Origin of the sequence: Nocardioides albertanoniae, assembly GCF_006716315.1 — a bacterium.
Taxonomy (GTDB): Bacteria; Actinomycetota; Actinomycetes; order Propionibacteriales; family Nocardioidaceae; genus Nocardioides; species Nocardioides albertanoniae.
In genome coordinates this window covers 3,046,654-3,954,485 of record NZ_VFOV01000001.1, presented here as the reverse complement: position 1 = coordinate 3,954,485, position 907,832 = coordinate 3,046,654, and the positions used below count along the sequence as shown (strand labels likewise).

The following is a 907,832-nucleotide window of genomic DNA, read 5'->3' as shown; positions in this document are numbered from 1 at the left end:
GAGAAGATCAAGGACCTGCTCGGCCGTGAGCTCCTCGACCAGCGGTTCAAGGGGATGAAGCAGGCGCTCGAGGGCGCCGACGACGCCGACCGCGAGGCGATCGCCGAGATGCTCCGCGACCTCAACGCCCTGCTCGACAAGCACAACCGCGGTGAAGACACCCCGGAGGACTTCGAGGAGTTCATGGCCAAGCACGGCCAGAACTTCCCGGAGAACCCGCAGAACATCGACGAGCTGCTCGACACTCTCGCGCAGCGCTCGGCGGCCGCCCAGCGGATGTTCAACTCGATGTCGGCCGAGCAGCGCCGTGAGCTCATGGAGCTCTCCGAGCAGGCCTTCGGGTCGCCGGCGCTGATGGAGCAGATGGCCCAGCTCGACGCCAACCTGCAGACGGCGCGGCCCGGCGAGGACTGGTACGGCGCCGAGGAGTTCGGCGGCGGTGAGGGGCTCGGCCTCGGCGACGGCACCGGCGTGCTGCAGGACGTCGCCGAGCTCGACCGGCTCTCCGAGCAGCTCCAGCAGTCCTACGCAGGCTCGCGGCTCGACGACATCGACCTCGACGCGCTCTCGCGCCAGCTCGGCGACGAGGCCGCCGTCGACGCACGTACGCTGCAGCAGCTCGAGCAGGCGCTGCGCGACTCCGGACAGCTCGAGCGGGGCTCCGACGGCGACCTCCGGCTGACCCCGAAGGCGATGCGCCAGCTCGGCAAGGCCCTCCTCCGCGACGTCGCCCAGCGGCTCTCCGGACGACAGGGCGAGCGCGACCTGCAGCGCGCCGGCGCTGCGGGCGACCTCTCCGGCTCCTCGCGGCCATGGGCCTTCGGCGACACGGAACCCTGGGACGTACCTCGCACGATCACGAACGCCGTCATCCGCGAGGTCGGCGAGGGGCGGAAGGGGCCCGGGGTCCGGCTGAGCGTCGACGACATCGAGGTGCAGGAGACCGAGGCGCGTACGCAGGCCGCGGTCGCGCTCCTGGTCGACACCAGCTTCTCGATGGCGATGGACGGTCGCTGGGTGCCGATGAAGCGCACCGCGCTCGCGCTGCACACCCTGATCAAGAGCCGCTTCCGCAACGACGACCTGCAGCTGATCTCGTTCGGCCGCTACGCACAGACGATGGAGATCGAGAAGCTGACCGCTCTCGACGCGATCTGGGACAAGGGCACCAACCTGCATCACGCCCTGCTGCTGGCCAACCGGCACTTTCGCAAGCACCCGGGCGCCCAGCCGGTGCTCCTGATCGTCACCGACGGCGAGCCGACCGCGCATCTGGAGCAGGGTGGCGAGGTCTGGTTCTCCTACCCGCCCCACCCGGTGACCATCGCGAAGTCGGTCGAGGAGCTGGAGAGCTCGCGCCGGCTCGGCGCGCAGACCACCTTCTTCCGTCTCGGCGACGACCCCGGTCTGGCCCGCTTCATCGACTCCATGGCCCGTCGGGTCGAAGGTCGTGTCGTCGCGCCCGAGCTCGACGATCTCGGCGCCGCGGTGGTCGGCTCCTATCTGGGTGACAGGACGGCGCGGCGTACGTCGAACAGCTACGGGGACTACCCGGACGCGTTCGGCGGCCGCGGCTGGTGGGCCGGCTGAACCCCGCCGTGGGGTTTCTCGCGGGCTGAGAAAATCGATTCCGGCTCGGGCCGGGCCGAAGGTTAAGGTGCGCCAGTGCCAGAGGTGTCCCTGAACGTACTCGCCCTGCTCGCGGTGGCGGCCCTGGCCGCAGGGTATGTCGATGCGGTGGTCGGTGGAGGCGGGCTGATCCAGCTGCCGGCGCTGATGCTCTTCCTGCCCGGCGCCGCGCCCGTGCAGGTGCTCGCGACCAACAAGCTGGCCTCGGTCTTCGGCACCTCGATCAGCGCGGCGACCTACTATCGCCGCGTCGGTCCCGACCCGAAGACGTTCATCCCGCTGATGATCCTCGCGTTCGTCGGCTCGGCGCTGGGGGCGGGGGTGGCGTCGCATCTGCCCTCGTCGGTCTTCGAACCCATCGTGCTGGTCGCGCTGGTCCTAGTGGGGGCGTGGGTCGTCTTCAAGCCGTCGCTCGGCGAGCAGACCGCTCTGAAGTTCAACGACCACCGGCACGTGATCGGCGCGATGGCGGTCGGGCTCGGGGTCGGGTTCTACGACGGCGCCCTCGGTCCCGGCACCGGGAGCTTCCTGGTCATCGGGCTCGTCGGCCTGCTCGGCTACTCGTTCCTGGAGGCGAGCGCGAAGGCGAAGATGGCCAACGTGGCCACCAACCTCGCCGCGCTGGCCGTCTTCGTCCCGCTCGGTGCGGTGATGTGGCGCACCGGCCTGGTGATGGGCGTGTGCAACCTGATCGGTGGCTACCTCGGGGCGCGCACCGCGGTGGCGAAGGGAGCCGGGTTCGTACGCGTCTTCTTCATCGTCGTGGTCGCCGGGTTCATCGTTCGCATCGGCGGCAGCGTGCTGGGAGTCTGGTGATGGCCCGGGAGGTGACATGCACTATCTGACCATCGCCCGCGACGGCGACGCCGAGATCGAGGTGAAGCGGTCGCGGTTCCTGTGCACGCTGGTGCGTGTCGCCGACGAGGCGGAGGCGCGCGCGGTCGTCGAGCGGCTGCGCAAGGAGCACTGGGACGCCCGGCACACCTGCTCCGCCTTCCGGATCGGTCGGCCGCCGCAGCCGGTCGAGCGCTCCAACGACGACGGCGAGCCGGCCGGCACCGCCGGCGCGCCGATGCTCGAGGTGCTGCGCGGCGCCGAGGTCTCCGACACGGTGGCCGTGGTGACCCGCTGGTTCGGCGGCACCCTGCTCGGCGCCGGCGGTCTGGTCAGGGCTTACTCCGACGCCGTACGCAGCGCCCTCGACGAGGTCGGCACCCTGCGTCGCGAGCTGGTCAGGGAGTATCGGATCGAGGTCGCCCACGACACCGCCGGACGCCTCGAGACCGACCTGCGCGCCAGCGGTGTGACCGTCCTGGAGACCAGCTACGGCGCTGCCGTGACGCTGCGGATCGGGGCCCCGCCGGCGGAGGAGGAACGCCTCGAGTCGCTCCTCGCCGAGCTCACCGCGGGAGCGTCTGTGCTGGTTCCCGGCGAGGACCAGTGGGTCGACTCACCCTAAGGTTTGGGAGAATAGGGGTGTGAGCGACCAGAGCGAGACGCCCGTGGCCCTTCCTGACGACTGGACGACAAAGGTCCCAGACCTCGACGATCTGCCCGCGCTGCTCAGGCTGCGGGCCGCCGACAAGACACCCTTCGAAGGCTCGGACAACGTCGATTCCGACGTGATCGCGGGCGAGGTCGCCGGCGCCGCGTCCTGGACCCGGCAGCAGCTCCTCGCGGTCGACCCCGCCGGTGACGTACGCGCCTGGGCGATCGCCCACGACCGCGCCGCCGGACGCACCCTGGTCTACCTCTACGTCGATCGCACCATCGACCAGGCGGCTGAGGTCGCGGCCGGGCTCTACGCCTGGCTCGAGGAGCAGGGGCGGGCCATGGCGGAGTTCCGCGGCATCACCGAGTCCCATCTCGACGCCAGCCCGTTCGCCGACGACACCGTGCAGCGGGAGTGGCTGGCCGACGCGCAGTTCACCAACAAGCGCACCTGGCTGCACATGAGCCGTCCGGTCGTGCCCGGCGAAGACGTGCCTGCTCTTCGCGACGGCGTCACGATCCACCCCGTCGAGACCCATGAGAACGGCCTGCCCGTCGCGGTCGACCTGCAGACGGTCCACCACACGCTGGAGGAGTCTTTCCAGGACCACTTCAACTCCTACCGGGAGAGCTTTCCGGAGTTCGTGCAGCGGCTGCGCGAGGAGCCCGGCCACCGCTGGGACCACTGGTGGTTGGCGTACGTCGACAACACCGACGGCGAGGTCGACCCCGACGGCGAGGCCCAGGTGCCGGCCGGTTCGCTGGTCGCCTCGGTGCTGCCTGCCAACGCCGCCGGCGTCGAGGGCACCTATGTCGAATACATCGGCGTCAACCGTCACGCTCGCGGCCGCGGGGTGGCCAAAGGGCTGCTGCACGCCGTCATCGGCGACGCGCTCGAGCGTGGCCGCGACCGCGTCTGCCTGGAGGTCGACGCCGACAGCCCGACCGGCGCCGATGGTCTCTACAAGTCGATGGGCTGGGTGACCGACTACATCACCGAGTCCTGGCACAAGGACGTCACGGTCTGAGGATCATGGAGCGATGTCGGGGAGCTTGAGGTCGAGGGTCGGCGCTTCGGTGCCGCCGTCGACCTCGAGCATCTTCCCGGTGACGAACCGGCCGGCGGGCGAGGTCAGGTAGACCGCCGCGGCCGCGATGTCCTCGGCCTCTCCGATGCGTCCCAGCGGCGTCTTCTGCTCGATCTCGCCGCGCATGCGGTCGTCGCCCGCGACGAACTCGAGGGCGCTGGTCATCACCGACCCGACGAAGATCCCGTTCACCCGGATCCGCGGAGCCAGGTCGGTCGCGGCCAGCCTCGTCCAGTGGGCCAGCGCCGCCTTCGCGGTGCCGTAGGCGAGATAACCGCGCCCGGCGGTACGTCCCATCATCGAGCTGATCGACACCACCGACTGCTGCCCGTCGGGGCTCTTCACCATGAACGGCACCGCCGCCCGCGTGAGCGCGTGCGCGGTGGTCACGTTGAAGTGGAAGGCCTCTTCGAGGTAGCCCTCGTCGGTGTCGAGGAACGTGTTCGGGATCGTCCCGCCCACGTTGTTCACCACGATGTCGAGCCGCCCGAACTCCTCGTACGCCTGCTCCGCGAGCCCCGCCGCGACCTCGACGTCGGCGAGGTCACCGGGCACCACCAACGCCCGCCTCCCCGCCGCCTCGACCCGCGCCGCCACCTCCCGCAGCTGCTTCTCGGTGCGCGAGGCGATCACCACGTCGGCCCCGGCCTCCGCCAGCCCCACCGCCGTAGCCGCCCCGATCCCGCGCCCCGCCCCGGTCACCACAGCCACGTGCCCGGTCAGGTCGAATCGCTCGAGAATATTCATCTGGGTCTCCAAACATGTCGAGAAGTCACTTCTGCAGGTCGAGGGGTCACGTGTGCGGGGTGAGGAGTCACTCCCGCAGGCCGAGGAGTCACTCCCGCGGGCCGAGAAGTCGTTCCTGCAGATCGAGATGTACGCAGTGACGTCTCGACCTGCATACGTGACTTCTCGGCAGCGGGGTGTCGGTCGGTCAGGGGGTGCCGGTGACGAGGCCGCGGCCGGTGATCAGGGGGAGGTCGAGGGGGGAGAGGAGGCCGGGGGAGGCGGCGACGACGGCGGGGATCGCGTTGACCAGGCGCTGGGCGGTGACGATCATCCCGGAGACGTTGTGGTCGCCGTGCTCGCCGTGGTGGCTGAAGTCGAGGGTCATCGACGGTTCGCCGGTGACCTCGACCCGGTAGCAGCCGTCGCCGGTCGCCGGCACCGGCCAGTCGGGGTCGGACGCGGCATCGGTGCGGGTCACGTGCTCGAGGGTGATCCGGGGCTCGCCGTCGACCGTCCCGGTGACGGTGAACCGCACCGACCCCTGGGTGCCCTCGGCGATGTCGACCGACACGGTCTTGGTGTCCTTCGTCGCCGGCCGGCGTTCGACATGCTCCACGAGCGGCTCGTCCAGGGTCACGCCGAGCCCGGCGGCGAGCACGCGCACGACCGGACCCCAGGCCGTGCTCAGGATGCCGGGCTCCCACAGGAACGGCTTGTCGTCCATGGAGCCGCCGAAACCGAAGAGGTCCTTCATCACGACCGGCTGGTAGTAGGTCGAATAGTCGGCGATCTCGGAGACCTTGAGGTGGTCGATCCGCTGCGACAGCGACGTGATCGCCAGCGGGAGCACATCGTTGGCGAAGCCCGGGTCGATGCCGTTGACGTGCAGCGACGCACCACCCTCGCGCCCGGCCTCGTCGATGCCCGCGATCATCTCGTCCGGCAGCGTGCCCTGCGGGTGGACGAGGATCACCGGGCCCGACGAGACCACGTTGACCCCGTCCCGGATCAGCCCGGTCAGGTCCTCGATCGACTCGAAGACCCGGTCGTCGGTCATCGCCGCGTGCACCACGCAGTCCGGGGTGAGCGCGAGCAGCTCGTCGCGGGACGTCGTCGCGGCCACTCCGAGCGTGCGCCCGAGCCCGGCCAGCTCCCCGGCGTCGATCCCGGACTTCGCCGACGTCGAGGTCCAGACCCCGACCAGCTCCAGGTCTGGATGCGCGTCGACACCCGCGATCGCATGACGTCCCACCGTCCCGGTGGACCAGACGACGACTCTGAGCGGCTTCTCCGGGGCGATCTGTGACATGCCGACACTGTAGAACGTGTTTCAGTTCTTCGAAAGTGGATCGCGCGTCTATCTCGGTTGGCTCTACGGTGACGCCCATGACCGAGCCCCTCTTCGAGGACACCCGGCTGCCGTCGGGGGCGCCCTACACCGCCGATGAGACCACGATGCTGCGAGGCTTCCTGGACTTCCACCGCGCCACCCTGCTCAAACAGGTCGAGGGCCTCGACCACGAGCAGTTGAACCGTCCCGTCCCGCCGACCACGATGACCCTCGCGGGCCTGATCAAGCATGTGGCCTCGGCCGAGGACTTCTGGTTCGGCGTACGTCTTCTCGGCCGTGACCCGGTCCCGCCCTGGGACGCGGCACCGCCCGACGATCCGGACTGGGAGTTCCGCAGCGCCGGCGGCGACGACCCCGAGGAGCTCCGTGCGATGCTCCGCGCCGCCGTCGCCCGATCCAACGAGATCGTCGACGCTGCCGCATCGCTCGACCAGGTCGCGGTCGCGAAGAGCCGCACGGGCGAGCCTGTCTCCCTGCGCTGGATCCTGGTCCACATGATCGAGGAGTACGCCCGCCACTGCGGCCACGCCGACCTGATGCGCGAGGCCATCGACGGAAAGAAGGACCTCTGATGCAGATCCGCGAGGCCACCGCTGAGGACTGGCCGCAGATCTACCCGTTCTGGTCCGAGATCGTGGCGGCGGGGGAGACCTACGCCTACCCCGAGGGCCTCTCCTCAGGTGAGGCCAGAGACCTCTGGATGTACGACCACGTGGTCGTCGCCGTGGAGGGCGACGAGATCTTGGGCAGCGCCAAGATGGGCCCCAACCGCCCCGGCCGCGGCAGCCACATCGGCACCGCCTCGTTCATGGTCTCCTCGAACGCCCGCGGCAAGGGTGTCGGCCGGGTCCTGGGCGACTACTGCGTGGCCTGGCACAAGGACAACGGCTTCCACGGCATCCAGTTCAACGCCGTCGTGGAGACCAACACCACCGCCGTACGCCTGTGGCAGTCGCTCGGCTTCGAGATCATCGGCACCGTCCCGGACGCGTTCGACTCCACGGAGCACGGCCGGGTCGGCCTCCACGTGATGTATCTCCCGCTGACCTGACCTCAGGCGGTCGCGGGGAAGGCGATGCCCGTGTTCGCGTGGCAGCGGTAGCCGTTGGGCACACGGTCCAGGTACTGCTGGTGCACGGGCTCGGCGGCGTAGAACGTCGGCACCTCGCGGATCTCGGTGGTGATCTCGCCGTACCCGCGACGGGCGATCTCGTCCCCGTAGACCTTGGTCAGCTCCTCAGCGGTCGCCTTCTGTGCGTCGGAGCCGTAGTAGAGCGCCGAGCGGTACTGCGTACCGACGTCGTTGCCCTGCCGCATCCCCTGGGTCGGGTCGTGGACCTCGAAGAACTTCTTGACGAGCTCGCCGTAGGAGACCACGGCGGGGTCGAAGACGACCCGGACGGCCTCGGTGTGGTTGGTCTGACCGCTGCAGACCTCCTCGTAGGTCGGGTTGGCGGTGGTGCCGCCCTGATACCCGACAGCGGTCGAGTAGACCCCCGGCATCTGCCAGAAGATCTCCTCGGCGCCCCAGAAACAGCCGAGACCGAAGTACGCCACCTCAGCACCCTCCGGGGCGGTCCCGTCCGAGGGGGAGGCGAGCAGAGGAGTGCCGAGGACCCGGTGCTTGGCGGGCAGCTCGAAGAGCGCCTGGTCGCGGCCGGGAAGAGTGCTCTCGGGCGAGAAGAGTCGGGTGGGTCGGCCGAACATGCGGAACCTCCAAGGGTCGGGATTGCTACCAGTCTCCAACACAGTTCGATGCACGAACGTTCCCGGATGGGCCGAGACGTGAGATCGGACGTAGGCTCGGAGCGTGAGCGAGCAGCAGCACCTCGGCAAGGCCGGTTTCGAGACCAAGGCGATCCACGCGGGCTACGAGCCCGACCCGACCACGGGTGCGGTGATCCCGCCGATCTACGCCACCACGACCTACAAGCAGGACGGCGTCGGCGGCCTGCGCAACGGCTATGAGTACAGCCGCTCCGCCAACCCGACGCGCACGGCGCTCGAGGGTGCTCTCGCGGCGGTCGAGAGCGGCGAGAGGGCCTTCGCCTTCGCCTCCGGCCTGGCCGCCGAAGACACGCTGATCCGCAGCCTGATGCGGCCCGGTGACCACATGGTCATCCCCGACGACGCCTACGGCGGCACCCACCGGCTGATCGACAAGGTCGAGAGCCAGTGGGGCATCGCGCACACGCCGGCCCAGGTGGCCGACCCCGACGCCGTCGCCGCCGCGATCCAGCCCGGCAAGACCAAGGTCATCTGGGTCGAGACCCCCACCAACCCGCTGCTCAACATCGCCGACATCGCCGCCCTGGCCACGGTCGCCCACGACGCCGGCGCGCTGCTGGTCGTCGACAACACCTTCGCCAGCCCCTACCTGCAGCAGCCGCTCACCCTCGGCGCCGACGTCGTGGTGCACTCCACGACCAAGTACGTCGGTGGTCACTCCGACGTCGTCGGCGGTGCGGTCGTCGTCAAGGACCTCGAGCTCGCCGACAAGATCGGCTACCTGCAGAACGCCGCCGGCGCGATCGCCGACCCGTTCGGTGCCTGGCTGACCCTGCGCGGCCTCAAGACCCTGGCCGTACGCATGGACCGCCACTGCGACAACGCCGAGCGCATCGCCGACTTCCTGACCTCCCACCCCCAGGTGGGCGAGGTCATCTACCCGGGGCTGGAGACCCACCCCGGCCACACGGTCGCCCAGAAGCAGATGAAGCGGTTCGGCGGGATGGTCTCCTTCCGGGTCACCGGCGGCGAGGCCCAGGCGCTCGCGGTGTGCGAGCGCACCAAGATCTTCACGCTGGGCGAGTCGCTCGGCGGTGTCGAGAGCCTCATCGAGCACCCCGGCAAGATGACCCACGCGAGCGTCGCGGGCACCGACCTCGAGGTGCCGGCCGACCTGGTGCGGCTCTCCGTCGGGATCGAGTACGCCGAGGACCTGGTCGCCGACCTCGAGCAGGCCCTTGACCAGAGCTGAGCCACCACAGAGCGCCGTCTGCGTCGACTTCGGCTCCACCTGGACCAAGGCGCTCCATGTCGACCTCGCCTCGGGCGAGGTGCTCGGCTCCGCGAGCGCCCCGACGTCGCTCGAGGAGGTGATGGAGGCCTACGACGCCTGCCTGACGAGCCTCGCCGAGACCGACCCGCGAGCGACCACGGCCGAGGTGCTCGCCTGCTCCTCGGCCGGCGGTGGCCTCCGGATCGCCGTGGTCGGCAACGAGGAGCTGGTGACCGCGGAGGCCGGGCGGCGCGTCGCGCTCTCCAGCGGCGGCAAGGTGGTCGCGGTGGTCGCGATGGCGTCGGAGGATGCCGCCGGCGACCTGCGCTCCACCCTCGCCGCCACGTCGCCGGACCTGGTGCTGCTCACCGGCGGCACCGACGGCGGCAACCACGACATCGTCCTCGGCGCCGCCCGAGCGCTGGTCGACGCCGGCTGGTCCGGGCCGGTGGTCTACGCCGGCAACCAGCACGCGCGCGACGAGGTCACCGCGGTCCTTGCCGACAACCCGCTGCGCACCTGCGACAACGTCGTGCCCAAGATCGGTGTGCTGGCGCCGCAGAGCGCGCGTGAGGCAGTGCGTGAGATGTTCCTCGAGCATGTGATCGGCGGCAAGGGGCTGAGCAGCCGATCGGAGTTCACCGAGATCGTCCGGGGCGCGACCCCCGACGTCGTGCTCCTCGGTGTCGAGACGCTCGCCGAGGTGCTCGGCGAGGACGTCGTCGTGGTCGACGTCGGCGGCGCCACCACCGACGTGCACAGCGTCGTACGCCCCGACCCCGAGGCCGAGCACGTGCGTGAGGAGGTCGTCGCGGTCACCCCGGTGACCCGCACCGTCGAGGGCGATCTCGGGATGCGTTGGTCGGCGCCTACGACCCTCGCGGCGGCCGAGCATGCCGACCCGAGCCTCGCCGAGTCGGATCTATCCGCCGACGTCGAGCACCGCCGCAACCACCCCGACTGGATCCCGGCCACCGAGCAGGACAAGGACACCGACGAGCTGCTCGCGAGGATCGCGGTCTCCACCGCTCTCCAGCGCCACGCCGGACGGTCTCGGGTCGTGCTCTCGCCGAGCGGGAAGGTCATCGAGCGCACCGGCACCGACCTGCGCCGCGTGGGCGTCGTGATCGGCTCCGGCGGCGTACTCAGGCATGGTCGTCCGGGCGTCGAGGAGCGGGTGATGCGCTGGTCGGTGAGAGGCGGCTGGCAGCTACCGGGCGAGTCCGTACGCAGCGTCGACAGCGACTACGTGCTCGCGGCCGTCGGCCTGCTCGCGCGCGCCCATCCGGCAACTGCCCGACACCTGGCCACGCACTTGACACCTTCCCGGTAGCCTCTCTCAGGTGACGGATCAGGGGGACGCTCCCGGCGGCGACGAGTCGACCGCGACAGGGAGGTTCGAGCGGATGACAGGCGCGATCAAGCGCAGCAGGGAGGAGCGCAGCGCCCAGCGGCGCGCGCAGCGCCACGCCCAGGAAGAGGCCGACGCACGCGAGTCCGCCGAGGTGGCCAAGGAGGCCGCCGCTGAGGCCCGTGAGTCGGCGGAGAGCTTCGCGCTGCGCCTGGTCAACCAGTTCGAGCGGCTGCGGGAGGAGCGCCAGGAGCAGCTGGCCGCCCCCGAGCCGGTGGCCGCACCGAAGCCGGTGAGCCGCACCGACGTGCCCTACGGCGTCGAGCTGGCCGCCCAGTGGGGCTGGCGGTTCCTGGTCATCGTGGCCGCCGGGTTCATCATCGTGCGAGCCCTCGGCATCATCAGCATCGTCGTGATCCCGCTGGTGATCGCGCTGCTGATCGCGGCTCTGGTCTCGCCGGTCGTCAACGGCCTGGCCCGGATCGGCCTCAAACGCAGCATCTCCGCGCTCTTCGTGGTGATCGGGGTGCTCGTGGTCATCATCGCCATGCTGAGCTTCGCCGGCACCCAGGTGGCCAACGGCTTCACCGACCTGGCCGGCCAGACCGTCAAGGCGCTCGACGAGATCCGCGACTGGCTGATCAACGGGCCGTTCAACGCGAGCGAGACCCAGATCGACACCTGGCTCAACACCGTGCAGACCACGGTGGAGGAGTGGGCGGCGGCCTATGCGGCCAACCCGTTCTCCCGCGTCAGCGAGGTCGGAGGGGTGGCGCTCGACGTCTTCGCTGGGCTGTTCATCGTGCTCTTCTCGACCTACTTCTTCTGCGCCGAGGGCGAGCGGATCTGGGGCTGGCTCGTGCGGCTCGCCCCGCGCGCAGCACGCAGCCGGATGGACAGCTCGGGCCGCGTCGCGTGGGTCTCCCTGACCCAGTTCACCCGAGCCACCGTCATCGTCGCCGCGGTCGACGCGGTCGGCATCATGATCATCGCCGCCGCGCTGCAGGTGCCGTTCGTGGTGGCGATCGGCGTGCTCGTCTTCCTGAGCTCCTTCGTGCCGCTGGTCGGCGCCACCGTCGCCGGTGCGGTGGCCGTGCTGGTGGCGCTGGTCTCGCAGGGCCCGCTGACGGCGCTGCTGATGCTCGGCGGCGTGATCCTCGTGCAGCAGCTCGAGGCGCACGGTCTGCAGCCGTTCCTGCTCGGCCGCTGGGTGCGGGTGCACCCGCTCGGCGTCATTCTCTCGGTGGCCACCGGCATCGTGCTCGGCGGTGTCGCCGGCGCGCTCGTGGCCGTGCCTCTCGTGGCCGCCCTCAACGCCGTGGCCAACCACCTCAACGCCGCTCCGGTGCCTGCGCCGGCCGCCGACAACCGTGCGGGGCTTCGACCCGACGGTCCGTCCACCCCACCCCCGTCGGGCCCGCCTCCGTCGAGCCCGCCCCCACCGAGCCCAGGAGCAGACGGTGCCTGAGAAGACCCTTCAGCCGACCTACGACGACATCGTCGAGGCCCGTGAGCTGCTTCGCGGCCAGATCACCGAGACCCCGGTCCAGGGGTCGCGCTGGCTCAGCGACATCGTCGGCGACACGGTCATCCTCAAGTGCGAGAACCTGCAACGTACGGGCTCCTTCAAGGCTCGAGGCGCGTTCGTACGCATCGCCCGACTCTCCGAGGAACAGCGGAAGAACGGTGTGGTGGCCGCCAGCGCGGGCAACCACGCACAGGGCGTCGCGCTGGCGGCGCGCACCCTCGGCATCCCCGCGACGGTGTTCATGCCCGAGGGCGCGCCGATCCCGAAGGAGAAGGCCACCCGTGCCTACGGCGCGGACGTGATCTTCGAGGGACAGTACGTCGACCAGTGCCTCGAAGCGGCCCTGGCCTTCGCCGAGCGCACCGGTGCGGTGATGATCCACCCCTTCGACCACAGCGACGTCGTCGCTGGTCAGGGCACGATCGGGCTCGAGATCCTCGAGCAGGCGCCCGAGGTCAAGACGGTCGTCATCCCGCTCGGCGGCGGCGGCCTGCTGGCCGGTGCGGCGCTCGCGATCAAGGAGAAGCACCCCGACGTGAAGATCATCGGTGTGCAGGCGGAGACCGCTGCCGCCTATCCCGTCTCGCTGCGGGAGGGCCGGCCGATCCGCCTCGACAAGATGCCGACGATGGCCGACGGCATCGCGGTCGGGCTGCCGGGGGAGACCAACTTCCCGATGATCCAGTCCTACGTCGACGAGATCCGCACGGTCTCCGAAGAGGCCATCTCGGGCGCGCTGCTGTCGTTGGCCGAGCGCGCCAAGCTGGTCGTCGAGCCGGCCGGCGCCGTCGGCGTGGCAGCGCTGATGGACACGCCCGAGGCCTTCGAGGGGCCCGTCGTCGTGGTGCTCTCGGGTGGCAACATCGACCCGCTGCTGCTCGGCAAGGTCATCCAGCATGGCATGACGCTGGCAGGTCGCTATCTGCCGGTCGCGGTCACGATCCCCGACGAGCCGGGCGCTCTGGCCACGCTGCTGGCGGTGGTCGGCGGCACCGGTGCCAACGTCATGGAGGTGGTGCACTCGCGCACCAACCCCGGACTGAGGCTGGCTGAGGTCGGCGTCCACCTTCAGCTCGAGACCCGTGGTCAGACCCACGCCGAGCGTGTTCTCGAGGAGCTGCGCGGCAAGGGCTACCCGGCGACCACGGCCTGATCAGCCCCCGAACTGAGCCCGGGTCTGCCCCGGGTCTGCCCCGGCGTGCCGGTGGCCGGTCCAGAGGGCGGAATAGGCAACGTTTCGGTCGCGGACTGTCCCCGGGTGTGGTTGCCTTGTTAAACTGAAAGTTCTGACAATCTCCCTCAGGACGTCAAACGGGTGAAGTATGCCCACACCGCGGGGGAGAGAAGGCGCCGGTGATCGAGATTGCCGGCGCCCCTTACTTATTCACTACCCATCAGGAGCAACCCATGACGCAGTCGACCGAGACCACCTCTGCCACGATCTGGCTGAGCAAGGGCGCGTTCGAGAAGCTGACCGCGGAGTTGGAATACCTGAAGGGCCCTCGCCGCCAGGAGGTCCTCGCCGAGATCACCGCCGCGCGCGACGAGGGCGACCTCAAGGAGAACGGCGGCTACCACGCCGCTCGTGAGGAGCAGGGCAAGCTCGAGGGTCAGATCCAGCAGCTCGAGGCGCTCCTGCAGAAGGCCGACTCGACCGTGCCCGAAGACGACAACATCGTCTCGGTCGGCAAGCTGGTCACGTTCAAGTTCGAGGGCGATGACGACGACGAGGCCGAGACCCGCCTCATCGCCTCCATCGAGATGAAGGACTACGCGGGCGGCATCGAGATCTCCTCGGCCGCGTCCCCGGTCGGCGAGGCCCTCATCGGTGCCGGCGTCGGCGACGCGGTGACCTACGAGGGGCCCCGCGGCCCGCTCAAGGTCGAGATCTTGAAGATCGAGGTCTTCACCGCCTAGCAGCGCGGGTGGCTGCGCGGTCAGTCGACCGTGCAGTCACCCCACTCGACACGCAGCGCACGGCGCTCGGTCGGGATGGTCACCGTCTGGCGACCCTCGTGGGCGGTGAACTCGAGGTGACCGACCTTCTCCTCCTTGTCGTCCTCGGCCTCGACGGAGCAGACCGGCTTCGCGTCCTTGTCGTGGAGGCGTACGACGAAGGTCACCTCGACCTCGTTCTCGCTGGTCGCCTCCCACTTCTCCAGCCCGGAGGAGACCTGGGGGTGCAGGGCCGCCCACAGCGCCCAGCCGAACCAGCCGACGATCGCGACCACGGCGACGGCCAGAGCCACGATGAGCACCCCCGGCCGCCGGCGCGGGCCACGGCCGTAGCGGCTCGCGATGCGGCGCTCCTCTGATCCAGCCTCGGAATTCACGGCTTCGGGCCCCGCTTCGGCAGATGACGGCGTGCTCACGTACGACATGGTCCCATCCCTGCTGTGACGACCGCACATCCGTCCCTCGGAGCCACCACCGGGCTACCAGCAAAGATGTCCGCGGACTGGGAGCGGGTAACCGAAACGTGAGACGGAGCGAGGATAGAATCGAACTCATGCCAGATCAGCTCCAGCAGGCGTTCCGTCTGATGCACGTGCACGCCCACCCCGACGACGAGTCGAGCAAGGGCGCAGGGATCACCGCGAAGTACGTCGCCGAGGGCGTGGACGTCCACGTCGCGACCTGCACCGGTGGTGAACGAGGAGACATCCTCAACCCGAAGATGGACCGTCCCGGGATCCTGGAGAACATCCACGAGATCCGTCGCGAGGAGATGCACCGCGCCCGCGACATCCTCGGCATCAAGCAGGACTGGCTCGGCTTCGTCGACTCCGGCTGGGTCGAGGAGTTCATGCAGGCCGACATGGCCGCCAAGGACTGGTCGCTGCTCCCCGAAGGCTGCTTCGGCCGCACCCCGCTCGAGGTGAGCACGCGTCGGCTCGTCGAGATCATCCGTGCCTTCCGGCCGCACGTGGTCACGACCTACGACGAGAACGGCGGCTACCCGCACCCCGACCACATCATGTGCCACCGGGTCTCGGTGGAGGCCTTCGCGGCCGCCGGCGACCCCGACCGGTTCCCCGACGCCGGGGAACCGTGGCAGCCGCTGAAGCTCTACTACAGCCACACCTTCAACTTCCCGCGGATGATCGCCCTGCACGAGACGCTGAAGCGCCACGGGCTCAGCTCGCCCTACGAAGAGCGCCTGGAGACCTGGAAGCGTCCGGCCGGCTGGGACGAGCGGGTCACCACGAAGGTCGAGTGCGCCGACTACTTCGGCGTACGTGACCAGGCGCTGCTCGCGCACGCGACCCAGATCGACCCCGACGGATCGTGGTTCGCGGTGCCGCGCGAGATCGAGAAGGAGGCCTGGCCGACCGAGGACTTCGAGCTGGTCACCTCCTACGTGCCGGTGCCCGAGGCCGAGCGGCGCGAGGAGACCGACCTGTTCGACGGGCTCGACGTCTCCACCGCCGACGACGAGGGCAAGGCCGCCGTCGGGCGTGAGATCAGCTACGGCCAGGTCGTCACCGCCTGAGCCGCCGCCTGGGTGTGTCTCAGGTAGGGGTGAGACAATGCCCCTATGTCCGGCCTCCCGATGACGACGCAGTCACTTCACACCTCCCAGCCCGCCCCCGAGCCCACTCCTCCGCAGGACAAGGACATCGTGGCCGGCTGGACCGCCTTCGCGATCTTCATCGCTCTCTGCGTCGCTGTCGCGCTGATCGGCTGGAGCCTGCTGCGCCAGTTCAAGAAGGTCGAGAAGGCGAAGGCCGAGGGCGTCTTCGGCGAGGAGGCCAAGGCCGAGGCGATCGCCACGCAGGCCGCCAAGGACGAGATCAAGCGGGCCAAGCGCTAGCTCGGAACCGTCAGAGCGTCGGCGCGATCGCCGGCAACAGGTCCTGGAACGTACGCCCGTTGCCGATCGCGCCGATGGCGGTCATCGCCCAGCCGTGCCCGTCGCGGCTGACCTTGGCCATGATCTCCGCGGTGTGCGGTCCTGACTGGCTCAGATCGAAGCGGGCGATCTCGGTGTGGGTGCTCTCGTCGACGAGACGGCAGAACGCGTTCTGGATCTGGGCGAAGCTCTGCCCGGTGAACGAGTTGATCGTGAAGACGATCTGAGCGACCTCGGCGGGCAGCCGGTCGAGCTGGACGACGATCGACTCGTCGTCGCCGTCACCGGCTCCGGTGCGGTTGTCGCCGGTGTGCACCACGGATCCGTCCTTCGACCTGAGCTGGCGGAACCACGCCTGGTCGATGTGGGAGCCGGCGGCGTCGTAGAGGATCGCGGAGGCGTCCATGTCGACGTCGGCGCCGCGGAGCCCGCCGAAGAAGCCGTGGCGGACCGCGTCCCACCCCAGCGCCATCCGCACGTGCGTCATGCTCTCCTCACCCGAGGTGAGCGAGACCGACTGCCCCTTGGCGAGCGAGGTGGACATCAGATCCTCCGAAGACTGGGACGACACGGGGCCGGGACGACACGGGGCTGGGACGACGCAGGGACAGAACAACCCTAGATTATCGACGCGACGACCTCGAGGGCACTGCGCTTCGAAGGTTTAGCCCTCGGTCGCCTAATCTTCCCCATGAGAACAACCGCTCTGCCTTCACGACCAAAAGGAGTCCCTCCGTGGACGTCTCTCCACTCATCTGGTGGTTGACCATCGGCCTGGCCAGTGCCGTGCTGCTCGTCGACGTACTCGTCATCGGCCGACGGCCGCACGAGCCGTCGCGTCGCGAGCTGATCGTCGCGCTGGGTCTCTACATCGGTCTGGCAGTGCTGTTCGGCATCGGTGTCTACGTGTTCTCCGGCCCGAAGTACGGCACGGAGTTCTTCGCGGGCTGGCTGACGGAGTATTCGCTCTCGGTCGACAACCTGTTCATCTTCATCATCATCATGTCGAAGTTCTCCGTGCCACGGCGCTATCAGCAGAAGGCGCTGCTCATCGGCATCATCTTGGCGCTGGTCTTCCGCGGCATCTTCATCGGTGTCGGCGCGGCCGCGATCAACAACTTCAGCTGGGTCTTCTACCTGTTCGGTGCGTTCCTCATCTACACCGCGGTCAAGCTCGCGCTCGAGGGTGGCGAGGACGAGGACGACTTCGAGGAGCCGGCCATCGTGCGGTTCCTCTCCGGGCGCATCCCGCTCACCTCGGAGTTCAACAGCGCCAAGATGTTCATCCGTGAGAACGGCAAGCGGATGGCGACCCCGATGTTCATCGTCATCTGCGCGCTGGGCACCACCGACCTGCTCTTCGCGCTCGACTCGATCCCGGCGATCTACGGCCTGACCAACGAGGCCTACCTGGTGCTGACCGCCAACATCTTCGCGCTGATGGGTCTGCGTCAGCTCTACTTCCTCATCGGCGACCTGCTCGAGCGCCTGGTCTACCTGTCCTACGGCCTGGCCATCCTGCTCGGCTTCATCGGGGTCAAGCTCGTCTTCCACGCGCTGCACGAGAACGAGCTGCCCTTCATCAACGGCGGCCACCACGTCGGGTGGGCGCCCGAGATCTCCATCGGCGTCTCGCTGAGCGTCATCATCGGCATCCTGGCGATCACCACCGTGCTGAGCCTGCTGAAGTCGCGCAGCATGTCGGAGACCGAGCGCGACGACGCCACCGGCCCCCGCAACATGTGACTACTTGATCGTGACCGTGACCTGGTCGGAGCCGTCCGGCTCCACCAGGATCCGGTGGTGGTCGGCGGTGCCGACGACCTTGCCACCGTCGACGAAGATGTCGGGCCCGTCGGGGTAGTGGAGCGGGCTGACGAAGATCTCGGTCGGCTCCTCGATGTCGGTGGCCGGCTCGTAGGTGTAGCTGAACGCGCCGGTGTCGGGGTCGAAGGAGAGGTCGACCGGGGTGCCGGCCGTGGCCTGCGGATAGGTGCGGACCAACGTACGCAGCTTGTCGGGTTTCACGGTCGAGAGGTCGGCGTCGTCGGTGAACATGCCCTGGGCGCCGTCGGCGGTCGTCGGGTCGCCCCAGTGCTTGTAGGCCCAGTGCATCCAGGAGGCGAAGCTGTCGTCGGCGGCTGCGGTGTCGATGGTGAGCAGCTCGGTGTTGTCGGTCGCGCCGAACTCGGAGAGCAGGCTGGTGCCGTTCATCTTCTCGGCCTGGTCGAGCGCTGCCTGGTTGTGGGTCGCGGCATAGCTCTTGCACTGGCCGACGCCGACCGGGATGCCCTGGGAGTCGAGGTAGCCGAAGGGGCAGTAGCTGTGCCAGGAGAAGCCGACCTGGTCCTCGCCCGCGACCGGGCCGAAGTAGGACTTCCCGGTCTGGTTGGCCAGCACCTCCGGCTCGAACCAGCCGATCCCGTCCGGGTCGGACTTCCGGATGGCCGCCAACGCCTTCTCGTACGCCGGCTGCATCTCCTTCGCATAGGTGCTCCGGCAGCCGGTCAGCGGGCAGGTGACCCACTCACGCCCCGACCACGGCTCGTTCATCAGGTCGTAGCCCATCGAGTAGGGCTGGTCGCCCCACCGCTGCGCCACCGCGCCCCACGCGGCCGCCCAGCCGTCGAGGAGGCCGCCGCGGTTGGCGAAGAAGTGGTCGTAGACCGTCGCCAGTTCGGGGGTGATGTAACCGGCGGGGAACGGCAGCTTGATCGGCGGATGCAGGTTGTAGGGCGCCGGGCGCTTCGCCGCCCAGTCGGGCACGCCCTCGCCGCCGTAGGTCTCGTGCCACATGTCCTGGTGGAAGTCGTACTGCATCCAGATGCCCTCGTCGGCGAGCAGGTCGATCACCCGCTGCCAGTCGTCGAGATAGTCCTCGTCGACCTCGCCGGGCGCCTCCGGGGTCACGCCCGCCCACAGGGTGCCGATCCGGGCGCCGTTGAAGCCGTGCTCCGCCAGCCACTCCGCGTCCTGCTCGGTGAAGCCCTCGGGGGAGTCGGGCGGCACGTACGGATCGTGCTTCCAGACGAGGTTCTGGCCGTGCACCAGCACGACGCGGCCGTGCTGGTCGACCAGCCAGCGCCCTTCTCGCGACAGCGCCGGTGTCCGGTCGTCCGGCGCGGGCTCCGTCTTCGGCTCTGTCGGTTCCGTCGCTTCGGCAGCGGCGGCCGGTAGCGAGCCACCGAGGGCGGCGAGTGTCGCCACGAGGACGAGGAGACGGCGGGTTCCCGAGCGGCGAGGCATACCCCAGAACCTATGGGCACCTCGCCGCCAGGCACAAGAACATGTTCTATTTTTGGGACCGATGTCCCGCTCGGGACGACGGCAGAACAGAACAGGTGGGTCACAGGCGGTGGTCAAACCGGTGAATAAGGGCCAACATGGGACGCGACAACGTGGACTGGCTCACGATCAGGGATGTCTCGGAGCATCCCAACCGTGTGCACCTGGGTGGGGTACGTACGGTTGAGCCAGGTCCGAGGCATAGGGGGATGGGGTCACACAGGTGAGAGACGAATCGAACGGCTGGTCAGGCAACTGGGTGGCCGAGCGTCTGGGCGTGCGTCTGCGCACCACCGAGGCGCCGAACGGCATGATGCTCACCGACATGGTCGGCCTCGCCGTACGCCGCAACCCCCGTCGCGCACAGCTTCTCGTCTCCTCCGTCCTCGGTAAGCACGTCCCCACCGATCCGCGCCTGGTGACCGAGGCCGGACACCGCCTGGGCGCGAAGGCGCGCGCAGCCGTGACGGGCAACGCCGTGGTGCTCGGCTATGCCGAGACCGCGACCGCCCTCGGCCACCTGGTCGCCGACGCGGTCGGTGCCCCGTATCTGCACTCCACCCGTCGCGTCGTCGACGGCATCGAGTCCGTCGGTGACTTCGAGGAGACCCACTCGGTGGCGAGCTCCCACCAGCTGCTGCCCTCCGACCCGGGCTTCCTCGGCCGAGCCGAGACGCTCGTGCTCGTCGACGACGAGCTCACGACCGGCAAGACGGTGCTCACCACGCTCCGCACGCTGCACAGGAAGTTCCCGCGCAAGCACTACGTCGTGGCGACGCTCATCGATCTGCGCTCGGCCGACCATCGCGCCAAGATGGAGCGATCGGTCAAGCGGCTGGGCGCGAGCCTGAGCGTCGTCTCCCTCGCCACGGGCGAGATCGACCTTCCCGACAATCTCGCCGACCACGGCAACCGGCTCATCGACACCGTGGAGAACCTGCGACAGCTGGCCGGTGTCGACCACGCCGAGCGCCCCCGCGGAGACGTCGTGCAGGTCGTGGCGACGTGGCCGCGAGCCGTGCCCGAGGGTGGCCGCCACGGCTTCTCGGTCAGCGGCTCCATCTACGAGTCGGCCGTCACGGTGACCGCGGCGGCCGTGGCCGGGCGCATCCCAGACGGCCCGGTGCACGTCCTCGGCACCGAGGAGCTGATGTACGCCCCGTTGCGGATCGCCTCCGCGCTGGCCGACCGGCGTGCGGCCGAGGGGCGTCGCCACGAGATCACCTTCTCGACCACCACGCGCTCGCCGGTGCTCGAGGTCGACGACCCGGGATACGCGATCCGCACCGCGCTCAGCTTCCCCGCCCATGACGCCCCTGCCGCGGGTGATGTCGACGGCGCCGACGGTGCCGACGACGACACTGCCGACGAGGGTGGCCGGCGGTATGCCTACAACCTGCGCGAGGGGGCGTACGCCGCGATCGTGCTCGTCGTCGACGAGCCTGCCGACACTCCGGCCCTGCACGAGAAGGGCGGGCTGGTCGACCAGCTGGCCCGGATCTCGCCGCGGGTGGTGGTCGTGACCATCCCGGCCCACAAGCCGGAGCCTCGCCACGACCAGCCGGCCCGGCAGCTGCCGGCGCCGCTGCGTGGTCCCGCCTTCAGCTCCTACGAGCGCGACGACGTCGCCTGGCTGCTCAAGGATCTCTCCGGCGCCGACCCCGAGACCGCCGCGGGGCCGCTGCCGGTCGAGGGGCAGCCCGACGAGGCCCATCAGGAGCTCTTCGCCACCGCGCTGAGCGGTTCGGCCGAGCGGGTCGCCTACGCCGTCGGCCTGGTCACCGAGCAGGTGCTCGCGCGGCGCGGGCCGGACGCGGTGCTGGTCTCGCTGGCGCGCACGGGCACCCCGATCGGTGTGCTGATGCGGCGTTGGGCCCAACGGGTGCACGGGCTCGACCTGCCCCACTACGCGCTCTCCATCGTGCCCGGTCGTGGCGTCGACGAGACCGCGCTGGCCTATCTGGCCGCTCACCACGACCCTGCCCACGTGATGTTCGTCGACGGCTGGACCGGCAAGGGCGCGATCGCCCGCGAGCTGGCCTCCTCGGTGGAGAAGGCCAACGCGACGCTGCACGCCCATCTCTCCTCGCCGTTCTCTCCGGAGCTCGCCGTGCTGGCCGACCCGGGTCGCGCGGTCTCGACCTACGGCACCCGCGACGACTTCCTGATCCCGGCGGCCTGCCTGAACGCGACGGTGGCGGGGCTGGTCTCTCAGACGATCATCGACGACGACCTGACCGGCCCCAACGACTTCCACGGCGCGATGTTCTACCCCGACCTCGCGTCGGCAGACGTGTCGAAGAAGTTCATCGACATGATCGCGGCGCGGTTCCCGATCGTGCGCACCCGGATCATGCGTGACATCGATGCCCATCTCGGCGGTGACCACACCGCCACCTGGGCCGGCTGGGACGCCGTCGAGACGCTCGCCGAGAAGTTCGGGGTCGGCGACCTCGACCACCTCAAGCCCGGAGTGGGAGCCACCACCTGGATGCTGCTGCACGGCGAGCTCTCGAAGATCCTGGTCAACCCCGCGCGCGACGCCGACGTCGCGCACGTCAAGAGGCTCGCCCAGGAGCGCGGCGTGCCGGTGGAGCGGGTCACCGACCTGCCCTACGCGTGCGTCGGGCTGGTCCGGTCAGCAGGCGTGCAGGGCGGGGCCGTCGCCGTGAGCAAGGGTGCTTGACTGAGCCGGTGACCTCACGCCCACCTCACGACCTGGTCGTCGTCGGAAGCATCAACGTCGATCTGACCGCGACCATCGAACGGCTCCCTCGAGCCGGGGAGACCGTCGCCGGTGGGCGGCTGCGCCGCGACGTCGGCGGGAAGGGCGCCAACCAGGCCGTCGCCGCGAGCCGGCTGGGCGCCCGGGTGCGGATGGTCGGAGCTGTCGGCGACGACGCTGACGGGGCCTGGGCGCTCGAGACGATCCGGGCAGCGGGGGTCGATGTCGGCGGCGTACGCAGCCTCGGCTCGGCCACCGGCACGGCCCTGATCGCGGTCGACGCGGCGGGGGAGAACCAGATCGTGGTCTGCGGCGGCGCCAACGCCGACGTGGTCGCCGACGGCGTGGAGATCAGTGGGTCGGAGGCCGTGCTGATGCAGCTCGAGCTGCCGATCGAGGTAGTCGCGGCCGTCGCCGCGAGCGCACCCGGTCTCGTGGTGGTCAACGCAGCCCCGGCCGCCGCGATCGCGCCGGAGCTGATCGAGCGGGTCGACCTGTTCATCGTCAACGAGGCCGAGCAGGCCGCGATGCCCGAGCTGCGGGCGGCCGAGCGGGTGGCGGTGACCTACGGGGCGCAGGGCGCCGCGATGTTCGTCCGCGGCGAGGAGACCGCCCGGGTGCCGGCGCCCCGCGCAGACGTGGTCAGCTCCGTGGGGGCCGGCGATGCCTTCTCGGCGGCGCTGACGCTCGCGCTGATGGCGTCGACGCCCGACGAGCAGGCGCTGCGTACGGCCTGCGCGGTCGGGGCGGCGGCGGTGGGCCACCCGAGCGCCCAGCCGCCGCTGGGCCGGTTGGAGACCTACGCCTGAGTCAGCGACTTGGCGAAGAAGTGGGTGGCGTGCGGGTTGTCGTTGTAGCGCTCGACGCGCTCGTAGCCGGCGCGCTCATACATCGAGATCGCCTCGGTGAGCACGTCGCGGGTGTCGAGGCGTACGACCTGGTGGCCCAGTCGCAGCGCCTCGGCCTCGAGGTGGCGGAGCAGCCGGGAGCCGAGGCCGGCGCCGCGCCAGCTCGGGTCGACCCACATGCGCTTGATCTCACCGGTGCCGTCGAAGTCGCGCACCGCACCGGAGGCGACCGGGGCGCCGTCGCTGGCGGCGACGAAGAAGGCTCCGTGGGGCGGGCGCAGCGAGGGGTCGTCGCCGAAGCCTTCGTCGCCGACGGTGAACCCGAAGCGGTCGCCGATCTCGGCGAAGTAGCGGCCCATCGCCTCCTGGGCGATCGGGTCGCGCGGGTCTACCGGATCGATCGTGATGGTGGCGGCCCGCACGAGCAGGTCGGCGGTGGCCAGCGCCTCGTTGAGCCGGTCGCGCTGGCGCTGGGTAAGCGGGTCGAGCAGCTGCAGCGCGCGATCCTCGGAGCGCTTGTCGAGGTCGTCGGCGGCGGCCCTGCCGTCGCCGGTCAGCTCGACCGTACGCCGCCGGCCGTCGGCCGGGTCGGACCGCATCGTGACGTAGCCGTTGCCCTCGAGCGCTCGCAGGATCCGGCTGACATAGCCGGAGTCGAGGCCGCCGAGCCGCATCCGCAGCTCCTGGACGGTGGGCGCGCCCGGTGCGCTGAGGGCGATCTCGTGGAGCATCCGGGCGTGGCCGTAGGGGAGGCCGCTGCCGAGGAAGGACTCCTCGAGGGCTCCGACGCGGCGTACGTAGCTGCGGTTGAAGGCTCGCATCACAGAGGTGTCAGCGCTCATATACCTGACTTTAGTCAGGTAATCGTCGAAACCCAAGGGAGAGCCGCGAGATGAGACCGCTGGAAAGACGACTCCCGAAAGGGCGCCGAAAACGACGAACGGCCCGTCCTCTCGGACGGGCCGTTCAATGGGGTGAACGACGGGGCTTGAACCCGCGACCCTCGCGACCACAACGCGATGCTCTACCAACTGAGCTACGCCCACCATCGGCCCGCACAGCGCATGTCCGAGCCAGCAAGAATTATAGGGGAGTCAGGCTGGATCCGTGGAATCGGGGGTGTCTGCCGGGTCGCCCAGACCGGTGATCGAGGCGCCGTGGCGAGAGGCGATCTCCTTGGCCACATCCGACTCGGGGCCGGGCATCGGCACGAAGACCGCCTCGCGGTAGTAGCGCAGCTCCTCGATCGACTCCTGGATGTCTGCCAGCGCACGGTGGTTGCCGCGCTTGGGAGGGGAGGCGAAGTAGGCCCGTGGGAACCAGCGTCGGGAGAGCTCCTTGATCGAGGAGACGTCGACGTTGCGGTAGTGCAGGAAGCCCTCGAGCTCGGGCATGTCGCGAGCGAGGAAGTTGCGGTCGGTGGCCACGGTGTTGCCGCCCAGCGGCGGGCGGGAGTCCTTGCCGCAGTGCTCCCAGATGTAGGCGAGCACCTGCTCCTCGGCCTCACGCATCGTCACGCCGTTCTCCAGTTCGACCAGGAGCCCCGACTTGATGTGCATGTTGCGTACGAAGTCGTCCATCTGCTCCAGCGCCTCGGCCGGGGGCTTGATGATGATGTCGACCCCGTCGCCGAGCACGTTGAGATCGAAGTCGGTGACCAGGGCTGCGACCTCGATGAGCGCATCGTTCTCGAGGGACAACCCGGTCATCTCGCAGTCGATCCAGACCAGACGTTCTTTCAGAGAAGCCACGCAGAGCACCATAACGCCGCTGATCCGCGGGCTCGTGACGGGCACGGCGACGATGCGATAACGGTTGCCCGGGCGTGGTTTCAGGCTGTCCTCAGGTGATGCGCCTAGGTTTGCCTGCATGAGCACGGATTCGACGGGTGGACCCTCGCGCAACGAGCGGCGTCAGGCGCGTGCCGCCAAGGCTGCCGCTGAGCTGGAGGCGATGCGCAAGAAGCGCGCCCGCCGATCGATCCTCACCGTCGCGGGGATCGTCGCCGTCATCGCGATCATCATCGCGCTGCTCGTCGTGTTCAGCCTGAACCGATCCAGCGACAGCAAGGTCGACGTCGAGGCCAGCAGCAGCGACCACGGGCTCGTCGTCGGACCCGACGACGCCAAGCACAAGGTCGTCATCTACGAAGACTTCCTCTGCCCCTACTGCGGCGACTTCGAGGCCGCCACCCGCGACGACCTCGCCGAGCTCGCCGCCGAGGGCAAGGTGCAGGTCGACTACCGCCCGTTCGTGCTCCTCAACCAGGCCGGGCCCTACTCCGAGCTCGCCACCTCCGCCTTCGCCGTCGTGCAGGAGAAGTCGGGTGACAAGGTCGCCAAGGAGTTCCACGACCTGCTCTACGAGAACCAGCCCGCAGAGACCGGTCCGTTCCCCAAGGCTCCCGAGCTCGTCGACCTCGCGGTCGAGGCCGGTGCCGAGGAGTCGGCGGTCAAGGACGGCATCACCAAGCTCGCCGGTAAGCCGTGGGCCGAGGCTGCCACCAAGGCCGCCGCCGACGACGGGGTCCAGGGCACGCCGACCGTCATCCTCGACGGCAAGCAGTTCCAGGAGGGCAACACCGTCGAGGAGTACGCCGCCAACCTGGTCAAGAAGGTCTCCTGATCCTCTGTGGTCGATCCCTGGGGATCGTCGATCGGCGATAGCGTGAGGGCATGAACGAGATCGAGCTCGTCGAACAGTTCCTGGCCGCCCTCGAGCGGGGCGACATCGAGGGCGCGCTGGCGTTGTGCGCCGACGACGTCAGCTACCGCAACGTGCCGCTCCCGCCGGCGCGCGGACAGGGCGAGGTCGGTCGTCAGCTCCGCCTGATGGACCGATACACCACCGGCTTCGAGGCGCGGATGATCAACATCGCCGCCAACGGGCCGGTCGTGATGACCGAGCGGATCGACGTGCTCCGGCGCGGCACGGTCGCCGTGGAGTTCTGGGTGTGCGGCATCTTCGAGGTGCGCGACGGCGAGATCGTGCTCTGGCGCGACTACTTCGACTGGACCACGTTCGTCGCGGCCGGGGTCAAGGGGGCCGGGCGAGCCGCGATCGGGGCGATCCAGCGGGCCGTCGGGCGCTGAGCCGTTCCTGAGACGGAGGCTGCGAGATGGCTTTACTCTCACAGACATGCCTCGTGCGTCAGCCGCCGTCCTCGCCCTCCTCCTGACCGCCACCGCCCTGGTCGCCTCGACCGGCCAGGCTCACGCCGACCCCGAGCCGCCCGGAGACCAGCCGCTGCCGGGCTACACGATCAGCAACCCACCGCTCGCGCCGATCGTCGTCGACGGCCACGAGACCTCGGTGCGCCAGGGGGTGCGCGAGCACGCTGCCTACATCCTCGAGGTGCCGGAGCACTGGAACGGCGAGCTGGTGATGTGGGCCCACGGCTACCGGGGCAACAGCTACGAGCTCTACCCCGAGACCCCGGGGTTCGAGCTGCGGCGTACGTTCCTGGAGCAGGGGTACGCCTGGGCGGCCTCGAGCTACTCGACCAACGGCTACGACGTGGGCGCCGGGGTGCGCTCGACCCAGGATCTGGCGACGTACGCCACCTCGGTGCTGCCGCACCGCGCGACCCGCACCTACGTCACCGGCGTGTCCATGGGCGGGCACGTGATCGCGCGCTCGCTGGAGCAGTATCCGGGCCTCTACGACGGCGCGCTCCCGATGTGCGGGCAGCTGGGCGACGTGGAGCTCTTCGACTACTTCCTCGACTACAACCTCGCCGCGCAGACGCTGGCCCGCCACGACGCCTATCCCTATCCCGCCGACTATCAAGACGTCGACGTGCCGCTGATCAAGGACCGGCTCGGGCTCGACGGCGCCCTCACCCCCGAGGGTGAACAGCTGCGCGCGCTGACGATCGAGCGCAGCGGCGGCCAGCGCCCCGGCGTGGAGGCGGCCTTCGAGCTCTGGAAGGACTACCTGTTCACGTTCGGTCTCGCCGACGACGGTGGCACCCTGGGCTTCAACATCGGCCGGGTCGCGAGCAACCGCGACTCCGTCTACACCCCGAACACGCCCGTCGACCTCGACGCCGAGATCGAGCGGGCCGACGCGGCCGACCCGGCCGCACGGAACAGCCGCCGGCTCAACGAGCCGTCCAGGATCGCCGGGCGTCCGACCGCGCCCGTGGTCAGCCTGCACAACCTCGGCGACATCTTCGTGCCCTACTCCCTCGAGCAGAGCTATGCCCGCAAGGCCGCCCGCCACCATCGCAGCGACCTGCTCGTGCAGCGCGGGATCCGCTCGGCCGACCATTGCGAGTTCAGCCCCGCCGAGGCCTCTGCCGCGTGGAACGACCTCGTCGACTGGGTCGAGCACGGCGACCGGCCCGCCGGCGACGACGTCCTCGACCCCGCGGCCGTCGCCGACGCCGACCACGGCTGCGCGTTCACCGACGCTGCTGCGTACGGCACCGGCACGCGAGGCCTCTACGAGCCGTGTCCGTGAGAGGCTCTCGGCACCGGAGGGACGATCCAGGTACGATCTGGTAACAGAAACAGGATCAGTTTGCGTACGCCGGTACGACTGTGATCGGCTGATCGACGGTCCACTTCCGCTCGGGCGAGTGGCACAACAGAAGATTCACCCGCCGAGATGAGGGGGCTCTGTGCCGGCTATCGAGGCGCACAACCTTTACAAATTGTTCGGTCGCAAGGCTCGCGATGGCGTCAGACGCCTCGAGGCCGGCGCCGACACCGCCGAGCTGAAGAAGGCGGGGCTGACCCCCGCGGTCGTCGATGCGTCGTTCTCCGTGGAGGAGGGCGAGATCTTCGTCGTCATGGGTCTGTCCGGATCCGGCAAGTCGACGCTGATCCGCATGATCAACGGCCTGCACCCGCCGACGTCGGGGCACGTCGAGGTCTACGGTGAGAACCTCACCGCCGCCTCCGGGAAGAGCCTGCGCCGACTGCGCCGCGAGCGCATCAGCATGGTCTTCCAGCACTTCGCGCTCTTCCCGCACCGCACCGTGCTCGACAACGCGGCGTACGGCCTGGAGACCCAGGGCGTCGGCAAGGAGGAGCGTCGACGGCGTGCCCACGATGCTCTGGAGATGTCGGGGCTGACCGGATGGGACGACCACCTGCCGAGCGAGCTGTCCGGTGGCATGCAGCAGCGCGTGGGCCTGGCCCGTGCGCTCGCCGCCGACACCGACATCCTGCTGATGGACGAGGCGTTCAGCGCGCTGGACCCGCTGATCCGCCGCGACATGCAGGATCAGCTGATCGAGCTCCAGCAGAAGCTGGGCAAGACGATCCTGTTCATCACCCACGACCTCAACGAGGCGATGCGGATCGGTGACCGGATCGCGATGATGCGCAACGGACGCATCGTGCAGATCGGCACGGCCGAGGAGATCCTCACCGACCCGGCCAACGACTACGTCGCCCAGTTCGTCGCCGACGTCGACCGCACCCGCGTGCTGACGGCGTCCTCGGTCATGGTGCCGCCCGTCGCCGTTCTCGGCGCGGAGCAGGGCCCGCGGGTCGCCCACAAGCTGATGCGCGAGCACCAGATCCCGGCGATGTTCGTCGTCGGGCGCGACCGCACCCTGAAGGGCTACGTCACCGAGAGCGACGTCGGCAACAACCTCGACAAGGCCGACCTCGCCGACCTGCTCACACCTGTCCCGGAGGCCGCCACCGTCTCGGCCGACACCACGATCTCCGACCTGTTCGGGCCGGCCGCCGAGTCACCGTCCATCGCCGTGCTCGACGACGAGCAGCGCCTGGTCGGCGTGATCCCGCGGATCACCCTGCTCTCGGCGCTCGGAGCGTACGCCGAGGTGGAGGCCAACGCCGGTTCAGGCGGCGGAGGCGGCGTGGATGGCGCGGACGGCGTAGACGGTGTAGACGGCGTAGACAAGGAGGCTGTCGATGCTTGAGATTCTCAACCCGCTGGTGGCCGTGCCGACCGTGCCGGCCGGCGAGAAGGTCGACGAGGCGTTCGACTGGCTGAAGACCAACTTCGATCTGTTCTTCGACGCCGTCGGTGACGGCATCGAGAGCTCGGTCGAGGGCATGCACGACATCCTCATGGTGCCGGACCCGCTGATCGTCACGGTGCTGCTCGGCCTGCTGGCCTGGCTGGTGCGCGACTGGAAGCTCGGGGTCGGCACGGTCATCGGGTTCGTCGCCATCCAGGCTCTCGGCGAGATGTGGGAGCCGGCGATGTGGACGCTCTCCCAGATCCTGCTCGCCGCTGTGATCGCTCTCGTGATCGGTGTGCCAGTCGGGATCGCATCCGCCCGGTCGGCCACAGCGAGCCGGGTCGTACGCCCGGTGATGGACTTCCTGCAGACGATGCCCGGCCTGGTGTGGCTGGTGCCGATGATCGGTCTGTTCGGCATCGGCAACGCGGCGGCGATCGTCGCCACGGTGATCTTCGCGATCGCGCCGTCGGTGCGGCTCACCGAGCTCGGCATCCGGCAGGTCGAGAGCGAGGTCGTGGAGGCCGGGCAGGCGTTCGGCGCCACCTCGCGCGCGATCTTGAAGAACATCCAGCTGCCGCTGGCGATGCCCACCGTGATGGCCGGCGTCAACCAGGTGATCATGCTGGCCCTGTCGATGGCGGTCATCGCCGGCATGGTCGGTGCCGACGGCCTCGGCAAGGAGGTCACCGGCGCGCTGGCCCAGGCCAACGTCGCCCAGGGCTTCGACGCCGGTTTCGCCATCGTGATCCTGGCGATCTTCCTCGACCGGCTCACCGCATCGGTCGGCTCGCGCCGACCCGGTCATGGCCGGATCAAGGAGCTGCGCGAGCGGTTCTCCCCGAAGCCGAAGCCTCACGAGAAGACGACGGCGGCCGCCTGACCCCAACAACTCAAGAACTCTCGGGACCGTGAGCACCTGTGGTGCTTCACCCCAATGGAAGGAAGTTAGATGTTTGGCACGACAACCAAGCGAATCGCCACCATGGCTGTGGCGGCCGGCCTGGGTCTGAGCCTGGCGGCTTGCGGGTCCGACAGCGGCAGCGGCGGTGACGAGGGCAAGGGCACCGTCACCCTCGGGATCATCCCGTCGTGGACCGACGGGCTGAGCACCGCTCTCCTGTGGGAGAACGTCCTCGAGGACAAGGGATACGACGTCGAGATCAAGGAGCTCAGCGAGGCCGGCCCGCTCTACGAAGGCCTGGCCGGTGGCGACATCGACGTCTACCCCTCCGCGTGGCCGCAGGTCACCCACAAGGCCTACATGGAGGACCACGGCGACGACCTCGAAGACCTCGGCTCCTACTACGACAACGCCAAGCTCACCCTGGCGGTGCCGGAGTACTCCAAGCTGAAGTCGATCGAGGACCTCATCGGCAAGTCCGGCGACTACGACGGCAAGATCGTCGGCATCGAGCAGGGCGCCGGCCTCACCGCCGCCGTGCAGGACAAGGTCATCCCCGACTACAAGCTGGACAAGGACGGCTGGGAGCTCCAGACCTCCTCGACGAACGCCATGACCACGGCGCTCGGCGACGCCGTCGACGCCAAGGAGGACATCGTCGTCACGCTGTGGCGTCCGTTCTGGGCCAACGCCCAGTTCGGCATGCGCGACCTCGAGGACCCGAAGGGCTCGCTCGGCGAGCCGGAGACCCTCAACGAGGTCGCCAACAAGGACTTCAGCGGCGAGTTCCCCGAGGTGGCCGAGATGATGGGCAAGGCCAAGCTCGACGACGAGCAGTACGGCGCCCTCGAGAAGGGTGTCGTCGACGCAGGTGACGACGAGGACGCTCAGCGCGAAGCCGTCGCGGCCTGGATCAAGGACCACCAGGACTGGGTCGACGGCCTCGGCGGCTGAACCTGACCCTGACCCGACAGCGCCCGCTCCTCCGATCGGAGGGCGGGCGCTGTCGGGTTGTCGCGGACGGTCAGCGCACGACGTCGTAGACGACCTTGATGATGCCGTTGGCGTACGTCTCCGACTCGACGACCTTCAACCGCTGCTTGTCCTTGTCGGTCTCGCTCCACATCCGCTTGCCGGCGCCCAGGACGACGGGGAAGACCAGCAGGTGGTAGCGGTCGATCAGGCCGGCGTCGGAGAGGTTGCGGGCGAGCTCGGCGCTGCCGGCGACGAGGATCGGACCGCCGTCACCCTCCTTGAGCGCCTTGACGTCGTCGAACGACCGCAGGACGGTCTGCGGGCCCCAGCCCTCGACGAGGGCGTCGTCGCCGAGGGTCGTGGAGACGACGTACTTCGGGATCTCCTTGATCGCCGCGAACTCCTCGATGCCCGGCCAGATCGGCCCGAACGCCTCATAGCTGCGCCGGCCGAACATCATCGCGCCGGCCTCCTCCATCTCGCTGCCCTTGATCGCGTAGGCATCCGGCAGGAACTCGATGTCCTGGAAGGTCCAGCCGCCGCTGCGGTGCGGCTCGGAGGCGATGCCGCCGCCGGGGGAGTCGACGACGCCGTCGATCGAGACGAAGGCGGAGTAGATGAGTGTGCGCATGGCTCGATCCTGCACGGCCCGGCCGAGGGACGCCAGTGGTTTCGGGGCTACCGTTGCCGGCGTGACTGCTCGACGACGTGCCCAGGAGTTCTGCGAGGCGTACGGCCTCTCGATGCCGATCCTTCAGGCGCCGATGGCGGGAGCGTGCCCGCCCGCGCTGGCGGCCGCGGTCGCCGGTGCCGGAGGCATGGGGGCGGCCGGGGTGGTGCTGGACGCTCCGGAGAAGATCTCGACGTGGGTGAGAGAGTTCCGGTCGCGGTCGGAGGGGCCGTTCCAGCTGAACATGTGGATCCCCGACCCGGTCGACGACGACCCCGCCAAGATCGCCGCAGCGCAGGGATTCCTGCGCGGCTTCGGTGAGCCGGGGCCGGAGCAGCCGCCCGGGCCGTCGTTCGAGGAGCAGTGCGAGGCGATGCTGGAGGCTCGGCCGCGGGTGATCTCCTCGATCATGGGACTCTTCTCGCCGGCGTACGTCGACCGCCTGCACGAGGCCGGGATCGCCTGGTTCGCGTGCGCGACGACACTGGCCGAGGCACAGGCCGCGCAGGCGGCGGGCGCCGACGCGATCGTCGCGCAGGGGCTGGAAGCAGGCGGTCACCGAGGCGTCTTCGAGCCCGACGCGGCCGAGAGTACGTCGGTGGGGCTGCTCGCGCTGCTGCCGCACATCGTCGACGGCGTCGACCTGCCGGTGGTCGCGACGGGCGGGATCGCCGACGGGCGGGGAGTCGCCGCGGCGCTGACCCTCGGGGCAAGCGCCGTGCAGGTCGGGACCGCGCTGCTGCGCTCGCCGGAGACAGGCATCGCCGAGACCTGGGCGGCGTCGCTGGAGGGTCTCGCGCCGGAGGACACGGTCACGACCCGGGCCTACTCCGGCCGCCTCGGACGCGCTGCTCCCACGGCCTATGTGCGGAGCTGGGACGCACCCGATGCGCCGACGCCCGCGCCCTATCCGCACCAGCGTCGGCTGGTCGGGCAGTGGCGCAAGGGCACGCCCGCCCCGGCCGCCGAGGTGGCCGTGGACCGCGGCAACCACTGGGCCGGCCAGGCGGCCGCGCGGGCGGCCGCCGAACCGGCGGCCGACGTCGTGACGCGGATGTGGAGCCAGGCGCAGACTCTGCTGCCGTCGCGATGAGGGCGGGTGTAGAACGGAAGACATGACTGCAACCTGGCACCAGCGCCTGCTCACCGACGGCTTCGGCCGGATCGCTGCGACCCTTCCCGGCATCGTCGACGGGCTCTCGGTCGACGACCTGCTCTGGCAGCCCTACGACAGGGCGAACTCGATCGCCTGGACGCTGTGGCACATCGCCCGGATGGAAGACGCCCAGATCGCGCCGCTCGCCGGCACCGACGAGGTCTGGACCAGCGACGGATGGGTGGAGCGGTTCGACCTGCCCTACGAGCGCGCCGCGATGGGATACGGGCAGAGCACCGAGGAGGTCGCGGCCTTCCGGCTGGAGGACCCGACGCTGCTGACGGGCTACTACCAGGCCGTGCACGAGGCCACGACGAAGCTCGTCGACGGGCTGAGCGAGGACGACCTCGGCCGCATCGTCGACGAGCACTGGAACCCGCCGGTCAGCGGCGCCGTCCGTCTCGTCAGCATCGTCGACGACGCCGCCCAGCACATCGGCCAGGCGGCGTACGTCAAGGGGTTGCTGAAGCTTCGGCCCTGATCAGAGGGCGGCGGCGATCGCGTCGGTGACCGAGGCGTCGCCGGAGACGAGCTCCCACTGCTTGCCGATGGTGGCGTCGTCGTCGAGCAGGCCGACGATCACCGCGGCCACGTCGGCGCGGGTGATCTTGCCGCGTTCCAGCTTCGGGGCCAGGCGTACCTGCCCGGTCGCCGGGTCGTCGGTCAAGGTGCCGGGGCGCAGGATCGTCCAGTCGAGGTTGCTGGCGCGCACGGCGACGTCGGCGTCGCGCTTGGCCGCGACGTAGGCCTTCCACACCTCGGGAGCGTCGTCGGGGACGGGCTCGTCGACGCTGATGGCCGAGACCTGCACGAAGCGTCGGATGCCCGCCTTCTCAGCACCTTCGACGGACTTCGTCGAGCCCTCCAGGTCGACGGTGCGCTTGCGCTCGATGTTGCCGTCGGGGCCGCCGCCGGCGGCGAAGACCACCGCGTCGCAGCCTTCGAAGGCCGCCGCGAACTCGGTGGCGTCCTGGGACTCGATGTCGAGCAGCCCGACCTCGGCGCCGAGCGACTCGAGCTCGGCGCGGTAGTTCTCGCTGCGGACGAGCGCGACGGGGGTGTGGCCCGCGCGGACGAGGAGCGGATGGAGCTCAAGGGCGACCTTGCCGTGGCCGCCGACGATGGCGATGCGCATGTTTCCACCATAGGCACAGGCGCCTACAGCCTCCTGACAATTGTCACGCTCGGGTCCGGACAATCGGATCTGACGGCGGAGGTCCTCCTGGCGGGAGTCTTGAGCCATCGCCCACGAGGGGCGGTGGGGACGGAGGAGCTCAGATGACAACCGTGTTGAACGAGACCCGGGAACGCAGTCGGGTCGCCTGGCCGCGGGTCGCCGCGGTGGCGGCCGCCGCGGCCGCTGCGGCAGCGGTCACGTGGATGCTGTGGACCCAGGTCGGGGGAGTGGACCTCGAGGCGAAGACCGGCAGCGAGTCCCAGCAGATCGGGATCGGGGCGGTGATCGTCAGCACCCTGCTGATCGCGCTCGTCGGTGGGGCTCTGCTGCGGTGGTGGCAGGGGCACGCCGAGCGCGGCGCCAGGCGCTGGACGATGCTGGCCGTCGGGATCGCGGTGGTCTCGCTGATCACCCCGACGAGCGCGCTCACCGTCGCTGCCGGGCTGGGGTTGGCGAGCCTGCACGTCGTGGTCGCTGTTGTGGTCATCGCCGGTCTGCGGCGGCGGTAGGGTCATGACCGTGTCAGCCCTGAGGTGTCACCTGCGGCGCCACGGCGTGGTGCTGGTGTGGCTGCCGGTGCTGCTGCTCTTCCCGCTGCTGAGCCTCTCGGGCGGCGTCGTCGGTGGCGTAGCCCAGGTCGTGCTGGTGGTGGCCATCGCCGCGGTCGCGGTGCTCACCGTGCTGGCGAGCGGACTCTCCGGGCCGGCCGCGCGGCCACCGGCTCGGGTGGTCGCCTCGCTGGTCGGGCTCGTCGCGCTGATCGTGCTCGGTGCGCTGCAGGGCGAGGGGTGGCAGACGGTCTGGGGTGTGCTCGCCATCATCGCGCCGGTGGCGCTGCGCGGCTGGCGCCTGGTGCTGGCCGTCGCGACTGCCACTGCGGGCGCCGCGATCGCCATCGCGGCCATCGACGGGGTCGGCGACGCCTATCTGATCAGCGTCGGCGGCGTGCTGCTCAGCGCCGTGACGACCACATCGTTCCTGCGCCTCCTCGAGGTCATCGAACAGCTGCGCCGCACCCGCGAGGAGCTCGCCCGGGTGGCGGTCGCCGAGGAGCGTGCCCGGATGTCACGCGACTTGCACGATCTGCTCGGCCACACGCTGAGCGTGATGGTCGTCAAGGCCGAGGCCGTACGCCGCCTGGCGGCTCGTGACCCCGAGGCGGCGGCCGCACATGCCTCCGACATCGAGGACGTCGGCCGCGCCGCGCTCGCCGACATGCGGATCGCGGTGGACCAGATGAAGACGCTCTCGCTGGCCGAAGAGCTCGACGGAGCCCGTCGCGCGCTCGACGCTGCCGGGATCAGCACGTCCGTGAGCGCCGGCTCGGCCGATGTCTCCGACCTAGCCGGTCAGGCGCTGGCGTGGGTGGTGCGCGAAGGCGCCACCAACGTGCTGCGTCACTCCGGGGCGGCGAGCTGCCGGTTCGAGATCACCAAGGATGCCGGGGAGCTCCGGCTGACGGTGGTCGACGACGGGATCGGTGGTCCGGTAGGAAACGAGAGGTCCGGCGGGCTCGAGGGACTGCGGCAACGGCTGCGTGCGGTCGACGGGCGTCTCGACGTACGGCCCGGGTCTGACGGGTTCCGTCTCGAGGCAACGGTGCCGGCGTCGTGATCCGCATCCTGCTCGCCGAGGACCAGGCGATGATGCGTGGCGCGCTCGCCGTGCTGCTCGGGCTCGAGGACGACATCGAGGTGGTCGCGCAGGTCGGCACCGGCACCGAGATCGTGCCGACCGCGATCGAGGTGCAGCCCGACGTCGCGCTGCTCGACATCGAGCTGCCCGGGATGAGCGGGCTCGAGGCGGCCGCGGAGCTGGCCGAGCGAGTGCCGGGGTGTCGGGTGATGATCCTGACGACGTTCTCCCGGCCCGGATATGTCCGTGAGGCGATGGCCGCGGGTGCTGCCGGCTTCCTGGTCAAGGACGGACCCGTCGAGGAGCTTGCCGACGCGATCCGCCGGGTGCTCGCCGGCGAGACTGTCCTTGATCCTGACCTGGCCGCCGCGACGCTGCGTGCCGCCCCCAACCCGCTGACCTCGCGGGAACGGGACGTGCTCGCTGCCTCCGAGGACGGCTCGAGCATCGCCGACATCGCCGGCAGGCTCTTCCTCTCGCCGAGCACCGTGCGCAACTATCTCTCCGCCGCGATCGGCAAGACCGGCACCCGTAACAAGACCGAGGCCGCCCTCGCAGCTCGCCGCAACGGATGGCTGGCTTGATCGGGTGGCTTGATCGGCGGGGCTGGCCCGTCGCCCAAGTCGGCGAAAGAACGTTCGTTCGCTAGGTCCGGGCGGACGGGCGTCCGTTTTCTCGGCTCAAGTGAACGAATTGTCTTTCGGCAGCCAGCGAGACGAGTCAGGCGAGCTGCGATGGCGGCCCGGGCCGGTCAGGCCGGCGTCAATGATCCGAGCGCGTGCACGAGGGGTGCGAGCTCGGGGATCTCGGCCGCATCGTCGAGGGCGGAGTGCAGCACCTCGTCGTGCAGGGGCCGGGCCTTCTCGAGCAGGGCGCGGCCGGCCGGGGTGAGCTCGGTGTAGATCCCGCGCCGGTCGTCCGCGCAGAGGATGCGGGTGAGCAGGCCGCGGTTCTCCAGTCGCGTCACCAGTCGGGTCGTGGCCGACGAGGAGAGTGCGGCTGCACGGGCGAGCTGCTGCATGCGCATGTGCCAACCGTCCTGGCGGCTGAGCGCATCAAGCACGGTGAACTCGACGACCGACAGCTCGTGCTCGCGCTGCAGCGCCTTCTCGAGCGCGGCCTCGATCAGGCCGTGCACGGCCGCCAGCGTGCGCCACCCCTGCGTGCGGATCTCGACGGCGTCATCAGCGATTCCCATGGGTCCTCCTTCGTGGACGCTCCCAGCATACCCGAATTGCGCCGATAGTGCGCGTGTGCAACTATAAATACGAAGCGTGTGCAACTACTGCACGCGCGGACTATCGACAGACGCAATCCGTCACGAACATCTCGACCAAGGAGTCACCCATGCGCGTCGCACTGCTAGCCCTCGCGATAGGAGGGTTCGGCATCGGCCTCACCGAGTTCGTCATCATGGGCCTGCTGCCCGAGGTCTCCGCCGACTTCGCGGTCAGCGAGACCACCGCCGGCTACCTCATCTCCGGCTATGCCCTCAGCGTCGCGGTCGGCGCGATCGGCCTGACCCTGCTGCTCACCCGAGTGCCCCGCAAGCTCGCCCTGCTCGGCCTGATGGTGCTGTTCATCCTCGGCAACCTGATCTCCGCGATCTCGCCCGACTACGCCACGATGATGACCGGCCGGATCGTCGCCGCCCTGTGCCACGGCGCCTTCTTCGGCATCGGCTCCGTCGTCGCCGCCCAGCTCGTCGCCCCCGACCGCAAGGCGAGCGCGATCGCCTTCATGTTCGGCGGCCTCACCCTGGCCAACGTCCTCGGTGTGCCGCTCGGCACCCTGCTCGGTCAGGCCGCGGGCTGGCGCTCGACCTTCTGGGCGATCACCGCCATCGGCATCATCGCGTTCATCGGCATCGCCCTCCTCGTGCCGGAGCACACCGGCCGCAGCGAGGAGGCGGCCCCGTCCGTACGCATCGAGGTGGCGGCGTTCGCGAGCCCCCAGGTGTGGCTCTCGATCGCCATGACCGTGCTCGGCTACGGCGGCATGTTCGGCGGGTTCACCTATATCGCCTTCACGCTGACCGAGGTCAGCGGCTTCTCGGCCGGCGCGGTGCCGCTGCTGCTCGTGCTCTTCGGGGTCGGCCTCTTCTTCGGCAACATCTTCGGCGGCCGAGCCGCCGACCGTGACCTGGTCAAGACCCTCACCGTGCTCCTGGTCGCGCTGACCGCGGTCCTGGCCGCCTTCGCCCTCGTCGCCACCAGCCAGGTGCTGACCGTCGTCGCGCTCGTACTGATGGGCGCCGTCGGCTTCGGCACCGTGCCGGCCCTGCAGATGCGGGTGATGGGCTACGCCGATCGTGCGCCGACGCTGGCCTCCGGAGCCAACATCGCCGCCTTCAACCTCGGCAACGCGCTCGGCGCATGGATCGGCGGCGTCACCCTTGCCGCCGGCCTGGGCTACACCTCGCCCCTGTGGGCGGGCGCCGCGGTCACCGCCGTCGGCCTCGTCGTGCTCCTGGTCGCCGTCCGCGCGCCCGGCGGCGAGCGGCGTACGTCCGTTCCCGTCCCCGCCTGAACCTCGCTCCACCACATCAGAGAGAAGGAAGCATCATGACCATTCCCACCATCACCCTCAACAACGGCGTCGAGATGCCGCAGCTCGGGTTCGGCGTCTTCCAGGTGCCGGACGACGAGACCGAGGCGGCCGTGACGGCAGCCCTCGAGGCCGGCTACCGCAGCATCGACACCGCCGCGGTCTACGGCAACGAGGCCGGCGTCGCCCGCGCGCTGAAGAGCTCGGGCATCGCCCGCGAGGAGCTCTTCGTCACCACGAAGCTGTGGAACGCCGACCACGAGCGACCGGTCGAGGCGTACGAGAAGAGCCTCGAGCTGCTCGGCCTCGACCACGTCGACCTCTACCTGATCCACTGGCCGACGCCGGCCCGTGACCTGTACGTCGGCGCCTGGCAGGGCCTCGAGGAGCTGTACGCCGCGGGCCGGACCCGCGCGATCGGCGTCTCGAACTTCCTGCCCGAGCACCTGGACCGGATCGTCGGTCTCGGCGGCACGGTGCCGGCCGTCAACCAGATCGAGCTGCACCCCGCGCTGCAGCAGCGTGCCACCGTCGCCGCGAACGACGCGCTCGAGATCGCGACCGAGGCATGGAGCCCGCTCGCCCAGGGCGCGATGCTCCAGAACCCGGCCATCACCGCGATCGCCGATCGCCTCGGTCGCACCGCCGCCCAGGTGATCCTGCGCTGGCACCTCCAACAGGGCCGGATCGTCATCCCCAAGTCGGTGACCCCGTCGCGGATCGCGCAGAACCTCGACGTGTTCGGCTTCGACCTCACCGATGCCGACCTGGCCGCGATCGACGCCCTGGAGAGCGACGGCCGCACCGGCCCGGACCCGGCAACCTTCAACGCCGCCTGACGCCGAAGGCCACGGTGAGATCGCTCGGCGATCGGCCCGGCGACGACGCACGAACCGGTCCGGGGCATGCTAGGCCCTATGCGACTTACCGAGCATGAGCTCACCGTGGCCCTGACGGGGGCGGCGAAGACGGTGCTTGCCTCCAGCAGGAGAGGGCGCAAGCGCGGCGCTGACATCGACCAGACCTGGGACGAGATGGACCGCTTCAAGCGGTTCAAGCTCCTGGACGGCATCGGCACCCAGATCTTCCCCGTGCTCACCGACCTGCCGGACACCGATGTGCCGGTCGGCGGGCGGCCGAGCTTCTCCGAGGAGGAGATCAAGGCGTCCGTCGAGCGGCAGCTCGACGACGACATCGGCCGCCTGCGCCGCGCTGTCGTGGTCAAGACCCGCGTCACGCTGGTCCAGGCCGCCCTCTCCCACGTGCCTCCGCGGGTCGAGGGCGACCTTCGGCAGGACGGCTGATCAGCGACTGACCTGGGGCCGCATCACCAGGAGGAGCGACAGGCTCGGCGCGCCGGGTCAGTCGCGCAGCAGCGCCGCGACCGCTTGGCCGACCTTGGCAGGATCCGCCTGCTCCCCGGTGATGATGTCGGTGTAGAGGAACGTCTCCACCACGCGCACCAGAAGGTAGGCCAGGTCGGGAGCCTCCATGGGGAGCTTGGCAGGGTCCAGGTGATCGTCGAGCAGCTCCTGCATCGCAGTCGTCATCCGGCCCTGGAGCGAACCTGCGCGAGTGGTCAGCACCCGCAGGGCACGCTCGGGCTCGCGGCGTAGGAAGACGCTGAAGTAGTCCGTCGAGAGCAGCGTCTCGCTGAAGCTCTCCAGCGCGCCGGCCAGCTTCGCCCCGCCAGTGCCCGGCGCCGCACGCACCGCATCGCGCAACGTCGGCTCCGCCAGCGACCACAGCACCTCGGTCAGCAGCTCGTCGCGACCGCCTACCCAGCGAAACAGGGTCGCCCGGCTCACGCCGATCTCGTCGGCCAGATCACGCATCTCGATGCGACGGCCTTCCTGGAACCAACGTCGGGCGACCTTGAACGCGGTCAGCGGTTCGGGCCGTGCCTTCGGGCCGGCCAGCTGCCGCGCCAGTGGTGTCTTGCTGATGGGCCCTCCTCCGGGCGACGTCCGCAGCGGTGTGTCCTGTTGCGATGGTGCATCAGAGTAGCAAGGCGGCTTGCAACAGAGCCCTTTGGCGAAGCGACACAGGCACAAACGAGACGATGAGACATAAATAGAAAGTGTTGCATGACTGAGTTCTATGAGGTAAACAGAGCAGTCATGCGAGTGATGTCACATTCGCACCGCCGTCGGCGACGTGGCGAAATGCCCTCGCCCAACGAAGGAGGACTCTGGTGAGTAGGAACAGACGACTGTCGCCGGCCATGTCGATCGCGTCGATCGTGTCGGTCCTGGCCATGATGGTGAGCGCGTCCGTGATGGCGAGCGGTCCGGCCGCGGCGACCGACCGGTCCGCGTCGAGCGAGAAGCAGGAGTTCGCTCCGATCGACCGGCCCGGGCCGGCGCTCTCGGTGCCGGAGGCGACCCTGGCCAAGAGCCTGGTCTGCTCCGCGAACGTGGAGCGGTCCCAGCGCGGTGTCGTGCTCTTCGTGCACGGCACGACGATGACGCCGGAGGAGAACTTCGGGTGGAACTGGCTGCGCGCCATGGCGCAGCAGGACCGGCCCTACTGCACGGTGGCGATGCCCAACCGGGCGATGTCCGACGCGCAGGTCTCGGCCGAGTACGTCGTCAGCGCCGTACGCCACATCCACCGGACGAGCGGTCACAAGGTCGACATCCTCGGCCACAGCCAGGGCGGCCTGGTGCCCCGGTTCGCCCTCCGGTTCTGGCCGGACATCCGCGCCCTGGTCGACGACTACGTCGGCTTCGGTGCCACCAACCACGGCTCCTACATGATCCACGCGCTGTGCCCGCCCGCGGTAGGGTGCTCGCCGTCGCTGTGGCAGCAGACGGCAGGCTCCGACTTCACCCGGGCGACCAACTCAGGGCAGGAGACCTTCGCGGGCATCTCCTACACGAACATCTACACCCGCACCGACGAGTTCGTACGTCCCGCGCTCGACGACTCGGGCACCAGCTCGTTGCACACCGGAGACGGCCGCATCACCAACGTCGCGATCCAGGACGTGTGCCCGCTCGATGTCGCCTCCGAGCACATCGCCGTCGGCTCCTACGACCCGACCGCCTACGCGCTGGCCATCGATGCGCTGGACCATGACGGTCCGGCAGACCCTGACCGGATCGCCGGTTCGGTCTGCACCCAGCTGCTGATGCCCGGGGTCGAGACGCTGCAGTTCGCCACCGAGTACGTGAACTCGATGACGGCCATCGCCAAGGAGCTCGTGCTGCACGACCGCACTCCCCGCGAGCCCGACCTGGCCCCGTACGTCTTCGCCGGGTGAGCTCGGGAGGACCGCTGTCGGCGCCCTCGAGGATGATCGATGGGCGCCACAGGCGCGTCGAGCGCTTCGCCGTGCCGCGAGGTTCCTACGCTCGTGCATCGACGACGATGTCGCTGTCCCTTCCTCGAGCTCGAAAAGGCTGACCCGATGACCTGGCACCCGCTCCGATCCGCTGACGACGACTTCTTCCGGACCGCCCCGGCCCGCACCTCGAAGGTGCTCGAGACCGATGTGTCGGCCGAGACGCTGTGGGCGGCGTTGTCGGCCGACGACGCCGTGGTCTCGTGGGGTCCCGGCGTGACGAAGACCCGCTGGGTCGGGCCGCGGCCCTACGGCGTCGGCACCGTGCGGGAGGTCACCGTCGGCGGCGTGGCCACCGTGCGCGAGAAGTTCTACCGGTGGGACGAGAACGAGCGGATGACCTTCGCGGTCGTCGAGTCGAGCCGCCCCGGCATCCGCCGCTTCGCGGAGGACTACGTCGTGGAGCCGACGCCGACCGGGTCGCGGCTGACCTGGACCGTCGCCGTCGAGGTCGCGAAGGGCGCCGGCCCCACGGCACCCCTCGTCCGCGGCCTGCTCTCGCTGGCGGTCGGCTCGATGGTCGGTGGGCTGGGCAAGAAGCTCGAGCGCGGCTGAGCGTCGCGCGACTGCCCGGCTGACCCGGTCATCACGGGACGACTCAGGCCCAGGGGTTGTCCCAGCGGCCGTCGGCCTGGGCAGCGCGCACCTCGGCCAGGCCGCCGGCACGCATGCGGCCCTCGGCGCTGAGCCGATCGACCTTGGCGATGTTGACCCGCGACCACTTCGAACGCGGGCGTCGGCGGGTGTAGCGCTGCAGGTAGGTCTCGTCATCGCCTCGGCGGCGTACGGCGGAGACCCAGCCGAAGCAGAGGCCGACGTCGACCAGCTCGTCCGACGACAAGGAGGCCGGGGCGATGCCCTTGCGAGTCAGCCGCAGCCACACGGCACGCGTCTCGGCTGCGGCTGACTCGAAGTAGGCCTCGACCTCGGTCACGGAGGGCCGGTCCAGCACCGGCTCGCCGTCGATGGTCTCCATCCGGCCAATCTAGCGGGCCCGGCTCACTGCGGTGCGGCGTCGGCCGAGCAGTGGTAGTCGCGCGCCGGCCGCTCGCCCGTGGTCAGGTACGTCGTCACCGCATGGTTCGCGCAGCGGTTCTTGCCGGCCGGGTAGACACCGTGGCCGCTCTGGTCGGCGGTCACCATGGTGGCCCGCTTGCCCAGCGCCTTCCGCATGTCCCGCGCGCCGGCGAGCGGCGTCGCCGGGTCGCGGAGGTTCTGCACCATCAGCACGTTGGACGGCCCTCGATCGGTGATCTGGACCTGCGGCTCGGCAGGCTCTGGCCAGTAGGCGCAAGGCGTGATGTTGGCGCCGGCCGCGCCGAACAGGGGATAACGGACCCGGTCGACGGCGACGTTGCGCTGGTAGGTCGCGACCGACTTCGGCCACTGCGCGTTGTTGCAGACCTGGTAGTAGCGGCCGGAGATGAGGTTGTCGACATCGCCCACGGCATCGCCTCCGGGCAGCGGTGGCGGCGGCTGGTTCGCGTCGACCGCCTTCCAGGTCTCGGCCAGCAGCGGCAGCTGGGTCGGGCCGTAGAGCAGAGCGAAGTTCATCAGCCGGAACGAGACCTGGTCGAAGGGGCCGTCCGGCGTCTGGATCGGCTTCTTCTCCAGCTGTTCGGCGAGGTCGAAGTATTTCGCTCGCACCTGCTTCGGGCTCTTGCCCAGGCCGTATTCGCGGTGGTTCGCCGCGGCGTACGTGGCGAAGGTCGGGAAGGTCTCCTCGACGCCCTGCGACCACAGCCGGTCGCTCGCGTAGTCCCAGCCGCCCGGACCCATGTTGCTGTCGAGCACGATCCGGTCGCTGCGCTGCGGGAACAGGGTCGTGTAGACCGCGCCCAGGTGGGTGCCCCAGGAGGCGCCGGCGTACGACAGCTTCGACTCGCCCAGCGTGGCACGGATCCGGTCCATGTCACGTGCGGTGTTGGCCGGGCTGATGTGCGGCAGCATCGCGGCGGTCTTGGAGGTCGCGCACTGCTCGGCGATCTGCTTGCTCACGGCCGCGTGCTCGGCCACGTCGGCGGCGTCGCGTGCGTGCGGCGGGATGTTGCCGGTCACCTGCTGCTCCGCGGTGAGGTCGCACGTCACCGGGGTGCTGCGGCCGATGCCACGCGGGTCGAAACCGATCACGTCGTAGCTGTCCTGGACGCTCTGCGGGAGCCCCAGCGCCACGAGCATCGCCGGATAGTTCTCGCCGGCCGAGGGGCCACCGGGGTTGGTCACCAGGATGCCGCGCCGCTTGTCGGGGTTCTTGCTCGGCAGCCGTGAGACCGCGATGTCGATGGTGCGGCCGTCGGGTCTGCTGTAGTCCAGCGGCACCTTCAACGTGCCGCACTGCATCCGCTCCGGGATCGGCACGGGCGAGATCTCGGCGGGGCACTTCTCCCACGTGATCTTGTCCAGCGGCTGGTTCTGGTGCGGGGTCTGCTTCTGGGGTGTGGCCGGAGCGGCCATCGAGGCCGCTGGGACCAGTGCGGCCGCCAGTGAGACCACGACGACGGTCAGCGGAACTACGGTGCGTTTCATCTCTTCCTCCGAGGACGATGCTGGGACGGTGTCAGTCTTCGCTGGTCAGCGGGTCGGAGCATCGGGCCGAAGAATGCTCCCGGCGGGCCGAAAGCACTATTGACTGGAGGGGAAAGTAGTGGTGGCGTCGATCACAGTGCTGCCGAGGTCGGGTGCCATGAGCCGTCTTGAGTCAGCGGAAGACGGTTGGCGGCGGGGCCGCGATCGGCAAGGATGAGCCCATGATCGACGAGCGCCCCATCAACACCTGGCTGACCGACATGGATGGCGTCCTGGTGCGCGAGGAGGAACCGATCCCGGGCGCCGCCGAGTTCCTGGCCAAGCTTGCCGAGGCCGACGTGCCGTTCCTGGTGCTGACCAACAACTCGATCTACACCCCGCGTGACCTCCGGGTGCGGCTGCTGCGGTCGGGTCTCGACGTGCCCGAGAAGTCGATCTGGACCTCGGCGCTGGCCACCGCTCAGTTCCTCGCCGACCAGCGCCCGGACGGTTCGGCGTACGTCGTGGGTGAGGCCGGTCTGACCACGGCCCTGCACGAGGTCGGCTACGTGATGACCGAGAACGACCCCGACTACGTGGTGCTCGGCGAGACCCGCACCTACTCGTTCGAGGCGATCACCCGGGCGATCCGGCTGATCGAGGGCGGCGCCCGATTCATCGCGACCAACCCCGACCCGAGCGGGCCGAGCCCGCAGGGCACGCTTCCGGCGACCGGGTCGGTGGCCGCGCTGATCAGCGCGGCCACCAAGCGCGAGCCCTACTACGTCGGCAAGCCGAACCCGCTGATGATGCGCAGCGCCCTCAACCAGCTCGAGGCCCACTCCGAGACCACGGTGATGATCGGCGACCGGATGGACACCGACATCATCAGCGGCCTCGAAGCCGGCATGCGCACCATCCTCGTCGAGACCGGTTCCACCCGTCCTGGGCAGATCGAGACCTTCCCCTTCCGGCCGACCAGCGTGGTCAGCTCGATCGCCGACGTGCTGCCGCTGCTCGAGATCTGACTCCGGCGCCCGAGCGCGTCGCCGGAGCGCTTCCTCAGCCGATCGTCACTCTTGAGAGCGCCTGCCAGGTGTCGACAACGGTGTCGGGGTTGAGCGACATCGACTCGATGCCCTGCTTCAGCAGCCACTCGGCCAGGTCAGGATGGTCGCTGGGGCCCTGGCCGCAGATGCCGACGTACTTCTCCGCCTCGTGGCAGGCCTTGATGGCGCGGTCGAGCATGAAGAGCACCGCCGGGTCGCGCTCGTCGAAGGAGCCGGCGACCAGCGAGGAGTCGCGGTCCAGGCCCAGCGTCAGCTGGGTCATGTCGTTGGAACCGATCGAGAAGCCGTCGAAGTGCTCGAGGAACTGCTCGGCCAGGATCGCGTTGGACGGGACCTCGCACATCATCACGATCTGCAGGCCGTTCTCGCCGCGCACCAGCCCGTGGTCGGCGAGCTGGGTGATCACGCCCTCGGCCTCGGCGGGCGTGCGGACGAACGGGATCATGATACGTACGTTGGTCAGACCCATCTCGTCGCGGACGTACTTCAGCGCCTCGGCCTCCATGGCGAAGCAGTCGGCGAAGTCGGGGGATCGATAGCGCGAGGCGCCGCGGTAGCCGAGCATCGGGTTCTCCTCGTGTGGCTCGTAGAGCTCACCGCCGACGAGGTTCGCGTACTCGTTGGACTTGAAGTCGCTCATCCGCACGATCACCGGCTCCGGCGCGAACGCCGCGGCCAGGGTCGAGACGCCCTCGGCGACCCGCCGTACGAAGAAGCCGCGCGGGCTCGGGTAGGCCTTGGTCGCCTCCGCGACCTGCGAGCGCAGCGGTTCGGCCAGCGAGTCGTGGCCGAGCAGAGCCTTCGGGTGGATGCCGATCTGGCGATTGATGATGAACTCGAGGCGGGCCAGGCCGACACCGGCGTTGGGCAGCTGGGCGAAGGAGAACGCCTGCTCCGGGGTGCCGAGGTTCATCATGATCTTCGTCGGGATCTCGGGCATCGCGGACAGCTCGGTCTCCTCGACGGTGAAGGCGAGCCTGCCGTCGTAGACCAGGCCGGTGTCGCCCTCGGCGCACGACACCGTGACCTCGCGACCGTCGGTGAGCGCGGCGATACGGTCGCCAGTGCCGACCACGGCGGGGATCCCGAGCTCGCGCGCGATGATGGCCGCATGGCAGGTCCGGCCGCCACGGCCGGTGACGATCGCTGCGGCGCGCTTCATGATCGGCTCCCAGTCGGGGTCCGTCATGTCGGCGACGAGCACCTCGCCCGCGTGGAACTCGTGCATCTGGTCGATCGAGGTCATCACGCGTACGGCGCCGGAGCTGATCTTCTGGCCGATCGACCGCCCTTCCAGGATGACCGTGCCGTCGTTGTCGTCCATCCGGAACCGGCGCTGGACACCGGCGACAGCGCGCGACATCACGGTCTCGGGGCGGGCCTGGAGGATGTAGAGCTCGCCGTCGATGCCGTCCTTGCCCCACTCGATGTCCATCGGGCGCCCGTAGTGGTCCTCGATGACCAGCGCGTTTCGAGCGAGGGTCTCGACCTCGGCGTCGGTCAGGCTGAGCATGCCCCGCTCGGCCGGGTCGGTGTCGACGAACTCGGTGGTGCGCCCGATCGCGGGGTCGTCGGTGTAGACCATCTTGGTCGCCTTCGAGCCGACGCCCCGCTTGAGCACCGCCGGACGGTCGGCGCGGAGCGAGGGCTTGTAGACGTAGAACTCGTCGGGGTTCACCGCGCCCTGCACGACGGCCTCGCCCAGGCCGTAGGACGAGGTGACGAACACGGCGTCGTCGAACCCCGACTCGGTGTCGATGGTGAACATGACGCCGGACGCTCCGACGTCGGAGCGCACCATCTGCTGCACTCCGGCCGAGAGGGCGACCGCGTCGTGGTCGAAGTCGTGGTGCACCCGGTAGGCGATCGCCCGGTCGTTGTAGAGGGAGGCGAAGACCTCGCGGATCGCCTGGAGCACGCCGTCGACACCGACGATGTTGAGGAAGGTCTCCTGCTGTCCCGCGAAGGACGCATCGGGAAGGTCCTCGGCGGTCGCGCTGGAGCGTACGGCGAAGGAGACGTCGTCGCGGCCGCCGGCCAGCGTCTCGTACGCAGCCCGGATGTCGGCCTCGACGTCGGTGGGGAAGGGACGGCTGGCGACGGCCTCTCGCAGGTCCCGGCCGACCCGGGCGAGCTCCTGGGTGTCGTCGGTGTCGAGGTTCTTCAGGGCGAGGGAGATCTCCTCGGCCAGGCCGGTGTCGCCGATGAAGCGCCGGAACGCGTCGGCGGTGGTGGCGAAGCCGTCCGGGACGTTGACGCCCAACGAGCCCAGGTTGCTCACCATCTCGCCCAGCGAGGAGTTCTTGCCGCCGACCTGCTCGAGGTCGCCGAGCCCCAGCTCGGCGAACGGGCGGACGTTAGGGGTGGTGCTCATGGGTGGTTCCTCGGGGTGGTCGGGTGCCGATGGTCGGGGCGGCGGGGTCAGGCGGTAGAAGGCCTCCGCGGCGGCGTCGGTCATGCCGGGGTGGCACGGGCTGAGTCGGGGGCTGTGTCGGGTGCTGTGTCGTGTACGAGCAGGTCGCGCACGAGCAGGACGTGCAGGTTGCGGGGGCCGTGCACCCCTTCGACCCGTTCGAGCTCGATGTCGCTGGTGGCCGAGGGACCACTGATCCAGGTGAGCGGACGGCCTGCTTCGACGGCGGCACGCAGCGGCGCGACCGACTCCGGTACGTCGCCGACCAGCTGGGACTCGAGCACGATGCAGACGTGCAGGTCGGGCACCAGAGAAAGGGCACGGCGGCCCTGGTCGGGTCCGTGGTCGAGGACGACGGTGCCGGTGACGGCGATCCCGACGGCGGCAGCGGTGACCACCGCGTCGAAGCGGTCCAGGTCGTCGGCGGAGAGCGCCCCGTCGTCGGTGACGACCTGGGTGCGGGTGAGCTCGGTGAACCCGTCCAGCCACTCGGCCGGCATAGCGGGCGGCACGACCACGCGGGCGGCGCCGTCGAGCGCCGCGACCACGGCGTCGGCGAGGCCCTCCGGGTCGACCCGCTCGACGACGGCGCGGTAGTCCTCGACGCGCTCGACGAAGGTATCGGCGATGTCGGGAAGCGGGGTGACGGCGCCGTAGGTGTAGTCGGGCGGGGGTCGCCGATCGGCGCCGGCCAGAGCCGCACCGATCCGCCCCAGCATCTCGTCGCGGGTGCTCATGACTGGCCTCCCTTCTCGCGCTTCCACCAGGATCTGAACGTCTCGGTCGGTGGCGTGGGCGAGTCGCGGGCATCGCTCCAGGCGGACAGCGGCCCCGGCAGACGCCCGATCGTGTCCTTCTTCTTCATCGCCCGCCCGCCGAGCTCGGTGCCCTTCTGGGCCATCTCCCAGCGGCGATGGTCGGAGAACATCCAGGCCGCGCCCTTCATGGCGATCTGCTCGCCGGACGGCATCCCGCCGCGCTGCTCGTCGACCACCCGGGTGCGGAGATGGACGAGCAGCTCGGGGATCTCGATGCCCACCGGGCAGACGTCGCCGCACGCGCCGCACAGCGACGATGCGTACGGCAGGGACTGGTCGACCTCGCTGGTGGTGCCGCGCAGCTGCGGATTGAGGATGGCGCCGATGGGGCCCGGGTAGACGGAGCCGTACGCATGGCCGCCGACGCGCTCGTAGACGGGACAGACGTTGAGGCAGGCCGAGCAACGGATGCAGCGCAACGCCTGGCGGCCGACGCTGTCGGCGAGCGCGTCGGTGCGTCCGTTGTCGAGCAGCACCACGTGCACCTGCTGCGGGCCGTCGCCGGGCGTGATGCCGGTCCAGGTGGAGGTGTAGGGGTTCATCCGCTCGCCGGTCGAGCTGCGCGGCAGCAGCTGCATGAACACCTCGAGGTCCTCGAGCCTCGGCAGCACCTTCTCGATGCCGACCACGCTGATCAGGGTCTCGGGCAGGGTCAGGCACATCCGGCCGTTGCCCTCCGACTCGACGACGACCAGGGTGCCGGTCTCGGCGACCGCGAAGTTCGCCCCGGAGACGGCGACCTTGGCGCGCAGGAACTTCTCGCGCAGGTGCACGCGCGCCGCCTCGGCCAGGTCGCGCGGGTCGGCGGAGAGGTCGCCCGGGGGTGGGGTGCCGACCTGGCCCATCTCGCTCAGGAAGATCTCGCGGATCTCGGCCCGGTTGCGGTGGATCGCCGGCACCAGGATGTGGCTGGGCTTGTCATGGCCGAGCTGGACGATCAGCTCGGCCAGATCGGTCTCCCAGGCGGCGATGCCGGTCTCCTCGAGCGCCTCGTTGAGGCCGATCTCCTGGGTCGCCATCGACTTGACCTTGACCACCTCGTCGGTGCCGGTCTCCTGCACGAGCGAGGTGATGATGCGGTTGGCCTCGTCCGCGTCGCTGGCCCAGTGCACGGTCGCACCGGCCCGGGTGAGCGACTCCTCCAGCTGCACCAGGTAGGTGTCGAGGTGGGACAGGACGTTGTCCTTGATGGCCGCGCCGGCCTGCCGCAGCTCCTCCCAGTCGTCGAGCTCCTCGACGACCCGGGCCCGCTTGTCCCGGATGGTGTGGGTCGCGTGCTGCAGGTTTCGCCGCTGCTGGGAGTTGGCCAGCGCCTCGGGGGCAGCGGCCTGGAACTTCGGCATCCCCAGGAACGTGCCGCTCATGCCGTCACCTCCGTGTCGGTCGGGGCTCTCAGGTCGTTCTCGGCCGCGAAGTCTCGTTCGGTGGAGGCGAGCACCTCGGCCAGGTGCATGACTCGTACGCCGGCTCGCTGCCGGTTCAGCAGACCACCGATGTGGGCGAGGCAGCTGTTGTCGCCCGCAACCAGAACCTCGGCCTGCGTCTCGCGCACGTGGTGCGCCTTGTCGGCTCCCATCGCGACCGAGGTGTCCGCGTTCTTCATCGCGAACGTGCCACCGAAGCCGCAGCACTCCTCGGCCGCGGGGAGGTCGACGAGGTCGATGCCGCGTACGTTCTGCAGCAGCTGGAGCGGCTTGTCGGCCACCCGCAGCATGCGCATCGAGTGGCAGGTCGGGTGGTAGGTGACGCGGTGCGGGAAGGTCGCGCCGACGTCGGTCACGCCCAGCACGTCGACGAGCAGCTCGCTCAGCTCGTAGACGTTGGCAGCGGTCGTGGTCGCACGGTCGGCGAGGTCGGTTCGGCCGCATCCGCGGGCGACCCCGGCGTGCTGGTGGCGCACGCTGCCCACGCAGGATCCGGACGGAGCGACGACCGCGTCGTAGTCGTCGAAGACATCGGCGAACCGTTCCACCAGGGGCAGCGCCTCGCGGGCGTATCCGGTGTTGGTGAACATCTGTCCGCAGCAGGTCTGCTGCAGCGGGAACTCGACGGTGACCCCGAGCCGCTCCAGGACCGTGACGACGGCCTTGGGGGTCTCGGGCCACATGGCGTCGTTGAAGCAGGTGGCGAAGAGCGCGACGCGCAGGCCGTGACCGGGCAGCGAGATCATCGGCTCACCATCCAGCTGAGCACGGTGGACTGCAGGCCGACGAGCAGGCACACGAGGAACAGCAGCCCCAGGCTCCAGCCGACGAGCCGACGGAAGATGTCGGACTCGCGACCGGCCAGGCCGACCGCCGCCGCGGCGATCGTGAGGTTCTGCGGGCTGATCATCTTGCCCACCACGCCGCCGGAGGTGTTGGCCGCGACCATCAGGTGCGGGTCGAGCCCGGCCTGCTCGGCCGCGCTCTGCTGGAGCGTCGCGAAGAGCGCGTTCGCGCTGGTGTCGGAGCCGGTCACCGCAGTCCCGAGCCAGCCCAGGATGGGGGAGAGGAAGGCGAAGGCCGCGCCGGTGCCGGCGATCCAGTGACCCATGGTCTGGGTCTGGCCCGACAGGTTCATGACGTACGCCAGGGCGAGGACGGACGCGACGGTGAGGAACGCGAAGCGCAGGGTGATGACGGTGGTGACGAGCTCGCCGAGGATGCGTCGCGCCTTCACGCCCTGCACCAGTCCGACGACGATCGCGCAGAGGAGCAGCAGGGTGCCGGGGGAGGAGAGCCACTGCCAGGTGTAGACCGTGGAGGCGGAGTCGACGGCGCCGTGCAGGCCCGGCCACTCGATCTTGCGGTCGGTGGCGGCCAGGAAGTCGGTCACCGGCGGCACCAGCTTGGCGATGCAGAAGACGGCGATCACGAGCAGGTAGGGGAACAGCGCCATGGTGATGCGGCCGGGCGTGAGCAGCGCGGCGCGCTCGGCGACCTGGGCGAGCTCCTTCTTCGTGTCGAGGACCACGCCTCCGCTCCCGCCGGTGCGGGTGCCAGTGCCGGAGTCGGTGCCGGAGTCGGTGCCGGAGTCGGGCGAACCCAGCAGCCGTTCGGCGGCCTCGGCCGAACCCTTCGGCTTCCACACGCGGAGCATGAGCACGGCGGCGGCCAGTCCGGAGAGCGAGGCGACGACGTCGGTGAGCTCGACGGAGACGAGGTTGGAGCTGACGAACTGGGCCAGGCCGAAGACGGCGCCGACGGTCAGAGCCAACGGCCAGACCTCGCGTACGCCACGGCGACCGTCGGCCACGAAGACCAGGATCAGCGGCACGAACAGGGCCAGGAACGGGGTCTGCCGGCCGACGACGGCACCGATCTCCTCGTAGGGGATGCCGGTCAGGGTGCCGGCGGTGATGATCGGGATGGCCATCGCGCCGAAGGCGACCGGCGCCGTGTTGGCCAGCAGCACGACCATCGCGGCGCGCAGCGCGGGGAAGCCGACCGCGACGAGCATGACCCCGGAGATGGCCGCCGGTGCGCCGAACCCAGCGAGCGCCTCGAGCAGACCACCGAAGCAGAAGGCGATGATGATCGCCTGGATCCGGGTGTCCTCGGAGATGAGGTGGAAGGTCGCCCGCAGATCCTCGAACTTCCCGCTCACCACGGTGAGCTGGTGCAGGAACAGCGCGCCGAGCACGATCCACATGATCGGGAAGAGCCCGAACACGCCACCTTCGGAGGCCGAGAGCAGCGCCAGGTGAGCGGGCATGTCGTACTCGAAGATCGCGACGGCCAGCGCGACGGCCACCGCCGCGAGAGCCGAGACGTGCGCCTTCCAGCGCAGCACGCCGAGCGTGATGAAGATCGTCAGGAGCGGGAGTGCCGCCACCAGAGACGACCACGCCAGGCTGTCAGCGATCGGCGCGAGATCGGGTGAGTACATCGGGACCTCCAGGGGTCTGCCACGTGTAGGCTAATCTGGCCCGACCATGCTGTGGTCTGACCATAGGTGTGGACTGTATAGTGACGGCTGTCACCTCGTCAAGAGATTGGAAGAGCCGCATGGCCGAGCAAGGCGCGACCGACACGGAACCGATCGCGGGCGGCGCGGAGGCGCCCTGGCGCCCGGTCACGCGCAGCCGCTCCCACGAGCTGGTCCTCGACCAGATCGAGGAGCAGATCCTGGCGGGGACGCTCCGCGTCGGTGACAGGCTGCCCGGCGAGCGCGATCTCGCCAGCCACCTCCAGGTCAGCAGGTCGGCCGTACGCGAGGCCATCCGCGGCCTCGAGGCGCAGGGAGTCGTGCGCTCCTCGGTCGGGTCCGGCAAGGACGCCGGCACCGTGGTCTCGGCGCTGCCGAGCGCTGCGCTGACCCGGCTGCTCCGCCTGCACGTGGCGCTGGCCAACTTCCCGATGCTCGACGTGATCGCCGCCCGCGTGATGCTGGAGCGCTCCAGCGCGACCCTCGCGGCCGAGAACGCAGGGGCCGACGAGCTGGAGCCGATCCGCGAGGCGCTGGAGGGGATGGACGAGCCGGGCGTGGGCCGGGAGCGGTTCAACGATCTCGACACGGCGTTCCACGTCGCGATCGCGGAGGCGAGCGGCAACCGGTTGGTCGCGGACATGACCATCGCGCTGCGTGACTCGATGCGTCGACCCATCCTGCGTGCCCTCGAAGTGATGGGCTCCGAGTGGGAGACGGTCGCGGAGCAGCTCCGGGCCGATCACCACGCCATCTTCGAGGCGATCGAGTCGGGCGACGGTGCGCTCGCGGCCGACCGGGTCGACCAGCACATCCGCTCGGCCCATGCCGCGCTTCCCTTCGACGCTCCCGACTGACCGCCGGGCCGCTCGGGCTGGGCGGGAATAGCCCAGCGTCGTTCGCGCGCTGGTCCTGGTGTGAACCAGGCCGGCCCCGCATGGGAGATCACCCAGGTCCACCAGCAGCGGCTGGCGGCCGGCTCCGCCGGTGACAACGTACGCAGCGCCTCCTGGATGCTGGTCGACGACGGCACCGTCGTGCTCACCGCGGCGGGCCAGTCACACCTTCTCCGCACCGGTGACGCGGCTCTGGTCGGCGGCCAGGTCCGACACCGGCTGGCGACCCACGACGGCGCTGCGGTGACGGTCGCCGATCTGCGTGCGGTCTCGGTGCCCTACCCGCTCGCCAACCCGCTGGTCGTGCGTGACTTCGCCGGCCGGCACAGCGGGGTGGCCGCGCTGGTGCGCCGCTGCCCGCTGAGCGGACCGTGCAGCCCCATGGTGCTGTTCGCGTCGGGATATGCGTTGCTGCTCGGGGCTGCGATGACGGCCTCCTGGCTCGAGGACAGCGGACGCGAGATCGGTCGGCAGGAGCCCCCGGCGCTGGACCCCGCGGTCGAGCAGGTGATGACTGCTCTGACGGCGAACCCGGGCGATGCCTGGTCGGTCGAGCGGATGGCGGGGTCCGTGCACCTCTCGCGCTCGGCGCTGGGGGAGCGGTTCCGGCGCAGCCTCGGGCAGAGCCCGAGCGAGGCGTTGCGGGAGGTGCGGATGCGGGCGGCCCGCGCCCTGCTGACCGGCGGCGACCGCCCGGTCGAGCAGGTGGCGTACGCCGTCGGCTACGGCTCGGGGGCGGCGTTCAGCCGCATCTTCACCGCTCTGCACGGCATCGGGCCGCAGGCCTGGCGAGACGGCTCAGTCGCGCGGCACCCGGATCGCGGCGAAGCCGGCCGCGCCGACGGCAGCGGACACCGCACCGACGAGGAGCACCCGCCCGACCCCGTAGCTGTCGAGGAACGCGCCTCCTAGCGCCGCTCCCGCGGTGATCGCGATCTGGAACGCGGTGACCTGGAGCGCCAGCGCCGACTCGGTGCGCTCGGGCTCGGCGCGGGTGACCCAGAGCTGCGTGGCGACGGGCACCATGTTCATCCCGAAGCCCCAGACGAGCATCGCGAGCGCCATCACGGCGGTGCTCTCGGCGAGGAGCGTCAGCATCAGCCCGGCCGCGAGGAGAAGGGCAGCCGCGGTGACCGTGACCCGCAGATGTGCGGCGAACCGCCCGGCGGCGAGATTGCCGAACAGCCCGCCGACGCCCCACAGCACCAGCATCCACATGCCGTCACCGGGCGAGGTGGTGGCGATCGCGATCCGGATGAACGGGTAGGCCACGAAGTTGCCGAGCACCACCACGACGACGAGAGCCACTCCGGCGACGAGCCGCGGGTTGCGCACGGCCCGGCGCATCATGGCGAGCCCGGCTCCGGGGTGGGCGGGCACCGACGGCAGCGCCCGTGCCACGGCGACACCGGCGAGCAGGCTCAGCACCGCGCCGCCGACGAACCCCCAGCGCCAGCCCGGGCCGTCGGCGAGCAGCGAGCCCAGCGGCACACCGACGATCGTGGCCACCGTGACCCCGAGCGCGATCGAGGTCGAGATGACGTGGTCGTGGCCAGGCGAGGCGTACGTCCCGGCGGCGAAGGCGAACGACCAGAAGCCGGCCAGCGCCGCCCCGAGCAGGAGACGGCCGGCCAGCAGCACGAGGAAGCCGGGCGCCAACGCGACCGCCAGGTTGGCCACGGCTGCCGCGACCAGCAGACCGACCAGCACCGTACGCCGGTCCGTCCGCGGCAGGAGCATGGCGATGCTGGGCGCGGTCAGCGCTCCGGCGATCGCGGTCGCCGCCACCGCGAGCCCGGCGGTGCCCTCGCTGACCCCGAGGTCGCGCGCCATGGTGGGCAGCACGCCCGCGGGCAGGAACTCGCTGGTGACCAGGATCGCGATCCCGGCGGCGAGCGCCACCACGGGGGTCGTGCGACCTGGAGGGGCGGTCGGGGCGGCAAGGGAGTCTGGCGAAGTCGTCGTCACCCTTCGATCCTCGCCGCGGCACGGCCGTCCGGGTTGATCGTCCGTCGCCCGTGCTTGACCGTATGCCGCCAGATGCCGCCAGGTTCAGGAGCCCTTGTCGCCGAACACGTCGGAGAGCGGGTCCGCCTCGAAGTAGGCGGTCTTGATCCGCAGCCACTCGCCGCCGAGGACCATGTCCTTCAAGACCCCGTCGATCTGCTCCCGTCGCTGGTCGCCGGACCGCACGACGAACGCGATCGGGGCGTCCTTGACCGGGTAGACGATCGGCTCGTCCAAGGCGATGGGTGCGCTCTTGATGATCGACTGCGCATAGGGGGCTCCGTGGAAGAGCGCGTCGGCCTCGCCTCGACCGATCAAGGTGAGCGCAGCCCCGACGTTCGGCGCCTTGACGATCTCGACGTCGTGGTACTTCTCCTCGAGGTAGGACTCCTGGATCGCGCCGTCGACGACCGCGATCCTCTTCCCGTTGATGTCACCACGGGTGTGGATGGTCGATCCGCGCGGCGTGAGGAAGGCGACGTACGTCGAGAAGTAGGGCGCGCTGAAGTCGAACTCCCGCTCGAGGTCCGAGGTCTTGGTGACCTGGGCTCCGACCATGTCGATCTTTCCCTCACGCAGGGCGGGGAAGAGCTCGTGGAGCTCCATCGCCACGAACTCGGGCTCGAGGCCCATGCCCTCGGCGACGCTGCGGGCCATGTCATGGTCGAAGCCCTTGGCCTCGCCGCCGCGCTCGTAGTAGACCGGCTCGGTGCTCTCGACCCCGATGCGGAGCGTGCCGCCGCCGGCCGCGGCGGCGTTCGTCTCGTCGGCGGCCGACGGGGCGGAGCCGGTGAAGCGTCCGCCGAGGGCGATGGCGCCGACGACGACCAGTGCGCCGACGACGAGGAGCGGCTTGCTCAGGTTCATGTGGGTCCTGTGGCTGGGGGAGGGTGGGACCAGCCCGGCTCGATCTGCACCGAGGAACGAGACGCGGTGGCTGATCCGTACCTAGATCCAACCGGGATCAGCCTCCGTGCTGGCCAACCGGACGCGAACCGACGATGAACCCTCGGGGTCGGTGGACCCACAGGCGGCACAGGACCCATCTCCTGGGACAGATCCACGCCGCCGGCTCGCGTGCGTGCGAGGCTGGGGGTGTGGCCAACCGACTCGCGTCTGCAACTTCGCCGTACCTCCTCCAGCACGCCCAGAACCCGGTCGACTGGTGGGAGTGGGGCACCGACGCGTTCGAGGAGGCTCGGCGGCGCGAGGTTCCGATCCTGCTGAGCGTCGGCTATGCCGCCTGCCACTGGTGCCACGTGATGGCCCACGAGTCGTTCGAGGACGCGGCGACCGCGGCCTACATGAACGAGCACTTCGTCAACATCAAGGTCGACCGCGAGGAGCGGCCCGACGTCGATGCTGTCTACATGGCGGCGACGACGGCGATGACCGGCTCCGGTGGGTGGCCGATGACCGTCGTGCTCGACCACGACGGCAACCCGTTCTTCGCCGGCACCTACTTCCCCGACACACCTCGTCACGGGCAGCCGGCGTTCACCCAGGTGCTGCAGGCGCTCGCGGAGGCCTGGACGCAGCGGCGATCGGAGATCGGCGACGTCGCCGACAACGTACGCCGCCATCTGGCTGCAGCTCCCACCGCGCCCGATGCTGCCGGCTCGTCGCAGGTCGACCCGGGTGCCGCGGTCGAGAAGCTCTCCGAGGAGTTCGACCCGATGGCGGGCGGGTTCGGGGGTGCGCCGAAGTTTCCGCCGTCGATGGTGCTGGAGTTCCTGCGGCGCGCCGCCCTGGCCGGATTGGAGAGCGAGCACGCGCGAAAGGCGGCGCACATGCTCGCCCGCACGGCAGCGGCGATGGCCGGCGGCGGCATGTACGACCAGGTCGGAGGCGGTTTCGCCCGCTATGCCGTCGACCGGGGCTGGGTGGTGCCCCACTTCGAGAAGATGCTCTACGACAACGCCCAGCTGATCGGTCTCTACGCCCGGTTGGACACCGGCAACGGCGACCGGATCGCCCGCGAGAGCGCCGAGTGGATGATCCGCGAGCTCGGCACCGCAGAGGGCGGTTTCGCGTCCGCGCTCGACGCCGACAGCGAGGGCGTCGAGGGGAAGTTCTACGTCTGGACCCCCGCCGAGCTGGTCGAGGTCCTCGGGGCCGAGGACGGAGCCTGGGCGGCGGAGACCTTCGAGGTGACCGAGGCCGGCACCTTCGAGGAGGGCGCCTCGACGCTGCAGCTGCGACACCGGCCCGCCGACTCCGAGCGTCTCGAGTCGGTGAAGGCACGGCTCCTGGCCGCCCGGGAGCAGCGCGTGCGGCCGGAGCGCGACGACAAGGTCGTCGCAGCATGGAACGGCCTGGCGATCAGCTCGCTGGTCGATGCCGGGCTGCTGCTCGAGGAGCGTCGCTATCTCGATGCCGCGCTCGAGGCCGGTGAGCTGCTGTGGCGGCTCCACGTCGTCTCGCCCGATCGCGACGCTCGCCTCCTCCGCGTCAGCCGCGACGGCGTGGCCGGGGCGCATGCCGGCGTGCTCGAGGACTACGGGTGCGTGGCCGGGGGATTCCTCGCGCTCGTCCAGGCGACGGGGGATCGGGTCTGGCTCGAGCGCGCGAGCGCCCTCCTCGACACCGCGCTGGCACACTTCCGCGCCGAGGACCGCGGCTTCTACGACACCGCCGACGACGCCGAGGCGCTGGTGACCAGGCCGAGGGACTCCTCCGACAACGCCAGCCCGAGCGGCACCAGCGCGATGGTGCATGCGCTCCTCACCGCCCACGCGCTCACCGGGGAGGGCCGCTTCCGCACCGCCGCCGAGGAGGCGCTCGCCGCCACGAGCGTCCTGATGACGAAGGTGCCCCGGTTCGCCGGCTGGTCGCTGGCGGCGTCGGTCACGATGAGCGACGGACCCCTCGGGATCGTGGTCGTCGGCCCGCCCGGGGCCGACCGCGACGCGTTGGCGGCCAAGGCCCGGCGCAAGCCGGGCGCGGTGGTGGTCGTCACCGACGGAGCTCGCGACGACATCCCGCTGCTGATCGGCCGCACTCCGGTCGGCGGGAGGCCGGCGGCGTACGTCTGTCGGGGTTTCGTCTGCGATCGACCCGTCACCACGCCGGAGGACCTGGCGTAGATCGCCACTCGATCCGGGGCAACTGTGTGTCGATCCCATATGTCGGCGGGCGATTGAAAGTGTAACTTCGGTCACATGTCGGTCGATCTGGTTGCGTTCCTGGAGCTGCTGGCCGGGGATGCCGCCGAGGCCGACTTCGAGGGCCCCGCGGCGGCCGCGAGAGCGGCGGGAGCCTCTGCGGAGGAGCAGGAGCGGATCGAGCACGCCAAGCGTCTCGCGCTCCAGGTCAGGGGCACCCTCGAGGGGCGCCGCCGGCGCGAGGGCGAGCTGGGCGCGCTGTTCGAGTCGGCCAACGACCTGGCGATGCTGACCAACCTGGAGGCGGTGCTCCAGGCGATCGTGACCAGGGCCAGGCAGCTGCTCAACAGCGACGTCGCCTACCTGACGCTCAACGACGAACGCCGCGGCGAATACATGCGCGTCACCGAGGGCATCCTGACCGTGGCGTTCCGGACGACCCGTATCCCGTACGGTATCGGGCTCGGCGGGCTCGTCGCGCAGACCACGAGGCCCTACTCGACCGCCGACTACATCCCCGACGAGCGGTTCCGGCACGCCCCCGACATCGACGCAGCGGTCAGCGGCGAAGGCATCCGCGCGATCATCGGCGTGCCGCTCCTGCTCGGCAGCCAGGCCATCGGCGTGCTCTTCGCCGCCAACCGCACCGTGCGGCCGTTCGGCGTCGAGGCGAGCGCGTTGCTCGTCTCCCTGGCCGCCCATGCCGCGATCGCGGTGGACAAGGCCAGGCTGCTGGAGGAGACCCGCGCCGCGGTCGCAGAGCTCGAGGTCACCACCCGCAAGCTGCAGGCCCGCAACGAGGCCGTCGAGCGTGCGGGCGACGCCCACGACCGGCTCACCCGGATCGTCGTCGGGGGTGGCGGAGTCGACGACGTCGTACGCAGCGTCGCCGAGGTGCTCGGCGCCCGGGTCGTCCTCCGTGACCTGAGCGGCGAGACCATCGCGACCAGCGCACCGGACGAGCCCGTCTCCGACTACGAGGACGCCGTGATCCGGCGGAGCCTCGACCTGAGCCGCACCGCCGGCAGCGGCGACATCTATGCCACCCCGGTCCTGGCCGGCGCCGAGCAGCTCGGCTCGATGCTCCTGGGCCCTCGCGAGGCCGAGCGCGAGACCCACGGCGACCTGGAGGAGGGCGACCAGCGGATCCTGGAGCGGGCCGCCCTGGTCACGGCGCTGCTGCTGCTCTTCCGCCGCAGCGTCGCGGAGGCGGAGGGACGGGTGCGTGGAGAGCTCCTCGACGAGCTCCTCTCGGGCTCCGCGCCCGACTCCGAGACGCTGCGTGAGCGTGGCCGCCTGCTGCAGGCCGATCTGTCCAGGTCGTATGCCGTGGTGGTCGCCGACGTGCCCGGCGACCGCGCCCGGGTCGGTCAGGCGGCGACGTTCCTCGCCGCGACCCACGACGGGTTCGCGGCCGTGCGGCAGGGGCAGGTGGTGCTGATCTTCCCCGGCTGCGAAGCACGTGCCGCCGGCGAGCTGGCCGTCGAAGGGCTCCGGCTCTCCGCCGGTGCGCCGGTGACCGTCGGCGCCGCCGGACCCGTGCCGGGTCCGCTGAGCAGCCCCGACGCGGTGGTCAAGGGCTATGACGAGGCCCGTCGCTGCCTGGCCGCGGCGGTGACGCTCGGTCGTCAGGGCCAGGTGGTCACCGCCGACGACTTGGGTTTCGTGGGGCTGCTGCTCGGAACCGACGGCGACCCGGCGGCCTACGTCAGCTCACGGCTGGGCCCCGTCGTCGACTACGACGAGGCGAAGGGATCCAAGCTGGTGGAGACGCTGCGCACCTACTTCGGAGCCGACCGCAACCTCACCCGCACGGCCGCCGCGCTGCACGTGCACGTCAACACCGTCACCCAGCGGCTCGAGCGGGTCACCCGCCTGCTGGGAAAGGGCTGGCAGGAGCCGGAGCGCCAGCTCGAGGTGCAGCTGGCGCTCCGGCTCCATCAGCTCGTCGCCTAGCCCTTCCTGCTCAGCCAGAGGTGTCGGGCGGTGCCCCAGATGCCGCGGCGGAAGAGCAGGACGACGGTCACGAACACGCCACCGGTGACGATCCCGATGCCGTCGAACCCGGACGAGGCCAGATAGTCGGCGAGCATCACGATCAGACCGGCGCCGATCACCCCGCCCCACAGCGTGCCGATGCCGCCGAGCACCGTCATCAGGACGACCTCGCCCGAGGTGGTCCAGTGCAGCTCGGGCAGCGCCACGAACCCGTGGGAGAGCGCGAAGACGCCGCCGGCCAGCCCGGAGAGACCGGCCGAGAGCACGAAGGCGACCAGCTTGTAGCGCTCCACGTCGTAGCCCAGCGCCCGCGCCCGCGGTGCGTTGTCGCGGATCGCGACCAGCACCCGCCCGAAGGGGGAGTGGACGATCCGCCAGGCGGCCCACATGCCGAGCAGGATGATCGGCAGCGCGGCGTAGTAGAAGAAGAACGCGTCGGTCTCGACCGCCTCGATCCCGAAGAACGAGCGCGGCACTCCCTGGAGCCCGTTCTCGCCGCCGGTGAGCGAGGAGGCCTGGTTGGCGATGAAGAAGAGCATCTGGGCGAAGGCCAGCGTGACCATCGCGAAGTAGATGCCCGAGCGTTTCACCGAGAGGTAGCCGATCGGCACGGCGAGGATCATCGCGAAGAGCGCCCCGCCGAGCACCGCGACGGGAAACGGCACCCCCAGGTGGATGGCGATCAGCCCGGTGACGTACGCCGACCCGCCCCAGAACGCGGCATGACCGAACGAGAGCAGCCCGCAGTAGCCCAGCAGCAGGTCGAGGGCCACCGCGAACAGCGCCCAGGCGGCGATGTCCATGGCCACGGGCGGGTAGACGAACCAGGGGAGCCCGAGGGCCACCAGCAGTCCGACGGCCAGCAGGACCAGCCGCTGCCAGGGACGCGCCCCGGCGATCGCCGCGTGCTGCTCGGTGACGCTGGCACCGGCGGTTGCGATCGAGGTCATGCCGTCGCCTCCTCTCGTCCGAAGAGCCCGGCCGGACGGGCGAGGACCACCACAGCCATCAGCACGAAGATCAGCACCTGCGCGAACGTCGGTGCGTACGCCTGGCCGAAGGCTTCCACGAGGCCGACCAGGAAGCCGCCCGTCACGGCGCCCACGATCGAGCCGAGCCCGCCGATGACGACCACCGCGAACAGGATGATGATGAAGTCGCTGCCCATCTCGGCGGTGATCGCGCGGAACGGTGCGGCCAGCACCCCGGCCAGCCCGGCCAGAGCGACCCCGAAGCCGAACACCGGGGTCACCCAGCGCCCGACGTTGATGCCGAGCGCGCCGGCGAGCTCGGGACGCTCGGTCGCGGCGCGGACGATCATGCCCACCCGCGTACGTGACATCAGCAGCCAGACGCCGAGGCAGACGAGCAGCGCGACACCGATCACGAAGAGCTGGTAGACGGGCAGCCCGATCCCGGCCACCTGGATCCTCCCGTCGAGCGCGGCCGGGCGCTCGTAGGGGAGACCGCTCACGCCGTAACGGCGCTTGACCAGGTCGACCAGCAGCAGGGTCAGCCCGAAGGTGAGCAGCAGGTTGTAGAGCGGGTCGAGCGGCAGCAGCCACCGCACCAGCAGCCGCTCGATGACCATCCCGAAGACCAGCATCAGCACCGGCACCACGAGCAGCGCCAGCCACAGGCTCATCCCGACGGTGTCGAGGAGCACCGCGGCGGCGACCGCGCCCAGCATGTAGAAGGCGCCGTGGGCGAAGTTGACCACGCCCAGCACTCCGAAGATGACCGCCAGGCCCAGCGCGGCCAGCGCGTAGAAGCTGCCGGCCGCGAGGCCCTGGACGGTGTACTGCAGAACCGCGTTCATGCTGTGCCTTTCAAGCCAGCGTCCTCAGATCTTGTACGAGGTCGGATCAGGTCACATCGAGCAGCCGGACTCGGAGGCCGGGCGGAAGGCCTCCTCGGCCGGGATGGTCTTGATGATCTCCTCGTAGTCCCAGTCCTCCTTGACGTCGTCGGGACCCTTGACCTTGGCCAGGTAGACGTCGTGGATGACCCGGTGGTCCTCGGCGCGGATCTCGCCGTTGCGGAGGAACATGTCGTCGACCTTCTTGCCCTCGAGCTCCTCGACGACCTTGTCGGCGTCATCGGTGCCGGCCGACTGCACCGCCTCGAGATACTGCATGGCGGCCGAGTAGTTGCCCGCGTGGGCGTACGTCGGCCGGTCACCGGTCTCCTCCATGTAACGGTCGGCCCAGGCGCGGGACTTGTCGTCGAAGTTCCAGTACCAGGCGTCGGTGAAGATCGTGCCCTCGAAGGCGGCGACGCCGAGCGAGTGGATGTCGGAGATGAACATCAGCCCGACGGCGAGGTCGACGCCCTTGTCCTTCAGGCCGGAGTCGTTGAACTGCTTGACCAGGTTGATCAGGTCTCCGCCGGCGTGCATGGTGCCGATGACCTGCGGCTTCGCCGCGCCCGCCTTGGTGATGTAGGTCGCGAAGTTGTCGTTGGGGAAGGGCGTGGCGACCGTGCCCGCGACCTTGCCGCCGCCGGCTTCGATGGCACCGGTGAACGACTTCACCATGTCTTGGCCGAAGGCGTAGTCGGGGTAGATCAGCTGCCAGTTCTTGTCGCCGTCCTCGGTGACGACGGTGCCGGTGCCGTTGGCCAGCATCCAGGTGTCGTAGGCGTAGTGGAAGGTGTATTTGTTGCACTGCGCGCCGGTCAGGTCGGTCGTGCCGGCGCCGATGTTCATGTAGAGCTTCTTCTTGTTCTTCGCCTGCGTCGCGACGGCGAGCGCGGCCGAGGAGGTCGGCACGTCGAGGATGATGTCGGCGCCCTCGCGGTCGTAGAGCTCCTGCGCCTTGGTGTTGGCGATGTCCGGCTCGTTCTGGTGGTCGGCCGAGGTCACCTCGATCTTGTCGACGACGGCGTCGTCGCCGTACTTCTTCTGGTAGTCGTCGATCGCCATCTGGATCGCGATCTTCGAGTTGGGGCCGGAGACGTCCTTGTAGACGCCGGAGGCGTCGTTGAGCAGCGCGAGGACGACCTTGTCGTCGGTGAAGTCGCCTCCGCCGGCGCTCGGGCCACCCGCACCGCAGCCTGCGGTGACCAGGACACCTGCCATCAACATGGAGGCGCCGGCAACTGTGCGTCGCTTGTTCATCGTGTCTCTCCTCGCGGGGGTTGGGACTGCGTTTGATCGGGTCAGATCCCGAGGTGTTCGAGCAGCTCGTCCTGACGCTCGACGAACTCGTCGTTGTCGAGGCTCTCGACCAGACGGCCCTGGGCGAGCAGGTAGTGGCGGTCGGCGACGGTGGCGGCGAAACGTACGTTCTGCTCGATCAGGAGCACGCCGATGCCCGACTCCTTGGCGGTCCGCACGATGTCGCCGATCTGCGTGACGATGACCGGCGCGAGCCCCTCAGAGGGCTCGTCGAGCAGCAGCACCCGGGCGCCGGTGCGGAGCACCCGGGCCACGGCGAGCATCTGCTGCTCACCGCCGGAGAGAGTGGTGCCACCCGCGCGGCGTCGGCTGCCGAGAGCGGGGAAGGCGTCGTAGACCTGCTCCAGGCTCCATGCGTCTTCACCGACGCGTGGCGGCAGCAGCAGATTCTCCTCGACGCTCAGGTTGGCGAAGATGCCGCGGTCGTCCTGGACCCAGCCGAGCCCGGCGCGAGCCCGTCGGTGCGCCGCCAGCGTGGTGATGTCGCGACCGTCGAGCCTGATCGAGCCCGACAGATGCTTGTGAAGCCCCATCAGGCAGCGCACGAGGGTGGTCTTGCCGGCACCGTTGCGGCCGACGAGGGTGACGACCTCGCCCGCGCCGACGCTCAGGGTGGCCTCACGCAGTGCCTGCGCCTCGCCGTACCAGGCGCTCAGGTTCTCGACCTCGAGCTTGGGTGTCTCAGGCACTGTGAGCCTCCCCGAGATAGGCGGTGATGACGCGGGCGTCGGCGCGCACCTCGTCGTAGGACCCCTCGGCGAGCACCGAGCCCTGCTGCAGGACGGTGACGCGGTCGGCCAGCTGGCCGACCACGTGCATGTTGTGGTCGACGAAGACGACCGTGCGGCCCTCGGCGATGCGGCGGACGAGCTCGATGGTGCGGTCGACGTCCTCGATGCCCATGCCGGCCGTCGGCTCGTCGAGCAGCAGCAGCTTCGGCTCGACCGCGAGCACCAGAGCGAGCTCGAGCGCGCGCTTCTGGCCGTAGGCCATCAGCCCTGTCGGTCTGTCGGCCAGGTCGCTCAGACCGACCTCGGCCAGCAGCCGGTCGACCTCCTCGCGGCGACGGCCCAGCAGCTTCGCGGAGCGCCAGAACTTCAGGCCCTGGTTGGTGAGCCCCTGCAGCGCGATCTCGACGTGCTCGCGAGGAGTCAGGTTCTCGAAGAGGCTGGTGATCTGGAAGGAGCGGGCCACCCCGTGTCGGGTGATCCTCTCGGGTGCCATCGCGGTGACGTCGTCACCGAAGACCGTGATCTGTCCGCTGGTGGGCTTCACAAAGCCGGTCAGCAGATTGAACAGGGTCGTCTTGCCGGCGCCGTTGGGGCCGACGAGCGCGTGCAGGGTGCCCTCGGCGACCTCCAGGTCCACGGAGCTGACCGCGCGGAAGCCACGGAAGTCCTTGGTGAGTCCTTCGGTCCGCAGCGCGCAGATCCGGTCTGGTGTGGTGCTCGTCACATGAGCGACGCTAGGGGAAGTGTCGCGGCGGACGCCATAGATGTTGGGGACACACTGGGCCCTGACCCTGTGTGGGTGATCGCCATGCTGGTCCCACTCGGGCAGGCGAAGATGTGTGCGTAGGACATATGGCGCAGGTCACAACGCGTCGGGATGCTGAGGGCAACGCGGGGGCCGGTCGCACCCGGCCGTTGTGCGAGTGGCCCAGTTGGCCGGCGTACGTCGGGGGCGAAGTCTCTGAGGCAAAATCCTTCAGATGTCGCGACTGAAACGTTAACCCCCCGCTCTTTCGAGCCGTCCTGGCGAGATGGTTTCCTATCCCTCATGTCCATTTGGCGAACAAAGTCCATCGAGCAGTCACTCGCCGATGCCGACCACCCCGAGTTCAAGCTCAAACGACGGTTGACCGCCGTCGACCTGACCGTCTTCGGGATCGGCGTCGTCATCGGCGCGGGAATCTTCACGCTGACCGGTCGGGTCGCGGCTGAGTTCGCCGGCCCGGGTGTTGTCTTCTCCTTCATCATCGCCGCACTCTGCTGCGGCCTGGCGGCCCTCTGCTACGCCGAGTTCGCGTCGACCGTGCCGGTCTCCGGGTCGGCCTACACCTTCTCCTACGCCACCCTCGGCGAGATGATGGCCTGGATCATCGGCTGGGACCTGATCCTGGAGATGGTCCTCGGCGCCTCGGTCGTCGCGCAGGGCTGGAGCAGCTATCTGGTGACGTTCCTCGAGGAGATCGGTCTCGGCTGGCCCGCGGGCTTCGGCCCGGACGCCAACGCCGAGTTCGGTCAGCCCAACCTGGCTGCGCTGGTCCTCGTCGTGGTGCTCATCGCCCTGATCACGATGGGCATCAAGGAGTCGCTGCGGGTCAACCTCGCGCTGGTCGCGGTCAAGCTCTTCATCGTCCTCTTCGTGATCGTCGCCGGTCTGTTCTACGTCTCCGGCTCCAACTACGACCCGTTCGTCCCCGAGCGCGCCGGCTCCGTGTCGGGCGAAGGCATCCAGCAGCCCCTGATCCAGTGGGCCATCGGCCTCGAGCCGCAGACCTTCGGCGTGCTCGGCATCATCTCGGCCGCCTCGGTGGTCTTCTTCGCCTACATCGGTTTCGACGTGGTCGCCACCACCGCCGAGGAGGCCAAGAACCCGCAGCGTGACCTGCCCCGCGGCATCATCGGGTCGCTGGTCATCTGCACGGTCCTCTACGTCGCGGTCGCGCTGGTCATCACCGGCATGGTGCCGTACGACCAGATCGACCCCGAGGCAGCTCTCGCCACCGCCTTCCGTGACGTCGGTCGGAGTGGTTTCGCCACCCTGATCTCCGCCGGTGCGGTCGCAGGTCTGACCACCGTGGTGATGACGCTGATGATCGGCGCCATCCGCGTCATCTTCGCGATGAGCCGCGACGGCCTGCTGCCGGTGAAGCTCGCCCACGTGAACAAGAAGACCGGCACGCCGATCCGGATCACCCTGATCGTCGGTGCGATGGTCGCCGTCGTCGCCACCTTCACCCCGATCGGCAAGCTCGAGGAGATGGTCAACATCGGCACGCTGACCGCCTTCGCGCTGGTCTCGATCGCGGTGCCCGTGCTGCGCAAGCGCCGCCCCGACCTGCCGCGTGCCTTCCGGGTGCCGTTCAGCCCGGTGCTGCCCATCGTGGCCGCGCTGATCTGCATCTACCTCACGCTCAACCTGAGCCTCGAGACCTGGCTGCGGTTCGTGGTGTGGATGGCGATCGGCTTCGCGATTTACTTCCTCTACGGCTACCGCAGCTCGCGGGTCGGCAAGGGTGATGACAAGGCGGCCGAGTCGCTGAGCAAGTGATCCACTCCTGGATCTCGTAGCACGACAGCGGGGCGCGCGGCCGATGGCCACGCGCCCCGCTTGCTGCTTTCTCGTGCACCCGATGCCGAGTCGGCTCGTCATGACGAGCCGACTCGACGCTGGTTCTGGTCAGGACGAGCCGACTCGACGGGCGGGGTCAGCGCAGCGAGTAGGTCGCGAGCGAGACGCCCGTGTAGTGAGCGACGAACGCCAGGATCGTGAAGGTGTGGAAGACCTCGTGGAAGCCGAAGAAGCGCGGCCACGGGTTGGGGCGCTTGAAGCCGTAGATGACGCCACCGGCGGTGTAGAGCGCGCCGCCGACGCAGATCAGCGTGAAGGTGGCGATCCCGATGCCGAGGCCGAGCGCGACAGCGCCGGTGAAGAACGAGGGGATGAAGAAGATCGCCGCCCAGCCGAGCGCGATGTAGTTGGGCACGTAGAGCCACCGCGGGGCGTCGTTCCAGAAGACCCGGAACAGCACGCCGAGGATCGCGCCGGTCCACACCACCGAGAGCAGCACGACCTGGGTGACGCCGTCGAGGAGCAGCAGGGAGAACGGCGTGTAGGAGCCCGCGATCATCACCATGATGTTGGCGTGGTCCCAGCGCTTCATGATCGTGAACCACCGCTCGTTCCACCGGCCGAGAGCGTTGACCCGGTGGTAGACCGCGGAGACCGTGAAGAGCAGCAGAGCGGCCATGGTGAACACCGCGGCGCCGACCCGGGGCGCCCCTGCGGGGGCGAGCACGATCAGGACGATGCCGGCCGCGAGCGTGAGCGGTGCGGTGGCCAGATGGATCCAGCCCCGCATCTTCGGGAGGGCCTCGTGGACGGTCGAGGAGACCGAGTCGGAGATGTTTCCGACCTTGTGGCGCATCGCATCCGTCATCTCGCTCATGACGAGCAAGGCTAACGGCTCGACCTGAAGATCCGGTGAATCACGTCCCGCTGGGTGATGTGGGTTCGGTCTCGATACTCTTCTGCCGTGGCAGACTGGAAGGAAGGCGTACGTCGGGTTCTCTACCCCGCCTACGAGGCGCGGATGCTGCGCAAGATCGACACGTCCAAGCTGCCCAAGCATGTCGGTGTGATGCTCGACGGCAACCGTCGCTGGGCCAGGGAGGTCGGTCAGTCGACCGCCCACGGCCACCGCGCCGGCGCCGCCAACATCGAGCCGCTGCTGACGTGGTGCGACGAGATCGGCATCGAGGTGGTCACCCTGTGGCTGCTCTCCACCGACAACCTCAACCGCCCGGCCGAGGAGCTGGCACCGCTCCTCGAGATCATCGCCGACGCGGTCGACTCCCTGGCAGACGTACGCCGCTGGCGACTGCACCCGGTGGGCGCTCTCGATCTGCTGCCCGGCTGGCTGGCCCAGCGGCTCCAGGCCGCAGAGGACGCGACCCGCGATGTCGACGGGATCATCGTCAACGTGGCCGTCGGATACGGCGGGCGGCGTGAGATCGCCGATGCCGTGCGCGCGCTGCTCAACGAGCACGTCGCTCGGGGCACCTCGCTGGAGGAGCTCGCCCAGATCATCGACGTCGAGCACATCGCCGACCACCTCTACACCAAGGGCCAGCCCGACCCCGACCTGGTGATCCGCACCTCGGGGGAGCAGCGCCTGGGTGGGTTCCTGCTGTGGCAGAGCGCCAAGTCGGAGTTCTACTTCTGCGAGGCCTACTGGCCCGACTTCCGGCGTACGGACTTCCTGCGTGCCCTGCGCGCCTACGCCCACCGCGAGCGTCGCCTCGGCCGGTGAACGCCGGCAGATGAATGCCGGCAGGTGAACCCCGGTCGGGACCGCTGGCCGGAACGAGTGGCCGCGTCACCAGGTGTTCACACAGAAAAATACTGCGTGTTGCCACAGTCGCCTGGCTCGGCGTCGTAGCGTTGTCCCAACGGCGGGGAACAAAAATCCCGTCGCACCTGGAGGCCCGTTACGTGAGTAGTCACGAACCGAACCTGCGTCAGGATCACATCGATCCCGACGGGTGTGAGGCAGTCGGCACCCCGACTGACGGTCCACCGTCCGGTCCATCTGATTAACGATGAAATGACCGGACTCATGGGTGTATGAGCCGGTCGCGAGAGGTGATCCGCGTGGCTGCTGACAGAACCACGACCGAGCTCGTCACCGAGGCCGACACGTCGGCCGCTCCGACACCGGCGTCGGAGGGCCCGAAATCGGGCACCGTCCCTGAGGGTGGGCCGCCTGCGGTGCGCACCTACGTCCTCGACACCAGTGTTCTGCTCTCGGACCCGAAGGCAATGACGCGCTTCGCCGAGCACGAGGTCGTGCTCCCGGTCGTCGTGATCACCGAGCTGGAGGCCAAGCGGCATCACCCGGAGCTGGGCTACTTCGCCCGCTCCGCCCTTCGTCAGCTCGACGAGCTGCGGATCACCCACGGCCGCCTGGACACGGCGGTCCCGATCGGTGAGGAGGGCGGCACGATCAGGGTCGAGCTCAACCACACCGACCCGTCCTCGCTGCCGAGCGGCTTCCGGCTCGGCGACAACGACACCCGGATCCTCGCGGTCGCCCACAACCTGAAGGGCGACGGGCTCGACGTCTCTCTGGTCTCCAAGGACCTGCCGATGCGGATCAAGGCCTCGGCGGTGGGCCTCAAGGCCGAGGACTACCGCGGTGAGCGGATCAACGACTCCGACCCGGGCTACTCGGGGATGGCCGAACTCGACGTCGCGGCCGCCGACCTCGACGAGCTCTACGACGACGGGGTGCTCGACCTCGACGCCGCTCGCGACCTGCCCTGTCACACGGGTCTCGTGCTGATGTCCGACCGCGGCTCCGCGCTGGGTCGGGTGGGCCCCGACAAGCAGGTCCACCTCGTACGCGGCGACCGCGAGGTCTTCGGCATCCACGGTCGTTCCGCGGAGCAGCGGATCGGCCTGGAGATGCTCCTCGACCCCGAGGTGGGCATCGTCTCGCTCGGCGGCCGGGCCGGCACCGGCAAGTCGGCGCTGGCGCTCTGCGCGGGGCTGGAGGCGGTCATGGAGCGCAACCAGCACACCAAGGTGGTCATCTTCCGACCGCTGTTCGCCGTCGGTGGTCAGGAGCTCGGCTACCTGCCCGGCACGGAGAACGAGAAGATGTCCCCGTGGGGCCAGGCGGTCTTCGACACGCTCTCCGCGGTGACCTCGCCGGAGGTGATCGAGGAGATCATCGAGCGCGGCATGCTCGAGGTGCTGCCGCTGACCCACATCCGCGGTCGGTCGCTGCACGACGCGTTCGTGATCGTCGACGAGGCGCAGTCGCTGGAGCGCAACGTGCTCCTGACCGTGCTCTCCCGCATCGGCGCCAACTCGAAGGTCGTGCTCACCCACGACGTCGCTCAGCGCGACAACCTCCGGGTCGGCCGTCACGACGGTGTCGTCGCGGTGATCGAGAAGCTGAAGGGTCACCCGCTCTTCTCCCACGTCACCCTGACCCGCTCCGAGAGGTCGCCGATCGCGGCGCTCGTCACGGAGATGTTGGAGAACGTGGTGCCGTGATGACGCCGTAATCCTCGTCACCCATGGTGGCCCCAGACCCGTAAGGGCTGGGGCCACTGTGATTAGTGTGACTCGTGTTACGGAAGTGATGCTCAGAACGGTCATTTCTGACCTACAAACGGTGCGTCCAGTTTGATACGGCCATGGCGAGCATGCATTGTTTGCGGGTCTGCAATGCCTCAGCCCCCGAAGAGAGCCATGTCCCAGCCTGTTCATCGTGCCCCGCGACATCGTGGTGCGCCAGCGAATCCGCTCGTGGACGTTCCGCACAAGGCTGCGCGTACGACCGCAAAGACCACCCTGCTGCTCTCCGTCCTCGCCCTCGGCGGGACGGGTGCCGCAGTAGCCGGCGGAGTCGCCTACTCCGGCCCGGCCGGCGACCAGCAGCTCAGCGCCGGCGACGCCGCCTCGGCTGACCTGCCCGAGCTGACCGACGCCCAGCGCGCCGCGATCGAGGCCGAGTCCGCCGCCCGCGGCAGCGAGAGCTCCTCGCTGTCCCGGTCCTCCGGCGACCGCCGCGAGACCGCCGACCCGGCCAAGCGGGCCGCGCTCTCGGTTGCTGGGTCCGACGCCCAGGCGATCTCGGGTGTCGAAGAGGTCGAGATCGACCTGCGCGACCCCAAGGACATCGCCAAGTCGATGCTCAGCGACTTCGGCTGGGGCCTCGACCAGTTCTCCTGCCTCGAGCCGCTGTGGGAGAAGGAGTCGGGCTGGAACACCAGCGCCGCCAACCCCTCCTCCAGCGCCTACGGCATCCCGCAGGCTCTCCCGGGCTCCAAGATGGCCTCCGCCGGCGACGACTGGGAGACCAACGCCGCCACCCAGATCAAGTGGGGCATGGGCTACATCAACGACCGCTACGGCTCCCCGTGCGGCGCCTGGGGCCACTCCCAGTCCAACGGCTGGTACTGACCGACGCCGAGTCGGCTCGTCCTGACCCGAATTCACGTCGAGTCGGCGCGTTACGACGCGCCGACTCGACGTGGTTTTCGGTCAGGACGAGCCGACTCGACAGGTTGTGGGTCAGGGGTGGGTCATCGACTCGACGTCGAGGGCCTTGTCGAGCTCCTCCTCGGTGAGGGTGCCGTTCTCGACGTAGCCCAGGGCCAGCACGGTCTCCTTGATCGTCTTGCCGTCGGCCAGGGCCTGCTTGGCGACCTTGGCGGCGGCCTCGTAGCCGATGTGCTTGTTGAGCGGGGTGACGATCGAGGGGGAGGACTCGGCGTAGGCGCGGAGGCGCTCGGGGACGGGGACGATCCCGTCGACCGTACGCTCGGCCAGGACGGTCATCGACGTCGAGAGCAGGCGGATCGACTCCAGGATGTTGCGGGCCATCACCGGCATCGCGACGTTGAGCTCGAAGGCGCCCGACGCGCCGGCGGCGGTCACCGCCGCGTCGTTGCCGATCACCTGGAACGCCACCATCAAGGTGGCCTCCGGCAGGACCGGGTTGACCTTGCCGGGCATGATCGAGGAGCCCGGCTGCAGGTCGGGCAGGTGGATCTCGGCCAGGCCGGTGGTGGGGCCCGACGACATCCAGCGCAGGTCGTTGTTGATCTTGATCAGGCCGACCGCGAGCGTCTTGAGCACGCCGGAGAGCTCGACCAGCGAGTCGCGGGTGCCCTGGGCCTCGAAGTGGTTGCGGGCCTCGGTGAACGGCTGGGCGGTGCGGTTGGACAGGTCGGCGATCACGGCCTGCGGGAACCCGGCGGGCGTGTTGATGCCGGTGCCGACCGCGGTGCCGCCGAGCGCGAGCTCGCGCACCCGCGGTAGCACCGCCTCGAGTCGTTCGGCCGCGTAGTGCACGGTCGCGGCGTAGCCCCCGAACTCCTGGCCCAGGGTCACCGGGGTGGCGTCCATGAGGTGCGTACGCCCCGACTTCACCAGCGCCGCGAACTCCTTGGCCTTCGCCTCGAGCGAGGTGGCGAGGGTGTCGATCGCGGGCAGCAGCTGCTCGGTGACGGCGACGGCGGCGGCCACGTGGATGGCGGTCGGGAAGGTGTCGTTGGAGGACTGGGAGGCGTTGACGTGGTCGTTGGGGTGCACGTCGCCGCCCGCGCGAGCCACCAGGGAGGCGATCACCTCGTTGGCGTTCATGTTCGACGACGTGCCCGACCCGGTCTGGAAGACGTCGATCGGGAAGGCGTCGTCGTGCTCGCCCTCGGAGACCGCGCCCGCGGCGGCGATGATCGCCTCGGCCTTGTCGCCGGGGAGCACGCCGAGGTCGAAGTTGGCCTTGGCGGCGGCGGCCTTCACGTGGCCGATCGCATGGATCAGGGCCGGCTCGATCGGGGTGCCCGAGATGGGGAAGTTCTCCACGGCCCGCTGGGTCTGGGCGCGCCACAGCGCGTCCTTCGGCACCCGGACCTCACCCATGGAGTCGTGCTCGATGCGAAAGCTGATGTCGTCCATGCCTGGTTCAACCTTTGACTAGTTGGTGCCATTCCTTCGGGAGACCGTGCCGGCGTAGAGCCAGTACGTCTCCGAGTGCCCTTGCAGGTCGACCGGGTAGGAGAGCGCCTCGGTCTCGTCGAAGACCTGCCCCATCACCTCCAGCAGCGCCGGAGCCTGCGCGGCAGACCACACCACCACCGTGCCACCCGGAGCCGTCGCCCGTCGCGCATCTGCGAGAGCCGGCGCCTCGTAGAGCGCGCCGTTGGCGTCGTGCACCAGATAGCCGGGGCCGTTGTCGACGTCGAGCAGCACGAGGTCGTACGCCGCGCCCTGGCTCTCCCGGAGCACGACAGCGACGTCGGCGACCTCGATGCGGACGCGCTCGTCGCTCATCAGCGCGGGGCCGTGGGGGACGCGTCCGGCGCGCATCCACTCGACCAGGAGAGGCTCGATCTCGACGACGGTGACGGTCTCGACCCGGCCGTCGCTCAGCACCGCCTCGAGGGTGAAGCCGAGGCCGAGCCCGCCGATGAGCACGTGTCGAGGGTCTGCGTGCAGGTCGAGGGCACGGGTCGCGAGCGCCTTCTCGGTCGAGGTCTCACGGGTGTCCATCACGAAGATCCCGTTGGCCCGAAGCTCCAGGTGTCCGTCGGCGCGATGCCGAAGGACCAGGTCACCGTGCGCGCTGCGTGTGCTCACGTCGTCGCTCGTCTCGGCGATGGCCGTCTCCGTCTCGTTCACCAGTTCGCTCACGACTTCATTGTGTCTGTCGCGGCCCGATGTGGGTACCGATGGGCTATGAGCGACGACAAGATCCAGTTCCCCGCCCAGCAGCAGGAGCCTCCGGGGCTCACGACCGTGATGGACCCGCAGCCCGATCACGGCGAGTCGAGCTACCAGGGCCACGGCCGTCTGGACGGGAAGGTCGCGATCATCACCGGCGGCGACTCCGGGATCGGCCGCGCCGTCGCGATCGCGTACGCCCGCGAGGGAGCCGACGTCGCCTTCACCTATCTCCCCGAGGAGGAACCGGACGCGAAGGGGACCTCGAGCCTCGTCGAGGCGGCCGGACGCACCGCGCTCACCATCCCGATCGACCTGCGCGAGCGGGAGGCGTGCGACGAGGTCGTCGAACGCACCGTGCAGGAGCTCGGTGGCCTCGACATCCTGGTCAACAACGCCGGCTACCAGTTCGCCCGCGACAAGGGCCTGACCGACATGGACGACGAACGGATCGACCGGACCTTCAAGACCAACCTGTACGCCCTGCTCTGGCTGACCCGAGCAGCCGTCCCGCACCTGCGGAAGAGCAACGGCTGCGTCGTCAACAACGCCTCCATCCAGGCGTACGAACCTTCGACCAGCCTGCTCGACTACGCCGCGACCAAGGCGGCCATCAACAACTTCACCGTCAACCTCGCTGCCGAGCTCGGGCCCGAGGGGATCCGGGTCAACGCGGTGGCGCCGGGGCCGATCTGGACCCCGCTGCAGCCGGCGACCCAGGCGGCGGAGAAGGTGGAGAGGTTCGGGGCGAACACGCCGCTGGGACGTGCCGGCCAGCCGGCCGAGGTGGCCCCGGCGTTCGTCTTCCTCGCCTCGCCGGCCGAGGCGTCCTACGTCTCCGGCACCGTGCTCGGGGTGACCGGAGGACGGCCGGTGTTCTGATGTCCGACGACGGGCTCGAGGTCGGGACCGATGGTGGCAGCCCGGGGGAGCGGCCCGAGCAGCGGATCACCCGCAACTGGAACGAGCTGCTCCAGGAGCTGCGGGTGCTGCAGACCGGCGTCCAGATCCTCACCGGATTCCTGCTGACCGTGCCGTTCTCGCCGCGGTTCCCCGACCTCGACGACCGCCAGAAGACGATCTATCTGATCGTGCTGGTGGGCTCGGTCATCACGACCTGCCTCATCATCGCGCCGGTCTCCTTCCACCGGATGCTGTTCCGTCGTCGGCAACGTCCGTGGCTGGTGAAGGCCTCCCACGCCTGCGCGCGAGCCGGTCTGGCGTGCTTCGCCCTGGTCTCGGCGCTGGTGGTGCTGCTCGTCTTCGACGTCGTCGTCTCCTTCGGGGTGGGTGTGGTCGTCGCGGTGGTCGTGCTCGTCCTCTTCATCTCGCTGTGGGTGGGTCTGCCGCTGGTGAGCGAGCGCCACAGCTCTCGCCGATCCATGTGACGGCCACCACAGGCGGAGTACGCTGGAGTGAACCGAGTCTGGTGGTCACATGTGGTCATTCTTCTGGCTGATCGTCGCAGTGCTGCTAGGAGTCGCTGAGGCGTTCACGATGACGCTGGCGTTCGCTTTCGTCGCCGGCGGGGCACTCCTTGCCGCCGGCAGCGCCGCTCTCGGCGCTCCGGTCCTGGTGCAGGCGCTGGTCTTCGCGCTCGCGGGCGGCGGCAGCGTGCTGCTGGTGCGCCCGATCGCGCGGCGTCACATGGCGCTGCCGCCGCCGGTGCGTGACGGCACCGACGCCCTGATCGGTCGCCAGGCCGTCGTCACCGCCGAGGTCAGCTTCGAGCACGGCCTGGTGCATCTCGCCGGTGAGGACTGGTCGGCCAGACCCTACGACGACGACCTGGTCATCCCGGTCGGATGCCGGGTCGACGTGCTCGAGATCGAAGGCGCCACGGCGCTCGTCCACCCACGGGACCCGCTGTCGCTGTCACCTTAGAGAGGGGACGTACGAGATGGAACTACTGCTGATTGTGCTGGTCATGGTCGCGCTCGTGGTCGGGGCGGTCGCCTCGACGGTGCGGATCGTGCCACAGGCGCGGCGTTACAACATCGAGCGGTTCGGGCGTTATCGGGTCACGCTGCAGCCAGGGCTGAACTTCGTGATCCCGCTGGTGGACCGGGTCAACACCAAGCTCGACGTGCGTGAGCAGGTCTACTCCTCCAACCCGCGCCCGGTGATCACCGAGGACAACCTGGTGGTCAACATCGACACGGTGCTCTACTACCAGATCACCGAGCCGCGGGCGGCGGCCTACGAGGTCGCCAACTATCTGCAGGCCATCGACCAGCTCACCGTCACCACGCTGCGAAACCTGATCGGCTCGATGGACCTGGAGCGCACCCTGACCTCGCGCGAGACGATCAACGCTCGGCTGCGCGAGGTGCTCGACGAGGCCACCGGGAAGTGGGGGATCAGGGTCAACCGCGTCGAGATCAAGGCGATCGACCCGCCCTCCTCGATCCAGGAGGCGATGGAGAAGCAGATGCGCGCCGAGCGTGACAAGCGCGCCGCGATCCTCCATGCCGAGGGCAAGCGGGCCTCGCTGATCCTGGAGGCGGAGGGCACCCGTCAGCAGTCGATCCTGGAAGCAGAGGGCAACCAGCAGGCTCGCGTGCTCGAGGCCGACGGTGAGGCCAAGGCGCTCGAGCGGGTCTTCCAGGCCGTCCACGCCAACGACGCCGACTCGAAGGTGCTCGCCTACAAATACCTCGAGATGCTGCCCTCGCTGGCCGCTCACGGCAACTCGTTCTGGGTCATCCCCGGCGAGCTCACCGAGGCGATGCGTACGGTCACAGGAGCGTTCGCCGACGGCGCCGGGTCGTCCTCGAAGTCTGCCGAGAACGGCGACGAGGCACCGCCCGCGCCGCCCCTTCCCGGACCGCGGGCAGCCATCGAGCAGGCTCAGGAGGAAGTCGCCAAGGCCGTCGAGGAGGCTCAGGAGGAGTCCGCCCGCGCGGACCGCATCGTCGGCTGACGTACGGCGGTAGCCTGACCGGCATGTCGCCGGGTCTCGTGGTCGTGCTGCTTGCTGTTGTGGTCGTCATCGGGGTGCTGATGAGTGTCAAGGTCGTCCCGGTGGCGAGCTGCTTGGTGGTCGAGCGCGGCGGCCGGTACCGTACGACGCTTCAGCCCGGTCTCAACACCGTCGTGCCGCTGCTCGACCGGGTCGTCGCTCGGTTCGACATGCGCGAGCAGGTGCTGTCGATGCGGGAGCCGCTGGTCTGCCGCGACCACTACCTCTGCGAGGCGGGTCTGAACGTCTACCTCGAGTTCGAGGACCCCTCGATCGCCTACCGCGTCGACAAGCCCCAGCAGCAGCTCGAGAGTGCTGTGCGTGCGGCGCTGCGAGAGCTCGCCGGCATCGTCGACCGCGACGAGCTCCTCGGCTCCGCCGGGCGCCTGACCGATGTCGCGTACGACGCCACCCGCCGCTCCCGGGAGGACTGGGGCATCCGCGTCAAACGCATAGAGCTGACCGACCTCTCTGGCCCCGACGTGAGGCCTTGACGAGTCACCGTCGGTCGTTGCGGCCACGGGCACCCTGTCAACGACTCGCGACACGCCCTCGCTCGGCGTGTCGCACGAGGATTCGGGGCTTCTTGTGGCCTCTCGGGCCGGGGTCAGGCGGCCGCGGCCCGCTGGGACAACGCCATCTCGATACACCTCAACACATACTCGGGCTGCAACATGACCTGGTCGTAGGTGAAGCGCAGCACGATCCAGCCGTCGGAGGCGAGCATCGTGTAGCGCTGACAGTCGCGGTCGTGGGTCTCCTTGTCGGCGTGGAAGCCCCAGGAGTCGGCCTCGAGGATGATGCCGTTGATCGGGTCGACGAGGTCGGGGTGCACCGTCAGTGTGCCGACGTGCACCTCGTACTGCGGGACGAACTCGAGGCCGGCCGCAGCGGTGATCGCGCGCAGGCCGGACTCGAATGCGTTGGCGGACAGTGCGTTGGCGTGAGCTGCGACCCTCTCGACCTGCTGTGTGTCACCTCCGCGCCAGGCGCGGCCAGCCGTGACGAGCTCCTCGTGGGTCACCGAGCCGTGGCGCAACGCCGAGTCGGCTACGGTCAGCGCGGCGGCGAACGGCAGGTCGCGGGCGCACAGCATGACCGTGAGCAATGGCCCGGTGGACCAGCCGTCGAGGTCCTCGCGCCGGGCGTCGTACGTCCAGAAGCGTGCCGCGCTGGTGGGTCTCTTCTGTCCGCTCGGCAAGAGGAGATGGGGCACGCTCGGGGAGGTACGGACCTCCCAGCCGTGATGGAGCGCCGCGCTGAGATGGGTGAGATGGAGGTTGTGCTCCACGGCGAGGCGGCGGCCGAGGTCGGTCACGGGGAGGGCGTAGCGGTCGCGATCGACGTGGACGATCGCCTCATTCGACACCGCGGTGCGCAGGCGTCGGCGGCTGGAGAGCGCGACGATGTCGGCAGAGCGGGCGATCCCGCCCAGCTGCTCCAGCGCCTCGACTGCGTCCATGCGGGCCAGTATGGGCGCGAGCACCGACAGTCTTCGGGCGGCGACGCCGGCTCGCGTAGCTGGCGCTCGGATGGGGGGCGTAGCTTTGCCCCGTGGACTACGACCTGGAACGAGTCGTCGATGAGGTGCGTGAGGCAGCGACCCTTTACCGGCTCTTCCCAGATGAGGGTGTAGGTCGGCCGGGCGCGTCGGTCCGCAGATAGACGTCGAGGTCTCCCGACGATGGAGGTTCCTACGCCATCCATCCGAAAGACCTCGACGTGTCCGACGCTACCCCGCCGGCCGGCCTCGGCCGCCCTGACCTGACCGCCTTCGCGTCTCATCCCAATCGACCCTGATCGGGTCTGCTGACCCCCTCGACGAGAACGCAGCGACATCACAGCCACCCAACCCCGACCGGCCGGGAAGCCGGGGCACGTCACATGGCCTGTGCTGCGGGCGTGTCGAGTGGGTCGTCCAGGGGCGACGCAGGAGCGTCGACGCGACGTGCTGAGAGGTGGTTCCAACCGGGCGCTAGGACACCGGCTACAGGCATGGCGATAGGTCAGGAACGGCGTCGCTCCCTGCGCAGGAGGGAGCGCAGAGTCTCGGCGTTCGCGTAGCCGACCCGTAGCGCGATCTCGGCGGAGGTGAGGTCCGTGGTTGCTGAGAGGTGCCGAGCTCGTTCGATGCGAAGCCGTTGGGCGAAGCCGAGCGGAGTGAGGTTGAGCGCCGCACGGACTCGTCGTTCGAGGGTGCGCCGGCTGGTGCCGAGCGACTGCGCGACGAAGGCGACGTTGAACGGTTCGTCCAGGCGGGCGCGCACGAAGCGTTCGAACTCGACGACGATCGGGTCCTCGTGCCGGAGATGTTCGTAGGCGACGAAGGCCGCCTGCGACGGACGCTCGTCGATGATGAGGAGCTTGGCGACATGTTGGGCCAGGTCGGGGCTGATCGATCGCACGAGTGAGAGCGCGAGGTCGATGTGGGCGAACGCGGCGCCGGCGGTGACGAGGTTCCCGTCCACGACGACCATGGTGTCGAGATCGAGGGCGACGGTCGGATAGCGCTTCAGGAACTCCGGCCCCAGGAACCAGCTGGTCGTCGCCCGCCGATGATGCATCCGTCCGGTCTCGGCGACGGCGAACACGCCGGTGCACGCCGCGGCGATCCGGGTGGTCGCGTCGTCGAGGCGCCCGAGCGAGGCGATGACCGAACGAGCATCTCGGCTCTGGAGGGCGTCGTTGGTAGCGGCGGCCGTGAGGGTTCCAAGCGCAGGGACGACGACCACGTCGAACTCTCCGGACTCCGACAGCGGGTGGTCAACCGACAGGGTCATCGATGCCGTCGTGGTCACTCGCCGTTTCGGTCCGAGGATGGCGAGTTCGATCGGGTCGATCCGCGGGTCGATATCGCCGCGGGCTCCGTCGGCCACCCGCACGATGTCGATGACCGACGCGACAGCCGAACCGAAGCAGCCGTCGATCGCGATCAGTCCGATACGCATGGCGCGAACAATAGCAATACTGTCGTATACGCCACTCCCCATCGGACCTCGCTCGTCATACGCTGAACTCGCCCCACGAAGAACCCCGACTTCAAGGAGAACCCCTCATGTCCACACCCGCATCACTTCCGTATGCCTTCGTCGCCAAGATCGTCGCGGCCGATGGACAGCACGACGCGCTCGCCGATCTGCTCGCCGGCGCTGTCGCACTCGCCAACGAAGAAGTGGGAACGATTGTCTGGTTCGCGGCTAGAACCCACGCCGACACCTTTTGGATCTTCGATGCATTCCCCGACGAGGCCGCTCGCGACGCCCACGCCAACGGCGCCATCGTCGCAGCCCTGATGGCCAACCAGCACCTCCTCGGCGCAGCACCCGAGATCCTGGCGGCCGACGTCCTCGCGTCCAAGCTCCCGTAGTCCGCCTACGCACGAGACGATCGCGCCCCGCCGAGCCGTCGGACCCGACCGCCTCGACACCCGCACCACGTTGACGATCCCCGACGGGCCGATCACGAGGGGGGCCAGGCAACACCCAGGCGCAAGCCTGGAGCGGCACTGGTTCACCGGTGGTCATCGAGAGAGCCAGCGCGGTTCCATGGCAGCGCAACTGTGTCAACTTGCCCTCCGTCCCGCTAGGCGCCGTGGGCGGGTCTTGGTTGCGATCCGTTGCCGTGACGGGAGACGCGTTGCGCGTCGCAGCGATGACGGGTGGTTGGCGTTCCGGGGCGTTGCGTTCGTGCGCGTCGCCCGTGCGGCATGGAACATCTCGCTGCGCACACAACGACCGCTGCGCCGACGCACCGTTGACACCTCGCACGTCCAGGTCGCGACACAACGCCACGCCGCGTTGCCGAGCGGAGCGAGGCCTATCGGCACACGGACAGGATGCCGGCCGCGAGCGCTCAGCCGGCGAGGGGTCCGTCGCAGAGGAGAGCGACGTCGGTGTCGGGCAGAGCCGTGAGGCCAGCGCATCGCGCGACCAGCAGAACCGAACCGCCCCTGCCCTGCGTTTCCGCAGGTCAGGGGCTGTTCGCCAGAGCCGCCTGTCGGAATCGAACCGACGACCTAATCACGTCGGCTTTGCGTCTATCGCTTGATGCGCCCACTGGGCGAACGAGCCGCTGACCTGCGCAAACGCCGAGAGTGGGGGGCGCCGCCATCCGGTGGTGACCGACGACGACCGACCAGTACCGACCGTTTCACCGGAGCTTGCGGCGGCGTCGAAGCCGAGCAAGCTCCATTCTTTTAGCTCACCGCGCCCTCCTCCTAGCCGGTCCCGTCGTCGTCGAAGACGTTTCAGGGGTCTTCCCAGATGACGGTGTAGGTCGGCCGGGCGCGCCGGTCCGCAGATAGACGTCGAGGTCTCCCGACGACGGAGGTTCCTACGCCATCCATCCGAAAGACCTCGACGTGTCCGACGCTACCCCGCCGGCCGGCTTCGGCCGCCCTGACCTGACCGCCTTCGCTCGACTCGACGGCCTCGGTCTGAGCGTGACCGGGCAACGACTTGAACCGGATCGTGCGGTCCTCGCGTGCCGCGTGGTGGAACCAGATCAGTGTTGCCGACGGTGCGGCAGCGAAGGCGCTGCTCGTGACACCGTGATCCGGCGGTTGGCCCACGAGCCGCTGGGCTGGCGACCGACCGTGCTGGAAGTTGTAGTGCGCCGCTACCGCTGTGCCGACTGCGGACACGTGTGGCGCCAAGACACCAGCGCCGCGGCGGAGCCACGCGCGAAGCTCTCGCGCACCGGGCTGCGGTGGGCGCTGGAAGGGATCGTGGTCGCACACCTCACCGTCGCCCGTGTCGCCGAGGGACTCGGGGTCACGTGGGACACCGCCAACAACGCGGTCCTGGCCGAAGGCAAGCGGCTGCTGATCAACGACCCCACGCGGTTCGAGGGCGTGAAGGTCATTGGCGTCGATGAGCACGTCTGGCGCCACACCAGGCGTGGCGACAAGTACGTCACCGTGATCATCGACCTCACCCCGGTCCGCGATGGCGCCGGCCCAGCAAGGCTGCTGGACATGGTCGAGGGCCGGTCGAAGGCGGCGTTCAAGACCTGGCTCGCCGACCGCGACGACGCCTTCCGTGACGCGGTCGAGGTGGTCGCGATGGACGGCTTCACCGGGTTCAAGACCGCCGCTGCAGAGGAGATCCCGGACGCGGTCACGGTGATGGATCCCTTCCACGTCGTGCGCTTGGCCGGTGACGCCCTCGACAGGTGCCGGCGCCGGGTCCAACTCGCGATCCACGGGCACCGTGGGTTCAGGGACGACCCGCTCTACAAGTCGCGGCGCACGCTGCACACCGGCGCGGACCTGCTCACCGACAAGCAGAGCGACAGGCTACGCGCGCTGTTCGTTGATGACGCTCACGTCGAGGTCGAGGCGACCTGGGGTGTCTACCAGCGCATGATCGCCGCCTATCGCCACGAGGACCGGCAACGTGGCCGCGAGCTCATGGAGAAGCTGATCACCGACCTCAGCGCCGGCGTCCCCAACGTGCTCACCGAGCTCACCACCCTGGGCCGGACCCTGAAGAAGCGAGCCGCTGACGTGCTCGCCTACTTCGAACGACCCGGCACCAGCAACGGGCCGACCGAGGTGCTCAACGGACGGCTCGAACACCTGCGCGGCTCCGCACTCGGGTTCCGCAACCTGACCAACTACATCGCCCGAAGCCTGCTCGAGACCGGCGGCTTCAGACCCCAACTTCTACACCCCCGATTGGGATGAGCCCCTTTACCTCCGCCCCAGGTTCCGTGCGCTGAGGGCCGAGGACGTATGGGAGAAGTCCCCTGGTGAGGTGGTCACCATTGCCGACCAGGAGTGCGAGAAGGCCCTCTCCGCCAGCTTGTGCGCCGCGGTTCCAGGAAGTGTCGTGATCGGGGAAGAAGCCGCTGCCGAGGACCCGGCGCTGCTCCGTCACCTGTCCGGCGAGCAGCCCGTGTGGCTGCTCGACCCGCTCGACGGCACTGGCGCCTTCGCATCTGGTTCCCAGGATTACGGAGTAATGGCCGCGTTGGTGGTCGACAGCGAGACAGTGCTTGCAGTCATCCACCAGCCCGAGCACTCCCGGACCTTCGTTGCGGAACATGGGGCCGGCGCGTACGAGACCGAATCAGGGGAACGCCTCGTGGTGCCGCGTTCTACGAGCAGCCTCGACGGCGCAGTCATGAAGCGATTCCTACCAGCCGACGTCCGCGCCGTGATTGAGCAGAATGAGCATCGGTTCGCGACCTTGGTGCCGCAGGCGACGGCCGCCAGCATCGAGTCCCCGCACTCACACGAGGCGTCGGCGACTTCATGCTGTACTGGCGCACCATGCCGTGGGATCACGCCCCCGGTGCCCTCCTGCTGAGGGAGGCGGGAGGAGTCGCGGCCCGTCTGGACGGCGCTACGTATGACCCGACAGACCGGCGTGAAGGGCTCTTGGTGGCGGGCAGCCCTGAGGCATGGCGGGCAGCGAAGTCGGCGCTCGGACTCGGATGACACTCATCGCGATGCGCAGATAACCGGGTGCCGTCGGCCGCGGTTGAGTGGCAGCATCGTGCCCATGTCGCTGCCCACTCCCACGCTGATCACGGCCAGGCTGAGACTGCGGCCGTTCCTGGACTCGGATGTGGAGGAGCTCTTCGCGCTGCAGAGCGATGCTGAGGTGTTGCGCTACTGGGACTCGCCGCCGTGGACGGAGCGGTCACGGGCGGATCGGTTCATCGCGCGGTCTCATGAGATGGCGGCGGAGGGTAGTGGGGCGCGGGTCGTGGTCGAACGGGCTAACGATGCCGCGTTTCTCGGCTGGTGCACGCTGAATTCGTGGAACCCCGACTTCCGCAGCGCCTCGTTGGGCTACTGCCTCGGGAAGGCTGCCTGGGGACAGGGTTATGCGACCGAGGCCGCGGGGGCGCTGCTGGGATGGGCGTTCGAGGCGCTTGACCTCAATCGGGTGCAGGCCGAGGCCGACACCCGCAATGCTGCATCGGGCCGGGTGCTGGAGAAGCTCGGGTTCAGGCTGGAGGGCACATTGCGCGAGGACTGCGTCGTCGACGGCGTCGTCTCCGACTCGTGGGTCTTCGGGCTGCTCAGGCGAGAGTGGCGGCCGTAGCGCCTGTGGATAACCCCTGCGACACGCCGGGTGTCAGCGTGTCGCACGGGTCGTCAGGCGTACTCGTGGCCTGTCGGTCTGTGGGATACCCGGTCGACCGGGTATCCCACATCAGCGCTCCTTCGACCGCACCCTGATCCCGGTGAGGGGGATCGTGGTGGTGCCCGAGGGGTCGGTGAAGAAGTCGTTGCCCTCGCCGTCGACGACGATGAAGGCGGGGAAGTTCTCGACCTCGATCTTCCAGACGGCCTCCATGCCGAGCTCGGGGTATTCGAGCACCTCGACCGACTTGATGCAGTCCTGTGCGAGTCGGGCGGCGGGGCCGCCGATGGAGCCGAGGTAGAAGCCGCCGTAGGTGCCGCAGGCGTCGGCGACGACCTTGGAGCGGTTGCCCTTGGCGAGCATGACCATGGAGCCGCCGGCGGCCTGGAACTGCTCGACGTAGGAGTCCATCCGGCCGGCGGTGGTCGGGCCGAAGGAGCCTGACGCCATGCCCTCAGGGGTCTTGGCGGGGCCGGCGTAGTAGACCGGGTGGTCCTTCAAATAGGACGGCATCTCCTCGCCGGCGTCGAGGCGCTCCTTGATCTTGGCGTGCGCGATGTCGCGGGCCACGACCATGGGGCCGGTCAGCGAGAGGCGGGTCTTGATCGGGTGCTGCGAAAGCGTCGCCAGGATCTCCGACATGGGCTGGTTCAGGTCGATCGAGACGACCTCGCCGGCCGCGATTTCCTCGGCCATCCCGGCATCGGGCATGTACTGTGCCGGGTCGGTCTCGAGCTGCTCGAGGAAGACGCCGTCGCGGGTGATCTTGCCGAGCGCCTGCCGGTCGGCGGAGCAGGAGACGGCGATCGCCACGGGACACGAGGCGCCGTGGCGGGGGAGCCGCACGACGCGTACGTCGTGGCAGAAGTACTTGCCGCCGAACTGAGCCCCGATCCCGAACGACTGGGTCAGCTCGAAGACCTTCTCCTCGAGCTCGGTGTCGCGGAAGCCGTGGGCCGACATCGAGCCCTCGGTCGGCAGGTTGTCGAGGTAGTGCGCCGAGGCGTACTTCGCGGTCTTCAGCGCGAACTCCGCCGAGGTGCCGCCGATGACGACGGCGAGGTGGTACGGCGGGCAGGCCGCGGTGCCGAGCGAGCGGATCTTCTCGTCGAGGTAGGTCAGGATCCGGTCGGGGTTGAGGATCGCCTTGGTCTCCTGGAACAGGAACGACTTGTTGGCGCTGCCGCCGCCCTTGGCCATGAAGAGGAACTTGTACTCCGGCCCGTTCTCGCCCTCGGTGGTCGAGTAGATCTCGACCTGTGCGGGCAGGTTGGAGCCGGTGTTCTTCTCCTCGTACGTGGTCAGTGGCGCCAGCTGGGAGTAGCGGAGGTTGAGGTTGGTGTAGGCGTCGTAGACACCGCGCGAGACGGTCTCGGCGTCGTCGGAGCCGGTCAGCACGCCCTCGGACTTCTTGCCCATCACGATCGCGGTGCCGGTGTCCTGGCACATCGGCAGGATCCCGCCGGCGGAGATGTTGACGTTCTTGAGCAGGTCGAGCGCGACGAAGCGGTCGTTGCCGGAGGCCTCGGGGTCGTCGATGATCTTGCGCAGCTGCGCCAGGTGGGCGGGGCGGAGATACTGGTTGATGTCCTTCATCGCCTCCGCGGACAGCGCGCGGATCGCCTCGGGGTCGACACGCAGGAACTTGCGCCCGTCGACCTCGATCTCCTCCACCCCCTCGGTGGTGAGCAACCGATAAGGGGTCTCGTCCTTACCGGTCGGGAGGAGGTCGGAGTACCGGAACTCAACGTCAGCCACGGAACCGAATCGTACGCCGCCCGGGATGTCACAGATGGCGCGCGTCCCTCGTCTCGGTATCGAGCGCCCCACCACAGGGGCCGGATATCAGGAGGAGAGATGACTGCGACCCGGATTGCGCCGGCCGAGATCACCGGTTTCAAGGGGATGCTGATCAAGCGGTTCGCCAAGAAGATGCTGGGCCAGGTGCCGTCCTCGGTGGGCGTCTACTGGCACAACCAGAAGGTGCTGACGGGGATGTCGACCCTCGGCTCCAAGGTGAAGAAGTGGGACGCCAGCGACGAGCAGCTGAAGTCGTTCGCGCACATGGCTGTCGCCTCGGCGGTGGGGTGCAGCTGGTGCCTCGACTTCAACTACTTCGAGGCGCACAACCAGGGGCTCGACACGGTCAAGGCCCGGGAGGTGCCGCGCTGGCGCGTCTCCGAGGTGTTCACGCCGCTGGAGCGGGACGTGATGGCATACGCCGAGGAGATGAGCCGGGCCGAGCCGGCCGTCACCGACGAGATGGTGTCCGGGCTGGTCGCGCAGCTGGGCGAGGCGGCGGTGATCGAGCTGACCGCGGTCATCGCGTTCGCCAACTTCTCCACCCGCGCCAACGTGGCTCTGGGCATCGAGTCCGACGGCTTCGCGGAGGCTTGTCAGCTCAAGCCCCTCGCGCAGGTTGGTGGCAGCCGCTAGGGTGAGTTGCGAAACCTGACCACACGGGAGTCCGCGGCAGCGGGCTGAGAGGGAGCTGGAGCCGCTCCGACCGTCGCACCTGATCCGGATCATGCCGGCGAAGGAAGTGAAAGCTTTGTTGCTCCCCCGTATTTTCGCTCTGGTCTCCGCGACCGACGACCTCACGCTCCTGCCCGCCTTCGCCGAGCTCGGGATCGATGGGTTCCAGGTGCGCGACAAGACCGCGACGACCCGTGAGCTGCTGGCGCTGACGGCGTCGGTGATCGAGCGCGTCGAGGCGTACGCCGCGTGCGTGATCGTCGACGACCGGCTCGACGTGGCGCTCGCGGCCGGTGCGGCCGGCGTCCACCTGGGTGCCTCCGACCTGCCGGTGGCCGATGCTCGGCGGATCGCCGACGCGGCCTCTCCGGGGCTGGTCGTCGGGGCGACGTGCCGCGACCGCGCTGCGGTCGAGGCGGCCGCGGCCGACGGTGCCGACTACGCCGGCTTCGGGCCGGTCTTCGCCACCTCGTCGAAGGCCGGGCTTCCCGACCCGCTGGGCGTCTCCGCGGTCAGCGACGCTGCCGGAGTGCTCCCGTTGATCGCGATCGGCGGGATCTCGGCATCGTCCGCGGCGGAGGTGCGCGCCGCCGGCGCCCACGGGGTCGCCGTGATCGGCGGGCTCTGGCGACCACCCGACCCGTTGCTGGCCGCGAAGGAGCTCGTGGAAGCGGTCGGCTGATGCGGGCGCGGATCCTCGGCGCCGGGATCGTCGGGCTCTCGGTGGCCGACGAGCTGATCCGTCGTGGGCACGACGTCGAGGTGGTCGATCCGGCCCCGGGGTCGGGGGCCTCGTACGCCGCGGCCGGCATGCTCAGCCCGGCCGGTGAGGCCTGGCACGGGGAAGAGACCCTGACCCGGCTCGGCCTGGCGTCGCTCGCGCTCTGGCCGGAGTTCGCTCGGCGGCTCGGGGTCTCCGTGCACACCCGCGGCACGCTGCTGGCCGGAGTCGACGCCGGCGACGTTCAGCAGGTCGAGAGACAGCTGGCGGTGCTCGACCTCGCCGGGGTCGCCCACGAGCGGCTGGGGCGGCGGGAGCTGCTCGCTCGGGAGCCGGGGCTCGGCCGCATCGCTGGTGGGGCGTTCCTCTCGGACGACCATTCGGTCGACCCACGTGCGGTCGTTGCCGCGCTGCTCGATCGGGTCGGTGACCGTGTCGGTCCCGAGCGCCGTCCCGTCGGTCGAGCCGTGAGCGCTGGCGAGCGTGTCGAGACCAACACAGCCGCTGAGGTGACCGTCATCGCCACGGGCGCGAATCTCCCCGGGCCGTACGCACGTCTCATCCGGCCGGTGCGCGGCGACGTCGTGCGCGTTCGGACCCAGGAGCCGGTCGAGCGGACGGTGCGTGCGTGGGTGCACGGCGAGCAGGTCTACGTGGTGCCGAGGGTCGAGAGCGACGAGATGGTCATCGGCGCCACCTCCGAGGAGCGCGACGGGCCGTTGCTGCCGAGCGTCGAAGGCGTCTGGCGGCTGCTCGACCTGGCGCGCCGGGTGGTGCCCTCGCTCGACCGGGCGAGCGTGGTCGAGGTGACCTCGCGCGACCGGCCGGGCACGGCCGACAACCTCCCGCTGGTCGGGCCGACCCATGAGCCCGGGGTCGTGCTGGCCGCAGGAGCGTTCCGCAACGGGATCCTGCTGGCGCCGCTCATCGCACAGCAGGTCGCCGACCACGTCGAGACAGGTTCGGTGGAGCCCGCGGTGGATCCGCGTCGGTTCCGGATGAAGGAGGACGGATGAAGATCACCGTGAACAGCGAGCCGATGGAGGTCAGCGGCACGGTCGCCGACCTGCTCGAGGCCAGGACCGGTGACCGGCGACCGAGCGGGATCGCGGTCGCCGTCCACGAGGAGATCGTGCCCCGCGACGACTGGGTGCGATGGCCGCTTCAGGACGGCGACGTCGTCGAGATCGTGACGGCGGTGCAGGGCGGATGACGACACCTTCGACCGGCCTCACGATCGCCGGACGCGAGCTCTCCTCCCGCCTCTTCCTCGGCACCGGCGGCCTGCCCAACCTGGCGCTGCTCCCCGCTGTCATCGAAGCGGCCGAGCCGGGGCTGGTGACGGTCTCGATGCGGCGTACGTCCTCGACGGCGACCGGAGGACTGCTCGAGAAGGTGCGTGAGTCGGGCGTCCCGATCCTGCCCAACACCGCCGGCTGCCTCTCGGCGCGCGAGGCGGTGCTGACCGCCGAGCTCGCCCGGGAGGCGCTCGAGACCGACTGGGTGAAGCTGGAGGTGATCGGTGACGAGACCTCGCTGCTGCCCGACGCCGTCGAGCTCGTCGAGGCTGCCGAGCAACTGGTGCGCAAGGGCTTCACCGTCCTTCCGTACGCCACCGACGACCCCGTCCTCGCCCGTCGCCTCGAGGACGCCGGCTGCGCGGCGGTGATGCCGCTCGGGTCGCCGATCGGGTCGGGGCTCGGGATCTTGAACCCGCACGCCATCGAGGCTCTCGTGGCCGCCGTCGACGTGCCGGTCGTGCTCGATGCCGGCGTCGGGACCGCCTCCGACGCGGCCCTGGCGCTCGAGCTCGGCTGCTCCGCGGTGCTCGCCGCGACCGCGGTGACCCGCGCCGACGCCCCTGTCCAGATGGCCCGGGCCCTCCGGCTCGCCGTCGAGGCCGGCCTTGCCGCCCGCGGCGCCGGCCGGATCCCACGCCAAGCCGTCGCCCGGGCGTCCTCGCCGATGGAAGGCCGGATCGCATGAACACCCCACGACGTCCTCGCTCCGCTCCGGGCGCCGCGGGGACCCCGAACAGCATGAACACCCCACGACGTCCTCGCTCCGCTCCGGGCGCGGACCTGACGCTGCCGCGACTGCTGGTCCTCACCGACCGATCGCAGCTGCGCCTCGGCCGTGGGCTGCTCCCGACGCTGGCCGAGTGTGCCGAGGCCGGTCTGACCCACGTCGTGCTCCGCGAGCTCGACGAGCCCGCCGAGCAGCGCGCCAGGCTGGCCGAGCTGATCGCTGCGCTCGGTCTGAACGTCATCGCTGCCCGCACACCTCTGCCTGCTGCAGTGGGTGTGCACCTTCCCGCCTCCGCGAGCTGTAACACGTCGTTCGATGGACTACTCGCCCCATCAGAACGACCGGATAGTCCGTGTAACAGCGTGTTACACCTCGGCCGCAGCTGCCACAGCTCCGCCGAGGTCGCTCGAGCGGCCGAGGAGGGGTTCGACTACGCGATGCTGAGCCCCTACGCGCTGACCGAGTCCAAGCCCGGGTACGGGCCGCCGCTGGGACCGGGCGCGTTCCGGGAGCTTCCGCTGCCGACGTACGCACTCGGTGGGATCACCCCGGACAACGCCGCCGAGGCCGTCGACGCAGGTGCCCATGGGGTTTCCGTGATGGGCGCGGTGATGCGGGCGGAGGAGCCGGGTCAGGTCGTGCGCGATCTGCTCGCCGCCCTCGCCATCCCGAAGGTGGCTCCATGAACCCGCCGGTCGCGCTCACCATCGCGGGCACCGACTCCGGGGGAGCGGCGGGCACGGCGGCGGACCTGGCCACGTTCGCCGCGCTCGGGGTGCATGGCGCCTGCGTGATCACCGCTGTGACCGCCCAGGACACGACCGACGTCAGCGACATCCATCCGATCCCGGTCGCCACCCTCGAGGCACAGCTCCACGCGGTCTTCGACGATCTCCCCGTCGCGGCGGTCAAGACCGGCATGCTCGGCAGCGCCGAGGCGGTCGAGCTGGTCGCGCGCCTGTGCGCCGGCCGCCCGCTCGTCGTCGACCCCGTCCTCGTCGCCACCTCCGGTGCGGTGCTCGGCGGCGAGGACGTACGCCGCGCCTACCTCGACCACCTCCTCCCCGTCGCCACCGTCGTCACTCCCAACCTCGACGAGGCCCGGGCGCTGCTCGGCCACGACGGCTCGCCGGAGGAGCTCGCGGTTGCCCTCGCCGGCGTTCGCGGCCCGACCAGCGGGCGCGCCGTGATCGTCACCGGCGGCGACCCGGCCGCGACCGGCGAGTGCACCGACTGGCTCGCCGAGCCGGGCAAGCCGGCCGTCCCGATCAGCCACCCCGCCGTGCCCACGAGCAACGACCACGGCACCGGCTGCACCTACAGCTCGGCCCTGGCCGCACACCTCGCCCGCGGCGCACCCCTACGAGAAGCGGCGGAGCAGGCCGCCGCGTACGTCACCCGACAGCTCGCCATCAGCCAGTCCTGGACTCTCGGCCGCGGCCGAGGACCGATCGCCCACACCATCGGAGGAACACGATGACCGTCCACCCCGCCCACACCCGCCTCGAGCTCGGCGACCTCAAGGTCCCGGTGACCCGGGTCGCGCTGACCAACGGCGAGACCTTCGACCGCTACTGCACCGAGGGCCCGGGCTCGCTCCCGGAGCAGGGCCTCCCGCCGCGCCGCGACGAGTGGATCGACGAGCGAGGCGACACCGAGACCTACGGCGGCCGGGAGGCAGATCTGCGCGACAACGGCAAGGCAGCCGTGCGCCGCGGAGCCGCCAGCGACGAGTGGCAGGGCGAGCGCCGCCGGCCACGCCGCGGCACCAACATCTCGCAGATGCACTATGCGAGGAAGGGCATCATCACCAAGGAGATGGCCTACGTCGCCGTGCGCGAGAGCTGCAGCCCCGAGCTCGTCCGCGACGAGGTGGCGGCGGGCCGCGCGATCATCCCCAACAACGTCAACCACCCCGAGTCGGAGCCGATGATCATCGGCAAGCGGTTCCTGGTGAAGATCAACGCCAACATCGGCAACTCCGCCGTGACCAGCTCGATCGCCGAGGAGGTCGACAAGCTCACCCACGCCATCACCTGGGGTGCCGACACGGTGATGGACCTGAGCACCGGCGACGACATCCACACCACCCGCGAGTGGATCCTGCGCAACAGCCCGGTCCCGATCGGCACCGTCCCGATCTATCAGGCCCTGGAGAAGGTCAACGGCGAGGCCGACAAGCTCACCTGGGAGATCTTCCGCGACACCGTCATCGAGCAGGCCGAGCAGGGCGTCGACTACATGACGATCCACGCCGGCGTACTCCTGCGCTACGTCCCGCTCACCGCCGACCGCGTCACCGGCATCGTGTCTCGAGGCGGCTCGATCATGGCCGGCTGGTGCCTCGCGCACCACGAGGAGAGCTTCCTCTACACCCACTTCGACGAGCTGTGCGAGATCTTCAAGCAGTACGACGTCGCCTTCTCCCTCGGCGACGGCCTCCGCCCGGGCTCCACCGCCGACGCCAACGACGAGGCCCAGCTCTCCGAGCTCCGCACCCTCGCCGAGCTCACCGAGCGCGCCTGGGAGCACGACGTACAGGTCATGGTCGAGGGCCCCGGCCACGTGCCGCTCAACCTGGTGAAGGAGAACGTCGACCTGCAGCAGGAGTGGTGCCACGGCGCGCCGTTCTACACGCTGGGCCCGCTCGCGACCGACATCGCGCCGGGCTACGACCACATCACCTCCGCGATCGGCGCGGCCACGATCGCGATGCACGGCACCGCGATGCTCTGCTACGTCACCCCGAAGGAGCACCTCGGCCTGCCGGACCGCGACGACGTGAAGACCGGCGTGATCACCTACAAGCTCGCCGCCCACGCCGCCGACATCGCGAAGGGCCACCCCGGTGCCCGTGACCACGACGACGCGCTGTCCAAGGCCCGCTTCGAGTTCCGCTGGCGCGACCAGTTCGCGCTCTCGCTGGATCCCGTCACCGCGGAGAGCTTCCACGACGAGACCCTGCCGGCGGAGGGCGCCAAGACCGCCCACTTCTGCTCGATGTGCGGCCCGAAGTTCTGCTCGATGAAGATCAGCCAGGACGTACGCGACCGGTTCGGCGGTCTCGACCCGGAGACCGGGATGAAGGAGAAGAGCGAGGAGTTCCTCGAGCTCGGGGCCAGCGTCTACGTGGAGGCGCAGCCCTGATCCACCGATCGGTGGATGGGGGATCAGGGATGAACCCGAGAGACGGGTTCCCCCTGCGCCGATAGCATGCGGGATCATGGGACTCCCCGAACCGCACCCCGAGCAGGAGCGCCGAGCCGACCTGCGCATCAGCGACGCCGACCGCCACGAGGTGGCCGACATCCTGCGCGAGGCCGCGGGGGAGGGGCGCCTGGAGATCGACGAGCTCGAGGAGCGGCTCGAGGAGACCTACAAGGCCAAGACGTACGCAGACCTGGAGCCGATCACGCGCGACCTCCCGGGCGCGCGGCGGGCGCCGACACTGCCGGTGGGCTCGGCGCCCGCCGGCACCCCGGGGGCTGCGGTGCCCGTGGTCTACGGCCAGGGAGACCAGGCCGGCAACGCGAGCGCGATCCTGAGCAGCGTCGAGCGCAAGGGCGTGTGGATGGTGCCCGAGCAGCTCTCGGTCAACGCGGTGCTGGGCGATGCCAACATCGATCTGCGAGAGGCGCACTACTCCGCCCGTGAGGTGGTCATCAACGCCGTCTCGTTCCTGGGTAGCGTGAAGGTCACGGTGCCGCCCAACGTGCACGTGGTCGTGGAGGCCAACGGCATCCTCGGCGAGGTCAAGGAGCCCTCGAGCAAGGTGCCGGAGGTGCTCACCGCCGACTCCCCGGTGGTGCGGATCCGCGGCACCGCGGTGCTGGGCGACGTGACCGTGAAGCGACGCGGTCCGCGCGGCCCGAAACGTACGCTGCGGCAACATCTCGGCCTCGAATGATGCTCAGGTCGCGTCGCCGCAGGGATTGGCGAGGCGAATCGCCGAGGTGACCACTAGCATTCGCCTCATGGGAACGACGCCTGAGCCTTACCGGGGCCAGACTCCTGATCCGAGCCTTCGGGTCAGCGATGCCGACCGCCACAAGGTAGCCGACATCCTGCGTGAGGCCGCCGGTGAGGGACGTCTCGAGATCGACGAGCTCGACGAGCGTCTGGACGCGACCTTCAAGGCGAAGACGTACGCCGATCTGATCCCGATCACCGTCGACCTGCCCGCGACCGGCACCCCGGTGCCGCCCGCCTCGCTGAGCAAGTCTGCCGCCGGGAGCGATCTGGCGATCTTCGCGGCCACTCCGATCGAGAGCCAGCTGTTCGTGGCGATCATGAGCGGGGTCGACCGGCGCGGGGTGTGGACGGTGCCCGCGACCGGCAACGTGATCGCCCTGATGGGCGGCGCCGAGCTCGACCTGCGCCAGGCGCAGTTCTCCGCGCAGGAGACCGTGATCTACGCCAACGCGATCATGGGAGGGGTCAACATCACCGTCGGCCCCGAGGTCCAGGTCGTGATGCAGGGTGTCGGGATCATGGGTGGCTATGTCGGTCCGCGCGGGATCGAGCCGACCGGTGGCCCGGTGCTGCGGGTCAAAGGGTTGGCGCTGATGGGTGGCGTCAACGTGTTCCGCAAGCCGTTGAAGGGTGCGAAGGGCTCGCGGCACCTGCGGGTGCGGATGCGACCGCCGCACGAGCTTCCCTGAGCAGCATCCCGGGCGACACCCGCGGGTGAACGCCGGTCCGCTCTGCGGACCGATCTTGGCGTGCCCGGAGCCGAAGCACTACTCTCGGCCGAACACGTTATTGTGTAGTTAGATAATAGACAAAGGAGTCTCGGGATGAAGTCGAAGTGGAGCCTGGTGCTGGGCGTCGCGCTCGCCGCCGTGGTGACCCTCGTCGCCGGGGTGCTGGTCGTCGGTCCGACGACCACCGCCGCAGAGTCCGCCGAGCAGGCTGCGCCCGAGGAGGCGGCCGCGCTGGCCGCCACGCCCGACAAGCGCCCCAACATCGTCTTCATCCTGATGGACGACTTCTCCCTGGAGCTGCTCCGCACGATGCCTGAGGCCACCAAGATGGCCGCCGAGGGTGCGACCTACCAGAACTCCTTCGTCATCGACTCGCTCTGCTGCCCCTCCCGGGCGGCGCTGCTGACCGGGCAGACCCCGCACCACACCAAGGTGCTCACCAACACCGAGAACGACCCCGCGCACCCGGTCGGCGGCTGGTCGGCGTTCCAGCGCTATGGCAACGTCGAGAAGCAGTTCAGCCTCGGCCTGCAGGAGGCCGGCTACACGACCGGTTTCGTGGGGAAGTACATCAACGCCTACGAGGCCACCAACGGCGCCGACGGCAAGCGGGTCCCGCCGCCCAAGGTGCCCGGCTGGGACTCGTGGAACGCGCTCCTCGGCGGCGCCTACGGCGGCTGGGGTTACCAGAGCACGTTCCTCGACGGCAACGGGGACGTGCGGCTGCGCAGCCACCCGCAGCCCCCGCGGAGCGCCTCCGCGCAGGAGAAGGATGCTGCGTACGCCACCAACGTGACGCGCGACTACGCCCTCGACTTCATGGGCAAGCACCGCGACGACAAGAATCCCTACTTCCTCGAGATCGCCGCCTACGGCCCCCACTCGCGTCTCGGTCACCACTACCCGGGTCTGAAGACGTGGTTCCCGCCGGCGTTCGCGGACCAGGCGCCTGCCGGCGACCCGACCGGGGGCAACTGCGGCCGCATCAAGTGCGCCGACCTGTCGCTGAACGACCTGGCCGGCTACGGCGACGACCGCTCCGACAACGTGCCGACCTACCTCGGTCGCGGCGGACGTACGTCGCAGGCTCCTGCCTGGCGCACCAACAAGATCTCGCTCAGCGACGAGACGGCACTCAGCCAATACCGTGACCGAGCCCGGATGGTGCAGTCGATCGACCGGATGATCACCCAGGTGCGCGAGGCCGCCGGCGACGACACCTACGTCGTGCTCTCCTCCGACAACGGGTTCCACCTCGGCCAGCACCAGCTCAACGGCGGCAAGGGCGCTCCGTACGACTCCGACACCCGGGTGCCGATGGTCGTCGTCGGGCCCGACGTGAAGCCGGGCAAGCGCGAGCAGTTCGTCAACAACATCGACCTCGCGCCGACCTTCCTCGACATCGCCGGTGCGTCGGTGCCGCGGCACGTCTCCGGCAGCTCCTTCGCCGACTCCCTGGGGCGACCGAAGGTGCCGGGCGGGCGGTATGCCTTCTTCGAGCACACCTACGCCAAGTCTCATCCCGGCGAGGTCGACCTCGACAAGGGCTCGGGCGGCACGATCGACATCATCCCGTCCTACATCGCCGTGCGTAGCGCCAAGGGGCTCCTGGTGCGCTTCGACCTCGACACGTCGTGGAAGGGCACCGACTACGCCTACGAGCTCTACCGCTACGACCGGCCCTGGGAGGATCGCAACGTCTTCGCCGAGGACCACGCGAAGCCGTATGCCCGCGACCTGATGCGCCGGCTGAACCGTTACGACGGCTGTGCCCCGGCTGTGTGCCGGGCTTTGACTCGCTGATTGCGAAACTGGGCTATGGTGTCTCCGCCGAGGAAATGTGTCCTCGGTCACTTCACAACGGATCGTCCGGCACGTACCTGCCGGTGAAGGAGACAACGGAATCATGGCAACAGTCAGTTTTGAGAAGGCGCAGCGGTGGTATGCCGGCGCCAACGAGCCCGCGGTCAAGGGCATCGACCTCGAGATCAAGGACGGCGAGTTCATGGTGCTCGTCGGTCCCTCCGGATGCGGCAAGACCACCACCCTGCGCATGCTCGCCGGGCTGGAGGAGGTCAACTCCGGCTCCATCAAGATCGGTGACCGCGACGTCACCAACGTGGCCCCCAAGGACCGCGACATCGCGATGGTCTTCCAGAACTACGCGCTCTACCCGCACATGAGCGTCGCCGAGAACATGGCGTTCTCGCTGAAGATGGCCAAGGTGCCGAAGGCGGAGCGCGACAAGCTCGTCGCCGAGGCCGCCAAGACCCTCGGTCTGACCGACTTCCTCGACCGCAAGCCGAAGGCGCTCTCCGGTGGTCAGCGCCAGCGCGTCGCGATGGGCCGCGCGATCGTCCGCCAGCCGCAGGTCTTCTGCATGGACGAGCCGCTCTCCAACCTCGACGCCAAGATGCGCGTGCAGACCCGCACCGACATCGCCAAGCTGCAGGCCGACCTCGGCATCACCACCGTCTACGTCACCCACGACCAGGTCGAGGCGATGACGATGGGCGACCGCGTCGCGGTGATGAGCAACGGCGAGCTGCAGCAGGTCGACACCCCGCTCAAGCTCTACCGCAAGCCGGTCAACCTCTTCGTCGCCGGCTTCATCGGCTCCCCGCAGATGAACCTGCTCAAGGCCACCGCCGCCGACGGCGGCGCCAAGATCGGCGACTACGTCGTGCCGATCGGTGCCACCACCAACCTGCCCAAGGAGATCACCGTCGGTGTGCGCCCGGAGAGCTTCCGGATCATCGGCAAGGGCGACGGCGGGCTGCCGGTGAAGGTGACCGTGGTGGAGGAGCTCGGCTCCGACTCCTACATCTACGGCACCAGCGACGTCGAGGGTGTCCCCTCGACCCTGATCGTGCGCGTCTCGTCCAAGGACCAGATCGCCAAGGGCGACACGATCTACGTCACCACCGACCCCGAGGACGTGCACGTCTTCGACACCGAGTCGGGTCTGCGGGTCAACGACTAGATCAATGCTGCTGGTTCATCCGGGCCAGCATCGCGTTGTAGGCATCGAGGGCCTCGTCGCTGTCGGGATCGACCGATCCCGGCTCGGCGGGGCCCTTGCCCTTCTCGGCGGCAGCGCCGCGGCTGCTCGCCTCGCTGAGCTGGTTGCTGCGTACGCCGTCGAGGAATCGGCCGGTCATCTTGGTGCGCCGCTCGGCCGAGCTGACGACGGCGATGACCAGGCCGATGGCGATCAGCATCATGCCGCCGTCGCCGCCGGCCCACATCAGGCCGCCGGCGGTCTGGATGTCCTTGACCGCTTCCGGTGCCCACTCGGGCCGGGCGGCGGAGTAGATCGGGTAGAGGTCGTGGTTGGTCTGCAGCATCACGATGCCGACGATGGTGTCGGGCACCATGCCGAGCACGAGGAGCGCGATCCGGCCGAGGTAGGGCAGGTCGGGGCGCACCTTCTCCTCGCCGATGGTGCCGGTGAGGAAGAGGAAGCCGGCCAGCACGTAGGCCGCCTGCTCGCCGACCATCAACGGGGTGCTCTGGGCCATCGAGTCCATGAACCCCGACAGGTGGGTGCCGATGATGACGAACGAGTAGAGCAGCATCCCCGTGGCCGGGTGGACCAGGATCGTGACCGGGAGCGAGCGCATCGCCCGCTCGGCGCGCGGACCGGTCTCGGCGATGACGGTGAGCGGGTGGCCGAGCACCAGGAGAGCGGGCACGATCATGATCAGCGTCAGGTGGAGCACCATGTGCATCCACGCCAGCGCCATCGCGTAGCCGTTGATCGCCGAGGCGACCACGACGTACATCAGGACCAGGCCGGTCAGGAACGACGCCACTCGCCAGCCCTTGACCGTGGTGGCCGGGCCGGCGGCGTTGCGCAGCGTGAGGTAGCCCGCGCCGAGGATGACCACGGCGAGCAGCCAACCGGGCTGGAGACTCCAGGTGGTGAAGAACTCGGACCAGCCGAGTGCGGGCAGCGAGCCGTGGTCGTGCATGGTGCTCACGGTATCTCCGCGGTGTCGCCGAAGGTTATTTCGGGCGTGCGCCGGGATCGATCAGCGGCACCAGGAGGAGCCGGGCCAGTGCGCGCAGCTGCTCGTCGTCGTCGATGTCGACGACGGTGCTCGGGGTGACCAGGAACGAGGTCGAGGTGCGCACCATCAGCTCGGCGACGAGGTCGGCGTCCACGTCGGCGGGTACGTTGCCGGCGCGCTGCTCCCGGCGCAGCTGGCCGGCGACGAACCCGGCGATGGTGGCCAGCGTGCGGCCGCCGTCGCCCACGATCGAGTGCACCAGCGAGTCGGTCTCGAGGGCCAGGAGGCCGCCGATCAGTGGGTTGCCGCGGGTCGCCCGCATGGCGCTGGCGAAGCCGATCTCGACGCGCTCGGCCGCGTCGGCGGCATCGGCGATGTCGTTCACGAACTGGTCGAAGTAGGCCCTGAACTCGCGGCGTACGACCTGCTGGACGAGGTCGTCCTTGTTGGCGAAGCGTCGATAGATCGTGATCCGGGAGACGCCGGCCCGCTTGGCGACGCCGTCCATCGTGGTGCGCTTGATGCCGACCTGTCGGAACTGCTCGGAGGCGGCGTCGAGAAGCTTCGCGGTCACGGCTTCGTCCTCGATCGGCTCTGCGACGTCGGCGAGAGCACGGGCGAACAGCGAGCCGGGCTCATCCTCCGGAGCCGTGGTGTGCACCTCGAGTCCCCCTGTTCCGTCGGCCCGCGCGAACCGCTGCCACGGATGTTACACGGGTGCCGCTCCTGTATCCCGGCGCGTCGTGGCGCGATCGGCGGTGCGGCGGACGATCTTGATGAACGCCGGCCACAGCGGCCTGGGCAGGTCGTGGCCCATGCCCTTGATCAGGGTGATCTCGGCGCCGGGCACGGCCGCCGCGGTCGCCCGGCCGCCGGAGACGTGGACCATCTTGTCGCTCAGCCCGTGGACGACGCTGAACGGGATGCCGAGCCCGCCGAGCTGCTCGGTGCGGTCGGGCTGGGTCAGGATCGCGAGCATCTGCCGTGCCACGGCGGCTGCGTCGACCCCGCGGTGCCAGGTGTCGATCGCCCGCTGGCGGATCTCGGCCGCAGGCTCGGGGAACCCTGGGGAGCCGATCTGGCGTCCGCCCTGGATCTGACGCTCGATGTAGCCCTCGAGCCCGGGCTTCTTGATGACCAACGACGGCAGCAGCGACGGGTGCTGGAATCCGACGTTGCGGCGGCCCGTTGTCGACATCGTCGAGCAGACCGACCGCACCCTGTCGGGGTGACGGATGGCGAGGGTCTGGGCGATCATCCCGCCCATCGACACGCCCCACACGTGGGCGGAGTCGATGCCGAGATGGGTCAGCAGCGCGGCCGCGTCATCGGCGAGGTCGTCGAGGACGTATGGCGAACGAGTCGGCAGCCCCACGAACGCCCGGGCCAGCCTCGCGAGCGTGATCCGCTCCTCGCTCGGGTGGGGCGAGGAGTGGCCGATGTCGCGGTTGTCGAACCGGATCACGTGGAAGCCGGCCTCGGCCAGCTGCCCGCACAGCTCGGTGTCCCACCACGTCATCGGCCCGCCCAGCCCCATGATCAGCAGCAGCGGATCCGCCTCAGGACTCCCGAAGGTCTCGTACGCCAGCTGGACCCCTCCGGGGAGGACGGCGATGGACTCGTTCGATTCGGCGGCGGTGGTCATGCGCCGATTTTACGTGACGCGGCCTGACGTCGCCGGCTGCGTGGATCTCGACCCGCCCGTCGTTCCGACTCGCGAGCTCGCCGAAACGGGGCTCGCTCGATCTCCTCGCGTTCGTCCCGCGAGCAAGCTCGCGGGACGAGGCTCCGACCTCAGAAGTGGATCGCGCTGTAGGCTTGGAGCTTGGCGAGCTGGTGCTCGGAGGTGACCTTGCGGATGGTGCCGGAGCGGCTGCGCATGACCAGGGAGTCGGTGACGACGGTGCCGTGGGGGAGATACTGCACGCCACGCATCAGGTCGCCGTCGGTGATGCCGGTGGCGACGAAGAAGCAGTCGTCGCCGGTGACGAGGTCGTCGGTGTGGAGCACGAAGTCGGGGTCGAGGTTGTGGCCGGCGTCGAGCGCGCGCTGGCGCTCCTCGTCGTCCTTGGGCCACAGGCGGCCCTGGATGGTGCCGCCCATGGCCTTCATCGCGCAGGCGGCGACGATGCCCTCGGGGGTGCCGCCGATGCCGAGCAGCAGGTCGGCGCCGCTGCCCGCGCGGGCGGCGGAGATGGCACCGGCGACGTCACCGTCGGTGATGAACTTGATGCGGGCGCCGGTCTCACGGATCTCTTCGACGAGCTTGTCGTGGCGGGGCCGGTCGAGCACGATCACGGTGACGTCGGAAGGCTTGGTGGCCTTGGCCTTGGCGACCGCTGCGATGTTCTCGGCGACCGGGAGCCGGATGTCGACCACGTCGGCGGCCTCGGGGCCGGTGATCAGCTTCTCCATGTAGAACACGGCGCTGGGGTCGTACATCGTGCCGCGCGGGGCGACCGCCATCACGGCGACCGCGTTGCTCATGCCCTTGGCGCACAGGGTGGTGCCGTCGATCGGGTCGACCGCGACGTCGCACTCCGGGCCGGTGCCGTCGCCGACCTCCTCGCCGTTGTAGAGCATGGGGGCGTTGTCCTTCTCGCCCTCGCCGATGACGACGACGCCGTTCATGGCGACCGTGGAGATCATCGTGCGCATCGCTTCGACCGCGACCCCGTCGGCGCCGTTCTTGTCGCCACGCCCCACCCAGCGGCCCGCGGCCATCGCTGCAGCCTCGGTGACCCGCACCAGCTCGAGGGCCAGGTTGCGGTCAGGAGCGGTGGGGGCGACGCTGAGCGGCTGGGTGTCGTTCATGGGGTCAATCTATCGGCCAGGGCCGGTGAGACCTCCGGGGTGTCACTGGAACGTTCCAGAGACGATCCTCACATCGATCCTCACATCGAGCCTCACATCGAACCGGAGACCAACCTCGTCGCGAACGCCGACTGCGGGTCGTCGAGCACCTGCTGGGCCGGACCCTGTTCGACGATGTGACCGGCCTCGAGCACCACCACGCGGTCGGCGAGAGCGCGCGCGTCGGCGGCATCGTGGGTGACGATGATCGCCGTCCTGTCCTCCAGCGCGTCGTGGAGGGTCTGACGCAGAGCCGGGCGTACGTCGACGTCGAGCGAGGCCATCGGCTCGTCGAGCAGGAGCAGCTCGGGCTCGGCGGCCAGAGCTCGCGCCACCGCCACCCGCTGCGCCTGGCCGCCGGAGATCTGCGACGGCTTGCGCGTCGCGAGGTCTGCCGCGCCGATCTGGTCGAGCTGCCGCGTGGCCAGCTCGTTGGCCTGCCGGCGGCGTACGCCTCGAGAGCGCGGCGCGAACGCGACGTTGGCCAGCACGGACATGTGCGGGAACAGGAGAGGGTCCTGGGCGAGCAGCGCGACCCCGCGGGCGTGCGGGGGAGTGGTGGCGAGGACGCGGTCGCCGAGGCGTACCTCTCCATCGTCGGGACGCAGGAGACCGGCGATCACGCCGAGAAGGCTCGACTTGCCGGCGCCGTTGGGTCCGGTGAGGGCGACCGTCTCACCTGCGGCCACGTCGAGGGTGACGTCGATACCGCGCTGGGCGATCACCGCCCGGAGGTGGAGCGCACTCACGCCGCCACCTCCGTCGCGCACGATCTTGTGGTTCGTGCTCTCACAGGGCCCTCCCCTGACGGGCGAAGCCGATCACGGCGACCGCGACGACCACCAGCACCAGGGAGAGCGCGACCGCGGCGTCGGGGTCGTCGACGCGGAGCAGGTAGACCTGCAGCGGCATCGTGCTGGTGACGCCGGGGAGGTTGCCCGCGAAGGTGATCGTGGCGCCGAACTCACCCAGGCAGCGGGCGAAGGCGAGCACCGAGCCGGAGAGCAGGCCCGGCCCGACCAGGGGGAGCGTGACCCGTCTGAAGACCGTGGTGGGGCGGGCGCCGAGGGTCGCCGCGACCGCCTCGTACCGGGTGCCGCTGGTGCGCAGGGCTCCCTCCAAGCTGATCACCAGGAACGGCAGTGCGACGAAGGTCTGCGCCATCACCACGGCGACAACGGTGAACGGGATCTGGATGCCGAACAGGTCGAGCGTCTGGCCCAGCAGGCCGCGGCGACCGAAGGTGTAGAGCAGCGCCAGGCCGCTGACGACCGGTGGCAGCACGAGCGGCAGCAGCACCAGGGAGCGCATCAGCCCCTGGCCCGGGAAGCTGGTGCGGGCGAGCACCGTCGAGAGAGGTACGCCGAGGAGGATGCACAACAGTGTGCTGGCGGCGGCGGTGCGCAGGCTCAGCCACAGCGCCTCGAGCGCGGACGGCGAGGTGATCAGCTCCGGGAGCTCCGCCAGGTCGACGCGCAGCACGATCGCGGCGAGCGGGACGAGGATGAACGCTGCGGCGATCGCCGCCGGGAACCACAGCCAGCGCGGCATCGCGACGGACGGACCGGCCCCCCGCTGCCGGTCCGTCCGCCTGGACGTCCCGAGAAGATCAGGGCTGGCCGAAGCCGGCATCGCTCAGCACCTTCCGGCCGGCCTCGGCCAGCGCTAGGTCGACGAACTCCTGCGCCAGATCGGCATCGTCTGAGCCGTCGAGGGTGGAGATCGGGTAGGTGTTCACGACCTGGTCGGACTCGGGGAACTCGACCCCCGTCACGGTGTCGCCGGCAGCGGTCACGTCGGTGACGTAGACGAGACCGGCGTCGGCGTCGCCCGAGCTGACCTTGGCCAGCACGTCGCTGACCGACTGCTCCTCGCTGACCGGCTCGATGTCGACGCCGGTCTTCTGTTCCATCTGCGCGGTCGCGTTGCCGCACGGCACCTCGACCGCACAGACGACGACCTTGGCTCCGGGCCCGGCCAGATCCTTGAAGCCGGTGATCTTGGCGGGGTTGCCCGGAGGGGTGGCGATCTCCAAGGTGTTGGACGCGAAGTCCTGCGGGTCGGTGGCCAGCTTGCCGAGCTTGTCCATGTTCTTGGTGTCCGCCGAGGCGAAGACGTCGGCGGGGGCGCCGTCCTCGATCTGGGCGACGAGGTCGGAGGAGCCGCCGAAGCTGGTGGTGACCTTCACCCCTGGGTGGTCCTTCTCGAACTTCTCGGCGAGCTCGGTGAAGGTGTCGGTCAGCGAGGCCGCCGCGAACACCGTCAGCTCCTTGTCGCTCTCGTCGCCACCTGCGCAGCCCGAGAGGGCGAGCGCGGCCGCGGCCGCCACGACGGCCGTGGTCCGGATGCGGGAGAGGTCGGTCCTTCTGGTCATGGACGCTCCACTACGACGTTGGTGGACTTGATGGACGCGACAGCGCTGACGCCGGGTTCGAGACCGAGCTCGTTGGCCGCCTCGGTGCTCATCAGCGAGACGATCCGGTAGGGGCCGCACACCATCTCCACCTGCGCCATCACGGTGTCGGTGGTGGTCTTGGTGACGATGCCGAGCAGACGGTTGCGCGCGCTGACGTCTCTGGCCCGGTGGGGGTTGGGGGCGTCGGCGAGCTCGGTGGCGAGCTCGGCCAGCACCGTGCCCTCGATGACCGCACGGCCGCCCTCGGTCGTCGCGGCGACTCTGCCCGCATCGACCCAGCGACGCACGGTGTCGTCGCTGACCCCGAGGAGGTCTGCGGCTTCGGCGATGCGGTAGGTGGGCACCGGAGGAGTATCGCATCTGCGGGGTGCTCCTGGGGAGAGGAATCCGCATCTGCGGAACGACCAACCTCGTGATCGAGGTCGCGGCGACCACGATTCGAGGCGAGTTCGGCCGCGTGGGACCATGGAGGACGTGAGCGACACCGATCAGCAGCCGTCCGCAGAGTCGACGAGCGAGCAGCCGGAGACCCCGGCGCGCAGCTACCCCCGCACCTTCGGTGCCCTCATCGGGTCGATGATCTTCCTGCTGGTCCTCGTGGTGCCGATCGTGCTCGTCGTGCAGTGGCGCGGCAACCTCGAGCGCGAGGTGAGCGGAGCCAACCAGACCTACAAGGCCGACTGGGCCGATGCCGTACGCAGCGCGCAGGTCGCCGACCTCGAGGTCATCTACCCGCGCGAGCTGCCCTCGGGCTGGTACGCCAACACCGAACCGACCTATCAGGGCGGCGAGGAGCCGGCGTGGACGATGTCGTTCGTGAAGGGCGAGACCTCCTACGTCGGTCTCGAGCTCTCTGTCCGCTCGGCGCAGGCGATCGCCCAGAAGAACGTCGACACCCAGGCTCGTGAGGGCGACGAGGTCAGCATCAAGACCGACGTCGCCGACACCTGGACCGAGTGGTCCGACGCCGACGGCGACACCGGCTACTCGGCCGATGTCGGCGAGCAGACGCTGATGGTCTGGGGGCCGAAGGACGGCGACGTACGCGACTACCTGACGCGGCTCACGACCGAACCGTTGAAGTAGCCGGTCAGTCCTCGATCGCGGCGTCGATCTTCTTGCGGGCGCCGTCGAGCCACTCCTGACAGAGCGTGGCCAGCTTCTCGCCACGCTCCCACAGAGCCAGCGACTCCTCGAGGGTGATGCCGCCTGCTTCGAGCTTGCGCACCACCTCGACGAGCTCTTCGCGCGCCTGCTCGTAGGAGAGCTCGCTGGTGTCGTCAGTCATCGGTGCCATCCTTGGTGGAGTCGGTCTTCTCGGTCGAGACGATGGTGGTTCTCAGGCGGCCGTCGGCCAGACGGATGCTGACCGTGGCTCCCTCGGCGGTGTCGGCCACGCTGGTGAGCACGTGGCCATCGGCGTCCTGGGCGACGGCATAGCCACGTCGCAGGGTCTCCAGGGGAGACAGGGCCCGGGCCCGGGCACGATGGTGGCCGATGTCGTCGGCGGCACGGTCGATGGCATGGCCGACCGTGCGGCGAGCACGGTCGCGCAGCGACGTCACCTCGTCGCGGCGGGCGTCGATCAGCGAGCGCGGGTCGGCCAGCACCGGTCGCGAGCGCAGCGCGTCGAGGAGGGTCTGCTCGCGATGGATCAGCGCCGTGATCCCGCCGCGGAGCCGGTCGCGCCCGGTGGCCACGATGCGCTGCTCCTCGACCACGTCGGGCACCACGAGCTTGGCGGCGTCGGTCGGCGTCGAGGCGCGTACGTCGGCAGCCAGGTCGAGCAGCGGTGAGTCGGGCTCGTGCCCGATCGCGGAGACGACCGGGGTGCGGGCGGCGTGCACCGCACGGATCAGATGCTCGTCGGAGAAGGGCAGCAGGTCTTCGACCGACCCGCCGCCGCGAGCGATGACGATGACGTCGACCTCGGGATCGCGGTCGAGCCGCTGCAGCTTCTCGACCACGTCGGCCGCGCTGCGGGTGCCCTGCATCGCGGCGTACGCCACCTCGAAGCGCACCTGCGGCCAGCGCCGCTTCGCGTTCTCGAGCACGTCGCGCTCGGCAGCGGAGTTGGCTGCGGTGACCAGGCCGACGGTGCCCGGCAGGAACGGGAGCGGTCGCTTGAGCTCGGCCGCGAAGAGCCCCTCGGCGGCCAGCAGCTGCCGCCGCTGCTCGAGGCGGGCCAGCAGCTCGCCCAGCCCGACCGGCCGGATGTCGCGGGCCTGCAGCGACAGCGTGCCGCGGTTGGCGTAGTAGGACGGCTTCGCGTGGATGATCACCGACGCCCCCTCGACCAGCGGCGGGTTGAGGCTGTCGAGCAGGAACCGGGTGCACGTCACCGGCACCGAGATGTCGGCCACCGAGTCCCGCAGGGTCAGGAACACGGTCTGCATCCCAGGCCGCCGACTCATCTGCGCGACCTGCCCCTCCACCCAGACCGAGCCGAGCCGGTCGATCCAGCCACCGATCGCGTTGGCGATCTGCCGCACCGGAGCGGGTGACTCGGGTGAGGTGTCGAGGGCCATGCCCCAACCCTAGTAGTCGCCGACCGCGTCGAGTCGGCGCATCCTGACGCACGATCATGCCGAGTCGGCTCGTCATAACGAGCCGACTCGACGCAGATTGTGGTCAGGATGAGCCGACTCGGCGATCTCAGGGATGATCTCTAGACTGGAACCCATGAGTATCGACCTCGGCACCCCACGGCTGATCTCCGACGACGAGAAGGCTGTCCTCCTCGCGGAGCCGCGCGGCTACTGCGCCGGGGTGGACCGTGCGGTGATCACGGTGGAGCAGGCGCTCGACCTCTACGGCGCGCCGGTCTACGTGCGCAAGGAGATCGTGCACAACAAGCACGTCGTCGACGACCTCCGCAACCGTGGTGCCGTCTTCGTCAACGAGCTCGACGAGGTGCCCTCGGGTGCCACCGTGGTCTTCTCCGCCCACGGCGTCTCGCCGGCCGTGCACTCCGATGCCGCCGAGCGCGAGCTCAAGACGATCGACGCGACCTGCCCGCTGGTCACCAAGGTGCATCTGGAGGCCAAGCGGTTCGCGCGCGAGGGCTTCAGCATCCTGCTGATCGGCCACGAGGGCCACGAAGAGGTCGAGGGCACGATGGGTGAGGCGCCGGAGGCGACCACCCTCGTGCAGGGGCCCGACGACGTCGCCAACGTCGAGGTGCCCGACCCCTCGAAGGTCGTCTGGCTCTCCCAGACCACCCTCTCCGTCGACGAGACGATGGAGACCGTCTCGGCTCTGCGCGTGAAGTTCCCCGAGCTGCTCGACCCGCCCAGCGACGACATCTGCTACGCCACCCAGAACCGCCAGCAGGCGGTCAAGGAGATCGGCGCCGCCAGCGACCTGGTGATCGTGGTCGGCTCCGGCAACTCCTCCAACTCGGTCCGTCTGGTCGAGGTCGCCCTCGAGGCCGGCGCCAAGGCGTCCTACCGGGTCGACGACGCCAGCGAGATCGACGAGGCATGGCTCGAGGGCGTACGCAGCGTCTCGGTCACCTCCGGTGCGAGCGTGCCCGAGAAGCTGGTCGAGGGGGTCGTCGACTTCCTCAAGAGGCACGGTTTCCCCGACGCCACGGCCCACAAGAGCGCCGAGGAGTCGCTGATCTTCGCGCTGCCCAAGGAGCTCCGCAAGGACCTCAAGGCCGCCGCGGCTCGCTAACCCTTGATCCCGGACCGGGCGATGGCGTTAGGGTCGAGACGTGGCCCGATTCCTTGACGTACACCCTGTCAATCCGCAGTCCAGGCTGATCCGCCAGGTCGTCGACGCCCTGCGCGACGACCAGCTGATCGCCTATCCGACCGACTCCGGCTACGCCCTCGGCTCCCGGATCGGCAACAAGGACGGGCGTGACCGGATCCTGAAGATCCGTGGTCTCGACGATCGTCACCACTTCACGCTGCTCTGCAAGGACTTCGCACAGCTCGGCACGATGGTGCACGTCGACAACAGCGCCTTCCGGGCGATCAAGCACGCCACCCCAGGCCCCTACACCTTCATCCTCCCGGCGACGCCGGAGGTGCCGCGCCGCCTGATGCACCCGAAGAAGAAGACGGTCGGCGTACGCATCCCGGAGCATGCCGTCGTGCAGGCCCTGCTCGACGAGCTCGGCGAGCCGCTGCTGTCCTCGACGCTGATCCTGCCGGGGGAGACCGAGCCCGAGGTCTTCGGCTGGAACGTCAAGGAGGCGCTCGACCACCAGGTCGACATCGTCATCGAGGCCGGCGAGACGTCGGCGGAGCCGACCACGGTGATCGACTGGTCCGACGGTGAGCCGGAGATCCTGCGTGAGGGGGCCGGCGACGTCTCCGGCTTCCTGGCCGTCGACTGACCGCTAGGACGCCATCGCGCGTTCGCGCTCGTCCTCGTCGACCTCTTCGCTGCGCTGGCGGAGCACTCGGCGTCGCATCACCAGGCAGCCCAGGCATGCGGCGTAGCCGATGAAGAGGCTGATCGAGTGATGCCCGAGGCCGCTGATCACGGCCTGCACGGCGCTGTCGTCACGGTCGGCGATCGAACCAGGCTGGGTCGTGGCGAGCAGGATGAAGATGCCGAGCATGATCAGCGGCGGGAGCACCCCGACCACGAAGAAGTCGCTGGGGCGCACGATGAGCGCGAGCGTCACCGCGATCGCCACGAAGGTGAGGTCGAAGAGGAGGCCGACCTGCTCGTCGATGAGCAGATCGACGAAGGTCACCGTCAAAGAGATAGCGGATCCGAGCGCGACGACATGGCGGCCGGACTCGCGTCCTTCCTCCCAGATGGTGCGCTCGCTCATTTCGGGGTCACGATCTCTCGTATGCAGCTTGTGTATCCGAGACCACGTTAGGGCCCGGCGCGTCGCCATTCTCGGCGGCGCGCCGATCATCCTCGCGCACGCTCGCGAGGCGCTCAACGGCGCGAATCTCGACCGGGCGCGGCGTCTCGAGATCGTCGTCGGTGACCGATAGCTCATTGAAACGTCGGGCCGCGACCAGGACCCGGTTGTCGAGGGAGCCGATCGCCTGGTTGTAGCGGGTGACAGCGGTGTTGAGCGAGCGGCCGATGCCGTCCAGATGGTTCGACATCGTGCCGAGCCGCTGATGGAGGTCTCGGCCGAGCCGGTGGATCTCGCGGGCCTGCTCGGCAAGCGCCTCGTGCGACCACCCGTGGGCGACGGTGCGGAGCAGCGCGATCAGGGTGGTCGGCGAGGCCAGCACGACGCGACGGTCGGCGGCGTAGTCGATCAGGCCGGGCTCGGTCTCCAGGGCCGCGGAGAGGAACGACTCGGCCGGCACGAAGAGCACCACGAACTCCGGCGACTCCTCCAGGAAGCGCCAGTAGGACTTCGAGGCGAGCTGGTCCACATGCGTACGCAGCTGGGTGGTGTGTCTGCGCAGGTGGGCGCGGTAGTCGTCGTCGTTGTCGGCGGAGGCGGCGTCGAGGTAGGCGTCGAGCGGCACCTTGGAGTCGACGACGATCTCCTTGCCACCGGAGAGGTGCACGACGAGGTCGGGCCGCAGGCGCCCGTCCTCGAGGTGGACCTGCTCGGAGAAGTCGCACTTGTCGACCAGCCCGGCCAGCTCGACCGCACGCCGCAGGTGCATCTCGCCCCACCGGCCTCTGACCTGGGGTTTGCGCAGCGCCGTCGACAGCGACCTGGTCTCGGTCTGCAGGCGCCCGACCTCGGTCTGGAACTGCCCCTGCCAGCGGGCGCGCTCTCGGTCGAGATGCTGCATCTGGTCGCTGAGCCGGTCGAGGCCCTGCATCACCTCGGCCTGGTCGACCATCCCCGCCGCGACCGAGTCGACGCTGCGCGCGCGGACCCATAGCACCCCGAGCACGGCGCCCAGGGCAAGACCGATCACGAGTCCGAGCACAAGGATCCAGATCTCCATGCCGACGATCCTCGCAGGCACCACCGACAGTTTTGCCTCCCGCCGCGAGGGCCGTGTTTCCATGGGGACATGGCCTACGACTCTGATCTGGCCGATCGGGTGCGTGATCTCGTGCCCGCCGGCACCACCGAGAAGCAGATGTTCGGCGCGCTCGCGTTCATGGTGAACGGCAACATGGCGTGCGCGGTCGGCGCCGACGACCTGCTCGTACGCACGGGCAAGACGGCCTACGAGACCGCGATCGCCGCCGGGGCCGGGCCGATGACCATGGGGACCCGCACGATGTCGGGATATGTCAACGTCTCCGCCGACCTGCTCGGCGGAGACGCGCTCGCCGACTGGGTGGGCTGGGCCGTGGCCATGGCCGAGTCACTGCCACCGAAGTAGCGCGACCACGGGCAGGTGGTCGCTGCCGGTGCGGTCCATCGGGCGTACGTCTTCGACCACCGCCCCGCGTGCGAGCACGTGGTCGATCCGGATCAGCGGGAGCGCGGCCGGGAAGGTGAACCCGAACCGGTGCCGTGGTTCGCTGACCTGCGAGGTGACCGGACGCAGCGCGCGGTCGCCGTAGGCGGTGTTGAGGTCGCCGGAGACGATCAGCACGTCTGCGTCGTCGTCGGCCAGCTTCTTCGCGAGCAGCCGGATGCTCTCGTTGCGCACGGACAGGTTCAGGCCACGCAGGCCGAGCCTCGTGGAGGGCAGGTGCACGGCATAGACGGCGACGTTCGGGCCGTCGTCGGGGCGCACCTCGACACGCAGGGCGCGTCGCCAGGAGGCGTCGACGCCGCCCGGCCGTAGGTCGAGCGGCGTCGGGTTCACCAGCGGCTCGGCCGACCAGACTCCGACGGTGCCGGAGGTCGCGTGGTGCGGCAGGGCGTCGCCGAAGGCTCGGGTGTAGTCGTCGATGCGCCGGGGGAGCACCTCGTCGAGCGTCACCACGTCGGGCGAGGCCGCGAGGATCTTCTCGACGGTGCCGTCGATGTCCTTGTTGGTGTCGCCCACGTTGTGCTGCACGACCACCAGGTCGTGGCGCGGTGTGTCGGCCTGGTGGTCGGACAGCTCCGGGCGGAACATCCAGGCCCAGACGAGGGCAGGCACCAGGAACGCGATGACGGCCGTGACCGAGCGACGCAGCAGCCCGATGAGCACGAGCAGCACCGCGACCGCCCCGAGCCACGGCAGGAATGTCTCCACGAGGCTGCCGAGGCCGTAGGCGGACGGGACCCAGGCGTGCAGCGCCATCACGGCACCGGTCGCGACCAGGAGGAACGCGCACACGGTGCCGCGGCTCCAGACGGTGTCGTGCTGTTCGGTTCGCTCACCCATGCCGCTGGACATGATCGCTCAGTCGGCGAGGTCGACGATCACCGGGGCGTGGTCGGAGGGGGCGCCGGTGCCGATCGCCGGGTTGCGCTCGTCGAGGTCGACGAAGGCGCCGGTGACCCGCTCGGCGAACGCCGGCGAGCCGAGGACGAAGTCGATGCGCAGGCCGCGGTTGCGCTCGAAACGCTGGCGGTAGTAGTCGAAGTAGGTGTAGGCGTCAGGACCGGGGACGAACGGGCGTACGACGTCCTTGAAGTCCTTCTCGATGGCGAAGTAGGCCTCGCGCTCGGGCGGGGTCAGGTGCGTCGACCTGGTGAACTGCTTGGGGTCGAAGCAGTCTTCGTCGAAGGGGCAGACGTTCCAGTCGCCGACCATCGCGGACGTCTCGCCGTGCCATGCCCCGGACGCCTTCTGGAGCGCCGCCATCCACTCCAGCTTGTAGGCGTAGTGGGGGTCGTCGGGCTTGCGTCCGTTGGGCACGTAGACGCTCATGACCCGTACGCCGCCGCACACCGCCGAGATGGCGCGGGCCTCGGCGGCGTCGTTGAAGGTGGGCATGCCCTCGAAGCCGACCTGAACATCCGCCAGCCCGACGCGCGAGGCGATCGCGACCCCGTTCCACTGGTTGTAGCCGACCGTCGCGAGCTCGTAGCCGCGGGCCTCCAGACCCATCGTCGGGATCTGGTCGGGCTTGGCCTTGGTCTCCTGCAGCGCCAGCACGTCGATCGAGTGGCGCTCGACGAATGCCTCGACTCGGTCGATGCGGGAGCGGATGGAGTTGATGTTCCAGGTGGCGATACGCACGCCCGTCACACTATCGAGAGCCCGGAGCGACTACCGTTCGAGGCGTGGGCAGAGCGACGATCGAGATGAGCGGGATCCGTCGTCTCTACGAGCAGGCCGACCTGTCCGAGGTGGTCGCGCTCGACAGCATCGACCTGAGCATCGAACCCGGCACGTTCGTGAGCGTCATCGGGCCCTCGGGCTGTGGCAAGTCGACGCTGCTGCGGCTGATCAGCGGGCAGGAGCGACCCAGCGCCGGCAGGGTCACCGTGTGCGGCCTGAGCCCGCGGGAGGCGGCCGAGGCGAAGGCGTTCGGGTTCGTGCCGCAGACGCCCGCCCTGCTGCCCTGGCTGAGCGTGCTCGGCAACGTGACCCTGCCCCACCGGGTCAACCGGCGTGGCGTCAGCAGTCGTCGTGTCAAGGGTCGCGGAGACAGGAGCAGCGGCGGCGATCGCGTACGCCCCGATCTCGAGGCGATGCTGCGCGAGGTCGGCCTGGGGGAGTCGCTCCACAAGCTTCCGGCCGAGCTCTCCGGCGGCATGAAGCAGCGGACGGCGATCGTGCGCGCCTTCGGGCTGCGCCCCGACGTACTCCTTCTCGACGAGCCCTTCGGTGCGCTCGACGAGTTCACCCGCGAGGCGCTCCAGGAGCAGCTGCTCGAGCTGTGGGAGCAGACCCGTGCGACGGTCGTCTTCGTCACCCACTCGATCTCCGAGGCCGTCAGGCTGTCCGACAAGGTGGTGGTGATGGCGCCGCGTCCGGGCCGGATCACCGAGGTCATCGACATCGACCTGCCCCGCCCGCGTCACCAGGAGGTCATCACCTCGCCGGAGTTCCACGCCTACGAGCTCGCGCTGCGCGAGAGCCTGCGCGACGCGTTCAGCCACAGCGGGGTCGTGCGGTGAGGCGGCGGGTGCTCCGCCCGGCCTACTGGCTCCCGTTCGTGCTCCTGCTGGTGGTGCTCGGGTTCGCCTGGGAGGTCGGCGCGCGGCAGATGCCCTACCTGTTCGTGCCGCTCGGCGAGATCGCGGCCGTGCTGAGCGACGACCCGGCCTACTTCGTCTCCAACACGCTCGTCACGCTGAGCGAGGCGCTGGTGGGGCTGGGGATCGGGTTCGTGGCGGCGTTCCTGCTCGCCGTCGTGGTGAGCGAGATCGGCGTGGTGCGGCGTGCGGTGATGCCGGTGGCCGTGGTGCTCTCGGTGACCCCGCTGGTGGCGATCGCGCCGCTTCTCGTGGTCGCGCTCGGCTTCGGGATGGCGCCGAAGGTGGTGCTGACCGCGCTGGTCTGCTTCTTCCCGATCCTGATCAACGTGGCCGCCGGCCTGCGTACGGTGCCGGGCCCGGTGCTGCAGGTCTATCGCACGGTGGCCGCGAGCCGGTTCGAGGTGCTGCGCCACCTGCGCGTGCCGGCATCGCTGCCCTACGTCTTCGCCTCGCTGCGGATCGTCTTCCCGCTCTCGATGATCGGGGCCGTGGTCGCCGAGCTCTCCGCCGCGGGCTCGGCCGACGGGCTCGGCAGCGTGATACAGGTGGCCAGCTCGCAGAACAGACTGGCTACGGTGTGGGCAGCGATCTTCGTCCTCGCGGCGCTCGGGTCGCTGCTGTTCTGGCTCGTGACGCTCGCCGAGCGCCGGGTCCTCCACTGGCACCAGTCTTGATTCCCAAGGAGCTCTCGATGCCTCGCCTGCGCGCGATCACTGCTGTCCTCACCTCGACGGTCCTCCTCGTCGCGCTGGCCGCCTGCGGGTCCTCGGACGAGCCCGGGGAGAAGGGCAGCGCCGCCTCGGCCGGCCGCTGCGAGAAGAACCAGGACGCCGGGAAGATCACCTACATGTCGGGCTATTACTGGCAGGCGTCCGCCTCGATCCTGGAGGTCATCGCCGCTGACCAGCTGGGCTACTTCAACGACCTGTGCCTCGACGTCGAGCTCCAGCCCGGGTCGGGCGACGTCTCCCAGAACGCCAAGCTGATCGCCGCCGGGAAGGTGCAGGTCGGGCCGCTCTCGGAGCAGGACATCATGACGTCGAACGCCAGCGGGCTCGACGTGCTCGGTGTCTCGTCCTACTCCAACGCCGGCCTCGACGTGCTGATGACCGGCACCGACATCACCGACCTCAAGGATCTCGAGGGCAAGACGCTCGGCCACAAGGGGTGGGTGCCCGTCGGTGTGCAGGCGATGCTCGCCGAGGCCGGTGTCGACATGAAGAAGGTCAAGCAGGTCAAGGTCGGCTACGACCCCGGCGTGCTGCCCCGCGGCCAGGTCGACGCGCTGGTCGGGTTCGTCTCCAACGAGCCAAACCAGCTCGAGGAGGCCGGTGAGGACGTGAAGGTCTGGGAGCCGACCGACTTCGACGTGCCGGGCTCGCTCGGCGCCCACTCGGTCAACCCGGCGTGGGCGAAGAAGCACCCCACCGCCGTGCAGGACTTCCTGCGCGCCGTCTTCAAGGCCTACCGCTACTGCGCTGCCGACGAGCACGTCGAGGAGTGCATCGACCTCCAGCACGACCGCGCCGGAGCCGAGTCCGACGAGAAGCACGAGACCGCCATCTGGCGCACCGAGGTCGAGGTCGGCGCCGACAACCCGCTGCCGGGGAAGTTCGGGTCGGTCGACCCCGACAACGTCGCCGCCCTCGCCGGGGTCGTCTCGACGTACGCCGGGCAGAAGGTCACGCCGGAGCAGGCGGCGTCGTGGTTCGACACGTCCTACGCCGACGCGGTGGTCGGCGAGGACGGCAAGGTGATCTGGCCGGCGCCCTGAGCCTGCGACCTAGTAGGAGAGCCCGTGGCCGAGCGGGTAGAGGTCGGGGATCTCGACCGGCAGCTTGCCGCTCGGGTTCACCTCGCCGTAGAGCACCTTGACCAGCGACTCCAGCTGGTGGGAGGTGTAGCCGTAGGTGTCGAGCACCGTCGCGGCCTCGGGGAACGAGGCGACGTCGTAGGGGTTGCGCATCGCGGCCACCACGACAGGGGTGTCGGTGGCGAGCAGCGCCTTGACCAGCTTGGTCTGGGCAACGGCCCCCGCGGTCGGCTCGCCGGTGGCCGCGTCGACCTGCCAGGCGTTGTTGGTCGGCACGACGACGAGGTCCTTGCCCTCGGCGGCCTGCACCGCGGCATCGATCTCGGCATCGGTGGGGGTGGTGCCCGACTCGAGCACCTGGGTGGTCGCGCCACGCTTCTGGAGACCGGCGGCGATGCCTGCGGTGGTGCCGGCACCCCAACCCGCGACCAGCACGTTCGCGGCGCCGGGCGTCAGCGGGAGCAGATCGTCGTCGTTCTTGACCAGCGTGGTGGTGCGGTCGGTGATCTCCTGGGCATCGGCCTTGTGCTGCGGGTTGTCGAAGACGGCCGGAGCGGTGGCCGGGTTGACGTAGGGATCCTTGAAGATCTCGTTGTCGAGCTTGTGCTTGATGATCCGGTAGACCGACGCGTCGAGCCGCTTGCGGGAGATGGTGCCGTCCTTGACGGCCTCGAGGACCGAGGCGTACGCGGTGTCCATCTCCGGCGGGATGAGCAGCTGGTCGGCGCCGGCGGTGAACGCCTCCACCGGAGCGACGTCGGGCGGGTAGGTCGCCGAGGCGCCCTGCATGTCGAGCGCGTCGGTCACGATCAGGCCGTCGAAGCCGAGCTCCTCGCGCAGCAGACCGGTGAGGATCGGCTCCGACATGGTCGCCGGCTCGCCGCTGGGGTCGATCGCGGGCACGGTCACATGGGCGGTCATGATCGCGTCGATGCCGGCGTCGATCGCTGCCCTGAACGGCGGCAGGTCGATCTGCTCGAGCTGCTCGCGGGTGTGGGTCACCTCGGGCAGGCCGTAATGGCTGTCGGTGCCGGTGTCGCCGTGGCCGGGGAAGTGCTTGGCGATCGAGGAGATGCCACCGTCGTCGAACCCGCCGACCTCGGCGGCGACGATGTCGGAGACCGCCGCGGAGTCGGCACCGGCCGAGCGGATCCCGATCACCGGGTTGTTCGGGTTGAGGTTGACGTCGGCCACGGGCGCGTAGTCCTGGGTGATGCCGACGGCGTCGAGCTCGGAGCCGATCACCTCGGCGGAGCGGGCGGCGTCGGCGGTCGAGCCGTCGGCTCCCAGCGCCATCTGGCCGGGCATCTGGGTCGCGCGGCTCGCGGGCCCGAAGCGGGCCACGAGCGCGCCGCCCTCCTGGTCGACGGCGATGTTGAGCGGGATCTTGGGACGCTGCTCGAGCGCGGCGTCCTGGAGGCCGTTGGAGAGGGTGGCGACCTGGGCCGGGTCGCCGATGTTGTCCGGGCCGCGGGTGGTGAAGTAGATGACCCCGCCGGGCTGGTACTTGTCGATCGCCTGCGCCGGGGTATCGACGCCGTAGAGCTTCTGGTTGCCTGCCTTCGCGGCATCGCTGACGTTGTTGGCGTCGCGCCCGTAGACCTCGATCACGAAGAGCTGGCCGACCTTCTGCTCGAGCGACATGTGTCGCATCAGCGAGGTGATCTGGCCGTGCTGGTTCGGGTTCTTGGCCACCACCGAGCCGGCCGGGCCCGCGGCCGCCTGGCTCCCGGTGAGGGGCACCGCGACCGTCGCTGCGACCGCCAGGCTCGCTGCCGCGACAGCGAGCTTCCTGCCTGTGGTGAGCGTGACTGCGACCATGACAACCTCCCCGGTGTGTCCCCACGGGTATGTGGGACGGCGATTCACTCTAGGGGTTACCCATCGGTCGCGGAAGGAAAACGCGGAACCGGTGGACAGCACGCCCCCCGCCAGGGCCACAGTGACCTCGTGCGCATCGTTGTCGGAGCCGTCGCGGCGGCCGCTCTCACTCTCACCACGCTCTCGTTCACGCCTGCGGCGCAGGCAGGAGCGGCGTACGACTGGACGCCGGTCGACGTCGACACCGAGCAGGGCTTCCGGGCGCTGGACGCGGTCGATGCCACGACCGCATGGGTCGGTGGCGACGGCGGCGGGATCTTCCGTACGACCGACGCCGGTGCCTCCTGGCAGGACGTCTCGCCGCCCGGATCCGAGGAGCTGCTCTTCCGCGACGTCGAGGCGCGCTCGGCCGAGGAGGCCGTGGTGCTCTCGATCGGCGAGGGCGAGGCGAGCCGGATCTACAAGACCGACGACGGTGGCGCGACCTGGACCGAGACGTTCCGCTCCACGGAGCCCGCGGCGTTCTACAACTGCGTCGACTTCTGGCCCGGCGGCGAGCGCGGGATCGCGATGAGCGACCCGGTCGACGGCGAGTGGCGCATCATCGCCACCGACGACGGTGGCGACAGCTGGCACGTCGCCGACACCCGCGGCCTGGAGGCGCCCGGTGAGGTCGCCTTCTCCGCCAGCGGGTCGTGCCTGGTCACCTCGGGTGCCCGCAGCGCCTGGCTCGGCGGCGGAGGCACCGCCGCCAACGTCTACGCCACCCACGACGGCGGCCGCACCTGGTCGTCGGCCGACTCCACGATCGCGCCCGGCGAGGCCGGCGGCGTCTTCGGGCTTGGCTTCCGCAACCCGGTCCAGGGGATCGCGGTCGGTGGCGACTTCGGCCTCGAGGACGACGGCGTCGACCGCGCCGCCTACTCCGCCGATGGCGGCCACACGTGGACCAACTCCACCTCTGACCTGGGCGGATTCCGTGAAGCCGTCGCCTGGGTCCGCGGCCGCACCGCGATCGCCGTCGGCCCCAACGGCAGCGACATCACCCACGACAACGGCCGCACCTGGGCACCCTTCGGTGCCGCCCAGACCCGCTTCCACGTCATCGACTGCGTGCACGGCAGCTGCTGGGCCGCGGGCGCGGGCGGGCGGGTCGGCGCCCTCTCGCGCTGAGGTTCAGCCCGCGACGAACCCCGAGACCGTACGCGGCGTGGCGGCCGCCGCCAGCGCGACGGCCGTCTCGAGCGGCACGTCCGGCACGGCGACGTACTCGTGGCCGGCGGCGGTCATCGCGGTGAGCTGGGCGAGGCCGATGCGACGGTCGAAGATCGTCTGCTTGACCCGCCAGCCGATGATGCCGTCGGTCTGCAGCGCCGTGCGCGCGGCGGTGTAGGAGCCCGAGCGCACCACCAGGTAGCGCTCGGTGAGCGCGTGTCCCAGGTGACGGTGGCGCAGCTCGGCACCGAGGAAGGTCAGGGCGAGCGAGACCACCAGCATGACGACCGGGATCCACCAGACCCAGGTGTCGCCGAAGACGCCGATCAGCACGGTCGGCACCATGGCGATGGCGGTCCAGACCGCGGTGGCGACCACCGCGCGGAACCAGTAGCGCCGTCGTGGGCGTGGACCGTGGCCGGTCAGCGGTGCCGAGAAGGCGTCCTCGCGGAGGATGTCCCTGCCGACGGCGGAGACCACGGCCTCTGGTGCCGTCGGCAGCACGGCGGGGGAGTTGTCGTCGAGCCCGGTGGTGAGCAGGTTGAGGTCGGCACCGCCCGCCAGCGCGATCAGCGGGCCGATCGTGGAGGTGGCGCCCCGCACCTTGGCCTCCTCGACGGTCGTTGCGCGGGTGCTGGTCAGTCCGAAGCTGCGTCGCAGCGTCGTGCCCTCGCGCCCCTGCTCACGCACGAGCTGCAGGTCCCACCAGCGCACGGCGTAGCCCACGCACGAGCCGACCGCCCACACCAGCACCGCGACGACCAGAGCGATGGGGATCGCGATCAGCAGCATGTGGAGGATCGAGTCGATCGGGCGCCCGTTGATCTCCCCGTCGTGGATGCGGAGGCCGATCTTCTCCCACGGGATGGCGTCGGAGAGGGCGCCGAAGAGGGCCGCGAGACCACCGAGCGCGATCGCCAGGTTCTTCAGGTTGAGCGGGGCGTACTTGATCCAGGACCAGTCGAGCTTGGCGATGACCTCGCCCTCGGGGGCGCCGGCGGTCGGGGCGACCGGGGCTTCGCCGTCGGCGGCGGGCTCGGTCGGAGCCTCTGCGGACGGGGTCGAAGCCGCCGACGGAGCGGTGGGGGTCGGCGCTGCGTGCAGCAGTTCGCGCCGCAGCCGGGCGGCGGCCTCCTTGTCGAGCGAGTCGAGGGTGATCTGGCCTTCATCGACCCCGGTGCCGACGTTGACCTTGGTGACGCCCAGCACGCGGTGGACGAGTGTGGAGCTGAGGTCGACGCTGCGCACCCGGTCGAGGCGCGCGGTCAGCGTGGTGCGGTTGAGGAGGCCGCGGCGTACCTCCAGATGGCTCGAGGTGACGCGATAGGTCGTGGTCAGCCAGGGGATCAGGCCGACGACGGCCGCGACGACGGCGATGCCGACCGCGACCGCGAGACCGATGAACACGCTGGCCTGCCCGGCACCGAACGCACCGACGGCGGCGGGGATGATCGCCTGGCGCAGCGTCGAGATCGGGCTGACGACGGCGGTCCACCCGGCCAGCCGCTGCCACTCCGTGTCGGGAGGGGCGGGAGGGCCGGGAGGGTCGGAGGGACCGGGAGCTTCGGGGATCTCGGGGAGCCCGGGTTCCTCAGTGCCGCTCACGTCGCATCCTCGGGAGTCGCGGCGGTGATCGCCACCAGCTTCGCGACCACCTCGAGCGCGAGCGCGTCGTCGAGGCACGCGATCTCCACGGTGCCTGCCGAGGAGGCCGTCGACACCGTGACCGTACGCAGCCCGAAGTGCCGCATCAGCGGCCCCTGGGTCGAGTCGACCGTCTGCACCCGGGAGAGCGGCACGATCTCGTCGACGACGGTCAGCCACCCGTGGCGTACGTGGACGGCGATGTCGCTGATCTCCCACCGGTGGATCCGGAAGCGGATCGTGGGCACGAAGGTCAGGCCCGGCACGGGGGCCAGGACGAAGAAGACGGCCGCGATCCAGAGGATCCAGGTCCAGAAACCTTCGGGGATCAGGATCGCCGCGACCACCGCGCCGACGGCGAGCGCCAGCCAGATGACGGCGCCGATCGCCTCCTCCACACGCCAGTAGGCCGGTGCTCGCTCGGAGACCTGATGGGCGGGTTCGCGAAGTCGCTGCGGAGTGTCGGGGTCGCTCACGGGCGCGAGCCTAGAGGGTGCGCGGTCTTTACCGTCGGATCTTGTGCCCGGCGATTACGGCGGCATACCAGTCGAACGACTCCCGCGGGGTGCGGACGAGGGTGTCGTAGTCGACGTGCACCAGTCCGAACCGCTGGGTGTAGCCCTCGGCCCACTCGAAGTTGTCCATCAGCGACCAGCAGCAGTAGCCGGTGACGTCGATGCCGTCGGCGACCGCGCGCTCGATCTGGCGCAGGTGGAGGTCGAGGTAGGCGATGCGGTCGCCGTCGCCGTCGCCGTCAGGGGAGGTGTTGTAGGAGGCGCCGTTCTCGGTGATGACGAACGGCGGGTGCTCCGGATAGCGCCGGTGGAGCGCGGTGAGCAGCTCGTGGAGGCCGTCGGTAACGACCGGCCAGCCGAAGTCGGTGGTCGGGTAGCCGGTGATCGGGGGCTGCTCGATCGGGTTCGCCGCGCCCTCGGGTGCGGCGGCCGCGGCGGTCGGGTTGTAGTAGTTGAGCCCGTAGAAGTCGAGCGGGGCGCTGATCGTCTCGAGGTCGCCGTCCTGGGCCGGGAACAGCGGCGCCAGGTCGTCGGGATAGCGGCCGAGCAGGATCGGGTCGGCGAACGAGTGGTTCCACAGCGTGTCCAGCAGCCCCGCGGTCGCGACGTCTTCCTCCGCCGAGGTCGCCGGCCACACCGGCATGTGGTTGGTCGCGGTGCCGATGCTGGTCGCGCCCGCGGCGCGCAGCGCCTGCACGGCCAGGCCGTGGCCGAGCAGCAGATGATGACCAGCCGGCAGCGCATCGAAGACCAGGCTCTGGCCCGGGGCGTGGATGCCGAGCGCGTGGCCGAAGACCGTCACCACGTTGGGTTCGTTGACCGGGCACCAGTGGGCGACGCGGTCGGCCAGGCGTTCGGCCACCACGGCTGCGTAGTCCCCGAACCCCTGCGCCGTCTCGCGGCCCAGCCAGCCTCCGTGAGCGTCCTGCAGCGCCTGCGGCGTGTCCCAGTGGAACAGGGTCGCCATCGGCTCGATGCCGCGCTCGAGCAGCCCGTCGACGAGCCGGTCGTAGAAGTCGAGGCCCTGCTGGTTGATCTCGCCCGCGCCGGTGGGCAGCACTCGCGACCACGAGATCGAGAAGCGGTACGCATCGAGCCCGAGCCGCGCCATGAGCGCGATGTCGTCCTCGAGCCGGTGGTAGTGGTCGCAGGCCACGGCGCCGCTGCTGTGGTCGATGATCCGGCCGAGTTCGGCGCAGAACGTGTCCCACACCGACGGCCCACGACCGTCCTCGTCGGCCGCCCCCTCGATCTGATAGGCGGCCGTGCTGGCGCCGAAGCGGAATCCTGCCGGGAGACCGGTGCCGGGAAGATCGGTGTCGGGAAGTTCGCTCACAACCCGGAGTCTGCCTGGCCCGGCGCAGATCCGTCCGCGTTTCGGGGGATGGCGGCGTACGACTCTAGGATTGTCGATCGTGGCACTCACCATCGGCATCGTGGGACTTCCCAACGCGGGCAAGTCGACCCTCTTCAACGCACTGACCAAGAATGACGTTCTCGCGGCGAACTACCCGTTCGCCACGATCGAGCCCAACGTCGGTGTCGTCGGGGTCCCCGACGAGAGGCTGCCGGAGCTGGCGAAGATCTACGGATCCCAGAAGCTGCTGCCGGCCACGGTGCAGTTCGTCGACATCGCCGGCATCGTGCGCGGCGCCTCGCAGGGCGAGGGTCTGGGCAACAAGTTCCTCTCCCACATCCGTGAGTCCGACGCGATCTGCCAGGTCACCCGCGTCTTCCGCGACGACGACGTCACTCACGTCGACGGCGAGGTCGAGCCGGCCAACGACATCTCCACCATCCAGACCGAGCTGATCCTCGCCGACCTCGAGACGGTCGAGAAGGCGATCCCGCGGCTGGAGAAGGAGTCGCGCAAGCAGCCCGACCTCAAGGCCAACCTCGCCGCCGCGCAGGAGGTCAAGGAGGCCCTCGAGGCCGGCACCCCGATCATCGCCACCACGATCGACCGGGCGCTGATCCGCGAGCTGATGCTGCTCACCGCCAAGCCCTACATCTTCGTGTTCAACTGCGACTCCGACGAGCTCGCCGACGAGGCGCTGAAGACGCAGATGCGCGAGCTGGTCGCTCCCGCCGAGGCGATCTTCCTCGACGCCAAGTTCGAGGCCGAGCTCGTCGAGCTCGACGAGGACGAGGCCCGCGAGTTCCTCGCCGACGCCGGCGTCGACGAGCCCGGCCTCGACATCCTCGCCCGCGTCGGCTTCGACACCCTCGGCCTGCAGACCTACCTGACGGCCGGCCCCAAGGAGGTCCGCGCCTGGGAGATCCCCCAGGGCGCCACCGCCCCCGAGGCCGCCGGTGTCATCCACACCGACTTCCAGAAGGGCTTCATCAAGGCCGAGATCGTCTCCTACGACGACCTCATCGCCGCCGGCTCCGTCAACAAGGCCCGCGACCTCGGCAAGGTGCGCATGGAGGGCAAGGACTACGTCATGGCCGACGGTGACGTCGTGGAGTTCCGGTTTAACGTCTAGCGTTATTGACGCTCTGCGTTATATTCTGGCCTTGTGATCAGATCCTTCGCTGACCGCGACACCGAGCGCGTATGGCGTCGCGAACCGGCGAAGCGACTTGATCCGCGAATCCACAAGACAGCGAACAGGAAGCTGCACCTGCTGGACGCTGCCACGGTGCTGGAGGCGCTGCGGGTTCCGCCCGGCAATCGCCTGGAAGCGCTCAAGGGAGACCGGTCTGGACAACACCGCATCCGCATCAACGACCAATGGCGGATCTGCTTCCGTTGGACAGGTGCTGGCGCTGAAGACGTCGAGATCGTGGACTATCACTGAGGAGGGATGATGTCTGAGAAGCTCTACCCGCCGATCCATCCGGGGGAGGTCCTGATGGAGGACTTCATCGCCGGGTTCGGCATCACGCAGAACAAGTTGGCGGTGTCGATCGGTGTGCCGCCAAGGCGGATCAACGAGATCGTCCACGGCAAGCGCGCCATCACTGCCGACACGGCGTTGCGTCTGGGGCGATACTTCGGCATCGACCCTCAGTTCTGGCTCAACCTGCAGACGCGGTACGACCTGGAGATTGCTCAGGACCGTGTCGCCGGGCAGGTCGCTGCGATCGAGCCGATCCGTCAGGCCTCGTGAGCTCGAACCGAATCGTCCGCACAGCTGAAGAGCGAGATCTGGACACCGTCGTCTCGCTACGTGCTGAGATGTTCGCTGCCATGAGCGTTCTGGCTGAGTCGAGTGAGTGGCAGCGCAACGCGCGTACGTGGTTTGCCGACAGGCTGGACGATCCGCGTTGTCGGATCGTCGTTGTGGAAGTCGCCGGTCGGGTGGTCTCGTGCGCGCTGGGCACGATCCGTGATGCGGCTCCCTCTCCGTCGGCCCCTCGTGGTAGCGACATACTGGTGAGCAACGTCAGCACCGCTCCCGACGCGCGCGGGCGCGGTCATGGACGGGCCGCGTTCGACGCCGTGATGGCGTGGGCGCAGGCCAGTGGGGTGGAGCGAGCCGAATTGCTAGCCACAGTCGACGGACGTGAAATGTACGAGCGGGCAGGGTTCAAAGAGACTGGACACCCAGCGATGCGGGCAGACCTCCGCCTGTGATGTTCCGCTTAAACGTATGATCCGGCCCCTCCCTAAGGGTTTTGCATTCCTCAGCGCTTGTCCGGGTGGGTGGCATCGGATGCGGCCAACCATCGCCTGCTCGTCTTCAAGCAGGCACGGGTCGCGGCATCAGTCGTCGGCGTGCCGGCTGGATGCGTGGGCGAGTCGGGTGACGAGATCGTCCGGGATCGGCTTTCGCGGTGGAAAGGTGATGCCGGTCTTGCTGGCCTTGAGGCCCGCGGCCGCGATCTCTTCGGCGTGCGCTGAGATCGCGGGGGCGAGAAGGTAGAGCCCGATCTGCTTGCTGAACGCGGCGTAGCTCGCGACGACGGTGTCGCCGATCCGGAACCCCGGCATCTGGTAGGCCATCATCTCCTCCGCGTCGGGTAGGGCCTCGCGCAGAAGGTCCCGGATGCGGTTGAGGACCGGACGGAACGCCTCCGGCGCCGCGGCGATGTAGGAGTCATGGTCAGCGATCGCGGTCACGTCTCCGCCTTCCTTCGGGTGTGTAGATTCTAGTTACGTCGGGTGCGGGCCTCAGCCGCGGGTTCGGAGGGGTTGTCCGTCCAGAGCATGTCCCGAGCCCTGACGATCTGCAACGTCTCTGGAGGCGATCGATGAGCATCTGGGCAGAATCCGTCAGGCGCGGCTGGGCGAATCTGGTGGGGCCCGAAGCCACTCGTGCGGATACGACGATCGCCCTGGGATCCGCGGTCATCGGAACGGTCGGGGCCGCTGTCTGGGCGAGGCGCGGAGGTGTGGGTCGAGGTTCGACCATGGTCATGGCTGCGATGGCCGCGGACCTGGTCGGAGGTGCGTATGTGAACAACACCCGCGCGTCTGTCCGATGGTACGAGCGCGCCGGCCAGGGGGAGAAGGAACACCTCACGTTCGCCGCTCTGCACGGGCATCCCTTCCTGGTGGCCTGGGCGGACCGCCGCGTCGGCGAGCGCGACGATGTGGCGACCTGGGCGTTGGCGCAGTACGGCTACATGGTGCTCTCCACTGCCATCATCCGACGTTTCCCGGCCAACAGACGAGGGCTGGGACTGGCGCTGACCGCAGGCGGTCTCGTTCTCGACCGTGCGCTCGGCCCCTCCGCCGTCGCTCCCTGGTTCGCCTGGTCCTATCACCCCAAGCTGTTGATGGGGCATGCGGCCGGCTCGCTCCGGCCGGACGCGGACATCGGTGTCACGGAGTTCAGTCGTCGAGCGGGAAACGTACGCCGGTGAGCTCCTCGGAGACGGCCCACAGTCGTTGCTGGGTCGCGATGTCGCGCGAGGCGGGGCTCGAGGTCACCAGCTCCGGATGGCCACGGACTTCGCCCGTGCCGCTGGGTCCGTAGTACTGACCGCCGAAGACGGCGGGGTCGGTGGCGGCGCGGAGGGTGGGGAGTGCGCCCATCGCGGGTGACTGGGTGAGAAGCGGCGCGAGCCAGGTGAAGGGCAGGCGCAGTGCGGCCGGCATGTTGCGCGCGAGCTCGGTGTTGGAGACGCCGGGGTGCGCGGCCGTCGCGATGGTGGTGCCGCGCGACGCGAGTCGGCGCTGGAGCTCGTAGGTGAACATCAGGTTGGCGAGCTTGGCCTGGCCGTACGCGGCGACGGGAGCGTAGGAACGCTCCCACTGCAGGTCGTCGAAGTGGATGTCGGCGCGGATGCGGTGGCCGACGCTGCTGACCGTGACGACCCGGGATCCGGGCACCGGGAGGAGCTGGTCGAGCAGCAGCCCGGTGAAGGCGAAATGGCCGAGGTGGTTGGTGCCGAACTGCATCTCGAATCCGTCGGCGGTGGTCTGCTTCGGGGTGTACATCACGCCGGCGTTGTTGATCAGGAGGTCGATCCGGGGGTGGCCGGCGCGCAGGTCTGCCGCCGCGGAGCGGATCGAGTCCAGGGAGGACAGGTCGAGCACCTGCACGCTGACGTCGCCGTCGATGCGGGCGGCCGCCTGCTTGCCCTTCTCCGCGTCGCGTACGGCCATCACCACGTGGGCTCCGTGCTCGGCGAGCATGCGGGCCGTCTCGAAGCCGAGTCCGGTGTTGGCGCCGGTCACGACCGCGACCCTGCCCTGCTGGTCGGGGATGTGTTGCTCGGTCCAGGTCTCACTCATGTCCACTCCTAAAGAACCATCGGTCTGTTACTGCTCCCAATTTAAGAGACCGATGGTCTGATGTCAAGGGACCGGCGGTCTTTAAGGTACGGTGACGGGGTGACCTTCCAACGAGCGCGAAGCGACGAGCAGCGTGAGATCCGCCGCCGGGCGATCCTGGACACGGCCGCGGCGATGCTCGACGAGATGCCTGTGGCCGAGGTCAGCCTCAACGAGCTGAGTCGCCGCGTGGGGCTGGCCAAGTCCAACGTGCTGCGCTACTTCGAGTCGCGCGAGGCGGTGCTGCTCGAGCTGCTCGATGACTTCTTGGGCGCCTGGCTCGACGAGCTGACCGCGGAGCTCGACAAAGGCATCGACCCGGCTGCGTCACCCGAGGTGCGGGCGGGTCGGCTCGCCGAGATCCTCGGCCGGTCGTTGGCCGAGCGGCGGGTGCTCTGTGATCTCGTCGGCGCCCAGGGCGGCGTGCTCGAGCACAACATCTCGGTCGAGATGGTCAAGCGCCACAAGCGCGCGGCGATGGCCAAGGTCTCCATGATGGTCGAGCTCGTACGTCGCCATCTGCCCGAGTCGGGCGACGGCGCCGAGACCTTTTGTGTGATGAGCCTGATCTCGGCGGGTGCGCTGGCGGCGTACGACCCGCCGCCACCCAGCGTCTCCGCCGCCTACGCCGACGAGCCCGATCTGCGGGCGCTCCATCTGGACCTGCCTGACACGTTGCGGACCGTCATCACCGCTGCGCTGCTCGGAGTCATGCCGCGTTAGCGGCGGGGGGCCTCACCGACCGATCTGCTCGGCGAGCAGCGCTCGGGCGTCGTGGGGCTCGCGGCCGAGCAGCTGGGTCAACGTCGAGTCGCCGTGGGTGAAGTGTCCGCTCCGGGTGGCCTGGAACATCGACAGCGTGAAGCGTGCGGCCGGTTCGGGCATGCCGGCCGCGACCTCGTCGGCCACCCATGTCTCGTCGTCGACGACGGTGCGCTCGATGTGCTGTCCGGTGAGATCTGAGGCTGCTTCGGCGAAGGCGGTCAGGCTGGTCGGCTGAGGCGGGATCAGGTCGACGGGGCCGTCGAACGTGACATCGCCGGTGAGCACTGCGGCCGCAGCCTCGGCTGCGTCGTGACGATCGACCCAGGCGAACGGTCCGTCGGCCGGCTTGGCGACCGTCCTCGTGCTCTGCCATGGGCCGAGCAGCTGCCCCAGGTCTCCGTAGAAGCCGTTGCGAAGAGCGGTCCACGGGACGCCCGAGTCGGCGAGGTGCTGCTCGGTGGCGGCGTGTATCGCCAGGGGAGGGTAGGGAGTGTCGAGGCCTGCTCCGAACGTGCTGGTGTAGAGGATCCGCTGCGCACCAGCGGTGACGGCGGCGTCGATGGCCCTCCGGTGCTGAGCGACGACGTCGGCCGAGATGTCGCTGGAGGAGACCAGGAGCACCTGTTCTGCGTCGGCGAAGGAATGCCGCAGGGCTGCCGGGTCGTCGTAGCTTCCCTGTCGCACGCGTACGCCACGGCGCGCGAGGTGGACCGCGCGAGACGGGTCGCGGACGCTGACGCCGACCTGTTCTGCCGGGATCCGCTGCAGGAGGTGCTCGACAGTGAGTCCGTTGAGGGTCCCGGTCGCTCCGGTCACGATGATCATGGGGTCCTTCCCGCCTGTGAATCCTAAATTGACCTGGTGGGTCAATTTCTTGCCGCTATCATGGTGCAAGAACTTGACCTGACTGGTCAAGTTGTCTGGCAACCGGGGGTGAGTGATGACCGACGCAGGTGCACCGTCGACGCTGCGCTCAGATGCGCGGCGCAACGTCGACCGGATCCGGGTGGCGGCAGCGGAGGTGTTCGCCGACCGTGGACTCTCCGCGCCGCTCGAGGACGTGGCTGCGGCAGCGAAGGTGAGCAAGGCGACCATCTTCAACCGGTTCGGCGGGCGCGCGGGGCTGGTCGATGCGGTCATCGACGACGTCGCCGCGAAGGAGCTGTTGGAGATCATCGGCCACGCCCGGACCATCTCGGACGCCCGCGGACGGGTCCGTGCGTACGTCGGTGCCCTGCGAGATCTCCAATACCGGTCGCCGGCGGTCAACGGTGTCCTTCTGCGGCAGGTCCCCGGCTCAGAGGCACTCATGGATCTGTGTCGCGAGGGAGAGGCCTTCCATGCCGAGCTGGTCGCGCAAGGGCGCGCCGCCGGTGTCCTCGCCGACGAGGTCACCGCCGGCGATCTTCATGCGCTGACCGTCGACGGCGCCCTCGCGCTCGAGCACGGCGGCCGGCCTCCTCGGGCCGACTACGACCGGCGAACCGGGTTCATCCTCGACGGGATCTGTCGACCTGGATGAGGTAGAACCTGAACCGTGGATTCCGCTTCGACCTCTGACCCGGTGGCCTACTTCCGACGCACGGGACCAGCGTCCTTCCGCCCGACCGAGCACGTCGGCGGCGCGTGGAGCACCGACGAGCAGCACATCGCCCCGGCGCTGGGGCTGCTGGTGCACGTGGTCGAGCAGGACCGGGACGTACGCCGCGACGACCGGCTCGCGGTCGGCCGGCTCTCCTACGACATCTGGGGCACGGTGCCGATGGAGGAGGTCGAGACCTCGGTGCGGGTGCTGCGGCCGGGGCGGACGATCGAGCTGGTCGAGGCGACGCTGACCCATGCCGGTCGCACGGTGGTGACGCTGCGAGCGTGGCTGATGCAGCGCAGCGACACCGAGGCGATCGCCGGCACCGGGAGCGCTGCGATCCCGGCTCCCGACGCGGTGCCCGCCTGGGACCCGACCACCGTGTGGCCGGGCGGCTTCATCGCCTCGGCCCAGGTGCGTCGAGACCAGGCCGAGCCCGGCCGGGCGGTCGTCTGGGCGCGCACCGACGTGGCTCTCCTCGACGACGAGCCCGTCAGCGCCCTCGCCCGCACGGCCGGCCTGCTCGACATCATCAACGGGATGACCGTGCGGGCCGACCCTCGTGAGGTCGCCTTCCCCAACCTCGACCTCACCGCCCATCTCGCACGCGAGCCCGCCGGTGGCTGGCTCGGCTTCGACGCCGCCGTCTCCTTCGGCCCGAGCGGTCTCGGGGTCACCAGCAGCGTGCTCCACGACGAGCACGGCCACCTCGGCAGCATGTCTCAGGCCCTGACGGTTCGCCAGGGCTGAGACACGCCGCCGAGCCGGCGCCGGTCATGGAGAGAACGGTCAGGCGGGCACCTTGTCGAGGAAGCCGCGTACGTCCTGGATGCGGTCGTCGGCGTCGACGACGACCACGTCGAACCCGATGACCACCGGCTCCTCGCCGGCCGGGCCGAGACCCCACTGGAAACGCGTCTGCCGGTGGTGGCTGTCGACGCTGCCCACCTGGGAGAAGACGAAGCCGGGGAACTGCGCCTGCACGGCCTGGATGGTTGCCCCGATCGCCTCGCGGCCCTCGGCGTCGGCGAGCGGGTCGACGTAGACCGGGCTCTCCGACCAGTGGCTCGCCAGCAGCTCGGTGAGGGTCGCCTCGTCGGTGGCGTTCCAGGTGTCGAGGTAGCGGGTGACGATGTCGTTCATGGTGATCTTCCTTCTCTCGGTGTGGCGTGTGGAAGAAGGTTCGCTCCCGGGAGCCGCACCGGTCGATAACCTCTGAGGTCATGGCCGCCGGGAACCCGCATGACTAGCCTCGGAGCGTGATCTCGACCATGACGTCTCCGTCGATCGGCAGCGAGCTGCGCCGCTGGCGCGAGCTGCGGGCGCTGAGCCAGCTCGCCCTCGCCACCCAGGCCGAGGTGAGCACCCGGCACGTGAGCTACGTGGAGAACGGACGCTCCCGGCCGACGCCGGAGATGATCGTGCGGCTGGCCGAGGTGATGGCGGTGCCGATGGGTGAGCAGAACCGACTCCTGCTCGCCGGCGGGTTCGCTCCTCGCTATCCCCACCGCACCACCGACGACGAGGCGCTCGCCCCGATGATGGCGGGCCTGCGCAGCCTGCTCGACGCCCATGCGCCCTACCCGGCGCTGCTCCTCGACGACCACTGGGACATCGTCGACGCCAACCGGGCCGTCGACGCGCTGCTCACCGGCTGCGACCCCAGCCTGCTCGAGCCGCCGCTCAACGTCATCCGGCTCTGCCTGCACCCGCTGGGGCTCGCCGCGAGCATCCGCAACCTGCCCGTCTGGCGCGCCCACCTGCTCCACCAGCTCGGCCGGCGCATCACCCACACCGGTGGCGACCCCGACCTGGTCGCCCTCCGCGACGAGGTGGACGCCTATCCGGTCGGTGACGCACCTACGGCCCGGCCTCAGGTCGATCCCGTCGTGCCGCTCGAGATCGAGGTGGGCGACCAGGTGCTGCGCCTGTTCAGCGTCGCCAGCCAGATCGAGAGCGCCTCCGACGTCACCCTCAACGGCCTGCATCTGGAGACCTTCGTGCCCGCCGACGACCGTACGCGGCAGGTGCTCAGTCGTTGACGAGTCGCTCGGTCCGAGTCACGACGATGACTCGGCTCCGCTCGCCAGTGCGCCGTGGTAGGCGTGGAGCATGCGGCGTACGTCGTCCAGCGGTTTCGTCGAGCGCTCGGCTCGGCTGAGGATGATGGCGCCCTCGACTGCGGCGATGGTCGAGGTGGCGAGGGTGGTCGCGGCTGACTCGGTCAGGCCGTCGGCCCGGTAGTGCTCGGCGAGCTGTCCGGACCAGGTGGCGAATGCGTCCGAGGCGAGGTCGCTGTCGGACTCTGCGGCGATCGCCACGCCGACGACCGGGCACCCGGCGCGGTAGTCGGTGTCGACCAGCATCTGCGCCCACAGGTCGATGAAGCGGTCGAGCGCGGTCGTGGGCTCGGCCGCCAGGTCGGTGATCATCCCCGAGATGAAGTCGGTCGCGAATCGGGCCGCCTCGTCGACGAGCTGCTCACGGCCGCCGGGGAAGTGGTGGTAGACCGAGCCCCTCGGCGCGCCGCTGTGTGCGAGCACGGCGTCGATGGTGACGCCCCGTGATCCGCGCTCGCGGAGCAGGGTGACGGCACTGACCAGCATCCGCTGCTTCGTGCCTCCGCGCCGCTCGCTCATCGACCCGCCTTTCGTATGGGATGTGTCATAGTACCTAGACTATGGAATCCACCATAATCCATAGTCTCGGATCATGACCCCGCCGACGACCAGTGGAGGCAGCACGATGGCGACACCCGAGAGCGAATGGCAGAAGACCGCCTGCATCCTGTGTGAGAGCAACTGCGGCCTGGAGGTGCGGCTCGACGGGCGCAGCCTGGTCAAGATCCGCGGCGACAAGGAACATCCGAGCTCCAAGGGCTACACCTGCGAGAAGCCGTTGCGCCTGGACAAGTACCAGAGCAACCCGCACCGCCTGACCAGTCCGCTGCGCCGTACGCCCCAGGGGGACTACGAGGAGATCGACTGGAACACAGCGATCTCCGAGATCGCGACCAAGCTCGGCCGCATCCGTGATGAGCACGGCGGCGACAAGATCTTCTACTACGCCGGTGGCGGGCAGGGGAACCACCTCGGAGCTGCCTACGGGCGCAGCCTGCTCCACGCGCTGGGAGGGGTCTACTACTCCAACGCGCTCGCGCAGGAGAAGGTCGGTGAGGGCTGGGTCGACTCCGAGCTCTATGGCAGTCACACGACCGGCGACTACGAGAACTCCGAGGTGGCCGTCTTCGTCGGCAAGAATCCCTGGCAGAGCCACGGGGTCGCCCACGCCCGCACGGTGCTGCGCGAGATCGCCCGCGACCCCGGGCGGGCGCTCATCGTGATCGACCCTCGCCGGTCCGAGACGGCAGAGATCGCTGACATCCACCTCCAGGTCAGGCCGGGCACGGACGCGTGGTGTCTTGCCGGCATCCTCGGCACTCTCGTCGAGGAGGACCTCGTCGACCGGCCGTGGCTGCGCGAGCACACGACCGGCACGGAGGATGTCCTCGCCGTCCTCGGTCGGGTCGACGTGGCCGACTGCAGCCGGAAGTGTGGCATCGACGAGGACCTGATCCGCATCGCGGCACGGCGGATGGCGCGAGCCACCAGCCTCGCGACGTACGAGGACATCGGTGTTCAGCATGGCCCGAACAGCACGCTGGTGTCCTACCTCAACAAGCTCCAGTGGATCCTGACCGGAAACTTCGCCAAGCCGGGCGGGGTCCACATGCACTCCTGGCTTTTCCCGATCGCTGGGTACTGGCACCACATCCCGCCGGAGCGGCCGCGCCGGCTGGCGCGCTCGCGACGTGCGGTCGGTGAGCAGGTGATGCGGCGTACGGCACCTCTGACGCGGCGGGCACTCGGTGCGGTGGCGGGATCATCGGGTCGGCGGGTGGCAGACGGGGTGGCCGGCCTCGGCCTGGACACGTTCTTCGACGCGGTCTCGGTCCCGCTGGCGCGTCACTTCGCGAACACGCTGAACATGCACAACGCACCCGAGACCACGCCGGTGACGGGGGCGCCGATCGTGGCGGGACTGATGCAGGCGACATCGATCACCGAGGAGATCCTCACCGATCACCCCGACCGGCTCCGGGCGATGTGGGTCGACGCGTCCAACCCGGTGCACTCGCTGCCCGACTCGCAGCAGATGCGCGCCGCCTTCGAGGAGCTCGAGCTCACCGTCGTCGTCGACGTCGCCATGACGGAGACGGCTCGCTGCGCCGACTACGTCCTGCCGGCGACCAGCCAGTTCGAGAAGTGGGAGGGCTCGTTGTTCACCCTGCACTTCCCGCACAACGTCTATCAGGCACGTGCGCCCCTGATGGAGCGGTTGGCCGGCACCCGGCCCGAGCCGGAGATCTACGTCGCCCTCATCGATGAGCTTGGTGTGGTCGACAAGGAGCTCGTGGACCAGCTCGCGGCCGTGGCCCGGGTCGGACGCAAGGCCTTCGCGCTGGCGTTCTTCTCCACCCTTGCCGCACGCCCCGAGCTGGCGGGACTCCTGCCGTACCTGCTGTACAAGACCCTCGGCTCCACGCTCCCGAAGGGCCAGGAGTCGCTCGCAGTGGTGTGGGGGATGGCACATCTGTGCGCGATCGGCTACCCCGACGCGGTCGCCAGGGCCGGCCACCAGGGCAGCGGGTTCGACCTCGGCGAGTCGCTGTTCGCGGCCATCCAGGAGTCTCGGCAGGGAGTCACCATCACCGACGACCGCTACGAGGACGCATGGGGCTACATCCACCACGACGACAAGCGCATCCACGCCCACATCCCGATGCTCACCGACGAGCTGACCTCCCTCCTCGGCACGGAGCCGAGCTTCACCACCCCCGAGTTCCCGCTCACCCTGTCGGCAGGTGAGCGTCGGGCGTTCACCGCCAACGTCATCATGCGCGACCCGGAGTGGCGCCGCCGCGACAAGTCGGGAGCCCTGCGCATCTCGGCCGACGACGCGCTCGACCTCGGGCTGAGCTCCGGAGATGCCGTACGAATCGTCACGGAGGCGGGCCGGGCTGCCGCCACCGTGGAGATCAGCGACACCATGCAGGCGGGCCACATCTCGCTGCCGAACGGCTTCGGGCTGGCTCACCCCGACGGCGACGGTGCCGAGCGCATGGTCGGGACACCGCCCAACGAGCTGACCGGCATCGCCCGCCGCGACAAGTTCTTCCTCACCCCGTGGCACAAGAACGTGCCGGCCCGCATCGAACCGGTGGACCCACATCCCGAGGCGATGAAGGCAGGATGAGGGCCGAGCGGCTTCCGGCCGACCTCACCACGGCCGAGGTCATGGTGAGCATCCCGAAGACGCTCCCGCACGATGCGAGCACCGCTGCCGTGCGCGAGGCGCTCGAGGACCGGCACGTGCACATGGTGCTGCTGACGCGTGCCGGTCGGCTGGTCGGTACGGTCGTGAGGGACGACGTTCCGGCCGACCGCCCCAGTCGGTCGCCGGCGTTGGGCATCGCCTCGCTCGAGGCAAGGACCGTGGCGCCGTCCGACCCGATCGGAAGGGTCCGTGACCGCATGGTTGTGGCGCGACTACGCCGACTTGCGGTGGTGGACGACGATCGTCGTCTGCTGGGCCTGCTCTGCCTCAAGCGCGATCGTTCCGGATTCTGCAGCGACCACGGTGTCCGTGCCCGCGCAGCCGAAGGACGCAACCTAGCCCTTGATCTGCCTAGCCCTTGATCTGCCGCATCGTCTGGTGTGACAGCAGCCGGTTGACCGCGGGCAGCCGCGAGATCGTGCCGACGAGCAGCGCCTCGTACGCATCGAGGTCGGCGACCTGCACACGCAGGTAGTAGTCGGGCTGGCCGAGCATGCGGCGGATCTCGGTGACCTCGGGGATGGCGACGACGGCGGTCTCGAAGTCGTCGATGGTCCTGCCGTCGTTGACGGCGATGTCGACGGCGACGACGACCTCGAGGCCGCGGCCGCTGCTCCGCGGGTCGACCTGTGCGTGATAGCCGGTGATCACCCCGTCGCGCTCGAGCCGCTGCACCCGTCGAAGGCAGGGTGCGGGGGTGAGTCCGACCCTTCGGGCCAGCTCGGTGTTGCTCAGCCGGGCGTCGTTCTCGAGCTCGGCAATGATTGCTCGGTCTAGCTCGTCGATCGAATGATCATTGCTCATAACCTCAATCTAGCAGGCATGATCGGCAACCCGATCGCGTCCAGACTTTCCTAGACTTGCCCTATGCAGGTGATGGAGTCAGCAGAAGTGGCCGGCGCGCGCGAGGACGCCCGGTCCGAGGTCGCCGCCGGGTGGCGGACGGTGGCGCCGGCGTGCGTCGCCGTGGTGCCGCTGGGGCTCGCGCTCGGGGTGCTCGTGGTGCAGTCCGGCCTCGCCTGGTGGTGGGCGCCGGTGCTCGGGGCGGTCGTGTTCGCCGGATCCATGGAGTTCCTCCTGGTCGGCCTGCTCGCCGCGACCGCTCCGCTGGCACAGATCGCCGTCAGCACGCTGCTGGTGAACTTCCGGCACGTCTTCTACGCGATCACCTTCCCGATGCACCGGGTGGGCGGCGGCTGGTGGCGGGCCTACAGCACCTTCGCCCTGACCGACGAGGCGTACGCGCTCACCGCGACGCCCGACTCGGCCGGTTGGTCGCGCGCACGGATCATCAGCATCCAGGCGTTCTTCCACGTCGCGTGGGTGCTCTGTGTGGCGATCGGCGCGGGGCTGGGCTCGCTCATCCCGCCGCAGGTCGTCGGCCTCGACTTCGCCGTCACCGCGTTGTTCGTGGTGCTGGGGATCGAGGCCTACAAGGTGCGCAGGTCGGTGCCGGTCTCGGTCGTCGCGCTCGCCTGCGCGATCGTCGCGGCGTTGATCTCGCCCGCCAACATGCTGCTGATCGCCATGGGCATGTTCGGCGTCGCGATCGTCTGCTCCTACCTCGTCTCGGTCCGGAGGTCCCGCCGTGCTTGATCCCTGGTACGTCCTGTCCGGCATCGCGGTCTCCGCGGCCGTCACCTGGGCGCTCCGCGCCGCCCCGTTCGCGATGCTGGCCCCGCTGCGCCACAGCACGCTCCTGGCGTACGTCGGTGACCGCATGCCCGTCGGGGTCATGGTCATCCTCGCGGCCTACACCGTGCACGACACCGACCTCGCCGCCCTGGCCTCCGTCGGCCCCACCGTGCTCGCGCTCGCCGTCACGATCGGCCTGCACCTGTGGCGCGGCCGGATGACGCTGAGCATCTTCGCGGGAACTGCTGTCTACGTCGCCGTCACCTCGGCGATCGGGCTCTCGGGCTAGCGTCACCGACCCGCCGCGCCGATGTTGATCCGGCCCAGCTCCTGGGTCGAGCGGGTGAGTGCGACGTAGAGCCTGTTCCAGCCGCGGGGCTCTGCGGCGATACCGTCCGGGTCGATCACGAGGGTGGCGTCCCACTCCAGGCCCTTGGACTGGGTCGCGGTGATCACGGGCACGTTCTCCAGCGCGGCGCTGAGCACGGGCACCCGGTCGGCGGCGGCGATGACGCCGACGGTGCCGCCCGACCAGCGGTCGGTCAGCTCGCGGAACGCTCGCGCTGTCTCCGTCACCAGGTGAGCCTCGTCGACGTCGAGCTCCCACGGCTCGAACCCCGAGAACCGGACGGCACGCGGTGGCTCGCTGAGGCTCCCGGCCCGCTTCAGGATCGGCGCGGTCAGTGCCATCACCTCGGCCGGGGTGCGATAGCCGATGGTCAGCGCCGCCTGGGTCCAGCGTGAGCCGAACACCGCGCCGACGGCCTGGGCCCACGTCGTGTGGTGGTGCGGGGTCTCGGCCTGGTCGATGTCGCCGACCGCGGTGATCGAGAGCTGCGGCGTACGCCGGGCCACCATGTGCCACTGCATCTCGGAGAGCTCCTGGGCCTCGTCGACGATCACGTGACCGTAGACCCAGTCGCGGCGCGCGGCTGCCCGCTCGGCGAGGAACTCCTCCTCGGGCGGGTGCACGACGGTGTCGCCGAGGAGGTCGGAGATCGCGTCGAGCAGCGCGACGTCGCCGCTCGCCCATCCTGTCTGCTGGGCCGAGACCGCCGCGCGCTCGGCAGCGCTCAGCTCGGGGGCGAACTGGCGCAGCGCCGCGTCGTCGTGCAGGAGGCGTCGCAGCTCCTCCTCGGGGTCGAGCACCGGCCAGACCCTGCCGACGGTCACGGCCACGTGCGGGTCGTCGGCGATCTTCTCGCGCAGCGCGTCGAGCTCGGCGTCGGTGAGCACGCCGTCGGCCTCGCTGCCTTCGTCGCCGCCCGCGACCTCGGGGAAGTCGACGCGCTGGTGCACGATGTCTTCGAGACCGTCGTCGACGCGGGCGAAGAGCTCCTCGCTGCGGTCGGCGATGGCCTGCACGAGTCGCTCACGCACCTGGTCGGCGAAAACGGCGCGCGCGCCGTGATAGGTGCGTCCCGAGATCGCGGCGGCGATGAGGCGACCGACGGTGGCGGCCGGGATCTCGTATCGCTCCGCCTGCCAGAAGAGCTCGATCGCAGTGGCCTCGGGCGTGAGCGAGGCGACGTAGCGGGTCAGCGCCGGTTGCCACAGCGCTCGCCCCTTGATCTCCTCGGTCGCGCGCGGATCCTCGGCGGTGACGGTGATGCCCGGCACGAGGATGTCGGGGGTGGCCGCGACGATCGCGGTCTCACCGAGGGCGGGGAGCACCTGCGCGATGTAGTCCAGGAACCTGCGCGACGGGCCGAGCGTCAAGACCCCCTGGGCCGCGAGCTGCGGGTTGGCGAAGAGCAGGTAGGCGGCACGGTGGAGCGCCACCACGGTCTTGCCCGTGCCCGGGCCGCCCTGCACCACGAGCGGTCCCTTCGCCTCGGCACGCACCACCTTGTCCTGCTCGCGCTGCAGGGTCGCGGCGGCGGTGGTCATCTGGCCCGTACGCCGCTCCCCGAGAGCCGCGAAGAGGGCGCCCTCGCCGACCAGGCCGCTCGCGTTGGCCACGTCGAGCGGCTCGTCGTCGACGCCCGTGACGGTGCTGCCCTCGACGCGGATGTGGCGGCGGTGGGCCTGTCCGAGCGGTTCGACCGGGGTGGCCAGGTAGAACGGGCGAGCGGCCTGCGCGCGCCAGTCGAGCACCAGCGGATCGTCATCGTCGGTGGCGCCGGAGACGCCGATGCGGCCGATCCTGCGGGTGGTGCCGTCGAGTGCGTCGAGGCGTCCGAAGACCAGCCCGCCCTCGGCGCGCTGCAGCTCGGTGCGGTGCCGGGCCAGACCCCGATGCCGAGCCTGCTCGACCGCATCCTGCGCCGGGGTCGAGAGCTCTGCGCCCAGAGCCCTGACGATCTCGTGCCGGCGCTCATGGGCCGCGTCGAGATGGGCCTGCTCCTCGGCGATCGCATCCTCGCGTACGGCAGCGCCGGCGTACGGCGCAGTGGTCTCTTCGGTCACCGGGTCCCCTTGAACGGCTGATCTGAACAGGCCTCTCGCTCGTCGGCGAGATGACCGGGATCGGCTCGCGGGACGGGAGAATCTTGCCAGTCAACCAGCAGTTTCGGCCGGTTCAAAGTGCGTCGGCCCGACTTGCTAACCGGCCGAAGACGTGCCCTCGCCGAGCGTGGTCAGCCATTCGACGAGGAGCTGTGTCTCGGCCTTGCCCAGGACGTCGGGGTTGGCGGCCGCGACCTCGATCGCGGCGGCGAGCGGGGTGCGCGGCTGGGCGCCGGTGCCGGTGATGGCGGCGAGGGTGCCCTCGCGCACGGCGGCCGAGAGATCGGGGTCGGCGGCTGCCATGACGATCTGTCGGAGAGTGACCCCGATGTTGGCGACGAGCACGTGGGCGGCAGCCTGCTCCGGGGTCACCGCGAGGCGTCCGTGATCGGCCGCTCGTGTCGTGAGGGAGAGGAGGATCTCGCTCGCTCGCGACTGCGCCTCGGGGGAGTGGCCGGGGCGTACCTTGCCGTACATGAGGGTGTAGAACCCCGGGTTCGCCAGGCCGAAGGCGACGTGGGCGTCCCAGCCCGCGCGGATGTCCTGGATCGGGTCGCCGGACGCCTCCATCGCGGACTTCTCGCCGAGGTAGAGGTCGAAGCCGCGTTCGACGACGGCGTCGATCAGGCCCTGCTTGGAGCCGAAGAAGTGATACAGCGTGGGCATCTTGACCCCGACCGCGTCGCAGACCGCGCGCAGCGAGAAGTCCTCGCCGGGAGCTGCCGCGATCAGGTCGGCGGCTGCATCGATCAGCCGCACCCGTGTATCGCTTGTTGCCGTCTCTGTCATAGTGCTACATTAGCCGATGTAGCAAAGATATATAGATCAGTATCATCGATATAGGAGGTCTCCATGACGGAGCACACGCTCGCGGGCAAGAACGTCCTCATCGCCGGGGGAGCGAAGAATCTGGGCGGGCTGATCGCGCGGCAGGCGGCCGAGTCGGGCGCGAACGTCGCCATCCACTTCAACTCCGAGTCGACCCGCGCCGACGCCGAGAGCACCCTTGCCGACGTCGAGGCGGCAGGAGGCAAGGCCGTCGTCCTGCAGGGCGACCTGACCGTGCCGGCCAACGTGGCCCGCCTGTTCGCCGATGCCGAGGCCGCGCTCGGCACGATCGACGTCGCCGTGAACACGGTCGGCAAGGTGCTGCGCAAGCCCATCGCCGAGACCACCGAGGACGAGTACGACTCGATGTTCGACATCAACGCGAAGGCGGCGTACTTCTTCATCCAGGAGGCCGGCAAGCACCTCGCCGACGGCGGCAAGATCATCACCATCGTCACCGCGCTGCTCGCCGCGTTCACCGATGGCTACTCGACCTACGCGGGCGGCAAGAGCCCGGTCGAGCACTTCACCCGCGCTGCGGCCAAGGAGTACGCCGCCCGCGGGATCTCCGTCACGGCCGTCGCCCCCGGGCCGATGGACACCCCGTTCTTCTACGGTCAGGAGACTCCGGAACGCGTCGAGTTCCACAAGTCGCAGGGCATGGGCGACCAGCTGACCCAGATCGAGGACATCGCCCCGATCGTACGATTCCTGGCATCGGAGGGCTGGTGGATCACCGGCCAGACGATCTTCGCCAACGGCGGCTACACCACTCGCTGAGAAACTCGCTGAGAAAGAGGAAGCAGATGACAGAGCACAAGGCAGAGCAGACGATCCCCGAGCCGGTCGCCGCCTTCGTCGAGGCCGTCAACCGCCACGACGAGGCCGCGTTCCTCGACGCGTTCACGGACGGTGGGGCCGTCGACGACTGGGGCCGTGTCTTCACCGGTCGCGAGCAGATCAAGGGATGGAGCGACAACGAGTTCATCGGCGCCCAGGGCACCCTCGCCGTCGAGGAGGTCGAGGTCGCCGGCACCAGGGTGACGGTCATCGGTGACTGGCGCTCCACCCACGCCAACGGGCGCTCGAAGTTCGTCTTCGACGTCGACGGTGACCAGCTCGCTCGGATGACCATCCGCGAAGGCTGAATCACCGCGTCGGATCGGGGCTACGGTGACCCCATGACGATGGAGAACAAGGCGAGGGAGTCTCGCCGGCGAGGCGACGGACGCAACTGGTTCGAGCGTTTCGTGGAGGCGGTCACCCATGTGGTCAGCCACGCCCCGTTCTTCTACGTGATCGTGGTCGTCCTGGTGCTGTGGGCGGCGAGCTTCCCCTTCTGGCCCTCGAGCACGAAGTGGGAGCTCGGCCTGCACACCGGCTCCTCGGTGCTCTCGCTGCTGTTGCTGGTGCTGCTCCAGAACGCCGGCCGACGCTCGGAGGAGGCCTCCCACGAGAAGCTCAACGTGATCGCCTCGGCCCTCTCCGACCTGATGGAGTCGCGGGCGCGCGACGACGAGGACCTGGCCGAGTCGGTGCGCACCCTGCGTGACGCGGTCGGGCTCGAGGAGCGGCACTGACGTGTCTGCGCTGACCTGTCTGGCACTGACGTGTCTAGCGACCCCGGCTAGTTGATGATCTCGGCGTCGTCGCCCATCGCGGCGAGCCGGTCGCGCCACCCCTGGAGGGCCTCGGGGGTCAGCCTCGTCCAGTCGAGCATCTCGGAGACTATCCGGATCGGTTCGGCGCTGCGGTAGGAGCGGGTGGGGTTGCCGGGGAACTTCTTGTCGGTGACGTTGGGGTCGTTCTCGAACTCGCCGGTCGGCTCGACGAGGTAGACCCGTGGCGCCGCGTCGCCGGCGGCTAGCTCGGCGGCGAGACCCGCGCCGTCGGGCAGTGCGGTGAAGTAGATGTGGTTCATGACCACCTCGGGCCGGTAGTTGGACCGGAACCCGGCGGTGAGGTGATCTCCGGCCCGTAGGTCGGCCTTCGTCCCGTGGTAGAACGGCCCTTCGTCGAGCAGTTCAGCCATGGACGGATCCCTCCGGTTTGCGGGTGAAGGTCAGGTGGGTGACGCCGCTGGGTGAGGATACGGCCTCGATGTCGTAGTCGTCCTCGGTGGCTTCCAGCCCGTCCCAGATGCGTACGCCGCGCCCGAGGACGATCGGCACCTGCACCAGGTGCATGAGGTCGACGAGACCGGCGGCGACGAAGTCGCGCACCACGGTGGCGCCGCCGCCGATGCGTACGTCCTGGCCCTCGGCCGCCTCGAACGCGGTCTCCAGCGCTTCGGCCGGGGGCACGTCGAGGAAGTGGAAGGTGGTGCCGCCCTCCATCTCAACCGGTGGGCGAGGTCGGTGGGTGAGGACGAACGTCGGTGAGCGGAACGGCGGGTTGGAGCCCCACCAGCCCGTCCAGTCGGGGTCGTCCTGCCATCCCGGCGGCCCGAACTTGTTCGCGCCCATGATCTCGGCGCCGATGCCCTGGCCGTGGCGTTGGGCGAGGGCGTCGTCGAGGCCCGCGGATCCCGAGGAGTCCCAGAACCGGGTGGCGAACATCCACTCGTGGAGGCGTTCGCCGGCATGGCCGAACGGGGCCTCGGCCGACTGGGGCTCGCCGGTCGCGAAGCCGTCGAGCGAGATCGAGAGATTGTGGACGCGGGCGAGGGGCATGGGTTCCTCCAGGGACCATGACGACGCCGAGGACGCCTCGGCCTCCGTTCGAGCCTACTGCTCCCGGACGGAGCCGACGACGCCATTCCCGCGCCATTCCCGATCGCCGCCCACGCGGCCTCCACGCCGCGGCCCGCACCTCGCGTTCAGTCGTGGAAACCGGCGCCCTTGACGATCCGGTCCACGGCGTTGCGCGGGCCGCGCAGAGCGATCCCGACGAGGTCGAGGTCGGCAGCGGCGACCGCGGCGACGGCGGCACGGTTGGCCTCGTCGTGGCTGGTGGTGAACAGGTCGCGGGTGTAGACGGCGAGGGAGACGTCGTCGCGGGTGGAGGCCTTGCCGCGGGCCTTGGCCAGGAGTGCTGAGTCGCCGGTCATCACCATCACCGGCTGACGCAGCATCGGCAGATACTCGGTGTCGTCGCCGTCGCGGTAGACCTCGCCGACGAGGCCGGGGGCGCTGGTCGCGATCCCGGACATCAAGAACGCGGTCACGTTGAGCTCCTGCCAGGGGGCTAGGTCGTGGTTGAGCACGACCACGACCTTCGTGTCGAAGTGCGGCCCGGTCGCGGGCTCTCCGGAGGTCATCTGTGCTGTTGTCATGCCTCGAGTCTCGGTCGGATGCCCGTGCGCCGTCTTGTACGTTTCTTGCATGGTCGATCACGTGCGTGCCTGGCACCCGGCGGTGCCCTCGCTGCGCGAGGTCTACCACGCGAGGTTCGACCACGCCTACCCGATGCACACCCACGACGACTGGGCCGTGATGCTCGTCGACGACGGCGCCGTCGCCTACGGCCTGGACCGGGGTGACCACCATGCCGTGCCGGGCGCGCTGACCCTGCTGCCGCCCGGGGATCCCGCACGACGGTCACTCCGCGATCGAGGGGAAGGGCTACCGCAAACGGGTGCTCTACCTCGAGCCGGACTGGTTGCCGGCCGATGCCCAGGGCCTCGCTGCTCGCCGCCCGACGCTGGCTCTCCCGGCTGCGCTCGTCGCTGCCAAGAGGGTGCACGGCGCGCTGCGCGAGCCGGGGGACCTGATGGCGGCCGAGCACTGGATGCTCACCGTCCGCGGCCACGTCCGCGCCCACCTGGGCCGCCCGTCACGGTCGGTGCGCGATGCTCCGCTGGCCCGACGCCTGCGGGAGCTGCTCGACGACCGCCTGACCGAGTCGTTCACGATCGCCGCGGCGGCCGCAGAGCTCGACACCCATCCGAGCCATCTGGTCCGCGTCTTCTCGCAGACCTACGGCATCGCACCGCACCGCTATCTCGTCGGCCGCCGTGTCGACCTCGCCCGTCGGCTGCTCGTCGACGGCAACCGGCCCGCCGAGGCTGCCGCTCTGGCCGGGTTCCACGACCAGGCCCACCTCACCCGTCACTTCCGCCGCATCCTCGGCGTCACGCCCGCGGCATTCGCCGCCTGAAGCACCTGCATCCGGCGCTGGACCGGCCGGCCAGGCGAGCCGCACCACTCAACGAGAAAGAAGCGTGCATGACCTCCCTCTCCGACTTCAGCGCCGCCGAGATCACCCAGCTCCTGGACGCTCCCGGAGTCGTGCAGAAGGCCATGATCGTCGCCGACGGCAGGCCCGGCACCGGCCAGTTCCTCAAGGCCGCCGCGCGGTCGGCCATGGTGTTCCGTGCTGCCCAGCAGGACGAGAACGAGCTCGTCCGTGCGCTCGCGCTCGCCCTGCGGGATCGCGGGAAGGCGGTGAGCGGCACCGACGAGCCTGGCACGGACCTCCTCCATCCCGACTCATCCGGCGAGGCCGATCGTGCGGTCGAGGCTTTCGCCGCCGCTGTCGCCGTGCTTCGGGGCCGGAGCGAGGAGAGCGATCTCGAGGCGTACGCGGCATGGGTGCAAGCGGTCGCCACTCAGGTTGCGGAGACGACGACGGTGAAGGACGGTCTTCTGCGCAGGCAGGCGCGGATCACGCCCAGCGAGCGGGAGCTGTTGGAGCGGATGGCGGGTGTGCTGGAGCGCTGAGACCCGTCGCGCAGCCCGACCGGTCAGCCTCCGAAGGCCGGGTGAAGGCTGGGTCAGGCGCTGTGGCTGGCGGTGGCCAGGGTGGCGCCGAGGCCGATCATGACCACCCCGCCGCCTGCGCCGAGGCCGTCGAGACGTTTCGGCTTGCGGGCGAACCAGGCCTTGGCGCGGCTGGCCGCGAGCACCCAGATCGAGTCGCTGGCGAAGGCCATCGCCGAGAAGATCGCGCCCAGCAGCAGGATCTGCGGGCCCGCAGCGGCCGAGGGGTCGATGAACTGGGGCAGGAAGGCGAGGTGGAAGACGATCGTCTTCGGGTTCGTCGCCCCCACGACGAGACCGGTGCGGATCGCGGCCCAGCCGCTCGCTCGCACGACCTCGCCGCCGTCGAGAGCCGCGCGGGCGTCGCCGCGGTGACGGATCGCCTGCACGCCGAGATAGACGACGTACGCAGCGCCGACGAGCTTCACGACCGTGAACGCCGTCGCCGATGCCGCCACGAGCGCGCCGAGGCCGATGGCGACCGCGACCACCTGGCCGAGCTGGCCCGTGGCGTTGCCGCCCACCGACAGCACCGCGTCACGGCGCCCGACGGTCAGCGCTCGGCCCAGGGCGAAGAGAAGGCTCGGGCCCGGCACCTGGATGAAGATGAAGGAGGCCAGCGCGAACGCGGCGAACTGGTTCAGGGACGGCACGCGTCTCATTCTCCGGCACGTCCCGTCGAGCGCCGAGCGATTTCTGGCAGGCGAGACGACGCAGCTCTAGCCCGCGTCTAGCCCGCGTCCATCTCGGCCAGGGAGGCTGCGACGTTGCGCAGCTCGGTGAGCGCGCAGGCGATCTCGGCCTGGCCGGCGGTGCCGCTGCGTACGCTCGTGCGTACGTGGCGCACCGGGCTCGCCTCGCCGCGCAACGGGATCCGCACCAGCCCGTCGGCGTGGGGGATCCGGGCGAGCCGAGGCACGAGCGCGACGCCGAAGCCGGCGGAGACCAGGGCGGCGCCGGTGTCCCACTCGACGACCTCGTGGGAGTGCTCGGGAGTGAAGCCGGCGGCGGCGCAGGCCGCGGTCACGAGCTGGTGGTAGGGGCGGTCGGGATGCTCCATGATCCAGTGCTCCTCGGCGGCGTCGGCGAGCCGCACCCGGGCGCGCGTGGCGAGCGGGCTGTCGGCAGGCACCAGCAGGTCGAGGGCGTCCTCCATCAGTCGCTCCTGCTGAAACCGCGGGTCGGAGGTCGGCGGCAGCTTGGCGGTGCTGACCACGACGGCGACGTCGACCTGGTCGGCGAGCAGCATGTCGAAGCAGACCTCGGGGTCGGCCTCGATGATCCTGATCGTGGACAGCGGGAACGAGCGACTCACCGCCACTGCGGCCGGAGGCAGGAGCGCCGAGGCGGCGGTGGAGAAGCCGGCCATCCGCAGGTAGCCGCGGGAGGTGCCCGAGGCCTGCTGCACGTCGGCGCGGATCTCCTCCCACTGGCTGAACAGGTCGTGGGTGCGCTCGAGCAGGGTGAGCGCGGCGACGGTGAGGCGTACGCCGCGACCCTCCGGAACCAGCAGGGTCGCGCCCACGTCGTGGGCGAGCGTGCGGAGCTGGTGAGAGATGGCGGAGGGGGTATAGCCGAGGTCGGCGGCAGCGGCCGAGACGGTGCCGCGCTCGGCCACCACTCGGAGCACATGGAGCCGCTGGTCGATCACTCCTAGATTGTGCAAGGAATTTGCACGGTAAGGAATACAAACGTGCGCTTTTCTTGAACAGTGCTGCGGCTCCACGCTGGTCGTGTGCCCCCCGTGTCAGATCCCCTCATGACGAGCTTCGAGCTCCGTGATCTCACCCTGCGCAACCGCGTGGTGAGCACCTCCCACGAGCCGGCCTACACCGAGGACGGCATGCCCAAGGACCGCTACCGGCTCTACCACCTGGAGAAGGCGCGCGGCGGCGTCGGCCTCACCATGATCGGTGGCTCCGCGGTCGTCTCGCCGGACAGTCCACCGGCCTTCGGCAACATGCTGCTCTACCGCGACGAGGTCGTGCCCTGGCTGCGGCGGCTGGCCGACGACGTGCACGAGGCCGGGGCCGCGGTCATGTGCCAGATCACGCATCTGGGGCGGCGTACGAGCAACTTCACCGGCGACTGGCTGCCGCTCGTCTACCCCTCGCGGCTGCGCGAGCCGCAGCACCGCTCGTTCCCGAAGATCGCCGAGTCCTGGGACGTCGACCGCATCGTGCGCCACTACGCAGAGGCGGCCGCACGCTGTCAGGCGGCGGGGCTCGACGGCATCGAGATCGAGTCCTACAGCCATCTGTTCGACGCCTGGGTCTCGCCGGCGACCAACCTGCGCTCCGACGCCTTCGGCAGCGACCCGGAGGCCCGGCTCGCGTTCCCGCTGCGCGTGCTCGCCGCCATCCGGGCCGCCGTCGGTCCTGACTTCATCGTCGGGGTGAGGATGTCGATGGACGAGGACCTGCCCTCCGGCCTGGGCCTGGACGACACCGAGCAGGTGATGCGCCGATACGTCGCCGCGGGCGTCGACTTCTGCTCCGTCATCAAGGGTGGCCTCGACACCGACGCCCGCCTGGCCGCGACAATCCCCTCGATGGGCACCCCGAGCGCCCCGTTCCTCGACTTCGTCGGGGAGGTACGCCGCCGGGTCGATGTGCCCGTGATGCACGCCGCCCGGGTCAACGACGTCGCCACCGCGCGCTATGCGGTGCGCGAGGGGCTCCTCGACCTCGTCGGGATGACCCGCCCCCAGCTCGCCGACCCGCACCTGGTCGCCAAGGTCGCGCGCGGCGACGAGGACCGGATCCGGCCCTGCGTCGGGGCGAGTTACTGCCTCGACGCGATCTACGACTCCGGGGACGCCAAGTGCATCCACAACCCCGCCACCGGCAGGGAGCAGTCGCTGCCGCACCTGACCCCGCCTGCCGCGAAGGCCCGGACCGCGGTGGTCGTCGGTGCCGGCCCGGCGGGTCTGGAGGCCGCCCGCGTTCTCGGTGAGCGCGGTCACCACGTCACCGTTCTCGAAGCCGCCGACCGGCCCGGCGGCCAGCTCCTGCTGGCCTCCTCGACCAGTCACCGCCGCGACCTGATCGGCATCGTCGACTGGCGCGTCGCCGAGGCCAAGCATGCCCGTGTCGAGTTCCGGTTCGGCACCTACGCCGACGCCGACCTCGTTCGTAGCCTCGGGCCCGACGTCGTGGTCGTTGCCACCGGCGGGGTGCCCGACCGTTCCTGCGTGCCGGTCGGCGCCGAGCTCGTCAACGACACCTGGGACGCGCTCGACGGCACGCTCAGCGTCGGCAACGGGAGCGTGCTCGTCTACGACGACAGCGGAGCCGAGCCCGCACTCGACGCGGCCGAGCAGCTGGCCACGCTGGGCGGACAGGTCGAGCTGGTCACGCCGGAGCGCACCATCGGCATCGGGGTCGGTTCGATGAACAGCCCGGCCTACCTGCGGGTCTTCGCCAGCCACGGCGTGACCATGACCGTGGCCCGCCGGCTGGCCGCCGTACGCCGGGCCGAGCCGGGGTCCGGACACCGGCTCGTCGCCACCCTGACCAGCGAGTATGCGGCCGATGCCGAGATCGAGCGACACGTCGACCATGTCGTCGTCGAGCACGGCACCACCCCCAACGACGAGCTCTACCTCGACCTCGTCCCCGGCTCGGTCAACCTCGGCGAGGTCGACCAGGCGGCACTGCTCTCCGGGGAGCAGCAGACGGTCACCCGCAACCCGGCGGGCGGCTACCAGCTGTTCCGGATCGGCGACGCCGTCGCCAGCCGGAACGTCCATGCCGCGGTCTACGACGCCTTGCGGCTGTGTCTGACCATCTGACACCAGATAGTTCTGTATCGAACGATCCCGTATCTGACTATCAGGATCCGATCCATGGGAGCGAAGATGACCGAGCAACTCCTCGGCGAACCAGCCGCCGGGCGGCGTACGAAGATCCTGTCGCATCTCGACGGCAGGACGCCCGGCCGCTCGCTGCCGGGGGCCCTCTACACCGATCCCGACGTCTTCACGAGCGAGGTCGAGCTGCTGTGGCGGCGCCGCTGGCTCTTCGTCGGCACGGTCGCCGAGGTGCCCGAGCCCGGCGACTACGTCACCTTCGACGTCGCTGGCTCCTCGGTGCTGGTGATCCGCGACGACGACGAGCAGGTGCGCGCCTTCCACAACGTCTGCCGCCACCGCGGCTCCCGGCTGGTCACGTCGGGCAACGGCAGCGTGGGCAATCTCGTGTGCGGCTACCACAGCTGGACCTACGCCACCGACGGCTCGCTGCGCTACGCCCCGCAGCTCTCACCCGAGATCGACACCACCTGCCTCGGGCTGAGACCGGTCGCGCTGCGCGAGGTCGGTGGGCTGCTCTTCTGCTCGCTGGCCGCCGAGCCCGACGGCGACATCGACCTGGTCGCCGACCAGATCAGCGGTTATCTCACCCCGCACCGGCTCGACCGGGCCAAGGTCGCCGCGCAGGTCGACCTGGTCGAGGAGGCCAACTGGAAGCTGGTGATGGAGAACAACCGCGAGTGCTATCACTGCGAGGGCGGACATCCGGAGCTGACCTGCACCTTCTTCCCGACCTGGGGCTTGCGTGAGGACCAGGTGCCCGACCGTCTTCGCCCGGACCACGACCGCTACCTCCTCGCCGAGGCCGACCTGATGCGGCGCTGCGACGAGCTCGGCATCCCGCACCGGCTGATCGAGGATCTCGTCGACCGTCCGCTCGGCTTCCGGATCCAGCGCGAGCCGCTCGACGGGGTGGGGGAGTCGTTCAGCGCCGACGGAGCGCGGCTGGTCGGCCGCCTCCTCGGTGACCTCGACGACCCGCAGCTGGGCCGTTGCACCTTCCACTCCCAGCCCAACGCGTGGGTCCATCTGCTCGCCGACCACGTGGTGACCTTCGCGGTCACCCCGATCTCACCCGACCGCACTCTGGTCCGTTCGACCTGGCTCGTGCACGAGGACGCGGTCGAAGGTGTCGACTACGACCTCGAGACCCTCACCGCGGTCTGGCGGGCCACCAACGAGCAGGACGCCACGTTCGTACGCAACACGCAGCTCGGCGTCTCCGACCCCGCCTACGTGCCCGGCCCCTACAACGACGCGGAGCGCAACGTCGACGACTTCGTGCGCTGGTACGAGTCCCAGATCCGATCAGAAGCCCAGGAGAAAGGTGGAGCCCGATGACCGAGCCATGGCCAGTCGAGGTGGTGGCGCCGCCGGCGCCGACGCTCTACGCGGTCCCGTCACCGCTGGGGGCGGGGGTCCTGCCCGAGGAGCGTCCGTTCGAGGGCGAGATGCGGTGCCGCCGGGTGCGCCGGGTGACCCACGACGTCGTCGAGGTGAGCCTGGAGCCGGTCGGCGGCGGCTCGTTCGCCTTCGCGCCGGGGCAGTATCTGACGTTGCGCGCCTCGATCGAGGGCGAGCCCGTCGAGCGCTGCTACACGATCTCCTCGCCGCCGACCCGCCCGCACCTGCTCACCATCACCGTCAAGCGGGTACCCGACGGGCCGATGTCGGGCTGGCTCCATGACCGGCTGGCCGTCGGCGACCGGCTGTGGGCGAGCGGGCCGATGGGCGGGTTCTCCGTGCGCGAGCACCCGGCATCGTCCTATCTGCTGCTCTCGGGCGGCAGCGGCATCACCCCGACCCTTTCCACGCTGCGCACCCTGACCGATCTCGCCGAGCCGCTCGACGTGGTCGTCGTGCACCACACGCGCAGCCCGGCCGACCTGATCGAGCGGGCCGAGCTCGACGCCATCGCCGGGTCTCGCGACGGAGTCAGGGTCGTCTGGGTCGTCGACGAGGCCGATGACTCCTGGACCGGTCCGCGCGGGCTGATGAGCGCCGCACAGCTCGACGACCTGGTGCCTGACCTGCACGGGCGCGAGGTCTTCTGCTGTGGCCCGGCGGGCTACATGGGAGCGGCGCGGTCGGCCTTCGACGAGCTGGGCGGCGAGCAGACGCGGTGGCACCAGGAGAGCTTCTCCATCGCCGACCTGCCTGCCGGAGAGGCATCACCCACCGCGTCGCCGGCCGCCGAGCGGGCGGCCGGGGCGGCGTACCGGGTCCGGCTGCAGCGCAGCGGCCGTGATCTCGACTGCGCGCCCGGCGAGACGGTCCTGGCTGCCGCGAAGGCCGCGGGGGTGCGGATGCCGTCATCATGTACGCAGGGGCTGTGCGGCACCTGCAAGTCGACCCTCGTCTCGGGCGAGGTCGACATGAACCATGCCGGCGGGATCCGGCCGCGCGAGATCGCCGCGGGCAAGTTCCTGCCGTGCTGCTCGACACCGCTCGGCGACCTCGTCGTCGACATCTAGTCAGAATCCAGCCCGAATCCCCGAATCCCCGAATCCAGCCCGATCGACCTGGGAGGCCCTGTGTCCGAGACCCTCACCGCCGACGCGATCGTCGTCGGCTCCGGAGTGATCGGCTCCGCGGTGGCGTATGAGCTGGCTCGTGGTGGCCGCGACGTGCTCGTGCTCGACAAAGGTGCCGGCGCTGGCTTCGGCTCGACCAGCGCCTCGAGTGCCGTCATCCGTTTCCTCTACTCCACCTACGACACGGTCGCGACGTCGTGGGAGGCGAAGTTCATGTGGGAGCGGTGGGCCGAGCATCTCGACCTCGACCCGGCCGAGGTGGCGCTGGCGCGGTTCCACCGCACCGGGGCCCTACACCTCGACGTGCCGATCGTGCCGCTCGAACCGAGCCTGGAGCGGCTGACGGCAGCCGGGGTGCCGTTCACCTACCTCGGGCCCGACGAGATCTCGGCGAGGTTTCCGCACGTCGACGTGGGCTCCTACTGGCCGAACAAGCCGATCACCGACGACGCGTTCTGGGCGGACACCTCGGCGTCGCTGGGGGCGATCTACACCCCCGACGCCGGCTACATGGACGACCCGCGGCTGGCCGCCGACAACCTCGCCGAGGCGGCTCGGCGCCGCGGCGCCCGCACCGTCTACCGCGCCGAGGTCGTCTCCGCCGACCGCGTACGCGACATCTGGCGGCTGGGTCTGGCCGACGGACGCAGCGCCGAGGCGCCGGTGGTCGTCAACGCCGCCGGACCGTGGTCGGGAGGCTTCAACCGCCTCGCCGGGGTGGGGGAGGAGTTCACGATCGGGGTGCGGCCGCTGCGTCAGGAGGTGCACCAGGTCAGCCAGCCGCCGGGCTACGGCACCGACGAGGCGCCCGGCGTCGCGGTCTTCGACATCGACCTGGGGACCTACATGCGGCCCGGCCCTGCCGGCGCGTGGGTCGTCGGCGGCACCGAGCCCGAGTGCGACCCCTTCGAGTGGCTCGACTCGCCCGACGAGGTGGACGCCCACGTCACCCGGGAGCGCTACGACGCCCAGGTCACCCGCGCCGCCCGGCGCCTGCCCGAGCTGCGGGTGCCCAACCAGCCCGCCGGGGTGGTCGGCGTCTACGACGTCGCCGACGACTGGACGCCGATCTACGACCGCACCGACGCCGACGGCTTCTACGTCGCGATGGGCACCAGCGGCAACCAGTTCAAGAACGCCCCGATCGCCGGCCGCTTCCTCGCCGCCATCGTCGCGGCCGTCGAGGACGGGCACGACCACGACACCGACCCGGTGATCTACACCGGCGAGCACAGCGGTCTGAAGATCGACCTCGGCGCCTTCTCCCGCAAGCGGCCGGTCAACGACGCCACCACGCGTACGGTGCTGGGCTAGGACTAGGGCTAGGGCTTTCGGGCTGCCTGGAGCTGCTCGACGAGGATGTCGCCGTGGCCCGCATGATGGGCGAGCTCCTGGATCATGTGGGCGTAGATGAACCGCAGCGACACCGATTGCCCGCGCCAGTCGAACTCCTCGCCCAGCTCGTGGCCGGCAGCGATCTCTCGCGAACGCTCGCAGGCGGCCACAAAGGCCGCGCGGATCGACTCGATCGTGTCGTCCGCGTCGAGCACGAAGCTCTCCTCGACGGTGTCGGGCAGCCCGATCTCGGCCCGCGACACACCTGCGACCCGCGAGTGGAACCACACCTTCTCCACGAACGTCGCGTGCCTGACCAGCCCCAACGGCGTGGTCAGCGACGGCACCAGCTTCCTCCGTGCCTCCTGGTCGTCGAGATCCTCGAGGATGCCGGTGATCTGGTCTCGCTGGATGTCGACCATGGTCTCCAGCAGCTCGCGCTCGCCGGCCTGTCCGATGCTCATGCCGGCACGCTATCCCGTCAGCCGCAGCGCTCTCGGACGTAGGCCTCGGCCCGGGCGCGATCCCAGCCGCGCGCCTCGTGGAGACCGCGCACGAGCATCGCGACGTACGCCGGGGCGGGCTGCGTGTGCGGCACCGCGTCGAAGCCGTGGGGCGCGGTGAAGGTGAGCATGGGGAGGCCGTCGCGGCGACCGACCTCGATCAATGTCTCGTAGTGTCCGGGCCCGGCCTCGTGGCGGCCGTTCTCCAGGCCGTCGATGACCAGCCGCTCGATCGGGTCACCGGGCGCGGGCAGTCGGTCCATCTCCTGGGCGGCGACGTCGGCGAACTGCTCGGCGGTGATCCGGTAGGCCCGCGCGGCCGTCCACGAGCCGGTCGCGTCGTGGTCGTAGAACGCCACCCCGCCGGTCCAGGTCGACGACTCACCGGCGAAGTAGAGCCGCCCGGGGAGGTCGACGGCGGCATCGGCTGTGGGCATCGACGGTGTGCGCGCCCCGGCGTAGGTCTGCCGGGCGCCGACCGGCTGGCCGCCGAGGAGGTAGGCGCCGAGGCGGTCGCGGCACATGTTGGATCCATAGCTGACGTACCAGACCTCGGGGCTCATCCCGGCGGACCCTACCGATGTGACGCTGGCCACCTCAACGCAACCTGACTTGGACATACGTGGGCTGGGCCATTTAGCGTCGTATGACTGTGAACCAAACTCGGAGGCTCATATCGGTTTCGGCGCTCGGCGGGGCGCTGGTGATCCTGACTGTTCTCGCGGCGGGGCCGCTGCAGGAGCTCGACACCCACGGTCACGAATACTGGGCGCGGATGCTGCCGCCGCAGGCGCAGCATATCCTGCAGAACGTGCTCGACCCGATCGCCGGCCAGACGGTCTGCCTCCCCGTGCTCGGCGTCGTGGCGGCGGTGATCGCCTACCGACGCCGCAGCTGGCGCCCGATCATCTGCGCGGCCGCCGCGGAGGCCGCCTTCTACATCGGCGTCGGCGGCTTCAAGGTGCTGCTCGCCCGCCCGGCTCCCACCGAGCGTGACGCGGAGTTCTTCGCCGGCGGCCTGCTGAAGGACGGCTGGCACGGGATCAGCTACCCGTCGGGGCACGCGGCCGAGGCCGTGCTGATCTACGGCACCGTCGTCTACCTGATCGCCCGCTACACCGGCGCCTCGCGGCTTCTGGTGCGGCTCCTCGCCGCCGGGGTCGGGGTGATCGCGCTCAACGCGGTCGCGGTCTCCTACACCCTCGGCTGGCACTGGGCCAGCGACCTCTTCGCCGGGCTGCTCACCGGTGGCCTGCTGCTGCGCCTGCTGGTCTGGTGGGACACCGACGCCATCGCCCGCGAGCGCGCCGAGCGAGAGCGCGCCGAGGAGCGGGAGCTGATCGCGATGGAGCACGAGCGCACCGACGACATCGCCGCCTGACCGTGCGGCGATCGGTCACAGGACGGCGAGCACCCCGTCGGCGTACTTCTCCAGCTTCGCCTGGCCGATCCCGCTGATCATGCCGAGCTCGTCCCTGCTGGCCGGCAGCCGGGTGGCGATCTCGCGCAGCGTGGCGTCGTGGAAGACGACGTACGCCGGCACGCCCTGCTCCTTGGAGACCTGGCCGCGCCACGCGCGCAGGCGCTCGTAGACCTCGGTGGCCTCCGGTGAGAGGTCGGCGGCGGCCGTCTTCGGCCTGCGTTCGCCCGAGCTGCGGCGAGCCTGTCGCGGCGGCTCCTTGCGGAGCATCAGCTGTTGCTCGGAGCGCAGCACCGGGCCGGCGGCGTCGGTGACGGAGAAGACGCCGTAGCGGTTGTCGACGGCCAGCATCTCGCGGGCCAGCAGCTGCCGGATGACGCTGTGCCAGTCGCCCTCGGCCACATCGGTGCCGATCCCGAAGACGGAGAGCTCGTCGTGGCGGAACTGGCGAACCTTGTCGGTCTCCTTGCCGCGCAGGATGTCGACGATCTGGCCGGCGCCGAAGCGTTGCCCGTTGCGCTCGCGGTCGAGCCGGATGACGGTGGAGAGCACCTTCTGGGCGGGCACGGTGCCGTCCCACGACTCCGGGGTGGCCAGGCAGGTGTCGCAGTTGCCGCACGGGCCGGCGCTCTCGCCGAAGTAGCGCAGCAGCTGCACCCGGCGGCAGTCGACGGTCTCGCACAGCGCCAGCATCGCGTTGAGATGCTGACCGAGCCGGTGCTTGTGGGCCCGGTCGCCCTCGGAGGTCTCGATCATCTGCCGCTGCTGGACGACGTCGGCCAGGCCGTAGGCCAGCCACGCGGTCGACGGCTGTCCGTCACGGCCGGCCCGGCCGGTCTCCTGGTAGTAGCCCTCGACCGATTTGGGCAGGTCGAGATGGGCCACGAAGCGTACGTCGGGCTTGTCGATGCCCATCCCGAAGGCGATGGTGGCGACCATGACGACGCCGTCCTCGCGCAGGAACCTCGACTGGTTCTGCGCGCGGGTGCGGGCGTCGAGACCGGCGTGGTAGGGGAGCGCGTCGACGCCCTGGCCGACGAGGGAGGCCGCGGTGCGCTCGACCGAGTTGCGGGAGAGGCAGTAGACGATCCCGGCCTCGCCGGGGTGCTCGGTGCGGATCAGGTCGAGGAGCTGCTTGGCGGGCTTGTCCTTCGGAGCGATCCGATACTGGATGTTGGGCCGGTCGAAGGAGGCCACGAAGTGGCGGGCCTCGGTGAGGTCGAGCCGCTGGGCGATCTCGCGGCGGGTCTCGGCGGTGGCGGTCGCGGTCAGCGCGATCCGCGGCACGTCGGGCCAACGCTCGTGGAGATGGGAGAGCTGCAGGTAGTCGGGCCGGAAGTCGTGGCCCCACTGTGAGACACAGTGGGCCTCGTCGATCGCGAACAGCGAGATCTTGGCCTGGTCGAGCAGCCGCGCGGTCTCCGGCACCCGCAGTCGCTCCGGGGCGAGGTAGAGGAGGTCGAGCTCGCCGGCGAGCAGCGCCTGCTCCATCTGCTGACGCTCGTGGGGCATCTGGGTGGAGTTGAGGAACCCTGCCCGTACGCCGAGGGCGGAGAGCGCGTCGACCTGGTCCTGCATCAGCGCGATCAGCGGCGAGATGACCACGCCGGTGCCGGCGCGCACCAGCGACGGGATCTGATAGCAGAGCGACTTCCCGCCACCGGTGGGCATCAGGACGAGCGCGTCGCCTCCGGTGGCCACGTGCGCGACGATCTCGGCCTGGTCGCCGCGGAACTCGTCGTAGCCGAAGACTCGGCGCAGGACATCCAGCTCCGGGGTCGGCTCGGTCAGCTCAGGGCTGCGCGCGGTCACTTCCTCACTCACGAGAACGACCCTATCGGCCACCACCGACGGTGGTGACGCCCCGACTCAGACGCCGACCTTCTCGCGCTTGACCGTCGCCTCGCTGGGCGCCTCGGCGCCGTGGGCACGCTCGAGCGCGGCACCCTCGACGTCGACGTTGGGCAGGATGCGGTCGAGCCACTTCGGCAGCCACCACGCCGAGCGGCCGAGCAGGTGCATCAGCGCCGGCATCAGCAGCATCCGCACGATGAACGCGTCGAGCAGCACGCCGAGCGCGAGCCCGAAGCCCATCGAGCGGATCATCGCCGACTCGGCGAAGATGAAGCCGCCGAAGACGGAGACCATGATCAGGCCCGCGGCGATGACCACGGAGCGGCCGGCACGCAGCCCGTGAGCGACCGCGACCCGGGCGGGGTCGCCATGGACGTACGCCTCCCGCATGCCGGAGGCCAGGAACAGCTGGTAGTCCATCGCCAGGCCGAAGAGGATCCCGACCAGCAGGATCGGCAGGAAGCTCAAGATGGGCCCGGTGCTGTCCAGCCCGATCCACTCGGCGCCGATGCCCTTCTGGAAGACCGCGACCACGACGCCGTACGTCGCCAGCAGCGAGAGCACGAAGCCGCCGGTCGCGATCAGCGGCACCAGGATCGAGCGGAAGACCAGGATCAGGATCAGCAGCGAGAGCCCGACGACGACGCCGAGGTAGGGGAGGAGCACGTCGTTGAGGCCCTGCGAGACGTCGATCGCGACAGCGGCCGCGCCGGCGACGCCGAGGTCGATCGTGCCGTTGACCGGCGGCAGGTCGCGGATCTCGCCCACCAGCTTGTTGGTCGAGACGCTGTTGGGGCCCTCCTCGGGCACCACCTGGAAGGCGGCCGTGCGACCGTCCTCGGAGACCGCCGCGGGGGCGACCGCGCGTACGTCGTCGAGCTCCGCCAGGGTCTGCGCGACGCTCAGCTGGGCCTGCTGGATGCCGCCCTCGCTGAGGCCGGCGGGCAGGTCGGCGGCGACCAGCAGCGGGCCGTTGGCGCCCGCGCCGAAGCTGTCCTCGGTGATCGTGTAGGCGGTTCTGGCCAGCGAACCCTCCGGCTCCGAACCGCCGTCGGGGAGACCGAGGCGCATGTCGAGGGCCGGGATGGCGAGGGCGAGGAGCGCGACGACCGACGCGACCACGGTGACCAGCGCGCGCCAGGTGGGCATCGGCCTGGCGCTCGCCTCGGCGGCGTCGTGCTCGGTGACCTTCGCGCGAGCGCGCTTGGAGACGATGCGGCCGCCGACGAGGCTGAGGATGGCCGGGGTCAGGGTGATGGCGACCAGCACGGCGATCGCGACGCAGGCCGCGCCGACCGACCCCATCAGGCCGAGGAACGGGATGCCCGTCATGTTGAGCGCGACCAGCGCGACGATCACGGTGGATCCGGCGAAGACCACGGCGGTGCCGGCGGTGCCGGTCGCGAGCGCGATCGACTCGGTGACGTCCGAGCCGTGCAGGAGCTGCTTGCGGTGTCGGTTGAGGATGAACAGCGAGTAGTCGATGCCGACGGCCAGGCCGAGCATCAGGCCCAGGATCGGGGTCATCGACGCCATCTGCACGACGCCGGAGAGGGAGAGCGCACCGAGCGCGCCGATACCGACACCGGTCAGGGCGGTGACCAGCGGCACGCCGGCGCCGATGATGGTGCCGAGCATGACCAGCAGGACGATCGCGGCGACGCCGACGCCCACGATCTCGCCCGGACCCATCGGGTTGGGCACCTCCTGGGAGATGTCGGAGGAGACGCCCACCTCGACGCCGTCGACCGGCGCGTCGGCGAAGTGGTCGACCGTCGCCTTCTTGGTCTCCTCCGACATGTCGAGGCGGCCAACCGAGTAGGCGACATTGACCATGGCGGCCGACCCGTCCTCGGAGACCATCCGGATGCCGTCGGAGAGCTCGAGCAGCTCGGCGCCGTTCTCGGCCTTCTTGGCGTTGGCCTCCAGGTCGGCGGCGTTCTCGTCGAGCTTGGCCTGCTGCTTGTCGAGCTTGGCCTGCTGGGCATCGATCTGGGTGGTCGGCATCCCGGCGGCCAGCGCCTGGGTGCGTGCCTTGTCGATGCCGGCCTGCGCCTTGTCGAGCTTCGCCTGGGCGGCGGAGAGCTGCTTCTGGCCGGCCTCGATCTTCGCCTGACCCTCGGTGACCTTCGTGGCCTGCGCCTCGCGCTGGGTCTCGGTCTGGAACGGGTCGGTGACCGTGGCGACGTCAGGGAGGTCCTTCGCGCTCGCGATCTGCGCGCGGATCTCCTTCTTCTGGGCTGCGCTGAGGGGGCTGCCGTCCTCGGTCTGGTAGACGATCGTGCCGGAGCCGCCCGCGAGATCGGGGAGCCCCTTCTGCAGCTCGTCGACCACATCGCTCGAGGGCAGGCCCGGGATGTCGAAGCTGGTGGTCAGCTCGCCCGACCAGGCGACGTACGCCCCGGCGGCGCCGGACAGCGCGAGCACCCAGGCAAGGATCACGAGCCAGGCGCGGCGCGCGGCCGTCTTGCCCAGTCGATACAGCAGCTCCGCCATGGCGGCATCCCTTTCGATAATTCGCAACGGTCCGTCCAGTTAATCACCCGTACGCCGCTGGACAAGGTTTCGCGGGGGAGTGATGCGTCACACCCGTGCTCCGGCGATGATGTTTAAGATGCCGTTCATGCCAGGGTCAGCAGGGGTGCGCCGTCGAGGTGCCGTACGCAGCGAGCAGGCTCGACTCTCCGTGCTCGAGGCGAGCGGGCGCCTCTTCGCGGAGAAGGGCTATGACCATCTCACCATCGAAGGCATCGCGGCCGAGGCGGGCGTCTCCAAGCAGACGATCTATCGATGGTGGTCCTCGAAGAGCGCGGTCGTCGCCGATGCGCTGATCGAAGACCTGCTGCTGCCCGACCACCCGGTCGTGCCCGACACCGGAGACATCCGCGCCGACCTGACCGCCTGGATGCAGAGCCTCCTCGACCTGGTCGCACAGCCCGGCAACGAGGGCCTCGTCCGCTCGCTGGTCGCCGCCGCCTGCGAGAACCCCGACATCGGCACCCGGCTCAACGATGCTCTCGGCATCACCGCCACCGTCTCGACCCGCATCGAGGCCGCCGTCGCCGCCGGGCAGCTGCCCGCCGACCTGCCGGTGATGGAGTTCGTGCGCGCGCTCGTCGGAGGCTTCGTGCTGCACACCCTCGAACGCGCCGACCCCGACCCTGACGTGGCCGAACGCATCGTGCGCGCGCTGCTGCACTAGGCACACGCCGTACGGCGGATCTACCCAAGAACGGGGGATGCGGATCTGCTGGGCGGCGCTACGGTGGAGACATGCCTCACGTGCCGCCACCAGTCTTCGCCGCCGTGGGCCTCGTCGCCCAGCACCTGCTCGCCGAGCGTCGGCGACCCTCGGCTGTGAGGGCGGTCGCTGCCGGCGCCGTCGCCGCCGGGTCGGCCTATGTCGCCGCCAGTGCCGTCCAGGCCTTTCGGCGCGAGCACACGACGGTCAATCCCGTCGAGCCCGAGCGGGCCACTGCGCTCGTCGTCGAGGGTCCGTTCAGATATACCCGTAATCCGATGTACGTCGGGATGGCTGGTCTTCTTGGCGCTCATGCGGTGCTGCGGGGTGGGTTGCTTCCGTTCGTGCCTGTGGTCGGGTTCGTCGCTGTGATCGATCGGCTTCAGATTCCTGCTGAGGAGCGGGCTATGTCTGCTCGGTTCGGGGCAGACTATGAGGGGTATCGGGGTTCTGTGCCGCGGTGGGTCGGTCGGGTTCGCGGTTGATCTTTTCCGGTCTGCCTGCCGGGATGTTTTTGCTGGGGTGGTGTGTGCCGCCGACCCGTTCTTGACGGTCTTCTCGATCTGGCCCGGCGTCAAGGACGGCCTGCGGCCGCCGGCTTCGCCGGCCGCTTCGCGGTCCTGGACCCCGGGCCAGATCGAGAAAAGATTTGGCTGGTTATCGGGGCGGCGGCACGGGTGTGGCCGGGAGGCGAGACCGTTGTTTCGCTGCCGCCGAAAAGGCGGTTTGACCTGCTGAAATACCTGGATCTACTCGTCGGTAAAGAGTAAAATCAGGGGTAGCCAAGGACACCTTGAGAGGAGGCCAGCGATGAGCGTCGAGAATCATGTCGACCACTGGGGAACCAGCCCTCGTGACCCGGTTGCGACTGCTCTTGCTGGTATCGAAACCGCTCTGGGGGAGTTGCTCGCGATGGACCCTGCTTATTGGCGTACGAGTCAGAAGAAGGATGTCCTCGCGCGGCTCGAGATCTTGAAGGCGCAGCAGGCTGCGCTGGAGCTGCGCGTCCTCGCCACCGCTGGCGATATCGCTGAGGAGACCGGCGACAAAGACGCCTCCGCGTGGATGCGCGCCGAACTGCTCGTCGATAAAGGATCCGCCCGCGCACAGCTCAAGCTCGCCGCCGCCGTGTCCAAGCACGAGCTGCTCGCAGCCGGCCTCGCCGACGGCGTGGTCTCCCGTGACAAAGCCCGCGTCATCACCAAAGCGTTGGATGCGATTGAGGCCGACCCCGTCGCGAGTGCGGAAGACCTACTGCTCGCCGAGAAGCTCCTCGTCGACTACGCCACCCGGCTGACCGCCAACGAACTCCGGATCGTGGGCAAGCGGATCCTCGTCGAGATCGACCCGGCCCGGTTCGAAGACGCCGAAGCCAAAGCCCTCCTCGCCGAAGAAGAACGTGCCCAACAGAAGACCGCACTGCGGATCTGGGACAACCACGACGGCACGGTTGGCTTCGACGGCGTGCTTCCGGTGGCGATGGGGATGAGGTTCAAGACCCACGTCGAGGCCTGGGCACAGCCCCGCAAGCAGCAGCTCGTCGAGAAGGGCACACCGCTCCCGCCCTGGGACGACTCATGGGACAAGGCTTCACCCGCCTGTTGGAGACCATCGACCCCGATGCCCAGCCCCGCCACGGCGGCGACGCAACCACCATCAACGTAGTCATCTCCCTCGACGCCCTCCGCAAAGAGCTCGGCACCGCAATCCTCGGCTATGACGAGACCAACGGCACCACGATCAGCGCGACCGAGGCTCGGAAGATGGCCTGCAACGCGACGATCATTCCGTGGGTGCTCGGCACTGACGGCCAAGTCCTCGATGCGGGCCGTTCGAGCAGGTTCTTCCAGCCGATTCAGCGCAAAGCGCTCCGGTTGCAGCAGAAGTGCTGCCAAGCCGAAGGTTGTGACATGCCACCCGAGTGGTGCGACGCCCACCATCTGACTCCCTGGTCGCTCGGCGGGAAGACAGATCTCAAGGACGGGGTTCTGTTGTGCCCGCATCACCATCGGGTGGCGCACGCACCCGCGTATACACATGAACGGTTACCCGACGGGACCGTTCGGTTCACCCGACGCCCCTGACCCGGGTGCACCCCTTTGTGAACGATTCACAAAGCGTCATCGTCTAGTACAGCGCCCCGCGACCGCTCCCGCCAGACAGCCTCGCCTGCCGCATCCTCAGCCCGGCACCCAACCCAAAAATGCCGTGCCAGACCCCTGCCGCCGACCCGATAAACACCCTTCCCGTACGGGTCGGCGGCAAACAACCCCACGCACCAACAGCCGGAACGAAGCGCAGCGCCCCAAGCGCCACGCGACAAGCATTGACCCTCTGAGGAAGGATGGGGACATGAGCGAGATCGAGTATGCAGACAACCCGACCAAGCACCGCTACGAGATCCTCGACGGGGAGACGGTTGCGGGGTTCGCCGTCTATCGGCTGCCTGACGACGCGCACGTGGACTTCGTGCACACCGAGGTGAGCGAGGCTTACAACGGGCAGGGGCTGGCGTCGAAGCTGGTGGCGTTCGCGTTGGCCGACGTACGGGAGAAGGACAAGCGGATCATCCCGCACTGCCCGTACGTCGCGGGGTGGCTGAAGCGGCACGGCGAGGAGTTCGCCGACATCACCGACTGGCCGGCCTGATCCCACTGAGGGGGTAGGCGCGCATCCGGGCGCATCAGTCCGGGCGCGCCGACTCCCGGGGCTCGAGGCCGAGCCTGGCCAGCGGCGTACGCGTCATGTGGGTCGAGGGCCAGGCCTGGCCTCTCGAGGAGGTGCCGCGGGAGTAGCGTCTGGCGCCGGACTGGTAGGTCACGACGAACTCGCCGTCGACCTCGGCGACGCCCTCGGCCAGGTTGGGGAGCCACTGCACTGCGCGGGGGCGGATCGTGACCCGATCCTGCACGACGAGCTTGCTGCGCTTGGCGGGCCCGCGGGAGACGCTGAAGACGTACTCCTCGTCCCGGATCACGACGCCTTGGGTGCCGACAGGGGTGCGGACACCGATCGGGGTCTTGATCTGCCAGGTGTCGTTCTTGCGGATGTACTTGTAGAGCCGGTTGTTGGCGTGCGACCCGACGTAGATCAGGTCCTTGGCGGCGGCGAGGTAGGAGCCGGCGGCGATGGCGACGAGCGAGGAGACCGTGAACACCGTCGAGAGCGGCTCGGCGTGCAGGATCTGGGCCAGCGAGTAGCGGTAGAGGCGGGGCGGGTTGCCCTCGCGGCAGACGAAGACCTCGTCGCCGATGACGGCGACGCCGCCGGCGTCGACGGGGCCTGCGACGCTGCCCTTGGGCCCGCCCAGATAGACGGCGTTGATGAGCTCGCCGGAGGGCTCGTCGATCAGTGCCAGGGCGGAGCCGAGCTTGTCGCCGTGGTAGCCCTGCAGGAGCAGCTTGGCCTCGGGGGAGAAGGCCAGGCCCTGCGGCACCCAGCCGCGATCCTCGAGCCCGGTCAGCACCGCCGTCGCGGCGATGTGCGGGATCAGCGGGCCCAGGCTGCCGCCGCTGCGGTTCAGCCAGGTCTCGGTGCGTGCGGTGCCGCGGTCGACCCACCTGTGCCTCCGCTTCGCGACCGTCTTGGGGCTGGCGCGGACGGTGACGGCGCGCTGGATCCGACGGCGTCGCCGCTTCGCACTCATTCGCTCGCTCACGACCCAAAAATCTATCGGTTCCGACCGAAAACAGACGCCGGATGTGGGCGCGAGTCCGGCAAGTGTCCACCAGGCGGAACGGGCCGATACCGGGGCCGGGATCGGGGCGAACAGCCCTGACGGCGAGGTTCCCGTCACCGGCCGTCGGTGAAGGTGGCAGGATCTGCCGACATGACTGCGGACATCCAGCGGGACATCCAGCGACAGGCCGACGTGATCGTGGTGGGAGCCGGTCTCGCCGGCATGGCAGCAGCGGCCGAGGCCGCCGACGCGGGAAAGAGCGTGCTGCTGGTCGACCAGGAGCCCGAGCAGTCGCTGGGCGGCCAGGCGTTCTGGAGCCTCGGCGGGCTCTTCTTCGTCAACAGCCCCGAGCAGCGCCGGATGGGGATCAAGGACTCGCCCGAGCTGGCGCTGCAGGACTGGATGGGTTCGGCACAGTTCGACCGCGACGAAGACCTGTGGCCGCGGCGATGGGCCGAGGCGTACCTCGACTTCGCGGCCGGTGAGAAGCGCTCCTGGCTGCACCAGATGGGCCACCGCACCTTCCCGATCGTCGGCTGGGCCGAGCGCGGCGACGGTCGCGCCGACGGCCACGGCAACTCGGTGCCGCGCTTCCACATCACCTGGGGCACCGGACCGGGCGTGGTCGAGCCGTTCGAGAAGCGGGTGCGCGCCCACGTCGACTCCGGCCGGATCACCTTCGCCTTCCGGCACCGCGTGGACCAGATCCTCGTCGAGGACGGAGCAGCCGTCGGCGTACAGGGCAAGGTGCTCGAGCCGAGCGACATCGAGCGCGGCCAGGCCTCCTCGCGCACCGTGGTCGACGACTTCGAGCTGCGCGGCCAGGCGGTGATCGTCACCTCCGGCGGCATCGGCGGCGACCACGACCTCGTGCGCAAGCACTGGCCCGAGCGCCTCGGCACCCCGCCCGCGTCGATGGTCTCCGGCGTGCCCGCGCACGTCGACGGCCGGATGCTCGCCATCACCGGTGCGACCGGCGCCAAGATCATCAACGACGACCGGATGTGGCACTACGTCGAGGGCATCCGCAACTGGGACTCGATCTGGGCCAACCACGGCATCCGGATCCTCCCGGGCCCCTCGAGCCTGTGGCTCGACGCGACCGGCAAGCGGCTGCCGGCGCCGTTCTTCCCCGGTTTCGACACCCTCGGCACGCTCAAGCACCTGCGCCAGACTGGCTACGACTACTCCTGGTTCGTGCTCACCGAGAAGATCATCAACAAGGAGTTCGCGCTCTCCGGCTCCGAGCAGAACCCCGACCTGACCGGCAAGGACATCAAGCTGCTCGCCGAGCGGGCGCGCAAGGGGCCCGGCCCGGTGAAGAGCTTCATGGAGCACGGCGAGGACTTCGTGGTCGCCGAGAACCTCACCGCGCTGGTGCACGGCATGAACGGTCTCGCCGACAAGGAGCCGACCGGTCCGCAGATCGACGAGGCCTCCCTGCGCCGTCTCATCGAGGCGCGCGACCGCGAGATCGCCAACAGCTTCACCAAGGACGCCCAGGTCACCGCGCTCTACGCCGCCCGCCACTACCGTGGCGACAAGCTGCAGCGCACCGCCAAGCCCCACCGCATCCTCGATCCCGAGGCGGGCCCGCTGATCGCGGTCAAGCTGCACATCCTCTCCCGCAAGAGCCTCGGTGGGCTGGAGACCGACCTCTCCGGCCGCTGTCTGACCTCGGCTGGCACCCCGCTGCCCGGTCTCTACGCGGCCGGCGAGGTCGCGGGCTTCGGCGGCGGCGGGATGATGGGCTACAACGCGCTCGAAGGCACCTTCCTCGGTGGCTGCCTCTTCTCGGGACGTACGGCAGGGAGGGCCGCCGCGGCCGCGATCTGACCCGGGTGGCTCAGTGGGCGCCGGAGAGGTTGAGCCCGACGACGCCGACGACGATCATCGCGAGGAACCCGGCCTTGGCGAGGCTGAGGTGGTCTCCGAGGAACATCACCCCGATGGCAGCGACCAGGGCGGTGCCGAGGCCGGACCAGATGGCGTACGCCACCGAGACCGGCATCCGCTCCACCACGAGCGCGAGCAGCCAGATGGAGAGCCCGTAGCCGGCCAGCACGGTCGCCGACCAGGGAATGTTGCGGAACCCGTCGGCGCGGGGGAGCAGGGCGGTGCTGACGACCTCGATCGCGATGGCGATGACGAGCAGGATGGCGGCGTACATCTTCGTGGTCCTTCTGGAGCGTGTGTAGCGACTGCTACACACGCCTGAATGTAGCAGTCGCTACATGTTGGGCATAATGCTTTTCATGGACCGCAAGGAGGAGCTGCTCGGGCAGGTCGTCGAGCACGTGCTGGCGCACGGACTGATCGGGCTCACCCTGCGTCCGCTGGCGGCCGCGATCGGCACCAGCGACCGCATGCTGATCTACCACTTCGACGGCCGCGACGAGCTGGTCGCCGCGGTGGTGGCGCGCACCAACGAGCTCTCGATCGCTGCGGTCGAGGCGCTCGAGCCGGCCGCGGACGTGCGCTCCGGGGTCGAGGCCCTGTGGCGTGCCTACCGCGCCGAACCGCTGCGCGGCGGCCTGCACATCTACCTGCAGGCCGCCGCGACCGGACTGATCGGGATGGAGCCCTACCGCTCGGTCGTCCGGGAGACCAACGAGCTGTGGTACGCCGCGCTGCGTGACTACGTCATCGCCTGTGGCGCCCCGCCGGAACGGGCCGGCCGGATCGTCACGCTCGTCGACTCGTCGCTGTTCGGCTTTCATCTCGACCTGGCGACCGACCGGCCGGACGAGCTCGCCCTCGGCGTGGCCGATCTCGCCGCGGCCGCGGGAGCGATCGCCGAAGGCTGGGACGGGTCAGCCTGAGACCAGCCGAAGCGTCTGCCGCGCGCGGCGCACGACGACCCGCTGACCCCACGACAGCGCCAGCGTGTCGGACTCGATGCCGTCGCCGAAGGCGACCAGGCGGTCCGACTCCACCTCGATCGTGAGGCAGTCGCGTGTCTGGTCGGCGCCTGCCAGCATCCCCTCGGTCTGGGTCGTCCTGGTCGTCGGTGAGGGCCAGGCCTCCCGCACGAACCAGCACAGCTCCGGGGCCTCGGGAGCGGGAAGCGCGAGCGTGCTGTGCCGTTCGACCCAGGCCGACCGCGCCCAACCGGTGGCACCGGTGCCGGTTGCGACGATGAGGCCCGAGGACGCCTGGACCTCCATCCGGCCGGCGACGGTGAGCCGGTAGCGAGAGGTCTGATGCGTGGCCTGGCCGACATACACCTCGTTGAGCGCCACCAGGGACTGGCCGTCGTCGGCGACGGCCTCGACCATGGTGCGCTCCCGGCAGGCACCGGTCGAACGGATCAGGTCGGCGGCAGCCGAGGAGGGGTGGCGGACGAGAACGCCGGCGTTGCGCCCCGGCTCGGGGTCGATGCCGATCACGGGCTGGCCGTCGAGATACTTCGCGACATTGGCGACCAGGCCGTCCTGGCCGACCACGACGACGATGTCTTCCGGGGCGAAGAGGAACCTGTCGAGGTCGCCTCGCTCCACCGACCCCTGCCGCCAGTCGAGCGGGATCGCCGCGCGGACCTGCGAGATCGATGCCTTCAGGGCCTCGTGCCGACCCTGCACCTCGGCCAGGTCGCGGCCCCGGGTGGAGAGGAAGAAGCCGACCTGGCCCAGGGTGCCGTGGCGGGCGACGAGCTCCTCGAGCTCGGTCGCCCGGTGGACCAGCACCACGCGTGGCGCGATGGTCATTCCGCACCTCGGGTGCCGAGCTTGGCCAGGACCGGCGCGAGCATGTCCGGCGTGAGCGCCAGGTGCTCGATCTGGGGCAGGTTCGCGGCCATCTCCTTGAGCGCGAGACCGAGCAGGACGGTCTCGGGCAGGTCGCGGTAGGCGGAGAGCGAGGCGGCCTCGGCGTCGGCCCGCGCCAGGCCGGTGGCCCGCGTGGCCTGTGCGCTCGCTTCGGCGAGCACCTGGGTGCGCTCGGCCTCGGCGGCTGTGGCGACCCGCGCCGCGGCGGCGTTCTCCTCGGCCTCGCGCCTGGCGTTGGTACCGCGCTGGGCGACGTACTCCTCCTCGCGGCGGGCCAGCTCGATCTTGTTCTGCAGCTCGTTCTCCGAGATCGCCCGCTCGCGCTGGACGGCCGTCGCCCGGCGCTCGTACGTCGCCTTGTCCGCGTCGGCCTGGACGCGCTCCCGTGTCGGGGTGAGGAGCGCCTTCTCGACCTCGGGCTCGGGGCGCAGGGCGACCACCCGCACGCCCAGGATCGCGAGTCCGGTGGCGGAGAGGCGCTCGTCCCCGGCCAGGCCGGCGGCGATGGCGTCGCGCACCGGGCCGACCCCGCCGGCGAGCACATCGGCCAGGCTCTGCGCGGCGATGAGGTCCAGGGCGTACTGCTGGGCGGTCTCCGTCAGCAACCCGGCGACCTGGTCGAGCGGGCTCCCGCGCCAGTGGCCGGTCTCCGGGTCGACGGAGAAGTCGATGCGCCCCGCGACGGCGGCCGGGTCGACGATGCGGAAGCTGACGGTCGCCTGCGTGGTCAGGTCCTGGAAGTCGGCAGTACGCGCGTGGAAGAGCAGCGGCAGCTCGCGATCGTCGACGGGCACCTCGGAGAGGACCGCGGAGAGTGGGCGGTACCAGAACGAGACACCGACGCCGCTGTGGCGAACCCGGCCGTTGCGCAGGTGCTGGACGTGGGTGGTGGTGCTTCCGCGCAGGTGGCGGACGAAGGGGTAGCGGGCGATATCGGCCATCTCGGGCTCCTTGTCGGATTATTAGCGTCATCTTGACGATAAGGCGTGGCGCGCTTGTCGTCAAGATGACGATTGGTGCAAGGTAAGTGCCATGGAGCACCTCCCAGGCCAAGTGACCAAAGTCGCCGTGACCGTCGACCTCGTCGTGCTCACCGTCCGTGACGACGCGCTCTGCGCTCTGGTCGTACGCCGCGCCGTCGAGCCCCACCGAGGCGCGTTGGCGCTGCCGGGCGGGTTCGTGCTCGACCAGGAGGACCTCGAGCAGGCCGCCGCCCGTGAGCTCGCCGAGGAGACCGGCATGCGGCCGGGCAGCGTGCACGTCGAGCAGCTGGCGACCTATGGGGCGCCCGGGCGCGACCCGCGGGGGAGGGTGGTCACCGTCGCCTATCTCGCGCTCGCCCCCGACCTACCTGTGCCCGCGGCCGGGTCGGACGCGGCCGAGGCGCAGTGGTCTCCGGTCGCCTCGCTCCTGGCCGACAACCACCCCGGCAGTGGCATCGACAGTGACATCGACAGGGATGCCGGCCTCGCCTTCGACCATGCGGAGATCCTGCGCGACGGCATCGAGCGAGCCCGCGCCAAGCTGGAGTACTCCCCGCTCGGGGCTGCCTTCTGCGCGGAGGAGTTCACCGTCGCCGAGCTGCGCCGCGTCTACGAGATCGTGTGGGGCGAGCGTCTCGACCCCCGCAACTTCCATCGCAAGGTCACCAAGACCGAGGCCTTCCTCGAGCCGACGGGCGCGACCACCACCAGGGACGGCGGCCGGCCCGCGCAGCTCTTCCGGCGGGGCTCGGCCGAGCACCTGCACCCGCCGCTGCTGCGGCGTGCTCCGTAGGCCGGGACCAGTCCTCGCCGACCAGTCGCGTAGGAATCGAGATCCACCCTGGGCGTTGCAGATGTAAGAAAATTACTGACGTGTGAGCGCTTCCTCGCTAGACTGCCGGGCTCCGCGCGGGGGGAATCCGCCGGCAGGGTCACCGGTCACCGACCGGCCTGCCACCAGATCGAAGGACTCGGCCATGAGGAAACTTCGCACCACCCTGCGCGGCGTCGCCGTCGCGGCGACAGCAGCAGCGCTCTCGGCGGGAGTCGCGGTCAGCGCGCTGCCTGCCACGGCGGCCACCGGCCCGGCCGCGGGCACGCAGGCTGCAGGCAACGAGAGCAGAGCCACCGCAACGGCATCCACCGCAGAGTCGAAAGCTGAAGAGCCGGAAGCCGCGGACCCGGACTTCGGGCCCAACGTGACGTTCATCGACGAGAGCTGGTCCGCCGACAGGATCAACGAGTTCCTCGAGACCGTGAACGACGAGGAGGAGTTCAGTCAGAAGCGCCACCAAGTCTTCTTCGAGCCCGGCACGTACGGGAGCGCGGCTGGCCAGGACGACCCGGCCAATGCCACCGGCATCGTCAACGCCCATGTCGGCTACTACGAGTCGATCGCCGGACTCGGCGCGCAGCCCGACGATGTCCACATCAACGGTGCCCTGCACGTCGAACCCGTCGTGGGCTGCCCCGACCAGCCCTGGGCCTGTGGCGATCCCGGCTCGCTGACCCGCTTCTGGCGGTCGATCTCCAACATGGGGATCAACCCGATCCAGCGCCCTGTCGGCGACGACGCGTCCCTGCCCTACCCCGCGGGCGTGACCGAGCCGCACCAGATGCGCTTCGCCGTCTCGCAGGCGGCGCCCATGCGCCGCATGGACATCCAGGGCGACCTGTCGCTCTTCGGCCGCTACGGTGAGTTCGCCTCCGGTGGATTCCTCGCCAACTCACGCGTCTCGGGCACCGTCGCGTCCGGCTCGCAGCAGCAGTGGTACACCCGCAACTCCGAGGTGGGTGCCTGGGACGGCGGCGTGTGGAACATGCTGTTCTCCGGTGTCACGGGCGCGCCCGCCACCGACTTCGGTCAGCCGGAGGGTGAGAGCGTCGGCGCGACGACGAGCGTCGGTTCCACACCGGTCAGTCGCGAGGCGCCGTTCCTGCATCGCGACGGTTCCGGCGAGCTTTCTGTGTTCGTCCCGAACGCGAAGACCGGCAGCACGGGCACCGACTGGTCCACCGCGTCGGAGGCAGGCCAGTCGATCAGCATCTCCGACTTCTACGTCGCCAAGGAGGGATCCGACGACGCGGCGTCGATCAACGCCGCGCTGGCCGATGGCAAGAACCTCATCCTGACGCCGGGCGTCTACGAGCTCGATGCACCGCTGAAGATCGACCGCGCCGACACCGTGGTGCTCGGTCTGGGCTACGCCTCGCTGACTCCGACGGCGGGCAACTCCGTCATCGAGGTGGGTGACGTCGCGGGCGTCAAGATCGCCGGCCTCACCGCCGACGCCAACGTCCCCGAGTCGGAGACGCTGATCAAGGTCGGCCCGGCCGGTGCCACGGCGTCCGACGCCGCCGACCCGACCACGCTGACCGACGTCTTCGTACGCGTGGGCGGCCCGTGGGAGGGCAAGGCCGTCACCTCCATCGAGGTGAACAGCCCCGACACGCTGCTGGACCACATCTGGGCCTGGCGCGGTGACCACGGCAACGGCATCGGCTGGGACAAGAACACCGGCGCCCATGGCGTCGTCGTGAACGGTGACCGGGTCACAGCCACCGGCCTCTTCGTGGAGCACTACCAGAAGGAGCAGACGATCTGGAACGGCGAGGACGGCCAGACGCTCTTCTACCAGAACGAGCTGCCGTACGACGTGCCGAACCAGGCCGCGTGGATGGACGGCGACCGCCTCGGCTACGCCGCCTACCGGATCGCCGACGACGTACAGAAACACTCGGCGACCGGCACCGGGACCTACTCGTTCTTCAACCAGGACCAGGACATCCGCCTGGAGTCGGGGATCCAGGCGCCGAGCACACCGGGGGTCTCGTTCCAGTCGATGACCGCCATCTTCCTCAACGGATCGGGCGGCATCAACCACGTCATCAACGACGTCGGTGATGCTGTCCAAGAAGGTACGCAGCGGGCCCAGGTGGTCAGCTACCCGTAAGGATCCGCCACCGAGTGAGCCCACCGTCGGTTGGGTCTGTCGAGAGCCTCGGCAGCCCGACCGCCGGTGCGCTCGGCCGTCGCTCAGAGGTCGGCGGCCAGGGCGAGGAGGTCGCGGTCGCGTCCGGGAGCGGCGACGAGGCACAGACCCGCAGGGAGGCCGGTGGCCGTGCGCAGCGGCACCGTGACGGCGGGAAGGCCCGCGATCCCGGCCAGGCAGGTCAGCCGCATCGTGTCGTCGCGCACCGACTCCGCGTCGGCGGCGGTCGGGGCGACCGACGAGGCGCTGGGGTAGGCGAGCACCCGGTCGCCGACGACCTCGAGGATCTCGGCGCGGGCCTCGGCCAGCACCGCGCGGGCCTCGTCGGCCTGCGCCCGGGTCACCGACCTGGCCGTCTCGAAGCGAGCTCGCACGGCCTCCCCGAGGGTGTCGAGCCGCGTCTCGAGCCAGGCGCCGTGAGCCTGCCATGCCTGATAGGCCTGCCCGGTCACGAAGGCCTCCCGCCACTCCTCGAGCGTCTGGGGTGACCAGTCGAGCGGCTCGCTCTCGGGCAGCGCCCCCTCGATCGCCGCGGCGACCTCAGGAGTAGCGAGCCCGACCAACGACGGCACCACGCGGATCTCGTCCTTCGTGGGAGTCGAGACCGCCGTCGCCGGCAGGAGCACGTCGCCGACCGCCTGCAGCAGGAACGCCGAACGGGTCATCCACCCGACGGTGTCGAACGCCTTCGCGAGCGGGAGCAGCCCCGTGCGCGGCACGGCTCCGTGCGACGTACGGATCCCGTAGAGACCCTGGTAGGCGGCCGGCACCCGGATCGAGCCGCCGGTGTCGGTGCCGAGCCCGATCGAGGCGTGGCCGAGCGCGACCGCGGTGGCCGAGCCGGCCGACGAGCCGCCCGGCACACGGCCCTGGGCCCGCGGGTTGGGCGGTGCGCCGTAGTGGGCGTTGAGCCCGGTGAGCGAGTAGGCGAACTCCTCGGTGCGCGCGATCCCGCGCACCGAGGCCCCCGCGTCGAGCAGCTGCGCGACGGCGGCGGCATGCTCCGAGGAGATCGGTGCCTGCTCCAACCAGGCCGGGCTCCCGGCGCCCACGGCGAAGCCGGCGACGGCGACGACGTCCTTGACCGCCAAGGTCTCTCCCGACAGCGCGCCGTCGGGGGTGTGCGAGGAGATCAGCGGGTCACCGACGACCCGCCAGATCCGTGAGTCGAAGGCCGGAGCCGGGGTCGAGACGTGGGCCGCGGTGATCTGCCACCCGCCGTGCTCTATCCGCACCGGGTCGCGGGCCCACAGCTGTGTCTGCAGCCCGCGGCCGCCGTGCTCGGCGTCGGTGGCGGCGAGGATCAGCGCGTGGTCGTCGTCGATGACCTGCACGTGCGTCTGCACGATCCGGCGCTGCGGTGCGCCGCCGTCGGCCTCGAGGAGGGCGGAGACCTGCTCGTGGCCCACCAGCAACCCGTCGGCGTCGCCGTGCAGCGTGGTCGGCGAGCTGGCGTACAGGGCGTCGAGCGCGGCGACGTCGTGCGACATCAGCGCGCTCTCGTAGGCGCGAAAGGCCTGCAGCAGTCCGTGCGGCACCGGCTTGAGCTGGGTCATAGGGCGAAGTCTGCCCTGTGAGCCGCGGCGGGTCGCTCAGGACACCAGCGAGAACCCCAGCAGCACGCTGATGATCAGGAGTGCGCCGGCCAGGATGAACCCGGTCGAGAAGGCCGGCAACGGCCTGCGCTCGCGCATCGCGCGCTCGACGCGAGCCCACCGCACCATGGCGAGCACCGTGCACGAGAGGGCGGTGAGCACCAGCAGGAGGATGACCCCGATGCGTACGCCGTCGGCGGAGGGCACCTGGAAGGAGTGCAGCGCGACCGCACCTGCCAGCAGTCCGAGCACGGTACGTGCCCAGGCCAGGAACGTACGCTCGTTGGCGAGCGTGAACCGCGGATCCGGCTCCGAGCCGTGCCCGTAGACCCAGCGCGGGTGCCGTGGGTCCTGCTCAGTCATGCCGCGTCCCGTGCCGTCTCCCATGCCGTCTCCTCATGACCCCATCGTCTCCCATATCGGGTAGCGATCTAGATTTCTCCCATGGGTGAGAGTGCACAGTCCGCGAGCGGGCAGGCCGAGTTCGACCGCGACATCGATGTCCGCCGGACGGATGCGACGACCTACGCGGCCGATCTCGCGCCCGGCTGGGTGGTCGGTGGCGGGGTCAACGGCGGCTACCTGCTCTCGGTGATCGCCAACGCGGTGAGTCAGCACCTGCCCAGGCACCCCGACCCGATCGTGGTCAGCGCCTTCTACACCAGCGCGAGCGTGCCCGGCGCGGCGCAGGTGCGCATCGACGTCAAGCGTGACTCCGGCTCCCTCGCGATCGTGAGCGCCGAGCTGTGGCAGGGCGACGACCTCCGGCTGACCACCACCGCGACGTACGCCGACCTCGACGGCCTCCACGCGAAGGCGAACCCGCTCGAGCGGGTCACCCTGATCGAGCCCGAGCTGCCGCCGCGCGAGGAGTGCGTGGTCACCCACAGCGCTCCCGACGAGGTCAAGAGCTTCGTGCCGATGCTCGAACGCTTCGACATGCTGGTGCCGCCCGAGCAGTTCGTCTGGGCAGGTGGGGAGGGCTCGGGCAAGGGCACGTTCTCCGCGTGGTTCCGGCTCAAGGACCGCGACGCCGACCCGATCTCGCTGCTCCAGGTGCTCGACGCGCTGCCGCCGGTGACCTACGACCTCGGCATGCCCGGCTGGGCGCCCACCCTCGAGCTCACCTGTCATGTCCGGCACAAGCCGGCGCCGGGCTGGCTCAAGGTCACCCACACCTCCCGCAACCTCTCGGGTGGCATGTTCGAGGAGGACTGCGAGGTCTGGGACTCCGAGGGCAGGCTCGTCGGCCAGGCGCGCCAGCTCGCTCGCGTGCCCCGCGCCTGAAGGCTCCCCGGCGCCCAGGCCGGCAGCGTCAGAGCGGTGCGCAGCGGTCCTTGCCGCCGTAGGCGTCCCAGTGCCATGCCTCCGGGGCGTACTGCTTGAGGCCGAAGTCCAGCGCCACCTTGTTGAGGAACCGCCACACGGCGCTGCTCGGCTGCGAGGCCCGTGTCGCGCAGGTCTTGCCGCCGGTGACGCTGGGCTCCTCGAAGTCGATCGCGATCCCGAGCTGGTGCGATGAGTGACCCGGCTGGGCGGTCAGTGTGTAGTCGCCGGCCGGGCAGCCGCCGCTGAGATCCTCGGCGCACAACGCCTTCTGCTTCTTCATCGTGCGGAACGAGCTGCCCGCGACCAGGTCGACGCCCTGCTTGGAGGCCTTCTTGACCAGCGCGGCCGCGGCCCCGGAGATGCGGGCGTTGACGACGGTCAGCCCGTCGGAGCCGTCGAGGTAGGACGGGTCGCCCTTGGTGCTCTCGGTGCCCGTGTTGGGCATGCCCTCGACCGCACAGAGGCGCACCGGGATCAGCTTGCCCTCGTCGTACCCCTCGGCCTCGCCGATGTTGTTGGTGCCGGGTGCGCAGCGCAGCGCCGTGGAGTCGGCGCGCATGTTGCCCACGGGCTTGGTCGGCGCGGCGACGTCGAGCAGGTCGTCGCTCGCACCCGCCGACGAGCGGCGCTCGGCTGCCTGGGTCATCAGGTCGGCAAGGTCGCCGGCGACACCGCCTGCCTCTGCCTCGGCCCCGCCGGTGTCGATGTCGGTGTCGGTGCCCGTGGCCGCCGGCGCGCTCTTCGGGGTGCTGTCGGGGCAGTCTGTGATGGTCTGCTCGACCGGCGACTTGGTGCCCTCGCCCAACGTGATGGCAGCGCACACGGCGGTGGTGTGGTCACGCTTGGCGTAGGTGTCCTGCCAGGTGCGGTAACCCGCCACCGTGAAGCTCTTCTGGGCCTCGTCGGCGGTGACCGTACGCAGTCCCAGGCCGTCGCTGTGGGGTGCGGGCTGATCCAGCAAGGCGCCGATGTCCTCGGCGGTCACCTCCCAGCCGACCTCGCGCATCGAGGCGACCGCGACCGAGAGGTCGCTGCCCAGGTCGCGCATGTCGTCGGTGGCCGTCTGCTTCCACTTCTGGGTCTGGTCGTAGAAGTCGTAACCCCCGTAACCGGCGACCCCGACGAGCACGAGCACCAGCAGCACCAGGAGAACCTTCGGCCACCTGCGCTTCTTCGGCGGCTCCGGCCCGAACCGGCCAGGACCGAAACCCTGGGGGTACGCCGGGGCCGGCTGCCCCGGAATCGGCTGCCCCGGAATCGGCTGCCCCGGAACCGGCTGCCACGGGTCCTGCCCGTAGGGCTGGCCCGGATAGGGCTCTGTGGGGTCGGGCTGCCGAGGATCGGACGGATAGGGCTGCTGGCCGGGGTAGTGCTGACCGGGGTGGGGCTGCCCGGGGTATGACTGGCCGGGGTAGGGCTGGCCCGGGTATGACTGGCCCGGAAGCCGGCGTCCAGGAATGGGCTGGCCTGGATACGGCTGGCGCGGGTCCTGCTGGCGTGGGTCCTGCGGATAGGGCCGCTGCTGGCTCGGATAGGGCTGCTGCGGCTGCTGATAGGGCCGCTGCGGCCCGGGATAGGGCTGCTCGCCGGGGCGGGGCTGCTGCTCCCAGCCCGGCCGCTCGGGGCGGATCGGCCGCTGGCTTGGGAGCGGACGCTCGTTGTCCCCCGGCCGGCCAGGATCGCGGGGCTGGCCGTTGTCGCGGGGCTGGCGGCGAGGGTCGCCGGGCCGCCTCGGGGGCCACTGCTGATCGCTCATGGACGCGCCTCGGAGGGGGCGTTGCCGGCGATGAGCAGGAGTCGGGGGGACACGGCGTTGCAGCGTACCCAAGATCCCCCAGCGTGGCCCATCGTTGAGACCGGTCGAGATCGGTAGGGAACAATCGCCCGGGTGAACAGCTCCATGACCGTAGTGGCCGCGGCGATCCTCAGCGCCGACGGCAAGCAGGTGTTGGCCGCGAGGCGTACGTCTCCGCCGGAGGCGGCCGGACGCTGGGAGCTTCCTGGCGGGAAGGTCGAGCACGGGGAGACCGCGGAGGCCGCGCTCGTCCGGGAGATCGGCGAGGAGCTCGGCTGCCTCGTCGAGGTGCTCGACTGGATGCGGGGAGAGTCGGCTCTCGGGTCCGCCGGCGGGCGACTCATCGCCGCGACCGCCCGGGTGACCGCCGGTGAGCCGCGGCCGCGCGAGCACGACCAGATCCTGTGGCTGGCGGCCGAGGATCTCGACTCGGTCGACTGGCTCGAGCCCGACCGTCCGTTCCTCGATCCGCTCCGTCATGTGCTCGGGGTGCCTGAGGGTGCCACCGTGCGCGGCATCTTCTTCGACGAGGGCGACGCCCGCGCTGCGGCCTCGACGCTGGAGCGCGAGGGCTGGTCCGCTCGGGTCGGCCGCGAGCGCTACCAGGGCGAGGACGACGACGAGGACCACCCGTGGTCGGTGGAGACCGACGCGCCCGAGATGGTGCTCGAGCTGCTCGTCGACGAGTACGACGGGTGGCTCGACGTCGCCGAGGAGGCGCCGGACACCTCGATCGCCCCCGAACCCGTCGAGCTGCCGGAGAATCCGAAGCGGATCAAGCGCCCCGATTTGGGCAACTCCTAGGATCGAGACCGTGACCTCCGAGAAGAGCCTGCTGCTCGTGCACGCCCACCCCGACGACGAGACGATCGGGACGGGGGCGACGATGGCGAAATATCTCGCCGAGGGAGCCCACGTCACGCTGGTGACCTGCACGGCGGGGGAGATGGGCGAGATCCTGGTGCCCGAGCTGGCCCACCTCGCCGCCGACCGCGACGACGCCCTGGGTGCGCATCGCCGCGGCGAGATCGAGGCCGCGATGGCCGCCCTGAAGGCGCCCGACGGCAGCGAGATCGACCACCGCTGGCTGGGCGGGTTCGGCACCTACCGCGACTCCGGCATGACCTGGAGCGCCGACGGCACCCACGCTCAGCCCGATCCCGACGCCCGCGAGAACGCGTTCTGGTACGCCGACCTCACCGAGGCCGCCGACCACCTCGTCACGATCATCCGGGAGGTGCGCCCGCAGGTGCTGGTCACCTATGACGAGTTCGGCAACTACGGCCACCCCGACCACATCCAGGCGCACCGGGTCGCGACGTACGCGGCCCATCTCGCCGCCGTGCCGACCTACAAGAAGGAGCTCGGGGAGGCCCACGAGGTCGACCGGATCTTCTGGACCGCGATCGCGGAGAGCTGGATCCGCGAAGGTCTGCGGGCCGCCCGTGCGGCCGGCGACGACGAGTCGCTCGGCGGGATGGACCCCGAGGGTCCGCTGCCGATGGCGACGCCCGACGTCGACATCGCCGCGGCGATCGACGGCACGTCCTACGCCGACCAGAAGGTCGCCGCGATGCGCTCCTATCCCACCCAGATGGACATGGAGCAGGGCATGTTCGCGATGACCAACAGCCTGGGCACGACGGCGTGGTCGCACGAGCACTTCCGGATCGCCAAGGGCACGGTCGACGGGCACGGTCTGACCGACCTGTTCGCGGGGCTGTGAGACCTCTCCTCGGCGTGCTGGCCACGCTCGTGCTCGGTCTCGTCGTCGGCTTCGTCGTTGGTGTCGCGGCGGTCGCCGTCCACCCGTGGTGGTGGGGCCTGCTGCTCGGCGTGGGTGCGTCGCTGGCGACGCTGGTCGCGCTCACGCGGGGGCCGATGCGGATCGCGTACGCCGCGGCCTGGGCGATCGTGGTCGCGCTGGCCGCGTCGCCGAGGCCGACGGGCGGCTACGCCGTCGCCGGCAACCTCGAGGGTTATGCGGTCATCGTCGTGGCCGTGTTGATGCTGGTCGTGGCCGCGGTGACGTCCGCGAAGCGGCCCGCACCGGCCGATCCGGGTCGCCGAGGTGCGTGACAAACGTCCCAAGATGGGCTACGGGTTCGGCCCAGGGGGGTATAGGTCTTAGGCTCTCCGGCATGTCCCATGAGCCCGAGGCCTCCAAGGCACCCGAGCCTGCGAAGCAAATTGATGCAGCAGGAAACAACGCCAGTCAAACTGGCGCTGATGATGCTGGCATCGAAACGATCATGATCCCGCAGATCGAGATCGATGCGCGTGTCGCCGAGGTCGCCGGGGCCGAGCCGGTCGCGAATGTGCCCGATGACGAGCCCGACGGCGCGACCCGGATCATGGGCCCCGGCGCTGCCGGTGCCGACGCGTCGGCCGACCTCGAGGATCCCGCCGAGGAGACGCTGCTGCGGAGCACGACGCTGCGCTCGGCGCTGCCCAAGCGCGGCGAGCTGCCGGCGGAGGACAACTTCCTGTTCGTCTCGAAGAGCCGCAACTTCGCGCCCGAGCCGGACGCGGCCGATGCCGCCGCTGACGCCGACCCCGAGGCCGCCGCCGAGGCGGACACCGAGGTCGGGCTCAACTTCCCGGTCTCGGACCCCGCTGACACCGCTGACACCGACGACGAGCCGCTCGAGGAGACGGTCGTTGGCGTGGGGCCGTTCGTCGTGCACGAGCCCGCGCAGCCCGACCAGATCCAGCCTGACCACACCCAGCCCGGCTATGCACAGACCGGCTATGCACAGACCGGCTATGCACAGACCGGCTACCCCCAACCTGGCTATGCGCAGCCCGACTACGCGCAGCCGGTCCCGGCCGAGGGCAAGCAGATCGGCAGGGGCACCAAGATTGCCGCGGCGGTCGCCGGTGGCTTCGCCATCGCGGCCTTCGGAGGGTGGGCCGCCGCGTACGCCATCGCGGGCGACAAGATCGCTGAGGGCACCAAGGTCGCCGGCGTGAGCATCGGCGGGATGACCGCTGAGGAGGCCACGCCGATCCTGGAGCAGAAGTTCGCCCCCGCGCACAGCCAGCCGATCAACGTCGTCGCCGACGGCAAGACGACCGAGGTCAACCCTGCCGATGCCGGCCTCGAGCTCGACGCCGAGGCGACGGTCGACAAGGCGGCGGCGGGCCGCAGCTGGAGCCCGGTGAAGCTGTGGAAGCACTTCGCCGGCGGCGACGAGGTCGAGCCTGTCATCAAGACCGACGACAAGCTGATCGGGGCGGTCGCGGCCAAGGTCAACAAGGGCGCCGGCACCCCGTTCAAGAACGGTGGCGTCGCCATCAAGAAGGGCAAGATCAAGACCACCGAGCCTGCTGCGGGTGAAGGCGTCAGCGACGCCACGCTCGCGACCGCGCTCAGCGACCAGCTGCTCGTCGAAGGTGACCGCAAGGCGGAGGTACGCCTCGAGGAGCTGACTCCCGACGTCGACGAGACCGACGTCAAGGAGGCGGTCGACGAGGTCGCCACGCCGGCGGTCTCCGGCCCGATCACTCTGAAGTTCGAGAAGACTCCGGTGAAACTCTCCCCGAAGGAGTTCGGCGAGGCGATCCGTTTCGATCCCAAGGACGGCAAGCTGCAGGCGTCGGTGGCGCCGAAGAAACTGAAGAAGGTGCTCAAGAAGGCGCTCTCGGACGATGCTGCCCGCCCGGTCGACGCGACCGTGAAGCTGGTCAACGGCAAGCCGAAGGTGGTGCCCGCCAAGCCCGGCGTCACCTTCAACCAGAAGGACCTGGAGGCGGTCTTCCTCGATGTCGCCACCGCGGCCAAGGACGACCGCAGCGTCGAGGTGAAGTCGAAGGTCGCCAAGCCGAAGGTCACCACCAAGGAGGCCAAGGCCTGGGGTGTGAAGGAGAAGATCTCCTCCTACACGACCAACTTCCCCTACGCCGAATACCGCAACGTCAACATCGGCCGCGCCGCCGACCTGGTCAACGGCACCGTGCTGAAGCCGGGCGACACCTTCTCCCTCAACGGCATCGTCGGCGAGCGTACGGCCGCCAACGGCTTCACCAAGGGCTGGATGATCCAGAACGGGATCTTCCGCGAGGACTACGGCGGCGGCGTCTCCCAGATGGCGACGACCACCTTCAACGCGATGTTCTTCGCCGGCCTCCAAGACGTCGAGCACAAGCCGCACTCGCTCTACATCGACCGCTACCCGATCGGCCGCGAAGCGACCGTCGCCTGGCCGTCGCTGGACCTGAAGTTCAAGAACAACACCAAGTACGGCGTGCTCATCCACTCCTGGGTGAACCCCGCCGGCTCGGCCGGCCAGGGTTCGGTCACCGTCGAGATGTGGTCCACCAAGCTCTGGGACATCAAGGCCCGCACCGGCGAGCGCTACGACTTCAAGCCCCCCGGCAAGCAGAAGATCACCGACGGCAACTGCGAGAACACCTCCGGCGCCAAGGGCTTCTCGATCAACGTGTGGCGCGACTTCTACAAGCCCGGCAGCGGTTCGAAGGTCGACTCCGAAGCCTTCAAGACCGTCTACATCCCGCAGGACGAGGTCAAGTGCACCGACGAGTCGAAGAAGAAGCCGCCCGCTGACCCGAACTGAGTTGGCCTGACTGAGTGTGTCGTCTGGCTCGGTCGTGCTTCGGGGTCGGTGGCAGGGGTCTGGCACGGCATGTTTGAGTTGGGTGCCGGGCTGAGGATGAGGGCAGGTCGAGCCCGCGCCCGGAGGCGGTTGCGAGGCGCTGTACCAGACGATGACGCTTTGTGAATTGTTCACAAGCGGGCCGCCTGATTCAGGGGCGTCGGGTGAACCGGATCGTTCCGTCGGGCAACCGTTCATGGCTGAAACCTGGGGCGTGCGCCAACCGATGGTGATGCGGACACAACAGAACCCCATCCTTCAGATCCGTCTTCCCGCCGAGTGACCACGGGGTCAGATGGTGGGCGTCGCACCACTCGGGCGGCATGTCACATCCATCGGCCTGGCAGCACTTCTGCTGCAACCGGAGTGCCTTGCGCTGGATCGGCTGGAAGAAGCGACTGGATCGACCGGCGTCGAGGACTTGGCCGTCGGCGCCGAGGACCCAGGGGATGATCGTGGCGTTGCAGGCCATCTTGCGGGCCTCGGTGGCGCTGATCGTGGTCCCGTTGGCCTCGTCGAACCCGAGGATTGCGGTGCCGAGCTCCTTGCGGAGGTCGTCGAGCGAGATGACCACGTTGATGGTGGTCGCGTCGCCCGCCGTGTCGGGGCAACGCGTCGGGCTCGATGGTCTCCAACATGCGGGCGAAGCCTTGTCCCATCAGCCGCTCCCAGGGCGGGAGCGGGCTGCCCTTCTCGACGAGCTGTTGCTTGCGGGGCTGTGCCCAGGCTTCGACCTGGGTCTTGAACCGCATCCCCAGCGCCACCGGGAGGACGCCGTCGAAGCCGATGGTGCCGTCGTGGTTGTCCCATATCCGTAGTGCGGTCTTCTGCTGGGCTCGTTCTTCCTCGGCGAGGAGGGCTTTGGCTTCGGCGTCTTCGAATCGAGCGGGGTCGATCTCGACCAGGATCCGGCGTCCGACGATGCGTAGTTCGTTGGCGGTCAGTCGGGTGGCGTAGTCGACCAGCAGCTTCTCGGCGAGCAACAGATCTTCCGCGCTCGCGACAGGGTTGGCTTCGATCGCGTCCAATGCTTTGGTGATCACCCGAGCCTTGGACGCTGAGACGACACCGTCGGCAAGGCCGGCCGCAAGCAGCTCGTGCTTGGACACGGCAGCGGCGAGCTTGATCTGCGAACGAGCCACACCTTTGTCGACGAGCAGGTCAGCCCGCATCCACGCAGACGCATCCTTGTCGCCGGTCTCCTCGGCGATGTCACCGCTCGTGGCGAGCACCCGCAGCTCGAGTGCAGCCTGCTGCGCCTTGAGGTGCTGAAGCCGTACGAGGACGTCCTTCTTCTGACTGGTCCGCCAATAAGCGGGATCCATCGCAAGCAGTTCACCGAGAGCGGTGTCGATGGCAGCGAGAGCAGCCGAGACGGGGTCGCCGGGGCTGGTTCCCCAGTGGTCGACGTGGTTCTCGACGCTCATTGCAGGCCTCCTCTCAAGGTGCCTGCCGGATACCCCTGATTTTACTCTTTACCGACGAGTAGATCCAGCTATTTCCGCAGGTCAAACCGCCTTTTCGGCGGCAGCGAAGCAACAGTTACGCCTCCCGGCCACACCCGTGCCGCCGCCCCGATAATCAGCCAAATCTTTTCTCGATCTGACCCGGAGTCCAGGACCGCGAAGCGGCCGGCGAAGCCGGCGGCCGAAGGCCGTCCTTGACGCCGGGCCAGATCGAGAAGACCCTCCAAGACAGGGTCGGCGGCACACACCAGCCCCAACAACACACCTCCGGCAGGGAGCGCCCCCTAAGGCGAAACCCGATGCACATCCCGCGGAAACAGTGAGACCTCACGAACGTTGGCAGCCCCAACCACCCGTGCGACCCACCGCTCCAACCCGAGCGCGAACCCACCGTGCGGCGGCATCCCGTGCGCGAAGGCCTGCAGATAAGCCGCGTACGCCGCAGGCGACTGACCCCGCTGGAGAAGAGCAGTCTCGTAGTCACCGAGCCGGTGCAGTCGTTGCCCACCGGTCACGAGCTCGAGACCTCGGAAGAGCAGGTCGAAGCTGTTGCTCCAGCGCTCGTCGCCGGGCTCGGGGTGGGTGTAGAACGGCCGTTTGAGCATCGGATACCCCTCGACGGCGAGGAAGTCGGAGCCATGGTGCTCCCGTGCCCAGGCCCCGAGCGCGCGCTCGTGCTCGGGCGCGAGGTCGGGCTCGTCGTCGGTCGCCCCGACCAGCCTCAGCGCCTGGCTGAAGTGGACGACCGGGATCTCCTCGGGCACCACGGGCAGCTCGAGCCCGAGGCGCTCGACCGCCCCCGCGGCGTACGTCTCGATCCCCTCGACCATCCCCGCGACGACGTCGCGAAGCACCCGGAGCACGTCGCGGTGGTCGCGGACGAAGCCGAGCTCGACGTCGAGGCTGACGTACTCCGCGAGGTGGCGCACGGTGTCGTGCGGCTCGGCGCGGAAGACGGGCCCGACCTCGTAGACCCGTTCGAAGATGCCGACGAGCTGCTGCTTGTAGAACTGCGGTGACTGGGCGAGGTAGGCGGGTCGCCCGAAGTAGTCGACCTCGAAGACGTCGGCCCCCGACTCGGTGGCCGACTCGACGATCTTGGGGGAGTGCACCTCGGTGAACCCTGCCTGGTCCAGGGTCGCGCGAAACCCTCGAAGCGACGCTGCCGCCAGCTCCCACCGCGCTCGCACGGCGCGATGGCGCCAGGTCACCGGCGCATGGTCGAGCAGTGTCGGCAGGCCGGCAGCGAGTGCCGGTCGCCACAGCTCGACCGGTGGGGTGAGCGCCGGGTCGGAGAGCGCGGTGATGACCGGCGAGGTGATCTCGACCCCGCCCGGTGCCTGTGAGCTCGCGGTCGCGACACCGACGACCTCGACGGGCGTCTCCTCCGGCGGCACCTCCTGCCCGTCGGACGGCCTGATCACCACCTGCGCCAGGCCGGAGCGGTCACGAACCACCAGAAAGGTGACGGCGGCGAGCTCACGCCGCCGGTGCACGTGCCCGCAGAGGCGGACGGCGTCGCCCGGAGTGGCGACGGAGAGGTGGGCGGCGAGCGTACGGTCTATCGGTCTCATCATTTCCTCCAGGGAGCGAGGCCCTGGAGGTGTGGGCGGGGGCTAGGTCGCGGTGCCACCACACCTTCGCTGATGTGTCATCAGCCTCTCGTCGGTACGCCGCACGCGCGGGCGCCGCCCTGCCGCTGAAGGCTCGAGGATCGTCACTCCTCGGCGGCGCCAGCATCGATGGTAGATGTCACGCGGGGCGCCGCCAACGGGTTTGCCGGCCGGGGAGCGGGCGATGGGTCTCCGAGGCCCGGAACGCGTCGATGGCCAGGGCCGCGAAGCGTCGCGCCGCGGCGACGCTGCGGGCCGACGGTGTCGCGGCCAGTCCGCGTCCGGCCAGCAGCACCAGGACGAGGTCGTCGATCACGAAGTCGCCGCGGAGGCGGCCCGCGGCCTGTGCCCGCTGGGCGAGCTCCGCGAGCTTGGCGAGGAGCTCTCTGCGGTGCTCGGCGAACGACTCGCTGCGCGGCTGCTCGGACATGAAGGCGTCGACGAAGCCCTGGTTGCCGACGTTGAGCACGCTGATCCGCTCGATGACCGAGGTGAACCCTCGCCATGGGTCCGGATCGGCGCATCCGTCCTCCACGATGCCTCCGCAGGCGCGCAGCTCGTCGGCGAAGACCGCCTCGAGGAGCACCTGCCGGGCTGGGAAGCGACGGTAGAGCGTCGCGGGACCGACACCTGCTCGGCGGGCGACCTCGCGCATCGTGACCTCGAGACCGTGCTCGGCATACAGCGATCGCGCTGCCTCCAGGATCCGGTCGCGGTTGTTGCGGGCATCGGAGCGGAGGTCGTGAGGCAACGTCTCGGTCATGTCTCTCACTTTCTGGAAGCGGACGCAGGCGTCCGTTAGCTTCGCCAGCGTACGCCAGAGACATGCGCCAGAGACGTGCGCCAGACGAGCACGAGAGAGAACGAAGATGCGAGCAGTGAAGATCGAGCGGTTCGGCGACCCGAGCGGCCTGGTGGTGGCCGAGGTCGACGAAGCACCGCCGGGCCCGGGCGAGGTGCTGGTGGCCGTAGAGGCGATCGGCGTGGGCGGGGTCGACGCCGTGATCCGGCGCGGAACGCTCTCCGGCTTCGGGTTCGAGGAGGGCCTGATCCCGGGCAGCGAGGTCGCCGGCACGGTGACCACGGTCGGGCCCGACGTGGACCCGACCTGGGTCGGGCGCCGGTTGTGGGCGTTCACCGGGACGTCGGGCGGCTACGCCGAGCAGGCCGTCGCCCGGGTCGAGGACATCACCGCCCTTCCCGACGGCCTCTCCGCGGCCGATGCCGTGACGGTCGGGAGCTCGGCGACCGTGGCGCACTTCGCGCTCGTGCATGCTCACTTCGCTCCCGGCGAGTCCGTGCTCGTACGCGGCGCCGCGGGGAGCATCGGCATCGCGGTCGTCGAGCTGGCGGCTCGCGGTGGCGCGAGCGCCGTCGCCGTGACGACCTCCTCGCCCCAGCGGGGCGAGCGCCTTCGCGAGCTCGGCGCGACGCACGTGCTCGACCGGTCCGGCCACGGCGCGCCGGACGCCCCGGAGAGCTATGACGTGGTCATCGACATCGTCGGTGGGCCGGCCACCGCCGACTTCATCGATCGCCTCGCGGCCAACGGCCGGATGGTGATCGTCGGAGTGGTCGCCGGGATGCCCCCGGCAGACTTCGGGAGCCGGCTCCTGGCCTCCTTCCAGCAGTCGCGATCCTTCGCCACGTTCAGCCTCGACACGGTGCCCGTCGCGGCCAGGAACCCTGCCCGGGCCGAGCTGCTCGCGAGCGTGGCCCGCGGCGACCTGCACGCCGTCGCCCACGACGTCCTGCCGCTCGACCAGGCAGCAGAGGCGCACCGTCAGATGGACGCCGGCACCGTGTTCGGACGGATCGTCCTGGTGCCGTGAGGCACGTGGGCGACTACCGTCCACCCATGCACCTGGACCTGGTCACGATCGTCGTGCCCGACTACGACGAGGCGGTGGTGTTCTTCCGCGACGTGCTCGGGTTCAGGGTCGTCGAGGACACCCCGGCGACCACGAACGACGGGCGTCCGAAGCGCTGGGTGGTCGTACGCCCGCCCAGCGGTGGCACCGGCTTCCTGCTCGCCCGGGCCGACGGCGCCGACCAGGCCGCCAGGGTGGGCGACCAGACCGGTGGCCGGGTGACGTTCTTCCTCCGCGTCGCCGACTTCGACGCGGCGTACGAGAGGCTCGTCAGCGCCGGCGTCGAGCTGGTCGGGCCGGTGCGCGAGGAGGCGTACGGAACCCTGCAGGTCTTCCGCGACCCGTTCGGGAACCTGTGGGATCTGCTGTCGGGGTAGCGCCGGCCGCTACGGGGTCGGTGAGGCGTAGTAGCGGCAGCGGTGGTGCTCGGCGAAACCGAGACCTTCGTAGAGCGCCAGGCCGGCGTCGTTGGTGGTCTCCACGTGCAGCCAGGCAGCGCGGGCTCCCTGCTCGGCACCCCACTCCAGCAACGTGGCAACCGCCTTCGTGGCCACGCCCTGGCGGCGGTGCGGCTCGGCGACCTCGAGGTCGTGGATCGCGAGCCAGTCGCGCTCGATCGTGCCCATGATCCGAGCGGTGTCGCCGAAGGTGAACAGTGCCTGGGAGCCGTTGATCTCGAGCTCGGCATCCTCGACGGGCGGCGGCAGCAGGCGCCGGGCCGCCGCGATCCCGGCGAGCCGGAACTCGACGGTCACGTCCTCGTGCCAGCCGCGGGAGACGAGGGCGTCCTCGACCGCCGAGCCGACCTCGACCTTGGCCCGCGGCCGCTTGTGGCGGCTGCGGTAGAACGTCTCGACGCGGTCGATAGCCTCGTCCAGCCCGACCCCCGGGTCACCGATCGCCAGGGCCGAGTTGGGCCGCCGGCGCACCGAGACCTCGTGGTCGAAGAGCGTCCATTCGCCTAACGGCTCCGAAGTCGTGCCCGGGAAGATCGCGGCGCTGAGCAGCTCGGCCTCCCGCACACCGATCCGCAGACGTACGTTGGGCCGCGGCGGCACCGGTTTGCCGGAGACGATCTCCGAGACGGGCACGCTGACCCGTTCGCCCGACTCGCGCTCGATGACCGCGGTGCCGTCCGCCCAGGCCAGGCAGGTGCCGAGGATGTCGGTGAAGGCGGGTCCGCCGGTCGGTCCGGACTCGCCGGTGACCAGGCGGCGGACGACGATCCGCTTGCCGACGACATGTGGTCCCAGAAGGTGAGCAGGCACGGGGGGATACTAGGCTGTTCCTCGAAGGGCCAGCAGTGCCCCTCTGACTTTAGTGAAACCCCGCTTGGAGGAGCCCCGAATGACGTACGTCATCGCCCAGCCCTGTGTTGACGTGAAGGACAAGGCATGCGTCGACGAATGTCCCGTCGACTGCATCTACGAGGGCAAGCGGATGCTCTACATCCACCCCGACGAGTGCGTCGACTGCGGTGCCTGCGAGCCGGTCTGCCCGCCCGAGGCGATCTTCTACGAGGACGACACCCCCGAGGAGTGGAAGGAGTACTACGACGCCAACGTCAAGTTCTTCGACGACCTCGGCTCGCCCGGTGGTGCTGCTCGCATGGGTGAGATCGACAAGGACCACCCGATCATCGCCGCGCTGCCCCCGCAGAACCAGGACTGAAAGCCGTGGCTCTGCCACGCGCGAAGGTCTCCCAGCGGCTGCCCGACTTCCCGTGGGACAAGCTGGCTCCGTTCAAGGACAAGGCGTCCGCGTACGCCGGTGGGCTGGTCGACCTCTCCGTCGGCACCCCGGTCGACCCGACCCCTGCGGTCGTGCAGAAGGCGTTGGCCGAGGCCACCGACTCGCCCGGCTATCCGACCACGATCGGCACCCCGGCGCTGCGCCAGGCCGCGATCGACTGGCTCGCGCGCAACCATGGGGTCACGGGTCTGGGGCTCGACAACGTGCTGCCGGTGATCGGCTCCAAGGAGCTGATCGGATCGCTGCCGCTGCATCTCGGCGTCGGCCAGGGTGACCTGGTCGCCTACCCGGAGCTCGCCTACCCGACCTACGAGGTCTCGGCTGCCCTCGTCGGCGCCGACACCGTCGCCACCGACTCGCTGGTGGCGCTGGGGCCGAAGGCGCCGCGCATCCTGTGGATCAACTCGCCCTCCAATCCCAGCGGCCGAGTGCTGCCGGTCGAGCACCTGCGCAAGACCGTCGAGTGGGCGCGCGAGCGCGGCACGCTGCTGATCTCCGACGAGTGCTACATCGAGTGCGCCTGGGAGGCCTCGCCGGTCTCGATCCTGCACCCCGACGTGTGTGGTGGTTCGTTCGACGGGCTTCTCGCCGTCCACTCGCTCTCGAAGCGGTCCAACCTCGCGGGCTACCGCGAGGCCTTCGTCGCCGGTGACGCCTCGGTGCTCGGCGAGCTCCTCGCGGTGCGCAAGAACCTCGGTCTGATGATGCCCGGCCCGCAGCAGGTCGCGATGATCACCGCGCTCGGCGACGACCAGCACGCCAAGGAGCAGCACGCCCGCTACGCCGCCCGTCGCACGAAGCTCAAGGCTGCCCTGGAGTCGGCTGGCTTCCGCATCGACCATTCCGAGGCCTCCCTCTACCTCTGGTCGACACGCGGCGACGAGGACTGCTGGGACACCGTCGACTGGCTCGCCGACCGCGGCATCCTCGCCGCCCCCGGTTCTTTCTACGGCCGCGCCGGCAGCAACCACGTACGCATCGCCTTCACCGCCACCGACGAGCGCATCGCCGCCGCCGTGGCCCGCCTCACCGAATAACCCTCTCGCCTAGAGGTCACTCCTGCAGGCCGAAGAGTCACGCCTGCAGGCCGAGGCGTCGGCTCTGCAGGTCGAGAGGTCACTCGCTGACTTGTCGGCCTGCGCGAGTGACTTCTCGGCCTGCAGGGGTGACTTCTCGGCCGGCTGGGGTGACTTCTCGCTGGAGTGGGTCAGTCGGCGACGTCGACGTGCACGTGGTCGCGGTGCTCGAGGATGGCCTGGTCGCCGCCGCGGTCGGGGACGTCGTAGTCGCGCCAGCCGGAGCCGGAGCGCAGCTTGGTCCAGATGCGGTCGTCGTAGATGACGGTCGCGATGTCGAGGCGGTCGGCGTTGGCGACGAGATACTGCGCCAGCGACCAGCCCTTGATGTTGTTGCGGGCGTTGATCGGGCGGAAGAAGTAGTCGATCGCGCGGCCCTCGTAGTGGGCCGAGCCCGGGATGTGGCCGGTGGTGACCCCGCCGGGCTGATAGCCGCCTTCGGGCAGCTTCCCGTAGGCCTTGCGTACGGCGCCGCGCACCGTCTCGGCCCGTTCGGTGAGTCCGGCGGGGCTGAGCTTGCCGGAAGCCTCGTCGGCTCCGCCTCGGAGCACGCAGGAGAACGCCTCGGGGGTGTTGCCGGTCAGCGCCGAGGCCAGCGCCCGCGCCTGCGGCTCGGCGTCGCGGTAGTCGCTGCGGTCGCCGTCGCTGATCTGCTGGGCCACGCCCGGCACGGACTGCCGTCGATAGTCGGAGACGCCGGAGAGCTTGTCGTAGAGGCCGGCCGCCTCGCCGGGGGATCGGTCGAGGTCGTGGTCCGCGAGCTCGACGGTCATCACGACGGATGCCGCGCGGGCGGGGAGGCCGCGGCGTACGGCCTGGGCGGCGATCGCGGAGGCGTGCTCGGCCTGGGCGGAGGAGAGGTCGTAGGTCTCGTCCGCCGAGGTCACGGTGCATGCCCTGGTGGAGCCGCCGATGCCGAGTCCGAGCAGCCGCAGCCCGGCGAAGACCAGCGCGACGGCGATCACGATGCCGAGCACGATGAGATGCTTGCGTGCGGGCCGGAGGCGTCGCTGGGCCTCTCCCGCCGCCTTGCGCAGCGCGTCACGCGCGGGGTCGGGCAGCCGCGGCCCCTGAGGGCGTCCGCTCGCGGGTGGCGCGCCCGGGGGAGGGCTGGTCGGTGGGCCCGGCGGGGTCCCCGGCTTCGCGCTCATGGCACCAATCCTCACGTATCGGGCCAAGCCATATCAGGCCAGCCACATCGGGCAGAGCCACATCAGGCCAGGGTGACGACGATCCGCTCACCGGTGACCTCGGGGGTCTCGGCCCACTTCTCTTCCTTGCCCGCCGACCAGGTGCGGCCGTCGTAGGCGATCGAGGTGGCGCCGAACTCGCTGGCCCTGGCCAGCACGTAGTGGGCCGCCGTCCAGCCGCCGCGCTTGCCGCGCTCGCCGGCGTTGACGGGGATCACGACGGTGGAGTCCTTCACCCGCGCCCGACCGACCATCGCGCCGAGCAGCTGGTTGACCTCGGTCTTGGTCGCGCGCGGCTTGCCCGCCCCCGCGGCGGGTTCGTCGATGCGGCAGGTCATCGCGGCGGGGGAGTAGCCGCTGATCGCCGAGGCGATCGCGCGGCCCTCGCCCTCGTGGTCGGCGTACGCCTCGGGGTAGGCCGAGCGCTGCACCTTCTGCGCGGCCTCGGTGATCACCATGTCTTCGTAGCCGTCGATCTTCACCAGGGCGTCGTAGAACTTGTTGGTGGAGTAGACGGGGTCCTGCACCTGCTCCTCGGTGCCCCAGCCCATCGAGGGGCGCTGCTGGAAGAGCCCGAGCGAGTCGCGGTCGCCGTGGCTGATGTTGTAGAGCTTCGACTCCTGGATCGCGGTCGCGATCGCGATCGTCGCCGCCCGCGCCGGCAGGCCACGCTTGAGCCCGAGCGCGGTGATCACGGCGGCGTTGCCCATCTGCTCGGGGTCGAACCGCGCCTCGTACTCACCGGCGATCGCCGTGCACTGCTGCAGGTCGGGCAGGATCGAGTCGAGCTTGTCCGTCGCGGCCTGCACGACCCAGTAGATACCGCCGGCGATCACGGTGAGCACCACCAAGGTGGTGACGAGCTTCTTCAAGTCAGCACTCTGCTTCGGTGCGAGCTAGTTGGCGTGGAGGGCTGCGTTGAGCTCGATGCCCTCGCTCTTCCACGGGACGACCTCGATCGCGCCGCTCACCGAGTTGCGGCGGAAGCAGACGTTGGAGGCGCCGGAGAGCTCGCCCGCCTTCTTCACGGTGCCGTCGGGGAGCGTCACCTTCGTCCCGAACGTCACGTAGCAGCCGGCCTCGACCACGGCGTCGTCGCCGAGCGAGATGCCGAGACCGGAGTTGGCGCCCAGCAGGCAGCGACGGCCGATGGAGATGACGGCCTTGCCGCCACCGGAGAGGGTGCCCATGATCGAGGCACCGCCGCCGACGTCGGAGCCGTCACCGACGACGACACCGCCGGAGATGCGGCCCTCGACCATGGAGGCGCCGAGCGTGCCGGCGTTGAAGTTCACGAAGCCCTCGTGCATCACGGTGGTGCCCTCGGCCAGGTGGGCGCCGAGGCGCACCCGGTCGGCGTCGCCGATGCGCACGCCGCTCGGCACGACGTAGTCGACCATCCGCGGGAACTTGTCGACGCCGTAGACGGTCACGTGCTCGCCCGCGGCCTTCAGGCGCGCGCGGGTGAGCTCGAAGCCCTCGACCGCACAGGGGCCGGCGCTGGTCCACACCACGTTGGTGAGCAGCCCGAAGATGCCCTCGAGGTTCTGCCCGTGGGGCTGCACGAGCCGGTGGGAGAGCAGGTGGAGACGCAGCCAGACATCCTCGGTCGTCTCCGGGGCGCTGTCGATGTCCTTGACCGCGATGAGCGTCACCTTCTTGGTGACCCGGCGCACCTCGTCGGTGCCCTCCAGAGCGGTCAGCTCGGCCGGTGCGGTCGCGTCGGCGGGCGCCTCGCCCAGCTGCGGCGCGGGAAACCACACGTCGAGGACGGTTCCGTGGTCGGGCTCGGTCTCGGCGGCGTACGTCACGAGGCCGAAGCCCCAGGCTGCATTCGTCACGCGCCGCAGTCTAATGGCCGAGCCTGGGCGGCCCATATCGGCAGTCGGTATCGGGCCGGCAGACGTGCGACCATTCAGGGGTGAGCAAGAAGAGCGCGCCCCCGATGCCCCAGCTCCTCCAGGCCGACGACGGCACCTGGACCCTGGAGGTGCCCGGCGTAGCCTCCAGCAAGGGCCACGCCGCCCCCGAGTGGGCGATGGCCAAAGGCGTAGAGGTCGTACGCCGCGCCGCCTCCGACATCGTCCGCAGATGGATCAACGGAAAACCGGTCAGCGACGCCGAGAAGCAGGTCGTGCTGCTCGTCACCCGAGGTGACTCGCAGGTCTACGCCTGGCTCGACGCCGCCTTCGCCGACGACAACCCCCGCTAGCAGCAGCGCGCCTGCGGGTTGTGCTCCTTCTCGTCGGCCCGGTGCCGTTCGAACGCACGCCGGCTCATCGGCTCGACGCCCTCGCGCTCGCACCGAGCCACGTAGTCGTCCCACTTCGCCTCCCCGGTCGCCTGGCGGAGCAGCCGCCAGGCGCCGGAGAGACGACCTGAGAGTCGATCGGCGATCACGCTCATGAGACCGGCGTCTTCTGGGAGGCCTCCCACTCGCGTACGGCTTCCTTCTCCTCCTTGGTGGCGAAGAAGTCGGCGGGTGCGACGAGCTTCGACTCCACCTTGGGCACCTCGGTGGTCGGCAGCGAGCCGCCGGCGCGCAGCGTCTTGACGACGGTGACGGCGGCGCCGGCCACGACGACGATCACGAGCACGGCGAAGGCCGCCTGCAGGATGCCGGACTGGGTGGAGTTGTAGATGATCTGGTCGACGTCGGCGGGTGTCTTGGCGAGGCCGTAGAGCTCGCCGGACGCCTTCGCCTCGCGCGCGGCCGAGGCCTGCGCGAAGTAGCCGATCGCCGGGTCACCGCTGAAGACCTTCTGCCAGGACGCTGCCATGGTGACGATCAGGTCCCAGGCGAGAGGGATGCCGGGCACCCAGGCCCACTTCAGCTTGCCGTGCTTGATCATCAGCGCGGTGGCGAGGGTGAGCGCGATGGCGGCGAGCAGCTGGTTGGCGATGCCGAAGAGCGGGAAGAGCTGGTTGATCCCGCCGAGCGGGTCGCCGACACCGATCCAGAGCATGTAGGCCCATGCCAGCACCACCAGCGCCGAGGCCGACCAGGTGGCCGGGCGCCAGGAGACGTCGGCGTAACGAGGCCAGATGTTGCCGATCGTGTCCTGCAGCATGAAGCGACCGACCCGGGTGCCGGCGTCGACGGCGGTGAGGATGAACAGCGCCTCGAACATGATCGCGAAGTGATACCAGAAAGCGGCCAGCCCGCCGCCGAACGCGTCGCTGAAGATCAACGACATCCCGAACGCCAGGGTCGGGGCCCCGCCGGTGCGGGAGATGATCGTCTCCTCCACGCTGGCTGCGGCGGCCTCGAGGTCGGCCGGGGTGAGCGAGAAGCCGAGACCGTTGACGAAGGCGGCGGCCGTCTCCGGCGTGCCCCCGGTGGCGCCGGCGGCTGCGTTCATCGAGAAGTAGATGCCCTGGTCGATCACCGAGGCGGCGATGAGGGCGGAGATCGCGACGAACGACTCCATCAGCATGCCGCCGTAGCCGATCATGCGTACGTGGGACTCCTTCGCGACCATCTTCGGGGTTGTGCCGGAGGCGATGAGGGCGTGGAATCCGGAGAGTGCGCCACAGGCGATCGTGATGAAGACGAACGGGAAGAGCTTGCCCGTGAACGCCGGGCCCTCGCCGTTGGTGGCGAACTCGGAGACCGCAGGGTTGGCCAGCACCGGAGCGGCCAGGATCATGCCGAACGCCAGCAGGACGATGACGCCGACCTTCATGAACGTCGAGAGGTAGTCACGCGGGGTGAGCAGCATCCACACCGGCAGGATCGAGGCGACGAAGCCGTAGATCGCCAGGGCGATGACCAGCGTCTCCTTCTCCAGGGTCAGCGCGTCGGCGAGCCCCATCTGGTCGACCCAGTTGCCGCCGGCGATCGCGGCCAGCAGGAGCACGACGCCGATGGCGGTCACCTCGAGCACCCGGCCGGGGCGCAGGTAGCGCAGATAGAAGCCCATGAAGAGCGCGATCGGGATGGTGAGACCGATCGAGAAGACGCCCCACGGCGACTCGGCCAGCGAGTTGACGACCACGAGGGCCAGCACGGCCAAGATGATGATCATGATCGCGAAGACGGCGATCAGCGCGGCGATGCCGGCGACCGTGCCGATCTCCTCGCGCACCATCTGGCCCAGCGACTTGCCGTCGCGGCGCATCGAGATGAAGAGCACCACCATGTCCTGCACCGCACCGGCGAAGATGACGCCGACGATGATCCAGATCGTGCCGGGCAGGTAGCCCATCTGAGCGGCCAGCACCGGACCGACCAGCGGGCCCGCGCCGGCGATCGCGGCGAAGTGGTGGCCGAAGAGCACCCGTCGGTCGGTGACGTCGTAGTCACGCCCGTTCTGCAGCCGCTCGGCCGGCGTCGCTCGGCTGTCATCGACCTCCAGCACCTTCTTGGCGATGAACTTGGAGTAGAACCGGTAGGCGATGGCGTAGGACGACAGCGCGGCGAACAGGATCCACAGCGCCGAGACGTCTTCGCCGCGGGACAGGGCGAGCACGGCCCAGCAGACCGCGCCGACGACGGCGACGACGGTCCAGATGAGGATGGACTTGAGGTTGGGGCCGGACCGTGGTCCGGAGGATGTGGGGTGGGCGGTCGACGTCGACATGGTCTCCCTCGGGTTCAGCGCGGGTAAGCGGTCGTTGTGACCGCCGTCTCAGCCTAGTCTCAGGAAACCCGGCTTCGCCGGGCGGTGGGGCTACTGTCCGGTACGCCCGTCGATGGTCTCGCGCAGCAGGTCGGCGTGGCCCGCGTGCCGGGCGTACTCCTCGACCATGTGGACCAGGATGTCGCGGACGGTGGTCTGGTCACCGCGGAGGTCGCGCATGTCGCCGAGCACCGAGTCGTCGATCGAGTCGAGCCACTCCTCGGCGCCGGCGATCTGTTCGCGCCAGCTCGCGAACGCCTCGTCGACCGACTCCTGGCTGGGCTCCACCTTGTGGAATCCGCCGGTGGGGTCGTCCTCATCGAGGCGTGGGAGCTCGAGGTTCTCCTGCAGCACCCTCTGGAACCAGCTGTGCTCGACCCGTGCCATGTGCCGGACCAACCCGAGCAGGCTCATGTCGCTCGGCGGGACGCTCTGCTTCGCCAGGTCCTCCGGGCCGAGGTCCTGGCACTTCAGCTCGAGGGTGAGCCGGTAGTGGCTCAGGTAGTCCCGGTAGGTCGCCAGCTCACCGACGGCCTGCTCGTCCTGGTGGCGTGGATCCTCGCCCTCGGGAAGCCAGATGCCGTCGTACCCGACCTGTCGCTGATCGTCGCTCATGTGGTCACCTTGATGGAGACGGCGGCCCCCCGCCAGTTATTTCAGGCGCCGAAGCTGGGCGCCCGCTTCTCCAGGAACGCGTTGATGCCCTCGCGGCCGGACGCCGAGCCGCCGAGCGCGGAGATCGACTGGGCCTCGCGGCGTAGGGCCGACTCGGGGTTGGGGTCGGCGACGCCGCGGACGAGGTGCTTGGTGCGGGCCAGCGCTTCGGGGGAGCCGGAGAGGAGGTTCGCGACGACCTCGTCGACGGCAGCCTCGAGCCCGTCGGCAGGTACGACGCGGGCGACCAGGCCGGCATCGAGCGCCTCGCTCGCCGAGAGCATGTCACCGAGCAGGGTCAGCCGGAGCACCCGATGCAGACCGAGGGTGTGCACGAGGAGGGAGCCACCGCCGTCGGGCGAGAGCCCGACCTTGGCGTAGGCGAGGCTGAACTTCGCCTTCTCCGAGGCGACGACGATGTCGGCCGCCGCGGCCAGCGGGAACCCGACACCGGCAGCGGTGCCCTGCACCGCACTGATCACGACAGCGTCGCAGCGCACCAGCTCGGTGACGATGCGGTTGACGCCCTCGGCGAGGTCGAGGAGGTACGGCTCCATGTCGTCGACGGCCGCGAACCCGGCCAGGTCACCTCCGACGGAGAAGTACTTCCCCTCCGCGGCCAGCACGATCACCCGCGCCGCGTCCGCCTTCGCCCGCAGGATCGCCTCCCGCAGCTCGTCCCCGGCCTCGGGCGAGAACACGTTGCCCCGCTCCGGGTTGGTCATCGTGATGCGCGCACAGCCGTCGGTGCACTCGTAGCGAATCAAGCTCATGCGCGCATCCTGCCAGGTGCCGCTAGGGTCGGGGCGTGGCCTCGTCGACTGCGTTCACAGTGGCTCGCGCGCCGGCGTCCGAGACCTACGCGCTGCGCGCGGAGGTGTTGCACGGTGGGGCGGCTCCGGTCGTCGCCAAGGTGGCGGGCGATGACCATCCCGATGTGGCCACCTTCGCTGCCCGCGACACCGATGGCGTCGTGATCGGGTGCGTCGGCCTCTTCCCCGAGCTCTGCCCGGACAGGCCGGGACACGCGGGGTTCGGCTGGCGCCTCAGGCGCTTGGCCACAGCTGAGTCGTGGCGCGGCCGCGGAGTCGGGACAGCCGTGCTGACCGCGGCTATCCAGCACGCGGCAGCCCAGGGGCCCGGCCTCGTCTGGTGCAACGCCACTCCGGCTGGGGTCGCGCTCATCGTCCGCGCCGGTTTTTGGCAGGTCGGCATGCCGTGGACGGACCCAGAGTTCGGGTCGAACGTCCGCTTGCTGCGTGAGGTCTGACGGCCAACGTACACAGTCGTTACGGATGTGACGGATGTGGTGCCTCAGGCGTCACATCCGTAACGACTGTGTGCATTCGGTTTGAAACTCGCAGGTCTGGGTATGACCCAGACGTGAACGACGACGAGAAGGCGGTGGCACGCGCTGCGGTGGAGGCTGCCGAGAGACTGCGCGGGGTGGTGTCGGGTCTGAGCGCGGCGCTCCTGTGGGGATGGTCTCTGAAGCACGTCCCGTCGCGCCCGGAGGTATCGATTCCGAAGACCCGCCGAGTTCGCCGCAAGCGCGCGCAAGGTGTGGTCGTCCGTCGTCTCGACATCCCGCCCTGCGATATCGAGGGGCCTGTGACGACGAAGCTCAGGACGGCGCTGGACTGCCTGCGCAGGCTGCCTTTCGACGAGGCGCTGTGCGTCGCGGACTCGGCACTACGCCTCGGGGTCGAGCGGGACGAGCTCGTCGCTGCGGCTGAACGCACTCTCGGGCCCGGCGCCGGCAACGTACGGAGAGTCGCGCACCTGGCGCACGGGGGCGCCGCGAACGCATTCGAGAGCTGTCTGCGCGTGATCGCGCTCCAGGTTGACGGGCTCGACGTCGAGCCTCAGGTTCGGATCGCCGAGCCGGACTTCCTCGGCCGTGTCGATCTGGCCGATCGACGGCTTCGGATCATCGTCGAAGCAGACTCGTTCGAGTTCCACGGAACTCGTCGGGCGTTGGTGGAGGACGCCGGGCGTTACAACCGGTTCGTCGCGGCAGGCTGGATCGTGCTGCGTTTCACCTGGGAGGACGTGATGCTGCATCCCGAGGTGGTGCGGGAGGTGCTCGAGGGTGCTGTCGCAGATCGGGTTCGCTCGATGCCCGCATGAAGTGCACACGGTCGTTACCGATGTGACTGATGTGGTGCCTCAGCTGTCACATCCGTAACCACTGTGTGCACGCTAGGGTCGGCGGCGTGACTTCGGAGCTCGCGTTCGTGATCAGTCAGGTGCCGGTCGAGGAGACCTATCCGTTGCGGGCGAAGGTGCTGCGCAACGGTGGGCCGCCGGAGGCGGCGAGGCTGGTCGGGGATGACCTCCCGGGAGTGGCGACGTACGCCGCGCGCGATGTCGAGGGCGCCGTGGTCGGGTGCGTGGGGCTGTTTCCGGAACCATGCCCTGACCTGCCGGATCACCCCGGTGAGGGGTGGCGGATCCGCGGGATGGCGACCGACGACGGCCTGCGTGGGCAGGGTGTGGGGGCGCAGGTGCTGAAGGCGGCGCTCGACCACGTCGCGGCCCATGGCGGTGGGCTGGTGTGGTGCAACGCGCGCACGACCGCGGCACGCTTCTACGCGCGGCACGGCTTCCAGGAGATCGGAGAGCGTTGGGACGACCCGGAGATCGGTCCGCACGTGCGGATGTGGCGCGAGGTCGAATCGGGTTAGCGCGGCGGGCGCTGAGCGGCGTACGATCTGCTTCACAGGCGTTCGAGCCGTCATCAGCGGCGAGCCCCGGGAAGAACCGGCCCAGCTTCGGCATGGCCCCAGTAGAACCCGGCGGGAGTGGCCCGTCACAGCCGTAACGAAGTGGCCCGAGAGGGCAAGCAGGGTGGTAACGCGGTCGAAGGATCGTCCCTGTGGTGACAACAACCCACTACCACCCAGCAGGAGATGCAGCCGATGGCCTATCCAAAGGTCACCTCAGCCGATTCGGCCCACAACGGGGGCACCGTTCCGGCCAGCCCTCGCTTCCCGAAGATCGAGACCCAGATTCTCGACTACTGGAAGAAGGACGGCACGTTCCAGGCGAGCATCGACAACCGCGACGCCGGCAAGGACGGCGAGAACGAGTTCGTCTTCTACGACGGCCCCCCGTTCGCCAACGGCCTGCCGCACTACGGCCACCTGCTGACCGGCTACGTCAAGGACATCGTGCCGCGCTACCAGACGATGCGCGGCAAGCGCGTCGAGCGGCGCTTCGGGTGGGACACCCACGGCCTGCCCGCCGAGCTCGAGGCGATGCGCCAGCTCGGCCTCAAGACCACCGACGACATCGTCGAGATGGGCATCGACAAGTTCAACGCGGCCAGCCGCGCGTCGGTGATGAGATACAGCGACGACTGGCGTGAGTACGTCACCCGTCAGGCGCGCTGGGTCGACTTCGACAACGACTACAAGACCCTCAACCCCGACTACATGGAGTCGGTGATCTGGGCGTTCAAGACGCTCCACGACAAGGGCCTGGTCTACGAGGGCTTCCGCGTGCTGCCCTACTGCTGGCAGGACGAGACCCCGCTGTCCAACCACGAGCTGCGGATGGACGACGACGTCTACAAGGACCGCCAGGACCCGGCGGTCACGGTCGGTTACGCGCTCGATGCGACCGGTGAGGACGAGGTCCTCGACGGCGCCCACATCCTGATCTGGACCACCACGCCGTGGACCCTGCCGTCCAACCTCGCTGTCATGGTCGGCTCCGACATCGACTACGTCGTCGTCGAGGGCCCGGTCCCGGGCACCGACACGACGGCGCGCTATCTGCTGGCGGAGGCTCGGCTCGAGGCGTACAAGAAGGAGCTGTACGCCGACGCCGACGAGCCCACGATCCTGGGCCGTTACAAGGGTTCCGAGCTGCTCGGCCGCACCTACACCCCGCCGTTCTCCTACTACGCCGGCCACACCAACGCGTTCCGCGTGGTCGCCGCCGACGACGCCGTCACGACCACCGACGGCACCGGGGTCGTGCACACCGCCGGTGCGTTCGGCGAGGTCGACAAGGAGGTGACCGACCGCGAGAACATCGAGGCGGTCATGCCGGTCGGCAAGGACGGCAAGTTCACCGCGCCGGTCGTCGACTACGCCGGCGTGCAGGTCTTCGACGCCAACCTGCAGATCATCGACCACCTCAAGGCGGTCACCCGCGGCGAGGCGGGCGGATCGGTGACGCCCGGCACGATCCTGCTGCGCCGCGAGTCCTACAACCACTCCTACCCGCACTGCTGGCGCTGCCGTCAGCCGCTGATCTACAAGGGTGTCTCGAGCTGGTTCGTCGAGGTCACCAAGATCAAGGACCGGATGCTCGAGCTCAATCAGCAGATCCGCTGGGTGCCCGAGCACATCCAGGACGGCCAGTTCGGCAAGTGGCTGGAGAACGCCCGCGACTGGTCGATCACCCGCAACCGCTTCTGGGGCTCGCCGGTGCCGGTGTGGAAGTCCGACGACCCGGCCTACCCGCGCCTCGACGTCTACGGGTCCTTCGCCGAGCTCGAGCGCGACTTCGGCACCCTGCCGAAGGACGCCGAGGGCAACCCCGACCTGCACCGCCCGTACGTCGACGACCTGGTCCGCCCCAACCCGGACGACCCGACGGGCAAGTCGATGATGCGGCGGGTCTCCGACGTGCTCGACGTCTGGTTCGACTCGGGCTCGATGTCCTTCGCGCAGAACCATGTCCCGTTCGAGAACGAGGAGTGGTTCCAGCACCACTTCCCGGGCGACTTCATCGTCGAGTACATCGGCCAGACCCGTGGCTGGTTCTACACGCTGCACATCCTGGCCACCGCGCTCTTCGACCGCCCCGCGTTCTCGAGCTGCATCAGCCACGGCATCGTGCTGGGCTCCGACGGGCAGAAGATGTCGAAGAGCCTGCGCAACTACCCCGACGTCAACGAGGTCTTCGACCGCGACGGCGCCGACGCGATGCGCTGGTTCCTGATGTCGAGCCCGATCCTGCGCGGCGGCAACCTGGTCGTCACCGAGCAGGGCATCCGCGACTCCGTACGCCAGGTGATGATCCCGCTGTGGAACAGCTGGTACTTCTTCCAGCTCTACGCCAACGCGGCCAACCTGGAGACCACCGGCTCGACGGCGTCCACGGACCCGCTCGACCGCTACGTCCTGGCCAAGCTGCGCGACTACGTCGCCGAGATGACCACGGCGATGGACCTCTACTACGTCGCCGAGGCGACCGAGGCCACGCAGCGGTTCATCGACGTGCTGACGAACTGGTACATCCGGCGCAGCCGCGAGCGGTTCTGGAACGAGGACAAGGCCGCCTTCGACACCCTCTACACGGTGCTCGAGACGGTCACTCGCCTGGTCGCCCCGCTGCTCCCGCTGACCACCGAGGAGATCTGGCGCGGTCTGACCGGCGGCCGCTCGGTGCACCTGACCGACTACCCGGTCGTCGAGGACCTTCCCGCCGATGACGACCTGGTCGCCCGCATGGACGCCGTCCGCGCGGTCTGCTCCTCGACCTCGGCCCTGCGTAAGGCCCGCAGGCTCCGCAACCGTCTGCCGCTCGGCGGTCTCACGGTGGTCGGCGCCGACATCGAAGGCTTCGAGGAGATCGTCGCCGACGAGGTCAACGTCAAGTCCGTCCGGCTGCTCGCGGCCGACTCGGAGGAGGCCCAGACGTTCGGCATCGAGCAGAAGCTCAGCGTCAACGCCCGTGCCGCCGGCCCGCGCCTGGGCAAGGAGGTCCAGAAGGCCATCAAGGGCTCCAAGTCCGGTGACTGGTCGGTCTCCGAGTCGGGTGAGGTCGTCGCCGGTGGGCTGGCGCTGGTCGAGGGGGAGTACACCCTGGAGACCGTCGCCGGCGCCGCCTCCGACGACATCGCGGTCACGATGCTGCCCGGCGGTTTCATCGTCCTCGACACGGTCGTCACCCCCGAGCTCGCCGCCGAGGGCCTCGCCCGCGACCTCGTCCGCGCGGTGCAGCAGGCCCGCAAGGACTCCGGCCTCAACGTCGAGGACCGCATCACCCTGTCGGTGGCCGGCTCCGCGACGGTCCGTGAGGCCGCCACCACCCACGCCGACCTCATCGCCCGCGAGACCCTCGCCGCGACGTACGACGTGGTGGACTCGCTCGAAGGCAACCCGGTCGACCTGGGCGACGGCGAGAAGGCCCAGCTCGCGGTGGCCAAGGTGGAGTAGGACCGCGGTGTGATGCCGGGAGCGATCCATGGATCACTCCCGGCATCACGCGCGCTCGGGACGGTGTCAGTCGGTGGTCGCGGTAAGCGCCCGCCGCCGCCGGATCAGTCTCGCCACGGTGTAGGCGACCGCGACGTAGAGGGTCCAGACCAGGAAGGCGTACGTCGCGTCTGTGCGGGTCGTGGAGACCGGGCCGAAGATCGTGAACTTGCTCAGGATCACCGCGCACCAGCCGACGACGACCGAGAGGATGGCCGCCACGTCCAGCCCGAGGTGATAACCGAACGGCGTATCCGGATCCGGACACCCGCGAGGCGACTGCGGCGCCGCACACGCTGCCACCGATCGCCGGGACGGCGATGGTGATCAGCGCGGCTATCGACCACACGAGAAGCGACCATCCGGTGTCCACGAGAGGCGCGATGAGGATCCTCGGAAGAATGGAATGGGCGTTCCACGTGGGCTCGTAGGGGGCAAGTAGAGCGGCCAGCGCGCCGACACCGATCGTCCAGAAGGAGCCCAATGCCGCGGCTCGCTGAGTGGGGGACATGCTCCCAGTTTGTTTCCTCGGCCTCGCGTCCGCATGAGTTCGCGTACTCATCCTGTCCGCCGGCGCTACGGTCGGATCATGAACGGACCCACCCTTCGGGAGCTCGCCGTCCAGGGGCTGTCGTCGGTCGAGCGTGGGTATGACCTGCTGGCGCCGAAGTTCGACGCCACGCCGTTCCGGACCCCGGACCAGATCCTGGCGGCGACCGCTGATGCGCTCGGGACGCATGGGCGCTTCGAGCGCGGGCTCGATCTGTGCACCGGCACCGGGGCCGGGCTCGGGTTTCTCGCCGACCTGACGACGGCGCCGCCCACCGGGGTCGACTTCAGTGCGGGGATGCTCGCACAGGCGAGGAAAGCTCATCCGGATGCCGACCTGGTGCGGGCGGATGCTCGCGCGCTGCCGTTCGATGCGGCGTACGACCTGGTGGTGAGCTTCGGCGCTCTGGGGCACTTCCTGCCGGAGGAGCGGCCGGCGCTCTTCGACGGCATCCACCGGGCGCTGCGGCCGGGCGGGGTCTTCGCGCTGCCGCTCGGTCGTGCGCCGAAGCCAACGCATCCGGCCTACTGGCTGCTCTCCGGGTTCGACCTGGTGATGCGGGCGCGCAACGCGGTGTGGCGGCCGAAGTTCGTGATGTATTACCGCACCCATCCATGGTCGGCGCTGTGCGCAGATCTGACGGCCGCCGGGTTCGTGGTCGAGACGACGCCGATGCCCGGTGTCGGCGAGCTGATCGTCGCTCGCCGGCCACCGGGCTGACGGAGTGCCGGGGCTTCAGCCGCGGCGGGGGTTCCGCTCGGCCAGCCGGGCCGCGACGGTGGGGATGATCACCGCGGCGGCGACCAGGTGGGAGACCACCAGCATGATGTTGGTGGCGTAGGAGTCCGTGACGGCGATCAGGCTCGGGATGCAGGAGATCGCGGTCAGGGTCAACGTGGTGCGCTTCCAGGTCGACCGGGGCCGCTTCGCGAAGCGGGCCAGGCAGACGGCGAGGATGACGCCGACCAGGCCGAGCTCGGCGACGGCCCAGGCGAGGCCGGTCGCGGGGATCGCGGCAGGCGCCACACCGCTGCCCGGGAAGGCGACGTCGAACGGTACGCCGGTCGCACGGGCGGCGACCTCGTAGACGCCGGTGACGACGGCGCCGACGACGACGGCCGTGACGCTGACGAGCCAGACCGGCATCCGGGCTGCAAACTGGCCGCGGTCGGTGGCGGTCGTGGCCTGGGGGTAGGTGCTGGTGCTCATGATCGTGCCTCTCGTTCCGGGGTGGTGGTCGCGGCGCGTACGGCCGCCTCTCACCTGCTCCACGATCGGGCCGACGCCGATCCGACAGAATCGGCGAAAAAGATTCTCGACCGATGTCGACGCCCGTATCTCAGCCCAGTCGCCGGAAGGCGCGCATCGAGAGCGGCACGAAGATCGCCAGCAGCACCGCGGGCCACCCCAGGGCGAGGAGCACCGAGTGGTCGGCGAGCAGCCCGGAGGTGATGCCGGTCGGGTTGCCGAAGAGCTCACGAGCGGCGGTGGCGGTCGCCGAGACCGGGTTCCAAGCGGCAAGGAAGCCGAGCCAGCCCGGCATCGTCTCGGGCGAGACGAACAGGCTCGAGCAGAACCCCAACGGCCACACGAGCACCTGCACCATCGTCAGCGCACCCTCCATCCGCAGGGTCATGCCGAGGAAGATGCCCAGCCACAGCATCGCCAGCCGTAGCCAGAGCAGGAGACCGACCGCGGCGAGGGCGGCCAGGAACGAGCCCTCGATCCGCCAGCCGATGAGCAGCCCGCCGACCATCAGCACGCCCAGCTGCACCGTCGAGTTGCCCAGATCGGCGATCGCTCGCCCCAGCGGCACCGCGACGCTGCTCATCGGCAGCGAGCGGAACCGGTTGGTGACGCCGCGCTTGGTGTCTTCGGTGACCACGGCCATGGTGCCGTCGATGCCGAACATCATCGTCAGTGCGAGCACCCCGGGCAGGAGATAGGGGAGGTAGGTGCCGCCGCCCGGCATCTCGATCGCGCCGCCGAACAGGTAGCCGAAGATCAGCAGCATCATGATCGCGAACGCGATCCCGAAGATCGGGCCCCACGGCTCGCGCTGCCAGTGCTTGAGGTCGCGGAGGGTGATCACCCAGGTCTGTGTCGCGGTCTGCCGCAGGGTCGCGGTGACTCCTTGGGTGAGATCGGTCATCGGGCGGCTCCTTCAGGGTCGAGTACGTCGTCGGGTGCCGTCACGTGGAGGAACACCTCGTCGAGGGTCGGTCGGCGCAGCAGCACGTCGTCGACCGCGATGCCGGCGGCGTCCAGGGTGCGTACGGTCTCCACGACCGCGGCACCGCCGCCGGCCGGGCCGGCCTCGACGGTCACCTCGAGCCGGTCGGGGTCGACGGCGGCCGCGGTGCCGAGCGCGCCCGCCATCCGGGTGAGGTCGTCGGGGCCGGCGGCGGTGATGATCACCCGGTCGCCACCCAGGTTGCTCTTGAGGTCGGAGGGAGTTCCCTCGGCGATCACCCGGCCGGCGCCGAGCACGGTGACCATGGCGGCCAGCTGGTCGGCCTCGTCGAGATACTGCGTGGTCAGCAGCACGGTCGTCCCGTCGGCGACCACCTGGCGCACCATCGCCCACACCTCGTGTCGAGCACGCGGGTCGAGCCCGGTGGTCGGCTCGTCGAGGAACAGGATCTGCGGACGGGTCACCAGCCCCGACGCGATGTCGAGGCGGCGTCGCATCCCGCCGGAGTAGCCCGAGACCTTCCGGTCGCCGGCCTCGGTGAGACCGAAGGCGTCGAGGAGCTCGGTGGCGCGGCGTACGGCATCGGGCTTGGAGAGCCCGTGCAGACGGCCGAACATGACCAGGTTCTCGCGGCCGTGGAGGGCCTCGTCGAGGGCGGCGCTCTGGCCGACGAGACCGATGGTGGAGCGCACCCGGGCGGGGTGGCGTACGGCGTCGTGGCCACCGACGCGCACCTCGCCGGCGTCGGGTCGGGTCAGGGTAGCGAAGACGTTGACCGCGGTGGACTTGCCGGCGCCGTTGTGGCCGAGCAGGGCGTGCACCGTGCCGGGGGCGACATCGAGATCGAGGCCGTCGAGGGCCTGGGTGTCGCGGTAGTGCTTGCGTACGCCGCGAGCGACGAGCGGGGTCATGGTCATCGGACCACCTCGATCCGGAACACGCCGCAGCGCCCCACGACCGCCTCGAAGGCCTCCGGTGAGAGGTCGGTGACGACCCCGGCGTCGAGCATGATCTTCGCGCCGTCGGCCATCCGGTCCGGCCACACCCGGAGCACCGTCAGCGCCTCCTCGTCCTCCACCTCGACCAGGTGCACCTCCTCCGTCCGCGCGCCGATCCGGAGGCTCGCGCGTCCCGCGGCCGCGCGTACGTTGCGCGCCCAGTCGGCGCCCGGGAAGCCCTCCAGCAGATAGCGCTCCTTGTTGAGGTCGAGCACGGAGAGCGGGGTGCTGCGGGGCTTGCCACTCGTGCGGCCGGGCACGGTGAGCACCGGCAGCTCCTTCATCCCGAGCCCGGTCCTCGACAGCGTCATGAAGACCTTGTTCATCGGTTTGAGCCAGCGCGGCGGCGCTGGTCTCGAGTTGTTCGGCATACCTGCTCCTTTAATTTCGTACATCGTACGAATATCCCAACGGACCGACTGTAGCCTTTGTTCCGTACGATGTACGAAATTTATTTCGAGGGAGGTTACGATGAGCGACGTGCCAGACCAGCAAGACCTCTCGGACCCGTCTCTGCGCCTGCTGTGGCGCCATCGATCCGCGGCGAAGGAAGAGCCCACGGCGAGGCGGGGCCCGAAGCAGAAGGTGAGCCTCGACGAGGTCGTCGACGCGGCGATCGCCCTCGCCGACGACCAGGGTCTGGCTGCCGTGACGATGCGCGCCACCGCCCAGCAGGTCGGGCTCGGGGCGATGACCCTCTACTCCTACGTGCCCAACCGCGACGCGCTCCTGGTGCTGATGGTCGACCAGGTGGTCGGCCGCACCGAGCTGCCGAAGCTGCCCGAGAGCCCGCGCGAGCGTCTCGCGCTGGTCGCCGAGCTCCAGGTCGCCGAGCTACGTGCTCATCCCTGGCTGCTCGACGTCCACGACGTACGCCCCTGGCTCGGCCCCAACATGAGCGACCGTTACGAGTGGCACCTGCACGCCGTCGACGGCCTCGGGCTCAGTGATCTCGAGATGGACCAGACCGTCGCCGTGCTGGTCGGGTTCGCGGCCAGCATCGCCCGCAGCGAGCACGTCAAGCGCCTCGCCGAGCGGGCCACCGGGATGACCGAATCGCAGTGGTGGGAGGCCAACTACGAGACGCTCAACGAGGTCATGGCGGGCAGCGACTATCCGCTGGCAGGCAGGGTCGGTGCCGCGGCCGGCGAGGCCTACCAGGCCGCCTCCGACCCCGCCAGCGAGCTCGACTACGGCCTGGCCCGGATCATCGACGGCGTGCTCGCCCACGCCCGCCCCTGAACCCGACGCCGAGTCGGCGCCTTGTGACCGCAAACCTCGTCGAGTCGGCTCGTTCTGACCAATATCTTCGCCGAGTCGGCTCGTCCTGACCGAGTTCCTCGCCGAGTCGGCTCGTTAGAACGAGCCGACTCGGCGCGAGGGTGGTCAGCCGGCGGTGCGGCGGGTGGGGTCGGCCAGGCGTCGGGTCAGGTGGGAGACCAGGTCGGCGGAGTCGGCGCGGGCGCCGTCGATGTAGGTCGAGCGTCGGCGACGCAGCACCGGGAGGCCGGTGACGTAGAGGCCGGCCGGTCCGGTGACGCCGCCGTCGTGGCGGATCGCGCCCTTGTGGTCGAAGACGTCGGCATCGAGGAACGAGTGGTCGGGCTTGATGCCCGTCGCCCAGACGACCGACCTGATCTCGCCGGAGGTCAGTGACGCGGAGAGCACCGGCGCCGGCACCCGGGTCGGCTCCGGCCGCTCGCCGGTGCCGCCGACGGTCTCGTCGATGGTGTTGAGCAGCCGGTTGAGCTTGAGGTCGGCGAGCGCGGCCATGTTGGTCAGCGAGCCCGAGAAGAGCGCGGTGCCCTCGCGCAGCCCGGCCAGCTTGCCGACCACGCGCACCCCGGCCTCCTGCAGGGTGTTGAGGTCGAGGGTCTCGGTGCCGCCGACGAGCTGGAAGGAGGAGAGGCGACGGGCGCGCACGACGTCCTCGACCTCGTCCCAGCGCTCGTCGAGCACTCCGGCGGCGTCGATCCAGGCGAAGATGTCACGTCCGCGGTAGCGGCGCGGCGCCCGCACGTGCTCGCCGACGGCGAGCGTGACCTGGCGGCCCGACGCCTGCAGCTCCGCCGCGATCTGTACGCCGCTGGCCGCCGCCCCGACCACCAGCACGCCGCCGGGCGGCAGCTGGGAGGGGCGCCGGTAGTCGATGGCATGCACCGAGGGCAGTCCGGGCGGCAGGTCGGCTGCGAGGGCGGGTGTCACGCCGCGTACGGAGCCGGTGGCGAGGACGACGTTCTCGGCCGACCAGGGGCCGGTCGACGTCTCGACCAGATAGCCGTCGTCGGTGGGGGAGACCCGCTCGACGCCGACGTTCTCGTGCACCGGAGCCGAGATCGTGTCGGCATAGCCGGTGACCAGCGAGGCCACCTGGGCGGCGGTGAGGAACTCGTCGTCGTCAGCCGGGCCGAGCACGGGTTCGGGGAGCCCGGGGAGCCGATTCATCCAGCCGGGGGTGAGCAGGCGGAGCGAGTCCCAGCGCTGCGTACGCCACGAGTGAGCCACCTCCCCGCGCTCGAGCATGACGTGGTCGATGCCCTCGGCGCCGAGTCGTTGGCTCACCGCCAGGCCGCTGTGCCCCGCCCCGACCACCACGACGGTCGTGCGGGGCGGGACACGCTTCGTCACGAGACCGAGACCTCGACGGCGGTCGGGTTGGTCAGGATGTCGAAGACGGCCGAGCGCTTCTGCGACTGCGCGACCAGCGCCTCGATGTCCTCGGGGGAGGCGTCGGCGTCGATCGAGTAGTTCACCCGCACGCCGGTGAACCCGTTGCGCACGTCGGCGTCGGCGCCCAGGATGCCGCGGATGTCGTGGTCGCCCTCGATCGTCGCGGTGACCGAGTTGAGCTGGATGCCGCGCTGCTGGGCGACGGCGGCGACGCCGGCGGTGAGGCAGCCGCCGAGAGCGGTCAGCACGCTCTCGACAGGCGTGGGGCCCTGGTTCTCCGCGGCGAACTGCGGCGGGTGGTCGCCCTCGGACTCGAAGGAGCGCCCGGTCTCCTGCTCCTCGCCGAGGCCGAAGAAGCCCTCGACCTTGCTCCGGGAGTGGGTGCCCTTGAGCCAGGTGTTGGTGGCGCGCCAGGTGAACTTGGCGGCCTCCGGGCTCTCCTGCAGGGCGGCGCGGGCGCCGAGGAGCGCCTCGACGTTCACGCCGTTGTCGACGGTGGTCTCGGTCATGGTGGTGGTTCCTCGTTTCGTTGGGTGGTTGGGTGATGCGTGGGGGTCAGGCCAGCGAGATGTTGACCGGGACCTCGCTGCGGAGGGTGTGACCGACGGGCGAGCTGGCGAGCACCTTGGCGTGGAGCGCCTCGATCTCCTCGCGGGGCGCCTCGGACTCGAGGGTGACCACGGCGTCGATCGCGTCGAAGCCGGCGTGGCCCTCGCCGAGGCCGAGGAAGACCGTGAGGTCGACGTCGCCCTTGAGGTCGATGCGCACGTCGTCGAGCTTTATGCCGGCGACCGAGGCGTTGGCGGCGTAGCCGACCGCGAGGCAGTTGCCCAGGGCTCCGAGCAGCTGCTCGACGGGGTTGGCGGCCGCGTCGCCGCCGCCGAGACCGGCAGGCTCGTCGGACGGGGTGGGCTCGAAGGATCGGATCTTCGCCTCCGAGGCGAAGGCGCCCTTCCAGGTCACGTGGGCGGCCCAGGTGGTGCGCGCCTTCGCGGGGTCGTCCTGGATCGCCTGCACGAGATCGCCGACGGCGGCGAGGTCGACGTCGTTGAGCTGTGTCGTTGAATCGATGCTCATGGGGACACTCCGGGGTCGAGGGGCATGTTTCTCAAGATAATAGAGTTAGTAACTCGACTAAAGGAAGCGTCTCACCGTACGGCCCGGCGCGCCGAGACGACGCCGGTGTCGAACCCGGCCAGGTGCAGGCCGCCGTGGAAGCGCGCGTGCTCGATCTTGAGGCAGCGGTTCTGCACGACGCTCAGCCCGGCGGCGCGCGCCTTGGCGGCCGCCTCCTCGTGCACCAGGCCGAGCTGGAACCACAGCACCGGGGAGCCCAGCGCGATCACCTCGTCGGTGACCGCCGGCAGGTCGCTCGCGCGCCGGAACACGTCGACGATGTCGGGCGTCTCCGGCAGGTCGGCGAAGCCGGCGTAGACCGGCTGGCCCAGCACCTCCCGTCCGGCGGCGTTGGGGTTGATGAAGTAGAGCCGGTAGTCGGTGTCCTGGGCGAGGTAGGTCGCGACGTAGTAGCTCGACCGGGCGGTGTTGGCGGAGAAGCCGACGATGGCGACCGACCTCGCGGCCCGGAGCAGGCCCTGTCGCTCGCGTGCGGTCGGCTCGTGCGGGATCTGCGGAATGGTCATCAGGCGTCCTTCGTCGATGCGGTCAGTGCCTGGTCGAGGTCGTGGAGGATGTCGCCGGCGTCCTCGATGCCGACGCTGATGCGCACCAGCCCCGGGCTGACGCCGGCCTCCTCGAGCCGCGACTCGCTGAGCTGGCGGTGGGTGGTGGAGGCCGGGTGGATCACCAGCGTCTTGGCGTCGCCGATGTTGGCCAGATGGCTGGCCAGTTCGACCGACTCGATGAACCGCTCGCCGGCGGCGCGCCCGCCGGCGACGTCGAAGGAGAAGACGCTGCCTGGGCCCTGGGGCAGATACTTCTGCGCCCGGTCGTGGTGGGGATGAGAGGGCAGTCCGGCCCAGCGTACGTGCTCGACCCGTGGGTCGGCGTCGAGCCACTCGGCGACGATCCGCGCGTTCTCGACGTGGCGCTGCACCCGCAGCGCCAGGGTCTCCACACCGAGCGCGAGCTGCCAGGCCGACTGGGGTGACAGGGTCGCGCCGACGTTGCGCAGGTGCTCGGCGCGCAGGCGGGTCAGGAAGGCGTACTCCCCGAAGTTGCCCCACCAGGAGAGGCCGCCGTAGTGCTCGACGGGCTCGTGGAAGAGCGGGAAGCGCTCGGGCGAGTACTCGAAGCGACCCGACTCGACGACCACCCCGCCGAGCGTGGTGCCGTGGCCGCCGAGGAACTTCGTGGCCGAGTGCACCACGATGTCGGCGCCCCACTCGATCGGCGTGCTCAGGTAGGGCGTCGGGATCGTCGAGTCCACCACGAGCGGCACCCCGTGCGCGTGCGCGACGTCGGCCAGCCCGGCCAGGTCGGCGATCTCGCCCGACGGGTTGGCGACGGTCTCGGCGAAGACCAGCTTGGTCTCGGGGCGGATCGCCGCTGCGTACGCCTCGGGGTCGCTGGAGGAGACGAAGGTGGTCTCCACGCCGAAGCGACGCAGCGTCACGTCGAGCTGGGTGACCGAGCCGCCGTAGAGCTGCGCTGAGGCGACCACGTGGTCGCCCGCGCCCGCCAGGGATGCGAAGGTGACGAACTCCGCGGAGAGGCCCGAGGCGGTCGCCACGGCGCCGATGCCACCCTCGAGGGAGGCGATCCGCTCCTCGAAGGCGGCGACGGTCGGGTTGCCGACGCGGGTGTAGATGTTGCCGTACTTCTGCAGTGCGAACCGTGCTGCCGCGTCTGCGGTGTCGTCGAAGACGAACGACGCCGACTGGTAGATCGGCAGCGCCCGGGCGCCCTGGGCGGCGTCGGGGATGTTGCCGGCGTGGATCGCACGGGTGTTGAAGCCGTACGCGTGGTCACTCATGGGTCTCCTTGGCGGTATCGGACAGGAAGCGTCGGACGAGGTCGAGGTAGCCCGGCGGGTCGAGCAGGAAGGAGTCGTGGCCCCAGGTGGAGGCGATCTCGTGTCGCTCGACGTCGACGCCGGCCCGGCGCAGCTCCTTCTCGATCGACTCCGAGTGAGTGGTCGTGAAGCGCCAGTCGGTGTCGAAGGAGACGAGCTGGAAGCGGGTCTCGCCGATCCGGCTCGCGAAGCCGTCGTCGGCGAAGGGGTCGAAGTAGTCGAGGAGGCGGGAGAGATAGAGGTAGGAGAGTGCGTCGAAGCGGTCGACGAACGTGCTCGCCTGGTGCTCGAGGTAGCTCTCCACCTCGAAGTCGATCCCGAACCCCGGCGTGCCGCGCCGTGCCCGGCCGAACTTCGCCTCCAGGCCGGGCTCGGAGACGTAGTTGATGTGGCCGAGCATCCGTGCCACGGCGAGCCCGTCGGCGGGCACGACGCCGTGGTCGAGGTAGCGCCCGTCGTGGAAGTCGGGGTCGCGCAGGATGGCCTGGCGGGCGACGGCCGAGAGCGCGATGTTCTGCGTGCTCAGCCGCGCGGAGGCGGCGACCAGCACCGCGCGTTCGATCTGCCCGGGCGCGTCGGCTGCCCACTGCAGCACCTGCATGCCGCCGAGCGAGCCGCCGACGGCGGCGTAGAGCCTCTCGATGCCGAGGTGGGCCAGCAGCCGGCGGTGCACGGTGACCAGGTCGGCGACCGAGATCAGCGGGAAGTCGAGGCCCCAGGCACGTCCGCTGGCGGGGTTGGTCGACGACGGCCCGGTGGTGCCACGGCAGCCGCCGAGCAGGTTGGCGCAGACCACGAAGAACCGGTCGGTGTCAACGGGGCGGCCCGGCCCGACCATCGTCGGCCACCACTGTGTCGCCTCGGCGTCGCCGGTGAGCGCGTGGGCGATGAAGACGACGTTGTCGCGCTCGGGCGCCAGCTCGCCGTAGGTGGCGTAGGAGACGTCGACCGGTGCGAGCGTGCCGCCGGCGGACAGGGGCAGCGGGTCGGCCGCGTCGAAGAGACGCATACGTCGTGCGGTCATCGACACTCCTCTAGCCATTAAGTCGAGACATTAACTACAGAATCTAGCGTGTCGAGGGAGGCCCGTGGCGGGTGTCCGGGATCCAGGCACCGCGAACTCATGTGCGGCTGGTTGACTTGGCCCTGTGACCACCAGCTCTGAGAAGCCCAGCAGGCCCCGCCTCGACCTGACCGCCGACGTCGTGACGCTGACCAGGCAGCTGATGGACATCAACTCCGTCAGCCTCGAGGAGCGGGCGATCGCCGACGCGGTGGAGCAGGAGCTGACCGCGTACGACCACCTCGTGGTCGAGCGGCGCGGCAACGCGGTCGTCGCCCGCACCGACCTCGGTCGCCGCGAGCGCGTCGTCATCGCAGGTCATCTCGACACCGTGCCGGTCAACGGCAACTTCCCGAGCCGCCTCGACGAGGCCACCGGCATCCTGCACGGCCTCGGTGCCTGCGACATGAAGTCGGGCGACGCGGTCATCCTGAAGCTCGCCGCGACCCTGGAGAAGCCGAACCGCGACGTGACGTACGTCTTCTACGATGCCGAGGAGATCGAGGCCGTCCACAACGGGCTCGGCAAGCTCGCGGCCAGCGAGCCCGACCTCCTCGCCGGCGACTTCGCGATCCTGATGGAGCCCTCCAACGCCGGCGTCGAGGCCGGCTGCCAGGGCACGCTGCGCGTCGAGGTGCGCACCACCGGCGAGCGCTCCCACAGTGCCCGCGCATGGCGCGGGGTCAACGCGATCCACAAGGCCGGCGAGGTGCTGCGCCGCCTGGAGGCGTACGAGCCGCGCAAGCCGGTCATCGACGGCCTCGAGTATCACGAGGGGCTCAACGCGGTCTTCGTCAGCGGGGGAGTGGCGGGCAACGTGATCCCCGACGAGTGCGTGGTGACGGTCAACTACCGCTTCGCGCCCGACCGCTCCGAGGAGGAGGCGCTCGACTACGTACGCGGCTTCTTCGAGGGCTACGACATCACCGTGACCGACTCGAGCCCCGGCGCGCTGCCCGGCCTCGACCGGCCGGCGGCCAAGGCGTTCGTCGATGCGGTCGGCGGCGAGGTCGGGCCGAAGTTCGGCTGGACCGATGTGGCGAGGTTCACGGTTCTCGGCATCCCCGCGGTCAACTATGGTCCAGGTGACCCGATGTTTGCCCACAAGGCCGACGAGCACGTGAGGATCTCCGAGATCACCAGCTGCGAGCAGGCCCTTCGTGATTGGTTGAGCGCATGACCCGACGCAGCGGCTCCGGCCCGCGTCCCTCCAAGGGACGTCCGGCCGGTAGCACCACCGACCAGCGCCTCCTCGACAGCTCCGGCCACGGCGACTGGGTCCACACCGACCCGTGGCGGGTCATGAAGATCCAGGCAGAGTTCGTCGAGGGGTTCAACGACCTCTCCGAGATCGGGCCTGCGATCAGCGTCTTCGGGTCGGCGCGCACGCCCCCCGACCACCCGGCCTACGCCCAGGCCGAGGCCGTCGGCCGCGGCCTCGCGGAGGCCGGGTTCGTGGTGATCACCGGCGGCGGCCCGGGCACGATGGAGGCCGCCAACAAGGGCGCCATGGAGGTCGGCGGCGAGTCGATCGGCCTCGGCATCGAGCTGCCCTTCGAGGCCCGGCTCAACGACTACGTCAGCTTCGGGCTCAACTTCCGCTACTTCTTCGTGCGCAAGATGATGTTCGTCAAGTACTCCCAGGGCTACGTCGTCATGCCCGGTGGCCTCGGCACGATGGACGAGCTCTTCGAGGCGATGACGCTCTCGCAGACCAAGAAGATCACCCAGTTCCCCATCGTCCTGATGGGCGTCGAGCACTGGCAGGGTCTGATCGACTGGATGCGCGACTCGATGCTGGCCGACGGCCGCATCAAGCAGAGCGACCTCGACATGATCACCCTCACCGACGACGTGGACGAGGCGGTCGAGCTGATGATGAAGGCGCGTGACTGAGCGATGGGCTGGATCTTCGCGGCACTGATCGTGCTGGTTCTCGGAGGAGTCGGCCTCGTCGCGGCAGGAGCCGGTGCGCCGCTGGGGGAGGACTACGGCGACCAGCCCGACGCCCTCGTGCCCCGCGATCGTGCGATCGGCGCCGCAGACCTCGCGAACGTACGTTTCTCGGTGGCGCTGCGGGGCTACCGGATGGAGGAGGTGGACGCTCTGATCGCGCGACTTCGCGAGGAGGCGGAGTGGCGTGAGACGACCGGGTCCGACGGCGCCGAGAGCGCGGGATCCGAGGTCGGGGCCGCCGGGGTCGGACCACACACGCGCGAGCCCGATTCGGGCTCGCCGGACGTCTAGGACACAATCGCTGCCGTGAGTTTCGCTGCCGTACTCGTCTACATCGTGACCATCCTGGTCGCGGTGATCGTCGCGCTCACCTACCTCAAGCCACACCTTCTGCAGTCGCAGGCGCACCCCGACCAGCTGCCACCGAAGGTCCACCTCTACGCCGGCGCGGCCGGTCTGGTGGTCTGGCTGCTCTTCCTGGTCTCGCCCCCGTCGTTCTTCCTGGGCGGCGACATCCCCGGTGTCATCGGGCTCTTCGGGATCTGGCTCGCCGCGATCGCGGGCATCTATCTGCTCGTGCGCAGGCTCAAGGAGGAGCGGTCCGGAGCCGCCGGTCCCGGCGTCGACGACGTCTACGGCTATGACGACGGGTACGGCGACGGCTATGACGACTACGCCGAGGATCCTGGCTACGGCTACGACGGCCCCGGCTACGACGGTTATGCGCCCGGCGGCAACCTCGACGACGCACCCGCCTACGCCGATCCCCAGCCGCCGGTGAGGCAGCCCGTCGCCCCGTCCGACGACCACCGGCCCGCTCGTCGGCCCGAGCCTCGACGAGCCGCGGCGAGCGTCGAGGAGACCGCGGTGATGCCCCCGCTCGAGCGTGACCCGTCGCCCATCCCGGCTCCGCCCGCGCCCGCGCCGCCGCCGGCTCCGTCGCCGCGGCAGGCCGGCGCGTCTGCCGCCGGAGCGTCGCGCGAGGGTCAGTCCGGTCGCCGTGTGGCCGGCCGTCAGGCCCCCGAACCGCCTTCCCCGGAAGCTCCTGCGTCGCGTCCGCGTCAGGAGCGACCCCGTCCGGAGCAGTCCCGTCCGGAGCAGCCGCGTCCGGAGCGGCCGTCTCGTCCGGTGCCGCCTCCGCCGGAGCGTGCCGCCCCTGTCCAGCCGGAGCCGAGCGCCCCGAGCCGTGGCCAGGACGCGCCCGACCCGTGGGGCCGCCGTCAGGAGCCGCCGCAGCGGCGCACCCGTGGCTACGACGGTCGCTACGACGACCGCCGCAACGACAGCCACGACGAGTTCGCCGACCGCCGCTACCGACGCGACAGCAGCTATCAGGACCACCCCGGCCAGCAGCCCCCGCCCGCTCCTCCGCGGGTGCCGCGTCCGGCGCCCCGATCGGCGCCCCGACCGGCAGCACAGCCCGAGCCGCCGCCCGCCCCGGCGCCCCCGCCGCCCCCGCAGGGACCCCGCCCGGAGCCGGGGCGGCGTCCGGCCGCGCAGCAGCCCCAGGCGTACGACCCGTACTCCCTGGACTCCTACGGCCCACCGCGGGAGCAGTCCCAGCCGCGGTCGCACTCCCAGCCGAGGTCGCAGTCTCGACCACGGTCGCAGTCGCAGCCGGGGGCTCACTCCCGGCCCCGTTCCGAGGTCCAGCCGGAGATGCCGGGCCCCGAGGCGGCGCCGTCGCCTCGCCGTCACCCGGACCAGGACTACTACGAGGAACAGGCCTACGCCGGCTACGAGCAGGGCTATGACGACGCCTACGCTCAGGGATACGGCTACGACCAGGCCTATGACCAGGGATACGACCAGTCGTACGACCAGGGCTACGACCAGGGTTACGACCCCGACTACGACGACCGTTACGACGACGCCTTCGACCGATCCACCGGTGGACGCAGGCACGTGGTCTCGGATCGCCGCTCGGCGCTCCTCGAGGGTTCCGGCGCCGCGATCGTGGTGCACATCACGCTCGTCATCCTCGCGATCTGGCTGACCTGGGCCTACGGAACCTCGGTCATCTGAGACCGCGAACGCAGGTCAACCCGCCGAAACTCGCACCTTGCCGTCAGGTCTGCTGACCTGATGAGGGATAATGGATGCGCACAGTGCGCTCCGAGGCCATCCGGCAGGTGAGCGTCGACACGCGAGACACGGAAGAAGGTGCCGCATGGCGGCGATGAAGCCGCGGACGGGAGACGGTCCGCTGGAGGTCACCAAGGAGGGTCGGGGCATCGTGATGCGCGTCCCGCTCGAAGGCGGTGGCCGGTTGGTCGTCGAGCTGAACGCTGACGAGGCCGCCGCGCTCGGCGAAGAGATCAAAGGGCTTGGGCTGAACGCGTAGATGACCACAACGTTGCCGTCGCAGGCACTGCCACCGCAGGTCAAGCCGTCCACGTTCGCACTGAGCTCGAAGAGCCCGACCGATCTCGCCCCCGAGATCATCGCGCTGCCGGTCATCCCAGGTGACGACGAGCTGATCATCGGCCCCGGTTCGGCCGATCTCGGCGACCGCCACGATCTCCTCGATCACCTCGAGTTCGAAGGTGCCACCGGCAGCGCCGGCGAGGTCACCTCGTACGCCGTGTCCGGCTCCGGCGCTCTGCGACAGATCCTGCTGGTGGGTGTCGGCGCGCAGCGTCGTGACGACTTCCGCCGTGCCGGCGCGGCGCTCGCGCGCGCGGTGCGCGATCGATCCGGCGTGGTGACGACGATCCCGGCTGTCGATCCCGACGTGGCGCTCGAGCCGTTCGTGGCCGGCGCGACGCTGGGTTCCTTCCTCTTCCACTGGCGCTCCGAGGGCGCCCCGTGGACGCCGGTGGAGACCATCACCCTCGCCGAGCTCGACGCCGACCGAGGCGACGATCTGGCGCGTGCCGTGGCGATCGCGCGAGCCAGCTGGCGCGCGCGGTTCTTCGCCTCGGTGCCGAGCAACCTGAAGAACCCGGCCTGGCTCGCCGACCAGGCCGCCGAGCTGGCGGAGTCGACGGGCCTGAAGCTGACCGTGTGGGACGAGCACCAGCTCGAGGCCGACGGTTTCGGCGGTCTCGTCGGTGTCGGTCAGGGGTCGGTGACGCCGCCTCGGCTGATCCGGCTCGACTACAGCCCCCGCAAGGCCGGCCGGCTGAGCTCGTTGAAGGGCGTGCCGACCGTGGTGGTGATCGGCAAGGGCATCACCTTCGACACCGGCGGGCTCAACATCAAGCCGGGCGACGGCATGGTCAACATGAAGCGCGACATGACCGGCGGTGCCGTGGTGCTCGCGGTGATGTCGGCCCTGGCCGAGATCGGCTGCCCGGTCAAGGTCGTCGGCCTCATCGCCGCCGCCGAGAACGCGATCTCCGGCTCGGCGATGCGCCCCGGCGACGTGGTGACCCACTACGGCGGGCGCACCTCCGAGGTGACCAACACCGATGCCGAGGGTCGTCTGGTGCTCGCCGACGCGATGGCGTACGCGGCCGACAAGCTCAAGCCCGCGGCCGTCGTCGACATCGCCACCCTGACCGGCGCGGTGCGGGTTGCGCTCGGGCAGACCCTGGCCGGCTACTACGCCGACGACGAGGGGCTCGCCACGCTGCTGGAGGAGGCCTCGGAGGTCTCCGGCGAGAGGCTGTGGCGGCTGCCGCTGGTCGCCGACTACGAGGAGAAGCTCGCCTCGAAGGTCGCCGACGCCGACAACGCACCCGGCGGGCCCGGCTCGATCACCGCGGCCCTGTTCCTGCACCACTTCACCGGCGGTGTGCCGTGGGCACACCTCGACGTGGGCTGCGGCGACGCCTACGCCGACGTGCACGACCTGACCCCGGGGCCCACCGGCTTCGGCGCCCGGGTGCTCCTGACCTGGCTCGCGGAGCAGGATCCGCTGGCTGGAGTCGGAGCCTAGGCCTTCCGCGCGAGCAGGAGACCGTCGCCCACGGGGAGCAGCAGTGGGATCAGGGAGTCGTTCTCGGCGACCTCCTGGTTGAGCTCCCGGATGGTGGCGGTCTCCTCGTCGCGCACCGACGGATCGGCCACGCGGTCGTGCCACAGGGCGTTGTCGAAGGCGACGACGCCGCCGGGACGGAGCAGACGCAGCGCCTCCTTCAGATAGGCCGCGTACTCGGTCTTGTCGCCGTCGACGAAGACCAGGTCGTAGTGGTTGTCGGTGAGCCGGGGGAGCACGTCGAGCGCGGCGCCGGCGATGGTGCGGGCGCGCTGCTGCAGGAAGCCGGCCTCGGTGAAGCTCTGGCGGGCCAGCCGCTGGTGCTCGGTCTCGATGTCGACCGTGGTCAGCACTCCGTCGGCACGCATGCCGCGCAGGAGCCAGAGCCCGGAGACACCGGTGCCGGTGCCGACCTCGACGACGTTCTTCGCGTCGAGGATCGCAGCGAGGAAGCGGAGCGCGGCGCCGCCACCGGGACCGATCGGCGCGACGCCGACCTCCTCGGCGCGCGCACGGGCGGCGACGATGAGGTCGTCCTCGGCAACGTAGTCGTCGGCGTAGGTCCAACTGGCACTGGAGACAGGGCTGGTCACACCGCAAAACCTAACCTGTTTAGCGCAACGGTGCGGGAACGCCTGACCCAAGCTGTGCGTTGGAAGTGCACAGGAAGCGGAAAAATAGGACCCTCACAGGCAACTCTCAGCCCTTGTGGTCCGTGGCGATCTACCGTAGGAGATGTCAGCGATCAGCCAGACACATGACAGGAGCACCATGACTGCCGAGCCCACGAGCCAGACGGGGGTTCCGTCGTGGGACGAGATCGTGGAGAAGCACTCCGACCGTGTCTACCGGCTCGCTTACCGTCTGACGGGCAACCGCCCCGACGCCGAGGATCTCACCCAAGAGGTCTTCGTGCGCGTCTTCCGCTCTCTCGACACCTACAGCCCCGGCACCTTCGAGGGCTGGCTGCACCGGATCACCACCAACCTCTTCCTCGACCAGGCCCGCCGCAAGCAGCGGATCCGCTTCGACGCCCTCTCCGACGAGCGCGCCTCGCGCTTGACGAGCAACGGCCCGACGCCGGACGTGGCCTACACCGACCAGCGTTTCGATGACGACATCGAGCGCGCGCTGGCCACGCTGCCTCCCGACTTCCGGGCCGCGGTCGTGCTCTGTGACGTGGAGGGGCTCTCCTACGAGGAGATCTCCGAGATCCTCGGTGCCAAGCTCGGCACCGTCCGAAGCCGCATCCACCGCGGCCGGGCGATGCTCCGTGACGCTCTCGCTCACCGCGCGCCGCGCGGCGGACGGTTGCGTTACTCCGGGCCCAAGGTGTTGTGGGGCGGGGTTTCATGAGCCTCTTAGGAAATCACCTCGGTGCGCGCACCAGCGCCCTTCTCGACGGACAGCTCCCCGACGCGGAGGAGGAGCGCGCCTGGACGCATGTGCACCAGTGCTGCGCGTGTCGTCGCCAGGTCGAGCGTGAGGGCTGGCTCAAGCGCCGCCTGGCGGGCCTGAGCGTCGATCCCGGCGTCTCGGCCCCCGCCGACCTGAAGGGATCGCTCAGCGGCCCTGTCATGGCGGCCTCGATGTGGCCGACCGACGACTTCGGCGATGGTGACACCGACCCACGGTCGATGCGGCGTACGTGGATGATGGTCGCCGCCGGAGGCGGGGCCGTCGGCGCCGCCGTCTTCGGGATGTTCGCCCTCTCCGCCGCTCCCGCCGACGCGCCGGGCCCCAGGAACGTTCCGGTCACCGCGGTCACACAGGTCCCGGGCGCCCCGATAGTCGCTCACGTACGCCGCTGATCGACCGTCGAGGGCCCGGAGACGAGACCCCGGCTGCACTTTGTTGGGCCGAGTGGGAAGAATGGGTGGTGTGACGCCGGAACCACGAGACGACCAGTCGAAGCCGACCTCCCGCTGGGCACCGCCCAGCGAGACCCCGGCCGAGCGGCCGTCCCCTGACGCCTTCGCCCCCGATGCGGCCGACGACGGGCCCGACACGACGGAGATCCCGCTGCCGGGCATGCCCAGTCCTGCGGCCGCTCCGGCGGCTGCCGGCCAGGCTGCGGTGCCGCCACCGCCTGCCGCTCCGCCGCCGGGCGGATCTCTTCCCGGTTTCGGGGGCCCGCCGCCCCCGCCGGGTGCCACGCTCGAGCCCCAGACCAAGCAGCGCCGACGTGTGCCCGGGCCGATCTGGGCGCTCGCGGCGGCCGTCGCGTTCCTGCTCGGAGTGCTCGGCGGCTATGCCGGCGGGGTGCTCGAAGACCAGGACGACATGTCGAGCATCGCCGGTGGCGGGCTCGAGCCGGGCTCGATCGAGACCGACGCGCCCCTCGAGGGCGAGGATGCCAGCATCGTCAAGGTCGCCTCGACGCTGCTGCCCTCGACGGTGCAGATCTTCGCCGAGTATCAGGGCGTCGAAGACGCCGCGACCGGCTCCGGCTTCGTCTTCGACAAGGTCGGTCACGTGGTGACCAACAACCACGTCGTCGCCGACGCCGCCAAGGCCAAGGGCAGCATCGAGGTGGTCGACCACAAGGGCCGCCGCCACAAGGCGAAGGTGATCGGCCGCAGCGCCGTCTACGACCTCGCGGTGCTCGACGTGCCCGCGGTCAAGGAGCTCGACCCCGCCTCGCTCGGCAACACCTCGCGGCTTCGGATCGGCGAGGGTGTCGTGGCGATCGGCTCCCCGCTGGGGCTGAGCTCGACGGTCACCTCGGGCATCATCAGCGCCCTCCAGCGTCCGGTCTCGACGGGTCAGACCGAAGACGACACCTCCTACATCAACGCCGTCCAGACCGACGCGGCGATCAACCCCGGCAACTCCGGCGGGCCGCTGGTCAACCTGGCCGGCCAGGTCATCGGGGTCAACTCGGCCATCGCGACCGCCGGCGGCGGAGAGGGTGGTGAGGGCGGCAGCATCGGTGTCGGCTTCGCGATCCCGATCGACCAGGTGAAGGTGACCGCCGCCCAGATCCTGAAGACCGGCAAGGCGACCTATCCGATCGTGGGCGCCTCGGTCGACGTCCAGGCCAAGGATCACAACGGGGCGCTGATCTCGGTCGTCGAGTCCGGCTCGCCGGCCGCTGCCGGTGGGCTCGAGGACGGCGACCGCGTCACCAAGGTCGGCGATGTCCCCGTCACCGACGGCATCGGGATGATCGTGGCCATCCGTGCTCATCAGCCGGGGGAGACGGTCGAGTTCAGCGTGGAGCGCAACGGCTCCCGGCAGGAGATCAAGATCAAGCTCGACTCGCAGACCGAGAACCTGGCCTGACCCAGGCGCACGGCGCCGCGAGCGACGACAGACGCGAAGAGCTGCCTGGGCGATGCCCGGCAGCTCTTCGCGTTGTTGTGGGGAAGGTTTAGTTGTGGGGGTTGGGGTTGCTGTGACTCAGGAAGCGTCGGGCGTGGCCGCGGGTGCGGCGCTCTCGGCCTCGACGAACGGGTGGTCGGCCACGAAGGCTTTGGTCTGCGAGTACATGTCGTCGATGAACTTCTCGAGGACGCTGGACTCAACGCGCCACTGGCCGCGACCGCCGATCTTGATTGCGGGGAGCTCTCCACGGCGGACAAGGGCATAGACCTGTGCGCTCGAAGTGTTGAGGACCTCGGCGACGTCGGCAAGAGTCAGGAAGCGGGGGGTACCAGACATAAGTATCAGTCTCTCAGACTCTGCAACCGGCAGTAAACCAGCGCGCGAACCTGTTAGTCCGCGTTAGGCAGTGGTGCGCCACTTTGTGTACGCGTGGTGGGTGAACCGTGAAGCAGCGGCCACTAGATGATTGCCGCACGGGCTGACCTGCTACGCGACGCCCGGCATCCACGCTGGCGGCGTTGCCGCCCTTCAACAGACGCCCGGTATGCCCTCAGGGCGGCGCCTTGCCAGCGCGGCGCCGAGCGCCGCTCGCGACGGCCACCCCGCGCATCAATCATCTAGACAGAAAAGAGGAGATACAAGCCGCCGACAGTGAAGCCGACCATGGTGACCAGGAGCGGCACCTGCCCGGTGATCAGATGCTGGTTGGGGAGCACCTGGAGAGCGCGGATGTGGGCCGACCAGACGCCCAGCACGTGGCCGACGATCACCGCGGTCACCTTGATCACGGCCAGCAGCGTGGCGTGGAAGGCGAAGAAGTAGGAGACCGGCATATCGGCGGTTCCGAGCCAGTCGCCTCCGTTTCCGAGCGGGTCCGAGGCGTTGCGTAGGGTCGCGAGGCCGCTCTCCCAGAAGTAGCTCAGGTAGTGGGCCACGACGTAGCCGACGACGATCGGCACGATCGATGGCGCCAGCTGCGCCGGAAGGGCGCGGCGGGGCACGTCGCCGACGCCGGTCAGCATCGTGCCGACACAGTAGAAACCGGCCACGAGCAGCGGGAACGCGATCAGCGCGATGTTGCTGATCAGGTAGGCGGTGTCGCCGGAGAGCGCCGGGTTCTGCACGAGACGCAGCCACTGCGGAGAGTCTCGGTAGGAGTCGTAGACGATGGTGCCGAAGAGCACCGAGACCACGGCCACCAGCCCGGGCGCGGGCCGCAGCGTGTCGAGGTTGCCGAGCGGCGTACGCACGACCAGGTTGCCGGCCGGGGTGCGTCCCCAGACCGAGAGTCGTGCGGTCAGCGACGAGTAGACCTCGAACGGGTCGGTGCGCTCCAGGAAGTCTTCACCGAAGAGGGCGCCGCCGATGATCATCACGGCCAGGTAGAGGGCCAGCCAGATGCGTACGGGGCCGAGGTAGTTGTTCTCCGGGTAGACCAGCTCGAGCCACGCGAAGGCGAGCAGCGCGAGCGCTGCCGGCCAGTAGCCCAGCCGCTCGGGCAGGCGAAGCATCGGCTCGCCGTCGCCGCGCAGCCACGTCAGACCGGCCACGACCGTACGGGCCGGGCTGATCGCCTTCCAGACATGCCCGAAGAGCAGCGAGAACGGCACGATGCCGACCCACAGCCACACGTAGGTCATCCCGAAGATCGGGTTGTTGGCGTTGTCGGGGCCAGCGAAGGCGACCAGCACGAAGTAGGCGAAGATCAGCAGTCCGACGATGCGCCACAGCGCGGTCCAGGCCGTGGAGTCGACGATGCGGCCGAGTCGCGGCACCGGCCAACCACGTGGGTTGCGCACCTGCGGGCCCTGGCTACCAGTGATCTGGCCGCCGTCGGTCTGGCCTGCGGCTGCGCGTCTGGTGGTGAGCACCAGCAGCCCGAAGGAGACGACGAGGGCGAGGACGGCGCCCGCGATGACGTACTCGAGCGGCAGTGGGAGGTCCTGGCGACCGCCCACTCCGTGGGTGAGGATCACTGGACTTCGAGGGTGACGATGGTCTTGCCGAGGGAGTGTGACTCGACCTCGTACTGACCGGGGACGTCGAACGTGCCCAGGCTGATCCGGGTGGTGCCGACACCGTAGGCCGCGGACTGCTCCGGGTCGGAGTGGACGTGGACCTCGCCGGCCGCGTCAGCGGTCACGTCGAGCTCGACACCGTGGCCGACGGGCACGTCGACCTTGTCGCCGCGGGGGTCGACCGAGCTGCCGGAGAAGTTGATCTCGACGACCACCGGGTCGCTCTTCTTGCTGGGTTCGGTGGCGACGTCGTTTCCGCAGGCGCTCGCGACGGACGCGATCCCGCAGATTGCTGCCACGACCGCGATGAATCGGGCCGTGAGGCGCATTTATCCCCCGTTTCATGGGTTACGTTCGGGCTGATCCTCGGACTACTCGCCTCGGACTGCCGAATTCTGCAGTGCGGGCCGAGGCTCTGCCACAATCGCACACGAACCAAAGAGGGGGCTGAGAGGCATGGTGATCGGCATGAGCGATCGGCTGGGGCCACGTGACGTCGCCTATCTGGACGGCGAGAGTCTCTCGGTGCCGCACCAGGTGGCGAGCATCGAGCTGATCGAGCCCAAGGAGGGCTTCGACTACGGCGCCTTCGCCGAGCACGTCGAGGATCGGCTGGCCTTCGTGCCCCGCTACCGCCAGCGCGTACGCATGGTGCCGGGTCGCATCGCCTACCCGGTCTGGGCCGACGACGACCGCTTCGATCTCACCTACCACGTACGCCGCTCCGCGCTGCCCCGCCCTGGCTCGATGGACCAGCTGCTCGACCTGGCCGGCCGGATCGTGTCCAGGCCTCTGGACCGGTCGCGGCCGTTGTGGGAGCTCTATGTCATCGAAGGGCTCGAGGGCGGCCGCGTCGCGCTGGTCACCAAGACCCACCAGGCGCTCGTCGACGGTGCCGAGACCGTCGACCTGGTCCAGCTGCTGCTCGACGACAAGCCCGAGGTGGGGCCGACCGTGCCCGACCTGTGGGAGCCGCAGCCGGAGTCGGGTGCTCGTCTGCTCGCCGGCGCGGTCGTCGACGCCGTCACCTCGGTCAGGGGCCTGACCGGCGCCGCGCGCAGCATGGGCGGCTTCGCGCTGGGGCGCGCCACCGGCGTGGCCAAAGACATCCAGAGCGCAGGCATCGGCGTCGCCCAGGCCCTTACCAGGCGACCGCCCGAGCGGCCCACACCGCTCAGCGGCGCGCTCTCGCAGCAGCGCCGGGTGGTCACGCTGCAGGCCGACCTCTCCGACTTCCGCCGCATCCGAGACACTCACGGCGGCACCGTCAACGACGTGATCCTGGCTGTCGTCACCGGCGGCCTGAGGTCATGGCTGATGACTCGTCAGGAGTCGCTCGCCGGCGTACGCCAGGTGCCGGCGCTGGTGCCGGTCTCGGTCATCGACGAAGAGCTCGACGCGACCCAGCTCGGGTCGGCCGTGGCCCCGCACTTCGTGGTGCTCCCGGTCGCGGAGCCGTCGCCGGTGGTGCGGCTCCATCAGGTCTCCTACTCCTTCGAGCAGCACAAGGAGACCGCCCGCACCGTCAGCGCACAGCAGCTGGCCGGGATCAGTGGCTTCGCCCCGGCGACCTTCCACGTGATCGGGTCGCGGGTGGCCGCCGAGAGCGAGCACGACTACCTGCTCTCGGTGTGCAACGTGCCCGGCCCGCAGGAGCCCCGGTATGCGGCCGGCTCCCGCCTGGTGGCCAGCTATCCGATCCATCCGCTGGCCGAGGGCCACTCGCTCGCGATCGGGGTGACCTCCTACGACGGGCAGGTCTTCTTCGCCATCACCGCCGACCGCGACCTGGTGCCCGACGCCTCGTTGGTCGGCCAGTGCCTGAGCGAGGCCATCGACGAGCTGCTCGACACCGCCTCGGGGCGCCGCTTCCGCGCACCGCGGGGGCTGCGCGTGGTCAAGAACTCCGGTGAATAGGGCAGAATCCGCCTCGTGACCCGCATCTACGTCCCCGCCACGCTGGACCTCCTCGCCGACTGGTACGCCGCGGGCGAGCTGCCCAGCGCCGCCGACGGCTACGCGGCCGCCGACGACGGCGAGGAGACGGAGTACGCCGCGCTGATGAGCGCCGCCGACGACTCGACGGCGCTCCTGGCCGGTGCCGGGCGCCGGGTCGTGGTCGTCGTCGACGCACCCGACAAGATCGCCCACCACCTGGAGACCCAGGTGGTGCCGCTCAAGCTCGTCGCCGCCGTCCACGCCGATCTCGCCGACCGGCCTGCCGGCGCCGATCCCGATGAGGACCTCGGCTGGTTCGCGACCCAGGAGATCCCGGAGCTCGTCGCTCAGCGCGAGAGGTAGGCGGCGCCGACCGCCTGCTCGAGGTCGAAGGCCTTGAGCATCATCTGCTCGATGTACTCCTCGATCTTGGTGCCCACCATCGGCACGGGCACCTTGATGTTGAGCCGCACGCTCTCGGTCGTGCGGCCGTCGGTCTCCGAGAGCGAGATGTTGCCGCGCAGGGTGGTCATGCCTCCCGGCACGGTGATGTCGACGACCGCGACCCTGTCGGAGGACCAGACCTCGTTGTGTCGCACGGCGATGTCGCCGGTGACCATGCGCTTCGCGAAAGAGGGGATGTCGACGGTCGGCTGCACCCGGTCGATCCGCACCTCGCGCGGCGCACCGCCGATGGTCACGCGGCGGCGCAGCGCGCCCTGGGCGTCGGCGACCTTCTCGCGGAAGCTGGGGTCGGCGAGCATCGCCGACACCTCGCTCACGCGGGCGTCATAGACGAGCTCGTGCTGAAGGGTCGTCGCCATTGCCGAATCCTTTGAGGCTCTCGCAGGGATGTGGTGGAAGTGAAGGGAGCGTTCAGGCGGCGAGCCAGCGTACGCCGACCTCGTGCTCCTTCTGGAGCGCCTTCTTGAAGATCGAGAGGATCAGGTCCTCCAGCTTTCCGCTGATCAGAGGCATGGTGACGGTGGCCTCCAGCGAGACCGTCTCGACGGTGCGGCCGCCGCTCTCGGTCAGGCTCGCGGTGCCGGAGAGCGATCCCGGCTTGCCCGGCAGGGTGACGGTGATGTCGCCGGAGACGAAGTCGGTGGACCAGACCTCGTCCTGGTGCACCTCGATGGTGTCGCCGACGACCTTCTTCGCGAACCCGGGCACGCCGCTGACCTCTTGCTCGTAGCGGATGCTCACCGTCGATCCGGTGATCGCGACGCTCTTCGAGAGCGCGTGCTGGGCATCGCAGACCTGCTCGCGGAACGTCGCATCGGCGAGCATCCCCGAGACGGCCGCGATCGGGGCGTCATAGGCCAGATCGATCGACAGCTTCTTCATGATTCCCCATCATGACGCCTCGTCAGGCCAGAGTCATCAGCGGAGCCGCCGAGACAACCAACACATTCCATCGGTATGCTCTATTCGGCGGGCCGGATGCGCGGTCTCGGCCTATGACACACATCGGCGATTCCTTCGGATTCAGACGCCTTTCGGCGGCCCTACCGGGATACCGTGACCGGTGTGTCAACGGAGACGCATATCCAACCTGTCCAAGCCCCGCAGAAGGTCGCACAGCACCACCTGCCGAGCACCACCTACTTCCGCCACGTAGCCCCCGAGGAGCTCACCGGCCGCAGCGAGACAGACCTCGCCGGCGCGGTCGAGTCACATCTGGCGCTGGCAGCGAGCCGCCCGCAGGGCACCGCCGCCGTCCGCATCCTCACCCCGACCACAGCCAATGACGGCTGGTCGGCCGGAGGGCGCAGCGTCGTCGAGATCGTCGTCGACGACATGCCCTACCTGGTCGACTCGGTCAAGACGGAGCTCTACCGTCGCGGACTCGACGTCCACCTCGTCGTCCACCCGGTCATCGACGTCGCCCGCGACGTGACCGGCGCGCTGGAGGAGGTGAACACAGGCGACGTACGCGAGTCGTGGATGCACATCGAGATCGACCGTCTCGCACCCGACGCCGCCAAGGAGATCGTCACCGGGCTCGAGGGCGTCCTGGAGGACGTACGCGAGGTCGTGGAGGACGAGCCGAGGCTGCACCGCCGGCTGGCCGAGATCGCCGCCGGGCTGCGCTACACCCCGCCCAACAGCGTGCCGCGCGAAGAGGCGTCCGAGGCCGCCGAGCTGCTGGCCTGGCTGGCCGAGGACCACTTCCTGCTCACCGGCTACCGCGAGTATCGCCTCGACGGCGACTACCTCCGCGGCCTGTCCGGCACCGGGCTGGGCATCCTGCGCGCCGACCCGCCGCAGGACCCGGAGCACGGCAAGATGCCGGCCAAGGTCGCCACCCACGCGCGCGAGAAGGCGATGCTCGTGCTGGCCAAGGCCAACTCCCGCTCCACCGTCGGCGAGCCCGCCTACCTCGACCACGTCGGCATCAAGATGTTCAACGCCGCCGGTGAGGTCATCGGCGAGCACCGTTTCCTCGGCCTCTTCACCACGAAGGCCGCCCGCGAGTCGGTCACCAAGATCCCGGTCGTACGCGGCAAGGTCGCCGCGGTCTTCGACCGCACCGGCTACGACAGCCGCAGCCACACCGGCAAGGCGATGCTCGACGCGATGGAGACCTACCCGCGCGAAGAGCTCTTCCACGCCTCCTCCGAGGAGCTGACCTCGCTCGCCGAGGCCGCTCTGGGGGCGATCGAGCGCCGCATCCTGCGTGTGGCCGTGCGGCCCGACACGTACGGCCGCTACGTCTCGGTGCTGGTCTCGCTGCCTCGCGACCGCTACAACACGACCGTCCGTGAGCGCTTCTCCAAGGTGCTGCTCGACGCCCTGGGCGGCACCGAGCTGGAGTTCACCGTACGCATCAGCGAGTCGACCACTGCGCGTGTGCACTTCGTGGTGCACGGCACGACCGAGTCGCTGGGCAAGGCCCTCGACACCCCCGGTCTGGTCGACAGCCTCGAGTCGCGGCTGCGTCAGGCCGCTCGCAGCTGGCGCGACGACCTGGTCAGTGCGGTCATCGCGCAGACCGGTGAAGACGGCGCCGCTCGCCTCGGGCACCTGCTCGACGCGTTCCCGGAGGCCTACAAGGAAGACTTCGACGCCGCCACCGGCGCCGTAGACCTGGCTCGCCTCGAGCTGCTCTCCCACCAGGGTGACGCGGTCGACTTCTCCTTCTACAAGGACCCCGAGAGCGCCGGCGGCTTCCGGATCAAGATCTACCGCACCGGCGGAGCGCTCTCGCTCTCGATGATGCTCCCGATCCTGTCGTCCTTCGGGGTCGAGGTCACCGACGAGCGTCCCTACGACCTCGACGGCCTCGGCTCCACCGGCGGCCAGGAGCCGTGGTTCATCTACGACTTCGGCCTCGCCTACGCCGGCACCCCGGTCGGCAGCTACCCGCAGCTGGCGGCCGCGATGCACGAGGCATGGTCGGGACGCAGCGAGGTCGACGGCCTCAACGCGCTGGTCCTGGCCGGTGGCCTCGACCACGCTCAGGTGATGCTGCTGCGTGCCTACGGTCGCTACCTGCGTCAGGCCGGCACCCCCAACTCGTTCCTCTCGATCGGCAACGCGTTGTGCGCCAACCCGGTGCTCGCGCGCCAGATCGTCGAGCTGTTCGAGACGCGTTTCGACCCCGCGGTCACCGACCGTGACGAGACGAAGCGGGCGGAGGCGATCATCGAGGCCCTCGACGACGTGGCGAGCCTCGACCACGACCGGATCCTGCGCAGCTACGTCACCCACATCCTGGCCACGATGCGCACCAACTACTACCTCGGCCAACCCTTCCTGTCACTGAAGTTCGACCCGCACCAGCTGCCCGACCTGCCGCTGCCGCGGCCGGCGCACGAGATCTTCGTCTACTCGCCCGACGTCGAGGGCGTGCACCTGCGCTTCGACGCCGTCGCGCGTGGCGGGCTGCGCTGGAGCGACCGGCGCGACGACTTCCGCACCGAGGTGCTCGGGCTGGCCAAGGCCCAGCAGGTGAAGAACACCGTGATCGTGCCGGGTGGCGCGAAGGGCGGGTTCGTCGCCAAGGGCGTGCCCGGCCCCGATGCGTACGTCACGTTCCTGCGGGGTCTGCTCGACATCACCGACAACCGGGTCGAGGGCGAGATCGTGCCGCCGGCCGACGTGGTGCGCCACGACGGCGACGACGCCTACCTGGTCGTCGCCGCCGACAAGGGCACCGCGACCTTCTCCGACCTGGCCAACTCGGTCGCGGCCGAATACGACTTCTGGCTCGGCGACGCGTTCGCCTCCGGTGGCTCGGCAGGCTATGACCACAAGGCGATGGGCATCACCTCCCGTGGCGCCTGGGTCTCGGTGCAGCACCACTTCAAGGCGCTCGGCATCGACCCTCAGGTCGACGAGATCACCGCGGTCGGGGTCGGCGACATGTCCGGTGACGTGTTCGGCAACGGCATGCTCCGCTCCGACCGCATCCGGCTCGTGGCTGCCTTCGACCACCGCCACATCTTCATCGACCCCACGCCCGACGCGGCGGTGGGTTTCCGTGAGCGCACGCGGCTCTTCGAGACGCCGCGATCCACCTGGGAGTCCTACGACACCTCGTTGATCTCCGCCGGCGGCGGTGTGTGGTCGCGACAGCTGAAGTGGGTGCCGATCAGCCCCGAGGTGCGTGAGGCGCTCGGTCTGGGCGCCGACGTCAAGCGGCTGACGCCGCAGGAGCTGATCAGCGCGATCCTGCGCGCTCCGGTCGACCTGTTCTGGAACGGCGGGATCGGCACCTACGTGAAGGCCTCGGACGAGACCCACGCGGATGCCGGCGACCACGCCAACGACGGCGTACGCGTCGACGCGGCCGACCTGCGGGTGCGGGTCGTCGGCGAGGGCGGCAACCTGGGCATCACCCAGGCGGCTCGTGTCGAGTTCGCCCGCAAGGGTGGGCTGATCAACACCGACGCGATCGACAACTCCGCCGGTGTCGACACCTCCGACCACGAGGTGAACCTCAAGATCCTCCTCGACCCGGAGGTACGCTCCGGCGCGCTCACGCTGGCCGAGCGTGACGAGCTGCTCGAGGAGATGACCGACGAGGTCGCCGCGCTGGTGCTGGCCGACAACGAGGCCCACAACGTGACCCTGACCAGGGCTGTCGCCTCCGCGCCGCAGCTGCTGGAGGCTTACGAGGCGCAGATCGCGGAGTGGGTCACCGACGGGCTGCTCGGCCGTGAGGTCGAGGGTCTGCCGTCTGCGGCAGAGGTCGCGCGTCGCCTCGAGGCGGGGGAGGGGCTCACCGCCCCCGAGCTGGCCGTGGTGCTCGCCTGGACCAAGATCGAGCGTGGTCGCGAGCTGGTCGCCGAGGGTCTTCCCGACCCGGCAACGGATCCGGAGATGATCGAGCGGCTGGTGGCCTACTTCCCGACCGCCATCCGTGAGCGGTTCCCCCAGGCGATCGCGGCGCACCCGCTGCGGCGTGAGATCTGGGCGACCTCGGTGCTCAACGAGGAGGTCAACCGTGCTTTCGGTCGCCTCGACGAGCCTTCGCGGTGACCACGGTCCCGGCGACCATGAGAGCTGCTCCGACCGCCGCGAAGGCCCACGAGGGCCCACCGGTGTCGGGCACCGAGCTCTGACGTGAGGTGTCCGCCGGCTGTCCCTGATCAGGGGCGGCCGGCGGATTCCTGTCTGTGCTCGACGTCTCCGAGACCGCAGCCCACTCCGGCCGTGGTTCAGCGGCCTGGGCAGCACTCGGGGACAGGCCGATCGCGACCGCGCCCAGCAGCAGAATCAGCGCCACGCAGGCCCTGGAGATCATGAGAGTCGATCCTCGCTTCGGTCGGCACGATCGCCGACGTCGATGAGCAAACCTTGCTGTGGGGGTGTCTTTCGACCATAACGCAGTGGCACCTCGCTTTCGCTGCTCTGCAGCGCGTGTGGGGAATCGGTCTCCGTCGTCGCCTCCGGCCGCGGCCAGAGGTCTGGGCGAGGGATCGACCGCACCGTCCGGGAGAGGGTCGGGATGAGCGCGGCCGCGGCGATCAGTGCCGTGACGATGAGGACCGCGGTGGGGCCATCAACAGTCGAGAGCAGGAGGCCGGCGAGTGCCGGTGCTACTGGGATCGAGAGCATGGAGACGAACTGAGCAGCCGATTGGACCCTGCCGACCAGTTCCGGAGGTGTGATCGCCATCCGGTATGACCCCAGTCCGGCATTGGCCGCTGGGTTGAGGAACAGACCTACGGAGGCAGCCAGCGCCATCACCGCCGGATGCGTCCAGAACGCCAGCGGGATGGACAGGGGCACGAAGCTCCAGGCGCACAAGGTGGCTAGGCGGCCGGTCGGAACGCGGTCGATCAACCAGGGCGCGGCCAGTGCGCCGAGGATCCCGCAAGCTCCGATGGTCGCCTCGGCGAGCCCGATCTGCCAAGCGGGAAAGCCGGCCTCGACGAGGCGCAGGAGTGCGAGGAAGAACAGCGCGTTGAGGGCGAGGTTGGCCGCAGGACCGAAGAAGAGCAGCGTACGTAGGACGGGCTGCCGCCAGCCGTAGCGCAGCCCTGCGACGAGGTCGGCCGCCGGTCTCCGGACCGTCTGAGCGGCGGGCGGCGCGGTCAGGTCTGCACGGACGCGCCCGAGGAGAAGCCAGCCCGCGGCGTACGCGACGGCGTTGCCGGCGAACGGCGCCCAGCGGGCCAGGCCGAGCAGTACGCCGCCGAGCGGTCCTCCGAGCAGTCCCGCGATGTGCTGGCGGGCCTGCTGCTGGGAGAGCGCTGTGGGCAGCTGATCGGCGGTGACGACTGACCTGATCGCCGAGTTCTCGGCGGGTATGAAGAGGCCGTTGAGTGCGCCGGTGAGGAGTGCGACGAGGAGGAGATGGGGGAGTGTGAGCGACCCGAGCAACCCGCCGATGGCCAGCGAGGCGTAGAGCAGTGCCCCCGATCCATGGGTGACTCGCATGACTCGCAGCCGGTTGCTGCGGTCGGCGATCACCCCGGCGGGTAGCAACATGCCCACCATCCCGATGAGGTGGACCGCCTCGGCGGTGGCCGCCCAGAACGCGGAGCGGGTCATCGCGTAGGCGACCAACGGCATCGCGAAGATGCTCACCCGCGTCCCGAGCTCGGCAACGGTGGCGCCGACCCAGAGAGCAGTGAAGTCATGGTTGCGGGCGAGCTCGCGATAGGAGGGCATACCCGCACCGTAAAGTGCGCAACATACATTGCGCAATATATATTGCGCACTGACCGGTGCGAGATCTGACTACGATGGCGCCATGGCCACGTACGACGACCCACGAATCCTGCGTGCGATCGCGCATCCGACCCGGAACCGCGTGCTGCACGAGCTGTCCGCGGGCGGTTCCTTGCGTGCGGCCGACATCGCGGAGCGCACCGGGATCCCCGCCAACCAGGCAAGCTTTCACCTGCGGCAGCTGGCGAAGTACGGCTTGGTGGAGGTCGACCCGGAGGCCGGCCGCGACAGGCGCGATCGCGTGTGGCGACTCGTCGACGACGACATCAGCATCAACCCCAGGGAGATGGTCGACCAGCCCGGAGGTGAGGCCGCCTACACGGTGTTCCAGCGCAGCTCGGTCGCCTGGGGTCATCACCTGGTGGACCAGGCCTTCACGGTCGCCACGGACCTCGACGACGAGCGAAGCAAGCGGATCGTCTCGGAGTCGTCTCTACGGCTGACCCGGGACGAGGCAGAGCAGCTGCAGCACGATCTGAACGAGGTCGTCGCGCGCCACCGAGATGCGAGCCGGGGAAAGTCCGGCGATGAGAGGGACCTGTACTCCGTCTACCAGATCATCCAGCCGATGCCAGACCTCGCCGGTGAGCTCGATCCGGTCAAGGAGGAGTTCCGGGTCAGCGGCTTCGGCCGGCCCGGCGCCGAGAAGTAGGTCACAGAGTCGCGTACTCGCGAGTCACCGAAGGAGTGGATTACCGTCCGAAACGGGCTCAACCCAGGGCGCCAGTAGGGAGATACACGAACGATGAGCACGACCGAGATCGCCGAGAAGCGCAAGCTGCGCGAAGCCAACCGAGTCGAGGGACACAACGCCAGGGCCTGGCTGCTCGTCTCTGCGATGCGTACGGAGCTCTTCGATGATGCTCAGCTGAGCCGCGCCGACCAGATCATCCTCGACATGGAGGACGCGATCGACAGCTCGCTGAAGACCAAGGCACGCGAGAACGTGACCGGGTGGCTAAACGGCGGCGGTCGGGCGTGGGTGCGCATCAACGACTGGACGACCAGCGACTGGGGCGACGACATCGCGGCGCTGGCCGGCATCGAGAACCTTGCCGGTGTGATGCTCGCGAAGACGGAGTCGCCCGACCAGGTCACCGACACGTTCCAGCGCCTCGGCGGCAAGACCCCGGTGATCCCGTTGCTCGAGTCGGCGCTGGGCATCGAGGACGCCGCGACGATCGCGCGGGCCCGGGGCGCCTATCGGCTCGCGTTCGGGTCGGGCGACTACCGGCGCGACACCGGCGCGGAGAACGATCCGCTCGCCATGTCCTACCCGCGCACCAAGCTCGTCCTCGCCTCGCGGATCGGCAACCTTCCCGGTCCGATCGACGGACCGACGGTGGGCAGCAGCCACCCGCTGCTGCGCGAGCAATCGGCCGACGGCGTCTCGATGGGCATGACCGGCAAGCTCTGCCTCGACGTCGAGCAGCCGTCGGTGATCAACGAGTCGTTCAGCCCGTCCCCGTCGGACGTCTCCTGGGCGTACGAGTTCCTCCACAAGTTCGATGAGGGCGGCCGGGTGATCCGCGACGGCAGCGACAAGCCGCGGCTGGCCCGCGCCGAGACCATCAAGCGTCGCGCCGAGCTGTTCAAGATCAAGCCCGACACGTACGGCGACCCGACCTCCGGCCCCAGCGTCTACTGACGAGGCCGAGTCGGCGCATCCTGACGTGAAACATCGCCGAGTCGGCTCGTTCTAACGAGCCGACTCGGCGGGGATCTTGGTCAGAACGAGCCGACTCGGCGCTGGAGTGGGACGGATGCGCAGGGTTCGCTCGGCTCCGTTAGCGTTGGTGTCGTGGATCTGCAGCAGCGCATCAGTGACCGGGCCGGCGAGATTCTGCTTTTCGCCGTCACGCCACCGAGGGTGACGACGGCACCCGAGAGGGTGCAGCAGATCGCCGAGGTGACGCTCGAGCGGATCAAGCCGCTCGATCTCGACGGTCTGGTCCTCTACGACATCGACGACGAGTCCGACCGCAACCCGGAGGAGCGGCCGTTCCCGTTCGTACGCACCCTCGATCCTGCTGCCTTCCTCGAGCGCAACCTCGTCGGTCTCGACGTGCCGGCGATCGTCTACCGCGCGACCGGCAAGTATGACGAGCCGGCGCTGCGCGACTGGGTCAAGACGCAGGATCCGGCCCGGGCGCTCTCGGTCTTCGTCGGCGCCTCCTCGGGCGAGAAGCGGGTCGCGACCAGCCTGCGCCGTGCCCAGGAGATCCGGCAGGAGACCAACCCCGACCTGCTCCTCGGAGCGGTCGCGATCCCGGAGCGTCACACGGCCAAGGGCGATGAGCACCTGCGCCTGATCGCGAAGCAGGAGGCCGGCTGCTCCTACTTCGTGACGCAGGTCGTCTACGACGTCAACGCTGCGAAGAACCTCGTCTCCGACTACGGCTACGAGTGTCGGGCACGCGGCATCGAGCCGGTGCCGATCATCTTCACCTTCTCGGTGTGCGGGTCGATGAAGACCCTGGAGTTCCTGCGCTGGCTCGGCGTCGACGTGCCGAACTGGATCGAGAACGAGCTGCGGCAGGCCGCCGACACCCTCGACGCCTCGCTCGAGCAGGCCGAGGCGACCGCGCTCGAGCTGATGGCGTTCTGCCGCCAGCTCGGCGTGCCGTTCGGCATCAACATCGAGTCGGTCTCGATCCGCAAGGTCGAGATCGAGGCCTCCGTACGCCTCGCCGAACGGCTCCGCGGCAAGCTGGAGCGCTGAGCGCTACAGCCCCGTACGCATCGCCCACAGCTCGGGGAACAGGATGATGTCGAGCTGCTTGCGCAGGTAGGAGACGCCGGAGGTGCCGCCGGTGCCGGGCTTGAAGCCGATGATGCGCTCGACCGTGGTCACGTGCCGGAACCGCCAGACCCGGAAAGCGGTCTCCAGGTCGGTGAGCTCCTCGCCGAGCTCGTAGAGGTCCCAGTGCTTCTCGGGGTCGCGGTAGACCTCGCCCCAGGCGGCCTCGACGGCGTCGGAGGCGGCGTACTCCTGCTTCCAGTCCCGGTCGAGATGGTCGGCCGGGATCTCGAAGCCGCGCCGGGCCAGCAGGCGCAGCGACTCGTCGTAGAGCGAGGGCCGTCCGTAGGCACCCAGCACATCCTGCTCGTGCGGCCGGCCCTCGTGCACCCGGAGCGTGTAGGCCGCCTTGTTGCCGAGCGCGAACTCGATGCAGCGGTACTGCCACGACTGGAAACCGGACCCGGTGGCCAGATAGGGGCGGAACTTGTCGTACTCGGTCGGAGTCAGCGTGGAGAGCACGTCCCAGGCGTGCACGAGCTGCTCCATGATCCGCGAGACCCGGGCCAGCCCCTTGAACGCCGGCCGCACCTCGTCGGCCGAGATCAGCCGCTGCGCCTCGGTCAGCTCGTGCAGCGCCAGCCGCATCCACAGCTCCATCGCCTGGTGCTGCACGATGAAGAGCATCTCGTGGTGATCGCCCGAGAGCGGATGCTGCGCGCCGAGCACCTCCGGCAGATGGAGATAGTCGGAGTAGTCCATCGGAAGGTCCTGCGCCCCGTCGGTCTCGCTGCTCATGTCACTGCTCCTCGGGTCGCGAAGCGCTCGGCGCGCCATTCCTCGTTGTCCATCACCGCGACCAGGTGGTCGACGGCGTCCCAGATGTCGACGTAGCGGGTGTAGAGCGGGGTCACGCCGAACCGCAGGATGTCGGGCTGTGTTGAATTCTTGGGCCCTGCTCGGAAGTCGCCGACGACACCGCGCTCGATGAGCGCCTGCACGATCGCGTACGCGCCGTCGCCGACGCTCAGCGACAGCTGGCTGCCACGCTGGGCGTCGTCCAGCGGCGACTCGATCGTGAACCCGGGCAACCGGGCGGCGACCAGGTCGGCGAAGAGCCGGGTCAGCGCGAGCGACTTCTCCCGGAGCGCCGGCAGCCCGCCGTACGCCTCGGCGGCGAGCACCGTGTCCACACCGCACTCCAGGGCCGAGATGCCGATGACGGCCGGGGTGCCGGACAGGTAGCGCGAGACCCCCTCGGCCGGACGGTAGCCCGGTGACATCTCGAACGGTGCCGCATGCCCCATCCAGCCTGACAACGGCTGCTCGAACCGGGCGACGTGGCGTGGGTTGACCCACAGGAACGCGGGCGATCCCGGACCGCCGTTGAGGAACTTGTAGCCGCAGCCGATCGCGAAGTCGGCGTCGGCGCCACCCAGGTCGACCGGCACCGCGCCGGCCGAGTGGCACAGGTCCCAGACGACGAGCGCGCCGTGCTCGTGGGCTGCCGCCGTCACCGAGGCCATCGAGTGCAGGTAGCCGGTGCGGTAGTTGACCTCGGTCAGCATCAGCACCGCGGTGCGATCCAGCAGCCCCTCGATCTCGTCCGGAGAGTCGACCAGCACCAGCTCGTAGCCACGCTCGCGGCACAGCGAGGAGGCGATGTAGAGGTCGGTCGGGAAGTTGCTGCGCTCGCTGACCACGACCGTGCGGTCGGGGGAGTCGGCAGCGGCCATCGAGAGCGCCGAGGCGAGCACCTTGTAGACGTTGAGCGAGGTCGAGTCGGCGATTACGACCTCGCCCTGACCTGCGCCGACGATCCGGGCGACCTTGTCGCCGACCCGCTGGGGCAGGCTGATCCAGGAGGCGGTGTTCCAGGATCCGATCAGCCCCTGTCCCCACTCCTGGGTGACCACCTCGGCCACCCGGCCGGCGGTGGTGCGGGGGAGCGCCCCGAGCGAGTTGCCGTCGAGGTAGATCGTGCCCTCGGGCAGGTCGAAGAGGTCCCGCAGCGGGGCCAGCGGGTCGGTCCGGTCGAGAGCGACGGCGTCGTCGCGGTTCATGCGGCACCTTCCTGGGTGGGGAGCGCCCGGAGCACGGCGCGCACGGGCGCGGCGTCGGCGGTGGTGAGCTTGAGGGGGAGCGCGATCAGCTCGTAGTCGCCCGCGGGGACGTCGTCGAGCAGCAGGTTCTCCAGGATGCGTACGTCGTGACGATGGGTCGCGAAGTGGGCCGGCAGGTCCTTGGAGGAGGACGGGTCGAGGCTGGCCGCGTCGGTGCCGACCAGGCGTACGCCGTGGGCGGCCAGGAGGTCGATCAGCGCCGGGTCGAGCGCGCAGAAGTCGTCGTCCCAGGTCGCCGGCTGGACCTCGTACGTCCGGAACAGCACGCGCGGCGGCAGGTCGGTGACGTCGACGTCGTCGACGGTGACCAGCGGACGCACCCCCGCGACGTCGATGACCCGGCACCGCCCGAGGAACGGCTCCAGCGCCATCTCGCCGGCGGGCGTGCCGTCGTCGGTGAAGTGGAGCGGAGCGTCCGCGTGCGCGCCGACGTGCGCCGACACCGAGATCTCGGCGACGTTGACCGGGCAGCCGGGTCCGATCCGGAAGGTCCACCCCACCTCGGTGGCGTGATCGCCGGGGAAGACCGGCGAGGATGCGTGAACGGGTGGTGAGATGTCCCACAGCTGCGCCATGCTCCGCAGCCTAGATGACCCCCTGAAGCGCCGAGCGAGGGAGTAACCGCGCGAAGCGCGGACTCGGCGTCAGGCGGTGAAGAACTCTGCTGAGACCGGGGCCAGCGCCGACGCCTTGACCATGTGGTTCTGCCCGTCGAGCACCACGTAGCGCCCGTCCGGGATGGCCTGGGAGATCGCCTGCTGGGCGTTGGTCATATACGTCGGGCTCTTGCTCCCGGCCACGGACAACACGCGCACCTTCACGCCCTCGTAGTAGCCCTTCGGCAGCGCCATCCCCTGCTGGAAGGGCAGCACGATCGAGACATCGTAGGGCAGCGTGTGCGCCACCGCCGACAGCTTCCGGAACACCGGCGTCAGCCGCATCACCTTGACCATCAGCCACGGCACCCCGACGGTGCGCATGAACAGGTCGACGGCCGCGGCCCGTTTGCCGCGTTTCACCAGCCGGGCGACCCGGTCGCCGAGATCGGCGTCGTTGGGGGATTGGGTGTCGTCGAGGATGAACGGCGCCTCGTAGGCCACGACCGCATCGATCGGCAGCCCGGCGCGAGCAGCCTCCAGCGCCAGGGCGGCGCCGGAGCTCTGGCCGAGCAGATACGCATGGCCGCCGGCGGCCTTGATGACCGCGCCGAGGTCGGCGACCTCCTGCTCGACCGCCTCGGTGGTGCCCGGTGTGGCGTCGGTGGCGATGGTGCTCTCGCCGCGGCCGCGACGGTCGTAGCGGTAGACGGTGAATCGGTCGGACAGCGCCGCCGCGAGGTCCTTCGAGGGGCCCATCTCGCGGTAGCACAGGGCGCCGTCGACGAGCACGAGCGCCGGACCGGTCCCGGTGACGTCGTAGGCGATGGTGGAGCCGTCGGCAGAGGTGGTGGTCGTGGTCATGTCAGTCTCCTGATCCAGAGGTGGTCGATACTGACGCGTCGGACGGGACCGCGTGGTTTCGACACGCGGTCGCACGACTTTCGAGCAACGATCGCTCGTCGGCGTTGGTGGTCAGCGAGGCCGCCTCGGCGAACGCCGCCGCGGCTTCGAGATGCCGCCCGGCGCGATGCAGCAGATCCCCGCGTACGCCGCTGGGCAGGTGTGAGCCCGCAAGAGCCCCGTCGGGGAGTGCCGCCAGGATCGCGAGACCCGCCTCGGGCCCGAACGCGCGCCCGTGGGCGACCGCCCGGTTGACCTCGATGACGGCACCGGGAGCACCGGAGGCGAGGAGGTCGTAGAGCCGGGCGATCTCGGCCCAGTCGGTCTCCTCCGCGCGCCGGGCGCGGCCGTGGCAGGCGGCGATCATCGCCTGCACCAGATAGCTCCCGCCGGGGATGCCGGAGGTGGCCAGCGCCGTCGCCCGCTCGACCGCGGCGAGGCCGCGGCGCAGCAGGAGCTGGTCCCAGCGGGTGCGGTCCTGATCCTCGAGCAGCACCGGCTTCCCCGAAGCGTCGGCCCGGGCCACCAGCCGTGACCCCTGGATCTCCAGCAGCCCCTGCAGCGCCTGCGCCTCGGGGTCGCCGGGAGCGAGCGCGGCCAGCATCCTGGCCAGCCGCATGCCCTCCAGGCACAGCTCGGGCCGGGTCCACGAGGGCCCCGCGGTGGCCGTGTAGCCCTCGTTGAAGACGAGATAGATCGTCTGCATCACCTCGCGCATGCGTGAGGCCCGCTCCGCGCCCACCGGCAGCTCGAACGACGCCCCGGCCTCGGCCAGGGTGCGCTTGGCCCGCGAGATCCGCTGGCCGACGGCCGACTCCTTGGCGAAGTAGGCCCGGGCGATCTCGGCGGTCGTCAGCCCGCCCACCAGCCGCAGCGTGAGCACCGTGCGGGAGTCGGGCGCGAGCGCCGGGTGGCAGGAGAGGAACATCAGTCGCAGCACATCGTCCTCGATGTGGTCGACCGCGGCAGCCAGGTCAGGCATCTCACCCTCCTCCAGTTCGTGGCCCAGCAGGGCGACCTTGCGGCGCAGCACCTCGTCGCGGCGGAAGCCGTCGATCGCGCGCCGCTTCGCGATCGACATCAGCCACGCGCCGGGGTTGCGGGGGATGCCCTCGCGCGGCCACTGTTCCAGGGCCGCGACGAGAGCATCCTGAGCGAGGTCCTCGGCCAGGTCGAGGTCGTGCGTCATCCGCGCCAGGCCGGCGAGGAGGCGTACGGACTCGTTGCGCCAGACCGCGAGGATCGCGTCGTCGGTGGGTGAGCTCATTCAGCCGGGGCCGGCGGACCGAACAACGGCCGCATCTCGACGGTGACGTCCTGCCCGGGCCACAGGTCGACGTGGAGCTGGACCATCCGGCGGCCGAGCTCGAGGGCCTCCTCCTCCGAGCGCACCTCGAAGAGCGAGAACCCGCCGGCCACCTCCTTGGCCTCGGCGAACGGCCCGTCGACGTGGGTCACCTCGCCGGCGTTCAGCCGGATCTCCACCGCGGGGCCGAGCCCGTCGGCGTCGAGCAGGATGCCGTCGGCGTACTGCTGCTGGATCTCGGTCTCGACCGCCTCCATCAGTGCTGCCGGCGGCGGCCCAGCGTTCGGGTCCATCTTCACGAACATCATGTAGCGCATCTGCTTCTCCTAGCGGGTCGGCGACGCGTCCGTCGCGCGTCGTCGCCTACGCGTCGAGAAGAGCCTGCCGCTTTCGACACGACCGCACCCAGAGTTTTCGGTACGTGTCGCTAGGACGCCTTCGACTTCTTGGCCTTCTTCTCCTCGGCCTCGTCCGGGCTTCCTTCGTCATCGCTGGGCTCGCCGCGCGACTTCTTCGCCGCCGCGACGGAGCGCTGCAGCGCGGCGAGCAGGTCGACGACCTCGCCGGAGGTCTTGGTGGAAGTGGGCGTGCGCTCCACCTCGCCGCCCTCGATCTTGGCCTTCACCATCGCGTCGACGGCGTCGGCGTAGTCGTCGGAGAACTCCTCGGCGTGGAAGTCGCCGGCCAGGGTCTCGACGAGCATGTTGGCCATCTTGATCTCGGAGTCCTTGATCTCGCCGGCGTCGACGTTGAAGTCGGGCACCCGGATCTCGTCGGGCCACATCATCGTCTGCAGCACGATCACGTCGCCGTTGTCGGTCTCGCGCACCCGCAGGGCGGCGACCGTGGTGCGCTGGCGCAGCGCGACGGTCACCAACGCGACCCGGTCGGCGTCGCGGAGCGCCTGGCGCAGCAGCGCGTAGGGCTTGACCCCGGTGTTCTCCGGCTCGAGGTAGTAGCTCTTCTCGAAGAGCATCGGGTCGATCTGGTCGGCCGGCACGAACTTCTCCACCGCGATCTCGCGCGAGGAGGTCGTGGGCAGGTTGGCGAAGTCGTCGTCGGTGAGCACGACCATCTCGCCGTCCTCGGTCTCGTAGCCCTTCGCGATCTCGGAGTAGGGCACCTCCTCGCCGTCGATCGAACAGATCCGCTGATAGCGGATCCGGCCGCCGTCGGCGACGTGCACCTGCCGGAAGGAGACGTCGTGCGACTCGGTCGCCGAGTAGAGCTTCACAGGCACGCTGACCAGCCCGAACGAGACAGCGCCCTTCCAGATCGCGCGCATGCCGACCCCCTCGTCAGTTGGATGAGTCCACCAAGTATCTGTCGGATCTGGTGATACCGGTACCCCATTCACCCACGTCAGAGCCGCCACGGCCAACCGCGAGATGAAGCAAGATGGGCACATGCCCCCGATGCTGCGTCCCATGCTGGCCACCCCCGGTGACCACCCGCCCCTGGGTGACGCATGGGTCCATGAGGTCAAGTGGGATGGCATCCGGCTCCTCGGCGCGTCCGAGGAAGGACGTACGCAGACCCGACTCGTCACGCGCAACGGCAACGACGCCACCCCCGCCTGGCCCGAGATCGCGACGGGCCCGGAACGCGATGTCGTCGTCGACGGTGAGGTGATCGCGCTCAACGACGCCGGGCTGCCCGACTTCCGGGTGCTGATGGACCGGATGCACAACCGCGACGCCCGCCGCGCGGCGCGGTTCGCGGAGCGGATCCCGGCGACCTACATGGTCTTCGACCTGCTCCGGCTCGACGGACGGCTGCTCGTCGAGGAGCCGTGGGCCGAGCGCCGCAAGATCCTCGAGCGGCTCGTCGAGAGCGGCGACCTGTCCAGCTGGCAGGTGCCGCAGACCTACGACGACGGCCAGATGCTGCACGCGGTGACGCGGGAGCAGGGCCTGGAGGGGATCGTGTCCAAGCGCCGCAGCAGCCGCTACCGGCCGGGGGAGCGCACCAAGGACTGGGTGAAGCTGGCCCACCGCTACCGTGCCTCGCTCGTGGTCGGCGGCTGGCGACCGGAGGTGGGCACCGAGGGAGGCACCGAGCGGCTCGGCGCCCTGCTCGTCGGACAGCCGACACCCGACGGGCTGGTCTACCGCGGGCGGGTCGGCAGCGGCATCGGCGGCAAGCGGGGCCGGCGTCTCGCCGAGCTCCTCCGCGAGACGCCGCGCAGCCCGTTCGCCGGGCCCGACGTCGACCGCGACGGGGGAGTGCCTCCGGAGGATGCCCGCGGCACCCACTGGGTCGAGCCGCTCCTCGTGGTCGAGGTCGAGACCCATGGCAGCGCCGTCGCCGCCGCGACGTACAAGGGCCGGCTGCGGCAGCCGAGCTTCATCGGCATCCGCGACGACATCGAGCCGAAGGATCTGTGATGGTCGAACGAGAAGAGGTACGCGTCGAGGTCGACGGCAGGGTCCTGACCCTGACCAACCTCAGCAAGGTCCTCTACCCGCGCACCGGCATGACCAAGGGCGAGGTGCTCAACTACTACGCCCAGGTCGCGCCGGTGCTCCTCCCGCAGCTCCAGGACCGCGCCGTGACGAGGATCCGCTGGCCGCACGGCATCGGCGACATGTCGTTCTTCGAGAAGAACGCACCCGCGGGCACCCCGAGCTGGGTCCGCACCGTCACCGTCCCGACCACCGGGTCACGTACGGCAGACCACCAAGAAGGCACGCTCACCTTCCCGATCCTCGACAGTCTCGCGGCGCTCACCTGGGCCGCCAACCTCTCCGCGCTGGAGCTGCACGTCCACCAGTGGACGGTCGACGGCGACGGCACCCCGGCAGGTGCCGACCGGATCGTGATCGACCTCGATCCCGGCGAACCGGCCGGCCTCCAGGAGTGCTGCCAGGTCGCGCTGCTGGTGCGCGACGCCCTCGGCGAGCGTGGCCTCGCCGCGACGCCGGTGCTCAGCGGGAGCAAGGGCTTGCACCTCTACGCCGCTCTGCCGGAGCCCGTCGAGCCTGAGGTCGCCACGGCGCTGGCCAAGGAGATCGCCGAGGAGCTGCAGAAGGCCAACCCGACCAAGGTGACCGCGACGATGACGAAAAGCCGCAGGTCAGGGAAGGTATTTCTCGACTGGTCACAGAATTCTGGCTCCAAGACGACGATCTGCCCCTACTCGCTGCGAGGCAAGGAGATCCCGAAGGTCGCGGCACCGATCACCTGGCAGGAGGTCGAGAGCGGAGCCGAAGATCCCCTGGGAATCGAGCAACTGGGACCTAACGATGTGATCACGCGGGTATCAGTTTCAGGGGATCCCTTCACAAGTCCTACAGGCCCCTAACTATTGTTCTCCTCATGTCTAACTCCGTGCTCGTCGTAGAAGACCAAGAGGACATCGCCGCTCCGCTGGTGCGCACGCTGCAGCGTGAGGGCTATGACGTCACCTGGGTCGACTCCGGCAAGAAGGCGTTGGAGCTGCTGGCGCCGCCCTACGAGGCCGAGCTCGTGCTGCTCGACCTCGGCCTTCCCGACATGGACGGGCTGGAGGTCTGCAAGGCCGTGCGCGACAACGGCTACGAGGGCGGCATCATGATCCTCACCGCCCGCGACGCCGAGATCGACCTGGTCGTCGGGCTCGACGCCGGGGCCGACGACTACCTGGCCAAGCCGTTCGCGCTGGCCGTGCTGCAGGCGCGGGTCCGTGCGCTGCTGCGCCGCTCGGGCCCGGTCGAGCCCGGTGACGACGACGATGCCCTGCGCATCGACGTGGCCGCCCACCGGGTCTACGCCGGTGACCGCGAGGTCGCCCTGACCGGCAAGGAGTTCGCGCTCCTGGCCGTCCTGGCCGCCTCCCGCGACAAGGTGGTCTCCCGCGACCGGCTGATGGCCGAGGTGTGGGACGAGAACTGGTACGGCTCGACCAAGACCCTCGACGTCACCGTCGGACGCCTGCGTCAGAAGCTCGAGGCAGCCGGTGTGCTGGAGAAGGTCGTCGCGGTCCGCGGCGTCGGTTTCAGGCTCGAGGCGGCGGAGTAGCCGCAGCCGAAAAGGCGTCAGAACAGGTGTCCAACGCGTGAGATGGCTCACCTGAGAGGGCGAAATCAGGCGTGAGAACGGGCTCTGCGTACGGAATCTGCCTCTGGCGATTGGATCCGGCTTTGGCGGCGTGTCACCTTTGATGAGCCGTGCACGACGCACGACCGGCTCCGGCACACGCCCAATCCTGTCCCTCCGGACGCCGGCCCCAACTACTCAACTCTTACCCTCACACCCAGCAGCACGATGGGACAGGAGCGGGGGACCCAAGTATTACGCGGCTAACTCGGACAGTCGCTTGGGGTGAAGTCATCCACGGATGACCGGGCACCTTTCAGCCCGAACCCGACAGCTCACCTCGTAGGCGTGGGAAGGAACTCACGCATGTCCAAGTCCGTATCTCGTCCTGCCCATCGGGGCGCACCACGTCCGTTCCGGACGCCCAACGTCTCGATCGCCCGGACGATCGCAGGGTCCCTCAACGGCCACGGCAAGCTCGCCGGCCGGGTCACCCTGGCCAGCGGGATCGCCGCTGGCGCCCTCGTAGCGGTGCCCGCGGCCAACGCCGCCCCGGTCACCCATGAGTCGACCGTCGCGTCGGCCACCGTCGTCGAGGCTCCGGTCATGGAGCCCACCGCCACCCCGGCTGCGATGGTGACCGACATCAAGCAGCTCGACCGCGCGGTCGACGAGCAGCAGCGCAAGGCGGAGGCGGCCCGCAAGGCCGCCGAGGCCAAGCGCCAGGCAGCCATCGCGGCCAAGAAGGCCGCGGAGGAGAAGAAGAAGGAAGAGGCCGCGGCCAAGGCGTACGCCGAGAGCCAGTCCGGCAAGATCGAGAAGGCCATCAGCGTCGCCTCGGAGCAGATCGGTGACCCCTACGTCTGGGGCGCCACCGGTCCGGACTCGTTCGACTGCTCGGGTCTGACGCAGTACGCCTACGGTGCCGCCGGCATCGAGCTGCCGCGGGTCTCGGGGGCGCAGGCAGGTTCGCTGCCGACCATCCCGAACGACCAGGTCAAGCGCGGCGACCTGATCTTCTTCGGTGACCCCGTCTACCACGTCGGCATCTTCCTGCGCTGGGAGAACGGCCAAGCGATCATGCTGCACGCCCCGAAGCCGGGCGCCCAGGTTCGCGAAGAGCCTGCGTGGGACGGCTGGTTCGCCGGCTCGGTCCACCAGGCCGCCTGATCGGCCTGACCCCTCTGGATCCGTTCGTGGGTTCCAACTGAAAATCCCCCTGGTGCTCGACCTCCGGCTCTGAGCCGGAGGTCGAGCGCATTTCCGGGAGTGCAGTCCGCGAGTGCAGTCCGGGAGCGCCGTTGTCACCGCGAATCGGGTGCGGCACCACGGGACGGGTAGCCTTGCAGTCGTGGCAGGCCCCGAATTCGACACCGAGATCAAGCAGCTCCAGGCAACGATGCAGACCATCGGCCAGGTGCTGGACCTGGACGCGATGCGCAAGGAGATCGCCGACCTCGGCGACCAGGTCGCCGCGCCCGACCTCTGGGACGACCAGGACAACGCCACCCGCGTCACCGGCCGCCTCTCCCTGCTGCAGGGTGAGCTCAACAAGTTCACCGAGCTCGACACCCGCATCGGCGACCTCGAGCTGATGGTCGAGATGGCGCAGGAGGAGGGCGACGCCGACACGCTGGCCGAGTCCGAGGCCGAGCTCGGCCGGATCAAGAAGGCCGTCGAGAGCCTGGAGATCCGCACGCTGCTCTCGGGGGAGTACGACGCCCGCGAGGCTCTGGTCACGATCCGCTCCGGCGCCGGTGGCGTCGACGCCGCCGACTTCGCCGAGATGCTGATGCGGATGTACGTCCGCTGGGCCGAGCGCAACAAGTACCCGGTCGAGGTCTTCGACACCTCCTACGCCGAGGAGGCCGGACTGAAGTCCGCCACCTTCGCGGTCCACGCTCCATACGCCTACGGCACCCTGTCCGTCGAGGCCGGCACCCACCGCCTGGTGCGGATCAGCCCCTTCGACAACCAGGGCCGCCGCCAGACCTCCTTCGCCGCCGTCGAGGTCGTGCCCGTGCTGGAGCAGACCGACGAGATCGACCTCGACGAGAACGACATCAAGGTCGACGTCTACCGCTCCTCGGGCCCCGGTGGCCAGTCGGTCAACACCACCGACTCGGCGGTGCGCCTGACCCACATCCCGACCGGCACGGTCGTGTCCTGCCAGAACGAGAAGTCGCAGCTGCAGAACAAGGCCGCCGCGATGATCGTGCTCAAGGCCAAGCTGCTCGCGCTGAAGAAGGCCGAGGAGGAGGCGCAGCTCAAGGAGCTCAAGGGCGACGTCGCCGCATCCTGGGGCGACCAGATGCGCAACTACGTGCTCAACCCCTACCAGATCGTCAAGGACCTGCGTACGACCCATGAGGTCGGCAACCCGCAGGCGGTCTTCGACGGCGACATCGACGGGTTCTTGGAGGCCGGCATCCGCTGGCGCCGGGGCGCGGAGAAGGCCGAGCAGAACTGACCTACGCCGTCGCCCGGATCTTGAAGTGAGACTGTTTCGAGATTGGGTGGTGGCGGTGCTTTGAGCCGCGCCCGCGCGGGCTCACACTGCTGAACGTGACGATTGAACTGATGCCGGTGCCCACGCGCACCAGGCTGCCGCTGCCGGGCCGAGGGGCGACGTACGTCTATGACGTGCACGGCCCTGAGCACGGAGTCCCGATGGTCCTGCTGCACGAGCTCGGGGGCACCGCGAAGCGGTGGCGGAGCGTCATACCCAGACTTGCCGCGGCTCACCGCACCTACGCCTTCGACCTGCGCGGCCACGGCGAGACGGACTGGGCCTCGGAATACTCCCTCCGGCTCATCGCCGACGACATCATCGTCGCGATGGACGAGCTCGGCATCTCCGGTGCGGTCCTCGTCGGCCACTCCGCCGGGAGCGTCGTCGCGCTGCTGGTGGCCATGCACCGGCCCGATCTGGTCGCCGGCCTGGTCATCGAGGACGGTGCGCCGCCGTCGTCCGAGCGTGATCGCAAGCGGCCCGGGCGTCTGGGCAAGCCGGTCGCCCACGACTGGGAGTGCGTCGCGGCGCTGATGGTCGAGGCCACGATCCGCGACGAGTGGATGTGGGAGCAGCTCAGCGTGCTGCCGATGCCGACCCTGGTGGTCGCGGGCGGCGGCAACAGCCATATCCCTCGGGCCGAGCTCGAGGACGTCGCCCGGCGGATCCCGATCTCCGACCTGGTCTGCTTCGACGTCGGTCACTTCGTGCACCGCAACCAGCCCGCCGAGTTCGCCGAGACCGTCTTGTCGTGGATCGCGTCGCGGGTGGGATCCCCATCCCTAAGGACCCCACCCGCTCGCCGACAGGAACTGCTCTGACTCAGTGTCCGCGGCGTCGCGCGTCGCCCGGTGAGGTGCCTACCCGACCCGAGCGACTAAGTCGATTAAAGCACTAGACTTTAAGGAAGTGCAAACGGCTCGCCGTGGCGGGCCCGCATTCGGGGCGTCGTCTCAGGCCGAGGCCGCGTCGGCAGTGACCAGGCACCAGCGGGACGCGCGCTTCTGAAGGCTCGCGGCCGACTCGCCGGCCTTGCCTGTGAGCTCGCAGGAGAGCCAGGCGTCGCCGAAGAGGCCGCGGAACATCGCCTTCGGCTGCTTCTTCGAGTCGGTGCAGGTCAGAGCGACCGACGGCTTGCCATAGGCGGGCTTCGCCGCGGCCTTGCAGCCCTTCGGCACGCTCTTGGTCATCTGAGTGGCCCAGTCCTTGGTGACCGGCGGTGCGAAGACCCAGGCGCGGGCGGAGGTGGCCGAGTCCTTCGGGCCGGTCCAGATGCACCCGTACTCCTGGGCGACGTCACTGACGTCGCCGGAGATGGTGGTCTGGTCGCCGTCGTTGTAGGCCTTCTTCTCGGACGCGGCGCCGCCGAGGGCATCGCTCACGTCTGCCTTCGCGACGCGGTCGCAGAACGCGCCACGGCGTACGTGCATGGTGGTGGTGTCAGCGGTGCTGAGGTCGCCCTTCACCTCGGTGGTCTTCGGCTTGTCGTCTTTCAGGGTGAGCACGCCGATCCCGACCGCGATCGCGGTCAGGATGACTGCACCTATCAGTATCCGGCCTACAGAACCCACCTGGTCAGAGTACAGGGGCAGGTATCTCATCGCCGAAGTCGCGAGCCGTCCGTACGGGCGTCGGGAGGGTCGATCTGGGAGTCTGCAGGTCCGGTGGAGGCCCTGCTGAGCGCCGGCGGAGGGCCGGTGGTGGTCCGGTGGCGGTCCCGGCTCGGTGGTTGACCACGGTTGCACTACCCTCGGTCCGGTGATCCGCTTCGAGAAGGTCAGCAAGGCCTATCCAGGGCAGGCACGACCTGCCCTCAACAGCCTGTCGATCGACATCCAGAAGGGGGAGTTCGTCTTCCTCGTGGGCCAGTCGGGCTCGGGAAAGTCGACGGCGCTCAAGCTGATGCTGCGCGAGCAGCGCCCGACCAGCGGTCGGGTCTACGTCGCCGGCAAGGAGATCAACCGGCTCGCCGGCTGGAAGGTGCCGCGGCTGCGTCGCCAGGTCGGCACGATCTTCCAGGACTTCCGTCTCCTCGCCAACAAGACCGTCGCCGAGAACGTCGCGTTCGCGATGCAGGTCACCGGTCACTCCAGCCGTGAGATCCGGCAGCGCGTGCCGGAGACGCTCGAGCTGGTCGGGCTCGACGGCAAGGGCGAGCGGATGCCCGACGAGCTCTCCGGTGGTGAGCAGCAGCGAGTGGCCGTCGCCCGGGCCTTCATCAACCGGCCGATGATCCTCATCGCCGACGAGCCGACCGGAAACCTCGACCCCACGAACACCGTCGGCATCATGCGTCTGCTCGACCGCATCAACCGGTCCGGCACCACCATCGTGATGGCGACCCACGACGTCACCATGGTCGACCAGATGCGTAAGCGCGTCATCGAGCTCGAGCACGGACATGTCGTCCGCGACCAGGTCCAGGGTGGCTACGGTGCCCAATTCTGAGGCAACAGTTCTGACGCCCGCGTCCTGACCTCGCCCACGACCAGGCTCTACGACTAGAAAGGGTCCTCGACCCGCCATGCAGCTGCGTTACGTTTTCACCGAGCTCCAGCAGGGGCTCCGCCGCAACCTGTCGATGCACGTCGCGGTGGCCCTGACCCTGCTCGTCTCGCTCACTCTGGCCGGCGTCGGGCTCCTGCTGCGCGAGCAGGCCCAGCTCACCGAGGAGGTCTGGGGCGACGAGCTGCAGATCACCCTCTACCTGTGCAACGGCGCCAACGACCGCAACCCGCACTGTGCCGGCGCCGTCGACGACAGCCAGAAGGAAGTCATCACCGCCGCCCTCGACGACAACAGGTATGTCGACAAGGTCGAGGAGGAGAGCCAGAAGCAGGCCTACGAGCGGCTGCAGGCTCTCGATGTCGAAGGCGTCAGTGGCCCCGACCCGGTGGTGAAGTCCAGTGACATGTGGGAGTCCTACTGGGTCACGATGACCGACCCGCACCATTCCGCCGAGATCATCGAGGCGGTGGCGGGCCTCGACGGAGTCGACCATGTCGGTGACGTCCACGAGGTCACCGGGCCCATCCTCGCGGCTGTCGACGGGCTGCAGAGTGCGGCGCTCGTCGGTGCGATCGTGCTGGTCATCGCCGCCCTGCTGCTGGTCGCCAACACCATCCGGCTGGCGGCGTTCGCCCGCCGCAGGGAGATCGGGATCATGCGCCTGGTCGGTGCCTCCACGCTCTATATCGCGCTGCCCTTCCTCCTGGAGTCGCTGGTGGTGGCGCTGGTCGGCATCGCGCTGTCCGGGGTCGCGCTGGCCTCGGTGATGTACTTCGGCGTCGAGCAGCGGCTCTCCGCCACCTCGGTGACCCAGTGGGTCGGCTGGGAGGAGTTCTTCAGCTCCTTCGCGATCGTCGCCGTGCTGGGCATCCTGCTCACCCTGGTGCCGACACTCCTGCTCACGAGGAAATACATCAAGGTCTGACGCGGATCCCCTAGCGTCTGGGCGTCTTCTCTTCCCCAGCAGACCGGAGATGCCCTGTGCGCTGCCCTCGTCTCAGCAGTCCCCGTGCGCGCCGGATCGCGGCTGCGCTGAGCTGTGTCGTGGCGGCTGCCGTGCTGCTCTCGCCCGCGCCGCCGTCCTCCGCCGACGAGAAGGACCGCCTGGAGAAGGAGAAGCGAGAGGTCCAGCAGAGCCAGAAGGCTGCCGAGGAGGACCTCGAGCACTCCAGCGCCGGTCTGCGCGAGGCATCGGCGACGTACGCCGCGGCTCAGAAGAAGCTCGACGGGGCCCGCACACGGCTCGAGCAGCTCAACACCCGCCTCGGTGAGGTGCAGGCCGCCCACACCCGGCTGGAGGCCGAGCTGAGCGAGCAGAAGGCGCTGCTCGCGCAGGCACGCGAGCAGCTCGCCGAGGGCGAGGCCGAGGTGAAGGCTCAGCGCGAGGAGATGCGCGACGAGATCCTGACCCGGTTCACCGGGGGAGACCCGCGGCTCTCCCAGGCCGCGACGCTCCTCTCCGGCGGCTCGGTAGACGACCTGATGCGCCAGCAGACGTACGCCGACGCGGCCGCCGCCGGCCAGGACGCCACCCTGCAGCGAATGGAGGCGACCGAGACGATGCTCGTCGTGCGCGAGGGCGAGGTGCAGAAGGCGACGGCGGCGATCGCGGCCAAGGAGAAGAAGGCGCGCGAGCTGGTCGCCGAGGTCGACTCGCTGCGGGACCAGGCTGCGCGCGCCCACACCGAGATGTCGGCGCTGACGCAGAAGGCGGCCCGGGCGAAGCAGTCGGCGGAGGCGGCGAAGGCGGCCGATGCCGCCGAGCTGAAGAAGCTGCAGGGCGAGGAGTCGTCGCTGCGCCAGAAGATCCGGGCGCTCGCGGCGGCCGGCGCCGACCGCAACGTCGGGTCGGTCGGCGGCCTGTTCGCGGCCCCCGTGGCAGACACCTACATCACCTCTCCCTACGGCGTACGCAAGCACCCGATCTACGGCTACGTCGCGCTGCACAACGGCACCGACTTCCACGCCCCCTGCGGTCGTCCGCTGCAGGCCGTCGGGTCGGGCCGGATCATCTCGACCGCGTTCTCGAGCGTGTGGGGCAACCGGCTCCACCTGTTCCTCGGCAACGTCAACGGCCACTCCTACACCGCCGTCTACAACCACATCTCCAGCTATGCGAAGCGCTCGGGCACCGTCGGTCGTGGGGAGACCGTCGCCTTCGCCGGCACCACCGGCTGGTCCACCGCCTGCCACCTGCACTTCACGATGCTGCGCGACGGCACGCCCGTCGACCCGATGCCTCTCATCGGCGGCTGAGGCCGGCGTCGAACGCGCGGGTCGGCTGGGTGCGATCCCCGATGTGGGTGGGCGCAGCTGTGGCGAACACTCATCAGCAACCGATCTGCGGAGGTTGTGATGGTGCGAGCGAGACTCGGGTTGGTGGCTGCGCTGGCCGCGGTGCTGGCGTCGTCGACGGCGATGGTGCCGTCGGCCGCGTACGCCGGTGAGGATCGAGACGCCCTGCAGCGGCGTCTCGACGACGTCGTTCCCGCCGGCGCGATCGGTGCGCTCGCGGAGGTGCGCACCGATCGGGGCGTCTGGCGGGGCACCAGCGGGGTCGCCGAGATCGGCACGTCACGTGAGGTGCCGGTGAGGGGCAGCTTCCGGGCCGGCAGCGTCATGAAGTCGTTCCTGGCCACCGTCGTGCTGCAGCTCGTGGGCGAAGGCAGGCTTCGGCTCGACGACTCGATCGAGCGATGGCTGCCCGGGGTGGTGCCCGGAGGCGACCGGATCACGCTGCGCCAGCTGCTCGCACACACGAGCGGCCTCTACGACGTCGTTCGGACCCTGCCCCTGCCGCCCGACCCGCGGTTCGTCGAGAACCGGTGGCACACCTGGAGCGCGACGGACCTGATCGAGCGCGGGCTCGCGCAGCCGCCGACACATGCTCCCGGGGCGGCCTTCTCCTACACCAGCACCGGTTATCTGCTGCTCGGCCAGGTGGTCGAGGAGGTGACTGGAGCGACCTACGCCGCCGAGATCGAGCGACGGATCATCGGGCCGCTCCACCTGCGGCACACCATGCTGCCCGGCACGTCGCCGTGGATCCCTCGGCCCCATCCGCACGGCTATGCGCAGGTCGAGGGCGCGGCCGAGCTCGTCGACGTCACCGAGATGAACCCGTCGCTCTTCGGGGCAGCCGGCGAGATCGTCTCCTCGGCCGGCGACCTGAACCGGTTCTTCGCCGCGCTGCTCGGTGGACGCCTGCTCCCGGCTCGCCTGCTCGCGGAGATGAAGACGCCCGGGATCCCGGGGGAGACGTACGGCCTCGGCCTGCGGTGGGAGGACACCTCCTGCGGTGTGCCCGTCTACGGCCACGACGGTGACGCCGTGGCCTACCAGACCTGGTCGTTCGTGACCGCGGACGGTCGACGCCAGGCGACGCTCGCGGTGACCCGGAGCTACGAGGGGGACGCCGACGACGCGGCAGCGGAGTTCATCGACCAGGCGTTGTGCGGCTGACCCTGTGCGGCTGACCCTGTGCGGCTGACTCTGTGCGATCGGCCCGGTGTGACGGCCCCCGTGAGGCCAGCATCGTGCCTCGCGGGGAAACGTTTCGCGCTGGTGACCTCGGGCCTGAGAGAATGGACGAATGGCGAAGGAGCAGGGGCGCAAGATGATCGCGCAGAACAAGAAGGCGCGACACGACTATCACATCGAGGACACCTACGAGGCCGGCATGGTCCTGCAGGGCACCGAGGTGAAGTCGCTGCGTGAGGGGCGCGCGTCGCTCGTCGACGGCTTCGTCGACATCGACCGCGGAGAGGCCTGGATCCACGGGATCCACATCCCCGAATACCTCAACGGCACCTGGACCAACCACTCCGCCCGCCGCAAGCGCAAGCTGCTCCTGCACCGCATCGAGATCGACAAGATCGAGCGCAAGATCTCCGAGAAGGGGCTCACCGTCGTCCCGCTCGCGCTCTACTTCCTGAACGGTCGCGCCAAGGTCGAGATCGGCGTCGCCAAGGGCAAGAAGGCGTGGGACAAGCGCAACACCATCGCCGAGCGTACGGCCCGCCGCGAGGCCGAGGCCGAGGTCGGCCGCAAGCTCAAGGGGATGAAGGGCTGACGAGCGAGGCCGAGGGTCGAGCTTGCTCGTGCCCTCGCGCCGAGCGAGGAAGTCCCGCCGCCGAAGGCGGCCGGGCTGACGACCCCGCCATGGGGCGATAACCAAGTGGGGAATGCCGCCCGGGGACTGTAGTGTTGTCCTGGTGCCGGCCCAGCCGGCATTGACAATTCAAGAGGGGCTGATCGGTTTCGACTTGGGACGTTGCTCCCAGGGGAAGCGGGTCGAGGAGCCAGCGTCATCTCGTAAACGATCGCTGGAAACCAATAACTGCCAACGCTAAGCGCAGTTCCTTCGCTCTCGCCGCCTGAGCGGTGATCGAAGCGTCTGACCGAGTATCCGTCTCCGGCTCGGATCCAGGCGTCATCTAGGAGACTCCACCTCATGCACATGCCGACGGGGCATGAGGGACATCTAGTCGGCTGAGCCTGTCGGGGACGTGTCTGCGTCGAGCCCCGAGGATGAGAGAACGCCACCCACAGACTGCACCCGGAGAAGACCTGGCACGGCGCTCGAGGACCGGGGTTCGATTCCCCGCAGCTCCACTCGATCGAGGGCGACGTGTGCTCGCAGAATGCGCGAGCCGCGTCGCTCTCGTCATTTGTCCGCGCTTCGCGCGGTGGCGGGGGCTTCGCCACCCGCACCCCTGTGGCGACGCTTCGCGTCGCGGCGGGGATATCCCCGCACCCCTTAGTTGTGCGTGGCTGGTGTGCCGCGGGAGGTGGGGCCACAAGCGGCTCCGTACGTGGGCCGACATGCCGGTGCATCGGCGTGTCGGCCCACGTTCGGCGGGGTGGTGTGGCCGGATCAGCGGTCGGGGGTGGGGACGGTGAAGGTGGGGGTTCCGGGGGTCAGGTCCTTGGCGTAGATCTGGCGGTAGGTGTCGAGGTAGGGCGCCTTCTTGCCGGCGGTGGGGGTGTCGTCGGCAGGGTCCTCGACGGCGAGGGTGAGGCGGGCATCGGTCGTGGTGATCCGGCTCCCGGTCGGAGTGTCGACCCAGGCGCCGTCGTAGATCGTGCCGATCTCGACAGCGAGGGAGTGTCCCTTCGGGAGGGTCCAGTCCGTCGACTTCAGGTCCAGGGAGAGCTTCCCGGCGGTGTCCACGAGGGAGACCTGCTCGTCGAACATCACCGAGGACCCGTCGGGTGCCACGTCGTAGAGCTTGACCATCAGGTTGCCGACCCCGTCGTTGGTCAGGTGCAGGCGCGGCGTCCCGGTGAGACGTACGTCGGCAGGGACCGGCTCCGACCAGGTGGTGTGGCTCTGCTTGCGGCCCGGCGCGCCGCTGTCGACGTAGGAGCCGTCGCGCAGTGCCACCTCGTCCGAGACGGTTCGGGCGGGCCAGGTGTCCTGCGCGCGCCAGGCGCCGTGGCTGTCCTGGACGGCGAAGCTCGGGTGGTGGGTCGTCGGCTCGGTGCCCTTGAGATGCTCGTCGTAGAACGACATCACCTCCTCGAACCAGCCCTGGCGCCCCATCTGGAGCCTGCCGTCCTGGTCGCGCTCGTTGCCGCGTACGTGATCCCACTGCCCGAGCCAGCCGCGCTCGACGCCCTCGTGGTTGTCCAGGTACTCCTGCATCGACTCGGGCTTGGTGTTCGACTCGATGAAACCCTGGGTCACGAACAGCGGGGTGTCGCTGCCCTTGGCCTGCTCGGCGAGGTCACGTTGCCGCCAGTACTTCGACTCCGGGTCGGAGCTCAGGTTGTTGTCGGTGTTGTAGGCGACGCACTCGGGGTGCTGCTGCTCGTAGGCCGCGTTCTTGCGGTAGCGCTCGGTGTCGTCGGACAGTTGCGGCAGCTGGGCGATCTGGTTGTAGGTGTTGGGCGCGAGCACCCCGCTGAGCTTCGCGACGCGGTTGGAGCGGACGAGGTCATACATGTCCCAGGCCGGCTCCTGGGCCACGACGGCCTCGAGCCCGTCCGGGCCGAGGTTGTTGCCGACGAGGCCGGTGATGGCGTCGTACGACTTGCCGTACATGCCCACCGCGCCCGTCGACCACGACTGCGACGCGGCCCAGTCGACGGCTGCCTTCACGTCGGCCTGCTCGCCCTTGCCCATGAAGTCGAGGCAGCCGGTGGAGCCGCCGAAACCGCGCAGGTCCACCTGGACGAGCGCGTAGCCGCGGTCGAAGAGCTTGCCGCCCTCGGCCAGGTCCTGGAACCGGTCGGAGGGGCCGGCCGTCTTCCAGCCCTCCTCGGCCAGTTGCCCGGAGTGGCCGAAGTAGGCGCCGACCGAGAGGATCACGGGCACCTTGGTCCCGGCGGGCAGGTCCTCCGGCAGCATCACGTCGGCGTGCAGCTCTGTCTTCGAGCCGTCTGAGGACGGGAAGTAGTGCTCCGTCCACGCGGCCCCCTCGGGCACTCGGTCGTTCTCCGCGTGGGTGATGCCGCCGTCGGCCGGGGCGCGAGCGGGCTCCGTCGCGGCGTGGGCGGCGGCGCCGGCTGCGCCGGTCAGCATGGGCGCGGCCAGCAACGCGAGGACGGATGTGGCTGCTGCGGTGATCGTGGCAGTGCGGTGAGGTTTCACTGTCTCTCCCGGTGCGAAAGATGGGTCTCGGTGGTCGTCGCGGCGTCGTACGTGGTGCCGTGCCGTATCCAGCAGATGCTGTGCCGTTACGGCACACTCAAGTGCTCGTGATGGTGACCTGAATCACATCCGCAACCTGGTTGACCATGCCGCTGCGGCATGGTTTCGAATAGGTGGGTCGCCGCGGACGCGGCCGGCCAGGCCTGGACCGGGAGGACCACGATGGCGTGGAGCACACGCGAGATCGCCGAGCTGGCGGGCACCAGCCTGCGGGCGGTTCGGCATTACCACGAGGTCGGGCTCCTCGCCGAGCCCGAGCGGCGGGCCAACGGCTACAAGCAGTACGGGGTCGCCCATCTGGTGCGTCTCCTGCGGATCAAGCGCCTGGTCGACCTCGGCTTCTCGCTCCCTCAGATCGCCGAGATGGGCGACAGTGACGGGCATCCGGAGGAGGCGCTGCGCACGCTCGACGCAGAGCTCGCGGCGACCATCGAGCGGTTGCAGCGGGCCAGGATCGAGCTCGGCTACATCCTGCAGCGGTCGGCGCCGACCGAGCTGCCGCTCGAGCTCGCGACCGCTCTGACCGACACCCCGATCTCCGAGGATGACCGCTCGTTCCTCACGGTGCTCGGTCGCGTGCTCGGGCCACGCGGGATGGAGGCGTACGCCGGCCTGGCCCGGGATCCCGTGGTCGACCCGGTCGGCCAGGAGTTCGAGGACCTGCCGGCGGAGGCCGACGAGGAGGCCCGTGCCGATCTGGCCGAACGTCTGGTGCCGTTCGTGCATGCGCTCTACCGGCAGCACCCGGGCCTCGTCACCGCCCCGGCCGACTCCCCGCAGGGCGAGCGGACCGCGTCGAGAAACGTCCAGCGGGCGCTCGCCGACATCTACAACCCGGCGCAGGTCGACGTGATGGCCCGGTTGGGCGTGCTCCTCCATGAGCGTCCGGATCCGGCTTCTTCAACGGGTGAGCCGAAAGATTTGCGGTAGCGGGGTGACATCGCCGGATGACCACGACCGCACGGGCGATAGGGTGGTGAGGCGTACGTCACATGGAGGTAAAGATGTTCGAGGAAGGACAGCTCTACTCACCCGTCACCGTGGGCGAGGATGGGCAGGTCGAGGTGCATCTGGGGGACAACCACCCCGGGTTCGCAGACCAGGACTACCGGGCTCGACGCAGCGAGATCGCTGGCGCGGCGCTCGGTTGGAAGCCGGGGGAGAGTGTGCCCCGGATCGACTACACCGAGACGGAGAACGAGATCTGGCGCACGGTCTCTCGTGAGATCGCGCCGCTGCACGCGAAGTATGCCTGCCGCAACTACCTGGCCGCGGTCGAGGCTCTGAACCTGCCGACAGACCGGGTGCCGCAGCTCGACGAGGTGAGCGCCGGGCTGAAGGCGCTGACCGGGTTCGAGTATGTGCCGGCCGCGGGCATCGTGCCGTTGGAGGAGTTCTACGGATCCCTCGCCGATCGGCAGTTCCACTCGACGCAGTATCTGCGCCACCACGCGGTGCCGCTCTACACCCCTGAGCCCGACATCATCCACGAGGTGATCGGCCACGGAAACCTGCTGGCCGACCCGCAGGTGGCCGAGGTCAAGCGCCTCGCCGGCGCCGCGGCGCGACGGGTGCAGACCCGGGAGGCGCTCCAGGCCGTCGCCGACGTCTTCTGGTTCACCATCGAGTTCGGGGTGCTCCACGAGCAGGGCGAGCTCAAGGCGTACGGTGCCGGGCTGCTGTCCTCCTACGGCGAGATCGAGGAGATGCACGAGGTGGAGGTGCGTCCGATCGACTTCGCGCAGATGGCGACGGTCGACTACGACATCACCCATTATCAGCCGGTGCTCTTCGCCGCGGAGTCGTTCAGTCACATGGTCGACGAGGTCGGCAACTTCTTCGCGACCTGCGACGACGACACGCCACAGCGTCTCGGAGCCGCCTAGCCCGACCCGGCCGCTCCCGGGCGTTAGCCTCGGGAGATGATCGACGGCTACCGAAACCGCGCGCTGGAGGCGGCGCTTGCCGCCGCCGACGTCGACGCGGTCGGTGCCGCGCTGCGTACGGGGCAGGTCGTCGTTCCCCAGCTCGACGAGGCCCGGATCCGGGTCTTTCCCGGGGATCACGGCGACCGGCCTCCGTACGAGGCGATGCTCTTCTCCTCGCAGGAGAAGTTGGATGCGTTCGTGGCGAAGGACGCTCGGCGACGATCGCAGCTGCGCGATGCCGCCGGGGTGCGTGACTTCCTCGCCGCCAACCTCGAGGAGATCGCCCACGTCACCTTCGACCCCGAGGGGCCCGCGAGGCTCCGGGTGAGCGTCACGGACGTGCTCAAGGCGCTCGGGCCCAAGCCGCACGTCGACCTGCGGCTGCCGAAGGCGCAGGAGTGGTATGTCGTGGACATGTCCGACGAGGACGTACGCGACTACCAGCTCGCCGACCTGGCCGCCAAGGTGCTTCCGAAGGTGCAGCGCACCAAGAGCGAGCAGCCCGAGTGGGCGCAGTGGATGACCACTGCCAAGGAGACAGCGGTCGAGCAAGGGGCCGCTTTCCTGGCCTACTGGCTGCAGCGGGTCGGCCGGCGCCCGGCAGGGCTTGCGGTCGCGCTCGACCGGCCCGCGCCGTTCGGCCTGGTGCGTCACCCGATGCAGACCGACATGACCACGGTGGGACAGCGCTGGGTGGCCTCGCCCGACCGGCACTACGAGTCGCGGCTGGTCTACTCCTTCCCGCGCCGCGAGCTCATCGACCTGGCCCTGCCCACCGTCGACCTGGTGGTCGCGACGCTCTCGTGGGGAGAGGAGTCGTGAGCGAACCACAGCGAGCGAACGATGTGAGCTGTGTCTTCTGCCAGGTGATCGCTGGTGAGCTCGAGGCCGAGGTGGTGCTCAGCGACGACGACTTCGTGGCCTTCCTCGATCACCGTCCGGTGCAGAAGGGCCACATCCTGATGGTGCCCCGCCAGCACCTCGAGACCCTTCTGGATCTCCCGCCCGAACTGCACGAACGCTTCGTGGCCAACTCGCAGCGTCTCGCTGCCGCCGTGGTCGACGGCCTCGACGCGCAGGGCAGCTTCGTGGCGATCAACAACGTGGTCAGCCAGTCGGTGCCGCATCTTCACCTGCACGTCGTCCCGCGTCGCCGCGGCGACGGGCTCAAGGGCTTCTTCTGGCCGCGTCACAAGTACTCCGTCGGCGAACAGCAGGAGTACGCCGACCGACTTCGCGCCGTCCTGGGCTGAGACTGCGGATGAGCCCGGGCTGAGTCCGGGCTGAGTTCACCCAGGCGTACGAAACCGGCCATCAGTCCGTCGAGGCAGCGTCGGCGGGGATCGCCACGCTCGGGATCAGTCGTCATCCACTGATCTCGGGAGTGCGCAATGTCGCTGTCGTCAGTCGCGTCGAAAATCTTCACCTCAGCTCTGGCCGGCGTGGCGCTGGCCGCAGGCACGATGATCGCCCCGGCAGCGGTCAACGCCGCCGAGGCCCATCGTTCCGTCGACATCGCGGTGACCGCTCACCGCGGGGCGAGCGCCTACGCCCCGGAGAACACCCTCGCCGCCTTCGCGCTCGGGATCAGGCAGCGCGCCGACTGGATCGAGTCGGACGTGCAGGCCACCAAGGACGGCAAGCTCGTCCTGATCCACGACACCACCCTGGCGCGTACGACCGACGTCGAGCAGCGCTTCCCCGGTCGCTCGCCGTGGAACGTCAGGGACTTCACCCTCGCCGAGATCAAGACCCTCGACGCCGGCTCCTGGTTCAGCAAGAAGTACGCCGGAGCCCGGGTGCCGACGCTCAAGGAGATGATCGTGGCCGTGGGGCTCTCCCCGTCCGGGATCAGGATGGAGCTCAAGTCTCCGGCGCTCTACCCGGGCATCGAGAAGGCGGTCGCCGCGACGTTCGACTCCCTCCCCGGCTTCGTGCGCACGGCGGTGGCGACCGGACGGATCGCGGTGCAGAGCTTCGACTTCGGCTCGATGAAGACCTACAAGAAGATTCAGCCCGAGGTGCCGGTCGGCCTGCTCGGCAAGCCTGCCTACACCGCCCTGGACGACTACACCTGGGCAGACGAGATCAACCCCACCCACAGCGCCGTCGACGCCTCCTACGTTGCCCGGGTGCACCGGCTCGGCATGCACATCCACGCCTGGACCGTCGACGACGCCGCAGCGATGCGCAGGGTGCTCGACCGTGGCGTCGACGGCGTCATCACCAACCACCCGGACGTGCTCCGCGAAGTGATAGCCGAAGGCCGGGCGTCGAAACGTCATTCCTCGTTCACCGCACCACGGGCCGGGGGTCTCCCAGAGCCGGTGTGATCGCCGCATGACCACGTTGAACCCCACTCGCATGCGTGCTCTCACGCTCACCGCCGCCGCGGCGCTCACCGCAGGGACCGTCCTGGTCTCGACCCCCGCCTCCGCGGCGTCCACCACCATGACCGCCGTCCAGGCGGCCAAGCACAAGCACGCCGAACCGGTCGTCTTCGGCCACCGTGGCGCCTCCGGCTACCGGCCCGAGCACACGCTGGCGTCCTATGAGCTGGCCATCCAGCAGGGCGCCGACTTCGTCGAGCCCGACGTCGTCTCCACCAAGGACGGTGTGCTCGTCACCCGCCACGAGAACGAGATCTCGGGCACCACCGACGTCGCCGACCGTCCTGAGTTCGCGGGCCGGAAGACGACCAAGACCATCGACGGCAAGGCGCTGACCGGCTGGTTCACCGAGGACTTCACGCTCGCCGAGCTGAAGACGCTGCGGGCCAAGGAGCGCATCCCCGGCGACCGCCCTGACAACACCGCCTACGACGGTCTCTTCGAGGTGCCGACCTTCGAGGAGGTGCTCGACCTGGTCGAGGCCAAGGAGGCCGAGACCGGACGCACGATCGGGGTCGCCCCGGAGACCAAGCACCCGACGTACTTCGACTCCATCGGCCTCTCGCTGGAGGAGCCGCTCGCGAAGAGCCTGCGGCGCCACGGCCTCGCCGGCAAGCATGCCGCCGCGGTCGTCCAGTCCTTCGAGATCAGCAACCTCAAAGATCTCAACCGGATGGTGAACACCCCACTGGTGCAGCTGATCGACTTCGGCGGCGCGCCCTACGACCAGGTGGTAGCCGGGACGGGCGTGACCAACGACGACCTGGTCACCGACAAGGGCCTGCGAAGCATCAAGAAGTACGCCGACCAGGTCGCGCCCTACAAGTACTACGTCATCCCGCGCAATGCCGACGCGACGCTGGGGGAGCCGACCGACCTCGCCGCCCGCGCCGAGCGCATCGGGCTGCCGACCGTCATCTGGACGATGCGCGCCGAGAACAAGAACCTCCCGGCCGAGTGCCGCAAGGGCACCGACCCGATCGCGATCGGTGACCTCGGCTGCGAGGTCGGCCCGTATCTCGACGCCGGTGTCGACGCGTTCTTCACCGACCAGCCCGACCTCGGCGTCGCCGCCCGCGACGCGTGGGTCGCCGCCAATCGGTAGACACCTCGCGACCTGACGTACGGCCCTCGCTACAGTCGGCGGGGGCCGTACGTCATCGTCGGCTGAGTCACAGAGCCTGAGTCACACGAAGGAGTTTGGTCATGGGTCGTTTCGACGGTCGGGTCGCAGTCATCACCGGTGCAGCACGCGGGATCGGTTTCGGGGTCGCCACGCGTTTCGCCGAGGAGGGAGCCTCCGTCGCGATCATCGACCTCGACGAGGCCGCCGCCGTCGAGGCCGCGGGCAAGCTTCCGCTGGCCGAGGGAGCCAAGTCGGTCGGCATCGGGGCCAACGTCGCCAAGGCCGAAGACACCGAGGCCGCCGTGGCGCGCATCGTCGAGGAGCTCGGCGGTCTGCACATCCTGATGAACAACGCCGGGATCACCCGCGACAACCTGCTCTTCAAGATGACCGAGGACGACTGGGACCTGGTCATGGGCGTCCACCTCAAGGGCCACTTCCTGATGTCGAAGGCAGCGCAGGCGGTCTTCGTGAAGCAGAAGTACGGCAAGATCATCAACGTCTCCTCCACCTCGGCGACCGGCAACCGCGGTCAGGCCAACTACTCCGCCGCCAAGGCCGGCGTGCAGGGCTTCACCCGCACGCTCGCGCTCGAGCTGGGTGCCTTCGGCGTCAACGTGAACGCGATCGCGCCGGGCTTCATCGCCACCGAGATGACCGACCAGACCGCGGCCCGCCTGGGCCTCGACGTCGACGAGTTCCGCAAGCTCTCGGCCGACGCCAACCCGGTCAAGCGCGTCGGTGAGCCGGCCGACATCGCGGCCGCGGCCGCCTTCCTGGCCAGCGACGAGTCGTCCTACATCACCGGCCAGACCCTGTACGTCGACGGCGGCGCGACGGTCGCCTGATCTGGATAACCCCGGGCGCGGCGTTGTTGCGTGCAACGATTACCGTCTGAGGCTCGTCTCGGAACTGTGCCTCCCAGGCACGATCCACGCACGAACCAGGCACGATGTAGATGGAGATCGATGATGCGTACGTCCCGCCCGGGGTTCTGGCTGCGAGCAGCGGCAACGCTGGCCGTCGCGGGCCTGGCCCTGACCGGCTGTGGTTCCGATGACGGCCCGACGGACTCCAAGCCGTCCCCGTCCGCACCCGCCGGGCCCGACCACGAGCCGCTGACCGGCGTCGAGCTCCCCGACGGGCAGTCGGCGGCGCGCAAGCACCCCGTCTACATCGTCAAGATCGACAACACCGCGGCCAGCGCCCCTCAGTACGGCGTGGCCAAGGCCGACATCGTCGTGCAGGAGCTGGTCGAGGGTGGCGTGACGCGGCTGGCGGTGGGCTACTACTCCCAGCTCCCGAAGGAGGCGGGTCCGGTCCGCTCGATGCGGGCCACCGACGCCGGCATCGCGGCGCCCACCGGCGCCAAGATCATGACCAGCGGTGCCGCGCCCTACACCTTCGCGCAGCTGAAGAAGCACGGTGTGACCTGGCTCGACATGTCCACCCCCTATGTCGTACGCGACAGCAGCAAGCCCCACGACGAGCTGCACAGCGTGGTCGGCAAGGTGAGCAAGGCCGCCAAGGCTGCCGAGAAGGGCGGCAAGGCCAAGCGTCCCGGCGACTTCCTGCCCTGGGGCGATGCCTCCACGAAGCTGGCCGGCGGCAAGCCCGCCAAGGCCGTCGACGTGAGGTTCTCCCCGGCGCGTACGGACAACTGGGTCTTCAAGGGCGGCAAGTACGTCCTGAAGAACAACTACATGTCCAAGAGCGGACAGTTCCGCGCCGACACGGTGGTGGTCGCGCAGACCAAGACCACCATCGCGCCCTACAAGGACCCGGGCGGCTCGATCGTCCCGGTCTCGCACTTCACCGGCCGCGGCAAGGCATGGATCCTGCGCGACGGCCAGGCCGTCGAGGCGACCTGGGTGAAGAAGGGCGAGAAGGGCGCGGTCACCTTCACCGACGCCCAGGGCAAGCCCATCGAGATCCCGCCGGGCAAGGTCTGGATGGACCTGATCCCGCAGGGCAACGGTCAGGTCGACCCCGGCAGCGTCAGCGTCAAGTAGACCGTCGAGTCGGCTCGTCCTGACACAAAAGCACGTCGAGTCGGCTCGTTAGAACGAGCCGACTCGACGTCCAATTCGGTCAGGATGAGCCGACTCGGCTCAGCGCATGTCTTCGACCTTGACGTCCTGCTGGGCCAGGGTCTGCACGCCGGCGAGGAGATAGGTGACCGCGAGCTCGACGCGTTCGGCGGCCTCCTCGGGGTCGCCGGACTCTGTCACCGACTCACCGGCGGCCGACATCGCGCCGAAGAAGAGGCGGGCGAAGGTGGCGACCATCGCATCGCTGACGCTTCGGTCGCCGGCGCGCAGCACCGCGGCGACGATGTCTTCGACGACGGTGAAGGTGGAGCGCTCCTCCTGCTCGCGGTAGCGCTGGTAGCCCAGCACGGCGGGCCCCTCCTGCACGACGATGCGGCGGTAGGTGGGCTCCTGCACGGCCTCGAGGAACGTACGCAGCCCGGCGCGGGCCTGCTCCCAGGGGTCCTTCGACTCGCGCATGGCGCCGTCGATGCTCTTGGCGGTCGCGGCCTCGACCTTCTCGAAGACGACCTCGAAGAGGGCCTGCTTGCCGCTGAAGTGGTGGTAGAGCGCGCCCTTGGTGACCTCGGCGCCGGCGACGATCGCGTCGAGCGACGTGCTGGCGTAGCCGTGCTCGGTGAAGAGCTGCTCGGCGACCTCGATGAGCGTCTTCTTGGTCGAGGCGGAGAACTGCTGCCTCCGTGACATCCCGGGCACCGACGGAAGCGGGGGGACCTTGGGGACGAGCTTGCTCACGGACGACTTTGCCACGCACCCCACTCTATCCGCGCTCGGTGTGGAGGGCATCACACCGGGCATCGAGATGTTGCGAACCGTTCAGCCCGAGGTAGTTGGCATACTGTGAGTATGGGTCGTACTCTTGGTACGTACTCACGGTATGTGAGTGTGAACCAACCTTCCGCAAGGAGCCGACAATGAGCTGGACCAGGCATCACAAGCGCGGGGAGATCCTCCGTGATGTGGTTGTCGCCGTCGACGAGCGTCGTGACGGCCTGCTGCCTATGGATCTTCCCGGTGTCGCCGAGACCTTCGCCGGCGAGCTCGACCTGCTCGCCGCCCTCCACCTGCGCTGGCACACCCGCCTCTCAGGTCGGATCGAGACCGAGCTCGCCACCCAGCCGATGAACCTCGAGGACGCCGTCGTCGACGCCTGGCACGGCGCCGCCGACGACCTTCCCGGCATCCGTGCGGTCCTCGACCGCTACCACGCGCTCCCGGTCGACGAGACGATGGCCGCCTCGTTGGCCAGGGCGCAGGCCAAGGAGCATCAGGTGCTCGCGGTCATGTCCGGCAAGGGCTCGTTCGCCGATCCGCAGTGCGTCGCGCTCGGCTCGATGATCGAGCTGCGCGCCCGGGCGGAGTACGTGCCGGCCCCCGAGATCGTCGAGCGGCGCCGCTTCGGCGGCCTCGTCGACCGGTTCCGGTCCGCGCTCGCCGTGGCCTGATCTTCACGCGGCATACCCGAGATCTCTGTTGCGGAGCTGCCGCCTCGGGTGATGCGATCATGACGTCATGACGGAGGAGAACGACGTACGCCCGGGGCGGCTGCTGGTGGCCACCCCCGAGCTTCGCGACCCCAACTTCGTCGACACCGTCGTGCTCGTCATCGAGGCCAACGACGACGGCGCGCTCGGGGTGGTGCTCAACCGCCCCTCGCCGGTGCCGGTCGCCGAGGTGCTGCATCCGTGGGCGCCATCGGTCGCCGACCCCGACGTGCTTTTCGAGGGCGGCCCGGTGGGCAAGGACGCCGCGATCGCGGTCGCCCTGCTCGTCGACTCCGACGACCCGCCGCTGGGCTTTCGGGCGGTGGTCGGCCGGCTGGGCCTGCTCGACCTCGACACGCCCGTCGAGCTCGTCGACGGCACTCTGTCGCGGCTGCGCATCTTCGCCGGCTACGCAGGGTGGGGTGCTGCCCAGCTGGAGGGCGAGGTCGAGGAGGGGTCCTGGTATGTCGTCGACGGCGAGCCGTATGACGCCTTCCTCGACGACGTCAGCACGATGTGGGGTGCGGTGCTTCGCCGCCAGCCAGGTGAGCTGGCCTTCCATGCCACGCGCCCGGCCGACCCCGAGCTCAACTGAATCGCTCGCCTCCGCTCGCACGATCACGATCGGCCCCAGGTAGCATGAGGCATATGGGCATCCTGGGATTCGGCACGAAAGAAGCCGTCAAGGAACGGGAGGACGCATCCGAGCAGGGCGTCCCCACCGAGGAGGGTGACCACGATCGTTACTCCCATTACGTGGAGAAGGACAAGCTGACCGAGGCGATGGTCATGGGCACCCCGGTGGTCGCGTTGTGCGGCAAGGTCTGGGTGCCGAGCCGCGACGGTTCGAAGTTCCCGGTCTGCCCCGACTGCAAGGAGATCTTCGGGGAGATGCCGAGCGGCGGCGATGGCGAGGGCGACGAGTGAGTGAGCGTCGGCGAACGAGCACTCAGGTCACGAGGTCGCCGCGTGCGTACTCCGGCGCTTGCGCATCGGACGAGGCGAAGTGAGTCGGGCTGACCTTCCCGGCGCGCTCACACCGGCTTGGCCCAACAAGGCTGCCTGGGGAACGGCGACCAAGCTGCGCGCCTGGCAGCAGGAGGCGCTGTCTCGCTACCTGGCCGACCAGCCTCGTGACTTCCTCGCCGTGGCCACGCCAGGCGCCGGGAAGACGACCTTCGCGCTGACCGTCGCCGCCGAGCTCCTCGGCCGCCGGCTGGTCGACCGGATCATCATCGTCGCGCCGACCGAGCACCTCAAGACCCAGTGGGCCGAGGCCGCGGCGCGTGCGGGGATCCCGATCGACCCGACCTACTCCGCCGGGCAGGGTAAGACCTCGGCCGACTACGTCGGGATCGCGGTGACGTACGCCGGGGTCGCGGTCAACCCGCTGGCGATGCGGATCCGCACCGAGCGGTTCAAGACGCTCGTCATCCTCGACGAGGTCCACCACGCCGGCGACGCGCTCTCGTGGGGTGAGGGCGTGCGGGAGGCCTTCGAGCCCGCGGCGAGGCGGCTGGCGCTGACCGGCACCCCGTTCCGCTCCGACACCAACCCGATCCCGTTCGTCACCTACGCGCCCGGCGAGGACGGCATCCCGCGCTCGGCGGCCGACTACACCTACGGCTACGCGGAGGCGCTGCGCGACCAGGTCGTGCGCCCGGTGCTGTTCATGGCCTACTCCGGCCAGATGCAGTGGCGCACCCGGGCGGGCGACGAGATCGCCGTGCACCTCGGCGAGCCGCTGACAAAGGACCTGACCTCCCAGGCGCTGCGCACCGCCCTCGACCCGGCCGGATCCTGGATCCCGTCGGTGCTCGCGGCCGCCGACAAGCGGCTGACGGAGGTGCGCCGCCACGTGCCCGACGCGGGCGGGCTCGTCATCGCCACCGACCAGGACTCGGCACGCTCCTACGCCAAGACGCTGAAGGCGATCACCGGCCAGAGCGCCACCGTGGTGCTCTCCGACGAGAAGGCCGGCTCGAAGAAGATCGCCAAGTTCTCCGAGTCCGACGACCGCTGGATGGTCGCGGTGCGGATGGTCTCCGAGGGTGTCGACGTGCCCCGGCTGGCGGTCGGCGTCTACGCGACGACCACCTCGACGCCGCTGTTCTTCGCCCAGGCGGTGGGCCGTTTCGTGCGTGCTCGCACCCGTGGTGAGTCGGCGTCGGTCTTCTTGCCGTCGGTGCCCAACCTGCTCGGCTTCGCCTCCGAGCTGGAGCTCCAGCGCGACCATGTGCTGGGCAAGAAGATCACCAGCGAGGACGACATCTTCGCCGCCGAGGACGCGCTGATGGCGGCGGCCAACGCCGAGGAGGGCGCCTCCGAGGAGGAGCTCGGCGCCTGGGAGGCCATGGGGTCCGAGGCGCGCTTCGACAGGGTGCTCTTCGACGGTGGCGAGTTCGGCCACTCCGGCGAGGTGCAGGTCGGCTCCGAGGAGGAGATGGACTTCCTCGGCATCCCCGGCCTGCTCGACACCGACCAGATGAAGACGCTGCTCCAGCAGCGGCAGAGCGACCGGGCGCGCAAGCAGAAGACGACCTCGACCTCGGCGCCGGTAGCCGCCGACGAACCTGTCGCCGCGGTCGCCGCCCACGAGCAGCTCGCGGTGCTTCGCCGCGAGCTCAACGGCCTGGTCGCCGCCTGGCACCACCGCACCAAGGCGCCCCACGGCGTCACCCACAACCGGCTCCGCAAGGAGTGCGGCGGGCCGCCCGCGGCGGTCGCCAACGCCGAGCAGCTCCGCTCGCGGATCGACACGTTGCGTGAGTGGGCCGCCCGCGGCTCGGCCTGATGACCGCTCTCGAGATCGCCGTCACCTCGGTCGAGGGAGCCCGTGCCGCGCGTGCGGGCGGAGCGACCCGGCTCGAGCTTTGCTCGGCCCTGGAGGTCGGCGGCATCACCCCGTCGCAGGGGCTTCTCGAGGCAGTGCTCGACGAGGCCGGAGGCGTCGACTCCGACGAGGGTTGGCAGGGCGTGCACGTGCTCGTCCGGCCGCGGCCGGGTGGCTTCTGCTACTCCGCCGAGGAGCAGCGTCTCTACGCCCGTGAGGTCGAGACGGTGCTCGAGGCGGGCGCCGACGGCGTGGTCGTCGGTGCGCTGACGAGCCACGGGGAGCCCGACCTCGAGCTGATCGGCCGGCTGGCCGATCAGGCGGCGGCGTACGGTGCGACGGTGACGTTCCACCGGGCCGTCGACCGCTCCGCCGACCCGGTCGCGGCGATCGGCGCCCTGGCCGGTGTGGTCGACCGGGTGCTCACCTCCGGCGGGGCGCCGACGGCGGCCGCGGGAGCGACGACGATCGCTGCGATGGTGGCGGTCGGTGGTCCGGCGGTGCTCGCCGGCGGCGGCGTGAGCGTCGATGCGATCGAGGCTCTCGTGGGCCTCGGCGTCGAGGGCATCCACCTCTCCGCCAAGCGCCGGGTGGCCGACGGGAACGGTCTGGCTCTCGGCGTCGCCGACGACGGTGGCCACTGGATCACCGATCCGGCCCTGGTCGCCGCCGCAGCCGCCGCGCTGTCCTGACGCCACGCCGCAGCGTCAGCCCGCCGACGGGTCAGATCGTGTCGGAGCCCTCGACGAGGTCACGAAGCACCGAGATGGCCGACTCCAGGTCGGCCTGGGTGCGGTGGTGGCTCTCGAGCCGCTCGGCGATGAGCCGGGAGATGCGGTCACGCACGTCGGCCAGGTCGGCCCGGCCGGCGTCGGTGAGCCCGACGAGGCTGGCTCGCGCGTCGGCGGGGTTGGGCTCCTTGCTGACCAGGCCGGAGTCGACGAGCTGGGCGATCTGGGCCGACATGGTCGGCTGCGAGCAGCCGTCGGCGCGGGCCAGGTCGGTGATGCCGAGAGGACCCGCGGTGTCGAGGATCGTGAGCACCCGGACGCTGGCCGGCAGGTCGAGCTCTCGGCGCACGAGGCGCATGAGACGCGCGGCGTGGACGACCAGGTCGCTGGCGAGGTCGAGTGTCTTCGCCGACGCGGAGCCCGATGCGGTCGCTTCGTCGGAGGGGAGCAGCTGCGGTGAGGGCATCGATGGAATCCAGTATCGGGTTGCGGCGCGGTGAGGGGGTCGAGACTATCTGAGAATGACATCGGAGCTGCACACCTGGATCGCCTTCCTGCGCGCGATCAACCTCGGAGCCAACCGCAAGTTTCCGAAGCAGGCGATCACCGCCGCGGTCGTGAGGGCCGGTGGCACCGAGGTGGAGACCTACATCAACACCGGCAACGTACGCTTCGACCACCCGGTCGGCGACCGGGCCGAGATGGAGGCCATCTTGGAGGAGGCCTTCGCGGCCGACCGGTTCTTCGAGGTGCCGACGATCTGCACCACGCCCGCCGAGCTGACGGTGATCGCCGCCGATGCCGCCGCGGTCGGTGCGGGGCACGACGGCAGACAGTTCGTGTTCCTGTGCAAGGAGCCCAGCGACTCCAGCGCCCGCGACGCGCTGGTCGCTCGGGCGGGGGATAGCGAGCGGGTCTACGTCATCGGCCGCGCGGTGCACCTGCTCACCGACAGCTTCCACGACACGAAGATCAGCAACGCCGTCGTCGAGCGCCACATCGCGACCAGCACCAACCGCAACCTCAACGTGATCCGCACCCTCGTCGACAGATGGGCCTGACCGGGCTACTGCGTCTCGATACGGTCGAGATACGTGCGGCGTACGTCGCCGTCGACGCGGGTGATGGCGGCGTCGTCGTGGACGGCGCGGCGGAGCAGCCGCATCACCGGCTCGGGAACGAGCGGGGCGCTGTTGGCGGCGAGGCCGACATAGGACGGAACGGCGATCTCGGCCGCCCGGCTATGGACCGACCTCACCACCGCGGCCGCGATGTCCTCGGGGTCGACGGTGGGGAGCACACCGAGGTCGATGCCGGAGGAGAGCTCGGTGCGTACGGCGCTCGGCAGCACGGTGGTGAGCGAGACGCCGGTGCCGTCGAGCTCGAGCCGGGTGGCGGCGCTGAGCCCGACGACGGCGTACTTGCTGGCGTTGTAGACGGCGAGGCCCTGGAGCGGGAACTTGCCGGCCAACGATGCGACGTTGACGACGTGCCCGTGGCCGCGCGCGATCATCGTCGGCAGCGCGAGCCGCATGCCGTGGATGACGCCGTGGACGTTGACCTCCATGGTCAGCCGGTCGATCCGGTCCTCCTGGTCGAGGAATGCGCCGTTGGGCATCACGCCGGCGTTGTTGACCAGGACGTCGACCGGCCTGCTGTGGGCATCCTCCGCGGCGGCGAGGAAGTCGGCGTAGGACTGCTTGTCGGTGACGTCGAGCCGGTGGCCGCTGGCCTGCTCGCCGAGGCCTGCCGCCGCCTCCTGCGCCAGCTCCTCGTCGAGGTCGCCGAGGGCGACGTACGCCCCGCGGCCGACGAACTCCTTCGCGGTGGCGAGGCCGATGCCGCGGGCGGCGCCGGTGATGGCGACGAGCGCGCCGTCGAGGGTGATCGTCGGATAGCGCGTCATGCGGAAACCTCCACGGTCTCGTCCATCGTGATCTCGAAGTCGGCGGGGTCGAAGCGGCTGATCCGGCGGACCAGCTCACCGGTGGACCACGGCCAGGAGAAGCTGTTGCGACCGTTGGCGTCGATGAAGTAGCTGTGGCAGGACGCGCCGCTGTAGGCGGTGCCGGCGAGCGCGGCCTGCACCTCCTCGACGTACGCCGCCTGGGCCTGTGGGCTCACGTCGAGCTGCGTCCAGCCCTGGGAGCGGGCGGTCGTGACGGCCTCGGTGATCATCGCCACCTGCGACTCGGCCACGGCGAAGGCCGAGCCGTGACCGGTGCCGAGGCTCGGGCCGAGCACGACGAATGCGTTGGGGAAGCCGGCGACCGAGGTGCCCTGGTAGGCCTCGGGGGAGCCGGCCCAGTGCTCGGCGAGCGTACGTCCGTCGGCTCCGCGGATGAGGTCGGCGACAGGCATGTCGAGGATGTGGAAGCCGGTGCCGAGGATGATCGCGTCGACCTCGGCGGTGCTGCCGTCGGAGCCGACCACGCTCGCGCCCTCGACCCGCTCGACGCCGGTCGCGTGCACCTCGACGTTGGGCTTCGTCAGCGACTGGAGGTAGTTGTTGGAGAAGAGGATCCGCTTGCAGCCGAGCAGGTAGTCGGGGGTCAGCTTGGCCCGCAGCTCCTGGTCGCGCACGGCGGCGCGCAGGTAGGCCTGAGCGACCTTCTGCAGCCCGTGCATCAGCGGCTTGGGGCGGTGGAAGGCCAGGCCGACGGTCTCCATCGCGGCGTACTCGACCGCGCCGAGCGCCTTCTCGAAGAAGGGCACGTTGCGCTTGACCCACTTCTCCGCGTCCGGCACCGGGTGGTCGACCTTGGGCAGCACCCAGTGGGCGGTGCGCTGGAAGAGGTGCAGGGCATCGACCTGCTGCTGGATCTGGGGCACGAACTGGACCGCCGACGCGCCGGTGCCGATCACGGCGACCCGCTTGCCGTCGAGGTCGACGTCGTGGTTCCACCGGGCCGAGTGCCAGACCTCGCCGGGGAAGTCGGCCAGACCGGGCACGTCCGGGATCTTCGGCTCGTTCCACGGTCCGGCGGCGGCCACGAGGAAGCGCGTGGTGATCTCGCCGTCGCTGGTCTCGAGCAGCCACGTCGCGGTCTCGGCGTCCCAGGCCGCGCCGAGCACCTCGATCCCGAACCGGGTGATGTCCTCGAGGCCGCGGTCGCGGGCGACGCCGTCGATGTAGTCGAGGATCTCCGGCTGGTTGCCGTAGACCCGCGACCAGTCGCTGTTGGGCGCGAACGAGAACGAGTAGAGGTTGGACGGTACGTCGCAGGCGCATCCCGGATAGGTGTTGGCCCGCCAGGTGCCACCGTACGTGTCGGCCTTCTCCAGGATGACGACGTCCTCGACGCCCGCCTCGCGCAGCTTGATCGCGGCCGCGATGCCGGAGATGCCGGCGCCGATGACGACGACCTCGTGGTTGCCGCTCATGCGGTTGCTCCTTCGATGGTCGGTCCTGTCGAGACCGCGCTCGCGACGCGTGCGGGGACGTACCGGCGGGCGGCGGCGAGGGTGGCCTCGCGGCGGCCCAGATCCATGAAGTTGGGGCCCATGGCGGCCAGCTCCTCGGCGCCCGGCTCGATCCGGATCACCCGGATCCCGGCCTCCCGCAGCTGCGCGACCTCCCGGTCGAGCACGGCGGTCATCTGGGAACGCAGCAGACGCTCGACCCGGTCGAGCCCCCGAGCGGGGACACCGCCCTCGGTGGTCATCGGCGCGACCACGACGACCTCGTCGACCGCCTGGCCGAGGAGGAGATCGGCCGAGACGGAGGAGACCGCGCCGCCGTCGACGTAGCTCCGACCGACTATCTCGACGGGCGGGAACCAGCCGGGGATCGCCCAGGACGCGGTGGCCGCCGCGCCCAGGGTCGTCGCCGGGGCGCCGTCGGACCCGAACGCGACTCGCTCGCCGGTGGCCGCGTCGGCTGCGACCAGCCAGGTCGCGGGGTGGTCGACCCAGCCGGCGGGGCCGGCCAGCGCGTCGCCGTACGCCCGCAGCCAGCCGGCGTCGCCGCGGCCGCGGGGGAGCAGCCCGGCCAGCGCGCTGTAGGGCGAGCGTCGGGAGAGGCCGGGACGAACCAGGCCGAGGGCGGGCAGCGCCGGAGCCGGCAGCGGTGGCATCTTGCCGGGGTGGGCGGTGACGTGCGCGGCCAGGACCGGGTCGGCGCCCGGCGCACCGTCGAGGGCGTCGAGCAGGTCCTGCGGCGTACGCCCCGACCCGAGGGCCGCGACGATCTCGGAGCCCGCGGAGGTGCCGACGAGGACGTCGGCGGTGCGGGCGTCCCAGTCGAGGGCCTCCTCGAGGGCGCGGAGGGCGACGGCCGTCCAGGCGAACCCGAGGGTGCCGCCACAGCCGATGGCGAGTGCACGTCGATGCGTCATGATTCGGATACTAACGGTATTTGGATACCAGCGGTAGGCCGAACTGGTAAGATCTCTGCCGTGGGCCGGATCACGCGCAAGGAGTCGCACGCACAGACGCGGGAGCGACTCGTCCAGACCGCACACCGCCTCTTCCTCTCCGACGGCTACAACGCCACCTCGCTCGACAAGGTGGCCGCCGAGGCGGGCTTCTCCAAGGGCGCGGTCTACTCGAACTTCTCGACCAAGCACGAGCTCGGCCTCGCCGTGCTCGACGTGATCCATCAGGAGCGGGCGCTGTCGCTCGCGAGCACGGTCGAGGGTGTCGACTCCGTCGAGGGCCGGATCGACGCCTTCGCGGCGTGGGCCGAGGCCAACATCGGCGACGTCGGCTGGACCGCGCTCGAGGTGGAGTTCGCGACCAGCACCCGCCGTATCCCGGGCGTGAACCAGCAGCTCGCCGCCAGGCGTCGCGAGCTCACCGCGGCCGTCGCCGGCCTGATCGAGCAGCAGGTGACCGACCTCGGTCTCACGCTGCCGTCACCGGCCGAGGATGCCGCCGTCCAGCTGCTCTCCCTCGGCATCGGGCTCGGCGTGCAGCGTGCGTTCGACCCCGACCTGCCCGTCACCAGCCTCGTCGACCTGCTGCGGTCGCTGCTGGAGCGAGCCGATGTGCCCGACCGGGGCTGAGGCGGGCGGTGCCGGCTAGTGCGCCGGCGCCCCGTTGGGCTCGGTGACGATCACCCGGTTCAGGCGGCGTACGGCGGGGCTCAACAGCGTCGCCAGCGAGATCACGATGTAGGAGATCCCAGCGATCGCGAGCAGCCTCTCGATGCCGTACGCGGCGGCCAGCGGCCCCATCGCGAGCTGCCCGACCGGGATGGCGATATAGGTGCCGAGCTGGTCGTAGGAGGCCGCCCGGGAGAGCAGGTCGGCCGGAACGTTCTCCTGCATCGAGAGCTGCCAGCCGAGGCTGAAGACCTGGATGCCTGCGCCGGAGGCTGCCGCCGCGGGCAGCAGCACCCCGAGGTCGGTGGAGAACCCGAGGGCGGCGATCGGCAGGCCGAACAGGGCCATCCCGAGCATGCCCACGAACAGCGGACGCTCGAGGCGCACCTTCATCAGGACGAGCGTCGCGGCGAGCACCCCGAGGCCCTGGAAGGTGAGGATCAGCCCCCAGCCGCCGGCGCCCAGCGACGAGCCCTCGGCCCGCTGCGGCCCGAGGGTGAGCAGCCCGCCCTCGTAGAGGGCGTTGAGCAGGGTGGCGGCGCCGACGCACAACCACAGCCAGGTCGTGGTGCGGAAGTAGTCCCAGCCCAGGCGCAGGTCGCCGACGATCGACGCCTTGCCGACGACCGTGCCCTCGAGCTTCACCGGAATCAGCAGGAGCGCGGCGATGATCCAGGTGAGCGCGTCGACGGCCAGCGCCCAGCCGGGGCCGATGCTGAGCACCAGCAGCCCGGCGGTGCCGGGTCCGGCGACGGCGACGACGGCCTTCGTCAGCGACATCAGCACGTTGGCTTCCTGCAGCATCGTGCGCGGCACGACCAGCGGGATGATGCCCTGCTGAGCGGGCAGGCCGGCCGCGGAGACGACGCCGTTGAGGGCGGCGAGTGCGATCAGGTGCCACAGCTCGGCGACGCCGGCGATGACGAGCACGGCGACCGCTGCCTGGCTCAGGCCGGAGACCAGGTTGGAGCCGAACAGGATGCGGGCTCGGCCCATCCGGTCGGCGAGCACGCCGCCGATCAGCATGAAGATGATCATCGGGATGGTGCGGGCAGCGAGCACCGCCCCGATCGCGATCGGGGCGTCACTGACCTCCATGACCGCGAAGGCCAGGGCGACCGGTGCCATGAAGTTGCCGATCAGATTGACCGAGCGGGATGCGAAGAACCACCGAAAGTGGGGTTGGCGAAGTGGGGCTGTCGCCGAGATCGGAGCCATCCGAAGAGAGTAGACGTAAAGACGCCTTCTATCTGCCGAATAGTCCCGAATCTGTCACAAGACCGTTATTCCGGCGGAGCGCATCTCCTCGACCGCCGAGGCGGTCGTCGCGGGGGCCACTCCCGCAGCCAGATCGGTGAGCAACCGGGTGTGGAAACCGGCGCCCTGAGCGTCGATCGCGGTGGCGCGTACGCAGTGGTCGGTGGCCAGCCCGCACACGTCGACCTCCTCGACGCCGCGCGCCCGGAGCCAGTCGGTCAGGGTGGTGCCGTCGGTGGCCGAGCCCTCGAAACCGGAGTAGGCCGCGGACCGCTCGCCCTTGCGGAAGATCTCGTCGAAGCTCACCGGGTCGAGGTTGGGGTGGAACGACTCGCCCTCGGTGCCGACCACACAGTGCTCGGGCCAGGAGTCGACGAAGTCGGGCGGGTTGCCGAAGTGGTCGCCCGGGTCGATGTGGTGGTCCTTGGTGGCCACGACGATGCCGTAGGTCTGCTCGGGATCCGTGCTCGCCGCCCGCTCGCGGAGCAGCTGGCCGATGTCGTAGGCCACCCGGGCGCCCCCGGTCACGGGCATGGACCCGCCCTCGCAGAAGTCGTTCTGTACGTCGACCACGATCAGTGCACGCGTCATGCTCGCCAGCCTAGACGGCCATCACTGGAAGAGCGTGGAGATCGCAGGATCGCCCTTCAGCAGCGAGTGGGCGATGACGGGAAGCTCGGCGACCGAGGCCCGGTGGCGCTCGCGAGCGGCGTCGAGGGGCTCGCGGCCGACGATCTCGCCGCCCTTGACCAGCTGGGTGAGCAGCGGGCGGTCGTTGCCGTCGCCCTGCGGGGGAGTGCCGATGCCGATCACCTCGGCGTCGGCGACATCGGCCTGGTTGCGGCGGCGCAGCGCATACTTCCGTCCGCCGATCGACGCCTTGGCCGCGCTCTTCTTGGCGACCGGCTCCAGGTCGCCGGAGGCACCCTCGCGGGCGACCAGCTTGTAGACGAAGCCGGCGGTGGGGTGCCCGGATCCGGTGACCAGCTGGGTGCCGACGCCGTAGCCGTCGACGGGGCTGGCGCCGAGGCCGGCGATGGCGTACTCGTCCAGGTCGCTGGTCACGATGATCTTGGTCTCGGTCGCGCCGAGGTCGTCGAGCTGGCGGCGTACGTCGTGGGCGAGGAGCCCGAGGTCACCGGAGTCGATCCGCACCGCGCCCAGCTCGGATCCGGCGATCTCGACGGCCTTCGTCACCGCCTCGGTGATGTCGTAGGTGTCCACCAGGAGCGTCGTGCCCTTGCCGAGAGAGGCGACCTGGGCGCGGAAGGCCTGCTCCTCGGTGTCGTGCAGCAGGGTGAACGCGTGCGCGGAGGTGCCGGTGGTGGGCACCCCGAAGAGCTCGCGGGCGGCGAGGTTGGAGGTGGCGCTGAAGCCGGCCACGTAGGCCGCCCGAGCCGCAGCGACGGCCGCTGCCTCGTGGGTGCGGCGCGAACCCATCTCGATGCACGGCCGGTCACCGGCCGCGAGCGTCATCCGCGACGCCGCGGTGGCGATGGCCGAGTCGTGGTTGTAGATCGAGAGCAGCACCGTCTCCAGCACGACTGCCTCGGCGAAGCTGGCCTCCACCACGAGCAGCGGCGACTGGGGGAAGAACGTCTCGCCCTCGGCGTAGCCCCAGACGTCGCCGGTGAAGCGATAGCCCGCCAGCCACTCCAGCGTCGGGCCGTCGACGACCCCCTCGAGCACCGCCAGCTGCTCGGGGCCGAACCGGAACGCCTCGATCGCGTCGAGCGCACGCCCGACCCCGGCCACGACGCCGTAGCGGCGCCCGCCCGCGAGTCGCCGGGGGAACAGCTCGAAGACGCCGCGACGCTCGGCGGTGCCGGCCTTCAGGGCGGCCTGGAGCATCGTCAGCTCGTAGTGATCTGTCAGGAGCGCGGTCGAGTCCGCTGTCGAGTCCACGGGTTCATCGTGGCACGGGTGGTGCAGTCGCGCGCCCGCGCGCAGCCCGTGCCGACTATGGAGTGCGCTGTCGAGCCCGCCGCGACGTACGTGGCACGATGGGACGCATGAGCGCGCCAAGTCCTGTGGAGCTCGACGAGCCGGAGGTCGATGACGTCGTCGCCCCCTCGACTCCATGGGTGACCATCGTCTGGAACGACCCGGTCAATCTGATGTCGTACGTCACCTTCGTCTTCCAGAAGTACTTCGGTTACTCGAAGAAGAAGTCGGAGAAGCTGATGATGGAGGTGCACGAGGACGGCAAGTCGGCGGTCTCCTCCGGATCGCGCGAGGAGATGGAGCGCGACGTGCAGGCGATGCACGAATACGGTCTCTGGGCGACCCTGGAGAAGCAGGACTGATGGGCGGTTTCAGCTACCACCGCCGCAGCAAGCAGGTCATCGCGACCTTCTCCGGGTTCGAGGCCGATCTGCTGCGCTCGCTGGCCTCCCAGCTCGTCGAGCTGCTGCGCAACGAGGTCGCCGCGCCGGTCGAGAGTGCCGACCCGCTCGAGGCCATGCTCGACTTCTCCGGGCCGACGACCGAGCCCGAAGACCCGGTGCTCAAGCGTCTCTTCCCCTCGGCCTACGGCGAGGACGAGGAGGCCGCCGGGGAGTTCCGCCGGTTCACCGAGGGCGGGCTGCGCGACGGCAAGGCGCGCGCCGCCTCCACGATCATCGACTCGCTGGAGGAGGCCGGGCTCCCGCCCGAGCTCGACGAGGAAGGGCTGGTCATCGACGTCGAGCTCTCGATCGGTGACGCCGAGGCCTGGATGCGCTCCTTCACCGACATCAGGCTGGCGCTGGCGACCCGCCTCGGTGTCGAGGACGACGACGAGGACTTCTGGGACTCCCTGCCCGACGACGACCCGGCCGGCCAGGTCTACGGGATCTACCAGTGGGTCGGGATCCTCCAGGAGACGATCGTCGAGGCTCTGTGGGCTGCGTCCTAGCCGAAGACCCCGAGCGCTACACTATCGACGTGGACGGTCGTGACGATGTCCGGCACGCGGGCATGTGGGTCTGCGGTGCTCGTGCCGCCTAGGCTGATCCCGTGCTGACCATCGACCAGGCGACGTACGACGCGATCATCGCCCACGCCAAGCGCGACCACCCCGACGAGGCCTGCGGGATCGTCGCAGGGCCCGAGGGCTCGGACCGTCCGGAGCGGTTCATCGAGATGGTCAACGCTGCCGGGAGCCCGACGTTCTACGAGTTCGACTCGACCGATCTGCTCCAGCTCTACAAGGAGATGGACGCGAACGACGAGGAGCCGGTGATCGTCTACCACTCCCACACCGCGACCGAGGCCTATCCCTCCCGCACCGACATCGGGCTGGCGATGGAGCCCAACGCCCACTACGTGCTGGTCAGCACCCGCGAGCACTCGAACGATGAGGGCCCGGTCGAGTTCCGGTCCTACCGCATCGTCGACGGCAACGTCACCGAGGAAGAAATCAGCATCGTCGCGACGTTGTCGTGACGCGTAACACCGACATCTAGGAGAACCCATGGCCATCGAGGTCAAGATCCCGACCATCCTCCGCACCTACACCGACGGTGAGAAGGCTGTCACCGCCGAGGGCAAGACCCTGAGCGCGCTCATCGACGACCTCGAGGCGAACCACTCCGGCATCAAGGAGCGCCTCATCGACAACGGCGACCTGCGCCGCTTCGTCAACGTCTACATCAACGACGAGGACGTACGTTTCATCGGCGGCCTCGAGGCCGAGCTGAAGGACGGCGACCAGGTGGTCGTCCTCCCAGCAGTAGCGGGTGGATGCTGAGCGCTGTGAATGCTCACCGAGGTAACTCGGTGAGCGCGCACTGACCTCGCGGAGCTCCGCGAAGGCAGTGACTGCAGACCGAGGTACCACGGTCTGCGTCGCCGGTTTCTCAGCCCAGGATGCCGCGGTCGTACGCTCGTGCGACCGCGGCAGCTCTGTCTGTGACGCCGAGCTTCTCGAAGACATGGCCCAGGTGGGTCTTGACCGTCGCCTCGCTGACGAAGAGCTTTGCGGCGATGGTGCGGTTGGTGGTCCCACGCGCGACCAGGGTGAGCACCTCGCGCTCGCGCGGGCTCAGCTGGGTCGCGGGGCCGGGTGAGCGCAGCCTCGAGGCCAGCCGGGTCGCGACGGCGGGGGAGAGCACGGTCTCTCCGGCAGCGGTCGCGCGCACGGCATCGACCAGGTCTGTTGTCGGGGCGTCCTTGAGCAGGTAGCCGGTCGCTCCCGCCTCGATCGCGGCGACCACGTCGGAGTCGGTGTCGAAGGTCGTCAGGACCAGCACGCCGGCCCGCGACTCCCGCGCCCGGAGCCGCTCGATCACCTCGACCCCGCTGGTGCCGGGCATCCGGAGATCGAGGACGAGGACGTCGGGGTCGAGCTCCTCGACGAGCGCGATGGCCTCGGTCCCGTCGCCGGCCTGGCCGACGACCTCGAAACCCTGCGCGCGGAGAACCCCGACCACCCCGTCGCGTACGACGGGGTGGTCGTCGGCGACGACGATCCTGATCGGTGGTGCGCTCATGCGGGTCCTCGGGGGAGTGCGGGGATGCTGGCGGAGACGGCGGTGCCGGAGCCGGGCGCGGACTCCAACGTCAAGGTGCCGGTCAGGCGCTGGGCGCGGTCGCGCATCACCCCCAGGCCGAAAGCGGACGAGCGGCGCGGCGAGCCGGGGTCGAAGCCGGTGCCGTCGTCGCGTACGTCGAGGATCACCTCGGACTCGTCGAAGGTGAGCGTGACCCCGGCCCGCTGCGCGTCGGCATGCTTGGCGACGTTGGCGAGGGCCTCCTGGGCGATCCGCAGCAGCGTCGCCTCCACCTCGGGGTGCAGCGCTCGCGCCTCGCCGACGACCATGAAGGATGCGTCCACGCCGTGGTCGGAGCGCCAGGTGGTGACCAACGCCGAGAGCGCGTCGGTGATGCCCGCGGTCGCCAGGTCGGTGGGGGAGAGGTCCTGCAGCGAGCGGCGTGCCTCGACGAGCGCAGTGCGGGCAAGGTCGGTGGCGCGACCCACCCGGCGGCGTACGTCGTCGGTGTCGGCGGAACCCTCGGCGGCCTGGAGCTGGGCGACGACACCGGCCAGCGACTGCGCGATGGTGTCGTGGATCTCGCGGGCCAGACGCTCGCGCTCGTCACGCACACCGCTCTCCCTCGACCGGGCGAGCAGCTGGTCCTGCAGCTCGGCGTTGTCGGCGAGCGCGCTCTCCAGGCGGGTGATCGTCTCGGCCCGCTCCTTGCTGATGGTGTCGAGGTGGACGCTGTAGCGCCCCATCAGCGTCGCCAGCCCGAAGTTCACGACGAACAGCACGGGCCACAGCGCGATCTGCCACCAGTCGTCGAAGGGCGGCGGCCCGCCGACCTGCCCGGTGGCCATGATCAGCGCGGTGGCCGCCATCGCCACCCACCGCCACCGGCCCCGGAAGGAGTCGAAGGCGTCCAGGAAACCGATCCAGGCGAAGATGCAGAACAGCGGGTGCAGCGCGGTGAGGGCGGCGACCAGGAGCGTACGTCCGGTGTAGCCGACCGGATGCGGTCGGGCGTAGACATAGGTCCAGCGCCAGACCCACACCGCGGTCGCGACCACGAGCACACCGAAGACGATCCGCGTCGTCGGGCCGACCGGGCCCATCGCGGGGAAGGTCGCGAAACAGACGACCGTGGTGAGCGCGAGCAGCACGAACGGAAGCACCTTGAGGTTGCGGTCCCACTGCTGCTCGAGCTCGGGTGCCGTCGTCATGGACACGACCCTCTCACTCCCAGCGGAAGAACCGCACCGCATTCACCAGCAGCAGCACCGCCCAGCCACCCATGATCGCCAGGTCGCTCCACTCCGGGAAGCTGCCGACGACGGCGTCGTTGAACGCGTTCGACCCCGCGCCGTACGGGCTGAAGGTCACGACCGTACGCAGCCAGCCGGAGAACGTCTCCACCGGCACGTAGACCCCTGCGGTGAACAACGCCGGGAAGAAGATGCACATGCCGATCACCTGACCGATCTTCGTGTTCGGCGTGACGGCCGCGACAAGGGCACCGAAGCCGAGGGACGTGACCAGGCACAGGGCGTACGCCACCAGATAGCCGGACATGGACGCAGGCATCGGTGAGCCGAACCCCAGGGTCGCCACCACGAACACGATCACGGTCGAGATGACGATCGCCGCGGCGTAGAGGACCAGCTGGGCAAACACGATCGACGCCGGGCCGACCGGTGTCGTCCGCAGCCGCCGCAGCACGCCCGACTCGCGGTAGGTCATCAGCGATATGGGGAAGGTCAGCAGGCCGGCCGCGATCATCGCCAGCATCACGCAGATCGGCACGTAGAGGTCGAAGACCGAACGACCGCCGAGGTCTGGTTTGGCCTCCCTGAAGCTCGGAATCAGTCCGAAGATCACCAGCAGGAGGGTGGGGAAGGCGAGGATCCAGAACAGGGACGCGCGGTCGCGGACGAAGAGCCGCCCTTCGCTGCGCAGGACGGCGGTCGTGGCGCTCATCGGGTCTTCTCCATCGTGTCGTCGGTCGTGTCCTCGGTCAGGTCCAGATAGGCGGAGTCGAGGGTGCCTGCCTCGACGCGTAGCCGACCGGGCACGACGTCCTGGTCGGCCAGGGCTCGCATCAGCGCCAGGGCCGTGCCCTCGGCGCCCTCGATCGCCACGGTGCCGTTCTCGCTGTGCGCGGAGGCGACCCCGGGCAACGTACGCAGCGCTTCGAGGTCCACCGGAGCAGACGGCACGAAGGTGGTGATGGTCGCCGCCGAGGCCCGATCGATCAGCGCTGCCGGGGTGTCGAGCGCCCGGACCCGGCCGCGGTCCACGATGGCGACCCGGTCGCAGAGGCTCTGCGCCTCCTCCATGAAGTGGGTCACCAGCAGGACCGTGACGCCGCGGTCCCGGATGTTCTCGACCATCTTCCACACCTCCCGCCGCGCTCGCGGGTCCAGCCCGGTGGTCAGCTCGTCCAGGATCACGATGCGCGGCTTCCCGACCAGAGCCAGCGCGATCGAGAGCCGCTGCTGCTGACCGCCGGAGAGCTTCTCGAACCGCTGGTCGAGGTGGTCGCCGAGACCCAGCCGCTCGGCCAGCGCCGGCCACGGCTCCGGGTCGGGGTAGAAGGCGCTCCACAGCTCGAGCGCCTCGCGGACGGTGATCTTCGGCTGCAGCTTCGACTCCTGGAGCTGCACGCCGAGCACCTTGGTCAGCGCCTCGCGGTCGCTCCACGGGTCGATGCCGTGGACCCGGATCCGGCCCTTGTCGCCGACCCGTAGGCCGGCGATCGACTCGACCGTCGTGGTCTTGCCGGCACCGTTGGGCCCGAGGATGCCGAAGATCTCACCCTCCGCGACGCTCAGGCTGATCTCCTCGACCGCCACTTTCGTGCCATACGTCTTGCGCAGGCCGTCCACGACGACGGCTGGTTCTCGCTCCTGATGCATACGCTCACCCTGCCTGGATCACGGGATATGCGGATCGGGCGATCGGGTCGTGACGGGATCAGCCGATCGGTTGATGCGAGCGGGGGAGCCGGGTGCTCGACGGGTTGCGGGGCTCTGTGATGTGTGCCACATTATGTCACGGAGTGTCACATAATCTTTCTAGTTCGGCACTCAGTGCCAACCGCCCCCGGAGGTTGCAGTGAGCTTGACCCCGTCCTCTACGCCCGCCGACGTCCGCCACGCAGCGGCGTCCCACAAGGCAGCTGTCCGGCTGCTCCCGATCCTGTGCCTGATCTACTTCATGGCATTCATCGACCGCACCAACGTCGGTCTCGCCAAGACGTCGCTCGAGGCCGATGTCGGCATCGGCGCCGCCGCGTACGGTCTCGGCGCGGGCATCTTCTTCATCAGCTACGCGCTGCTCGAGGTGCCCAGCAACCTGGTGATGCACCGGGTGGGCCCACGCGCGTGGATCACCCGGATCGCGCTCACCTGGGGTGCGCTGTGTGCCTGCATGATGTTCGTGCAGGGTCCGACGTCGTTCTACGTGGTCCGATTCCTCCTGGGAGCGGCCGAGGCCGGCCTGTTCCCGGCGCTGATGTATGTCGTGACCCTCTGGTTCGCCCAGTCGCAGCGCGCCTCGGTCGTCGGTGTCATCTACCTGGCGCCCTGCGCCGCGATGATCCTCGGCAACCCGTTCGGCGGCGCGCTGATGGAGCTCGGCGGCTCCAGGGGTCTTTTCGGCTGGCAGTGGATGTTCCTGGTCGAGGGCCTGTTGACGATCGTGGTCGCGTTCGTGGTCTGGTTCGGGCTGCCGAACCGGCCGACCGACGCCCGTTGGCTCGACAGCGACGAGGCCCGCCTCCTGAGTGAGCGCGCGGCGGTGCACAGCACGGCTGGGCACACCACTCTGCGCGGCAACATCCGGGTCGCGTTCGCGCGCCCGTTCATCATCGCCCTGGCGATCGTCTATCTCGTCAACCAGTTCTCGAGCGTGGCGATCCAGTACAACTTCCCCTCCATCGTGGAGAGCATCGACGTCGAGGGCTCGTTCATGATCGGCCTGATCAGCGGGAGCGTCGGGATCGGCGCACTGGGCGGCGTCCTGTTCATACCGTGGCTCCAGCGCCAGCTGCGCAACGAGGTCCTGGTGATCACCATCTGCTCAGCGGCCACAGCGCTCACCGCGGTGATGTATGCCCTGTCCTCGAACGAGGCGGTGCGTCTCGGGCTCATCGTGGTGGCGATGTTCTTCCTGATCGGCATCCTGCCCATCTACTGGTCTCTGGCGATGGCCCACATGTCGGGGCTGATGGCCGCGGCAGGGCTCGCCTTCATCAACACCATCGGGCTGCTCGGCGGTTTCGCCGGGCCCTACCTCTACGGCGCCGTCGAGGCCGGTGCGGGTGGTGACGCCGCGGTCTTCGTGCTGCTGGTGGGATTCTCCGTGCTCGGTGTCCTGCTCATCCCATGGCTGGCTCACACCGTGCGCCGAGAGAGCCACAGCTCGGCCGGTGACCAGTCCATGACGCCCTCTGGCCGAGGTCGCTGACATGACACGCGTCGCTGCCGGCCTCGTCCTCCTGCTCGGCCTTCTCGTCAGCGGCCCGGCCGCGGCCGACCCCTCGCCCAGGCATGGTTCGCCGGTGCTGCGGCACACGAGCCTCGGCCCGGTCCAGGGCCTCGACGAGCGGCGCGGCTCGGGCACGTACTCCTGGCTCGGGATCCCCTACGCCGCCCCGCCGGTGGACGATCTTCGCTGGCAGGCCACGCGGACGCACCGCCCGTGGAGGGAGGTCAGGCGGACCCAGGAGTACGGCCCGGGTTGTGCTCAACCGGGCCGGATGTTCAGCCCGTCACCGGACGGTCCGCACTACGACCTCGACGTACGTGACGGGCTCGGTCAGGCCGTCGGCGAGGAGGACTGCCTGACGTTGAACGTCTTCCGGCCGGCGACGAAGCAGAAAGACCTTCCGGTCATCGTCTTCGTCCACGGCGGCAGCAACGTGGTGGGCTACAGCGCCGACCCGATGTACGACGGCCGTACGCTCGCTCGTCGGGCGAACGCCGTGGTGGTGACCGTGAACTACCGGCTCGGTGTGTTCGGCTGGTTCGACCACCCTGGGCTCAAGACCGGTGACCCGCTCACCGACTCGGGCGACTTCGCGCTGCTCGACCAGATCGAGTCGCTGCGCTTCGTGCAGCGCAATGCCACCGCCTTCGGCGGCAACCCGCGAAATGTGAGCGTGATGGGGGAGTCGGCCGGCGCGGTCAACGTCTGGGCGCTGATGGTCTCCCCGCTCACCACGGGCCTCATGCACCGCGCGATCCCGCTCAGCGGCGGCCTGGTCACCACCCCGCGCGAGACGGCCCAGGCCTACGCCGCTCAGGTCGGCGCCGCGGCTGTCGAGGACTCAGGCGGCAGCGGCGAGGAGGCCGATGTGCTGCGGTCGATGCCGGCCGACGAGCTCGTCCGGGTCACGCTGCGACATCGGATCGACGCGATCCAGCAGGTCGTCGCGGACGGCACGGTCATCCCCACCGACGCCTACGGAGCGATCGCCGCGGGGCGTTACCGTGACGTGCCGATCCTGGCCGGCAACACCTTCGAGGAGGGCAAGCTCTTCGGCACTGCGATCGGTGCGCACCGACCCACCGATTACGAGCGGTTCACGATGCAGTACGAGTTCGATCCGGACGCCCCCGCGGGTCTGGGCGTCGATGACCTGATCTCCGATGCGTACCTGCCGGTCGACGGGCCCGGCGGCTGGAACGAGGCGTCCGAGGCCCTGACCCGCTCGGTCTTCCTGGGCATCATCGAGCAGTCGATGAGCACCGTCGTCGCCGCCGGCAACGACCGGGCCTTCTACTACGAGCTCGGGTGGAACGAGGAGCCTGCACCCTTCGACCAGGTCTACGGTTCGGTGCATGCCATCGACCTGCCGTTCGTGTTCGGCAACTTCGGCCGCAGCTTCTACTCCTTCGCGTTCGGCCGGGCCAACGAATCCGGACGCCTGGACCTCTCCACGAAGCTGATCGGCAGCATCTCCGCGTTCATCAGAACAGGCGACCCGGGGCACGCGCGTCTCGGGACACGGTGGGAGCAGTGGCCGAAGAGCATGGTCCTCGACGCGACGAAGCGCCGGGCCTGGACCTGTGCGGGGACGTTCGGCGGGCAGGGCGGGGCCGCTGCGGCCGACGACGCAGCGCTCGCGTGCGACGGATGAGGAGGCGTGATCTCCTACACTGAGCGTCTCGACCGACGGAGGAGAAGATGCCCGTGACGTCCCAGCGCGTGCGTGACACCAAGTACCGCATCGCCGAGACGGCAATGGGCATGTTTCTCGACCAGGGCTACGAGAACGTCACCGTGGAGGCGGTCGCCGAAGCTGCGCAGGTCTCGCGACGCACCGTCTTCCGACACTTCTCCGGCAAGGTCGAGCTCCCCTTCCCCGACCACGCCGAGCGGATCGCCTTGGTCGAGCGACGGCTACGCGAGGGCGACCCGGACAAGGATCCGGTCGAGGTGGTGATCGCGGCGACCGAGGATTCGCTGCGGGACTTCCTCACCCGGCCTGAGCTGGTGCTCCAGCGCTATCAGCTCACCCGGGTCGTCACCGAGCTGCGCAACCGCGAGGTCATCGAGCACGAGCGCTACGTCGCGCACACCCTCGCCTACCTTCGCGAACGGCTCGGTGAGGGACCTTCCTACCGGCCGATGGGGCTGGCGGCGGTGATCGACGCCATCCATCGGTCCGCTCTGGGTGACTGGGTGCGCAGCGGCGGTCGCACAGATGCCGTGGCGCAGCTCCAGACGGGGATGTCCTGGGTGCGGAGCCTGGTCGCGCGCGCCGACGACGATCGGGCGATGCTGGTCGCGGTGCTACCCGACTCCGACCTGACCCGTCGCGGCCTCGCCGCGCTGCGTGACGCCGCACGCGACGAGCTCTGACGCGCCTAGCAGGCGCACGCCCTCCGGACGGCCAGGTCTCGCCGATCGGGCGTTCGGCTCGATTGGCGGTGTTGTCACGAGTTGATGCGACGATGGACCCATGCGCTACGACAACCTGCTGGCGTCGGTCGGTGGCACTCCGCTGGTGGGCCTGCCCCGCCTCTCGCCCTCGCCCGACGTACGTCTGTGGGCCAAGCTCGAGGACCGGAACCCGACCGGCTCGATCAAGGACCGCCCGGCTCTTCGCATGGTCGAGGAGGCCGAGAAGGACGGCAGGCTCCGCCCCGGCTGCACGATCCTCGAGCCGACCTCCGGAAATACCGGGATCTCGCTGGCCATGGCGGCCAAGCTCAAGGGCTACCGGATCGTGTGCGTGATGCCGGAGAACACCTCCGAGGAGCGGCGTCAGCTGCTGCGGATGTGGGGCGCCGAGATCGTCTCCTCGCCCGCGGCCGGCGGCTCCAACGAGGCTGTCCGGGTGGCGAAGCGGATGGCCACCGAGCACCCCGACTGGGTGATGCTCTACCAGTACGGCAACGCCGCCAACGCGCTCGCCCACGAGGAGGGCACCGGCCCCGAGCTCCTCGCCGACCTCCCCTCGGTCACCCACTTCGTGGCCGGCCTCGGCACCACCGGCACGCTGATGGGCGTCGGCCGCTTCTTCCGCGGAGCCAAGCCGGACGTACGCATCGTGGCCGCCGAGCCGCGCTACGGCGAGCTCGTCTACGGGCTGCGCAACCTCGACGAGGGCTTCGTGCCCGAGCTCTACGACGCCTCGCTGATCGACGCCCGCTTCTCCGTCGGCCCCCGTGACGCCGTACGCCGCGTGCGCGAGCTCCTCGAGCTGGAGGGCATCTTCGCCGGCATCTCCACCGGTGCGATCCTGCACGCCGCGCTCGCACAGGCCGCCAAGTCGGTGCGGGCCGGCGAGACCGCCGACATCGCCTTCGTCGTCGCCGACGGTGGCTGGAAGTATCTCTCCACCGGCGCCTACGAAGGCACCATCGACCAGGCTGAGGAAGGCCTCGAGGGTCAGCTCTGGGCCTGATCGCTCTGGCCTGGTCGCGGCGGCGCCTCAGCGGCAGAAGGCGTAGACGACGAGGTCGTGGTCGTCGCCGGCGAAGACCTGGTCGAGGGCCTTGCCGGTCAGGTCGGAGCCGACGTAGCGAGGGGTGGCGCCGGAGGCGACGATGGCGTGGCCGGGCAGCCTGCCCGACATGTCGCGCGGTGCCTCCGCGCTCCAGCAGTCGTGCTGCTGGATCAACGCCGCGGGGCTCCCAGGCGCCAACGGCGTCTCGGGCTGGGCCCGGCCGGCTTCCGGGTCGGCGCCGAGCTGGAGCGCGGCGACGGCGATCGCCGCGGCGTACGTCGTCCAGATGCCGAGGGCCATCAGGCCCGTGCGTCCGGAGAGTGCGCTCACCACCAGGCAACGCCGCAGTGTGCTCCCGGGTTACGGTGCTCCTGAGCTACGGGCCAGGGTGGCCGATCGCATCGAGGTCGTGGATCCAGGCGAGGTGACGCTCGTAGGCGTCCAGCGACTTCAGCCTCTTGTTGCGGGCCTCGGCGCGTGGACCGTCGGGGAGGTGGAAGACGTCGGCGGCGGCGAGCGAGGCGATCTGCACGCGCCGTGCCCGGTCGCGACGACGCACCTCGTAGGCCCGCCGGGCGCGGCGCCAGTCGTCGTCGGCGGCGAGACAATCGGCGAGGACGATCGCGTCCTCGATCGCCTGGGCGGCGCCCTGCCCGTGATGAGGGACGGCGAGGTGGGCGGCGTCGCCGAGCAGCGTGATGCGCCCGTGGGTCCAGGTGCTCAGGGGCGGGCGGTGGAAGAGGGCCAGGCGGTCGGAGCAGGGCGCCTCGGAGATCAGCTGCACGACGGCGGGATGCCAGCCGGCGTAGGCGTGGACGTGCTCGTCGTGGTCGGCGGGCTGCACCCAGGCGTCGGGCGTCCATGGCCCAGGATGGCGCCTGACCAGCAGGAATGCGAGGTCGTCGGCGCCGACGGGGTGGTGCATCAGGTGGCCGTCGGCGCCCATCCAGACCTGCATCCGGCTGGGGTGGGGGAGCAAGGTCGCCTGTGAGCGGGGGACGATGCCGTGCCAGGCGACGCAGCCGGAGAACTGCGCGTCGTCGTAGCCGACCACCGCCTCGCGCAGCATCGAGCGGCCACCGTCGGCGCCGATGACCAGGTCTGCCTCGGTGGAGCCGCCGCCGGAGAACTCCAGCACCGCCGGGCCGCCGGCATCGGTGACCTTGACCAGGCGCTGACCGAGGTGGAGCCCGTCGTCGCCGAACGTCTCGGCCAGGAGTGTGTGCAGGTCACCGTGGTGGATGCCGTAGGCAGAAGCGCCGCACCGCGCCGCGTAGGCCTCCGCGGAGAGCGCCCGGCCGATCGAGACGCCGGTGTGGCCGTCGCGCCAGGAGAGGCCCTCGATCCTCGCCGAGGCCTCGCCCAGCCCGGGGTCGAGATGCAGCCGCTCGCTCAGGATCCTGGTCGCGTTGGCGGGCAGGACCACCGCGGCACCGCGCTCGCGCGGGTCGGTCGTGGCCTCGAAGACCTCGACCTCGATGCCCTGACGACGCAGCTCGATCGCGAGGGTGAGACCACCGATCCCGGCGCCGATGATCGTGACTCGCCGGGCGCGACGGTCCCTGCGCAAGGCGGCCCGAGCGAGCCGGGAAACTGACATCTCACGCTCCTTGGGAGGTTAGGTTCGAAACGTACCTCAGGATCGCGTTTCCTTGTGGTGGTCTCGACAAGGTCGGCCACCGATCGGTTTCCGTGCGCTGACCGCTCCGGGTCACTTCACGTCGAGCGTCTGGTCCTTGCCGATGTCGCTGGTCGGGATCGGCCCGAGCCCGAGGAGGTCGAGCGCCAGGTTGCCGAGGTCGGCGTTGCGTACGGGCTGGGTGCCGTCGTAGCCGGGCCGGCCCTTGCCCGGGTCGCGGTAGTCGTCGGAGTTGAGGTCGTAGAGGTCGGTGCCGGCGCCGGCGTCGGGGCCCCAGACGATGAACGGGATCCGGTAGTTCTCGTAGACCTTCTCGGAGTGGTTGGTGACTCCGGGCTTGAAGCCGTGGTCGGCGGTGAGGATGACGTCGAGGTTCTTCTTCAGCTCTGCGTCGGCGTCGATGACGTCGAGGAACTCGCCGACCTGCGCGTCGGACTCCTCGACGGCAGCCAGGTAGTCGGGTGACATCCCGCCCGACTCGTGCCCGGCGACGTCGGGGAGGGAGAGGTGTACGAAGGTGAGGTCGCGCTGCTCGTCGGCCAGGTCGTCGGTGGCTTGCGGGACCAGGTCGGTGTGGTCGTCGACGGCCTCGAAGGTGTCGATGTCGTCCTCCCAGGCGCGCTGCCACAGCTCGAACTTCTGCTTGGTCACGAAGACTCCGGTGCTGAGACCGGCCTCGTGGGCGGTGGTGAAGACCGACTGCTCGTCCTTGCCACCCGACTTCGCGATCGACCTGTTCGGGTCGCCGACGTTCCAGGTGACCCCGTGACCGCCGTTGTCGGTGTCGATCGGGTCGCTGGTCACCATCCCGGTGTGGTTGGGCAGGGTGATGTTCTTCTCGTAGGCCGTGCGCGCGTTGAGCGTCGAGGCGCCCTCGTCGATGAGCCGGTGGATGTTGGGCGTCTTCGCCGCCCCGAGCTTCGTCAGCGCGTCGGGGTTGAACCCGTCGATCGAGATCGCGAGCACCTTGCGGTGGGCCTGCGCAGGCTTGCGCTCCGCCCCGTCGTCACGCCCGGAGAGCGCGACGAGCGCCACGACGAGCGCGACGACCACGAAGATGCCGACGGAGACGATCGGGAAGAGGCGACGCACCGGGCCACCCTAGGTGACGGCGCTGTCAGCCAGGGCGAACGCTCAGCGAATGTCCAGTGACTGGGTGGAGTTCAGCGTGCTGCCCGGGATCGGACCCAGGCCGAGCAGGTCGAGGGCGAGGTTGCCGAGGTCGCCGTTGCGGATGGGCTGCTGGCCTGCGTACGTCGGCCGGGTCGTGCCGGGGGCACGGTAGTCGGGGTTGAGCCGATAGAGCGAGGCTCCGCGGGTGACGCCGGGGCCCCACACGACGAACGGGATGCGGTAATTGGCGTAGACGTGGGAGCCGTGGTCCTTCGCGCCGGCCTTGAACCCGTGGTCGGCGGTCAGGATGACGTACGTCGATCGCTCGAGCGTCGCGGAGGAGTCGATCGCGTGGAGCAGGCCGCCGATGCGTGCGTCGGTGCGCTTGACCGAGGCGCGGTAGGCCGGGCTCATCGAGCCGTCGTGGTGGCCGTAGTGGTCGGGCGAGCCGAGATGCACGAAGGTGAAGGCACGCTTGTGCTTCCTCAGGTCGCGGGCGGCGCTGTCGACCAGCTCGGCGTCGTGGTCGATCCGCACGCGGTCGATCGAGGGCCAGGAGCGGTCGAAGAGGCTGAACTTCGACTTCGAGGCGAACAGCGCGCTGCTGCGGCCGGTGCGCTCGACCCGGCTGAAGACCGAGGCGACGGGGTGGCCGGCGGTCTGCTGCACCGTGGTGCCGCGGCGGTCGGTGTTCCAGGTGACGCCGTGGCCGTGGGCCTTCCGGTCGATCCGGCGGCTGGTCACCATGGAGGTGTGGTTGGGCAGGGTGATGTTCTGCTCGTACTCGCTGCGAGCCTCGCGGGTCGAGGCGCCGCCGCGCATCAGGCGGTAGATGTTGGGCACGTTGCGCGGGCCGAGGTGGTCGATGGCGGTCACGCTGAGCCCGTCGACCGAGATCGCGACCACGTGCTTCGGTGTCGCGGCCTGCGCGGGGGAAGGCTGCGGGCCGGCAACCGGGAGCAAGACGCCCAGGAGGGCGACGACGGCCACCAGCACAGGCGAGCGCCGCGAAATTGTCATAACCCGAAGTTAACAGCCTCTTCGCGGACTGTTCGTGAACGTGAGATGGATCTCGGGTGGGTCTCGAGTGGCCCATGGCACTGCGAAACACGGGCCGTTGGGCCTAGCCTGACGACCGTGCCCGTCTCGTCCTTGGAATCGACCCAGCCCGACCGTGACGCCCCGATCGGGATCTTCGACTCCGGCTTCGGCGGGCTCACCGTCGCCCGCTCGGTCATCGACCAGCTCGCCCACGAGTCGATCCTCTACGTCGGTGACACCGCCCGCGCACCCTACGGCCCCCGGCCGATCGCGGAGGTGCGGGAGTATGCGCTGGAGTGCCTCGACCATCTCGTCGAGCAGGGCGTGAAGGCGCTGGTCATCGCGTGCAACTCGGCCTCGGCGGCGATGCTGCGAGACGCTCGGGAGCGGTATCGGTCGATCCCAGTGGTCGAGGTCATCCTGCCGGCGACCCGCCGCGCCGTCGCCGCCTCGCGCACCGGTCGCATCGGGGTCATCTGCACCCACGCCACCGCCGAGTCGATGGCCTACGACGACGCGTTCGCGGCGGCTCCGCACGTCGAGCTGCACACGCAGGAGTGCCCGAAGTTCGTGCCGTTCGTCGAGGCCGGCACCACCGGCGGCGACGAGCTCCTCGCCGCCGCCCACGAATATCTCGACCCGCTGACCAGCGCCGGGGTCGACACGCTGATCCTGGGGTGCACCCACTACCCGCTCCTGACTGGTGTGATCTCTTATGTGATGGGCGACAACGTGACCCTGGTCAGCAGCGCCGAGGAGTCGGCGAAGGACGTCTACCGCGTGCTCGCCGAGAACGGCCTGATGCGGGAGAGCGGCGAGCCGGCCTATACGTTCTTGACCACCGGCGACGCCAAGGAGTTCGAGGCCATCGGCGCCAGGTTTCTCGGCCCGGAGCTCGCGGCGGCCAGGCAGCTCGCCGGAGGCGCGGTCTGATGGCGGGGATGCGGCTGACCGTCATCGGCTGCTCGGGCTCCTATCCCGGGCCCGACAGCCCCGCCTCGTGCTATCTCGTCGAGGCCGACGACGAGGCCGGGCGTACGTGGCGGATCGTGCTCGACATGGGCAACGGCGCGCTCGGCGTGCTGCAGCGCTACGTCGACCCGCTCCTCATCGACGCGGTGCTGCTCTCGCACCTGCACGCCGACCACTGCGTCGACATGACCTCCTACTACGTGCTGCGCAAGTGGCACCCGACCGGCCAGCAGCCGCCCATCCCCGTCTACGGCCCCAAGGGCACCGGCCGGAGGCTCGCGAAAGCCTATGACCTGCCCAAACGGCCCGGGATGCGCGAAGAGTTCGAGTTCTCGACCTACACCGGAGCGATCCATCTCGGCCCCTTTGTGATCACGCCGACCGCCGTGGAGCACCCGGTCGACGCCTTCGGCCTGCGCATCGAGGCCAACGGCAAGGTCGTCGCCTACAGCGGTGACACCGCCGAGACCGACGCGCTGCTCGACATCGCCGCCGACGCCGACCTGTTCCTGTGCGAGGCCGCCTTCCGCGACGGCGTCGAGAACCCGCCCGGGGTGCACATCACCGGCGTCGACGCAGGGGAGTACGCCACCAAGGCCCATGTGAAGAAGCTCGTCGTCACCCACGTCCCGCCGTGGCACGACTCCGCCGACGCTCTGCGCGAGGCGCGGTCGGCGTACGACGGGCCGACCGAGCTGGCGGCCACCGGCGCGGTCTACGAGGTCTGACTGACCGGCCCCTCGGTCGACGGAGGCTAGACCAGCCCGGCGTCGTGCACGGTGATCGCGATCTGCACGCGGTTGGTGGCGCCGAGCTTGTCGAAGAGCCGGGAGACGTGGGCCTTCACGGTCGGGATCGAGAGGTAGAGCTCCTTGGCGATCTCGGCGTTGCTCAGCCCGCGCCCGACGGCGAGGGCGACCTCGTGCTCACGGTCGGTGAGCGACTCGAGGCGCTCACCGGCGGCCGCGGCCCGATCGCCGGTCGGCTCGGCGCGCAGCCGGGTGATCAGGGTGCGGGTGGCCTTGGGGGAGAGGATCGGCTCCCCGGCCGCGACCGTACGGATCGCCGCGACGATCTCGGGCGGGGGAGTGTCCTTGAGCAGGAACCCGTCGGCGCCCGCGGCGAGCGCGTCGACGACGTACTCGTCGGCACCGAAGGTGGTCAGCACGATCACCCGTGGTCGACGGGACGCCCGGGTCGGCGAAGCCTGCGGCTGGGGGTCGGCCAGCACCCGGCGGGTGGCGTCGAGCCCGTTGATGCGAGGCATCCGGATGTCCATCAGCACCACGTCGGGGGCCGTCGTACGCACCAGGCCGAGCGCTTCCTGCCCGTCGGTCGCCTCACCGACGACCTCGATGTCGGGCTGGCCGCCGAGCATCAGCCCGAGGGCTGAGCGCACCAACGGGTCGTCGTCGACGATCGCGACCTTGATCTTGACCGAGCTCTCTGGACTGCTCACTGGCCCCACGGTAGCCATGCTTCGAGGATGAAGACATCTGATTCCATGCGGTGCCCGATGTGTCCGCCCGCCAGATCGACGCGTTCGGTGAGCCCGACCAGGCCCAGTCCGGCCCCCGGAGTGTGGGAGTCGAAGCCGAGACGGTTGCGCAGCTCGACGTCGATCCCGTGCTCCTCGGAGCCGTGCAGACTGATCCGCAGCAGGGCGCCGCGGGCGTGCTTGCGGGCGTTGGTGATGCCCTCCTGCACCACGCGATAGATCGAGCGCCCGATCGCCTCCGGAGGCTCGCCGAGGACGTCGTCGGTGAAGGTGATGTTCATGCCGCCCGCACGAGCCTCGTCGACGAGCCGGCCGAGATCGGCGTACGTCGGCTGGGGCGCGGTCTCGGGATCCTCGCCGTTGCCACGCAGCACTCCGAGCACGGCCCGGAGATCCTCGAGCGCCCGGTGGGCGCCGTCTCGGATGGTGCCGACCTCGCTGCGCACCTGGTCGGCGGAGAGGTCTTCGCGGTAGGAGAGCGCGCCGGCCTGCATGGAGATGTGGGAGATGCGGTGGGCGAGCACGTCGTGCATCTCCCGGGCGATGCGCCGCCGCTCGGTCTCGCGGGCCTGGGCCATGCGCAGCGACTGCTCGGCCTCGGCGGTCTCGGCGCGCTGGCGCAGGGTGGCGATCAGCTCGCGGCGGGAGCCGATGTACATGCCCCAGGCGATCAGGGCGGCGACGACCACGGCGTTGATGCCGACGTTGAGACCCCACACCGCGAAGGTCGAGGTCGCCGGCGCCGAGGTGTCCATGACGGTGAACCAGAACATCCCGGAGGCGAAGGTGAGCAGCGCGAGCGGGATGATCTCGCGCCAGCGCCGGCGGGTCGCCAGCGAGACCAGCGCGAGCGAGGAGGCGCCGGCCGCGAGGAGGGAGAACGCGCCGGCGAGGGTGGTCAGCGCGGCGATCGTCATCGGCCACCGGCGCCGCCAGAAGACGATGACGAGGCAGACGACACCGACCGATATGTCCATCGCGAAGCGCCAGTCGGGCCAGCCGCCGTCGCTGCTGGTCATCCCCAGAGCGCTGATCCCCAGCGCGACGAGATAGCGCCAGACGTGACCCCACAGCGTCAGACGTGGCTGGTTGATCTCGCGGGCGGGTTGCTGCACGGCGTACACGTTAATGAACCGAAGCCGGATGGGCCCGATGCTGCGGTCGCGACCATCCCCATACTTTCGTCTGGTTGCAGGTCATCCGTATGTCCGATGCGGTTTCAGCACGTTGCAGGGCAGGATGTGCGACATGATCAAAGTCGAAGGACTGACGAGGGTCTACGGGACCTTCACCGCGGTCGACGACGTGTCGTTCACCGCCGAGCCGGGCAAAGTCACCGGATTCCTCGGGCCGAACGGCGCGGGCAAGTCGACCTCCATGCGCATCATGGTTGGACTGACCAACCCCACCAAGGGCCGGGCGACGATCGACGGCTCCCTCTACTCCGACCTTGCCAACCCCGGCCGTCACGTCGGCGTGCTGCTCGACGCCAGTGCTCAGCACGGCGGCCGCACCGGCCGTGAGGTGCTCACGATCGCCGCGATGACGATGGGCCTGCCCAAGTCGCGCGTCGACGAGATGCTCGAGCTGGTCTCGCTGACTCCCGCGGAGTCGAAGCGCCGGATCAAGAACTACTCGCTGGGTATGAAGCAGCGCCTCGGCATCGCGTACGCCCTCATGGGCGACCCGAAGGTGCTCATCCTCGACGAGCCTGCCAACGGTCTCGACCCGGCCGGTATCCGCTGGATGCGCGGGCTGCTCAAGGAGTACGCCGACCGTGGCGGCACCGTGCTGCTCTCCTCCCACCTGCTCCACGAGGTGGAGCAGATCGCCGACGAGCTGATCCTCATCGGCAACGGCCGCATCGTGGCCGAGGGCACCAAGGACACGATCCTCGCCAGCCAGGGCACCGCCGGCCAGTCGCTGGTCACCGCCCTCGACAACGAGGCGCTCGCCGCAGCGCTGAAGGGCAAGGGCTACAGCGTCGAGCCGATCGGCACCGGAATGCGCGTCTCCGCGGCGCCGGCCGAGGTCGGCAAGGCGGCTCTGGACGCCAACGTCGTCATCACCGATCTCCGTGATGGTGGCGCCGGGCTCGAGGACATCTTCTTGCAGCTCACCGCCGAAAACCAGCGTGAGGGTCACACCCCGACGCAGTCCGAAGGAGTCTCCGCATGAGCGCCGTATCCGTAGCGCCCTCCGCTCCGCTTCCCGCAGTGACGAAGGTGCCCTTCAGCCGCCTGGTGCTGGTCGAGTGGCGCAAGATGACCGACACCCGGGCCGGCCGGGTGATGCTGATGATCACCGGCGGCCTGATCGCCCTGGTCGCCGGCGTCATCCTGCTGATCACCGCGCTGGCAGACATGCCCGCGCTGCCCGCATCGACCTGGATGAGCGCCCTGTCGTTCCCGGTCTCGCTGCTGGTGCCGGTGCTGGCGATCATGATCGTGACCCAGGAGTGGGGCCAGCGCACCCACATGGTCACCTTCACCCTCGAGCCCAGCCGGCTCAAGGTCGTGTTCGCGAAGCTCGCGGCCGTCTTCGTCCTCGGCGTCGTGACCATGGCGATCGCGGTCGGGATCGGCGCGCTCGGCACCCTGGCCAGCGCCGGCATCGCCGGCACTGATGCCAACTGGAACGTGACCGGCACCGAGCTCGCCTGGACCCTGGCGACGCAGGTCCTCTACCTGCTCATGGGCTTCGGGTTCGCGATGCTGCTGCTCAACACCCCGGCAGCGCTGGTCATCTACTACGGCTACACGCTGATCCTGGAGGCCTCGGTCTTCAGCGCCCTCTACTTCGTCTTCGACTGGGCGCAGAACATCTTCCCGTGGATCTCCATGCAGGTCGCGATGATGCCGTTCATCGCGCCGGGTCAGATGGAGGCGGCCGGAGTCACCGTCGAGGACGGTGCGCTCGGGGTCGCCCGGTTGATCACGTCGATCGCGCTGTGGGTCGGGCTGCCGCTCGTGCTCGGCACGATGCGCGTGCTCAAGTCCGAGCTGAAGTAGTTCATCGGACTGTTCGCGACACGACACACGGGGGTGGGTGCTTCGGCACCCACCCCCGTCACCGTTGTCAGACGTGGGCACCTACCTGCGTTACGCGGCGCTGGGCGACAGCGCCACCGTTGGCCTCGGCGACCCGACTCCTGAGGGTTGGCGTGGATGGGCCCGGCTGCTCGCCGAGGCTCTGGGACAAACGTACGACGTCTCCTTCTGCAACACCGCGATCATCGGTGCGACCTCGACCGTGGTGGTCGAGCAACAGCTCGCCGACGCGGTGGCGCATCGCCCCGATGTGGCCTCGCTGATCGTCGGGGTCAACGACGTGATGCGCTCGGCCTGGGACACCGCCAGGCTGCGGGACGACCTGATGACCTGCGCGGACGCGCTCGCCGGCCAGGGTGCGCTGCTGATGACCGCGCGTTTCCACGACCACTCGGTGATGTGGCCGATGCCGGGCTGGATGGAGCGGTCGATCCAGCGGCGTACCGCCGATCTCAACACCATCTGGGACGAGGTCCATGCCACCTACGGTGGCCTGCGGCTCGACCTGGGGGCCGTTCCCGACCTGCACGAACGGCGCTTCTGGGCCGCGGACCGGCTGCACCCCTCGGAGCTCGGTCATCGGCGGATGGCCGGTGCGTTCGGGGAGCAGCTGGTGGCGTACGGCTTCTCCTTCGAGCCGCCCTCGCTGGAACCTTGCGGCGGGCTGCCGGCCAGCTGGCGGCAGGACCTGGCCTGGATGGCAGGGGAGGGCGTGCCGTGGATGGGACGGCGGGCGCGGGATCTGGGGCCGTGGGTCGTGCGCCGGGCGTGGGCGCGACCGGCTCGACCGGAGCCGGAGACGGTTGCATAGGGTGGTCTCGTGACCACACGAGCTGACGGGCGCGCCGACGACGAGCTGCGCCCCATCAAGATCACCCGCAACTGGCTGGACCACGCGGCCGGGTCCGTGCTCATCGAGTTCGGCAAGACCCGCGTGCTGTGCGCCGCCTCGGCCTCCGAGGGCGTGCCGCGCTGGCGCAAGGGCTCCGGGCTGGGCTGGGTGACGGCCGAGTACGCGATGCTTCCGGCCGCCACCCACGAGCGCTCCTCCCGCGAGTCGGTCAAGGGCAAGATCGGTGGGCGTACGCACGAGATCTCCCGCCTGGTCGGGCGCTCGCTGCGCGCCGTCATCGACTACAAGGCGCTGGGCGAGAACACGATCAACATCGACTGCGACGTGCTGCAGGCCGACGGTGGCACCCGCACCGCGGCGATCACCGGCGCCTACGTCGCGCTCGCCGACGCGGCCGCCTCCCTGGGCGTCTCCAAGGCGCTCACCGGCTCCGTCGCCGCGATCTCGGTCGGCATCATCGACGGCGCGCCGCGCCTCGACCTCCCCTACGAGGAGGACGTGCGCGCCGAGACCGACATGAACATCGTGATGACCGGCGAGGGCAAGTTCGTCGAGGTGCAGGGCACCGCGGAGGGCGCCGCCTTCGACCGATCCGAGCTCGACGGGCTGCTGGCGCTGGGTGAGAAGGGCTGCGCCGACCTCACCAAGCTCCAGCAGGCTGCGCTCGCCGGATGACGAAGGTCCACGTCGCCTCCCGCAACGCCAAGAAGCTGGGGGAGATGCTCCGCATCCTCTCGCCGCTGGTGCCGGGGGTCTCGGTCGTCGGCCTCGACGACGTCGCGCACTACGACGAGCCCGTCGAGGACGCGCCCGACTTCGAGGGCAACGCGCTGATCAAGGCGCGGGCCGGGTTCGCCGCCACCGGGCTGCCGACGGTCGCCGACGACTCGGGTCTCTGCGTCGACGCGCTCAACGGGATGCCGGGGGTGCTCTCGGCGCGCTGGGGCGGTCCGCCCAAGTCGGATGCCCGTAACAACGAGCTCCTGCTGGCGCAGCTCTCCGACGTGCCCGACGAGCGCCGCGGCGCCCACTTCGCCTGCGCGATCGCCTTCGTCTGGTCCGGCGGCGAGCTGGTCGTCGAGGGCCGCATGGACGGGCGGGTCCTCCGTGAGGTGCGCGGCGAGGGCGGCTTCGGCTACGACGTGCTCTTCGTCGCCGACGACACCGAGGACGGACGTACGTCTGCCGAGCTGTCGATCGAGGAGAAGGACGCCATCTCCCACCGCGGTCGAGCCCTGCGCGAGATCGCCCCGCAGATGGCCGAGCTGCTCGCCTGAGGCACCTGCCGTGAGCGTCCGAGAGCCGGTGGAAGTCCCTGGCTGGGACAGTCATGCCGAGATCGTCGACGAGGCTTTCATCGACAGGGCACCACGGCGACCGGAGGTGCGTGACGGCTTGGAATGGGAGTGTCGGCTGCTGCCGCTGATCGCGCCGTTGCTCCCGCTGGCCGTGCCGGTCCCGTACGAGGTCCCGGCGGATGCCGATGGCCCGTGGCGGGTTCGGCACCGGACCGTTCGGGGCTCCGCCGCGACGCCATCGGCCTTGACCAGGAGCGACGGCTTGGTCGTCGGTGACTTCCTGCGGTCGCTCCACGATGTGGATCTCGGCGCGCTGGGTCTCGAGCCGCGGGTCGACAGCGGTCTCAGCGCTACCTTGACGCGGATGGAGTCGGAGGTCGTCCCGCTGCTGCCGGCGGCCGTGCGCGAGCAAGGTGTCGGTCTGATCGCGGAGGCCAGGTGTGCGACGCCGTCCTCTCTCGCGCACGGCGATCTCGGCCCGGCTCACCTGCTGGTAGACGCAGGCCGCATCTCGGGCGTGATCGACTGGACCGACTCCTGCCTGCGGGACCCGGCGATCGACCTCGCCTGGGTACTCAACGGCACTCCGGAGACATTCCGGCGAGGCGTACGTGAGGCCTATCGGCCCAGCGATGACGACGGACGCCGGGCCCTGATCTGGCACCGTCTGGGCCCCTGGCACGAGGTGCTTCACGGTGTGGATCGGGGCGATCCCGGCTTCGTCGAGTCCGGTCTCGCCGGGGCTGTCGGTCGGCTGACGGGGTCCGACGACCGTTCGGCGAGCTGACGTCCGGCCGGTGACTGATCGGTGCTGAACCGTGCGCATCCGATGGAGCACTGTGTACACTGTGTACACGCTGTCGCGAGAAGGGAGCAGTCATGGTTGCGTCTGTGGCTTACCACAGCGCTCGCGAGGCTCGCGAGCACTTCAAGGAGATGCTCGACGCCGCGGACGGCGGCCGCCCGGCGACTGTCGCGCGCGGGGCGCGGCGAGTGGCAGCGGTGGACGCCGATCGGTTGGTCCACTTCCTGATGAGCGTACGTCCCTCGGGCGCAGTCGCAGTTGCTGAGAACGACGGGTGGTCGGTCTTCATCCCGGGCCTGCCGGTGGCTGCTGACGGCGCCACCCTCGACGAGGCGGTCGAGGAGCTGGTCGAGGCGCTTCGTGACTACGCCGAAGACTGGGCCGACAGGTTGCACGCCGCCCCCAACCACGCCGACAACTGGGGTCTGGTGCAGATCGTGGGGTTGGCCTCCGATGAGCAGCTGCGCGACTGGTTGCTGGCCTGACATGGTCGAGCGCAGGCGTCCGACGACGAGGGCCGACCATCAGACCTTCTGCCTCACCGAAGGATGGATCGAGCGCCGTCGGGCCACGGGGAAGCGCGGCACCCATCACGTCAACTACGAGTTGGCGCTGCCTGACGCGCGCGTCCTCTACACGCGTATCAGCCACCCGGTCGACCGCAGCGACTACGGGACGAGCATCTGGGGCCACATCCTCAAAGACCAGCTCGAGGTCACCGCGGAAGAGTTCTGGGCGTGCGTCGAGGACAAGACGCTTCCGTCGAGGGGGCAGATGCCCGAGCCGCGCGAGGCGATCCCGATGGGAGTGCTCCGCGTGCTCATCCAGGAGGCGCACATCCCCGAGGCCGAGGTGCGCTCGATGACCAAGGCGGAAGCGGTCCAGCGGTTGGCGGACTTCTACACGCACGGCTGAGCCGCAGGTGATCAGCCGCTCACTGGAGTGCCGCGGTCAGGCGCAGCACGTTGTCGACGTACGCAGCCAGCTTCGGTCGCGCGAGCCACTCCTCGAGCGACAGCTCACGACAGATGGCGCGGTACTGGTCCTCGACGTTGCGCATCTGAGCCACGGGGTCGCCGTCGAAGAGCATCAGCGAGATCTCGTAGTTGAGGGCGAAGGAGCGCATGTCCATGTTGCTCGAGCCGAGCACGGCGACCTCGTCGTCGATGCTGAAGTGCTTGGCGTGCAGCACCGTCGGCTTGGGGTAGAGATAGATGCGCACGCCGGCCCGGAGCAACGCCTCGTAGTAGGAGCGCTGGGCGTGGTAGACCATGAACTGGTCCTTGCCCTCGCTGACGAAGAGCTCCACCGCGACGCCGCGCCGGGCGGCGGTGGTCACGGCGTAGAGCAGCGACTCGTCGGGCACGAAGTAGGGGCTCGTGATCGAGATGCGCTCCTTGGCCGCGTAGATGAGCGAGGTGAACGCGCGCAGGTTGTTCTCGGCGTCGACGCCGGGGCCGCTGGGCACGATCTGGCCGGTGACGTCGCCGGCCGGCGGTGCGGTGACGGCGAGCTCGGAGGTCAGCAGCTCGCCGGTCTCGGTGTTCCAGTCGCTGGCGAAGACGACGTTGAGCGCTGAGACCAGCGGGCCCTCGATGCGGGCGATGAGCTCGATCCACTCCCGCCCCGCCTTGTGGTTCTTGGGCTTGTTGTAGCCGGGCTCGATGAGGTTCTGCGAGCCGGCGAACCCGACCCGGCCGTCGACCACGAGCAGCTTGCGGTGGTTGCGCAGGTCGGGGCGGCGGATCTGGCCACGCAGGAGGTCGATCGGCAGCAGCCGGCGCCAGGCGATGTCGGAGGCGTCGAGCCGCTTCACCAGCCGACGCCAGCCGGGGATGCCGCGTGAGCCCAGATGGTCGAGGAGCAGGCGCACCCGCACCCCGCGCGCCGCCGCCCGGTCGAGGGCGTCGAAGAACGGGCCGGTGACGTGGTCGTCGGCGGTGATGTAGAACTGCACGTCGACGTGGTGCTCGGCGCCGTCGACGGCCTCGGTCATCGCCTGGATCGAGGCTCCGTAGTCGGAGATGAGATCGATCCGGTTGCCCGCGACCGCCGGCAGCGACCCGAGCCGTTGGTTGAGCTCGATCGTGGTCGCGTCGACCGGGGAGATCGACTCCGGGTGAGGCGTCTTGGGCAGCGTGCTGACGTAGCGGGTCACCTCCTCGTTGAGCGCCCGCTGTCGCGCATGGCGCCGCCGGTCGAGTCGTGACTGACCGAGCAGCAGATAGCCGACGATGCCGACCCCGGGGATGAGGAAGATGGCGAGCAGCCATGCCATCGCGGTGCCAGGCCGCCGATCCTTCGGCACCACACCCAGCGCGATGACCTTGACCAACAGGTCGATGACGTAGATCGAGGTGCCCATCACGCCCGCCACGGTCATGCGACTCAGCATGCACCACGATCGACGGTGTGGGAATCTTCTGTCATGGTCCGACTCTTTCCTGCCGCCCGTCGAGCGATCGAGGCCGATCGGGCAGAGCCGCCGGTGTGGGAGGCCGACATCGCGGCCAAGCGTGACCTGGCCCGGAAGACGGCTGCGGCGGAGGCGAAGGAGGAGGTCGCGGAGGTCACCGGCATCGACGCCGACGGTGTGCTGTGCCGGCTCTACACCCCCGAGGACGTACGCGAGGGCGTGATCGTCCACCTGCACGGCGGCGGCTTCGTCTTCAACGACGTCGACGTCCACGACGCCGCCTGCCGTCGGCTCGCCAACCGCACCGGGCTGCGAGTGCTCTCCGTCGACTACCGACGGCCGCCGGAGCACTGTTATCCGGCCGCGCCCGACGACGTCGACACGGTGATCGGGTGGATGCGCGGTGACCAGCTTCTGGGCACGCTGCCGGCGTACGTCCACGGCGACAGCGCCGGCGGCAACCTCGCGCTCGTCGCGGCGCTGCGCAACCCCGGCGTCTTCGCCGCGATGGTGCTCGTCTACCCGTTCCTCGACCCGTCGATGAGCACCGCGGGCTATGCGATGGAAGACGGCTGGCGCGAGGAGGCGGTCTGGTACTGGAAGCAGTACGCAGCGACCGCTGCCGATCTCCGCGACCCGGACCTCGGACCCTATCTGGCCTCCGACGAGCAGCTTCGAGACCTGCCGCCGACGCTGGTCGTGAGCGCCGAGGGTGACATCCTCACCGCTGAGAACGAGGACTTCGCACTCCGCCTGGCCGACCTCGGGGTCGAGGTCGTCGCCTTCCGTGCGGTCGGCCAGATCCATGGCTTCTGGCGACACGGCCCCACCTTCCCCGCGGCCGAGTCGGTGATGGCGATGACCGGTGCCTTCGTGAACCAGCACGGCCCGAACCAGCACGGCCCGAACCAGCACGGCCCGAACCAGCACCGCCCCGCGGGACACCCATGACCGAGCCCTACGACGTCACCGAGACCCGGTCGGCCTACGACACGGTCTCGGTGACGTACGCCGAGATCGTCGACCCGGCGCTGACCGACACCTCGTTCGACGCCGGGGTGCTCGACACGTTCGCCGCGTACGTACGCAACGACGGTGGTGGGCTCGTGGGCGACATCGGCTGCGGTCCGGGCAGGGTCACCGCCTATCTGGCGGCGCGGGGCCTCGACGTCTTCGGGGTGGACCTCTCGACCGGGATGATCGCGCAGGCGATGGCGCGCCATCCGGAGCTCAGGTTCGAGGTCGGTGACATGGCACGTCTTCCGCTCCGCGACGGCGAGCTCGCCGGCGTGCTCGCCTGGTACTCGCTCATCCACACCCCGCCGTCGCGCCGGCCCGACGTCGTCGCCGAGCTCGCGCGGGTCACCCGCCACGGCGGCCGGTTCGTGACCGCGTTCCAGGTCGGGGACGAGCACGTACGCCACATCGGGGCCTACGGCCACGACGTGACCTTCGACGGCTACCGGCTGCCGGTCGAGGCGACCGGCGCGCTCCTGGAGGAGGCCGGTTTCGAGGTCACCGCGACCGTGGTGAGGTCTGCGGAAGGGTGGGAACGCACCCCGCAGGCTTATCTCGTCGCACGTCGACGGTGAGGCCGGTAGGTTGCGCCTCATGACGCAGCAGCCCTATCACGTGCCTGTTTTCTTCCTTCGCCAGAAGGTCACGCCCTTCGCCAACAAGTACGTCGCGCAGGCCGCCGAAGCCGACGGGTCGGAGGGGCAGGTGCTCGCTTTCGCGCAGCAGAAGCGGCTGGCGTTCAAGGAGCAGGTGACGTTCTACGCCGACGAGTCGAAGTCGCAGCCCGTCTTCGCGTTCAACGCGCGCGCGGTGATGGACCTCAACGCCGGCTACGACGTCACCGACCCGAGCGGTGCGCAGCTGGGCTTCTTCCGCAAGGACTTCGGCAAGAGCCTGCTGCGCTCGACCTTCCACGTCGAAGGCCCCGGCTACGCCGGCACCGGGCAGGAGCGCAACCAGGCCGTCGCGCTGCTGCGCCGCTTCACCGACCTCGACTTCCTGCCGATCCACTTCGACTACGTCTCCTCCGAGGGCCAGCCGCTGATCTCCATCGAGCGTCGCTTCGCGCTCCGTGACAAATACACGGTCACCGTCCACGATCCCCGCGTCGACTTCCGCGTGGCTGCCGCCGTCGCCGTGGCGATGGATGCGTTGATGCAGCGCTGAGCGCTCTCCGCCGCCGGGTAGGTAACGAACATGTGTCGATCCGGGGTGTGGATCGGGCCGTCCGACCGGCATCTGGCGAGATCGAGTCTGCGCAGGTCATGGCGGTATTAGCGGCAACGGTAGATCTTCTCCAAGGCGCATCGAGAGGCGTTCGAAGGCTGTTGTGGAGTCGGCGAGGACGTCATACGGTCACGAGGTCTTAGTTCGACGCGACGGACTCGGTCGACGCGTCTCACGCCCGATCGAAAGGTTTCAACACCATGCGACTGCGCACAAGAGGCTCGCGCGCACTCTTCGCCACGCTCGCAGCCGGGACGCTGCTCCTCTCCGGCTGTGGCGGCGGCGATGACAGTGCCGACGGAGAAGAGGACGGCAAGACGATCACGATCGCCATCGCCGGGGAGAAGCCATACTCCTACATGGAGGACGGTGAGCCGACAGGCGCCACCGTTGCGCTTCACAAGGAGATCTTCACCAAGCTCGGCTACGAGAACGTCAAGGCCGAGGTCGTGGAGTGGGACGGCCTGATCCCGGGGCTGAATGCAGGTCGCTACGACGTGGTCAGCGCCGGGATGTCGATCCTGCCGGAGCGCTGTGAGCAGGCATCGTTCGGTGACCCCGAGATCATGTACACCACCGCGTTCGCCGTGCCGAAGGGCAACCCCGGGGGTCTGAAGGACATGCAGGACGTCGCCGACTCCGACGTCCGGCTCGCCGTCATCAACGGCGCCATCGAGCAGGGCTACGCCGAGCAGCTCGGCATCGACGGCGTGACCACGGTGAACTCCGCCGAGGACGGCTACGCGGCGGTCCAGAACGGCCAGGCGGACGCCTTCGCACTGACCGGGATCTCGGTCCGCACGTGGGTCGAGGAGAACCCGGACGCCGGTCTGGAGGCGACCGACTCCTTCGAGGCGGTCGTCGATGACGTGGTCCAGGTCGGCGCTGGCGCCACCGTCTTCCGGGAGAAGGACTCCAAGCTGCGCGAGGACTACAACAAGGAGCTCGCGAAGGTCACCGGTTCCACCGATGCGTACAAGGGTGTGCTCGGCGAGTTCGGCTTCACCGACGCCGAGCGTCCGCCGGAGAACATCACCACCGACATGCTCTGCAAGGGAGAGCTGCCGACGGTGGACGAGTACGAGTCGTCGAACTGATCGAACGACGCCTTGTCTGATTTCCTTCAAGCAGTATCTGACTACAGCCCCTACCTCTGGGAAGGTGCCCAGGTCACCCTGGCCCTCTCCGGAGGTGGGGCGGTCGTCGCGCTCGTCGTATCCGTCCTCCTGGGACTGTGCGCGATCAGCCCGATCGCCGTGCTGAGAGTGGGGTCGCGGATCATCGTGGAGTTCTTCCGCGGCACCTCGCTGGTCGTCCAGCTGTTCTTCCTCTTCTATGTCTTCCCGCTCTTCGGGATCGACCTCCCCGGGATGTGGTGCGGCATCGTCGGTCTCGGCCTCAACTACGGCGCCTACGGCTCCGAGGTGGTGCGAGGCTCGCTCAACGCCGTGGCCAAGGTGCAGTGGGAGTCGACCACCGCACTCTCGATGTCGTGGTCGATGGCGGTGCGACGGGTCATCTGGCCGCAGGCCTGGGGGCTGATGCTGCCCGGTCTCAACAACCTGATGGTGATGCTGGTCAAGGGCACAGCGGTGGCGTTGTTGATCGGTCTGCACGACCTCACCTACTGGGTCGAGGTGATGCGTAAGGACGCCGATGTCGGGCTCTGGATCGCCTACGGCGTCGGCTTCCTGCTCTACTACCTGGTCGCGCTCGGCTGCTCCAGCGGTCTGCGGTTGCTCGAACGTCGCGCGCAGCGACGCCTCGGGCTCGCCCCGAGCAAGACCAGGACGACCCGTGCGACAGCAGAGGCGGTGGCCTGATGGAGTTCGATCTCGAGTTTGCGCTGGAGACCGTGGGGCCGCTGCTCATGGCGTTCCTGCAGGTGACTCTCGTGGTCACGGTGGCCGGTTCGGTCATCGCGTCCCTGCTGGGTCTGATCTGGGCGGTCGGTCAGCGGGAGCTGCCCACGCCGATCCGCCTGCCGCTCACCTGGGTGCTCGACGTGATCCGGATGACGCCGTTGCCGCTGCAGCTGCTGTTCGCGGTGGCGATCTTCATCTCGTTCGACGGGTATCGGAAGTTCCCCGACACCGACGTCGAGACCATCGGGATGATCCTCGGGGTCGCGGTCTTCGCCATCCACTACTCCACCTACATGGCGGAGTCCTACCGCGCCGGGATCGAGTCGATCCGTCCTGGTCAGTGGGAGGCGGCGACCGCGCTCTCGTTACCGCGAGCTCGGGTCTGGCGGGCGGTGATCATCCCGCAGGCGCTGCGGGCCACGCTCCCGTCGCTGGGCAACTGGGCGATCGCGATGTTCAAGGACACCCCGTTCCTGCTGGTCATCCTGGTCCCCGAGATGGTCGCGAAGGCCAAACAGCTGGGCGGGGCCTCCTATCAATACACCGAGGTCTTCACCGTTGCCGGCCTGATCTTCCTCGCGGCCAGCTATCCCACGGCCGTCCTGATGCGAAAGTTGGAGAAGAAGCTTGTCTACTGACACCACCAGCCCGGGCGCGTCCACCGCCGACCAGCCACGGATCGTGATGGAGGACGTGTCCAAGAAGTTCGGTAAGAACACCGTCCTGGACGGGCTGAACTTCAACGTGGCTCGCGGTGAGCGCGTCACCCTGATCGGTCCGAGCGGGTCGGGGAAGACCACCATCCTCCGGCTGCTGATGACCCTGGAAGACCTGACCGGCGGTTACATCTACATCGACGGCGACCCGCTGAGCTACGCCAAGCGGGGCAACCGGCGGGTGAAGCTGCCGAACAACGAGGTCACCCGGATCCGCAAGCGGGTCGGGATGGTCTTCCAGCAGTTCAACCTGTTCCCCAACATGACGGTGTGCCAGAACATCGTCGAGGCACCGGTGCACGTGCTCGGTCAGTCCAAGGAGGAGGCGCGCGCCAAGGCGGTCGACCTGCTCGACCAGGTCGGTCTGCGGGACAAGATCGACGCCCATCCGAGCAGTCTCTCGGGCGGTCAGCAGCAGCGCGTCGCGATCGCGCGCGCACTCGCGATGGAGCCGGAGATCCTGCTGCTCGACGAGGTCACCTCCGCGCTCGACCCGGAGCTGGTCGGCGACGTCCTGGAGGTGCTGCGCGAGGTGGCGACGAAGACCGACATCACGATGTTGCTGGTGACCCACGAGATGCAGTTCGCCCAGGACGTCTCGCACCGGGTCCTGATGTTCGACGAAGGTCGTGTCATCGAAGAGGCCAAGCCCGAGGTCATGTTCAACAACCCGACGCACGAGCGGACCAAGCAGTTCCTGCAGGCGGTCCTCTGACCTGACCCGACTCAGCCTGACGTGGCGTTCACATGCGGGCGGACCAGGTCGAGCAGCTGCCGATGGGTGGCCGCGTCGGCCGCGGCGATCATGCCGCGGCCTTCGTGGAGCCTGTTGCCCTCGAGGTCGGTCACGATGCAGCCGGCGGCCTGGCAGATCGCGATCGGCCCGGTGAAGTGCACGCTTCCTTCGAGGCCACCGCCCTCGGTGAGGCGGTCGTCGGTGACGTACGCCGCCCGTCGGCCGGCCGCGACCCAGGTCAGCGCCAACGTCGAGGACATCACCCGCGGGCCGAACCTCTTGCGGAGCTCGGGGTCGGCGACGAGCTGACCGCCGAGGAACGGCGGGTCGAGCGGTCCGTCGCACTGGATGTCGACGAGCATGGTGCGCGGGGTCGGGGTGAGGGCGGTGTCGCCACCACCCTTGCGGACCCAGGCGTCGGTGCCGTCGGTCCAGAAGATCTCCTCGCTGATCGGGTCAGCCGAGACAGCTGCCCGGACACCGTCGGGCGTCACCAGAGCGACGTTCACCGCGGCCAGCGGGGTCTGGGCGGCATAGTTGAGGGTCCCGCAGAGCGGGTCGACCAGCCACCGCCGCTCACTGTCGCCGCTCCGCCCGGTCTCCTCGCCCTCGAAGGCGTCCTCGGGCCGGTACGTCGCGATCGTCGCCCGGATCGCCTTCTCGGACGCGATGTCCGCCTCGGTCGCGAAGTCGGTCGGTGACTTGTCGAAGTGGCTCAGGTCGGTGCCGTACATCTCTCGTACGACCGCCGCCCCTGCGGTTGCTGCTGCGATGGCGACGGCTTCGTCGGTGAGTGCGGTTGCTTGGTGCTTCACGGGGTGAATCTAGTGGGGTGTCTTGGTCCTGGGCTGTGCTTCTTAGGGTCTGTTGTTTCGTGGGGTGTGTGCCGCCGACCCTTTCTTCACGGTCTTCTCGATCTGGCCCGGCGTCAAGGACGGCCTGCGGCCGCCGGCTTCGCCGGCCACCTTCGGTGGTCCTGGACTCCGGGCCAGATCGAGAAAAGATTTGGCTGATTATCGGGGCGGCGGCCAGAGTGTGGCCGGGAGGTGCGACTGCAGTTTCACTGCCGCAAAAAAACGGTTTGACCTGCGAAAATGGATGGATCTACTGGTCGGTAAAGAGTAAAATCAGGGGTATCCGACGGGCACCTTGAGAGGGGGTCAGCAATGAGCGTCGAGAACCACGTCGACCACTGGGGCACCAGCCCTCGTGACCCGGTTGCGACTGCTCTTGCTGGCATGGAAACCGCCCTCGGCGAGCTGCTTGCGATGGACCCTGCTTATTGGCGAACCAGCCAGAAGAAGGATGTCCTCGCGCGGCTCGAAACTCTCAAGGCGCAGCAGGCTGCGCTGGAGCTACGTGTGCTCGCCACGGCTGGTGACATCGCTGAGGAGACTGGCGACAAGGATGCGTCTGCGTGGATGCGTGCTGAGTTGCTCGTCGACAAAGGTGCGGCACGTGCACAGATGAAGCTCGCGACCTCGGTGTCCACGCACGAGCTGCTCGCTGCCGGTCTCGCTGATGGTGTGGTCACCCGTGACAAAGCCCGGGTGATCACCAACGCCCTCAACGCGATCGAAGCGAACCCTGTCGCGAGCAACGAAGTCCTGCTGCTCGCCGAGAAGCTGCTGGTCGGCTACGCCACCCGACTGACTGCCAACGAACTACGCATAGTTGGGAAGCGAATCCTGACCGAGATCGATCCGGTCCGGTTCGAAGACGCCGAAGCCAAAGCCCTCCTTGCCGAAGAAGAGCGTGCCCAGCAGAAGACCGCCCTGCGGGTCTGGGACAACCACGACGGCACCGTCGGGGACAACCACGACGGCACCGTCGGTTTCGATGGTGTCCTGCCGGTGGCGTTGGGGATGCGTTTCAAGACCCATGTCGAGGCATGGGCACAGCCGCGTAAGCAGCAGTTCGTCGAGAAGGGCACTCCGCTCCCGCCGTGGGAGCGACTCATGGGCCAAGGCTTCGCCCGTCTGTTGGAGACCATCGACCCTGATGCGTTGCCTCGCCACGGCGGCGACCCGACCACCATCAACGTAGTCATCTCGCTCGACGAGCTCCGCAAAGAACTTGGCACCGCTGTCCTCGGCTACGACGAGACCAACGGCACCACGATCAGCGCGACCGAGGCTCGGAAGATGGCCTGTAACGCGACGATCATCCCCTGGGTCCTGGGCGCCGACGGCCAAGTTCTCGACGCAGGTCGTTCGAGCAGGTTCTTCCAGCCGATCCAGCGCAAAGCGCTGCGGTTGCAGCAGAAGTGCTGCCAAGCCGATGGGTGTGACATGCCACCGGAGTGGTGCGACGCCCATCACCTGACGCCATGGTCTCTGGGCGGGAAGACGGATCTGAAAGATGGGGTTCTGTTGTGTCCGCATCATCATCGGCTGGCGCACGCACCCGGTTTCACCCATGAACGGTTGCCGGACGGAACGATCCGGTTCACTCGACGGCCCTGATCCAGTCGTTCCCCTTGTGAATGATTCACAAAGCGTCATCGTCTAGCACAGCGCCCCGCAACAGCCGCCGCGCGCGGGCTCGACCGGCCCCCGTTCCCAGCCCGGCACCCAACCCGAATGTGCCGTGCCAGACCCCTGCTGCCGACCCGATCAACAGCCAAAATTCTCGGCGGTGCCCGGTGTCAAGGAGCGCCGAAGGCGACCGGCGGAGCCGGCGGCCGTAGGCCGTCCTTTACTCCGGGTGCCGGCGTGAAACACCCTCCGCGTACGGGTCGGCGGCAAACAGCCCACGACGAAGCAGTCGATTCCAGGGCCAGTACCCCAAGCAACACCCGTCAAGACCAATCCCAGTCAAGACCAACCACCGAATCCGAGGTCGAGACGAGCATGAGAGAGGATGGCCGTATGCGCGTCCACATCGGCTGCGACCACGCCGGTCTCGAACTCAAGTCCCACCTGACCAACCGTCTGACGGAGCTCGGCTACGAGCCTGTCGATCATGGGCCTTTCGTCTATGACGCCCTCGACGACTACCCGGTCTTCTGCATCCGGGCGGCCGAGGGGGTAGCCCGTGACCGGGAGCAGGGGCTGGACAGCCTCGGGGTCGTGATCGGGGGGTCGGGCAACGGTGAGCAGATGGCGGCCAACAAGGTCACCGGCATCCGTTGCGCGCTCGCGTGGAGCGAGGAGACCGCCAAGCTCGCCCGCGACCACAACAACGCCCAGGTGGTGGCGGTCGGTGGCCGGATGCACAGCCTCGAGGACATGACGAAGTTCGTCGAGATCTTCCTCGCCGAGCCGTTCAGCGACGACGAGCGTCACGTACGCCGCATCGGCCAGCTCCACGCCTACGACGCCGACGGCGTCCGGCCGCCGCTGCCGGACTCGGCCAAGGGCCTGGGGCCGGCCGAGGACCAGGACTGAGCTCGAGATGCCTGAGGGGCACACCCTCCATCGGCTCGCGCTCGACCTGACGGGTGCTTTCGCCGGCGAGCAGGTCCGGGTGAGCAGCCCGCAGGGCAGGTTCGCCGATTCCGCCGCGCTCCTCGACGGCCAGGTCGTCATCGGTGCCGAGGCGTGGGGCAAGCAGCTCTTCGTCGAGTTCGCGGGGGAGCAGTTCGTCCACATCCACCTCGGCCTCTACGGCAAGCTCGACCTGCGGCCCTACGCGACCGAGCCGCCGCTCCCCGTGGGCCAGGTGCGGCTCCGGGTGACCGGCAGCGAGACATACGCCGACCTGCGCGGGGCCACCACCTGCAACCTGGTGACCGCGGCTCAGCGCGACGCGGTGGTCGCCAAGCTCGGGCCCGACCCGCTGCGTGACGACGCCGACCCGGGGCTCGGGTGGGCGCGGGTCGGGCGGAGCAGGACCACGATCGCGGCGCTGCTGATGGACCAGTCGGTGCTGGCCGGGGTGGGCAACGTCTACCGGGCCGAGGTGCTCTTCCGGCACCGGATCGACCCGATGCGTCCGGGCAACACGCTGCGCAGGCGGCAGTGGGACGCGATCTGGGACGACCTGGTCGAGCTGATGAAGGACGGGGTCGAGAAGAACCGCATCGACACCGTTCGCGACGAGCACACCCCCGAGGCGATGGGCCGGCCACCTCGCAAGGACGACCACGGCGGCGAGGTCTACGTCTACCGCCGTAACGGTCAGCCCTGCCTGGTGTGCGGCACGAGCGTACGCACCGTCGAGCTGCAGCAGCGCAACCTGTTCTGGTGCCCGCGGTGCCAGCGCCCTTACCGGCCCCGCGCGACGCCCGCGAAGTAGGCACCACTACTCTCCGCCTGCGAGAACGGCCACGCGGCCACCACCTCGAGACCTAGAATGAGGCCATGTCCAGCCAGGCGTTCGCGCAGCGGAAGCGGAGCAGCCCGATGCGGCGCCGACTGCGCGACCCGGAGCTGCGTGCCGTGCTCTGGCTGGGACTCCTCACCGTCGTCCTGACCGTCTTCGCGGCAGCCCAGACCAGCTGGTTGCAATGGGTGCCGGTGGCGGTTCTGACCGTGCCGCTGCTGCTCGGTGCGGTGTTCCTCGGGCCGCGTACGCTGAGCTGGTTCGTCGTGTTCGTGATGGTGATGATCGTGGTCGCTGCCAGCCGGATCACGATCTCCGACCGTGACGCGGCCTCGATCGGCGTCCACTTCCTGCTGGGCGCGATCGTGCTCTTCGTCGCGATGCGGCGCACCTATCTCGGCGTGGGTGGCCTGAGCGACGAGGTGATGTTCCTCGATCTGACGACCAAGCTCGACCAGGGCGCGATCCCCGAGATGCCGCCCGGATGGTTGGCCGACTCGGCGGTCCTGCCCGCCGGTGGCACCCGCTTCGCCGGCGACTTCGTGGTGGCCGCGCGCGTGGGCAGCCGGCTCGAGGTCGTCGTCGTCGACGTCTCCGGCAAGGGGGAGCGAGCCGGCACCCGTGCGCTCCAGCTCTCCGGTGCGTTCGGCGGTCTTCTCGGCGCGCTGCCGCCTGCCGAGTTCCTGCCCGCCGCCAACCGCTATCTGCTGCGGCAGGACTGGCAGGAGGGCTTCGCCACGGCCGTCTACCTCTCCATCGAGCTCACCACCGGCGCCTACGAGATCCGCACCGCCGGCCACCCGCCGGCGCTCGTGCGTCGTGCCGCGACCGGACGCTGGGAGGAGGCTGAGAGCAACGGCACCGTGCTGGGGCTCATCGACGACGTCGACTTCGACGCCTGCCAGGGTGTGCTGAGCGTGGGCGACATGGTGATGCTCTACACCGACGGTGTCGTGGAGGCGCCGGGCATCGATCTGGAGAACGGCATCGGCAACCTCGTCGCCACCGCCGACCACCTCGCCGTCACCGGCCGGGGCGGGGGTGCGCGACGTCTGCTCGAAGGTCTCAGCGTCAGCTCCGACGACCGCGCGCTCGTCGCGGTGGGGCGCAGATGAGCCTCGTCACACGGCCCTGAGACGAAGCCGAACCGGCCAATAGGGGAGCCGGTTATCGGTGTGAGTCACATCTATGGCAGGATTTCGCGGGTTGCACGAGGGCCTAGCCCTCGCATGCGCGGATGTAGCTCAATGGTAGAGCCTCAGTCTTCCAAACTGATTACGCGGGTTCGATTCCCGTCATCCGCTCCAAGACGCCCAGCCCGCAGATTGGGGAGGGGCCCTTGACGGGGCGTAGCGTAGTGGCTAGCGCGCCTGCTTTGGGAGCAGGAGACCGCAGGTTCGAGTCCTGTCGCCCCGACACGTCACCCGAAGTTGTACAGCCCCCTGCACGCGACATCATCTATGAACCAAACGACAGGAGACACCCTGTGAAGAGCGCCGTCGAGACGTTGAGCCCGACCCGGGCCAAGCTGACCGTCGAGGTGCCCTTCGAGGAGCTCAAGCCGAGCCTCGACGCGGCGTACAAGCAGATCGCCAAGCAGATCAATGTCCCCGGCTTCCGCCGTGGCAAGGTCCCGCCCCAGGTGATCGACAAGCAGGTCGGCCGCGGTGCGGTTCTGTCCGAGGCGGTCAACAACGCCCTCCCGCAGATGTACTTCGATGCCCTCCAGGAGAACTCGCTCGAGCCGCTCGCGCAGCCCGAGATCGAGGTCACCAAGCTCGAGGACAACGAGGCGCTGGAGTTCACCGCCGAGGTCGACGTCAAGCCCGAGATCACCCTGCCCGACTACGAGGGCCTCGAGGCGAAGGTCGACGACATCGAGCTCGCCGACACCGACGTCGAAGAGCAGATCCAGGCCATGCGTGAGCGCTTCGGCACCCTCAAGGACGTCGAGCGCCCCGCCGCCGACGGTGACTTCGTGGTCATCGACCTCAAGGCCACCAAGGACGGCGAGGACGTCGAAGGCGCCGAGGCCGTCGGCATGAGCTACCAGGTCGGCAAGGGCGGCATGCTCGACGGTCTGGACGAGGCCATCGCCGGCCTCTCCGCCGGCGACGCGACCGACTTCAAGAGCACCCTCGTGGGCGGAGAGCTGATCGGCCAGGAGGTCGACGTCAACGTCACCGTCAACCAGGTCCAGGAGCAGGAGCTCCCCGACTACGACGACGACTTCGCCCAGCTCGCCAGCGAGTTCGACACCGTCAAGGAGCTCGAGGAGGACGTACGCGCCCGCCTCGGCAACGGCAAGCGCCTCGAGCAGGCCGCTGCCGCCCGTGACGCCGTGCTCGAGTCGCTCCTGGAGAAGGTCGAGATCCCGCTGCCGGAGAGCGTCGTCGCCGACGAGCTCAACGCGCGCCGTGAGGGCATCGAGCAGCAGCTCGGCTACGCCGGTCTCACCTTCGACAAGTACCTCGAGGACGAGGGCCAGACGATCGAGGAGTTCGAGGCCGACCTCGACCGCCGCGTTCGTGACGCCGTCGCCGCTCAGATGATCCTCGACCAGATCGCCAAGGAGAAGGAGATCGGTGTCGAGCAGCAGGAGCTGACCGAGCACATGATGCGCCGTGCGCAGCAGTCCGGTCAGGACCCGCAGGAGTTCGTCAACCACATGCTCGAGCACAACCACGTGCCCGAGCTGGTCCAGGAGATCCTGCGCGGCAAGGCGCTCGCCCAGCTGGTCGAGGCCGCCACGGTCACCGACGAGTCCGGCAACCCGGTCGAGCTGAAGAACCTCCGTCCCGACGGCACCATCGGTGAGGACGAGCCGGAGGCCGACGCTGACGCCGAGGTCGCCGCCGAGGAGACCGAGAAGGCTGACGCCTGATCGACTGACGTACGCCGCCCCTGCCCGGACTCCGGGCAGGGGCGGTTTCGTCGTTGCTGGGGTCCGTTACTGGGCGTCGTAGTTGTCCGTCGGGTCGCCCGAGACCTCCAGGCGCTTGGCGGCGCAGTCGGTGCGGGAGAGACCCTGCTCGACGCACCACTCGAGCGCGGGCCCCGAGGTGTCGCTCGCGCGGGGCACCACGACGGCGTACATCCCGGCCTTCGCATACGAGCTCGGCCATTCGCCGGTGTCGAGCAGGAGCACCTCGGGGTGGGTGCTCTTGAGCTTCTGGTAGCGCGCCAGCGCGCCGTCCCAGTCGGCGTCACCGCCGTCGCCGGCTCCGACGGCGGCGAGCTGCGGGATCCAGGTGCCGATCAGCTTGCTGGCGGCCTCGGTGTCGAGGCGGGAGATGCGGAGCAGCTGGCTCTGCGGGGGCGCGTCGGCGTCGATCGAGGGTTCGTCGGTCGGCTCGCTCGTCGTCGGGGCGGGGTCCGTCGAGGGATCGGCCTCCGACTGTTTCGGCCCGATCCCGTCCTTGCCGAAGATGAACCCGAGCACCCCTGCGACGAGCACCAGCACCGCGATGGCCACCAGGATCGGGAGCGTGCGCCCTCCGGGCGCCCCGGGGTCGTGTGCCGGGGGAGCGTCGTAGAAGACGCCGCGTGGGCTGCGGGACCCGGTGGGTTCGTCGCCGACCTCGTCGACGAACAGGGGGCGCTGCTGCTCGGGGAACGGCAGGATCGAGGCGCCGCAGGAGATGCAGTAGATGGCGCCGGTCAGCAGCTCGTCGCCGCACGACGCGCAGACGGAATCCTTCTCATCGCTCATCGGGTCCTCCCTTCCGCCTACGACGGTAACCTGACGGACCGCCATCGTCACGCAACATCAGTAACAACAGCCCCACAGGCATCATACGCTCGAGTGAACGCAAACGTACGGAACATGTGTGCGGGGCGTGATCCTCGACACCGACATGCGGCACAGGTCGCACAGGTGTTCCCGTGCTCGGGCGTGACCCCCTACGCTTCCAGCGTGACCTCCAGTCCTGAGACCGTCCACGCCGTTGTCCTCAACGTCGAGGATGCCCCCGCAGGTCCTCACCCCGCGGACCCGGGCGCCACGCTCGGCGCCGGGTGGCAGCTCGACCGTGACCAGAGGATCGCCGGCCTGGTCGGCCTGGCGAAGTTCGCCTGGCGCATCACCGCCTTCGCCCGTCGCCCCTTCGCGGCCCCGCTCGCGCTGGCCACGCCGATCGTTCGCGGCGTCGTCAACGCGGAGTCGCGGCAGGCCGTCTCGATCCGCCACGAGGGCCGCACGCTCAGCCCGCGCGAGTGGGCCGCCGCGCAGCGGTCGACCGCGGCGCAGCCGCGGATCCTGGTGCTGATCCCGCCGGCCGGCAAGGACGAGGGCGTGTGGGGCAACGGGGCCCATGCCACGGGTGCGACGTACGGCGATCGGCTCGCCGAGCTGCTCGACTGGATGCCGCTGCATGTCAACGTCGCGGCCGGCAGCAAGTCGGTGCCCGCCGCGGTGGCGCTGAGCAGCCGGATCCAGGAGTGTGTCGATGCGCTCGGTGCGGAGCCGCGCATCGTGCTGGTCGGCTACGGAGCCGGCGGCCTGGTCGCCCGCAACGCGCTCGGGGTGGCCACCTCCGGCACACGGCCGTGGACGACGTACGTATCCGAGCTCATCGCCCTGGGTACGACCCCCTACGCGGTGACCTCGGCCCCGATCTCGCGTGGCGTCGGCAAGCAGATCGACGAGCACCTGGCCGGGATCGCCGTCGTCGGTTCCGACGAGGCGATGCTGCCGCCACGACCCGACGTCGACTACCTGCTCGTCACCGACAAGGCGACCTCCCGCCCCAACCGCATGGGGCGCCTCTTCGGGGAGATGCTGTGGTGGCGCCACAAGACGCCGCTGGGCTCACGGCGGGTGCGTGACCTGTTCCCGACGGCGGAGCGATTCACGCTCTCGACGACCGACACGCCGCTGTCCAACCATCCGGCGGTGCACGACGCTCTGCTGCGCTGGCTCGCCTGAGACTTTCGGGATTCGGAATACGCCGACGGCGAACAACGGCACACCAGCCGTGGAACAACCGGGTGTGGCGGCTAGTGTCGATCCTGTGAACATCGACTCCAGCGCGGCTGACGCTCACGCCGGTGCCCCAGGGCTCTCCCCGAGCCTGGGCGGCAACGGCGGTGGTCTGAGCCTTCTCGACGACAACATCTACAACCGACTGCTGCGGGAGCGCATCGTCTTCCTCGGCTCCGAGGTCCGCGACCAGAACGCCAACGCGATCTGCGCGCAGCTCCTGCTGCTCTCCGCGGAGGACCCGGACGCCGACATCTTCCTCCACATCAACTCACCCGGTGGTTCGGTGGATGCCGGCATGGCCATCTACGACACGATGAACTACATCCCCAACGACGTCGCGACCGTCGGCATGGGCCTGGCGGCCTCGATGGGGCAGTTCCTGCTCTGCGCCGGCGCGAAGGGCAAGCGCTACGCGCTGCCGCACGCGCGGATCATGATGCACCAGCCCTCCTCGGGCATGGGTGGTTCGGCCTCCGACATCAAGATCCAGGCCCAGCAGTCGCTGCACATCAAGAAGGTGCTGCTCGAGCTGATCAGCGAGCACACCGGCCAGGCCATCGACCAGGTGACCGCCGACGCCGACCGTGACCGTTGGTTCACCGCTGCCGAGGCACTCGACTACGGCCTGGTCGACCAGGTCATCAAGAGCGCGAGGGAAGCCTCCGACGAGGGCCGCCCCGCCCACAAGAAGGACTGAGGACATGAACTACTACATCCCGCAGTGGGAGGAGCGTACGTCCTACGGCGTCCGCCGGATCGACCCCTACGCCAAGCTCTTCGAAGACCGGATCATCTACCTGGGCACCCCGATCAGCGACGACGTCGCCAACGCGGTCATCGCCCAGCTGCTGTGCCTGCAGTCGATGAACCCGGACCAGGACATCTCGATCTACATCAACAGCCCCGGTGGCTCGTTCACCGCGTGCACCGCGATCTACGACACGATGCAGTTCATCAAGCCGGACGTGCAGACCGTCTGCATCGGGCAGGCTGCCTCGGCCGCCGCGATCCTGCTCGGCGCGGGCGCGCACGGCAAGCGGATGGCGCTGCCCAACAGCCGCATCCTGATCCACCAGCCCTACACCGAGGGCACCTTCGGCCAGACCTCCGACATCGAGATCCAGGCCAACGAGATCCTGCGGATGCGCGAGCTTCTCGAGAAGATGATCGCCGACCACAGCGGAAAGTCGCTGGACGAGGTCAGCCAGGACATCGAGCGTGACAAGATCCTGACCGCCGAGCAGGCGGTCGAGTACGGCCTGATCGACTCGGTGCTCGAGTCGCTGAAGACGCCGGCGCTCGTTTGACCTTCGGGCCCCGTGCCGCTCCCACGATGAGGGCGCGGCACGGGGTACCGTCACTATCTATTCGGACCTAGCAGCACAAGTCGGGGAAGGAAGGCCACTCGTGGCACGCATCGGCGACGGAGGTGACCTGCTGAAGTGCTCCTTCTGCGGGAAGAGCCAGAAGCAGGTCAAGAAGCTCATCGCGGGTCCCGGCGTCTATATCTGTGACGAGTGCATCGATCTCTGCAACGAGATCATCGAGGAGGAGCTCAACGAGGGCTCCGAGGTGGAGATCGCCGATCTCCCCAAGCCGAAGGAGATCTTCGACTTCCTCAACTCCTACGTCATCGGCCAGGAGCAGGCGAAGAAGTCGCTCGCGGTGGCGGTCTACAACCACTACAAGCGCGTCCAGGCCGGCCTGCAGCCCGGCGGCCCCCAGGGCCCCGGCAAGCACGCCAAGGAGGAGCAGGTCGAGGTCGCCAAGTCCAACATCTTGGTGATCGGCCCGACCGGCTGCGGCAAGACCTATCTGGCCCAGACGTTGGCCCGCATGCTCAACGTCCCCTTCGCCATCGCCGACGCGACGGCCCTGACCGAGGCCGGTTACGTCGGCGAGGATGTCGAGAACATCCTGCTCAAGCTGATCCAGGCCGCCGACTACGACGTCAAGAAGGCCGAGACCGGCATCATCTACATCGACGAGATCGACAAGGTGGCCCGCAAGGCGGAGAACCCCTCGATCACGCGTGATGTCTCCGGTGAGGGCGTGCAGCAGGCGCTGCTGAAGATCATCGAGGGCACCACCGCCTCGGTGCCGCCGCAGGGTGGCCGCAAGCACCCGCACCAGGAGTTCATCCAGATCGACACCACCAACATCCTCTTCGTGGTGGGTGGTGCCTTCGCCGGTCTCGAGCACATCATCGAGCAGCGGGTCGGCAAGAAGACCCTCGGCTTCACCGCCGAGGTGCGGGGCAAGGCCGAGAAGGAGGCCGAGGACCTCCTCAAGCTCGTGCGCCCCGAAGACCTCACCAAGTTCGGTCTGATCCCGGAGTTCATCGGCCGGCTGCCGCTGATCGCGAGCGTCGAGAAGCTCGACCAGGCCGCGCTGGTGCAGATCCTGACCGAGCCGCGCAACGCGTTGGTGAAGCAGTACCAGAAGCTCTTCGACCTCGACGGTGTCGAGCTCGAGTTCGGCGAGGACGCGATCACGGCGATCGCCGACAAGGCGCTCGAGCGAGGCACCGGTGCCCGCGGACTGCGGGCGATCATCGAAGAGGTCCTGCTCTTCGTGATGTACGACGTGCCGTCCCGAGCCGATGTCGGCAAGGTGGTCGTCACTCGTGGGGTCGTCGAGGACGGCGACATGCCGACCCTCGTGCCTCGGGAGAAGGAAGCAAAGAAGAAGTCGGCCTGACCCGAAGATCGCCTAGTCCGTTTGGGCTATTTTCGGCGTCCGGCAGCGTGTCGGCCGGGCCAGTCGGACAGAATGAGCATCGATGATCATCCGTACATTTCCGACTCGGCGTCCCGGTGGGGAAGTGGGCACGTGAGGTTCCAGAGGGGTCCGGTGCTGGCTTATGCCGCCGTCGTCCTCGTGGGGCTTCTCGTGCTCGTCCAGACCCTGAGCCCTGACGTCTCCTCGTTGCACAGAGTGCCGCGTACGATCGCGGGCCAGGCCGACTTCACGGTCGTGCCGCCTGCCCCGACCCCGGATGTCTCCGGGGTCGACACGATCCCCGGCACCGGCAAGGGGTCGGGCGACGGCGCGGGTGAGCGGAGTGATCAGGGCGGCGCAGGCGAAGCCGCGCAGCCGGGGCCGTCCGAGCACAAGGGCGGCGACGACACGTCCCCGAAACCGCCGGCGGCTACCCCGGAGGACCCGCCCGCGAACGATCCGACGACTCCACCGGATCCCGGTGGTGACGACGACCCGGCGCCGCCGACGCTGGTCCCGTCGGTCGGGCCGATCCCCGGCATCATGGCGCCGCTGATCTGGCCGTTCGTCTCCGTCGACGACTCCAAGCCCCTGAACGAGGCCATGCCGATGTTCCTCCAGCAGCTGATCGAGGCAGACCCTGGCGCCACGGTCGGCGAGCTTCCCGGCACCAAGGACGAGACCATCTCGGCGGGCGAAGCACCCAAGCCGCCGCAGCTGCGTCAGGGGAAGCGCGGCTTCGCACCGGAACGGGCGCCGGAGAAGAAGACCTGCGACCCCGACTCCGAGCAGACGCCGGAGAAGCGACCCGTGCCGGGCGATGACGACGACATGTCGGCCGACTCGGAGCCGAGGGACGACGACGAAGCCACGCCCGAGTGTGCCGAGGCGTGCGCTGACACGAAGGCACCGGTAGGGTCATCGCCCGCAGCCGATGGCGAGGACTCCACCGACGACGAGGCGCCCTCCGAGGAGCAGACCACGGAGAGCCCGGCGATCGAGGAGCCGAGCGACGGCAGCGATGAGGATCAGGCTTGTGCCGAGAAGTCGGCGCGCTAGATCACTCGCGACGGCGACCAGCACCACGCCAGAGTGACCGGCCGAGCGATCCCCCCGGGCGCTCGCCGGAGTGAGGGACGCAGCAGGCCCCGGACCATCTGGTCCGGGGCCTGCTCCGTTTCTGCTCTCGTGCCTCGCGGGGGCCTCGTCAGGCCTCGTCGGGCAGCTCGGCGAGCTCGGCGGTGACGCTGAGCTCGGTCGCGCTCTCGTCGACGGTGAAGAACAGGTCGCCGGTGATGTTGCCGACCCGCTTGAGGTCCGAGGCGGCGGCCTCGGCGTCCTTGATGAGCTTGGCCGGCCCGGTGACCTCGGCCTTGGCCAGCGGGTGACGCATCTTCACCTTCGCGGTCGACTTCGCCCCGCGGATGCCGGTCAGGGTTGCCGCGACGGCGTCGAGCGCCGACGGGTCGGCCGCGGCCGCGGTGCCGAGCTCGAGCTCACGCGGCCACGAGGAGGTGTGGATCGAACCGGTCTGCCACCACGACCAGACCTCCTCGGTCACGTAGGGCAGGAACGGCGCGAGCAGACGCAGCTGCACGTGCAGGGCGGTGGCCAGCGTCGCGCGAGCGGACTCGGTCGCGGTGCCGCCCTCCTCGTCGTAGGCCCGCTCCTTGACCAGCTCGAGGTAGTCGTCGCAGAACTCCCAGAAGAACTTCTCCGAGGTCTCCAGCGCGGTCGCGTAGTCGTAGGCGGCGAAGGCGTCGGTCGACTTGGTGATCGTCTCCTTGAGGCGGGCCATCAGCGAGCAGTCGACGGGCTGGGTGATCGCCACCGGGTTGAGCTTGTTGGCCCCGACGTTGCCGAGGACGAACTTGGAGGCGTTGAGGATCTTCATCGCCAGGCGGCGTCCGACCTTCATCTGGGTCTCGTCGAACGGCGAGTCCATGCCCGGGCGGGTCAGGGCCGCGCGCCAGCGGACCGCGTCGGCACCGAACTTGTCGAGGATCTCGGTCGGGACGACCACGTTGCCCTTCGACTTCGACATCTTCTTGCGGTCGGGGTCGAGGATCCAGCCGGCGATCATCGCGTGGCTCCACGGGACGGTGCCGTCCTCGAGGCTGGCGCGGACGATGCGGCCGAAGAGCCAGGTGCGGATGATCTCGTGGCTCTGGGTGCACAGGTCCATCGGGTAGACCCGGTTGAACAGGTCGGGGTCGGACTCCCAGCCGCCGGCGATCTGCGGGGTCAGCGAGGAGGTCGCCCAGGTGTCCATCACGTCGGGGTCGCCCTGGAAGCCGCCGGGCTTGCCGCGCTGGGCCTCCTCGTAACCGGCCGGGACGTCGGTGGACGGGTCGATCGGCAGCTGCTCCTCGGTGGGCAGCAGCGGCTTGTCGTAGTCGGGGTTGCCCTCCGCGTCGAGGGCGTACCAGACCGGGAAGGGGATGCCGAAGAAGCGCTGGCGGGAGATCAGCCAGTCGCCGTTGAGGCCGCCGACCCAGTTGTCGTAGCGGTGGCGCATGTGCTCGGGCAGCCAGGTCAGCTCGCGGCCGCGGCTGAGCAGCTTCTGGCGCAGGTCGGGGTTGCGACCGCCGTTGGTGATGTACCACTGGCGGCTGGCGACGATCTCGAGCGGCTTGTCGCCACGCTCGTAGAAGTTGGCCATCCGCTGGGTCTTCTTCGGCTCGCCGTCGAGGTCACCCGACTCGATGATCTTCGCGACGACCGCCTCGCGGGCGGAGTGGACGGTCTTGCCCTTGAGATCCTCGTACGCGGCGATGCCGGCCTCGCCGGTGATCCACTCCGGGGTCTCGCGGGAGAAGCGACCGTCGCGGCCGATCAGGGCACGGGCGGGCAGGTTGAGCTCGCGCCACCACTGCACGTCGGTGAGGTCACCCCAGGTGCAGCACATCGCGATGCCGGCGCCCTTGTCCATCTCGGCGGCCTCGTGGGCCAGGACGGGGATCTCGACGCCGAAGATCGGGCTGGTCACGGTGGAGCCGAACAGCTCCTTGTAACGGTCGTCGTCGGGGTGCGCGATCAGCGCGACGACGCTCGGGATCAGCTCGGGACGAGTGGTCTCGATGTGGACCGGGGTGCCGTCAGCCTTGTGGAAGGCGACGCGGTGGAAGAAGCCGGCGTAGTCCTTGGCCTCGAGCTCGGCCTGGGCGACGGCGGTCTGGAAGGTGACGTCCCACAGGGTCGGCGCCTCCTGCAGATAGGCCTCACCGCGGGACAGGTTGCGCAGGAACGCCTTCTGCGAGGCGGTCTGGGAGGCCTTGCCGATGGTCGTGTACTGCTGGTCCCAGTCGAAGGAGAGCCCCAGCGTGCGCCACAGGTCTTCGAAGACCTTCTCGTCCTCGACGACGAGCTGGTTGCACAGCTCGACGAAGTTGGGCCGGCTGATCGAGATCTGGCGCTTCGGGTCCGGCTTCTCCGGCGGGGTGAAGTCGGGGTCGTAGGGCAGGCTCGGGTCGCAGCGGACGCCGAAGTAGTTCTGCACCCGGCGCTCGGTGGGCAGGCCGTTGTCGTCCCAGCCGATCGGGTAGAAGACCGACTTGCCGTTCATCCGCTGGAAGCGGGCGATCAGGTCGGGGTGGGTGTAGGAGAAGACGTGACCGACGTGCAGGCTGCCGGAGACGGTCGGCGGCGGGGTGTCGATCGAGTAGACGTTCTCGCGGGGCTGGGTGCGGTCGAACGCGTAGGTCTTGTCGTTCTTCCACTGCTCGGCCCACTTGGCCTCCAGGCCCTCGAGGACCGGCTTGTCCGGTACGGCGACTACGCGCTGTTCAGCGGGCGTAGTCGTCTCCGGTGCGGTCTGCGTGGGCGTGGTCTCAGTCATAAGACCAAATCCTATGGGCGCACGCTGGCTGGCGCGAAACCGGTTGAGCCCGGCACAGCCGACTCGTCATGCTTCGGGCATGGTCACCGTCGAGTTCTGCACCGATCCAGCCGAGTTCCTCGCCGTCGCTGCGGACTATCTCGCCGAGGAACCGGTCGTGACCAGCGTGCTCGCCACGAACGCGGCGCGCGTGGCAGGTGGGGCGGGGCTGGGTGGGCCGTACGAGTGGTTCGCCGTCGCTCGTGAGGCCGGTCGAGTCGTGGGGGCGGCGATGCGCACGGCACCGTTCGAGCCGTACCCGCTCTACGTGTGCCCGATGCCGGAGGAGGCGGCCATCGAGCTGGCGCGGCAGCTGCACGCCCGAGGTGAGTACGCCGGTGGGGCCAACGGCGCGCTGCCCGCAGCGCGCATCGTCGCCGAGGAGACGGTCCGCCTCGCCGGCGGGCGGGTGAGCGTCGCGATGGCCTCGCGCCTGCACGAGCTCGGCACGCTCGAGATGCCGGCAGACGTGCCGGGGCGAGCTCGACCGGCGACGTACGCCGATCTCGACCTGTGCCGGCGATGGCTGAGCGACTTCGGGCGCGCGGCTCGGGACCAGTCGGAGAATCCCGACTATGCCCACGAGCACGCTGTGCCGTCCGAGGACGACGTACGCCGCAAGATCGACGAGTTCCTGCTGCTGTGGGAGGTCGACGGCGACATCGTCTCCCTGGCGGGCGCGACCCCGCCGGCGCACGGCGTCGCGCGCGTCGCCCCGGTCTACACCCCCGAGGAGCGACGCGGCCACGGCTACGGCACCGCCGTGACCGCCGAGTCCTCCCGGCTCCTGGCCGCCGACGGCACGCGGCTGTGCCTGTTCACCGACGTCGACAACCCGATCTCCAACCACGTCTACGCCAAGATCGGCTATCGCCCGGTCGTCGACATGGCCAACCACACGCTCCTCCGCGCCTGACCCAGCTCACGCCGAGTCGGCCCGTTCTGACCGACTCGACGGGTCAGTCGAGGGTGAAGCGTCGGCCGAGGTGGTGGTCGATGACGGGCCAGAGGTCGCCTTCGGACTCGGCCGACTGGGTCCAGTGCAACGACCAGCCGTGGCCGGTCGCGGTGGTGATGTCCGCGGAGCGGTGGGAGGAGCCCTGCTTGAGGTGGACGGCGCGGATCTGGTCCCAGGCCAGGAAGGTGGCGTTGGGGGAGGAGGCCAGCTCGGCGGGTGGCCTGGCGAGAGCGCGGTGGATCAGCTTCTTGCCGGAGGACCCGGCGGTCATCGAGGCCACGCCGGTCGCCAGGCGGTCGGAGCTGGAGGGCTTGAGCAGGATCAGGCCGGCGTCGGTCGCCAGCAACGTACGGACGCCGTCGCCGGACACGGGCGCCAAGGCGCCGAGGTAGCCGCCCGGCGCGCGGGTCTGCACCTCATCGGCCGGCTGGGCGGACGGATCGTCGTCGACGGCGGTGTCGAGCTGAAGCATCCACGCGCGCAGCGCCGCGGCGTAGCCGGGCGAGCCGACGGCGTCGTGGGCGAGCTCGTCTGGGTCGAGCGCCTGTCCGGTGGCGTCGACCAGACGCGCGGGGCCCGACCAGCTCAGCTCGTAGCGGGCACGGCCCTCGCTGACCAGCTCGTGGGCGATCGTGGAGGCGAGGAGACGGATGATGACGCTCTGCCTGGCCGCGACCCCTTCGCCTCCACCGTCGACGAGATCCAGGAGCGTGCCGACGTTGCCGGAGGCGATCAGGTCGAGGGCACCGCGCAGGGTCGCCGGCGCGATCTGGTTCTGCCGCATCGTGCCCAGCAGGGTCTCGGAGTTCTGCGCCGCCGACCGAGCCCCGGCGAGGGTGACGATCTCGGCCATGGGCGCGGGAGTGAGCCCGGATCCGGCGAACATCTGGTCCTCGAGAGCGAGGAACCTCTGCGAGGGGTAGCGCAGGATGTTGGTGGCGTTGCCGGAGGAGTCGGCGTGGAAGATGTCTCCGGCGGCAGACTCGGCGTGGGCCATCGCCTCCAGCCGATCGACCCGCTCGCGCAGCGGTGGATGCGAGTCGTAGGCCGAGGCGTTCGTCTCGGGCAGCTCGGCGCTGAGACGGGAGAGCTGGTCGAGGCGTCCGGGGTCGCTCATCATCCGGGTGAAGTTGTCGAAGAGGCTCGTCGGCCGCAGGCCGTAGGGGGCGCCGACCTCGACGTACTGCTCCAGATAGATGCGCCACGCCGCGTCGAGCGCCGGGAGGGTCTGCAGCGTGATCGCCGCGGTGCGCGCGCCGACGACCTTCGCGCTGAGCCGGTCGGCGTGGATCTCGTGGGAGTGCGCGAGCGGCCGGGTGAGGGCGAAGAAGATCCGGGCGTACGTGCGAAACGGCCGCTTCAGCAGCGGGTTGGTGAGCCCGGCGGCGATCTCGGCGACCGCGAGCCGACCGCGGTGGATGATCCCGCCCACGCGGGAGTGGGTGGTGCTGTGGTGACCCAGCTCGTGGGCCAGCACCGCGCGGAGCTGGTTGCGGGAGACCCCTTGGAGCAGGGGCGCGCCCAGGAACATGCGCCGGGTGCTCGACCCCAGACCGAACGGCTGGGTCTCCTCGCTGACCGCCGCGTTGACGTCCGGCACCAGGAGGATCTCGTCGGGGGCGCGGGTCGCCGTGGAGGAGGCCAGCTCGCGCACCTCCGCCCACAGGCCGGGCTGGTCCTGCTCGGTCAGGAGGAGCCCGTCGAACCTCTTCGCGGGCTCGTCGCCACCTCGGGTGAACACCCGTCGGCCGAGCAACGCCATGGCCGCCGGGACGAACACGGCGGCCAGGAGCAAGACCGCGAGCGCGGCCCGGAGCGTACGCATGGTGGAGGACCTAGTGGGGGTCGAGGGTCAGTCCGAGATCACGTGGAGGCTATCGGGTCGGGCGATCGGCTGGGAAACGGGTGCTCGCGGGTGCGGATGGGGAGTCGCTGTCGGGTCGGAACTAGACTCGGAGGTGATGAGTGAGACTCCCTCGCCGCGCCTGGCGGCCACGATCGAAGAGGTCTGGGAAGCGCTGCAGTCGCGCTGGCCCGAGACCCGGCTCGAGCCGTCCCTGGACCGGATCCGGGCGCTGCTCGAGATCCTCGGTGACCCGCAGAGCGCCTTCCGGATCATCCAGCTGACCGGCACCAACGGCAAGACGTCGACGTCGCGGATGATCGACACGCTGCTGCGGTCGCTCGACCTGCGCACCGGTCGGTTCACCTCCCCGCACGTGGAGCGGATCAACGAGCGGATCGCGGTCGACGGCGAGTCCCTGACCGACGAGGAGTTCGTGGCGGCCTTCAACGACGTCGCGCACTACCTCGGCATGGTCGACGACGACCAGCCGCACCCGCTCTCCTTCTTCGAGACGATGGTGGGGATGGCCTACGCGAAGTTCGCCGAGGCGCCGGTCGACGTCGCCGTCGTCGAGGTCGGGCTGGGCGGTGGCTGGGACGCGACCAACGTCGCCGACGCCGACGTGGCCGTGCTGACCCCGATCGCCGTCGACCATGCCAAGTATCTCGGTGAGACTCCCGTCGCGATCGCCCGTGAGAAGTCCGGGATCATCAAGCCCGGCGCGGTCGCCGTCGTCAGCGAGCAGTCCGTCGACGTCGCCGCGGTGATCGACCAGCACGCGGCCGAGGTCGGGGCGCGACTGCTGTGGGAGGGCACCGACTTCGCCGTGGTCTCACGCACGCCGGCGGTCGGCGGGCAGATCCTCACGCTGCGCGGGCTGCGGGCGACCTACGAGGACGTCTTCCTGCCGCTCTACGGCGCTCACCAGGCGCAGAACGCGGCGACGGCGCTGGCCGCCGTGGAGGCGTTCCTCGGTGAGACCGTGCTCGCCGACGAGGTGGTGCGCGACGCGTTCGCCAAGGCCGACTCGCCGGCGCGGCTGGAGATCGTGCGGGCCTCGCCGACGGTGCTGCTCGACGCCGCCCACAACCCGGCCGGCGCCGAGGCGACCGTCGAGGCGCTCGAAGACTCCTTCTCCTTCTCCGGCGTCGTCGGTGTCATCGGAGTGATGGCCGACAAGGACGCCGACGGCCTCCTCGCGGTCTTCGAGCCCCATCTCGAGCACCTCGTGGTCACCCAGAACTCCACCGAGCGCGCGCTCCCGGCGGTCGAGCTCGGGAAGGCCGCCGTCGAGCTCTACGGCGAGGACCGGGTCTCGGTCGTGCCTCGCCTGGCCGACGCCATCGACGCCGCGATCGGCCTCTCGGAGTCCTCCGGCGGCGGCTCGATCTCCGAGGGAGCGGTGCTGGTGACCGGCTCCGTGGTGACCGCAGGCGAAGCACGTACGCTGCTGGGCGGTCGTGGCGAGGCCGCCGGTGCCGCGCCGACCGCCCGGGTCGTGCCGACCACCGACCCGGAGCTGGCCGCCTACCTGGACACCGACGACCTGGACACCAGCGACCTCGGCACCGATGACCTCGGCGCTGACGACACGGAGGGCCGCACCGATGGCCAGTGAGCGGGAGAAGTCGCCGCGACGCGGCATGTGTGCCGCGATCGTGTCGATGGAGGGCCTCGCGGTCGCGCTGGCCTCGCCGGTGATGATCTCGATCGGCGGGGTGTCCGCCGGTCTGGCCGTGCCTCTCGGGCTGGGGTTCTTCGTCGCCTGCATCCTGGTCGCCGGGATGCTGCGGCGTCCGTGGGCCTACTGGCTCGGCTGGGCGCTCCAGGTCGTCGCGATCGCGATGGGCTTCCTGATCTCGATCATGTTCGTCATCGGCGTGATCTTCGCGATCCTGTGGGGCATGGGCGATCTGCTCGGTCGCAAGATCGATCGCGAGCGTGCTGCCGCCTTCGCCGAGCTCGACCGGATCATCGCGCGAGAAGAGGCAGCCGAACAGGGTGCTTCGGACGACGCGGACGCATCGGACGACGCCGTCTCCGACGACTCCGCCTCACGCCCCTGAGTGACGCGCACCGGTAGATTGGTCGCCGTGGACGAGGCAGACGAGCTGCAGATGGCGACGGACGAGAGGTCGACCGACTGGGCGATGTGTCCGGCGTGCGGAAACGCGCTGGTGCTGCGCCGGCCACGCACCCGCACGGCGCACTATGCGCACAAGGCCGGGCAGTCGTGCCGGCTCGACGGCGTGCAGCTGCGGCGTACGGGATCGGGATGGGCGGTCGGCGGGGGAGAGGATGACCCCGACGGGCTGGAGAACCTCTTCGACCTGATCGACGACGAGGCCTAGGACCTCGGTCCGAGCGCGCCGGTGACCGCGTCGAGCGCGGCGTCGAGCTCGTCGTCACTGACCCCGCCGAACCCGATCACCAGGCCGGTCAGACCGCTGCTGCGAGCGTAGCCGGAGAGCAGGTTGATCTCGAAGCCGGCCGCACGCGCCGCCTCGCGCGCCCGGACCGCGGCCGGCTCGGGCATGAGCCAGGTGGAGTACATCCCGGCGAGCGGACCGGCGAGCGTGGCGTACGGGCTCATCGCCTCGGCCACCCTCGGCGCGCGCTCGGCGTAGACACGGCGGGCGGAGCGGACGGCGCGGTCGAGCCAGCCGTCGCGGAGCAGCGTGAGGAGTGCGCGCTGCGAGGGCCAGGCGGCTCCCGAGTGAGTGATCGTGCGGCGGTGCAGGATCCGCTCGTGCAGGTCGGGTGGGGCGACCAGCCAGCCCAGGCGAAGCGTCGGGACGACCGACTTCGCCGCGGTGCCGAGATAGGTCACCCGGCTGCGGTCCAAGGTGGCCATCGCCGGCACCGGTGCGACGTCGTAGCGGAACTCGGAGTCGTAGTCGTCCTCGATCACCACGGCGTCCGCACGCCGGGCGGCATCGAGCACCCGTAGCCGGTCGGCCGCCGGCATCACCCGGCCCAGCGGGTGCTGATGCGCAGGCGTGAGGTACGCCGCGACAGCATCACCCAGGTCGGCGACCGTCTCCGCGGCGGGCAGGTCGATGACCTCGCGTCCGAAGATGCGCACCGACTCGGCCGCTGCGCGATAGCCCGGGTCCTCGACCGCGACCGGCCCGTCGCGCAGCTCGGGAAGGATCGCCCGCAGCCCGTCGGTGGTGCCGGCGGTCACGATGATCTCGTCGGGGCGGACCTCGAGGCCGCGGGTGCGCCCGAGCCTGGCCGCCAGCGCCTCGCGGAGCTCGGGCAGGCCACGCGGGTCGTCGTACCCGCGCGGGGGAGTGGTCGCCGAGACCTCCCGCCATGCCCGCCGCCATCCCGGCTCCAGCCTCGGGTCGAAGAACGGAGTGCCGGTGTCGAGGTGAGGCAGCGCCCGCCCGGGGTGCCGAGGCGTCGCCCGTGCAGGTCGAGCGGTCACCTTCTGCGGGCGCGCGCCGGTCGCGCCGGTGGTGGTGACGAAGGTGCCCGAACCGCGGCGTGCTTCGAGCCAGCCTTCCGCGCTGAGCTGGTCGTAGGCGTGCTCGGTGACCGCGCGCGAGACGCCCAGGTCGGCGGCGAGCGCGCGCGTCGACGGCAGCCGGTCACCGGTCGAGAGCGTGCCGGAGAGCACCAGCGTGCGGATCTGGCTCGCGAGCTGTGCGGGCAGCGGGTCGCCGCAGGTGCGGTCGAGGGTGACGGGGAGCATCGCAGATGTGTCCTGTTGAAAACGCTTCGAATTGGCCCGTGAGCACAGGCCACTTTGCCGTCACGATGGTGCCATGAGCACCACGACGCTGTCGCCCACCCCACGCACCCGGATCACCCGCGGGAAGAACCGAGCCGTCACCGATCGCGAGCGTCTCCACGCGTTTCTCGGCGACGCGCTCGTCGCCCACCTCGGGGTGAGCGTGGGGTCGGGCGAGGAGGCGCATCCGATCGTCCTGCCCACGGCGTACGGCTTCGATCTCGACGGCCCTGACGAGGGCGGCTCGCTCTATCTGCACGGCTCGGTCGCCGCCGGGTGGCTGGGGCGCGCGCTGGAGCGCGACGTGTGCGTCACGATCACCGAGCTCGACGGTCTGGTCGCCGCGCGCAGCGGGTTCCACCACTCGATGAACTATCGCTCCGCGCTCGTCGTCGGTCGTGCGCGCGCGGTGGAGGACGCCGACGAGCGCGAGCGCGCCCTGGCGCTCGTGGTCGACCAGATGATCCCCGGTCGCTGGGAGACGCTGCGCCCGGCCACGCGCAAGGAGCTCGCCGCCACCGCGGTGATTGCCCTCCCGCTCGTCGAAGCGTCGATGAAGGAGCGTGCCGAGGGGCCGATCGACGACCCCGAAGACGTCGGGTCGGGCGCCTGGGCCGGGGTGATCCCGATCCATCGCGTCGCCGGCGACCCGGTCACCGCCGAGGACTCGCACGCGGAGGCGCCGGAGGATGTCGTACGCCGCGCCGCCGCGCTCGCGGGACGCTCACCGAGGTAGCTCGCTCAGCAGTCGCGGTCGGCGCGCGGCCCTCCGTCACGGTATGCAGACGAAGGCTCACATCCCCAGCGGAGCTCCGCGAGGGATGTGAGCCTTTCGCTGCATACCTTGAGAGAGGAACAGACCTCAGCTGAGCCCAGCGCGCCGCAGCGCGTCGGCCATGGCGCTGTTGGCCGGGGCCGACGAGCCGCGCCCGCCGCCCTTGCCGCCCTTGGGGCCACCCTTGCCCTGGCCACCCTTGCTCTGGCCGCCCCTGCCCTGGCCACGTTGACCGCCGCCGGATCGACCATCGGGTCGGCCGCCGGGCCGTCCCGACCGGCCACCGGACTCACCCTTCGCCGGAGCGCCGGCACCCGCGGGAGCGTCGTCGGAGAGCCGGAGGGTGAGCGAGATCCGCTTGCGGGGCTCGTCGACCTCGAGCACCTTGACCCGCACGACGTCGCCGGAGCGGACCACGTCGCGAGGGTCCTCGACGAACTTGTCGGACATCGCGGAGATGTGCACGAGGCCGTCCTGGTGGACACCGATGTCGATGAAGGCGCCGAAGGCGGCCACGTTGGTCACAGTGCCCTCCAGCACCATGCCCGGACGGAGGTCGGCGATCACGTGCACGGAGTCGGAGAACGTGGCCGTGCGGAACTCGGGGCGCGGGTCGCGCCCGGGCTTCTCGAGCTCGGCGAAGATGTCGGTGACGGTCGGCAGACCGAACGTCTCGTCGACGAACTCGGCGGGCTCGAGCGACTTCAGCACGCCCGCGTTGCCGATCAGGGAGCCGATGTCGGCCGAGGCCCGCTCGAGGATCCGGTTGATGACCGGGTAGGACTCCGGGTGCACACCGGAGACGTCGAGCGGGTCGTCGCCACCCCGGATCCGCAGGAACCCGGCGGCCTGCTCGAACGCCTTCGGGCCCAGCCGCGGCACCTTGGCGAGCTCCTTGCGGGTGCGGAACGGCCCGTTGTCGTCACGGTGGGTCACGATGGCGGTGGCGAGCGACTCGGTGATGCCGGAGACCCGGCGCAGCAGCGGCGCCGAGGCGGTGTTGAGGTCGACCCCGACACCGTTCACGCAGTCTTCGACGACAGCGTCGAGCGACTTCGAGAGACCGTATTCGGGCAGGTCGTGCTGGTATTGACCGACGCCGATCGACTTCGGCTCGATCTTGACCAGCTCGGCCAGCGGGTCCTGCAGGCGACGCGCGATCGAGACGGCTCCACGCAGCGACACGTCGAGGTCGGGCAGCTCGGCGGAGGCGTAGGCGGAGGCGGAGTAGACCGAGGCGCCGGCCTCGGAGACCATCACCTTGGTCATCTTCAGGTCGGGCAGCAGCTTGAGCAGGTCGGCGGCGAGCTTGTCGGTCTCTCGCGACGCGGTGCCGTTGCCGATCGCGATCAGGTCGACCGAGTGCTTCTTGGCCAGCGTCGCCAGCGTGGCCAGCGCGCCGTCCCAGTCGCGCCGCGGCTCGTGAGGGTAGACGGTCGAGGTGTCGACGACCTTGCCGGTGGCGTCGACGACGGCCACCTTCACACCGGTGCGGATGCCGGGGTCGAGCCCCATCGTCGCCCGGGTGCCCGCCGGCGCGGCGAGCAGGAGATCGCGCAGGTTGTCGGCGAAGACCGCGATCGCGGCCTCCTCGGCAGCGGCCCGGATCCGGGTGCGCATGTCGAGCTCGAGGCGGAAGAGGATGCGCGTACGCCACGCCCACCGCACCGTCTCGCCGAGCCACTTGTCGCCCGGGCGCCCGGAGTCGACGATGCCGAAGCGCGCGGCGATCGAGCGCTCGTAGTCGGTGACGACACCCGCCTCCGGCTGCGCGCTTCGCGCGCTTACTCCCTCGCTCGGCGCGAGCGGACGAGCAAGCTCGCCGCTCGACCTCGCTTCGGTCGTCTCCTCCGCGTAGGGGGAGAGGGTGACGTCGATGACGTCCTCCTTCTCGGCCCGCAGGACGGCCATGGTGCGGTGCGAGGGGAGCGAGGCGTACGACTCGGAGAAGTCGAAGTAGTCGGAGAACTTCGCCGCGGCCGGGTCGTTCTCGCGGGCCTCGCGCACCCGGGTGACCAGGCGCCCCTGCTTCCACATCCGCTCACGGAGGGTGCCGATCAGGTCGGCGTCCTCACCGAAGCGCTCGACGAGGATCGCGCGCGCCCCGTCGAGGGCAGCCTTCGTGTCGGCCACCTGGTCGCCCAGGAACTTCTCGGCCTCCACGGCCGGCTCCAGCGACGGGTCCGCCATCAGCGCGTCGGCCAGCGGCTCGAGCCCGTTCTCGCGGGCGATCATCGCCTTCGTACGCCGCTTCGGCTTGAACGGCAGGTAGATGTCCTCCAGCCGGGCCTTCGTGTCGGCGGCGAAGATCGAGGCCTGCAGCTCGGGGGTGAGCTTGTCCTGCTTGGCGATCTCGGTGATGACCGCGGCCCGCCGCTCCTCGAGCTCGCGCAGGTAGCCGAGCCGCTCCTCCAGCGTACGCAGCTGGGCGTCGTCGAGGCCGCCGGTCACCTCCTTGCGGTAGCGAGCGATGAACGGCACCGTCGAGCCCTCGTCGAGCAGGGCGACAGCGGCGCTCACCTGAGCCGTGCGCACCTCGAGGTCTTCGGCGATGCGGGCGGGGATGGCGGCCATGGAGTCTGCGAGCGTTGGTGCTGGTGGTGTCACGGGGCGCAATCCTGCCGTACGCCACCGACAGTCAGCGACACCGCCTCGCCAGGCCCGAACGTGCCCGCGCGCCTCGGCCCAGATACGCTCGACCACATGACGCAGCGCACGTTCGTGATCCTGAAGCCCGACGCCGTCCGCCGTGGGCTGGTGGGCGAGATCCTGTCCCGCTACGAGTCCAAGGGACTGACGATCGTGTCCCTCGAGCACCGCACCATCGATGCGGCCAAGGCCGACGAGCACTACGCCGAGCACGTCGAGCAGCCGTGGTACCCGCCGCTGCGCGAGTTCGTCACCTCCGGCCCGCTCGTCGCCGCCGTCCTCGAGGGCGACGAGGCGATCGAGGTCGTCCGGGCGCTCAACGGTGCCACCGACGGTCGCAAGGCCGCGCCGGGCACCATCCGCGGTGACCTCTCGCTGTCGAACCGCGAGAACCTCGTGCACGGCTCCGACTCGCCCGAGTCGGCCGACCGCGAGATCAAGCTCTGGTTCGGCGCCTGAGCCACGTCCGCGCGGCCTGACGAATAGGGCCGCAACATCGGTGGAACACCCGCCGCCCCCTGATCCGGAGCGACGCCGCACCCCGTATCGTTGCGGTTTCGGCGAGCCTCTCCGGATTGGGGCTCTGACCTTCGTAGCCTCGTCGGCAGGCCCGCATCCTGCACCATAGATCCCCGACGCGGCGCCCCGGGAACGCGAGGACGTATGGCGAGCATCATTGGACGCGACATGGCGGTGGACCTCGGCACCGCCAACACTCTGGTCTATGTGCGCGGCAAGGGTGTCCTTGTCGACGAGCCGAGCGTTGTCGCGCTCAACAAGAACACCGGCGAGATGCTCGCCGTCGGCCATGAGGCCAAGAAGATGCTGGGCCGTACGCCCGACGACATCGTCGCGCTCCGGCCGCTGAAGGACGGCGTGATCGCCGACTTCGAGGCGACCGAGCAGATGCTGCGCTACTTCATCCAGCAGGTCCACCGCCGTCGCTACTTCGCCAAGCCCCGCATGGTCATCTGTGTGCCGTCGGGGATCACCGCGGTGGAGATCCGCGCGGTCAAGGAGGCGGGCTACCAGTCCGGCGCCCGCCAGGTGAACATCATCGAGGAGCCGATGGCGGCCGCGATCGGCGCCGGGCTGCCGGTGCACCTGCCGACCGGCAACATGGTCGTCGACATCGGCGGCGGCACCACCGAGGTCGCGGTGATCAGCCTGGGCGGCATCGTGACCAGCTCGAGCATCCGCACCGCCGGCCACAAGCTCGACAACGCGATCATGACGTGGCTGAAGAAGGAGTACGCCCTGCTCCTGGGCGAGCGCACCGCCGAGGAGGTCAAGATGACCCTCGGCTCGGTGTGGCCGCTGCCCGGCGAGCCGGAGGCCGAGATCCGGGGCCGCGACATGATCACCGGCCTGCCGCGCACGGTGACGGTCTCGGCTGCCGAGGTGCGCAAGGCCATCGAGGAGCCGCTGCACGACATCTTCGACGCCGTACGCACCACGCTCGACCAGACGCCGCCCGAGCTGGCCGGCGACATCATGGACCGCGGCATCGTGCTCACCGGTGGCGGAGCGCTCCTGCGCGGTCTCGACGAGCGGCTGCGCCACGAGACCGGCATGCCCGTCCACATCGCCGAGTCCCCGCTGACCTCCGTCGCGATGGGCGCCGGCCGCTGTGTCGAGGACTACGACGTGCTCCGCCCCGTCCTGGTGAACGAGAACAGGAGATGGTGACGTGTCGCTGCTGAGCCCACGCCCGAGCGAACGGCTGCGCAAAGGGCTGGAAGAACGCAAGGGCCCCAAACCCCGCGGCCGCATGCCCCGGGAGCGGCTCAACCGGCGCGGCAGCCTCGAGACTCGCCCGGGCAACGGCCCGAAGCGCACCTGGCTGATCGCCCTGGTGCTCGGCTGCGCCACGCTGGCGACCCTCGACCAGACCCCCGCGCTGGAGCCGGCCCGCACCGCGGTCGGCGAGGTGCTCTCGCCCCTGGAGACCGGCGCGTCGATGCTCGCCCGCCCGTTCACCGGGGTGCCGGAGTGGTTCGACACCCGTGACGACCTCCGCGACCACCTCACCAAGCTCGAGGCCGAGAACTCCACGCTGCGCCGCCAGCTCGAGGTCACCGACTACGGCCGCGGCAAGCTCGCCGAGTACGAGTCGATCACCCGCGCCGCCGGCGACCTCGGCTACGCCCTGGTGCCGGCGCGGGTCACCGCCCACGGCCCCGCCCAGACCTTCAACCGCACCGTCACGATCGATGCCGGCAGCGCTGCCGGGATCCGGTCCGACATGTCGGTGGTGACCGGTGACGGCCTCGTCGGGCGGGTGCTGCGGGTCACCAAGACCTCGGCGACCGTCCTGCTGATCGTCGACGCCGCCTCGGTCGTCGGCGGCCGGGTCGGCGGCTCCGACCACTCCGGCAGAAAGTCCGGCCAGGTCGGCATGGTCAGGGGCTCCGGCGTCGTCGCCGGCCGCTCCGACTCCGGCCAGCTCGCCCTCGACCTCGTCGACCGCACCGTGGCCCCGCTCAAGGGCGAGACGGTCGTCACGTGGGGCGACGGCCGGGCGGCTCCCTACGTCTCGGGCCTGCCGATCGGTGAGGTGACCGACACGTTCGCGAGCGTGCGCGACTCCTCGCGCACGGTGCGGATCAAGCCCTTCGTCGACTTCGGGTCGCTCGACGTCGTCGGTGTCGTGGTGCCGAGCGGCACGCAGAGCGACCGCGCCGTGATGACTCCGGAGGGGGAGCTGCGATGAGCGAGATGGAAACGGGCGTACGGGGTGCCGCCCCGGTGCTGCGCAACCTCCTGGTCGGCCTGCTGGTCGTGATCGCCGTCGTGCTCCAGCTGAGCGTGGCGCCCGCCTTCGCGATCCGCGGCATCACGCCTGACCTGGCTCTGCTGGTCGTGCTCGCGGTCGCGCTCACCCGCGGCGGCCAGGCCGCGATCGTGACAGGGTTCGCCGCCGGCGTACTCCTCGATCTGGCGCCGCCCGCCGATCACACGGCCGGTCGGTGGGCGCTCGCGCTGCTGATCGTGGGCTACGTCGCCGGACGCGTACGCGAGGGCAGCGCCGTCCACGGCCGGCAGAACCGTCCGAGCGCGATGATCGTGATGGCCACCGTGGCCGCCTGCTCCTTCATCGGGGTGAGTGTGTTCGCGGTCAGCGGCCTCATCCTCGGCGAGGCGCCGTTGACGCTGCTGCCGACCGTCGCGATCAGCGTTGGCTACGACCTGCTGCTGGCGCCGCTGCTGATCCCCGCGCTGCTGTGGCTGCTGGGCAAGGGCGATCTGTGATGGGCCGCAACCGAGTCCCGACCGCCAATGTCAGCCGGCTGCGGCTGATCGTGATCCAGGCGCTGGTCTTCTCGCTGCTGGCCACGCTCGGGGTCAGGCTGTTCTACCTGCAGGTGCGCCACGGCGATGCCTACCAGGCGGCGGCCGCCTCGCAGTCGAAGCGTGAGGTCACCCGTCAGCCGGTGCGCGGCATCATCGTCGACGCCCAGGGCCGGCCGATGGTGACCAACCGCTCGGCGTGGGTCGTCAGCCTCGACCAGGGTGTGCTCGACGGCCTCGACGAGGAGGATCGCAAGGTCCTGATCGAGCGCGTCGCGAAGGCGGTCGACGTCTCGCCGAAGAAGCAGCAGGACGCGATCAACAACTGGTCCGGCACGCGCTATCAGCCGGTGCCGATCGCCACCGACGTCTCCGAGTCGACTGCGCTGCGCATTCTCGAGCAGCCCGAGGACTTCCCCGGGGTGGTCGCCGAGAAGCAGACGCTGCGCTCCTACCCGAGACCCAACGGCATCAACGCCGCCGGCATCCTCGGCTATCTCTCCCCGATCACCGAAGACGAGGACAAGAACGCCAGAGAGCGTGGCGACGAGTCGCTCAACAACACCTCGATGGTGGGCCGTGCCGGTGTCGAGAAGGAGTACGACCAGTGGCTGCGCGGCATGCCCGGCTACGACACGGTCACTGTCGACTCGCTCGGCCGTGAGATCGGGCGCGGCGACTCGGTCGCCTCGCAACCGGGCGACACCCTGGTGACCAGCATCGACTCCAAGGTGCAGGGTCGAGCCGAGAAGCTGCTCTCGGAGTCGATCGACACCGCGCGCAACACCTTCGACAAGATCACCGGCCGCAACTACGAGGCCGACTCGGGCTCGGTGGTGGTCATGGAGGCGCAGACCGGACGCCTGGTCGCGATGGCCAGCCAGCCGACCTACGACCCGAAGGAATGGGTCGGCGGGATCAGCCAGAAGCAGCTCGACCGGCTCTACTCGGAGAAGGCCGGCTACCCGCTGCTGCCGCGGGCGACACAGGGGCAGTTCGCACCCGGCTCGACCTGGAAGCCGTTCATGACGGTCGGGGCGCTCAACAACGGCTACACCCGCGACACCCAGCTCGACTGCTCCAGCGGGCTGCAGGTCGGCAACCGCTGGTTCAAGAACTACGAGTCGAAGCCCTACGGCATGCTCACCTTCGCCGAGGCCCTCGAGCTCTCCTGCGACACCTTCTTCTACCGGATCGCGGTCAAGTACTGGCAGAAGTACGGCTCCAACCCGGCCGACGTCAACGCCAAGGATCCGCTGGTGGAGACCGCCAAGAAGTTCGGTTTCGGCAAGCGCACCGGCATCGACCTGCCGGGGGAGTCGGCCGGCCGGATCGCCGACCGGAAGTGGAAGGCGGAGTACTACGAGGCCATGAAGGGCTACTACTGCCGCATGGACGAGAAGAAGAACGCGCCGACCCAGTTCCTGCAGCTGTTCAGCCACGAGTTCTGCGTGGAGGGCAACTACTACCGCACCGGCGACGCGGTGAACTTCTCCATCGGCCAGGGCGACACGATGGTCACCCCGGTCCAGCTAGCCCGCGCCTACTCCTCGCTCGCCAACGGCGGCACCCTCTACGAGCCGCGCATCGGCAAGGCGATCGTCAGCGGCGACGGCACGGTCGTCGAGAAGATCGACCCCAAGGTCGCCGGCAAGGTGAAGATGTCGAGCAAGAGCATCGACTACGTCAACGAGGCGCTGCTCGGCACCCCGCGCTCGGGCACCCTGGCGTGGAAGTTCGGCGGCTTCCCGGTCGACGAGGTCAAGGTGCGCGGCAAGACCGGCACCGCCGAGGTCACCGGCAAGCAGACGACCGGCTGGGTCGCGACGTACAACAAGAAGTACGTCGTCATCATGACGATCTCCCAGGGCGGCACCGGCTCGGGCGCGGTCGGCGATGCCGTACGCAAGCTGTGGGAGTCGCTCTACGGCGTCGAGGAGGGTGGCGGTGAGGTGCGGCCCAAGAAGGCCGCCATCAAGGGCATCGACCCGCCGAAGAACCTGCCCGGATTCGAGTCCGACGGCTCGATCGTCCCCCCGAAGGACTGAGGTCATGAAGAACGACGTGATGTCCTTCGTACGCCGCATCGACCTGATCCTGCTGGGCGCGGTGCTCGTGCTGGTGACGATGTCGGTGCTGCTGGTCTGGTCGGCGACCGTCCACCGCGAGGCGATCACCGGCGGCGACTCCGCGGCCTACCTGCGCAAGCAGATCGTCAACGTCGTCGCGGGCCTGGTCCTCATGGGGGCGGTGGTCGCGACCAACCACCGCTGGGTCAGGCTGCTGACGCCGGTGGTCTATGCGGCCGCTGTGATCGGGCTTCTGCTGGTGCTGGTGATGGGCTCGACCGTCAACGGCTCGAAGTCGTGGGTGACGTTCGGGCCGGTGCAGGTCCAACCCTCGGAGCTTGCCAAGCTGGCCGTCGTCATCGCGATGGCCCTGGTGCTCGCCGAGCGGAGCGAAGGGCGCTGGCGGGCACGGGTCTCGCTGGGCGACGTCGTCGCGATGATCCTGGTCGCCGCCGTGCCGATCGCGCTGGTCATGGCGCAACCCGATCTCGGCACCACGCTGGTGCTCGGCGTGACGGTCTTCTGCGTGCTGGCGGCCGCCGGCACACCCCGGCGGTGGCTGGCGCTGCTGGCCCTGGTGGGGGTGGCGGGTGCCACGACCGTGGTTGCCTCGGGCGTGCTGAAGCAATACCAGATCAACCGGTTCATGGCGTTCACCGATCCCTCGCTCGACCCGCGCGGCGCCGGCTACAACGTGCAGCAGGCGCGGATCGCGATCGGTGACGGCGGCATCTTCGGGCAAGGCCTCTTCCAGGGGTCGCAGGCCCGCGCGGGCTTCGTGCCCGAGCAGCACACCGACTTCATCTTCACGGTGGTGGGGGAGGAGCTCGGCCTGGTCGGCTCGTTGCTGGTGATCGCGCTGATCGGCATCGTGCTGTGGCGCGGGCTGCGGATCGCTGCGCGCACCGACGACCTCTTCGGACGGGTCGCCGCCGCCGGCATCGTGTGCTGGCTGGGCATCCAGAGCTTCCAGAACATCGGCATGTGCCTCGGCATCATGCCGGTCACCGGGGTGCCGCTCCCGTTGATCTCCTACGGCGGCTCCTCGATGATCGCCGCGCTGCTCGCGGTGGGGCTGCTGCTCGGCATCTCCGGTCGCTCGAGCCGCACCGGTCTGGACAGGTCCGGACCACTTCTTGACCTTCGCGCACGGGACCGGCTGCAAGTTCCTGCAGTGCGAAGAGATGTCGCGTTCCATCGAAATTAAACTCGATTACGTTCCGTCGCGGTTGCCCTACAGGGCAGCTGTTACCCCTTGCAGCCCTCACCCGAGGCTGCTTGACGACGGGAGCAGCAATCGTGAACCGACCCACCCCACAACGGCGCCTTTCGGCGCTCGCCGCAGCAACCGCGACCGCAGTCGGTGCCGCAGCAGCCATCCTGGCCATGTCGCCGCCCGCCGGCGCGGCCGAGCATCCAGCACCCCTGATCGGCGCCGAGAAGTCGACGGCGATCGACGGCTCCTACATCGTGGTGATGAAGGGCAACGGAGCCAAGGCCAAGGCCGACGCGGCCGACGCCCGGGCCCTGGCCAAGAAGAAGGGCGGCTCGGTGAAGTTCGCCTACGACAAGGCGATCACCGGCTTCTCCGCCACGCTCGACGCCGACGCCCTCGACGCCCTCCGCGCTGACCCCGACGTCGACTACGTCGAGGCCAACCAGGTCGTGAAGGCCAGCGGCGACCAGGCCAACCCGACCTGGGGCATCGACCGGATCGACCAGCGCAACCTGCCGCTGAACTCCAACTACCACTACGACTACACCGGCTCGGGTGTGAAGGCCTACATCATCGACACCGGCATCCGCTCCGCCCACGCGGAGTTCGGCGGCCGGGTCATCTCGGGCTACACCGCCATCGGCTCCAGCACCGAGGACGAGAACGGCCACGGCACCCACGTCGCCGGCACCGTCGGTGGATCGACCTACGGTGTGGCCAAGAGCGTCACCCTCGTGCCGGTCCGGGTGCTCGACGCCTCCGGGTCGGGGTCGACCGCCGGTGTCATCGCGGGCGTCAACTGGGTGACCTCCAACCACACCTCCGGTCCGGCGGTCGCCAACATGTCGCTCGGCGGCGGGGTCTCCTCGACGCTCGACTCCGCGGTCTCCAACTCGATCGCCGACGGTGTCAGCTACGCCGTCGCGGCGGGCAACGACTCCGGTGCCGACGCGTGCAACGGCTCGCCCTCGAGGGTCGCCTCCGCGCTGACGGTCGGCTCGACGACCAGCACCGACGCCCGCTCGAGCTTCTCCAACATCGGCTCGTGCGTCGACCTGTTCGCCCCGGGATCGTCGATCACCTCGGCGTGGAACACCTCCAACACCGCGACCAACACGATCTCCGGTACGTCGATGGCGACTCCGCACGTCGCCGGTGTGGCTGCGCTCTACCTGCAGGCGCACCCGACGGCGTCGGCCTCCTCCGTCGCCTCGGCGATCGTCTCCAACGCCACCACCGGCGTGGTCTCCTCGCCCGGCAGCGGCTCGCCCAACCGGCTCCTCCACTCCCTGTGGAGCGGTGGCACCGACCCGACGGACCCGCCGTCCGGCAACCTGCTGGTCAACCCGGGCTTCGAGTCGGGGGCGACCGGCTGGAGCTCGTCGTCGGGCGTCATCGACGGCTCGACCAGCGCCCCGGCGCGCTCGGGCTCCTACAAGGCGTGGCTGAACGGCTACGGCACGACCCACACCGACACGCTGTCGCAGAGCGTCACGCTGCCCGCCGCGGGTAAGACGCTGTCGTTCTATCTGCGCGTGGTCACCGACGAGACCACGAGCTCGACGGCGTACGACAAGCTGACGGTGAAGGTCGGATCCACGACCCTGGCGACCTACTCCAACCTGAACGCGAGCTCGTCCTACTCGTTGAAGTCGCTCTCCCTGGGATCCTTCGCCGGCAGCACCGTCACGGTGAGCTTCACCGGCACCGAGGACTCCTCGCAGGGCACCAGCTTCTTGATCGACGACACCTCGATCGCCTGATCACCTGGCCTGAGAGGGCCGACCATCATCACCCTTCCACCGGGCCGTTCGCTACCGCGTGAACGGTCCGGTGGACCGATTGTGGCATGCAATTTCCGTTCTGTTAACGGTTGTTAACCTGTGATCTTGCACGTTGCTGCAGTGCGAAGAGTTGGGTCGTTACCGGTTCTACGTAACGTGATTACGTGGTTGCCCGAACGCTTCGGGTTGCGGCCGCAGGGAGGGCGCAGGGCGTTCAGCCGGCACCGAGACGCTCCTGCGTCGCCTGCCCACCGGCGGGTGCGGTGCTGTTGAAGTGAGGGATGCGGCCCGACCGGGCCGCACGATGACGGGAGTCAGTTCGTGAACCGAACCAAGAAGAACCGGGCCATCAAGGCACCGGCAGTCATCTCCGCCGTTGCCGTCGGTGCAGCCGCCTCGGCGATCGCATTCACCGTGCCGGCCGGCGCCGCGGACAGCCAGGCGCCGCTGCGTGGCGAGAACGCCTCGACCGCGATCGACGGGCAGTACATCGTCGTCATGAAGAAGCAGGGTGGCAGCGACGTCGCGACCACCGAGGCCAAGTCGGTCCGCAGCGACGCGCGCTCGGCCGGCGGTGACGTACGCACCGTCTTCGACAAGGCGTTCAACGGCTTCTCGGCCACGCTCGACAAGGACGCTCTCGCCGAGGTCCGCTCCAACCCGGACGTCGCCTACGTGCAGGCCAACCACCGCTACACCACCCAGGGTGACCAGGCCGACCCGACCTGGGGTCTGGACCGCGTCGACCAGGCCGAGCTGCCGCTCGACAAGAACTACCACTACGACCAGACCGGCAAGGGCGTCACCGCCTACATCATCGACACCGGCGTCGCGACCGACCACCCGGAGTTCGAGGGTCGCATCGGTGAGGGCTTCGACGCCGTCGACGGCGACACCGACCCGACCGACGGCAACGGCCACGGCACCCACGTCGCGGGCACCGTCGCGGGCACCACCTACGGTCTGGCCAAGGAGGCCACGATCGTTCCGGTCCGCGTCCTCGACGACCAGGGTTCGGGCACCACCGAGGGTGTCGTCGCCGGCATCGAGTGGGTCACCGAGAACCACACCGACGGCCCGGCCGTCGCCAACATGTCGCTCGGCGGCGGTGCCGACACCGCCCTCGACCAGGCCGTGCAGGCCTCGATCGCCGACGGCGTGACCTACGCCGTCGCGGCCGGCAACGAGAGCGCCGACGCCTGCGGTTCGTCGCCGGCTGCGGTGCCGGAGGCGATCACCGTCGGTGCCACCGACGACGCCGACGCTGCCGCCGACTTCTCCAACACCGGTGAGTGCCTCGACATCTTCGCTCCGGGCGTCGACATCACCTCGGCCTGGAACGACGGCTCGACCAACACCATCTCCGGTACGTCGATGGCGACCCCCCACGTCGCCGGTGCCGCCGCTCTCTTCCTCGAGGCGAACCCCACGGCCGACCCGGCCGCCGTCGCCGAGGGCCTGACCGGTGCCGCCACCCCCGACGTGGTCACCAACCCGGGCGAGGGTTCCCCGAACCTGCTGCTCACCAACCTGTTCTGATCCTGAGCTGACATCAGGCCGACATCAGACTGACCGTGGGGTCGCCCGGGAGGGGCGGCCCCACGGTCTATTTCATCCACGGACCGGCTTGGTCCTGCGGCGCGAGGTTTGGTGGGGGATCCCGCGGGCGGCGTAGGCTTGGATGGTTCGTTCCCGAGGTTTGAGGTGCCCATCGTGACCGTCGCCCAGAGCGACCTTGCCCCTGAGTCAGTCTTCCCCCGGCTGGAGCCGCGCCTGGCGCTGGTCTCCAAGCCGATCCAGTACGTCGGTGGCGAGCTGAACTCGACCGTCAAGGAGTGGAACGACGTCGAGGTCCGGTGGGCGCTGATGTATCCCGACGCCTACGAGGTCGGCCTGCCCAACCAGGGCGTCCAGATCCTCTACGAGGTGCTCAACGAGCGCGACTGGATCGCTGCCGAGCGCACCTACGCGGTCTGGCCGGATCTCGAGAAGATCATGCGTGAGGGCGACGAGCAGGGCCCGATCCCGCAGTTCACCGTCGACGCGCACCGTCCGGTGAAGGCGTTCGACGTCTTCGGGCTCTCGTTCTCCACCGAGCTCGGCTACACCAACATGCTCAACGCGCTGAGCCTCGCCCAGATCCCGCTGCACGCGGTCGACCGCGGCGACGACGACCCGGTGGTGCTCGCCGGCGGCCACGCCGCGTTCAACCCCGAGCCGATCGCCGACTTCCTCGACGCCGCCGTGCTCGGTGACGGCGAGGAGGTCGTGCTCAAGATCTCCGAGGTCGTGCGCGAGTGGAAACAGGACGGTCGCCCCGGTGGGCGAGACGAGCTGCTGCGCCGGCTCGCGGTCTCCGGCGCCGTCTACGTGCCGAAGTTCTACGACGTCACCTATGCCGCCGACGGCCAGATCGACGCCGTGGTGCCCAACCGCCCCGACATCCCGTGGCGGGTGCGCAAGCACACCCTGATGGATCTCGACGCCTGGCCCTACCCGCGCAACCCGCTGGTGCCGCTGGCCGAGACCGTCCACGAGCGGTTCTCCGTGGAGATCTTCCGGGGCTGCACGCGCGGCTGCCGCTTCTGCCAGGCCGGGATGATCACCCGCCCGGTGCGCGAGCGTTCGATCACCACCATCGGCGACATGGTCGAGAACGGCATCCGGAAGTCGGGTTTCGAGGAGGTCGGTCTGCTCTCGCTGAGCTCGGCCGACCACACCGAGATCGGTGACGTCGCGACCGGTCTCGCCGACCGCTACGAGGGCTCCAACGTGTCGTTGTCGCTGCCGTCGACCCGCGTCGACGCCTTCAACATCACCCTGGCCAACGAGTTCTCCCGCAACGGCCGTCGCTCCGGACTCACCTTCGCACCCGAGGGCGGCTCCGAGCGGATGCGCAAGGTGATCAACAAGATGGTCACCGAGGAAGACCTGATCCGCACCGTCGGTGCGGCCTACTCCCACGGCTGGCGCCAGGTGAAGCTCTACTTCATGTGCGGCCTGCCGACCGAGACCGACGACGACGTGCTCCAGATCGCCGAGCTCGCCAAGAAGGTCATCGCCAAGGGCCGCGAGGTCTCGGGACGCAACGACATCCGCTGCACGGTCTCGATCGGCGGCTTCGTGCCCAAGCCGCACACCCCCTTCCAGTGGGCCTCCCAGCTCGACCACGAGACCACCGACGTACGTCTGCAGAAGCTGCGCGACGTGGTGCGCTCCGACAAGAAGTTCGGTCGCGCGATCGGCTTCCGCTACCACGACGGCAAGCCCGGCATCATCGAGGGCCTGCTCTCCCGCGGCGACCGCCGCGTCGGCGCGATCATCGAGCAGGTCTGGCGCGACGGCGGTCGTTTCGACGGCTGGAGCGAGCACTTCTCCTACGACCGCTGGATCAACGCCGCCGAGACCGCCCTGGCCGGAGGCAGCGTCGACCTCGACTGGTTCACCACGCGCGAGCGCGAGTACGAGGAGATCCTGCCCTGGGACCACCTCGACTCCGGCCTCGACAAGGACTGGCTCTGGGCCGACTGGGAGGACGCCCTCGCCGTCGCCGACGGTGCGGACATCGAGGTCGAGGACTGCCGCTGGACCCCCTGCTACGACTGCGGCGTGTGCCCCGAGATGAACACCGACATCCAGATCGGCCCCACGGGTCAGAAGCTGCTGCCGCTCTCGGTCGTCTAGAGGGGCTGGTTCGCCTCCTTCACCAGCGCCTCGATGTTGTTGTCGTCGGGGTCGCTGACGAAGGCGGCGTACGCCTTGTACTCGGGCCAGAATCGCGGCCTGTGGCGTGAGGTCCCACCTGCGGTGACCGCCGCCTCGTGGAACGCATCGACCGCTGCGCGATCCGGCGCCTCGAAGGCGACGTGCAGCCCTCGGGTGACGTCCGCCTCGGAGGGCGCGGTCTCGAGGGAGATGCTCGGGGTGTCGTGGTCACGAGCCCAGTACTCCGCGATCGAGTCCGTGCGGTAGCCGGGCTCGATGTCCAGCACGCCGAGGGCGGCGGTGTAGAAGCGCTCGCTGGCCGTGAAGTCGCCGGCGAACACGCCGAGGTGGTGAACGAAGTGGCGGGGCCGTGGCATGCCTCCACCGTAGCCGCGTCTTTCCGGGGCAGCCGGGTTCCGGGTCGGTGATCACGAGGTGGCTGTAGCCGGCGGGGGGCGGGAAGCTCGTCGGGGCTCACGAACTTCCCGCCCCGACGGTGGGCCCGGCCGCGCCGTCGCGCGAATGACTGCTCCCGCGGCTAGGTTCGGCCCATGAGCGACAGACTCGACGTACGCCTGGCGGGGCCGGAAGACACGGACCTGCTCGCGGCCCTCCGGAGAGCCTGGAGCGAGGAGATCGCGAAGCACACCATCGACGACCCGGGCTTCGAGGACCGCTTCGGTGAGTGGCTGATCGAGGAGCAGCGACGGGTCTGGGTGGGCTACGTCGACGGCGAGCCCGCCGGGATGGTCAACCTGCTGGTCTTCACACGGATGCCCAAGCCTGGCAGCGCACAGTCGCGGTGGGGCTATCTGGCCAACTTCTACGTCCGGCGCGAGCACCGCAACGGCGGGCTCGGCACCGCGATGCTGGAGGCGCTGACCGGGCACGCCGACGACGAGGGCTTCGTACGCATCGTGCTGAGCCCCAGCGAGAAGTCGATCCCGTTCTATGCGCGGGCCGGGTTCCGGGAGGCGTACGACCTGATGATCCGGCCTCAGCCGACCGGGCGCACCCAGCGGCGCCAGTCGGGCTGGGGTGCGTAGCCCGAGCTCTTCCACAGCTGCTGGCCCAGGTCGTTGTCCTCCAGGACCATCGCGTCGATCCGGCCCGCGCCGAGCGCGACGAGGCGGGTCTCGGCGTGGGCGAGGAGGCGGCGGGCGAGGCCCTGGCGGCGTACGTCCGGGTGGACCGCCAACCGGTAGAGGTGGGCGCGCCAGCCGTCCCAGCCAGAGATCAGCGAGCCGACGACACGGCCCTCCGCGGTGACCGCGACCGTGCAGGCGTCAGGGTCGCGCGCGATCAGTGCCTCCACCTTCGCGGACGAGTCGCTCGGCCGCGAGTCGTTCTCCGCCGCCACCTCCCACAGCATCATCAGTGCGGGGACGTCGGCGACGGAGGCAGGCCGGAGTTCGATCACGGCCGGAAGTCTTTCACGCTCCGTCGTACCGATCTCAGCAGTCGGCTGCGCCCCGGACGGCGAAGTCGATGCTGACGGCGTGGTGGTCCGACAACCTCGTGGGGGAGACCCGGCCGTCGCCGGCGGCGAGCCAGGAGTTGGGGAGCAGGTAGTCGACGCGGCCGCCGCCGTCGTGGCTGGCGCCGAGGGAGGCGCCGGCGTCCGAGAGCGAGCCCAGCACGGCGCCCAGCACCCCGGAGCCGGCACCGGAGTTGAGGTCGCCGCCGAGGATCTTGGCGCCGTCATAGGCACCGACCTTGCTCATCACCGCCCCGATCTGGGTGCGGCGCAACGAGTCGGAGGTGTGGTCGAGGTGGGTGTTGAACACGACCAGGCGCTGCCCCGAGACGATGATGTCGGCCCGCAGCACCCCACGCTGCTCCTTGCCGCCGCGGTTGGGCAGGTGGGTGTTGCCGGAGCCGTCGATCGGGAAGCGGGACAGGATCGCGTTGCCGTAGCCGCCCCGGTCGGTGATCCAGTCGTTGGCGCCGAAGACCGACTGCATCCCCAGGTGGGAGGCGATGATCGCCGGCTGGTCGACGTTGCCCGAGCGGCGCCGGTTCTGGTCGACCTCCTGCAGGAGCACGACGTCGGCTCCCGATGCCCGGATCACGTCGGCGATGCCGCCGAGCTCGCCGGGGGAGACCTTGCCGCCCTTGATGTTGAAGGTCATCACGGTGATGTCGCGCGGGGCCGCGCACGGGTCGATCTTCGGCTTCTTCGGCACCTTGGCGATCGCGGGCGGTGCGGCCAGCTTCTTGAACTCGGGCAGCGGCCTCGGCGACCCCGACGTGGTCGGTGCGGGCTCGGCCGACGGCGACGTGGAGGCATCGGCCGAGGCCTTCTCCGCCCGGTCGAGCCGCGGCGCGAGCACGGTCAGGGCGGCGATCGCCCCGACGGTGAGGACGATCGCAAAGATCGGCAGCAGCTCCTTGAAGCGTGCCGAACGATTCCTGTCCCTGTGTCGGGTCACCGCGCGAGTCTCCCATTTTCCGTATGCAAACCGTTACATTCCGTTGGCCTGCCATTCGCTCGGGCACTCGCTCGGGCATCGCCCGGTGCGTACGCCAGATGGGTAATCGCGGCGACGACCGACATAATCGACCCCGTGCGTCAGCAGCCCGAACAGCAGGCCCCGCCGGTCCAGCGTCTCCGCATCCGTTATGCCAAGCGCGGCCGGCTCCGTTTCACCAGCCACCGTGACTTCAGCCGCGCCTTCGAGCGGGCCGTCGCGCGGGCACGGATCCCGGTCGCCTACTCCTCGGGCTTCAACCCCCACCCGCGGATCTCCTACGCCGGAGCGGCGCCGACCGGGGCGGCGAGCGAGGCCGAGTACGTCGAGCTGGCGCTGCGTGAGGTCGTCGACCCGGGTGCCACCCAGGGTGTGCTCGACGAGGTCATGCCCGAGGGCCTCGACCTGCTCGACGTCGTCGACACGGCCACCTCGCCGAAGGGCGCGCTGGCCGACCTGCTGACCGCCAGCGAGTGGATCATCGACCTCCCGGCGACCCCGGAGGACGCCGCGGCCGCGGTCGAGGCGTTCCTCGGTGCCGAGGAGGTGACCGTCTCGCGGATGACCAAGAAGGGGCTGCGCGAGTTCGACGCCCGGGCAGCGGTCGTACGCATGAGCGCCGCGCCGCGCGAGGGCGGCTCGCGTCTGCAGCTGCTGCTGCGCCACGGCACCCCGACGGTGCGCCCCGACGATGTCGTCACCGGCCTCGAGCGCGTCGGCGGACTGAAGGTCGGCCCCGAGCACGGCGGCCTGCCGCTGCTCACCCGGCTCACCCAGGGTGTCTTCGACGAGGAAACCGGCACGATCGGCGACCCGCTCCACTAGGGGATGTCTGGTGAAGACACGGCGGCCGCGAGCGGCGTTTCGGGCCGATCTGGCCAGGCGTCCGCTGCGAAGGCATCCTGGCGGCTGTCGAGCGGCGGCAACGCAGCCAGATCGGATGCGAAACGTCGCGTAGCGGGCGTGGATTCGCCAGGCATGCCCTAGTCTGCGTGCGATGAGGACCGTCACCGACCGCGAGCGCCGGGCGAGGCTGGCCCGCCGGCACGGGCTCGCCCCCGAGCACCGGTACGCCGATGTCGGCACCGCCACGCAGGCGATGACGGTCTGGCACGCGACCGAGGCCGCGACGGTCCATCTCGCGTTGCACGCACGGGTCGATGGCCTCCGGATCGACGACGTCGAGCACGCCCTCTACGAGGACAGGAGCCTGGTCAAGCACCTGGCGATGCGACGTACGCTCTTCGCCTTCCCTCGAGATCTGCTCCCCGCGGCGATGGGGAGCGCCTCTGCGAGGGTGGCGGCGCAGGAGGGCAAGAACCTCCACAAGTGGCTGACCGCGGGCGGCGTCGTCGAGGAGCAGGACGCCTGGCTGCGCGACGCCTACGCCGCGACCCTGGCGGCGCTGGCCGACGGCGTGCCGCGTACGTCGACGCAGCTGCGCGACCTGGTGCCGGCGCTCGACCTCCGCTTCCGGATGGGCTCGCCCGGCAAGAAGTGGGGCGGGGAGTTCCCGATCGGCCGCTGGGTGATCGGCACCCTCGCCGCCCAGGGGCATCTGATGCGCGCCAACAATCTCGGCCACTGGCGGCTGAACAAGCCGGCCTGGACCGTGACCGAGTCGTGGCTGGGCGACACGCCGGTGCCGCTCACCGCTGCCGAGGGCTACGCCGAGCTGGTCCGCCGGTGGCTGTGGACCTTCGGTCCGGGCACCGAGACGGACCTGGTCTGGTGGCTCGGTTCGACGAAATCGGCCGTGCGGGCAGCGCTCGCGACGATCGGCGCGGTCCAGGTCGGTCTCGAGGGCGGCGGCACCGGATGGGTGCTGCCCGACGACCCGATCGCCACCGACCCCGAGCCCGAGACGGAGCCGTGGGCGGCGCTGGTGCCTACCCTCGACCCCACGGTCATGGGTTGGAAGGAGCGCGGCTTCTATCTGGACGGCGAGGATGTCGCCTACCTCTTCGACTCCAACGGCAACGCCGGCAACACCGCCTGGTGGGACGGGCGGATCGTCGGGGCGTGGGCGCAGGACCAGGAGGGCCAGGTGCATCCGATCGTGCGCCACGACATCGGGGAGGACGGCACGCGGGCGCTGAAGGCGGAGGCCGAGCGGCTCACGCAGTGGCTCGACGGGGTCGTGATCGTCAATGTCTACAAGTCACGACAGATGAAAGAAGCGAAGCTTCCCTGAAAGTCGCCCCGCTCGGAGACCGGCCGGATATCGGTCTGTCGACAGGGTGTATGCGATACTCCGAGACGACTGCTCAAACATTCGGGTCCGTCCCGAGGTTGGAGAAGTCCGACGACGCCTCGCCGGCGTGGGTCCTCCGGGGCCGCACACCGGCACACAGGGGGTAGGTCGTCGCCAGACCGCGACGCGGGCCTAGCGAGTCGGTGAGAGTGACTCGCCCGGGAAGATCCCGGACGGCCGAGCGACCGCGGCAGGTGACGGAACCGCACTCTGTGACGCACAGCTGCGGTGGATGTCGCCGCCCTGACAAGCTTTGCGCCGCGATGCGGCCGCTACGTAGAGATAACGCTAGATACTGCGCAGCGCCCGTTTCCCGGCACCTGACGATCCGGCACCTGTGAAGGTCCTGGATGAGGAGAACGGCATGGCCGACAAGCCCCCTGTCGAGAGCACCGAGACGCCCGCGGAAGCGGCGCAGACTCCGGTGACCGCGACCCCCGCGACACCCTCGACCGACGCGGAAGCCCCCGTCGAGACCCCCGCCAAGAAGACCACGGCGAAGAAGACCACCCGCAAGCGTACGACCAAGAAGACGGCGGCCCCGGCGCCCGAGTCCGCCGCCGGCGAGAGCCCCACCACCGAGGCCGCCGCTGAGCCGGCCGAGAGCGCGGAGACCGCTCCGGCGTCCGCCAAGAAGGCGCCCGCCAAGCGAGCGGCCGCGAAGAAGACGACGGCGAAGAAGACCACCGCCAAGAAGACCACGGCGAAGAAGACCACAGCCAAGAAGGCTGCCGCTGCGGAGGCGGCTCCGGCCGAGGCTCCCGCGGAGACCCCCGCCCAGAACCCCGCGGAGACCCCGGCCGCGGCTCCCGCCCCGGCCCAGGCCCCCGCGGTCGAGGCATCCGCCGAGGCGGAGAAGGGCGAGCAGTCCGGTCCGGGCGCGCCCGCGATGCTGTTCCAGGCGCCCCCCAAGACGACCACCCGTCGCCGCACCCGCAAGACGGCGGAGCCCAAGCCCGCCGACGAGCCTGCTGCCCCGGCGCCCGCCGAGACCGACGCCGAGGCCGAGGCCGCCGAGACCGCGCCCGCCGAGGCGCCGGCCAAGGGCAAGAAGAAGCGCGACGTACGCCGGGCGGAGCCGACCGAGACCGAGACCGCCGACGCGGCCGCCGCTCAGTCCGACGAGCAGGCCGGCGCCAGCGCCAGCGACGCCGACAGCAACGAGAACGGCACCGACGAGAGCTCCTCCGACGACGGTGAAGGCGGCGGCAACGGTCGTCGTCGCCGCCGTCGCGGTGGCCGTCGTCGCCGCAAGGGCTCCAACGGTGAGTCCAACGGCGACAACGAGGGCTCGGACTCCTCCGACGACGACAGGTCCGAGGCGGAGAACAACGAGTCCGGCAAGGACGCCAAGGACTCCGACGAGCAGCAGGGCGAGGGCGGCAGCTCCTCGCGCCGTCGCCGTCGTCGTCGCCGCGCCGGCGAGGCTTCCGGCGATGGTGGCGACGACCCGGAGAACACCGTCACCAAGGTGCGCCAGAGCCGCACCGGTGAAGACCAGATCACCGCGCTGTCGGGTTCGACCCGCCTGGAGGCGAAGAAGCAGCGCCGCCGTGAGGGTCGCGAGGCCGGTCGCCGCCGCGCCCCGATCGTGAGCGAGGCCGAGTTCCTGGCCCGCCGCGAGTCGGTGGAGCGCACGATGGTGATCCGTGAGCGCGACGACCTGACCCAGATCGCCGTGCTCGAGGACAAGGTGCTCGTGGAGCACTACGTCGCCCGCGAGTCGCAGACCAGCCTGATCGGCAACGTCTACCTGGGCCGCGTACAGAACGTGCTGCCGAGCATGGAGGCCGCCTTCATCGACATCGGCAAGGGCCGCAACGCGGTCCTCTACGCCGGTGAGGTCAACTGGGCCTCGCTCGGCTGGAAGGAGGGCCAGCCCCGCAAGATCGAGTCGGTGCTGACCTCCGGTCAGAAGGTGCTCGTCCAGGTGACGAAGGACCCGATCGGTCACAAGGGCGCCCGGCTGACCTCGCAGATCTCGCTCGCCGGCCGCTTCCTGGTCTACGTGCCCGACGGCACCACCTCGGGCATCTCGCGCAAGCTGCCCGACACCGAGCGCAACCGGCTCAAGACGCTGCTGAAGGAGATCGTCCCCGACACGGCCGGCGTGATCGTACGCACCGCCGCCGAGGGCGCGGCCGAGGACGAGCTCACCCACGACGTCGAGCGCCTCAAGACGCGTTGGGAGGACATCGAGAAGAAGGCCGGCGGCAACGCTCCGCAGCTGCTCTACGGTGAGCCCGACCTGACGCTCAAGGTCGTGCGTGACCTGTTCACCGAAGACTTCGCCAAGCTGGTGATCTCGGGTGAGAAGTCGTGGGAGACCGTCAAGGACTACGTCCACTCGGTGGCTCCCGACCTCGAGGAGCGCGTCGAGAAGTACGACGGCCAGACCGATGCGTTCGCTGCCTACCGCATCGACGAGCAGATCTCGAAGGGCCTCGACCGCAAGGTCTGGCTGCCCTCGGGCGGCTCGCTGGTCATCGACCGCACCGAGGCGATGACCGTCGTCGACGTCAACACCGGCAAGTTCACCGGCTCCGGCGGCAACCTGGAGGAGACGGTCACCAAGAACAACCTCGAGGCGGCCGAGGAGATCGTGCGCCAGCTCCGGCTGCGCGACATCGGCGGCATCATCGTCGTCGACTTCATCGACATGGTCCTCGAGTCCAACCGTGACCTGGTGCTCCGTCGTCTGGTCGAGTGCCTGGGCCGCGACCGCACCCGTCACCAGGTCGCCGAGGTCACCTCGCTGGGTCTGGTGCAGATGACGCGCAAGCGGATCGGCACCGGGCTGCTCGAGGCCTTCTCCGAGAACTGCGAGGCCTGCTCGGGTCGCGGTCTCGTCATCCACGAGCACCCGGTCGAGCCCGGCAAGTCCTCCGGTGTCGCCCCCGACGAGCCGCGTTCGCGTCGCCGCGGTGGTCGCGGCGGCAAGGGCAAGGGCAAGGACGACAACGGTTCGGAGCAGCAGCAGACCGAAGCCGCCGAGGAGTCTGCGAAGACCCCGACTCCGGCTGAGTTCGCGGCCATGGCCGGGCAGAACGAGGCATCGCCCGAGGCGACGTCCGCTCCGGCGGCCGAGAAGCCGTCCGAGGACGCTTCCAGCGAGCCTGCCAAGCCCGCGGCCGAGGAGACCGCCGAGACGCCGAAGGAGACCCCGGCCGAGCCGGCTGCTCCCAAGGTCAGCTCCCGCTCGCGCTCGCGTCGGGGCAAGAAGGCGGCCGCTCCCGTCGAGGCCTCCGAGCCCGCTTCCGTCGAGCCTGCCGCGGCCGCCGAGACGGCCAAGGCGCCTGCCGCCGAGACCCCGGTGGCCGAGCCGGCCGCGCCGAAGGTCACCACCCGCACGCGTACGCGCCGCTCGGCCAACACCGGTCGCCCGGTCCTGGCAGCGGTCGTCGGTTCCACCGGCGAGACGCCGAAGGCCGAGCCGACTGCTGAGCCGACTCCTGCGCCGGCTGCTGAGGAGAAGGCCGCGCCTGCGGCCAAGAAGGCGCCGGCCGCCAAGGCGACCCAGCCCACCAAGCCCGAGCCGACGAAGCCCGAGCCCACCAAGCCCGAGCCGGCGAAGGAGGCCAAGGCCGAGCCCGCTGCGAGCGAGCCGGTCGACTCCACGCCGAAGGTCGTCACCCGGCAGCGTCGTGGCGCCCGCCGTGAGGTCGTGAGCACGGGTGAGGGCGCGGTGATGTCCGCGGCCAAGTCCGAGGCTCCGGCGCCCAGCAACAGCACCGCCCCGGCGGCGGCACCGAAGGTCGTGACCCGCACCCGAGGTGGCGTGAGCAGGGACACCGCGCAGTCCGACGAGAGCTGACCTGGCTCATGTCGCCCGGCTACCGCACCAGCGGTAGCCGGGCTTCTGCGTTGTGACCGACGCGAGCAGCGTCACGGCCTCAGCCATACGGAGGCCTACGGGTGCCGAGCTGTCGGTGTGGAGCGGCGGAGGCCGGGAGTGAGCCCTGCGGTCACCAGCAGCGAGACCGCGGCGAGGAGTCCCATGGCGTGGCCGGGCAGGAGGTAGCCGGCGACAGCGCCGCCGATACCGGCGCCCACGGCTTGGCCGATCATCATGCCTTGGCCCTGGAGCCCGAGCGCCTGGCCCTGGATGTCGTCGGTGGTGTGGGTGATGAGGCGCTCCTGCAGCGGGAGCGAGGCGGCGTACCCGACCGAGGCGAGGAACACCGCGGTCACCGCGACCGGGGCGGGCGGGGAGAGCCAGAAGACCAGGAACGGCACGGCCAGCAGGTAGCGCAGCGGGCCGATGAGGCGATCGCGCTGCGGGATCGTGAGGAAGCGGCCGGTGCCGAGGTCGCCGAGCATCATCCCGGCCGCCCCGGCGGCGAAGAGGTAGCCCGCCAGCGTGCCGTGCCCGTAGGGCACGAAGAGCGCCTCGCAACCGACGATCAGCCCGTTCGGCAGCCAGCCGGCGAGGTAGAGCGGCCGAGTGACCCGTGAGCCGAGAAGCAGCCGGTTGACCCGGCGGGTGTGGGCGACGACCCCCTCCGACGTACGTCCGGAGGCCGGTCGGTCCTTGATGCCGAACCGCATCGTGAGCAGGCTGAGCAGGTTGACCACGGCCGCGACCACGAACAGCGTCTGCGGTGAGAGCCACAGCAGCGCGATGCCACCGAGGCCGTAGCCGACGACCTGCATCCCGCCGACGGCGAGGTTCAGCGTCGAGCGGCCGAGCGCGTAGGACGAGCCGGACACGATGTCGCGCATCACGACCCATTGGGTGCCGGCGAGCATGGCGTCGACCGCGTAGGGGATCGCCAGCAGCGCGAACCGTGCCTGCCACGGCATCCCGGGCACCGCCTGCAACGCGTTGGCCACCAGTGGGCCGGTCATCTGCAGCATCAGTGCGGTGCGCGGGCGCAGAGTGTCGGAGAGGCCGAGGAAGAGCTGAGAGACGACCAGTGCGACCAGTGGTCCACCGAAAATCGAGAGCGCGCTGAGCAAGGCCGACCCGGTGGTCTCGAACATCACCGTCCCGATCGCCAGCGACGAGGCGGCCACCGAGATCATCACCAGACAGCGGTTGAGGAAGAGCACCCGGAACTCCGGGATCGCGAAGAGCTGCCCGTACGTCGTCGGTGAGGGCTGGGCGGAGGTGCTCGTCATGCCGTGAAGTCTGGGACGGTTGAGACCCCGATGGATAATGATTCGCACACACGCGAAAGGTTGGGCCGATGGGAACCTGGGTCATCCCGGCAGATCTGCTCGCCGAGAGCCGGTTCGTGGTCTCTCCGCTCCACGAGACCGTCGCCGCGCTGACGATCCTCAGCCGGGTCGACGCCAACGGCACGCCGTGGCAACGGTCGTTCCGGGCCGCCTATCTCGAGGCGTACCGCGACCTGCTGGCCTCCGACCCGATGCTGGCGGCGCTCGATGCGACGATGTGGCGACCGCGCCGCGGCGACAGGCCAGGCTGGATGGCCGACTTCCTGACCCCGCCGCCGCTCGGCGACGGCGCCACCTTCGAGGACGAGCTCGCCCAGGTGCTCGCCTGGGACGAGCCACGTATGCGCGCCGGGCTGCGCGAGCTCGCCGGCGATCTCCCGGTCGCCGTCGAGAGATCGGGGATCAACGACGCCGTGGCCACGATGCTCGGCTGGATCTGGACCGCGACCGTGCAGGCCGACTGGCCGCGCAGGAGGCGCGTGCTGGAGGCCGACATCGTCTCCCGTGCCAGCCAGCTGGCCAGCGAGGGCTGGGCAGGCGTCTTCGCCACCCTCGGCACCAAGCAGAAGAGATGGCTGGGCGACGGGATCCTGCAGGTCGACGGCTACGACCTGCCCACCCGCGACCTCTCCGACGCCCACGAGCTCTCGTTCGTGCCGGTGCACAGTGACGGCTCCTGGCTGGCCTGGGACCTGCCGCAGCGCTACGCGATCGTCTACCCCGTCTCCGGGGCGCTGGCGAGCACCGGCAGCGACAGCGCCGACCCGGCCCGGGCACTGGCCAGGCTGATCGGCGCCAACCGCGCCGGCGTGCTCACCCTCCTCGACTCGCCGCGCTCCACCACCCAGCTCGCCGCACTCACCCAGCTGCCCGTCGGCGCCGTCGGCAACCATCTGCGGGTGCTGCTCGACGCCGGTGTGGTGATGCGACGTCGCGCGGGCCGCGAGGTGCTCTACTGGCGTACGGCACTGGGCGAGGAGCTGGCGAGCTCGGAGACGTGAGGCGGCCTCACCAGGCCTCGAGCGTCTTCCGCGCACCGATCGTGTGCAGAGACGCCAGCGCCTCGGCGTACGGCTCGGTGAACTCAGGGCAGTCGACGAGGTCGCCGAAGAGGTCGGGGGAGCGGAGGAAGGCGAGCGGGTCCTCGCGCTGGGCGACCGCCCTGGCCATCACCTCGGCCCGTCGGTTGTCGACGATGTCGATCGGGGCACCCTGCTCGTCGACGCCCTCGGCGTAGCGAGCCCAGGCGGCGACGACGAGCGCCGAGCGGCGCACCGAGCCTCCCGAGGCGAGCTGCGCGGAGATGACGGGCACGAGCCACTTCGGGATCCGGTCGGAGCTCTCCGCGCACAGCCGCGCCAACGTGTCGCGGATGTGGGGGTTGGCGAAGCGGTCGATCAGCTCGCGCTGATAGCCCGGCAGATCCACGCCGGGCACCTCGGGCAGCGTCGGGGTGCCCTCCTGCGACATGTAGCCGAGCAGGAAGTCGACGAAGAGCGGGTCGGCACAGACCTCGTGCGCGTAGCGGTAGCCGGCCAGATAGCCGAGGTAGCACAACGCCTGATGGCTGGCGTTGAGCAGCCGCAGCTTCATCAGCTCGTAGGGCTCGACGTCGTCGACCATCTGCACGCCGGCGTCCTCGAAGGACGGGCGTCCCTGCGGGAAGCGGTCCTCGAGCACCCACTGGGTGAAGGGCTCGCTGACCACGGGCCAGGCGTCGTCGAAGCCGAACCGCCAGCCGACCTCCTCCCGGTCGGCATCGGTGGTCGCCGGCGTGATCCGGTCGACCATCGAGCTGGGGAAGGCCACCTCCGACTCGATCCAGGCGCCCAGCTCAGGGTCGCGCAGCCTCGCGAAGGCGACCATCATCTTGCGGGCCACCTCCCCGTTGCCGGCGATGTTGTCGCACGACATCACCGTGAACGGCGCCACTCCGGCCGCACGCCGGCGGGCCAGCGCCTCCACGACGTAGCCGAACGCGGTCGTCGGCTCGGTGCCCGCCTCCAGGTCGGCCCGGATACCGGGGTCGGAGGCGTCGAAGCCGCCGGTCGCCTGGTTGACGTGGTAGCCGCCCTCGGTGATCGTCAGCGACACGATCCGGATCTTCGGGTCGGTGAGCAGCGCGAGCACGTCGGCGGGGGAGTCGGGGGCGAAGAGGTAGTCGATGATCGAGCCGATCACCCGACCCTGCACGCTCCCGTCCGGTGAACGCTCGAGCAATGTGTAGAGATGGTCCTGGCCCGCGAGAGCGTCCCGCATGCGTACGTCCTGGGGCAGCAGCCCCACCCCGACGATGCCCCAGTCGCGCGCCCCGGCGGCCAGCAGGTCGTCGACGTAGCGTGCCTGGTGGGCCCGGTGGAAGCCACCGACCCCGAGATGCACGATCCCGGGAGTGACGGCAGATCGGTCGTAGGTGGGGACGGCCACAGCCCTCGAGAGCTCGCCGAGCCGGGCCGTCGTGAGTCGAGCCTGCGTCATTTGACCGCCCCGAGGGAGAGGCCCTGGACGAGCTTGTCCTGAGCGGCGAAGCCGGCGATGAGCACCGGCAGCGAGATCAGCGTCGCGCCCGCGGCCAGCTCGGCCAGATAGGCGTGCTCGGTCTGGATCAGCGTGTTCACGAAGACCGGACCCGTCTGCGCGGCGACCGAGGTCAGCACCTTGGCGTAGAGCTGCTCGTTCCACGCGAAGATGAAGCAGATCAGCGAGGTCGCCGCGACGCCGGGCATCGCGATCGGCGCCACGATGCGGGTCAGGATCCGCATCGTGCTGGCCCCGTCGATCGAGGCTGCCTCGATGATCGCGGGCGGCACCTCGGCCAGGAACGAACGCATCATCCAGACCGCGATCGGCAGGTTCATCGCGGTGTAGATCAGGATCAGGATGATCACGTTGTCGGGCATCTTGATGACCTGGGTCGTGAACAGGTAGAGCGGCAGGATGCCCGCCACCATCGGCAGCATCTTCGTCGACAGGAAGAAGAACATCGCGTCCGACCACCGCCGCACCGGCCGGATCGCCAGGGCGTACGCCGCGGGGATGGCCAGCGCGAGCACCAGCAACGTCGAGATCACGCTGGTGATCACCGAGTTGATCAGCGCCGGGGTGATCGGGTTGGCGGAGCTGAACAGGCCGCCGTAGTTGTCGAGGGTCAGCGGCGCGCCCCAGCTCGGCGGGTAGGTCTGCGCGTCGTGCGGTGCGTGCAGCGACGTCAGCACCATGTAGAGGATCGGTGTCACGAAGATGAGGCCGATGATCCAGGCGGCGAGCGGGATGGCGATCTTCCCCACCCGCTGGCGGTTCCAGTTGCGCTCGCTCATCAGTTCTCCTCCTCGAGCAGGGACGACACCACGCGCAGGGCGAAGGTGGCGATGATCAGTGATCCGACGACCACGACGACGCCGAGTGCGGAGGCGACCCCGTAGTCCTTGGCCGAGTAGAACGTCTCGTAGACCGCGTAGGGGATGTTGGTGGAGTTCAGGCCTCCGGTCATGCCCAGCACCGAGTCGAAGTTCTGCACGATGAAGATGGTGCCGAGCACGACCGAGAGCTCGAGATAGCGGCGTACGTGGGGCAGCGTCATGTGCACGAACGTCTGCCACCCGTTGCAGCCGTCGATGCTCGCGGCCTCCAGCACCTCCGGGTCCTGCGACTGCAGCCCGGCGAGCAGGATCAGCATCATGAACGGCGTCCATTGCCAGATCAGCTCGATCTCGATGGCGAGCTTGGGATGGTCGGTGAGGAAGGCGATGTCCTGGGCGCCGGGCACCCCGAGCTGACCGAGCACACCGTCGACCAGGCCGAACCCGGTCATCAAGATGCCGTTGCCCCAGAAGACCGCGGCCGCGATCGGCACGATCAGGAACGGCGCGATCATCATCGTGCGCACGACGCCGCGCCCGATGAAGGCGTGGTTGAGCAGCATCGCGATCCCGAGCGCGAGCAGCGCGCTGACTCCCACGACGACCACGGTCATCTCGATCGTGGTCAGCACTGCCCCGCGGTAGGCCGCCGTGGTGAAGACCGTCTTGAAGTTGTCCAGGCCGGCGAAGGACTTCTCCGGGGCGTCGGGCTGCGCGCTCCAGCTCATGAACGACATCACCAGCGTCGCCACGAACGGCAGCTGCGTGACCACGATGAGGAAGACCAGCGCGGGGAGCAGCGGCGCGCGTCGCTTCCACGACTCCCGCCCCCATTTCTTGTACGCCTCAGGCGGCCGCGACGCGGCCGGCTTCGCTGCTGCGGGGAGATCTGCGGTCACCGAGGCCATCACTGCTTCTCCTTCTGCACGTCGCCGTACTCCTGGGCGAACGACTGACATCGCTCGAGCGCGGCATCGGTGGTCTTCGAGCCGGAGATGGCGCTCGAGAGCTGCTTGGCGCACTCGGTGCCGAAGTCGGTGAAGCTCGGGACCCCGACGAACTGGATGCCGTTGTAGGGACGTTTCTGGAGGCCCGGGTTGTCGGCCTGGGCGTTCTTGATCGCGTTCATCGTCGGGGTCGCGAACGAGCCGGCGACCTCGAGGTAGTCGGGGTTCTCATACGTGGAGGCGCGCTTGCCGGCGGGCACGTTGGTGGGGCCACCGGTGTCGTGCTCGGTGTCGGCCATCACCAGCTCCTCGTACTCCTTGCTGGAGGCCCAGGTGACGAACTTCTTGGCGTCCTCCTGGTGCTGGGACGACTTCTGGATCGCCCACGCCCAGGTGTAGAGCCAGCCGGCGTTCTCGGTCTGCTCGTGCGGGGCGGCGACGTAGCCGACCTTGCCCTTGACCGGGGACTCCTCGGCCTCCATCGGGCCGGCGCCGGAGGTGGCGTCGTACCACATCGCGACCTTGCCCTGCTGCATGGCGTTGAGGCACTGGGGGAACGAGAACGTCGCGGCGCCGGCCTCACCGTGCTTGCGCACGAGGTCGACGTAGAAGTTGGCGGCCTTCTTGAACCCGCCCTTGTCGACCTGGGCGTTCCAGTCCTCGTCGAACCAGGTGCCGCCCATGGTGTTGACCACGGAGGTGATCGAGGCGAGGTTGTCGCCCCAGCCGGCCAGCCCGCGCAGGCAGATGCCGCGCATGTCCTTCTCCGCCTTGTCGATCTTCGCCGCGAAGCCAGCGACCTGCTCCCAGGTCGGGTTGGCCGGCATCTCGATGCCGTGCTTCTCGAAGAGGTCCTTGCGATACATCAGGAACGACGACTCGCCGTAGAACGGCTGGCCGTAGACCTTGCCGTTGGCCGAGAGCGCCTCGGTCATGGGCGGCAGGATGTCGTCCTGGTCGAACTCGGGGTCGTCGGCGATGCTCTCCATGTCGGAGATCCAGCCGGCCTCGGCGTAGTAGGGGATCTCGAAGTTCGACAGCGTCGCCACGTCGTAGATGCCGGACTGGTTGGCGAACTCGGTGCTCGCGGTGTCGCGCATGTCCTGCTCGACCTTGACGACGAAGTTCACCTCGATCCCGGTCTTCTCGGTGAAGTGCTCCGCGGTGAGCTCCTGGAGCTCGAGCATCTGGGGGTTGTTGACCATCAGCACCGTGATGCTGTGCTCGCCCGCGCTCGTGCCGCCCGCGCCGAGACCACCGGTCCCGCACGCCGTCAACAAGACGGTGGCCAGAGATAGTGCCGTCAGCGCTGCGGAGGTCCGTCTCCGTGCCCGCATCGATCTGCCTCCTTGCAGTGTGACTGTCGTCACGGACCACGATGGCGTAATTCGGGCCCGACCCCCTAGCCCGGTCGGTGGTGGGTCAGTGCCCGGTTCGTGCCCGGTCTCGGGCCAGCTGCCAGGCCGGTGTCAGGCCGGTGTCGGGTGCGGGCTCAGGCTCGGACGACCTTGGGCCCGAGCGCCCCGAACCGGCGGGCGTCGGTGGCCGAGAGCTCGGTGCCGGTGATGAGCAGCTCGAAGTCGCGTACGTCTGCGAAACGGCACAGGCTGGAGGCGCCGAACTTGGTGTGCGCACCGAAGAAGATCCGGCGGCGCGAGCGTTGGATCGCGGTGCGTTTCACCGCGGCGACCGACGGGTCCTGCGTGGTCAGCCCCTGCTCGCGGGAGATGCCGTTGGCGCCGATGAAGGCCAGGTCGATCACCAGGTCCTCCAGCATCCGGATCGCCCACTGGTCGACGACGCCGCGGGTGATGGTGCGCACGCGCCCGCCCAGGACGATGACGGTGAGCTGCGGGTCGGCCGCCAGGCGGGTGGCGACCGGGAGCGAGGGCGTGATGATCGTCGCCGGGCCGCCGCCGAACATCTCCTCGGCGAGGAACTGCGGCATCGTGCCCTCGTCGATGTAGATCGTCTCCGCTCCGTGCCGGTGCTGGGTCGCGGCCCGGGCGATCCGGTGCTTCTCGTCGACGTCGTGGCCCGCCCGGAACTCGAGCGAGGTCTCGAAGCTGCCGCTCTCGAGCGCGACCGCGCCGCCGTAGACCCGCTCCACCACGCCCCGGTCGGCGAGCACCTTGAGGTCGCGCCGGATCGTCTCCACGCTCACCTCGAACGCCGGCGCCAGCTCGGTGACCGCCACCCGCCCGGCGGTGCGCGCCCGCGCCAGGATCTCCTCCTGTCGGGCCTCCGCGCTGTGCGCGGTGATGCCCTCGCTCGCCGGAGATGAGGCCATGATCGGCGGCCCGGAGGTTGTCATGTGCGACATCTTGCCCGGAATCGTGCCCGATGTGCAGGGGTCGGCACCGGATCGGGCGCCCGGTGGCCGGTTCGGTGACCCGATGGTGGACAATGTCCCCACAGCGTTCGCGAGGACTGCGCCGCGGCGTTTTGCGGCTACCTGGTCGCGTACGTAGTATTGAACCTCGGCGTGCGCAGTGCGCCATTCCTGCTGGCATCCGCCCGCGCCTATCGCTTCGGGGCCGGGTGCGTCGTGCTGTGGGATACATGAGACTTTGAGTTCGGAGCATGAAGGAGACCGCGGTGTACGCGATCGTGAAGGCTGGCAGCAAGCAGCAGAAGGTCGTCGTCGGCGACGTCATCGAGATCGACCGCCTCGACGGCGAGGCCGGTGCTGCGGTCACGCTGCCCGTCGTCATGCTCGTCGACGGTGAGACCGTCACCACGAGCGGCCTCGACAAGGCTTCGGTCGCCGGCGAGATCGTGGGCGCCTCCAAGGGCCCGAAGATCATCATCCAGAAGTACAAGAACAAGACCGGTTACAAGAAGCGCCAGGGTCACCGTCAGAAGTACACCCAGGTCAAGGTCACCGCGATCAACGCCTGATTCCGGCGTCGAGACTCACTAAGGACTGAAGAGATGGCACACAAGAAGGGTGCGGCAAGCACCAAGAACGGTCGCGACTCGAACGCCCAGCGCCTCGGTGTGAAGCGCTTCGGTGGCGAGGTCGTCAACGCCGGCGAGATCATCGTCCGCCAGCGCGGCACCCACTTCCACCCGGGCACCAACGTCGGTCGCGGTGGCGACGACACCCTGTTCGCCCTCCAGCAGGGCGCGGTCGAGTTCGGCAAGCGCCGCGGCCGCCGGGTGATCAACATCGTCCCGGGCGACGCCTGAGCTACGCCTCGTCGAAGGGCCCTCTCCTGTGGGAGAGGGCCCTTCGCGTATTTCAGAGGCGCTCGGCCCGGCGAAGGATCACAGGGACGCCGAGCGCTCGGCGATCGCCTCGAAGACCTCTCGCGACATCTCCCAGCGGGTGCCGGGGCGCGGCCAGTGCACCGCGATGTCGGTGATGCCGATCTCGGCGTAGGCCCCGGCGAGATCCTCGAACGCGTCGGCCGACTCGGTCCACGGCTCGTCGGTGAAGCCGCTCATGAACAGCTTCGGCATCGCCTCGAAGTCACGCCCCTGCGCCTCGCAGGCATCGCGCAGCCGGTCGAGCCGCTCGGCGACGTACGCCTTGGGGTCATCGCCACCGGGGTTGGCGATCCAGCCGTCGCCGACCTCGGCGGTGAGCCGGATCCCGCGGGGGCCGTTGGCGGCGAGCCACAGCGGGGCGTGCGGCTGCTGCACCTGACCGGGGCTGACGCTCACCTCGCGGGTCTGCCAGTGCTCGCCGTCGATGGTGACGGGGGAGTCGCTCAAGATCGTGTCGAGCGCCCGGGTCCACTCCGCGAACCGGTCGGCCCGCTCGCGAGGTGTGAACTCTCGCCCGAGCACGTCGCCGTCGGAGGTGTGGTCGTCGCCGCCGGCGCCGACGCCGATCGTGATCCGGCCCTGGGAGATCCGGTCGAGGCTGCGGATCGCGGCGGCGGTGGGGATCGGGGTGCGGAAGTTGGGGGAGGTCACCAGCGTGCCCAGCCTGATCGAGGTGGTGCACATCGCGGCGGCGGCCAGCGAGGTGAACGCCTCCTCCCACGGGCTGTGTCCGCGCCAGGCGAGATGGTCGTAGACCCACGCCGTCTCGAACCCGAGCTCCTCGGCCTCCACCCATCGCCGGGCCATCTCCGGCCAGTCTTCGATCGGCCACATCACTGTTCCTGTGCGCATGGACACAACCTAGTGCCGACGCGGGCAGGGCGGCTCGCGGATAACAACTGTGAGGCGTGCCGTCGGTAGGGTTGGGGTATGGCTGTACCCACGTTCGTCGACCGCGTAACCCTCCACGTCGAGGCAGGTCGTGGCGGGCACGGCGTGGCGTCTGTGCACCGCGAGAAGTTCAAGCCGCTGGGCGGTCCCGACGGCGGCAACGGCGGTCCGGGCGGCACCATCATCTTGCGGGTCGACCCCGACGTGACGACGCTGATCGACTACCACCACAGCCCCAAGCGCAAGGCCTCCAACGGCGGCCAGGGGGCCGGTGACCACAAGAACGGCGTGCACGGGGAAGACCTGGTGCTGCCCGTGCCCGACGGCACCGTGGTCACGGACATGAACGGCAACGTGCTCGCCGACCTGGTCGGCCCGGGCTCCGAGCTCGTCGTGGCCGAGGGCGGCCGAGGCGGCCTCGGCAACGCGGCGCTGGCCTCCGCACGGCGCAAGGCTCCCGGCTTCGCGCTCCTCGGCGAGCCCGGCGAGGCGCGGCAGATCGGCCTCGAGCTCAAGGTCGTCGCCGACATCGGCCTGGTCGGCTTCCCGAGCGCCGGCAAGTCGTCGCTGATCGCCTCGATCTCGCGCGCCCGCCCGAAGATCGCCGACTACCCGTTCACCACCCTGGTGCCCAACCTCGGTGTCGTGAAGGGCGGCGAGACCATCTTCACCGTCGCCGACGTGCCCGGCCTGATCGAGGGCGCCAGCGAAGGTCGCGGCCTCGGTCACGAGTTCCTGCGCCACATCGAACGCTGCGCGGCGATCGTGCACGTCATCGACACCGCCAGCATCGAGCCCGGCCGCAACCCGATCGACGACCTCGACGTGATCGAGAACGAGCTCACCCGCCACGGCGGTCTCGAGGACCGCCCGCGCCTGGTCGCGCTCAACAAGGTCGATGTGCCTGACGGTCGTGAGATCGCGCAGATGACCATCGAGGAGTTCGAGAAGCGCGGCCTGAAGGTCTTCGAGATCTCCGCCGCCTCGGGCGAGGGCACCCAGCAGCTGATCTACGCGATGGCCGAGCTCGTCGCCGACTCCCGCAAGGACCTGCCGGTCGTCGAGCCCACCCGGATCGTGCTGCGCCCGGCCGGTGCCGAGGGCAAGGGCGGCTTCACGGTCAAGGTCTCCAAGCTCGGCGAATACCTCGTACGCGGGCCGCAGCCCGAACGCTGGGTGCGCCAGACCGACTTCGAGAACGAGGAGGCGGTCGGCTACCTCGCCGACCGGCTCAACCGGCTCGGCGTCGAGCTGCGCCTGGTCGAGCTCGGTGCCCAGGAGGGCGACACCGTCGTCATCGGCGACCCGGCCAACTCCGTCGTCTTCGACTTCCGGCCCTCGATCGAGACCGGCGCCGAGATGCTCGGTCGCCGCGGCGAGGACCAGCGCTTCTACGAGGAGCGCCCCTCGGCCTCGCGACGCCGCGAGATCGATGCCGGGATGGAGACCAAGGAGGAGTTCGAGGCGCGCGCCGACGTCGCCCGGCGCCTACGTGACGGCGCGGGCCCGGTGGCCTACGAGATCGGTGGCGACGACGACCCCGACTGGGCCGAGGACGACCCAGGGGCCAAGGGGTCGGAGTGAACCGTGCCCAGGTGAGCGGGGCCTCTCGGATCGTCGTCAAGGTCGGCTCCTCGTCGCTGACGACCGCCGAGGGCGGCATCGATCCTGCCCGGGTGAGCGGTCTGGTCGACGTGCTCGCCAAGACCCGGGCCGCGGGGCACGAGGTCGTGCTGGTCTCCTCGGGAGCGATCGCGGCCGGCCTCTCGCCGCTGGGGCTGGCCAGGCGTCCGCGGGCGCTGGCCAAGCAGCAGGCCGCGGCGAGCGTGGGCCAGGGCCTGCTGGTGCACCGTTATACCGGCGAGCTCGCCAGGCACGGCATCATCGCAGGTCAGGTGCTGCTCACGGTCGACGACCTGAACCGTCGCGCCCACTATCGCAATGCCGACGCGACGCTGTCGAAGCTGCTCGACCTCGGCGTGCTCCCCATCGTCAACGAGAACGACACGGTGGCCACCTCCGAGATCCGGTTCGGCGACAACGACCGGCTCGCGGCGCTGGTGGCCCACCTGGTCAAGGCCGACCTGCTGGTGCTGCTCAGCGACGTCGACGGGCTCTACGACGCGCCGCCGTCGGACCCGGGCTCGCAGCGCATCGACGAGGTCGCCTCGCTCGACGACCTCGACGGGGTGACCATCGGCAAGGCCGGCGCCGCAGGTGTCGGCACCGGCGGCATGGTGACCAAGCTCGAGGCCGCCCGGATCGCGGTCGAGGCCGGTGTGCCGGTGGTGCTGACCTCGGCTGCCCAGGCCGCCCCCGCGCTCGCGGGCGAGCCGGTCGGCACCTTGTTCCACGCGGTCGGCAAGCGACGCCCGGCCCGGTTGCTGTGGCTCCAGCACGCCACCGAGCCCGTCGGGTCGATCACCGTCGACCCCGGCGCGGTCACCGCGATCACCGATCGTGGCGCCTCGCTGCTCGCGGCCGGCATCACCGGCTCGGCCGGTCCCTTCCACGCCGGCGACCCGGTCGACGTCGTCGACCCGTCCGGCGCACCTGTCGCGCGCGGTCTGGTGAACTACGACGCCGACGAGATCCCGCGACTGGCCGGACGGTCCTCCGGCTATCTCGAGGCCAACCTGGGCGCTGCGTACGCTCGGGAGGTCATCCACCGCGACGACATGGTGGTGCTGTGAGCGAGCGAACCTCGTGAGCCGCGCACGGTGGGTGCCGCTCGCGCTGGCGTGGGGCGTGCTCGTCGTCTGTGGTGTGCCCGCGTTGGCGATCACGTTCTCCCGGGCATCGGCGAGCACCGACCTGCGGGCGGTGCGGTTGGCCGCGTTCACGCCGTTCGCCATCGCTCTCTACGCCCTGTGCCTGATCGCGATCCTCGTGCTGGTGTGGATGGCCGTCGGACGCGGACGCACCCGGTTCGCGATCTTCGCCGGCGTGGTCGCGCTGCTGCTCGTGGTGCATCTGGCCTGGCAGGCGCCGCTCTACGCCGGGTCGCGGGAGACCAGCGCCGGTGAGCCGTTGACGGTGATGACCACCAACCTCTTCGAGGGCAAGGGCGACCCGGCCGCCGTGGTCGAGGCCGTGCGCGCGCAGAAGGTCGACGTGCTGGCGGTCGAGGAGATCACCCCGGAGGCCTTCCCGAAGCTGTCGGCGGCGCTGGGCGACCAGCTGCCCTATCGCGTGGGGCAGGCCGCGCCGGGCACGCGCGGCACGATGCTCTTCGCCGACCGCCCGATCACCAAGGAACGCAAGCTCGAGACCCGGATGGGGTCGTGGGTCGCCGACGTGGGGGAGTGGCGCGTGCTCGTCGCCCACCCGGCCGCGCCGACGGTGGCCGAGTGGCCGGCCGAGCAGGAGATCATCCGCAAGGCAGCGGCCGAGGAGAAGCCGGATCTGATCCTGGGCGACCTCAACGCCTCCCTCGACCACCACACGGTCCGGCGACTGCTCGAGGCCGCGCAGGTGCACGATGCCGCGCGAGCCAGCAACGCCGGGTGGCAGCCGACCTGGCCGACCCAGGGCTTCGCGGGCATCCCGCTTCCGCCGTCGGCCGCCATCGACCACGTGCTCATCGGCGACGGGCTCGTCGCGCTCGCCACCGACACCGTCGAGGTGCCCGGCTCCGACCATCTGGCGCTGCTGGCCTACCTCGGCACCCCGGCGGACTGAGGTCGCTTAACCTGAGCGGGTGACGAACAGCTCCGACGGTCTCATCCGCACCGCGCTTCGAGGCAACGAGGAGACCGCATCCCGGTTGCGGCGTACGCAGCTCATCGGGGTGCTGCTTCTGGCCATCGCGACCCTCGCCACTCCGATGGTCCGGGTCACCGAGGACGACTCGGATGCCGACCGGCCGCTGTCCGCCTGGGCGGCGATCGGGTGGATCGGCCAGGTCCGTGACGACTCCGGGGAGATCCCCTCGGCGTTCGGCTGGCTCACGGTTGTTCTGTATCTGGCGATCCTGTTCGTGATCGTGGCCGTGATCCTGGCTGTCGTCATCGCCGTCAACCGGGCCGGCGCGGCTCGGGCCGCTGCCGGCGTGGTGGCAGGCTTCGGGGCGATCGCGACGTTGCTGTGCTGGCTGGCCCTCGTCGGCGAGACGCCCGGAGACTTCGCCGAGCTTCACCCCACCTGGGGAGTGCTGCTCCCGCTCGGGCTCGGGCTGTGGACGGCCAACATGCTGGAGACCGACGCCTGACCCCGAGGGTCGAGGTGGCCGAACCACTGCTCGGCGCCGTAGGCCGTGAACCGCTCGACCTCGACGAACCCCAGGCGCTGGGCCAGGCGCAGCGAGCGTACGTTGGCGACCCGCGTGGTGAGCACGATCGGTTCGCCCGGGAGCGTCTTCTCGATCCAGGCGATCGCCGCGCTGGCGGCCTCCGCGGCGAGGCCCTGGCCCCATGACTCCGGGAAGAGCTCGTAGCCGATCTCGACCTCGTCGCCTTCCTCGCGCACGTGGTGAGGCCAGGATCGGTCTCTGCGCTGCACCGTGACCCTTCCGATGAACCGGTGCTCGTGCTCGACCGCGAAGATGCCTGGCCTGGTGTTCGGATCCTCTGGGATCAGCTGCTCGAGCTCTTCGCGGGTGTGCTGCGGGCCGCCTAGGTAGTGCTGCACGCGCTCGTCGGAGAGGAGCTTTGCCAGGGCTGGTCTGTCTTCTGGTCTGGTCTCTCGGAGTGTTAGTCGTTCCGTCACGATCGGGGCTGGGGGCCAGGGGACGGGGCCTAGGGGTTTCATGGTTGCGGACGGTAGCTGTTGTTGTGTGGGGATGTCGGGTTCTGTGGGGATGTTGGCCGCCGGCCCTTTCCTGGAGGGTCTTCTCGATCTGGCCCGGCGTCAAGGACGGCCTGCGGCCGCCGGCTTCGCCGGCCACCTTCGGTGGTCCTGGACTCCGGGACAGATCGAGAAAAGATTTGGCTGGTTATCGGGGCGGCGGCCACGGTGTGGCCGGGAGGCGTTGCTGCTGATTCGCTGCCGCGGAAAAGGCGTGTTGACCTGCGGAAATAGGTGGATCTACTGGTCGGTAAAGAGTAAAATCAAGGGTATCCGAAGGGCGCCTTGAGAGGAGGTCAGCAATGAGCGTCGAGAACCACGTCGACCATTGGGGCACCAGCCCTCGTGACCCGGTTTCGGCTGCTCTTGTGGACATCGAAACCGCTCTCGGTGATCTGCTTGCAATGGACCCTGGCTATTGGCGTACGAGTCAGAAGAAGGACGTCCTCGCGCGGCTCGAGATCTTGAAGGCGCAGCAGGCTGCGCTCGCGCTGCGGGTGCTCGCGTCGGCTGGTGACATCGCCGAGGAGACTGGTGCGAAGGATGCGTCGGGTTGGATGCGTGCCGATCTGTTGGTCGACAAGACAGTCGGTCGGGCGCGGGTGAAGCTGGCCGGCGCGGTCGCGAAGTACGACATCGTGGCCGCCGGGCTGGCCGATGGCGTGGTGTCGCAGGACAAGGCCCGGGTGATCACCAATGCGCTCGATGCTATCGAAACCGACCCTGCTGCGAGCGCCGAAGATCTGGCGCTTGCGGAGAAGCTGTTGGTCGATCATGCGACCCGGTTGACCGCGAACGAGCTGCGGATCGTGGGCAAGCGGATCTTGGCCGAGATCGACCCGGAACGTTTCGAGGCCGCCGAGTCGAAGGCGTTGCAGCGGGAGGAAGAGCAGGCGCAGCGGCGTACGTTCTTCCGGGCTCGTGACAACGGTGACGGCACTGTCGACATCCATGCCCGTGTCTCGCGTGCGGTCGGGATGCGTCTACGCACGATGCTGGACTCGTTGGCGCAGCCGAGGAAGTGGTCGGCCGAGGACAAGGGCCGCAAAGTCTCCTACGAGCGCCTGCTGGGCCAGGCTTTCGCCCGCGTGGTCGAGACCTACGACGTGGAGAACCTGCCCCGCCATGGTGGGCACGCGACCACGGTGTTCATTACCATGAGCCTCGACCAGCTCCGCAAGGATCTCGGCGCAGCTGCCCTGGGTTTCGATGGCGATCAGATCACCGCAGCTGAGGCCCGCCGGATGGCGTGCAATGCGGACCTGGTCCCGGTGGTGTTGGGCACCGACTCGGAGATCCTCGACCTAGGTCGAACCGCCAGGTTGGCGCATCCGATCCAACACCGAGCGCTACGGCTACGGGACAAGTGTTGTCAGGCCGAAGACTGTGATGCTCCAGCGGCCTGGACCGAGGCCCATCACCTCAAACCTTGGTCCGAAGGCGGGAAGACGGACCTGGCCAACATGGTCCTGTTGTGTCCGAGCGACCACCGCCGGATCCATGACCCCAGCTATGGGCATGAGCGGCTCCCGGATGGACGGGTTCGGTTCATTCGGCGAAGCTGATGCCTACCTGGCACCCGCCCCAATCCTTGTGAACAGTTCACAAGGTCAGACCCTCTGTCACAGTCCCCGCCAACCCACACCCGCGGGCCCCACGACTTCGGCCCCGGGCTCCCAACCCCGTACCCAACCCAAGATCCCCGCGCCACACCCCTGCCGCCGCCCCGATAACCAGCCAGATCGAGAAGACCCTCCAAGAACGGGTCGGCGGCCACCGACCACCCGCGATCGAGCACCACGCAACATCTCCTGACGCCCTACCCGCCTGCTTGACTGGCCCCGTGACAGAGGCCGGAGATGCGATCACGCCGATCAGCATGCTCTGGGAGGCAGCAGACCCTCGCGAGATGCTCACCGAGAGGTTCGGCTTCGCTTCGGCGACAGAGGCGACCGGCTGGTTGGACAAGGTCCTGGCAGAGCACTGGTCGCTGAGGGTGGATGTCTGCGAGCGATTGGTGATCAGCGACGCCAACTGCTTGGCATGGGTCGTCGTCGATGGCCGGAGGATGATCGCCAAGTGGTCGATGCGCCCACAAGTGTTCGAGCGTCTGGCGGCGATCGCTCGGTTGTCGGTCTGGCTGGACGAGCGCGGGATACCTGTCTCGGCGCCGCAGCCGGCTCTCGACGGCAGCCTGCAGGTGGAGGTCGACGGGTTCTCGCTCGGACTCCAGCAGGTGATCGCGGGAGAGCTGCTGGACATCGCTGACCCGGTGCAGGTGACGGCGGCGGGCGAGACGCTGGCGCGGATGCACGCGGCGATGGCCGACTACCCGGAGCCGATCCCCAGCATCGAGCCACCGGCGCCGGGCACCCAGCTGGTCGGCAACGACTTCCGGTCGGCCAACATCATCTGGTCAGGCGAGAGGATCGCGGCGGTCCTCGATCTGGAGGAGTCGAGCTACCGGCGCCGCGTGGACGATCTCGCCCAGGCCGCCGTCCTTCTCGGGACGCGCTATCACGACTGGCGGCCGACACCGGTCGAGGTGCGCCGGGCGTTCGTTGCTGCGTACGTCTCGGTCCATCCGCTCCAGTGTGACGAGGCCGCGGCGCTCGACGAGAGGATCGCGACGTACCTGACGCGCTTCTCGTGGCCCGGCTGAGGCCGGGGAAGCCTCAGTCGCCGACGGCGTCGATGCCGCGCTGGACGATGAGTGGGTCGGGGGCGCCGACGATGGAGGGGTCCTTCTCGTCGTAGTCGTGGGTGGAGAGGAAGTAGCGCATCGCGTTGAGGCGGGCGCGCTTCTTGTCGTTGGACTTGATGGTGGTCCAGGGGGCCCAGTCGGTGTCGGAGCGGCGGAACATCTCCTCCTTGGCGGCGGTGTAGGAGTCCCACTTGTCCAGGGACTCGACGTCGATCGGGGAGAGCTTCCACTGCCGTACGGGGTCGATCTGGCGGATGATGAAGCGGGTGCGCTGCTCGGAGCGGGCGACCGAGAACCAGAACTTCGTGAGCGTGATGCCTGAGTCGACGAGCATCTGCTCCAGGAGCGGCACCTGGTGCATGAACTGCTCGTACTGGTCGTCGGAGGCGAAGCCCATCACGCGCTCGACGCCGGCGCGGTTGTACCAGGAGCGGTCGAAGAGGACCATCTCGCCGGCGGTCGGCAGGTGCTGGATGTAGCGCTGGAAGAACCACTGCTGCGACTCGCGGTCCGAGGGCTTGGAGAGCGCCACCGTCCGTGCGTAGCGGGGGTTGAGGTGCTCCATGAACCGCTTGATCGTGCCGCCCTTCCCGGCTGCGTCGCGGCCCTCGAAGATCAGCACGTGCTTGCCGCCGACCCGGTTGTTCCAGCGCTGGAACTTCAACAGCTCGACCTGGAGGAGGTACTTCTGCTCGTCGTAGACCTCGCGGGCGACCCGCTCGGAGTAGGGGTAGTTCTCGCGCCAGGTGTCGACGGCGCGGCCCGAGGGATCCAGGAGAACCGGGTCGTCGTCGTGATCCTCGCCGATCAGGTGACCTTCGGTGATCAGGTTGTCGATGTACTCACGGAATCCCTGCGACATGGCGCCAAACCTAGGGAGTCGAGATGAACGTCAGGTTGCGTCCGCCGGCCGAGGTCGACGGTTCGTGGGGTAGGCCCGATGCGCCGTATCCTTGGTAGACGATGATTCCCCGGACCGTCTATCTGGACCACGCCGCCACCACCCCCATGGCCCCGGCGGCCATCGAGGCGATGACCGCCGAGCTGGCGCAGGTCGGCAACGCGAGCTCGCTGCACGCTTCAGGTCGGCGCGCGCGCCGGGTGCTGGAGGAGTCTCGAGAACGGATCGCGGCCGCGCTCGGCTCGCGTCCCGGGGAGGTCGTGTTCACCTCGGGTGGCACCGAGGCCGACAACCTGGCGCTCAAGGGGGCCTTCTGGGCCCGCCGTGCCCAGGACCCGGCGCGCACTCGCATCCTGTCCACCGCCGTCGAGCACCACGCCGTGCTCGACCCGCTGCATTGGCTGGAGACGACCGAGGGCGCCGACATCGAGCTCGTGCCGTGCGACGCGACCGGCCGGGTCGATGCCGCTGCGATGCGGGCCGCCATCGAGCGTGACCCCGCCTCGGTTGCGCTCATCTCGGTGATGTGGGCCAACAACGAGGTCGGCACGCTGCAGCCGGTGCCCGAGATCGCCGAGATCGCCTCCGAGCACGGCATCCCCGTGCACACCGACGCGGTGCAGGCGGTCGGGGCGGTGCCGGTCGACTTCGCGGGCAGCGGCGTCGACGCGCTCTCGCTGACCGGCCACAAGCTCGGCGGCCCGGTGGGCGCCGGCGCCCTGGTGGTGCGGCGCGAGCTCGAGCTGACCGCGCTGGTCCACGGAGGTGGCCAGGAGCGAGACGTACGTAGCGGCACCCATGCCACGGCGGCGATCGCCGGGTTCGCGGCAGCGGTCGAGCTGGCGGTCAAGGAGCAGGAGGCGTACGCGAGCAGGGTGGGTGAGCTGCGCGACCGGCTGGTCGAGCAGGTGCTGGCCCGGGTGCCCGGCACACACCTCAACGGTCCGCCGCTGGCACCGCTCGGTCGTCATCGGCTGCCCAACAACGCCCAGATCGCCTTCCCCGGGTGCGAAGGCGACTCGTTGCTGATGCTCCTCGACGCTGCCGGGATCGAGTGCTCCACCGGAGCGGCATGCTCGGCCGGCGTACCTCAGGCCTCTCATGTGCTCCTCGCGATGGGGCAGACCGAGGAGGAGGCGCGCTCCTCGCTTCGCTTCTCGCTCGGTCACACCACGACCGCCGACGAGGTCGATCGGCTCGTCGCCGCCATCGGCGCGGCCGTCGAGCGCGGGCGCGCCGCAGGGTTGAACCGCTGATGGGGGCCGAGATGAGCTCCGAGATGGGGACCGCGCCGCTCAGGGTGGTGGCCGCCATGTCCGGGGGAGTGGACTCTGCTGTCGCGGCCGCGCGCGCCAAGGAGGCCGGCTACAACGTCACCGGCGTGCACCTGGCGCTCTCGCGCAACCCGGCGTCCTACCGCTCCGGCGCCCGCGGGTGCTGCACGATCGAGGACTCCAACGACGCCCGCCGCGCCGCCGACGTGATCGGCATCCCGTTCTACGTCTGGGACCTCTCCGACCGCTTCCACGAGGACGTCGTCGAGGACTTCATGTCGGAGTACGCCGAGGGGCGCACCCCCAACCCGTGCCTGCGCTGCAACGAGAAGATCAAGTTCGCCGCCGTGCTCGACCGGGCGCTCGCGCTCGGCTTCGACGCGGTCGCGACCGGTCACTACGCCACCTTGCGCGAGGGCGGCGACGGCCTCGTCGAGCTGCACCGCGCCGTCGACGACGGCAAGGACCAGTCCTACGTGCTCGGCGTGCTCGACCAGGAGCAGCTCAAGCACTCGCTGTTCCCCCTGGGTGACACGCCCAAGCCGCTGGTGCGCGAGGAGGCGGCCCGCCGCGGCCTGCTCGTCGCCGACAAGCCCGACTCCCACGACATCTGCTTCGTCGCCGACGGCGACAACGCGGGCTGGCTGCGCGAGAAGCTCGGTGACCGCGCGCCCAACGAGTCCGGACCGATCGTCGACGAGTCCGGCGAGGTGCTGGGCGAGCACCAGGGCACGTACGCCTACACGATCGGGCAGCGCAAGGGCCTCCGCATCGGCAAGCCCGCACCCGACGGCAAGCCACGGTTCGTGCTCGACATCGAGCCGGTCACCGCGACCGTGACCGTCGGCCCGCGCGAGCAACTGGCCGTCGACCGGCTCTCGGGGATCAGGCCGCGGTGGGCCGGTCGGGCGCCCGAGGGTGTCTTGGAGGGCACCGTCCAGCTGCGCGCGCACGGCACCGAGCATCGTGCGCGGGTCAGCGTCGACCCCGTCGACGGTGCGGTCGGGATCGAGCTGATCGATCCCGCCTACGGCATCGCCCCAGGTCAGGCGGCCGTCATCTACGACGGCAGTCGGGTGGTCGGCTCGGCGACGATCGCCGAGACCCGCAGGATGGTCGAGGCGTGAGGGCCACCGGCGTCGGTTCGCTGCCCGGAGAGAACTATCCGGAAGCCGTGCGGGTCGTGCTCGGTGAGCTCGCCGACCTTCCCTATCTGCCCGAGCTGCCCGCGCGAGGCGCGATCGCCAACATGACCGGTCGCGCGCTGGCCGTCCTCGACGGGCTCGACGCAGACCTGCAGCCCGCGGGCTGGCGGCTGACCGGCACCGGCGGCTCCCCGGGCGTCGACCACCGCAGAGCCCGGAGCCTGCTGGCTCAAGACCTCGATACGCTCGAGGAGCTGGCGCAGGACTCCGCGCTGGTCGCGGGCGGGGGCGCCTTCAAGGTCCAGGTCACCGGCCCATGGACCCTGGCCGCCACCGTCGAGCGCCCGCGCGGCGACAAGCTGCTTGCCGACCACGGCGCGCGTCGCGAGCTGGCCCAGGCGCTGGCCGAGGGCGTACGCACCCACATCCGCGACGTACGCCGCCGGCTCCCCGGGGCGCAGGACGTGATCGTGCAGGTCGACGAGCCGGCGCTGCCCGCCGTGCTCAACGCCCAGGTGCCGACGGCGTCCGGTTTCGGCAAGCACCGCAGCATCGATCTCCCCGAGGCCTCCCAGGGGCTCGAATGGGTGCTCGGTGCCATCGCCGACGAAGGTGCGACGCCGTGGGTGCACTCCTGCGCGCCCGGCACGCCGCTCGGCCTGCTGCGCACGGCGGGGGCCCAGGGGCTCAGCGTCGACCTGGCTCAGCTCTCGGCTGCGGACCACGACGAGCTGGCGAGCTCGCTGGAGGCGGGCGACACGGTCGCCCTCGGCGTCGTGCCCGCGCTCGCGCCCGACAGCGCTCCGACCGACAAGACGGTCACCGAGACCGTGGAGCGCTGGCTCGACATGCTCGGGCTCGATGCGTCCCACGACATCGTGCTGACCCCGGCGTGCGGACTGGCTGGTGCCGACTGGCAGTGGGCGCGGACGGTCTCGCGCATCCTCGGCGAAAGTGCCCGTCACCTGGCGTAGATTCCCCGTCATGGGACGACGGGGGATGGGCCGGCGAGCAGTCGTCGCGCTGGTGGCGGCGACTCTGCTCGCCGGTTGCGGCAGCAGGGAGGCCAAGGAGCCGGGCGACGCGGGGAGCAAGCAGAGCGCCTCGGCGCACCCTCGCCCTGACCCGGCAGACCTGAAGCCGGGCAACAAGCCGGCCACCCCCGAAGCGCTGGCTGCGGTCACGCTCGAGCACGTCGACATCGAGCCGACGAAGTTCGACGGCGGCGACCTCTACTTCGCGCAGGACGAGGTCGGCACCGTGCTCCTGTGGGGCACGGAGTACTCGTTGGATGTCAAGGCCGGAGCGGTCGACGACGACCTGCTCTCGGCCTGGTGCCACCAGGGCATGGCGGGCTGTGTCGAGGTGAAGGCCGAGGGCGGCACGGCGACGCTCGCCTGGGATCTCGCCACCAGCGACGGCACCCCGGGACAGGTGATGGTCTCCTACGAGCATGACGGCGAGGAGCGGCGGGCCGCCTACCTCGGCGAGCGCATCACGAAAGACCCTCGCCGCCTCGATCTCGACGTGAGCGTCGATGACCTGGTCGCCCTGGTCACCGACCCGCGGCTCGGCACGAAGACGACCGCCGAGATGACCAGGGCCCAGGTCAAGGGCTTTCCCGAGACCGGGTCGAACGGTGCGGGTGAGGTCGCGCTGACCGCAGCGGCGATCGCCGCGGGGCTGCACGAGACCGAGGCGTACGCCGATATCGACTCCTTCGAGAAGACCGACGCCGCAGGCTTCGGCAAGGGCGCGTTCGGCGTCACCGGCACCCGCGCCGACGGCAGCACGATCACCGCGATCCATGCCCCCGGCCTGCCCGCGGCCAAGCGGAAGTGCCCCAAGGCGCTGACCTGCTCGAAGGGCGACTCCGACGGCTATGACGGCTGGGCCGAGGGCCGTGCCGAGATGACCCGCTGCTACCCGGCCGAAGGCGAGCGCCGTGCGTTCTGTGCCGTCGTACGCCACCAGGCGCCCGCTCCGTTCCCGGGAGACGATCTCGACCCGGTGCTCGCCGGGCTCGAGTCAGCGCTGGAGACGCTGTGGCCGACCGTGTCGGCCGAGACCGCGCGTGAGGGCGAGGCGCTGATCGGCTAGTGCTGATCGGCCAGTGGTGTCGCGCCGCTGGTGCTCGGTCAGCGCCAGGGCGCGAACGCCTCGGCCCGCTGCTTCGGGGGAGCGAACGACTCCGGCGGTCGCGGCTTGTGCTGTGCCGGCTGCTGCGGCTGCGGTTGCGGCGGCTGCTGAGCCGGCTGCCGCCTGGCTGGTTGGCGCCTGGCCGACTGCCGTCCCGACTGCTGGCCCGGCTGCGGCGGCGGCTGACGCTGTGCCGGTGGCGGGGCAGGCTGACCACGGTGACTCGGCTGCGGTTGCTGCTGGGCCTGAGGCTGCGGGGGCTGGGCGTGGGTCGGTCGATAGCGGTTCTGCTGAAGCTGGTCGGGCGGAAGCTGGTCGGGCACCTGTCGGCGCGAAGGATGCTCGCCGCGCGGCTGCTGATAGGCGTAGCCGGGCTCGGCGTAGTGCGCACGACGCTGGCCGTGCCGGGGGTCGTGACGCGGGTCGTGCCAGTCGTCGGGGTCGGAGCGGCGGCGACCGGAGAGCATCGCGATGGTGCCCGCGAGGGCCGCGAGAGCGATCATCACCGCCACGATGACCCAGGTCAGCCAGCCCATCGAGCTGCTCTCGCCCGCGGAGGCGGCCGCAGGGGTCTGCTGCGTGGTGGGGACCTTGGTGCAGGCGCCGTCGGCGCACTCGCCGTCGGCGGGGGCACCGGTCACGATGAACGTGACCCCGCGGTCCACCGACCCCTGAAAGGTCAGCGTGTGCTTGCCCAGGCCGATGTCCTGGGGGAGTCGGCCGGACCAGGACGCCACCCCGTGCCCGTTGGCCTTGACGCTGGTCGAGAGCACGATGGGCGTGGAGTAGACGACGACCTTGATGTCGGTCTCGTTGGGCTCGAACCCGGACGCGGAGGCGCGGATGACGTCGCCGGCGTCGACCGAGCGCTCGGCACCGCCGAGCTCGATGCCCGTGGTCGTGGGTGGCTCCTCGGGGGCCTTCCAGGGAGACTTCTCGGTGTCGTCCGTCGACCCCTTCTCGTCCTTCTCGGCGGACCCAACGCCTGCGCCGTCCCCATCGGAACCGGTCTCACCCGTGGTGCCCCGGCCGGTCTTCCCGGACGCACCGCCCGAGCCGTCACCCGACGGGGAGCCGCCGGCCCCGTCGGCACCGCCGCCGGGCTGCTGCGGGCTCGGCGAGCTCTCGGGCTGGGTGAGCTGGTCGAAGTCGAAGGGGATCTTCGTCGTCCGGGTGTCGCCCGAGCTCAGCACGTCGCGGCCGTTCGCCCGCATCGTCATGATCTGGTAGCTGGTGTCGGGCTCGAGCTGGGCGATCTGGGCGGCGTCGAGGGTGAACCGGGAGCTCCAGTCCTCGGAGCCGCCGGGATCGTAGGCGACCGACTTGATGAAGGTGCTGCGCGTGCCCGAGCCGAGGTAGCCGCTCGGGTTGAGCGCGATCTCGAGCGTCTTGCCGCTGTAGCCGGTGCCGCGTACGTCGATGACGACTCGGTCCTTCGACTGCTCCACGAGGCTGATGTCGACCTCGGCGTCGGAGAAGACGCTGCCCAGGCCGAGCGCGTAGGCGGAGCCGGCTGGCGCCAGCAGCAGCACGAGGGTTGTCGTCAGCGTCACCACGAGCCGAGAAAGCACTGCAGACCTCACAAGGCGGTAGTCCGTGGGGGTGGCGTCGGTCCGCCTCGCCCGACGCCGGAGCAAAGTAGCCTGCTTCGACCCAGTTGGTGACCCACGTCACCCAGGTGTTGATCGGTTGCGTCGATATTGAGGGCGTCGAGTGGTGTTTGTGCTGGTCCGGACAGGAAAACGCCCGGGTGGGTATAGCGCCGGAAAATTGTCGGCGGCACCAGGCAAGATAGCCCTGTGCAAGATAGCCCTGTGAACGAAGACGTGACGGCGGCAGCCGCGGAGCACAAGACCGAGCACAAGGAGCTCGCCGAGCAGATCGAGGACGCGCGCTACCGCTACTACGTGCTCGACGACCCGGCGCTCTCCGACGCCGACTTCGACCAGAAGTGGCGGCGGATCAACGAGCTCGAGGAGCAGTTCCCCGAGCTGCGCACGCCCGACTCGCCGACCCAGAAGGTCGGTGGCACCTTCTCGACCGAGTTCACCGCCGTCGACCATCTGCGGCGCATGGAGAGCCTCGACAACGTCTTCTCCTTCGAAGAGCTCGCCGCCTGGCACGCCCGGGTCGCCAAGGACGGCGCCGGCGGGGCCGAGCTGCTCTGCGAGCTCAAGGTCGACGGGCTCGCCATCAACCTGCTCTACGAGAAGGGCCGCCTGACCCGCGCGCTGACCCGCGGCGACGGCACCACGGGGGAGGACGTCACCCCCAACGTACGCACGATCTCCTCGATCCCGCACAGGTTGAACGGCACCGAGGAGTTCCCGGTGCCAGACCTGGTCGAGGTGCGCGGCGAGGTCTTCTTGTCGATCGAGGCCTTCGACAAGCTCAACGCGTCGCTGGTCGACGCCGGCAAGTCGATGTTCGCCAACCCACGCAACTCCGCCGCCGGATCGCTGCGCCAGAAGGACCCACGGGTGACCGCGACCCGTGCGCTCGGGATGGTCTGCCACGGCATCGGGGCTCGCGAGGGTTTCGAGCCGGTCGCCCAGTCGCACGCCTACGACGCCCTGAAGGCGTGGGGCCTGCCCACCTCCAAGCGGGTCAAGGTGCTGGGGAGCCTCGCCGAGGTCGAGGAGTTCATCGGCTACTTCGGCGAGCACCGCCACGACGTCACCGAGCACGAGATCGACGGTGTCGTGATCAAGGTCGACGACATCTCGCTGCAGCGCCGCCTCGGCTCGACCAGCCGTGCGCCGCGGTGGGCGATCGCCTACAAGTATCCGCCGGAGGAGGTCAACGCCAAGCTGCTCGCGATCGACGTCGGTGTCGGCCGCACCGGCCGGGTCACGCCCTTCGGTGTCATGGAGCCCACCAAGGTCGCCGGCTCGACCGTCGAGCGAGCGACGCTGCACAACGCCCACGAGGTGAGGCGGAAGGACGTACGCCCCGGCGACACCGTGATCCTCCGCAAGGCCGGCGACGTGATCCCCGAGATCCTCGGCCCGGTGCTGCCGTTGCGTCCCGACGGGCTCGCGGAGTGGGTGATGCCCACCGAGTGCCCCGCGTGCGGCACCACGCTCGCCGAGCAGAAGGAGGGTGACAAAGACCTGCGCTGCCCCAACCACCGCGGCTGCCCCGCGCAGGTGCGCGAGCGGGTCTTCTTCGCCTCCGGGCGTGGCGCCTTCGACATCGAGGGGATGGGCTACGAGGCGGCCGACGCACTGCTGGCCGCCGAGGTGATCACCAACGAGGGCGACATCTTCGACCTCGACGAGCACAAGCTCGCCACCACGTCGTTCTTCACCCGGGCGGCCAAGAAGGCCGAGAAGGAGGCCGGGGCCGGCGAGCGGGTGCTCAACGCCAACGCCGTGGGCCTGCTCGCCAACCTGGAGGAACGCAAGCAGGTGCCGCTGTGGCGAGTGCTGGTGGCGCTCTCCATCCGCCACGTCGGCCCGAGCGCCGCTCGCGCGCTGGCCACCGAGTTCGCCACCCTCGACGCCATCTGGGCCGCCTCCCAGGAAGCGCTCGCCAACACCGAGGGCGTCGGCGGGATCATCGCCGAGGCCATCGTCGAGTGGCGCCAGGTCGACTGGCACGCCGAGATCGTCGAGAAGTGGCGGCAGGCCGGGGTCTCTCTCGCCGACGAGCGCGACGAGTCCGTCGCCCGCACCCTCGAAGGCCTGACCGTCGTCGTCACGGGCTCCCTCGACGACTTCTCCCGCGATGGTGCCAAGGAGGCGATCATCAGCCGCGGCGGCAAGGCGTCCGGCTCGGTCTCCAAGAAGACCGACTACGTCGTGGTCGGCGAGAGCGCCGGCTCCAAGGCCGCCAAGGCCGAAGAGCTCGGCCTGACGATCCTCGACGAGGCAGCGTTCAAGGTGCTGCTGGAGAGCGGTCCGGACGGACTCTGAGGCGAGCGGTCAGGACTGGTTCATCGTCCCGCTGATCGTGTCGACGCGCTTCTTCAGCGTGATCGGCGCATCGGCGCACTCCTGACCGACCTCGTCGCAGACCTCCACCTTCGTCCCGGCGACGCGGATCAGGTGCCCCTCGGGGGTCCAGCCGATCCGGTCGTCGAGCGCGACCGCGGTCTCGGTGCCCTGAGCGAGGTCGTAGATCGGTGCGGTCGCCATGTCGTAGCGGCACTCGTCGTTCTCGTCGCACGTCACGTAGGGCGTTGCCAGGGCACGGTTGCCGTCGGGGGAGAGCTTGAGCCTGACCAGGTCGGCAGGGAAGTCGGAGGAGTGGACGGTCAGGAGCACCTCGCCCGTGGCGACCTCGACGACCCGCTGAGTCGTGCCACGGGCGTCCTGAGTCACCGCCCGGCCGTCGATCACCTCGGTGGTGTAGCTGCCCGGGAGCCCCTTGGAGGTGGAGACCCGCCCGGCGCGCCAGTCGACGTCGAGGGTGCGGTCGTCGAGAGCGACGTAGGCGTGCTCGCCGTCGACGGCGACCGGCGGTGTCTTCCAGCCGGCCCAGGTGTACTTCCCGGTGATCGGGACGTCGGCGACCTTCTCGCCGGTGCCGAGGTCGACGACGCGCACCAGCCAGCCGTCACCGTCCGCGACCGTCCAGGAGACATAGGGGGAGTCGGGGGCGGTGCCGATCAGCCGGTCGCTCACGTCACCGAGGTCGAGCGGTTCGACGCCGGCCGTCGTGATCAGCGACAGGCGTGTGTTGGACTGCGTGCTGCGTGCCAGCATGCCGACCGACGTGTAGCGCAGGTCGTTCACGGAGCCGCCGTAGGTCACCACGCTCCCGTCGCCGAAGTGGACGCTGGCGCCCTCGGCGACCGCCCAGCCGCGGGGGTCGCCCACGGCGGCGGCGATGTGGGGCTCGTCGCCGCGGAGCGATCCGCTCAGGGCGTACGCCCCGAGCACGCCGGCCATCGCCACGGCTGCGGCTCCGGCCCCCCAGCGTGCTCGTCTGCGGCGGCTGATGGTGCGGGTGCGGAGGTGGAGCTCGTCGGTGGCCAGGCGAGGAACAGCCACCTCGTCGGCGGCGTCGCGGAGCAGCGTACGCAGGTCGTTGTCGGTCACTGGGTCACCTCCAGGGTGAGGGTCGGGTCGCCGAGGATCGTGCGGAGCTTGTCGAGGGCGGAGGAGGTCTGGCTCTTCACCGTGCCCTCCGAGCAGCCGAGGAGGGCCGCGGTGCGGCGTACGTCGAGGTCCTCGTAGAAGCGGAGGACCACGACGGCGCGCTGGCGCGGCGGCAGCGCGGCGACCGCGTCGAGGAGCACCGAGCGGGTGGTCGGGTCGCTCTCGTGGCCGGGGTCGGGGAGCACCTCGGTGGGGTGCTCGCGGTTCCACGACGCCTTCCGGAACCAGGTCATCGCGGTGTTGAACAGCACCTGCCGGGCGTAGGCGGGGGCGGCTTCGAGCGTGCGCACCCGGCCCCAGCTGCCGAAGGTCTTGGCCAGCGCCGTCTGGACGAGATCCTCCGCGCTGGCGTGGTCGCCGACGAGCAGGTAGGCAGTCCGATAGAGCCGCGGCCAGGCGACCTGGGCGAACTCGTCGAACTGCTGCTGGGTTGGCGGTCTCGCCATCGATCCATCCGATCTCTCGAGCCGATTGTCAGGGATGAGGACGCGGTGGGACCACCGATCGGTTGGACGAGCGGGAAACTCCGCCGAACCGGGCCCGGCCGAGGTGAGAGTTGGGGGCGCTGCCGCCTAGGATGTGCGACATGCCAGAAATCACCCGCGACGAGGTCGCGCACCTGGCCGACCTCGCCCGCATCGACCTCAGCGACGCCGAGCTCGATCACCTTGCCCCACAGCTGCAGGTGATCCTCGAGTCCGTCGCCTCGATCCAGGGGCTTGCCGGCGACGACGTGCCTGCCACCTCCCACCCGCTTCCGCTGACCAACGTCTTCCGTGAGGACGTCGTCACGCCCAGCCTGACGCCGGAGCAGGCGCTCTCCGGGGCGCCCGCCGTCGAGGAGCAGCGTTTCTCGGTGCCGCAGATCCTGGGGGACGAGCAGTGAGCGAGCTGATCCAGAAGACCGCCGCCGAGCTCTCCGAGGCTCTGGCCGCGGGGGAGACCACCTCGGTCGAGCTGACCCAGGCACACATCGACCGGATCTCCGCAGTCGACGGTGACGTGCACGCCTTCCTCCACGTCGACACCGAGGGTGCGCTCGCTCAGGCCGCCGCGTCTGACGCGCGCCGGGCCGACGGCGAGCTGCTGCATGCTCTCGACGGCGTACCGATCGCGGTCAAGGACGTGCTGACCACCACCGGCCTGCCGACCACCTGCGGCTCCAAGATGCTCGAGGGCTGGATCCCGCCCTACGACGCGACCGTGGTCACGAAGATCAAGAACGCCGGCCTGCCGATCCTCGGCAAGACCAACATGGACGAGTTCGCGATGGGCTCCTCCACCGAGCACTCGGCGTACGGCCCGACGCGCAACCCGTGGAAGCTCGACCGGATCCCCGGCGGCTCGGGTGGTGGCTCGGCGGCCGCCGTGGCCGCCTTCGAGGCGCCGCTGGCGCTCGGCACCGACACCGGCGGCTCGATCCGTCAGCCGGGTGCGGTGACCGGCACCGTCGGTGTGAAGCCGACCTACGGCTCGGTCTCGCGCTACGGCCTGGTCGCCCTGGCCAACTCGCTCGACCAGGTCGGCCCGGTGACCCGCACCGTGCTCGACTCGGCGCTGCTGCACGAGCTCATCGGCGGTCACGACCCGCTCGACTCCACCTCCACGACGACCCCGGTGACCGGGCTCGTCGACGCGGCTCGCCAGGGCGCGACCGGTGACCTCAAGGGCGTCAAGGTCGGCGTCATCAAGGAGCTTGCGGGCGAGGGCTGGGCGCCCGACGTGATGGCCAAGTTCGACGAGTCGGTCGACCTGCTCACCAAGCTGGGCGCCGAGGTCGTCGAGGTCTCCACCCCGAGCTTCGAGCACGCCATGGCGGCCTACTACCTGATCCTGCCGGCCGAGTGCTCCTCCAACCTGGCCAAGTTCGACGCGATGCGCTACGGGCTGCGGGTCACGCCCGACGGCAAGACCCCGTCCGCCGAGGCCGTCATGAAGGCCAGCCGCGACGCCGGGTTCGGTGACGAGGTCAAGCGCCGCATCATCCTCGGCACCTACGCGCTGAGCAGCGGCTACTACGACGCCTACTACGGCCAGGCGCAGAAGATCCGCACCCTGATCATCGAAGACTTCAAGAAGGCCTTCGAGCAGGTCGACGTGCTGGTCAGCCCGACCTCGCCGTCGACGGCGTTCCCGCTGGGCGCGAAGCTCGACGACCCGCTGGCGATGTACATGCAGGACCTGGCCACGATCCCCGCCAACCTGGCCGGCACGCCGGGCATCTCCGTCCCGGCCGGTGTCTCCGACGACGACGGCCTGCCCGTCGGCGTGCAGCTGCTGGCGCCCGTCCTCGAAGACGCCCGTCTCTACCGCGTCGGTGCCGCCCTGGAGGCGGCCGTCGGCTCGGTGCTCTCGATCGACAAGCTGGAGGTGGCCCGATGACCGCCGCGACCGATGCCGCGGACCTCGTCGACTTCGACGAGGTGCTGGAGCGCTACGACCCGGCCTTCGGGCTCGAGGTGCACGTCGAGCTCAACACCAACACCAAGATGTTCTGCGGCTGCCCGGCGACGTTCGGCGGCGAGCCCAACACCCAGGTCTGCCCGACCTGCCTCGGCCTGCCCGGCGCGATGCCGGTCGTGAACGCCAAGGCGGTGGAGAGCGCGATCCGGATCGGCCTCGCGCTCAACGGCTCGATCGCGGAGTGGTGCCGGTTCGCCCGGAAGAACTACTTCTACCCGGACATGCCGAAGAACTTCCAGACCAGCCAGTACGACGAGCCGATCGTCTACGACGGCTACCTCGACGTCGAGGTGGAGGGGGAGACCTTCCGGGTCGACATCGAGCGCGCCCACATGGAGGAGGACACCGGCAAGACCACCCACATCGGTGGCGCCACCGGTCGCATCCACGGGGCCGACTACTCGCTGGTCGACTACAACCGCGCCGGCATCCCGCTGATCGAGATCGTGACCCGCCCGATCACCGGCGCCGGTGCCAAGGCACCGCTCGTGGCCAGGGCGTACGTCGCCGCGCTGCGCGAGATCCTGCTGGGTCTGGGTGTCTCCGACGTACGCATGGACCAGGGTTCGATGCGCTGCGACGTCAACCTGTCGCTGTCTCCCAAGGGCTCCGACGATCTCGGCACCCGCACCGAGACGAAGAACGTCAACTCGCTGCGCTCGGTCGAGCGGGCGATGCGCTTCGAGATGTCGCGCCACGCCGGGATCCTCGACGCGGGGGAGGCGATCTTCCAGGAGACCCGCCACTTCCACGAGGACACCGGCACCACCTCGGCCGGCCGGCCGAAGTCGGACGCCGACGACTACCGCTACTTCCCCGAGCCCGACCTGGTGCCGGTCGCTCCCTCGCGCGAGTGGGTCGAGGAGCTCCGCGGCACGCTGCCCGAGCCGCCCGCCGTCAAGCGGGCTCGGCTGCAGGCCGCCTGGGGCTACTCCGACCTGGAGATGCGCGACGTGTGGGCCGCCGGCGCGATGGTGCTGATCGAGGAGACGGTCGCAGCCGGAGCCTCGGCGCAGGCCGCGCGCAAGTGGTGGATGGCCGAGCTCTCTCGATCGGCCAACGACCGCGGTGTCGAGCTCGCCGAGCTCGGTGTCACGCCTGCTCAGGTCGCCGAGGTGCAGAAGCTGGTCGACGCCAAGACGCTGACCGACAAGCTGGCGCGCCAGGTCTTCGAGGGCCTCGTCGCCGGTGAGGGCACCGTCGCCGAGATCATCGACGCCCGTGGTCTCGCCGTCGTCTCCGACGACGGCGAGCTCGGTGCGGCGGTCGACGACGCCATCGCCGCCCAGCCCGCGGTCGCCGACAAGATCCGTGGCGGCAACCAGGCCGCGGCCGGTGCGCTCATCGGCGCGGTCATGAAGGCGACCGGTGGCAAGGCCGACGCCAAGCGCGTGCGCGAGCTGATCCTGGAGAAGCTCGCCTGACGTACGCCGAGTCGGCTCGTCCTGACAACCCAACCCGCCGAGTCGGCGCGTTCTAACGCGCCGACTCGGCGATGGTTTTGGTCAGGATGAGCCGACTCGACGGTGTGTGGCACTGGCAGACTGTCCGCCGTGACCGAGCCCTTCCGTATCGCCCTGCTCATCGACGCCGACAACGCGCCCGCGGCCAAGATCGACGCGATCCTCAACGACCTGGCCGAATACGGTGAGGTGACGATCCGGAGGGCGTACGGCAACTGGACCAAGCCCGAGCTCAAGGGGTGGATCGGGGAGCTGCACGACGCCGCGATCCGGCCGATGCAGCAGTTCGACCTGACTGCGCACAAGAACGCCTCCGACATGGCGCTCGCCATCGACGCGGTCGAGCTGCTGCACGCGGCCACTCCGGATGCGTTCGCGCTGGTTTCCTCCGACTCCGACTTCACGCCGCTGGTGCACTACCTGCGGGAGAAGGGGCAGGCCGTCTACGGCTACGGCCGGGAGAAGACGCCGGCGCCGTTCAAGAGCGCCTGCACCCGGTTCACCGTGGTGGAGAAGCTCGGCGGCGACGCCGACGAGGAGACCGAGGCCGCCAACGGCGAGGGCCGCACGCGCAAGCGGTCCTCGGCGACCACCGGGCAGGCGCTCAAGGGCAACGCACGCCTGATCCAGCTGCTGCGCAACTCCATCGACGCTGCCGCCGACGACGACGGCTGGGCACTGGTCGGCACCGTCGTCTCCCGCATCCGCAACCAGTCCTCCGAGGACCCCCGCAACTACGGCTACTCCACGTGGACCAAGCTCATCAAGGCGATCGACCTCTTCGAGCTCAAGGACGAGGGCACCTCGGCGATCGCGGTCGGCGACCGTCGCAACGTCAGGAAGTGACGTACGTCCGCCTGGCCGCCGTAGGATTGGTCCGATAACTCAGAGCACCATCCACACACGCCGTGGTGGGGGAAGCCGGTCGAATCCCGGCGCTGACCCGCAACCGTAGGCCCGGGCCATCGAGATCGTCTCGATCGAGACCGCCCGAGCGAGCCGGAGCACCTGCCGCGGCCGTGTCTGACCAGTCGCTGTCGTGGAACGCAGCGGGTCGGCCCCGCGCCTCCCGCCCTTACAGCGGGAAGGAACCATGAACAAGACCATCAGGGGCGGCATCGCCGCTCTCGTCGCGCTGAGCGCGCTGTCGCTGGCCGCCTGCGGCGGCGAGGACGCAGACGGTGCCGACGGCGCAGACGAGAAGGCGTACGACACCAAGACGGCCGCGAGCGTGGCCGACTGGCTCGTCGCGCAGGCGCCCGACGGCGTGGCCCGCAACGCGCAGTACGGTACCGACGACTTCGGTCTCAGCGCCGACATCGGGATCGCGCTGGCTCAGGTCGACGGCCACGACGCCGACGTCGAGACGATCGCCAAGGCGGTCACCAAGAACCAGAAGGCCTACACCAGCCCCGGTTTCGGCACCGTCACCTCGGCCGGGTCGACCGCGAAGGCGCTGGTGCTCCAGCAGGAGGCCGACGTGGCCGACTCCGGGCTGCTCGAACAGCTCGAACAGGCCGTCTCCGAGACGGGTCGCATCGCCGACGAGCTCGACCCGAAGAACAAGAAGGCGGCCGACTACGCCAACACCATCGGGCAGTCCTACGCCGTGATGGCGCTGGGCGAGGCCGAGTCGGCCAAGGCGAAGGCCGCCGCCGACTTCCTGGGTGAGCAGCAGTGCTCCGACGGCTGGTTCCGGATCACGTTCGCACCCGACCCCGCCGCGGCCGACCAGGGCTGCGACGCCGACCCGAAGGCGGTGCCCGACGTCGACGCCACCGCGTTCGCCGTGCTCGCCCTCCAGGAGGTCGACTCCACCGAGGCCGAGAAGGCAGCCGCCGCCGGCGTACGTTGGCTGACGTCGACCCAGGCCAAGGACGGCTCGTTCAGCTCGGCCACGGGAAACGTGCCCAACTCCAACTCCACCGGCCTGGCCGGCTGGGCGTTGGCCGAGGCCGACGAGGACGCGGCCGCCGAGAAGGCGGCCACGTGGGTCGCCGAGCACGTCGTGACCTGCGGTGACGACGCCGGCGCGGTCGCGTTCGACGACGCGGCGCTGACCGACGGCAACGAGAAGGGTCTGACCAAGGAGTCCGAGGGGATGTATCGTCTCGCGGCTGCGCAGGCGCTGCCCTCCCTCGAGCAGCTGCCCAAGGGCGCGACCGAGAAGAGCTCGTGCTGAGCGTGCGTTCGCTGGTGGCCCTGGCGGTTCTCGCCGGGGCCACCGCACTCTTCTTCTCTCCGGCCCTCCCGCCGGCCGCGGCGTCGACCGCCGACGCGTGCGACGGCGTCACCGTGGTCGTCGAGCCCCGTGCGCTGGGTGGGGCTCCGGAGGTCGACTGCGTGCGGCCCGAGGAGGGCGACACCGGTGCCGACGTGTTCGAGAAAGCGGGGCATCGGCTCACGTTCGTGACCTCGATGCCCAGTGTCGTGTGCCGGGTCGACGAGCGTCCGAAGGCGGCCGGATGCGCTCAGATGCCGCCCGCAGACGCCTACTGGTCGCTGTGGGTCACCGACGAATCCGGGGCCTGGAGCTACGCCTCCAGAAATGTTACCGAAATAGCCGTGACCTCCGGGCAGGGTGTTGCGTTCACGTGGATAGACGACAATGTCGTTACCGCTCCGGCGACGGAGCTTGGGAGTGCTGTGGGGGCGCCCTCAAGCCCGTCGCCGGAGTTATCTCCGGATGACGCCGCCGAATCCGAGCCGGAATCGGAGCAGAGCTCGCCGAAGCCGCTCCCCGCCTGGGTCGCCCCGACCGGGATCCTCGCGCTGTTCGCCGCCGCCGGAGTCGTGTGGTGGCGCCGACGATGACCACCGTGATCCGCACCGCCGCCGTCGCGCGCCTGCCGCGTGACCTGCACCCCGTCGCCTGGTGGGTGTGGGCGATCGGGCTGGCGGCGTACGCTTCCTTCACGACCAACCCGCTGCTCCTCCTGCTCCTGGTGGGGGTGGTGACGGTCGTGGTCATGGCCCGCCGGGGTGAGCAGCCGTGGGCGAAGGCGTTCCGCCTCTATGTCGGCTTCGCGCTGTTCATCGTGGCGACCCGGGTGCTGTTCCGGGTGCTGCTGGGCGCGGTGCCGGGTCACGTGCTCATCGATCTGCCCGAGATCCCGCTGCCCGAGTGGGTCCTGGGGATTCGGTTGCTGGGGCCGCTCACTCGTGAAGCGCTGCTCGCCGGCCTCTACGACGGGATGCGGCTGGGCGTGATCGTCGTCTGCGTCGGCGCGGCCAACGCCCTGGCCAACCCGAAGCGGTTGCTGCGGTCGCTGCCGCCGGCGCTCTACGAGATCGGCACCGCTGTCGTGGTCGCCGTGACCGTGCTGCCGCAGCTGGCCGAGTCGGTGCAGCGGGTGCGGGCCGCGCAGCGTCTGCGGGCCGGGGCGACGTCTCGGGTGAAGCGGCTGCGCCGCTTCCTGGTGCCGGTGCTCGAAGACGCGCTGGAGCGGTCGATGGCGCTGGCCGCGGGGATGGACACCCGAGGCTACGGGCGCACCGCCGATGTCGGCGCCGGCGCACGTCGGGTCACCTCCACCCTCATGCTGGTCTCGCTCGTCGGCCTCTGCGTCGGCGTCTACGCGGTGCTCGACGGCACCACGCCGGGCTGGCTCGCGGTCACGATGCTGGTGCTCGGCGTCGGTGCTGCGGTCGGCGGGCTCAGCCTGGCCGGGCGCCGGGTCACCCGCACGGTCTACCGACCCGACCGATGGCGCTGGCCGGAGGTCGTGGTCGCCTCGAGCGGTCTGCTGGTGGTGCTCGCGGGCTGGTGGGTCGCCCGCTATCAGGTCTCGGTCGCCTTCCCCGGCGTCAGCACGGCCCCGGTCGTCTCGTTGGCCGCGATGGCCGGCGTCCTGGTCGGGATCGTCCCCGCCGTCACCGCGCCCGCCCCGGCGACGCATCCCCGGACGGCTCGAGAGGAGCTGGTCGCATGATCGAGCTGCGAGGGATCACGTTCACCCCGCCGGACTCGTCCGAGCATGTGCTCAAGGACGTCGACCTCACCATCGAGGAGGGTGAGCTGCTGGTCGTCTCCGGTCCGACCGGTTCCGGCAAGTCGACCCTGCTCGGCGTCGTCGCCGGCCTGGTGCCGCGCTTCTCCGGCGGCGAGCTCGACGGCGACCTCCTGCTCGAAGGCGTCTCGTTCATCCGTACGCCGCCGCGCGAGCGCGCCGGGACGATCGGCTATGTCGGGCAGGACCCGGTGGCCGGTTTCGTCACCGACACGGTCGAGGAGGAGCTGGCCTACGGGATGGAGCAGCTGGGCCTCCCGCCCGCGACGATGCGGCGGCGGGTGGAGGAGACGCTCGACCTGCTCGGCATCGCCGACCTGCGGCAGCGCTCTCTGCGCGAGCTCTCGGGCGGGCAGCAGCAGCGGGTCGCGATCGGCTCGGTGCTGACCACGCACCCACGCGTCGTCGTGCTCGACGAACCGACCTCCGCCCTCGACCCCACCGCCGCCGAGGACGTGCTCGCCACCATCACCCGGCTCGTGCACGACCTCGGCACCTCGGTCGTGCTCGCCGAGCACCGCCTCGAGCGGGTCGTACCTTTCGCCGACAGGATCGCTCTCCTGGTCGGCGACGGATCCCTCACCGTCGGCGAGCCCGCCGACATCTTGGAGACCTCTCCGGTCGCGCCGCCGCTCGTCGAGGTCGGCCGGGCGCTGGGCTGGTCGCCGCTGCCGCTGACGGTGCGGGATGCGAGGCGGAAGGCGAGAGGGGTGGCGCTTGCTGACCGCGTTGGTCTCGACACGCCTCCGCCTAGCGGCTCCGCCGGCTCGACCAGCGGTGTCGTCGGTCGAGCCGTGAGCGCCAGCGAGCGTGTCGAGACCAACACAGTCGCCCTGAGCGCTCGCTCTCTCACGGTCACCCGAGGACGTACGCCGGTCCTGCACGACGTCTCGATCGAGCTGCCCGCGGGGCGGGTGACGGCGCTGATGGGCCGCAACGGCTCGGGGAAGTCGACGCTGCTGTGGACGCTGCAGGGCACCCAGAAGCGCCTGGCCGGCGCGGTGAGCGTCGAGGGCCGGGACCCAGCGGCGCTCGACGCCGACGCGAGACGCGCGCTGGTCGGGCTGCTGCCTCAGACCGCCGCCGATCTGCTTTATCTGGAGACGGTCGCCGAGGAGTGCGAGGCCGGCGGGCCGCGGACCCGCGACATCCTCGACCGACTGGTGCCGGGCATTCCCGACGACCAGCATCCGCGCGACCTCTCCGAGGGTCAGCGGCTCGGGCTGGCACTGGCGCTGATCCTGAGCGCCGACCCGCCCGTGCTGCTCCTCGACGAGCCCACCCGAGGCCTCGACTATGCGGCCAAGCGGGCGCTGTGCGAGATCCTGCGTGACCTGACCGGTGCGGGCAAGGCAGTCCTGGTGGCGACCCACGACGTCGAGTTCGTCGCCGAGGCGGCCGACGACGTGGTGGTGCTCGCCGACGGCGAGGTGGTCTCCGCCGGAGACGTACGCAGTGTCACCGCCGAGTCGCCCGCGTTCGCGCCCCAGGTGAGCAAGGTCTTCGGGCCGGGATGGCTCAACGTACGCGAGGTCGTGGAGGCGGTGACGGGGGAGTGATCCGGTTCTCGCCGCGCACCGCGACCCTGCTCGCGATCATCTCCGTCGCCGGGCTGATGATGTTCGCGTGGCCGCTGCTGCTCCACGGCTACGAGCGCGTGCAGCCGCCGTTCGTCTTCCTCGCGCTGCTGCCGCTGATGCTGGTGGTGCTGCTGAGCGAGCTGTCCGCCGGTGGGATCGACACCCGGATGATCGCGCTCCTCGGCGTGCTCAGCGCGATCGAGGCCGTCCTGCGTGCGGTCTCCGCCGGCACCGGCGGGGTCGAGCTGGTCTTCTTCATGCTGATCCTGGGCGGACGGGTCTTCGGGCCCGCGTTCGGCTTCGTGCTGGGCTGCACGAGCCTGTTCGTCGCCGCGCTCGTCACCGCCGGCGTCGGACCGTGGCTGCCCTACCAGATGCTCGGCGCCGCCTGGGTGGCGATGGGGGCCGGTCTGCTGCCGCGCGCGAGCGGTCGCTGGGAGGTCGCGATGCTCGCGGCGTACGGCATCGTCGCCTCCTACGCCTACGGCCTCCTTCTCAACCTGCAGGGCTGGCCGCTGCTCACCGGAGTCACCGTGCCCGGCGCGAGCGGCAACCTCTCCTACGACCCGACGGCCGGCCTCGCCGAGAACCTCGTGACCTTCCTGCGCTACACCCTGGTCACCTCGACCAGCAGCTGGGACACCATGCGTGCGATCACCACCGCCGTCGCCGTAGCCCTCCTCGGCCCTGCCGTCCTCGCCACCCTCCGCCGCGCCGCCCGCCGCGCCCGCATCACCACCCCGACCGCCACCGAAGCGTCACCCCTGCCAGCCGAGTAGTCACCCCTGCAGGTCGAGGGGTCACTCGTGCAGGTCGAGGAGTCACTCCTGCAGCTCGAGAAGTCATGGATGACCTCTCGGCCTGCAGACCTGACTCTTCGACCTGCAGACCTGACCTCTGAGCTTGCACACCTGACGTGTCGGCCTGCAGAGGTGACCCCTCGGCCTGCAGAGGTGACCCCTCGGCCTGCAGACGTGACTTCTCGGCAGAAGCAGGGTCAGGTGCGTTGGCGTTCGGCGACGCGGTCGAGGAAGGAGAGGAGGAGCTGGTGGACGCGGGCGGGTTGCTCCATCTGGATGAAGTGGGTGCCGTCGAGCTCGACGTAGGTGGCGTTCTTGACGCCGTCGGCGACGCGGGCCATGTGGCGTGCGCCGGCGATGAGGTCGCGGTTGCCGGCGACGAGCATGACCGGCACCTTGATCCGGCGCAGCGAGACCGCGCGGCGTTGGGAGGTGCGCAGCGCGAGGTGGAAGTACCACTCCACCGGAGTGGTCAGGAACTCCGCGAGCGCGACGGCGGCGAGCTCGGGGTCGGGGACCTTGCCGATCAGACCGGCCTTCGAGAAGGCGGCGATGGCGCGCGGGCCGAGGTCGAGGCGGCTCGCCAGGGGAGTGATCAGCGAGCCGGTGCGACGGAGCACCCGGGATGCGGTGCGGGTCACGAGACCCGCCGCCGGCGCGGGCAGGCGCAGCGGGCCGAGCATCGACCTGAACGTGTCACCGGGCACCCCGGCGACGCCGAAGACGCCGGAGACGCGCTCGGGGTGGTCGGCGGCGAGCTCGAAGGCGGTGTTGACGCCGATCGACCAGCCCAGCACCACGGGGCGAGCGAGCACGAAGGCGTCCATCACCGAGAGCGCGTCCTCGGCGAAGTGCCGCGAGGTGGTCCGAGCCGGGTCGTCGGGCCGGTCGGCGCCGGTGGTGCCGCGATGCTGCCAGGAGACGACGCGTACGCCGCACGAGGTGTGCAGCAGCGCCGGCCAGTTCCAGGGGCTGGTGCCGAGGCCGTTGCACAGCAGCACGGTCGGCCCGTCGATGATGCCCTCGGGGTCGTTGGTCCACGCACGGATCACCGTGCCGTCGTCGGACAGCACGTCACGGAAGGTGACCGTCGACTCAGCGACCGCCCGGGGCAATGTCATACAGGCATTCTCTCCGATGCGAGCAGCTCGAGATAGTGCGTGACCTCCTCGCGCTCCGTACGCCGCATCAGCATCTCCTCCTCAGCGACCCTGGCGTTGTCGCGGGCGCCGGCCTGTGAGGTCACCGGCCACGCCAAGAGCATGCGGATCGGCCGCAGGATCGGGCCGACCCCTCTGCCGGCGATGCGCGCGGCGAAGAGCACGGCCACCTGGGCCATGGTGCGGGCAGGGACGATGTTGGTCGACAACGGACGGCTCCAGAGACTGGTGGGTGAGCGGGGCGAGGGGGAGACGAGCTGGGAGAGAGCTCTGCTGTGAGAAAACTCTAGTGATCCAACTGTTCGGAGTCAGTGACGTTCCGGTGTCGCTTGTGTGAAACGCCCCACGTCACCCGCACCCTCGGCCGGCGCGGCCTCAGCCCGAGACCGGATCAGCCCGGCATCAGGCCGGCGTCGACTCCGCCGGCACGTGATGGGCCGGCTTCCCGGTGGTGGTCGCGCCCGCGGAGGCGACCACGACGCAGGCGATCGCCAGCCATTGCTGGCCCGAGAGCCCCTCGTGGAGCACGACGATCGCGGCCAGCGCTCCGGCGGCGGGCTCGAGAGACATCAGGATCGCGTAGAGCGCGGGCTTGATCGAGCGCAGCGCGATGAGATCCAGGGAGTAGGGGACGACCGACGACATCAGGCCCACCATCAGCCCGACGAGCCACACGTGCGGGGCGCCGAGCCCGTCGGTGTGCGTCATCGCTGCGGGGGTCAGCGCGACGGCCGCGACCGTGGAGGCCAGGGCGAGCCCGTCGATGCCCTCCCAGCGCGCGCCCGTCGCCTTCGACAGCACGATGTAGGAGGCCCAGCAGGCCCCGGCGGCCAGCGCGAACAGCACACCCGGGATCGAGATGGGGCCGGGCTCGAGACCGAGCAGCACCACCCCGGCCGCCGCCAGCGCCACCCAGACCAGGTCGCGGGCGCGCCGCGAGCTGAGCAGCGCGATCGTCAGCGGCCCGATGAACTCGATCGTGACCGCGATCCCGATCGGGAGCCGGGCGAAGGCCTGGTAGATCGTCCAGTTCATCAGCCCGAGCGAGGCTCCGAAGGCGAGGACGACCAGCCAGTCCCGGCGCGCGAAGCCACGGACCCGCGGCCTGGTGATCGCCAGCAGGATGAGTGCCGAGAGCGAGAGCCTCAGCCACACCATCGCGGTCGGGGTGACCTCGTCGAAGAGCGACTTGGCGAAGGTCGCGCCGACCTGCACCGAGGCGATCCCGATCAGCACCAGAACGACCGGGTGGGCCACCTTCGTCCGCAGGATCGAGCTGCCGGAAGCGAAGCGTGGGACCACCCGGTCAGTCTAGTGACGGTGGGCCAGGCTCAGGAGGTGGAGTCCGTGGTGTGACGACCCTCGTGCGGCACCATCGCGTGCTCGACGTGCTCCTCCTCGTAGACCTCGGGCGGGATCGGCGTCGGCACAGTGGCGGTGATCTGCGAGCCGTCCTGACGAGTGCCGCCGTGCGGCTCCGCGTCGAGGCTGGTGCCGATCCGCGGCCCCTGGTCGGCGAGCGGCACAGAGACCGCCGAGCCCTTGGTGACCACGAAGTGCTCGCCGCGCACGCTGACCGGCACGTCGAACTCCTCGCCGGGGGTGTCCTCGACGGTGAAGTCGATCCGGCTCGCGGTCACGGTCACCTTCATCCGGGTCGAGCGCCACTGCACCCGGAAGCTCAGCGAGCCCCACTGGGTCGGCAGCCTCGGGTCGAAGGAGAGGTTGCCGTCGTAGTCGCGCATGCCGCCGAAGCCGAACGCGAGCCCGCCCCAGACCCCACCCGTCGAGGCGATGTGCATGCCGTCGACGGTGTTGCCGTGCATGTTGTGCAGGTCGACGTAGAGCGCGTCGTAGAAGTAGCGCAGCGCGGCATCCTGGTAGCCGACCTCGGCCGCCATGATCGACTGCACGACCGCCGACAGCGTCGAGTCACCGGTGGTGATCGGGTCGTAGTATTCGAAGTCGGCCCGCTTCTCGGCCGGGGTGAACCGGTTGCCCTGCTGGAAGAGGGCGAGCACGACGTCGGTCTGCTTGAGCACCTGGAACCGGTAGATCACCAGCGGGTGGTAGTGCAGCAGCAGCGGGCGTACGGCATCGGGGGTGTTGGGCAGGTCCCACACCTCGCGGTCGAGGAAGTTGTCGTCCTGCGGGTGGATGCCGAGGCCGGCGTCGTAGGGGATGTGCATCGCGGCAGCGCAGCGACCCCACTCCTCGACCTCCTCGGTCGACAGGCTCATCCGCCCCATGACCTGCTCGTACTCGCGCGGGTAGTCGGTGCGGAGCAGCTCGATCGTCTCGACCGCCTTCTCCAGGTTGTAGCGGGCCATCACGTTGGTGAACAGGTTGTTGTTGACCACCGTGGTGTATTCGTCGGGCCCGGTCACGCCGTGGATGTGGAAGGACGGCTCCCCGTTGTGGCGCCAGAAGCCCAGATCGGCCCACATCCGAGAGGTCTCGACCAGGATGTCGACGCCCTCACGGACGAGATAGGCGGTGTCGCCGGTCGCGTAGACGTACTTCATCAGCGCGAAGGCGATGTCGGCGTCGATGTGCACCTGAGCGGTGCCGGCCGCGTAGTAGGCCGAGGCCTCCTGCCCGTTGATGGTGCGCCACGCGAACAGCGCGCCCTCGGCGGCCATCTCCCGAGCTCGCTGTCGTGCTGCCGGGAGCATCACCGAGCGCGCGTGCATCACGTTGCGGGCGACCTCGGGCTGGGTGTAGCAGAGGAACGGTACGACGTAGCACTCCGTGTCCCAGAAGTAGTGCCCCTCGTAGCCGGAGCCGGTGACCCCCTTCGCCGGCACGCCGAGCCCGTCGGTGCGGGCGGTCGCCTGGGCGAGCGAGAACAGGTTGAACCGGATCGCCTGCTGCACCGCCGAGATGTCGCCGGCCGAGCTCCCGTCCGCGGGCTCCACGGGCGGCCCGACCTCGACGTCGGCGGCGGCCCAGAACTCGTCGTACCAGGTGCGCTGGTCCTGCTCGAAGTGGCTGACACCGAGGCGGTTCGCCCGATCGAGCGTACGGCCGCAGCGATCGGCCAGCTCGCGCACCGGCACGCCGCGGGAGGTGTGGTAGGCCACCGTCTTCTGCATCCGCAGGGTGCTGCCCTCGGTGGCGTCGACGCGGAAGACCGCCTTGGCCAGGTCGTCCTCGGCGCGCACGATCGTCTCGACCGGGTCGGGGGTGTCGATCTGGTGGGCGGCGCTGACGGCGATCGTCATGCCGGAGTTGGCGCACCGGTAGCCGAGCGTCATCTGCTCCTCGTCGGCGAAGGAGAGCTGGGGGAGCAGCACGCGGGAGTCGAAGGCGGAGGCCTTGCGCGGGTCCATCCCCTCACCCAGCGCCGCCGACGGCACGTGGTACTCGTCCTTGCCGTCCTGCCGGTTGAGCAGCTGGGAGGAGATCACGATCGGCGCCGAGCCGCTCAGCATCGTGATCTCCAGCGTCTGGATCGAGAGGTGGCGCTGGGTCATCGAGACCATCCGGGTCGACTCGATCGCGACCCGCTTGCCCGAGGGCGTACGCCACACCAGATGCCGCCGCAGCACGCCGGCCCGGAAGTCGAGCACCCGCTCGTACTCCTCCAGGTCGGAGGTGCCGAAGGTCAGCGGCTCGTCGTCGACGTAGATCTTCATGATCTTCGCGTCGGGGGCGTTGACGATCGTCTGGCCGGTCTTCGCGAAACCGTAGGCATTCTCCGCGTGACGGATCGGCCAGGTCTCGTGGAAGCCGTTGATGAAGGTGCCGTGGGCGTAGGTCGGGCGCCCCTCCTCGGGGGTGCCGCGCATGCCGAGATAGCCGTTGGCGACGCTGAAGATCGTCTCGGTCAGACCGACGTCCTCGGGCGAATAGCTGGTCTCGACCAGGCGCCACGGGTCGACGGGGAAACGGGCTCGGTCCAGGGGGTTCGGGCCGACGTTGGTCTTCACTGCTGTGCTCCTCGAGCAGGTAGGTCAGGGTTCTCGGGAATGAGCTCGGCGAGGTCGGAGACGACGAGGCCGGCGCCGGCGTCGGTGAGGGTGTCGTGGCCTGCGCCGCGATCCACCCCGACCACGAGGGCGAAGTCTCCTGCCTTGCCGGCGCGCACCCCGGAGACCGCGTCTTCGAGAACGACGGCTTCGCTCGGGGTGGCTCCGAGCACGCTACCTGCGTAGACAAATGTGTCCGGGGCAGGCTTGCCGGGCAGCCCCTGCTCGTCCGCGACGGCTCCCGACACGACGGTCTCGAACCTGTCCAGCAGCCCCGCCGACTTCAAAACCGTGGGCGCGTTGACCGACGACGACACCACGGCCAGACGTACGTCGAGGGTGGCGAGGTAGTCGAGGAACCGCACCGAGCCGGGGTAGGCCTCCACCCCGTCGCGCTCGAGCACCTCGTTGAAGGCGTTGTTCTTCCGGTTACCGAGACCGCAGACGGTCTCGAGGTCGGGCGAGTCCTCCGGGGTGCCCTCGGGCAGCTCGATGTCACGTGAGGCGAGGAAGTCGCGCACCCCGTCGTAGCGCGGCTTGCCGTCGACGTAGGCGAAGTAGTCCTGCTCGGTGTAGGGCTCGGCGCCTGGGGTCTTCTGTCTCAGATAGGCGTTGAACATCTCCTCCCAGGCGCGCATGTGCACCACTGCCGTCGGCGTGATCACGCCGTCGAGGTCGAAGAGGATCGCGGCGTACGTCTCCCAGGCGGGTCTGGTCATGGGGCCAGGCTAGGACCTGCACGGCCGAGGCAGAAGAACCGCGCCCGGCGGGTGGCGTGGGCGGCGAAAGTTTCTCCCGCCGCACCTTTCACCGAATTGCGCTGGCACCAGGCGGCGACCGGGTGGATGCTGGACGCATGGCTACGAAGCTGCTGGTGGGGACCCGAAAGGGTCTGTGGATAGGGCACTCTGACGACGCCCGTCAGGACTGGGACTTCACCGGTCCGCACCATGACATGGAGGAGATCTACTCCGCCATGATCGAGCCCGGCACCGGGCGCATCCTCGCCGGCTGCTCCTCGCTGTGGCTGGGCGCGCTGGTGCGCGCCTCCGCCGACGACGGGAAGAGCTGGACCGAGACATCGATGTCGTTCCCCGACGACGTCGACGCGAGCCTGGCCCGGGTCTGGCAGATCCAGCCCGGTCTTCCCGACGGCACCATCTGGGCCGGGGTCGAACCCGGTGCGATCTTCCGGTCCGGCGACGGAGGTGCCTCCTTCGACCTCGTACGCGGCCTGTGGGAGCACCCGCACCGCACCGAGTGGAACGAGGGGCTCGGCGGCCAGGCGTTCCACACGATCCTGCCGCACCCGACCGATCCGTCCTCCGTCACCGCGGCGATCTCGACCGGCGGGGTCTACCAGACCCGCGACGGCGGGGAGAGCTGGGAGGCGCGCAACAACGGCATCATCGCGGTGTTCCTGCCCGAGGGGCAGCAGTATCCCGAGTTCGGGCAGTGCGTGCACAAGGTGGCCCGCCACCCCTCGGCCCCGCAGCGGCTCTATCTGCAGAACCACGGTGGCGTCTACCGCTCCGACGACGAGGGTCTGACCTGGAAGTCGATCGCCGACGGGCTGCCGACCGACTTCGGCTTCGCCGTCGTCGTCCACCCGCAGGAGCCCGACACGATCTTCACCTTCCCGATCGGAGCCGGTGAGTCGCGCTACCCGCCGGAGGCGAAGCCGGTCGTATGGCGCTCCCGCGACGCCGGCGACCACTGGGAGCCGCTCACCGACGGCCTCCCCGACCACTTCTACGTCGGTGTCATGCGCGACGCGATGTGCGCCGACGACCACGCCGAGGCCGGCGTCTACTTCGGCGCCCGCAACGGCTCCGTCTGGGCCTCCGCCGACGCCGGCGAGACCTGGCGCGAGATCCTCCGTGACATCCCCGACGTGATGGTGGTCCGGGCCGCCAAGGTCTGAGATCCGCGCCGAGTCGGCTCGTCCTGACCAAGATCCAGGTCGAGTCGGCGCGTTCTAACGAGCCGACTCGACGGCGGAGATGGTCAGAGCGAGCCGACTCGGCGTACGAACCGGTCAGGACGAGCCGACTCGGCGGTGGTCCAGCGTGTGTCGGGGTGTTCGAGGTCGTACGTGGGCGGGCGTAACCTGAGTGGTATGCCCACTCTTCGCTCCGCAACATCGACCTCGGGCCGCAACATGGCGGGTGCCCGCGCGCTGTGGCGTGCGACCGGCATGACCGATGGCGACTTCGGCAAGCCGATCATCGCGATCGCCAACTCGTTCACGGAGTTCGTGCCCGGCCATGTCCACCTTCGTGACCTCGGCAAGATCGTCGCCGAGACGATCAAGGAGGCCGGGGGAGTGGCCAAGGAGTTCAACACGATCGCCGTCGACGACGGCATCGCGATGGGTCACGCCGGCATGCTCTACTCGCTGCCGAGCCGTGAACTGATCGCCGACGCGGTCGAATACATGGTCGAGGCGCACCGCGCCGACGCGATCGTGTGCATCTCCAACTGCGACAAGATCACCCCCGGGATGCTGCTGGCGAGCCTGCGCCTCAACATTCCGGTCGTCTTCGTCTCCGGCGGTCCGATGGAGGCCGGCAAGACCACCGCGGTCGAGGGCATCGTGCACGACAAGCTCGACCTGGTCGACGCCATGGTGCTCTCGGCCAACGACGCGGTCAGCGACGAGCTGCTCGACACGGTCGAGCGCTCGGCCTGTCCGACCTGTGGCTCCTGCAGCGGCATGTTCACCGCCAACTCGATGAACTGCCTCACCGAGGCCATCGGCCTGAGCCTGCCGGGCAACGGCTCGACGCTGGCCACCCACGCCAAGCGCCGCGCGCTCTTCGAACAGGCGGGGCGTACGGTCGTCGAACTGTGCCGCCGCTACTACGAGGAGGACGACGAGTCCGTCCTGCCGCGCAACATCGCCAACCGCAGCGCGTTCGAGAACGCGGTCGCGCTCGACGTCGCCATGGGCGGCTCGACCAACACCGTGCTGCACCTGCTCGCCGCTGCCCGTGAGGCCGAGCTCGACTTCAACGTGCACGACATGGACGAGATCTCGCGGCGGGTGCCGTGCCTGTCGAAGGTCGCTCCCAACTCGCCGAAGTTCCACATGGAAGACGTCCACCGTGCCGGCGGCATCCCGGCCCTGCTCGGCGAGCTGCGCCGCGGCGGCGCGCTCAACGAGGACGTCCACAGCGTCCACTCCGACACCGTCGAGGAATGGTTGGGCGCCTGGGACATCCGCGGAGAGAATCCCAGCCAGGAGGCGCTCGACCTCTTCCTCGCCGCGCCCGGCGGGGTGCGTACGACTGAGGCGTTCTCCACCGAGAACCTCTGGGCGAGCCTCGACACCGACGCCGCCGAAGGCTGCATCCGAGACTTCGAGCACGCCTACACCGCCGACGGCGGGCTCGCGATCCTGTCCGGCAACATCGCCCCCGACGGCTGTGTGGTGAAGACCGCCGGCGTGCCGGAGGACTGCCTGACCTTCACCGGCACCGCGATCGTCTTCGAGTCCCAGGACGCCGCCGTCGACGGCATCTTGAAGAAGAAGGTCGAGCCCGGCCATGTCGTGGTGATCCGCTACGAGGGCCCCAAGGGCGGTCCCGGCATGCAGGAGATGCTCTACCCGACCTCGTTCCTCAAGGGGCGCGGCCTGGGTCAGAAGTGCGCCCTGATCACCGACGGACGCTTCTCCGGCGGCACGAGCGGGCTCTCGATCGGCCACGTCTCCCCGGAGGCGGCCGGCGGCGGCCTGATCGCGCTGGTCGAGGACGGCGACCAGATCACCATCGACATCCCGAACCGTGCGATCTCCCTCGACGTCGACGACATCGTCCTCGACGAGCGTCGCGCCGCCCAGGAGAAGCGCGAGAAGCCCTACACGCCGATCGACCGTGACCGGAAGATCTCCGCGGCGCTGCGTGCCTACGCCTCGATGGCCACCTCGGCCTCCGACGGCGCCTACCGCAACGTGCCCGAGTAACCGGCGTATGGGGAAGGTGCACGCGCGCGTCGAGGGACGTCTGCGCGACTTCGTCGACCGCCAGGTCGTCTTCTTCGTCGCCACCGCACCGCTCGCCGAGGACGGTCACGTCAACCTGTCGCCGCGGGGCCTCCCGGGCACCTTCGGGATGCTCGACGAGCTCACCTTCGCGTGGCTCGACGGCACCGGGAGCGGCAGCGAGACGATCGCCCACCTGCGGGAGAACGGCCGCATCACGGTGATGTTCTGCGCCTTCGACGGAGCACCCGACATCGTCCGCTTCCACGGTCGGGGCCGGGTGGTGACCCGCTACGACGAGGGGTACGCCGACCTGGCCGGCCGCTTCACCGACCTGCCCGGCGCCCGGGCGGTCGTCGTCGTGGACATCGAACGGATCTCCGACTCCTGCGGCTTCTCGGTGCCGCTGATGGACTACGCCGGCGAGCGCGACCTGCTGCCTGCGTACTTCGAGCGCAAGGGGGTCGAGGGATCGGCCAACTACCGGCGTAGGAAGAACCGGACCAGCCTCGACGGTCTGCCGGCGTTCGACTTCGACCCGGCGACGGAGTAGCCCGGCTGTCGAAGATGCGCGGTCGGGTGTTCGGTTTCTACGGGATCGTGATCTCGGTCTCGATGATCGTCTTCGGCCCGCTCGCTCACCACCGCGGACGCCCAGTGGACATTGCGGTGGACGTCGCGGCGTGAGCAGCCCCCGGTGTGGTGCTGCGGCAGGCTCGGTGAGAATGATCCGCGTGAGCGACTTCAGCTATCCCGTCGGTGATCTCGTCGAGGGCTGGGAGACGAGGCCGTGGCCGGAGCCGGTGAGTCTGGAGGGGCGTTATGTGCGGGTCGCACCGCTCTCCTCGGCCCAGTACTCAGATCTCTACGCCGCGGTGTGCGGCCCGCACGACGCCGAACTGTGGACCTACCGGCCGATCCCGATGCCGACCTCGCTGCAGGATCTGTGGATGCACCTGGCCGGGCTCGTCGACGCACCTGACGTGGTGCCGTTCGCGTTCGTCCCGAAGGAGGGCGAGCGGGCCGGCAGGGCGAGCGGGGTCGCGGGCTACTGTGCGATCAACCCCGCCCACGGCCGGATCGAGGTCGGCGGGGTGCTCTTCGGGCCTGCGCTGGCGCGGACGCGGGCGGCGACCGAGGCGATCCACCTGCTGATGCGCCACGCGTTCGACACCCTCGGCTACCGCCGCTTCGAGTGGAAGCTCGACAGCCTCAACGAGCCGTCACGACGGGCCGCGGAGCGGCTCGGGTTCGGCTACGAGGGCCGGTTCCGCAACCACATGGTCGTCAAGGGCCGCAACCGCGACACCGACTGGTTCGCCGTCACCGCCGAAGACTGGCCCCGGGTGCGCGAGCGCCACGAGCGCTGGCTCGCGCCCGACAACTTCGACGACGGGCACCAGCGCAGCCCGCTCCGAGCCGGTTTCGAGGGCTGACTCAGGGGCGGCGTACGCACGATTGCGTACGCCGCCCCCGCTCGTGAGCCGATGTGCCGGCGGCCTTCGCGCAGCAGTCTGGGATGCGTACGAAGTCTCCGGAAAGGACACGAGAAATGAGCATCAACGAGACTGTGGCCACCATCGCCGTGGCCGGTGACAACTGGGGTCCGTGGCGAGACAACGGACCGTGGCACGACGGGGGAGGCCCGCCGGCGTTCTGGCCGATCTTCCCGATCCTGTGGTTCCTGGTGATCGCCGGGATCATCACCGCGATCGTCCTCTTCGGTCGCCGACGCGCCGCCGAGGGCCCGCGGCAGGCCGGCGAGGCGCGGCTGGCCGAGCGGTACGCAGCGGGCGACATCGACGAGGCCGAATACCGTGCGCGTCGCGAGGTTCTCCGCGAGAAGCCGGCGAAGCCCGGCGCACCGAAGCAGGAGTGAGGCTGCCGCTGGTCCATGGCAGGGTGGTCGTCATGGACCAGCGCATCAGCTTCATCACCCTCGCCGTCGCCGATGTGGCGGCGAGTCGGGCGTTCTATGTCGACGGCCTCGGCTGGACATCGGAGCTCGAGGCCGACGGGGTGGTCATGATCCGCGTCGGCGAGCACCTGATCCTCTCCCTGTGGGACCGCGAGGAGTTCGAGGAAGAGGTCGGCACGCTCTCCGCGGCCGGTGGTCTCGCGCCGTTCACGCTCGCCCACAACGTCGCCACCCGTGCGGAGGTCGACGACGTGCTCGCGCTCGCCCGGTCGCTCGGGCGCGATGCCCCGGCCGCCGAGGAGCGGGTCTGGGGCGGCTACACCGGCTACTTCGCCGACCCCGACGGCGTGCGCTGGGAGATCGCCTACAACCCCGACCCGATCGGGGAGACTCTGCTGCCGAAGGCCTGAGGCCGCCCAGCCCGCTCAGCTCGCGAAGCCGGGCAGGTGCTCCTCGAGGATCTCCCGGAACGGTGCCTCCGCGTCGAGCTGCGCCAGCACTCCGAGCCCGCCGAGCCAGACGCGGTGGATGAGCAGATAGGACGGCGGCAGGTTGAGCTTGAGGCCGACCGTGTAGGCGGGGTCCTTGGGGTCGTTGATCCGCCTGAACTCCTCGCGCATCCACTCCCTGGTGAACCGGAAGCGCTCCTCGAGCGCCGGCGTCACGAACGGGGCCAGGTAGTCGAGCACATGCTGAGGCTCGACCTTGATGCCCTCGCGGATGAAGCCTTCGTGGCGCAGGCCCGCGACCAGCGCGTCGGCGTCGCCGGTCGCGGCGATCCGGATCAGCCGGCCCATCGGCTCGGGAAAGCCGCGTTCGGGGAGCCGCGCGGCGAGCCCGAAGTCGAGCACCGCCATCCGGCCCTCGGGGAGCACCCGGAAGTTGCCGGGGTGCGGGTCGGCGTGGAGCATCCCGGTCAGCTCGGGCGCGGAGAACCAGAACCGGGCGAGCAGCTCGCCGTAGTGGTCGCGCTCCTCGGGGGTGCCGCCGGCGATGACCTTCGCGATCGAGCCCTCCGACTCCACCCACTCGGTGACCAGCACCGACGGCCCCACCGCCACGACGTCGGGCACCTCGATCAGGGGATGATCGGCGTACGCCGCCGCGAAGACGCGCTGGGCCTCGGCCTCCTTCGGGTAGTCGAGCTCCTCGGCCACCCGCTCCTGCAGCTCTGCGACCAGCGCCTTGATGTCCATGCCGGGCACGACGGCGTTGCCGATCGCCGCGACCCGCCCGATCTGGCGCAGGTCGGCGCGCAGCGCCTCGTCGGCGCCCGGGTACTGCACCTTCACCGCAACCTCGCGCCCGTCGGCCCACCGGCCCCGGTGCACCTGCCCGATCGAGGCCGACGCGGCCGGCTCCTCGGAGAGCTCGACCAGCCGCTCGGACCAGTCGGCCCCGAGGTCGCGGGCCAGCAGGCCGCGTACGATCCCGGTCGGCATCGGGGGAGCGGAGTCCTGCAGCCGGGTGAGCTGGTCGCGGTAGTGGGCGGCCTGCGACTCCGGCAGCGCCGCCTCCATCACCGAGAGCATCTGGCCGACCTTCATCGCGCCGCCCTTGAGCTCACCCAGGGTGCGGAACAGCTGGTCGGCCGTCCTCTGGTGGACGTCGGCCAGCACCGCCTCAGCGGGCTTGCCCCCGATCCGCTTCCCCAGTCCGAGCGCCTTCCGCCCGGCGTACCCCATCGGCAGTGCGGCCAGCTTGGCCGTCCGTGTCGCCGCTCGCCGCGGCAGACCCTTCGACGACCCGTCGCTCTGATCCATGCCGCAATTGTGCCTGTGGGCTGCAACTCGCACATCGGGAAGTAGCCTTCCGGCATGACCTCCGAGCCGACCGTCGAGACCCCGCTGGACCCGACCGCGAAAGACCCGTTCGAGTGGCTGGAAGAGGTCGAGGGCGCCGAGGCGCTGGCCTGGGTGCGGGCGCGCAACGAGGAGGCTCACGCGAGCGTCGGCGCGGATCCGGAGTTCGCCAAGATCGAGGCACGGATCCTCGAGGTGCTCGACTCCGACGACCGCATCCCGGAGGTCTCCCGGCTCGGGGAGCACTACTACAACTTCTGGCGCGACGCCGACCACGAGCGCGGCATCTGGCGGCGTACGACGCCGGAGTCCTACCGCACCGACGACCCGGTGTGGGAGACCCTGCTCGACCTCGACGCGCTCGCGGCCGAGGAGGGCGAGAACTGGGTGTGGCACGGCGCCTCAGTGCTCCGGCCGGAGCCCGGCGAGCCCTGGCGCAAGGTGCTCCTCGACCTCTCGCCGGGCGGCTCCGACGCCGATGTGACCAGGGAGTTCGACCTGGTGGAGAAGGCGTTCGTGGCACCTGAGGACGGCGGCTTCACCCGTGCCGTCGAGCAGGGCGGAGCCAAGGGCGGGCTCTCCTGGTGCGGCCCCGACGCGGTCTACGTCTTCACCGACTTCGGGCCGGGAAGCCTCACTCCGTCGGGCTATCCGCGCATCGTGAAGCTGTGGCGTCGCGGCACGCCGTTCGACGAGGCGGCGGTGGTCTACGAGGGCACCGACGACGACATGTACATCGCCGCCCGCCACCTGCACACCCCCGGCTTCGAGCGCGACCTGGTCAGCCGCTCGATCGCGTTCTACCGCTCGGAGACCTACGTCGTCACCGAGCCCGGCACTCCCGAGCAGACCCTCACCAAGCTCGACATCCCCGACTCGGCCGAGGCCGGGTTCCACCGGGAGTGGTTGGTGATCGACCTGCGTGAGGAGTGGACCCCCGAGGAGACGACGTACGCCGCCGGGTCGCTGCTGGCGATCGAGGCCGACAGCTTCCTCGCCGGTCAGCGCGACCTCACCGTGCTCTTCGAGCCCACGGCCTCCACCTCGCTCGCGGGCGCCACCTGGACCCGCAACCATCTCGTCCTCAACGTGTTCGACGACGTGAAGAACAAGCTGCACATCTTGACGCCTCCGGCCTCGGGGCGTGCGGGGTCAGGAGAAGCAGGTGGGCGCGATGGCTGGACGCGCTCCGAGTTCCCGGCGACCGACCCGGTGGCTGCGGTCGGCACCCGGGCCGTCGACGCGGTCGAGTCCGACGAGGTCTGGGTCGTCACCAGCGGCTACCTGACCCCGACGACCTACGCGACGACCACGCTGGGCGACCCGGCCACGGCCGCGGCTGCTCCCGAGGTGCTCAAGTCGGCGCCGGCGTGGTTCGAGGCCGACGGCCTCGTCGCCGACCAGCGCTTCGCGGTCTCCCTCGACGGCACCCGGGTGCCCTACTTCATCGTCGGATCCGAGGCCGCCCTCGCCGGCAGCGGCGGCCCGGCCCCGACCCTGCTCTACGGCTACGGCGGCTTCGAGATCCCGATGACACCCGGCTACTCCGCCGGTGTCGGGCGCGCCTGGCTCGAGGAGGGCGGCGTCTACGTGGTGGCCAACATCCGCGGGGGAGGCGAGTACGGCCCGGCCTGGCACCAGGCGGCCCTGAAGGAGCACCGGCACACGGCGTACGAGGACTTCGCCGCCGTCGCGCGCCATCTCGCCGAGACCGGGGTGACCGACGCCGAGCATCTCGGGGCACAGGGTGGCTCCAACGGCGGGCTGCTGACCGGCAACATGCTCACCAGCTACCCCGAGCTGTTCGGTGCTCTCGTGATCCAGGTGCCGCTGCTCGACATGTTGCGCTACTCCCACCTGCTCGCAGGGGCGTCGTGGATGGCCGAGTACGGCGACCCCGACGTGCCGGAGGAGTGGGAGTTCATCCGGACGTTCTCGCCCTACCACCTGCTCGAGGAGGCGAAGACCTACCCGCCCGTGCTGCTCACCACCTCCACCAAGGACGACCGCGTCCACCCCGGCCATGCCCGCAAGATGGCTGCGCTGCTGGCCGCGACCGGCAAGGACGTCACCTACTACGAGAACATCGAGGGAGGTCATGGCGGCGCCGCCAACAACGCCCAGGCCGCTCACCTCTCCGCCTTCGCCTGGACCTTCCTCCGTCAGCGCCTGATGGGAGCCGCTACCCCGAACGACTGACAGATACTGGGACGGTGATCTCAGATCCTGGGACGCGCGATAGGGTGAGGTGACACGGCGCGACACATGGGGTTAACGTGTGAGCATGTTGCAGAACATTCTCGTACTTATCAGGCGCGTCGCCTAGGAGCCACTGGCCCCAGACGACGCGTCTCCCTCCGTTGCCCACCGGGCCGGAGGGTTTTTTATTGCACGAGAACAGCACCTTCCAACAGTTTCGACGGAGTAGACAGTGCCGACAGGGCCGACAGGATGGCGACGGATATGAGCGAGCAGATGACAGGCGCACAGAGCCTGGTCAAGTCGCTGGAAGCAGCGGGGGTCGAGGACATCTTCGGCATTCCGGGAGGGGCGATCCTTCCGGCGTACGACCCGCTGATGGACTCGAAGATCCGCCACATTCTCGTACGCCACGAGCAGGGCGCCGGCCACGCGGCCCAGGGCTACGCGGCCGCGACCGGCAAGGTCGGCGTCTGCATGGCGACGAGCGGCCCGGGCGCGACCAACCTGGTCACCCCGCTGGCCGACGCCAACATGGACTCGGTGCCCATGGTCGCGATCACCGGGCAGGTGGCCGCCAACCTGATCGGCACCGACGGCTTCCAAGAGGCCGACATCCGCGGCATCACGATGCCGATCACCAAGCACAGCTTCCTCGTCACCGACCCCGCGGAGATCCCGCAGCGGGTCGCTGAGGCCTTCCACCTGGCCGCCTCCGGGCGCCCGGGTCCGGTCCTCGTCGACGTCACCAAGTCGGCGTTGCAGGCCACCACCACCTACCGGTGGCCGACCGAGCTCCACCTGCCGGGCTACCGCCCGGTGACCAGGCCCCACGCCAAGCAGATCCGCGAGGCGGCACGCCTGATGCTGGAGGCCAGGAAGCCGGTCCTCTACGTCGGCGGTGGCACGATCCGCTCCGGTGCCCACCGCGAGCTGATGGAGCTGGCCGTGCTGACCGGGATCCCGGTCGTGACCACGCTGATGGCCCGCGGCGCGTTCCCCGACTCGCACCCGCAGCACCTCGGTATGCCGGGCATGCACGGCACCGTCCCTGCGGTCGCCGGCCTGCAGAAGTCCGACCTGATCATCAGCCTGGGTGCCCGCTTCGACGACCGCGTCACCGGCAACCTGGACTCCTTCGCACCCAACGCCAAGGTGATCCACGCCGACATCGACCCGGCCGAGATCGGCAAGAACCGCTACGCCGACGTGCCGATCGTGGGCGACGTGCGTGAGGTGCTCACCGACCTGATCGCGGTGCTCACCGCCGAGAAGGCGGCCGGCAAGGAGGGCGACTACGAGGGCTGGATCGCCTTCATGGCCGGGATCAAGAAGTCCTACCCGCTCGGCTACGACCTGCCCACCGAGGGCCTCTCCCCGCAGTACGTCATCGAGCGGCTCGGTCACATCTCCGGCTCGGAGACGATCTTCACCGCCGGCGTCGGCCAGCACCAGATGTGGGCCGCGCAGTTCATCGGCTACGAGAACCCCAACACCTGGATCAACTCCGGTGGTCTGGGCACGATGGGCTACTCCGTGCCGGCGGCGATGGGCGCGAAGGTCGGCATGCCCGACTCCACCGTGTGGTCGATCGACGGCGACGGCTGCTTCCAGATGACCAACCAGGAGCTCGCCACCTGCGCGATCGAGGGCATCCCGATCAAGGTGGCGGTCATCAACAACGACAACCTCGGCATGGTGCGCCAGTGGCAGACGCTGTTCTACGGCGAGCGCTACTCCAACACCAACCTGCAACGGCACACGGATCGTCTCGGAACGGGCTCGCCCCGCATCCCCGACTTCCCGAAGCTGGCCGAGGCGTACGGCTGTGTCGGTCTGGCCTGTGACTCGGCCGAGGACGTCGACTCCACCATCGAGAAGGCCATGGAGATCAACGACATGCCCGTCGTCGTCGACTTCCGGGTCAACAAGGACGCCATGGTCTGGCCGATGGTCGCCGCCGGCTCCTCGAACGACGAGATCCAGTACGCGCGCGACCTCGCGCCCGAGTTCGACGAGGACGATCTGTGATGACGATCCAGCCTGTGAAGACCGGCGGCAAGCACACGCTGAGCGTGCTGGTCGAGAACAAGCCCGGTGTCCTGACGCGCGTCTCCGCGCTCTTCTCGCGCCGAGGCTTCAACATCGAGTCGCTCGCCGTGGGGCCGACCGAGCACGACGAGATCTCCCGGATGACCGTCGTGGTCAACCTCGAGGACACCCCTCTCGAGCAGGTCACCAAGCAGCTCAACAAGCTGGTCGAGGTGATCAAGATCGTCGAGCTCGAGCCCGAGGCGCGCGTGCAGCGTGCGCTGATGCTGGTCAAGATCTCCGCCACCACGGAGACCCGCAGCCAGGTGCTCGACACGATCCAGCTCTTCCGGGCCAAGGTCGTCGACGTGTCCACCGACACCGTCGTCGTGCAGCTCGCCGGCAACACCGGCAAGCTCAACGACTTCCTTCGGGTGATCGAGCCCTTCGGCATCCGAGAGCTCTCCCAGTCCGGCATGGTCGGCATGGGCCGCGGCGCCCGGTCGATCTCCGAGCGGAGCCTTCGCACCGTGGCGGTGCCCGCTCCGCCATCAGCTGTCTGAACTGATTCCATCAACCCCTACTGGTGGTCACGACAAGGTCGACCACCGACGAAAAGGAGAAGCCCCCGTGGCTGAGATTTTCTACGACGACGACGCTGACCTCTCGCTGCTCCAGGCGAAGAAGGTGGCTGTCGTCGGTTACGGCAGCCAGGGCCACGCCCACGCGCTCAACCTGCGTGACTCCGGCGTCGACGTGCGCATCGGCCTGCAGCCCGGCTCGAAGTCGACCGCCAAGGCGGAGGAGGAGGGCTTCAAGGTCCTCAGCCCGGCCGACGCCGCCGCCGAGGCCGACGTGATCGTCATCCTCGCCCCCGACCAGCACCAGCGCGGGCTCTACAACGACGAGCTCGCCAAGCACGTGACCGCCGGCAAGACCCTGGTCTTCGGCCACGGCTTCAACGTCCGCTTCGGCTACATCAAGGCGCCCGAGGGCGTCGACGTGATCCTGGTGGCCCCGAAGGCGCCGGGTCACACCGTCCGTCGCGAGTTCGTCGCCGGTCGCGGCATCCCGGACATCATCGCCGTCGAGCAGGACGCGTCCGGCTCCGCGTGGGACATCGCCAAGGCGTACGCCAAGGGCATCGGTGGCACCCGCGCCGGTGTCATCAAGACCACCTTCACCGAGGAGACCGAGACCGACCTCTTCGGTGAGCAGGCCGTGCTCTGCGGTGGCATGTCCCACCTGGTGCAGGCCGGTTTCGAGACGCTGACCGAGGCCGGCTACCAGCCGGAGATCGCCTACTTCGAGGTTCTCCACGAGCTCAAGCTCATCGTCGACCTGATGTGGGAGGGCGGCATCGCCAAGCAGCGCTGGTCGATCTCCGACACCGCTGAGTACGGCGACTACGTCTCCGGCCCCCGCATCGTCGGCCCGGAGGTCAAGGAGACGATGAAGAAGGTGCTCTCCGACATCCAGGACGGCTCCTTCGCCGAGCGCTTCATCGCCGACCAGGACAACGGCGCCGTCGAGTTCAAGAAGCTGCGCGAGGAGGAGGCCGGTCACCCGATCGAGGCCACCGGCAAGACCCTGCGCTCCCACTTCTCGTGGAGCCAGTCCGACGACGACTACACCGAGGGGAGCGCAGCGAGGTAACGAGCTCGCGAGCGCCAGCGAGCATCTGCTCGCTGACCCTGGGGATGTGCCGAGTCGGCGCGTCCTGACGAAGAATCCCGTCGAGTCGGCGCGTTCTAACGCGCCGACTCGACGGGATTTCTGGTGAGAACGCGCCGACTCGGCGGGTTATTTGACCTCGGACCTGAGGGCGAGGCGGAGGCCGATCAGGAGCGGGACGAGCAGCCAGAGGGTGGTGGCCGTGCCGAGCTGCGCCCAGGCCTCCCGGGTCATGTCGTCGTCGAAGAGCCGGGTGGAGGCCCAGTTCAGGTCGACCCAGGCGCCGTGGTCGCGCCACCAGTCGTTGACCATGACGAGCGCGTTGGAGATCGTCGGCAGGATCAGGGAGTAGACGAAGTAGCCGACGATGGCCGCCGGTGAGCTGCGGAAGAGCGTGCCGAGCATGAAACCCATCAGCATCCCGATGACCTGGGCCAGCACGGTCTGGGCCAGGATGACCGCGCTGAGGTCCCAGACCGGGTCGACCCCGGCGATGGCCGTGCCGACCAGGTTGCCGAGTGCCCCGACGCCGAGCGCGACGGCCATCGAGACGATCCCGAGGACGACCGTCAGCACGGCCTTGGCGGCGATCACCTTGCCCCGGCTGGGCACGAGGGTGAAGGTGGTCAGTGCGGTGCGCGAGCTCCACTCGCTCGAGACCGACAGCACCGAGATCATCGGCAGGACGACGGCCATCGGGATGCCGATCCCGGTGGCGAACATGCCGTAGGTGAGCGCGTCGTCGGAGGTGAAGAGGATGATCGCCGCGGTGGCGATCACGGTGAGCACGCCGATGCTCACCAACAGCCAGAACCCGGAGCGGGTGTCGAACATCTTGCGCAGCTCGACGGAGAGCACGCGGGTGAACGGGATCGGTGCGGGCGTGGTCCGCTGGCGGTGCCGGGCGGAGCCTACGGTGCCTTCGAGAGGCTCTGGTGCGATGGTCGCGGTGCTCATGCTGCCTTTCCTTCCTGGGCGTCGAGGTGGTCGCGCTGGGTCTCGGCGGTGAGCTGGAGGAACATCTCCTCCAGGCCGGAGCCGTCGGCGGCGCGGAGCTCGGTCAGCACCAGCCCGGAGTCGAAGGCGACCTGGCCGACGGTCGCGAGGTCGGCGCCCGTGCGGACGGCTCCCTCGGTGGTGAGCTCGGCGTTGTGGCCGGCCCGCTGGAGCGCCCGGCCGAGTGCGGTGGGATCACCGGTCCGGGCGTACGTCTCGCCGCTGGCCAGCAGCTCCTGCTTGGTGCCCTGCGCGACGATCCGGCCGTTGCCGATGACCACGATGTCGTCGGCGATCACCTCGATCTCGTGCAGCAGGTGGGAGGAGAGCAGCACGGTGCCGCCGTCGTCGGCGAAGCGGCGCAGCAGGTCACGCATCCAGCGGATCCCGGCAGGGTCGAGACCGTTGGCCGGCTCGTCGAGGATCAGCACCTCGGGGTCACCGATCAGGGCGGTCGCGATGCCGAGCCGCTGCCGCATCCCGAGCGAGTAGTTGCGTACGCGGCGGCCGGCCTCCTCCTCGCTCAGGCTGACCCGCTCGAGGGTCTCGGCCACGCGAGACTTCGGCAGTCCCATGGTGCGGGCGGCGAGGGTGAGGATCTCGCGTCCGGTGCGGCCGCCGTGCTGGGCGGAGGCGTCGAGGAGCACGCCGACCTCGAGGCCGGGGTTGGGGAGCTGGGAGAAGTGGCGGCCGAGCAGATGGGCGCTGCCGGAGGACGGATCGGTGAGTCCGACCAGGATGCGCATGGTGGTGGACTTGCCGGCGCCGTTGGGGCCGAGGAAGCCGGTCACCCGGCCGGGCTCGGCGTTGAAGGTCACGTTGTCGACGGCCGTGAACCTGCCGTACCTCTTGGAGAGGGCATCGATCTGGATCATGCGACGAGCCTGTTCCACAGCAGCGATCGCGCGCGTCCGGCAGACCCCTGGAAGATCCCTGGTGGGTTCCTGGCGCTTCCCCTGACCTTCCCTGAGACCGTCTCGGGGTAGATCGGTCCGTTGCGGAATGTTTCATACCGAACTAGACGTTCTCGGAGCATGCGTATTGATGTGTGGTCCGACGTCGTCTGCCCGTGGTGCTACATCGGCAAGCGGCACCTCGAAGCGGCCCTGGACGGCTTCGAGCACGGCGACGAGGTCGAGGTCGTCTACCACTCCTTCGAGCTCGACCCGACCGCGCCGCAGGTGCCGGTCGAGACCACGGTGGAGGCGCTGGCGAAGAAGTTCGGCGCTTCCGTGGAGCAGGCCCGGGAGATGATGAAGCAGGCCAACGTCCCGGCGGCTGCTGCCGGGCTCGAGTTCCGACACGACGACACCCCGCACGCGCGCACGATCGACGCCCACCGGCTGCTCCACCTCGCCAAGGCCGAGGGCAAGCAGGCCGAGCTCAAGGAGGAGCTGCTCGCCGCCTACTTCTCCCGCGGTGAGTCGATGGGTGACCACTCCGTCCTGGCGCGGTCAGCGGTGAGCGTGGGCCTCGACGAGGCGAGGGTGGGCGAGGTGCTCGCCGGGGAGGAGTTCGCCGACGACGTACAAGCCGACATCGACCAGGCCCGTGCCTACGGTGCGACCGGTGTGCCGTTCTATGTCGTCGACGCCAAGTACGGCGTCTCCGGCGCACAGCCGACCGAGCTCTTCGCCCAGCTCCTCGAGAAGGCGTACGCCGAGAGCAAGCCCGCTCTCACGATCGTCGGCGACGGCGACGCCTGCGGCCCCGACGGGTGCGCGATCTGAGCCTCGGACCGCGAAGGTGGCGAAGGTGACCGCGAGGCAAAATATGGACACCTCGTCTGTTAGGTGAGGTTTGCCTAAGTTACTCTGCCGGAATGCTTCCGACGTTCGTGATCGGCCTGCGCGAAGGCCTCGAGGCGGCGCTGATCGTGTCGATCATCGCCACCTTCCTGCGCCGCAACGGCGCGCCGCTGCGCGGGCTGTGGGTCGGTGTCGGCGCGGGCATCGGACTGAGCATCGCCGTGGGCGTCGCGCTGCGGCTGCTCGAGCAGGCTCTGCCCCAGCGCCAGCAGGAGATGCTCGAGTGCGTCATCGGCGTGATCGCCATCGTGTTCGTCACCGGGATGATCCGCTGGATGCACACCCACGCGCGCACGCTGAAGGGTGATCTCGAGCAGGCGGCGGCCGCCGCGCTGAGCGCGGGCACGATGACGGCGATGGCGGTGATGGGCTTCCTGGCCGTGCTGCGGGAGGGGTTCGAGACCTCGGTCTTCCTGCTCGCCACGATCCAGAACGCGACCAGCGCGCCGGCCGCCATCCTCGGCGCACTGCTGGGTCTGGCGATCGCGATCGGGCTCGGCTGGGGCATCTTCGCCGGCGGCCTGCGTCTCAACCTCAAGACCTTCTTCCAGGTCACCGGCGTCTTCCTGGTCTTCGTCGCGGCCGGCCTGGTGATGTTCGCGCTGCGCACCGGCCACGAGGCCGGCTGGGTCACGGTCGGCCAGGCGCACACCGTCGACCTGTCGTGGCTCATCCCCAACGGGTCGGTGCGTTCGGCGGTGATCACCGGGATCCTCGGCATCCCGGCCGACCCGCGGGTGATCGAGGTGCTCGGCTGGCTGGCCTACCTGGTGCCGATGCTCGCCATGCTGCTCCTGCCCGCCACCGCGCGTCCCGGTGCCCGCCTGGCCAGGCGGCTGCGCCTCGGCGGTGCCATCGCGGCGCTCGCCGTGGCCGCCGCGCTCTTCGCGCTCGTGCCGCTGCCCGAGGTCGAGGTGCCGGCTCGTGCGCCGCTCGCCGACGGGCGCACCGCCGAGCTGTCCGTCGACGGTCGTTCGGCGAGCCTGTCTGTCGGTGAGGACCGGATCGAGCTCGGCGACCCGACCGGCCACGCGGGCAACGCCGACACCGCCTGGCACGCGACCGGGGCCGGCGCGCTGCCGGGCAGCCTCACCGCGGCCGACCTGCTGACCTACACCGGCGACCGGGTCCCGGTCGGCCTCGACCTGACCACCGCCCCCGGCCCCTACGAGACCCGCTGGACCGACACCACCCGCGCCACGGTCCTGACCCGCGACGACGGCCTCGTCGACGTACGCTCCACCGGCCGGCTGCTGCTCACGATCGAAGGTGGCGGCCTGACCTCGCCACGCACCTTCACCGTCGACCCCGCGCTGCAGATCGACGCGGCGTACGCCTCTGGCCTCGCCGACAAGATCCGGTCGGCCGACGCGACGGCCCATGACCGGCTGCTGTGGAAGCGGTGGGTGCCGGTCGCCCTCATCCTCCTCGCCGGGCTGCTGCTGTGGCAGTCCCTGCGCAGGCCCGGCCGCGGCAACGATCCGCGCGCCCTCAACGACCCTGCCCGCGAGGTGCGGCAGGAGTCTTCAGTGAAAGGTTCAACCCATGTCGCGTAAGGCGATCTCCCTCGCAGCGCTCGCCGCGCTGTGCGTCACCGGACTGGCCGCCTGTGGCGGCGAGAACGACGACTCGAAGGCCACCAAGAAGGGCGGCGCCACCCAGGTGGCGGTGAGCATGGTCAGCGGATCCGACGGCGACGCGTGCGAGCTCGATACCGACAGCGTCGCGGCCGGCCCGGTGACCTTCACGGTCAAGAACGAGTCGGCAGCCGGTCTGACCGAGGTCGAGCTGATGGACGGCCAGAAGATCCTCGGCGAGAAGGAGAATCTCGCACCCGGCCTGGCCGAGGCGACCTTCACGCTTACCCTCGGTGGCGGCGACTACGAGATCTACTGCCCGGGCGCGACCCAGGAGCGGGTGCCGTTCAAGGTCACCGGCGAGGCCGCGGCCGAGCCCACCGGCGATGCCGCCGAGCTGCTGGCGAGCGGGTCGAAGGACTACACCACCTACGTACGCACCCAGATCGACTCCATGGTCGTCGGCGTCGAGAACCTGCAGAAGGCCGTCGACTCCGGTGACCTCGCCAAGGCGCAGCAGGCCTACGCCGACGCGCGCCCCTTCTACGAGAAGATCGAGTCCGACGTCGAGGGCTTCGTGATGGACGGCTTCGACCCGACCGACAACAAGGGCAACCTCGACTACCTGATCGACATGCGCGCCTCCAACCTCGACGAGGCGGTCGGCTGGAGCGGCTTCCACGCCGTCGAGCGCGACCTGTTCCAGGCGAAGAAGATCACCGCCCAGACCAAGAAGTACGCCGCCGACCTGGTCACCAACGTCACCAAGCTCGCCGAGGTGGGCAAGAGCCTCGAGTTCAAGCCGGAGGACCTCGCCAACGGCGCCGCCGCGCTGCTCGAGGAGGTCCAGTCGGGCAAGATCACCGGCGAGGAGGAGGCCTACAGCCACATCGACCTGGTCGACTTCGCCAACAATGTCGAGGGCGCCCAGCAGGCCTACGCCGCGCTGCGCCCGGGTCTGGAGAAGGTCGACGCGGAGCTGGTCAAGACCATCGACGCTCGCTTCACCGCGGTCACCGACGATCTCGAGGGCTACAAGGACACCAAGTCGCTGGGCGGCTACCGGCCCTACACCGCCGAGCTGAAGGCGTCGGACGGCAAGAAGCTCTCGGCGACCGTGCAGTCGCTGCAGGACGTGCTCGGCCGGCTCGCGGAGAAGGCCGCGACGGCCTGATGTCAGCAGAACCCAGAGGCTTCTCCCGGCGCCGGCTGATCGCGGGCGCCGGTGGAGGCGCGGTCGTCGGCGCCGCGGTGGGCTTCGCCGGTGGCCGGGCCGCCTCCCCGGCCCAGGCGTCGGCCTCCGACGCGCTCGATCTCTCCACGGCGTACGACTTCTACACCGGTGACCACCAGGTGGGCATCGCGACGCCGCCGCAGCGGCACCTGGTCTTCATGTCCCTCGACGTCGTCGAGGGCACCACCGCCGAGCAGCTCAAGGTGCTCTTCGCACGCTGGTCGGCGGCGATGGCGACCATGATGAAGGGCGACCCGGTCGGCTCCGTGGAGCCCTCGCGCGCCAACGGGGTGCCGCAGGACACGGGGGAGGCCTACGACCTCTCGCCGGCCTCCTTGACGCTGACGCTCGGCCTCGGCCCGACGCTCTTCGACGACCGTTTCGGGCTGGCCGGCAAGGGGCCGAGGCTGCTCGAGGAGATCCCGCGGCTGCCGGGCGACGAGCTCCAGGCGGAGCTGTGCGGAGGAGACCTGGCGCTGCAGGCGTGCGCGGACGATCCGCAGGTCGCCTACCACGCCATCCGCGGGCTGACCCGGATCGGACGCGGCCTGGTCACCACCCGGTGGACCGTGCTCGGCTTCGGGCGCGCCTCGGCAGGCAAGGGCCAGAAGACGCCGCGCAACCTGATGGGCCTCAAGGACGGCACCCGCAACATCAAGACCGACGAGGAGCTCGACGAGTTCGTCTGGGTCACCGACCCCGACGAGCCCGCCTGGATGCGCGGCGGCAGCTATCTGGTCACCCGCAAGATCAACATGGACATCGAGGTCTGGGACGGCACCACCGTCGAGACCCAGCACGCGACCATCGGCCGCGACAAGGGCGAGGGCGCGCCGCTGAGCGGCGAGAAGGAGTTCGACACCCCGGACTTCAAGGCCGTACGCCACGGCGAACCGGTCATCGACCCGACCTCGCACGTCGCGCTGGCCGCCTCGGAGAACAACGGCGGAGCCAAGATCCTGCGCCGGGGCTACAACTTCACCGACGGGCTCAACTCGCTCGGCCAGCTCGACGCGGGGCTCTTCTTCATCGCCTTCCAGAAGGATCCGGAGACGTTCGTCGACCTGCAGCGCAAGCTCGGCCGTGTCGATCTCCTCAACGAGTACATCGCCCATGTCGGCTCGGCGATCTTCGCGGTCCCGCGGGCGCCGAGGTCGGGGCATTTCCTGGCGCAGGAGCTCTTCGGCTAGGTCGGCGGGTGGGTTGCTCACCGAGGTATCTCGGTGAACATCCAGACGACCTCAGCGCTTGGTAGCGATCAGGACGCTCGTGTCGGGGGCGACCATGACCTCGACGGTGGTGAAGCGCTCGTCGGTGAGCCACGACTCGCGCAGCGTGTCGACGCGGCCGTAGATGATCGGCGGCCACATGTCGGTGGGGATGAGGTCGTCGATCACGACGATGCCGCCCTCCTCGACCAGGTCGGAGAGCTGGTCGGGGGAGACCCCGCCGGGGGTCTCGGCGTCGAGGAAGAGCAGCGCGAACGGGCCGCGGTCGCGCAGGATGCCCCAGTCGGCGGCGATGACCTCGACCTGCTCGTCGTCGGCGAAGATCTCGGCGGCCTCCTTGGCGAGGTGCTCGTCGAGCTCGGCGGAGACGATGTGTGCGGCCCCGCCGCGTACGCCGCTCCGCAGCCATGCGGTGCCGACGCCGCACCCGGTGCCGAACTCGGCCATCGTGCCGCTGCGGGTCGCGGCCAGGGTCGCCAGCAGCCGTCCGGTCTCGTTGCGGCAGAACGACACATAGCCCGCTCGACGGGAGACGTCGAAGGCGCGGGTCACGATGTCCGGCAGTTCTGTGGGTGCGCTCACAGGGACAGTCTTCCCGATAGAGGGGGCGAGTGCGCGCACGGGCGTCTCGGATGGCGGACCTTTCGTCCATTTTCGGTGACGCGGGGTCGGTTCCGGGTTACCGTCGATTCACCATGCGGAGCATTTTTCTCGTACTCGAGTGCCGCGACGGGGCCCGGCGGTAACGACCGCAGGAGAAGCCACCTCGTCGCGGTGGCTTCCGTCTCTCAAAGACCCCGGCTTCTCTCCCACACCACCTGTTTCCCTGATGTGTGAAGGAAGAAGCCATGTACGCGATGTACCCCGCCGAATACAACAAGTACGGCCGTGAATGGGGCCCGGCCAGCCACGACCCGGACAACCCGCACAGCGCCGAGAACACGATCGCCGCGGTTCAGCAGGCGCTCGACCTGCGGGACAACGGCGGCCAGCTGCCCGACGACAACTAGTCTTCGACATATGTCAACGACGACCAATCTCGCAGTCATTCCCGGCGACGGCATCGGCCCGGAGGTGACCGCTGAGGCGCTCAAGGTGCTCGAGGCCGCGGCAAACATCGAGGGCACTGCTTCTGCGGGCCTGATCAAGTTCGAGCAGACCCGCTACGACCTCGGAGCCGAGCGCTATCTCGCCACCGGCGAGGTGCTGCCGACCTCGGTGCTCGAGGAGATCAAGGGGCAGGACGCGATCCTGCTCGGCGCTGTCGGCGGCAAGCCCAACGACCCCAACCTGCCTCCCGGCATCCTCGAGCGCGGCCTGCTGCTCAAGCTCCGCTTCGAGCTCGACCACTACGTCAACCTGCGCCCCTCGCGGCTGTTCCCGGGGGCGACCTCCCCGCTGTCGCCGGCCGTGCTCGACCAGGGTGAGATCGACTTCGTCGTCGTCCGCGAAGGCACCGAGGGCCTCTACGTCGGCAACGGTGGCGCGATGCGGGTCGGCACCCCGCACGAGGTCGCCACCGAGACCTCGATGAACACCGCCTTCGGCGTGGAGCGGGTCGTCCGCGACGCCTTCGCCCGCGCTGCCGCCCGCCCGCGCAAGAAGCTGACGCTGGTCCACAAGACCAACGTGCTCGTCAACGCCGGCTCGCTGTGGTGGCGCATCACCCAGCAGGTCGCCGAGGAGTTCCCCGACGTCACCGTCGACTACCTCCACATCGACGCGGTGATGATCTTCCTCGCCACCGACCCCGCCCGCTTCGACGTGATCGTCACCGACAACATCTTCGGCGACATCATCACCGACCTCGCCGCTGCCATCACCGGCGGCATCGGCCTGGCGGCCTCGGGCAACATCAACTCCTCGCGCGAGTTCCCCTCGATGTTCGAGCCCGTGCACGGCTCGGCCCCCGACATCGCCGGTCAGCAGAAGGCAGACCCCACCGCGGCCATCCTCTCCGCGGCCCTCCTGCTCGAGCACCTCGGCCGTCCCGAGGCTGCCGCGGCCATCGACGCCGCCGTGCTCACCGACCTCTCCGAGCGCGGTTCGGCGCCTCGTACGACCTCCGAGGTCGGCGACGCGATCGCCGCGCGAGTAATCAGCTAGACGCTCAACCTTTCGAGGGCCGGGCGCAGACATTCTGCGCCCGGCCCTTCTGCGTCCTCATCACAAACCCTCCCGCATAGCACGGACCGAGCAGAACAGGACTAATCTCATGGTCATGGAGATCAGCACCACATTGTCGACCCAACCGGCCACCGACAAGCAGCTCGCGGAGGTCCTGGCGAACCCAGGCTTCGGCAACCATTTCACCGACCACATGCTCACCATCGAGTGGACGCCCGACCAGGGCTGGCACAACGGTCGCATCGAGGCGTACGCGCCGATCAGCCTGGACCCGTCGGCAGCCGTGCTGCACTACGCCCAGGAGATCTTCGAGGGGATGAAGGCCTACCGGCACGCCGACGGATCGGTCTGGGCTTTCCGGCCCGAGGCCAACGCGGCCCGGATGGCCCGTTCCAGCGAGCGGCTCGCGCTTCCCGTGCTCGAGATCGAGGACTTCGTCCAGTCGGTCTTCGACCTCGTCAAGGCAGACGAGCGCTGGGTGCCCGAGGCCTCGGAGACCGACGAGAAGAGCCTCTACCTGCGGCCCTTCATGTTCGCCTCGGAGTCGTTCCTCGGCGTGCGCCCGGCCCAGCACGTGACCTACATGGTCATCGCCTCGCCCGCCGGCGCCTACTTCAAGGGCGGCGTGAAGCCGGTGCGCATCTGGCTCACCGAGGACTACACCCGCGCCGGCCGCGGCGGCATGGGCGCGGCCAAGACCGGCGGCAACTACGCCTCCTCGCTCGTCGCCCAGGCCGAGGCCTCCGCGCAGGGCTGCGACCAGGTCGTCTTCCTCGACGCCCAGGAGGGCAAGTACGTCGAGGAGCTCGGCGGCATGAACCTCTACTTCGTCCACGCCGACGGCCGCATCGTCACCCCTGAGACCGGCACGATCCTCGAAGGCATCACCCGCGCCTCCATCATCGAGCTCGCCGGCAAGCTCGGCTACACCGTCGAGGAGCGCCGGTTCGGCATCGACGAGTGGAAGTCGGGCGTCGAGTCCGGCGAGATCACCGAGGTCTTCGCCTGCGGCACCGCCGCCGTCGTCACCCCCGTCGGCGAGCTCGTCCACGCCGGCGGCTCCATCGCCTCCGCCGGCGAGGGCGAGGTCTGGAAGACGCTGCGCAAGCAGCTCGTCGACATCCAGTTCGGCCGCGCCGAGGACACCTTCGGCTGGATGCGCAAGATCGTCTGACGCCGAGACGTCACCCTGCAGGTCGAGGAGTCACTTCTGCAGGTCGAGAGGTCGCTCCTGCACGGCGAGGAGTCAGTTGCGCAGACCGAGGTGGCACGGCTGCCTTGTCGACCTGCACAACTGACTCCTCACCCTGCGTACGTGACGTCTCGTCTTGCGGGAGTGACTCTTCGGCATGCGTACGTGACGTCTCGGCCTGCAGGGGTGACTCTTCGGCCTGCAGAAGTGACCTCTCGCCCTGCGTACGTGACCTCTCACCCTGTAGGGGTGACGTCTCGGCTGGGGTGTGGGGTGGCGGATAGGGTTCGGGGTGTGACGACTGCGCCGCGACGTTCCCGGCCGATGGCCGATCGCGACTCGATCGGCGACTATGACCTGCTCTCCGAGATCGGGCAGGGCGGGATGGGGCGGGTTCACCTCGCGAGCCATCGGGGGAGCGGCGAGCGGGTGGCGCTGAAGGTGCTGCGTACGCAGTTCGTGAGCGACGACGAAGGGCGTCGGCGCCTCGCTCGTGAGGTCTCCTCGCTGCAGCGGGTGTACAGCAGATGGGTGGCCGGGGTGGTCGGCGCCGACCCGTGGGGCGAGGTGGCGTGGTTGGCGACCCGCTATGTGCCGGGGCCGACGCTGCACGACAAGGTGCTCCGCGAGGGGCCGCTCCCCAGGTCGGTGGTCGAGCAGCTCGCCGGTGATCTCGCCGAGGGCATCGCCGACTGTCATGCGGTCGGGGTCCTGCACCGCGACATCAAGCCGGCCAACATCATCCTCGAGGGCGCCACCCCGATCCTGATCGACTTCGGGCTGGCCCGCGTCGCCGAGGATCCCAAGATCACCGTGACCGGCGTACTGATCGGCACGCCGGGATATCTGCCACCCGAGATCGCGGTGGGCGATCCGGCCACGCCCGCCTCAGACGTGCACTCGTGGGCCTCCGTGGTGACGTACGCAGCGACCGGCCGCGCGCCCTTCGGCGACGGCAACGCGATGAAGCTCATGGACCGCGCCCGCCGCGGCGACCACGACCTGGACGGGGTGCCACAGCCGCTGCGCGGGGTGCTGGCCCAGGCGCTCGCACCCGATCCGGCCGACCGCCCGACGCTGGAGGAGCTGCGCGAGTGGCTGCGTACGCCGCGGCGACCGTTCGCGCGAAAGCCGGCCGAGCGGCTCTCGCTGAGCGACCGGGCCGAGCGCGCGAAGGCGACCACCCCGCTCCTCCCGCAGCCGGCGCTGCCCGCGTCGGGCGCGGCCGCCCTGAGCCGGCATCCCGGCCTCGAGAAGCTGCGGCGAGGGGCGCTCTGGCTCGGCCTGCTCGCCTTCGCGGCCGGTGTGGTCGCCGCCTGGCCGGGCCTCGGTCTGCTCACGGTGCTCGGTGTGGCCGGGCTGATCCGCGCGGGCACGCTGGCGGCCGGTGACCTGCGCCGGTGGCGCTGGTATCGCGGTCGCAAGTGGCACGACGCGCCGCGGCTCCTCATCGGTGCGCCGTGGCGGCTGGTCCGTGCCGTCCCGAAGACGGTGCTGCTCGGGTTGTGGGGCTACGGGTTCGTGGTGGCGGCGACGCTGATCGGCTTCGCCCTGCAGCTCTCGCTGGAAGCGACGCTTGCGCTGGCCGGCCTCTCCTTCGTGATTGCGCTGTGGCGCGGGTCGGGGCGCGATCGGCTGCGCGACCCGGTCGCCAGGGTGGTCCACCGCGTCTCGGCGAGGTGGGTGCCCTGGATCCTCGGGTTCGCGGTGGTCGTGGTGCTCGCGGTCTTCCCGATGCAGACGCTCGCCGCCGAGGGCCCGCAGTTCGCCGGTGGCGACGAACCCTGGTGGGTCGAGCTCCTCGGCTGGTGAGACGACCGTCCCACGAGATGGTATTTCGTGGCAGTATCAGGGCTATGACGACTCACGTCATCATCATTCGCTAGCGCGTCGAGCACTGCTCGACGCGCCACCCTCTCGTGCCCGAGAGGGTTTTTTGTTGCCCAGAATCAGACCAGCCGGACCGAGGAACGATCATGGAATTCCACGTCTACGACACCACCCTGCGCGACGGTGCGCAGCAGGAGGGCCTCAACCTCAGCGTCGCCGACAAGCTTGCGATCGCGCGTCACCTCGACGGGCTGGGCGTCGGGTTCATCGAGGGCGGCTGGCCGGGGGCGAACCCGCGCGACACCGAGTTCTTCAAGCGAGCCGTCTCCGAGCTCGCCCTCGAGCACGCGCGACTGGCCGCCTTCGGAGCCACCCGCAGGGTCGGGGTGCGGGCAGCCGACGATCCCCAGGTGGCCGCGCTGCGTGACTCGGGCGCGAGCGTCGTCACCCTTGTCGCCAAGTCCCACGACCGCCACGTCGAGCTGGCGCTGCGCACCACGCTCGAGGAGAACCTCGCGATGATCCGCGACACCGTCTCCCACCTGCGTGAGGAGGGTCAGCAGGTCTTCCTCGACGCCGAGCACTTCTTCGACGGCTATCGGGCCAACCGCGACTACGCCCTCGAGGTGCTCAAGACCGCCTATGAAGCGGGCGCCGAGGTGATCGCGCTGTGTGACACCAACGGCGGGATGCTGCCGACCTGGGTCGCCGACGTCGTCAACGACGTGCGCGAGCAGACCCAGGGTGCGGTGGGCATCCACTGCCACAACGACACCGGGTGCGCGGTCGCCAACACGCTGGCGGCCGTCGACGCCGGCGCGATGCACGTCCAGGGCTGCATCAACGGCTACGGGGAGCGTACGGGCAACGCCGACCTCGTCTCCGTGGTCGCCAACCTGCAGCTGAAGATGGGCCGCGAGGTGCTGCCGACCGGCCTGCTGGGCGAGGCGACCCGGGTGGCCCATGCGGTCGCCGAGGTGACCAACGTGCCGCCCGCGGGCAGGCAGCCGTACGTCGGCGCCTCCGCGTTCACGCACAAGGCAGGCCTGCACGCGAGCGCGATCAAGGTGGATCCCGATCTCTACCAGCACATGGACCCGGCCGGCGTCGGCAACGACATGCGACTGCTGGTCTCCGACATGGCCGGGCGCGCCTCGATCGAGCTGAAGGGTCGCGAGCTCGGCTACGACCTCTCCGCCGATCGCGACCTGGTGACGCGCGTGACCGAGCGCGTCAAGGAGGCCGAGCAGCGCGGCTACACCTTCGAGGCTGCCGACGCCTCCTTCGAGCTGCTGCTGATCGAGGAGGTCGAGGGCGCGCGCCCGTCCTTCTTCGACGTCGAGTCCTGGCGGGTCATCTCGGAGGCTCGCGGAGACGGCTCGGCCGGTTCGAACGGCTCGGGCGCCGCAGACACCGAGGCGATCGTGAAGATCCACGCCGACGGCGTACGTCATGTCGAGACCGGCGAGGGCAACGGCCCCGTCAACGCGCTCGACCAGGCGCTGCGGGCGGCGATCACCCGAGCTTTCCCGGTCGTCGCCGACTTCGACCTGATCGACTTCAAGGTGCGGATCTTCGAGGGAGCGACGACGCGACGCGTTGACCAGGGTCACGGCACCGACGCGAAGACGCGGGTGCTGATCGAGACCTCCGACGGGTCGACGTCGTGGACCACGGTGGGGGTCGGGGCGAACGTCATCGAGGCCTCGTGGGAGGCGCTGGTCGACGGGCTGACCTTCGGGTTGCGGGCTCATGTGGGCGAGACCACACCCGCGAAAGGCCCCGAGCTGGAATGAATCGCGAGGGCCGCGCCGTTGTTCGTTCAACATTGAACTACCCCTGACCTCGAGGAGAACCCGTGTCCGAGACTCGTATCGCAGTGCTCGTCGGCAGCCTGCGCGCCGACTCCATCAACCGCAAGGTCGCCGAGAAGCTCGTGGCCCAGGCACCTGAGGGAGTCGTCCTGGAGATCGTCGACGGGCTCGCGGAGCTGCCGTTCTTCAACGAGGACCTCGAGGCCGAGCCGGGCGAGGCGGTGACCCAGCTGCGCAAGGTCATCGACGAGGCCGACCGCGTGCTCATCGTGACCCCGGAATACAACGGCACCATGCCGGCCGTCATCAACAACGCCATCGACTGGCTCTCGCGTCCCTACGCCGCCGGCGTGCTCAAGGGCAAGATCCTCTCGGTCGTCGGCGTCGCGCCCACGCCCTACGGCGCGAAGTGGTCCCACGCCGACGCCGCCCGTTCGGCCGGTATCGGCGGCGCGATCATCGTCGAGGACGCCATCGTCTCCCAGCCGGTGCACGAGATCGACGTCTTCACCGACGTCGAGGCGCAGGCCCGGTTCCGCACCGCTGTCGAGAAGCTCGCGGGCTTCGAGCCGGCGGCGGCCTGACCGCATCAGGTCGGTGATGGGCGGGTAGGTCTGCGGGGGGACCTACCCGCTCGTCATTTATCGCGTGCGCTCCGCGCCGTTCGGTCGTACGTTGCGGGCATGAGTGAAACCGTGAAGCCGGTCCAGCCGGGGGTCGACGGCGCCGAGGACCACCTCGAGCTCGCCGAGCCCGCTCTCGCGCCGGCCTATCCGGTCCTGACCGAGCGGCTGTCATTGCGCCCGGTCGACGTCGAGCGCGACCTCGACGACCTGCACGCCTATCTCTCGCGCGAGGACGTGTGCCGGTTCATCCCGCGGCAGCCGCGCGACCGGGAGCAGCTGCGGGAGGCGTACGCACCGTCGAGGCGGTTGTCGGTATTGCGCAGCGAGGGTGAGGTGCTCAACCTCGGCGTCGAGCTCGACGGGCGGCTGATCGGTGACGTCGTGCTCTTCTGGCACAGCGCCGAGCATCGCTCCGGCGAGATCGGCTACGCGATCAACCCCGACTTCCACGGGCAGGGCTACGCGACCGAGGTCGGCCGCGCCCTGCTGGGGCTGGCCTTCGACGGACTCGGGCTGCACCGGGTGACCGCCCGGGTCGACCAGCGCAACGGCCCTTCGGCGCGCGTGCTCGAGCGGCTCGGCATGCGCCAGGAGGCCGTCGAGCGTGAGGCCGAGTGGTTCAAGGGGCAGTGGACGACCCTGCTGCGCTACGCGATGCTCGAGCAGGAGTGGCGGCAGGAGTGAGGATCGGGCGCTAGCCTCGTCGTGTGGCTGAGATTCATGATCTGACCGCCCTGGAACAGGGAGAGCTGCTGCATCGGTGCGAGATCTCCCCAGGAGAGCTCGCCGAGCACTATCTCGACCGGATCTCCCGGTTCGATGACGTCGGCGCGTTCGTCACGATCGCCGAAGAGCGGATCTCGACGTGCGCGCGAGAGCTGTCGATCAAGGCGGTCGGCGCCTCGCCGCTGTGGGGAGTGCCGACGGCGATCAAGGATCTCAACCTGACTCGTGGGGTGCGTACGACTTTCGGGTCGGCGGTGTTCGCCGACTTCGTCCCCGACGTCTCCGACAACGTCGCGCTCTCGATCGAGGCCGCCGGGATGATCTCCCTGGGGAAGACCAACACCCCCGAGTTCGGCTCGCCCTGCTACACCGAGCCCGACGTCGCCCCGCCCGCCGTCACCCCCTGGGGCCGTACGCGGACCGCCGGCGGCTCCTCCGGCGGCGCTGCCGCCGCGGTCGCCGCCGGGTTGGTGCCGGTCGCGCAGGGCTCCGACGGCGGAGGCTCGATCCGCATCCCGGCCTCGTGCTGCGGCCTGGTCGGTCTCAAGCCGACCCGCGGACGCATCTCGCCCTCGCCGATGTACGGCGACGCGGCGGGGCTCGCCACGGCCGGCTCGCTGGCCCGGTCGGTGCGGGACGCGGCTGCGCTTCTCGACGTGCTCGCGGGGCGGCGTACGGGTGATCCTTTCTGGGCGCCCGCCGAGGCGGCGCCGTTCCTGGAGGCGTGCGAGCGGCCGCCGGGGCGGTTGCGCATCGCCCGGTTCATCGAGCCGCTGATCGCCGAGACGACGGTCGACGCCGAGTGCGTCGCGGCCTGGGAGGACGCCTCGCGGTTGCTGGAGTCGCTGGGTCACGAGGTCGTCGACATCCCGCGGCCGCTGCCGGTCGAGGCCGTCGCGGCCTTCGAGACGGTCTGGTCGGTCGGAACCGCGATGTCGGTGGTGAACCTCGCCCCTGACCAGCGGGCCCAGATCCGGCCGCTGACCCGCTGGCTGACCGAGCGCGGCGAGGCCGTCCGTGGCCCGGAGTTCGGGTTGGCGATCGGTGAGCTGCGCAGGTACGCCGCCGGCGCCCTGGAGGCGCTGGCGCCTTACGACGCCGTGCTCACGCCGACCCTGGCGACCCCGCCGCCACCGGTCGGCGCGATCCGCGACGACGCCGACCCCGCCGGCGACTTCCAGGCCCAGAAGGAGTTCACCCCCTGGACCTCTGCCTGGAACGTCACCGGCATGCCCGCGATCTCCCTGCCGCTCCACTGGACGCCTGCCGGCCTTCCGGTCGGCGTCATGCTCGCCGCCCGCCCCGCCGAGGAGTCCCTGCTCCTCTCCCTCTCGGCTCAGATCGAAGCCGCCGCCCCCTGGGCCGATCGTCGCCCACCCCGCTGGTAACCCTCCGAAGCCGAGAAGTCACCCCCGCAGGTCGAAAGGTCACTCCTGCAGGTCGAGAAGTCACCGAGTGACTTTTCGACCTGCAGACGGACGCTTCGACCTGCAGACGGACGCTTCGACCTGCAGACGGACGCTTCGACCTGCAGACGTGACGCTTCGACCTGCAGACGTGACGCTTCGACCTGCAGAGATGACGCCTCGGCTGGGGGTGGTCAGTCGCCGAGACCGCGGGCCTTGAGGGCGTCGCCGGTCTCGTGGGCGCGGGCGACGACGCGGATGACGAAGGGGGAGAGGTAGGCCCTGGGGGAGCGCCCGAGGCCGCGGGCGCGGGCGGCGTCGCGGGTCTCCTGGGCCAGGGTCAGAGTGCCAGGAAGCGCCTGGATAGCCATCGAGATGGTGAGGGCGATCCGCTCCGGGTCGATCCCGACGCGCTGCAGCGGTCGGAGCCAGCGGACGACGGCGTCGAGCGTCTCGGTGGTCGGCGTGGTCACGGTCAGGGTGAGCGCCAGCAGCGCGAGGGAGACGAGGTCGAGCAGCGACTCCACGGCCCGGTCGAAGGTGAACAGCCACCACTGCAGCAGGGCCACCAGCACCGCGATGACCAGCACGGCGCGCAGCGCCCGCGCCGTGGCCACCAGGTCGAGCCGGCCGACGAGCGCGAGCACGACGGCGACCGCGAGGAACCCGGCGGCGATGATCGGCCCGCGCAGCGCCACGATGGCAACGCTGAGCACTGCGAGGCCGAGCAGCTTGGCCCCCACCGGGAGCCGGTGGAGGAGGGTGTCACCGGGCCGGTAGAGCCCGACCGTCAAGCTCACCCGCCCACCGTCTTCACGTAGTGCTTCACCGCGGCCTCGGCGTCGCCGTCGTAACAGACCTGGCCGTCCTCGACGACGAGCACGCGGTCGCAGCGGCGGACGAGGTCGAGGTCGTGGGTGACCAGCACCAGCTGCTGAGGCAGCGAGAAGAGCAGGTCGCCGACCATCCGGGTGTTGCGCAGGTCGAGCAGGGTCGTCGGCTCGTCGGTGACGAGCACGTCGGGTTCGGTCGCGAGCACACCGGCCAGAGCGAGCAGCTGACGCTGGCCCCCGGAGAGCGCGTGCACGCTGACCTCGGCGCGCTCGGAGAGGCCGAAGCGGGCGAGCGTCTCGAGGGCGAGCTGCTTGCGGCGTACGCGATCCTTCACCGTACGCCGCAACGACAGCTCGACGTCTTCGACACATGTCGGCATCACCAGCTGGGCGGCGGGATCGGTGAAGGTGAACCCGACGCGCCGGCGCACGGCGGCCCCGCGCCGGGCCACGTCGAGACCGTCGACCGTGACCTGGCCTGCGCTCGGCAGCACCAGCCCGTTGATCATCCGGGCGAGGGTCGACTTGCCGGAGCCGTTGCTGCCGACGATCCCGATCCGTTGTTCGCTCAGGGTGAGGCTGGTCGGTGCCAAGATGGTGCGCTCGCCGTCGAGCTCCGGGGACTCGACCCGGACCTCGGCGGCCTCGAAGCGGATCTCAGGCACGTCGGGCGAGCATCTTCGGGAAGGCGCGGTGCACCTGGGAGGCGACGACCGCGGCGACTGCCGCCTTGATCAGGTCACCGAGCCAGTAGGGGGCGTCGAAGACGGCCGCCTCCGGCAGGCCCACGCGGAGCACGACGGCCATGCCGACGATGCCGCCGAGGTGGTTGATGACCACGCCGACCAGGCAGGCGGCGAAGACCAGGAGCGGGTTGGTGCGCCGGCGGCGCAGCACGTGCTTCACGAGGAGACCCACGGCGAGCACCATCAGCGGGAAGGTCCACAGGTAGCCGCCGGTCACGCCGATGAAGACGCCCGGTCCGGCGGCGTGGCCCGCGAAGACGGGAAGGCCGGCGACGCCCAGGAGCAGGTAGAGGATCACCGCGGCGGTGCCGCGCAGCGGTCCGAGCAGAGCGCCGGTCAGCAGGAGTGCGAATCCCTGCAGTGTCAGCGGCACGCCGGCGCCGCCCATCGGGATGGCGGCGAGGTAGGAGCAGACCGCGATCAGTGCGGCGAACGCGGCGATCAGCGCGAGGTCGGTCGTGTCGAGCCGCGACGACTTCGCCACCGGGGTCGACTCGGTGCTGGTGGGGGACTCGGTCATACTCGCTCCTGCGTACTCAGACCTGAACCTTGCTCAGGTGAACGGTGTTCAGGTTAAGGTCGGCGTACGTCTTCGTCCACTTCGTCCCACCACCTGACCCTGGGGGCACCATGCGATACCGCCGTGAGGACGTCGTGGCTCGCGCGCTGCGCGTGCTCGACGACTACGGTCTCGCCGACCTGACGATGCGCCGCCTCGGCACCGAGCTCGGCGTGCGCCCCAGCGCGCTCTACCACCACTTCGCCAACAAGCAGTCCCTGTTGGCCGCGGTGGCCGACGAGATCCTGCTCCGCGGCCGCCAGGAACGATCAGGATCCTGGGACGAACGCGTCACCAGCATCTGCACCGACCTGCACGACTCGCTGCAGGCCTATCGCGACGGCGCCGAGGTCGTCGCCACCGTGTGGGCCTTCGGTCTTGGTGCGACCCAGCCCCACGACGACCTCGTCGCGGCGCTGCGCGACGGCGGCCTCGGTGACCTGGCCCCGGTCGCTGCCCGCACCCTGCTCCACTTCGTCTACGGCCACGCCGTCGACGAGCAGACCCACCTGCAGGCGGCCGCCGCGGGCGCCATCGAGGACGACGTACGCGACACCGACGACTTCGTCACCGGCCTGGGTCTGGTCACCGCCGGCATCTCCATGGCCAAGGCCGTCCGCGAGGCCTCGGCGAACCGCTGACTCCTCGTGCGCCGGTCAGCCGGCGTCGACCTCCGCGCCGTGCAGCTCGGCGAGCATCACGGCACCGGCGAGATCCAGCTTCGTGCCCCGCAGCGAGGCGGCGCTCAGGTCGACGCGGTCCAGCCCGGCGCCGCGCAGGTCGGCGTCGCGCAGGATCGTCTCCTGAAGGGTTGCTCCCTCGAGCCGGGCGTCTCGGAGGACGGTGTCGGTGAGGTCGGCCAGCGAGAGGTCGGCGTCGCGCAGGTCGAGCCCGGAGAGGTCGAGCCGGGTGAGCTTCGCGCCGCGCAGCGAGACCCCGCGCCAGACGCCGCCGCTCACCTTCATCGGTCGCAGGGTGCAGCCCGAGAACTCGGTGCCGCTGAGCTTGCAGCCCTCGAACGTCGCGTCGAAGAAGTTCGTACGCCGGAAATCGCACCCGATGAACGCCGTGCCGTGGTGGGTCGAGGCGTTGAGGCGTCCGCCGTGGAACGTGCAGCCCTCGAAGGTCGCCGCGGAGGTCGTCGCCTCGGTGAGGTCGACATCGGAGAAGACGCAGTCGACGAACCGGGCTCCGGTGAGCTCGGCGGCGTACCAGTCTTCGTTGCGGAAGTGCTCGCCGGTCGCCTCGGCGGGTGGATTCGACATGGCGCACACCCTGCCACCCGCCACCGACAGGTCAGGAGTCGTGCTGCGTGAACCACTCGTCGAGGAGCGGCCAGGTGCTGTCGCGGGCAGCGCGGCCGGTCAGCAGGCCGAGGTGGCCGCCGGGGACGATCTCGAAGCGGAGCTCCTCGGCGCCGGTGAGGAGGCCGACCAGCGGCTTGACCGCCGCGACCGGGCCGATACCGTCGTTGGCCCCCGCGACCACCAGTGTCGGCTGCTTGACGTCGCGCAGGTGCACGGTGCGGTCGCCGAGGTTGATCCGCCCGCTGAACAGCGAGTTGGTGCGGAAGAAGTGGTGGTAGAGCTGCCCGAACGTGCGCCCCGGGTAGGCGATGATGTTGTCGGTGAACCTGTCGACCGCCTCCAGCTGAGCGAGGAACTCACGGTCGGCCAGGTTGGTCAGCTTCGCGGCCGGCTTGGTGACCATCTTGTCGACCGAAGAGATCTGGAACGCCCACCTGACCAGCGGTTTCGGTGCGCCGCCGAAGGCCTGGTAGGCGGCCGTGACCAGGCGCCCCGGAGGCAGGTTGACCAGCGGTCGCAGCGGTGCGACCAGCGGCACCTGGCGTACGTCGCAGGGGGAGCCGAGCACCGAGATCGACGCGATCGGCAGGTCGGAGGAGTCGGCGGCGGAGAGCATCGTGAAGATGCCGCCCAGCGACCAGCCGACCACGTGCACCGGGCGGCCGCCGGCATGCTCGGAGACCGAGCGGATCGCCTCCGGCACGACGTGGTCGATCCAGTGCTCGATCCCCAGGCTGCGGTCGGCGAAGTTCACCTCGCCGTACTCGACCAGATAGGTCGGCCGCCCGGTGCCCACCAGGTGCTCGACGACCGAGCAGCCGCGGCGCAGGTCGTAGCAGATCGCCGGCGCCGCCAGCGGCGTCACCAGCAGCACCGGATCGCCCTCCGGCGTCGTGCCGGCGGTGGGCCGGTAGTGGTAGAGCTCGCGACGGACGCCGTCGTCGATCAGCGTGCGCGGCATCGGCCGCAGGTCGGCGAGACCGCCGTAGAGCAGCGAGTGCGCGACGTTGCCCGCCGCGGCGCCGACCGTGGTGGCGATCGAGGCGGCAGCGGTTCGGGGGTGGGGGATGAGGGCCATTGTTGGCTTAACGTAACGCTTTCGAGGAGGTCACGGCGGGAGCCGCGTGCGCCGCGTGTGACGTCCGTTACGGCGGGTGCTCGGTCAGGTGGGGGTGAATCCCAACTTGGTATTATTTCGGTATGAGTGTTCAGATCACCGTTCGACTGCCGGATGAGCTGGCTGCGTACGTTGACGAGCTCGTGCGCGCCGGCGACGGTCCGCGAGCGGCGATCGTGTGCGAAGCCCTGAGCTTCTATCAGCAGCATCGTCGCGCCGAGGCGGATGCTCGGATCCTCGAGGAGTCAGGCGACTATGACGACTTCGACGACATGGTGAAGCACGCCGCCCTCGATGCGTGACATCCACATAGCCCACCTGGACAAGGCTCGCCCGGTCCTCGTGCTGACCCGCGAACCGGTGCGCGCCGCGATGCGGCGCGTCACGGTGGCTCCGATCACCACCACGATCAAGGGCCTCAGTACCGAGGTCGAGGTCGGCCCGGAGAACGGGCTCGAGCAGGCGTGCGTCGTCAGCTGCGACAACGTCATCACCATCGACAAGGCCGCGCTCGGCCGCCACATCGGCTACTTCTTCGACCGTCAGGAACCCGCATTGGCCAAGGCGATCGCCAACGCCTTCGCTCTCCGGTTCAGCACGCTCGAGCAGCGAGTGTGAGCAGCCGCTCGCACTCGGCGATCAGCCGCGCCCGCAGCGGGGCGGCGCGCTCGGCGAAAGTGCGCTGGGCCGCGGCGTACTCCTGCTTTCCGGCGGCGGTCTCGATGCGGATCGGGTCGAGACCGAGCTCGGCGAGGTCGTACGGCGCGGCCTGCATGTCCATCGTGCGGATGTCCCAGGCGAGCTCGAAGCAGTCGGCGATCAGGTCGGAGGAGACCAGAGGCGAGAGCCGGAAGGCGTGCTTGTAGAGATCCATGTTGCCGTGCAGGCAGCCCGGTTGCTCGAAGGAGGCCCGGTCGTCGGATCGCGGCGAGAGGGTGTTGAGCGGCTCGGCCGGGGGAGTGAAGAAGCGGTAGGCGTCGAAGTGGCTGCAGGCGATCCGGTGCGACTCGACGACGCGGTCGGTGCCGGTGGCGCCGAGCCGCAGCGGCCAGTCGGCGTGACGCACCTGCTCCGGGGTCAGCCGGTAGACCATCGCCCACTCGTGGAGGCCGAAGCAGCCGAAGTGTCCCTCTCGCGAGGCGGTGGCTCGCAGGAGCTTGAGGAGCGTCTCGAGCAGCACCCGCCGCTCGGCCAGGAATTCGTCGGTGACGGAGCCGTCGCGGTAGCCGCGGATGCCCTCGTACTCGGCCGCGTCCGCGAGCTCCACCCCGAACCCCGGGTGCCAGCGCAGCAGCTGGGCGGGCCGGTGGGAGTAGTAGGTGAACAGGAAGTCGTTGACCGGGTGCTTGACCCGGGCGCCCCGTCGGGCCAGATGGGGCTCGACGTACGGCGCGAGACGTGCGCGGTGGGCCGCCGCGCGGGCGGTCCAGTCCGATCGCGCGAGCACCTCCACCCAGTGGATCGTACGCGTGGAGGTCTCGACCACGAGCACTCGGAGCGCAACGGATAGGCTCAGCGTGTGCGTATCGCCAGATTCACCACCAAGGGTGGCGAGCCCCAGTTCGGCGTCGTCGTCGGCGACCTCGACGGCTACGGTCAGCTCAGCGAGGAAGCGACCGTGGTCGCGCTGCAGGGCGACCCGCTGTTCTCCGGGGTCAACCTCACCGACCAGGTCCACAAGTTCGACGACGTCAAGCTGCTCGCGCCGGTCATCCCGCGCAGCAAGGTGGTCGCGGTCGCCCGCAACTACGCCAAGCACGCCGCCGAGCTCGACAACGAGGTGCCGGCCGAGCCGCTCTTCTTCCTCAAGCCCAACACCGCGGTGTGCGGGCCCGACGACGCGATCCAGCGCCCCGCGGGAGTCGAGGACCTCCACTACGAGGGCGAGCTTGCGATCGTGATCGGTCGCATCTGCCGCGACGTGCCGGTGGAGAAGGTCAAGGACGTCATCTACGGGATGACCGTCGCCAACGACGTGACCGCGCGCGACGTGCAGCGCAGCACGAAGCACTTCTCCCAGGCCAAGGGCTACGACACCTTCTGCCCGCTCGGTCCCTGGATCGAGACCGACGTCGAGACGGAGCAGCTGGCCGCCGGCGTACGCATCCAGACATTCCTCAACGGTGACGTCGTGCAGGACGGGTCCACGAAGGATCTCGTGCACGACATCCCGAAGCTGATCGCCCACATCAGCAGCGTGATGACGCTGCTGCCGGGCGATGTGATCCTCACCGGCACCCCCGAAGGTGTCGGTCCCATGGAGCCCGGTGACGAGATCGAGATCTTCGTCGAGGGGCTCGGAGCTCTGACGAACAAGGTGGCACAGCGTTGACGAACAACACCCTCGAGCCCAAGGACTACCGGGTCCGGATGGCCCCGAGCCCCACGGGCTCGCCCCACGTCGGCCTGGTCCGCACCGCGCTGTTCAACTGGGCCTTCGCGCGTCACCACGGCGGCACCTTCGTCTTCCGCATCGAAGACACCGACAAGGCCCGCAACACGCAGGAGTCCTACGACGGCCTCCTCGACCTGATGCGCTGGCTCGGTCTCGACTGGGACGAGGGCGTCGAGGTCGGCGGCCCCTACGGCCCCTACCGCCAGTCGGAGCGCTCCGACGTCTACGCCGACGCCCTGGCGAAGCTGCGCGACTCCTCCTACGTCTACGAGTGCTACTGCACCGGCGAGGAGACCACCGCCCGCTACGAGGAGCGGCTGGCCGCCTACAAGGCCGCGAAGGCCGAAGGGATCAAGGGCGAGGCGCCCGCTCAGGGCTACGACAACCACTGCCGTGACCTGAGCGAGGAGCAGATCAAGGCGTACGAGGCCGAGGGCCGCACCTCGGTGCCGCGGTTCCGCATGCCCGACGGCTCGATCACCTTCGACGACCTCGTCCGCGGCGAGGTGACCTTCGAGACCAAGCACGTGCCCGACTACGCGCTGGCGCGCGCCAACGGCGACCCGCTCTACACGCTCACCGCGCCGGTGGACGACGCCACCATGAAGATCACCCACGTCTTCCGCGGCGAGGACCTGCTCTCCTCGACGCCGCGTCAGGTCGCGCTCTTCGACGCCTTCGTCGAGATCGGCCTGGCCGAGCGGGCGCCGGAGTTCGGCCACCTGCCCTATGTCATGGGCCAGGGCAACAAGAAGCTCTCCAAGCGTGACCCGGAGGCGCACGCGCTGAAGTATCGCGAGGAGGGCTACCTGCCCGAGGGGCTGCTCAACTACGTGGCGCTGCTCGGCTGGGCGATCGCGGCCGACCGCGACATCTTCACCATGGAGGAGATGGTCGAGGCCTTCGAGATCTCCGACGTGGTCAAGAACCCGGCCCGTTTCGACGTCAAGAAGGCCGAGGCGATCAACGCCTCCCACATGCGGCTGCTGCCGGTCGAGGAGATCACCCACCGGGTGATTCCCTACCTCAAGGCCGACGGCATCGTCTCCGACCCCGTCTCCGACGCCGACGCGCAGATGCTGGAGCAGGCGATGCCGCTGGTCGCCGAGCGGATCGGCAAGCTCGGCGAGGCCTCCGACATGCTGCGGTTCCTCTTCGTCACCGAGGCCGACTTCGCCCTCGACGAGGAGGATGCCGCCAAGCTGCTCGACGAGACCGGCATCGGTGTCGTCCAGGCGTCGTACGACGCGCTCTCGGGGCTGTCGACCTGGTCGACGGCCGAGATCCAGGACGCGCTGACCGCGGCCCTGATCGACGGCCTCGAGCTCAAGCCCCGTAAGGCGTACGGCCCGGTGCGGGTCGCGGTGACAGGCAAGCGGATCAGCCCGCCCCTGTTCGAGTCGATGGAGCTGCTCGGGCGGGAGCGTACGCTGGCTCGCCTGAAGGCGGTTCTCGGGAAGGCCTAGGCAGTGTCAGGACACGGAAGATGAGCACGGTCATGGAGCCGCCGTCGGGGTTGGCCTACTACCAGGTGCAGCGCGGTGGGCGCAGCGGCTGGGGGCGGCCGTTGGTCGGGCTCATCCTGATCGGGCTGTGCGTCTTCTTCGTCTCGCCGGCGGTCGTGCTGGTCGGGTTCGAGGTCTTCTTCCTGCTCACCGGTCAGGACGCGGAGACGTTGATGGCTCGCGTCTCCGAGGTGGGCACGGTGACTCCGGAGTCGCTCGCGTTCGTGCTGCTCTCGCTGGCCGGGGCGATCCCGGCCGCGATGCTGCTGTGCTGGGCGCTGCACGGGCTGCGTCCGGGGTGGCTGGCCTCGGTCGAGCGCAGGATCCGGTGGCCGTGGCTGATGCAGTGCATCGGGATCGCGGCGGTCACGATGGTGGTCACGATCATCATCGCCTCGCGGCTGCCGATCCCAGGTGGCGACGTCGGCCCGAGCACGCTCAACCCCTACACGTCCACCATGCGCGACTTCGTGCTCGTGATCGTGCTGCTCACGCCGCTGCAGGCAGCGGGGGAGGAGTACCTCTTCCGCGGTTACATCTTCCAGACCTTCGGGGCGCTGTTCGGCGGGATGCTGGGCTCGCGCACGGTCTCGGTGACGATCACCGCGCTGCTCTTCGCCTTCGCCCACGGATCCCAGGACCTGCCGCTCTTCCTCGACCGGTTCGCCTTCGGGATCATGGCGGGCATCTGTGTCATCGCCACCGGTGGTATCGAGGCGGGCATCGCGATGCACGTGCTCAACAACTTCTTCAGTCTCGGCATGGCGGTGGCTTTCGGCGACATCTCCACCGTGCTCAACACCAGCGAGGGCACCTGGTGGCGGATCCCGGTGACGCTGGTGCAGGCCGGCGTCTTCCTCGCTCTGACGGTGTGGGCTGCGCGCTCTGCCGGCCTCTCGACCACGACGAAGACCGCCGAGGTGTGAATTCGGGCGTGCCGATTTCGTACGTCGGGGCCCCGCCGGTAGTGTTCTCTCTCGGTTGAGGGAGCAATTCCGAGACCGACATCGTTCGTCTGTGACGGCCTCTGAGAGGCTAAGTCGAGCAATACGATGGGCTATGGTGTAATTGGCAACACGACTGGTTCTGGTCCAGTTATTCTAGGTTCGAGTCCTAGTAGCCCAGCGGATCCTCTACGGAGGATTTGGGAGTCACCGAAGCGCTTCGCTAAGGTTTCGCCCGCTGCAAGCCCCCGTCGTCTAGCGGCCTAGGACGTCGCCCTCTCACGGCGGTAACGCCGGTTCAAATCCGGTCGGGGGTACCACGCAGGAAGAGCCCGAGTCATCGACTCGGGCTCTTCGTCATTTCCGGCCGTGGGTCTCGGGGTGGCCGGTGTCGGCGGGGCGGTCCCGATGTGGGGGATCGGCAGGTCGTCAGGTAATGTTTCTCCTGCCTGCGGGGCCGAAAGGTCCGTGCAGGAGGTGCAAGCCCCCGTCGTCTAGCGGCCTAGGACGTCGCCCTCTCACGGCGGTAACGCCGGTTCAAATCCGGTCGGGGGTACCACGCACGGAAGGGCCCCGAGTCACTGACTCGGGGCCCTTCGTCGTTCCCTCACAGATCGAACTGCAACCAGGTGACGTCGTGCCAGGCATCGAACTTCCAGCCGATCCGTCGATACGTCCCGACCTCGGTGAAGCCGAAGGAGCGGTGGATGCCGAGGCTGGCCTCGTTGGGGATCGCGATGCCGGCCAGGGCGCGGCGGTAGCCGCGCTCGGCGAGGGCCCGGAACAGGGCCGTGTAGAGCGCGGCGCCCGCGCCTTCGCCGCGACGGTCCTGGTCGAGGTAGATCGACACGTCGCAGGCCCAGCGGTAGGCCGCGCGGGTGCGGTGCTGGGTGGCGTACGCGTAGCCGATCACCTCGGAGCCGTTCGCGGCGTCCACCTCGAGGACGAGCCAGGCGTGCTCGGCGGTCGCGGCCTCGATGCGGCGCGCCATCTCCTCGGGACTCGGCGGCTCGGTCTCGAAGGAGACCACGGTGTTCTCGACGTAGGGGGCGTAGATGCGCGCGCACGCGGCCGCGTCGTCCGCGGTGGCTGGACGGATCCTGCGGTCCGGAGTCGTTGGCACGATCTCTCCCTTGCTGGTGCACACAGTCGTTACGGACGTGACGGTTGAGGTGGATCAGGCGTCACACCCGTCACGACTGTGTGCATCCCCATCACAACACCGACGTCAACGAGCGCGCCCGGGAGAGCAGGGTGCCGTCGGTGACGAGGCCGACGACGGCCTTGATGTCGGGGGAGAGGAACCGGTCGGGCCCAGGAGCGGGGACGAGCCGGCGGATCTCCTCGACCAGCGCGGCGCCCACCGGGCCGGGGCGTTCGGGAGCGCGCATGTCGATGGCACGGGCAGCGGTGAGGATCTCGATGGCCACGACCTGCTGAGCGCCGGTGATCGCGCGGCGCAGCTTGCGGGCGGCGTTCCAGCCCATCGAGACGTGGTCCTCCTGCATCGCGCTCGTCGGGATGGAGTCGACCGACGCCGGCACGGCGAGGCGCTTGAGGTCGGAGACGATCCCGGCCTGCGTGTACTGCGCGATCATGTGCCCGGAGTCGACGCCGGGGTCGTGGGCCAGGAACGGCGGCAGGCCGTGGTTGCGAGCCTTGTCGAGGAAGCGGTCGGTGCGGCGCTCGGAGATCGAGGCGAGGTCGGCGGTGGCGATCGCCAGGAAGTCGAGCACGTAGCCGACCGGTGCACCGTGGAAGTTGCCGTTGGACTCGACCCGGCCGTCGAGGGTGACCACCGGGTTGTCGACCGCGCTGGCGAGCTCGGTCTTGGCCACCAGGGCGGCGTGGGCCATCGTGTCGCGCACCGCGCCGTGCACCTGGGGCGCGCAGCGCAGCGAGTAGGCGTCCTGCACGCGGGTGAACCCGGTGCCACGGTGGTCGGCGACGATGCCGCTCTCGGCCAGCACCGCGCGGATGTTGGCGGCCGAGACGGCCTGTCCGGCGTGCGGGCGCAGCTCCTGCAGATCCGAGGCGAAGACGGTGTCGGTGCCCTGGAGGCCCTCGATGCTGAGCGCTCCGGCGATGTCGGCGGTGGCGACCAGGTCGTCGAGATCGGCGAGCGCCATGATGAGCATCGCCAGCATCCCGTCGGTGCCGTTGATCAGCGCCAGCCCCTCCTTCTCGCGGAGGCTGACCGGGGTGATCCCGGCAGCCGCCAGCGCGTCAGCCGCCGGCACGAGCCCACCGGACGCGTCGCGTACCTCGCCCTCGCCCATCGCCGCGAGCGCGCAGTGCGCGAGCGGGGCCAGGTCGCCGGAGCAGCCGAGCGAGCCGTACTCGCCGATCACGGGGGTGATCTGGGCGTTGAGGAGCTCGGCGTAGGTCGAGGCGACCTCGGGGCGTACGCCCGTGCGGCCGGTGGCCAGGGTCGAGAGGCGCAGCAGCATGAGGCCGCGGACGACCTCCTTCTCGATCTCGGCGCCGGACGACGCGGCGTGCGAGCGCACCAGCGAGGCCTGCAGCTGGGCGCGGTGCTCGGGCGGGATCGAGGTGTTGGCCAGAGCGCCGAAACCTGTCGAGATGCCGTAGTGGGGCCGGGTGTCGTGGGCGAGATCCTCGATGAGCGCGCGGCTTGTGGCCATCGCGTTCAGAGACTCGTCGGTGAGGGTGATCTGGGCGTTGTCACGGGCGACGGCGACTACCTGGTCGAAGGTGAGTGCGCCGACCCCGACGGGAACCGTGGTGTAGGTCATGACGAGAGTGGATCACATCACGCTCAGGCGGGTGCGCACAGGCCGTTGTCGGCGGCGTCCTTGTCCTTCTCCTCGGGGCTCATCGCATCCGCCGGTACGTCGCTCGGGGCCGCCTCGGAGCCCGGGCCGGCGGACGATCCCGACCCGGTGGGGCCCGGCGCGGCCGAAGCGCTGCCGGGGTTTGCGGGCGTGGTCGGCGAGGCGGACGAGGGCGCCGGGTCGCGCGGGTCGTGGAGCGGACGGTCATCGAGCATCCGCTGCCACAGCTGGTCGGACTCGGGCAGGATCCGCAGCCGGCCCCAGTTGGGGTCGCCTGTGGGGAAGCCGGCGTTGGGCACGGTCACGAACTCGACGCCGGTCGGTTTGATCTCGCGCATCTGGGCGGCCAGCTCGGCCAGGCCGGAGACGGAGCCGATGTCGGTGCTGATCGACTTGGAGAGCTCGGCGGCGAACTTCGCCAGCCGGCGCGGGCGGGTCAACGTGTCGGCCGAGAGGACCTTGGTGGACAGGGTGGTGAGGAAGTACTGCTGGCGTCGCATCCGGCCCAGGTCGGCGTTGGGGGTCGAGGAGCGGTTGCGCACGTAGTCGAGCGCCTGCTTCCCGCGCAGGTTGTGGGTGCCGGCGGGTAGGAAGATGTTGTGCTCCTTGTCGTCGATGGCCTCCGGGATGCAGACCGTGACGCCGCCGACCGCGTCGACCATCCCGCGGAACCCGGCGAAGTCGAGGGCGATGTAGTGGTCGAAGGGCACGCCGGTCAGCAGCTCGGTCTGGCGGGCGGTGCAGATCGGGCCGCCGAGCGCGTACGCCTGGTTCCACATGACGTCCTTGGCCTCGTCGATCTTCTTGCCGTCCTCGGTGGTGCACTCGGGGCGGTCGACGATCGCGTCGCGGGGGATCGAGACGCCGTAGGCGGACTTCCGGTCGGCCGCGACGTGGAGCAGGATCGTGCTGTCGGATCCGCCGGCCCCGCTCTCGCCGTCGATCGAGCAGCCCTTGCAGTCGCGGCCGTCGGTGCCGAGGATCAAGATGTTGAGCGGTCGCCGGGGGCCGTCGTCGTTGTCGTCGGCCCCGTCGAGGAGATGCTGGATGTCACCGCTGGTGTCGAGGTTGCGGTTGAGGTGGCCGTAGAAGGCCCAGGTGGCGATCCCGGTGCCGGCCGCGAGGATCAGCATCGTCACCGCGACGGTCACCGCGACCGTGCGCGTGCCGGACCACGTCTTGCTCCTCATCGGTCCCCCTCGGTTCTCGCTCTGCTGCGGCAGCCCCCACCTGGTACTACGCTCCAGCGGGCCGAGAGGTTGCTGGTTCAGGTAACGACATTGTGAAACCATGAGGATGGCGTTGTCCGATTTCCGCGCGTAAATCACCGTCTAAAACGGCAATATTGATGACATGGACGGAACAACGAGCGTGAACGGCCTCGACCTCGAGTCGTGCTACCGCGCTGTTCGCTCACGGGACCGGCGCTTCGACGGGATCTTCTACACCGCTGTCTCCTCCACCGGCATCTACTGCAGGCCCTCCTGCCCGGCACGTACGCCGGCGCTGGTCAACGTCTCCTTCCACCGCACCGCGGCGGCCGCCCAGGCGGCTGGCTACCGGGCGTGCAAGCGCTGCCGCCCCGACGCGACGCCGGGCAGCCCCGAGTGGGATGTGGCGGCCTCGCTCGCCGGGCGCGCGATGCGGCTGATCGCCGACGGCGTCGTCGATCGTGAGGGCGTCGAAGGACTGGCCCATCGTGTCGGCTACTCGCCGCGTCATCTGACCCGGCTGCTGACCACCGAGCTGGGCGCCGGGCCGCTCGCCCTGGCGCGGGCCCGACGGGCGCAGACCGCCCGCACGCTGGTCGAGACCACCGAGCTCGGTTTCGCCGACATCGCCTTCGCGGCGGGCTTCTCGAGCGTGCGCCAGTTCAACGACACCGTCCGCGAGGTCTATGCGGCCTCGCCCACCGATCTCCGTGGCCGCCGTGGGGCCCGCCGTCACGCCGACGGCACGATCGCGCTACGCCTCGCGGTGCGTACGCCGTTCGCCGGCCGGGCGCTGCATGCCTTCCTGCGTGACCACCTGGTGCCGGGTGTCGAGGCCGCCGGGGTCGCGGAGGGGCGGCGGTGGTTCGCCCGCACGCTCGACCTTCCCAACGGGCCGGGCACGCTGCGCATCGAGCTCACCGACATCCCCGCGGGGGAGACGGGGTTCGTCCATGCCACCTTCGAGCTCGCCGACCTGCGCGACACCACCGCGGCCGTGGAGCGCGCCCGGCGTCTTCTCGACGCCGACTGCGACCCGCTCGCGGTGGCCGACGTCTTCGCCGACGACCCGGTCATCGGGCCGCTGGCCGCGGCCCTGCCGGGGCTGCGCGTGGCCGGCACCGTCGACGGGGGCGAGCTGGCACTGCGTACGATCGTGGGCCAGCAGGTCTCGGTGGCCGGCGCGCGCACCGTGCTGGCCGGGATGGTCGCCGAGCACGGACGCCCGATCGCGACCGGCATCGACGGCCTCACCCACCTCTTCCCGGCCGCGGAGACGCTCGCCGCCGCCGACCCGGCCGGCCTGCCGATGCCGCGCGCCCGGGGCCGCGCGGTCACCGGGCTCGCGTCCGCTCTTGCCGCCGGTGAGCTCCAGCTCGACCGTGGCACCGACCGCGACGTCGTGCACGAGCAGCTGATGAGTCAGCCCGGGGTCGGCCCCTGGACCGCCGACTACGTCGCCCTGCGCGCGCTCGGGCACCCCGACATCTTCTTGCCGACCGACCTCGGCATCAAACGAGCCCTCGACGTGCTGGATGCCGCTGACGCGGACCCCGCCGCGTGGCGCCCCTGGCGTTCCTACGCCCTGCTCTACCTATGGACATCACTGACTGCTGTGGAGGAACTCTGATGTGGACTCTCGTCGAATCGCCCGTGGGCCAGCTGAGGCTGGTCGCCAACGACGGCGCGATCACCGCGATCGAATTCATGCCCGCCGACTACGCCGACGGCCGCGTGCGCGGGGATCGGGCCGACGACGACCCGTTGCTCGTCGAGTGTGCCCGACAGCTGGCGGAGTACTTCGCCGGTGACCGGACCACCTTCGACCTCCCGCTGTCGCCGGCCGGCACCGCCTTCCAGGAGCGGGTCTGGGATCAGCTGCAGAAGATCGACTACGGCACCACCTGCTCCTACGGGCAGATCGCCGGCCGCCTCTCGATGACCGGTCACGGCGCCCGTGCCGTCGGGCTCGCCAACGGCAGGAACCCGATCCCGATCGTGATCCCGTGCCACCGTGTGGTGGGCGCTGACGGTTCGCTCACCGGCTACGCCGGCGGTCTGGACCGCAAGACCGCGCTGCTGGGCCTGGAGAGCGGCGCGCTGTTCTGATGGCGAGACCGATGTGGCGTACGACTGCGGTGGTGCTCCCGGCTGTCCTGGCCTGCCTCGTCGCTGTCGCCGGGTGCGGGGAGGAGTCGTCGCCACCGGTGAGCTCGGCGACGGCCGCGAGCAGGAGCGGGAGCGTCGGTGAGCTGGTCGTCGACGGCCGGCTCACCTGCGACAAGGACGTCTCGAGCGACGAGGCGAAGACGACGATCGAACGCGTCGGCGGGCTCCAGCAGCCGACCTGGTCGGTACGTTTCGCCGAGAGCACCCCGGCCGGGGTCGTCGCGCTGGTCGCGGGCGATCTCGAGGAGGCCAGGGCGCCGCTCTTCGAGGACTACGGCGTCGCTGCGATCCTCGAGTCCGCCGAGGGGCAGTCGCGTGCCGAGGACTTCGGGGCGGTGCGGGAGGCGGTGCGGCGGATCTGCGGCTGAGATGTTCACCGAGATACCTCGGTGAACATCTCCGCGTCGCTACTCCGCCGCGGCCCGCCGCAACGACTCCGAGAGTCGGTCGGCGGCGGCGAGCACGGCGGGCGCGTGCATCTTGCCGGGCTGGCGGCTGAGGCGCTCGAGGGGCCCGGAGACGGAGACGGCGGCGATGACCTTGCCGCCGGGGGAGCGTACGGGGGCAGAGACCGAGGCGACACCGGCCTCGCGCTCGCCGATCGACTGGGCCCAGCCGCGGCGACGGATGCCGGAGAGGGCGGCCGCGGAGAAGGCGGCGTTCTGCAGGCCACGGTGGAGGCGCTCGGGGTCCTCCCACGCAATCAGTATTTGGGCGGCCGACCCGGCGCGCATGGTCAGCTGTGAGCCGACCGGGATGGTGTCGCGCAGGCCGGAGGGGCGCTCGGCGGCGGCGACGCAGACGCGGAAGTCGCCCTGGCGGCGCCACAGCTGGGCGGACTCGCCGGTGATGTCGCGCAGACGCGCCAGCACGGGCCCGGCGGTCGCGAGCAGCCGGTCCTCGCCGGCGGCGGCGGAGAGCTCGGCCAGGCGGGGGCCGAGCACGAAGCGTCCCTGCATGTCACGGGCGACCAGCCGGTGGTGCTCGAGGGCGACCGCCAGCCGGTGCGCGGTCGGTCGGGCAAGGCCCGTCCCGGCCACCAGACCCGCGAGGGTCGCCGGGCCCGACTCAAGGGCTGTGAGCACAAGGGCGGCCTTGTCGAGCACGCCTACACCGCTGGAACTGTCCATATCGCAAGACTAACTTCTCAGAACCTGAGATGCAACGTTAGGCTCGTCGAAGCAGATTGGAAGTGGCGGATCTGACAGTGCTCTGAGACTGCGAGACTGAACGTCTGACTCGATGCACGAACCGCCACCGGCCACTACAGACCAACATGCCAGATGGAGAACATGTCATGGGCAGGACCTTGTCGGAGAAGGTGTGGGACGAGCATGTCGTCCGGTCGACCGCGGGAGAGCCTGATCTCCTCTACATCGACCTTCACCTCATCCATGAGGTGACCAGCCCTCAGGCCTTCGACGGCCTGCGGCTGGCCGACCGGAAGGTGCGCCGCCCCGACCTCACCATCGCCACCGAGGACCACAACGTCCCGACCCTCGACTGGGACAAGCCGATCGCCGACCCGGTCAGCCGCACGCAGGTCGAGACGCTGCGCAAGAACACCGAGGAGTTCGGCGTACGTCTCCATCCTCTCGGTGATGCCGAGCAGGGGATCGTCCACGTGGTCGGCCCGCAGCTCGGGCTGACCCAGCCGGGCATGACCATCGTCTGCGGCGACTCGCACACCTCGACGCACGGTGCGTTCGGCGCGATCGCGTTCGGGATCGGCACTTCCGAGGTCGAGCACGTGCTGGCCACCCAGACGCTGATGCAGGACAAGCCGAAGACGATGGCGGTCACGGTCAACGGTGCGCTGCCCGAGGGCGTCAGCGCCAAGGACCTGATCCTGACCCTGATCGCCAAGACCGGCACCGGCGGCGGCCAGGGCTACATCGTGGAGTATCGCGGCGAGGCGATCCGCGATCTCTCCATGGAGGCCCGGATGACCATCTGCAACATGTCGATCGAGTGGGGCGCCAAGGCCGGTCTGATCGCGCCCGACGAGACCACCTTCGACTACATCCAGGACAAGCCCGAGGCCCCGAAGGGCGCCGAGTGGGACCAGGCCGTCGCGCACTGGAAGTCGCTGGTCACCGACGACGACGCGGTCTTCGACAAGGAGATCGTCATCGACGCCGCCGAGGTCACCCCGTTCGTCACCTGGGGCACCAACCCCGGCCAGGGCGTGCCGCTGGGCGCTGCCGTGCCGAGCCCCGACGACTTCGAGGACGCCGACGCCAAGATCGCCGCCGAGAAGGCGCTGACCTACATGGGCCTCGAGGCCGGCACCCCGATGCGCGAGGTGCACATCGACACCGTCTTCCTCGGCTCCTGCACCAACGGACGCATGGAGGACCTGCGTACGGCAGCCGACATCATCGCCGGCCACAAGGTCGCCGACGGCACCCGGTTCCTGGTCGTGCCGGGCTCGGCCAAGGTGCGTCTCCAGGCCGAGGAGGAGGGACTGCACAAGGTCTTCCTCGACGCCGGTGCCGAATGGCGCGGCGCGGGCTGCTCGATGTGCCTGGGCATGAACCCCGACACCCTCGCTCCCGGCGAGCGCAGCGCCTCGACCTCCAACCGCAACTTCGAGGGACGCCAGGGCAAGGGCGGCCGCACCCACCTGGTCTCGCCCGAGGTGGCCGCCGCCACCGCCGTGCGCGGCACCCTCTCGTCCCCGACCGACATCGCTCTCGCCCGAGCCTGACCACGGAGCGCCTCCATCATGGACAAGTTCACCACTCACACCGGCGTCGGCGTGCCGCTGCGCCGCAGCAACGTCGACACCGACCAGATCATCCCCGCGGTCTACCTCAAGCGCGTGACCCGCACCGGCTTCGACGACGGTCTGTTCGCCGCCTGGCGCAACGACCCGACCTTCGTGCTCAACAACGAGGCGTACGCCGGGGCCTCCGTGCTCGTCGCCGGCCCCGACTTCGGCACCGGCTCCTCGCGTGAGCACGCCGTCTGGGCGCTGATGGACTACGGCTTCCGCGTCGTGATCTCGAGCCGGTTCGGCGACATCTTCCGCGGCAACTCCGGCAAGGCCGGCCTGGTCGCCGCCAAGGTCGACGAGAAGGTCGTCCAGCGGCTGTGGGACCACCTCGAGGACAACCCCGGCGCGACGATCACCGTCGACCTGGAGTCGCGCACCGTCCGAGCCGGTGAGGGCCCCGACGCCATCGAAGACTCCTTCGATATCGACGACTACACCCGTTGGCGCCTCCTCGAGGGCCTCGACGACGTCGGCATCACCCTCTCCCACGAGGACGACATCGCCACGTACGAAGCCACTCGTCCCTCCTTCAAGCCAGTCACCCAGCACGCCTGAGGCCGAAGAGTCACCTCTGCAGGTCGAGAAGTCACCGACGTGACGCCTCGGCCTGCAGAAGTGACTTCTCGACCTGTGGGTAGGGGTCAGGGGAGGTGGATCTGGCGGCCCTCTGCGGTGCTGGAGGAGCCGGTGATGCGGTCGCAGGAGCCGGTGTGGACCCAGCAGCGCAGATACCACGACTCGGAGCCGGCCGAGGTGTCGAGCACCAGGCTTCGGTCGGACTCGAAGCCGACGACGCGGACCTTCTCGACGGAGTCGGGCACGCGCAGGTCGATGTGCTCGGACGTGCTCATGTTGACGGCGATGCCACGCTCGGGGGCGTAGCCGGTCATGCCCGGGTCGCCGGGGTTGTGGGCGATGGCGACGATGGAGCCGTCGGGGGAGTCGGCGACCGATCCGGGCAGCGGCGCGTCCACGCCCGGCTGCGTGAGCGACCCGTCTGCCTCGATGGCGGCGAAGCGGGTCTCGGGTTCGCCGGGATTGTGCAGCAGCACGCCACGGCGCAGCGGGATCAGATCCTGGTAGCCCAGCGGCAGCGAGATCTTCTGGGTGGCGTCGCCGGGTTTCCACGCGTTGACCGGAGGCCGGCGTACGGCCAGCTCCTCGTCGCTGCCCGGGACGGCCGGCGGTGCGGGCACGATGCCGGTGCGGAAGTAGGCGCGGGTGCGGTCGGTGCCCACCAGCTGGGTGGCGACGGGTGCCCCTTCGAGGGGGAGGCGGTCGGTCTCCTCGCCGCTGGTGGTGTCCACCGCGACCAGCGCGGAGGTCTCGTCGCCGGTCTGCTGGAGCGCGTAGAGCCGGGTGCCGTCCCTGCTGAGCACGGGCTGGGTCCACAGCCCGGGAACCTGGATGGTCGGCGATCCGCGGCGGGCGATCCACACCGGCCCGGGCCGGTCGGCGCGCTCGTACATCAGCACCGTCCAGCCGGCTACGCTCATCTGGCTGCCGAAGACCTTCTGCGGCTTCGCGCCGAGCTGGAGCCGCCCGGCGGCATCGATGAACGGCAGGGTCGTGGCCGGTCCGACGGGCAGATCGGCGTAGGCCGACGGGATCGCGGGCGCGCTGTTGCGTACGGTCGGGGCCGGCGGCGCGGGGGTGGCCTCATCGGCGTCGGCGCGACCCTCGGCGAGGCGGGTCGTGTGGATGGCGAGCCAGGCCACCGACGCCACCAGCGCGAGGGCCACGCAGCCGGAGAACACGATGCCGGCGCGGCTGTGCCGCATCGTCGGGTGCGGCTCCTCGGGCGCGACGTGCGGCTGCTTCTCGTCGATGTGTACGTCGGTGATGGTCGTGCCTTCCTCGTCCGGACCGAGGATTCACGGTATCCGTGGCGAGGCGTCCCTATCAGGAGAGATCAGGTGAATTCTACGTGTTCACATGCTGTCGGTATGCCTTCTTGAATGCACCGGCATGCCTTAAGGTCCCTTGGATGGTGAGAAAACGAGTATCTGACGCGAGCAAGCAGGCCGGGAAGGTCGTCGACGCGGTGAAGGGCACGGCCGGGAAGCTCGTGCCCAAGCCTGCTGCCAAGCTGGTCTCCGACGTGGTCGCCGGCAAGGTCAAGGTGCAGGGTCGGGGTCGTCAGACCGCCAAGACCGCCAAGACCGACAAGACCGCCAAGCCTGCTGAGCCCACCAAGACTGCTGAGCCGACGAGCAAGGCGACCGCCCAGGAGAAGGCTGCTACGGAGCAGAAGGCCGCGGCTCCCAAGGCTCCCGCTGCCGAGAACGCTCCTGCCGCCGAGACCAGCGCCGCCACGTCGACCGCCTCGAAGACTGCCGCGAAGAAGGCTCCGGCCAAGAGCCCCGCGAAGAAGACGACGACCAAGAAGACTGCGGCCAAGAAGGCTCCTGCCGCGAAGGCGAACGGCAAGGCCGCCGCCGACTCCTCGACCTCCGAGGCGTCACCGGCGAAGAAGTCCGCCACGAAGAAGACCACGGCGAAGAAGGCCCCGGCCAAGAAGTCCGCCGCGAAGAAGACCACGACGACGGCGCCCGCAGCCAAGAAGACCGCAGCCAAGAAGAGCGCCACGAAGAAGACGGCCGCCACGAAGAAGACGGCCGCCACGAAGACCGCGACCGCGAAGAAGACACCGGCCCAGAAGGCGCCCGCGAAGAAGTCGACACCCGGCGGGAGCTCGACCAGCGCTCCCACGGTGGCCGGTTCGAGCGACGCCTCGACGGGATCGTCGACCGCGCCCGCCGCGCCGACGAGCACGAACCCCAGCCCGGAGAAGCCGTCGAGCGACGCCTAGCAGGCCTCAGCCGAGGCTGGCGACCCGCGTCGACGCGAGCGCGGTGCGCGGCCTGAGCCCCAATCGGCGTACGGCTTCGAGGTCTTCGAGGGTGTCCACGTCGTGTCGCAGCGAGTCGAGGGCACCCGGCAGGGCCGCCGCGCCGCCGTCGAGGTGAGCGGCGGCCGAACCCGGCCCGAACGCGGGCCGGAAACGGTCATAGGGGGCGGTGTAGAGGGTGGTGCCCCCACCCGCCGCATCCTCGACGTACGCCGCACCAGCACCCACCGAGGCCAGAGCCGCGCCGAGGTCGGCCGAGCGCAGCGCGGGCAGGTCGCCGCACAGGGCCACGGGCCGAAGGTGCGGCCACCGGCGGCGGGCCTCGAGCGAGCCCTGCACGAGGGTGCCGTTGAGGTCGCCGCTGACCCCGTCGGGGATGACGGCGGCGCCGAGCTGGGCGACCTCGGCGGCGAAGAACGAGTCGTCGGTGATGACGAGGACCGCACCGACCGCCGCGGTCGCCAGGCACGCCTCGGTGGTGTCGAGCGCGAAGGAGCGGGCGAGATCGGCCCGCTCGTGCGACGCCAGACCGACCAGCCGCGACTTGCCGCGCGCGGGCGGCTTGACTGGCAGCAGGACGACGTAACCGGGTGCAGGTGCGGGCATCAGGGTAGATCTTTACAGGTGACTCACAACGACGCGGCGAGGGCCCGGTAGCCTGCCCCCGTGGGAAAGTACCGGAAGTTCCAGGAGGGCAAGGTCGGCTGGCCGTGGACAGTGGCCGTCGGCATCGTGAAGCCAGTCCTGCTCGCCACCACCAAGCACCAGTGGGAGGGTGGCGAGAAGATCCCGGAGTCCGGGGGCGCGGTGATCGCGCTCAACCATGTCTCCGAGATCGACCCGTTCACCGCGGCCCACATCGTATGGGACTACGGACGCCGCCCGAGCTATCTGGCGAAGGCCGGCCTGTTCAAGGGGCCGCTGGGCAAGTATCTGCGTGCCGCGGGCCAGATCCCCGTCGACCGTAAGGCCGGCTCGTCCTCCTTCGACGAGGCCGTGAAGGCGGTCAACGAGGGCAGCCTCGTCGTCGTGTACGTCGAGGGCTCGATCACCAAGGATCCCGACGGCTGGCCGATGCGCGGCAAGTCCGGTGCGGCTCGGATCGCGCTCGCGACCGGCGCCCCGGTCTACCCGGTGGGACAGTGGGGCGCGCAGGAGCTGCTCCCGGCGTACTCTCTCAAGCCGCACCTGATCGGCCGCAAGACGATCCAGATGAAGGTCGGTGACCCGGTCGATCTGAAGGATCTCGAGGTCCAGGACCACACCGTCGCGGTCGTCAGCCAGGCGACGGACCGGATCATGAAGGCGATCGTCGGCCTGGTGGCCGAGATCAGGGGCGAGGAGCCGCCCAGCGAGCTCTTCGACCCGAAGAAGGCCGGCGTGAACGAGACCGGCGACCCCCGCAAGAGCAAGAAGAAGGACGGCAATTGAGCGAGCGTCAGGGCAAAGTAGCGGTTTTCGGAGCGGGCTCGTGGGGCACCGCGTTCTCGGTCATCCTCGCCGACGCCGGCAACGACGTCACGATGTGGGCGCGCCGTGAGGAGGTCGCGACAGCGATCAACGACACCCACGAGAACCCCGAGTATCACCCGGGCACCGAGCTGCCGCACAACATCAGCGCGACCCACGACATCGAGAAGGCCGCGCACGGAGCCGAGCTGGTCGTCCTGGCGGCGCCGTCGCAGACGCTGCGCAAGAACCTGACCGACTGGGCGCCGTTCCTGCCCAAGGACGTGCCGCTGGTCTCGCTGATGAAGGGCGTCGAGCTCGGCACCCTGGAGCGGATGAGCGAGGTCATCGCTCACGTCACCGGTGCCGGTCCCGAGAGGATCGCCGTGGTCAGCGGGCCCAACCTGTCCAAGGAGATCATCCGTCGTGAGCCCGCCGCCGGTGTGGTGGCGTGCGCCGACGAGGAGGTCGCGAAGACGGTCCAGGCGCGCGTGCACAGCCCGGGTTTCCGGCCCTACACCTCGACCGACGTCGTCGGGTGCGAGATCGGCGGGGCCTACAAGAACGTGGTCGCCATCTCCACCGGGATGGCCGCCGGCCTCGGCTTCGGTGACAACACCCAGGCCTCGCTGATCACCCGCGGTCTGGCGGAGACCGCCCGGCTGGCGATGCAGCTCGGCGCCAACCCGATCACCCTGATGGGTCTGGCCGGTCTCGGCGACCTGGCCGCGACCTGCTCCTCGCCGCTCTCGCGCAACCGTACGTTCGGGGAGAAGCTCGGCCAGGGCATGACCACCGCCGACATCCTCGCCTCCAGCCACCAGGTCGCCGAGGGCGCCAAGTCGTCCCACTCGCTGCGCGAGCTGGCCGCGAAGGTCGGCGTGGACGCGCCGCTGGCGCAGTACGTCGACGACGTCGTCTCCGGCGCCAAGACCGTCACCGCCATCATGGACGAGATGCTCGAGCGCCCGACCAAGGCCGAGACCGAGTAGCGCGACCGAGCAACTACCGAGCAGAACCACGAGGACGGCCCCGGAGCGAGTGCTCCGGGGCCGCCTTCGCGTTCGCGGGTCGGTTATCCGCCCGAGCCGCTGCTGCGAACGGCGTCGGCGAAGGTGCCGACCAGCTCACCCTCGCGGTCGCCGGAGAGCTCCCACCACATGCCTCCGCCGAGCCCCTTCGAGATGGCGTACGCCGCCTTCTGCTCGATCGTGGAGACGTTGTCGTAGCTCCACCACTGGTCGCCGTCGTAGCGCCAGGCGGCACCGACGTCGGCGTCGTAGTGGTCGGTGCCCCGCGTCTTGAGCTTGTCGTAGTCCTCGTTGCCCGCCTCGTAGGTTCCCGGGGCAGCGGCGGTCGCCGGGCCCCACGGGTCGGCCGAGGTCGCGCCCTGCCAGCCGCGGCCGTAGGTCGCCATGCCGAGGCCGAGCTGGGCCGGGGAGATGCCGGCGTCGAGGTAGGCGTTCACGGACTCGTCCACGCTGAACCGCTTGCCGTCGGGGCGCGGGTCGGCGGGGTCGGGGTAGAGGTTGCCCTGATGGCCGGTCATCGTCGGGTCCCAGGCACCCCAGAGGTCGTAGCCCTGGATGTTGCCGAAGTCGAGCGACTCGAAGTTGCGCGGGTCGTTCCAGCCGCCGGCGTCGATGTCCTCGGGGTTGGCGGGCAGGAAGGCGGAGAGCTCGTAGCCGTCGCCGAGCGCGTCGAGCTGGCTGCGGAACTCCGCGAGCAGGAGGCGGAAGTTCTCCTTGTCGTGCTCGGGGTCGACGTGGTTGCCGGCGTTGCCGTTGGGCGAGCCCGGCCACTCCCAATCGATGTCGAATCCGTCGAAGACGCCGGCGGCCGCGCCGTCGCCGCCGCGCCCGTCGATCACCGGCAGGTTGCCCTTGATATAGAGGTCGATGCAGGAGGAGACGAACTTCTGGCGCGACTCCGGGGTGGCCGCGGCCAGGGAGAAGTTCTTCGACCAGGTCCAGCCGCCGAGCGAGAGCAGCACCTTGAGGTCCGGGTGCTTCGCCTTGAGCTGCTTGAGCTGGTTGAAGGACCCGGCCAGCGGCTGGTCCCAGGTGTCGGCCTCTCCGGAGACGGAGTCGCCGGCTGCGTACGACATCCCGTAGTCGGCCCACGCGTCCCCGGCGCCGTCGGAGCCGTTGGGCCCCTCGCCCTGGGCCTTGTTGGCCTCGAAGCAGGTCAGCGACTCGTGGTGGATGTTGCCGAAGGCGTAGTTGAGGTGGGTGAGATCGTCGGCGACTCCGGAGGTCTCGAGCTGCTTGGCCTTGAAGGCGCGGCCGTAGACGCCCCACTGCACGAAGTAGCCGACGTTGCGGTAGCCGGCGACCGCGGTCGGATCCGCCGCGGTCGAGGTCGAAGAGGCGCTGGCGGGACCAGCGGCGCCCGTCGTGGCCAGCGTGCCGGTGAGGGCGAGCGCTGCGGCGAGCGTGCCGACGAGCGGGCCGATGAGACGGCCGGCGCTCCGGCGGGTGCGGGGCAAGGCGACATGCATGGGTGACACCTCCGAGGGGATGGCTGGATCGGGCTCGAGCAGCCTGATCGCCTTTCGATGGTGGCAGCGCATTTAATTGTAAGCAACCCTTACTAATTAAGGAATTTCAGATCGTAATTCCCGCAGTGCCGCGGCGTAGTAGGTTCGGAAGGCCGCCAATCTGGGAGTACGTCATGCTCGGACGTCGTTCTGCAGTCATCGCCTCACTGACCACCGGGGCACTCGCGCTGGCCGCTCTGGTGCCCAGCGCCGCAGCCACCGCCGACCCGGCGAACGACAGGCACGCGCCACCCCCGAAGGCGCCCACCGCGGTGGGCTACGGGGGAGCGGTGGCGAGCGTCGACGCCGAGGCGAGCCGGGTCGGTCTCGAGGTGCTGCGCAAGGGCGGCAACGCGACCGACGCCGCGGTGGCGACCGCGGCCGCGCTCGGCGTCACCGAGCCCTACTCGGCCGGTCTCGGCGGGGGCGGATTCTTCGTCCACTACTCCGCACGCACCGGCGAGGTCGAGACGATCGACGGACGCGAGAAGGCGCCCTCGGCGATGCCCCACGACGCGTTCATCGACCCGGAGACGGGAGAGGAATACCCGTTCTTCCCCGACATGGTCACCAGCGGGGCCTCGGTCGGCGTGCCTGGCACGCCTCTGACCTGGCACAACGCCTTGAAGAAGTGGGGCACGAAGAGCCTGCGACAGACCCTCGCGCCGGCCGCCAGGCTGGCCCGCCGAGGCTTCGTCGTCGACGAGACCTTCCATCAGCAGACCGTCGACAACGCCGAACGTTTCGCAGCGATCGACTCCACCGCCGAGCTGTTCCTTCCCGGAGGATCGGCGCCCGAGGTCGGCAGCAGGTTCCGCAACCCCGACGTCGCCGCCACCTACGACATGATCGGTCACCAGGGCGTGGGCGCGTTCTACCACGGTCGGCTGGCGGGAGAGATCGCCGACGCGGTGACCAGCCCGCCGAAGACAGGTGAGACCGATCTGCCGGTGCCGGCCGGGTGGGTGACCACCGACGATCTCGCCGCCTACACCGCACCCGAGCGCGAGCCGACCCGTTCGACCTACCGGGGCCTCGACGTCGTCGGGATGGCTCCGCCGTCGTCGGGTGGCACATCGGTGGGGGAGGCGCTCAACATCCTGGAGCGCTACGAGCTCGACGCGATGAGCCCGACCGAGGCCTACCACCACCTGATCGAGGCGAGCGCGATCTCCTTCGCCGACCGGGGTGCCTACGTCGGCGACGCCGACCAGGTCGACGTGCCCGTCGACGCGCTGCTCGACGACACCTTCGCCGCCGAGCGGGCCTGCGGGATCGACCCTGCGGCCGCGCAGCCCAAGCCGGTCGCGGCCGGAGACGTCGACGACTACGACGGGGTCTGCGACGGCGAGGCCGGAGCCGGTGAGACCGCTCGGGACACCGAGAACCTGGAGACCACCAACCTGACCGTCGTCGACCGGTGGGGCGACGTCGTCGAATACACGCTGACCATCGAGCAGACCGGCGGCTCCGGGATCACCGTGCCGGGCCGCGGGTTCCTCCTCAACAACGAGCTGACCGACTTCTCGACGACCTACCGCGCCGACGACCCCAACCGCATCGAGCCCAACAAGCGTCCGCGCAGCTCGATGTCGCCCACGATCGTCCTCGGCGAAGGCCCCGACGGCGAGAAGCAGCCGATCCTCGCCGTCGGATCGCCCGGCGGCTCGACGATCATCACCACGGTGCTGCAGATCCTCGTGGAGAGGCTCGCGCGCGACCGGAGCCTGCCCGAGGCGATGGCAGCGCCGCGGGTCTCCCAGCGCAACGTCGCGAAGACCGACGCCGAGCCGGCGTTCATCGATGCGTACGCCGGGCCGCTGGAGTCGCTGGGACACAGCTTCGCCTCGACCGCCGAGATCGGGGCGGCGACCGCGATCGGGATCGGCCCGGACGGGCTGCTCACCGCGACGGCCGAACCCTGGCGTCGCGGAGGTGGCTCGGCGCTGGTCGTGAGGCCCGCAGGCTAGGGCATGTCTGGCAGATCCACGCCCGCTATGCGACGTTTCGCATCCGATCTGGCTGCGTTGCTGCCGCTCGACAGCCTCCGGGATGCCTTCGCAGCGGACGCCTGGCCAGATCGGCCCGAAACGCCGCTCGCGGCCGCCGTGTCTTTGCCAGACATGCCCTAGCGCTCGAGCCGGCCGAGCGCCTGCTCGAGATCGGCCCAGAGGTCGTCGACGTCCTCGACGCCGACCGACATCCGCACCAGCCCGTCGGGCACGGTCGCCGACTCGGTCTTCCAGCGCCGACGCCTCTCGAAGGTCGACTCGACGCCTCCGAGCGAGGTGGCGTGGACCCACAGCGAGGTGGCGTGGGTGAGGAAGTCGGCCTGCTCCGCGGTGGGCAGCACGACGGCCAGCATTCCTCCGAACCCCGGGTAGCGCACCTCGGCGACGGCGGGGTGCGCGGCCAGCCGCTCGGCGAGCTCGGCGGCGTTGGCCGCCGAGCGCTCGACACGCAGGTGCAGCGTACGGATGCCTCGCAGCGCCAGCCACGCCTCGAACGGTCCGGGGATGGCGCCGAGCAGGTCGCGACGGGCCTTGAGCACGTCCCAGAGGGCGTCGTCGGAGACGACGGCCGCGCCCATGACCACGTCGGAGTGTCCCGCGATGAACTTGGTGGCCGAGTGGATGACGATGTCGGCGCCGAGGGCGAGCGGCTGCTGGAGCAGGGGAGTGGCGAAGGTGTTGTCGACCACGACCCGTGCGCCGGCCTTGTGTGCCGCGGCGATGATCGCCGGCAGGTCGGCGAGCTGCATGCCCGGGTTGGTCGGCGTCTCGATCCACACCAGCGCGACCTCGCCGTCGAGCTTCTCGAGCAGCCGGACGACCGCGTCGGTGTCGGAGAAGTCGGCCAGCCTCGCGGTGAGGCGTCCGCGCGCCTCGAGGTCGGCCAGCTGCCCGATCGTGCCCAGGTAGCTCTGCTCGGTGGCCACGACCACCGAGTCGTTGACCAGGTCGAGGAGGGTCGCGACCGCCGCCAGACCGGAGGAGAAGGAGAGCGCTCGGCCGCCCTCGAGCCTGCCCAGCGCCTCCTCGAACGCCACCCAGGAGTCGTTGGTGTAGCGCCCGTACTCCTTGTCGCCGCCGGCGACATAGGTCGAGGCCATCGTGATCGGTACGTTGAGCGGCTGGTCGGGCTCGTGGGCCGGCCGCCCGGCGTGGACGGCGATCGTGGCGGGCTTGTGATCCATGTGGCCGAGCGTAATCGGACGCTCACCCGACGCGCGGTTACGGGTCGAGGGGCGGTCCCGGATAAGGTTGCGGCCGTGTTGACGACCCTGCTGGATGGACGTGCTTTCGGTGAGAAGCACGGCAAAGGTGCTGCCACCGTCGTCGCCCTGCACGGCTGGGCGCGCAACCGCAGCGACTGGGGCTCGACCCTGGACGGCCTGGACGCGCTCGCGCTCGACCAGCCCGGCTTCGGTGCGACCCCTGCCCCCGACGAGGCCTGGAACACGAGGCAGTACGCCGAGTGGCTGGCCGAGATCCTGCGCGATCTCGACCGCCCGGTGCTCGTCGGTCACTCCTTCGGCGGCCGGGTCGCCGTGCAGCTTGCCGCCGCACATCCCGAGCTGGTCCGTGGCCTGGTGATCACCGGTCTGCCGCTCTTCCGCCCGAAGACCGGCGGCAAGCCCAAGCTCGCCTACCGGATCGGCCGCTGGGCGTACGCCAAGAAGCTCATCTCCGAGTCCAGGATGGATGGGCTGCGCGAGAAGTACGGCTCGTCGGACTACCGCAACGCCAAGGGCGTGATGCGCGAGGTGCTCGTGAAGGCCGTCAACGACGACTACACCGAGCAGCTGGAGTCCGTCGCCGCCACCGACCTGCCGGTCAAGCTGGTCTGGGGCGAGAACGACACCGCCGCCCCGTCCTGGATGCCCGACGAGGCCATGGCGATCCTGGGCGACAACGCGACCCTGGAGATCGTCCCGGGCTCCGCCCATCTGCTCGACGCCGGGCTGGTCAAGAGCCTGCGCGTCGCCATCGACGACCTGCGTACGAACTGAACCCGAGGGGCTGAACAATCATGTGGATCGTCCTGGTCGCCTCCGTGCTGACCCTGGTCTCCTACTACCGCTGGCTGCGGGTGGCTCAGCGTGAGCACTACGAGCCGACGCGGCTGTTCGCGATCGAGTGGATCTGGATCAAGGCCCGCCCGGTCGAGGCGATCCTCCTCGGCGCGGTGATCGTGGTCTGTCTGGCCGCGTTCGTGCTGCCCTACGGGGCGATCGTCGGGGCGCTGCTGTTCGTCGGCTGGCCGGTGGGCATGTCGTTCAAGGGTGCGAAGCCGCTGGTCTGGACCGACCGCGTCAAGCGTCTGGCCGCGGTGCTCTTCGTGCTGCACGCGCTCGTGACCGTGCTGATCGCGCTCCTCGCGCCGGTCGCCGCCGGGCTGCTGCCGATCCTGGCCGTGCCGCTCGCCGAGGCGGCGCTGGCGATCATGTGGCCGGTCGAGAGGTCGATGGCGAAGAAGTGGCAGGTGCAGGCCGCCGCCACCATCAAGAAGGTCGCCCCGCGGATCGTCGCGATCACCGGCTCCTACGGCAAGACCTCGACCAAGAACTACGCCACCCACCTCATGCAGGGCCGCTGGTCGACGCTCGCCTCGCCGGCCTCCTTCAACAACGCGATGGGCCTCTCCCGTGCGGTCAACGACCGTCTCCAGCCCGGCACCGACATCTTCGTGGCCGAGATGGGCACCTACGGCCCCGGCGAGATCGCGAAGCTCACCGAGATCTTCCCGCCCGAGGTCGCCGCGATCACCACGATCGGCGAGGCCCACCTGGAGCGGATGAAGTCGCGCGAGACGATCGTGAAGGCCAAGTCGGAGATCCTCCCCAACGCCTCCACCGTCGTGCTCAACATCGACGTGCCCGAGCTCGCCCTCATCGCCGAGAACCTGCGGGCCAGCAAGCGAGTCATCGCCTGCTCCGCGATCCCGGGCACCACCGCCGACGTCGTGGTCGCTGACGGTCATCTGCAGATCAACGGCGAGGCGTACGCCGTGGACCTTCCCGACGAGGTCGGGCACCCGATCAACGTGGCCATCGCCGTCGGTCTCGCGCTCGCGGTCGAGGTGCCGATCGAGACGATCACCGAGCGGCTGACGTCGATCCCCGGCACGCCCCACCGGGCAGAGGCCAACAAGACCCCCGGCGGCGTGTGGGTCGTCGACGACACCTTCAACTCCAACCCGACCGGTGCCGCGTCAGCACTGGCCAAGGCCAAGAGGCTGGCAGGGGAGTCGGGCACGGTGTGGACCATCACCCCCGGTATGGTCGAGCTGGGCACCGAGCAGGCGGCGCGCAACACCGAGTTCGCGCGGGCTGCCACGGCCTCCGACAAGATGCACCTGTGCATCGTCGGTCGCACCAACCGACAAGCGCTGCGGGCGGGGGAGCCGGCGCGAACCACCACGTTCGAGAGCCGCAAGGCGGCAGCCGACCACGCGTTGACCGCGGCCAAGGAGGGCGACGTGGTGCTGTATGAGAATGACCTCCCCGACCATTACGCGTAGCACCCAGGAGACCCACGAATGAGCGTAACCAAGGCGACGATCGTCTTCGGCGGCCCCAGCGCCGAGCACGACATCAGCATCCTCACCGGCCTGCAGGCCGAGCGGGTCCTCTCTGGTGCCGGTGTGGAGGTGACGTGCCTCTACTGGGCGCGTTCCGACAAGTGGTTCCTGGTGCCCGCCAAGCAGGAGGCGCGCGACTTCCTCGGCGGCGAGCCGAAGGGCTCCAAGCCGGTCGAGTTCCGCCTCGGCGCCGAGAAGGGCGACGGCTTCTACACGACCGGTGGCTTCGGCGGCGGCAAGCGCCTCGAGACCGGCCCGATCCTCTCCGCCTTCCACGGCGGCGCGGGCGAGGCCGGCGGCATCCAGTGGCTCTTCGAGCTCGCGGGCCTTCGGGCCACCGGCGCCACCCCGGCTTCGGCCGCGCTCGGCATGGACAAGCTCGCCTTCGGCGCGGTCATGCTCAACGCCGGCCTCCCGTCGCTGCAGCGTGAGCTGCTCTCCCGGTTCGCGGAGCCTTCCTTCACCGGCCCCTACATCGTCAAGCCGCGCTTCGGTGGCTCCTCGATCGGCATCGAGGTCGTCGACGACTACGAGACCGGTCTCGCGCTCCTCAACACCTCGCCGCACCTGCGTGCCGGCGCGGTCGTCGAGCCGTACCGCCCCGACCTCTTCGACCTCAACGCCTCGGTGCGCACCGCGCCCGAGGTCGCGGTCAGCGACGTCGAGCGCCCGCTGCGCTCCGACGAGGCGAAGATGTACGACTACTCCGCCAAGTACGTCCACACCGACGGTCTCTCCTCCTCCCCGCGCGAGTTTCCCGCGCAGGTCGAGGAGTCGGTCACCAAGCAGATCAAGGACCTTGCCGCACGCGTCGTGGAGCTCACCGGCCTGACCGGCATCCTCCGCATCGACTTCCTCTCCGACGGCAAGGGCGAGGTCTACATCAACGAGGTCAACTCGATCCCCGGCGCCCTCTCCCTCTACCTGTGGCCCGACACCCCGGCCTCCGACGTGCTCACCAGCGCGATCGAGGAGGCCGAGAAGCACGTGCCCCAGGTGACCCGCAACTTCGAGGAAGGCGTCGCCCTCAAGGCCGCCGGCGGCATCGCCGGCAAGCTCACCGGCCTGAGCTGACGCCTGCCGTCGGTCGACCGGGCTGGGATACCCGGTCGACCGGGTATCCCTGGACATGACGGGCAAAGTAACGGCCCTCAAGTCCACGAAGTGCCCGTCAAGCCGCCCCGAGCGTCTCGGAGTATGGCCATGCTCGGATTATCGCGGGCCGGTGAGTGTCCACAGCGTCACTTGGGGATCGAGTTATCCACAGCCCGCTCTGGCAGGCCCGAGATTGTCGCAGGTCTTCGTCATGCTGAGCGGCATGAATCTCGAACCAGACGACGTGCGTCTCATGCCCATCCAGTTGCGACGGGAGTTGCTCGCCTCAGGCTACGACGATGCCGCGATCCTGCGTGCTGTCCGGTCGGGAGAGTGGGTACGAGCTCGCCGCGGTGCGTACGTGAATGCGGCGCCGTTCGCGGCGCTCGACGATCGCTCGAGGCATGCGGTGCGAGCTAGAGCTGCGGCCAGGCAAGCGAAGACGGACGTGGTGGTCTCCCATACCTCCGCTATCGCCTTATTTCCCGACCCGATCCCGACGTGGGGTCTGGATCTGCGCAACGTGCATCTGACGCGGAGAGACGGAAGAAGCGGGCGGAAGGAAGCCGGCATCCAACAACATCGCGGACGCCTGATCGATGGCGACGTCATCCGTCTGGGCGATGTCGACGTCACATCGCCGGTGCGGGCACTACTCGAGGTCACTACGTTGGCAACGGTTGAGGTCGGCCTCGTCCTGGCGAGCTGTTTGCTCCATCGCAAGCTCGTGACGATGGAGCAAGTGGTCCAGCGGTATGCCGGCACGATGGATCATTGGCCGCAGACCCTGACCACCGACCTGGTCCTCCGGCTCGCTGACGGACGCATCGAGTCCGTTGGCGAAGGGAGGGTGTTGCATCTCTGCTTCGCTCAAGCGCTTCCGATGCCTTGCCTGCAGTACGAGGTTCGTGACGAATCGGGACGCGTAGTCGCGCGACTTGACTTCGCGTGGCCGGAGTACGGCGTGTGGGTCGAGTTTGACGGGCGCATCAAATATGAGGAGCTGCGACGCGAGGGCGAGTCAGCCACCGATGCGGTGCTTCGGGAGAAGCGTCGGCAGGAGATGATCGAGGACCTCACGGGCTGGCGATGCATCCGGCTGTCCTGGGCTGACCTCGCCCACCCCGAGCGGGTCGCCGCCAAGATTCGCGCCGCTTTCGCGCGGTCAGCAGCCTGAAGTAAACGGTCGACCACCGAATGGCGAGATGAACAGTGCTGCTTGACGGGCACTTCATGGACCTGGTGGGTGTTTCAGCGCCCATCATGTCCAGGGATACCCGGTCGACCGGGTATCCCAGCCGACCCGCGTCAGCGGTCGAGGGCGCGCTGGAGGAGGGCGAGGGTGACCTCGCCCATCGAGGTGCCGTCGTGCTTGGCGGCGAAGGGGAAGACGCTGGTCTCGGTGGCGCCGGGGGTGATGGCGACCTCGAGCACGACGAAGCTGCCCTCGGGGGTGACCATGAAGTCGGTGCGGGAGATGTCGCGCATGCCGAGCAGTTCGTGGGCGCGTACGGCGGTCTCGCCGAGCTTGGCGAGCAGCGAGTCGGGGAGGTCGGGGCGACCGAAGCCGACGAACTCGGCGGTGTAGCGGGCGGCGAAGTCGAACTCGTGGCCCTTGCTGAAGTCGATGGCGATCGGCGTCAGGGGCTTGGCGCCGGACTCGGTCTCGTGCACCACCACGGAGACGTCGATGCCGGAGTGGAAGCGCTCGATGAGCGCTTCGTCGCAGTAGGCGTAGGTCTTGACCAGGGCGGCCGGGAGGGCCGAGAGGCCGTCGACACCGGTGATGCCGAGCGCCGAGCCACCTCGCGACGGCTTGACGACGACGCGCTCGCCCATGCGGGAGATGACGTGCTCCATCAGCACGGGTGCGCCGACGTCGCGGAAGGTCGTGGCCGAGAGCGAGACCGAGTCGGGCACCGGGATGCCGCCGCGGCGCAGGATCTCGCGCGCGGCGGCCTTGTCGAAGGCGACCCGGCAGGAGGCGGAGTCGGTGCCGACGTAGGGGACACCGATCAGCTCGAGGAGCGTCTGGATCTCGCCGTCCTCACCGAACTGGCCGTGCAGCGCGGGCAGCGCCACGACGGCCTTGTCGCGTTCGAGGTTGTGCAGCAGGGCCCGATCGAAGTCATAGGCAGCCACCTCCACACCCAGCGCCGAAAGCTCGCGCACGAGGTTGCGGCCGGAGGCCAGCGACACGTCGCGCTCGTGGCTCAGCCCGCCGGCGATGACGGCGACGGGCCCGGGCAGAGGAGGAGTGCTCATGAGTTCGTTGTAACAGATCTCAGATGTGGACGACCGGGCAGGTCAGTGTGCGGGTGATGCCCTCGAGGTTCTGGACGCGGGCCACGACCATCTTGCCGAGCTCGTCGACGTTGCGGGCCTCGGCACGGACGATCACGTCGTACGGACCGGTGACGTCCTCGGCCAGGGTCACGCCCTGGACCTTGCCGATCTCGGTGGCGACCTCCGCGGCCTTGCCGACGTCGGTCTGAATGAGGATGTACGCCTGTACGACCATGGTGCAGCTCCTGTTCTCTGTGCCTCCCTCGGCACATTGTCCAGCCAATAACCTATCGCGTTATCTATCGCTCGACCTACACCGACCCTGGGGATAAGACGAGCGAGGCAGTGGCCGATCGACGTGCGGAGACGGCGCGATGCGTGTCCCGGTATCTCAGAGCGAGGCGGGGAAGGTTTGATGGGACCATGGCTTTTCCGAGGGACACGACGCTCGCCGACGCCGGTGAGTTCGGGCTGATCACCGAGATGACCAAGCACTTCCCCCAGGGGAAGCAGGTGCTGGTCGGCCCGGGCGACGACGCCGCGCTGCTGCGGATCACGCAGGGCCATGTCGTCGTCTCGAGCGACATGATGGTCGAGGGCCGCCACTTCCGGCGCGACTGGGCCGAGGCCTCTCACATCGGCCACCGAGCGGCCGGACAGAACCTCGCCGACATCGCGGCGATGGGCGGCATCGCACACTCGATGACCCTCGGGCTCGCCGCCCCGGCCGACCTCCCCGCCGAGTGGGCGGTCGACTTCGCCGAGGGGTTCGCCGCCGAGTGTGCGCTGGTCGGCGCCTCCGTCGTCGGTGGCGACATCACCAGCGCCGACCAGATCGTCATCTCCGTGACCGCCATCGGCGCGGTCACCCAGGCGCCGATCCTGCGCTCGGGGGCCGAACCCGGCGACGTGCTGGCTCTGTGCGGCCGGCAGGGATGGGCCGCGGCGGGCCTGGCGATCCTCAAACGAGGCTTCCGGTCACCCCGCGTGCTGGTCGACGCCTACCGACGACCACAGCCTCCGTACGCCGCCGGTCCTGAGGCCGCGAAGGCCGGTGCGTCCGCGATGATCGACGTCTCCGACGGGCTCCTCGCCGAAGCCGCCCACATCGCTGCGGCCTCGGAGGTCACCGTCGACGTGCGCACCGCTGCGCTGACCGTCCCCGAGGAGCTCAACGCGGTCGCCTCGGCCACCGGTGCCGACCCGCTCGGGTTCGTGCTGGGCGGGGGAGACGACCACGCTCTGCTGGCCGCGTTCCCGCCCGAGGTCGAGCTGCCGGAGGGGTGGACCGTCATCGGCGAGGTGCAGGAGAGCGGCGAGGCGCCGGTGACCGTCGACGGTGAGGTCTACGGCGGCGCCACGGGCTGGACGCACTTCTGAACGAGAACGACGAAGGCCGCCACCCCGAGGGGTGACGGCCTTCGTGGAAGACTCAGGTCAGCGAGCGACCTTGCCGGCCTTGATGCAGGTCGTGCAGACGTTCATGCGCTTCGGGGTGCCACCGATGACGGCACGGACGCGCTGGATGTTGGGGTCGAAGCGGCGCCTGGTCGCCTTCTTGGACCACGGCCGGTTGTTGCCGAAGCCCGGCTTCTTGTCGCAGATGTCGCAGACGGCAGCCACCGTGAACTCCTGAGTTTGAATAGATGATCGAGGTCGATTGGAAATTGCCAGCGGGCGCGCTATCGACGGCCGCCCTGCCAAGGCAACCAAACCAGCGTATCCGACGTGTCGTCGTCGCACGAAATCGTCACTCCTTACGGCGCTCGCGCCAGCGATCGAGCGGTGCGGCCAGCGCGGTCGCGAGCTTCCAGCGCTTCGATCCGCGGAGGTCGTCGATCTCGGCGCGCTGGCCGCCGAGCTGCTTGCGCTGCGCCTTCAGCCGCCGCCGCTGGTCCTCGACGACCTCACGCAGCCGGGCGACCTCCTCCTGCAGCTCGATGCCCTGCTCGACCCAGTCGGGCAGCCCAGGCATCTCGGGAAGCTCAGGGGAGAGGCCGCGACGGAGCACGACGTAGAACTCGATGTCGTTCCCGGGCACCGGCAGCAGCGTCTCGACCGACCAGTCCGTCAGCCCCAGGCGGCGCAGCTCGGCGATGATCTCGGGGAAGGAGCGGTCGGTGTAGGTCCACACGTGGGAGTCGACGTACTCACCGCGGCGCGCCCGTTCGAGCTGGCTCCGTGTGTAGCCGAGGTCATGGATGCAGGTCTCGGCCTCGCTGGGCCCGCGGTGGTGGAGTCGCTTGGGGTCGTGGCTGACCGCCGTGCGGTGGTGGTCGTAGACGGCGCGCACCGACGGAACGATGTCGCCGTCCTCGTGCGCCTGCAGGATCTGGCCGATGGTGGTGGGCGGACGGTGCGCGTCGAAGGTGTAGCGCCGGTCGGGAACCACCAGGACCAGCGCTCCGTCGGGGGCGGTGACCGCCTCGATCTGGCCCAGCCAGGCGACCAGGTCGGGCACGTGCTCGACCACGTGGCTGGCCAGCGCCCAGTCGAACGGGGCGCCGCCCGCGGCGGCCTCGTCGAGCGTACGCATCCGGGTGCCGTCCCACATCGGGAAGTCGATCTCGGGGATCGCCTCGCGGGTCACGTTGGGGTTGTCGTCGTTGGTCTCGTAGAGCCGGTCGCGGTCGTAGAGATCGAGATAGGCGACGTCGGCGGCGTCACGGGGGACGAGCGGCTTGTGCAGCGGCCCGATCTCCAGGCCGCGTCCGGCCGAGAAGTCGAAGATCTCGTTGACGCGGCTCGCGCGTGGGGTCGGGGTCGGGATCGACATGCGGGAGTCCTTCGCCATCGGGGGAGCGTCCGGGGGAGCACCACACTAGGGACGTCCGGCAGCGGATGGTGGGCACGACTCGGTCGAACCTGTTACTCGGACGTGTCTTTCCTGCAGCCTTGGGTTTGTTCACCCGTCGTTTACCCATTGCCCGGCCACGGCCTAACCTTGGGCCCGCGGCACCGGGCAGTGTGTCCGCCGTCACAGTGTTCGGGGAGTTTCGAGGAGTTGGGAGGAGGCAGTGTGACCGAGGTCAAGCTCGACCTGTTCCGTCGGTTCGCCGACCTGGCGACCGATGCGCTCGCGTCGCACCGCGAGGAGATCGATGCGCTCAACGTCTTCCCGGTGCCCGACAGCGACACCGGCACCAACCTCTACCTGACCATCGCCGCTGCCCGCGACCGGCTGCGCGAGTTCACCGGCGACGACTGGCGCGAAGGGCTGCGCGCCTTCTCCCGGGGCGCGCTGCTGGGCGCCCGCGGCAACTCGGGCGTCATCCTCGCCGAGATCATCGGCGCGCTGCTGCGCCGCCTGGCCCAGGGCCTCGACCAGGAGCGTGCCGCCGCGGTCTTCGCCGACGCGTTGCGCAATGCCGCCAACGCCGCCTATGCCGCGGTGGGTGAGCCCCAGGAAGGCACCATGCTCAGCGTGCTGAGGGCCGCCGCCGACGAGGCCGAGACGTGCGTCGAGGACGAGACAGCCCACACCCGCGACGTGATGTCGGCCGCCGCGGGCGCGGCTCGCGACGCCCTCTCGCACACCCCGGAGCAGCTGCCCGCCCTGGCCGCCGCCGGTGTGGTCGATGCCGGTGGCCGCGGCCTCTGCGTGCTGCTCGACGCCTTCGAGACCGCCCTGACCGGGCGCCGCCCGAGCCCGCAGGCGCCTGCGGCGAGCACTCCGCACATCCCGATCCCGACCGGCCTCGGCACCGGCGACGAGCACGCGCTGGAGCCGGGCGGCCCGGCGTACGAGGTCATGTATCTCCTCGACGCCGACGACGCCGCGATCCCCGATCTCCGCAAGAGCCTCCAGCCGTTGGGCGACTCGCTGGTCGTCGTCGGCGGCGAGGGCATCTGGAACGTGCACGTGCACGTCGACGACGTCGGCGCCGCGATCGAGGCCGGCATCAGCGCCGGGCATCCGCACCGGATCCACGTGACCCACTTCGCCGAGCAGATCGCCGGTCAGGCCCATCGCCACGCCAACCGCAGCGGCCGGGCGGTGATCGCGTTCGCGGCGGGTCCTGGTCTGGCCGAGCTCTTCCGTGGCGCGGGTGCGATCGTGATCGAGGGCGGCCCCTACCGGCGTCCGACGACCTCCGAGCTGCTCGAGGCGGTCACCGCGTCGGGTGCGGAGGAGGTGATCGTGCTGCCCAACGACACGCCGACGCGACAGTCTGCCGAGGCCGCCGCCCGCACCGCGGAGGACGACCTCGACATCAGCGTCGCGGTCATCCCGACCCGCACCCAGGTGCAGGGGCTGGCCGCGATCGCGGTGCACGAGCCGGGGCGGAAGTTCGACAAGGACGTGCTGGAGATGACCGCAACCGCCCGACACGCGCGGCACGGTGCGGTCACCATCTCGAACACCCGAGCGATTACGATGGCCGGGCCGTGCATGCCCGGAGACGCGCTGGGGGTGCTGGGCGGAGACTTCGTCAAGGTCGGCCAGGATCTGGAGGGATGTGCCACCTATGTGCTCGCGCGACTCATCGGCGGTGGTGGCGAGCTGGTCACGCTCGTCTCCGGGCTCGAGGACGCCAACGGTGAGCTCGCCGACGCGGTCGCGACATGGTTGGCTGCCAACCACCCGACCGTCGACGTGATGGTCTACGACGGCGGCCAGGAGCGTTACCCCCTGCTGATGTCGGTCGAGTAGATCGTGATCTAGAAGGAGAGAGAGCCGGTGGCGATCACCCTCGAGTCCCCGATCGAGGCGGTGCTGGGCACGAGCAAGCACGCCGCGAAGTTCACCAAAGGGCTCGGCCTGCGCACCGTCGGCGACCTGCTCTACCACTTCCCGCGCCGCTACCTGCGCACCGCCGACCTCAGCCAGACCCCTCAGCTGCACGAGGGCGAGATGCTCACCGTGCTTGGAGAGGTGGTCCGCAGCGCTGTGCGGCAGCACACCGACCGCCGCACCGGGCGGCCCGCCTACCGCGTCGAGACCCAGCTGCGTGCCGGTGGTGCCGACCTCCAGCTCACCTTCTTCTCGAAGTCGCAGCGGGTGGCGGAGTGGCGGAAGGGAGTGCTCGCGCCGGGCGTACGCGGCGTCTTCGTCGGCAAGGCCGGCTCCTTCCGCAACCAGTGGCAGCTCGCCAACCCGCAGATGGTGGTCTTCGGTGACCCCTCAGATGCCAGCAGCGCCGGTGAGGCCGCCGACAACGAGCTCGCTGTCGAGGCGCTGACCGAGCTCTTCCCGATCTACCCGCTCACCGCGGGCCTGCAGCACTGGGACGTGATGCGCGCGGTGCGCTTCGCCCGGCAGGTCGTCGAGGACGTCACCGACGTGATCCCCGAGCAGCTGCGCGAGACGTACGCCGTGCCGGGGCTGCGCGAGGCGCTCGACCTGATCCACGCGCCCCATGAGCCCGGCGACGTGCAGCGCGCCCAGCACCGTTTCCGGTTCGAGGAGGCGCTCGGCCTGCAGCTGGTGCTGGGTCGCCGGCGACGAGCCCTCGAGGCGCTGGCCACCACCGCCCGCACCGGCGGCACCGGCAACCTGCTCGCCGCCTTCGACGACCGGCTGCCGTTCACGCTGACCACGGGGCAGCAGGAGATCGGGGCCGAGATCGAGGCGGCGCTGGCGCGGCCCCATCCGATGAACCGACTCCTGCAGGGTGAGGTCGGCTCCGGCAAGACGCTGGTCGCGCTCCGGGCGATGCTGCGCGTCGTCGACTCAGGTGGTCAGGCCGCGCTGCTGGCGCCCACCGAGGTGCTCGCCCAGCAGCACCACCGCTCGATCACCGCCATGCTCGGCGACCTGGCGGCCAGCGGGATGAGCGGCGGCCTCTTCGCCGGCGACCAGGAGCAGACCCACGTGGAGCTGCTGACCGGGTCGATGACCAAGACCCAGCGCAAGGAGCCGCTCAGCCGCATCACGACGGGAGAGGCCGGCATCGTCATCGGCACCCACGCGCTGCTGCAGGACCAGGTGATGTTCGACGACCTCGGGCTCGTGGTCGTCGACGAGCAGCACCGGTTCGGCGTCGAGCAGCGCGCTGCCCTGACCGACAAGGCCGGCACCCCGCCACACCTGCTGGTGATGACCGCGACGCCGATCCCGCGCACGGTCGCGATGACCGTCTTCGGCGACCTGGAGGTCTCGACGCTGACCGAGCTCCCGGCGGGCCGTGCCGAGATCCAGACCAACCTGGTCTCGCTCGTCGACCATCCCGCGTGGATCAGCAGGGTGTGGGAGCGCGTCAAGGAGGAGGCGGAGAAGGGTCACCAGGTCTATGTCGTCGCCCCACGGATCAGCGGCGACGAGCCGGAGCAGGGGGAGCGCGACCAGCGCGACTTCGACGCCGACGGCAACGAGGTCGCCGCCACCAAGGTTCAGCTCTCGGCCGTCGACGAGGTCGCCGACGAGCTGACCCACGGCCCGCTGCAGGGGCTGAAGGTCGCCAAGCTCCACGGCAAGCTGCCCGCCGAGGAGAAGGAGCGCACGATGAGTGCCTTCGCCGCCGGCGACATCGACGTGCTGATCGCCACCACCGTGATCGAGGTCGGCGTCGACGTGCCCAACGCGACCACCATGGTCATCCTCGACGCCGACCGCTTCGGCGTCTCCCAGCTCCACCAGCTGCGTGGCCGGATCGGTCGAGGCGGGCTCCACGGGCTGTGCCTGCTGGTCTCCCACGCCGAGACCGGCACCCCGGCGCGCGAACGCCTCGACGCGGTCGCGCAGACCACCGACGGCTTCGAGCTCTCCCGCGTCGACCTCGACCAGCGTCGCGAGGGCGACGTGCTCGGCGCCTCCCAGTCGGGCCGCCGCTCGAGCCTGGAGAGCCTGCGCGTGCTCCGCGACGAGGAGACGATCCTGCGTGCCCGCGAAGCAGCCGAGAAGCTGTTGAGCAGCGACGCCGATCTCGAGCGCACCCCGCTCCTGGCCGAGCGTGTCGCAGAGATCGAGGAGACCACTTCCGCCGACTACCTGGAAAAGTCATAAGGTGTGCCAATGACTCGGATCATCGGAGGTGTCGCGGGAGGGCGTCGCCTGCTGGCCCCCAAAGGGGTCCGGACCCGCCCCACCACCGACCGGGTCCGCGAGGCGCTCTTCTCCGCGATCGAGTCCTCCTGCGGTTCGCTCGACGGGCTGCGGTTCCTCGATCTCTACGCAGGCACCGGTGCCGTCGGCCTCGAGGCATGGTCGCGTGGCGCCGGGGTCGTGACGATGGTCGAGTCGGATCGGCGTACGGCTGGGGTGATCCGTTCCAACGCGAAGGAGATCGGGTTTCCGCGCGCCAACGTGATGGCCGGCAGCGTGGCGAGCACCCTGGTGACTCCGCCGCCTGCTCCCTACGACCTGGTCTTTCTCGACCCGCCCTACCCGCTCTCCGACGATGCCGTCGCCGAAGACATCATGCTGCTGGTCAAGCACGGTTGGCTGGTGCCGTCGGCCCTGGTCATCGTCGAGCGGTCCGCCCGGAGCCCGGAGCCGACCTGGCCCGACGGGTTCAGCGACCAGAAGTCGAAGAAGTACGGCGAGACCACGCTGTGGTTCGCCCACGCGCCCGACTGATCAAGCCCAACCCGAGGGAGACATGGAAATGACGCGTCGTGCGGTGTGCCCGGGGTCGTTCGACCCGCCCACGCTGGGCCACCTCGACATCTTCACCCGCGCCTCGGCGATCTTCGACGAGGTCGTGGTCGCCGTCGGGGTCAACCCGTCGAAGTCGAAGCGCCTGTTCACCGCCGATGAGCGCATGGAGATGCTCACCGACCTCACGGCGCCGCTCGGCAACGTACGGGTGAAGGGCTTCACCGGCCTGGTCACCGACTTCTGCGTCGAGATCGACGCCCAGGCGATCGTGAAGGGCCTGCGGGGTGCGCCCGATCTGGAGTACGAAGCTCCGATGGCGCAGATGAACGCCCACATGACCCGCGTGGAGACCGTCTTCCTGCTCAACGACCCGCGCTGGGCCGCGGTCTCGTCCAGTCTGATCAAGGAGATGGCCACCTTCGGCGGGGATGTGTCGGCATTCCTGCCGCCGGATGTTCTCGCACGACTCACCAAGCGTTTGGCAGAACGTTCCGAGTAACGGGCACGGTTCGCCGGTATCGTCGTCAACGCTGCCCGTCATTCTTTTCTCTGGAGATCAATGTCCACCTCAGGCCGTTCCCCGCTGTCACTGGCAAAGCAGTCCTATGCCGCCTCGATGAAGGCCGTGGGCCGCGGCCTGACGCGCACCGGGCTCGCACAGGAGACCGCACCGCCGGTCGAGCAGCGCTGGCGTCACTGGACCCACTCGCTGACCAAGGTCTATGACTCCCTCGCGATGGCGAAGCTGGACGTGCCGTGGTGGACCTACGACGCGATCGCCGCCGTCGACGCCTGGCTCAGCGAGCGCGAGCGCCCGATCCGGGCCTACGAGTACGGCTCGGGTGCCTCCACCATCTGGCTCTCGCGTCGCGCCGACGAGATCCACTCCGTCGAGCACCACAAGGGGTTCGGCGAGATGATGCAGGCCGAGCTCGCCGGTGAGGAGGAGATCTCGCTGCGCGTCATCGAGCCGGTCGCCAGCGACCACCCCGTCGTCCCCTCCCACAAGGAGGGTCACGCCGCCCTCGACTTCGAGGCCTACGTCAACTCCATCGACGACGTCGACGGCGAGTTCGACCTCGTGGTGATCGACGGGCGCGCGCGTGAGGCGTGCCTGGAGAAGGCCAAGGACCGGCTCGCGCCGGGCGGCATCATCGTCTTCGACAACAGCCGGCGCAAGCGCTACGTCGACGCCATCGCCGCCTCGGGGATGAAGGAGGCCATCCACTCCGGCCTCACCCCGACCCTGCCCTACCCCGAGCGCACCTCGGTGCTCACCAAGGGCTGAGACCCACGTCATCGCGGGCGCCCGGCGTGGATGATCCACGCCGGGCGCCCGTTCTCATAGGGTCGCCGTCATGGCGTCACCTGGGAAGCTCGAGACTGATCACGCGGAGCCGGTCGGGGCCACCAGATGGGCGACCTTCGCCGGTGTCTGCGTGGTGGCGCTGGTCTGGTCGGCCTACTCGGTCGGCGCCCAGACCGGCTCGTTCCTCACCCAGGACTTCGGGGCGCAGTATCACCTCGCCAAGCTGACCGCCCACGGTGCGATCCCGCTCGTCGACTTCGAGCACGGCTGGAACGCCGGCTCGTTCTGGATCAACGCCGTGCTCTACGGCGTCGCCAGCGGCAGCCCGACGCTCTGGTACTTCCTCTGGGGCCGCCTCCTCGGTGCCGGCATCAGCGCAGTGCTCGCCGCCGCGATCGGGCTGCGGCTGCGTCTGCACCCGGCGGTGATGGTCGCCCTCGCGCTCGGGGTGCTGCTGCTGGCGACGCCGCTGCACATCAAGTACTCGATCTGCCTGCTCTGGGTCTTCGTGCTGCTGCCGACGGCCGGGTTCGACGCGCGTCCACGCCTGGCGGCAGCCGCTCGAGTGCTCCTTCCGGCCTTCGTCTTCTGGCAGTACGTCGAGCTGGCGGTGCTCCTCACCGGCGCCTCGGGTCTCTTCGAGCTCTTCGCCCGCCGCGACGCGCCGTGGCGCCGGCGGATCGTCAACTGTGCTCAGCTGGCCGGCGGATTCGTCGCCGGCCTGGCGCTCGAGGCCGCGGCGTACAAGATCTTGTGGGGGCTGTCGTTCTCCGACTTCAACCGGCAGGTGATCCTCGGCCAGACCGAGACGCACGCGGATGCGCAGTACGCCGTGTGGGACTTCCTCGGTCTGCCGACCGAGTCGGGGCGCTACTTCATCCTCGCGCTCTACCCGTTCGCGCTGCTGCTGCCGTTCGTGCCGCTGGTCTGGCAGCGGGTCTCCGACTCCACCCGGCTGATCGCGCTGTCCGGCCTGGTGCTCGTCGTCGTCCCGATCCGCCGCGTCGACAACCCGCACACCACCACCGTCTCCGCGCTCGTGCTCCTCGCCGTCGTGCTCGCGGTGGCCGAGCTCTACGAGCGTCGTAGCTCCCCGTCCGGGTCGAGACCGACATGGTCCGTCATCGCGCTCCCTCTGGCCGCGGGCGGCGCAGCCTGGGCGGCAGCGACCCTCTGGATCGGCTTCGGGATGCAGAGCATGCTCGGCGCGGTGGTGCTCGTGGCTCTGGCGGTCGCCGGAGCGAGCCTCGGTGCCGCGTTCCTACGGCGCGGCGTCGCAGCGGTCTCCGCCGGCGCGCTCGTCGTGCTCGGCGGCGTGCCCGCGGTGGCCTCGGTCGACCATCTCGACGACATGCGCCACGACGCGAAGTCGTTCCAGGTCAGCGACGCGATCGCCCGCTGGGCCGGCCCGGAGTACGACCGCTGCAACGGTGACGCGCCGCGCGAGGCCATGGTGATGCCCAACTATCTCGAGCTCTACGACTCGATGCGCCTCACCAACCCGACGCCCTACTACCTGTTCCACTACGACTTCGCGCAGTACGAGGACGTGCTCACCCCGCAGCTCGAGGACGGCTCGATCCCGGTCATCATCGAGACGATGCCGCTGCACACCCCGCAGCCCTGGCTCACCGATGCCATTCACGCCAACTACGTGCCGTGCTCCATCGTGAGGATCGAGAAGCAGGGCGTGGCGGTCACGATCTGGACCCACAAGTCGCGCGGCGAGGTCGACCGGCGCGACCTCACGATCCGCAACGGCGAGCGGATCCCCACGCCTGGTGGGTGATGTGACGTTATCGAATTCGATAACGAATCAGTGATATGATGTCGCCATGCAGACGCAGAAGCCCGACCGCGACACCCAGGAGGTCATCGACTTCCTGGGGCGTTCGGTTGCGGTCAGCGGCCTCTCCCAAGCAGCGTTCGCGCGCGCACTCGGCACCTCTGCGCCGAGGATGTCCACCTACCTGAGTGGTGCGACGCGGCCGTCGGCATGGTTCTGCGTTCGTGCGCGTCGCTTGGCCGAGGCACTTGCGGCAGCGAGCGAGCGTCGGCTGATGTCTGCCCCCGCCACTGCGGCCGAGATCAAACGCGCACTCCAGGCAGGAGAAGCAGCTTGGGCGTGGCGGATGCTGCTCCAAGGGCGCGACCACCTCCGCCTGATGCTCATCGATCCTCTCTACTCCGATCTCGATCTCACCGACTCCTGGGAGGCATTTCCGGGAACTACCGGCGACGACGGCTTCGACGCGCTGATGGCGGCGCTCGCGTTCCACGAGTTCGATGAGGCTGGGCGCCCCGCTCCCGGGTGGACACGCATCGAGCCGCTCCAGGAGGAGTGGCGGCCGCCGCACCCGTTCCTCAGCCCGGAGCGCGTCGTGGCTCGGACTCCCGACTGGCTCCGCCGATTGCATATCTATGTCCCTGAGCGAGACCTGGCCACGGCATGAGTGCTGAGCGTCGACATGTGCTCACCGGCGCAGAGATTCACGACCTGCTGTCGCTGCTCGACGAGCGCATGCGCAGCCGCGGTCTCGCGGCATCTGTCTTCGTCGTCGGCGGAGCTGCTATCGCTGCGACCGGCGTACTGGCTGAACTCGAATGCCAACATGTGGATGCCTCCCATTCCTCCAGGAGCGCTGACTGCTCCGGCTGAGCCGGGCCTTCGGGTGACGTACGCTGCGGATGATTTCCTGCTGGCGACGAAACTCATCGCACAGCGGGCGAAGGACACCGACGACATCGTCGCACTTGCTGCGAGGGTCGGACTCTGCGAGGCCGACGATCTCGAAGCTTTGATCCGACGTTTCTACGCCGACGAGGGAGCGTTGGAGTTCATCGTTGATGGCAACGATGTCGACCGAGAGATCAAGCTCGGTGCCGAAGACGCGGCACGCCTGATCAAACGCCGCGCCGGCCGGACCGAGTGATGGTGGCGCGACACGAGTCGAGCGTCGAGAGCTGGCTGGACACGCCGCGTCGTTCGGGCATGGGTCCGCTCGGGCTGACATAGGCTCACGAGCGCCCCGCCGAGCCACATGGGAGACGCCTTGCTCCACACCACCCACGAGGGTCGTGACGACGTACGTCTCCCGAGACGCCTGCTGGCCGCGATGGTGCTGGTGTCGTTCTTCGCGCTGAGCGTGAGCAGCTATGTGGCGCTGACCCGCTCGCTCCAGTATCAGGGGCGTGACGAGGGGCCCAACGCCGCGTATGCGATCGAGCTCTCCCAGGGCCGCCTGCCGACGATCAACACGCCGGTGACCACCGACGCTGCTCGCCATCCCCTCGTCGTCGCCGGGCGTACGAGGATGAGCGACGAGTCGCACCGCCACATCTGGACGGCCAACCACCCGCCGCTCTACTACGCGCTGTCGGTGCCGCTGGTCTACGCCGCCGACCAGCTCGATGCGCCGCAGCTGTTGATCGTCGGGATGCGGCTGATCAACGCCGTCGGCTCCGGGTTGTGCGTGCTCCTGGTGGGCCTGATCGCGTTCGAGCTGACCAGACGGCCGGAGGTGGCGCTGCTGGCCACCGGGATCAGTGCGTCGTGCGCGGTGCTGGTCTCCGCGGGCGGACACATCGCCAACGACGGGGTCGCGGTCGCGGCGTCGTCGCTGGCGCTGCTCGGCACGCTGCGCATCCTCGGTCGGGGGCTGACAGGTCGCCGGCTCGCGCTGGTCGCCGTCGCCGGAGTGGCGGCAGCGGGGGCCAAGGCGCCGGGGGTGCTGACCGTCGCCCTGTGCGGTGCCGCCCTCGCGGTCGCCCTCCTCGTGCAGGACCGCTCGCGTCGCGGGGTGCTGCGCGCGGTCGGAGCCGCCGCGGTGGCGACGGGTCTGCCGGCGCTCGCCACCGGTTGGTTCTACGTGCGCAACATCGTGCTCTACGGCGACCCGACCGCATCGGGTGCGCTGCTGGAGAAGTTCGCCCGCGAGCCCAACGGCACCTGGTGGCAGGTGCTGAGCGACGCGCAGATGTGGGCCGACTGGTTGCGGAGGCTGTGGACGCCGGTGCTGGGGGAGTGGTACGTCGTCTTCGTCGACCTGCTGGCCGTCGTCGCGGCGCTCGGGCTGCTGGCGCTCCTCGCTCGACGTGTGGTCGGCGGTCCCCGAGGCCCTGCCGGATCTGGGCGAGGCTGGCTGCTGCTGACCGTCCATGCGCTGGTGGTCGTCGTGAACCTGATCGGGTTCGTGGCCGGCGGAGGCAACCCCAACGATCGCTACCTGATGCCGCTGATGCCGGTGCTGGCCTCTGCTCTCGCGCTCGGGGTGGTGGCGATCCTCGATCTGGTCCCGGTCGGACCGCAGCGGCTGCGTGCTCGCTGGGCCACGGCGGCGCTGACCCTCGGCCTGGTCGTCTACGGCACCTTGCTGTTCAAGCGGTTCGCCGACTCGCCGATGTATCGCGGCCTGCTTCCGGACGCGCACACGACGCTGGCCGCGAGCGTGCTCGCCGCCGGCCTGGCCGGCGCCGTGGTCGCCGTCGTGCTCGCCGTCGTGCTCGCAGCCTGGCCGCCGGCCGAGGCTAGGACGACGTACGCCGCCCCGCGACCGCCCCGAGGCCGGCCAGCACCACATCGGCGATGAGCAGCAGCACCCGCGAGGCGAGCGCGACGGTGAGCGCCTCGGGCACGCCGATGATCGGGCCGAGGGTGAGCGCGAGCAGGGCCTCGCGGATGCCGGCGCCGGCCGGGGCGGGGATGAACGCGATCCCCGCCGCCCAGGCCAGGGCCATGCCGCCGGAGGCGGCCGCGACCTCGAGCAGCCCCACCGTGGCGTAGGACTGCATCATCACGGCCAGGTGGAGACCGAAGGCGAGCCAGGCGAGCACCGCCCAGCCGATGGCGGTGAAGAGGCCGCGCGCGGAGAGTCGTACGCCGAGGGGTTCACGCCCCAGCTTCGCGAACAGCCAGTCGAGCACGCCGGGCACGACGCGCGGGTGCAGGCAGACGGCGAGCGGCACGAGCAGGAGCAGCAGCCACCAGTAGCGCGCCAGGCCCTCCGACGACGACCAGGGGAGCAGGAGCGCACCGACGCCGATGCCGCTGGCGACCACGACGCCCATGAAGAGGATGTTGGCGCCCAGCATGGTGCGCCGCGCGACGCCCCAGCGCAGCCCGAACTGCATCTGCGCGACCACCGGCCACACCGAGCCGGGGAGGTATTTGCCGAGCTGGCTGACGTAGAAGACCGAGTGGGACTCGCGCAGCGACGGCCGGATGCCCATGCCGTGCAGCAGAGCGACCCAGATCTGGGCGATCAGCATCGTGCCGATCACGGCCAGCACTCCGGAGATCGCGAAGCGGGCGAGGCTGAGCTCCTGCACCGCGGTGGCCAGGTCGTCGCGCTGGCGCCAGACCAGGTAGGCGCCGCCGAGCACCACGACGAGCGCGAGCCCGCTCTTGAGCAGCCGCTTCTTCAGGCTGGGGGTGGCCGACGGCCCGGCCTCCACCTCGGAGACCGGGCCGGAGTCGGTGGTTGTCACAGGCTGGTCGTCCACGTCTCGCCCGGGCGAGCGGTGGCCTTCGAGGAGGCGTGCGCGGAGCCGTTGGGGGAGTGGGGCAGGTCGAACTCGGCCACCGAGGTCTGGTCGCGCAGCATCTCGGTGCCCGACTTGCCGAAGCGGGCCTTCTTGGTGTGCTCCAGGTCGTCCTCGATGAGCACCCGGTTGGTGCGGATCAGGTCGGAGATCACCCCGAGCATCGCCGACATGAAGGCCAGGTTGATCAGCACGCCGCCGAGCAGCAGCGACTGGATGTGGTTGCCGTTGTCGTCGCTGAGCCACAGCGCCAGGTAGCGGATGAACGGGATCGCGCCGAGCACGAAGAAGAAGGCGGTGAGCCAGACGAAGATCGCGTAGGGCTTGTACATCATGTAGCTGCGCACGATCGCCGCGCCGGACTTCATGATGTGCTCGGGCATCGACTTGAACAGCCGCGACTCACGCGTCTTGGCGTTGGTCTCGATCGGCACCGAGGCGATCTTCATCCGCTTGTTGCCCGCCTGGATGATCGTCTCCATGCAGTAGGAGAAGCGGGTCACGGTGTTGAGCAGCATCAGCGACTCGCGCGAGTAGGCGCGGAAGCCGCTGGCCGCGTCGGGCAGGTTGGTCTCGGCGGCCATGTTGACCACCCGCGAGCCGACCTTCTGCAGCGTCTTCTTCAGCCCCGAGAAGTGAGCGATCCGGTCGACCTGCCGGTCGCCGATGACGATGTCGGCGTCTCCGGTGACGATCGGCTGGACCAGGTCGGTGATCCGCTCCTGCGGGTACTGGTTGTCGCCGTCGGTGTTGACCACGATGTCGGCGCCCAGCTCGAGCGCGCGGACGACGCCGTCGTGGAAGCTGCGGCCCAGACCCTGGTTGCGGGAGTGGTGCACGAACTCGCGTACGCCGTGCTCCTTCGCCACCTCGACCGTGCGGTCGGTGCAGCCGTCGTCGACGATCAGGATCACGATCTCGTCGATGCCCGGGATCTGCTTCGGGATCGACTCCAGGACGGACGGAAGCGTCTCCTCCTCGTTGAGGCAAGGGACTTGAACGACCAGCTTCACAGGGGACCTCGGCACAGAGTCGGGCGGACGGACGGCAGATGGTGGGATGTCCGCGAGGGGTTCTGGCCCGCCACATTACCGCGTGGATTCGCGGGCCCCACGGCCCCTCGCCCGTGTCATCAGGCGTATGTGCTAGGGAAACCTGACGTTCAGGACGGGGCCACGCGGCGTCTTCCCGAAGCGCCGGTTCACTCGCTCGCCGCGCCCCCGCGACGACGGAACAGGCGACGCCTCCGGTTCGTCCGTCGATCCGCCCGTGCGGCCGCGCGGGAATCCGCGGCACGAGCCGCCCGACGCTCGGCCCACGCGGCCACGGTGGCCTCGGGCTCGCGCGGCATCGTGATCAGTGGCGGGCCCGCCGGTGGTTCGTAGCGCGCGCGGATCACACGGGCGTTGAACTCCTCGATCTCGCGGCGTACGGCCCGCTCGTCCGCCAGCTGATCGAGCAGCGCGTCCAGAGCGGCGTCCTCACGGCGCAGCTGGATCGACGGGGGCAGCAGCACCACCTGCTCGCGCTCGACGAGGCTCCGCAGCCACCAGTCGGGATCGTGCTGGTCGGGCAGGTCGATCGGCTGCCCGCTGCCGGGCAGGTGCTCGAGCTCCCCGCGGGCGATCGCCTTGCGCACCTGGAGGTCGGCGAGGAGGGCGACCGCGACCGCGTCGTCGATCGCGATCGCGTACGGGTCGGGGAGGGGCCGCTCGGGATCGGTCATCGGCACTCCAGCGCGGGCGGGGATTCAAGTCAGATGTATTATGTCACTTGTATGGTAACCAAGGAGGGCGAAGGTGCCGAAGCAGGTCGACCATCGAGAGCGACGAGAGACGATCGCCCATGCGCTGTGGCGGGTCGTCGAGCGGCAGGGCTGGTCGCGAGCGACCATGCGCGAGGTCTCCCGAGAGGCCGATGTCTCCCTCGGCCAGCTGCAGCACTACTTCTCCTCGCGAGCGGCGATGCTGACCTTCGCGATGGAGTTCGCCGCCGAGCAGGTGTCACATCGGGTCAACCGCGGGCTGGCCGTCCTCGACCAGCCGCCGCACCCCCGAGAGGTGTTGCGGGTGACGCTCCTGGAGATGCTCCCGCTGCGTCCCGAGGCTCGTGCCACCGACAGGATGAACGCCGCGTACGTCCTCGAGGCGCTGCACGACCCGGAGCTGCGCGAGCAGGCATGCGTCGGCCTGCGCGACGGGCGCGACCTGGTGGAGCGGCTCGTCCGCGAGGCGCAGGCTGACGGGCACATCCCCGCGGGCCGCGACCCCGCCGTTGAGACCGACCTGATCCTCGCGCTGACCGGCTTCACCCCGCTGCTGGAGCTCGGCGTGGTCGAGCCGCCCGCAGCCGTGGCGGCCATCGATCAGCACCTGGACCGGCTCTTCTCCTCCTAGCAGCCCCGCCCGGCCATGTCGTCCGCTATGTCGCTCGGCCGCGTCGCACGCGCGAGAGGACCCGTGGTGCGATCAGCAGCCCGAGCGTCACCAGCGCGCCGAGGAGCGAGACCCAGGCGCCCGTACGCAGCCCGGGGGCGTCGTAGGTCAGGGTGACGGTGTGCGCGCCGTCGGGCACCGGCACGGCGGCGAAGGCGTGGTTGCCGGGGACGATCGGGACCTCACGGCCGTCGACGGTGGCCGACCAGCCCGGGCGGGCGATCGAGTCGGCGACGACGAGGTAGCCGGAGCCGCGGGCGGTGACCTCGGCGGAGATGCTCTCGGGCTCGTCGCGGCGTACGTCGACCTGGGCGGTGGAGCCGGAGACGGCCGGGGTCGAGTCGTCGTCGAGGAGCACGGTGCCGGGGGCGACGCCGTCGCGCAGCCGCTGCACGCGGGTCGGACCGTCGGCCACGACCTCGCTGGTGCCGGCCCAGCGGATGCGGGGCAGTGCGCTCGCGCGCTCGTAGACGACGGCGCCGGCGGAGGCGTGCACGACCCGGAGCCCGTCGCCCTTCTCCGGCCGGACGGCCGAGCAGACCGCGGACCCGTCGGTGCGGCCGGCCAGTTGGACCGGCTTCCGCTTCCCGTCGACCGTGATCGTGACCGGCACCGGGCCGGAGGTGAAGCGGTGGTCGGGCACCGCGACCCGCAGCCTCTCGCCGGGCTTGAGCGGGCGGGTCACGGCGCGCTCGGAGGTGATCGTGTCGGCGCCTGTGCCGACGCTCACCCGCACCACGGCCGGCTCCTGCGTACGCGGTTTCAGCCCGTCCGGAACGGTGACCTCGACGCCGCGCAGGTTGCCTCGCGGCACCTGACAGCTCGCCTTCTCGCCCGGCTCCACGCGCAGACCCTCGCGCCGCGAGGCCGGCACCTGCGGCCGCTCGACGGCACCGATCACCTCCAGCGGCTGGGTGACCCAGTAGCGCACGGAGAGCTGGTCGAGCACGGGCTGGCGACCCGGGGTCGGGATGTTGGCGGGGAAGTCGCTGTAGGTGGGCGAGAGCTGGGCGTCGGGGTTGACCGCGGCGATCAGCGACTTCCACTCCGGCGTGGTGAACTCGTGACCGGTCGGCGTACGCAGCCGGTAGTGGTCGGCGACGGCGGAGTGCTCCCAGGACGAGGCGCCATAGCGCTCCTCGCCGAGATGCTTCTTCAGGAACTTGTGGGCGGGCGTGACCGGGTAGAAGTCGGAGCGGTCGGTGAGCGGAAGCACCTCGCGCGCGAACGTCGTGCTCTGCGCGAGCACGGCCAGCACGAGCACCAGCGGACCCAGCAGCCGCAGCCGGCCACGCAGCAGCAACGTCGTGGCGACGGCGAGGGCCGAGACCACCAGCAGCAACGCCGGCACCCGCAGCTTCGCGGCCACGTCGGGGATCGGTCGGGGTGCGTCGCTGATGAAGGCGTACGCCGCATGGAGGAAGTACGCCGCAGCCACCGCCGCCACCACGACGACGACCAGCGACATCACCTGCCGTGGACGCCAGGACCAGTCGCCCTCGGGCGCGTCCGACTCGTCTTCGGTGTGGCCGGCCTCGGTGCGATGGGCTTCGGCGTGCTCGGCACGCTGCAACAGCCGCTCCAACCCGATCCCGGCCAGGGCGGCGCAGAGGAACCCGAAGATCGAGTTCGCGCGGCCGAAGCTGTTGGAGCTGTAGCCGGGCAGCTTCTGCAGCAGGTCGAGCGGCAGCCCGCCGATCCACAGCAGCCAGACGACCGCGGCCAGCACGACCGCGAGCAGTGCGGGCGTCGCCGGGCGGCGACCGCCGGGCAGCCGGACGACCAGGGCGCACAGCACCAGCACGAGCGCGGCGACGCCGACGAAGGCGATCGACTCGATCGGGTTGTCCTCGCCCGCCCACAGACCGCTCGCGCAGGTGCCGTAGGCGTTGGGTGCGACGGTGGTCAGCACGAGGCTGGCGGGCTTGACCTCGTTGGGCACTCGCTCGTCGAGGCCCAGAGCACTCATGTTGAGCGCGAACGGGAGCACCTGGACGGCGGAGAGCGCGACCCCGAGCCCCACGCCGCCGGCGGCGATCGCGCCGGCGGTCAGCGTGCGTCGCACGTCACGCAACGCCAGCGCCCGGACGACCACATAGATCCCGCCCAGCGTCAGCGCGAACATCGTCACGGCCGGGAACCCACCGAGCAGCATCGCGGCGACGACCAGGCCGACCGCGGCCAGGTCGCGTGCCCCGCGCTCGCGCACGGCACGGTCCAGCGCCCACAGCAGCAGCGGCACCAGGCAGGCGACCTTGGTGTGGGGCCAGTTGGTCCACATCATCATGAAGCCGGAGGTGAAGAAGACCAGCCCGGCGACCAGCGCGATGCTGCGACGCACGCCGAGGCGGCCGAGGAAGAGCGTCATCCCGGCCAGCACCAGCACCAGCTCGGTCAGCTTGGCCCACGCCGGGGCCAGCCACATCGGCATCACCCAGTAGGGCCAGGAGACCGGGCTCAGGACGGCATGGTTGGGCAGCGATGCCAGCGGCGCCCCGCCGACCTCGTAGGGAGCCCAGGTCTGCCAGCTGCCGTGGCGGGCGCCCTCGACGATGTTCTCGACCCCGGGCAGGTAGTAGTCCCAGGTGTCACCGCGGCACCACAGCGTGCCGTCGGGGATCGGGCCGCTGGCGGCGTACGGCATCATCGCGTGCAGCCAGCCGGTGTCGAGCAGCATCCCGTGGCCCACCAGCGCGGGGCCGAAGGTCACCGCGACGAAGACGACGAGCAGCGCCACCACGGCGCCCGAGCGCCACCGGTCGGATGCAGTCACAACAGGGGAGGGCACAAGCCGAAACCTATGAGGATTCGCCGCCGGGCGACGGTAGCGCACGCGGAAGGTCGTCCAAGTTGTCTCTCTTGTTGTCTCTCGTGTTCCGATCCACGCCTCAGCCGCGCCTGGTCGCGACGGCGACGAGACCGGTGCCGGTGTCGGTGCGCAGCCGCTGCAGGGCCATGAACGGGCTGGTCGCGACGGCGATGGCGGCGCCCTTGACGCGACCGCTGGGCTGGAACGTACGTCCGGTCGCGCGGGTCAGCTCCTCGGGTGTGAGGTCGCCCACCTTCTCCAGCTTCTTGGCGTCGATGCGGTTGCGCACCGCCTCCAGGGCGTAGCCGAGGGGCCAGCCGTAGACGGTGATGTCGACGTCGCCCAGACCGGCCTCCTCGAGCCGGGCGGTGAGCTCGGCGGGGCTGTAGCGGCGGAAGTGGCCGGCATGCTTGTCCATCGGACCGAACCGCTCCTGGAAGGCCGGCACCGAGAGCACCAGCTGCCCGCCGGGTCGCACGTGGGTGACCCACTCGGCCAGCGCGGCCTTGTCGTCGTCGATGTGCTCGAGCACCTCGAAGGCGCAGACCATGTCGTACGTCGTGCCCGGATCCAGCTCGGAGGACATCGCGTTCAGCACGGTGCCGCCGAGGCAGGTGATGCGCTCGTAGGCCACCTCGAACGAGCCGGCGTCGGGCTCGACCCCCAGATAGTCGGCGCGCGTGGCCAGGCGAGCGCCGAACGCGCCCTGGCCGCATCCGATCTCCAGAGCCGTCGCCGGTGAGAGCCTGTCGATGATGCGGCTCACGACGTCATAGCGGAGCCAGGCGCGCGGGGCGAGCGGAGGCAGCGGGCGGTCGGCGGGCGTGAGCGGCATCTGGTTCCTGGGTTCGACGGTGCGGGACGGGATCATCAGGCGTGGGTCATCAGGGGTGGCGGATCCTCTCGATGACGGCGGAGGCGACGGCCCGCGGCGTGTAGTGCTCCATCGCGCGGGCATAGGCAGCCTGGCGCAGCAGGTGGGCCTCGTCGGGGTCCTCGGCGAGCTTGGCCAGGGCGGCGGCGAGCTCCTGCGAGCTGCCGGGTGCGACGAGCAGCGCCGCGCCCTGGAGCACGCGCCGCTGGGGTGCGGTGTCGGAGGTGACGACCACCGCGCCCGCGGCTGCGCCCTGGAACGCCTTGTTGGGCACCACCCGAAGCGCCTGCGGCACGGTGCCGAAGATGCCGAGGCTCACGTCGAACCCGGCCACGAAGTCGGGAAGATCCTCGGCCTCGACCCAGTCGACCCAGGTGACCCGCGGGTTGTCGGCCGCGAGCCGGCGGGCCTCGTCGTACTGCTGGCCCTGCCCGACCATCGTCACCTCGATGCGCTCGTCGTCGGCGAGGATGTCGAGGGCGTCGGCGATCACCGGGGCGCCGTGGGTGGGGGAGAAGAGCCCGACGAAGACAGCCTGCAACGGCGTCTCCGTGGGGCGCCGGAGCGCCTCGGCGCCGGCGTCGAACCACTCCTTGGTGGCGCCGACCGCGCACACGACCGAGCGCTCGCGTACGCCCTCGGGCAGCGACTCCTGCTGCTCGTAGGTGTCCACGATCACCACGTCGGCGCTCCGGAGGGCCATCGCATCGATCGCCTTCATCAGCCGAAGCTTCAGGCCGCCGGACCCGGCCAGCCGCCGGTTGGCAGCGACCCCGGCTGCCGAGACCATGTGGTCGAGGAAGATGGTCGATCGAGGGTGGAGCAGGCGGGCCAGATGCACGTCGAAGTGGCCCAGATAGCCGACCAGGACTGCATCGGGGCGCCCGTGGCGCCGCCTCCGCAACGTCTCCGCGGCCAGGCCGCTCCAGCAGGCGAGCAGCCGCAGCGCCAGCAGCGGGAGCCGCCACGGTTGCCGCAGGATCGCCACTCGGGCCGCGGTGTCGAGGCCGAGCGGCCGGTTGACCTCGCTGACCTCGGCGCCGCCGTCGCGTAGGCCCTCGATCAGCACCGCGACTCGCGGATGGGCGGTCACGTCATAGGTGCCGAAGGCGACGATGTGCACCCCCACAACGTTAGGGTCAGAAACAAGCAGAGTTGGAGCACACACCCCGCATCTGAGATGACGGCATCGTGAACGATGCCAGGGAGGGCCCGTGGGTCGAGGTTCGATGAGGGCTGTTCGTTGAAGACGGCGTCCCTCAAGACGGTCTACCTCAAGACAGCGGTCGTCGCGCTCGTGGTCGTCGTGGCCGCCTACGCGATCTACCGCAACCGGCACGCGCTCGCGCGCGGCTTCGCGGAGCTGCCGCTGTGGGTGCTGGCCGTCGCCTTCGCGCTCACCGTGCTCGCCCAGGGCATCGCGCTGGTGATGTGGCGAGTGGTGCTCGCCGACCTGGGCTCGCCGCTCCCGCTGGTGCCGGCCGCCCGCATCTTCTACGTCAGCCAGCTGGGCAAGTATCTGCCAGGTTCGCTGTGGACGATCGTGGGCCAGATGGAGCTCGCTCGCGTCGAGCGGGTGCCGCGGCGTACGTCGTTGACCCAGGGTGTGCTCGTGCTGGCGATCGCCGTCGGTGCCGGGGTGATGGTCTCGGTGCTGCTGATGCCGTTCCTGGGGCGCGAGACGTTCGCGCGCTACTGGTGGGCGGTGCTGCTGCTCCCGCTGATCCTGGTGGCACTGCACCCGCCGATCTTCGGCAGGGTGGTCAACACCGGCCTGAGGCTGCTGCGGCGCGCACCCCTCGAGGTGCTGCCGACCTGGCGGGGGATCGGCAAGGCGCTGGTGCTGCAGGCGCTGGTGTGGCTCGTGCTGGGTGTGCAGATCTGGGTCGTCGTGGTCGGCCTGGGCGGTGACCCGCTGCCCTCGCTGCTGGCCAGCGTCGGCGGTTATGCCCTGGGCTTCAGCCTCGGCATGGCCGCTATCGGTCTCCCTGCCGGCGCCGGGCTGCGGGAGGCGGTGCTGGTCGTCGCCCTCTCCGGTGTGCTCTCGCCGGGGCTGGCGCTCCTGGTCGCCCTGCTCGCTCGTGGGATCGCCGTGCTGGCCGACGTCGGCGTGGCGCTGGTCGCGGCGTTCTTGACCCGACGTACGGGGCAGCCTCCCGAGGCCACGAGCGCCGAGCCCGCGACCGGGCGGATGTGACGCTGTGCGGTGTCGCGTCTACGTTGGGATGACGCTTCCGCACCGCAGCAGGAGATGAACTTGCCCAACGCACGGCGGCTCTGGTTCGCCGGTCTGATCGCCAACATCCTCACCTGTGCCGGGGTCTGCGCGGGCTATGCGCTGTCGTCGCCGCTCTACGGCTCGAAGGACGAGGTGGCCCACGTCGACCACGCCTACCAGCTCTGGCACGGCACCCTGATCGCCATCGGCGACCCGATGCGGATGCCGCAGACCTGGGGCTACACGCTGCCCTTCGACTGGACCGGCCAGCACCCACCGCTCTTCTACCTGCTGCTGGCCCCCGTGGTCGGGCCGCTCACCGACGCCGGGCACCTGCTCGCCGCCGGGATGGCCGCGCGCGGCATCGGCATCATGATCACCTGCCTGGTCGTGGCAGCGGTGATGTGGGCGACGCGACAGATCGTGCCCAGCCGCCCGGAGGTCGCGGTCGTGGCCGGCCTGGTCACCGCGCTCAGTCCGGCCCTGACCAGGCTCGGCGGGGTGGTCTTCAACGACAACCTGTTCGTGCTGTGGTCGACCCTTCTGGTCGGCCAGACCGTCTGGTTGCTCCGCAACGGGCCGCGCACCCGCGGCCTGGTGCTCTTCGGGCTCTACGCCGCGGCCGCCCTCGGCACCCGGCTGCCCGGCGTCGTCGTCATCGGCGTCTGCGCGGCCGCCCTCGGCCTGGTCTGGCTCTTCACCGGCCACCGCGGGGACCGGTCCGAGCGCTGGGCCGGTCCCTGGTCCGAGCGCTGGGCCGATATCGGACGCCTCAGCGTCTCGGTCGCTCTGGCGGTCGCGGTCAACAGCTGGTTCTACATCCGCAACTTCCGTGAGACCGGCAACTGGTCGGGCATGCAGACCGACCTCGTCGGCAAGCCCGGCAGCCCGCTGCACGCCCGCGAGGTACGGCCCGTGCTCGACGTCGCCACCGACCCGGAGATCTGGCGCCAGCTCCTGATCCCGCCGGCGATGCAGGAGCACGTCACCCTCGGGGCCGTGCTCACGCTGGCTCCACTGGCGCTCGGCGTCGCGGTCGGCGTCCGCGCGCTCTCGCCGTCGCGGCGAACGCTCCTCCGCGTCGCGACCGCGCTGACGTTGCTCGCCCTGGTCGCCGTCATCGTCGCGATCCAGATCAAGTACGCCGCCGGCGGGGGTGGGGCGTACTGGCGCTATCTGGTCCCGCTCACGGTCGTGACCAGCCTGGTCACGGCGCTCGGGATCGCCGCGGTGCCGCGGCTGACGGGGCCGGTCGTCGCGGTCTGGGCGACAGCGATGTTCGTGCTGTTCGCTACGCACATCGCGCCACCGAACCCGTCCGGCGGCGACCTGCTCACCGCGCCGGTCTTCCAGGGCTCCGCCTGGGTCGCGGCCGGTGTCGCGGGGGCCGGGGGACTGGTCGCCGTGGTGGCCGTCACGATGCTGGCCCCGCCCTTTTGGTCGCAGTCGACGCGTCCCGTTAAGATCTAGTCTGATCTGTCGTGCCCTCATCCGGAAGTGAAACATGACTACCCTGGACCCGAGAGCGCCGCTCGTGCTCGACACTCGCGAGCTCGGCCGCCGCCCGGGGTCCGAGCGTCACGTTGAGCTGACGGTGCCGGCCCCGGCGGATCTTGGTATTGAAGTCCTCAGTGTCCCCGAGGGGTCGCAGGTCGAGCTCGACCTGCGCCTCGAGGCGGTCATGGAGGGTGTGCTGGTCACTGGGACGGCGATCGCCGGCCTCGAGGGCGAGTGCGTGCGGTGCCTGGAGCCGATCAAGGACGAAACCGAGGTCGACATCCAGGAGTTGTACGTCTACGACGACTCTCGTGACGGGCAGGACCCCGACGAGGACGACGAGACCAGCCGGACCGAGGGAGATCTGATCGACCTCGAGCCGGTGCTCAGGGATGCGGTGGTGCTCGCACTGCCGTTCCAGCCGATGTGCCAGGACGACTGTCCCGGACTGTGCCCCGAGTGCGGGGTGCGGCTCGCGGACGAGCCCGGGCACGACCACGGCGAGAAGGTCGACCCGCGCTGGGCGGGGCTGGCCGAGCTGAAGCAGGACCCCAACAACTAGCATTCCCCAGCAGATCAGCATCGAACAGCCGGTCGAGATCCGACCGGCCCTGGTATGAGGAGATAACAGTGGCTGTCCCGAAGCGGAAGATGTCGCGCAGCAACACCCGCCACCGCCGCTCGGCCTGGAAGGCCGTTGCGCCGACCCTGGTGACGTGCGCGAACCCCGCCTGCGACGCCAAGCACATCCCGCACCGTGCGTGCGGTGAGTGCGGTCAGTACGGCGCTCGCGCCGCACGTCGCCAGGTTCTCTGAGCTGACACGCGGTTAGTCTCCTGACCAACTACGCCGAGCTTCGCCAAGCGCTCGGGGATCCGATCCTGGACCCCGAGCTGCTTGAGCGTTCGCTCACACACCGCTCGTACGCCTACGAGAACGGTGGCCTGCCCACCAACGAGCGCCTGGAGTTCCTGGGCGACTCGGTGCTCGGCGTGGTGGTCACCGAGACCCTCTACCGCATCCACCCCGACCTGCCCGAGGGCAAGCTCGCCAAGCTGCGGGCGGCGGTCGTGAACGCCCGCGCCCTGGCCGAGGTCGGTCAGGGCATCGGCCTGGGCCAGCACATCAAGCTGGGCCGGGGCGAGGAGGCCACCGGTGGACGCGAGAAGTCATCGATCGTCTCCGACACCGTCGAAGCGGTGATCGGTGCGGTCCACCTCTCCGGTGGCATCGAGGTCTCCACGGTCCTGGTCCACCTGCTCTTCGACCCGCTCATCAAGGCGGCCTCCGACCTCGGTGCCGGGCTCGACTGGAAGACCTCGCTGCAGGAGCTCGCCGCCGAGCGTTCCCTCGGCGTGCCCGAATACGTCATCACCGACGAGGGCCCCGACCACATGAAGACCTTCACCGCGAAGGTGCGGGTCGGCGAGCAGCTCTACGGCAACGGCGTCGGCCGCTCCAAGAAGGAGGCCGAGCAGGCCGCCGCGGAGACGGCCTACGGCGAGATCCAGGCCGCCGAACCCTCGACGGCATAGTGCCTGAGCTGCCCGAGGTCGAGGTCGTACGCGCCGGCCTCGAGCGCCACGTCGTCGGCGCGCGCATCGTCTCCGTCGAGGTGCTGCACCCCAGACCCGTCCGCCGCCATCTCGCCGGCGCCTCGGCCTTCGCCGTCGAGCTCACCGACCGGGTGATCACCGGCGCCCGCCGCCGCGGCAAGTATCTCTGGCTCCCGCTCGACGGCCGTGACGCCCTGATGGCCCACCTGGGCATGAGCGGCCAGATGCTCGTCCAGCCCCCGATGTCGGCTGACGAGCGGCACCTGCGGGTCCGCCTCCGTCTCGACGGCGCCGCCGAGGGCCGCGAGCTCAGGTTCGTCGACCAGCGCATGTTCGGCGGCCTCTCGATCAGCCCCGGGGGAGCCGAGCTCCCGGCCGAGATCGCCCACATCGCTCCCGACCCGCTCGAGGCGGCCTTCGACACCGAGGCTGTCGTGGCCCGCGTGCGTCGCTCGGCCAGCGGAATCAAGCGCATCCTGCTCAACCAGAGCGTGATCAGCGGCGTCGGCAACATCTACGCCGACGAGGCCCTGTGGCGCGCCAAGCTGCACGGCGAGCGACCGGGGGAGCGCCTCAGCGCCGCCAAGGTGCGTGAGCTGCTCGGCCACGTACGTGACGTGATGACGCAGGCGCTCGCCCAGGGCGGTACCTCCTTCGACGCGCTCTACGTCAACGTGAACGGCGAGTCGGGCTACTTCGAGCGGTCGCTCGCGGCGTACGGGCGTGAGGGTGAGCCGTGCGACCGGTGCGGCACCCCGCTGCGTCGCGCCGCCTTCATGAACCGCTCGAGCTACTTCTGCCCGCGCTGCCAGCGACTGCGCTGATCGAGGCTCGGGCGCGGCGCGATGCTCGGCCGGCGACGAGCACGGCGATCCCGGCGACGGTCTCGGCGGCTGTGACGGTGTAGACCGCGACGCGCTCGGGGATGCCGTCGACGCCTGAGCCGGAGGTGGCCAGCAGGTAGAGGAACCCGGCCAAGCCGAGGACCCCGAGGGTGATCAGCGTGCGGCCGAGGCCACGTACGCGTCGGCGCAGCAGGTCGGTGCCGACGACGATCGCCGCGGTGTTGCCGGCCACGATCGCGAGCAGCGCCCCGAGCCCGTGGAGGACGATGGTGCCGTCGTCCAGGGCTGCCTGGGAGCCGGGGAAGAGGCCGACCAGGCTCATGCCGACGGCGTGGACGCCGGCCAGGACCAGGTAGGCGCGGCGCAGCCCGGTGCGGAGGACCGCATGCCAGAGCAGGGCGGCGGCGATGACGAAGATGACTCCGTGCAGCACGAACGCGGTGTTCATCACGGCGTGCAGCGGCGAGTCGATCATGCGGCCCTGCGTCTCGCCGACGTCGGGGACGCCGAGGTCGCTGATGTAGTTGAGGCTGTAGCTGTAGGTCGGGTCGCGCCATGCGGACGCGGCGATCGCCTCGCAGACCACGTACATCCCGGCGTTCAGCACCAGCAGCACCGCCCCGATCGTGAATCGGCGCTCTCGCAGGAGCGGTGTCGCGTCCTGGGTGGTGGTCATCTCGACACCTTCCGTCGTCTCGGGCTCAAGCGGCCGGAGGGGAGACGCCGGTGAGGCGCGCGGCCCGGCCCGCAGCTGAGAGGCAGTCTGCTCCTCCCGTCCTCGGGATCGTGAGTCGGGGCGCGTGGCCACAGGACGCGCTCCGATCCGTGTCCCACGATGACGGATCTACCAATGCGTGGATAGGCTCGGCCTCGTGCGAGAACGTTTCCGGTTGTCCCCAGGCGGTCGCTACCCCCACGAGCCGTGGTTCCACATCGGCTCCCTGGGGGTGACCACGACGTGGCTGGTGGTCTTCGGGAGCATCGTCGGCCTGGTGCTCTTCGCCGCGCTGGGCGGCGCGGGCGTGGCGAGCGGGCTGGCGCTGATCCAGCCCAACGTCGCCGCGCTGAAGCTGTGGACGCTGGTCACCTGGCCGTTCGCCTACCCCGAGTTCAGCATCTTCCACGTCCTGGCGATCTTCTTCTTCTGGTACTTCGGGTCCGACCTGGAGCGCAACGAGCTCGGCCGGGTGCGGTTCGCCTGGATGCTGGTGGCGTTCACCGGCGTGCTCTCGGTGCTGACCGTGCTGTTCGGCTCGGTGCTCGACCCCGGCTATCTGCTGGCCGGCCTGGGCATGCTGGAGATGATGGTGGTGCTGCTGTGGATCGCCCAGTGGCCCGACCGGATGTTCATCTTCAACATCCCGGCCTGGCTCTTCGGTGTGATCCTCGTCGGCATCCAGCTGATCCAATACCTGGGCTACCGCAGCTGGGTGATGCTGCTCGTCTTCGTCGTCGGCCTGGCGATCAACGCGTTCGTCGCGCGTCAGTTCGGCCTGCTCGACCGGTTCGCCTGGATCCCGCAGGTCGCCGGACCTCCGCAGCAGAAGGCGGCCAAGCCGGCCAAGGCCAAGAAGCGCAAGTCGTCGGGCCCGACCGTGGTCGCCGGACCGTGGGAGTCCTCGACTCCCACCGCGTCGAAGGATGACCAGCGGATGGACGAGCTGCTCGACAAGATCCACGCCGAGGGCGCCGACTCGCTGAGCGGCAAGGAGAAGAAGGAGCTCATGGCACTGCGTGAGCGCCGCCGCCGCAGCTGAGCAGTCGTGTCACCTGGGGTTGCGCGACGTTGACGCTCGCCGATAACGGTGTCACTCTTGTAGACGGCCCGGTATCGCGGGAGCTTCTAGTGATTCCAACGAAGGAAACGTATTCATGGCGAAGGCGCTGATCGGTTACATGAGCAGCGACCTGCGGACTCCCGCCCACCTCACTGCCGAGAATGCTCGGTTGCGTGCGCGTGTGCGTGAGCTCGAGGATCTCGTTCTCACTGTCAAGAACGAGAACGATGCGTTGGTCGCGGCTCACACCGCTGACATCGACACCTCGATGCAGGAGATGCAGCCCGCCTGACCTGCGGGCATCTGCAACACAACGAGCGAGAGCTTTTCTTCATCGCTGCCTCGTTCAGGGGAACCGACTCTGATGTTCAGGGTCGGTTTCGACCTTTTCGGGAGTCGTACGCGGGTGACACCGGGTGTTCACCTGCGCGTCGGGCTGCGGGCATCTGCTGTCACCCGGTCTGGCTACGCTCGCGCGGTTCGCCATCGCTGATGGCCCCTCGCGATCCCTCAGGAGCTGTTGTTGTCCCCGCTGCGTACCCGTTCGGAAACAGCAGCAGGGCCCCGCGTCGACATCCAGGCGCTGAGAGCGCTCGCGGTGTCGCTGGTCGTCGTCTACCACTTCTGGCCGGGCGGGCTCACGGGCGGCTACGTCGGTGTCGACGTCTTCTTCGTCATCTCCGGCTTCCTGATCACCACCCATCTGCTCGACCGGGTGCCGGGCGGCCTGCGCGATCTCGGTGAGTTCTGGGGCCGCCGGATCCGCCGGCTGCTGCCGGCCGCGCTCACCGTCATCGCCGCGACGCTGGCCGCCACGTGGTGGATCGCGCCGGCGACGATCTGGGACGGCACCGCCCGGCAGTCGGTCGCCTCGGCGTTCTACGTGCAGAACTGGCTCCTCGCCCGCGACTCCGTCGACTACCTGGCGGCCGATGACGCGGCGACCCCGGTGCAGCACTTCTGGTCGCTCTCGGTCGAGGAGCAGTTCTACCTCGGCTGGCCGGTGCTGATCCTCCTGGTCGGCCTCGTCGCTCGCCGCCGGGGGATGTCGCTGCGCCGTGCCGCCGCGGTGACGATGACGCTGGTCGTCGCGGCCTCGCTGGCCTGCTCGGTGCTGCTCACCGACGCCTCGTCCTACTTCGTGACCTACACCCGGGTCTGGGAGCTCGGCGCGGGAGGTCTGGTCGCGGTGGCCGCACCCGTCCTGGCGCGGCTGCCGCAGGGCGTACGCCTGGGGCTCGTGTGGCTCGGGCTCGCGCTGGTGGTCTACGCCGCGCTCGTCTTCGACGCAGCCACGCTCTTCCCCGGCTCCGCCGCGCTGGTGCCGGTCGTCGGCGCGGCGCTGATCGTCGTGGCCGACGTACGCCGCGGGCCGCTGTCACCGCTGTGGGCGATGGGCCGCCGGCCCGTGCAGACCCTCGGCGACCTGTCCTACTCGATCTACCTGTGGCACTGGCCGCTGGTCATCCTGCTGCCCTACGCCATCGGCGGCCCGGCGCCGGGCGCGGTCAAGCTGCTCGCGCTGTGCGCGGTCGTGCTGGCCGCCTGGGCGACCAAGGTCTACGTCGAGGATCCGCTGCGCGGCCGCCGGCCGCTGGGGCTCCCGCTGCGTCGCAGCTTCGTCTTCGCGCTCGCCGGGTCGCTGATCATCGGCACCTGCGGGTTCGCGCTGCATCGCGAGTCGGAGGCCCAGACACGTCAGGTCGCGGCGCCCTCGCCCGCAGAGGACCCGTGCTACGCCTCCGCGGCGCTGGCCGACGACTCGTGCTCGCCGCACGGGTCCGGCGACCTCTACCTCCCGCCGCTGGCGGCGGTGGAGGACAAGTCTTCGCTCTTCGACCGGGGCTGCGTGCTGCAGATGGACGACACCTCCCGCAAGACCTGCACCTTCGGCAGCGACGCGCCCGACGCGACCCCGGTCGCCCTCGTCGGCAACTCCCACGCCGCGATGTGGGCGCCGGCGCTGGAGAAGGTCGCCCGCGAGCGCAACTGGCGGGTCACGACCTACCTGATGTACGAGTGCTACACGGTCGACCGTCCGGTCTCGCTCCCGAAGGCCGGCGCGACGCAGGCGTGCGCCGACTGGAACAGGTATGTCATCGACCGGGTCGCCGCCGGCGAGGACCGGCTCGTGGTGGTCAGCAACCGCTACTACCGCACGATGGCGGCCGCCGACGGGCAGCAGCGAGCCAGTCTCGCCCTGGCCCGGAAGTCCTCGGCCAGGGTGCTCGAGCGCTGGTCGGGCGCCGGCAAGAACGTGCTGGTCGTCAAGGACCCGCCCACCCCGCCCACGCCCAACACGCCCGACTGCGTCGCCGCCAACCCGTCGCGTCTCGGTGCCTGCGACGGCACGGTCGCCGAGACCGCCTCACCCGACCCGATGGTCGCCGTCGCCCGCGACCTGCGACCCCAGGGCGTCACCGTGCTCGACACCGCCGCCGACTTCTGCCGCGACGGCAGGTGCTACGCGACCATCGGCGGCGTGGTCGCCTACTACGACCAGTCGCACGTGACCACCACGTATGCGAAGAGTCTCGCCGACCGGATCGATGCGGCCGCGACGACAGCAACAGGAAGTTGACAGCTCCATGACCAGGCCCGTGACCACCAGGCCCCTGACACCCCTGCCCGCCGCCTCCGAGGACGCCGCCGAGCAGGTGCTCTCCAGCACCGAGGACATCGTGGCGTACGCCGCCGGGCTGGTGCCGCCCACCGACGAGCTCGCCCTCGCCGTCGCCGACGTCGACCTGGTGCGGGTGCTGACGACCCTCGCGCCCGAGGTCACGGTGCGGCGGCTCTCGCTGCGCATCGAGCGGTGGGAGAGCCCGCACAAGCAGTGGCACGGCCGTCTCGGCCGGCTGCCGGGGCTGCTGCGTCACGAGGTGCGCTACCCCCGCAGCGGCGTCGGCACCGCCGAGATCGAGCTGGTGGTGGGCAGGCCGACGCCGCTGGCCACGGTCGCCCGGGCGATCTACCCGCTCTTCGCCGTGACGCGCGGTCTGCACGGCTACGGATATGTCGAGATCGGCTCCGACGCGCTGGCTCCCGCGGGGCTGGCGCTGCTGCCGACCCCGTCGGCGCCCGGCGTACCCGGTCTGCCGGTCGACCATCTCAACGGCGTCGGCCTGAGCCTGGCCGACTACGGCCTCGTCAGCGACCCCGAGCGGTTCGCCCAGCTCGACGCGGTCAAGGACGACCCGGCGCGCACGATCTTCCGCCACCCGCTCGCGGTCGACGCCACGACGGGCCACCTCGCCGTCGCGGGCCGCGACCAGGCACCGCTGGTCGACCTCAACGTGCACAACCCGGTCGGACGGTTCCAGGGCTGGTACGACCCCGACGGCTGGCTCGAGGCGCGCCTGGTCGACGGTGCCCTGTGCCTGGACCCGACCGCTGCCTCGGCCGAGGGCGTCGCCGGGCTCACCCATCGGCTGTCGGCGCCGTTGCCGGCGGCGAGCGTACGCAGCCTGCGCCGGATCGAGTCGGTCGACCTCTCCGGGCTGGAGGTCGCCGACGAGCAGGAGGAGCGCACGTTCTACCGCCGGCTGGCGGAGCTGGCCGCGACCGGGACGATCCTGCACTCGCTGCCTGCCTCCCTGCGGCTGGCCGAGGACGTGCTCGGCAAGAGCCTCGCCGAGCTGGTGCGCCGGCCCCACCGGCCGAGCTCGGGCCTAGCCCGCGAGCTGCGCTCGGTGCCGCAGCGCCGTGAGGCGATGGAGCGCTTCGGCGGGTTCTTCGAGCTCGCCGACCACGTCCACCAGCAGGGTCACCGGTTGCTGCCCACGGTCAGTGCGGTGCTCTCGACCATGCGGCCCGACCGGGTCGCGGCGGTGATCGAGGCGCTCGCCGCGCAGCGTTACCCGCACCTGGAGATCATCGTCGCGCTCCACGGGGCCGAGGGTGCGCTGCCGCCGCGGCTGGAGCAGGTGATCGCCGCGGCCGGCGCGGTGGTCACCGTGCACGAGAAGGAGAAGCCCTTCGGGGAGGTGCTCGCCGACGCCGCCCGGACTGCGTCGGGCGACCTGGTCGTGAAGATCGACGACGACGACGTCTACGGGCCCCAGGTGATCTCCGACCTGGTGCTCGCCCACCTCTACTCGGGTGCCGACATGGTCGGGAAGACGACCGAGTATCTCTACCTCGAGGCGCTCGACCACACCGTGCACCGCACCTTCGCGACCGAGGCCTACCACTACCAGATCGCCGGCGGAGCGATGATGCTCTCCACCGCGCTGCTCAACGAGATCGGTGGCTGGCGGCCCACGCCCAACTCGACCGACCGGTCGGTGCTCATCCGTGCCGGCAACGCCGGTGCGATCGGCTACCGCACGAACGGGCTCGGCTACGTCTACATCCGTCACGCCGACGGCCACACCTGGCGCCGCGACGACTCCAGCCTCGTCGAGGGCGCCTACGAGCAGTGGCCGCGGTTCGTCCCCGACATCGTCGAGGGCTGACCTCGACGACGCTGCTGCTCGAACCGCATCCCGAAGCCACACCCCACCGCACGTACGGCCGTCTTCGGCCAGAAGAGCAAAGGACCACACCAACGATGCCCAAGCCGTTGACCGCCAACCCCGCCCTGAGCGACGTCGTCTACAAGAACCAGTGGCGTGACGTCTTCGACGGCACCCTGCCCGAGGGCTGGGAGCCGACCCTGAAGGTCTCGGTCGTCACCGCGGCCTTCAACTCCAAGACCCTCGACCTGACCCTCGCCTCGCTCGCGGCCCAGGACTACCCCGAGCACCTCCTCGAGGTGATCGTGGTCGACGACGGCAGCGATCCTGCGGTCGAGATCGGGGCGTACGCACCGAAGAACACCCGGCTGATCCGGGTCCACGAGGAGCTGGGGGAGGGCTGGGGCCGCTCCAACGCGCTCCACATCGGGATCGAGGCCTCCGACGGCGACATCGTCTACTGGGTCGACTCCGACATGATCCTGTTCTCCGACAACGTGCGCGAGCACGCGAAGTGGGCCCACTTCATCCCCGAGGCCGCGACCATCGGCCACAAGGGGTTCGTGGAGGAGTGGGACTTCACCCCCGAGCAGGTCTTCGACGAGGTACGCAGCGACGAGATCCGCAAGCACCACGACCTCGCCACGCTGCACCGGCACTGGTCGCTGGACATCTTCGAGGAGACGGACGACCTCAACACCAGCGGCGGTCGCAACTACTCCACCCACATGGGCGCCTGCGCCACCGTGACCCGCTCGGTCTACGAGCACACCTTCGGCCAGCGGCCCGAGCTCAAGCTCGGCGACGACACCGAGATCGCCTACCAGATCTGGCAGCGCGGCGCCGTCTTCATCCCGGTGATGTCCGCGGAGACCTATCACCTCGGCCGGGCGACCGTGCAGGACAAGGGCCGCGAGGTCGCCCACTTCAACGACGTCCACTTCGCCCAGAAGATGCCGATCCCGCGCTACCGGCGTGCGGCCACCAACCGCTCCTGGGAGGTGCCCTTCGTCACCGCCGTGGTGAAGGTCGACGCCGCGACCGCGCAGGTCGCGCGTCGCTGCGTCGACATGCTGCTCAACCAGACCGAGACCGACCTCCAGATCCTGCTCGTCGGGCCCTGGTCGAGCCTGGCGAGCGGGCGCCGCCGGGTGCTCGCCGACGAGGATCTCGAGCTCCATCTGCTGCGCGAGTGGTTCCGGTGCGAGGGCCGCGTCACGATGCTCGACGACGACCCCGACGACGTCTTCCCCTCGCCCTACCGCCTCGACGTGCCGGTCACGCTGGGCCTCGGCGCGAGCGCGCTGCACGAGATCATGCGCGACGTCTACGTCAACGACCTCGGCGTGGTGAGCTACTTCGCTCCCGAGGGCGCCGACCAGTCGGCGGTGCTGACCATCCGGCCCACCCAGGCCTACAGCCGCGCGATGCGCTACGCCTCGGAGACGGTGACCCCCATCGAAGCCCTCGACGCCGTCTGGGGTGTCGAGTGGCGCTCGAGCAAGGAGCTCGGTCTCCTCGACCTCGGCACGGCCGAGCCGGTCAAGAAGGTCACCCGTGGCGAGGGCGACCTGGCGGTCACCGAGCTGCGCGACCAGCTGAAGAAGGTGCGCAGCCAGGCCGAGAACGCCAGGAAGCGTGCTCGGGCCAACCGCGAGCGCGCCGAGGCCGCGGAGGCGCGTGCCGAGGCGCTGGGCATCAAGCGACGCGTACGCAGCAAGGTGGATCGGGTCGCTCGCGGGCTCCGACGGGTATGAACGACCCGGGCGTCACCGAGGAGCAGATCCAGCGGCTCGTCGAGAGTCGGGACGGCGACGGTGTCGCGGCCGCGATCGAGACCTGGCGAGCGGCCACCGGGCGGCTCCCGGCCGACGGGCTGCTGGTCGCCGCCGACGCCGTCCAGCACGGTGCCGGCCGGCTGCTCGAGCAGCTGAGCGGCAACGATGGTGGCTTCGACCGGATCGGCTTCAACGCCGCCGTGCGCCACCTCAGCTTCTACGGGCTGGGCGACCTGGCGGCCGAGGTGGTCGACGAGGTCGAGGCGCGCGGTCTGCTGCCCGGTGACGACCTGCGGCTGGAGAACGCCAAGCTCGTCATCGCCGGCGTGCGGGAGCGGCTGGACCGCTTCGAGGAGCTGGCCGCCTCGGGCGACTACGAGCTGGTGCGGCTCCTCGAGGCGCGTGACTTCGAGCGTCGTCCGCTCCTGCAGCGGCTTCCGGCCGTCGCCGAGGCCGACCTGACCTGCTACCAGACCAGCACGAGGACGACCCGGCACCCCTCGACCTTCGAGCGCGACTTCGCCGCGCTGCCGGCGGCCCAGCGCGCCACCCTGCGTGCGGCCGGGTTCGACCGGGGCCACACCGAGACCGAGGTCGAGCGGGTCTTCCTCGCTCGCGACGTGCGGTTCTGCGTCTGTGACGAGGACCTCGCGACCGCGTTCACGGGGGAGAGCCGCACCCGTACGATCCGCGCCTCGAGGTATGCCAAGGCGAGCAGCCTCAACGTCGCTGCGCCGGTGCGGGAGCAGATCCCCGCGGCGTACGTCTTGCCGTTCGCGCACAACTACGTGAACTACTACCACCTGGTCGCCGAGGCGGCCGCCGGGCTGCGGAGCATCCACCGGGTCGCCGACGACGTGCCGATCGTCTACGTCGAGGACCGTTTCGACGTGCTCCCGTTCGTCTTCGAGCGGCTCGGGCTCGACCCGGCGCGGCTGGTCTCGGCCGCCGAGCTGGAGACGACGCAGGTGGCGTGCGGCTACTGGCCCGACCCGCCGCCCTACCTGTGGGCGCGCTGGGTCTACGACTTCTTCGCCGGGCTGGGAGCGGGCGAGGTCGACCGCCGGTGGCGCCGCGTCTACCTCTCGCGCGCCCGGTCGGTGCGCTCGTTCGCCAACGAGGCCGCGGTCGAGGAGATGATGGCCGGCCTCGGTTTCGCGATCGTCTACGCCGAGGAGCTGAGCGTCGCCGAGCAGGCCCGGGTCTTCGGTGCCGTCGACATCGTCGTCGCGCCCCACGGAGCCGGGTTGACCAACCTCGTCTTCTGCCGACCCGGCACGCGGGTCGTCGAGCTCTTTCCCGACACGTATGTGAAACCCGACTTCTATCTCAGGTCGAAGCACCTCGACGCCGACTACCGGGCCATGGTCGTCGCCGACGACACCGTGGACCTCTCGCTCCTGTCGAGGCTGGTCGGTGCTGCCGAGCGGCCGTGGGCGCCGCACTGGCTGGCTTCGTGGGCCTGAGGAGTCGAGCATTGAGGAGTCGAGCCCTGCGGCCACCGAGCGTTCATCTGGGGTTCGGCCGACCGACATCGGCGCCCATCCTGCCTGGCTACGCTCGCGCGGTTCGCCGCGCTGCGGCGTCCTGTTCCCGCGATCCTCAGGAGCCTTTCCGTTGTCCTCGATGCGTCTGTCCTCGTTGCGTCACCACCCGGTCGTCCGGTCGGCGGCCCGCCGGCTGCCCGACCCGCTCAAGGAGCAGATCAAGACCGCGGTGGCCCGCCGCCGGCGCCGTGGCCGCAAGCCGGTCATCGGGCTGGCCGGGTTCTTCGGGGCCGGCAACTACGGTGACGAGCTCTTCCTGTCGGTCTATGAGCAGTACTTCGGCGAGGAGTTCGAGCTGCGGGTGCTCGCCGACAACATGACCAAGCCCTACTACGACCGGCCGCTGCCCGAGATCGTCGACGAGGTGGACGCCATTCTCATCGGCGGCGGGGACATCCTGCAGCCGTGGCAGGCCGACCCCCGCTACTTCAACCACAAGATGCTGGCCAAGCCCGTCTTCGTGGTCGGCATCGGGGTGCCGATCTACCGCAACACCGAGATCAAGCCCCACATCATCGAGAAGCACAAGAGGTTCCTCGAGCACCCGAACGTGAAGTTCATAGGCGTGCGCGACCGGCCGACCGCCGACTGGACCCTGGCGAACATCTCCGCGGACCTGGACATCAAGGTCGCACCGGACATGGTCTGCTCGCTGGATCTTCCTGCGGCGACCAAGCCCGAGGGAGCGCCGATCCTCGGCGTGGTCACCCGCTACCGGCCCAACCTGGACGAGCCCGACGACTACTCACGCGTGGAGGAGATGGCCGGCAAGGCGATTGCGGAGGGTTGGCGCGTACGTCATCTCATCCTGGGCACCATGGACGTCGGTCGCCGGGACATGGCCAACGCCGACGATCTCGACATCCCGGGCAAGGAGGTCGTCTACACCGAGGACCTCGACGAGCTCACCCGGGCGATCGGGGAGTGCACGGCGCTCGCGAGCATGAAGTTCCATGGCTCGGTGGTGGCCACGATGTACGGGGTGCCGTCGATCGTGATGATCCCGACCAACAAGAACCGTAACTTCATGAAGCGGATCGGCCTGGACGCGAACGTCTCCGACTTCGCCGCCGCCGACCTGGCCGAGAGGTTCGCCGACCGCATCGTCCCGGACCCCGAGGCGGTCGCTGGCCTGCGTACGGCCGCGGATGCGCACCTGCGGGAGCTGCGGACCGGGGTGAAGCAGACGCTGGGGCTCTGACTCCGACTGTCGTGGGAGCCGAGGTCCCCAGATCGACAGGCCCGACGGGTTATCCTCGACCCGCTGGGGTTCCCCTGAGCAGCGACGATTAGATTTGCTGACTCACCTCAGCCACGCTGATGTGTTGCGAGCCGAGTACGACCACGTGGTCCTGAGCCGGGGGAGAAGTCGATGTACCTCAAGCGTCTGACGCTGAAGGGTTTCAAGTCCTTCGCCTCCGCGACGACCCTCGAGCTCGAACCCGGGATCACCTGCATCGTCGGCCCCAACGGATCGGGCAAGTCCAACGTCGTCGACGCGCTTGCCTGGGTCATGGGTGAGCAGGGGGCCAAGAGCCTGCGCGGCGGCAAGATGGAGGACGTCATCTTCGCCGGCACCGCCGGGCGCGCTCCGCTCGGCCGCGCGGAGGTCGCGCTGACGATCGACAACTCCGACGGTGCGCTGCCGATCGAGTACGCCGAGGTCACCATCTCGCGCACGATGTTCCGCAACGGCGGCTCGGAGTACGCCATCAATGGCAGTCCGTGCCGGCTGCTCGACGTCCAGGACCTGCTCTCGGACTCCGGCATCGGCCGCGAGATGCACGTCATCGTCGGCCAGGGCCAGCTCGACACGATCCTGCGCGCCACCCCGGAGGACCGCCGCGGCTTCATCGAGGAGGCTGCCGGCGTTCTCAAGCACCGCAAGCGCAAGGAGAAGGCGCTGCGCAAGCTCGACTCCACGCAGGTCAACCTGGACCGGCTCCAGGACCTGCTCGTCGAGATCCGCCGCCAGCTCAAGCCGCTCGGCCGCCAGGCCGAGGTCGCCCGGCAGGCGCAGACGGTGCAGATGGACGTACGCGACGCCAAGGCCCGCATCTACGCCGACGACCTGGTCACCGCGAGGACCGAGCTCGACAAGGAGCTCGCCGACGAGGGCGCGCTGCTGGCCCGTCGGGCCGAGGTCGAGGAGACCATCGCGGAGGGCCGTGAGCAGGAGGCGGTGCTCGAGGCCGCGCTGCGCGAGGATCTGCCGGCGCTGGCCGCCGCGCAGGAGACCTGGTTCGCGCTGAACTCGCTGCGCGAGCGGCTGCGCGGCACCCAGTCGCTGGCCTCCGAGCGGGTCCGCAACGCGGCCGGCTCCGAGGACCTGGAGGTGCGCCAGGGGCGTGACCCCGAGGAGCTCGAGGCCCAGGCCGAGGTGGCCCGCGAGCAGGAGGAGACCGCCGACGCCGAGGTGGAGGAGCTCCGCTACTCCCTCGAGGAGGCGGTCGAGTCTCGCAAGGAGGCGGAGGATGCCGCGGCCGAGGAGGAGCGTCGGGTCAAGGGCCTCGAGCGCGCCGCCGCCGACCGTCGAGAAGGGCTGGCCCGGTTGACCGGCCAGGTCAACGCGCTCAAGTCGCGGGCCGCTGCCGCCGACGACGAGGTCGGGCGGTTGACCTCTGCGCGCGAGGAGGCGCTGGCACGCGCCGAGCGGGCCCAGCGCGACTTCACCGCCCTGGAGACCAAGGTCGCCGGGCTGGACGCGGGAGAGGAGGGCCTCGACGCTGAGCACGAGGCCGCTGCCGCCGGGCTGGAGGACATCGAGGAGCGGCTGGGCAAGCTGCAGGCCGAGGCGTCACAGGCCGACCGGGACCGCTCGACGCTGGCGGCCCGCAAGGACGCCCTGGAGATGGGTCTGAACCGCAAGGACGGCGCCGGTGCGCTGCTCGGCTCGGACCTGCCCGGGGTGCTGGGGTCGGTCGCTGCGCTGCTCGCGGTGCGCTCGGGCTACGAGGCCGCGGTGGCTGCGGCCCTCGGGACCGCGTCGGATGCGGTCGTCGTCGAGTCCGCCGAGCGTGCGGTCGGGGCGATCGAACATCTCAAGACCGAGGACCTCGGCCGCGCCGGGCTGCTCCTGGGCGGAACGTCCGAGGAGACCGGCGGCTGGCCGTCGCTGCCTGCTGGGGCTGCGTACGCCCTGGACGTGGTGGAGTGCCAGCCGGTGCTGCGGCCCGCGGTGGCGCGGCTGCTCGACAAGGTCGCGGTGGTCGAGGACCTCGCCGCCGCCCGGTCGCTCGTCACCGACGATCCCGAGCTCACCGCGGTGACCCGCGAGGGCGATCTGATCGGCGCCCACTTCGCCGCCGGCGGTTCCTCGAGCGTACCCAGCCTGCTCGAGGTGCAGGCCGCGGTCGACGAGGCCACCGCCCAGCTCGCCGAGGCCCACGCGGTCTCCGAGCGGGCCACCTTCGAGACCTCCAGGCTGGAGGCAGAGCGGCTGGCCGCTCAGAAGCGGGTCGACGTCGCGCTGGCCAAGCTGCACGAGTCCGACGCGACGCTCGCTGCGGTGGCCGAGGAGCTCGGCCAGTTCGGCGCCCAGTCCCGTGCGGCGCGCGGCGAGGCCGAGCGGCTGCTGGCTGCCGTCGAGCAGGCTCAGGAGGCGCGCGAGAGCGCCGTCGCCGGGCTCGCCGAGCTCGAGGAGCGGCTGGCGATGGCCGAGGAGGATCCCGAGGACGAGCCCGACGTGAGCGCCCGCGACGGGCTGGCCCAGGCCGCCCGCGACGCGCGACAGCGCGAGATGGACGCGCGGTTGGCGCTGCGTACCTCCGAGGAGCGCGCCCGCGCGCTGGCAGGTCGTGCCGAAGGGCTGCTCCGGGCGGCCCGGCAGGAGCGGGAGCAGCGTGCCAAGGCCGCCGCCCGTCGTGAGCAGATGCGCCGCGAGGGCGAGGCCGCGAGAGCGGTCGGGACCGCGGTGGCGTACGCGCTGGAGCGCCTGGAGGTCTCGGTGCAGAAGGCTGCCCGGGCCCGCACCGAGATCGAGGAGTCCCGCGCCGGGCGCGAGCAGGCGCTGCGCGAGTGCCGCTCGATGCTGCGCAACCTGGGCAAGGAGCTCGAGGAGCTGGTCAACTCCGTCCATCGCGACGAGATGGCCCGCACCCAGCAGCGGATGCGCATCGAGCAGATGGAGGAGCGGATCCTCGAGGAGCTCGGCCTCGACGCCGACGCGATCGTCAAGGACTACGGCCCCGACCAGATGGTGCCGCAGCACCCCGACCAGGACGGCAACGAGGTCGAGCCGATCCCGTACGTCCGTGCCGAGCAGGCCAAGCGGCTCAAGATCGCGGAGAAGAACCTGCGCGCTCTGGGCAAGGTGAACCCGCTGGCCCTGGAGGAGTTCGCGGCGATGGAGGAGCGTCACAAGTTCCTCACCGAGCAGCTCGAAGACCTCAAGCAGACCCGCAAGGACCTCCTCGACATCGTCAAGGAGGTCGACAACCGCGTCGAGCAGGTCTTCACCGAGGCCTGGGAAGACGTACGCGTCGCCTTCGACCACGTTTTCGCCCGGCTCTTCCCGGGTGGTGAGGGCAAGCTCGTGCTCACCGACCCGGCCAACATGCTCACCACCGGCATCGAGGTCGAGGCGCGCCCGCCAGGCAAGAAGGTCAAGCGCCTCTCGCTGCTCTCCGGCGGCGAGCGGTCGCTGGTCGCGGTCGCCTTCCTGGTCTCCCTGTTCAAGGCGCGCCCCTCGCCCTTCTACATCCTCGACGAGGTCGAGGCCGCGCTCGACGACACCAACCTCGGCCGCCTCCTGGAGATCTACGAGGAGCTGCGCGAGAACTCCCAGCTGATGGTCATCACCCACCAGAAGCGCACCATGGAGGTCGGCGACGCCCTCTACGGCGTCACCATGCGCGGCGACGGCGTCACCACCGTCATCTCGCAGCGGCTGAGGGACGCTCAGCCCGCCTGATCTGGGTATACGGCGTTGACGATCTGCCGTGCCCCGTTTGCCAGGATCGAGGTGTCGTTGCTGACCACGACGTAGTCGAAACCCCGGGCCAGGGCGGCCAGACCCTGTTCGCTGGTGCCGGCCGCCGTACCGATGGAGCGACCTGCATCAGAGGCCGCCTCCAGCGCGTGGGTGATCAGGTCCTGGACCTGCGCGTCGCTGGCCGGGACGCCCATCTCCATCGACAGATCCGCCGCACCGACGAACACCGAGTCGATCCCGTCGACCGCGAGGATGCCTGCGGTGTTCTCGATACCCTGCCTGCTCTCCAGCTGTACGACGCACAATGCGCCGTTGTTGCCGAAGTCGAGGTACTCGTCTCGGGGCAGGGTTCCCCAGCGGCCGGCGCGGCTCGTCCCGCCGGAACCTCGGGTGCCCCACGGGGGAAAGCGTGTCGAGCGGACAGCCGCCTCCGCCTGGGCGACCGTGTCGACGTGAGGCACCACGACCCCGGCCGCCCCGGCGTCCAGCACTCGCTGGATCGCGCTGTGGCCGTGGTCGGGCACCCTGACGAGCGGGTCCACGGCGAGCGACCGCGCCATCGCGACATGAGTAGACACCGCGCGCAGGTCCATGGCCGTGTGCTCGAGGTCGATGACCACGAAGTCGAAGCCGGCGTGGGCCATGATCTCGACGCTCTCCGGGTCCGGAAGCTTCACCCAGGTGCCGAGCGCGTCGCCGGTCTCGCCCTTTGTCCTCAGCGACACCTCAGACCTCCTTCGTCGCGTTCGTCGGGGTGTCCGTCCAGAACACCAGCCATTTGCCGATGCGCACGACGACGGCGTGCAGCGCGATCCCGATGGCGGACAGCAGCACGATCACGGCGAACGTGGTGGCGACATCGAGGTTGAAGTTGCTCGCCTGCAGCAGGTAGCCGAGTCCTTCCGAGCTCCCGACGAACTCCGCCACCACGGCACCGGTGACGGCCATGATCGCAGCTACCTCGAGCCCGGCGAAGATATGCGGGAGGGCGGACGGCACCTGCAGGTGACGCATCACCTGGAGACGCGTTGCCCCGAAGGAGCGGAGCATCTCGACCTGTTCGTTCGCGGCCGAGCGGAAGCCCAAGATGGCGTTGATCAGGAGCGGGAAGAATGCGATGAGCGCAACGGTCAGCACCTTCGAGCTGAGACCGATCCCGAACCACACGATCAGCAGCGGAGCGAGAGCGACCTTGGGAATGGTCTGGGTCAACACGAGAAGCGGGAACAGCATCCGCTCCACCATGCGGAACTGGGTGATCAGCACCGCCGAGAGCAGCGCGGTGACGACGGCGAGTGCGAACCCGAACGCGATCTCCTTGAGGGTGACGACCGCCTGCGGGAGCATGGACCCGTCGCGGAGACCGTCAACCAGAGCTTGGGCGACCGCGGTAGGCGGCGGGACCAGGATCTCGGAGACGTCGAGGAGCTTGACCGTGATCTCCCAGACGACCAGCAGGCCCAAGAACAGCAGCCCGCTGTAGACGAACCCTGGCAGGCGCGGCCGGCGCAGGCGTGAGGGGCCGGCCGGCTGCTTCGGAGCCGAGGTCGATCCCCCGCCGTCTCGGTCGGCGGGCTTCGAAGAACTGATCACGGAGTGGTGCGGGTCGGGGTTGGCCTGTATGGGCATCGATCCTCCTGGGGTGGTGCGCGTACTAGTGGGCGCTGTGCTCGGAGTCGAGGAGCTTGCGGATCCGCATGACCACCTCGCCGAACTCGGTGGTGTTGATGTTCTCCAGGCGTCGCGGCCTGGGCAGAGGTACGGAGACCACGTCGGCCAGGCGCCCGGGCCGAGGAGTCATCACGACCACACGGTCGGCGAGCAGGACTGCCTCGGGGATGCTGTGCGTCACGAAGAGCACGGTCTTGCGGTCCTGGCCCCAGATGTCGAGCAGGTCGAGTCCCATCTGGTCGCGCGTCATGGCGTCGAGGGCCCCGAAGGGCTCGTCCATCAACAGGATCCTTGGATCGTGCATGAGCGCCCGGCCGATGCCGACCCGTTGTTGCATGCCGCCGGACAGCTCGTTGGGGTAGCGCTCGCTGAACTCCTCGAGGCCGAGCATGCCCAGCAGCGTCCGGGCCCTGTCGAGGGTGGCCGCGTCCTTCTGGCCGTGGAGGTCGGGGGACAGCAGCAGGTTCTTCAACACCGTTCGCCAGGGGAGGAGGAGCGGCTGTTGGAAGACCATGCCCAGCTGGTTGCGGTGGGTCTCCGCGCTGACGCCGAAGTCCACGTTGCCCGAGGTCTGGCGGGTGAGGCCCATGATGATCCGCAGCAGCGTGCTCTTACCGCAGCCGCTGGGGCCGACGATCGCGACGAACTCTCCTTCCCCGACGGTGAGGGACACGTCGTCGAGTGCCTGGACTGTTCCACCGCTCTTGGTCGTGTAGCGCATGGAGAGCGAGTCCAGCCGGATCGCGCACTCCTGGTCGGTGGGGGCGTGGAGCGGGGTGGGCATGGGCATTGTCCTCACGATCGTTGGCGCAGGACGTCTGCCCGGCGCTGATGGTCTACGGATGTCAGGCGACCTCGGACGGCCATGTGCCGCCCATCTCCTTGGTCAGCCGCTGGCATGTCGTCTTGACGGCCAGGGCCTGGCGGGAGTCGAGCGAGTCCGGAAGCATGCGCTCGGTCCCGATGGCAGCGACGGCGGCACACAGTCCGCGTTCGTCGAACACGGGCGCCGCGATGATGCAGATACCGCGGTGGCTGACGTCGCTGCTGATGCCGACCTCCCGCACGGTCTGGATCTGCTCGCGGACCTCGTTGCGCTGCTGCTCGGGCAGGGCGCCGGTGAGTCTTTCGGCGGCGAGCTGGTCGGGAAGGAAGGCAAGAAACACCTTGGCCTGGGACGACGTCAAGGACAGCTGTGTGCCCACCCGCACTGTGACCAAGGTGGCGTGGTTGGCATCCTCCTCGACCAGCGAGATGACCGGACCCGACGATCCCCACAGGGACAGCACGGTGCTGACCTCCACCTCTCGAGCCAGTTCCCGGAGGTAGGTGGGTGCGTGCAGCAGGATGCGTCGTTGTCCCAGCGCGAACGCGCCCAGCTGGAGCAGTGAGCGGCCCGGGCGTACGGACGCGGACTGCTCGATCCGCTCGAGCAGGCCCGATCGGATCATCGAGCTGAAGTAACGGTGCACCGTGGTGCGGTTCAGGCCGAGCAGCTCGGTCGCGTCGGCCACCGACAGCTCGGGCCGTTCGGGGGAGAACAGGCCAAGTATCTGGGCGGTCCGGGTCACGGCCTGGATGTCCTGGTCGCGGCCGCTCTTCGGGAGATCAGGCTGCTCGTTATGCATGGGCATATCCATTTCCGTGAGACACATAGTTCGTATAACGCACACACTATAACTGCCTAGTCGCGTCCCGACCGGACATTCTTCGCGGTTCGCGACGCATCGTAGCAAACGAAAGTGATGAGCGTCACGTCTTGACAGACCGTATCACGAACATGGAGTCTGCTATGCGAACACATTCAACGAGAGACTGGAGCTCACCGTGAGTGACTCGCTGGCCGTCACACGGCTGCTGAACGGATGCGTCGACCTGCACTGCCACTCCGGGCCGAACCCGTTCCCACGGCGTTTCGACCATGTCGAAGCGGCGAAGGACGCCGAGCGACTGGGCATGCGGGGGGTGCTGGTGAAGTCGCACCACCACAACACCGTGATGGATCTGCTGGCGATGACGGACCAGCTCGCGGGGAGCAGCACGCCCGTGTTCGGTGGAATCGCGCTGAACAGCCAGGTGGGTGGCATCAACCCCGGTGCGGTGGCGATGTGCCTGCGGATGGGTGGGCGCGCCGTCTGGTTCCCGACCTTCTCCTCGGGGCGCCACATCGACTGCCACCCCGAGGGCAGCGGCTTCCCGACGGCGACCGTCGAGGTGCCCTCCAGCCGGGTCGACATCCACCAGGAGAACGGCGAGCTCGTGCCCGAGGTCTTCGAGGTCCTCGACCTGATCGAGGAGTCGAACGCGATGCTCAGCGGCGGTCACATGGAGGCGGCCTCGATCAAGCAGCTGTTCACCGAGGCAGAGGCGAAGGGCATCTCCAAGATGGTGATCAACCACCCGAACTTCGTCATCGGCGCCGAGCCAGATCAGTGCCGGGAGCTTGTCGCGCTGGGGGCCTATGTCGAGCACGAGGCCGGGATGTACGACCCGGAGGGCTCCAAGAAGTGGGACCCGGCGCTGCTCCTCGACTGGATCGAGCAGATCGGTCCCGAGCGCACCGTGATCGCCTCCGACCTGGGGCAGGACGGCCGGCCGATGCCGGTCGACGCCTTCATCCGGGTGGCCACCGCGTTGCTCGACCTCGGGCTCGACGAGAAGTCGCTGCGGCAGGTGTTCTGCGACAACCCGGCCTTCCTCCTCGGTCTCGACGACTGACCATCCCCGGCAACCACCCAGCACTACGAGAGGAATTGATATGAGTGTGACCGCACCGTCGGCCCCTGCCGTCCCGGAGTACCTCGACCTTGCTCAGGGCGATCCCGACGAGACCAGCGCCGCGGGGTCTGCGACCTGGTACGTACGCGGGCAGAACTTCGCCCTCGCCTACACCACCCTGGTCGCCGGCGACGTCCTGCAGCGGACCGATCAGCCGGACGAGTACGTGCTGATCCTCCCCGGGGACGACGGGGACGTGGAGGTGCGGACGAACGAGGAGAGCGAGGTGGTCACCAGGAGGGCGGTCGTGATGATCCCGCCCGGGACCAGCTCCGTCGTCGCCCGCGCGGACTGCCACGTGGTGAGGCTGCTGACGTGCCGTTCGCAAGACGTCCTCGACCTCGCCCGCAATGCCGAGTCCTATCGCGAGGCCCACCCGTACGTCGCCCCGTTCGCGGCGTGGCCGGAACCGCCCGAGGGTTATCGGATCCGCGCCTACCGGATGGCCGACCTCGAGGTGACCCAGGACCCAACCAGACCCGGGCAGCTGCTCCGCTGCAGCACGTTCATGGTGAACGTGCTGGCTCCGCGGATCGGCCCGCGAGACCCGGACAGTCTCTCCCCGCACCACCACGACGACTTCGAGCAGTGCTCGCTCGCGGTCGAGGGAGAGTACGAGCACCACCTGAGGACTCCGTGGGGCAAGCGGCTCAGCGAGTGGCGCGAGGACGAGCACGTGGTGTGCGGCAGCCCGTCGGTTGCCGTGATCCCGCCGCCGTTGGTCCACACCAGCCAGGCGATCGGTCCGGGAAGCAACCGGTTGATCGACGTCTTCTGCCCGCCACGGGTGGACTTCTCGCTCATGCCGGGTCGGGTGCTCAACGAGACGACCTACCCGATGCCCGACCAGGGTTGATCCCGGATGCGGTTCGGTGTCGCGCTCGACCTGGGCTCCACAGCCCCGGTGCGCCCGCAGCTGGATGCCTCGGTGGCGTTGCTCGACCATGCCGAGGCGCGCGGGTTCGTGTCCGCCTGGGTGGGGGAGAGCTACCACGCGTCACCGCAGGTGTTCCATCTGCCGGCCTCGTTGATGGTGCTCGCGCACCTGGCCGCGCGGACGTCGTTGCACCTGGGCACCGCGGTCCTGTTGCTGCGCGCCTACTCCGTCGAGAGACTCGCCCAAGAGGTGGCGCTCCTCGACCAGCTGTGCGAAGGCCGGCTCACCCTGGGGCTCGGCCTCGGGGCGCCGGAGGTCTCCCAGCGCACCGGCGCCCAGCTGAGCGGCCGCGCGGGCCCGGCGTTCGACGAGGCGCTCGAGACGCTGCGGTCCACCTGGGCGACGCCGTCGGCGGCCCCGAAGGGGGTCGTGGTGCCGGAGCCGGCCCAACAGGGCGGGCCGAGAATCCTGGTCGGCGGCAAGAAAGCGGTGTCGGTGCGGCGGGCAGCAGAGCTGGCCGACGGCTTCTACGGCGCCACCAACTACACCGACGATCTGCTGCTGCGGCAGTCGGCCGCCTTCTGGTCGAAGCGCGGTGCCGGTGCAGCCGGGGAGGTCGCGACCACGCGTCTCTGCCTCGTCCACGAGGATGCCGAGCACGCCCGTACGTTGGCCCGGCGCCACTTCGCGGCCGTGGCCGACTACTACACGAGCCGTTCGGCCTGGGCGGGAGCCGACGGTCCGGCCGAGGCGGAGTTTCCGCTGGTCGGCTCGCCCGACGACATCACCCGGGCCGTCCGGTCGTACGCGGAGGCCGGTGTCACCTCGCTGCAGCTACGCGTAGCGCCGCTCGGGACACCGCCGTCCGTCGCCCACCACACCATCAGCCTCGTCGGCAGTGAAGTCCTGCCGGCCTGGCGAGACCCCGAAGCAGGAAGCAATCGATGAGCACCGATCTCAGACAAGACGTCCCGACGTACGCGCAGCTGAAGGTCCGCCGAGACGGGCTCCCGGGTTCGAGCTGGGGAGTCTTCGGGCCCGGTGACGAGATGGGCATGATCAACTTCCTCACCCCCGACCACGCGGTTGCGGCGGCCGGTCTGGTCCGCACCGGAAAGACCTTCAACCTCGACTTCCCGGTGAACAGCTTCGTGCCCGCCCCGGGCGGCACACGCCCGGCCGCCGTACACCGGATGTTCGCCAACAACCCGAACCATCGCGACGACTGGCTGGACTCCTACTATCTGCAGCAGAGCTCGCAGATCGACGGCCTGCGGCACATCCGCGATCCCGAGCACGGGTTCTACGGCGGCGTCCCCGATGCGGCCGTCGACGTCGGAAAGCCCTCGCTCGGGATCCAGAACCTCGCGGAGAAGGGGGTTGTCGGGCGAGGAGTCCTCCTGGACCTCGGACGCTACTTCGAGCGTCGGGGGACGCCGATCGACATGGCCTCGAACCAGATGTTCACGACAGAGGACCTGGAGGGTGCGGCAGCCGAGCAGGGAGTGGCGTTCCGCAGCGGTGACATCCTGATGATCCGGTACGGCTGGGCCCGCTACTACCTCGAGACGCTGACGCAGGAGGAGCGGGGCGAGTTCTCCTCGCACATCCGGCACCCCGGTCTGAAGCAGTGCGAGGAGATGGTCGCGTGGTTGTGGGACCACCAGTTCTCGATGGTGGCCTCCGACGACTCGGGCGTCGAGGCACACCCGGTGAATCCGGACTCCGGCTTCGTCGACCCCGACGAACCCGCACCCGAGCGAGGAGTGCTCCACAACGGGATGCTCCACCGGCCGCTCATCGCGATGCTCGGCCTCTCGCTGGGTGAGCTGTGGGACCTCGATGCGCTGGCGGAGGACTGTGCCCGAGACGGGGTCTACGAGTTCCTGCTCACCGCCAAGCCCCTCAACCTCGTGGGAGGAGTCGGATCACCCGCCAATGCGATAGCGGTCAAGTGACGATCCGGGGCGTCATCGAGCACGAACCATTTTTGCTGAAGGGAATCGACCGATGAGATGGAACCGATACAAGACCCTGCTGGGGCTGACTGTGGGGGTGTGCACCGCTGCGATGCTCACCGCCTGCGGCTCCAGCGCCGATGAGGAAGGCGGAGCCAACAGCCTGACCCTCGCGATCGCCTCACCGAGCTGGAACTCCGGCTACGCCACCACAGCTGTGTCGGAGGCGGAGGGCTACTTCGAGGACGAGGGCCTGGACGTCAAGGTGCAGCTGTTCCCGTCCGGTACGCAGGTGGCACAGCAGGTGGTCGGAGGTGGGGCGGACATCGGCATGATCACCGCCGAGCCCGTGGCCATCGGGCACGCGAAGAACCTGGGGCTGACCTACTTCGCCTCCTACTACCCACGCTGGATATCGACCCTGGAGGTGCCGGCCGGGTCGGACGTGGACAGCCTGGAAGACCTGCCGGGCAGCCGCATCGGCGTGACGACCGTGCAGAGCTCGGGCGGCACCTTCGCGCGCAGCGCGATGCAGCTCAACGGCATGAACCCCGACGAGGCCGAGTACGTGCCCATCGGGGTCGGTCCTCAGCAGCAGGACGCGATCGAGTCCGGCAGGGTCGACGTCCTGGCGCTCTGGGACACCCAGTACGCGATCGTCGAGAACGAGGGCGTCGACCTCACCACCCTCGAGGTCCCGCAGAGCAAGGACATCTGGGGTGGCGGCTTCGCCGTCACGAAGAAGACCTTGGAGAGCAACCCGGACGGCCTGGCGCGGTTCGGCCGCGCGATCGCCAAGGGGTTCGTCTTCTCCACGGCCAACCCGGAGGCCGCGGTGCGCGACATGTGGAAGCTGCACCCGGAGACCCGCGGCAAGGGCACGGAGGAGGAGGCGCTCGAAGAGCAGGTCAACGTGCTGAAGGTTCGGCTGGAGGGCCAGGGAGTCGAGGCAGGCCGGTGGGGCGGTATCGACAAGGAGTCCGCACAGAAGATGGTCGACTTCATGGCGTCGACCGACCTGATCCCGGAGTCCTTCCCGGCGACCGACATCTACACCACCGACCTGCTCGACAAGATCAACGACTTCTCTTTTGAGGACATCCGTGCGCAGGCGAAGAAGGGATCTTGAGATGGTCGGTTCATACGTCTATGACGCCGTCCGTACGCCGTTCGGCCGGTACGGTGGGGCGCTCGCCGGGGTGAGGACCGACGACCTGGCCGCCAGCGCGCTGGCGGGCCTGATGGCCCGGAACACTCGCCTCGACCCGTCCCGGATCGATGATGTCGTCTACGGCAACGCCAACGGAGCGGGGGAGGACAACCGCGACGTCGCTCGGATGGCGGTGCTGCTCGCCAATCTGCCGGTGAGCGTGCCTGGGACCACCGTCAACCGGCTCTGCGGTTCCAGCCTCGATGCCGCCATGCTTGCCTCCCGGGCGATCGAGACCGGCGACGCGGACGTCGTCGTCGCCGGCGGCGTCGAAGGAATGAGCCGGGCGCCGTGGGTCGTGCCGAAGCCGACACGTCCGTTTCCGGCCGGGGATGCCGCGATGGTCTCGACGGCGCTCGGATGGCGACTGGTCAACCCGCAGATGAAGGACGAGTGGGTGGTCTCCAACGGAGAGGCAAACGAGGTCCTGGCCGAGCAGTTCGGGATCACCCGGGAGCAGCAGGACACCTTCGCCGAGCGGTCCCACCGGCTGGCCGGGAAGGCCTGGGCCGACGGTTTCTACGACGATCTGGTGGTTCCCGTCGCGGGCACCGAGCTCGAGCGGGACGAGGGCGTGCGTGACGACTGCACGGTCGAGGGGCTGGCCAGGCTGCGGCCGTCGTTCCGGCCAGAGGGGACCATCACCGCCGGTAACGCATCTCCGCTCTCGGACGGCGCGTCCGCGGTGCTCCTCGGCTCCTCAGGTGCGGCGGCGACCATCGGCCGGGACCCCCTTGCCCGGATCGCGGGCCGGGGGACGGTGGGAGTGGCTCCGGCCGCCTTCGGGATCGCGCCCGTCGAGGCCGCGAACCGGGCGCTGGAACGTGCCGGCATCGGCTGGTCCGACGTCGGCGCGGTCGAGCTCAACGAGGCCTTCGCTGCTCAGTCGCTCGCCTGCATCGGATCATGGCCGGTGGACCCGGAGATCGTGAACACCCGCGGTGGTGCCGTCGCGCTCGGGCACCCGCTGGGTGCCTCCGGCGGGCGGCTGCTGGGCACCCTGGCGGCTGTGCTTCGCGAGCGAGGGGAGCGGTGGGGCGTTGCCGCGATCTGCATCGGGGTCGGGCAGGGGTTGGCAGTCGTGCTCGAGAACCCCGAGGCGGGCTGACGCGATGGTGACCATCGCCCCTGACCCGGCCAGCGCGGTCGAGGGAGTTCCGGACGGAGCCACCGTGCTGATCAGCGGCTTCGGCCCGGCTGGCCAGCCGTACGCCCTGATCGATGCGCTCATCGACGAGGTGGGCCGCACCGGGGCGGGGGACCTGGTGGTCGTCAACAACAACGCTGGGAACGGGGAGACCGGACTGGCCGCGCTGCTTGCCACCGGACGTGTCCGGAAGATCATCTGCTCGTTCCCGCGTCAGGTCGACTCCCACGTATTCGACGGGCTCTACCGCGCTCGCCGGATCGAGCTGGAGGTATCGCCTCAGGGCAACCTCGCCGAGCGTATCCGCGCCGGAGGCGCCGGGATCGGTGGTTTCTACACCCCCACCGGAGCCGGGACCGAGCTGGGCGAGGGGAAGGAGACACGGACGATCGACGGCCGGCAGCACATCTTGGAGTACCCGATCCATGCCGATGTCGCGCTGGTCCGAGCTCACCGGGCCGATCGCGGCGGGAACCTCGTCTACCGCAAGACCGGACGCAACTTCGGCCCCATCATGGCGGCCGCCGCCAAGCGTACGATCGCTGAGGTCACCGAGGTCGTACCCGTCGGGGCACTCGATCCCGAGGCTGTGGTCACTCCGGGAATCTACGTCGACAGGGTGGTCGTGACGCGATGACGTGCGAGCACGTGGACCGCGGTGCGCTCAACCGCGACGAGCTGGCCCGCAGGGTCGTCCGCGACATCCCCGACGGCGCCTACGTGAACCTCGGCATCGGGATGCCGACCGTCGTCGCCGACCACCTCGACCCTGCCAAGAGGATCGTGCTGCACACCGAGAACGGCATGCTCGGGATGGGCCCCCGCGCGCACGGCGACGATATCGATCCGGACCTCGTCAACGCGGGCAAGATCCCGGTGCTCGAGCGGCCCGGGGCATCCTATTTCGACCACGCGCAGTCCTTCGCGATGATGCGAGGCGGGCACCTCGACGTGGCGGTGCTGGGCGCGTTCCAGGTCGACGCCCGCGGCACGCTGGCCAATTGGCACACCGGCGAGCGCGACGCGATCCCTGCGGTCGGAGGCGCGATGGACCTCGCTGTCGGAGCCAGGCACGTCTTCGTGATGATGACCCTCTTCGACCGCGAAGGCAGGCCGAAGCTGGTGCCCACGTGCACGTTTCCGGTGACCGGCCTGAGCTGCGTCAGCAGGGTCTACACCGACGAGGCGATCTTCGACCTGACTTCCGGGGAGGTGGTAGTCGTCGAGACGTTCGGGTCGACGGTGGCAGAGCTCCGAGCGCGGCTCGAGGTCACGCTGCACGCGCCAGGATGACACCCGAATCGGTGGCGGCGGAGAGACGTTCCGCCACTCAGCCCCGGGCGCGGCTCAGTGGCTGTGGTGGCAGGAGCGCGTGCGGCTGGAGATCGACGCGACGTACGCCGCAGAGCGTGCAGCGCACGTAGAGGACTCGGCCCTCCGAGGTCTGATGGCTGGACTCGGTGAGCCAGCCGTGGTCGTGGGTGGCGTACGCGTGCTGTGACTGCTTGGTCGCGCTGTCGGTCATGGTCACCACCCTGGTGTAATGGTCTTATGCATCTCAACCCTTACGGTGAGTACGCCGTGCTCATGGCCGCCTCGCTCGCCGACGACTGGCCCGAGGACCGGGCCGGCATCGAGGCTCGGACGCGGGAGTTCGGGATGACGATGGACTTCGCTGCGTCTCCGGACGACCACCTGCGTACTCGTCAGGTGATCGACGAGTGGCTCCGCGTCGTCGATGCGCCGGAGCCTGGTGAACGGGCGCGGTTGCTCAACGAGCTGATGGCGCGGGCGACCGCGTATCCGAGGCTGACCGATCACGGGGGCGAAGGCTGGCACCTCCACTACCGCGACGACGCCAACGATTCGCTCCCCGACGTGCTGCGAGCGGTCATCAGTGTCGGCACGGCGCTCCACCTGACCACGCGGGGCATCCATCGCCTGGGCCGGTGTGCTGCGGGGAACGTCGAGGGAGACCCGTGCGCCGCCGTGGTCGTGGACGTCACCCGCAACGGACGGCAGCGCTACTGCTCGGTCCGCTGCGCCAACCGCGATGCGGTCCGCCGGCACCGCGCCCGGCGGGTCCGACCTGGTGGCCCTCGGACTCATTAAGATGCTGAGATGCGTCGGAGATGGCTGTGGTTGCTGAAGAACACGCTCAACCGGGTGACCACGCGGGCGGCCCGCTCCGGGCGCGGTCCGTTCTCGCTCGTGCGTCACGTCGGGCGTAAGTCGGGGAAGACCTACGAGACCCCGGTCATCCTCGCGCGGGTGCCGGAAGGTTTCATCGCCGAGCTCACCTACGGCGAAGGCGTCAACTGGTATCGCAACATCGTCGCGGCCGGAGCCTGCGAGGTGCTGGTCGACGGAGAGTGGCACCATGTCTCCGCGATCGAGCCCTGCCCGTCCGATGCCGGGCGTGAGGCGTTCGGCTACCCGGCCCGGTTCGTGCTGCAGGTGCTGCAACGGCACGAGTTCAGGCTGCTACGTACGGCCTGATCGTCTGTGCGTCTGGCAGCGGGTCAGGAGCGACTCGCTGGTCGAGCGAGCGGCGACCGGTCCGGGATCCTTCGACACGGTATGGAGTGCCGGTCGGTTCGAACGGCATTCGCTCGGGCTAGCCGCCTTCACTGGCCGTAGGTGTAGCGCAGGTCGGCGAACAGCAGCTGGTTCATCCTCTTGCGGATGTGTCCGGCCTTGCTGTCATCGGGCGAGTCGCCGGCGCTGAGGAGGACAAAGGTCAGCGCGGTCTCGCCGCCGCGATCTACGAGCTCGAGCACGACCTTGTCATCGGGGCGGCTCGGCCAAAGTGAGGACCACGTGAGGTGCGTGGGTGGGTCGGGCTCGAGCACGTCGGGCTCGACCTCATCGGGTAGGAGATCGAGCCATGCGCGAACGCCTTCGCGCTTGGGATCGGCCAGGTCCGCCCAGACGACCTGCGGCGGAGCCGGGAGTCGTCGCGTCCTTCTGCCGTACTCGATCACTCCGCAGCGGTAGGCGGTCGCCGACCATTCATCCCAACCACTTTCTGGTCACGCCGCGCCACTCCGTCAGTCGCCGTCGTCGGTCAGGGTGGTGGCGGGAAGCCAGTCGGCGCCGAGGAGCTGGGCGACGCCGGTGAGGCCGGTGGTGTCGCCTCCGACCGTGTCTGAGGCGGCAGCGATCCGTTCGACCATCACTCTGCCGACCTGCTCCTCGACGGTGCCCTCGGCGTAGGCGATGTGCCACGGCGAGAGCTGGTGGTCGCGGTGGGTGCGGCCGGTCACCTGGCGTCCCGCGATGCCTGAGAAGCGGGCCTGGTGGAAGACGCCGACCCGCGGCTCGCTGCTGGCCCGGCGACCGTCGGTGAGGGTCTCGCCGGCGTGCAGGCTGATCGAGGCGACCGTGGTGAAGACGCAGACCTTCGCCTGCCCGGTCTGGAACCGGAGCCGCTCGGCCTCTGCGTCGAACCGGTCGCGGCCGTAGATCGTGGCGACGTCGAGGCCGGAGTCACGCAGCCGGTCGGCGATCGGGTCGGCGGCGGTCGCGACGAACTCGACCGAGCATGCCACCTGCCGCTCGGCCTCGACCTGCTGGAGGATCCAGGCGACCGTGGAGTCGACGCGTATCAGCCCGGCCTTCTGCCGGAAGCGCAGCAGCGCTGCCCGCCCTTTCGCGACGTTGCGGCCACGCCGGGCGATGTCCATCTCGCGGCAGAACTCTCCCCATTCGGCTTCGTACGCCGCCCGCTCCGCCGGGGTGAGCGCCACTGGCATGCCGGAGATTGGCACCGGTCCCCAGGGTGCCGCGCGGTGCAGCATCGCGGGCGGCCGCTCGTCCTCGAGCCAGCCGCGCACCAGCTTGAGGTCGGCGGCGCGGCGCGCCGGGTCGGAGGTCCAGGTCGCGCCGTAGCGGCCGCGCTCGACCCCGACGCCGTTGCGCTCGAGCGCGGTGGCGAACGTGGCGCCGGGCTGGGTCGCCGAAGTCCACTCCTGGATCGGCTCGCCGAGGACCTGCGCGTACGCCGGGGCGAGGTAGGGCAGGTCGAGCGGCGTGTGCCCGGGCGTCGCGGTCGTCGCGATGACGAAGGGGGCCTTGTCGTGCGGGCGCCCGTGGCCCGAGATCCGCGCCCAGAGCTTCCACCGCTTCGTCGTCGTACGTCGCAGCGCGTGCGCCTCGTCGGCGATGATCACGTCCCACGCGTGATCCTTGACCTTCTCCAGGCGGTCCCAGGTGATCACGACCCATTCGAGACCGCCGTCGCCCAGTGCGGCGATCGTGCGGCACCAGTGGCCGATCGTGATCGCGGCAGGGCGGTCGGCGACGACCAGCACCCGTCGCGCACCGCGGAGGTCGCCCACCGCCGTCGCCCCGAGGACCGCGGAGATCGTCTTGCCCACCCCGGGCTCGTCGGCCAGCAGGAACTGCCGTCCGCCCGCCGCAGCACGCGCCGCGATGGCGTCAGCAGCTTCGTACTGGATCTGCCGCGGCTCGAGCGCGTCGGTCGGCTCGAGGCTCTGCGTCGGCATGTCGGGATTGAGGGTGCTCTCGATGAACCGACCGAGCGTGTACGGCCCCGGCGCGTAGGGCGCGAGGTGCGCCGGCAGAGTGCGCCCGACGTAGAGGTGGGTCTTGACTGCCGGGTGCCACGTGGCGCCGTCGACCTGGGTGCCGTAAGGGACGTCGAGCACCCACAGCCGCTCGCCCGGACCGACGGTGGGCAACGGCCGGTTCGGTTGTCGCGTGCCGCTCCGGCGCGTACGTCCGCCGCGGCGACGAGCACTGGATCGGCGAGGACTGGCCACCCCTCGACGCTATCGGGGTCTCCTCCATGTGCAGAGACGGCTCGCCCACGTCGGCGGTCGAGTCGACCCGCTGCTCACCTTCGGCGGGAATTGTTCGTGCGCGTCGTGGCTGGTGCGCTGCGGGGGTCGTCCGGCCAGGCGTGCTTGGGATAGCGCCCGCGCAGGTCAGCACGGACGCCGGGGTAGCCGTTGTCCCAGAAGGACTCCAGGTCTGCCGTGACGGCTGCCGGGCGTCGCGCGGGGGAGAGCAGATGCAGCAGGAGCGGGACCCGGCCGTCGGCGAGGGCCGGCGCTGCGGTCCAGCCGAAGACCTCTTGGATGCGCACGGCGAGCACCGGTTGTTCGGCGGAGTAGTCGATCCGTACGCTCGACCCGCTGGGCACCTGAACTCGCTCGGGAGCCAGGTCGTCGAGCCTGCCTGCCTGCGGCCACGGCAGCATCGCCCGCAGCGCGGCAGCCACGTCGACGCGACGAAGATCCTGGGCCGAGCGAACCCGCGCCAGCTGGGGCCCGAGCCACGACTGGAGGGTCTGCGTCAGTGCCGCGTCGCTCACATCGGGCCACGGGTCACCGAGCGTACGGTGCAGGAAGTCGAGGCGGTCGCGCAGTGCCGTGGTCGCCTCCGACCAGGTGAAGAGAGCGATTCCCTCGCTCGCCAGCGCCTCCCGGATCGCGTCGGCCACGGCCTGCGCGGGAGGATCGCCGAGCGGGACGGAGCGGAGCTCGATCGCGCCCAGCAGCGTACGTCGGCGAGCCAGCACCCGCCCTTCGGTCCAGGTGACCTCGTCGACCTCGGTCCACAGGGACCCGGCCACCTCCAGCGCGAGGTCCTCGGTGAGCGGGGCCGCCGATCGGATCCGGGCTTCACGCTGCCCGGACCGTCGCTCCGCGTCGCCGACCGCGAGCCACTCGATCCCGACCAAGGGCCCCGGGGCACGAGGATCGAGCGCCGCGCCCGTCCCGGACGTCATCAGGTAGCTCGAGGCACCGGAACGCTTGCGCGCGATCCGGTCCGGATGCGCCAGGGCCACCACCAGCCCCACCGCCACGTCATCGGTGAGCGCTCGGGCTGCTGAGGAACCCTGCTTCTCGACGACCTTCTCCAGGCGGGTGGCCTGGCTGCGCCACGAGCCCGCACGCTGGTTGCCGCGGAGCGACCGGAGCGCGGCGACCAGGTCACCGCCGGGAGCGCGCACGTCCTCGCTCAGCATCGCGACCACCTCTGCGGCGCGCTTGGCTCCGACGAGATCAGCCCCGTCGATGAGGGCACGCGCCAGCCTGGGGTCGGCCGGCACCCCGGCGATCAGCCGGCCTCGCGGGGTGGCTCTCCCGTCCTTGGTCATCGCCCCCAGATCCACCAACACGTCCTTGGCCGACGACAGTGCATGCGCCGGTGGCTGGTCGAGCAGCGCCAGATCGCGCACGTCGAGACTGCCCCAGCACGCCACCTCCAGGGCGAAGGCGGTCAGGTCGGCGGTGGCGATCTCGGGCTCCGGGTGAGCGGCCAGATGCGCGTGCTCCGCCTCGGACCAACACCGCAGCACGGCCCCTGGCCCCAGCCGTCCGGCCCGACCCGCCCGCTGCTCGGCCGCTGCCCGGCTGACCGTGACGGTGACCAGAGAAGCCAGTCCGCGATGGTGGTCGGTGCGCGGCTCGCGCGAGAATCCGGCATCGACCACGACACGTACCCCAGGCACGGTGAGCGACGACTCGGCGACCGCGGTCGAGACGATCACTCGTCGACGCGGGCCCTCGCTGAGCGCACGATCCTGCTCTGCGCCGGAGAGCCGTCCGTGCAGGGCGTGCACGTCTGCGTCCACGCCGGCAAGGCGGCGTACGGTCGCCTCGACCTCCGCGACACCCGGCACGAAGACCAGGACGTCACCGTCGTGCTCGACAAGCGCACGACGTACGGTCGCCGCGACGTGGTCGTGGAAGCTCGGGGTGATGCCCCGCTCGTCGGTGCGGCGTACCCCCGCAGGCGGCGGGCACCAGACCGCCTGGACCGGGTGCAGAGCACCCGGCACGCGGATCACCGGAGCGGACTCGACCCCACCGATCAGCGCGGCGGTCCGTTCGGCCTCGATGGTGGCCGACATCGCCACCAGGGAGAGGTCCTCACGCAGGTGGGCCCGGATGTCGATGAGCAGCGCCAAGGTCAGGTCGGCGTCGAGGTGGCGCTCGTGCACTTCGTCGAGCACGACCGCCCCTACGCCGACCAGCTCGGGATCATGCTGGATCCGCCGGAGCAGCAGCCCGGTCGTGACGATCTCGACACGTGTACGTCGGCTGGTGCGCCGGTCTCCGCGCACGGAGTATCCGACCGTCTCACCGACCGGCTCGCCCAGCAGGTGTGCCAGCCGCCGGGCCGCAGCACGGGCTGCGATGCGGCTGGGCTGCGTGACCACGACCCGCCCGGCGACCACCTCGGCGACCGCGGGCGGCACCAACGTCGTCTTGCCGGTGCCCGGCGGTGCATGGACCACCGCGACACCGTGGGCACGAAGCGCCTCGTCGAGAGCGGCCAAACCGGCGGTGACCGGGAGATCGGGCGGCGCGGCGAGCAGACTGCGCAGAGGGTCGGACACTCCTGCAGTGTGCCTGACGTGCCTCGGGTGGTGTCGCGTCGGCGCCGACGGCTGTCACCACGCCGGAGCAGACGAGCCCATAGTCCGACGCGTCGCCCCGGGCGTGACGATCTGGGCCTGGCGGATGTGGGCAGCGGACCTGAAGGGCCATGTGTCTCAGGCTCGTCGTGTCACAGCCGGTCGCTGTCCGCAGCGCTCCGGCCGATCGGTGCAGCATCGGCCACACGCACTTCCGTCCACGAGCGCCTCAAGTCTCGACACAGTTGGGGCGCCTCACTGGCGGCGGATTGACGCGTATCGCAGACGACATCGATGCGACCACCTGGTGCTCGTTTGGGCAATTTTGATGTCGTCACCACTCAATGCGCGCGACGGTTGGGATACTCGCCAAAGCGCCCGATCGTGGCGGAGCCTCCTGCTAGCGTCGTGCTATGTCCGGCGAGTCTGACAACGACGACGGTCCTTCCGCGGAAGGGGCGGCGGGGACAGGCGAGTTCATCTATGCCCGCCTGACCGATAAGCGCTTCGAGGCACTTCGTAGCTCTTGGTATCGGCGGGATTTGGCGCCTGGCTCTAAGGTCCGGGCTCGATACCGTGAGCGTCACTGTGGGATAAGTGGTCGCTGGATCTTGAGCGAGTCGTGACGTGAACCTTCTCGATCAGATCGATCGTCGCCTTGGAGACCCTGACTTCGCTTTCAGTCGCGACTTGTTCGAGCGGTGCGCCACAGACCTTCTAACCGAGCTCTACCCGAATCTGGTGCCGATCACCGGTGGTAGTGACGACGGTCGCGACGCCGACATCACTGACCCAGACGGGACCATCGGTGTCCTGATTACCTCGGCCCGCGACATCAAGGGCGTCCTCGAAAACCTTCGCAGCGGCTGCAGGCAGATGATCGCCAAGGAGGTGCCGAACCGACGGTTGATCCTGGCGAACCTGGCGGTGCTGAACGCGTCGAAACGAAAGCAGATACATGCCGCGGCCATGGAACTCGACTTCAAGGTCGTCGAGATCTACCCGCGGCCGTGGTTCGCGCACCGACTCCGTGGCAATCCCGAATGGCGGGTCGCTCTCCTCCAATTGCGCGGGGGCGTTTACACCCTGAGCCGTCCCCCGGGCGATGAACTAGGCCAGGACGTCGCCATGGCAACAGTGGGGTCGTGCCGAGGAAATCGAGTCGATCCGCCGACCCCAGGGGGACCTGGTCGTCAGTGGTGAGCCTGGTGTGGGCAAGACACACCTGGTTGCACAGGTAGCAGGCGCGCTATTCGTCGAAAAGCTTGCTGACCTCTCCAGGCTCGCTGATGACCTACTCGAGTCCAAGCCGACGGTGGTGGTGGTTGATGACGCGGGAGCCAGACCCGAGGTTGTAGCCGAACTTGTCACCATTCGGCGCAAGCACCAGATGAGCTTCAAGGTGGTTGCGGTGTCCTGGCCGCACGAGAAGGAACTCGTTGAGGACCATTTGCCGACCGCCGAGTCCGTGGCGGTGGGTCGGATGACTAGAACCGAGCTCGGCGAAATTCTGCGAACCATGGGTATCACCCGGGACGCCGCTCTGGGGCGCATCCTGGAACAGGCCGATGGCCGTCCGGCCTGGGCGGTGCGCCTGGGAAGCCTTCTGACGGACGGCAATCAGTGGAGCGACGTCCTGCGGGGCGAGTCCGTGCGACAGGAGGTGCGCCGATACCTGCGCAATGCACGCATCTCTGTTCACGCATACGAAACCGTTGCAACGGTGGCACTCCTTGGCGGGCTGAAGGACACCGAGTTCCGCGCCCTGGCAACCGTTCAGGGCGGGTCGGTGCAGGACGTGAACACAACGCTACGGAAGGTCGCCGAGTCTGGTCTCCTCGACGCCACTGCGGCGAAGTTCCCAGGAGCGGACAGGGTGGTGACCTATGCGGTCCAACCGGATCTGCTCGCCGCCAGCCTCGTTGCCAACGCGTACTTCTCAAACGGTGTCGCGCCTCATCCGCTGGCCGAACTTCGCGCAGCGTTCCCCGAGCGGCAGTTCGACATCGTGATGAACACGATCATCGCCGAGCTTGTAGGAGCCTCGCACCCGTCGCGGCCCACGAACGAGCAAGTGGTCGCAGCTCTGGGCACAGCGCTTCAAGACCCGCAGAAGAACATGCTCCGGTACTACTCAGCACTCGGATCGGCCGAAGCCACCTTCGTCCTGAACCTGATGCTCGAGATCCTCCGTGCTTCGGTCGCGAACCTTGAGCGCTCCGAGGTGAATGCATACGTGAAGAACGCGGCAATGCTGCGCGGAGACTTCTTCGCGGAGTTGGCCGGAAACAGCGTCCCGCGGATCGGGTACGAAGCTTCTTTGAAGCACTTTGCTGCCGGCGCGGCGCTACTTGTCGAGGCCGGTGACGACTGCGCCTCGGCTGTTGGTGAGTACTTCCAGCACGTGAGGGCATCTGACATCGGAGAGTCCGTACGGGTCGCTGAGCTCGTCAAACTTTCCGAAGCAATTGGTGCGATGCCCACGGGCACCCCCGCTGAGCGAACGGTCTTCTTCGAAGTAGCCGCACAGGGGCTCTCGCCCTCGTGGGAGGCCAACTATATGGCACCGGACAATCCGCGGTCCTTCACCCTGAAGTCGTTCCTGCTACCGGGCGGTGCGATGGCGGACGTAGCCTCGCCAATTCTCACCCGTTTGGAAACAGTCGTTGCCCATATCGACAGCACCGCTTTCGGAAAACTTGCGAAGCCGCTCGACAGCTGGGTCCACGCCGCCGCCGGGTACGCACTACCAGCAGGCATTCGAGTCGTAGACGACCAAAAGTCCGCCGCAGTCGATGTCGCGACCCGGTTCGCGAACGCGCTCGCTGACTCTGCGCTCTCCCACGGGTCCAGGCGTCGGCTGAACGGCATCTGCAAGCCGCTGAAAGTCCGGTGGCCAGAACCCGACCCGCTGTTCAACGCGCTCGCTCCTCTCGATGACCCAGACGACCTCATCGACTATGAGGAGATTGACTACCTTGCCCTCCACGAAAAGAAGGAGAACGAAGCCCGTGCCCGGGTCGTCGCAGCAATAGCCGAGTTCCTTGACCAGCCGCCTGCCGTCCTCTGCGCTCGCCTTCAGGAACTCCAACCCGAGATACGAGCCGCCGAACTTCGCGGCACCGACCAAACCAGAGGCGTGTTCCACCACTTGGCGACCCTCGACACGGATCCAGTGCCGTGGGTCGAGGCGGCACTCGGCCACGAACTCGGCTGGCACGCACTGCCGCTCATTGAGAAACTCCTGCGAACCGACACTGTTCCCGAACCCCTTCTGGCCCGCCTCCTCGGCAGCGACATCAGGGCCGGGGTCATCGGATCAGCCCTCGAACGAGGCACCGGCCGCTCGCTAAAGACCATCCTGGATGGCGTCACCGAAGCCGACTTCGACCGCCAAATCTGGACCTCGTTCGTGCGCGTGACCCCCGAAGCGCTCAAGCTGCTCAACGAGCACATTGATCGACGGGTAGCAGCGCTCGGCATAGCCTGCTGGGCCGGCTGGTTTGAGTACGTCAATCGCCGCGACACCGACGACAACGGTCGCCTCAAGGCGCAGCTGGCCGTACTCGGAGACACGTGGACGGACACCTTGATGAGTCTCGAGGTCCCGAACAAGATCGATGACCACGCACTCGAACGAGCACTGGTAGCGCTCGCTCGCGCCGCACCGGCCAAGTTCAGCGAACTGTTCATCCGCCACGTCGAGAAGGAGCGGTACCCTCTCAACGACTTCGACGAGTGGGCACCCGCCGCCCACACACTGCCCGCGGATCAGAAGACCGCGGCCTGGACACGACTCAACGAACACACTTGCAAACGAGAAGTGTTCTGGGTGATCGCCGGCAAAGACACCGACTGGACCGAAGCCCGACTGTCGGACGGATCAGTACCTAACCCCAACGAGCTGCTCGGCAAGTTCGGGTTCCAACGAACGGATCGCCCAGATATCGAAGACATCGCAGCTCTCTTCTCAGGAAATGCCGACCCGGAACACATCCTCGCCTCAATTGCAGACCCGATGACCGGCGACGAAGTCGAACTCGCCGAGCAGATGCTTGAGCAGAGCCAGAAGCTCGCAGAGTCTGATAACCCCAACGTCGCCAAGATCGGCGAGGGAGGTGTCCAGACCTGGACGGTCCGCCTCGCAGCCGCCAAGAAGGAAGCTCGAGAAGCAGAGATCCGCGGCAACTTCTGGCCTTAGAACTCGCCAGTCAATAGGCGTCCCGGATGGGACCGCTGCGGCCGCGTGGCTCGCCTTCGCGCACACAGGCTGCGTCAATCTGGGCGGTATGTCGCACGACGGCATGCGCACGTCGCCGCGGGTGGCTGGCGAGCGTCAGCCGTAGAACACCTCGACCAGGTCAGGTGGAGTGGCGGCCAGGCGGGCCGATCAGCAGATCTTCGAATGCCGATGCCTCGATGAAGTCGAGTTCGATGAGCGCGGCGGATGAGATCAGGTCGCCGATGCGTTTGGGGACGGCCTCGCTGAAGGGCTGGTCGGGCGACGCTCGCGGACGTACGGACTGGGTCGGTTTCGTAGCGCTCGCCCTCGATGGCCTCGGCCTGGATTTGAGGCGATTGTCTGGCCCTCCCATCGCTGGAACGTCGCTGATTCGGGTCTGGACAGGCGCCAAACCCGGCGTTGAGCGACCCACGGAGGTGGGTTCGATGAACCATCGGTGAACCGATGATGAAGGTGCGCAGGGGAGGCGTCCGAATGGTCAGGGTGGGGTCTTTTGCCTGCCTAGACTCCTGCGGTCACCGGCCAACCCGGGGCGTCGCCGAGACGTGGTCTCGGCGCTCGGGGGTCGTCACGGATGAGAAGTTCAAGGACCCCCGCAGATATGCCTTCGACCCTGTTGTCGTTCCCTTACTACCGGAGCAATCCGTATCTCACGATGCTGACCGTCGCGCCGCGAGCAGCGGGGTGGGACGTGGTCGAGGGTGTGCAGGGGCTGGGCGGGCTGGAGCGGCGGGCGGCGCAGCTCGGACGGGGAGATGTGCTCCACGTGCACTGGACCTCGCCGGTGACCAACGGCTGCGAGAGCGTCGAGGAGGCCTGGGCCAACGAGGCGCGGTTCGAGGACGTGCTCACCGGGGTGCGCGAGCGCGGGGGTGACGTGCTGTGGACGGTGCACAACTCGATCGCCCACGAGGCCGACTACGTCGATGTCGAGCTCGCGGTCGCGAAGGCGCTGGCGAGCAACGCCACCCGCATCCTCCAGCTCAACCCGGCCACCGTCGAGGAGACCTCGGACTATTACGCGCTGCCGGCCGACAAGGTCGTCGACCTGCCGCACTCGTCCTATCTCGGCGTCTATCCCGACGGCGGTGACGACGCCGCCTCCCGCGAGCGCATCGGGGTGCCGCAGGGGGTGCCGACGGTTGGCTTCATCGGCCAGATCCGGGCCTACAAGGGGCTCGACGTGCTCTGCCGGGCGGTCGAGATCGCGGCCGAGACAGTGCCCGACCTCACCTTCGTCGTGGCCGGCAAGGTCGTGCCCGTCTCCGACGTGGAGACGGTCGAGGCGATGCTCTCGACGCCGAACGTGGTCAAGCGGATCGGGTTCGTGGAGACAGCCGACTTCTCCGACTGGCTGCGAGCGAGCGACGTCGTCGCGCTGCCCTACCGGCGCATCCTCAACTCCGGCTCATTGCTGGCCGCAGGTACGTTCGGCCGCACCGCCCTGATCCCCGAAGACACCGCGGTCGCGCGGCAGTTCGCCGACCAGGAGTGGGTGGTGACGTACGCCCCGGAGCCTGACGAGCCGGTCGCCCTGGCCGCCGCGATCCTGGAGGCTCTCGAGGGCCAGGAGGAGCGGCACCACGCCGCGCACGAGTTCAGCAGGACGTACACGCCCTATGACATGTCGCGCGACTACCTGCGGCTGCTCGACGGGCTGGCCGACGATCCGGCGGGCGGTCTGGCGGGCGGTCTGGCGGGGGTGGCCCGATGACCGCGCCCGAGCTCTCCGTCGTCGTCCCGACCCACGACGTCGGCCTGTGGGTCGGCGAGCTGCTCTCCTCGATCCTCGAGGACCAGTCGACGCCCGCCGACCCGGTCGACCTGGAGGTCATCCTCGTCGACGACGCCTCGAGCGACGACACGTTCGAGATCGCCCAGGCGTACGCCGCCCGCGACCCGCGTCTGAAGGTCGTCCGCTCACCCGGAGAGGGCGGGGGACAGGCGCGCAACCACGGCGTCTCGCTGGCCACCGGCCGGTTCCTCGCGTTCGCCGACGGCGACGACCTCGTGCCACGTGGGGCGTACGCCGCGATGCTGCGCAAGACGCGGGAGACCGGCTCCGACATGGTGATCGGCCGGTTCTTCAAGCTCTTCAGCGACCGCGTCTGGTGGCCGGTGCGGGCGTGGCGGGCCTTCGACGAGGAGCGCACCCTGGTGCGGCTCGCCGATGCCCCGTCGGCGCTGCGCAACCGGGCCTGCTGGAACCGGGTCTTCCGGCGTGACTTCTGGGAGACCGCCGGCATCGAGTTTCCCGACGCCTCGCGCTCCAACGACATCGAGCCGATGGTGCACGCCCTGACCCGCGCGCGCTTCGACATCGTCACCGAGACCGTCTACGTCTACCGCGACCGGCCCGGGCCCGGCTCGATGACCGCGAAGTCGCACTCGCCCGCGGGCATCATCAGCTATCTCGAGCAGGAGCTGCGCTGCGCCCGCCGGATCATCGCGCTCGGCGACCCGCGGGTGCGCGCCGAGTACGCGTCGCTGATCTTCGACGCCGATGGCTGGATGGCGATCGTGCGTGCGCTGCAGGGCATGGCGGTGATCGACCCGGTCGCCCTCGAGCCCGCGCGGGTGCTGATCGCCGAGCTCGTCGAGCTCTTCGACGACGGGGTGATCGACGGCCTGGAGCGCGACAAGCGGTGGGGCTGGCGGCTCGTCGAGGCCGGCCAGTGGGCGAGCCTGGCTCGGCTGATCGGTGACGGCGTCGGCTGGGGGAGCCGCACGATCGCCGACATGCTCGAGACGCTCCAGCTGGTCGCCGACAGCGGCGTGGTGCCGCTGCGTACGCTCCAGCGGCCGGTGCTCAACGCCGTCTCCGTGCACTCGCTCGGCGATGACACGCTGGTGGGCGACGACCTCGCCGACCTCGTGCTCAAGCATCGTGGCCTCTTCACCGCGGTCGCCGAGTCGGCCGAGGAGCCGAGCTGGCGTCTCGACCGCATCATGGCCGCCCTCGAGGAGGGCCCGGAGCTGCTGCGCCGGGTCGCCTCGGGCGCCACCGACCCGGTGACGGCCGACGCGGTCTCGCTCGGCGACGGCAGCCTGCGGCTGCGGCTGGCCCACACCATGGTCGATCCCCACGAGCTGCGGGTTGTCTTCGACGGCGACCGGCGCCGCCATGCCGTCGACTGCCCGCCGCCCGACCTCGCCTCGGGGCGGATCGAGGTGGCGCTGCCGCTCTCCGCGCTCACCGGCGGGCTCTGGCGTGTCCGGTTCGAGGGCCGCGATGCCCTCGGCGAGTTCGACGCCCCGGTCATCATCGGCGAGCACGCCCTCGGCGAACGCGTCGGCGACCGCGCCCGCATCGTCGAGGTCGAGGGCCGTGCGCGCCACGGGATCGAGGTCGACCTCAACCTCGGCGAGCGCGGCGTGCGCAAGGCCCGCAGAGTCGCCGGGCGCATCGTGCGACGGGTGCGCGGGTGACGGCTCTCGCCGTCGCCGCTCCCGCCACCGAGAGCCGTCCGCCGGTGCGGGACAAGCGGCCGGAGGTCCAGGCGCTGCGTACGGCCGCGGTGCTGGGGGTCGTGCTCTTCCATCTGTGGCCGGGCGCGATCCGCGGCGGCTACGCCGGCGTCGACGTCTTCTTCGTCATCTCCGGCTTCCTGATCACCTCCCACCTCGTGCGCGAGGCGGCCAAGCCCGGCGGAGTGCGGCTGGGCGCCTTCTGGGCGCGCCGGATCCGGAGGCTGCTCCCGATGGCGCTGGTCGTGCTCGTGTGCAGTGCGGGGGCGACGTACGCCTGGGTGCCGGAGGCGCTGTGGCAGCAGTTCCTGCGGGAGACCGTCGCGGCGGCGTTCTACGTGGAGAACTGGCAGCTGTCGTGGGCCGCGGTCGACTATCTCGCCGCGGAGGACCCGCCCTCGCCGGCTCAGCACTACTGGTCGCTCTCGGTCGAGGAGCAGTTCTACATCCTCTGGCCGCTGCTGATCCTCGCGGCCACCTTCCTCACCCGGCACCGCACCGAGTTGCGGCTGCCGGCGATCAGGGCGGTCATCGTGGCCGTGCTGGTGGCCAGCTTCGCGGCGTCGGTGCAGGTCACCGCGACCGACGGAGCCGCGGCCTACTTCGTGACCCACACCCGCGCGTGGGAGTTCGCCGCCGGAGGGCTGCTGGCCGTGCTCCCGCTCTCGCGACGCCGGGCTCCGTCACGGTGGGCGCCGCTCGTCGCGGTCGCCGGCTGGGCGGGGATGCTCGGCGCGCTGATGCTCTTTCGGGAGTCGCTGCCGTTCCCCGGCTGGGTGGCCGTGCTGCCGGTGGCCGGCACCGCGCTGGTGATCTGGGCGGACGCCCCGCGCGGCCTCGGGGCGGGTGTGATCGGCAACCCCGTCGTGCAGTGGATCGGCACCGTCTCCTACTCGCTCTACCTGTGGCACTGGCCGCTCGTCGTGGTGGTGCCGTCGACCGGTCCCGTGCTCGGCACCTGGCTGCGCGAGCCGCTGATCCTGCTCGCCACGATCGGGCTCTCGGCGCTCTCCTACCGGTTCGTCGAGGCGCCCTTCCGCACCGGGCGGGCGCTGGGCACCTCGCCGCGGGCTTACCTCTTCGCGGTCGTCGCGATGGCGCTGGTCGCCGCCGTCGCCGTGCCCGGCATCGTGCACGGGCGCAGCCTGGTCGAGCAGAGCCGGGCGCAGGCCGACGCGCTGGCCTCCGGTGACGTGGAGTGCTTCGGGGCGTCGGCGCTGCTGGAGTCGTGCGACAACCCCGACCTCGACAACGTGCTGCTCCCGGCGCCGATCGCCCGCAAGGACGACACCGGCAACGCCTACCACTGCTATCTCAGCGAACGCCGTTCGTACGCCGCCGACGCGCGACCCAAGGTGTGCCATCTCGGCTCCCGCAGGCCCGATGCTCTGCGGGTCGCCCTGGTCGGCGACTCGCATGCGGCCTCCCTGATCCCGGGGCTCTCGCAGGTGGCGAAGCGCGCGGGCTGGTCGATCGACGCCATGGTCGCCAACGGCGGTGGTCTGCTCTCCGCCGAGCCCGACGACGAGCGCCGCGCCTACCGCCGGGCACTGCTGGCGCGGCTGACCGAGCAGGAGGCGTACGACGTCGCGCTGGTCACCCAGCGGCGCAACCCCGTGCTGGCGGCCGGTCAGCGCGACCCGGTCGCCGACAGGCTGGTCGAGGCCTGGCGGCCGATCCTGAAGCGGGGCACCCAGGTCGTCGCGCTCGCCGACAACCCGATGCTCACCTCCTCGGCGATGAGCTGCCTCGACGGCGCCGAGTCGCTGGCAGAGGCCTCGGGGTGCGAGATGAGTCGCCAGGAGGCGTACGCGACCTCCGATCCGCTCGCAGACGCGGTGCGCCGGGCCGGCTCGGGGGCCTCGCTGGTCGACCTCTCCGACGCCTACTGCGCGCACGAGCGCTGCCCGCTCGTGATCGGCCACGTGCTGGCCTACCGCGACGAGACCCACATCACCGCGACCTTCTCCAAGACGCTGGCGCCGCACCTGGTGCGGGCCGTCGAGGACGGCCTGCGAGACGGGCGCTCTAAGATCGGGCGCGATGAGCACTCCTGACCGCAAGATCCCCACTCGGGCCGACTACGTGCACTGGCGCACGATCACCACGCGCTGGCGCGACGACGACGCCTACGGGCATCTCAACAACGCGACCTACTACGAGTTCTTCGACACCGCGGTCAATGCCTATCTCTTCGAGGCGACGGGCGTGAACGTGCGCAAGCTGCCGCAGATCGGGATCGTCGCGGAGACCTCGTGCCGCTACCTGCGCGAGATCGGCTTTCCCGAGCCGGTCGAGGCCGGTCTGGTCGTCGACAAGGTCGGCAGCTCGTCGATCATCTACCGGATCGGGCTCTTCCAGGGGCCGGGCGACGAGGCTGCGGCCGAGGGCCGGTTCGTGCACGTCTACGTCGACAACACGGGCGAGTCGCGCTCGGTGACCCCGATGCCCGACACCATCCGTGAGGCCGTCACTGCGCTGTGGCGCAGATGACGCTGATGCTTCGCCCGAGGCCTCGCGTGGCACCACGCGGTGGCTTCCGGCTCTGTGACAATCTGACCGACGATCTGACCCACCTGCCAGTGCACGAACGAGAGCGTCTTGGGGGACCTCTGTGGACGACGAGTTGAAGCGCATCGCCCGTGGCGGACTGCGCAGAGGACGCGACCTGGCCCGCAAGGTCTACAACGACAGCCCTCTCTACGGCCGGGCCGACGACGTGCGTCTGCTCGTCGACTGCCCGCTCTTCGACCACGAGTGGTATGCCGAGCAGGTCGGTGAGCGCCTCGACCGCAAGCGGGCCGCCCGCCACTATCTCGAGCAGGACCCGGCCATGCCGTTGGCGCAGCCGAGCCCGCTCTTCGACCCGGAGTTCTTCGTCGCGCGGCTGACCCCGCGGCTGCGCAAGCAGATGGGCGACCAGGACCCGTTCCTCTACTGGCTGCGGGCCGAGCTGTGGCTGCAGCCGACCCATCCGCTCTTCGACACCGACGGCTACACCGAGCGTCGCAAGACCGAACGCTTCTACGGCGGCGCGATCGGCCACTACGTCGACCGCGGCGCCCGCAACGGGCGACGCGCCAACGACTGGATGGAGCAGGTCGACGGCAAGTTCCCCGACCTGCGCGACTGGATCCGGGCGCGCCGCGACGACTGGCTGGCCCGCCAGGGCGGTCCGCAGACGTGGCGGCCGGCCATCGAGCAGGGTTCGACCGTGCCGGTCGGGCGGGGTCGTGAGACTACCGGCACTGTCAGCGTCATCGTGGATCTCGGGTCCTCCGACGAGCTCGCCAGGCAGACGCTGGACAGCGTTGCCGCGCAGACCGGCGTACGCACCGAGGTCGTCGTCATCGACCGCGGGCTGACCCCGGAGCTCGGCAACCTTGATGAGCTTGGTGACGGGGTGCGAGTCGTCGCGGGCGACCCGGACCGCGCCGAGGTCGGCGTGGTCGCGGCGTTCGCGCAGGCGAGCGGCGACTTCGTCGCGTACGTCGCCGGGGGAGAGGTCTGGCGGCCGGGCCGTCTCGCGAGGCTGGTCGCGGCGGCCGAGGCGGGCGAGTCGCCGCTGGTCGCCGACGTGCTGGAGCGGCCGTGGCAGCCCGAGCTGCGGTTCGCCGTGGATCTTCCGCCCGCCTCGCCGGGCCCCGACGTGCCTGGTCCGCTGATGCGGGTGCTGCTCTCGCGGTTGCTGATCTCCGCGCCGCTGCTGGCCGAGGTCGGTGGGCCGCGCGGTGACATCGGCTTCGGGTGGGCCTACGACCTCGCCCTGCGTCTGACCTCGCGGGCCGAGGCGGCGCTGGTCGCCGAGGTCGGCGTCGAGCGGCTGCAGGGCATCAACCCGCGTCGTCCCCGCCACGACCGGCTCCAGCCCGACCCCTTCGACCTGGAGTCGTGGGAGGACGTCGTACGCAACCGGGCTTTCATCGACTGGGCCGAGCTGGCCTCGCGTACGCCCGACCCCGACGTGGTCTCGATCGTCATCCCGACCTATGACGACTCGATCCTCACCGTCGGTGCGGTCGAGGCGGTGGTCGAGCACGGCGCCGGCGACAAGCGGGTCGAGGTCGTGGTCTGGGACAACGGCTCCTCCGCCGGGGTCTCGGCGGTGCTCGACTCGCTGCCCCTGCGCTTCCCCGAGGTGAAGGTGGTGCACAGCCGCGTCAACCACAACTTCGCGCTCGGCAACGACTTCGCGATCCCGCACGTCACCGGCGAGACCGTCGTCTTCCTCAACAACGACACAACCGCGCTGGAAGGCTGGCTCGAGCCGCTGGTGGCGGCGCTGGCCGAGCCCGAGGTGCTCGCCGCGCAGCCGCTGCTGCTCTACCCGAGCGGGTCGGTGCAGTCGGCCGGCGTCGTCTTCCCGACCTTCGGCGGCCTGCCCTACAACATGCTCGCCGAATATCCGCGTGAGGACGCGGCCGCGCTCGAGGGCCACCGGTTCTCGGCGCTGACCGGCGCCGCGCTGGCGATGCGCTATCGCGACGTCGTCTCGCTGCAGGGCTTCGACCCGATCTTCACCAACGGCATGGAAGACGTCGACCTGTGCCACCGGCTCGCGTCGATCCGGTCCGGCTCGTTCCGCGTCGTGACCTCCGCCGAGGTCGTCCACCACGAGTCGAAGTCGAAGGGACGCTTCGCGCGTGCCCCACGCAACCGGCTGATCTACCTCGACCGCTGGAAGGGGAAGCTCGAGCCGCGTGACGACGTGGCGGCCTGGGCCGCCTGCGGCTATCAGGTCGTCGGACGAGCCGCGGCAGGAGAACCGACCGGACCTGCGAAGACGTACGCCGCGACCCGGCCGATCATCGTGCCGATGCCGCGCGCCTCGGTGCACGAAGGCGTGCCGCAGCTGCGCTGGGCGATCAAGATCTCGGCCCCCGGCGCGCCCGAGGGGGAGCGCTGGGGCGACACCCACTTCGCTCGTGCGCTGGCCCGCTCGCTGGGCCGGCTCGGGCAGTCGGCGGTCGTCGATCACCACTACGAGTGGGAGCGACCCAACGGCCAAGACGATGACGTCGTGCTCACCCTGCGCGGTCTCTCGCGCTACTTCCCCTCTCCCGACGGACGTATCAACATCGGCTGGGTGATCTCTCACCCCGACGCGGTCACCCGCGCCGAGGCCGCCGGCTTCGACCGCCTTCTGGCGGCCGGCCCGCGGTGGGCGGAGCGGATGTCGCAGCGCTGGGGGATCCGTATCGACCCGCTGCTGCAGGCCACCGACCCCGAGCAGTTCAACCCGGACCGTGCCCTGCCCGACTCCGGCCACCCCGTGCTCTTCGTCGGCACCTCCCGCGACGTCGAGCGCCCGATCATCCACGACGCCGTCGCGGCGGGTCTGCCGCTCTCCGTCTACGGCCACGGCTGGGAGCCCTACATCCCGCGCCATCACATCAAGGCCCAGCACATGCCCAACGCCCGGCTCGGCGCGGAATACCGCGCCGCCGGAGTCGTGCTCAACGACCACTGGGCCGACATGCGTGAGTACGGCTTCATCTCCAACCGTCTCTTCGACGCGGTCGCGTCGGGTGCCCGAGTCATCTCCGACGACGTCGCGGGTCTGCGCGACGTCTTCGGCGACACCGTGCAGGTCTACGAGAGCCCCGACGACCTGGTGAAGTGGTCCTCGATGCCCGACCCGTCGGTCGTCTTCGGCTCCGAGGAGCACATCCGCGCCGAGGCCGCCCGCATCCACTGCGACCACGGTTTCGACGCCCGCGCCCGGTCGCTCCTCGACATCGCCCTCGAGGAGCGCGCCAAGCGAGGCCTGTCCTAGCCGAGACGTCACTCCTGCAGGTCGAAGAGTCACCTCTGCAGGTCGAGGGGTCACCGACAGCGGGCCATACGTGCCGCGGTGCTCGCCGATCTGATCGGAGCCGTAAAGTGTCCGATGACGAGGCCGGAGCGGTGAAGGAGAAGGGTTGGGCATCGCGGGGAGCCGGCTCGAGCGGTTGGTGCGGGAGTCGGTGCGGGTCTCTCCGGCGCCGTGGAGCCATTCGCCCGCGTGGCGCGCGAGCCTGACGCTGCTCATCGGGCTGGCCACGCTGGCCGCGGTCGGACACATCGAGCTCGCGGTCTACGCCTGCTTCGGCACGTTCGCCTCCATCTTCGGCGGCCGTCAGCCGCTACGCGGCCGGTGGCGTACGCAGGCAGCGACCGGGGCGATGATGTGTGCTGCTGTCGTGGGCGGTGCGCTCGTCGCGACCTCGTCCCATCGCGGCTGGCTCGTCATCCCGGTGACCGCGCTGGTGGCGGCGCTCGGGTCGATGGCCTCGGACCGGTTCGTGCTCCGTCCGCCGGGGCCGCTGTTTCCGGTCTTCGCGGTGGCGACCTGTGCGGCGGTGCCGGTCGCTCCGCCCGGGGTCGTGGTGGCCGGAGGGGTCGCGGTGGCCGCTGCCACGATCGCGGTGCTCCTCGGCCTTCTCGAGGAGCGGCTGCTCGCCCGTGGTGCGTCGGTGAAGCCTGCTCGCGGCGAGTTCCAGCTCGACCGTACGGCGGCCGTGGTGGCTGCGGTGGTGATCGCCGGAACGGTCTCGACGGTGCTCGGCCTGAGCCACACATACTGGGCGATGGTCGCCGCCGCCGTGCCCTTCGGGGTCGACGGGCTGCTCGCCCAGACCACCCGCGGGCTGCAGCGAGTGGTCGGGACCGTCATCGGACTGGTCCTGGCGGGCCTGCTTCTCGCGGCATCGCTCCCAGCCCTGGCAACCGCCCTCGTCGTGGCGTTTCTCCAGGCCGTGACCGAGCTGCTCGTCGGCCGTCACTACGGCCTTGCTCTCATCACCATCACGCCGCTGTCGCTGCTGATGGTGCAGCTCGGTCATCCGCAGCCCATCGAGATGCTGCTGTGGTCGCGCCTGGCCGAGACCCTCCTCGGCGTCGTCGTCGGGCTCACCGCCGCTCTGGCGCTCCGCGAGTCACGCCGCCGCCGCTGACCCACCCACCCGGTCGAAGAGTCACTCCTGCAGGTCGAGACGTCACCGCGGTGACGTCTCGACCTGCAGGAGTGACTTCTCGACCTGCGTAGGTGACCTTTCGGCCTGCAGGGGTGACTTCTCGACTACTTCTCGAAGACGGCCTGATCGAGGACACGCCGCTCGTCGTCGGCGAGCACGAGGAGCTCTTCGCGGGTCAGGCCGGTGCCGGCGCCGGTGGGGGAGAGGTTGATGAAGAACTCGTGCTTGACCGTGTCGTGGAAGGAGGTCTCGCGCATCGAGATGAAGCCGAGGTCGGCGAGGTCCTGGAGCAGGAGGCGGAGGTGGTTGGGGGTGCAGACCCAGTTGTGGGTGTCGATGTAACGCTCGCCGCGCCGGGCCTCCTCGCCGCTCGCCTTCACCACGTCGAGGCCGTTGGCGAAGGTGTAGTCGCCCTTGTGGCGCGGGCCCCAGGCGGTGATGCCGCCGTGCTTGGCCGCGTTGAGGCGCTCCTCGATGACCGCGCCCATGGTGTGCACGTCGGGCGGGTTGAGCGAGGCGTCGATGACGCGCGAGATCGAGGCCCGCTCGCGGAACCGGTCGAAGCAGTAGCGGTGGTCGGGGATGACCAGCGCCAGCACGCCGTCGGGCCGCAGCAGCTTCTCGCACTCGTTGACGAAGTCGATCATCGAGGTGGTGTGCTCGATGACGTGGGAGGCGACCACGAGGTCGAAGCGCTCGGGGATCACCTCCGACCAGGGCGCACCCGGCCGGAAGACGTAGTCGACCTCCTCGATGTCGTCGGGGTCGTACTGCGAGAAGCCGGAGTAGCGCTTGACCAGGCCGTCGCGGTCGAGATAGTCGACGATGCGTACGTCATAGCCGTCGCGCTTGGGCAGGATCGCGTTGTGCGCGGGGCCGATCTCCAGGATCAGGGCGTCGGGCTCGACCCCGGCGAGCACCTGCTCGCGGCGCAGGCCGAGACGGTCCTGGCCGGGGATGGCCGGCACCGCGGTGGTGTGGTTGCGGTCGCCCTGCAGCCTGTCCACCTTCGTACGCAGCTTCTGGTTGCGTTGCTTGAGCTCGTCGATCCGGTCGTGCAGGCGGGTAGCCTCGGCGTCGGCGGCACGGACGGTCTGCAGACCCGCGGCGGCAAGGCCGCGGCGTACGGCGCCCCTGAAGGTGGGCAAGACGGACTCCTTTGCGAGAGATCAGCGTGTGCGGGGTGGGATGTAGGGCTCGGCGGCCAGCGCTGTCCGGCCGCGTTCGGCTCCGCGAGCGTGCTCGTCGTCGGGCACCGGCTTGTCGGTCTCGGGGTCGAGCACGTCGCGGAGGAGATCAGGGAACAACGACCGGCCGAGCACGATCTGGAGATGGTTGGAGAGCCACTCGTCGAGAGCGTAGTCGCCGGAGAAGGCGCCGGCAGCGAGCTCGGCGCGGGTGGGGGTGCGGGCCAGATAGGCGTCCTGCAGCGTGCCGGCGAGATAGCGCTGGTAGTCGCGCATCCCGTGGTGGCGCGGGCTCGGCTTCAGCTCGGGGTTGGCCTGATAGCCCTTGCCCGCGTTGATCACCTTGCGCTCGAGCTGGGCCCAGGAGCGCCAGGGGAGGTGGAGCACCTCCATCTCCACCGCTGCCTCGGGCTGACCGTTGCTGGGCAGGGAGACGAAGTGGTTGCCCTGGACGACCTTGATGTCGGACTCACCGCGGTGGACCGCGTTGGGCGTCGGGTGGGCGTGCAGCCCGGCGGCCTCGAGCGTCGCCTCGGGGCGGCGGTCGCGCCAGTGGAGGCGGTTGAGGCCGCCGCCCGACCAGGCGGGTGGACCGACGAGGTTCTCGACGTCGACGGTGAACGCGTTCAGCGAGAGCGGAGTCGCCTCGAGCGCCTGGCGCACGGTGAGGCCCTTGTCCTTCGGCACGAGGAACTCGTCGGCGTCGAGGTTGAGCACCCAGTCGGCGCGGAAGTGGGTGCGGGCCCGCCGTGCCATCTCGGTGACGACCTTGCCCTGCTGCTTCTGGTGCACGGGGTCGTGATGGAGCTCGACGCGCCCCGTCGCGGCATAGCGCTCGAGCACCTCGGCGGTGCCGTCGAGAGAGGCGTTGTCCGTGACGATCAGCGTGTCGACACCCTGGTCCAGGTGGTGCTCGATCATCGCGGCGACGATGTCGACCTCGTCCCGGACCATCATTGTCCCGATGATCCTCATGGCGCGAAACCCTACCGGCCGGGTGGACGTTGTCGAGATCCCGCGCCGTACGCCGCGGTGTGCCCCGGGCCACGCCGGAGCGGGCCGCGTGGCATTGCGAGGTCGTGCGCCGGGTGTGGGAAGGTGGACGTCACCGCGCGTACAACCAGAGGGGGCTGGCGGAGCAGTGCTGACCATTTTTGTCATCTTCGTGGCGATGCTGCTGATCGTCGGCGTCGCCGGGCTCGTGATCGTCTACACGGTCTTCCCGCACCGCGGGCAGAAGATGCCGTACGCCACCAAGCTCGGCGAAGCGATGGAGCGAGCCGTCGACACGGCCCCCACGCTCGGCCCCGCCACGCGTCTCCAGGAGCGCCGCGAGGACCATCTCACCGAGATGCTCGGTGACGAGGGCCGGTCAGGGACTACGGGAAAGTCTCACTAGTTTGATTGGATGAGGCCCATGGACATGGTCACCCTCATCGTCATCATCGCGGTCGCCGCAGTCGCGATCATCGGCGGCGGCATCGCCGGCCTGGTCACCACCACCAAGCGCCGCAAGGACCGTTCGCTGCCGAAGCAGGCGGGGACCGATGTCATCACCCCTCCCGACTCCACCACCACCGAGCCGGGCACCGAGCCGACCACCGAGCCGGGCGCCGAGCCGAAGACCGAGGAGCCGGCGGCCGAGCCCGAGGCTCCGGTCGTCGAGAAGCCGGAGAGCACCGCGTCGCGGCTGGTGCGGCTGCGGCAGCGCCTGGCCGGATCCAACGCGCTGGGTCGCGGCCTGCTGGGCCTGCTCTCCAGCGACCGCCTCGACGAGGACACCTGGGAGTCCATCGAGGATGTGCTGCTCACCGCCGACATCGGTGTCGCCCCGACCCAGGAGCTGGTCGAGGGGCTGCGCACCCGGCTGCGGGTCGAGGGCGCCAAGGCCGACCCGAAGGCCGCGCTGCGTGACGAGCTGATCAAGCTGGTCGACCCCGACATGGATCGCCGCCTCCAGGTCAGCGGCGCCGACGACGCTCCGGGCGTGGTGCTGATGGTCGGTGTCAACGGCACCGGCAAGACCACCACCACCGGCAAGCTCGCCCGCATCCTGGTCTCCGAGGACCGCAAGGTCGTGCTCGGCGCGGCCGACACGTTCCGCGCCGCGGCCGCCGAGCAGCTCACCACCTGGGGCGAGCGCGTCGGCGTCGAGGTCGTCCGCGGCCCGGAGGGCACCGACCCCGCCAGCGTCGCCTTCGACTCGGTCAAGCAGGGCCTTGACGGCGGCGTCGACACCGTCATCGTCGACACCGCCGGCCGGCTGCAGAACAAGGCCGGTCTGATGGACGAGCTCGGCAAGGTCAAGCGCGTCATCGAGAAGCAGACCCCGGTCACCGAGGTGCTGCTCGTGCTCGACGCCACCACCGGTCAGAACGGGCTCATCCAGGCCCGCGTCTTCAGCGAGGCCGTCGACGTCACCGGCATCGTGCTCACCAAGCTCGACGGCACCGCCAAGGGCGGCATCGTGGTCGCCGTGCAGCGCGAGCTCGGTGTGCCCGTCAAGCTCGTCGGGCTCGGCGAGGGCGCCGACGACCTGGCTCCGTTCACCCCCGAGGCCTTCGTCGACGCGCTGCTCGGCTGAGGCCGAGCCTCAGGCAGAGGCCGTCCGACCTCGTCAGAAGATCCGGCGCTTGAGCCGGCCCGCGGCCCGACGCAAGGGGTTGCGGGCCAGCTCGGCCTCCAGCCGGCGCACCTGCTCCTCGAGCGCTGCCACGCGCTTGGGCAGCCGACGTCCGGCTCGGCGCTCGGCCCTGATCAGCTCGGCGCGTTGGGTGTGCGCGTCGCGGAGACGTGGGCCCGCGGGGTCCACCGCGGGCACCAGCTCCGGAGTCTCGAGCGGGCGCTCGCCGGGCACCAGCGGCCGGGCGGCGACCTGGATCGACTCGATCATCGCGTCGGGCTGGTCGCGCACCCACTCGGCGACCGCATAGGGCAGGGATGCCTCCGGCACCCCGACGTCGGAGACCAACGGGTCGGCTACGGTGCCGCGCAGCGAGGTCGCGGTCAGGCCGGCGTCGGCGAGCAGACGCAGCAGGCCGGCGCGGTTGAAGGACTGCAGCGGCGTACGGTCGACGGGCAGAGCCTGCGTCGACCAGTGACCCTGCAGCGCCGCGAGGCGTCGCGACCCGTGGGAGGCGTTGGGGGAGGAGAGCACGATCTGGCCGCCGGGGGCCAGCAGCGCACGGGCCTCTTCGAGGAGGGCAGCCGGGTCGGCTGCGTACTCGAGGATCTCGGCGAGCACCACCACGTCGAAGCTGCCAGGGGCGAACAGGTCGGTCAGGGGAGTGGTCACCGGGTCGGCGACCACCACGTCGGCCAGCTCCTTGCGTGCGTACGCAGCGGCCTCGGCGTCGGCCTCGACGCCCGTCACCCGGCACCCCTGTGCGCTCAGTCGGCGGCCGATCTCACCGGTCCAGCAGCTGACCTCGAGCACGGCCGACGCCGTGCCGACCAGGGCCGCGACCTGCGCGGGGGCGGTGTTGTCGCCGTCGAGCGAACCGGGCGCGAACCGGCTGGAGGGACGCACCCCGCAGGTGCCGCGGGAGACATGGGTGCCGTAGGCGAGCGAGCGCCCGTCGAGACGCCGCTCGGGGGTCAGCGGCTCGACCTTGGTCAGCCGCCGGCCGCGCGCCTCCCGGGTGCCGTCGAGGTAGTCGCGTACGCCCGCGAAGACCTCGGGGTGGGCGCGCTCGCACTGCCACAGCAGCGCCTCGGCGTCGAGGGCGTACGGGTCGTCGCGCAGCGTCTCGATCTTCACGATCGGCAGCCGGCCCGCGTCGAGGACGCTGTCGGCCATCGTGATGCACGGGTTGGGCGGCTGGTTGCCGATGTTGCGCACCAGAGCCCACTCGGCGAGCTTGTTCGGCAGCAGGTGCGGGTCGGTGTCGGGGTCGAAGGTGATGTTGACCCCCATCCACGACCGTCGCGCCCGCGCCCGGCGACGCTCGTGGGCGCGGGGCACGAAGTAGGCGTCATAGTTGAGCCCGGCCTCGGCCAGACGATGGGTCAGGCCGACCTCGTAGCGCTTGATCACCTCGCCGCGGTCGTCGATCGGCTCGAAGTCGCGCCAGAACTCGACGAACGCCTCGGAGGCGACCGCGGCCGGCTCGAAGCCCACGAAGTAGCTCTGGAGGTGGTCGCCCATCTCGCCGTTGCGGGTCAGGCCCCAGAAGTCGACGCCGCGCGCGGACATCTCCTCGATGATCTGCTCGAGCGGCACGACCGGGCCGATGAAGCTGTCGTTGGCCAGCAGGACCAGGTCGAAGCGACCCAGGTCGCCGGCCGCCTCCAGACCGGCCCGGTAGGAGCCGAAGTCATAGCCGTCGTTGCCGCGCTCGACCACCGTCGCCCGTGCCTGCGCCCAGGCGCGGTCCGCCTCGGCCAGGCCGCCGGCGGAGACCACGATCACCTCGGCTGCCGCGGCGTACGCCTCGATCTGGTGGCGCACGTGCGGCCACAGCCGCCCCTCGGTGTCGAATGTCGCCAGCACTGCCAACCGAGACACGTGTTAAACCTCCGAGACGATGGGATGTCGGCCCTCACCCTATCTGTGGCGCCCCATAGGCTGGGTGCATGTCGTCGCCTCGGGTTTCGCTGATCACCGCTGTCTACAACCCGCCCGCCGATGCCTTCGAGGACACGATCGCCTCCGTCCTCGCCCAGAGCTTCGCCGACTGGGAGTGGATCTTGAGCGACGACTGCTCGCCGGAGCCCTGGGTGCTGCCGAGGCTGCGCGAGCTGGCGGCCGCAGAGCCTCGGGTGCGGATCGTGGAGCGTGCCGAGAACGGCGGCATCGTGGCCGCCTCCAGCTCGTCGCTGGCCGAGGCGACCGGCGAGCTGATCGCGCTGCTCGACCACGACGACGTGCTCCAGCCGAACGCCCTGGAGAAGATGGTCGACGCCTACGACCGGTTCGAGGATCTCGACTACGCCTACAGCGATCAAGACCTGATGACCGACACGGGCGAGCTCGTCCACCCCTACTACAAGCCCGACTGGTCGCCCGAGCGGCTGCGCCACCACAACTACTGCACCCACTTCTCGGTCTTCCGGCGCTCGATCGTCGAGGAGGTCGGTGGCTTCCGCGAGGGCTTCGACGGCTCCCAGGACCACGACCTGGTGATGCGGGTCAGCGAGCGCGCCCGCCGCATCGTGCACGTGCCCGGCGCGCTCTACCACTGGCGTCAGGTGCCGGGGTCGGCCGCAGCCGACAACCAGGCCAAGCCGTACGCCTGGGAGGCCGGCGTACGCGCCGTGCAGGCTCATCTGGACCGGCTCGGCATCCGCGCACGCGCCGAGCGCGGCGTCTCGCCGGGCCTCTACCGGGTCGAGCGCGAGCCCGACCTGGACACACCGGTCAGCGTGATCATCCCGACCATCGGCACCAGCGCGATCGTGTGGGGCCATCTGCGCGCGATGGTCGTGGAGACGGTGCGCTCCGTGGTCGCCTCCTCCCGGCACCGCAACCTCGAGTTCGTGATCGTCTACGACACCCCGACGCCGGCCCCGGTGCTCGATGCGCTGCGGGCGATCGAGGGCGCCGACATCAAGCTGGTCGAGTTCACCGAGAAGTTCAGCTTCAGCGCCAAGTGCAACGTCGGCGCCGCGCACGCCTCGGGCGACGTGCTGGTCTTCCTCAACGACGACATGGAGGCCTACTCCGAGGGGGTCATCGAGCACCTGATCGCTCCGCTGCGCGAGGCGGGCGTCGGGATGACCGGCCCCAAGCTCCTCTTCGAGGATCTCCGCATCCAGCACGCCGGGCTGGTCTACGGCAGCGGCACCATCACCCACGCCTACTACCGGTCACGCCCCGACGAGCGAGGCAACCACGGTGAGCTGCACATGAACCGGGAGACCTCGGCCCTGACCGGCGCGTGCGTGGCGATGCGGCGTGAGGTCTTCTTCGACGCCGGCGGGTTCAGCGAGCGGCTGCCGGTCAACTACAACGACGTCGACCTGTGCCTCAAGGTGCGCCGCTCCCTCGGGCTGCGGCTCGTCTGGCTGCACGAGGTCGTGCTCTTCCACTTCGAGTCCGTGAGCCGTGACAACGCCGTCCACGACTGGGAGAAGGACTTCATGAACAACCGCTGGGGCAGCTACGAGCACGTCCGCGAGGGCTACTCCAACGGCGTCCGCTGACCGACCACTGCGTCGAGTCGGCCCGTTCTGACCAGATCCATCGCCGAGTCGGCTCGTTCTAACGCGCCGACTCGACGTGATTTTTGGTCAGGACGAGCCGACTCGACGTGGATTTCGGTCAGGATGCGCCGACTCGGCGGAGGCGGCGTACGACGCGGCGACCGAAGTTGCGCACCGGGTGGCGGGTCGCGTAGGTCAGGTCGGCCTCGAGGCCGGCGACCTTGCCGCGCAGGCGCTCGATCCGCTCGCGGCGGCGCTTGTTGATCGCTCGCGACTCGCGCAGCTGCTTGGACAGCACACCGACCCGCGCCTGGGCGGAGTTGGCGGAGGCCTGCACGCCGAGGATGTGGTCGCGGGTGGCCAGCCGCGAGCGGTGCACCTCCTCGAATCGCTTCGTGTGCGCGTCGCGCAGGCGTACGTCCTCGGCCGGAGCGGCCTCGACGAGATCGGGCACTGCCGCCGAGCTCTCACCGTCGGCGAGCGGGCGGGCGGAGAGCTGGAACTGGTAGACGAGCGCGTCGGGCTGGCGGCGCACCCACTCCACGCTCGCCTCAGGAAGGTCGGCCGGGTCGATGGCGACCTCGACGTTGAGCGGGTCGGCGGTCGTGCCGCGCAGGTCCTCGATCGCGTAGCCGGCCTCGGTGAAGAGCGTGGCCAGCCCCTCGCGCGAGTAGAACTTGATGTGGGTGCGGTCGAGCAGGCCGGTCTCGGTGGTCTGCCAGCGCCCCTGGAGCAGCGCGAGCCGCACCGAGCCGTGGGTGACGTTGGGGATCGAGATGACCACCCGCCCGCCCGGCGCGAGCAGCTCGCGGGCCTGCTCGAGCGCCGCCCTCGGGTCGACGAGGTGCTCGAGCACATCGGCGAAGATCACCACGTCGAACGAGCCCGGCTCGACCAGCTCGGTCAGCGGCTTCTCGTCGAGGTCGGCGACGACGACCCGGTCGAGCACCTTCTCGGCCAGACGCGCTGCCTCGGTGTCGATCTCGATGCCGGTCACGCTGCAGCCGCGCTCGGTCAGGATGCGGCCGACCTCGCCGGTCCAGCAGCCGACGTCGAGGACCCGCGTGGCGCCGGTCTCCGGCCCCGAGGCAGCAGAGGCCAGATCGATGACCTGCACATGACTCGTGTTGGGCTGTTCGAGGTCGATCTCGACGGCGTAGTGCGACATGCGACGAGGGTAGCGACCTTTGGCGGCTTCAGGAGTGTCCGGCGCGGGGCAAATCCGGCCAGTTTTGACGCTTTGGCGACGTACGGACCAACACTCTGTTACACAGTGGAAACACGGCCTTCGGGGTGTCGAAACCTGATCGGGCGAAGGTGGCGGCGACGATGACAGGACCAACGACCTCTGGAGGCGCCATCTCGTGAAGCTCGTGACCGCAGTGATCAAACCCCACAAGTGGGAGGACGTACGCGGGGCTCTGGAAGCCTTCGGCGTGACCGGCATGACCGTCTCGGAGGTGAGCGGCTACGGCCGGCAGAAGGGCCACACCGAGGTCTACCGAGGTGCCGAGTACGACATCGCCCTGGTGCCGAAGATCCGCATCGAGATCGTGGTCGAGGACGAGGACGCCGAAGACGTCGTCGGCATCGTCGTGAAGGCCGCGCAGACAGGGCGGATCGGCGACGGGAAGGTCTGGCTCAGCCAGATCGAGTCGGTCGTCCGCGTGCGCACGGGCGCCCGCGACACCGAGGCGCTCTGAGCCGAGACCGCGCGCGCCAACTAGGCTTCGCCCCGAGTCTCGGCCCACCGATTCCCCACCGGAGGAGAGAAATGAAGCTCGTCACCGCAGTGATCAAACCCCACAAGTGGGAGGACGTCCGCGTCGCCCTCGAGGCTGTCGGCGTCACCGGCATGACCGTCTCGGAGGTGTCCGGCTACGGGCGTCAGAAGGGCCACACCGAGGTCTACCGAGGTGCTGAGTACGACGTCGCGCTGGTGCCCAAGATCCGCATCGAGATCGCTGTGCCCGACGACGAGGTCGACGCGGTCGTGAACGCCATCGAGACCTCGGCCAAGACCGAGCGCATCGGCGACGGCAAGGTCTGGGTCTCGCCGCTGGAGACGATCGTCCGGGTGCGCACCGGCGACCGCGACGACAGCGCCATCTGACCGCGCCAGCGACGTGCCGGCCGACCTGTCATCCGAGTCTCGATGAGCTGTGCCTCGCGTGAGCGCTGAGGGCCGTGCGGAGCGCACCGCCGCTGCCGATGCGCAGTGCGCCGAGGCGTACGCAGCCGCAGACGGCCCCGAGGTCGGGGTCGCGCTGGTCGCGGTCGGTGGCTACGGGCGCGGTGAGCTCGCACCGTTCTCCGACTGGGACGTCGTGCTGGTCCACGACGACGAGGTCTCCCCGGGAGCGGTGTCCGAGCAGGTCTGGTATCCGCTCTGGGACGTAGCGCCCGAGCTCGACCACTCGGTGCGCTCCTTCTCCGAGATGCTCTCCGCCTCGACCGGTGACCTGCGGGTCGCGCTGGGGCTGCTCGACATCCGGCACCTGGCCGGCGACCGCGGGCTCGTGCTGCGGCTGCGTACGACGATGCTCGCGCACTGGCGCAGGCACGCCCGCGCCCTGCTGCCCGAGCTGAGGTCGCTGAGCCTCGAGCGTCATCGCCGGGCCGGTGAGCTCGCGCACGCCTCGGTGCCCGAGGTGAAGGAGATGGCCGGGGGCCTGCGAGACGCCGTGGTGATCAAGGCGATCGTCGCCACCTGGCTCGTCGACGTCCCGGCGGTCGAGCTCGAGGCGTCTCGTCGTGCCCTCCTCGACGTGCGTGACCTCGTCCACGAGATCGCCGGGCGCGCCGGCGACCGGATCGTGCCGGAGATGTGGGACGAGCTCGCCGATCGGCTCGACCTGGCCGACGCACGCACGGCGCAGGCCCACGTACGCACCATCGGCCGCCGCCTCACCCACCTCTCCCATCTGGCCTGGCGACGGGTCGACGGAGTGCTCGACCGGCCCCCCGCGAAGGCGGCGCGCCGACCTCGGCTGACGCCGCTCGGCGGCGGGCTGGCGCTCTCCTCGGGAGAGGTCGTGCTCGTGCCCGGCGCCCGTCCGGCGCGCGACCCGCTGATGCTCCTGCGGGCCTCGGCGTCGGCCGCCGAGCACGGGGTGGCGCTGGCCCCGCCGACGGCCGCGCGCCTGGCCAAGGACACCCCGGAGCTGCCCGACCCGTGGCCGGAGGAGGCACGCCAGCTCTTCCTACGCCTGCTGGGTGCCGGTCGAGGGCTGCTGGCCGTGTGGGAGACGCTCGAGGAGACCGGCGCCATCTCGCGGATCCTGCCCGAGTGGGAGCGCATCCGGCTGCTCCCGCACGCCTCGATCATCCACCGCTACACCGTCGACCGGCACACCATCGAGACCTGCATCGAGGCGGTGCCGCTGCTGCCGCGCGTCGCTCGCCCCGACGTGCTCCTGGCGGCCGCGCTGCTCCACGACATCGGCAAGGGCTCGCTGACCGAGCACAGCGTCGCGGGGGAGCCGATCGCCCGCCGGATCGCCGCCCGGATGGGCTTCCCGGCCGAAGAGGTCGAGCTGATCGCCCAGCTGGTGCGCCGGCACCTGCTCCTCTCGACCACCGCGACGACCCGTGACCCCGACGACCCGGCGACCGTCGACCTCGTGGTCGAGACGATGGGGGAGGCGGAGGCGCTCGCGCTCCTGACCGCGCTGACCGAGGCCGATGCGCGCGCCACCAGCCCGAAGGCCTGGACCACCTGGCGCGCCCGGCTCGTCCGTGACCTCGCCGGCCGGGCCGCGAAGGTCCTCGACACCGGCATCGACGCCCAGGAGCGCACCTACGACGCGGTCGAGATCCCCGACGGCGTACGTTCCGGGGCGGCGTCGTTCCGGGCCGAGCCGCTCGCCGACGGTGCCCGGGTGTGGGCGATCGCGCCGGACCGTATCGGTCTGCTCGCCGACCTGGCCGCGACCTTCGCGATCGCCCGGCTGCCGGTGCGTGCCTGTCGCGTGTGGCAGCAGGGAGCGTTCGCGGTCAGCGTGTGGGACGTCGGTGACAGCTACGTCGACTCCGCCGTGCTCCGCACCCGCTTCTCGGCGATCACCGAGGGCCGACTCGACCCGGCCGAGCGGCTGGCGCCGAGCGCGGCCGCGTCGGCGAGGCCGCCCTCGGTCGTCGTACGTCCGGAGGCGTCGAGCACCGCCACCGTCCTCGAGGTGCGCACGATCGACCGCCCGGGCGTCGTCCACACCGTCGCGGCGGCCCTGACGAGGCTCGACATCGCCGTACGCTCCGCGCACATCTCCACGCTCGGTCCTCAGGCCGTCGACGTGTTCTACCTGCACGAGGCCCATGCCGGGGCGCTCGGCGACCAGCGGGCGGCCGAGGCGGCCCACGCGGTGCGTGCTGCTCTCGAGCGCTGACCGAGGTGACTCGGCGAGCGGTCGGGGCTGCCGAATAGCACCCCACGTACATCCGTTCGTTAGTCTTGGACCCACATCTCGTTACTGCTGAAGGACCGCTTTGTTCGCCACGCTCTCCGACCGGCTCGCCACGACGTTCAAGAACATCCGGGGCAAGGGCCGCCTCACCGATGCCGACATCGATGCCACCGCACGCGAGATCAGGATCGCGCTGCTCGAGGCCGACGTCGCCCTGCCGGTGGTGCGTGCGTTCGTCGCCAAGGTCAAGGAGCGCGCCCGCGGCGAGGAGGTCAGCCAGGCGCTGAACCCCGCCCAGCAGATCGTCAAGATCGTCAACGACGAGCTGGTCACGATCCTGGGCGGCGAGACCCGCCGGCTCCGCTACGCCAAGACCGGCCCGACCGTCATCATGCTCGCGGGTCTCCAAGGTGCCGGTAAGACCACCCTGGCCGCGAAGCTCGCGCTGTGGCTCAAGGAGCAGGGCAAGGCTCCGCTCCTGGTCGCCGCCGACCTGCAGCGGCCCAACGCGGTCAACCAGCTCCAGGTCAACGGTGAGCGGGTCAACGTCCCCGTCTATGCGCCGCAGCCCGGCAACGGCGTCGGCAACCCCGTCGAGGTCGCTCGCGACGCGGTCGAGGAGGCCAAGCGCAAGCTCCACGACGTCGTCATCGTCGACACCGCCGGCCGCCTCGGCATCGACGAGGAGCTGATGAAGCAGGCCTCCGACATCAAGGCGGCGGTCAACCCCGACGAGGTGCTCTTCGTCGTCGACGCGATGATCGGTCAGGACGCGGTCAACACCGCGCAGGCCTTCCTCGACGGCGTCGGCTACGACGGTGTCGTGCTCACCAAGCTCGACGGTGACGCCCGCGGTGGTGCGGCGCTGTCGATCGTCGAGATCACCGGCAAGCCGGTCATGTTCGCCTCCAACGGCGAGAAGATGACCGACTTCGACCTGTTCCACCCCGACCGGATGGCCGGCCGCATCCTCGACATGGGCGACATGCTCACCCTGATCGAGCAGGCCGAGAAGACCTTCGACCAGGGGCAGGCCGAGCAGGACGCGGCCAAGATCGCGAGCGGCGAGTTCACGCTCGACGACTTCCTCAAGCAGATGCAGCAGCTGCAGAAGCTCGGCTCGATGTCGAAGCTGATGGGGATGCTGCCCGGCATGGGCCAGTTCCGCGAGCAGCTCGACAACTTCGACGAGCGCGAGATCGACCGGATCAAGGCGATCATCCAGTCGATGACCCCCGCCGAGCGCGCCAACCCGAAGATCCTGGACGGCTCCCGCCGCGCCCGCATCGCGAAGGGCTCGGGCCGTCAGGTCTCCGACGTCAACCAGCTCATCCAGCGCTTCACCGAAGCCTCGAAGATGATGAAGCAGCTCGCCTCCGGTGGCGGTATGCCCGGAATGCCGGGCGCTCCCGGTGCCGGTTTCGGCAAGCGCGCCGGCGCCAAGCAGGTCGCCCAGAAGAAGAAGGGCAAGGGCGCGCGCAAGTCCGGCAACCCGGCCAAGGCCGCCCAGCAGGCCAAGGCCGACGCCGCCAAGAAGCCGGCCGCCGCCAACCCGTTCGGCACCCAGGGCGGCGAGGAGATCGACTACGAGAAGGCTGCCGCCGAGCTCAACCTGCCCTCGGACTTCTCCAAGTTCTTGAAGTGACCCGCGGCGACCGCATCGTCGTCGTCGACCACTCCCCGCATTGGGCGGGGTCGTTCGAGTCGGCGCGGTCGCTGGTGGAACCGATCCTGGAGGATCAGCTGGTGCGCGCGGTCGAGCACATCGGGAGTACGTCAGTGCCCGGCCTGCCCGCCAAGCCGATCATCGACATGCTCGCCGTGGTGACCTCCTACGAGGCGGCGGGAAGCACCCTGCCTGCGCTGAGGGATGTCGGCTGGGTCGCGGCCCCTGAGCCTGGCGACGTCGAGCAACGTAAGTGGTCGTGGTGTTCGCCGTCGGTCGCCTATCGCACCCATCACCTGCATGTGGTCGAGAAGTCCTCGGAGGCGTGGCCGACCTGGCTGGCCTTCCGCGACCACCTGCGCACGAATGCCGAAGACCGCGAGACGTACGCCGCGATCAAACGCCGGCTCTCCGCCGCCGATGACGAAGACAGGACGGCCTACCGGGCAGGGAAGTCCCCGTTCATCGCCTCGGTGCTCGACGGGATCGCGTCGGAGAGCTGACGAGTCGCCAGCCAGTTCCACGCACATGCGCGGGAGTAGCCCCTCGCAGCCGATCACGACACGCAACTTCCGCGCACAAGTGCCGAAGTTGCAGCAAGGGCCGTGCATCGGGCGACGACGCCGACACCATATTCTGGGCCGTATGGCAACGGTGATGGTCGTCGACGGCGCGAACGTCGTCGGCTCCCGCCCCGACGGCTGGTGGAAGGACCGCGCCGGCGCCGCGCGGCGGCTGCACGAGGCGCTCCTGGTGGCCGATCTCCCGCACGACAAGATCGTCCTGGTGCTGGAGGGGCAGGCCAAGGGCGGCGTACGTGCTGGCAAGGATGCCCACGTCCGCACCGTCCATGCGCCGAAGGACGGCGACGCGGCGATCGTCGACGTCGTCCGTGAGGCAGTGACGAAGGGCGACCGGGTGACGCTGGTGACCGCCGACCGGATGCTGCAGGCTCGCTGCGGCGGTGCCACCGCGCTCGGGCCGTCCTGGTTGCTCGACCAGATCTGAGCCTGACCCGGGGCATGGCCGGGTCGGACCGCAGCCAGGACCTTCGGCTATTACGCACGCGTAGCCGTTGACCTCCAATGTGATCGACGTCACGATGTGGAAGCGCTCTCACGAGTGCTCCCGCCGGCTCATCGGAGAGCTCGCGGTTCGATCTCAGGAGGCCTGTCCCGTGCGAACTCCCCACAGACGGCGCGGCGCGATCGGAGCCTCGGCATTCGCCGGGCTGCTGTGCGCCACGCTCCTCGTCGCCCCCGCGTCCAGCGCCGTGCCCGCCGATGTGCCCACCGATGTGCCCGCCGCCGACGCGCCCACGCGCGCCGATCACACGACGCCCTACAAGAACCCGCGTCTCTCGACCGAGAAGAGGGTCGACGACCTGTTGGCCCGGATGACCCTCGCCGAGAAGGTCGGACAGATGGCCCAGGCAGAGCGGGTCGACGTCGTCGACGACCCCGGCCAGATCGCCGAGCTCGGCCTCGGCAGCGTGCTCTCCGGTGGTGGCTCCGTCCCCGACGGCAACACCCCGGAGGCCTGGGCCGACACGGTCGACGCCTTCCAGGAGCAGGCTCTCTCCACCCGGCTCGGCATCCCGCTGCTCTACGGCGTCGACTCCGTCCACGGCCACAACAACCTCCACGGTGCCACCGTCTTCCCGCACAACATCGGCCTGGGTGCGACGCGCGATCCGAAGCTCGCCGAGCGGATCGGCCACATCACCGCCGAGGAGACCCGCGCCACCGGGCCGCAGTGGACCTTCGCGCCGTGCATCTGCGTCGCCCGCGAGGACAGGTGGGGGAGGACGTACGAGTCGTTCGGGGAGGACCCGAAGCTGGCCACCAAGATGTCGCAGATGATCGAGGGGTTCCAGGGCCGTCAGGGCCAGCTGGACGACCCTGACCGCGTGCTCGCGACCGCCAAGCACTTCGCCGGCGACGGCTTCACCGTCTTCGGCACCGGTGAGGGCGACTACACCGTCGACCAGGGCATCACGCAGACCTCGCGTGCCGAGTTCGAGAAGCTGGCCCTCTCGCCCTACATCGCCGCCGTCAAGAAGCACGACGTCGGCTCGGTGATGCCGTCCTTCTCCAGCGTCGACTGGACCGACGACGGCCTCGGCAACCCGGTCAAGATGCACGCCAACAAAGAGCTGGTCACCGGCTGGCTCAAGGAGAAGCGGGACTTCGACGGCCTGGTGATCTCCGACTGGCGGGCGATCCACCAGATCCCGGGGACGTACGCCGAGCAGGTGGCCGCCTCGGTCAACGCCGGCGTCGACATGTTCATGGAGCCGTTCTCCGGCGATCCCGTCGGCTATCCGCAGTTCATCGAGACGCTGACCTCGGCCGTCGAGGACGGCGCCGTCCCGACGGCACGCATCGACGACGCGGTCTCGCGCATCCTGACCGCCAAGTTCGAGCTGGGCCTGTTCGAGAAGCCGTTCACCGACCGGCGCAACATCGACGAGATCGGCAGCGAAGCGCACCGTCGCGTGGCCCGGGAGGCGGTCGCGAAGTCGCAGGTGCTGCTGAAGAACTCGCACCGTACGCTGCCGCTCTCGGGCGGGGACGACGTCTATGTCGCGGGCAGCAAGGCCGACAGCATCGGTGACCAGGCCGGCGGCTGGACGATCAGCTGGCAGGGCAACTCGACCCACCAGATCCCGGGCGACACGATCCTCGACGGAATCTCGGCCGCCGCCCGCGGCGAGGTGACCCACTCGCCCGACGCCTCCGCGCCGGTGCCGGCGGGGGCCCACGGCGTCGTCGTGGTCGGCGAGCACCCCTACGCCGAGGGGTTCGGCGACGTCGGCGGCCCGCAGTGGGGCTACGACCCGGGGGAGACCGAGCTCCGGCCGCCGCTGACCATGCAGATCAGCGAGGAGGACACCGCGGCGATCGAGACGGTCTGTGCGGCGGCAGCGACCTGCACCGTGCTCGTCGTCTCCGGACGCCCGATGATCGTCCCGCCCGACCTGCTCGGCCAGATCGACGCGCTGGTGGCCTGCTGGCTGCCAGGCAGCGAGGGCAGGGGAGTGGCCGACGTGCTCTTCGGGAAGCGAGCGTTCACCGGCAAGCTTCCGGTGACCTGGCCGCGCTCGGTCGACCAGGAGCCGATCAACGTCGGCGACGCCGACTACGACCCGCTCTACGCCTTCGGACACGGCTTGAGGACCCGCCGCTGAGCGGCGCAGACGAAGTTGGCTCGATCCGAGTTCGCGAATCCTCGATTCGTGACACCCGGATCGGGCCAACTCGGTGCATGATCTGTGCATGCAGACGCTTCGCGTAGACGTATCGGGACGCGCGCTCAGCTTCCCACCCGACAAGATCGTCAGAATAGGGCGCTCGATCGACGCCGATGTGGTGCTCGCCTCCACCTCGGTCTCTCGCGCCCATGCCGAGCTCAGACCCGATCCCGCCGGGTGGAAGCTGGTCGACGTCGGCTCCGCCGGAGGGACGTACGTCGCCGGCAGCCGTGTCACCGAGGTGCCGTTGACCGGGGCGACCCAGATCCAGCTCGGCCCGGCGGGGCCGGGCTCGACGATCACCGTCACTCTCGACGACGCGCCGTTGGCAGCGGGCGCTCCGCGCGCCCAGGCGCCCGCGCCGCCGCCTCCTCCGACGACGGCGACGGCAGCGCCCACCTCGACCCCGCCGCCGGCACCGCCTGCTCCCTCCGCTCCTGCTCCCGCGGCCGTGCCCGCGGCACCGCCGAGCAGGCCGTCGGCCCCGGCCGGGAGCCCGCCGTCCTCCTCGGACCACGAGATCTCCGAGATGACGATCGTGCCGGGGAAGGCGCGTCCCGGCGCGCCGGGCGAGCCGCCGAGCCAGCCGACCGGGCCCGACCTGCTGCTGGTCGCCGAGGGCAAGGAGCACCGCTTCCGCCACCCGGTCACGGTCACCATCGGCCGCTCCTCCGACAACTCGGTGGTGCTCGAGGATCAGGGCGTCTCGCGTCAGCACGCGCGTCTGGTGGCCAAGCCGGGCGGCTGGACCTTCGAGAACGGCTCCCAGGCCGGCTCCTTCCTCAAGGGGAAGCCGCTGGCGAGCGAGGCGATCGACGAGGAGAGCGAGATCCGGCTCGGCCACCCCGTCGCCGGTGAGATCCTCAAGGTCATCCCGATCTACTCCGCCGAGGTGGAGGTCGCCCGCGCCGCGGCGAAGCGCCGCAACAGGCTGCTGCTGTGGGGCGGGATCGGCGCGGCCGCGGCCGTGGTGGTCATCGGTCTGGTGGTCGCGATGTTCGTCGTGCCCGGCGGTGACTCGGCGGCGCAGGACACCGGACTGACCAAGGCCGAGCTCAACCGGGCCCAGCGCGCTGCCGTCTGGATCACCTATGCGCCCACCGACGACACGGTCGCGATGGGGTCGGGCTCGATCGTCACCAAGGACGGCAAGATCCTCACCAACGCCCACGTCGCCGACCCGGGGAAGGTGCCGGAGGCAGCCGCTCGCGGCGAGGTCTCGCCGGAGTATGTGAACATCCACATGACCGACCCGGCGCAGAACTACAAGGTCGGCGAGCCCGACTACGTCGGCAAGGTCATCGAGTCCGACGGCGAGATCGACAGCGCGGTCGTGCAGATCGTCGCCGACGGCAAGGGCGACCCGGTCGACCCGAGCTCGCTCGACCTGCCCACGATCACGCTCGGCGACTCGGCGTCGGTCGACCGCGGCGACTTCATCGCCACGATCGGCTTCCCGAGCCTGCCGAAGGAGAGCTTCCGCGACAAGGAGGGCGCCTTCTTCCAGCCGCCCACGGTCGCCTCGGGCAACGTGGCGACCATCCTCTCCTTCAAGGACGAGGACCGCGCCGTCTTCGACGTCACCGCCCGCATCTCCGGCGGCAACTCCGGCGGGGCGGCGGTCAACGACGACGGCGAGCTCGTCGGCGTACCCACCTCCATCGGCTGGGACGAGACCAACGTCGTCACCGGACAGGTCATCCCGCTGGCCCAGCACGTGCCCGTGCTCGAGGCCGCCGGTGTCGATGTGCCAGGTTCGAAGTGAGCCTCGTCTGGGTAACCTGCCTCACATGACTGCGCTGCACTTCTCCGGACCGGTCCTTCCCGATGGAGAGGTGCGCGACCTCTACGTCCTCGACGGCCGCATCACCTACGAGCGGCCGTCGGGGGCGGAGACCGCGGCGTCGGGCTGGATCGTGCCCGGCCTGGTCGACGCCCACTGCCATATCGGGCTGGGGCCCGACGGTGCCGTCGACCAGGAGACCGCCGAGGCCCAGGCCGTCGCCGACCGCGACGCCGGTGCGCTGCTCGTGCGTGATGCCGGCTCCGCCGCCGACACGCGGTGGGTGCAGGAGCGCGACGACCTGCCCCGGCTGATCCGCGCCGGACGCCACATCGGCCGTACGAAGCGCTACATGCGCAACTATGCCGACGAGGTCGAGCCCGACGGCCTGGCCCAGGCCGTCGAGCGGCAGGCGAAGTCGGGCGACGGGTGGGTCAAGCTGGTCGGCGACTGGATCGACCGGGCCGAAGGCGACCTGAAGCCGTCGTTCCCGGCCGAGTCGTTCGCCGAGGCGATCCGGGTCGCCCACGACCAGGGCGCCAAGGTCACCGCCCACTGCTTCGGCCACGAGGTGCTGCCCGGCCTGATCGAGGCCGGCATCGACTGCATCGAGCACGGCACCGGCCTGAGCCCCGATCTCGTCGAGGCGATGGCCGCGCAGGGCACCGCCCTGGTGCCCACCGTCGCCCAGCTGGAGATCTTCCCCGACCTCGCCGCTGCTGCCGGGCCCAAGTTCCCGACGTACGCCGCCACGATGGAGGACCTCTACGCCCGCCGTCGCGAGACGATCATGAGCGCCCACGAGGCCGGGGTGGCGCTCTACACGGGCTCTGACGGCGCCGGCGCGCAGCGTCACGGCGTCATCCACGAGGAGATCATGGCGATGCGCGACCTCGGCCTTCCCTCCGATGTCGTCCTCGGCGGCGCCTCCTGGCGCGCGCGGGAGTGGCTCGGCCACAACCCCGGCCTCGCCGAGGGCGACCCCGCCGACTTCGTCGTCTACGACGGTGACCCGCTCGCCGACCTCACCGTCATGGGGCGTCCGGTCGCGGTCGTGCTGCGGGGGAAGGTCTATGGTCGGCCCTGATCCCGGGTCCGGGCCAAGGATTTCTTGTGCCTGATCGACTCTGGCAAACTGGTGGGTGTGTCCTGTGCGCAGGGACCCTCTCACCCAGCGCAACAGTGCCCGCCGAAGCTGCCTGACGGGTGTCCCCACACCGACACGGGCTTCTTCACCCATATTCGATTCCAAAGGAATACCACCAACAGTGGCTGTCAAGATCCGCTTGAAGCGCCTGGGCAAGATCCGGGTTCCGCAGTACCGCATCGTCGTCGTCGACTCGCGCAAGAAGCGCGACGGCGCCGTCATCGAAGAGATCGGTCTCTACCGTCCCAAGGAGGAGCCGAGCTTCATCCAGGTCGACTCCGAGCGCGCCCAGTACTGGCTCGGCGTCGGCGCCCAGCCGAGCCCGGCCCTCGAGGCGATCCTCAAGGTGACCGGCGACTGGCAGAAGTTCAAGGGCCTCCCCGGCACCGAGGGCACCCTCCGGTTCGCCGAGCCCAAGCCCGACAAGCTCGAGCTCTTCAACAAGGCTCTCGCCGAGGCGCACGCGTCGGCCGGTTCCGAGGCCGTCACCAAGAAGGCCAAGAAGGACGAGAAGGCCGACAAGGCTGAGGAGCCCAAGAAGGCTGAGGAGCCCAAGGCCGACAAGGCCGAGGAGCCCAAGGCCGAGGCCGCGCCCGCCGAGGGCGAGGCTGCTGCTGAGGCCGAGGCCTGAGCAGCATGCTCTCCGAAGCTCTCGAGCACCTCGTCCGAGGAGTCGTCGACAACCCCGACGAGGTGAGCGTGCGTGACAAGCAGCTTCGTCGCGGCTCCGTTCTCGAGGTCCGGGTCCACCCCGACGACCTCGGCAAGGTGATCGGTCGCGGCGGCCGCACGGCCACCGCGTTCCGCACGGTCATCTCCGCGCTGGCCGGCAAGGGCGGCGCACGGGTCGACTTCGTCGACGTCGACGGCGGTCGCTGAGCACCAGGCTGAGTCCTACGACGGGCGTCACCCCTCCGGGGGTGGCGCCCGTCGCTCATTTCGGGGGTCGGTCGGGCTCAGTTGGGGGTAACACGTCGTTCGTAGGACTACTCGCCCTATCTGAACGACCGGATAGTCCCACGAACGACGTGTTACCCCGCCGCGCCGCCGACCGCCCTGAGGAGTTCAGCCCGGCGTACGCCACCCCATAGGCTGCCCTCGTGGACATGATCGAGGTGCTGGTCGGACGGATCGGCAAGCCGCACGGCATCCGAGGGTTCGTGACCGTCGAAGCGCGCACCGACGAGCCTGACCGGCGGTTCGCCCAGGGGTCGGTGCTGCGCACGCAGCCGCCCAAGGGATCGGCGTACGCCGCCAAGCGGCTGACGGTGGAGGGTGCCCGCTGGCACGGGCAGGTGCTCCAGGTCGCCTTCGAGGAGATCGCCGACCGCAACGAGGCCGAGGCCGCTCGAGGCACCCTGCTCTTCGCCGACGTACCGGCCGACGAGTCGCCCGACGACCCCGACGAGTTCTACGACCACCAGCTCGTGGGCCTCGCGGCCTTCGACGAGGACGGCCGCGAGCTGGGCACGGTCAAGGCGCTGGTCCACGGGGGAGCCCAGGATCTGCTCACGATCCGCACCCCGGACCGACGCGACGCGCTGGTGCCGTTCGTGAAGGCGCTGGTGCCGGTCGTCGACCTGGCGGAGAAGAAGGTCGTCATCGCCGACCGCCCCGGCCTGGTCACGCCGTTCGCCGACGACACCGAAGACGACACCGAAGAGGGCGAGCAGTGAGGCTCGACTACCTCACCATCTTCCCCGACTATCTCGCACCGCTGCGGCTGAGCCTTCCGGGCAAGGCGATCGAATCGGGCCTGCTCGAGATGCACGTCCACGACCTCCGGGCCTGGGCCCACGACAAGCACCGCACCGTCGACGACACGCCCTACGGCGGTGGCGCCGGCATGGTGATGAAACCCGAGCCGTTCGGCGAGGCCTTCGACGAGCTGGCGATCGACGGCGCCACCGTGGTCGTGACCACCCCGAGCGGCGAGCCGATGACCCAGGCGCTCGCCCGCGAGCTCTCCAGCCGCGAGCGGCTCGTCTTCCTCCTCGGTCGTTACGAGGGCATCGACCAGCGGGTGCTCGACCATGCAGCGACCCGCGCCGAGGTCCGCGAGATCTCCCTGGGCGACTACGTGCTCAACGGGGGAGAGGTCGCGGCGATGGCGATCACCGAGGCCGTCGTACGCCTGCTCCCCGGCTTCATGGGCAACGCCGAGTCGCTCGTGGAGGAGTCCCACGAGGACGGCCTGCTCGAATATCCGGGCTACACCAAGCCGTCCTCCTGGCGCGATCTCGAGGTGCCGAAGGTGCTGCTCAGCGGCGACCACAAGCGCATCGCGCAGTGGCGCCACGAGCAGGCGGTGGAGCGTACGTCCCTGCGCCGCCCCGACCTGCTCCATGCCTCCCAGGCGGCCGGGCTCGGCGAGGGCAGCGAGTGGGAGATCGTGCCCGCCGTACGCGCGGATGCCGCCGAGCTCCACACCCTTCAGCTCGCCTGCTGGGTGCAGGAGCTCAACGCCAACCCCGGCATCGAGATCCCGCCGCTGCACGAGTCGCTCGACGACACCCTGCGTGCGCTGGAGACCCATGATGTCTACGTCGTGCGCGCCGCGGGCCGGCTGGTCGGCTCCGTACGCGGCCGGCTCGACGGCGACGTGTGGGAGATCGGGCGGCTGATGTCGGCCCCCGACCTCCAGGGTCGTGGGCTCGGGCGCCGGCTGTTCGAGCACATCCAGGCCGTGGCGCCGGCGGGCGCGCGGAGCTTCCGGCTCTTCACGGGCGCCAGGAGCGAGCGCAACCTGAAGCTCTACAAGAAGGCCGGATTCCGGCTGCGCCGCGACCTGGAGGCGCCGACGGGCGCCGTGATCCTGACGAAGAACCGCGGCTCTCGCCGCTGAGAATCGGCAACCGCCAACTCTGTTACTTTTCCGTAACACCAGACATCGGTCTCTGAAACGTTGCCTGGCAACGATGCCGGGCAATACGTACGACGAGCGACGTGGCTCGCGTGGCGTCATAGCCCCGTCCCGACACCTATGAGGCACTGAATGTCTGTCGAACTTGCATGGCAACTCCTGTGCGCGGCCCTGGTCATCTTCATGACCCCCGGCCTCGCCTTCTTCTACGGCGGCCTGGTGAAGGCCAAGTCCGTCGTCTCGATGATGATGCTGAGCTTCGGCTCGATGGCCGTCGTCACGATCCTGTACGTCCTCTACGGCGGCACCGGCATCGCCGGCAACGGCACCAGCGGTGGCACGAAGCTCTTCGGCAACCCGTTCGAGGACTTCGGGATGACCGACCTCGTCACCTCCGCCGGTAGTGGCGACGCCGGAAACCTCTTCGGCGGCCACGCCTTCCTGGTGGCCTTCTGCATCATCACGGTCGCGCTGGTCTCGGGTGCCGTCGCCGACCGCGCGCGTTTTTGGCCGTGGATGATCTTCGCGGTCTTCTTCGCCACCTTCGTGGTCTTCCCGACCTTCCGCTGGATCTGGGGCGTGGACGCCGACGGCAACTTCTACGGCTGGCTCGCCAACAACGTCTACGGCCTCGGCGGCTCCCTCGACTGGGCCGGCGGCACGGTGATCCACCAGTCGGCCGGTGCGGCCGCGATGGCGCTCGCTCTCGTGCTCGGTCGCCGCAAGATCGGCTTCTCCAAGGAGGAGACGGTCGCTCACAACGTACCCCTGGTGCTGATCGGCACCGCGATCCTCTGGTTCGGCTGGTTCGGGTTCAACACCGGTGTCTTCGGTGCCGACGAGGGCCAGACCTCGCTGATCTTCCTCAACACCGTGCTGACCCCGGCCGCCGGCCTGATCGGCTGGATCGTCGTCGAGCAGCTCAAGGACGGCAAGCCCACCGCGGTCGGTGCCGCCTCCGGCATCGTGACCGGTCTGGTCGCCATCACCCCGGCCTGTGCGTTCCTCAGCCCGGTCTGGGCGCTCGTGCTCGGTCTCGTCGCCGGTGCCGTCTGCGCCCTGGCCGTCGAGCTCAAGTTCAAGCTCGGCTTCGACGACACCCTCGACGTGGTCGGCATCCACCTCGTCGCCGGTTTCATCGGCTGCATCTGGGTCGGCATCTTCGGGATGGAGTCGCTCACCGGCGGCAGCCTCTTCTTCGGTGGCAGCGCCAAGCTGCTCGGCGCTCAGGTGCTCTCCTCGCTCACCGTGATCGCCTACTCGTTCGTGATCGCCTTCGTCATCGGCCTCGTGATCGAGAAGACCATCGGCTTCCGCGCCAAGGAGGAGGACGAGGTCGCCGGCATCGACACCGTGCTCCACGAGCCGGGCTACTCCGAGCTCGGCTGATCCACGGCTGATTCACGGCGTACGGGCCGGGATGCTCACCGAGGTAGCTCGGTGAGCATCCCGGCCCGTCAGCGCGGTCCGTACGGAAGCTGCCGGGCCTGAAGCTGGATGCGGGCGCTGAGATCCTCGACCTCGGCCAGCACAGCCGGGGCGATCCAGACGGGGGAGCGGCGGGTGCGCCTGGCGCGGGTGAGGACACCGGCGCGCTCCAGAGCGTCGATCGTGGCCTCGGGATCCTCGATGCCGAGCCGCTCGGTGACGAGCCGGGCGTTGAGGATCGGCTCCTCGGTCAGGAGGTCGAGGAGCCGGTACGCAGCAGACCCCGGTCGTGGGCCGCCGGCCGCCTCGCCCCAGCTGGCCCGCACGCTCTCCAGAGTCTCGGCCGTCTTCCACGACTCGGTCGTCGCGATCGTCGTCGAGGCGGCGAGCATCGCGACGATCGTGGCCACGGAGCCTGCCCGGTAGTCGTTGAGCGCGGCGAAGTAGCGGTCGCGGTGGGAGACGAGCGCCGACGCGATCGGCACCGCCAGGTGGCGGGAGGCGCGCCGCCTGCGCAGCACCGCGTGGATGAGCGCCCGGCCGATGCGGCCGTTTCCGTCGATGAACGGGTGGATCGACTCGAACTGCGCGTGCACGATCGCGGCCTGGGCGATGGGAGAGAGATCGTCGCGGTTGGCGAAGGCGACCATGTCCTCGATGTGGCCGAGGACCGTCTCGGGCGGGGGCGGCACGTGGAGGGCGTCGCGGGGCGCGTAGTCGGAGCCACCGACCCAGTTCTGCACCGTGCGGAACCTGCCGGCGCCGGCCGCCTCGTCGGGGTCGCGCGCGAACAGGTCGCGGTGTGCCTGCAGGATCGCGTCGGAGGTGATCTTGCGGGTGGTGTCGGCCTCCCGGATCAGCCGCTCCATCGCCTGGGTCGCCGAGGCCATCGAGACCGCCGAGGCGTTCGCGCCGATCCCCAGCAGCGCCCGCCCGTAGTCGGCCAGGCTCGCCTCGACGTGCTCGATCTTGGAGGAGTCGATCGCCTCGGTGCGCAGCTGGAGGTGGTTGAGGCCGGCCATGGTGCGCCCGTGGACCAGGTCGAGATGACGCAGCGCGCCCGCGCTGGCGGTCGTCATCGCCGCCACCGGCCGCTCCAGGGGAACCTCGAGCTCGGCGATGCGGGCCGGCATCGCCACCGTGACCTCGCGCAGGAGCCGGTCGGCGCGCGGGCCACGCGGGATCCGCTGGCGGTAGGGGCGAGTCACATAGGTGTGCGGCGGCCAGCCGGCGTCGGTCACGGGGGCATCCTTGCACGGGCGCCGGGCGGCCGCGTACGTCTGCGGTCTCTGCGCGGCAACTGCACGGTTGTCGCAATTCTCGGCCATCGGTGGCGTTGTGGCAGACTTGTGAGCCGGTCCAGTCGGCCGAAGCATGCTCCGAAGAACACACCCGGAGGTGTCGCGACGGGCTCCTGCCACAGGGGGAACCGTGTGCCGCCGGCCAACGCGACTGGACCACCCGTCAAAGACTGCCCTCTGGGGCTTTGAGAATACCGCGATCGGCCTGTGGCGAGCGCGAGGAGAGAACATGAGCAACCTACTCGCTGAGATCGGCAACGCCAGCAAGCGCGACGACCTCCCGGAGTTCCGCGCCGGCGACACCGTCAAGGTCCACGTCAAGGTCGTCGAGGGCACCCGCTCGCGTGTCCAGGTCTTCACCGGTGTCGTGATCCGCGTCCACGGCTCCGGCGTCGGCCGCACCTTCACCGTCCGCAAGGTCTCCTTCGGTGTGGGCGTGGAGCGTACGTTCCCGCTGCACTCGCCGATCTTCGAGAAGATCGAGGTCGCCACCCGTGGTGACGTCCGCCGCGCGAAGCTCTACTACCTGCGCAACCTGCGCGGCAAGAAGGCCAAGATCAAGGAGCGTCGGGAGGCCTGAGAGGTCCCTGAACATAGCGAGTCGATGAGGCTCGTTGTGGTGGGAGTCTCTAGACTCACCGCGTGACTTCGAACGACCGCGACCCCTCCGTCGGCGCCAGGCCCCAGGCCAACTGGAACCGGCCCGAGATGGAGGGATCGCGGTCGTTCTTCTCATCTGAGCAGGCGCCGCGCTGGGCTCCCGAAGAGCAGGGGCGCCGTGGCGGCTCCCGTCGTGAGCAGGAGCGCAAGCCGCGCCTGTCCGCGTGGCAGGAGGGCATCGTCCTCGTCGTTCTGGCGGTGCTCGTCGCGATCGTCGTGAAGGCGTTCTTCGTCCAGGCCTTCTACATCCCCTCGGAGTCGATGGAGCCCGGCCTGCAGGGCGGGCCGACGGTCTCGACCGACGACCGGGTGCTGGTCGAGAAGCCGTCCTACTGGCTCTCCGGCACACCGAAGCGCGGTGACGTCGTGGTCTTCTCCGACCCTGGCTCCTGGCTCGGTGTCGCGGAGGGCGGCGGGCCCGACAACCTGCTCGGCAAGGGCCTCTCGGTGATCGGCCTCTACCCGGAGGGCGGCCATCTGGTGAAGCGGGTCATCGGCGTGCCCGGTGACGTCGTCGAGTGCTGCGACAAGCAGGGCCGGATGATGGTCAACGGCGTCGCGATCGACGAGCCCTACGCGCGACCCTCGCGTACCAAGTGCGGCCGTCCCAACAAGGACGGCGAGTGCTTCGGGCCGATGCCCGGATCCCGTCACTGGAAGTCGGAGCGCGTGCCCGAGGGATCGCTGTTCGTGATGGGCGACAACCGGTCCAACTCCGCCGACTCCACCGTGCACATGTGCACCGCCGAGGAGACCGACTGCGCCCTGGTGCCGTGGGTGCCGGAGGACAACGTGGTCGGCAAGGTCGTCGCGCTGGGATGGCCGCTGAACCGGGCGAAGTGGATCCACCGCCCCGACAGCTTCGAGGCGGTGCCGTCACGATGAGTGCTGCCCCCACCCTGCGGGTCGAGCGATCGATGCTGCGCGGAGGCGTCACCCACCTCGGTGCCGTCGACGAGGTGGGGCGCGGTGCGCTGTGCGGACCGGTCTCGATCGGCATCGTGGTGATCTCCGCGGACACGCGCACGGCACCCCAAGGCGTACGCGACTCGAAGTTGTTGGCGCCCGAGGTCCGCGACAGGCTGGCACCGAAGGTGCGCCGCTGGGCCGTCGACTCCGCGGTCGGGCACGCCCTGGCCTCCGAGATCGACGAGGTCGGGATCATGGCCGCGATGCGGCTGGCGGGTCAGCGAGCGCTGAGCGCCCTGAGCGTACGTCCCGATGCGCTGCTGCTCGACGGCAACCACAACTATCTGACGCCACCGGTCCAGGAGGGGCTCTTCGGCGAGGTCTCCACGATGGTCGAGGAGGTCGCGGTGCCTGCGGTGACCACGATGATCAAGGCCGACATGAAGTGCGCGGCCGTCGCGGCCGCCTCGATCCTGGCGAAGACCTCGCGCGACGCGCTGATGGTCGCGCTGCACGAGGAGTTCCCCGACTACGCCTGGGCCGACAACAAGGGCTACTCGGCTCCTGCTCACATCGCCGCGCTCGAGCGCCTCGGGCCTTCGGCCTATCACCGGCGCTCGTGGAGTCTTCCCGGCACTCCGCGGGTGTTGGCTCTAGAGTCGTAGGCATGAGCGAGCGTCAGCGAGCGACCAGCGACCTCAGGCCGCGGCCGTGTTCTTCGCCGTCCTCGACGGGGGCGGCGGCATGAGCGCGGAGGATCTCGAGAAGTACGAGACCGAGATGGAGCTGACCCTCTATCGCGAGTATCGCGACGTGGTGGGCATCTTCAAGTACGTCGTCGAGACCGACCGCCGTTTCTATCTGTGCAACCAGGTCGATGTGCGGGCACGGGCCGACTCGGGGGATGTCTACTTCGAGGTGTCGATGAATGACGTATGGGTCTGGGACATGTATCGGCCCGCTCGGTTCGCGAAGGGTGTCAAGGTGCTCACCTTCAAGGACGTCAACGTCGAGACGCTCAACCCGACCGACATCGACGAGCCGTTGGACTGATCGTCGGCTGATCCCGGGGCGATCTCGGGCCACTTGCAGTCCACAGGGCAGGTTCGATCCGGGGTTATCCCCAGGCGCCCCGAAACCGGCTCCGATTGTCGGTGCCCACGATGAGTCTGGACCTCGAAGCCGAAGGGCAGGAGGTCCATGATGAGTTCAACGGCACCAGCGCGGATCGCGCTGGGAAACTACGGCGAGTCGGTCGCCGAGCGATATCTGGTCGAGGCGGGGATGACCGTGCTCGACCGCAACTGGCGGTGCGGTCAGGGCGAGATCGACCTGATCCTGCGCGATGCCGACACGTTCGTCGTCTGCGAGGTGAAGACCCGCAGCCATGACGGGTGCGGCACGCCGCACGAAGCGGTCGACACGACCACGCTCGACCGGCTCAAGCGGCTGGCGATGGCCTGGCTCGACGAGCACGATGTGCGGGCTCCGGGCATCCGGGTCGACCTCGTCGCGGTGATGCAGTCGCCCCGCGGGGCGGCTCTGGTCGAGCACGTCAGGGGCCTGTGATGGGTTACGCGCGAGCACACGGCGTCGCGCTTCGCGGTGCGGTCGGGCATCTGATCGACGTGCAGGCCGACGTCTCACCGGGCATGGTCGGAGTGACCCTGGTCGGTCGAGCCGACAGCGTGCTGGCAGAGGGCCGCGACCGGGTGCGGATGGCGATCATCAACTCCGAGCTGGCGTGGCCCGCGACCAAGCGGATCACCGTGCTCCTCTCGCCGGCCGACCTGCCGAAAGGTGGTTCGCACTACGACCTGGGGATGGCGCTGGCCATCCTCGCGGCGTGCGGTGAGATCGAGCCGATCGGCCTGGAACGCACCGTCTTCATCGGCGAGCTGGCCCTCGACGGCGGGCTGCGCCCGACCTCGGGCGTGCTGCCGATGGTGCTCGCCGCCTCGCAGGCGGGGATCGCGCGTGTGGTCGTTCCCGAGCCACAGGTCGCCGAGGCGCGGATGGTCCCGGGGATGGAGATCCTGGGCTTCCGCTCGCTGGCCCAGGTCGTGGCGGAGCTACGTGGCGAGCCGATCCCTGACGCGCCTCGGGTCGCGACCGGCACCGGCGGCAGCCTGCTCGGCTGGCGCGGCGAACGGCGGCTCGACGACATGGACATGTCAGACCTGCGCGGCATGCCCGAGACCCGCTACGCGGTCGAGGTCGCTGCCGCCGGCGGTCACCACCTGCTCCTGAAGGGCCCCAAGGGCTGCGGGAAGACATCGATCGCGGAGCGGATCCCGACGATCCTGCCCGATCTCTCCCGCGAGGAGTCGCTCGAGGTGATGGCGGTGCAGTCGCTGGCCGGCGTACTCGATGTCGATCGCGGTCTCCTCACCCGACCGCCGTTCTCCGCACCGCACCACGATGCGTCCAAACCAGGGATCGTGGGCGGCGGCTCCGGCCGAGTCCGACCCGGCCAGGTCTCGCTCTCCCACGCCGGCGTGCTCTTCCTCGACGAGTTCCCGCTGTTCAAGAGCGACGTCATCGAGTGTCTGCGTGAGCCGCTGGAGAGCGGTGACATCACGGTCTCGCGAGGGGAGGAGTCGGTCACGCTCCCGGCGCGCGGCCTCGTCGTGCTCGCCGCCAACCCGTGCCCGTGCGGCAACTACGACGGCACGGTCACCAAGGACGGCTGCATCTGCCGATCCGCCGAGCGACAGACCTACGCCCGCAAGGTCTCCGGCCCGATCACCGACCGCATCGACATCACCCGCACCCTGCGGCCGATGGCCGAGCAGAACCACGACCCGTGGGGCTCGGAGTGCAGTGCTGACATCCGCGCGCGGGTCGCAGCGGCCAGGCGCCGCCAGCACGAGCGCTATGCCGACTTCGGCTGGCGCCTCAACGGACAGGCCAGCGGGATCGCATTGCGCGACAACTGGCGGCTGCCGCCCTCGGCCGAGGCGCTCATCGACTCGCGGATCTTCTCCGGAGCCCTGACCCGTCGCGGCGCGGTGCGGGTGCATCGCCTGGCGTGGACGGTGGCAGACCTTGCCGGAGTCGACTGGCCGGGAGTCGCCGAGACCGAGACGGCGCTCGAGCTGCGCGCTGGCGGCACGCTCCGGGTCGCCGCCGTCGAGGGGCGGCCGGCATGACCACAGCGACCACGCCCCTCTCCGTCGCCGAGCTCGAGCGCGAGCGTCTGGCCAGGATCGCGCTCACCCAGCTGGTCGAGCCCGGCACCCCGCTGATCGACAGCTGCATGGTGGGATCCACCGCGACCGATCTCTACCGACGCTTCGCCGAGGAGGACCCAGCCCTGGGAGACGACGGTCGCGACGCCAGATCTCGGCTCGCCCAGATCCATCCCGACCGCGACCTCGAACGGGCGAGCCGCGCCGGGTTCCGCTACGTCATCCCGGGCGATGAGGAATGGCCCGTCCAGGTCGACCGGCTCGCTGGGCAGGAGCATGTCCAGTACCGCACCGGCACCCCGCTCGGGCTGTGGGTGCGGGGCCCGCTCCTGCTCAGCGACCTCGACCGGTCCGTGGCCATTGTCGGATCCAGGGACGCGACCTCCTATGGCGCCGACGCCGCTGCGCGGATCGCCGCCGACCTGGCGGTCCACGACTTCGTGACCGTCTCCGGGGCAGCCGTCGGCATCGACTCCGCCGCACATCGCGGCGCACTCACCGGCCCACCGGGGAGCACCGTCGCGGTGCTCGCCGGGGGCGTCGACGTTCCCTACCCGCTGCGCAACAGCCGCCTGATCGACGCGATCGCCGAGAGCGGTGCGGTGATCTCCGAGATCGCGCCCGGGCTCCCGGTCACCCGCTACCGGTTCCTGAGCCGAAACAGGATCATCGCCGCCCTGGCCCGCGGCACGCTGGTGGTCGAGGCAGCGGCGCGGAGCGGCTCTCTGAACACCTCCAACTGGGCCTACCGGATCAACACCCCGGTGATGGCGGTGCCGGGGCAGATCGGTGCCGCCACCTCGGTCGGCACCCACGAGCTCGTACGCAGCGGTACGGGTGTCTTGGTGACCGACGGGCTCGACGTGCGCGAGCTCATCGGCGACGCAGGGGAGGCCCTGCCGACCGAGCCCCGTGGTCCCGTACGCCGCCGCGACTCGCTCACGTCGGTCGAGAAGCAGGTCCTCGACGCGGTCCCGGTGACCAAGCCGCTGCCACAGCTCGACATCGCGAGATCGGCGTGCATGCACCCGAAGACGGCGGGCACCGCGCTGACCCGGCTCGAGGCGCTCGGCCTCGCCGAGCGTTTCCCAGAAGGGTGGCAGCTGGCTCCGGGGGCGGCGCGCACCTGACCCGGGTGACCGGTGGCGCGGCTCGACGCCGTGGTGCCGCACCTGGGCTGGCCCACCACCTATCCTGACTCGGGTGAGCGCTGATCCTGAGGCAGGTGCCGAGGGCGGATCCGCGGAGGCGGAGCTGTCCGAGGCGCAGGTCGCCGTCCTCGGCGCCTATGAGCGTCACCTCGGCGTCGAGCGAGGCTTGTCGGACCACACCGTCCGCGCCTATCTCGGTGATGTCCGCAGCCTGCTCGACCACGCCGGTCGCCTGGGCCGGGCCGACCCGGCCGAGATCGACCTGCGCACCTTGCGCAGCTGGTTGGCCAAGCAGCAGACCACCGGTCGCTCACGCACCACGCTGGCTCGGCGGGCGACAGCGGCACGCGTCTTCTGCGGATGGCTGGTGCGCACCGGTCGAGCCCAGGTCGATGCGGGTGCGGCGCTCGGCTCGCCGAAGGCCCACCGAACGCTCCCTCCCGTCTTGCGCCCCGACGAGGCCGAGTCCCTCATCAAGGCGGCCATCGATGCCGCCGAGGACGGCACCGCGGTCGGCATGCGCGACATCGCAGTGCTGGAGATGCTCTACGCGACCGGCGCCCGTGTCGGCGAGCTCGTCGGTCTCGATCTCGATGACGTCGACTACGAGCGCCGAGTCGTCCGAGTGCTCGGCAAGGGACGAAAAGAGCGGATGGTGCCCTTCGGCGGCCCCGCCGTCCGCGCTCTGGACCGATGGGTCGTCCGCGGCCGACCTCAGCTGGTCACCGAGTCGTCCGGCCCGGCGCTGTTCCTCGGTGCCCGCGGCGGTCGCCTCGACCAGCGTGCGGTGCGCACCCTCGTCCACCGGCGCCTGGCAGACATACCCGGCGCCCCCGACCTCGGGCCGCACGGGCTGCGCCACAGCACCGCCACCCACCTTCTCGAAGGTGGCGCCGACCTCCGCTCGGTCCAGGAGTTGCTGGGCCACGCCAGCCTGGCGACGACCCAGATCTACACCCACGTCAGCAGCGACCGCCTCCGCAAGGCCTACCGTCAGGCCCACCCCCGCGCCTGACCGCGTCGCGACCGCGCTACCGGACAGGGTCGGCGCGCCAGAGGGGGAGGAGCCGGACCGGCTGCGGAGCATCGACCAGGAGCAGTGGATCGAGGTAGACGTCGTCGGCGTTGCGGATCCAACCCCAGTGCAGACACGCACCCGGGAAGCAGTGGGAGCCGGCAATGCCGAGCCGACCGATGGGCGCCCCTGCCGAGACCTGGTCGCCGACCCCGACGGTGGCCGCGACCGGTTCGTAGGTGGTGCGCGTGGCCCCGTGGTCGACACTCACCACCGGCTTGCCGGCGATCACGCCGGTGAACGCGACCCGCCCGGCCAAGGCGGCGCGCACCACCTGGCCCGGCCCTCCGGCGAGATCCACGCCGCGATGGCCTGCACCCCACGGCGCGTCCGGAGGGTCGAAGCGGCGCACGACCTCTGGTCGCGGGGCCAGCGGCCAGACACCTGCGGCGGCCTGATCCTCCTCGTCGACCGGGCTCGGACCCTCGTCGTGACCCGCAGCCCCACCCGGCGAGGCACCGGACGGTGCCACCTCGGCACGTGGCGTTCCGAGGGCCGGGCTCGCGGGGGCGATGAGGACGACGAGAAATAGGGCCGCGACGAGGGTGCGGGCACGGTCGAGGAGGAGGTTCGAGGTCATGACGAGGAGACAACCGTCGATCGAGGTCTCGCACAACGGGCTTCGTACGGCCTGTGGACAACTCTGACCCGAAAGGCGCCTGTGGACACCGATCGGCCCGCGGGCCAGGGATTGGCCCGAGACGCCCGGCGACGGCTAGTCTTGGACCGGCAGCCCCCTGTGGGCTGACTTCGCACGCCAGCAGACCGCGACGGTTTCTCGCTCCGAGACGCCGATCGCCCGCGGGCGCGGCCCTCAGTCCCGAGCATCTGGCTCAGGTCGGACCGCGCGCAGGCGTCAGGGCCCGTCACCACGTCGGGCGCGAAACTGAAAACCGACCGGCTCGTGCAACACCCGCCTGACCTCGAGAAACGCAAGGTCGAGCAACAACGGTGCGGCACCGGCCACCACTTAGGAGAAGAAACATCATGGCAGTCGTGACCATGCGCCAGCTCCTCGAGAGCGGCGTCCACTTCGGACACCAGACCCGTCGCTGGAACCCGAAGATGAAGCGGTTCATCCTCACCGACCGCAACGGCATCTACATCATCGACCTGCAGCAGTCGCTGGCCTACATCGACCGCAGCTACGCCTTCATCAAGGAGACCGTGGCCAAGGGCGGGACGATCATGTTCGTCGGCACCAAGAAGCAGGCCCAGGAGGCCATCGCCGAGCAGGCGACGCGCGTCGGGATGCCTTACGTCAACCAGCGCTGGCTGGGTGGCATGCTCACCAACTTCCAGACCGTGCACCAGCGGATCAACCGCCTCAAGGAGCTCGACGAGGTCAACTTCGACGACGTCGCCGGCTCGGGTCGCACGAAGAAGGAGCTCCTGCAGATGAAGCGGGAGCGCGACAAGCTCGAGAAGACCCTCGGCGGTATCCGCGAGATGGGTCGCACCCCGTCGGCCGTCTGGATCGTCGACACCAAGAAGGAGCACCTCGCCGTCGAGGAGGCTCGCAAGCTCAGGATCCCGATCGTCGGCATCCTCGACACCAACTGCGACCCCGACGAGGTCGACTTCCCGATCCCGGGCAACGACGACGCCATCCGCGCCGTCGGTCTGCTGACCCGCGTGGTCGCCGACGCCGTCGCCGAGGGCCTCATCGCCCGTTCCGGTGGCAAGTCCGAGGGCACCGAGGGCGCCACCGCCGAGGAGCCGCTGGCCGAGTGGGAGCGCGAGCTCCTGGCGACCCCGGCCGCCGAGGCGACCGAGGCGAAGACCGAGGAGACCCCGGCCGCCGACGCGAAGACCGAGGAGACCCCGGCTGCCGACGCGAAGGCCGAGGAGACCCCGGCTGCTGAGGCCACCGAGGCCAAGACCGAGGAGACCCCGGCCGCTGACGCTGCCGAGGAGACCCCGGCCGCCGAGGCGACCGAGGCGAAGACCGAGGCCTGAGGCCTCATCGTCCACCCAAGAGCCACTTAACAGTCAGAGGAAGACACACATGGCTTACACCGCTGCCGACGTCAAGAAGCTCCGTGAGTTGACCCAGGCGGGCATGATGGACTGCAAGAAGGCGCTCGACGAGTCCGACGGCGACTTCGACAAGGCCGTCGAGGTCCTTCGCGTCAAGGGCGCTGCCAAGGCCCAGGCTCGGGCCGCGGAGCGCACCACCTCGGCCGGCCTCGTCGCCGCGTCGGGCAACGCTCTGGTCAGCCTCCTCTCGGAGACCGACTTCGTTGCCAAGAACGAGGGCTTCGTCAGCGCCGCCCAGCAGATCGCGGACGCTGCCGACGCCAACAAGACCAACGACATCGAGTCGCTGAAGGCTGCCTCGCTCGGCGACAAGACCGTCGGCGAGACGGTCGAGGAGCTCGCCCGCACCATCGGCGAGAAGATCGAGCTCGGCCAGGTCGCCTACTTCGAGGGTGAGACCACGGTCTACCTGCACAAGAAGGCCTCCGACCTGCCGCCGAGCCTCGGCGTCCTGGTCTCCTACGAGGGTGACGAGGCGGCTGCGAAGCAGGCCGCTCAGCAGGCTGCTGCCCTCAAGGCGCAGTTCCTCACCTCCGACGAGGTGCCGGCCGACGTGGTCGACGCCGAGAAGGACGTGCTGACCAAGAAGACGCTCGAGGAGGGCAAGCCCGAGGCTGCCGTCGCCAAGATCGTCGAGGGTCGCATCAAGGCGTTCTTCAAGGAGATCGTCCTGCTCGACCAGGAGTCGGTCTTCGAGTCGAAGAAGTCCGTCAAGCAGGTCCTCGACGCCTCCAACACGCAGGTGAAGCAGTTCGCCCGCTTCGACGTCGGCGCCTGAACCGTCCTGACTCCGCACCTCACCGGCGCGATCAGTTAGGTTAAGCAGCAACGTACGACGAAAGGGGCCGGTCCGATGATCCAGATGGTCATCATCGGACCGGCCCTTTCGTACGCCACCCCCACGTGCAACACCCGGCAGGACGTCGTCCGAGGAAAGGCCACGGTATGACCCGCTACCAGCGCATCTTGATCAAGCTGTCCGGAGAGAACTTCGGTGGCGGTGAGGTCGGTGTCGATCCGATCGTGGTCTCCTCGATCGCCAAGGAGGTCGCCGCGGTGGCCGCCTCCGGTGTCGAGGTCGCGATCGTCGTCGGCGGTGGCAACTTCTTCCGGGGTGCCGAGCTCCAGCAGGCCGGCATGGACCGGGCCCGAGCCGACTACATGGGCATGCTCGGCACCGTCATGAACTGTCTCGCGCTGCAGGACTTCCTCGAGAAGGAGGGCGTCGACACCCGCGTGCAGACCGCGATCACGATGGGCCAGGTCGCCGAGCCCTACATCCCGCGCCGCGCCATGCGTCACCTCGACAAGGGTCGTGTGGTCATCTTCGGTGCAGGTTCGGGGATGCCGTTCTTCTCCACCGACACCGTCGCCGCCCAGCGTGCCCTCGAGGTCCACGCCGAGGTCGTCCTGATGGCCAAGAGCGGTGTCGACGGCGTCTACACCGCCGACCCGAAGAAGGACCCGACGGCGACGAAGTACGACGAGCTCACCTTCGCCGAGGCGCTGCAGAAGCAGCTCAAGATCGCCGACGCCACCGCGTTCGCCCTCTGCATGGAGAACAAGATGCCGATCGTGGTCTACGGCGCGGAGGACAAGGGCGCGGTCTACCGCATCGTCCAGGGTGAGAAGATCGGTACGCTCGTCACCGCCGGCTGAGCGGCACGAGCCCGAAGCATCCACAACCCACAACACTTACGAGCGCACAGGAGCATCTGGTGATCAACGACATCCTCAACGAGGCCGACAGCAAGATGGTGAAGTCGGTGGACTCCACGCGTGAGGACTTCGCCACCATCCGCGCCGGTCGAGCCACCCCGTCGATGTTCAACAAGATCCTGGTCGACTACTACGGCACCCCGACGCCGATCCAGCAGCTGGCGTCCTTCACCAGCCCCGAGCCGCGCATCATCAACATCGCGCCGTTCGACATCGGTGCGATGCCCAACCTCGAGAAGGCGATCCGCGACTCCGACCTCGGCGTCAACCCGTCCAACGACGGCAAGGTCCTGCGCGCCGTGTTCCCCGAGCTCACCGAGGAGCGTCGCAAGGAATACATCAAGCTCGCCAAGGAGAAGGGCGAGCAGGGCCGCGTCTCCGTGCGCCAGGTGCGCCAGAAGGCCAAGCAGAGCCTCGAGAAGCTCGAGAAGGACGGCGAGGCGAGCAAGGACGACGTCTCCGGCGCCGAGAAGCGTCTCGACAGCCTCACCAAGAAGCACACCGAGGCCATCGACGAGCTGCTCAAGTCCAAGGAAGCCGAGCTGCTCGAGGTCTGAGCCTCGAAGCCGAGCATGACTGAACCCCAAGTGAGCCGTACGCCGCCGTCTCCTTCTTCCGCAGCCTCCGAGCCGCCGAAGAAGGACTACGGCCGCGCTGGCCGCAACCTGCCCGCCGCGATCGGTTCTGCCGTCGTGCTGCTGGTCGCCATCGCGCTGAGCCTGATGTTCGTGAAGACGGCCTTCATGGTGATCGTCGTCGCCTGCGTCGTCGCCGCCGTCTGGGAGCTCCACCGCGGCCTGGTCGCCAAGGACATGGACGTCCCCGAGCAGCCGCTGATGATCGGCGGCACCGTGATGGTGCTGGTCGCCTACTTCCTCGGCTCCGACGCGCTGGTGACCGCCACCGCGGTGAGCGCCCTGGTGATCATGCTGTGGGTGCTGCGGCGCGGTGTCGACGGCTACGTACGCACGTCGGCGGCCTCCGTCCTCACCCTGCTCTACATCCCGTTCCTGGGCTCGTTCGTCGGGCTCATGCTCGGCGAGGGCGGCGGTTGGACCTCGGGCGGATTCTCCGACGACGGCGTGCTCGGCATCATCGTCTGGGTGCTGCTCACGATCATGTCCGACATCGGCGGCTACATCGCCGGTGTCCTCTTCGGCAAGCACGCGATGGCCCCGGTGATCTCCCCGAAGAAGTCGTGGGAAGGCTTCGCCGGGTCTGTGGTATTCACCGTCGCCACCGGCATCGGCCTCGTCGTCTGGCTGCTCGACGGATCCTGGTGGATCGGTGTTGCGCTCGGCGTCGTCGCCTGCGTGATGGCCGTCCTCGGCGACCTCGTCGAGTCGGTCATCAAGCGCGACCTCGGCGTCAAGGACATGAGCCAGATCATCCCCGGCCACGGCGGCCTCATGGACCGCCTCGACTCGCTCCTGGCCACCGTCGCCCCGGTCTGGCTGATCCTCCACTACGCCGTCTTCTGAGGGCGCGTCCTCTGATGCTCTTCCTCGTACGCCACGGCCGACCGGTTCAGGTCCGTGGCGTCGCCGCCGAGCACTGGGAGCTGGACCCGGCCGGCTTCGACGACGTCTGGGCGCTGCGTGACCGGCTCCCGGCCGGCGCCACGTGGTACTCCTCGCCCGAGACCAAGGCGCAGCAGACCGCCCAGCTCCTCACCGACGGCGAGGTCGGCGTGGTCGAGGGCCTGCGCGAGCACGTCCGCGGCGGCGCCTGGGTCGAGGACTTCCAGGCGACGGTCGAGCGTGCCTTCGCCGATCCGACCGTGCCTGCGTACGACGGCTGGGAACCGCTCGAGGAGTGCCGCGCCCGCGTGATGAAGGCAGCCGCCGGGATCCTGTCGGCTCACGCCGGAGAGGATGTCGTCCTGGTCGGCCACGGCACCGCCTGGACCGTCCTGGCGAGCGAGCTGACCGGCACGCTCCCCGACGTGGCCAGATGGCGGAACCTGGGTATGCCAGACGTGGTCACCGTCGCCCCGCGATAGTTCATGGCGGATCGGCCCGTTACTCCTAGGTAGAGGGGCCAATGCGCCCGGGACTAACCCGAGGCAGCAAGACTGTCGGTGGTCGCGGCCATGATCTGGGGATGGTCACGCGTCGGGAGCATTTCCGGCCGCCCGAGATCCTGGGGCGGCCGGGGCTGGTGCGTCCCGTCAGGATCGACCCGTCCGGGATGAGCGGCCCGACCCGCAAGCAGGCACGCGGACGCCTCTGGAGGCGCACCTTCAACGGGTGGTACGTCCCCAGCCACGTCGATGGGACCGACCCGCGGCAGCGGGCGCTCGAGGCGGCGAGCGTGGTGCCGACCGATGGGGCGCTGACCGGCTGGGCAGCCCTGGCCTGGTCCGGGGTCAAGTGGGTCGACGGTATCGATCGATACGGTGCCTCGATGCCGGCCACGATCGTGACTCCCGGCCACTACACCCGCGCACGCGGCGGCATCGCGATCAGCCACGAAAGGCTCCTGCCCACCGAGCGCCGGACGGATACAAGCGTGGTGTTGACAGACCCTCTGCGGTCCACCGCCTACGAGGTCAGATACGCGCCGAACCTGTTGGAAGCGGTGCGCTGGATCGACCTCGTCGCGGCTAGCGATCTCGTCTCGATCGAGGAGCTGACGGCGTACGCTGCGACCCTGACGGCCTGGACGGGCGTGGAGCATCTACGCGAGGCGCTCGCGCACGCTGATGAGAATGTCTGGTCGCCGATGGAGGTCGACCTCCGACTCACCTGGACAGTGCGTCTGAGGCTGGGACATGTCGTCACCAACAGGGCGATCTTCGACCTTGAGGGTCGCCACATCGGCACGCCCGACGTACTCGATCTGGAGCGGGGCGTCGTGGGGGAGTACGACGGAGGGGTCCACCTGGCCGGGAAACAGCGCGCGAAGGATCTCGTGCGGGAGGGGGCGTTCCGTCGCGCGGGCCTCGAATACGTCACGATGATCGCCGCCGATCGACGCGACCCGACCGACTTCAAGCGCCGGACGTTGGAAGCACGGGCCCGGGCGCTCCGGCTGCCCGCCGATGAGCGGCTGTGGACCATCGATCCGCCCCGTTGGTGGGTGCCGACCAACACGGTGCGCGACAGACGCGCTCTGACCCAGGCGCAGCGTGCCCATTTTCTCCGTCGGGTTGCGTGATCGCGCGATAGTTCAGGGCGATTCAGCCCCTTACCCACAGGTAGATGGACCGAGTCGCCCTGAACTACCCAAGTTGTCGCCCGCAGCGATTCTTTACCCGAGAACGCGCCGTTCGGGGCTACGGTTGAAACGTGACCGAGCGTCCCGCAGACCTCGAGGTGGACTCAGGTCCAGCTGTCGAGGCAGATCAGGACCCGGAGGAGAAGTCCTCGGGGTCCGGTGGTGTGTGGGCGTGGCTGCACGACTCGCACCCGACGGTGGCAGCGCTCGTCGGGTTCTACATCGGCCTCGCCTACGCGATCCTGGTGCCCGGCACCTGGGGCGCGCTGCTCGCCTGGATGCTCGGGCAGGAGCGGGCCGAGGAGCTGTTCCCGTGGGTGGCGCTGACTCTTCTGGTGCCGCTGGCGATGCTGATCCCGCGCAAGACCCGTCGTCTGGCGCAGTTCATCTGGCTCGGCATCATCTTGACGGTCGTGGTCGTCGTCGGCGTGGGCGCGCTGGTGTTCTGGATCCTGCTCAAGACGGGCTGAGCGGGAGAGCCGGATCCAGATTTAGCCGTACGCCGCACCCCGGTGGGACACTGGAGCGGTGACCGAGCCCGACTCCGCGACCGATATCGCCCCGCACAGCCCCGAGGCGGAGGCCGCCGCGATGGAGGGGCGCCGTCTGCCTCTGGTGATGGCGCCGCCCAAGGGCCGCGGCAAGCCGCCGCGCCACCTCGCCGACCTCGACCTGGCCGGCCGCCAGGACGCGGCGAAAGAGGCGGGGCTCCCGGGGTTCCGCGCCAAGCAGCTCTCGTTGCACTACTTCGAGCGGCTGGTCGACGACCCCGAGAAGATGACCGATCTTCCTGCGGGCCAGCGCCAGGAGCTCGTCAACACGTTCCTGCCCGACCTGATGACGCCGATCCGTCAGCAGGAGGCCGACAAGGGCACCACCCGCAAGACGCTGTGGAAGCTCTTCGACGGCGCGCTGGTCGAGTCGGTGCTGATGCGCTACTCCGACCGTGCCACGGTCTGCATCTCCTCCCAGGCCGGCTGCGGCATGGCCTGCCCGTTCTGCGCCACCGGCCAGGGCGGCCTCGAGCGCAACATGTCGACCGCCGAGATCGTCCACCAGGTCGTCGTCGCAGCTCGGCAGATGGCCAGCGGCGAGATCCCCGGCGGCCCCGGTCGCCTCTCCAACGTGGTCTTCATGGGCATGGGCGAGCCGATGGCCAACTACAAGGCGCTGATGGGCGCGGTCCGGCGGCTCACCTCGCCCGCGCCCGAGGGCCTGGGCCTCTCGGCCCGCCACGTCACCGTCTCCACCGTCGGCCTGGTCCCGCGGATCAAGCAGCTCACCGAGGAGGGCATCCCGGTCACCCTCGCCCTCTCGCTGCACGCCCCCGACGACGAGCTGCGCAACGAGCTGGTGCCGATCAACACTCGGTTCTCCGTCGCCGAGACCGTCGAGGCCGCCTGGAACTACGCCCGCGTCACCGGCCGCCGGGTCTCGATCGAGTACGCGATGATGCGTGGCATCAACGACCAGGCCTGGCGCGCCGACATGCTGGCCGACGTGCTCAACGGCTACGGCGACTGGGGCTGGGTGCACGTCAACCTGATCCCGCTCAACCCCACCCCGGGTTCGAAGTGGACCGCCTCCGACCCGGCCGACGAGCGCGAGTTCGTACGCCGCCTGGAGGCCAAGGGCATCTCCACGACCGTCCGCGACACCCGTGGCCGCGAGATCGACGGTGCCTGCGGCCAGCTCGCCGCCGCCGAATAACACGTCAGCCTGGAGACGGACGTCAGCCGGAGACCTCAGCAGAGCGCGAGCTTGCGGTCGGCCTCCATGTTGCCGCCGCCCTTGAAGAACACCTCGGGTGCCCAGCCCCACTTGCCGTTGTCGGCCATCGTGTAGGCGAACCAGTCGTTGTGGTAGCCGCCGTAGGCGTAGGGGTCATACTTCGTGACCCGCTTCTGGCAGACGTACCAGTCGTTGCCGGAGGCCTCGATCCAGCCGATGATCGCGGGCGGGCTGGCGTCGATGTCGTAGACCGGGATGTCGTTGGTGCCGGACATGCCCCAGTCGGGGCAGGTCTGCACGTAGCGGTCGACCCCGTCGTGCCAGTAGCGCGCCTGGCACGGCGCGTCGTCGTAGGCGCTGGCGGGCGAGCTCGACAGGGCGACCAGGCCGCCGCCGAGGGCGGCTGCGGCGCCGAGCGCGGCGAGCGCGCGTCGTAGGTGATTCATGGTGACTCCTTCGTCGCATCGGTGCCGTCCGAGAACCGGCTTGACGTCGGCGAGCCTAGGAACGAGCGCTGACGGGGATCTGTCGGCGGCCGCAGGCAGGTGACAGATTTCTGAGAGTCACGCAGCGTTTCCGCTGGTGACACGGGCCGGACTACCTGTCGGCCGGCACAGAGTTCTGGCCACGCGAGATTCACCGATCTGTTAACCAAGTCAGGGATCACGTTGCGAGACGGCGCGCACGATCATGCACATGAGCATCAGCCTCGATCGAGCCCCGCTGGTCGCCGCCAACGCAGAGCCGCTCCGCGTGCTCCTCGTCACGGAGTCGTTCCTGCCCCAGGTCAACGGCGTGACGAACTCCGTACGCCGCGTGCTGGAGCACCTCGCCGTCGACGGCCACACGGTCGAGGTCGTCGCACCCACAGGCCCGAGCGAGTACGCCGGGTTCCCGGTGACCCGCACCCGCGGAGCGACCTTCTGGGTCTACAAGGACTTCCGCGTCGGCATCGAGACGCGACGCAAGCTGCGCTCGGTGATGACCCGGTTCAGCCCCGATGTCGTCCACGTCGCCTCCCCTGCCCTGCTCGGGAGGCAGGCGGTGCACGTGGCGAAGGAGCTCGGCATCCCGAGCGTGGCGATCTACCAGACCGATCTGGTGGGCTTCTGGGACAAGTACAAGGCGGTCGGGGGACCGCAGGCCGCCGCGATGCTCACCCGCCAGGCCCACTCGGCCGCCGACCGCACCCTGGCACCGAGCTCGTCGGCGCTCACCCAGCTCGAGGGTCTCGGCGTCCAGCGCACCGGTCTGTGGCCGCGGGGCGTCGATGTCGAGCTGTTCCACCCCAGCCGCATCGACCACGACCTGCGCCGCCAGCTCGCCCCCAACGGCGAGACGATCGTCGGCTACGTCGGCCGGCTGGCGCAGGAGAAGGAGCTGCACCTGCTCGCCGCGCTGGCGCACAACCCGGCCTACAAGGTCGTGCTCGTCGGCGGTGGCCCGCAGGAGCGTGAGCTGCGTCAGCTGCTCCCGAACGCGACCTTCCTGGGCGTGCTCCAGGGCGACGAGCTCGGTGCCGCGTACGCCTCGCTCGACGTCTTCGTGCACACCGGCTCCCACGAGACCTTCTGCCAGGCGGTCCAGGAGGCGCTCGCCTCCGGGATCCCGGTGGTCGCGCCGCGCTCGGGTGGGCCGCTGGACCTGGTGGTCGAAGGCGTCACCGGCTACTTCTACGACCCGGGCAGCCGCGACGCTCTCGGCTCCCGTGTCGCGCAGCTGCACAACGACCCGCTGATGCGGCTGCGGATGGGCCGCGAGGCCCGCAAGAGCGTCGCGCACAAGTCGTGGGGCGCGGTGAACGCGGCCCTGGTCGGCCACTACCGCGACGTCATCCGGGCACGCCGGCTCCGATGACCTCGAGCACCTCGTCGGCGCTGTCGACGAGGTGCACGTGCGGCTCCATCTCGCGGCCGCGCGCGAGCGCCTGCAGCAGCGGCCACACCGGCAGCTCCTCGGTCCAGTAGCGGCGTCCGACGAGCACCATCGGAGCGACCGCGCTGGCGTCGGCGTAGTAGTTCTCGCACGCGTCCTGGAAGACCTCCTGCACGGTGCCGCCGGCGCCAGGCAGGAAGACGATGCCGCCGTCACAGACCTCCAGCAGCACCGCCTCGCGGGTGGCGTTGCGGAAGTATTTCGCGATCGCGCCGGCGAAGACGTTGGGCGGCTCGTGGCCGTAGTGCCACGTCGGGATCCCCAGCGACCGCTCCGGCTGACCCTCGAAGCCTTCGCGTACGCCGAGGGCGACCTGCGCCCACGCGCGGATCGAGGGACGGAACGTCGGCACGGTCGCCAGCTGCTCGAGCGCACTCTCGAGCACGGCGGCCGGTGCCTGCGCCAGGTAGGCACCCAGGTTGGCGGCCTCCATCGCTCCGGGGCCGCCGCCGGTGGCGACCACGTGATGGCCCGCCAGGTGCTGAGCGAGCCGGGCCGCCTGTGCGTAGGCCTCCTCGCCGCGCTGCAACGCGTGGCCGCCCATCACGCCCACGATGCGCTGACCGGCCTCACGCTGGGCGCCGACCCACTGCTCCAGCGCGGCGTCGATGGCATGGTCGTGGAGCGCGATGGCCAGCTCGTCGTCGGCATCGAGCGGCTGCTGCAACCAGGCGTACGCCCTGGCATCCAGGCTCCGCGCATAGATCGGGTCGTCGTAGAGCTCGTCGGCGGTGTAGAGGTCGGAGCGGTAGACGTCGACCGGCGCCTCGGGGATCACCGGCATCACCAGCGCGCCCTCGTCCTCGACGTAGTCGCCGTCGCCGGGTGCGAACCGGCAACCCAGGAACGTCGCTCCGGCCAGCTCCGCCTTCCGCAGGGTCGCCGACCGGGAGGTCAGGTCCACCGCCCGCAGCCGCCACCCCCGCAGGCTGCCCGCCCCCGCCGCCAGGTGCTCATCGAGCTCGTCGGCCGACTCGATATCGACATGCCGCCCACGGTGACGTTTCATACCGAGAAACCTAGCCCGTCGAGTCGGCTCGTTATAGCGCGCCGACTCGACGGGACTGTGGTCAGGACGAGCCGACTCGACGCGTCAGAAGGCGTGGGCCATCAGATCGGCGTAGACCTCCTGCTCGTCGATCTCGAGGCCACGGGCCTGGAACCACTTCGCGACGTTGGTGATGTCGCGGAGCAGGAAGTCGAAACCCATCGGGTTGCCGACGAGGTCGATGACCTGGGGGAGATCGATGATGACGAGGCGGTCGTGCTGGGCGAGGATGTTGTAGGGGGAGAGGTCACCGTGGACCAGCCCCGCCTGCACCATCGTGGCGAGCGCGTCGACGAGCCCGTCCCACCACATCTCGAGCACGTGCCGCTCGGGCCGGGTCTGGGCCAGTCGCGGAGCCGTCTCGAGCTCGCCGTCGCGACCGTCGACCGCGATCCACTCCATCAGGATCTCGGTGCCGTCGATCTGCACGGGATAGGGCACCGGGAGGCCGAGCTCCCAGCAGCGTACGAGCGCGTTCCACTCGGCGTTGGCCCACTCGGCCTTGGCGACCTCGCGGCCGAAGGTCGAGTTCTTCTTCAGCGCGCGCTCGTCACGCGAGCGCTTGACCGAGCGGCCCTCGGTGTAGCTGGCCGCCCGATGGAAGGTGCGATGGTCGGTGTCGCGGTAGCGCTTGGCCACCATCACCGCCTCGTGCTCGGGCTCGAGCGGGTCGGCGCGCACCAGCAGGAAGGCGTCGGCCTCCTTGCCGGTCTTGAGGATGCCGAGCTCGGTGTCGATGGCGCCCTGGGAGGTCACCAACCAGTCCGGCCGCGGCTCCGGGCCACGGGAGAGTGGCTCGACGGCGAGCCAGGTGGTCCAGCGTTGTCCGTCGTCCAGGTCGTCGTAGGCCTGGAAGTCGAAGACGAACTTCGAGTCGATCCCGGCCAGCGAGTCGGCGGGATCAGCGGAGATGTTCTCCTGAGTCACTTCGGGTGCTCCTGATACGAGAGATGTTGTCTGTGGGCAGGCACAGGACGAAGACAGTCATGGGTCTGCTCCTCTCGATCAGGGCGCCTCAGGACGAGTACGCCGGTCGCGGTCCATGGTGGAGGACCGCGACCGGCGTGTGCAACAGGTTTATCTGCTCAGCAGACCGAGTCGGTCGGTTTCGGGTTGGTGAGCCCGAAGAGCGGGCGCAGCGCCAGGCCGGCGAAGGTGCCGAGGATGGCGGTCAGGCCCCAGAGCCAGCCGTGCAGGCTCATCGAGGCGATGCCGGAGAAGTAGGCGCCGATGTTGCAGCCGCCGGCGATCCGGGCGCCGTAGCCCATCAGGATGCCGCCGAGCACGGCGCCCACGGCCAGCCTGAGCGGGATCCGGCGGTGCAGGAGCCAGGCGCCCGCGGCGGCGGAGGCGAGCAGCGCGCCGAGCACGATCCCGAGGTCCATGATCGAGGTCTTCTCCACGAAGATGCCTGCCTGATACTTGGCCAGGTTGGCGGGATCCTGCCAGAACGCCCAGGAGAGTACGTCGACCCCGACCGCGTCGAGGATCTTCGAGCCCCACAGGGCGAAGGCGAACGTGATCCCCCACGGGCTCCCGGAGACGTAGAGGGTCAGGGCGTTGAGCAGCGCCAGCCCGATCGCGCCGGCCCACAGCGGCCACGAACCGCGCAGCGCTCGGGCGAACCCGGTCGCGACCGGCGCCCGGCCCACCGGCGGCTTCTCCCGGCCGCGACCGACCAAGTAGGTCAGGCCGACCACGAGCGCGATGACGACCAGGGTGGCGGCCCAGCCGCCGGCGTACCCGCCGAAGGTGACCGAGAGGTCGACCGGCTGCTGGGCGGGCAGCCCGTTCCACCAGGCGAGGGTCAGCGCGCCGGGGATCGAGCCGATGATGAAGCCGCCCAGGGTCAGCAGGATCGCGCTCTGGCCGCTGCCGACCGCGAAGAGCGTGCCGGAGGCGCACGAGCCGCCGAGCTGCATCCCGACGCCGAAGAGGAACGCACCGATGAAGAGCCCGAAGCCGATCGGCGCGATCGCGCCGGCGGCCGGCACTCCCTGGTAGGTCCACTGGTTGGCCAGGATCGGGGCGAACAGGGTCACCGCGACCGCCAGCATCAGCATGTGCGCGCGCAGCGACGAGCCCTGCCGCACCGAGACCAGCTGACGCCATGCGGAGGTGAACCCGAAGCGGCTGTGGAACAGCACGAACCCGAGCGCCACGCCCAGGGCGAACAGGATCGCGGGCAGCTGACCCTTCGCGAGCAGCACGAAGGCGCCGAGACCGAGCGTGACGAGGCCCCCGATGATCACGACGATCGCCTGCGGCGGCGACCCGGGCTCCGAGGGTGGAGCCTGGTCGATCCGCAGGTCGGGGGAGAGGCCGCGGTCGGGACCGAGGCGGTCAGCGAGAGACATGGTGTGTCCTTTCGAGTGGGGTGGACCGGGCTATCCGGTGGTCGGAAGGCTGACCCGGGTGACCGTGCCCCCGGGGAACCAGGAGACGGAGGTCTCGTGGCTCCCGTGGCCAGGCTCCGCCGGCATGTACGCCGCACGCGATGCCGCGTAGAACGCCAGCTCGCCGCGCTCGCGGGCGCCACCGACGGCAGCGCGCCAGGCGACGTACGCCGACCCGGTGGGTGCCTGCTCGGGGAAGTAGTCGGCGAGCGTCTGGCTGTATCGCTGCGCGGCTTCGTCGCGGATGTCGAAGTCGAGCGGGATCATCGCGCCGTTGGTCGAGTCGACGACGCCGGGGGAGAGGAGCCAGGGCGCCAACCACACGCCGTCGGAGCGGAGCGCCTGCTTCTCCACCGGCAGCCGCAGGTTGGTGGCGAGCCGCTCGGCGGCCGGCTCCCATCCGCTGACGACCACCAGCGCGCTGCGCTCGCCGGGCTCGGCCGTCGGGCCGACGACCCGCACGCCGCCGGCCGCGGCCAGGTGTCGGACGAGCCGCTCTCCGGCCCGTGAGCGGGCCGAGGAGTCGGCGGCGAGCGCGATCTCCTTGACCCCGCGGGAGGTGAGGGTCTTGACGGTCGTGGTCAGCGCGGCTCGGTCCCGCGCACCCAGCCTCGCGGCGGGGCAGGAGGTGGGAGCCTTGCCGCCGGCCAGGATGGTCGCGGTGGAGCTCTGCAGGCACTCCGGCCCGTCAGGACCCGCCCAGAGCGGGTCGGCCGACCCCGCGGACCCGGTCTCCAGCATCACCGGGATCCGGTGCTCGGGGCCGTGCGCGACCAGGACCGTCGGGTTGCCCGTGGGTAGGTCGACGACCGCCCACAGCCCGTCGGCGCCCGGCCGCTCGGTCGGCTCGACCGGAGCCGCGCCGCCGTCGACCTCGACGCTCAGCTCGTCGTCCTCGGCCTCGTGCTCGTGCCCCTCGAGCGAGGCTGCGTCGACGCGTACGAGGTTGCGTCCCGGCAGCGCCGGGGCGACGGTGACGGTGAAGGAGAGGCCGTCGTGCTCCACCCGCTGCACCGAGGGGAAGCCCGGCCGGCGCTCGCCGCCGAGCACCTGCTGCGGGGTGGCCTCGGCGACCGACCTCGACCACCGCTCCGGGTCGCCGGCCTGCGAGCGCGGGGCGATCGTGCCTGCGTACGCGACGTAGCCGACCACCCCGAGAGCGAGCCCGACGGCGAGCACGAGCACGCCCGCCCGGCGGGACCGCATGATGCGGCCCCGCCGAGCGGAGCTGTCGCTCAGGCTCACTTGATGTCCGAGTCGGCGACGGCGAAGAGCATCGAGTGCGGCTTCGCCGGGCCCCAGTTGCCGTGCGGCCACGACGCCCGGTTGAACTCGACGCAGGTGTTGCCGGTGTTCTCGTCGCGGAACTCCTCGTCGCGGCTCAGCTTGCCGTCCTCGGTGTCGACCAGGCACAGCCGGTGGTCACCGTTGAGACCGGTGCGGGCGACGAAGTAGTTGGAGTAGGCCAACCGCTTCACGTCCGTGGTCTCGTGGTAGTAGCCGTCCTTGCCGAGCTCGAGGTTGTCCAGCGCGCCCCAGTGCGGGCCGCCGGGTGCCGCGAGGGTGTCGGCCACGGCGGGGCAGTCGCTCTCGGCGCCGCCCTCGTGGCTCTCCTCGATGGTGTCGATCCGGCAGACCGGGTTGTCGCCGGACGCGAGCAGCTTCTGGATGTCGAGCGCCAGGATGTAGGGCTTGGAGCCCGGATCATCGCTGGTGGCCGCCCGGCCCGCGACCGCGTGGTAGAGGTACTTGTCGTCCAGCGAGGTCTGCAGCCATGCCCCGTTGCTGCCGCCGCCGTACGCGTCGGTGCTCGGGTCGACCTGCTTGTTGGTGACACCGAGGTCGAAGACCTGCTGCCACTTCGGCTCGTCCACCGTGATGTCGGGGGTGTAGTAGATCGCGCCGCCCTGCATCGTCTCGGCGAACGCGCCCTTGTGACCCTTCCGGTTGGTCACGGTGACCTCCATCGCCGCCCGTGACTCCTCGTGGTGCGCCACCCGGCCCTTGCGGGGACCGTCGGGAAGGAAGGTGACCGTCTTCAGCTTCGGCTTGTCCTTCGTCGAGATGTCCCAGAAGCGTACGGTCGGACGCCGCAGGTACGACGAGAGCGGCTGCACCGGGTTGAGGATGATGTTGCGCGGTTCGTTGTAGTCACTGGTCACCAGGGTGTCGAGGTCCTCGCGCGCCTGCACGCCGTGGGGGTTCGCACATGTCGGCAGCGAGAGCAGCGGGATGCTGTCGCATCTCTGCTCGGTCTCGGCCTTGGTGGTGGCCGCCGGCGCCTCGGCGATGGTCTTCCCGTTCTCGTCGAGTCGCACCAGCTCACCCGGCGAGCCCGCGAACCCGTTGCCGACCCGCACCGAACCGTCGGTGTAGGTGCATGGCCCGGGCACGTCGGGGCCGCCCATGTAGGTGCCGTAGGCCTTGTGGTCCTTGGTCACCCAGTAGGCGTCCGGCACCGAGCCGCACAGGGTGTCGGTGGGCAGGTTGATCCCCTTGAGGGTGAGCTTCGGCAGCTGGGAGGTGTCCAGGACGTACGTCACGTCGGTGAAGAGCCCGCCGGCGAAGATGTTGTCGCCCTTGTGCCACAGGTACTGCATGTGGTGGGGCTCGTTCTCCACCAGCGGCCCGACGGTGACGGTGTTGACGACCTTGCCGTACGACTTGGCGCCCTTGGTGACGTCGATGACCGCGAAGAAGTCGGGCCCGATGAGGTTCTTCTGCCCGATCAGGTCGAGGCCGATCGACTTGGGCAGGTCGAGCAGCTCGGAGCCGGACTTGTCCAAGATGTTGTTGTCGCCGGCCCAGACGACGAGGTACTTGTGGCGCAGGCCGTCGTCCTCCACCGTGCCGCCGGAGTCGTGGCCGGCCAGGCCGAGCTTGATCAGGGCCTGGTCGACGCCGAGCTTCTGGAGCAGGTTGGGCGGCAGCAGGCTGGAGTCGACGTGGTTCTTGAGCCAGTACTCCTTGCCGTCACCGCCCTTCTCCGCGTCCTTGTTGGTCAGGATCTCGCTGCCCTTCTTCAGCTGCGTCAGCAGCTCGCCGACCCCCTTGTCGCTCTTGACAGGGGCGACGTCGTCCGCGACCGCGGACGACGGGGTCAGGCTCAGCACGCCGGCGGCGATGACAAGGGCGGCGGCTGCGGGAAGCAGCCGGCGACTGGCTCTCGATGATCGAGAGCGGGGACTTCGACGATGCAGGATCACTGCAGGTCACCTCCGAGATGAACATTGAATAAGTCTTTCCCTAGTAAAAAACTAGAGTTTCCTGAGAAAGGCAAGAGCGTTCTGAAGACTTCTCGAAGGTCGACAATGCCGACCTGGGTATCCAGGTCGGCATCGTCGGTCAGGTCGCGCGGTCCCGACCGCGCCGGATGACGGGCGGCGGGCTCAGCGCGAGATGTCCGCTTCGCGGCCGGCGAGCCGGAGCGCGAGCGAGATGTCGCCGTTGTCGACCAGCGTGCCGATGACGAGCGCGCGGACGCCGCGGAGGAGGGCGTCTGCGTCGACCAGATCGGGGGCCGCGAGGGCGTGCAGCAGGTAGCCGTGGACGAGGGCGAGCGCGGCGCCGGGGTCGGTCCGGGTCGCGCCCGCAACGGTCGCCGCGCGGTCTGCGACCTGGCGGCCCGCGGTGAGCACCTCGGCCACCACCGGGCGGAACTGCGGGTCGCGGGCGGCATGGATGAGCGCCTCGAGGAAGGCGAGCGAGTCGGTCGGCGGGGAGATCAGCGCCGCTACGAACGCCTCGGCCGTCGCGTCGGCGCTGGGGGAGGCCTGGGCGAGCTCGTCGGCGAGCGTACGCAGCCGGGCGACGTCGTCGGCCACGCCGGTGCGCAGTGCCTCGGCGGCCAGGTCGGTGATGGAGTCGAAGAAGTAGCCGACGGTGGCCAGCGGCAGCCCGGCGCGCTCGGTCACGGCCCGATGGGTGACTCCTGCCATGCCCTTCTCCGCGGCCACCTCGATCGTGGCGCGCACCAGGGCGTCGCGGCGCTGCCGGGCGCTGTCGCCGTGCCGTCGCTTCATGGGGCCGAGTGTGTCACGCCCGCCGGTGCCCACAGTCTGGAAGATCTTCTAGACTTTCCTGAGCCGATCCAGCACGCTGTGCGACATGACCGCACCGACCCGCGTACACACCTTCACCGACGACGCCCTGGCAGATCACGACGCCGTCGAGCTGGCCCGCCTCATCCGCACCGGGGAGCTGAGCGCGGCGGAGGCCGAGGCGGCGGCGGTCGCCCGGATGCGGCAGGTGGCCCCGGCGCTGCGCGCGCTGGCGTACGAGGCCTACGACGCGCCGCGACGGGCCGATGGTGACGGTGGTCTGCTGCACGGCGTGCCGACCGTGCTCAAGGACAACACCCACCTGCGGGGGATGCCGACCAACCACGGCTCGGACGCGATCCGGGCCCTCCCGGCCAAGCGGGACGGGCGCTACACCGAGCAGTTCCTCAGCGCCGGGGTGACGGTGCTGGGCAAGAGCCGGATGCCGGAGTTCGGGTTCAACGCGAGCACGGAGTTCCGCAGCGCGCCGCCGACCCCCAACCCGTGGAACACCGGGCACTCCGTCGGCGCCTCCTCGGGCGGGTCCGCTGCCCTGGTCGCCGCCGGCGCCGTGCCGATCGCGCACGCCAACGACGGCGGCGGGTCGATCCGGATCCCGGCGGCGGCCGCCGGTCTGGTCGGGCTCAAGCCCAGCCGTGGGCGGCACATCGCCGGTGACACGACCCGCACCCTGCCGATCGACATCATCAGCGAGGGCGTGGTCACGCGCACGGTCCGCGACACCGCGACCTTCCACGCCGCGCTCGAGCGGAGCTGGCGCAACCCGGCGTTGCCGCCGCTCGGTCTGGTCGAGGGGCCGGCGCGACGCCGGCTCCGGGTCGCGATGATCGTCGAGTCGGTGACCGACGCCGTCGTGGACACCCAGACGAAGGCAGCCATCGAGCGCACCGCGACGTTGCTGGAGGAGCAGGGTCACAGCGTCGAGCCGATCTCGATCCCCGTGGACGCGCGTTTCGGAGACGACTTCGTCAGATATTGGAGCATGCTCGCCTTCCTCGCCGGGAACCTCGGTCGCCTGACCATCGACCCGAGCCTCGACGCCAGCCTCCTCGACGGGCTCACCAACGGCCTGCGCCGCCGCTTCACCTCCGGCGGCTGGCGGGCGACACCGGCCGCGCTGCTCCGCCTGCGCGGGGCCACGGCGGCGTACGCCTCGGTCTTCGACCACCACGACGTGATCCTGTGCCCGGTGGTCGCCGGCGTCACCCCGCCGCTCGGCGAGCTCTCCCCGACCGTGCCCTTCGACGAGCTGATCGAGCGGCTGCTGCGCCATGTCGCGTTCACCCCGCTGCAGAACGTCAGCGGTGCCCCGGCGATCTCGCTGCCGATGGCGCTCAGCGAGGAGGGGCTGCCGATCGGGGTGCAGCTCTCCGCGGCGTACGGCGACGAGCGCACGCTCCTCGAGCTGGCCTACGCCCTCGAGGAGCAGTCGCCGTGGCCCCGGATCCAGGACCGGATCCAGGACCAGCCCACCGGGTGAGTCCTCATCCGAACCTCGATGTGCTGGAGCGGCCGGGTCCGTGACAGCATCAGGGGCCGATTCGCGTCCCTCCGCGAAGGTTGTCTCGATCCCCACATGAGGTGCACCCCACATGTCAGCCAAGCAGTGGCGGACTGATGTCCAAGGTCTCCGGGCCGTTGCCGTCGGTCTGGTCGTCGCTGCTCACGCCGGTGTCCCGTTCACCGACGGCGGCTTCGTCGGGGTCGACGTCTTCTTCGTGCTCTCCGGCTTCCTGATCACCACGCTGCTGCTGCGCGAGGCCGACAAGACCGGCACCGTCAGCATCTCGCAGTTCTACGCGCGTCGCGCCCGCCGCATCCTGCCGGCAGCGACGCTGGTGATCCTCGTCGTCCTGGCCTACGCGGTCTGGCAGCTGCCCACCACGCGGCTCACCGACGCCGCCGGCGACGGCACCTGGGCGGCGTTCTTCCTGGCCAACGTGCACTTCGCGGCCGAGGGGGTGCAGTACTTCCAGCCCAGCGAGCCCTCGCCGTTCCAGCACTACTGGTCGCTCTCGGTGGAGGAGCAGTTCTACCTGGTCTGGCCGGTGCTGGCGCTGCTGCTCCTGCCCCGGCTCGGCCGCAAGGGCTTCACGATCGTCGCCGCGTCGATCGCGGTCGCGAGCCTGGCCTGGTCGGTCTACGCCACCGGGGAGAACCCGACCTCGGCCTACTTCTCCACCCCGGCTCGTGCCTACGAGCTCGCTGCCGGCGCGCTGCTGGCCTGCTGGGGTGGGCGCCTCAAGGGCGCGGCGAGCGTCGTCGCCGGGCTCGGCGGCATTGCGGCGATCCTCGTCGCCACCCTCGCCTTCAGCGATGCCACCCCGTTCCCCGGCTGGCAGGCGCTCGTGCCCACCCTCGGCACGGTCGCGTTGCTGGCCTCCGGCGCGAACGCACCGACCGCGCGGCTCCTCTCCGCAGCTCCGCTGAGGTATGTCGGTGACATCTCCTACTCGCTCTACCTGTGGCACTGGCCGTTCGTCGTGCTCCTGCCCGACGCGCTGCACCTGGGCAACGGCGCACTGGAGATGAGCGTCGCCGTCGCTGCTGCCGTGGTCGTCTCGGCCCTGAGCCATCGCTTCGTCGAGCTGCCGTTCCAGCGCAAGCAGGTGCCGGTCTTCTCCCACGGTCTGCGCTCCCTGGTGCTGTGGCCGCTCGCCCTGGTGCTCGCCGTCGGCAGCGGCTGGATGACGACCAGCTTCGCCGCGTACGCCGAGAAGGAGCGTGCCGCGCAGGCGGAGAAGTGGTTCGAGACCAACGACGTGCCCGACGGTGCCGACGAGGGTGCCATCGACGACGACGGAGCACCCCGGGTGCAGCGCGAGCTGCGATCTGCCCTGGAGATGGCCGACAAGGGTGCTCCGATCCCGGGAGCGGTCATCGACAAGGAGCTGAGCGCCGACCGGTGGCAGAAGTCCTACGGCGACTGCTACGCCAACTACGGCGAGACCCGCAGCCCGAAGTGCGTCTTGGGCGAGGAGAGCGCGAAGAAGACGGTCGCTGTCGTGGGCGACTCCCATGCCGGCATGTGGTTGTCGGCGTTCGACGAGCTCGGCAAGGACGGCGACTTCCGGGTGGTGCCGGTGGTGAAGGTCGGCTGCGCGCCCTATCCGGTCCAGCACCGTGGCAAGAAGATGACCCAGGCCGAGTGCGACGAGTTCCGCACCTGGTCGAGCGACCGGCTCGAGCGGCTCGCCCCCGACGCCATCGTCTCCACGGCACGAGGCCAGCTGTTCATGCCCAAGGAGCACGACGGGATGGACCGCGACGAGCAGTGGTCGCAGGCCGTCCGCGACACCGTGAAGGACTACGAGGAGATCGCCCGCAAGGTCGTCGTGCTCGGCGACGTGACCTCCGTCGATCAGAACCCCGCCGACTGCCTCAGCGCTCCCGAGGCGCTCCAGCGCTCCTGCCTCAGCGACGACGAGTCCCGCGAGTCCAGCAGCAACGAGGTGACCGAGAAGGCAGTCAAGGACACCTCGGCCACCTACGTCGACACGCAGCGGTTCGTGTGCGTCGAGGACCGCTGCCCGCTGGTCGTCGGCGACCAGGTGACCTACTACGACGACTCGCACCTGACCGAGTCGTGGGTACGTCATGTCACGCCGCGACTGGAGGCGATGCTCGGACCGCTCGTCTGAGTGGAAAGTCAGCGCGTCGGGGTTTGCCATCTCGTGCAACTTTGTGGCTTAATTGTGACCAGACGTTGCAAAACGTTTCATGCACAGCCCTGGACCCGTGGGGGAGTCCGGGGCTGCTGCTATTTCAGAGCCCTGTGCTAGTTCGGGGCCCTGGGCGGCCACCGCTTGGCGCCCTCTCAGCCTCTGCTGGGAGGATGGGCGGGTGAACGATCAGCGACCACGCGACGTGGTGATCCTCGGCTCGACCGGGTCCATCGGCACCCAGGCGCTCGACCTGGTGCGGGCCAACCCGGACCGGTTCCGAGTCGTTGCCCTGACCGCGGGCGGCTCCAACAAGGAGCTGTTCGAGGCCCAGGTGGCCGAGTTCGCCCCCAAGCTGTCCGGGCTGGGGGAGGAGGCCTCGACCGAGGCCGCCGCCCAGCCGGCCGACGTGGTGCTCAACGGGATCACCGGCGCCGTCGGTCTCCGCCCGACCCTGGCCGCGCTGGAGGCGGGCAACACGCTCGCGCTGGCCAACAAGGAGTCGCTGATCATCGGCGGTCCGCTGGTCAAGCGGGTCGCGCGCGAGGGCCAGATCGTGCCGGTCGACTCCGAGCACTCCGCGATCGCGCAGTCGCTGCGCGCGGGCTCGGCGAACGAGGTGCGCAAGCTGGTGCTGACCGCGTCCGGCGGCCCGTTCCGCGGCCGCTCCCGCACCGAGCTCGCCGAGGTCACCCCCGCGCAGGCGCTCAAGCACCCCAACTTCGCGATGGGCCGGGTGATCACGACCAACTCGGCCACTCTGGTCAACAAGGGGCTCGAGGTCATCGAGGCTCACCTGCTCTTCGACGTACCCTTCGAGCGCATCGACGTCGTCGTGCACCCGCAGCAGTACATCCACTCGATGGTCGAGTTCACCGACGGTGCCGTGGTGGCCCAGCTCGGGCTGCCGACGATGCTGGTGCCGATCTCGATGGGGATGGCCTGGCCCGAGCGGGTGCCGGACGCGGAGACGCCGATCGACTGGACCAAGGCCGCCGACTGGCGCTTCGAGCCGCTCGACGACGATGCCTTTCCCGCGGTGCGGCTGGCTCGTGAGGCCGGCACCCGTGCAGGCACTCACCCGGCCGTCTACAACGCGGCCAACGAGATCTGCGTGGACGCCTTCCACGAGGGCCGGATCCCGTTCCCCGGCATCGTGGACACGATTGCGGAGGTGCTGGCAGCCCATAGCGGCGTACGCTCTGAAAGCACCCTCACCATCGAGGACGTGCTCGCCGCCGACGACTGGGCGCGCGAGGAAGCCACCCGCATCCTGGAGACCCGCCCGTGAACGAGCGTCAGCGAGTGAACCACACGCCCTTCACGCCGGCGCGTCCGTATTCTGGCGCTTGCGCTACGGAGGTGGCGGCGTGAGTGTCGTGCTCTACACGCTGGCAGTGATCGGCTTCGTGCTCGCGATCCTGATCTCGATCGGGCTCCACGAGCTGGGCCACATGATCCCGGCGAAGGCGTTCGGCGGGAAGGTGACGCAATACTTCATCGGCTTCGGGCCGACGGTGTGGTCCAAGCAGGTCGGCGAGACCGAATACGGGCTCAAGGCGATCCCGCTGGGTGGCTACGTCAAGATCGTCGGGATGCTGCCGCCCGGCGCCGAGCAGCTCGGCGAGCGCACCGAGGACGGCGCGCTGAAGGTGCGCAAGTCCAACACCGGGATGTTCACCCAGCTGATCAGCGACGCGCGCTCGGCCGAGTGGGAGCTGATCCGGCCCGAGGACGAGTCGCGGCTCTTCTACAAGATGACCTGGTGGAAGAAGGTCATCGTGATGGCCGGCGGGCCGACGGTGAACCTCGCGATCGCGTTCTTCGTGCTGTGGGGCGTCTTCGGCATCTACGGCGTCCGTGAGCCCGTCGTCAACGAAGGTCACCCGGTCGTCTCGAGCCTGCAGGAGTGCCTGCTGAGCTGGGAGGACCAGGGCCGCGAGTGCACGAAGAACGACCAGCCCACCCCGGCGCACGACGCCGGCCTGAAGCCTGGCGACGAGCTGATCTCGTTCAACGGCACCGAGCTGACCTCGTGGTCGGTCGCCCAGAAGCTGATCCGCGACAACATGGACGACGCGGCGACCATCGTCATCGAGCGTGACGGGGAGCGGAAGACGCTGCAGACCAGCACGGTCGTCCAGGAGCGGGTCAAGGACGTCAACGACACCAGCGCCGACCCGGAGACCGCGAAGGTCGGCTTCTTCGGCATGTCTCCCGAGTCCCACGTGGTGACGACGAAGGAGGGGCCGGTCTACGCCCTGCAGCAGATGGGGGAGATGGCGCAGAACGCCGTCCACTCGCTGCTGCGCCTCCCGGTCAAGGTCTGGCACGTCGCCCTGGCGATCGTCGGTGTCGAGGAGCGCTCGGCCGACAGCCCCGTCAGCATCGTCGGCGGCGGTCGTATCGCCGGCGAGATCGCCTCCCACGAGGGGCTCGACGTCGCCGAGAAGGTCTCGAGCTTCGCCTTCCTCGTCGGCGGGTTCAACCTCTTCATCGGCATCTTCAACTTCGTGCCCCTGCTCCCGCTCGACGGCGGTCACATCGCCACCGCGCTGTGGGAGGGCGTACGCCGCGCCTTCGCGAGGCTCTTCCGGCGGCCCGAGCCGGGTCATGCCGATCCCGCCAAGCTGCTGCCGGTGGCCTACGTCGTGGCCTCCGCGCTGCTGGTGATGGGTGTTGTCCTGATCGTCGCCGACCTCGTCGTCCCGCTTCATCTCCAGGCCTGACCCCCGCGTAGAATTGGCAGACATGACGTCGATCCCCACCCCGACAAGCCTCGGTATGCCGGAGGCTCCCGCCCCGGTGCTCGCCCCCCGTCGCAAGACCCGCCAGATCAAGGTCGGGGCGGTGGGCGTCGGCAGCGAGTCGCCCGTCTCGGTGCAGTCGATGACGACCACGCTCACCTCCGACGTCAACTCGACGCTGCAGCAGATCGCCGAGCTGACCGCGGCGGGCTGCGACATCGTGCGCGTGGCCTGCCCGAGCACCGACGACGCCGAGGCCCTCCCGGTGATCGCGCAGAAGTCGCAGATCCCGGTGATCGCCGACATCCACTTCCAGCCGAAGTACGTCTTCGCCGCCATCGAGGCCGGCTGCGCGGCGGTCCGGGTCAACCCGGGCAACATCCGCAAGTTCGACGACCAGGTCAAGGAGATCGCCGCCGCGGCGAAGGACCACGGCACGAGCATCCGGATCGGCGTCAACGCCGGCTCGCTCGACAAGCGCCTGCTGGAGAAGTACGGCAAGGCCACTCCCGAGGCGCTGGTCGAGTCGGCCATGTGGGAGGCGAGCCTGTTCGAGGAGCACGGCTTCCACGACTTCAAGATCTCGGTCAAGCACAACGACCCGGTCGTGATGGTGCGTGCCTACGAGCTGCTCGCCGAGTCCGGCGACTGGCCGCTCCACCTCGGTGTCACCGAGGCCGGCCCGGCCTTCCAGGGCACGATCAAGTCGTCGGTCGCCTTCGGGTCGCTGCTGTCCAAGGGCATCGGCGACACCATCAGGGTCTCCCTGAGCGCGCCGCCGGTCGAGGAGGTCAAGGTCGGGCTGCAGATCCTGGAGTCGCTCAACCTCCGTCCGCGCCGCCTCGAGATCGTCTCCTGCCCCTCGTGCGGTCGCGCGCAGGTCGACGTCTACAAGCTCGCCGACGAGGTGACCGCCGGTCTCGACGGCCTCGAGGTGCCCCTGCGGGTCGCCGTCATGGGCTGCGTGGTCAACGGACCGGGTGAGGCCCGCGAGGCCGACCTCGGTGTCGCCTCCGGCAACGGCAAGGGCCAGATCTTCGTCAAGGGCGAGGTCATCAAGACCGTCCCCGAGGCGGCCATCGTCGAGACGCTGATCGAGGAGGCGATGAAGATCGCCGAGGGCATGGATCCCGTCGAGGGCGGCGGCGCCGAGGTCTCCGTCAGCGGGTGAGATGTGGATGTTGACCGAGGTAGCTCGGTCGACATCTTGTGGCCACAGACGCAGGAAGCCCGGTCCGAGCGCGGACCGGGCTTCGTCGTTGCTCCGAGACGTCCCCCTGCGTACGCCTCGAAGATCGTGGTTCTCACCAGTTCATCAGCCGGGAGACCAGGCCGAGGAACCCCAGGTGGAGCAGGGCGCCGATCGGGTCGTTGACGACCAGGTGGGCCCAGGCCAGCGCGGCCTGACCCATCTGGGACCCGAGCGCCGTGGGGAAGCCGTCCAGACCGCCGTGGGTCCACAGGTAGACGACCACGAACCGGGCTACTGGCACGATCAGGAACAGGACGAGCGCGGCCTTGACCGGCACGATCCAGGAGAGCTGGCTGCCGCCGGACAGGCTCAGGTTGCGACTGCGCACCCAGGTGGCGCCGCTGCTGCCGCTGAAGCGGACCTTGCTGCGGCCCGACGCGGTGGCGACGACGACACCGCGCTTGCCGGAACGGACGCCGCCATGGGTGCGGACGTGGTCGCCGGGGCGAGTGTGGTCGGTCATGACAGCGCTCCTTCCGTGATCACGACGGACACGGACGAGGTGCCGGCGGCTGCCTGGCACGTAGGCGGCTCAGCGCTGAGCAGCTGGTTGAAGCCGAACACGACGAGCAGCGTGACGGCGAAGGTGGCGATGCTGAACTTGTGGTTCCTCATGGTCGTCATCTCCTTGAGCGGTAGGTCCCGAAGGTGGGTCCGACGCTGTCCCTGGTGGGGACACCTCAACGGTGGCGGAAGCCGGAGACGTCCCACCAGAGGGCGGGTGGGAGTGGAGACGAAGTAAAGACATACCTCGGAGAGATGAGACATTTCTGGGACAGAACTGGGACGCCTGCGGGATACTCGCAGCCCGCGTTCTCGAGGACCCGCCGAGGGGAAATGACCGACGTAGCTCTCTCACCGGAGCAGTTCAACGCTGAGCTGCGTGCCTGGGTCCGGCAGGTGACCGGAAAGGCCGACGGCGGCTCCGGCGTCGCCATGGCCCGAAGCACCTTCTACCGGCGTACGTCGGGGGCGAAGCTGATGCCGCTCGACGAGCTCATCCGTGTGGTCGGCGGCGCGGCGCCGCGCACCCTCGAGCCGGCCGACCGTGGCGAGTGGATCCGCAAGAACACCGACATCTGGCAGGCGAAGTGGTGGAAGGCGTACGCATGGCGCGATCAGGGCGCCGAGCCGCCGGGTCCTGTGCTGGAGGCGGTGCCGAGCGCGGCTCCGGCGTCGGCGACCAGCTCGCGGCTCACCTTCCCGCGTGCCCGGGTGACGGCGCTGAGCGGACTGGTGACCGACGGTGCCAGGATCTCGCTCCTCGCCGCGCTCGGCCGGTGGCTGGAGAATCCTGAGTCGAACCTCTTCTTCCTCACCGGTCCGTCGGGGTCGGGGAAGACGATCGAGATCAGGGACTGGACGGCCGCGCAGGAGCAGGTGCGCTACATCAGCCTCCGAGACGGCGCGGTCGACTACGGCGAGCTGGTCGGCGAGGACCGCTCGCCGATCGTCATCGACGACTTCGACCTGATCTCCTCCAGCGCCGAGGAGCACGGCGTGACGCGCCCCGACCTCAGCGAGCTGCGCTCGGCCCTGGGGCGCGGTGGCCGGTTCGTGGTGATCAGCAAGCGCAACCTGCAGACCGAGCGCGACGAGCTCGCCGAGCAGCTGCGCAGCCCGGCACGGCTGGAGGATCTCGGGGTCGAGTCCGCCGTCGTCGTTCGTGTCGAGCCGATCTCACCGGTCGACGTGCGTGCGCTGGCGACCGAGCGTGGGGGAGACGAGCGCCTGACCGACCTGGCCGCCGAGATGGAGCGCGGCGGCGGGTTCTTCCCCGCGACCCCGATGGTGCTCAAGCAGCTCTACGCCTCCCTCGAGGAGGGCGAGGTGGCGCCCCGCACCCAGTGGGACGGCTACACGGTCCACCTCAAGCACGTCTGCGGGCAGCCCTGGGACCGCAAGAGCTCGCGGCTCCCGAGCCGGGTGCGGTTCCAGACCTATCGAGACATCGCCTGGGACCTGTTCACCGGGATGGACGACCCGACGTCGCAGGAGCGCGACCTGATCCCGGTGCCGCGGGTCTCGGAGTGGCTCTTCTCCAACCTGCAGCGTGATCTCGACATCACCCGGCAACGAGACTTCCTGACCTACGAGTGGATCGCCGACCTGCTCGACCACTCCGAGATCTTCGGGGTGACCGGCCGCACCAAGGACTCGGTGGAGTCGGCGGAGTTCGTCCACGAGACCTTCTACCAGTACTTCGTCGCCGAGAGCATCCGTGACCGGCTGCGCGACGGGCACGGGATGGCGCTGGAGGGCTCCCGGTTCGCCAACATGCACATGGGGCCGTTGGTGATGACGTTCCTCAAGGCCGGGTTCAAGCCCGGCGACCTCGACGCGGTGGCCCGGCTGAGCGGCCGGGAGAGCCTGTCGTGGATGGACCGGCTGATCTGCCTCTACCTCACCGAGGAGCGCGATGATTACGGCGAGCTCCTCGACCAGGCTCCCGAGCGCTACTGGGACGAGCTGGAGTTCGTGCTGGAGGCGTTCCGCTCGCTGTTCCTGCGCAAGGCCGCGATGTTCCAGCTGATCCTGCGCGGCCGGGTCTCCGTCGACGGCTACCTCGAGATCCTGGAGCGGGAGGAGGACCCAGGCGCGGTCGCGCGCGAACGTGACGTGCTCGGCTGGGGCACCGACATCACGCAGGCACTGGTGCATCGGCTCAATCATCCGGTGCTGGCGCCGGCGATTCCCATCACTGCGTACCGGCTGGGGCAAATGGGTGATATCACTTGCCTGAGCCATCTCGAGAGGCTCACCGGTCTGCCGCCCGCCCACCAGGATGTGGTGACGGCGGCGATCCTTCGGATCAAGGAGCGCCATGAGCACCAGCACTCAACCTGAGCGGGCACCCGTGCTGGTGCTCGGCGCGACCGGCGACCTCGGCAGCGCTGTGGCACGGCGGCTACGAGCCGAGGGCACCCCGGCGATCCTGCACGCCTACAGCCGCCCCACCGAGCTGGCCTACCTGGCCGACGAGACCGGCGCGGTCGCCCGGGTCGAGGCCGACCTCACCACCGAAGACGGGCTGGGCGCGCTGAGCGATACGTTGGCGGGGTTCGAGTCTCTCTCCGGGCTGATCAACTGCTCAGGCATCAACCCCAGCCCCGACACCGTCGCCGAGATCGACCAGTCCGAGTGGCAGCTGACCCTCGACGTCAACCTGACCTCGGCGTGGCGCTCCGCCTCGCTCGCGCTGCCGAAGCTGCGGGCCGCGGGGTCGGGGGCCGTCGTGCTGATCAGCTCGGTCTTCGGCATCCGCACGCCCTCGCGGCGCGGTGCCTACGGCGTCTCCAAGCATGCTCTGACCGGGCTCGCCCAGGCCATCGCGCAGGAGGGCGAGGGGGTCATCAGGGCCAACGTCGTCGCCCCGGGGGCGATGTGGAGCGAGTCGTCTCGGCAGGTCTTCGTCAAGCACGCTCGCAAGGACGGGGTCACGGTCGACGAGTACATCTCCTACCGGGCAGCACGGATCCCCGGACACCGGTTCGTGACCGCTAGCGCCGTCGCCAAGGTCTGCGTCTTTCTCGCCTCGGACGTCTCCGGTGCCATCAACGGCCAGTGCATCGTCGCCGACGGCGGCGAATACTGACGCAGAGTCGAGCTCGAAGACTGCGATCGAAGATTCCACCCGAAGACTCGGCTCGAAGACTCGGCCAGAAATGCTGCGGATGCGCGACAGCGCTGCTTACGCTTCGCCTAGCCGGCCCCACAGGCCTCTGTCCCTCCTCCGACTGGCGACAACCGTGACCAATCTCTGGCTTGCCATCGACCATGCCGATGACGCGCTCTTCCGCACCCCCGACTCTGCCGACATCCGACCCGAGATCCTCGCTCTGGTCGCCGAATCACCCGGCTGGGGCATCGTCGTGCGCCCGGTGCAGGGGCACGGCGACGTACGCCGCGAGCTCGCGTGCGCGGGCCTGCCCGACATCGACACCGTCGGTGACCTCGTCGTGCCGGAGAGGTCCACGGATGCGGTGAAGGTCGGGTTCGACGACCACGACGGGGGCTGCGTGCCGATGGTTCACGCCATCCTGGAGCGGCTCCGGGGCTATGACCGGGTCTTCCTCGAGCCCTACTGCGCGACTCCGCGATGCCTCGACGACCTGGTCGCCCTCGCCGTCCGGTCCGGGCGCCGCGACATCGTGCTCAAGCTGAAGGTCAACGACGAGGGCCTGGCCGCGATCGAGCGTGCCGACCTCGGCACCGGCAGCTGGGTCGCCCGCTCGGACGGCATGCGCTGGGACGACTACAGCGCCCGCCTGGCGACCATCCGCGCGCTCGGAGCCGACGGTGTGATGGTCGGACGCGCGGTCTGGGGCGACACCGGCGAGGCGGGCCGCGACGTACGCCTGAAGACGATCCGCGAGCGGATGGACACCATCGAGCGCGCGTTCGCGTAGCCGGGCCTGGAGGGGTGCAGGCAACCGAACCGCGAGCCGCTCGGCGACCTGCAACCGGATTGGCTCTAGGCTCGATGACATGCTCACCACGCGCCAGGGGATCCGCCCGTTGAATGCGGGCGATCTCGGTGCGTTCCTCGACCTGACCGCCCGGGATCCGGTGGTCAACGTCTTCGCCGAATACCGCGCGCGCACCACCAATCTCGAGCCGCGCTGGCTCGGCGGTGAGATCTGGGGGCGCTGGGACGGTGGCGACCTCGTCGCGGCCTGTCACGTCGGCGCCAACCTGGTGCCCATCGAGGCCGGCGAGGACGACGCCCGCGCCTTCGGCGAGCGGGCCCGCGACCGCGTACGAACCGTGTCGACGCTCGTCGGGAAGCAGCCGGCGGTGCGGCCGTTGTGGGAGACGATCGGCGACACCTGGGGCACCCCGCGCGAGGAGCGCTGGGAGCAGCCCCATCTCGAGCAGCAGCTGCAGAGCCTCGTCGATCCGGACCCGTTCGTACGCCGCACCACCCGCGCCGATATGGAGATCCTCTACCCGGCCTGCGTGGCCATGTACACCGAGGAGGTCGGGATCTCACCCGAGACCGGCGGCGGCCGCGACCTCTACCGGGCCCGGGTGCTCCAGCTGATCTCGCGAGGATGGTCGTTCGCGCGCATCGAGGACGGCGAGGTCGTCTTCAAGGCCGAGGTCGCCTGCGCGACGCCCACCGCTGCCCAGGTGCAGGGCGTCTGGGTGCCCGAGCACCGGCGCGGAGAGGGCCTCGCCGCCCGCGGCATGGCTGCGGTGTGCGACATCATCCGCAACGACATCGCACCCCGCGTCTCCCTCTACGTCAACGACTGGAACGCTCCCGCGCGCCGCGCCTACGAGCGGGCCGGCTTCCTCGAGACGGCCCGCTTCTCCACGATCATGTTCTGAGCCTCAGTCGTAGGCCCTCCAGGCTCGCTCGCAGTCGGCGACCTCGCAGCGCACCAGCCAGATCTCATGGGTGCTGGCGGAGCTCATCAGGATGCGGGTGCTGGTCTCCCAGGCATGCGTCCGCAGCCCGTCGGGGTTGGTGTAGGTGGTCAGCAGAGTGCCGTGCAGGCTGCGACGACGCACCACGTCGGCGTGGTTCTGGTGCGCGATCGCGTTCGTGGCGAACCTGGCCCCGTCGGGCGCGAACGACGCGACCGCCTCGATGCACCCGCGCCAGAGCTGGGTGCGGGGAGCACTGATGGTGGAGACCACCGTGCAGGCGTCCGGATCGGAGGGATCCATCGTGTAGGTAGCCAGCCGGTCGGTGGCGTAGCTGCCCGCATAGGCGGCCCGGGTGGCGATCGTCTCGATCGTGCCGGTGTTCCAGTCCCACACCATGGTGCGCGGAGCGTTGAACCCGCCCACGAGCACCACGGTGCCCTTGACGTCGATCGGGTCGGGTCTCGTCGTCGCCTTGAAGGTGTGCTGGGCGACGCCGGCGCCGGTGGTGGCGCTGCGGACCTGCACCCGGATGCCGCCGCCGGCCAGAGGGATGGTGTCGAGCAGGTAGCGGCCGTCGGACGACAGTCGAGCCTTGCTCGAGTAGTGCAGGCTGGCGAGGAGCCGCTGAGGCGTGCCAGGCCGCACCCGGACGATGTCGTCGATGTTGCGGTTCGACCCGCGCAGGACGAAGCCGCTCCCCGAGCGGCCCAGGAGCTTGAACGAGTCGCCCGGGTCGCCGACGTACTCGACGGGCGTCGTCGTGCCGGTGTCCGGGTCGACGACGGAGAGCGAGTCGTCGGTGGCGCGGTCCAGGTAGGGGACCGTCGGTCGTTCGCCGACCGGGAGCGGAAGTGGGCGTACGTCGACGGTCGGAGCCGCCGCAGAAGCCGGTGTCATCAGTGAGACCGGGAGCATGAGAGCAGCAAGGATGGCCGTGGCCAGTGCCGGGATTCGGATACCTCTCATGAAGGTAAAGATGCGCCGGGCGCTGCTGAGGTTGCAACGCCAATAGCAACCGGTTCGCGGGAGCGGTCAGGCTCGCCGTACGCTGTGGCGCATGATCGCCCGTATGTCGACCCTGTTCGTGCGGACTCTGCGTGAGGATCCCGCCGAGGCCGAGGTCGCGAGCCACAAGCTGCTTGTCCGTGCCGGCTACATCCGCCGCGCCGCTCCGGGGATCTACACCTGGCTGCCGCTGGGTCTGCGCGTGCTGGCGAAGGTCGAGGGCATCGTCCGCGAGGAGATGGCCGCGATCGGCTCGCAGGAGGTCGCCTTCCCGGTGCTGCTGCCCCGCGAGCCCTACGAGATCAGCAACCGCTGGACCGAGTACGGCGAGAGCCTCTTCCGCATCAAGGACCGCAAGGACGCCGACATGCTCCTCGGGCCGACCCACGAGGAGATGTTCACGCTCCTGGTCAAGGACATGTACGGCTCCTACAAGGACCTGCCGCTCTCGCTCTACCAGATCCAGAACAAGTACCGCGACGAGGCGCGTCCTCGCGCGGGCATCCTCCGCGGCCGCGAGTTCAAGATGAAGGACTCCTACTCCTTCGACGTCGACGACGCCGGTCTCGAGGAGTCCTACCGCAAGCACCGCGACGCCTACGTACGCATCTTCGACCGTCTCGGTTTCGAGTACGTCATCGTCAAGGCGACCTCCGGCGCGATGGGCGGCTCGGCCTCGGAGGAGTTCCTGGCCGTCTCCGCGGCAGGTGAGGACACCTTCGTCCGCTCGCCCGGTGGCTACGCCGCCAACGTCGAGGCGGTCACCACGCTGGTGCCCGAGGCGCTGGCTGACGACGATGCGCCCGCCGCCCACGTCGAGGACACGCCCGGAACGCCGACGATCGAGTCGCTCATCAACCACCTCAACGAGGCCTTCGCGCGCTCGGACCGCCCCTGGACGGCGGCCGACACGCTCAAGAACGTGCTGGTGACGCTGCGCCACCCCGACGGCACCACCGAGCCCCTCGCGATCGGCCTGCCCGGCGACCGCGACGTCGACATCAAGCGCCTCGAGGGCCAGCTCGAGCCGATCGAGGTCGAGCCCATGGACGACGTCGAGCTCAAGAAGCACCCCGAGCTGGTCAAGGGCTACATCGGCCCGGAGGTGCTGGGGGAGGAGTCCGCCTCCGGCATCCGCTACCTCGTCGACCCGCGCGTGGTCACCGGCACCCGCTGGGTCACCGGCGCCAACGCCGAGGGCAAGCACGTCGTCGACCTCGTCGCGGGTCGTGACTTCACCCCCGACGGCACCATCGAGGCCGCGGAGGTGCGCGAGGGCGACGAGGCCCCCGACGGCTCCGGTCCGCTCACCCTGGCTCGTGGCATCGAGATGGGCCACGTCTTCCAGCTCGGTCGCAAGTACGCCGAGGCGCTCGGCCTGCAGGTGCTCGACGAGAACGGCAAGCTCGTCACCGTCACGATGGGCTCCTACGGCGTCGGCGTCACCCGTGCCGTGGCCGCGGTCGCCGAGGGCACCCTCGACGACATCGGCCTGGCGTGGCCCCGCAACGTCGCTCCGTACGACCTGCACCTGGTCGCCACCGGCAAGGACGCCGCGATCTTCGAGGCTGCCGAGAAGCTCGCCGGAGAGCTGGAGGCCGCCGGCATCGACGTGCTCTACGACGACCGTCCGAAGGTCTCGCCCGGCGTGAAGTTCAAGGACGCCGAGCTCATCGGTGTGCCGACGATCGTCACGGTCGGCAGGGGCCTGGCCGACGGCAACATCGAGGTCAAGGACCGTCGCAGCGGCGAGAAGAGCGAGATCGCTCTCGCCGACGCCGTCGCCCACCTCACGCAGGTCGTCAGCGGCTGAGCTCGAGCGCCGAGTCCGCGTTCTGCGGATCCGGCGCTCGAGAGTGAGGCAAGATCGTCCCCATGACGGGGGACAGGATTCTTGACCGTACGCTCGCCGGCCGCGTGATGAGTGCCGCCGAGGCGGCCCGGCAGATCGGCCCGGGGCAGACGGTGGCGATGTCGGGGCTCGTCGGAGCCGGCCGTCCCAAGGCCGTTCCGGAGGCGCTCGGCTTGTTCCGGGAGTGGCCCGACGGGGTCGACGTACGTCATTCGCGGGTCGCGCAGCATGTGACCTCCGGCTTCTACGGCGACCTCGATGTCGCGGTGGTCGAGGTGGCCGCGATCCTGCCCGACGGGCTGCTCGTGCCGGGCAGCAGCGTCGGCAACAGCCAGACCTGGCTCGAGGCCGCCGGCAAGGTGATCGTGGAGGTCAACAGCTGGCAGCCCGACGGCTTCGAGGGATTCCACGACGTGCACCACGGGGCTCGGACGGCTCCGCTGCGGGCCCCGATGCAGCTGACGACGCCGATGCAGCGCATCGGCGACCCCTACCTGCTCGTCGACCCCGACAAGGTCGCAGCCGTCGTCGAGACCGACCGACCGGACGTCGGTGCGGTGCCGAGCCCGATCGACGAGACCCATCGTGCGATCGCCGATCTCGTCGTCGACTTCCTCCGCCACGAGGTGCGCCACGACCGCCTGCACAGCGGTCTGCTGCCGCTGCACGCCGGCGTCGGAGCGGTGGCCGACGCGGTGCTCGCCGGGTTGCGCGAGGCCGAGTTCGAGCACCTGACGGCTTACACCGAGACCGTGCGCGACAGCCTTCTCGACCTGCTCGACGCCGGAAAGCTGATCGGGGTCTCGGCCACCTCCTTCGGACTCTCCGAGGCCGGCGCCCGCAGGCTCAACGACGACGTCCACCACTACAAGGGCCGCGTGCTGCTGCGCTCGCAGGAGATCGCCACCCACCCGGAGGTGATCCGACGGCTCGGTCTCATCACGATCGACTCGATGGCACAGGCCGACATCCACGGCAACGTGAACGCCCTCGGCGGCGCGACCGACTTCGCCCGCAACGCCCACCTCAACATCTTCGTCTCGGCCTCGAGCGCCGAGGCCGGCGCCCCCTCGCGCATCGTGCCGTTCGTCAGCCACGTCGACCACGCCGGTCACGACGTGCACGTGATCGTCACCGAGCAGGGCGTGGCCGATCTGCGCGGCCTCTCACCAGCCGCCCGGTCGCGGCAGATCATCGACCGTTGCGCCCATCCCGACCACCGCGACGAGCTCGCCGCTCTCGTCGCACCGCAGGCGGAGCGTCGGTAGGGTCGAGGCATGGCGATCGACGCGGTGATCTTCGACTGGGGCGGCACACTGACGAAGTGGCACGACATCGACTTCCACGAGGAGTCGCTGGCGCTCGCCCAGGCGGTCAGAGGCGCCTGCGACGGCGACCACCCGGTCAACGCGACCAAGCTCCACCAGGCCAGCGACGCGATCTGGTGCAGGAGCAGGGACCACCAGCGCAGCGCCGGCATCGGCGACCTCTTCACCGAGGCCGGCCTCGAGCACGACCCGGACCTGCTCGATGCCTACTACGCCTTCTGGGAGCCGCACACCCTCACCGACCCCGAGGTCGGCCCGCTGTGGGAGGCGCTCCGCGCCGATGGCGTACGCGTCGGGGTGCTGTCGAACACGATCTGGCCGCGGGAGTGGCACCGGGGGTTCTTCGAGCGCGACGGGGTGCTCGACCTCATCGACGGCGACGTCTACACCTCGGAGGTGCCGTGGACGAAGCCGTCCGAGCAGGCGTTCCGGGCGGCGATGGATGCGGTGAAGGTCTCGGATCCATCTCGATGTGTCTACGTGGGCGACAGGCTCTTCGATGATGTGTACGGTGCTCAGAAAGCAGGGATGCGGGCGATCCACATCCCGCACAGCAACATCCCGAGCAACCAGCTCGGCCACACCGACGGCTCGCCGGACGCGGTGGCGCAGCAGTTGAGCGACATACACCAGATGGTTCGCTCCTGGGAATGACGGCGCTAAAAGTTGCAAGTTCTTGCAATGCGCATATGCGGGTCTGGGCCATCCTGAGCGGGGATTGCATACTTCTGCAAGAGAGGTTCGGCCTTCGGGTCGCTTCTCAGGCCTCGTGTCCAGGCCCAACCTGGCCCGCGAGCCGCCCGGTCTCGGGAGACATCTCGGGAGTCTCCCGCGCCGGACGGTTCGCGGGCCATCTCGGTTTTCCGGCGCGTCATCGCCGGGTCGGTCAGGTGCCGGGGAACGCGGTCGGCTTCGCGCCGAGGTCGAGCTGCCGCGCGGCCGCCCGGCACAGCAGCTGCACGAGCAGCGTACGGTCGCGGCCGCTCGCCTTGGGCGTCAGCGAGAGATAGGTCGCGGCGGCGTCCCGCTCGATGCGCAGAGCGGCCGCCCGCACTCCCGCCGCCGACTCGATCCCGGGCGGCAGGTCGTAGACGGCCGAGGGAGCCACCGGCTCGATCCCGACGGCCACCACGTGCGCGGCCAGCGCCTCGCGGGCGTCGACATGGGCGTCGTACGCCGCTTCGAGAGCCGCCGCCAGCTCCGGCTCCCGCGAGGAGGACGTGCGCCCGCCCAGGGCGCCCAGGACGTAGATCGCGGAGTGCTCGACCGCGAGCGCGGCCTGCACGGCCTCGGTCTCGGCCGAGTCGCCCGTCTTCGCGTCGGCTCCGGTCATCTCCGGCCCCGTCACACCAGCCCCCGCCCGTGCAGCACCTGCTGCTGTGCGGCGGCGGCCGAGGCCAGGAGCGTGATCAGCTTCGGGTCGGCAGCTCGCCCGGCAGCGGCGGTCAGCGTGGCGACCAGCGCGACCTGACGATCCTGCCACCGTCGGTTCGAGCCGGCCGCGGCAACGTCCTTGGAGGGGCCCAGCGCCTCGATGTGCACCCGATGGAGCCGGACGAAGGCCTCCGGGGCGCCCTTGTCGGCGCCGAGGATCGCCGCGACCGTGCTGTCGATCACACTCTGGTCCGGGTTCACGGGCGCCGGGGGAGTGCTCGGCGGGGGTGCTTTGACAGGATCCAGCACCTTCGCGGCCGAACACGCCGAGGCGGTCAGCGGCGTGACCGCGGCAAGACCCAGGGCGGCACGCCTCGAGAGCCTCGGCAGGGCACGTGTGCTGGTCACGTACGGAACCCTAACCAGAGCCGGCCCGACCTGCCTCACAAGGCTTTCCATAGCGCCTCGCGTTGCGAGGGAGAGCGAGGCGGGAAGGTATGGTGTCCCCAACGGCGCCGAGCCGATCAGCTGTGCTGATCCCGCGCCGAAACGACCGGGCAGCGCGCTATTTGCTCGTAGGCTCATACAACAGGACCGGACAACAGGATGCAGGGAGAGATCGCGTTGAGTGCTGAGCGAAAGGACGCGATCGTGAGTGCGATCGAGGAGGCGCTCACCGACCCGCTCCAGAGCCTGGGGCTCGACGTCGAGGCGGTCGAGGTCACCCCGGCCGGCAAGCGTCGGATCCTGCGCGTCGCCGTCGACAAGGACGGTGGGATCACCCATGAGGAGGTCACCGAGGCGACCCGTGAGGTCAACCGGGTGCTCGATGACTCCGACGTGATGGGCGAGCAGCCCTACACGCTCGAGGTGACCTCTCCTGGTGTCGACCGGCCGCTGACGCTGCCGCGCCACTGGCGCCGCAACAGGTCGCGCCTGGTCAAGGTCACGCTCAACGACGGATCCGCGTTCACCGGACGGGTCAAGGAGTCCGACGACGAGAGCGCGAGCCTCGAGGTGAGCGGCAAGCGCCGTGATGTGGCGTACAAGGACGTGAAGAAGGCGCTTGTGCAGATCGAGTTCAAGCGCGTCGACGAGGGGGAGTAGGACATGGACATCGACATGAGCATCCTGAGGATGCTGGAGCGGGAGCGGGAGATCTCGCTCGATGTGCTCGTCGAGGCGATCGAGCAGGGTCTGCTCACCGCCTACCACAAGACCGAGGGCGCCCATGCCCGGGCGCGGGTCGACCTGGACCGCAAGACCGGGCACGTGCGCGTGCTCGCAGCGGAGATCGACGAGGAGGGCAACGCCGTCGGCGAGTACGACGACACGCCCGAAGGATTCGGCCGGATCGCGGCCACCACGGCCAAGCAGATCGTGCTGCAGCGGCTGCGCGACGCCGAGGACGACGTGAAGTTCGGCGAGTTCTCCGGCAAGGAGGGCGACATCCTCTCCGGCGTCATCCAGCAGGGCCGCAACCCCGACGACGTGCTCGTCGACCTGGGTCGGCTCGAGGGCGTCATCCCGCTCTCCGAGCGGGTCCCGGGTGAGGACTACGGCCACGGCACTCGCATCAAGGCCCTGGTCGTGAGCGTGCGCAAGGGCATGCGCGGCCCGCAGATCACGCTCTCGCGCTCCCACCCCAACCTGGTCAAGAAGCTCTTCTCCTTCGAAGTGCCCGAGATCGCCGACGGCACCGTGGAGATCGCCGCGATCGCTCGCGAGGCCGGCCACCGCACCAAGATCGCGGTCAGCTCGACCGTCCCCGGGGTCAACGCCAAGGGCGCCTGCATCGGCCCGATGGGCCAGAGGGTCCGTCAGGTCATGTCCGAGCTGCAGGGCGAGAAGATCGACATCGTCGACTGGTCCGAAGACCCGAAGGTGCTCGTCGCCTCGGCGCTCTCCCCGGCTCGGGTCGCCTCGGTCGAGATCATCGACGAGGCGGCGAAGTCCGCCCGTGTCGTCGTGCCCGACTACCAGCTCTCGCTGGCCATCGGCAAGGAGGGCCAGAACGCCCGCCTCGCCGCTCGCCTGACCGGCTGGCGCATCGACATCCGCTCCGATGAGGAGACCCCGGTCGCCTGAGGCTGCCCCGTGCGTGAGACCACTCTGACCGACCCCGAGGGCATCCTGGTGGAGCCCGAGGGGGCGACCACCGGCGTACTCGTGCTGTCGGGGTCCTCGGGCCGGATCGAGACGGACCGGTGCCGCATGCTCGCCTCGCACGGTGTGGCTGCGGCCTCGATCCGCTACTTCGGTGGCGCAGGCCAGGCGGCGCAGGCCTGCGAGGTCCCGGTGGAGGTCTTCGACGACACCCTCGCCGACCTGCACGCGCGGTATGAGCGGCTGGGGGTGCTCGGCACCTCGTGGGGCGCTCAGGCGGCGCTGCTGCTCGGCACCCTCCACGCCGAGATCGATGCGGTCGTGGGCATCTCCCCGTCCCATGTCGTGTGGGCGGGGCTGAGCGTCGACCGGCCGCAACGCTCGTCGTGGACCGTGCGCGGTGAGGCGATGCCGTTCGTACCCTTCGACCAGGAGAGCATCGCGGAAGCGGTCGAGGGAGCAAGCGAGCAGGGCGAGCCGCCGTCGTTCTGCGAGTCCTACGTCTCGGCCCTGGAGAAGTACGCCGACCGGGTGCCCGCCGCCACGATCGCGGCCGAACGCATCGCCGGTGAGGTGCTGCTGGTCGCCGGTGGCGACGACGCGCTGTGGCCCTCGGCGCTGATGGCAGAGCTCGTACGCCGCCGCCGAGCCGTCGCGGGCGAGGAGACCACGATCGTCTCCCATGCCGGGGCGGGCCATCGTGTCGTCCTGCCGGGGGAGACCCCTGTGGCTGCCACCGCCCACCGGGCGTGGGGCGGTTCGGAGGAGGCCGACCGAGAGCTCGGCGTACTGGCTCTGCCGGAGGTCTTGGCAGTCCTGCGGGGCCGGGTCACGGAATAGGAACGACCGGTGCCCCGGTTTAGTGCACATCACCCCGGAAGCGGTAGTGTTAAGGATCGGTGGCACGTCAAGACGAAACTATGCAGCGCGGACCCGTCCGCACCTGTATCGGTTGCCGTAAGCGAGCTGCCAAGCGCGAGTTGTTGCGGGTGACCGCCGGCTCGGACAGCAACGGCCAGCCGGCCGTCGTGCCCGATCCGACTGCCACCGCACCCGGGCGTGGGGCGCACATTCACCCGACGCGCGAGTGCTACGAACTCGCGGTGCGCCGGAAGGCGTTCACCCGGGCCCTCAAAACCCAGGGCGGGCTTTCCAGCACACCGGTTGAGGATCACCTCGATCCGCGCCAGACACCCATGACCGTCGAAGACGGTCGACTGACCAGGAATTGGAGCAAAAGCTCATGAGCACTCGATGAGTACTTCGCGATGAGCGTGTTCTACACCCACTAGTGGTCACAGGTTTTACCCGGATTTGGGTCTGTGGCCAGAAGGAGAAGCGTGGCTAAGACCCGAGTCCACGAACTCGCCAAAGAGTTCGGAGTCGAGAGCAAGTTCGTTCTCGAGAAGTTCAAAGAGATGGGTGAGTTCGTCAAGTCGGCGAGCTCGACCGTCGAGCTGCCCGCGGAGATGCGTTTCCGCAAGGAGATCGGCCCCGGCCTGAAGTCCGGCGGCAACGGTGGCTCCTCGTCCACCGGCGAGAAGCCTGCTCCCAAGCCGGCAGCACCCAAGCCCGGCCCGAAGCCTGGCCCCAAGAAGGCCGCCGAGAAGCCTGCCGAGCCCGAGGCCCCCGCGGCCAAGGCACCGGCCGCCCCGAAGCCTGCTCCCAAGCCGGCCCCGAAGCCCGCAGCCGCGCCGGAGGCCCCCGAGGCCCCCGCCGCATCGGCTCCGGCGGCTCCCAAGCCGACCCCGAAGGCTGCCCCCAAGCCGGGTGCGCCCAAGCCGGGTGCCCCGAAGCCGGGTGCTCGCCCGCAGGCCCCCGCGGCCCGCGGCGGCCAGGGTGGTCAGGGTGGCGCGGGCCGTCCCGGACCTCGTCCGGTCGGCAAGCCCGGTGCTCCGCGCCCCGGCAACAACCCGTTCTCCTCCAACCAGGGCATGGGGCGTCCGCGCCCCGGCGGCCAGGGTGGTGGCCAGGGCGGTCAGGGCGGTGCCCCGGCCGGCGGCGACCAGCGTCCCCCGCGTCCCGCGGCCTCCCGTGAGGGTGGCCAGGGTGGTCAGGGCGGCGGCCGTTCCGGTTCCGGTATGCCTCGCCCCAACCCGGCGATGATGCCGAAGTCGCCCGCTGCGTTCGGTGCCCGTCCTGGTGGCGGCCCCGGCGGCGGTCGCGGCGGTGCCCCGGGTCGTCCCGGTGGCGGTGGCCGTCCGGGTGCCGGCGGTCGTCCTGGTGGCGGCGGTGCCCCGGGTCGTCCCGGTGGTTTCGGTGGTCGTCCCGGTGGCGGTCGTCCCGGTGGTCGTGGCACCACCCAGGGTGCCTTCGGTCGCCCCGGCGGTCCCTCGCGTCGTGGACGGAAGTCGAAGCGGGCGCGTCGCCAGGAGTTCGAGGCCATGGAGGCCCCGACGATCGGTGGCATCCGCGTACGCAAGGGCAACGGCGAGACCGTGCGTCTCGCCCGTGGCGCCTCGCTGACCGACTTCGCGGAGAAGATCGGCGTCGACCCGGCTCAGCTGGTGCAGATGCTGTTCGGCCTCGGTGAGATGGTCACCGCGACCGAGTCCGTCAACGACGAGACGCTCGAGCTGCTCGGTGAGGAGCTCAACTACGTCGTCCAGGTCGTCTCCCCGGAGGACGAGGACCGCGAGCTGCTGGAGTCCTTCGACATCGAGCTCGGCGACGAGGGCGACGAGTCCGACTGGACCGTCCGACCGCCGGTCGTGACCGTCATGGGTCACGTCGACCACGGTAAGACCAAGCTGCTCGACGCCATCCGTGACGCCAACGTCATCGAGGGCGAGGCCGGTGGCATCACCCAGCACATCGGTGCCTACCAGGTCTCGACCGAGGTCGAGGGCACCGAGCGCAAGATCACCTTCATCGACACCCCGGGTCACGAGGCGTTCACCGCCATGCGTGCTCGTGGTTCGCAGTCCTCGGACCTCGCGGTCCTCGTGGTCGCGGCCGATGACGGCGTGATGCCGCAGACGATCGAGGCGCTCAACCACGCCAAGGCCGCCGGTGTCCCGATCGTGGTCGCGATCAACAAGATCGACAAGCCCGAGGCCGACCCGACCAAGATCCGTGGTCAGCTCACCGAATACGGCGTCATCCCCGAGGAGTACGGCGGCGACACCATGTTCGTCGAGATCTCGGCCAAGTCGCGGATCAACATCGAGGGCCTCCTGGAGGCCGTCGTGCTGACCGCCGACGCCTCGCTCGACCTGCAGGCCAACGCCGTCCAGGACGCTCAGGGCATCGTGATCGAGGCTCACCTCGACCGTGGCCGCGGCCCCGTCGCGACCATCCTGGTCCAGCGCGGCACGCTGCGTGTGGGTGAGTCGATCGTGGCAGGTCCGGCCCACGGCCGCGTCCGCGCGATGATCGACGAGTACGGCAACGAGATCACCGAGGCGACCCCGTCGCGTCCGGCGATGGTGCTGGGTCTGTCCGCAGTCCCGGGTGCCGGTCAGAGCTTCCTGGTCGTCGAGGACGACCGGATGGCTCGCCAGATCGCCGAGAAGCGCGAGGCTCGTGAGCGTGCCGCGCTGCAGGCCAAGCGCCGCGTACGCCGCACGCTGGAGGACTTCATGGCCTCCATGGAGAAGGGCGAGAGCCAGGAGCTCAACCTCATCCTCAAGGGCGACGTGTCCGGTTCGGTCGAGGCGCTCGAGGACGCTCTGGCGAAGGTCGACGTGGGTGGCGACGAGGTCAGCATCCGCGTCATCGACCGCGGTGTCGGTGCGATCACCGAGACCAACGTCGACCTGGCCGCTGCCTCCGACGCGATCATCATCGGCTTCAACGTCCGCCCGCAGGGCAAGGCGACGGAGCTGGCTGACCGCGAGGGTGTCGAGATCCGCTACTACTCGGTCATCTACCAGGCGATCGAGGAGATCGAGGCTGCTCTCAAGGGCATGCTCAAGCCGGAGTACGAGGAGAAGTCCCTCGGCAAGGCGGAGATCCGTGCGATCTTCCGCTCGTCGAAGGCCGGAAACATCGCCGGTTGTATGGTCACCGAGGGCCTCATCCGCCGCAACGCCAAGGTTCGCGTGCTGCGCGACGGCTCCGTGGTGGCCGACAACCTCGACCTGGCCTCGCTGCGCCGTGAGAAGGACGATGCCGCCGAGGTCCGCGAGGGCTTCGAGTGCGGTCTGGTCCTGAAGAACTTCCAGGACATCAAGGAAGGCGACTTCATCGAAGCCTTCGAGATGGTGGAGATTCCCCGGGGCTGAAGCGTTTCGCACAGCTGAACAGCCTCTGACGTTGGCCGGGTCGCAGTCGCGGCCCGGCCAACGTCTCGATCTGCTTCGATTATTTGAGAGAGTATGAACATGAGTAGCCCACGGGTTCGTCGGATCGCTGACCGGATCAAGGTCATCGTGGCGCAGATGCTGGAGCGACGGATCAAGGATCCGCGGATCGGCTTCGTCACCATCACGGATGTCCGGGTGACCGGCGACAGTCAGCAGGCGACGATCTTCTACACGGTGCTGGGGGCCGACTCCGAGGCCGAGCTCGCCGGCACCGCCGCCGCGCTCGAGTCGGCCAAGGGGCTGATCCGCTCCGAGGTCGCCAAGCAGCTCGGCACGCGCACCGCTCCGACGCTCGATTTCATCCACGACGCGCTGCCTGAGACGGCGCGCCACCTCGACGACGTGCTCGCGCGAGCGAAGGCGCAAGACGACGCGGTCGCGGCGGCTCGTGGTGAGACCTACGCGGGCGAGGCCGACCCCTACAAGAAGCCGCGCGCGGACGAGGACGACTGGGACGAGGACGACGAGGAGTGAGTGCGGCTCCTGCGAAGGCGCTCCCTGGGCTCGTCGTCGTCGACAAGCCTGCCGGGATCACCTCCCACGATGTCGTCGCGCGTGTCCGGCGCCTGGCCGGCACCCGCAAGGTCGGGCATGCGGGCACGTTGGACCCGATGGCCACCGGCGTACTCATCCTCGGGGTCGAACGTGCCACCCGGCTGCTGGGTCATCTGATGCTGACTGAGAAGTCCTACTCGGCGACGGTGCGGCTCGGGGTCTCCACGGCCACTGACGACGCCGAGGGTGAGGTCGTCGCGACCTCCTCGGCTGCCGGGATCGCCGCGGAGGACGTACGCAGCGCCTTCGCCGCGCAGGTCGGCGACATCCTCCAGGTGCCGACGGCCGTCTCTGCGATCAAGGTCGACGGCAAGCGGGCCTACCAACGTGTACGCGACGGGGAGCAGGTGGAGCTGAAGGCTCGACCGGTCACGGTCCACGAGCTCACCGTCGGCGAGATCCGTGAGGAGGGCGACGTCGTCGATGTCGACATCGACGTCCGCTGCTCTTCGGGCACCTATATCCGCGCGATCGCCCGTGATGTCGGCGAGGCTCTCGGTCTCGGCGGGCATCTGACCGCGCTGCGCCGCACGGCCGTCGGACCCTACGACCTCGACGTCGCCAGGACCCTCGACGAGCTGACCGACGACTTCGGCGTGCTGCCCCTGACCGATGCGGCTCGCGCCGCCTTCCCTGCGCTCGACCTCTCCGAGGAGCAGGCGCAAGCCGTGCGCTACGGCCGCAAGCTCGAGATCGCCCTCGACCAGATCACCGCCGTCTTCTCACCCGACGGTGAGTTCCTCGCCCTCTACGAGCCCATCAATCCCGAGCTCGCCAAGGCCACCGCCGTCTTCGTCGGCTGACCAGCCCACGCCGAGGAGTCACTCCCGCAGGTCGCGGAGTCACTCCCGCAGGTCGAGAGGTCGCTTCTGCAGGTCGAGTTGGCACGGCGGTGCCAACTCGACCTGCAGAGCTGACGCTTCGACCTGCAGAGCTGACGCTTCGACCTGCAGAGCTGACGCTTCGACCTGCAGAGCTGACGCTTCGACCTGCAGAGCTGACGCTTCGACCTGCAGAGCTGACGCTTCGACCTGCAGAGCTGACGCTTCGACCTGCAGAGCTGACGCTTCGGCCTGCAGGGGTGACTCCTCGGCGGAGGTGGGTCAGTGCAGGCGTACGGTCTCGACGAGGTCGGCTCGGATCTGGGCGTCGGTCCAGGGGAAGTCGACCCACTTCTCCTCGGAGAAGAGGCGGGTCTGGTCGCTGGACCAGGGTGAGGCGGGGTTCTCGTGCTGGCCGTAGGTCAGGATCGTGCGGGGCTCGGCGCCGTGGGGGCCGAAGGAGACGGCCTGGATGTGGGAGGAGCCGTAGGTGATCGGCCGGGCGTGGTCGAGGTTCTGCGCCGGGTTGCGGGAGGCGAGGGCGTTGGCGTTGCCGGCCAGATCGCCGTTGCCGCCGCCGAGCGGCAGCGGGGGAGCACCGCGGTCGCCGGCGACCTGATAGTCGCCCCAGGGCGAGTCGATCGGCAGACCGGTGGCTTCGACGGCGGCGATGGCGTCCTTCATCGCCTTGATGGTGCTCGGTGTCGTACGCAGGCCGCGCGGGGTGTTGAGCGGGTCGTCGGCGTCGAACGGCACCCGCCACAGCTGCAGCCCGCTCGGAGCCCGCTGCACGAACTCGGTGAAGATCGCGGTGCCGACCGAGGTCGCGTCCGAGCGGCCGTCCCAGCGGGCGAGCACGCCGCACGCCTCCTTCTCGCCGGTGAACCGGCAGACCCGGTCGAGCGCGCCGTCGGCCTTCATCACCTCCGCGGCACGCTGCCGGTTGTCGTATTCGTGACCCGCCAGCGAGTCGGGCGTCTCGACACCGTGGGCGGCGAGCTGGTCGGTGACGTAGCCCGCCACCATCTGCGTACGCATCGTCCGCTCGCATCGCTCGCAGCCGATGATCGCGGGATAGCCCTCGAGGCGCGCCTTCGGGTTGGGCAGCCAGTGGGAGTCGTTGGCGTTCATGACCCAGTCGCGACGCTGCACGTCGGGAAGATGCTCCGGCCCGAAGATGCCGGGCCGTTGCGCCGCCTCGTCGGAGCCCCAGGCGCAGGAGTGACCGGCGCGGTTGCCGTCGAGCCCGGGCAGGCCGGCGACGGTGTCGAGGAGACGCCCGACGACCGTCATGCAGCGTGAGGCGAGCTGGTCGGTGACGTGCGGCACGACCGAGTGGTCGGCGTAGAGCGCGTCGCCGTGGCGGTCGGCGGCGATCGTGTTGACCCACGGCACCCCGCCGCCCGCGTCCTGCCGTTCGAGAAGGTCGCCGGCCGAGGAGGCGCCACCCATGCCGAGGAAGGTGTCGATGGTGCGCAGGTGCTCGGCGTTGGCGTCGCGGATCGCCCAGAAGCTCTGCGGCCCCCACGCCATCAGCTGCGAGGGGGAGTCGACCACATAGCCCTCGGGCGTGCGGTAGAGGTCTTCGGTGACGGTCGAGGTGCCCGAGGCGGTCTTGACCTCGACCTCCACCTCACGCCGCTCGGCCTTCCGGACGCCGTCAGGAGTGAGATAGCGGGTGCCCGGCCCGAGGGTCGTGTATTCATAGGGCGTGAACCGGTAGGCGGTGGAGACCGTGTGGCTCCAGGCGACATCGTCGTTCCAGCCGATGTTGACCGCGGGCGAGCCGATCAGCGAGGCGCCGGCGACGTCATACTCACCGGGGATCGTCAGGTGCTGCTGGGTGAAGCGGTAGCGGCCCTGCCACGGGAAGTGCGGGTTGCCGAGCAGCATCCCGCGACCGGTCGAGCTGGACTCACCGCCGATCGCGGTCGCGTTCGACCCGAAGTCGCTCTCGGGGTCGCGGCCCAACGAGGCCAGCAGCGCCTGCTTGTCCACCTTCGCGGCGGCGGCCGGCACCTCGGCGGCCGTGGTGGGAAGCGAGGGCAGGCCCAGGGCGCCGGGGAGATCGGGCAGCCCGGGGTCGGTCAACGACGGGGGAGAGGCCTGGTTGATCTCGCTCACGAACTGACCCGCCGAGGCGATCAGGTTGGCGAGATAGACGCCGTACCAGACGTCGGTCTCGGTCGCGTCGGGCTTGATGTAGGGCGCGTCGGCGCAGGCCGGGTCGGTGATCTCGTGCGTACGCAGCCACTCGTTGACCCCCGCCGCGTAGCCGCGCACCATCTCCCGCGCCCGCGCGGACGGTCCGGCGGGGGAGTCGAGCAGCTTCTCCACGACCTGGCGGTTGTGGAGGTCACCGACGAGCACGTCGGAGTCGAGGTTGGTCGTGGTCTTGGAGACCCTGTCGTCGTAGGTCTTCTCAGCGCCGAGCCAGCGCGAGCGCTCCCCGCGGGCGCTGAGCAGAATGTCGGCCAGCGTGCAGGTCGCCTCGCCGGCGGTCGCCCAGCCGCTGCCGTAACCGAGCGATCCCCAGTCTCCGGCGGTGATGTGCGGGATCCCGTGCTCGGTGATCCGCACGGTCGCGTCGTAGGCCGGCGGACCGGGGTCCGCGACGGCGGCCGGGGCGCTGAGCACACCCCCGAGGAGCACCAGCGGGGCGAGGGACCTGGTGGCTCTGCGTACGAGGCTGTCCATGCCGTGCTAACGAGCGTGCGGTAGAACACGTTACTGCTGTGTTATCTGGCGGCCCGGATCCAGGGATCGGGAGGCCGGATGGATATTCTGGCGGGGTGTTCTGGAGAAGTCTGAGCGAGGTGCCGGCCGGTCTCGGCCGCACCTGCGTGGTGGTCGGCAACTTCGACGGCGTCCATCTCGGTCACCAGCATGTGCTGCGCCGCGGCCGAGAGGTCGCCGACGCCGACGAGCTCGCTCTGGTCGCGGTCACCTTCGATCCGCACCCGATGGCCGTGCTGCGCCCCGAGCACGCCCCTGGTGTGCTCACCACGATGCAGGAGCGGGCCGAGCTGCTGCTCGCGGCCGGCGCCGACGCCGTGCTGGCGCTGCCCTTCGACATGGAGATGGCCAACTGGTCGCCCGACGACTTCGCCCAGCGGGTGCTCGTCGACGCCCTGCACGCGCAGGCGTGCGTGGTGGGCGCCAACTTCCGCTACGGATGCAAGGCCGCCGGCGACGTCGCCGAACTGGCCGCCTACGGCCAGGCCCACGACTTCTCCGTCGAGGGCATCCCCCTCGACGGAGGGCCGCAGGTGTGGTCCTCGACCTACATCCGTACGTGCCTGGCCAGCGGCGACGTCACCGGAGCCGCCGAGGCGCTGGGCCGCCCCTACTCGGTGCGCGGGGTCGTCGTGAAGGGCGACCAGCGCGGCCGGGAGCTCGGCTTCCCGACGGCCAACGTGCCCGCCGACTCGATGACCGCGGTGCCGCCCGACGGCGTCTATGCGGGCTGGCTGACGCAGTGTGCCACCGGGGAGCGGCTGCCTGCGGCCATCTCGGTCGGCACCAACCCCACCTTCGAGGGTGTCGTCGGTCGCCGGGTCGAGTCGTACGTGCTCGACCGCGACGACCTCGAGCTCTACGGAGTGGAGGTCGAGGTGGCGTTCGTGGAGCGACTGCGCGGCATGGTCGCCTTCGAGGGCATCGAGGCGCTCGTCGACCAGATGCACGACGACGTGCGGCAGGCGCGCGAGATCTTGAGGACCGAGCAGTAACCCGGGTGGTCTGTCGGCCCGGGCCCGGGTGCGGTTGAATGGCCGGTCATGGATCCCCATTCCACCCCCACATCCGTCTACGAGGCCGAGGTCGAGGCAGACCGTCGCCCCCGCGGTGGCATCCCTGCGCTGCTCAACGCGGTCCTCGTCACCGGCGGTCTCTGGACCCTGCAGATCATGTCGGGATCGGCACCACTGTCGACCTGGGCCGAGAAGAACGCCGCCGACTCAGGCGGCTGGGCCGCCACGCTGCTCGGTGACCGGCTCGCCTACTTCGGCGACAGCCCGCTCGGCGACCTCTTCTCCGGGGAGACCGTGGTGCACACCGCGATCCTCTCCGTCACCGTCTTCTTCGCCACCTGGCTGATCACCTGGCTCGCCACCGTCGGCATCCGGCCGCGCGCCTTCTTCCCGGTGCTCCTCGGCTGCTGGCTCGCCGCCATCGTGGCCACCGGCGGCGGCCAGGTCACAGAAGGTCTCTACTCCTACTTCAGCGACGGCAGGTCCGGCTCGTTGCTGGCCTCGCTCGACGACGTGCTCGCCTCGGGCGCCGCCTACGGGCTGACGTACGGATGGGCGATCGGTCTTCTGATCGCGCTGATCTGGCTGGCGGTGCCGGGCAAGACCGTCCCGGTGCAGGAATACACGCCGATGTCGTCGCTGATCCACGGTGGGCCTGCCGACGGTCCCGGTGGTGACCCTCGCGGCTACGGTCAGCAGCTGCGCGCGAGCGGTTCCGCGCCGGTCACGCAGACGGGCATCGTGCCCGTCTCGCCTTCGGGGCGACCCGCCCAGCCTGTCCAGGTGCGCACCTTCACCGGCCCCGCCCGCAGCCAAGCCCTCGGCTCCGGGCCCGCGGGCGACACGGCGGCTTGGAAGAATTTCGTACGCGACGTGCGCGGGCAGTCCTAGCTCGGGCAGTCCTGGCCCAGCCGGTCCCGGACCGGCTCCTCGGAGGAGTCGGTCACCGGCTCGCCTCTCGGCGGAGTCGAAGGTTTTCGACGCCGCGCGGTGTAATGCTCTGGCTAGTAGTGCGCATTGCGTAGTAGTGTGCCAAGCATGGATACCACCCAGCTGCTCAAAGGGGTGCTCGACCTGACCGTTCTGGCCGTCGTGGACGGCGAGGATGCCTACGGCTACGAAATCGTCCGCAAGCTCCGCGACAATGGGCTCACGGACGTGGGAGAGGCGTCGGTCTACGGCACCCTGCGGCGGCTGTATGCCGTGGGTGCCCTGACGTCCTACGTCGTGCCGTCGGAGTCGGGTCCGCACCGCAAGTACTACGGCATCACGCCTGCCGGACAAGGCCAGCTCAAGCGACAGAGCGAGGACTGGTCCCACTTCTCCAACACCGTCACCGAGATCCTTCAAGGGGCAAACGCATGAGTGACCGCAAGCGAGCCACCCACGAGAACATCGTGCCGTCGCGTCCGTCTTCGGGCGCCCGCGCAACGGAGGTGAAGGCATGACGGCAACAGACGCAGAGGCCAACGTCGCACCCGAGGTGCGGCTCTTCCTGGCTCAGGTGCGCCGCGAGCTCGTCGATCTCGATCCCGAGGCGCTCAGCGACATCACCGACGGGCTCGAGGCCGACTTCGGCGAGCTGGTCGAGGAGCGTGGTCCGGAAGCCCTCGGCGACCCGGTCGAGTACGCCCGGGAGCTCCGCGCCGCGGCCGGCATCCCCGTGCGTACCAAGGCGCCTCGGGGCCTTGGGGCGCGGGTCGACGGGCTCCTGGACGCCGGGCATGCCCGCTTCGACACGGTGGTCGCCAGGTCCGGTGAGCTGCTGCGTACGGACCTGCGGCCTGCGGTCGCCTGGTTGCGACCGCTGTGGTGGTTCGTCCGGGCGTGGGCCGTGGCCTGGGCTGTCAACGAGCCCCTCGGGTGGACGATGGGAGATGCGCTCGGGCTGGTCACCCTCGTCGTCGCCGTTGCCGTCAGCATGTTGATCGGCATCGGCCGGATCTGGCCGGGTGGTGAGCGCGGGACGCGTGCCCGCGTCGGGCTCCTCGTCCTGAACCTGGCCGCGGTCCTCCTGCTGTTCGTCGCCTGGGCCTCCTCGGAGATCGGGGGATCGGAGTACGACCGGGGCTGGAGCGATGGCTACAGCGAGGCGGGCGGCGTGGCCACCGACGGCGCGCCGGTCGCCGAGGGGGCTGGGACCTACTCCGACGGCAGGTGGGTGACCAACATCTATCCGTACGACGCCTCGGGCAAGCCGCTCACCGGCGTCCAGCTCTTCGACCAGGACGGGAAGCCGATCGACCTGGCTGCACAGCCCGACTGCGGCTCGGCGGACACCGAGCCGCTACCGCCCACCGTGCCCAGTGAGGACGGGGCCTCCGAGGTGTGCCTGGACGAGAACACGGGCGAGCCGGTGCAGACGCGGGTCGTCTACCCGTGGGCGAACGGTGAGGCGGAGCTCTACAACGTGTTCCCGCTGCCCAGCCGTATGCAGGCCGGCACGAAGGTGGACCCGAACGCGTTCGAGACCGACAACGCTCCGGCGATCCAGGATCCGCCGCTGGAGACCGCGCCGAAGGCTTCCCTGCCGGAGGCTGAGGCGGGTTCGCCTGGTGCTTCGCCCAGCGCTTCACCCAGCGCTTCGCCAGGTGCTGCCGAGAACCCGTGAGCGCCCGGATGCAACCGAATCCGGTCTCGGAGCGTCGAACCCTGTGGCGGAAGAGTCGAGGGGGAGCGATGAAATACTGGTGGAGGTTGCGCCGGCTGGTGGCGCGGCTCGTGATCGAGGCTTGATCCGGCGGCGATTCGGGGGGTATGCGGGCTCGCTGTTAATCTTCTCGGGTTGTCGGCCCATGGGGGTCGGTGACTCATGCCGTGAAACGGCCGCGGATCAAGAGTGCCCCGGTGAACAGGCCCGGGCGCGCCGCGCAACGAACAGGCCCACGGGCCGGAAGGGAGCCTTCGCATGGCAGTAGGAACTGACGCGGAGACCAAGAAGAAGATCATCGCCGAGCACGCCACCACCGAGGGTGACACCGGCTCGCCGGAGGTGCAGATCGCGCTGCTCACGCACCGCATCTCGCACCTGACCGAGCACCTCAAGGGGCACAAGCACGACCACCACAGCCGTCGTGGTCTGCTGCTGCTCGTCGGCCAGCGCCGCCGCCTTCTCAACTACCTTCAGAAGAAGGACATCGAGCGTTACCGCTCGATCATCGAGAAGCTCGGCCTCCGTCGCTGAACTGGATCTCGACGCGTACGCAACGGGCCGTCTCCCTTCGGGGAGGCGGCCCGTTCGCATTTCTCCGCGGGCACCGACCCGCAGATAATCTAACTACAGTGAGTTACTCATGTTAATCTCGGGGGTATGACGTCCCCAGGTCTGAACCGACGCACCTTCCTGACCACCGCCGCGCTCGGCGCGGCTGCGGTCGGCACCACCCAGGCCGGCGCGTCGGTGACGTCCCGCGCCGCCGCGGGCGCTCCGGCCATCCTCAAGCCGCTGCCGGCGGAGCGGTTCATCGACTACGGCACCAACGCCGAGACCCGCTGGGACTCGGTCGACCCGCGCCGCTACCTGACGCCGCAGGCCGACCTGTTCGTGCGCAACCACACCGCCACCCCGCAGATCGACCCCGCTGCGTACGAGCTCAAGATCTTCGGCGACGGCCTGCGCGACCCCGCCGGTGCGAGCCTCTCCCTGGACGACATCAAGGCCTTCCGTCACGTCGAGACGACCTCCGTCCACGAGTGCACCGGCAACGGCCGCAGCTTCTTCACCACCCAGCAGGGTCAGGAGGTCAGCGGCACCGCGTGGACGCTCGGGGCTGTCGGGGCGGTCCGCTGGAAGGGCGTACGCCTCGAGGACGTGCTCACTGCCGTGGGCATCCGCCAGGACGCGGTCTCCGTGCAGGCCGCCGGGCTCGACGCGAGCTACGTGGACAAGGGGGTCGACCACGGCCGGGTGCGGCGCCCGTTCCCCGTCGAGAAGGCCTACGACGACGCCCTGCTGGTGTGGGGCGCCAACGGCGAGGACCTGCTGCCCGACCACGGCTACCCGCTGCGACTGCTGCTGCCCGGCTGGATCGGCATCGCGAGCATCAAGTGGCTCGGCTCGCTGGAGGTGTCCACGAGCGTGCTGACCTCGCCGTGGGACACGAAGTGGTACAACGTCGACGGCCCGCTCACGGTCAACCCGGTCCGCTCCGCGCTCGAGCTGGAGTGGGGCGCCGAGATCCCGGCCAGGGACCGGATCGTGCTGACCGGCCGCTCGTGGTCCGGCAAGGCTCCGATCACCCGCGTCGAGGTCAGCACCGACGGGGGAGCGACCTGGAAGGCCGCGATCCAGCACGCTCCGGGGCGGCCGACCGGCGGTCACGGGCTCGGCTGGGCGCAGTGGGCCCACACCTGGCGTGACCCCGAGCCGGGGGCGTACGAGATCCTCGTCCGGGCCACCGACCGTGCCGGTCGCACCCAGCCCGACGTCGCCGCCCACAACCCCGGCGGCTACTTCTTCGACGCCGTCGTACGCCACCCGGTCACCGTGGTCTGAACGCGGGTCCTAGCCGGTGGGTCGGTGTCACTCGACGAACGGCAGCATGTGTCCCTGGCAGAGCCAACATCGACGGTCCGGCGTCGCCTCGACGTCGTCGCTGGTGCGGAGATAGCAGTGCATACAGCCGAGGGCTCCGCACTGCTCGCACTCGAAACCCTGCCCCGCTCGCTCCACATCGCTGGACACCAAGAGGTAGCTGGCAGTCATCGGGCCGTCCACGCTCAATCCAGGATCGCCCATCGGGAGCACCGTGTATCCACAGTGGGCGCAGTCGGTCTGTGAGTAGACCGGCTCGGGTAGCGGCGTGCGCTCGGCGATCTCGATGAACGAGCCGTTCTGCTCCTCGAATATCCACACCAGATCTCGGCCGATGTTGCCCTCCGGGGTCTCGCCGATGAGGTAGACCCGCTCGTCACGTACGTCGCAGCCCCGCAAGACGTCGAGCGCGCTGCTCCTGGAGGGGAACTTCTCGACGACATAGGTGCCGCTGGAGTTGCTCTCCGTCCGGAGGGGCACGCGGTGGGCGTAGCCCGGAGGCCAGGAGATGCGGAACTGTTTGCGTGCGAAGGCACGAGCGCCGCTGGAGCCGGCTTGATCCCGTCGTGATCGTCTCCCGACAACGACGAGGGCCGCCAGGGCGAGGGCTACGATGATGAGCACAAGAGCGGTCGTCATGGTCAGCTCCAGGGGTTGATGGTCCGCGGGAGGACCGCAGGTGGCCCGTGTAGAGCCGTCGTACTGTCGCGGACTGCCGCGCGTGTTCTACGTTTCGGCCTGTTCGAGGCTAGGGTGGAACCGAGTGCTACGTCCACCGTGACTGCGCGCTCGACAAGAAATCACAAGGAGCGTCCCGCCCGACCGGCTCGGTCCTCGGTAGTGACTCCCAGGTCTTGTTCATTCGGTCCTGAGGGTCTCGATCGAAGACCGGCCCCGTGCGCAACGCGCGCACATGCCCGGCGCGGGGGCGCTCCGAGACCTAGACAAGGACGAATCCTTGACTGAACCAGTCATCACTGCCGTCGAGACGACCATCGACAACGGCAAGTTCGGCACCCGCACCGTGAAGTTCGAGACCGGGCTGCTCGCCCGCCAGGCCGCCGGTTCGGTGACGGCCTACCTCGACGACGAGACGATGCTGCTCTCGGCGACCACCGCCGGCAAGACCCCGAAGGACCACTTCGACTTCTTCCCGCTCACGATCGACGTCGAGGAGCGGATGTACGCCGCGGGCAAGATCCCCGGCTCCTTCTTCCGCTCCGAGGGTCGCCCGGGGGAGGACGCGATCCTCACCTGCCGCCTGATCGACCGCCCGCTGCGCCCGACCTTCAAGAAGGGTCTGCGCAACGAGGTCCAGGTCGTCATCACGGTGATGGCGCTCGACCCCGACCAGCCCTACGACGTGCTCGCGATCAACGCCGCGTCGATGTCGACCCAGCTCTCCGGCCTGCCGTTCTCCGGCCCGGTCGGCGGCGTGCGCGTCGCTCTGATCGAGGGCCAGTGGGTGGCGTTCCCGACCCACAGCCAGCTCGAGAACGCCGTCTTCGACATGGTCGTCGCCGGTCGCGTCACCGACACCGGTGACGTCGCCATCATGATGGTCGAGGCCGAGGCGACCGAGGTCGCCTGGGGTCTGGTCCAGTCCGGCACCCAGGCGCCCAACGAGGCGATCGTGGCCAGCGGTCTCGACGCCGCCAAGCCGTTCATCAAGCAGCTCGTCGAGGCTCAGGCCGAGCTGGCCAAGCAGGCCGCCAAGCCGGTCCAGGACTTCCCGATCTTCCTCGACTTCCAAGACGACGTCTACGAGGCCGTCGTCGCGGCCGCCGGTGCCGACGTCACCGACCTCTACACCGTCGGCGGCAAGCGCGAGCGCACCCTGGGCAAGCAGGAGCGTGACGAGGAGGCCGACCGCATCAAGGCCGCCCTGCTCGAGAAGGTCGGCCCGCAGTTCGAGGGCCGCGAGGGCGAGATCGGCGCGGCGTACCGTGCCCTGACCAAGCAGGCCGTGCGCGAGCAGGTCCTGCGCGACAAGGTCCGCATCGACGGTCGCGGCCTGGCCGACATCCGTCCGCTGCACGCCGAGGTCGGCGTGATCCCGCGGGTCCACGGTTCGGCTCTGTTCGAGCGCGGCGAGACCCAGATCTTGGGCGTCACCACCCTCGACATGCTCAAGATGGAGCAGCAGCTCGACACGCTCTCCCCGGAGAAGCACCGTCGCTACATGCACAAGTACGTCTTCCCGCCGTTCTCCACCGGCGAGACCGGCCGCGTGGGCTCGCCCAAGCGCCGCGAGGTCGGCCACGGCGCCCTGGCGCGCCGCGCCCTCCTGCCGGTGCTGCCCGACCGCGAGGAGTTCCCCTACGCGATCCGCCAGCTCTCCGAGGCCATGGGCTCCAACGGCTCCACCTCGATGGGCTCGGTCTGCGCCTCGACCATGTCGCTGCTGCAGGCCGGTGTCCCGCTGAAGGCTCCGGTCGCCGGCATCGCGATGGGCCTGATCTCCGGTGAGATCGACGGCGAGACGAAGTACGTCGCGATCACCGACATCCTCGGTGCCGAGGACGCCTTCGGCGACATGGACTTCAAGGTCGCCGGCACCTCGGAGTTCGTCACCGCGCTCCAGCTCGACACCAAGCTCGACGGCATCCCGGCCGAGGTCCTCGCGCAGGCCCTCAACCAGGCCAAGGACGCCCGCCTCTCGATCCTCGAGGTCATGGGCGAGGCGATCTCGGCTCCGGACGAGATGGCTCCGACCGCTCCGCGGATCATCACCGTGAAGGTCCCTGTCGACAAGATCGGCGAGGTCATCGGCCCGAAGGGCAAGGTGATCAACCAGATCCAGGAGGACACCGGCGCCCAGATCTCCATCGAGGACGACGGCACGGTGCTCATCGGCGCGACCGACGGCAACGCCGCCGAGGCCGCCCGTGCGGCGGTCAACGCGATCGCCAACCCGACCATGCCCGAGGTCGGCGAGCGCTACCTCGGCACCGTCGTGAAGACGACCAACTTCGGCGCCTTCGTCGCCCTGCTCCCGGGCAAGGACGGTCTGCTCCACATCACCAAGCTGCGCGCCCTCAACGGTGGCAAGCGTGTGGAGTCGGTCGAGGACGTCGTGGAGGTCGGCCAGAAGATCCAGGTCGAGATCGCCGAGATCGACGACCGCGGCAAGCTCTCGCTGGCCCCGGTGCTCGAGGAGGAGGCCTCCGAGGAGACCGCCACCGAGGCGCCTGTCGAGGCCGCAGACGAGGAGTGACCTTGGCGTCACGCAACACCCAGGGGACCGGTCGGCAAGAAATTGCCGGCCGGTCCTCCGGCTATGACCAGGAAGCCGGCACCACGGTCACCCTCGAGCAGACCGAGGTCAACGGCGCCGTCACCTCGCTGGTGCGTCGCACGGTCCACCCCTCCGGGCTGCGGATCGTGACCGAGCAGATGGCCGGCGTACGCTCCGCGGCGATCGGCGTCTTCATCGGTGTCGGCTCCCGCGACGAGACCGAGCCGCAGCACGGCTGCTCGCACTTCCTCGAGCACCTGCTGTTCAAGGGCACCCCGTCGCGTACGGCGCTGGAGATCTCCAACTCGATGGACCGCGTCGGCGGTGAGTTCAACGCCTACACCGCCAAGGAGTACACCTGCTTCCACGCGCGCGTGCTCGACGCCGACCTGCCGCTCGCGGTCGACGTCGTGGGCGACATGGTGACCTCCTCGCTCCTGACCGCCGACGACGTCGAGGCCGAGCGTGATGTGATCCTCGACGAGATCGCCATGCACGACGACGATCCCGACGACGTGATCCACAACCTCGTCGCCGAGCAGGCCTGGGGTGCGACCACCCCGCTCGGGCGCGGCATCGCCGGCACCGAGGCGTCGATCTCGGCGCTCGACCGTGAGTCGATCCACGGCTTCTACCGGGAGCACTACGTCGCACCACGGATGGTCGTCTCGGTGGCAGGTAACCTCGACCACGACACGGTCGTGACGATGGTGGAGAAAGCGTTCGGCGGATCCGGTTTCCTCGATGCTCGCGCCGCTCCGCGGCCACCGCGCGACGGCGAGCCGCTGGGGGTCGCTCCCGGGGAGGTCAGCACGCAGCGTCCGTTGGAGCAGGTCAACCTGATCGTGGCACGTGAGGGCCTGCGTCGCGGCGACGAGCGGCGCTTCGCCTTCGAGGTCGTCAACACCGCTGTCGGCGGCTCGACCTCGTCGCGGCTCTTCCAGGAGATCCGTGAGCACCGGGGCCTGGCCTACTCGGTCTTCTCCTACGCCTACAGCCACGCCGAGACCGGCCTCTTCGGGGTCCAGGTCGGCGCGCTGCCGTCCAAGGTCGAAGAGGTCCTCGAGGTCGTACGCTCCGAGCTGGCCGCTGTCGCCCGCGACGGCATCACCGCGGATGAGATCGAGCTCGCCAAGGGCCAGCTCCGCGGCGGCCTCGTGCTCGGCCTGGAGGACTCCGCCGCCCGGATGTCCCGCATCGGCCGCGCCGAGCTGGTCCACCGTGAGCTCTACTCGATCGACGAGGTCCTCGAGCGCATCGACGCCGTCACCGCCGAGGAGTGTCGCGAGATCGCCGCCGAGATCCTGACCCGGCCCGAGATCCTCGCTGTCGTGGGCCCCGCCTGACCAGCAGCCGAGTCGGCTCGTCCTGACCGAAACAGCAGCCGAGTCGGCGCGTTCTAACGCGCCGACTCGGCGTGTTTATCGGTCAGGACGAGCCGACTCCGCGCTTCGCGCGGGCACTCCTTCGCTCGGCGCGAGCGGACGAGCAAGCTCGCCGCTCGACCTCGCTCCAGTCGTCTCGGCGTGGGCGGGTCAGCGCTTGCCGATGATGCCGACGGCGGCGGGGACCTTGGAGTCCACGATGCTCACCCGGAATCCGCCGTCGGCGAGGGCCTTGCTGGCCTTCTCGATGATCTCGGGGACCTGCTCGCGCTGGGTCGCCTCGTAGAAGAGGTTGACCGTGCCGCCGGGGAGGACGCGCTCGTGGAGGAGCGCGATCTCGGCGGACGCGTCGCGCACCCAGAAGAGGTTGACGTTGAACGCGAAGACCTTCGTGAGCCGCTTGACCGGGACCCGCAAGGTTGCGAGGTCGATCTGGCGGACCGTGAGGCGTCCAGCCTCCAGGTATTTCGCGCAGCGTCGCTTGGTGCGATCGACGCCCGATTCCGAGCGGTCGATCGCGAACATCTTTCCGGTCTCCAGCCGGCTACAGATCAGCTCGGCACCAGCCCCTGGACCACAGCCGACTTCGAGGACGTGGTCATTCGGCTGAATGTCCATGAAGTCAACGGCCCAACGGATCCGAGCAGGGATCGTCTGCACCACCATGGGGCCAAGACTGCCAGATAGCTCTACGGTTCTGCTCACAGCCCTCGCCGGACAGTGTTCACCAGATGGTGGTAGTTCGTGCTCCGAGCGTGGTCTATAGGGTTGGCGCCATGACGAAAGTTGCTGTTCTCGGCGCGCGTGGCAAGCTCGGATCGGCGGTCTGCGAGGCCGTCGAGTCGGCGGACGACCTCGAGCTGGTCGCAAGGATCGGTCGCGGCGACGAGCTGTCGGCGATCACCGACGCCGGTGCCGAGGTGGCCGTCGACGTCACCAGCCTCGAGGCGGTCATGGACAACGCGGAGTTCTGCCTGACCCACGGCGTGCACACCGTCATCGGCACCTCGGGGTTCGGCCCCGACCGTGTCGCGCAGCTCGAGAAGTGGCTGGCGGCAGCCCCGGGCGTCGGCGCGATGGTCGTGCCCAACTTCTCGGTGGGAGCGGTGCTGATGATGCGGTTCGCCGAGCTCGCCGCCGCGCACTTCCCGTCGGTGGAGATCGTCGAGACCCACCACGAGCGGAAGGCGGACGCTCCCTCCGGCACCGCGCGCAGGACGGCGGAGCTCGTCGCGGCGGCGCGCCGCGAGGCAGGCGTCGCCGCAGCACCCGATGCCACGACCACCGCGTTGGACGGAGCTCGCGGCGCGGAGATCGACGGCATCCCCGTCCACTCGCTGCGGATGTCGGGCTCGGTGGCTCATCAGGAGGTCGTGCTCGGCGGCACCGGAGAGCTGTTGACGATCCGCCACGACTCCCTCTCCCACACCTCGTTCGCCCACGGCGCTCTCGCCGCGATCCGGGGCATCGGGTCGCGACCGGGGCTCACCGTCGGGCTCGACGAGGTGCTCGGTCTCTGACCGACGGCCGCTGACCTACGACGGGCAGAGCACCTCGCGCCCGGCGCGGTCCGACTTCGGCTCGCTCGGCGTCTGCCGGAGCATGCCGGCGTAGTCGGAGTGACGCAGCGGGCCGGAAGCGAGGTCGCCCGAGGGCAGCGGCATCTGCAGCGGCTCCTCGTCGAACTCCACCTCGACCTGGTCGACACCGGGGATGGAGGTGACGGTGAGCACGGCCTGGGCGGTGGCGAGCACGACCCTGCTGGCGGTGACCGTCTCCTCGTTGGTGATCCGCAGCCGGGCGGTGCGTCCGTCGAGCCTGTCGAGGCTCAGCCAGACCTCCGGGGGGAGCGCGGTGCCGAGCCCGGCACCGAGGTCGCTCTGCGAGGGGCCCTCGGCGAGCTGAGCGAGGATCGTGCGGGTCAGACCACCCCGGCCCTTGGTGCAGTAGCGTGCCGGCGCCCGAGGCACGAGCCGGTCGTGGGCGTCGACCCAGTAGAGCCGTGGTCCGCTGACCGTGTCGCTCGGTGGTCTGGACGGACCCGTGCTGGGGTCGTCGAGGAGGTTGTAGGGAATCTGGCTGCCTTCCACCTCCCGGGCCTGACCGCCGGTGGGTGCGCCACAGCCGCCAAGGCCCAGGACCAGAGCGAGCAGCAGCACCAGAGTGCGTACGGGAGGCGGTCTCATCGGTCGTCTCGATCCTGCGGCGATGCCAGTGCGGCGGCTGCTTTCGATGCTGGTGCCGGCTCCGGTGTCGACGCTGGCGCCGGTTCCGATGACGGAGGAGCAGGAACGTACGCCGGGAGGGAGAGCACGAAGTCGGCGCCGCCGGTGTCGGCCTGGCGACACCAGACCGAGCCGTCGTGCAGCAGGGCTGTCTGCGCGACGATGCTCAGCCCCAGGCCGCTGCCGGTGGTGGCACCGCGGGCACCGAGCCGGGCGAAGCGCTCGAAGATCCGCACCCGTTCAGCAGGAGGTACGCCCGGACCGGAGTCCTCGGCGTGGATCTCGAGGTAGCGGCCTCGCGAGATCGCCCGCAACGCGGTCAGGCCGCCGCCGTGGGTCTCCGCGTTGCGGATCAGGTTGGCCAGCGCCCGATGGAGCTGGAGCCGGTCGCCGTAGACCTCGAGCTCGGGCGCCGCCTCGGCCTCCAGCCCGGTCTTCCCGCTGTCGGCGAGCGCCTGGGCGAGCAGCTCGGCGACGCCCACGACCTCCCGCTCCGACTCCGGAGCGCCGGCGTCGAGCCTGCCCAGGGCGATGAGGTCCTCCAGTGCGTTGCGGAATCTCTCGAGCTCGGCGCCCATCAGCCGCACCGCCGTCGCCGAGCTCGGCGAGAGCTCCTTGGCCCCCTCGAGCACACCGATGCTAGTGGTGAGGGTGGCCACCGGCGTACGCAGCTCGTGGCTCACGTCGGCCGCGAACCGGGCGTCGTGGTCGAGCCTCTCGACGACGGTGTCGACCATGGTGTTGAACGAGCCGGTCAGCGTGGCGAGGTCGGGGTCGTCGGTGGCCTCGAGGCGGGTGTCGAGCTCGCCGGCCGAGATCCTGGCGGCCGCCAGCGCGACCTGGTTGAGAGGGCGGAGCACCCGCCTGGTGGCGTACCAGCCCAGCAGCCCGCCGGCGATCGTGGTCAGGGCTGCCGAGATCGCCAGCGCGTTGCCCATGGTGCGCAGCGTCTCGTCGAGCTCCTCGGCGTAGGTGACCTCGTAGTAGTCGGCTCCGACACCTCGCAGCGGGATGCCGACCACGACGGTCGGTCGGCCGCCGTTGCCGGCCCACGCCACCGCGACCGACCCCTTGGCGACCAGGTCGGCGACCTCGTCGGCGGCCGAATGGTCCTGCTCGGTGAGGTTGGAGGAGTACCACTGGCTGTCGTGGTGGACGTAGACGGTGGTGCGGCGTGGCTGGTCGATCTCGGCGAGCACGTCAGCGACGTTGACGCCTTCGGTGCGCAGCCGCTCCTTGGCCAGCGCCGCGTCGGTGAACGCCTGCCGCAGCGCGTTGCGTTCGCGCTGCTCGACCAGATAGTGACGCGTCGGCAGGTAGGTGCCGATCGCGAGGATGAGGCTGATCAGCAGGGCGCCGCCGGCGAAGGCCGTCACCACCGAGGCCCGCAGGCCGCGCCGGCGCAGTCTCATCGGGGGACCACCCGATAGCCGAGGCCGCGCACCGTGACCAGCACGCTCGCGTCGGGGTCCATCTTGATGCGCAGCCTGCTCATGTGCACGTCGACGACCCGCACGTCACCGTGGTGTCCGTCGGGCCAGACCTGGTCGAGCAGGTTGGTGCGCGACATCACCCGCCCGGCGTTGGTGACCAGGGCCAGCAGCACCTTGAACTCGGTGCTGGTCAGGTGGAGGTCCTCCTCGCCGCGGCGCAGCGTCGCGGCCGCGGGGTTGAAGACGAGGTCGTTGACCGAGTCGAGCACGATGCCCGTCGTCGTCGGGAACCCGCCCGGGTGAGGCGCCGTGGGCAGGTCGGGCCGGCGCAGCGCCGCCCGGATGCGCGCCCTGATCTCGGCCACGTCGAACGGCTTGCGCACGTAGTCGTCGGCGCCGGCCTCCAGCGCCGTGACCACGTCGCGGGCACCGTCACGCGCGCTGATCACGATGATCGGAGCGGCCGTCTGCGGGCGCACGTTGCGGATGAAGGTGAACCCGTCGATCCCGCCCAGCATCAGGTCGACGAGCATCACGTCGAACGGCTCGGCGGCGTCGAGCTCCTGCGCCTTCTCGGCGTCGTCGGCCTCCCCGACGACGAACCCCTCCTGCTCGAGGAAGAGCCGCAGCGACGTACGCAGCCCGTAGTCGTCCTCGAGGAGGAGCACTCGTTTCGACGCCTGTTGCACGCCCGAATCGTCTCACTCGATCCGGCCGGATCCACGCCGTCGCGGGCAGGCGGGCGAAACCGTCATGAAACTGCAAAGAAACTGCGAAGGGCCCTCCACACTCGTTGGGCATTGTCTGCAGTGTGCGCAGAGCCATCCCCACTCACAACACTCACCCGTCAGGGGATGGCTCTCGCACGACCAGCGGACGCAGCCGCGGCTCGGTCTACTATCCGCGCGAAGACTGCGTGGTGGTGCCGCTCTCGGACGGCACCGGCCGCGAGGCGCTCCACGACCTGCGCTGGCGCATCGACGAGATGCTCGCCGACAGCCCGCGTGCGGTCGTCGTCGAGGTCTCCGGCCTCACCCGGCTCTCCTCGGCCACGATCGCCGCCCTGCTGTGGGCCAAGCGCCGCTGCACGACGCGCGGTGTGGGCCTGCTGCTCACCGATCCCGACAACGCCCTGGCCGGTCAGCTGCACCGTGCCGGGCTCCACACGGTCTGGGACATCCAGGCCGGGGCAACCCCACCCCTGAAAGGCCCCCGAGCATGAGTCTCCACCCTGTCGCCGATGTCGCCGGCACTCCGACCGCCGAGCTGCTCACCCCGGAGGAGGCGATGGCTCAGGTGCACGCCTGGACCACGTCGAGGGTCGTCGGCAAGCACGCCGCGAGCATGCTGGAGGTGCTGGCCGCGCTCGGGGTGCACGTGGCCGGCGCCGACGCACCCGCCGAGATCCTGATCAAGCTGGCCTGGCGTACGCCGACGTGTGTCGAGCTGACCACGGCCTGGACGCTCGGCGCCTTCCTGCCGCGCCCGCCAGAGGCGTACGTCGCCGACCGGCTCAGCGACCTGGCGACCTCATGGACCTTCGCCAGGACGGCCAACGGCGCCAAGCTGGTCTGCCTGGTCGAGGACGACGCCTGAGATCAGCGTGAGCCCGGCCGGGCCGGGCCTCAGCGGTAGCTGTCGGGCAGCTTGGTGCCGATCTTGACCTGCGGCTTGGGCAGGCGCAGGGGCCGGATCTGGATGGCCCGCATGATCGCGTAGTAGGTGGTGCCCTTGAGGTCGTTGTCGGGGAAGCGGCGCTTGAGCTCCTTGCGGAGGAGGAAGCGCATCGCGACCAGGTTGACGATCACCGTGGCCATCACGACGAGGGTGAACAGCTGGGAGTACATCGCCAGCTCCATGCTGATGTAGGGCACGACCAGCGCGATGATCAGCACCGGCAGCACGATCTCGGCAAAGGTGAACCGGGAGTCGACCCAGTCGCGGATGAAGCGCCTGACCGGGCCCTTGTCGCGCGGCGGCAGGTAACGCTCGTCGCCGGTCTTCATCGCGTTGCGCATCTTGTCGCCCTGCTCGACGCGGCGCGAGCGGTTGGCGGCGTTGATCTCCTTGCGGGTGCGCGCCGGCTTGAGCCGCGCCTTGCGCGCCGCCTCGGCCTCCTTGCGTGAAGGAGTGGGCCGGTTCTTGCCCTCGGCCTTGCTGGGCGTCTCGGGCTCGATGACCTGCTGGCTGGCGGAAGACTTGCGACCGAACAACGAAGGGACCTCTTACGTATCTGCTGAGGCGGAGCCCGAAGCCCGAGGGCGCCGGCGCGGGGGCCAGGCCCGGGCGAACGACTTCGCCGGGATGCGTACAGGATATCTGTCAACTGTGAGACACGCCGCATCGAGCAACTCCAAAGGATCCTGACCGCGAGTTTTGTGGACCCGGCCTAAGGTGAGAGGCAACACTTGACCTAGGACGACATGAGTCCAGCGGCAAGCGATGACGCGGGGTCGGCCGGCGGTCGGCTGCATATGAGAGGCGTAAAGGGAACCGATGAGTGTGATGAAGCGGCTGAGCCTGGTCTTCAAGGCGAAGGCAAACAAGGCGCTCGACAAGGCCGAGGACCCACGGGAAGTGCTCGACTACAGCTACCAGAAGCAGCTTCAGATGCTGCAGCAGGTGCGCCGCGGCGTCGCGGACGTCGCGACCAGCCGCAAGCGTGTCGAGCTGCAGATCAACGGGCTCAACCAGCAGTCCGAGAAGCTCACTCAGCAGGCCCAGAAGGCCATCGAGATGAACCGCGAGGATCTCGCCCGCGAGGCACTGACCCGCAAGTCCGGTCTCACCCAGCAGGTGAACGACCTCAACACCCAGCTCGCTACGCTCCAGGGTGAGGAGGAGAAGCTCACCCTCGCCCAGCAGCGGCTGCAGGCGAAGGTGGAGTCCTTCCGCACCAAGAAGGAGACCATCAAGGCGACCTACACCGCCGCCGAGGCGCAGACCCGCATCAACGAGGCCGTCTCCGGCATCGGTGAGGAGATGGGCGACGTCGGCATGGCGATGCAGCGTGCCGAGGACAAGACCCTCGAGATGCAGGCCCGCGCGGGTGCCGTCGACGAGCTGCTCTCCTCGGGTGCTCTCGACGACCTGACCGCCGGTCCCAGCGACGACATCACTCGTCAGCTCGACGCGCTGAGCTCCACCAATGACGTCGAGGCCGAGCTGGCCGCGCTCAAGGGCCTCAGCGCCCCGCAGAAGACCCAGGCGCTGCCCGAGGCCGACTCCTCGGTCATCGACGTCCCCTCGAACGAGAAGCAGGCAGAGCAGTGATCGTTCGCATCCTGGGCGAGGGCCAGTACGACATCGACGAAGCCGGCCTCGAGAAGCTCAACGACCTCGACGCCGCCGTCGAGAGTGCCTGCAAGGGCACCGACGAAGCCGTCTTCGACTCGGCGCTCGCCGCGCTGCTCGACGGGGTGCGCGCTCTCGGCGTGCAGCACCCGGTCGACGCGATCGACTCCTCCGACCTGATCCTGCCGGGTCCTGGATCCACCCTCGCCGAGGTCTCGGAGATGCTCGGCGACGACGGTCTCATCCCCGGTTAGACAGACCCCGATGTCACGTTTCCAGGGGGACTCCGGACTGACGGTCCGGATGACCTCGGTGATGTTCCTGCTCGGCGCGCTGTTCGTCGGGCTCGTGGTGGCCCTGATGTTCGTGATGCCCCCGCAGTGGGCACCGGTCATCGCCGTCATCGGGCTCGGCGTCGCGTGGTGGCAGTGGTATTCCTCCGACAAGCTAGCCATGCGCGCCATGGGTGCGCAGGAGGTCTCCGCGCAGGACGCACCCGAGCTGCACGCGATGATCGACCGGCTGTGCACCCTGGCCGACATGCCGAAGCCGCGGGTGGGCATCGCCTACACCGACATGCCCAACGCGTTCGCCACCGGTCGCTCGCCGAAGCGGGCGGTGGTCGTGGTGACCACCGGCATCATGCAGCGTCTCAGCGCTGAAGAGCTCGAGGGCGTGATCGCCCACGAGCTCTCCCACGTCGCCCACCGTGACGTGCTGGTCATGACGGTGGCCTCCTCGGCCGGCATCATGGCCGGGATGCTCTCGCGTGGGTCTCAGTACGGTGCGTACGCCGGGGTCGGCCGTCGCGGCAACAACAACAGCAACGGCATCCCGGTGTGGCTGGTGGTGCTGCTGGTCTCCCTGGCCGTCTACGCGGTCTCGTGGCTGCTGCTGCGGATGCTGTCTCGCTACCGCGAGCTGGCCGCCGACCGTGCCGGCGCGCAGCTGACCATGAAGCCTGGCGCACTGGCCAGCGCGCTGCAGAAGATCACCGGCGAGATCTCCTCGATCCCGAGCAAGGACCTGCGCTCCTCGCAGGCGATGAACGCGTTCTTCATCGCCCCCGCGGTCAGCGGCCAGTCGCTGCGTACGCTGACCTCGACGCACCCCTCTCTGGAGCAGCGTCTGGAGCAGCTGGCCCGCATCGAGTCCGAGCTCGGCAGGCCGACACAGTAAGGTCACGGTCCGTGGGATTCTGGGACGTCATCACCGGTCGTACGCGGCCCAAGCAGGCCAACCTCGACTCGCTGTTCGCGGTGCCGACCGCCGCGATCACGATGCAGACCTCGCTCGGCCTGGTGCCGACCGGCGACGGTGCGGTCTGCTACCGGGCAGCGTCGGGGGCAGGGTTCGCAGGCACGCAGAACGATGTCGTGCAGCTGCTGGGCACCTCCGAGGGGGCGCCGCAGGTGAGCACCAACGTCGACGAGTTCGGGTTCACCTGGCTCGGCGTCGACCACGAGCCGCTCGACCCGGCCAACCCCGACATCACCGGACTGGTCACCGACCTCCATGCCGTCAACACCACGTTGGAGATGAACGGGTTCGGCCCCGGTCTGCTCTGCTCGCTGATCGCCTTCAAGGGCGCCGACGGGCGCAGCGCCGCCCTGATCTACCTCTACAAGCAGGGCACGTTCTACCCGTTCGCGCCCACCGGACCCGAGCAGCGCGACAACCTGCTCGAGATCAACATCCGCGGTGCGATCGAGAGCGACCTGCCGGTCGAGAAGGATCTCTCCCGCTGGCTCGCCGTCTGGGGTGCCCCGGGGCTGTAGGCGCGCCACAGGATCCTCACAGCGGCCACACAGCATCGACGCGCATGATGGAGCCATGACCGCTGGATCCCACGACCTCACCCGCGCCGACGGCTCGCCCCTGCGGGTGCTGGTCGTCGACGACGAGGTGAACATCGCTGAGCTGGTCGCGATGGCGCTGCGGTTCGAGGGCTGGTCGGTCACCATGGCCCACTCGGGGGTGAAGGCGGTCAGCGCGGCCAAGGAGACGACACCCGACGCGATCGTGCTCGACTGGATGCTGCCCGACTTCGACGGGCTGGAGGTGCTCCGCCGCGTACGCAGCACGGACCCGCACATTCCCGTTCTCTTCCTCACCGCGAAGGATGCCGTCGAGGACCGCGTCGCCGGGCTGACCGCGGGCGGTGACGACTACGTGATCAAGCCCTTCTCGCTCGAGGAGCTGGTCGCGCGCCTGCGCGGGCTGATGCGGCGCGCGGGCGCGACCCGGGTCGAGGAGCACTCGGTGATCCGGGTCGGCGACCTGAGCATGGACGAGGACTCGCGCGAGGTGCACCGGGCGGGGGAGGAGGTCACCCTCACCGCGACCGAGTTCGAGCTGCTCCGCTTCCTGATGCGCAACCCGCGCCGGGTGCTGTCGAAGGCGCAGATCCTCGACCGGGTCTGGTCCTACGACTTCGGTGGCCAGGCGAACGTCGTCGAGCTCTACATCTCCTATCTGCGCAAGAAGATCGACGCCGGGCGCGACCCGATGATCCACACGATGCGCGGAGCGGGCTACGTGCTGAGGGCCGTCGAGTGAGTGGATGGCTGAGGCGGCTGAGGCGGCTGGTCGCGCCGCTGATCTCGCGCCTGGTCATCACCGCGGTGGCCCTCGTGCTGGTGGTCTCGCTCCTGATCGCGACCTTCGCCACGCTCGCGCTGCGCGAGACGCTGATGGATCGTCTCGACCGCGACGTCGGGGAGATGTCGCGCCGCGTGGGCGGCCCCGGGCCCGCGCCCGCCGCGCCCGGCAACCGCATCGTCGTGCCGCCAGGAGCGGTGTGGGCGATCTTTCCCGAGACGAGCGATGCCCAGGGTGAGATCGGGAGCTTCGATCGCGAGGCCCGAGACGAGCTGGCCGACGAGGATCTCGAGGTGCTGCGAGACGTACGTGTCGACGCGCGCGTTCACGATGCCGACCTGCCCGGGCAAGGACGCTTTCGGGTCGTGGCTCAGGCGGTTGCCGTCGACCCGACGGGGGAGCGGGCCGTGCTCGTCATGGGGCTGCCGACCGACGAGGTCGAGAACACCATCGACAGCCTGGTCTTCTGGGAGGCGGCGCTGACGATCCTGGGTGTCCTCGCCGCCGCAGGGGCCGGCTATCTCGTCGTACGCCGCCAGCTGCGGCCGCTGCGAGAGGTGGCCGCGACGGCGCACACGGTGGCGGCGATGCCGTTGTCCTCGGGCGAGGTCGAGGTCGCCGAGCGGGTGCCCGCCCGGCTCACCGACGACGACACCGAGGTCGGCCAGGTCGGCGCCGCCCTCAACACGCTGCTCGACCATGTCGAGACCTCGTTGGCGCAGCGGCACCGCAACGAGCAGCAGGTGCGCCAGTTCGTCGCCGACGCCTCCCACGAGCTGCGCACCCCGCTCACCACGATCCGCGGCTACACCGAGCTGGCCCAGCAGCGTCCCGAGGCGGTGCCGACGGCGCTCGGCAAGGTGGAGGAGGAGTCGCTGCGGATGACCGCTCTGGTCGAGGATCTGCTCCTGCTCGCGCGCCTCGACCAGGGTCGCCCGCTCGCCCGTGACCCGGTCGACCTGACCCGGCTGCTCCTCGAAGCCGTCGACGACGCGCGCGTCGTCGACGCGTCTCGCACCTGGCGGCTCGAGCTCCCGCCCGGCGCTGATCCCGATGCCGCCGAGGTGATCGTGACCGGCGACGACCAGCGGCTCCACCAGGTGATCACCAACCTGCTCACCAACGAGCGCCGGCACACGCCCGCCGGCACCACCGTCACCGTCCGCGTACGCCCCGGCGGGTTCGACGTCCACGACGACGGCCCCGGGTTCCCTCCCGGCCTCGTGCCGCACGCCTTCGAACGGTTCACCCGCGCCGACGAGGCGCGCCAACGCGACGGCGGCGCCGGCCTCGGCCTGGCCCTGGTCCACGCCATCGTCACCTCCCACGGCGGCACCGTGACCCTCCGCAGCGTCCCGGGTGACGCGACCATCGCCGTACGCCTCCCCGTCTAGCGCCGAGGGGTCACTCCGGCAGGTCGAGAGGTCACTCCTGCAGGTCGAGGGGTCACTCCTGCAGGTCGAGGGGTCACTCCTGCAGGTCGAGGGGTCACTCCTGCAGGTCGAGGGGTCACTCCGGCAGGCCGAGGGGTCACTCCCGCAGGTCGAGAGGTCGCAATGACGTCTCGACCCGCAGGAGTGACGTTTCAGCCTGCAGACGTGACTCCTCGACCTGCAGGGGTGACTCCTCGGCTGGGAAGGGGTGGGTCAGGCCTTGCGTACGATCGAGGACTTGAGCTGCATCTGGCCGAAGCCGTCGACCTTGGCCTCGATGTCGTGGTCGCCGACGCCGGGGGAGAGGCGGATGCCGCGCACCTTGGTGCCGACCTTGATGGTGCCGCCGCCGGCGCCCTTGACCTTGAGGTCCTTGATGATGACGACGTCGTCACCGTCGGTGAGCACGTTGCCGTTGGAGTCCTTGATCGCGGCGGACTCGGCGGCCTCCGCCTCCTCGGACGGCGACCACTCGTGGGCGCACTCGGGGCAGACGACGAGGTCACCCATCTCGTACGTGTACTCGCTCGCGCACCGTGGGCACGGCGGGAGGGTGTCGGACACCTCAGTCCTTCTCGGTCTTGCCGGGGAGGTCGAGCATCCGCTGGAGGGCGAGCTTGGCGTAGTGCTCGGTGTCGGCGTCGACCTCGATGCGGTTGACCACCTGACCCTCGACCAGCGACTCGAGGGCCCACACGAAGTGGGGCAGGTCGATGCGGTTCATGGTCGAGCAGTAGCAGACGGTGCGGTCGAGGAAGACGATCCGCTTGTCGGGGTGAGCGGCGGCCAGCCGCTTGACCAGGTTGAGCTCGGTGCCGATCGCCCACGACGACCCGGCCGGCGCGGCCTCGATGGTCGAGATGATGAACTCGGTCGAGCCGACGAGGTCGGCCTTGAGCACGACCTCGTGCTGGCACTCGGGGTGCACCAGGATCTGTACGCCCGGGATCTCGGCGCGCAGGTCGTCGATGGTGTCGGGGGAGAAGCGCCCGTGGACCGAGCAGTGGCCCTTCCACAAGATCACCTTCGCCGCCCGCAGCTCCTCGGCGCTCAGGCCGCCGTCGGGCTTGTGCGGGTCCCAGACCACGCAGTCGTCCAGCGACATCCCGAGCTTCAGCACGGCGGTGTTGCGACCGAGGTGCTGGTCGGGGAAGAAGAGGACCTTCGCGTCCTCCTTCTGCGCGAACGCCCACTCCAGCACCGACTGGGCGTTCGAGGAGGTGCACACGACGCCGTCGTGACGCCCGCAGAAGGCCTTGATGTCGGCCGAGGAGTTCATGTAGGTCACCGGCACGACCTGCTCGGCCACGCCTGCCTCGCTGAGCGCTTCCCAGGCCTTCTCGACCTGACCGAGCCGCGCCATGTCGGCCATCGAGCACCCGGCGCCCAGATCGGGAAGGATGACCGCCTGGTCGGGGGAGGTGAGGATGTCGGCCGACTCGGCCATGAAGTGCACGCCGCAGAAGACGATGTACTCCGCGTCGGGGCGGGCCGCCGCGTCGCGTGCGAGCTTGAAGGAGTCGCCGGTCACGTCGGCGAACTCGATGACCTCGTCGCGCTGGTAGTGGTGTCCGAGCACGAACACGCGTTCGCCGAGCTTCTCCTTGGCCGCGAGGGCGCGCTTGACCAGGTCGGGGTCGGAGGCGGCCGGGAGATCGCCGGGGCACTCGACGCCACGCTCGGAGTTCAGGTCGGTGCCGCGCCCCAGGGGGAGCAGCGGAAGGTCGACAGTCGTCATGATGACGATAATACATGTTCGCCGGGTCGCCGTTCGCTAGGTTGGGGCGATGCGAGTGCTGATCGCCCCTGACAAGTTCGCCGGAACCCTCTCCGCCTCCCAGGCCGCCGCCGCGATCGCGGAGGGCTGGCGGCGTACGGCGCCCGGTGATGAGCTCTCGCTGGCGCCGATGGCCGACGGTGGCCCGGGGTTCCTCGAGCTGCTCGGTGACGTCGTCGGCGGTCAGGTCCACGACGTCGAGGTCACGGGCCCTCACGGCGAGCCGGTGACCGCGCAGATCCTGGTCGAGGCGGGCACGGCCTACATCGAGTCCGCGCAGGCCGCCGGCCTGCACCTGGCCGACAGCACCCGAGCCGAGCAGGCGACCTCGTACGGTGTGGGGCAGCTGCTCCTCGCCGCGCGCGAGACCGGCGCGACGACAGCCGTGATCGGCCTCGGCGGCTCGGGCACCAGCGACGGGGGAGCGGGCCTGCTGGCAGCGCTCGGAGCCACCGGCGACCGCCCGCTCGACGCCGGCGTCGCCGGTCTCGAAGGCATCACCGAGGTGAGGCTCCCCGAGCCGCTGGATCTCGAGATCGTCATCGCCAGCGACGTGGACAACCCGCTGACCGGGCTCTTCGGTGCGGTGAAGGTCTACGGCGCGCAGAAGGGGCTGAGCGAGGAGGCCATGCCCCGCTGGGACGGCGCCCTGCAGGACCTGGCCGCCGCCACGTCGCGGAAGACGGCCACCGAGAAGGGCGCCGGAGCGGCAGGTGGGATGGGGTTCGCCCTGCTCCTGCTCGGTGCCACGCGACGGCCTGGGTTCGACGTCGTCGCCGACCTGCTCGGCCTGACCGAGCTGGCCTCCAAGGCTGACCTGGTGATCACCGGCGAGGGCTCCTTCGACCCCCAGAGCGCCTCCGGGAAGGTGCCCGCCGGCGTGGCGAAGCTGGCCGAACAGGCGCTGCGCCCCTGCATCGTGATGGCCGGGAAGGTCAGCATGAGCGGCCGGGAGATGCGTACGCTCGGGATCGATGCCGCCTACTCCCTGATCGACAGCGTCGGCGAGGAGCGAGCCCTCGCCCAGGCGTACGAGTCCCTGGTCCAGGTGGCCGCCAGGGTCGCCAGGACCTGGTCCACCGACCACCGGGAATAACCGAGTGTGTGCGACGATTGAGCCCTAAGACACAACCCGCACCCACGCACAGGGAGCCCAGCTACATGACCGAGCAGACGACCGAACGCCGCGCCGACTCCATCAACCTGAGTGACGTTGCCGCCGCCAAGGTGAAGAGCCTCCTTGAGCAGGAGGGTCGCGACGACCTCAGCCTGCGCATCTCCGTGCAGCCCGGTGGCTGCTCCGGCCTGCGCTACCAGCTCTTCTTCGACGAGCGCACCCTCGACGGTGACGTCGTCACCGACTTCGACGGCGTCTCCGTCGTCGTCGACCGGATGAGCGTGCCCTACCTCAACGGCGCCATGATCGACTTCGTGGACTCCATCGAGAAGCAGGGGTTCACCATCGACAACCCCAACGCCACGGGCTCCTGCGCCTGCGGCGACTCCTTCCACTGATCTGAGGCGCCCGGCACGCACGCTGGCGGCGTTGCGAACGCTTCGACGACCGGCTTCGCCCTGAAGGTCGCCTTCGCGTCCGTGCCTTGCCATCGCACGCGCCGGGCACCCCAGATCCAGCAGTACGTCAGCAGCCCCTGCCGCGTAGGCAGGGGCTGCTGGTATTTCGGGTGGCCGCGAGGGGCAGGAGGTCAGGTCAAGGCAAGGTCGTCGGCGACGTGCCCGCAGGCCTCCATCATCGCGGTGTCACGTGACTGCATGCGCGTGGTCGGTGACTGTCGCATGTCGTCACGCACCCGTGGGGTGGGCAGGCGCAGTGCGCTGTCGGCGGCGGCGCAGTCGGCGCACAGCTGTGCGGGGCTGTCGAGGTCGTCGTAGGGAAGGCGCAAACTGGTCATGCAAACGACGCTAAGCACTACCAACGGGTAGCAGAAGGCCGACTCGGCGGTAATATTTCACGTGCTGTCCATCGTCGGTGCTTCACGATGCCGAAGCCCTCGCCGGTAGGGTTCGAGCCATGTCCGGTTCACTCCTGATCGCAGGATCCATCGCCACTGACCATCTGATGAGCTTCGGCGGAAAGTTCGCCGACTCGCTGGTCGCAGACCAGCTCGACAAGCTCTCGGTGAGCTTCTTGGTCAACGACCTCGAGATCCGACGCGGAGGGGTCGGCGCCAACATCTCCTTCGGCCTCGGCAACCTCGGTCTCGAGCCGGTGCTCGTCGGCGCGGTCGGCGAGGACTTCGCCGACTACCGCTCGTGGCTGGAGCGCCACGGCGTCAACTGCGACCACCTGCGCGTCTCCGAGACCCTGCACACCGCGCGGTTCGTGTGCACCACCGACACCGCCATGGCCCAGTTCGCCAGCTTCTACCCGGGCGCGATGGCCGAGGCGCGCGAGATCGAGTTCGGTCCGATCGCCGACAAGGTGGGCGAGCCGTCGTTCGTGCTGATCGCGCCCGACGACCCCGACGCGATGAAGCGCCACACCGAGGAGGCCCGCCAGCGCGGCTACACCTTCATCTCCGACCCGAGCCAGCAGCTCGCCTTCGGCGACGGCGAGCTCATCCGCGAGCTCGTCGACGGCGCCGCCTACCTGTTCACCAACGAGTACGAGTCGCACGTGCTCGAGCAGAAGACGGGCTGGTCGGCCGAGGAGGTCCTCGCGCGCGTCGGCACCCAGGTCACCACGCTCGGCAAGGACGGCGTCCGCATCCAGCGCAAGGGCGAGGACACGATCGAGCTGCCGGCCGCGAAGAACGTCGACGCTGTCGAGCCCACCGGCGTCGGCGACGCGTTCCGCGCCGGCTTCCTGGCCGCGCTGGCCTGGGACTGCGAGCTCGAGCAGGCCGCCGAGGTCGGCTGCGTCCTCGCCGCCTACTGCGTCGAGACCGTCGGCCCGCAGGAGTACTCCTTCACCGCCGAGGAGTTCGTCGCCCGGGTCCGCGAGTCCTACGGCGACACCGCCGCCGACCAGATCGCCCCGAACATCAAGAGCTGAACCCCAGGGCGCTCCCGCGCTCAGCTGAGACGGCGTATCCGGTAGACGGGTACGCCGTCTTCTGCTTCCGACTCGCCCACGAACTCCTGCCCGCGCATCCGCGCCCAGGCCGGCACGTCATGGTGGGCGGCGGCATCGTCCGCGGCCACGGCGATCTCCTCGCCGACCTCGACGTCGCCCAGGTGGCGGCCGAGCTCGATGATCGGCCGCGGGCACGCCTGGCCACGGCAGTCGAGAGTCACGTTCGCCTCGCTCACAGGCCGGCCTCGGCTCGGAGGTCCTTGACGATCCCGGGCAGTGCGTCGAGCACGCGCTCCACATCCTCTCGCGTGGTGTCGCGGGTCAGAGAAAGGCGCACATTACCGTGCGTGAGCGCTCCCATGGCAGCCAGAACACGTGAAGGTTGCCGAGTGTCCGACGTGCACGCCGATCCGCTGGCCACGCCGGCGCCCCGACGGTCGAGCGCGGTCACCAGGGCCTCCCCGTCGACGTAGAGGGCGGAGAACGTCACCAGGTGCGGGAGCCGCTCCTCGGCGGGCCCGGCCACGTCCACGTCGGGGATCTCCGCCTTCACCCGTGACCTGACGAGGTCGATCAGCTCGTGCTGGCGCGCGTTGACCGCGTCGCGCTCGGCGACCACCGCCTGCAGGGCGGCCGCTGCCGCCAGCGCGCCGGCGGTGTTGGTGAACCCCAGGTCGGTGCGCGCCCACGGGTCTCCCGGGAACGGGTTGCGCCACGGCGCCCGCTTCCGTACGACGAGCACCCCGACCCCGCCCGGACCACCCCACTTGCGCGCCGATCCCGCGATCACGTCACCGGCCGCGGCCGGGATCGGCAGGCGACCCATCGACGCGGCGGCATCGACGAAGAGGCGTACGTCTCGACCGCTCTGCCTCACCGCGGCAGCAACCTCCTCGAGCGGCTGCAGGGTGCCGACCTCGTGGTTGGCCTGCTGCACGGCGACGACGTCGACCGCGCCGGCGCCGACGACGTCGCGCACCTGCTCGAGGTCGACCCGCGCCTCGTCGTCCACGCCCAGCTCGACCACGGGGGAGCGCGGCGACCAGTGCGCGGCGTCGATGACCGCCTGGTGCTCGACGGCGGTGTGCGCGATGCCGCGTGACCCGAGCCCCAGCAGCCCGGCCTGCGCCGCGGCGGTGCCCGACGATGTGAAAAGCACCTCATCTCTGCGCACCCCCAACGCCTCCGCGACGACCTCGCGAGCGTTCTCGAGCAGCAGCCCCGCGTTACGGGCCGGCCGGTGGAGGCGTCGAGGGTCGGCATAACCCTGATCTGCCGCGGCGAGCAGCACATCCCGGGCGGCGGGATGGAGCGGCTCGGCCGATGCGGCATCGAGGTAGGTGAAGGCGTCGGTCACAGAACCCAACGGTAGCCATACGCGACATGAGCAACCCCTGAAGATGATTCAGGAGTCGCTCGCGGTAGTCTGCGGACATCTGAGTGTTCGCATGAGAGAGAGGCTCGTAGTGGGTCTGCACTTGCCAGGGGCCGGATCGAAACCGTCCCACGCCCGCGCCCGAAGTGGCGCGTTGGTGGCGACGCTGACGGCCGGCGCCCTTCTGCTGAGTGGCTGCACGGACGAGGCGTCGCGTCTCGGCTTCCCGGAGCCACGTTCCGAGCAGGGTGAGCACAACCTTGCGCTGTGGCAGGGGGCCTGGGTCGCTGTTCTTCTGACCGGCATCTTGACCTGGGGTCTGATCTTCTGGGCGATCTGGCGTTACCGCCGTCGCAACGAGTCCGACATCCCGGTCCAGACGCGTTACAACCTGCCGCTGGAGATCTTCTACACGATCGCCCCGGTCCTGATGGTGATCGTCTTCTTCGACCACACCGTCAAGGTGCAGAACGAGATGCTCGACGACGGCAACCCGACCAACGTGATCGAGGTGACCGGCCAGCAGTGGCAGTGGACCTTCAACCACGGCATCGGTGAGCCCGACCAGAGCGCCGACGAGAACCTCGTCGACGACAAGTACCCCTACGACAAGTACGGCTATGTCGTGGGCACGGGTTCGCACATCCCGACGCTGGTCCTCCCCGAGAAGACCACGACCCGGTTCAACCTGCACTCCGCAGACGTCATCCACAACTTCGGCGTGCCGGAGTTCGGGATGAAGATGGACGTCGTGCCGGGCCGGATCAACCACTACTCGATCACCACGAAGGAAGCCACGGCCACCTTCAACGCGAGCGACGACGACCTCATCGAGGGCAAGACCTTCCGTGGGGCCTGCTACGAGCTCTGCGGCGTCTACCACGCCCGGATGATCTTCAAGGTCGCGATCGTCTCCGAGAGCGACTACAAGTCCTACGTCGACGCGTTGGCTCAGAAGGGCTTCGAGGCCGAGCGCCCGTTGCTCGGCGGTGGCAAGTCCACCCGCCCGGCCGACGACGTCTCCAGCCACAAGGAGGAGGGCGAGTGACCGCCACCGCTGCGCGCCCGGTCACCGGGGGCCCCAAGCCGCTCGGCAAGCAGATCTACCAGCTGCTGACCACGACCGATCACAAGCTGATCGGCAAGATGTACCTCGTCACCTCGTTCGTCTGGTTCCTCATCGGCGGTCTGATGGCCCTGCTGATGCGTTCGGAGCTGGCGTTCCCCGGGCAGCAGGTCGTCAACGACGAGCTGTTCAACCAGCTGTTCACGATGCACGGCACGATCATGCTGCTGCTGTTCGCGACGCCGCTGTTCTTCGGCTTCTCCAACGTGATCATGCCGCTGCAGATCGGCGCCCCTGACGTCGCCTTCCCGCGGCTCAACATGTTCAGCTACTGGCTCTACCTCTTCGGCGGCATCATCGCGGCCAGCGGCTTCTTCACGCCGACCGGTGCGGCCGACTTCGGCTGGTTCGCCTACACGCCGCTCTCCAGCGCGCAGTACTCGCCGGGCGTCGGTGGCGACCTGTGGATCATGGGTCTCTACATGGCCGGTCTGGGCACGATCCTCGGTGCGGTCAACTTCATCACCACGATCATCTGCATGCGTGCGCCGGGCATGACCATGTTCCGGATGCCGATCTTCACCTGGAACACCCTGGTCACCTCGCTGCTGGTGCTGATCGCGTTCCCGATCCTCGCCGCGGCGCTGCTGATGCTCGAGTCCGACCGTCAGTTCGGCTCCCACGTCTTCGACGCCGCTCACGGCGGCCCGATCCTGTGGCAGCACCTGTTCTGGTTCTTCGGCCACCCCGAGGTCTACATCATCGCGCTGCCGTTCTTCGGCATCGTTACCGAGATCCTCCCGGTCTTCAGCCGCAAGCCGGTCTTCGGCTACGTCGGCCTCGTCGCCGCGACGCTCGGTATCGCCATCCTCTCGGTGGCCGTGTGGGCCCACCACATGTTCGTCACCGGTGCGGTCAACCTGCCGTTCTTCTCAGGTATGACATTCCTGATCGCGGTGCCGACAGGTGTGAAGTTCTTCAACTGGATCGGCACGATGTGGGGCGGTTCGATCAGTTTCGACACCCCGATGCTGTGGTCGATCGGCTTCTTGACGACCTTCCTCTTCGGTGGTCTGACCGGCATCATCCTGGCGAGCCCGCCGCTCGACTTCCAGGTCTCCGACTCCTACTTCGTGGTCGCCCACTTCCACTACGTGGTCTTCGGCACCGTCGTGTTCGCGATGTTCGCCGGCTTCTACTTCTGGTGGCCCAAGATGACCGGACGGATGCTCGACGAGCGTCTCGGCAAGGTCCACTTCTGGCTGCTGTTCGTCGGCTTCCACGCGACCTTCCTGGTCCAGCACTGGCTCGGTGTCGAGGGCATGCAGCGCCGCATCGCCGACTACCTGCCCAGCGACGGCTTCACGTTCCTCAACCAGTTCTCCACCGTGGGAGCGTTCCTGCTGAGCCTGTCGATGCTGCCGTTCTTCTACAACCTCTACGTCTCTCGCAAGGCGCCCAAGGTCGGCGTCGACGACCCGTGGGGCTGGGGCCGTTCGCTGGAGTGGGCCACCGCGTGCCCGGCGCCGCGCCACAACTTCGTCTCCATCCCGCGGATCCGTTCGGAGTCCCCGGCCTTCGACCTCCACCACCCGGAGATCGCCGCGCTGGAGCACGACGAGGACGATCTCGTCTCGACCAGCTCGAACAAGGAAGGCTGAGCCCCGATGAAGTCTGAAGCCTGGATCTTCGTGATCTGCAGTGTCTTCATGGTGCTGGTGACGCCGGCCTACTGGTTCGTCACCGCGGCCTCCGAGGAGGGCGGCGACTGGACCGGCACCTCCGCGCTGGTGATGTGCACGCTGCTGTTCTTGATGATCACCGTCTACCTCGGCTTCCACGCCGCGAAGATGGACCCGCGCCCCGAGGACAGGTCCGACGGCGAGATCGCGGAAGGCGCCGGCGAGTACGGCTTCTTCCCGCCGTTCTCCTGGTGGCCGCTGTGGGCCGCGCTCACCTTCGGTCTCGTGGTCCTCGCGGTCGCGATGGCCGCTTGGTGGCTGCTCATCATCGCCGCCGTGCTCGGCCTGCTGGCTCTGGCCGGCTGGAACTTTGAGTACTACCGAGGCGACTTCAAGCACTGAGCACAGCAGTTCAGCAGGACCCGATCCATCAAGGATCGGGTCCTGCTGCGTCCGTTGGGTATGCCCGGTAGGGTTATGGCGCTTCCGTCCGCGACCCGGGTGGACGCGCACTTCGTCAGGTCTGGAGCACCGCAACCGTGTCAACGCAGTCACCGTCCCACCACACTCGTTCCTCCGTACGCCGCGGGGCGCCGTTGACGGCCCTCGCCGTCGTCGCCGCGCTGCTGCTCAGCGCCTGCGGCGGGGGAGACCCGGGCTCGAAGGAGCCCAAGGCCGAGCCGAAGCCGGTCGTGCAGATCACGCCCAACGTCGAGGACGAGGCCAAGGGCGTCAAGATCGACAAGGTCGTCAAGGTCGACGTCGCCAAGGGGCGTATCGATGACGTGATGCTCACCGGCGCCAAGGGTGCCAAGGTGCGCGGCACGATCTCCGAGGACGGCCTGGCGTGGAGCGCCGGCGACGTGCTCGAGCCGACCGCTGCGTACACGCTCTCGGTCACCGCGACCGGCACCGACGGCAAGCAGCTGGAGACGAAGACGAGGTTCTCCACCGAGGATCTCGGTCTGGACCGTCAGGCCTACCCGTCGATCGCGCCGCTCGACGGGGAGACCGTCGGTGTCGGGATGCCGATCATCGTGACCTACGACCTCCCGGTGAAGAACAAGTCGGCCTTCGAGAAGAAGATGAAGGTCAAGACGACGCCGGAGCAGGAGGGGTCGTGGTACTGGGTCAACGACAAGGAGGCCCACTACCGCCCGCGCACCTACTGGCAGGCCAACTCCACGATCAACGTGAAGCTCAACATCAACTCCGTGCCGGCCGGTGACGGCATCTTCGGCCAGAAGAACCGCGAGATCACCTTCAAGACCGGTGACGCCCACATCTACCGCGCCAACGCGCAGACCCACCAGATGGAAGTCTTCAACAACGGCCAGAAGATCAGGACCATCCCGATCACGACCGGCAAGGAAGGGTTCATCACCCGCAGCGGCGTGAAGGTGATCATCGAGAAGTTCGAGCGCAAGACCATGAACTCCGAGACGATCGGCATCGGCGAGGGCGACCGGGAGTACTACAACATGGAGGGCGTCAAGTGGGCGATGCGCCTGACCTTCTCCGGCGAGTTCATCCACGGCGCGCCATGGTCGGTCGCGCAGCAGGGCAAGGCCAACGTCTCCCACGGCTGCACGGGGATGAGCGACGAGGATGCCAAGTTCCTCTACGACATGAGCCGCCGCGGTGACGTCGTCGAGACGGTCGGCACCGACCGCCAGATGACCTTCAGCAACGGCTGGGGTGACTGGAACACCTCCTACGACCAGTACCAGGCGGGCTCCGCGCTGGCCTGATCCAAGCAGGATCTAGACAGGCATCATCCCGCGTTTGCTTCCGTTTGCTGCAGTGCGGGCATTGTCTGGTCAGTGAGCTGCCGACTGCGTCGTATTACTGCACTGCAGTAAATGACGGCGACGAGTCGGCGGGTCCTGCTTGCGTACGGAAGCCACGTTACCTACGTTCCACCTGTCACGAAATGTCGTTGCGCGGCGTCGTGCTGACCGCCCGCGCTTGAAGGGTGGACCTGTTGTCTCGGCCGGTGCTCGTGCTCGACCTCGACGGCACGGTGTGTCTCGGGGACACGCCTGTCTTGCTGTACGCCGAGAGGGTGGCGGCCTTCGTGGACGCCCCTGAGGCGCTCCTGGAGCTCGCTGGAGCGTTTCTCGGCAACCAGCTGCCCGAGACTGCCCCGAAGGCGCTCATCGGCGCTCAGGACGGCTACGAGGCGGTCAGGATCCTCGCCGTGGCCGCAGGGGTCACCGAGGAGCAGCTGAGCACCGCGTACGTCGAGAGCAGGGCCGCGATCGGCGAGCACCCCGGCGACATCCACACTCCGGCCGGGCTGGTCGACCTCCTCGCCGGGCTCGACGCCCACCGGGTTGTCCTCACCAACTCGCCAGGCGACGGTCTGGACGCGATCCTCGAGCACATCGGCGTACGTGGCGTGATCGACGAGGTCGTGTCCGACGCGCTCAAGCCGACCCGGATGCGGGCGCACCTCGACACCTTCCTGGCGGCCGCCGGCGCGACCGACACGCCCGAGAGGCTGATGTCGGTCGGCGACATCTGGCGCAATGATCTCGCTCCCGCGCTCGAGCGTGGTTGTGTTGCAGCGTACGTTGACGTCTTCGACCGCAGGCAGGGTCCGGCGCACGTTCGTGCAGAATCTCTTGTCGACCTCTACGCAGCCATCTCGCAGTGGTCGCGTGACCCGTCGTCCTTCATCGAAGCCAACCCCCGCAAGGAGCCCGTCCGATGTTGAGAACCCCCAGGACACAGCTGCTGGCCGTCGCTGCCGCGGCGTCCCTCGCCCTCTCTCTCGCCGCCTGCGGCGGCGGTGGCAAGAGCGACGGACCCGCGGAGGACCCCGACGAGATCGTGCTCTCGCTGGTCCCCTCGGGCGACGTCGACTCGATCACGCAGAGCGCGAAGGGCCTGGAGTCCTACCTCAGCGACAAGATCGGTGTGCCCGTGCGCGCCGAGGTGACCGAGAGCTACGCCGCCGCGATCGTGGCGATGAAGGCCGACCAGGCGCAGGTCGCGATGCTCGGACCGGTCGGGATGGTGCAGGCCCAGGACCAGGCCGGAGCGGTGCCGGTTCTGCAGTCGGTGCGTTTCGGCTCGGGCACCTACCACACCCAGTGGTTCACCAACGACCCCAAGACCTACTGCGCCGACGAGGTGAAGGTGGTCGAGGGCTTCAAGTACTGCAACGGCACCGACGCCGCGAAGACCGGACCGGCCGGTGAGGCGGCGCTGGCCAAGATCAAGGCCGGCAGCTCGATCGCCTTCGTCGACCAGGGCTCGGCGTCGGGCTACTACTACCCGGCGACGCAGTGGGGCCAGGTCTCCGGCGGCGACCCGCTGGTCGACCTGGACGCTCAGTTCGCCGGCGACCACGACGCCGCGGTGCTGGCGGTCGCGCGCGGTGACTACCCGGTCGGGGTGAGCTTCGACGATGCTCGCGAGGAGGTCGCCGCCGACGAGCCGAAGGTCGCCTCCGACGTGGTCGTCTTCGCCTACTCGACCGAGATCCCCAACGACGGAATCGTCGTCTCCGGCAGCGTCTCCAAGGAGCTGCGTACGAAGATGACCGATGCGTTCACGTCGATGGCCAAGGACCCCAAGGGGCTAAAGACGCTCGAGGCCGTCTACGAGATCGAAGGCCTGGAGAAGGTCGACACGGCGGCGCTGAAGAAGGCGAAGTCCGTGGAGGAGAACTTCGGCGAATGAGCGCCTCCGACTCAGACAGGCCCCAGGACGAGCCACAGGGCGGGTCCCAGGGTGGGCACGACGTCGTCTTCGACGGGGTCTCGGTGGTCTACCCGAACGGCACCCGCGGTCTCGACCACGTCTCGCTCAACATCCCCGAGGGCGAGTTCGTGGTCGTGGTCGGACTCTCCGGCGCCGGCAAGTCGACGCTGATCCGCACGATCAACGGCCTGGTGCCGGTCTCCGCCGGCACGCTGTCGGTGGGCGGCAACGACGTCGCCTCCGCGCGCGGTCGCCGGCTGCGGCGGCTGCGTGCGGAGATCGGGATGATCTTCCAGGGGTTCAACCTGGTCACCCGGCGCTCGGTCATGGCCAACGTGCTCACCGGACGGCTGCACGCTCAGTCGATGCTGCGCTCGGCCGTCGGCCTGCACACGAAGGCCGACAAGGAGATCGCCTTCGAGGCGCTCGAGCGGGTCGGGATCGTCGAGAAGGCGTGGGTGCGCGCCTCCGAGCTCTCCGGCGGCCAGCAGCAGCGGGTGGCGATCGCTCGTGCGCTGGCCCAGGAGCCGTCGGTCGTGCTCGCCGACGAGCCGGTCGCCTCTCTCGACCCACCCACGGCCAATCTGGTGATGCGCGACCTGCAACGAATCAACCGCGATCTCGGTATCACTACCGTGGTCAACCTTCACTTCCTCGACCTTGCCCGGCGCTACGCCGACCGCATCGTCGGCATGCGCGAGGGGAAGGTCGTCTTCGACGGCACCGCAGCCGAGGCCGACGACGCCGTCTTCGAGAAGATCTACGGTCGCTCCCTGACCGCTGAGGACGTCTCCGACGACGCGCGTGTCTCGGTCGCCGCGGGCACCGACGAGGCCGCATCGGGATGAGCCAGACCACCGCCGTACGCCACCCCGAGGCGCCGCAGGGGAGCTCCGCGCGCCCGGCCAAGCCTCCGCCGAGCCCGCTGCTCGTCATCGGTCTGCTCGGCGCCGTCGTGGTCACGGTGCTGGCCGGGTGGACCATCGACTTCTCGCTCGCGCCCGTCGTCGAGCAGTGGCCGATGCTGACGATGATCCTCGAGGAGGTCGTCCACCCCGAGTGGGAGGAGATCACCGACCCGTCATCGCGGCTGTGGGTGGCTCTCAAGGAGACCGCGGCCATCGCGGTGATCGCGACCTTCGTCGGCTCCCTGATCGCCCTGGCAGTGGCGCTGCTGGGCTCCAAGGTGAGCGCGCCGCCGGCGGTCTACCGCGTCACCAAGTCGGTGATGTCGGTGATCCGGTCGCTGCCCGACATGGCCTACGCCCTGGTCTTCGTCGCCGTCGTCACCGGGCCGCTGCCCGGGATCTTGGCGCTGACCCTGTTCAACATCGGCATCGTGGCCAAGCTGACCGCGGAGAGCATCGACGCCGTCGACCCCGGGCCGTTGGAGGCCCTCGACGCGGCCGGCGCCACCGGCTGGCAGCGGGCCCGGGTGGCGATCGTGCCCGCGGTGCTGCCCAACTACGCCTCCTACGTGCTCTACGTCTTCGAGATCAACATCCGCGCCTCCGTCGTGCTGGGCGCGGTCGGGGCCGGCGGTGTCGGGCAGCTGATCATGCTCTACTTCAACCGGGCCGACTATCCGCGGCTCGCCGCCGTGGTGATCGTGATCTTCGTGGTCGTCATCGCGATCGACCTGCTCTCGCAGGTGCTGCGCAGGAGGCTCGTATGACCACCGATGCCAAGGCGCGGCCGAAGCCGCCGCCGAAGTGGCCCTACACGGTGGCCGGACTGGTGCTGATCGGCGTCGTGCTGCTCGCCGGCTGGTCGCTGGAGGATGCCAAGTGGGAGCGGCTGCCGCAGTTCCCCGGCGAGATCCTGCAGTACGCGGGGCAGATGCTCGACGGCGTACTCACCTGGCCCGGGGCTCATCCCGAGGGCCAGTCCGACCCCGACCTGACCTACGGCGACTGGTGGCTGGACTCGTTGAGCCTGATGGGGGAGTCGGTGGCGCTGGCCTGGATCGGCACCTGCGTCGGTGCGCTGTTCTCCTTCCCGCTGGCCTTCCTGGCGGCCTCCAACACCGCGCCCTGGTTCGTCCGGGTGCCGGTGCGTACGTTCTTCAACGCCATCCGCGCGGTGCCGGAGATCCTGCTGGCGGTCATCGTGATGCTGCCGCTGTTCGGGCTCAACCCGATGGCCGGCGCGATGGCCATCGGGATCCACTCGATCGGGTCGCTCGGCAAGCTGACGCTGGAGAACGTCGAGGCGGTCGATCCGCGCCCGGTCGAGGCGGTCACGGCCGCCGGGGCGTCGTGGTGGCAGCGGGTCCGCACCGCGGTGGTGCCCCAGATGCTGCCGGAGACGGTGGCGTTCTGGCTCTACCGCTTCGAGGTGAACATCAGAGCAAGCGCGATTCTCGGCGTCGTGAGCGCCGGTGGAATTGGTGCGCTTCTAAACCGTGTCCTTCGAGGGCGCGAGTGGGAATGGGGTGGAATCATGCTGGCTGTGATCATCATCGTGACGATCGTGGTCGACCAGATCTCCGCAGGTCTGCGTCACCGGATCCTGCACGGCACCGAGACTTCGATGGCGGGGGCCGCCGCATGACCAGCGCGCCCGTACTCCCGGCCATCCGAGCTGCGATGCCGCGGCTCAACCCGTCCGAGCGAGCAGTGGCCGAGGTGGTGCTGACCCGCTCGGAATGGGCGATAGAGGCCACCACCGCGGAGATCGCGGCCGAGGCCTCCGTCTCCACCGCGACCGTCGTCAGAGCCTCGCAGCGACTCGGGTTCCGGGGCTTCCCGCACCTGAAGGTGCTGCTCGCCCGCGACCTCGGCACCACCAAGACCGAGACGAACGAGGGCACCAGCCCGCTGACGGTCGTACGCGCCTTCTTCGCCGACATCGCCGACTCGGCCTCCGACATGGTCGGGCTCCTCTCCGAGGATCAGGTCAGCAACGCCGTCGAGCTGCTCGCCAACGCGCGATCGGTGCTCGTCGCCGGCACCGGCGTCTCCTCGCCGGTGGCCAAGGACATCGCCATGCGCCTGGCCTCGCAGGGGCTCAGCACGGTCGCCCCCAGCGACCACCTCGACCAGCTCATCCGGGCTCGACTGCTCCGCGCCGGCGACGTCTGCATCGTCGTCAGTGGCACCGGCGCGACGGCGCCGACCATCCAGGTAGCCCAAGCGGCGGTCGCCGCCGAGGCGTCCGTCATCGCGCTGACCTCCTTCACCGGCACCCAGCTGACCAAGCTCGCCGAGGTCGAGCTGGTCACTCCGCAGGGCGGCCGCGCCGGGTTCCGGCAGGAGCTCGACTCGATCATCCGCATCCCGCAGCTCATCCTCGGCAACGCCATCGTCGCCGCCCTGGCCGCCCGTGACCCGGAGGCTGCCGCCAACGTGCGCGCCCGGGTGCTCGAGGTCGTCGGCGGCGAGCTCGACCCGCAGGGCTGAGGCGAACCCGACGCCGAGTCGGCTCGTTATAACGAGCCGACTCGACGTGCTTTCCGGTCAGGACGAGCCGACTCGACGGGGGAGGGGCTCGGCTAGACGTACGCCGCCAGCAGCTCGGCCTCGGCGCGGAGCTCGCTCGCCTTCCCGTCGGCGCCGTGGGCCTCGAGGTCGGTCGCGGCGCCGATGCGCTCGGCCTGCTCCTCGGTGATGATCCGCCGCACGTCGTCGTCGGTGAGCTCTCGACGGGCGGCCTCGGTGGCCCCGACGCCGGTCGAGGCGCCGGCGATCGGTCCGTCGGTGCTCAGGGCGGCTTCGGCGACCGGGAGCGCCTCGGCGTTGGCGATCGCCGCCAGCGTCGAGCGCAGCACGGCTGTCGCCGTGGTGTCACGGGCCTTGCGGGCGGTGAGGAGGTCGGCACGGAGGCGGGCCTGGAGGTCGCTCATGCCAGGACCTTAGGGGGAGGCCCGACCGCGGACAACCGGGTTTCGGGCCCATGGTTCGAGGCGCCCCACAACGCACGTGGCGCCGTCCCCGTGAGGGAACGGCGCCACGTGGCGTACCAGATGTTGCTCAGCGGTTGAGCGGCTCCTCGATCGCCGAGTGACGGTGATCGTCGAAGTCGTGCCCGTCGACGGCGTGACCCTCGTAGGCAGCCAGCTCGTGAGCTTCGTGCTCGGCGTGGTGGTGCGCCTCGGTGAGCTCCTCGGTGGTGGGCTTGTCCACGTCGTGGTCGTAGTAGAACGCACGCAGCTTGGCTCGCAGCGTCGGCTTGCCGTTCTTCTTCAGCTCCGGCTCGTCGCCGCTCCGGCCGCGGTCGCGGACGGTGATGGCGTAGGCCTCGTCGACGTCGAGCGGCAGGTGCTTCTCGTGGTAGGCACCCTCGGGCGTACGGATGACCGTGCCGGTCTCGTAGCCGTGCAGCAGCTTCTCGTTGTCGTGACGCTGCAGCGAGATGCACCAACGACGCGTGATGATGAACGCCACGACCGGGCCCAGGAACACGAACGCCCGCAGGAAGTAGGTGATCTGGTTGATCGAGAGGTCGAACTTGATCGCGATGATGTCGTTGCCGCCCGCGGCCCAGAAGCCCGCGTAGAACGTCATCAGCGCGACGAACGTGGCGGTGCGGGTCGGAGCGTTGCGCGGGCGCTGGAGCAGGTGGTGCTCGCGCTTGTCACCGGTGATCCACGACTCGATGAACGGGAGCATCAGCACGACCATCCAGGCCGCCATCGGCAGCACGATGACCGGAAGGAAGATGTTCCACGACCAGGTCGAGCCCCAGAAGTGCGACTCCCAGCCCGGCATGATGCGCAGCGCGCCGTCAGGCCAGCCCATGTACCAGTCGGGCTGCGAGCCCGCGGTGACCTTGGTCGGGTCGTAGGGGCCGAACTTCCACACCGGGTTGAGCGAGAAGAACGCTCCGAGCAGGGCGGTCACACCGAAGGTGATGAAGAAGAAGCCGGTCATCTTGGAGATGTAGTTCGGCACCATCGGGTAGCCGACGACGTTCTTCTCGGTGCGGCCGGGGCCGGCCCACTGGGTGTGCTTGTGGTAGATCAGCAGGATCAGGTGGGCCCCGATCAGCGCCAGCAGCAGCGCCGGGATCAAGAGCACGTGGATCGTGAACAGGCGCGGGATGATGTCGTCACCTGGGAACTCGCCTCCGAAGAGGAAGAACGAGACGTAGGTGCCCACGATCGGGATCGCCATCATGAACCCGTCCGCGGCCCGGATGCCGGTGCCGGAGAGCAGGTCGTCAGGCAGCGAGTAGCCGGTGAAGCCCTCGAGCGTGCCGAGGAGCAGCAGCGTGGCGCCGATGACCCAGTTGATCTCACGCGGCTTGCGGTGCGCGCCGGTGAAGAAGACCCGCATCATGTGGATCATCATCGAGGCGATGAAGAGCATCGCCGACCAGTGGTGCACCTGGCGCAGCAGCAGACCGCCGCGTACGTCGAAGGAGATGTTGAGCGTCGAGGCCATCGCCTCGGACATCTCGATGCCACGCAGCGGGGCGTAGGAGCCCTGGTAGTTGATCTCGGCCATCGACGGCTTGAACCACAGGGTCAGGAAGACGCCGGTGACCAGCAGGACCACGAAGCTCCACAGCGCGATCTCACCGAGCATGAACGACCAGTGGTCGGGGAAGATCTTGCGGGAGAGGAACTTGCTCAGGCCACCGACGCCGAGGCGCTCGTCGGCCCAGTTGGCGGCTGCGCCGGCCTTGGTCGGCTTGCCCGCCGGGGCAGCGGCTTTGGTGCCGTTGCTGGCGGCAACCTTGGACGTGTCGGTGCTCACTGGCCGCCCTCCTTGTAGCCGTACTGCTCAGCGTCGGCGGCGTGGTCCTTGGACCAGTCGTCGAAGATCTCGTCGATGTCGTAGGTGTTGCGCTCCCAATAGCTGACGCCCACGGGCTCAGGGTAGTCGGAGAGGGCAACGAGGAAGCCGTCCGAGTCGACACCCAGCGGCAGCTGCGGGAGGTGGCGACCAGCCGGGCCGAAGATGACCTTGCCGTGGTCGGCGAGGTCGAAGGTCGACTGGTGGCACGGGCACAGCAGGTGGTGCGTGGTGCGCTCGTTGAGCGAGATCGGGCAACCGACGTGGGTGCAGATCTTGGAGTAGGCCACGATGCCGTTGACCGACCAGTTGCGGGTCACGTCGTTGGAGATGTCGGCCGGGTCCATCCGCAGCAGGACGGTGGCGGCCTTCGACTTGGCGATCTGCAGCGGCGCGCCGTGCAGGCTGCCGTCGAAGATGGTCGACGGCTCGGCGTTGACCAGGTCACCGATCTCCAGGTCACCGGGGCGGATCGGGGTGCCGACCACGTCGCGTACGACCCGGACGCCCGCGTCCCACACGGTGTGCTCGAGGCCGGCGCCGGCGTAGGGCTTCTGCTCGGTGATCTGGGCGTTGGTCTGGCCGAGGTCCTTGAGCATCACGACCGCGGGCAGACCCAGCAGGGCGGCCGAACCGATCATCGCGTTGCGGATGAACGGGCGGCGGGCCATGCCGGACTCGTGCAGCGCGGCCTTCAGCTCGGCGACCGCGGCCTCGCGGGTGGCGGGCGAGGAGGCGGCCGGGTGGCGCTCCTCGGTGACCTCCTGGTCGATGACGAGCTTGCGGGCCCACTGGATGACGCCGATGCCGAGGAACAGCAGGGCGAAGCCCAGGCTCGCGCCCAGCGCCAGGTTGGAGGCGCCGTAGCCGGCCCAGACGTCACCGTCGTAGCCCGGCTTGATCGCGAAGTAGGCGACGACGAACAGCACCGAGCAGATCGCGGAGAGGCCGAAGAAGAGGCTCACCTGACGCTCGGCACGCTTCTCCGCCTTGGGATCGACGTCGGTAGGACGCCAGGTGTGCTCGTGCACGCCCGGATCGGGCAGCAGCGCGTCGGTGTGCGCGTTGAGCTCTGGGTGCGAGTCGTCGTGCTTCTCGATCTCGCTGAGGTCGCTGCTCACTTGGCAGATCCCTTCTTGGTCTGGTTGGTGCGCGTGGTGTGCGCGGCGATCCATACGGCGAAGGCCACCAGGACGCCGAGCCCGACGACCCAGGCGACGATGCCCTCGGTCACCGGACCGAGCGCGCCGTTGTTGAAGCCGCCGTAGTCGGGCTGCTCCTTCATCGACTCGACGTAGGAGATGACGGCCTTCTTCTCCTCCGGGCTGATGTTGCCGTCGGAGAAGGTGTCCATCGACTGCGGACCGGTCAGCATCGCCTCGTAGATGTGCTTCGGGTCGGTCTTGAGGATGCTGGGAGCCTCACCGCCGCGCGGCATGGCGCCGCCGGAGCCGGTGAAGTTGTGGCACGCGGTGCAGTTGGTCAGGAAGATCTGGCCACCCAGGGCGACCGCCTCCTCCTTCTCCTTCTCGGAGCCGTAGGTCTCCGGGTCGTACTGCTCGGCGTCGGGAGTGGCCGGGCCGGGGCCCAGGCTGGCGACGTAGGCAGCCAACGCGTCGATCTCGTCCTGGTTGAAGCTCGGGTCCTTGACCTCGACCTGGGCGCCGGGCTGGGCCATCGGCATCCGGCCGGTGCCGACCTGGAAGTCGACGGACGCGGCGCCGACACCGATCAGCGAGGGGCCGTAGAGCTTGCCGTTCTGCGTGGTGATGCCCTCACCGTTGGAGCCGTGGCAGGTGGAGCAGTTGATCATGAAGAGCTCTTTGCCCTCGGCGACCAGCGCGGCGTTGTCCTTCTCGGTCTCGGCCTGGGAGGCGGGGGAGAAGGCGGCGTAGAGCCCGCCGGTGCTCAGCAGAGCGACCAGGAGCACAGCGGCACCGGCCAACGGGCGGCGACGCAGCCGCGACAGTCGACCGACGGAGCGGTTCAGGAGACGCACATTCAGTCCTTGGTCACTTGAGGAGGTAGATGGTCGCGAACAGGCCGATCCACACCACGTCGACGAAGTGCCAGTAGTAGGACACGACGATCGCGGAGACGGCCTGCTCGTGGGTGAATCGCTTGGCCACGTACGTCCGGCCGAGCACGAACAGGAAGGCGATCAGGCCACCGGTCACGTGCAGGCCGTGGAAGCCCGTCGTGAGGTAGAAGACGGAGCCGTAGGGGTCGTCGGGGCCGGTGATGCCACGGTTGAGGGCGATGCCCTCCTGCACCAGGGCGGCGTACTCCGTCGCCTGACCGGCGATGAAGACCGCGCCCATGAGGTAGGTGAGGATGAACCACTCACGCAGGCCCCACAGACGCACCGCGAGCAGGGAGCCCTTGCGGCCGACCTGGCCACGCTCAGCAGCGAACACACCGAACTGGCAGGTGAACGACGACAGCACGAGGATCGTCGTGTTCACCGCCGCGAACGGGATGTTGAGGCCTTCGGTGTTGGCTTCCCACACCTCCGGGCTCACCGCCCGGATGGTGAAGTAGGCCGCGAACAGCGCCGCGAAGAACATCAGCTCGCTCGAGAGCCAGATGATGGTCCCCACGCTGACCATGCTCGGACGGTCGTGATGCCCGTGCAGGCGGGCTGTTGGAAGAGTCGATACTGTCGCCACGCACGCCATTATGTCCTGCCCGATTCTCGGAGTCTTCTTGGGACCCTGTGTGTCGTCGATGAGGCTGGTGTTACAAGCATTCGACACCGCTCAGATCGGGTGTGTGACATGTGGCCGCGGACCATGGTGATGGCGCTAGCATCGTGGTGTGACCGACACCACCTCGAATCCTTTGAAGATCCTCGTCTACAGCGACGACGTCGACGTACGCAAGCAGGTGATCCTGGCTCTGGGGCGCCGTCCCCACCCGAGCCTGCCGGAGCTGGAGTACGTCGAGGTCGCCACCGAACCGGCGGTGCGAGCCCAGCTGGACGCTGGTGGCCTGGCGCTGGCGGTGCTCGACGGAGAGGCCGCCCCGGCCGGTGGGCTGGGGGTCGCGAAGGCGGTCAAGGACGAGGTGCGTGAGGCTCCGCCGATCGTGGTGCTCATCGGCCGGCCTCAGGATGCGTGGTTGGGCACGTGGTCGCGTGCGGAGGCGACGATCGCGCACCCGATCGACCCGTTCGATCTGGCCCGGACGGTGGTCGGGCTCTTGCAGCCCGTTAACGTTGGCTCATGACTTCCGCCCCGCACTCCTGGCCTGAGGTCCTCACCACGCTGGTCGCCGGGCAGTCGCTCTCCGCCCACCAAGCGGCGTGGGCGATGGGGCAGATCCTCGCCGGCGAGGCGACCACCGCGCAGATCGCCGCCTTCGCGGTCGCGCTGCGAGCCAAGGGCGAGAGCGTCGACGAGCTCGCCGGCGTCGCCGACGGGATGCTGGCCAAGGCCAACCCGATCTTCGTGCCGGGGCGCGTGCTCGACATCGTCGGCACCGGCGGCGACCGCTCCTTCTCGGTCAACATCTCCACGATGTCGGCGATCGTCGCGGCCGGAGCCGGCGCGAAGATCGTCAAGCACGGCAACCGCTCCGCCTCCTCCAAGTCCGGCTCGGCCGACGTGCTCGAGGCGCTCGGCATCCGGCTCGACCTCGAGGTCTCGCGGGTCGAGGCGGTGGCCGAGGAGGCCGGGATCACCTTCCTGTTCGCCGCGGCCTTCCACCCGGCGATGCGTCACGCCGCCGCCGCTCGCCGCGAGATCGGCATCGCCACCGTCTTCAACCTGCTCGGGCCGCTGACCAACCCGGCGCGCCCGGCCGCTTCGGCGATCGGCTGTGCCGACTCGTCCGCTGCCCCCGTGATGGCCGGCGTCTTCGCGCGCCGCGGCACCGACGCCTGGGTCTTCCGTGGCGACGACGGCCTCGACGAGCTCACCACCACCACGACGTCTCACGTGTGGATGGTCTCGCGCGGCGCTGTCACCGAGGCGACCATCGAGCCCCTCGACCACGGCATCGCCCGGGCGAGCGTCGAGGACCTGCGCGGCGACGACGCCGCCTACAACGCCGACGTCGTCCGCCGGCTCCTGGCCGGCGAGAAAGGTGCCGTACGCGACGCCGTGCTGCTCAACGCCGGAGCTGCTCTGGCGGTGCACGACGGCGGCTCCGGCTCCGTCGACGAGCGGCTCGCCGGTGGGATCGTCCGGGCTGCGGAGGCGATCGACTCCGGGGCTGCTCAGGGTGTGCTCGAGCGGTGGGTCGCGGCTACCTCTCGTTGAGGTAGAGGATCTCGGCGGCACGCGACGGGCTTTGCCCGTCAGTCCAGGCCGATGGAGAAGGCCGCTTCCAGGTCGACCTGGGAGTAGGTGCGGAAGGCGATGTGGGTCTCGGTCTCGAGCACGCCGGGCACCTTGTTGACTTTGTCGGCCACGACCGCTGCCACCTCCTCGTGGGCACTGACGCGCACCAGGGCGATCAGGTCGATCTGACCGGTGACGGAGTAGACCTCGCTGACTCCGTCGATGGCGGCCACGGCCTCGGCCACCTCGGGGATCTGGGAGACCTCGGCATTGATGAAGACGATCGCTGTGATCACGCAGGTCACGTTAGCCGATCGCTCTAGATCTTGGCTGCCCGGCGGCCGGCACCGCCGACCGGGCAGGTCCAGTCGCCCTCGACGTGGGCCAGGCGCACGCCCGGCGACTCCAGCCAGCGGAGCACGAGCTCGGTCTCCTCGGCGCTCGCAGCGGGCACCGGGCCGGGAGCGTCCAGCACCGTCTCGGCGCTGAGCTGGAGATCGGCGACGTAGGCGTGGGCGTTGGCCTCGCGGGGGATCACCCCGGCTGCGGCCAGACGACCGTGGCGGACGACGTGCACCGCCCAGCGGCCGTCGTCCTCGCGCCGGATCGCGGTGAGGTCGGAGAGGCGGGCGACGCCGGTGAGCCGCTGGGTGCGGGCGGCGGCGCGCAGGTAGGAGGTCATCCGGTCGCGATGGACGGCGGCCTCCTCGAAACGCTCCTGCCCGGCCAGGTCGTCGAGGCGCTCGGTGACAGCGGCGACCACCTCGTCGGGACGGTGTCGCAGCGCCTCGCGAACCCGGCCGACGAGGTCGGCGTACGTCTCGGTGGTGGTGCTCCGGTCGCACGGGCTCAGGCACCGGTGAAGCTCGGCGAGGACGCACGGGCTCTTCGCCGGCAGCAGCGGGAGCCGGTCGGAGCACTGTCGGATCGGGAAGGTGTCGTGCAGCGCCTGGAGCGCCTGCTCGGCGATCTTCTTCGAGCCGAACGGGCCGAGATAGTCGGCGTCGTCGTCGAGCACCTGCTTGACCAGCGACAGCCGTGGCCAGGGCTCGCGGGTGAGCTTGACGAAGTGCATCTTCTCGGGGCGCCTCGAGCGGCGGTTGTAGGGCGGCTTGTGCTCGGCGATGAGGCGCAGCTCGCGCACCCCCGCCTCGAGCGCCGTCGCACACTCGATGGCCTGCACGGTCGCGGCAAGACCGACCATCTCGCCCATCCGTGAGCGGGTCTCGGAGGCGGTGAAGTAGGTGCGCACCCTGGTGCGCAGATCCTTGGAGGTGCCGATGTAGAGCACCCGGCCCCGCTCGTCCTTGAACAGGTAGACGCCCGGGGCGTGGGGGAGGTCTTCGGCCAGATGGCGCTTCTTGCGCTGCGCGGTCGTCACCTTGGCCGAGAATGCCGCCAGGTCTTCGATGGTGAGCACACCGAGGTTGCCCAGGCGCTCCATCATGCCGTGGAGCACGTCGACGGTGGCGCGGGCGTCGTGCAGCGCGCGGTGGTCAGGGGCCGTGGGGGAGCCGAAGACCCGCGCGAGCGAGCCGAGCTTGTGGTTGGGGGTCTCGTCGCGGCTGATCACCCGGCGGGCGATCTTGACAGTGTCGAGCACCTCGAAGCGCGGCCACGGCCGCTCCTGCTGGGCAGCGAAGTGCTTGAGGAACCCGATGTCGAACGGCGCGTTGTGGGCGACCAGCACGCAGCCCTCGGCGAACTCCAGGAACGCGGGCAGGACCGACTCGATCCTGGGGGCGGAGGCGACCATCGAGTTGGTGATGCCGGTCAGCACCGCGATCGACGCGGGGATGCCGGTGTGGGGGTTGACCAGGGTCTGGAACTCGCCCAGGACCTCGCCGCCGCGCACCTTCACCGCACCGATCTCGGTGATCATCCCGCCGTTGTCGGGGCTGTTGCCGGTCGTCTCCAGGTCGACCACGCAGAAGGTGAGATCGCGCAGCGGCCTGCCCAGCTCGTCGAAGCCTCGCTGGGCCTCCCAGCCCCCGGTCGTCTGTTCACGCTGACGGCGGGCGACCGCCCGGGCGCGCATCTGTTTGCGTGCTTCGCGCACCGCCGCCGTACTGCCCATGCGAACACATTAGCGAGTGCCACCGACAGTCCTCCGCCACTAGGGTGTGGCGCACCTGACAGGGGAGGTGTGGGTCATCGCGGCGAGAAACGGCGGCAACGACGGGTCCTCGGGTGGCATCGAGGACCGTCCGTGGGCGCGCTGGTTCGCCCGCTCGGGCTCGCTGCAGGTCGAGCCGAGGGAGGCCGGTGAGCAGGCCCGGACGCTGCTGACCGAGGACGGACAGACCGCGGCGCTGCGGTTCAACGAACGAGTGCTCGACACGCTGACCGGCGATCTCGCCGGCCTGGTCGAGTACGTCACCGTGCTCGACGGTGCCCGGGCCGACGAGGTCCTCGACACCCAGAAGCTGATCGACAACGCCTTCGCGCGGGTCTCCGGCCAAGGGATCGAGCGGTTCGTGGCCTGGCTCGCGGAGCTGCGGGTGCAGGGCCATCCGGCGATCGCGGTGCAGGCGTTGCATGCGTACGGACGGCACGCCGACGTCGACCTGGCGGCAGTGACGACCTCGCTGGAGTTCACAGCTGACCGGGTGATCCTGATCGCAGCGGCCGCGCTGCACCGCTCGCCGGAGGATGCGGCGAGGCTCGCGATCGAGACCGAGCACGACGGCTCGATCGCCTACGCGGTCATCCACGACGTGCTCCGGCAGCGGACCGTCCCCGACATCGCCCGGTTCCTCCGGGCGCTGCACCTGCTCGGCGCGACCGAGCTGGTCAACGACACCGTCAAGACGTTCGCGGCGACCTCCAGCGGCCGCTCGAACCTCGACAAGGCCGTGCTGTACGTCGCGCTCAACGCCAGCCCGAGGCTGCAGGAGATCGCGCTGGACCTGCTCTGGCGCACCCTCGGCGCGATCGGTGACCGCGGCCGGGCGCCGGGTCACGTCCAGCAGCAGGACCTCGTCGCGGCGTTCTGGGAGCTGTGCCCGGGCGGCCGTGTGCTCGAGGACTGGTTCAAGGTCCGGCTCGACGGCAGCGAGAACGCCGAGGAGGCGCGCGAGCAGGTGGTGGTGCTGCTGCGTGGCAGCCGGGGACCCGGCCGCGACAGCCTCCTGGGCGCCCTGGCCGGCGACGCCACGCCGATGAACCTGAAACGCATCTGCGAGACGCTCATGGAGGAGGGCGACGAGGCCCAGGCGGCGATGATCGTCCGCGCGCTCGCCCACAGCGGCCACATCGAGCGGCTCGGCGACTTCCTCGACCGGTGGTCGTGGGCGCAGCCGTCCTCCGAGACCACCCGGAAGCTGCTCCACTGGGTCCTCACCCCGGAGGGCACGGACCGCGAACCGATGGGCTCCGCCGTCGTGGAGGGCGTCGCCGGCTATCTCGCCGACGTCCACGGCAAGCCGCTGGGCGAGGATCTTCGCCGACAGGCGGCCACGCTGGTCAGGCTCCGCCCCGCCGAGGAGATCGTGGGTCTCCTCGGGCACGTCCCGTCCCGGGTCGGCAGGCGGGGCCGCTCGGCCGTCGCGGCCGACGTCGGCTGGCGGCTGGCCGAGGACCTGCTCGTCTATCCGGCGCCCACCGAGGAGGCCTACGTCGCGTGGTACGCCGAGTGCCTCGCCGCCCTCGAGGCAGCCGGGTTCGCCGATGCCGTACGCACCTCCTGGCACCATCTGGCAGACGAGGCGATCAACCGCCGTGGTGCCGGGCCCACGATCGCCGAGGCGGCCCACCAGCTCCGTCGCAACGAGCTCACGGGCACCGCCGATCGGCTGCTGACCCGCTATCTCGACCAGGCGCAGAGCGTCACGCCCAGCGACATCGTCGGCATCACCACGCGGCTGCGGCTGCACCGCTACCCGGAGGCGAGCCGCGCGGCGGTCCTGCGGCGCTCGGTGGGCCGGTGGCAGGACCGGGCCCGGATCGACGCCGTCGTCGAGACCCTGGTCGCCGCGGGCCAGGAGGAGGAGGCCGAGTGGGTCAGCGCGGGGTCGTCGTGAGCCGGGTCTGCCGCAGATAGCGGCGGCCGGCGCCCACCAGGAGCATGAACGCCCCCGAGGCGACGATCACCACCAGGGCACGCAGGCTCCACACGCTCCAGACGGAGTCGTCGTCGATCCGGTGACGCACGGCGCTCAGCAGCGTCAGCGCGACCAGGTAGAGCGCGAGCACCACGAACGGACGGTTCGCCGGGTCGCGGGAGAACAGGCGCGCGCCGTGGTTCTTCGCGTCGTACCAGCCCAGGCCGGGGACCCGGAGATGGTGGAGCCAGGGGAGCACGAGCAGGACGAGCGATCCCCAGCCGATCACCGCGACGCCCTTCCACACCCGGTCCCACGCGGACTCGTTCACGACCAGCGCGATGACGATGAAGGCCGCGTACGCCGCGACGGGGAGGAGCTGCTGGAGACCGGTGCCGAGCAGCTCGGAGCGCACCGCCAGGACGACGCAGGTGACCGCGTAGAGGATCAGGATCGGGATCGTGTTGAGCACGGCCAACGTCTGCCAGTCGCCGCCCACCGCCACCAGGACGACCAGCGCCAGCACCAGGTTGACGAGCAGGATCAGCCAGAAGGAGTCGGTGGTGCGTCCGGGGAGACGGGACGCCCGCTGCTCGTGCAGCCCGCTGGGGACATACCTCTCCGCGCTGAGCGTGTAGACCTCGCGGCTCAGCGCATAGGTGAACACGATGCCCGAGCCGATGGGGGCGATGATCGCGGCGATCCGGACCAGCAGGACCAGCCAGTCCAGCGGCGCGCCGAGCAGCGTGGCCTCGTCGGTCAGGAGTGCGTACGAGGTGCCGTGCTCGGCGCCGGAGGCGGCCATGTGCTCGGCGTAGACCAGCTGGAGCGCGGAGTAGAGCAGGAACGAGCCGACGACCGTGCCGTACACCGCCCAGCGCACTCGTCTGGCCACGTCGCGACGGCCTCCGCGGATCTCGCCGGTCACGTCCAACGGCGCCTGGAAACCGATGTAGGCGTAGATCACGCCGCTGGTGATCAGTGCGCTCAGCACGCCGGTCGACGTCGGCCCGGGCGCCGGTCCCGAGTCGGAGAGCGGGGCGGGGGCCGCGAACGCCAGGCACGCCACGAGGACCACCGGGATGGCGATCTTGACCAGGGTCAGGGCGGCGTTCGTCCGCAGGACGAGCCGCCTGGGCAGCAGGACGAAGGCGATGATCGCGGTGGTCACCGCCACCGCCAGCACGGAGCCGATCCGGGTGAGCCCGCCCTCGCCGGCCAGCGACGGGACGATCTCGGCCAGCCGGTCGACCGCGGCCGCGGCCTGAGCGGCGGGGTTGATGGCGTACGAGATCCACAGCGACGCCGCGAGGATGATCACCACCAGGGGCCCGAAGGCGTCGTGCGGGTGGAACAGGAGCCCGCCCGTGCGCTGCGAGATGAGCCCGAACTCGACCATCACGACCGCGATGGTGAGCATGAGTACGCCGCCGGCGGCCCAGCCGAGGAAGGCGGCACCGCCCAGGCTCTCGTGGAGACCGGGCACCGCCAGCAGCCAGCCGGAGCCGACGACGCCACCCGCGGCCAGACCGACGACCTCGACCAGGCTGAGCTTGTCGCCGTCCTCCGCCGGTCGCTCGTCCCTCTCGGGCTCGGTGGGGACGCTCGCGACGGGAGGGACGGCGGTCTCCTCGGGCGCGGTCTCCTCGGTCTCCTCGGGCGCTGTCGGTGCGGCCGGCTGGGTGGCGGGTGCCGGAACCTGAGCACGCCGCATCGCCTCGAACGCGAGCGCGGTCATCAGGCCTCCGACGGCCGCGACCCAGAAGCTCGACTCGCCGAGCAGGTCACCGAAGCTCGGCGACTTGAGAGCGTTGAGCTGGACGCTGCCGTAGATGGACATCACGAATCCCGCGGCGCACAGGAGCAACCTGGCGATCGCGTTGAGTGTGTGCCGCACGTGCTGGTTCTCCCACTCCCGACGACTCGAACGTCCGGAGAACCTATCGAATCAGGTCGGTGCGGCGCAGGAAGCCGGCTGGATCAGCCCAGCAGGGGAGAGAGGGAGGAGAGCGGCACCGTGCGGGCGCCGGCGCGGCGTACGTCCTTGACGATCTCGGCGTCGTCGGTGGCCACCAGGATGACGCGGCCCGACGGCTCGGCGTCGACGAGGTCGCGGATGACGTCGTCGGCGATGACGCCCTCGGGGGAGAAGAGCACCTTGACGCCGCGAGGGGGCACCGCGGTGGGGCGTACGGAGGCCGAGTGGGCGTCGAAGACGACCGTCGTCTCGGCGCCGGTGCGGGCGACGATCGGGGCGACCCCGCGCAGCAGCCGCAGCCGCTGGGCGTCGAGCGCCGAGTCGGGCCACAGCGCCTTGGAGACGTTGTAGCCGTCGACGATCAGCCGCACCCGTGGCATCGCCAGGAACTGCTCGAGGTGAGCACTGCTGGTGACTCCGGCCCCGGCCGCGGCATCGGCGGAGGCGAGCTCGGCCTCGACGCGTTCGCCCGGGGTGCCCGTCACGGGTGGCAGCGCCAGCTCGCGGCGCAGGCCACCGGCGGCGTCGAGCAGCGTGTCGAGCAGGAAGCGGGCGCGCAGCGAGACGTCGTCACGCTCGGCCTTGGACGTACGCCGCTCGGCGGCCGCCTCGCGCTCGAGCTTGTCGATCTGGCTGCGCTGATGGCGCAGCTGACGATCGCGCGCGGCGATCTCCTCCTCGGCGCGGGCGAGCGCGTCGCGGGCCTCGGCCAGGGCGTCCTCGAGCCCCGTGCCGGCCTCGCGCGCGGACGCGCGGGCCTCGCCGAGCTTGCGTCGCAGGGTGGTGTTGTCGGCCTTGAGCTCGTCGAGGCGCGCCTTGCGGTCGGCGCGCACCTCGCGCACCTCGTCCTCGGCCGCTGCGAGCTTGCCGCGCAGCCGGGCGACCTCGGCGTCGACGGCCGGCACCGCGGCGGCCTCGAGGCGGTCCAGCGCCTCCTTGAGCGCCACCTCCCAACCGTCGGGACGCACCAGCCAGGCGACGGCAGCCGCCTCGGTCGGGTCCTCGGGCAGCACGATGTCGGTGCCGCTCTCCCCGGTCTCCTCGCTCTTCGCGGGCGCGAGGTAGGACGAGCGCAGCTGGGTGGCCACCGACGCGCGCACCTCGTCGTCGCTCCCGAGCACCGAGGCGATCATCGCGCCACCGGCCTTGGCGCGGCGGGCGGGAGCGAAGTCGGCGATCCGCTTGAGCGCGGGCGGGAGGCGTACGACATCGGGGAGCACGCCGGCAGCGAGCGCGACGATGCGCCCCCGGACGGCGTCGGGGAGCGTCGCGTACGCGGAGACCTCCATGCCTCAAGTGTAGGGACCCGGAGCGCGATCCCCGCCTTGAATACCGCCGTGCGATGGTGCTGACACGCCGGAGGCGGACGAGCGGAAGCAAAATTGTCGGTGGTCGGTGAGACCGTCACAGACATGACGACGAGAATCGACTGTGACACCTGCCTCGTGCGGGGACTGGCGTGCCACGACTGCGTGGTCACCGTGCTCCTGGGCCCGCCCCCGGAGCTGACCATCGAAGACGAGGAGCGCCGTGCGCTCGACGTCTTGGCGGGTGGCGGGCTGGTTCCGCCGCTGAGGATGGTCGAGGCGACTGGCGCGGTCCCGGTCTGCGACGACCACCCCGGTTCGGCGACCGACTCGCCCGACTCGACGATCGGCCCGGCGACCGACTCCGGGCACGGCGACGGCCTCGCCTTCGGGTAACCAGACTTGTAGCCCAACTTTTGGGCGTGGGTGGTTGGCAGTTGGGGGATCGCGTCGGTTAGTGTTCGCGAGAACCTGACATTCGTGGAAGTGGGTCAACCGGCTCACGCGGGTGTCGCGCTTAATCCCAGGCCTGCTTCGGCGGGTCGGGGAGCCGGGGAACCACACCGGTCGCACGCCACAACGGGTGCGGTCACTGGGGTGAATCCGCCGCAAGAGCGATCTGGTCGATCCAGGTCGGGGAGCGGTGGTAGGGCAGGTCGTGCCCGAACCCGTCAGCTCACCCGGTAGGCGTCAACGACTACACAAGGAGACCGTCCGCTCGTGACACGCGACCGGAAGCGACTCATTGCCGGAGCAGCCGGCATCGCCGCCATCGGAGTCGCCGGGATCATCCCCGGTGCGACCCCCGCCCAGGCAGACCCGGACATCGACGACGTTCGCAAGAAGGTCGACAAGCTCTACACGCAGGCCGAGGCTGCCAACGAGGACTACAGCAACGCCAAGCTGCGTCTGCAGGACCTCAAGGGCCAGCTCAAGGACCTCAGCGCCGACGAGAAGCGTCAGAGCAAGGACCTGGACAAGATCCGGGCCGAGCTCCGCGACTCGGTGCTGCGCCAGTTCGAGGGATCCGACGTCTCTGCCGTCGGCCAGGTGATCACCTCCAAGGACCCGCAGCAGTTCCTCGCCGGTCTCTCGACCGTCTCGTCCTACAACACGCTTCAGGCCGATCTGCTGGCTCGCTACAACACCGAGGCCAAGGCCCTCCAGGTGCGCCGTGAGGCGACCGAGGAGCGCGAGGCCGAGATGGCCAAGGTCAAGACGACCATGGAGCAGAAGAAGAGCGAGATCGACAAGAAGTACGAGGCGGCCCAGTCCGAGCTCGACGAGCTCGAGGCCGACGAGCTCGAGGAGTTCCAGTCCTCGGACACCAGCATCCCGGGCAACCTGCCGCCGCCCTCGGGCCGCGCCAAGGCTGCGGTCGACTACGCGCTCGCCCAGGTCGGTGACGCCTACGTCTACGGCGCCACCGGCACCGAGTCGTGGGACTGCTCCGGTCTCACCATGGGCGCATGGGGCCAGGCCGGCGTCTCGCTGCCGCACTCCTCCTCGGCGCAGTACAGCAGCGGGCCCCAGGTCTCGCGCGACCAGCTCGCCCCCGGCGACCTGGTCTTCTACTACAGCCCGATCAGCCACGTCGGCATGTACATCGGCAACGGCCAGATCGTGCACGCCTCCAACCCGAGCACGGGTGTGAAGGTCTCGCCGATCGACGAGATGCCCTACACGGGCGCCGTCCGCCCCGGCTGAGTTGACGCAAGACCCCGAAGAGGCCGATCGTTCGCAGATGCGAACGGTCGGCCATCTTCTATCCCGTCCCGTCGCGATCGGCACCGCGCTCGTGCTGGTGATGCTGATCGCCGGGTTCGTCGGCTGGCGGCTGACCGGGGGAGGCGAGTACGTCGCCCCGACCCCGAGCGCCGCGCCGACGGTGCGCGCCGACACCGTGGCGGGCCGAGACTCCCTGGAGGAGCTGGTCGCCGGCGTACGCGACGGGGCGAAGCCCGAGGGCAAGGGCGCGGCCGCGGTGGCGACCCGCAACGCTGACGCGATCGGCATCGAGGGCCTGAGCGCGAGGTATGTCGCCGAGTCCGGAAACGTCGACGAGGACGGCTCGTGGACGGCCGACGTCGACATGTCGTGGCGCGCCCCTGGTGACCCGACCCTGAGCGAGGAGCTGAAGGTCGGCTTCGACGGCGACGGGGAGATCACCGGCTTCTCCGCCGATGAAGGCACCCGGATGCCGCTGTGGCTCAGTGGCCCGGTCGAGGTGCGCCGCACCGGCTCCACGCTCGTGGTCGTCCAGGCCTCCGCGGAGCAGGCCGACCGCTACGCCGAGCTGGCGGCCTCGGCGGTGAAGCAGGTGCGCACAGTGATCGGCTGGGACCGACCGCGCCTGGTGCTCGAGGTGCCCGCGTCGGGGCTCGACAGCGCTCTCGGGGCCCAACCGAGCACCTACTCGTCGGTGGCCGCGGTGACGGCGACCGTCGACGGGTCCAGCACAGCGGGCTCGCCCCTGCACGTATGGGTCAACCAGGACGTCATCGGCGACCTCGACTCGCCCGGCGCCCAGGTGGTGATCACCCACGAGGCCGTGCATGCGGCCACCGCCGCACCCACCAACCCCCACCGGCCGATGTGGTTGGTCGAGGGCTACGCCGACTACGTCGCCCTGCGCGACACCACGCTGCCGCTGAGCAAGACCGCCGGCCAGATCCTCGCGCAGGTGCGTGAGGACGGCCCCCCGAAGCACCTGCCCGGCAAGGCCGAGTTCAACACCCGCTCGGAGCACTTCGGCGCCGAGTACGAGGCAGCCTGGCTGGCCTGCGTGGTGCTCGCCGAGGCTGGCGGGCAGGAGGCGCTGGTCGATCTCTACGAGCAGACGGGGCGTGGCGTACCGCTGGAGAGGGCGCTGCGGGCGAGCTTCGGGTTCGGCGTCGACGAGCTGACCGCCCGCTGGCGGACCCATCTGTCAGACTCTGCACGGTGACCGGGGCGCAGGTGAGTTCGAGGCGAGCGTCCTGGGCGGTCCTCATCGTCGGGGCGGTCGCCTTCGTGGCGCTGGCCTGGTGGTTGATCCCCTGGCATCCCTACCCTGGCGGAGTCCTCGTTCTGCCCGACGAGCGCGACGTGTTCGCGCCGCGCGAGCTGGAGCGGATGCTGGCCTTCTCCAGCACCGCTCGCTGGGTCAGCCGTGCCGGGCTCGTCGTCTCGCTGGTCGTCGCCGGGGTGCTCGGGTTCACCTCGCTCGGCCGACGTCTGGTCGCCAGGCTCCGTGGCCCCTGGCTGCTGCGCGTGGTGCTCGCGGTCGCCGGGGTCACCCTCGTCGGGTGGGTCCTCACGTTGCCGTTCTCGGTGGTCTCCCACCACCTGCGCCTGCGCTACGGGCTCTCGAGGCAGTCGTGGGGGTCGTGGGTGGGCGACTCGCTGCTGAACCAGGCGGTCGGCATCGTGATCACCTCGATCGCGCTGGTCGCGCTCTTCGGCTGCATCCGCCTGGGCCGCCGCTGGTGGCCGGTCGTCGCCGGGGGACTGGTCGCGCTCCTGGTCGTGGTCGGTTCCTTCGTCTACCCGGTGCTCATCGAGCCGCTGTTCAACGACTTCGAACCGCTGCCTCGCGGTGAGCTCCGCTCCGAGGTGATGGCGATCGCCGATCGCGAAGGGGTCGACCTCGACGACGTCCTGGTGGTCGACGCCTCGCGGCGCACCACCTCGCTCAACGCCTACGTCACCGGCTTCGGCTCGACCCGCCGGGTCGTCCTCTACGACAACCTCGTCGACTCCCAGCGCGACGCCGCCGCGCACGGCGCGGTGATCTCCGTGGTCGCCCACGAGCTCGCCCACGCCAAGCACGACGACGTGCTGGTCGGCACCGTCACCGGCGCAGCCGGTGCCGTCGCGGCGGTCGGTATGCTGGGGCTGCTGCTCTCCTACCGCCGTCAGGACGAGTACGCCACGCCCGAAGCCATCCCGATGCTCCTGGCCGTCTTCGCGCTGGCGAGCGTGCTGGCGATGCCGGTCGAGAACGGGCTGAGTCGTCAGGTCGAGACCCGCGCCGACGTCGACGCGCTCCGGGCCACCGGCGACCTGGAGTCGTTCGTGCGGCTGCAGCACGATCTCGACGTACGCTCCCTCTCCGACCCGTCACCGCAGGCCTGGTCGCAGTGGTGGTTCGGCTCCCACCCCACCAGCCTGCAGCGCATCGCGATCGCTCATCGCATCCTCGACTGACGCCGAGTCGGCTCGTCCTGACACAGAACCGCGCCGAGTCGGCTCGTTATAACGAGCCGACTCGGCGCGGTTTTCGGTCAGAACGAGCCGACTCGGCATCGTCAGACGAGAGCTACTTTGCGTAGAGCGCGTCGACCTCGTGGCTGAACTCGCGCATCACGACGTTGCGCTTGAGCTTGAGGCTGGGGGTGAGCTGGCCACCCTCCTCGGTCCACGACTCGCTCATGATCACGAACTTGCGGATCGACTCGGCCTTCGAGACGGCCTTGTTGGCGTCGTCGACGGCGCTCTGGATGGCTGCGCGCAGGTCTTCGTCGTCGACGAGGTCTTCGATGTTGGCCGACTTGCCGTTGGCCTCGGCCCAGGTGGGCAGGGCCTCGGGGTCGATGGTGACCAGGGCGCCGATGAACGGCTGGCCGTCGCCGACCACGATGCACTGGTCGACGAGCACGTGGGCTCGCAGGCGGTCCTCGAGCACGGCCGGGGCGACGTTCTTGCCGCCGGCGGTCACCAGGATCTCCTTCTTGCGGCCGGTGATCTTGACGAAGCCCTCGTCGTCGACCTCGCCGAGGTCGCCGGAGTGGAACCAGCCCTCGTCGGTCTTGGCCTCGCTGGTGGCCTTGGGGTTCTGCCAGTACTCCTTGAGCACCTGGCCGCCGCGGAAGAGCAGCTCGCCGTCGTCGGCGACGCGCACCGACGTGCCGGGCAGCGGCCGGCCGACGGTGCCGATCTTGAACGCCTCGGGCAGGTTGACGGTGAGCGCGGCGGTCGTCTCGGTGAGCCCGTAGCCCTCCAGGACGGTGACGCCGATGCCTCGGTAGAAGTGGCCGAGCCGGTCGCCGAGCGGGGCGCCGCCGGAGACGGCGTAGGAGCAGTTGCCGCCGAGCGCGGCCAGCAGCTTGCCGTAGACGAGCTTGGAGAACAGCTTGTGCTTGGCGGCCAGCAGGAACGGGGCCTTGCCGGTCTCGGTCGCCCGGGAGTATTCGATCGCGACCTCGGTCGCGGCGTCGAAGATGCGGCCCTTGCCGTCGGCGACAGCCTTCTGCGAGGCGGTGTTGTAGACCTTCTCGAAGACCCGCGGCACGGCCAGCACGAACGTCGGCTGGAAGGTGCCGAGATCGGCGACGAGGTTCTTGATGTCGGGGGTGTGGCCCAGACGGGTGCGCGACTTGATGCAGCCGATCTGGATGATCCGCGCGAAGACGTGGGCGAGCGGCAGGAACAGCAGCGTGCTGCGGCCCTCGATGCTGAACAGACCGTCGAGGGAGCCGACGACGACCTCGAGCTCGAACATGAAGTTGCCGTGGGTGAGCACGCAGCCCTTCGGGCGCCCGGTGGTGCCGGAGGTGTAGATCAGCGTCGCGGCGTCGGCCGGGGTCACCGCGCTGCGGCGGGCCTCGAGCTGCTCGTCGGTGACGTCGGTGCCGAGCTTGCCCAGCAGCTCGACGGCGTTGTCGTTGATCGACCACACGTTGTTGAGCGCGGCGCAGCCCTCACGGACCTCGCTGATGCGCTCGACATGGCCGGTGTCCTCGGCGACGACCGCGACCGCGCCCGAGTCCTGCAGGATCCACGCGATCTGCTCGGCGGAGGAGGTCTCGTAGATCGGCACGGTGGTCGCGCCGGCGAACCAGATCGCGTAGTCGACCAGCGTCCACTCATAGCGCGTCTTCGAGAGCAGCGCGACCCGGTCTCCAGCGCCGACACCGGCCGCGATCAGGCCCTTGGCGACCGCCGAGACCTCGGCGAGGAACTCGGTCGAGGTGACATCGCCCCAGGTGCCGTCGGCTCCGGGGCGGCTGAGAACGGCTACGTCGGGAGCCTCAGCGGCGTTGCGCACGACATCGTCGCTCAGACTTCCGGTGGGGGGAACGACGTATGTCGCGGGCGTGGAGAACTCGCGCACTATGGCCTCCGCATACTGATGGTAGGTGGGTACGATCCGCAGGTTACCCCCGTCACAGGCCGACCTTTGAACTGGGATGCTATCCGGTACGCTCCGGAATCACTCCTACGATGGCATCCGGGGCTGCTCCGGTGTGCCTTTCGAGAGCGCACCGTTTACTGGCGTTACCCGCACACATCTGCTCGCACGAGCCGGACCGAGTGAGGACACCACCGATGGCCGACCAGACCACCTCGACGATCGTGATCGAGGCAACACCCTCGGCAGTGATGGCGGTGATCGCCGACTTCGAGTCCTACCCGACCTGGGCGAAGGGCATGCAGCAGGTCGACGTCGTCGAGGCCGGCGCCGACGGGCGCGCCGAGCAGGTGCGGTTCGTGCTCGACGTCTCGCCGATCAAGGACGACTACACCCTCGCCTACACCTGGGACGGCGACCGCCAGGTGACCTGGTCGCTGGTGAAGGGCAACCTGCTGCGCTCGATGGACGGCGCCTACGTGCTGCGCGACCTCGACGGTCGCACCGAGGTGACCTATCGGCTGGCGCTCGACCTGAGCATCCCGCTGATCGGCATGCTCAAGCGCAAGGGCGAGAAGGTGCTGATCGACACCGCGCTGCGGGGTCTCAAGCAGAGAGTCGAAAAGTAGGCTCTTCGTGAGGATCCTTCTCTTCACCGGCAAGGGAGGCGTCGGCAAGTCGACGGTCTCGGCCGGCACCGCTGCGATGGCGGCGGCCCGCGGTCTGCGCACCCTGGTGCTCTCCACCGACGCTGCCCACTCGCTCGGCGACGCATTCGGTCTCGTCGAAGGTGTCCCGGGCGATCGCAGCGAGCGTCTTCTGGGCGCCGAGCCGGTGCAGGTCACCGAGAACCTCTACGTGCAGCATGTCGACGCCCAGCGTCGTTTCGAGCAGTCGTGGGCCGAGGTGCAGGGCTATCTGTTGACCGTGCTCGACACCATCGGGGTGGACCGGATCGCGGCCGAGGAGCTGACGATCATCCCCGGCGCCGAGGAGGTCTTCGCGCTCCTGGAGCTGCGCCGGATGGCGTCCTCGGGCGAGTGGGACGTGATCGTGGTCGACTGCGCCCCGACCGCCGAGACGCTGCGGCTGCTCGCTCTGCCGGAGGCGCTCGGCTGGTATCTCGAGCGCATCCTCCCGGTGCAGCGCAAGATGGTGAAGGCGCTCAAGCCCGTGCTGACCAAGGCCGCCGGTGTGCCCATGCCCGGCGACTCCGTCTTCGACGCGGTGGTCCGCCTCCACGGCGAGCTCGCCGAGGTGCGAGCGCTGCTCTCCGGCCCCGACGCGTCCGTACGCATCGTGCTGACCCCCGAGCGGGTGGTGCTCGCCGAGGCCCGACGCTCGTGGACGACCCTGTCTCTCTACGGCTATCGGGTCGACGGTGTCGTCGCCAACCGGATCTTCCCGGCGGGCGGCTCCGACGACTGGCGGGCAGGCTGGGTCAAGGCGCAGGACGAGGTGCTTGCCGACGTCGAGGCCTCCTTCGAGGGCCTGCCCGTGTGGCGCTCGTTCTATCGGCCCGGCGAGCCCGTCGGGGTCGAGGAGCTGCGGGAGGTGGCCGAGGCGGCGTACGCCTCCGCGCTCGGCGCGGAGCCGCTCGCCGTGCCCGACACTGCGGCGCCGTTCCGGATCGAGAGGCGCGACGAGCGTACGAGCGTGGTCCATCTCGCGCTGCCCGGGATGGCCAGATGGGTCGGCCGCGAGCAGGTGCAGCTGGGCCGCAACGGCGACGAGCTGGCGATCACCGTCGGTGCCTACCGGCGGCTGCTGACCCTGCCGGCCGCACTGTCCCGGCTCGACGTCAGCGGGGCGCGGGTCGAAGGTGGCGAGCTGCAGGTAACGTTCACACGCCGGACGACGAATACCGAGAGCGAGATGCCGTGAGCGAGCGCCAGCGAGTGAACCATCAGGTCACGCGGCCGCGTCCGTACTCTGGCGCTTGCGCTACGGGGGTGGTCGCGTGAGCGAGCGCCACGAGTGGACCGAGGAGCCGCTCGGCACCACTGCCGAGGAGCTCGCCCGGCTGATGGAGGCGATCGGCGACTGGGCCAAGGACTCCAAGGACGGGGCGGGTGCTGCCGCGGGCGGTCTCGCGCACGCGCTGACCGGGATCGCCGGGCACGCCTCCGACCTTGCGGGCAGGTTCGCCGAGGATCTCGGCGACCACGTCGACACCGGTGCACCGGAGTGCACCTACTGCCCGGTGTGCCGTACCGTTCACGTACTCCGGGAGTCCAGCCCGGAGGTCAAGGTGCATCTGGCCAGCGCGGCCGCATCGTTGATGCAGGCCGCGACCGCGGTGCTCAACGCAGCGGCCACGGGCCCCGGTGCTGGTTCTGGTGAAGGCGAGGATGCTCACGGTGATGGCGTGCGGGCTGAGGATGAGGCGGCGCAGCGTACGGAGAGGGTCGAGCGCATCGATCTCGACGGTTGGAGCTGAGTCATGACGAAGACGAAGAAGCTCTCCTGCGGCGTCGACGTCGGTGGCACGAAGATCCTGGGTGGCGTCGTCGACCACGACGGCAACATCGTCGAGGACCACCGCGTCGAGTCGCCGGCCAAGCACCCCGAAGACATCGAGGCCGCCATCGTCGAGGTGGTCCAGGAGCTCAAGTCGCGACACCCGATCGAGTGCGTCGGCATCGGCGCGGCCGGCTACATCGACAAGGCCCGCTCGACGGTGCTGTTCGCGCCCAACATCGCCTGGCGTGACGTGCCGCTCAAGGAGCGCCTGGAGAAGGTGCTCGACCTTCCGGTCGTGATCGAGAACGACGCCAACGCGGCCGCGTGGGGCGAGTTCGAGTACGGCGCGGGTGCCGAGGTCGACAACATGATGCTGGTGACCGTCGGCACGGGCGTCGGCGGCGGGTTGGTGCTCGAGGGCGAGCTCTACCGCGGTGCCTTCGGCGTCGGCGCGGAGATCGGCCACATGCGCGTGGTGCCCAACGGCCACCTGTGCGGCTGCGGCAACCGCGGCTGCTGGGAGCAGTACGCCTCGGGGTCGGCGCTGGTGCGCAACGTACGCTCCGCCGCGCGCGGCGGCTCGCTGCTGGCCCGCGAGGTGCTCGACCGCGCCGAGGGCGACCTCGACAAGATCAAAGGCCCGCTCATCACCGAGGCCGCCCGCGACGGCGATGCCTTCGCGATCGAGGCGCTGACCGACCTCGGCATCTGGCTGGGCGAGGGGATCGCGTCGATCGCGGCCGTCCTCGACCCGGCCGTGGTGGCGGTCGGCGGGGGAGTGGCCGAGGCCGACGACCTGCTGCTCGGCCCCGCCCGGCGTGCTTTCGAGGCTCAGCTGACCGGCCGTGGTCATCGCCCGAGGCTCGACATCCGCAAGGCGACGCTGGGCAACGAGGCGGGGCTGATCGGCGCCGCAGACCTGGCGCGCAAGTGACCTCGGTGAACGCGTGACCTCAGCACTCCACATCGGTGTCGACATCGGCGGCACCAAGGTGCTCGCCGCCGAGGTCACGGCGAGCGGTGAGGTGCTCCGCACCGCTCGCCGCACCACTCCGGGCCGCCGGGTCGAGCTCGAGCTGGTCGAAGACGCGCTGACCGAGGCGGTGACCGAGGTCGCCGACGGGCGCCCGGTCGCCGGGGTCGGACTTGCCGCCGCGGGGTTCGTCGACGCAGCAGGGGAGCGGGTCATGTTCGCGCCGCACCTGCCCTGGCGCGGAGAGCCCACCTTGACCCGGCTCTCCAATCGCTGGGGCACCCGGGTGGCGCTCGACAACGACGCCAACTGCGCCGCCCTGGCCGAGCTCGAGCTCGGTGCGGCTCGCGGCGTCGACTCGGGCCTGCTGATCACCCTCGGCACCGGGATCGGCGGTGCGGTGGTGCTGGGCGGCCAGGTCGTGCGCGGGCGCAACGGCATGGCCGGGGAGTTCGGCCACATGCAGGTCGTGCCCGGCGGCCTGCCGTGCGAGTGCGGTCTCACCGGATGCTGGGAGCAGTACTCCTCCGGCAACGCCCTGGTCGCCTTCGTGCGCGCCCGCATGGAGACCGAGGAGCACTCCGGTGGCGTCCTCGACGAGCTGGCCGCGGGCGACCCGGAGAAGATCACCGGCCCGGCGATCACCGCCGCGGCGATCGACGGCGACGAGCTGGCTCTGGCGGCGTACGAGTCGGTGGGGGCCTGGCTGGGCGTCGGGATGGCCGGCCTGGTGGCTGCCTTCGACCCCGAGCTGTTGGTCGTCGGCGGGGGAGTCTCCACCGCGGGAGACCTGCTGCTGGCGCCTGCTCGCACGGCGCTGGAGGAGTCGCTGGTCGGGCGTCTGCATCGCGAGGTGCCGCAGATCGTGGCGACCGCGTTCGGCGCCGAGGCAGGAGTCGTCGGCGCGGCGGTCCTCGCCCGGCGCCTGACCGAGGCGCGCTAGACCCGGGCGCCGTCGTCCCAGGGGTCGCGTGGCTCGTTCGACATCGTCACCAGCAGGTAGACGAAGCCGGCCAGGAAGGCGGCGACGAGGCCACCGATCACCCAGCTGCTGAAGCTGCGACCGCTCACCTGGGTGACCACGATCAGGGCGAGCACCGCGACAGGGGCGCCGAGCACGCCGAGCCAGGCGAGGAACCGTGCCGGGGTCGTCCTCGGCAACGGCGGCGGGGGCGGAGGCACGTAGCCCTCGTCATCGTCGCGCCACATGTCTTCGTAGGGATCCGGCTCGTCGACGGGCTCGACGATGTCGATCTTCTGCTCGAAGATGCTCGGAGCGACGGGTGTCTCGTCGAGGGAGGGGCGCTCGCCGTAGTTCTCGACGATCTCGCGCCAGGCCTCCTCCTCGGACGTCCCAGGCTCAGACGGCTGCGAAGCCTCGTCGGAGGCCCCGGCCGCGTCCTCAGGCCGCTCGTCTCGCTCACTCACGTTGCCAGCCTACCGGGATCTCATGACAGGGTGCGCGAGTAGAAGAACCTGTCGCGATATAGGCTCACGGGTCGAAGACAATGACGGAAGGCGATGGGGTGTCGACGAAGCTCTTCTACTCGTTCCTGAAGTGGGTCGCGATCGGGCCTCTGCTGCGAACGATTTTCCGCCCGTCCTGGGAAGGCGTGGAGAACGTTCCGCGCAAGGGACAGGCGATCCTGGCCAGCAACCACCTCTCCTACGCCGACTGGCTCTTCATGCCGTTGGGGATGAAGCGGATGGTGCGCTTCGTGGCCAAGGCCGAATACTTCACCGGCACCGGCCTCAAGGGTGCCCTGCAGCGCACCTTCTTCTCCGGCACCGGCAACGTGCCGATCGACCGCACCGGTGCCACCGCCGCCGAGGGCGCGCTGATCGCCGCCAAGCGGGTCCTGGGGGAGGGCGAGCTCTTCGGGATCTACCCCGAGGGCACCCGCTCCCACGACGGCAAGCTCTACCGGGGCCGCACCGGCGTGGCCCGGCTCGCCCTGGACACCGGTGCGCCGGTGATCCCGGTCGCCGTGATCGGCACCGACCTGATCGCGCCGCCGGGCAAGAAGTTCGGCAAGATCGTGCAGCCGCGGATCGTCTACGGCAAGCCGCTCGACTTCTCGCGCTACGACGGCATGGCCAACGACCGCTACATCCTGCGGGCGATCACCGACGAGATCGTCTACGAGATCCTGAAGCTGTCGGGTCAGGAGTACGTCGACATGTACGCCACCGAGGCCAAGAAGCTCGACGACGCCGCGAAGGCGTCCAAGAAGAAGTCGTCGGCGAAGGCCGCGAAGAAGAAGTCCAGGCCCTCCAAGCCCGGCCCGACCGAGGACGTAGCCTGACGATCCACTCCTCCCACCCGTTCCCGACGCCGGACGATCCGGCACGTCGGCTGCGTGGGCGTCTGGGTGGGAGGGTCTCGCTGTGGACCTCCGGGTCTGCCGGCTCCCGGGCCGGCCTCACGGTCTCCTCGCTGATGGTGGCCAACGGCGAGCCGGCCGCCGTGCTCGGGCTGCTCGACCCCGACTCGGATCTGCGCGACGAGCTCGAGGAGACCGGCGCCGCGGTGGTCTCGCTGCTCCACTGGCGCCACCGCGACCTGGCCGAGGTCTTCGGCGGCACCGCGCCCGCGCCCGGGGGCGCCTTCACGACCGGCACCTGGGACGAGACCGAGTTCGGTCCCCGGCTCACCGACGCGCCGACCTGGGCAGGGGTACGCCTGGTCTCCCTGTCCGATGTCGGCTGGTCGGTCCTGGCGACCTGTGAGATCGAGACGCTCGAGGTCGGCGACGACGAGGATCCGCTCGTCCACCGGCACGGCAGGCTGGCCAGGTAGTGACGGCGGCGGCGCTCGACGGCTATCTGCGACGGATCGGTCTCGAGGCGCGGCCGGAGGCGACGTACGAGACGCTCGTCGATCTTCACCATCGCCATCTGAGCGCGATCGCCTACGACAACCTCTCGATCATGCTCGCCACCATCGGCGCTGCGCCGAGTCCGCACCCCGTGGACCCGGCCGAGACGCTCGCGCGGGTCGCCGCGGGCGGTGAGGCCGGCTACTGCTTCCACAACAACGGGCTCTTCTCGCTGGTGCTGGAGCAGCTGGGTTTCGAGGTGGTCCGGCGCGCCGGGCAGATGCTCGAGGCGACCGGTGCCTCGGGCACCTTGGACCATCTGGCGATCGAGGTGCGCGACCTGCCGACTGCTTCGAACCCGGAGGGCCGCTGGGTCGCCGACGTCGGCTACGGCGACGGCTTCTGGGATCCGTTGCCGCTGGTCGAAGGGCACTTTCGACAGTCCGGCTTCGTCTATCGGCTGCGGCGGGTGGGGGAGTCGGGGTGGACGTTCCACCACGACCCGCACGGGTCGTTCCTCGGGAGCCTCGTGCGCGGCGAGGTGACGCAGAAAGAGGTCGAGCGCTCACATCTGCGCCTGGCCACGCCGCCGGAGGGTGACTTCACCCGCACGCTGGTCGTGCAACGGCGTGACGCGAGCGGTGCCGACACCGTCCGCTCGATCCGGCACACCCGCACAGGCGCAGGAGCCTCGGTGCGCGAGCTGCGCGACTTCGACGAGTGGCGCTCGGTGCTGGCGGGCCTGGGCATTGGCTCGGCCGGGGTCGAGGAAGGCGCCCTGCGTGAGCTCCACCGGCGGCAGTCGGCCGCCTACGACGACTGGTTGCTGACGCGCTGAGGTGTGTGGTCCTACGATGCAACGGTGGCTGAGGACCTGCTTGCTGATGCGGCCGAGCTCTACGGCCTGCCGCTGGCCGACTTCACCCCGCGGCGCGACGCGCGAGCGAAGGAGCTGAAGGGCACCCCGCTCGGGCCGGCCGTGAAGACGCTGAAGAAGCCGTCGACAGCGGCCTGGGTGGTGAACCTCCTGGTGCGCTACGAGACCGAGCAGGTCGAGCAGGTGATCTCCGTCGGCGCGCTGCTGCGCGAGGCACAGACGGGCATGGACGCCGGCCAGCTGCGCGAGCTCACCAAGCAGCGCCGTCAGCTCACCGCGGCCGTCACCACCCGGGCGCGGGGGCTGGCTCGCGAGCACGGGCTGCGCGTCACCGAGGCGGTGGCGACCCAGGTCGAGGGCACCTTCACCGCGGCCATGATCGACGCCGACGCGGCCCGGGCCGTACGCAGCGGCCTGCTGGTCTCGGCGCTCTCGGCCACCGGGGTCGACGCGGTCGACGCGGCCGCCGCGGTCGCCGTGCCGGAGGCGCTGGGCTTCGAGGTGCCCGAGGTCGTCCCGCCGCTGCCCGAACCGCTGCACGCCGTGCCCGATCTTCCCGACACGACCGCGCTCGACGAGGCGCGCGAGGCGCTCTCCGAGGCCGCCTCGGCGCTGTCCACCGCCGAGGCGAGCCGCGACGAGGCCGCGGCGGCCGCGAAGCAGGTCGAGGCACGGCTGCTCCAGGTGAGGTCGGAGATCGACGACGTACGCCGCCGACTGGCCGACCTGGAGGCGAACGCGCTCGAGGTCGACGACGATCTCACCGAGGCGGAGGAGGCTCGCGAGGCGGCGGAGTCCGCGGTGGTCGAGAGCCGCACCGCCCGCGACGATGCGGCTGCCGAGGTCGAGCGGCTCGGCGGGTAGGACCGAGGGCCGGAGCCGCGGACCGGATGATTGTGGAGTAATTCGATCTACTATTCTGATGCACGTGACCGAGACAGCGACCGACTCCGCCATCGCCGACCGCTACCGAGACCCGGCGATCGTCTCGCTGGCGGCGACCAGCCCGGTCGTCGAGCACCAGCTCAGGCACCGGTCGGTGCGCTCCTTCCTGGCTGACCCGGTCAGCGACGACCAGCTCACCGCGATCGTGGCGGCCGCGTCCTCGGCGCCGACCTCGTCGAACCTGCAGACGTGGAGCGTCGTCGCCGTGCGTGAGCCGGGCCGCAAGGAACGGTTGGCGCGGCTGGCCGGCGACCAGGCGTTCATCGAGGAGGCGCCCCTCTTCCTGCTCTGGGTCGCCGACCTGAGTCGTGCGCGAGGGTTGGCCGCTGCGGCCGGCGGCGGGGTGCGGGTGGCGGCGACCGATTATCTGGAGTCGCTCTTCCTCGGGGTCATCGACGCCTCGCTCGCCGCCCAGAACGCCATCGTCGCGGCCGAGTCGCTCGGCCTCGGCACGGTATGCGTGGGCGGTGCCCGCAACCACCCCGAGGAGATCGCCGCCGAGCTCGCCCTGCCGGACGGCGCCTTCGTGGTCTTCGGCCTCGCCGTCGGAGTGCCCGACCCCGACGAGCGGGCGGGGGTGAAGCCGCGGCTCCCACCTTCGGTGGTGCTTCATCACGAGACCTATGCGGCGCCGAGCGCCGAGGAGATCGCTGCCTACGACCAGCGGCTCAATGCCTACAACGCTGCCCACGGCCTCGGCGGCGGGTGGTCCGAACGCGTCCTCGCCCGGCTCGTCGGTCCTGCCAGCATGGCCGGCCGGCACCGGCTGCGCTCGCAGCTGCAGCGGCTCGGGTTCCCGAGCCGCTGACCGATCAGCTCCCGATGCTCTTCCGCATCCGGATCAGCGGCACGGGCGCTCCGCCCCGGTCGTCGGTGATCCGCTCCACCGGCTCGAATCCGTAGGCCCGGTAGAGCGGCTCGCCCGAGAGCGTGCCCATCAGCTCCAGGCTCGTGAAACCCTCCTCGGCCGCAGCGCGCACGCACAGGTCGAGGATCAGGCGCCCTACGCCGCGGCGGGTGAAGTCGGGGTTCGTGTACATCGCCCGGACACGCGCCGGGTCATGGGCCGGGTCCAGCTCGGCCGGTTCGCGGCCGGGGGTGTGGTCTCCGCCGTACAAGGTCGCTCGACGGCTCCAGCCGCCGCAGCCGGCGATCTCGGTGCCGTCCTCGATGACGAAGTAGGTGCCGTCCTCGATCAGCTGGGTGTCGATGCCCATCACCGTGCGGCTCGAGGCGATCTGGGCCTCGCTCAGGAATCCCTGCTGGAGCCGGCCGATCGAGGTGTTCATGATCGCGGTCAGGGCCGGGATGTCTGCTGGTGTCGCGATGCGGTGGGTGAATGGCACGGAGCGAGCCTGCCACGTCGGCCGGGGCCGATGACCGCGGTGTGTGGGACGCGGCCAAATGTGAGGTGCATCACGTCAGTTTGCTCAGATCTATTGACGCCATAAAACGATATCGATAACGTTTTCGTTCGAGTTCGCGCGAGCTCCGAGGTAGCACCACCGACCATCGCTCAAACCAGAGAAGAGGATCGATGATGACCCGAGTTCGAGTCAGACCCGTGCGTGCCCGGCTGGCCCGAAGAGCTGCCGGCCCCGTCTCCGTCGCCGCCATGCTGATCGCCGGCGGTGTCGCCGTCGTCGCCGCGGCCGGGCCGGCCCAGGCGGACGGCTCCACCCTCCAGGATGCGGCTGCCGAGTCCGGCCGCTACTTCGGCACCGCCATCGCGGCCAGCCGGATGTCGGATTCGCAGTACACCACCATCGCGAACCGTGAGTTCGACATGATCACCGCCGAGAACGAGATGAAGATGGATGCGACCGAGCCGTCGCAGAACCAGTTCAGCTTCTCCTCCGGAGACCAGATCGCCGACTGGGCCCTCCAGAACGGCAAGCGGGTGCGTGGGCACGCGCTCGCCTGGCACTCCCAGCAGCCGGGCTGGATGCAGAACATGGAAGGCAGCTCGCTGCGCAACGCGATGCTCAACCACATCGCCGGCGTCGCGGGTCACTACCAGGGCAAGATCTACGCCTGGGACGTCGTCAACGAGGCGTTCGAGGACGGCTCCTCCGGAGCCCGCCGCAACTCCAACCTGCAGCGCACCGGCAACGACTGGATCGAGGCAGCCTTCTACGCCGCTCGTGAGGCCGATCCCGACGCGAAGCTCTGCTACAACGACTACAACACCGACAACTGGCAGCACGCCAAGACGCAGGCCGTCTACAACATGGTGCGTGACTTCAAGTCCCGTGGCGTACCCATCGACTGTGTCGGCTTCCAGGCCCACTTCAACTCCGGCAACCCGGTGCCGAACAACTACCACGAGACCCTGCAGAACTTCGCCGACCTGGGTGTCGACGTACAGATCACCGAGCTCGACATCGCCGGCTCCGGCACCTCGCAGGCCGAGCAGTTCCGCGGCGTCACCCAGGCCTGCATGGCGGTGACCCGCTGCACCGGCATCACCGTGTGGGGAGTGCGTGACACCGACTCCTGGCGTGCGTCCGACACCCCGCTGCTCTTCGACGGCTACGGCAACAAGAAGCTCGCCTACGGCTACGTCCTCGACCAGCTCAACACCGCTGACGGGGGCTCGACCCTCTGATCCGCACAGAGCTCGGCCCCGGCTATGGAATCGCAGCCGGGGCCTTGCCCTGTGGTCCCAGCGCGTGAGCGTGCGGCGCGCTCAGGCCCACCCCTTCGAGCGGCCGACGGCCTCGGTCCAGGAGGCGTACGCCTCGTCGGCCGCCTCACGGCGCGACGCATCGGGTGAGAAGGTGCGATCCAGCGCCCAGGTCTCGCGGATCTGGTCGAACGAGTCCCACACGCCGGAGCCGAGACCGGCGAGGAACGCCGCCCCCAGGCCGGTGGTCTCGACGTAGCGGGGGCGGGAGACGTCGACGCCGAGCTGGTCGGCCTGCAGCTGGCAGAGCAGGTCGTTGGCCGAGGCGCCACCGTCGACGTTGAGCGAGACGATCGGCGTGGGCATGGTGGCCATCACGTCGCGCACCTCGAAGGTGATCGCCTCGAGGGTCGCGCGCACGATGTGGGCGCGCTTGGTGCCACGGGTGATGCCGATGATCGTGCCGCGCGCGTCAGGGTCCCAGTGGGGAGCGCCGAGACCGGTCAGCGCGGGCACGAACACGACCCCGGCCGAGGAATCGACGGTGCGAGCCAGCGCCTCCGTCTCGGCGGCGGAGCCGACGATCTGGAGGCCGTCGCGCAGCCACTGCACCGCGGCGCCGGTGACGAAGATCGAGCCCTCCAGGACGTAGGTCGTCTCGCCGTCGGGCGACATCCAGCCCGGCGAGGTGAGCAGCCCGGACTCCGAGCGCTGCGGCTGCGAGCCGGTGTTGGTCAGCACGAACGAGCCGGTGCCGTAGGTGCACTTGGAGTCGCCGATCTCGAACGCCGCCTGCCCGAACAGGGCCGCCTGCTGGTCGCCCGCGACACCGGTGATGGGCAGGGACAGATTGAGGAACGAGCGCGGATCGGTGACGACGCCGTCACCCCAGTTGGGGCCGATGTCGGCCAGCGCGTCGCGCGGCACCTCGAAGAGCGAGCACAGCTCGTCGGACCAGTCGTTGGTGCCGATGTCGAAGAGCAGGGTGCGCGAGGCGTTGGAGACGTCGGTGATGTGGTGCAGCCCGCGCGTCATCCGGGCGATCAGGTAGGAGTCGACGGTGCCGATCGCATAGCGGCCCGCCTCGACGTGCGCCCACGTGTGCGGCTCGTTGTCGCGGATCCAGGCCAGCTTGGTCGCGGTGAAGTAGGGGTCGAGGCGAAGCCCGGTGAGCTCTCGCACCCGGGCGTCGTGGGAGGCCATCGAGGAGCAGATCGAGGTCGTACGCCTGTCCTGCCACACGATCGCGCGCCGGGGCGATCCCAGCGTCTCCCGGTCCCACAGCACGACCGTCTCCCGCTGGTTGGTGATGCCGATGCTGACGAGGTCGTCGTTGCCGTAGCCCGCCAGGGCGGTGCGGCATGCCTCCAAGGTGGCCTGCCAGATGCCCTCGGGCACGTGCTCGACCCAGCCCGCCTGAGGGAAGTGCTGGTCGAACTCCTCATAGCCGCGGGCGGCGATCTCGCCCTTCTCGGTGACGACCAGCGCGGTCACGCCGGTCGTGCCGGCATCGATGGCGAGGATCGCGCTCACTTGGAGCCTCGCACGATGTCGAGGACGCGCTGGTCGACCCAGGACACGTCGTCGGCGACCCGCATCTCGTAGTTCTGCGTGGCCGCCCAGGTGTAGAAGTCCTTGGCGCCCTCCGCGGCCGCGAACGTCGCGAGCTCGGCCTCGATCTCCGGGCCGACCTGCACCTTCTCGGCCTCGGAGGGCGCGGTCAGGTAGAAGTCGTTGAGGTCGAGCAGCCGGGTCAGCTCGGCGACCGGGTCGGCGTGGTCGTCGATACGCAGGTCGGCGGCGATGTCGTCGTTGCCGCCGTAGCCGGCCTCGTCGCGCACCACCAGGATGGCCGCGCTCTGGCGGCCACGGCTGTCGCCGCCGGCCCTGTCGCCGGCCGCTAGCGCGGCGAGGAGCCGACGCTGCAACGGGGCGTCGGGGGAGGAGGCCAACCAAGCGGCCTCCATCTCCTCGACCACCTCGGGCCCGGTGAGGATGTTGCCCTGGATGGCGTAGCCGCCGTCGTCGGTGGACCCGGTGCGCGAACCCGCCCAGTCGAGGCAGGCCGAGCCGGTGTGGGAGGCCGCGTTGCCGTCGACGTCGACGACGCCGACCTGGCGGTGGTCGCGGCCCTCGTCCTCCTCCAGGAGGCGCTCGATCGCGACCGCGGCGGTCGCGCCCTCGTCCAGGTGGGCCAGGGCGAGGCCCTTGTAGGCCACGTTCGCCTCGGCCTGGGTGGCGATGGCGCCGACCCCTGCCACGGCCGCCGGGACGGCCGATCCGACGGCCAGGAACTTCGAGGCCACGGCCACGCCCCAGGTGGGTTCTCCGGTGACCGGATCGAGGGACTTTGCAACGATGGAGAACGTCATGCCAGCGACCCTAACCGCGATATTTCGACCGATTACGGCGTGTTGACGAATTGTCGTACACCTAACGGCGCCGGTGGGCTTTGATAGTCGGATCAGTTGATCTCTTTTCGAGCAGATGTCTCGAAATCTTTACCAGGAGAAAACATGAGCAACCTGGCGCAAGAGGAGACACCCGACCTCAAACGAGTCATGGGTCCCAAGCTCCTCCTCCTATTCATCGTCGGCGACATTCTCGGCGCGGGTGTCTACGCCGTCACCGGCCGCATCGCAGGTCAGGTGGGGGGAATCGCCTGGCTGCCGTTCCTCGTCGCCTTCGCGGTCGCCACCTTGACGGCCTACTCCTACCTCGAGCTCGTCACGAAGTACCCCCAGGCGGCTGGTGCGGCGCTCTACACGCACAAGGCCTTCGGTGTGCACTTCGTCACGTTCCTCGTGGCGTTCACCGTGGTCTGCTCGGGCATCACCAGCGCCTCGACCTCGTCGGGCATCCTCGCGTCCAACCTGTTGCTCGGATTCGACGTCAAGAGCGACGGGGCGACCTTGGTCGTCGCGCTGCTCTTCATGTGCCTGCTCGCGGCGATCAACCTGCGCGGCGTCGGCGAGAGCGTGAAGTTCAACGTCGTGCTGACCCTGGTCGAGCTCACCGCGCTGGCGATCGTCATCGCCATCGGGTTCGCCGTGATCGGCCGCGGCGACGCGGACTTCAGTCAGGTGACGGTCTTCGAGAGTGCCGATGACAAGGGCATGTTCATGGCGGTCACCGTCGCCACGGCGATCGCGTTCTTCTCGATGGTCGGCTTCGAGGACTCGGTCAACATGGTCGAGGAGACCAAGGACCCTGAGCGGATCTTCCCCAAGATCATGCTCACCGGCCTCGGGATCGCGGTCGTCCTCTACATGCTGGTCGCGGTCTCCGTCGTTGCGGTGATCCCGCCCGGCAAGGTCCTCTCGCCGACCAACGAGGACGCCGGCATCCTGATCGACGTGGTCAAGCTCGGTGCCCCCGGCCTGCCGATCGACTCGGTCTTCCCGTTCCTCACCGTCTTCGCGGTCGCCAACACCGCGCTGATCAACATGCTGATGGCGAGCCGACTGATCTACGGCATGGCGCGGCAGGGTGTGCTGCCGCCGGTGCTCGGCAAGGTGCTTCCCTCGCGGCGTACGCCGTGGGTGGCCATCGCCTTCACCACGGTCCTCGCGCTCGCGCTCATCACCTACGTCCGCCTGGGCTCGGAGAGCGCGATCGTGACCGCGCTGTCCGGCACGACCGGACTGCTGCTGCTCGCGGTGTTCGCGATCGTCAACGTCTGCTGCCTGATCCTGCGCCGCGACCCCGCCGGATCGTTCCGGGCGCCGACCTGGGTGCCCGCGCTCGGTGCTGTCTGCTGCGTCTATCTGCTCGGTCCGTGGGCGCGCCTGGAGGCCGACATGATCCAGTACCGGATCGCCGCCGGCCTCCTCGTCATCGGCATCGTCCTGTGGGGCCTGACCCGGATCTTCTTCAAGCCCGAGGGTGGCCACTTCGCAGACATCGAGCACATGGGCGACGAACCGGGCGACAAGGCGTAGCCGGTCGCGCCTGCCAGGGCCGGCGTACGTCCTCCACAGGACGTACGCCGGCCCTGCCCGTGTCTGAGATGACTTCGTAACAACCGGGTGATCCGCGTAGTCTGAGGCGCGTGAACGACGCCTTCCCCTCCCTCGAGCAGCTGCATGCCATCGGAGCCCTTCAGCAGCCGACCTATTCCGACCCGGCAGCGCTGGCCGCGGCCGTCGAGAAGCTGAGGAAGCAGCCGCCGCTCGTCTTTGCGGGAGAGTGCGACCAGCTGAAGGCGAACATCGCCGCCGCGGGCAGGGGAGAGGCCTTCATCCTGCAAGGAGGCGACTGCGCGGAGGTCTTCTCCGACGCCACCGCCGACAACACCCGCAACAAGCTGCGGGTGCTCCTCCAGATGGCGGTCGTGCTGACGTACGCCGCCTCGGTGCCGGTCGTGAAGATCGGTCGCCTCGCGGGCCAGTACGCCAAGCCACGATCCTCCGACACCGAGACCCGCGACGGTGTCACCCTGCCGGCCTACCGCGGCGACGCCGTCAACGGCTTCGAGTTCACCTCGGAGTCGCGCATCCCCGACCCGCAGCGTCTCCTCGACGTCTACCACGCCTCCTCCTCGACGCTGAACCTCGTGCGCGCCTTCACGACCGGTGGCTACGCCGACCTGCGCCAGGTGCACACCTGGAACTCCGAGTTCGTGCGCAACTCGCCCGTCGGCGCGAAGTACGAGGCGATGGGTGCCGAGATCGAGCGTGCGATCGCGTTCATGGAGGCCATCGGAGCCGACCCGGAGGAGTTCCACCGGGTCGACTTCTACTCCTCCCACGAGGCGCTGCTGATGGAGTACGAGCACGCGATGACGCGCATCGACTCCCGCACCGAGACGCCCTACAACGTCTCGGGCCACTTCGTCTGGATCGGTGAGCGCACCCGCCAGCTCGACGGTGCCCACGTGGAGTACTTCCGCCACCTCAACAACCCGATCGGCTGCAAGCTCGGCCCCACCGCGACCCCCGACGACGCGCTCGCGCTCGCCGCGAAGCTCAACCCCGACAACGAGGAGGGCCGGCTCACCTTCATCACCCGCTTCGGTGCGGGGAAGGTGCGCGACGGGCTGCCCGGGCTGGTCGAGAAGATCACCGCCGAGGGCGTCAACGTCACCTGGATCTCCGACCCGATGCACGGCAACACCTTCTCCACCTCCAACGGCTACAAGACCCGCCGCTTCGAGGACGTGCTCGACGAGGTGCAGGGCTTCTTCGACGTCCACCAGGCCCTCGGCACCATCCCCGGCGGCATCCTGGTCGAGAACACCGGCGACGACGTCACCGAGATCATCGGCGGCGGCGAGGAGCTCGACGAGGCCGGCCTCGTGCACCGCTACGAGTCCGTCGTCGACCCGCGGTTGAACCGGGTGCAGTCGCTGGAGATGGCTTTTCAGGTCGCGGAGATGCTTCGCTCGCGTTAGTCACGTGCGTCCCATGAATACCCGGTTGACCGGGTATTCATGGGCTTGACGGGCACTGAAACACCCTTCAAGTCCGAGTTTCACCGGTCGACCGGGTATTCATTCCCGAGCCCACGCCAGCTGCATGATCTCGTCGCCGTCGTGGAGGGTGCTGCGATTGTCGGTGTCGGTGAAGCCGGTGCGCTCGTAGAGACGCTGGGCGCGCCGGTTGTCGCTGCGGGTCCATACGCTGAGGCCCTCCCAGCCGCGTGACTGGAGGTCGCGGATCATCTCGGTGCCGACGTGGGAACCCCATAGCGCCGGGTCGACGAAGACCATCGAGATGTGGCCGAAGCCGGGCAGCGGGATGCCGTCGACGAGGTAGGTCTCGGCCAGCAGCATCCCGGCCGGGCGCGGCCCGTAGTGGGCCAGCAGCGCCAGCTCTGCGGTGTCCAGGTTGTCGCGAACCCTTCTGACCCGGGCATCGGTGGCGGTGCGCCGGCGCGCGGCGTTGGCCGCCCGCCAGATCTCGACGGCTTGGAGGCGCTGCTCGTCGCTGCCTATCTCGTCGACGATGATCCTGGGCAGAGCGCGACCTACAGCGTCATCAGCCAGATGCCGAGCACCAGCATCAGGATCATGAAGATGGCGCCCACCCACAGCAAGACGACCCAGGTCGAGGGATTGTCGTCGCCCTCGGAGGCCATCAACGAGGAGACGTACTGCTGCTGGGCGCCGTAGTCCTGCCCGGCGTCGTCGCCGTAGCTGAGGTCGTCGGCGTAGCCGTAGCCGCCCTGCCAGTCGTCGACACCCTCGGTCGAGTAGGCCTCCTCGGCGGTGTAGCCGGTCGCGTAGGCGGGCTCGGCGTCGTAGGCGGGCTCGGCGTAGGACGGCGCGGCCTGCGTCTCCTCGGGCGGCGCCCAGTGGTGGGCCTGGCCGTTCTTCTGCTCGTGGACGAGCATGCCCGAAGGCTGGACGAACGGCTTGTACGTCGTCTCGGCGGTCGTCTCGGCGACCAGCTCAGGCGCTGGCTCAGGCTCAGGCTCAGGCGCCGGCTCGGGCGCTGGCTCGGCCTCGGCGGTGGCATCGAAGACAGGTCCGGGTGCGGGTACCGGCTCCGGACCTGGCAGCGGCCCCGGCTCGGGCGCCGGACCTGGCTCGGGCGCTGGGCCGGGCTCCGGTGCGGGACCTGGCTCGGGCGGGACCGGCTGGGGCGCGGGGACAGGGTCCGGTGCGGGGCCGGGCTCGGGCGGGACCGGCTGGGGCGCGGGAACAGGGTCCGGTGTGGGGCCCGGCTCGGGAACCGGGTCAGGGGTCGGGTCGGGGAGGGGAGACGGCTCCGGGTCGGGGACCACGGCGCCGGCCGGCTCCGGCTGCGAGGACGGGGCCGGAGGCGGGGCGGTGGGAGGAGCGAAGGCGGATCGGACCGAGGTGGACCCGGAAGGCTCCTCCGAGCTGTCGAGCTCTTCCTCGACGTCGGACGAGGAGCGGAGCGAGGTGCGCCCGGTGGGCTCGTCGGAGTCGTCGGGCGTGCTCGCGGCCACCGACTGGGCAGGCCCGGGACGGTCGTCGTCACCGTAAGCGCTGATCCTCGGCAGGCTCAGCGAGGTCTGCTCGGCGTCGGTAGCGTCGTCCTCGACGGGTTCGGTCGCGGTCTCCTCGACCGGCTGCCGCCGAACGGTCGACCCGTTCGGCTCGTCGGTCTCGGGCGCGGCATCGTCGTTCGCAGCTGTGGACACGGGACGTGCCCCTTCCTCTACGTCGGTGGAGTCAGCCTCGGGCGCCTGGGGCTCAGGCACCGGGGCGATCTCGAGACCACAGGCCGGGCAGGTGGGCTGGCCGGAAAGCCGGCTGCCGCATTGTGCGCAGTTGGTCATGCCACCCCCATGGCGTCGAAGATCACTCCCGTGCAGCCCCAACACTAGATGACGAGGCCGAACCCAGGGCCGCTGACCGAATTTCGCGCAGCAACGGGATGTCGGGGTTCTCGGCGTCGCGCGAGCCCGGTGTCTCCAGGATGAACGGCACACCGGCGGTCGCCGGGTGGGCGAAGAGCTCCTCGAACGCCGTGGTGCCGATGTGGCCGCGACCGATCTGCTCGTGGCGGTCGAGGTTGTTGCCGCGTACGTCCTTGGAGTCGTTGGCGTGGATCAGCCGCAGCCGCCCCTCGCCGCCGATCTCGACGATCCGGTCGACACATGCCGTACCTCCGCCGGGCTCGTCGAGCGGCTCTCCGGCGGCGAAGACATGGCAGGTGTCGAGGCAGATGCCCGCCTTGGGGTGGAAGTCGACGGCACCCAGGTAGGCGGGCAGGTCCTCCACGCCGGCGCACAGCGAACGGCCCTGGCCGGCAGTCGGCTCCAGGAGCAGCCACGGGGCGTCGTCGGCCTCGACCTGGTCGAGCACGGGAAGCAGCGCCTCGCGCACCTGCTTCATCGCGGCGGCGTAGTTCTCGCTCGAGTCGCCCTCGGGCGAGACGAAGGAGCCGGTGTGGACCACGACGCCCTCGGCGCCGATCTCGGCGGCTCGCCGGAGGTTGTGCGCGACCACCGCGGCAGACTTCTCGTAGGTGGCGGGCGTCGGCGAACCGAGGTTGACCAGGTAGGGGGCGTGGATGAAGGCCCGCATCCCGCGCCGCTCGATCTCGGCGCGGAACGCCTTGTCCTCGGCCGGCTTGCCGGCCGAGAGCGCCCACCCGCGAGGGTTGCCGACGAAGATCTGCAGGGTCTCGCCGCCGACGGCGTCGGTGTTGGGGATGGCGCCGGAGGCGAGGCCCTTGCCGACCTGCACGTGCGTGCCGATCGGGTTGCGCTGCTCGGGGGTGAGCGGGGCGTTGGGGGAGTCGGGAGCAGTCACGGTCAGTTCAGCCAGATCGTGATCTCTGAGCCCGGAGGCAGCTCGCCCGAGGCGGGCTCCTGCCGGGTCACGAAGTTGAGGCCGAGGTGGAAGTCGTCGTTCTCCTCCTTGACCGTGAACCCTGCGGCCTCGAGGGTCGCCCGGGCGTCGTCCTTGCTGCTGCCGACCACGTTGGGCACCGGCACGGTGGGCGGAGCCTTGGCGACCACGAGCGTCACGGTGCCGCCCTTGGGGAGGGTGCCGGAGCTCGGGTTCTGGCTGAGCACGGTGCCCGGCTGGGCCTCCTTGCTCTCCTCCTCCTTGATCTCGACCTTCAGGCCGTCGTCCTCCAGCGACTCCTTGGCGCGATCGGCCTTGCGGCCGGTCCAGTCGACGATGTCGACCGGCGCCGGCCCCTTGCTGATCACCAGCACGATCGCCTTGCCGGGCCGCACCATGGTGCCGGGGCGCGGCTGGGAGTTGATGACGTGGCCCTCGGGGACCTTCTCGTTGAACTTCTCGACCGGATCGCCGACGGTGAGCCCGAGCTTCTGGATCACGTCTTGGGCGGCGTCGGCGACCATGCCCTTGACCTTGGGCACCGAATACTCCTCGATGCCCTTGCTCACGCTGATCTCCACCGTCGAACCGGGCAGCGCCTTCTCGCCGCGGCCGGGGTCGGAGTCGATCACCGTGCCCTTCTTGACGGTGTCGGAGAACTCGGTGTTGGCCGAGACGTCGAAGCCGGCGTCCTGCAGCTGCGTGGTCGCCTCCGCCCTGCTCAGACCGGCCACCGACGGCACCTGCTCGTAGCGGCCGTCGATGAACCACCACAGGCCGGCGGCCACGGCGGCGATCGCGACCACCACCGCTCCGATCGCGACCGGAGCCTTCCAGGCTCCGGACCTCGTGCGGCGCTGCTGCGGCTGCGAGGGGGTGGGGGCGATGCGTACGTTCTCCTCCGGCTCGGCCAGGGAGAGCCTGCCGGCGGCGGGGAGGCCCACGCCCGGAGGCGGGCCCGCCGGGCCGGCGGGACCGTTCGCCGTGGTCGCCGTGGAGCCGGCGGAGAGCGGAGGCAGCACCGCGGTCGACTCGGCGAGCGAGTCGTCGTGCGCCGAGTCGGGAGCGTCGGCCCCGGCGACGGCGGCGAGCTCCTCGGCGGCGGCTCCGGTGACCGCTCCGGCAGTGGTCGGCAGCGCCAGGTCGGCGGTGAGGTCGGGGTCGTCGAAGATGCCCGCCGACAGGGTCGCCATGACGCGGCTGACCATGCGCAGGAGCACGCCGGCGTCGGCCGGCCGCATCTCCGGGTCACGGGCGGTCGCACGAGCGACCAGGGCGTCGACGTACCTCGGCACCCCCGGCGCCGCCTTGGAGGGCGGCGGGATGTCTTCGTGCACGTGCTTGTAGGCGATGTCGACGGGGCTGGGGCCGCTGTGGGGCTTGCGGCCGGTGAGCAGCTCGTAGAGCACCACGCCCGCCGCGTAGACGTCGGTGCGCGGGCCCGACTTGGACTCGGTGACCGCCTCGGGGGCCAGGTAGGAGACCGTGCCGACCAGGGTGCCGGTGGTGGCGTCGCTGGAGTTGTTGGTCATCACGCGCGCCAGACCGAAGTCGGCGACCTTGACCCGCTGCGAGATCGAGGCGGCACCTGTGATGATGAGCACGTTCTCGGGCTTGATGTCGCGGTGCACGATGCCGATCGCGTGTGCTGCCGTCATCGCGCTCAGGATCGGCTCGATGTAGGCAAGCGCCTTCGCGGCGCCCAGCGGCGCCTGCGAGGCGATGGTGTCGCGCAGGGTGTGGCCCTCGATGTACTCCATCGCGAGGAAGGCGACGCCGTCGTCCTCGTCCTGGTCGTAGACGGCGACCACGTTGGGGTGGGAGAGCTTCGCGGCAGACCTGGCCTCGCTCACGAAGCGCTCGGCGAAGTTGCCCTCCTCGTCGAGGTCCTGATGCATGACCTTGACGGCGACGATGCGGTCCAGCCGGGTGTCATGGGCGACGTAGACCGTCGCCATGCCGCCCTTGGCGACCTTCTCGATGATCCGGTAACGCTCTCCGAGAGACTTGCCCAAAAGAGGGTCGGAAGCGGTAGCCGAGCCTCCGCCGTAGCGCCCGCTGGCGCCCTCGCGGGGGTCCGCTTCACTAGCCACGCGTTCCTCCTGTCTCCGGTTGGGGAAGTATTCCGGACCGGGCAATGGTACGGACCAGCGGGTCCTACTCACGACTTTCCGGCACACGTGCCCTGGCCGGTAATGTGATCGTTATGACTGAGCCTCGGCTGGCAGACCACGATCTGAGCGTCCTCGTGGAAGAGTGGATCGACTGGGCGACGGCTGCGTCACTGCTCGGTGTGACGGTGGGCAAGGTGCGCACCATGATCCGCGAGCACGAGCTCGCCGCGGCGGTGCCTCCCGGCATGAAGGGGCAGCACATCCCGGCCCTGTTCATCCAGGACGGGCTGCCCGTCAAGGGGCTCGGCGGCCTGCTGCACGTGCTCCACGACGGCCGCTACGAAGACCGCGAGATCATCGCCTGGCTCTTCCTCGACGACGACCTTCCCGGGCGGCCGATCGACGCGCTCCGCGAGAACCGCGGGTCGGAGGTCAAGCGTCGGGCCCAGGCCATGGCACTCTAGGGCGACCTGGAACCGACCCTCGGGAGCGCGCTGACGTGAAGATCGCCGACGTGAAGATCAGCACAGTGCTCGCCGCGGTGCTGACCGCGCTGCTGATGGCGCTGTTCGCCGGATGCGGAGCTGCCTCCGACGGCGGGGGCGGCCAGACCGGCACCGACCCCGACAGCGGGTTGGCCTGGATCGCCGAGTCCGACCTGCCGCCCGAGGGCACCGAGACGCTCGACCTGATCGATGCCGGCGGTCCGTTCCCCTACCCCGGCAAGGACGGCACGACGTTCGGCAACCGCGAGGGCATCCTGCCCGAGGAGCCGTCGGGCTACTACGAGGAATACACCGTCCCCACGCCCGGCTCCGAGGACCGGGGCGCGCGGCGTATCGTCGCTGGCGAGGGCGGAGAGTTCTACTACACCGAGGACCACTACGAGTCGTTCTCGCGGATCGACCGGGAGTGATGGCAATGAGCGAGCGTAAGCGAGCGACCACGAGCCTCGGGCCGCCACGTCCGTATGCTTGCGCTACGGAGGTGGCGGAATGAGCGGACTGGCAGGTCTCCTGGCCGGGCGGATCGAGCCCGGCGTCTACCGGTGGCACGCGGAGTCGGCGGCCGCCGACCTCACCGAGTCCGTCGCCGTCGCCGGCTGGTCGCTGGCGCAGATCCGCGAGGTCGCCGAGACCAAGGCCGACGTGCTCGGCGCCATCGGCACCGCCCTGGGCTTCCCGTCGCACTTCGGTCGCAACCTCGACGCGCTGTGGGACTCGCTGCGCGACCTCTCCGCCCCCACCGTGCTGCTGTGGGAGACGTGGGGAGCGGCTGCGTACGCAGATCGTGCGGGCTTCGACAAGATCCTCGGCGTGCTCCGTGACCGTGCCGCGGAGATCTCCGAGGACCGGCCCGCCTTCACCGTGCTGCTGCGCGGCGACGGCCCCGAGACCGATCTGGCCGAGCTGGGCTGAGCCCCGGCCGCTCCAGGTCGCCGGGTCGCGGGGTCGCTGGGTCTCCTGATCAGCCCACCCGGACGGTGCGGGTGGGATAGCCGCTGGCCCCGTCGGGCGCCGGCGGCGCCTCCTGAGCGGTCTGCGGGGTGCCGGTGCGGTCGGTCGCCCTGGCCTGGATCCGGTGCTCGCCCTCGGTCGCGTCCCAGCGGTAGGTCCACTGTCGCCAGGTGTCGATGCTGTCCTCGGTGGCCAGCGTCGCGCTCTGCCAGGGCCCGTCGTCGATGCGCACCTCCACCTTGTTCACCCCGCGGTGCTGCGCCCACGCGACGCCGGCGACGACGCGTTCGCCGGGCATCAGGTCGTCGCCGGGGAGGTCGATGCGGCACTCGGTCTTGATCGGCCCCTGTGCGGACCAACCCCGCTCGGACCAGTAGGCGCTGAAGTCGTCGAAGCGGGTGACCTCGAGCTCGGTGAGCCACTTGGTAGCCGAGACGTAGCCGTAGAGACCCGGCACGACCATGCGCACGGGGAAGCCGTGGTCGCGGGTCAGGGGTTCGCCGTTCTGGGCGATGGCGAGCAGGGCGTCGCGGCCGTCGGTGAGCGCCTCGAGCGGCGTGCCGATGGTGATGCCGTCGGCGCCGGTGGACTTGACCGCGTCGGCACCCGGATCGACGCCGGCGCGCTTGAGGACGTCGCGGATGCGTACGCCGGTCCAGGTCGCGTTGCCGATCAGGTCGCCGCCGACCTCGTTGGAGACGCAGGCGATCGTCACCCGGCGTTCGTAGAGGGGCATCGCGAGCAGGTCCTGATAGGTCAGCTCGACCGGGGTCTCGACCATGCCGTGGATCTTCAGCCGGTAGTCGGCGATGTCGACACGAGGAGTGAGCAGCGCGATGTCGATCCGGTAGAACTCGTCGACCGGGGTCAGGTAGGGGGTGATGCCGTCGACGCGGAGCGCGGCACCTTCCGGGAGGGGCACGGCGGGGGAGACGGGCGTCGGGATGCCTACCGTCGTCGTCGGGACGCGGCGGCCGGTGACGACCTTCGCGCCGATCCCGCCGGCGGCACCCACCGCGGTCACCGCCGCGGCGGCGACGAGGAACCCGCGACGGTCGAAGCCGTCGGGCGCTTCGGCTTCATCGCGGTCGGCGCCGGCCTCGCGCAGGCGCCGGGTGAGCAGGACGAGGGTGGCGATGCCGACTGCCAGGCCGATCATCAGCGCGACGATCCCCATGGCTCCGTTGCCCGCCCGGTCGGCCACGAGGGCGGCGACGTCGACCGCCCCGAGGAGCAGCAGCAGCGCCGCGCAGAGCGCGGGGCGGCGTACGGCCAGGGCGCCGGCCGCGCCGAGGAGGGCCAGCGTGACCAGGGCGACGCAGGCCAGCAGGACCGGCTTGTCGGCGGTGCCGAAGGTGGCGACCGCGGCCTCCTTGAGCCAGCGCGGAGTGAGGTCGATGACCCGGTCGCCGAGCGCGAGCAGGGGAGAGGCGCCGCGGACCAGAGCCGCGATGAGCTCGGCGATGCCGAGGCCGAGCACGCCGGCTGCGATGCCGGCGACGGGGCCGTTGTCGAGGCGTCCGAGGCGGTTGCGGGGTGTCATGGTGTGGGTTCGTGGCCGATCGTCGGTCGGATGGGCCAATCCTCCCACTCCTCGGCAACGAACCCTGGTCGAGAATGAGCTGTGTTGAATGACCTGGGCCGAAAGGGGTTGTGCGTGCGGCGAACGCTGCGGGTCGTGGACGAGTCGTCCGCGGGCCCCGACGACGTGGACCCGGCGGAGGCGATCGCCGCGGTCGCCGGAGGTGACCTGGACGCCTTCGGACGGCTCTACGACGCCCTCGCCCCGCTCGTCTTCGGCGTCGCCCGGCGAGTGGTGCGGGATCCGTCGCGGGCCGAGGAGGTGACCCAGGAGGTGTTCACCGAGGTGTGGCGGCACGCGGCTCGGTTCGATCCCGCTCGGGGGAGCGTACGCACCTGGGTGCTGACGATCGCGCACCGGCGCGCGGTCGACACGGTGCGCTCCTCCCAGGCCGCGAGAGCACGCGAGGAACACGTCGCCCAGCGCGAGCCGATGGTGGACGCCGGCCCGGAGGAGGCGGCGGTGACGGTCTCGGAGCACGAAGGCGTACGCCGCTGCCTGGAGTCCCTCACGCCGCTGCAGTCGCAGGCTGTGCGACTGGCCTACTACCAGGGCTTCACCTACCGGGAGGTCGCGGAGATGCTCGGGCGGCCGCTGCCGACGGTGAAGACGCGGATGAGAGACGGGTTGATCCGGCTGCGGGACTGTCTGACCTATGGAGAGCTCGAGAAGGAGAGTGGAGGCTCGTGATGGCGCCTGAGGTGCATGGCCTGGTCGGGGCCTATCTTCTCCACGCGGTGGAGCCGGGCGAGAGCGCTGACTTCGAGGCGCACCTCGCGCTGTGCTCGGAGTGTCGCGAGGAGGTCGACTCGCTGCGCGCGCCGACGGCGGCGATGGCCGAGAAGGTCGCCGCGACACCTCCGGCGTCGCTGCGCGACAGAGTGGTTCGGCAGGCCTCGGAGACGGCCCAGCTTCGGCCCGAGGTCGCCGGGGAACGGCACCGGCGCCGCTGGTGGCTCGCCGGCGTGGTGGCAGCGGCCGCCGCGCTGGTCATCGGTGTCGGCGTCATCGTCGGGGTCGACGTAGGCGAGGATCCTGCGGCCACGACGACCGCGGCCGAGGTGCTGGCGGCCCCGGACGCGACGATGCACAAGGAGATGACCACCGACGGCGAGCTGATGGTCGCGATGTCGCCCGAGATGCACATGGTCGCCGTCGACACCGCCCGTCTCGAGCGCCCCGCCGGGATGACCTACCAGGTCTGGTGGCACACCGAGGCCGGCATGGAGTCCGCCGGTGTGCTCGAGGAGAAGATGGCTGTCGCGGTGCCGGTGGAGGACGGCGACCTCATGGTCACCATGGAGCCGATGGGCGGCTCGGAACGACCCTCCGAGACGGTGCTCCTCCAGATGCCGGCCGAGCGTCTCTAGATAGTCCAGGGCCCGCTCAGGTCAGACGCTGCGTTGCGTCGCGGCGACGGCGAGAGCGCGAAGGGTGGTGGCGGCGCGCTGGTCGAGGAGCCCCGAGGCCCGGGCGTCGGCCAGGGCGGTGAGGCCCTGGTCGGCGAGCTCGGTGATGGTCTTCTCGACCTGCTGCTCGGCGCCGGAGGAGGCGATGATCGTACGCAGCCGGGTGACCTCGTCGTCGCGCAGCTGCTGGCCGAGGGAGCGGTCGAGGAGATCGGCGTCGGCGGCGGCCGACCCGGCGAGCGCGAGAGCGATCAGCACGGTGCGCTTGCCTTCGACGAGGTCGTCGCCGGCAGGCTTGCCGGTCACCGAGGGGTCACCGAAGACGCCGAGGAGGTCGTCGCGGAGCTGGAAGGCCTCGCCGACGGGGAGCCCGTAGCCCGAGAGCGCCTCGATCTGGGCGGGGGAGGCGCCGGCCAGCGCGGCGCCGACGTGGAGCGGGCGCTCGACGGAGTACTTCGCGGCCTTGTAGCGCACCACCTTCATCGCTGCCTCGACGTCAGCGGCCCCACGCGCCTGGACGGTGATGTCGAGGAACTGGCCGGCGACGACCTCGCTGCGGGTGTGGTCGAAGACGCCGAGAGCCGCGCTGGTCTCGGCTGCGCCGAACCCGGCCGTACGCAGCATCTCGTCGGCCCAGGTCAGCAGCAGGTCGCCGAGGAGCACCGCGGCGGCGTCGCCGTAGGCGCGCGAACGGCCCGGCCAGCCGGCGGCCGCGTGGTCGGCCTCGAAGGCACGGTGGGCTGCCGGTGCGCCGCGCCGGGTGTCGGAGTCGTCGATGACGTCGTCGTGCACGAGCGCGGAAGCCTGGAGCAGCTCGAGCGCAGCAGCGGCTCGGATGAGCGACTCCTCCTCGGCTGCCGAGCGCGAGGGCCGCACCGCGAGGAAGCCCCAGTAGCAGAAGGCGGCGCGCAGCCGCTTGCCTCCGGAGGTCGACTCGCGGGCCCGGCGCAGCAGCGGCTCGACCTCGTCGCCGAGCGGAGCGAGCCGCTCGATCTGGGTCGCGAGGAAGGTGTGCACGGCCTCCTGGACGCGACGGCGGAATTCATCGGCGTCCCATGTTTCATTCACCCTCTGAGCCTAGGCCACTCACTACGATGGCCCGATGGTGACTGGACGTGGACGATCCCTGGCAGAGCTGATCAGACATGGTGAGCGTTCGTTCTCGTTCGAGTTCTTCCCGCCGAAGGACGAGGCCGGCGAGGAGCAGCTGTGGAACGCCGTGCGTGCGCTGGAGCCCTACCGACCGACGTTCGTGAGCGTCACCTACGGAGCCGGCGGGTCCACCCGCGACAAGACCGTGGCCATCACCGGCCGGATCGCCGCCGAGACCGAGCTGCTGCCCGTCGCTCACCTGACCTGCGTGGGCCACACCCGTGACGAGGTCGCGGACATCCTGGACGCCTACGCCGCGCGTGGTGTGGCCCATGTGATGGCGCTGCGTGGCGACCCTGCCGAGGGCCCGCGTGCGGAGTGGACGCCGACAGCCGGCGGTCTCGACTACGCCGTCGACGTGGTGCGGCTGGCCAAGGAGCGCGGCGACTTCCGCATCGGCGTGGCCGCCTTCCCCGAGGGGCACCCGGGCGCCGAGTCGATCGAGGCCGACGCCGACGTGCTGGTGGCCAAGGCGCGGGCAGGTGCCGAGTTCGCCGTCACCCAGATGTTCTTCCGGGCCGAGGACTACTTCGGTCTCGTCGACCGTGTCCGTGCCCGTGGCGTCGACATCCCGATCCTGCCGGGCATCATGCCGATCCTGAACCTCGCCGCCATCCGCCGCCAGAGCGAGCTCATCGGCGCCGAGGTGCCCGAGGCGATCGTCGAGCGCATCACCGCCGCCGGCCCCGAGGCCGCCGACATCCGCGCCGAGGGCATCGCCGCCGCCGCCGAGCTGTGCCAGGAGCTCCTCGACGGCGGTGCGCCCGGCCTGCACTTCTACACGCTCAACCGCTCCAAGGCGACGCTGGAGATCTTCGCCAAGCTCAACGTGACGGTCTAGACGGCAGGCTCAGACGGGCAGGCTCAGGCGAGCGGGCTCAGGCGGGCCCGATCGTCTGTGCGACGAGAGAGGCGGAGAGCCCCGCGAAGGGCAGCCCGGAGCCCGGCGTGGCATGGGCTCCGGCGGCGTACACGCCTTCGATCGGGGTGCGGGGCCCCAGACGTTGGAAGACGGTGTCGCGCCCGGCCCACTTCACGCCGAGCGGCGACCCGTTCCAGCGGCGTACGAGCTCGGCGGCGCCCAGGTCGACACGGTGCACGACGTGCTCACGCACATCGATCTTGTGGCGCGCCAGCGCGAGCAGGACGTCCTCCATCAGCTTGCCGTAGGAGTGGATCGTCCAGGCGTGATGCCCTGCGGGCGCCTGCCCGCGGGTGCGTACGACCAGGGTCGGGTCTCCGTGGAGCACCAGCTCGTCGGGCAGGTCGACCAGGTGCTCTGGCAGCGAGTCGAGCCCGAGGTGGAAGGTCATCGGCGGGATCGCCGGCATCGTACGATCGACGAACGGCCGCAACGTCGGCAGCGCGCGCGGGTCGAAGGCGACCACCACGGCTCCGTCGTGACCGAGGTCGATCTCGCCGGCCGTGGTGCTCACAGCGACCGCCCGCCCGTCGCGCACGACGATGTCCTCCACCCGGGTCGCGGTTTCCACCGAGACCCGGCGCGTGGCCATCCGGGCGGCGAGCACCTCGGCCACGGTGCCCATCCCGCCTTCTACGCGCCACGCGCCGAAACGCTGCTCGAGGTAGGCGGTGAGCCCCGCCCAGGCAGGTACGTCGCGCAGCTGCTGCCCGGCGGTGACGAACGGGTGCGAGGCGACCAGTCGGAGGCGCTCGTCCTTGAACGTCTTGCGCAGCCGCTTGTGGAGCGTCTCGCGGGACCGGAACCGCTCGGCGACGGCCGAGGGGAGCGCCGCCGGCTCCCAGGGCACCTCGAAGTAGTGGGCGCGCAGCACCTCCCAGTCGTCGCTGAACCGAGCGACGTAGTCGGTCCATCGCTTGCCCATGCCCGCGCCGAGCTCGTCGAAGGCGGCCAGCTGGGCGCCCCGGGTGCCGCCGGGCACCGCGACCGAGGTCTTGTCGGTGAAGCGGTGCTCGCGCACCACGTCGAGCGGCACCAGCTCGAGCTCACGCTCGGCGGGCCGACCGGACTTGCGGAACAGGTCGCGCATCACGGCCGGCAGCAGGGTCGAGGTCGCGGACGCGTCCCAGGCGAACCCCTCCTCGCGCACCGGCACCAGCGCGCCGCCGAGCTCGCCCGTGGCTTCCAGCAGGGTCACCGAGTGGCCGAGCTTGGCCAGCCTCGCGGCACTGGCCAGACCGGCGTATCCGCCCCCGAGGACGACGACGGCGCTCATCGGGCGGGATAGGGCTGGGTGGAATCGTCCGAGCGTGGGCCCTCAGGACCCGGTGGGCCTCCGCGTCTGCCGCGCCGGGTCAGCTTGCGCCAGCCGCCGCGTACGGCACGGACGAGCAGGTAGACCAGCACCAGTCCGGCGACCAGCAGCACGCCGGCCACCGCGGCAGCGGCGAGGGGGTGCTCGGTCGCGAACCAGACCACGCCGAGGACGACCGCGTCCTCGACGACGCTGACCACGGAGTTGGAGACCGGCTCGGGGGAGGAGTTGACCGCCAGCCGCTCGCTCGCCTTGACCAGGTGGGACATCAGCGCCGAGGTGCCGCCCACGACGCCACCGACGGCCTCGTCGAGCGAGTCGGCCTCACCGGCGAGCAGCACCCCGATCACGGCGCCGATCGTCGGCCGGATCACGGTCGAGATCGAGTCCCAGGTGGAGTCGATGTAGGGCACCTTGTCGGCGACGAACTCGACGGCGTAGAGCAGACCCGCGCCGATCAGCACCGGCCAGGTACCGAGCACGTCGGGGATAGACTCGGCCCCCGTCGTACGCTGGACGACACCGAGCACCAGCACGACCAGGTAGGCGTTGATGCCGCTGGCCCAGCCACTGGAGAAGGTCAGCGCGAGAGATTCCATGTGAGACATCTTCGCTCACGTGGTCGTGGGCGGGCCGTACGAGATCCCGCTATTTACCTCGGTTGTGCCCCGTGCGGCAGAATTGGCCGCTGAAACGGAGCAAGGAGGCTCGCTCCGCCTGACACAGACCCAGCACCCCCATGCGCAAGGAGACCGGATGACCATGACGACACCCGACGAGAACGAAGGTGTGGTCGTGCGCGAGGACCCGGAGGACGCCATCGAGGTCGCGGCGCTCGCCGCCGAGCCCGTGCCGCGCGAGATGACCTGGGCCGTACGCCTGATCATCGGCCTGATCGCCTTCAGCGCGGTGGTCGTCCTGGTGATGGTGCTGCGCTCCGACGACCTGGTGCGTGCCTGGGCCGAGGGCAACCCCTCGGCCAAGCGCATCTTGGAGACCGAGGGTCTCGACGCGCTGATCAACCCGCCTACGGAGAACCGGGTCAGCGCTCCAGCCTTCGTCGCGCCCGCCATCACGTTGTTCGGCGTGATGGCCTCGATGCTGGGCGTGCTGACCGTCTTCCTCCGCAACGGGTTCGAGTGGGCACGCATCGTGATCACGTTCCTCGTCTTCATCGCCGCGGTCGCCAGCGTCGGCGGAATCCTGACCGGCCCGCCGGTGATCATCAGCGTGCTGACCACGATCGCGATCGTGCTCGTCGCGGCGCTGCTGGTCGTGATGTGGCTGCCGGCCAACACGCGCTACATCCACCCTCCGCACCGCATCCGCGGCTCGCACAGCGAGGCCTGAGACCGGGCCCGGGACCGGGCCTTCGACCTCGACACGCCCCGTCACCGAATCGTCCTTGTGACTGTCGGTGGCGGGGTGTAGTTTGTTCTCGTGTTCGAACAAACGTTCGAACAACCAGGCTCTGGCGGGCGTCGTCCTCGACCCCCGACGCCCGCCGGAGCCGTCCACCGCGGGGTCGACCGCTTTCGAGAAGGACGACCCGATGCATCTGCTGCCGGCCACGACGCACAACTACCTCTTCCGGGCCACCGAGTCCCTCGCGGAGGCCATCGCCGCTGACGACGTGCCGAGCAGATACGCGATGGCCCATGTCGCTGCCCTGCAGGCCGCAGCGGCGCTGATCGCAGCACGCACCGACCCGGTCGAGGCCGCGAGCCGGGCCGGCCGCCGGCGCCCGTGGAACGCCTGGGTGCGCCTGAAGAAGGTCGCGCCGGAGCTCTCGGTGTGGGCCGACTTCTTCGCCGCCGGTGCTGCCAAGCGCGCCGCCGCCGAGGCAGGCTCGATCCGAGCGGTCACCGCCGAGGAGGCCGACGACCAGGTGCGCGACGCCGACCGGTTCCTCGCCGTCGTCGAGGAGGCTCTCGGCCTGATGGCGCACACCTCTCACGTCGCCAGGCTCCGCCACGACCGCCTCGTGGGCTGATTCAGATGTTGTCCGCGCAGCGCCTACCCTTGGGCACATGGCAGTTGCTTCAAGCAGTCGTCGGGCAGGCGCCCGCGCCGTCGCGGTCTGGGACGCGCTCGACCCGATCCTGGCGGCCCCCGACGCCGGGCCTCTCGACGTGCTCGACATCGGCGGCGGCACCGGCACCTCCGCCGTACGCATCGCCGGGCTGGGGCACAACGTCACCGTCATCGACCCCAGCCCCGACGCGCTCGCGGCCCTCGACCGCCGTGCCCGCGAGGCCGGCGTCACCGTCGACGCGCGCCAAGGTGACCTGGCCGCGCTCGCCGACGTCGCCGACCCCGCAGGCGCCGACATCGTGCTCTGCCACGGCGTGCTCGAGGTCGTCCCCGACCCCGCGGAGGCACTGGCGGGGATCCGCGAGGTGCTCCGCCCCGGAGGCACCCTCAGTCTCCTCGTCTCCCAGCGCACCGCCGCCGTCCTCTCCCGTGCTATCGCCGGCCAGTTCGCCCAAGCCGTCGACCTCATCGACGACACCGCTCCTCAGGGGCGCTCGGGTCGCCGGTTCTCGCTCGACGAGGTCACCGGGCTGCTCACCACTGCCGGGTTCGAGGTCGGGGACGTTCGCGGCGTACGCGTCTTCGTCGATCATGTTCCTGGGGGGTTGCTCGATCTCGATGCTTCCTCTGGTGACGCGTTGGTCGAGCTCGAGCAGCGGGCTTCTACTCGGGCGGACTATCTGCCGTTGGCTTCGCAGGTGCATCTGCTCGGGTCGCTTCGTTCTTAGCTCGCTTCGCTTCGCAGTTGGCTCGCTTCGCTTCGCGTACGGCTCGCTTCGCTTCGCCGGCCGGCGCCGACACAGCGCAAAGGTCCCACCTCCGCTGGCGCTCCGGCGGGACATTTGCGCCGAGTCAGCGCTTGTCCGCGTCCTCGGAGGATCGGGGTGACCTCCTCCGCTGGCGCTCCGGAGGTCACCCCGATCCTCCATGTCGACATGGACGCCTTCTTTGTTTCGGTGGCTATCAGGCACCAGCCCGAGCTCTGGCAGCAGCCGGTCGTCGTCGGGGGTCATGCGAGAGGTGTGGTGACCTGTGCCAACTACCCGGCGCGGGCCTATGGCATCCATGCCGCGATGCCCGGCTCGATGGCGAGGCGTCTGTGCCCTCAGCTCGTCTCGGTGCGTCTCGACTTCGGCGAGGTCTCCGAGGTCTCCCAGCAGGTGCGTGAGATCTTTCGCCGAGCCACCCCGCTGGTGGAGGTGGTCAGCGTCGACGAGGCGTTCCTGGACGTACGCGGCGCCACCAGGCTCTTCGGCAGCCCCGAGCGGATCGCCCACCGGATCCGGCGCCAGATCGCCGACGAGCTCAAGATCACCTGCTCCGTCGGTGTCGCACCCACCCCGAGCGTGGCCAAGGTCGGCAGCCGCAAGGCGAAGCCCGACGGCGTCGTGGTCGTCCGGCCCGACGACATCCCCGGTTTCCTGCATCCGCTCGACGTCGGCGAGCTCTACGGCGTCGGGCCGAGCACGCGCAACCGGCTGCGAAAGCTCGGGTTCGAGACCGTCGGCGACATCGCCCGCACCCCGGTCCCGGCGCTCCACCAGATCCTCGGGCCCCGTCTCGGTGGTCATCTGCACCGGCTCGCCACCGGCACCGACCGGCGCGAGCTGACCGGGCGGCTCGGCCCCGATCTGCCCGAGACGACCGGAGCGAGGTCGAGCGGCGAGCTTGCTCGTCCGCTCGCGCCGAGCGAGGGAGTAACCGCGCGCAGCGCGGACCGGTCCACCGGCGCCCAGGAGACCTTCGCCCGCGATCTGAGCGACCGCGACGACATCGTGCGCGAGCTGCTGCGCCTCTCGGCCCGGGTCACTCGGCGGATGCGGCGTGCCGGCACCGTCGGACGCACGGTGGCGCTGACGGTGCGGTTCACCGACTTCACGACGATCTCCCGCTCCCGCACACTGACGGACCCGACAGACGTCACCCAGGAGGTGCATACCACCGCGGTCCGGCTCTTCGACGACCTGCAGCTGCGGGGGAGGGCCCTGCGTCTGGTCGGGGTGCGGGTGGAGCACCTGGTCGCTCGGGAAGGCACCGGTCGACAGCTGGTGATCGGCGAGCGCGAGCGCGGCTGGTCGGAGGCAGATCGTGCCGTCGACCGGGTCGCCGACCGCTTCGGGTCCAACCTCGTGCGGCGCGCGAGCCTGATCTAGGCAAGCCCTGGCCCGTCAGGGTTGACGCATCTGCCCGATCGCACGGCACAATCAGCGCAGGTCGTGCCATGTGGCAGAACGTCAGGTGGCAAGATTTTTCCGGGCTCCCTACCGCCTTCACGATGGCGAGCCTAGACTTGGGAATGCCCGACAGGACATGGGAGGTACGGTGCCACTCTCGGAAGAGGAGCTTCGTCTGCTGGAGCAGATGGAGCGCGCGCTCTCGGCGGAGGACCCGAAGTTCGCCTCCGCCCTCCGAGGCACGGCCTTGCGCCGTGCCCAACACCGACACGCGGTGATCGCGGGCTTCGTGCTCGCCGTCGGCGTGGCGTTGCTGATGGCCGGGGTGATCTCACGGATGTGGATCGTCGGAGTCGTCGGATTCCTGGTCATGCTCGGGTCGACCTCTGTGCTGCTCACCGCCTTGCGTGGGGCCGCTTCGGTCGAGGAGGACGAGGGCAGCGAGCCACCGCCTCGCAGCTCCTTCCTCGATCGGGCCAGCGAACGCTGGAAGCAGCGCCGCCGCGGCGACGACGACCTCTGAGCCGCACCACCGCCGAGTCGGCGCGTCCTGACCGGATTCAGCGTCGAGTCGGCTCGTCAGAACGAGCCGACTCGACCCTTCGGGTGCTGGCGCGCGGGTGCGGCTAGGAGGAGATCAGCTCGTGCTCGGGCCGGGCGGTCGCGGTCTCGGAGGCCGGGGCGGAGACCCGGCGGAAGACCGAGACCGGCCACAGCGTGGCCCGGCGCCGGGCACGTGGACCGGCCTGCTCGCGCAGAGCCGCGCACACCTGGCGTACGTCGTCGCCGATCGCCGTGGTGTCGCGATGCTCCGCGTAGCGTCCGCGCTCGACCGCTGCCACGATCCTCTGCAGCGCGAGCAACGGGTCTCGACCGCTGATCTCGGTGTTCAGAGCGGCGCCGGCCTCCCGAGGCGAGCGGGTGCCGGCCCATGGCAGACCCAGGTCGACGGCGGTGTCGCCGATCTCGGCCCAGCCCGCCTCGGCATCGCCCGCGAGCCGAGCCGCCCGCCTGCGCCGTCGGATCACGGCGGGTGCGGCGAGGCCGAGGAGGGCGACCAGCGCGAGCACCCCCAGGCCAGTCCAGACGGCGCCGGTGTGGGCCTCCTCGGTGGCGGGGTCGACGACCTGCGGGGTCTCGGGAGCCTCCCGCTGCGGCCGGTTGGGCGCCGGCGCGGCGCTGGCGTTGCCGCCGGGCTCCGGGGTGTCGGGGATCTCGGGGGCGCTGCCGAGCGCGCCGGAGGTGTAGTCGGGCTCGGCGGTGTCGGCCGCAGCGGGGGTCGGCTCGAACCGCACCCAGCCGATGTCCTCGAACCACAGCTCGGGCCAGGCGTGCAGGTCGCGGCCACGGAACTGCCAGGCGCCGTCTTCGTTCTGGTCGCCGCCGAGGAAGCCGAACGCGACACGGGCCGGGATGTCGAGGTCGCGCGCGAGCACGGCCATCGCTGTGGCGTACTGCTGGCAGTAGCCGACCTTGTTGGTCGTCAAGAACTCCAGCAGCGCCTCGGAGTCGGCACCGACGTCACGCTCGAGGCTGTAGGTGAACTCGCCGCTGTGCCGGAACCAGTTCTGCAGGGCGACGGCCTTGGCGAACGGGCCCTCTTCGTCGGCGGTGCGGCTGAGCGCGATCTCGTGGATCTCGTCGGGGAGCACCGGCAGGTCGGTCATCTCCGGCGGTGCGTCGACCCCGGCGTCGCCGGCGGCCAGCAGCCGCTTCTGCGGCGGCTCGACCGGCGCCGCGGTCATCCGCCACCTGGTGCCGGCGACGGTGCGGTCCCTGCCCTCGGTGGACATGAAGTCGAGGGTGTCCTCGTCGTAGCGCCACGGGCCCTCCGCGCTGACCTCGAGCGGGTGGGTGAAGACGGGGAGCCAGGTCGACTTGAAGCTGTCGCTGGCGCGCATCTGATAGGTCGTCGTCGGGCCCAGCAGCGACTCGTCGGACATCGGGGGATCGATGGTGGCCACCCCGGTCTGGTCGGAGGGCACGTCGCGGTTGCCCGGCGTCCACTCCGTGCCGGTGAACTTCGTCAGCGCGCCGATCCGCAGGTAGGACGGGGGCTCCTCGGCGTCGCCGTAGACCGGGGTCGCGGTGACCATCACCTCGTCGCTCTGCTGGCGCAGGTCGTCGTAGAGGCCGACGGTCGGGTTGATCACCCGCAGCGGCCCGTTGCCGTCGCCCGGACCGAAGCCGGGCATCGTGACGTCGGGGGTGGGCAGCCACGAGGGGGTGAGCAGCGCGATCGCGACCGCGGCGACACCGATCACCGCAGGCCCGGCCGCCGGCACCGTGGGCAGATCCTCGTCGAGACGTCGACCCCAGCGACCCAGCTGCTGGGCGCGGTCGAAGCGCAACATCACCAAGAACGCGGCCGCGGTGACGACGAAGATCGGCCACGACAGCCCGCCCCACCCGCCTGGGCCGATGATGCTGAACGGCACCGTGAAGACGCCCAGCAGCACCAGCCCCATCATCGGCGGCCGGCGCAGGGTGACGGCCAGCACGTCGGCCAGCAGCACCGCCGCGACACCACCCGGCACGAGGTAAGGGGCGATCGCGGAGCCGGACATCGGCAGGTCGAGCGGGGTGAAGCCCGCGTACGCCTGGGTCATCTCGGTCACGACCCGGGCCCGCCCGTCGCCGGTGACGGGGAACGGGTGGTGCACCACCAGCAGGCCGGTCGCGATCGTGCCCAGCAGGATCTGCAGCAGCACCACCACCGAGCCGTGCACGCGCAGCAGCCGAGCCGAGACTCCGGTGCCGACCACGAGCAGACCGGCGACGAGGATGGGCCCCAGGTAGGCGGCGCGGGCGTCGGTGAACGAGCCCCACGAGAGCAGCGCCAGCATCACGGTCACGAAGCAGGTCACCGGCACCGCCATGGTGGGCACCGCCCCGCGTACGTCGGTTGTCATCGTGCCGCCCCCATCGAGGCCGCCGCGCCGGCCGCGCCACGGGTGCCGAGCTCACGCCAGCGGGTGGCCACCGAGTCGCCGAGGCCGAGGTCGACCGCCTTCCAGCCGTGCTGGAGAAGCAGGGGTACGCCGCTGGGCCGCTGTTGCTCGGGGGCGAGGTTCACCGTGCTCCAGCTGTCGACGGCGAGCGTGAACGCCAGCGCCGACCCGGTGTGATGTCGCACCCGGCGAAGCACGCTGGCATCGTCCTGGTCGATGGCGCCGAGCACGGCGACGGTGATCCCGCCCTGGCCGTCCTCGCTCATCCAGGACGCATCGATGTGGTGGTGCTGCACCGTCTCGATCACGGCGAGCGCCTCGAGCAGCGCGGCGGCGTCGGCCTGACCCTCTCGGTCGTGCCAGGCCGCGGCGACGTCCCCACCCGAAGACACCAGCCGCACCGAGTAGCCGGCGCCGACCAGGTGCACGGCCACCGAGGCGGCGACGACGACGGCGTGCTCGAAGGAGGAGGCCGATCCCTGGCCGCGATGGACCGAGCGGCGGTTGTCGAGGAAGACGGTCGCCCGGGCCTGCCAGGGCTGCTCCTCGCGGCGCACCATCAGCTCGCCGAGGCGGGCGGAGCTGGGCCAGTGCACGCGGCGCAGCTCGTCACCGCGCCGGTATTCACGCACGGTGACGTCTTCGGCGCTGCCGCCGAGGAAGGCCCGCGGCCGGGAGTCGCCCGAGGAGGTGGCGTTGCCCGTCAGCGGGGTCGAGGGCAGCCCGACCACCTTCGGCGTCACCGTGAACGGCACGGTCGAGCTGAACGCGCGGTTGAGCTCCACCAGGCCGAACGGGTCGGCGACCGTCACCCGCATCGGGCCGATGTCGAAACGGCCGCGGATCTCGGAGCGGATCTGGTAGCCGAGCTTGTGGCGCCAGCCGAAGCCGATCCGGTCGACGACGAACCGGGGACGACCGCCGAGGGCGAAGGGCACGGTCTCCTCGAGCAGCAGGGTGCCGGTGGGGATGCGGCCCTCGTTGGCGATGGTGAGCTCGACCTTGGCGGGCTGGCCGGCCTCGGTCAGGTGGGGCTCGATGTGGCGCACGAGGGCGAGCCGGTAGCGGCCCCAGGCGGCGACGGCGGCGGTGACCAGCGGCAGCGCGATCAGCAGCATCCCGATCCGCGAGAGCGAGGCCTGGTCCATCAGCATCCCGCAGACGATCGCGGTGACCCCGGCCGCCAGGAAGGTGCGGCCCCGGACGGTCAGTCCCGACAGTGCCTCACGCATCGGCTCCCTTTCGTGTGGCCAGCTTCGACCGGGTCAGGCCTGTGGCACCGGCACGGCGGAGGTGACGGCCTCGAGGATGTCGGCCACCGAGCGGCCGTGCATCGCCGCGGACGCGCTGGGGAGCAGACGATGGGCAAGCACCGGACCGGTCAGCCTGCGCACGTCATCGGGGAGCACGAACTCGCGCCCGTTCATCGCGGCGTGCGCCTTCGCGGCCCGCAGCAGATGCAGGCTCGCACGCGGTGAGGCGCCCAGGGCCAGCTCGTTGTTGGCGCGGGTCGCCGCGGTGAGGGCCACGGTGTAGCGCCGGACGGAGTCGGCCACGTAGATCTGGTTGACGACCCCGACGAGCTTGCGGATCTCGGCCGCGTCGGCCACCGGCTCGAGGTCGTCGAGCGGGTTGGCGGCGCTGTGGCTGGCGAGCATCGCGATCTCGGAGCCGACCGGGGGATAGCCGACCGAGACGCGCGCCATGAACCTGTCGCGCTGCGCCTCGGGCAGGGCGTACGTCCCTTCCATCTCGATCGGGTTCTGGGTCGCGATCACCATGAACGGGGAGTCGAGCTGGTAGGTCACGTTGTCGACGGTGACCTGGTGCTCCTCCATGCACTCCAGCAGCGCCGACTGGGTCTTGGGGGAGGCGCGGTTGATCTCGTCGCCGACCACGATGTTGGCGAAGATGCCGCCGGGGCGGAACTCGAACTCCCGGGAGTTCTGGTTGAAGACCGAGACCCCGGTGACGTCGCTCGGGAGCAGGTCGGGGGTGAACTGGATGCGCCGCACCGAGCAGTCGATCGAGCGCGCGAGCGCCTTGGCCAGCTGGGTCTTCCCGACCCCGGGCACGTCCTCGATCAGCAGGTGCCCCTCGGCGAGCAGCACGGTGAGGGTGGAGTCGACGACGTCGGTCTTGCCCTCGATCACCTTCTCGATGCTGTCGCGAATGCGGCCCGCGACCCGCACCAATGTCTCAATCTCTGCCCCATGCACTGCGCCCGATCCTGGGGCCTCCGCCGGCGTCGTCACGTCGCGTCCTTCCGACTCAACCTGTCTATGGGGACACCGTACGGGGTACGGCCCACCGCGTCTGCGCCATTGACCTGTCTGTGACCTACCCGGGCGATATCCGCGACCTCCCCACTTTCCTCCCCACCTTCCTCCCACAACCCTCCACCCACCGTCTCGAGCGCCCATGGAGCGGCCTTCGCGACCCCTCCGGAGATCGCGGCCGTGGCGCGAAATCACGCGGTGGGGGAGCAATGTGGTTTGAAAGTGGGGGATTGTGGGGTACGGTGGGGCAAAGTGGAGGAAGGATCCACGTCGAGCAGACCGCGGGGGCGAGCACATGTTCTTCATGGGCACGTACACGCCGAAGCTCGACGAGAAGGGCAGGGTCTTCCTCCCCGCAAAGTTCCGAGATCGACTGGCTGAGGGGGTTGTCGTGACGCAAGGTCAGGAGAACTGCCTGGTGGTGTGGCCAGAAGACGTCTTCATGCAGGAGGCCCAGCGGGCCCAGCAGACTCCGCTGACCTCTCGCGACGCTCGTGACTACGCACGTGTCCTCTTCGCGGGGGCGGAGCAGACGACACCCGACAAGCAGGGCCGGATCGGCATCTCGCCGCTCCTGCGTGACTACGCCGGGATCGTCAAGGACGTCGTCGTGATCGGTGTGATGGACCGGATCGAGATCTGGGACCCGGCCAAGTGGGCGGAGTACTCCGCGGGTGCACAGGCCAAGTTCGCAGACCTCGACGAGTCGACCGACTGAGATATCCACAAAGCGACACAGCGACATATCAACACCAGCACAAGTCAACAGCGGATCCGCAGGACGAGGTCTCAGTCCCGCTCCACTCATCCAGCCATCCGGGGCACCTTCCCCGGCTCCGGACGGCGCTCGGTGGTGACGGAGCGGGCATGAGACCTGGCTCTGCGGATTCGTGACGTTGTCTACCCGCGGCTCTGTCAAAGGAGGCGGGAGAACCACACCAGATGAAACCGTGCGATGGGGGTCGAGGCGGTGACGAACCAAAAGCACGTGCCGGTGATGCTCGACCGCATCGTCGACCTGCTCGCGCCGGCGCTCGCCGACGGTGGGGTCCTTGTCGACTGCACGACCGGCCACGGTGGCCACACCGAGGCGGTCCTCGAGCAGATCCCCGGCGCACGGGTCATCGGCATCGATCGCGACACCTACGCTCTCTCGATAGCGGGGGAGCGGCTCGCGCGTTTCGGTGATCGGTGGACCGGCGTCCACGCCGTCTACGACCAGATCCTCGAGGTGGTCGCCGACCAGGGCCTCGACGAGGTCCAGGCCGTGCTCTTCGACCTCGGTGTCTCCTCTATGCAGCTCGACCAGCGCGAGCGTGGCTTCGCCTACGCCGAGGACGCACCGCTCGACATGCGGATGGACGCCACCCAGGGCCAGACGGCCGCCGACGTGCTCAACACCTACTCGGCCGCCGACCTGACCCGGATCCTGCGGGACTACGGCGAGGAGAAGTTCGCCAAGAAGATCGCCTACGCCGTGGTCGCCCGCCGCGAGAAGGTGCCGTTCACGACGAGCGCACCGCTGGTGGAGCTGCTCTACGCGGAGATCCCGGCGCCGGCCCGGCGCACTGGTGGGCATCCGGCCAAGCGCACCTTCCAGGCGCTGCGGATGGAGGTCAACGACGAGCTCGGCGCGCTGCGACAGGCCCTGCCCGACTCGTTGGAGGCGGTCGGCGTCGGTGGCCGGGTGGTGGTCGAGTCCTACCACTCCCTCGAGGACCGGCTCACCAAGCGAGCCTTCGCCGAGGTGACCAGGCTCGACGTGCCTCCCGACCTGCCGTTCGTGCCCCCGGAGGCCGAACCCGCTTTCCGCCTGCTCACCCGTGGGTCCGAGCAGGCCAACGAGGCCGAGATCGAGGAGAACCCGCGCGCCGCCTCGGTGCGGCTGCGCGCCGTGGAGCGCACCAAGCCCCGAAACAACCAAGCACAGTCGAACCCTGGAGCAAGCAGATGAGCATCGCCGCCGCGCCGCAGGCGCCAGAGCGCCGCCCCGACCAGGCGGCCGAGACAACCCAGACGCGACTCACCGCGGTCCCCGCCTCGATGCCCGCCGGGGCGATGGCGCCGCGGCTGCCTTTCGTCGTGCTCGTCTCGATGCTGCTGATCGGCGGCATCGTCGGCCTGCTCGTCTTCAACACCTCGATGCAGCAGTCGGCCTTCCAGGAGGCGCGCCTCCAGGAGCAGGCCACCACGCTCGCCGCACGTGAGCAGGCCCTCGACGGCGAGCTGAAGAAGATGGAGGACCCGCACAAGATCGCCGCCAAGGCGAAGGGGCTCGGCATGGTCGTCCCGCAGAACGCGGCCATGCTCCGGGTGCCCGAGGCGAAGGTCGAGGGCGAGTCGGCCGCGGCCGACCGCTCCGCGACGCCGCCGCTGCACCCGAAGGTCGCCAAGCCCTACAGCGTGCAGCTGGCCGAGGCGAAGACGCGCAAGGCCGCCGAGGACAAGAAGAAGGCCGAGGAGACCGCGCTCGCCAAGAAGAAGGCCGAGGAGAAGAAGGCCGAGGAGCGGAAGCGTACGTCCTCGGGCGAGGCTCGCTGAGGGCGAGTCGCTGGCTGGTCGCATCGATCCGCTAGGACACACTGGCAACACCAGTCACAGAAGACATGGGGTAGGGGAGGACCGAGATGGCCCAGCGCAACCTCCGCAGGAGGCCCGCGAAGCCGGCCCAGCGATCGGCCCGAGGTTCGGGCAAGGGATCGGCCGGCAACGAGGTCCGTCGGCGTGGTCCCGTGCACATCCGGCTCCGGGTCGGGTTCATCCTGGTCGCGATGGTGCTCTCGGTCTTCGGCGGCCGGCTCGTGCAGCTGCAGGGCATCGACCCGCACTCGTACGCCGCGATGGCGGCGGCCGAGAACGTCGTCGATGTCGTGCTGCCGGCCGAGCGCGGCGAGATCCTCGACCGTGACGGCGAGGCGCTCGCCGACTCCTCCGACGGGCTGATGGTGCTCGCCGACCCGAAGCAGACCAAGAAGGACGCGCCGGCGATCGCGGCGTTCCTGGCCAAGGAGCTCGGCGTCGACTACGCCTCGGCGCTGACCAAGCTGCGCAAGGACGGCAGCCGGTTCCAGTACATCAAGCGTCAGGTGCCCGCGACCCAGGCGACCGCCGCCGTGGAGAAGGCGGGCAAGGAGGGCTACCAGGGGCTGTGGACCAGCCGCGACCCGCTGCGCAACTACCCCAGCGGTGACGTCGCGGCCAACCTGGTCGGCTTCCTCGGCAACGACGGCCCGCTGGCCGGCCTCGAGGCCGGCTTCGACAAGCACCTGGCCGGCAAGGACGGCCACGCCGAGTACGACGCGACCAGCCCGGTCAGCGGCACCCGGATGCCGCTGGGCACCAACAACCGCGTCGACCCCGTCGACGGCCACGACCTGAGCCTCACCATCGACCGCGACCTGCAGTACTACGTGCAGCAGACGCTGATGGACGCCGTACAGAAGTCGCGTGCGGAGTCGGGGATGGCGGTCGTCATGGACACCAAGACCGGCGAGATCCTGAGCCTCGCCGACTACCCGACCTTCGACGCGCGCGACCCGGCGGCCTCGCCGAAGGCGCTGCGCGGCAGCAACGCCCTCTCCAACGTCTACGAGCCGGGCTCGGTGCAGAAGGTGCTCACCGTCGCCGGTCTGCTCGACCAGGGCCTCGTCTCGCCGAAGACGAAGCTGCGGGTTCCGGGCTCCTACAAGTCGGGCGACGCCGACATCCACGACTGGTACGAGCACGGCATCGAGAAGCTCACCCTCGCCGGTGTGATCGCGAAGTCGTCCAACATCGGCACCGTGATGGCCGCCAACAAGTACGCCGACGGCCAGCTGCGCGACTATCTCTCGGCCTTCGGCCAGGGCAAGCGCACCGGCATCGGGCTCGACACCGAGTCGGCCGGTCTGCTCGCCGCCCCCGAGGTCTGGACCGCGGCCAACGAGGACCGCATCGACTTCGGCCAGTCCATCTCGGTCAACGCGGTGCAGATGACCGCGGCGCTCAACACGATCGCCAACGGCGGCGTACGCATCGACCCGAGCCTGATCGCCGGGAAGGCCACCAACAACTCCGGCATCGAGGTCGGCACCGACACCGCCCAGCGCACGCGGGTGGTCTCCGACAAGGCCGCCTCCGAGACCGCGCAGATGATGGAGCGGGTCATCAACGACCCGGTCAACGGCACCGCGAAGCAGGCCGCCGTCCCGGGCTACCGCGTCTCCGGCAAGACCGGCACCGCACAGCGCGTCAACTCCGAGTGCAAGTGCTACGACGGCACCACCACCGTGTCCTTCGGCGGCTTCGCCCCCAGTGACGACCCGCGGTTCACCGTCTACGTCGCCATCCACAACCCCGGCAACGGCGGCGGTGGCGGCACCGTCACCGGCCCGGTCTTCTCCAAGGTCATGTCGTTCGCGCTGCGCCGCTACGGCGTCCCGCCGACCGGCACCGAGCCCTCGAAGATCCCGACCGGCTGGTGATCTCGGGCCAGGTCGACTGATCTCGACCGCAGGTCGAATGCATAACATAGGTATGTTATGTTTATCTGGTGAGCACGACACCAGCATCCGGACATGACCTGTCGCTCGCGCTCGAGAAGGTGGTGCGACTGGTGCGGGAGGTGTCGACCGCGGGCGACGTCTCGCCGACGGCGGCCGCGGTGCTGGCGGGGCTCGCCCGCACCGGTCCGCAGCGGGTGACCGAGCTGGCGCGGGTCGCCGGGGTCTCCCAGCCGGCGATGACGCAGCTGGTCAACCGGCTCACCCGGCAGGGGATGCTCGCCCGGGTCGCCGACGACGCCGACCGGCGCGCGGTGCTGGTCGAGGTCACCGACGCCGGGCGAGAGGTGCTCGCCGCCAGACGCCGTCAGCGTGCCGGCGTCCTCGACGGCGCCCTGGCGCGGGTCTCCGCAGAAGACCGTGCCGCCATCGCCGCCGCGCTGCCGGCCCTCGACCGGCTGGCCGAGGTCGTGCTCGAGTCCTGACGCGCCCGCATGCCGGCGACGCGTACGAAAGATCGTAGTGAGAAGAGGAAAGCAATGAGCTCCCACTCCGGGGCAGCTGCCGTCAGTCCGTTCAAGCAACCTCGTGCCGTGTGGGCGGTCGCGTTCGCGTGCGTGGTGTCCTTCATGGGCATCGGGCTCGTCGACCCGATCCTGCCGGTGCTCGCCGAGGAGCTGGAGGCCACGCCGGCGCAGGTGTCGCTGCTGTTCACCAGCTATCTCGTGGTGACCGCCGTGGCGATGATCGGCGTCGGCTGGGTCTCGAGCAGGATCGGCGCCAAGTGGACGCTGATCCTCGGCCTGGTGCTCATCGTCGGGTTCGCCGGGCTGGCCGGCACCGCCGGTGGCGTCGACGGCATCGTCGGCTTCCGGGCCGGCTGGGGCCTGGGCAACGCACTGTTCATCTCCACCAGCCTCGCCGTGATCGTGGCCTCGGCCAGCGGTGGGTTCTCGGGGGCGATCATCCTCTACGAGACCGCGCTCGGCCTCGGCATCGCCGTCGGCCCGCTCCTGGGCGGAGTGCTCGGCGGCATCTCCTGGCGCGGACCGTTCTTCGGGGTCTCCGCGCTCATGGCGATCGCGCTGATCGCGACCCTGTTCTTCCTCCCGCCCACACCGAAGCCGGAGAAGAAGGTCTCCCTGGTCGCTCCGTTGGCGGCGCTGCGCCACCGCGGCCTGCTGACGATGGGCATGATGGCGCTGCTCTACAACTGGGGCTTCTTCACCCTGCTCGGCTACGCGCCCTACCCGATGCAGCTGCACGACCCGCTGCAGCTCGGCTGGGTCTTCTTCGCCTGGGGCATCCTGGTCGCGATCTTCGCCGTGTGGGGCGCGCCGTGGGCACAGCGACGCTTCGGCACGGCACCGACCCTCTACGTCAACCTGCTCGGCCTCGGCATCCTGCTGACCGTCATCGGTCTGGGCGTCTCCTCGCCGCCGGTGGTGATGGGCGCGGTGATCCTGTCGGGCATCTTCGTCGGTCTCAACAACACGCTCACCACCCAGGCGGTCATGCTCGTCTCGCCGGTGGAGCGGCCGATCGCCTCCTCGGCCTACGGGTTCGTACGCTTCATCGGTGGCGGGCTGGCCCCGTTCGCCGCCGGCAAGATCGCCGAGGCCACCGACCAGTCCGTGGCCTTCTACGTCGGCGCTGCTGCCTTCCTGGTCGCGATCCCGGTGCTGGCCAGCGGTCACCAGCTGATCAAGGCCGCCGAGTCGGGGGAGGCCGCGGAGCCGGTCACGCCCACGCTGGAGCCGGTCGGCCCGGTGCGTGGCGAGGGACGCCCGGTGCTGGTCGCCGTCGGCGCCACGCCCGACGCCGACGAGGTCGTCGACCGGGCCGCCGAGATGGCTGCCGCCGAGGGCGCGCCGCTGGAGGTGGTCCACGTCCGTGAGACCGACGTGATCGAGGAGCAGGCGATCGACGCCGAGGAGCCGGAGGCGGCGGCCGCGACCGTACGCGCCCACCTCGACCGCCTCGGCGCTCGTGGCATGAGCGCGACTGGCCTGGTGCTCCACAGCGTCGGCGACCACGCGAGCGCCGGTGTGGAGCTGGCTCGGTATGCCACCGAGACCCGCGCCCGGACGATCGCGCTCGGCTCCTCGCCCCGTGGCCGCGCCGCCCAGCTCGCCGACGGCTCGATCACCTCCGCGGTGGTCGCCAACGCCAGCGTGCCGGTCGTGCTCGTCGTGCCTGGTGAGCAGCCGCGCGAGCTGAGCGCAGCGGCGCTGACACAGCTGCGCCACGCCTGACGCCACGCCTGGGATCGGCCCGGCGGGACCTGGTCCTGCCGGGCCGATAGCCTTCGGCAGGTGAGCAGTGCGTACGAGAAGACGGCGGGCCCGACGAGCCCGACCCGCCCGAAGGTGACCGAGCCGGTGACACTGAGCGACCTGGCCGCCGAGCTCGACCTGGAGCTGCGTGGCGAGGCCAGCGTCACCGGGGTGAGCTTGAGCTCCCAGCGAGTGATGCCGGGCGACCTCTACGCCGCACTCCCCGGCAGCCGGGCGCACGGCGCCACCTATGCCGCCGGCGCACTCGAGGCCGGGGCGGTGGCGGTGCTCACCGATGCTGCCGGTGCCGCCCAGCTCGAGGCTCAGCGCATCGAGGTGCCGACGCTGCTCGCCGACCAGCCGCGCAAGGTGCTCGGGGCGCTCTCGGCCCGCGTCTACGGCGACCCGTCGAGCAGGCTCCGGTTGATCGGCGTGACCGGCACCCAGGGCAAGACGACGACCACCCGCCTGGCCGAGAGCGCGCTGCTCGAGGCCGGCCACGCTGCCGGCGTCATCGGCACGGTCGGCACCCGGATCGGCGGACACGACGTGAAGACGCCGTTGACCACGCCCGAGGCACCCGATCTGCACGGGCTCTTCGCCCGCATGGTGGAGGAGGACACCGAGGCCTGCGCGATGGAGGTCTCCTCCCACGCGCTGGTGATGGGGCGCGTCGACGGAGTCGTCTTCGACGTCGCGGTCTTCCTCAACCTCGGCCGCGACCACCTCGACTTCCACGACACGGTCGAGGACTACTTCCAGGCGAAGGCCGCGCTGTTCACCCCCGAGCGGGCGCGGATGGGCATCGTCAACATCGACGACGAGCACGGGCGCCGGCTGGCCGAGGAGGCGAGCATCCCCGTCGTCACCTATGCCCTGCACGAGGAGTCCGCCGACTGGCACGTCTCGGGCATCGAGCTGCGTCCCGACGGCTCGAGCTTCGTCGTCCACGGCCCCGACGGCCTCGAGCTCCCGGCCGCCAGCCCGCTGGCCGGCGACTACAACGTGAGCAACACCCTCGCCGCGCTGGCGAGCATCCACCATGCCTACGCCGCCCCCGGTGAGCGGGCATCGACCGAGGTCGTACGCAGCGCGGCCGCCGCCCTCACCCAGGGGTCGGGTGTGCCGGGACGGCTCGAGCGGGTCGACGCCGGACAGCCGTTCACCGTCGTCGTCGACTATGCGCACAAGCCAGATGCCGTCGAGGCCGCGCTCGGCACGCTGCGGCCGCTGACCGAGTCGAAGCTGATCGCGGTGATCGGTGCCGGGGGAGACCGCGACTCCGGCAAGCGTCCGATCATGGGGGAGATCAGCGCACGCCTGGCCGACCACGTGATCGTCACCGACGACAACCCTCGCACCGAAGACCCGGCGAGCATCAGGCGCCAGGTGCTGGAGGGCACCACCGGTGCTCGCGCGATCGTCGAGGAGATCGGCGACAGGCGGGCCGCGATCGGGCGCGCGATCGAGCTGGCCGAGCCCGGCGACATCGTCGTCGTCGCCGGCAAGGGGCACGAGACCGGTCAGGAGATCGAGGGCGTCACGCATCCGTTCGACGACCGCGAGGTCGCCCGTGAGGCGATCGCGAAGCAGTGACCGAAGGCCCGAGCGACGGGCTGGCACGGCGCGGTTGCGCAGTTCGGGAGGGCCTGTGGGCCACAATGAGGCAGCAGGTGCCGACACCGTGCTCCGTACAGGTATCGCACGGGTCTCCGGCAGGCACCGACCGGCGACGAGCAGTGGCCACATGTGACGACAGGGCACAGGAAGGCGCCAGGCTGAGATGAGAGCGATCCTGCTGAGCGGGGGCATCGCGCTGTTGCTCTCGTTGGTCGGCACCCGGTTCGCGATCCTCCAGTTCACGCGGCTCGGCTATGGCCAGCCGATCCGCGAGGACGGCCCGACGACCCACTTCGTCAAGCGGGGCACTCCCACGATGGGCGGGGTCGCGATCGTGCTCTCGGTGGTCGGCGGCTTCTTCGCATCGATGCTGATCACGGGGCGCCCGCCCAGCGCGACGGCGTACCTGCTGATCTTCCTGCTCGTCGGTATGGCGCTGGTCGGCTTCGTCGACGACTTCATCAAGGTCTTCATGCAGCGCAACCTCGGGCTGCGGGGGCGCGCGAAGATCGTCGGGCAGACGGTGGTCGCGCTCGGGTTCGGCGCGGTCGCGCTGCATCCCTCGATGGCCGACGCCGAGGGCATCACCCCGGCCTCCGACCGCCTCTCGTTCATCCGCGACTTCGGGCCGCACCTGCTCGGCGGCAGCGGTGCCCTCTACTGGGCCGGCGGCGCCGCGCTGCTCGTCCTGATCTGGGTGATGGTCACCGGCACCTCCAACGCCACCAACCTGACCGACGGCCTCGACGGCCTCGTGGCCGGGTCCGCGGCGCTCGTGTTCGCGACGTACACGATCATCTCGATCTGGCAGAACAACCAGCGCTGCGGGCGCCCGGGCCTGGAGGGCGGTGCCTGCTACGAGGTGCGTGACCCGCTCGACATGGCGATCCTGGCCGCGGCGATCGCGGGTGCCTGTTTCGGGTTCCTGTGGTGGAACGCGTCGCCGGCCAAGATCATCATGGGCGACACCGGCTCGCTCGCGATCGGGTCGGTGCTGGCCGGCTTCGCGATCCTCTCGCGCACCGAGCTGCTGCTGATCATCATCGGCGGCCTCTACGTCATGGAGACCACGGCGGTGATGATGCAGGTGAGCTGGTTCAAGCTCACCCGCAAGGTGACCGGCACGCCCAAGCGCATCTTCCGGATGACCCCGATCCATCACCACTTCGAGATGCTCGGCTGGGAGCAGGTGACCGTCACGATCCGGTTCTGGATCATCACCGGCCTCTGCGTCGCCGCCGGGCTGGGCATCTTCTACGCCGAGTGGGTCGCAGGCAGCTGATACCCCCTCCGGCACGTACGGTGGTGTGACGGACCCCCAAACGGCGGGGCGCCGCGAGCGCGCGAACGGCGTAGGGAAGAATGCACGAGGCTTGCCGGGCTTCCGTGTGCGCGGCGGCCCGGGGGCGAAGGCGATCGATCACGTCGACATCGGATGTCGACACACCAAGGAAGGCACCCGGCTGACATGAGAGCGATCCTGCTGAGCGGAGCGATTGCGCTCCTGTTCTCGCTGCTCGGCACCCGATTTGCGATCGTACAGTTCACGAAGCTGGGCTACGGGCAGGAGATCCGCGAGGACGGCCCGACGACGCACCACACCAAGCGCGGCACCCCCACGATGGGCGGTGTCGCCATCGTGATCTCGGTCATCGTCGGCTACATCGCGGCCAAGCTGCTCACCGGAGACGCTCCGAGCGCGACGGCCTACCTGCTGCTCTTCCTCTTCGTCGGTATGGCCGTGGTCGGCTTCGTCGACGACTTCATCAAGGTCTTCATGCAGCGCAACCTCGGTCTGCGCAGCTGGGCCAAGCTGATCGGCCAGACGATCGTCGCGCTCACCTTCGGTGCGGTGGCGCTGCTGCCCGGGCTCGCCAACCACGCCGGGATCAGGCCGGCCTCCGACCAGCTCTCCTTCATCCGTGACTTCGGCCCGCACCTGCCGTGGATCGTGATCCTGATCCTCGTGTGGGTGATGGTCAACGGCACCTCCAACGCCACCAACCTGACCGACGGGCTCGACGGGCTGCTGGCCGCCTCGGCCGGCATCGTCTTCGCCGCCTACACGATCATCTCGATCTGGCAGAACAACCAGCGCTGCGGCCGGCCGAGCGTCGAGATCGGCACCTGCTACGAGGTGCGTGACCCGCTCGACATGGCGATCCTGGCCGCGGCGATCGCGGGTGCCTGTTTCGGGTTCCTGTGGTGGAACGCGTCGCCGGCCAAGATCTTCATGGGTGACACCGGCTCGCTCGCGCTGGGCTCGGTGCTGGCCGGTTTCGCGATCATGTCGCGCACCGAGCTGCTGCTGATCATCGTCGGCGGCCTGTTCGTGATGGAGACCGTCGCGGTGATGCTGCAGGTCAGCTGGTTCAAGGTCACCAAGGCCCGCACCGGCACCGGCAAACGGCTCTTCCGGATGGCGCCGATCCATCACCACTTCGAGATGCTCGGCTGGGAGCAGGTCACCGTGGTGATCCGGTTCTGGATCATCACCGGCCTCTGCGTCGCCGCAGGTCTGGGCATCTTCTACGCCGAATGGGTGGCGGGCATCTGATGAGCGACTCCATCAACCTCGACGATCTCGGCCGCAACGACTCCTGGGAGGGCGTGAGGGCGGTCGTGGCCGGCTTCGGCGTCTCCGGGTTCGCCGCCGCCGACAACCTCACCCACCTCGGTGCCTCCGTGATCGCTCTCGACGAGTCGCCCGGCGACGAGGAGCGTCAGGAGAAGGCCAAGCTGCTCGGCATCCTGGGGGCCGACGTACGCCTCGGCGAGGGAGCCACCCACGTGCTGCCCGACGGCGTCGACGTGCTGGTCACCTCCCCGGGGTGGCGGCCCACCGCGCCGCTGCTCGCCCAGGCGCGCGAGCGGGGCATCCCGATCTGGGGGGAGGTCGAGCTCGCCTGGCGGCTGCGCGACCCCGACAACGCCGCCCCGTGGCTGGCGGTCACGGGCACCAACGGCAAGACCACGACCGTGCAGATGCTCGACAACATCCTGCGTACGGCGGGGCTGCGGTCGGTCGCCGTCGGCAACGTCGGCCTGCCGATCGTCGAGGCCGTGATGGACCCTGACGCCTACGACGTGCTCGCCGTCGAGCTCTCCTCCTTCCAGCTCCACTACACCTCCTCGATGTCGGCCGAGGCGGCCGTCGTGCTCAACATCGCCGAGGACCACCTCGACTGGTATCCCTCGATGGACGACTACGCCGCCGACAAGGGCCGCGTCTACGAGGGCGTGCAGCGCGCCTGTGTCTACAACGTCGCCGACGAGGCCACGATGCATCTGGTCGAGGAGGCCGACGTCGTCGAGGGGGCCCGCGCGATCGGGTTCACCCTCGGCACCCCGGCCGTCGGGCAGGTCGGGGTCGTCGAAGACATCCTGGTCGACCGCGCCTTCATCGAGGAGCGTCAGACCTCCGCCGCCGAGCTGTGCCAGATCGCCGATCTTCCCTCCAGCGCTCCTCACTACGTGCAGAACGCCCTGGCCGCTGCCGCCCTCGCGCGCGCTCACGGCGTCTCCCAGGCGGCGGTGCGCGACGGGCTGAAGACGTTCCGGCCCGACGGCCACCGCATCGAGGTCGTCGCCGAGGCCGAGGGCATCACCTGGGTCGACGACTCCAAGGCCACCAACCCGCACGCCGCCCAGGCGTCGCTGCAGGCCTACGACCCGGTGGTCTGGATCGCGGGCGGGCTGGCCAAGGGCGCCCGGTTCGACGACCTGGTCGCCACGATCGACGACCGGCTTCGCGCCGTGGTGCTGATCGGTCAGGACCGCGACGTCATCGCCTCGGCCCTCGCCGCCCACGCACCCCAGGTCGACGTCGTCCAGATCGACATCGCCGACGGCCCCGCGGCCATCGCCGCCGCGGTCGAGACCGCCGCCGAACTCGCCCGGGTCGCCGACACCGTCCTGCTCGCCCCCGGCTGCGCCAGCCAGGACCAGTTCCGTGATTACAAGGCCCGCGGCGACGCCTTCGCCGAGGCCGTACGCCGCCGCCTCTGAACCAACCTCCGCCGAGAGGTCACTTCTGCAGGCCGAGACGTCACTCCTGCAGGTCGAGAGGTCACCCCGGTGACCTCTCGACCTGCAGAAGTGACTCTTCGACCTGTCTCGGCGGAGGGCGACACGCGGGCCCGGGTGCGGTGGATCGGGCGGGGCGACGCGGGAGAATGACGACGACGTACGCCATCGGAGCTTGGAGGGAGTGCTGGTGACGACCACGAGCCCCGACCGGACCGGTTCCGGATCGACGCAGGGAGCATCGACACAGGGAGCACGGTCCTACCCGAAGACGGCGCTGGGCTATCTCAAGGCGTGGTTCCATGCGCTGAGGGTGGCGCTCAACCGACCGCTGGCGGCCTACTACCTGCTGCTGACCAGCTCGGCGCTGCTGCTGACCATCGGACTGATCATGGTCCTCTCGGCCTCGAGCGTGTGGTCCTACCGGGTGATGGACAACTCCTACGCGATCGTCGGACGCCAGGTGCTGTGGGTGATGATCGGCATCCCGTGCGCGTTCATCGCCTCACGGATCCGGCCCAGGCACCTGCGTCGGATGGCGTGGCCCGGGTTCTTCGTTGCCTGCGTCCTTCTGTTCCTGACGATCTTCCTCGGTCACGACGTCAACGGGCAGCAGAACTGGATCGGTGCCGGCCCGGTCAAGATCCAGCCCTCGGAGATCGCCAAGCTGGCGATCGTGCTGTGGACAGCCCACGTCTACGCGCTCAAGGACCGTCGCCTCGACAGCCTCCACGAGGTGCTGATGCCGGTGCTGCCCGGCATCGGGGTGGCCACAGGGCTCGTCCTCGCCGGAAAGGACCTCGGCACCGCCCTGGTCTTCTTCACGATCGCGCTCGGCATGCTGTGGGTCGTCGGTGCGCCGGGAAAGCTCTTCGGGATCGCGATATCGGTCATCGGCGTCTCGGTGCTGTTCCTGATCAGCACCGACACCGAACGGCTCGCCCGGTTGACCAGCTTCGTCGACCCGTTCAAGGACTTCCACGGAGAGGGCTGGCAGCCCTCCCACGGCCTCTACGCGCTGAGCTCGGGCGGTGTCCTCGGTCAGGGCATCGGCGCCTCCCAGCAGAAGTGGGGAGACCTTCCGGAGGCCCACACCGACTACATCTTCGCGGTGCTGGGGGAGGAGCTCGGCCTGGTCGGCACGCTCCTGGTCGTCGGCCTGTTCCTGACCCTCGCCTTCGCGCTGATCAAGGTCGCCCGCCAGACCGACCGGCCGTTCGTACGCTACTTCAGCTTCGGCGTGCTGGTCTGGCTGCTCGGCCAGATGATCATCAACGTCGGCATGGTGCTCGCGCTGCTGCCGGTGATCGGCATCCCGCTGCCCCTGGTCTCCTACGGCGGCTCGGCGCTGATCCCGTCGATGGTCGCGCTGGGCGTGGTCATCGGGTTCGCTCGTCGTGAGCCTGCGGCGGCGGCAGCGCTCTCGCACCGTAAAGCCTTGGCAAAGGATCGCGCCAGGCAGGCAGCCGCTTACCGTCGTGGCCAACGCAACCGATAAGTTCTGACGCATCATGAAGGCCCTCCTCGCCGGTGGTGGCTCCGCCGGACACACATCCCCCCTGCTCGCCACCGCAGATGCCCTGCGTCGTCTCGACCCGGGCGTCGAGGTGACCTGTCTCGGCACGCCCCGCGGCCTGGAGAACCAGGTGGTTCCCGCCGCGGGATACCCGCTCGAGCTGATCCCGCCGGTGCCGATGCCGCGCCAGCTCAGCGCCGACCTGCTGAAGGTGCCGGCCAACCTGAAGGGCGCGGTCGAGGCGACCTACGAGGTGCTCGACCGGGTGCGGCCCGACGTCGTCGTCGGTTACGGCGGCTACGTCTCGATGCCCGCCTACCTCGCCGCGAAGCGGCGCCACATCCCGATCGTCGTCCACGAGGGCAACGCGATCCCCGGGCTCGCCAACAAGGCGGGCGCGCGCGTCGCCGATCGGGTCGCGGTGAGCTTCCCCGACACCAAGCTGCCGAAGGGCGAGTACGTCGGGCTGCCGATCCGCCGGATGATCTCGACGATGGACCGCTGGGCGCTGCGTGCCGAGGCACGCAGCTTCTTCGGGCTCGACCAGCACCGGCCCACGATCGTGGTCACCGGCGGGTCGCAGGGTGCCCGGCGGATCAACGAGGCGGTCTCCGGTGCCTACCGCACGCTGGCCGGCAACGGGGTCCAGGTGCTCCACGTGATCGGCCCTAAGAACGAGCTGGCCTCGCCCGGCCCCGGCTACCACGTGCTCAACTACGTCGACCGGATGGATCTCGCGCTGGCCGCGGCCGACCTGATGATCTGCCGCTCCGGCGCCAACTCGGTGATCGAGGCGAGCGCCGTGGGCGTGCCGGCGATCTACGTACCCCTGCCGATCGGCAACGGCGAGCAGTCGCTCAACGCCAAGGCCGTCGTCGACGCCGGTGGCGCGGTGCTGGTCTCCGACGCCGAGATGAGCGCCGAGTGGGTCACGGCCCACGTGGCACCCATCGTCACCGACCGCTCCCGGCTGGAGGCGATGTCGAAGGCCGCCAGCGACCTGGTGCCGCGCGACGCCGACGAGCGGCTGGCCCGGATGGTCTTCGAGGTCGTTGCAGGAGGTAAGTCATGAGGGTGCCCGTTCCTGAACACATCCTTCCGGCCGAGCAGCTGGGCCGGGTCCACTTCATCGGCATCGGGGGAGCGGGTCTCTCGGCGATCGCCCGCGTCATGCTGGCCCGCGGGATCACGGTCTCCGGCAGCGACGGCGCCGACTCCTCGATGGTCGCGGCGCTGCGCGAGGAGGGCGCGACCGTCTTCGTCGGTCACGACGCCTCCCAGGTCGAGGGGGTCGACACGCTGATCGTCTCCACGGCGATCCGCGACGACAACCCCGAGTACGTCGCGGCGGTGGAGAAGGGTCTGCGGATCTACCCGCGCTCGGCCGGTCTCGCCTCGGTGATGGAAGGCCGCCGCGTGCTCGCGGTGGCCGGCACCCACGGCAAGACCACGACCACGTCGCTGCTGACCGTCGCCCTCCAGACGGCGGGGGCCGCGCCCACCTACACCGTCGGCGGCGAGCTCGCCGCCTCCGGCACCAACGCGGCCGAAGGCTCCAGCGACCTGTTCGTCGCCGAGGCCGACGAGTCCGACGGCGCCTTCCTGGTCTACAAGCCCTACGCCGCGGTCGTCACCAACGTCGAGGCCGACCACCTCGACCAGTGGGGCACCGAGGAGGCCTACCGCGAGGGGTTCGCCCAGTTCGTGGGCCGCCTGGCTCCCGACGGCTTCCTGGTCGCGGTCATCGACGACCCCGGCGCCGCCGACCTGCGTCACGTCGCCCACTCGCTCGGCCGCCGTTTCATCGGTGTGGGCGAGTCGGAGGTCGCCGACGTGCGCGCCGTCGACGTGGTGCTCGAAGGCACCACCTCCTCCTTCACCGTCGTCGACGGGCTCGACGAGCTGGGACGCATCACGCTGAAGATCCCCGGCCGTCACTACGTCGCCGACGCGCTGGCCGCCATCACCGTGGGCCTGCGTCTGGGCCACTCCTTCGACCTGCTCAAGGCCGGCCTGGAGTCGTTCACCGGCACGCGGCGGCGGATGGAGCGCAAGGGAGAGGCCGGCGGCGTACGCGTCTACGACTCCTACGCCCACCACCCCTCCGAGATCGCCGGTGACCTCGTCTCCGGGCGCTCGGTGGCCGGCTCCGGACGCCTGATCGTGGGCTTCCAGCCACACATGGTCTCGCGCACGAGGATCTTCGGCGAGGAGATGGGCCGCGTGCTCGGCGCCGCCGACGAGGTCGTCGTGCTCGACGTCTATCTGGCTCGTGAGGACTACGACCCGGAGGTGACCGGCAAGCTGGTCGCCGACGCGGTGCCGCTGCCGCCCGGCCAGGTGGCCAGCGTCGGCGGGCTGGAGGAGGCCGCCGACGAGCTCGCCCGGCGCGCCCGTCCCGGTGACCTCGTTCTGACGCTCGGGGCAGGTACCGTGACCGAGGTGGGGCCGATGGTGCTCGCCAGGCTACGTACGGCTGCAGAGCAGTAGGCGCTGGAGGGAGCAGCATGGGGGAGAAGGGGCCAGGCGTCGAGATCGACGAGGCTCTCGAGATCGCTCGGTCGGCATCCGTGGAGCGCGAGACCGCTCCCGACTCCGAGGACGCCGCGCCCGAGACGGGTGCCGCGGCGACCTCCGAGCCGACCCCTGATCCGACCTCCGAAGACCCGACCTCCGAAGACCCGAGCTCCGAGCCCGGTCCGGCGCCGCGCACAGCGCCGAGGTCGGACCGGACCTCGGCCGAGCGCGCCCCGGTCGACGCTGCGACCCTCAAGAGCCGCAAGGCCTTCGCTCGTCGCCAGTGGCGTCGGCGCTGGCTCGCGTGGCGCTACATCATCGTCGGCACGCTGATCATCGCCCTCCTGCTCGGCGGGATCTGGGCGGTCTACTTCTCCACCTGGCTCCAGGTCAAGGGCACCGTTGCCCACGGCGACATGAAGATGACCAACGCCAAGGAGGTCGTCAAGTACGCCGGCGTGCCGATCGGGGAGCCGCTGGCCACCGCCGACCTCGGCGCCGTCCAGCTGCGTGTGCTCAACGGCCTGCCGATGGTGCGCTCGGTCAACGTCTCGCGGGAGTGGCCCGACAAGATCCGGGTCGACGTCACCGAACGTACGCCGGTCGCGGTCGTCTCCATCGGCGGCCGGCTGCGGGCCCTCGACGAGACCGGCACCGTCTTCTGGGACTACAAGAAGGCGCCGCGCGGCCTGCCCATGGTGAACACCGTCACCGGCACGAACTCCTCCGCGCTGCGCGAAGCCGCCGCCGTGGCCTCGGCTCTGCCGGCCGACCTCGCCAAGAGGGTCGACCACGTCGAGGTCACCACCGTCGACTCGATCTCCCTGGAGATGAACAACGACAAGCGTGTCGTGTGGGGGAGCAGTGCCCAGTCCGACACCAAGGCCGACGTGCTGGTCGCACTGATGAAGGCGGAGCCGAAGGTTGCCCGCTACGACGTCTCGGTGCCCGGTCAGCCCGTCACCAGCAAGAGCACCGACTGAGCGACCGCCGCTACCGGACGGCTCTGCCCGATTGCCCCTACCGGACGGCAACGGATCTGCACAACTGATCCGCATCCGCGTGTCGTGCCGAATTGAGGAGGTACGCCTGCCTACTGTTCTGAGAACGGCGAGGTTGACATAACTATAACCCTCAGGCTGAGGGTCAGGGTTGAACCGGGCCGCGACGACCAACATCGAGCGAAAGGGCGACCACCGTGGGAGCTGCACAGAACTACCTGGCGATCATCAAGGTCGTCGGCATCGGTGGCGGCGGCGTCAACGCTGTCAACCGGATGATCGAGGTCGGCCTCAAGGGGGTCGAGTTCATCGCCATCAACACCGACGCCCAGGCGCTGCTGATGAGCGACGCCGACGTCAAGCTCGACATCGGCCGTGAGCTGACCCGCGGTCTCGGTGCGGGCGCCAACCCTGGTGTGGGGGAGAGCGCCGCCGAGGACCACGCCGACGAGATCGAAGAGGTCATCAAGGGCGCCGACATGGTGTTCGTGACCGCCGGCGAGGGTGGCGGCACCGGCACCGGCGGCGCGCCGGTCGTGGCCCGCATCGCCCGCAGCCTCGGCGCGCTGACCATCGGTGTGGTGACCCGCCCGTTCGCCTTCGAGGGGCGTCGCCGCGCCAACTCCGCCGAGGAGGGGATCACCAAGCTCCGCGAGGAGGTCGACACCCTCATCGTCATCCCCAACGACCGGCTGCTCTCGATCTCCGACCGCAACGTGTCGGTGATGGATGCGTTCCGCCAGGCCGACCAGGTGCTGCTGCAGGGTGTCTCCGGCATCACCGACCTCATCACGACCCCGGGCCTGATCAACCTCGACTTCGCCGACGTGAAGTCGGTCATGTCCAACGCCGGCTCGGCGCTGATGGGCATCGGCTCCGCGCGCGGTGACAACCGCAGCGTCGAGGCAGCCGAGATGGCCGTCTCCTCGCCGCTTCTGGAGGCTTCGATCGACGGCGCCCACGGCGTGCTGCTCTCCATCGCCGGCGGCTCCGACCTCGGCCTCTTCGAGATCAACGAGGCGGCGGCGCTGGTGGCCGACGCGGTCCACGAGGAAGCCAACATCATCTTCGGTGCGACCATCGACGACGCTCTCGGTGACGAGGTGCGGGTCACCGTGATCGCCGCCGGCTTCGACGGTGGCATGCCCAAGCGTCGCGAGGGCCAGTCCGGCCTCGGCACCGTGCAGGGCCGGGCGACCACTCAGCAGAAGTCGGCCGGCAACGGGGAGAACGCCTCCGTCGCGACCGCGGTCGCCACCCGCCGTGCCGAGGAGTCCGAGGAGACGAACGAGACGCCGGCTGCGCCGCCCGCCCAGCCGGCTCCGACCACGCCTCCGCCCGCGGCGCCGCCGGCCGAGCCCGCGCCTGCGCCCGCACCCAAGAAGCCGGCTCCCAGCGTCCAGTTCAACGACGACGAGCTCGACGTCCCCGACTTCTTGAAGTAAGGGCGCGGTTTGTACAGCTTCCGAGCCTCCGCGGGCCTCGTCGACCTGGCTTTCACTGACAGGTACGGCGGGGTCAGCGCTGCGCCCTACGCCGAGCTCAACCTCGCGGTCGCCGGCTCGGACGAGGAGACGGCGAAAGCAGAGAACCACCGGCTGCTGCTGGCCGACTTCGCCGACGGCGCGCCGTACGCCGACCTCTACCAGGTCCACGGCGACGTCGTCGTCGACGCGCGGTGCGGCGCCCGCCCCGAGGCCGATGGCATCGTGACCACCGAGCGCGACCTGGTGCTCCTGGTGCGCACCGCCGACTGCGTACCGGTGCTCCTGGCCGACGAGGCTGCGGGCGTCGTCGGCGCTGCGCACGCCGGGCGGCGCGGTATGGCTGCCGGCGTCGTCCCGCAGACGGTCGCGCGGATGCGCGCGCTCGGCGCCACCTCGATCACCGCATGGATGGGCCCCTACGTGTGCGGCCGGTGCTACGAGGTGCCCGAGGCGATGCAGGCCGAGGTCGCCGATGTCGAGCCCGCCGCCAAGGCGACCACGAGCTGGGGCACCCCCAGCCTCGACGTCGGCGCCGGAGTGCTCGCGCAGCTGGCCCGCGACGACATCGACGCCGTCGACGTCAGCAGGTGTACCCGCGAGTCCGACGACCTCTACTCCTTCCGCCGAGACGGTGCCGGCATGTCGCTGGGCGCCCTGATCCGACTCCGTGCTGCCTGATGGGAGGGCCTGAGATGACCAGTCGCACCGACGAGATCGCCGCCGGGCTCGAGGAGACCCGCGAGCGGATCGCCCGCGCCGCCGAGAAGGCCGGGCGGGCCGCCGACGAGGTCCACCTGGTCGTGGTCACCAAGTTCTTTCCCGCCTCCGACGTGCGCATCCTGGCCGGCCTCGGCGTCACCGACGTCGGCGAGAACCGCCACCAGGAGGCCGAGCGCAAGGCGGCGGAGTGTGCCGACCTCGGGCTGCGCTGGCACTACATCGGCGGGCTGCAGTCCAACAAGGCGGCCGCCGTGGCGGCCTACGCCGACGTCGTCGAGTCCGTCGACCGCCGCTCGCTGCTGTCCCGGCTCAGCCGTGGTGCGGGCGAGCGCGGCCAGAGCCTCGACGTCCTGCTGCAGGTCTCGCTCGACCCGCCCGACCGAGAAGGTCGCGCGGGCGCGGATCCTGGCGACGTACGCGATCTCGCTGCCGAGGTGGTCGCGACCGACGGGCTTCGGCTGCGCGGTCTGATGGCGGTGGCGCCGCTCGGGGAGGATCCGGCCGCCGCCTTCGCGCGGTTGGCGCGGATCCGGGAGGACTTTCTCGTCGAGCATCCCGAGGCGACGGTGCTGTCGGCGGGGATGAGCGGCGACCTGGAGCAGGCGATCTCACATGGCGCGACACACGTACGTGTCGGGTCTGCGGTCCTCGGAGAGAGGCCGACGGTCAAGTAATGTCTCGGATCAGAAACACTTTGGGGAAGGTGACGATGTCATGAGCGAGCGCCAGCGAGCGACCGTAACCCTCATGCTGTCGCGTCCGTACTCTTGCGCTTGCGCTACGGAGGCGACGGCATGAGCGGTGCGATGCGCAGGTTCGGTGAATACCTTGGCCTGCTCGAGGACTCCGGGTATGACGACGACGTCTACGAGGGCGATGACGACGAGACCCGCTCGCACGAGCCGGTCAAGGCGCCGGTGCGCTCCAAGCAGTCACGTCCGGCCCCGGTGGCAGATCTGTCCGAGCGGCGACGAGCAACGGTGGTGCCTGCGGTGGCAGAGCTGTCCAAGATCATCACGCTGACCCCGACGTCCTACAACGAGGCGCGTCAGATCGGCGAGAACTACCGTGACGGTACGCCAGTGATCATGAACCTCACTGAGATGGACGATGCGGACGCAAAACGGCTCGTCGACTTTGCGGCGGGGCTGATCTTTGCTACCTATGGGAACATCGAGAGGGTCACCAACAAGGTGTTTCTTATCTCACCTGCGAACGTTTCGGTCACGGCCGAGGCCAAGCAGAGGATCGTTGAGGGCGGCTTTTTCAACCAGAGCTGAGACCCTTGACACCTGCCTGCGGGAGGGTTGGACGCAGTCCGCGTCTGGCATGTCTGTGGACAGGCGCTAGAGTTTCGACAGCATTAACCTGATGCCGCCCCCGGCGGTGCAATCCGAACGTCTGAGTCAACCGAGTAATGAATGGGTGAGGTCATGCCGCTGACGCCAGAGGACGTGAGCAACAAGCGCTTTACTCCCGTCCGGCTCCGCGAGGGCTACGACATGGGCGAGGTGGACCAGTTCCTCGACGAGGTCGAGGCCGAACTGGCACGTCTCACCCGGGAGAACGACGACCTTCGCGGGAAGTTGGCGTCTGCGCAGTCGGGTGGGGGTCCCTCCTTCCCGATGGCTCCCGAGCCGCCTGCTCCTGAGCCGATGCCGGCTCCTGAGCCGGTCTCGCACCAGATGCCGATGTACCAGGAGGCGCCGCAGACCGGGGGCATCGAGACCATCCGGGTGGAGACCGTGCCGGAGGCGTCCAACGCCGCGGCTCGTCTGCTCGAGCTGGCCACGCGCAACCACGACGCGCTCATCGACACGGCCAAGAACGACGCCGACAAGATCGTCGGTGAGGCTCGCACCAAGGCCGAGCGCCTCGAGTCCGAGTCGAAGTCGAAGGCCGACCGCATGGAGGCCGACGCACGTACGCGGGCTCAGATGCTCGACAGCGAGACCGCCGAGCGTCGTCAGCAGCTCTTCGGTGAGCTGGAGCGCGAGAAGGACAACCTGACCACCGAGGTCGACACGCTGCGCAACTTCGAGCGTGAATACCGTTCGCGCCTGAAGAGCTACTTCACGCAGCAGCTCGACGCGCTCAACAACTCGGCCGAGTCGGCTGCCCCCGTCATGGCGGCCGCGGTCAACGAGTCGGGCCCCGCGCCCAAGCGTCTGCGCTCCATCCTGGGGGAGGACGAGGGCTGACCGACCTCGCGCCGCCACAGGCGGCCGGGCTGATGCCTTCGTAGTCAGACTTCACATCGGCCGGTCCCGCATCGCGGGGCCGGCCGATGTGTGCGCTCTCGGGCGGCCGGGTCGCACGTTCTAGCAGGTGAGGTGGGTCCTGTACGTAAAATGCTTGGATTTCCCGCGCTACGGACCAATCTGCCCCCAGTTTCGGTGTGTTGGTTGAGTGGAGCCTGATCCCGGGCTACATTCCGGGCACGCTCTTCGCATCGCCTCGGCGCTGCGAAGTGATGGCAGGAGAAAGGGGACTCCATGTCTGCACCGGTGATGTGTCGCGCGAGCGCGGCCGTCGGGCGCATCCACGTGCGACCTGAGCTTTCTGGGAATACCAGCTCCTACCTCACGGCTTCCACTTCGGTGGCGTGGGCGAGCGTCTAGCCAACCTGAACCATCGGGCGGCCCGGGGGGCCGTTTCTCACACCAGAAAGCGAGTGCCGTGCCTAAGAAAGCAACCAAGACTGTCGCCTCTCCAGACCAGCTCAAGGTCAAGGCCGACGAGGAACCGTGGACCAAGGATGAGCTCGACGAGGTCATCGACGAGCTGCGGGAGATGCGGGCGCACAGCCTCGAGGTGCTCACCGCGCTCGAGACCGAGCTCTCCGGGCTGATGAAGGACTCCGGCGACGGCGCCGGCCAGGACCAGGCCGACATGGGTGCGACCAGCTTCGAGCGCGACCACGAGCTTACCGTGGTCAACAGCGAGAAGGACAAGCTCGCCCAGATCGAGCGAGTCATGGGTTACCTCGAGGAGGGCACGTACGGCATCTGTGAGTCGTGCGGGGAGCCGATCGGCAAGATGCGACTGATGGCGTTTCCGCGTGCCACACTGTGCATGACATGCAAGCAGCGCGAGGAGCGTCGCTGAGCGACGCGCACACAGGTCCTGATAGTTCGGTGCACCCTGTTCGTCGGGCAGAGTTCGCGGCCGTCGCGGTGCTTCTGCTGGTCCTCGACCAGCTCACGAAGCTCTGGGCGGTCGCGACGCTCGTTCCCGGGCAGCCGCAGGAGCTGGTCGGCTCGGTGCTGCAGCTCAACATCATCCGCAACCCGGGAGCGGCCTTCAGCACCGGCACCGGCTACACCTGGATCTTCACGACTCTCTCGATCGTGGCGACCATCGGCGTGCTCTGGTTCGCGCGCCGCGTGCGGCACCGCGGATGGGCGTACGCGCTCGGCATCCTGGTCGCCGGGATCAGCGGCAACCTCATCGACCGACTGACGCGTGAGCCGGGGTTCTACCTCGGGCACGTGGTGGACTTCGTCCAGCTGCCTAACTGGCCGATCTTCAACGTCGCCGACATGTGCATCAACGTGGCAGCCGTGCTGATCGTGATCCTCTCCTTCAAGGGAATCGGCCTCGACGGGACACGCATCTCCGACGAGGACGAGTCCGAGTCCGAGGCCGCGGGCGGCACGAAGTGAGCTTCGCGCACGCGGACCAGCGCACCCTGCTGGTGCCGGACGGTCTGGAGGGCGAGCGGGTCGACGCCGCGATGGCACGGCTGTTCGGCCTCTCCCGCACCCGCGCGGCGGAGCTGATCGCCGAGGGGCTGGTCAGCGTCGACGGCTCGGTGGTCGCCAAGAGCGACCGGGTCAGCGCCGGGTCGATGCTGGACGCCACGATCCCTTCGCTGGCCGACCCGCTGGAGATCAAGCCCGAGATCGTCGAGGGCATCAAGATCATCCACGACGACGACGCCTTCGTGGTGATCGACAAGCCTGTCGGCGTCGCCGTGCACCCGTCGCCGGGCTGGCAGGGCAAGACCGTCGTCGGCCACCTCGCCGCGGCCGGTTTCCGCATCTCCACCTCGGGGGCCAAGGAACGCGAGGGCATCGTCCAGCGTCTCGACGTCGGCACCTCGGGCGTGATGGTGATCGCCAAGTCGGAGCACGCCTACTCGGTGCTCAAGAACGCCTTCCGGCAGCGTACGGTCGACAAGACCTACCACGCGCTCGTCCAGGGTCACCCGGACCCGCTCGAGGGCACCATCGACGCCCCGATCGGGCGCAACCCGAAGTACGACTACAAGTTCGCCGTCCGCGCCGACGGACGCCACTCGGTGACCCACTACGAGACGCTCGAGGCGCACCGGTTCGCGTCGTTGCTCAAGATCCACCTCGAGACCGGGCGTACACACCAGATCCGTGTGCACATGTCGGCGCTCAAGCACCCCTGCGTCGGTGACCTGACCTACGGCGCCGACCCCACGCTCGCTCGGCGGGTGGCGGTCGAGCGCCAGTGGCTCCACGCGGTGCAGCTGGGCTTCGTGCACCCGGAGACCGGCAGCTACGTCACGTTCGAGTCGTCCTATCCCGACGACCTTCAGCACGCGCTCGATGTCGTCCGCGACTCCGACTGAGGCGATCCTCCGCCCTGCGGAGCCCGAGGACATCGCTGACATCGTCCGCACCTATGTCGAGACGCGTGCGGCCGCCGCGATGCCGGCGCCGATCTATCCGGAGAAGGACATCCGGGAGTGGCTCGCGGTGAAGGTGCTCGCGCCCCAGGCCGGTTCGGAGATGTGGGTCGCGGAGGTCGACGGCACAGTCTCGGCCTTCGCCGCCTTCACCCAGACATGGCTCGACGACCTCTTCGTGCACCCGCGCGCCCAAGGCACCGGCATCGGCACGATGCTGCTCGACCTGGTCAAGTCGCTGGCCCCCGACGGCTTCGGCCTCTGGGTCTTCGAGATGAACACCCCTGCCCGGGCCTTCTACGCCCGCCACGGCCTCCGCGAGGTCGAGCGCACCGACGGCTCCGACAACCAGGAGAAGGCCCCCGACGTACGCATGTCGTGGCCCTGACCCCACCCTGCCGAGACGTCGCTCCTGCAGGTCGAGAGGTCACTCGTGCAGGCTGAGATGGCACTGCCGTGCCGTCTCGACCTGCAGAAGTGACTACTCGGCCTGCAGGAGTGACGTCTCGGCGGCGATGAGGGCGATCTCGGCCGGGCCGACGCGGCAGCAGCCGCCGACGTACGCCGCACCGGAGCGGACCCAGGAGCGGGCTTCGCCGGGGCGGAAGCGAGTGGTGCCGGTCCAGGCGCCGTCGACGTAGATCTCGCCGGTGTTGGGGTAGACGACGGCGGGCTCGCCGGTGGCGGTGGCGAGCTGGATGGCGGCGGGGACGTCGGCGGGGTCGCAGCAGTTGACGCCGACGGCGACCACCGAGCGCACCTCGGCGGCCAGCGCGAGCGCGTCGGCGAGGGGCTGGCCGGCGCGGGTGCGGGTGCCGGCGCAGGAGTAGGAGAACCAGACCGGGAGACCGATGTCGTCGAGGAGGTCGACGAGCACCTCGGCCTCCTCGATGTCGGGGATGGTCTCCACGGCGATGACGTCGGGGTCCTCGGTCTCCAGCAGAGCCAGCCGAGGAGCATGGAAGTCGCGCAGCGTCGCGGCGGAGACGCCGTAGCGGCCGCGATACTCCGAGCCGTCGGCCAGGTAGGCGCCGTAGGGTCCGATCGAGGCGGCGACCAGGCGCCCGGGTGACTCCTCGGCGACCTCGCGCGCGATGCGTACGCTGCGGCGCAGCAGCTCGGTGGCGTACGCCTGGCTCATCCCGGCCTCCACGAAACCGGGCACGCTGGCCTGATAGCTCGAGGTGGTGGCGACGTCGGCGCCGGCGGCGAAGTAAGCCCGGTGGACGGCGGCGATCTCCTCGGGTGACTCGTCGAGCAGCCGGGCGGTCCACAGGGCGCCCGAGACGTCATGGCCGCGCTCTTCCAGGGCGTTGGAGAGGCCGCCGTCGAGGATCGTCACCACAACCCGACGATAACCCCCGGAGGGTGCGGCCTGGGTCCCAAGTCTGTCGGTGGTGGGCGGTAGTCTGTAGTCCTTCCCCCAGGTTGTCCGTGCGCACGTCGAGCGGGCCCCTGCGCCCACCGTTCCACGTACGACCTCGAGGAGGGCTCCACGCCAATGGCGGCTGGCTCCAAGGACTCATTCGTCCACCTTCACGTCCACACCGAATACTCGATGCTGGACGGAGCATCCCTCCTCGACGGGCTCTTCAGCCGCACCGCTGAGCTCGAGATGCCGGCCATCGCGATGACCGACCACGGCAACATGCACGGCGCCTACGACTTCTGGTCGCGGGCGCGCAAGGCCGACGTGAAGCCGATCATCGGCATCGAGGCCTACATCACGCCGAACACGCCGCGTGGTGAGCGCAAACGGGTCCGCTGGGGTCGCGGCGACCAGGCGCAGGAGGGCGGCGACGACGTCTCCGGTGGTGGTGCCTACACCCACATGACGATGTGGGCGGAGTCGACCGAGGGCATGCACAACCTCTTCAAGCTCTCCTCCCGCTCGAGCCTCGAGGGCTACTACTTCAAGCCGCGGATGGACAAGGAGATCCTTCAGGAGCACTCCAAGGGGGTCATCGTCTCCACCGGGTGCCCCTCGGGCGCGATCCAGACCCGGCTCCGGCTGGGTCAGTGGGAGGAGGCGCTCCAGGAGGCCGGCGAGCTGCAGGACATCTTCGGCAAGGACAACGTCTTCCTCGAGCTGATGGACCACGGGATCGACATCGAGAAGCGGGTCCGCGACGACCTGCTCAAGCTCGGCAAGACCATGGGCATCCGCCCGGTCGCCACCAACGACTCCCACTACACCAGCCCCGGCGACGCGGGCGCTCACGAGGCGCTGCTGTGCGTGCAGTCGGGCAGCCGGATGACCGAGCCGCCCTACTCCAAGGGCGGCAAGCGGTTCGCGTTCCAGGGCGACGGCTACTACATCAAGACCGCTGCCGAGATGCGCGAGCTGTGGGGGCAGCAGGACCTGATCGAGGCCTGCGACAACACGCTGCTGATCGCCGAGCGCTGCGACGTCGACTTCACCGAGTCCACCGGTGGCTACATGGCGCGAGCCGACATCCCCGCAGGTGAGACCGAGGAGTCGTGGCTGCGCAAGGAGGTCTGGCGCGGCATCGAGGCGCGTTACCCCGGCGAGAAGCTGACCGACGAGGTCAAGGAACGCACCAACTTCGAGCTCGACATCATCGCCCAGAAGGGCTACTGCGGCTACTTCCTGGTGGTCGCCGACTTCATCCAGTGGTCCAAGGACAACGGCATCCGGGTGGGCCCGGGGCGTGGTTCGGGTGCGGGTTCGATCGCCGCCTACTCGCTGCTGATCACCGACCTCGACCCGCTCGAGCACGGTCTCTTCTTCGAGCGGTTCCTCAACCCCGAGCGTCCCTCGATGCCCGACTTCGACATCGACTTCGACGACCACCGCCGCGGTGAGGTGATCAAGTACGTCACCGAGAAGTACGGCGCGGAGAAGGTCGCCCAGATCGCGACCTTCGGGCGGATCAAGGCCAAGCAGGCGATCAAGGACGCGGCCCGCATCCTCGACCACGGGTTCGCGATCGGTGACCGGATCACCAAGGCGCTGCCGGCCGACGTGATGGGCAAGGGCGTGCCGCTCACCGAGCTCTTCAACCCCGATCACAAGCGCTACGGCGAGGGCGGCGACTTCCGCAGCCTGCACGACACCGACCCAGACGTGAAGAAGATCTACGAGACCGCGATCGGTCTCGAGGGTCAGATCCGGCAGACCGGCATCCACGCCGCGGGCGTGATCATGGCCTCCGACCCGATCATCGACATCGTGCCGCTGATGGAGCCGAAGCAGGACGGCCAGATCGTCACCCAGTTCGAGTATCCGACCTGTGAGTCGCTCGGCCTGGTCAAGATGGACTTCCTGGGCCTCTCCAACCTCCACACCATCGAGGACGCACTCTCCAACATCCGCGCCAACCGTGGCATCGACCTGGTGCTGGAGGACGTGCCCTTCGACGACAAGGCGACCTATGAGCTGATGCAGCGCGGCGACACGCTCGGCGTCTTCCAGCTCGATGGTGGCGGCATGCGGTCCCTGCTGCGCTCGATGCTTCCCGACCGCTTCGCCGACATCACCGCCGTCTCCGCGCTCTACCGGCCGGGCCCGATGGGCGCCGACTCCCACAACAAGTACGCCCACCGCAAGAACGGCCGCGAGCCGATCGTGCCGATCCACCCCGAGCTCGAGGAGCCGCTCGCGGAGGTGCTGGGGGAGACGTACGGGCTGATCGTCTACCAGGAGCAGGTGATGTCGATCGCGCAGGTGCTGGCGGGCTACTCGCTGGGCCAGGCCGACATGCTCCGCCGCGCGATGGGCAAGAAGAAGAAGGCCGAGCTCGACAAGCAGTACGCCGGGTTCCAGGCCGGCATGCTCGAGCGGGGCTACTCCCAGAAGGCGATCGACACGATCTGGGAGATCCTGCTGCCGTTCTCCGACTACGCGTTCAACAAGTCGCACTCGGCGGCCTACGGCGTGGTCACCTACTGGACCGCTTACCTGAAGGCCAACTACCCGACCGAATACATGGCCGCGCTCTTGACCTCGGTCAAGAACGACAAGGACAAGATGGCCATCTATCTCAACGAGTGCCGCCGCCGGAAGATCGCGGTGCTGCCACCCGACGTCAACGAGTCCTCCCACGACTTCACCGCCGTCGGCACCGACATCCGTTTCGGCCTGACCGCGGTGCGCAACGTCGGCGCCCAGGTGGTCGACGGGATCGTCGAGGCGCGCACCTCGAAGAGCCGTTTCGAGGACTTCAACGACTTCCTCGCCAAGGTGCCCGACCGGGTCTGCAGCAAGCGGGTGATCGAGTCGCTGATCAAGGCCGGCGCCTTCGACGACATGAAGCACCTGCGCCGCTCGTTGGTCGCGATCCACGAGACCGCCGTGGACCAGTACATCGACATCAAGCGCAACGAGGCGATCGGGCAGGACTCGCTCTTCGGCGGTCTCGACGACGGCGACGGCGTCGAGTTCGGGGTCTCTGTCACGATCCCGGAGATGGACGAGTGGGACAAGATGACCCTGCTCGGCCACGAGCGCGAGATGCTCGGGCTCTACGTCTCCGACCACCCGCTGATGGGCCTCGAGCACGTGCTCGCCAACGGCACCGACTGCACGATCGGTCAGCTGATGACCGACGAGTCACGGCCGCACAACTCCACTGTCACGGTCTCGGGCCTGGTCACCAACGTCAACCGGCGGATCACGAAGAAGGGCGACGCCTGGGCGACCGTGACGCTGGAGGATCTCGAGGGCTCGGTGGAGGTGCTGCTCTTCCCGAGCTCCTACCAGCTCGCCGCCCCTCACCTGGTCGAAGACAGCATCATCAGGGTCAAGGGACAGCTCTCGCGCGACAAGGACCAGCCCGAGCTGCGTGGCCAGGAGGTCACCGTCCCCGACCTGACCGGTGGGCCGGGTGCCGCCGGTGGACCGGTGGTGATCTCGCTGCCGTCGACGAGGTGCACACCGCAGGTGATCGGCCAGCTGCGTGACGTACTGACCACCTATCCCGGTGTAGCCGAGGTCAGGCTACGGTTGATGACACGGGACGCGACCCGGGTCATGAAGCTCGACGACCGGCTGCGGGTGGCGCCGACTCCCGAGCTGTTCGCCGACCTCAAACACCTCCTCGGACCAGGATGCCTGACAATCTGATCGTGCCGCCGCCGCCCAGTCTCTACGAGACGGGGCGGCGTGCTGCCCGCCCCGACCTGTCCCGCCCGGTGCTGATCCAGGCGGCCATCGTCCTCGCCGCCTTCGTGGTCGGCGGCGTCGTGGCCGGCCTGGCCGCGGCGACACTGTGGACACCGCCGACCGGCATGGTGCTGGAGGGCAAGTGGTATCGGGGCCTCATCTCGATCGACCCGCCCGCGATCGGGCAGAACATCGACCAGGGCGTCTTCGCGGCGACCGCCTGGTTCTCGGTGTGCGCGATCGTGCTGGGCCTGCTCGTCGGCATCGCGGCTGCGATCTGGCTCAATCGCTCCGAGCTGGTCACCCTCGCGGCAGTGACTCTCGGCGGTGCGATCGGTGGCGGCCTGATGCTGCTGGTCACCTCGCTGCTCTCGCCCGAGGATCCTCACGGCCTCGCGAAGGGCGCCGCCGACGGCACCGTGATCCAAGACAGCTTCCAGCTCGCCTCGCCCTGGCTGATCCTGCTCGTTCCGGGCTCGGCGATGCTTGCCCTCATGGTGATCTTCCTGATGTGGACCCCACACCAGATCGACGACCACTGATCGCCCAAGACCTGGTCGAGTCGGCTCGTCCTGACGTGATCCGAGGTCGAGTCGGCTCGTCATGACGAGCCGACTCGACCTGGTTTTCGGTCAGGACGAGCCGACTCGGCGAGCTATCTGGCGATGGGTGCGATGGTGGCGGACGTGATCGTGGCGAGATCGGTGGGGGAGAGCTCGAGGTCGAGGCCGCGGCGGCCACCGGAGACGTAGACGGTCTCGTACGCCGTGGCTGACTGGTCGAGCACGGTCGGGTGTGAACGCTTCTGACCGATGGGGGAGATGCCGCCGGCGACGTAGCCGGTGGCTCGCTCGGCCGCGGCGACCTCGGCCATCTGTGCCTTCGAGCCGCCGAGGGCACGGGCGAGCGCCTTGAGGTCGAGCTGACCGGTGACCGGCACGATGCCGACGACCAGCTTCGAGTCGAGCGAGGCCATCAGCGTCTTGAAGACGCGACCCGGTTCGACCCCGAGGGCCTCGGCGGCCTCGAGGCCGTACGACTGCGCCCTGGGGTCGTGCTCGTAGGGATGCAGGGTGAAGTCGGCCCCGGCGCGGGTCAGCGCCACCGTCGCCGGCGTGCCCCCGCTCTGCGTGCGTTTCTTCGCCACCATCGGCTCCTAGTTGGGCGACCACTTCGTGCGGGCGACCTCGGTGGCGGGAAGCGAGGGGATCACGTTCATCGCCCTGAGCTCGGCACGGAGCAGGTCGATGGCCATGCCGAGGCGTACGCCGGCGTCGGATGCCTCCAGCAGCGCCTGACGGTCGGGCATGGGCAGGGGAGTGGTGGCCGAGATCGTCCAGGAGAGGAACTCCGGATCCTTGGGGAGGGAGCCGGTGAACGGGTCGTCACGGAACTCGAGCAGGGCCGCGCGGTAGGCGGTGAAGATCCCGCGCGCGGTGTCGACGACCGTGCTCGGCACGTCGACCTGGTCCTCGTCGAGCACCTCGACGTCGGCGACCGGGAAGTCGCCGGAGCTCTCCATGGTGTCCATCCGGATCCGGTCGACGGCGAGCACCTCCAGGTCGAAGGAGCCGTCGTCGTTGCGTTCGGCCTCGGTGATCATCAGCTTGACCCCGACGCGGTAGAGCGACTGGGCGCCGGACTCACCGACCTCGTAGCCCTCCCGGATCGCGACCGAGCCGAAGTGTCGATCCTCCTCGTCCTGCATGAGCAGGTGGTTCACCATGGCGCGGTATCGGTCCTCGAAGACCCTCAGCGGCAACGTCACGCCGGGGAAGAGGACCGCGTTGAGCGGGAACATCGGCAGCCGGTCTGTCATCAGTCCCAGACCTTAGGGCATCTGGAGCGATTCCAAGTCTCTTCGCCAGACACGCCCGAGCGTCCGGCCTTCGTCGCGAGTCGGGCTCTGGGCGTCTGCGCGCCTAGAATTGCCATCATGATTCGCCGCATCGATCTCAGGGGTGCTGACCGCAGCACCGTCGACTACCGCGCCGCCGTGCCGCGCGCTGAGTTCGACATCGAGGCGGCCACCCATGCGGTGCAGCCGATCATCGACTCCGTCCGCGACCGTGGGCAGGAGGCGATCGCCGAGCTCTCCGAGAAGTTCGACGGCGTACGCGTCGACGACATCCGCGTGCCCGCGGCCGCGCTGACGAAGGCGCTCGAGGAGCTCGACCCGGAGATCCGGGCCGGGCTGGAGGAGTCGATCAAGCGACTGCGGGCCACCTGCGAGGCCGAGCTGGAGACCGACGCGGTCACCGACCTGGCGCCGGGTGCCCGGGTGACGCACCGCAAGGTGCCGGTGGGGCGCGTGGGGCTCTATGTGCCCGGTGGTCTGGCTCCGCTGGTCTCCTCGGTGCTGATGAACGTCGTGCCGGCCCAGGTCGCCGGGGTGCGTTCGATCGCGCTCGCCTCCCCGCCCCAGAAGGAGTTCGGCGGGCTGCCGCAGCCGACGATCCTGGCCGCGTGCGCGCTGCTCGGCGTCGAGGAGGTCTACGCCGTCGGTGGTGCCCAGGCGATCGCGATGTTCGCCTACGGTGCGGGCCCGTGCGAGCGGGTCGACCTGGTCACCGGGCCGGGCAACATCTATGTCGTGACCGCGAAGCGCCTCCTCAAGGGCCTGGTCGGCATCGACTCCGAGGCGGGTCCGACCGAGATCGCGATCCTCGCCGACGACACGGCCGAGGCCGCCTATGTCGCCGCCGACCTGATCTCCCAGGCCGAGCACGACCCCCTCGCCGCCTCGGTGCTCGTCACCGACTCCGAGACCCTCGCCGCCGACGTCGAGGCCGAGCTCGACAAGCAGGTCGCCGCGACCAAGCACGTCGAGCGGATCCGTACGTCGCTGAGCGGACAGCAGTCGGGCATCGTGCTCGTCGACGACGTCGACCAGGGCGTCGACGTCGTCAACGCCTACGCCGCCGAGCACCTCGAGATCCACACCGCCGACGCGCTGACTGTGGCCGGTCGGATCCGTAACGCCGGTGCGATCTTCGTCGGGCCGTTCGCGCCGGTGTCGCTGGGTGACTACTGCGCCGGCTCCAACCACGTGCTGCCCACCGGTGGCTGTGCCTGCCACTCCTCGGGTCTCTCGGTGCGGGCCTTCACCAAGTCGGTCCACGTCGTCGACTACTCCCGCGAGGGCCTGGCCGCGGTCAAGGACCACGTGGTCACGCTCGCCGAGGCCGAGGACCTGCCGGGCCACGGCGCGGCCGTGTCGGTGAGGTTCTCGTGACCTCCACCCCACGACGTCCTCGCTCCGCTCCGGGCGCCGCGGGGACCCCGGAAAAGCTCTGGCCGCCGATCCGGGAAGAGCTCGCCGGGATCGAGCCCTACGGCGCACCGCAGCTGGATGTCCCGGTCCAGCTCAACGTCAACGAGAACCCCTACCAGCCCTCCGCGGAGACGGTCGCCGACATCGCGACGAGCGTGGGCGCAGCGGCGCGCACGCTCAACCGCTATCCCGACCGTGAGTTCGTCGACCTGCGAGACGGGCTGGCGGCGTACCTTCGCGCTGATGTGCCGAAGGCGCAGATCTCGGCCGAGCAGGTGTGGGCCGCCAACGGGTCCAACGAGGTGATGCTGCAGCTGCTGCAGGCCTTCGGTGGCCCGGGGCGCACCGCGATCAGCTTCGCGCCGACCTACTCGATGTATCCGGAGTACGCCCGCGACACCAACACCGAATGGGTCGTCGGACATCGCGAGAGCGACTTCGCGATCGACCTCGAGAAGGCCCGTGCGCTGGTCGAGGAGACCCGGCCCCACGTCGTGCTCCTGCCGAGCCCCAACAACCCCACCGGCACCGCGCTGCCGCCGGAGGAGGTCACCGCGCTGTGCGAGGCGGTAGGCGACGGCGGGATCGTCGTGGTCGACGAAGCCTACGGCGAGTTCCGGCGCACCGGCGTACCCTCGGCGCTCGAGCTGCTCGAGCGTCACCGCAACCTGGTGGTCACCCGCACGATGTCGAAGGCGTTCGCCGGCGCCGGGCTGCGGCTCGGCTACCTGGCCGCCCACCCGGCGATCTGCGACGCGATCCGCGTCGTACGCCTGCCTTACCATCTCTCCGCGGTGACCCAGGCGGCAGCGAGCGCGGCGCTTCGGCACGCGCCGGAGCTGCTGGGTTACGTGGCCTCGCTCCGTGAGGAGCGCGACTCGCTCGTCGAGTGGCTGCGCGCCGAGGGCCTCGAGGTGGCCGACTCGGACGCCAACTTCGTGCTCTTCGGGCGCTACGCCGACCGGCACGCGGTCTGGCAGGGGCTGCTCGACCGTGGTGTGCTGATCCGCGAGACCGGGCCCGAAGGCTGGCTGCGGGTCTCGGTGGGCACGCCGGGCGAGATGGACGCTTTCAAGCAAGCTTTGACCGATGTGAACGGAGCACGAGCATGACCGCACGCACCGCACGCACCGCGCGGATCGAACGGGAGACCTCGGAGTCGAAGGTCGTCGTCGAGGTGAACCTCGACGGCACCGGACGGGTCGACGTCTCGACCGGGGTCGGCTTCTACGACCACATGCTGACCGCGTTCGGGCGCCACTCGCTGGTCGACCTGACCGTGCACTCCGAGGGCGACGTGCACATCGACGCCCACCACACCGTCGAGGACACCGCGATCGTGCTCGGCCAGGCGTTGCGCGAGGCGCTGGGCGACAAGTTGGGCATCCGCCGCTACGGCGACGCGACCGTGCCGCTCGACGAGGCGCTCGTACGCTGCGTCGTCGACGTCTCGGGGCGGCCCTACTCGGTGCACACCGGTGAGCCGGAGGGCCAGGCCTATGTGCTCCTCGGCGGCTCCGGGGTGCCCTACCTCGGCTCGCTGACCCAGCACGTCTTCGACTCCATCGCCCACCACGCCCACCTGACCCTGCACGTCAACGTGCTCGCCGGCCGCGAGCCGCACCACATCGTGGAGACGCAGTTCAAGGCGTTTGCGCGAGCCTTCCGCGACGCGGTCGCCTACGACCCGCGCGAGACCGGGATCCCGTCGACGAAGGGTGCGCTGTGAACGAGCGTCAGCGAGTGAACCAACGTTTCAATACAGCGCCGCGTTCGTACTCTGGCGCTTGCGCTACGAAGGTGGCGCTGTGAACGCACCTTCGGTGGTCGTCCTCGACTACGGCTCCGGCAACCTCCGGTCCGCGGTCCGTGCCGTCGAGCGCGCCGGCGCCTCGGTCGAGCTGACCGGAGACATGGACGCCGCGATGGCGGCCGACGGGCTGCTCGTGCCCGGCGTCGGCGCCTTCGAGGCGTGCATGAAGGGCCTGCGGGCGATCCGCGGCGAGCGCATCATCGCGCGGCGGCTCTCCGGCGGGCGCCCGGTGATGGGCATCTGCGTCGGCATGCAGATCCTCTTCGAGACCGGCATCGAGCACGGTGTCGAGACCGAAGGCTGCGGCGAGTGGCCGGGGGTCGTCGAGCGGATCCAGGCGCCGATCGTGCCCCACATGGGCTGGAACACGGTCGACGTCCCGTCGGGCACCTCCCTGTTCGCGGGCGTGGAGAAGGAGCGGTTCTACTTCGTGCACTCCTACGGCGTGCGCGACTGGACCCTGGTCACCAACGACCGCACCGTCGCGCCGCTGGTCACCTGGGCGTCGCACGGCGAGGATCGCTTCGTGGCGGCCGTCGAGAACGGGCCGCTGACCGCGACCCAGTTCCACCCGGAGAAGTCCGGCGACGCCGGCGCGGCGGTGCTGCGCAACTGGGTGCAGTCGCTCAAGGCCGCCTGAGGTGGCCCAGACCGGTGCGCGCGCGAAGGCCCGCGCCGAACGCGAGCGTGCGGCTGCCGTGGCCGCCGAGCGACGAGCCGAGCAGGAAGCCAAGGTCGCCGACCGCCGGGCCCGGCGTGAGCGGCTCTTCGGGTGGACCGGGGCTCGCCGGCCCCGACCGGCGAGCGCGCTCGCGGAGCGCCGGCGGCGCAACGTACGCATCCTGGTGGTCGTGCTGCTCCTGCTCAACGCGCTGGTCTATCTGGTCACCGAGGACGTCGGCACCGTGGTCTTCGCCGCCATCGCGTCGGTGCTCGTCGCGCCGGTGGTCTACACGCTGTTGTTCCGCCGCTGAACGCGGCACGATGGCGTCGTGATCGACGACTTCGCGAAGACTCACCTGCACGACAAGTTGCGCGGCGTACGCGACGCGTTGGTGTGGAAGCTGGAAGGCCTCACCGAGGACGACGTCCGCCGCCAGATGACCCCGACCGGCACCAACCTCCTCGGGCTGGTGAAGCACAACGCCCTCTCCGACGCGCGCTACTTCGGTGAGGTCTTCGACCGTACGCCGCCGATCGATCTCCCGCCGTGGGACACCGTCGACTGGTGGGCCGCCACCCACCGGCCCACGGAGCACGAGAGCGCGCCGACATCCTCGACCTCTATCGGCTCACGTCCGCCCACCTCGACGCGACCATCGAGGCGCTCCCGATCGACGCCCCCGGCTACGTACCGTGGTGGGACGAGAAGGTGATGCTCCTCAACGTCATGGCCGCCCGCCTCTGTGACGCGACGCGTCACGCCGGCCATGCCGACATCCTGCGCGAGAGCATCGATGGCTCCGTCGGCGTCAACCGTGAGGACGCCTGAGTGCCGGAGCCGAGGGTGCACAGGTGGGAGATCCCCGAGCGGGAGTATGCCCGGCACGAGGCCCGGCGGGGCAGGCGGCATGCCTACGAGAGCCTCGACCCGACCCGGACGGCACTGCTCGCCGTCGATCTCGTGCCGTTCTTCTACGAGGCGAACGCGACCTGCTACGCGATCACCCCGAACGTACGTCTCCTCGCCGAGGCGCTCCGGGAGACCGGCGGGGTGGTCGCGTGGATCGTGCCGGGTGACCCGGGCCCGAGGGCGTGGGCACGGGAGTTCCTCGGGGAGGAGGTGGCTGAGCTGTTCCGAGGCAGTGGCGGGGCTGGGCCGGTCGCGGGTCGGCTCGGGCCGGGTCTCGAGGCGCGCGAGGGTGACATGCTCGTCGAGAAGACCGCGACCAGCGCCCTGTTTCCGGGCAGCTCGACGCTGCACGACCAACTTCGGGAGCGCGACATCGACAACGTCATCGTCACCGGCACGCTCACCGAGGTCTGCGTCGCCGGCACGGCGCGCGACGCGGCCACGCTGGGATACCGCACCGTCCTGGTCGCCGACGCCACCGCGGGTCGCGACGACGACTCCCACATCGCGACGCTGACGACGATCTACCGCACCTTCGCAGACGTACGCAGCACCGAGGACGTGCTCGAGCTCCTCGGCACGGGCGTAGTGTCATGACATGACCGCTTACGAGGTTTCGAGGTCCGCGGTGCTGCCGTGCGACCTCGAGCGGGCTCATGGGCTGCTCGACGACTTTCGCGAGTGGCCGGCCTGGTCGCCGTGGGAGGGGCTCGATCCGCACATGTCGCGCACCTACTCGGGTCCCGACTCGGGCGTCGGCGCGCGCTATGAGTGGTCGGGCAACAAGCGGGCGGGGGAGGGCACGATGGAGGTCACCGTGTCGACGCCCGAGCACATCGAGGTCGCGTTGCAGTTCCTCAAGCCGTTCAAGAGTCGCAGCGCGGTCATCTTCGACCTGACGCCCGTCGACGACGGCACCCGGCTCAGCTGGATCCAGACCGGCACCGTGAGCGGCCTGGTGGCGTTGATGGCCAAGGTCTACCCGATGGAGAAGGCGCTGGGGCCCGACATGGAGAAGGGGCTCGCCAACCTGGTGGCTCAGACCGCGCGCCCCGCGAGCTGACCGGTCGTGGCGAACGGGCCGGTGCGGCCGGTCTGAATCCGATTGCGGGCCTCGCCCGGGCGACCTACGTTGCGTGTCATGACACCTCGACGGTTCGGGATCTGCATCGACGCCAACGACCCCGCGCGGGTCGCGGAGTTCTGGGCGGCCGTGCTCGACCGGGAGACCGAGACCCGCGGCGAGGAGATCGCTCTGCTGCCACGCGCCGACGACGACGTGCGGATCCGGTTCGTGCCGACGCAGGCGCCGAAGACGCTGGAGAACCCGCATCATCTGCATCTGACGAGCAGCCGGCCGGAGGATCAGCAGCGCACCGTCGACCGGCTGCTCGGGCTCGGTGCCACCCACCTCGACGTGGGCCAGCTCCCGGAGGAGAACCACATCGTGCTCGCCGACCCCGAGGGCAACGAGCTGTGCGTGATCGAGGCGGGCAACAACTGGCTGGCGGGCACCGACTTCCTCGGCGAGGTCGCCGCGGACGGGTCGCGGGAGACCGGGGTGTTCTGGAGCGAGGCGCTCGGCTGGCCGCTGGTCTGGGACGAGGACGGCGAGACCGCGATCACGACCCCTTCGCGCAGCGCCAAGGTCGCCTGGGGCGGGCCGCCGTCGGCGCCGCGCGGTCCACGGGACCGGTTCCGCTTCGATCTGGTCGCGGCCGAGGACACCGGCCCCGTCGCCGAGATCCGTCGCCTCGTCGGTCTCGGAGCGACGCTAGTCGAGGAGACGTACGAGGACGGGCGCTGGGCGAGGCTGAAGGACCCGGACGCCTACGAGTTCGTGCTGCTGGCGCCTCGCTGAGCGTGAACCGTCTCGCACCCGGACGGCGGGTCGGCCGTGGCGGTGTACGGACCATAGGATCTTCCCCATGGGTGATTACCTCGAGCTCCTGCCGGCCGTCGATGTGAAGGGCGGGCAGGCTGTCCAGCTTGTGCAAGGCGTCGACGGGTCGGAGAAGCGGTTCGGCGACCCCGTCGAGGCTGCGCTGCGGTGGCAGGAGACCGGGGCCGAGTGGATCCATCTGGTCGACCTCGATGCCGCGTTCGGGCACGGCAACAACCGCGAGACGTTGGCCGGGATCGTCGGCAAGCTCGACCTCAAGGTCGAGATGAGCGGCGGGATCCGCGACGACGAGTCGCTCGAGGCCGCGATGGCGACGGGCTGCCGCCGCGTCAACATCGGCACCGCCGCGCTGGAGAATCCCGAGTGGACCCGCCGCGCGATCGCGACCTACGGCGACCGGGTCGCCGTCGGCCTCGACGTACGCGGCCGCACCCTCGCGGCCCGCGGCTGGACCCAGGAGGGCGGCGACCTCTACGAGACGCTCGCCCGTCTCGACTCGGAGGGCTGCGCGCGCTACGTCGTCACCGACGTCAACAAGGACGGGATGCTCCAGGGCCCCAACCTCGACCTGCTGCGCGCGGTCTGCGAGGCCACCGACCGGCCGGTCGTGGCCAGCGGGGGAGTGACCACGATCGACGACATCGAGGCGCTGATGGGCCTGGTCGAGATCGGCGTGGAGGGCGCGATCGCCGGCACGGCGCTCTACACCGGCTCCCTCGACCTCGCCGACGCGCTCGACCTGACCCTCGGCCGGCCGCGCGGAGACCAGTCATGACGTTGGCCGTACGCGTCATCCCCTGCCTCGACGTCGACGCCGGTCGGGTCGTGAAGGGGATCAACTTCAAGGAGCTGCGCGACGCCGGTGACCCGGTGGAGCTGGCCGCGACCTACGACAAGGAAGGCGCCGACGAGCTCACCTTCCTCGACATCTCCGCCTCCCACGAGGGGCGCGCGACCACGTTGGAGATCGTCACACGCACCGCGGAGCAGGTCTTCATCCCGCTCACGGTCGGTGGTGGGATCCGCAGCGTCGACGACGTCGACCGGATGCTGCGGGCCGGCGCCGACAAGATCGCGGTCAACACTGCCGCGATCGACCGTCCTGAGCTGATCGCCGAGATCGCCGACCGGTTCGGCAACCAGGTGCTCGTGCTCTCCGTCGACGCCCGCCGGGCGCCGGGCACCGACTCCGGTTTCGAGGTCACGACCCACGGCGGCCGCAAGTCGGCGGGGTTGGATGCGATCGAGTGGGCTGCGAAGGCCGTCGAGCTCGGTGCCGGGGAGATCCTGCTCAACGCGATGGACGCCGACGGCACCGAGGACGGCTTCGACATCGACCTGATCAAGGCTGTACGCAGCGAGGTGACCGTGCCGGTCATCGCCTCCGGTGGCGCCGGCAGCGCCGAGCACTTCCCGCCCGCGGTGGAGGCCGGCGCCGACGCCGTCCTGGCAGCGACCATCTTCCACTTCGGGAAGGTGCGCATCGGCGAGGCCAAGCAGGCCCTCTCCGGCGCCGGCGCGCCGGTTCGCTGACCTGAGGTAGGGCTTTTCCCGCCATGGCGGGAAGATCCGGCATGCCCGAGGGCTGCGGCCTCGCCGAATCTCGCCACGGCGGGATTCTGGCCATCCGCCATCGATAGGCCACCGCGCTATAGCACACCCGGGTCGCCGCCGGCGCTACTGCACAGCCCGCCGAGAACGCCGGTAGGCCACCGACGCACCGGGCCGCGCCGGCCCCCACCCGCGAGGGCCGGCGCGTCGGTGGTCAGCTCAGCAGCGAGCTCGGGATCTGCCCGGGGCGTACGCGCTGGGGGTGGTTGCCGACGTCGAGGTAGGCGAGCTCTTCACCGGTGCGGAAGTCGATGACCGCGACCGCGTCGGCGTCGGACAGCGATGCCCAGCAGGTGTTGCCGAGGCCTTCGGTGGTCCAGTAGGGCTTGCCGTAGTAGTGGCCCGTGGTCTCCTCGTCGAGGGTCGTGTGGTCGCCGGTCGAACGGTCGACCATCGCGACGTAGTCGTCCATCGTGCCGGCCGCGCACAGCGCCTTGCCCTCGGCGTCGATCGAGAGGCCGTGGTGGGCGGAGTCGTTGACGTAGAGCTCGCGCGGCAGCTTGGTGCGCTTCGGCAGCGGGATGACCCGGGTGACGGCGCCGGTGCGGGGCTCGTCGACGGAGCCGGTGGAGTAGCCGACCTTCCCGTCGATGTCGGCCGCCTGGGTGTCGAACTCGACGATCCCGTGCAGGAAAGACATCTGGAAGTAGATGAATCGCTCGCCGGGCGCGACCGCCATCGGACGTACGGCCGAGGAGATCGAGTCGTAGCCGGCCTCCTCGAGCTCCTTGCCCATCTCCCAGCGCTGGGAGATCTCGAAGGAGGACTCGTCGACGATCTCGAACCAGCGGTCGCCCTTGATCGCGTCGTGGACCGGGCCGATCTTGATCGGCGGCAGCAGATCGGTGCCCGGGATCGTGCCGAGCCCGAGCTGGTCGAGGTTGATCAGCGGCAGCGAGTCGAGGGAGATCTCCTTCTGGTCGCCGGGCAGGTAGACCCGGCCGATGGAGGCGTGGAAGATCTTGGAGCCGTCCTCGGAGTAGTTGTTCTCGTGCGGTGTCTCCCCGGACTCGAACGTACGCAGCCGCTCGCCGGTGCGCGGGTCATCCGCTCCACCCATCCAGTATTCGTGCACCGCGCGCGAGGTCGAGTCGGAGACCAGCAGCTTGGTGCCGTCGGGGGAGAGGCCCATGTGGTCGGTGCGATGCCCGTCCATCTGCTGCTCGACCACGACCGGGTCGGGCGAGCCCGCGAGCGCCTTCTCGATGTCGATCCAGACCACGTCGGCGAGGCTGGGCCGGGAGACCGCCAGCAGCTTGCCGTCGCTGGTCGTGAACATGTCGTCGACGAGCTGGTCGTTGCCCTCGCCGGGGCCGTAGCGCACGAGGTAGTACATCGCGAGGCGCTCGGGATCCTTGCGGATCTCGGCGAGCTCCTCCTCCTTGTCGGGCACCAGGTCGATGCCCTTGCGCAGCACCTCCAGGGAGCGGGCGTCGACGATCGACGCCGTGCCGTCCCAGTTGTTGCCGACGAGCATCACGTCGCGCATCTGGGTGCCCTCCTCCGCGTTGACCGCCGGGGCTGCCGCGGTCAGGGAGAAGACGAAGAGCATGGCGATGGTGCCTGTTGCCGCACGACGCATCGTGGGACCTCCTGGGATTTTGTTATCTGGATCTCAACGTGTCGAGGTGTGGGGAGGTTACGCCCAAGGGAGGGCGAGCGGCTCCTGATCGACCACGAGCGGGTCCACTGACCGGACCCAAATAAATTCGTCGCATCCACAGCCCTGGCCTAGGCTTTACCTCGAGATGAGCGACGAGGATTCGATACCCCAGCGGGCTACGACGACCGACGGGTTCAAGGTCCTCGGAGTGGCCATCCGGCGCGAGTGGGCGGTGTTCACGCTCTCGACGCTCGGATCGGCGTTGTTCGGTGCGCTGACGGTCGCGGACGCCTGGGTGCTGGGCTGGTCGACCGACCATGTGCTGGTGCCCGGGCTGCGCGACGGTGAGATCGGCGCGGGCTGGTTGTGGGCCGTGGTCGGGCTCTTCGTCGCCGTCGCGATCCTGCGGGCCGTCGGCGTCGTGGCGCGGCGGCTGGGTGCCGGGGTGATGCAATACCGCATGCAGGCGCACTCGCGCCGCGCCGTCACCCGGCAGTACCTCGCGCTCCCGCTCTCCTGGCACCACCGGCACCCGACCGGTCAGCTGCTCTCCAACGCCAACTCCGACGTCGAGGCGTCCTGGGCGCCGATCGCCCCGCTGCCGATGGCGGTCGGCACCCTCGCCATGATGGTGATCGCGGTCGGTCAGATGTTCTGGACCGACGTGGTGCTCGCGTCGGTGGCGATCCTCGTCTTCCCGGCGGTCGTGGTCGCCAACCTGATCTTCCAGCGGTTCTCCTCGCCGCTGATCACCCGCGCCCAGCAGCTGCGCGCGGAGCTGTCCGGCATCGCCCACGAGTCCTTCGACGGTGCGCTCGTGGTCAAGACGCTGGGGCGCGAGGCCGAGGAGACCGACCGTTTCGAGGCGAAGGCGCAGGAGCTGCGCGACGTCAACATCCGTGCCGGCCGGATCCGGGCGACGTTCGACCCGGTGCTGGCGGCGCTGCCGAGCCTCGGTGTCCTCGCCGTGCTGGCAGTGGGGGTGGGTCGCGTCTCCAGCGGTGCTGCCGCGCCGGGCGACGTCGTCCAGATCGGCTTCCTGCTCACCATCGTCGCGTTCCCGATCCGTTCCTTCGGGTGGTTGCTGGGGGAGTTCCCGCGCAGCGTCGTCGGGTTCCGGCGGGTGCAGCGGGTGCTGGACGCGACCGGCAGGCTCGTCTACGGCACCGAACGCGTGAGCCGCGAGCCCAGCGGCGCGCGGGTGACGCTCGACGGCGTCGCCTACGCCTACGCCGACGGGCCTACGCTCCTCGACGGCGTCGACTTCGAGGTCGAGCCCGGCAAGACGGTCGCGATCGTCGGTGAGACGGCATCGGGAAAGAGCACCATGACGATGCTGCTGGCGCGGCTCATCGACCCCGACAAGGGCCGGATCACCCTCGACGGCACCGACCTGCGCGACCTGGACGCGGGGGAGTGGGCCCGGGTCGCCGCGCTGGTGCCGCAGAACGCCTTCGTCTTCGACGACTCCGTGCGCGGCAACGTCACCCTCGGCGCCGACCACACCGACGACGAGGTCTGGGCAGCGCTCGCGGCCGCGCAGGCCGACGGCTTCGTCGCCGCGCTGCCCGACGGCCTCGACACCACCCTCGGTGAGCGCGGCGCCAGCCTCTCGGGCGGTCAGCGTCAACGCCTGGCGCTCGCCCGAGCTCTCGTACGCCGCCCCCGGCTGCTCGTCCTCGACGACGCGACCTCGGCGGTCGACCCGGAGGTCGAGCAGCGGATCCTTGCCGCGCTGCGGAGCGGCGCAGACGGTGGAGCGCTGCGCGACGGCGGCCGCGAGACGAGCCTCGTGGTGGTCGCCTACCGCAAGGCGACGATCGCGTTGGCCGACGAGGTGGTGCACCTCGAAGCCGGCCGGATCCGTGACCGCGGCACCCACGCCGAGCTGCTCGCCCGCGACGAGTCCTACTCCCGGCTGGTCAACGCCTACGAGACCCCGGAGGCCGCCACAGAGACGAACCCGGAGACCGTCCAGGAGGCAGCCCAGTGACCGCGACCCTCGAGCCCGAGACCCGGGTCGGCAGCGGCGAGGAGCTCGGCGCGATCGAGACCATCCGCCTGGGCATCAAGCACTCCCCGGAGCTGGTCGAAGGCATCCGCCGCACCTTCGCGCTCGCGGTGCTCGCGAGCGTCGGTCAGGTGGTCGTGCCGATCGTGGTGCAGCAGAGCCTCGACAACGGGCTCAGCGGCGAGGGCGGTCCCGACTTCGGCTATGTCCTGCGGGCCGGCCTCGTCGCAGCGGTTGCCATCGCGGTCACCGGCTGGGCGTCGTTCATGATGACCAGCCGCCTCTTCACCGCCGCCGAGCGGGGCCTGTCGACGCTGCGTACGAAAGCCTTCCGGCATGTGCACGACCTGCCGATGCTCACCCAGTCGACCGAGCACCGCGGCGCGCTGGTCTCGCGGGTGACCAGCGACGTCGACCAGGTCAGCCAGTTCATCGTGTTCGGCGGGCTGCTCTTCATCGTCAGCATCGGCCAGATGCTCATCGCCACCGTGGTGATGGTGGTCTACTCCTGGCAGCTCGCGATCCTGGTCTGGCTCTGCTTCGGTCCGCTCTTCCTGAGCCTGCGATTCTTCCAGCGCAAGCTGTCGGCGGCCTACACGCTCGCGCGCCGCCAGGTCGCCAAGATGCTCTCCGCGGTCTCCGAGCCGGTCGTCGGCGCCGCCGTCGTGAAGGCGTACGCCGTCGAGGACCGCACCCAGCAGCGGATCGACCGCGAGATCGATGCCACCAGCGCCGCGCAGACCAAGGCGCAGGCCTACACCTCGATCTTCTTCAGCCTCGGTGGTCTCTCCGGCGGCCTCGCCAACGCGGGTGTGATCGTCGGCGGCGTGCTGCTCGCCCTGGCCTACCGGGGCAGCGGTGGCGCCCTGAGCGTCGGGGAGATCCTGGCGTTCGCGTTCCTGGTCACGCTGTTCGTGGGCCCGGTGCAGATGGGCACCCAGATCCTCACCGATGCCCAGAACGCGATCGCCTCCTGGCGGCGCACGATCGGGATCCTGGAGACGCCCGCCGACCTCGTCGATCCCGGCGCCGACGGCGCGACACTGCCGCGGGGTCCGCTCTCGATCGAGTTCGACGCCGTCACCTTCGCCTATCCCGGAGGAAGCCCGGTCCTCCACGACATCTCCTTCGCGATCGCGCCCGGCAGCCGGGTCGCGGTGGTGGGGGAGACCGGCTCGGGCAAGTCGACGATCGCCAAGCTGCTCACCCGCGTGATGGACGTGACCGAGGGCCGGGTGCGTCTCGACGGCGTCGACGTGCGCGAGGTCGGCAACGCCTCGCTGCGCGCCAGCGTCGTGCTGGTGCCCCAGGAGGGGTTCCTCTTCGACTCCACGCTCGCCGACAACGTCCGCTACGGGCGGCTGGCCGCGACCGACGAGGAGATCGAGCGTGCCGCCAGCGTGCTCGGGCTCGGCGACTGGCTGGCCGGTCTCCCGGCCGGGGTCAGGACCCAGGTCGGGCAGCGCGGTGAGTCGCTCTCGGCCGGCGAGCGACAGCTCGTGGCGCTGCTGCGGGCCCAGCTCGCCGACCCCGACCTGCTGGTGCTCGACGAGGCCACCTCCGCGGTCGACCCGCGCCTGGAGATGCGGATCAACCGCGCGCTGGAGCGGCTGATGAGCGGGCGCACCTCGGTCACGATCGCCCACCGTCTCTCCACCGCCGAGGCCGCGGACGAGGTGATCGTGGTCGACGCCGGCCGGCTCGCCCAGCGTGGACCCCACGCCGACCTGGTGGCTCAGGAGGGCTCGACGTACGCCCGTCTGCACGCCTCCTGGGTCGCCCAACAGGGCAGCTGACCCTCTGCGCGATACTGGAGGGGTGACTACTGGACCCACGAGCGAGGGGCTCGACCCCGCCATCGTCGACCGGCTCAAGCGCGACCCCGACGGGCTGGTGCCCGCGATCGCACAACAGCACGACACCGGCGAGGTGCTGATGCTCGGCTACATGAACGACGAGTCGCTGGCGCGCACGCTCGCGACGGGCCGGGCGACCTACTGGTCGCGCAGCCGACAGGAATACTGGGTCAAGGGCGAGACCTCCGGGCACCGCCAGTGGGTCAAGGAGGTGCGTCTCGACTGCGACGGCGACACGATCCTGCTCAAGGTCGATCAGGAGGGCCCGGCCTGTCACACCGGCGACCGCACCTGCTTCGACGCCGGCCTGATCTCCTCGGGGCAGCTTTCGTGAAGGCCTCCTTCGGACCCACCGTGATCGCCGGTCTCGGCGGTGCGGCCCTGGCCGCCTGGGCCGGGTCCAACGACTGGGTCAAGGTGACCGCCCCCGGGCCGATGCCCGCCGACCTCAACGACTCTCCGGGCACCACCGGCCTGGCCCTGGTCGCGCTCGCCGCCTGGGGCGTCGTGCTGGTCACCCGAGGTCTGGTACGGCGCCTGGTGGCCGCCCTCGCCGGGCTGGCCGGGATCGGCGTCATCGTCACGTTCTTCGGCCATGCCGGCACCGACGCGCTGGGCCGCGCGGTCGAGTCGGAGGTCGTGTGGGGCGAGACCCAGCGCGCGACCACACCGTGGCCCTATCTCGCGCTCCTCGGTGCGGTCGTGACGATCGCGGCCGCGGTCGCCGGCGTACGGCTGGCGCCCAGGTGGCCCGAGATGGGCCGCAAGTATGACGCCCCGGCCGCGGCCGAGCCCGCGGCGAAGCCGCTCGAGGAACAGTCCACGCTGGACGTCTGGAAGTCGCTGGACGAGGGTCGCGACCCGACGACCGGCGATCAATGAATACACTGCACCCAAGCCCACGTGGATCGCTTCGGGCTTCGCTTCAGCTAAGAACTCGTAGAGGAGTCATCGAATGTCCGCCAGCCACGGCAACACCCCGGCAGCTTGGATCGCAGTCGCGGTCGGTCTCCTCGGCTTCCTGATCGGCAGCGTCGCCATGATGCTCAGCCCGATCAGCTGGACCATCTTCTGGGTCGGCGTGGCCGTCACCGTCGTCGGTGGTCTGCTCTTCATCGTGCTCGCCAAGCTCGGCTTCAACACCGAGTCTCATTGAGCCTGTGAACAGCGAGGCCCCCGGCAGATCTGCCGGGGGCCTCGCCGATTTCTGAGCCTTGGCTCAGTAGGTGGTCGTGGTGCCGTCGAAGCTCAGCACGCCGGTGGCGTACAGGATGATGTTGAGGATGAAGAGCGCGATGCTCACGATGCCGAGGATGAACCCGGCCGTGGCCATGCCTCGACCGCCCTGCGCGCCGCCGGAGCCGGCGATCTCGCCCTGGGCCATCTTGCCCAGGATGATCGCCGGGATGCCGGTGAAGATGGAGCAGCACGGAATGCTGAGGATGCCGAGGACAAGTGCCCAGATCGCCTTCTTGTTGTTACCGGCGGGCTGCCCGGGCTGCCCGGGCGCCGGCGAGCCGTACTGCGGCGGTGGCGGCGGCGGTGTTCCGTAGCTCATGTGTCTGACCTCCAAAGTCAGGCGAGTGTGGTTGAGATGGGACGAACTTAACCTTTCCTGCCCGCACTGTGGCGCCAAATCGGGCGTGTCACGGTTCGGGTGAGAGGCTTTGGGTGTGGGTGAGACCCGGAAACGAGAGGTTTGAACATGTCGGTGCTCGACACGATCATCGACGGCGTACGCCAGGACCTGGCGCAGCGCCAGGCGACGGTGTCCGAGGCGGACCTGCGGGCCAGGATCGCCGACGTCGACCCGCCTCGTGACCCGATGCCGCACCTGCGTGCGGCGGGCAGCAGCGTGATCGCCGAGGTGAAGCGGAAGAGCCCCTCCAAGGGCGCCCTGGCCGACATCCCCGACCCCGCCGAGCTGGCCAGGAGCTATGCGGCCGGGGGAGCGGCGGCGATCTCGGTTCTCACCGAGGAGCGCCGTTTCGGAGGCTCGCTCGCGGACCTGCGTACGGTGCGGGCGGCCGTCGAGACGCCGCTGCTGCGCAAAGACTTCATCGTCGAGCCCTACCAGCTCCTGGAGGCGCGCGCCGCCGGGGCCGACCTGGCGCTGCTGATCGTGGCCGCGCTCGACGACGACACGCTGCGCCGCCTCTACGACCAGGCCCGTGAGCTGGGGCTGACCGTGCTGGTCGAGACCCACGACGAGATCGAGGTCGCCCGGGCGGTCGACCTCGGCGCCGAGCTGATCGGCGTCAACGCCCGCAACCTCAAGACCCTCGAGATCGACCAGGACGTCTTCGGACGGCTCGCCCCGCTCATCCCCGAGGATCGCGTGAAGGTCGCCGAGTCGGGCATCTTCACCGCCACAGACGTCACGCGCCACGTCACCGAAGGGGCCCGGGCGGTCCTCGTCGGCGAGGCGCTGGTCAAGCACGGCGACCCGCAGGGCACGGTCGCCGAGTTCACCGGAATCCAAGGCAAGGGCCGAGAGCAGACACAGCGATGACAACTCACATCAACGAGACGACTTCCTACGACGCCGACGAGCTCGGCTGGTTCGGCGGCGAGGCCGAGGGGTTCGGCGGCCGGTTCATGCCCGAGGCCCTGATGAAGGCGCTCATCGAGCTCGACGACGCCTGGCAGAAGGCCAAGGCCGACCCGGAGTTCGTGGCCGAGTTCGACGCGATCCTGCGCGACTACGCCAACCTGCCGAGCCCGCTCTACCACGCGACCCGGCTCTCCGATCAGCTCGGCGTACGCGTCCTGCTCAAGCGTGAGGACCTCAACCACACCGGCGCCCACAAGATCCGCAACGTGCTCGGCCAGGCGCTGCTCACCAAGCGGATGGGCAAGACCCGGGTGATCGCCGAGACCGGCGCCGGCCAGCACGGTGTCGCCTCGGCGACCGCCGCGGCCTACTTCGGGCTCGACTGCACCGTCTACATGGGCAAGGTCGACACCGACCGCCAGGCCCTCAACGTGGCCCGGATGCAGTTGCTCGGTGCCGAGGTCGTCCCGGTGCCCTCGGGCAGCGGCACCCTCAAGGACGCGATCAACGAGGCGTTGCGTGACTGGGTCGCGAGCGTCGACCACACCGCCTACCTGTTCGGCACCGCGGCCGGGCCCCACCCGTTCCCGACGCTGGTCCGCGACATCGTGCGCGGCATCGGCGACGAGGCCCGGGCGCAGGCCCTTGAGCAGTTCGGCGGCCTGCCGAACGCGGTGGTCGCTGCGGTCGGCGGCGGCTCCAACGCGATCGGCCTCTTCACCGCCTTTCTCGACGACAAGGACGTCGAGATCCACGGCTTCGAGGCCGGGGGAGACGGCTTCGAGACCGGTCGTCACGCTGCCACCATCCAGGCCAACGACCCGGGTGTGCTCCACGGCGCCCGCACCTACGTGCTCCAGGACGACGACGGCCAGACCATCGAGTCCCACTCGATCTCCGCGGGTCTCGACTATCCCGGGGTCGGCCCGCAGCACGCCTGGCTGGCCAAGTCCGGTCGGGCGAGCTACACCTCGATCACCGACAAGGAGGCGATGGACGCCTTCGCGCTGCTCTCGCGCTCCGAGGGCATCATCCCTGCGATCGAGTCGGCCCACGCGATCGCCGGCGCCGTCAAGATCGCGCCCGAGATCAAGGAGCGTCACGGCGAGGACGCCACGATCCTGATCAACCTGTCCGGTCGCGGCGACAAGGACATGGGCACGGCCATTGATTACTTCGGGCTCGGCGACAGCAAGCAGGGAGAAGCACAGTGAGTACGTCGACAGCGTTCGAGAAGGCAAAGGCCGAGGACCGCGCGGCGCTGGTCGGCTACCTGCCGGCGGGCTTCCCGTCGGTCGAGGGCTCGATCGAGGCGCTGACCACGATGGTCGAGGCGGGCTGCGACATCATCGAGATCGGCCTGCCCTACTCCGACCCGGTCATGGACGGCCCCACGATCCAGGACGCCGTGCAGCAGGCGCTCGACGGCGGCGTACGCGTCGATGACGTGTTCCGCGTCGTCGAGGCCGTGGCGTCGACCGGAGTGCCGACGCTGATCATGACCAGCTGGAACCCGATCGAGCGCCGCGGTGTCGACCGGTTCGCCCAGCAGCTACAGGATGCTGGTGGCGCGGGGCTGATCACCCCCGACATCACCCCCGACTTCGCGCCCGAGTGGATCGAGGCCGCCGACGCCCGCGACCTCGACAAGGTCTTCCTGGTCGCGCCCAGCAGCACCGACGAGCGGATCGCGCTGACCACGGCCAACAGCCGCGGCTTCGTCTACGCGACCGCCGTCATGGGTGTCACCGGCGCCCGCGAGAAGTCCTCCGACCTGGCAGCCCCGCTGGTGGCCCGCACCAAGAAGCTCAGCCGGTCAGGGGCGGACCTGCCGGTCGGCGTCGGTCTCGGTGTCAGCAACGGCGCGCAGGCGGCCGAGATGGCCGCCTACGCCGACGGCGTCATCGTCGGCTCCGCCTTCGTGCGTACGCTGCTCGACAACCGCTCCGACGAGAAGGCGGCGCTCAAGGCGCTGGCGAGCCTCACCGAGGACCTGGCTGCGGGAGTTCGCGCGCGTTGACACGTCTCGTCCTGCCCCTCCTGCTCGTCCTCGTCGGCGTTCTGACCGGCTGTGGTGCCGCCGGCACCGGTCAGGCGCCGGCCTCGGCGATGACCGGTCAGGAGCACACGCCCTATCAGCTCGCCGAGACATCCCTGAGCGACACCGACGGCCGTCCCTACTCGCTGGCCACCGACGCCGACAAGCCGCTGACGCTGGTGTTCTACGGCTACACCAGCTGCCCCGACGAGTGCCCGCTGGTGATGTCGAGCCTGACCGCCGCGCTGACCCGTCTCGACGAGTCCGACCGCGACAAGGTCGACGTCGTCTTCGTGACCACCGACCCGAAGCGTGACTCGGCGAAGGTGCTCGAGGAGTACCTCGACCGCTACGACGACGACTTCATCGGCCTGACCGGCGACCTGAAGGACATCGTCACCCTGGCCGAGTCGATGCGCCTGTTCATAGGGGAGGCCGACCGGTTGCCGAGCGGGGGCTACGATCTCGGCGTCCACGACACCCACGTCTCCGCGGTCTCCGCGGGCAGGGCGAACGTCGTGTGGTCGATGAACACCTCGCCCAAGCAGTTCGCCGACGACATCCACCACCTGCTCAGCCAGAACTAGCCAGGCAGCGCCAGCCAAGAAGGGCCCCGCATGATCCTCCCGATGTCCATCCCCAGCCCCGCCGAAGGTGTGCTCTGGCTCGGCCCCGTGCCGCTGCGCGGCTATGCGTTCGCGATCATCATCGGCATCGTCGTGGCCGTCTGGGTCTCCGAGAGGCGCTGGAAGGCGCGCGGCGGCCGCGTCGGCGACATCCAGGACATCGCGCTGTGGGCGGTGCCGTTCGGGCTTGTCGGTGGCCGGATCTATCACGTCATCACCGACTGGCAGCTCTACTTCGGCGACGGCGGCACCCCGATCGAGGCGCTCTACATCTGGAAGGGCGGCCTGGGGGTGTGGGGCGCGATTGCGCTCGGCGCCGTGGGCGTGATCATCGGGGCGAAGCAGAAGGGCATCAAGCTGATGCCGCTGCTCGACACGATCGCCCCGACCTGCCTGCTGGCGATGGGCATCGGTCGCTGGGGCAACTGGTTCAACCAGGAGCTCTTCGGTGAGCCCACCGACCTGCCCTGGGGCCTGGAGATCGACCCGTCGCGCTACCCCGAGGGCCCCGGCCAGTTCCCCGCCGGCACCACGTTCCACCCGACGTTCCTCTACGAGTTCTGCTGGGACATCGTCCTCTTCTTCGTGATCGTCTACCTGCAGAAGAAGCTGCGCCTGGGTGGCGGACGCGTCGTCGCGCTCTACGTGATGGCCTACTGCCTCGGCCGCGGCCTGATCGAGACCCTGCGCATCGACAACGTGCAGCTCCACGACGTGCTCGGCCTGCGGTGGAGCGAGTGGATGTCGATCATCCTCTTCGTGCTCGCGGCCGCGTGGTGGGCCTACGCGACGCTCACAGGCCGGGGTAAGGTCGAGGAGGAGGTCTACAGCGACCCTGCCAAGGCCCCCTCCAGCGATCCTGACAGTGACGATTCCCACAGCGATGACGCTGAGGGCGACGATGCTGGCAACGGTGCCGGCGACGAGGAATCCTCGTCCAAGGCCTGATCAGGCGCAGATCTTCGACGAGATCTCGGCCCTCGCGTGACGGTGTCCATGGACGGACCCTTGATCGGAACCTCTCCGTGACCCAGTGGTAACCTAGCTGCACTCGCGCGGGCCAACGCTGTCCCCTGCAGATTGCCAGTTTCATCCCCGCAAGGGCGCGCGCACCTGTCGCAGACATCCCCACGCTCCGGAGCCGACTCGACGCAGAGTCAGAATCCGGGGCTATTGGGCTGTGTCGGTCGCAGCGCACCCGAGCCCGGACAGACGGGAGATCCCGGTGCCGTACGAGCACTCGTATCCATCCCCCCAGGGTCTGTACGACCCTCGGTTCGAGAAGGACGCCTGCGGCGTCGCCATGGTCGCAACACTGACCGGCGAGCCCAGCCACGACATCGTCAAGCAGGGCATCCGTGCCCTGGTGAATCTCGACCACCGCGGCGCCGCCGGCGCCGAGACCAACTCCGGTGACGGAGCAGGCATCCTGCTCCAGGTCCCTGACGCGTTCCTGCGCGAGGTCGTCGACTTCGACCTCCCCGCGGAGCGTGCCTACGCCGTCGGCACCGCCTTCATCCCCGGTGACCCCGAGCAGGTCGAGCGCACCGCGAAGCTGGTCGAGGAGATCGCGATCGAGGAGGACCTCGAGGTCCTCGGCTGGCGCGACGTACCGGTCAACACCGACTCTCTCGGCGCCACCGCTCTGGCGGTCAAGCCGACCTTCCGCCAGCTCTTCGTCGCCGGCGGCAAGCAGCGCGTGACGGGCCTGGCCCTGGAGCGGCTCGCCTTCTGCCTGCGCAAGCGCGCGGAGAAGGAGACCGATGTCTACTTCCCCTCGCTCTCCAGCCGCACCATCGTCTACAAGGGCATGCTCACCACGCCCCAGCTGGCCGAGGTCTTCCCCGACCTCCGCGACGAGCGCGTCGCCTCCGCGATCGCCGTCGTGCACAGCCGCTTCTCCACCAACACGTTCCCGAGCTGGCCGCTGAGCCACCCGTTCCGGTTCATCGCCCACAACGGCGAGATCAACACCGTCATGGGCAACCGCAACTGGATGAAGGCGCGCGAGGCGCTGCTCGAGTCCGACGTGATCCCGGGCGACCTCGAGCGGCTCTTCCCGATCTGCACCGAGGGCTTCTCCGACTCGGCCTCCTTCGACGAGGTGCTCGAGCTGCTCCACCTCTCGGGCCGCAGCCTGCCCCACGCCATGCTGATGATGATCCCCGAGGCGTGGGAGAAGCACGAGGAGATGGACGAGGCCCGCAAGGCCTTCTACGAGTTCCACTCCACGCTGATGGAGCCCTGGGACGGCCCGGCCTCCGTCGTCTTCACCGACGGCACCCAGATCGGTGCGGTCCTCGACCGCAACGGCCTGCGCCCCAGCCGCTACTGGGTCACCGAGGACGGCCTGGTCGTGCTCGGCTCCGAGGCCGGCGTGCTCGGTGACATCGACCCCGCCACCGTGGTCCGCAAGGGCCGCGTCCAGCCGGGCAAGATGTTCCTGGTCGACACCGCCGAGCACCGGATCATCGAGGACGACGAGATCAAGTCCGATCTCGCTGCCGAGCAGCCCTACGACGAGTGGCTCCACGCCGGCCTCGTACGCCTCGAGGACATCCCCGAGCGCGAGCACATCATCCACACCCACGCCTCGGTCACCCGGCGCCAGCAGGTCTTCGGCTACACCGAGGAGGAGCTGCGGATCCTGCTCGCCCCGATGGCCAACACCGGCGCCGAGCCGATCGGCTCGATGGGCACCGACAGCCCGATCGCGGCGCTGAGCGACAAGCCGCGGATGCTGTTCGACTACTTCGCCCAGCTCTTCGCGCAGGTCACCAACCCGCCGCTGGACGCGATCCGCGAGGAGCTCGTCACCAGCCTCAACGGCACCATCGGCGCCGAGTCCAACCTGCTCCGCCCCGGCCCGGCCTCGTGCCGGCAGATCGTGCTGCCGTTCCCCGTCGTCTCCAACGACGACCTGGCCAAGATCCGTCACATCAACCGTGACGGCGACATGCCGGGCTTCGCGGTCCACATCGTCCGCGGCCTCTACGAGGTCGACGGCGGTGCCGAGGCGCTGCAGGCGCGCCTGGACGAGATCTCCGCCGAGGTCTCCGAGGCGATCGAAGCCGGTGCACGCATCATCGTGCTCTCCGACCGCCACTCCACCCAGGAGATGGCGCCGATCCCGTCGCTGCTCCTCACCGGAGCCGTGCACCACCACCTGGTCCGCGAGCGCACCCGTTCGCAGGTCGGCCTGCTGGTCGAGGCCGGCGACGTACGCGAGGTGCACCACGTCGCGCTGCTGATCGGCTACGGCGCCTCCGCGGTCAACCCCTACCTGGCGGTCGAGTCCGTCGAGGACCTCGCCTTCGAGGGCTACTACGTGAAGGCCGATGCCGACCAGGCGATGGCCAACACGATCAAGGCGCTCGGCAAGGGCGTGCTCAAGGTGATGTCGAAGATCGGTGTCTCCACGGTCGCCTCCTACACCGGGGCGCAGATCTTCGAGGTCGTCGGCCTCTCCCAGGAGGTCGTGGACCGTTACTTCACCGGCACCACCTCCAAGCTCGGTGGCATCGGCCTCGACGTGATCGCCGAGGAGGTCGCCAAGCGGCACGCCACGGCCTACCCGCGTGATGGCGTCGCCAACGCCCACCGCGCGCTGCCCATCGGCGGCGAATACCAGTGGCGTCGTGAGGGTGAGCCCCACCTGTTCGACCCGGAGACCGTCTTCCGGCTCCAGCACGCGACCCGCAACGGCCGCTACGACGTGTTCAAGCAGTACACCGACCGCGTCAACGAGCAGTCCGAGCGACTGATGACGCTGCGCGGGCTCTTCGACATCAAGAGCGCTGCCGACCTCGGCCGGCTGCCGGTGCCGATCGAGGAGGTCGAGCCCGTCGAGGCGATCGTGAAGCGCTTCTCGACCGGCGCGATGTCGTACGGCTCGATCTCTCGTGAGGCCCACGAGACCCTCGCGGTCGCGATGAACATCCTCGGTGGCAAGTCCAACACCGGTGAGGGTGGCGAGGACCCCGAGCGCCTCTACGACCCGAAGCGGCGCTCCTCGATCAAGCAGGTGGCCTCGGGCCGCTTCGGTGTGACGAGCGAATACCTCACCAACGCCGATGACATCCAGATCAAGATGGCCCAGGGCGCCAAGCCCGGTGAGGGCGGCCAGCTGCCCGGCCACAAGGTCTACCCGTGGGTGGCCAAGACGCGTCACTCCACGCCGGGTGTGGGGCTCATCTCCCCGCCGCCTCACCACGACATCTACTCGATCGAGGATCTCGCCCAGCTGATCCACGACCTCAAGAACGCCAACCCGAGCGCTCGCGTCCACGTCAAGCTCGTGGCCGAGGTCGGGGTCGGTACGGTCGCGGCGGGTGTCTCCAAGGCGCACGCCGACGTGGTGCTGATCTCCGGTCACGACGGAGGCACCGGTGCCTCCCCGCTGACCTCGCTCAAGCACGCGGGTGGTCCCTGGGAGCTCGGCCTCGCCGAGGCGCAGCAGACGCTGCTCCTCAACGGGCTGCGCGACCGGATCGTGGTGCAGACCGACGGCCAGCTCAAGACCGGCCGCGACGTCGTCATCGCCGCCCTGCTCGGTGCCGAGGAGTTCGGTTTCGCCACCGCGCCGCTGGTCGTCTCCGGCTGCGTGATGATGCGGGTCTGCCACCTCGACACCTGCCCGGTCGGCGTCGCCACCCAGAACCCGGTGCTGCGCGAGCGGTTCACCGGCAAGGCGGAGTACGTCGTCAACTTCATGCGCTACGTCGCCGAGGAGGTCCGCGAGCACCTCGCCGATCTCGGGTTCCGCAGCATCGACGAGGCGGTCGGGCACGCCGAGGCGCTCGACGCCCGCAAGGCGATCGACCACTGGAAGGCCTCCGGCCTCGACCTGTCGCCGATCTTCACCCGGATCGACTCGCCCCAGCAGTTCGCCGACCAGGATCTGCGCAACACCAAGATCCAGGACCACGGTCTCGACAAGTCGCTCGACGTCAACGAGCTGGTGCCGCTCGCGGCCCCGGCGCTCGAGCGCGGCGAGCCCGTGCGCGCCCAGCTGCCGATCCGCAACGTCAACCGCACGGTCGGCACGATCCTCGGTCACGAGATCACCAAGCGCTACCGCGGTGAGGGGCTGCCCGAGGGCACCATCGACATCACCTTCACCGGCTCCGCGGGCCAGTCCTTCGGCGCCTTCGTCCCGCGAGGGCTGACCATGCGGCTCGAAGGTGACGCCAACGACTACGTCGGCAAGGGCCTCTCCGGCGGCCGGCTGGTCATCCGCCCGGAGCGTACGGCCGGGTTCAGGGCCGAAGAGCACATCATCGCCGGCAACACGCTGGCCTACGGCGCCACCAGCGGTCGGATCCACATCCGCGGTGGCGTGGGGGAGCGGGCCGCGGTCCGCAACTCCGGCGCCAGCATCGTCACCGAGGGTGTCGGCGACCACGGCTGTGAGTACATGACCGGTGGGCGCGTGCTCGTGCTCGGTCCGACCGGCCGCAACTTCGCGGCTGGGATGTCCGGCGGTATCGCCTGGGTCCTCGACTTCGAGGCGCAGCGGCTCAACGGTGAGCTGGGCGAGGCGACCGCCGTCGAGGAGAAGTACGCCGCCGAGCTCGAGCAGCTCGTGCGCGACCACCTCGAGGAGACCGGCTCGGCCGTCGCCGAGGCGCTCCTGGCCGACTGGCCGAACTCATTGACCCGCTTCTCGCAGGTCATGCCCAGCGACTACAAGCGCGTGCTCGAAGCTCAGGAGGAGGCCCTCGAGGAGGGTCTCGACGAGGACGAAGCAGCGCAGCGGATTATGGAGGTCCTCCATGGCTGACCCCAAGGGTTTTCTGAACAACGGCCGCGAGGTCGCCGAGAGGCGTCCCGTCGACGAGCGGGTCAAGGACTGGCACGAGGTCTACCCGGGCAAGGTCGGGCGCACCCTGCTGCCGATCATCAACACCCAGGCCTCGCGCTGCATGGACTGCGGCATCCCGTTCTGCCACCAGGGCTGCCCGCTCGGCAACATCATCCCCGAGTGGAACGACCTGGTCTGGCGCAACGACTGGGAGGGCGCCTCGGAGCGTCTGCACGCGACCAACAACTTCCCGGAGTTCACCGGTCGTCTCTGCCCCGCGCCGTGCGAGTCGGCCTGCGTGCTGGGCATCAACCAGCCTGCGGTGACGATCAAGAACATCGAGGTCTCGATCATCGACAAGGCCTGGGAGGCGGGCTACGTCAAGCCGCAGCCGCCCGAGTGGCTCTCCGGCAAGGCGGTCGCCGTGATCGGCTCCGGGCCCGCGGGCCTGGCCGCCGCTCAGCAGCTGACCCGCAGCGGCCACACCGTCGCGGTCTACGAGCGTGCCGAGAAGATCGGTGGGCTGATGCGCTACGGCATCCCTGAGTTCAAGATGGAGAAGTCGCAGGTCGACCAGCGCCTGGCGCAGATGCGACGCGAGGGCACGGTCTTCCGTCCGGGCGTCGACGCGGGCACCGACATCACCGGTGACCAGCTCCAGGACCGCTACGACGCCATCGTGCTGGCCAACGGCTCGACCGTGGGCCGCGACCTGCCGGCTCCCGGGCGCGAGCTGAAGGGCATCCATCAGGCGATGGAGTACCTGCCCCAGTCCAACCGGGCCTCGCTCGGCGAGGCCGTCGAGGACCAGATCCTGGCCGAGGGCAAGCACGTGGTGATCATCGGTGGCGGTGACACGGGTGCCGACTGCCTCGGCACCGCGATCCGTCAGGGTGCCGAGTCGATCACCCAGCTGGAGATCATGCCGCGTCCGCCGGAGGAGCGTCCCGACGCTCAGCCGTGGCCGACGTACCCGATGACCTACCGGGTCGCCTCCGCGCACGAGGAGGGCGGTGAGCGTGTCTACGCCGTCTCCACCAAGGAGTTCCTCGGCACCGAGGACGGCCGCGTACGTGCGCTGAAGCTGGTCGAGGTCGAGTTCATCGACGGCAAGATGACCGAGAAGGAGGGCACCGAGAAGGAGATCCCGGCTGACCTCGTCCTGTTGGCGATGGGCTTCACCGGTCCCGAGAAGGACGGCCTCCTGACCCAGCTCGGCGTCGACTACGACGAGCGCGGCAACGTGGCCCGTGACAGCTCCTTCGCCACCTCCGTGCCCGGCGTCTACGTCGCCGGCGACGCGGGTCGCGGACAGTCGCTGATCGTCTGGGCGATCGCCGAGGGCCGTGCCGCCGCGGCCGCGGTCGACACCTTCCTGACGGGCTCGACCAACCTGCCGGCACCGATCCTGCCCACGGACCGCCAGCTCATGGTCTGAGACCGACTGGCGCAGGCACAACGGCGTGCCGCACGACCGGCCCGGCATCTCGCTCGCGAGGTGCCGGGCCGGTTCGCGTTCGTTACCGATCCGTAGGTTCCTGGCCGCCGAGAGTTCCTGGTCGAATGACGGGATCCGGCCGTGCCGGGGGTGCTGCTTTGAACGTTCCAGAGGGTAGTCTGGGCTCCCGTGAGAAGAGCGAAGATCGTCTGCACCCTGGGTCCCGCCGTCGGCACGGAGCGCCGCATCCGAGAGCTCGTCTACGCGGGCATGGACGTGGCTCGGATGAACATGAGCCACGGATCCCACGAGGACCACTCCGGCAACTACGAGCTGGTGCGCGCGGCTGCTGCCGCGAGCGGGCACAGCGTCGGCATCTTCGCTGATCTGCAGGGACCCAAGATCCGGCTGGAGCGTTTCGGAGAGGGCTCGGCGACGCTCTCGCGCGGCCAGGCCTGGACGATCACCACGCGCGACGTCGTCGGTGACGACAAGATCTGCGGCACGACCTACAAGGGGCTTCCCGGCGATGTGAAGGTCGGCGACCCGATCCTGATCGACGACGGCAAGCTGCGTCTGCGGGTGACCGCGGTCGAGGACACCGAGGTCCACACCGAGGTGCTGGTCGGTGGGCCGGTCTCCAACAACAAGGGCATCAACCTGCCGGGTGTCGCCGTCTCGGTGCCGGCACTGTCGGAGAAGGACGAGACCGACCTGCGGTTCGCGCTCAAGCTCGGCGTCGACATGATCGCGCTCAGCTTCGTGCGCAACGCGCAGGACTACGACGACGTGCGCAAGATCATGGACGAGGAGGGGCGCGTCGTCCCGGTCATCGCCAAGATCGAGAAGCCGCAGGCGATCGACAACCTCGAGGAGGTCATCGCCGCCTTCGACATGTTCATGGTCGCCCGTGGCGACCTCGGCGTGGAGTGCCCGCTCGAGGAGGTGCCGTTCCTGCAGAAGCGGATCATCGAGCTCGCCCGGCTCAACGCCAAGCCGGTCATCGTCGCCACCCAGATGCTCGACTCGATGATCTCCAACCCCGCGCCCACCCGCGCGGAGGCCAACGACGTCGCCAACGCGGTGCTCGACGGCGCCGACGCGGTGATGCTCTCGGCGGAGACGAGCGTGGGTGACTACCCGATCCACACCGTCGAGACGATGGCGCGCATCATCGCCGCCACCGAGCGCCACGCGCTCTCCACCGACGGCTACGGCGCCGCCGAGCTCAGCCGCATCGACTGGGACCCGCACACCCGCTCCGGCGTGATCGCCAAGGCGGCCGCCGAGGTCGCCGACCGCGTGGGCGCGAAGTTCCTGGTCGCGTTCACCACCTCCGGTGACTCCGCGCGCCGCCTCTCCCGGCTGCGCACCGCGATCCCGCTGCTCGCCTTCACCCCCTTGGACTCCGTACGCAGCCAGCTCGCGCTCAGCTGGGGCACCGAGACCTTCCGCACCGACGAGGTCGAGCACACCGACGAGATGGTCCGCCAGGTCGACGAGAACCTCCTCAAGATCGGCCGCGTCGAGGAGGGCGACCTCGTCGTCATCATCGCCGGCTCGCCTCCCGGCATCCCCGGTTCCACCAACGCGCTGCGCATCCACCGCATCGGCGACGCGATCAACGAGGTCGCACCGGCCTACGAGCGCAAGAGCTAGCTCTTCGGGCCGATCAGCGCGTCGAGCGCCGCGACCGCGTCGCGGCGCGAGACGCTGATCGTCTTCCAGGAGGATTGGCGCCACGGGATCTCGACCAGATCCAACGCCCAGGTGCAGAGGTCGCGGATGTCGTCGGAGTGGTTGACGAACTGCCAGCGGGCGTACTCGTAGCGCTTCTTCTGGCCTGCGACCATCCGGGTGGCCCAGTTGTTCACGCGGCACCCGTCGGAGTGGAACAGGCCCCGCAGGAACGGGCCGGGGTGAGCGGTCACGATCTCCTGCTGCCATTCCTCCAGGACGATCCTGCGCTCGTGCTTGCGGCCGGGGCCGAGCTGGGGGAAGAGGCAGGGGAGGTGCTTCCACGAGATCGTCGTGATCACAGCTCCCGGGACCAAGCGAGTATGTGGATGACCCCCGGGTTTGACCCGAGCCATCAGGGTGATGAGGCGTTGGTTGATGTCGGGGTACTTTCGGTCGTTGACGATGTGCAGGTTGAACACGCTGCGACGGCCCTCACTGATGTGTCCGTCCCCGAGATACCAGCCAAGGATCTCGGCGTACGCCTCCGCGTCGAGCTCCGCTCCATCGCATCGTGGGCACGGCGGTGCGAGATGGGTCTGGCCGCGGACGATCCCGCGGCGTTGGTAAAGTCTTCGCCATCGGCGGATCGTCTTGACCGCAACGCCGTGCTTCGCCGCGTTGTCCGCGTCGCGCATCCCCTCGTCGGAGCAGCGCAGTGCGCTGTCGACGACAGATTGGGGGCGAACGTGTGGCATGTGGTCATCATGCTCGTGACCACCGACAGTCTTGTGGTGCCGGATGTGGGATTCGAACCCACAAGCCCTTTCGGGCAGCGGTGTTTGAGACCGCCGCGTATGCCGTTCCGCCAATCCGGCTGGATCGGTAGAAAATCTACCGGACCGTGGGCGGAATCACTGCACCGGGACCTGCGCGCGATGGCCTAGTCTGTGAGCGTGACGGAGAGCAGCCCCAACAGCACCCCCAGGTCCGAGAAGCGGCGTACGGTCGTGATCGCTGAGGACGAGGTCCTGATCCGGATGGATCTCAAGGAGATGCTGACCGAAGAGGGTTATGACGTCGTCGGTGAAGCAGGTGACGGCAAGGCCGCCATCGAGCTCACCACCGAGCACCGGCCCGACCTGGTGATCCTCGACGTGAAGATGCCGGTGCTCGATGGGATCGCGGCGGCCGAGGCGATCGCGCGTGACCGGATCGCGCCGGTCGTGATGCTCACCGCGTTCTCCCAGCGCGAGCTCGTCGACCGGGCGCGCGACGCCGGTGCGATGGCCTACCTCGTCAAGCCGTTCAACGTCAGTGACCTGGTGCCGGCGATCGAGCTGGCGGTGAGCCGTTTCCAGGAGCTCGCCCAGCTCGAGCGCGAGGTGGCCGGTCTCACCGATCGTCTCGAGACCCGCAAGGCGGTCGACCGGGCCAAGGGGATCCTCCAGGAGGGCCTGACGCTGAGCGAGCCCGACGCGTTCCGGTGGATCCAGAAGACCGCGATGGACCTGCGGCTCTCGATGCGGCAGGTCGCCGAGGGCGTCATCGAGCACGGCGTGAGCGGCCCGCAGGTCTGAGTCTTCTCCGCGTACGTTGCTGCGTGCTTGGCCGTGCACGTCGCCGCGAGGCGCTGGGTAAAGGTCAGATCACAGATAGGTTGCGGTCTGTGAAGAGCGGGTGACTCCGTGTCCTTCCTGAACAAAGTCTGCCTAGACTGCCCCGGCGGATCCGGCCGACCAGTACCCCCACCTGGTGTCAGGGTCCGCTCTTAGGACACACAGGCAGGAGTACCCACGTGCGGAAACGGCTCTACAGAGTCCTTGTCGCGCTCATCGGTGCGCTGATGGTGCTGTTGGTAGGGACCCCGGGTGCCGCACAGGCAACCGAGACCCCGCCGCCGGATGCCACCGCGATCCAGGTGACGCTTCAGGACCAGGCCAACAAGGATGCCGAAGGCAATCCGAAACCGGTCCCGGGAGTGACCCTTCAGGTCACCAAGGACGGCAAGGAGGCCGGCGAAGGCGTCACCGACGACAAGGGCGTGGCGACCATCGTCGTCGAGGAGCTCGGCGAGTACGTCGTGACTCTCGACGAGAAGACGCTTCCCTCGGGCACCGTCCTCGATGAGAACACCAAGGACGAGGCGACGGTGCAGGTCCGTTTCCAGGGTCCCAACAACCGGGCCATCTTCCCGATCGGCGTGACCGCCGGAGAGCACTCGAGCTTCGGCAAGGACCTGATGCAGAACATCCGAGCCGGCATCGTGTTCGCGCTGGTGCTGGGCCTGGCCGGTCTGGGCTTCACGCTGGTCTTCGGCACGACCGGGCTCTCCAACTTCGCCCACGGTGAGCTGATCACCTTCGGCGCGGTGATGGCCTGGACCTTCGACCAGATCTTCAAGACCGGCGGCCTGGCCGCCGTCTCGGTGATCCTGGCCGGCGTGGTCGCGGTCATCCTCGGCGGTCTCGGAGGCTACGTGCAGGACAAGGTGCTGTGGGGGCCGCTACGCCGCCGTGGCACCGGGCTGATCGCGATGATGATCGTCTCGATCGGGCTCTCGTTCTTCCTACGCTATGTCTTCCAGTACTTCTTCAGCTCCTCGACCAAGGCCTACTCGCAGTACACCCAGCAGGTGCGGGAGTCGCACTGGTACTACCTCGGCTTCGCGCTCGCCAGCCGAGAGGTGGTCATCATCCTGGTTTCGGCGGTGACGATCCTCGCGGTGTGCGTGTGGCTCTCCAAGAGCCGGCTGGGCAAGGCGATGCGCGCGGTCTCCGACAACCCGGCTCTGGCGGCCTCCTCGGGTCTGCGCGTCGACAGCGTGATCACCAGCGCCTGGGTCATCGGCGGCGCACTGACCGCGCTGTCGGGTGTCCTCTACGCGCTGCGTGCCTCGGAGATCAACACCTTCATGGGTATGCGGATCCTGCTCGTCGTGCTCGCCGCGGTCACCCTCGGCGGTCTCGGCACCGTCTGGGGCGCGCTGATCGGCTCGTTGGTGATCGGGCTCGTCTACGAGCTCGGACCGATGTTCGGCGTACCGGAGTCGATCAAGGAGGTCGGCCCGCTGCTGATCATGATCGTGATCTTGCTGGTGCGGCCCCAGGGCATCCTGGGTCGTAAAGAGCGGCTCGGGTAGGAGAGACAATGGATATTCTCGAGATTCTCCGGGCCGGGCTGCAGCAGGCTCTCGGTCCGCAGGCGATCGTCTTCGCCCTGGCCGCCATCGGCCTCAACATCCACTTCGGCTACACCGGGCTGCTCAACTTCGGTCAGGCCGGTTTCGTCGCGGCCGGTGCGTACGGCCTGGCTGTCACCGTGGTCACCTTCGAGGCGCCGTTCATCGTCGGCATCGTGATGGCGATCGTCGCCCCGATCGTGCTGGCCGTCATCCTCGGTCTGCCGACGCTGCGCCTGCGCGCCGACTACCTGGCGATCGTCACGATCGCCTCGGCCGAGGTGCTGCGCTTCGTCTTCGGCTCGGTGGAGATGAAGGACACCTTCGGTGGCTCCAACGGTCTGACCGGCTTCGCCAAGCCGTTCCAGGACGCCAACCCCTACAGCAGCGGACTCGACCTCGGTGTCGTCGCCTTCGGGCGCAACGACCTGTGGTCGCTGACCGTCGGCTGGATCCTCGTCGCGCTCAGCTGCGTGCTGGTCTGGGCGCTGATGCGCAGCCCGTGGGGTCGCGTGCTCCGCTCGATCCGTGAGGACGAGGACGCGGTCCGCTCGCTGGGCAAGAACGTGTTCGCCTACAAGATGCAGGCGCTCGCCCTCGGTGGCGTCATCGGTGGTCTGGGCGGCCTGTTCCTGGCGCTCAAGCAGGCCTCGGTGGTGCCGACCGACTACTCGACGTTGATGACCTTCTACGCCTTCGCCGCGCTGCTCCTCGGTGGCGCTGCCAGGGTGATGGGGCCGGTCATCGGCGCGATCCTGTTCTGGTTCCTGATCGCGGCTCTCGGCTCCTTCTTCAGCCAGTCGGCTGGCGCGGGCGGCTGGATCCCGACGGTGATCATGACCGACACGCAGGCCAGCCTCATCCGTTACATCATGCTCGGTCTGGCCATCATGCTGCTGATGATCTTCCGTCCCCAGGGGATCTTCGGCGACCGTAGGGAGATCGCGATCGATGGACGCTGACATGACCGACCAGACGAACACCCCGACCAGCACCCCGACCAGCAAGGACAGCAAGACCGGGCCCGCCGGCCTGGTCGGCGCGGGCACCGAGCCGGGCAGCAAGAAGCCCGACCCGATCGTGGTCGCCGACAAGATCACGCGTACGTTCGGCGGACTGACCGCGGTCGATGTCGAGCACGTCGAGATCCAGCGGGGCGCGATCACCGCGCTGATCGGCCCCAACGGTGCTGGCAAGACGACGTTCTTCAACCTGCTCACCGGCTTCGACCAGCCCAACTCCGGCACCTGGACCCTGGAGGGCAAGTCGCTCAAGGGCGTCGCGCCCTACAAGATCGCCCGGCGCGGGATGGTGCGCACCTTCCAGCTCACCAAGGTGCTGGCCAAGCTCACCGTGATCGAGAACATGCGCCTGGGCGCCACCGGACAGAAGGGTGAGCGGTTCTGGGCCGCGCCGTTCAAGTTCCTGTGGGGCAAGCAGGAGGACGCGGTCACCGAGAAGGCCGACGAACTGCTGGCCCGATTCCTGCTCGACAAGAAGCGCGAGGACTTCGCCGGGTCTCTCTCCGGTGGTCAGCGCAAGCTGCTGGAGATGGCCCGCGCGCTCATGGTCGACCCGGAGCTGGTCATGCTCGACGAGCCGATGGCCGGGGTGAACCCGGCTCTGAAGCAGTCGCTGCTCGGCCACGTGAAGTCGTTGCGCGAAGAGGGTCGCACGGTCCTCTTCGTCGAGCACGACATGGACATGGTGCGCGACATCTCCGACTGGGTCATCGTGATGGCCCAGGGAAAGATCGTCGCCGAAGGCACCCCGGCCAGCGTGATGGCCGACCAGCGGGTCATCGACGCCTATCTCGGGGCTCACCACGACACCGACCTGAGCGAGCTCGACGAAGAGACGCTCGAGGCCGAGGTTGAGGCCGAGATCGCCCAAGAGGAGGATGCGAAGTGACCACGGAGCCTGCCACCGACGCGGAGAAGTTCCGCGAGACCCACCTGAAGGAGGCCGAGGGTGCGGTGCTCCGGGCGGACGGCCTGATCGCCGGCTACCTGCCCGGTGTCAACATCCTCAACGACACCGACCTCTACTGCCAGCCCGGCGAGCTCGTCGGCATCATCGGCCCCAACGGGGCCGGCAAGTCGACGCTGCTCAAGGCGCTCTTCGGGCTGGTCAAGGTCCATGAGGGGCAGGTCAAGCTCGAGGGGGAGGACATCACCGGCAAGCGAGCCGACGAGCTGGTCACCCGCGGGATCGGCTTCGTGCCGCAGACCAACAACGTCTTCCCGAGCCTGACGATCGAGGAGAACCTCGAGATGGGCTGCTACCAGTCGCCCAAGAAGTTCTCCGAGCGGTTCGACTTCGTGACCGGGATCTTCCCGGCGCTCGGCGAGCGACGCAAGCAGCGAGCCGGCGGCCTCTCCGGAGGTGAGCGTCAGATGGTCGCGATGGGCCGGGCGCTGATGATGGAGCCGTCGGTGCTGCTGCTCGACGAGCCCTCCGCCGGCCTCTCGCCTGTGATGCAGGACGAGGTCTTCGTGCAGACCCGCAAGATCAACAAGGCCGGTGTCTCGGTCGTGATGGTCGAGCAGAACGCCCGCCGCTGCCTGCAGATCTGCGACCGTGGCTACGTGCTCGACCAGGGTCGCAACGCCTATACGGGCCGCGGTCGGGACCTCGCCGACGACCCGAAGGTGATCGAGCTCTACCTCGGCACCCTGGGCGCCAAGGACTGAGGACGTACGTCGCGACAAACGCGTGGTCCCCGGAGCGATCGCTCCGGGGACCACGCGCTTGGTGATGCCTGACCAGACGGCCGGCTAGGCGACCGTGTGAGAGCGGCGCTGGGAGCGCCGCGCAGCGAGCAGCTCGCCGACGGCGCTGGACTGCTTCGGGCCGCGCTGGCTGCGAGCGTGGTGGGGGAGCGCCCGGCCGAGCGTGGCGAGCCGGGAGCGTACGACCGCTGTCGGGGCGGCACGCATCACGGCCTGCGAGCCGAGCCCGAGCCGCGCGAGGAAGCGGTTGCCCTCACGGCCGGCCGACGACGCGGCGGCCGCGATCGTCCTGACACCGCGCTCCTCGGCGAAGGTGACCGCCGCGTCCATCAGGATCCGGCCGACGCCGCGGCGACGGAAGCCGGGGGAGACGTGGGGAGCGAAGACCTGCACGGTCGGCTCGAGGTTGAGCGGCCCGAAGGTGGTGGCGCGCATGAAGACGGCGCCGACGGCCTGACCGTCGCTGTCGGCGACCAGAAGCTGCTCGTCGGGTGAGCCCTGGGCGCGGCGGATGATCGTCTCGAGGTCGCCCAGCTGCTCGTGCTCGTCGGCCATCCTCAGCGCGTCCTGCCAGACGCCGAGCAGGAAGCGCGCGTCGGTGACGTCTGCTTCTCGCACCGTGACGGGGACCCGGCTCATCGAGTGTGTCCTCGACGAGCGCGGTGCGTACGGATCATCACAATTCCTCCACGATCGAGCAGGTTCCTGGCGGGATTCGGGCTCCCGGGGTGATCATTGGTCGACGGCGCCAATGATACGGAGCCGATCATGGCGACAACCCAGGCAATGATGCCATGGGGGAGATGTAACAGAATGGTGAAAAGACACGTCCCTCGGGTGCTTCACCTCACGTCCGTCTCTAATGTGTCACCGCAAGGTCCGACGTGAGCCGGGCCAGCCATACGAAAGAGGGACTAACGCAGTGAACTCATCATCCTCTACCTGGGTGAAGCTGACCGCAGGTGCCGGCGCCCTGGCGCTCAGCTTCTCCCTCGCCGCCTGTGGCGGCGAGACCGCGTCCGACAAGCCCGAGAAGAAGGCGGCCGCCAAGGGCGACGGCACTCTCACGGTCGGTCAGCTCCTCCCGCAGACCGGCAGCCTCGCGTTCCTGGGCCCGCCCGAGTTCGCGGGCGTGAACCTGGCCATCAAGGAGATCAACGAGGCCGGCGGTGTCCTGGGCAAGGACGTCAAGGCCGTCCCCGGTGACGAGGGCGACAGCAACTCGGGCATCGCCCCGGCTGAGGCCGACAAGCTCATCGCCGCCAAGTCCGACGTCATCATCGGCACGGCTTCCTCGGGTGTGGCGCAGACCGTGGTCGACAAGGTCATGTCGTCGGGCACCGTCCTGTTCTCGGGCGCGAACACGTCGACGTCGTTCGACGAGGGCAAGTACTCCAAGCCCGACCTCTACTTCCGCACCTCGCCCTCCGACATCCTCCAGGGTGCGGTCATGTCCAATCTGCTCCTCGAGGACAAGCGCACCAACGTCGCGATCCTGGCCCGCCAGGACGCGTACGGTGAGACGCTTGCCGAGCAGGTCAAGACCAACCTCGAGGGTGCCGGCTCCAAGGTCGCGACGACCTCCTTCTACAGCCAGGACGCGACCTCGTTCGACGCCCAGGTCAACGAGGTCGCCGGCTCCGGTGCCGACGCGGTCGTCGTGATCGGCTTCGAGGAGACCAAGAAGCTGATCCCGCAGCTGATCGCCGCGGGTGCCGGTCCCTCCAAGCTGCCGACCTACTTCGTGGACGGCAACCTCGCCGACTACACCAAGGAGTTCGGCAAGGGCGAGGTCAAGGGCGTCAAGGGCACCCTGCCCGGCGCCGAGTCCAGCGGTGACTTCAAGGCGAAGCTGAAGGAGGTCGACCCGAAGCTGAAGGACCACGCCTACTCGGCGGAGTGCTACGACGCCACGGTCATCTCGGCCCTGGCCGCGATCGCCGCGAAGAACGACTCCGGTGAGGCCATCGCGGAGAAGGTCGTCGACGTCACCACTGGCGGCAAGAAGGTCAAGACCTTCGCCGAGGGCGTCAAGGCGCTCGAGGCCGGCGAAGACATCGACTACGACGGTGTCTCCGGTCCGATCGAGCTGGGCGAGACCGGCAGCCCGACGGCCGCGTCCATCGGTATCTACCAGTACGACGACAAGGGCGCCTACGCCCCGGTCAAGTACATCGCGGGGCAGATCTGATTCGCTGCGTCAGCCACTGACAGCGCCCCGGAGCCGTTCGGCTCCGGGGCGCTGTCGCGTGACGGCAGGCGGCCCTAGGCCTTGAACACCCGGTCGCTGTCGATGAGTGAGCAGGTGATCCGCGAGGTGCAGACGCGGCGGCCACGCTCGTCGGTGATCACGACGTCGTAGGAGGCCGAGCTGCGGCCGAGGTGGATCGCGGTCGCGGTGCCGGTGACGAGACCGGAGGTCGCGGAGCGGTGGTGGGTGGCGTTGATGTCGACGCCGACGGCGAGCTTGCCCAACGTCGCCGCGTGGAGCCCGGCGCCGGTGGAGCCGAGCGTCTCGGCCAGTGCGATCGACGCACCGCCGTGGAGCAGACCGTACGGCTGGGTGTTGCCGGCGACCGGCATCGTCGCGACGACCTTCTCGGTCGAGGCCTCGATGATCTCGACGCCCATCTTGTCGTTGAGCCCGCCCTGGCCCTCGGGGAGGGCGTCGAAGAATGCCTTGATCGCAGCCTTGTCGTTCGCCGCGGTGGGCTCGTCTGTCGTCGATGCGTCGGTCATGTCTGCATCGTCCCACGTGGTCGGTGGCGCCGATGTCGGTGGTCGTGGATAGAGTCAGTGGCGTGGCTGACGTGAAGCGTGACCGACTGCTCCTGCTCGATGGACACTCGCTGGCCTACCGGGCCTTCTTCGCCCTTCCGGTGGAGAACTTCTCGACCGTCACCGGGCAGAACACCAACGCCGTATATGGCTTCACCTCGATGCTGGTCAACGTGCTGCGAGACGAGCAGCCCACGCACGTCGCGGTCGCCTTCGACCTCTCCCGGCAGACGTTCCGGCTCGAGGAATACTCCGAATACAAGGCCAAGCGCAACAAGACCCCTGACGAGTTCAAGTCGCAGCTGCCGCTGATCCAGCGGCTGCTCGACGCGCTCCACATCCGCCACGTCTCGCTCGCCGGCTACGAGGCCGACGACATCATCGCCACCTGGGTCACCCAGGGTCTCGAGGCCGGCATGGAGGTGCTGATCCTGACCGGTGACCGTGACTCGCTGCAGCTGGTCACCGAGTCCTCCACCGTGCTCTACCCGATGCGCGGTGTCTCCGACCTCGCCCGGATGACGCCGGCCGCCGTCGAGGAGAAATACGGTGTCCCGCCCGCGCGCTATCCCGAGATCGCCGCGCTGGTGGGGGAGGACTCCGACAACCTGCCCGGCATCCCGGGCGTCGGCCCGAAGACCGCCGCGAAGTGGATCAACACCTACGACGGTCTCGACAACGTGATCACCCACGCCGACCAGATCAAGGGCAAGGCCGGCGACAACCTGCGCGCCCACCTCGGCGACGTGATGCGCAACCGTCGACTCAATGCGCTGGTGCGCGATCTGGCCCTCGACGTCGCCCCGGCAGACCTCGGGCGGGTCGAGTGGGATCGTGCCGCTGCCCTGGAGCTGCTCGACGAGCTCGAGTTCCGTGGCGAGATCCGCACCCGGATCACCGACGTGCTCGCGCCGGACGACGATGCCCCGGTCGAGGAGAGCGGCTTCTCGCTGGAGGGCGAGACACTGGCTCCTGGGGCGGTCGGCGACTACCTCGCCGGGCTCGGCACGTCGCCCGTGGGGGTGCATGTGCGCGGGGCCTGGGGCTCCGGCACCGGCCGCGTGGACGGGTTCGGCTTCGCGACGCAGGAGGGTGCGGCGTACGTCGGGGTGGAGGGGTTCACCCCGGAGGACGAGACGGCGCTGGCCGAGTGGCTCGCCGACGCGGACAAGCCGAAGATCATGCACGACGCCAAGGGTCCGCAGCTGGCCCTCGAGGCGCACGGCTGGGTGCTGCGTGGCCTCGTCACCGACACCGCTCTCTCGGCCTACATCGTGGCTCCCGACCAGCGTTCCTACGACCTCGCCGACCTCACGCTGCGTTATCTCAAGCGCGAGCTCAAGCAGGAGGACGACGGCGGTCAGGACTCGCTCTTCGGCGACGAGGAGGTCGGCGGCGACGGTGTTGCCAAGACCTCGATGCTGTTCGCTCGGGCAGTGCTCGACCTCTCTGTCGAGCTCGACTCGGCGGTGGAGGCATCCGGCGGTCACCGGCTGCTCGCCGACGTCGAGCTGCCGCTGCTGCACCAGCTCGCCAAGATGGAGCAGGTCGGCATCGCCGTCGACACGGAGCATCTCGACGCGCTGGAGCGACACTTCGCCGGGCAGATGAAGCAGGCCGCCGACGATGCCTTCGCCGTGATCGGCAAGGAGATCAACCTCGGCTCGCCCAAGCAGCTGCAGGTGGTGCTCTTCGACGAGCTCGACATGCCGAAGACGAAGCGTACGAAGACGGGCTGGACCACCGACGCAGACGCGCTCCAGCAGCTCTACGTGAAGACCGAGCACCCGTTCCTGCTCGCTCTGCTGCGGCACCGCGACGTCACCCGGCTGCGGGTCACGATCGAGGGGCTGTTGAAGACCGTGCAGCCCGACGGCCGCATCCACACGACCTTCAACCAGACGATCGCCGCCACCGGACGTCTCTCCTCGACCGAGCCCAACCTGCAGAACATCCCGGTTCGCACCGAAGAGGGGCGCGGGATCCGCAAGGGGTTCGTGGTCGGTGACGGCTTCGAGTCGCTGATGACGGCCGACTACAGCCAGATCGAGATGCGGATCATGGCGCATCTCTCCGAGGACGAGCTGCTCATCGAGGCGTTCCGCTCCGGACGTGACTTCCACTCGATCACCGCCGCGCGCGTCTTCGGCGTCGACCCCGACGTCGTCTCCGTGGAGCAGCGGGCGAAGATCAAGGCGATGAACTACGGGCTCGCCTACGGGCTCTCCGCCTTCGGCCTCTCGCAGCAGCTCGCCATCGAGCCGAGCGAGGCGCGCGGGCTGATGGACGAATACTTCGAGACCTTCGGCGGCATCCGCGACTACTTGCAAGGCCTGGTCGCCGGGGCGCGGCGCTCGGGCTACACCGAGACGATCATGGGCCGTCGCCGCTACCTCCCCGACCTGCTCTCCGACAACCGGCAGCGCCGCGAGACCGCCGAGCGGATGGCCCTCAACGCCCCCATCCAGGGGTCCGCCGCCGACCTGATCAAGGTCGCCATGCTGCGTGTCCAGGCCGCCCTCGACGAAGCCGGCCTCACTTCGCGGATGCTCCTCCAGGTGCACGACGAGCTCGTCTTCGAGGTCGCCGCAGGAGAGCGCGAAGCGCTCGAGGCTCTCGTACGCGAGCAGATGGGCTCTGCCGCCGACCTCAACGTCCCCCTCGACGTCTCCGTCGGCACCGGCCCCTCCTGGCACGACGCCGCCCACTGACGCCGGGCCCGCCCCGCCGAGAAGTCACCCCTGCAGGCCGAGAGGTCCCTTCTGCGGGGTGAGAAGTCGGTCCTGCAGGCCGAGAAGTCACTCCTGCAGGTCGAGAGGTCAGTCCTGCAGGTCGAGTGGGCATCTCGATGCCCACTCGACCTGCAGACGTGACGCTTCGACCTGCAGACGTGACGCTTCGACCTGCAGACGTGACGCTTCGACCTGCAGACGTGACGCTTCGACGGGCGGTGGTCAGTGGGCGGTGGGCTGGGGCCGGTTGAGGCGCCAGAAGGTGACGGAGAGGAGCACGGCGACGAGGATCGCGTCGATGGTGAGGACGGTCCAGACCAGACCGTCGACGGTGGACTGGACGGCGCCGAGGGCGATGGCGGCGGCGACGGCGATCCAGAGCAGGTATGCCGAGAGGCGGCTGCGGCGGGCGAGCACCGAGTAGACGAGCAGCTGGAGCACGGACAGCACGGTGCCGAGGATCGCGAAGACCCACAGCAGCCCTTCGATCTCCGCGTAGTCGGGGCCGCCGATGAAGACCATCGCCAGCCACGAGAGCAGCCAGGAGCCGGCGATCGCGCAGATTCCGAGCCCGCCGACGAGCGCCAGCGACTTGAGCAGCGCGGAGCGGCGGCTGGCCTCGGCCGACATCGACGGGAACGCGATGATCACCACGAACTGGGGCAGGAACAGCACGGCCTTGGTGAGGATCAGGCCGCCGGCGTACAGGCCCGAAGCATGGTCGGAGAGCACGTTGCGTGCGATCAGGATGTCGACGTTGGAGAGCGCGAAGAAGCCCAGGAGCGCGAACGATCCGTGCAGCATCTCCACGACGACGGGTCTGATCGGCCCCGCCTTCGCAGCAGACGTACGCCGCCGCAGCACCCACCATCCGACGACTGCCGGAGCGAACTGGGCCAGCGCCACCCCGGCCATCGCGGCACCCTCGGTCGGGCGGATCCACATCGCAGCGGTGGCGACCACGACCCTGGGCACGCCGAGGGCCAGGTAGACCAGGGCCAGGCCGAGCCAGCGGCGCTCGCCCTGGAGCACCCCGGCCTGGCCGCCCATGATGGTCAGCGGCACCGCGCACACCGCAACCAGCAGCGCGGGGTAGATCGAGTCGAGCCGCAGCAACCGCCAGACCAGGGGAGAGGCGACGAGCATGACTGCACCGAGGACGATCGCCGCCCGGTAGGTCGCCCGCAGCACCGTCTGCTCGATGGCGCGCTCGTGGCCGGGCGCCTCGGTCACCCGGCGCGAGGCCGTCGCCTGCATGCCGAGCTGGATCACGCCGACGACGAGCAGCAGCGACATCATCGATGCCACCCCGCCGTACTGTCCCGGGCCCAGGATCCGGGCCGCGATGATCTGGAAGCCGTAGGTCGCGACGTTGGTGACCATGATGCACACCGCGAGGAAACCGCTGCTGCGGATGAGTGCGTTCAGCCTGCGCCGGCGGGCGCTGGTCGAGCTGACGGTCATCGTGGGCACTGGGAAAGCCTAGGGTGCGACAGGTCACATGCCGGCACCGGCATCTGTACGGCCCGCGAACTCGATCGCCACAAGTGACCCCTCGGCCTGCACAAGTGACGTTTCGACCGACGTACGTGACCTTTCGGCCTGCAGAGGTGACTTCTCGGCCTGCAGGCCTGACGCCTCGGCGAGGGCTTAGGGTTGCGGCGTGAGAGAGCGGGCGATTCCTACCCTCTGGGCGGGGGTGCTCGCGGTGCTGATGCTGGGGCCGGCGCTGGGGCCCGGGTTCGTGCTCAGCTACGACATGGTGTGGGTGCCCGACCTGGCGCTCAGCACCGACGTGCTCGGGCTCGGCACGGGGCTGCCGCGCGCGGTGCCGTCCGACGCGGTGGTCGCGGTGCTGGACGAGATCGTGCCGGGGATGGTGCTGCAGAAGATCGTCATGATCGGGTCGCTCGTGCTGGCGGGGGCGGGGGCCGCGGAGCTGGTGCGCGAGCGGTCGCTCGTCGCGCGGCTGGCGGTGGTCAGCCTGACCGTATGGAGCCCCTACGTCGCCGAGCGGCTGTGGATGGGCCACTGGCCGATGCTGCTGGCCTACGCCGCGGTGCCCTGGCTGGTGGTCGCCGGGCGCCGCGAGGCGCTGGGGGAGAGGCGAGCATGGTGGCAGCTGCCCGTGCTGCTGGTCGGCAGCCTGAGCGCGAGCGCCGGGATCGTCTCGGGAGCCGTGCTGCTGGCGACCGGACTTCGCCGGCGTCGTCGTGCGGTGGGGCTGCTGGCGATGGTGGTCGCCGTCAACGCGCCGTGGATCGTCACCGGCCTGACCCACGCGAGCGAAGCGGCGTCGGCGACGGGTTTCGACGTGTTCGCGCTGCGCGGCGACGGCCTGCCCGCTCCGCTGGCGGCGCTCACCCTCGGCGGGATCTGGAACACCTCGGTGGTGCCGGCCAGCCGTGAGGGATGGCTCGTCTGGGTGGCGCTGTCGATGCTGATCGTGCTCGTGGCCGCGGGGGCTCGCACGTGGTGGCGCGCCGATGGTCAGCGTGCCGCGATCGTCTCGTTGTGGGCCGCCGGGCTCGCTCTCGCGCTCGCCGGCTGGGCGGCGCCGACAGCGCTCGAGACCCTCTCCCGGGGCATTCCCGGCCTGGCGATGTTCCGCGACAGCAGCCGGCTGCTCCCGTTGTGCCTGCCTCTGCTCATGCTGACCGTCGCCGCGGGCATCGACACGCTGGGCCAGCACCGGGGCAAGCGTCTGCACAACACCGCACCACGCTGGGCCACCGCCGTGATCCTCGCTCTGGCCCCGATCGCAGTGCTGCCTGACGCCGCCTGGGGGCTGGCCGGCGGCATCGGCGCCGCCGACTATCCCAAGCAGTGGCAGCAGATGAGCCAGATGCTCGAGACCCAGCCCGACACCGGCGACGTCGTGGTGCTGCCGTGGTCGGCCTACCGTGCCCCGGCGTGGAACGGTGGCCGTCCGGTGCTCGACCCGATCCCTCGGCTGCTGACCCGTTCGAGCGTCGTCAACGGAGACCTGGTGATCGGCTCGACCACGATCCGTGGTGAGGACCCGCGCGCGGCGACGGCCGCCGAGGCGCTCGACGCGGCCGATCCACGCAGGCGAGCGGTTGCGCTACGACAGCTCGGGATCGCGTACGTCATCACCGACCGCACCGCGGGCCGAGCACCGACGGTCGCCGGTGAGACAGTCTCCGACGACGGCGGTCTGCTGCTGCAGCGGCTGCCCGAGAGGAGCGGCGCGATGACCGGATACTCCATCGGTCCGGTGACGCTGGCGGCCGTGGTCGGTGGCTGGCTCGCCTACCTCGCGATGGTGCTGATCGCCACCTCGTCAACAGTTCTGCTACCGATCAGTAAGGTCCTCCGGAGGGCTGCTAGGGTTCGCGGCTAGGAGAGGGAGGTCACATACCTATGGGCAACATCATTGCCATCGTCGCCAGCATTCTTGTCGGCGGCGGAGTCGCCGCAGCGACCATCGTCGGAGTCGTCACCAGCAGCACGGACAACACCGTCGAGAATCCTCCGAGCGTCTCCGAGTCGACGGTTCAGTACGGCACCAACAACTGAGCTTCGACCGAACAGAACGGAGAGTGGCCCGGCGGTTGTCCGCCGGGCCACTTCTTTGTCGGTGCGCGGATCAGTCCGCGCTGACGATGTGTCCTTGCACGGCCGAGGCGAGCACGGCGTTGAAGTTGAGCTGGCTCTGCTCCCAGGTGTGCTTGCGCGCGTGCCAGCGCGCCCCCTCGGCGAGCTCCTTGCGCCGGATCTCGTCGCCGAGCAGGTGGTCGAGCGAGGCGACGAAACCGGGCTGGTCGTCGACCAGCACCCCCGACTCGCCGTCGTCGATCGACTCGGTCGTGCCGCCGGCGTCGCGGAAGGCGACGGTGGGCGTGCCGTGCTGGGCGGCCTCGGTGACGACCAGACCCCAGCCCTCCTTCAGCGACGGCAGCGCCATCAGCCAGGAGCGCTCGTAGACGGCCTCCTTGGTCTCCTCCGAGACGTGGCCGAGCATCTCGACGAAGTCGTCGGCCCCCGCCCGGGAAATGTACGCCGCCAACTCGTCGGTCCACCAGCCGCCGCCGACGATGCTCAGCCTCAGGTCGGGGTGGGTCGCCCGCAGCGCCACCACGGCGTCGACCGCGAGCTCGACCCGCTTGTGCGGCACCAGCCGGCCGACGACGCACACCGAGGGGTGCTCGGTCTTCGCCGGCTGGTCGCTGAGCGCCGGCGCGGCTCCGTTATGCACGACCGCGACGCGAGCCGGGTCGACGCCGAGGGTCGCCAGCTCGGCGCGCGTGGCGCGCGAGACCGCGACGTACTGGTTGTGTCGGTAGAGCCGCGGCGCGAGCCGTGACTCGACCCACCAGCCGATCCGGCCCGAGAGGCCGGGGTAGACGACCGGCCACTGCTCACGGTGCACGTGGTGGACGAGCACCGTGACCGGCGCCCGGGTGCCCAGCGGGGTGAAGAACGGGAGCCCGTTCTGCACGTCGATGACGGCGTCGACGCGGCCGATCGGGCCCAACCGTCCGAGCGCCAGCAGCAGCACGCCCCACAGGTAGATGCTGAGCTTGCCGCCGCGTCGCACGTAGCGGATGCCGTCGCACTCCTCGCGCGCGGGTGCGCCGGGGTAGGCGGCGGTGAACACGGTCACCTTCGCGCCGGCGTCGACCAGCCCTGCGGTGATGTGGCGCAGGTAGAGCTCGGCTCCGCCGGCCTCGGGGTTGTCAGAATCGCGCCAGCTGAAGACCGCCACATGGCTGCCCTCCAGCTGCGCTCCGTTGATGGCGCGCAATACTCAGTGCTCCCCTGAACTCGCAGTTTCCCCGCTGCTGAGCGCTCCCTCCCCAGGGGTCACGCAGTTACTGGAGAGTAGGACAATTCGTGATCAAATGCACACCCGCTGGGGTAATCAGTTAGGGTTCCCGCCGTGCTGAACCTCCTCGACTCCCAGCGCGATGCCCAGGTCGGCGGCGGCTGGAGCGCGACGCTGCGGCGCTCCGTACGCCTCTTCAACGACTTCCGGGTCGAGCAGACCGACCCCGCTCGTTTCTACACCGCGCTGGCGGCCGACTCGGTCGGCCAGCTGGCCCATTACACCGACGGGGAGACCCTCGACGGCACCGTGCTGCTCGACGTCGGTGGCGGCCCGGGCTACTTCCGCGACGCGTTCATGAGTGCCGGCGCGACCTACCTCGCGCTCGACGCCGACGCGGGCGAGATGCAGGGCGCCGGGATCGTGGCCGAGGGCAGCATGCTCGGCGACGGCATGCGGCTGCCGGTGCGCACCGGCTCGGTCGACGCCTGCTACTCCTCCAACGTGCTCGAGCACGTGCCCTCGCCGATGGCGATGGCCGACGAGATGCTCCGCGTCACCAAGCCCGGCGGCGTCGTCTTCCTCTCCTACACCCTGTGGTGGGGCCCGTGGGGCGGTCACGAGACCAGCCCGTGGCACCTGCTCGGGGGCCGCTTCGCGCGCCGCCGCTATGCCCGCAAGCACGGCCACGAGCCCAAGAACAAGTTCGGTGAGTCGATGTACGCCGCGACCGCCTCCGCCGGGCTGCGCTGGGCGCGCGCCCAGCGCAGGGCGGGCAACGCCGAGATCCTGGCCGCGGTCCCGCGCTACCACCCTGCGTGGGCGGCGTGGCTGATGCGGGTCCCGGTGGTGAGGGAGGTGCTCTCGTGGAACCTCCTGCTCGTCATGCGCAAGACCTGAGGCCGGACCCGCCCGACCCGACCTCCCGGCTGCGGATCACGGCGTACGTCGCGATCCTGACCGCGATCACCTTCACCCAGGCCCCCGGGCGGATCGTCGCCGACACCAAGTTCGACCTGAGCGCCGACCCGTGGGCCTTCCTGACGCGTGCGCTGAGCATGTGGGACGCCCAGGGCGCCTTCGGCCAGGTGCAGAACCAGGCGATCGGCTACGTGTGGCCGATGGGGCCCTTCTACGGTCTGGGCCAGCTGGCCCAGCTGCCGGAGTGGGTGATCCAGCGGCTGTGGTGGGCGCTGTTGCTCAACCTCGCCTTCTTCGGCGTGCTCACCCTCGCCCGCGAGCTGCGCCTGGGTCGGCCCTGGGCACAGGTGGCGGGGGCTGCGGCGTACGTGCTGACGCCGCGGGTGATGACGATCCTGGGCGCCAACTCGGTCGAGCTGTGGCCGACCGCGGTCGCGCCGTGGGTGCTGCTCGCGGTCATCCGCGCCAGCGGCACGACCACCACGAAGGATCTGCTGCGCTGGTGTGCGATCGCGGCGCTCGCGGTCGCGTGCGCCGGCGGTGTCAACGCCACCGCGGTCTCCGCGGTGCTGGTGCCGGGCATCGTCTTCCTGCTGACCAGGACCGGGTGGCGTCGCTTCGCCGTGCTCGGTCTGTGGGGCGCGCTGACCGTCGTTGCCACGCTGTGGTGGACGATCCCGCTGGTTCTGCAGGGCCGCTACATCCCGCCCTTCCTCGACTACATCGAGACCGCCGCGGTGACCGCGTCGACCACCGGCCTGCTCCCGACTCTGCTCGGCACCTCCGACTGGGTCGCCTACGCCGATCCCGTCTACTACCCGGCCGGGCAGAGCCTGCACACGACTCCCTACCTGATCCTCGACGCCGCCGCTGTCGTCGCCATCGGCCTGGCCGGGCTGGCGGGCCTGGGGCGCACTCGCCGGCACCCGGAGAGCCGGTTCCTGATCGGCTGCGTCCTGGCCGGCGCCGTCCTGGTCGGCATCGGCTACACCGGCGCGCTGGCCGGCTGGGGAGCCGAGGCCCGGCAGGACCTGGTCGACGGCGCTCTGGCCGCGGTGCGCAACAGCCACAAGTACGACGCCGTGCTCCGCCTCGGGCTCGCCGCCGGTGTCGTGCTCACCGTCGAGACCATCCTCTTCCGCTCCGGCCTCGCGCGCGCCGACGCCACGAGCGCCACGGAGGCCGCCCCCGGCACCAAGGCCGCCGAGTGGCTGCGCAAGGTGTTCGTCGTCGCCGTGGTCGCCTCGCTGGCTGGCCTCGCGGTGCCGTGGGTGCGTGGCCAGGTGCCGCCGCCCGGCTCGATCGAGAACGTCCCGGGCTTCTGGACCGACGCGGCCGACTATCTCTCCGAGACCGACGACGGCGGCGTCACCCTCGTCGTGCCGGCGGCACGTTTCGGCGACTACCTGTGGGGGAGCACCCACGACGAGGTGCTGCAGCCCTACGCCCGGTCGCGGTGGGCCGTACGCGGCGTCGTGCCGCTCGCCGAGCCCGGCAACGTCGTCTGGCTCGACCGGGTCACCGAGGAGCTCGAGCGCGGCACCCCCAGCGCGAAGCTCGCGCCGATGCTGGCCAAGGCAGGCGTCACCCGGCTGCTGGTGCGCAACGACCTCCACTGGGGCACGACCGGCGCCCCGCCGCCGTCGCTGGTCCACGCCACCCTCGACCGGTCAGCGGGCCTGACCCGGACGAAGACCTTCGGGTCGGAGTTCGGCAACACCACCTACCACCGGGAGAACGGCACCCGCGTGCTCGTCGACGGTGGTCTCGCCGGCGAGTACGCCCCGATCGAGATCTACGACGTCGAGGACGCGCGCCCGGGGGCGAGTCTCATCCCGGCCCGCACGACCGTGATGGGAGACCCGGGCGAGCCGGCCAGCGGCGCCTCGGCGGTGCTGACCGCCGACGACACCCGGTCGGCCGGCTCCGCGCCCGAGGAGAAGGCCGATGTCATCCTCACCGACGGCCAGCGGCGGCGTACGACGATCTTCTCCGGGGTGCGCGCCAACAGCTCCTCGACCCGCACCGCCGAGGAGGGTGTCGACTCCGACAAGCCCGAGAGCTTCCACCGATACCTGGAGGATCAGGAGCGCTGGCAGAGCACCATGGTCTGGCGCGGCGTCGAGGCGGTGGAGGCGTCCAGCTCGGCGGCGACCGCATCGGAGGTGCCCGTCGATCGGGGCGAGGCACCGTCGGCGGCCTTCGACGGCGCCCCGAGCACCTCGTGGCGCACGGAGACCGGATGGGGCCACGCCCCGGAGGGCGCCTGGCTGCGCGTGCGGTTCGAGCACGAGACCGACCTCGGCAAGGTCACCGTCTCGATACCGAAGAACGTGGTCGGCGTCGAGCGTCTCGAGCTGGTCGCAGGCGCCCAGATGCGCAAGGTCTACGCGCCGCAGCCCGGTGAGGAGGCGACGTACGACCTGACGGGGTTCAGTGCGCGAAACCTGACCGTGACGGCCCGAGGCGCCACCGCTCACGGCCCGTGGGGGATCAGCGAGCTCGACATCGAGGGCGTCGACCCGCAGCGGCTGGTCGCGCTGCCCGAGCCGCCCGCGGACGCCGCCATCCGCAAGATCCGGCTCAGCCGCGACGCCGACCGCAACGGCTGCATCGAGGCAGCGAGCGCGCAGGGCGCGGACCAGCGCGGGGTGCTCTACTGCGAGCCGTTCCTGGCGAGCGCCGGCGACGACGGCGACGACCTCGACCGGCTGGTCACCCTCACCGGAGCAGAGGCGTTCGGCGTCGCCGGCACCGCGTCGCTGCGCCGCGACGACGCCTACGCGGCGGCGGCCGGCGCCCTCGCCGGCGTCGACATCGACGCCCCGAGCAGCGGAGACATCGCCCAGTCGGCGCTCGCGATGGCCGACGGTGACGACGGTACGTCGTGGCGGGCTCCGTCGACCGGAGAGGCAGCCGTGACCCTCCAGCTGCCCGAGCGACGACGGCTCCGGTCGCTGCAGCTCGAGGTCGGTGAGGCGGCCCCGGTCAGCATCCCGACCGAGGTCGAGATCACCGACCTGCGCCGGCCCAAGCGCACGATCACCCGCGAGGTCGACACCGACGGCGAGGTCGAGCTGCCTGACGGCTGGCGCACCGACCGGCTCCGGATCCGCATCACCGACGCCGATGCGGCCTACGACCAGCCCTCGAGCAAGGCCGACGCCACCGAGGTGCCTGTCGGCATCTCCGAGCTGCGGGTCGACGGCGAGCCGCTCGGCGACGGCAGGCTGCGCGCGTCGTGCGCCGACGGACCCAGGATCCAGGTGGGCGACCGCACGGTGCGCACCTCGCTCCGCGCCTCGCTCTCCGACCTGCTGCGTGGGGCCGCGGTGCCGCTCCAGATCTGCGGCTCCGATCCGGTCGAGCTCACGGCGGGGGAGAACACTTTGGTGGCCGACCCGGGCACCGACGACGCCCTCCGTGTCGACAGCCTCGAGCTCAGCGCCCAGACGATCGCCCCCGCGGAGCCGCCGGAGGCGGTCGAGGTCGAGCGCGACGAGCGTGACGCCGCGGTCTCGGCGAACGTGTCGGCGACGACCTACGACCGGGTGCTCGTGCTCCCGCAGAACATCAACCCCGGCGCCACCGCGACCCTCGACGGCACCCCGCTGCAGCCCCAGCGCGTCGACGGCTGGCAGCAGGGGTGGGTCGTGCCCGCCGGAGACGGGGGAGAGGTGCGCCTCGGGTTCGAGCCCGAGCACACCTACCGGCTCGGACTGCTCGCCGGTGCGGGCGGGGCGGTGCTCGTGCTGGCCCTCGCGCTGGTGACGACCTGGCGACGGCGAAGCACGGCGCCCAGGCTCGAGCTCTTCCCCGAGGCGGCGCCGTGGCGTTGGTACGACGCCGGGGTGCTCGCGGTCGTGGCCGGGCTGCTGGCCGGCTGGTGGGGCGCCCTCGCCGCCGTGGTGGCCTGGGGGCTGTCGCGTCTGACGGGCGGTGGCCCGGGCATCACCCGTCTGCTGGCCGCCGGGTCGGGCGCCGCCCTGCTCGCCGGGGCACTGGCCGTCGAGATCCTCCCGGCGGTGTGGGACCTGCCGTGGCACGCGCCGTCGTGGACGGCTCAGGCGCTCTCGCTGGCCGCGGTGGTGCTCGCCGCAGCTGCGGCCTCCGCCGGACCGCGCGAGCGAGCCGAGGAGACCGGATCGTCCCTGCGCCGGCCGCGGAACGGGCGCCAGCTGCGCAGGCGCATCACGCGGCGTTCGAAGAAGATGTAGGAGAGTGCCGCGAGCGGCACGGTGACGACCACGGTCATCCCCAGGACGGTCCAGAAGCGGTCGGCGAAGACCTCGTAGCCGAGCAGGTCCATGCCCAGCAGGAGCACGATCATGTGGATCGAGAAGATGCCGTAGGAGATCTCGCCGAGCGCGCTCGGCACCGGGCCGGCCAGCCGCCGGCGCACCGGCCCCTCGAGCTCGGGGCCGAAGACCAGCGGCACGATGACGCAGACCGCGACAGCGCCGTAGAGCACGCACCGCAGCGCCGCCTCGGCCGGCGTCGGGGCCTCGGTGAGCCCCGTCGGGCCCGTGATGGGCGTGCAGGCGGCGACGAAGAGCCCCAGCGCCAGCAGCCACCAGCCGGTCAGGTCGCGGGCGACCGCGTCGAGCCGCTCGCGCATGCCCGGATCGACCGAGCACGCCGCGAGCGCGGTGCCGGCCAGGAACCACGGCAGATACGCCGGCAGCCACTCCGCGGCGAGGGGCTGCTCGAACCAGGTGCGGGCGCCGGCGGCGAAGACCACCCCGGCGACCGAGAGCAGCAGGCAGCCGATGAGCACGCGGCGTACGTCGAGACGCGAGCGCGGCGTGAGCAGCCGCACCACCAGGGGCAGCACCAGGTAGAAGGCGACCTCGGTCGACAGGCTCCACATGTGGGCCAGGCCGTAGGCGTGGGAGTCCTCGGTGTAGATCTGGGTCAGGGTCAGGTTGGCGATCCAGCCGCCGGTGTCCACGTCCGAGTTCGCCGGCGCGAGGAGGAGGCAGACGACCACGACGACCCAGTAGAGCGGCAGGATCCGCAGGGCCCGCTTCCACAGGTAGCGGCCGGTGCTCGGGGGCGGCGCGCCCGCCGCGCTCGCCGCGAACCACGGCCGGGCGAGCAGGAACCCGGAGACCACGAAGAACAGCGCCACCCCGAGGTCGAGGTGGGCGAGCATCGCGCCGGTCCACCCGCGCGGGTAGCGGCCGGTCTGGAAGCCGACGTGGGTCAGCAGCACCATCAGCGCCCCGACCGCGCGCAACGCGTCGAGGGTGAGGAAGCGACGGTCGGCGGCGACTGCCGCCTGGTGCCGGCCGGCGCTCACCCCGTGCCTCCGGACGTCGAGATCGGGTCGCCGAAGGGCGCCGCCTTGCCGACCTCGACGCCGCCGACGCAGGGTCGTGATCCAGGGGTCAGGCTCTGGAAGCCGACGGTGTCGAAGCGGCCCTCGCCGGTGCGTACGTAGAGGCTGCGGAACCCGGGCTCGACGTCGACGTCGTAGGAGTGGTCACCGGCGGTGACCCGCATCCGGCCGGCGTCGCCGGCCACGTAGGCGACCCGGATCCACCAGCCGGCGCCGTCGACACCGCCGTCGAGGCTCACCGAGAGCGGGGTCTGGCGCACGCGCAGCGCGCACTGGTCGAGGTTGGGCGTGGGATCGACGGCGCCCACCGAGCGGCGATCGGGGTCGACTGCTGCCGGGCGGATGTGCCCCTCGTCGTCGACCATGTAGAGATGATCGGTGCTGACCTGCGGAAATGTCATTTTCTCGGAGAGCGGCCGCAGCACCCGGCTGACCTGGTTGTAGGGGTGCGAGGCGCCCCAGATCATCCATGAGGGCACCGGACCGTCGGCCATCGGGAGCGGTTCGTCGACGCCGGCAAGGTCACCTCGCACGGTGTCGACGTAGCGCCTGGTGTTGTCGTCGTCGTGCCAGCCCTCGGCGTAGGAGTAGGACGAGAAGAGCCCCAGCCCCGCAACGACAGCGGTCGCGATCGCGACCTTGCGCGGGGCATCGAGGAACGGTGACGTACGCGTCGGCGCCAGCGTCTCCACAGCGCCGCGAAGGGACAGCGTGGCCAGCGCGAGCGCCATCGCCGTGACCGCGATCGTGTCGGTCAGATAGCGGAAGGAGAGGGCGATGTCGGGGCCGACGCCACCGGCACGGATGCCGGCGATCAGCCCGATGTCGATGACGAGGATGCCGCCGACCAGCCACCAGGCGCGCAGCGCCCGCGAGCGGGTGCGACCGACCTCGTAGGTCAGCAGCGCCAGCACGGCGACGGCGAGCACGGAGACCACCGCGCCCGGCTCTGCCCAGCCCGAGGAGTTGCCCTCGAGCCACGTCCAGCGCAGCGGGCCGCCGACCGCTCCCGGGGCCCAGGAGTCGAACAGGAACCGCTGGGTGACCTGCGCGAAGCCGTCGGCGCCTGAGCTGCCCGAGGCCTTCGAGGAGCCGGCGCCCAGGACGAGGTACGCCGCCGCCGACCCGATCGAGACGACGCCGTAGAGCAGCACGCCCGGCAGGTAGCGCACCACGATCGTGCGCATCCGGGTCAGGATGTCGCCGGTCGCGAACCAGCCGAGCGCCAGCACGGCGTAGGGCCAGAACAGCAGCATCGCCTTCTCGCCGAACGCGATGGCGCTCAGGGTGATCAGCATCGTCAGCAGGGCCCAGCCGAACCGTCGCGTACGCAGGTAGTTGAGGTGGGCCCATCCGCCCCAGAAGATCGCGGCGAGGAACGGCAGCTGAGTGATCCCGGGACCCCAGGACAGGAACGCCGGGAGGCTGATCGAGCTGAACAGGAACAGAGCCAGCGGTGGCAGGATGCCCGGCCGCCGCCCGAAGGCCGAGCAGAGGAAGACCAGCGCACCCAGGTCGGCCAGCGCCTGCAGCACCATCAGCTCGATGGCCGGGTAGGCCCACTGGTAGGGGTCGAGGCCGAAGTTGTAGGCCGTCAGCGCGAACGCGCCCGGCATCAGGTGCCCTGCGAAGCCGTGGAAGATCAGGTCGGCCGAGAGCCCGTCGGACATCAGCTTGGACATGAAGTTGGCGTCGTCGAAGCGATACCACGCTCCGCTCACCGCCCAGGCGCGGAAAGCGAGCTGGGCCACGATCATGGCGAGCGCGGCTGCGACCACCTTGCCAGGCGTCGCCGACATGCCGCCGGCAACGGTGGCGGCCTCACGGGGCGGGGAGTGGGGGAGTGACACGAGGACGAAGTGTCGCACAGCGGTTTGTGACCCGTTGCACACCTCTCCCGGTATTGCTGCTACGGTCTGGCGGATCACAGGGGGGACCTTGAGCCTTGGGAGGGGCAACACATGCGAAAAGTAATTGGCTATGTCTTCTTGCTGCTCGGCGCTTTCGCGCTGGTAGCCGCCGCGGTAGCCGGGTTCTGGGCCAAGGACGCGGTGGCGAAGACTCCGCTCGACGTCGACTCGCACACGGTGCTCGAGGGCACCGCCAGCGGCGCACTGGCCAAGTCGGAGACCCCTGTCACGGTGGGCTACGTCAACAACACCAAGGCCGACCCGAAGGCCTCGGACGACGACACGGTCGTGATGATCGAGCAGGCCTGCATCGTGGTCCAGAAGGACAACCCGCCCGAGTGCCCTGACCCGAAGAAGGACGACCGCGCGGTCAACATCTCCGAGACCGCCTTCGCCCTCGACCGCAAGAACGCCGAGCCCGTCAAGGACCAGGCCGCCTACGTCGGCGAGGACCGTGCCATCGACGGCATCAGCGGCTTCGTCTCGAAGTTCCCCTTCGGCACCGACCGTCACGACTACGAGTACTGGGACGACACCCTCGGCAAGTCGGTGATCGCGACCTACGTCGACGACGTCGAGGTCCGTGGCGTGAAGACCTATAAGTTCGAGGTCTCGATCCCCGCCACCGAGGCGGCGCTGTCCAAGGGCGAGACCGACAGCCCCGACGACGACACCATGGGCACCTACGAGGCGACCCAGACGATCTTCGTCGAGCCGACCACCGGTCAGTACATCGACCAGAGCGGCACCCAGAAGATGGTCGCCGGCGAGACGACCCTGCTCGACATCGAGGTCAGCTACACCGACGAGACCGTCGCCAAGAACGCCGAGGACGCCAAGGCCAACGTCAAGAAGCTGACCCTGATCGGCTCCTGGCTGCCGGTCGGCGGCCTCGTGGCCGGCCTCGTGCTCCTGCTGGTCGGTCTGTGGCTGGTGCTGAGCGGTCGCAAGCGCAACGGCGGGTCGCACACCGCGGCCGACGACCGCACCCTGGTCGACGCCTGAGGCTGGGCCTTCCTGGCTTCTAGGCCAGGTTCGCGCCGAAGATCGCGGTCCCGGGGGTCAACAGCCCTCGGGTCCGCGACCACCCGCCCCAGATCCGCTCGTGACCCTCGGGCCACTCGGGCTCGACCAGGTCGGTGATCCGGAACCCGGCTCGGGCCAGGATCGTGACCCAGTCTCCGAGGGTGCGGTGGTGCTCGACGTAGGAGACCTCGCCGGTCTCGTCGTCGACCTCGACGTAGGGGGTGCGGTCCCAGTAGGACTGGGCGGCGATCAGCCCCTCGGCGCCAGGGTCGTCGGGGAACATCCACCGGGTCGGGTGGGTGATCGAGAAGGCGAAGCGCCCGCCGGGACGAAGCACCCGGACGGTCTCGGCGACTGCGTGTTCGATGTCGCTGACGAACTGAAGCGCCCCGAAGGAACAGAAAACCACGTCGAAGGAGTCGTCGGCGAAGGGTAGATCGGTCGCGGTGGCCTGCACGGCCGGCACGACCACGCCGGTCTGCTCGTCGAGACGACGCGAGTGCTGGAGCTGGCGACCGGAGAGGTCGAGGCCGTAGGCGCGTCCGCCCTGAGTGTTGACCCAGCGTGAGCACTGGCAGGCTCCCGAGCCGAGCTCGAGCACGTCCTTGCCGGTGACGTCCCCGAGGACGCCGAGGTCGGCCTCGGTCAGACCCTCCGGGCCCCAGACGAACCCGGCCTCGCCGAGGAACGGTCCGTGGGTGGCCTGGTACTCGTCGGCGTACCTGTCCCAGTCGGGGCCGTTGGCGCGGCGTGACTCGGCCTCGCTGACCGTACGCCGCTCGGCTCTGACGATCGGGCCGTTGCTGGATCCGGCGTCGGAGCTGAGGTCGGAGCCGGTCGGGCCGAAGGGATCGATGGGCGCCTCCGGTCGGGCGACCGGGGTGATGGCTTGGTCCACCTCTACAGGGTATGCCCCGGGGGTCCGAGCGCGGAATGGGGCGAGGTCGCGGCAGTTGGACGGGGCCACTGCGCGGAGCGTAGGCTAAGAAACTGCGTCTGAAGTCTGCCCAGGTCCCGGACCGAGCGGCCCTTGGCTTGTCACCTCAGTCGCTGGTTCACGCCGGGCGATGATGCCTGTCCCGTGGGCCGGCAGAGGTGGCCGACCGGGCATCGGACGAGCACGAAACCGACGATATCTGTCCACCCAAGGAAACCACCTCCCTTATGACGAGCACGCTCAACATTCCTCTCCCTGACTACGACGCGCCTCAGGTCGCGATCAACGACATCGGGTCGGAAGAGGACTTCCTCGCCGCGATCGACGAGACCATCAAGTACTTCAACGACGGCGACATCGTGGACGGTGTCATCGTCAAGGTCGACCGGGACGAGGTCCTGCTCGACATCGGTTACAAGACCGAAGGTGTCATCCCCTCGCGCGAGCTCTCGATCAAGCACGACGTCGACCCGTCCGAGGTCGTCGAGGTCGGCGACAAGGTCGAGGCCCTCGTCCTCCAGAAGGAGGACAAGGAAGGCCGCCTGATCCTGTCCAAGAAGCGCGCGCAGTACGAGCGCGCCTGGGGCACGATCGAGCAGGTCAAGGAGGAGGACGGCGTCGTCGAGGGCGCGGTCATCGAGGTCGTCAAGGGCGGTCTCATCCTCGACATCGGTCTTCGCGGCTTCCTCCCGGCTTCGCTGGTGGAGATGCGTCGCGTCCGCGACCTGCAGCCCTACGTCGGTCAGACCCTCGAGGCCAAGATCATCGAGCTCGACAAGAACCGCAACAACGTGGTCCTCTCGCGCCGTGCCTGGCTCGAGCAGACCCAGTCCGAGGTTCGCCACGGCTTCCTGACCCAGCTCCAGAAGGGTCAGATCCGCAAGGGTGTCGTCTCCTCGATCGTCAACTTCGGTGCGTTCGTCGACCTCGGCGGCGTCGACGGTCTCGTCCACGTCTCCGAGCTGTCCTGGAAGCACATCGACCACCCGTCCGAGGTCGTCACCGTCGGCGACGAGGTCACCGTCGAGGTGCTCGACGTCGACATGGACCGCGAGCGTGTCTCCCTGTCGCTGAAGGCGACCCAGGAAGACCCGTGGCAGCACTTCGCCCGCACCCACCAGATCGGTCAGATCGTCCCGGGTAAGGTCACCAAGCTGGTGCCGTTCGGTTCGTTCGTCCGCGTCGAGGAGGGCATCGAGGGTCTGGTGCACATCTCCGAGCTGGCCGAGCGCCACGTGGAGATCCCCGAGCAGGTCGTCCAGGTCAACGACGACGTCATGGTCAAGATCATCGACATCGACCTCGAGCGTCGCCGCATCTCGCTCTCGCTCAAGCAGGCCAACGAGACGGTCACCTCGACCGACGTCGAGGAGTTCGACCCGACCCTCTACGGCATGCCGGCCAGCTACGACGAGCAGGGCAACTACCTCTACCCCGAGGGCTTCGACCCGGAGACGGGCGAGTGGCTCGAGGGCTACGACGAGCAGCGTGTGAAGTGGGAGGAGCAGTACGCTCAGGCCCACGCTCGCTGGGAGGCCCACATCAAGCAGCAGCAGGAGGCCGCCGAGAAGGCTGCCGAGGCCGGCGAGGCCACCTCCTACTCCTCGGGCGGCTCGGACACCGAGACCGTCACCGAGGACGAGGGCGGCTCGCTCGCCTCCGACGAGGCGCTCCAGGCGCTCCGCCAGAAGCTGACCGGCGGTCAGTGAACGGCTGAAGGAGCAACCGCGCCGAGCGCGGAGCTGAAGCTCTGAAGACGGCTGAGGCCCGGTCCCACTCGTGGGGCCGGGCCTCAGCCGTTCTGTGTACGAGCTGCGGGTGGGTCAGGGGGTTCTGCCCACGCCCGGAGCGATCTCCTTGATCCAGTAGAAGTGGGCCAGCGCGTCCACGCCGGCTTCGGAGACGCCACGGAGGTGGACCGTCTCCCGGTCCGAGCCCGAGACCCTGCCGTGCTGCTGCAGCTGAAGGATGTGGAACCGCTCGGGGGCGAACCCAAGACGAACGTCGACTGCGAAGCGACCGTCCGCGTCGGGGTGGAGGCCGACACCGTCGTCCACCTTGCCGATCGTCTGGACCGACAACCACAGCTGATAGGCGAGCACGAGGGCGATGACGACCAGGAGTCGGCGTACGACCTTGATGCGCCACAGACCAGCGATCTGGTCAGCCAGCCTCCGCAACCGGCTCACCCCCGCCCAGCAGCTCCTCGATGCGGTGGGTGTAGTCGCGGAAGCGCGGGTCTTCCACGGTGTCGCGCCAGTTCCGTGGCCTGGGCAGCTCGACGTCGATGATCTCTGCCACGGTGCTGGGCCGAGAGGAGAGCACCACGACCCGGTCGGAGAGGAAGACGGCTTCGTCGATGTCATGAGTGACGAAGAAGACCGTCGGGCGACGCTTCTCGAAGATCCCGGTCAGATCCTGCTGCAGCTTGCGTCGGGTCTGGGCGTCGATGCTGGCGAACGGCTCGTCCATGAGCATGACCTCGGGCTCGTTCACGAGCACGCGGGCGACGCCGAGTCGTTGCTGCATGCCGCCGGAGAGCTCGTGCGGATACTTCCGCTCGAAGCCGCTGAGACCGACGAGCTCCAGGATGTCGGCTGCGGCCTCCTCCCGCTGAGCGCGGGCGACGCCCTTCATCCGGAGCCCGAACGTGACGTTGCCCAGCACGGTCTTCCAGGGGAACAGGGCGTGGCTCTGGAAGACCACCCCGCGGTCGGGCCCGGGCCCGTGCACGGCATTGCCGCCGACGAGCACCTCCCCGCCGGTGTGCTCGATGAACCCGGCGACGATGTTGAGCACCGTCGTCTTCCCGCATCCGCTCGGGCCGAGCACCGAGACGAACTCCCCGGCGCCGATCGAGAAGGTCACCTCACCGATGGCAGGGATCGTCTCCCCGGTGTAGCGGTCGGCGTACTCCTTGCTGAGCTTGTGGATCTCGAGCGCGTTCACCTGGCTGCCTCCATCTGACGTACGAGTCCCCACCGCTCCACGGTCGCCCGCTCGAAGGGGGCGAGGATGAGCGCGTCCAGGGCGTACCAGAGCACACCGAGCACGATCATCCCGAGGAATACCTGACTGACCTCGCCCGCACGGCGGGCGTCGAACATCATGAAGCCGATCCCGCTGGTGCCGACGATGATCTCGGCGGCGATCAACGCGCGCCATCCGTAGCCGAGGCCGGTACGGATGCCGCTGGCGACGGCCGGCAAGGAGCCGGGCACGATCACCTCGACAAAGACCCGGATGCGGCCCGCTCCGAGGCTTCGGGCCGCGTTGACGAGCTCGCGAGGCACCTGGTCGACGCCGGCGACGATGCCGAGCATCAGTGGGAAGACCACCGTGTAGACGATCACGAAGGTCACCGAGGTCAGGCTGAAGCCGAACCACACGATCAGGATCGGCAGCCAGGCGATGTCTGCGATCGCCTGGAAGAAGAGCAGGAGCGGCCAGGTGAGCCTGCGTGCCCAGGTCGAGAGCGCCACCACGAACCCGAGCGGCAGACCGATCAGGAGGCCGAATCCGATGCCGTACGCCAGCCGTTCGAGCGAGTCGCCGAGGTAGCTGGGCATCATCCCCTTGCGGACCAGGTCGGTGAAGGAGTGCCACACCTCACCGGGGCCGGCGAAGAAGGCCGTGTTGATCGATCCCGACGCGGCGATCGCCCACCAGAGCAGGAGGAACGGGACGAACGGTCCGAGCGTACGCACGGCCGGACGGGCGAGAAGAGCTGTCCCGAAGCGACGCAGCAGCGGCACATGTGTGGGCGGGCGGGTCGGTGCCGGGGGAGTCATCGTCGTCATCACGACACCGCCTTCATGCCCCAGCGCTCGACCGTACGCCGCTCCAACGGAGCCAGCAGGAGCCGGTCCATCAGCAGCCACAGGACGCCGATGATGACCATCGAGGCGATGATCACGCCGGTGTCGAACTGGCTCTGGGCGAGGAACAGGGCATATCCCAGGCCTGCGTTGGTGGCGATGATCTCGGCGGCGACCAGACCGCGCCAGCCGTACCCGAGCCCGATGCGTAGCCCCGTGACGATGCTGGGCAGGGCGCCGGGTAGCAGCACCTCCCAGACGATCCGCGGGCCGCGAGTGCCCATCGAGCGAGCGGCACGCACGGTCTGCACCGGGATCTGCTGCACCCCGAGGACCGTGTTGTAGGTGAGCGCGAAGAACATCGCGTTCCACACGATGAAGATGACCGCGCGGTCGCCGTAGCCGAGCCAGAGCGTGGCGATCGGGATCCACGCGATCCCGGCCAGGGCGACGGAGAAGCGCAGCAGCGGAGAGAAGAACGCGGAGAGGCGAGGACTCGATCCCAGGGCGATCCCGAAGGGGATCGCGGTGACGACCGCCAGGGCCGCTCCGATCAGCATGCGCTGCAGGCTGGCGCCGAGGTGGCGCGCCAGCTCACCGCTGGCTGCCATGTCGGTCACCGCGGCAACCACATCGGTGACCTGCGGGAACGTGCGCGCCGTCGTGCCGGTGACCTCGACGACGAGCCACCAGACCGCGACGAGCAGGACGAACGGGAGCACGAACCAGACCGCTTCCGAGCCGCGTCGGAGCCCAGGCTTGTGGCGTAGGTTCCCGACCGTGCGCGCGGGCGAGTCGATCGCGGTCACTGGCAGGCCTTGTCAGCGGCAGCCTGGTCGTAGGTGAAGCCTCCCTCGACCTGTGCCTGCGCCGGGATCTCGGGCAGCCCCTCGAACAGGTCAGGGCTCTCCTCCATCACCTTCAGGATCGGGGCCGGGTCGAAGTAGGGGGCGGGGTCGAAGTCCGGCCCGGCGGCGTCGCCCTGGGCCATCAGGTCGGCCACCGTGTCCAGGGCGAGGTAGTTGCACGCGCTGAAGCGGGGGTCGAGCTGTTTGATGTTGTGCTGCATCGCCTCCTGGGCGACCTTGCTCTCGGTGCCGGGCAGCCACCGCGTGGCGGCCTCCCCGGCCTGATCGGGGTTCTCGCGGATCCACTGATCCACCTCGGCGCGGGCAGCGAGATAGTCGGCGACCTCGTCCGGGTGCTCGTCGAGAAACTCTCGCGTGGTCACCTGATAGCCGACGAACGGGATATAACCACCGCCCCGCATGACCTCCTCGGCGCCGTCCACCTGGTCGGTGATGGTGATCGGCCACGGGTCCCAGACGATCGCGGCATCGATGCCGCCGGTCTCGAGGGCGACACCGAGGTCGGGTGGCGCCGTGTTGACGATCGTGACCTGCGAGGTCTTCAGGCCCGCCTTCTCCAGCAGCCCCAGGAGGTAGAGGTGGTTGATCGAGCCGACCGACACCCCGATCCGTTTCCCACGTAGGCTGTCGAGGTCGTCGGCCGAGATGCCTGCCTTCGGGGTGGCGACGACGGCCATCGTGTCGTCGATGCTGGCCTGGCTCGCCGAACCGGTGTAGTTGCCGACGAGCACCAGCTCGTCACCCTTCTGCGCGGCCGGCACGAGAGGAGTGCCGACCTGCACGAGGTCGACCTCGCCGGCCTGGAGGGCGTTGAGCGCGTCAACGCCTGTCGGGAACGGGTCGGCGACATCGACGTTGAGGCCGCGGTCCTCGAAGTAGCCGTTCTCCAGGGCGAGCGGGAGCCCGACCTGGTCGATGGCCGAGAGGTAGCCGGCCCGCAGTGATGCGCTGGCACCACCGGCTCCGGGGTCTTCGACGGTCGCGCCGCCTCCGCATCCGGTGAGGACACCGAGCGCGAGCACGGAGACGGTGGCGGAGAGGCGCATCCTGGTCGTAGAGAGCATCTGTCTTCCTTCGTGGGAGATTGGGGTGATCCGAGAAGTCACCGCAGGCCGCGCGTCTCGAGCACGGTGCTGCGATCGGGGATGGGATCGACCGCGCCAGCCCCGAGGGTGGCCAGAGCCGCGGCATGGACGGCGTACTCGGTGGCGTCACGTGGGGTCGCGCCGGCGAGCAGCTGTGCGAGGAAGGCGCCATCGAAGGTGTCGCCCGCGCCGGTGCTGTCGATGGCGTTCACACGTGGCGCGGCGAAGCGGGTGACCTCTCCTCCGTGGGCGAGGAGGGCGCCGTCGCTGCCCAGCTTCAGCACGATGATCCGCGGGCCGAGATCGACGAGCCTCGCCACCACGTCCTCGGGAGTGAGGAAGCCGGTGAGCAGCCGCCCTTCAGACAGGTTGGGCATCACCAGGTCCGCTTCCGCGACGCTCTGGCGGATGACAGCACGTGCGCGGCCGGTCTCCCACAGCGCGGGGCGGTGGTTGGGGTCGTAGGAGACCAGCGTTCCGGCGTCCTTGGCAACCTCGATCGCGCGGAAGACGGCGTCGCACGCGGAGGTGCTGATCGCCTGGCTGATCCCGGAGATGTGCAGCGCACGCGTCGTGCGGATCGCGGCCTCAGGCACCCATGCGGGCGTCATCCGCGTGGCCGGTGAGTTCGACCTGTGGTAGGTGAACGCGCTGTGCTCGGGGTCGCGGGAGATGAAGTAGATGCCGGTCGTCCCGTGCGGCTCGCGCTCGACCAGAGAGGTGCTGATCCCCTCCTCGGTCCAGAGCCGGAACAGCGAGTCTCCGAAGGCATCCTCGCCGATGCGGGTCGCGTACGCGACGTCAGCACCCGAGCGGCGGGCAGCGACAGCGACGTTGGAGGTGTCTCCGCCGTAGCCGACGCTGAAGGTGCGGGCGGAGTCGAGCGGTTCGCCGTTGATCGGGTTGAACTCGATCAACGGCTCGCCGAGGCAGATGAGGTCCGTAGCCACGTCAGACCCGGTTATAGAGCTCGAGCCCGGTCTTGAGGGACCGTGCCTCCAAGATCAGCCTGGTCTGCTCCGACTCGCGCCGTTCGATCTCCTCGGCCGACTCGAGGACCTGCTCCACCAAGGCCGCGGGGACACGCACGACACCGTCGGTGTCGGCGACGATCAGGTCGCCCGGGTGGACTTCGACGTCACCGAGGAGCACGGGCTGGTTGCTCGAGACGGAGCGGTATCGCCCCACGGTGGTGGCAGCGACCGTGCCCGCGGCATAGACCGGAAAGTCCGGGTAGTCCCGGGTGATCTCCTCGACATCACGTACGGCGGCGTCGAGGACGACACCGGCCAGCTCGTTGACCACGGATCCAGCGGCCATCAGGCCACCGAAGACGGCGACATCGGCCCCGCCTGCGGCGATGCAGAGCACGCTCCCCGCGGGAGAGGCGTCGATCGCCTCCAGCGCATGGGTCGGCGCCTCGCTGGTGTCGCTGGGCTCCTCCAGGACGGTGACGGCAGGCCCCACCACCTTCCCCGGGCGTATCTGGCCGACTCTGCCCGCGAGGTAGCCGCGGTGTCCGTGCTGCTCCACGGCATCGGCGACCGAGGCTGAGGCGATCTTCCGGAATCGGTCGATGATCTGGGGGTCGTAAGAGACGGTCACGCGGACTCCTAGGGTCTGACGGGGCGTCGTGCTCAGCCGACGCTAGTGAGCCACGTCACCGGTGAGAACAATGTCTCTCGTATGCCTCTATTCGGATGCCGGATGGACTCCTCGGCGAGGTGCGATCACCTGACGTATCTCGGGCCGCGATCGGTCGACGGGCCGGGTCCCTGCGGGAACCCGGGCCTGTGCCAGTGCGGTGAGCACCGTCCGAGCGGCAGGGGAGAGCACGACATCGGCGTTCCAGCACACCGCGACCACTCGTTCGTGCGGACCGTTCAGCTCCCTGACCCTCACTCCGGAGAGGTCGGAGATCTGGGCTGCCAGCGCGTTGGTGAGGCCGATGCCCAGGCCTGCACGAACCATCGAGACCAGCGACTGTGGCTGGTTGGTGGCTTGGACCGGATGCAGCTCGTAGCCTTCGTCGCGGAACAGCTGGTACGCCTCGAACGAGGGTGGTACGTCAGACTCCAGGCGTCCGATCGAGATGAGATCGCGGTAGGCGATGTCGGCGACCTCGAGGGCCTTCTCGTCCTCGGCCAGCGGATCGTCCTCGGGGATGACCGCGACGAGCCGTTCGCGCCACAGCGGACGGGAGCGGATCGCCCCCTGGGTCGGCCGAGGCGTGACCGGGCGTAGGCACAGGTCGACGTCGCCGCGCAGGAGCGCGTTGTCGAGCTCGAGGGTGTCGGTCTCCACCAGCGAGATCGTGATGTCTGGCTCGGACTCCGAGAGATCGCGGAGGAGCTGTGGCATGAAGGCGGCGCTGGCGCTCGGGTAGGCGCCGAAGTTGACCACGCCTCGGGCCCCGCCGCGGAAGGTCGACATCTCCGCCTCCGCCAGCTCGACGTCGCGCAGGATCGAACGGGCGTGGAGGAGGAGCACGGCGCCTGCCGGCGTGACCTCTGATGGCCGCTTCCGGCGGTCGAGGACGGGCACGCCCACCGCACGCTCGAGCGAGGCGACATGCATGCTGACCCGTGGCTGAGAACGGTGGGTGGCTTCCGCGGCCGAGCTGAACCCTCCGTTCTCGACCACCGCCAGGAACGAGACCAGCCACTCGAGTCGTACGTCGGCATTCAGCATCGCGTTCCTCCGTCGGCAGGTGGGGTGCACGCAGAGCCGTGGTCGGTGAGCGCCCCGGGGACATGCCCGCCAGCGACTCCGAGCGACTGTGACGTGCGTCATACCGACGGTAAAGGCTACGACAAATCGGGCCGTCCGCAACCGGTTCCACCTGGCGGACCGCGTTGTGCCGCTGAGCGGTTCGCCTCGGGCTCCCGGCTTGTGTCAGGCTCAGCTCCACTGGCGGTCGTGGCTGATCTTCCAGTCGTCCCACTCCTTGGTCGTCGCGAAGTACTTCTCGCCCTCGGCGAGGTGCTCCTTGACGACGTCGTCGACCAGCTCGAGGCCCAGGCCGGGAGCGTCGGAGACCTGGTAGTAGCCCTTGTCGACGAGCGGTTTGGGCAGGCCGGTGACCAGGTCCTCCCAGAAGTCCACCTCGGAGGAGTGCTGTTCGAGGGCCATGAAGTTCTCCGTCGCCGCGGCGACGTGGGCGGCTGCCATGGCACCGATCGGCGAGCCGGCGTAATGGATGAACATCGGGATGTTGTGCTCCTGGGCGAGGTCGCCGATGCGCTTGGTCTCCAAGATGCCGCCCGCCGTCGCGATGTCGGGGTGGACATAGTCGCACGTGCGACCGTCGAGCAGGGGCCGGAAGCCGTCGACCCCATAGATGTCCTCGCCCGTCATGATGGGGGTCGAGGAGGAGCTGGTGATCTGCTTGAACTCCTTGTGGTGGAACCACGGCTGGAGGTCTTCCAGGTAGGCCAGCGAGTACTCCTCGAGGCGACGGGCGAGACGGACAGCGCTGTTGACGCCGAAGTGGCCGATGTGGTCGATGCCCAACGGGATGTCCCAGCCGATCGCCTCGCGCATCGCAGCGGGGAACTTGGCGATCTCGTCCATGCCCTTGTCGGTGATCTCGATGCCGGTGAACGGGTGCTCCGTGGAGCCGTAGGAGTCGCTGGGCGGATCCAGGTCGTACTGACCCAGGTCGCCCCACGGGCCTGCGCCGGTCAGGGTGCCGGGAATCTTGCGGATCAGCTCGATGCCGACGTCCATCTTGACGAACGTGTAACCGAACTCGTCGATCTTCTTCTTCATCTGGGCGGCGTACTCGTCCGGGGTCTCCGAGCCGGCGGTGTCGGTGTAGAGGCGCACCTTGTCGCGGTACTTGCCGCCGAGCAGCTGGTAGACCGGGACCTCGAACGCCTTGCCGGTGAGGTCCCACAGGGCCATCTCGACTCCGGAGACGCCACCACCCTGCCGGCCGTGACCGCCGAACTGCTTGATGATCTTGAAGATCTTCTCGACGTTGCAAGGGTTCTCACCCAGGATGCGGCTCTTGAGCATGAGCGCATAGCGCTTGTCGGCGTCGTCTCGTACCTCCCCGTAGCCGCTGATGCCTTGGTTGGTGTCGATGCGCACGATGGGAGAGGTGAACGGCACGCCGGCGACGACCGCGATACGCATGTCGGTGATCTTCAGCTCGCTGGGCGATGAGGCACGGCGTACGTTCTGTGTCAGATGGGCGATCTGGTCGCCGATGGGCCGGTCGAGGATCTGGGCGACCGAGACGCCTGCGGTGGCGATCCCGCTGGCCCTGAGGAGTGAGCGTCGGTTGAGGGCGGGGGAGTTGTCGTAGAGGCTCATGTGTGCAGACAACTGGATCTGCGCCCGCGGAACAATCGCGCTTTCGTGATCGTCCTATTCCGCTCTCACATGCGACGGAATCCGGATCGTGGAATCGAAATCTCGAATGATGACGGGGTTCCGCTCCAGCTCCCGTGGTGCTAAGGACGCCTGCACCGACGGTGTCGTCTCCTGGTCAGAGCCACCTTTCGCTGGGCGGGTTGCTCATCGGGGCGAAGGTGGGGTCGGTCGTGTGGGACCGCGGGGCGGTCTTGGGGCGGTCCGTACGGACGGCGGCGATGGTGGTCCAGGTGGCGAGGACCAGCAGTGCGAGGAAGGCGATTGCGGTGGTCATGACAGCAATTCTTGGCTGCCAGGTAGGACCGTCACATCAGCAGAAATACCTAGGTTGCGCGGCCTCCTGCCGGCCAGCCCCTCCCTCTGAGGTGCCGACCGTCAGGAGGCCGCATCTGAGTGCCTAGCTCGACGGTGTGCCGAGCACCGCGATCTCGGAGAGATCGGTGTAGAGGCAGCCGCCGAAGTAGCCGCCCCACTTCTCCGGGTCGCACGCCTCGGCGAAGGTGAGGTCGCCCTGACCCTGCTCGGCGAGGACGTCGGTGAGCGCGTTGCCCTCGATGGTGAAGCGCACCAGCTTCACCCCGTCGGCGGCCGACTCCGGGGAGACGCTGTTGAGCTTGCCCGGTGCGTCGGTGCCGAAGTGGCCTTCCTTGACGACGCTCCAGGTGGATCCGTCGGCCGAGACCTCGATCTTGTAGTCGCCGGTGGAGGAGTCGACGTCGTCACCACAGGTGGCGCTCGGGTCGATCCGGAACTCGGTCACGTCCACGGCCTTCGGCAGCTCGACGACCACCGACTTCGGCACGAAGGTGTCGGTCGGGTTGCCCTCGTCGTCGCCCGAGGTGCTGCCCCAGCCGCTGCCCAGCGACATGTCGAACGCAGCCGCGGGGCCACAGCCGTAGCCGGAGAAGTCGGGGCCGTCGAAGGAGGCGACCGAGCTGCCGCCGGAGGTGGCGGCCCAGTCACGGTCGATCTTGTAGTCCTTGACGATCTTCTCGTCGGCCTTGATCCGGAAGTTGCTCAGCGAGGGCAGGTAGCCGGGGCCGGTGGTGACGACCTTGGGGTAGAAGCCCGGGGGAGCCTCGAGCTCGTAGTGGCCCTCGGCATCGGTCGTGGCGGCGTACGCAGCGCCGAGCCCGGCGAGCTTGACCACCGCACCGGCGGCCGGCTCGCCGCTGAGCTTGTCGGTGACGGTGCCGGTCGCGGTGCCCGTGCCCGCCTCCGGGGGCGGCGGCAGCTCGAAGCTCTCGGCGACGTCGACGTCGCCGCCGTCGATCGAGCCGGCGAAGAAGCCCATGCCGCGGTCGGCGAAGATCTCCCAGACCTTGTCGGCGTTGGCGCCGTCGTAGGCGGCCTGGTCGGCCAGCAGGATCCCGTTGCGCATGTCGAGCATCGAGGGGTCGGAGGCCGAGAGCGACATGCCGCGGGTGATCAGGGTGTCGGCCACGCTGTGGCCGAGCTCCTTGCGCAGGTCCCACAGGGCCTGCGCCCAGACCTCACCGGACGAGTGCACCTCGGCATCGCCGCCGATGGCGGCCAGGTCGCCGTAGGTGTAGCCGCCTGCCGGCGTACCTCCGGGGTTGTAGGTGTTGACGCAGGAGTCGGAGGTGGAGCCGACGGGGCAGTCGATGGCCATCGAGCGGAACGGGACCAGGTTGCCGTTGCCGTCGGTCTGGCCGCCCATGAGGTACTTGCCCTCGAGCACCTCGCCGTCGGCGTCGGTGTCCTTCTCGTGGCCCTGGGTGACGAGGTAGTCCATCGCGTAGTAGTCGGACCAGGCCTCGCCCATCGAGCCACCCTGCAGGCTGTTGAGCGTCGAGTTGCCCTCGGCGTCGATGACCAGCCGGTTGGAGAGGCCGTGGGTGTACTCGTGGTAGAGCACCGAGGCGTCGAAGGAGCCCGAGGCCGGCAGGAACCCGGCCGCCTCCTGCCACAGATACATCTGCATCGTCGGCGGGGTGCCGTCGGGCGGGGTGCTCATGTTGGCGTTGTTGGTGACGCCGTCGGCCGGCAGACCGTCGGCGGTGTCGGCGCCGTCGAGCACGTTCTGCATCACGGCGTCGCCGCCCTTGGCCTCGAAGTTGCCGGCCTTGGCGGTGAACCTGATCGCCTTGTCGTTCTTCAGGTAGTCGTGGAAGTTGCTGGCCAGGTAGAACGCGTTGGTGGCGTCGGCCGACTTGTTGGTCTCCCACGAGTTGGCCTTGGTCTCGTCCCACGTGCACACGTAGTCGGCCGAGCACAGGGCCGAGGAGTCGAACGGCACCAGCTCGAAGCCGGGTTTGCCGTCGGCGCCGGGCACCGGCGTCGTCTCGCCCGCGTTGACCAAGTTGTCGTCATTCAGGTCGGCCCAGGTCCTCACCGAGTCGCCGTCGAGGGCGGTGTCCTTCTTGGTGAGCCAGCCCTCGTCGATGAAGTCGACCAGCTTCGGGTCGCCACCGCGCTCGGCACCGGGATAGTTGTCATAGACGTACGCCTTGCCGAGGTTGTCGCGCTTCTTGGCGGCCGGTCCGGTGTGGTCGGAGACCGTGGAGCGGCGGTAGAGCGCCTTGCCGGTGGTGGCGTCGATGACGTGCTGGTAGGCCGCGTCGCGGCTCGTCCGGGTATAGGTCGACCAGCCCAGGCGCAGCCCCTCGGGCGCGAGGAACCAGACCTTCTTGGCGTAGTCGTGGTTGGTCCAGACCGTCTTGGCGGCCTTGCCGCTGCGGGTCTTCTCGACCTTCGCCTCGGCGGCCTTGCCGCGTACGTTGCCGGCTGCCTTCTTGCGGGCGTCGGCTGCGGTCACGTCGGCGCTCCTGGTGCCAGCGGCTGCCTTGGATGCCTTGGATGCCTTGTCGGCGAGGCCGGAGATCGGCGAGCCGCCGACCGAGAGCACGCGGCCGTCCTGGGTGACCTTGACCTGGAGACCGTTGCTGAAGACCGGGGTGCCGGCGGCCTCCTGGGTCCAGGAGAGGTTGTGGACGCCGATGTTGTCGACGTAGTCCTGCCGGAAGACGAGGGTGTCGAGATCGGCCTTGCTCAGGCCGAGCACATCGAGATGGCTGCGCACGAAGCCGAGGGCGATGTCGCGGGCGGCGCCGCGCTGGGGGCCGGAGAGGAAGCCGTCGAGCCTGGCCAGCTGGCGCACCGTCAGGGTGCGGGGGTCGACGTGGCTGACGCCCTGGGTGCCGAGGCGCTTGACGAAGGTGTCCTCGGCGGCCGAGGAGGTGGTGATCGCCCGGTCGGCCTTGACGCGGGCGTTGCCGTTCAGGTCGCGGGTGTCGAAGTCTTGCGGCTTGCGGTGCGGGTCTGCCTGGGCGCTGAGCTGTCCAGGGCGGTGGTCGGTGTCCTTGGGCGCTGCCTCGGCGGCGTGCGGCAGGGCGAGGAGCGCGAGCGTGAGTGCCGCGCCTCCCGTCGCGGCGACTGCTCTGGCACCGGTTGTGGCTGGTCTCATGACGTTCCCCTCCCGAGGGGCTAGCGCGGATAAACCATCTCGCAGAGTAAACGAACCAAGGGGCTGCATTGCGGCTTTCGACGGCCCGGGCGTGGCTTCGTCGACGCCTTCGCCAGGGTCTCGATGCGGACTCGAGGTGCTGGACACTAGGTTTGCGCCATGCGCGTAGGACTCACCGGCGGGATCGCCTCGGGGAAGAGCACGGTGGCCGAGACACTGGTCGGGCTCGGGGCGGTGATCATCGACTCCGACAAGATCGCCCGCGAGGTCGTCGCCGCCGGCACGCCCGGGCTGGCCGCCGTCGTGGAGGAGTTCGGCGACTCGGTGCTGACCGCGGAGGGCGAGCTCGACCGGGGCAAGGTCGGTGAGATCGTCTTCGCCGACGAGGGCGCGCGCGAGCGGCTCAACCAGATCGTCCACCCGCTCGTCGGTGCGCGTTCGGCCGAGCTCGAGGAGGCCGGCCGGGCGTCGGGCGCGCTGGTCATCAACGACATCCCGCTGCTCGTCGAGGTGGGCTACGCGCCGTTCTTCGACAAGGTGATCGTCGTCGACGTGCCGGTCGAGACGCAGGTGGAGCGGGCGATCGGCCGGGGGATGTCCGAGTCCGAGGTGCGGGCGCGCATCAAGGCGCAGGCCAGTCGTGAGGAGCGGCTCGCGGCGGCGACGTACGTCATCGACAACACCGGCACCGTGGATGAGCTGCGGCGCCGGGTGAAGGAGATCTACGACGAGCTGCGCCGCGATGTCGCCGGATCGTGAGACCGGGGCTTCTTCCTGACATACTCGCTCGGGTGAGTGGGGGCAAGCACACCGAATCCGCAGAGTCCGAGACCAAACCGCGCCGAGCCAGGCGCTGGCTCAAGCCGGTGGTCGCAGGTGCCGTGCTGGCGCTGGCGGCCGGCGCCGGAGCCGCGGCGGTGACCGTCGGCGTGCCGACCGAGGTCGAGCCCGACGAGCCTGCTGCCGTGGCCAAGCCCGACCCCAAGCGTGACACCACACCGCTGCCGTGGGGTCCGACCCGCGGAGAGCTCGCGACCGCCCGCGACCTGGTGAAGGACTGGGACGACGACCGCCTCGCCGGCCAGGTCATCGTCGGCAGGTTTCACGGCACCGACCCCGCCAAGGCCGCGAAGATGGTGCGCAAGCTCCACCTGGCCGGTGTCAGCGTGACCGGCGAGAACGTCGTCGACGAGGCACAGGTGCGCGAGACGACGGCTGCGGTCAGCAAGGCCGTCGCCTCCGACGGGCGTACGTTCCCGGCCGTGATCGGTGTCGACCAGGAGGGCGGCTCGGTCTCGCACCTGCGTGGCGTGGCCACCGAGTTCCCGGAGTTCGCGCGTGCGGGAGATGCCATCGAGGCGAAGCCGCGCCGGGGCATCCGGGTGACCACCGAGGCGGCCCGGACGACGGCGTTCGAGCTGCGTGATCTGGGCTTCACCTGGGCGTTCGCGCCGGTCGCCGACGTCACCGTCGGGGCGAGCGACCCGACGATCGGGTCCCGGTCACCGAGCGAGGACCCGCGCACCGCGGCCGCGGCGGTCTCCGCCGCCGTGGAGGGCTACAACACCGCCGGGCTCGTCTCCACCACCAAGCACTTCCCCGGTCACGGTGGCGTCGCCGGCGACACCCACATCGGGTTGCAGGAGCTCGACTACGGCATGAAGAAGCTCAAGCGCCGCGACCTGGTGCCGTTCGACGCGGCGGTGGATGCCGGGGCGCCGGCCGTCATGGTCAGCCACATCGACCTCAAGGCGATCGCGCCCGGCAAGCCGGCCAGCATGGCCAAGCCCGTCTACGACCTGCTGCGCGAGGACGTCGGCTTCTCCGGGCTCGCGGTCACCGACTCGCTCGGCATGGGCGCGGTGACGACGACCACCAAGAAGCCGTCGGTGACCGCGCTCGAGGCCGGTGCCGACCTCCTGCTGATGCCGGCCAGCTCCAAGGCGGCCCACCGCAGCATCGTCAAGGCGCTGCGGTCCGGTCGTCTCGACCACTCCCGCGTCGAGGAGGCGGCGGCCAAGGTCGTCGCCATGCAGCTGTGGCAGCAGCGGATCGCCAAGGGCGTGCCGGTGCCCGACGACGCACGTGCGCAGGCGGAGAAGGCGTCCGCGGCTCTGTCGAAGGACTGAGCGCCGATGGGCCAGGTGGTGCTTCACGTCGACCTGGACCAGTTCATCGCTGCGGTCGAGGTGCTGCGCCGCCCCGACCTCGCCGGAAAGCCGGTGATCGTCGGCGGTCGTGGGGACGCGACGGAAAGAGCGGTCGTCTCGACCGCGTCCTACGAGGCCAGGGCGCACGGGGTCGGTTCGGGGATGCCGCTGCGGATCGCGATGCGGAAGTGCCCCGACGCGGTGCTGCTGCCGGTCGACCACGCCGCCTACGACGCGGCCTCGGCCGGGGTGTTGGACACCCTGCGGTCGCTGGAGTGGGGTGGTGTGCCGGTGCTGGTCGAGGTGCTCGGCTGGGACGAAGCCTTCCTCGGGCCCGGTCCGGGGCACGGCGATCTGGGCGATCCGGCGGCATTCGCTCAGGACGTACGCGACGTGGTGCTCGAGCGCACCCGGCTGCGCTCGGGTGTCGGTGTCGGTGACAACAAGCTGCAGGCCAAGCTGGCCACCGGGTTCGCCAAGCAACGCGTCGACGGCGCCCTCGCCCGCGAAGCCGGGGCAGGAGGCCACGAGCCCGGGCCCGACGGGCAGCTGCGGGGGAGCGGCGTCTACCGGATCACCCACGAGACGTGGGCCGCCGAGATGGGACATCGGCCGACCGACGCGCTGTGGGGGATCGGCGCGAAGACCGCGAAGCGGCTCTCCGGCCTCGGCATCGAGACCGTCGCCGACCTCGGCGCCGCCGAGGCCGAGGGTCTGGCCGGCGCGATCGGCCCCACCACCGGACCGTGGCTGCGACGCATCGGCCGCGGCGTCGACACCAGCCCCGTCGACCCGTCGCCCTGGGTCGCCCGCGGGCACGGCCACGAGGAGACCTTCCAGCAGGACCTGGTCGAGTGGACCGACATCGTCGCCGCCACCCGTCGCCTGTGCGTGGCGTGCCTGGCCGACGTGATCGCGGAAGGCCGACCGGTGACTCGGGTCGAGATCAAGGTGCGGCTCAAGCCGTTCTTCACCGTCACCCGCGGCCACAAGCTCCCCGAGCCCACCCTCGATGCCTCCCGGCTCGCCGAGGAGGCGGTGGCGCTCCTCGAGCGGGTCGAGAAGGACCGCCCGATCCGCCTGATCGGCGTACGCCTCGAGATGGCCCCACCGCCCGGCGGCTACTGACTCCCGAAAGCGGGCAAAAAGAACGACCCGGCGCCCCTCGTGAGGGACGCCGAGTCGTTTCGGCCAGGATCAGGCAGCCAAGTCGGGGTCTGCGAAGCGGCGCAGCTTCTGCAGAGCCTCGCGCTCGAGCTGGCGTACGCGCTCGGCGGAGATGCCGTGCTTGACGCCGATGTCGGCGAGCTTGTGCTGGCGGCCGTCGGTGAGGCCGTAGCGGGAGCGGACGATGTCGGCGGAGCGCTCGTCGAGCTGGCCGACCAGCGCGTTGAGGCGCTCACGCGACTCGACGTCGATGATGTCGGTGTCGGGGCTGGGGGAGGACTCCTGCGCCATCAGGTCACCCAGCGAGGTGTCGCCGTCCTCGTCGATCGGGGTGTCGAGCGAGACATGGTCACGGCCCCAGGAGAGGAGGTCGATGACGCGGTCGAGATCCATGTCGAGCTCGGTGGCGATCTCTTCCGGCTCGGGGTCGCGGCCGAGCTGGCGCTCCAGGGTGCGGCGGGCGCCGCCGACCTGGTTGAGCTCTTCGACGACGTGGACCGGGAGCCGGACCACGCGAGCCTGCTGGGCGATGCCACGGGTGATCGCCTGGCGCACCCACCACGTCGCATACGTCGAGAACTTGTAGCCCTTGGTGTAGTCGAACTTCTCAACAGCCCTGATCAGGCCGGTGTTGCCTTCCTGGATCAGATCCAGCATCGGCATCTGCGCGCGGCCGTACTTGCGGGCGATCGAGACCACCAGCCGCAGGTTGGCGTTGATGAACTGCCGGGTGGCGCGGTGGCCCTCCTCGGCCATCCATTCGAGCTCGGCGCGGGTCGCCCCACCGGGTGCTTTCTTGCGGCCGACGCGGCCTTCGGCCAGGAGGTGTTCAGCCATCAGGCCAGCCTCGATCGCCTTGGACAGCTCAACCTCTTTGGCTGCGTCCAAGAGCTCGTTGCGGGCGATCTCGTCGAGATACAGACCGACGCTGTCGCGGCCTTCGATCTCGCGGGTGGCGGTGCGTGTCGCCATGGGAACCTCCTCACGGTGAGGTTTGTTGCCTCACAGTGGATTTCAACGCTTCGCCCCTCCCGGGTGTTCCCCGGTCGAGCGCTTCATCGATCCGACTTCGATCTCTTGTCCGGTTCGACGTACGCCGCGGGCGATAAGTTGCATCGTGAGGCGAATCTCAGGGGTTTCTCATGGTGTACCCCGAGAACCGTTCAGGTATGCCTACGAAGAGGTCACCTGGTCGATCATCCAGGCGAGGCTGAAGGCTCGGTCTTCCCAGGCCTTGTAGCGCCCCGAGACCCCGCCGTGCCCTGCGGCCATCTCGGTCTTGAGGAGCACGTCACCGGGGTTCTCCGCCACCGCCCGCAGCTTGGCGACCCATTTGGCCGGCTCGACGTAGAGCACCCGGGTGTCGTTGATGCTGGTCTCGGCCAGGATCGGCGGGTAGTGCTGCCGCGTCACGTTCGTGTAGGGGTCGTAGGAGGCCATGTAGTCGTAGGTCTCGCGGTCGGCCTCGGGGTTGCCCCACTCGTCATACTCCGTGACGGTCAGCGGCAGGCTCGAGTCGAGCATCGAGGTCAGCGCGTCCACGAACGGCACCGCCGCGACGACCGCCCCCACCGCGTCGGGGGCCTGGTTGGCGATCGCGCCCATGAGGAGACCACCGGCGCTGCCGCCCTCGGCGATGATCTTGTCCGGGGTCGACCAGCCCGTCTCGGCCAGGTGCTGGGCACAGGCGATGTAGTCGGAGAAGGTGTTCTGCTTCTTCAGCATCTTGCCGTCGTCATACCAGGCCCGGCCCATCTCGCCGCCGCCGCGCACGTGGGCGATCGCGAAACCGATGCCGCGGTCGAGCAGGCTCAGCCGCGCGATGGAGAAGTAGGGGTCCATGCTCATCTCGTAGGACCCGTAGGCGTAGAGCAGCACCGGGATCGGGCCGTCCTCGTGGAGACCCTTCTTCGCCACGACCGAGATCGGCACACGTACGCCGTCGGGGGCGGTCGCCCACAGCCGGTGCTCCTCGTAGTCGTCGCGGTCGTAGCCGCCGAGCACCGGGGCCTGCTTGCGCAGCGTCAGCTCGCGGCTGCGTACGTCGTAGTCGTAGATCGACGCCGGGGTGCGCATCGTGGTGTAGCCCAGCCGCACGACCGGGGTCTCGAAGGACGGGTTGGAGCCGGAGCCGATCGTGTAGAGCTCGTCGTCGAACTTCACCAGGTAGTCGTCGGAGACCCCGCTGTCGCCGAGCTCGAGGATGCGCAGCTGGGTCAGGCCCTCGCTGCGCTGGTGCACGACCAGGTGACCGGCGAAGGCGTCGATGTCCTCCAGGCGTACGCCCTCGGTGTGGGGGAGCAGGGGCTCCCAGCCGGCGCGGGAGGTCGGGGCGATCGGCGCCGTGGAGACCTCGAAGTCGGGGCCGGAGGCGTTGTGGGTGACCAGGAAGACGTCCTCACCGGCGATGACGGCGTGCTCGATGGCGTACTCCACGCCCTCCTCGCGCGGGGCGAAGACCTGCCAGCCGGCGTCGGGGTCGTCGAGGTCGAGGAAGTGGTATTCGGCGGTGATCTTCGCGGCGGTGCCGATCACCATGAACCGGTCGGACTTCGTGCGGCCGACCCCGACCCAGAACCGGTCGTCGGTCTCGTGGAAGACGAGCTCGTCCTCGTCCTGGGTGGTGCCGAGGCGGTGGCACCAGATCTTGTCGGAGCGCCAGGACTCGTCGGCGGTGGTGTAGTAGAGCGCCGCCGAGTCGCGGTCCCAGGTGGCGCCGCCGTGGACGTTGGTGAGCTCGTCAGCGAGCAGCTCGCCGGTGGTCAGATCTGTGACCCGCACGGTGTAGCGCTCGTCGCCGGTCACGTCGGTGGCGTAGGCCAGCAGAGTGGCGCTCGGGCTCACGCTGGAGCCGCCGAGGCTGAAGAAGTCGTGGCCTTCGGCGAGCGCGTCGAGGTCGAGCAGCACCTCCTCGCCGGGGAGGGCGGGCTGATCGTGGGTGACGTCGGCGGGCGTGGGCGGGGTCCAGTCGTCGGGGTCGGTGACCTTCACACGGCAGCTGGCGCCGTACTGCTTCCCCTCGAAGCTGCGCCCGTAGTACCAGTAGCCGCGCGACCTCGTCGGCACGCTCAGGTCGGTCTCCAGGGTGCGCGCCTTGATCTCCTCGAAGATCTGCGAGCGCAGATCGGCGAGATGGTCGGTCTGCTGCTCGGTGTAGTCGTTCTCGGCCTCGATATAGCCGATGACCTCGGGGTTCTCCTTCTCGCGAAGCCACTCGTAGTCGTCGACCCGGGTCAGGCCGTGGAACTGCTTGGACGAGGGCTTCTTCGGTGCGATCGGGTAGTCGGCAGGCATGACCGAAACACTATCCTCGCCGCCATCGGGTGCTTGGCGACGGGGAGGTGCCTCAGGATTCGGTCGGCCCGTCGGGATCGCTGGTCTCACCGGGTTCGCTGTACGGCTGCAGGTCGGGGTCGTCGACGGCGTACGACCTCACCGGGCCGGCCGGCGTCCGGGCCGTCTCGAAGCGCACGGTGACGACGCCGCGCCCCGAGCCCCACACCCAGCCACGGCCCATCTCGGCATGGACGACGTCCATGCCGGCAGCCCAGGTGGGGCGGCGCGCCGGCTCGGGCAGCAACACCTCGGGCTCCTCGTCGTCCTCGACCTCCTCGCTGAAGAGGTCTTCCTGGATCCAGTCGGCCAGACCGGAGACGCCGACCCCGAGCAGGCGTACGCCGCCGGCCGTCTCGCCGGCGGTGAACAGGTCTCCGAGGAGAGTCTTGGCCAGGCGGGCGATGGTGCCGGCCTGGTCGGTGGGCCCCGGCAGCGTCGCGGAGCGGTTGATCGTGGTGAAGTCGTAGAGCTTGACCTTGATCGTGATCGTGCGGCCCGAGAGCCCGCTCTTCTTCAGCCGGGCAGCGACCTCGGACGCCTGCCGGGCGACGATCTGCTCCATCAGCCTGCGGTCGGTCAGATCGGTCTCGTAGGTGCCTTCGACGCTGACCGACTTCGTCTCGCGCTCGGGCTCGACGCGCCGGTCGTCCTTGGCCCTCGCCAGGTTGTGCAGGTTGTTGCCGTGGGCCTTGCCGACGAGGCGTACGAGCTCTTCGAGGCTGATCTGCTCCAGGTCGGTGACGGTGTGGATGCCCGCACGGCGCAGGCGCTCGGTGGTGGCGGGGCCGACGCCGGGGATCACCTTGACGCTCATCGGGCGGAGCAGGTCGAGCTCGGTGCCGGGAGCGACCACGACCAGGCCGTCGGGCTTGTCGAGGTCGCTGGCGATCTTGGCGATGAACTTCGAGCTGGCCAGGCCGACGCTCGCACTCAGGCCGCCGGTGATCTCGGCGACCTGGGCGCGGATGCGGGCGGCGGTCTCGGTCACCGTCGCGACCTCGAGGTCGGGAAGGTCGGCCGCGGCGAGGTCGACGAAGGCCTCGTCGAGGGAGAGCGGCTCGACCAGCGGCGAGAGGTCGCGCAGGAGCGCGAAGACCTGCTCGCTGACCTTCTTGTAGGCATGGAACCGCGGGTAGAGGAAGGCGGCGTGGCCGCACAGCGCGCGGGCCTCGCGGGTCGACATCGCGGAGTGGACGCCGAAGGTCCTCGCCTCGTACGACGCCGTGCTCACCACCCCGCGGCCGCCGATCCCGCCCACCACCACGGGCTTGCCGCGCAGAGAGGGCTTGTCGCGCTGCTCGACGGAGGCGAAGAAGGCGTCCAGGTCGATGTGCATCACCGACGCGTGCGCTCTCATGGTGGCAACCTATCTGGCGGCGGGGACAACGTTCTCGCTCCGGGCTTTCGGCGGGCTCCCGCGCCGGTTACCGTCCCGTATCTCGTGGCCGCCCGGTCTCCACAGGCAGGGTTCGGGACGGGCTTGTCCACAGGCACCGGATATGGCGCGGAAACTGGCGGTGGGTCGCGGGGATCGTGGTCGCCATGATCACGAAACTCTCCATCACCCGTCCCGAAGACGTCCTCGCGGCGGTTCCCGTGCTGCTCGGCTTCCGGCCCGAGCGGTCGATCGTCATGATCACCTTCGGCGGCGACCACCAGGTCCACGGCAGGATCGACCTCCCGCCTCCCGGCGAGGTCGAAGGATGCCTCGACACCCTGTTCCTTCCCGCGGTCCGTCATGGCGTACGCGGCATCGTCCTGGTGCTCTATGACAGCGGCCCGCGCTTCGGGGCGAAGCTCGCCCGGCGCCTGGCCGAGCGGCTGATCGAGCACGACATCGATCTGAGCGGCTGCCTGCGCGTCGAGGACGGACGCTGGTTCGACCCGCTCGGTCTCCACGGCGGCCCGCCCGAGGGGGTCCCGTTCCAGGTCGACGACCATCCGTTCCGCGTCCAGGCGGTCTACGACGGTCATGTGGTGCGCGGATCCCGCACCGAGGTGGCGGCCTCGATCGCCCCGATCCCCGATGCTGTGCTCGAGACCGAGAAGGCGATGGAGCAGGCCTCGATGATGCGGGTCTATGAGGTCAGCCGGCTCGTCGACGAGGCGGTCGCCGGCGTCCGGCTCTCCGCGGAGCAGGTCGCCGCCCTCCTGGTCTCGCTGCGCGACCCGCAGCGGCGCGACGCCGCCTGGGGTGACATGACCCGCACGGAGGCCAAGGCTCACGTGGGCCTGTGGGCCGATGTCGTACGCCGCAGCCCGGCCGACCATGTCGCCCACCCGGCCGCGGTGCTGGCGCTCGCTGCCTGGCTCGGCGGCGACGGTGCGCTGGCGTGGTGCGCCCTCGACCGCTGCTTCGCGAGCGAGCGCCGCCACGGGCTCGGAGGTCTGGTCGCCCAGCTGCTCGACGGTGCGGTGCCCCCGACGGCGTGGGAGGAGGAGTTGACCTGGGCAGATCCGGCATGAGGTGCCGTCTACGCCACCTACGCGTTGCGATAACGCAGGCGCTTCCAGCGGCGCCATGCTCCCGAGCGTGGGTCGAGCCAGGCGTTGCGGATCACCACGACGAAGGTCAGCGGCGCCCCGATCTCGCCGAACGCCTGGCGCGCGGCTGCGAGCCAGCGGAGGTCGACGTCCTCGATCTCCAGGTCACCGCCGCGAGTCAGCCACACGATCGGGTCGGGCACGCCGGCTCGTCGCCGCATGCTGTGGATGATGTCGGTGCGCAGCCACTGGTCGGTGGGCTCGTCGTCGCGGTGCGCGTGGGCCACCTCCTTGCCGCCTGGGTCGCCGAGATGCACCAGCGGCAGGAACGAGCGCCGGTGCTCGGTGGCGGTGTGGTCGAGCACGGCTCGGCGCAGCCTTCTCTCGAGCGTCGGCGAGACAGGCTCGTGCAGCCCCTCGACGGAGGTCTCGGACAAGACGGGCGCGGAGATCATCGCCCCAGCGTGCACCGGATGCCCGAATCGTGCGACCGCCTATCCACAGGGCCTGACGATCGGATGCCGGATGAGGCAAGATGGCTACATGTCTTCGCTTCACATCACCGGCGACGATGCCGCTGACAAGCTGCTCTCGGAGGATCCGTTCGCCCTGCTCCTGGGGATGGCGCTCGACCAGCAGTATCGGATGGAGGATGCCTTCAAGGGCGGTCACAAGCTGGTGACCCGACTCGGCCACCTCGACCCCGCCAAGATCGCAGAGATGGACCCCGAGGAGTTCAAGACGATCGCCTCGACCCCGCCGGCGATCCACCGCTTCCCCGGATCGATGTCGGCGAAGGTGCAGGGCATCGCGGCCATCGTCACGGGGGAGTACGGCGGTGACGTGACTCGGCTGTGGACGGAGGCCGCCGACGGCAAGGACCTCCTCAAGCGGATCCAGGCGCTGCCCGGCTTCGGGAAGCAGAAGGCGCAGATCTTCGTCTCGCTGCTCGCCAAGCAGCTGGACGTACGCCCCGAAGGCTGGGAGAAGGCCGTTGGTGACTACTCGCTCGACGGCTACCGTTCCGTGGCCGACGTCGTCGACGTAGATTCGTTGCAGAAGGTGCGCGACTACAAGCAGCAGAAGAAGGCCGCGGCCAAAGCAGCCGGATGAGTAGGTGAGGACATGGCGACCCCGGATGGGGAATGTTCACCAGCCTCGTGTCAGAATGACTCTGCGGCTCTTGACGACCACGGGCCCTGCCGCGCCCAAACTCAGTTTTGATAAGTCTCGACCAAGTTCGACGGAGAGGTGTTCGTGTCCTCGAACGCGCGCAAGATACCCGCTGAGGTACTCGCCCACCCTGCCGTGAAGGCGCTCATCGACCAGGCCAAGCCGACCGGGCGCGTGAGCCCCGACCAGGTTCGTGAGGCCAGCGAGAACGCCGCGGTCGAGCCCAGGCACCTCAAGGCGCTGCTCGGCCACCTGAGCACCCTCGGCATCTCGGTGGATCTCGGCACGGCCGGAGCCGGCCGCGCCGCGGCGGCGACGACCTCGACCCGCAAGACCACCACGGCCAAGGCGCCTGCGAAGAAGGCGGCCGCGAAGAAGGCGGCCGCTGCCGCAGAGAAGCCTGCCAAGGCGCCTGCTGCGAAGAAGGCCGATGAGGCCCCGGCCGAGCCGAAGAAGGCCACGGAGATCGACGAGGACGGCGAAGAGATCGTCCTCGAGGACGTCGAGGTGGAGGAGATCGTGGTCGAGGACGCCGAGGAGGTCGCCGCCGCCGTCCAGATCGGCCCCGACGGCAAGAAGGTCCTTCCCGACATCTCCGACGAGCAGTTCGAGAAGGACGTCGCCGCCGACCCGACGATCAAGGAGGACGAGAAGGAGGCCTCCAAGCAGAGCTTCGTGGTCTCGACCTCTGACGACACCGACGAGCCCGAGCAGACCGTCATGGTCGCCGGTGCGACCGCCGACCCGGTCAAGGACTACCTCAAGCAGATCGGCAAGGTCCCGCTCCTCAACGCCGAGATGGAGGTCGAGCTCGCCAAGCGCATCGAGGCCGGTCTCTTCGGTGAGGAGAAGCTCGGCAAGGGTGGCAAGATCACCCCGAAGATCCTCGACGAGCTCGAGTGGATCGCCGAGGACGGCAAGCGCGCGAAGAACCACCTCCTCGAGGCCAACCTCCGTCTCGTCGTCTCGCTGGCCAAGCGCTACACCGGCCGCGGCATGCTCTTCCTCGACCTGATCCAGGAGGGCAACCTCGGTCTGATCCGTGCGGTCGAGAAGTTCGACTACACCAAGGGCTACAAGTTCTCGACGTACGCCACCTGGTGGATCCGTCAGGCGATCACCCGCGCGATGGCCGACCAGGCCCGCACCATCCGTATCCCGGTGCACATGGTCGAGGTCATCAACAAGCTGGCCCGTGTGCAGCGCCAGATGCTCCAGGACCTGGGCCGCGAGCCCACCCCGGAGGAGCTCGCCAAGGAGCTCGACATGACCCCCGAGAAGGTCATCGAGGTCCAGAAGTACGGCCGTGAGCCGATCTCGCTGCACACCCCGCTGGGTGAGGACGGCGACTCCGAGTTCGGCGACCTGATCGAGGACTCCGAGGCGATCGTCCCGGCCGACGCGGTCTCCTTCACCCTGCTCCAGGAGCAGCTGCACGCAGTGCTCGACACGCTCTCCGAGCGTGAGGCCGGCGTCGTCTCGATGCGCTTCGGCCTGACCGATGGCCAGCCGAAGACTTTAGACGAGATCGGCAAGGTCTACGGGGTCACCCGCGAGCGCATCCGGCAGATCGAGTCCAAGACGATGTCGAAGCTTCGTCACCCGTCTCGGTCGCAGGTCCTGCGCGACTACCTGGACTGACAGGCACGACGACGAACGCCCTCCCGGATCTCCGGGAGGGCGTTCGTCGTCTCAGGCCTTGCGGCGCGGCTTGCGCTGGGTCGGGCGTACGACGAGCACCGGGCACGGCGCATAGTGCTGGATGCGCTGGGCCGTGCTGCCCATCAGCACCGTCTCGCTCAGGCCCCGGCCACCGGCCGCGACCACGATGAGGCCGGCTCCGATCTGGGAGGCCGCCTTGATGATCTCGTTGGCCGGCGAGCCGCTCCGGATCTTCTTGTGCACCTTGGGCCCCCAGTCGGCGAACTCGGCGGCGACCGACGCCAGTGCCGACTCGGCAGCTTTGCGGAAGTCGAGTGACTCGAACTTCGAGGCCTTCGACGGCGCGAGGTCGTCGGAGAAACCCACGGCCGCGAGCGGCCGGACCACGGCGATCAGGGAGATGTCGCTGATCTTGTCGGGGTCGGCGAAGGACTTGAACTTGCGGGCAGCCTGGAGCGACTGCCGAGACCCGTCGGTGGTGATGATGACGTGCATGCCGGTCATGAGCTCTCTCCTCTGTGCGGTGCGTCTTCGACGACGTCGTCGCTGCCCGGGGTCGGCTCGCCTCTCTCCACGCCGTCGGGCCGGTCGCGGTGACCGAACAGGCGCTCGGCGGCGTACAGGGCCAGGCCCAGGCCGAGGAGCCCTGCGCACCACCACAGCGACGTCGGGTCGTCGACGATCACGTAGACGAGCAGGATCGCGTTGCCGAGCAGGCCGACGCAGAGCAGGACGGTGCTGGCGCGGAAGGTGTCCGGGCTCTCGTCGGACCCGCGCAGCTTGAGAGCGGAGACGATGACGAGGCCGTAGATGAACAGGGTGAACACGACCGTGACGGTGGCCAGGCGGGCGACGACGTCCATGCCGACGCCGGCCTGTGAGAGCAGCTTGCCGATCACCAGCAGGCCGATCACCACGGCAGCGGCGAAGATCAGCGACACCCAAGGGCTGCGTCGGGCGCGGTGGATCTTCGCGAAGACTCCGGGCACGACGTCTTCACGGGCCATGCCGTAGAGGATGCGCGACTCGGTGACGACGGCGACCAGCGTGGTGTTGGTGATCGCCACCATCGCGATGACCGCGAAGAGCACGGTCATGAAGCCGACCGGGAGCGGCAGGATGCCCTCCTTGACGACCTCGAGCAGCGCGGCCGGCGACTCGGCCAGCTGGTCGAGCGGCACCGTGAGCGCGGCGGTCATCGCCACGATCACGTAGATGACCCCGGCCGCGGCCATGCCGCCGACGAGAGCCCGCGGGAAGGTCTTGGCCGGGTTGACGGTCTCCTCGGCGACGTTCGCGGCATTCTCGAACCCGGTCATGGCGAAGAATGCCAGCGCGACCCCAGCCACGATCGCGAAGATCGGGTTGCCGTCGGTGGAGAAGTCGGCGAGCACCGCGAAGTCGGCGTCGCCGCGCCCGACGTGGATCGCCCCGATCACCATGATGATGACGAGCCCGGCGATCTCGACGAACGTCATCAACATGTTGATCACGACCGACTCGGTGATGCCGATGAAGTTGACCACCGCGAGCACCAGCACGAAGACGATCGCGACGAGCAACGCCGGCGGCAGCGCCCAGACCTCCGCGAAGTAGGAGGAGAACCCGGTGGCCAGCGACCCGGCGGCCGCGAAGCTGGCCGAGAGCATGCAGATGGTGACCAGGAAGGTCAGGAACGTGTTGCGGAAGGCCTTGTTGACGTAGAGCGCGGCTCCGGCGGCCTGGGGATACTTGGTGACGAGCTCGGCGTAGGCGAGCCCCGTGATGGTGGCGATGCTGACGCCGACGGCGAAGGCGAGCCAGAAGGCGCCGCCCACCGCACCGGCGACGAGGCCGATCAGCACGTAGACGCCTGAGCCGAGGACGTCGCCGAGGACGTAGAAGAAGAGCAGCCGACCGGTGATGGACCGTTTCAGGTCACCGTCGTCGGGGTGGTCGAGCTCTGGGGCTGTCGATGACACGGTGCCTCCCGAGTGGGTTGTCGATCATCCAACCCGACCCTGTCCTGGCCACCATGTCAAGCATGCATCACCGACCTGGCCTCGATGCCGTGCCGACAGCACGCCTCGAATCCATCGGGAGAGGGAGACGTACGGCCCGGGGGAGCGTCAGGTGAGGAAGAGCCCCACGACCCAGGTGATCGTGGCGAGGGTGGCGGCGATGGCGTCGATCAGGATGAACAGGCCGACCGCCTTGAGCGCGGTCCAGGTCGACGTCTTCGCGGCGACGGTGTCACCGCCGTGGCGGCGCAGCTCGGCGAGGAAGATGCCGAGCGGGAAGCCGACGAAGATGCCGACCACAGGGATCACGAAGAAGCCGACGATGGCGAGCAGCCCACCGGCGACCTGGGTGGACAGCGGCATCCCGGAGTCCTTGAGGTGCTTGCCGGGGATGGCGTACTTGGTGATCAGCCCGACGGCGATCAGGGCGGCGGAGATGCCGAAGATCACCCACCCGGTGGTCTCTCCCAGCCAGATTGCCCAGCCGAGGATCGCGGCGGCGACGAGCAGCGCCCCGCCGGGAAGGATGGGGACGATGATGCCGGCGATGCCGAAGGCAATGACCAGCGCGACGATGACTTCGACGAGGCTCACGGGGCGAACACTAGATGATGAGGCCGGCGTGACGGCCCCAGGACAGACGTAGGCCCGGACCATCGTGGTCCGGGCCTACGTGGAGTCGGTGGGCGGGTCAGCTCTTCTCGGTGAGCTTGTGCGTCTCGTCGGTGATCGTCGAAGCGATCTCCTTGAGCTTCTCGCCGTGCTCGCGGGCGTGGTGGGCGCAGAACAGCAGGTCGCCGCCGGAGCTGAGCTCCGCGCGTACGTAGGCCTGCGCTCCGCACCGGTCGCAACGGTCCGCGGAGGTGAGCGGCGAGCTGGTGGCAACGGCAGTGGTCACATCGGCCTCATTTCTGATCATGATTGCGACGGGATAACGTACGTGAGCCGTAGAAGATTCCCTAGATGGCTAGCGTCTCCTCGAGGACTCTTACCTTCGTCGCACCTCTAATCCTTGCAGTTGTCGCTCTGGTTGGGGGGCGCGGGTGGGACCTCCCCCGCGGGACATCGCTGTCCGTGGAGACATTCTTACCTGTCGACCGATCATTTCGTGCATCGAAACCCGCAAGTTCCACGTAACGGACCGATCACGACCGATGTGTTCTTCCTCATGACGCAGCGAAGGGTTGCTGATAGGGGAGCCGAACCGGTTGCCGCGTGCCTGCACAAGACCCGGGCGTGTCGCACGGTAGATTTCGTTCCAGGACCACCCCACAGCGCCCCGAGCACCACGCGCAGCAACACAGCACAGCCAGGAGCCGATCATCTCTGACAACACCTACAACGCCGCGCACCTCCTCGTCCTCGAGGGACTCGAGGCGGTGCGCAAGCGTCCAGGCATGTACATCGGGTCGACCGACACCCGAGGCCTCATGCACTGTCTGTGGGAGATCATCGACAACGGCGTCGACGAGGCGCTGGCAGGGGTCGCCGGCCACGTCGAGGTGACGATGCACCCCGACGGCTCGGTGGAGGTCTACGACGACGGTCGCGGCATTCCCACCGACAAGGAGCCGCGTACGGGCCTGCCCGGTGTCGAGGTGGTCGCGACCAAGCTGCACGCGGGTGGCAAGTTCGGCGGCGGCTCCTACAACGCCACCGGCGGTCTGCACGGTGTCGGTCTCTCGGTGGTCAACGCGCTCTCGGAGCGGATGGACATCGATGTGGACCGTTCGCCGTCCCAGCAGGGGCTCTCGTTCCGGCGCGGCGTACCCGGTGTGTTCGCGGGCGAGGGGCCGAGGGCCGAGTTCACGCCGCAGTCCGGGCTGACGCGCAAGGGCAAGCGGGTCGCCAAGGGCAAGACCGGCACCCGCATCCGGTTCTGGCCCGACCGGCAGATCTTCACCAAGGACGCCCGCTTCGAGATCGAGGGGCTCCTGGGCCGTGCTCGGCAGACGTCGTTCATCGTGCCGGGCCTCGAGCTGGTCATCCGCGACCTCTCCGGCGACGACCCCGCCGAGGAGAAGTTCCGCCACGACGGCGGCATCGCCGAGTTCGTCGACTTCCTGGCCAAGGACGAGCCGGTCAGCAGCGTGCTCCGCCTCCAGGGCTCGGACACCTTCACCGAGACTGTGCCGATGCTCGACGACTCCGGCCACATGATGGCTCAAGACGTCGAGCGTGAGCTCGGGGTCGACATCGCGGTGCGCTGGGGCAGCGGCTACGACAACGAGATCCGCTCCTTCGTCAACGTGATCGCCACCCCGAAGGGCGGCACCCACGTCAGCGGCTTCGAGAACGCGCTGACCAAGACCTTCAACGACGCCATGCGCGCGGCCAAGGTGCTCAAGGTCAACGACAAGGACATCGTCAAGGAAGACATCCTCGAGGGGCTGACCTCGGTGGTGACGGTGCGCCTGGCCGAGCCGCAGTTCGAGGGACAGACCAAGGAGATCCTCGGCACCCCGGCGGCTCGCAGCGTGGTGCGCAAGGTCGTCTCCGCAGAGATGAAGAAGTTCCTCAGCGAGTCGCGCGGCGCGCAGAAGCAGCAGGCCAAGCTGGTGATGGAGAAGGTCTACGCCGCCTCCAAGACCCGCCTCTCGCTGCGCCAGCAGAAGGAGAACCAGCGGCGCAAGAACGCGTTGGAGTCCTCCGCGCTGCCCTCGAAGCTGGCCGACTGCCGCACCACCGACGAGCGTGCCGAGCTGTTCATCGTCGAGGGTGACTCCGCGCTCGGCACCGCCAAGGTGGCCCGCAACTCCGAGTTCCAGGCGCTGCTGCCGATCCGCGGCAAGATCTTGAACGTGCAGAAGGCCTCGGTCGGCGACATGCTGAAGAACGCCGAGTGCTCCGCGATCATCCAAGTCGTCGGCACCGGCACGGGCCGTGGCTTCGACCTCGACGCGGCCCGCTACGGCAAGATCATCTTCATGGCCGACGCCGACTCCGACGGCGCCCACATCCGTACGCTGCTGGCGACCCTGTTCTTCAAGTACATGCCCGACCTGATCGCCGCCGGGAAGGTCTACACCGCCGTCCCGCCGCTGCACCGGATCGAGATCTCCAACCCGAAGAAGGGGATGGAGAAGTACATCTACACCTACTCCGACGCCGAGCTGCAGCGCCGGCTCGCCGAGCTGAAGAAGAAGAACGTCGTCTGGAAGGACCCGGTGCAGCGCTACAAGGGTTTGGGCGAGATGGACGCCGACCAGCTGGCCGAGACCACGATGGACCCGCGTCACCGCACCCTGCGCCGGCTGACCCTCGACGACGCCGACACCGCCGCGGGGGTCTTCGACCTGCTGATGGGCTCCGAGGTCGCCCCGCGCAAGGAGTTCATCGTCGCCGGCGGCGGCCAGCTCTCCGAAGACGACCTCGACTTCTAGGCGCCCGGATGGACCAGAAGGCGGCACGCGCCGCAGCGACCAAGGCCTTCAAGGCCGGCGGCATGCCGCTGCGCAAGGGTCACCACCGGCTCGGTGACCCGAAGAAGGACGAGATCGTCTGGTATGTCGACCTGCGCGCGCAGAGCGCCGGCCCGAGCTCGCCGCTGCGGTTCGAGGTCGGCTGCTGGGTCGCGGCGCTCGACCATCCCGAGCCCGAGGGCGGCCCGGTCGACTGCCCGCTCCTGCTCGACCGCTCGGTCTCGGCGACCACCCCCGCCGAGATGGGCGCGGAGGTCGGCGCGCTCGTCGCCCGGGTCACCGAGATCGACTCCGTCGCCGCGCTGCGCGCCGCGCTGAGCGCCGGCGACCTCGGCCGACCGCTGGTCGACCAGTCGCTGCGTACGTTGCTGGGGGAGTGAGTCTTCGCCGTCTCGCCGGCCGGTCGGCGGGCTATGGTGGCGCGGTGAAGATGATCGCGCTGCAAGACGAGTGGTGGCCGGACATGACCTGTTTCGGGTGCGGCCCGGCCAACTCGGACGGGCTCCGGCTGAAGAGCTACCCGCAGCTGGACGGGAGCGTGACCGCGACCTTCCAGCCGTGGCCCCAGCACGACAACGGCGGCGGATTCCTCAACGGCGGGGTCATCGCGACGCTCCTCGACTGTCACAGCGCCGCCGCCGTGCACCAGGAGGCTTTCCTGAACGGCTGGATGCCCGCCGAGGGTCAGTCGCTGGCCTATGTGACGGCAGGCATCGACGTACGCTACCGCCGGCCGGCTCCGCTGAAGGAGCCCGTCACGCTCGTCGCCTCCACCAAGGATGCCAGTGAGGACCAGATCACCGCGGTGGTCCGGCTCGAGTGGGACGGCAAGGTTCGCGCCGAGGGCGAGGCGCTGTGGAAGCGGTGGCGCCCGCGGAGCTGAACGGGAACGGCCCCCGACGTGAGTCGGGGGCCGTTTCTTGTCGGTCGAGTCAGTCCAGCAGCTCGGTCACGGTGCCGGCGGCGACGGTGCGACCGCCTTCGCGGACCGCGAAGCCGAGGCCGATGTTCATCGCGACCGGCCTCTCCAGCTCCACTCCGAGCTCGACCGTGTCGCCCGGCATCACCAGGGCGATCTCACCCAGGTCGATGCCGCCGGGCACGTCGGTCGTCCGGAAGTAGAACTGCGGCCGGTAGTCCGCGGCGAACGGCGTGTGTCGCCCGCCCTCGGCCGTGGACAGCGCGTGCAAGGTCGCCCGGAACTTCCGGTGCGGCTGCACGCTGCCCGGCAGCGTCACCACCTGGCCGCGTCGCACCTCGTCGCGCTTCACGCCACGCAGCAGCACCGCCGCGTTGTCGCCCGCCTCGGCGGACTCCAGCGACTTGCCGAACATCTCCAGACCGATCGCCGTCGTGGTGAGCGTCGGGCCGAGGCCGACCACCTCGACGCGGTCGCCGAGCTTCAGCGAACCGCGCTCCACGGCACCAGTGACCACCGTGCCGCGCCCCGAGATGGTGACGACGTTCTCGATCGGCATCAGGAACGGCTGGTCGACCTCGCGGACCGGCACCGGGACGTAGCCGTCGATCGCGTCGAGCAGGTCACCGATCGCGGCGGTCCACGTCGGGTCGCCCTCCAGCGCCTTCAGCCCGGAGACCCGCACGACCGGCACGTCGTCGCCGGGGAACCCGTAGTCGGAGAGGAGCTCACGCACCTCCAGCTCGACCAGGTCGAGCAGCTCCGGGTCTTCGACGGTGTCGGCCTTGTTGAGCGCGACCACCAGGTAGGGCACGCCGACTCGCTGCGCGAGCAGCACGTGCTCCCGCGTCTGGGGCATGGCGCCGTCCTGGGCGGAGACGACCAGGATGGCGGCGTCGACCTGAGCGGCGCCGGTGATCATGTTCTTCACGTAGTCGGCGTGCCCGGGCATGTCGACGTGCGCGTAGTGCCGGGTCGCGGTCTCGTACTCGACGTGCGAGACGTTGATCGTGATCCCGCGCTGCGCCTCCTCCGGGGCACGGTCGATGCCGTCGAAGGCGACGAACTGGTTCACGCTCGGGTCGCGCTCGGCGAGCACCTTGGTGATCGCAGCGGTCAGAGTGGTCTTGCCGTGGTCGACGTGCCCCATCGTCCCGATGTTGAGGTGCGGCTTGGTCCGCACGAACTGGCTCTTGGCCATGAGATTTCCTTGCCTGTCAGAAGATTCGGGGTGAGCCAGGACCCTCCGGCAAGCCCTCGCAGCGCTGTCACCGCGCAGAGGGGGCCGGTGCGGGCCACCCTCCTCCGCGGGTCCTGCTGAGCAGGAGGAGGGTCAGCTTCGAGCGCCGGTGCAATCGACTGACGGAGCCCACGTGGGAGCGCCCGTCAGGCCGTTGCCTGACAGGTCGATCTCGGAAACCACGCGGAACATGCTGATCACGTCAGGCATCAACATCGGACCCCGCAAAGTAATTCCTAGCGTGCCTCGAGGCGTACGACGACCGACTTCGAGGTCGGGGTGCGGCTGCCGTCGGCGTAGGAGTCGAGGGGGATGAGCACGTTGGTCTCCGGGAAGTAGGCCGCCGCGCAGCCACGAGGGGTGGCGTAGGAGACGACGCGGAACTTCTCGGCGCGGCGCTCGCCGTCGGTCCAGACCGAGACGATGTCGACCGTCTGGCCGTCGTCGATGCCGAGCTCGTCGAGGTCGTCGGGGTTGACGAAGACGACATGGCGCCCGCCGGTGACGCCACGGTAGCGGTCGTCGTAGCCGTAGACGGTGGTGTTGAACTGGTCGTGGGAGCGCAGGGTCTGCAGCAGCAGGTGGCCGGGCGGCACCGAGACCGCGCTGAGCGGGTTGGCGGTGACGCGGGCCCGGCCGGTGGCCGTGTTGAAGGTGCGCGAGTCGCGGGGGCCGTTGGGGAGGGCGAAGCCGCCGGGCGCCTTCAGCCTCGCCTCGAAGTCTTCGAAACCGGGCACCACCGCGGAGATGTGCCAGCGCACCCGGGAGTAGTCGAGCCCCATCATGGCCCAGTCGACGGCGTCCTCGGAGCCGAACAGGGCCTCGCCGAGAGCACAGAGGATGCCCACCTCGCTGCGCAGCTCCTTCGAGCCCGGCAGCAGCCGGCCACGGGAGGCGTGCACCATGCCCATCGAGTCTTCGACCGTGACGCGCTGCTCCCGGCCCCCGGTCTCGTCCCGCTCCGTGCGCCCCAGGCACGGCAGGATCAGTGCCTCGCGCCCGTGATCGAGATGGCTGCGGTTGAGCTTGGTGGAGATCTGCACGGTGAGACCGACGTTGGCCAGCGCGGCAGTGGTGACGGAGGTGTCGGGGGTCGCCGCCGCGAAGTTGCCGCCCAGGGCGAGGAAGACGTCGACGGCGCCGTCGCGCATCGCCTCGATCGCGGCGACGGTGTCAAATCCCTCCTCGCGTGGCGGCTCGAAGCCGAACTCGTCGCGGATCGCGTCGAGGAACGACGCCGGCGGCTTCTCCCAGATGCCCATCGTGCGGTCGCCCTGCACGTTGGAGTGACCGCGGATCGGCGAGGCCCCTGCGCCGGGCTTGCCGACGTTGCCGCGCAGCAGCAGGAAGGAGGCGATCTCGCGGATGGTGGCGACCGAGTTCTTGTGCTGGGTCAGCCCCATCGCCCAGCACACGATGATGCGCTCTCGACCCTCGACGAGGTCGGCGAGCTCTTCGATCTCCTGGCGCGAGATGCCGCTCAGCTGGGAGATCTCGTCCCATTCCATCGCGGCCCACGCCTCGGAGGCGACCTCGAACCCGTCGGTGTGCTCCTCCAGGAACGCGTCGTCGACGGCTCCGCGGGCGACCAGCGCCTTGTTGATCCCGGCGAAGAGCGCCAGATCGCCGTTGACGCGTACGGGCACGTGGAGGTCGGCGAGCTTGGTGCCGACGCCGCTGACGCCACGCAGCGTCTGCGGGTTGCGGAACGTGCCGAGGCCGGCCTCGGTCAGCGGGTTGACCGACACGATGGCGGCGCCGTGCTGCTTTGCGGACTCGAGCGCGGTGAGCATCCGCGGGTGGTTGGTGCCGGGGTTCTGGCCCACCACGAGGATCAGATCGGCGTGCTCGGCGATGTCGTCGTAGGTGACGGTGCCCTTGCCGATGCCGAGCACCTCGCTCAGCGCGGTGCCGCTGGACTCGTGACACATGTTGGAGCAGTCGGGCAGGTTGTTGGTGCCCAGCCGGCGCGCGAGCAGCTGGTAGACGAACGCGGCCTCGTTGGAGGCGCGACCGGAGGTGTAGAAGACCGATCGGTCGGGGTCGCTCGCGCGCATCCGGTCGGCGATGAGCTCGATCGCATCCGACCACTGGATGGGGGAGTAGTGGGTCGCGCCCGGCGCGAGATACATCGGCTCGGTCAGCCGCCCCTGCGACTCCAGCCAGTGGTCGTCGTGGGCCTTGAGCGAGGCCACCGAGTTGGCCTCGAAGAAGTCGCGGCCGACCCGCTTGCGGGTGGCCTCCCAGGCCACGGCCTTGGCGCCGTTCTCGCAGAACTCGGCGGCCTTGCGGTGGTCGGGGTCGGGCCAGGCGCACGAAGGGCAGTCGAAGCCGTCGACCTGGTTGAGCTTCAGGAGGGTCTGCAGGCTGCGCTTGGGGCCCATCTCGCGCAGCGCGTAGTCCATGGAGTGCAGCACCCCCGAGACCCCGACCGACGCGGTCGCCGGTTCGCCGACACGGAGGGCGGCTTCGGGCAGGGTCTCGGCCGGGGTCTCCGGCAGGTCTGTGGGGCGCTCGGTGCTCATCCCCCGCAGGCTACTCCGTGGCGATCGCCTTGAGTACGTCTTCGCGACCGGCGCGGATCGCGGGAAGGACCGCGGCGAGCACGCCGACGGCCACAGCGATCCCCAAGAAGGCCGCCAGCTGGCCCAGCGGCACCCAGAGACTGGAGAGATCCTCGCGCAGCGCGTCGCGCAGCAGCACCCCGAAGAGCACGCCGAGCCCGAGGCCGAGCACGGCGCCGAGCACCGCGATCGTCACCGACTCCAGGGTGATCATCCGCCGCAGCTGGCCGCGGGAGAGACCGATGGCGCGCAGCAGCCCGATCTCGCGGGTGCGCTCGATGACACTGAGCCCGAGGGTGTTCACGATGCCGATGACGGCGATGACGATGGCCAGCGCCAGCAGCCCGTAGATCATGTAGAGCAGCTGGTTGACCTGCCCCTTGATCGAGTCGGCGAACTCCTTCTTGTCCTGCACGGCGACCACCGGACGATCCTCGACCAGCTTGTCGAGGCGGTCGTGGACGGTGGCGGCGTCGGCGCCGCGGGCCAGCAGGATGCTCAGCGAGGCATCCTCGCGCGGCACCTTGGCGTCGGCCAGGTCCTCGATGCGCGCGGTGATGTCACCGGTCACCTGGGTCTTCGCGATGATCCCGCTGATCTGCGGGTGCAGCTGGCGCCCGCTGCGGAAGGTGAGGTCGATGCGGTCGCCGAGGCGCCACTCGTGCTCCTCGGCGGCCTCGTCGGTGACCAGCACCTGACCGGGTTTGACCTGCTCGCTGCCCTCGAGCACGTCGAGGTCGTAGATCTGCGGCATCTCCCGGTCGACGCCGAAGACGAACGCGGCCTCGTTGTTCTTCGGATTGCGCGGGTCGACCTTGCCGACGACCGCCTGCGCGATCTGGGAGCGCGAGACGGTGGCGACGCCCTCGACCTTCTCCATCTCGTCGCCGATCGAGGTCGGGAACGAGGTGAACGTGGGGCTCTGCACGACCATGTCGGGCTTGAACTGATCCTCGACGACATCGGAGATCGAGGCGTTCATCGAGGCCGCGAGCACCCCGATCAGCGAGACCAGAGCCAGCCCGATCATCAGCGCCGAGGCAGTGGCGCCGGTGCGCCGCGGGTCGCGCATCGCGTTCTGCCCGGCCAGCTTGCCGGTCATCCCGAAGACCAGGCCCGAGACCGTACGCAGCGCCGCCAGCACCGGGCGACCGAGGAAGGCGCTGATCCAGGCGACCGAGAGGATCGAGATCCCGGCCCCGACGCCCACCCACAGCGCGGGGCTCGTCGGCACGTCGACTCCTCCGGGCAAGCTGATATCGGGGATCCCGATCCGCGGCATGGCCGCGAGCACCAGTCCGGCGGCCAGCAGCATGACTCCCGCCGACGTACGCAGTGCCGTGGATCGCGCCGGAGGCTGCGTGTCTTCGCGCATCGCCGCCACCGGCGGCACCTTCGCCGCCCGGCGGGAGGGGAGGAGTGCCGCTGCGAGCGTGACGAGCACGCCGACGGCGTAGGAGATCCAGATGGTACGTGGGGTGAGGACGAGCACGTCGGAGGCGATCTCGAGCCCCGCCTGCCGGAAGGCGCCGGCCAGGCCGTGGGCGAGCGCCCAGCCCGCGAGGATGCCGACGGTGGCCGCGACGAGCGCCATCACCAGCGCCTCGAAGAGCACCGAGGTGGTCACCTGGCGCCGGGAGGCGCCCAGGGCGCGCAGCAGCGCCAGCTGACGCGAGCGCTGGGCGATCAGGATCGAGAAGGTGTTGACGATGATGAAAGCGCCAACGATCACGGCGATGACCGCGAAGACGATCAGGAAGACCGAGATCACGTCGAGGAAGTCACCGATCGCGTCCTCGGACTCCTCGACCACCTGGTCGCCGGTGACCGCCTCGAACCCCTTCGGGACGACCGCGCTCGCGGCTGCGGCCAGCTCCTTCTGGGTGACGCCGGGGGCGGCGCTCAGCGACACCCCGGAGTAGGTGTCCTTGCCGTCGGCGAACAGGCTCTGGGCGCCCTCGGTGCTGAAGACGAGCAGCTGGGCGCCGGCGGTGCCGCCGCCGTTGAAGGCGGCGATCCCGGTGAGGGTGACCTTGCGGCGGGTCTCGCCCCGCGGGGCGATCAGCGTGATGGTCTCGCCCACGGAGTAGCCGGCCTTCTTCGCCGTCGACCCGTCGAGCACGATCTCCTTCGGCGTCTGCGCCCAGCGGCCCCGGTCGAGGTCGAGCATCGGCTCGCCGAGGAGGTTGCGGGCACCGGAATGGTTGAACGCCAGCGTCGGGGCGCCCGAGCTGTTGACCAGCTTTCCCTCGGTGTCGAGCACGAAGAGTCCCGAGCCCTGCACCTCGCCGTCGGCGCGGGCGACCTCCGGCAGCTCCCGCAGCCTCTGGATCGTCTTCGGACCCAGCATCGCGCCGCCGCCCCCGCCGGGGCGAGCGCTCTCGGCAGCGGTGCCGCTGTTGGTCGGGCGCACCTGGGCATCTGGTGTGGAGCCGTTGATGATGCCCGAGAAGGTGCGGTCCAGGCCGTGGGAGAAGGTGAGCACACCGGCCAGGAAGGCAACCCCCAGCACGATGGCGAGCGTCGACATCAGCAGCCGCACCTTGTGCGCGGCGAGGTTGCGCAGCGTCAGCCGGAGCACGCCGCCACCCTCGTTGCGCAAGCGCCAGTGTACGGACGTGGCGGCGTGCCGATTGTTTGATTCACTCGCTGACGCTCGTTCATGCCGCCACCTCCCCGCCTCGCGGGTTCATTCGCTGAGGATCGTTCACCTCAGGCGCCCTCGCCGATCGGGGCAAGCCCCATCGCCCGCGACTGCAGGTCGGCCATGTGGGCGAGGATCTGCTCCCGGCTGGGACGGGCCAGCTCGTCGACCACGCGACCGTCGGCCAGGAAGATCACCCGGTCGCAGTAGGAGGCGGCGACGGGGTCGTGGGAGACCATCACGATGGTCTGACCCAGGTCGTCGACGCTGTGACGCAGGAAGTCGAGCACCTGCGCGGCCGAGGTGGAGTCGAGGTTGCCGGTCGGCTCGTCGGCGAAGACGATGTCGGGCTTGGAGACCAGCGCCCGGGCGCACGCGACCCGCTGCTGCTGGCCGCCGGAGAGCTCGCTCGGTTTGTGGTGGAGGCGTGGCCGCAGGTCGACGGTGTCGATGACCTGGTCGAACCACGCCGGATCCGGCTTCTTGCGGGCCAGCGAGAGCGGCAGCAGGATGTTCTCCTGCGCGGTCAGGGTCGGAACCAGGTTGAACGCCTGGAAGACGAAGCCGATGCTGTCGCGGCGCAGCGCGGTCAGCCGGCGATCGCGCAGCCTGCTCAACCGGCGACCACCCACGACGACCTCGCCGGTGCTGGGCTTGTCGAGCGCGGCCAGGCAGTGCATCAGCGTCGACTTGCCCGAGCCGGAGGGACCCATGATGGCCGTGAACTGCCCGGCGTGGAGGTCGAGGCTGACACCGTCGAGCGCGCGGACCTCGGCATCACCCCTGCCGTAGGTCTTGTGCAGGTCGATCGCCTGGGCGGCGATCTCAGGCTGTGCCTGATCTGTGACGGTCACGCGTCAACTGTTACCTACCCCTGGTTGGGGCGCATGCCTTTTCTCGGCAGGTCCTGTCCCGATCGATCTCTTCGCGAGCGGGTGCACGGGCTCAGATCTTCTGGTTGAGCAGGCCCGTGTCGACGTCGTAGATGAACCCGCCGACCTTGACGTGGTCGGGGACGAGCGGGTGCGAGCGCACCTTGGCGACATCCTCGGCCAGCGCGCGGACCTGGTCGTCGACCACGTGGAGATGGAGCCACGAGGCGTCCTGGCCGGCGGACTCGGTGAGCTTGGCGCGCAGCTCGGCCTCGGAGTTGGAGGCGACCGCGCAGCGCGTGTGCGGCACGACCAGGATGCGGTCGACGTTGAGCAGGTGCACGCCGAGCACGAGCGCCTCCATCGCGGCGACCGTCACCCGGCCACCCGGGTTGCGGAAGATCTTCGCGTCGCCGAGACCCAGCCCGAGCATGGCCAACGGCTCGATGCGCGAGTCCATGCAGGTCACGATCGCGACCCCGGCGTGGGCCACGCCGTCGAAACCGCCGTCATCGAACGTCTGGGCGTAGGTCTGGTTCGCGGCGAGGAGGTCATCGAAGTCGGGCATGAACTCAAGGTAGCCGATATGTCGACGACGGCCTCGACGTGTGTCAGATAGCGTGCGCGATGTGATCGACGCCCTACTCGAGCCCAGCGACCTGCCCCACCGTCTGCCGCGCTTCGCGGACATCGAGATCGACGACTACGGCCCGGCTATCGAGCAGGGGATGGCCGAGCAGCTCGAGGCGCTGGCGGCGATCACCTCCTCGCCCGAGGAGCCGACGTTCGAGAACACTCTCGTTGCCCTGGAGCGCTCCGGCGAGCGCCTCGATCGAGTGCTACGGGTCTTCTTCTCGCTGCTCTCCGCCGACTCCTCCGAGGCCCTGGACGAGCTCGATGCGACGTACGCTCCGCGGCTGGCCGCCCATCATGACGCGCTGCTGCTCGACGACGCGCTGTTCGCACGGGTCAGCGCGGTCTACGAGAACCGGGCCGAGCTGGAGGGGGAGGACCGTTACCTGGTCGAGCGCTACCACCACGACCTCGTGCTCGCCGGCGCTGCCCTCGGTGCGGATGACAAGGCGCGGCTGCGCGAGCTCAACCAGGAGCTCTCGACGCTGGAAGCCGCCTTCTCCCAGGCATCGCAGGCCGACTCCAACGATCTCGCCGTGGTCGTCGACACGGTCGAGGAGCTGGCCGGCCTGACGCCGGGGGAGATCTCGGCGGCGGCCGCTGCCGCCGCCGGGCGCGGCCTCGAGGGCAAGTTCCTGATCACGCTGACCCTGTTCACCGCCCACCCCTACCTGTCGGTGCTGGAGAACCGTGACCTGCGCAAGCGGCTCTTCGAGGCGCAGATCGCCCGCGGCTCGCGCGGCAACGACAACGACACCCGCGCCATCGCGCTCGACGCGCTGAGGCTGCGGGCCGAGAAGGCGCGGCTGCTGGGCTTCGACAGCTATGCCGGGCTGGTGACGGCCGGCAACACCGCCGGCACACCGAAGGCGGTGCGCGACATGCTGGAGCGGCTCGCCGCGCCGGCTGCTCGCAACGCCCGGGCCGAGCAGGCCGCCCTGGAGGCCTCTGCTGCCCCGGAGATCGGGCATGGCCCGATCCAGGCGTGGGACTGGCCCTTCTACGCCGAGAAGGTCAGGGTCTCCGCGTACGACGTCGACCTGGCCGTGCTGCGGCCATGGTTCGAGGCCGACCGGGTGCTCCACGACGGAGTGTTCTTCGCGGCCGGCAAGCTCTACGGGCTCTCCTTCGAGGAGCGCCCCGACCTGCAGGGCTACCACCCCGAGGTGCGCGTCTTCGAGGTCTCCCGCGACGGCACCCCTATCGGCCTCTTCCTGCTCGACCTCTACACGCGTGACTCGAAGAAGGGTGGCGCATGGATGAACTCCTACGTCACCGCCAACACGCTCCTGGGCGAGCCCTCGGCGATCGTGACCAACAACCTCAACGTGCCCAGGCCCGCGCCGGGGGAGCCGACGCTGCTGACGTTCGATCAGGTCACCACGCTCTTCCACGAGTTCGGCCACGCGCTCCACGGGCTGCTCGCGCGAGCCACCTACCCGCGCTTCGCGGCGACCGCCGTCTTCCGTGACTTCGTGGAGTATCCCTCCCAGGTCAACGAGATGTGGATGCTCTGGCCCGAGGTGCTCGCCAACTACGCGGTGCACCACGAGACCGGCGAGCCGATCCCGGCCGACGTGCTCGGCAAGCTCGAGGCGTCGGCCGCCTTCGGCGAGGGGTTCGCGACGTCGGAGTATCTCGGTGCCGCGCTGATCGACCTCGCCTGGCACGAGCTCGGCCCCGACGAGGTGCCGACCGCGCCCGATGCGGTGGGTGACTTCGAGGCGGCCGCGCTCTCAGCCGTCGGGCTGGACAACCCAGCAGTGCGGGCGCGCTACTACACGGCCTACTTCAAGCACATCTTCGGCGGCTACGCCTCGGCCTACTACTCCTACATCTGGTCGGAGGTGCTCGACGCCGACACCGTCGCCTGGTTCAAGGAGAACGGCGGCCTGACCAGGGAGAACGGCGAGGAGTACGTCACCCACGTGATCGGCATCGGGGGCACCCGCGACCCGCTGGAGTCCTATGCGGAGTGGCGCGGGCGCCCCGCGCCGATCGAGCCGCTGCTCGAGCGCCGCGGGCTGGTCTGAGGATCAGCTGGGGCTGGGACGGTCGCGCGGGTCTGCCGGTCCGGCCCAGCTGGACTGCGGGTCGCTGGCCGGGAAGGTCTCGATCTCGGTCTCGTCCTGGCTGTCGAACTCCGAGCCCGCCTCGTGGTGCTCGCCCTCTTCCTTCACCCGCTCCGGCGTGGGAGCGGTGATGGGGGCGGTCTCGCTGTCGTCGCCCGGCGTGCCGCTCGGGTCGTTGTTGCCTTGGGTGCCATTCGTGACCATGTCGAGCTCCCATCTGAGACCGAACCTGTGTCGGTCCTCGAGCGTTGCGGATGCGTCCCAACAACGTACCCCGGAGCGGGCGACGACTCACCCGGACCGGATGTTGCCTTGCGCACGCGCGACGCGGGAGGTGATACACCTGCGCGCCGTCGGTGGATCTGAGATGGTTCAGGAATGAGGCGTTTGGGGGCGGTTCGCGTCGCTGTGGTCAGTCCGCAGGAGATCGTCATGCGCGGGGTGACCACGATGCTTGCCGACTTCCCCGACCGGCTGGTGGTCATCTCGCTCCCGGCCGTGCGCAGCAAGGCCCCCGGCGTCGACGTGATCGTCTACGACGCCATCGGGCTGCACCTCGGCGACGGCGCCGACCTCGAGCACCTGGTGCACGAGACCGATGCCAAGATCCTGGTGCTCAACCGCGAGACCCGCCCCGACCTGCGGGCGCACGCCCACGCCCTCGGAGCCACGTCGTGGGTCTCGATGGACGTGCACGCCGGAGACCTCGTACGCAGCATCGAGCTGACCGCGCTCGGTGAGCCGGTCGGCGAGCCCGAGCCCGAGGTGGGTCCGGTCGCCGGGCTCACCACTCGCGAGCTCGAGGTGCTGGCGCTGATCACCCAGGGGCTCTCCAACAAGGAGATCGCCGCCAAGCTGCTGCTGAGCGTCAACACGCTCAAGAGCCACATCCGTCAGGCCTACCGGAAGATCGGGGTCTCCAGCCGCAGCCAGGCCGTCAGCTGGGCGATCACCCACGGTCTTGCTCCCTCCGACCAGGAATCTTCGGAGTCGGGCGCATCCGTGGGCGCCCAGATGGTTACCGCAGGAACATCGGCGGAGCGGTCTGGGTGACTTCCCACCGGCTGGCGGGAGTGACACCACGGGTGCGTCGTCGATGCCGCGGTCTCGGCACTGTCGAGGCCGCGGCCTTCTTCTCGCAGGAGTGACGACCTCTGATCCACTCCGGCGCCGCGTATCCGGGCCGATGATGGGTACCGCAACACCATGAGCACTCCAGTAGTCGTCTTCATCGTGATCGCGGCGGTCGTCGTCCTTGTCGCCCTGGCCGCCTGGAGGGGCGACGCCAGGCGCAACAAGCACGTCGCCGAGGACGAGGACCGCCTCGAACAGCCTCGAGAGGAGCAGTGACATGCCGCAGGAGAAGTGGAGCAAGAAGCGCGAACGGCAGTACGAGCACATCAAGGAGGGCGCGCTCGACCGCGGGGAGAGCGAGGACACCGCCGAGGAGATCGCCGCGCGCACCGTGAACAAGGAGCGCGCTCGCAGCGGCGAGGCAGACGAGAAGAGCCGCACCTCCACCGACGACATCTCCTCCGGACGCCGCGGCGGCCTGCGCAGCCATGAAGGACCCGGCGGCCGCACCAAGGCCCAGCTCTACGAGGAGGCCAAGACCAAGAACGTCACCGGCCGCTCGAGCATGACCAAGGCCGAGCTCGAGCGGGCTGTCGGGCGTTCCTGAGGAGCGGACCCGACCCGACGACGTACGCCGCCGGCCCTGGAGAGGGCCGGCGGCGTACGTCATGACTTCGGGGCTGTGCTCACGGATGCGCCTTCGAGGCGTACGGCGAGGTGCCGTTGATGACACCGTCGCTGCCCGGAGCCTGGGCGGTGGCGGCACGATGGCCGCCGGTGCGGTTGAGGGGCAGCTTGGCGGCTGCCGCGGGGCCCACGCGGTCGCGGGCCACGCCGACACCGGCGCCGGCCACGCCGCGGGCCTTCTCGAGGGCTTCGCGGGGGTAGCGGCCGAGGATGAACCCGGCGGCACCACCGAGGGCGAAGACGAACAGGTTGCGTTTGGTCTTCACTTCGACTCACCTGCCTGGGCGTTGCGGATCACGAGAGCGACGGCGAGCCCGATCGGGACCAGGACGGCAGCGATCGCGCCGATGCGCTTGCCCCAGGACGACTCCTGCCAGGTGCTCTGCGGTGAGGCGCCGTTCCACATCGAGCGTTGGCCGATGTCGTCGCGCTCGCCGGTGATCGTTGAGAATGCCATGTCAGATCTCCTTCGTGTCGGGGACGGCACGTGTCGACGGTACCCGCCGTCGACGGCCGCATGCACGGGTCTCAAGCGGCGTGGTCCAGGTCTCCGAGCTGGCCGCGCAGCTGGTCGATGATCCGGTCCAGGATCCGGGAGACCTGCGTCTGGGTGACGCCGATGGCTTCGCCGATCTCGGCCTGGCCACGGTCTTCGAGATAGCGCATGCGCACCACCTGCTGGTCGCGCGGGCGCAGCGTACGGATCGCCTGCTCCAACGCCAGCCGGGTCTCGCAGCCGGCCAGACCGCCGTCGGTGCCGGGCAGGGTGTCGCCGAGCGTGGCCACCGTGCCGGTGGAGCGATCATCGGCCGCGGGCAGGGGAGCGTCGAGCGAGGTCGGGGTGAAGCAGCCGCGGGCGTCGAGCGCTTCGCGCACCCGCTGCTCCGGTACGTGCGCGACCTCGGCCAGCTCGGAGACCGGCAGGCTGCCCCGCTCCGACCCGATCCGCAGCAGCGTGCTCTGCAGCTCCTGGACGGGCCGCGGCGGACGCACGGTCCAGCCGTGGTCACGGAACCACCTCTTGACCTCACCCCGGATGGTCGGCACCGCGTAGGTCAAGAAGTCGTCGGCACGGTCGGGATGGAACCCCTTCGCCGCACGCACCAGTGCGACGTACGCGACCTGCTCGAGATCAGCCTGCGCGATGCCCCGACCGGCATATCGGTGTGCGATCGAGCGGGCGACGCTGGCGTTGAGCATGATCACCTCATCGACGAGGCGATCGTGGGTCGCCCCTTGCGTCTGGGCGGCCTGATCCAAGAGTCGCGAAGTCCGATGCCGGCGCTCCGCGCGCGGTAAATTGGTCTCGAAGAGCTCGGCATCGGGCCGGGGATCGACATGTTCATCGGACTGTGCGGTCGTCATGACTCCTTTCTGCCAGAGGACCGCGCCGGTCAGCGGCCAGCCGACAGATTTCACCCTCGGGGGTGCGTCTCCCGGATGGCACATCACCCATCGGGGTGAGGGTGAGAGTCTCACCCGTCGGGTACTGAGCTCGTCTGCACAAACCACAACTACACACCGAGGTGAGATCGAATGGCATTAGTACTCTGGCTGATCGCGGCAGTCCTGGTGATCAGCGGCATCGTGTCTCTGGTCCGTGGCCAGATGCTGTGGGGGATCGTGCTGATCGTGGTCGGCCTTCTGGTCGGCCCCGGCGGCGTGAGCATCTTCGGCTAGCCCTGACGGCTCTCGGGGGCGCACCTGTGCGCCCGTAGATCCACAGCGCCCTGCGACTCGCGTCGCAGGGCGCTGTGGCGTTGCTGGGCCTGGGCGAGGCCTCAGAGTGCGGTGACGGTCTCGCTCGGGGTGAGCGCGCGGGTCTGCGCGCCGCGCAGAAGCACCACGGAGAGCAGCGCGGCGATGCCGGCGCAGACGGCTGCGCCGGCGAAGACGGTGTGCTCCTGGGCGATGGCGGCGCCGACGAGCAGGTCCTGATACTCCGCGCACATGCCGCCACCGGTGCAGACGTCGGAGAGCGAGGGCAGGTCGGCCTGGGCGGAGTAGTAGCTGCGCAGGCCGATGGTGGTCAGGGCCGAGATGCCGACCAGCATGCCGACCATGCGCGCCACGACCGTGAAGGACGTGGTCAGGCCGTGCATCGACTGCTCGGTGGTGGCCAGGATCGCGGCGTTGATCGGGGCCAGGGCGAGCCCGAAGCCGAGGCCGCCGGCGACCAGCACGACCGTCGCCGACATCGAGCGGAGCGCGTCGGCGTCCCAGCGCGCCATGAACCCGAACGCCACGGCGGCGAGCAGCATGCCGCCGCCGGCTATCACTCCCGCCGGCAGACGCCGCAGGAGGAAGCCTCCCGCGATCGCACCGACGGGCAGAGCGACCAGGAACTCCAGCAGCACCAGCGCCGCCTTCAGCTGGCTCTCGCCGTAGATCGTCGTGCGGGCGAAGAGGGGCACGTCGATCAGCGCCGCCACCAGCGCGGCGCCGACGAAGAACGAGACCAGCACCGAGCCCCAGGCGGGGGAGCGGGTGAACGCACCACGCGGCACGATCGGGTCCGGTGCACGGCGCAGGTGGACGACGAGACCCAGCAGCGCCAACCCGGCGGCGACCAGATACCAGACGCCCTGCTCGGAGAAGACCGCCACCTCGGGGTCTGCGGTCGCGAACGCCAGGATCACACCGGCCAGGGCGATCGAGAGCAGCAGCGCCCCGAGCAGATCGACCTCGGCCGCGATGCGCCGGAGCACGCTGCGTACGCCGGGCCGCAGGCCCCACGTGGCCACGAACCCGACGGTGGCCACGATCGTGATCAGGCCGAGCGGCGTCAGCCAGCGCGTCGAGCCGGCCGCGGGCACGTAGAGCGCGCCCCATGTCAGATCCTGCACGAGCGCGGTCGGCTCGATCGCCAGCAGCATGAACGCGGCGCCGGCGAGCAGCAACAGCGCCAGGGCGACCAGGTCGGGCAGCCCGCGGCCTGCCCGGCCTTCCCGGTCTGGCCGGCCGGCGCGCTCCGAGCGGCCGAGCTGCCGGATCGCCACCGCCAGCACGACGCCGACGACGAGGTTGAGGAGGAAGATCGCCCGCCAGTCGGCGAGCGCGAGGACGGTGGCGCCGATGAGCGGGCCGAGCACCGAACCGAGCTCCTGGACCGCCGAGACCAGCCCGAGCGGCACCCCACGGCGCTCCACCGGATAGAGCGCCGCGACCAGCGCCAGCGTCGCCGGCACGAGCGCCCCGCCGCCCAGCCCTTGGAAGAACCGGCCGACGACCATCGCGGCCAGGTCCCACGACAGCGCGGTCAGGAACGAGCCGAAGGCGAAGACGATCAGCCCGCCCACGAGCACCGGCAGGTGGCCGAACAGGTCGGCGAGGCGTCCGATCAGCGGCAGCACCGCGACGTAGCCCAGCAGGAAACCTGAGATCAACGGCGCGGCCCGCTGCAGCTCCTCGATCGAGAGCCCGACGCCGGCCATCATGTCGGGCAGCGCCAGCACGACGACGTAGGTGTCGGCGGCGGCGAACGCGACCGCGATCGCTCCCAGCCACAAGATGGCCTTCACGGCTTGGCGATCGCCTTCTCGACGTCGTACTCGCTCACGTCGATCGTGTAGGAGTAGGCCGCCTCGCCCTCACCGCTGAAGTGCCCCTTGATGGTGGCCTCGGTGAGCTCGTCGGAGTCGTTGACGACGTAGGTGACGTCGAACTCGCCGGCAGCGCCGGGCAGCACCTTCTTGACCGCGGTGTCGGGCAGCGTGCCGGTGTAGGTGGAGAGGATCTCCTTGTTGTCGGCGCCGCCACGCACCGACTTGCCGAGCTCGAGCCCCTGCGTCGAGGCGAGCAGCGAGGAGATGCCGCTGTCGGGCGCGATCAGCCCGGCCGGGTCGGGCACGCCGTAGTCGGCCGGGTCGAGCTTCTGGAACGAGGTCGTGAACGGCAGCTTCGCGTAGACCACGTTGTCGACCGAGACGACGTCGACCTGAGCCTCGGTGCCCATCACCGGCACCGTCAGAGTGCCTTCGAAAGCAGGCTTGCGGGTCAGCGTGCCGGAGGCCTTCTTCAGCGTCGTGACGCCCTCGGGCAGGTTGTCGGAGGCGATCGAGAAGTTGATCCCGCTCGTCTCGTCGAGGGTCTTCTGCGCCGCCGCGAGCACCTGCTTCGGCGTACGCCCCTTCGTCGGGTCCTCGTCGCCGCACGAGGTCATCACGAGGAGCGCGGCGAGCAGGGCGACGAGTGCGAATGCGAGGCGTGGCAGGTGTCGCCCCAGAGTCGTGAGCATGCGGGTCAGGATGTCACGTCGGACCAGGTTCGGGGTCGCGCGGGTGGGTTCTGATCGCCCCCACCCGCGCGGCCTCAGCCGGCGGAGGCCGGGAACAGGTTGGCGACCGGGCCCGAGACGGCGTCGATCGGCTGCTCGAGCGGCACCCCGGAGCCGTCACGGCGCGGGTCGATGTCGGGCAGGTCGATCGGGGCGCCGGAGGCGGCAGCGGCGAGCGCGGGCGCGGCCCCGACCCAGGCGAAGGCCAGGGAGTCCTCGCCCTTGAGGTAGCGATGGGCGCGTACGCCGCCGGTGGCCCGGCCCTTGGCCGGGAACTCGCTGAACGGCGTGGTCTTCACCGAGCCGGTCTCGGTGCCGGGCAGGGCGGAGGACGACCCGGCCACGGTGACCACACAGGCACCTTCGGGATGCTCGGCGGAGATCGCACCGAAGAAGACGACCCGGGAGCCGTGGGCCATCCGCACGCCCGCCACACCGCCGGCGCTGCGGCCCTGCGGACGGACGCCGTCGGCGGGGAAGTGGAGCAGCTGGGCGTCGGAGGTGACGAAGACCAGCGACTCCTCGCCGGTGCGCAGCTGGGTGGCGCCGACGACCTCGTCGCCGTCGGCGAGCTTGATGATCTCCCACTCGTCCTTGTTGAGCAGCACCTCGGGGTTGACCCGCTTGACGACACCGAGCTTGGTGCCGAGCGCGATGCCGGGGCCCTCGGTGGCCAGCGTGGTCAGCGCCAGCGCGCGCTCGTCGGACTCCAGCGAGAGCAGCGCGGACAGCGGCAGCCCACCGGACAGGTTGGGGTCACCGGCCGTCGGAGGCATCGCGGGCAGGTCGAGCACACCGAGGCGTACGAGGCGCCCGCGGGAGGTCAGCACGCCGATCTGTCCGCGCGCGGTCGCCGGCACCACCGAGGTGACGACGTCGTGGTTGGCGCGGCCGCCGCCGGAGGCCACGTGGCCCGTGAAGGCGGTCTCGTAGGGCGCCGCGTCGCTCGAGCGGGCGAGCAGCCCGGTCGAGGAGAGCAGCGCGAAGCACGGGTCGTCGGCGACCTCGAGGCTCATCGACTCCAGCGCCGGGGAGCCGGCGGAGGCGAGCAGCACGGTGCGCCGCGGGGTGCCGAACGTCTTGGCGACCTCGCCGAGCTCGTCGGAGACGACCTTGCGGAGCAGGTCGTCGTCGTTGAGGATCGAGTCGAGGTAGTCGATGGTGGCGCGCAGGTCGTCGCGCTCCTTCTCCAGCTCGATCTTGGAGAACTTCGTCAGCCGGCGCAGCGCCATGTCGAGGATGTACTCCGCCTGCGCCTGGCTCAGGTCGAAGACGGTCATCAGCCGCTCCTTGGCCTCGCCGGCGTTCTCCGAGGAGCGGATCAGCTGGATGACCTCGTCGATGTCGAGGATCGCGATCAGCAGACCGTCGACCAGGTGCAGCCGGTCGGCGGCCTTGTCGCGGCGGAACTGCGAGCGGCGCCGCACGACGTCGTAGCGGTGGCCGAGGAAGACCTCGAGCAGCTCCTTGAGGCCGAGAGTGCGCGGCTGGCCGTCGACGAGCGCGACGTTGTTGATGCCGAAGGAGTCCTCCAGCGGGGTCATCTTGTAGAGCTGCTCGAGCACCGCCTCGGGCACGAAGCCGTTCTTGATCTCGATGACCAGGCGGGTGCCGTGCTCACGGTCGGTGAGGTCCTTGAGGTCGGCGATGCCCTGGATCTTCTTCGACTGCACCAGCACCTTGACGCGCTCGATGATCTTCTCGGTGCCGATGTTGAACGGCAGCTCGGTGATCACGATGCCCTTGCGGCGCCCGAACGGCTCGATCCGCGTGGTGGCGCGGATCTTGAAGGAGCCCCGGCCCGTCTCGTACGCATCCCTGATCCCGTCGAGCCCGACGATGGTGCCGCCGGTGGGCAGGTCGGGCCCCGGGATGAACTTCATCAGGGTGTCGAGCTCGGCGCCGGGGTGCTTGATCAGGTGGCGCGCGGCGGAGACGACCTCGACCAGGTTGTGCGGGGCCATGTTGGTGGCCATGCCGACCGCGATGCCGGTGGCACCGTTGACCAGCAGGTTGGGGATCGCCGCGGGGAGCACGCTCGGCTCCATCTCCCGCGAGTCGTAGTTGGGGCGGAAGTCGACGGTGTCTTCCTTGATGTCCTCGGTCATCGCCTGCGCGGCCAGACCCATCCGGGCCTCGGTGTAACGCATCGCGGCAGCGGGGTCGTCGCCACCGGGGGAGCCGAAGTTGCCGTGCCCGTCGATCATCGGCAGCCGCATCGCCCACGGCTGCGCCATCCGCACCAGGGCGTCGTAGATCGCGCCGTCACCGTGCGGGTGCAGCTTGCCCATCACCTCACCGACGATGCGCGCACACTTCACGTGACCGCGGTCGGGGCGTACGCCCATGTCGTTCATCGTGTAGAGGATCCGGCGCTGCACGGGCTTGAGGCCGTCGCGGGCGTCGGGCAGCGCCCGCGAGTAGATGACGGAGTAGGAGTACTCCAGGAACGAGGATCGCATCTCGTCACCGATGTCGGTGTCGAGGATGTGCTCCTCGAAGTCGTCCGGGACGTCCTGCTTCGTCTTTCCGCGTGCCATAAGGCGCATTGTCTCGAATCCTTGTGCGAGTCTCACACCGGGCTCGCCGGTTGGGGCGAAGTCGGGACAGGTCGGTGCCGCGTACGGAATAGTCCTGGAGCGCCCCGACAGGAGGTACGCGGTGAGCACATCCCCCACAGAAGGCTGTCCCTTCGCGCTCGACCCGATGGTCGCCGACCGCGCCGGCGAGACCGCCCGGCTGCGCACGGAAGGGCCGGTGGTCCGGATCGAGCTGCTCGGTGTGCCGGCCTGGACGGTCAGCGATCATCAGGTCGCGCGGCGACTGCTCGTCGACCCCCGGCTGGTCAAGGACATCGACGCCTGGAGCCGGTGGACCTCGGGCGAGGTGACCCGGGAATGGCCGCTGATCAGCATGGTCGACACCGGACGGTCGATGTTCACCGTCGACGGCGCCGAGCACCGGAGGCTCCGGATCAAGACCAGCCGTGCGCTCAGCCCGCGACGGCTGGGTGCGCTGCGGCCGCTGATCGAGCGGTTCACCACCGAGCTGCTCGACGATCTCGCCGCTGCCGGAGCGGCAGGTGAGGTGGTGGACCTGAAGGAGGTGTTCGCCTACCCGCTGCCGATGCGGGTGGTCAGCGAGCTGATGGGCGTCGACCGCGCCGACCATCCGTGGCAGCTCGCGCAGTGGAGGAAGTTCTTCTCCCTCACCACTCCTCAGACCGAGCGGCTCGAGGTCATCGAGGAGATCAAGGCCCACTTCACCACGATGGTCAGGCAGCGCACCGTGCACCCCACCGATGACCTGACCAGCGCACTCATGCGCGCCGAGGAGGGCGGTGTGCCGCTGAGCGAGGAAGAGGTCGAGGGCAACCTGCGTTCCCTGGTGGCGGCGGGACACGAGACCACGGTCAGCCTGATCGTCTCGGCCGCACGCGCCCTGCTGACCCACCCCGACCAGCTCACCCGCGTCCTGAGCGGGGAGATCAGCTGGGGCCAGGTGATCGAGGAGACCCTGCGCTGGGACGGCCCGGTCAGCCACCTGCTGATGCGGTTCGCCACCGAGGACATCGCGGTGGGGGAGACGCTCATCGAGAAGGGCGAGGGCGTGGTGATCTCCTACCGCGCGATCGGCCGCGACCTCACCGTCCACGGCGAGGACGCCGACGAGTTCGACGCCGCCCGCGCGACCGCCGCCCGCAACATCTCCTTCGGCCACGGCCCCCACATCTGTCCTGGCGCCGCCCTCGCCCGCCTCGAGGCCGCCATCGCGCTGCCTGCCCTATTCGCGAGGTTTCCCGACATCAGTCTCGCCGTGCCCGACGCCGACCTGCACCATCTCCCGGTCCTCACCCAGAACGACCTGGCCGCTCTCCCGGTCCGGCTCGGCACGTAGGTCTTCCCTAGGCCGCACATCCGCGTACATTGGTGATGTAGAACAAACCGTCCAGGAGTCACCGATTCAACGCACATGGAGGTGCTTGAAGATGGCTGTCACCCAGATCGAGCTCGACGCCGAGCTGCTCGCGGAGGTCCAGCGGATCTCCGGCGCCACGACGACCCAGGAGGCGGTCGACTTCGCCATCCGCGAGCTCGTCATCCGCAACCACGAGGGCGACGCTCCCCGGCACGCGCAGAAGCTGGCGCGCACCTGGGACTACGACGGCTGGCAGGTGCTCAACAAGCGTGACCGCGCCAACGTCGTTCACCATTGACGGGCGGCTGCTGCGCGCGGGGGCTGGTGTCTCCGGCTAGATTTCTCTCGTGACCGCGCAGCAGACCCCTCCGTACCCCTCCCACTGGGAGGCTGACGTCCTGCTGCGCGACGGGCGCACGGCACACATCCGTCCGATCCGTTCGGCCGACAAGGACCTGCTGGTCGACTTCTATGACCATCGGGTCAGCGACGAGTCGAAGTACTACCGCTTCTTCTCGCCGATGCCGCACCTGTCCGCGAGGGACGTCGCGCGCTTCACCGAGGTCGACCACAAGGACCGGGTCGCGTTCATCCTGACCCTGCGGGGCCGGATGATCGCGGTCGGGCGCTACGACGTGGTGCGGCCGGGCGAGGCCGAGGTCGCCTTCCTCGTCGAGGACGACTACCAGGGCCGGGGGATCGCGCAGATCCTCCTCGAGCACCTCTCCCAGGCCGGGCGTGAGCGCGGGCTCACCAAGTTCACCGCCGACGTGCTTCCCGACAACGCGCGGATGATCCAGACCTTCCGCGACGCCGGCTACAAGGTGGCCAGCGTCTACGAGGACGGGGTCATCGCGCTGCAGTTCGGCATCGACGTGACCGACACCGCGGTCGGCCGGCTCGCCCTGCGCGAGCACGAGGCCGAGGCGGCCTCCATCAACCGGTTCTTCAACCCGCGCTCCGTCGCGGTCATCGGTGCGAGCCGCAGGCAGGAGACGATCGGGCAGGCGCTCGTACGCAACCTGGTGATCGGCGACTTCACCGGCCGGGTCTACATGGTCAACCCCAGCTCGAGCGCGGTCAGCGGCATGCCCGCCTACAAGAGCGTCCAGGACATCCCCGACGACGTCGACGTGGCGATCGTCGCGGTGCCCGCCGACGCCGTGCAGGACGTCGTGCTCGACTGCGCCGCCAAGGGCGTCCACGGGCTCGTGGTCATCTCCAGCGGTTTCGCCGAGACCGGTGAGGAGGGCCGCCAGCGGCAGCGCCGTCTGGTCAACCTGTCGCGCTCCTACGGGCTGCGCCTGATCGGGCCCAACGCGCTGGGTGTGATCAACACCGACCCGCAGGTGCGGATCAACGCCAGCCTCGCCCCGACGATGCCGCCGCGCGGTCGCGCGGGCTTCTTCTGCCAGTCGGGTGCCCTCGGCTCCGCGATCCTGGAGAAGGTCAACAACCGCGGCCTGGGTCTCTCGACCTTCGTCAGCGCCGGCAACCGCGCCGACGTCTCCGGCAACGACCTGCTCCAGTACTGGGAGGAGGACGTCTCGACCGAGGTCGTGATGATGTATCTGGAGTCGATCGGTAACCCGCGCAAGTTCTCCCGCATCGCCCGCCGCGTCTCGCTGCGCAAGCCGATCGTGGCGGTGCGTTCGGGGCGCACCACCCAGGGTGTGCCGATGGGCCACGCCGTGCGCAAGATCAGCGCCCCGCCCGCGGCGGTCGACGCGATGTTCCGCCAGGCCGGCATCGTGCAGGTCGACACCCTCGACGAGATGTTCGACGTCGCCCAGCTGCTCGCTCACCAGCCGCTCCCGCGCGGGCGACGGGTCGCCATCGTCGGCAACTCCGACGCGCTGGGCCTGCTCGCCGCCGACGCCGCTGTCTCGGTGGGGCTCCAGGTCAACAAGCAGGTGCCGCTGCCCACCGAGCCGAGCGCCGAAGACTTCGAGGACGCGCTCGACGCGGCCATCGACGACCCCGAGGTCGACGCGGTGATCTCGGTCTACATCCCGCCGCTCAACGTCTCCGGCGAGGAGATCGCCAACGTGCTCGCCGCGGTGGGGGAGCAGTCCGACAAGCCGCTGGTCACCTCGTTCCTCGGCGCCGAGGGTGTTCCCGAGCTCCTCCGCGTGCCCGACGTCGCCGGCTCCACCGCTGGCCGCGGCTCGGTGCCGTCCTACTCCTCGGTCGAGTCGGCCGTGCGCGCGCTGGCCAAGGTCGTCGAGTACGCCGTGTGGCTGCGCACCGCCGACGGTGACACGCCGTGGCTCGCCGACGAGGAGTGCGACCCGCGCACCGCGCGCAAGATCGTCACCGACGTGCTCGCCGCGCGCCCGACGGGCGGCGACCTGAGTCGCGAAGACCTCACGATGGTGCTGGCCGCCTACGGGATCAAGCTGTGGAACACCCACCGCGTCTCCACGCTCGAGGAGGCGATCTCGGCCGCCGACGACCTCGGCTGGGGTGTCGTGCTGAAGGCCACCGTCGAGAGCGTGCGCGAGCGGCCCGACCAGGCCCACGTCGTACGCAACATCGACGACGTCGAGGAGATGACCGAGGCCTGGGAGGAGATCGCCGGACGGATCCCGCCCGAGACCGGCGGCTTCGCGGTGCAGCGTACGGCGCCGCCCGGCATCCCGGTCGCGGTCCGCTCGATCGAGGACCCGCTGTTCGGGCCGGTGGTCTCCTTCGGCATCGCCGGGCCGATCACCGAGCTGCTCGCCGACCGCGCCTACCGGATCCCGCCGCTCTCCGAGCGCGACGCGGCCTCGATGGTGCGCGAGATCAAGGCGGCGCCGATGCTCTTCGGCTACCGCGGCGGAGACATGGTCGACGTCGACGAGATCGAGCGGCTCGTGCTCAAGGTCGCCCAGCTGCAGAACGACCTGCCCCAGATCTCGTCGCTCGATCTCTCCCTGGTGCTCGTCGGCCTCGAGCGCTCCGCCGTGCTGACCGCCACCGCGCGCGTGGACCTGGTCGCCGATCCGCGCTCCGACTGGTTCGTACGCCGCCTCAACCCGGCCGTCGGCGACACCCTCCCGGGCTAGTCGGCCGAGGGGCGAGCGGCCGATCAGGACAGCCGACCACCGGCGTTCTCGATCAGCTGCGTGAGCACTCGAACGGTCGTCGCGTAGTCGGCGTCGTCGATCCCCTGGTGAAGCATCGCGCGGATGGCCGGCGCGAACTGCTTGAGCCCAGCGAGGGCAGTCTCACCGGTCGGTGTGATCGAGAGGTGATCGCTCTCGTCCCGCTCCAGCCACCCCTTCTCCAGCAGCACCCGCGCTTCGGACTCGAGGTCGTCCTCCTTCCGGAGGTAGGTGCTCATCGCGTCCCGCAGCTCGGCGATCGACATGCCGCGGCCATCGGGTGAGAGGTCGTTCGGCGACAGGTTCCGGAGCAACCAGAACTGTGGCTGCGTGTATCCGCGGTCCTCCTGCTGGCTCCGGATGAAGGCGATGATGGCTTCGTACGCAACGCCTGTCACGTACCCGGCGGGCATCGATGCGCCTGTCGGCGGAGTCTGGGTGCCTGCGTCGGTGTCAGTAGTGGTCATGCGAGAGACGCTAATATCTTAAGTGAACTTGAGGTCAAGGGTTCCGCGGCCGCGTGCCTGCGGGCTGTGGGTAGGCGGCCTGTGACGGGCCGTGGAAGGATGGGGGCATGAGCACCCGCACCGATGATCTCGACCGCGCCGACGACCTGCGCGCCGAGATCGACCGCACCGGCTACTACCCCGAGGTGGTGGCCGACTGTGTCGCCTCCGCGGTCGCGGGCGAGAAGGTGGTCGCCTTCTTCCTGCACCACGAGCCGACCTTCGACCGTGACGAGGTGCGTCGCCACCTCTCCGTGCTGGTGCTGACCCCGTCGCGGCTGATCCTGGCCCACACCGACGAGCACGCGGGTGACGACCTGCTGCCCGAGCCCTACACCTCCACCTCGACCGAGGCCGTACGCATCGACTCGGTGACCTCCGTGGTGGTGACCCGGATGATCGCCAACCCGACCAGCGGCCCGAGCAAGGCCGCCGAAGCGGTCATGACGATCGGCTGGGGCGGCGTCAACCGCGTCGACCTCGAGCCGGCCGGCTGCTCCGACCCCAACTGCGACGCCGACCACGGCTACACCGGCGTGCTCACCCCCGACGACTTCTCGCTGCGTGTCTCGGCCGCCGCTGACGGCCACGACTCGGTCGGCCGCATGCTGGCCTTCGCGGAATCGCTCTCGGCACGCACCCACCGCCGGTAGGACCCGTGGCCGGTTTTCTCGCCCCCGCCTACGGGGAGCGCTCGCTGGGTGATGTCCTGCCGGCCGTGGCGGCCGCCCTGGACGTCTCCCTGGGCACCCCCGACGGCCGACCCGGTCTCGAGCTGCCCTCCGCGGCGGCGTACGTCGTGTTCCTGGTCGACGGGATGGGCACCAACCTGCTGCGCCGCTATGCCCACGCCGCCCCGTTCCTGGCTTCGCTGGCCGAGGAGCAGGCGCCGGGCACGGCCGGTGTGCCGTCGACGACGGCGACCAGCCTGACCTCCTTCGGCACCGGGCTGGCTCCGGGCGGCCACGGGCTGGTCGGCTACACCTCGCGGATCCCCGGCACCGAGCACCTGCTCAACGCGCTGCAGTGGCCCAAGGACGTCGATCCCGTCGAGTGGCAGCCCAACCAGACCGTCTTCCAGCGGCTGGGGGAGGCCGGGGTGCCGGTCACGGTGATCAACAAGCGTGCCTTCGGTGGCTCCGGGCTCACCGTGGCGGCCCATCGGGGTGCCGAGTTCGTCGGCGCCGACCGGGTGGGGGAGCGGATCGCGTCGGCGGTGGCGCTCTCGAAGGTGCCGGGGTCGCTGACCTACCTCTACGACGGCGACCTCGACTGGACCGGCCACCGCTACGGCGTCGCCTCCTCGCCCTGGCTGCAGCAGCTCTCGATGATCGATGCCGAGGCCGAGCAGCTGCGCGACGCGCTCGACCCGTCGGTGCGCCTGCTGGTGCTCGCCGACCACGGCATGGTCGACTCGCCCTACGAGGCGCGCACCGACATCGACGACTTCCCCGAGCTCGGCGACGGCGTCGCGCTGGTCGGGGGAGAGGCCCGCTTCCGCCACCTCTACTGCTCCCGCGGAGCGGTCGAAGACGTGGTCGCGACCTGGTCGGAGGTGCTCGGCGACAAGGCCGACGTGATGAGCCGGGAGTCGGCGATCCGCCGTGGCTGGTTCGGCCCGGTCACCCCGTCGGTGCTGCCGCGTCTGGGCGACGTCGTCGTCGCCTCCCACGGCGAGCATGCGGTCGTCTCCACGCACCTGTTCCACTACGAGACGACGCTGGTGGGGCTGCACGGGTCGCTGACACCCGACGAGATGCTGATCCCGCTGCTGATCTCGTGACCCCTCAGGCCATAGGATCCTCCGCGTGGCTGAGCTGACCTTCTGGACCGGGACGATGGACGCGGGCAAGTCGACCCTCGCGCTGCAGACCAACCACAACCACGCCGCGCGTGGCCGCATCGGCCGGATCTTCACCGCCCACGACCGCTCCGGCGAGGCCGTGGTCACCTCTCGCCTCGGCCTGACCCACGACGCGATCGAGGTCGCGGACGACTTCGACTTCTGGAGGTACGTCGTCGGTGCGCTGACCCACGGCGCGCGGGTCGACTACCTCATCTGTGACGAGGCGCAGTTCTACACGCCCGACCAGATCCAGGAGCTGGCCAAGATCGTCGACGAGCTGCAGATCGACGTCTTCTGCTTCGGCATCCTCACCGACTTCCGCACCCGGCTGTTCCCGGGCTCGGCTCGTCTCGTCGAGCTCGCCGACCGCACCGAGGTGCTCCAGGTGGAGGCGCTGTGCTGGTGCGGCAAGCGCGCCACCCACAACGCCCGCGTCGAAGACGGCGTCATCGTCACCGAAGGCGACCAGGTGGTCGTCGGCGACACCGACGGTGACTCCGACACAGCCCCCAGCGCCGTCTCCTACGAGGTGCTGTGCCGTCAGCACCACCGCCGCGGCCTGACCGCGGCCCGGGCGAAGTCGGTCTCGCTCTCGCCCGAGCCGCTGCCGTTCGGCTGACCTCGACCGGCGCGGTCAGCCGTTGAGCGACGGCATCTCGGTCGCGGCGTAATTGGTGCCGACGACGGCGCCCTCGGTGTCCAGCTGCACGCCGGGGCGACCGTTCTCGACGACGTACGTCGCCCGGGTGGAGACCGGCGCGCCGCGCCTGGTGACGTAGGGGAGCACCCGGTAGTCGCTGGAGAGCGTCTCGCGGGTCACCGTGACGCGCACGTAGCCGCGTTGGCCGTTGAAGAACTTCAGGTGGTCGTTGGCACGCAGCAGCGCCTCGCCGCCGGTGGTCATGTCGGCGCCGTCTCCGCCGCTGGTCACCGACGTGCCGACGAACTCGCTGCCGACGACCGCCGACTCCGGGTCGTCGTAGTCGGCGAGCAGGTTGGAGGCGTAGTTCTGGTGCCGGTCGCCGGTGACGACGACCAGATTCTCGACGCCGGCGGTGCGGGCGCCCTCCAGGAGCCGGTTGCGGTTGGCGATGTAGCCGTCCCAGGGGTCCATGTAGAGGGTCTTGGCGTCGGTGTCATCGAGGTCGGTCTCGGCCATCGGAGCCTGGTTGGCGAGAACCTGCCAGCGGGCACCCGACTGGCGCCAGCTGCGCTGCAGCCACTTCTCCTGGTGCAGCCCCATCATCGAGCGCGAGGGGTCGTAGATGTCGGGCGTGAGCTCGGGGGAGGAGGGGCGGGAGCCGTCGCCGTAGGCCTGGTCGTCGCGGTACTGCCGGGTGTCGAGCACGTTGAAGTCGACCAGGTCGCCGTAGCGCAGCTGCCGGTAGATCTGCATGTCCGGCCCCTGCGGAAGCGCGCTGGCGCGGAAGGGCAGGTGCTCGTAGTAGGCCTGGAAGCCGGCCGTACGCCGCGGCATCCACAGCTCGCCCGGGGACTGGCTCGACTCCTCCGGGGTCTCGTCGGCCCAGTTGTTCTCGATCTCGTGGTCGTCGGGGGCGACGACGAAGGCGTGCGCCGCGTGGGCGGCGATCAGGTCGGGGTCGCTCTTCCACAGCCCGTACTGCAGCCGGTAGCGCGGCAGGTCCGTCGTCTCGCCGGCGAAGTCGCTCCCGACGGGCACCCCGCGGTCGCCGCCGGTGGCGTCGATGCCGTACTCGTAGTGGTAGTCGCCGAGGTGGAGGACGACGTCGACGTCCTCCTCGGCCAGGTGCTGGTAGGCGGTGAAGAAGCCCGCGTCCCACTTTGCGCAGGAGGCGAAGGCGAAGGTCATCTCGGCCAGCTTCGAGCCGTACGCCGGAGCGGTCCGGGTGTGCCCGGTGGGGCTGACCTCGCCGGCGGCCGAGAAGCGGTACCAGTAGTCGCGGCCGGGCCGCAGGCCCCAGACCTCCGGGTGGACGGAGTGGGCCAGCGCGGCCGTGGCGGTGACGGTGCCCGCCTTGACGACCTTGCGGAAGGCCGGATCCTCGGCGACCTGCCAGCGCACCTTCACGGGCTCGGGGAACATCCCGCCCGAGCCATCGGGGGCGAGCGGCTCGGGGGCGAGCCGGGTCCAGAGCACCACGGAGTTGGGGAGCGGGTCGCCGGAGGCGACGCCCAAGGTGAACGGGTAGCCGGCGACGGAGGGTGTCCTCCGGGTGGTGACCGCGTCGGCGGGGATCGAACCGGTTCCCAGCATCACCGCTGCGGAGACGGTCGAGGCGGTGACGAACGTGCGTCGGCTCAGTGGGGTGGGCAGGAGCATCGGGGCCTCCGAGAAAGGGTGGAAGAGCTGCCTTCCACCACTTCATCGGCGGTGTGTGAACGTCACCCGACCCTTGCCCGACCGGTGACGGACATCGGCCGGTCGGGTCGCCGACGCGACACGGACCGGCCGATGGCCGGTCCGTGAACGGGAGCGCTCGGTTGAGGAACCGGGGCTATTCCTGCTTGCCGCCGCCGAACATGATCTCGTCCCAGCTCGGCACCGAGGCGCGCTTGCGGCGCGACGACGACTTCTTCGCCGGCTTCGGCTCCTCCGGGGCGGGCTCGGGCTGCTCAGGTGCAGCTGCGGCCGGCTCCGTGGTCTCGGGCCCCGCCTCGGGCTCGGCCGGGGCGGGCTGCTGCTTGCCGCTCGGAGCCTCCTCGTCGAGGAACGCCTCGAGCGGGGTGTCGACGGCGGCCGAGGCTCGCTTGGGTGCCTTGGCCGGTCTGGCCGGCTTGGCGGCAGGGGGAGGAGTGGCCGGGCCTGCCGGGGTCGCGGGAGCGGACGCCGCCGGCGGGGCAGCCGGGGCGGGCGCGCTCGGAGCCTGGGGCGCCTTCGCCCGGCGCCGACGAGCGGCCAGCAGGTCGTCGGTGACCGGCTCCGGCTCGGGGGCGGGCGCCTCGAGCCTCTCTCCGGTCAGCCAGCGGGCGTCGTCGTTGTCGAGCTCGACGTAGTTGCCGGGGGCGTCGTAGGTCAGCTCGGCGATCCCGGAGCGGTCGGCGGTCTCGAACTCGCCGGTGAGCTTCCAGCGCCCGTCGGGGCGACGGTAGGAGTCCCAGCTGACCGTCTCGGGGTCGATGTACATGCCCTGGAAGTGGGCCGTGACGGCCTGCCCCAGGGTGCGGGCGGTGCTCGGGGCCTCCTCGCCGGGCTTGCGGCGTACGGATGCCTGCTGGGCACGCTGCGCCATGTGCACGCGCTCGGCGAGGACGGGGCCGGCGAAGGCCAAGATCTTCTCGACCGTGGTGCCGGCGACAGCGGCGACCTCCTCGGCACTCTCGCCCGCGCGGATGCGGGTCTGGATGTCACGGGGCCGCAGGCTGCTGCTCGGTGTCTTGTTCACGGTTTGCTCCGATCGGCGGGTCGACACAGCCTCGAGTGCTGCACGGAGACGGTCGTCGATGTCGGCGGTGTATTCACGCTCGTCGTCGTCCACGAGGAGCATGCGTAGGCCGTCGTCACTGACCGAGATGAGCCGAAGAAGGACGGGTCCAGCCTCGTCCGGTGCCTGCTCCTCGAGCTGGTCCGGATCAAGCGGTAGTCCTTCGGCCGACATCCTCTTCTTTCTGAAAGCGGTTGTGACGACCCTACGCCACAGACATGCATCGTATGGGGTGCGTGCGCGGCGCGCCCGTGCCATTTGGGATTTATGGCACGTACGAGGCCACCATTTCCCGGTGGAACCGACGCTGACGCTCATCACCCTCGACCTGGCCGGGTGCTTCGTCTTCGCGCTCTCCGGCGGTCTGGTGGCCGTGCGCAAGGAGCTCGACATCTTCGGCGTCGTGGTGCTGGCCTGCGTGACCGGGCTCGGTGGCGGGTTCCTGCGCGACATGGCGATCGGGGCCACCCCGGTCGCCGCGCTCTCCGACTGGCGCTACCTGGTGGTGCCGATGTGCGCCGGGCTGCTGACCTTCTTCTTCCATCCCGCGCTGGGTCGTCTGGGGCCGCTGATCAACGTCTTCGACGCGCTCGGCCTGGGGCTCTTCGTCATCGCCGGCGCGCTCAAGGCGCTCGACTACGGGCTCTCGCCGCTGGCCGCCGCGATCATGGGCCTGGCCACCGGTGTCGGCGGCGGTGTGATCCGTGACGTGCTCGCCGGCCTGGTGCCGGTCATCCTGCGGCGCAGCGTCTTCTACGCCATTCCCGGCTTCGCCGGCGCTTCCGTCGTCGCCTTCGGCCTCTACTTCGAGCTGCCGCCGGATGCGGTGATGGCGGCCGCCTTCGTCATCTGCGTCGGTTGGCGCCTGCTGGCGATGTGGCGCCACTGGGAGGCGCCGCTGCCGCGCGGGTCCGCCTCGGTCTGAGGCAGACCCACGCGCAAGGGTGCTTACGTGGAAGGCGCGTACGCCGCGGGGTCAGCGGGTGGGGACGACCCAGATCGGGTTGGTGTAGAACCACAGGTCGCTCCACGGGTCGGCGTCACCGACGACGTCGATGGCTGGGCCTTCCGGGTCGATGCCGGCGCCGAGATAGCCGGCCTGGGAGCGGTGGGCGTCGGTGCCGCGCAGGCGCACGTAGAACGCCTCCTCGACCCTGCCGAGGTCATAGCGCAGCTGGAAGGTGCCGGTGCGGCCCGAGGTGTCGGTCTGCTCGATCACCTTGGTGTTGGGCGCCTTCCAGGTGTCGCGGTCGGAGACGTACGTCGGGTCGACCGCGCCCCGGATCACGTCGACCCGGTTGAGGCTGGGCAGGAACTGCGACCAGTTCGGGACGTCCTGGGCGGTGATGGTGACGGCCAGCGAGATCCTGCTGCCGCGCTTGGCCCTCAGGGTGCCGCCGAGGCTCTCCTGGTGACCGCCGGAGGCGACCACGCGTACGTCGACCGACTTCACCAGCGCGCCGTGGTCGACCCAGATGCGCCCGTCGCGCATGCCCGTCATGACGGCTCGGTAGCTGCGGTCGGCGGCGCCGACGTGGGTGCGGCTGTAGTAGCCGGGCCAGAAGTCGCCGGCGGTGTTGTTGACCGCGTCGCCGTAGACCGGGCCGGCATAGCGGCCGTGCTTGTCGAAGTAGGCCGAGTCCGACCCGTCCGGGCGGCGTGAGGTTTCACCCCAGTTGACGTGGGAGTCGGAGTTGGCGCTGATCGACCACGGCTTGCCCTCGGCGAGCAGCGAGTCCCACAGGCCGCCGACGGTCGAGGTGAACCAGTCGAAGCCGCCCCAGGAGCGGTAGGACTCGGCGGGGTAGCCGGGGAACGAGTTCGGGCCAGGCGCGTTGCCGTAGTAGCCGCGGGCGTTGCCGGCACCGTAGCCCGTCGGTAGGCCGGCGGCCTGGTGCCCGGGCGCGCCCTCCCAGCCGATCGCGATCCGCGGGTCGGCATCGCGCCACGCGCGCACCTCGTGGGGGCTGTCGATGCCGTTGCGGGCAGGGTGGTTGGCGAGGAAGAGCGCGTCCTGCACACGCCGCTTGTCGACCTGCTTGCCCAGCCACTGGATGCCCGCGACCGCGAGCGCCTCGTTCTCCGGGGAGTTGCCGCCGGCTCCCTTCACGGAGCCGTCGTAGCTGTTCTCGAACTGCTTGAGCACCTCCACCTCGTGGGCGCCGGGGGCGACGAACACGGTGCCGTGCTCGGCCGCCGGGATGTTCCACTCCAGGCCCTGGAAGATCAGGGTGTCGCTGAGGATCTTGCGAGCGGCCACGATGTCCGGGTTGACCAGGTCGACGCCGAGCCGGGCGTGGGTCGCGCCACCGTGGTCGGTGATGACGAGCCAGTCCAGGCCGTACGCCGCGCCGTGCTGGGCCTGGTCGATGACCCGGTACATGCCGTCGGAGCTGTGCTGGGTGTGGATGTGATGGTCGCCGGCGAGCCAGTGGCGGATCTTGCCTCCGCCGCCGTTGTTCTTCGCCGTGGCCGCACCTTCGGCCATCGCCGGGGTCACCCCGGTCATGCCCGCCATCCCGGCCGTCACCGCGCCGGCGACGCCGGCCGCGCGGAGCAGGTTGCGCCGGGTGACCTCGGAGGGCCGCAGGTCGTTGTCGGATGCGTCCGAGGAGGCGGCGAGGGTGATCTCGTCGACCTCGTGGGAGTGGGTGTGGCCGTGCTCATGGGCGTGCTCGTGGCCGTGCTCGTGGCCGTGGTCGTGACCATCGGTTCCGTGCGGCCCATGTGAGTGCGTGTGGTGCTCGTGTGACACGTTGTAACCTCCGTGTGAGATGGGGTTCCCGCGTGCCCGAGCAGCGGCGCCATGAGCCAAGCGCCACCGGATGGCCGGCGTACGTCGCAGGGTTGCCCTGCCGGTGAATTCTGCCGAGAAGTCACTTCTGTAGGCCGAGAGGTCACGACCGCTTGCAAGTAAGGCTAGCCTTACTTGTGTGACGACCACTGATCGACGCAGCGACGACGCCGAGACCCTCGCAGATCTTCTCGGAGGGGCCCGTGGCGCGATCGACGCGACCGTCCCGCCGGTGGCCTTCGTGCTCGCCTGGCTGGTCAGCGGTGAGCTCTGGGTGGCGACCGTGGCCTCGTTGGTGCTGGCCGCGGCCATCGCGCTGTGGCAGTGGCGCCAGGGCCGCAAGCCGCGGGCCGTGCTGCTCGGCGTGGCCGGGGTCGCGGTGGCGGCGATGATCGCGCTGCGTACCGGGCGGGCGGAGGACTTCTTCGTGGTGCAGCTCGCCGCCAACGCGGCCAGCGCGCTGGTCTGGGTCGTCAGCATCGCGTTCCGATGGCCGCTGCTCGGCGTGGTCGTCGGGCTGGTGCTGCGCCAGCGCGGCGCCTGGCGGCGCGACCCCGCACTGGCGCGTGGCTACGCGCGGGCGAGCTGGGTCTGGGTCGCTCAGTACGTCGTGAGGGTCGCCGTCTTCGGACCGCTGTGGTGGTCGGGCGACGTGGTCGCCCTTGCGGTCGCGCGGGTCGGCCTCAGCTGGCCGCTGGTCGCGCTGTGCCTGCTGGTGAGCTGGCTGGTGCTGCGCCGCTCGCTGCCGCCCGAGCACCCTGGGGTGCGTCATCCACAGAGCCAGCCTCAGGGCCAGTCTCAGGCGGCCTGACTCCCTGCGCGCAGGGCTTCGCGGAGCAGCTCGAAGAGGCGGCCGGTGGCACGTTGCCGGTCACCGTCCCGGGTCACCAGGGCCAGTCCGGCGCGCACCTCGGCATCGACGATCGGCGTGGTGACCAGGTCGGTCGAACCCTGAGCCATCGACTCGGCCAGCACGCAGACACCCAGGCCGCGTGCGGTCAGTCCGAGCAGCGTCTCGGGGTTGGACGCCGACAGGTCGACCCTCGCCTCGAGCCCGGCCCGCGCACAGGATCGCTCGAACGCGGTGCGGATGCCCGTGCCGGGCGGGATGCAGAGCACGGTCTCCTCGTGGAGGTTGCGCAGCGCTGGTCGGGCACCTGCCAGGCGATGGCCGGGCGGTGTGATCACGGCGAGCCGCTCGTCGCTGACCGTGAGGCCGGCCAGGCCCTCGAGCACCGGGCCCGAGCGGGAGATCAGGGCCAGGTCGAGCTCGCCGGCCAGCGTACGTCGCTGGAGCCGGTCCGAGGTGTCCTCGGCGAGCTCGACGGTGACGCCGGGGTGGGAGGTGTGGAAGGTCGCGACGGCGTCGAGGAAGCCGGAGATCGTGCAGCCGGCGATCACCCCGAGGCGTACGTGGCCGTGCACCAGGTCGCTCAGCTCGTCGGCGCTCTGGCGCACGTCCTCGATGGCGCGGATCGCCTCGCGGGCGCGGGGGAGGAGCCTCTCGCCGGCGTGGGTGAGCCGTACGTTGCGGGGGCCTCGCACGAGCAGCTCGTGGCCGAGCTCGCGCTCGAGCTTGGCCAGCTGGGCGCTGATGCCCGACTGGCTGACGTGGAGGTGTTGGGCCGCGGCGGTGAACGAGCCGTGGTCGACGACCGAGACGAAGTAGCGGAGCTGACCGATTTCCATCGTTCTCGATGCTAGCAACCATCAGAACTATCTGTTTGAGTGTTCGGTGCTCTGAGGTCAGGCTGTCTGTTGAGAGCCCAGACCGATCCAAGGAGACCCCATGAACGCAGCCGACCTCGCCGAGGCCTACTTCACCGCCTGGCAGGAGCGCGACTTCACCCGCCTGCGCACGCTCGTCGCCGATGACGTGACCTTCGCCGGCCCGCTCGCCGTCATCGACGGGGCTGAGGAGTGCGTCGCCGGTCTGGAGGGCATGGCGAAGGTGCTCGACCGGATCGAGGTGAGGGAGCGGCTGGCTTCGGAGTCGAGCGTGATCACCTGGTTCGACTTGCACACGACCGTTGCCGAGCCTGCGCCCACGGCCAACTGGATGCGCGTCGAAGGCGGTGTGATCAGCGAGATCCGGGTCGCCTTCGACCCGCGCGGGATCCTCGGGTCCTAGACCGTGCTGGGCGCGGGCCGCGGGGTGCGCGTCGTCTCGCGGATGACGTCGGCCACCAGGTCGGGGTCGTCGCTCATCGGCATGTGGCCGCAGCCGGGCAGCCACCGGTGCGTCGCGTGCGGCACCCGCCGCCGCGCCTCGATCGCCTGGTAGGGCAGCAGCGTGAGGTCGCGGGTGGCCCAGGCGATGGTGGTGGGTACGTCGGGGTTGATCGCACCGGGATAGCGGTAGGCGGCGCTGAAGAACGTCCGGATCGCCTTCCGGGAAGCGACCATGTTGGCGGTGTCGTCGGCTGCCGCGTCGGGGTCGAGCCGATCCGGATGGGCGGCCACCCAGGCGAACGCGAGCGTGCGCGCGATGTCGTTGTGGAGCACGGTGCCCGCCACCGGAGCCAGCGGCCTGGCCATGGCCTGGACGCCGGCGAACAGGCCACGGATGTAGAGATAGTCGGCCTTGCCCAGCCAGAATCCCGCCGGGGAGAGTGCGGTCACCGACCGCGCGTGCCCCGCGTCGGCCATCTCGAGGGCGAGCAGTCCGCCCAGGCTGTTGCCGACGACGTGCGGCTGCTCGATGCGCAGCTCGACCCGGAGCGCGTTCAGCTCATCGGTCACAGCCTCCCGCACCGTACGTCCCTTCAGGTCGAACGACGGCGACTCACCGTGACCCGGCAGGTCGACGGTGACCACGTCGAACTCGTCAGCCAGGCGCGCGACGATGGGGTCCCATGCCTGCCGGCGGTGTGCGATGCCATGGATCAGGAGCAGCGGCTCGCCGCTACCGGTGCGTTCGTAGGCGAGCATCCTGGCTCCTTCGGTCGACCCTCATGTGTCCTGCTGATGGCCGTGAGCCTACGGTCTGACGAGTCCCGAATGTGGGTCCGACGGACGGGTGCGCTAATGTTTGACCCGCAACGCGTGATTGGCGCAGCGGTAGCGCACCTCGTTCACACCGAGGGGGTCACTGGTTCGAACCCAGTATCACGCACCATCCCGAAAACCCCGTCTGACCAGGTTGTTTATGGTTCGGCGGGGTTCTTTCATGTCCTCGGGTTCCACCTCGGTGTGGCAGCCAGCCAGGTCACTGAGTCATCCACTACGAGCGCCGCCATCAGATTCGGGACGGTTCATCGGAGCATCCCGCCCAGCTCGATGGCCGTCATGGCAATGATCGCGACGGAGAGGAAGGCGGTCGCCCGGCCGCTCTGTCGTTCTGCGACATCGTCGGTCGTTCTGGACTCGATGGGGCGCCGTCGGCGCCTACTGGCTGCAAAGACCCAGAGGCTGAGTACGGAGGCGGCGGCGAGCACGACCACGCCTGCCACACCGGTCCGGTCGAAGGAGAGTCGGGCGAGCACGGCCGCGGCGGTTGCGACCGAGAGTGACGTGCGCTGCCAGGCCAGCTCGGTCCGCTCGGCGGCCGCGCCACGGTCGACCGGTGCTGACGGCGGACGGCCGAAGCCGCCAGGCCTGCTCGGAGGGTCGCCGCTCACTGGACCGCGGCGGCGACGATGAGACCGGCCAGCAGGAGCGCAATGGTGAGGAGCGCGCCGTACCCGAACGCAGGCAGCGGCCGACGGTGTCGCATTGCGCGTTCGGCACGACTCCAGCGAATCCAGGCTGCGGCTGCGCTCGCCATGCTGAGCAGGACGAGTGTCAGAGCGAGCAGGCGTTGTGCGTCGGGGTGGATGGAGAGGTCCACGGCGTCGACGGCCACCCCGGCTGCGAGCAGCGCGAGCGCCGTACGGACCCAGGCGAGGAAGGTCCGTTCGTTGGCGAAGCTGAACCGGTAGTCCGGCTCGTCCCCGGCCTCATAGACGAACGACGGCCATCGACGCCGGCTCACCTATGCTCCCCACGGCACAGCGACTGCGTCATTCCGACTCCCGTCCGCTGTGCCAGTTGCCGTGGAGTCGTTGGTAGGCCGACTCGATCACGTTGTCGGCGTCGACCGCTGCGTCGAGCAGCGGCATACCTCTCGCCGTTCGTTCGCCGACGGCCCGGTGCCAGTGCTCCAGGTTGCCGATACTCAGGTCGAGGAACGCCTGGGTCTGTGGGGTCAGCGGCGACGTCGGGGTGATGGCGTAGATGTCGCGTGCGGGCGCAGGGTCGAGCATCCGCAGCGTGGCGCCGCGACGCCGGGCCTCCATCGCTTGACGCATGGGCAGCAGCGCCGCTCCGGCGCCGGCCGCCAGCAGCGGCAGCAGGTCTCCGGACTCGCTGATGTCGACGACGATGTCCGGCTCTATCCCGTGCGTGTCCCGGATCGTAGCGAGGTATCTCTGGCCGAAGCCACGATCGACGACGAACGGTAGACCGGCGAGCATCTCGACCGGGACCGGGTCGGGGAGGTCGTCGCCCCATCCCAGCGGCAGGGCGAGCAAGATCTCGCCCTGCCCGATGTGGCGGCACTCGATGCCTTGGCGCGATATGGGGCCGACGGTGTAGGCCAGCTCGGCGGCACCCGACCGGATCAGCGTCGCGATCTCGTCTGTGTCGCCGTCGTGCTGGGTCAGGCGCAGTGCGATCTTGGGGTGCTTACGACGGAAGTCGCCGACCCAGGCGGCGAGGAAGCTCGAGGTCAGGGAGGCCGAGATCGCGAGGTCCACCCGGCCGCCCTCCAAGCCGCGGTAGCCCGCCGCCACGCTGCGGGCGTTCGCCATGTCGCGCAGCACCTGCCGCGCCGGGCCGACAAATGCTTCGCCTGCAGGGGAGAGCACGAGCCCTCTCCCGACCCTCCGGAACAGATCAATGCCGAGATCGGCCTCCAAGCGGCGAATGATCTGGGAGAGCGACGGCTGGGCGAGATAGAGCGCGGAGGCCGCGCGCGTGATCCCGCCGTGGTCGACCACCGCCAGGAAGCACTCGAGCTCGCGGAGGTTCATGCCGCGGCCGGGCAGGCCGCTCTCGCGCTCGCTCATCGGCTCGCGACCGACTCTTGGTCGGCGCCGACGGTGGGCACCTGGAGGTCTGGCCGGACCTCGACGCCTTCAAGGGTGAACGGAAGGAACGGTACGTCGAAGCTTCGGCCGTCTGTGTCTCGTCCGGTGGTCAATATTCCGCTCATGAGCACGTCGGGGGCGGCCGCCACCTCCGAGAAGCGGCGTACAGCTGCTGCGACGAGCCCGAGGCTTCCGAGCTCCGCCACGCACCGCTCCGTGGGCAGGTGCTGGAGCACGGAGCCGATCTCGCTGAGCAGCTCTCGGCGGTGTGCGACGCGGGCGGGGTTGTCGGCGAACCGTGGGTCCTGGAGCATCCATGGCTTGCCCAGGAAGTGGCACAGCCGGGTGAAGTGCTCGACGGTGTAGGCCGAAAGGACGATCTGTCCGTCCGCGGTGGTGACGAGGTCGGCTGCGGGCGCCACGGTCGCCTGCCCGTTGCCCTTACGGCGGGGCTCCTGCCCGGAGGTGTGCCATTCGCCCCACTGGGCCGACTGCATGTGGATCGCCACGTCGAGGAGCGACACGTCCGCGACCGAGCCGTGACCTGTGCGCTCCCGCCTGAACAGCGCCGCCAGGACGGCCTGGACGACCGCATAGCTTGCTCCCACATCGGCGATCGGCATGCCGACACGTTGCGGATCGCCGTCCTGCTCACCGGTGACCGACATCAGGCCGCTCTCGGCCTGCGCGGCGATGTCGAGCCCGGCCCGACGGGCAGAGGGCCCGCGGCGGCTGAAACCGGAGACCGACACATAGACCAGGCGCGGGTTCAGCCCTGTGACGACCTCGGCTCCGAGCCCGAGGCCATCCATCGCCCCGGCGCGCATGTTCTGCACCAACACGTCGGCGGAGCCGAGCAGGTCGAGAGCGATCCGACGCTGATCGTCGTCCTTGAGGTCGAGCGCAACCGACCGCTTGCCGCGGTTGTAGGCGCAGACGATGCCATCGCCGTACGCTCCGATCGACCTGGCTTGGTCGCCTGCCGGCGGCTCCACCTTGATGACGTCGGCGCCCAGGTCGGCCAATATCTGAGTCGCGGCCGGTGCAGCGATGTAGTGCCCGAACTCGACTATGCGAATGCCCTCGAGCGGTGCCTGCATGTCACTCCTCATCCTCGGTTCCTCCGGCCAGACCATCCCTCGGCCTCACGCGGGGTTGCGCTTCTCGATGAACGCGCGCGCCGCCGCCCTGGCATCGTCGCTTCGCGAGGTCTCCACCATGCGCCGGACCTCCGCGGGTAGGTAGTCGGTGAAGCTCTGAGTGGCTGCATCGAGCACATTCTGCTTCGCGTACCCCATGGCGAGCGGCGCCTGGTGAGCGAACTTGCGGGACAGGTCGTCGACCCGGGCATCGAGATCCGAGGACACCTCGGTCACCAGACCGAGCTCCGCTGCCTGCGCCGCCGTGAGCTTGACCGGGTCGAGCAGGAGCGCCCTGGCACGCATCGTGCCTACGGCTCGCGTGAGCAGCCAGGCACTTCCGAGGTCACCGGAGACGCCAGCACCGACGAATGCCGTGTTGATCATCGCCCGGGGTGCCGCGACCGTGTAGTCGGTGGCCAACGCGATGCTGAGACCTGCGCCCGCGCATGCGCCGTTGATCTTGGCGATCGTCGGCTTCGGGAAGGTCAGCAGGATCTCTGCCACCAGCGACGCCCGGCCGAGTCGTTCGAGATCGTCGTCGATCGAGATTCCGCGCAGGGTCCGACTCTCGTGGTCGCTCGCGTGTGGCGACATCGCCCGCGACAGGTCCGCACCCACGCAGAAGTCGCGGCCGGCGCCGGTGATGACCATGACCGCCGCAGCCGGGTCGGCACGTACCCGCTCCAGTGCGTCGATGAGCTCGACGAGGAGCTGCCATGAGACGGCGTTGCGGCGCTCCGGGCGGTTGAGAGTCACGGTCGCGACCCGCTCGTGCGTCTCGACGATGACGGCAGGTGGAGGGTCGGTGTCTAGGGGGTCGGTCATGCGAAGAGGTGCTCCTGTCCCAAGCCTGGGTCGGCGGGCGATCTGCTGGGCATGACCATCTTTGGGGCGCACGTTTCAGTGGTCAAAGACCAAAAAGCAGTGCCACTCATATGAAAGCGCAATGAGTCACTCATTGGTTTCCGCAATGAATCATTGTGGATACCCGTCTTGGACGTGAACTGTCGCCTGTAGTCGACTGTGGCCGTCGTCACTCGTAGCACTCCGCGCAGCCATCGTCTGCGCGGGTCGACCTGGAGGAGAGAGTCGCCCGATGAAGACACGTTCTCAGTCCACGAGCCGCTGGTGTGTCATTGCCGCCGTGGTGGTCGCTCTCGTTGCCGCGAGCGCCTGTGCTGCTCGGTCGCCGGACGGTGACGCCTATCCGCGCCGGCCGATCCAGGTGGTCGTGCCTTACCCGGCGGGCAGCGGCATCGATACCACCACCAGGGCGCTTGCCGATGTCATCAACGACAGCGGTGACCTCGGGCAAGACCTCCAGATCGTCAACCGCGACGGCGGAGGCGGCACAGTCGGCACCACCGACGTCCTCAACGCCAAGCCCGACGGCTACACGATCGGTGTCGTGCCCGACGGGCCGCTCACACTGGTCCCGCAGACCGAGAAGGTGGCCTACGACCCGACCTCAGCGACGTACATCAACGAGATCCTCACCTCGCCGATCCTGTTCGTGGTGCCGGGGGACTCGAAGCTCAAGACGCTGCAGGACCTCGTCGAGGCCGCCAAGGCCGAGCCGGGATCGGTCACGATCGCCGAGGGGCCCCTCAACTACAAGGTGCCGGCCGATCAGTTCGAGCAGCAGACCGATGTCGACCTCAAGCACGTCGAGTTCGAGGGCGACCAGGCGACGACGACCGCACTCCTCGGACGCAACGTGGATGTCGGTGTGATGCAGCTGGCGAGCGCCCTGCCGCAGCTGAAGTCGGGCAAGATCCGCGCGCTGGGGGTCACCTCTGCCGATCCGGTCGACCTGGTACCGGACGTACCCACCTTCGCGAGTCAGCGCATCGACATCGTGTGGCAGGCGTTCAACGTCGTCGTCGCCCCCGGAAAGCTCCCTGACCCGATCGAGAAGAAGCTCACCGAGACCTTCGCCGAAGCCGTTGCCAGCGACGAGTTCGCCGAGGCGGCCGAGAAGCTCGGCCTCATCGTCAGCGGGGCGACCCCGCAGGAGACCGACGAGCACCTGACGGACAAGACCAAAACAGCGGCGGGCATCCTCGGGGGCGGCGAATGACGCAGCCTCAGCGGGCGGTGCGCCATCCGGATGCCCAAGCGACGACGGCCGCGATCCTGCTGGTCGTCGGAGTCTTCTACGGCTTCCAGGCCGTGCGTGAGGGCATCGGCACCCCGAGCGACACCGGGTCAGGATTCTTCCCGCTCATCGTTGCGATCGTCCTCGTGATCGCCTCTGCGCTCCTGCTCGTCCAGGAATGGCGCGCCTGGCGGGGCGATCCCGCCGTCCAGGCCCAGAGCGCTCTCGACCAGGCCGGGGACGACGAGGGCGGCGCACCCGAGGGCGAACCGAGGACGAGATGGGCCCGGGTCGCCGGCGTCTTGCTCGCCTCCCTCGCGGTGCCGCTGTTCGCCGAGGTCGTCGGGTTCGTCGTCATGCTGTCTGCAGCCGTTGCGGTGATCGCCAAGATCGCCGGAATGCGAGGCTGGATGAGGCCTTGCGCCCTCGGCGTGGTGTTCGGCGTCGTCGCTTGGCTCGTCTTCGTCTATTGGCTGTTCGTTCCGCTGCCAGCGGGCGTACTCGGACTCGGCTGAGAGGCTGAACGTGCTTCACGATCTTGGCGCGGGTTTCGCCTCGTTCTCAGACCCCACCTACCTCTTGCTCGCTCTCGCAGGTGTTGTCCTCGGCACGCTCGTCGGCGTGCTGCCGGGCATCGGCCCGATCGGAGCGATGTCGATACTGCTCGGCGTCACCACACAGGTCGGTCCCACCGGTTCGCTCATCCTGTTCGCCGGCATCTACTTCGGGTCCACCTACGGCGGATCCACCACATCGATCCTCCTCAACATTCCCGGTGAGGCGTCCTCGGTCGTCACCGCGCTCGACGGCAACCAGATGACGAAGAAGGGCAGGTCGGGACCGGCTCTGACCATCGCCGCGGTGTCCTCGTTCGTCGCCGGCACGCTCTCCATCGTCGGTCTCATGCTCTTCGCGCCGGCGCTGAGCTCGGTCGCCGTCAAGCTCGGCCCGCCCGAGTACATGGCACTGTGTCTGGCTGGCCTGCTGCTCCTTGCGGCACTGTCGCACGGATCCACCGCTCGCGCTCTGGTGATGATCTGCCTCGGCCTCGCCGTCGGAACGGTCGGGATCGACCCGGTCGGGGGCGACCTGCGGTTCACCATGGGGTCGACCACCCTGGCCCAGGGCTTCAGCTTCACCGCGCTCGTCATGGGCGTGTTCGGTGTCACCGAGGCGCTGACCATCGTCGGCGGCAAGCGGCCGGCCCAGGCGGTGAAGGCGCCGAGACTGCGAGAGCTCCTCCCGAGCCGTGCCGAGGCTCGCCGGGCCGGGCCCGCGGCTCTGCGCGGCTCGGTGATCGGCTTCCTGCTCGGCCTCGTGCCGGGGCCCGCGGCCGTGCTCTCGACCTTCGCGTCCTACGTGACGGAGAAGCGTGTCTCCCGGCATCCGGAGCGATTCGGTCACGGGGCCGTCGAGGGCGTCGCCGGACCGGAGGCCGCCAACAACGCAGCCGCAGGAGCCGCGTTCATCCCGCTCATGGTGCTGGGCATCCCGTTCGCCCCGACCATGGCACTGGTGCTCGCCGCCCTGCTGCTCAACGGCATCGTTCCCGGCCCGACCTTCGTCGACGACCAGCCGGAGCTGTTCTGGACCGTCATCGCGGCGATGTACATCGGCAACCTGATGCTGCTGGTCCTGAACCTGCCGCTCGTCGGACTCTTCACGCGGCTGCTCTCGGTGCCTCCCCATGTGATGATGCCCTTGATCATCGGGCTGTGCACGATCGGTGTGTACGCAGATGGAAACTCCACCTTCGATGTCGTGGTGATGCTCGCCGCCGGCGTGTTCGGTTTCCTGCTGCGCTCGAGCGGCTTCAGCATGGCCGCATTCGTGCTGGCAGTCGTGCTGCAGCCGACTTTGGAGTCGTCCCTCCGACAGACGATGGCCTTCTCCGACGGGGATCCGACATATCTGCTCGGCCGACCGGTCACGATGATCATCCTCGCGCTCGTCGCGGCGGCGGTCGGCGGCATGGCCCGAACCTCCTGGGTCGCCCGCCGCCAGGCTCGCTCCCTCGTCTCGTAGCACTCGAGGCGCTCATCAACGGGCGTGCTTGGGCGGGGGCTTCGATGCCTCGCAGGAGTGCTCGGCGACGCCGGTCACGACCCGTTGAACCTTGCGGCGATGTGCTCGAGGCCATCGAGGACGAGCGGTGTCGGCGGCTCGGTGAAGTTGAACAGCTGGACCATGACCTGCCCGGTGCGTACTGCTGTGAGCTGGTCCGCGCCGGGCAGGTCGAGGAGCGCCTGTTCGATCTCGGCCTCGGTGCCGTCGGTGTGCAGCAGGACGATGATGTCCGGATCGCGGTCGAGGAGCTGCTCCATGGTGGTCTCGAAGACCCGCTGGTCGACGTCGCCGAAGACGTTGGTGTAGCCGAGCGTGGTCAGCTGTGGGTCGGCCATGCTCTGCTTCCCGTACGCGCCGACCGTGCCCTGGCCTCGGTAGGGCCAGAGCACTGCGGCTGTGCGTTCCTCCTGACGCGGGAGCCCTGCCTCGACCTGTTCGATCCGCTCGCGGAGCGTCGCTACGGCTTCGTCGGCCTGGTCCGTGTGGTCGAAGACCTTTCCGTAGAGCTGCATCTGGTCGTAGACGACGTCGTAGCCGGGACGGTCGATGCCATCTGGGCAGAAGCTCGGCTCGACGAGCACGGGGATGCCTGCAGCATCCAGCGACTCCCGGGTGATGCCTTCGGGCAGCCCGAGCACGAGGTCGGGGTCTTGGGCGATGATCTCCTCCTGGGAGATGTTGAGGTGGCCGTCCGGGGTGAGCTTCTCGGTGAGCGACGGCACCTTCTCGATGGCCGCAGCGGTCTCGGAGGAGTAGTAAGCAGTCGGGAACTGCCCTGCCCGAGAGGCCAGGCGGTCGAGCAGGTCCAGGCTGGCGAGATACTGCACCGGGGCGCTGTTGGCGATGAAGACCCGCTCCGGGGGTTTGTCGAAGGTCACCTCGACGCCACAGTTCTCGACCGTGACCGGGTAGCCGTCGGCGGTGCCGGTGGTGTCGGTCTCGGATTCGTTGCCACAGGCGCTGAGCAGCCCTGCGGTGAGGGCGGCGATGGCGATGAAGGCGGCTGGGCGCATCGATCTCTGGTGTCGAGGAGTCGGCGGGTGGATGCTCAGGCGAGTCCGACGACGACCCGGTCGTCGCCGTACTGCCATACGACCCCGACGTCGGTGAAGCCGGCTTCGCCGAGGAAGTCGAGATAGTCGCCCGCCGTGGCGCGATCGGTGATGGTGTGGTCGAGACCGCCGTCGCGCTCGGTGACCAGGCCGACCAGCTCAGGCGCTTCCTCGACCGCGTCCCACCAGCCTTGCCAGTCCTCGTTCTCCAAGACGCCAGCCCGCTCGATGCGCTGCTGGGTCAGTGCCTGGCCGAGCAGGTCGAGGCGCGAGGTGCGCTCCGGTGACTCGTAGAGGTGGTCGGCGTCGACGAAGACGCCGCCAGGGGTGAGGTTGCGGCGGCAGACGTGGATGAGGTCGCGCAGCGGTCCCCGGTCCATCCAGTGCAGCGCGGTCGAGCTCACGTACGCATCGGGTGCGCGCTCGAGGCCGAGCTCGTCGTACCACCCGGCAGAGCGCAGATCGGCGAGCACTGTGCGGATCCGGTCGTCGGGGCGGGCCGTGGCGCCGAGCCGCATCAGCAGCGGGTCGGCGTCGACCCCGACGATGCTCGCGCCCGGGATCCGGTCGAGGAGACGGTGTGCCAACGAGCCGGGTCCGATGCCGAGGTCGATCACCAGCGGGTCGTCGCGATGCACGACATCGGCCACCACGTCGACCACCACATCGAAGCGCTGCTCGCGATCGGGGATGTAGTACTCCTGCTGCCGGTCCCATCGCTCGAGCCACGTCCGAGCCTGGGCCTGGGTGAGAGTCGAGGTCGCTGCAGCGGTCATCAGGGTGCACCTTCTGGCGTGGGGTCGGAAACGGTCGCCACTCTAATGCAAAGAGTTCGCAATAGCATAGGGATCGCGGGCGACGGTGCGACCGTTGACCGTCGTGGCAGATCTGAGGGCTAGACCTACGCCGGACGCCCGCCGAACTCCCACTGGTGAACCTCGACACCGAGGAAGTGATCAGGGGAGAGCACCGCCCGCGCCGACTGTGCGTCGGTGGTCTGGAGGAGCACGGCCGCCCCGAGCGTGGTGGCGCCGTCGTCGGACAGGAGGGGTCCGCAGGCGATCAGCTCTTCGCCACGGGGGAGGTCGGGGGAGTGGGTCGCAGGCTCGGTGAACCCGAGCACGAGGTAGCGGTTGAGCTCAGGCCTGCCGCCGCTGAAGTCCCACATCGTGCGCCCGAGGGTGTTGTGCCATCGCCGCAGCGTCACGTCCCGACTGGCGCCGGCCTGGTAGCCGGGCTCCTCGTAGGCGAACGCGCGAGCTGCGGCGGCGTCAGGAAGGCTGAGGATGTGCACGCTTCCGGTCAGGGTGTCCTCGCCGGTGAAGGTCGGACCTCTGGCGATCATCGTCTCGGCGAACCGGTCCATGTAGGTCCAGTGCTCTTCGGCCATCTGGGTGCGCAGCGGTGTGGATCCCGGGCGGTCGCGGTGAAAGCAGAAGAACTCCATGGCCTGAGAGTTGCTCGGCTGCGCGCTCCGCGCAACGTGAATATCTCGGGCGTCGAGCTGGTCCGTCGAGACGGTCCGTAGGGTGGAGTCGGCCGGCACGGAAGGGGAACGACATGGTTGCCGATCGCGATCGAAACGACCGAGGACGTGCCGAGCAGGCCCGCCCGCGCGACGCCCTGGGCCGGCCGCTGCCCTATGGCTCGCCCGGTGTCGAGCCCATCTCCGAAACGCCGCTGCCGCCGGCAGAGACATTGGCCTACGCCCGCGAGCTGCTCGAGGCCGGCCGCCCGTTCGCCGCCCACGAGGCTCTCGAGGTGCGGTGGAAGTCGTGCCCGGAGGAGGAGCGCGAGCTGTGGCAGGGGCTGGCTCAGGTGTGCGTCGGCCTGACCCACCACGAGCGCGGCAACGCCGTCGGCGCCGAGCGGCTCATCGAGCGTGCTGCGCGTCGGCTCGAGGCGTACGACCGGGGGAGCGGCCCGACCTATGGCCTCGACCTCTCAGCACTCATCGCGTGTGCCCGGGAGCGGGTGCACGGCGACTGATTCGTCCGATCAACGGTCGGGGTGGTCGTCAGCACCTGCCTTGAAGTCTTTGGACTCGATGGCGAGGGACACCAGGACTCCGCCGAGCAGTGCCCAGAGCGGAGCGGAGATGTTGAGGATGGTCACGCCGCTCATGGCGATCACGAGTGCGGTGAATGCACCGGTCTGGAACGTCGCCCCGCCGAATGCGCCGCGGAAGGCCGAGATCAGCACTCCTATCATCGCCAGCCCGGCAACGGCGGCGATCAGCGTCGGGGGCAGGGCCGAAACCAGGGCGACCGCCACCCCCGCGAAGACACCGAAGAGGGCGAACAGTGCCCCGTTGACCACCGTAGCCACATAGCGGCCGTCCCTGTTCTCGCCGGCCTGCTCGGAGGAGCAGATGGCGGTCATCGGCCCGGCGATGTTGGCGTTGTGGCCACCGAAGAGCGACGCCAGGATCCCTCCGACGCCACTGATCAGCGTCATCGCGTTGACCGGAGGCGCATACTTCTCAGCCATCAGTACGCCGGTGGCCTGGGCATTCTCGGCGCCGATCACCAGCACCGCGAGCGGGATGGCCACCGCCACGATGGCGTTGACGTCGAACGTGGGCGCCACGAACTGTGGGGCTGACAACGTGAAGTCGGCCTCCGTGGAGCCGAAGGCTCCCGTGGCCAGCGAGGCGACGACACCGAACACCAATGCACCGACCACCCCGGGCACGGACCGGACGAAGCGGGTCAGCAGGAGATAGCCCACCGCCGCGGCGATCACGATGGCCGGTGTGCTGATACCTGCGTCCACCACGCCGGTGGCGAAGCGGATCAGTGCGCCGGCGATCATTGCCATCACGATCGGCACCGGTAGCCAGGTGGCCAGGCGAGGCAGCAGCCCAGTGAGACCCAGCGCGAGAACGAGCACTCCTGCGGCCAAGAAGGCGCCGACCATCTCGCTGAACTCGAAGTCTGCGAGAGCACCGACGACGAGGACCGCGCCAGGGATGCTCCATGCGCCGGTGACGGGCATCTTGTAGAGGAGTCCGAGAACCACAGAGATGAGCCCTCCGAAGACGTAGATCCCGAAGATCCACGAGGTGATGAGCTCCTCGGACAGCCCAGCTTCGCCGGCGCCGTTGATGATGATCAGGGCGGGGCCGGTGCACCCGAAGATGGCGGCTACCAGGCCGGCGCTCACCGGCGCGAGACTCACGTGGTGTCGGAGATCGCGAAGGCCTGACATGAGTCCGGGGCCCGGCTCGATCAGGGAACGATTGGTGCGGGTCTTTGGGGACGTGGGCTGGCTGGTTGGGCCAGTGGTGGGGCTGGTCATGGGGGCCACCTCGATGACAGACGGTGTACGGTCTGGAAGCGACCGTCTGATTTGGACTATCGCAACCTAGGGCTGTTCCCCGGTGCTGTCAAGGGTGGCTGTTTCGGTCCGGCTGGCTAGCTGCGTTCCTTCTCGAGCTTCTCCCAGAAGTCGAGGGCGGCGTGCTCCATGGCGAGGCCGAGCCCTAAGGGAACCATGCGATCGGCAACGTCCTCACGATCCTTGAACAGCTCCTGCATCGCGGCGTAGACCTCGACGCGCTCGCGGTGCTGTTCGATCTGCTCTCGCGCCAGCTGCAGGATGTCCTCGGCCTTGGCGAACTCGCCGAAGAAGAGCTTGAGCTCGGCGACGTCGCGCACCTGCATCTGTTCGGTCGTGGGCTCGCTGAGCCATGACTTGAGGGCGTCGAGACCTGCCGGGGTTGATGAGTAGAGCTGGCGTCGCCGGCCGACCTCCTCCTGGTGCACCTCCAGGAGGCCCAGGTCGACCAGTCGTTTCGGCTCGGAATAGAGCTGCGCGTGCGGAAAGGGCCAGAAGTAGCCGACGGAGCGATTGACTGCGCGCTTGAGGTCGTACGACGTCGACGGGCCTCGCATCGAGACCATGCCCAGCACGACGTAGGAGGTTGGGGTCAGTTTCGGCGTTGACACGGTCCGAAGCGTATCGTAGGGTCCTCAACGTCTGAAACAGACGATGCGAAATATACGATAGGAGTGGGCATGATGGATCTTGCGACGGCCCTCCGGTGGACCACCGAGAGATATCCGCATCGCCGCGCGGTCGGCGGCTCGGCGCCGATGTCGTACGCCGTGTGGAATGCGCGCACCGAGCGCTATGCCCATGCCCTGCACGAGCTCGGAGCGACAGAGGGCAGCCGCGCCATCTTCATGCTTCAAGGCGGTGAGCCGCTGGCCACCTTGCACCTGGCTGCCCAGAAGGCCCGGGTCGTGTCCCTGCCGCTCTCGACCCGCGTCAGCCCCGAGGAGCTCGCATACTGCATCGGCGACTGCGATCCCGCACTCATCGCGGTCGACGAGCACACCCACGACCTCGTCGTCGGTGCCCTCGAGATGGTCGCGGAGCCTCCGCCCCTCGTGTGGGCGGGTCATCGAGACCACGCGCCCGCTGGCATCCCCTCCATCGCGCGTGCTGCCGAGCGGGCGTCGAACACGGTCGTTCCGGTCAAGCCGGGGATCGACGACATCAGCGTCATGTTGTACACGTCCGGGACGACCGGAAAGCCCAAGGGCGTTCCACGAACACACAGCGCTGAGCACTACGCCGCTCTGGCACACCTGGTCCAGACGGGGCACGGTCCGGGGGAGGCGACCCTTGGCGTCATGCCCCTGTTTCACACGATGGGCCTCCGTACGCTGCTTGCGAGCGTGCTGTCAGCCGGGACCTGGGTTCCGCAGGCCAGGTTCGATGCTGATGAGGCGCTCGAGCTGATCCTCGCCGAGCAGGTCAGCGCGCTCTACCTCGTCCCGACGATGTACTGGACCCTGATGCAGGGTGACCGGCTCGGCGAGGCGCCGTCGGTCCGCAATCTGGCCTACGCCGGCGCCTCCATGACCCCGACGCTCGCGCGACGGCTCGTGGAGGCGGTCGAGCCCGCACGCTTCGTCAACCATTACGGCAGCACCGAGATCTACACGTTCACGGTCGGCCCCGAGAACAGCAGCAAGCCTGGCTGTGCCGGCAGAGCCGGGCTGTTCTCCAGGATCAGGCTCGTCGACCCTGACCCCGGGGCGAGCCCGGACCAGATAGTGGCCGACGGGGAGCGCGGTCAGGTGATCGCCTCCTTGGACAGCCCCGAGGCGTTCGCCGGCTATTGGAACCGGCCCGACGCCGACGCCAAGGCCATCCGCGACGGCTGGTACTTCACCAATGATCTTGCCGTCGCTGACGAGGACGGTGACCTGTGGGTCTCGGGCCGCGTCGACGACATGATCAACTCGGGGGGCGAGAACCTCTACCCCGAGGAGATCGAGCATGCCCTCGCGGGCTGCCCGGACCTGGAAGAGGTCATCGTCGCCTCGACCCCGCACGACAAGTGGGGCCAGGCAGTCACCGCGTTCATTGTCGGACGCCTCGAGGACTCGGCAGAGACAACGCTCTCGAAGGTCGAGCAGTTCGCTCGGGAGGGGTCGGGCCTGCCGTCGCTGAAGCGACCCAAGAGGTATGTCGTCGTCGACCAGATCCCCAAGTCCGCCGTGGGCAAGATCCTGCGCCGCCGCCTCACCGAGGGGGAGTTCGAGACTCTTGCCGACACCGAGGAAGGTGCTCCCGCGTGAACCGTCTCGCTCGTGTCGAGGACGCTGCGCTGCTGACTGGTCAGGGGCGCTTCCTCGATGATCTGGACCCGCTTCCGGGAACCCTCGTGGCGGCGGTGGTCCGCAGCCCCCATGCGCACGCCCGGATCCGCTCGATCAACCTCGACCAGGTCCGGCGGATGCCCGGCGTGGCTGCGGTGATCGGGCCCGAGGAGGTGCTGGCGACGCTCAAGCCGTTCCCGCTGTCGGTGAAGACGCCCCACCCCTACTACCCGACGGCTACTGACAAGACCCGCTTCGTGGGCGAGCCCGTCGTGGTCGTCGTGGCCTCCGATCGTTATCTGGCCGAGGACGCCGCGGAACTGGTGGAGGTCGAGTACGAGCCCCTTCCGGTGGTCGTACGCACCGAGGACGCCCTTCTGCCGGACGCCCCGCTGCTCCACGACGAGTCCGCCAGCAACGTCGCCACCGACCGCGAGTTCGCCTTCGGCGGAGTCGAGTCTGCCTTCGCCGACGCACCCCATGTCATCACCCGTAGATACTCCTTCCCTCGCTACTCCTCCACGCCCATGGAGTGCTACGTCGTCGTCGCCGACTGGCGCGACGGCCCGGGCGGCCCCGAGATCACCGCCCACGCCAACTTCCACGGTCCGTTCTCGATGGCGCCGGTAGTTGCCGGGGCCCTCGGCATCCCGACCTCGTCGCTACGTCTGGTGGTTCCCGCCGACATCGGCGGCAGCTTCGGGATCAAGTCAGCGGTCTACCCCTACATCGCACTGATGGCCCTGGCCAGCAAGCACGCGGGCCGGCCGGTGCGGTGGACCGAGGACCGGCTCGAGCACCTCGTCGCGAGCTCGGCCGGCTCCGACCGCGTGATGACGTTCGAGGCCGCTGTCGACGACGACGCAGTGATCAGTGCGTTGCGGGTCGACCTCGTCGACAACGTCGGCGCCTACATGAGGCCTCCGGAGCCGAGCACGCTCTACCGCTGTTTCGGCAACATCACCGGTGCGTACAAGATCGACGCCGTGGGCATCCGGGCACGCGCCGTGGTCACGAACAAGGCGCCTACCGGGCTCAACCGCGGATTCGGTGGGCAGCAGCTCTACTTCGGTCTGGAGCGGCTCATCGACGACATCGCCAGCGAGCGCGGGCTCGACCCCGCGGAGGTCCGCCGGCGCAATCTGGTCTCGGCTGACGCCTTCCCGTACGCCACCCCGAGCGGCGGAATCTACGACTCCGGGGACTACCAGCGAGCCCTCGATCTCGCTCTCGACAACGTCGGTTACCAGCGACTCCGCAAGGAGCAGGCGGTCGCCCGGGAGAACGGCGAGTGGATGGGGGTCGGCCTCGCGACTGTCGTCGATCCCTCGGCGACGAACATCGGCTACGTCGGACTGGCCACGCCCGTCCAGGACCGGACCGCCAAACGTGGCAAGTCGGGCTCGACCGAGCATGTTCGCGTCACGGTGGACCCCCAAGGAATCGTCAGCGTGCTTCTCGGGACGGTTCCCCAGGGGCAGGGGCACGCCACGGTCGCGCGTGACATCGTCGCCGAACACCTCGGTCTGCCGAGCGACCAGGTGCGCCCGCGCGTGGAGATGGACACCGCCACCACGCCGTGGACGATCAGCTCGGGAAGCTACTCCTCGAGGTTCTCCCCGCTCCTGACGAGCGCGCTGCTCGAGGCCACCGACCGCATCGCGGAGTCCATCAAGGTGGCCGCCTCCGTGCTCCTCGAGGTCGAGCCCGAGCGGCTCGAGCTCGCCGACGGGATGGTGCGGCTCATCGACGACCACGAGCGGTCGATCGCCTTCCGGCACGCCGCCGGGTTGATCCACTGGGATCCTGGTTCCCTGCCGGACGGCTTCTCGGCCCGGCTCTACGAGGAGGCGGCGTACACACCCCCGCAGTCGAAGGCGGCCTCGCGGACAGACCAGATCAACTCCAGTCTCTGCTATGGCTTCGTCGCCGACGTCGTGGTCGTGCGGATCGACCGGGAGACGCTGACGGTGAGGATCGAGGACCTCTCCACCGTTCACGACGCCGGCACGATCTTGAACGAGACGCTCCTGGAGGGCCAGGTGCACGGGGCGATCACCCAGGCACTGGGCGGCGCACTCTTCGAGGAGGTGACCTACTCCGACGCGGGACAGCCCACCGCGGGAACCTTCATGGACTATCTGTGCCCGACCTCGGCGGAGTCGGTCTTCCCGCTGACCAGCGACCACCTGGAGACACCCTCGCCCCTGACCAGGCTCGGAGCCAAGGGCTGCGGTGAGGGCAGCTCGATGAGCCTCCCGGTCGCGATCGCCAACGCCGTCGCCGACGCGCTTCGCGGCGAGGGCGTCACGGTCGACTCGCTGCCGCTGCACGGAAACGTACTGCACCAACTGCTCACCACATCGAAGGGAAACTGACATGCCACTCACCGGAGGCGAGATCCGGCTCGAGCACAGTCACGACGGGCGGGTAGCCCACCTGATCCTGGACCACGGGCGCTACAACATCATCACGATGGAGACCCGTCGGGTGATGGCGGAGCGGTTCACCGAGATCGACGCGGACGATCGTGTCCAAGTGGTGGTGATCCGCGCCGAAGGGGAGCACTTCACCTCGGGCGGCGACATCGCCGGGTTCATGGAGGTGGAACCCGTCGACCTCACCGACCTCGGGCAAGACGTCACGGCGGCGGCCCGCAGCCCCAAGCCGGTCATCGTCGCGATCGACGGCTACTGCTTCGGCGTCGGGCTCGAGCTCGCGCTGTCGGCCGACATCCGCATCGCGACGGACCGCTCTCGCTTCGCGCTGCCGGAGATGAAGCTCGGGATGATTCCGGGAAGCGGCGGAACCCAGCGTCTTGCCCGGCTCATCGGGCTCTCCCGCGCCAAGTACCACGTCCTGACGGGCGAGCGGATCACCGGACAGCAGGCGCTCGACTGGGGCCTGACGTCGCACAGCTGCGCCGACGCCGAGGAGCTGGAGAAGACCGTCGACGAGGTCGTGGGCAAGCTGCTCGGCTACTCGCCGATGGCGATGCGAACCGCGAAGGAAGTGCTCGACCGAGGTGTCGACGGCCCGCTTTACACCGGTATCGAGCTCGAGCGGAAGGCCTACTCGATGCTGAGGGCCAGTCACGACTTCGCCGAAGGGGTCGCCGCATTCGGTGAGAAGCGTCCTCCGCGCTTCGAGGGCCGGTGATCACGTGAAGGCCGCGCCGTTCGCGTACGTCCGACCCGGCACCGTCGCCGATGTGGTGGCCGAGCTGTCCCGTGACGGATCCAAGGTGATCGCCGGTGGGCAGTCGTTGGTGCCGGTGCTCGCGATGCGCCTCGGGCGGCCGACGCAGCTGATCGACATCAACGCGGTGCCGGAGCTGGGCGAGCTCTCCCGGGACGGCGGGTCTCTTCGAGTCGGTGCCGCTGTCCGTCAGAGACAGCTCCAGCGGGAGGAGATCGCTGCGGCGGTCCCGCTCGCGCGTATGGCCCTGCCATGGGTCGGCCACCGCGAGATCCGCAGCCGTGGCACCGTGTGCGGCAGCATCGCGCACGCTGACCCGTCAGCAGAGCTTCCCGCGGTGGCTGCCTGTCTGGGGGCCACGATGGTGCTGAGGACTGGCCACGGCACCCGGCAGGTGCCTGCTGCCGACTTCTTCACTGGTGCGCTCTCGACGGCGATCGAGCCGGACGAGCTCTTGTCGGAGGTGATCTTCCCGGTCGCGAAGCGGGGGGAGGGGTTCGGCTTCGGAGAGTTCGCCCGCCGGCACGGCGACTTCGCCTTGGCGGGCGTGGCTGTTCGCGTGCACACGTCGGAAGCGTCGGTGGAGGCGCGGCTGACCTGTTTCGGCGTTTCGGACGTACCCGTCACCGTGGATGTGTCGCAGCAGCTTCGCTCCGCACTCCAGAGGACCGGCTCGGATCCGTCGCGGGCGGATCTGCTATCGGCGCTTGCCGATCACACGCCGGACGTCGCTGGGGACGTCGTCGACACAGTGGGCGACAGCCACGCGAGCCCTGCCTACCGCCGCCAGTTGATCAGCGCCCTTGCCGCACGCGAGGTGAGCCGCGCCTACGTGTCAGCCAGACTCTCCGAATCCGAGGAATGCTCCCGATGAACCTGCCGCAGCCGTACGCCCGCACCGAGGCCGACCAGGCCGTCGAGGTGAATCTGACCATCAACGGCACCGAGGTCCACCTCTCGTTGCCGGCCCGCGTCACCCTGTCCGACGCTTTGCGCGACCACCTCGGACTCACCGGCACCCATGTCGGCTGCGAGCACGGGATCTGCGGCATGTGCACGGTGCTCGTCGACGGCGACGCGGCGCGAGCCTGTCTGCTGTTCGCCGCCCAACTGGATGGAGCCGAGATCACCACGGTGGAGGGACTGGGTCGCCAGGATGAGCTTCATCCTCTGCAGGAGTCGTTCGGTCGGCACCACGGACTGCAGTGCGGATTCTGCACGCCGGGCTTCCTGATGAGCTCGTACGATCTGCTGACCCATGAGCCCGGGGTGCAGCGCGATGACCTCCCCGCCGAGCTCTCCGGAGTGTTGTGCCGGTGCACGGGATACCGCAACATCATCGACGCCGTCGATGATGTTGCCCAGACTCATCGTGGAACTCTTCCCGCTCCGGGAAACTGCGGGAAGCGCGCCCTCGTCGGACGAACCGCGGCCGCCGCGACGGGCCCGGCCGCCATCTCGGCGGAGAGCACCTTCGACGAGGAGCCTGCTGAACGTCCTCAGGAGATCGACCTTCCTGCCGGCGACCCCACCATCCATATCGAAGTCACCAGCCGGCTGGATTCAAACCCGACCGAGGTGGCGCGCGTCTTCGGCGACATCCGGCTGCTGGCCCGTTGTCTGCCGGGTGCGGAACTGACCGACGAGCTCGGCGCCGACTGGTACCGCGGCCGGGCACGCATCGCCCTCGGCCCGATGCGGATGGCCTTCAACGGAATCGCGCACATCGAGGAACAGTCCGCCGACCGCATCGTCATGAAGGCGCAGGGCAAGGACGCGGGCGGCGGGGCGCTGGCCCGGATCATCATGACGGCAGCTGCAGTCGACGGCGGTGGGACCGCTCTGCAGGCAGACGCCAGCGTCTTCCTGACCGGACGTATCGCGGGTTTCGGTCGGTCGCTCGCCGGTGACGTGAGCCGCCGGATGTTCGAGGAGTTCGCCCGTGCCGTGGACCGGGCTGCCTCGGGGGAGGAGGAGCCAACCGCGGGTACGCGTCCGCCTGGTGCGATCTCCTTGCTGTTCGGCACCATCGTCGACCGGGTTCGACAGTTCCTCCGACGGCTGGCGTCTGGCGTCTGGCGTCGACACTGATCGGAGCGGTTGGCGAGGCATGCTGGGCCCGGGCTGGCCCAGGCTGGCCCAGGCGGCCAGGCTGATCTGAATCCGCGCGCGGCGTGCTGACGCCGCCCGCGTACGGCCTGGTCTTTCGCCCGACCAGGCACAAGGTCTAGGTTCTGCGGAGTCCCCCGACAAAGGAGTCTCGGTGTCTGACCTGACTTACCAAATGATCGCGCTGGTGGCCTACCTGCTCGCGATGCTCGCCATCGGCGCCTGGGCGTATCGGCGCACCACGAATCTCGACGACTACATGCTGGGTGGTCGTGACCTCGGTCCGATGGTGAGCGCGTTGAGCGCCGGCGCCTCGGACATGTCGGGGTGGCTGCTGATGGGCCTGCCTGGTGCCATCTATGCGACCGGGCTGGTGGAGGGCTGGATCGCGGTCGGCCTGACGGTCGGCGCCTGGCTCAACTGGAAGGTCGTGGCGCCGCGTCTGCGCACCTACACGGAGGTCTCGGGCAACTCGATCACCGTGCCTAGCTTCCTGGAGAACAGGCTCAAGGACGGCTCGCGCCTGCTCCGGGTCGCCTCCGGGCTGGTCATCGTCGTCTTCTTCACGTTCTACGTCTCCTCCGGCATGGTCGCCGGCGGCGTCTTCTTCGAGAGCTCCTTCAACGCGAGCTATCACACCGGCATGCTGGTGGTGGCCGCTGTCGTGGTCGCCTACACGCTCTTCGGAGGCTTCCTCGCGGTCTCCTACACCGACTTCGTGCAGGGCACGATCATGCTGCTCGCGTTGATCGCGGTGCCGGTGGTGGGCCTCTTCGTGACCGGCGGGATCGGATCGACCGCCGACAGCATCCGGGAGGTCGACCCGAACCACCTCAGCATGCTCGAAGGGGCCACCACGCTCGGTGTGCTCTCGGCGCTCGCCTGGGGGCTGGGCTACTTCGGGCAGCCGCACATCATCGTGCGGTTCATGGCACTGCGTACGGCACGTGAGGCGGTCGCGGCTCGGCGGATCGGCATCGGCTGGATGCTGCTGAGCCTCTTCGGCGCCGTCGGCACCGCCCTTGTGGGCATCGCCTACTACCGGCAGAACCCCGACGCCGAGCTCACCGACCCGGAGGCGGTCTTCATCGCGCTCGGCCAGATCATCTTCCACCCGCTTGTGGCCGGTGTGCTGCTCGCGGCGGTGCTCGCGGCCATCATGAGCACGATCTCCTCCCAGCTGCTGGTGACCTCCTCGGCGCTGGTCGAAGACCTCTACAAGGCGGTCTTCAAGACCAACGCGTCGCAGTCGCAGCTGGTGCTGTTCGGACGGCTGGCTGTGCTGGCCGTCTCGGTCATCGCCGCCGTGCTGGCGTGGCAGAAGACCGGGAGCGTGCTCGACCTCGTCGCCTACGCCTGGGCCGGCTTCGGCGGCTCCTTCGGCCCGATCATCCTGCTGTCACTGTGGTGGCGGAAGCTCACCGCGGCCGGCGCGCTGGCCGGTCTGGTCACCGGCGCGGTAACGGTCGTGGTGTGGGGCAATATCAACGCGCTGAGCTCGCAGATGTACGAGATCGTGCCGGGCTTCGCGCTCAACACCCTCGTCGCCGTCGTCGTCAGCCTGGTGACCTATCGGGCCAACCCGGCGATCGAGGCCGAGTTCGACGAGGCCGTCCGGCTGGTCGACGCCGACGACCCGCGCGAGGACGCTGCGCGCGCCTGAGCAACCCGGCGGGCGCCGTCACGCACACAGGAGCAACGCGGCGCCCGCCACCAGCTCGATCCCGAAGTAGAGCCAGATGGGATAGAGGCGTACGGCCCGGTCGAAGAGTCGTGAGACGAGCCGGCCGGCGGCCATGCCGATGAGCGCGAGGCCGACGGTCGTCACCGCGCCCGTGCGGATGTCGCCGACGTCGAGGGCCGCGAGACCGAGCACGGCGGCCATGGCGACCCCGAAGCCTCCGTAGACGGCCCGGATCTCCGAGCGGGCCTCGGGCGTGCGTGCGGTCAGGTTGAACGGCGCCGCGAGGGCGGCCGGGGCGACCAGGGCGTAGGCGCCCATGGCGAGTAAGAACACGCCGATCACGGCGATGGTCACACTGGCCACGATGGCTCCTTCGCAGACGGTTTCGATGGGTAGTCTCCATGAGATGACCTCTTTGATCGACTCTGTCGGTTCCCGGTTGCTGCGCACCCGCGCGGTCGTGCGCGCACCGATCTGGCTCTATCGCCATCGCGCCGGCAGACTCCTCGGCGAGCGCATGCTGATGCTCGAGCACATCGGCCGTCGCTCGGGCGAGCCACGGTATGTGTGCCTCGAGGTCGTCGAGCGTCCCAGCGCGAACGAGATCGTCATCGTCAGCGGCTTCGGCACCGGGGCGCAGTGGTATCAGAACCTCCTCGCCAACCCCTCCTGCCGTGTCAGCAGCGGCTACCGCACCGACGTCGCGGCTCACGCACGGTTCCTCTCGGAGGAGGAGTCGGCCGCGGCACTCGGCCGCTATCAGGCCGCGCACCCGAAAGCCTGGCAGCGCCTGCGCGGGGCGATCGAGGACGCTGTCGGTCATCGGGTCCAAGGGCTGCCGATGGTCGCGCTGGAGCTCGAGTGACCGACGTACGCCGCGACGTGGGGCCGGCTCGCCCGGCGTGAGTTCACCAGCCGTGACTCCGCGATGAGGATAGGTTGAGAGGCACTGGCGAGGCTTGATGCGTGACTCGGGAGGAGCTCAAGATGGGGCGAGCGATCGGGATCGATCTGGGCACGACGTTCTCGGCGACGGCGGTGCTGGAATCGACCGGGGAGCCGGTGATCCTGCCGAGCGCCGACGGTGACGCGACCACCCCGTCGGTGGTGCTCTTCCAAGACTTCGGCAGCGGCGACGAGCCACTGGTCGGTGCGATGGCCAAGCACCAGGCTGCGACGGCGCCGCTCGACGTCGTGCAGTTCGTCAAGCGTCATATGGGCGACCCGCACTGGCGGTTCGACTCCTCGGCGGGGGAGACCTACACCGCTGAAGAGGTCTCCGCGATCATCCTGAAACGGCTCAAGCAGGATGCCGAGCTCGCTCTCGATACCGACGTCACCGATGCGGTGATCACCGTGCCGGCCTACTTCGACGACGCCCGTCGCACCGCGACCCGGCAGGCGGGGAAGATCGCCGGACTCAACGTGCTGCGGGTGCTCAACGAGCCGACGGCCGCAGCGTTGGCCTACGGTCTGGACGAGACCCGCGACGCCACCGTGCTCGTCTACGACCTCGGTGGCGGCACCTTCGACGTGACCCTGATGCGGATCCAGGACACGACCTTCGACGTCGTCGCGACCGACGGCGATCGCAACCTCGGCGGTTTCGACTTCGACAACGCGTTGATCCAGTACGTCGCCGACGAGCTCGCCGAGCAGGGAGCGACCGGTGTGCTCGACGACATGGACGCGCTGGCGCTGCTCCGCGAGCGGGCGGAGATGGCCAAGCGCACGCTGACGACCGTGGCGTCGACGAACGTGACGGTCACCATCGGAGGCAAGCCCTACCGCGTGAAGGTGTCTCGCACAGACTTCGAGAAGGCGTGCAGATCGCTCCTCAACCGCACCCGTGAGCTGGTCGAGGACGTGCTCGACCAGGGCAGGATCGGCTGGAAGCAGGTCGACGAGGTGCTTCTCGTCGGCGGGTCGACCCGCATGCCGATGATCCGGGAGATGGTCACGAGCCTCTCGGGCAAGAAGCCGGCGACCGACATCAACCCTGACGAGGCGGTCGCGCTCGGCGCCGCGATCCAGGCCGCGATCGAGCAGTCCACACAGCCATCCGGGCAAGGCGCGGCCCCGGACGAGACGCGGCATCCCGAGCAGGCACCCGAGCAGACTTTCGGGCCGGCGCCGTTCAGCGGACGCGACGTGACCGTGCGCGATGTCACCTCTCAGGCGCTCGGGGTCATCGTGCTCGAAGACGCCGAGCACGACCGCGAGGCCAACCTCGTGGTGATCGGTCGCAACACGAAGGTCCCGGCCGAGGAGAGCCGCCAGGTGCGTACGACGTACGACAGCCAGACGCAGGTCGAGGTCCGGGTCACGCAGGGCGACGACACGGACCCGGCGTTCGTGGTCGAGATCGGCAGGTCGATGCTCTCGCTCCCGCCATACCCACAGGGGGCGCCGTTGCGCATCACCTATCACTACGACGTCGACCAGACTGTCTTCGTGGAGCTCGAGGACCTGACCGCCAACCGGTCCCTGGGCACCTTCGAGGTCGAGCGGGTCGCCAATCTGACCGCGGCGCAGGTCGAGCTGGCGGAGGCAAAGATCCGTGCCATCACGGTGAATTGAGGTTGGCACCTGCGCCGATCGAGTTCATCGTGTTCGGTGACGCAGGCGCGTATCGGCAAGTAGGTTCGAACTCAGAGTCCGGGTTGCGAAGGGTGGGGTAGACCTCGGGATGACGTTCATCGACTTCTACGCGCTGTTGGGGATCGAGCAGTCTGCCGACGAGCAGACGATCCGCGCTGCGGTCCGAAAGACCCGCGGCCGTTACCGCCAGCAAGCCGGCTCACCGAGCCTCGAGCAACGCTCGAAGGCCGAACAGATGCTCGCCCGGATCGCCGAGGCGGAAGCAGCTTTCGAGAGCTCCGGGTCGAGAAGGGCGTACGACGCCGAGCTGGCCGCTCACCAGGCGTCTGCGGCGCCGGCGGACCGCGAGAGCGAGGCGTCTGCGCCGCAGAGTCGGCAGCGCGGTGCGCAGAAGGACTGGCTCAAGGCAGCGGCCGACTACCTCGACGCCGGTGAAGCGCGCAACGCCGCTGGTGCTGCCAAGGAAGCCACCCACGCCAACCCCGGCGATCCGCGGGCATGGCAGCTGCGGGCTCGCGCGGCGCTGGCTCAGGACGACTTCCGTGACGCCGAGTTCGCGGCGACCGAGGCGATGAAGCTGATGCCCGGCGACGCGGCCGGCCCCGGACTCCGTGGCGATGTCCTCCGCGCCGAGGGGCGCCACAGCGAGGCCGAGGACGCTTACCGCGCCGCAGCCGATCTCTCCTCCGACGACCCGACGTGGGACGCGCAGGTCGCCTACACCCTGATCGACCAGAACCGACCGAAGGACGCCGTCGTCGAAGCTCGCCAGATGGTCGTCAAGCACGCCGGTGCCCAGGCTGCTCGCGACGCCCTCGCCCGGGTGCTGATCGCCGACTCGAAGGCAGCGATGAGCAACGACCAGAGCGGCGCCACCTATGTCGCTTCCAAGCGGCAGGTCGACCACATCGAGAGCCGCTTGGGTGAGATCGAGGCACTCGCTCCGTTGAGCGACTCGGTCCACCGTCACCGCGACGGGCTGCGTGCCGATCTCGTCGCTGCCAGGTCCCGCCGTTTCATGGCGCCGACGGGCAGCCTGGTGCTCTGGGTGCTCGGTTGGGTCGTCATCGGTATCTGGCTCTCGTGGCTCATCCTCTCGCTGATCTTCGGCGACACCCTCGGGATCCTGGCCGCGTTCGTGCTCAACATCGGGCTCGCCGCGGCTCTCTTCCTGCGGGTCTATCCGCAACAGTGGCAGCTGAACCGCAAGGTTCTCGGCGATGCCTGGGCAAGGACGGGGCTCTAGATGAGCGACCCGACGACGGACTCTCCCCAGAGCCGGCCGGTTGGCCCGGTGGCTCAAGCAGCCGCGTTCCTGCAGCAGAGCCACGCCCGCGTGCTCGGGGTGCTGCAGGCCGATCGTGACGCGCTCCAGCAGCGTTACGACGGCGAGCAGCAGACCCTCCGAGCCACGGCGCGACGTAACGCCGCGATCGCAGCGACGAAAGCGACCAACACGATCACGGCCGCCCACATCGCGGCTCGAGAGGCCGCGGCCGACCTGCGGGCGGCGAGCAGGGCCGGAGCACTGGCTGCGGCCGAGCACATCGAGCTCGGACTGATCGGACCCGACCGGGAGGACGCATCGGTCAACGCCGACCTCGACGTGCCCCTGGTGGTTCCGTTGCTCGGCTATGGCCACGTCACCGTGGTCGGCGACACCGCGGTGACCGACGCGTTCGCCCGCAACATCCAGGCGGAAGCGCTGCTGGGCACGACACCTGGTGACCTCGCCCTGTGGTCCTTCGACCCGCGCCTCGGCAACCCGCTGGCTCCGTTCGTCGGTCTCAACAACGTCGACCAGGGCCTCGTACGCAACACCCAGACTCCGCGTGATCTCGACGCCCTCATCGATGAGCTCACCACGACAGTCGCGCGCATCGGCGACGTGCTCCAGGGCGTGCCCGGCGATCTGATCGAGCACCGTGCGCGGCTGGGCATGTCCGTCGAGCGATTCCACCTGGTCACCCTCCACGACTACCCACACTCGGTCGCCGAGGCGCAGCACGAGCGGCTGATGCTGTTGGCCGACGTGGCACCGCGACACGGGATCTCGTTCGTCTTCCAGGTGGCGCCCGACCTGGAGCTTCCTGACTGGCTCGACCTCGAGCGGCTCCGGGGCCTGGGGGAGTCCTTCGACCTCGAAGACACCAGCGCGGGCGGCGGGGCCGGTGACCTGGTGTGGCGACGTCGCCCCGACCTGAAGCTCCTGATCCCGCAGATCAGCCCCGATCAGGCTCGCCAGGTGGCCGGCGAAGTGGCCGTCGCGGCGGAGAAGATCTCGCTCCCCGTCGTACCCTTCGCCGACATCCAGCCGGATGCCGGATGGGCCACCTCCTCGGCGGAGGGGATCACGTTCGCCGTCGGCAAGGCGGGGCCGAAGCCGGTCGAGATCACCTTCGGTGACGATCGCGAGCAGAAGCACAACGCGCTGATCACCGGCGCGGTCGGTCAGGGCAAGTCCAACCTGCTCAAGGTGATCATCTACTCCATCGCGGCTCGCTACGCTGCTGACGAGGTCGAGCTGTTCCTGCTCGACTTCAAGGAGGGTGTCACCCTCTATCCGATGGCACCCACCCCCGGGAGCCCCGAGTTCCTGCCGCATGCGCGCGTGCTGGGCATCGAGGCCGACCAGGACTTCGGCCTGGCGGTGCTGTCCCACCTCGAATCGGAGTTTGTACGCCGCGCTCGCCTGTTCAAGCCTTTCGGCGACTCCATCTCCCGTTACCGCGCGGCCAACCCGGAGGCGAGGATGCCCCGGATCGTGCTGATCGTCGACGAGTTCCACCTGCTGCTCGACGACGGTGGTGACAAGGTCGGCGCCCAGGCGGCGAAGCTGCTCGAGCAGGTCGTACGCCGTGGCCGCTCCTACGGGGTCCACGTCATCCTCGCCTCGCAGTCGATCTCCGGCATCAGCACCTTGCTCGGCTCGTCCCAGGGTGTCTTCTCCCAGTTCCCGATCCGTCTCGGCCTGAAGAACTCACCACAGGAAGCGGTCGCCACCTTCAGCCAGGGAAACGACGCGGCCGCGAGGCTCCGGTTCCGTGGTGAGGCTGTGCTCAACAAGGAGTACGGAGCGTTCGAGGCCAACCAGAGCCTCATGGTCGCCGCCGCCGACGACGACCAGCTCGCCCGGCTTCGCGACGAGCTCCATGCGCGCGCATCTCGGGCCGACGGATCAGACGGCACAGGTGTGATCGCGCCGCCGAACGTCTTCGACGGCTCTGCCGCGGGCTCGCTGCTCGAAGACATCCCGGCGCTGCGCGCGCTGCGGAAGGAGACGGCTGCGGGGCGAGCGCCGCGGATCCCGCTCGGACGCCCCCTGACCGTCGACCAGAGCCCGGTCGCGTTCACGCTGGAGGCATCGCCCGGCCGTGCGCTCGCGATCATCGGCGCCGGCACCACCGGTGACGACTTCGACGCCGCCGCGGAAAACGCTGCCATGGGTGTGCTGCAGGCGGCGGGTCTCGCGCTCGCCCTCCAGCACGCCCCTGGCACCGCCGAGTTCGTCATCCTCGACGCTCTGGTGGGGCGCGACCGCGAGCTCGGCGACCTACCCGGCTGGGTCGAGACGCTCACCGGCCTGGGCCACCAGCCCGTGGTCGTTCCTCAGCGCGAGATCATCGGCTGGTTGAGCGCGGCGGCCAAAGAGCTGCCCCAGCGATCTGCGGAGGCGCCGCCGCTGTATCTGCTGGGCTTCAACATCGACCGCGTCGGCCCCCTCGATATCAAGGAGGGCGTCGCGCCGGCCCCGGAGAAAGCCATCCAGGGGTTCTTCCGCAGTGCACCGGTCGCCGGCGTACATCCACTGTTGTGGTGGTCGAACCCGGCCACGTTCCTGGCCCACCTCGGCCTGCTTCGCAACGCGCCCTTCGACGGCACCCTGCTTCTGCAGGGCACCGAAGACATCGCCCAACGTATCCACGGTCCACTGACCCAATGGACCCCTACCGCTCACCGCGCCCTCTTCGAGGACGCCGCCACGTCGGCGGGCCTGCGCAAGATGATTCCGTACGCGCCGCTCGACGCGGATGCGCGAGACCGCCTCGTCGCGGAGGTCTCCCGTGACTGAGAATCTGTATCAGGGCTACCTCGGAGCACTCGATCGGTTGGCGGTCGCCGTATCGGATGCCCCGAGAGCACGCGGTGCCGCAGAAGCCGCCGCCCGGGATCAGGCCGAAGCCATCGACCGCCGTCATCGCGCCGACACGGAGCGGGTCGCCGAGCATCTGGCGCGCGCGAAGAGTTCCTACCGTCGAGCCGCCGGCGCCCTCGACGCCGAAGACCTGGCCGACCTCGGCATCCGCCTCCCCGCCACCGTCGCGCCGATCGCGGGCGCTGTCGGTCCGCTCGCCGAGGCCGAGCACGACCAGGACCGTGCCGTCGTCTCCCTCGCCGGTGCCATCGGAGACCACCGCGTGCGCACGGCCAACCAGGCAGAAGCCGCCCGAGACGCCGCCGACGCCCTCGAGGCCCGCCGTGCTGCTCTCGAAGCGGCTCGTAACCAGCCGCCGCCGCGTACATTGAACGCAGGTTTGATTGCTGTTGCTGCAGGGATCGTCCTGTTGCTGCTCATCGTCATCATCATTGTTGTGATGTGACTTCTTGGAAGGGGATAGATCAGTGTCAAGCATCGAAGAGGCGAAGGCTGGCCTCAGCCAGGTCGTCACCGAGTCCGAGGGCACAGCCTCGGCCCTGACCGAGTTCAAAGAGGCGTTCGACTCGATCACCCAGGGTGTTCTTGCGTCCATCGGCAACACCGCCACTGGGAAGGACCAGGAGATCGCTCAGATCTACCAGCAGGCCAAGGACGCTGTTGACGGTGCTATCTCCACGCTGATGAAGGCAGCTGATGCATCGAAGACCTTTGCCGACGGACTGTGACGGTCGGATTGTCATGCAGGACGAGTACGACGATGTCCGCCGCGAGATCGCCGAAGGCAGCAGACACGCAGAGGAGGCCGGTGGTCTCCTGGCAGAGGCAATTGGCGATCTCGAGGAATCGATCCGAGTGCTCAAAGGGACGACTTACACGACGAGTCAAGAGGCGCCGGGGCTGGCGCTCTCGAGCCTGAACGCCTGCGCAGAGTTGCTTGCGCACACGATCGGTGAACTTCAAGCTGCGGATGCAACCGCCGTTTCATGGGCCAATAGCCTCTAGGTAAGGACAAGAAAGTGACGTGGTACCTCCCCATCGGCGTCTACGAGGGAGTCAGATCCAGCAGTGAGATCGTGGACTCGACCGTGGACATTTCCTCTGAGACCGCCAGTGATCATGCGGTCCTTCGAATTGGGTCAGGGTCGCTTCCGCTTCCGACGGGGTACGCGGCGCTTCTCGAGATTCTTTCGACAGCGCCCGCAGAACTCGCACTCGCCGAATGGGTCGAGTCGTCAGGCAACGTCGACGCCGTGCGAACTCAGCTCAACGAACTGAACGAAAACGGGCTCGTGATGCAGTTTGGAAATCGTCCGTTGACGGATGATGAGCTCGCGGATATCCAGATTCGTAAGGTCGCCGAGACAGTTCCCTCCAAATCGCAGCCAGAACCTTTCAGTGCCTCGGGAGGTCCGGCTCTTTTCGAGGCTGGAGATTCGCAAGGAGTTGCATATGGTGCGACGTTGATGGCTGTGTCGTCAATGGGGAGTAGCCCGAGTTCTCTGGCCGAGATATTGCGTGCCGTCACGGAGGCGGTTCCAGAGGAAAAGAAGGCGTTTGCTGAGCAGATCTTGCAGGGGGATCTGCAACATCTCGTTAGACATCATAGGGTCGAATTGTTCGTAAAGGAGTGAAAAGCCGATGGCGGATCCGGATGCCGTCAAGCTCAGGGAGCTTCGGCGCAGGAAGCGCGATGACCTCGGCCTGGCACTTCAACTTGGAGTCAAGGCGGCACTCTCTGAGAAAGACGGCGAGAAGCTAGGTGTCACGGTGGCGAAGCCGGACGGCCCATTGTCGTTGCCAGACGAGTTGACCGTCCTCAACGCGTTCGTTGGCGGCCCCCTTCTCAAGGCGAAAGCATGGGAAGAACGCCTTCGCCAGTTGCGGTCGGACCCGGCGGGGAGAGCCGGATATGATGGAGCTGATGCTCTCGTCCGCCGCATTGGCCACCCGGTGAGCGGCCTTTCTGAGGATGCTTTGGACGGTCTGCGAGACGTTGCTTACGGACTCGAAGCTGACCGCGGTCGCGGGCCAGGATATTACGTTGGTTATGGCGCTCTTTTCGAGGCTTTGCGGGCGATACCCATCGAGTTCTGGAAGGACTCAAGGACAGCTCGAAATCGATATCGCGGCGGACTTCTCGCTGGCGTAGCCACTGCTTACGCGAATGTGCGTAGGCAACCTTTAGTGACGCGAGAGTACGTCCAGCTCAAGCAGGGCAAGGCGCGTGTCGACGTCCCTCTGCTGGGTAAGCGAGAGGGCTCGCACAGTTCACTGCTCGACGGTGTCAAGGAGAGCTCTCTTCGCGCTGCGGAGGCCGTCTCGCGCGCTGGTCTGCGTGTAGTCGGCGCAAAGAGCGAAGTTGAAGAATGGAACGGCATCGTGCAACGCGTCGGCCAAGTCGTGGGGAGTGCAGAGATGCTTGACGTCCACATAGTTGTGCAGAACGCTGAAGAAACTCTTGAGCAGCTGAACAGTCAACTGGAGGACGCGGTCGGCGACATTCGAACGTGGGTTGAGAATCTCTGATCATTTTCGGCGTCTGTGAGATTCTCGCTTGTGATGCAGATAGAGCATCAGATGCAGCATGCCGATGGCGAGGGTCGCGCCTCCGACGATGGCGAAGATGGGCCAGTACTGCATCGAGAAGATCGATCTGGCCGAGTCGATCTCGTTCGCATTGGCCCCGAAGAACCCAAACACGATGGTGAACGGGACGGCGACAAGCGACGCTAGACCGATCGAGAGTGACCAGCGCAATGTGCGGTCGTCAGACTCTTGGGCGACTCGTGAGCTCAACATCTCCTGCTCGAGATCAACCAAGGCGTGAAGCCGTTCGAGCAGGCGCTGTAGCGCAGTGCGGTTGAACTCCGTGTCGAGGGCCGTGAAGAGCGCCCGGTGGAAGCTCTCGACGCGGAGGGACGGAACGTACGGCATGATCGTCGAGACGCCATCGATGCACAGGGCGATCCGATTCTCGATGCTGGCGAGCGTTCGGTTGACGCCGTCGAGTCGGTCCCGTGTGTCGTCCGCGGCGAGTCGGTCGCCATGGTGATTGCCGATTGCCGCGATCTCTTGCATCAGGTCGCTTCGGGCCTCGAACATCACCACTGAAGCCGTGGCGCCGGTGATGGCGGACAAGAAGGCACAGTTCTCGATGTAGTCCTGCTGCCCCCAGAGGACCGAGACGAACGGCCCCAACGCCGCGCCGCGCCCGACACGACGGTTCAGCTCCGTCGGCCGGACGATGTCGCTGTACTCGGGCCGCGCGTCGAGGTCGGCCCGATAGATCAGCCGCTGGATCTCGTCCTCGGTGAGCTCGCGGTCGCCGGGATCGGAGAAGATGACGATCTGATGCGTACGCCCGCCGTCGACGCGGCGCATCGGGATCCCCGGATCGGGCAAGACCAGATCGCCGTAATACATGTCCTCGAGGGCAGCGACAAGGTCGGGGATTCCGTCGGAGGGCGTGATATCGACCAGTTGCACGTAGAAGTCTGCGCCAGCGCCAGGCGTTGCCCAGACGGATCCGACAGCCCGATCAGTGTGCACGACTTGCGCCGCGCGTTTCCACGAGACTTCGTCCCTGGAGTGCGAGGCCGCCGTGTGGCAATGCACGAAGACGTCCCGATTGCGCAGGACGTGCGGTGCGAGGCGACCGAAATCCAGGACGTCAGCGACAGGTCTGGCCGTCTTGGTCTCGGACGCCGGATCGAGCGGTTCGATCTCGGCGATGAGAACGAGTCGCACGGTCGAACGGCTGCTCCACGGAGCAACCCAGTCCTGGGTTCGTGCTGTCACATTGCCCGCCAGGGTTCGTGAGAGTTCCAATCCTTGTCCCAGGTATCAACACGGTGGATCAACTCGTCTCGCGCATGCGGGTCGTGTTCCCACAGGCCGGCCAACCACGTATTCATCGTTGCCTCCCGAACGACCGTCAATGTGTTCACAAGATCCCAATCAGCACTTTCACCGTAGGCCGCTCTGAACGCTTGCCAACGTCGGTCGTCGCGGTGAAATCGTTGGTAGGAGGCCAGAGAGGGCGCGAGGTCGAACTCGCGCGGCCCGCGACAGAGGTCGTCGAGGTCGATCAGGCGGGGTTCGTCGTGGAGGAACACCAGGTTGCCGACATGGGCGTCGCCGTGGAGAAGAACGTCTGAGGACGAAGAGGCAGCGCGCAACGTGTCTACCGCGAGATCGGCATGATCGCGCAGCGCTTTGGCGATCCGGTTCGGGATATCGGAGGGCAGGTCGGCGAATCTGCGATCGAACCGATCTGTCACGTTCACCAGCGAAAGCTCCCTGGGTGGCTGTACATCATGGAGCGTTTGCAAGACCGCTCCCAATGCCGCCGTGTCCTCGGCGTTTGCAGGTTGGCCGGCCGGCCAAGCGGTGAGCACGACCACGTCGGTCATTGCCACGCGAGAAGTCAAGGGGCCGACGAGGGGAGCGCCTGTCGCGGTGAGACGTGCGACCAGGTCGAGGTTGGCCTTGACGGCATCCGCCAGGTGCGCGTGCTGAAGGCGCAGGATGCACCGGGACTCAGGGGCTTGCAGCACGACGTTGGAACCTCGGCGAAGCAACTCGATACGGCCCACGCCGTCCGGCGCCAGTTCCGCGGCCAACTCCTGCAATGCTTCGGTGGGTACTCCGTCGTCGGCGAACGCCCATGCGACTAAGTCCAACTCGGCCCGATCCACGGTTACGAGGTTAGCGTTCGGATGCGCGAGCACGGGCCAAGCTGGACGAGAATTCCTGACCGCCGCAGCCGCTATCAGGCGGATAGGGTCGAGGGCGTGGAGATCACGGTCGTACGCGGGGACATCACTGAGCAGCAGGTCGATGCGGTGGTGAATGCCGCGAACTCGTCGTTGCTGGGCGGGGGAGGGGTGGACGGGGCGATCCACCGGCGCGGTGGGCCGGCGATCCTCGAGGAGTGCCGGCTGTTGCGGGCGGGGCATCTCGGGGGTGGGCTGCCGACGGGGCAGGCGGTCGCGACGACGGCGGGTGATCTGCCGGCGCAGTGGGTGATCCATACGGTCGGCCCGGTCTACGACGAGGGGCAGGACAACGTCGGGCTGCTGGCGTCGTGCGTACGCGAGTCGCTTCGGATCGCCGACGAGGTCGGAGCGCGGACGGTGGCGTTCCCGGCGATCTCGACGGGTGTCTATCGCTACCCGACCGAGGAGGCGGCGTACGTCTTGCTGTGGACGGCCGCGCGGGCGCAGACAGCCGTGGAGGAGGTCAGGTTCGTGCTCTTCGACGAGGAGTCGTACGCCGCGTTCGACCGGGCTCGCGGGGCCCTGGACCCGTCCGACGAGGAAGTGGAGGCCGAGCTGCGGAAGGTGTCACACGAGCAGTGGCAGGGGCTCTTCGAGATCGCCGATGCGATGACGGAGCAGGATCGCGAGGTCACCTATGGCGGCGGTGAGAAGAACGCCGACGGCGTGACCCAGTGGCCGTATCCGATATACAGCGACCGGGTGAGCAGCCTCTACCGCACGCTTCCTGGGGCGAACGTCGACTGGATCAAGTGGATGAGCGGCAACGTGCTGTGCTCCGACATCGCTCGCCTGACTGATGCTCCCGCGGCCGACGCCGCCCGGTTGGCGACGGTCTACACCCCGTGGCGAGCGGTTCAACGAAGGCGTCTTCGGCCAGGTCGTGCAGGACGGCACCATCGACGCGATCATCGCCCGGCTGCGCTCCTGGCACGAGTCCGAGCGCTGACTGCAGCGGCCGATATCCGCCGGAAGTCGCCACCGGCTCGCCCTAGCTTCGAGGCATGACCTCGCACATCGACATCGATCCGGCCATTCTCTACTTCGGCACCCCGGTCGCCCTGCTCTCCACGCTCAACGAGGACGGCACCACCAACCTCATGCCGATGTCGTCGGTCTTCTGGCTGGGGCGTACGGCTGTGCTCGGGGTCGGCGCGTCGTCGCAGACCGCGCGCAACCTGAGGGACCGGCCCGAGATCGTCATCAATCTCCCCAGCGTCGACCTCGTCGGTCAGGTCGACCGGCTCGCGCTGACCACGGGCAGTGCGCAGCTCTCGCCCGCCAAGGCTGCCCGCGGCTACGCGTTCGTCGCGGACAAGTACGCCCGTGCCGGGCTGACGCCGTACGGCTCCGAGACCGTGCTTCCGACCTCGGTCGCCGAGTGTCCCGTGCATCTGGAGGGCAGGGTGTCATCGGTGCACGATCTCGGTGCGCCGAAGCTGGTCGCGGTCGAGGTCGGGGTGACGGCGGTGCGGGTGGCTCCGGAGCTACGCCTCGACGGTCATCCCCACCGGATCGATCCCGACCGCTGGCGGCCCTTGATGATGAGCTTCCAGCACTTCTACGGTCTCGGGGATCGGGTCCACCCCTCCAGCCTGGCGAGCATCGACGAGGAGCTCTATCGGTGAACCGGTATCGAGACGGCCTCGATCTCTCCTGACCTGCAAAAATGGTCACGTTTCGATGTCAGATCGATCCCGCGGCGGCTGGGTGTGGTTGGCTAGGCAACGGTTCATTGAATATGAGACGACCGGCCGCGGAGGTGTTCTCAGGGCGTGTGGGACTTCATCAAGGAACGACACCAACAGATCCTCTATGACGGTTTTCAACACGTCTATCTCGTCGTGCTGGCCGTTGCCGTGGCCACCGTCGTCGCGATCCTGCTGGCGATGCTCGTCACCAAGATCCCGCGCCTGAGCGGCGTCGCCAACACCACCAGCGCGATCGGTCTGACCATCCCGGGCTTCGCCCTGGTCGGCCTGCTGATGCCGGCCAGCGGCATCGGGGCCACCACCGCGTTCATCTGCGTGTGCTTCTACGCCGTGCTGCCGATCCTGCGCAACGCGGTGGTCGGCCTCCAGGGAGTCTCGCCGGTGCTGATCGAGTCGGCGCGCGGCATGGGCATGGGCGAGGCCGCGGTGATGGCCCGCGTGCGCCTCCCGCTCGCCTGGCCGGTGATCCTCGCCGGCATCCGGGTCTCGTTGCAGATGTCGATGGGCATCGCGGCGATCGCGGCGTACGTGCTCGGCCCGGGTCTGGGCAGCTACATCTTCACCGGCCTGGCCCAGATCGGCGGCAAGAACGCCCTCAACTATGCCTTGGTCGGCACGCTCGGCGTCGTCGTCCTGGCGCTGCTCCTCGACCTGGTGCTCGTGCTCGTCGGGCGTTTGACAACTTCGAAGGGAATCCGAGTCTGATGACCACCACACCTGCGCATGCGGCCAGCGAGGTCAGCGGCATCGAGATCGAGCTCGAGGAGGTGCAGAAGCGCTATCCCGGGCAGAAGGCGGCCGCGGTCAACTCGTTGAGCCTGACCATCCCCGCCGGCGAGATGGTCATCTTCGTCGGCCCCTCGGGCTGCGGGAAGACCACTTCGCTGAAGATGATCAACCGTCTGATCAAGCCCACCTCAGGCACCATCAGGCTCGGGGGCGAAGACATCTCCGGGCGCAAGTCCGACGAGCTGCGCCGCCACATCGGCTACGTCATCCAGGGCGGCTCGCTCTTCCCGCACATGACGGTCGCCACCAACATCGCGATCGTGCCGAAGCTGCTCGGCTGGGACAAGGCGCGGATCACCGAGCGTGTCGACGAGCTGCTCGACCTCGTCGGTCTCGAGCCCGACCGCTATCGCGACCGCTATCCGCGCGAGCTCTCCGGCGGCCAGCAGCAGCGCGTCGGAGTGGCCCGCGGGCTCGCCGCCGACCCGCCGGTGATCTTGATGGATGAGCCGTTCGGTGCCGTCGACCCGATCACCCGTCAGCGCCTCCAGGACGAGCTGCTCGGCATCCAGCGTGAGCTGCACAAGACGATCGTCATGGTCACCCACGACATCGACGAGGCGATCAAGCTCGGCGACCGGGTGCTGATCCTCCAGGAGGGTGGGCGCATCGCGCAGTACGACACTCCCGAGAAGATCCTCGCCGCGCCCGCCAACGACTTCGTCGACGACTTCGTCGGCTCCGGGTCCGCGCTCAAGCAGCTCAGCCTCTCCCGCGTCAGCGAGGTCGAGCTGCGCAAGCCGAGCACGGCCACGGTGGGGGAGGCCAGCCGCGAGGCGATCTCCCGGGCCGAGGCCGCCGGCGACAACAGCCTGGTGATCCTCGACTCCCGGCGACGACCCGTGGCGTGGCGGTTCCTGCGCGAGGTCGCGCGCAACGACACGATCCTGGCCGGCGACCGCGAGAAGCTGGTCACTCTCGACGAGCGCGCCACCCTCAACGACGCGCTCGACGTCATGCTGGCCTCCAGCTATGGCGGCGCGATCGTCAACGACAGCCGCGACCAGTATCTCGGGGTGGCCGACTTCGAGAGCGTGACCGGCCACATGCGTACGGTCGAGAAGGCGGTTGCCCAGGAGGTGGCCGCCGAGGAGGCCGCCGCCGACACCGGTCAGGTCGGGTCATGACCACGCTCGACCCGACCGTCACCGATCCGGGGCAGTCCGTACGCCGCTCGCGGCTGCGCCTGCCGGGCGGTGAGAGCACGGCGATGCTGCTGGTGCTCCCGATCGTGGTCGGCGTGCTGTTCATCGGCTACGTGATCTGGCGGCAGACGGCCGACCTCGACTCGATCGAGGAGTCGACGCTGGCCTGGGCCGCGATCCGCGAGCAGCTCGTCACCCACGTCGCGATCACCCTCGTCGCGTCACTGATCGTGGTGATCGTCGCCGTGCCGCTCGGCATCCTGCTGACCCGTGGCAAGGCCAAGGCGATCGCCCCGGCGGCGGTCGCTGTGGCCAACGCCGGTCAGGCGGCGCCGTCGATCGGGCTGATCGTGCTGCTGGCGATCTGGCTCGGCTTCAGCTTCTGGACCGGCGTGCTCGGGCTGGTGATCTACGGCCTCCTCCCGGTGCTGCGCAACACCATCACCGGCCTGCAGGGCGTCGACCCCACGCTGGTCGAGGCCGGTCGCGGCATCGGGATGTCCGGGGCGGGCGTGCTGCTGCGCGTCGAGCTGCCGCTCGCGCTGCCGGTGATCATGGCCGGCATCCGTACCGCGCTCGTGCTCGTCGTCGGCACCGCCGCGCTGGTGACCTTCATCGGTGCGGGCGGGCTCGGTGGCGCGCTGACGTCGGGCATCACGCTCTTCCGCTTCCCGGTCATGGTCGCCGCGGCGCTGCTCATCGCGCTGCTGGCGCTGCTCATCGAATGGGTTGGCCGCGTGCTCGAGGTCGTCCTCCGACCGAAGGGGATCTGATGCGACTCAAACGAATCGGCCTTGCCGCCACCGCCGCGGTCGTCGCGATCGCGCTCTCGGGGTGCGGCATCGGGCTGGGCACCGCGGGCGGCTTCTCGAAGAGCGGCGAGCTCACCGGACCTGTCGAGGGCATCGACCTCGGCGGCGAGAGCCTCTCGGTCGGCTCGAAGAACTTCACCGAGAGCATCCTGCTCGGCAAGATGACGGTGATCATGCTCAAGTCGGCCGGTGCCGACGTCAAGGATCTGACCAACATCCCCGGCAGTGCCGCGGCCCGCGAGGCCCAGCTGGCCGGGCAGATCGATCTCACCTGGGAATACACCGGCACCGCCTGGCTGACCTACCTGGAGAACGCCAAGCCGATCCCCGACGAGCGCAAGCAGTACATCGCCACCCGCGACGCCGACCTGCGCGAGAACGATCTGGTCTGGCTGCCGCCGGCGCCGATGAACGACACCTACACGATGGCGATCACCGCGGAGAGCGAGAAGAAGTACGGCATCACGAAGCTCTCCGAGATGAGCAAGGTGCCGGCGAAGGAACGTACGTTCTGCATCGAGTCGGAGTTCACCAACCGCCCCGACGGCCTCAAGGGCATGCTCGACGCCTACGGCCTGCGGCTGGGCAGCCCCCAGGGAGTGCCGAGGAAGAACCTGCGTACGTTGCAGACCGGTGCGATCTACGACGCGACCGCCAAGGGACAGTGCACGTTCGGCGAGGTGTTCACCACCGACGGCCGGATCAAGGCTCTGGACCTGACGCCGCTGGCCGACGACCGCAGCTTCTTCCCGAAGTACAACGCCTCGCTGGTGGTGCCCGAGAAGGTGCTCGAGGAGAGCCCTGACATCGAGAAGCTGTTCGGGCCGGTCTCGGAGAAGCTCACCAACGACGTCATCGCCGAGCTCAACGCGGAGGTCGACGTCGATGGCCGAGACCCGGCCGAGGTGGCCTGGGACTGGCTGCGCGAGGAGAAGCTCGTCGACTGAGGGGTCAGCCCTGTGCTGCCGCCGCCTTGATCTCCTCGAACTGCGCGCCCATCCGGGCGGCGAGGGCCTCGGCGGCGCGCAGCGGGCGCACCATCACCTTGAAGTCGACGATCTTGCCCTCGTCGTCGTAGGTCAGGAAGTCGCAGCCGTTGAGGTCGAGCCCGTCGACCTTCGCGGTGAACTCGTAGGCATGGTGGGCGCCGTCGTGGATCTCTCGGACGTAGGTGAAGTCGTCGAACACCTTCACCACCGCGCGCAGGATCGCGGCCGTGATCGGCTTGCCGGGGTAGGGCTTGAACGCCACCGGGCTGGTGAAGACGACGTCGTCGGCGAGCATCGCCTCGACGGCGTCCATGTCCTTGGCCTCGATCGTCTCGCGGAAGGTGGTCATCTGACGGCTCCTCATGGGTTGGTTGCAGAGCAGAGCCTAGAGCGACAGGTGCGGTGGCGCGCTCGGGGTACGGGTCCGGGGCTTGGCGCCGAGAACGTGGCCCAGGGCGATGCCCACCGCGGCCGGTGCGAGCACGAGCCCGGCCACGAACGGTGTGAGCATCGACAGGTCGCTCCACAGGACGTCGAAGTCACGGCCCTCGGTCGACCAGATGCGGATCGGGAACGCGAGGCCGACCACGACGGCGACCACCGCCCACCGCACGAACACGCGCGGCAGGGTCGTCGCGTGGCTGCCGTCCCACAGACCCCACAGCCCCGCGACGACGATCAGCAGCCCGAAGTAGATCAACCCGGCGCCGATGTTGGCGTCTTCGCCGGGGAAGAGCTTGATCGCGGCGAAGGTGTAGAGGGCGGTGCCGCCGAGGACTGCCGCGAGGCGTACGAGGAGCTTCATGGGTCCAGCCTCCCCGATCCGGCCCGTGCTGGCATGAGTGCGCGTACTCATCACCAGTGGCGCGTCACTGAAGTTCCTGGGCGCTTCGCGCCGCCATGGCACGCACCTCGCCGCGTTGGCGCCCCTTGAAAGACCCCGGTATGCCTACGCGGCGCCGCCTTGCGATGCACACACCCTGGCGACGCCAACCGATCAGGAACTTCCGCGACGCACCACTAGATTGCTTCTCATGGACGAATCGTCGGGTCGGAGCGCTCTGGTGGTCGGTGCGGGGATCGGAGGGCTCACCGTGGCTGCCGCGCTGGATCGTGCCGGGTGGCGGGTGACGGTGCTCGAGCGTGCGCCGCAGCTCGGTGAGGTCGGGGCCGGCATCTCGATCTGGCCGCGGGCCTGGGCGATCCTCACCGAGCTCGGGGTCGCGGAGCACCTCGTCGACGGTGTGCGGCCGGCGATCCAGGCGGGGCTGCGCCGGCCCGACGGACGCTGGCTGGCGAAGGCCGGCGCGGCGACGACTGCGCGTGGCCCCGTGATGGTGCACCGTGCGCGGCTCCACGAGGCGTTGGTCGGATCGCTCGGCGAGGTGGAGATACGCACCGGGGTGACGGTCGACCAGGTGTGCGACGGTGGCCGTGGCGCGGTCGTCGAGACCACCGCCGGCGACAGCCTCGAGGCAGACCTGGTGGTCGCCGCCGACGGTATTCGCAGCTCGATCCGTAGCGGGGTGCGGTCACGAGACGACGTACGTTATGCGGGCTACACCGCCTATCGCGGCGTCACCGCGAAGCCGGTGCCGGGCGAGGCGTCGACCTCTGGTGGTGAGACCTGGGGAGCGGGGGTGAGGTTCGGGTACGCACCGCTGGTGGACGGACGCACCTACTGGTTCGTCTCCGCCAACCGGCCGGCGGGGGAGCGCAGCGACGACCACCACCGCGACGTGACGGCTCTCGTCGGCGACTGGCACGAGCCGATCGCTCAGCTGATCGCGGCGACACCTGCCGACGCCGTGCTCCGCAACGACATCTGCGACCTACGCCTCCCGCTGGGGCGGTTCGATCACGGACGCGTCGCGCTGCTCGGCGACGCCGCGCACGCGATGACCCCCAATCTCGGGCAGGGTGCCTGCGCGGCCGTCGAGGACGCTGCCGCGCTGGTCGCCCGGCTGGTCGACGAGCCGGAGATCGGGCGGGCGCTCACGGCGTACGACCGGGAACGACGGCCGGCGACCCAGCGGCTGGTGAGGGCGTCGCGGCTGGTCGGAACCGTGGGCCAGATCGACAACGGAGCGGTCCTCGCGGCTCGGGACGCCGGGATCACCGGAGTAGGTGCGATCGCGGGCCTGCTGGGTCGATGAGCAGCCAGGGCCTGTCGGGTCAAGACACGCCGAACAGCGAACGGCAGGCGTCGACGCCGTCGACCTCGATGCCGCTGCGGTCGTTGTGCTCCCAGCGTTCGCGGCCGAGTCGGAGCCGGTGGGAGACGAGCACCTCGCCGTCGCGTACGTCGCGGGAGATGCCGTCGGGCTCGTAGCCGAGCTTGGTGGAGACGCCGATCGAGGCGGCGTTGTCGGGGAAGGCCTCGGAGGTCGCGTAGGCGGCGCCGAGATGGTCGAAGGCGAGGGTGAGGGCGGCGAGCCGGGCCTCGGTGCCGATGCCCCTGCGGTGGTGTCGCAGCCCGAGCCACGACGCGGTGCTCACCTCGCGTCGCACGCCGAACTCGCTGGCCGAGACCCACACGACGCCCAGCGGGGAGCCGTCGGCGAACACGGTCAGACCGAGGCCCCAGTCGTCGGGCTCCCAGCCGCCGAGGCTCGACCAGGTGCCCTGCGCCACGAACCGGGCACGCTCCTGTGGTGGGCGTTCGGCCCAGGGCGTCAGGAACGGTCGCTGGCCGGGCTCGTGCACGCCGTCGGCGGCCACCTGGGCCAGGCTCCCGATCTCGGTGTCGGTGGGCAGGCGCAGCTCGAGTCGCGGGGTCCGGATCACCAGTCCGAACAGGGGCCATACGTCGGTCAAGGTCATCTCGTCATCATCGAAGGCGCCCGGACCGAGCGGCAACCGGATATCAGCGCTCGGCGGGGTGCTGCACGTAGTCGATCAGGTCGGCCGCTGTCGAGGTGTAGCGGTCGACCTCCTCGCCGCTGTCGCAGGTGCACAGCACCACCGTGACCTCACCGGCGCGCGGCCAGATCGCCTCCCAGGTCGCGCCCGCCGCCTCCCAGCGGAGCAGACGCTCGAGGTCGTCGGTCATCGGAGCGGTCACGTCAGGACCGCGGCGACGGACTCGGCCCAGATGCCGGCGGCCTCGTCGACGGCATCGGAGTCGACGACCAGGGCGGGGATGAAACGAACGACCTGGCTCCAGGCGCCGCAGGTGAGCAGGAGGAGGCCGCGTCTGGCGGCTTCCTGCTGGGCGGCGGCCGCTACGGCTGGATCGGGGTCGCCGGCCGGCGTGCGGAACTCGTTGCCGAGCATGAGGCCCAAGCCGCGTACGTCGGTGATCGCCTCGTGCTTGTCGGCGACCCGTTCCAGGGAGGAGCGGAGCTGGGCGCCACGCTCGGCGGCGTTCTTGACCAGACCTTCCTCCTCGATGACTTCGAGGGTTGCCAGGGCCGCGGCGCAGGCGACGGCGTTGGCGCCGTAGGTGCCACCCTGCGAGCCCGGCCATGCCTTCGACATCAGCCCTTCGCCGGCGGCGATGGCGGAGAGGGGGAACCCGGAGGCCAGGCCTTTGGCGGTCATGATGATGTCGGGGCGCACGTTGAAGTGGTCGTGGCCCCAGAACTCGCCGGTGCGACCGAACCCGGTCTGCACCTCGTCGATGATGAGCAGGATGCCGTGCTTGTCAGCGCGCTCACGCAGGCCGTTGAGGAAGGTCTCGTCGGCGGGGACGTAGCCACCCTCGCCGAGGACCGGTTCGACGATGAATGCCGCGGTATCGGCGGGGGCGCTCTGGGTCTGCAGGGTGTAGTCGAGCTGACGCAGCGCGAAGTCGGTCGCTTCCTCCTGCGTCCAGCCGAAGTGTGGGGCGTCAGGGAAGGGGGAGACGACCACGCCGGCCATCAGCGGACTGAACCCGGCACGGAACTTCGTGCCGGAGGTCGTCATCGAGGCGGCCGCGACCGTGCGCCCGTGGAAGCCGCCGTGGAAGACGACGATGTTGGGGCGCCCGGTCGCCTGGCGGGCCAGGCGGATCGCGGCCTCAGCGGCCTCGGAGCCCGAGTTGGCGAAGAAGAGGCTGTCGAGGCCTTGGGGGAGCACGGGGCCGAGGCGCTCGACGAGGTCGAGGAGGGGGCGGTGCTTCACCGTCGTGTACTGACCGTGGACCAGCGAGGCGATCTGACGCTGCGCGGCCTCGACCACCTTCGGATGGCTGTGGCCGGTGCTGGTGACACCGATGCCGGCGGTGAAGTCGAGATATCGGCGGTCGTCTTCGTCGAAGAGCTGGACGCCTTCGCCACGTGCAGCGACGACCGGGGTTGCTTGCTTGAGGACGGGGGAGAGGTGGGCCACCGGAAGCTCCTGTTGATTGTCGACAATCCGACCAAACACTAGAGTAGGGCAGCGTCGGGCGGCTGTCATCAGAGCGGCCGAGATGCCAACCCTGGAGGTGCGGGATGAGCAAGGACCAGACCGAGGCGCGGGTCGTCGAAGAGGTGCCCAAGGGGCTCTTCGTCGCGGGCCGGTGGATGGACGCGAGCGACGGCGGCACGTTCGACGTGCTCGACCCGTCGACCGGAGACGTGCTCTGCGCCGTCGCCGACGCCACCCCCGACGATGCGCAGCGCGCGCTGGATGCCGCGGCGGCCGCCCAGAAGGAGCTCGCCGCGACCGCGCCGAGGGTGCGCGCCGACATGCTCATGGCCGCGTACGACCTCCTGCACGAGCGGATCGACGACCTCGCGCTGCTGATGACGCTGGAGATGGGCAAGCCGCTGGCCGAGGCGAAGGGCGAGATCGCGTACGCCGCGGAGTTCTTCCGCCACTTCGCCGAGGAGGCCGTGCGGATCGACGGCGGTTACCAGACGGCCCCGGCAGGAGGAGCACGGTTCCTGGTCACCAAGCAGCCGGTCGGCCCGGCGCTGCTGATCACGCCGTGGAACTTCCCGATGGCGATGGGCACCCGCAAGATCGGGCCGGCCATCGCGGCCGGGTGCACCAGCATCATCAAGCCCGCCCAGCAGACCCCGCTGTCGATGCTGGCCCTGGGGGAGATCCTGCGAGAGGCCGGCACCTCTGAGGGGATTGTCAACATCTTGCCGACCAGTCGCCCGGGCGAGCTCACCGAGCCACTGCTGCGCTCCGGGGTGATCCGCAAGCTCTCCTTCACCGGGTCGACGGCGGTGGGGCGGAAACTTCTCGAGCAGAGCGCGGAGAAGGTGCTGCGTACGTCGATGGAGCTCGGCGGCAACGCCGGCTTCGTCGTCTTCGAGGACGCCGACATCGACGAGGCGGTCGCCGGCGCGATGGCGGCGAAGATGCGCAACACGGGGGAGGCCTGCACGGCCGCCAACCGGATCTTCGTGCAGCGCCCGGTCATCGAGGAGTTCGGCGAGCGTCTCGCGAAGGCGATGGCCGAGCTGCCGGTCGGGCGCGGGGTCGATGACGGCGTGCGCGTCGGGCCGCTCATCGACGAGACGGCCAGAGACAAGGTGCAGACCCTCGTCGACGATGCCGTGGCCGGCGGCGCGCGGGTGCTCACCGGCGGCGCAGCCATCGACGGGCCGGGATTCTTCTACGCACCGACGGTACTCACCGACGTCGCCGCCTCGGCCCGGATGGGCAGCGAGGAGATCTTCGGGCCGGTCGCTCCGCTGACCCCCTTCGACACCGAGGAGGAGGTGGTCGCGGCGGTCAACGACACCGAGTACGGCCTGGTGAACTACGTCTTCACCAACGACCTGCGCCGCGGGCTGCGCGTCGCCGAAGCGCTCGAGTCGGGCATGATCGGGCTCAACCAGGGTGTCGTCTCCAACCCCGCGGCGCCCTTCGGCGGCGTCAAAGCCTCCGGGCTCGGGCGTGAAGGCGGACCGACCGGGATCGAGGAGTTCCTCGAGACCAAGTACGTCGGGATCGCGATGTAGGCGCCGTCGGACCTGTTCGGTCGGCCCGGTTCCGTTCTGCCCTGGCTCAGCCGCCGTAGTTGGGGTCGTCGTCCTCGGCGTGGACCAGGCGCCGCAGGGCCTCGTCCATATGCTGCTCGACGCGCCTGACGGCCAGCTTCACGTCGCCCGCCTCGATGGCGTCGACGATCTGCACGTGCTCCTCGACCAGCTCGAGCGGCTGCTGGTAGGTGCCTTCCAGAGCGGTCAGGCACATCCTCGTCTCCACGATCAGGGTCTGGTGCATCCTGACCAGTCGTTGGCTGCCGGAGCACTGCACGAGCACGTCATGGAAGTTGAAGTCGGCGTCGCTCAGCGCCGCGGGATCGGAGAGCTCGAGCGACTTGCTCATCGCGTCGCAGGCGGCGCGGAGCTCGCGCAGCGCGGCGGGCACCCGCGCCTTGGTGATCATCGTCGCGGCGGCACTCTCGACAGCGCCTCGGGCCACGTAGACGTCGCTGATGTCTGCCTCGTCGAGCTCGATGACGAAGAGGCCACGGTTGGGCTCGCTGCGGAGCAGCCCCTCCTGGACCAGCCGCTGCATCGCCTCGCGGAGCGGGCCGCGACTGACGCCGAACTGGGCCGAGAGAGCGGTCTCGCTCAGCTGTGCGCCGGGTTGCAGAGAGCGCTCCATGATCGCTGTGCGCAGCTGGCGAGCGATGACCGAGGCCGTCGACTCTCTGTGCACGGGTTCGAAGCTCGATGTCGCTGTCAACGTAGTCTCCGATGGCTGCCGAGAAGAAGTTTGATTGTTGACAATCATTGCATGTGGCCTCGAGGTCGACGATCGACGGACCCCGAGACGAGAAGAGCGGGCCCGGGCGTACGTCGCACCGGGCCCGCTCGTCAGGGCATCAGGCTCAGGCCGGCTGAGTCGGGTCGTCCATCTCGGAGATCTCGGCCTCCGACTCGGGCGTGCCCGGGATCTCGGTGCCGCGGATCGACTTGCCGGCGGTCTCGACCACGAAGAACAGCGCGATCAGACCGACGACCGATGCGGCGATCATGTAGAACGCCGGCATCAGGTTGTTGTCGGTGGCGCCGATCAGGGCGTCGTTGACGTACAGCGCCGTGCCGCCGAAGAGGGCGGTCGAGATGTTGTAGCCGATCGCCATGCCGCCGTAGCGCACCTGCGAGGGGAACATCGCCGGGAAGGTCGCGCTGATGGTGGCCAGCTGGGCGACGTAGACGATGCCCAGGACCGAGAAGCCGATCACCGCCGGCCAGAAGCCCTGGCCGATCAGGAGGAACATCGGCACGGCCAGGATGATGAGGCCGATGAACGACGCGCCCCACATGGGCTTGCGGCCGATCTTGTCGGAGAGCGCGCCGGCGATGGGAATGAAGATCAGCATCGCGACCTGGCCGAAGATCACCAGCAGGTCGGCGTCGGTCGACTCGAAGCCTGCCGACTGGGTGAGGTAGGTCGGCATGTAGGTGAGCAGCGTGTAGTTGGCGATGTTCAGCGCCGCCACCAGGGCCATCAAGGTCACGATCGGCCGCCAGAACAGGCTGACCAGGTCCTTGAGCGCGGCACCCGCGCCGCCCGCGACCTGCTCCTCCTGGTCCAGCTCCTGGAAGACCGGGGTCTCCTCGAGCTTGGTGCGGATGTAGAGCCCGATCAGGCCGATCGGACCACCGATGAGGAACGGGATACGCCAGCCCCACTCGCCCATGGCCTCGGCGCCGATGATCGACTCGGTCGCGAAGACCACGCCGATCGCGGCGGTGAAACCGACGATGGTGCCGAACTCGAGGAAGCTGCCGTAGAAGCCGCGGCGGTTGTCGGGCGCGGTCTCCGCCATGTAGGTCGCGGCGCCGCCGTACTCACCACCGGTCGAGAAGCCCTGGATCACTCGCAGGATCACCAGCAGGATGACCGCCCAGAAGCCGATGTCGTGGTAGGTCGGGAGAAGACCCACGCAGAACGTCGCCGCGGCCATCATGATGATGGTCAGAGCAAGGACTCGCTGACGCCCGATACGGTCGCCGAGCGGGCCCCAGAAGATGCCGCCGAGCGGGCGGAGGATGAAGGAGATCGCGAAGACGAGAGCCGTGCCGACGAACCCGAAGTCGGGAAAGAAGTTGTCGGTGATCTCGGTGGCGACATAGGCGAAGGCGCCGTAGTCGAACCACTCGGTCGCATTGCCGACCGCAGAGCCCGTTATGGCTCTGCGGAGTTTCGATTTATCGGGTTGTGCCTCGTGTGAGGGCATGGTGGGGGTTCCTGACATTTCTTCTCACCTGCTCGGTGTGATTGATGGCTGGGGACCGCATTGACCCGCGGGTGTCGACAATATGTTTGTCAACAATTCGCGTCACGTTAGCGCTGCGCGTGCGCCCTGGCTAGGGCGATTCGGCAACCGCGCGAGATTGTGACGAGAGGTTTACGTAACGCATCGACGTTACCCGAACAGTGCCCCGAGTCCGGGCAGGGGGCGGGTGGCACCGGCGAGTCGCAGGCCTTCCCACAGGGTCACCTGGTTGGCGGTCAGCACGGGTTTGCCGAGGGCTGACTCCAAGGCATCGATGCAGGTCAGGGTATGCATCGCGGTGTCCGGGACGAGCACTGCCATGGCCGCCTCGACGTCGACCGACCGGGCCATCTCGACCACTGCGTCGGCAGGCAGGCGGCCGACGTCCGCGGCCGTGAAGATGTCGCTGGACCCGAACGAGACCACGTCGATGCCGCCGGCAGCCAAGAAGCCACGGAAGTGGGCCACGAGGTCTTCGGGGTAGGAGGCCGCGACAGCGACTCGCTCGAGGCCGAGGGCCCTGGCCGCTTCGACGAACGCGATCGACGTCGAGGACACCGGCACACCGATGCGCTCGGCGATGGCTCGGCACTGGGCCGCGGCGCCGTCAGGGCCGTAGACGAAGCTCCCCGAGGTGCAGGCCCACATCACGGCATCGGGGGAGTGGGCCGCGATCGCGTCGGCACCTTCCTCGAGGCGAGCCGTCGATCCGGTGTCGAGAAGGGCCTCGACGGTGTGCTCGTCACGGCCGATCGAGGTGTGGACCAGCGGCAGTCGGACAGCGCCGGCCAGCGTGGCCTCCAGCGTCGCGAAGTCGTCCTCTGCGGCGTAGCCCGGATAGAGCAGCCCGATGACCGGACGCTCGGTCATGACGCCTGCCCCAGGAACGTCTCGGCGGTCGGCGGGGTGCGCCCGACCAGCCGGAGGGCCGCCCACATGGTCGCCCGGTTGGCCGAGATGACCGGTTTGCCGAGCTCTGCCTCGAGGTGGCCGATGATGTCGTACGTCGCCAGGTTGGTGCACGAGATGACGACCGCCTCGGCGGAGTCGGAGTCGGCGGCCCGCACCAGCTCGAGCGTGGTCTCGTCGGGCACCTCCCAGATGTGATGACCCAGGCCGAGGTCGCCGGTGCTCGCCACCGTGATGCCCGACTCGGTCAGGAACGCGCCGAAGCGGGCGGCGAGCTCGGCGTCGTAGGGGGTGGCGACCGCGACCCGGGAGACACCGAGAGCGGAGAGGGAGTCCACGATGGCCCCGGAGGTGGTGACCGCGGGCCGGCCGCCTCCGGCGTGGCTGATCGCCGCGGTCAGCCGCCGCTCGCCGCGGCGTCCGTGGACGAAGCTACCGGAGGTGCAGGCATAGACGTAGACGTGGGGCTCGGCGGCCGACAGGTCGCGCGCGGCCCGCTCGACGACCGCCGTCTCTCCGATCTCCTCGATCATCTCGAGGGTGACCGGACCGTCGATGAAGGACGTCCGGGTGAAGAGCAGGCTGGCGTCGGCCGGGGCCCACCGCCACAGCTCGTGGTCGAGCACCATGTCATGCGGCACGACCATGGCGATGCGTACGGTCGGGGTCATCGCGCCTCGCTAGGATTGTTGACAATCTTCAATCTGAGTTCCTAGCGTAGTCTTGGATTGCTGCTGAGGTGTGACGAGCGCAGGAGGATTTTCTTGAAGACGTCCGGGCGCGCTGCGATCACCATCCTGTGCCCACCAGACGGCGCCCGCCCGGCAGGGATCGACCGGATCGAGGCGCAGGCCGACGTCACCTACACCGATGCCGACGGTCTCGCCGAAGCGCTGCGAGGTGCCGACGCGCTCCTGCTGTGGGACTTCTTCTCCGAGGCCGTGGTCGACGCCTGGCCGAGTGCCGGGTCGCTGCGCTGGATCCATGTCGCCGCCGCCGGGGTCGACAAGCTGCTCTTCCCGGAGCTGGTCGCCTCCGACGTCGTGGTCACCAACGCCCGCAGGATCTTCGACCGACCGATCGCGGAGTTCGTGCTCGGCTCCATCCTGGCCGTGGCCAAAGACATCCACCACAGCCATGACCTGCAGGCCACGAAGACCTGGCATCGCCGGGAGACACGGATGGTGCGAGGCGAGACCGCGCTCGTGGTCGGCACCGGCTCGATCGGCCGCGAGACCGCTCGGCTGCTGCGGGCGGTCGGGATGGACGTACGCGGCGCGGGCCGCACTGCCCGCAGCGACCCCGACTTCGGCGAGATCGTGGCCAGCACCGACCTGGCGGCCCACGTCGGGTGGGCCGACCACGTGGTGGTCGCGGCTCCTCTGACCGCTGATACCCGGGGTCTGATCAGCGCTGACGTGCTCGCCGCGATGAAGTCGGGCAGCCACCTGGTCAACATCGGCCGCGGCGCGATCGTCGACGAGCCGGCACTCGTCGAGGCGCTCCGAGACGGCCCCGTCGAGTGGGCGTCGCTCGATGTCTTCGAGGTCGAGCCGCTGCCCGAGCCGAGCCCGTTGTGGTCGATGCCGGGCGTGGCCGTATCCGCGCACATGTCCGGCGACTACGAGGGGTGGCGAGAGGCGCTGGCCGACCAGTTCGTGGACAACGCGCGTCGTTGGCTCGCCGCCGAGCCGCTCCTGAACGTCGTCGATAAGCAACGCGGCTTCGTCGTCTCCCAGGAGTGCGACAGCCCATGACCGGCGCACGGTCTCGGTCCGCAGAGGTGCCCGGCGCCGAGCTCAGCGCGCTGACCGCCGCCGAGCTGGTGGCCGGCTATCGCTCTGGTGCGTTCACGCCGACCACGGCGACCCGGTCGGTGCTGGATGCGATCGAGGCCAGCGACCCGGCGCTGAACGCCTTCGTCCGTGTCGACGCGGACGGAGCGTTGGCTCAGGCCGCCGCGTCCACGGAGAGGTGGCGATCGGGGAGGCCGCTGGGACCCGCCGACGGTGTACCGACCTCGATCAAAGACATCCTGTGGACCGTAGGATTGCCGACAATCCGCGGCACGTGGCTCATCGACGAGGCCGGACCGTGGCCCGAGGACGCTCCGGTCGTGGCGCGACTGCGCGAGGCCGGCGCCGTGCTGGTGGGGAAGACGAGCACGCCGGAGTTCGCCTGGAAGGGCGTGACCGACTCGATCCGCTTCGGCTCGACCGGAAACCCCTGGGACCCGAGCGTGACCTCGGGCGGCTCCAGCGGTGGTGCGGCCGCGGCGGTCGGCTCGGGCATGGGCCCGTGGGCGGTCGGGACCGACGGCGGCGGCTCGGTCCGGATCCCGGCGGCGTTCACGGGAACGATGACGATCAAGCCGACCTACGGCCTCGTCCCGCTCTATCCGGCCAGCCCCTTCGGCACGCTCTCGCACGCGGGGCCGATGACCCGGAGCGTGGCCGACGCGGCAGCGCTCCTCGACGTGATCGCCGGTCGTGACTCGCGGGACTGGTCGGCGATGCCGACCCCGGCCGTCTCCTTCCTCGACGGGTTGGAGGACGGCATCGACGGCCTCCGGATCGCCTTCTCGCCCACGCTCGGATACGGGCAGAACGATCCCGAGGTGGAGCAGCTGGTGCGCGCCGCGGCCGCCGTGCTGGCCGCGGAGGGCGCTCAGGTGGAGGAGGTCGATCCCGAGATCGCCGACCCCGTCGACGCGTTCGAGGTGCTCTGGTTCTGCGGCGCGGCGAAGGTGCTCGACTCCTATCCGCCCGGTGCGATCGAGCAGATCGACCCGCTGCTGCGTGAGGGCATCGAGACCAAGGGCCGCGGCTCTGCCGGCGACTATCTGGACGCGATGGCGGTGCGGATGGACCTCGGTCGGCAGATGGGGCGGTTCCACGAGGCGTACGACCTGCTGATCACCCCCACGATGCCGATCACCGCGTTCGAGCGCGGTCTGCAGGCACCGCAGGGCTGGCCGTCGCAGTGGTGGACGAGCTGGACCCCCTACACCTACCCGTTCAACATGACCCAGCAGCCCGCCGCCAGCGTGCCGTGCGGCACCACCACGGCGGGACTGCCCGTCGGGCTGCAGATCGTCGGCGCGCGCCACGACGACGCACGAGTCCTGCGAGCCGCCCGCACCTACGAGCGGGCCGGCGGCGAGCGGTTCGTCCGACCGGTCGACGATCCAGGAGCATCCCGATGAGCCGCTATCTCACCGTCAGCCTCGAGCGCCGCGGCGTCTCGTGCCTCGCCCGCCTGCTCGACGAGGAGGCGCCACGCACCGCCGGTGCGGTGTGGGACGCGCTGCCGCTGCGTGGCCAGGTCTTCCACGGCAAGTACGCCCGCAACGAGATCTACCACCTGGTTCCTGCCTTCGCCGCGAAGGAGCCGGGCAAGGAGAACACCACGATCACGCCGATCCCGGGCGACCTGTGCTACTTCGCGTTCTCCTCCGACGACCTCGGCAACCCGTCCTACGGCTACCCGCAGGACCGCGGCCCGGGTGAGATGACCGAGATCGTCGACCTCGCCCTCTTCTACGGCCGCAACAACCTGCTCATCAACGGCGACCAGGGCTGGGTGCCCGGCAACGTCTTCGGCACGATCGTCGACGGTCTCGAGGAGATGGCGGCCGCATGCCAGGACGTGTGGATGAACGGTGCGACCGACGAGATCCTCGCCTTCGCCCGCTCTCACGAGGACAGCGCCTAGGGGCACTCTCGGGCCGGTCGGCGAGGCGCGGGTCTATA

871 protein-coding genes, 8 tRNA genes, 1 other RNA gene, 5 pseudogenes and 4 riboswitches (1 of these 889 running past the window's edge) are annotated in these 907,832 nt (G+C 69.6%); of the genes and pseudogenes, 561 read left to right on the top strand and 324 right to left on the bottom strand.

What is annotated here, in order from left to right:
- The 4 genes from FB381_RS19050 to FB381_RS19035 form a co-directional block, all read left to right on the top strand.
- Positions 1-1,590: the 3' portion of a vWA domain-containing protein gene (locus FB381_RS19050; RefSeq protein WP_141781731.1), read on the top strand. The gene continues 426 nt to the left of window position 1, outside the view; the window shows 1,590 of its 2,016 coding nt (coding positions 427-2,016); the start codon falls outside the window, past its left edge; its stop codon occupies positions 1,588-1,590.
- Between the two features lie 84 nt (positions 1,591-1,674).
- The gene (locus FB381_RS19045) at positions 1,675-2,445 is read left to right on the top strand and encodes a TSUP family transporter (protein WP_342778428.1); all 771 of its coding nucleotides are present in this window, start codon (positions 1,675-1,677) and stop codon (positions 2,443-2,445) included.
- A 16-nt stretch (positions 2,446-2,461) separates the two neighbouring features.
- Entirely contained in the window at positions 2,462-3,088 is a 627-nt protein-coding gene (locus FB381_RS19040) for a YigZ family protein (protein ID WP_141781729.1), read from the top strand.
- 19 nt (positions 3,089-3,107) lie between these two features.
- Complete coding sequence (locus tag FB381_RS19035) at positions 3,108-4,148, top strand: GNAT family N-acetyltransferase (protein ID WP_246088198.1); 1,041 nt, start codon at positions 3,108-3,110, stop codon at positions 4,146-4,148.
- 3 nt (positions 4,149-4,151) lie between these two features.
- Here the strand turns inward: FB381_RS19035 and FB381_RS19030 are convergent, their stop codons facing one another.
- The gene (locus tag FB381_RS19030; RefSeq protein ID WP_141781727.1) at positions 4,152-4,955 is read right to left on the bottom strand and encodes an SDR family oxidoreductase; all 804 of its coding nucleotides are present in this window, start codon (positions 4,953-4,955) and stop codon (positions 4,152-4,154) included.
- A gap of 187 nt (positions 4,956-5,142) precedes the next feature.
- On the bottom strand, positions 5,143-6,246 hold the full coding sequence (locus FB381_RS19025) for an NAD(P)H-dependent amine dehydrogenase family protein (RefSeq protein ID WP_141781726.1): 1,104 nt from the start codon (positions 6,244-6,246) through the stop codon (positions 5,143-5,145).
- Between the two features lie 77 nt (positions 6,247-6,323).
- Between FB381_RS19025 and FB381_RS19020 the strand changes: the two genes are divergently transcribed.
- Together FB381_RS19020 and FB381_RS19015 are read left to right on the top strand one after the other, a co-directional pair.
- Positions 6,324-6,860: a DinB family protein gene (locus tag FB381_RS19020; protein ID WP_141781725.1), complete on the top strand. Its 537-nt coding sequence runs from the start codon at positions 6,324-6,326 to the stop codon at positions 6,858-6,860.
- Positions 6,860-7,339 (top strand): GNAT family N-acetyltransferase, encoded by a 480-nt coding sequence (locus FB381_RS19015; protein ID WP_141781724.1) that lies wholly within the window; start codon positions 6,860-6,862, stop codon positions 7,337-7,339. Before FB381_RS19020 ends, FB381_RS19015 begins: the two co-directional genes overlap by 1 nt.
- 2 nt (positions 7,340-7,341) lie before the next feature.
- On the opposite strand, the gene msrA is transcribed toward FB381_RS19015, so the two are convergent.
- A complete protein-coding gene (gene msrA / locus FB381_RS19010; protein WP_141781723.1) occupies positions 7,342-7,995 on the bottom strand; it encodes a peptide-methionine (S)-S-oxide reductase MsrA in 654 nt (217 codons plus the stop codon).
- Positions 7,996-8,098: 103 nt separating this feature from the next.
- Here msrA and FB381_RS19005 point away from each other — a divergent pair, with 103 nt between their 5' ends.
- From FB381_RS19005 to greA, 5 genes are all read left to right on the top strand, one after another.
- A complete protein-coding gene (locus FB381_RS19005; protein WP_141781722.1) occupies positions 8,099-9,268 on the top strand; it encodes a cystathionine gamma-synthase in 1,170 nt (389 codons plus the stop codon).
- A complete protein-coding gene (locus FB381_RS19000) occupies positions 9,255-10,622 on the top strand; it encodes a glutamate mutase L (protein WP_141781721.1) in 1,368 nt (455 codons plus the stop codon). Before FB381_RS19005 ends, FB381_RS19000 begins: the two co-directional genes overlap by 14 nt.
- A gap of 10 nt (positions 10,623-10,632) precedes the next feature.
- Entirely contained in the window at positions 10,633-12,108 is a 1,476-nt protein-coding gene (locus FB381_RS18995) for an AI-2E family transporter (protein ID WP_246088197.1), read from the top strand.
- Positions 12,101-13,321 carry a threonine ammonia-lyase gene (gene ilvA / locus FB381_RS18990; RefSeq protein WP_141781720.1) on the top strand — a complete coding sequence of 407 codons (1,221 nt, stop codon included), beginning with the start codon at positions 12,101-12,103 and terminating at the stop codon, positions 13,319-13,321. The genes FB381_RS18995 and ilvA overlap by 8 nt, the downstream gene beginning before the upstream one ends.
- A 254-nt stretch (positions 13,322-13,575) precedes the next feature.
- The gene (gene greA / locus FB381_RS18985) at positions 13,576-14,085 is read left to right on the top strand and encodes a transcription elongation factor GreA (protein WP_141781719.1); all 510 of its coding nucleotides are present in this window, start codon (positions 13,576-13,578) and stop codon (positions 14,083-14,085) included.
- A gap of 20 nt (positions 14,086-14,105) precedes the next feature.
- Here greA and FB381_RS18980 read toward each other — a convergent pair whose 3' ends face one another.
- Entirely contained in the window at positions 14,106-14,549 is a 444-nt protein-coding gene (locus tag FB381_RS18980; RefSeq protein WP_170225234.1) for a DUF4307 domain-containing protein, read from the bottom strand.
- Positions 14,550-14,677: 128 nt separating this feature from the next.
- Here FB381_RS18980 and mca point away from each other — a divergent pair, with 128 nt between their 5' ends.
- Positions 14,678-15,661 (top strand): mycothiol conjugate amidase Mca, encoded by a 984-nt coding sequence (gene mca / locus FB381_RS18975; RefSeq protein ID WP_141781717.1) that lies wholly within the window; start codon positions 14,678-14,680, stop codon positions 15,659-15,661.
- A gap of 45 nt (positions 15,662-15,706) precedes the next feature.
- Positions 15,707-15,982, top strand: coding sequence for a hypothetical protein (locus tag FB381_RS18970; protein ID WP_141781716.1), 276 nt, complete (start codon positions 15,707-15,709; stop codon positions 15,980-15,982).
- Between the two features lie 10 nt (positions 15,983-15,992).
- Here the strand turns inward: FB381_RS18970 and FB381_RS18965 are convergent, their stop codons facing one another.
- Positions 15,993-16,565 carry a TerD family protein gene (locus FB381_RS18965; RefSeq protein ID WP_141781715.1) on the bottom strand — a complete coding sequence of 191 codons (573 nt, stop codon included), beginning with the start codon at positions 16,563-16,565 and terminating at the stop codon, positions 15,993-15,995.
- A 191-nt stretch (positions 16,566-16,756) separates the two neighbouring features.
- Here FB381_RS18965 and FB381_RS18960 point away from each other — a divergent pair, with 191 nt between their 5' ends.
- Positions 16,757-17,767, top strand: coding sequence for a TerC family protein (locus tag FB381_RS18960; protein WP_141781714.1), 1,011 nt, complete (start codon positions 16,757-16,759; stop codon positions 17,765-17,767).
- On the opposite strand, the gene FB381_RS18955 is transcribed toward FB381_RS18960, so the two are convergent.
- Positions 17,768-19,228: a glycoside hydrolase family 5 protein gene (locus tag FB381_RS18955; protein WP_170225233.1), complete on the bottom strand. Its 1,461-nt coding sequence runs from the start codon at positions 19,226-19,228 to the stop codon at positions 17,768-17,770.
- A gap of 301 nt (positions 19,229-19,529) precedes the next feature.
- Between FB381_RS18955 and FB381_RS18950 the strand changes: the two genes are divergently transcribed.
- Together FB381_RS18950 and FB381_RS18945 are read left to right on the top strand one after the other, a co-directional pair.
- Positions 19,530-21,992 carry a phosphoribosyltransferase domain-containing protein gene (locus FB381_RS18950; protein WP_141781712.1) on the top strand — a complete coding sequence of 821 codons (2,463 nt, stop codon included), beginning with the start codon at positions 19,530-19,532 and terminating at the stop codon, positions 21,990-21,992.
- Between the two features lie 8 nt (positions 21,993-22,000).
- A complete protein-coding gene (locus tag FB381_RS18945; protein WP_141781711.1) occupies positions 22,001-22,840 on the top strand; it encodes a ribokinase in 840 nt (279 codons plus the stop codon).
- Here the strand turns inward: FB381_RS18945 and FB381_RS18940 are convergent.
- The 3 genes from FB381_RS18940 to orn form a co-directional block, all read right to left on the bottom strand.
- On the bottom strand, positions 22,831-23,721 hold the full coding sequence (locus FB381_RS18940) for a bifunctional helix-turn-helix transcriptional regulator/GNAT family N-acetyltransferase (protein WP_141781710.1): 891 nt from the start codon (positions 23,719-23,721) through the stop codon (positions 22,831-22,833). The two genes, FB381_RS18945 and FB381_RS18940, sit on opposite strands and share 10 nt — an antisense overlap.
- A gap of 128 nt (positions 23,722-23,849) precedes the next feature.
- A tRNA-His gene (locus tag FB381_RS18935) sits at positions 23,850-23,925 on the bottom strand.
- A gap of 48 nt (positions 23,926-23,973) precedes the next feature.
- Complete coding sequence (orn, locus tag FB381_RS18930) at positions 23,974-24,642, bottom strand: oligoribonuclease (RefSeq protein ID WP_211352593.1); 669 nt, start codon at positions 24,640-24,642, stop codon at positions 23,974-23,976.
- A 106-nt stretch (positions 24,643-24,748) separates the two neighbouring features.
- Here orn and FB381_RS18925 point away from each other — a divergent pair, with 106 nt between their 5' ends.
- The 6 genes from FB381_RS18925 (at position 24,749) to FB381_RS18900 (ending at position 30,681) form a co-directional block, all read left to right on the top strand.
- On the top strand, positions 24,749-25,504 hold the full coding sequence (locus FB381_RS18925; protein ID WP_141781709.1) for a DsbA family protein: 756 nt from the start codon (positions 24,749-24,751) through the stop codon (positions 25,502-25,504).
- 50 nt (positions 25,505-25,554) lie between these two features.
- Entirely contained in the window at positions 25,555-25,971 is a 417-nt protein-coding gene (locus FB381_RS18920; protein WP_141781708.1) for a limonene-1,2-epoxide hydrolase family protein, read from the top strand.
- A gap of 46 nt (positions 25,972-26,017) precedes the next feature.
- Complete coding sequence (locus FB381_RS18915; RefSeq protein WP_211352494.1) at positions 26,018-27,343, top strand: alpha/beta hydrolase family protein; 1,326 nt, start codon at positions 26,018-26,020, stop codon at positions 27,341-27,343.
- Positions 27,344-27,503: 160 nt separating this feature from the next.
- Positions 27,504-28,778, top strand: coding sequence for a quaternary amine ABC transporter ATP-binding protein (locus tag FB381_RS18910; protein ID WP_141781707.1), 1,275 nt, complete (start codon positions 27,504-27,506; stop codon positions 28,776-28,778).
- Positions 28,771-29,706: an ABC transporter permease gene (locus FB381_RS18905; protein ID WP_141781706.1), complete on the top strand. Its 936-nt coding sequence runs from the start codon at positions 28,771-28,773 to the stop codon at positions 29,704-29,706. Before FB381_RS18910 ends, FB381_RS18905 begins: the two co-directional genes overlap by 8 nt.
- A 69-nt stretch (positions 29,707-29,775) precedes the next feature.
- Positions 29,776-30,681: a glycine betaine ABC transporter substrate-binding protein gene (locus FB381_RS18900; RefSeq protein WP_141781705.1), complete on the top strand. Its 906-nt coding sequence runs from the start codon at positions 29,776-29,778 to the stop codon at positions 30,679-30,681.
- 70 nt (positions 30,682-30,751) lie between these two features.
- Here FB381_RS18900 and FB381_RS18895 read toward each other — a convergent pair whose 3' ends face one another.
- Entirely contained in the window at positions 30,752-31,333 is a 582-nt protein-coding gene (locus FB381_RS18895) for a dihydrofolate reductase family protein (protein ID WP_141781704.1), read from the bottom strand.
- Positions 31,334-31,394: 61 nt separating this feature from the next.
- Here FB381_RS18895 and FB381_RS18890 point away from each other — a divergent pair, with 61 nt between their 5' ends.
- Together FB381_RS18890 and FB381_RS18885 are read left to right on the top strand one after the other, a co-directional pair.
- Entirely contained in the window at positions 31,395-32,465 is a 1,071-nt protein-coding gene (locus FB381_RS18890) for an NAD(P)H-dependent flavin oxidoreductase (protein ID WP_141781703.1), read from the top strand.
- Positions 32,466-32,487: 22 nt separating this feature from the next.
- On the top strand, positions 32,488-33,009 hold the full coding sequence (locus FB381_RS18885) for a mycothiol transferase (RefSeq protein WP_141781702.1): 522 nt from the start codon (positions 32,488-32,490) through the stop codon (positions 33,007-33,009).
- Here FB381_RS18885 and FB381_RS18880 read toward each other — a convergent pair whose 3' ends face one another.
- Complete coding sequence (locus FB381_RS18880) at positions 33,010-33,663, bottom strand: SDR family oxidoreductase (protein WP_141781701.1); 654 nt, start codon at positions 33,661-33,663, stop codon at positions 33,010-33,012.
- Between the two features lie 143 nt (positions 33,664-33,806).
- On the opposite strand from FB381_RS18880, the gene FB381_RS18875 reads away from it, so the two are divergent.
- The 3 genes from FB381_RS18875 to FB381_RS18865 are packed head-to-tail and all read left to right on the top strand — an operon-like array spanning position 33,807 to position 35,924.
- Positions 33,807-34,214: a DUF6069 family protein gene (locus FB381_RS18875; RefSeq protein WP_141781700.1), complete on the top strand. Its 408-nt coding sequence runs from the start codon at positions 33,807-33,809 to the stop codon at positions 34,212-34,214.
- Positions 34,215-34,224: 10 nt separating this feature from the next.
- The gene (locus FB381_RS18870) at positions 34,225-35,319 is read left to right on the top strand and encodes a sensor histidine kinase (protein WP_170225232.1); all 1,095 of its coding nucleotides are present in this window, start codon (positions 34,225-34,227) and stop codon (positions 35,317-35,319) included.
- Positions 35,316-35,924, top strand: a complete 609-nt coding sequence (locus FB381_RS18865) for a response regulator transcription factor (protein WP_141781698.1) — start codon at positions 35,316-35,318, stop codon at positions 35,922-35,924. Before FB381_RS18870 ends, FB381_RS18865 begins: the two co-directional genes overlap by 4 nt.
- A 167-nt stretch (positions 35,925-36,091) precedes the next feature.
- On the opposite strand, the gene FB381_RS18860 is transcribed toward FB381_RS18865, so the two are convergent.
- Entirely contained in the window at positions 36,092-36,538 is a 447-nt protein-coding gene (locus FB381_RS18860) for a MarR family winged helix-turn-helix transcriptional regulator (protein ID WP_141781697.1), read from the bottom strand.
- 149 nt (positions 36,539-36,687) lie between these two features.
- Between FB381_RS18860 and FB381_RS18855 the strand changes: the two genes are divergently transcribed.
- The 3 genes from FB381_RS18855 to FB381_RS18845 all read left to right on the top strand — a co-directional run bounded on the left by FB381_RS18855 (position 36,688) and on the right by FB381_RS18845 (position 39,191).
- Positions 36,688-37,869 carry an MFS transporter gene (locus FB381_RS18855; RefSeq protein ID WP_342778427.1) on the top strand — a complete coding sequence of 394 codons (1,182 nt, stop codon included), beginning with the start codon at positions 36,688-36,690 and terminating at the stop codon, positions 37,867-37,869.
- Positions 37,870-37,904: 35 nt separating this feature from the next.
- The gene (locus FB381_RS18850; RefSeq protein WP_141781695.1) at positions 37,905-38,726 is read left to right on the top strand and encodes an aldo/keto reductase; all 822 of its coding nucleotides are present in this window, start codon (positions 37,905-37,907) and stop codon (positions 38,724-38,726) included.
- Positions 38,727-38,804: 78 nt separating this feature from the next.
- On the top strand, positions 38,805-39,191 hold the full coding sequence (locus tag FB381_RS18845) for a hypothetical protein (protein ID WP_141781694.1): 387 nt from the start codon (positions 38,805-38,807) through the stop codon (positions 39,189-39,191).
- Positions 39,192-39,248: 57 nt separating this feature from the next.
- Here the strand turns inward: FB381_RS18845 and FB381_RS18840 are convergent, their stop codons facing one another.
- A complete protein-coding gene (locus FB381_RS18840; protein WP_170225231.1) occupies positions 39,249-39,722 on the bottom strand; it encodes a QsdR family transcriptional regulator in 474 nt (157 codons plus the stop codon).
- Positions 39,723-40,081: 359 nt separating this feature from the next.
- On the opposite strand from FB381_RS18840, the gene FB381_RS18835 reads away from it, so the two are divergent.
- Positions 40,082-41,152 carry an esterase/lipase family protein gene (locus tag FB381_RS18835; RefSeq protein WP_211352493.1) on the top strand — a complete coding sequence of 357 codons (1,071 nt, stop codon included), beginning with the start codon at positions 40,082-40,084 and terminating at the stop codon, positions 41,150-41,152.
- A gap of 147 nt (positions 41,153-41,299) precedes the next feature.
- Positions 41,300-41,788, top strand: a complete 489-nt coding sequence (locus FB381_RS18830; RefSeq protein ID WP_170225230.1) for an SRPBCC family protein — start codon at positions 41,300-41,302, stop codon at positions 41,786-41,788.
- Between the two features lie 43 nt (positions 41,789-41,831).
- Here FB381_RS18830 and FB381_RS18825 read toward each other — a convergent pair whose 3' ends face one another.
- Both FB381_RS18825 and FB381_RS18820 read right to left on the bottom strand, forming a co-directional pair.
- A complete protein-coding gene (locus FB381_RS18825) occupies positions 41,832-42,209 on the bottom strand; it encodes a YdeI/OmpD-associated family protein (RefSeq protein ID WP_141781692.1) in 378 nt (125 codons plus the stop codon).
- 23 nt (positions 42,210-42,232) lie between these two features.
- Positions 42,233-43,759, bottom strand: coding sequence for an alpha/beta hydrolase (locus FB381_RS18820; RefSeq protein WP_141781691.1), 1,527 nt, complete (start codon positions 43,757-43,759; stop codon positions 42,233-42,235).
- A 221-nt stretch (positions 43,760-43,980) separates the two neighbouring features.
- Between FB381_RS18820 and FB381_RS18815 the strand changes: the two genes are divergently transcribed.
- Positions 43,981-44,766, top strand: a complete 786-nt coding sequence (locus tag FB381_RS18815; RefSeq protein ID WP_141781690.1) for an HAD-IIA family hydrolase — start codon at positions 43,981-43,983, stop codon at positions 44,764-44,766.
- Positions 44,767-44,800: 34 nt separating this feature from the next.
- On the opposite strand, the gene ppsA is transcribed toward FB381_RS18815, so the two are convergent.
- The 5 genes from ppsA to FB381_RS18790 all read right to left on the bottom strand — a co-directional run bounded on the left by ppsA (position 44,801) and on the right by FB381_RS18790 (position 51,909).
- On the bottom strand, positions 44,801-47,182 hold the full coding sequence (gene ppsA / locus FB381_RS18810; protein ID WP_141781689.1) for a phosphoenolpyruvate synthase: 2,382 nt from the start codon (positions 47,180-47,182) through the stop codon (positions 44,801-44,803).
- Positions 47,183-47,262: 80 nt separating this feature from the next.
- Positions 47,263-47,958 carry a LutC/YkgG family protein gene (locus FB381_RS18805; protein ID WP_141781688.1) on the bottom strand — a complete coding sequence of 232 codons (696 nt, stop codon included), beginning with the start codon at positions 47,956-47,958 and terminating at the stop codon, positions 47,263-47,265.
- Positions 47,955-49,403, bottom strand: coding sequence for a LutB/LldF family L-lactate oxidation iron-sulfur protein (locus FB381_RS18800; protein WP_211352492.1), 1,449 nt, complete (start codon positions 49,401-49,403; stop codon positions 47,955-47,957). The genes FB381_RS18805 and FB381_RS18800 overlap by 4 nt, the downstream gene beginning before the upstream one ends.
- Entirely contained in the window at positions 49,400-50,209 is an 810-nt protein-coding gene (locus FB381_RS18795) for a (Fe-S)-binding protein (RefSeq protein ID WP_141781687.1), read from the bottom strand. Before FB381_RS18795 ends, FB381_RS18800 begins: the two co-directional genes overlap by 4 nt.
- Positions 50,206-51,909 carry an L-lactate permease gene (locus FB381_RS18790; protein WP_141781686.1) on the bottom strand — a complete coding sequence of 568 codons (1,704 nt, stop codon included), beginning with the start codon at positions 51,907-51,909 and terminating at the stop codon, positions 50,206-50,208. The genes FB381_RS18795 and FB381_RS18790 overlap by 4 nt, the downstream gene beginning before the upstream one ends.
- 119 nt (positions 51,910-52,028) lie before the next feature.
- On the opposite strand from FB381_RS18790, the gene FB381_RS18785 reads away from it, so the two are divergent.
- The gene (locus FB381_RS18785; protein WP_141781685.1) at positions 52,029-52,805 is read left to right on the top strand and encodes a FadR/GntR family transcriptional regulator; all 777 of its coding nucleotides are present in this window, start codon (positions 52,029-52,031) and stop codon (positions 52,803-52,805) included.
- 60 nt (positions 52,806-52,865) lie between these two features.
- Positions 52,866-53,756, top strand: a complete 891-nt coding sequence (locus FB381_RS18780; RefSeq protein WP_141781684.1) for a helix-turn-helix domain-containing protein — start codon at positions 52,866-52,868, stop codon at positions 53,754-53,756.
- Here the strand turns inward: FB381_RS18780 and FB381_RS18775 are convergent.
- Complete coding sequence (locus FB381_RS18775) at positions 53,643-54,812, bottom strand: MFS transporter (protein WP_141781683.1); 1,170 nt, start codon at positions 54,810-54,812, stop codon at positions 53,643-53,645. The genes FB381_RS18780 and FB381_RS18775 overlap by 114 nt on opposite strands.
- An 84-nt stretch (positions 54,813-54,896) precedes the next feature.
- Positions 54,897-55,718 carry a substrate-binding periplasmic protein gene (locus tag FB381_RS18770; RefSeq protein WP_141781682.1) on the bottom strand — a complete coding sequence of 274 codons (822 nt, stop codon included), beginning with the start codon at positions 55,716-55,718 and terminating at the stop codon, positions 54,897-54,899.
- 230 nt (positions 55,719-55,948) lie between these two features.
- On the opposite strand from FB381_RS18770, the gene FB381_RS18765 reads away from it, so the two are divergent.
- Both FB381_RS18765 and FB381_RS18760 read left to right on the top strand, forming a co-directional pair.
- Positions 55,949-57,937, top strand: coding sequence for a thioredoxin domain-containing protein (locus tag FB381_RS18765; RefSeq protein ID WP_211352491.1), 1,989 nt, complete (start codon positions 55,949-55,951; stop codon positions 57,935-57,937).
- Between the two features lie 75 nt (positions 57,938-58,012).
- Complete coding sequence (locus tag FB381_RS18760; protein ID WP_141781680.1) at positions 58,013-59,911, top strand: helix-turn-helix domain-containing protein; 1,899 nt, start codon at positions 58,013-58,015, stop codon at positions 59,909-59,911.
- Here the strand turns inward: FB381_RS18760 and FB381_RS18755 are convergent.
- From FB381_RS18755 to FB381_RS18735, 5 genes are read right to left on the bottom strand one after another with little or no spacing between them, the layout of a single operon-like run.
- Positions 59,908-60,903: a branched-chain amino acid ABC transporter permease gene (locus tag FB381_RS18755; RefSeq protein WP_141781679.1), complete on the bottom strand. Its 996-nt coding sequence runs from the start codon at positions 60,901-60,903 to the stop codon at positions 59,908-59,910. The genes FB381_RS18760 and FB381_RS18755 overlap by 4 nt on opposite strands.
- The gene (locus tag FB381_RS18750; protein WP_141781678.1) at positions 60,900-61,772 is read right to left on the bottom strand and encodes a branched-chain amino acid ABC transporter permease; all 873 of its coding nucleotides are present in this window, start codon (positions 61,770-61,772) and stop codon (positions 60,900-60,902) included. Before FB381_RS18750 ends, FB381_RS18755 begins: the two co-directional genes overlap by 4 nt.
- A gap of 51 nt (positions 61,773-61,823) precedes the next feature.
- The gene (locus FB381_RS18745; RefSeq protein ID WP_141781677.1) at positions 61,824-63,071 is read right to left on the bottom strand and encodes an ABC transporter substrate-binding protein; all 1,248 of its coding nucleotides are present in this window, start codon (positions 63,069-63,071) and stop codon (positions 61,824-61,826) included.
- Positions 63,072-63,112: 41 nt separating this feature from the next.
- Positions 63,113-63,820: an ABC transporter ATP-binding protein gene (locus FB381_RS18740; RefSeq protein ID WP_211352490.1), complete on the bottom strand. Its 708-nt coding sequence runs from the start codon at positions 63,818-63,820 to the stop codon at positions 63,113-63,115.
- Positions 63,813-64,586, bottom strand: a complete 774-nt coding sequence (locus FB381_RS18735; protein WP_246088195.1) for an ABC transporter ATP-binding protein — start codon at positions 64,584-64,586, stop codon at positions 63,813-63,815. The genes FB381_RS18740 and FB381_RS18735 overlap by 8 nt, the downstream gene beginning before the upstream one ends.
- Positions 64,587-64,714: 128 nt before the next feature.
- On the opposite strand from FB381_RS18735, the gene FB381_RS18730 reads away from it, so the two are divergent.
- Together FB381_RS18730 and FB381_RS18725 are read left to right on the top strand one after the other, a co-directional pair.
- Entirely contained in the window at positions 64,715-64,855 is a 141-nt protein-coding gene (locus FB381_RS18730; protein ID WP_246088194.1) for a tannase/feruloyl esterase family alpha/beta hydrolase, read from the top strand.
- A 55-nt stretch (positions 64,856-64,910) separates the two neighbouring features.
- On the top strand, positions 64,911-66,407 hold the full coding sequence (locus FB381_RS18725; protein ID WP_141781676.1) for an amino acid permease: 1,497 nt from the start codon (positions 64,911-64,913) through the stop codon (positions 66,405-66,407).
- Positions 66,408-66,564: 157 nt separating this feature from the next.
- Here the strand turns inward: FB381_RS18725 and trhA are convergent, their stop codons facing one another.
- Positions 66,565-67,305 (bottom strand): PAQR family membrane homeostasis protein TrhA, encoded by a 741-nt coding sequence (gene trhA / locus FB381_RS18720; protein WP_246088193.1) that lies wholly within the window; start codon positions 67,303-67,305, stop codon positions 66,565-66,567.
- Positions 67,306-67,392: 87 nt separating this feature from the next.
- Here trhA and FB381_RS18715 point away from each other — a divergent pair, with 87 nt between their 5' ends.
- From FB381_RS18715 to FB381_RS18705, 3 genes are all read left to right on the top strand, one after another.
- Positions 67,393-68,169, top strand: a complete 777-nt coding sequence (locus FB381_RS18715) for an isoprenyl transferase (protein ID WP_141781675.1) — start codon at positions 67,393-67,395, stop codon at positions 68,167-68,169.
- 341 nt (positions 68,170-68,510) lie between these two features.
- Entirely contained in the window at positions 68,511-69,920 is a 1,410-nt protein-coding gene (gene phoH2 / locus FB381_RS18710) for an RNA 5'-3' helicase PhoH2 (protein WP_425465453.1), read from the top strand.
- A gap of 255 nt (positions 69,921-70,175) precedes the next feature.
- The gene (locus FB381_RS18705; protein WP_246088192.1) at positions 70,176-70,832 is read left to right on the top strand and encodes an aggregation-promoting factor C-terminal-like domain-containing protein; all 657 of its coding nucleotides are present in this window, start codon (positions 70,176-70,178) and stop codon (positions 70,830-70,832) included.
- Between the two features lie 111 nt (positions 70,833-70,943).
- On the opposite strand, the gene FB381_RS18700 is transcribed toward FB381_RS18705, so the two are convergent.
- Both FB381_RS18700 and FB381_RS18695 read right to left on the bottom strand, forming a co-directional pair.
- A complete protein-coding gene (locus FB381_RS18700; RefSeq protein WP_141781672.1) occupies positions 70,944-72,332 on the bottom strand; it encodes a class II fumarate hydratase in 1,389 nt (462 codons plus the stop codon).
- An 18-nt stretch (positions 72,333-72,350) separates the two neighbouring features.
- On the bottom strand, positions 72,351-73,067 hold the full coding sequence (locus FB381_RS18695) for a spermidine synthase (RefSeq protein WP_246088191.1): 717 nt from the start codon (positions 73,065-73,067) through the stop codon (positions 72,351-72,353).
- A gap of 45 nt (positions 73,068-73,112) precedes the next feature.
- Here FB381_RS18695 and FB381_RS18690 point away from each other — a divergent pair, with 45 nt between their 5' ends.
- The 5 genes from FB381_RS18690 to FB381_RS18670 are packed head-to-tail and all read left to right on the top strand — an operon-like array spanning position 73,113 to position 76,553.
- Positions 73,113-73,979, top strand: coding sequence for a glucose 1-dehydrogenase (locus tag FB381_RS18690; protein ID WP_141781671.1), 867 nt, complete (start codon positions 73,113-73,115; stop codon positions 73,977-73,979).
- Positions 73,979-74,485 carry a DUF6328 family protein gene (locus FB381_RS18685; protein ID WP_141781670.1) on the top strand — a complete coding sequence of 169 codons (507 nt, stop codon included), beginning with the start codon at positions 73,979-73,981 and terminating at the stop codon, positions 74,483-74,485. Before FB381_RS18690 ends, FB381_RS18685 begins: the two co-directional genes overlap by 1 nt.
- A 49-nt stretch (positions 74,486-74,534) precedes the next feature.
- Positions 74,535-74,981, top strand: coding sequence for an NfeD family protein (locus tag FB381_RS18680; RefSeq protein WP_141781669.1), 447 nt, complete (start codon positions 74,535-74,537; stop codon positions 74,979-74,981).
- Positions 74,982-74,997: 16 nt separating this feature from the next.
- Positions 74,998-76,020, top strand: coding sequence for an SPFH domain-containing protein (locus FB381_RS18675; RefSeq protein ID WP_141781668.1), 1,023 nt, complete (start codon positions 74,998-75,000; stop codon positions 76,018-76,020).
- Between the two features lie 23 nt (positions 76,021-76,043).
- On the top strand, positions 76,044-76,553 hold the full coding sequence (locus FB381_RS18670) for an SPFH domain-containing protein (RefSeq protein ID WP_141781667.1): 510 nt from the start codon (positions 76,044-76,046) through the stop codon (positions 76,551-76,553).
- A 113-nt stretch (positions 76,554-76,666) separates the two neighbouring features.
- Here the strand turns inward: FB381_RS18670 and FB381_RS18665 are convergent, their stop codons facing one another.
- Positions 76,667-77,521, bottom strand: coding sequence for an endonuclease domain-containing protein (locus FB381_RS18665; protein ID WP_141781666.1), 855 nt, complete (start codon positions 77,519-77,521; stop codon positions 76,667-76,669).
- A 544-nt stretch (positions 77,522-78,065) separates the two neighbouring features.
- Positions 78,066-79,007: a GlxA family transcriptional regulator gene (locus tag FB381_RS18660; RefSeq protein WP_141781665.1), complete on the bottom strand. Its 942-nt coding sequence runs from the start codon at positions 79,005-79,007 to the stop codon at positions 78,066-78,068.
- Positions 79,008-79,114: 107 nt separating this feature from the next.
- On the opposite strand from FB381_RS18660, the gene FB381_RS18655 reads away from it, so the two are divergent.
- From FB381_RS18655 to FB381_RS18635, 5 genes are all read left to right on the top strand, one after another.
- A complete protein-coding gene (locus FB381_RS18655; RefSeq protein ID WP_006247389.1) occupies positions 79,115-79,426 on the top strand; it encodes a putative quinol monooxygenase in 312 nt (103 codons plus the stop codon).
- A 993-nt stretch (positions 79,427-80,419) separates the two neighbouring features.
- The gene (locus FB381_RS18650) at positions 80,420-81,745 is read left to right on the top strand and encodes an ISL3-like element ISPfr2 family transposase (protein WP_141781664.1); all 1,326 of its coding nucleotides are present in this window, start codon (positions 80,420-80,422) and stop codon (positions 81,743-81,745) included.
- 31 nt (positions 81,746-81,776) lie between these two features.
- On the top strand, positions 81,777-82,370 hold the full coding sequence (locus tag FB381_RS18645) for an inositol monophosphatase family protein (RefSeq protein WP_141781663.1): 594 nt from the start codon (positions 81,777-81,779) through the stop codon (positions 82,368-82,370).
- Positions 82,316-82,501: an inositol monophosphatase family protein gene (locus FB381_RS24615; protein WP_141781662.1), complete on the top strand. Its 186-nt coding sequence runs from the start codon at positions 82,316-82,318 to the stop codon at positions 82,499-82,501. The genes FB381_RS18645 and FB381_RS24615 overlap by 55 nt, the downstream gene beginning before the upstream one ends.
- Before the next feature lie 64 nt (positions 82,502-82,565).
- A complete protein-coding gene (locus FB381_RS18635; protein ID WP_141781661.1) occupies positions 82,566-83,114 on the top strand; it encodes a GNAT family N-acetyltransferase in 549 nt (182 codons plus the stop codon).
- Between the two features lie 111 nt (positions 83,115-83,225).
- Here the strand turns inward: FB381_RS18635 and FB381_RS18630 are convergent, their stop codons facing one another.
- On the bottom strand, positions 83,226-84,914 hold the full coding sequence (locus tag FB381_RS18630; protein WP_141781660.1) for a fumarate hydratase: 1,689 nt from the start codon (positions 84,912-84,914) through the stop codon (positions 83,226-83,228).
- Positions 84,915-85,013: 99 nt separating this feature from the next.
- Between FB381_RS18630 and FB381_RS18625 the strand changes: the two genes are divergently transcribed.
- The 12 genes and pseudogenes from FB381_RS18625 to FB381_RS18570 all read left to right on the top strand — a co-directional run bounded on the left by FB381_RS18625 (position 85,014) and on the right by FB381_RS18570 (position 96,066).
- Complete coding sequence (locus tag FB381_RS18625; protein WP_141781659.1) at positions 85,014-85,592, top strand: carboxymuconolactone decarboxylase family protein; 579 nt, start codon at positions 85,014-85,016, stop codon at positions 85,590-85,592.
- Positions 85,593-85,605: 13 nt separating this feature from the next.
- Positions 85,606-85,715, top strand: a riboswitch (TPP riboswitch).
- Complete coding sequence (locus tag FB381_RS18620) at positions 85,711-86,313, top strand: thiamine phosphate synthase (RefSeq protein ID WP_211352489.1); 603 nt, start codon at positions 85,711-85,713, stop codon at positions 86,311-86,313. Its footprint overlaps the riboswitch before it by 5 nt.
- 11 nt (positions 86,314-86,324) lie before the next feature.
- Positions 86,325-87,251 (top strand): annotated as a pseudogene (locus FB381_RS18615) (FAD-dependent oxidoreductase); the annotation flags it as partial.
- A 113-nt stretch (positions 87,252-87,364) separates the two neighbouring features.
- Positions 87,365-87,565: a sulfur carrier protein ThiS gene (thiS, locus tag FB381_RS18610; RefSeq protein WP_141781657.1), complete on the top strand. Its 201-nt coding sequence runs from the start codon at positions 87,365-87,367 to the stop codon at positions 87,563-87,565.
- Positions 87,562-88,338, top strand: coding sequence for a thiazole synthase (locus FB381_RS18605; RefSeq protein ID WP_141781656.1), 777 nt, complete (start codon positions 87,562-87,564; stop codon positions 88,336-88,338). Before thiS ends, FB381_RS18605 begins: the two co-directional genes overlap by 4 nt.
- 53 nt (positions 88,339-88,391) lie before the next feature.
- Positions 88,392-89,066, top strand: a complete 675-nt coding sequence (locus tag FB381_RS18600) for a thiamine phosphate synthase (protein ID WP_141781655.1) — start codon at positions 88,392-88,394, stop codon at positions 89,064-89,066.
- A complete protein-coding gene (thiD, locus tag FB381_RS18595) occupies positions 89,063-89,860 on the top strand; it encodes a bifunctional hydroxymethylpyrimidine kinase/phosphomethylpyrimidine kinase (RefSeq protein WP_141781654.1) in 798 nt (265 codons plus the stop codon). Before FB381_RS18600 ends, thiD begins: the two co-directional genes overlap by 4 nt.
- Positions 89,857-91,527 (top strand): phosphomethylpyrimidine synthase ThiC, encoded by a 1,671-nt coding sequence (gene thiC, locus FB381_RS18590; protein ID WP_141781653.1) that lies wholly within the window; start codon positions 89,857-89,859, stop codon positions 91,525-91,527. Before thiD ends, thiC begins: the two co-directional genes overlap by 4 nt.
- 76 nt (positions 91,528-91,603) lie before the next feature.
- Positions 91,604-92,287, top strand: coding sequence for a DUF1707 SHOCT-like domain-containing protein (locus FB381_RS18585; protein ID WP_141781652.1), 684 nt, complete (start codon positions 91,604-91,606; stop codon positions 92,285-92,287).
- A 67-nt stretch (positions 92,288-92,354) separates the two neighbouring features.
- Positions 92,355-93,041, top strand: a complete 687-nt coding sequence (locus FB381_RS18580; RefSeq protein ID WP_141781651.1) for a DUF1707 SHOCT-like domain-containing protein — start codon at positions 92,355-92,357, stop codon at positions 93,039-93,041.
- Positions 93,042-93,176: 135 nt separating this feature from the next.
- Positions 93,177-94,886, top strand: a complete 1,710-nt coding sequence (locus FB381_RS18575) for a sulfatase-like hydrolase/transferase (protein WP_141781650.1) — start codon at positions 93,177-93,179, stop codon at positions 94,884-94,886.
- A 103-nt stretch (positions 94,887-94,989) separates the two neighbouring features.
- Positions 94,990-96,066 (top strand): ABC transporter ATP-binding protein, encoded by a 1,077-nt coding sequence (locus tag FB381_RS18570; protein WP_141781649.1) that lies wholly within the window; start codon positions 94,990-94,992, stop codon positions 96,064-96,066.
- Between the two features lies 1 nt (position 96,067).
- Here the strand turns inward: FB381_RS18570 and FB381_RS18565 are convergent, their stop codons facing one another.
- The 8 genes from FB381_RS18565 to FB381_RS18530 form a co-directional block, all read right to left on the bottom strand.
- The gene (locus tag FB381_RS18565; RefSeq protein ID WP_141782875.1) at positions 96,068-97,057 is read right to left on the bottom strand and encodes a cytochrome c oxidase assembly protein; all 990 of its coding nucleotides are present in this window, start codon (positions 97,055-97,057) and stop codon (positions 96,068-96,070) included.
- 34 nt (positions 97,058-97,091) lie between these two features.
- Positions 97,092-97,757 (bottom strand): TetR/AcrR family transcriptional regulator, encoded by a 666-nt coding sequence (locus tag FB381_RS18560; protein WP_141781648.1) that lies wholly within the window; start codon positions 97,755-97,757, stop codon positions 97,092-97,094.
- A 48-nt stretch (positions 97,758-97,805) separates the two neighbouring features.
- The gene (locus tag FB381_RS18555) at positions 97,806-98,741 is read right to left on the bottom strand and encodes an alpha/beta fold hydrolase (RefSeq protein WP_141781647.1); all 936 of its coding nucleotides are present in this window, start codon (positions 98,739-98,741) and stop codon (positions 97,806-97,808) included.
- A 149-nt stretch (positions 98,742-98,890) separates the two neighbouring features.
- A complete protein-coding gene (glpX, locus tag FB381_RS18550) occupies positions 98,891-99,910 on the bottom strand; it encodes a class II fructose-bisphosphatase (RefSeq protein ID WP_141781646.1) in 1,020 nt (339 codons plus the stop codon).
- Between the two features lie 92 nt (positions 99,911-100,002).
- Complete coding sequence (locus tag FB381_RS18545) at positions 100,003-100,698, bottom strand: ATP-binding cassette domain-containing protein (protein ID WP_141781645.1); 696 nt, start codon at positions 100,696-100,698, stop codon at positions 100,003-100,005.
- 40 nt (positions 100,699-100,738) lie between these two features.
- A complete protein-coding gene (locus FB381_RS18540) occupies positions 100,739-101,500 on the bottom strand; it encodes an ABC transporter permease (protein WP_141781644.1) in 762 nt (253 codons plus the stop codon).
- 58 nt (positions 101,501-101,558) lie between these two features.
- On the bottom strand, positions 101,559-102,323 hold the full coding sequence (gene modA / locus FB381_RS18535; protein WP_141781643.1) for a molybdate ABC transporter substrate-binding protein: 765 nt from the start codon (positions 102,321-102,323) through the stop codon (positions 101,559-101,561).
- Positions 102,320-102,709 carry a TOBE domain-containing protein gene (locus tag FB381_RS18530; RefSeq protein ID WP_141781642.1) on the bottom strand — a complete coding sequence of 130 codons (390 nt, stop codon included), beginning with the start codon at positions 102,707-102,709 and terminating at the stop codon, positions 102,320-102,322. Before FB381_RS18530 ends, modA begins: the two co-directional genes overlap by 4 nt.
- Positions 102,710-102,839: 130 nt before the next feature.
- Between FB381_RS18530 and FB381_RS18525 the strand changes: the two genes are divergently transcribed.
- Complete coding sequence (locus FB381_RS18525; protein WP_170225225.1) at positions 102,840-103,451, top strand: DUF4245 family protein; 612 nt, start codon at positions 102,840-102,842, stop codon at positions 103,449-103,451.
- A gap of 4 nt (positions 103,452-103,455) precedes the next feature.
- Here the strand turns inward: FB381_RS18525 and FB381_RS18520 are convergent, their stop codons facing one another.
- Complete coding sequence (locus FB381_RS18520) at positions 103,456-103,653, bottom strand: exodeoxyribonuclease VII small subunit (protein ID WP_141781640.1); 198 nt, start codon at positions 103,651-103,653, stop codon at positions 103,456-103,458.
- On the bottom strand, positions 103,646-104,893 hold the full coding sequence (gene xseA / locus FB381_RS18515; protein ID WP_141781639.1) for an exodeoxyribonuclease VII large subunit: 1,248 nt from the start codon (positions 104,891-104,893) through the stop codon (positions 103,646-103,648). Before xseA ends, FB381_RS18520 begins: the two co-directional genes overlap by 8 nt.
- Before the next feature lie 154 nt (positions 104,894-105,047).
- Here xseA and FB381_RS18510 point away from each other — a divergent pair, with 154 nt between their 5' ends.
- Together FB381_RS18510 and FB381_RS18505 are read left to right on the top strand one after the other, a co-directional pair.
- Positions 105,048-106,043, top strand: coding sequence for a 4-hydroxy-3-methylbut-2-enyl diphosphate reductase (locus FB381_RS18510; protein WP_141781638.1), 996 nt, complete (start codon positions 105,048-105,050; stop codon positions 106,041-106,043).
- 40 nt (positions 106,044-106,083) lie between these two features.
- Positions 106,084-106,713, top strand: a complete 630-nt coding sequence (locus FB381_RS18505; RefSeq protein ID WP_141781637.1) for an L-threonylcarbamoyladenylate synthase — start codon at positions 106,084-106,086, stop codon at positions 106,711-106,713.
- 3 nt (positions 106,714-106,716) lie between these two features.
- Here the strand turns inward: FB381_RS18505 and FB381_RS18500 are convergent, their stop codons facing one another.
- Both FB381_RS18500 and FB381_RS18495 read right to left on the bottom strand, forming a co-directional pair.
- Positions 106,717-107,160, bottom strand: a complete 444-nt coding sequence (locus FB381_RS18500) for a DUF6542 domain-containing protein (RefSeq protein WP_141781636.1) — start codon at positions 107,158-107,160, stop codon at positions 106,717-106,719.
- Between the two features lie 7 nt (positions 107,161-107,167).
- Entirely contained in the window at positions 107,168-108,259 is a 1,092-nt protein-coding gene (locus FB381_RS18495; RefSeq protein WP_141781635.1) for a DNA recombination protein RmuC, read from the bottom strand.
- Positions 108,260-108,328: 69 nt separating this feature from the next.
- Here FB381_RS18495 and FB381_RS18490 point away from each other — a divergent pair, with 69 nt between their 5' ends.
- Positions 108,329-108,646: a TfoX/Sxy family protein gene (locus FB381_RS18490; protein ID WP_141781634.1), complete on the top strand. Its 318-nt coding sequence runs from the start codon at positions 108,329-108,331 to the stop codon at positions 108,644-108,646.
- On the opposite strand, the gene FB381_RS18485 is transcribed toward FB381_RS18490, so the two are convergent.
- Complete coding sequence (locus FB381_RS18485) at positions 108,629-109,585, bottom strand: endonuclease/exonuclease/phosphatase family protein (RefSeq protein ID WP_170225223.1); 957 nt, start codon at positions 109,583-109,585, stop codon at positions 108,629-108,631. The two genes, FB381_RS18490 and FB381_RS18485, sit on opposite strands and share 18 nt — an antisense overlap.
- 18 nt (positions 109,586-109,603) lie before the next feature.
- A complete protein-coding gene (locus FB381_RS18480; RefSeq protein WP_141781632.1) occupies positions 109,604-110,386 on the bottom strand; it encodes an exodeoxyribonuclease III in 783 nt (260 codons plus the stop codon).
- Positions 110,387-110,430: 44 nt separating this feature from the next.
- Between FB381_RS18480 and FB381_RS18475 the strand changes: the two genes are divergently transcribed.
- From FB381_RS18475 to FB381_RS18465, 3 genes are read left to right on the top strand one after another with little or no spacing between them, the layout of a single operon-like run.
- Complete coding sequence (locus FB381_RS18475) at positions 110,431-111,270, top strand: ABC transporter ATP-binding protein (protein ID WP_211352488.1); 840 nt, start codon at positions 110,431-110,433, stop codon at positions 111,268-111,270.
- An 8-nt stretch (positions 111,271-111,278) separates the two neighbouring features.
- On the top strand, positions 111,279-112,025 hold the full coding sequence (locus tag FB381_RS18470) for an ABC transporter permease (protein WP_246088190.1): 747 nt from the start codon (positions 111,279-111,281) through the stop codon (positions 112,023-112,025).
- Positions 112,026-112,042: 17 nt separating this feature from the next.
- The gene (locus tag FB381_RS18465) at positions 112,043-113,125 is read left to right on the top strand and encodes an ABC transporter substrate-binding protein (protein WP_141781631.1); all 1,083 of its coding nucleotides are present in this window, start codon (positions 112,043-112,045) and stop codon (positions 113,123-113,125) included.
- 9 nt (positions 113,126-113,134) lie between these two features.
- Here FB381_RS18465 and FB381_RS18460 read toward each other — a convergent pair whose 3' ends face one another.
- Entirely contained in the window at positions 113,135-114,985 is a 1,851-nt protein-coding gene (locus FB381_RS18460) for a glycoside hydrolase family 3 protein (protein ID WP_141781630.1), read from the bottom strand.
- A 129-nt stretch (positions 114,986-115,114) separates the two neighbouring features.
- Here FB381_RS18460 and FB381_RS18455 point away from each other — a divergent pair, with 129 nt between their 5' ends.
- The gene (locus tag FB381_RS18455) at positions 115,115-116,158 is read left to right on the top strand and encodes a WD40/YVTN/BNR-like repeat-containing protein (RefSeq protein ID WP_141781629.1); all 1,044 of its coding nucleotides are present in this window, start codon (positions 115,115-115,117) and stop codon (positions 116,156-116,158) included.
- Between the two features lie 3 nt (positions 116,159-116,161).
- Here the strand turns inward: FB381_RS18455 and FB381_RS18450 are convergent, their stop codons facing one another.
- Genes FB381_RS18450 through FB381_RS18440 form a run of 3 tightly spaced genes read right to left on the bottom strand, consistent with a single transcriptional unit; the run spans position 116,162 to position 119,695 of the window.
- On the bottom strand, positions 116,162-117,805 hold the full coding sequence (locus tag FB381_RS18450) for a PH domain-containing protein (protein ID WP_170225222.1): 1,644 nt from the start codon (positions 117,803-117,805) through the stop codon (positions 116,162-116,164).
- Entirely contained in the window at positions 117,802-118,320 is a 519-nt protein-coding gene (locus FB381_RS18445; RefSeq protein ID WP_141781627.1) for a PH domain-containing protein, read from the bottom strand. The genes FB381_RS18450 and FB381_RS18445 overlap by 4 nt, the downstream gene beginning before the upstream one ends.
- Before the next feature lie 28 nt (positions 118,321-118,348).
- The gene (locus FB381_RS18440) at positions 118,349-119,695 is read right to left on the bottom strand and encodes a GH1 family beta-glucosidase (protein ID WP_246088189.1); all 1,347 of its coding nucleotides are present in this window, start codon (positions 119,693-119,695) and stop codon (positions 118,349-118,351) included.
- Between the two features lie 79 nt (positions 119,696-119,774).
- Here FB381_RS18440 and ychF point away from each other — a divergent pair, with 79 nt between their 5' ends.
- The 4 genes from ychF to FB381_RS18420 all read left to right on the top strand — a co-directional run bounded on the left by ychF (position 119,775) and on the right by FB381_RS18420 (position 121,942).
- Entirely contained in the window at positions 119,775-120,848 is a 1,074-nt protein-coding gene (gene ychF / locus FB381_RS18435) for a redox-regulated ATPase YchF (RefSeq protein ID WP_141781626.1), read from the top strand.
- Between the two features lie 33 nt (positions 120,849-120,881).
- Positions 120,882-121,163 (top strand): type II toxin-antitoxin system RelE/ParE family toxin, encoded by a 282-nt coding sequence (locus FB381_RS18430; RefSeq protein ID WP_141781625.1) that lies wholly within the window; start codon positions 120,882-120,884, stop codon positions 121,161-121,163.
- A gap of 6 nt (positions 121,164-121,169) precedes the next feature.
- Positions 121,170-121,475 (top strand): HigA family addiction module antitoxin, encoded by a 306-nt coding sequence (locus tag FB381_RS18425; protein WP_246088188.1) that lies wholly within the window; start codon positions 121,170-121,172, stop codon positions 121,473-121,475.
- An 80-nt stretch (positions 121,476-121,555) separates the two neighbouring features.
- The gene (locus FB381_RS18420) at positions 121,556-121,942 is read left to right on the top strand and encodes a GNAT family N-acetyltransferase (RefSeq protein WP_342778426.1); all 387 of its coding nucleotides are present in this window, start codon (positions 121,556-121,558) and stop codon (positions 121,940-121,942) included.
- Between the two features lie 129 nt (positions 121,943-122,071).
- Here FB381_RS18420 and FB381_RS18415 read toward each other — a convergent pair whose 3' ends face one another.
- Positions 122,072-122,428: an iron chaperone gene (locus tag FB381_RS18415; RefSeq protein WP_141781623.1), complete on the bottom strand. Its 357-nt coding sequence runs from the start codon at positions 122,426-122,428 to the stop codon at positions 122,072-122,074.
- Positions 122,429-122,718: 290 nt separating this feature from the next.
- Between FB381_RS18415 and FB381_RS18410 the strand changes: the two genes are divergently transcribed.
- A complete protein-coding gene (locus FB381_RS18410; RefSeq protein WP_141781622.1) occupies positions 122,719-123,174 on the top strand; it encodes a hypothetical protein in 456 nt (151 codons plus the stop codon).
- Here FB381_RS18410 and FB381_RS18405 read toward each other — a convergent pair.
- Entirely contained in the window at positions 123,143-124,048 is a 906-nt protein-coding gene (locus FB381_RS18405; protein WP_141781621.1) for an SDR family NAD(P)-dependent oxidoreductase, read from the bottom strand. The two genes, FB381_RS18410 and FB381_RS18405, sit on opposite strands and share 32 nt — an antisense overlap.
- Positions 124,049-124,147: 99 nt before the next feature.
- On the opposite strand from FB381_RS18405, the gene FB381_RS18400 reads away from it, so the two are divergent.
- Positions 124,148-124,810 carry a TetR/AcrR family transcriptional regulator gene (locus FB381_RS18400; protein WP_141781620.1) on the top strand — a complete coding sequence of 221 codons (663 nt, stop codon included), beginning with the start codon at positions 124,148-124,150 and terminating at the stop codon, positions 124,808-124,810.
- A 12-nt stretch (positions 124,811-124,822) separates the two neighbouring features.
- Here the strand turns inward: FB381_RS18400 and FB381_RS18395 are convergent, their stop codons facing one another.
- On the bottom strand, positions 124,823-125,677 hold the full coding sequence (locus FB381_RS18395; protein ID WP_141781619.1) for an NAD(P)H-binding protein: 855 nt from the start codon (positions 125,675-125,677) through the stop codon (positions 124,823-124,825).
- A gap of 115 nt (positions 125,678-125,792) precedes the next feature.
- On the opposite strand from FB381_RS18395, the gene FB381_RS18390 reads away from it, so the two are divergent.
- A complete protein-coding gene (locus FB381_RS18390; protein WP_141781618.1) occupies positions 125,793-126,374 on the top strand; it encodes a TetR/AcrR family transcriptional regulator in 582 nt (193 codons plus the stop codon).
- A gap of 15 nt (positions 126,375-126,389) precedes the next feature.
- On the top strand, positions 126,390-127,187 hold the full coding sequence (locus FB381_RS18385) for a thioesterase family protein (RefSeq protein WP_246088186.1): 798 nt from the start codon (positions 126,390-126,392) through the stop codon (positions 127,185-127,187).
- Positions 127,188-127,226: 39 nt separating this feature from the next.
- On the opposite strand, the gene FB381_RS18380 is transcribed toward FB381_RS18385, so the two are convergent.
- Entirely contained in the window at positions 127,227-127,580 is a 354-nt protein-coding gene (locus FB381_RS18380; protein WP_141781617.1) for a nuclear transport factor 2 family protein, read from the bottom strand.
- A gap of 116 nt (positions 127,581-127,696) precedes the next feature.
- Between FB381_RS18380 and FB381_RS18375 the strand changes: the two genes are divergently transcribed.
- Positions 127,697-128,479: a helix-turn-helix domain-containing protein gene (locus FB381_RS18375; RefSeq protein WP_246088185.1), complete on the top strand. Its 783-nt coding sequence runs from the start codon at positions 127,697-127,699 to the stop codon at positions 128,477-128,479.
- 18 nt (positions 128,480-128,497) lie between these two features.
- On the opposite strand, the gene FB381_RS18370 is transcribed toward FB381_RS18375, so the two are convergent.
- Positions 128,498-129,076 (bottom strand): TetR/AcrR family transcriptional regulator, encoded by a 579-nt coding sequence (locus FB381_RS18370; protein ID WP_211352487.1) that lies wholly within the window; start codon positions 129,074-129,076, stop codon positions 128,498-128,500.
- Between the two features lie 73 nt (positions 129,077-129,149).
- Between FB381_RS18370 and FB381_RS18365 the strand changes: the two genes are divergently transcribed.
- Together FB381_RS18365 and FB381_RS18360 are read left to right on the top strand one after the other, a co-directional pair.
- Positions 129,150-131,693, top strand: coding sequence for a molybdopterin-dependent oxidoreductase (locus FB381_RS18365; protein ID WP_211352486.1), 2,544 nt, complete (start codon positions 129,150-129,152; stop codon positions 131,691-131,693).
- On the top strand, positions 131,690-132,136 hold the full coding sequence (locus tag FB381_RS18360) for a CBS domain-containing protein (protein WP_141781616.1): 447 nt from the start codon (positions 131,690-131,692) through the stop codon (positions 132,134-132,136). The genes FB381_RS18365 and FB381_RS18360 overlap by 4 nt, the downstream gene beginning before the upstream one ends.
- On the opposite strand, the gene FB381_RS18355 is transcribed toward FB381_RS18360, so the two are convergent.
- Entirely contained in the window at positions 132,126-132,578 is a 453-nt protein-coding gene (locus FB381_RS18355) for an Lrp/AsnC family transcriptional regulator (protein ID WP_141781615.1), read from the bottom strand. The genes FB381_RS18360 and FB381_RS18355 overlap by 11 nt on opposite strands.
- Before the next feature lie 63 nt (positions 132,579-132,641).
- On the opposite strand from FB381_RS18355, the gene FB381_RS18350 reads away from it, so the two are divergent.
- Positions 132,642-133,370, top strand: a complete 729-nt coding sequence (locus tag FB381_RS18350; RefSeq protein ID WP_141781614.1) for an AzlC family ABC transporter permease — start codon at positions 132,642-132,644, stop codon at positions 133,368-133,370.
- The gene (locus FB381_RS18345; protein WP_141781613.1) at positions 133,363-133,698 is read left to right on the top strand and encodes a branched-chain amino acid transporter permease; all 336 of its coding nucleotides are present in this window, start codon (positions 133,363-133,365) and stop codon (positions 133,696-133,698) included. The genes FB381_RS18350 and FB381_RS18345 overlap by 8 nt, the downstream gene beginning before the upstream one ends.
- 2 nt (positions 133,699-133,700) lie before the next feature.
- On the opposite strand, the gene FB381_RS18340 is transcribed toward FB381_RS18345, so the two are convergent.
- Both FB381_RS18340 and FB381_RS18335 read right to left on the bottom strand, forming a co-directional pair.
- On the bottom strand, positions 133,701-135,818 hold the full coding sequence (locus tag FB381_RS18340) for a HelD family protein (protein ID WP_141781612.1): 2,118 nt from the start codon (positions 135,816-135,818) through the stop codon (positions 133,701-133,703).
- Between the two features lie 135 nt (positions 135,819-135,953).
- Complete coding sequence (locus FB381_RS18335; RefSeq protein ID WP_211352485.1) at positions 135,954-136,616, bottom strand: TetR/AcrR family transcriptional regulator; 663 nt, start codon at positions 136,614-136,616, stop codon at positions 135,954-135,956.
- A 93-nt stretch (positions 136,617-136,709) separates the two neighbouring features.
- On the opposite strand from FB381_RS18335, the gene FB381_RS18330 reads away from it, so the two are divergent.
- Genes FB381_RS18330 through FB381_RS18320 form a run of 3 tightly spaced genes read left to right on the top strand, consistent with a single transcriptional unit; the run spans position 136,710 to position 138,265 of the window.
- Positions 136,710-137,465: an SDR family oxidoreductase gene (locus FB381_RS18330; RefSeq protein WP_141781610.1), complete on the top strand. Its 756-nt coding sequence runs from the start codon at positions 136,710-136,712 to the stop codon at positions 137,463-137,465.
- A gap of 26 nt (positions 137,466-137,491) precedes the next feature.
- Positions 137,492-137,833 carry a nuclear transport factor 2 family protein gene (locus FB381_RS18325; RefSeq protein WP_141781609.1) on the top strand — a complete coding sequence of 114 codons (342 nt, stop codon included), beginning with the start codon at positions 137,492-137,494 and terminating at the stop codon, positions 137,831-137,833.
- A 33-nt stretch (positions 137,834-137,866) separates the two neighbouring features.
- Entirely contained in the window at positions 137,867-138,265 is a 399-nt protein-coding gene (locus FB381_RS18320; RefSeq protein WP_141781608.1) for a low affinity iron permease family protein, read from the top strand.
- 47 nt (positions 138,266-138,312) lie between these two features.
- Here FB381_RS18320 and arr read toward each other — a convergent pair whose 3' ends face one another.
- The 3 genes from arr to FB381_RS18305 form a co-directional block, all read right to left on the bottom strand.
- A complete protein-coding gene (gene arr, locus FB381_RS18315; protein WP_141781607.1) occupies positions 138,313-138,717 on the bottom strand; it encodes an NAD(+)--rifampin ADP-ribosyltransferase in 405 nt (134 codons plus the stop codon).
- Positions 138,710-139,357: a dihydrofolate reductase family protein gene (locus tag FB381_RS18310; RefSeq protein ID WP_141781606.1), complete on the bottom strand. Its 648-nt coding sequence runs from the start codon at positions 139,355-139,357 to the stop codon at positions 138,710-138,712. The genes arr and FB381_RS18310 overlap by 8 nt, the downstream gene beginning before the upstream one ends.
- 146 nt (positions 139,358-139,503) lie before the next feature.
- A complete protein-coding gene (locus tag FB381_RS18305; RefSeq protein WP_211352484.1) occupies positions 139,504-139,959 on the bottom strand; it encodes a DUF2000 domain-containing protein in 456 nt (151 codons plus the stop codon).
- Between FB381_RS18305 and FB381_RS24540 the strand changes: the two are divergent.
- The 3 genes and pseudogenes from FB381_RS24540 to FB381_RS18295 form a co-directional block, all read left to right on the top strand.
- Positions 139,958-140,155 (top strand): annotated as a pseudogene (locus FB381_RS24540) (AraC family transcriptional regulator); the annotation flags it as partial. The gene FB381_RS18305 and the pseudogene FB381_RS24540 overlap by 2 nt on opposite strands.
- Before the next feature lie 106 nt (positions 140,156-140,261).
- Positions 140,262-140,783 carry a helix-turn-helix transcriptional regulator gene (locus tag FB381_RS18300; RefSeq protein WP_246088184.1) on the top strand — a complete coding sequence of 174 codons (522 nt, stop codon included), beginning with the start codon at positions 140,262-140,264 and terminating at the stop codon, positions 140,781-140,783.
- 68 nt (positions 140,784-140,851) lie between these two features.
- The gene (locus FB381_RS18295) at positions 140,852-141,346 is read left to right on the top strand and encodes a hypothetical protein (RefSeq protein ID WP_141781605.1); all 495 of its coding nucleotides are present in this window, start codon (positions 140,852-140,854) and stop codon (positions 141,344-141,346) included.
- 53 nt (positions 141,347-141,399) lie between these two features.
- Here the strand turns inward: FB381_RS18295 and FB381_RS18290 are convergent, their stop codons facing one another.
- Together FB381_RS18290 and FB381_RS18285 are read right to left on the bottom strand one after the other, a co-directional pair.
- Positions 141,400-142,047 (bottom strand): LysE family translocator, encoded by a 648-nt coding sequence (locus tag FB381_RS18290; protein WP_246088183.1) that lies wholly within the window; start codon positions 142,045-142,047, stop codon positions 141,400-141,402.
- Positions 142,048-142,115: 68 nt separating this feature from the next.
- Entirely contained in the window at positions 142,116-143,036 is a 921-nt protein-coding gene (locus FB381_RS18285; protein ID WP_141781603.1) for a LysR family transcriptional regulator, read from the bottom strand.
- Positions 143,037-143,144: 108 nt separating this feature from the next.
- Between FB381_RS18285 and FB381_RS18280 the strand changes: the two genes are divergently transcribed.
- From FB381_RS18280 to FB381_RS18265, 4 genes are all read left to right on the top strand, one after another.
- Positions 143,145-145,178 carry an oxidoreductase gene (locus FB381_RS18280; RefSeq protein ID WP_170225221.1) on the top strand — a complete coding sequence of 678 codons (2,034 nt, stop codon included), beginning with the start codon at positions 143,145-143,147 and terminating at the stop codon, positions 145,176-145,178.
- Positions 145,179-145,244: 66 nt separating this feature from the next.
- Positions 145,245-146,537, top strand: a complete 1,293-nt coding sequence (locus tag FB381_RS18275) for an aromatic ring-hydroxylating oxygenase subunit alpha (RefSeq protein ID WP_141781601.1) — start codon at positions 145,245-145,247, stop codon at positions 146,535-146,537.
- Positions 146,534-147,670: an FAD-binding oxidoreductase gene (locus FB381_RS18270; RefSeq protein WP_141781600.1), complete on the top strand. Its 1,137-nt coding sequence runs from the start codon at positions 146,534-146,536 to the stop codon at positions 147,668-147,670. Before FB381_RS18275 ends, FB381_RS18270 begins: the two co-directional genes overlap by 4 nt.
- 60 nt (positions 147,671-147,730) lie before the next feature.
- Entirely contained in the window at positions 147,731-149,044 is a 1,314-nt protein-coding gene (locus tag FB381_RS18265) for an NAD(P)/FAD-dependent oxidoreductase (protein ID WP_141781599.1), read from the top strand.
- Positions 149,045-149,052: 8 nt separating this feature from the next.
- Here the strand turns inward: FB381_RS18265 and FB381_RS18260 are convergent, their stop codons facing one another.
- Positions 149,053-149,529, bottom strand: a complete 477-nt coding sequence (locus tag FB381_RS18260) for a DinB family protein (protein ID WP_141781598.1) — start codon at positions 149,527-149,529, stop codon at positions 149,053-149,055.
- 17 nt (positions 149,530-149,546) lie between these two features.
- Positions 149,547-150,131, bottom strand: a complete 585-nt coding sequence (locus FB381_RS18255; RefSeq protein WP_141781597.1) for a histone deacetylase — start codon at positions 150,129-150,131, stop codon at positions 149,547-149,549.
- A 140-nt stretch (positions 150,132-150,271) separates the two neighbouring features.
- Here FB381_RS18255 and FB381_RS18250 point away from each other — a divergent pair, with 140 nt between their 5' ends.
- Positions 150,272-150,949, top strand: coding sequence for a phosphatase PAP2 family protein (locus FB381_RS18250; RefSeq protein WP_211352483.1), 678 nt, complete (start codon positions 150,272-150,274; stop codon positions 150,947-150,949).
- 15 nt (positions 150,950-150,964) lie between these two features.
- Here FB381_RS18250 and recQ read toward each other — a convergent pair whose 3' ends face one another.
- Both recQ and FB381_RS18240 read right to left on the bottom strand, forming a co-directional pair.
- Entirely contained in the window at positions 150,965-152,812 is a 1,848-nt protein-coding gene (gene recQ / locus FB381_RS18245) for a DNA helicase RecQ (RefSeq protein WP_246088182.1), read from the bottom strand.
- Between the two features lie 45 nt (positions 152,813-152,857).
- A complete protein-coding gene (locus tag FB381_RS18240) occupies positions 152,858-155,338 on the bottom strand; it encodes an MMPL family transporter (protein WP_141781595.1) in 2,481 nt (826 codons plus the stop codon).
- Between the two features lie 127 nt (positions 155,339-155,465).
- Between FB381_RS18240 and FB381_RS18235 the strand changes: the two genes are divergently transcribed.
- The 5 genes from FB381_RS18235 (at position 155,466) to FB381_RS18220 (ending at position 158,732) form a co-directional block, all read left to right on the top strand.
- Positions 155,466-156,044 (top strand): TetR/AcrR family transcriptional regulator, encoded by a 579-nt coding sequence (locus FB381_RS18235; RefSeq protein ID WP_170225220.1) that lies wholly within the window; start codon positions 155,466-155,468, stop codon positions 156,042-156,044.
- A 71-nt stretch (positions 156,045-156,115) separates the two neighbouring features.
- Positions 156,116-156,568 carry a methyltransferase family protein gene (locus FB381_RS18230; protein WP_141781593.1) on the top strand — a complete coding sequence of 151 codons (453 nt, stop codon included), beginning with the start codon at positions 156,116-156,118 and terminating at the stop codon, positions 156,566-156,568.
- 325 nt (positions 156,569-156,893) lie between these two features.
- Entirely contained in the window at positions 156,894-157,748 is an 855-nt protein-coding gene (locus FB381_RS18225) for a hypothetical protein (RefSeq protein ID WP_246088181.1), read from the top strand.
- Positions 157,685-158,167 carry an HNH endonuclease signature motif containing protein gene (locus FB381_RS24315; protein WP_246088180.1) on the top strand — a complete coding sequence of 161 codons (483 nt, stop codon included), beginning with the start codon at positions 157,685-157,687 and terminating at the stop codon, positions 158,165-158,167. The genes FB381_RS18225 and FB381_RS24315 overlap by 64 nt, the downstream gene beginning before the upstream one ends.
- Positions 158,168-158,435: 268 nt before the next feature.
- Positions 158,436-158,732 carry a GNAT family N-acetyltransferase gene (locus FB381_RS18220; protein ID WP_141781592.1) on the top strand — a complete coding sequence of 99 codons (297 nt, stop codon included), beginning with the start codon at positions 158,436-158,438 and terminating at the stop codon, positions 158,730-158,732.
- Positions 158,733-158,766: 34 nt separating this feature from the next.
- On the opposite strand, the gene FB381_RS18215 is transcribed toward FB381_RS18220, so the two are convergent.
- A complete protein-coding gene (locus FB381_RS18215; RefSeq protein ID WP_141781591.1) occupies positions 158,767-159,741 on the bottom strand; it encodes a hypothetical protein in 975 nt (324 codons plus the stop codon).
- A gap of 171 nt (positions 159,742-159,912) precedes the next feature.
- On the opposite strand from FB381_RS18215, the gene FB381_RS18210 reads away from it, so the two are divergent.
- Positions 159,913-161,598 carry an FAD-binding dehydrogenase gene (locus FB381_RS18210; protein ID WP_141781590.1) on the top strand — a complete coding sequence of 562 codons (1,686 nt, stop codon included), beginning with the start codon at positions 159,913-159,915 and terminating at the stop codon, positions 161,596-161,598.
- A 10-nt stretch (positions 161,599-161,608) separates the two neighbouring features.
- On the opposite strand, the gene FB381_RS18205 is transcribed toward FB381_RS18210, so the two are convergent.
- Positions 161,609-161,932, bottom strand: coding sequence for a DMT family transporter (locus FB381_RS18205; protein ID WP_141781589.1), 324 nt, complete (start codon positions 161,930-161,932; stop codon positions 161,609-161,611).
- An 85-nt stretch (positions 161,933-162,017) separates the two neighbouring features.
- On the opposite strand from FB381_RS18205, the gene FB381_RS18200 reads away from it, so the two are divergent.
- Positions 162,018-162,584 carry a TetR/AcrR family transcriptional regulator gene (locus tag FB381_RS18200; protein WP_170225219.1) on the top strand — a complete coding sequence of 189 codons (567 nt, stop codon included), beginning with the start codon at positions 162,018-162,020 and terminating at the stop codon, positions 162,582-162,584.
- Here FB381_RS18200 and FB381_RS18195 read toward each other — a convergent pair.
- Both FB381_RS18195 and FB381_RS18190 read right to left on the bottom strand, forming a co-directional pair.
- Positions 162,576-163,469 carry an NAD(+)/NADH kinase gene (locus FB381_RS18195; protein ID WP_141781587.1) on the bottom strand — a complete coding sequence of 298 codons (894 nt, stop codon included), beginning with the start codon at positions 163,467-163,469 and terminating at the stop codon, positions 162,576-162,578. The two genes, FB381_RS18200 and FB381_RS18195, sit on opposite strands and share 9 nt — an antisense overlap.
- Positions 163,466-164,470: an SPFH domain-containing protein gene (locus tag FB381_RS18190; RefSeq protein WP_141781586.1), complete on the bottom strand. Its 1,005-nt coding sequence runs from the start codon at positions 164,468-164,470 to the stop codon at positions 163,466-163,468. The genes FB381_RS18195 and FB381_RS18190 overlap by 4 nt, the downstream gene beginning before the upstream one ends.
- A 91-nt stretch (positions 164,471-164,561) precedes the next feature.
- Between FB381_RS18190 and FB381_RS18185 the strand changes: the two genes are divergently transcribed.
- Together FB381_RS18185 and FB381_RS18180 are read left to right on the top strand one after the other, a co-directional pair.
- Positions 164,562-165,305: an NUDIX hydrolase gene (locus FB381_RS18185; protein WP_141781585.1), complete on the top strand. Its 744-nt coding sequence runs from the start codon at positions 164,562-164,564 to the stop codon at positions 165,303-165,305.
- A gap of 184 nt (positions 165,306-165,489) precedes the next feature.
- A complete protein-coding gene (locus FB381_RS18180; protein WP_141781584.1) occupies positions 165,490-167,466 on the top strand; it encodes an adenylyl cyclase in 1,977 nt (658 codons plus the stop codon).
- An 83-nt stretch (positions 167,467-167,549) separates the two neighbouring features.
- Here the strand turns inward: FB381_RS18180 and FB381_RS18175 are convergent, their stop codons facing one another.
- Positions 167,550-169,061, bottom strand: coding sequence for an AtzH-like domain-containing protein (locus FB381_RS18175; protein ID WP_141781583.1), 1,512 nt, complete (start codon positions 169,059-169,061; stop codon positions 167,550-167,552).
- Positions 169,062-169,097: 36 nt separating this feature from the next.
- The gene (locus FB381_RS18170; RefSeq protein WP_246088179.1) at positions 169,098-169,487 is read right to left on the bottom strand and encodes a YidH family protein; all 390 of its coding nucleotides are present in this window, start codon (positions 169,485-169,487) and stop codon (positions 169,098-169,100) included.
- A gap of 57 nt (positions 169,488-169,544) precedes the next feature.
- Here FB381_RS18170 and FB381_RS18165 point away from each other — a divergent pair, with 57 nt between their 5' ends.
- Positions 169,545-170,387 carry a thioesterase family protein gene (locus FB381_RS18165; RefSeq protein WP_141781582.1) on the top strand — a complete coding sequence of 281 codons (843 nt, stop codon included), beginning with the start codon at positions 169,545-169,547 and terminating at the stop codon, positions 170,385-170,387.
- A gap of 28 nt (positions 170,388-170,415) precedes the next feature.
- On the opposite strand, the gene FB381_RS18160 is transcribed toward FB381_RS18165, so the two are convergent.
- Complete coding sequence (locus FB381_RS18160; RefSeq protein WP_141781581.1) at positions 170,416-172,185, bottom strand: M15 family metallopeptidase; 1,770 nt, start codon at positions 172,183-172,185, stop codon at positions 170,416-170,418.
- Positions 172,186-172,317: 132 nt separating this feature from the next.
- On the opposite strand from FB381_RS18160, the gene FB381_RS18155 reads away from it, so the two are divergent.
- The 4 genes from FB381_RS18155 (at position 172,318) to FB381_RS18140 (ending at position 176,801) form a co-directional block, all read left to right on the top strand.
- The gene (locus FB381_RS18155; protein WP_246088178.1) at positions 172,318-173,028 is read left to right on the top strand and encodes a (deoxy)nucleoside triphosphate pyrophosphohydrolase; all 711 of its coding nucleotides are present in this window, start codon (positions 172,318-172,320) and stop codon (positions 173,026-173,028) included.
- Between the two features lie 10 nt (positions 173,029-173,038).
- A complete protein-coding gene (mshB, locus tag FB381_RS18150) occupies positions 173,039-173,950 on the top strand; it encodes an N-acetyl-1-D-myo-inositol-2-amino-2-deoxy-alpha-D-glucopyranoside deacetylase (RefSeq protein WP_141781580.1) in 912 nt (303 codons plus the stop codon).
- Positions 173,947-174,303, top strand: a complete 357-nt coding sequence (locus FB381_RS18145) for a hypothetical protein (RefSeq protein ID WP_141781579.1) — start codon at positions 173,947-173,949, stop codon at positions 174,301-174,303. Before mshB ends, FB381_RS18145 begins: the two co-directional genes overlap by 4 nt.
- Before the next feature lie 173 nt (positions 174,304-174,476).
- Entirely contained in the window at positions 174,477-176,801 is a 2,325-nt protein-coding gene (locus FB381_RS18140; protein ID WP_170225218.1) for a VanW family protein, read from the top strand.
- A 190-nt stretch (positions 176,802-176,991) separates the two neighbouring features.
- Here the strand turns inward: FB381_RS18140 and FB381_RS24535 are convergent, their stop codons facing one another.
- From FB381_RS24535 to FB381_RS18125, 4 genes are all read right to left on the bottom strand, one after another.
- Positions 176,992-177,165, bottom strand: a complete 174-nt coding sequence (locus tag FB381_RS24535; RefSeq protein ID WP_342778425.1) for an HNH endonuclease signature motif containing protein — start codon at positions 177,163-177,165, stop codon at positions 176,992-176,994.
- 1 nt (position 177,166) lies between these two features.
- Positions 177,167-178,267, bottom strand: coding sequence for a hypothetical protein (locus FB381_RS24530; RefSeq protein WP_342778424.1), 1,101 nt, complete (start codon positions 178,265-178,267; stop codon positions 177,167-177,169).
- Between the two features lie 323 nt (positions 178,268-178,590).
- The gene (gene aspS / locus FB381_RS18130) at positions 178,591-179,880 is read right to left on the bottom strand and encodes an aspartate--tRNA(Asn) ligase (RefSeq protein WP_141781577.1); all 1,290 of its coding nucleotides are present in this window, start codon (positions 179,878-179,880) and stop codon (positions 178,591-178,593) included.
- Positions 179,881-180,058: 178 nt separating this feature from the next.
- Positions 180,059-180,682: a TetR/AcrR family transcriptional regulator gene (locus tag FB381_RS18125; protein ID WP_211352482.1), complete on the bottom strand. Its 624-nt coding sequence runs from the start codon at positions 180,680-180,682 to the stop codon at positions 180,059-180,061.
- Positions 180,683-180,788: 106 nt separating this feature from the next.
- Here FB381_RS18125 and FB381_RS18120 point away from each other — a divergent pair, with 106 nt between their 5' ends.
- Both FB381_RS18120 and FB381_RS18115 read left to right on the top strand, forming a co-directional pair.
- Positions 180,789-181,751 (top strand): zinc-dependent alcohol dehydrogenase family protein, encoded by a 963-nt coding sequence (locus FB381_RS18120; protein ID WP_141781576.1) that lies wholly within the window; start codon positions 180,789-180,791, stop codon positions 181,749-181,751.
- A gap of 26 nt (positions 181,752-181,777) precedes the next feature.
- A complete protein-coding gene (locus tag FB381_RS18115) occupies positions 181,778-182,167 on the top strand; it encodes a VOC family protein (RefSeq protein ID WP_141781575.1) in 390 nt (129 codons plus the stop codon).
- A 9-nt stretch (positions 182,168-182,176) separates the two neighbouring features.
- Here the strand turns inward: FB381_RS18115 and FB381_RS18110 are convergent, their stop codons facing one another.
- A complete protein-coding gene (locus tag FB381_RS18110) occupies positions 182,177-183,058 on the bottom strand; it encodes a GNAT family N-acetyltransferase (RefSeq protein WP_141781574.1) in 882 nt (293 codons plus the stop codon).
- 79 nt (positions 183,059-183,137) lie between these two features.
- Between FB381_RS18110 and fdxA the strand changes: the two genes are divergently transcribed.
- Positions 183,138-183,461, top strand: a complete 324-nt coding sequence (fdxA, locus tag FB381_RS18105; RefSeq protein WP_141781573.1) for a ferredoxin — start codon at positions 183,138-183,140, stop codon at positions 183,459-183,461.
- A gap of 11 nt (positions 183,462-183,472) precedes the next feature.
- Positions 183,473-184,579 (top strand): succinyldiaminopimelate transaminase, encoded by a 1,107-nt coding sequence (dapC, locus tag FB381_RS18100; RefSeq protein ID WP_141782861.1) that lies wholly within the window; start codon positions 183,473-183,475, stop codon positions 184,577-184,579.
- Between the two features lie 170 nt (positions 184,580-184,749).
- Here the strand turns inward: dapC and FB381_RS18095 are convergent, their stop codons facing one another.
- From FB381_RS18095 to dapD, 3 genes are all read right to left on the bottom strand, one after another.
- Positions 184,750-185,769, bottom strand: a complete 1,020-nt coding sequence (locus tag FB381_RS18095) for a VldE C-terminal domain-containing protein (protein WP_141781572.1) — start codon at positions 185,767-185,769, stop codon at positions 184,750-184,752.
- A 62-nt stretch (positions 185,770-185,831) separates the two neighbouring features.
- Positions 185,832-186,680 carry a hypothetical protein gene (locus FB381_RS18090; protein ID WP_141781571.1) on the bottom strand — a complete coding sequence of 283 codons (849 nt, stop codon included), beginning with the start codon at positions 186,678-186,680 and terminating at the stop codon, positions 185,832-185,834.
- A gap of 24 nt (positions 186,681-186,704) precedes the next feature.
- Positions 186,705-187,649 (bottom strand): 2,3,4,5-tetrahydropyridine-2,6-dicarboxylate N-succinyltransferase, encoded by a 945-nt coding sequence (dapD, locus tag FB381_RS18085; protein ID WP_141781570.1) that lies wholly within the window; start codon positions 187,647-187,649, stop codon positions 186,705-186,707.
- A gap of 80 nt (positions 187,650-187,729) precedes the next feature.
- Between dapD and FB381_RS18080 the strand changes: the two genes are divergently transcribed.
- On the top strand, positions 187,730-188,020 hold the full coding sequence (locus tag FB381_RS18080; RefSeq protein ID WP_246088176.1) for a hypothetical protein: 291 nt from the start codon (positions 187,730-187,732) through the stop codon (positions 188,018-188,020).
- Here the strand turns inward: FB381_RS18080 and FB381_RS18075 are convergent.
- The 4 genes from FB381_RS18075 to FB381_RS18060 all read right to left on the bottom strand — a co-directional run bounded on the left by FB381_RS18075 (position 188,017) and on the right by FB381_RS18060 (position 191,857).
- Positions 188,017-188,214, bottom strand: a complete 198-nt coding sequence (locus FB381_RS18075) for a YbdD/YjiX family protein (protein WP_246088175.1) — start codon at positions 188,212-188,214, stop codon at positions 188,017-188,019. The genes FB381_RS18080 and FB381_RS18075 overlap by 4 nt on opposite strands.
- The gene (locus tag FB381_RS18070; protein ID WP_141781568.1) at positions 188,211-190,391 is read right to left on the bottom strand and encodes a carbon starvation CstA family protein; all 2,181 of its coding nucleotides are present in this window, start codon (positions 190,389-190,391) and stop codon (positions 188,211-188,213) included. Before FB381_RS18070 ends, FB381_RS18075 begins: the two co-directional genes overlap by 4 nt.
- Positions 190,392-190,481: 90 nt before the next feature.
- Positions 190,482-191,045 carry a DinB family protein gene (locus FB381_RS18065; RefSeq protein ID WP_141781567.1) on the bottom strand — a complete coding sequence of 188 codons (564 nt, stop codon included), beginning with the start codon at positions 191,043-191,045 and terminating at the stop codon, positions 190,482-190,484.
- A 41-nt stretch (positions 191,046-191,086) separates the two neighbouring features.
- Entirely contained in the window at positions 191,087-191,857 is a 771-nt protein-coding gene (locus tag FB381_RS18060) for an enoyl-CoA hydratase/isomerase family protein (protein WP_141781566.1), read from the bottom strand.
- Between the two features lie 35 nt (positions 191,858-191,892).
- Here FB381_RS18060 and FB381_RS18055 point away from each other — a divergent pair, with 35 nt between their 5' ends.
- From FB381_RS18055 to ileS, 4 genes are all read left to right on the top strand, one after another.
- A complete protein-coding gene (locus tag FB381_RS18055; protein ID WP_141781565.1) occupies positions 191,893-192,354 on the top strand; it encodes a GNAT family N-acetyltransferase in 462 nt (153 codons plus the stop codon).
- A gap of 113 nt (positions 192,355-192,467) precedes the next feature.
- Positions 192,468-193,214: a DUF559 domain-containing protein gene (locus FB381_RS18050; RefSeq protein ID WP_170225217.1), complete on the top strand. Its 747-nt coding sequence runs from the start codon at positions 192,468-192,470 to the stop codon at positions 193,212-193,214.
- Positions 193,215-193,300: 86 nt separating this feature from the next.
- Positions 193,301-193,771: a GNAT family N-acetyltransferase gene (locus FB381_RS18045; RefSeq protein WP_170225216.1), complete on the top strand. Its 471-nt coding sequence runs from the start codon at positions 193,301-193,303 to the stop codon at positions 193,769-193,771.
- Positions 193,772-194,005: 234 nt separating this feature from the next.
- Positions 194,006-197,260, top strand: a complete 3,255-nt coding sequence (gene ileS / locus FB381_RS18040; RefSeq protein ID WP_141781562.1) for an isoleucine--tRNA ligase — start codon at positions 194,006-194,008, stop codon at positions 197,258-197,260.
- A gap of 66 nt (positions 197,261-197,326) precedes the next feature.
- On the opposite strand, the gene FB381_RS18035 is transcribed toward ileS, so the two are convergent.
- Positions 197,327-197,521 (bottom strand): hypothetical protein, encoded by a 195-nt coding sequence (locus FB381_RS18035; RefSeq protein ID WP_141781561.1) that lies wholly within the window; start codon positions 197,519-197,521, stop codon positions 197,327-197,329.
- Positions 197,522-197,888: 367 nt separating this feature from the next.
- Between FB381_RS18035 and FB381_RS18030 the strand changes: the two genes are divergently transcribed.
- Positions 197,889-198,569: a class I SAM-dependent methyltransferase gene (locus tag FB381_RS18030; RefSeq protein WP_141781560.1), complete on the top strand. Its 681-nt coding sequence runs from the start codon at positions 197,889-197,891 to the stop codon at positions 198,567-198,569.
- A 15-nt stretch (positions 198,570-198,584) separates the two neighbouring features.
- Here FB381_RS18030 and FB381_RS18025 read toward each other — a convergent pair whose 3' ends face one another.
- From FB381_RS18025 to FB381_RS18010, 4 genes are all read right to left on the bottom strand, one after another.
- Entirely contained in the window at positions 198,585-199,058 is a 474-nt protein-coding gene (locus FB381_RS18025; RefSeq protein ID WP_141781559.1) for a DUF6069 family protein, read from the bottom strand.
- A gap of 130 nt (positions 199,059-199,188) precedes the next feature.
- On the bottom strand, positions 199,189-200,001 hold the full coding sequence (locus tag FB381_RS18020; protein ID WP_141781558.1) for an ABC transporter permease: 813 nt from the start codon (positions 199,999-200,001) through the stop codon (positions 199,189-199,191).
- Entirely contained in the window at positions 199,998-200,960 is a 963-nt protein-coding gene (locus FB381_RS18015) for an ATP-binding cassette domain-containing protein (RefSeq protein ID WP_342778423.1), read from the bottom strand. Before FB381_RS18015 ends, FB381_RS18020 begins: the two co-directional genes overlap by 4 nt.
- Positions 200,957-201,412, bottom strand: a complete 456-nt coding sequence (locus FB381_RS18010) for a nitroreductase/quinone reductase family protein (protein ID WP_141781557.1) — start codon at positions 201,410-201,412, stop codon at positions 200,957-200,959. Before FB381_RS18010 ends, FB381_RS18015 begins: the two co-directional genes overlap by 4 nt.
- 100 nt (positions 201,413-201,512) lie before the next feature.
- On the opposite strand from FB381_RS18010, the gene FB381_RS18005 reads away from it, so the two are divergent.
- Positions 201,513-202,283 carry a TetR/AcrR family transcriptional regulator gene (locus FB381_RS18005; RefSeq protein WP_141781556.1) on the top strand — a complete coding sequence of 257 codons (771 nt, stop codon included), beginning with the start codon at positions 201,513-201,515 and terminating at the stop codon, positions 202,281-202,283.
- Between the two features lie 144 nt (positions 202,284-202,427).
- Here the strand turns inward: FB381_RS18005 and FB381_RS18000 are convergent, their stop codons facing one another.
- The 6 genes from FB381_RS18000 to metX all read right to left on the bottom strand — a co-directional run bounded on the left by FB381_RS18000 (position 202,428) and on the right by metX (position 207,709).
- A complete protein-coding gene (locus tag FB381_RS18000) occupies positions 202,428-203,669 on the bottom strand; it encodes an NAD(P)-binding domain-containing protein (RefSeq protein WP_141781555.1) in 1,242 nt (413 codons plus the stop codon).
- Positions 203,666-204,220, bottom strand: a complete 555-nt coding sequence (locus FB381_RS17995; protein ID WP_141781554.1) for an OsmC family protein — start codon at positions 204,218-204,220, stop codon at positions 203,666-203,668. Before FB381_RS17995 ends, FB381_RS18000 begins: the two co-directional genes overlap by 4 nt.
- 46 nt (positions 204,221-204,266) lie before the next feature.
- Entirely contained in the window at positions 204,267-204,788 is a 522-nt protein-coding gene (locus FB381_RS17990) for an OsmC family protein (RefSeq protein ID WP_141781553.1), read from the bottom strand.
- Between the two features lie 71 nt (positions 204,789-204,859).
- Positions 204,860-205,354: a CoA-binding protein gene (locus FB381_RS17985; RefSeq protein ID WP_141781552.1), complete on the bottom strand. Its 495-nt coding sequence runs from the start codon at positions 205,352-205,354 to the stop codon at positions 204,860-204,862.
- A complete protein-coding gene (locus FB381_RS17980) occupies positions 205,354-206,646 on the bottom strand; it encodes an O-acetylhomoserine aminocarboxypropyltransferase/cysteine synthase family protein (RefSeq protein ID WP_141781551.1) in 1,293 nt (430 codons plus the stop codon). Before FB381_RS17980 ends, FB381_RS17985 begins: the two co-directional genes overlap by 1 nt.
- Positions 206,639-207,709: a homoserine O-acetyltransferase MetX gene (gene metX / locus FB381_RS17975; RefSeq protein ID WP_141781550.1), complete on the bottom strand. Its 1,071-nt coding sequence runs from the start codon at positions 207,707-207,709 to the stop codon at positions 206,639-206,641. Before metX ends, FB381_RS17980 begins: the two co-directional genes overlap by 8 nt.
- Before the next feature lie 202 nt (positions 207,710-207,911).
- On the opposite strand from metX, the gene dapE reads away from it, so the two are divergent.
- From dapE to FB381_RS17945, 6 genes are all read left to right on the top strand, one after another.
- A complete protein-coding gene (gene dapE / locus FB381_RS17970; RefSeq protein ID WP_425465459.1) occupies positions 207,912-208,928 on the top strand; it encodes a succinyl-diaminopimelate desuccinylase in 1,017 nt (338 codons plus the stop codon).
- A complete protein-coding gene (locus FB381_RS17965; protein WP_141781549.1) occupies positions 208,925-209,644 on the top strand; it encodes an LOG family protein in 720 nt (239 codons plus the stop codon). Before dapE ends, FB381_RS17965 begins: the two co-directional genes overlap by 4 nt.
- Positions 209,645-209,647: 3 nt before the next feature.
- On the top strand, positions 209,648-209,995 hold the full coding sequence (locus FB381_RS17960; protein WP_141781548.1) for a DivIVA domain-containing protein: 348 nt from the start codon (positions 209,648-209,650) through the stop codon (positions 209,993-209,995).
- A gap of 15 nt (positions 209,996-210,010) precedes the next feature.
- Positions 210,011-211,729 (top strand): hypothetical protein, encoded by a 1,719-nt coding sequence (locus FB381_RS17955; RefSeq protein WP_141781547.1) that lies wholly within the window; start codon positions 210,011-210,013, stop codon positions 211,727-211,729.
- A gap of 145 nt (positions 211,730-211,874) precedes the next feature.
- Positions 211,875-212,048, top strand: coding sequence for a DUF3117 domain-containing protein (locus FB381_RS17950; protein ID WP_141781546.1), 174 nt, complete (start codon positions 211,875-211,877; stop codon positions 212,046-212,048).
- On the top strand, positions 212,049-213,587 hold the full coding sequence (locus FB381_RS17945) for a leucyl aminopeptidase family protein (protein WP_141781545.1): 1,539 nt from the start codon (positions 212,049-212,051) through the stop codon (positions 213,585-213,587).
- Here the strand turns inward: FB381_RS17945 and FB381_RS17940 are convergent.
- Positions 213,584-214,219, bottom strand: coding sequence for an O-methyltransferase (locus tag FB381_RS17940; RefSeq protein WP_141781544.1), 636 nt, complete (start codon positions 214,217-214,219; stop codon positions 213,584-213,586). The two genes, FB381_RS17945 and FB381_RS17940, sit on opposite strands and share 4 nt — an antisense overlap.
- A gap of 178 nt (positions 214,220-214,397) precedes the next feature.
- Here FB381_RS17940 and sigE point away from each other — a divergent pair, with 178 nt between their 5' ends.
- The 3 genes from sigE to FB381_RS17925 all read left to right on the top strand — a co-directional run bounded on the left by sigE (position 214,398) and on the right by FB381_RS17925 (position 216,911).
- Positions 214,398-214,982, top strand: coding sequence for an RNA polymerase sigma factor SigE (gene sigE, locus FB381_RS17935; RefSeq protein WP_211352480.1), 585 nt, complete (start codon positions 214,398-214,400; stop codon positions 214,980-214,982).
- Entirely contained in the window at positions 214,979-215,437 is a 459-nt protein-coding gene (locus tag FB381_RS17930) for an anti-sigma factor (protein ID WP_141781542.1), read from the top strand. The genes sigE and FB381_RS17930 overlap by 4 nt, the downstream gene beginning before the upstream one ends.
- A 70-nt stretch (positions 215,438-215,507) precedes the next feature.
- Positions 215,508-216,911, top strand: a complete 1,404-nt coding sequence (locus FB381_RS17925; protein WP_170225215.1) for a S1C family serine protease — start codon at positions 215,508-215,510, stop codon at positions 216,909-216,911.
- A gap of 117 nt (positions 216,912-217,028) precedes the next feature.
- Here the strand turns inward: FB381_RS17925 and FB381_RS17920 are convergent, their stop codons facing one another.
- The 3 genes from FB381_RS17920 to FB381_RS17910 form a co-directional block, all read right to left on the bottom strand.
- Positions 217,029-217,289 (bottom strand): helix-turn-helix domain-containing protein, encoded by a 261-nt coding sequence (locus tag FB381_RS17920; protein WP_141781540.1) that lies wholly within the window; start codon positions 217,287-217,289, stop codon positions 217,029-217,031.
- A gap of 281 nt (positions 217,290-217,570) precedes the next feature.
- Positions 217,571-218,929, bottom strand: a complete 1,359-nt coding sequence (locus FB381_RS17915) for a hypothetical protein (protein ID WP_141781539.1) — start codon at positions 218,927-218,929, stop codon at positions 217,571-217,573.
- The gene (locus FB381_RS17910) at positions 218,926-219,300 is read right to left on the bottom strand and encodes a hypothetical protein (RefSeq protein WP_141781538.1); all 375 of its coding nucleotides are present in this window, start codon (positions 219,298-219,300) and stop codon (positions 218,926-218,928) included. The genes FB381_RS17915 and FB381_RS17910 overlap by 4 nt, the downstream gene beginning before the upstream one ends.
- A 139-nt stretch (positions 219,301-219,439) precedes the next feature.
- Between FB381_RS17910 and FB381_RS17905 the strand changes: the two genes are divergently transcribed.
- Both FB381_RS17905 and FB381_RS17900 read left to right on the top strand, forming a co-directional pair.
- On the top strand, positions 219,440-220,888 hold the full coding sequence (locus FB381_RS17905; protein WP_141781537.1) for a WS/DGAT/MGAT family O-acyltransferase: 1,449 nt from the start codon (positions 219,440-219,442) through the stop codon (positions 220,886-220,888).
- A gap of 15 nt (positions 220,889-220,903) precedes the next feature.
- Entirely contained in the window at positions 220,904-221,272 is a 369-nt protein-coding gene (locus tag FB381_RS17900) for a DUF6912 family protein (protein ID WP_141781536.1), read from the top strand.
- Here FB381_RS17900 and FB381_RS17895 read toward each other — a convergent pair.
- A complete protein-coding gene (locus FB381_RS17895; RefSeq protein WP_141781535.1) occupies positions 221,257-221,733 on the bottom strand; it encodes a DUF2505 domain-containing protein in 477 nt (158 codons plus the stop codon). The genes FB381_RS17900 and FB381_RS17895 overlap by 16 nt on opposite strands.
- 52 nt (positions 221,734-221,785) lie before the next feature.
- The gene (locus tag FB381_RS17890) at positions 221,786-222,256 is read right to left on the bottom strand and encodes a DUF2505 domain-containing protein (RefSeq protein ID WP_141781534.1); all 471 of its coding nucleotides are present in this window, start codon (positions 222,254-222,256) and stop codon (positions 221,786-221,788) included.
- Positions 222,257-222,430: 174 nt separating this feature from the next.
- On the opposite strand from FB381_RS17890, the gene FB381_RS17885 reads away from it, so the two are divergent.
- Positions 222,431-226,396, top strand: a complete 3,966-nt coding sequence (locus FB381_RS17885) for an NAD-glutamate dehydrogenase (RefSeq protein ID WP_141781533.1) — start codon at positions 222,431-222,433, stop codon at positions 226,394-226,396.
- A 261-nt stretch (positions 226,397-226,657) separates the two neighbouring features.
- Here the strand turns inward: FB381_RS17885 and FB381_RS17880 are convergent, their stop codons facing one another.
- Positions 226,658-228,034: an MFS transporter gene (locus tag FB381_RS17880; protein ID WP_141781532.1), complete on the bottom strand. Its 1,377-nt coding sequence runs from the start codon at positions 228,032-228,034 to the stop codon at positions 226,658-226,660.
- Between the two features lie 82 nt (positions 228,035-228,116).
- Here FB381_RS17880 and FB381_RS17875 point away from each other — a divergent pair, with 82 nt between their 5' ends.
- The 3 genes from FB381_RS17875 to FB381_RS17865 all read left to right on the top strand — a co-directional run bounded on the left by FB381_RS17875 (position 228,117) and on the right by FB381_RS17865 (position 230,816).
- Entirely contained in the window at positions 228,117-228,746 is a 630-nt protein-coding gene (locus tag FB381_RS17875) for an ArsR/SmtB family transcription factor (protein WP_141781531.1), read from the top strand.
- A gap of 93 nt (positions 228,747-228,839) precedes the next feature.
- Positions 228,840-229,742, top strand: a complete 903-nt coding sequence (locus FB381_RS17870; RefSeq protein ID WP_211352479.1) for an HpcH/HpaI aldolase/citrate lyase family protein — start codon at positions 228,840-228,842, stop codon at positions 229,740-229,742.
- 153 nt (positions 229,743-229,895) lie between these two features.
- Positions 229,896-230,816, top strand: a complete 921-nt coding sequence (locus FB381_RS17865) for a methylenetetrahydrofolate reductase (protein ID WP_141781530.1) — start codon at positions 229,896-229,898, stop codon at positions 230,814-230,816.
- A 3-nt stretch (positions 230,817-230,819) separates the two neighbouring features.
- Here the strand turns inward: FB381_RS17865 and FB381_RS17860 are convergent, their stop codons facing one another.
- The 7 genes from FB381_RS17860 to ku all read right to left on the bottom strand — a co-directional run bounded on the left by FB381_RS17860 (position 230,820) and on the right by ku (position 237,047).
- Positions 230,820-231,632: a tryptophan 2,3-dioxygenase gene (locus FB381_RS17860; protein WP_141781529.1), complete on the bottom strand. Its 813-nt coding sequence runs from the start codon at positions 231,630-231,632 to the stop codon at positions 230,820-230,822.
- Positions 231,629-232,897 carry a kynureninase gene (kynU, locus tag FB381_RS17855; RefSeq protein ID WP_141781528.1) on the bottom strand — a complete coding sequence of 423 codons (1,269 nt, stop codon included), beginning with the start codon at positions 232,895-232,897 and terminating at the stop codon, positions 231,629-231,631. Before kynU ends, FB381_RS17860 begins: the two co-directional genes overlap by 4 nt.
- Positions 232,894-233,532: an arylformamidase gene (kynB, locus tag FB381_RS17850; RefSeq protein ID WP_141781527.1), complete on the bottom strand. Its 639-nt coding sequence runs from the start codon at positions 233,530-233,532 to the stop codon at positions 232,894-232,896. Before kynB ends, kynU begins: the two co-directional genes overlap by 4 nt.
- 69 nt (positions 233,533-233,601) lie before the next feature.
- Positions 233,602-234,417 (bottom strand): alpha/beta fold hydrolase, encoded by an 816-nt coding sequence (locus tag FB381_RS17845; RefSeq protein WP_141781526.1) that lies wholly within the window; start codon positions 234,415-234,417, stop codon positions 233,602-233,604.
- A gap of 1 nt (position 234,418) precedes the next feature.
- A complete protein-coding gene (locus FB381_RS17840; protein WP_141781525.1) occupies positions 234,419-235,723 on the bottom strand; it encodes an RNA polymerase sigma factor in 1,305 nt (434 codons plus the stop codon).
- Positions 235,720-236,079, bottom strand: a complete 360-nt coding sequence (locus tag FB381_RS17835; RefSeq protein ID WP_141781524.1) for a YciI family protein — start codon at positions 236,077-236,079, stop codon at positions 235,720-235,722. Before FB381_RS17835 ends, FB381_RS17840 begins: the two co-directional genes overlap by 4 nt.
- A gap of 110 nt (positions 236,080-236,189) precedes the next feature.
- The gene (gene ku, locus FB381_RS17830) at positions 236,190-237,047 is read right to left on the bottom strand and encodes a non-homologous end joining protein Ku (protein ID WP_141781523.1); all 858 of its coding nucleotides are present in this window, start codon (positions 237,045-237,047) and stop codon (positions 236,190-236,192) included.
- A 121-nt stretch (positions 237,048-237,168) separates the two neighbouring features.
- Between ku and ligD (FB381_RS17825) the strand changes: the two genes are divergently transcribed.
- The 6 genes from ligD (FB381_RS17825) (at position 237,169) to FB381_RS17800 (ending at position 243,112) form a co-directional block, all read left to right on the top strand.
- Complete coding sequence (ligD, locus tag FB381_RS17825; RefSeq protein ID WP_141781522.1) at positions 237,169-238,149, top strand: non-homologous end-joining DNA ligase; 981 nt, start codon at positions 237,169-237,171, stop codon at positions 238,147-238,149.
- Positions 238,149-239,066, top strand: a complete 918-nt coding sequence (gene ligD, locus FB381_RS17820) for a non-homologous end-joining DNA ligase (RefSeq protein WP_141781521.1) — start codon at positions 238,149-238,151, stop codon at positions 239,064-239,066. Before ligD (FB381_RS17825) ends, ligD (FB381_RS17820) begins: the two co-directional genes overlap by 1 nt.
- 14 nt (positions 239,067-239,080) lie before the next feature.
- A complete protein-coding gene (locus FB381_RS17815; RefSeq protein WP_170225214.1) occupies positions 239,081-239,761 on the top strand; it encodes a response regulator transcription factor in 681 nt (226 codons plus the stop codon).
- A 216-nt stretch (positions 239,762-239,977) separates the two neighbouring features.
- Positions 239,978-240,143, top strand: a riboswitch (cyclic di-AMP (ydaO/yuaA leader).
- A gap of 2 nt (positions 240,144-240,145) precedes the next feature.
- Positions 240,146-240,949 (top strand): C40 family peptidase, encoded by an 804-nt coding sequence (locus FB381_RS17810; RefSeq protein WP_141781520.1) that lies wholly within the window; start codon positions 240,146-240,148, stop codon positions 240,947-240,949.
- 181 nt (positions 240,950-241,130) lie between these two features.
- The gene (gene prfB / locus FB381_RS17805) at positions 241,131-242,249 is read left to right on the top strand and encodes a peptide chain release factor 2 (protein ID WP_141781519.1); all 1,119 of its coding nucleotides are present in this window, start codon (positions 241,131-241,133) and stop codon (positions 242,247-242,249) included.
- A 95-nt stretch (positions 242,250-242,344) separates the two neighbouring features.
- Entirely contained in the window at positions 242,345-243,112 is a 768-nt protein-coding gene (locus FB381_RS17800; RefSeq protein WP_141781518.1) for an alpha/beta fold hydrolase, read from the top strand.
- A gap of 132 nt (positions 243,113-243,244) precedes the next feature.
- Here the strand turns inward: FB381_RS17800 and FB381_RS17795 are convergent, their stop codons facing one another.
- Positions 243,245-243,862 (bottom strand): hypothetical protein, encoded by a 618-nt coding sequence (locus FB381_RS17795; RefSeq protein WP_141781517.1) that lies wholly within the window; start codon positions 243,860-243,862, stop codon positions 243,245-243,247.
- Between the two features lie 187 nt (positions 243,863-244,049).
- Here FB381_RS17795 and ftsE point away from each other — a divergent pair, with 187 nt between their 5' ends.
- The 6 genes from ftsE to ssrA all read left to right on the top strand — a co-directional run bounded on the left by ftsE (position 244,050) and on the right by ssrA (position 249,416).
- On the top strand, positions 244,050-244,739 hold the full coding sequence (ftsE, locus tag FB381_RS17790; RefSeq protein ID WP_141781516.1) for a cell division ATP-binding protein FtsE: 690 nt from the start codon (positions 244,050-244,052) through the stop codon (positions 244,737-244,739).
- 76 nt (positions 244,740-244,815) lie between these two features.
- The gene (gene ftsX / locus FB381_RS17785) at positions 244,816-245,724 is read left to right on the top strand and encodes a permease-like cell division protein FtsX (RefSeq protein ID WP_141781515.1); all 909 of its coding nucleotides are present in this window, start codon (positions 244,816-244,818) and stop codon (positions 245,722-245,724) included.
- Positions 245,725-245,843: 119 nt separating this feature from the next.
- Complete coding sequence (locus tag FB381_RS17780; protein WP_141781514.1) at positions 245,844-247,055, top strand: M23 family metallopeptidase; 1,212 nt, start codon at positions 245,844-245,846, stop codon at positions 247,053-247,055.
- 102 nt (positions 247,056-247,157) lie between these two features.
- Entirely contained in the window at positions 247,158-248,261 is a 1,104-nt protein-coding gene (locus FB381_RS17775; protein WP_246088173.1) for a serine hydrolase domain-containing protein, read from the top strand.
- A gap of 130 nt (positions 248,262-248,391) precedes the next feature.
- Positions 248,392-248,871 (top strand): SsrA-binding protein SmpB, encoded by a 480-nt coding sequence (gene smpB / locus FB381_RS17770; RefSeq protein WP_141781513.1) that lies wholly within the window; start codon positions 248,392-248,394, stop codon positions 248,869-248,871.
- A 174-nt stretch (positions 248,872-249,045) separates the two neighbouring features.
- Positions 249,046-249,416, top strand: a transfer-messenger RNA (tmRNA) gene (ssrA, locus tag FB381_RS17765).
- 259 nt (positions 249,417-249,675) lie between these two features.
- Here ssrA and FB381_RS17760 read toward each other — a convergent pair.
- Positions 249,676-251,394, bottom strand: coding sequence for a CocE/NonD family hydrolase (locus tag FB381_RS17760; RefSeq protein ID WP_170225213.1), 1,719 nt, complete (start codon positions 251,392-251,394; stop codon positions 249,676-249,678).
- A 222-nt stretch (positions 251,395-251,616) separates the two neighbouring features.
- Here FB381_RS17760 and FB381_RS17755 point away from each other — a divergent pair, with 222 nt between their 5' ends.
- The 8 genes from FB381_RS17755 to FB381_RS17720 all read left to right on the top strand — a co-directional run bounded on the left by FB381_RS17755 (position 251,617) and on the right by FB381_RS17720 (position 258,910).
- Positions 251,617-252,384 (top strand): MerR family transcriptional regulator, encoded by a 768-nt coding sequence (locus FB381_RS17755; RefSeq protein ID WP_141781512.1) that lies wholly within the window; start codon positions 251,617-251,619, stop codon positions 252,382-252,384.
- 74 nt (positions 252,385-252,458) lie between these two features.
- Complete coding sequence (locus tag FB381_RS17750) at positions 252,459-253,340, top strand: phenylalanine 4-monooxygenase (RefSeq protein ID WP_170225212.1); 882 nt, start codon at positions 252,459-252,461, stop codon at positions 253,338-253,340.
- Between the two features lie 36 nt (positions 253,341-253,376).
- Positions 253,377-254,204 (top strand): SseB family protein, encoded by an 828-nt coding sequence (locus FB381_RS17745; RefSeq protein WP_141781510.1) that lies wholly within the window; start codon positions 253,377-253,379, stop codon positions 254,202-254,204.
- Positions 254,201-254,635 carry an HIT family protein gene (locus FB381_RS17740; RefSeq protein ID WP_246088172.1) on the top strand — a complete coding sequence of 145 codons (435 nt, stop codon included), beginning with the start codon at positions 254,201-254,203 and terminating at the stop codon, positions 254,633-254,635. The genes FB381_RS17745 and FB381_RS17740 overlap by 4 nt, the downstream gene beginning before the upstream one ends.
- 138 nt (positions 254,636-254,773) lie before the next feature.
- Positions 254,774-255,715: a glycerophosphodiester phosphodiesterase gene (locus FB381_RS17735; protein ID WP_141781509.1), complete on the top strand. Its 942-nt coding sequence runs from the start codon at positions 254,774-254,776 to the stop codon at positions 255,713-255,715.
- A 31-nt stretch (positions 255,716-255,746) separates the two neighbouring features.
- Positions 255,747-256,877 (top strand): glycerophosphodiester phosphodiesterase, encoded by a 1,131-nt coding sequence (locus FB381_RS17730; RefSeq protein WP_246088171.1) that lies wholly within the window; start codon positions 255,747-255,749, stop codon positions 256,875-256,877.
- Between the two features lie 101 nt (positions 256,878-256,978).
- On the top strand, positions 256,979-257,746 hold the full coding sequence (locus FB381_RS17725) for an SDR family NAD(P)-dependent oxidoreductase (protein ID WP_141781507.1): 768 nt from the start codon (positions 256,979-256,981) through the stop codon (positions 257,744-257,746).
- 123 nt (positions 257,747-257,869) lie between these two features.
- The gene (locus FB381_RS17720) at positions 257,870-258,910 is read left to right on the top strand and encodes a DUF3048 domain-containing protein (protein ID WP_170225211.1); all 1,041 of its coding nucleotides are present in this window, start codon (positions 257,870-257,872) and stop codon (positions 258,908-258,910) included.
- A gap of 99 nt (positions 258,911-259,009) precedes the next feature.
- Here the strand turns inward: FB381_RS17720 and FB381_RS17715 are convergent, their stop codons facing one another.
- The gene (locus tag FB381_RS17715; RefSeq protein ID WP_246088170.1) at positions 259,010-259,699 is read right to left on the bottom strand and encodes a TetR/AcrR family transcriptional regulator; all 690 of its coding nucleotides are present in this window, start codon (positions 259,697-259,699) and stop codon (positions 259,010-259,012) included.
- 164 nt (positions 259,700-259,863) lie between these two features.
- Between FB381_RS17715 and FB381_RS17710 the strand changes: the two genes are divergently transcribed.
- From FB381_RS17710 to FB381_RS17690, 5 genes are all read left to right on the top strand, one after another.
- On the top strand, positions 259,864-260,394 hold the full coding sequence (locus tag FB381_RS17710) for a hypothetical protein (RefSeq protein WP_141781505.1): 531 nt from the start codon (positions 259,864-259,866) through the stop codon (positions 260,392-260,394).
- 67 nt (positions 260,395-260,461) lie between these two features.
- Positions 260,462-261,028 carry a YqgE/AlgH family protein gene (locus FB381_RS17705; RefSeq protein ID WP_141781504.1) on the top strand — a complete coding sequence of 189 codons (567 nt, stop codon included), beginning with the start codon at positions 260,462-260,464 and terminating at the stop codon, positions 261,026-261,028.
- A 53-nt stretch (positions 261,029-261,081) separates the two neighbouring features.
- Positions 261,082-261,360: a DUF3039 domain-containing protein gene (locus tag FB381_RS17700; protein ID WP_141781503.1), complete on the top strand. Its 279-nt coding sequence runs from the start codon at positions 261,082-261,084 to the stop codon at positions 261,358-261,360.
- Between the two features lie 79 nt (positions 261,361-261,439).
- On the top strand, positions 261,440-263,227 hold the full coding sequence (locus FB381_RS17695; protein ID WP_141781502.1) for a DEAD/DEAH box helicase: 1,788 nt from the start codon (positions 261,440-261,442) through the stop codon (positions 263,225-263,227).
- A complete protein-coding gene (locus FB381_RS17690) occupies positions 263,227-263,958 on the top strand; it encodes a copper homeostasis protein CutC (RefSeq protein WP_141781501.1) in 732 nt (243 codons plus the stop codon). The genes FB381_RS17695 and FB381_RS17690 overlap by 1 nt, the downstream gene beginning before the upstream one ends.
- Before the next feature lie 31 nt (positions 263,959-263,989).
- Here the strand turns inward: FB381_RS17690 and FB381_RS17685 are convergent, their stop codons facing one another.
- Positions 263,990-264,463: a MarR family winged helix-turn-helix transcriptional regulator gene (locus FB381_RS17685; protein ID WP_170225210.1), complete on the bottom strand. Its 474-nt coding sequence runs from the start codon at positions 264,461-264,463 to the stop codon at positions 263,990-263,992.
- A gap of 55 nt (positions 264,464-264,518) precedes the next feature.
- On the opposite strand from FB381_RS17685, the gene FB381_RS17680 reads away from it, so the two are divergent.
- A complete protein-coding gene (locus FB381_RS17680) occupies positions 264,519-265,058 on the top strand; it encodes a DUF1697 domain-containing protein (protein ID WP_141781500.1) in 540 nt (179 codons plus the stop codon).
- A gap of 5 nt (positions 265,059-265,063) precedes the next feature.
- Here the strand turns inward: FB381_RS17680 and FB381_RS17675 are convergent, their stop codons facing one another.
- The 3 genes from FB381_RS17675 to FB381_RS17665 are packed head-to-tail and all read right to left on the bottom strand — an operon-like array spanning position 265,064 to position 268,334.
- Positions 265,064-265,903 (bottom strand): SDR family oxidoreductase, encoded by an 840-nt coding sequence (locus FB381_RS17675; protein WP_141781499.1) that lies wholly within the window; start codon positions 265,901-265,903, stop codon positions 265,064-265,066.
- On the bottom strand, positions 265,900-267,381 hold the full coding sequence (locus FB381_RS17670) for a flavin-containing monooxygenase (RefSeq protein ID WP_141781498.1): 1,482 nt from the start codon (positions 267,379-267,381) through the stop codon (positions 265,900-265,902). The genes FB381_RS17675 and FB381_RS17670 overlap by 4 nt, the downstream gene beginning before the upstream one ends.
- Positions 267,378-268,334 (bottom strand): patatin-like phospholipase family protein, encoded by a 957-nt coding sequence (locus tag FB381_RS17665; protein ID WP_141781497.1) that lies wholly within the window; start codon positions 268,332-268,334, stop codon positions 267,378-267,380. The genes FB381_RS17670 and FB381_RS17665 overlap by 4 nt, the downstream gene beginning before the upstream one ends.
- A gap of 60 nt (positions 268,335-268,394) precedes the next feature.
- On the opposite strand from FB381_RS17665, the gene FB381_RS17660 reads away from it, so the two are divergent.
- A complete protein-coding gene (locus FB381_RS17660) occupies positions 268,395-269,003 on the top strand; it encodes a TetR/AcrR family transcriptional regulator (protein WP_141781496.1) in 609 nt (202 codons plus the stop codon).
- Positions 269,004-269,018: 15 nt separating this feature from the next.
- On the opposite strand, the gene FB381_RS17655 is transcribed toward FB381_RS17660, so the two are convergent.
- The 3 genes from FB381_RS17655 to FB381_RS17645 are packed head-to-tail and all read right to left on the bottom strand — an operon-like array spanning position 269,019 to position 272,204.
- A complete protein-coding gene (locus FB381_RS17655; protein ID WP_141781495.1) occupies positions 269,019-270,260 on the bottom strand; it encodes an MFS transporter in 1,242 nt (413 codons plus the stop codon).
- Between the two features lie 54 nt (positions 270,261-270,314).
- Entirely contained in the window at positions 270,315-270,899 is a 585-nt protein-coding gene (locus FB381_RS17650; RefSeq protein ID WP_281285079.1) for a nicotinamidase, read from the bottom strand.
- Between the two features lie 12 nt (positions 270,900-270,911).
- Positions 270,912-272,204, bottom strand: a complete 1,293-nt coding sequence (locus FB381_RS17645; protein WP_141781493.1) for a nicotinate phosphoribosyltransferase — start codon at positions 272,202-272,204, stop codon at positions 270,912-270,914.
- 107 nt (positions 272,205-272,311) lie between these two features.
- On the opposite strand from FB381_RS17645, the gene clpS reads away from it, so the two are divergent.
- The 4 genes from clpS to FB381_RS17625 all read left to right on the top strand — a co-directional run bounded on the left by clpS (position 272,312) and on the right by FB381_RS17625 (position 274,029).
- Positions 272,312-272,605, top strand: a complete 294-nt coding sequence (gene clpS, locus FB381_RS17640; protein WP_211352478.1) for an ATP-dependent Clp protease adapter ClpS — start codon at positions 272,312-272,314, stop codon at positions 272,603-272,605.
- Positions 272,605-273,195 (top strand): DUF2017 domain-containing protein, encoded by a 591-nt coding sequence (locus FB381_RS17635; RefSeq protein WP_141781491.1) that lies wholly within the window; start codon positions 272,605-272,607, stop codon positions 273,193-273,195. The genes clpS and FB381_RS17635 overlap by 1 nt, the downstream gene beginning before the upstream one ends.
- A gap of 101 nt (positions 273,196-273,296) precedes the next feature.
- Positions 273,297-273,725, top strand: a complete 429-nt coding sequence (locus tag FB381_RS17630) for a M67 family metallopeptidase (protein ID WP_141781490.1) — start codon at positions 273,297-273,299, stop codon at positions 273,723-273,725.
- Positions 273,726-273,753: 28 nt separating this feature from the next.
- Entirely contained in the window at positions 273,754-274,029 is a 276-nt protein-coding gene (locus FB381_RS17625) for a MoaD family protein (protein WP_141781489.1), read from the top strand.
- A 109-nt stretch (positions 274,030-274,138) separates the two neighbouring features.
- Here the strand turns inward: FB381_RS17625 and FB381_RS17620 are convergent, their stop codons facing one another.
- The 4 genes from FB381_RS17620 to FB381_RS17605 are packed head-to-tail and all read right to left on the bottom strand — an operon-like array spanning position 274,139 to position 277,674.
- Entirely contained in the window at positions 274,139-274,771 is a 633-nt protein-coding gene (locus tag FB381_RS17620; protein ID WP_141781488.1) for a response regulator, read from the bottom strand.
- Positions 274,768-275,982: a sensor histidine kinase gene (locus FB381_RS17615; RefSeq protein WP_170225209.1), complete on the bottom strand. Its 1,215-nt coding sequence runs from the start codon at positions 275,980-275,982 to the stop codon at positions 274,768-274,770. Before FB381_RS17615 ends, FB381_RS17620 begins: the two co-directional genes overlap by 4 nt.
- A 13-nt stretch (positions 275,983-275,995) precedes the next feature.
- Positions 275,996-276,736, bottom strand: a complete 741-nt coding sequence (locus FB381_RS17610; protein WP_141781486.1) for an ABC transporter permease — start codon at positions 276,734-276,736, stop codon at positions 275,996-275,998.
- Positions 276,733-277,674 (bottom strand): ABC transporter ATP-binding protein, encoded by a 942-nt coding sequence (locus FB381_RS17605; RefSeq protein WP_141781485.1) that lies wholly within the window; start codon positions 277,672-277,674, stop codon positions 276,733-276,735. The genes FB381_RS17610 and FB381_RS17605 overlap by 4 nt, the downstream gene beginning before the upstream one ends.
- A gap of 205 nt (positions 277,675-277,879) precedes the next feature.
- Between FB381_RS17605 and FB381_RS17600 the strand changes: the two genes are divergently transcribed.
- From FB381_RS17600 to FB381_RS17585, 4 genes are all read left to right on the top strand, one after another.
- Positions 277,880-279,226, top strand: a complete 1,347-nt coding sequence (locus tag FB381_RS17600; RefSeq protein ID WP_211352477.1) for an MFS transporter — start codon at positions 277,880-277,882, stop codon at positions 279,224-279,226.
- Position 279,227: 1 nt separating this feature from the next.
- Positions 279,228-280,901, top strand: a complete 1,674-nt coding sequence (locus tag FB381_RS17595; protein WP_141781483.1) for a carboxylesterase/lipase family protein — start codon at positions 279,228-279,230, stop codon at positions 280,899-280,901.
- A gap of 53 nt (positions 280,902-280,954) precedes the next feature.
- The gene (locus FB381_RS17590; RefSeq protein ID WP_170225208.1) at positions 280,955-281,626 is read left to right on the top strand and encodes a TetR/AcrR family transcriptional regulator; all 672 of its coding nucleotides are present in this window, start codon (positions 280,955-280,957) and stop codon (positions 281,624-281,626) included.
- Between the two features lie 100 nt (positions 281,627-281,726).
- A complete protein-coding gene (locus tag FB381_RS17585) occupies positions 281,727-282,674 on the top strand; it encodes a PLP-dependent cysteine synthase family protein (protein ID WP_141781481.1) in 948 nt (315 codons plus the stop codon).
- A gap of 27 nt (positions 282,675-282,701) precedes the next feature.
- Here the strand turns inward: FB381_RS17585 and FB381_RS17580 are convergent, their stop codons facing one another.
- From FB381_RS17580 to FB381_RS17565, 4 genes are all read right to left on the bottom strand, one after another.
- Positions 282,702-283,046: a hypothetical protein gene (locus tag FB381_RS17580; protein ID WP_141781480.1), complete on the bottom strand. Its 345-nt coding sequence runs from the start codon at positions 283,044-283,046 to the stop codon at positions 282,702-282,704.
- Positions 283,047-283,092: 46 nt separating this feature from the next.
- On the bottom strand, positions 283,093-284,316 hold the full coding sequence (locus FB381_RS17575) for an FAD-dependent monooxygenase (protein ID WP_141781479.1): 1,224 nt from the start codon (positions 284,314-284,316) through the stop codon (positions 283,093-283,095).
- A gap of 111 nt (positions 284,317-284,427) precedes the next feature.
- Positions 284,428-285,447, bottom strand: coding sequence for an alkaline phosphatase family protein (locus FB381_RS17570; protein WP_141781478.1), 1,020 nt, complete (start codon positions 285,445-285,447; stop codon positions 284,428-284,430).
- Between the two features lie 42 nt (positions 285,448-285,489).
- Positions 285,490-286,488: an alkaline phosphatase family protein gene (locus FB381_RS17565; protein ID WP_141781477.1), complete on the bottom strand. Its 999-nt coding sequence runs from the start codon at positions 286,486-286,488 to the stop codon at positions 285,490-285,492.
- Between the two features lie 117 nt (positions 286,489-286,605).
- On the opposite strand from FB381_RS17565, the gene murI reads away from it, so the two are divergent.
- Both murI and FB381_RS17555 read left to right on the top strand, forming a co-directional pair.
- Positions 286,606-287,442: a glutamate racemase gene (gene murI / locus FB381_RS17560; protein ID WP_246088169.1), complete on the top strand. Its 837-nt coding sequence runs from the start codon at positions 286,606-286,608 to the stop codon at positions 287,440-287,442.
- An 8-nt stretch (positions 287,443-287,450) separates the two neighbouring features.
- The gene (locus FB381_RS17555) at positions 287,451-288,209 is read left to right on the top strand and encodes an MBL fold metallo-hydrolase (protein WP_170225207.1); all 759 of its coding nucleotides are present in this window, start codon (positions 287,451-287,453) and stop codon (positions 288,207-288,209) included.
- Between the two features lie 26 nt (positions 288,210-288,235).
- Here the strand turns inward: FB381_RS17555 and FB381_RS17550 are convergent, their stop codons facing one another.
- Both FB381_RS17550 and FB381_RS17545 read right to left on the bottom strand, forming a co-directional pair.
- Positions 288,236-288,958 (bottom strand): response regulator, encoded by a 723-nt coding sequence (locus FB381_RS17550; RefSeq protein WP_141781476.1) that lies wholly within the window; start codon positions 288,956-288,958, stop codon positions 288,236-288,238.
- On the bottom strand, positions 288,937-290,094 hold the full coding sequence (locus FB381_RS17545) for a sensor histidine kinase (RefSeq protein WP_246088167.1): 1,158 nt from the start codon (positions 290,092-290,094) through the stop codon (positions 288,937-288,939). The genes FB381_RS17550 and FB381_RS17545 overlap by 22 nt, the downstream gene beginning before the upstream one ends.
- A 133-nt stretch (positions 290,095-290,227) precedes the next feature.
- On the opposite strand from FB381_RS17545, the gene FB381_RS17540 reads away from it, so the two are divergent.
- From FB381_RS17540 to FB381_RS17505, 8 genes are all read left to right on the top strand, one after another.
- Positions 290,228-291,157, top strand: a complete 930-nt coding sequence (locus FB381_RS17540) for an ABC transporter ATP-binding protein (RefSeq protein ID WP_211352476.1) — start codon at positions 290,228-290,230, stop codon at positions 291,155-291,157.
- Entirely contained in the window at positions 291,154-291,990 is an 837-nt protein-coding gene (locus tag FB381_RS17535) for an ABC-2 transporter permease (RefSeq protein ID WP_141781473.1), read from the top strand. Before FB381_RS17540 ends, FB381_RS17535 begins: the two co-directional genes overlap by 4 nt.
- 73 nt (positions 291,991-292,063) lie before the next feature.
- Positions 292,064-292,840 carry an SGNH/GDSL hydrolase family protein gene (locus tag FB381_RS17530; RefSeq protein WP_141781472.1) on the top strand — a complete coding sequence of 259 codons (777 nt, stop codon included), beginning with the start codon at positions 292,064-292,066 and terminating at the stop codon, positions 292,838-292,840.
- 9 nt (positions 292,841-292,849) lie between these two features.
- The gene (gene rph, locus FB381_RS17525) at positions 292,850-293,557 is read left to right on the top strand and encodes a ribonuclease PH (protein ID WP_141781471.1); all 708 of its coding nucleotides are present in this window, start codon (positions 292,850-292,852) and stop codon (positions 293,555-293,557) included.
- The gene (locus FB381_RS17520) at positions 293,554-294,159 is read left to right on the top strand and encodes a non-canonical purine NTP pyrophosphatase (RefSeq protein ID WP_141781470.1); all 606 of its coding nucleotides are present in this window, start codon (positions 293,554-293,556) and stop codon (positions 294,157-294,159) included. The genes rph and FB381_RS17520 overlap by 4 nt, the downstream gene beginning before the upstream one ends.
- A gap of 10 nt (positions 294,160-294,169) precedes the next feature.
- Positions 294,170-294,967, top strand: a complete 798-nt coding sequence (locus FB381_RS17515) for a phosphotransferase family protein (RefSeq protein ID WP_170225206.1) — start codon at positions 294,170-294,172, stop codon at positions 294,965-294,967.
- Positions 294,968-295,071: 104 nt separating this feature from the next.
- A complete protein-coding gene (locus tag FB381_RS17510; RefSeq protein ID WP_211352475.1) occupies positions 295,072-295,470 on the top strand; it encodes a hypothetical protein in 399 nt (132 codons plus the stop codon).
- Position 295,471: 1 nt separating this feature from the next.
- Entirely contained in the window at positions 295,472-295,900 is a 429-nt protein-coding gene (locus FB381_RS17505; RefSeq protein ID WP_141781467.1) for a cytotoxic translational repressor of toxin-antitoxin stability system, read from the top strand.
- A 19-nt stretch (positions 295,901-295,919) separates the two neighbouring features.
- On the opposite strand, the gene cls is transcribed toward FB381_RS17505, so the two are convergent.
- On the bottom strand, positions 295,920-297,368 hold the full coding sequence (gene cls / locus FB381_RS17500) for a cardiolipin synthase (RefSeq protein WP_141781466.1): 1,449 nt from the start codon (positions 297,366-297,368) through the stop codon (positions 295,920-295,922).
- A 45-nt stretch (positions 297,369-297,413) separates the two neighbouring features.
- Here cls and FB381_RS17495 point away from each other — a divergent pair, with 45 nt between their 5' ends.
- The 7 genes from FB381_RS17495 to ehuA all read left to right on the top strand — a co-directional run bounded on the left by FB381_RS17495 (position 297,414) and on the right by ehuA (position 302,941).
- Positions 297,414-298,352, top strand: coding sequence for an alpha/beta hydrolase (locus FB381_RS17495; RefSeq protein ID WP_141781465.1), 939 nt, complete (start codon positions 297,414-297,416; stop codon positions 298,350-298,352).
- Positions 298,349-298,993 carry a class I SAM-dependent methyltransferase gene (locus FB381_RS17490; protein ID WP_141781464.1) on the top strand — a complete coding sequence of 215 codons (645 nt, stop codon included), beginning with the start codon at positions 298,349-298,351 and terminating at the stop codon, positions 298,991-298,993. Before FB381_RS17495 ends, FB381_RS17490 begins: the two co-directional genes overlap by 4 nt.
- Before the next feature lie 19 nt (positions 298,994-299,012).
- A complete protein-coding gene (locus FB381_RS17485) occupies positions 299,013-299,585 on the top strand; it encodes an LURP-one-related family protein (RefSeq protein WP_141781463.1) in 573 nt (190 codons plus the stop codon).
- Between the two features lie 260 nt (positions 299,586-299,845).
- Positions 299,846-300,742 carry a transporter substrate-binding domain-containing protein gene (locus FB381_RS17480; protein ID WP_141781462.1) on the top strand — a complete coding sequence of 299 codons (897 nt, stop codon included), beginning with the start codon at positions 299,846-299,848 and terminating at the stop codon, positions 300,740-300,742.
- Between the two features lie 12 nt (positions 300,743-300,754).
- Positions 300,755-301,468: an amino acid ABC transporter permease gene (locus FB381_RS17475; RefSeq protein WP_141781461.1), complete on the top strand. Its 714-nt coding sequence runs from the start codon at positions 300,755-300,757 to the stop codon at positions 301,466-301,468.
- A complete protein-coding gene (locus FB381_RS17470) occupies positions 301,468-302,148 on the top strand; it encodes an amino acid ABC transporter permease (RefSeq protein WP_141781460.1) in 681 nt (226 codons plus the stop codon). Before FB381_RS17475 ends, FB381_RS17470 begins: the two co-directional genes overlap by 1 nt.
- Positions 302,138-302,941 (top strand): ectoine/hydroxyectoine ABC transporter ATP-binding protein EhuA, encoded by an 804-nt coding sequence (gene ehuA, locus FB381_RS17465; RefSeq protein ID WP_281285052.1) that lies wholly within the window; start codon positions 302,138-302,140, stop codon positions 302,939-302,941. The genes FB381_RS17470 and ehuA overlap by 11 nt, the downstream gene beginning before the upstream one ends.
- Positions 302,942-302,952: 11 nt before the next feature.
- Here the strand turns inward: ehuA and FB381_RS17460 are convergent, their stop codons facing one another.
- Positions 302,953-303,777, bottom strand: coding sequence for an inositol monophosphatase family protein (locus tag FB381_RS17460; RefSeq protein ID WP_211352473.1), 825 nt, complete (start codon positions 303,775-303,777; stop codon positions 302,953-302,955).
- A 351-nt stretch (positions 303,778-304,128) separates the two neighbouring features.
- Between FB381_RS17460 and FB381_RS17455 the strand changes: the two genes are divergently transcribed.
- From FB381_RS17455 to tig, 7 genes are all read left to right on the top strand, one after another.
- Positions 304,129-305,427, top strand: a complete 1,299-nt coding sequence (locus tag FB381_RS17455; RefSeq protein ID WP_141781458.1) for an HNH endonuclease signature motif containing protein — start codon at positions 304,129-304,131, stop codon at positions 305,425-305,427.
- Positions 305,428-305,832: 405 nt separating this feature from the next.
- Complete coding sequence (locus FB381_RS17450; RefSeq protein ID WP_141781457.1) at positions 305,833-306,351, top strand: ribose-5-phosphate isomerase; 519 nt, start codon at positions 305,833-305,835, stop codon at positions 306,349-306,351.
- A gap of 7 nt (positions 306,352-306,358) precedes the next feature.
- Positions 306,359-307,201, top strand: a complete 843-nt coding sequence (locus tag FB381_RS17445) for an Fpg/Nei family DNA glycosylase (RefSeq protein ID WP_141781456.1) — start codon at positions 306,359-306,361, stop codon at positions 307,199-307,201.
- Positions 307,202-307,266: 65 nt separating this feature from the next.
- Positions 307,267-308,343, top strand: a complete 1,077-nt coding sequence (locus tag FB381_RS17440; RefSeq protein WP_141781455.1) for a PP2C family protein-serine/threonine phosphatase — start codon at positions 307,267-307,269, stop codon at positions 308,341-308,343.
- A gap of 118 nt (positions 308,344-308,461) precedes the next feature.
- Positions 308,462-308,535, top strand: a tRNA-Gly gene (locus tag FB381_RS17435).
- 36 nt (positions 308,536-308,571) lie between these two features.
- Positions 308,572-308,644 (top strand) — tRNA-Pro (locus FB381_RS17430).
- A 70-nt stretch (positions 308,645-308,714) separates the two neighbouring features.
- Positions 308,715-310,112, top strand: coding sequence for a trigger factor (tig, locus tag FB381_RS17425; RefSeq protein WP_170225205.1), 1,398 nt, complete (start codon positions 308,715-308,717; stop codon positions 310,110-310,112).
- A 66-nt stretch (positions 310,113-310,178) separates the two neighbouring features.
- Here the strand turns inward: tig and FB381_RS17420 are convergent, their stop codons facing one another.
- Positions 310,179-310,940 carry a hypothetical protein gene (locus FB381_RS17420; RefSeq protein ID WP_141781454.1) on the bottom strand — a complete coding sequence of 254 codons (762 nt, stop codon included), beginning with the start codon at positions 310,938-310,940 and terminating at the stop codon, positions 310,179-310,181.
- A gap of 204 nt (positions 310,941-311,144) precedes the next feature.
- Between FB381_RS17420 and FB381_RS17415 the strand changes: the two genes are divergently transcribed.
- From FB381_RS17415 to FB381_RS17395, 5 genes are all read left to right on the top strand, one after another.
- On the top strand, positions 311,145-312,155 hold the full coding sequence (locus FB381_RS17415) for a lipase family protein (protein WP_141781453.1): 1,011 nt from the start codon (positions 311,145-311,147) through the stop codon (positions 312,153-312,155).
- A 145-nt stretch (positions 312,156-312,300) separates the two neighbouring features.
- Entirely contained in the window at positions 312,301-312,909 is a 609-nt protein-coding gene (locus FB381_RS17410; RefSeq protein WP_170225347.1) for an ATP-dependent Clp protease proteolytic subunit, read from the top strand.
- A gap of 4 nt (positions 312,910-312,913) precedes the next feature.
- Positions 312,914-313,519, top strand: a complete 606-nt coding sequence (locus FB381_RS17405; protein WP_141781451.1) for an ATP-dependent Clp protease proteolytic subunit — start codon at positions 312,914-312,916, stop codon at positions 313,517-313,519.
- Between the two features lie 100 nt (positions 313,520-313,619).
- On the top strand, positions 313,620-314,912 hold the full coding sequence (gene clpX / locus FB381_RS17400; protein ID WP_141781450.1) for an ATP-dependent Clp protease ATP-binding subunit ClpX: 1,293 nt from the start codon (positions 313,620-313,622) through the stop codon (positions 314,910-314,912).
- 132 nt (positions 314,913-315,044) lie between these two features.
- Positions 315,045-315,992 carry a hypothetical protein gene (locus FB381_RS17395; RefSeq protein WP_141781449.1) on the top strand — a complete coding sequence of 316 codons (948 nt, stop codon included), beginning with the start codon at positions 315,045-315,047 and terminating at the stop codon, positions 315,990-315,992.
- 148 nt (positions 315,993-316,140) lie between these two features.
- Here FB381_RS17395 and valS read toward each other — a convergent pair whose 3' ends face one another.
- Positions 316,141-318,771: a valine--tRNA ligase gene (gene valS, locus FB381_RS17390; protein ID WP_141781448.1), complete on the bottom strand. Its 2,631-nt coding sequence runs from the start codon at positions 318,769-318,771 to the stop codon at positions 316,141-316,143.
- A gap of 79 nt (positions 318,772-318,850) precedes the next feature.
- Between valS and FB381_RS17385 the strand changes: the two genes are divergently transcribed.
- On the top strand, positions 318,851-319,726 hold the full coding sequence (locus tag FB381_RS17385; protein ID WP_141781447.1) for a GNAT family N-acetyltransferase: 876 nt from the start codon (positions 318,851-318,853) through the stop codon (positions 319,724-319,726).
- Between the two features lie 43 nt (positions 319,727-319,769).
- Here FB381_RS17385 and FB381_RS17380 read toward each other — a convergent pair whose 3' ends face one another.
- Positions 319,770-321,593 (bottom strand): M48 family metallopeptidase, encoded by a 1,824-nt coding sequence (locus FB381_RS17380; protein ID WP_141781446.1) that lies wholly within the window; start codon positions 321,591-321,593, stop codon positions 319,770-319,772.
- 136 nt (positions 321,594-321,729) lie between these two features.
- Between FB381_RS17380 and FB381_RS17375 the strand changes: the two genes are divergently transcribed.
- From FB381_RS17375 to FB381_RS17365, 3 genes are read left to right on the top strand one after another with little or no spacing between them, the layout of a single operon-like run.
- Positions 321,730-323,232 carry a bifunctional folylpolyglutamate synthase/dihydrofolate synthase gene (locus FB381_RS17375; RefSeq protein WP_141781445.1) on the top strand — a complete coding sequence of 501 codons (1,503 nt, stop codon included), beginning with the start codon at positions 321,730-321,732 and terminating at the stop codon, positions 323,230-323,232.
- A complete protein-coding gene (locus FB381_RS17370) occupies positions 323,222-323,680 on the top strand; it encodes a DUF4233 domain-containing protein (protein WP_246088166.1) in 459 nt (152 codons plus the stop codon). The genes FB381_RS17375 and FB381_RS17370 overlap by 11 nt, the downstream gene beginning before the upstream one ends.
- Positions 323,681-323,707: 27 nt before the next feature.
- On the top strand, positions 323,708-323,965 hold the full coding sequence (locus FB381_RS17365; RefSeq protein ID WP_141781444.1) for a competence protein CoiA family protein: 258 nt from the start codon (positions 323,708-323,710) through the stop codon (positions 323,963-323,965).
- Here the strand turns inward: FB381_RS17365 and pdxR are convergent.
- A complete protein-coding gene (gene pdxR, locus FB381_RS17360) occupies positions 323,962-325,314 on the bottom strand; it encodes a MocR-like pyridoxine biosynthesis transcription factor PdxR (RefSeq protein ID WP_141781443.1) in 1,353 nt (450 codons plus the stop codon). The two genes, FB381_RS17365 and pdxR, sit on opposite strands and share 4 nt — an antisense overlap.
- A 73-nt stretch (positions 325,315-325,387) precedes the next feature.
- Between pdxR and FB381_RS17355 the strand changes: the two genes are divergently transcribed.
- A complete protein-coding gene (locus tag FB381_RS17355; protein WP_141781442.1) occupies positions 325,388-326,089 on the top strand; it encodes a pyridoxamine 5'-phosphate oxidase family protein in 702 nt (233 codons plus the stop codon).
- Positions 326,090-326,215: 126 nt separating this feature from the next.
- Here the strand turns inward: FB381_RS17355 and FB381_RS17350 are convergent, their stop codons facing one another.
- Positions 326,216-328,702, bottom strand: a complete 2,487-nt coding sequence (locus FB381_RS17350; protein WP_141781441.1) for a Tex family protein — start codon at positions 328,700-328,702, stop codon at positions 326,216-326,218.
- A gap of 129 nt (positions 328,703-328,831) precedes the next feature.
- Between FB381_RS17350 and ndk the strand changes: the two genes are divergently transcribed.
- The 9 genes from ndk to FB381_RS17305 all read left to right on the top strand — a co-directional run bounded on the left by ndk (position 328,832) and on the right by FB381_RS17305 (position 340,821).
- Positions 328,832-329,236: a nucleoside-diphosphate kinase gene (gene ndk / locus FB381_RS17345; protein ID WP_141781440.1), complete on the top strand. Its 405-nt coding sequence runs from the start codon at positions 328,832-328,834 to the stop codon at positions 329,234-329,236.
- A gap of 204 nt (positions 329,237-329,440) precedes the next feature.
- The gene (mreB, locus tag FB381_RS17340; protein WP_141781439.1) at positions 329,441-330,466 is read left to right on the top strand and encodes a rod shape-determining protein; all 1,026 of its coding nucleotides are present in this window, start codon (positions 329,441-329,443) and stop codon (positions 330,464-330,466) included.
- 1 nt (position 330,467) lies between these two features.
- A complete protein-coding gene (gene mreC, locus FB381_RS17335) occupies positions 330,468-331,490 on the top strand; it encodes a rod shape-determining protein MreC (protein ID WP_141781438.1) in 1,023 nt (340 codons plus the stop codon).
- Positions 331,487-332,029 (top strand): rod shape-determining protein MreD, encoded by a 543-nt coding sequence (gene mreD / locus FB381_RS17330; RefSeq protein WP_141781437.1) that lies wholly within the window; start codon positions 331,487-331,489, stop codon positions 332,027-332,029. The genes mreC and mreD overlap by 4 nt, the downstream gene beginning before the upstream one ends.
- The gene (gene mrdA / locus FB381_RS17325) at positions 332,029-334,116 is read left to right on the top strand and encodes a penicillin-binding protein 2 (RefSeq protein ID WP_141781436.1); all 2,088 of its coding nucleotides are present in this window, start codon (positions 332,029-332,031) and stop codon (positions 334,114-334,116) included. Before mreD ends, mrdA begins: the two co-directional genes overlap by 1 nt.
- Positions 334,117-334,120: 4 nt before the next feature.
- Positions 334,121-335,344, top strand: a complete 1,224-nt coding sequence (gene rodA, locus FB381_RS17320; RefSeq protein ID WP_141781435.1) for a rod shape-determining protein RodA — start codon at positions 334,121-334,123, stop codon at positions 335,342-335,344.
- Positions 335,345-335,436: 92 nt separating this feature from the next.
- Positions 335,437-337,116, top strand: coding sequence for a S8 family peptidase (locus tag FB381_RS17315; protein ID WP_246088165.1), 1,680 nt, complete (start codon positions 335,437-335,439; stop codon positions 337,114-337,116).
- Between the two features lie 342 nt (positions 337,117-337,458).
- Positions 337,459-338,676 (top strand): S8 family peptidase, encoded by a 1,218-nt coding sequence (locus FB381_RS17310; RefSeq protein WP_170225204.1) that lies wholly within the window; start codon positions 337,459-337,461, stop codon positions 338,674-338,676.
- 174 nt (positions 338,677-338,850) lie between these two features.
- Entirely contained in the window at positions 338,851-340,821 is a 1,971-nt protein-coding gene (locus FB381_RS17305; RefSeq protein WP_141781434.1) for a TIGR03960 family B12-binding radical SAM protein, read from the top strand.
- Here FB381_RS17305 and FB381_RS17300 read toward each other — a convergent pair.
- The gene (locus FB381_RS17300) at positions 340,818-341,219 is read right to left on the bottom strand and encodes a VOC family protein (protein ID WP_141781433.1); all 402 of its coding nucleotides are present in this window, start codon (positions 341,217-341,219) and stop codon (positions 340,818-340,820) included. The genes FB381_RS17305 and FB381_RS17300 overlap by 4 nt on opposite strands.
- Before the next feature lie 174 nt (positions 341,220-341,393).
- Here FB381_RS17300 and FB381_RS17295 point away from each other — a divergent pair, with 174 nt between their 5' ends.
- Complete coding sequence (locus FB381_RS17295; protein ID WP_141781432.1) at positions 341,394-341,888, top strand: GNAT family N-acetyltransferase; 495 nt, start codon at positions 341,394-341,396, stop codon at positions 341,886-341,888.
- Here FB381_RS17295 and FB381_RS17290 read toward each other — a convergent pair.
- Positions 341,840-342,262: a GNAT family N-acetyltransferase gene (locus FB381_RS17290; RefSeq protein ID WP_141781431.1), complete on the bottom strand. Its 423-nt coding sequence runs from the start codon at positions 342,260-342,262 to the stop codon at positions 341,840-341,842. The genes FB381_RS17295 and FB381_RS17290 overlap by 49 nt on opposite strands.
- Positions 342,263-342,296: 34 nt before the next feature.
- Entirely contained in the window at positions 342,297-343,274 is a 978-nt protein-coding gene (locus tag FB381_RS17285; RefSeq protein ID WP_141781430.1) for an endonuclease/exonuclease/phosphatase family protein, read from the bottom strand.
- 135 nt (positions 343,275-343,409) lie between these two features.
- On the opposite strand from FB381_RS17285, the gene FB381_RS17280 reads away from it, so the two are divergent.
- The 3 genes from FB381_RS17280 to FB381_RS17270 all read left to right on the top strand — a co-directional run bounded on the left by FB381_RS17280 (position 343,410) and on the right by FB381_RS17270 (position 349,381).
- Positions 343,410-344,138: a TIGR03936 family radical SAM-associated protein gene (locus FB381_RS17280; protein ID WP_141781429.1), complete on the top strand. Its 729-nt coding sequence runs from the start codon at positions 343,410-343,412 to the stop codon at positions 344,136-344,138.
- Between the two features lie 172 nt (positions 344,139-344,310).
- A complete protein-coding gene (locus FB381_RS17275; RefSeq protein WP_141781428.1) occupies positions 344,311-345,507 on the top strand; it encodes a winged helix DNA-binding domain-containing protein in 1,197 nt (398 codons plus the stop codon).
- 424 nt (positions 345,508-345,931) lie between these two features.
- Complete coding sequence (locus tag FB381_RS17270; protein WP_141781427.1) at positions 345,932-349,381, top strand: Rne/Rng family ribonuclease; 3,450 nt, start codon at positions 345,932-345,934, stop codon at positions 349,379-349,381.
- 95 nt (positions 349,382-349,476) lie between these two features.
- On the opposite strand, the gene FB381_RS17265 is transcribed toward FB381_RS17270, so the two are convergent.
- On the bottom strand, positions 349,477-350,688 hold the full coding sequence (locus tag FB381_RS17265; protein WP_141781426.1) for an MFS transporter: 1,212 nt from the start codon (positions 350,686-350,688) through the stop codon (positions 349,477-349,479).
- A gap of 68 nt (positions 350,689-350,756) precedes the next feature.
- Between FB381_RS17265 and FB381_RS17260 the strand changes: the two genes are divergently transcribed.
- Complete coding sequence (locus FB381_RS17260; protein ID WP_141781425.1) at positions 350,757-351,749, top strand: helix-turn-helix domain-containing protein; 993 nt, start codon at positions 350,757-350,759, stop codon at positions 351,747-351,749.
- 7 nt (positions 351,750-351,756) lie between these two features.
- Here the strand turns inward: FB381_RS17260 and FB381_RS17255 are convergent, their stop codons facing one another.
- The 5 genes from FB381_RS17255 to FB381_RS17235 all read right to left on the bottom strand — a co-directional run bounded on the left by FB381_RS17255 (position 351,757) and on the right by FB381_RS17235 (position 357,368).
- Entirely contained in the window at positions 351,757-353,226 is a 1,470-nt protein-coding gene (locus tag FB381_RS17255; protein WP_141781424.1) for a mannitol dehydrogenase family protein, read from the bottom strand.
- A complete protein-coding gene (locus FB381_RS17250; RefSeq protein ID WP_141781423.1) occupies positions 353,223-354,065 on the bottom strand; it encodes a carbohydrate ABC transporter permease in 843 nt (280 codons plus the stop codon). The genes FB381_RS17255 and FB381_RS17250 overlap by 4 nt, the downstream gene beginning before the upstream one ends.
- Positions 354,065-355,015 carry a carbohydrate ABC transporter permease gene (locus tag FB381_RS17245; RefSeq protein ID WP_141781422.1) on the bottom strand — a complete coding sequence of 317 codons (951 nt, stop codon included), beginning with the start codon at positions 355,013-355,015 and terminating at the stop codon, positions 354,065-354,067. Before FB381_RS17245 ends, FB381_RS17250 begins: the two co-directional genes overlap by 1 nt.
- Positions 355,015-356,391, bottom strand: coding sequence for an ABC transporter substrate-binding protein (locus FB381_RS17240; protein ID WP_141781421.1), 1,377 nt, complete (start codon positions 356,389-356,391; stop codon positions 355,015-355,017). Before FB381_RS17240 ends, FB381_RS17245 begins: the two co-directional genes overlap by 1 nt.
- A 155-nt stretch (positions 356,392-356,546) precedes the next feature.
- Complete coding sequence (locus tag FB381_RS17235) at positions 356,547-357,368, bottom strand: DeoR/GlpR family DNA-binding transcription regulator (RefSeq protein WP_246088164.1); 822 nt, start codon at positions 357,366-357,368, stop codon at positions 356,547-356,549.
- A 284-nt stretch (positions 357,369-357,652) separates the two neighbouring features.
- On the opposite strand from FB381_RS17235, the gene rplU reads away from it, so the two are divergent.
- Positions 357,653-357,955 carry a 50S ribosomal protein L21 gene (gene rplU / locus FB381_RS17230; protein ID WP_141782842.1) on the top strand — a complete coding sequence of 101 codons (303 nt, stop codon included), beginning with the start codon at positions 357,653-357,655 and terminating at the stop codon, positions 357,953-357,955.
- Positions 357,956-357,988: 33 nt separating this feature from the next.
- Entirely contained in the window at positions 357,989-358,246 is a 258-nt protein-coding gene (gene rpmA / locus FB381_RS17225; RefSeq protein ID WP_141781420.1) for a 50S ribosomal protein L27, read from the top strand.
- 78 nt (positions 358,247-358,324) lie between these two features.
- Here the strand turns inward: rpmA and FB381_RS17220 are convergent, their stop codons facing one another.
- Positions 358,325-359,179: an LLM class flavin-dependent oxidoreductase gene (locus FB381_RS17220; protein ID WP_141781419.1), complete on the bottom strand. Its 855-nt coding sequence runs from the start codon at positions 359,177-359,179 to the stop codon at positions 358,325-358,327.
- Positions 359,180-359,257: 78 nt separating this feature from the next.
- Here FB381_RS17220 and obgE point away from each other — a divergent pair, with 78 nt between their 5' ends.
- From obgE to FB381_RS17200, 4 genes are read left to right on the top strand one after another with little or no spacing between them, the layout of a single operon-like run.
- Positions 359,258-360,802, top strand: coding sequence for a GTPase ObgE (gene obgE / locus FB381_RS17215; protein ID WP_141781418.1), 1,545 nt, complete (start codon positions 359,258-359,260; stop codon positions 360,800-360,802).
- An 11-nt stretch (positions 360,803-360,813) separates the two neighbouring features.
- Positions 360,814-361,911: a glutamate 5-kinase gene (gene proB, locus FB381_RS17210; protein ID WP_141781417.1), complete on the top strand. Its 1,098-nt coding sequence runs from the start codon at positions 360,814-360,816 to the stop codon at positions 361,909-361,911.
- 13 nt (positions 361,912-361,924) lie between these two features.
- On the top strand, positions 361,925-362,899 hold the full coding sequence (locus FB381_RS17205) for an endonuclease/exonuclease/phosphatase family protein (RefSeq protein WP_141781416.1): 975 nt from the start codon (positions 361,925-361,927) through the stop codon (positions 362,897-362,899).
- 19 nt (positions 362,900-362,918) lie between these two features.
- Positions 362,919-363,428, top strand: coding sequence for a hypothetical protein (locus tag FB381_RS17200; RefSeq protein WP_141781415.1), 510 nt, complete (start codon positions 362,919-362,921; stop codon positions 363,426-363,428).
- Here FB381_RS17200 and FB381_RS17195 read toward each other — a convergent pair.
- Complete coding sequence (locus FB381_RS17195) at positions 363,353-363,967, bottom strand: GNAT family N-acetyltransferase (protein WP_141781414.1); 615 nt, start codon at positions 363,965-363,967, stop codon at positions 363,353-363,355. The genes FB381_RS17200 and FB381_RS17195 overlap by 76 nt on opposite strands.
- A 338-nt stretch (positions 363,968-364,305) precedes the next feature.
- Between FB381_RS17195 and FB381_RS17190 the strand changes: the two genes are divergently transcribed.
- On the top strand, positions 364,306-365,568 hold the full coding sequence (locus FB381_RS17190) for an HNH endonuclease signature motif containing protein (RefSeq protein WP_141781413.1): 1,263 nt from the start codon (positions 364,306-364,308) through the stop codon (positions 365,566-365,568).
- Positions 365,569-365,846: 278 nt separating this feature from the next.
- A complete protein-coding gene (locus FB381_RS17185; protein ID WP_141781412.1) occupies positions 365,847-366,665 on the top strand; it encodes a phosphotransferase enzyme family protein in 819 nt (272 codons plus the stop codon).
- Between the two features lie 13 nt (positions 366,666-366,678).
- Here the strand turns inward: FB381_RS17185 and ppk2 are convergent, their stop codons facing one another.
- Positions 366,679-367,569, bottom strand: a complete 891-nt coding sequence (gene ppk2 / locus FB381_RS17180) for a polyphosphate kinase 2 (RefSeq protein ID WP_141781411.1) — start codon at positions 367,567-367,569, stop codon at positions 366,679-366,681.
- Positions 367,570-367,670: 101 nt separating this feature from the next.
- Here ppk2 and FB381_RS17175 point away from each other — a divergent pair, with 101 nt between their 5' ends.
- The 4 genes from FB381_RS17175 to FB381_RS17160 are packed head-to-tail and all read left to right on the top strand — an operon-like array spanning position 367,671 to position 372,127.
- Positions 367,671-368,864, top strand: coding sequence for a cysteine desulfurase family protein (locus FB381_RS17175; RefSeq protein ID WP_141781410.1), 1,194 nt, complete (start codon positions 367,671-367,673; stop codon positions 368,862-368,864).
- 11 nt (positions 368,865-368,875) lie between these two features.
- Entirely contained in the window at positions 368,876-370,009 is a 1,134-nt protein-coding gene (gene mnmA / locus FB381_RS17170; protein WP_246088163.1) for a tRNA 2-thiouridine(34) synthase MnmA, read from the top strand.
- Positions 370,006-371,001: a uroporphyrinogen decarboxylase/cobalamine-independent methonine synthase family protein gene (locus tag FB381_RS17165; protein ID WP_141781409.1), complete on the top strand. Its 996-nt coding sequence runs from the start codon at positions 370,006-370,008 to the stop codon at positions 370,999-371,001. The genes mnmA and FB381_RS17165 overlap by 4 nt, the downstream gene beginning before the upstream one ends.
- A gap of 10 nt (positions 371,002-371,011) precedes the next feature.
- Positions 371,012-372,127 (top strand): hypothetical protein, encoded by a 1,116-nt coding sequence (locus FB381_RS17160; protein ID WP_141781408.1) that lies wholly within the window; start codon positions 371,012-371,014, stop codon positions 372,125-372,127.
- A gap of 38 nt (positions 372,128-372,165) precedes the next feature.
- On the opposite strand, the gene FB381_RS17155 is transcribed toward FB381_RS17160, so the two are convergent.
- Complete coding sequence (locus tag FB381_RS17155; RefSeq protein ID WP_141781407.1) at positions 372,166-373,719, bottom strand: hypothetical protein; 1,554 nt, start codon at positions 373,717-373,719, stop codon at positions 372,166-372,168.
- A gap of 261 nt (positions 373,720-373,980) precedes the next feature.
- Between FB381_RS17155 and ligA the strand changes: the two genes are divergently transcribed.
- Positions 373,981-376,083 carry an NAD-dependent DNA ligase LigA gene (gene ligA, locus FB381_RS17150; RefSeq protein ID WP_211352471.1) on the top strand — a complete coding sequence of 701 codons (2,103 nt, stop codon included), beginning with the start codon at positions 373,981-373,983 and terminating at the stop codon, positions 376,081-376,083.
- A gap of 9 nt (positions 376,084-376,092) precedes the next feature.
- Here ligA and FB381_RS17145 read toward each other — a convergent pair whose 3' ends face one another.
- Together FB381_RS17145 and FB381_RS17140 are read right to left on the bottom strand one after the other, a co-directional pair.
- Positions 376,093-377,211 (bottom strand): hypothetical protein, encoded by a 1,119-nt coding sequence (locus tag FB381_RS17145; protein WP_141781405.1) that lies wholly within the window; start codon positions 377,209-377,211, stop codon positions 376,093-376,095.
- Positions 377,208-377,717 (bottom strand): SigE family RNA polymerase sigma factor, encoded by a 510-nt coding sequence (locus tag FB381_RS17140; protein WP_141781404.1) that lies wholly within the window; start codon positions 377,715-377,717, stop codon positions 377,208-377,210. The genes FB381_RS17145 and FB381_RS17140 overlap by 4 nt, the downstream gene beginning before the upstream one ends.
- A gap of 140 nt (positions 377,718-377,857) precedes the next feature.
- On the opposite strand from FB381_RS17140, the gene gatC reads away from it, so the two are divergent.
- The 9 genes from gatC (at position 377,858) to FB381_RS17095 (ending at position 387,566) form a co-directional block, all read left to right on the top strand.
- Positions 377,858-378,157 (top strand): Asp-tRNA(Asn)/Glu-tRNA(Gln) amidotransferase subunit GatC, encoded by a 300-nt coding sequence (gene gatC, locus FB381_RS17135; RefSeq protein ID WP_141781403.1) that lies wholly within the window; start codon positions 377,858-377,860, stop codon positions 378,155-378,157.
- Entirely contained in the window at positions 378,154-379,653 is a 1,500-nt protein-coding gene (gene gatA, locus FB381_RS17130) for an Asp-tRNA(Asn)/Glu-tRNA(Gln) amidotransferase subunit GatA (protein ID WP_141781402.1), read from the top strand. The genes gatC and gatA overlap by 4 nt, the downstream gene beginning before the upstream one ends.
- The gene (gene gatB / locus FB381_RS17125; RefSeq protein WP_141781401.1) at positions 379,650-381,158 is read left to right on the top strand and encodes an Asp-tRNA(Asn)/Glu-tRNA(Gln) amidotransferase subunit GatB; all 1,509 of its coding nucleotides are present in this window, start codon (positions 379,650-379,652) and stop codon (positions 381,156-381,158) included. The genes gatA and gatB overlap by 4 nt, the downstream gene beginning before the upstream one ends.
- A gap of 129 nt (positions 381,159-381,287) precedes the next feature.
- Positions 381,288-382,043: an NYN domain-containing protein gene (locus FB381_RS17120; RefSeq protein WP_141781400.1), complete on the top strand. Its 756-nt coding sequence runs from the start codon at positions 381,288-381,290 to the stop codon at positions 382,041-382,043.
- Positions 382,044-382,090: 47 nt separating this feature from the next.
- A riboswitch (cobalamin riboswitch) is annotated at positions 382,091-382,227 on the top strand.
- A gap of 63 nt (positions 382,228-382,290) precedes the next feature.
- Positions 382,291-383,379, top strand: a complete 1,089-nt coding sequence (locus FB381_RS17115; RefSeq protein WP_141781399.1) for a prenyltransferase/squalene oxidase repeat-containing protein — start codon at positions 382,291-382,293, stop codon at positions 383,377-383,379.
- Positions 383,373-384,011, top strand: coding sequence for a hypothetical protein (locus FB381_RS17110; protein WP_141781398.1), 639 nt, complete (start codon positions 383,373-383,375; stop codon positions 384,009-384,011). The genes FB381_RS17115 and FB381_RS17110 overlap by 7 nt, the downstream gene beginning before the upstream one ends.
- The gene (locus tag FB381_RS17105; protein ID WP_170225203.1) at positions 384,008-385,129 is read left to right on the top strand and encodes a CbiQ family ECF transporter T component; all 1,122 of its coding nucleotides are present in this window, start codon (positions 384,008-384,010) and stop codon (positions 385,127-385,129) included. The genes FB381_RS17110 and FB381_RS17105 overlap by 4 nt, the downstream gene beginning before the upstream one ends.
- Positions 385,126-386,766: an ABC transporter ATP-binding protein gene (locus FB381_RS17100; protein ID WP_141781396.1), complete on the top strand. Its 1,641-nt coding sequence runs from the start codon at positions 385,126-385,128 to the stop codon at positions 386,764-386,766. Before FB381_RS17105 ends, FB381_RS17100 begins: the two co-directional genes overlap by 4 nt.
- Positions 386,763-387,566, top strand: coding sequence for an ECF transporter S component family protein (locus tag FB381_RS17095; RefSeq protein WP_141782840.1), 804 nt, complete (start codon positions 386,763-386,765; stop codon positions 387,564-387,566). The genes FB381_RS17100 and FB381_RS17095 overlap by 4 nt, the downstream gene beginning before the upstream one ends.
- Before the next feature lie 218 nt (positions 387,567-387,784).
- Here the strand turns inward: FB381_RS17095 and FB381_RS17090 are convergent, their stop codons facing one another.
- The 5 genes from FB381_RS17090 to FB381_RS17070 form a co-directional block, all read right to left on the bottom strand.
- Positions 387,785-388,708, bottom strand: coding sequence for an alpha/beta fold hydrolase (locus tag FB381_RS17090; RefSeq protein WP_141781395.1), 924 nt, complete (start codon positions 388,706-388,708; stop codon positions 387,785-387,787).
- The gene (locus FB381_RS17085) at positions 388,705-388,956 is read right to left on the bottom strand and encodes a hypothetical protein (protein ID WP_141781394.1); all 252 of its coding nucleotides are present in this window, start codon (positions 388,954-388,956) and stop codon (positions 388,705-388,707) included. Before FB381_RS17085 ends, FB381_RS17090 begins: the two co-directional genes overlap by 4 nt.
- A 193-nt stretch (positions 388,957-389,149) precedes the next feature.
- A complete protein-coding gene (locus FB381_RS17080; RefSeq protein ID WP_141781393.1) occupies positions 389,150-390,049 on the bottom strand; it encodes an EamA family transporter in 900 nt (299 codons plus the stop codon).
- 29 nt (positions 390,050-390,078) lie between these two features.
- A complete protein-coding gene (locus FB381_RS17075) occupies positions 390,079-392,679 on the bottom strand; it encodes a glycoside hydrolase family 65 protein (protein WP_141781392.1) in 2,601 nt (866 codons plus the stop codon).
- Positions 392,676-393,437, bottom strand: a complete 762-nt coding sequence (locus FB381_RS17070; protein ID WP_141781391.1) for an HAD family hydrolase — start codon at positions 393,435-393,437, stop codon at positions 392,676-392,678. The genes FB381_RS17075 and FB381_RS17070 overlap by 4 nt, the downstream gene beginning before the upstream one ends.
- A gap of 137 nt (positions 393,438-393,574) precedes the next feature.
- Here FB381_RS17070 and FB381_RS17065 point away from each other — a divergent pair, with 137 nt between their 5' ends.
- The 6 genes from FB381_RS17065 to FB381_RS17040 all read left to right on the top strand — a co-directional run bounded on the left by FB381_RS17065 (position 393,575) and on the right by FB381_RS17040 (position 399,031).
- On the top strand, positions 393,575-394,642 hold the full coding sequence (locus FB381_RS17065) for a WD40/YVTN/BNR-like repeat-containing protein (RefSeq protein WP_141781390.1): 1,068 nt from the start codon (positions 393,575-393,577) through the stop codon (positions 394,640-394,642).
- A 195-nt stretch (positions 394,643-394,837) separates the two neighbouring features.
- A complete protein-coding gene (gene ilvD, locus FB381_RS17060; protein WP_141781389.1) occupies positions 394,838-396,685 on the top strand; it encodes a dihydroxy-acid dehydratase in 1,848 nt (615 codons plus the stop codon).
- A gap of 7 nt (positions 396,686-396,692) precedes the next feature.
- The gene (locus FB381_RS17055; protein WP_141781388.1) at positions 396,693-397,256 is read left to right on the top strand and encodes a pyridoxamine 5'-phosphate oxidase family protein; all 564 of its coding nucleotides are present in this window, start codon (positions 396,693-396,695) and stop codon (positions 397,254-397,256) included.
- Between the two features lie 181 nt (positions 397,257-397,437).
- Positions 397,438-398,139: a GNAT family N-acetyltransferase gene (locus FB381_RS17050; RefSeq protein ID WP_246088162.1), complete on the top strand. Its 702-nt coding sequence runs from the start codon at positions 397,438-397,440 to the stop codon at positions 398,137-398,139.
- A 116-nt stretch (positions 398,140-398,255) separates the two neighbouring features.
- On the top strand, positions 398,256-398,582 hold the full coding sequence (locus FB381_RS17045; RefSeq protein WP_141781386.1) for an SHOCT domain-containing protein: 327 nt from the start codon (positions 398,256-398,258) through the stop codon (positions 398,580-398,582).
- Positions 398,583-398,614: 32 nt separating this feature from the next.
- The gene (locus FB381_RS17040; protein ID WP_141781385.1) at positions 398,615-399,031 is read left to right on the top strand and encodes a VOC family protein; all 417 of its coding nucleotides are present in this window, start codon (positions 398,615-398,617) and stop codon (positions 399,029-399,031) included.
- A 15-nt stretch (positions 399,032-399,046) separates the two neighbouring features.
- Here FB381_RS17040 and FB381_RS17035 read toward each other — a convergent pair whose 3' ends face one another.
- Entirely contained in the window at positions 399,047-400,384 is a 1,338-nt protein-coding gene (locus FB381_RS17035; RefSeq protein WP_141781384.1) for an ABC1 kinase family protein, read from the bottom strand.
- Between the two features lie 54 nt (positions 400,385-400,438).
- Here FB381_RS17035 and FB381_RS17030 point away from each other — a divergent pair, with 54 nt between their 5' ends.
- The 4 genes from FB381_RS17030 to ilvC all read left to right on the top strand — a co-directional run bounded on the left by FB381_RS17030 (position 400,439) and on the right by ilvC (position 406,309).
- Positions 400,439-402,622 (top strand): prolyl oligopeptidase family serine peptidase, encoded by a 2,184-nt coding sequence (locus FB381_RS17030; protein WP_141781383.1) that lies wholly within the window; start codon positions 400,439-400,441, stop codon positions 402,620-402,622.
- Between the two features lie 264 nt (positions 402,623-402,886).
- On the top strand, positions 402,887-404,653 hold the full coding sequence (locus tag FB381_RS17025; protein WP_246088161.1) for an acetolactate synthase large subunit: 1,767 nt from the start codon (positions 402,887-402,889) through the stop codon (positions 404,651-404,653).
- Positions 404,653-405,216 carry an acetolactate synthase small subunit gene (ilvN, locus tag FB381_RS17020; RefSeq protein WP_141781381.1) on the top strand — a complete coding sequence of 188 codons (564 nt, stop codon included), beginning with the start codon at positions 404,653-404,655 and terminating at the stop codon, positions 405,214-405,216. Before FB381_RS17025 ends, ilvN begins: the two co-directional genes overlap by 1 nt.
- A gap of 67 nt (positions 405,217-405,283) precedes the next feature.
- Complete coding sequence (gene ilvC, locus FB381_RS17015) at positions 405,284-406,309, top strand: ketol-acid reductoisomerase (protein ID WP_141781380.1); 1,026 nt, start codon at positions 405,284-405,286, stop codon at positions 406,307-406,309.
- Positions 406,310-406,456: 147 nt separating this feature from the next.
- On the opposite strand, the gene FB381_RS17010 is transcribed toward ilvC, so the two are convergent.
- Together FB381_RS17010 and FB381_RS17005 are read right to left on the bottom strand one after the other, a co-directional pair.
- Positions 406,457-407,284, bottom strand: coding sequence for an ABC transporter permease (locus tag FB381_RS17010; RefSeq protein WP_141781379.1), 828 nt, complete (start codon positions 407,282-407,284; stop codon positions 406,457-406,459).
- On the bottom strand, positions 407,281-408,198 hold the full coding sequence (locus FB381_RS17005; protein WP_141781378.1) for an ABC transporter ATP-binding protein: 918 nt from the start codon (positions 408,196-408,198) through the stop codon (positions 407,281-407,283). Before FB381_RS17005 ends, FB381_RS17010 begins: the two co-directional genes overlap by 4 nt.
- Positions 408,199-408,357: 159 nt before the next feature.
- Between FB381_RS17005 and FB381_RS17000 the strand changes: the two genes are divergently transcribed.
- From FB381_RS17000 to efeB, 4 genes are all read left to right on the top strand, one after another.
- Positions 408,358-409,053 (top strand): DsbA family oxidoreductase, encoded by a 696-nt coding sequence (locus FB381_RS17000; protein ID WP_141781377.1) that lies wholly within the window; start codon positions 408,358-408,360, stop codon positions 409,051-409,053.
- Between the two features lie 92 nt (positions 409,054-409,145).
- Positions 409,146-410,687: an iron uptake transporter permease EfeU gene (efeU, locus tag FB381_RS16995; protein WP_141781376.1), complete on the top strand. Its 1,542-nt coding sequence runs from the start codon at positions 409,146-409,148 to the stop codon at positions 410,685-410,687.
- Entirely contained in the window at positions 410,677-411,882 is a 1,206-nt protein-coding gene (gene efeO / locus FB381_RS16990; protein ID WP_141781375.1) for an iron uptake system protein EfeO, read from the top strand. Before efeU ends, efeO begins: the two co-directional genes overlap by 11 nt.
- Positions 411,882-413,132 carry an iron uptake transporter deferrochelatase/peroxidase subunit gene (gene efeB / locus FB381_RS16985; protein WP_141781374.1) on the top strand — a complete coding sequence of 417 codons (1,251 nt, stop codon included), beginning with the start codon at positions 411,882-411,884 and terminating at the stop codon, positions 413,130-413,132. Before efeO ends, efeB begins: the two co-directional genes overlap by 1 nt.
- Before the next feature lie 51 nt (positions 413,133-413,183).
- Here efeB and FB381_RS16980 read toward each other — a convergent pair whose 3' ends face one another.
- A complete protein-coding gene (locus tag FB381_RS16980; protein WP_141781373.1) occupies positions 413,184-413,753 on the bottom strand; it encodes an O-methyltransferase in 570 nt (189 codons plus the stop codon).
- Between the two features lie 266 nt (positions 413,754-414,019).
- On the opposite strand from FB381_RS16980, the gene FB381_RS23960 reads away from it, so the two are divergent.
- The 8 genes from FB381_RS23960 (at position 414,020) to FB381_RS16945 (ending at position 422,874) form a co-directional block, all read left to right on the top strand.
- The gene (locus FB381_RS23960; RefSeq protein WP_170225201.1) at positions 414,020-414,181 is read left to right on the top strand and encodes a hypothetical protein; all 162 of its coding nucleotides are present in this window, start codon (positions 414,020-414,022) and stop codon (positions 414,179-414,181) included.
- A gap of 10 nt (positions 414,182-414,191) precedes the next feature.
- Positions 414,192-415,277 carry a 3-isopropylmalate dehydrogenase gene (locus FB381_RS16975; RefSeq protein WP_141781372.1) on the top strand — a complete coding sequence of 362 codons (1,086 nt, stop codon included), beginning with the start codon at positions 414,192-414,194 and terminating at the stop codon, positions 415,275-415,277.
- A gap of 115 nt (positions 415,278-415,392) precedes the next feature.
- Complete coding sequence (locus FB381_RS16970; RefSeq protein WP_170225200.1) at positions 415,393-416,472, top strand: branched-chain amino acid aminotransferase; 1,080 nt, start codon at positions 415,393-415,395, stop codon at positions 416,470-416,472.
- A gap of 312 nt (positions 416,473-416,784) precedes the next feature.
- A complete protein-coding gene (locus FB381_RS16965) occupies positions 416,785-418,302 on the top strand; it encodes a serine/threonine-protein kinase (protein WP_141781370.1) in 1,518 nt (505 codons plus the stop codon).
- 164 nt (positions 418,303-418,466) lie between these two features.
- Positions 418,467-420,116: a citramalate synthase gene (gene cimA, locus FB381_RS16960; protein ID WP_141781369.1), complete on the top strand. Its 1,650-nt coding sequence runs from the start codon at positions 418,467-418,469 to the stop codon at positions 420,114-420,116.
- 62 nt (positions 420,117-420,178) lie between these two features.
- Positions 420,179-420,718, top strand: coding sequence for an NADPH-dependent FMN reductase (locus FB381_RS16955; RefSeq protein WP_141781368.1), 540 nt, complete (start codon positions 420,179-420,181; stop codon positions 420,716-420,718).
- A 99-nt stretch (positions 420,719-420,817) separates the two neighbouring features.
- Positions 420,818-421,444, top strand: coding sequence for a GNAT family N-acetyltransferase (locus FB381_RS16950; protein ID WP_141781367.1), 627 nt, complete (start codon positions 420,818-420,820; stop codon positions 421,442-421,444).
- Between the two features lie 23 nt (positions 421,445-421,467).
- A complete protein-coding gene (locus tag FB381_RS16945) occupies positions 421,468-422,874 on the top strand; it encodes an amidase (RefSeq protein ID WP_141781366.1) in 1,407 nt (468 codons plus the stop codon).
- Positions 422,875-423,086: 212 nt separating this feature from the next.
- On the opposite strand, the gene FB381_RS16940 is transcribed toward FB381_RS16945, so the two are convergent.
- The 3 genes from FB381_RS16940 to FB381_RS16930 are packed head-to-tail and all read right to left on the bottom strand — an operon-like array spanning position 423,087 to position 424,991.
- Positions 423,087-423,692 (bottom strand): CbiQ family ECF transporter T component, encoded by a 606-nt coding sequence (locus tag FB381_RS16940; RefSeq protein ID WP_141781365.1) that lies wholly within the window; start codon positions 423,690-423,692, stop codon positions 423,087-423,089.
- A complete protein-coding gene (locus FB381_RS16935) occupies positions 423,689-424,390 on the bottom strand; it encodes an energy-coupling factor ABC transporter ATP-binding protein (protein WP_141781364.1) in 702 nt (233 codons plus the stop codon). The genes FB381_RS16940 and FB381_RS16935 overlap by 4 nt, the downstream gene beginning before the upstream one ends.
- On the bottom strand, positions 424,383-424,991 hold the full coding sequence (locus tag FB381_RS16930) for a biotin transporter BioY (RefSeq protein ID WP_141781363.1): 609 nt from the start codon (positions 424,989-424,991) through the stop codon (positions 424,383-424,385). The genes FB381_RS16935 and FB381_RS16930 overlap by 8 nt, the downstream gene beginning before the upstream one ends.
- A 110-nt stretch (positions 424,992-425,101) precedes the next feature.
- Between FB381_RS16930 and FB381_RS16925 the strand changes: the two genes are divergently transcribed.
- The gene (locus FB381_RS16925) at positions 425,102-425,671 is read left to right on the top strand and encodes a TetR/AcrR family transcriptional regulator C-terminal domain-containing protein (protein ID WP_141781362.1); all 570 of its coding nucleotides are present in this window, start codon (positions 425,102-425,104) and stop codon (positions 425,669-425,671) included.
- 15 nt (positions 425,672-425,686) lie between these two features.
- On the opposite strand, the gene FB381_RS16920 is transcribed toward FB381_RS16925, so the two are convergent.
- Both FB381_RS16920 and FB381_RS16915 read right to left on the bottom strand, forming a co-directional pair.
- Positions 425,687-426,295 carry a pentapeptide repeat-containing protein gene (locus FB381_RS16920; RefSeq protein WP_170225199.1) on the bottom strand — a complete coding sequence of 203 codons (609 nt, stop codon included), beginning with the start codon at positions 426,293-426,295 and terminating at the stop codon, positions 425,687-425,689.
- A 31-nt stretch (positions 426,296-426,326) separates the two neighbouring features.
- The gene (locus FB381_RS16915; protein WP_141781360.1) at positions 426,327-427,415 is read right to left on the bottom strand and encodes an alpha/beta fold hydrolase; all 1,089 of its coding nucleotides are present in this window, start codon (positions 427,413-427,415) and stop codon (positions 426,327-426,329) included.
- Positions 427,416-427,537: 122 nt separating this feature from the next.
- Between FB381_RS16915 and FB381_RS16910 the strand changes: the two genes are divergently transcribed.
- Entirely contained in the window at positions 427,538-427,756 is a 219-nt protein-coding gene (locus tag FB381_RS16910; protein ID WP_141781359.1) for a ribbon-helix-helix protein, CopG family, read from the top strand.
- Positions 427,749-428,072 carry a type II toxin-antitoxin system PemK/MazF family toxin gene (locus FB381_RS16905; protein WP_141781358.1) on the top strand — a complete coding sequence of 108 codons (324 nt, stop codon included), beginning with the start codon at positions 427,749-427,751 and terminating at the stop codon, positions 428,070-428,072. Before FB381_RS16910 ends, FB381_RS16905 begins: the two co-directional genes overlap by 8 nt.
- On the opposite strand, the gene FB381_RS16900 is transcribed toward FB381_RS16905, so the two are convergent.
- The gene (locus FB381_RS16900; RefSeq protein WP_246088160.1) at positions 428,047-428,940 is read right to left on the bottom strand and encodes a 3-methyladenine DNA glycosylase; all 894 of its coding nucleotides are present in this window, start codon (positions 428,938-428,940) and stop codon (positions 428,047-428,049) included. The two genes, FB381_RS16905 and FB381_RS16900, sit on opposite strands and share 26 nt — an antisense overlap.
- 33 nt (positions 428,941-428,973) lie before the next feature.
- Here FB381_RS16900 and FB381_RS16895 point away from each other — a divergent pair, with 33 nt between their 5' ends.
- The 6 genes from FB381_RS16895 to FB381_RS16870 all read left to right on the top strand — a co-directional run bounded on the left by FB381_RS16895 (position 428,974) and on the right by FB381_RS16870 (position 432,857).
- On the top strand, positions 428,974-429,786 hold the full coding sequence (locus tag FB381_RS16895; protein WP_141781357.1) for a fumarylacetoacetate hydrolase family protein: 813 nt from the start codon (positions 428,974-428,976) through the stop codon (positions 429,784-429,786).
- A gap of 38 nt (positions 429,787-429,824) precedes the next feature.
- Positions 429,825-431,315, top strand: coding sequence for a glutamate--tRNA ligase (gene gltX, locus FB381_RS16890; protein WP_141782838.1), 1,491 nt, complete (start codon positions 429,825-429,827; stop codon positions 431,313-431,315).
- Positions 431,316-431,335: 20 nt separating this feature from the next.
- Complete coding sequence (locus FB381_RS16885; protein ID WP_141781356.1) at positions 431,336-432,280, top strand: CPBP family intramembrane glutamic endopeptidase; 945 nt, start codon at positions 431,336-431,338, stop codon at positions 432,278-432,280.
- Positions 432,281-432,407: 127 nt separating this feature from the next.
- Positions 432,408-432,479: transfer RNA gene (locus tag FB381_RS16880), tRNA-Gln, on the top strand.
- A gap of 63 nt (positions 432,480-432,542) precedes the next feature.
- A tRNA-Glu gene (locus FB381_RS16875) sits at positions 432,543-432,618 on the top strand.
- 163 nt (positions 432,619-432,781) lie between these two features.
- A tRNA-Glu gene (locus tag FB381_RS16870) sits at positions 432,782-432,857 on the top strand.
- Positions 432,858-432,905: 48 nt separating this feature from the next.
- Here FB381_RS16870 and FB381_RS16865 read toward each other — a convergent pair.
- From FB381_RS16865 to FB381_RS16855, 3 genes are all read right to left on the bottom strand, one after another.
- A complete protein-coding gene (locus FB381_RS16865) occupies positions 432,906-433,421 on the bottom strand; it encodes an arsinothricin resistance N-acetyltransferase ArsN1 family B (RefSeq protein ID WP_141781355.1) in 516 nt (171 codons plus the stop codon).
- 91 nt (positions 433,422-433,512) lie between these two features.
- Complete coding sequence (gene hutH / locus FB381_RS16860) at positions 433,513-435,054, bottom strand: histidine ammonia-lyase (RefSeq protein WP_141781354.1); 1,542 nt, start codon at positions 435,052-435,054, stop codon at positions 433,513-433,515.
- A gap of 23 nt (positions 435,055-435,077) precedes the next feature.
- Positions 435,078-436,283, bottom strand: a complete 1,206-nt coding sequence (locus FB381_RS16855) for an LCP family protein (RefSeq protein WP_170225197.1) — start codon at positions 436,281-436,283, stop codon at positions 435,078-435,080.
- A 163-nt stretch (positions 436,284-436,446) separates the two neighbouring features.
- On the opposite strand from FB381_RS16855, the gene FB381_RS16850 reads away from it, so the two are divergent.
- From FB381_RS16850 to FB381_RS16840, 3 genes are read left to right on the top strand one after another with little or no spacing between them, the layout of a single operon-like run.
- A complete protein-coding gene (locus FB381_RS16850) occupies positions 436,447-437,934 on the top strand; it encodes an Ada metal-binding domain-containing protein (protein WP_141781352.1) in 1,488 nt (495 codons plus the stop codon).
- Complete coding sequence (locus FB381_RS16845) at positions 437,934-438,413, top strand: methylated-DNA--[protein]-cysteine S-methyltransferase (protein ID WP_141781351.1); 480 nt, start codon at positions 437,934-437,936, stop codon at positions 438,411-438,413. The genes FB381_RS16850 and FB381_RS16845 overlap by 1 nt, the downstream gene beginning before the upstream one ends.
- On the top strand, positions 438,413-438,841 hold the full coding sequence (locus FB381_RS16840) for a hypothetical protein (protein WP_141781350.1): 429 nt from the start codon (positions 438,413-438,415) through the stop codon (positions 438,839-438,841). Before FB381_RS16845 ends, FB381_RS16840 begins: the two co-directional genes overlap by 1 nt.
- A 39-nt stretch (positions 438,842-438,880) precedes the next feature.
- Here FB381_RS16840 and FB381_RS16835 read toward each other — a convergent pair whose 3' ends face one another.
- Entirely contained in the window at positions 438,881-439,603 is a 723-nt protein-coding gene (locus FB381_RS16835) for an IclR family transcriptional regulator (protein WP_141781349.1), read from the bottom strand.
- A gap of 167 nt (positions 439,604-439,770) precedes the next feature.
- Here FB381_RS16835 and leuC point away from each other — a divergent pair, with 167 nt between their 5' ends.
- Together leuC and leuD are read left to right on the top strand one after the other, a co-directional pair.
- Positions 439,771-441,183, top strand: coding sequence for a 3-isopropylmalate dehydratase large subunit (leuC, locus tag FB381_RS16830; protein WP_141781348.1), 1,413 nt, complete (start codon positions 439,771-439,773; stop codon positions 441,181-441,183).
- Between the two features lie 18 nt (positions 441,184-441,201).
- Positions 441,202-441,807, top strand: a complete 606-nt coding sequence (leuD, locus tag FB381_RS16825; RefSeq protein WP_141781347.1) for a 3-isopropylmalate dehydratase small subunit — start codon at positions 441,202-441,204, stop codon at positions 441,805-441,807.
- An 86-nt stretch (positions 441,808-441,893) separates the two neighbouring features.
- Here the strand turns inward: leuD and FB381_RS16820 are convergent, their stop codons facing one another.
- Positions 441,894-443,033 (bottom strand): hypothetical protein, encoded by a 1,140-nt coding sequence (locus FB381_RS16820; RefSeq protein WP_141781346.1) that lies wholly within the window; start codon positions 443,031-443,033, stop codon positions 441,894-441,896.
- A gap of 206 nt (positions 443,034-443,239) precedes the next feature.
- Here FB381_RS16820 and FB381_RS16815 point away from each other — a divergent pair, with 206 nt between their 5' ends.
- Positions 443,240-444,064 (top strand): hypothetical protein, encoded by an 825-nt coding sequence (locus FB381_RS16815; protein WP_211352470.1) that lies wholly within the window; start codon positions 443,240-443,242, stop codon positions 444,062-444,064.
- Between the two features lie 6 nt (positions 444,065-444,070).
- Here FB381_RS16815 and cofC read toward each other — a convergent pair whose 3' ends face one another.
- Positions 444,071-444,709: a 2-phospho-L-lactate guanylyltransferase gene (gene cofC / locus FB381_RS16810; RefSeq protein ID WP_141781345.1), complete on the bottom strand. Its 639-nt coding sequence runs from the start codon at positions 444,707-444,709 to the stop codon at positions 444,071-444,073.
- 60 nt (positions 444,710-444,769) lie between these two features.
- On the opposite strand from cofC, the gene FB381_RS16805 reads away from it, so the two are divergent.
- Both FB381_RS16805 and FB381_RS16800 read left to right on the top strand, forming a co-directional pair.
- On the top strand, positions 444,770-445,534 hold the full coding sequence (locus tag FB381_RS16805) for a lysophospholipid acyltransferase family protein (RefSeq protein WP_141781344.1): 765 nt from the start codon (positions 444,770-444,772) through the stop codon (positions 445,532-445,534).
- Entirely contained in the window at positions 445,531-446,544 is a 1,014-nt protein-coding gene (locus FB381_RS16800; protein ID WP_141781343.1) for an NAD(P)H-dependent glycerol-3-phosphate dehydrogenase, read from the top strand. The genes FB381_RS16805 and FB381_RS16800 overlap by 4 nt, the downstream gene beginning before the upstream one ends.
- A gap of 83 nt (positions 446,545-446,627) precedes the next feature.
- On the opposite strand, the gene FB381_RS16795 is transcribed toward FB381_RS16800, so the two are convergent.
- On the bottom strand, positions 446,628-448,052 hold the full coding sequence (locus FB381_RS16795; RefSeq protein ID WP_141781342.1) for a glycoside hydrolase family 18 protein: 1,425 nt from the start codon (positions 448,050-448,052) through the stop codon (positions 446,628-446,630).
- A gap of 173 nt (positions 448,053-448,225) precedes the next feature.
- On the opposite strand from FB381_RS16795, the gene ggt reads away from it, so the two are divergent.
- On the top strand, positions 448,226-450,061 hold the full coding sequence (gene ggt / locus FB381_RS16790) for a gamma-glutamyltransferase (protein WP_141781341.1): 1,836 nt from the start codon (positions 448,226-448,228) through the stop codon (positions 450,059-450,061).
- A gap of 158 nt (positions 450,062-450,219) precedes the next feature.
- On the opposite strand, the gene FB381_RS16785 is transcribed toward ggt, so the two are convergent.
- Positions 450,220-451,287: a trans-sulfuration enzyme family protein gene (locus tag FB381_RS16785; RefSeq protein ID WP_141781340.1), complete on the bottom strand. Its 1,068-nt coding sequence runs from the start codon at positions 451,285-451,287 to the stop codon at positions 450,220-450,222.
- Between the two features lie 75 nt (positions 451,288-451,362).
- Between FB381_RS16785 and FB381_RS16780 the strand changes: the two genes are divergently transcribed.
- The 4 genes from FB381_RS16780 to FB381_RS16765 all read left to right on the top strand — a co-directional run bounded on the left by FB381_RS16780 (position 451,363) and on the right by FB381_RS16765 (position 455,946).
- Complete coding sequence (locus FB381_RS16780; protein WP_170225196.1) at positions 451,363-452,103, top strand: alpha/beta fold hydrolase; 741 nt, start codon at positions 451,363-451,365, stop codon at positions 452,101-452,103.
- A 20-nt stretch (positions 452,104-452,123) separates the two neighbouring features.
- Positions 452,124-453,614, top strand: a complete 1,491-nt coding sequence (locus tag FB381_RS16775; RefSeq protein ID WP_141781339.1) for a UDP-N-acetylmuramoyl-tripeptide--D-alanyl-D-alanine ligase — start codon at positions 452,124-452,126, stop codon at positions 453,612-453,614.
- Positions 453,615-453,632: 18 nt separating this feature from the next.
- Complete coding sequence (locus FB381_RS16770) at positions 453,633-454,748, top strand: D-alanine--D-alanine ligase family protein (protein WP_141781338.1); 1,116 nt, start codon at positions 453,633-453,635, stop codon at positions 454,746-454,748.
- Positions 454,749-454,980: 232 nt separating this feature from the next.
- Positions 454,981-455,946 (top strand): type IV toxin-antitoxin system AbiEi family antitoxin domain-containing protein, encoded by a 966-nt coding sequence (locus FB381_RS16765; RefSeq protein WP_170225195.1) that lies wholly within the window; start codon positions 454,981-454,983, stop codon positions 455,944-455,946.
- Positions 455,947-456,077: 131 nt separating this feature from the next.
- Here FB381_RS16765 and FB381_RS16760 read toward each other — a convergent pair whose 3' ends face one another.
- Both FB381_RS16760 and FB381_RS16755 read right to left on the bottom strand, forming a co-directional pair.
- A complete protein-coding gene (locus FB381_RS16760) occupies positions 456,078-457,034 on the bottom strand; it encodes a D-alanine--D-alanine ligase family protein (RefSeq protein WP_141781336.1) in 957 nt (318 codons plus the stop codon).
- 19 nt (positions 457,035-457,053) lie between these two features.
- The gene (locus tag FB381_RS16755) at positions 457,054-457,290 is read right to left on the bottom strand and encodes an Lrp/AsnC ligand binding domain-containing protein (protein ID WP_141781335.1); all 237 of its coding nucleotides are present in this window, start codon (positions 457,288-457,290) and stop codon (positions 457,054-457,056) included.
- A 188-nt stretch (positions 457,291-457,478) separates the two neighbouring features.
- Between FB381_RS16755 and FB381_RS16750 the strand changes: the two genes are divergently transcribed.
- Complete coding sequence (locus tag FB381_RS16750) at positions 457,479-458,435, top strand: thiamine-phosphate kinase (RefSeq protein ID WP_141781334.1); 957 nt, start codon at positions 457,479-457,481, stop codon at positions 458,433-458,435.
- 57 nt (positions 458,436-458,492) lie between these two features.
- Here FB381_RS16750 and rpmB read toward each other — a convergent pair whose 3' ends face one another.
- Positions 458,493-458,678 (bottom strand): 50S ribosomal protein L28, encoded by a 186-nt coding sequence (gene rpmB, locus FB381_RS16745; protein WP_141781333.1) that lies wholly within the window; start codon positions 458,676-458,678, stop codon positions 458,493-458,495.
- A 127-nt stretch (positions 458,679-458,805) separates the two neighbouring features.
- On the bottom strand, positions 458,806-459,831 hold the full coding sequence (locus FB381_RS16740) for a class I SAM-dependent methyltransferase (RefSeq protein ID WP_170225194.1): 1,026 nt from the start codon (positions 459,829-459,831) through the stop codon (positions 458,806-458,808).
- Positions 459,832-460,074: 243 nt separating this feature from the next.
- Here FB381_RS16740 and FB381_RS16735 point away from each other — a divergent pair, with 243 nt between their 5' ends.
- From FB381_RS16735 to FB381_RS16690, 10 genes are all read left to right on the top strand, one after another.
- On the top strand, positions 460,075-461,709 hold the full coding sequence (locus tag FB381_RS16735) for a DAK2 domain-containing protein (RefSeq protein ID WP_141781331.1): 1,635 nt from the start codon (positions 460,075-460,077) through the stop codon (positions 461,707-461,709).
- Between the two features lie 27 nt (positions 461,710-461,736).
- The gene (locus FB381_RS16730; protein WP_141781330.1) at positions 461,737-464,001 is read left to right on the top strand and encodes an ATP-dependent DNA helicase RecG; all 2,265 of its coding nucleotides are present in this window, start codon (positions 461,737-461,739) and stop codon (positions 463,999-464,001) included.
- Positions 464,002-464,010: 9 nt separating this feature from the next.
- Positions 464,011-464,574, top strand: a complete 564-nt coding sequence (gene rsmD / locus FB381_RS16725; RefSeq protein WP_141781329.1) for a 16S rRNA (guanine(966)-N(2))-methyltransferase RsmD — start codon at positions 464,011-464,013, stop codon at positions 464,572-464,574.
- Between the two features lie 28 nt (positions 464,575-464,602).
- On the top strand, positions 464,603-465,094 hold the full coding sequence (gene coaD, locus FB381_RS16720) for a pantetheine-phosphate adenylyltransferase (protein WP_141781328.1): 492 nt from the start codon (positions 464,603-464,605) through the stop codon (positions 465,092-465,094).
- Between the two features lie 60 nt (positions 465,095-465,154).
- Positions 465,155-465,883, top strand: a complete 729-nt coding sequence (locus tag FB381_RS16715) for a class I SAM-dependent methyltransferase (protein ID WP_246088159.1) — start codon at positions 465,155-465,157, stop codon at positions 465,881-465,883.
- A gap of 70 nt (positions 465,884-465,953) precedes the next feature.
- Positions 465,954-467,693 (top strand): hypothetical protein, encoded by a 1,740-nt coding sequence (locus tag FB381_RS16710; RefSeq protein WP_141781327.1) that lies wholly within the window; start codon positions 465,954-465,956, stop codon positions 467,691-467,693.
- 46 nt (positions 467,694-467,739) lie between these two features.
- Positions 467,740-468,357 (top strand): helix-turn-helix domain-containing protein, encoded by a 618-nt coding sequence (locus FB381_RS16705; protein WP_141781326.1) that lies wholly within the window; start codon positions 467,740-467,742, stop codon positions 468,355-468,357.
- Positions 468,358-468,374: 17 nt separating this feature from the next.
- Positions 468,375-468,563: a hypothetical protein gene (locus tag FB381_RS16700; protein WP_211352469.1), complete on the top strand. Its 189-nt coding sequence runs from the start codon at positions 468,375-468,377 to the stop codon at positions 468,561-468,563.
- A 13-nt stretch (positions 468,564-468,576) separates the two neighbouring features.
- Complete coding sequence (locus FB381_RS16695) at positions 468,577-468,837, top strand: hypothetical protein (RefSeq protein ID WP_141781324.1); 261 nt, start codon at positions 468,577-468,579, stop codon at positions 468,835-468,837.
- A gap of 120 nt (positions 468,838-468,957) precedes the next feature.
- Complete coding sequence (locus tag FB381_RS16690) at positions 468,958-470,493, top strand: phospholipid carrier-dependent glycosyltransferase (protein WP_170225193.1); 1,536 nt, start codon at positions 468,958-468,960, stop codon at positions 470,491-470,493.
- Here FB381_RS16690 and FB381_RS16685 read toward each other — a convergent pair.
- The 3 genes from FB381_RS16685 to FB381_RS16675 all read right to left on the bottom strand — a co-directional run bounded on the left by FB381_RS16685 (position 470,432) and on the right by FB381_RS16675 (position 473,171).
- Positions 470,432-471,391: a lysylphosphatidylglycerol synthase domain-containing protein gene (locus tag FB381_RS16685; RefSeq protein WP_170225192.1), complete on the bottom strand. Its 960-nt coding sequence runs from the start codon at positions 471,389-471,391 to the stop codon at positions 470,432-470,434. The two genes, FB381_RS16690 and FB381_RS16685, sit on opposite strands and share 62 nt — an antisense overlap.
- Positions 471,388-472,458 carry a glycosyltransferase family 2 protein gene (locus tag FB381_RS16680; RefSeq protein ID WP_141781321.1) on the bottom strand — a complete coding sequence of 357 codons (1,071 nt, stop codon included), beginning with the start codon at positions 472,456-472,458 and terminating at the stop codon, positions 471,388-471,390. The genes FB381_RS16685 and FB381_RS16680 overlap by 4 nt, the downstream gene beginning before the upstream one ends.
- A 188-nt stretch (positions 472,459-472,646) precedes the next feature.
- Complete coding sequence (locus FB381_RS16675; RefSeq protein WP_141781320.1) at positions 472,647-473,171, bottom strand: DnaJ family domain-containing protein; 525 nt, start codon at positions 473,169-473,171, stop codon at positions 472,647-472,649.
- A gap of 73 nt (positions 473,172-473,244) precedes the next feature.
- Here FB381_RS16675 and FB381_RS16670 point away from each other — a divergent pair, with 73 nt between their 5' ends.
- Complete coding sequence (locus FB381_RS16670; RefSeq protein ID WP_141781319.1) at positions 473,245-473,841, top strand: TetR/AcrR family transcriptional regulator; 597 nt, start codon at positions 473,245-473,247, stop codon at positions 473,839-473,841.
- A 25-nt stretch (positions 473,842-473,866) separates the two neighbouring features.
- Here the strand turns inward: FB381_RS16670 and FB381_RS16665 are convergent, their stop codons facing one another.
- From FB381_RS16665 to FB381_RS16655, 3 genes are all read right to left on the bottom strand, one after another.
- Positions 473,867-476,653, bottom strand: a complete 2,787-nt coding sequence (locus FB381_RS16665; protein ID WP_141781318.1) for a YfhO family protein — start codon at positions 476,651-476,653, stop codon at positions 473,867-473,869.
- A gap of 115 nt (positions 476,654-476,768) precedes the next feature.
- Positions 476,769-477,524: a class I SAM-dependent methyltransferase gene (locus FB381_RS16660; RefSeq protein WP_141781317.1), complete on the bottom strand. Its 756-nt coding sequence runs from the start codon at positions 477,522-477,524 to the stop codon at positions 476,769-476,771.
- Between the two features lie 49 nt (positions 477,525-477,573).
- Positions 477,574-478,692 (bottom strand): glycosyltransferase, encoded by a 1,119-nt coding sequence (locus FB381_RS16655; protein WP_211352468.1) that lies wholly within the window; start codon positions 478,690-478,692, stop codon positions 477,574-477,576.
- 114 nt (positions 478,693-478,806) lie between these two features.
- Here FB381_RS16655 and FB381_RS16650 point away from each other — a divergent pair, with 114 nt between their 5' ends.
- The 6 genes from FB381_RS16650 to mutM all read left to right on the top strand — a co-directional run bounded on the left by FB381_RS16650 (position 478,807) and on the right by mutM (position 483,658).
- Complete coding sequence (locus FB381_RS16650) at positions 478,807-479,760, top strand: lysylphosphatidylglycerol synthase domain-containing protein (RefSeq protein ID WP_170225191.1); 954 nt, start codon at positions 478,807-478,809, stop codon at positions 479,758-479,760.
- Positions 479,761-479,820: 60 nt separating this feature from the next.
- Positions 479,821-481,251 carry a hypothetical protein gene (locus tag FB381_RS16645; protein WP_141781315.1) on the top strand — a complete coding sequence of 477 codons (1,431 nt, stop codon included), beginning with the start codon at positions 479,821-479,823 and terminating at the stop codon, positions 481,249-481,251.
- A gap of 34 nt (positions 481,252-481,285) precedes the next feature.
- Positions 481,286-481,840: a YceD family protein gene (locus FB381_RS16640; protein ID WP_141781314.1), complete on the top strand. Its 555-nt coding sequence runs from the start codon at positions 481,286-481,288 to the stop codon at positions 481,838-481,840.
- A gap of 68 nt (positions 481,841-481,908) precedes the next feature.
- The gene (gene rpmF / locus FB381_RS16635) at positions 481,909-482,094 is read left to right on the top strand and encodes a 50S ribosomal protein L32 (RefSeq protein ID WP_141781313.1); all 186 of its coding nucleotides are present in this window, start codon (positions 481,909-481,911) and stop codon (positions 482,092-482,094) included.
- A gap of 20 nt (positions 482,095-482,114) precedes the next feature.
- On the top strand, positions 482,115-482,813 hold the full coding sequence (gene rnc / locus FB381_RS16630; RefSeq protein WP_141781312.1) for a ribonuclease III: 699 nt from the start codon (positions 482,115-482,117) through the stop codon (positions 482,811-482,813).
- Positions 482,813-483,658, top strand: a complete 846-nt coding sequence (gene mutM / locus FB381_RS16625) for a bifunctional DNA-formamidopyrimidine glycosylase/DNA-(apurinic or apyrimidinic site) lyase (RefSeq protein WP_141781311.1) — start codon at positions 482,813-482,815, stop codon at positions 483,656-483,658. Before rnc ends, mutM begins: the two co-directional genes overlap by 1 nt.
- Here mutM and FB381_RS16620 read toward each other — a convergent pair.
- Positions 483,609-484,355, bottom strand: a complete 747-nt coding sequence (locus FB381_RS16620; protein WP_141781310.1) for a DUF998 domain-containing protein — start codon at positions 484,353-484,355, stop codon at positions 483,609-483,611. The two genes, mutM and FB381_RS16620, sit on opposite strands and share 50 nt — an antisense overlap.
- Before the next feature lie 196 nt (positions 484,356-484,551).
- Between FB381_RS16620 and FB381_RS16615 the strand changes: the two genes are divergently transcribed.
- The 8 genes from FB381_RS16615 to smc all read left to right on the top strand — a co-directional run bounded on the left by FB381_RS16615 (position 484,552) and on the right by smc (position 498,151).
- The gene (locus FB381_RS16615) at positions 484,552-485,436 is read left to right on the top strand and encodes a hypothetical protein (protein WP_141781309.1); all 885 of its coding nucleotides are present in this window, start codon (positions 484,552-484,554) and stop codon (positions 485,434-485,436) included.
- Between the two features lie 115 nt (positions 485,437-485,551).
- A complete protein-coding gene (locus FB381_RS16610) occupies positions 485,552-485,749 on the top strand; it encodes a hypothetical protein (protein WP_141781308.1) in 198 nt (65 codons plus the stop codon).
- Positions 485,750-485,980: 231 nt separating this feature from the next.
- Positions 485,981-488,038: an acyltransferase family protein gene (locus tag FB381_RS16605; protein ID WP_170225190.1), complete on the top strand. Its 2,058-nt coding sequence runs from the start codon at positions 485,981-485,983 to the stop codon at positions 488,036-488,038.
- Positions 488,039-488,057: 19 nt separating this feature from the next.
- Complete coding sequence (locus FB381_RS16600) at positions 488,058-489,914, top strand: glycosyltransferase family 2 protein (RefSeq protein WP_141781306.1); 1,857 nt, start codon at positions 488,058-488,060, stop codon at positions 489,912-489,914.
- Between the two features lie 95 nt (positions 489,915-490,009).
- Positions 490,010-491,671, top strand: coding sequence for a glycosyltransferase family 2 protein (locus FB381_RS16595; protein WP_141781305.1), 1,662 nt, complete (start codon positions 490,010-490,012; stop codon positions 491,669-491,671).
- The gene (locus tag FB381_RS16590) at positions 491,668-493,158 is read left to right on the top strand and encodes a glycosyltransferase family 61 protein (RefSeq protein WP_141781304.1); all 1,491 of its coding nucleotides are present in this window, start codon (positions 491,668-491,670) and stop codon (positions 493,156-493,158) included. The genes FB381_RS16595 and FB381_RS16590 overlap by 4 nt, the downstream gene beginning before the upstream one ends.
- Before the next feature lie 160 nt (positions 493,159-493,318).
- Positions 493,319-494,440 (top strand): polysaccharide pyruvyl transferase family protein, encoded by a 1,122-nt coding sequence (locus FB381_RS16585; RefSeq protein WP_246088325.1) that lies wholly within the window; start codon positions 493,319-493,321, stop codon positions 494,438-494,440.
- Between the two features lie 171 nt (positions 494,441-494,611).
- Positions 494,612-498,151, top strand: a complete 3,540-nt coding sequence (gene smc / locus FB381_RS16580; protein ID WP_141781302.1) for a chromosome segregation protein SMC — start codon at positions 494,612-494,614, stop codon at positions 498,149-498,151.
- Here smc and FB381_RS16575 read toward each other — a convergent pair.
- From FB381_RS16575 to FB381_RS16560, 4 genes are all read right to left on the bottom strand, one after another.
- Positions 498,139-498,897, bottom strand: a complete 759-nt coding sequence (locus tag FB381_RS16575; RefSeq protein ID WP_211352467.1) for an HpcH/HpaI aldolase family protein — start codon at positions 498,895-498,897, stop codon at positions 498,139-498,141. The two genes, smc and FB381_RS16575, sit on opposite strands and share 13 nt — an antisense overlap.
- Before the next feature lies 1 nt (position 498,898).
- Complete coding sequence (locus FB381_RS16570; RefSeq protein ID WP_141781301.1) at positions 498,899-499,801, bottom strand: ABC transporter permease; 903 nt, start codon at positions 499,799-499,801, stop codon at positions 498,899-498,901.
- Between the two features lie 25 nt (positions 499,802-499,826).
- On the bottom strand, positions 499,827-500,627 hold the full coding sequence (locus FB381_RS16565; protein ID WP_141781300.1) for an ABC transporter ATP-binding protein: 801 nt from the start codon (positions 500,625-500,627) through the stop codon (positions 499,827-499,829).
- Between the two features lie 61 nt (positions 500,628-500,688).
- Positions 500,689-501,471, bottom strand: a complete 783-nt coding sequence (locus FB381_RS16560; protein WP_170225189.1) for an IclR family transcriptional regulator — start codon at positions 501,469-501,471, stop codon at positions 500,689-500,691.
- A gap of 199 nt (positions 501,472-501,670) precedes the next feature.
- Between FB381_RS16560 and FB381_RS16555 the strand changes: the two genes are divergently transcribed.
- Genes FB381_RS16555 through FB381_RS16520 form a run of 8 tightly spaced genes read left to right on the top strand, consistent with a single transcriptional unit; the run spans position 501,671 to position 509,106 of the window.
- The gene (locus tag FB381_RS16555; protein WP_141781298.1) at positions 501,671-502,561 is read left to right on the top strand and encodes a DUF6282 family protein; all 891 of its coding nucleotides are present in this window, start codon (positions 501,671-501,673) and stop codon (positions 502,559-502,561) included.
- A 40-nt stretch (positions 502,562-502,601) separates the two neighbouring features.
- Positions 502,602-503,477, top strand: coding sequence for a cupin domain-containing protein (locus FB381_RS16550; RefSeq protein WP_211352466.1), 876 nt, complete (start codon positions 502,602-502,604; stop codon positions 503,475-503,477).
- Positions 503,478-503,483: 6 nt separating this feature from the next.
- Positions 503,484-504,446, top strand: a complete 963-nt coding sequence (locus tag FB381_RS16545) for an LLM class flavin-dependent oxidoreductase (protein WP_141781297.1) — start codon at positions 503,484-503,486, stop codon at positions 504,444-504,446.
- The gene (locus FB381_RS16540; RefSeq protein ID WP_141781296.1) at positions 504,443-505,456 is read left to right on the top strand and encodes a cyclase family protein; all 1,014 of its coding nucleotides are present in this window, start codon (positions 504,443-504,445) and stop codon (positions 505,454-505,456) included. Before FB381_RS16545 ends, FB381_RS16540 begins: the two co-directional genes overlap by 4 nt.
- A 52-nt stretch (positions 505,457-505,508) precedes the next feature.
- Positions 505,509-506,585, top strand: coding sequence for an ABC transporter substrate-binding protein (locus tag FB381_RS16535; protein ID WP_211352465.1), 1,077 nt, complete (start codon positions 505,509-505,511; stop codon positions 506,583-506,585).
- Between the two features lies 1 nt (position 506,586).
- Positions 506,587-507,774: a thiolase family protein gene (locus tag FB381_RS16530; RefSeq protein WP_141781295.1), complete on the top strand. Its 1,188-nt coding sequence runs from the start codon at positions 506,587-506,589 to the stop codon at positions 507,772-507,774.
- Positions 507,775-507,778: 4 nt separating this feature from the next.
- Positions 507,779-508,450 (top strand): 3-oxoacid CoA-transferase subunit A, encoded by a 672-nt coding sequence (locus FB381_RS16525; protein WP_141781294.1) that lies wholly within the window; start codon positions 507,779-507,781, stop codon positions 508,448-508,450.
- Complete coding sequence (locus FB381_RS16520) at positions 508,447-509,106, top strand: 3-oxoacid CoA-transferase subunit B (protein WP_141781293.1); 660 nt, start codon at positions 508,447-508,449, stop codon at positions 509,104-509,106. Before FB381_RS16525 ends, FB381_RS16520 begins: the two co-directional genes overlap by 4 nt.
- Positions 509,107-509,143: 37 nt before the next feature.
- Here FB381_RS16520 and FB381_RS16515 read toward each other — a convergent pair whose 3' ends face one another.
- Positions 509,144-509,338 carry a hypothetical protein gene (locus FB381_RS16515; protein ID WP_141781292.1) on the bottom strand — a complete coding sequence of 65 codons (195 nt, stop codon included), beginning with the start codon at positions 509,336-509,338 and terminating at the stop codon, positions 509,144-509,146.
- A gap of 26 nt (positions 509,339-509,364) precedes the next feature.
- On the opposite strand from FB381_RS16515, the gene FB381_RS16510 reads away from it, so the two are divergent.
- Complete coding sequence (locus FB381_RS16510) at positions 509,365-509,925, top strand: CGNR zinc finger domain-containing protein (protein WP_141781291.1); 561 nt, start codon at positions 509,365-509,367, stop codon at positions 509,923-509,925.
- A gap of 9 nt (positions 509,926-509,934) precedes the next feature.
- Positions 509,935-510,312: a nitroreductase family deazaflavin-dependent oxidoreductase gene (locus FB381_RS16505; protein ID WP_141781290.1), complete on the top strand. Its 378-nt coding sequence runs from the start codon at positions 509,935-509,937 to the stop codon at positions 510,310-510,312.
- A gap of 128 nt (positions 510,313-510,440) precedes the next feature.
- On the opposite strand, the gene FB381_RS24120 is transcribed toward FB381_RS16505, so the two are convergent.
- The 3 genes from FB381_RS24120 to hrpB form a co-directional block, all read right to left on the bottom strand.
- Entirely contained in the window at positions 510,441-510,593 is a 153-nt protein-coding gene (locus tag FB381_RS24120) for a hypothetical protein (protein ID WP_211352463.1), read from the bottom strand.
- A 270-nt stretch (positions 510,594-510,863) separates the two neighbouring features.
- Complete coding sequence (locus FB381_RS16495; protein WP_141781288.1) at positions 510,864-512,597, bottom strand: DEAD/DEAH box helicase; 1,734 nt, start codon at positions 512,595-512,597, stop codon at positions 510,864-510,866.
- 74 nt (positions 512,598-512,671) lie between these two features.
- Positions 512,672-515,185 (bottom strand): ATP-dependent helicase HrpB, encoded by a 2,514-nt coding sequence (gene hrpB / locus FB381_RS16490; protein WP_211352462.1) that lies wholly within the window; start codon positions 515,183-515,185, stop codon positions 512,672-512,674.
- 645 nt (positions 515,186-515,830) lie between these two features.
- On the opposite strand from hrpB, the gene FB381_RS16485 reads away from it, so the two are divergent.
- The 8 genes from FB381_RS16485 (at position 515,831) to FB381_RS16450 (ending at position 529,849) form a co-directional block, all read left to right on the top strand.
- Positions 515,831-516,406, top strand: a complete 576-nt coding sequence (locus FB381_RS16485; RefSeq protein WP_141781287.1) for a hypothetical protein — start codon at positions 515,831-515,833, stop codon at positions 516,404-516,406.
- 7 nt (positions 516,407-516,413) lie between these two features.
- Positions 516,414-519,404, top strand: coding sequence for a hypothetical protein (locus FB381_RS16480; protein ID WP_141781286.1), 2,991 nt, complete (start codon positions 516,414-516,416; stop codon positions 519,402-519,404).
- Positions 519,405-520,047: 643 nt separating this feature from the next.
- Positions 520,048-521,160 carry a glycosyltransferase gene (locus FB381_RS16475; protein ID WP_141781285.1) on the top strand — a complete coding sequence of 371 codons (1,113 nt, stop codon included), beginning with the start codon at positions 520,048-520,050 and terminating at the stop codon, positions 521,158-521,160.
- Entirely contained in the window at positions 521,157-522,875 is a 1,719-nt protein-coding gene (locus tag FB381_RS16470; RefSeq protein ID WP_141781284.1) for a glycosyltransferase family 2 protein, read from the top strand. Before FB381_RS16475 ends, FB381_RS16470 begins: the two co-directional genes overlap by 4 nt.
- Positions 522,872-524,971, top strand: coding sequence for an acyltransferase family protein (locus FB381_RS16465; RefSeq protein WP_170225188.1), 2,100 nt, complete (start codon positions 522,872-522,874; stop codon positions 524,969-524,971). Before FB381_RS16470 ends, FB381_RS16465 begins: the two co-directional genes overlap by 4 nt.
- Positions 524,958-525,407, top strand: coding sequence for an acyl-CoA thioesterase (locus FB381_RS16460; RefSeq protein WP_141781282.1), 450 nt, complete (start codon positions 524,958-524,960; stop codon positions 525,405-525,407). The genes FB381_RS16465 and FB381_RS16460 overlap by 14 nt, the downstream gene beginning before the upstream one ends.
- Before the next feature lie 121 nt (positions 525,408-525,528).
- A complete protein-coding gene (locus FB381_RS16455; protein WP_141781281.1) occupies positions 525,529-528,690 on the top strand; it encodes a glycosyltransferase in 3,162 nt (1,053 codons plus the stop codon).
- 145 nt (positions 528,691-528,835) lie between these two features.
- Positions 528,836-529,849 (top strand): FUSC family protein, encoded by a 1,014-nt coding sequence (locus FB381_RS16450; protein ID WP_141781280.1) that lies wholly within the window; start codon positions 528,836-528,838, stop codon positions 529,847-529,849.
- Between the two features lie 125 nt (positions 529,850-529,974).
- On the opposite strand, the gene FB381_RS16445 is transcribed toward FB381_RS16450, so the two are convergent.
- Positions 529,975-531,018 carry a methyltransferase domain-containing protein gene (locus tag FB381_RS16445; RefSeq protein ID WP_141781279.1) on the bottom strand — a complete coding sequence of 348 codons (1,044 nt, stop codon included), beginning with the start codon at positions 531,016-531,018 and terminating at the stop codon, positions 529,975-529,977.
- A 21-nt stretch (positions 531,019-531,039) separates the two neighbouring features.
- Positions 531,040-532,032: a glycosyltransferase family 2 protein gene (locus FB381_RS16440; RefSeq protein ID WP_246088158.1), complete on the bottom strand. Its 993-nt coding sequence runs from the start codon at positions 532,030-532,032 to the stop codon at positions 531,040-531,042.
- A gap of 166 nt (positions 532,033-532,198) precedes the next feature.
- Here FB381_RS16440 and FB381_RS16435 point away from each other — a divergent pair, with 166 nt between their 5' ends.
- Positions 532,199-532,456: a hypothetical protein gene (locus tag FB381_RS16435; protein WP_141781278.1), complete on the top strand. Its 258-nt coding sequence runs from the start codon at positions 532,199-532,201 to the stop codon at positions 532,454-532,456.
- Between the two features lie 18 nt (positions 532,457-532,474).
- On the top strand, positions 532,475-533,641 hold the full coding sequence (gene ftsY, locus FB381_RS16430) for a signal recognition particle-docking protein FtsY (RefSeq protein ID WP_141781277.1): 1,167 nt from the start codon (positions 532,475-532,477) through the stop codon (positions 533,639-533,641).
- Positions 533,642-533,674: 33 nt separating this feature from the next.
- On the opposite strand, the gene FB381_RS16425 is transcribed toward ftsY, so the two are convergent.
- Positions 533,675-535,564: a rhamnan synthesis F family protein gene (locus FB381_RS16425; RefSeq protein ID WP_141781276.1), complete on the bottom strand. Its 1,890-nt coding sequence runs from the start codon at positions 535,562-535,564 to the stop codon at positions 533,675-533,677.
- A gap of 68 nt (positions 535,565-535,632) precedes the next feature.
- Between FB381_RS16425 and FB381_RS16420 the strand changes: the two genes are divergently transcribed.
- Complete coding sequence (locus FB381_RS16420) at positions 535,633-537,201, top strand: glycosyltransferase (protein ID WP_141781275.1); 1,569 nt, start codon at positions 535,633-535,635, stop codon at positions 537,199-537,201.
- 118 nt (positions 537,202-537,319) lie between these two features.
- On the opposite strand, the gene FB381_RS16415 is transcribed toward FB381_RS16420, so the two are convergent.
- Positions 537,320-538,369, bottom strand: a complete 1,050-nt coding sequence (locus FB381_RS16415) for a class I SAM-dependent methyltransferase (protein WP_170225187.1) — start codon at positions 538,367-538,369, stop codon at positions 537,320-537,322.
- 196 nt (positions 538,370-538,565) lie between these two features.
- Here FB381_RS16415 and FB381_RS16410 point away from each other — a divergent pair, with 196 nt between their 5' ends.
- The 14 genes from FB381_RS16410 (at position 538,566) to FB381_RS16345 (ending at position 553,705) form a co-directional block, all read left to right on the top strand.
- Positions 538,566-538,904 (top strand): P-II family nitrogen regulator, encoded by a 339-nt coding sequence (locus tag FB381_RS16410; RefSeq protein WP_141781273.1) that lies wholly within the window; start codon positions 538,566-538,568, stop codon positions 538,902-538,904.
- 71 nt (positions 538,905-538,975) lie between these two features.
- On the top strand, positions 538,976-539,314 hold the full coding sequence (locus tag FB381_RS16405; RefSeq protein WP_141781272.1) for a P-II family nitrogen regulator: 339 nt from the start codon (positions 538,976-538,978) through the stop codon (positions 539,312-539,314).
- A 58-nt stretch (positions 539,315-539,372) separates the two neighbouring features.
- Positions 539,373-541,586 carry a [protein-PII] uridylyltransferase gene (locus tag FB381_RS16400; RefSeq protein ID WP_170225186.1) on the top strand — a complete coding sequence of 738 codons (2,214 nt, stop codon included), beginning with the start codon at positions 539,373-539,375 and terminating at the stop codon, positions 541,584-541,586.
- Positions 541,587-541,686: 100 nt separating this feature from the next.
- The gene (ffh, locus tag FB381_RS16395) at positions 541,687-543,249 is read left to right on the top strand and encodes a signal recognition particle protein (protein WP_141781270.1); all 1,563 of its coding nucleotides are present in this window, start codon (positions 541,687-541,689) and stop codon (positions 543,247-543,249) included.
- The gene (locus FB381_RS16390; RefSeq protein WP_141781269.1) at positions 543,246-543,773 is read left to right on the top strand and encodes a GrpB family protein; all 528 of its coding nucleotides are present in this window, start codon (positions 543,246-543,248) and stop codon (positions 543,771-543,773) included. Before ffh ends, FB381_RS16390 begins: the two co-directional genes overlap by 4 nt.
- A gap of 142 nt (positions 543,774-543,915) precedes the next feature.
- Positions 543,916-544,278 carry a hypothetical protein gene (locus FB381_RS16385; protein ID WP_141781268.1) on the top strand — a complete coding sequence of 121 codons (363 nt, stop codon included), beginning with the start codon at positions 543,916-543,918 and terminating at the stop codon, positions 544,276-544,278.
- Between the two features lie 169 nt (positions 544,279-544,447).
- Positions 544,448-546,460: a glycoside hydrolase family 3 protein gene (locus FB381_RS16380; RefSeq protein WP_246088157.1), complete on the top strand. Its 2,013-nt coding sequence runs from the start codon at positions 544,448-544,450 to the stop codon at positions 546,458-546,460.
- Between the two features lie 88 nt (positions 546,461-546,548).
- Complete coding sequence (locus tag FB381_RS16375) at positions 546,549-548,288, top strand: FHA domain-containing protein (protein WP_141781267.1); 1,740 nt, start codon at positions 546,549-546,551, stop codon at positions 548,286-548,288.
- A gap of 25 nt (positions 548,289-548,313) precedes the next feature.
- The gene (locus FB381_RS16370) at positions 548,314-549,393 is read left to right on the top strand and encodes an amidohydrolase family protein (RefSeq protein ID WP_141781266.1); all 1,080 of its coding nucleotides are present in this window, start codon (positions 548,314-548,316) and stop codon (positions 549,391-549,393) included.
- Positions 549,394-549,574: 181 nt separating this feature from the next.
- On the top strand, positions 549,575-550,084 hold the full coding sequence (gene rpsP, locus FB381_RS16365; protein WP_141781265.1) for a 30S ribosomal protein S16: 510 nt from the start codon (positions 549,575-549,577) through the stop codon (positions 550,082-550,084).
- Between the two features lie 5 nt (positions 550,085-550,089).
- Entirely contained in the window at positions 550,090-550,332 is a 243-nt protein-coding gene (locus tag FB381_RS16360) for an RNA-binding protein (protein WP_141781264.1), read from the top strand.
- A gap of 227 nt (positions 550,333-550,559) precedes the next feature.
- On the top strand, positions 550,560-551,129 hold the full coding sequence (gene rimM / locus FB381_RS16355; protein WP_141782827.1) for a ribosome maturation factor RimM: 570 nt from the start codon (positions 550,560-550,562) through the stop codon (positions 551,127-551,129).
- On the top strand, positions 551,126-552,298 hold the full coding sequence (gene trmD / locus FB381_RS16350) for a tRNA (guanosine(37)-N1)-methyltransferase TrmD (protein WP_141781263.1): 1,173 nt from the start codon (positions 551,126-551,128) through the stop codon (positions 552,296-552,298). Before rimM ends, trmD begins: the two co-directional genes overlap by 4 nt.
- Positions 552,299-552,448: 150 nt before the next feature.
- Positions 552,449-553,705 (top strand): ammonium transporter, encoded by a 1,257-nt coding sequence (locus tag FB381_RS16345; protein ID WP_141781262.1) that lies wholly within the window; start codon positions 552,449-552,451, stop codon positions 553,703-553,705.
- Positions 553,706-553,773: 68 nt separating this feature from the next.
- On the opposite strand, the gene FB381_RS16340 is transcribed toward FB381_RS16345, so the two are convergent.
- Positions 553,774-554,985: a Fic family protein gene (locus FB381_RS16340; RefSeq protein WP_141781261.1), complete on the bottom strand. Its 1,212-nt coding sequence runs from the start codon at positions 554,983-554,985 to the stop codon at positions 553,774-553,776.
- A 289-nt stretch (positions 554,986-555,274) separates the two neighbouring features.
- Between FB381_RS16340 and rplS the strand changes: the two genes are divergently transcribed.
- From rplS to FB381_RS16300, 8 genes are all read left to right on the top strand, one after another.
- Positions 555,275-555,625 carry a 50S ribosomal protein L19 gene (gene rplS / locus FB381_RS16335; RefSeq protein ID WP_141781260.1) on the top strand — a complete coding sequence of 117 codons (351 nt, stop codon included), beginning with the start codon at positions 555,275-555,277 and terminating at the stop codon, positions 555,623-555,625.
- A 62-nt stretch (positions 555,626-555,687) separates the two neighbouring features.
- Positions 555,688-556,590 (top strand): signal peptidase I, encoded by a 903-nt coding sequence (lepB, locus tag FB381_RS16330; RefSeq protein WP_141781259.1) that lies wholly within the window; start codon positions 555,688-555,690, stop codon positions 556,588-556,590.
- Positions 556,587-557,279 carry a ribonuclease HII gene (locus FB381_RS16325; protein WP_246088156.1) on the top strand — a complete coding sequence of 231 codons (693 nt, stop codon included), beginning with the start codon at positions 556,587-556,589 and terminating at the stop codon, positions 557,277-557,279. The genes lepB and FB381_RS16325 overlap by 4 nt, the downstream gene beginning before the upstream one ends.
- Before the next feature lie 79 nt (positions 557,280-557,358).
- Positions 557,359-557,667, top strand: coding sequence for a DUF2469 domain-containing protein (locus FB381_RS16320; protein ID WP_141782825.1), 309 nt, complete (start codon positions 557,359-557,361; stop codon positions 557,665-557,667).
- Positions 557,668-557,817: 150 nt separating this feature from the next.
- The gene (locus FB381_RS16315) at positions 557,818-558,183 is read left to right on the top strand and encodes a YraN family protein (RefSeq protein WP_141781258.1); all 366 of its coding nucleotides are present in this window, start codon (positions 557,818-557,820) and stop codon (positions 558,181-558,183) included.
- Entirely contained in the window at positions 558,183-559,766 is a 1,584-nt protein-coding gene (locus FB381_RS16310) for a YifB family Mg chelatase-like AAA ATPase (protein ID WP_170225185.1), read from the top strand. Before FB381_RS16315 ends, FB381_RS16310 begins: the two co-directional genes overlap by 1 nt.
- Positions 559,763-560,935: a DNA-processing protein DprA gene (locus FB381_RS16305; RefSeq protein WP_141781256.1), complete on the top strand. Its 1,173-nt coding sequence runs from the start codon at positions 559,763-559,765 to the stop codon at positions 560,933-560,935. Before FB381_RS16310 ends, FB381_RS16305 begins: the two co-directional genes overlap by 4 nt.
- 73 nt (positions 560,936-561,008) lie before the next feature.
- The gene (locus tag FB381_RS16300; RefSeq protein ID WP_246088155.1) at positions 561,009-561,971 is read left to right on the top strand and encodes a tyrosine recombinase XerC; all 963 of its coding nucleotides are present in this window, start codon (positions 561,009-561,011) and stop codon (positions 561,969-561,971) included.
- A gap of 16 nt (positions 561,972-561,987) precedes the next feature.
- Here FB381_RS16300 and FB381_RS16295 read toward each other — a convergent pair whose 3' ends face one another.
- Complete coding sequence (locus tag FB381_RS16295) at positions 561,988-562,611, bottom strand: murein hydrolase activator EnvC family protein (RefSeq protein WP_211352461.1); 624 nt, start codon at positions 562,609-562,611, stop codon at positions 561,988-561,990.
- A gap of 407 nt (positions 562,612-563,018) precedes the next feature.
- On the opposite strand from FB381_RS16295, the gene rpsB reads away from it, so the two are divergent.
- From rpsB to rlmN, 9 genes are all read left to right on the top strand, one after another.
- The gene (rpsB, locus tag FB381_RS16290) at positions 563,019-563,990 is read left to right on the top strand and encodes a 30S ribosomal protein S2 (RefSeq protein ID WP_141781255.1); all 972 of its coding nucleotides are present in this window, start codon (positions 563,019-563,021) and stop codon (positions 563,988-563,990) included.
- Between the two features lie 49 nt (positions 563,991-564,039).
- Positions 564,040-564,849, top strand: a complete 810-nt coding sequence (gene tsf, locus FB381_RS16285) for a translation elongation factor Ts (protein WP_141781254.1) — start codon at positions 564,040-564,042, stop codon at positions 564,847-564,849.
- 167 nt (positions 564,850-565,016) lie between these two features.
- Positions 565,017-565,730 carry a UMP kinase gene (gene pyrH / locus FB381_RS16280; protein WP_141781253.1) on the top strand — a complete coding sequence of 238 codons (714 nt, stop codon included), beginning with the start codon at positions 565,017-565,019 and terminating at the stop codon, positions 565,728-565,730.
- Positions 565,731-565,792: 62 nt separating this feature from the next.
- Entirely contained in the window at positions 565,793-566,347 is a 555-nt protein-coding gene (frr, locus tag FB381_RS16275; RefSeq protein ID WP_211352588.1) for a ribosome recycling factor, read from the top strand.
- A gap of 15 nt (positions 566,348-566,362) precedes the next feature.
- The gene (locus FB381_RS16270; protein ID WP_141781251.1) at positions 566,363-567,271 is read left to right on the top strand and encodes a phosphatidate cytidylyltransferase; all 909 of its coding nucleotides are present in this window, start codon (positions 566,363-566,365) and stop codon (positions 567,269-567,271) included.
- 14 nt (positions 567,272-567,285) lie between these two features.
- A complete protein-coding gene (locus tag FB381_RS16265) occupies positions 567,286-567,792 on the top strand; it encodes a histidine phosphatase family protein (RefSeq protein WP_141781250.1) in 507 nt (168 codons plus the stop codon).
- A gap of 311 nt (positions 567,793-568,103) precedes the next feature.
- Positions 568,104-568,949, top strand: a complete 846-nt coding sequence (locus FB381_RS16260) for a hypothetical protein (protein ID WP_170225184.1) — start codon at positions 568,104-568,106, stop codon at positions 568,947-568,949.
- A gap of 131 nt (positions 568,950-569,080) precedes the next feature.
- Positions 569,081-569,479: a hypothetical protein gene (locus FB381_RS16255; RefSeq protein WP_141781248.1), complete on the top strand. Its 399-nt coding sequence runs from the start codon at positions 569,081-569,083 to the stop codon at positions 569,477-569,479.
- A gap of 121 nt (positions 569,480-569,600) precedes the next feature.
- Positions 569,601-570,719, top strand: coding sequence for a dual-specificity RNA methyltransferase RlmN (rlmN, locus tag FB381_RS16250; protein ID WP_141782822.1), 1,119 nt, complete (start codon positions 569,601-569,603; stop codon positions 570,717-570,719).
- A 35-nt stretch (positions 570,720-570,754) separates the two neighbouring features.
- Here rlmN and FB381_RS16245 read toward each other — a convergent pair whose 3' ends face one another.
- Positions 570,755-571,186 (bottom strand): hypothetical protein, encoded by a 432-nt coding sequence (locus FB381_RS16245; protein WP_141781247.1) that lies wholly within the window; start codon positions 571,184-571,186, stop codon positions 570,755-570,757.
- A gap of 250 nt (positions 571,187-571,436) precedes the next feature.
- Between FB381_RS16245 and FB381_RS16240 the strand changes: the two genes are divergently transcribed.
- The gene (locus FB381_RS16240) at positions 571,437-572,597 is read left to right on the top strand and encodes a glycosyltransferase family 4 protein (protein ID WP_141781246.1); all 1,161 of its coding nucleotides are present in this window, start codon (positions 571,437-571,439) and stop codon (positions 572,595-572,597) included.
- Here FB381_RS16240 and FB381_RS16235 read toward each other — a convergent pair.
- The 6 genes from FB381_RS16235 to FB381_RS16210 form a co-directional block, all read right to left on the bottom strand.
- Positions 572,572-573,684 (bottom strand): LOG family protein, encoded by a 1,113-nt coding sequence (locus FB381_RS16235; RefSeq protein WP_141781245.1) that lies wholly within the window; start codon positions 573,682-573,684, stop codon positions 572,572-572,574. The genes FB381_RS16240 and FB381_RS16235 overlap by 26 nt on opposite strands.
- 84 nt (positions 573,685-573,768) lie before the next feature.
- Positions 573,769-574,650 carry a serine protein kinase RIO gene (locus FB381_RS16230; RefSeq protein WP_141781244.1) on the bottom strand — a complete coding sequence of 294 codons (882 nt, stop codon included), beginning with the start codon at positions 574,648-574,650 and terminating at the stop codon, positions 573,769-573,771.
- A gap of 158 nt (positions 574,651-574,808) precedes the next feature.
- On the bottom strand, positions 574,809-576,080 hold the full coding sequence (locus tag FB381_RS16225; protein ID WP_141781243.1) for a YeeE/YedE family protein: 1,272 nt from the start codon (positions 576,078-576,080) through the stop codon (positions 574,809-574,811).
- Positions 576,081-576,110: 30 nt separating this feature from the next.
- Positions 576,111-577,325, bottom strand: coding sequence for an ABC transporter substrate-binding protein (locus FB381_RS16220; RefSeq protein ID WP_141781242.1), 1,215 nt, complete (start codon positions 577,323-577,325; stop codon positions 576,111-576,113).
- 35 nt (positions 577,326-577,360) lie between these two features.
- Positions 577,361-579,232: a hypothetical protein gene (locus FB381_RS16215; protein WP_211352460.1), complete on the bottom strand. Its 1,872-nt coding sequence runs from the start codon at positions 579,230-579,232 to the stop codon at positions 577,361-577,363.
- A 276-nt stretch (positions 579,233-579,508) separates the two neighbouring features.
- Entirely contained in the window at positions 579,509-580,141 is a 633-nt protein-coding gene (locus tag FB381_RS16210; RefSeq protein WP_141781241.1) for a TetR/AcrR family transcriptional regulator, read from the bottom strand.
- Between the two features lie 85 nt (positions 580,142-580,226).
- Between FB381_RS16210 and FB381_RS16205 the strand changes: the two genes are divergently transcribed.
- The 5 genes from FB381_RS16205 (at position 580,227) to ispG (ending at position 587,760) form a co-directional block, all read left to right on the top strand.
- Entirely contained in the window at positions 580,227-581,660 is a 1,434-nt protein-coding gene (locus FB381_RS16205; RefSeq protein WP_141781240.1) for an amidase, read from the top strand.
- A 112-nt stretch (positions 581,661-581,772) separates the two neighbouring features.
- On the top strand, positions 581,773-583,821 hold the full coding sequence (locus FB381_RS16200; protein ID WP_141781239.1) for an acyltransferase family protein: 2,049 nt from the start codon (positions 581,773-581,775) through the stop codon (positions 583,819-583,821).
- Between the two features lie 202 nt (positions 583,822-584,023).
- Positions 584,024-585,133 (top strand): 1-deoxy-D-xylulose-5-phosphate reductoisomerase, encoded by a 1,110-nt coding sequence (dxr, locus tag FB381_RS16195; RefSeq protein WP_246088154.1) that lies wholly within the window; start codon positions 584,024-584,026, stop codon positions 585,131-585,133.
- A gap of 79 nt (positions 585,134-585,212) precedes the next feature.
- The gene (locus FB381_RS16190) at positions 585,213-586,571 is read left to right on the top strand and encodes a M50 family metallopeptidase (protein ID WP_141781238.1); all 1,359 of its coding nucleotides are present in this window, start codon (positions 585,213-585,215) and stop codon (positions 586,569-586,571) included.
- A gap of 22 nt (positions 586,572-586,593) precedes the next feature.
- On the top strand, positions 586,594-587,760 hold the full coding sequence (gene ispG, locus FB381_RS16185) for a flavodoxin-dependent (E)-4-hydroxy-3-methylbut-2-enyl-diphosphate synthase (RefSeq protein WP_141781237.1): 1,167 nt from the start codon (positions 586,594-586,596) through the stop codon (positions 587,758-587,760).
- 133 nt (positions 587,761-587,893) lie between these two features.
- Here the strand turns inward: ispG and FB381_RS16180 are convergent, their stop codons facing one another.
- Both FB381_RS16180 and FB381_RS23955 read right to left on the bottom strand, forming a co-directional pair.
- The gene (locus tag FB381_RS16180; RefSeq protein WP_141781236.1) at positions 587,894-588,304 is read right to left on the bottom strand and encodes a hypothetical protein; all 411 of its coding nucleotides are present in this window, start codon (positions 588,302-588,304) and stop codon (positions 587,894-587,896) included.
- A complete protein-coding gene (locus FB381_RS23955; RefSeq protein ID WP_170225183.1) occupies positions 588,301-588,456 on the bottom strand; it encodes a hypothetical protein in 156 nt (51 codons plus the stop codon). The genes FB381_RS16180 and FB381_RS23955 overlap by 4 nt, the downstream gene beginning before the upstream one ends.
- 222 nt (positions 588,457-588,678) lie before the next feature.
- Between FB381_RS23955 and FB381_RS16175 the strand changes: the two genes are divergently transcribed.
- The 4 genes from FB381_RS16175 (at position 588,679) to FB381_RS16160 (ending at position 593,175) form a co-directional block, all read left to right on the top strand.
- Positions 588,679-590,688, top strand: coding sequence for a hypothetical protein (locus tag FB381_RS16175; protein WP_141781235.1), 2,010 nt, complete (start codon positions 588,679-588,681; stop codon positions 590,686-590,688).
- Entirely contained in the window at positions 590,666-591,436 is a 771-nt protein-coding gene (locus FB381_RS16170) for an SDR family NAD(P)-dependent oxidoreductase (protein WP_141781234.1), read from the top strand. The genes FB381_RS16175 and FB381_RS16170 overlap by 23 nt, the downstream gene beginning before the upstream one ends.
- Before the next feature lie 154 nt (positions 591,437-591,590).
- Positions 591,591-592,250, top strand: coding sequence for a hypothetical protein (locus tag FB381_RS16165; RefSeq protein ID WP_141781233.1), 660 nt, complete (start codon positions 591,591-591,593; stop codon positions 592,248-592,250).
- Between the two features lie 79 nt (positions 592,251-592,329).
- Positions 592,330-593,175: a GNAT family N-acetyltransferase gene (locus tag FB381_RS16160; protein ID WP_141781232.1), complete on the top strand. Its 846-nt coding sequence runs from the start codon at positions 592,330-592,332 to the stop codon at positions 593,173-593,175.
- A gap of 3 nt (positions 593,176-593,178) precedes the next feature.
- On the opposite strand, the gene FB381_RS16155 is transcribed toward FB381_RS16160, so the two are convergent.
- Entirely contained in the window at positions 593,179-594,183 is a 1,005-nt protein-coding gene (locus FB381_RS16155) for a hypothetical protein (RefSeq protein WP_141781231.1), read from the bottom strand.
- Between the two features lie 91 nt (positions 594,184-594,274).
- Between FB381_RS16155 and FB381_RS16150 the strand changes: the two genes are divergently transcribed.
- The 3 genes from FB381_RS16150 to FB381_RS16140 all read left to right on the top strand — a co-directional run bounded on the left by FB381_RS16150 (position 594,275) and on the right by FB381_RS16140 (position 598,056).
- Entirely contained in the window at positions 594,275-596,035 is a 1,761-nt protein-coding gene (locus FB381_RS16150; protein ID WP_141781230.1) for a proline--tRNA ligase, read from the top strand.
- Positions 596,036-596,097: 62 nt separating this feature from the next.
- The gene (locus tag FB381_RS16145) at positions 596,098-597,342 is read left to right on the top strand and encodes an acetyl-CoA hydrolase/transferase C-terminal domain-containing protein (RefSeq protein ID WP_141781229.1); all 1,245 of its coding nucleotides are present in this window, start codon (positions 596,098-596,100) and stop codon (positions 597,340-597,342) included.
- A gap of 9 nt (positions 597,343-597,351) precedes the next feature.
- Positions 597,352-598,056, top strand: a complete 705-nt coding sequence (locus FB381_RS16140) for an HAD family hydrolase (protein ID WP_141781228.1) — start codon at positions 597,352-597,354, stop codon at positions 598,054-598,056.
- Positions 598,057-598,288: 232 nt separating this feature from the next.
- Here the strand turns inward: FB381_RS16140 and FB381_RS16135 are convergent, their stop codons facing one another.
- Both FB381_RS16135 and FB381_RS16130 read right to left on the bottom strand, forming a co-directional pair.
- Complete coding sequence (locus tag FB381_RS16135) at positions 598,289-598,735, bottom strand: DUF4439 domain-containing protein (protein WP_141781227.1); 447 nt, start codon at positions 598,733-598,735, stop codon at positions 598,289-598,291.
- 11 nt (positions 598,736-598,746) lie between these two features.
- Positions 598,747-599,184: a hypothetical protein gene (locus FB381_RS16130; RefSeq protein WP_141781226.1), complete on the bottom strand. Its 438-nt coding sequence runs from the start codon at positions 599,182-599,184 to the stop codon at positions 598,747-598,749.
- Between the two features lie 243 nt (positions 599,185-599,427).
- Here FB381_RS16130 and rimP point away from each other — a divergent pair, with 243 nt between their 5' ends.
- The 7 genes from rimP to truB all read left to right on the top strand — a co-directional run bounded on the left by rimP (position 599,428) and on the right by truB (position 606,547).
- Positions 599,428-599,883, top strand: a complete 456-nt coding sequence (rimP, locus tag FB381_RS16125) for a ribosome maturation factor RimP (protein ID WP_246088153.1) — start codon at positions 599,428-599,430, stop codon at positions 599,881-599,883.
- Between the two features lie 3 nt (positions 599,884-599,886).
- A complete protein-coding gene (gene nusA / locus FB381_RS16120; protein WP_141781224.1) occupies positions 599,887-600,864 on the top strand; it encodes a transcription termination factor NusA in 978 nt (325 codons plus the stop codon).
- A gap of 9 nt (positions 600,865-600,873) precedes the next feature.
- Positions 600,874-601,722 carry an acyl-CoA thioester hydrolase/BAAT C-terminal domain-containing protein gene (locus FB381_RS16115; protein WP_141781223.1) on the top strand — a complete coding sequence of 283 codons (849 nt, stop codon included), beginning with the start codon at positions 600,874-600,876 and terminating at the stop codon, positions 601,720-601,722.
- An 80-nt stretch (positions 601,723-601,802) separates the two neighbouring features.
- Positions 601,803-602,129 (top strand): YlxR family protein, encoded by a 327-nt coding sequence (locus FB381_RS16110; RefSeq protein ID WP_141781222.1) that lies wholly within the window; start codon positions 601,803-601,805, stop codon positions 602,127-602,129.
- A gap of 93 nt (positions 602,130-602,222) precedes the next feature.
- Positions 602,223-605,108 carry a translation initiation factor IF-2 gene (gene infB, locus FB381_RS16105; RefSeq protein ID WP_141781221.1) on the top strand — a complete coding sequence of 962 codons (2,886 nt, stop codon included), beginning with the start codon at positions 602,223-602,225 and terminating at the stop codon, positions 605,106-605,108.
- 93 nt (positions 605,109-605,201) lie between these two features.
- Positions 605,202-605,663, top strand: a complete 462-nt coding sequence (rbfA, locus tag FB381_RS16100; RefSeq protein ID WP_211352458.1) for a 30S ribosome-binding factor RbfA — start codon at positions 605,202-605,204, stop codon at positions 605,661-605,663.
- The gene (truB, locus tag FB381_RS16095; RefSeq protein ID WP_141781219.1) at positions 605,660-606,547 is read left to right on the top strand and encodes a tRNA pseudouridine(55) synthase TruB; all 888 of its coding nucleotides are present in this window, start codon (positions 605,660-605,662) and stop codon (positions 606,545-606,547) included. Before rbfA ends, truB begins: the two co-directional genes overlap by 4 nt.
- Positions 606,548-606,847: 300 nt before the next feature.
- On the opposite strand, the gene FB381_RS16090 is transcribed toward truB, so the two are convergent.
- On the bottom strand, positions 606,848-609,262 hold the full coding sequence (locus tag FB381_RS16090) for a penicillin acylase family protein (protein WP_141781218.1): 2,415 nt from the start codon (positions 609,260-609,262) through the stop codon (positions 606,848-606,850).
- A gap of 95 nt (positions 609,263-609,357) precedes the next feature.
- Between FB381_RS16090 and FB381_RS16085 the strand changes: the two genes are divergently transcribed.
- From FB381_RS16085 to FB381_RS16060, 6 genes are all read left to right on the top strand, one after another.
- A complete protein-coding gene (locus FB381_RS16085; RefSeq protein WP_246088152.1) occupies positions 609,358-610,296 on the top strand; it encodes a bifunctional riboflavin kinase/FAD synthetase in 939 nt (312 codons plus the stop codon).
- A 48-nt stretch (positions 610,297-610,344) separates the two neighbouring features.
- Positions 610,345-611,208, top strand: a complete 864-nt coding sequence (locus FB381_RS16080; RefSeq protein WP_141781217.1) for a hypothetical protein — start codon at positions 610,345-610,347, stop codon at positions 611,206-611,208.
- A gap of 147 nt (positions 611,209-611,355) precedes the next feature.
- Entirely contained in the window at positions 611,356-611,682 is a 327-nt protein-coding gene (locus tag FB381_RS16075; RefSeq protein WP_141781216.1) for a PadR family transcriptional regulator, read from the top strand.
- A 79-nt stretch (positions 611,683-611,761) separates the two neighbouring features.
- Complete coding sequence (locus FB381_RS16070) at positions 611,762-612,928, top strand: DUF1700 domain-containing protein (protein WP_141781215.1); 1,167 nt, start codon at positions 611,762-611,764, stop codon at positions 612,926-612,928.
- Positions 612,929-613,225: 297 nt separating this feature from the next.
- Positions 613,226-613,501 (top strand): 30S ribosomal protein S15, encoded by a 276-nt coding sequence (gene rpsO / locus FB381_RS16065; protein ID WP_141781214.1) that lies wholly within the window; start codon positions 613,226-613,228, stop codon positions 613,499-613,501.
- Positions 613,502-613,627: 126 nt separating this feature from the next.
- Positions 613,628-614,812: a molybdopterin-dependent oxidoreductase gene (locus FB381_RS16060; protein WP_141781213.1), complete on the top strand. Its 1,185-nt coding sequence runs from the start codon at positions 613,628-613,630 to the stop codon at positions 614,810-614,812.
- A 27-nt stretch (positions 614,813-614,839) separates the two neighbouring features.
- On the opposite strand, the gene FB381_RS16055 is transcribed toward FB381_RS16060, so the two are convergent.
- The gene (locus FB381_RS16055; RefSeq protein ID WP_141781212.1) at positions 614,840-615,490 is read right to left on the bottom strand and encodes a hypothetical protein; all 651 of its coding nucleotides are present in this window, start codon (positions 615,488-615,490) and stop codon (positions 614,840-614,842) included.
- A 319-nt stretch (positions 615,491-615,809) separates the two neighbouring features.
- On the opposite strand from FB381_RS16055, the gene FB381_RS16050 reads away from it, so the two are divergent.
- On the top strand, positions 615,810-618,068 hold the full coding sequence (locus FB381_RS16050) for a polyribonucleotide nucleotidyltransferase (protein WP_141781211.1): 2,259 nt from the start codon (positions 615,810-615,812) through the stop codon (positions 618,066-618,068).
- On the top strand, positions 618,065-619,435 hold the full coding sequence (locus FB381_RS16045) for a M16 family metallopeptidase (protein WP_425465452.1): 1,371 nt from the start codon (positions 618,065-618,067) through the stop codon (positions 619,433-619,435). The genes FB381_RS16050 and FB381_RS16045 overlap by 4 nt, the downstream gene beginning before the upstream one ends.
- 189 nt (positions 619,436-619,624) lie before the next feature.
- On the opposite strand, the gene FB381_RS16040 is transcribed toward FB381_RS16045, so the two are convergent.
- Positions 619,625-620,092: a class I SAM-dependent methyltransferase gene (locus tag FB381_RS16040; RefSeq protein ID WP_246088150.1), complete on the bottom strand. Its 468-nt coding sequence runs from the start codon at positions 620,090-620,092 to the stop codon at positions 619,625-619,627.
- Positions 620,093-620,250: 158 nt separating this feature from the next.
- Between FB381_RS16040 and dapB the strand changes: the two genes are divergently transcribed.
- On the top strand, positions 620,251-620,994 hold the full coding sequence (gene dapB / locus FB381_RS16035) for a 4-hydroxy-tetrahydrodipicolinate reductase (RefSeq protein ID WP_141781209.1): 744 nt from the start codon (positions 620,251-620,253) through the stop codon (positions 620,992-620,994).
- Between the two features lie 15 nt (positions 620,995-621,009).
- Here dapB and FB381_RS16030 read toward each other — a convergent pair whose 3' ends face one another.
- From FB381_RS16030 to FB381_RS16020, 3 genes are read right to left on the bottom strand one after another with little or no spacing between them, the layout of a single operon-like run.
- Entirely contained in the window at positions 621,010-621,660 is a 651-nt protein-coding gene (locus FB381_RS16030; RefSeq protein ID WP_141781208.1) for a GerMN domain-containing protein, read from the bottom strand.
- Complete coding sequence (locus FB381_RS16025; RefSeq protein ID WP_141781207.1) at positions 621,657-623,111, bottom strand: sensor histidine kinase; 1,455 nt, start codon at positions 623,109-623,111, stop codon at positions 621,657-621,659. Before FB381_RS16025 ends, FB381_RS16030 begins: the two co-directional genes overlap by 4 nt.
- A complete protein-coding gene (locus tag FB381_RS16020; protein WP_141781206.1) occupies positions 623,108-623,821 on the bottom strand; it encodes a response regulator transcription factor in 714 nt (237 codons plus the stop codon). Before FB381_RS16020 ends, FB381_RS16025 begins: the two co-directional genes overlap by 4 nt.
- A gap of 233 nt (positions 623,822-624,054) precedes the next feature.
- On the opposite strand from FB381_RS16020, the gene FB381_RS16015 reads away from it, so the two are divergent.
- Both FB381_RS16015 and FB381_RS16010 read left to right on the top strand, forming a co-directional pair.
- On the top strand, positions 624,055-624,354 hold the full coding sequence (locus tag FB381_RS16015) for an STAS domain-containing protein (protein WP_141781205.1): 300 nt from the start codon (positions 624,055-624,057) through the stop codon (positions 624,352-624,354).
- The gene (locus FB381_RS16010) at positions 624,351-624,728 is read left to right on the top strand and encodes a hypothetical protein (protein WP_141781204.1); all 378 of its coding nucleotides are present in this window, start codon (positions 624,351-624,353) and stop codon (positions 624,726-624,728) included. Before FB381_RS16015 ends, FB381_RS16010 begins: the two co-directional genes overlap by 4 nt.
- A gap of 29 nt (positions 624,729-624,757) precedes the next feature.
- On the opposite strand, the gene FB381_RS16005 is transcribed toward FB381_RS16010, so the two are convergent.
- Entirely contained in the window at positions 624,758-625,345 is a 588-nt protein-coding gene (locus tag FB381_RS16005; RefSeq protein WP_141781203.1) for a DUF3043 domain-containing protein, read from the bottom strand.
- Positions 625,346-625,628: 283 nt separating this feature from the next.
- On the opposite strand from FB381_RS16005, the gene FB381_RS16000 reads away from it, so the two are divergent.
- The 6 genes from FB381_RS16000 to FB381_RS15975 are packed head-to-tail and all read left to right on the top strand — an operon-like array spanning position 625,629 to position 630,421.
- Positions 625,629-626,405, top strand: coding sequence for a PspA/IM30 family protein (locus FB381_RS16000; RefSeq protein WP_141781202.1), 777 nt, complete (start codon positions 625,629-625,631; stop codon positions 626,403-626,405).
- Positions 626,402-626,680: a PspA-associated protein PspAA gene (gene pspAA, locus FB381_RS15995; RefSeq protein WP_141781201.1), complete on the top strand. Its 279-nt coding sequence runs from the start codon at positions 626,402-626,404 to the stop codon at positions 626,678-626,680. The genes FB381_RS16000 and pspAA overlap by 4 nt, the downstream gene beginning before the upstream one ends.
- A gap of 10 nt (positions 626,681-626,690) precedes the next feature.
- On the top strand, positions 626,691-627,605 hold the full coding sequence (htpX, locus tag FB381_RS15990) for a zinc metalloprotease HtpX (RefSeq protein WP_141781200.1): 915 nt from the start codon (positions 626,691-626,693) through the stop codon (positions 627,603-627,605).
- An 11-nt stretch (positions 627,606-627,616) separates the two neighbouring features.
- Positions 627,617-628,204: a PspA-associated protein PspAB gene (pspAB, locus tag FB381_RS15985; protein ID WP_141781199.1), complete on the top strand. Its 588-nt coding sequence runs from the start codon at positions 627,617-627,619 to the stop codon at positions 628,202-628,204.
- A 55-nt stretch (positions 628,205-628,259) separates the two neighbouring features.
- On the top strand, positions 628,260-628,985 hold the full coding sequence (locus FB381_RS15980; protein WP_141781198.1) for a response regulator transcription factor: 726 nt from the start codon (positions 628,260-628,262) through the stop codon (positions 628,983-628,985).
- Entirely contained in the window at positions 628,982-630,421 is a 1,440-nt protein-coding gene (locus FB381_RS15975; RefSeq protein WP_246088149.1) for a sensor histidine kinase, read from the top strand. Before FB381_RS15980 ends, FB381_RS15975 begins: the two co-directional genes overlap by 4 nt.
- Before the next feature lie 252 nt (positions 630,422-630,673).
- Here FB381_RS15975 and FB381_RS15970 read toward each other — a convergent pair whose 3' ends face one another.
- Complete coding sequence (locus tag FB381_RS15970) at positions 630,674-631,024, bottom strand: zinc ribbon domain-containing protein YjdM (protein WP_141781197.1); 351 nt, start codon at positions 631,022-631,024, stop codon at positions 630,674-630,676.
- A 1-nt stretch (position 631,025) separates the two neighbouring features.
- Entirely contained in the window at positions 631,026-632,198 is a 1,173-nt protein-coding gene (gene nadA, locus FB381_RS15965) for a quinolinate synthase NadA (protein ID WP_141781196.1), read from the bottom strand.
- A gap of 49 nt (positions 632,199-632,247) precedes the next feature.
- Here nadA and FB381_RS15960 point away from each other — a divergent pair, with 49 nt between their 5' ends.
- Together FB381_RS15960 and erpA are read left to right on the top strand one after the other, a co-directional pair.
- Positions 632,248-633,333 carry a glycerate kinase family protein gene (locus FB381_RS15960; RefSeq protein ID WP_141781195.1) on the top strand — a complete coding sequence of 362 codons (1,086 nt, stop codon included), beginning with the start codon at positions 632,248-632,250 and terminating at the stop codon, positions 633,331-633,333.
- Positions 633,334-633,398: 65 nt separating this feature from the next.
- A complete protein-coding gene (erpA, locus tag FB381_RS15955) occupies positions 633,399-633,752 on the top strand; it encodes an iron-sulfur cluster insertion protein ErpA (protein ID WP_008363173.1) in 354 nt (117 codons plus the stop codon).
- Between the two features lie 191 nt (positions 633,753-633,943).
- Here the strand turns inward: erpA and FB381_RS15950 are convergent, their stop codons facing one another.
- Positions 633,944-634,150 (bottom strand): hypothetical protein, encoded by a 207-nt coding sequence (locus tag FB381_RS15950; RefSeq protein WP_141781194.1) that lies wholly within the window; start codon positions 634,148-634,150, stop codon positions 633,944-633,946.
- Positions 634,151-634,269: 119 nt separating this feature from the next.
- Here FB381_RS15950 and FB381_RS15945 point away from each other — a divergent pair, with 119 nt between their 5' ends.
- The gene (locus FB381_RS15945; RefSeq protein WP_141781193.1) at positions 634,270-635,253 is read left to right on the top strand and encodes a carbohydrate kinase family protein; all 984 of its coding nucleotides are present in this window, start codon (positions 634,270-634,272) and stop codon (positions 635,251-635,253) included.
- A gap of 20 nt (positions 635,254-635,273) precedes the next feature.
- Here FB381_RS15945 and FB381_RS15940 read toward each other — a convergent pair whose 3' ends face one another.
- The gene (locus FB381_RS15940) at positions 635,274-635,510 is read right to left on the bottom strand and encodes a sulfurtransferase TusA family protein (RefSeq protein WP_141781192.1); all 237 of its coding nucleotides are present in this window, start codon (positions 635,508-635,510) and stop codon (positions 635,274-635,276) included.
- Entirely contained in the window at positions 635,507-636,631 is a 1,125-nt protein-coding gene (locus FB381_RS15935) for a cysteine desulfurase family protein (RefSeq protein ID WP_141781191.1), read from the bottom strand. Before FB381_RS15935 ends, FB381_RS15940 begins: the two co-directional genes overlap by 4 nt.
- A gap of 175 nt (positions 636,632-636,806) precedes the next feature.
- Between FB381_RS15935 and ctaC the strand changes: the two genes are divergently transcribed.
- The 10 genes from ctaC to FB381_RS15885 all read left to right on the top strand — a co-directional run bounded on the left by ctaC (position 636,807) and on the right by FB381_RS15885 (position 646,509).
- Positions 636,807-637,697 carry an aa3-type cytochrome oxidase subunit II gene (ctaC, locus tag FB381_RS15930; protein ID WP_141781190.1) on the top strand — a complete coding sequence of 297 codons (891 nt, stop codon included), beginning with the start codon at positions 636,807-636,809 and terminating at the stop codon, positions 637,695-637,697.
- Entirely contained in the window at positions 637,694-639,376 is a 1,683-nt protein-coding gene (gene ctaD, locus FB381_RS15925; protein WP_141781189.1) for an aa3-type cytochrome oxidase subunit I, read from the top strand. Before ctaC ends, ctaD begins: the two co-directional genes overlap by 4 nt.
- Positions 639,377-639,382: 6 nt before the next feature.
- Positions 639,383-639,799 carry a cytochrome c oxidase subunit 4 gene (locus FB381_RS15920; protein WP_141781188.1) on the top strand — a complete coding sequence of 139 codons (417 nt, stop codon included), beginning with the start codon at positions 639,383-639,385 and terminating at the stop codon, positions 639,797-639,799.
- A 137-nt stretch (positions 639,800-639,936) separates the two neighbouring features.
- Positions 639,937-641,148: a L,D-transpeptidase gene (locus tag FB381_RS15915; protein ID WP_246088148.1), complete on the top strand. Its 1,212-nt coding sequence runs from the start codon at positions 639,937-639,939 to the stop codon at positions 641,146-641,148.
- 245 nt (positions 641,149-641,393) lie between these two features.
- On the top strand, positions 641,394-642,116 hold the full coding sequence (locus tag FB381_RS15910) for an HAD family hydrolase (protein ID WP_141781187.1): 723 nt from the start codon (positions 641,394-641,396) through the stop codon (positions 642,114-642,116).
- Positions 642,110-643,087, top strand: a complete 978-nt coding sequence (phnD, locus tag FB381_RS15905) for a phosphate/phosphite/phosphonate ABC transporter substrate-binding protein (RefSeq protein WP_246088147.1) — start codon at positions 642,110-642,112, stop codon at positions 643,085-643,087. The genes FB381_RS15910 and phnD overlap by 7 nt, the downstream gene beginning before the upstream one ends.
- Positions 643,084-643,956, top strand: a complete 873-nt coding sequence (phnC, locus tag FB381_RS15900) for a phosphonate ABC transporter ATP-binding protein (protein ID WP_141781186.1) — start codon at positions 643,084-643,086, stop codon at positions 643,954-643,956. The genes phnD and phnC overlap by 4 nt, the downstream gene beginning before the upstream one ends.
- Complete coding sequence (gene phnE, locus FB381_RS15895; RefSeq protein ID WP_141781185.1) at positions 643,953-644,783, top strand: phosphonate ABC transporter, permease protein PhnE; 831 nt, start codon at positions 643,953-643,955, stop codon at positions 644,781-644,783. The genes phnC and phnE (FB381_RS15895) overlap by 4 nt, the downstream gene beginning before the upstream one ends.
- Positions 644,780-645,661: a phosphonate ABC transporter, permease protein PhnE gene (gene phnE, locus FB381_RS15890; protein ID WP_141781184.1), complete on the top strand. Its 882-nt coding sequence runs from the start codon at positions 644,780-644,782 to the stop codon at positions 645,659-645,661. Before phnE (FB381_RS15895) ends, phnE (FB381_RS15890) begins: the two co-directional genes overlap by 4 nt.
- A complete protein-coding gene (locus FB381_RS15885; protein ID WP_170225181.1) occupies positions 645,658-646,509 on the top strand; it encodes a MurR/RpiR family transcriptional regulator in 852 nt (283 codons plus the stop codon). The genes phnE (FB381_RS15890) and FB381_RS15885 overlap by 4 nt, the downstream gene beginning before the upstream one ends.
- Before the next feature lie 92 nt (positions 646,510-646,601).
- Here the strand turns inward: FB381_RS15885 and FB381_RS15880 are convergent, their stop codons facing one another.
- The 5 genes from FB381_RS15880 to ctaE form a co-directional block, all read right to left on the bottom strand.
- On the bottom strand, positions 646,602-646,952 hold the full coding sequence (locus FB381_RS15880; protein WP_141781182.1) for a GatB/YqeY domain-containing protein: 351 nt from the start codon (positions 646,950-646,952) through the stop codon (positions 646,602-646,604).
- Positions 646,953-647,079: 127 nt separating this feature from the next.
- The gene (gene qcrB, locus FB381_RS15875; RefSeq protein WP_141781181.1) at positions 647,080-648,807 is read right to left on the bottom strand and encodes a cytochrome bc1 complex cytochrome b subunit; all 1,728 of its coding nucleotides are present in this window, start codon (positions 648,805-648,807) and stop codon (positions 647,080-647,082) included.
- Entirely contained in the window at positions 648,804-649,967 is a 1,164-nt protein-coding gene (qcrA, locus tag FB381_RS15870) for a cytochrome bc1 complex Rieske iron-sulfur subunit (protein ID WP_141781180.1), read from the bottom strand. Before qcrA ends, qcrB begins: the two co-directional genes overlap by 4 nt.
- Positions 649,964-650,845, bottom strand: coding sequence for a cytochrome bc1 complex diheme cytochrome c subunit (qcrC, locus tag FB381_RS15865; protein ID WP_425465451.1), 882 nt, complete (start codon positions 650,843-650,845; stop codon positions 649,964-649,966). The genes qcrA and qcrC overlap by 4 nt, the downstream gene beginning before the upstream one ends.
- A 13-nt stretch (positions 650,846-650,858) precedes the next feature.
- Positions 650,859-651,524, bottom strand: coding sequence for an aa3-type cytochrome oxidase subunit III (gene ctaE, locus FB381_RS15860; RefSeq protein WP_141781179.1), 666 nt, complete (start codon positions 651,522-651,524; stop codon positions 650,859-650,861).
- A gap of 139 nt (positions 651,525-651,663) precedes the next feature.
- On the opposite strand from ctaE, the gene FB381_RS15855 reads away from it, so the two are divergent.
- Both FB381_RS15855 and trpD read left to right on the top strand, forming a co-directional pair.
- Positions 651,664-652,074 (top strand): hypothetical protein, encoded by a 411-nt coding sequence (locus tag FB381_RS15855; RefSeq protein ID WP_141781178.1) that lies wholly within the window; start codon positions 651,664-651,666, stop codon positions 652,072-652,074.
- A complete protein-coding gene (trpD, locus tag FB381_RS15850) occupies positions 652,071-653,108 on the top strand; it encodes an anthranilate phosphoribosyltransferase (RefSeq protein ID WP_141781177.1) in 1,038 nt (345 codons plus the stop codon). The genes FB381_RS15855 and trpD overlap by 4 nt, the downstream gene beginning before the upstream one ends.
- A 38-nt stretch (positions 653,109-653,146) precedes the next feature.
- Here the strand turns inward: trpD and FB381_RS15845 are convergent, their stop codons facing one another.
- Complete coding sequence (locus FB381_RS15845) at positions 653,147-653,425, bottom strand: Lrp/AsnC family transcriptional regulator (RefSeq protein ID WP_141781176.1); 279 nt, start codon at positions 653,423-653,425, stop codon at positions 653,147-653,149.
- Positions 653,426-653,448: 23 nt separating this feature from the next.
- Positions 653,449-655,167 (bottom strand): DEDD exonuclease domain-containing protein, encoded by a 1,719-nt coding sequence (locus FB381_RS15840; RefSeq protein ID WP_141782813.1) that lies wholly within the window; start codon positions 655,165-655,167, stop codon positions 653,449-653,451.
- Positions 655,168-655,252: 85 nt separating this feature from the next.
- Between FB381_RS15840 and FB381_RS15835 the strand changes: the two genes are divergently transcribed.
- On the top strand, positions 655,253-657,151 hold the full coding sequence (locus FB381_RS15835) for a hypothetical protein (RefSeq protein ID WP_141781175.1): 1,899 nt from the start codon (positions 655,253-655,255) through the stop codon (positions 657,149-657,151).
- On the opposite strand, the gene FB381_RS15830 is transcribed toward FB381_RS15835, so the two are convergent.
- The gene (locus FB381_RS15830; RefSeq protein ID WP_141781174.1) at positions 657,132-659,069 is read right to left on the bottom strand and encodes an APC family permease; all 1,938 of its coding nucleotides are present in this window, start codon (positions 659,067-659,069) and stop codon (positions 657,132-657,134) included. The two genes, FB381_RS15835 and FB381_RS15830, sit on opposite strands and share 20 nt — an antisense overlap.
- A gap of 83 nt (positions 659,070-659,152) precedes the next feature.
- Positions 659,153-660,439, bottom strand: coding sequence for an NYN domain-containing protein (locus FB381_RS15825; protein ID WP_141781173.1), 1,287 nt, complete (start codon positions 660,437-660,439; stop codon positions 659,153-659,155).
- A gap of 123 nt (positions 660,440-660,562) precedes the next feature.
- On the opposite strand from FB381_RS15825, the gene FB381_RS15820 reads away from it, so the two are divergent.
- The 4 genes from FB381_RS15820 (at position 660,563) to FB381_RS15805 (ending at position 664,645) form a co-directional block, all read left to right on the top strand.
- Positions 660,563-660,853, top strand: a complete 291-nt coding sequence (locus tag FB381_RS15820) for a hypothetical protein (protein WP_141781172.1) — start codon at positions 660,563-660,565, stop codon at positions 660,851-660,853.
- Between the two features lie 108 nt (positions 660,854-660,961).
- A riboswitch (cyclic di-AMP (ydaO/yuaA leader) is annotated at positions 660,962-661,162 on the top strand.
- A gap of 15 nt (positions 661,163-661,177) precedes the next feature.
- Complete coding sequence (locus FB381_RS15815) at positions 661,178-662,164, top strand: C40 family peptidase (protein ID WP_141781171.1); 987 nt, start codon at positions 661,178-661,180, stop codon at positions 662,162-662,164.
- Positions 662,165-662,201: 37 nt separating this feature from the next.
- A complete protein-coding gene (locus FB381_RS15810) occupies positions 662,202-663,404 on the top strand; it encodes a gluzincin family metallopeptidase (protein WP_141781170.1) in 1,203 nt (400 codons plus the stop codon).
- Positions 663,401-664,645 (top strand): M48 family metallopeptidase, encoded by a 1,245-nt coding sequence (locus FB381_RS15805; RefSeq protein WP_246088144.1) that lies wholly within the window; start codon positions 663,401-663,403, stop codon positions 664,643-664,645. The genes FB381_RS15810 and FB381_RS15805 overlap by 4 nt, the downstream gene beginning before the upstream one ends.
- A gap of 112 nt (positions 664,646-664,757) precedes the next feature.
- Here the strand turns inward: FB381_RS15805 and FB381_RS15800 are convergent, their stop codons facing one another.
- Positions 664,758-666,485: an AMP-dependent synthetase/ligase gene (locus FB381_RS15800; protein WP_425465450.1), complete on the bottom strand. Its 1,728-nt coding sequence runs from the start codon at positions 666,483-666,485 to the stop codon at positions 664,758-664,760.
- Positions 666,486-666,766: 281 nt separating this feature from the next.
- On the opposite strand from FB381_RS15800, the gene FB381_RS15795 reads away from it, so the two are divergent.
- The 5 genes from FB381_RS15795 (at position 666,767) to FB381_RS15775 (ending at position 670,948) form a co-directional block, all read left to right on the top strand.
- Positions 666,767-667,198 (top strand): SRPBCC family protein, encoded by a 432-nt coding sequence (locus FB381_RS15795; protein WP_141781168.1) that lies wholly within the window; start codon positions 666,767-666,769, stop codon positions 667,196-667,198.
- 7 nt (positions 667,199-667,205) lie between these two features.
- The gene (locus FB381_RS15790) at positions 667,206-668,453 is read left to right on the top strand and encodes an ArsA family ATPase (protein WP_141781167.1); all 1,248 of its coding nucleotides are present in this window, start codon (positions 667,206-667,208) and stop codon (positions 668,451-668,453) included.
- 76 nt (positions 668,454-668,529) lie between these two features.
- Positions 668,530-669,009: a hypothetical protein gene (locus FB381_RS15785; protein ID WP_141781166.1), complete on the top strand. Its 480-nt coding sequence runs from the start codon at positions 668,530-668,532 to the stop codon at positions 669,007-669,009.
- Positions 669,010-669,012: 3 nt separating this feature from the next.
- Positions 669,013-669,966, top strand: a complete 954-nt coding sequence (locus FB381_RS15780; protein ID WP_141781165.1) for an ROK family glucokinase — start codon at positions 669,013-669,015, stop codon at positions 669,964-669,966.
- Between the two features lie 13 nt (positions 669,967-669,979).
- Complete coding sequence (locus tag FB381_RS15775) at positions 669,980-670,948, top strand: ROK family protein (protein ID WP_141781164.1); 969 nt, start codon at positions 669,980-669,982, stop codon at positions 670,946-670,948.
- On the opposite strand, the gene FB381_RS15770 is transcribed toward FB381_RS15775, so the two are convergent.
- Positions 670,945-671,433: a hypothetical protein gene (locus FB381_RS15770; RefSeq protein WP_141781163.1), complete on the bottom strand. Its 489-nt coding sequence runs from the start codon at positions 671,431-671,433 to the stop codon at positions 670,945-670,947. The genes FB381_RS15775 and FB381_RS15770 overlap by 4 nt on opposite strands.
- 98 nt (positions 671,434-671,531) lie before the next feature.
- On the opposite strand from FB381_RS15770, the gene FB381_RS15765 reads away from it, so the two are divergent.
- The 5 genes from FB381_RS15765 (at position 671,532) to FB381_RS15745 (ending at position 675,454) form a co-directional block, all read left to right on the top strand.
- Entirely contained in the window at positions 671,532-672,311 is a 780-nt protein-coding gene (locus FB381_RS15765; RefSeq protein WP_141781162.1) for a lysophospholipid acyltransferase family protein, read from the top strand.
- Positions 672,308-672,805, top strand: a complete 498-nt coding sequence (locus FB381_RS15760; RefSeq protein ID WP_141782811.1) for a flavin reductase family protein — start codon at positions 672,308-672,310, stop codon at positions 672,803-672,805. The genes FB381_RS15765 and FB381_RS15760 overlap by 4 nt, the downstream gene beginning before the upstream one ends.
- Positions 672,805-673,662, top strand: a complete 858-nt coding sequence (locus FB381_RS15755; protein WP_141781161.1) for an arylamine N-acetyltransferase family protein — start codon at positions 672,805-672,807, stop codon at positions 673,660-673,662. Before FB381_RS15760 ends, FB381_RS15755 begins: the two co-directional genes overlap by 1 nt.
- Positions 673,663-673,686: 24 nt before the next feature.
- On the top strand, positions 673,687-674,565 hold the full coding sequence (locus FB381_RS15750) for a hypothetical protein (RefSeq protein ID WP_170225179.1): 879 nt from the start codon (positions 673,687-673,689) through the stop codon (positions 674,563-674,565).
- Between the two features lie 64 nt (positions 674,566-674,629).
- A complete protein-coding gene (locus FB381_RS15745; protein WP_211352456.1) occupies positions 674,630-675,454 on the top strand; it encodes an NADPH-dependent oxidoreductase in 825 nt (274 codons plus the stop codon).
- Between the two features lie 4 nt (positions 675,455-675,458).
- Here FB381_RS15745 and FB381_RS15740 read toward each other — a convergent pair whose 3' ends face one another.
- Positions 675,459-675,992 carry a GNAT family N-acetyltransferase gene (locus tag FB381_RS15740; protein WP_211352455.1) on the bottom strand — a complete coding sequence of 178 codons (534 nt, stop codon included), beginning with the start codon at positions 675,990-675,992 and terminating at the stop codon, positions 675,459-675,461.
- A gap of 194 nt (positions 675,993-676,186) precedes the next feature.
- On the opposite strand from FB381_RS15740, the gene FB381_RS15735 reads away from it, so the two are divergent.
- Entirely contained in the window at positions 676,187-677,254 is a 1,068-nt protein-coding gene (locus FB381_RS15735) for a glycoside hydrolase family 10 protein (RefSeq protein ID WP_246088143.1), read from the top strand.
- A gap of 81 nt (positions 677,255-677,335) precedes the next feature.
- Here FB381_RS15735 and FB381_RS15730 read toward each other — a convergent pair whose 3' ends face one another.
- Both FB381_RS15730 and FB381_RS15725 read right to left on the bottom strand, forming a co-directional pair.
- The gene (locus tag FB381_RS15730; RefSeq protein ID WP_141781158.1) at positions 677,336-678,805 is read right to left on the bottom strand and encodes an FGGY family carbohydrate kinase; all 1,470 of its coding nucleotides are present in this window, start codon (positions 678,803-678,805) and stop codon (positions 677,336-677,338) included.
- Positions 678,802-679,644, bottom strand: coding sequence for a DUF1028 domain-containing protein (locus tag FB381_RS15725; protein ID WP_141781157.1), 843 nt, complete (start codon positions 679,642-679,644; stop codon positions 678,802-678,804). Before FB381_RS15725 ends, FB381_RS15730 begins: the two co-directional genes overlap by 4 nt.
- A gap of 144 nt (positions 679,645-679,788) precedes the next feature.
- On the opposite strand from FB381_RS15725, the gene FB381_RS15720 reads away from it, so the two are divergent.
- Together FB381_RS15720 and FB381_RS15715 are read left to right on the top strand one after the other, a co-directional pair.
- Complete coding sequence (locus tag FB381_RS15720; RefSeq protein WP_141781156.1) at positions 679,789-681,213, top strand: APC family permease; 1,425 nt, start codon at positions 679,789-679,791, stop codon at positions 681,211-681,213.
- A 110-nt stretch (positions 681,214-681,323) separates the two neighbouring features.
- Positions 681,324-682,664: a class II 3-deoxy-7-phosphoheptulonate synthase gene (locus FB381_RS15715; protein WP_141781155.1), complete on the top strand. Its 1,341-nt coding sequence runs from the start codon at positions 681,324-681,326 to the stop codon at positions 682,662-682,664.
- Positions 682,665-682,763: 99 nt separating this feature from the next.
- Here FB381_RS15715 and FB381_RS15710 read toward each other — a convergent pair whose 3' ends face one another.
- From FB381_RS15710 to pknB, 4 genes are all read right to left on the bottom strand, one after another.
- On the bottom strand, positions 682,764-683,303 hold the full coding sequence (locus tag FB381_RS15710; RefSeq protein ID WP_246088142.1) for a GNAT family N-acetyltransferase: 540 nt from the start codon (positions 683,301-683,303) through the stop codon (positions 682,764-682,766).
- Entirely contained in the window at positions 683,240-684,382 is a 1,143-nt protein-coding gene (locus FB381_RS24470; protein WP_141781154.1) for a hypothetical protein, read from the bottom strand. The genes FB381_RS15710 and FB381_RS24470 overlap by 64 nt, the downstream gene beginning before the upstream one ends.
- A gap of 160 nt (positions 684,383-684,542) precedes the next feature.
- On the bottom strand, positions 684,543-685,499 hold the full coding sequence (locus FB381_RS15700) for a deoxyribonuclease IV (RefSeq protein ID WP_141781153.1): 957 nt from the start codon (positions 685,497-685,499) through the stop codon (positions 684,543-684,545).
- Between the two features lie 2 nt (positions 685,500-685,501).
- Positions 685,502-687,631 (bottom strand): Stk1 family PASTA domain-containing Ser/Thr kinase, encoded by a 2,130-nt coding sequence (gene pknB, locus FB381_RS15695; RefSeq protein WP_246088141.1) that lies wholly within the window; start codon positions 687,629-687,631, stop codon positions 685,502-685,504.
- Positions 687,632-687,744: 113 nt separating this feature from the next.
- Between pknB and FB381_RS15690 the strand changes: the two genes are divergently transcribed.
- The 3 genes from FB381_RS15690 (at position 687,745) to FB381_RS15680 (ending at position 689,070) form a co-directional block, all read left to right on the top strand.
- Complete coding sequence (locus FB381_RS15690; RefSeq protein WP_141781151.1) at positions 687,745-688,116, top strand: Rv2175c family DNA-binding protein; 372 nt, start codon at positions 687,745-687,747, stop codon at positions 688,114-688,116.
- Between the two features lie 50 nt (positions 688,117-688,166).
- Positions 688,167-688,568: a guanyl-specific ribonuclease gene (locus tag FB381_RS15685; RefSeq protein WP_211352454.1), complete on the top strand. Its 402-nt coding sequence runs from the start codon at positions 688,167-688,169 to the stop codon at positions 688,566-688,568.
- A gap of 79 nt (positions 688,569-688,647) precedes the next feature.
- A complete protein-coding gene (locus FB381_RS15680; protein WP_141781150.1) occupies positions 688,648-689,070 on the top strand; it encodes a barstar family protein in 423 nt (140 codons plus the stop codon).
- Positions 689,071-689,119: 49 nt separating this feature from the next.
- Here FB381_RS15680 and FB381_RS15675 read toward each other — a convergent pair whose 3' ends face one another.
- Complete coding sequence (locus FB381_RS15675; RefSeq protein WP_141781149.1) at positions 689,120-690,652, bottom strand: molybdopterin-dependent oxidoreductase; 1,533 nt, start codon at positions 690,650-690,652, stop codon at positions 689,120-689,122.
- A 114-nt stretch (positions 690,653-690,766) separates the two neighbouring features.
- On the opposite strand from FB381_RS15675, the gene sigK reads away from it, so the two are divergent.
- Entirely contained in the window at positions 690,767-691,381 is a 615-nt protein-coding gene (sigK, locus tag FB381_RS15670) for an ECF RNA polymerase sigma factor SigK (RefSeq protein WP_246088140.1), read from the top strand.
- Entirely contained in the window at positions 691,381-692,061 is a 681-nt protein-coding gene (locus FB381_RS15665; RefSeq protein WP_141781148.1) for an anti-sigma factor, read from the top strand. The genes sigK and FB381_RS15665 overlap by 1 nt, the downstream gene beginning before the upstream one ends.
- A gap of 21 nt (positions 692,062-692,082) precedes the next feature.
- Here FB381_RS15665 and FB381_RS15660 read toward each other — a convergent pair whose 3' ends face one another.
- Positions 692,083-693,168, bottom strand: a complete 1,086-nt coding sequence (locus tag FB381_RS15660; protein ID WP_141781147.1) for a polyprenyl synthetase family protein — start codon at positions 693,166-693,168, stop codon at positions 692,083-692,085.
- A gap of 34 nt (positions 693,169-693,202) precedes the next feature.
- On the opposite strand from FB381_RS15660, the gene metF reads away from it, so the two are divergent.
- A complete protein-coding gene (gene metF, locus FB381_RS15655; RefSeq protein ID WP_141781146.1) occupies positions 693,203-694,093 on the top strand; it encodes a methylenetetrahydrofolate reductase [NAD(P)H] in 891 nt (296 codons plus the stop codon).
- 37 nt (positions 694,094-694,130) lie between these two features.
- On the opposite strand, the gene FB381_RS15650 is transcribed toward metF, so the two are convergent.
- Together FB381_RS15650 and FB381_RS15645 are read right to left on the bottom strand one after the other, a co-directional pair.
- Positions 694,131-695,450, bottom strand: a complete 1,320-nt coding sequence (locus tag FB381_RS15650) for a phytoene desaturase family protein (RefSeq protein ID WP_141781145.1) — start codon at positions 695,448-695,450, stop codon at positions 694,131-694,133.
- Positions 695,447-696,088 (bottom strand): DUF4126 domain-containing protein, encoded by a 642-nt coding sequence (locus FB381_RS15645; RefSeq protein WP_141781144.1) that lies wholly within the window; start codon positions 696,086-696,088, stop codon positions 695,447-695,449. Before FB381_RS15645 ends, FB381_RS15650 begins: the two co-directional genes overlap by 4 nt.
- Positions 696,089-696,245: 157 nt before the next feature.
- Between FB381_RS15645 and FB381_RS15640 the strand changes: the two genes are divergently transcribed.
- The 5 genes from FB381_RS15640 (at position 696,246) to FB381_RS15620 (ending at position 700,220) form a co-directional block, all read left to right on the top strand.
- Positions 696,246-696,839 carry a hypothetical protein gene (locus tag FB381_RS15640; protein WP_141781143.1) on the top strand — a complete coding sequence of 198 codons (594 nt, stop codon included), beginning with the start codon at positions 696,246-696,248 and terminating at the stop codon, positions 696,837-696,839.
- 202 nt (positions 696,840-697,041) lie between these two features.
- Positions 697,042-697,482 (top strand): SAV_6107 family HEPN domain-containing protein, encoded by a 441-nt coding sequence (locus FB381_RS15635; RefSeq protein ID WP_141781142.1) that lies wholly within the window; start codon positions 697,042-697,044, stop codon positions 697,480-697,482.
- Positions 697,483-697,519: 37 nt separating this feature from the next.
- Positions 697,520-698,251 (top strand): methyltransferase domain-containing protein, encoded by a 732-nt coding sequence (locus FB381_RS15630; protein WP_141781141.1) that lies wholly within the window; start codon positions 697,520-697,522, stop codon positions 698,249-698,251.
- A gap of 156 nt (positions 698,252-698,407) precedes the next feature.
- Positions 698,408-699,676, top strand: coding sequence for a DNA polymerase IV (gene dinB, locus FB381_RS15625; RefSeq protein ID WP_141781140.1), 1,269 nt, complete (start codon positions 698,408-698,410; stop codon positions 699,674-699,676).
- 169 nt (positions 699,677-699,845) lie between these two features.
- The gene (locus tag FB381_RS15620; protein ID WP_141781139.1) at positions 699,846-700,220 is read left to right on the top strand and encodes a DUF3040 domain-containing protein; all 375 of its coding nucleotides are present in this window, start codon (positions 699,846-699,848) and stop codon (positions 700,218-700,220) included.
- 103 nt (positions 700,221-700,323) lie between these two features.
- Here FB381_RS15620 and FB381_RS15615 read toward each other — a convergent pair whose 3' ends face one another.
- The 3 genes from FB381_RS15615 to FB381_RS15605 are packed head-to-tail and all read right to left on the bottom strand — an operon-like array spanning position 700,324 to position 704,867.
- A complete protein-coding gene (locus tag FB381_RS15615) occupies positions 700,324-702,609 on the bottom strand; it encodes a transglutaminase TgpA family protein (RefSeq protein WP_141781138.1) in 2,286 nt (761 codons plus the stop codon).
- Entirely contained in the window at positions 702,606-703,880 is a 1,275-nt protein-coding gene (locus FB381_RS15610) for a DUF58 domain-containing protein (RefSeq protein ID WP_141781137.1), read from the bottom strand. The genes FB381_RS15615 and FB381_RS15610 overlap by 4 nt, the downstream gene beginning before the upstream one ends.
- A 33-nt stretch (positions 703,881-703,913) precedes the next feature.
- On the bottom strand, positions 703,914-704,867 hold the full coding sequence (locus FB381_RS15605; RefSeq protein ID WP_141781136.1) for an AAA family ATPase: 954 nt from the start codon (positions 704,865-704,867) through the stop codon (positions 703,914-703,916).
- Positions 704,868-705,222: 355 nt separating this feature from the next.
- Between FB381_RS15605 and mraZ the strand changes: the two genes are divergently transcribed.
- From mraZ to FB381_RS15490, 23 genes are all read left to right on the top strand, one after another.
- The gene (mraZ, locus tag FB381_RS15600; RefSeq protein WP_141781135.1) at positions 705,223-705,645 is read left to right on the top strand and encodes a division/cell wall cluster transcriptional repressor MraZ; all 423 of its coding nucleotides are present in this window, start codon (positions 705,223-705,225) and stop codon (positions 705,643-705,645) included.
- Positions 705,646-705,882: 237 nt separating this feature from the next.
- A complete protein-coding gene (gene rsmH, locus FB381_RS15595) occupies positions 705,883-706,881 on the top strand; it encodes a 16S rRNA (cytosine(1402)-N(4))-methyltransferase RsmH (protein ID WP_141781134.1) in 999 nt (332 codons plus the stop codon).
- Positions 706,878-707,468: a cell division protein FtsL gene (gene ftsL / locus FB381_RS15590; protein ID WP_141781133.1), complete on the top strand. Its 591-nt coding sequence runs from the start codon at positions 706,878-706,880 to the stop codon at positions 707,466-707,468. The genes rsmH and ftsL overlap by 4 nt, the downstream gene beginning before the upstream one ends.
- Before the next feature lie 86 nt (positions 707,469-707,554).
- The gene (locus FB381_RS15585) at positions 707,555-709,390 is read left to right on the top strand and encodes a peptidoglycan D,D-transpeptidase FtsI family protein (protein WP_141781132.1); all 1,836 of its coding nucleotides are present in this window, start codon (positions 707,555-707,557) and stop codon (positions 709,388-709,390) included.
- Positions 709,391-709,458: 68 nt separating this feature from the next.
- The gene (locus FB381_RS15580; RefSeq protein ID WP_141781131.1) at positions 709,459-709,893 is read left to right on the top strand and encodes a MarR family winged helix-turn-helix transcriptional regulator; all 435 of its coding nucleotides are present in this window, start codon (positions 709,459-709,461) and stop codon (positions 709,891-709,893) included.
- Between the two features lie 54 nt (positions 709,894-709,947).
- Entirely contained in the window at positions 709,948-711,663 is a 1,716-nt protein-coding gene (locus tag FB381_RS15575) for an MFS transporter (RefSeq protein ID WP_141781130.1), read from the top strand.
- A gap of 60 nt (positions 711,664-711,723) precedes the next feature.
- Positions 711,724-713,280 (top strand): UDP-N-acetylmuramoyl-L-alanyl-D-glutamate--2,6-diaminopimelate ligase, encoded by a 1,557-nt coding sequence (locus FB381_RS15570; protein ID WP_141781129.1) that lies wholly within the window; start codon positions 711,724-711,726, stop codon positions 713,278-713,280.
- Between the two features lie 187 nt (positions 713,281-713,467).
- Positions 713,468-714,586 (top strand): phospho-N-acetylmuramoyl-pentapeptide-transferase, encoded by a 1,119-nt coding sequence (gene mraY / locus FB381_RS15565; RefSeq protein ID WP_141781128.1) that lies wholly within the window; start codon positions 713,468-713,470, stop codon positions 714,584-714,586.
- Positions 714,587-714,772: 186 nt separating this feature from the next.
- Positions 714,773-715,861: a phospho-N-acetylmuramoyl-pentapeptide-transferase gene (mraY, locus tag FB381_RS15560; protein ID WP_141781127.1), complete on the top strand. Its 1,089-nt coding sequence runs from the start codon at positions 714,773-714,775 to the stop codon at positions 715,859-715,861.
- Entirely contained in the window at positions 715,843-717,312 is a 1,470-nt protein-coding gene (murD, locus tag FB381_RS15555; protein ID WP_141781126.1) for a UDP-N-acetylmuramoyl-L-alanine--D-glutamate ligase, read from the top strand. Before mraY (FB381_RS15560) ends, murD begins: the two co-directional genes overlap by 19 nt.
- A gap of 208 nt (positions 717,313-717,520) precedes the next feature.
- Entirely contained in the window at positions 717,521-718,828 is a 1,308-nt protein-coding gene (ftsW, locus tag FB381_RS15550; RefSeq protein WP_141781125.1) for a putative lipid II flippase FtsW, read from the top strand.
- Between the two features lie 13 nt (positions 718,829-718,841).
- Positions 718,842-719,918: an undecaprenyldiphospho-muramoylpentapeptide beta-N-acetylglucosaminyltransferase gene (gene murG / locus FB381_RS15545; RefSeq protein WP_141781124.1), complete on the top strand. Its 1,077-nt coding sequence runs from the start codon at positions 718,842-718,844 to the stop codon at positions 719,916-719,918.
- Positions 719,915-721,336, top strand: a complete 1,422-nt coding sequence (gene murC / locus FB381_RS15540) for a UDP-N-acetylmuramate--L-alanine ligase (protein WP_141781123.1) — start codon at positions 719,915-719,917, stop codon at positions 721,334-721,336. Before murG ends, murC begins: the two co-directional genes overlap by 4 nt.
- Before the next feature lie 17 nt (positions 721,337-721,353).
- Positions 721,354-722,346, top strand: coding sequence for a cell division protein FtsQ/DivIB (locus tag FB381_RS15535; RefSeq protein WP_141781122.1), 993 nt, complete (start codon positions 721,354-721,356; stop codon positions 722,344-722,346).
- 215 nt (positions 722,347-722,561) lie between these two features.
- Complete coding sequence (gene ftsZ / locus FB381_RS15530; protein ID WP_141781121.1) at positions 722,562-723,809, top strand: cell division protein FtsZ; 1,248 nt, start codon at positions 722,562-722,564, stop codon at positions 723,807-723,809.
- Between the two features lie 9 nt (positions 723,810-723,818).
- Complete coding sequence (gene pgeF, locus FB381_RS15525; RefSeq protein WP_141781120.1) at positions 723,819-724,529, top strand: peptidoglycan editing factor PgeF; 711 nt, start codon at positions 723,819-723,821, stop codon at positions 724,527-724,529.
- A gap of 14 nt (positions 724,530-724,543) precedes the next feature.
- The gene (locus FB381_RS15520; RefSeq protein ID WP_141781119.1) at positions 724,544-725,245 is read left to right on the top strand and encodes a YggS family pyridoxal phosphate-dependent enzyme; all 702 of its coding nucleotides are present in this window, start codon (positions 724,544-724,546) and stop codon (positions 725,243-725,245) included.
- Positions 725,246-725,365: 120 nt separating this feature from the next.
- The gene (locus tag FB381_RS15515; RefSeq protein ID WP_141781118.1) at positions 725,366-725,851 is read left to right on the top strand and encodes a cell division protein SepF; all 486 of its coding nucleotides are present in this window, start codon (positions 725,366-725,368) and stop codon (positions 725,849-725,851) included.
- A 153-nt stretch (positions 725,852-726,004) separates the two neighbouring features.
- The gene (locus FB381_RS15510; protein ID WP_246088138.1) at positions 726,005-726,772 is read left to right on the top strand and encodes a DivIVA domain-containing protein; all 768 of its coding nucleotides are present in this window, start codon (positions 726,005-726,007) and stop codon (positions 726,770-726,772) included.
- A 478-nt stretch (positions 726,773-727,250) separates the two neighbouring features.
- Positions 727,251-727,679 (top strand): TraR/DksA family transcriptional regulator, encoded by a 429-nt coding sequence (locus tag FB381_RS15505; protein WP_141781116.1) that lies wholly within the window; start codon positions 727,251-727,253, stop codon positions 727,677-727,679.
- Between the two features lie 29 nt (positions 727,680-727,708).
- Entirely contained in the window at positions 727,709-728,236 is a 528-nt protein-coding gene (gene lspA / locus FB381_RS15500) for a signal peptidase II (protein WP_246088137.1), read from the top strand.
- A gap of 71 nt (positions 728,237-728,307) precedes the next feature.
- Positions 728,308-729,174 carry an RluA family pseudouridine synthase gene (locus FB381_RS15495; RefSeq protein WP_246088322.1) on the top strand — a complete coding sequence of 289 codons (867 nt, stop codon included), beginning with the start codon at positions 728,308-728,310 and terminating at the stop codon, positions 729,172-729,174.
- Entirely contained in the window at positions 729,152-729,619 is a 468-nt protein-coding gene (locus FB381_RS15490) for a GNAT family N-acetyltransferase (RefSeq protein ID WP_141781113.1), read from the top strand. Before FB381_RS15495 ends, FB381_RS15490 begins: the two co-directional genes overlap by 23 nt.
- Before the next feature lie 93 nt (positions 729,620-729,712).
- Here the strand turns inward: FB381_RS15490 and mmuM are convergent, their stop codons facing one another.
- A complete protein-coding gene (gene mmuM, locus FB381_RS15485; protein ID WP_141781112.1) occupies positions 729,713-730,576 on the bottom strand; it encodes a homocysteine S-methyltransferase in 864 nt (287 codons plus the stop codon).
- 156 nt (positions 730,577-730,732) lie between these two features.
- Between mmuM and dnaE the strand changes: the two genes are divergently transcribed.
- Positions 730,733-734,317, top strand: coding sequence for a DNA polymerase III subunit alpha (gene dnaE / locus FB381_RS15480; RefSeq protein ID WP_141781111.1), 3,585 nt, complete (start codon positions 730,733-730,735; stop codon positions 734,315-734,317).
- On the top strand, positions 734,302-734,898 hold the full coding sequence (locus FB381_RS15475) for a hypothetical protein (RefSeq protein WP_141781110.1): 597 nt from the start codon (positions 734,302-734,304) through the stop codon (positions 734,896-734,898). Before dnaE ends, FB381_RS15475 begins: the two co-directional genes overlap by 16 nt.
- A gap of 113 nt (positions 734,899-735,011) precedes the next feature.
- On the opposite strand, the gene ybaK is transcribed toward FB381_RS15475, so the two are convergent.
- Together ybaK and FB381_RS15465 are read right to left on the bottom strand one after the other, a co-directional pair.
- Entirely contained in the window at positions 735,012-735,506 is a 495-nt protein-coding gene (gene ybaK / locus FB381_RS15470) for a Cys-tRNA(Pro) deacylase (RefSeq protein WP_141781109.1), read from the bottom strand.
- 6 nt (positions 735,507-735,512) lie between these two features.
- Positions 735,513-736,175: an LON peptidase substrate-binding domain-containing protein gene (locus tag FB381_RS15465; RefSeq protein ID WP_141781108.1), complete on the bottom strand. Its 663-nt coding sequence runs from the start codon at positions 736,173-736,175 to the stop codon at positions 735,513-735,515.
- A gap of 117 nt (positions 736,176-736,292) precedes the next feature.
- Here FB381_RS15465 and hisD point away from each other — a divergent pair, with 117 nt between their 5' ends.
- From hisD to hisF, 11 genes and pseudogenes are all read left to right on the top strand, one after another.
- Entirely contained in the window at positions 736,293-737,591 is a 1,299-nt protein-coding gene (gene hisD, locus FB381_RS15460) for a histidinol dehydrogenase (RefSeq protein WP_141781107.1), read from the top strand.
- Positions 737,588-738,742: a histidinol-phosphate transaminase gene (locus tag FB381_RS15455; RefSeq protein ID WP_425465449.1), complete on the top strand. Its 1,155-nt coding sequence runs from the start codon at positions 737,588-737,590 to the stop codon at positions 738,740-738,742. The genes hisD and FB381_RS15455 overlap by 4 nt, the downstream gene beginning before the upstream one ends.
- Positions 738,739-739,359, top strand: coding sequence for an imidazoleglycerol-phosphate dehydratase HisB (gene hisB / locus FB381_RS15450; RefSeq protein ID WP_141781106.1), 621 nt, complete (start codon positions 738,739-738,741; stop codon positions 739,357-739,359). Before FB381_RS15455 ends, hisB begins: the two co-directional genes overlap by 4 nt.
- Before the next feature lie 79 nt (positions 739,360-739,438).
- Positions 739,439-740,083, top strand: a complete 645-nt coding sequence (gene hisH / locus FB381_RS15445) for an imidazole glycerol phosphate synthase subunit HisH (RefSeq protein WP_141781105.1) — start codon at positions 739,439-739,441, stop codon at positions 740,081-740,083.
- Position 740,084: 1 nt separating this feature from the next.
- Positions 740,085-740,417: a hypothetical protein gene (locus FB381_RS15440; RefSeq protein WP_141781104.1), complete on the top strand. Its 333-nt coding sequence runs from the start codon at positions 740,085-740,087 to the stop codon at positions 740,415-740,417.
- An 18-nt stretch (positions 740,418-740,435) separates the two neighbouring features.
- Positions 740,436-740,935, top strand: a pseudogene (locus FB381_RS24610) (DinB family protein).
- A complete protein-coding gene (locus FB381_RS15425) occupies positions 740,936-741,613 on the top strand; it encodes a cysteine hydrolase family protein (protein WP_141781101.1) in 678 nt (225 codons plus the stop codon).
- 1 nt (position 741,614) lies between these two features.
- On the top strand, positions 741,615-742,079 hold the full coding sequence (locus FB381_RS15420; RefSeq protein WP_141781100.1) for an SRPBCC family protein: 465 nt from the start codon (positions 741,615-741,617) through the stop codon (positions 742,077-742,079).
- A 78-nt stretch (positions 742,080-742,157) separates the two neighbouring features.
- A complete protein-coding gene (locus FB381_RS15415; RefSeq protein ID WP_141781099.1) occupies positions 742,158-742,877 on the top strand; it encodes a VOC family protein in 720 nt (239 codons plus the stop codon).
- A gap of 67 nt (positions 742,878-742,944) precedes the next feature.
- A complete protein-coding gene (gene priA / locus FB381_RS15410; RefSeq protein WP_141781098.1) occupies positions 742,945-743,694 on the top strand; it encodes a bifunctional 1-(5-phosphoribosyl)-5-((5-phosphoribosylamino)methylideneamino)imidazole-4-carboxamide isomerase/phosphoribosylanthranilate isomerase PriA in 750 nt (249 codons plus the stop codon).
- On the top strand, positions 743,691-744,452 hold the full coding sequence (hisF, locus tag FB381_RS15405) for an imidazole glycerol phosphate synthase subunit HisF (protein ID WP_141781097.1): 762 nt from the start codon (positions 743,691-743,693) through the stop codon (positions 744,450-744,452). The genes priA and hisF overlap by 4 nt, the downstream gene beginning before the upstream one ends.
- Before the next feature lie 232 nt (positions 744,453-744,684).
- On the opposite strand, the gene FB381_RS15400 is transcribed toward hisF, so the two are convergent.
- The gene (locus FB381_RS15400) at positions 744,685-746,112 is read right to left on the bottom strand and encodes a YncE family protein (protein ID WP_141781096.1); all 1,428 of its coding nucleotides are present in this window, start codon (positions 746,110-746,112) and stop codon (positions 744,685-744,687) included.
- Between the two features lie 166 nt (positions 746,113-746,278).
- On the opposite strand from FB381_RS15400, the gene FB381_RS15395 reads away from it, so the two are divergent.
- From FB381_RS15395 to FB381_RS15375, 5 genes are all read left to right on the top strand, one after another.
- Positions 746,279-748,126, top strand: coding sequence for an ABC transporter ATP-binding protein (locus tag FB381_RS15395; RefSeq protein WP_141781095.1), 1,848 nt, complete (start codon positions 746,279-746,281; stop codon positions 748,124-748,126).
- Positions 748,123-749,940, top strand: coding sequence for an ABC transporter ATP-binding protein (locus tag FB381_RS15390; protein WP_141781094.1), 1,818 nt, complete (start codon positions 748,123-748,125; stop codon positions 749,938-749,940). Before FB381_RS15395 ends, FB381_RS15390 begins: the two co-directional genes overlap by 4 nt.
- A gap of 22 nt (positions 749,941-749,962) precedes the next feature.
- Positions 749,963-750,334, top strand: a complete 372-nt coding sequence (gene hisI / locus FB381_RS15385) for a phosphoribosyl-AMP cyclohydrolase (protein WP_141781093.1) — start codon at positions 749,963-749,965, stop codon at positions 750,332-750,334.
- On the top strand, positions 750,331-750,882 hold the full coding sequence (locus FB381_RS15380; RefSeq protein WP_170225178.1) for a Trp biosynthesis-associated membrane protein: 552 nt from the start codon (positions 750,331-750,333) through the stop codon (positions 750,880-750,882). The genes hisI and FB381_RS15380 overlap by 4 nt, the downstream gene beginning before the upstream one ends.
- A 73-nt stretch (positions 750,883-750,955) precedes the next feature.
- Complete coding sequence (locus tag FB381_RS15375; RefSeq protein WP_141781091.1) at positions 750,956-751,156, top strand: HGxxPAAW family protein; 201 nt, start codon at positions 750,956-750,958, stop codon at positions 751,154-751,156.
- 63 nt (positions 751,157-751,219) lie between these two features.
- On the opposite strand, the gene FB381_RS15370 is transcribed toward FB381_RS15375, so the two are convergent.
- Entirely contained in the window at positions 751,220-751,558 is a 339-nt protein-coding gene (locus FB381_RS15370) for a DUF4190 domain-containing protein (protein ID WP_141781090.1), read from the bottom strand.
- A 147-nt stretch (positions 751,559-751,705) separates the two neighbouring features.
- On the opposite strand from FB381_RS15370, the gene trpC reads away from it, so the two are divergent.
- From trpC to pyk, 8 genes are all read left to right on the top strand, one after another.
- On the top strand, positions 751,706-752,512 hold the full coding sequence (gene trpC, locus FB381_RS15365; protein ID WP_141781089.1) for an indole-3-glycerol phosphate synthase TrpC: 807 nt from the start codon (positions 751,706-751,708) through the stop codon (positions 752,510-752,512).
- A complete protein-coding gene (gene trpB, locus FB381_RS15360) occupies positions 752,509-753,768 on the top strand; it encodes a tryptophan synthase subunit beta (protein ID WP_141781088.1) in 1,260 nt (419 codons plus the stop codon). The genes trpC and trpB overlap by 4 nt, the downstream gene beginning before the upstream one ends.
- The gene (gene trpA, locus FB381_RS15355; protein WP_141781087.1) at positions 753,765-754,574 is read left to right on the top strand and encodes a tryptophan synthase subunit alpha; all 810 of its coding nucleotides are present in this window, start codon (positions 753,765-753,767) and stop codon (positions 754,572-754,574) included. The genes trpB and trpA overlap by 4 nt, the downstream gene beginning before the upstream one ends.
- Positions 754,571-755,179 (top strand): SCO family protein, encoded by a 609-nt coding sequence (locus FB381_RS15350; RefSeq protein ID WP_141781086.1) that lies wholly within the window; start codon positions 754,571-754,573, stop codon positions 755,177-755,179. Before trpA ends, FB381_RS15350 begins: the two co-directional genes overlap by 4 nt.
- 42 nt (positions 755,180-755,221) lie before the next feature.
- Entirely contained in the window at positions 755,222-756,166 is a 945-nt protein-coding gene (gene lgt, locus FB381_RS15345; protein WP_246088136.1) for a prolipoprotein diacylglyceryl transferase, read from the top strand.
- A gap of 355 nt (positions 756,167-756,521) precedes the next feature.
- A complete protein-coding gene (gene gltB, locus FB381_RS15340; protein WP_246088135.1) occupies positions 756,522-761,000 on the top strand; it encodes a glutamate synthase large subunit in 4,479 nt (1,492 codons plus the stop codon).
- Positions 760,993-762,459, top strand: coding sequence for a glutamate synthase subunit beta (locus FB381_RS15335; RefSeq protein ID WP_141781083.1), 1,467 nt, complete (start codon positions 760,993-760,995; stop codon positions 762,457-762,459). The genes gltB and FB381_RS15335 overlap by 8 nt, the downstream gene beginning before the upstream one ends.
- Before the next feature lie 189 nt (positions 762,460-762,648).
- On the top strand, positions 762,649-764,118 hold the full coding sequence (gene pyk, locus FB381_RS15330) for a pyruvate kinase (protein ID WP_141781082.1): 1,470 nt from the start codon (positions 762,649-762,651) through the stop codon (positions 764,116-764,118).
- Here pyk and FB381_RS15325 read toward each other — a convergent pair.
- Both FB381_RS15325 and FB381_RS15320 read right to left on the bottom strand, forming a co-directional pair.
- The gene (locus FB381_RS15325; RefSeq protein WP_141781081.1) at positions 764,115-764,894 is read right to left on the bottom strand and encodes a transcriptional regulator; all 780 of its coding nucleotides are present in this window, start codon (positions 764,892-764,894) and stop codon (positions 764,115-764,117) included. The genes pyk and FB381_RS15325 overlap by 4 nt on opposite strands.
- A gap of 34 nt (positions 764,895-764,928) precedes the next feature.
- Positions 764,929-765,014: transfer RNA gene (locus tag FB381_RS15320), tRNA-Leu, on the bottom strand.
- A 72-nt stretch (positions 765,015-765,086) separates the two neighbouring features.
- Between FB381_RS15320 and FB381_RS15315 the strand changes: the two genes are divergently transcribed.
- The 5 genes from FB381_RS15315 to FB381_RS15295 all read left to right on the top strand — a co-directional run bounded on the left by FB381_RS15315 (position 765,087) and on the right by FB381_RS15295 (position 770,010).
- Positions 765,087-765,716, top strand: a complete 630-nt coding sequence (locus FB381_RS15315) for an ANTAR domain-containing response regulator (protein WP_141781080.1) — start codon at positions 765,087-765,089, stop codon at positions 765,714-765,716.
- Positions 765,717-765,934: 218 nt separating this feature from the next.
- The gene (locus FB381_RS15310) at positions 765,935-767,278 is read left to right on the top strand and encodes an ABC transporter permease subunit (RefSeq protein ID WP_141781079.1); all 1,344 of its coding nucleotides are present in this window, start codon (positions 765,935-765,937) and stop codon (positions 767,276-767,278) included.
- Positions 767,279-767,286: 8 nt separating this feature from the next.
- Complete coding sequence (locus FB381_RS15305; protein WP_141781078.1) at positions 767,287-768,279, top strand: branched-chain amino acid ABC transporter permease; 993 nt, start codon at positions 767,287-767,289, stop codon at positions 768,277-768,279.
- A gap of 1 nt (position 768,280) precedes the next feature.
- Positions 768,281-769,228: an ABC transporter ATP-binding protein gene (locus FB381_RS15300; RefSeq protein ID WP_246088134.1), complete on the top strand. Its 948-nt coding sequence runs from the start codon at positions 768,281-768,283 to the stop codon at positions 769,226-769,228.
- Positions 769,225-770,010: an ABC transporter ATP-binding protein gene (locus tag FB381_RS15295; protein WP_141781076.1), complete on the top strand. Its 786-nt coding sequence runs from the start codon at positions 769,225-769,227 to the stop codon at positions 770,008-770,010. Before FB381_RS15300 ends, FB381_RS15295 begins: the two co-directional genes overlap by 4 nt.
- 84 nt (positions 770,011-770,094) lie before the next feature.
- On the opposite strand, the gene FB381_RS15290 is transcribed toward FB381_RS15295, so the two are convergent.
- Positions 770,095-770,688 (bottom strand): GNAT family N-acetyltransferase, encoded by a 594-nt coding sequence (locus tag FB381_RS15290; protein ID WP_141781075.1) that lies wholly within the window; start codon positions 770,686-770,688, stop codon positions 770,095-770,097.
- A gap of 307 nt (positions 770,689-770,995) precedes the next feature.
- On the opposite strand from FB381_RS15290, the gene FB381_RS15285 reads away from it, so the two are divergent.
- Positions 770,996-772,240, top strand: coding sequence for an ABC transporter substrate-binding protein (locus tag FB381_RS15285; protein WP_246088133.1), 1,245 nt, complete (start codon positions 770,996-770,998; stop codon positions 772,238-772,240).
- A gap of 74 nt (positions 772,241-772,314) precedes the next feature.
- Here FB381_RS15285 and FB381_RS15280 read toward each other — a convergent pair whose 3' ends face one another.
- Positions 772,315-772,788: a hotdog fold thioesterase gene (locus FB381_RS15280; RefSeq protein ID WP_141781073.1), complete on the bottom strand. Its 474-nt coding sequence runs from the start codon at positions 772,786-772,788 to the stop codon at positions 772,315-772,317.
- Between the two features lie 32 nt (positions 772,789-772,820).
- On the opposite strand from FB381_RS15280, the gene polA reads away from it, so the two are divergent.
- Entirely contained in the window at positions 772,821-775,538 is a 2,718-nt protein-coding gene (gene polA / locus FB381_RS15275; RefSeq protein WP_141781072.1) for a DNA polymerase I, read from the top strand.
- Between the two features lie 243 nt (positions 775,539-775,781).
- Here polA and FB381_RS15270 read toward each other — a convergent pair whose 3' ends face one another.
- Positions 775,782-777,023, bottom strand: coding sequence for a lipopolysaccharide biosynthesis protein (locus FB381_RS15270; RefSeq protein ID WP_141782805.1), 1,242 nt, complete (start codon positions 777,021-777,023; stop codon positions 775,782-775,784).
- Between the two features lie 199 nt (positions 777,024-777,222).
- Between FB381_RS15270 and FB381_RS23950 the strand changes: the two genes are divergently transcribed.
- Both FB381_RS23950 and FB381_RS23945 read left to right on the top strand, forming a co-directional pair.
- Complete coding sequence (locus FB381_RS23950; protein ID WP_170225177.1) at positions 777,223-778,923, top strand: MmpA family trehalose lipid delivery protein; 1,701 nt, start codon at positions 777,223-777,225, stop codon at positions 778,921-778,923.
- A gap of 20 nt (positions 778,924-778,943) precedes the next feature.
- A complete protein-coding gene (locus tag FB381_RS23945) occupies positions 778,944-779,099 on the top strand; it encodes a hypothetical protein (RefSeq protein WP_170225176.1) in 156 nt (51 codons plus the stop codon).
- A gap of 70 nt (positions 779,100-779,169) precedes the next feature.
- Here the strand turns inward: FB381_RS23945 and FB381_RS15260 are convergent, their stop codons facing one another.
- Positions 779,170-780,327 carry a glycosyltransferase family 4 protein gene (locus FB381_RS15260; RefSeq protein ID WP_246088132.1) on the bottom strand — a complete coding sequence of 386 codons (1,158 nt, stop codon included), beginning with the start codon at positions 780,325-780,327 and terminating at the stop codon, positions 779,170-779,172.
- A gap of 135 nt (positions 780,328-780,462) precedes the next feature.
- Between FB381_RS15260 and FB381_RS15255 the strand changes: the two genes are divergently transcribed.
- A complete protein-coding gene (locus tag FB381_RS15255; RefSeq protein WP_246088131.1) occupies positions 780,463-781,248 on the top strand; it encodes a class I SAM-dependent methyltransferase in 786 nt (261 codons plus the stop codon).
- Positions 781,167-784,466 (top strand): annotated as a pseudogene (locus tag FB381_RS24605) (alpha-(1->3)-arabinofuranosyltransferase domain-containing protein); the annotation flags it as partial. The gene FB381_RS15255 and the pseudogene FB381_RS24605, both read left to right, overlap by 82 nt.
- 866 nt (positions 784,467-785,332) lie before the next feature.
- Here the strand turns inward: FB381_RS24605 and FB381_RS24295 are convergent.
- Both FB381_RS24295 and FB381_RS15240 read right to left on the bottom strand, forming a co-directional pair.
- On the bottom strand, positions 785,333-786,571 hold the full coding sequence (locus tag FB381_RS24295) for an acyltransferase family protein (RefSeq protein WP_141781070.1): 1,239 nt from the start codon (positions 786,569-786,571) through the stop codon (positions 785,333-785,335).
- Positions 786,568-788,460 (bottom strand): hypothetical protein, encoded by a 1,893-nt coding sequence (locus FB381_RS15240; RefSeq protein WP_141781069.1) that lies wholly within the window; start codon positions 788,458-788,460, stop codon positions 786,568-786,570. The genes FB381_RS24295 and FB381_RS15240 overlap by 4 nt, the downstream gene beginning before the upstream one ends.
- Before the next feature lie 111 nt (positions 788,461-788,571).
- On the opposite strand from FB381_RS15240, the gene pgfA reads away from it, so the two are divergent.
- On the top strand, positions 788,572-789,525 hold the full coding sequence (gene pgfA, locus FB381_RS15235; RefSeq protein WP_141781068.1) for a cell envelope lipid trafficking protein PgfA: 954 nt from the start codon (positions 788,572-788,574) through the stop codon (positions 789,523-789,525).
- 19 nt (positions 789,526-789,544) lie between these two features.
- Here pgfA and FB381_RS15230 read toward each other — a convergent pair whose 3' ends face one another.
- Complete coding sequence (locus FB381_RS15230; protein ID WP_141781067.1) at positions 789,545-790,444, bottom strand: class I SAM-dependent methyltransferase; 900 nt, start codon at positions 790,442-790,444, stop codon at positions 789,545-789,547.
- Between the two features lie 266 nt (positions 790,445-790,710).
- Between FB381_RS15230 and rpsA the strand changes: the two genes are divergently transcribed.
- The gene (gene rpsA / locus FB381_RS15225; RefSeq protein WP_141781066.1) at positions 790,711-792,192 is read left to right on the top strand and encodes a 30S ribosomal protein S1; all 1,482 of its coding nucleotides are present in this window, start codon (positions 790,711-790,713) and stop codon (positions 792,190-792,192) included.
- A gap of 114 nt (positions 792,193-792,306) precedes the next feature.
- Here rpsA and FB381_RS15220 read toward each other — a convergent pair whose 3' ends face one another.
- From FB381_RS15220 to FB381_RS15175, 11 genes are all read right to left on the bottom strand, one after another.
- Positions 792,307-792,663, bottom strand: a complete 357-nt coding sequence (locus FB381_RS15220; protein ID WP_141781065.1) for a hypothetical protein — start codon at positions 792,661-792,663, stop codon at positions 792,307-792,309.
- Entirely contained in the window at positions 792,647-793,432 is a 786-nt protein-coding gene (locus tag FB381_RS15215) for an ABC transporter ATP-binding protein (protein WP_141781064.1), read from the bottom strand. Before FB381_RS15215 ends, FB381_RS15220 begins: the two co-directional genes overlap by 17 nt.
- Positions 793,429-794,283 (bottom strand): ABC transporter permease, encoded by an 855-nt coding sequence (locus tag FB381_RS15210; RefSeq protein WP_211352451.1) that lies wholly within the window; start codon positions 794,281-794,283, stop codon positions 793,429-793,431. Before FB381_RS15210 ends, FB381_RS15215 begins: the two co-directional genes overlap by 4 nt.
- Positions 794,283-795,110: an ABC transporter permease gene (locus FB381_RS15205; protein ID WP_211352450.1), complete on the bottom strand. Its 828-nt coding sequence runs from the start codon at positions 795,108-795,110 to the stop codon at positions 794,283-794,285. Before FB381_RS15205 ends, FB381_RS15210 begins: the two co-directional genes overlap by 1 nt.
- Positions 795,107-796,234 (bottom strand): ABC transporter substrate-binding protein, encoded by a 1,128-nt coding sequence (locus tag FB381_RS15200; protein WP_211352449.1) that lies wholly within the window; start codon positions 796,232-796,234, stop codon positions 795,107-795,109. Before FB381_RS15200 ends, FB381_RS15205 begins: the two co-directional genes overlap by 4 nt.
- A gap of 38 nt (positions 796,235-796,272) precedes the next feature.
- Positions 796,273-797,205 (bottom strand): sugar kinase, encoded by a 933-nt coding sequence (locus FB381_RS15195; protein ID WP_141781062.1) that lies wholly within the window; start codon positions 797,203-797,205, stop codon positions 796,273-796,275.
- A gap of 1 nt (position 797,206) precedes the next feature.
- Positions 797,207-797,860 (bottom strand): RraA family protein, encoded by a 654-nt coding sequence (locus FB381_RS15190; RefSeq protein ID WP_141781061.1) that lies wholly within the window; start codon positions 797,858-797,860, stop codon positions 797,207-797,209.
- A gap of 87 nt (positions 797,861-797,947) precedes the next feature.
- The gene (locus FB381_RS15185) at positions 797,948-798,946 is read right to left on the bottom strand and encodes a LysR family transcriptional regulator (protein WP_141781060.1); all 999 of its coding nucleotides are present in this window, start codon (positions 798,944-798,946) and stop codon (positions 797,948-797,950) included.
- Positions 798,947-799,156: 210 nt separating this feature from the next.
- A complete protein-coding gene (locus FB381_RS15180) occupies positions 799,157-800,575 on the bottom strand; it encodes a mandelate racemase/muconate lactonizing enzyme family protein (protein WP_141781059.1) in 1,419 nt (472 codons plus the stop codon).
- 175 nt (positions 800,576-800,750) lie between these two features.
- On the bottom strand, positions 800,751-800,909 hold the full coding sequence (locus FB381_RS23940; protein ID WP_170225174.1) for a hypothetical protein: 159 nt from the start codon (positions 800,907-800,909) through the stop codon (positions 800,751-800,753).
- A 123-nt stretch (positions 800,910-801,032) separates the two neighbouring features.
- A complete protein-coding gene (locus FB381_RS15175; RefSeq protein ID WP_170225173.1) occupies positions 801,033-804,062 on the bottom strand; it encodes a M36 family metallopeptidase in 3,030 nt (1,009 codons plus the stop codon).
- Positions 804,063-804,221: 159 nt separating this feature from the next.
- Here FB381_RS15175 and coaE point away from each other — a divergent pair, with 159 nt between their 5' ends.
- Genes coaE through FB381_RS15160 form a run of 3 tightly spaced genes read left to right on the top strand, consistent with a single transcriptional unit; the run spans position 804,222 to position 807,340 of the window.
- Complete coding sequence (gene coaE / locus FB381_RS15170; RefSeq protein WP_141781057.1) at positions 804,222-804,821, top strand: dephospho-CoA kinase; 600 nt, start codon at positions 804,222-804,224, stop codon at positions 804,819-804,821.
- 32 nt (positions 804,822-804,853) lie between these two features.
- Positions 804,854-806,191 carry a glycoside hydrolase family 3 N-terminal domain-containing protein gene (locus FB381_RS15165; protein WP_141781056.1) on the top strand — a complete coding sequence of 446 codons (1,338 nt, stop codon included), beginning with the start codon at positions 804,854-804,856 and terminating at the stop codon, positions 806,189-806,191.
- Between the two features lie 6 nt (positions 806,192-806,197).
- On the top strand, positions 806,198-807,340 hold the full coding sequence (locus FB381_RS15160; RefSeq protein ID WP_141781055.1) for a DNA polymerase IV: 1,143 nt from the start codon (positions 806,198-806,200) through the stop codon (positions 807,338-807,340).
- 69 nt (positions 807,341-807,409) lie between these two features.
- Here FB381_RS15160 and FB381_RS15155 read toward each other — a convergent pair whose 3' ends face one another.
- From FB381_RS15155 to FB381_RS15145, 3 genes are all read right to left on the bottom strand, one after another.
- Positions 807,410-808,351: a sigma-70 family RNA polymerase sigma factor gene (locus tag FB381_RS15155; protein ID WP_141781054.1), complete on the bottom strand. Its 942-nt coding sequence runs from the start codon at positions 808,349-808,351 to the stop codon at positions 807,410-807,412.
- A gap of 201 nt (positions 808,352-808,552) precedes the next feature.
- Positions 808,553-810,673, bottom strand: coding sequence for a S9 family peptidase (locus FB381_RS15150; protein WP_141781053.1), 2,121 nt, complete (start codon positions 810,671-810,673; stop codon positions 808,553-808,555).
- Positions 810,674-810,725: 52 nt separating this feature from the next.
- On the bottom strand, positions 810,726-812,072 hold the full coding sequence (locus FB381_RS15145; RefSeq protein ID WP_141781052.1) for a DNA polymerase IV: 1,347 nt from the start codon (positions 812,070-812,072) through the stop codon (positions 810,726-810,728).
- Positions 812,073-812,257: 185 nt separating this feature from the next.
- Here FB381_RS15145 and FB381_RS15140 point away from each other — a divergent pair, with 185 nt between their 5' ends.
- Positions 812,258-813,181, top strand: coding sequence for a DUF4192 domain-containing protein (locus FB381_RS15140; RefSeq protein WP_141781051.1), 924 nt, complete (start codon positions 812,258-812,260; stop codon positions 813,179-813,181).
- A 17-nt stretch (positions 813,182-813,198) separates the two neighbouring features.
- Here the strand turns inward: FB381_RS15140 and FB381_RS15135 are convergent, their stop codons facing one another.
- Positions 813,199-813,654 carry a hypothetical protein gene (locus FB381_RS15135; RefSeq protein WP_246088130.1) on the bottom strand — a complete coding sequence of 152 codons (456 nt, stop codon included), beginning with the start codon at positions 813,652-813,654 and terminating at the stop codon, positions 813,199-813,201.
- 88 nt (positions 813,655-813,742) lie between these two features.
- Between FB381_RS15135 and FB381_RS15130 the strand changes: the two genes are divergently transcribed.
- Entirely contained in the window at positions 813,743-814,312 is a 570-nt protein-coding gene (locus FB381_RS15130) for an HhH-GPD-type base excision DNA repair protein (RefSeq protein ID WP_141781050.1), read from the top strand.
- Positions 814,313-814,450: 138 nt separating this feature from the next.
- Positions 814,451-816,013: an RNA polymerase sigma factor gene (locus tag FB381_RS15125; protein ID WP_141781049.1), complete on the top strand. Its 1,563-nt coding sequence runs from the start codon at positions 814,451-814,453 to the stop codon at positions 816,011-816,013.
- 51 nt (positions 816,014-816,064) lie between these two features.
- Here the strand turns inward: FB381_RS15125 and FB381_RS15120 are convergent, their stop codons facing one another.
- The 4 genes from FB381_RS15120 to FB381_RS15105 form a co-directional block, all read right to left on the bottom strand.
- Positions 816,065-816,538, bottom strand: a complete 474-nt coding sequence (locus tag FB381_RS15120; RefSeq protein WP_211352448.1) for a universal stress protein — start codon at positions 816,536-816,538, stop codon at positions 816,065-816,067.
- Positions 816,535-817,995: an APC family permease gene (locus tag FB381_RS15115; RefSeq protein WP_141781048.1), complete on the bottom strand. Its 1,461-nt coding sequence runs from the start codon at positions 817,993-817,995 to the stop codon at positions 816,535-816,537. Before FB381_RS15115 ends, FB381_RS15120 begins: the two co-directional genes overlap by 4 nt.
- Positions 817,996-818,142: 147 nt before the next feature.
- Positions 818,143-818,628, bottom strand: coding sequence for a DUF456 domain-containing protein (locus tag FB381_RS15110; RefSeq protein ID WP_141781047.1), 486 nt, complete (start codon positions 818,626-818,628; stop codon positions 818,143-818,145).
- 97 nt (positions 818,629-818,725) lie between these two features.
- Positions 818,726-818,953, bottom strand: a complete 228-nt coding sequence (locus FB381_RS15105; RefSeq protein WP_211352447.1) for a DUF7455 domain-containing protein — start codon at positions 818,951-818,953, stop codon at positions 818,726-818,728.
- A gap of 460 nt (positions 818,954-819,413) precedes the next feature.
- Here FB381_RS15105 and FB381_RS15100 point away from each other — a divergent pair, with 460 nt between their 5' ends.
- Genes FB381_RS15100 through FB381_RS15090 form a run of 3 tightly spaced genes read left to right on the top strand, consistent with a single transcriptional unit; the run spans position 819,414 to position 822,339 of the window.
- Positions 819,414-821,417: a DNA gyrase/topoisomerase IV subunit B gene (locus FB381_RS15100; RefSeq protein ID WP_484213954.1), complete on the top strand. Its 2,004-nt coding sequence runs from the start codon at positions 819,414-819,416 to the stop codon at positions 821,415-821,417.
- Positions 821,418-821,425: 8 nt separating this feature from the next.
- Entirely contained in the window at positions 821,426-821,836 is a 411-nt protein-coding gene (locus tag FB381_RS15095; RefSeq protein ID WP_141781045.1) for a hypothetical protein, read from the top strand.
- On the top strand, positions 821,833-822,339 hold the full coding sequence (locus FB381_RS15090) for a PaaI family thioesterase (protein ID WP_246088129.1): 507 nt from the start codon (positions 821,833-821,835) through the stop codon (positions 822,337-822,339). Before FB381_RS15095 ends, FB381_RS15090 begins: the two co-directional genes overlap by 4 nt.
- A gap of 49 nt (positions 822,340-822,388) precedes the next feature.
- Here FB381_RS15090 and tuf read toward each other — a convergent pair whose 3' ends face one another.
- The 5 genes from tuf to FB381_RS15065 all read right to left on the bottom strand — a co-directional run bounded on the left by tuf (position 822,389) and on the right by FB381_RS15065 (position 830,263).
- Entirely contained in the window at positions 822,389-823,576 is a 1,188-nt protein-coding gene (tuf, locus tag FB381_RS15085; protein WP_141781044.1) for an elongation factor Tu, read from the bottom strand.
- 275 nt (positions 823,577-823,851) lie between these two features.
- A complete protein-coding gene (locus tag FB381_RS15080; RefSeq protein WP_141781043.1) occupies positions 823,852-826,140 on the bottom strand; it encodes an FdhF/YdeP family oxidoreductase in 2,289 nt (762 codons plus the stop codon).
- Between the two features lie 10 nt (positions 826,141-826,150).
- Positions 826,151-828,781: an ABC transporter permease gene (locus FB381_RS15075; protein ID WP_246088128.1), complete on the bottom strand. Its 2,631-nt coding sequence runs from the start codon at positions 828,779-828,781 to the stop codon at positions 826,151-826,153.
- Between the two features lie 110 nt (positions 828,782-828,891).
- Positions 828,892-829,677 (bottom strand): ABC transporter ATP-binding protein, encoded by a 786-nt coding sequence (locus FB381_RS15070; RefSeq protein ID WP_211352446.1) that lies wholly within the window; start codon positions 829,675-829,677, stop codon positions 828,892-828,894.
- 91 nt (positions 829,678-829,768) lie between these two features.
- Complete coding sequence (locus FB381_RS15065) at positions 829,769-830,263, bottom strand: beta-class carbonic anhydrase (protein WP_141781042.1); 495 nt, start codon at positions 830,261-830,263, stop codon at positions 829,769-829,771.
- 61 nt (positions 830,264-830,324) lie between these two features.
- Between FB381_RS15065 and FB381_RS15060 the strand changes: the two genes are divergently transcribed.
- Entirely contained in the window at positions 830,325-832,361 is a 2,037-nt protein-coding gene (locus tag FB381_RS15060) for a M3 family metallopeptidase (protein ID WP_141781041.1), read from the top strand.
- A 3-nt stretch (positions 832,362-832,364) separates the two neighbouring features.
- On the opposite strand, the gene FB381_RS15055 is transcribed toward FB381_RS15060, so the two are convergent.
- The gene (locus FB381_RS15055) at positions 832,365-832,604 is read right to left on the bottom strand and encodes a hypothetical protein (RefSeq protein WP_141781040.1); all 240 of its coding nucleotides are present in this window, start codon (positions 832,602-832,604) and stop codon (positions 832,365-832,367) included.
- A 228-nt stretch (positions 832,605-832,832) separates the two neighbouring features.
- On the opposite strand from FB381_RS15055, the gene FB381_RS15050 reads away from it, so the two are divergent.
- From FB381_RS15050 to FB381_RS15045, 3 genes are all read left to right on the top strand, one after another.
- Complete coding sequence (locus FB381_RS15050) at positions 832,833-833,453, top strand: helix-turn-helix transcriptional regulator (RefSeq protein WP_246088127.1); 621 nt, start codon at positions 832,833-832,835, stop codon at positions 833,451-833,453.
- 153 nt (positions 833,454-833,606) lie between these two features.
- Positions 833,607-833,750: a hypothetical protein gene (locus FB381_RS23935; protein WP_170225171.1), complete on the top strand. Its 144-nt coding sequence runs from the start codon at positions 833,607-833,609 to the stop codon at positions 833,748-833,750.
- 1 nt (position 833,751) lies between these two features.
- A complete protein-coding gene (locus tag FB381_RS15045; protein ID WP_141781038.1) occupies positions 833,752-834,081 on the top strand; it encodes a plasmid stabilization protein in 330 nt (109 codons plus the stop codon).
- 79 nt (positions 834,082-834,160) lie between these two features.
- Here FB381_RS15045 and FB381_RS15040 read toward each other — a convergent pair whose 3' ends face one another.
- From FB381_RS15040 to FB381_RS15030, 3 genes are all read right to left on the bottom strand, one after another.
- On the bottom strand, positions 834,161-834,427 hold the full coding sequence (locus FB381_RS15040; protein ID WP_141781037.1) for a hypothetical protein: 267 nt from the start codon (positions 834,425-834,427) through the stop codon (positions 834,161-834,163).
- The gene (locus FB381_RS15035; protein WP_141781036.1) at positions 834,424-834,618 is read right to left on the bottom strand and encodes a hypothetical protein; all 195 of its coding nucleotides are present in this window, start codon (positions 834,616-834,618) and stop codon (positions 834,424-834,426) included. Before FB381_RS15035 ends, FB381_RS15040 begins: the two co-directional genes overlap by 4 nt.
- A 71-nt stretch (positions 834,619-834,689) precedes the next feature.
- Positions 834,690-835,361, bottom strand: coding sequence for a sigma-70 family RNA polymerase sigma factor (locus FB381_RS15030; RefSeq protein ID WP_246088126.1), 672 nt, complete (start codon positions 835,359-835,361; stop codon positions 834,690-834,692).
- Between the two features lie 336 nt (positions 835,362-835,697).
- Between FB381_RS15030 and FB381_RS23930 the strand changes: the two genes are divergently transcribed.
- Positions 835,698-835,841 (top strand): GPGG-motif small membrane protein, encoded by a 144-nt coding sequence (locus FB381_RS23930; RefSeq protein ID WP_170225170.1) that lies wholly within the window; start codon positions 835,698-835,700, stop codon positions 835,839-835,841.
- Between the two features lie 101 nt (positions 835,842-835,942).
- Here the strand turns inward: FB381_RS23930 and FB381_RS15025 are convergent, their stop codons facing one another.
- The 3 genes from FB381_RS15025 to FB381_RS15015 all read right to left on the bottom strand — a co-directional run bounded on the left by FB381_RS15025 (position 835,943) and on the right by FB381_RS15015 (position 840,977).
- Positions 835,943-837,682: an MFS transporter gene (locus FB381_RS15025; RefSeq protein WP_141781034.1), complete on the bottom strand. Its 1,740-nt coding sequence runs from the start codon at positions 837,680-837,682 to the stop codon at positions 835,943-835,945.
- Positions 837,679-838,398, bottom strand: coding sequence for an LppX_LprAFG lipoprotein (locus FB381_RS15020; RefSeq protein WP_141781033.1), 720 nt, complete (start codon positions 838,396-838,398; stop codon positions 837,679-837,681). The genes FB381_RS15025 and FB381_RS15020 overlap by 4 nt, the downstream gene beginning before the upstream one ends.
- Before the next feature lie 74 nt (positions 838,399-838,472).
- Positions 838,473-840,977, bottom strand: coding sequence for a DNA gyrase/topoisomerase IV subunit A (locus tag FB381_RS15015; RefSeq protein ID WP_141781032.1), 2,505 nt, complete (start codon positions 840,975-840,977; stop codon positions 838,473-838,475).
- A gap of 121 nt (positions 840,978-841,098) precedes the next feature.
- Between FB381_RS15015 and FB381_RS15010 the strand changes: the two genes are divergently transcribed.
- From FB381_RS15010 to FB381_RS15000, 3 genes are all read left to right on the top strand, one after another.
- Complete coding sequence (locus FB381_RS15010; protein WP_211352445.1) at positions 841,099-842,334, top strand: cytochrome P450 family protein; 1,236 nt, start codon at positions 841,099-841,101, stop codon at positions 842,332-842,334.
- Positions 842,335-842,425: 91 nt separating this feature from the next.
- Positions 842,426-842,653, top strand: a complete 228-nt coding sequence (locus FB381_RS15005; RefSeq protein WP_141781031.1) for a type II toxin-antitoxin system VapB family antitoxin — start codon at positions 842,426-842,428, stop codon at positions 842,651-842,653.
- A 49-nt stretch (positions 842,654-842,702) separates the two neighbouring features.
- Positions 842,703-845,405 (top strand): bifunctional acetate--CoA ligase family protein/GNAT family N-acetyltransferase, encoded by a 2,703-nt coding sequence (locus FB381_RS15000; protein WP_141781030.1) that lies wholly within the window; start codon positions 842,703-842,705, stop codon positions 845,403-845,405.
- 23 nt (positions 845,406-845,428) lie between these two features.
- Here the strand turns inward: FB381_RS15000 and FB381_RS14995 are convergent, their stop codons facing one another.
- Positions 845,429-845,911 carry a MarR family winged helix-turn-helix transcriptional regulator gene (locus tag FB381_RS14995; protein WP_141781029.1) on the bottom strand — a complete coding sequence of 161 codons (483 nt, stop codon included), beginning with the start codon at positions 845,909-845,911 and terminating at the stop codon, positions 845,429-845,431.
- Between the two features lie 107 nt (positions 845,912-846,018).
- Between FB381_RS14995 and FB381_RS14990 the strand changes: the two genes are divergently transcribed.
- Genes FB381_RS14990 through FB381_RS14980 form a run of 3 tightly spaced genes read left to right on the top strand, consistent with a single transcriptional unit; the run spans position 846,019 to position 848,415 of the window.
- Positions 846,019-846,603: a DUF5998 family protein gene (locus FB381_RS14990; RefSeq protein ID WP_141781028.1), complete on the top strand. Its 585-nt coding sequence runs from the start codon at positions 846,019-846,021 to the stop codon at positions 846,601-846,603.
- A 5-nt stretch (positions 846,604-846,608) separates the two neighbouring features.
- A complete protein-coding gene (locus FB381_RS14985; protein WP_141781027.1) occupies positions 846,609-847,733 on the top strand; it encodes an alkaline phosphatase family protein in 1,125 nt (374 codons plus the stop codon).
- 25 nt (positions 847,734-847,758) lie between these two features.
- Positions 847,759-848,415: a thymidine kinase gene (locus FB381_RS14980; protein ID WP_141781026.1), complete on the top strand. Its 657-nt coding sequence runs from the start codon at positions 847,759-847,761 to the stop codon at positions 848,413-848,415.
- 15 nt (positions 848,416-848,430) lie between these two features.
- Here FB381_RS14980 and FB381_RS14975 read toward each other — a convergent pair whose 3' ends face one another.
- Positions 848,431-850,098: an alkaline phosphatase D family protein gene (locus FB381_RS14975; protein WP_141781025.1), complete on the bottom strand. Its 1,668-nt coding sequence runs from the start codon at positions 850,096-850,098 to the stop codon at positions 848,431-848,433.
- A 175-nt stretch (positions 850,099-850,273) separates the two neighbouring features.
- On the bottom strand, positions 850,274-851,374 hold the full coding sequence (sepH, locus tag FB381_RS14970; RefSeq protein WP_281285048.1) for a septation protein SepH: 1,101 nt from the start codon (positions 851,372-851,374) through the stop codon (positions 850,274-850,276).
- A 121-nt stretch (positions 851,375-851,495) separates the two neighbouring features.
- On the opposite strand from sepH, the gene FB381_RS14965 reads away from it, so the two are divergent.
- Complete coding sequence (locus tag FB381_RS14965; RefSeq protein WP_141781023.1) at positions 851,496-852,125, top strand: trimeric intracellular cation channel family protein; 630 nt, start codon at positions 851,496-851,498, stop codon at positions 852,123-852,125.
- A gap of 51 nt (positions 852,126-852,176) precedes the next feature.
- On the opposite strand, the gene FB381_RS14960 is transcribed toward FB381_RS14965, so the two are convergent.
- Complete coding sequence (locus FB381_RS14960; RefSeq protein WP_141781022.1) at positions 852,177-853,955, bottom strand: CehA/McbA family metallohydrolase domain-containing protein; 1,779 nt, start codon at positions 853,953-853,955, stop codon at positions 852,177-852,179.
- 178 nt (positions 853,956-854,133) lie between these two features.
- Between FB381_RS14960 and FB381_RS14955 the strand changes: the two genes are divergently transcribed.
- Positions 854,134-854,805, top strand: a complete 672-nt coding sequence (locus tag FB381_RS14955) for a DUF3159 domain-containing protein (protein ID WP_141781021.1) — start codon at positions 854,134-854,136, stop codon at positions 854,803-854,805.
- Here FB381_RS14955 and FB381_RS14950 read toward each other — a convergent pair.
- Positions 854,793-855,683, bottom strand: coding sequence for a LysR family transcriptional regulator (locus tag FB381_RS14950; RefSeq protein ID WP_141781020.1), 891 nt, complete (start codon positions 855,681-855,683; stop codon positions 854,793-854,795). The genes FB381_RS14955 and FB381_RS14950 overlap by 13 nt on opposite strands.
- A 100-nt stretch (positions 855,684-855,783) precedes the next feature.
- Between FB381_RS14950 and FB381_RS14945 the strand changes: the two genes are divergently transcribed.
- Positions 855,784-856,125, top strand: coding sequence for a nuclear transport factor 2 family protein (locus tag FB381_RS14945; RefSeq protein WP_141781019.1), 342 nt, complete (start codon positions 855,784-855,786; stop codon positions 856,123-856,125).
- Here the strand turns inward: FB381_RS14945 and FB381_RS14940 are convergent.
- On the bottom strand, positions 856,122-856,925 hold the full coding sequence (locus FB381_RS14940; protein ID WP_141781018.1) for an alpha/beta fold hydrolase: 804 nt from the start codon (positions 856,923-856,925) through the stop codon (positions 856,122-856,124). The genes FB381_RS14945 and FB381_RS14940 overlap by 4 nt on opposite strands.
- Positions 856,926-857,037: 112 nt before the next feature.
- On the opposite strand from FB381_RS14940, the gene FB381_RS14935 reads away from it, so the two are divergent.
- Positions 857,038-857,112, top strand: a tRNA-Val gene (locus FB381_RS14935).
- Between the two features lie 136 nt (positions 857,113-857,248).
- Here FB381_RS14935 and FB381_RS14930 read toward each other — a convergent pair.
- The 5 genes from FB381_RS14930 to FB381_RS14910 are packed head-to-tail and all read right to left on the bottom strand — an operon-like array spanning position 857,249 to position 861,030.
- A complete protein-coding gene (locus tag FB381_RS14930) occupies positions 857,249-857,614 on the bottom strand; it encodes a DUF202 domain-containing protein (RefSeq protein ID WP_170225168.1) in 366 nt (121 codons plus the stop codon).
- On the bottom strand, positions 857,611-857,967 hold the full coding sequence (locus FB381_RS14925) for a YidH family protein (RefSeq protein WP_141781016.1): 357 nt from the start codon (positions 857,965-857,967) through the stop codon (positions 857,611-857,613). Before FB381_RS14925 ends, FB381_RS14930 begins: the two co-directional genes overlap by 4 nt.
- A gap of 28 nt (positions 857,968-857,995) precedes the next feature.
- Entirely contained in the window at positions 857,996-859,042 is a 1,047-nt protein-coding gene (locus FB381_RS14920; protein ID WP_141781015.1) for a LysR family transcriptional regulator, read from the bottom strand.
- Positions 859,039-860,163: a CaiB/BaiF CoA transferase family protein gene (locus tag FB381_RS14915; RefSeq protein ID WP_211352444.1), complete on the bottom strand. Its 1,125-nt coding sequence runs from the start codon at positions 860,161-860,163 to the stop codon at positions 859,039-859,041. The genes FB381_RS14920 and FB381_RS14915 overlap by 4 nt, the downstream gene beginning before the upstream one ends.
- 45 nt (positions 860,164-860,208) lie before the next feature.
- Positions 860,209-861,030 (bottom strand): enoyl-CoA hydratase/isomerase family protein, encoded by an 822-nt coding sequence (locus FB381_RS14910; RefSeq protein WP_141781013.1) that lies wholly within the window; start codon positions 861,028-861,030, stop codon positions 860,209-860,211.
- A gap of 271 nt (positions 861,031-861,301) precedes the next feature.
- Between FB381_RS14910 and FB381_RS14905 the strand changes: the two genes are divergently transcribed.
- From FB381_RS14905 to FB381_RS14895, 3 genes are read left to right on the top strand one after another with little or no spacing between them, the layout of a single operon-like run.
- Positions 861,302-862,285: a tripartite tricarboxylate transporter substrate binding protein gene (locus FB381_RS14905; protein WP_141781012.1), complete on the top strand. Its 984-nt coding sequence runs from the start codon at positions 861,302-861,304 to the stop codon at positions 862,283-862,285.
- Positions 862,282-862,818 carry a tripartite tricarboxylate transporter TctB family protein gene (locus FB381_RS14900; RefSeq protein ID WP_141781011.1) on the top strand — a complete coding sequence of 179 codons (537 nt, stop codon included), beginning with the start codon at positions 862,282-862,284 and terminating at the stop codon, positions 862,816-862,818. The genes FB381_RS14905 and FB381_RS14900 overlap by 4 nt, the downstream gene beginning before the upstream one ends.
- Positions 862,819-862,828: 10 nt before the next feature.
- A complete protein-coding gene (locus FB381_RS14895; RefSeq protein ID WP_141781010.1) occupies positions 862,829-864,328 on the top strand; it encodes a tripartite tricarboxylate transporter permease in 1,500 nt (499 codons plus the stop codon).
- 74 nt (positions 864,329-864,402) lie between these two features.
- Here FB381_RS14895 and FB381_RS14890 read toward each other — a convergent pair whose 3' ends face one another.
- The 3 genes from FB381_RS14890 to FB381_RS14880 all read right to left on the bottom strand — a co-directional run bounded on the left by FB381_RS14890 (position 864,403) and on the right by FB381_RS14880 (position 866,869).
- Complete coding sequence (locus FB381_RS14890) at positions 864,403-865,383, bottom strand: ABC transporter substrate-binding protein (RefSeq protein WP_141781009.1); 981 nt, start codon at positions 865,381-865,383, stop codon at positions 864,403-864,405.
- Positions 865,384-865,418: 35 nt separating this feature from the next.
- Positions 865,419-866,198, bottom strand: a complete 780-nt coding sequence (locus FB381_RS14885) for a class I SAM-dependent methyltransferase (RefSeq protein WP_141781008.1) — start codon at positions 866,196-866,198, stop codon at positions 865,419-865,421.
- A gap of 125 nt (positions 866,199-866,323) precedes the next feature.
- Positions 866,324-866,869 carry a YciI family protein gene (locus FB381_RS14880; protein ID WP_141781007.1) on the bottom strand — a complete coding sequence of 182 codons (546 nt, stop codon included), beginning with the start codon at positions 866,867-866,869 and terminating at the stop codon, positions 866,324-866,326.
- 113 nt (positions 866,870-866,982) lie between these two features.
- Between FB381_RS14880 and FB381_RS14875 the strand changes: the two genes are divergently transcribed.
- On the top strand, positions 866,983-867,411 hold the full coding sequence (locus tag FB381_RS14875) for a DUF309 domain-containing protein (RefSeq protein WP_141781006.1): 429 nt from the start codon (positions 866,983-866,985) through the stop codon (positions 867,409-867,411).
- 9 nt (positions 867,412-867,420) lie between these two features.
- Here the strand turns inward: FB381_RS14875 and FB381_RS14870 are convergent, their stop codons facing one another.
- Complete coding sequence (locus tag FB381_RS14870) at positions 867,421-868,632, bottom strand: benzoate/H(+) symporter BenE family transporter (RefSeq protein ID WP_281285047.1); 1,212 nt, start codon at positions 868,630-868,632, stop codon at positions 867,421-867,423.
- Positions 868,633-868,838: 206 nt separating this feature from the next.
- Complete coding sequence (locus FB381_RS14865) at positions 868,839-869,372, bottom strand: PadR family transcriptional regulator (protein ID WP_211352442.1); 534 nt, start codon at positions 869,370-869,372, stop codon at positions 868,839-868,841.
- 72 nt (positions 869,373-869,444) lie between these two features.
- Between FB381_RS14865 and FB381_RS14860 the strand changes: the two genes are divergently transcribed.
- The 6 genes from FB381_RS14860 (at position 869,445) to putP (ending at position 878,007) form a co-directional block, all read left to right on the top strand.
- Positions 869,445-871,016 (top strand): AMP-binding protein, encoded by a 1,572-nt coding sequence (locus tag FB381_RS14860; RefSeq protein WP_141781004.1) that lies wholly within the window; start codon positions 869,445-869,447, stop codon positions 871,014-871,016.
- Positions 871,013-873,415, top strand: coding sequence for a xanthine dehydrogenase family protein molybdopterin-binding subunit (locus FB381_RS14855; RefSeq protein WP_141781003.1), 2,403 nt, complete (start codon positions 871,013-871,015; stop codon positions 873,413-873,415). Before FB381_RS14860 ends, FB381_RS14855 begins: the two co-directional genes overlap by 4 nt.
- A gap of 1 nt (position 873,416) precedes the next feature.
- Positions 873,417-874,196: an enoyl-CoA hydratase/isomerase family protein gene (locus tag FB381_RS14850; protein WP_141781002.1), complete on the top strand. Its 780-nt coding sequence runs from the start codon at positions 873,417-873,419 to the stop codon at positions 874,194-874,196.
- A gap of 4 nt (positions 874,197-874,200) precedes the next feature.
- Positions 874,201-875,109 carry an FAD binding domain-containing protein gene (locus tag FB381_RS14845; protein ID WP_141781001.1) on the top strand — a complete coding sequence of 303 codons (909 nt, stop codon included), beginning with the start codon at positions 874,201-874,203 and terminating at the stop codon, positions 875,107-875,109.
- Positions 875,106-876,326 (top strand): 2Fe-2S iron-sulfur cluster-binding protein, encoded by a 1,221-nt coding sequence (locus FB381_RS14840; RefSeq protein ID WP_141781000.1) that lies wholly within the window; start codon positions 875,106-875,108, stop codon positions 876,324-876,326. The genes FB381_RS14845 and FB381_RS14840 overlap by 4 nt, the downstream gene beginning before the upstream one ends.
- Positions 876,327-876,498: 172 nt before the next feature.
- A complete protein-coding gene (putP, locus tag FB381_RS14835; protein WP_141780999.1) occupies positions 876,499-878,007 on the top strand; it encodes a sodium/proline symporter PutP in 1,509 nt (502 codons plus the stop codon).
- An 18-nt stretch (positions 878,008-878,025) separates the two neighbouring features.
- Here putP and FB381_RS14830 read toward each other — a convergent pair whose 3' ends face one another.
- Complete coding sequence (locus FB381_RS14830) at positions 878,026-878,391, bottom strand: DUF4345 family protein (RefSeq protein ID WP_141780998.1); 366 nt, start codon at positions 878,389-878,391, stop codon at positions 878,026-878,028.
- Positions 878,392-878,434: 43 nt separating this feature from the next.
- Here FB381_RS14830 and FB381_RS14825 point away from each other — a divergent pair, with 43 nt between their 5' ends.
- From FB381_RS14825 to FB381_RS14785, 9 genes are all read left to right on the top strand, one after another.
- Entirely contained in the window at positions 878,435-878,893 is a 459-nt protein-coding gene (locus tag FB381_RS14825) for a nitroreductase family deazaflavin-dependent oxidoreductase (protein ID WP_141780997.1), read from the top strand.
- 101 nt (positions 878,894-878,994) lie between these two features.
- On the top strand, positions 878,995-880,608 hold the full coding sequence (locus FB381_RS14820) for an Hsp70 family protein (protein WP_246088125.1): 1,614 nt from the start codon (positions 878,995-878,997) through the stop codon (positions 880,606-880,608).
- Between the two features lie 109 nt (positions 880,609-880,717).
- Entirely contained in the window at positions 880,718-881,875 is a 1,158-nt protein-coding gene (locus FB381_RS14815; RefSeq protein WP_141780996.1) for a hypothetical protein, read from the top strand.
- A gap of 48 nt (positions 881,876-881,923) precedes the next feature.
- Positions 881,924-884,701 (top strand): FtsK/SpoIIIE domain-containing protein, encoded by a 2,778-nt coding sequence (locus FB381_RS14810; protein ID WP_141780995.1) that lies wholly within the window; start codon positions 881,924-881,926, stop codon positions 884,699-884,701.
- The gene (locus FB381_RS14805; RefSeq protein WP_141780994.1) at positions 884,661-885,230 is read left to right on the top strand and encodes a hypothetical protein; all 570 of its coding nucleotides are present in this window, start codon (positions 884,661-884,663) and stop codon (positions 885,228-885,230) included. The genes FB381_RS14810 and FB381_RS14805 overlap by 41 nt, the downstream gene beginning before the upstream one ends.
- Positions 885,231-885,252: 22 nt before the next feature.
- Positions 885,253-885,513, top strand: coding sequence for a hypothetical protein (locus FB381_RS14800; protein ID WP_141780993.1), 261 nt, complete (start codon positions 885,253-885,255; stop codon positions 885,511-885,513).
- 13 nt (positions 885,514-885,526) lie between these two features.
- Positions 885,527-885,790: a hypothetical protein gene (locus tag FB381_RS14795; protein ID WP_141780992.1), complete on the top strand. Its 264-nt coding sequence runs from the start codon at positions 885,527-885,529 to the stop codon at positions 885,788-885,790.
- Positions 885,791-885,804: 14 nt separating this feature from the next.
- Positions 885,805-886,419, top strand: a complete 615-nt coding sequence (locus tag FB381_RS14790; RefSeq protein ID WP_141780991.1) for a hypothetical protein — start codon at positions 885,805-885,807, stop codon at positions 886,417-886,419.
- Between the two features lie 7 nt (positions 886,420-886,426).
- Positions 886,427-887,314: a hypothetical protein gene (locus FB381_RS14785; protein WP_141780990.1), complete on the top strand. Its 888-nt coding sequence runs from the start codon at positions 886,427-886,429 to the stop codon at positions 887,312-887,314.
- Here FB381_RS14785 and FB381_RS14780 read toward each other — a convergent pair whose 3' ends face one another.
- Together FB381_RS14780 and FB381_RS14775 are read right to left on the bottom strand one after the other, a co-directional pair.
- Complete coding sequence (locus tag FB381_RS14780; RefSeq protein WP_141780989.1) at positions 887,315-888,535, bottom strand: magnesium transporter CorA family protein; 1,221 nt, start codon at positions 888,533-888,535, stop codon at positions 887,315-887,317.
- Between the two features lie 47 nt (positions 888,536-888,582).
- Positions 888,583-889,485, bottom strand: a complete 903-nt coding sequence (locus FB381_RS14775; RefSeq protein ID WP_141780988.1) for a phosphotransferase enzyme family protein — start codon at positions 889,483-889,485, stop codon at positions 888,583-888,585.
- Positions 889,486-889,581: 96 nt separating this feature from the next.
- Here FB381_RS14775 and FB381_RS24290 point away from each other — a divergent pair.
- The 7 genes and pseudogenes from FB381_RS24290 to FB381_RS14745 form a co-directional block, all read left to right on the top strand.
- Positions 889,582-890,085, top strand: a pseudogene (locus FB381_RS24290) (O-acetyl-ADP-ribose deacetylase); the annotation flags it as partial.
- Positions 890,086-890,109: 24 nt separating this feature from the next.
- The gene (locus tag FB381_RS24465) at positions 890,110-890,574 is read left to right on the top strand and encodes a DUF6508 domain-containing protein (protein ID WP_281285078.1); all 465 of its coding nucleotides are present in this window, start codon (positions 890,110-890,112) and stop codon (positions 890,572-890,574) included.
- Positions 890,571-891,194 carry a flavin reductase family protein gene (locus FB381_RS14765; protein WP_141780986.1) on the top strand — a complete coding sequence of 208 codons (624 nt, stop codon included), beginning with the start codon at positions 890,571-890,573 and terminating at the stop codon, positions 891,192-891,194. Before FB381_RS24465 ends, FB381_RS14765 begins: the two co-directional genes overlap by 4 nt.
- Positions 891,195-891,341: 147 nt before the next feature.
- A complete protein-coding gene (locus FB381_RS14760) occupies positions 891,342-891,983 on the top strand; it encodes an ABC transporter permease (RefSeq protein ID WP_141780985.1) in 642 nt (213 codons plus the stop codon).
- Complete coding sequence (locus FB381_RS14755) at positions 891,983-893,194, top strand: ABC transporter ATP-binding protein (RefSeq protein WP_141780984.1); 1,212 nt, start codon at positions 891,983-891,985, stop codon at positions 893,192-893,194. The genes FB381_RS14760 and FB381_RS14755 overlap by 1 nt, the downstream gene beginning before the upstream one ends.
- Positions 893,191-893,985: an ABC transporter permease gene (locus tag FB381_RS14750; protein WP_141780983.1), complete on the top strand. Its 795-nt coding sequence runs from the start codon at positions 893,191-893,193 to the stop codon at positions 893,983-893,985. The genes FB381_RS14755 and FB381_RS14750 overlap by 4 nt, the downstream gene beginning before the upstream one ends.
- Complete coding sequence (locus FB381_RS14745) at positions 893,985-894,971, top strand: glycine betaine ABC transporter substrate-binding protein (RefSeq protein WP_141780982.1); 987 nt, start codon at positions 893,985-893,987, stop codon at positions 894,969-894,971. Before FB381_RS14750 ends, FB381_RS14745 begins: the two co-directional genes overlap by 1 nt.
- Before the next feature lie 4 nt (positions 894,972-894,975).
- Here FB381_RS14745 and FB381_RS14740 read toward each other — a convergent pair whose 3' ends face one another.
- Both FB381_RS14740 and FB381_RS14735 read right to left on the bottom strand, forming a co-directional pair.
- Positions 894,976-895,362, bottom strand: a complete 387-nt coding sequence (locus tag FB381_RS14740) for a nuclear transport factor 2 family protein (protein ID WP_141780981.1) — start codon at positions 895,360-895,362, stop codon at positions 894,976-894,978.
- Between the two features lie 36 nt (positions 895,363-895,398).
- Positions 895,399-895,818: a hypothetical protein gene (locus FB381_RS14735; RefSeq protein WP_141780980.1), complete on the bottom strand. Its 420-nt coding sequence runs from the start codon at positions 895,816-895,818 to the stop codon at positions 895,399-895,401.
- 229 nt (positions 895,819-896,047) lie between these two features.
- Here FB381_RS14735 and FB381_RS14730 point away from each other — a divergent pair, with 229 nt between their 5' ends.
- Positions 896,048-897,169: an FAD-dependent monooxygenase gene (locus FB381_RS14730; protein WP_141780979.1), complete on the top strand. Its 1,122-nt coding sequence runs from the start codon at positions 896,048-896,050 to the stop codon at positions 897,167-897,169.
- Positions 897,170-897,188: 19 nt separating this feature from the next.
- On the opposite strand, the gene FB381_RS14725 is transcribed toward FB381_RS14730, so the two are convergent.
- From FB381_RS14725 to FB381_RS14715, 3 genes are read right to left on the bottom strand one after another with little or no spacing between them, the layout of a single operon-like run.
- Positions 897,189-897,836, bottom strand: a complete 648-nt coding sequence (locus FB381_RS14725) for a GNAT family N-acetyltransferase (protein WP_141780978.1) — start codon at positions 897,834-897,836, stop codon at positions 897,189-897,191.
- A gap of 43 nt (positions 897,837-897,879) precedes the next feature.
- A complete protein-coding gene (locus FB381_RS14720) occupies positions 897,880-898,077 on the bottom strand; it encodes a hypothetical protein (RefSeq protein WP_246088124.1) in 198 nt (65 codons plus the stop codon).
- Complete coding sequence (locus tag FB381_RS14715; RefSeq protein ID WP_141780977.1) at positions 898,074-899,327, bottom strand: aspartate aminotransferase family protein; 1,254 nt, start codon at positions 899,325-899,327, stop codon at positions 898,074-898,076. The genes FB381_RS14720 and FB381_RS14715 overlap by 4 nt, the downstream gene beginning before the upstream one ends.
- Before the next feature lie 104 nt (positions 899,328-899,431).
- Between FB381_RS14715 and FB381_RS14710 the strand changes: the two genes are divergently transcribed.
- The gene (locus FB381_RS14710; protein ID WP_141780976.1) at positions 899,432-900,898 is read left to right on the top strand and encodes an NAD-dependent succinate-semialdehyde dehydrogenase; all 1,467 of its coding nucleotides are present in this window, start codon (positions 899,432-899,434) and stop codon (positions 900,896-900,898) included.
- A gap of 46 nt (positions 900,899-900,944) precedes the next feature.
- Here FB381_RS14710 and FB381_RS14705 read toward each other — a convergent pair whose 3' ends face one another.
- The 4 genes from FB381_RS14705 to FB381_RS14690 form a co-directional block, all read right to left on the bottom strand.
- Positions 900,945-901,604, bottom strand: coding sequence for a GntR family transcriptional regulator (locus FB381_RS14705; protein WP_211352441.1), 660 nt, complete (start codon positions 901,602-901,604; stop codon positions 900,945-900,947).
- A gap of 172 nt (positions 901,605-901,776) precedes the next feature.
- Positions 901,777-903,132, bottom strand: coding sequence for an MFS transporter (locus FB381_RS14700; protein WP_246088123.1), 1,356 nt, complete (start codon positions 903,130-903,132; stop codon positions 901,777-901,779).
- Between the two features lie 189 nt (positions 903,133-903,321).
- Entirely contained in the window at positions 903,322-904,041 is a 720-nt protein-coding gene (locus tag FB381_RS14695; protein ID WP_141780973.1) for a maleate cis-trans isomerase family protein, read from the bottom strand.
- The gene (locus tag FB381_RS14690; RefSeq protein WP_141780972.1) at positions 904,038-904,751 is read right to left on the bottom strand and encodes a maleate cis-trans isomerase family protein; all 714 of its coding nucleotides are present in this window, start codon (positions 904,749-904,751) and stop codon (positions 904,038-904,040) included. Before FB381_RS14690 ends, FB381_RS14695 begins: the two co-directional genes overlap by 4 nt.
- A 93-nt stretch (positions 904,752-904,844) precedes the next feature.
- Between FB381_RS14690 and FB381_RS14685 the strand changes: the two genes are divergently transcribed.
- The 3 genes from FB381_RS14685 to FB381_RS14675 are packed head-to-tail and all read left to right on the top strand — an operon-like array spanning position 904,845 to position 907,794.
- A complete protein-coding gene (locus FB381_RS14685) occupies positions 904,845-905,837 on the top strand; it encodes a D-2-hydroxyacid dehydrogenase (RefSeq protein WP_141780971.1) in 993 nt (330 codons plus the stop codon).
- Positions 905,834-907,285 carry an amidase gene (locus FB381_RS14680; protein WP_141780970.1) on the top strand — a complete coding sequence of 484 codons (1,452 nt, stop codon included), beginning with the start codon at positions 905,834-905,836 and terminating at the stop codon, positions 907,283-907,285. The genes FB381_RS14685 and FB381_RS14680 overlap by 4 nt, the downstream gene beginning before the upstream one ends.
- Positions 907,282-907,794, top strand: coding sequence for a DUF3830 family protein (locus FB381_RS14675; protein WP_141780969.1), 513 nt, complete (start codon positions 907,282-907,284; stop codon positions 907,792-907,794). Before FB381_RS14680 ends, FB381_RS14675 begins: the two co-directional genes overlap by 4 nt.
- Positions 907,795-907,832 lie beyond the last annotated feature (38 nt).

What these genes read in the sequence shown, in the direction of transcription:
- FB381_RS17625 (WP_141781489.1), top strand. Translation starts at nt 273,754, where the DNA reads ATGGCCATCGAGGTCAAGATCCCGACCATCCTCCGCACCTACACCGAC.
- FB381_RS15735 (WP_246088143.1), top strand. Translation starts at nt 676,187, where the DNA reads ATGACCCGAGTTCGAGTCAGACCCGTGCGTGCCCGGCTGGCCCGAAGA.
- FB381_RS16305 (WP_141781256.1), top strand. Translation starts at nt 559,763, where the DNA reads ATGACCACAGCGACCACGCCCCTCTCCGTCGCCGAGCTCGAGCGCGAG.
- FB381_RS18520 (WP_141781640.1), bottom strand. Translation starts at nt 103,653, where the DNA reads ATGACTGACGACACCAGCGAGCTCTCCTACGAGCAGGCGCGCGAAGAG.
- clpS (WP_211352478.1), top strand. Translation starts at nt 272,312, where the DNA reads ATGAGCGCGCCAAGTCCTGTGGAGCTCGACGAGCCGGAGGTCGATGAC.
- FB381_RS18225 (WP_246088181.1), top strand. Translation starts at nt 156,894, where the DNA reads ATGAGCGTCGAGAATCATGTCGACCACTGGGGAACCAGCCCTCGTGAC.
- FB381_RS18770 (WP_141781682.1), bottom strand. Translation starts at nt 55,718, where the DNA reads ATGAACCTGAGCAAGCCGCTCCTCGTCGTCGGCGCACTGGTCGTCGTC.
- FB381_RS15005 (WP_141781031.1), top strand. Translation starts at nt 842,426, where the DNA reads ATGGCTGTCACCCAGATCGAGCTCGACGCCGAGCTGCTCGCGGAGGTC.
- FB381_RS15610 (WP_141781137.1), bottom strand. Translation starts at nt 703,880, where the DNA reads ATGCGTGAGGCACTGTCGGGACTGACCGTCCGGGGCCGCACCTTCCTG.
- FB381_RS17190 (WP_141781413.1), top strand. Translation starts at nt 364,306, where the DNA reads ATGAGCGTCGAGAACCACGTCGACCATTGGGGCACCAGCCCTCGTGAC.
- FB381_RS14950 (WP_141781020.1), bottom strand. Translation starts at nt 855,683, where the DNA reads ATGGAAATCGGTCAGCTCCGCTACTTCGTCTCGGTCGTCGACCACGGC.
- FB381_RS15150 (WP_141781053.1), bottom strand. Translation starts at nt 810,673, where the DNA reads ATGCCTGCCGACTACCCGATCGCACCGAAGAAGCCCTCGTCCAAGCAG.
- FB381_RS18670 (WP_141781667.1), top strand. Translation starts at nt 76,044, where the DNA reads ATGTCGCCGGGTCTCGTGGTCGTGCTGCTTGCTGTTGTGGTCGTCATC.
- rpsB (WP_141781255.1), top strand. Translation starts at nt 563,019, where the DNA reads ATGGCAGTCGTGACCATGCGCCAGCTCCTCGAGAGCGGCGTCCACTTC.
- FB381_RS17725 (WP_141781507.1), top strand. Translation starts at nt 256,979, where the DNA reads ATGGGTCGTTTCGACGGTCGGGTCGCAGTCATCACCGGTGCAGCACGC.
- FB381_RS16265 (WP_141781250.1), top strand. Translation starts at nt 567,286, where the DNA reads ATGCTCTTCCTCGTACGCCACGGCCGACCGGTTCAGGTCCGTGGCGTC.
- FB381_RS16135 (WP_141781227.1), bottom strand. Translation starts at nt 598,735, where the DNA reads ATGACCGGAGCCGACGCGAAGACGGGCGACTCGGCCGAGACCGAGGCC.
- FB381_RS17535 (WP_141781473.1), top strand. Translation starts at nt 291,154, where the DNA reads ATGAGCGCCGTATCCGTAGCGCCCTCCGCTCCGCTTCCCGCAGTGACG.
- FB381_RS16360 (WP_141781264.1), top strand. Translation starts at nt 550,090, where the DNA reads ATGCTCTCCGAAGCTCTCGAGCACCTCGTCCGAGGAGTCGTCGACAAC.
- FB381_RS18940 (WP_141781710.1), bottom strand. Translation starts at nt 23,721, where the DNA reads ATGAGCGCTGACACCTCTGTGATGCGAGCCTTCAACCGCAGCTACGTA.
- FB381_RS17405 (WP_141781451.1), top strand. Translation starts at nt 312,914, where the DNA reads ATGAACTACTACATCCCGCAGTGGGAGGAGCGTACGTCCTACGGCGTC.
- FB381_RS16270 (WP_141781251.1), top strand. Translation starts at nt 566,363, where the DNA reads ATGACTGAACCCCAAGTGAGCCGTACGCCGCCGTCTCCTTCTTCCGCA.
- FB381_RS15640 (WP_141781143.1), top strand. Translation starts at nt 696,246, where the DNA reads ATGACCATGACGACACCCGACGAGAACGAAGGTGTGGTCGTGCGCGAG.
- FB381_RS15575 (WP_141781130.1), top strand. Translation starts at nt 709,948, where the DNA reads ATGAGCTCCCACTCCGGGGCAGCTGCCGTCAGTCCGTTCAAGCAACCT.
- FB381_RS18005 (WP_141781556.1), top strand. Translation starts at nt 201,513, where the DNA reads ATGAGCGACGTGCCAGACCAGCAAGACCTCTCGGACCCGTCTCTGCGC.
- FB381_RS15180 (WP_141781059.1), bottom strand. Translation starts at nt 800,575, where the DNA reads ATGAGCCTCTACGACAACTCCCCCGCCCTCAACCGACGCTCACTCCTC.
- FB381_RS16175 (WP_141781235.1), top strand. Translation starts at nt 588,679, where the DNA reads ATGACCGACGTAGCTCTCTCACCGGAGCAGTTCAACGCTGAGCTGCGT.
- FB381_RS17575 (WP_141781479.1), bottom strand. Translation starts at nt 284,316, where the DNA reads ATGTCAGTTTCCCGGCTCGCTCGGGCCGCCTTGCGCAGGGACCGTCGC.
- FB381_RS15675 (WP_141781149.1), bottom strand. Translation starts at nt 690,652, where the DNA reads ATGACACCCCGCAACCGCCTCGGACGCCTCGACAACGGCCCCGTCGCC.
- thiC (WP_141781653.1), top strand. Translation starts at nt 89,857, where the DNA reads ATGACCGTCCACCCCGCCCACACCCGCCTCGAGCTCGGCGACCTCAAG.
- FB381_RS16060 (WP_141781213.1), top strand. Translation starts at nt 613,628, where the DNA reads ATGACGTCCCCAGGTCTGAACCGACGCACCTTCCTGACCACCGCCGCG.
- FB381_RS16315 (WP_141781258.1), top strand. Translation starts at nt 557,818, where the DNA reads ATGAGTTCAACGGCACCAGCGCGGATCGCGCTGGGAAACTACGGCGAG.
- FB381_RS18855 (WP_342778427.1), top strand. Translation starts at nt 36,688, where the DNA reads ATGCGCGTCGCACTGCTAGCCCTCGCGATAGGAGGGTTCGGCATCGGC.
- FB381_RS15290 (WP_141781075.1), bottom strand. Translation starts at nt 770,688, where the DNA reads ATGAGCCGGGTCCCCGTCACGGTGCGAGAAGCAGACGTCACCGACGCG.
- phnC (WP_141781186.1), top strand. Translation starts at nt 643,084, where the DNA reads ATGAGCGCCTCCGACTCAGACAGGCCCCAGGACGAGCCACAGGGCGGG.
- FB381_RS16850 (WP_141781352.1), top strand. Translation starts at nt 436,447, where the DNA reads ATGGACGGAACAACGAGCGTGAACGGCCTCGACCTCGAGTCGTGCTAC.
- FB381_RS18320 (WP_141781608.1), top strand. Translation starts at nt 137,867, where the DNA reads ATGACGATGGAGAACAAGGCGAGGGAGTCTCGCCGGCGAGGCGACGGA.
- FB381_RS17585 (WP_141781481.1), top strand. Translation starts at nt 281,727, where the DNA reads ATGCGCTACGACAACCTGCTGGCGTCGGTCGGTGGCACTCCGCTGGTG.
- FB381_RS17295 (WP_141781432.1), top strand. Translation starts at nt 341,394, where the DNA reads ATGAGCGACAGACTCGACGTACGCCTGGCGGGGCCGGAAGACACGGAC.
- dapB (WP_141781209.1), top strand. Translation starts at nt 620,251, where the DNA reads ATGACGAAAGTTGCTGTTCTCGGCGCGCGTGGCAAGCTCGGATCGGCG.
- FB381_RS18675 (WP_141781668.1), top strand. Translation starts at nt 74,998, where the DNA reads ATGGAACTACTGCTGATTGTGCTGGTCATGGTCGCGCTCGTGGTCGGG.
- FB381_RS17675 (WP_141781499.1), bottom strand. Translation starts at nt 265,903, where the DNA reads ATGACGCGCTATCCGACGATCACCCTCGACGGCGCGCTCGTCGCCATC.
- FB381_RS17945 (WP_141781545.1), top strand. Translation starts at nt 212,049, where the DNA reads ATGACCACAACGTTGCCGTCGCAGGCACTGCCACCGCAGGTCAAGCCG.
- efeB (WP_141781374.1), top strand. Translation starts at nt 411,882, where the DNA reads ATGTCAGCAGAACCCAGAGGCTTCTCCCGGCGCCGGCTGATCGCGGGC.
- FB381_RS15495 (WP_246088322.1), top strand. Translation starts at nt 728,308, where the DNA reads ATGGCACGGCTGTTCGGCCTCTCCCGCACCCGCGCGGCGGAGCTGATC.
- FB381_RS17220 (WP_141781419.1), bottom strand. Translation starts at nt 359,179, where the DNA reads ATGCGCACAGGAACAGTGATGTGGCCGATCGAAGACTGGCCGGAGATG.
- FB381_RS16370 (WP_141781266.1), top strand. Translation starts at nt 548,314, where the DNA reads ATGACTGCGCTGCACTTCTCCGGACCGGTCCTTCCCGATGGAGAGGTG.
- FB381_RS17620 (WP_141781488.1), bottom strand. Translation starts at nt 274,771, where the DNA reads ATGAGCGCACCACCGATCAGGATCGTCGTCGCCGACGACCACCCCGTC.
- FB381_RS14755 (WP_141780984.1), top strand. Translation starts at nt 891,983, where the DNA reads ATGACCACCACACCTGCGCATGCGGCCAGCGAGGTCAGCGGCATCGAG.
- FB381_RS14910 (WP_141781013.1), bottom strand. Translation starts at nt 861,030, where the DNA reads ATGACCGACCCCCTAGACACCGACCCTCCACCTGCCGTCATCGTCGAG.
- FB381_RS17730 (WP_246088171.1), top strand. Translation starts at nt 255,747, where the DNA reads ATGCGTGCTCTCACGCTCACCGCCGCCGCGGCGCTCACCGCAGGGACC.
- FB381_RS18925 (WP_141781709.1), top strand. Translation starts at nt 24,749, where the DNA reads ATGAGCACGGATTCGACGGGTGGACCCTCGCGCAACGAGCGGCGTCAG.
- FB381_RS17175 (WP_141781410.1), top strand. Translation starts at nt 367,671, where the DNA reads ATGATTCCCCGGACCGTCTATCTGGACCACGCCGCCACCACCCCCATG.
- FB381_RS18970 (WP_141781716.1), top strand. Translation starts at nt 15,707, where the DNA reads ATGTCCGGCCTCCCGATGACGACGCAGTCACTTCACACCTCCCAGCCC.
- FB381_RS17735 (WP_141781509.1), top strand. Translation starts at nt 254,774, where the DNA reads ATGTCGCTGTCGTCAGTCGCGTCGAAAATCTTCACCTCAGCTCTGGCC.
- ggt (WP_141781341.1), top strand. Translation starts at nt 448,226, where the DNA reads ATGCTCGGACGTCGTTCTGCAGTCATCGCCTCACTGACCACCGGGGCA.
- FB381_RS17105 (WP_170225203.1), top strand. Translation starts at nt 384,008, where the DNA reads ATGACCACCGTGATCCGCACCGCCGCCGTCGCGCGCCTGCCGCGTGAC.
- FB381_RS15515 (WP_141781118.1), top strand. Translation starts at nt 725,366, where the DNA reads ATGAGCGGTGCGATGCGCAGGTTCGGTGAATACCTTGGCCTGCTCGAG.
- FB381_RS18290 (WP_246088183.1), bottom strand. Translation starts at nt 142,047, where the DNA reads ATGAGACGCGTGCCGTCCCTGAACCAGTTCGCCGCGTTCGCGCTGGCC.
- FB381_RS14840 (WP_141781000.1), top strand. Translation starts at nt 875,106, where the DNA reads ATGAACCTGCCGCAGCCGTACGCCCGCACCGAGGCCGACCAGGCCGTC.
- FB381_RS16140 (WP_141781228.1), top strand. Translation starts at nt 597,352, where the DNA reads ATGGCGATCGACGCGGTGATCTTCGACTGGGGCGGCACACTGACGAAG.
- FB381_RS18660 (WP_141781665.1), bottom strand. Translation starts at nt 79,007, where the DNA reads ATGCGTATCGGACTGATCGCGATCGACGGCTGCTTCGGTTCGGCTGTC.
- FB381_RS16000 (WP_141781202.1), top strand. Translation starts at nt 625,629, where the DNA reads ATGAGTGTGATGAAGCGGCTGAGCCTGGTCTTCAAGGCGAAGGCAAAC.
- FB381_RS14795 (WP_141780992.1), top strand. Translation starts at nt 885,527, where the DNA reads ATGCAGGACGAGTACGACGATGTCCGCCGCGAGATCGCCGAAGGCAGC.
- mraY (WP_141781127.1), top strand. Translation starts at nt 714,773, where the DNA reads ATGAGAGCGATCCTGCTGAGCGGAGCGATTGCGCTCCTGTTCTCGCTG.
- FB381_RS18900 (WP_141781705.1), top strand. Translation starts at nt 29,776, where the DNA reads ATGTTTGGCACGACAACCAAGCGAATCGCCACCATGGCTGTGGCGGCC.
- FB381_RS17250 (WP_141781423.1), bottom strand. Translation starts at nt 354,065, where the DNA reads ATGAGCGAGCGCAACTGGAACCGCCAGCGGGTGGGGAAGATCGCCATC.
- FB381_RS16540 (WP_141781296.1), top strand. Translation starts at nt 504,443, where the DNA reads ATGAGCACCGATCTCAGACAAGACGTCCCGACGTACGCGCAGCTGAAG.
- pyrH (WP_141781253.1), top strand. Translation starts at nt 565,017, where the DNA reads ATGACCCGCTACCAGCGCATCTTGATCAAGCTGTCCGGAGAGAACTTC.
- FB381_RS18240 (WP_141781595.1), bottom strand. Translation starts at nt 155,338, where the DNA reads ATGGCGGAGCTGCTGTATCGACTGGGCAAGACGGCCGCGCGCCGCGCC.
- FB381_RS15490 (WP_141781113.1), top strand. Translation starts at nt 729,152, where the DNA reads ATGTCGTCCGCGACTCCGACTGAGGCGATCCTCCGCCCTGCGGAGCCC.
- FB381_RS14920 (WP_141781015.1), bottom strand. Translation starts at nt 859,042, where the DNA reads ATGAGCGAGCGCGAGAGCGGCCTGCCCGGCCGCGGCATGAACCTCCGC.
- FB381_RS16970 (WP_170225200.1), top strand. Translation starts at nt 415,393, where the DNA reads ATGGAGATCAGCACCACATTGTCGACCCAACCGGCCACCGACAAGCAG.
- FB381_RS14765 (WP_141780986.1), top strand. Translation starts at nt 890,571, where the DNA reads ATGACCTCGCACATCGACATCGATCCGGCCATTCTCTACTTCGGCACC.
- phnE (WP_141781185.1), top strand. Translation starts at nt 643,953, where the DNA reads ATGAGCCAGACCACCGCCGTACGCCACCCCGAGGCGCCGCAGGGGAGC.
- FB381_RS18120 (WP_141781576.1), top strand. Translation starts at nt 180,789, where the DNA reads ATGCGAGCAGTGAAGATCGAGCGGTTCGGCGACCCGAGCGGCCTGGTG.
- coaE (WP_141781057.1), top strand. Translation starts at nt 804,222, where the DNA reads ATGCGCGTAGGACTCACCGGCGGGATCGCCTCGGGGAAGAGCACGGTG.
- FB381_RS17260 (WP_141781425.1), top strand. Translation starts at nt 350,757, where the DNA reads ATGGGAACCTGGGTCATCCCGGCAGATCTGCTCGCCGAGAGCCGGTTC.
- FB381_RS16710 (WP_141781327.1), top strand. Translation starts at nt 465,954, where the DNA reads ATGGCGTCACCTGGGAAGCTCGAGACTGATCACGCGGAGCCGGTCGGG.
- FB381_RS16675 (WP_141781320.1), bottom strand. Translation starts at nt 473,171, where the DNA reads ATGACCGATCCCGAGCGGCCCCTCCCCGACCCGTACGCGATCGCGATC.
- valS (WP_141781448.1), bottom strand. Translation starts at nt 318,771, where the DNA reads ATGACTGAGACCACGCCCACGCAGACCGCACCGGAGACGACTACGCCC.
- FB381_RS16760 (WP_141781336.1), bottom strand. Translation starts at nt 457,034, where the DNA reads ATGAGCACTCCTCCTCTGCCCGGGCCCGTCGCCGTCATCGCCGGCGGG.
- FB381_RS17255 (WP_141781424.1), bottom strand. Translation starts at nt 353,226, where the DNA reads ATGACGCAGGCTCGACTCACGACGGCCCGGCTCGGCGAGCTCTCGAGG.
- ppsA (WP_141781689.1), bottom strand. Translation starts at nt 47,182, where the DNA reads ATGAGCACCACCCCTAACGTCCGCCCGTTCGCCGAGCTGGGGCTCGGC.
- FB381_RS17470 (WP_141781460.1), top strand. Translation starts at nt 301,468, where the DNA reads ATGGAGTTCGATCTCGAGTTTGCGCTGGAGACCGTGGGGCCGCTGCTC.
- FB381_RS17685 (WP_170225210.1), bottom strand. Translation starts at nt 264,463, where the DNA reads ATGCCCTCACCGCAGCTGCTCCCCTCCGACGAAGCGACCGCATCGGGC.
- FB381_RS15210 (WP_211352451.1), bottom strand. Translation starts at nt 794,283, where the DNA reads ATGACGACGATGACTCCCCCGGCACCGACCCGCCCGCCCACACATGTG.
- mrdA (WP_141781436.1), top strand. Translation starts at nt 332,029, where the DNA reads ATGGGCCGCAACCGAGTCCCGACCGCCAATGTCAGCCGGCTGCGGCTG.
- FB381_RS16460 (WP_141781282.1), top strand. Translation starts at nt 524,958, where the DNA reads ATGAGCACTCCTGACCGCAAGATCCCCACTCGGGCCGACTACGTGCAC.
- FB381_RS18200 (WP_170225219.1), top strand. Translation starts at nt 162,018, where the DNA reads ATGGACCGCAAGGAGGAGCTGCTCGGGCAGGTCGTCGAGCACGTGCTG.
- FB381_RS14890 (WP_141781009.1), bottom strand. Translation starts at nt 865,383, where the DNA reads ATGCGCCCAGCCGCCTTCATCGCCATCGCCGCCCTCACCGCAGGGCTG.
- FB381_RS18980 (WP_170225234.1), bottom strand. Translation starts at nt 14,549, where the DNA reads ATGTCGTACGTGAGCACGCCGTCATCTGCCGAAGCGGGGCCCGAAGCC.
- FB381_RS18020 (WP_141781558.1), bottom strand. Translation starts at nt 200,001, where the DNA reads ATGACCGATCTCACCCAAGGAGTCACCGCGACCCTGCGGCAGACCGCG.
- FB381_RS17910 (WP_141781538.1), bottom strand. Translation starts at nt 219,300, where the DNA reads ATGCGCCTCACGGCCCGATTCATCGCGGTCGTGGCAGCAATCTGCGGG.
- FB381_RS15325 (WP_141781081.1), bottom strand. Translation starts at nt 764,894, where the DNA reads ATGCCACACGTTCGCCCCCAATCTGTCGTCGACAGCGCACTGCGCTGC.
- FB381_RS16405 (WP_141781272.1), top strand. Translation starts at nt 538,976, where the DNA reads ATGAAGCTCGTCACCGCAGTGATCAAACCCCACAAGTGGGAGGACGTC.
- FB381_RS15065 (WP_141781042.1), bottom strand. Translation starts at nt 830,263, where the DNA reads ATGCCCGACTTCGATGACCTCCTCGCCGCGAACCAGACCTACGCCCAG.
- dnaE (WP_141781111.1), top strand. Translation starts at nt 730,733, where the DNA reads ATGGCGGCTGGCTCCAAGGACTCATTCGTCCACCTTCACGTCCACACC.
- FB381_RS18895 (WP_141781704.1), bottom strand. Translation starts at nt 31,333, where the DNA reads ATGCGCACACTCATCTACTCCGCCTTCGTCTCGATCGACGGCGTCGTC.
- FB381_RS18495 (WP_141781635.1), bottom strand. Translation starts at nt 108,259, where the DNA reads ATGGAGATCTGGATCCTTGTGCTCGGACTCGTGATCGGTCTTGCCCTG.
- FB381_RS18860 (WP_141781697.1), bottom strand. Translation starts at nt 36,538, where the DNA reads ATGGGAATCGCTGATGACGCCGTCGAGATCCGCACGCAGGGGTGGCGC.
- FB381_RS18165 (WP_141781582.1), top strand. Translation starts at nt 169,545, where the DNA reads ATGGGTGAGAGTGCACAGTCCGCGAGCGGGCAGGCCGAGTTCGACCGC.
- FB381_RS15615 (WP_141781138.1), bottom strand. Translation starts at nt 702,609, where the DNA reads ATGACAACCGACGTACGCGGGGCGGTGCCCACCATGGCGGTGCCGGTG.
- FB381_RS16775 (WP_141781339.1), top strand. Translation starts at nt 452,124, where the DNA reads ATGTGGATCGTCCTGGTCGCCTCCGTGCTGACCCTGGTCTCCTACTAC.
- FB381_RS18875 (WP_141781700.1), top strand. Translation starts at nt 33,807, where the DNA reads ATGACAACCGTGTTGAACGAGACCCGGGAACGCAGTCGGGTCGCCTGG.
- FB381_RS17490 (WP_141781464.1), top strand. Translation starts at nt 298,349, where the DNA reads ATGACCGAGCCCTACGACGTCACCGAGACCCGGTCGGCCTACGACACG.
- FB381_RS14745 (WP_141780982.1), top strand. Translation starts at nt 893,985, where the DNA reads ATGCGACTCAAACGAATCGGCCTTGCCGCCACCGCCGCGGTCGTCGCG.
- FB381_RS16155 (WP_141781231.1), bottom strand. Translation starts at nt 594,183, where the DNA reads ATGAGAGGTATCCGAATCCCGGCACTGGCCACGGCCATCCTTGCTGCT.
- glpX (WP_141781646.1), bottom strand. Translation starts at nt 99,910, where the DNA reads ATGAACGACACCCAGCCGCTCAGCGTCGCCCCCACCGCTCCTGACCGC.
- FB381_RS16930 (WP_141781363.1), bottom strand. Translation starts at nt 424,991, where the DNA reads ATGACCGAGTCCCCCACCAGCACCGAGTCGACCCCGGTGGCGAAGTCG.
- FB381_RS15155 (WP_141781054.1), bottom strand. Translation starts at nt 808,351, where the DNA reads ATGGCGACACGCACCGCCACCCGCGAGATCGAAGGCCGCGACAGCGTC.
- FB381_RS17375 (WP_141781445.1), top strand. Translation starts at nt 321,730, where the DNA reads ATGAGTGAGACTCCCTCGCCGCGCCTGGCGGCCACGATCGAAGAGGTC.
- FB381_RS15840 (WP_141782813.1), bottom strand. Translation starts at nt 655,167, where the DNA reads ATGCGCGCCCGGGCGGTCGCCCGCCGTCAGCGTGAACAGACGACCGGG.
- FB381_RS18730 (WP_246088194.1), top strand. Translation starts at nt 64,715, where the DNA reads ATGGCGCAGGTCACAACGCGTCGGGATGCTGAGGGCAACGCGGGGGCC.
- ftsX (WP_141781515.1), top strand. Translation starts at nt 244,816, where the DNA reads ATGCAGCTGCGTTACGTTTTCACCGAGCTCCAGCAGGGGCTCCGCCGC.
- hisF (WP_141781097.1), top strand. Translation starts at nt 743,691, where the DNA reads ATGACGTTGGCCGTACGCGTCATCCCCTGCCTCGACGTCGACGCCGGT.
- FB381_RS18380 (WP_141781617.1), bottom strand. Translation starts at nt 127,580, where the DNA reads ATGAACGACATCGTCACCCGCTACCTCGACACCTGGAACGCCACCGAC.
- FB381_RS16910 (WP_141781359.1), top strand. Translation starts at nt 427,538, where the DNA reads ATGAGTGTTCAGATCACCGTTCGACTGCCGGATGAGCTGGCTGCGTAC.
- FB381_RS18755 (WP_141781679.1), bottom strand. Translation starts at nt 60,903, where the DNA reads ATGACCTCGATCGCAACCGCCGGTGCCAGCGTCACCGAGCAGCACGCG.
- greA (WP_141781719.1), top strand. Translation starts at nt 13,576, where the DNA reads ATGACGCAGTCGACCGAGACCACCTCTGCCACGATCTGGCTGAGCAAG.
- FB381_RS18885 (WP_141781702.1), top strand. Translation starts at nt 32,488, where the DNA reads ATGACTGCAACCTGGCACCAGCGCCTGCTCACCGACGGCTTCGGCCGG.
- FB381_RS16345 (WP_141781262.1), top strand. Translation starts at nt 552,449, where the DNA reads ATGTCTGTCGAACTTGCATGGCAACTCCTGTGCGCGGCCCTGGTCATC.
- leuD (WP_141781347.1), top strand. Translation starts at nt 441,202, where the DNA reads ATGGACAAGTTCACCACTCACACCGGCGTCGGCGTGCCGCTGCGCCGC.
- FB381_RS15120 (WP_211352448.1), bottom strand. Translation starts at nt 816,538, where the DNA reads ATGACCGGCATGCACGTCATCATCACCACCGACGGGTCTCGGCAGTCG.
- mreB (WP_141781439.1), top strand. Translation starts at nt 329,441, where the DNA reads ATGGCGAGCATCATTGGACGCGACATGGCGGTGGACCTCGGCACCGCC.
- FB381_RS15395 (WP_141781095.1), top strand. Translation starts at nt 746,279, where the DNA reads ATGAGCGACGAGGATTCGATACCCCAGCGGGCTACGACGACCGACGGG.
- FB381_RS18410 (WP_141781622.1), top strand. Translation starts at nt 122,719, where the DNA reads ATGGTCATGGCTGCGATGGCCGCGGACCTGGTCGGAGGTGCGTATGTG.
- rbfA (WP_211352458.1), top strand. Translation starts at nt 605,202, where the DNA reads ATGAACATGAGTAGCCCACGGGTTCGTCGGATCGCTGACCGGATCAAG.
- FB381_RS18360 (WP_141781616.1), top strand. Translation starts at nt 131,690, where the DNA reads ATGAGGGCCGAGCGGCTTCCGGCCGACCTCACCACGGCCGAGGTCATG.
- rpsO (WP_141781214.1), top strand. Translation starts at nt 613,226, where the DNA reads ATGGCAGTAGGAACTGACGCGGAGACCAAGAAGAAGATCATCGCCGAG.
- FB381_RS15055 (WP_141781040.1), bottom strand. Translation starts at nt 832,604, where the DNA reads ATGGTCACGAATGGCACCCAAGGCAACAACGACCCGAGCGGCACGCCG.
- FB381_RS18010 (WP_141781557.1), bottom strand. Translation starts at nt 201,412, where the DNA reads ATGCCGAACAACTCGAGACCAGCGCCGCCGCGCTGGCTCAAACCGATG.
- FB381_RS16325 (WP_246088156.1), top strand. Translation starts at nt 556,587, where the DNA reads ATGAGTGCTGCCCCCACCCTGCGGGTCGAGCGATCGATGCTGCGCGGA.
- ku (WP_141781523.1), bottom strand. Translation starts at nt 237,047, where the DNA reads ATGCGCGCGATCTGGAAGGGCGCTGTCTCGTTCGGGCTGGTCAGCGTG.
- FB381_RS18235 (WP_170225220.1), top strand. Translation starts at nt 155,466, where the DNA reads ATGCCAGGGTCAGCAGGGGTGCGCCGTCGAGGTGCCGTACGCAGCGAG.
- FB381_RS17860 (WP_141781529.1), bottom strand. Translation starts at nt 231,632, where the DNA reads ATGAGCAGCGAGACCGACGGGGCGCAGGACCTTCCGATGGACTACTCC.
- FB381_RS17895 (WP_141781535.1), bottom strand. Translation starts at nt 221,733, where the DNA reads ATGGCGACGACCCTTCAGCACGAGCTCGTCTATGACGCCCGCGTGAGC.
- FB381_RS16245 (WP_141781247.1), bottom strand. Translation starts at nt 571,186, where the DNA reads ATGAATCACCTACGACGCGCGCTCGCCGCGCTCGGCGCCGCAGCCGCC.
- FB381_RS15175 (WP_170225173.1), bottom strand. Translation starts at nt 804,062, where the DNA reads ATGAGACCAGCCACAACCGGTGCCAGAGCAGTCGCCGCGACGGGAGGC.
- FB381_RS14870 (WP_281285047.1), bottom strand. Translation starts at nt 868,632, where the DNA reads ATGTCAGGCCTTCGCGATCTCCGACACCACGTGAGTCTCGCGCCGGTG.
- FB381_RS15795 (WP_141781168.1), top strand. Translation starts at nt 666,767, where the DNA reads ATGGCCGACCAGACCACCTCGACGATCGTGATCGAGGCAACACCCTCG.
- FB381_RS16515 (WP_141781292.1), bottom strand. Translation starts at nt 509,338, where the DNA reads ATGACCGACAGCGCGACCAAGCAGTCACAGCACGCGTACGCCACCCAC.
- FB381_RS19025 (WP_141781726.1), bottom strand. Translation starts at nt 6,246, where the DNA reads ATGTCACAGATCGCCCCGGAGAAGCCGCTCAGAGTCGTCGTCTGGTCC.
- FB381_RS23940 (WP_170225174.1), bottom strand. Translation starts at nt 800,909, where the DNA reads ATGACCACCGCAATCGCCTTCCTCGCACTGCTGGTCCTCGCCACCTGG.
- FB381_RS18205 (WP_141781589.1), bottom strand. Translation starts at nt 161,932, where the DNA reads ATGTACGCCGCCATCCTGCTCGTCATCGCCATCGCGATCGAGGTCGTC.
- FB381_RS16220 (WP_141781242.1), bottom strand. Translation starts at nt 577,325, where the DNA reads ATGCGGTCCCGCCGGGCGGGCGTGCTCGTGCTCGCCGTCGGGCTCGCT.
- FB381_RS17450 (WP_141781457.1), top strand. Translation starts at nt 305,833, where the DNA reads ATGCGCGTCCACATCGGCTGCGACCACGCCGGTCTCGAACTCAAGTCC.
- FB381_RS18140 (WP_170225218.1), top strand. Translation starts at nt 174,477, where the DNA reads ATGATCCCGCAGATCGAGATCGATGCGCGTGTCGCCGAGGTCGCCGGG.
- FB381_RS16590 (WP_141781304.1), top strand. Translation starts at nt 491,668, where the DNA reads ATGAACGACCCGGGCGTCACCGAGGAGCAGATCCAGCGGCTCGTCGAG.
- FB381_RS17265 (WP_141781426.1), bottom strand. Translation starts at nt 350,688, where the DNA reads ATGACGAGCACCTCCGCCCAGCCCTCACCGACGACGTACGGGCAGCTC.
- FB381_RS14675 (WP_141780969.1), top strand. Translation starts at nt 907,282, where the DNA reads ATGAGCCGCTATCTCACCGTCAGCCTCGAGCGCCGCGGCGTCTCGTGC.
- efeO (WP_141781375.1), top strand. Translation starts at nt 410,677, where the DNA reads ATGTCGCGTAAGGCGATCTCCCTCGCAGCGCTCGCCGCGCTGTGCGTC.
- tuf (WP_141781044.1), bottom strand. Translation starts at nt 823,576, where the DNA reads ATGGCCAAGAGCCAGTTCGTGCGGACCAAGCCGCACCTCAACATCGGG.
- FB381_RS16420 (WP_141781275.1), top strand. Translation starts at nt 535,633, where the DNA reads ATGTCGTCGCCTCGGGTTTCGCTGATCACCGCTGTCTACAACCCGCCC.
- ligD (WP_141781522.1), top strand. Translation starts at nt 237,169, where the DNA reads ATGCCCCCGATGCTGCGTCCCATGCTGGCCACCCCCGGTGACCACCCG.
- FB381_RS18030 (WP_141781560.1), top strand. Translation starts at nt 197,889, where the DNA reads ATGAACGGACCCACCCTTCGGGAGCTCGCCGTCCAGGGGCTGTCGTCG.
- FB381_RS18260 (WP_141781598.1), bottom strand. Translation starts at nt 149,529, where the DNA reads ATGAGCATCGGACAGGCCGGCGAGCGCGAGCTGCTGGAGACCATGGTC.
- FB381_RS18585 (WP_141781652.1), top strand. Translation starts at nt 91,604, where the DNA reads ATGGGACTCCCCGAACCGCACCCCGAGCAGGAGCGCCGAGCCGACCTG.
- FB381_RS16785 (WP_141781340.1), bottom strand. Translation starts at nt 451,287, where the DNA reads ATGGATCACAAGCCCGCCACGATCGCCGTCCACGCCGGGCGGCCGGCC.
- FB381_RS17045 (WP_141781386.1), top strand. Translation starts at nt 398,256, where the DNA reads ATGAGCATCAACGAGACTGTGGCCACCATCGCCGTGGCCGGTGACAAC.
- FB381_RS17835 (WP_141781524.1), bottom strand. Translation starts at nt 236,079, where the DNA reads ATGCGCTACATGATGTTCGTGAAGATGGACCCGAACGCTGGGCCGCCG.
- htpX (WP_141781200.1), top strand. Translation starts at nt 626,691, where the DNA reads ATGTCACGTTTCCAGGGGGACTCCGGACTGACGGTCCGGATGACCTCG.
- pgfA (WP_141781068.1), top strand. Translation starts at nt 788,572, where the DNA reads ATGCGAAAAGTAATTGGCTATGTCTTCTTGCTGCTCGGCGCTTTCGCG.
- dapE (WP_425465459.1), top strand. Translation starts at nt 207,912, where the DNA reads ATGGACATCAACTCCGTCAGCCTCGAGGAGCGGGCGATCGCCGACGCG.
- FB381_RS16310 (WP_170225185.1), top strand. Translation starts at nt 558,183, where the DNA reads ATGGGTTACGCGCGAGCACACGGCGTCGCGCTTCGCGGTGCGGTCGGG.
- FB381_RS19030 (WP_141781727.1), bottom strand. Translation starts at nt 4,955, where the DNA reads ATGAATATTCTCGAGCGATTCGACCTGACCGGGCACGTGGCTGTGGTG.
- FB381_RS16545 (WP_141781297.1), top strand. Translation starts at nt 503,484, where the DNA reads ATGCGGTTCGGTGTCGCGCTCGACCTGGGCTCCACAGCCCCGGTGCGC.
- rodA (WP_141781435.1), top strand. Translation starts at nt 334,121, where the DNA reads ATGAAGAACGACGTGATGTCCTTCGTACGCCGCATCGACCTGATCCTG.
- FB381_RS18685 (WP_141781670.1), top strand. Translation starts at nt 73,979, where the DNA reads ATGTCCGACGACGGGCTCGAGGTCGGGACCGATGGTGGCAGCCCGGGG.
- FB381_RS16705 (WP_141781326.1), top strand. Translation starts at nt 467,740, where the DNA reads ATGCAGACGCAGAAGCCCGACCGCGACACCCAGGAGGTCATCGACTTC.
- FB381_RS17445 (WP_141781456.1), top strand. Translation starts at nt 306,359, where the DNA reads ATGCCTGAGGGGCACACCCTCCATCGGCTCGCGCTCGACCTGACGGGT.
- FB381_RS17035 (WP_141781384.1), bottom strand. Translation starts at nt 400,384, where the DNA reads ATGGATCAGAGCGACGGGTCGTCGAAGGGTCTGCCGCGGCGAGCGGCG.
- FB381_RS15135 (WP_246088130.1), bottom strand. Translation starts at nt 813,654, where the DNA reads ATGATCTCCGCGCCCGTCTTGTCCGAGACCTCCGTCGAGGGGCTGCAC.
- mraZ (WP_141781135.1), top strand. Translation starts at nt 705,223, where the DNA reads ATGTTCTTCATGGGCACGTACACGCCGAAGCTCGACGAGAAGGGCAGG.
- FB381_RS18460 (WP_141781630.1), bottom strand. Translation starts at nt 114,985, where the DNA reads ATGGTCGCAGTCACGCTCACCACAGGCAGGAAGCTCGCTGTCGCGGCA.
- FB381_RS16570 (WP_141781301.1), bottom strand. Translation starts at nt 499,801, where the DNA reads ATGCCCATACAGGCCAACCCCGACCCGCACCACTCCGTGATCAGTTCT.
- FB381_RS16815 (WP_211352470.1), top strand. Translation starts at nt 443,240, where the DNA reads ATGGTGAGAAAACGAGTATCTGACGCGAGCAAGCAGGCCGGGAAGGTC.
- FB381_RS23955 (WP_170225183.1), bottom strand. Translation starts at nt 588,456, where the DNA reads ATGAGGAACCACAAGTTCAGCATCGCCACCTTCGCCGTCACGCTGCTC.
- FB381_RS17140 (WP_141781404.1), bottom strand. Translation starts at nt 377,717, where the DNA reads ATGGCGAGACCGCCAACCCAGCAGCAGTTCGACGAGTTCGCCCAGGTC.
- FB381_RS15810 (WP_141781170.1), top strand. Translation starts at nt 662,202, where the DNA reads ATGCGAACGGTCGGCCATCTTCTATCCCGTCCCGTCGCGATCGGCACC.
- sigE (WP_211352480.1), top strand. Translation starts at nt 214,398, where the DNA reads ATGACTGCCGAGCCCACGAGCCAGACGGGGGTTCCGTCGTGGGACGAG.
- FB381_RS17985 (WP_141781552.1), bottom strand. Translation starts at nt 205,354, where the DNA reads ATGACCATTCCGCAGATCCCGCACGAGCCGACCGCACGCGAGCGACAG.
- FB381_RS17990 (WP_141781553.1), bottom strand. Translation starts at nt 204,788, where the DNA reads ATGAGCATCGATTCAACGACACAGCTCAACGACGTCGACCTCGCCGCC.
- cls (WP_141781466.1), bottom strand. Translation starts at nt 297,368, where the DNA reads ATGACCGTGGCGGGCGTGATGGGCACCTCGATCTACGTCATCGACCTG.
- phnD (WP_246088147.1), top strand. Translation starts at nt 642,110, where the DNA reads ATGTTGAGAACCCCCAGGACACAGCTGCTGGCCGTCGCTGCCGCGGCG.
- FB381_RS18220 (WP_141781592.1), top strand. Translation starts at nt 158,436, where the DNA reads ATGAGCGAGATCGAGTATGCAGACAACCCGACCAAGCACCGCTACGAG.
- FB381_RS18195 (WP_141781587.1), bottom strand. Translation starts at nt 163,469, where the DNA reads ATGACCATCGCGCCACGCGTGGTGCTGGTCCACCGGGCGACCGAGCTC.
- FB381_RS16835 (WP_141781349.1), bottom strand. Translation starts at nt 439,603, where the DNA reads ATGGACAGTTCCAGCGGTGTAGGCGTGCTCGACAAGGCCGCCCTTGTG.
- FB381_RS15300 (WP_246088134.1), top strand. Translation starts at nt 768,281, where the DNA reads ATGACCGACCAGACGAACACCCCGACCAGCACCCCGACCAGCAAGGAC.
- FB381_RS14740 (WP_141780981.1), bottom strand. Translation starts at nt 895,362, where the DNA reads ATGACCACCTTCCGCGAGACGATCGAGGCCAAGGACATGGACGCCGTC.
- murD (WP_141781126.1), top strand. Translation starts at nt 715,843, where the DNA reads ATGGGTGGCGGGCATCTGATGAGCGACTCCATCAACCTCGACGATCTC.
- FB381_RS17810 (WP_141781520.1), top strand. Translation starts at nt 240,146, where the DNA reads ATGTCCAAGTCCGTATCTCGTCCTGCCCATCGGGGCGCACCACGTCCG.
- FB381_RS16620 (WP_141781310.1), bottom strand. Translation starts at nt 484,355, where the DNA reads ATGACCACCACCCAGGACGCGACACCGCTCCTGCGAGAGCGCCGATTC.
- FB381_RS18880 (WP_141781701.1), bottom strand. Translation starts at nt 33,663, where the DNA reads ATGCGCATCGCCATCGTCGGCGGCCACGGCAAGGTCGCCCTTGAGCTC.
- FB381_RS18845 (WP_141781694.1), top strand. Translation starts at nt 38,805, where the DNA reads ATGCGACTTACCGAGCATGAGCTCACCGTGGCCCTGACGGGGGCGGCG.
- FB381_RS16755 (WP_141781335.1), bottom strand. Translation starts at nt 457,290, where the DNA reads ATGGTCGTACAGGCGTACATCCTCATTCAGACCGACGTCGGCAAGGCC.
- FB381_RS18680 (WP_141781669.1), top strand. Translation starts at nt 74,535, where the DNA reads ATGTGGTCATTCTTCTGGCTGATCGTCGCAGTGCTGCTAGGAGTCGCT.
- FB381_RS17055 (WP_141781388.1), top strand. Translation starts at nt 396,693, where the DNA reads ATGGGGAAGGTGCACGCGCGCGTCGAGGGACGTCTGCGCGACTTCGTC.
- FB381_RS17605 (WP_141781485.1), bottom strand. Translation starts at nt 277,674, where the DNA reads ATGCATCAGGAGCGAGAACCAGCCGTCGTCGTGGACGGCCTGCGCAAG.
- FB381_RS17890 (WP_141781534.1), bottom strand. Translation starts at nt 222,256, where the DNA reads ATGAAGAAGCTGTCGATCGATCTGGCCTATGACGCCCCGATCGCGGCC.
- rsmD (WP_141781329.1), top strand. Translation starts at nt 464,011, where the DNA reads ATGACTCGGATCATCGGAGGTGTCGCGGGAGGGCGTCGCCTGCTGGCC.
- mreD (WP_141781437.1), top strand. Translation starts at nt 331,487, where the DNA reads ATGAGCGAGATGGAAACGGGCGTACGGGGTGCCGCCCCGGTGCTGCGC.
- metX (WP_141781550.1), bottom strand. Translation starts at nt 207,709, where the DNA reads ATGACCGCACGACGTATGCGTCTCTTCGACGCGGCCGACCCGCTGCCC.
- FB381_RS16640 (WP_141781314.1), top strand. Translation starts at nt 481,286, where the DNA reads ATGACTACCCTGGACCCGAGAGCGCCGCTCGTGCTCGACACTCGCGAG.
- arr (WP_141781607.1), bottom strand. Translation starts at nt 138,717, where the DNA reads ATGGCTGAACTGCTCGACGAAGGGCCGTTCTACCACGGGACGAAGGCC.
- FB381_RS24535 (WP_342778425.1), bottom strand. Translation starts at nt 177,165, where the DNA reads ATGCCGCCCGAGTGGTGCGACGCCCACCATCTGACCCCGTGGTCACTC.
- FB381_RS18600 (WP_141781655.1), top strand. Translation starts at nt 88,392, where the DNA reads ATGAACACCCCACGACGTCCTCGCTCCGCTCCGGGCGCGGACCTGACG.
- FB381_RS14900 (WP_141781011.1), top strand. Translation starts at nt 862,282, where the DNA reads ATGACGCAGCCTCAGCGGGCGGTGCGCCATCCGGATGCCCAAGCGACG.
- FB381_RS18115 (WP_141781575.1), top strand. Translation starts at nt 181,778, where the DNA reads ATGCACCTGGACCTGGTCACGATCGTCGTGCCCGACTACGACGAGGCG.
- FB381_RS18790 (WP_141781686.1), bottom strand. Translation starts at nt 51,909, where the DNA reads ATGTACTCACCCGATCTCGCGCCGATCGCTGACAGCCTGGCGTGGTCG.
- FB381_RS15825 (WP_141781173.1), bottom strand. Translation starts at nt 660,439, where the DNA reads ATGGAGGTCTCCGCGTACGCGACGCTCCCCGACGCCGTCCGGGGGCGC.
- FB381_RS14700 (WP_246088123.1), bottom strand. Translation starts at nt 903,132, where the DNA reads ATGCCCTCACACGAGGCACAACCCGATAAATCGAAACTCCGCAGAGCC.
- kynU (WP_141781528.1), bottom strand. Translation starts at nt 232,897, where the DNA reads ATGAACCGCGACGACGCCGTCGCTCTCGACCGGACCGACCCGCTGGCC.
- FB381_RS15415 (WP_141781099.1), top strand. Translation starts at nt 742,158, where the DNA reads ATGACACCTCGACGGTTCGGGATCTGCATCGACGCCAACGACCCCGCG.
- FB381_RS17670 (WP_141781498.1), bottom strand. Translation starts at nt 267,381, where the DNA reads ATGAGCGGCAACCACGAGGTCGTCGTCATCGGCGCCGGCATCTCCGGC.
- FB381_RS16740 (WP_170225194.1), bottom strand. Translation starts at nt 459,831, where the DNA reads ATGTCGATCCCGACCCCGACCCCACGCGCGAGCCGCGTCAACGAGATC.
- FB381_RS18210 (WP_141781590.1), top strand. Translation starts at nt 159,913, where the DNA reads ATGACTGCGGACATCCAGCGGGACATCCAGCGACAGGCCGACGTGATC.
- FB381_RS16160 (WP_141781232.1), top strand. Translation starts at nt 592,330, where the DNA reads ATGCTCACCACGCGCCAGGGGATCCGCCCGTTGAATGCGGGCGATCTC.
- ybaK (WP_141781109.1), bottom strand. Translation starts at nt 735,506, where the DNA reads ATGGTGGCGAAGAAACGCACGCAGAGCGGGGGCACGCCGGCGACGGTG.
- FB381_RS18750 (WP_141781678.1), bottom strand. Translation starts at nt 61,772, where the DNA reads ATGAACGCGGTTCTGCAGTACACCGTCCAGGGCCTCGCGGCCGGCAGC.
- FB381_RS15160 (WP_141781055.1), top strand. Translation starts at nt 806,198, where the DNA reads ATGGGCCAGGTGGTGCTTCACGTCGACCTGGACCAGTTCATCGCTGCG.
- FB381_RS17505 (WP_141781467.1), top strand. Translation starts at nt 295,472, where the DNA reads ATGGTCGAGCGCAGGCGTCCGACGACGAGGGCCGACCATCAGACCTTC.
- FB381_RS16565 (WP_141781300.1), bottom strand. Translation starts at nt 500,627, where the DNA reads ATGCCCACCCCGCTCCACGCCCCCACCGACCAGGAGTGCGCGATCCGG.
- ligD (WP_141781521.1), top strand. Translation starts at nt 238,149, where the DNA reads ATGGTCGAACGAGAAGAGGTACGCGTCGAGGTCGACGGCAGGGTCCTG.
- FB381_RS17380 (WP_141781446.1), bottom strand. Translation starts at nt 321,593, where the DNA reads ATGCGTACGCTCCGGGCCGCGCTCGCGGTCTTGCTCCTGGCCGCCGTG.
- coaD (WP_141781328.1), top strand. Translation starts at nt 464,603, where the DNA reads ATGACGCGTCGTGCGGTGTGCCCGGGGTCGTTCGACCCGCCCACGCTG.
- FB381_RS18060 (WP_141781566.1), bottom strand. Translation starts at nt 191,857, where the DNA reads ATGAGCTTGATTCGCTACGAGTGCACCGACGGCTGTGCGCGCATCACG.
- FB381_RS14730 (WP_141780979.1), top strand. Translation starts at nt 896,048, where the DNA reads ATGGACGAATCGTCGGGTCGGAGCGCTCTGGTGGTCGGTGCGGGGATC.
- FB381_RS15720 (WP_141781156.1), top strand. Translation starts at nt 679,789, where the DNA reads ATGAGCAACCTGGCGCAAGAGGAGACACCCGACCTCAAACGAGTCATG.
- FB381_RS17700 (WP_141781503.1), top strand. Translation starts at nt 261,082, where the DNA reads ATGGGCATCCTGGGATTCGGCACGAAAGAAGCCGTCAAGGAACGGGAG.
- FB381_RS15030 (WP_246088126.1), bottom strand. Translation starts at nt 835,361, where the DNA reads ATGCTCAACGCCAGCGTCGCCCGCTCGATCGCACACCGATATGCCGGT.
- FB381_RS17025 (WP_246088161.1), top strand. Translation starts at nt 402,887, where the DNA reads ATGAGCGAGCAGATGACAGGCGCACAGAGCCTGGTCAAGTCGCTGGAA.
- FB381_RS18425 (WP_246088188.1), top strand. Translation starts at nt 121,170, where the DNA reads ATGATGTCTGAGAAGCTCTACCCGCCGATCCATCCGGGGGAGGTCCTG.
- FB381_RS16885 (WP_141781356.1), top strand. Translation starts at nt 431,336, where the DNA reads ATGAGCACGGTCATGGAGCCGCCGTCGGGGTTGGCCTACTACCAGGTG.
- pdxR (WP_141781443.1), bottom strand. Translation starts at nt 325,314, where the DNA reads ATGCTCCCCGTCACCCTCGACCGCACCTGCGGCGACCCGCTGCCCGCA.
- cofC (WP_141781345.1), bottom strand. Translation starts at nt 444,709, where the DNA reads ATGCCCGCACCTGCACCCGGTTACGTCGTCCTGCTGCCAGTCAAGCCG.
- FB381_RS17655 (WP_141781495.1), bottom strand. Translation starts at nt 270,260, where the DNA reads ATGGCTCCGATCTCGGCGACAGCCCCACTTCGCCAACCCCACTTTCGG.
- FB381_RS18025 (WP_141781559.1), bottom strand. Translation starts at nt 199,058, where the DNA reads ATGAGCACCAGCACCTACCCCCAGGCCACGACCGCCACCGACCGCGGC.
- nadA (WP_141781196.1), bottom strand. Translation starts at nt 632,198, where the DNA reads ATGACGACTGTCGACCTTCCGCTGCTCCCCCTGGGGCGCGGCACCGAC.
- FB381_RS17995 (WP_141781554.1), bottom strand. Translation starts at nt 204,220, where the DNA reads ATGACCGAGACCACCGTCGACAACGGCGTGAACGTCGAGGCGCTCCTC.
- FB381_RS15020 (WP_141781033.1), bottom strand. Translation starts at nt 838,398, where the DNA reads ATGCTCACGACTCTGGGGCGACACCTGCCACGCCTCGCATTCGCACTC.
- FB381_RS18820 (WP_141781691.1), bottom strand. Translation starts at nt 43,759, where the DNA reads ATGAAACGCACCGTAGTTCCGCTGACCGTCGTCGTGGTCTCACTGGCG.
- FB381_RS16055 (WP_141781212.1), bottom strand. Translation starts at nt 615,490, where the DNA reads ATGACGACCGCTCTTGTGCTCATCATCGTAGCCCTCGCCCTGGCGGCC.
- FB381_RS18570 (WP_141781649.1), top strand. Translation starts at nt 94,990, where the DNA reads ATGGCAACAGTCAGTTTTGAGAAGGCGCAGCGGTGGTATGCCGGCGCC.
- FB381_RS16470 (WP_141781284.1), top strand. Translation starts at nt 521,157, where the DNA reads ATGACCGCGCCCGAGCTCTCCGTCGTCGTCCCGACCCACGACGTCGGC.
- FB381_RS16475 (WP_141781285.1), top strand. Translation starts at nt 520,048, where the DNA reads ATGCCTTCGACCCTGTTGTCGTTCCCTTACTACCGGAGCAATCCGTAT.
- FB381_RS18800 (WP_211352492.1), bottom strand. Translation starts at nt 49,403, where the DNA reads ATGAGCGGCACGTTCCTGGGGATGCCGAAGTTCCAGGCCGCTGCCCCC.
- FB381_RS15050 (WP_246088127.1), top strand. Translation starts at nt 832,833, where the DNA reads ATGCGCGGGGTGACCACGATGCTTGCCGACTTCCCCGACCGGCTGGTG.
- FB381_RS14990 (WP_141781028.1), top strand. Translation starts at nt 846,019, where the DNA reads ATGAGCACCCGCACCGATGATCTCGACCGCGCCGACGACCTGCGCGCC.
- FB381_RS18065 (WP_141781567.1), bottom strand. Translation starts at nt 191,045, where the DNA reads ATGAGCGACGATCAGCGACAGGTCGGGTACGACGGCATCTGGCTTCCC.
- FB381_RS15680 (WP_141781150.1), top strand. Translation starts at nt 688,648, where the DNA reads ATGAGCGGACTGGCAGGTCTCCTGGCCGGGCGGATCGAGCCCGGCGTC.
- FB381_RS15400 (WP_141781096.1), bottom strand. Translation starts at nt 746,112, where the DNA reads ATGCGTCGTGCGGCAACAGGCACCATCGCCATGCTCTTCGTCTTCTCC.
- FB381_RS17815 (WP_170225214.1), top strand. Translation starts at nt 239,081, where the DNA reads ATGTCTAACTCCGTGCTCGTCGTAGAAGACCAAGAGGACATCGCCGCT.
- FB381_RS15585 (WP_141781132.1), top strand. Translation starts at nt 707,555, where the DNA reads ATGGCCCAGCGCAACCTCCGCAGGAGGCCCGCGAAGCCGGCCCAGCGA.
- FB381_RS16520 (WP_141781293.1), top strand. Translation starts at nt 508,447, where the DNA reads ATGACGTGCGAGCACGTGGACCGCGGTGCGCTCAACCGCGACGAGCTG.
- FB381_RS17960 (WP_141781548.1), top strand. Translation starts at nt 209,648, where the DNA reads ATGGGCTGGATCTTCGCGGCACTGATCGTGCTGGTTCTCGGAGGAGTC.
- ilvN (WP_141781381.1), top strand. Translation starts at nt 404,653, where the DNA reads ATGACGATCCAGCCTGTGAAGACCGGCGGCAAGCACACGCTGAGCGTG.
- FB381_RS15960 (WP_141781195.1), top strand. Translation starts at nt 632,248, where the DNA reads ATGCGAGTGCTGATCGCCCCTGACAAGTTCGCCGGAACCCTCTCCGCC.
- FB381_RS14860 (WP_141781004.1), top strand. Translation starts at nt 869,445, where the DNA reads ATGGATCTTGCGACGGCCCTCCGGTGGACCACCGAGAGATATCCGCAT.
- leuC (WP_141781348.1), top strand. Translation starts at nt 439,771, where the DNA reads ATGGGCAGGACCTTGTCGGAGAAGGTGTGGGACGAGCATGTCGTCCGG.
- xseA (WP_141781639.1), bottom strand. Translation starts at nt 104,893, where the DNA reads ATGGCCCTCGACACCTCACCCGAGTCACCCGCTCCGGTGCGGCAGATC.
- FB381_RS18310 (WP_141781606.1), bottom strand. Translation starts at nt 139,357, where the DNA reads ATGCCCCTCGCCCGCGTCCACAATCTCTCGATCTCGCTCGACGGCTTC.
- FB381_RS18700 (WP_141781672.1), bottom strand. Translation starts at nt 72,332, where the DNA reads ATGGACGACATCAGCTTTCGCATCGAGCACGACTCCATGGGTGAGGTC.
- FB381_RS15980 (WP_141781198.1), top strand. Translation starts at nt 628,260, where the DNA reads ATGACCGCTGGATCCCACGACCTCACCCGCGCCGACGGCTCGCCCCTG.
- FB381_RS18555 (WP_141781647.1), bottom strand. Translation starts at nt 98,741, where the DNA reads ATGACCACCGCCGCCGAATCGAACGAGTCCATCGCCGTCCTCCCCGGA.
- FB381_RS18510 (WP_141781638.1), top strand. Translation starts at nt 105,048, where the DNA reads ATGAGTATCGACCTCGGCACCCCACGGCTGATCTCCGACGACGAGAAG.
- FB381_RS16415 (WP_170225187.1), bottom strand. Translation starts at nt 538,369, where the DNA reads ATGTCGCACTACGCCGTCGAGATCGACCTCGAACAGCCCAACACGAGT.
- FB381_RS16660 (WP_141781317.1), bottom strand. Translation starts at nt 477,524, where the DNA reads ATGCCGCTCACGCCCGCCGACCGCCCGCTGCCTCCGCTCGCCCCGCGC.
- FB381_RS16915 (WP_141781360.1), bottom strand. Translation starts at nt 427,415, where the DNA reads ATGGCCCTCATCCCCCACCCCCGAACCGCTGCCGCCTCGATCGCCACC.
- FB381_RS17680 (WP_141781500.1), top strand. Translation starts at nt 264,519, where the DNA reads ATGACATCGGAGCTGCACACCTGGATCGCCTTCCTGCGCGCGATCAAC.
- FB381_RS16510 (WP_141781291.1), top strand. Translation starts at nt 509,365, where the DNA reads ATGCATCTCAACCCTTACGGTGAGTACGCCGTGCTCATGGCCGCCTCG.
- FB381_RS16145 (WP_141781229.1), top strand. Translation starts at nt 596,098, where the DNA reads ATGACGGGGGACAGGATTCTTGACCGTACGCTCGCCGGCCGCGTGATG.
- FB381_RS15200 (WP_211352449.1), bottom strand. Translation starts at nt 796,234, where the DNA reads ATGCTCTCTACGACCAGGATGCGCCTCTCCGCCACCGTCTCCGTGCTC.
- cimA (WP_141781369.1), top strand. Translation starts at nt 418,467, where the DNA reads ATGGAATTCCACGTCTACGACACCACCCTGCGCGACGGTGCGCAGCAG.
- FB381_RS18175 (WP_141781583.1), bottom strand. Translation starts at nt 169,061, where the DNA reads ATGACCCAGCTCAAGCCGGTGCCGCACGGACTGCTGCAGGCCTTTCGC.
- FB381_RS16320 (WP_141782825.1), top strand. Translation starts at nt 557,359, where the DNA reads ATGAGCGCGGAGGATCTCGAGAAGTACGAGACCGAGATGGAGCTGACC.
- FB381_RS16750 (WP_141781334.1), top strand. Translation starts at nt 457,479, where the DNA reads ATGGCTTTTCCGAGGGACACGACGCTCGCCGACGCCGGTGAGTTCGGG.
- FB381_RS16210 (WP_141781241.1), bottom strand. Translation starts at nt 580,141, where the DNA reads ATGAAGCGACGGCACGGCGACAGCGCCCGGCAGCGCCGCGACGCCCTG.
- FB381_RS17350 (WP_141781441.1), bottom strand. Translation starts at nt 328,702, where the DNA reads ATGGCCGCCATCCCCGCCCGCATCGCCGAAGACCTCGAGGTGCGCACG.
- FB381_RS15035 (WP_141781036.1), bottom strand. Translation starts at nt 834,618, where the DNA reads ATGGCATTCTCAACGATCACCGGCGAGCGCGACGACATCGGCCAACGC.
- FB381_RS14915 (WP_211352444.1), bottom strand. Translation starts at nt 860,163, where the DNA reads ATGCAGGCACCGCTCGAGGGCATTCGCATAGTCGAGTTCGGGCACTAC.
- FB381_RS18390 (WP_141781618.1), top strand. Translation starts at nt 125,793, where the DNA reads ATGACCGACGCAGGTGCACCGTCGACGCTGCGCTCAGATGCGCGGCGC.
- FB381_RS18280 (WP_170225221.1), top strand. Translation starts at nt 143,145, where the DNA reads ATGACGAGCTTCGAGCTCCGTGATCTCACCCTGCGCAACCGCGTGGTG.
- FB381_RS15305 (WP_141781078.1), top strand. Translation starts at nt 767,287, where the DNA reads ATGGATATTCTCGAGATTCTCCGGGCCGGGCTGCAGCAGGCTCTCGGT.
- FB381_RS15105 (WP_211352447.1), bottom strand. Translation starts at nt 818,953, where the DNA reads ATGATCAGAAATGAGGCCGATGTGACCACTGCCGTTGCCACCAGCTCG.
- FB381_RS15475 (WP_141781110.1), top strand. Translation starts at nt 734,302, where the DNA reads ATGCCTGACAATCTGATCGTGCCGCCGCCGCCCAGTCTCTACGAGACG.
- FB381_RS14690 (WP_141780972.1), bottom strand. Translation starts at nt 904,751, where the DNA reads ATGACCCCGACCGTACGCATCGCCATGGTCGTGCCGCATGACATGGTG.
- FB381_RS18840 (WP_170225231.1), bottom strand. Translation starts at nt 39,722, where the DNA reads ATGCGTGATCTGGCCGACGAGATCGGCGTGAGCCGGGCGACCCTGTTT.
- hutH (WP_141781354.1), bottom strand. Translation starts at nt 435,054, where the DNA reads ATGACCTACACCACGGTTCCCGTCGGGGTCGGCGCACTCACCTTCGAC.
- FB381_RS18350 (WP_141781614.1), top strand. Translation starts at nt 132,642, where the DNA reads ATGCAGGTGATGGAGTCAGCAGAAGTGGCCGGCGCGCGCGAGGACGCC.
- FB381_RS17870 (WP_211352479.1), top strand. Translation starts at nt 228,840, where the DNA reads ATGAGCACGACCGAGATCGCCGAGAAGCGCAAGCTGCGCGAAGCCAAC.
- rpsA (WP_141781066.1), top strand. Translation starts at nt 790,711, where the DNA reads ATGACGAGCACGCTCAACATTCCTCTCCCTGACTACGACGCGCCTCAG.
- FB381_RS16235 (WP_141781245.1), bottom strand. Translation starts at nt 573,684, where the DNA reads ATGAAACGTCACCGTGGGCGGCATGTCGATATCGAGTCGGCCGACGAG.
- FB381_RS18305 (WP_211352484.1), bottom strand. Translation starts at nt 139,959, where the DNA reads ATGACAACAGCACAGATGACCTCCGGAGAGCCCGCGACCGGGCCGCAC.
- FB381_RS14875 (WP_141781006.1), top strand. Translation starts at nt 866,983, where the DNA reads ATGGTTGCCGATCGCGATCGAAACGACCGAGGACGTGCCGAGCAGGCC.
- FB381_RS17495 (WP_141781465.1), top strand. Translation starts at nt 297,414, where the DNA reads ATGGTCCGACTCTTTCCTGCCGCCCGTCGAGCGATCGAGGCCGATCGG.
- FB381_RS17005 (WP_141781378.1), bottom strand. Translation starts at nt 408,198, where the DNA reads ATGATCCAGATCGATGCCCTCTCCAAGAGGTACGGCAGGTTCACGGCC.
- FB381_RS16795 (WP_141781342.1), bottom strand. Translation starts at nt 448,052, where the DNA reads ATGCATGTCGCCTTGCCCCGCACCCGCCGGAGCGCCGGCCGTCTCATC.
- kynB (WP_141781527.1), bottom strand. Translation starts at nt 233,532, where the DNA reads ATGGCGCAGCTGTGGGACATCTCACCACCCGTTCACGCATCCTCGCCG.
- FB381_RS18270 (WP_141781600.1), top strand. Translation starts at nt 146,534, where the DNA reads ATGACCGAGCCATGGCCAGTCGAGGTGGTGGCGCCGCCGGCGCCGACG.
- FB381_RS16180 (WP_141781236.1), bottom strand. Translation starts at nt 588,304, where the DNA reads ATGACCGACCACACTCGCCCCGGCGACCACGTCCGCACCCATGGCGGC.
- FB381_RS17690 (WP_141781501.1), top strand. Translation starts at nt 263,227, where the DNA reads ATGACCGCTCTCGAGATCGCCGTCACCTCGGTCGAGGGAGCCCGTGCC.
- FB381_RS16855 (WP_170225197.1), bottom strand. Translation starts at nt 436,283, where the DNA reads ATGAGGAGCAAGACGTGGTCCGGCACGCGCACGGTCGCGGTGACCGTC.
- ilvD (WP_141781389.1), top strand. Translation starts at nt 394,838, where the DNA reads ATGCCCACTCTTCGCTCCGCAACATCGACCTCGGGCCGCAACATGGCG.
- FB381_RS17370 (WP_246088166.1), top strand. Translation starts at nt 323,222, where the DNA reads ATGGCCAGTGAGCGGGAGAAGTCGCCGCGACGCGGCATGTGTGCCGCG.
- FB381_RS14750 (WP_141780983.1), top strand. Translation starts at nt 893,191, where the DNA reads ATGACCACGCTCGACCCGACCGTCACCGATCCGGGGCAGTCCGTACGC.
- FB381_RS14805 (WP_141780994.1), top strand. Translation starts at nt 884,661, where the DNA reads ATGCGCGAGACCGCCTCGTCGCGGAGGTCTCCCGTGACTGAGAATCTG.
- FB381_RS17615 (WP_170225209.1), bottom strand. Translation starts at nt 275,982, where the DNA reads ATGACGACGGCACCCGAGCTCGAGCAGCAGTGGGACCGCAACCTCAAG.
- FB381_RS14850 (WP_141781002.1), top strand. Translation starts at nt 873,417, where the DNA reads ATGCCACTCACCGGAGGCGAGATCCGGCTCGAGCACAGTCACGACGGG.
- FB381_RS18665 (WP_141781666.1), bottom strand. Translation starts at nt 77,521, where the DNA reads ATGGACGCAGTCGAGGCGCTGGAGCAGCTGGGCGGGATCGCCCGCTCT.
- FB381_RS17275 (WP_141781428.1), top strand. Translation starts at nt 344,311, where the DNA reads ATGAGGACCGTCACCGACCGCGAGCGCCGGGCGAGGCTGGCCCGCCGG.
- FB381_RS15270 (WP_141782805.1), bottom strand. Translation starts at nt 777,023, where the DNA reads ATGACCGTCAGCTCGACCAGCGCCCGCCGGCGCAGGCTGAACGCACTC.
- FB381_RS18325 (WP_141781609.1), top strand. Translation starts at nt 137,492, where the DNA reads ATGACAGAGCACAAGGCAGAGCAGACGATCCCCGAGCCGGTCGCCGCC.
- FB381_RS18255 (WP_141781597.1), bottom strand. Translation starts at nt 150,131, where the DNA reads ATGAGCCCCGAGGTCTGGTACGTCAGCTATGGATCCAACATGTGCCGC.
- fdxA (WP_141781573.1), top strand. Translation starts at nt 183,138, where the DNA reads ATGACGTACGTCATCGCCCAGCCCTGTGTTGACGTGAAGGACAAGGCA.
- phnE (WP_141781184.1), top strand. Translation starts at nt 644,780, where the DNA reads ATGACCACCGATGCCAAGGCGCGGCCGAAGCCGCCGCCGAAGTGGCCC.
- FB381_RS15145 (WP_141781052.1), bottom strand. Translation starts at nt 812,072, where the DNA reads ATGAGAGCGCACGCGTCGGTGATGCACATCGACCTGGACGCCTTCTTC.
- obgE (WP_141781418.1), top strand. Translation starts at nt 359,258, where the DNA reads ATGGCTGTACCCACGTTCGTCGACCGCGTAACCCTCCACGTCGAGGCA.
- FB381_RS17010 (WP_141781379.1), bottom strand. Translation starts at nt 407,284, where the DNA reads ATGAGCACCGCGACCATCGCACCAGAGCCTCTCGAAGGCACCGTAGGC.
- FB381_RS15080 (WP_141781043.1), bottom strand. Translation starts at nt 826,140, where the DNA reads ATGAGCACCGAGCGCCCCACAGACCTGCCGGAGACCCCGGCCGAGACC.
- FB381_RS14880 (WP_141781007.1), bottom strand. Translation starts at nt 866,869, where the DNA reads ATGGAGTTCTTCTGCTTTCACCGCGACCGCCCGGGATCCACACCGCTG.
- rpmA (WP_141781420.1), top strand. Translation starts at nt 357,989, where the DNA reads ATGGCACACAAGAAGGGTGCGGCAAGCACCAAGAACGGTCGCGACTCG.
- FB381_RS16715 (WP_246088159.1), top strand. Translation starts at nt 465,155, where the DNA reads ATGTCCACCTCAGGCCGTTCCCCGCTGTCACTGGCAAAGCAGTCCTAT.
- trpB (WP_141781088.1), top strand. Translation starts at nt 752,509, where the DNA reads ATGACAACTCACATCAACGAGACGACTTCCTACGACGCCGACGAGCTC.
- FB381_RS16585 (WP_246088325.1), top strand. Translation starts at nt 493,319, where the DNA reads ATGCGTCTGTCCTCGTTGCGTCACCACCCGGTCGTCCGGTCGGCGGCC.
- FB381_RS18605 (WP_141781656.1), top strand. Translation starts at nt 87,562, where the DNA reads ATGACGACACCTTCGACCGGCCTCACGATCGCCGGACGCGAGCTCTCC.
- lgt (WP_246088136.1), top strand. Translation starts at nt 755,222, where the DNA reads ATGTCCATCCCCAGCCCCGCCGAAGGTGTGCTCTGGCTCGGCCCCGTG.
- FB381_RS15645 (WP_141781144.1), bottom strand. Translation starts at nt 696,088, where the DNA reads ATGGAATCTCTCGCGCTGACCTTCTCCAGTGGCTGGGCCAGCGGCATC.
- FB381_RS18180 (WP_141781584.1), top strand. Translation starts at nt 165,490, where the DNA reads ATGAGGAAACTTCGCACCACCCTGCGCGGCGTCGCCGTCGCGGCGACA.
- FB381_RS23960 (WP_170225201.1), top strand. Translation starts at nt 414,020, where the DNA reads ATGTACGCGATGTACCCCGCCGAATACAACAAGTACGGCCGTGAATGG.
- FB381_RS19015 (WP_141781724.1), top strand. Translation starts at nt 6,860, where the DNA reads ATGCAGATCCGCGAGGCCACCGCTGAGGACTGGCCGCAGATCTACCCG.
- FB381_RS18795 (WP_141781687.1), bottom strand. Translation starts at nt 50,209, where the DNA reads ATGATCTCGCTGCCCGGTCACGGCCTGCGCGTCGCGCTCTTCGCCACC.
- FB381_RS18920 (WP_141781708.1), top strand. Translation starts at nt 25,555, where the DNA reads ATGAACGAGATCGAGCTCGTCGAACAGTTCCTGGCCGCCCTCGAGCGG.
- FB381_RS15095 (WP_141781045.1), top strand. Translation starts at nt 821,426, where the DNA reads ATGGACCAGAAGGCGGCACGCGCCGCAGCGACCAAGGCCTTCAAGGCC.
- FB381_RS15945 (WP_141781193.1), top strand. Translation starts at nt 634,270, where the DNA reads ATGTCCGGTTCACTCCTGATCGCAGGATCCATCGCCACTGACCATCTG.
- FB381_RS14940 (WP_141781018.1), bottom strand. Translation starts at nt 856,925, where the DNA reads ATGCTCGCCTACGAACGCACCGGTAGCGGCGAGCCGCTGCTCCTGATC.
- FB381_RS15950 (WP_141781194.1), bottom strand. Translation starts at nt 634,150, where the DNA reads ATGACCAGTTTGCGCCTTCCCTACGACGACCTCGACAGCCCCGCACAG.
- ppk2 (WP_141781411.1), bottom strand. Translation starts at nt 367,569, where the DNA reads ATGTCGCAGGGATTCCGTGAGTACATCGACAACCTGATCACCGAAGGT.
- FB381_RS16090 (WP_141781218.1), bottom strand. Translation starts at nt 609,262, where the DNA reads ATGGACAGCCTCGTACGCAGAGCCACCAGGTCCCTCGCCCCGCTGGTG.
- FB381_RS17385 (WP_141781447.1), top strand. Translation starts at nt 318,851, where the DNA reads ATGGTCACCGTCGAGTTCTGCACCGATCCAGCCGAGTTCCTCGCCGTC.
- FB381_RS15820 (WP_141781172.1), top strand. Translation starts at nt 660,563, where the DNA reads ATGACGACGAGAATCGACTGTGACACCTGCCTCGTGCGGGGACTGGCG.
- FB381_RS17875 (WP_141781531.1), top strand. Translation starts at nt 228,117, where the DNA reads ATGGCCACGTACGACGACCCACGAATCCTGCGTGCGATCGCGCATCCG.
- FB381_RS16595 (WP_141781305.1), top strand. Translation starts at nt 490,010, where the DNA reads ATGCCCAAGCCGTTGACCGCCAACCCCGCCCTGAGCGACGTCGTCTAC.
- FB381_RS15635 (WP_141781142.1), top strand. Translation starts at nt 697,042, where the DNA reads ATGCATCTGCTGCCGGCCACGACGCACAACTACCTCTTCCGGGCCACC.
- FB381_RS18635 (WP_141781661.1), top strand. Translation starts at nt 82,566, where the DNA reads ATGTCGCTGCCCACTCCCACGCTGATCACGGCCAGGCTGAGACTGCGG.
- FB381_RS18655 (WP_006247389.1), top strand. Translation starts at nt 79,115, where the DNA reads ATGTCCACACCCGCATCACTTCCGTATGCCTTCGTCGCCAAGATCGTC.
- FB381_RS14680 (WP_141780970.1), top strand. Translation starts at nt 905,834, where the DNA reads ATGACCGGCGCACGGTCTCGGTCCGCAGAGGTGCCCGGCGCCGAGCTC.
- FB381_RS16150 (WP_141781230.1), top strand. Translation starts at nt 594,275, where the DNA reads ATGATCGCCCGTATGTCGACCCTGTTCGTGCGGACTCTGCGTGAGGAT.
- FB381_RS18745 (WP_141781677.1), bottom strand. Translation starts at nt 63,071, where the DNA reads ATGAACAAGCGACGCACAGTTGCCGGCGCCTCCATGTTGATGGCAGGT.
- FB381_RS15140 (WP_141781051.1), top strand. Translation starts at nt 812,258, where the DNA reads ATGATCACGAAACTCTCCATCACCCGTCCCGAAGACGTCCTCGCGGCG.
- FB381_RS15375 (WP_141781091.1), top strand. Translation starts at nt 750,956, where the DNA reads ATGTCCGCCAGCCACGGCAACACCCCGGCAGCTTGGATCGCAGTCGCG.
- FB381_RS16295 (WP_211352461.1), bottom strand. Translation starts at nt 562,611, where the DNA reads ATGACCTCGAACCTCCTCCTCGACCGTGCCCGCACCCTCGTCGCGGCC.
- FB381_RS16200 (WP_141781239.1), top strand. Translation starts at nt 581,773, where the DNA reads ATGTCAGCCAAGCAGTGGCGGACTGATGTCCAAGGTCTCCGGGCCGTT.
- FB381_RS18830 (WP_170225230.1), top strand. Translation starts at nt 41,300, where the DNA reads ATGACCTGGCACCCGCTCCGATCCGCTGACGACGACTTCTTCCGGACC.
- FB381_RS18905 (WP_141781706.1), top strand. Translation starts at nt 28,771, where the DNA reads ATGCTTGAGATTCTCAACCCGCTGGTGGCCGTGCCGACCGTGCCGGCC.
- FB381_RS16840 (WP_141781350.1), top strand. Translation starts at nt 438,413, where the DNA reads ATGGCGAGACCGATGTGGCGTACGACTGCGGTGGTGCTCCCGGCTGTC.
- FB381_RS18690 (WP_141781671.1), top strand. Translation starts at nt 73,113, where the DNA reads ATGAGCGACGACAAGATCCAGTTCCCCGCCCAGCAGCAGGAGCCTCCG.
- FB381_RS14995 (WP_141781029.1), bottom strand. Translation starts at nt 845,911, where the DNA reads ATGACCACTACTGACACCGACGCAGGCACCCAGACTCCGCCGACAGGC.
- gltB (WP_246088135.1), top strand. Translation starts at nt 756,522, where the DNA reads ATGGTCGCAACACTGACCGGCGAGCCCAGCCACGACATCGTCAAGCAG.
- murC (WP_141781123.1), top strand. Translation starts at nt 719,915, where the DNA reads ATGAGGGTGCCCGTTCCTGAACACATCCTTCCGGCCGAGCAGCTGGGC.
- FB381_RS15885 (WP_170225181.1), top strand. Translation starts at nt 645,658, where the DNA reads ATGACCAGCGCGCCCGTACTCCCGGCCATCCGAGCTGCGATGCCGCGG.
- ileS (WP_141781562.1), top strand. Translation starts at nt 194,006, where the DNA reads ATGGCCTATCCAAAGGTCACCTCAGCCGATTCGGCCCACAACGGGGGC.
- FB381_RS15880 (WP_141781182.1), bottom strand. Translation starts at nt 646,952, where the DNA reads ATGAGCGACCTCCAGGCCCGCCTCCGTGCCGACCTCCTCACCGCCCGC.
- FB381_RS16205 (WP_141781240.1), top strand. Translation starts at nt 580,227, where the DNA reads ATGACCGCACCGACCCGCGTACACACCTTCACCGACGACGCCCTGGCA.
- FB381_RS16905 (WP_141781358.1), top strand. Translation starts at nt 427,749, where the DNA reads ATGCGTGACATCCACATAGCCCACCTGGACAAGGCTCGCCCGGTCCTC.
- smpB (WP_141781513.1), top strand. Translation starts at nt 248,392, where the DNA reads ATGGCGAAGGAGCAGGGGCGCAAGATGATCGCGCAGAACAAGAAGGCG.
- FB381_RS23935 (WP_170225171.1), top strand. Translation starts at nt 833,607, where the DNA reads ATGAGCACTCCAGTAGTCGTCTTCATCGTGATCGCGGCGGTCGTCGTC.
- FB381_RS17420 (WP_141781454.1), bottom strand. Translation starts at nt 310,940, where the DNA reads ATGAGCGATGAGAAGGATTCCGTCTGCGCGTCGTGCGGCGACGAGCTG.
- FB381_RS17485 (WP_141781463.1), top strand. Translation starts at nt 299,013, where the DNA reads ATGACGCAGCAGCCCTATCACGTGCCTGTTTTCTTCCTTCGCCAGAAG.
- FB381_RS18230 (WP_141781593.1), top strand. Translation starts at nt 156,116, where the DNA reads ATGCCTCACGTGCCGCCACCAGTCTTCGCCGCCGTGGGCCTCGTCGCC.
- FB381_RS17710 (WP_141781505.1), top strand. Translation starts at nt 259,864, where the DNA reads ATGAGCTGGACCAGGCATCACAAGCGCGGGGAGATCCTCCGTGATGTG.
- FB381_RS16170 (WP_141781234.1), top strand. Translation starts at nt 590,666, where the DNA reads ATGAGCACCAGCACTCAACCTGAGCGGGCACCCGTGCTGGTGCTCGGC.
- FB381_RS18825 (WP_141781692.1), bottom strand. Translation starts at nt 42,209, where the DNA reads ATGGAGACCATCGACGGCGAGCCGGTGCTGGACCGGCCCTCCGTGACC.
- FB381_RS14815 (WP_141780996.1), top strand. Translation starts at nt 880,718, where the DNA reads ATGACGTTCATCGACTTCTACGCGCTGTTGGGGATCGAGCAGTCTGCC.
- FB381_RS17440 (WP_141781455.1), top strand. Translation starts at nt 307,267, where the DNA reads ATGTCCAGCCAGGCGTTCGCGCAGCGGAAGCGGAGCAGCCCGATGCGG.
- ctaE (WP_141781179.1), bottom strand. Translation starts at nt 651,524, where the DNA reads ATGGCGTGCGTGGCGACAGTATCGACTCTTCCAACAGCCCGCCTGCAC.
- gatB (WP_141781401.1), top strand. Translation starts at nt 379,650, where the DNA reads ATGACCGCCGCGACCGATGCCGCGGACCTCGTCGACTTCGACGAGGTG.
- FB381_RS15045 (WP_141781038.1), top strand. Translation starts at nt 833,752, where the DNA reads ATGCCGCAGGAGAAGTGGAGCAAGAAGCGCGAACGGCAGTACGAGCAC.
- FB381_RS16770 (WP_141781338.1), top strand. Translation starts at nt 453,633, where the DNA reads ATGAGCGTAACCAAGGCGACGATCGTCTTCGGCGGCCCCAGCGCCGAG.
- FB381_RS17550 (WP_141781476.1), bottom strand. Translation starts at nt 288,958, where the DNA reads ATGGCTACCGTGGGGCCAGTGAGCAGTCCAGAGAGCTCGGTCAAGATC.
- FB381_RS18275 (WP_141781601.1), top strand. Translation starts at nt 145,245, where the DNA reads ATGACCGAGCAACTCCTCGGCGAACCAGCCGCCGGGCGGCGTACGAAG.
- hisD (WP_141781107.1), top strand. Translation starts at nt 736,293, where the DNA reads ATGATTCGCCGCATCGATCTCAGGGGTGCTGACCGCAGCACCGTCGAC.
- FB381_RS17595 (WP_141781483.1), top strand. Translation starts at nt 279,228, where the DNA reads ATGACACGCGTCGCTGCCGGCCTCGTCCTCCTGCTCGGCCTTCTCGTC.
- orn (WP_211352593.1), bottom strand. Translation starts at nt 24,642, where the DNA reads ATGGTGCTCTGCGTGGCTTCTCTGAAAGAACGTCTGGTCTGGATCGAC.
- trpD (WP_141781177.1), top strand. Translation starts at nt 652,071, where the DNA reads ATGACTTCCGCCCCGCACTCCTGGCCTGAGGTCCTCACCACGCTGGTC.
- FB381_RS18015 (WP_342778423.1), bottom strand. Translation starts at nt 200,960, where the DNA reads ATGACCATGACCCCGCTCGTCGCTCGCGGCGTACGCAAGCACTACCGC.
- FB381_RS18725 (WP_141781676.1), top strand. Translation starts at nt 64,911, where the DNA reads ATGTCCATTTGGCGAACAAAGTCCATCGAGCAGTCACTCGCCGATGCC.
- FB381_RS18075 (WP_246088175.1), bottom strand. Translation starts at nt 188,214, where the DNA reads ATGAGCGTGATCGCCGATCGACTCTCAGGTCGTCTCTCCGGCGCCTGG.
- FB381_RS14975 (WP_141781025.1), bottom strand. Translation starts at nt 850,098, where the DNA reads ATGCTCCTGCCCACCCCACTGAGCCGACGCACGTTCGTCACCGCCTCG.
- FB381_RS15520 (WP_141781119.1), top strand. Translation starts at nt 724,544, where the DNA reads ATGACCAGTCGCACCGACGAGATCGCCGCCGGGCTCGAGGAGACCCGC.
- FB381_RS18485 (WP_170225223.1), bottom strand. Translation starts at nt 109,585, where the DNA reads ATGGGTGAGCGAACCGAACAGCACGACACCGTCTGGAGCCGCGGCACC.
- FB381_RS17610 (WP_141781486.1), bottom strand. Translation starts at nt 276,736, where the DNA reads ATGAGCGCCACGACCGCCGTCCTGCGCAGCGAAGGGCGGCTCTTCGTC.
- hisB (WP_141781106.1), top strand. Translation starts at nt 738,739, where the DNA reads ATGACCGCACGCACCGCACGCACCGCGCGGATCGAACGGGAGACCTCG.
- aspS (WP_141781577.1), bottom strand. Translation starts at nt 179,880, where the DNA reads ATGAGACCGATAGACCGTACGCTCGCCGCCCACCTCTCCGTCGCCACT.
- FB381_RS17880 (WP_141781532.1), bottom strand. Translation starts at nt 228,034, where the DNA reads ATGCCCTCCTATCGCGAGCTCGCCCGCAACCATGACTTCACTGCTCTC.
- FB381_RS18365 (WP_211352486.1), top strand. Translation starts at nt 129,150, where the DNA reads ATGACCCCGCCGACGACCAGTGGAGGCAGCACGATGGCGACACCCGAG.
- FB381_RS16530 (WP_141781295.1), top strand. Translation starts at nt 506,587, where the DNA reads ATGGTCGGTTCATACGTCTATGACGCCGTCCGTACGCCGTTCGGCCGG.
- FB381_RS18185 (WP_141781585.1), top strand. Translation starts at nt 164,562, where the DNA reads ATGGAGCACCTCCCAGGCCAAGTGACCAAAGTCGCCGTGACCGTCGAC.
- FB381_RS18500 (WP_141781636.1), bottom strand. Translation starts at nt 107,160, where the DNA reads ATGAGCGAGCGCACCATCTGGGAGGAAGGACGCGAGTCCGGCCGCCAT.
- FB381_RS16765 (WP_170225195.1), top strand. Translation starts at nt 454,981, where the DNA reads ATGCTGAGCGGCATGAATCTCGAACCAGACGACGTGCGTCTCATGCCC.
- FB381_RS17090 (WP_141781395.1), bottom strand. Translation starts at nt 388,708, where the DNA reads ATGACATTGCCCCGGGCGGTCGCTGAGTCGACGGTCACCTTCCGTGAC.
- FB381_RS16225 (WP_141781243.1), bottom strand. Translation starts at nt 576,080, where the DNA reads ATGTCTCTCGCTGACCGCCTCGGTCCCGACCGCGGCCTCTCCCCCGAC.
- FB381_RS17720 (WP_170225211.1), top strand. Translation starts at nt 257,870, where the DNA reads ATGCGTACGTCCCGCCCGGGGTTCTGGCTGCGAGCAGCGGCAACGCTG.
- FB381_RS16535 (WP_211352465.1), top strand. Translation starts at nt 505,509, where the DNA reads ATGAGATGGAACCGATACAAGACCCTGCTGGGGCTGACTGTGGGGGTG.
- FB381_RS16560 (WP_170225189.1), bottom strand. Translation starts at nt 501,471, where the DNA reads ATGCATAACGAGCAGCCTGATCTCCCGAAGAGCGGCCGCGACCAGGAC.
- FB381_RS15650 (WP_141781145.1), bottom strand. Translation starts at nt 695,450, where the DNA reads ATGAGCGCCGTCGTCGTCCTCGGGGGCGGATACGCCGGTCTGGCCAGT.
- trhA (WP_246088193.1), bottom strand. Translation starts at nt 67,305, where the DNA reads ATGAGCGAGATGACGGATGCGATGCGCCACAAGGTCGGAAACATCTCC.
- FB381_RS18760 (WP_141781680.1), top strand. Translation starts at nt 58,013, where the DNA reads ATGTCGGTCGATCTGGTTGCGTTCCTGGAGCTGCTGGCCGGGGATGCC.
- FB381_RS19020 (WP_141781725.1), top strand. Translation starts at nt 6,324, where the DNA reads ATGACCGAGCCCCTCTTCGAGGACACCCGGCTGCCGTCGGGGGCGCCC.
- FB381_RS18330 (WP_141781610.1), top strand. Translation starts at nt 136,710, where the DNA reads ATGACGGAGCACACGCTCGCGGGCAAGAACGTCCTCATCGCCGGGGGA.
- FB381_RS17635 (WP_141781491.1), top strand. Translation starts at nt 272,605, where the DNA reads ATGGGCGGTTTCAGCTACCACCGCCGCAGCAAGCAGGTCATCGCGACC.
- rplS (WP_141781260.1), top strand. Translation starts at nt 555,275, where the DNA reads ATGAGCAACCTACTCGCTGAGATCGGCAACGCCAGCAAGCGCGACGAC.
- FB381_RS24615 (WP_141781662.1), top strand. Translation starts at nt 82,316, where the DNA reads ATGCTGTACTGGCGCACCATGCCGTGGGATCACGCCCCCGGTGCCCTC.
- FB381_RS14905 (WP_141781012.1), top strand. Translation starts at nt 861,302, where the DNA reads ATGAAGACACGTTCTCAGTCCACGAGCCGCTGGTGTGTCATTGCCGCC.
- FB381_RS14710 (WP_141780976.1), top strand. Translation starts at nt 899,432, where the DNA reads ATGAGCAAGGACCAGACCGAGGCGCGGGTCGTCGAAGAGGTGCCCAAG.
- FB381_RS16010 (WP_141781204.1), top strand. Translation starts at nt 624,351, where the DNA reads ATGAGTCTCCACCCTGTCGCCGATGTCGCCGGCACTCCGACCGCCGAG.
- FB381_RS14735 (WP_141780980.1), bottom strand. Translation starts at nt 895,818, where the DNA reads ATGAAGCTCCTCGTACGCCTCGCGGCAGTCCTCGGCGGCACCGCCCTC.
- FB381_RS16925 (WP_141781362.1), top strand. Translation starts at nt 425,102, where the DNA reads ATGCGATACCGCCGTGAGGACGTCGTGGCTCGCGCGCTGCGCGTGCTC.
- FB381_RS14785 (WP_141780990.1), top strand. Translation starts at nt 886,427, where the DNA reads ATGGCGGATCCGGATGCCGTCAAGCTCAGGGAGCTTCGGCGCAGGAAG.
- FB381_RS15420 (WP_141781100.1), top strand. Translation starts at nt 741,615, where the DNA reads ATGACCGCTTACGAGGTTTCGAGGTCCGCGGTGCTGCCGTGCGACCTC.
- FB381_RS18805 (WP_141781688.1), bottom strand. Translation starts at nt 47,958, where the DNA reads ATGAGCACCCGCGACGAGATGCTGGGGCGGATCGGTGCGGCTCTGGCC.
- FB381_RS17965 (WP_141781549.1), top strand. Translation starts at nt 208,925, where the DNA reads ATGACCCGACGCAGCGGCTCCGGCCCGCGTCCCTCCAAGGGACGTCCG.
- FB381_RS17040 (WP_141781385.1), top strand. Translation starts at nt 398,615, where the DNA reads ATGGACCAGCGCATCAGCTTCATCACCCTCGCCGTCGCCGATGTGGCG.
- FB381_RS18965 (WP_141781715.1), bottom strand. Translation starts at nt 16,565, where the DNA reads ATGTCCACCTCGCTCGCCAAGGGGCAGTCGGTCTCGCTCACCTCGGGT.
- murG (WP_141781124.1), top strand. Translation starts at nt 718,842, where the DNA reads ATGAAGGCCCTCCTCGCCGGTGGTGGCTCCGCCGGACACACATCCCCC.
- FB381_RS18370 (WP_211352487.1), bottom strand. Translation starts at nt 129,076, where the DNA reads ATGAGCGAGCGGCGCGGAGGCACGAAGCAGCGGATGCTGGTCAGTGCC.
- FB381_RS16385 (WP_141781268.1), top strand. Translation starts at nt 543,916, where the DNA reads ATGGCAACGGTGATGGTCGTCGACGGCGCGAACGTCGTCGGCTCCCGC.
- FB381_RS17240 (WP_141781421.1), bottom strand. Translation starts at nt 356,391, where the DNA reads ATGCGGGCACGGAGACGGACCTCCGCAGCGCTGACGGCACTATCTCTG.
- mnmA (WP_246088163.1), top strand. Translation starts at nt 368,876, where the DNA reads ATGAGCTCCGAGATGGGGACCGCGCCGCTCAGGGTGGTGGCCGCCATG.
- FB381_RS18915 (WP_211352494.1), top strand. Translation starts at nt 26,018, where the DNA reads ATGCCTCGTGCGTCAGCCGCCGTCCTCGCCCTCCTCCTGACCGCCACC.
- FB381_RS18170 (WP_246088179.1), bottom strand. Translation starts at nt 169,487, where the DNA reads ATGGGAGACGGCACGGGACGCGGCATGACTGAGCAGGACCCACGGCAC.
- FB381_RS17270 (WP_141781427.1), top strand. Translation starts at nt 345,932, where the DNA reads ATGGCCGACAAGCCCCCTGTCGAGAGCACCGAGACGCCCGCGGAAGCG.
- gltX (WP_141782838.1), top strand. Translation starts at nt 429,825, where the DNA reads ATGGCCCCGAGCCCCACGGGCTCGCCCCACGTCGGCCTGGTCCGCACC.
- mca (WP_141781717.1), top strand. Translation starts at nt 14,678, where the DNA reads ATGCCAGATCAGCTCCAGCAGGCGTTCCGTCTGATGCACGTGCACGCC.
- tsf (WP_141781254.1), top strand. Translation starts at nt 564,040, where the DNA reads ATGGCTTACACCGCTGCCGACGTCAAGAAGCTCCGTGAGTTGACCCAG.
- FB381_RS16525 (WP_141781294.1), top strand. Translation starts at nt 507,779, where the DNA reads ATGGTGACCATCGCCCCTGACCCGGCCAGCGCGGTCGAGGGAGTTCCG.
- FB381_RS16820 (WP_141781346.1), bottom strand. Translation starts at nt 443,033, where the DNA reads ATGCGGCACAGCCGCGCCGGCATCGTGTTCTCCGGCTGCGTGGCCCTC.
- FB381_RS15725 (WP_141781157.1), bottom strand. Translation starts at nt 679,644, where the DNA reads ATGACGTTCTCCATCGTTGCAAAGTCCCTCGATCCGGTCACCGGAGAA.
- FB381_RS16025 (WP_141781207.1), bottom strand. Translation starts at nt 623,111, where the DNA reads ATGAGACTGCGCCGGCGCGGCCTGCGGGCCTCGGTGGTGACGGCCTTC.
- FB381_RS15690 (WP_141781151.1), top strand. Translation starts at nt 687,745, where the DNA reads ATGACTGAGCCTCGGCTGGCAGACCACGATCTGAGCGTCCTCGTGGAA.
- FB381_RS17840 (WP_141781525.1), bottom strand. Translation starts at nt 235,723, where the DNA reads ATGAGCTCACCCACCGACGACGCGATCCTCGCGGTCTGGCGCAACGAG.
- FB381_RS16505 (WP_141781290.1), top strand. Translation starts at nt 509,935, where the DNA reads ATGCGTCGGAGATGGCTGTGGTTGCTGAAGAACACGCTCAACCGGGTG.
- FB381_RS16440 (WP_246088158.1), bottom strand. Translation starts at nt 532,032, where the DNA reads ATGAGGATCATCGGGACAATGATGGTCCGGGACGAGGTCGACATCGTC.
- FB381_RS16610 (WP_141781308.1), top strand. Translation starts at nt 485,552, where the DNA reads ATGGCGAAGGCGCTGATCGGTTACATGAGCAGCGACCTGCGGACTCCC.
- FB381_RS17930 (WP_141781542.1), top strand. Translation starts at nt 214,979, where the DNA reads ATGAGCCTCTTAGGAAATCACCTCGGTGCGCGCACCAGCGCCCTTCTC.
- FB381_RS17540 (WP_211352476.1), top strand. Translation starts at nt 290,228, where the DNA reads ATGATCAAAGTCGAAGGACTGACGAGGGTCTACGGGACCTTCACCGCG.
- FB381_RS17030 (WP_141781383.1), top strand. Translation starts at nt 400,439, where the DNA reads ATGACCTCCGAGCCGACCGTCGAGACCCCGCTGGACCCGACCGCGAAA.
- FB381_RS16080 (WP_141781217.1), top strand. Translation starts at nt 610,345, where the DNA reads ATGGATCCCCATTCCACCCCCACATCCGTCTACGAGGCCGAGGTCGAG.
- FB381_RS15510 (WP_246088138.1), top strand. Translation starts at nt 726,005, where the DNA reads ATGCCGCTGACGCCAGAGGACGTGAGCAACAAGCGCTTTACTCCCGTC.
- FB381_RS17920 (WP_141781540.1), bottom strand. Translation starts at nt 217,289, where the DNA reads ATGTCTGGTACCCCCCGCTTCCTGACTCTTGCCGACGTCGCCGAGGTC.
- FB381_RS15920 (WP_141781188.1), top strand. Translation starts at nt 639,383, where the DNA reads ATGAAGTCTGAAGCCTGGATCTTCGTGATCTGCAGTGTCTTCATGGTG.
- FB381_RS17845 (WP_141781526.1), bottom strand. Translation starts at nt 234,417, where the DNA reads ATGACCACGACCACCACCTCTGCCGACGGCTCCACCATCGCCTACGAC.
- FB381_RS17455 (WP_141781458.1), top strand. Translation starts at nt 304,129, where the DNA reads ATGAGCGTCGAGAACCACGTCGACCACTGGGGCACCAGCCCTCGTGAC.
- FB381_RS17195 (WP_141781414.1), bottom strand. Translation starts at nt 363,967, where the DNA reads ATGAAACCCCTAGGCCCCGTCCCCTGGCCCCCAGCCCCGATCGTGACG.
- FB381_RS18785 (WP_141781685.1), top strand. Translation starts at nt 52,029, where the DNA reads ATGGCCGAGCAAGGCGCGACCGACACGGAACCGATCGCGGGCGGCGCG.
- ftsL (WP_141781133.1), top strand. Translation starts at nt 706,878, where the DNA reads ATGAGCATCGCCGCCGCGCCGCAGGCGCCAGAGCGCCGCCCCGACCAG.
- FB381_RS18465 (WP_141781631.1), top strand. Translation starts at nt 112,043, where the DNA reads ATGCCTCGCCTGCGCGCGATCACTGCTGTCCTCACCTCGACGGTCCTC.
- thiS (WP_141781657.1), top strand. Translation starts at nt 87,365, where the DNA reads ATGAAGATCACCGTGAACAGCGAGCCGATGGAGGTCAGCGGCACGGTC.
- FB381_RS15185 (WP_141781060.1), bottom strand. Translation starts at nt 798,946, where the DNA reads ATGCTGAATGCCGACGTACGACTCGAGTGGCTGGTCTCGTTCCTGGCG.
- erpA (WP_008363173.1), top strand. Translation starts at nt 633,399, where the DNA reads ATGACCGAGCAGACGACCGAACGCCGCGCCGACTCCATCAACCTGAGT.
- FB381_RS18490 (WP_141781634.1), top strand. Translation starts at nt 108,329, where the DNA reads ATGGCCTACGACTCTGATCTGGCCGATCGGGTGCGTGATCTCGTGCCC.
- FB381_RS18070 (WP_141781568.1), bottom strand. Translation starts at nt 190,391, where the DNA reads ATGTCGACGTCGACCGCCCACCCCACATCCTCCGGACCACGGTCCGGC.
- FB381_RS17520 (WP_141781470.1), top strand. Translation starts at nt 293,554, where the DNA reads ATGACGAAGGTCCACGTCGCCTCCCGCAACGCCAAGAAGCTGGGGGAG.
- FB381_RS18405 (WP_141781621.1), bottom strand. Translation starts at nt 124,048, where the DNA reads ATGAGTGAGACCTGGACCGAGCAACACATCCCCGACCAGCAGGGCAGG.
- FB381_RS17705 (WP_141781504.1), top strand. Translation starts at nt 260,462, where the DNA reads ATGACGGAGGAGAACGACGTACGCCCGGGGCGGCTGCTGGTGGCCACC.
- FB381_RS17905 (WP_141781537.1), top strand. Translation starts at nt 219,440, where the DNA reads ATGAGCGATCGGCTGGGGCCACGTGACGTCGCCTATCTGGACGGCGAG.
- FB381_RS17245 (WP_141781422.1), bottom strand. Translation starts at nt 355,015, where the DNA reads ATGGCCTCGGTGACCGCAGATCTCCCCGCAGCAGCGAAGCCGGCCGCG.
- FB381_RS17115 (WP_141781399.1), top strand. Translation starts at nt 382,291, where the DNA reads ATGAACAAGACCATCAGGGGCGGCATCGCCGCTCTCGTCGCGCTGAGC.
- FB381_RS17065 (WP_141781390.1), top strand. Translation starts at nt 393,575, where the DNA reads ATGGCTACGAAGCTGCTGGTGGGGACCCGAAAGGGTCTGTGGATAGGG.
- FB381_RS15335 (WP_141781083.1), top strand. Translation starts at nt 760,993, where the DNA reads ATGGCTGACCCCAAGGGTTTTCTGAACAACGGCCGCGAGGTCGCCGAG.
- efeU (WP_141781376.1), top strand. Translation starts at nt 409,146, where the DNA reads ATGCTTCCGACGTTCGTGATCGGCCTGCGCGAAGGCCTCGAGGCGGCG.
- FB381_RS17755 (WP_141781512.1), top strand. Translation starts at nt 251,617, where the DNA reads ATGGCGTGGAGCACACGCGAGATCGCCGAGCTGGCGGGCACCAGCCTG.
- FB381_RS16375 (WP_141781267.1), top strand. Translation starts at nt 546,549, where the DNA reads ATGCAGACGCTTCGCGTAGACGTATCGGGACGCGCGCTCAGCTTCCCA.
- FB381_RS17300 (WP_141781433.1), bottom strand. Translation starts at nt 341,219, where the DNA reads ATGCCACGGCCCCGCCACTTCGTTCACCACCTCGGCGTGTTCGCCGGC.
- FB381_RS17665 (WP_141781497.1), bottom strand. Translation starts at nt 268,334, where the DNA reads ATGACGCATCGACGTGCACTCGCCATCGGCTGTGGCGGCACCCTCGGG.
- FB381_RS17100 (WP_141781396.1), top strand. Translation starts at nt 385,126, where the DNA reads ATGATCGAGCTGCGAGGGATCACGTTCACCCCGCCGGACTCGTCCGAG.
- FB381_RS17745 (WP_141781510.1), top strand. Translation starts at nt 253,377, where the DNA reads ATGATCGACGGCTACCGAAACCGCGCGCTGGAGGCGGCGCTTGCCGCC.
- FB381_RS15280 (WP_141781073.1), bottom strand. Translation starts at nt 772,788, where the DNA reads ATGACCGACGCATCGACGACAGACGAGCCCACCGCGGCGAACGACAAG.
- FB381_RS24530 (WP_342778424.1), bottom strand. Translation starts at nt 178,267, where the DNA reads ATGAGCGTCGAGAACCACGTCGACCACTGGGGAACCAGCCCCGGCGAC.
- gatC (WP_141781403.1), top strand. Translation starts at nt 377,858, where the DNA reads ATGCCAGAAATCACCCGCGACGAGGTCGCGCACCTGGCCGACCTCGCC.
- FB381_RS16920 (WP_170225199.1), bottom strand. Translation starts at nt 426,295, where the DNA reads ATGTCGAATCCACCCGCCGAGGCGACCGGCGAGCACTTCCGCAACGAA.
- thiD (WP_141781654.1), top strand. Translation starts at nt 89,063, where the DNA reads ATGAACCCGCCGGTCGCGCTCACCATCGCGGGCACCGACTCCGGGGGA.
- FB381_RS18355 (WP_141781615.1), bottom strand. Translation starts at nt 132,578, where the DNA reads ATGAGCAATGATCATTCGATCGACGAGCTAGACCGAGCAATCATTGCC.
- FB381_RS17160 (WP_141781408.1), top strand. Translation starts at nt 371,012, where the DNA reads ATGGGACGACGGGGGATGGGCCGGCGAGCAGTCGTCGCGCTGGTGGCG.
- FB381_RS18565 (WP_141782875.1), bottom strand. Translation starts at nt 97,057, where the DNA reads ATGCACGACCACGGCTCGCTGCCCGCACTCGGCTGGTCCGAGTTCTTC.
- FB381_RS14695 (WP_141780973.1), bottom strand. Translation starts at nt 904,041, where the DNA reads ATGACCGAGCGTCCGGTCATCGGGCTGCTCTATCCGGGCTACGCCGCA.
- FB381_RS18575 (WP_141781650.1), top strand. Translation starts at nt 93,177, where the DNA reads ATGAAGTCGAAGTGGAGCCTGGTGCTGGGCGTCGCGCTCGCCGCCGTG.
- FB381_RS18395 (WP_141781619.1), bottom strand. Translation starts at nt 125,677, where the DNA reads ATGATCATCGTGACCGGAGCGACCGGGACCCTCAACGGACTCACTGTC.
- FB381_RS16030 (WP_141781208.1), bottom strand. Translation starts at nt 621,660, where the DNA reads ATGAGACCGCCTCCCGTACGCACTCTGGTGCTGCTGCTCGCTCTGGTC.
- nusA (WP_141781224.1), top strand. Translation starts at nt 599,887, where the DNA reads ATGGACATCGACATGAGCATCCTGAGGATGCTGGAGCGGGAGCGGGAG.
- FB381_RS17480 (WP_141781462.1), top strand. Translation starts at nt 299,846, where the DNA reads ATGCGACTGCGCACAAGAGGCTCGCGCGCACTCTTCGCCACGCTCGCA.
- ispG (WP_141781237.1), top strand. Translation starts at nt 586,594, where the DNA reads ATGACGTCGATCCCCACCCCGACAAGCCTCGGTATGCCGGAGGCTCCC.
- FB381_RS17980 (WP_141781551.1), bottom strand. Translation starts at nt 206,646, where the DNA reads ATGAGTGACCACGCGTACGGCTTCAACACCCGTGCGATCCACGCCGGC.
- mraY (WP_141781128.1), top strand. Translation starts at nt 713,468, where the DNA reads ATGAGAGCGATCCTGCTGAGCGGGGGCATCGCGCTGTTGCTCTCGTTG.
- FB381_RS17235 (WP_246088164.1), bottom strand. Translation starts at nt 357,368, where the DNA reads ATGACAACCTCCGGGCCGCCGATCATGGCCTCATCTCCGGCGAGCGAG.
- FB381_RS18540 (WP_141781644.1), bottom strand. Translation starts at nt 101,500, where the DNA reads ATGCCGCGCTGGCTGTGGTTCCCGGCGGCGATCGCCGCAGCGTTCATC.
- modA (WP_141781643.1), bottom strand. Translation starts at nt 102,323, where the DNA reads ATGACCAGAAGGACCGACCTCTCCCGCATCCGGACCACGGCCGTCGTG.
- FB381_RS19040 (WP_141781729.1), top strand. Translation starts at nt 2,462, where the DNA reads ATGCACTATCTGACCATCGCCCGCGACGGCGACGCCGAGATCGAGGTG.
- FB381_RS14725 (WP_141780978.1), bottom strand. Translation starts at nt 897,836, where the DNA reads ATGACCTTGACCGACGTATGGCCCCTGTTCGGACTGGTGATCCGGACC.
- msrA (WP_141781723.1), bottom strand. Translation starts at nt 7,995, where the DNA reads ATGTTCGGCCGACCCACCCGACTCTTCTCGCCCGAGAGCACTCTTCCC.
- priA (WP_141781098.1), top strand. Translation starts at nt 742,945, where the DNA reads ATGGGTGATTACCTCGAGCTCCTGCCGGCCGTCGATGTGAAGGGCGGG.
- FB381_RS15630 (WP_141781141.1), top strand. Translation starts at nt 697,520, where the DNA reads ATGGCAGTTGCTTCAAGCAGTCGTCGGGCAGGCGCCCGCGCCGTCGCG.
- FB381_RS16240 (WP_141781246.1), top strand. Translation starts at nt 571,437, where the DNA reads ATGAGCATCAGCCTCGATCGAGCCCCGCTGGTCGCCGCCAACGCAGAG.
- FB381_RS17750 (WP_170225212.1), top strand. Translation starts at nt 252,459, where the DNA reads ATGTTCGAGGAAGGACAGCTCTACTCACCCGTCACCGTGGGCGAGGAT.
- metF (WP_141781146.1), top strand. Translation starts at nt 693,203, where the DNA reads ATGGTGACTGGACGTGGACGATCCCTGGCAGAGCTGATCAGACATGGT.
- FB381_RS15130 (WP_141781050.1), top strand. Translation starts at nt 813,743, where the DNA reads ATGTCTTCGCTTCACATCACCGGCGACGATGCCGCTGACAAGCTGCTC.
- FB381_RS18295 (WP_141781605.1), top strand. Translation starts at nt 140,852, where the DNA reads ATGACCTCCCTCTCCGACTTCAGCGCCGCCGAGATCACCCAGCTCCTG.
- FB381_RS18160 (WP_141781581.1), bottom strand. Translation starts at nt 172,185, where the DNA reads ATGAGCGATCAGCAGTGGCCCCCGAGGCGGCCCGGCGACCCTCGCCGC.
- FB381_RS16070 (WP_141781215.1), top strand. Translation starts at nt 611,762, where the DNA reads ATGACGGCAACAGACGCAGAGGCCAACGTCGCACCCGAGGTGCGGCTC.
- FB381_RS16110 (WP_141781222.1), top strand. Translation starts at nt 601,803, where the DNA reads ATGCAGCGCGGACCCGTCCGCACCTGTATCGGTTGCCGTAAGCGAGCT.
- FB381_RS23945 (WP_170225176.1), top strand. Translation starts at nt 778,944, where the DNA reads ATGGGCAACATCATTGCCATCGTCGCCAGCATTCTTGTCGGCGGCGGA.
- FB381_RS16950 (WP_141781367.1), top strand. Translation starts at nt 420,818, where the DNA reads ATGAGTGAAACCGTGAAGCCGGTCCAGCCGGGGGTCGACGGCGCCGAG.
- FB381_RS17070 (WP_141781391.1), bottom strand. Translation starts at nt 393,437, where the DNA reads ATGACCAGACCCGCCTGGGAGACGTACGCCGCGATCCTCTTCGACCTC.
- FB381_RS18190 (WP_141781586.1), bottom strand. Translation starts at nt 164,470, where the DNA reads ATGGCCGATATCGCCCGCTACCCCTTCGTCCGCCACCTGCGCGGAAGC.
- rsmH (WP_141781134.1), top strand. Translation starts at nt 705,883, where the DNA reads ATGGGGGTCGAGGCGGTGACGAACCAAAAGCACGTGCCGGTGATGCTC.
- FB381_RS16845 (WP_141781351.1), top strand. Translation starts at nt 437,934, where the DNA reads ATGTGGACTCTCGTCGAATCGCCCGTGGGCCAGCTGAGGCTGGTCGCC.
- FB381_RS23930 (WP_170225170.1), top strand. Translation starts at nt 835,698, where the DNA reads ATGGCATTAGTACTCTGGCTGATCGCGGCAGTCCTGGTGATCAGCGGC.
- FB381_RS18125 (WP_211352482.1), bottom strand. Translation starts at nt 180,682, where the DNA reads ATGACCGAGACGTTGCCTCACGACCTCCGCTCCGATGCCCGCAACAAC.
- sepH (WP_281285048.1), bottom strand. Translation starts at nt 851,374, where the DNA reads ATGTCGGCCGAAGGACTACCGCTTGATCCGGACCAGCTCGAGGAGCAG.
- FB381_RS17555 (WP_170225207.1), top strand. Translation starts at nt 287,451, where the DNA reads ATGCGGCTGACCGTCATCGGCTGCTCGGGCTCCTATCCCGGGCCCGAC.
- FB381_RS18850 (WP_141781695.1), top strand. Translation starts at nt 37,905, where the DNA reads ATGACCATTCCCACCATCACCCTCAACAACGGCGTCGAGATGCCGCAG.
- FB381_RS15015 (WP_141781032.1), bottom strand. Translation starts at nt 840,977, where the DNA reads ATGGCACGCGGAAAGACGAAGCAGGACGTCCCGGACGACTTCGAGGAG.
- FB381_RS15535 (WP_141781122.1), top strand. Translation starts at nt 721,354, where the DNA reads ATGGGGGAGAAGGGGCCAGGCGTCGAGATCGACGAGGCTCTCGAGATC.
- ftsY (WP_141781277.1), top strand. Translation starts at nt 532,475, where the DNA reads ATGGACATGGTCACCCTCATCGTCATCATCGCGGTCGCCGCAGTCGCG.
- FB381_RS16550 (WP_211352466.1), top strand. Translation starts at nt 502,602, where the DNA reads ATGAGTGTGACCGCACCGTCGGCCCCTGCCGTCCCGGAGTACCTCGAC.
- FB381_RS18815 (WP_141781690.1), top strand. Translation starts at nt 43,981, where the DNA reads ATGATCGACGAGCGCCCCATCAACACCTGGCTGACCGACATGGATGGC.
- rimM (WP_141782827.1), top strand. Translation starts at nt 550,560, where the DNA reads ATGATCGAGGTGCTGGTCGGACGGATCGGCAAGCCGCACGGCATCCGA.
- FB381_RS15370 (WP_141781090.1), bottom strand. Translation starts at nt 751,558, where the DNA reads ATGAGCTACGGAACACCGCCGCCGCCACCGCCGCAGTACGGCTCGCCG.
- FB381_RS18095 (WP_141781572.1), bottom strand. Translation starts at nt 185,769, where the DNA reads ATGAGCGCGAAGCCGGGGACCCCGCCGGGCCCACCGACCAGCCCTCCC.
- FB381_RS17355 (WP_141781442.1), top strand. Translation starts at nt 325,388, where the DNA reads ATGAGCACCACGACGCTGTCGCCCACCCCACGCACCCGGATCACCCGC.
- FB381_RS16975 (WP_141781372.1), top strand. Translation starts at nt 414,192, where the DNA reads ATGTCAACGACGACCAATCTCGCAGTCATTCCCGGCGACGGCATCGGC.
- FB381_RS15780 (WP_141781165.1), top strand. Translation starts at nt 669,013, where the DNA reads ATGACGAAGACGAAGAAGCTCTCCTGCGGCGTCGACGTCGGTGGCACG.
- FB381_RS16040 (WP_246088150.1), bottom strand. Translation starts at nt 620,092, where the DNA reads ATGGACATTCAGCCGAATGACCACGTCCTCGAAGTCGGCTGTGGTCCA.
- polA (WP_141781072.1), top strand. Translation starts at nt 772,821, where the DNA reads ATGTCGGTGGTCGTGGATAGAGTCAGTGGCGTGGCTGACGTGAAGCGT.
- FB381_RS17950 (WP_141781546.1), top strand. Translation starts at nt 211,875, where the DNA reads ATGGCGGCGATGAAGCCGCGGACGGGAGACGGTCCGCTGGAGGTCACC.
- FB381_RS18580 (WP_141781651.1), top strand. Translation starts at nt 92,355, where the DNA reads ATGGGAACGACGCCTGAGCCTTACCGGGGCCAGACTCCTGATCCGAGC.
- FB381_RS15665 (WP_141781148.1), top strand. Translation starts at nt 691,381, where the DNA reads ATGGCGCCTGAGGTGCATGGCCTGGTCGGGGCCTATCTTCTCCACGCG.
- FB381_RS17565 (WP_141781477.1), bottom strand. Translation starts at nt 286,488, where the DNA reads ATGACAATTTCGCGGCGCTCGCCTGTGCTGGTGGCCGTCGTCGCCCTC.
- FB381_RS18420 (WP_342778426.1), top strand. Translation starts at nt 121,556, where the DNA reads ATGAGCGTTCTGGCTGAGTCGAGTGAGTGGCAGCGCAACGCGCGTACG.
- FB381_RS18625 (WP_141781659.1), top strand. Translation starts at nt 85,014, where the DNA reads ATGACTGCGACCCGGATTGCGCCGGCCGAGATCACCGGTTTCAAGGGG.
- FB381_RS17000 (WP_141781377.1), top strand. Translation starts at nt 408,358, where the DNA reads ATGCGTATTGATGTGTGGTCCGACGTCGTCTGCCCGTGGTGCTACATC.
- FB381_RS14885 (WP_141781008.1), bottom strand. Translation starts at nt 866,198, where the DNA reads ATGACCGCTGCAGCGACCTCGACTCTCACCCAGGCCCAGGCTCGGACG.
- FB381_RS14825 (WP_141780997.1), top strand. Translation starts at nt 878,435, where the DNA reads ATGACCTCTTTGATCGACTCTGTCGGTTCCCGGTTGCTGCGCACCCGC.
- FB381_RS15465 (WP_141781108.1), bottom strand. Translation starts at nt 736,175, where the DNA reads ATGACAGACCGGCTGCCGATGTTCCCGCTCAACGCGGTCCTCTTCCCC.
- FB381_RS16075 (WP_141781216.1), top strand. Translation starts at nt 611,356, where the DNA reads ATGGATACCACCCAGCTGCTCAAAGGGGTGCTCGACCTGACCGTTCTG.
- FB381_RS14945 (WP_141781019.1), top strand. Translation starts at nt 855,784, where the DNA reads ATGAACGCAGCCGACCTCGCCGAGGCCTACTTCACCGCCTGGCAGGAG.
- ndk (WP_141781440.1), top strand. Translation starts at nt 328,832, where the DNA reads ATGACGCAGCGCACGTTCGTGATCCTGAAGCCCGACGCCGTCCGCCGT.
- rlmN (WP_141782822.1), top strand. Translation starts at nt 569,601, where the DNA reads ATGGAGGGGCGCCGTCTGCCTCTGGTGATGGCGCCGCCCAAGGGCCGC.
- trpC (WP_141781089.1), top strand. Translation starts at nt 751,706, where the DNA reads ATGTCGGTGCTCGACACGATCATCGACGGCGTACGCCAGGACCTGGCG.
- smc (WP_141781302.1), top strand. Translation starts at nt 494,612, where the DNA reads ATGTACCTCAAGCGTCTGACGCTGAAGGGTTTCAAGTCCTTCGCCTCC.